The following is an 822756-nucleotide window of genomic DNA, read 5'->3' on the forward strand; positions in this document are numbered from 1 at the left end:
CACCGGGTGCTCGGGGAAGTGCATTTCGGCATGGGCCAGCTGGGCGTCGGTCTTCGGCACACTGATAAAGCCATAGCAGCCGGGCCAATCGGGGCAGCCCAGGCCTGCATGGGTCAGGCGGGTATAGGCGCCCAGCAGCACGACCAGCAGTGCCAGCAGGGTGGCGAACACAGCGAGGCGGAATCCGGGTCTGGCCATGACAGGCTCCTAGCCGATGTTGGACAACTTAAGCAGGTGGCGCAGGTCGTCCAGCACGTGCTTGCCGTTGACCTTGGCGTCGTAACGCAGCACCAGGTTGCCGTGCGGGTCGACGATCCACAGTTGCGGGCCAAGCTCACCGACCTTGTTCAGGTAGCGCTGGGCATCCAGCGGGTAGCGTTGCAACTGCGGGTACTCCCGGCCGAGCAGCGCCTGGTAGTCAGCGCTCAATGGCTGCGCGGCAGCCAGCGCATGGCTGGCACGGCCGGCATCACGGCCCAGGCCAACTTGTATCTGCCGGGCCAGGTACACCAGGCGCTGGCAATCTTCGGCGCAGGCCTCGGGCGTGCTGACCAACACTTGCCAGCGCGCGTCCTGGCCATCGATGCCGATATCGCTGCGGCTCTCGCCGTTGCCGATCATCGCGCCGTGGTAGCTGCGGCCGTCTGGCACCCAGAACTTGAGCTTGTACATGCTGGTGGCCAGGATCATCGGGCCGAGCACTACCAGCAGAATCAGAATCAGCTGCAAACGCCCGCGGGTTCTGGGCTTGCTGCGTTCAGGCACGTCCAGTGGACGGGTGGCGGCGGCCATGGTGGTTCTCCTTTTTGTTGTTGTGCCAGCCAAAATAGAGGTAGAGCAGCACCAGCGCGGTGGCCAGGGCAAACCACTGCACCGCATAGCCCAGGTGCTTTTCCGGCCCCAGCGCAACGACCGGCCAACCCAGGCGATAGCTGGCCGGCCCGGGCTCCAAGCGCAGCTCATGGGCGTAGCCTTCGCGGCCCAATTGCTGCCACAGCTGGGCGGCATTGATGGCCGTCAGCAAGTGCGGCCATTGGCCGCCGGCGGGGTCCGGGTGCAGCTGGAAGGTGCTGCCAGGCGCCACATACACCGATGCGTCCAGCGCCAGCGGCTGCGCCGGGGTTGCGAAGTGCACCGGCACGCGGCGGTCCGGCCACGGCAACCAGCCGCGGTTGACCAGCAACCACAGCCCACTGGCCTGGTCATGGAAGGGCTGCAACAGCTCGACGCCGGCCTCGCCGTCGCGCATTCGGTTATCCAGCAGCAGGCTGTGTTCACCATCGAAACGGCCGTACAGGTGCACACGGCGGTAGGCGGCATCGTCGCGTTGCTGCAACTGGGCAGTGGAGAGCGGCGTGTCGAGGCTGCGCTCGGCATAGGTCGCCAGCAGCGCGCGCTTTTCGTCGGCGCGCCCCAATTGCCAACAGCCAAGCGCGATCAACCCCGGTAGCAGCGCAAGCACCACCAGGGTCGGGACCCAACCTGGGCGAAACGGCCTCACAGGCGCCTCGCTATACTTATCCACATCACCGCATCCCCCCGGAGAAGCGCCATGCTCAAGGCCGCGATTGTCCTGATGCTGTTGGCCACGGTTGCCAGCCTGTTCAGTGGCCTGGTGTTCCTGGTCAAGGACGACGAAAACTCGACCCGCTTGCTGAAGGCACTGACCGTGCGCGTGACCCTGGCGGCCCTGACCATCGGCCTGGTGGCCTACGGCTTCATCAGTGGCCAGCTGGTGTCACACGCCCCCTTCTGAACCTGTATCGCCTTGACTGGCCTGCACATGTGTCAAAGCACATACACAAAGATGAACAGCCCCACCCACACCACATCGACGAAGTGCCAGTACCAACTGGCCGCCTCGAAGCCGAAGTGCTTGTCGGGGTTGAAGTGCCCGCGCAGGATGCGCACGAACATCACGATCAAGATGATCGTGCCCAGCGTCACGTGGGCGCCGTGGAAGCCGGTGAGCATGAAGAAGGTCGCACCGTAGATCCCCGAGCCCAGCGTCAGCCCCAGCTTGGTGTAGGCCTCGTGGTACTCGTAGGCCTGCAGCGTGATGAAGCTGATGCCCAGCGCGATGGTCAGCGCCATCCACAGTTTCAGCGCACCCCGGTGGTCACGCCGCAAGGCATGGTGGGCAATGGTGATGGTCACACTCGAGCTCACCAGCAAAATGGTGTTGATCAACGGCAAGTGCCAAGGGTCGATGACTTCCTTGGGCGGCGGGAACAGTTTCGGGTCAGGCGTGTGCAGCAGCGGCCAGGCAAACTCGAAGCTGGGCCACAGCATGTGCGCAACGCCTTTGGCCCCTTCACCGCCCAGCCAAGGCCCGGCCAATACGCGGACGTAGAACAGCGCGCCAAAAAAGGCCAGGAAGAACATCACCTCGGAAAAGATGAACCAGCTCATGCCCCAGCGGAACGAACGGTCCAGCTGCGGGCTGTACAGCCCGCCACGGCTTTCTTTCACCACCGCCCCGAACCAGCCGAACAGCATGTAGGCCAGGCACAGCGCGCCGACGAAGAAAATCAACGGCCCATGGGAGTCGGGGTGCCCGGCTTTCATGTCGTTGAACCAGGTGCCAAGGCCGAACACCGTGATGAACATGCCGACCGTCGCGATGATCGGCCACTTGCTCTGCGCCGGAACGTAGTAGTGCTCATGACTTGCCATTGCTGTTCTCCTTCCCTTAACGGGCGCCCTGGACGTCCTGGGCCGCAACATGCGCGACCGGCGGGTGGCGAGCGGTGATGTCGAACAAGGTGTAAGCCAGTGTCAGGTGCTTCACGCTGGCCGGCAGATCGCGGTCGACGATGAAGCGCACCGGCATCTCGATGCGTTCGCCGGGCTGCAGCACCTGCTGGGTAAAGCAGAAGCACTCGGTCTTGTGGAAGTACGCCGCGGCCTCGGCCGGGGTGATGCTGGGTATCGCCTGGGCGCTCATCGGCCGGTCGGTCGGGTTGCGCGCGACGAAGATCATCTGGTTGACCGCACCTGGGTTCACGTCGATCTGGTCGGCCGTGGAATAGAAATCCCAGACCATGTCGCTGGCGTTGGTCGACATGAACTGCACCCGTACCGAGCGCGACGGGTCGCTGACCTGGCTGCCTTCGTACTGGCCGCCGGTCTTGCCATTGATGCCAAAGGCCTTGCACATCACGTCGTAGATCGGCACCAGGGCGAAACCGAAGGCGAACATCACCACCGTCAGCATCAGCAGGCGCATGACCAGGCGTTTGAGCGACAGGCCGTTCATGGCTATTTCACGTCCGGTGGCGTCTGGAAGGTGTGGTAAGGCGCAGGCGAGGGGATCGACCACTCCAGGCCTTCGGCACCGTCCCAGGGTTTGGCCGGCGCCGGGGCGCCGCCGCGGATGCACTTGATGACGATGAACAGGAAGAAGATCTGCGTGGCACCGAACATGAACGCGCCGATCGAGGAGACCATGTTGAAGTCGGCGAACTGCAGGTTGTAGTCCGGAATACGCCGCGGCATGCCCGCCAAGCCCACGAAGTGCATGGGGAAGAAGGCCATGTTCATGCCGACGAACGACAGCCAGAAGTGCAGCTTGCCGAGGGTTTCGTCATACATGTGGCCGGTCCACTTCGGCAGCCAGTAGTAGGCCGAGGCGAAGATGCCGAAGATCGCCCCAGGCACCAGCACGTAGTGGAAGTGCGCGACCACGAAGTACGTGTCGTGGTACTGGAAGTCGGCAGGCGCGATGGCCAGCATCAACCCGGAGAACCCGCCGATGGTGAACAGGATGACGAAGGCGATGGCGAACAGCATCGGCGTCTCGAAGGTCAGCGACCCTTCCCACATGGTGCTGACCCAGTTGAACACCTTCACCCCGGTCGGCACGGCAATGAGCATGGTGGCGTACATGAAGAAGAGCTCGCCCACCACCGGGATGCCGACCACGAACATGTGGTGCGCCCAGACGATGAACGACAGGAAGGCGATCGCCCCGGTGGCATAGACCATCGAGGTGTAGCCGAACAGCGGCTTGCGCGAGAACGCCGGGATGATCGAGCTGACCGCGCCGAACGCCGGCAGGATCATGATGTACACCTCGGGGTGGCCGAAGAACCAGAACACATGCTGGAACAGCACCGGGTCACCGCCACCCGCGGCGCTGAAGAAGCTGGTGCCGAAGTGGATGTCCATCAGCATCATGGTCACCACACCGGCCAGCACCGGCATCACGGCAATCAGCAGAAACGCGGTGATCAGCCAGGTCCAGACGAACAGCGGCATTTTCATCAAGGTCATGCCGGGGGCGCGCAGGTTGAGGATGGTGGCAATGACGTTGATCGCGCCCATGATCGAGCTGATGCCCATCAGGTGGATGGCAAAGATGAAGAAGGTCACGCTGGCCGGGGCATAGGTGGTCGACAATGGCGCGTAGAAGGTCCAGCCGAAGTTAGGCCCGCCGCCGGGGCTGAACAAGGTCGAGACCAGCAGCAGGAAGGCCGCAGGCAACAGCCAGAAGCTGAAGTTGTTCATCCGCGGCAGGGCCATGTCCGGCGCGCCAATCATCAGCGGGATCATCCAGTTGGCCAGGCCGACGAAGGCTGGCATCACCGCACCGAACACCATGATCAGCCCGTGCATGGTGGTCATCTGGTTGAAGAACGCTGGCTCGACGATCTGCAGCCCCGGCTGGAACAGCTCGGCGCGGATCACCATGGCGAACGAGCCACCGAGCAGGAACATCATGAAGGCGAACCACAGGTACATCGTGCCGATGTCCTTGTGGTTGGTGGTCAGCACCCAGCGCATCAGGCCCTTGGCCGGGCCGTGGGCATGCTCATGGCCGTGGGCGTGGTCGTCGATCACTGCACTCATGTCCTGTCTCCTGCAATCCATTGATTGCCGCGAGTAACCCGGTTCATTGCGCTTCTGCCTGCTTGAGCGCCAGCACATCCTTCGGCGTGACCATGTCGCCCTTGTTGTTGCCCCAGGCGTTGCGCTCGTAAGTGACCACGGCGGCAATGTCGACTTCCGAGAGCTGCTTGCCGAACGCGGCCATGGCCGTGCCGGGCTTGCCGTGGAAGACGATGCTCAGGTGGCCTTCCTTGGGCCCGGTGGCAATCTTCGAGCCCTTGAGGGCCGGGAACATCGGCGGCAGGCCCTGGCCTTCGGCCTGGTGACAGGCCACGCAGGTGGTGTGGTAGACCTTGTCGCCGCGCTCGACCAGCTCTTCGAGGGTCCACTCTTTGCTGGTCAGCTCCTTGAGCTTGGCCGCCTCGGCCTTGCGTTCGCCCAGCCAGGTGTCGTAATCGGCCTTGGACTTGACCTCGACCACCACCGGCATGAAGCCGTGGTCCTTGCCGCACAGCTCAGTGCACTGGCCGCGGTAGATGCCGGGCTTCTCGATGCGCGTCCAGGCCTCGTTGACGAAGCCTGGGATGGCATCACGCTTGACCGCGAACGCCGGCACCCACCAGGAATGGATCACGTCGGCGGCGGTTACCAGAAAACGCACTTTCGCGCCCACCGGCAGCACCAGCGGCTGGTCGACTTCGAGTAGGTAGTGCTCGTCCTTGGGGGCCTTGTTGTGAATCTGATCGGCGGGGGTGGCCAGGTTGCTGAAGAACTCCACGTCCTGGCCCAGGTACTTGTAGTGCCACTTCCACTGGTAGCCGGTGACCTGGATGTCGATGTCCGACTCACTGGCGTCGTAGATGTCGATCAGGGTCTTGGTCGCGGGGATGGCCATGGCCACCAGGATCAGAAACGGCACCACGGTCCACATGATTTCGACCCAGGTGTGCTCGTGAAAATGCGCTGCCTGTTGGCCTGTGGAACGGCGGTGGACGACCATCGACCAGAACATCGCGCCGAACACCACGATCCCGATGATCACGCAGATCCAGAAGATGGTCATGTGCAGGTCGAAGACGGCGTTGGAGACTTCCGTCGCCCCCGGGTGCATGTTGACGGTCCAGGCGGCGTTGGCCTGTCCGAAAACCGTCCACAACAGGAGGCCCATCCAGACATGTGGATGTCGCATCATTGCGGGTTCCCCTTCTAATTCTTGTAGTCCCGAAGGCGTGGCCTGCGGCAAGAGGGAACGGCGGTCAAGACTGCCTGGCTTCGACGACCGAGCCCCTGCAAAAGCAGACGGGCCTCATCAACGAATCACGTTCAACGGGAGTATAGACAGCGACCAATGGCACGCAATGCAGCCTGTGAAATGAACTTCACGAAATTGCCCAATGCCCTGAAAACCGCGCGCTTGATAGGATATGGCGCAATAGTGGCATACCGATATGCCAGAGCAAGCACACGTTTGCGCGGTTTATAACAAATACGTCTTAGGTATTCTGTATACCGAGCTAATTTAGTGTCTTCCGTTTGACACGTAATGTCCCTGGAGTTGTCATGAACATCGCTGCTGTACGCGAGCAGATTAGCCAAGCCCATCAACACGAACTTGAAACCGGCCAACTGAAAGAACGTCTAGAGCTACAACTGCCGCATTTGCACCCCTCGATCCAGCTACCTGAGCAGGACGCCCAGGGTAGTTTGGCGCGTTTCGTCAGCGCCTATATCGACCAGGTTCCAGAGCTGCTGGAGGCTGCCCACGAGGTAGCCCGTGAAGCGGGGATCGAGTCGCAGATCAAACCGGTACTGAAAATTGCCGAAGCTTATTTCCAGCAGCCGCCCACGGTGATGCAAGGGCATGTGGGGCTGGACTGCCTGCTGGACGAGGCCTACCTGGCGCATCGCCTGGTGGAAGAGGTCAACGACCTGTACATCCGCCACTTCAAGCAGCCGTTGATTCCGTTCGACACCACGATGGCCAACCTGATTGCCCATCAGCTGATCGGCGAGACCTTCGCCAACCAGCTCGATGAAGTGGTGCATCATTCGGTCGACGAGATGCTCAATGACGAGAGCTTTGCGGTGGAATCGGTGGAGGCTTATCGCGAGAAACTGAGCAGCCCGGAAACCGGCAACGCCTGGAAGCGTTGGCCGTGCCTGTCGCGTCAGCTGGGTGTTGAGCTGGGCCAGCCTGCCTGATACCCCTGTCCCGGCCTCTTCGCGGGCAAGCCCGCTCCCACAAAGGGTATGCAATTCACCCTGTAGGAGCGGGCTTGCCCGCGAAGAGGCCAGATCAGGCAGATACTAAGCCCCAACCCCCGCCGTCGTCCGCAGCCGCCCCTCGATGCGCCGCTTCAAGCGCCGCTGCTCGATCAACAAGCGCGACCCATTGGGTGCATTGCTCCGGCCCCAGTCCTCCAGCAGTTCCAGGCATGAGTGGTCGATATAGCTGAGGTTGCCCAACGGCACATGCAAGGTGGTCCCCGCCGGCACCGTGTCCAGCACCTGGGTCAACGCCGGCACCTTGAGGAAGGTCGCAGCGCCACTCAGGCGCAGTTCCATGTGCCCAGGCTTGCCCAGGCTCACCAGGTTGATTTTCAACCGCGCCGCCTTGAAGGCCAGCTTGAGCAAGGTCAAGGCAAAGCCCAGCAGTACACCGGTCAGCAGGTCGGTGAAGATGATCGCAAGGGCCGTCGCCGCATAGGTGAACATCGGCATGCGGCCATACCGGCCCAACCCACGAAACGCCTTGAAGTCCACCAGCTTGATGCCGGTAAACACCAGCACACCCGCCAAGCTCGCCACCGGGATTTGCTGCAGCACACTGCTCAACACCACGACAAACGCCAACAGCCACAAGCCATGGAAAATCGCCGAGGCTCGGGTCTGCGCGCCGGCCTGGACATTCGCCGAGCTGCGCACGATCACCCCGGTCATCGGCAGGGCGCCGAGCACACCGCACAGCATGTTGCCGATGCCCTGGGCGGACAGTTCACGGTCGAAGTCCGAGCGCTGGCCGCTGTGCATACGGTCCACCGCGGCAGCCGACAACAGGGTCTCGGCACTGGCAATGAACGCCAGGGCGAATGCCGCCACCAGCAAGGTCGGGTCGGCCAGGTTCATCAGGTCATCCAGGCGGATCCAGTCGATGGCCTCGGAAAGGTCTGCCGGCACCTGCACCCGGTTTACCGGCAGCGCCAGCCACAGGCTGATGGCCGTCATCGCTGCTACGCCCAGCAAGGCACCGGGCACGAACCGCAGCTGTTGCGGCCGCAAGCGCTCCCAGCCCCACATGATGGCGATGGTACCCAGCCCAAGTGCACCGGCTTGCCAGCCGGCTCCTGCGCTTTCCAACGGCAGGGCTGCGGCCAGGGTTGCCGGAAACGCCAGCAGGTTCTGCATGCCCGAAGGCTGCGGCGCCGTGTCGAACATCACATGCACCTGCGACAGCACGATCAGCACACCAATACCCGCCAGCATGCCGTACACCACGGCCGGTGCCGTGACGCGGAACCAGCAGCCCAGGCGCAAGCGCCCCGCCAGCAATTGCAACAGCCCGGCCAGCAGCAGGATCGGCCCGAGCATGGCCACGCCGTGCTGGCGCACCAACTCGAACACCAGCACCGCCAAGCCGGCGGCAGGGCCACTGACTTGCAGCGGCGAGCCCGCCAGGAAGCCCACCACGACGCCACCGATAATGCCGGTGATCAGGCCCTTGGCAGGCGGCATCCCCGAGGCGATGGCGATGCCCATGCACAAGGGCAGGGCGACCAGAAATACCACCACCGACGCCAACAACTCTCGCGGCAAGGCCGCTTTCAACTGTGTCATGTTCACCGTGTTTCTCCATTTATCTGTTGCACGGCCATTCCTCTGGCCGTGAGCACGTTGGCCCCTGAAAGACGCGCAGGCGCGGGCCGCCAGCGAGCATGCCGGCAAGGCAATCAGGGAATTCAAGGCAGCCGAAGGCCGCGCCACACCCCTACAGGGTGCAGCCGGCTATCAAGGTTCTAGCGGTGGAAGGGTCGCTTAGTAGCGGCCTCTCGGGGTAGCGCAGGGGACCGGCTCGCCCGCAGCCAGGGGCAGGAAGCTGTCGCTGGCAGCGTCATAGGCTTCGATCTTGCTGGTCTCGATGTCGTAGACCCAACCGTGGATATACAGCTCACCCGCCGCCAGGCGCGAGGCGACCGAGGGGTGAGTGCGCAGGTGATGCAGCTGGGCGATGACGTTTTCTTTGGTCAGCACCTGCATGGTCTCGTGCTCGCTGCCGCAGGAGCAGTTGTTCTCAACCACGGTGCGTGCCACTTCGGCATGGCGCAGCCAGGCGGAAACCGTCGGCATCTTGGTCAGCGATTGCGGGTTGAGTACCGCACGCATCGCGCCGCAGTCCGAGTGGCCGCAGACGATGATGTGGTGTACACCCAGTGCCAGTACCGCGTATTCGATGGCGCTGGAGACGCCGCCGTTCATCTGACCATACGGGGGCACCACGTTGCCAACGTTACGGGTCACGAACAGGTCGCCTGGCGAGCTTTGGGTAATCAGCTCGGGGACGATGCGCGAGTCGGCACAGGTGATGAACATGGCGCGTGGCGTTTGCGCGGTGGCGAGCTTCTTGAACAGCTCTTGCTGCTCGGGGAAGACGTCATGGTGAAAGCGCAGAAAGCCGTCGACGATGTGCTTCAGGGCGGCATCGGCGCTCTCGGCGGGTACATCCGGAACGACCTTGGATGGGTCCTTAACGGGCATGATTCATCCTCTTGACGGTGTGAAGGTAAGTCCATTTTACCGGTGAAAGATTCAGGCTATGCAGGGATTTAGATGACGCGCACAGGCCACAGATCACAGTCTTCGTTGACTGATTGCCTACGCTAGCGGGGAAAACTTAACTGAAACTTAATTCGGAGGCTCTAGAACAGGCGTTCCAGATAGGTAAGGCGGGATTTGAATAATAGCAAAAAAACATCAATTGCCTAGTACCATTACTGTAATTATTCACTTGGATTAGTGGTACTAGGGTTACCTGTAGGCGCAGCCTTGTGCTGCGAAGAGGCCGGTAGCCGCACCAAACATCGATTGCAGGCTACCGGCCTCTTCGCAGCGCAAGGCTGCTCCTACAACGGCCCGATCGAGCTGCTCGATTACAACGGCGTTTTTCGCCACACCAGCCAAGGCTCGACCACCTCGTCCAATTGCGCTTGCGGCACGGCCCCGAAATAACGGCCATCGAACGACAAGCGGCTGTAATCGGAGAGCATCAGCACCTCGTCGCTGCCCAAGCGAAAGTGCGCCAACGGTGGCTGCGGCATGGGGCGGCCACTGGGGTCTTGCTGCAACGGCTGGCTACGCACCTGCAACTGCCCGTTGACGCTGACCCCCTCGGCAGTGATCTGCACGTCGTCACCCGATACCGCGACCAGCCGCTTGAGCAGGTGCATGTATCCCCCAGGGCAGGTTCCCCCAGCCAGGTAGCCGCGCGCGTGCGCTAGCTGAAACACAGCCTCCTGCGGCGGGCAAAACATCACCAGGTCGCCTTTTTCCGGTGCCTTGTCGACCACCCAGTAAATGCCCGGCGGAAAACTGCTGGTGACGTTGAGCCGCGCGCCGCCCCACAGCACCAGCGGCACTGCGCAAAACGCCAGAATGGCCACGACAGCGGCCACGCTCAACGGCCGTTTCATGCCGGCAACTCGATGGTGCGGTCGCTTTCACGCGGTGCCGGCACCTTGGCGCGGGCCAGGAATACCGGGTCCTGGAAATACAGCGGTTGCTTGCCATAAAACGCCGGGTAGCCTGCGCAATACACCACCATGTCGCCGGCTTCCTGGATATTGCCCTGGCCATCCTTGCGCGGGCCTGGCATGCGCAGGGCCTCGTCGGTGGTCAACAGCGGTCGCTGCACTTCCTGAAGGGTGCGCGACACCTGGCCCAGCAATGCGCTGGAACGTCGCCCGCTGGTGGTCACCTGCTCTTTGACGATGGTGGTCTGCCCGGTGAGCTTGGACAGGTGTTCCGCCGTTTCCACCCGGTTTGGCGGGTAGGCGTTCTGGATGTGGCAGTTGGAGGTGATGCTCTCGTTCTGCCCGTAGAACTCCTGCAACTGCGACAAATCTTGGATGATCAGGTAGCACTTGATGCCATAACCGGCCACGAAGGCCAGCGACTCCTGCATGATGTCGAGCTTGCCCAGGCTCGGGAACTCGTCGAGCATCATCAGCAGCCGGTGCTTGTAGTGCGCCTTGGGCCGGCCGTCCTCGAAGTCCATCTTGTCGGCCAGCAAGCGCACGATCATGTTCACCAGGATGCGCACCAAGGGGCGCAAGCGCGCCTTGTCGTTGGGCTGGGTGATGATGAACAGGCTGACCGGGTCGTCGTGGTTCATCAGGTCGCGGATCTTGAACTCCGAGCGGCTCACGTTACGCGCCACGATCGGGTCGCGGAACAGCGACAGGTACGATTTGGCGGTCGACAGCACCGAGCCGGCCTCTTCGGCAGGCCGGTCGAGCATGTCACGTGCAGCCGACCCCACCAGCGGGTGGTTTTCGCCATCGAGGTGGCCGTAGTGGGTCATTTCCGCCCACAGCTCGCTGATTGGCCGCGACGGGTCGGCGAGCATGGCGTCCAGCGCCGGCAGGCTGGCGACACCGCCCTCGTCCTGTGAGCGGTAGCACAGGTGCAGGATGCAACCCACCAGCATCGCCTGCGAGGTCTTCTGCCAGTGGTCGTTGAGGCCCTTGCCGTCCGGGTCGACGATCAGCGTGGCCAGGTTCTGCACATCGCCCACTTCAAACTCGGTGCCCAAGCGGATTTCTTCCAGCGGGTTCCAGCCCACGCAGCCATTGGCGGTGGCCGGCTCGAAACGCAATACCCGGTTGCCCGCATGCTGCTGGCGCCAGCCAGCGGTGAGCGCCCAGAGTTCGCCCTTGAGGTCGGTGATCACCGCGCTGTGCTTCCACGACAGCAACGTCGGGATCACCAGGCCAACGCCCTTACCGCTGCGCGTCGGGGCGAAGGTGAGGATGTGCTCCGGGCCGTTGTGGCGCAGGTAATGCAGCTTGTTGCGCTTGTCCAGCCAGGCGCCTACGTACACGCCATCATCAGCCAACAGGCCGGCGCTCTCGATATCCTTGCGCTCGCCCCAACGCGCAGAGCCATGAAGGAACTGATTGGCCTTGGAGCTGTTGCTGCTGATCATGCGGATCACGACCATCGCCATCATGCCGACGCCGCTGACCAGAACCCCCAGGGACCCGGCGCGCAGCAGGGTGTCCTGGTACTGATCGGACCAGTTGGCGGCCCACACCAGAATCATCCATGGGGCGTAGACGCCGTTCAGGTTGGCCCCCAACGCCGCATGGTTATTGAACAGGTAGGCGAAGTACTGGGTGGCAGTAGCCAGGCCGGCCAGCAGACAGAAAATGGCCAGGATGGCCTGCCCCGTGTTGCCGCCACTGCGCTGGCCGCCGCGGATCTGCGGGCCCACAGCGTTGTTATGTTTCATGGGTTCGCTCCGTGAACGAAAGGATGGGATAGGGAAGGTGCTGGTTCATGGCGAGGTTGTGCGCGAACGCCCGATGTCCTGGGCCTGGGTACGCCGCTGCGCCTCAGAAAGCGTGCGCTCGGCCTGACGTTGCAAGCTCCATTGCTCGACCAGCTCTGGCTGCTCGGCACGCAGTTGGCGCACCGCCAACTCCTCGATGCGTGGGGTGTACAGGCCCATGCCGTGGTGCAGCTCCTGCACCCGCTCCAGGCGGCCTTGCAGTTGCTGCAGCCGCGCCTGGCAACGCTGGTTGCCCTGCTCCCAGGCGGCGCGAGTGGAAGGCAGGGCCAGCCAGCCCGGGCGTGAGGCCTGGTTCTGCTGCAATTGCGCCTGCTGGCGGTCCAGCATGGCTTCCAGGCGCTGCTCGAGGGCCTCGGCCTGCTCGGCCTTCTGCTCGACGCACTCGCCAAGGGCCTGGTTGTAGCGCGCTTGCACCGGGCTGGCGTCCAGCAGCGCGGTCTGCTCGGCGGCCAGCGCCTGAGCCTGCGCCTCCAATGCCTGCCCGGCATCGTCGAGCGGCGGCTTGGGCGGTTTAGGCTCGTTCATGGGCATCTGCTTCATATCAGGAAGAGGTATCCGGCCTTGGCCATCGGGATGCGAATCAGCCACAGCGCCAGCAGGTGCAGCGGGTAATAGGCGTAGAACAGCCAGCGCCAGCGTGGCAGGTCAGGCCTGACCCAGCGGGCGGCCAGCAGCACCGGCAACGCGGCCAGCGCCCAGGCATTGCCGTTGATCGGCGTTAACGCCGCAAGCGCAAGCACGGCCCCCACGGCAGCCAGCAGGTTCGGGCGCCGCACGTACCAACCCACACACAGCCCCAGCAGCACGGCCGGCCACCAGAATTCGACCCAGGCACCGCCCACGACCACCACCAGTAACGCCAGCCCCCAGAACAGCGGCCGCCCTTGCGCAGCACGGTCGCAGGCCTCGGTCGCCAGGGTAATCACCAGCAACGTGAAGAGGATGTTCAGCGGGTAGCCGCCGTACAGCAGCCCCCCGAGGGCAATGAACGGCGGCGTCGCCAACACCCCGAACAGAAACAGGCGCAGCGCAGTGCGCCGGTAAGCTCCATTTTCCACTGTTCCCGGCCGCGCCAGGTTGTACGCCAGCACGACCACGAACAGCGGCATCGCCAAGCGCCCTGCCTCGAACAAGTAAGGCAGGGTCTCGTTGAACAGGTACTTGTTCACGTGGTCGCCGGTCATCAGCAACAGCGCCAGCCACTTCAGCGCTTCTACCGTACCGTCGGCGAGTTGCAGGCGCGGCATCGAAATCACCGACGCATGGCCTGGGAAAGCCCGGTATCGAGCTCCAGCTTCGGCGCCACATCACGGGCTAGGTCGCCGATGCCTTTCTCGTGGACAATCGCCGTGCTCTTGCCTACCTGGAAGTTGCGGCTCGGGTCGACGTCACGGCGGTCATGAATGACGAACTGGTCGGTCTGGCCGACCTTCTGCAGGATGTGATGGTCGTCCATGTCGACGACCATCCCGCTGACCGCCTTGCGCCCGCTCTCTGAAGCTTCGCCGATACTGGCCGAGGGGTTGAGGTCGCGCGCTTTGTCTTCCATGGCCTTGAACGAGTCGCTGCGCTGCTGGGCCTGCGGGTCTTGCTGCTGGCCCTGCTTGGCGCCCTCAGGGACTGGCACCGCTTGCAGGTTCAGGCTCTCGATATAACCAGCGCTGGGCCGTGAAGCCGTAAGCTCGCCAGACAGCGTAGCCACTTGCTGCTGTGAAGTGGCGGCCCTTTCCGACATGAGCTCGGCATACAGCCCTTTGCCCTCTTCTATCGCCTGCTCGCGCGTGTCAATGCCCAGGAAGCGTTTCGAAGCGGACAAGGCATCTTGCCCCAGCGATTTAAGACGATCACCGATCCCCTCAACGGCTCTGGAAACGCTGTTGCGGCTAAGCCGATCATCGTTCTCGAAGATTACCCCGCGGCCATTGGTCTCGTGATCGAAGGGCCGGGCCTGGCGGTCAAAGACGTTGATCATGCCGCGTTCCATCGGGAAGGGCATATTGTCCACTGTCTGGAACGAGCCATCCGCGTTGCGGCTGAACGCGTTCTCACCCTTCAACAGGCGCGAGTCGATGAGCGCTTGCTCAACTTTCTCCGGGCTTTTGATCAACGTGTTGTACTGCTCGATGCGCTGAACATCCTCCTGCTGCATCGGCTTCATTTCTATACCGGCCGACTGCAGGCGATCGTGCATCACCGCCAATGGCCCGGCTGCCAGCACATCGTCCTTGTAACCACCGCCGACCTGCGAATGCGCGCCGGCAAACTTCAACTCCTCGATGCGCGAGTTGTCGTCGTTACGCAGGGCACTGGTCAGGGGGAACGTGTCGCGGTACTCGTTCATCGCCACCAGGTGGGTGGTCGAATCGATGTTCTTGCTGATCTCCAGGTTCTTGCCCAGATGGGTATCGGTATTCGACAAACCGTCAGTGGCGACCGTGTCGAAGATACCCAGCTTGTTGACGTGCGCCTGGCCTGGGGGAATCAAGTATTCCCCGGTCGCTTTGCCCTGGTCATCGAGTTTGGGGACGCCACGTTCGATGAACTCGTTGGCCAAGGCGCGGGACTGCGATGCACCGCGGCTGAAGCCGACAATGTTGACGTCGATCTGCTGGTCCGGGTACTTGTTGTGAAAGGCCACGATGGAGTCGTAGGCCTGGTCGATACGCTCCTGGGCACCCCGGCCGGTTGCGCCTTCGAGCAGCGAACGCCCGCTGGTACTGGATTGGCTGCCAACACCATCGAAGTAGATCTTCTCCGATTGGCCGGAGCGCTCCTTGGCGTCGTACTGCTGCGGTTCATGCCCCGAGTTGCGCGCCAGGTTGGTACCTTTGGCGGTGTCCAGGTCATACAGGCGGGCAACGTTGGTCTGCGTGCCTTCAGGTGTATTCAGGTCTTTATTGTTACCGGTGCCGTCGAAGTACACCGTAAAACGCATTGCATCGCTCATTTCATATCCCTATGGATCATCCCGCCGCCAGGACAGGACGAACGCTCCAAGACATTCTCGAACCCGTATCAGGCACCCGGTTTGTTTAGGGTCACGATCAGATCGTGGACACCATCACCGGCGCTTCGGGTGTAGCGTTCAAAGAATGCTTCGCCCAAGTTCAAGAGTGGGGACCCTCGCAGCGACTGCCCTGCAGCACGGATCGCCAAAGCACCAAAGCTTTCGCCCATGGCGGCAACACTCTTGGTGCGGTCAGCGGGATTGTCGTAAGGCTTCTGGTACCAGGTCGAAATCTGATACTCGACGTTCTGCGCCTCCAGTGCCTCATTGAGGTGTTTGGCCAGCGCGAAGAGCGATTCCTTGATCAGGGTGGGGTCTATTCCCTCAGCCTTCATAACCGCTTCTACGGGTAGGGCAGCAGCGCCAATCAAGTCCTCATGGGTATAACCCTTCATCGGCGGGAACACGCCTTCGGGGAGTTTCATGCCCGGGATGTAGGGCTGGTACTGGCCTTGATTGTCTTGCATGGAAAGCTCCTTGGCTTGAAGTTCAGAAGAGGTGGCAGGCAGGAGCATGCACGCTCCCAGCACGAGGGGTACGAGCGCGCCAAGGCGCAGCCGCGGCCAGAGGCGGCTGGGGCGGCGCGATGCCTTGTCGGTAACGGCAGTGCCCATACCGAGAGTGGGTAGGTTCAATCTTTCTCTCCTTGCATCCGCCTCGCGGCGGGTCCCTGTATCGTTTCGAGATGCGGCTAATGTGACCAGCGAATCCATCATTTGCTCCCCATCACCAACCCCCGGGGCACATAGGCTGACGTGCCCACGGGTTGCGGCATGACCGGCTGCTGCACGACAGCCGCCTTCACCGCCTGCGCGGTGTCGACCACTGCCACGGACGCCTCGGCCGGCGCGCCGGAGAATACCGCGCTCTGCGCTACCTGCTGCGTGGCAAAGCGGGCATCCAGCCAATCGGCCCAGTAGACGGCGCGGCGCATGATCTGTTGGCGGTAGCGCGCATTGATGGCGGGGGTGCGCGAGTGGTAATTCGCTACTCGCGTCCACAAGTCGCCGCGGTCATTGCGCACGTGGCCACGGATGCGCCAGGCGGCCAGCTCGTAGGAGTAGCAGCCGCCTTGCTCGACATCCTCAGGGGTGATGCCGTAGCGCGAGAGCTCGCGCAGGTAGGCGGTGTTGAACTGCATGGGGCCGACGTCGTAGGTGCCATTGTGGTTGCGCACCCACTGGCCAGGCTTGCCACCTTCCTGGCCGGACACAGCCAGGACGATGTTCACCGGCAGCTCGTATTTGACCGCCGCCATGATCGAGCAGGCGATGGGTTCGCTCAGGGCCGGGGGCGGAACGTCAGCGACAAATGGCATCGTGGCGCGCCTCAGATGACCTTGCCGAACTTGTTGTTGATCGACTTGGTTTTTTGCGGGTCGGCGGCCTCGCATTTGTCGAGGAAGGACTGGCGAGCGTCCGAGGTCTGGCTCAGCTTGATCTTGCCCTTCTTCTTTTTGACGATGCTGAAGTAGTCATTGACCGGGCCACTGCAGTTATCGACCACACCCGCCCCCTTGAGCTTGCCCCACATGCACAGGACAGTGGCGCACGGGTCTTTGGCCTGGGCGGGTAGGGCGACGGCGAAACTGACGGCCAGCACGACGGCTGGGAGAACTTTTGCGGTAGTCATATGCACTCCTTGTTCAACTTCTTTCCTGTTTGCTGTCGCGGAAATCCGCCACTTCGGAAGCTGGATCGAAATTACGGCTGGTCGAGCTCGTATTCAGGTTCGAGCTTGCGCGGCTGGAGCCTGGGTTCGAAATCTCAGCAGCGAGCCGCCCGGCTGCTGTCTGATCGATACGCGCCTGGGCCATGCGCCCGACGCCAGCAGCCAGGTTCGCGCCCATGTCCAAGGCAATACGGCCCGCATTGCCTAGCTTGCTGGCAGAGGCTGAGCCCCCACCTGAACCCGTGGTCGTTTTGGCACCACTTTGTTCACCGGATTGGCTACCGGAGCCGGAATCAGCGACGCGCGCGCTGGCTTCACCGCCACCCGACGATTGCCCGCCCCCACTTTCCGCTCCACTGCTGCCAGATGGGTCCATTGAGCCAGAGGAACCTCCTCCGGACTCACCGCCGGACCCGCTCTCAGATTCCGACGATTGCGCTGCTCCACCGCCAGAGGATTGGCCGCCAGCAGAGGACATCGCTGCCATCGCCGAGCTTGCTACGCCACCGTCCATACCCCCGGACGCAGCGCTGGCAAGGCCCATTGCGGAGCTCAATGGGCTTGCACTGCTACCGCTGCCACCGTTGCTGCTGCCACTGCTTCCACCGCCACCAAACATCCCGGACATGCGTGAAACAATGTCAGAGCCCGACGCCACGTTCGACTGGGCGCTCTTGAAGGCTGAATACATGGATTGTGCACCGCCTGCAGCGTTGGCCATCCCGGATGCAATCGCCGATGCGCCACCGCTCATTATCGATGCACCTGCCGAAGCAGCCATTGCAGCAGCACCCGCCAGTGTTGCAATACCCATCGTGTTGCCAATACCGCCGCCGCCTACGCTCGATCCGTTGATGATGCCTGCCAAGACGGGCGGGATCTTGGCGACGAGCGCCATCAGGACTACGCAACACACAAGCAATGCCGCCATCGCTTTGAGGTTGGTGCCATTGATGTCAGCCGACAGCGCTGCGTAGTACTGGTCAAGGAACGTCTTGCCAACGGACAGCAGCAGCAACATCGCAAGAATCTGGACAGCCATCCCCAGCACAGTCTTGAAATAGTTGATCGCCATATCCGATGTCCAACGGGCACCGCCGAACCCCAGGAAGAATATGCCTGCGTAGGCCAGTACCCAGGCCGAGACCGTCAACAGCAACATATTGATGGCTATCACGACCAAGACCATCAAAATCGCCAAGCCCATGACTACGCCCGCGATACTGAAGGCAATCTTGCTGGGCCACATCGACATGTTGTCGACGATCTTGCCGAAGATATCGAAGCCCAGCTGGACGATTTCCGATGGGCTCAGCCCGAACTTGTCGTTATAGACCGGTAGCCCGCCTGCCTGTGAGCCCAGCTTGGAGAGCGACTTGACCAACGAGTCGGCGAAATTCGGGCCGTTGGTGAGGAGCCAAAAGTAAAAACCGACAAACATGATGAAGCGCAGCATCTCGGCGAAGAACTCACCAATGTCAGCTTTACGCAATGCCATCAGGCCAAACGTCCAGACCATGCTGATGACAGCCAGAGTCCAGAATAAGCGCGTTGCGGCCTGCAGGATAATGGTTCGCCATCCTTTGGCCGCATCGCTGAAGCGCTGAAGAATGGTATCGAAGAAGCCAATGTCAGGGGCCGAGTCCGCCGCATTGGCGTGTACAGCCAGAAGCAGTAATGCAGCCCCCAACACCAGGGAGGCCACGGACATAGATCCATTCTTGAGTTTCATAGCTTCCATTCAATCCGATCAGAAGGTCTGGGGCACACGATGCTTGTAACCACCACGGGTCATGCAACGCTCCACCAACGAGTCCCGGGTCTTGCCAGCCGCAAGTGTCTTCCAGTACTGCGGCGTGCACGTTTCCGAGCTCGCTTCTATCAGCTGCTCCTCTTTTTCCAGGCATCCCGCCAGCAGTGCTGCACCCAGCAGCACTAGCCAGCGGAACCGGATCGCGAACACGTGACGTATCACCGCGTCATGCACCCTTCTACCAAGGTGTCGCGTTTGGCATCCTCAGGCAGCGTACGGACATGGTCGGGGGCGCAGTTCTTGTCATTGACCTCGTAGTCGGCGTTATTGCCGCAGGCGCTCAGCGCAAATACGGCCATCAGCGTGGCTACAGACTGTACGATCATCTTCATAGTGTTTATTCCTTACCAAGTTTGTGGGCTGGTTTTCTTGAAACTACCGCTGGTCATGTTGCGCTCCGCTGCGGTGTCTCGCGCTTGCTGGTCCTGCTCTGCGGCCGCTTTCGCAGCCATTGCATTTTGCTGGGCGAGCATCAGGCCACGAATCTGCAGCAGCTGATTCGCCTGTTGGCTGGCAATCTGGCTCGCATACTGAATCGCCTTGACCTGGCCATCTGCAGTGCTGGCTGCGCCCTGAAGCTGTTCAAGCCGTCGTGCGTCAGACTTAAGGTTTTCCTGTTGCTGGGCAATGCCCTTGAACATCGCAGCGTTGGCCTCTTTTTGCGCCTCAGAATGCGTGTCTTCAACGCGCTCGATGGCCGCTTTTTCGCTCTCTGAACACCCGCCCAACTGGAAGCAGGAAGAGCTGCGATAGTAATTAACGTCCTGGAACTTACTCAGGTAGGAATCCAGGCTTCCCGCTTGAGCTGTGTAGTAGTTGAGCATGTCCTGAGCTTGCATCAACTTGTTTATCGTCGAGTTCGCCTGATCCCAGATGTAGGCGGCGGGTGCCGTCGTGTTCTTGATCATGTTCTCGTACTGTTCCAGCTGGGTCGTGTACTGATCGATCTGCGTTTTGTATTCCTGAAGCTGCTTGGCGGTCTGGGCAATGTTCTCGGCTACGCCCAGCTGGCTGATCGCAGCGTGTACTCCATCAACCACAGGAATACCGGCGTGAGCCTGCAGGGTGAAGCCAATGCCGGCCAATAGCGCAATGGCGGGTTTCAACAAAGGCATGTGCGTCATACTGCTCTCCTTGGCATGTGCTTAGTAATCGAAGGACTGGTAGGGCTTCGAGAACGTCAGGTCCTTGGTCACCATCACGTTGAAGCGATAGCCCGGACGGATTTCGAGGGTCGGCGCGATGTTCAGGTTTTTGGTGATCATCTGCGCGGTCACCTGCCCCAACTGCTGGCCAAGCGCCTCGCTCATGGCACTGCTGGCCGACTCACGGTCGCTTTCATTGCTGTTGCCGCGGTCTTGGCTGAGGCTGACACCGGCCACGATGCCAGACATCAACAACGCCGAGCCAAAGACTCTTACATAGTGGTTGTTGACCTTATCGTTGAAGCCCGAATAACCGGCGCTGTCGCTGCCAGGCATCGAACCGATATCCATCGCTTTGCCGTCAGGGAAGATGATGCGCTGCCATGCCACCAGCACCCGCGACTGGCCGTAGTCCACGCTGCTGGAGTAGGAGCCGACCAGGCGCGAGCCCTGAGGCAGCAGCACATGCTTACCTGTAGAGGTGTCGTACACAGCCTGCGATATTTGAGCGATGATCTGCCCAGGCAAGTCGGAATTGATGCCCGAAATCATCGTGGCAGGGATTACATAGCCGGCGCGCAGTTCATAAGGGCTACGCGGTGCCTGAACGGCCGCCTCCATACGCCAACGGTCGCTGTCGCCAGCGCTGTCGAACTGGTTATAGTCCTTCCCGCCGTTAGCAGATGCTGTCAACAGAAACGGTGAATCACCCTGCTCTGCGTGCGCCACGCCACCCCCGCCTGAGCCAATGGCACGCAGTTCGGCCATGCGCGCTTTGTACGCAGCGGTCGGGTCATTGCGTGATTCCTCCTGCAGACGCTGTCGGGCAGCGGCGATGCGGGCCAGGGCATCCTGCTGGCTGACCGGGTCGCCTGCGGCACCTGCGCTCGAGCCAGCGCTACGCGGCGCATCGACCCGTACGGTACTGTGTGCGCGAACGGCTTCCTGGAACTGCTGCGCCTTCATCCGACGAATGCGCTCCACCTCTTCAGCGTCGACGTTCGGTGGCAGCTCACGCGGCGGGAGTGGCGGCGCATCGAGGTTGCTGGGGCGCACCACTTGCAAGCCGGACGGTTGCGGCACTGGCGTATCATCCAATGTGGGCAAAACCGGCGGCTCCGCTTTGCTGGGGATGATGCCATCCTGGTCCATGCCGTTGATCTGCTGGGCAAACACGCTGCTGTTGCCGGCCTTCTCGGTTTTTGTATCCTCCGGCTGATCCTGCTGGTCCGCTCGGTCCGCGGCCACGAGTAACATGATCAGCAGGAACACCATGGCGGCGCCGCCGATGAGGTACATCGGCCAGTTGTTGACCCGGCGCACACCGCTCTTGCGGTTCAGCTTGCCGGGCGATGCATCGGGAGACATGACATCGTTGCTGCTACTCATCGTTCGTCACTCCTTGCGCACCCAGGCTCCAGCAGGCAGCACGCGGCCGCTTTGCACCGCATAGACGCGGCTCAAGGACTCACGCCCGACCAACAAGGTGACGCGCAACAGCTCGCTATCCTTGGGCATGTCGAGGACGTAATTGACCGCAAGCGGCACTGCCGTGCCAGTCGGCGCTGGCGCCGGTTGAGCTTCGGGGTTGAATTCCTGCACCGAGAAGCCCGATGCACGCAATGCAGTCACCAAGGATGCGCCGTAGCTGTCGGAGGTTTTCTGGTTGACCCGTAGCCGCGTACTGGCCGGCGGGTGCACTACCGCCAACTGGCGAGCGGTGGCACTGGCCAACTGTTGGTTGATCGCTGGCGTGGCGCGTTCGGCAAAGTTGCCATAGGGGCCATTGGCACACGCCGCAAGCCAAAGGCAGGCAAAAGGTGCGATCCATGCTCGCATCGTTATTTACCCCTCTGAATGGTGACGCGGTCTTGCGACTTGCCGACGCCGGCAATCAGGATGGCCTTGTCGAAAACGGTGTCGACGATGTAACGGTCGCCCTGAACGCGGTAGTTGACCATCACGGTCTCGTCATCCGTGAACCAGCCGCCTTCCTTGCGCACTACTACCAAGGCCGGTGCTTCGGTCTGAGCCATGGTGCGTGGCATCTGGATGATCGTCTTGCTGCCGTCGTTGTAAACACGCACCGGTTTCCAGGAGGTTTCACCACTGACGCTGTAGTCGAAGTTCAAGTTGCCCAGGTATTCGCCGGTCTCCGGGATGGTCGCCTTGCGGCGCTCGGTGGTTTCGCGGTTCTTGATCAGGTTCCACTTCGCCAGCGCTTCTTCCGGGTAGGTGAAGGCGACTTGCGGCATGTACTCGGTACGGTGCGAACGCAGCTTGAAGTGGTAGGTGCGACGGTTGGTGGTGACCACCAACGAGGTTTCCAGGCCGACATCCATCGGCTTGATGATCAGGTGCTGAACTTCGCTCTCACCCACGCCGGTAATCGCAGGCTCGACCGTCCAGCGCGCGGTGTCGCCGAGGTTGATCGAGTTGACCTGTTCACCCGCCTGCAAGGCGATGTCGCAGACCTGCAGCACGGCGCAGACGATGCTCGGTTGCTGAGCGCCGAAAATGAAGCGGGCGGTGCCGTCGCCACCGTCTACCGGTTTGATGCCAGTGGCACTGGCTTTCTGCCAACGCTGGGAAATCGCCAGCGCAGCCTTTTCCTGAGGAGTCAGGGTTGGGTTGGCATCGGAGAAATACAGATCGGCGGCATTGGTGCCCGGCGCAGCCTGCGCAAGCGCGGGCAAGAGCGCCGCAAGCATGGCGCAAAGGTAACGGTTCATGGTCGATCCTTCAAAGTTGCTTGGACCAGGAGAAGTCACGCACGTAGGTCCCGATCGGGTTCATCCGTACTTGCTCCTCGCTGGTCTGGGTAGTGGGTTCGGCGGTGTAGGTGGTGACCAGGGCGCGCCAGGTGGCCTTGCCCTTGAGCATGCCCTGGCGGTCACGGGTGACTTCTTCCCAATCCACCTGCCAGGTCTCCGGGGTCTGCTGCATGACCGAACGGATATCGACACTGACGGTTTCTTCGGCGGCGCGTACGAACGGGCTCGATTCCTTGCTGCCGTTGAGCCACTCGTTCATCTTCTGGGTCGCGGGGTCGTTCGGCCCGAGCAAGGCATACAAACGGAAGATGGACTTACGCAGCAACGCGACATCTGGCGTTACCGTGCGCGCATCGGCAATAAAAGACGCGACCTGCGACTTCATCACCCGTAGGTCCACCGGCGCTGCCGCCTGTGCAGGCGATACCGCCATGGGCTGGCCAAGCTTGTCGACTTCCACCACATAGGGTACGAACTTCGACTGGCTGCCGATGTGGATGATGCCGCCGACTCCGGCGAGCGCGACCATCATCGAGAGGATGCCGACTACCTGCCAGGACTGGCGCGAGGTCACCAGGCTGCCGACATGGTCGTTCCAGGTACGGCGAGCCGTGAGGTACGGGTTGTCGAGGACGGCGCCCTGAGGTGCCTCCGTCTTTTCGGTGGCATTGGCGGGACGTTTGAAAACCAGTCCCTTGATGCTGTCAGCAAGGCTCATGCAGCGACTCCATAATCATTCAGTCTCAGGCCCCTTGAAGCCAGCCACTCAGCCACCCAGGCATTGCCAAACTTGGCTTCCAGGCGCTTGATGGCCGCCACGGACTCTTTGTCGGAAGCACCGACGAAGGCCAACGCCAGGGGCCCAAGGGCAAGGTCGTAAAGGCGTCGGCCGTTTTCCGACACGTAGTAGTACTGGCGCTTGGGCACAGCCGTGGCGAGGATCTCGATCTGCCGGGCGTTCAAGCCCATGCGGCGATAAAGGGCAGCGGTGTCCTCGTCGCGGGCATAGACGTTGGGCAGGAAGATCTTGGTGGCGGTGGACTCGACGATGACGTCGAGAATCCCCGAGTTGGCCGCGTCGGACAGGCTCTGCGTGGCCATCAGCACCAGGCAGTTGGCCTTACGCAGTACTTTCAGCCATTCGCGGATCTTCTCGCGGAAGGCTGGGTGGCCGAGCATCAGCCACGCTTCGTCGAGGATGATCACCGCCGGCTGGCCTTTGAGCGCGCACTCGATGCGGCGGAACAGGTACAGCAGCACCGGCAGGGCGTACTTGTCGCCCAGGTTCATCAGCTCTTCGATCTCGAACACGGTGAAATCGGACAGCGACAGGCCGTCTTCCTCGGCATCGAGCAGGTGGCCCATGGTGCCGTCCACGGTGTACTGGCGCAGGGTTTCGCGGACCGATTCGTCCTGCACGATGATGCAGAACTCGGACAACGTGCGAGAGCCGTCGCGGTACATGGTCATCACCGCATGGCCAATCTCGTTGCGCTGGGCCGCAGTGGTTTCCAGGCCATTGAGCGCCAGCACGGTGTCCAGCCACTCCATCGCCCAGGCGCGATCGCCTTTGGTCTCGAGGAACTGCAACGGGCAGAAGGCAAGGCGCTCGTCGTCAGCCGCTACCGTAAAGTGGCGCCCGGAGCGGCCATTGCTCTCGGCGCGAATACCAGCCGCCAGCGGGTACATCGACATGCCCTTGTCGAACGCGAAAATCGACATGCCCTTGTAACGACGCAACTGGGCTGCGATCAGCGCCAGGTGCGTCGACTTGCCCGCACCGGTTGGCCCGAACATGAAGGTATGGCCCAGGTCACGCACGTGCAGGTTGAGGCGGAATGGCGTCGCGCCACTGGTCACGCAGTGCATCAACGCTGGCGACAGCGGTGGGTAGAGCGGGCAGGGCGCCTCGGCGCTGCCGGTCCAGATGCTGCTGGTGGGCAGCAGGTCGGCCAGGTTCAAGGTGTTGATCAACGGGCGACGCACGTTCTCTACGCCGTGGCCGGGCAGGCTACCCAAGTAGGCGTCGAGGGTGTTGATAGTCTCGATACGTGCGGCAAAGCCCAGTCGCTCGATGGCCTTTTCGACACTGCGCGCAGACTCTTCAAGGCTTGCGCGGTCTTCGCCCATGAGGACCACCACGCTGGTGTAGTAACCCTGTGCGACCAGGCCGCTGTTCACCTCGGCGATCGCATCGGCGGCGTCCTGCACCATCGACAGCGCATCCTGGTCGATGTTGCTGTTGTTGGTGTTGAACACCTGGTCAAAGAAGCCGCGGACTTTCTGCTTCCACTTCTTGCGGTACTTTTCCAGGTGCTGCACCGCTTCATGGGTGTCCATGAAGATGAAACGGCTGGACCAACGGTACTCGCACGGCAGCTCGGCCAGCGCGGCGAGGATGCCTGGCGCCGACTCCAGCGGGAAACCTTCGATGGCGACCACCTGGACGAAGTTGCGACCGATCTTCGGGACCACGCCACCCCACAGTTCCTTGCCACCGATGACGGCATCCAGGTACATCGGGTTGCTCGGCAGCAACACCGGCTGGCTTACGCCGGTGACGCAGAACTGCACCCAGCTGAGCAAATCATCATGGGTTATCCGCGCACCTTCCTCGGTGATTTGCTGGTTACCCTTGAGGCGCGTCATTTTGAGCACGGAGGACAAGCTGCCCTCGACGCTGACGCAGTCGCGCTTGAATTGCTCAACCAGGTTACGGGTACGAACTTTGGCATCCGGCGGCGCAGTGTCGTCGTCGAACATCAGCTCGACGAACTTCTGCTGAGCCAGCATCGGCGGGAAGAAGGTGAGGGAGAGCACGAAGTACCCTTCGTACATGGTCCCCAGCGACTCGAAGTACGCGCGGCGCTCTTCGTCCATGGCCTCGGTGAGGCTGTCGGCGAAATGGGATACGCCTTTGGCCGAGTAGTTCGACGCAGGGCGGCGCACCGCATCAACGTGAATCATCCAGCCATTGCCCAGGCCTGCCAGGGCTTGGTTGATCCTCAGTGAGACCAACTCTCGCTGCGCTTCGGTGCTACTGGCGTTGTCGTCCCCACGGTAGAGCCAGGCGGCCATGAACGCGCCGTTCTTACCCACGATCACGCCATCATCGACCATCGCCGCATGATTCAACAGATCAGCCAGCCCTGCCTCAGTCGAGCGGTGCTTTTTCAGCTTGAGTTCCGCATCCACCTGCAGCAGCCGCTGGATCAATATGAATACCAGCAGAGCACCGAGGGCTGCGATGGCATACGCAATACCTTCGATCATTTGTATTGACTTCCCTGACTTGGAGGATTGTCCCTGAACGGTGTGCTACGCGCCGGGTAATAGGCCTTGTAGCGCCGGTGACGCAGGTAGACGTGGCGCATCTTTGGATCGGACTTTGCCATTACGCGGAATACGAACAGCGAACCGAACCAAAGCACCAGGCCCACTACGGTTGCCCGCAGCTCCTGGGCGCTGAATATCAGCGCGAAGGCGAGCAACCCGGAGAACATCACCAGCTCGCGATCCCCGCCCATGAACAGGTTGTCCCGGTTGCCAGCCCGACGGATGGGAATCGTGCGCAGGGCCATGGTTCAGACCTGACTCAGTGTCGCGCTCTGCTGCGGCAGCAGTTGCGCCAACTCGGCGCTAGTGCCGAAGAAGCCAGTCATGATGTTGTTTGCACCAACGATCAGCGCCATGACCAACACCAGGAAGATCAGGGTGCGGAAGAAACCGTTCAGGTCGCCACCAAAGATCAGCACGCCACCCGCCACAACGATGCCGATGATCGACAACGCGAAGGCAACAGGGCCGGTAACCGACGTGCGCAGGGAGGTAAGCCAGCTTTCATACGGCAACTTGCCACCCGTGCTGGAAGCAGCAAAGGCATTCTCCGGCGCAACCATCACTGCCAGCAGCAGGAAGCTAAAGGCCAGGTAGCCAAACGTTTGGGCATTGAAACGGAACAGCGAAGTGTTGGCGTGCATGTGCAGTGTTTTCCTTAAAGATTGCGCATGATGTAGCGGCCGTTGTCGTACCCGGAAACCTCGAGGATTTCCTGAATGCGGCGGCCTTCTGGGGTTCTGGCGATGGAGATGACGACGTGAACCGCTTCGCCAATTAGCGGTTCGATTTCGGCCGGGGCCGATTTATTGCGGGAAACCAGGGATTTGAGGCGGGTCAGCCCCTCGCTGGCGCTGTTGGCGTGCAACGTCGCCGCGCCGCCAGGGTGGCCGGTGTTCCAGGCATCGATCAGGTCGAGCGCTTCTTCACCGCGCACCTCGCCCACCAGGATGCGATCCGGGCGCATGCGCAGGGAGGTCTTGAGCAAGTGGGTCATGCTCACATCGACGGTGGTGTGGTACTGCACGAAGTTCTTGGCCGCGCACTGGATCTCGCCGGTGTCTTCGATGATGAAGACCCGCTCGCTAGGGAACTCCACGACCATTTCGTTGATGACGGCGTTGACCAGGGTGGTCTTGCCGGTACCGGTACCGCCGATGACCAGGATGTTGCGGTGATCGCGGATGGCGCGCTTGATGGCGTCGCACTGGATCGGGGTCATGATCCCCGATTCGACATATTGGTCCAGGGTGTAGATGGCCACCGCCTTCTTGCGGATGGCAAAGGTGGCCGCACGCACCACGGGCGGCAGCTGGCCGGCGAAGCGCGAACCGTCCAGCGGCCACTCGCCCTCAAGCAACGGCTTGCTGCGGGTCACTTCCTTGCCGTGGAAGCCGGCCACAGTCTTGATGATGGACTCGGCCTGGGCCGGGCGCAGGTCGCCGATGTGCCTCATCGGCTTGCCCAACTGCTCCAGCCAGAGTTTGCCGTCGCCATTGCACATCAGCTCAACGGTCTGCGGATCGTTGAGTGCATCGATGATGAGGGGGCCGGCGTCGCGCTCCAGTTTCTTTTTGGCGCGCTCTTTCAGGCTGGCAGTTTCTGCGATTTCCACACTTGATCGTCCATGAAAATAGATACCACCCCAAGGTCTTGGGGAGGGCACTCCAAATGTTTTCTCGTGCAGTTCTTTGAACTAATGGCGAAGCGGAATGTCACCGCCCGCGAACTACCCTGCAATTGCAGAATTTGTTCGTGTTATGCGAGCCACTTCACAAGGGCGCGCAGGTTACCCGGCAACAATTACTAACGAAAGAGTCGATCTCTTACAGCTTTGTAAGCTTTCTCTTACACGCCTGGGACTAACGTCCCATTGACTAGTGAGACAGGAATGGCTGCAGGCACCGTAAAATCTGGGCTTAACAGAACATCTATATTAATTTGATATTTAAGTGCCACTATGTTTGCCAGTATTAAATGGCTTGAAAAATTTGACAGAGTTCACACTTGCACGCGACGTATTCTTACGTAAACGCCAGCAGGGAAAGTTAATCCAGTATGAATATAGGCTGGGCAGGCACGGCAACTTCACCGCCTCAGCTGAAGTGCCACCGAGTAATGGCAATTAGATGCCACTTTGATATCTAGGGTGCCACTTCGGCGTTATTGGGGGGGCAGTCAGAACAGTGCCAACTGGCCACCAGGCGGGCAGAACTTCGAGCAATCGAGCGCCTGTGCTTCGCGCCCCTCGAATGCCAGTTTGCGCATGGCTTTGGCGAACCGCTGAGCCAGCAGCTCGGCGAAAATGCCCTCGCCACGCATGCGTGCACCAAAGCGGCTGTCATACAGTTCACCGCCGCGGCTCTGGCGAATCAGGCTCAACACATGGGCCGCACGCTGGGGGTAGTGGTCCTGCAACCACTGCTCGAACAGCGGCGCCACTTCCAGCGGCAAGCGCAACATCATGTAGGCAGCGCTTTGCGCACCGGCCTCCTTGGCGGCCTCCAGCAAGCGCTCCAGTTCACTGTCGTTGATCATCGGTATCATCGGCGAACACAAGACCCCCACCGGCACACCCGCCTCGCGCAGCACCCGAATCGCCCGCAACCTCGCCTTGGGCGATGCCGCACGTGGCTCAAGCACCCGCTTGAGGTCGTCGTCCAGCGTCGTCAGGCTGATCATCACCCGCACCAGCCGCTGGCTGGCCATCTCGGACAACAGGTCGAGGTCACGCAGCACCAGCGACCCCTTGGTGACGATGGTCACCGGGTGGCGGAAGCGCAGCAGCACTTCAAGCAAGCGCCGGGTCAGCAGGTGGTCACGCTCGATGGGCTGGTAAGGGTCGGTGTTCGACCCCAGGTTAATCGGCGCGCAGACATAGCCCGGTTTGCTCAATTGCTGTTCGAGCACATCGGCAGCATTGGTCTTGGCGATCAGCTTGGTCTCGAAATCCAGGCCTGGGGACAGGTCCCAATACGCGTGCGAGGGGCGGGCATAGCAGTAGATACAACCATGCTCGCAACCTCGATAGGGGTTGATGGACCGGTCGAAGGGCAGATCGGGCGAGGTGTTGCGGCTGATGACGGTCTTGGCGGTTTCGACCCGCACCTCGGTGCCTTGGGTCAGCGGTACTTCCTGGTACCAGCCGTCATCCTCCGCAACCGAATGGTTCGGGGCAAAGCGGTTGTGTGGGTTATGCGCCGTGCCACGGCCTTTTTGCGGTGCTGGAGGAATCATCATCCACCCCTATACTGTATCTATATACAGTATAGGTGGCATGCGGTTTATTCCAGCGCCTCTGGTCAGGTCAGGCCGTACCAACGTGCATAGGCGGCATGGCTGGGCAGGCGCCCGAGGAAGGCTTCGATGCCATCACGCAGCGGCTGCGAGGCACCGGGTTCAAACAGGGTCTCTTGCAGCGCACGCCCCGTTTCGCGGTCGAGCAAGCCGTGTACTTCGAAACGCGTGAACAGGTCGAAGGCATGCACATCTGCCCATAGGTAGGCGTAAAAGCCGGCATCGTAGCCAGTGACCAAGTGATCGAAGGCATGCGCGGGGTGCTCGAAATCCGCCAAAGGCCAGTAGCCGCAAAGCGCGCGGGCTTGCTGCAAGCGCTGCTCAAGCGTTCTGCCGTCATGGGGCGCGCCATGCAGGTCGAGGTCGAACAGCGCCAGGCTCAGGTCGCGGCCGATTTCCTCGATGCCTTCCTGCTTGAACTGGCTCAGGTATGCCTCAGCCTGGGCCTCGCTTAGCGCACTGCCATCTCCACGCGGCGCCGCGATACCCGCCAGGTAACGCGCATCCCACACCCAGCGCTCCAGCAGCTTGCCGAACAGCTCCACGCCGTCACTGCCCAACTCGGTCACATTGGACATGACCTGGTTGGTGGTGCGCACCAGTAAGTGGTGCAGGGCGTGGCCGAACTCGTGGTACAGCTTGCGCAGCGACAGGTGATCGAGCAACGGCTCGGCGCCCGCCAGTGCGGCGGGGATATCGCTGTTTACCACCACCACTGCGGGCTGGTAGATGCCCTCGGCGTCGATGCGGCGGTTACGCACATAGGTGGTGAACACGGCGTCGGGCTGTTTGCCGGCGTGTTGCACCGCGTCCAGGTACAGCAGGCCTATATAGGCGTGGTCCTGCCAGACCTCGAAGCTTTGCACGCTATCGTCCCAGGCAGCCAGCTGCCTGGGACGCAGGTCGAGCGCAAACAGTTGCCGGGCCAGGCCAGTCAAGGCCGTGACCACTGCACTCAACGGGAAGTAATCACGAAAGGCCTCATTGGCGCTGGCGTCGCCCGCTGTGGCCTGTAGATAGCTGATGTCCCAAGGCTGAACAGGCCCCAGGTTTTGCGCCGTCGCCTGCTGTTGAAGCTTCGTGCGCCATTGCCCCATTGCCGGCTTCACTGCCGCTGCCAGGCCCTGGAGAAAATCGCCTACCTCGCTGAGCGACCCGGCGCTCTTGCTGCGCAGGCTCAGTTCGACGTGGTTGGCAGCACCCAACAGGCGGGCTTTTTCGTCCAGGCATTCGGCCAGTTGCTGCAGATGGGTGCCGTTATCCTGCGCCAGATCGGTGCTGACGCCACGGGTATGAAACGCGCGGTAGAGCCGCTCACGCAAGGGGCGGTGGGCCGCCTGGCGCAGCACGGCCTCGGTGGATGCGCTTTCGCAGGCGACCAGCCAGCCTTGCTCGCCGGCCTCCTCGGCGCGCACCGCCAGCTCTTCACGTAGCCTAGGTGGCAGGCCACGCAGTTCGTCTTCATCATCAACCAGCAGCCCTGGCCGGTCGAGGGTGCCTAAGAACGCTTGGCGCAGGTTGCCGATCTGCGTCTGTAACTCGACCAGGCGCGCCTTGTCGGCTGCGCCGAGCGCAACGCCACTGCTGGCGAACTTGTCCAGGTGCCAACTCAGGGTGGCGCGCTGCTGCGCAGCCAGGTTCACGCCATGGGCACTGCTGGCCAAGCGTGCGTAGAGTGCCTGCAGGCTGGCGTTGGTGAATTTTTGATCGAAGCGTGCGACCGTTCGGGCGTAGAAGTCGATAACCGCCTCGCCCCAGCTCGGCGCCTTACCCATCAGTGGCATCACGGCATAGAGCACTGCCAGCAATTGCGCATCCAGCTCATCGACTGCCAACACCAGGTCATCCCAAGTGGGCAGCGCCTGTTGCCGTTCGATGATGCGAGCGATGCCTTGTTCGTGCGCGTTCAGCACATGATCGAATGCCGCCTGCATGTTCTGCAGGGTGATCGCGGAATAATCGACGGGGGTCTTGCTGCCTTGCAGGAGGGGATTGTCCATGACGCATCGCCTTGCTCAGTGGGGGAGCGGGCGAGCATGCCTACCTGGCAGGGCGGTAGAGGCTTGATTATCTACCACCCGGCCAGGCAGGCCGGCCTTATTCGGCCGGTTTCTTCAGCTTCGGATTGGGGAAGAACTGCACGGTCTGCACCTTCGCCGGCGCCGGCTTGGGCGCCAGGTGGTTGACCCGCGTGCCGAGCTCCGAAGGCACCGACAGCCCTTGTTCATTCAGGGTATCGGTGAAGCCGCAGGCCACGCATTCGCGGTGCGGCACGCCATCTTCGTTCCACATCATCAGCTTGTCGGGCTCGCTGCACGCCGGGCAGACCGCCCCGGCGATAAAGCGCTTCTTGGTCTTGTTCACAACTACCTCACTCATGCCGCCGCGTCCTCGCTCAGCCCGCAGTGGCGCAGCAATGCATCAATGGAAGGCTCACGGCCACGGAAGTCGACGAACAGCACCATCGGCTCACGCGAACCACCCCGCGCCAAGATCGCCTCGCGGAAGGCACGGCCGGTCTCGGCATTCAGCACGCCTTCTTCCTCAAAGCGCGAGAACGCATCAGCCGACAGCACTTCGGCCCACTTGTAGCTGTAGTAGCCTGCGGCATAACCGCCCGCGAAGATGTGCGCGAAGCTGTTGGGGAAGCGGTTGTACGCCGGTGGGCGCATCACTGTCACCTCGTCGCGCACGCCTTCGAGCACGTCCAGCACGCTGCGGCCATCGCCGTGGGTGGCGTGCAGCTCGAAGTCGAACAACGAGAATTCCAGCTGGCGCACCATCATCATGCCCGACTGGAAGTTTTTCGCCGCCAGCATCTTGTCCAGCAGGTCTTGGGGCAGGGCAGCGCCCGTTTCGTAATGGCCGGAGATCAGCGCCAGGCCTTCCGGCTCCCAGCACCAGTTCTCCATGAACTGGCTCGGCAACTCGACCGCGTCCCAGGCCACGCCATTGATGCCAGACACACCGGCATGTTCGATGCGGGTCAGCAGGTGGTGCAGGCCGTGGCCGAACTCGTGGAACAGGGTGGTGACTTCATCGTGGGTCAACAGCGCTGGCTTGCCGGGTGCGGCAGGGGTGAAGTTGCACACCAGGTTGGCCACCGGGCTCTGCAGCGCGCCTTCAACGGTGCGGCGACGGTCACGGGCGCCGTCCATCCACGCGCCACCGCGCTTGTTGGCGCGGGCATACAGGTCGAAGAAGAAGCGGCCGACGTGTTGGCCGTTTTCCTTGATTTCGAACAGACGTACATCCGGGTGCCAGCTGTCGAAGCCTTTGAGCTCGGCGATTTCGATGCCGTACAGGCGCTGAACGATGCTGAACAGGCCCGACAGCACCTTGTCGATCGGGAAGTAGGCACGCAGGGTTTCCTGCGACACGCTGTAGCGTTGCTCGCGCAGCTTCTCGCCAAAGTAACCGGCATCCCAGCTGGACAGCTGCGGGCAGCCCTGCTCGGCAGCGTAAGCCTTGAGCTGCTCCAGGTCCTGGGCAGCGAACGGCTTGGAGCGCTTGGCCAGGTCACGCAGGAAGCTCAGCACCTGGTCGCTGGACTCGGCCATCTTGGTGGCCAGGCTCAGCTCGGCATAGTTCGGGTAGCCCAGCAGCTTGGCCAGTTCCTGACGCAAGTCGAGGATTTCCTGCATCACCGGGCCATTGTCGAACTGGCCGGCATTAGGGCCTTGGTCCGAGGCGCGGGTGCAGTAGGCGGCATACAGCTCTTCGCGCAGGGCGCGGTCGCTGGCGTAGGTCATCACCGCGTAATAGCTGGGGAATTCCAGGGTGATCAGCCAGCCGTCGAGGTCTTTGGCCTGGGCTGCGGCCGCCATCTGTGCCTTGGCCGAATCGGTCAGGCCGTCCAGCACGGCTTCGTCGGTAACGTGCTTGGTCCAGGCCTGGGTGGCATCGAGCAACTGGTTGGAGAACCGGCTGCCCAGTTCGCTGAGCTTGCTCTGCACTTCGGCATAGCGCTGCTGCTTATCGGCCGGCAGGTCGATGCCCGACAGGCGGAAGTCGCGCAGGGCATGTTCGAGGATGGTCTTCTGCGCCACGTCGAAACTCGCCGCTTCCGGGCTGTTGACCAGCGCCTCGTAGGCTTCGAACAGCGCACGGTTCTGGCCCAGTTCGGTAGAGTAGGCGCTCAGCGCTGGCAGGCAAGACTCGTAGGCCTCGCGCAATTCCTTGCTGTTGCACACAGCATTGAGGTGGCTGACCGGGCTCCAGGCAGCGCCCAGGCGGTCATTCAGTTCGTCCATGGCCAGCACCAGGCCAGCCCAGGTAGGGTTCTTGCCCTGCTTTTCGAGGATATCGGCAATGGCTTTGCGGTTGTCGGCCAGGATCTCTTCGATCGCCGGCAGCACGTGTTCGGCGCGGATCGCCGAGAAGGGCGGCAGATCGTAGGGCTGCAGAAGCGGGTTGGTCGCACTCACGGTTTGGATACCTTGGCAGAAGAAACACTGGACCATCTTAATTACAATCGACGCCGACCGCAGCAGGCAGCCTGCCTATCGGCACAGATGAGAGACCCTATCATGGCCATTCGAAGCTTCCAGCAACACACTCCGAAAGTTGCACCACGGGCCTTCGTCGACCGCTCGGCGGTGGTGTTGGGCGACGTGGAGATTGGCGAAGACAGCTCGGTCTGGCCATTGACTGTAGTACGCGGCGACATGCACCGCATCCGCATCGGCGCACGCACCAGCGTGCAGGACGGCAGCGTGCTGCACATCACCCATGCCGGCCCTTTCAACCCGGATGGCTTCCCGCTGATCATCGGCGATGAAGTGACCATCGGTCATAAGGTGATGCTGCATGGCTGTACCCTGGGCAACCGGATCCTGGTCGGCATGGGCAGCACCATCATGGACGGCGCCATCGTCGAGGACGAGGTGATCATCGGCGCCGGCAGCCTGGTACCGCCCGGCAAGCGCCTGGAGAGCGGCTTCCTGTATGTGGGCAGCCCGGTAAAACAGGCCCGGCCGCTGACCGACAAAGAACGCGCGTTTTTCCCGTACAGCGCCAGCAATTACGTCAAGCTCAAGGACCAGCACCTGGCCGAAGGCTACGACCAACCAGAATGACTTGAGTGGAATCGCTTACATGCACCAGCAGAACATCCTCTTCGACCTTGATGGCACCCTGACCGACCCACGGTTGGGCATCACCCGCTCCATCCAGTACGCCTTGGCCAAACTGGGCATCGATGAACCCGACCTGGCCCGCCTCGAACACTTCATCGGCCCGCCCTTGCTGCAGGCATTCATGCAGTTCTATGGCTTTGACGAAGCCAAGGCGTGGGAGGCGGTCAATTTTTATCGCGAGCGTTTCCGCGTCACTGGCCTGTACGAAAACCAGGTGTTCGAGGGCGTACCGGAGCTGCTCGAGGCCCTCAATGGCCAAGGGCGCACACTGTATGTGGCCACGTCCAAGCCTTGGGAATTCGCCCGCGAGATTGCTCGACACTTTGCGTTCGACCATCACTTCAAGGTGATTTATGGCAGTGAGCTGGACGGCACCCGTACCAACAAGGTCGAGTTGATTCGCCACTTGCTCGACGAGGAAGGGCTGGACCCGGCGCAAACGCTGATGATCGGCGATCGCAAGCACGACCTGATCGGGGCCCGCAGCAATGGGCTGCAGGCGGTGGCGGTGGGGTATGGGTTTGGTAGCAGGGAAGAGTTGATGGCCGAAGAACCTGCCTACCACTTTGCTACCTTGGCCGAGATGCATCAGGCATTTCTCCAGGCTTGATCGCCATAGGGGCTGCTTTGCAGCCCATCGCGACGCAAGGCCGCTCCCACATTGAGGGGGTACGCAGGGCATTTGTGGGAGCGGGCTTGCCCCGCGAATGGGCCGCAAAGCGGCCCCAAAATCTCACCGGCTAACCATCAACCGTTGCAACGCTGCCTTCCGCTCTTCAATCGGCAATTGTCCCAACTGCTCGACCCGCTCATAAAACCGCCCCCAATCCCCACCAACCTCACCAAACACCGCCGCAAACGCCGGCACCCACTGGTCATACAGCCCAAACGGCAGCAGCTTGGCATTGCTCATCGGCCCATACATCCAGGCGTCATAACGCGTGTCGCCCGCCCACTGGCTATCACGCACGGCTCGGTACTCGCGCCGCAACCGCTCGAACTCCGCCTGCTTCGCCACACGCTTGTGCGCGTCATCCAGCGGCTCGGCATACATCACCTGGAGCCGTTCACGGCTGGCCAGCACCAGCCGAATGAACTGGTCACGCTGCTGCGACTGATCATCCTCGATCGCTGCAAGCCCACGCGCTGCGCGCCATTGCCGCGATCCCTCCTGCTCGACGAAGGTGGCAAACGATTCGTTGAACGCCGTGTCGTCCTGCACATAAAAGCGCTGATGGGCCAGCTCATGGAAAATCAACGACGCCAACCGCTCATCCCCCCAGCCAACCATCGACGACAACAACGGGTCGTCGAACCAGCCCAGGGTCGAATACGCCTCGACGCCGCCCACATACACATCCATACCCGCCTGGCGCATCAACGCCGCCGCGCCACGCGCCGCCCCCTGGCGGTAATAGCCGCGATAGGCCACGCAGCCGGCAATCGGGAAGCAATGCGTCACCGGCTGCAACGACAGTTCAGGCGTGGCGAATACATTCCATACCACGTAGGGGCGCCCCAGGTCGGCATATACCCGGTAGCTGCGGTTGTCTGGCAGTTTCAGCTGCTGGCTGGCGAATACACGGGCCTGTTCGGCATGCTGCAGCCGCGCACGTAACTGCGGGCTGCTGGCCGGGTCTGCCAGCACCTTTTCCACCGGCTGACGCGCGCGCAGTAGCTGCCATTGGCCCTCTGCTAACTGGCCGTAATAGCCGACGCTGCTGCAACCGTTCAGCAGAACGGCCGCCAACACGGGAACAAAACGGGTGAAAAGGCGGTCGAGTGGCCCAGGGCCTGAGCGCTGAAAAAGAAAAAGTCGAAGCATCTGGGACTGTCTGACTCGCTCATGGCCAATTCGCTCCAAGACTATCTCGCCAGGGGGGAGTTTCGCCATGCGTCCATTGTTTGCCGCCAGCACACTCATGCTGTTGTCTGCGTGCTCAACCCTGCCGGACCCCGATCCGAACCAGGCCTGGGTCGACCTCACGCCCGTGGACGAGACGTCGCTGCACGCCGTGCAGGTGGACGAACGCGACTGGGCTGACACACGCTATTTCGAAGTTGCCCCCGGCAGCCACGAACTGACCGTGCGCTACCAGTTCCCGGTCACCCCGAGCAATATCGGCCCGGTCAACGAGCCGCTGTGGCGCGATTGCCAGCTCAACCTCACCTTCAAGGACTTCAGCGCTGGCCAGCGCTACCAGCTGCAGGCGGGCAGCATTGGCTTCCGCCCCTGGATCAAACTTTACGACCACCAGCAAAAACTGGTGGGCCAAGGCCTGCCAGCGGGCTGTCAGCGCACCTGAACCTCGCAAACGGCGCTATGCTTGTAACGTGTGAATCGCAAGTGGGAGTTTTGCCATGCGCCAGCCCATGATGCTGATCGCCCTCAGTGCACTGGGGGCTTGCGCCAGCCCCTTGCCGCCCGTCGACCCCAAACAGGCCTGGGTCGAGCTTTCCACCATCACCCCCGGCAGGGTCCTCATGGCCGACCGCCTCGACGGTCAGCGGCTGGAGGATGGCCGATACTTCCAGGTAACGCCTGGCAAGCACGAGCTGGTGGTGCGTTTCGATTATGAGATTTACGGCGGGGGCATCATGTCCCAGCCGAGGGACCGTACCTGTTATCTGACGGTGCGCTATGACAGTTTCAAAGCCGGCGAACGCTATCGCCTGGAGGCCCGGGCGCCCGTGATGGAGCCGCAGGTGCTGCTGTACGACGCCAGCCGCAAGGTGCTTGTGAACGAGCCCAGCAACGTGTTTTGCATTCCGTGACGTTGGGGGCGCTTTGCGCCCCTTTCGCGGCGCAAGGCCGCTCCCACAGTCAGTCATGTACCTGTAAGAGCGGCCTTGCGTCTCGGGCCGCAAAGCGGCCCCAGCATTCAGACGCTACCGGTCGTTCTTCTGGTAGATGATCTTCTTGGTGCCACCTTCGCAGCTACCCACGACCATGTTCGGGTCCTTGACCTCGCTGTTGGGCACGATTTCCAGGGTGTAGGACGGTACGCCCTGGGCCTGGATCTTGGCCTCGATCTCGGCTTTCAATTCTTCGCACGGCTTCACTGCCGCCAGCGTAGAGGTGGCAAGCAGGGAGGCCAACACGGCGATTGCTACGCGGATCATGGAACGGCTCCTGAAAGGGCAGTCGTGCTGCCATTGCTGGTTAGACTACAGCAAACCGCCCTCGTTGCGCCGCCTAGCCCACCAGCGAGGCATCCAGGCTGATGGTGGCATTGAGCACCTTCGACACCGGGCAACCGGCCTTGGCCTTGTTGGCGATCTCAAGGAACTGCGCCTCGCTGGCGCCCGGCACCTTGGCCTTCAGAATCAGGTGCACGGCAGTGATGGCAAAGCCGTCGGCCTGCTTGTCCAGCGTCACCTCGGCAATGGTATCGATGCGGTCTGCGGTCAGCCCCGCTTCACCCAGCATCATCGACAGCGCCATCGAGAAGCAACCGGCATGGGCAGCGCCGATCAGCTCTTCCGGGTTGGTGCCCGGCGAGCCTTCGAAACGGGTATTGAAGCCGTACGGGTTCTGCTTGAGCGCGCCGCTTTCAGTGGAAAGCAAGCCTTTGCCGTCCTTCAGGCCGCCTTGCCAGATCGCCGATGCTGTCTTTTTCATGATGCCTCCTGGTCGTTACGTTTACATATCTTGGGGTGACATGCTTAAGGGTTCAGAGGTCGGCTACCTACGGCAAGTTCAGATCAATCTGACCGCAAGCATTGAATCCACCGAATGTGCCCATACAGAGTTCAAAAGGCCTCTGGCCAACCACGTTCAAGGAGGCTCCGATGACGCAGCTGCGTGACCTGAAAATTTCCACCCTCGACCTCGTGCCCGTGCGCGCCGATGGCGGGCCGGCGCAGTCGCTGCGTAACTCGCTGGACCTTGCACAGCACGCGGAACGCTTCGGCTACAACCGCTTCTGGGTGGCCGAGCACCACAACATGGACGGCATTGCCAGTTCCGCGACCTCGGTGTTGCTCGGCTACCTGGCGGGCGGTACCTCGACCATTCGTGTCGGTTCCGGTGGCGTGATGCTGCCCAACCACGCGCCGCTGGTGATCGCCGAACAGTTCGGCACCTTGGCCAGCCTGTACCCAGGCCGCATCGACCTGGGCCTGGGCCGCGCCCCAGGCTCCGACCAGATGACCGCCCGGGCCCTGCGCCGCGAGCGCTCCGGCAGCGCGGACGACTTCCCCGATGACGTCGAAGAGCTGTCGCGCTACCTCGGCCCACGCACCGATGATCAAAAAGTGATCGCCGTGCCAGGGCATGACACCGAGGTGCCAATGTGGCTGCTCGGCTCAAGCCTGTTCAGTGCGCAGTTGGCCGGCATGCGCGGTATGCCCTATGCGTTCGCCTCGCATTTTGCGCCGCGCTACATGCACGAAGCGATTCGCGTCTATCGCAACCATTTCAAACCCTCCACCACGCTGGACAAGCCTTATGTGATGCTCGGTATTCCGATGGTGGTGGCCGACACCGACGAGCAGGCCGAATACCTGGCCACGTCGGTGTACCAGCGCATTCTTGCCCTGATTCGCGGGCAGAGCCTGATGCAGCGTCCGCCCGTGCCAAGCATGGATGGGCTGTGGCTACCCCACGAGCGCGATGCGGTGATGAGCTTCCTCGGCCTGGCGATGATTGGCAGCCCGCAGAAGGTGCGGGCCAACGTCGAGGTGCTGCTGGAACAGACCGGCGCGGATGAGCTGATCTTTACCTGCGACTTGTATGAGCATGCGGACCGGGTCAGGTCCTATGAACTGATGGCAGAGGCCTTGAAGGCCTCGTAGCCCGCCTCGCGGGTGACCCCGCGAAGAGGCCGTCACTCAACCACGCCGGTAGACAATTTCCTTGGTACCGGCTTCACAGCTGCCAATCACCTTGCCCGCTGCATCGCCTTTCTTGACGATCTCCAGCGTGTAGCCATGCACGCCTTTGGCATCCAGCTTGGCGGCAAGCTCTGCCTTCAGTTCTTCACACGGCTTGCCCGCCGCCAGCGCACCACCCGCCAGTGCCATCAGGCCCGCCGCCAGAATCAGTTTCTTCATCGATCGCTTTCCTTGTACAGATGAAAATCAAAGAGGGCGCCGGCAACGGCGCCCCCTCTCTATTACCCCATCTTGCCGGCGCCAGCTAGCCCGGTACTGCTTCAGCTATTGGCAATCCGAAACCCGACCTTGAGCGTGACCTGGAAGTGCGCCGCCTTGTTGTCATGGATATGACCCCGGGTGTCGATCACTTCGAACCATTCCAGGTGCTTGATGCTCTTGCCCGCTTCGGCCAGGGCATTGTTGATCGCGTCCTCGATGCTGGTGGGCGACGACCCAACCAGTTCGATCTTCTTGTACGTGTGATGATCGGACATGTGCACTCTCCTTGGATGACGGTGAAATTGAGCCTAGCAGCGCAGGCCTGGTTTACCTGCGAGCCGTCGCCAGGGATGAAAGTTCGATCGCACTTTCACCGCGCGGTGCAGTCGCAATCCTTACAGCCCATCCCCGAAGGAGAGTCAACATGCACCGCAACTCGCTGCGTAAAACATCCCTGGAAAGCATGGAAGCCGAGATCGAAAGCCTTCTGAAATCGCTGGAAAACCTCAAACACGATGCCTCGGAGGAATCCCAGAAGTCGGTGAAGGCAATCCGCAGCAACGCCGAGAGCGCACTCAAACATTCGCGCAGCCTGCTGAGCGACGCCTACGAGGAAGTGAAGACCCGCACTCGCCAAACCGGCATCGCCACCCGTGACTACGCCCAGGAGCACCCCATCACCACCGCCGGGGTAGCCGTGGGTGCCTTGGGCCTGCTGGCGGCATGGCTGCTGTACAAGCGCAACTAAGCGATCTGCAGCCGCAATTCCTGGCGCAGCCATTGCGCCAGTTGCTCGGCGCGCCCATCCGCGGCGCGCCGTGGCACCCACAGCGCCAGCGCGGCGTGCGTGGGTGAAAAGCCCCAAGGGGCCGCCAACCGCCCAGCCCGCAGATCATCCGCCACCAACTGCTGCGGTGCGATCGCGACCCCCAGCCCGGCCACTGCGGCCTCCAGCAAGTAGTACAGGTGTTCGAAGGCCTGGCCGAACGGCAATGCGCCCGGCTCGAGCCCGTGCTGCGCCGCCCACGCAGGCCACGCCTGCGGGCGTGAGGTGGTGTGCAGCAGCGACTCGCCCAGCAAAGCCCGGGGCGCCGCGCCGCGCAAACGCTCGAAGCCGGCGAAGTGGGGGCTGAGCACAGGCCCGATGCGTTCTTCGGCCAACACGTGCACCTGCATGTCTGCCGGCCATGGTGGCTCGGCAAACACCAGCAAGGCATCCAGGCCTGGGCGCCGCGGGTCCAGGTCGCCTTCCCCGGCAGACAGGTGCAGGCGCAGCTCCGGCAGGTCGGCCTTGAGCCGCCCGAGCCTGGGGATGAACCACCGCGCCAGCAGGCTGCCGGAACAGCCAAGGACGAACGGCGCCTCGCTTTTATCCCGGCTCAACTCGGCACACACACCCCGCAACCTGTCGAATGCCTCGCCACTGGCATCGCGCAGGCGCATGCCGGCATCTGTGAGTTTGATGCCACGCCCATCCTTCACGAACAGGGCAATGCCCAAGTGCTCTTCAAGCACTTTGATCTGCCGGCTGACCGCGCCGTGCGTCACATGCAGCGCTTCGGCCGCCTGGCTGACGCTGTTAAGCCGGGCAGTCGCCTCGAAGGCCCTAAGGGCATTGAGCGGGGGAAGGTCCTGGGCCATTGTCTTGTGAGTTTTCCTGACAGGTTTGCGCAATCTTATCGGTTTTCAGACGGGCGTTGCGTGGTTAGAGTAAAGCCCATCACTCATTCATTACGCCTTGGAGCGCCCCATGACCCAGACTCAATACCGCCCTGGCCCAGACGCCAACGGCCTGTTCGGCTCGTTCGGCGGCCGCTACGTGGCAGAAACCCTGATGCCACTGGTACTGGACCTGGCCCGCGAATACGAAGCCGCCAAGGCCGACCCGAAGTTCCTCGAAGAGCTGGCGTACTTCCAGCGCGACTACATCGGCCGCCCGAACCCGCTGTACTTCGCCGAGCGCCTGACCGAGCACTGTGGCGGGGCAAAAATCTTCTTCAAGCGTGAAGAGCTCAACCACACCGGTGCGCACAAGGTGAACAACTGCATCGGCCAGGTGCTGCTGGCCAAGCGCATGGGCAAAAAACGCCTGATCGCCGAAACCGGTGCCGGCATGCACGGCGTGGCCACCGCCACCGTCGCCGCTCGCTTCGGCCTGCCTTGTGTCATCTACATGGGCGCCACCGACATCGAGCGCCAGCAGGCCAACGTGTTCCGCATGAAGCTGCTGGGCGCCGAAATCGTACCGGTCACCGCCGGTACCGGCACCCTGAAAGACGCCATGAACGAGGCCCTGCGCGACTGGGTCACCAACGTCGAAGACACCTTCTACCTGATCGGCACCGTCGCCGGCCCGCACCCGTACCCGGCCATGGTCCGCGACTTCCAGTCGATCATCGGCAAGGAAACCCGTGCCCAGTTGCAAGAGAAGGAAGGGCGCCTGCCCGACAGCCTGGTGGCCTGCGTCGGTGGCGGCTCCAACGCCATGGGCCTGTTCCACGAATTCCTTGAAGAGCCAAGCGTGCAGATCATCGGCGTCGAAGCCGGCGGCCACGGCGTGCACACCGACAAACACGCGGCCAGCCTGAACGGCGGCGTACCCGGCGTGCTGCACGGTAACCGCACCTACCTGCTGCAGGACGCTGACGGCCAGATCACCGACGCCCACTCGATTTCCGCCGGCCTCGACTACCCAGGCATCGGCCCGGAGCACGCTTACCTGCATGAAGTGAAGCGCGTCGAGTACGTCAGCATCACCGACGACGAAGCGCTCGATGCGTTCCACGCCACCTGCCGCCTGGAAGGCATCATCCCGGCCCTGGAAAGCTCCCACGCCCTGGCCGAGGCGATCAAGCGCGCACCGAACCTGCCCAAGGACCACCTGATGGTCGTGTGCCTGTCCGGGCGCGGCGACAAAGACATGCAAACCGTGATGAACCACATGGCCGCCCAGGAGAAACAGGCATGAGCCGTCTTGAACAACGCTTCGCCGAACTCAAGGCCGAAGGCCGTTCGGCACTGGTCACCTTCGTTACCGCGGGCGACCCAGGCTATGACGCTTCGCTGCGGATCCTCAAGGGCCTGCCAGAAGCCGGCGCCGACGTGATCGAGCTGGGCATGCCGTTCACCGACCCGATGGCCGATGGCGTGGCCATTCAGCTAGCGACCCTGCGTGCACTGGAAGCCGGCCAGACCTTGGCCAAGACCCTGCAGATGGTTCGTGAATTCCGCGTGGGCAACCAGGCCACGCCGATCGTGCTGATGGGTTACTACAACCCGATCCATCGCTTTGGCGTGGAAAAGTTCGTGGCAGAAGCCAAGGAAGCCGGCGTCGATGGCCTGATCATCGTCGACCTGCCGCCCGAGCATGATGCCGAGCTGGCCTCCCCGGCCCAGGCTTCGGGCATCGACTTCATCCGCCTGACCACCCCGACCACCGACGACGCACGCCTGCCGCGTGTGCTGGAGCGCAGCTCCGGGTTCGTCTATTACGTGTCCGTCGCCGGTGTGACCGGCGCGGGCTCGGCAACCACCGAGCACGTGACCGAAGCCATTGCCCGCCTGCGTCGGCATACCGACCTGCCGATCAGCGTTGGTTTCGGCATTCGTACCCCGGAGCAGGCTGCGAACATCGCCCGCCTCGCCGATGGTGTGGTGGTGGGGTCGGCGCTGGTCGACAAGATCGCTCATGCCAAGGATGCCGATCAGGCCGTCAATGATGTGCTGAGCCTGTGCTCGGCGTTGGCTGAAGGCGTACGCGGCGCCCGCCGCTAAACCGCGTCGCCTGCTTCGCGGGCAAGCCCGCTCCCACAGTGACCGCGCCGCTCTTGAAGGCTGTGCAGCACCTGTGGGAGCGGGCTTGCCCGCGAAGAGGCCAGCACAGGCTATAAAGGCCTAACCGCCAAAAATCGACAGCTTCAGCGGCCGCACAGCCCCCATCCAGATCGCATGATCCCGGTGATCCGCCAGCTCATCCCCGGTCAGCGGATGCAGAAACACCACCAACCCTTTCCGATACAGCGCCAGCCACGGCAACACCACCCCCACCACTTCAGGCCCGAACGCCAGCTGGCAACTCCAGTCCGGATGCGGCCCCACGGGTTGCTGGTGCATGCGCCCCATGGTCACGGGGAACAGCCGCGCCGCCTCCTCGCACAGTTCTCGCGCCTGCTCGAGGGTCGATGCGTCGTAGTACACGTGGGCGTGATAGCCCTTGATCCTTTGCACGATAACTCCTGATTGCGGTCAAACCATCACCCCCTGCAAAGGAAGTGATGCAGTGAAAAACGCCGAAACCCCAGTATTCAAGCTGGTCCTGTTCGGGGCCGAGTCCAGCCTTGGCAGTGCGCTGATTACCGAACTGCTGTCACGCCAGCACGAAGTGACCGCCGTGGTCGATGACCTCAACCGCCATACGCCACGCCCTGGCCTGCATTTCAAGATAGGCGGGCTGACGAGTGCCGACCAGGCGGAGCAGGGTGCCGCAGGCGGCTCGGCGGTAGTTGCCTTGGTGTCAGCCTTGGCACCCGGTGACCTGCCTGCGCAATGGCAGATGAGCGAGGCGCTGGTGGCCGGGCTTGCGCGTACGACTATACGCCGGCTGTTGCTGGTGGGCGATTTCGATGTGCTGGACAGGCCAGGCGATTACACCGATGAAGCGCGTGAAGGCGTGGACCAGGTTGTCGATGGGTTGCAGCGCAGCGCGTTGCACTGGACCCTGATCAATGCACCCCAGACGTTGGTCGACCTGGAGAGGGTAGCGGCGGGGATGGCCGATATGCTGGACCTAGGGTTGCATCGGGGCGAGCATTTGAACTTCGTGGTCTAGATTTTGGGGCCGCTTCGCAGCCCATCGCAGGCAAGCCAGCTCCTACAGGGGGACCGCGCACTTCTGTAGGAGCTGGCTTGCCTGCGATGGGCTGCACAGCAGCCCCAAAATCTCACCCCTCACGCTCATCCTCCAGCCAATCGACAAACCGCTGAATCAGCGCCCCACGCCGCTTGCGCGGTGGCAAAACCGCGTAATACCCGCGTTCCGAGCGCAAACTGCCCTCCAAAGGCCGACACAGCAGCCCCTGTTCAACCAACCCATCGACCAGGTGCCCCCAGCCAATCGCTACCCCTTGCCCGGCAATCGCCGCCTGGATCAACAAGGTGTAATTATCAAAACGCAACTGCCCCGGTGGCGGTGGGCTGTCTACGCCAAACCCACGAAACACACCCGCCCAATCAAACCAACGGCTGGCCTGCTCACCGCGCAGGTGAAGCAACGGCAAACGCTGCAAAGCCACGGCTGACAAGGGTTTGCCATGAGTCAGGCGGGGGCTGCAGACGGGGAATACCTCCTCATCGAACAACCACCGGCTCTCGCCTTGATGAAAACGCCCATCACCAAACAGCACCGCCACATCGATATCCGGCCGCAGCATCGCCTGGCTGCGCTCACCCGTTACCAGGCTCACATCCACCTGTGGATAAGCTTCATGAAAGCGTTGCAACCGGGGCATCAGCCAGAACGCGGCAAAGGCGAAGTCGGTCGCCACCTGAAGCACCTCGCGCTGGCCTCGCCCGCTGGCCAGGGCAAGCCCATCGTCCATGGCCTGCAGCCCTTGGTGCACCTGTTCGAACAGCAACTGGCCGGCCTCGGTCAGCGCAATGCCCCGGTAGATCCGGTCGAACAGCCGGGTACCCAGCTGGGCTTCCAGGCGCTTCACCTGCTGGCTCACGGCGGGCTGCGTGGTCCCCAGCTCAAGCGCTGCGGCCGTAAAGCCGCGCAACCGCGCTGCGGCCTCGAACACACGCAGGGTATCGAGCGACAGCTCGCCAAGGCGCTCAAACATAAGCTCAGCTAATCCCAGTCATTGCCCGCCATGGGCTTTACCCATGTTATCCACAGTCGCATCTTGGTAGGCAAGCGGTTCGCATAACCTTCAACGATGGAAGCCAACCATGACGCGCCCGAATATCCTGTTCATCATGGCCGACCAGATGGCCGCGCCCCTGCTGCCGATCTACGCCCCTTCGCCCATCCAGATGCCAAACCTCGCCCGCCTCGCCGACCAGGCGGTGGTGTTCGACTCGGCGTACTGCAACAGCCCGCTGTGCGCACCGTCGCGCTTCACCCTGGTCAGCGGCCAGTTGCCCAGCCGTATTGGCGCTTACGATAACGCCGCTGACTTCCCCGCCGATGTGCCCACCTACGCCCATTACCTGCGCCGTCTCGGCTACCGCACTGCGCTGTCGGGCAAGATGCACTTCTGCGGCCCAGACCAGTTGCACGGCTACGAAGAACGCCTGACCAGCGATATCTACCCCGCCGATTACGGCTGGGCCGTGAACTGGGACGCCCCGGACGCGCGCCCGAGCTGGTACCACAACATGTCGTCGGTGCTGCAGGCCGGCCCATGCGTGCGCACCAACCAGCTGGATTTCGACGAGGAGGTGGTGTTCAAAGCCCGCCAGTACCTCTACGACCATGTGCGCGAAAACGATGGCCGGCCGTTTTGCCTGACCGTGTCGATGACTCACCCCCACGATCCGTACACCATTCCCAAGCGCTACTGGGATCGCTACGAAGGTGTGGATATCCCAATGCCCAGCGCCGAGTTTGACCAGCGCGAGCAAGACCCGCACTCGCAGCGCCTGCTCAAGGTCTACGACCTGTGGAACAAGCCCCTGCCTGTGGACAAGATCCGCGATGCCCGCCGCGCCTACTTTGGCGCCTGCAGCTACATCGACGACAACATTGGCCAGTTGCTGCAAACCCTTGAGGAATGCGGCTTGGCGGAGGACACGTTGATCGTGTTCTCCGGCGACCACGGCGACATGCTTGGCGAGCGCGGCCTTTGGTACAAGATGCATTGGTTCGAAATGTCGGCGCGCGTGCCACTGCTGATCCACGCCCCCAAACGCTTTGCCGCCGCGCGCGTGAGTGCGTCGGTCTCCACCTGCGACCTGCTGCCGACCTTGGTCGAACTGGCCGGCGGTGCCGTGGACACGTCCCTGCACCTGGACGGCCGCTCGCTGCTGGGCCACCTGCAAGGGCAGGGTGGCCACGACGAGGTCATTGGCGAATACATGGCCGAAGGCACGGTCGGCCCGCTGATGATGATCCGCCGTGGCCGGTACAAGTTCGTGTACAGCGAAGACGACCCATGGCTACTCTATGACCTGAGCCGCGACCCGCACGAGCGGGAGAACCTCGCCAGCAGCCCCGACCATCAGGCGCTGCTGCAGGCATTTGCCGATGAAGCCCGGCAGCGTTGGGACATCCCCACCCTGCGCCAACAGGTCCTGGCCAGCCAGCGCCGCCGCCGCCTGGTGGCCGAAGCCCTGGCCATCGGCAAGCTGAAAAGCTGGGACCACCAACCGTTGGTGGACGCCAGCCAACAGTACATGCGCAACCACATCGATCTCGACGACCTCGAGCGCAAGGCCCGTTATCCACAGCCCGCCCCTCTGGATTGAGAAGAGAGTTCGCCATGCAAAAAATCTCCGCCGCCGTGCTTGCCCTGGCCCTCGGCCTGGGCGCTGCCACGGCTCACGCCGAAGACGCGCAATGCAGCACCGTGAAGATGGCCGACCCCGGCTGGAGCGATATCGCCACCACCAACGCCATCGCCCGCCTGCTCCTGGAAAGCCTCGGCTACCAGGTAAAGATCGACAGCCTGGCCGTGCCGATCATCTATGGCGGCCTCAAGGACGGGCGCGTCGATGCCTTCCTCGGCAACTGGATGCCGGCGCACCAGGGGTTTCATGACAAGTTCATCGCCAATGGTGATGTACAGCAATTGTCACGCAACCTTGAAGGCACCGAGTTCACCCTCGCGGTGCCCGACTATGTGTGGAACGCCGGGGTCAAAGACTTCGCCGACCTGCAAAAGCACGCTGATCAGTTCGACAAGAAACTGTATGGGATCGGCTCTGGCGCGCCTGCCAACCTGTCGCTGAAAGAAATCATCGACCAGAACCAGTTCGACCTCGGCCAGTGGAAGCTGGTGGAGTCGAGTGAGCAGGCGATGCTCGCGCAAGTGGACCGCGCCGTGAAGAAGCAGCAATTCATCACCTTCCTCGGCTGGACACCGCACCCGATGAACGTGAAGCTGAAGATGCACTACCTCACCGGTGGGGAAAAGTGGTTTGGCAGCAAGGGCCAGGTCTACACCCTGACCCGCAAAGGTTATGCACAGGCATGCCCGAATACAGCGAAGCTGCTGGGCAACCTGACATTTACCCTGGACATGGAAAACAGCATCATGGCCGAGGTTGTGGATAAGAAAGTGAGCTTCGATGAAGCAGCCAAGGCTTGGGTGAAGGCGCATCCCGAAGTACTGGAAGGGTGGTTGGCTGGGGTCAGCACCAAGTCCGGTGGCGATGCCAAAGAGGCCGTCACAAGCAAACTGTAATCTCGATAATCACACTCATCCTGTGGGAGCGGGTTCACCCGCGAATGCTCTAGTGAAGCCACCGACGCATTCGCGGGTAAACCCGCTCCCACAGGGGGCCGGTACAACACTCGGGAAACTGAAATACTTATGCACCGCCTCATCCAGCTGCTGCCTTTCCTTGCCTGGCTCCCCCGCCAATCGGGCCGCAGCCTGCGCCAGGACCTGCTGGTCGGCCTGAGCGGCGCCATCCTTGCCCTGCCGCAATCCATCGCCTACGCCCTGATCGCCGGCCTGCCCGCGGAATACGGCCTGTTCGCCGCCATCGTTCCGGTGCTCATTGCCTGCTTGTGGGGGTCTTCCTGGCACCTGATCTGCGGCCCGACCGCAGCCATCTCGATCGTCCTCTACGCCAGCGTCAGCCCCCTGGCGGTACCGGGCAGCGCCGACTACATCACGCTGGTCCTGCTGCTGACATTACTCGCCGGCATCTTCCAGCTCTTGCTCGGCCTGCTGCGCTTCGGCGCACTGGTCAATTTCGTCTCCCACTCGGTGGTGCTCGGCTTCACCCTGGGCGCCGCCATCGTCATCGCCCTCGGCCAGTTACCCAACCTGTTGGGCATGGACTTGCCAAGCCAGGCCACGGCGTTGAAAACCGTGCAAGACCTGGCCAGCCACGCCGGGGAGGTCGACCTGCCGTCGCTGATACTGGGGCTGACCACGGTGCTGATCGGCATGGCCTTCAAGCTCTGGCGGCCCCGCTGGCCGAGCCTGTTGATAAGCCTGGTCGTGGTCAGTTTGCTGGCCTGGTCACTGCCTGGCTTTTTTGGCCATGTGCTGCGGGTACCTGCCTTCACTGGCCAATTGCCCCCGTTGAGCCCACTGCCGCTACTGGACGTGGAGCTGATGCTGCGGCTGCTGCCGACCGCGGTGGCGGTGGGCATGCTCGGCCTGGTCACCAGCCTGTCGATCGCCCGGTCGCTGTCTGCGCGCTCTGAACAGCTGATCAATGCCGACCAGGAGATCCGCGCCCAGGGCCTGTCGAACATCGTCGGCGCGTTCTTCTCCGGTTACCTGTCATCAGGCTCTTTCACCCGTTCGGGCTTAAGTTATGACGCCGGCGCCCGCTCACCGCTGGCCGGGGTGTTCTCGGCCCTGTGGGTCGCGCTGTTTGCCGTCGCAGGGGCAGGGCTGATCGCCCACCTGCCGATCCCGGCGATGGCGGGCAGCATCCTGCTGATCTGTTGGGGGTTGGTGGATCACCGTGGCATTCGGGCGCTGTTCCGGGTCAGCCGCTCGGAGTTCCTGGTCATGGCCCTGACCGCCGCCGCGACCTTGCTGCTGGAGCTACAGACCGCGATCTATGCCGGGGTGCTGGCTTCGCTGTTCTTTTACCTCAAACGCACCTCCCGGCCACGGGTGCAGCAGAGCCGCGAAGGGCAGGCCGACGTGCTGCGGGTGGGCGGGTCGATCTTCTTTGGCGCGGCGCATTACCTGCAGGTGCGCTTGCAGCGCTGCCAGGGGCCACATGTGGTGATCGATGCCCGGCAGGTGAATTTTATCGATTATTCGGGTGTGGATATGTTGCACAGGGAGGCACGGCGGTTGCGGCGGGCGGGGGGCAGTTTGATCTTGCAGCGGGCGCGGCCGCAGGTGGTCGAGGAATTGCAGAAGTTGGAAGGGGTGGATTTGTGTCCGATCAGGTTTGAGGATTGAGGCTGAAATCCTGGGGCTGCTTTGCAGCCCATCGCAGGCAAGCCAGCTCCTACAGGGATATCACAAGGCCCGAGGTTGGCGCTGTACTTGTAGGAGCTGGCTTGCCTGCGATGGGCCGCAAAGCGGCCCCAAAATCTCAAATTCAGCCCCGAGCCAATTGCCGACGAAGCTCAGCCAGCACCGGCGCCGTATCCGGCCTCACCCCACGCCAGATAAAGAACGCCTCCGCCGCCTGCTCAGCCAGCATCCCCAGCCCATCCAGCACCTTGGCCGCACCTAGGTTGGTAGCCCATTGGCAAAACGGCGTCGGCTCCTTGCCGTACATCATGTCGTAGCAAACCGTGCGCCCCGCCTCGACCAGGCTGTCGGCAATCGGCGGCATCTCGCCCGCCAGGCTCGCCGAGGTGGCGTTGATGATCACGTCCACCGGCTCCTGCAGCCAGCTGAACCCGCTGGCCACCACCGGCCCCAGCTCAGCGAACTCACGCGCCAGTTGCTCGGCCTTTTCAACCGTGCGGTTGGCGATCACCAGCGACTGCGGATCGTGCGCCAGAATCGGCTCCAGCACCCCACGCACCGCACCGCCCGCACCCAAAATGAGGATCCGCTTACCCGCCAGCTCGACCCCCGCATTCACCGTCAGGTCGCGCACAAGGCCAGCACCGTCAGTGTTGTCCCCCCGCAGCGAGCCATCCGCCAGCTTGCTCAGGGTATTCACCGCACCCGCCCGCTGGGCACGTGGGGTCAGGCTGTCGCACAGGCGGTAGGCTTCTTCCTTGAACGGCACCGTGACATTGCCACCACTGCCTTGCTTGAAGAAACCGCGGGCACAATCGCTGAACTCGTCCAGCGGCGCCAGTAGGGTGGCGTATTCCAGGTCCTGGCCGGTCTGCTCGGCGAACAGGCGGTGGATCAGCGGCGACTTGCTGTGGCCAATGGGGTTACCGAAAACGACGTACTGGTCCATGGGGGCTCCTCGGTTATCCACAGGTTTACTGGGCGAGCCAGTCGCGGTCTTGCAGGAAGTACTCGGTCAGGCGCGCTTCTTCGCTGCCAGGCGCGGCTTTCCAGTCGTAGCCCCAGCGGACCTGCGGCGGCAGCGACATGAGGATCGACTCGGTACGCCCACCCGATTGCAGGCCGAACAAGGTGCCACGGTCGTAGACCAGGTTGAACTCCACGTAGCGACCGCGACGGTACTCTTGGAACTCGCGCTGCTCGGCGGTATAGGGCGTGTCCTTGCGGCGTTGGACGATCGGCAGGTAGGCCTCGACAAAGGCATCGCCAATGGCACGGATGAAAGCAAAGCAGGTGTCGAAGTCCCACTCGTTCAGGTCGTCGAAGAACAGCCCGCCAATGCCGCGTGGTTCGCCACGGTGCTTGAGGTGGAAGTAGCGGTCGCACCAGGCTTTGTAGCGCGGGTACACGTCAGCGCCGAATGGCGCGCAGGCCTGCTCGGCCACACGGTGCCAGTGGATGCAGTCTTCTTCGTTGCCGTAGTACGGGGTCAGGTCGAAACCGCCGCCGAACCACCACACCGCCTCTTCGCCTTCTTTTTCGGCGATGAAGAAGCGCACATTGGCGTGGGACGTCGGCACGTGCGGGTTGTGCGGGTGGATCACCAGCGACACCCCCAGGGCCTCGAAACCACGGCCCGCCAGCTCGGGGCGGTGGGCGCTGGCCGACGGTGGCAGGCCGGCACCGAACACGTGGGAGAAGTTGACCCCACCTTTCTCGATCACCTTGCCCTCACCGATCACCCGCGTGCGGCCCCCGCCACCGGCTTCACGCGTCCAGGCGTCCTCGACAAAGCGGGCGCCGCCGTCCTCACGTTCAAGGGCGGAGCAGATGCGGTCTTGCAGGTCGAGCAGGTAGGCTTTCACGGCCTCGGTGCGGCTGGTCATCGGGTCACCTGGAGCGGGCAGAGAAGAATTCGCCGCGTAGCATACCACCGGCGGCTGACGCGCCGCAGTTGACGGCGATCAAGCAAAGGCGTCCGATAGAGGGCTGTTACCAATCCCGACAACAGGAGTGCGAGATGGCCAAGCGTATCCAGTTCAGCCAGCATGGCGGCCCGGAAGTTCTGCAGCTTGTAGAGTTCGACCCCGCCCCACCTGGGCCACAGCAGGTCCGCGTGCGTAACCAGGCGATTGGCCTGAACTTCATCGACACCTATTTCCGCAGCGGCTTGTACGCACCGCCATCCTTGCCCTCCGGGCTCGGCACCGAGGCCGCTGGTGTGGTGGAAGCCGTGGGTGAGGGCGTCACCCGCCTGAAAGTCGGCGATCGGGTAGCCCATGCCGGCGGCCCGCTGGGTGCCTACAGCGAAGTGCATACGCTGCCCGAGGCCAACCTGGTCAAGCTGCCGGACAACATCAGCTTCGAACAGGCAGCGGCGGTGATGCTCAAAGGCCTGACCGTGCAGTACCTGCTCAAGCAGACTTATGCGGTGCAACCGGGCGACGTGATCCTGTTCCATGCCGCTGCCGGTGGCGTGGGTTCGCTGGCCTGCCAATGGGCCAAAGCGCTGGGGGCCAAGCTGATCGGTACCGTCAGCTCCGCTGAGAAGGCCGCGCGGGCCAAGGCGCTGGGGGCGTGGGAAACCATCGACTACAGCCATGAAGATGTGGCCAAGCGCGTCCTGGAGCTGACAGACGGCAAGAAATGCCCAGTGGTGTACGACGGCGTCGGCGCCGATACCTGGCTGACCTCGCTGGACTGCCTGCAGCCACGCGGGTTGATGGTGCGCTTTGGCAATGCTTCGGGCGCGGTGAGCGGGGTGAACCTGGGGATTCTGGCGCAGAAGGGCTCGCTGTATGTCACCCGGCCGACCCTGGCGAGTTATGCCAACAATGCCGAGAACACCCAGGCCATGGCCGATGACCTGTTTGCGATGATTGCGAGTGGGAAGCTGGTTGTGGATATCCAGCAGCGGTATCCGCTGAGTGAGGCGGCCAAGGCGCAGGCGGAGCTGTCGGCGCGACGGACTGTGGGGTCGACTGTTTTGTTGCCTTGATTTAGGCACGGGATCGCATCAGGGCGGCCAGGTGCTTGGCTGGGTTGTTGTGGTGTTGCGTAGATCGAGCGCCGCCCGCGCGGCGCTTCGCAGCACAAGGCTGCTCCTACATCGGTTTCGGGCCAGTAACGCCTGTCCCAGCGCGCGCGACCGCCTTGTTTGTTCCACACGATATCGAGGTGGATGCCACAGGGGCCGCGCGCCTGTGTCTCAGGATTGATTGGCCCGAAACAAATGTAGGAGCAGCCTTGTGCTGCGAAGCGCCGCGCGGGCGGCGCTCGATTTCACAGGCGCTAGAACCCTCAAGGCAGGCACCTGTCAGCCCTCACACTTTCTTCTGCGGCTGTGGGGTCGACTCGATGCCATCGAGTATCGCCTCCACCACACCCTCTGCCATTTCAATCGCATGCAGGTTCGACCAGAACATGCCACGGCCTTCTTCACGCATATAGTCCAGGGCTTTGTAGCCAGTTTCATAGGCGCTGCGCAGGTATAGGGCGACGTGGACCAAAGCGTCTTCAGCGGAAATGTTCGGGTTTACGGTGAAGAGTGGATCATGACCGGCATCGCAACGGCCGAAGGGTCGAGTTGAGGTGCTGGGTAGGGGTGGATCGGGGACTATTTTCTTGACCATTGGAAAATGCTCCACAATGCCGCCGCCAATCACTACCACGTGAATTGGGTGGCGGCTGTACGCGAGGTGGTAGACCCGGGCATTTTCCAAACCAGGCAGGCTCGAAAGCCTCCCGCGCACAGCCGCCATAGACTGTCATGGAAAAGATGCATCCGGGCTACCACACCCGATCGCCAAGTTGTTCGGCGACGGTCTGAAGCCTAGAGACAGGACTTCCCACTGAGAAGGTGATGGTATTCGTTACGAGATGTAGGAGTTTTCCCAAACTGAATGCCGGACAGCCATTTGGATAAAGATCAGAGAAATTCCAGGCGACTCGATCAATTGTAGGAGCGGGCTTGCCCCGCGAACCAGGGCGAAGCCCTGGCCATACACACTGGCCGCCTGGGCTGGCCTCTTCGCGGGGCAAGCCCGCTCCCACAAGGAGGGGTATCGGCGCTTGGCAATTTAGCCCGGCCGAACGACTTCGCCCGTCGCCAGGTTGCGAATCACACTTGGGTTCTTCCGCCCGCCCAACGCCCCGCCCAGTACCAGGTCCAGCTGGCCATGGAAGTACTGCTCCACCCGCAATCGGCTCTTCGCCGCCGGGCGACCGCCGGGGTTGCACGAGGTGGAAATCAGCGGCCCGACCAGCGCGCACAGCTCACGCACCTGCGGGTGGTCACTGACCCGCAGCGCCACCGTGTCGTGCTGGCCGGTCACCCACTCCGGCAACAGGTCCTGGTGCGGCACCAGCCAGGTGTTCGGGCCAGGCCAGGTGCTGCCCATGCGGTCAATCCAGTCCTCGGGGAAATCTTCGAACAAAAAGTCGAACTGGCGGATATTGTCGGCGATCAGGATCAACCCTTTATCCACAGGCCGCGACTTGAGCGCCAGCAGGCGATACACCGCGTCCTCGTTCCACGGGTCACAGCCCAGGCCCCAGACCGCTTCCGTCGGGTAGGCGATAACCGCGCCCGCCCGGATCTCACGTGCGGCTTGTTGCACACGAAAACTGCTCACCATTGCTGTCTCTCCGCCTATATACCTTGCTTGTGAGCAGTGTACTTAGCCAACGCGGGCAAACCAACGCCCGGCTTCATTGCTGACCCGCCCTTCAAGCTCCAGTTCGGTGAGCTGCGCCATCACCTGGGCCAACGTCAGTTCGCTGCAGTGGGCCAGGCTCTCGGTAGTCTGTGGCGCGGCATGCAGCAAGGCGAGCAGGGGGTGATCACGTTGTTCAACAATGGCCGGGGGCAAGTTCTGCCAGCCCTGCAGGCTTTCCAGAATCTGTTCCACGCTCTCCACTAGCAGCGCACCGTCGCGAATCAGCTGGTGGCAGCCTTTGGCACCTGGGTGGTGGATGGAGCCTGGAATGGCGTACACCTCGCGGCCCTGCTCAGCCGCCAAGCGCGCCGTGATCAGCGAGCCACTGGCCAGGCTCGCCTCCACAACCAATACGCCCAGCGACAAGCCACTGATGATGCGATTACGCCGCGGAAAGTTGCCCGGCAGCGGGCCGGCATCCAGCGGGTACTCGGAAACCAGCGCGCTGCCGCTGTCGATCATCGCTTGGGCAAGCTCGCGATGGCGCTGTGGATAAAGTTTTTGCAGCCCCGTCCCGAGCACCCCAATTGTGCCGCCCCCGGCCTGCAACGCTGCCCGATGAGCGGCACCATCGATACCCAGTGCCAGGCCGCTGGTAATGGTAAAACCCGTCTGCGCCAAGTAGCGGGAAAATGCTCGGGCAGTGTCGAGCGCGGGCGGTGAAGCACGCCTGCTGCCCACAATTGCCAACTGTGGCCTTTCCAGTAATGCAGGGTCGCCAGCGACGAAAAGCAACGGCGGCGGGTCGTCGGTTTCGGCCAGCAGAGCAGGGTAGCCAGGGCTGTCCCACATCAGTAAATGCTGGCCCGGGCGCTCTAACCAGGCCATTGCAGCCAGTGCACCATCACGCACTTCGGCGCTTCTTCGGGCTTCGATGCTGGCTTGCGGAATGCCCAGTGCGCGCCAGGCTGCGGCCGGCGCACTCAGCGCCGAAGAAGCGCTGCCAAAAGCTTTCAGCAGGCTGTGAAAGCGGCGTAACCCTGTGTCCGGCAGGCGGTGCAGGCGCAACCTCGCCTCCAGTTCGGCAGGCGCACAAGGCGACGAATGGTGGGTCAACATGAGGATCATCCTTGATCGAAACGGGGCCATCGACGTGGCACAACCTGTGGATAACTGTGTTGATAACGCTTTGACAACCTGTCCATCAAATGGGTGATAAGCCGTCCGTTTAAACCCTAGCCGAGCTTTGCCAGGTGCCGAATGCCCCGATTACCTTTATTATGTGTGCTCAGTTTTCAACCGAACGCACAGTGACTGCCCGACCTTATGGCCATCTTGAACATTCTCGAATTCCCGGACCCGCGCCTGCGCACCCTCGCCAAACCGGTGACGGTGTTCGACGACGCCCTGAGCCAGCTGATCGACGACATGTTTGAAACCATGTATGAAGCGCCTGGCATCGGCCTGGCTGCGACCCAGGTCAACGTCCACAAGCAAGTGGTGGTGATGGACCTGAGCGAAGACCGCAGCGAACCGCGGGTCTTCATCAACCCCGTCGTCGAAGAACTGACCCACGACATGGGCCAGTACCAGGAAGGTTGCCTGTCGGTGCCTGGCTTCTACGAAAACGTCGACCGCCCCCTGCGGGTGCGCGTCAAAGCCCAGGACCGCGACGGCAAGCCGTTTGAGCTCGAAGCCGAAGGCCTGCTGGCCGTGTGCGTGCAGCACGAGTTCGATCACCTCAACGGCAAGCTGTTCGTCGATTACCTGTCCACGCTCAAACGCGACCGGATCAAGAAGAAACTGGAAAAGCAGCACCGCCAGCAAGCCTGATCCCCACCTTCCAGAAGGCTTGCTCCGGCAAGCCTTTTTCTTTTTTGCAGCGAGAACTCCATGCGCATCGTCTTCGCAGGCACTCCAGAGTTTGCCGCCGAACACCTCAAGGCACTGCTCGACAGCCCCTATGAGATCGTGGCCGTCTACACCCAGCCGGACCGCCCAGCCGGGCGTGGCCAGAAGCTCATGCCGAGCGCGGTCAAGGCACTGGCCGTGGCCCACGACATCCCGGTGCTGCAGCCGCCAACCCTGCGCAATGCCGATGCCCAGGCAGAACTCGCCGCGCTCAAGCCCGACCTGATGGTGGTGGTCGCCTACGGCCTGATCCTGCCCCAGGCCGTGCTGGATATTCCGCGCCTTGGTTGCATCAACAGCCACGCCTCTCTGCTGCCACGCTGGCGCGGTGCGGCGCCGATCCAGCGCGCCGTGGAAGCCGGCGATGCCGAGAGCGGCGTGACCGTGATGCGCATGGAAGCGGGCCTGGACACCGGCCCGATGCTGCTCAAAGTGGTCACCCCGATCAGCGCCGAAGACACCGGCGGCACGTTGCATGACCGCCTCGCCGAAATGGGCCCGCCTGCGGTGATTCAAGCCATTGCTGGCCTTGCCGACGGCTCGCTGCAGGGTGAAGGCCAGGATGACGCCCTGGCCACCTATGCCCACAAGCTGAACAAAGACGAAGCACGCATCGACTGGAGCCGCCCGGCCGTGGAGCTGGAGCGCCTGGTGCGTGCCTTCAACCCGTGGCCGGTGTGCCACAGCACCCTGGACGGCGAAAGCGTGAAGGTGCTGGCTGCGACGTTGTCCACAGGCAACGGCGCCCCTGGCGAGATCCTGTCTGCCAGCAAGGACGGCCTGGTAGTCGCCTGCGGTGACCAGGCACTGAGCCTGACCCGCCTGCAACTGCCCGGCGGCAAGGCGCTGAACTTCAGCGACCTGTTCAACAGCCGCCGCGAGAAATTCGCCAACGGCAAGGTGCTCGGCCAATGAACCCTCGCCTGGCCGCCGCCCGTGCCTTGGCCGCTGTGCTCAGCGGCAAGGCTTCGCTGAACAGCTCGTTGCCGGCACAACTGGACAAGGTCGACGAGCGCGACCGGGGCCTGACCCAAGACCTGGCCTTCGGCACCGCCCGCTGGCAGCCGCGCCTCGACCTGCTCGCTGCGCAGTTGCTGCAAAAGCCGTTCAAAGCGGCCGATGCCGATGTGCAGGCCTTGATGCTGGTCGGCCTGTACCAGCTGTTCTACACGCGCATTCCGGCGCACGCCGCCATCGGCGAAACCGTTGGTTGCGCCGACAAGCTGAAAAAGCCGTGGGCCAAAGGCCTGCTCAACGCCGTGCTGCGCCGCGCGCAGCGTGAGGGCGAAGCGCTGCTCGCGGGCATGGAGCGCGACCCGGTGGTGCGCACTGCCCACCCGCGCTGGCTGCAGAAATCGCTGAAGGCCTTCTGGCCCGAGCAATGGGAAGCCATCTGCGCCGCCAACAACGCCCACCCGCCGATGATTTTGCGGGTCAACCGCCGCCACCACAGCCGCGATGCCTACCTGGCCTTGCTGGCTGAGGCCGGCGTGGGCGCCAGCGCTTGCCAGTACAGCCGTGACGGCATCGTACTGAATGAGCCCTGCGATGTGCGCAGCCTGCCTGGCTTTGCCGAAGGCTGGGTAAGCGTGCAGGACGAAGCCGCGCAGCTGTCCGCCGACCTGCTCGAACTGGCCCCCGGCCAACGCGTGCTCGACGCCTGCTGTGCCCCGGGCGGCAAGACTTGCCACTTGCTCGAAGCCGAAGCTGGCCTGGCGCAGGTGGTGGCCATCGACCTGGAAGCCAAGCGCCTGACCCGCGTGCGCGAGAACCTCGATCGCCTGCAACTGGACGCCGAGCTGATCGCCTGCGATGCCCGCGACACCGCCAGCTGGTGGGACGGCAAAACGTTCCAGCGCATCCTGCTCGACGCCCCGTGCTCGGCCACCGGCGTAATCCGCCGCCACCCGGACATCAAGCTGACCCGTCAGGCCGACGACATTCCGGCCCTGGCCACGTTGCAAGGCGAGCTGCTCGATGCCCTGTGGCCGACCCTGGATGTGGGCGGCATGCTGCTTTACGCCACCTGCTCGAGCTTGCCGACCGAGAACACCGAGGTGATTGACGCCTTCCTCGCCCGCACCCCGGGCGCCCGTGAGTTGGACCTGGCCACCGAGGCCGGCCTGCGCCAGCCACATGGCCGCCAGTTGCTGGCCCAGGAAGGCGGCCACGACGGGTTCTACTATGCCAAGCTGATCAAGATCGCCGCGTCACGCGGATAAGCACAACGGTTAGGGAGTAGCGGATGAAGATCATCATCCTCGGCGCGGGGCAGGTGGGCGGTACGCTGGCAGAACACCTGGCCAGCGAGGCCAACGACATTACCGTGGTCGACACCGACGGCGAGCGCCTGCGCGACCTCGGCGACCGCCTGGACATCCGCACGGTGCAAGGCCGTGGCTCGCTGCCGACGGTGCTGCGCCAGGCCGGCGCCGACGACGCCGACATGCTGGTGGCGGTGACTAACAGCGACGAGACCAACATGGTGGCCTGCCAGGTCGCCTACTCGTTGTTCCACACCCCGACCAAGATCGCCCGGGTACGGGAATCGGCCTACCTCACCCGCGAAGAGCTGTTCCACAACGACCACATTCCGGTCGACGTGCTGATCAGTCCCGAGCAGGTGGTGACCAACTACATCAAGCGCCTGATCGAGCACCCAGGTTCACTGCAGGTAATCGACTTCGCCGAAGGCAAGGCGCAACTGGTGGCGGTCAAGGCGTACTACGGCGGCCCGCTGGTGGGCCAGCAGTTGCGCCAGATCCGTGCGCACATGCCCAACGTCGACACCCGTGTGGCGGCGATCTTCCGCCGTGACCGGCCGATCACCCCACGCGGCGACACCGTGATCGAGGCCGATGACGAAGTGTTCTTCATCGCCGCGAAAAAAGACATCCGCGCCGTGATGGGCGAGCTGCGACGCATCGACGAGACCAACAAGCGCGTGGTCATCGCCGGTGGCGGGCAGATTGGCGAGCGCTTGGCCGAGGCCATCGAAAGCCGCTATCAGGTGAAGATCATCGAGATGAACCCGGCCCGCTGCCGTCACCTTTCCGATAGCCTGGAAAGCACCGTGGTGCTGCAGGGCAGTGCGTCGGACAAGGACCTGATGCTCGAAGAGAACATCGCCGACGCCGACATCTTCCTGGCCCTGACCAACGACGACGAGGCCAACATCATGTCGTCGCTGCTGGCCAAGCGCCTGGGTGCGCGCAAGGTGATGACCATCATCAACAACCCGGCCTATGTGGACCTGGTGCAGGGCGGCGAGATCGACATCGCCATCAGCCCGCAGTTGGCCACCATCGGCACCTTGCTGGCCCACGTGCGGCGTGGTGATATCGTCAGCGTGCACTCCCTGCGCCGCGGCGCGGCCGAGGCCATCGAAGCCGTGGCGCATGGCGATTCGAAGTCGAGCAAAGTGGTCGGCAAGGCCATCGAAGACATCGCCCTGCCGCCAGGCACCACCATCGGCGCGATCATTCGTGACGAGGAGGTGATGATTGCCCACGACGACACGGTGATCGAATCGGGTGACCATGTGATTCTGTTCGTTGTGGATAAAAAGCACATTCGGGATGTGGAGAAGCTGTTCCACGTCGGCTTGAGTTTCTTCTAGGAGAAGAGGGCATGCGCGAATCGCTGGAGAAGATGCTGGCCAAGGGTGTGGATAACCCGCTGTTGAGGTTCGGCCTTGGCAAGGCCTGGCTGGACGAGGGCAATGGCGCTGAGGCGGCGGTGCACCTGGCGCGTTGCGTGGAGCAGGACCCGAAGTATTCGGCGGCGTGGAAGTTGCTGGGTAAGGCGTATCAGTTGCAGGGGGATTTGGCGGCGGCGCGCAAGGCCTGGGAGGACGGGATCGTGGCGGCGCAGGCCCATGGGGATAAGCAGGCCGAGAAAGAGATGACTGTATTTCTCAAGAAGTTGAATAAAGTCTGAGATTGCCGGGGCTGCTTTGCAGCCCATTCGCGGGGCAAGCCCGCTCCCACAAGTCCTGCACAACCTGAGGGTCACTCTGTACCTTGTGGGAGCGGGCTTGCCCCGCGAATGGGGCGCAAAGCGCCCCCAACTATCTCAATACCAACGCGGCTCACCCGCCGGGCGCTTCTTGAAGCGCTTCATGCTCCACATGTACTGGCTCGGATACTCGCGCACATACCGCTCGACCACCTTGCTCATGGCCGCCGCCGACTCGGTCACATCCGTGCTGTACATCGCCTCCGGCGCCGCTTCCAGAATCACCCGGAACCCAGACCCGTCCGGCAGCCGCAACGCATGCAGGAACACACCCACCGCCTTGCCACCGGCCAGCATGTTCGGCACGAACTTGCTGGTCAGGGCCTGGGTGCCCAGGAACGGCACGAACACACCCGCCGACTCAGCAGGTTCCGGGTCGGCAGGAATGCCCACCTGGCCCCCGCGGCGCACTTCCTTGATCACGCTGAGGATGCCTTCCTTGGTCGAAGGCGCCACGCGGTTACCCATCTGCACTCGCTGTTCACGCAACAAATCATCCACAGCTTTGAGCTTTGGCGGGCGGTAGAAGATGATCGGTTTGCACTGGTTGCAATAGAAGTGGTTCAACACTTCCCAGTTACCCAGGTGGCTGGTGATGCCCACCACGCCCTTGCCCGAGGCCAGGGCCTGCTCCAGCACTTCCAGGCCGTGCACTTCCTTGACCAGTTCCAGCGACCGCTGCGGTGGCCAGATCCAGGCGCAAGCGCTTTCGACAAAGGATTTGCCGATGTCTCTCAGCGCGCGGCCGACCAGTTGCTCACGTTCGGCCGGGTCCATCTCCGGGAAACACTTGGCGAGGTTGATACGCACCACGTTGCGCGACCCGTTCGGGACCTTCCACATCAGCCAGCCGATACCGGCGCCGACGCGCTGCACAGCGCCCCAGGGCAACTTGGCGAACAGTCGAAGCACCCCGACCATCAGGGCGCCCTTGAACTTTTCCACAGGCGAATTCCTTATTTCAGCAAGGCGCGCATTGTACCCCGTCAGCGCGCCAAGGCGGCGTAGCGATCACAATCGGTGGTGTGGTCCATGACCATACCGGTGGCCTGCATGAAGGCATAACAGATGGTTGGGCCGACAAACGTGAAGCCGGCTTTTTGCAGGGCCTTGCTCATTGCCTTCGCTTCATCGGTAACGGCAGGCATTTCGCTTCGGTCCTTGAAATGGTTGACCTTGGGCGTGCCGCCCACAAATGACCAGAGCCACTCGGCCGGGTTATCCACAGCCAGCCAGGCCTGAGCGTTGCGCCGGGCGGCCTTGAGCTTGAGGCGGTTGCGGATGATGCCGGCGTCGAGCATCAGTGCTTCGATCCGTTCATCGCTCATCTGCGCCAACTTCACCGGGTCGAAGCCATGCATCACCTCGCGATAACGTTCGCGTTTACGTAAAACCGTGATCCATGACAGCCCCGCCTGGAACCCTTCGAGCAAAAGCATCTCGAACAGCAACGCCGGATCACGCTGCGGTGTTCCCCATTCCTGGTCGTGGTAGGCCTGGTACAACGGATCGTCGGTACACCAAAAGCAGCGTGGCATAAGGCTCCAATGAGTAGAGGGCGAGGCGAATCAGGTTATACTCCCGCTCTTTACATCCGCATCCCCAGATACAGGTGAATTTCGTGAGCCAGCCTACGCCAGCCGTGCGTACCTTCCAAGACCTGATCCTCGCCCTGCAGAACTACTGGGCAGCTCAAGGTTGTGTGGTGCTTCAGCCCTACGATATGGAAGTAGGCGCCGGCACTTTCCATACCGCCACGTTCCTGCGCGCCGTCGGCCCAGAGACCTGGAACGCCGCCTACGTGCAGCCTAGCCGTCGCCCTGCCGACGGGCGGTATGGCGAAAACCCAAACCGCCTGCAGCACTACTACCAGTTCCAGGTGGTGCTCAAGCCGAACCCGGCCAACTTCCAGGAGCTGTACCTCGGCTCGCTGAAAGCCATTGGCCTGGATCCGCTGGTCCACGATATCCGTTTCGTCGAAGACAACTGGGAATCGCCAACCCTCGGCGCCTGGGGCCTGGGCTGGGAAATCTGGCTCAATGGCATGGAGGTGACCCAGTTCACCTACTTCCAGCAAGTGGGCGGCATCGAGTGCTACCCGGTCACCGGTGAAATCACCTACGGCCTCGAACGCCTGGCCATGTACATCCAGGGTGTCGACTCGGTCTACGACTTGGTATGGGCCGATGGCCCGTTCGGCAAGGTCACCTACGGCGACGTGTTCCACCAGAACGAAGTCGAGCAGTCGACCTACAACTTCGAACACGCCAACGTCGAGAAGCTGTTCGAGCTGTTCGACTTCTACGAAAGCGAAGCCAACCGCCTGATCAAGCTGGAGCTGCCGCTGCCGACCTACGAAATGGTCCTGAAGGCTTCGCACACCTTCAACCTGCTCGACGCCCGCCGCGCCATCTCGGTGACCGAGCGCCAGCGTTACATCCTGCGCGTACGTACCCTGGCCCGGGACGTGGCGCAAAGCTATCTGCAAGCCCGCGCACGCCTGGGCTTCCCGATGGCCACCCCTGAATTGCGTGACGAAGTGTTGGCTAAGCTGGAGGCTGCACAATGAGTGCTCAAGATTTCCTGGTAGAACTGGGCACCGAAGAGCTGCCACCCAAGGCCCTCGCCAGCCTGGGCGACGCCTTCCTGGCCGGTATCGAGAAAGGCCTGCAGGCCGCTGGCCTGAACTACGCCAGCAAATCGGTATACGCCGCGCCGCGCCGCCTGGCCGTACTGATCCGCCAGCTTGACGTGCAGCAGCCTGACCGCAGCATCAACATCGACGGCCCGCCCCTGCAGGCTGCTTTCAAAGACGGCGAGCCGACCCAAGCGGCCCTGGGCTTTGCCAAGAAGTGCGGTGTAGAGCTGTCGGAAATCGACCAGAGCGGCGCCAAGCTGCGTTTCTCCCAGCACATCCCGGGCAAGGCCACTACCAGCCTGCTGCCGACCATCGTCGAAGACTCGCTCAACGACCTGCCGATCCCCAAGCGCATGCGCTGGGGCGCCAGCCGCGAAGAGTTCGTGCGCCCAACCCAGTGGCTGGTGATGCTGCTTGGCGACCAGGTCGTCGACTGCACCATCCTCGCCCAGCAGGCCGGCCGTGAGTCCCGTGGCCACCGCTTCCACCACCCGGAAAACGTGGTTATCACCACCCCGGCCAACTACGTCGAAGACCTGCGCAAAGCCTACGTGCTGGCCGACTTCGCCGAGCGCCGCGAGCTGATTGCCAAGCGCACCGCCGAACTGGCCCTGCAGCAGGAAGGCAGCGCCATCGTGCCGCCGGCGCTGCTGGACGAAGTGACCGCGCTGGTCGAGTGGCCAGTGCCGCTGGTGTGCTCGTTCGAGGAGCGTTTCCTCGACGTGCCGCAAGAAGCCCTGATCACCACCATGCAGGACAACCAGAAGTACTTCTGCCTGCTGGACAGCGAAGGCAAGCTGCTGCCGCGCTTCATCACCGTGGCCAACGTCGAAAGCCGTGACCCGAAGCAGATCATCGAAGGCAACGAAAAGGTCGTGCGCCCACGCCTGACCGATGCCGAGTTCTTCTTCAAGCAAGACAAGAAGCAGCCGCTGGAAACCTTCAACGAGCGCCTCAAGAACGTGGTGTTCCAGGCTCAACTGGGCACCGTGTACGACAAGGCCGAGCGTGTTTCCAAGCTGGCCGCGTTCATTGCCCCGCTGATTGGCGGTGACGCCCAGCGCGCCGCGCGTGCCGGCCTGCTGTCCAAGTGCGACCTGGCCACCGAGATGGTTGGCGAGTTCCCTGAGATGCAGGGCGTTGCCGGTTACTACTACGCGCTCAACGATGGCGAGCCGCAAGACGTCGCCCTGGCCCTGAACGAGCAGTACATGCCGCGCGGCGCTGGCGCCGAGCTGCCAGAGACCGTCACCGGTGCTGCCGTGGCGATCGCTGACAAGCTCGACACCCTGGTCGGTATCTTCGGTATCGGCATGCTGCCAACCGGCAGCAAAGACCCGTACGCCCTGCGCCGCGCCGCGCTGGGCGTGCTGCGCATCCTGATCGAGAAGCAGCTGGACCTGGACCTGACCGGTGCGGCCGAGTTCGCGGTCAAGCAGTTCGGTGCCAAGGTCAAGGCTGCCGGCCTGGCTGAGCAAGTGCTGGAGTTCATCTTCGATCGCCTGCGTGCACGCTACGAAGACGAAGGCATCGACGTGGCCACCTACCTGTCGGTACGCGCCCTGAAGCCGGGTTCTGCCCTGGACTTCGACCAGCGTGTGCAGGCCGTGCAGGCGTTCCGCAAACTGCCGGAAGCCGAAGCCCTGGCCGCGGTGAACAAGCGCGTATCGAACCTGCTGAGCAAGGCCGAAGGCGCCATCGCCGAACAGGTCGAGCCGAAGTACTTCGACAACGCCAACGAGTTCTCCCTGTACTCGGCCATTCAGCAGGCCGACCAGGCCGTGCAACCGATGGCCGCTGCGCGCCAGTACAGCGAGTCGCTGGCCCGCCTGGCAGCCCTGCGTGACCCGGTCGACGCCTTCTTCGAGGCGGTGATGGTCAACGCCGAGGACGCCAAGGTCCGCGCCAACCGTTATGCCCTGCTCAGCCGCCTGCGCGGTCTGTTCCTGGGTGTGGCCGACATCTCGCTGCTGGGGTAAGCCTTGAAACTGCTGATTCTCGATCGAGACGGGGTGATCAACTATGACTCCGACGCTTACATCAAGTCGCTGGAGGAGTGGATCCCCATTCCCGGCTCGGTCGAGGCCATCGCGCAGTTGAGCAAAGCGGGCTGGACGGTGGCCGTGGCCACCAACCAGTCCGGCATTGCCCGCGGCTATTACCCGGTGCAAACCCTCGAGGCCATGCACGCGCGCCTGCGTGCGTTAGTGGCCGAGCAGGGCGGCGAAGTGGGCCATATCGTCTATTGCCCACATGGCCCGGATGAAGGCTGCGCTTGCCGCAAGCCCAAGCCGGGCATGCTGCGGGCGATTGCCGAGCACTACCAGGCCGACCTTGGCGGCGTGTGGTTTGTCGGCGACAGCCAAGGTGACCTTCAGGCCGCCCTGGCCGTCGGTGCACAACCGGTGTTGGTGAAAACCGGCAAGGGTGAGCGGACCCTGGAAAAAGGTGTCCCTGAAACTACACTGATTTTCGACGATCTGGCAGCTATCGCCAGAGAACTAATTTAAACAGTGCGCCTTAGGGCGCATTTTCTCAGGCGGGCACGCCCCGCAACGGTACATGCCACTATGTCGATCCTGCAGGCGATCAGAATCTTTCTTTTTTACCTGCTGCTGGGCACCAGCTCGTTGCTGTGGTGCTCCCTGAGCTTTTTTGTCGCGCCCTTCTTGTCGTTCCCCAAGCGTTACACGTTCATCAACGTGTACTGGTGCCGTTGCGCGTTGTTTTTGACCCGCACCATCCTTGGCATCGATTACAAGATCACCGGCGCCGAGAATGTGCCGAATGAGCCGTGTGTGATCCTGTCCAACCATCAGAGCACCTGGGAGACCTTCTTCCTTTCCCAGTACTTCTCGCCGCTCAGCCAAGTGCTCAAGCGCGAGCTGCTGTACGTGCCGTTCTTCGGCTGGGCCATGGCCATGCTGCGGCCCATCGCGATCAACCGCGACAACCCTAAAGAAGCCCTGCGTCAGGTCGCCAGCCAAGGTGATGAACTGCTCAAGCAGGGTGTGTGGGTGCTGATCTTCCCAGAGGGCACCCGCGTGCCGTTTGGCACCGTCGGCAAGTTCTCCCGTGGCGGTACCGCGCTGGCGGTCAATGCCGGCCTGCCGGTGCTGCCCATTGCGCACAACGCGGGCAAGTTCTGGCCCAAGGCTGGCTGGGGCAAGCGGGCCGGCACCATCGAGGTGGTGATCGGTGAGCCGATGTACGCCAACGGCACCGGCCCTCGTGCAATTGCCGAGCTCAATGACCGCGCCGCCGCCTGGAACGAGGCCACGCAAAGGGCCCTGGGTTCGCTGCCACCCGCGGCTGAAAAGCCACAGGAGCAGACTGCTTGAGTTTCTGTGGATAACTTGTGAGCAGTTTTTCTGCGATCTGTTCTATGTATGCAGTAAGTGATTGAATTAGCTGTTTATTTCTTCACATGACAGATTTGCGAAAAACGTGCATAAGTTTTTCCGCGGCATAAAAAAACCGGCTTTTAAAGCCGGTTTTTTTATGGGTGAACCTGAGGTATGTCAGACCTTGTCGATATCCACGTCCTTGGTTTCTTTCAGGCAGAAAATCCCCACCACCAGGCTGATGCCGGTCACCAGCACCGGGTACCACAGCCCGTAGAAGATATCCCCGGTATACACCACCAGCGCGAACGACACCGTCGGCAGGAAGCCACCAAACCAGCCGTTGCCGATGTGGTAGGGCAGGGACATCGAGGTATAGCGGATACGGGTCGGGAACAGCTCGACCATCACCGCCGCCAGTGGGCCATAGGTCATGGTCGCGATCAGGATCATCGCCACGATCAGCACCACCACCATCACCTCGTTGACCTGCCCCGGATCAGCCTTGGCTGGGTACCCCGCCTGCTCGATCGCCGAGCGCATGGCGGTCTCGTCGAAACCATTGATGGTCTTGTCGCCAATGTTGACCACCACCTCGCTGCCAGCCACGCTCACCGAGCTGTACGGCAGGCCCTGCTTGACCAGGAACGTCTTGACCTTGTCGCATGGGCTGTCGAAGCGCGCCTTGCCAACCGGGTCGAACTGGAAGGTGCAGCCCTGCGGGTCGGCGGTCACGACGATCGGTGCCTGGCGGCTGGCGGCGTCGATCTGCGGGTTGGCGTAATGGCTGAGCGCCTTGAACAGCGGGAAGTACAGCACCGTGGCCAGCAGCAGACCGAGCATCAGAATCGGCTTACGCCCGATCCGGTCCGACAGCCAACCGAAGAACACGAAGAACGGCGCGCCGATCACCACACTGATGATCAGCAGCGTGTTGGCCTGGGCGGGGTCCATCTTGAGCATCTGGGTCATGAAGAACAGCACGTAGAACTGCGCGGTGTAGAAGGTCACCGCCTGGCCAGCATTGATGCTGAACAGGGCAGTGAGCACCACCTTGAGGTTCGGCCAGGAGGTGAACGACTCGCGGATCGGCGATTTGCTGATCTTGCCCTGGGCCTTCATTTTCACGAAGGCAGGCGACTCGTGCATGCTCATGCGAATCCAGGTGGAAATCGCCAGCAGGAAAATCGACAGCAGGAACGGCAGGCGCCATCCCCAGGTTTCGAACTGGTCACCACTGATGTAACGGCTGCCCAGTACGACCAGCAACGACAGCAGCAGGCCCAGGGTGGCGGTGGATTGAATGAAACCGGTATGGAAGCCGCGTTTACCCGGCGGGGCATGCTCGGCCACGTAGGTGGCCGCGCCACCGTACTCGCCACCAAGCGCCAGGCCCTGCAGCATGCGCAGGATTACCAGGATGATCGGTGCCGCAATACCAATGCTGGCATACGTGGGCAGCAGGCCGACGGCAAAGGTCGACAGGCCCATCAGCACGATGGTCACCAGGAAGGTGTACTTGCGCCCGATCATGTCGCCCAGCCGGCCAAACACCAGCGCACCGAAGGGGCGAACCAGGAAGCCGGCGGCGAAGGCCATCAAGGCAAAGATGAAGGCCGTGGTGTCGTTGACCCCAGCAAAGAACTGCTTGCTGATGACCGCCGCCAGCGCGCCATAGAGAAAAAAGTCATACCACTCGAAAACCGTCCCGAGGGATGACGCGAAAATGATCTTTCTTTCTTCACGACGGCTGGCGCTGCTGGCCGTCGCACCCTGCTCTTGGATGTAATCCGACATCGTTGCTGTCCTCGGCCCACAGGCCACAGTGATTATTCTTTTTGTTCCACTGTCGGCAGCCTCCGACCGCAAGCTGCCGGTGTTGCACGCACCCGGGTCAGGGCGTCGGTATTGCGTCTTCGTTTAGGTAGGTCTGGGTCGCAGCTCCTTTGAGGATAAGTTGCGCCGCCTTTTCGGCGATCATCAGCGTGGGTGAACAGGTATTGCCGGAGGTGATCTGCGGCATGATCGAGGCATCCGCCACCCGTAAGCCTGGGATGCCATGCACGCGCAACTGGTTATCCACAACATCCTCTGGGCCACTGCCCATGCGGCAGGTGCCCACGGGATGGAAGATGGTGGTGCCAATCTTGCCAGCGGCCTCAAACAACTCGTCTTCGCTTTGCAGGGCAGGGCCCGGCAGGTATTCCTGGGGGGCGAAGGCCGCGAGGGCAGGGGCCTGGACGATGCGCCGCGTCATGCGGATGGCGTCTGCAGCGACCCGCAAGTCCTGTGGGTCACTGAGGTAGTTGGGATCGATCAGTGGCGCGCTGTGCATATCGGCGGCGCGGATGTCGATGCGCCCGCGGCTGAGCGGGCGCAGGTTGCACACCGAAGCGGTGAAGGCCGGGAAGCGGTGCAATGGCTCGCCGAACCGCTCCAGCGACAAGGGCTGCACGTGGTACTGCAAGTTGGCCGTGGCATGTTCGGGGCTGGAGCGCACGAACGCCCCCAACTGGCTAGGCGCCATGGCCAACGGGCCGCTGCGGTCATAGAGATAACGCAGGCCCATGCCCATCTTGCCCCACAGGCTGTTGGCCATCTGGTTCAGGGTACGGGTGTTGCGGATCTGGTAGATCAGGCGCAATTGCAGGTGGTCCTGCAGGTTACCGCCGACACCGGGCATGTCATGCCGCACACCAATGCCCAAGTCTTCGAGCAGCTTGCGCGGGCCGATGCCAGACCGTTGCAGGATCCCCGGCGAGCCTACGGCGCCGGCGCACAGAATGATCTCGCGACGGGCAGCGAACTCGTGCCAGGCTCCTTGCCAGCGGGCTTTTACCGCACGGGCACGGGTGTTGTTGAGCAGTACCTGATCGACCTCTACACCGGTCAGCACCGTCAGGTTGGACCGGCTGAGCACGGGCCGAAGAAACGCCTTTGACGCGTTCCAGCGCACGCCACTGCGCTGGTTGACCTGAAAGTATCCACAGCCCTGGTTGTCACCGGTGTTGAAGTCGTCGACCTTGGTGATGCCACTTTGCTCGGCCGCCTCGCGGAACGCATCGAGGATCGGCCAGCTGTAACGCTGGCGCTCGACCCGCCATTCGCCGGCAGCGCCATGGTGCTCGCTGTCACCGGCAAAATGGTTTTCACTGGCCTTGAACAGTGGCAGTACGTCCTTCCAGGCCCAGCCTGGGTTGCCTTGCTCGGCCCAGTGGTCATAGTCAGCCGCCTGGCCGCGCATGTAGATCATGCCGTTGATCGATGAACAACCGCCCAGCACCTTGCCCCGTGGATAACCCAGGCTGCGACCACCCAGGCCGCTTTGTGCTTCGGTCTTGAAGCACCAGTCAGTGCGGGGGTTGCCGATGCAATAGAGGTAGCCGACGGGGATGTGGATCCAGGGATAGTTGTCACGGCCACCCGCTTCCAGCAGCAGCACGCGGCAGGAAGGGTCGGCGGACAATCGATTGGCCAGCAGGCACCCGGCTGGACCGGCGCCCACGACCACGTAGTCGAAGACAGAATCGGCTGATGGCATGTGCAACCTCGCGCCTGATTATTGTTCTTGTCCCGAACCATCTTATTGATTAATTTCGCTGTGGAAACACGAGATTTCGCGCAGCCGCTGTGCGTTTTAGCACAGTGACATGTCTGCTTTGGCCATCGCCGGCCAGAGTGAACAGCCCAAAAGGATCAGCATGTTCGACTGGAACGATCTGCGGTTTTTCCTCGAGTTGCAGCGCAGCGGCCGTTTGCTCACTGCCGCCAAACGCCTCAATACCACCCACAGCACCGTGGCCCGGCATATCGAGAGCATCGAGAAAAGCCTGGGCACGCCACTGTTCGTGCAGCATGCCCAAGGCTACGACTTGACCCCGTCCGGGCAGGCCCTGCTCAAGCACGCCGAAGCCATGGAAAACGTCGCCTTGCTGGCGCAGGAAGAAATCACCCAAGCCATCACCCCGCTGGGCAAGATCCGCCTGGGGGTGACCGAAGGCATTGGCATCATGTTCTTCACCCCGCGCATGAACGCGCTGTTCGAGCGCTACCCAGGCCTTGAGGTGGAACTGGTGGCGGTGCCGCGCTTCGTCAGCATCCTCAACCGCGAGGCGGAAATCAGCATCCACCTGGAGCGGCCCAACGCCGACCTGCTGATCACCCGCAAGCTCACCGACTACCGCCTGGCGCTCTACGCCAGCCAAGCGTACCTCGACCGCGCACCGCCGCTGCGCAACCGCGAAGACTTGGCTCGGCACAGCTGGATCGGCTACGTCGATGACCTGCTGTTCAGCCAGGAGCTGCTGTTTCTCAACAGTTTCTGCCGCGCGCCCAACGTAGCGTTTCGCAGCACCAGTGTGATCGCCCAGCAACACGCGGCGCGCGCGGGCCTTGGCATTGCCGTGCTGCCCAACTTCATGGCGCGCCATGACCCGACGCTGGTCCGGGTGCTGCCCAGCGAAACCATCCAGCGCAGCTATTGGATCTGCACCCGTCGCGAGCTGCACAAATCGGTGCGCCTGCGGGTAGTGTGGGACTACCTGCTGGCGCTGTGTGCCGCCGAACAGGGCGAGCTGCTAGCCCAGTAGCGCCTTGCCGGCCAACAGCAGGGCGGCCGCCCAACCGGCCACGGCAAACATCTGCTGCAAGCGCGGCCCGGCGAGTTTGGCTGCCAATGGCCGCGCCAGCAGCAAACCGACCACCGCACCGAGCGCAAACGGTGCGCCGACCTGCCAGTGCATCACCCCCGCCAGGCTGGCGCTGACCACGCTCCCCGTGGACACCAGCGCAATCACCGCCAGCGAGGTCGAAACGATGCTGGCCATGCGCAAATTGGTGTAGCGGTTCAAGGCGGGGATGATCACAAACCCACCGCCCACGCCCAGCAACCCCGACAGCAACCCCGACAGCGCGCCGGTAAAGGCCAGGGCGCGTGCGCAGGGCAACGTCCAGCGTAAACGGCCCTGCAGCGGGTTGAGCACGCAGGGTTCGATGTAGCGGTGAGCATCGTTGGCTTCACCGCGCAGCTCCCTAGCCGCCTTGCGCCAAATGCGCAGGCAGGCGTAGACCAGCACGCCGGCGAATACCAATGCCAGCGGCGTGTTGGGCACACGGTGCGCCAGCATGAGGCCGAAGGGCGCTACCGCGATGCCGATCAGGGCGATGAACAACGCCGCTCGATAGCGCACCAACCCCTGACGCAAACCCAGCACTGCCCCCACGGCGGCAGCAAGGCCCACCGCCAACAGGCCGACTGGCGCCGCCTCGGCCATCGACAGGCCAAGGCCAAACACCAGCAATGGCACCGCAAGAATACCGCCCCCCGCACCGGTCAAGGCCAGCACGGCACCGATGACCGCCCCCAAGCCTGCGCCCAACAGTTGGTGTTCGATCACTGTTTGGCCTCAGCTACCAATGGCTGCGGCCGCGCCAACCATTCACGCCCCTTGAGCATGCCTTTCCAGTACAACGGCGGCAGTACCCGCGCCTTGAGCAACCAGGCCAGGCGCGTCGGCCGTCGGCCATCGAGTAGCCAGCGTGGGAAGCTCGGCGCCACTTTGCCGCCGTAGGTGAACTCGGCCAGCACGATCTTGCCGCGCTCGACAGTCAGCGGGCACGAACCATAGCCGTCGTACATGGCGAGGGTAGGGAGCCTGCCCAACCCCACCAACACGTTATTGGCCACTACCGGCGCCTGCTTGCGCGCTGCCGCAGCAGTCTTGGCATTACTGGTGTTGGCCACGTCGCCCAGGGCATGGATAGTGGTGAACTTTCGATGGCGCAAGGTCTGCGGGTCGACGTCGACCCAGCCCGCGCTGTCTGCTAACGGGCTCTCGCGAATGAAGTCTGGCGCCACCTGCGGCGGCACCACGTGCAGCATGTCGAAGGCCTCGACACGGGTTTCAGTGCTGCCGTCGGCCAAGGTACGCACGAACGTCGCGCGCTTGCCGGGGCCATCCACCGCCACCAGGCGATGGGCGTAGTTAAGGTCCACGGCGTACTTGTCGATGTAAGCCATCAGTGCGGGCACGTAGTCGGCCACGCCAAACAGCACGGCCCCGGCGTTGAAGAAACTGGCTTTCACATCCCCCAAGTGCCCGTGGCGCAGCCAGTGGTCGCAAGACAGGTACAGCGCCTTCTGCGGCGCACCAGCGCACTTGATCGGCATCGGCGGTTGGGTGAACAAGGCGCGGCCCTGCTTGAGCTGCTGCACCAGTTGCCAGGTGTACGAGGCCAGGTCGTAGCGGTAGTTGGAGGTCACGCCGTTACGGCCCAGTGTCTCGCTCAGGCCGTCGATGGCCTGCCAATCGAGTTTCAGGCCTGGGCAAACCACCAACTGTTCATAGCTGATAGCGCGGCCATCTTCGAGTACGACCAACTGGCCCAAGGGGTCGAAGCCCTGCACGCGCGCCTTGATCCAATGCACGCCACGGGGAAGGGTCGAGGCCATGGTGCGCGCCGTGTCTGGCGCCTTGAACACACCGGCACCGACCAGGGTCCAGCCGGGCTGGTAGTAATGCACGTCGGCGGGGTCGATCAGGGCGATATCCAGTGACGGATCACGGCTGATCAGGCTGGACGCGGTCGCGATACCGGCAGCACCGGCACCGACGATGACCACTTTGTGGTGGTCGGTATTGAGCGTGTTGGCAGGGTGGAGCAAGGCAGGCATGGCGGTATTTCCTGGAAATCTCGTTATGGGTAAAAGCGGTTAAAGCGTGTTCAGTGGAATCTTCAGGTAGCTCACGCCATTGGCCTCGGGCTCAGGGAAGTGGCCGCTGCGCATGTTGACCTGCACCGATGGCAGGATCAGCACGGGCATGTCGAGGGTCTTGTCGCGGGCTTCGCGCATGGTCACGAAGCTGTCTTCGTCGATGCCGTGGTGAATGTGGACGTTGCTGCCACGTTGCTCGGCCACGGTCGTGACGTATTGCATGTCGCGCCCGCCCGGCAAGTAGTCGTGGCACATGAACAACCGGGTCTGGTCGGGGAAGGCCAGCAGGCGGCGGATCGAGCGATACAGGGTACGGGCATCGGCGCCGGGGAAGTCGCAACGGGCCGTGCCATAGTCGGGCATGAACAGCGTGTCACCGACGAACACCGCCGTTTCACCGCCATCGACCACCACATAGCTCATGCAGGCGGGGGTGTGCCCCGGCGTGTGCAAAGCACGGGCATGCAGGTTGCCGATACGGAAACCTTCCTCATCCTCCAACAGGACATCGAACTGGCTGCCATCCCGGGCAAAGCCGGGTTCGGCATTGAACAGCGCGCCAAACACTTTCTGCACCTGGGTGATCTGCGCACCGATGGCGGTGTGGCCGCCGAGCTTGTCCTTCAGATAGGCCGCGGCCGACAGGTGGTCTGCATGCACATGGGTTTCCAGTATCCACTGCACCTCGGCATCGAGCGCCTTTACCCGGGTGATCAACCGGTCTGCCGAGGCGGTGCAGGTGCGCCCCGACTTGGGGTCGTAATCCAAAACGCTGTCGATCAACGCGCATTTGCGCGTCTCGCCGTCCATGAGCAGGTAGCTGATGGTCGAGGTCGCCTCGTCGAAGAAGGCTTCCACGTGAAGGTTGTTACCGATGATCATCACGTTCTCCAAAGTTTCCTACGCCCCCTATAGAGGCGTAGGCAGTGAACGGAGGTTTATCAAGATGCATGCCAGGGTTTTTCACAGGCCTTGGCCAATGAATACGGGCCGGGCTGGCGCTTGCCTGGCAACATGGCAGCCACGTTGGCAGTCGACTGTCAGCCAATGGCAGTGTTTGGCAGTCCTTGCTACCCTCCGCCGGGTTATCACATCGGTGCCGTCATGCCTGAGCCTCATCACATCATCCTAGCGTTGGTTTCCTACCTCGAACACGATGCCCTGCCCACCATCGTGCTGGACACGGACTACAACATTCTCGCGGCCAACGCGGCCTACCGCCGCCAGTTCGGCCGAGACCAGCAGGCGCCGCTGGGTGAAAAATGCCACAAGGTCTCGCACCACTATGCCGTGCCGTGCGACCAGGCCGGCGAGCATTGCCCCATGCGCAAGGCATGGGACAGCAAGGTGCCGGAACGTGTGCTGCACATTCATCACACGCCACGCGGCCCTGAGCATGTGGACGTCGAGCTGCGGCCAATCCTGGATGAGCAGGGCAGGGTGGTCGCCTTTGTCGAGCGCCTCACCACCATCACGCTCGCCGCAGCGCAACCTCAGCAGCAGGGCTTGGTTGGGCGGGCGCCAGCGTTCAAGGCAGCATTGGCCAGCCTGCAGCGCGCGGCGCCCGCGCAAATCCCGGTGTTGCTCCAGGGCGAATCGGGTACCGGCAAAGAGCTGTTCGCCCGCGCCCTGCACATGGGCAGCCCGCGCGCAAACGGGCCGTTGGTCGTGGTCGACTGCACCGGCTTGACCGAGTCGCTGTTCGAGAGCGAGCTGTTCGGCTACGAGAAAGGGGCGTTCACCGGCGCCAACCAACGCAAGATCGGCCTGGCCGAAGCCGCACATGGCGGCACGTTGTTCCTCGACGAAATCGGCGAAGTGCCGATGGCCATGCAGGTCAAGCTGCTGCGCCTGATCGAGTCCGGCAGCTTCCGCCCGGTGGGCAGCCTGCGGACCGTGCACTCGGATTTCCGTTTGGTCTCGGCCACGCACAAGCCGCTCAAGAAAATGGTCGCCGAAGGTACGTTCCGTGAGGATCTGTATTACCGCATCAGTGGCTTTCCTATACGGCTGCCTGCCCTGCGTGAGCGCGTGGAGGACCTGCCATTGCTGGTCGAAAGCCTGCTCCAGCGTATGGCTGGGCAGCCCGCGCCCAGGTTGGCCGATGACGCATTGAAGCACCTCGGGCTGCATCCGTTCCCGGGCAATATCCGCGAGTTGCGTAACATCCTTGAGCGGGCACGGCTGTTTGCCGATGACGGGCTGATCCGTCCCGAGCACCTGCCTGACGACATCGGCCCACCGATTGCACCCGGCGTGACCAGGGGCCGAGGCCATAGCGACCTGAGTGAGCTGGCGCAGGCGCTGGAGCAGTTTCAGGGCCCACGCAGTGAGCTGGCGCGCCACTTGGGCATGAGTGAGCGCACCCTCTATCGACGCCTGAAGGCGCTGGGCTTGGGCACGTAGGCAGTCTAGGCCTTGCCCACCTTTACCTGACCTTTACCTCGAGCTAAGGAGTAGCTTGGCAAAACCGCTGTCTGATCCGTTAACCGCACCAGGCGAACAGAACTTGCGCCGGGCATTAACATGCAGAGGATCAGCAACACATGAAAAAAACCCTGACCGTGCTGTGCGCCGCGCTGATGTTCAGCGCGCCGCTGGCCAGCTTTGCTCAACCGGGCCCACCCCAGGGGCATGACAACGGCCCCTCCCATCAGGGCAACACACCGCATGGCAACGGCCAGCACGGCAAACAGCCGCAGGGTCGGCCGGGTAACGGCCATGCGCCAGCCCCTTACCAAAACCCGAACTTCCGTCCACAGCCGGGTATGCCGATACCTCATCAGCAATGGCAACGCGGGCATGCCGTTGACCCCCATTACCGCGGCGATCGCTACTGGGTAACCGACTGGCGTGCACGTCACCTCTATGCGCCACCGCGTGACCACCGTTGGTTGGCTGTGAATGGCGACTATGTGCTGGTGGCGATTGCCAGTGGGGTGATCGTGAACATTCTCAGCGGCTACTGACCCACCGTATCGCACGCATAAAAAAGCCCGCTTTCGCGGGCTTTTTTTGTCGTTCAACCTACACCTGATCAGAAGTCCAGGTTCGATACCGACAGCGCGTTGCTTTCGATGAACTCGCGGCGAGGTTCCACTGCATCGCCCATCAAGGTGTTGAAGATCTGATCGGCAGCGATCGCGTCTTCGATGGTGACCTTGAGCATGCGGCGCACGGTTGGGTCCATGGTGGTTTCCCACAGCTGGTCCGGGTTCATCTCACCCAGCCCTTTGTATCGCTGGATGGTGTGGCGCTTGGTGCTTTCGTTCATCAGCCAGTCCAGGCCTTCCTTGAACTCGACGATTGCCTTGCGGCGCTCGCCACGCTGCACATAAGCACCTTCGCCCAGCAGGCTGGCCAGCTTGGAACCGATGTTGACCACGGTACGGTAGTCGTTGCTGCCGAAGAAATCGCGGTTGAAGGTGATGTAGCTGGCCAGGCCGTGCGAGGTGATTTCCACTTCCGGCAGCCAGACATTGCGCTCCTTGTCTTCGCGCAGGCTGGCTTGATACGCCAGGCCCGACTTCTGGGTGCTGCTCAGACGCTCCTGGAACTTGGCCAGCCAGGCCTGCATCACAGCGTGGTCGCCCAGTTGCTCCAGGGTAACTTCCGGCAGGTAGATGAAGTGCTCGGTCAGCTCCTGTGGGTACAGGCGCGACAAACGCTTGAGGGTCTTCATCACGCCACGGAACTCGTTCACCAGGCTTTCCAGCTGAACGCCGGAAACCGCTGGCGCCGACTCGTCCAGGTGCAGGCTGGCATCTTCCAGGGCCGATTGGGTCATGTACTCTTCCATGGCCTCGTCGTCCTTGATGTACTGCTCCTGCTTGCCTTTCTTCACCTTGTACAACGGTGGCTGGGCAATGTAGATGTAGCCACGCTCGACCAGCTCTGGCAGCTGACGGAAGAAGAAGGTCAGCAGCAGGGTACGGATGTGCGAACCGTCAACGTCAGCATCGGTCATGATGATGATGTTGTGATAACGCAGTTTGTCGATGTTGTACTCTTCGCGACCGATACCACAGCCCAGTGCGGTGATCAGCGTACCGACCTCCTGGGACGAGATCATCTTGTCGAAGCGAGCCTTCTCGACGTTGAGGATCTTACCCTTCAACGGCAGGATCGCCTGAGTGCGACGGTTACGACCTTGCTTGGCCGAACCACCGGCGGAGTCACCCTCCACCAGGTACAGTTCGGAAAGGGCAGGGTCCTTTTCCTGGCAGTCGGCCAACTTGCCTGGCAAGCCCGCGATGTCCAGTGCACCTTTGCGGCGAGTCATTTCACGCGCCTTGCGCGCGGCTTCGCGGGCACGGGCGGCGTCGATCATCTTGCCGACAACAGCTTTGGCTTCGTTCGGGTTCTCGAGCAGGAAGTCCGAGAAGTACTTGTTCATCTCCTGTTCCACGGCGGTTTTCACCTCCGAGGAAACCAGCTTGTCTTTGGTCTGGGAGCTGAACTTGGGGTCAGGGACCTTGACCGAGATGATCGCGGTCAGGCCTTCACGGGCATCGTCGCCCGTGGTCGCCACCTTGTTCTTCTTGGCCAGGCCTTCCTGCTCGATGTAGCTGTTCAGGCTGCGGGTCAGCGAAGAGCGGAAGCCCACCAAGTGAGTACCGCCATCGCGCTGCGGAATGTTGTTGGTGAAGCACAGCAGGTTTTCGTTGAAGCTGTCGTTCCACTGCAGGGCAACTTCAACACCCACACCATCGTCACGCTGGACGTTGAAGTGGAACACCTGGTTGTTCACCGGCGTCTTGTTGGTGTTCAGGTACTCGACGAACGCACGCAGGCCGCCTTCGTATTTGAAGAACTCTTCCTTACCGCTGCGTTCATCCTTGAGCAGAATGCCGACGCCCGAGTTGAGGAACGACAGTTCACGGATCCGCTTGGCCAGGATGTCCCAGCTGAAGTGGATGTTCTTGAACGTCTCAGCCGAAGGCTTGAAGTGGATGTGGGTACCGGTCGTTTCGCTGTCACCTACAATCGCCATAGGCGCTTGAGGGACACCATGAACGTAGGTTTGCTCCCAGATCTTGCCGCTGCGACGCACAGTCAGCACCAGCTTCTCGGACAGGGCGTTAACCACGGAAACACCCACACCGTGCAGGCCGCCCGAAACTTTGTACGAGTTGTCGTCGAACTTACCGCCGGCGTGCAGCACGGTCATGATGACCTCGGCTGCCGATACGCCTTCTTCTTTATGCACGTCAACCGGAATGCCGCGACCGTTGTCGCGCACGCTGATGGATTCATCCGTGTGGATGATGACGGTGATGTCATCGCAATGACCGGCGAGGGCTTCGTCGATCGAGTTGTCGACCACTTCGAAGACCATGTGGTGCAGGCCGCTACCATCATCGGTGTCGCCAATGTACATGCCGGGACGCTTGCGTACGGCATCCAAACCTTTCAGCACTTTAATGCTGGAGGAGTCGTACGTTTGATTTTCGCTCATGCCTTCACTCCCGATGGTCGTGGGTCTGGGTGATACGGCCCTGTTCCACGTGGAACAAAGCAACTGGCGTTTCCGTCTGCCAGCCTTCCCTCAGTAATTCGTGATCTACACAGGTGATGAACACCTGGCAGCGTAATTCTTCTAGCAAGCGGCACAATGCGCGGCGGTGTTGCTCGTCCAGTTCTGACGGCAAGTCATCCACGAGATAAATACAGTGACCGCGGCGAGCCTGGCTGACGAGGTGCCCTTGGGCAATGCGTAGCGCACACACCACAAGTTTCTGCTGCCCTCGCGACAGAATGTCGGCTGCGTTATTGGCAGCCAAACGAAGACGCAGATCAGCACGCTGCGGACCGGCCTGGGTGTGGCCCATTTGCTGGTCACGAAGAAGAGAGGAGGCGAGTACTTCGTTGAGTTCCCGGTCCTTGTCCCAGCCTCGGTAATAGCTCAGGGTCAACCCGTCAAGCTCGACCAGTTCGCTCAGGGTTCGCTCGAAGACGGGCTTCAAGGCCTTGATGTAGTTGCGACGGTATTCATCTATTTCCGCGCTGGCCAGGCACAATTCCCGGTCCCAGGCGGCTTGCGAAGCTGGGTCAAGTGTACCATGCCGCAACCACGAGTTCCGCTGCCGGAGCGCCTTCTGCAGACGTTGCCAGGCAGGCAGAAAACGAGGTTCCACGTGGAACACTCCCCAATCCAGGAATTGGCGGCGAATTTTCGGGGCGCCTTCCAACAGCCTGAAACTGTCTGGGTTGATCAGCTGCAGGGGTAGCAGCTCGGCCAACTGCGCCGCGCTTTTGGCATTCTGCCCGTCGATACGGATGGTGAAATCACCTTGCCGCTCACGAGATACGCCCAGGTTGCTGGTGCCCCCCGACGTCAACTCAACCTCGCCAAACACGGTGCAAGCCGGCTGCTCGTACTGGATGACCGGATTCAGGCGCGTGCTGCGGAAGGAGCGCGCCAGCCCCAGCAAGTGCACAGCTTCGAGCACACTGGTTTTGCCGCTGCCGTTAGCACCGTAGAGGATGTTGATGCGGGGAGAGGGTGAGAGGGTCACCGGGTGCAGGTTGCGCACCGCGGTGACCATGATACGTCGAAGGGACATTCAGTCTGCTACAGGTTACAGACGCATCGGCATGACAACGTAGGAAGAGTCATCATTGCCAGCCTCCTGCAGCAGCGCACTGCTGTTGGAGTCGGACAGAATCAGACGCACCTGCTCGGTCGTCATCACGCCCAGCACGTCCAGCAAGTAGCTGACGTTGAAGCCGATCTCCAGCGCGCTGCCGTTGTAGTCGACGCTGATCTCTTCTTCCGCTTCTTCCTGCTCAGGGTTGTTGGCCTGAATCTTCAGTTGGCCAGCGGCCAGTTGCAGGCGAATGCCGCGGTACTTTTCGTTGGACAGGATCGCGGTACGGCTGAATGCCTCACGCAGCGCCTGACGATCACCGATTACCAGCTTGTCGCCACCCTTAGGCAGAACACGCTCGTAGTCCGGGAATTTGCCATCCACCAGCTTGGAGGTGAAGGTGAACTCGCCGGTGGTTGCGCGAATATGGTGTTGCCCCAAGACGATGCTGACCATGCCTTCCGGATCAGTCAGCAGGCGCGCGAGCTCCAGGATACCTTTGCGCGGCACGATCACCTGGTGGCGATCATCCTGCTCAATTGGCGCGCTCATGGAGCACAGCGCCAGGCGGTGACCATCGGTAGAGACGGCGCGCAGGGTGTTACGCGACACCTCCAGCAGCATGCCGTTGAGGTAGTAGCGCACATCCTGCTGAGCCATGGCAAAGCTGGTGCGCTCGATCAGGCGGCGCAGCTTGCTCTGTTCCAGGTTGCAGGTCAGCGAGCCTGGGCCTTCTTCCACCGTCGGGAAGTCATTGGCGGGCAGGGTCGACAGGGTGAAGCGGCTGCGGCCGGCCTTGACCAACAGTTTTTGCTCGTCGACCTTGATATCGATCAGGACGTCGTTTGGCAGGCTTTTGCAGATGTCCATCAGCTTACGGGCCGGGACAGTGATTTCGCCAGGCTCGGCTGGCTCTTCCAGTTGCACGCGGCCTACCAGTTCGACTTCCAGGTCGGTACCGGTCAACGACAGCTGCTGGCCTTGCACAACCAGCAATACGTTAGACAGGACCGGCAAGGTCTGACGGCGCTCGACGACACCGGCGACCAGTTGCAGGGGTTTCAACAGGGCTTCGCGTTGAATGGTGAAATGCATGGTCTAGTCCCTTGCCTTCAATTAGCTGCGCAGACGGCCATCAGGTCGTCAGCGTCCGCAGCAGGTTCTTGTAGTCCTCGCGGATGTCCGCGTCGGATTCCTTCAGTTCGTTGATTTTGCGGCAGGCGTGCAGCACGGTCGTGTGGTCGCGACCACCAAACATGTCGCCGATCTCCGGCAGACTGTGGTTGGTCAGCTCCTTCGACAGGGCCATGGCTACCTGGCGCGGGCGCGCGACAGAACGCGAGCGACGCTTGGACAACAGATCGGAGATCTTGATCTTGTAGTACTCGGCCACTGTGCGCTGAATGTTATCCACACTGACCAGCTTGTCTTGCAGCGCCAGCAAGTCTTTGAGCGATTCGCGAATCAGTTCGATGGTGATGTCGCGGCCCATGAAGTGCGAGTGAGCGATCACCCGCTTCAGGGCACCTTCCAATTCGCGGACGTTAGAGCGGATGCGCTGGGCAATAAAGAAGGCAGCGTCATGCGGCAGCTCGACTTTAGCCTGGTCCGCCTTCTTCATCAGAATCGCGACACGCGTTTCCAGCTCGGGAGGCTCTACCGCAACGGTGAGGCCCCAGCCGAAGCGGGATTTCAGACGTTCCTCCAGGCCTTCGATTTCCTTCGGGTAGCGGTCGGAGGTGAGGATCACCTGCTGGCCGCCCTCGAGCAGGGCGTTGAAGGTGTGGAAAAACTCTTCCTGGGAACGCTCTTTGCGGGCGAAGAACTGGATGTCGTCGATCAGCAACGCATCGACCGAGCGATAGAAGCGCTTGAATTCGTTGATGGCATTGAGCTGCAGCGCCTTGACCATGTCCGCGACGAAACGCTCCGAATGCAGGTAGACCACCTTGGCATTCGGATTTTTCTTCAGCAGGTGGTTACCCACAGCATGCATCAAGTGGGTTTTACCCAAGCCCACACCCCCATAAAGGAAGAGCGGGTTGTAGCCATGCTTCGGGTTGTCGGCGACCTGCCAGGCAGCGGCCCGCGCCAGCTGGTTCGACTTACCTTCGACGAAGGTGTCGAAGGTGAACGTGCGGTTCAGGTAACTGGTGTGCTTGAGGGCACCTTCAACCTGAACAGTGCGCTGTTCGGTGCGGGTGTTGGTAGCCGGTGCCGGCGCAGGCTCGGCCATGGCATCAAAGCTGTCACGCGACGAAGGCTCGGCAACCTCATTGACCTGCGCAGCTTCCACAGGCGCAGCGGCAGGCTCTACCGACATCGCAGCAGGCGCGGCTTTTTGTACCTGGGTCTGCGCCAGCGAAGCGGCCACAGCGGCGCTGACCGGCGCATTGGGCGCGGCCCGCGGCGCCGAGCTGCGACGGCTGCCTATTAATAAGGAAAGGGCAGGCGCAATGCCGCTGCCGTTCTCACCCAACAGCTCGAGCAGACGACCCAGGTACTTTTCATTGACCCAATCGAGAACGAAACGGTTAGGCGCATAGACGCGCAACTCGTCGCCTTCGGCTTCGACCTGTAGCGGACGGATCCAGGTGTTGAATTGCTGGGCAGGCAGTTCATCGCGCAGAAGCTCCACGCACTGCTGCCAAAGTTCCACTGACACGGATATCCCCTGAGTTTGAAAGCCGGATGAGGCAAAAACAAACCGCCATTGTACCGGTCGAGCGATCAGTTATCCACATGTGGATACGTTAGGAGCCATGACAAAACAGCCATTTATCGACCAAAAAGGCTTTATTGCGCTGTGCATAAGCTCTGTGGATAACCGCGCCTGAGGGCTATGCACAACCCTGGGTTGAGATCTGTGGATAATTCGCCTGTGGATAATGCGCACTTTAATCCACAGCTTCTGCGCATGCGGAGCACAAGCGCAGCACTGGATACCGACAGGGTTTCAAAACTCTGTACAGCCCGCAATTTCTGGGCTGTAGAACGTTATCCACAGAAAGTTATCCACTTAAGATTTATAAGTTCTTTAAGAAAGCTTTTTAAATGTCTCTTCTTTTTTTTCATGTTATCCCCCGATGTGCGTTCACGCTAAGGCCGTGTCTGGGCAGCGTCAGATCGACCGAGCCCGTCACGCCTTCTATAAGGAATGACTGGTTGGAAATTGACCTATTGGCTTGCTTTCTCTAGAATCGCCGGTCTCTTAAAAAGGGGGCCATCCCGGCCGTCGTCGACAAACCCAGGTAACACGCCATGAAACGTACTTTCCAACCAAGCACCATCAAGCGCGCGCGCACTCACGGTTTCCGTGCTCGTATGGCTACCAAGAACGGCCGCGCTGTTCTGTCGCGTCGTCGTGCCAAAGGCCGTAAGCGTCTGGCCATTTGATTTTTCGGCACAGGTGGTGAGTCAGGACTTCAGTCGGGAAAAGCGACTGCTTACACCCCGACATTTCAAAGCGGTCTTCGACTCCCCAACCGGCAAGGTTCCAGGGAAAAACCTGCTGATCCTTGCTCGCGAGAACGGCCTCGATCATCCGCGCCTTGGCCTGGTGATCGGCAAGAAGAGCGTCAAGCTCGCCGTTCAACGCAATCGCCTCAAGCGCTTGATGCGCGATTCCTTTCGTCTGAACCAGCAGATACTCGCTGGCCTGGACATCGTGATCGTCGCGCGCAAGGGATTGGGTGAGGTAGAAAACCCGGAATTGCATCAACACTTTGGCAAGCTCTGGAAACGCCTGGCGCGCAGCCGGCCTTCTCCAGCGGTTAGCGCCGATTCCGCAGGGGTAGACAGCCAAGATGCGTAAACTGGCACTCGTTCCGATCCAGTTTTACCGTTATGCCATCAGTCCTCTGATGGCCAGTCACTGTCGTTTCTTCCCCAGCTGCTCCTGTTACGCTTACGAAGCCATCGAAAACCATGGCTTATGGCGTGGTGGGTGGCTGGCCGTTCGTCGCCTGGGGCGTTGTCATCCGTGGAACGACGGCGGTTTCGATCCCGTTCCACCCGCTCCTTCCTCCCGAACTTCTTCGATAGCCGAGTAATCATGGATATTAAACGCACGATCCTGATCGCCGCGCTGGCAGTCGTGTCCTACGTCATGGTCCTGAAGTGGAACGATGACTACGGCCAAGCTGCCCTGCCGACTCAGAATACTGCTGCCAGCACTGTTGCTCCGGGCTTGCCCGATGGCGTGCCGGCCGGTAACAACGGTGCCAGCGCCGATGTACCGAGCGCCAACGCCGAATCGAGCCCTGCCGAACTGGCACCGGTCGCACTCAGCAAGGATCTGGTCCGCGTCAAGACCGATGTTCTGGAACTGGCTATCGACCCGGTGGGTGGTGACATCGTCCAGCTGAACCTGCCGAAGTACCCACGCCGTCAGGACCACCCGAACATTCCGTTCCAGCTGTTCGACAACGGTGGCGAGCGTGTTTACCTGGCCCAGAGCGGCCTGACCGGCGCCAATGGCCCGGACGCCCGTTCCACGGGTCGCCCGCTGTACGCGGCTGAACAGCGCAACTACCAGCTGGCCGATGGCCAGGAACAACTGGTGGTGGACCTGAAGTTCAGCGACAACGGTGTGAACTACATCAAGCGCTTCAGCTTCAAGCGCGGTGAGTACGACCTGACTGTCAGCTACCTGATCGACAACCAGAGCAGCCAGGCTTGGAGCGGCAACATGTTTGCCCAGCTCAAGCGTGACGCCAGTGGCGATCCGTCTTCGAGCACGGCGACCGGCACCGCTACCTACCTGGGCGCCGCCCTGTGGACAGCTGCCGAGCCGTACAAGAAAGTGTCGATGAAGGACATCGACAAAGGTAGTTTGAAAGAAAATGTGTCCGGCGGCTGGGTCGCCTGGCTGCAGCACTACTTCGTCACTGCCTGGATCCCGGCCAAGTCGGACAACAACGTTGTCCAGACCCGCAAGGACAGCCAAGGCAACTACATCATCGGCTACACCGGCCCAGCCATCAGCGTTCCGGCTGGCGGCAAGGTCGAAACCAGCGCCATGCTGTACGCCGGTCCGAAGATCCAGTCCAAGCTCAAAGAGTTGTCCCCAGGCCTGGAACTGACCGTCGACTACGGCTTCCTGTGGTTCATTGCCCAGCCGATCTTCTGGCTGCTGCAACATATCCACAGCCTGCTGGGTAACTGGGGCTGGTCGATCATCGTCCTGACCATGCTGATCAAAGGCCTGTTCTTCCCGCTGTCGGCTGCCAGCTACCGCTCGATGGCGCGCATGCGTGCCGTGGCGCCGAAGCTCGCTGCGCTGAAGGAACGCTTCGGTGATGATCGCCAGAAGATGTCCCAGGCGATGATGGAGCTGTACAAGAAAGAGAAGATCAACCCGCTGGGTGGCTGCCTGCCGATCCTGGTTCAGATGCCGGTATTCCTGGCCCTGTACTGGGTACTGCTGGAAAGCGTAGAAATGCGCCAGGCCCCATGGATGCTGTGGATCACTGACCTGTCGATCAAGGATCCGTTCTTCATCCTGCCGATCATCATGGGCGCCACCATGTTCATTCAGCAGCGTCTGAACCCGACGCCGCCGGATCCGATGCAGGCCAAGGTAATGAAAATGATGCCAATCATCTTCACCTTCTTCTTCCTGTGGTTCCCGGCTGGCCTGGTGCTGTACTGGGTTGTGAACAACTGCCTGTCGATTTCGCAGCAGTGGTACATCACCCGCCGTATCGAAGCAGCGACTAAAAAAGCTGCTGCTTGACGGGCTGCTAGTCTGTGAATAAAAACGCCCCCTAGTGGGGCGTTTTTGCTATCTGTCGTTTTTGTCGTAGAGGCTTTCGAGCATGAACACTGTGCGTGAGACCATCGCTGCCATCGCTACCGCCCAAGGCCGCGGTGGCGTGGGCATTGTCCGCTTGTCTGGCCCTCTGGCGGCCAAGGCAGGCCAGCTCATCACCGGCCGCACCCTGACGCCTCGCCATGCGCATTACGGGCCCTTCCGTGATGACCAGGGCCTGGTCCTGGACGAAGGCATCGCGTTGTACTTCCCGGGGCCGAACTCGTTCACCGGTGAGGATGTGCTCGAGCTGCAGGGGCATGGTGGGCCGGTGGTCCTCGACATGCTGCTGCAACGCTGTGTACAACTTGGTTGCCGCCTGGCCCGGCCCGGTGAGTTCAGCGAGCGTGCGTTTCTCAACGACAAGCTCGACCTGGCGCAAGCCGAGGCGATCGCCGACCTTATCGAGGCCAGCTCCAGCCAGGCCGCGCGCAATGCCTTGCGTTCGCTACAAGGTGAGTTCTCCAAGCGTGTGCACAGCCTTACCGAGGCGCTGATCGCCTTGCGGATCTATGTCGAAGCGGCGATCGACTTTCCTGAGGAGGAGATCGACTTCCTCGCCGATGGCCACGTGCTGTCGATGCTGGACGCGGTGCGTGGCGAGTTGTCCACAGTGCAACGCGAAGCCGGGCAGGGCGCTTTGCTGCGCGATGGCATGACCGTAGTTATTGCCGGCCGTCCGAATGCGGGTAAATCCAGCCTGCTGAACCGCCTTGCGGGCCGCGAAGCCGCTATCGTCACCGACATCGCCGGCACCACCCGCGACATCCTGCGTGAACATATCCACATCGATGGCATGCCGTTGCATGTGGTCGACACTGCAGGCCTGCGTGATACCGATGACCATGTGGAAAAAATCGGCGTCGAGCGGGCGCTCAAGGCTATTGGCGAAGCGGATCGTGTATTGCTGGTGGTGGATTCCACAGCCCCGGAAGCCGCAGACCCGTTTGCCCTCTGGCCGGAGTTCCTCGATCAGCGGCCAGACCCTGGCAAAGTCACCCTGATCCGCAACAAGGCTGACCTCAGTGGTGAGGCCGTGGGCCTGGAACAGTGTGACGACGGCCATGTGACCATCACCCTCAGCGCCAAGGACGACGACAGTGGCTTGCAGTTGCTGCGCGACCACCTCAAGGCCTGCATGGGTTATGAACAGACCGCCGAGAGCGGTTTCAGCGCCCGCCGGCGCCACCTCGATGCTCTGCGCCAGGCCAGCGATCACCTGGAGCATGGCCGCGCGCAATTGACCCTGGCGGGGGCCGGTGAGCTGCTGGCTGAGGACCTGCGACAGGCTCAGCAGGCCCTGGGAGAGATCACAGGGGCGTTCAGCTCGGATGACCTGTTGGGGCGCATCTTCTCCAGTTTCTGCATCGGTAAGTAATCCACAGGCCTTCAAAAGGCACTCGCAACACCAGGCCGCTCCTTCGGGAGCGGCTTTTTTTTGCCCGGCGATTGGTTAGCAAGGGGCTGTAGATAGCAAAAGCACGGCTCGACTTCCGGTTTTATTTCATCCACAGCAGCCAAAACACTCGCCTGTACCCTGTGGAAAACCCTCCATCAGCTCTCTTGATAACCCCCCTCTTTTTCTTGAGGAAAAAACCGCTTGTGCATAAGTAGCACTTTAATCCACAGGCTAAAGGACGTTATCCAGAGGCCTTATGGCACTTGGATAACAGGGTTTAATTTCTCTGTACACAGCTCAGCGTAAGGGCTGTGTAACCTTATCCACAGAAAGGTGTGTGCATAAGAATAAACATAAAAACAAAGCTTTTTTAAATCTCTCTTCGTTGTTTTTGTTGTCTGCCACTCATCCACAGCCTGATCAAATTTTGCGCAAGCGGTTCCTTTGCAAGGGGGTAAGTCCCTATACTTGTCCGCTTACCTTCTCTATTCGCAAAAACAGGCACGAGGTGCGTGGTGGATTTCCCTTCCCGTTTTGAAGTGATCGTCATCGGCGGCGGCCATGCCGGTACCGAGGCTGCGCTTGCGTCTGCACGCATGGGTGTGAAAACCCTGCTGCTGACCCATAACGTGGAAACCCTCGGTCACATGAGCTGCAACCCCGCGATTGGCGGTATTGGCAAAAGCCATCTGGTCAAAGAGATCGATGCGCTCGGCGGTGCCATGGCATTGGCCACCGACAAGAGCGGCATCCAGTTCCGCGTTTTGAACAACCGCAAAGGCCCGGCCGTACGCGCCACCCGAGCGCAAGCTGACCGCGCCATTTACAAGGCTGTGGTTCGCGAAATCCTGGAAAACCAGCCAAACCTGTGGATATTCCAGCAGTCCTGCGACGACCTGATCGTCGAACAGGACCAAGTCAAAGGCGTGGTGACCCAGATGGGCCTGCGCTTCTTTGCCGACTCCGTGGTGCTGACGACCGGGACCTTCCTCGGTGGCCTTATCCACATCGGTTTGCAAAACCATTCCGGCGGTCGCGCCGGCGATCCGCCTTCGATTGCCCTGGCGCACCGCATGCGTGAACTGCCGCTGCGCGTAGGCCGTTTGAAAACCGGTACCCCGCCGCGTATCGATGGCCGGTCGGTAGACTTCTCGGTCATGACCGAGCAACCGGGCGATACGCCGATCCCGGTCATGTCGTTCATGGGCAACGCGCAGATGCATCCGCGCCAGGTGAGCTGCTGGATTACCCACACCAACGCCCGCACCCACGAAATCATCGCGTCGAACCTCGACCGTTCGCCGATGTACTCGGGTGTGATCGAAGGTGTTGGCCCGCGCTACTGCCCATCGATCGAAGACAAGATCCACCGTTTTGCCGACAAGGAAAGCCACCAGGTATTCATCGAGCCGGAAGGCCTGAACACCCATGAGCTGTACCCCAACGGCATCTCGACGTCGCTGCCGTTCGACGTGCAGCTGGAGCTGGTGCGCTCGATTCGCGGCATGGAAAACGCCCACATCGTGCGCCCGGGCTACGCCATCGAGTACGACTACTTCGACCCGCGTGACCTGAAGTACAGCCTCGAGACCAAAGTCATCGGCGGCCTGTTCTTCGCTGGCCAGATCAACGGCACCACCGGTTACGAAGAAGCCGGTGCACAAGGCCTGTTGGCCGGTACCAACGCTGCACTGCGTGCGCAAGGCCGCGAAAGCTGGTGCCCGCGCCGCGACGAGGCGTACATCGGCGTACTGGTCGACGACCTGATCACCCTGGGTACCCAGGAGCCGTACCGCATGTTCACCTCGCGTGCCGAGTACCGGCTGATCCTGCGCGAAGACAACGCCGACCTGCGCCTGACCGAAAAAGGCCGCGAACTGGGCCTGATCGATGACCAGCGTTGGGCCGCGTTCTGCGCCAAGCGTGATGGCATCGAGCGTGAGGAACAGCGCCTGAAGTCGACTTGGGTTCGCCCGAATACGCCGCAGGGCCAGGCAGTTGTGGATAAGTTCGGCACGCCGTTGAGCCACGAATACAGCCTGCTCAACCTGTTGGCGCGGCCGGAAATCGACTACGCCGGCCTGATCGAGGCCACCGGTGGTGATGAAATTGATCCACAGGTTGCCGAGCAGGTCGAGATCAAGACCAAGTACGCGGGCTACATCGACCGCCAGCAGGACGAAATCGCTCGGCTGCGCGCCAGCGAAGACACCCGCCTGCCTGTGGATATCGACTACACCACGATTTCTGGCCTGTCGAAGGAAATCCAGGGCAAGCTTGGCCAGACCCGTCCCGAGACGTTGGGCCAGGCTTCGCGTATCCCTGGTGTGACACCAGCGGCCATTTCGCTGCTGCTGATTCATCTGAAAAAACGCGGCGCTGGCCGCGAATTGGAGCAAAGCGCTTGAGTGCCCTGGTCACCCCGCAACACGCCGAAGAATTGTCCACAGGCGCGCGCCAGCTCGGCATCGAGCTGAGCGCCCAGCAGCACGAGATGCTGCTGGGCTACCTGGCCCTGTTGATCAAATGGAACAAGGCCTACAACCTGACTGCCGTGCGTGATCCGGACGAGATGGTTTCGCGGCATCTGCTCGACAGCCTCAGCGTCATGTCGTTTATCCACAGCGAGCGCGATAACTGGCTGGATGTCGGCAGTGGGGGTGGCATGCCAGGCATACCCTTGGCTATCCTGCACCCGCACAAGCAAGTGACGGTTCTGGACAGCAATGGCAAGAAGACCCGCTTCCTGACCCAGGTCAAAATGGAACTCAAGCTGGACAACCTGCAGGTTATCCACAGCCGGGTCGAAGCATTCAAACCGGCGCAACCGTTCAGCGGAATCATCTCTCGTGCCTTCAGCAGCATGGAGAACTTCACCAACTGGACCCGCCATCTGGGCGACACCGGGACGCAATGGCTTGCAATGAAGGGGCTGCATCCTGCCGATGAACTGGTAGCATTGCCCGCAGACTTCACAGTGGAAAGCGAGCAGGCCCTGACCGTTCCGGGTTGCCAGGGCCAGCGCCATCTGCTGATACTGCGCCGCAAGGCATGACTGGGAACACGCGCATCAATGGCTAAGGTATTCGCAATCGCGAACCAGAAAGGTGGTGTGGGCAAGACCACCACCTGTATCAATCTCGCCGCTTCGCTGGCCGCGACCAAACGTCGTGTGCTGCTGATCGACCTCGATCCGCAAGGCAACGCCACCATGGGCAGCGGTGTCGACAAGCACGAGCTCGAGCACTCGGTATACGACCTGCTGATCGGGGAATGCGACCTGGCTCAGGCCATGCATTACTCCGAGCACGGTGGTTTCCAGCTGTTGCCGGCCAACCGTGACCTGACCGCCGCCGAAGTGGTGCTGCTGGAAATGCAGGTCAAGGAAAGCCGCCTGCGCAACGCCCTGGCGCCGATCCGCGAGAACTACGACTTCATTCTCATCGACTGTCCGCCGTCGTTGTCGATGCTGACGCTGAACGCGTTGGTGGCCTCCGATGGCGTCATCATCCCCATGCAGTGCGAGTACTACGCACTGGAAGGTCTCAGTGACCTTGTGGATAACATCAAGCGCATCGCCGCCCGGTTGAACCCGGAGCTGAAGATCGAAGGCCTGTTGCGGACCATGTTCGACCCGCGCCTGAGCCTGAACAACGATGTTTCGGCCCAGCTCAAGGAACACTTCGGCGAGCAGCTGTACGACACGGTCATCCCGCGCAACATTCGCCTGGCCGAGGCCCCAAGCTTCGGCATGCCGGCCCTGGCCTACGACAAGCAATCGCGTGGCGCGCTGGCTTATCTGGCCCTGGCTGGGGAACTGGTACGCCGTCAGCGCCGTCCATCCCGCACTGCACAAACAACTTAAGGAATCCGTATGGCCGTTAAGAAACGGGGTCTCGGACGTGGGTTGGATGCACTGCTCAGTGGTCCTTCCGTCAGCGCGCTCGAAGAGCAGGCTGTCAAGATCGACCAGAAAGAACTGCAACACCTGCCGGTCGAGCTGATTCAACGTGGCAAGTACCAGCCACGTCGCGACATGGACCCGGTGGCGCTGGAAGAACTCGCGCATTCGATCCGCACCCATGGCGTGATGCAGCCGATCGTGGTTCGCCCGATTGCCGACAACCGCTACGAGATCATCGCCGGTGAGCGCCGTTGGCGCGCCACCCAGCAGGCTGGCCTGGACACCGTGCCGGCCATGGTCCGCGAAGTGCCGGACGAAACGGCCATCGCCATGGCGCTGATCGAAAACATCCAGCGCGAAGACCTCAACCCCCTGGAAGAGGCCCTCGCGCTGCAGCGCCTGCAGCAGGAGTTCGAACTGACCCAGCAGCAGGTAGCGGATGCCGTGGGCAAGTCGCGGGTTACCGTGGCCAACCTGCTGCGCCTGATCACCCTGCCTGAAGCGATCAAGACCATGCTCGCCCATGGAGACCTGGAGATGGGTCATGCGCGCGCTTTGCTCGGTCTTGAAGAGCATCGTCAGGAAGAGGGGGCGCGTCATGTTGTCGCACGTGGCCTCACCGTGCGCCAAACCGAGGCACTGGTGCGTCAGTGGCTCAGCGACAAGCCTGATCCGGTCGAACCGAGCAAACCTGATCCGGATATCGCACGCCTTGAACAGCGGCTCGCAGAGCGCCTGGGCTCTGCCGTACAGATCCGTCATGGCAACAAGGGCAAGGGCCAGTTGGTTATTCGCTATAACTCGCTTGACGAGTTGCAAGGCGTCCTTGCTCACATCCGCTGAAACAATTCCTGTTGTAGCGCGCAGTCGGAAATCACTACGAAGAGTTGAATAGGGGTTAATCCACCCCTATACTCTGCGCGCATTTTGTCGGCACAAATTATGCCAAGTCATAGCTGACTTGTTGGTCGACTTCCGAGGAGCAGTTGTGATGGAAATACGCACGCCAAACCGCTTGCCTTTCCATCGCTGGGCGGTTTTTCCGGTACTGCTGACTCAATGTGTTGTACTGCTGTTGGCAACGTTGGTGTTGTGGCAGTGGAAAGGGGCGGTCAGTGGATATTCAGGTCTCTGCGGAGGTTTGATTGCCTGGCTACCCAATGTGTATTTCGCCTGGAAGGCATTTCGCTTCAGCGGAGCCCGGGCAGCGCAGGCCATCGTCAAGTCGTTCTACGCTGGCGAGGCAGGCAAAATGATTTTGACGGCAGTGCTGTTTGCACTGACCTTCGCAGGAGTGAAGCCATTGGCGCCGTTAGCAGTATTCGGCGTCTTCCTGCTGACCCTAATGGTCAGCTGGTTCGCGCCACTGCTAATGAATAAAAGACTTTCGAGACCTTAGGGCGTTTGAGGCAACCATGGCAGCAGAAACCGCTTCGGGCTATATCCAGCACCACTTGCAGAACCTGACCTACGGTCAACTACCAGACGGCAGCTGGGGCTTCGCCCATTCGGCTGCAGAAGCCAAGGCAATGGGCTTCTGGGCGTTCCACCTGGACACCCTGGGCTGGTCCGTTGCGCTGGGTCTGATCTTCCTGTTCATCTTCCGCATGGCGGCGAAGAAGGCGACCTCCGGCCAACCTGGCGGTCTGCAGAACTTCGTCGAAGTGATGGTCGACTTCGTCAACGGCAGCGTGAAGGATTCCTTCCACGGCCGTAGCCCGGTGATCGCACCGCTGGCGCTGACCATCTTCGTCTGGGTATTCCTGATGAACGCCGTCGACCTGGTACCGGTCGACTGGATTCCTCAGCTGGCCATCCTGATCTCCGGTGATCCGCACATTCCGTTCCGCGCCGTGTCGACCACCGACCCGAACGCGACCCTGGCCATGGCCTTCAGCGTGTTCGCCCTGATCATCTTCTACAGCATCAAGGTCAAGGGCCTGGGCGGCTTCATCGGTGAGCTGACCCTGCACCCGTTCGGCAGCAAGAACATCTTTGTTCAGATCCTGCTGATCCCGGTGAACTTCCTGCTCGAATTCGTCACCCTGATCGCCAAGCCGATCTCGCTGGCCCTGCGTCTGTTCGGCAACATGTACGCCGGTGAGCTGGTGTTCATCCTGATCGCCGTCATGTTCGGCTCCGGCCTGCTCTGGCTGAGCGGCCTGGGTGTGGTGCTGCAATGGGCGTGGGCTGTGTTCCACATCCTGATCATCACCCTGCAAGCTTTCATCTTCATGATGCTGACCATCGTCTACCTGTCGATGGCGCACGAAGATAACCATTAAGACCGCCTGGCGTGTCTGATAGCCTTCCTCGCCGGTACGGGGGGAGGGCTTAAAAAGTCCGCAAGGGCAGCTGTACTCACGATTTGTTTTACCGCTTCAAACTAAAAACCTAACCAATACGACGTAAAAGTCGGGAGGAAAGATGGAAACTGTAGTTGGTCTGACCGCTATCGCTGTTGCTCTGCTGATCGGCCTGGGTGCTCTGGGTACCGCCATTGGTTTCGGCCTGCTGGGCGGCAAGTTCCTGGAAGGCGCTGCTCGTCAACCAGAAATGGTTCCGATGCTGCAGGTTAAAATGTTCATCGTTGCCGGTCTGCTCGACGCCGTAACCATGATCGGTGTTGGTATCGCTCTGTTCTTCACCTTCGCGAATCCGTTCGTTGGTCAGATCGCCGGCTAATCACTCGTCACCACGAGTTGATTTGCTGTATGAATTAAGACCGAGCGAGGTGTTGGCGTGAACATTAATGCAACCCTGATTGGCCAATCCGTTGCTTTCCTGATTTTTGTACTCTTCTGCATGAAGTACGTATGGCCTCCGGTCATCACTGCTCTGCAAGAGCGCCAAAAGAAGATTGCCGATGGCTTGGACGCTGCCAACCGCGCAGCTCGCGACCTGGAGCTGGCCCAAGAGAAAGCGGGTCAGCAACTGCGTGAAGCTAAAGCACAGGCAGCCGAAATCATTGAGCAAAGCAAGAAACGCGCTGCTCAGCTTGTCGAGGAAGCCCGTGAACAGGCCCGCGTCGAAGCTGACCGTGTGAAGGCTCAGGCTCTGGCCGAGATCGAACAGGAACTGAACAGCGCTAAAGACGCCCTGCGTGCCCAAGTGGGTGCTCTGGCCGTTGGCGGTGCTGAAAAGATCCTTGGCGCCACAATCGATCAAAACGCGCATGCGGAGCTGGTTAACAAACTGGCCGCTGAAATTTAAGCGAGGGCGATCATGGCAGAACTGACCACGTTGGCCCGACCTTACGCTAAGGCTGCCTTTGAGCATGCCCAGGCCCATCAGCAACTGGCCAATTGGTCAGCCATGCTCGGCCTGGCTGCTGCGGTGTCGCAAGACGACACCATGCAGCGCCTGCTCAAGGCCCCGCGACTGACGAGCGCAGAAAAGGCCGCCACGTTCATTGACGTGTGCGGTGACAAGTTCAATGCACAGGCACAGAATTTCATTCATGTTGCCGCGGAAAACGACCGTCTCCTGCTTCTGCCGGAGATTGCCGCTCTGTTCGACCTGTACAAGGCCGAGCAAGAGAAATCCGTGGACGTGGAAGTCACCAGTGCCTTCGCGTTGAACCAAGAACAGCAAGACAAACTCGCCAAGGTTCTCAGTGCACGGTTAGGCCAGGAAGTGCGCCTGCACGCGTCGGAGGATGCCAGCCTGATTGGCGGCGTCGTCATCCGCGCTGGTGACCTGGTAATCGATGGCTCTGTTCGCGGCAAAATCGCGAAACTGGCCGAAGCATTGAAATCTTGAGTTTGAAGGGGCAGCAGAGCAATGCAGCAACTCAATCCTTCCGAAATTAGTGAAATCATCAAGGGCCGCATCGACAACCTCGATGTGAGCTCCCAAGCCCGTAACGAAGGTACCGTCGTTTCGGTTTCCGACGGTATCGTGCGGATCCACGGTCTGGCCGACGTCATGTACGGCGAAATGATCGAGTTCCCTGGCGGCGTCTACGGTATGGCACTGAACCTGGAGCAAGACTCCGTTGGTGCAGTGATCCTGGGTGCATACGACACCCTCGCCGAAGGCATGAGCGCCAAGTGCACCGGCCGCATCCTGGAAGTTCCGGTTGGTAAGGAACTGCTGGGTCGCGTCGTCGACGCACTGGGCAACCCGATCGACGGCAAAGGCCCGCTGGGCAACACTCAGACCGACGCGGTCGAGAAAGTTGCTCCAGGCGTGATCTGGCGTAAGTCGGTAGACCAGCCTGTACAGACTGGCTACAAGTCCGTTGACGCCATGATCCCTGTCGGCCGTGGCCAGCGTGAGCTGATCATCGGTGACCGTCAGATCGGCAAGACCGCCATGGCCATCGACGCCATCATCAACCAGAAAGACTCCGGTATTTTCTGTGTGTATGTTGCTGTCGGCCAGAAGCGTTCCACCGTTGCCAACATCGTTCGCAAGCTGGAAGAAAACGACGCACTGAAAAACACCATCGTGGTGGTTGCCAGTGCTTCGGAATCCGCCGCACTGCAATTCCTGGCGCCATACGCCGGTTGCACCATGGGCGAGTTCTTCCGTGACCGCGGTGAAGACGCACTGATCGTTTACGATGACCTGTCCAAGCAGGCCGTTGCCTACCGTCAGATCTCCCTGCTGCTGCGCCGTCCACCAGGACGTGAAGCGTACCCAGGCGACGTGTTCTATCTCCACTCCCGTCTGCTGGAGCGTGCATCGCGCGTTTCGGAAGAGTACGTCGAGAAGTTCACCAACGGTGCTGTGACTGGCAAAACCGGTTCCCTGACCGCGCTGCCGATCATCGAAACCCAGGCTGGCGACGTTTCCGCGTTCGTTCCGACCAACGTGATCTCGATCACCGACGGTCAGATCTTCCTGGAATCGGCCATGTTCAACTCGGGCATCCGCCCTGCAGTGAACGCCGGTGTTTCGGTATCCCGCGTAGGTGGTGCCGCTCAGACCAAGATCATCAAGAAGCTGTCCGGTGGTATTCGTACCGCTCTGGCTCAGTACCGTGAACTGGCTGCATTCGCCCAGTTCGCTTCCGATCTGGACGAAGCGACCCGCAAGCAGCTGGAGCATGGTCAGCGCGTTACCGAGCTGATGAAGCAGAAGCAGTACGCGCCAATGTCCATCGCGGACATGGCCCTGTCGCTGTACGCCGCTGAGCGTGGTTTCCTGACTGACGTAGAAGTCTCCAAGATCGGTAGCTTCGAGCAAGCACTGATCGCCTTCTTCAACCGTGATCACGCTGAACTGATGGCGAAGATCAACGTGAAGGGTGACTTCAACGACGAAATCGACGCTGGCCTGAAAGCCGGTATCGAGAAGTTCAAGGCCACCCAGACCTGGTAAGCCGCAGCGGGGGCCCAGGCCCCCGCTTGCTAACCTGATAGGTGATACATGGCAGGCGCAAAAGAGATTCGCAGTAAGATTGCGAGCATCAAAAGCACGCAAAAAATTACCAGCGCCATGGAGAAAGTGGCGGTCAGCAAAATGCGCAAGGCACAAATGCGCATGGCTGCTAGCCGTCCTTACGCGGAGCGTATCCGCCAGGTGATCGGTCATCTGGCCAACGCCAACCCGGAATACCGCCACCCTTTCATGATCGAGCGCCCTGTTAAGCGCACCGGTTATATCGTGGTGAGCAGTGACCGTGGTCTGTGCGGTGGCTTGAACACCAACCTGTTCAAGGCCCTGGTCAAGGACATGAACGCAAACCGCGAACAGGGCGTGGAAATCGACCTGTGCGTGATCGGCAGCAAGGGTGCGACTTTCTTCCGCATCTTTGGCGGCAACGTCGTAGCCGCGATCAGCCACCTGGGCGAAGAGCCATCGATCAACGATCTGATCGGCTCCGTCAAAGTGATGCTGGACGCCTACCTGGACGGCCGTATCGATCGCCTCTCCGTGGTTTCGAACAAGTTCATCAATACCATGACCCAGAAGCCAACGGTCGAGCAATTGGTACCGTTGGTGGCAACCCCGGATCAGGATCTCAAGCATCACTGGGATTACCTGTACGAACCCGACGCAAAAGAGCTGCTGGACGGCTTGATGGTGCGTTATGTGGAGTCGCAGGTTTACCAGGCGGTGGTCGAGAACAACGCTGCTGAACAAGCGGCCCGGATGATCGCCATGAAGAACGCCACAGACAACGCCGGTGATTTGATCAAAGAGCTTCAGTTGATCTACAACAAGGCGCGTCAGGCTGCGATCACCCAGGAGATCTCGGAAATCGTCGGCGGCGCTGCCGCGGTTTAACGGTTCACATATTCAGAGGATCCAGCTATGAGTAGCGGACGTATCGTTCAAATCATCGGCGCCGTCATCGACGTGGAATTCCCACGTGACGTCGTGCCGAGTGTATACAACGCGCTGAAAGTACAAGGCGCGGAAACCACCCTCGAAGTTCAGCAGCAGCTGGGCGACGGCGTGGTTCGTACTATTGCGATGGGCTCGACCGAAGGCTTGAAGCGCGGTCTGGATGTCGTCGACACCGGCGCTGCCATTTCCGTTCCTGTTGGTAAGGCCACCCTGGGCCGTATCATGGACGTACTGGGCAACCCGATCGACGAAGCCGGCCCGATCGGTGAAGAAGAGCGTCGCGGTATCCACCAGCCAGCGCCTTCGTTCGCTGACCAGGCAGGCGGCAACGACCTGCTGGAAACCGGCATCAAGGTTATCGACCTGGTTTGCCCGTTCGCCAAGGGTGGTAAAGTTGGTCTGTTCGGTGGTGCCGGTGTCGGCAAGACCGTAAACATGATGGAACTGATCCGTAACATCGCCATGGAACACAGCGGTTACTCCGTGTTCGCTGGTGTGGGTGAGCGTACTCGTGAGGGTAACGACTTCTACCACGAGATGAAGGACTCCAACGTTCTCGACAAAGTAGCGCTGGTCTACGGTCAGATGAACGAGCCACCAGGAAACCGTCTGCGCGTAGCGCTGACCGGCCTGACCATGGCTGAGAAGTTCCGTGACGAAGGTAACGACGTTCTGCTGTTCGTCGACAACATCTATCGTTACACCCTGGCCGGTACTGAAGTATCCGCACTGCTGGGCCGTATGCCTTCGGCAGTAGGTTACCAGCCGACCCTGGCTGAAGAGATGGGCGTTCTGCAAGAGCGCATCACCTCCACCAAGGAAGGTTCGATCACCTCCGTCCAGGCCGTATACGTACCTGCGGACGACTTGACCGACCCGTCGCCAGCGACCACCTTCGCCCACTTGGACGCCACCGTCGTTCTGTCCCGTGACATCGCCTCCCTGGGTATCTACCCAGCGGTCGACCCACTGGACTCGACTTCGCGCCAGCTGGACCCGAACGTGATCGGCAACGAGCACTACGACACCGCGCGTGGCGTTCAGTATGTTCTGCAGCGCTACAAAGAGCTGAAAGACATCATCGCCATCCTGGGTATGGACGAACTGTCCGAGACCGACAAGCAACTGGTAGCCCGCGCTCGTAAGATCCAGCGCTTCCTGTCGCAGCCGTTCTTCGTGGCCGAAGTCTTCACCGGTTCGCCAGGCAAGTACGTTTCTCTGAAAGACACCATCGCTGGCTTCAGCGGCATCCTCAAAGGTGACTACGACCACCTGCCAGAACAAGCGTTCTACATGGTCGGCAGCATCGACGAAGCGATCGAGAAAGCCAAGAAACTGTAATTCCTGCGCCCCGCAAGGGGCGCTATCAGGTTGAGGCAAGCAGATGGCTATGACAGTCCATTGCGATATCGTCAGCGCGGAAGGAGAGATTTTCTCCGGTCTGGTCGAGATGGTGGTTGCGCACGGTAACCTGGGTGATCTTGGTATCGCTCCGGGCCACGCGCCGCTGATCACCAATCTGAAGCCAGGTCCGATCACGCTGACCAAGCAGGGTGGCGCCCAAGAGGTGTTTTACATCTCTGGTGGTTTCCTCGAGGTTCAGCCGAACATGGTCAAGGTGCTTGCCGATACCGTGCAACGTGCTGCAGACCTGGATGAAGCTCAGGCTCAGGAAGCCCTCAAGGCTGCCGAGAACGCCCTGAATCTGAAAGGCGCGGACTTCGACTACGGCGCCGCCGCCGCACGTCTGGCCGAGGCCGCAGCTCAGCTGCGTACCGTCCAGCAAATGCGCAAAGGCAAGTAATCGGCCCTGGGCTGATCACTTCTGTTGCGATTGAGTAAAAGGGTAGCCTCGGCTACCCTTTTTCTTTTTCCGAATTTTTCCCCCCGGTCATTTCACTGACCGCCCAGGATTGGTAGCCAGTAATGTCACTCGATATCGTTATTCTCGCCGCCGGCCAAGGTACCCGCATGCGCTCGGCGCTGCCCAAGGTGCTGCACCCGGTTGCCGGCAACTCCATGCTTGGCCATGTTATCCACAGCGCGCGTCAACTCCAGCCGCAAGGTATCCACGTGGTCATTGGCCATGGTGCCGAGCAGGTGCGTGAGCGCCTGGCAGCTGACGATCTGAACTTTGTCATGCAGGACAAGCAGCTGGGCACAGGCCATGCCGTGGCCCAGGCGCTGCCAGCATTGTCCGCTGACACCGTTCTGGTGCTGTACGGTGATGTGCCGTTGATCGAAGTGGAGACCTTGCAGCGTCTGTTGGCCAAGGCCAATGATCAACAGCTGGGCCTGCTCACGGTCACCCTCGAAGACCCGACCGGCTATGGCCGTATCGTGCGTGACGAGCAGGGCAAGGTGACGGCCATCGTTGAGCACAAGGATGCCAGCGACGCGCAGAAAGCGATCAAGGAAGGCAACACCGGCATTCTGGCCCTGCCTGCGGCGCGCCTGGCGGACTGGATGAGCCGCTTGTCGAATAACAATGCCCAAGGCGAGTACTACCTGACCGACGTAATCGCCATGGCGGTGTCCGATGGCCTGGTGGTTGCCACCGAGCAACCCGAAGACCCGATGGAAGTGCAGGGCGCCAACGACCGTCGCCAGCTGTCCGAGCTCGAGCGCCACTATCAGCTGCGCGCAGGCCGCCGCCTGATGGCCCAGGGCGTCACCCTGCGTGACCCGGCGCGGTTCGATGTACGGGGTGAAGTGACCGTTGGTCGCGATGTGCTGATCGACATCAACGTGATCCTAGAAGGCCAGGTGGTCATCGAAGACGGCGTAGAGATCGGCCCCAACTGCGTGATCAAGAACAGCACCCTGCGCAAGGGTGTGGTGGTCAAGGCTAACAGCCACATCGAAGGTGCGGTGATGGGCGAGGGCAGCGATGCCGGCCCGTTCGCTCGCCTGCGCCCCGGCAGCGTGCTGGATGCCAAGGCCCATGTGGGTAACTTCGTCGAGCTGAAAAACGCTCACTTGGGCGAAGGCGCCAAGGCAGGCCACCTGAGCTACCTGGGCGACGCCGAAATCGGCGCGCGCACCAACATCGGCGCTGGCACCATCACCTGCAACTATGATGGCGCCAACAAGTTCAAGACCGTGATGGGTGAGGACGTGTTCATCGGTTCGAACAATTCGTTGGTGGCGCCTGTGGATATCCAATCCGGCGCTACGACTGCCGCCGGTTCCACCATCACCCAGACGGTAGAAGCGGGCCAGCTCGCCGTGGGCCGGGCGCGCCAGCGCAACATCGATGGCTGGAAGCGGCCGGAGAAGATCAAGAAGAACTGAGTTATACACAGCTGTTTCGATCGAAGCCGACTTATGTGAATAAGTCGGCTTTTTTTTGGGCGTGAGTTGCGGTCCCTGTAGGAGCGGCCTTGCGTCGCGATGGGCTGCAACGCAGCCCCAAAATGGAGCTTTACCTCGAAATCACTGGGGCCGCGTTGCGGCCCATCGCGACACAAGGCCGCTCCTACAAGGATGAAACTATCCACAGGGCAGCAACTGCTTGACGAAACGTGCGTCTTAGGTTTTGATTGCAACCATTATCTTTCGAAACGAAACTTAAGCGCTCATGTCGAAACGTAACACGCCTCAACGCCGCCACAACATCCTGGCCATGCTCAGTGAGCAAGGGGAGGTGAGTGTGGATGCATTGGCCAAGCGCTTCGAAACCTCGGAAGTGACCATTCGCAAAGACCTCGCTGCCCTGGAAACCAACGGCCTGTTGCTACGCCGCTATGGCGGTGCGGTACCGGTGCCGCAAGAGCTGCTCGGTGAGCCGGCCCAGCCCGTGTCTGCCTACAAGAAGGCCATTGCCCGTGCGGCGGTAGGGCGTATCCGTGAACATGCACGGATTATCATCGACAGTGGCAGCACCACTGCCGCGATGATTCCCGAGCTGGGCCGACAGCCTGGCCTGGTGGTGATGACCAATTCCTTGAACGTGGCCCGTGCCATCAGCGATCTCGAGCATGAGCCTGTACTGCTGATGACCGGTGGTACCTGGGACCCGCACTCCGAGTCGTTCCAGGGGCAGGTTGCCGAGCAGGTGTTGCGCTCCTACGATTTCGATCAGCTGTTCATCGGGGCCGATGGCATCGACCTCAACCGGGGTACCACCACCTTCAATGAGCTGCTGGGCCTGAGCCGAGTCATGGCCGAGGTCGCCCGTGAGGTGATCGTGATGGTCGAGTCCGACAAGGTGGGGCGCAAGATCCCCAACCTTGAGCTGCCGTGGGGCAGCGTGAATACCCTCATTACTGACGAACGCCTGCCCGCAGCGGCACGCGAACAAATTCAAGCCCGCGGCATCAACCTGATTTGCGCCGCGATCAGCCAGGAGCAATGAACATGTGTGGAATCGTTGGTGCCGTAGCCGAACGTAATATCACCGCCATCCTGATCGAAGGCCTCAAGCGCCTTGAGTACCGCGGGTACGACAGTGCCGGCCTGGCGGTCTACAGCCAGCAGGGTGGCCTGGAGCGTCGCCGCCGGATTGGCAAGGTCAGCGAGCTGGAAGCTGCCGTGGCCGCCGAGCCGCTCGTCGGCCAGCTGGGTATCGCACACACGCGTTGGGCTACCCACGGCGCGCCAACCGAAGGCAATGCCCACCCACACTTCTCGGGCAGTGAATTGGCGGTCGTGCACAACGGCATCATCGAGAACCACGAAGAACTGCGTGAAGAGCTCAAAGGCCTCGGCTACGTGTTCACCTCGCAGACCGATACCGAAGTCATCGTCCACCTGATCCACCACACGCTCAAGACCGTTGCAGACCTGACCGACGCGCTGAAGGCTGCGGTGAAGCGCCTGCACGGTGCTTATGGCCTGGCCCTGATCAGCGCTAAACAGCCAGACCGCCTGGTAGCTGCCCGCAGCGGCAGCCCGCTGGTGATCGGCCTGGGCCTTGGCGAGAACTTCCTGGCCTCGGACCAGCTGGCCCTGCGCCAGGTCACCGACCGTTTCATGTACCTGGAAGAAGGCGATATCGCTGAAATCCGCCGTGACCAGGTCAGCATCTGGGACCAGGCTGGCAACAAGGTCCAGCGTGAAACCGTGCAGTATCACGAAGGTGCAGAAGCAGCGGACAAAGGTAACTACCGTCACTTCATGCTCAAGGAAATCCACGAGCAGCCAAGCGTGGTCCAGCGCACCCTGGAAGGCCGTCTGGGCAAAGACCACGTGCTGGTACAGGCCTTTGGCCCAAAAGCCGCCGACCTGTTCGCCAAAGTGCGCAACGTACAGATCGTTGCCTGCGGCACCAGCTACCACGCCGGCATGGTCGCCCGTTACTGGCTGGAGAGCCTGGCCGGCATCCCTTGCCAGGTCGAAGTCGCCAGCGAGTTCCGCTACCGCAAGGTGGTGGTGCAGCCCGACACCCTGTTCGTCTCGATCTCGCAATCCGGTGAGACTGCCGACACCCTGGCTGCCCTGCGCAACGCCAAGGAGCTGGGCTTCCTCGGCAGCCTGGCGATCTGCAACGTCGGCATCAGCTCGCTGGTGCGTGAATCCGACCTGACCCTGCTGACCCTGGCTGGCCCGGAAATCGGTGTTGCTTCGACCAAGGCGTTCACCACCCAGCTGGTCTCGCTGATGATGCTGACCCTGGCCCTGGGCCAGGTACGCGGCACCCTTGAAGCCGGTGTCGAAGCCGAGCTGGTTGAAGAATTGCGTCGCCTGCCGGCCCGCCTGGGCGAGGCACTGGCCATGGACGCAACTGTCGAGAAGATCGCCGAGCTGTTCGCCGACAAGCACCACACCCTGTTCCTGGGGCGCGGCGCCCAGTACCCGGTAGCGATGGAAGGCGCGCTCAAGCTCAAGGAAATCTCCTACATCCACGCCGAAGCCTACCCGGCAGGCGAGCTGAAGCACGGCCCGCTGGCACTTGTGGATAACGACATGCCAGTCGTGACCGTGGCGCCGAACAATGAACTGCTGGAGAAGCTCAAGTCCAACTTGCAGGAAGTGCGTGCCCGTGGCGGTGAGTTGGTAGTGTTTGCCGACGAGCACGCTGGCATGACCAATGGTGAAGGCACCCACGTGATCAAGGTGCCGCACATCGCTGACGCCCTGGCGCCAATCCTGTACACCATCCCGCTGCAGTTGCTGTCGTACTACGTGGCGGTGCTCAAGGGCACCGACGTTGACCAGCCGCGTAACTTGGCGAAGTCGGTGACGGTGGAATAAACCGACGGGCAACCGTTAAAAAGCACCGGCCCCGCTGTAATCAACAGCAGGAGCTGGTGCTTTTTTGCGCAATAAAACGGTTTTTGGTATAACTTTCGGCCGGTTCAAGGGATTGAACACATTCAAACGCGCCTCAAAGGAATGACTGATGCCTGCTGTCCCCCCTTCTTACTTCGCTGCCGCCGTCGTCCTGACAGGTAGTGCCCGATTTTCCGCAAGTCAGCCCAACGCCTAGCCATCGCCTATTCACCACGCCTGCATGTGCCCGCGAGGTTCGTATGGAACTGTCTGAAATTTCTCCAGTCAGGGTGTGCTCAAGGCCAAAGCACTTCTTCAATCATCTGTAAGGTTGTCCACATGAAAGCTCTTCGTAATTGCCTCTTCGCCGCGCTGCCTTTCGTAGCCCTTTCGGGTTGCGCGAATTTTGAGCAATCAATGCAGGAAATTCAGAAGGCGACCGCGCCAGTAGCCATCGATCAAAGCCTTGCAGAAATCTGCCGTGTCACGAAAGAAAACAAGGTTCGCGCAAACAGCCTGTACCGCGGCAAGACCTTCTCCACTAACGGTGAAGTCGCCATGATCAATCAAGGGCTCGAGGCGTATCGGGTAGTGCTGAGCGTTGGCGACGTGGATATCCACGCTGAATCGACCAACACCAGCATGGTCAATGCGCTTTCCGTTGGGAAAAAATCGAATGTTTCCGGTGTCGTGACACTGGTCGACTACGACTACAAGAACTGCCACATCTCGCTCAAGAACGCGACGTTCTGAAGGTAATGCCAGGCTGCGGCGCTCTTGTTTGCAGGGCGCTGCGGCATAGCCTGCGTAGCATCCGGGTGTGCCTGTCACCATCAGTCGGCGTACCGGCAAGCCTTAGCAACCTGCTCTATAGTCACTAGCGCGGCACAGGCAATGAGCCAGGCCGTCTAGCCGATGACAGGGAGGTCGTCTGATGGCGCGCCAGGCTAATGCGCCCCTGCCAGCATGGGTGCGCGACACCTGCAGTGATCCGCTCAAATGCGCGTTATGGGCTGCCAGCCTCGTTGCTTTTATCTGGATGGCGCTCAATAACGACAGCCACCACGATCTTGAATCGTTCTGTATTTCCGGCTCGCCCTCGATGTTGACCGAGGGATGGCTGAACCTGCGCCTCTATTATTCCAGCATGGACATCGCCGTCTTCACCGGTGCGGTGGGGTTGATGCTGGTCGCGATGATGCTGCCCGCGCTGCAGGGGCCATTGGCGCATCTGTGGCATCAATCAAGGCCCTACCACCGAGCGCCCGCTGTCGCGGCATTTCTGCTGGGGTATTTTGGCGTGTGGCTGGCGGGCAGTGCACTGCTGTTGATGATTGCGCTGTTGCTGGTTTCTTTCACCGGCTCGCAACTCGCAGCAGGGTTGCTGGCGCTGATAGGGGCAGGGGGGTGGCAGTTGTGCGCGTTCAGGGCGCGTTGCCTTTTGCGCTGCCATCGGCCCGCCAGCGTCGCCAACCCATTGGCCAAGGGGGCGCTGCATGGGGTGTGGTGCTACGCCACCTGTTGGCCGTTGATGCTGATTGCATTTTGCCTGCCGTCTGTTCATCTGCCCGTGATGATCGCCGGTGCAATCATCATTGCCTATGAGCGTAGGGACCGACAGCGTTCAAGCGCCTGAGCGCAGCACCCGAAGCCAGGCTTAGGATGCTGCGCCGGCGGTGGCTCAGTAGGTTTCCAGTTTGAATGGCACGTCAGCGGCTACAGCGTTGCTGCTATTGAGCAGATTGGCCCCCTCTGGCCGTTTGAGCACCGTGTCACGGGTCTGTACTTCCACTTCGATTGTGCCTTCATCAATCGCCGAGTTGTCGGCGTTGAGTGGCAGCTTGAAGGTAGCGGTGGCTTCCAGGTGGGTCTGGCAGTTCATGCAGCCTTCGACATGCCAGCGGCTGAGAATCGGCCGGGTACCCAGGTATTCGCGCTTGCCATCGACCTTGGCGTAGGCGCTGATCAGGAACGAACCGCGGATCTTGCCCCGGTTGATGCGGCTGACCCGCAAGGTCTTGCCAGCGGGTTGCACGGCCTCGGCCTTGAACAGCAACGGCTTGTTGGGTTGGGCGTAGGCGTCCAGCGAGCCTTTGCCATAGCCATAGCCCAGCTGGGTTTCGATGTTGAAGCAGTCACGGGTGGTGAAGGGGCTGCCGTCGGCCTTCACGAACGGGTCAAGCGTGGTGTCCAGGCTCAGGATGGCATTCGGGTCCAGGCCTGCTGCCCCTGCTGGCGGTTGCACGCCATCGGGCTTGTAGTAGCTGGCGCCGGGATCGGTGGCATCGATGCTGAATTCATCAGTCGCGCCTTGCCGACGCTGCCAGGTCCAGAACACATAGTCGATGAAGCAGTGGTGGAAGAAGAAGATCGGGTCCAGGCCGGCGGTCTCGTTCTCGCCCATGTCGCCGTTGGCACCCGGGATCGCCGAATTGTTGCCTTGCCCCGGGTAGTCGAAGCCGCCGACGGCCAGGTGCATGAAGTTATGCGGCTCTTCCAGGGAGACATGGTGAGTGCCCGCTGGGTCAGCCTTGTTTTTCGCGGCGGCCGACGTGGTATTGGAGAACAGGGTGTAGGTGGGCGCGTCCAGGCAGTTTTCGAAGCGGGTGAACACCTCGCCACGCCACCTACCACCGATTTTGATCTTGCCGCTCAGCCAGGTACTGATGTTGCTATTGAGGTAGCCGATGTTCTGCTCTGGGTCTGGGAATTGCGCGTTATGGGCGTCGGTCTTCGCGCGGTCTTCATCAGTGCCCACCAAACCGGACAGCGGGTAACGCACCGTCTCGTAGCCTTCCGGCTTGCTGTAGATGATCGGCGTGTCCTCGACCTCGTCGGTGATGGCTTTCGGGAACACGAAGGAGCGCAGAGGGTTGTCGATCTTCTGGCCATCGAGCACGAAATATTCTTGGGTCAGGGCCGACGGGATACCGTTTTCCCGTGATGCATCGCTGCATTCATCCCAGAACGGCAAGGTCACGTCTTTGCAGCCGGGGATGCTGCGCAGCGCCTCTTCCAGGCGCCAGAGGTAGGCGCGGTGCCAGCTTGGGAACAGCACCGTCCCGTGCTGGCAGTAGCCGCCCCACCAGTTGGGGTCGGTCTTGCCCTTGTCACGGAATGGCTCGCCATGCAGGCCGCCGAGGGTGAAGAAGGAGTTTGGGTCGTTAGCGGGAAGATCCTTGATGCCCTTCCAGGCGCGGATCAGGTTCTCAAGTTCTGCTTTTTTGCCTTGGTCGTAGTCGGCTTGGATATCGCTGAGCGAACGACGTACACGCGGGGTGGATGACATGGTGAACCTCCTTGTTGCCACTGGTCCCGAAAACTCGGGCGTTTACTGCTCCATCGTCCAGCATATCCGGGTTGTAAAAATCTGCCTGGGACGGCGCCAGACGGTTGATCTCCGTATCAACCGTGCCAGCACCGGCACCTGTGGCCGAGGTTTTGTCAGATCTGCATCGCCATCCCTTCCACATTCATCGCCGCCTGGCGCAATGCCTCGGAGCGGGTCGGGTGCGGGTGGCAGGTGAGGGCGATGTCCTCTGCCGACGCCGAGAACTCCATGGCTACGCAGAATTCACCGATCATCTCACTGACACTCGGGCCCACCAGGTGCACGCCCAGTACCTCGTCGGTGTTGGCATCGGCGAGCACCTTGGCGAACCCTTCGGTCTCGTGGTTGATCTTGGCGCGGCTGTTGGCGGTGAAGGGGAACTTGCCCACCTTGTAGGCGCGGCCTTCGGCCTTGAGCTGTTCTTCGGTCTTGCCGACGCTGGCCAGCTCGGGGCGGGTATAAATGACACCGGGGATCAGGTTGTAGTTGACCTCATGGGCCTTGCCGGCGATGCGCTCGATGCACGACACCGCTTCATCTTCAGCCTTGTGCGCCAGCATCGGGCCTGAGGTGACATCGCCGATCACCCAGATGCCAGGCACCGAGCTGCGGTGATGATCGTTGCTGAGCATGCCGCGCTTGTCGGTCGCCAGGCCTACGCTTTCCAGGTTCAGGCCCTGGGTGTAGGGGCGGCGACCGATGGCCACCAGCACGTAGTCGGCCTGCAAGGTTTGTGCGTCGCCACCGGCGGCGGGCTCCAACGTCAGGCTGACGCCGTCGGCCGACGAGGTGGCCTGGGTGACCTTGCTGCCGAGCTTGAAGCTCATGCCTTGCTTGGCCAAGGCCTTCTGCAAGGTCTTGGCTGTTTCTTCATCGGTGCCCGGGCAGATGCGGTCAAGGTATTCGATGACAGTCACTTCGCTGCCCAGGCGGCGCCATACCGAACCCAGCTCGAGGCCGATGACGCCGGCGCCGATGACGATCAGGTGCTTGGGCACCTGGGGCAGGGACAGGGCACCGGTCGAATCGATGATGCGCTGATTGTCGATGGTCACGCCTGGCAGGGGCGTGGGCTCGGAGCCGGTGGCAATGACGATGTCCTTGGCGTGAAGGGTGCTTTCGCTGCCGTCCTCGGCCTTGACCACGACTTTGCCAACGCCATCCAGACGCCCCCAACCCTTGACCCAGTCGACCTTGTTCTTGCGGAACAGGTACTCGATGCCCTTGGTCAGGCCGGTAACGCTCTCGTCCTTCTGCTTCATCATCTGGGCGAGGTTCAAGGTGGGCTTCACTTCGATACCGAGGTGGGCGAACTCCTCGCCGCTGGCGGCCTCGTACAGCTCGGATGCATGCAGCAGCGCCTTGGACGGCATGCAGCCGACATTGAGGCAGGTGCCGCCCAAGGTCGAGCGGCCTTCCACACAGGCAACGGTCAGGCCCAGCTGGCCTGCACGGATTGCCGCGTTGTAGCCGCCAGGGCCACCGCCGATGATCACCACGTCATAGGATTTCATGGGTTCAACTCCAGGATGAAGAAGCGCGAGAGGGGCACAAGGTTAGTCTGTGCGTGTAAAGTTGTATACAATCTGCGTATCTTTCATGTCTGTTTGTTCTAGACCATCGTCGTGTAAAGCCCAAAATCGGCACCAATGAACTACCCTGATCCGGAGGCGTCCGAATTTATGAGGCGTGACGCCCCGTTACCTGAAGGGAGGGTCATTGATGCTTGCGCAACTTCCACCTGCGTTGCAGAGCCTGCACTTACCTTTGCGTCTGAAGTTGTGGGACGGCAACCAGTTCGATCTTGGGCCCAGCCCGCAAGTCACGATCCTGATCAAGGAGCCTCAACTGATCAGCCAGCTGACCCACCCGAGCTTAAACGAGCTGGGTGAGGCTTTCGTTGAAGGCAAGCTGGAGCTTGAAGGCGATATCGGCGAGGTCATTCGGGTATGCGACGAACTCAGCGAGGCGCTGCTGAGTGACGACGAGGACGCTGTTCCACAGCGTACCGCCCATGACAAACACACCGATGCCGAAGCCATTTCCTACCACTACGACCTGTCCAACGCGTTCTACCAGCTGTGGCTGGACCCGGACATGGCTTACTCCTGTGGCTACTTCCGTGAGCCAGACAACACCCTCGCCCAGGCCCAGCAGGACAAGTTCGATCACCTGTGCCGCAAGTTGCGCCTGCAGGCCGGCGACTACCTGCTGGACGTCGGCTGTGGCTGGGGCGGCCTGTCACGCTTCGCCGCGCGCGAATACGGTGCCAAGGTATTCGGCATTACCTTGAGCAAGGAGCAACTCAAGCTGGGCCGTCAGCGGGTGAAGGAGGAGGGGTTGGCCGAGCAGGTGGACCTGCAGATCCTCGACTACCGTGACCTTCCCCAGGATGGGCGTTTCGACAAGGTGGTCAGTGTCGGCATGTTCGAACACGTGGGGCATGCCAACCTGCCGTTGTATTGCCAGAAGCTGTTCGGTGCCGTGCGCGAAGGTGGCCTGGTGATGAACCATGGCATCACCGCCAAGCATGTGGATGGCCGGCCGGTAGGGCGGGGGGCAGGGGAGTTCATCGACCGTTATGTGTTCCCCCATGGCGAGCTGCCCCACCTGTCGATGATCAGTGCGAGCATCTGTGAAACAGGGCTCGAGGTGGTCGATGTAGAAAGCCTTCGTCTGCATTACGCCAAGACCTTGCACCACTGGAGCGAAAACCTGGAGAACCAGCTGCACCGCGCCGCGGCCATGGTGCCGGAAAAGACGCTGCGTATCTGGCGGCTGTACCTGGCCGGTTGTGCCTATGCCTTCGAGAAGGGCTGGATCAACCTGCACCAGATTTTGGCTGTGAAGCCCTATGCCGATGGTCACCATGACCTGCCTTGGACCCGCGAGGATCTTTACCGCTGAACGTCCAACCTTTGTAGGAGCAGCCTTGCGCTGCGAAGAGGCCGGTGCAAGCAGCATCGATTGAGGGTGCCTGCACTGGCCTCTTCGCAGCACAAGGCTGCTCCTACAAAGAATTGAGCTGCGCCCCAGATCTTGGGCACCCGTCCATTATCTGCCGTGATTTCCCGGGCTTGATCAAAGTCACGCAGCACCACGTTCTGGTGCACAAAGCCCGTGCACCAGATCCTGGCTGTGAAGCCCTAGGCCGATGGTCGCCATGACCTGCCTTGGACCCGCGAGGATCTTTACCGCTGAACGTCCAACCTTTGTAGGAGCAGCCTTGTGCTGCGAAGAGGCCGGTGCAAGCACCATCGATTGCGGGTGCCTGCACTGGCCTCTTCGCAGCGCAAGGCTGCTCCTACAAAGAATTGAGCTGCGCCCCAGATCTTGGGCACCCGTCCATTATCTGCCGTGATTTCCCGGGCTTGATCAAAGTCACGCAGCACCACGTTCTGGTGCACAAAGCCCGTGCACCAGATCCTGGTTGTGAAGCCCTACGCCGATGGTCGCCATGACCTGCCTTGGACCCGCGAGGATCTTTACCGCAGATCGTCCAACCTTTGTAGGAGCAGCCTTGTGCTGCGAAGAGGCCGGTGCAAGCAGCATCGATTGAGGGTGCCTGCACTGGCCTCTTCGCAGCACAAGGCTGCTCCTACAGAGATTGAGTAAGCTTGAAACTCAACTCAAAGAATCGGCGAGATCAACCGGGCTATTCGCATCCCAAGCTGCTGCAGCCGATGGGTATCGAGACTGTCTTCTGGGGTGATTTCCCGGGCTTGATCAAAGTCACGCAGCAGCATCTGTTCGACCTGGTCGGCGAACACGCGATCGACGGTCAGCAAGGTGATTTCGAAGTTCAGGCGGAACGAACGGTTATCCAGGTTCGCACTGCCAATCGCGCTGACCTCGTCATCCACCAGCACCACCTTCTGGTGCAGAAAGCCCGGCAAGTAACGGAACATGCGCACACCGGCACGTACCGCTTCGAAGGCAAACAGGCTGGAGGCGGCGTAGACGATCCGGTGGTCGGGCCGTGACGGAATGAGGATGCGCACATCCACACCGCGCAGAACCGCCAGGCGCAACGCGGCAAAAACGGCTTCGTCCGGGATGAAGTAGGGGCTGGTGATCCACACCCGGCGTGTCGCCGAATGGATCGCTTCGAGGAAGAACAGCGAGCAGGTTTCTTGTGGGTCTGCCGGCCCGCTGGCGAGGGCTTGGCACAGTACGCCGTTGTCCGGGTAGGTGTCGGGCAGGATCAACGGCGGCAGCTGGCGGGTCGCCCAGTACCAGTCTTCGGCGAACGACTCCTGCAAACAGGCCAGTACCGGGCCACCGATCTGCACATGGGTATCGCGCCAGGGCGACAGTTGCGGGTGCTCACCCAAGTACTCGTCACCCACGTTGTGCCCGCCGATGAAACCCGTCAGGCCATCCACCACCACGATCTTGCGGTGGTTGCGGAAGTTGACCTGAAAGCGGTTGAACCAACCACGGCGTGTAGCGAAGGCATGAATCTCCACGCCACCGTCACGCAGTACCTGGCTGTAGCTGGCCGGCAAGGCATGGCTGCCGACGCGGTCATACAGCACGAAAACCTTCACGCCTTCAGCCGCTTTGCGCAACAGCAACTGCTGCAGTGCCTTGCCCAACGTGTCGTCGTGGATGATGAAGAACTGTACCAGCACCACGTCGCGGGCTTGATGGATGGCGGCGAAGATGGCATCGAAAGTCGCCTTGCCGTCGATCAACAGCTTTACCTGGTTGTTCGCCAGGCAAGGCATGCGCCCAAGTTTGGGCATGGCGCGCAGGGCGGCATAGCTTTCCGACTCGCGGGCGGTGAGGGCCTCTTCTACCCAGGGGCGCCAGTTCAGGTTGGCCATGGCCACGTGCATTTCCTGGTTGGCCTGGCGCCGTGCCTTGATGTAGGCATAGAAGGAGCGAGCACCGAAGATCAGGTAGGGGATGAGCGTCAGGTAGGGAATGAAGACCAGGGGCATGGCCCAGGCAATCGCACCTTGGGCGGTGCGCACGGTGAACACTGCATGCAGTGCGGCGACAATGCCCAACAGGTGAATCAGGCCGAGCACATAACCGAAGAAGTAGGGGCTGTGGTAATCCATATGCATCCTGCTTGCCGAGTACACTGTGGGTAACAGAACACGTTCCAGGTGCGGCTTGCAACCTGCAGCTGGATTTGGCGTCTAAGCCTCAGCCCGGCCCGTTGGCCGGTTTTTTCCAGGAGCGTTCGTCCATGAAGATTCGTCTGCCACTGTTGGCGTTGGCCCTTGGCCTGAGCAGCCCATTGGTGCATGCACAGATGTTGCAGCCCGGCTTGTGGGAGCTGACCACCAGCAACATGCAGGTCGATGGCAAGCCGTTACCCGACATGGAGTTCATGCTCGGCCAGTTGAAAAACCTGCCGCCAGAGCAGCGCGCCATGATGGAAGGGGTGCTGGCAAAACAGGGTGTGACAGTGGGAGGCAAGGGCGTGCGCTCGTGCCTGACGCAAGAGCAGGTGGCCACCAACGATATCCCGCTGCAAGACCCGAAGTCGGGTTGCACGCAGAAGATTACCGACCGCACCGGTAATGTCTGGAAGTTCCAGTTCAGCTGCCCCAAGGCTCAGGGCACTGGGAAGGCTACCTTCCTCAGTGATAAGGAATTCACCACCCAGGTCAGTGGTACGTTCAACGCATCGGGGGTGCAGCAGCAAGGCAGCATGAACACCCGAGCCGTCTGGTTGGGCAATGATTGTGGCGCGGTCAAACCGCGCACGTGAGGTTCCATTGCCATTGGCTGGTGGCGACTGCGTCGTGGGCATGCAGGCTCTCTGCATGTTCCACGCGCAGCTTGAAGGCCGTGGCCCATTCTATTTGGCGCAACGATTGATGCAGTCGTCGTGCGGCGTCTTCGCAGAACATGAGGTTCTGCCCGTTGGCCAATGCGAACGCTTGTTCGTCCGCGCGCTTAACCGCCGTTTGCACGGCCGTTCCCAAGCTGGCCTCGACACGGTCGATCAACTCGGTAATCGGCAGCGCTAGCAAATTACGTTTCAGGCGCACGTGAATTTTCGCGCTACTGCGTTGGCTATGGGGCGTCGCAACAATGCCCTGGCTGCTGCCCAGCCACTCCAACACACTGTCTTTATCCAAGCGCCCCTCTGCAAAGTCCGCCTGAAACTGCTGCTGAATCAGCTGCCTTGCGAGTGCTGCAGAGCACGGGCACGTCGATGAGTAAGGCACAGAAACAAATAGTTCCACGTGGAACACTTCACTTTCGATGCGGGCATCGAGGGTAATCGGATAGCTTTTCCAACCTGCCAATGGGCTGATCAGAGCTGGCCGTTTCAGCAGGTGCTCGAAGGTGACGCGCAGATAAGCAGCGGAAGAGAGCCCTTCATGGCTGCTCAGAAAATCTGCCAGTAGCTGACGAATCGCTATGGGGGTGAGCGGTTGATGTTCCAGTGATTCCAATGCCAGGTACAGGCGCGACATGTGGATACCGCGTGAGCTACCGTCCACCAGGCTCACGCCCGCGTCGACAGTGGCAGCGGCTGTGCGACCTTCGAATTGCACAGGCACAGCGATCCCGCACATACCTACCCAGTCGAGGGGTAAGGCGTACTGTTGAGCTTGTGCGGCGATGTCGGGAAGCGTGAGTTGGGTCATGTGTCATTCCAAACGAAAAGGTTTCAGCGGCAACCGCCGATCAAGCTGCAGTGCAGGTTGAAGCGCTGCCCACTGGAGCTGGACACCCGGTTCAACGTAGTCCAGCCGATACGGCGGCTATAGCCCACCCAAGCCTCACCGTCGCTGGCCAGGCCGGTGTAGAAGGTCAACCCACCATAGCGGCTGTTGGTTTGCGCCCATGAACGGCGGCTCACGTGCTCATAGCCACGCAGATAGAACGTGCTGCCTTCAGTGCGCACACTGTAATAACTGCCCTTGCCATCCTGGCAGGCCAACAAGGTCGCGCTGCGGGTACACAGTGCCAACGGGTTGCTCTGTGGCATGGCTAACAGCGTTGTGGGCATGGCCAGCAACAGCATCAGCACAGCGCGTGGAGGCTTCATTTTTCATCTCCGGCGATCACTCTTCCGACGAGAACAGCTTGGCGAAATTGTATTGTTACTTTATAACATTATGCAATGCATCGTTTCGAATGCGTCTGCCTGAAGAGGTTTCGCCATGCCCAACCGTCTCCCCGTTACCGTGCTGTCTGGCTTTCTTGGCGCCGGCAAGAGCACCTTGCTCAACCATGTACTGCGTAACCGCGACAACCTGCGCGTCGCGGTGATCGTGAACGACATGAGTGAAATCAACATCGATGCCAGCGAGGTGCAACGCAACGTCAGCCTGAACCGCGCAGAAGAAAAACTCGTCGAGATGAGCAACGGCTGCATTTGCTGCACGCTGCGCGAAGACCTGCTCGAGGAAGTGGCGCGGTTAGCCGAAGAGGGGCGCTTCGACTATTTGCTGATCGAGTCCACCGGCATATCCGAGCCGCTACCGGTGGCCGAGACGTTCACCTTTCGCGATGAGCAGGGCCGCAGCCTGTCCGACATGGCCCGGCTGGACACCATGGTCACGGTGGTCGATGGCCTCAACTTTATGCGCGACTACCAGGCAGCGGATAGCCTGGCCAGCCGTGGCGAGACCCTGGGTGATGACGATGAGCGTTCAATCAGCGACCTGCTGATCGAGCAGGTCGAGTTCGCCGACGTGTTGCTGTTGAGCAAGATCGACTTGATCAGCCAGCACGAACGTGAAGAGCTCACGGCCATTTTGCGCAGCCTCAACGCCAGGGCGCAGATTGTGCCCATGGTGATGGGGGAGGTACCGCTGGCGCGCATCCTCGACACGGGCCTGTTCGACTTCGACCAGGCCGCACAAGCCCCCGGCTGGCTGCAGGAGTTGCGTGGCGCGCATGTGCCGGAAACCGAAGAGTACGGCATCGCCGCCAGCACCTGGCAAGCGAGGCGCCCACTTCATCCACAACGCTTTTTCGACTTTATCCACAAGCCCTGGAGCAACGGCAGGCTGCTGCGTTCGAAGGGTTTTTTCTGGCTGGCCAGCAAGTATCAGGAGGCCGGTAGCTGGTCTCAGGCGGGGGGCATGATGCGCCATGGCATGGCCGGTCGCTGGTGGCGATTCGTGCCGCGTGAACAGTGGCCGCAGGATGTGGATAACGCCGAGGCGATACTGAAATACTGGACTGTGGAGACGGGTGACTGCCGCCAGGAATTGGTGTTCATCGGGCAAAATATCGACTTCGAAAAGTTATCCACAGAGCTTGAAAGCTGCCTGTTGACGGATGCAGAAATGCAATTAGGGCCGATGGGTTGGTTACGTCTGCCCGACCCATTCGGCCCTTGGCATGAAGAGGCGGCAGCATGAACCTCGCGCATAGCCCTGTGGATATCTTTCAGGTGTTCGGTGAGTCGCCTCAGGTGCTAACCGATGTTCTGCAGGACGGCGTGAACCTGGCGGTATGGCGTCGGCGCTTGCCGGCCCAGCTGGAGGATTTTGCACAGCTGGTCATCAGCCTCAGCCAACCCTTGGCTGACCAGCGCGTAATCGATGTGGACGAACAGCAGATGCCGGCGTTGACCGGCCTGTTGCGCGAAGCTGCCGACCTGCAAGGCTATGAGAGCTTCGTCGCCGATGTCAGCTGGCTGGTGGCTGCCTATACCTGCCTGCTCGGCGCGCGCCGAGTGGGCCTGCGCCTGCGTGTGCTGCAAGGGCCGATGTGCCCGCGCTTCCATGTGGACCACGTGCCGGTGCGCTTGCTTACCAGCTATGCAGGCCCCGGTAGCGAGTGGCTGAAAGAAGGCGCTGTGGATCGGCGCGAACTACACCAGGCCGTGCCACCTGTGGATAACATTCAGTGCCTGCAGGCAGGCGAAGTGGCCGTGCTGAAAGGCGAAAAGTGGCAGGGCAACGAGGGTGCTGGGTTGGTTCATCGCTCCCCCTCCGGGCGTCAAGGGCGCTTGTTGCTCAGCCTTGACTGGCTGGCGTGACGGCGCATAGTGAGGCGAACCCCCAGCCTGAAGCCATGCCATGTTGCAGAACATCCCTACCCACGTGATTGCCGGCCCACTGGGCGCCGGCAAGACCACGCTCATCCGTCATTTGCTGGCCCAACGCCCCGCCGGTGAGCGTTGGGCCGTGTTGATCAATGAGTTCGGCCTGGTGGGGCTCGATGCCGCCTTGCTAAGCCGCGACGAGGACGGCATCGCCATCGGTGAAGTCGCTGGGGGCTGCCTGTGCTGCGTCAATGGCATGCCGTTCCAGGTGGGTTTGGGCCGGCTGTTGCGCAAGGCCCGTCCTGATCGATTGTTCATCGAGCCCTCCGGCCTAGGCCATCCGTTGCAGTTGCTCGCTCAACTTCAGCAAGCGCCTTGGGTTGGAGTGCTGACAATCCAGCCACTTCTCATGGTTGTGGATGCTCAGAAAATGCTCCGCGACGAGCCGCTTCCAGAGGCTCAACTGCACGCTTTCGAGGCCTGCAAGACAGTGGTTTTCAACAAATCCGAGGCTGTGGATGAATGTCATAGGTTGTTGATAACTAAGAAATTTCCACAAAAAGATATTCTTTGGACATACCAGGGGATGCTGCCCATTTCGCGGCTTCTGATTTCATCCACAGGGGCTATTTCGCCGCCAGATGTGGATAACAGGATTGTCGACAATCTGGGAAATACGCCTGCAACCCTATGGAATAAGCCCAATGAGCCGATCTGCAGTGCGCAGCAAGGGGAGGGAGGTTGGAGTATTGGCTGGCGCTGGCATCCCAGCCAGCAATTTTATCCACAACGCGTACTAGCGTTTTTGCACGCCTGGCCGTGGCGCCGCGCCAAGGGAGTTATCCACACAGGGCAAGGTTGGCAGTCTTTCAATGGGCTGGATGGGGTGCTGCCGGACTGGCAGCCGAGCGACTGGCGCAGGGATACGCGCATCGAGCTGATTTTTGATCACGCTCAACCGCAGCCGGCCCTGGAGGCCGGCTTGAAGGAATGCCTTATGCGTTAATCAGCGCCAGCGGTTGTGCTCTTGGCGCCACTGCTGCATCTCTATCACATTGTCAGTGCGCGGTGGCGTCTTGATTTCGAACGGGTAGGGCGCCAGTTCGATCTGCACGCTGTGGGCGCCGAACTGGGTGACGGTGCCGGGGTGACGCTGCTCACCCGTCACGGTGAACTCGAAGGCATAGATGCGCGCCAGGCGCTTTTTGCCGTTGGCGTCACGGACAAAGGCGATGCGCTTGAGGGCAACGGCATCGTCGAGCAGTTCGAGGTCGAGCTTGGCGCAATGCTGCTTGACCCGCTCCAAGGCTTTCTCGCGCAACCCATGGTTGTGCCACAACCAAGCGCCTGCCGTGGCGACCAGCATCAGGACGAAGAGATTCTCCAGGGTCAACATTTGCGTATGCTCCAAACAGGTCGAACCAGCTTAACTGCGTCCCTGGCCTGTCGTACAGGTGGCAATCGAGTTCATACTGCGCTGCGCACAATCCTTGAAACAGCTTTGGAAATCTCCCGCATGAAACGTACCCCGCACCTGCTCGCCATCCAGTCACATGTGGTGTTCGGCCACGCCGGCAACAGCGCCGCGGTGTTTCCCATGCAGCGTATTGGGGTCAATGTCTGGCCGCTCAATACCGTGCAGTTTTCCAATCATACTCAGTATGGCCAGTGGGCAGGCGACGTGCTTGCTCCAGCGCAAATTCCTGCGTTGGTGGAAGGCATTTCCAACATCGGCGAGCTGGGCCACTGCGATGCGGTGCTTTCTGGCTACCTGGGCAGTGCCGAACAGGGGCGGGCGATCCTGGCGGGGGTCGAGCGCATCAAGGGTGTGAACCCCAAAGCGCTGTACCTGTGCGACCCGGTCATGGGCCACCCCGAGAAAGGCTGCATCGTGCCGCAGGAAGTGAGCGAGTTTCTGCTTGAAGAAGCGGCCGCCCGGGCCGACATCCTTTGCCCTAATCAGCTGGAGCTGGACAGTTTTTGTGGCCGCCGTGCGCAGTCGCTGGAAGATTGCGTGCAGATGGCGCGCAGCCTGCTCGCGCGCGGGCCGAGAGTGGTGCTGGTCAAGCACCTGGCGTATCCCGGGCGCGCCGAGGACCAGTTCGAGATGCTGTTGGTGACCGCCGAAGACAGCTGGCACCTGCGCCGCCCGCTGCTGGCTTTTCCGCGTCAGCCGGTGGGCGTGGGCGACCTGACGTCCGGCCTGTTCCTGGCCCGTGTGCTACTTGGCGACACGTGGCTGCAGGCGTTCGAGTTCACGGCCTCGGCAGTGCATGAAGTGCTGCTCGAAACCCAGGCCTGTGCCAGCTACGAGCTGCAGCTGGTGCGGGCCCAGGATCGTATCGCCCACCCGCGCGTGCGCTTCGAAGCGCAGCGCCTGGCGCTTTAAACGGCGTCGGTCTTGAGGTCCTGGTAGCGCTTTTCCAGCTCCTGGCGGATTTGCCGGCGTTGCTGGCCCTGCAGGAACCGGCGCTTCTCCTCGCTGCTGAGCGGTTGGCGCGGCGGCACCGCTACCGGGCGGCGGTTGTCATCGACCGCCACCATGGTGAAGAAGCAGCTGTTGGAGTGGCGCACCGAGCGTTCCCGGATGTTTTCGGTCACCACCTTGATGCCCACCTCCATCGAGGTGTTGCCGGTGTAGTTGACCGATGCGAGGAACGTCACCAGTTCACCCACGTGCACGGGTTCACGGAAGATCACCTGGTCGACCGACAGGGTCACCACGTAGCTGCCGGCGTAGCGGCTTGCACAGGCATAGGCGACTTCGTCCAGGTATTTGAGCAAAGTGCCGCCATGCACGTTGCCGGAGAAGTTGGCCATGTCCGGGGTCATCAGGACGGTCATGCTCAGCTGGGCGTTTCCAGGTTCCATAGTGTGCTCACGGTGAGGTTGCGCTGAATCGGGGCGGGTATCTGCTGACACGTTCTGTTTCCCCTCTTTGAGTTTGCCTGCCTGGTACGGGACGTTGGCTGATGCGCCATGGTCACGCTGATCACGCCATCGGCGGCGGTTAACCTGCCGATCTGTTTCTACATATTGCACCGGCGTTATGCGGCGGGGTGCGATGTTAACCTGAGTACGCCCATGCAACATGGGCTTTCCTGCATTCAATACAGTATGTACTTGCTGCTCGCTCGGTTTGCCTTGGCAGAGGAGCGGTCTGCCCGGGCATTCGATAAAAGGAGTATCGCGCCATGCATGCCATCAGCTTCATCCAGGACCTGGCAGTGATCATGCTGGTTGCCGGGGTGGTCACGATTCTCTTCCACCGCCTCAAGCAACCCGTCGTGTTGGGCTATATCGTCGCCGGCTTCATCATCGGCCCCCACACACCGCCGTTTGGCCTGATCCACGATGAAGACACCATCAAGACCCTCGCCGAGCTCGGGGTGATCTTCCTGATGTTCTGCTTGGGGCTCGAGTTCAGCCTGCGCAAGCTGTTCAAGGTCGGCGCCACAGCGTTTATCGCGGCGTTCCTGGAAATCGTGCTGATGATCTGGATCGGGTTCGAGATCGGTCGCTGGTTCGGTTGGAACACCATGGATTCGTTGTTCCTCGGCGCTATCCTGGCGATCTCCTCGACCACCATCATCGTCAAGGCGCTCAACGACCTGAAGATGAAGAACGAGCGCTTCGCTCAACTGATATTCGGCGTGCTGATCGTCGAGGATATCCTCGGTATCGGCATCATCGCCTTGCTCTCGGGCATCGCCGTCAGCGGCACGGTCAGCTCTGGCGAGGTGTTTTCCACGGTCGGCAAGCTGTCGCTGTTCATGATTGTCGCGCTGGTCATCGGCATCTTGCTGGTGCCACGGCTGTTGGCCTATGTGGCGAAATTCGAAAGCAACGAGATGTTGCTGATTACCGTGTTGGGCCTGTGTTTCGGGTTCTGCCTGCTGGTGGTGAAGCTGGAATACAGCATGGTCCTGGGCGCCTTCCTGATTGGCGCGATCATGGCCGAGTCGCGCCAGCTGCTGAAAATCGAGCAACTGATCGAGCCGGTACGTGACCTGTTCAGCGCCATTTTCTTTGTCGCCATCGGCCTGATGATCGACCCTCAGGTACTGATCGACTACGCCTGGCCGATCGTGGTCATCACCTTGGCGGTAGTACTTGGCAAGATGCTGTCCTGTGGCATGGGGGCGTTTATCGCTGGCAATGATGGCCGCACTTCGTTGCGTGTCGGCATGGGGCTTTCGCAGATCGGCGAGTTCTCGTTCATCATCGCCGCGCTGGGCATGACCCTGCAGGTCACCAGCGATTTCCTGTATCCGGTGGCGGTTGCTGTTTCGGCCATTACCACGCTGCTGACGCCTTATCTGATCCGTGCGGCCGACCCCCTGTCATTGAAGCTGGGTAAGGTGGTGCCGAGCCGTCTGGCGCGTGTGCTGTCGCTGTATGGCGAATGGTTGCGCAACATTCAGCCGCAAGGTGAAGGTGCCATGCTGGCAGCCATGATCCGCCGCATCCTGTTGCAGGTTGGCGTTAACTTGGCACTGGTGATTGCCATCTTCTTCACCGGTGGTTACTTCGCTGGGCGCATTGGCAATTGGCTCAGTGAGTGGTTCACCGATGTCAGCCAGCAAAAGGCGGTGATTTGGGGGGCGGCATTGCTGCTGTCGCTGCCGTTCCTGATTGCGGCGTATCGCAAGCTTAAGGCGTTGTCGATGCTGCTGGCGGAGATGGGCGTGAAGCCTGAAATGGCGGGGCGTCACACCCAGCGTGTGCGTCGTGTGATTGCCGAGGTGATCCCGCTGCTGTCGCTGCTGGTGATCTTCCTGCTGTTGTCGGCGCTGTCGGCGAGCATCCTGCCTACCAGTGAACTGCTATTGGTCATTGCGGTGGTGGCGGCAGTGGTGGTGGCTTTACTGTGGCGTTGGTTTATCCGCGTGCACACGCGCATGCAGATTGCCTTGCTAGAGACGCTGGAGAACAGCCGCGAGAATTCGCACTGAGGGAGGTAATGCTCCCTGCGCAAGATTTCACCGTCGTCCGAGGGGATGGAGCGGTAGCGATGTCGCCAGGCGCAGAAAGCCTGGCGATTTTAATCGCATTAATGGCCCTGAGCCATAAATTTTCCTGGCGGTATTTCTGATGCTTTTGTAGGAATAATCAGCTTTCCAGCCAGACGTCCCGCGCCCAGTGCCAGACCGACTCCCAGCTGTCTTCAAGGACGATTTCTTCTTCGGCGTCCCACAGCACGACAGTGCCGTCTTCTTCCACGCAGTAATAGTTATCACCGTCCTGGCAGATCGGGATCAGTTCGCGCGGCACGCCGGCATCCCAGGCATTGGATGCAACATCTGGCAGGTAGGTATGCGACTGTGGGTCGGTGACCGTGACCGGTTCCAGGGAGCCGTAGACCACATCACTGACGGTCAGCAGGAACTCCTTGAACACGTAGGGAATGTTGATGAACAGCTGCTCTTCGATTTCTACCAGCTGATCTTCATCGGGAAGCTCCAAAGGTACCGGTACCGGTTCATTGGCTTCACGGAGTTGTTCGATCACTTCTTCCACGGTTCACTTCCTCTTACCTGATGACAACGCTGCGCGTTATACCCTAGTAGCCCAGTGTGGCAAAAGCAAAAACCCCGGGACAAGGCCCGGGGTTTTTGTAGTGCGCCTGTCGGTTAGCCGTTTTGACGGATACCGGCGACCAGCCAAGGCTGGTTCTCGCCCTGGGCGCGAACCATGTGCCAGCTTTCGCTGAACACTTCGCCCTGGTCGAAGCGCGAGGTCTTCGACACGCCACGGAAGGTCAGGGTGGCGTCGGTACGGTCGGCGCGGTCGTCTACACCGTCCAGCTGCACTTCGAGGTTGTCGATGTAGGTGGCCTGGAAGCCATCACCCAACTCGGCACGTTCGCGCTTGAGGAACTCGAGCATCTGCGGCGTGACGAACTCGGCGATCTTGTCCATCTCGTTGGCATCCCAGTGCTGCTGCAGCGACTGGAAGTGGCTTTGCGCGGCAGCCAGGAAGCTCTGCTCGTTGAACCAGGCCGGTGCGTTGATCACCGGAGCGGCTGCAGCGGCAGGTGCGGCCGAGCCACCGAAGACCGACGGCTGGGCAGGCTGTGCGTGGGCTTCACGCTGGAACGGCGCATGGCCCGGTGCGGCCATTTGCGGCTGCTGCTGGCGGCGACGCGCGGCAATGAAGCGGAACACCAGGAAGGCGATCAGGCCCATGATCAGGAAGTCCATGATCTGCATGCCCTGGAAGCCGTCACCCATGAACATGGAGGCCAGCAGGCCACCGGCGGCGAGGCCGGCCAGTGGGCCCAGCCAGCGCGAAGCACCGCTGGCGGCAGCCGGTGCACGGCCTGGCGCGGTCGGCGCGGCGGCAGGCGTGGTTGGCGTGGCCTGACGGGTCTGGTGAATAGGCGCGGAGCCCGAGCTCTTGCCGCCGCCGAACCGCTTGGCGTTGGCGTCCAGGCTCAGCGTCAAGCCGACGCAGAGCGCCAGAGCGATGCTAAGAAAACGTTGCATAAGTGGGATATCCCCTGTTGTGGATTGCACGCGCGTCATGGTGCACAGGTTCCCGGGCACATGACCAGCGACATAATGTTTCGAGCTTTTGCCTGAATGTTACAAGGCGCTGCCTACACCGCCTCGAGCTTCGCATACCCCAGCATCAGCCACTTGCTGCCTTCGGCAAAATTCACCTGCACACGGGCCTGGGCGCCAGAGCCTTCGAAGTTGAGGATAACCCCTTCGCCGAACACCGCATGCTGCACCCGCTGCCCGAGATTGAAGGCGGTTTGCGGAATGTTGGCATTGGCGAACAGGTTGCTGGTGGTGGCCTTCGCCCCGCCGAACGGGCGGGTGACACTGTTGGACAGGCGCACTTCCTGGACCAGGCCTGCCGGAATCTCGCGTACGAAACGCGACACCTTGTTGTAGGTCTCGCTGCCATACAGGCGACGTGTCTCGGCGTAGGTCATGACCAGCTGGCGCATGGCGCGGGTAATGCCCACGTAGGCCAGGCGACGTTCTTCTTCAAGGCGGCCAGGCTCTTCCAGGCTCATCTTGTGCGGGAACAGGCCTTCTTCCATGCCCACCAGGAACACGTAGGGGAATTCCAGGCCTTTGGCGCTGTGCAAGGTCATCAGCTGTATGCTGTCTTCATGCTCGTCGGCCTGGGTATCGCCCGCTTCGAGCGATGCATGGCCAAGGAAGGCGGAGAGCGGCGAGAGGTCGGCGTCTTCGTCGCTGGACTCGAAGTTGCGCGCAGCGCTGACCAGTTCCTCAAGGTTTTCTACCCGTGCCTGGCCCTTTTCACCCTTTTCTTCCTGGTGATAGAGGATCAGGCCGGACTGTTCGATGGTGACTTGGGTCATGGTATGCAGTGGCATGTCCACAACCTTGGCGGCCAAGCCCTCGATCAACTCGATGAACGCCCCCAGGGCGCTGGCGGCGCGGCCCTTGAGGGCTTTGGCGGCGATCAATTGGCACATCGCCTCCCACATCGACAGCTGGCTGTGGCGGGCGTGGTCGCGGATGGCTTCGACGGTTTTTTCGCCGATACCGCGCGGTGGCACGTTGATAACCCGCTCCAGCGCTGCATCGTTGCCACGGCCTTCGAGCAGGCGCAGGTAGGCCATGGCGTTCTTGATTTCGGCACGTTCGAAGAAGCGCTGGCCGCCGTAGATGCGGTACGGAATGCGTTCGCGCAGCAGGGCTTCTTCCAGTACCCGCGACTGGGCGTTGGAGCGGTACAGAATGGCGATTTCGTTGCGCGCATTGCCTTGCTTGATCAGGCTCTCGATGGTTTCCACCACGTAGCGCGCTTCATCGTGTTCGTTGTAGGCCGCGTAAAGGGTCAGCGGTTCGCCTTCGCCCATGTCGGTCCACAGCTCTTTGCCCAGGCGCCCGCTGTTGTTGGCGATCAAGGCGTTGGCTGCCTTGAGGATGCCGCCGGTGGAGCGGTAGTTCTGCTCCAGGCGGATCATCTCGGCGTCGGGGAAGTCGGCTGTGTACTGGTGGATGTTTTCGATCTTGGCGCCGCGCCAGCCGTAGATCGACTGGTCGTCGTCACCCACCGCCATCAGGCTGTCGCCACCGCGCGCGAGCAGGCGCAACCAGGCGTACTGCACGGCGTTGGTGTCCTGGAACTCGTCCACCAGCACATGGCGGAAGCGCCGCTGGTAATGCTCCAGCAGGCCAGGGTGATCGCGCCACAGGTCCAGGGCACGTAGCAGCAGCTCGGAGAAGTCGATGACCCCGGCGCGCTCACAGGCCTGTTCGTAGGCGGTATAGACGTCGCGCATGGTCGACAGGAACAGGTCACCGCCGGGCTGGATATGCTGGGGGCGCAGGCCTTCGTCTTTCTGCCCGTTGATGAACCACTGCGCCTGGCGTGCTGGCCACTTCTGCTCATCGAGGCCAAGCTCGCGCATCACCCGCTTGACCAAGCGCTGCTGGTCATCGCTGTCGAGAATCTGGAAGTTCTGCACCAGCCGGGCTTCCTGCCAGTGCGCGCGCAGCAGGCGATGGGCCAGGCCGTGGAACGTGCCCACCCACATGCCCGCCGGGTTTATCCCCAGCAACTGCTCGATCCGCTGGCGCATTTCTGCCGCGGCCTTGTTGGTGAAGGTCACCGACAAGATCGAGTGCGGCGAGGCCTGCTCGACCTGGATCAGCCAGGCGATGCGGTGCACCAGCACGCGAGTTTTACCGGAACCGGCGCCGGCAAGCACCAGTTGACGCCCGAGCGAGGCGGCTACGGCCTGGCGTTGGGCGTCATTGAGGGAGTTCAGCAGGAGGGAGAGGTCATCTGTGCGCATCGGGCCATTCTAGGGCGAGGCAAGGGATGGGGCAAACGTCTACTGTATAAATGTTCACCCTGCAGGCCCACCGTTCATCCGAGTGCCCGAGCAAGGGCCTGCCTTAAAGGCAGGCCGGGTGCTCAGTAGGTCACCATGATCTCGCTGATGCTGGTGATCAGGGCGCCATCGTGAAAGATGTCTACCTTGGGGATGTTGCTGTGGTCGCCTGGCATGTTGAAGCTCACCGGCTTTTGCGTGACCACCTGTGGATAAATGCCTTGGTCGGTTTCGAGCGTCAATTCAAGTGCCAGCGCGAAGGACTTGTCTTGTATCTTGCGCAGGCTCAGGGTCGGGTGGATACCGGGGTGGCCAACCATGACGCTGCCGGATACGCGAAATGCGGTAGCGCCAGGCATGTTGTCCATTTGGGCAACCCAGCCTTTAGTGTCGAGGGTCATGTTTCTGTTCTCCGAAGTTGCGCGACGAAGTGCCGCGTGAGCACAGGGTGATGCACCCACGAACATCATCGCAGCCAGAAACAGTTCAGCTGTGCCAATGCCTGCCCTGGTGCGCCAGCAGGCTGTTGGCCTGCTCAGGCCCGTTACTGCCAGCCGCGTAGGGGCGTGGAGCCTGGAAGTGCTCCTCCCAGCCCTTGATGATCGGGTCGATCCAGGCCCAGGCCGCTTCGACCTCATCGCGGCGCATGAACAGCGTCGAATCACCCTCCAAAATGTCCAGCAACAGGCGTTCATAGGCGTCCCAGCGGCGCGTCTGGCCAAATACCTGAGCCAGGTTCAGGTCCAGGTCGACCGGCTCCAGGCGCATGCCCTTGCCAGGGCTCTTGGTCATCATGCGCAAGCTGATACGTTCTTCAGGCTGCAGCTGGATCAGCAGTTGGTTGACCTGGCCGCCGTTGAACAGCTCGTGGGGCACTGGCTTGAACTGGATGACGATCTGCGACGAGCGCCGCGCCATGCGTTTGCCGGTGCGCAGGTAAAAGGGCACGCCGGCCCAGCGCCAGTTGTCGATGTGGGCCTGCACAGCAACGAAGGTCTCGGTGTCGCTGTCGTTGTCCACGTCTTTTTCGAAGTAGTACGCCGGCACTTCCTGCCCGCCGATGCGCCCGGCGCCATATTGGCCGCGTACGGTGGTGTCCTGTACGTCCTGGCCGGTGATCGGCTTCAGGGCACGTAGAATCTTCACTTTCTCGTCCCGCACCGCCTCGGCCTCGAACTGCGCCGGCGGCTCCATGGCCACCAGGCACAGCAACTGCAGCAGGTGGTTCTGCAGCATGTCGCGGGTCGCGCCGGCGCGGTCGTAGTAGCCGCCGCGGTTCTCCACACCCAGGGTTTCGCAGACGCTGATCTGCACATGGTCGACCTGGCTGTTGCGCCAGACCGGCTCCAGCAGGGCGTTGGCGAAACGCAGGGCCATCAGGTTCTGCACGGTCTCCTTGCCCAGGTAGTGGTCGATGCGGAACACCTGGGCTTCCTCGAACACCGCGCCAATCGCTTCATTGATGGCCGTGGCGGACGCGTGTGAATGGCCGATCGGTTTTTCCAGCACGATACGGGCCTCGGGGTCTGCCAGGCCGGCGATGCGCAGGTGGTTGGCGATGGGCACGAACAGGTTGGGGGCGGTGGCCAGGTAGAAGATCCGCGTCAGCCCGCCGGGCTCGCCGAGGTAGCGTGCCAGGCGGCCGAAGTCGGCGCTTTGCGCAGCGTCCATGGCGAAGTAGTCGAGCCGGGCGGAGAACCGCTGCCAGACCTCCTCGTCGAAGTCATTACGGGCAATCTGCGCCCGGCAGTGGCGCTCGGCGAGTTTCAGGTAGTCGTTACGTGGCAGGTTGCGCCGCGCCAGGGCGATGATCCGCACGGCGTTGTTCAGACGAGCCTCGCGAAACAGGTGATAGAGCGCTGGAAGCAGTTTGTGCAGGGCCAGATCGCCGGTACCACCGAAGACCAGAATGTCGCAAGGAATAGTCAAACCACCACTCTCCACGTTCGTTTAACTGGGCGGGTTGGCGCCCATGTAGTATAACTACAAGAAAGCTACATCCCGGCCAGCCGATCATAACCGAGTCCAGCCCGTGAATCTGTTGCAACATATCGCCCAATCGCGCCACCTGCTGCGCAAATCGGAACTGAAAGTGGCCGACCACGTGCTGCTAGACCCGGCTGCCGTCATGCACAGCTCGATGGCCGACTTGGCGCACAACGTGGGTATCAGTGAACCGACCATCGTGCGTTTCTGCCGGGCGATTGGCTGTTCAGGTTTCCAGGACCTCAAGTTGAAGCTGGCGCAGAGCCTGGCCGCCGGGGCCAGTTTTGGCCAGTTCGCCATCCATGAAGATGATTCGGTCGCCGATTACAGCCTGAAGATCTTCGACACTACCTTGCACACGCTGATGGAAGTGCGCGAGCACCTCGACCCGCAGGCGCTGCAGCAGGCCGTGAGCGCGATGGCGCAGGCGCAGCGTGTGGAGTTCTACGGTTTTGGCGCGTCCGGCGCGGTGGCTGCCGATGCCCAGCACAAATTCTTCCGCCTGCTGCTCAGTGCCGCCGCCTATTCCGACCCGCACATGCAGGCCATGTCGGCGGTCACCTTGAAGCCAGGCGATGTAGCAGTGTGCATTTCCCAGTCGGGCCGTTCCAAAGACCTGCTGATCACCGCCAACCTGGTGCGTGAAAGTGGCGCCAACCTGATCACCCTGTGCCCGAGCGCAACCCCGTTGGCGGAGCTTTCCACCGTTAACTTGGCGATCGACGTGCATGAAGACACCGAGATCTACACCCCGCTGACCTCCCGCATTGCGCACCTGGTGGTGATCGATGTGCTGGCCATGGGCGTTGCCATGGCGCGTGGGCCGAGCCTGGTCAACCACCTCAAGAGCGTGAAGCGCAGTTTGCGCAGCCTGCGGTTGTCGCCCAAGTCGATCAAGGCTACCGACGACTGACCCTCGCGATCATCTGCACGGCCCTTTGTAGCAGCAGCCTTGCGCTGCGAAGAGGCCGGTGTAAACGCCATGAATCTTCGCTGCTATCAATGGCCTCTTCGCAGCACAAGGCTGCTCCTACAGCGGGCGCAAGGCCCAGCGATGAAGCCCGCGAAAATTCATGGTTTTGTAACCTCCCCACCGCAAAACCGTAAACCGCCAGCGCCAGTCTGAAACTCCCGCATCCTAACTGGGAGACAGGCAATGGCTCGTGACTTCGACGGTACGTACCAACCCAACGCCAAGGCTCGCAAGCAGCAGGAAAAGGATCAGCGCCGCATGGAGTATCGCCGCGCGATCGAAAGCTACTGCGACCAGCGTCAATTGCTTCGTGACTTGGCCGACTACCCTGAGCTACAAGCACTTACGGTGTGGCAGGCGTCGGCAGCGACTTCCCCGAAAAACGCTCCACAATTGCGCTGATAAGCACGCGTTCGCTGCGGATGAACGCTAAAAATGCCAGGGCCACCGGTGACTGCCGCTTGGCCTTGGCCTGTACCACGCACCAGCTTCGGTACAGCGGCAGTTCCTCCACCGGTAATTCTTTCAGCACCCCCGTTGCCAGCTCCATGTTCAACGCATGGCGGGTCAGCAGGGCGATGCCCAAGCCTGCGATCACACACTCGCGCTGGGCATCGGCCGAGGCCACTTCGAGGGTCTGGGTGAAGTGCACACGCTTGTCCTTGAAGTACTCCTCGCACGCCTTGCGGGTGCCCGAGCCTTGTTCGCGGACCAGCAGGGTATGAGGCTCAAGGTCTTGCAGGCGCAGGTGCTCGAGCTTGCACAGCGGATGGTCCGGCGGGGCCACGGCGACGATCGGGTTGTTCAAGAACGGCAGAAACTCCAGGCCCATGTCCTGCGGCACCATGGACATGATGATCAGGTCGTCACGGTTGTCCGAAAGGCGCCGCATCGCCTGGGCGCGGTTGACCACCGTGAGCGTCAGGTTGACCTCCGGGTGTCGTTGCTTGAAGGCGGCGAACAGGTGTGGCACGAAGTACTTGGCACTGGACTCGATCGCCAGCTTCAGCTGCCCTTGCAGTGAGCCCTGCATGTCCGACAGTTGCATGTCGAGGCTCTCTAGCCGGCCGAAGATGTCGCGGCTGGCGCGCTGCAGCGCTTCGGCCGCTTCGGTCAGGTAGAGCTTCTTGCCGACGTACTCGAACAGCGGCTGGCCGATCAGTTCTTCAAGCTGGCGGATCTGTAGACTAACGGCGGGTTGCGTGAGCGCCATCTCCTCGGCCGCGCGGCTGTACGAGCGCAAATCGCACACTTCGTTGAAGATCTGTAACTGACGTAAAGTCATACGCATCAAGGACTTACGCATTTTTATCCAGGCTCCGGCAAAACCTTGTTACGGCACTATAAGCTTTTGCTAATACTGCCCCTAACAAATATTGATTTTTGTTTATCGACCTACAGCGCTAGGGTGAATGTGCGACTGGCCAGCAACGTCTGGTCACGCGCCGACCGGTAGAACCGGCTCGACTGTTCCTACGGCTTTGGGAAGACTCCAGTGATAAAAAAAATCCTGATCGCCAACCGAGGTGAAATCGCAGTTCGGATCGTGCGTGCCTGCGCCGAGATGGGCATTCGCTCGGTAGCGATCTATTCCGACGCCGACCGTCATGCGCTGCATGTGAAGCGCGCTGACGAGGCCCACAGCATCGGTGCCGAGCCGCTGGCCGGGTACCTGAACCCGCGCAAGCTGGTGAACCTCGCTGTCGAAACCGGTTGTGATGCCCTGCACCCGGGTTACGGTTTCCTGTCGGAAAACGCTGAACTGGCAGAGATCTGCGCCGAGCGCGGGATCAAGTTCATCGGCCCGGCTGCCGAAGTCATTCGCCGCATGGGCGACAAGACCGAAGCGCGCCGCACCATGATCAAGGCCGGCGTCCCGGTCACACCGGGCACCGAAGGTAACGTTGCCGATATCCATGAAGCCCTGAGCGAAGGTGACCGCATCGGTTACCCGGTGATGCTCAAGGCCACCTCCGGCGGTGGCGGCCGCGGTATTCGCCGTTGCAACAGCCGTGAAGAGCTGGAGCAGAACTTCCCCCGGGTGATCTCCGAGGCTACCAAGGCCTTCGGTTCGGCGGAAGTGTTCCTGGAAAAGTGCATCGTCAACCCCAAGCACATCGAGGCGCAGATTCTCGGTGACAGCTTCGGCAACGTGGTGCACCTGTTCGAGCGCGACTGCTCGATCCAGCGCCGTAACCAGAAGCTCATCGAGATCGCCCCAAGCCCACAGCTCACCCCCGAACAGCGCGCCTACATCGGCGACCTGGCGGTGCGTGCAGCCAAGGCTGTGAATTACGAAAACGCCGGTACCGTGGAGTTCTTGCTCGCCGATGGCGAGGTGTACTTCATGGAAATGAACACCCGGGTGCAGGTGGAGCACACCATCACCGAGGAAATCACCGGCATCGACATCGTGCGTGAGCAGATCCGCATCGCGTCGGGCCTGCCGCTGTCGGTCAAGCAGGAAGACATCCAGCACCGCGGCTATGCGCTGCAGTTCCGGATCAACGCCGAAGACCCGAAAAACAACTTCCTGCCCAGCTTTGGCAAGATCACCCGTTACTACGCACCCGGCGGCCCAGGCGTGCGCACCGACACGGCCATCTACACCGGCTACACCATTCCGCCGTTCTACGACTCCATGTGCCTGAAACTAGTGGTCTGGGCATTGACCTGGGAAGAAGCCATGGACCGCGGCCTGCGGGCCCTGGACGACATGCGCGTGCAAGGGGTGAAGACCACTGCAGCGTATTACCAGGAAATCCTGCGCAACCCGGAATTCCGTAGCGGCCAGTTCAACACCAGCTTCGTCGAAAGCCACCCTGAACTGACCAACTACTCGATCAAGCGCAAACCCGAAGAGCTGGCCCTGGCCATCGCCGCCGCCATCGCCGCCCACGCAGGCCTGTGAGGAACCTAATAATGTCCAAGAAAATCCACGTAACCGACACGATCCTGCGCGACGCCCACCAGTCCCTGCTGGCCACCCGCATGCGTACCGAAGACATGCTGCCGATCTGCGATAAGCTCGACAAAGTCGGCTACTGGTCGCTGGAAGTCTGGGGCGGTGCCACCTTCGACGCCTGTGTGCGCTTCCTCAAGGAAGACCCGTGGGAGCGCCTGCGCAAGCTGCGCGCCGCGCTGCCCAACACCCGCCTGCAAATGCTGCTGCGCGGCCAGAACCTGCTGGGCTACCGCCACTACAGCGATGACGTGGTCAAAGCCTTTGTCGCCAAGGCCGCCGTCAACGGCATCGATGTGTTCCGCATCTTCGACGCCATGAACGATGTGCGTAACCTGCGCGTGGCCATCGAAGCGGTCAAAGCCGCCGGCAAGCACGCCCAGGGCACCATCGCCTACACCACCAGCCCGGTGCACACCATCGAAGCCTTCGTGAACCAGGCCAAGCAGATGGAAGCCATGGGTTGCGACTCGGTGGCGATCAAGGACATGGCCGGCCTGCTGACCCCGTTTGCCACGGGCGAGCTGGTCAAGGCACTGAAGGCCGAGCAGTCGCTGCCGGTGTTCATCCACTCCCACGACACCGCTGGCCTGGCTGCCATGTGCCAGCTCAAGGCTGTGGAAAACGGTGCCGACCACATCGACACCGCAATCTCCAGCTTCGCCTGGGGCACCAGCCACCCGGGTACCGAGTCGATGGTCGCGGCGCTCAAGGGCAGCGAGTTCGACACCGGCCTGGACCTGGAGCTGCTGCAGGAAATCGGCCTGTACTTCTACGCCGTGCGCAAGAAGTACCACCAGTTCGAAAGCGAGTTCACCGCGGTGGACACCCGCGTGCAGGTCAACCAGGTGCCGGGCGGCATGATTTCCAACCTGGCCAACCAGCTCAAGGAGCAGGGCGCCCTCAACCGCATGAACGAAGTGCTGGCGGAAATCCCGCGGGTGCGTGAAGACCTCGGCTTCCCTCCGCTGGTGACCCCGACTTCGCAAATCGTCGGTACCCAGGCGTTCTTCAACGTGCTGGCCGGCGAGCGCTACAAGACCATCACCAACGAGGTGAAGCTGTACCTGCAAGGCGGTTACGGCAAGGCCCCGGGCGTGGTCAACGAGCAACTGCGCCGCCAGGCCATTGGCAGCGAAGAAGTGATCGACGTGCGCCCGGCCGACCTGCTCAAGCCAGAAATGACCAAGCTGCGTAACGACATCGGCGCCCTGGCGCGTTGCGAAGAAGACGTGCTGACCTTCGCCATGTTCCCGGACATCGGCCGTAAGTTCCTCGAAGAGCGTGAAGCCGGCACCCTGACCCCAGAACCCCTGTTGCCGATCCCGGAAGCTGGCGCCATTGCCGCACCTGGCGGCGAAGGCGTGCCGACCGAGTTCGTCATCGACGTGCACGGCGAAACCTACCGTGTGGACATCACCGGTGTGGGCGTCAAGGCAGAGGGCAAGCGCCACTTCTACCTGTCGATCGACGGCATGCCGGAAGAAGTGGTGTTCGAGCCGCTCAACGAGTTCGTCGGCGGCGGCGGCAGCAAGCGCAAGCAGGCCACCGACCCTGGCCATGTCAGCACCACCATGCCTGGCAACATCGTCGATGTACTGGTCAAGGAAGGCGACATGGTCAAGGCCGGCCAGGCGGTGCTGATCACCGAAGCCATGAAGATGGAGACCGAAGTGCAGGCAGCGATCGCCGGCAAAGTCGTGGCCATCCACGTGGCCAAGGGCGACCGCGTGACCCCGGGCGAGATCCTGATCGAGATCGAAGGTTGATAAAAACCTTCAGCTAAAAACGGTTTACCTCTGGGGAGCGGATGCTCCCCTTTTTTATGCATTAAATTGCATATTTTGAACGGTAGTCGTCGAAAATATGCATTTTAATGCATAAATAGTGGGTTTATGGCCGTCAAATATGCACTATATTGCAGGTGTTGCTGCCTGTGGGCCTTGGTCATGTACTCGATAACGCTACAAATCTACGCTGATTGCGCTTGGCAAGATGCGATGACGCTCTCTTTCGCTCAGCCGGAACAGGGCTTCGTCGGCCCTTGCTCAATTGCCTATGAATCGTCCTACATCAGGGCCAACCTTGATGCTTACCAGAGCCAGTTCGCGAAAGCGGTAAGTGCTCGCTTGCCTGTGGATTTCGATAGTTTTTCGCTCTCCGAAGCCCCTGCATTCATCCATGACATCGCGCCTTCGGGGGCTGCGAAGCGATTTCTGCTGGCGCATATGGGGCGAGAGAAACCGGAGGGCCTGAGTGACGACATGTTCCTGCTAGCCAGAAGCACACCAGCTCCAATAGGTAACCTGCGGGTCAAGGAGTCGATGGCGCACCTCGACACGCGTGAGCCGATGGGGTTCAGCAGGCAGGATGTGGTCAGTCGTGATCAGCAATTTCTCGAGTACGCGTATGAGCAGGGCGCGGCAATAGGCGGAGCGACCGGCGCGGGGGGAGAGGCGCCCAAACTGTTGATGACAGAAGGCCAAGACGGTCTGCTGTACCCAGATGCTGCCCTTGCGGATGCACAGGCCAGACGACATTGGTTCATCAAATTCGCTCGCAACCAAGCCCTTAAAAATGATCAGGAAATACTCAGGGCCGAGTACCTGTATTACCGGGCATTGCACACGCTGGGTATCGAGACGGTGGCCACCGATGAAATGGCCTTGGAAGAGGGTGAGAAACCCAGTCTCTGGATGCGCAGGTTCGACCGCAAAGTGGCTGAACATGGCGTAGAGCGACTTGCCGTGGAGTCTATCTATTCGTTGGCCGGCATCACCCTGCCCGGTAGCCGGCTGGACCACCGGGACGTGCTGATGGGGTTGGTACGGCTCTGGAAAGAGGCCGGTCAAGAGCAACAGGTAAATGACCTGATTGCCGAGTACCTGCGCCGAGACCTGATCAACAAGATACTGGGCAACTCGGACAATCATGGGCGCAACATGGCCGTCATTCGCGATGATGACAGGTTGCGGTTGGCGCCGATCTACGATTTGGCGCCCATGGTGTTGGATGCCGAAGGTGTCACCCGCACGACCAAATGGTCATCCGATATTGAGCGTGCTGGAGAGGTCGACTGGCGCAGGGCGTGTGAGAGCCTGTCGCCATTGATCAGTCCTGAGCAGGCGTTCGAGCAATTGCGTCAGGATGCGGCTCTGCTGTTGGCACTTCCGGATCTGCTCCGCGACTCTGGCTTGCCGGAGGTGGTGATGAATCATCCTGCTGTCGCGCTAAGACAACTCGAGCAGCGTTTTAGAGGGTGGGGCCTGCTATGACACTGACACCCGAGCAACGGGCCAAAGTCATTGATGATGTTCAGCAATGGATCGCCGACGGTACGTGGGACATGGGTACGGCAGTACGTCATTTGCGCGTGACGGTGGCAGGGCTTCAACAGTCCCAGTTTGCTCGCATGTGCAAGGTATCGTTGCGCACCCTTATCCAGATCGAGGGGGGCGAGGGCAACCCTACTCTCAAATCAATGAATGCCGTACTTCGCCCGTTTGGTCTTCAGGTAGGCGTGGTCAGACGCCAGCGTCAGGTCATCTGACGCCGGCGTTCAGTGCTGATAGCCCTTGCCAAAATGCCGCTCCAGCTTGGCCTGCACCAGTTCCAGCAAAATCGACAGCACCCAGTAGATCACCGCTGCGGTCGTCAGCATCTCCAGGTAGCGGTAGCTGGAACGGCCATAGGACTGGGCCAGGAACATCACTTCCCACACGCCCATCACCGAAATCAGCGACGAGTCCTTGAGCATCGAAATGAACTGGTTGGCGCTTGGCGGGATGATGGTGCGCATGGCCTGGGGCAGGGTGACGTGCCAGAAGATCTGCGCAGGGCCGAGGCCTAGCGCCATCGCCGCCTGGCGTTGCCCGGGGGCCACGCCAAGAATGCCGGCTCGGAAGATTTCGCTGAGGTAGGCGCCATAGTTCAGCGACAGGGCGATGATGCCGGCACTGATGGCCCCAGGCACCACACCGAGCTGCGGCAAGCCGAGGTAGATCAGCAGGATCTGGATCAGCAGCGGTGTGCCACGGAAGAACGACGTGTAGAAGCTGGCGATGCCCAGCAGCACTGCGCTGCTCGACAGGCGTGCCAGCGCTGCAGCGAAGCCCAGTGCCACGGAAACGACGATGGAGCACACGCACAGGAACAGGGTCAGTGCCGCGCCCTGCAAGAAGCCGTTCGGCCCCAGCTTGAACCCCGCCAGATACGGGAATTTCTCGACAATGATCGAAAACTTGAGATCAAAGCTCAGGAAAAACGCGGCAAACAGCACAAACAGCCCAACCCAGGTCAGGTATAGGCGTGTGCGGAATCCGAACAGTCCAGCGCCCGAGGTTTTGGCAGTCGGGCGAGGGGCAGGTTGATGAGCACTCATTTACTGATATCGGCGCCGATCCATTTCTGGGACAGCTTGGCCAAGGTACCGTCGGCCTTGAGCTCGGCGAAAACTTGGCGCAGCTTGGCATCCCACTCCGGGTCGCCTTTTTCGATGGCCACCGAGTTGGGTTCTTCATAAAGCGGCGCGCCGGCCAGTTTGAAGCGTTTGTCCTGGTCGAGGCGGGGCTGGGCGGTGACCAGGTTGGTCAGGATCGCGTCCAGGCGCACGCCGGCACCCAGGCCCAGGTCCTGGAAGGCGACGTTGTCGGTGTCGTAGGGGGCGATTTGCACCATTTCGAAGGGGTAATCGATTTTTTTGTCTTCGTTGCCTTCGATGACCAGGTTCTTGTTCAGGTAGCTCTCGTAGCTGGATGCGCTGGTCAAGCCGACCTTGCGGCCATCCAGGTCCTTGGCCGAATGAATGCGATCGTCCTTGGCGTTGACCACGATCACGGCGGGCGAGGCGTAGTACTCGACCGGGAAATCAAACACCTCGGCGCGCGCCTTGCTTGGCGTCATGGAGCAGATGCAAAGGTCGTAGCGGCCACTCCAGCGGCCCGCGGCAATCACATCCCAGGACGGCGTTTCCAGGCGCAGCTTGACGCCCAGTTTTTCGGCCACGGCCTTGGCCACATCCACGTCAAAACCATCGAGCTGGTTCTGCGCGTTCAGGAACGAGAACGGCGGATAGCTTTCCATCAGCACGTTGACCATTTCCTTGCGCGATTCCACTCGGTCCAACGTGGCGCCTGCGAAGGCTTGAGTGGTGGCACACAGGGCGATGAGGCCGGTGCCGAGCAAGGTAAGCAAGCGCATGGAAGTACCTGAAAAAGTTGTTGGACAATCGGTGCTGGGTATTTAATAGTTATAACAAGTTACACACTAATGAATTTTATTCATAAACATATAAGTGATAGTCATATGGGCGAACGATCGCTGGTAATTCTGGATGGCGGTATGGGGCGAGAGCTGCAGCGTCGTGGTGCGCCGTTTCGGCAGCCCGAGTGGTCAGCGCTGGCCTTGAGCGAAGCACCTGAGGCGGTGCTGGCGGTGCATACGGCGTATATCGAGGCCGGGGCTCAGGTCATCACCAGCAACAGCTATGCAGTAGTGCCCTTCCATATTGGTGAAGAGCGGTTCGCCCAGGAAGGGCGCACCTTGGCTGCAACGGCGGGGCAATTGGCCCGTGCGGCAGCCGATGCGGCTGCCGCGCCGGTACGCGTGGCCGGTTCGCTGCCGCCGTTGTTCGGCTCTTATCGCCCGGACCTGTATCAGCCCGAGCGCGTCGCCGAAGTGCTGACCCCCCTGCTGGCAGGCCTGTCCCCCTACGTGGACCTGTGGCTGGCAGAAACCCAGAGCTCGATCGAAGAAGTTCGGGCCATCGGCGCGCAACTGCCCCAGGACGGCAGGCCGTTCTGGGTATCGTTCACGCTGCAGGACGAAGGTGACATCGACGTGCCGCGGCTGCGTTCCGGACAAACGGTCGCCGACGCGGCCGAAGCGATTGCCGGGCTGGGTGTCAGTACGCTGTTGTTCAACTGCAGCCAGCCTGAGGTGATTGGCGCGGCGCTGGATGTAGCGCGCGAGACGTTCGAGCGCCTGGGCGTGGACATCGCCATCGGCGCCTACGCCAATGCCTTCCCGCCACAGCCCAAAGACGCCACCGCCAACGATGGCCTCGATGAGCTGCGTGAAGACCTTGACCCACCGGGCTACCTGAGCTGGGCCAGCAACTGGCGGCAACGCGGCGCGAGCCTGCTCGGCGGTTGCTGTGGGATTGGCCCGGAGCACATTTCGGCGCTCAAGGCCAACCTGGCCTGATCACCCGTTGCGGCAGGCTTCCAGCGTCCTGGCTTGCCCCTCAGGGCGCTGGTTGTCGGCACTCAACCAGCGCTCGAACCCTGCCGCTACCTGTGGCCATTCATCATCGGTAATCGAGTACCACGCGGTGTCGCGGTTGTGGTCCTTGACCACTAGGTGCTTGCGGAAAACCCCTTCGTAGACAAAGCCAAACCGTTCTGCCGCGCGCTTGGAGCGGGCATTGGCGTTGTTGCACTTCCACTCGAGCCTGCGGTTGCCCAGCTCGAACGCCCGCTTGCCCAGCAGGTACACCGCTTCGGTGCCCTTGGGCGTGCGCTGCATGGCGGCGCCGAAGGCGATGTGGCCGATCTCGATGCGGCCATGGTCGGGCACGATCGACATCAGGCTGAGAATGCCCTGGGCCTGGCCGGTGGGGCGGTCGATGACGGTAAAGAACAACGGGTCTGGGCTGGCGGCATGGCCTTGCAGCCAGCGGTCGAAGGCGCCGCGTTCCGGGAATGGCCCATAAGGCAGGTAATCCCACAGAACCGGGTCTGCATCCGGGCCTTGCAGTACGTCCCAGAGGTCGTCGCCGTGGTGCGCCGGGTCGAGTTTTTCCAGGCGGATGAAGCGGCCCTCGATGGGCGCTGCCGTGGGCGCGGTGGCGGGTTTCCAGTTCAGTGCGTCAGTCATGTCGTGCCTACAGCCCTTTGCGGAATTGAATGAAGCCCGGCCGCTCGGCGACCTGTTGGTACAGGCTGATGGCGGTGGCGTTGGTCTCGTGGGTCAGCCAGTGCACCTTAGCGCAGTTGGCAGCTTTGGCAGTGGCGTAGACATGCTCGATCAGTTGGCGGCCGATGCCCAGGCCACGCTGCGTGTTAACCACATAAAGGTCCTGCAGGTAGCACGAATTTTCGATGCTCCAGTTGGAACGATGATAGATCCAGTTGACCATTCCTACGGCTTTGCCATCGACCCAGGCCAGGGCCGAATGGGTCGGCTCGTTGGGGTCGAGCAGGCGCTGCCAGGTGTTGGCGCTGACCGCTTCGGCCAACTCGGTTTCGTAGAAGCGTAAGTAGGCCTGCCACAGGGCAAGCCAGGCTGCATGGTCGTTGGCGCTGACGGGGCGCAGAGTGACGCTGGGCATGGGCTTTTCCTTCAGAGTTGGCGCATGTGCGCCGCCAGTTGGTTGTCAGGGTAGTCGGCACTGCCGCTCAGGCCTTCACGCACGCCTGCGATGTCCTCGGCCGAACGGTTTTGGCTGAGCTTGCGGGCGCCTTGCAGGCGGGCGATCGGCAGGCGTATGCCGACAATGGCGCGCAGCATGCCGTCGATGTAGTCGCTGGGGGCGTCGGAGACCTTCCAGGGTTCACTGCGGCCCTGCTCGTGACGGTCGGTCAGGCGGCTGACGATCTGCAGCAGGGGCGCGGCTTCGTGGATCACTTCAACAGGGCCGTAGGCGTGCACCGCCAAGTAGTTCCAGGTCGGTACCACCTTGGGGTTCTCGGCCTTGCTGGGGTAGTAGCTGGGGCTGACATAAGCGTCAGCGCCGGGGAACACCAGCAGCGCTTCAGTGCCTTGCTCCAGGTCTTTCCACTGAGCATTGGCCCGCGCCAAGTGCGCGTAGACCGTGCCGAACTCACCTTGCTCGGGGTCGATCAACACCGGCAGGTGGGTGGCCAGCAGCCCGTGTTCGCCGTGGCTGATAAGCACGGCAAGGCGAGTATCGGCCATGTGCTGGTGCAGGCGATCGAGGTCGTGTTCCTGGTGGGGCTTGCTGTTGTACATGGTGGGTTCCTTGTCGAATGGCCCCATCCTAGGCAGGCTATTGGTTCTGTGTAAGATCCATTTATGACTGATTTGACAGGTCCAATACGGTGAACAAGCGCCCCCTCATCTTGCCCTTCGACCCCGCTGGCATCGTGCTGGACCGCCAGCGAGGGCTCAGCCAGCAGCTTTACCAGGCCTTGCGTGCACGGGTGCTGGATGGGCGCCTGAGCAGCGGTACGCGGTTACCGGCCAGCCGTGACCTGGCAGCCATCCTCGCGCTGTCGCGCAACAGTGTGGTGCGTGCCTACGACCAGTTGTATGCCGAAGGGTATATCGAGAGCCGGGTGGGGGACGGCACCTATGTCACTCAGCTCGATAAACTATCCACACAACTGTCCACAGGGTTATCCCTAGGGTTATCAACAGGCTTATCCACATTTTACTCAGAAAAGACTGAGGATTTATCCAGCTGTGAGCGCACCAGCGAGCCTTTGGAGCGTCTGAAAAGTAACCATTTGCCGCCTCCCAGAAGTGGCGCGCCGCGCGCATTCCGGGTGGGGATTCCGGCCTTCGATCTGTTCCCGTTTGACGTCTGGGCCAAGCTGCAAGCGGGTTTCTGGCGTAACCCGGACCCTGCGCAGCTGGGCTACGGTGAACCCGCAGGCGAGCTGCAGCTGCGCGAGCTGATTGCCACCTATTTACGCCGTTCGCGGGGTTTATCGTGCACGGCTGAACAAATTGTGATCACCAGTGGTGCACAGCAGGCCATCAGCCTTTGTGCACAGTTGCTGTTGCAGCCTGGCGAGGGGGTGGCTGTGGAAAACCCGGGCTACCGGGCCGCCGGGCATACCTTCGCCGTGGCGGGTGGCAGGGTGATGGGCGTGCCAGTGGATGACGAGGGTATGAATTGCCAGCGGCTGATGCAGCTGGCGGACTGCCGCCTGGCCTATGTGACGCCAGCCCACCAGTACCCGACCGGGGTAACCATGAGCCTGGCACGGCGCCTGGCATTGCTGGCCTGGGCCGAGCGTAGCGATGGCTGGATCATCGAAGACGATTACGACGGCGAGTACCGCTACAGCGGTGCGCCATTGGCACCGCTGGCGGCATTGGACCGGCAGGGGCGGGTGCTGTACATCGGCACGTTCGGCAAGATTGCCTTCCCCGCGTTACGCCTGGGCTACCTGGTGCTGCCTGGGCGCCTGGTGCAGGCCTTCAGCCAGGGGCGGGCGTTGGCCATGCGGCATTCGGAGGTCAGTAGCCAGTGTGTGATGGCCGAGTTCATGGCCCAAGGGCATTTCCAGCGGCACATACGGCGTATGCGCCGGGCGGCGTTGAGCCGGCGCAACGTGCTCAAGGCGGGCTGGCCTGTGGATGTTCCAGGCTTGGGCGCCATGCCGGAAGTGGCGGCAGGACTACACGTGAAGGTGGATGTGGATAACTTTGCGCGGGAACAAGCCTTGGTCGCCAAGGCTGAAGCGGTTGGCGTTGAGGTGAATCCACTGAGTAGTTACTGGTTGGATGACAGCGAGGTGCCTGTGGATAAGCGGGCAGGGTTGGTGCTGGGGTTTGCGGCCGTGCCGGAAGGCGACATCGCCAATGCACTGATGCGATTGCGCAGTGCCTGGCGAAAGTGAACGGGGCCGCTGTGCGGCCCAATCGACACCCTTTGCGCCAAGCCTTACCCCGGTAGGAGCAGCCTTGTGCTGCGAAGAGGCCGGTAAAGGCAGCGAAGATGCTGCTGGGTTTACTGGCCTCTTCGCAGCGCAAGGCTGCTCCTACAGCGAATGTGGGCTGTGGCCTACATACCCATTAGGTGCCGGACTTGATGCGCGTCCAGGCCCTGGTGCGCGCGCGCTCGGCGTCGCGTGGCAACGGCTTGAGGGTGTACAGCTTGGCCATCGCCTCCGCCGTCGGGTAAAGGTTGGGGTTATTGCGAATCGCCGGGTTCACCTTCTCGGTGGCGTCCTTATTCGGGTTCGGATAGCCGACAAAATCACTGATCGGCGCAATCACCTCCGGGCGCAGCAGGTAGTTGATGAAGGTGTGGGCGTCTTCGGCGTTGGCGGCGTTTTTTGGAATGGCCAGCATGTCGAACCAGATCGGCGCTCCTTCCTTGGGCAGGCGCATGTCGACCACCACGCCATTCTTCGCATCGCGGGCCCGGTTGGCGGCCTGCGAGAAGCTGCCGCTGTAGCCCACCGCCACGCAGATGTCGCCGTTGGCGATGTCGGCCATGTACTTGGAGGAATGGAAGTACGTCACGTGCGGGCGAATCTTCAGCAGCAGCTCCTCGGCCTTCTTGTAGTCGGCCGGCTTGTCGCTGTTGGGCGGCAAGCCCAGGTACTGCAGGGCCAGTGGCAAGATCTCCGAGGGCGAATCGAGCAAGGCAACGCCGCACTGCTTGAGCTTGGCAATGTTCTCTTCCTTGAAGATCAGGTCCCAGCTGTCCACAGGTGCGTTCTCACCCAGCGTAGCCTTGACCTTGGCCGGGTTGAAGCCGATCAGCACGGTGCCGTACATGTAGGGCACGGCAAACTTGTTGCCGGGGTCGTTGGCCTCGATCAGCTTCATCAGTGCCGGGTCCAGGTGTTGCCAGTTCGGCAGCTTGCTGCGGTCCAGTGGCTGGAACACGCCAGCCTCGATCTGCTTGGCAAGGAACACGTTGGACGGTACCACCACGTCATACCCGGAGTTGCCGGTCAGCAGCTTGGCTTCCAGTGCCTCGTTGGTGTCGAAAATGTCGTAGATCAGCTTTACGCCGCTGTCTTTCTGAAAGTCGACCAAGGTTTGCGGGGTGATGTAGTCGAACCAGTTGTAGACCCGCAGGGTGCGCTGTTCGGCCTGGGCCTGCAGGGCGCCGGTGAACAGGGTGGCAGCGATGATCGGGGCGAGCAGACGCTTGAGTCGGGCCATCATCGGGCTCCTGGCTGGGCGCGCTGGAAACCTTCCAGCACATTGACTGCGTTGATGCCGATTTCTTCCACAGCGTAGCCGCCTTCCATCACGAACAGGGTCGGCTTGCCGAGCTGGGCGATGCGTTTGCCCATTTCCAGGTAGTCAGGGCTGTCCAGCTTGAACTGGGAGATTGGGTCGTCCTTGAAGGTGTCCACCCCGAGCGAGATCACCAGCACATCGGCCTCGTAGGCAGCGATGCGCTGGCACGCGTCTTCCAGCGCTGCGCTCCAGGCGGCCCAGTCACTGCCGGCCGGCAACGGGTAGTTGATGTTGCAGCCTTCACCTGCGCCTTCGCCCGTTTCGTCGGCATAGCCGAGGAAGAACGGGAATTCGTCCTGCGGGTCGCCGTGGATCGAGGCGAAGAACACATCGCTGCGGCTGTAGAAGATGTCTTGGGTGCCGTTGCCGTGGTGATAGTCGACGTCGAGGATGGCGACCTTGGCGCGGCCTTGGTCCAGGAAGGCCTGGGCAGCGATGGCAGCGTTGTTCAGGTAGCAGTAACCGCCCATGACTTCGCCGGCGGCATGGTGCCCCGGTGGGCGGCACAGGGCGAACGCCGAATGGGCGCCTTGCTGGATGGCGGCCTGGGCCGTGAGCGCGACCTGGGCGGCGCTGTAGGCGGCTTGCCAGGTACCGGCGGTAATCGGCGCGCCGGCGTCGAAACTGTAGTAGCCAAGCTCGCCATGCAGGCCGGTGGGTTTAACCTGGCGCAGGGTGCGGGCTGGCCAGGTGAAAGGCAGCAGGTCGCCTTCATGGCCCAACGCGGCCCAGCGCGCCCAAGCGCCTTCAAAAAAGTCCAGGTAGTCGGCGCTGTGGACGCGCAGCAGCGGCGCGCGGCCGAAGTCGTCCGGCGCCTTCACGTCGCCCAGCTGGCGCTTGTTCACTTGATCGAGCACATGGTCGGCGCGCGAAGGCATTTCGAAGCAGGGCATCAGCTTGCCGTCGATCAGCTCGCAGCGGCCGTGGTGCAGGCGGTGGTCATCGGAATAGATCGTCAGCATTGTTGTTCTCCGGTTGGACTGGCGTGGTCCCATTTTCAGGGGCAGCCCGGTAGCGGAGAACGACGCAAACGGCCAAAAGGGGATCGATGTGGCCAAGGTCGCTGGCCGGGTTTAATGTGCGGGCCTCTTCGCGGGCAAGCCCGCGAAGAGGCCCGCCCAGGTCAACCGCGAAAGTGGCTGGGCGCCACGCCACTCCAGCGCTGGAACGCATGGCGGAAGCTGGCCGTTTCGCTGAACCCCAAGGTTTCGGCAATTCGGTAGATCGGCATCTGTTCATCGGCCAACAGCTGCTTGGCCCGCTCGAAACGCAGCTCATCGAGCAGCTGTTGATAACTGCTGCCCAGCGCCTGCAGGTGCCGACGCAGGGTCCGCGATGAGCAGTTCATCTGCCGCGCCAAACCCTCAAGCCCGGGCGCTGCGTCCAGTTGTTGGGCCAGCAGCTGGCGTATCTTGCCCAGCCAGGCCTGACGCCCTGTGAACTCGAGGTTCAGGCGTCGGCAGCGCTCGCTCATGGCTTTGTGGGTAATGGGGTCGGCCAACGGTAGCGGGGTATCCAGCCAGCGCCGCTCGAAGGCAAACGCGTTGTCCTCGGCCTCGAAGCCGATTGGGCATTGGAAGGCACGGGTATAGAGGCTGTGGTAGCCCGGCCGGGCATGCTCGAAGCGGCTGCCGAGCAGTGGCAGGGGCCGGCCCAGCAAGTCGTCGCAAATCACTTTAAGCGAGACCAGGCAGAACTCTGCATTGAAAGCAGTCAGCGCCGGGCTGTCGCGGTAATCGCTGGCGCTGAGCCATACACGCTGGCCGTCGTCGATCAGGCGCAGTTGGAAGACTGTTCCCAGCAGTGCCGGAAAGCGCAGCGCCAGGCGCAAGGCGTCACCCAAAGTGGCACTGGAGAGCAGGGCGTAACCGAGCATGCCATAGCACGACACGTGCATGCGCTGGCCCAGCTCCAGGCCGATGTCTTCGCGCCGGGCGACGGCATTGGCACACACCTGCAGCTCTTGCTGGGTGGTGATGCGCGCGTCTGCATGCCCCAGGTCCGCCGGGCCGATGCCGCTGCCGGCGAGCAAGGCCGAAGCCTCGCAACCCTCAGCCTGAAAGACGTTGAGGATCAGCGAAACCGCGTTGAGGGTGGTCAGGTGGCTGTGCAGCATGCTCGGTATCCCGTTGGTTGGGATGCATTATGGAGCAAGTTGTGTGCCGCAAACCTGGGGCAGCGCAACCGCGCCAGATCATGCAGGCAAAAAAAGGCCCGATGCATGCGCTCGGGCCTTTGAAAGGTTGAGAGGTGTCTAGTCCCTCGACCTGGTGAGACAGTTGAAGCGGTCGGTTACGCCTTCAGCGGAACCAGACGCGGTGCGATCATGTTTTCTGGGCGCAGGATGTCGTTGAGCATCTCTTCGTCCAGCAGCTTCTCTTCGCGCACCAGTTCCAGCACACCGCGGCCTGTTTCCAGGGCAACACGGGCGATACGGGTGGCGTTTTCGTAGCCGATGTAAGGGTTCAGGGCGGTGACCAGGCCGATCGAGTGCTCGACCAGTTCACGGCAGCGCTGTTCGTTGGCAGTGATGCCGACGATGCAGTGCTCGCGCAGCATGTCCATGGCGCGCTGGAGCAGGCGGATCGAGTCGAAGATCTTGTAGGCGATCAGCGGCTCCATCACGTTCAGCTGCAGCTGGCCACCTTCGGCGGCGACGGTCAGGGCCAGGTCGTTGCCCATGATGGCGAAGGCCACCTGGTTGACGGCTTCCGGGATAACCGGGTTGACCTTGCCTGGCATGATCGAGCTGCCTGGCTGACGCGCTGGCAGGTTGATCTCGTTGATGCCGGTACGCGGGCCGCTGGACAGCAGGCGCAGGTCGTTGCAGATCTTCGACAGCTTGACCGCGGTACGCTTGAGCATGCCGGAGAACAGCACGAAGGCGCCCATGTCGGAGGTGGCTTCGATCAGGTCGGCAGCCGGGACCAGCGGCTGGCCGCTGATGGTTGCCAGGCGCTGTACGGCGAGCATCTGGTAGCCCGGGTCGGCGTTGATGCCGGTACCGATGGCAGTACCACCCAGGTTGATTTCGGTCAGCAGCTCCGGCGCCAGCGAACGCAGACGGTTGAGGTCTTCGGTCATGGTGGTGGCGAAGGCGCGGAATTCCTGGCCCAGGGTCATCGGCACGGCGTCCTGCAGCTGGGTACGGCCCATCTTCAGTACGTGGTCGAACTCTTTACCTTTGGCGGCGAAGGCCTGGATCAGGCTGTCGAGGCTGGCGAGCAGGGCGTCATGACCCAGCAGCAGACCCAGACGGATCGCAGTCGGGTAGGCGTCGTTGGTCGACTGCGCCATGTTCACGTCGTTGTTCGGGTGCAGGTACTGGTACTCACCCTTCTGGTGGCCCATGGCCTCCAGCGCGATGTTGGCGATGACTTCGTTGGCGTTCATGTTGGTAGAAGTACCAGCACCGCCTTGAATCATGTCCACCACGAACTGCTCGTGGTAGTCGCCTTTGATCAGCCGGCCGCAGGCGGCGCTGATGGCGGCGTGCTTGGCATCGCTCAAGTGCCCCAGCTCTCGGTTGGCGTCAGCAGCAGCCTGCTTGACCATCGCCAGGCCCACTACCAGTTTCGGGTAGTGCGACAGCGGAACACCGGAGAGGTGGAAGTTGTTGGCAGCGCGCAGGGTCTGGATGCCGTAGTAGGCATCAGCAGGAACTTCAAGGGTACCCAGCAGATCTTTTTCGACGCGGAACGATGCAGCGGCAGACATGATGTATATCATCTCGAATTTGACCCGGCACATGCCGGAATGGCGCTAATCCTAGGCCCGAAGAGGATTTTGCGGCCAATGCTGTTGCACGCTAACCTATGCACAAACGGCATAGTGTTTCATGTGACGCCAATTGACATTCGAGCGTGTTCCATTTTGGTGCATGCCGGGAGATGTGCTTCGTGAACCTGGAAAGCAAATGGCTGGAAGACTTCAGCGCCCTGGCTGCCACGCGCAGTTTTTCGCAAGCGGCAGAGCGGCGTTTCGTCACTCAACCGGCCTTCAGTCGACGTATTCGCAGCCTCGAAGCAGCCTTGGGCCTGCAGCTGGTGAATCGTTCCCGCACGCCGATTGAACTGACCGAGGCCGGGCAGCTGTTTCTGGTCACGGCGCGCACCGTTGTCGACCAGTTGAGCGAAATTCTGCGCCACTTGCACCACCTCGAAGGTGGCCAGGGCGAGGTTATCCAAGTGGCGGCGGCGCACTCCCTGGCGTCGGGGTTTTTCCCACGTTGGGTGGCCCAGTTGCGCAACGACGGGTTGAACATCGCCACCCGTCTGGTGGCGACCAACGTGGGTGATGCGGTGCATGCCCTGCGCGAAGGCGGTTGCGACCTGATGCTGGCCTTCTATGACCCCGATGCCGCGCTGCAGATGGATGCCGAGATCTTCCCGTCGCTGCACATGGGCACCACCGAAATGTTGCCGGTGTGTGCCGTGGATGCCGACGGCCAGCCTTTGTTCGACCTGGAAGGCGAGGGCAGCGTGCCACTTTTGGCCTACACCGCCGGTGCCTTTCTCGGCCGTTCGGTGAACCTGTTGCTACGCCAGCGCAACCTGCGCTACACCACTGTTTATGAAACCGCCATGGCCGACAGCCTCAAGAGCATGGCGCTGGAGGGCATGGGCATTGCCTGGGTGCCACGCCTGTCGATGCGCGGCGAACTGGAGCGGGGTGAGCTGGCCATCTGCGGTGGCAGCCAATGGCACGTGCCCCTGGAAATCCGCCTGTACCGCTGCGCCCTGGTGCGCAAGGCCAACGTGCGCTTGTTGTGGCGCAAGCTGGAAGGGGCGGCGGCGGTTGACCCAAAAGTCAGCCAAAGCCCCGAAAAATAAGGCCGACAGTTGGTCGCCGGGGGTGCCAGCATCGCCCAGGGTTACGGTATACTGCGCGGCCTTTAGACCGGATAGCTCCGGTCCTGATCAGCAAACAAGCCACGCCGGTCGTCCCGCGTGGCTTGTTGTTTTTTGACGCGCCCAAGGGCGCACAAGCGAAGAGGCTCGACGATGAGTGCACTGGTTGGCGTGATCATGGGCTCCAAGTCCGATTGGTCCACCCTTAGCCACACCGCCGATATGCTGGAAAAACTCGGCATTCCCTACGAAGTGAAGGTGGTTTCCGCCCACCGCACCCCGGATCTGCTGTTCCAGTATGCCGAAGAGGCCGAAGGCCGTGGCATCGAGGTGATCATCGCCGGTGCCGGTGGCGCAGCCCACCTGCCAGGCATGTGCGCCGCCAAGACCCACCTGCCGGTGCTGGGCGTGCCGGTGCAGTCGTCGATGCTGTCGGGTGTCGATTCGCTGCTGTCGATCGTGCAGATGCCGGCGGGCGTTCCGGTCGCGACCCTGGCCATCGGCCGGGCGGGCGCGATCAACGCTGCATTGCTGTCGGCGAGCATCCTGGGCGCCAAGTACCCGCAGTACCACGCGGCGCTCAAGCAGTTCCGCACGGAACAGACCGACACCGTGCTGGACAATCCAGACCCGCGCCAGGCTTGAGGCTGACCCCATGAAGATCGGTGTAATCGGTGGTGGCCAGCTCGGCCGCATGCTGGCCCTGGCGGGTACTCCGCTGGGCATGAACTTCGCGTTCCTCGACCCGGCTGCAGATGCCTGCGCCGCCCCTCTGGGCGAGCACCTGCGCGCCGACTACGGTGACCAGGACCATCTGCGCCAGCTGGCCGACGAAGTCGACCTGGTGACCTTCGAGTTCGAAAGCGTCCCGGCCGAAACCGTGGCCTTCCTCTCGCAGTTCGTCCCGGTCTACCCAAGCGCCGAAGCGCTGCGTATTGCCCGCGACCGCCTGTTCGAGAAGAGCATGTTCCGCGACCTGGGTATTCCGACCCCGGCCTTCGCCGACATTCTCTCCCAGGCAGACCTGGACGCCGCGGTTGCCAGCATTGGCCTGCCAGCGGTGCTCAAGACCCGCACCCTGGGCTACGACGGCAAGGGCCAGAAGGTCCTGCGCAGTGCTGAAGACGTGGTCGACACCTTCGCCGAGCTGGGCAGCGTGCCGTGCCTGCTGGAAGGCTTCGTGCCGTTCACCGGCGAAGTCTCGCTGGTGGCCGTCCGTGCTCGCGATGGCGAAACCCGCTTTTATCCGCTGGTGCACAACACCCACGAGAGCGGCATCCTGCGCCTGTCGGTGGCCAGCGAAGCGCACCCGCTGCAAGGCCTGGCCGAAGACTACGTCGGCCGTGTGCTGAAGCAGCTGGACTATGTCGGCGTGATGGCGTTCGAGTTCTTCGAAGTCGACGGTGGCCTGAAGGCCAACGAAATCGCCCCGCGTGTGCACAACTCCGGGCACTGGACCATCGAAGGCGCCGAGTGCAGCCAGTTCGAGAACCACCTGCGCGCCGTTGCCGGCCTGCCGCTGGGCTCGACTGCCAAGGTCGGTGAAAGCGCCATGCTCAACTTCATCGGCGAAGTACCCGCGGTGGACAAAGTGGTTGCCATCGAAGACTGCCACCTGCACCACTATGGCAAGGCCTTCAAGGTCGGGCGCAAGGTTGGCCATGCCACCCTGCGTTGCCAGGACATGGCCACCCTCGTGCGCAAGATTGCCGAAGTAGAGGCGCTGATCAGCAACTGATCGGGCTGTAAATCGAACTTCTGCAAGCGGCTTGCCCTCTGAACATGGCAACAAGCCAAAGCCCGTCTAGGCTTTGGCTTGTTCCATCTTCACTGCAGAGGGATTGCCATGGGCATCATTGGAACCATCTTCATCGGCCTCATCGTTGGCCTGCTGGCCCGCTTCATCAAGCCGGGCGACGACAGCATGGGCTGGATCATGACCATCCTGCTGGGTATTGCCGGCTCCTTGCTCGCCACCTACGGCGGCCAGGCACTGGGCATTTATCAGGCGGGGCAGGCCGCAGGGTTCTTCGGCGCGCTGGTCGGTGCCGTCGTCCTTCTGGTGATCTACGGATTAATCAAGAAACGCTGAATACCGTTTAGAATGCTCGGCAATTCATCCGAGTTGCCGAGCATTTTCATGCGTGCCTTATTTCTCATCCCCTTGCTTCTGGCCAGCACCCTGGCCCGTGCCGAGCTGCCCGAAACCGACTGGCTGGAGCTGATGCCCAAGTCGGACCAGAAGGCCCTTGAGCAGATGCCCGAAATCGACCACAACTCGCCAGAGGCCATGGGCACCTTCACCGACAAGGGCGGCCTCAAGCAGAGCAAAGGGTTGCCGGCGGTGATGTATTCGACCAAGACCGTGGCCGCCATGAACGGCAAGCAGATTCGCCTGGGCGGTTACCCGGTGCCGCTGGAGAGCGATGCCAAGGGCAACAGCACGCTGTTTTTCCTGGTGCCGTACCCGGGCGCCTGCATCCACGTGCCGCCACCGCCACCGAACCAGTTGGTGCTGGTGCGCTACCCGAAGGGGCTGAAAATCGACGACATCTACACGCCGCTGTGGGTTAGCGGGGCGTTGAAGGTGGAGAAGGTCAGCAACGACCTGGCGGATGCGGCCTATGCGCTGGATGCGCAGAAGGTGAGGGTGGTGGAGGACGCCGACCTCTGATTGCCTGCACCGGCCTCTTCGCGGGTAAACCCGCTCCCACAGGTACTTCACCCATTTCGAATGCGGTGCAGTACCTGTGGGAGCGGGTTTACCCGCGAAGAGGCCCGCAAAACCACTGCAAAACTCAGATCATTTCACAACCAATCTGCACGCCCAGCGAATGGCTCGCGCCAGGCTTCACTTCCACCACGTCATCCCACACATTCGCCGTCTCGATGCACAGCATCCGCTGCCAGCCATCATCCGCCATGTCCGGCAGCTCCCGCGCCCGCTCGGTCCACGGGTTCCAGATCACCGCCGAGCGCGAGCCACTGCTGGTCAGGGTAATCCGCCGCGCCCAGTGGGGGTCGACGATGCTAAGGGTTTGCGGGGTAGCCAGGTAGATCCGGTCAGTCTCCCCGGCAAATGCCAGCACACCTTGCTGCTGGCGCTGCTCCCAATCGGCCAAGGTCTCGATGTAGCTCAACCCCTCCGCACCCTCGACCCGCGCCTGGCGCACGTCGCTGACGGCAAAGTAGCTGTGCAGGGCTTGGCTGATGGTCACACTGTCGCTGCCGAGGTTATAGCTGGTCAGCGTCACGTTCAGCTGTTCGCCCAGTTCGATCAGCAACTTCAGCTCGACCTCATGCGGCCAGCCGGGCAAGTCACCTTGAGCCGCAGGCAGCTCGAATTCGATCTGAATCGTGTCGCCGACCTGCTCGGCCCTGTTCAACTGCCAGTCGCGACCCCGCACCAGCCCATGCGCGGGGGCTTGTTCGCCCGTGTACATACTTTGTACAGACGCGGGGTTGCGCTGCAGGTTGCCAAACCACGGCCAGCACACCGGTACCCCGGCGCGCACGGATTTGCCCTGGCGGAAAATGGCCTGGTCGCTCAGCCACAGCAGCGGCGGTTCGCCCACACGCTGGTAGCTGAGGATCTGCGCGCCCTGCTGGGCGATCAGTAGTTCGGCATGCTCGCTGGTGATGCGCCAGCAATTGAGTTCGCCGTGTTGCTCGGTGTCGACCTTGAAAGTAGCCATTGCACTCGTCTCATTGATTGCCCTGTGGGCCTTGGACCCGGGCACGTGCAATGAGTTTACCGCCGGCGTGGCTCAGCGACGAGGCACAGAGCGGGTGCGGCCACTGCCGTCGATGGCGACGAAGACGAATACCGCTTCGGTCACCTTGCGCCATTCACTGGACAGCGGGTCGTCGCTCCACACTTCGACCATCATCTGGATCGAGCTGCGGCCGATTTCCAGGGTCTGGGTATAGAACGACAGCTGGGCGCCCACGGCGACCGGGACCAGGAAGGCCATGCGATCGATGGCCACCGTGGCCACACGGCCACCCGCGACACGGCTGGCCATGGCAGTGCCGGCCAAATCCATCTGGGCGACCAGCCAGCCGCCAAAGATGTCACCAAAGCCGTTAGTCTCACGAGGGAGTGCGGTGATTTGCAAGGCCAGGTCGCCTTGCGGGATTGGATCTTCTTGTTCGAGCTCAATCATGCGATGGGGCCTCTGACCCGTGACGCTTTCGTTGGTGTGGCGCAAAGGCCGGGTAAACGATTCAGCTGGAAACATACTACGCCGATTTCGTTTCACTGGGCGGCCGTAGGGAAACTCTGCGAAACCGCCTGACATGCAGACCGGCGTTTTCGCACAACATCCCACGCTAGGAGCAACCTTTTCCTACGAACGGCCAGTATATAGAGCATAACGGCCAGCGACGACCGCGCATTCATGAATATCTGTATGGTTTTTGTATCGCTTTCAGCGCGCCTCGGCAATTTGCTATCTTCGCTCGTCTACCAATCCAGAAGTCGCGCGCCAAGCGGCCTGCATGACCTACAAGAGAAAGATCGATGACCTCCGTGCCGAGCAGTATCGAGCAGCCTTCACGGCCGCTGACCCGCAGCGACTACAAGACCCTTTCACTGTCCGCCCTGGGCGGTGCACTGGAGTTCTACGACTTCATCATCTTCGTGTTCTTCGCCACGGTGGTCGGCAAGCTGTTCTTCCCTGCCGACATGCCCGAATGGCTGCGCTTGATGCAGACGTTCGGCATCTTCGCCGCCGGCTACCTGGCGCGGCCACTGGGCGGCATCGTCATGGCGCACTTCGGTGACCTGCTCGGGCGCAAGAAGATGTTCACCCTGAGCATCTTCATGATGGCGCTGCCCACCCTGATCATGGGCCTGCTGCCGACCTACGCGCAGATTGGCCTGTGGGCACCGGTTTTGCTGCTGCTGATGCGCGTGATTCAGGGCGCGGCGATTGGTGGCGAAGTGCCCGGCGCCTGGGTGTTCGTCTCGGAGCACGTACCAGCGCGCAATACCGGCTACGCCTGCGGCACGCTGACCGCCGGGCTGACCTCGGGCATTTTGCTCGGCTCGCTGGTCGCGACCCTGATCAACAGCATTTACACCCCAGGTGAAGTTGCCGATTACGCCTGGCGTATACCGTTCTTGCTGGGGGGTGTGTTCGGCCTGTTCTCGGTGTACCTGCGCCGCTGGCTGCACGAAACCCCAGTGTTCGCCGAGATGCAGCAGCGCAAGGCCCTGGCCGAAGAGCTGCCGCTGCGTGCCGTGCTGCGTGATCACCGTGGCGCGATCATCTTGTCGATGCTGCTGACCTGGTTGCTGTCGGCCGGCATCGTGGTGGTGATCCTGATGACCCCCGCGCTGCTGCAGAGCTTCTACCAAATCAGCCCGACCGACTCGCTCAAGGCCAACAGCCTGGCCATCGTGCTGCTCAGCCTCGGCTGCATCGGTGCCGGTAGCCTGGCCGACCGCATCGGCGCTGGGCGTGTGTTCATCGTCGGCAGCCTGCTGTTGCTGGCCAGCTCCTGGACCTTCTACCACAGCCTGCCGACCCGCCCCGACCTGCTGTTCCCGCTGTATGCGCTGACCGGACTGTGCGTCGGTATCGTCGGCGCCGTGCCCTATGTGATGGTCAAGGCCTTCCCACCGGTGGTGCGTTTCAGCGGCTTGTCGTTCTCTTACAACGTCGCCTACGCCATCTTCGGCGGGCTGACGCCGATGGTGGTGACCGCGCTGTTGAAGGTCAGCCCAATGGCGCCGGCCTATTATGTGGCGGGGCTGTGTGCTGTCGGGCTGGCCGTAGGCGTTTATCTGTTCGCCAATAAGCGCTGATCGGCTTGCATCAATTGCCTCCCTCATTGGGGTAGGCGAAGAGCCTGAGCGGTTACCCCGCGCCTCTGCAACATCTTGAAAAGGCCATCCCCGGCACCGGGTGATGGCCTTTCATCCAATTGTCACATTGAAGTCATATCGTATTCATGCGGCCTGCAGATACTTGGGCCCGATCCATCCAACACCACCAATATTCCTGCTAGGAGCAAGGCATGAAACTGAAGCGTTTGATGGCGGCCCTTACCTTCGCCGCCGCTGGCGTTGCAACCGCCAATGCGGTAGCCGCTGTCGACCCAGCAATCCCGACCTACACCAAGACCACCGGTGTTTCGGGCAACCTCTCCAGCGTCGGTTCGGACACCCTCGCCAACCTGATGACCCTGTGGGCCGAGGCCTACAAGAAGGAATATCCGAACGTAAACATCCAGATCCAGGCCGCCGGCTCCTCCACCGCGCCACCCGCGCTGACCGAAGGCACCGCCAACCTGGGCCCGATGAGCCGCAAGATGAAGGACGTCGAGCTGCAGGCCTTCGAACAGAAGTACGGCTACAAGCCGACCGCCATCCCGGTCGCCGTTGACGCCCTGGCTGTATTCGTCCACAAGGACAACCCGATCAAGGGCCTGACCATGGCTCAGGTCGATGCGATCTTCTCGTCCACTCGCCTGTGCGGCGCCAAGGCCGATGTCAAAACCTGGGGCGACCTGGGCGTGACCGGCGACCTGGCCAACAAGCCAGTGCAGCTGTTCGGCCGTAACTCGGTATCGGGCACCTACGGCTACTTCAAGGAAGAAGCCCTGTGCAAAGGCGACTTCAAGCCTAACGTCAACGAACAGCCTGGCTCGGCTTCGGTCGTGCAGTCGATCAGCTCCTCGCTGAACGGCATTGGCTACTCGGGCATCGGCTACAAGACCGCTAGCGTCAAGACCGTAGCCCTGGCCAAGAAAGAAGGCGGCGAGTTCATCGAAGACAACGAAGAAAACGCCCTGAACGGCAAGTATCCGCTGTCCCGCTTCCTGTACGTCTACGTCAACAAGGCCCCGAACAAGCCTCTGGCTCCGCTGGACGCCGAGTTCATCAAGCTGGTGCTGTCGCAAGCTGGCCAGCAGGTCGTGGTGAAGGATGGCTACATCCCGCTGCCGGCCAAAGTGGTCGACAAGACCCTGGCTGACCTGGGCCTGTCCCACGCTGGTAACGTCGCAAAGAAGTAAGTAACTGAGGAATCGGCCGGTGCCTAAGCCCGGCCGCTTCCACGAATTCTCAGTCCGAAGCCAGAACCCCTGAGCGTCGGGCTTTCTTGCGTCACTGCATTGTCATGTTTTTGTCATACGGGACCGCTAGGGTGTGCGCATGAATGATCTGGCCAACTCCACCATGACCCAAAATTCCCAACCCGTGCGGATTGACTTCAATACGCCCGAGTTGCAACGCAAGCGCCGCATGCGTGCGCTCAAGGACCGCCTGACCCGCTGGTATGTACTGGTGGGCGGGCTTGCCGTATTGGCGGCAATTACCCTGATTTTCTTCTACCTGGCCTACGTGGTGCTGCCGCTGTTCCAGGGCGCTGAGCTGACCAGCAAGAAGGCCCTGGAGCCGACCTGGCTGCAACAGGATGTCGGCAAGCCGCTGATGATCGCGCTTGAAGAGCAGAACCTGGTGGGCATGCGGGTTTCCGACAAGGGGCAGGCACTGTTCTTCGACACCAAGACCGGTGCCGAGCTGCAGCGCGTCGACCTGCCGCTGCCGGCCGGTACCCAGGTGAGCTCCATCAGCACCGATCAGCCGGGTAGCCCGCTGGTTGTGCTGGGTCTGTCCAATGGTCAGGCGTTGGTGTTCCACCACACCTACAAGATCACCTACCCGGACAACAAAAAGACCATCACCCCAGGCATCGACTACCCCTACGGCAAGGACGCGTTCGTGCTTGACGACCAGGGCCGCCCTCTGGAGCACGTGAGCGTCAACGTCAACGGCGAAACCCTGCTGCTGGCAGGTTCCACCGGTTCGCACCTGCAGGTCACCCAACTGACCCGCGAAGAGAACATGATGACCGGCGAGGTCACCAGCGAGCAGAACCGTATCGACCTCCCGCAGATGACCGAGCCGGTCAAGGCCATTTACGTCGACCCGCGCCAGCAATGGCTGTACGTGGTCAACGGCCGTGCCACCGCCGACGTCTTCAGCCTGCGTGACAAGAGCCTCAACGGCCGCTACAAGCTGCTGGAAGATGGCAATGCCGAGATCACGGCCAGTGGCCAGTTGGTGGGCGGTATCTCGCTGATCTTCGGTGACTCAAAAGGTGGCTTGAACCAGTGGTTCATGGCCCGCGATCCCGATGGCGAGTCACGCTTCAAGTTGATCCGCAGCTTCCAGATGGGCAACGCGCCGATCGTCCAGATCGATGCCGAAGAGCGCCGCAAGGGCTTCATCGCCCTGGACGCCGAAGGCAAGCTTGGTGTGTTCCACAGCACCGCGCACCGCACCCTGCTGGTCGAGCCGGCTGCAGAAGGCGCGGGCATCCTGGCCCTGTCGCCGCGTGCCAACCGCATCATCATCGAGGAAGGCGGCAAGCTGCTGCCGCTGAGCCTGAAGAACCCGCACCCGGAAGTCTCCTTCAGCGCGCTGTGGGGCAAGGTCTGGTACGAGAACTATGACGAGCCCAAGTACGTCTGGCAGTCGACTGCGTCGAACACCGACTTCGAGCCCAAGCTCAGCCTGTCGCCGCTGACCTTCGGTACCCTGAAGGCTGCGTTCTACGCGATGATCCTGGCCGCCCCGCTGGCCATTGCCGCCGCCATCTACACCGCCTACTTCATGGCCCCTGGCATGCGCCGCAAGGTCAAGCCGGTGATCGAGCTGATGGAAGCGATGCCGACGGTGATCCTCGGCTTCTTCGCCGGCCTGTTCCTCGCGCCGTACCTCGAAGGCCACTTGCCGGGTGTGTTCAGCCTGTTCGTACTGATGCCGTTCGGCATCCTGCTGGCCGGTTTCGTCTGGAGCCGCCTGCCGGAGTCGATCCGCCTGCGCGTGCCGGATGGCTGGGAAGCGGCGATCCTGATCCCCGTGATCCTGTTCACCGGCTGGTTCGCCCTGACCATGAGCCCTTACCTGGAGACCTGGTTCTTCGGCGGCGACATGCGCCTGTGGATCACCAACGACCTGGGCATCACCTACGACCAGCGCAACGCCCTGGTAGTTGGTATCGCCATGGGCTTCGCGGTTATCCCGAACATCTACTCGATTGCCGAAGACGCCGTGTTCAGCGTGCCGCGCAGCCTGACCCTGGGCTCCCTGGCCCTGGGTGCGACGCCGTGGCAGACCCTGACCCGCGTGGTCATCCTCACCGCCAGCCCGGGTATCTTCTCGGCGCTGATGATCGGCATGGGCCGTGCGGTGGGCGAGACCATGATCGTGCTCATGGCCACCGGCAACACCCCGGTGATGGAGATGAACCTGTTCGAAGGCATGCGCACCCTGGCCGCCAACGTGGCGGTAGAAATGCCAGAGTCGGAAGTCGGTGGCAGCCACTATCGCGTGCTGTTCCTGGCGGCCCTCGTGCTGCTGATGTTCACCTTCATCATGAACACCTTGGCCGAGCTGATTCGCCAGCGTCTGCGCAAGAAATACTCGTCGCTTTGATAGAAAGGTAGAGATCCGTGAAAAAGGATTCCCTCAAAGGCTGGTTCAAGAGCGGCGCCCCAGGCGTCTGGATCAGCGGTGGCGCGGTTGCCATGGCGGTGATCATGACCATCGGTCTGCTGTCGGTCATCGCCGTGCGAGGCCTGGGCCACTTCTGGCCGGCCGACCTGGTCCAGGCCACCTACAAGGTGCCTGGCCAGGCTGATCACATCGTCGTCGGCGAAGTGGTGCAAAAAGAAGAAGTGCCCCGTGCACGCCTGAAGGGTGCCGGCTTGCCGGTACCTGAGCAGGGCCCGGAGTTCATGACCCGTGAGCTGATCAAGGTCGGTAACCGCGACCTTAACGGCAGCGACTTCACCTGGGTGGTGGGCGACTGGCTGGTCGATGAGCAACGCCCGGTCGACCTGATGGCGCTGGAACGCCGCGAGTGGGGCAACTTCTACGGCTACCTGGTCAGCGTCAAGGAAGAAGGCCGCGTGGTCGCCGAAGGCCCTGCTGCCTGGAACGAACTGCAGGCCCGCCTCAAGCGCGCCAACCAGCTCAATGGCGAATTGCAGCAACTCGAGAAAAAAGACATCGGCGCCATCAACCATGGCCTCGAACGCCTGCGCCTGCATAGCCGCAAGCTGGAGCTGGAGGGCAAGCTCGACGCCGCTGCCCAGGCCGACATGGACGCCGAGCGTGCCGAGCTGAACAGCCGCTACAAGGCCATCGAAGACCGACTCAGCGGCCTGCACCAGGCCTTCTCCCGCGACAGCCTGGTGGCACGTGATGCCAACGGCCGCGAAGTGGAGATCAACCTGAGCAAGGTGGTGCACGCTATCCAGCCGAACGGCATGTCCGGGCTGACCAAGATGGGCACTTACTTCGCCAAGGTCTGGGAGTTCCTCAGCGACGACCCGCGTGAAGCCAACACCGAGGGCGGCATCTTCCCGGCCATCTTCGGTACCGTGATGATGACCCTGATCATGGCCGTGATCGTGACCCCGTTCGGCGTGCTGGCTGCAGTCTACCTGCGCGAATACGCCAAGCAGGGCCCGGTGACGCGCCTGATCCGCATCGCGGTGAACAACCTGGCGGGTGTACCGGCGATCGTCTACGGCGTGTTCGGCCTGGGCTTCTTCGTCTATGTACTGGGTGGCTCGATCGACCGGCTGTTCTTCCCCGAGTCGCTGCCGGCACCCACCCTGGGTACCCCGGGCCTGCTGTGGGCCTCGCTGACCTTGGCGCTGCTGGCGGTACCGGTGGTGATCGTGGCCACCGAAGAAGGCCTGGCGCGGATTCCACGCACCGTGCGCGAGGGCTCGCTGGCCCTAGGCGCGACCAAGGCCGAGACCCTGTGGAAAATCGTCCTGCCGATGGCCAGCCCGGCCATGATGACCGGCATGATCCTCGCCGTGGCCCGCGCCGCGGGTGAAGTGGCGCCACTGATGCTGGTGGGTGTGGTGAAGCTGGCGCCGTCGTTGCCACTGGATGGCAACTACCCGTACCTGCACCTGGACCAGAAGATCATGCACCTGGGCTTCCACATCTATGACGTCGGCTTCCAGAGCCCTAACGTCGAGGCCGCACGGCCGCTGGTGTACGCCACCGCGCTGCTGCTGGTGCTGGTGATCGCCACCCTCAACCTCTCGGCGGTGTGGATCCGTAACCACCTGCGCGAGAAGTACAAGGCGCTGGACCACTGATCCTGATTACAAGCGTGCCGCCTGCAAGCCGGGCGGCCCTTTGAAACGAATTGATAGCGTATGGAGTTGACCATGCAGCACGAATCCCATACCCACGGCATCGACATGTCTGCCCTGGGCCGCGACAAGCAGAGCCTGCGCCTGGCCGAAGAGACCGTGGCCATCGAAGTACCGGGCCTGAGCCTGTTCTACGGCGACAAGCAAGCCTTGTTCGACGTCAGCATGAATATCCCCAAGCAGCGCGTGACCGCCTTCATCGGCCCGTCCGGCTGCGGCAAGTCGACCCTCCTGCGTACCTTCAACCGCATGAACGACCTGGTTGACGGTTGCCGCGTGGAGGGCGCCATCAACCTGTATGGCACCAATATCTACCGCAAGGGCGAAGACGTGGCCGAGCTGCGCCGCCGTGTGGGCATGGTGTTCCAGAAGCCGAACCCGTTCCCCAAGACCATCTACGAGAACGTCGTCTACGGCCTGCGCATCCAGGGTATCAACAAGAAGCGCACCCTCGACGAAGCCGTCGAATGGGCACTGAAGGGCGCCGCCCTGTGGGATGAGGTCAAAGACCGCCTGCACGATTCGGCCCTGGGCCTGTCGGGTGGCCAGCAGCAACGTCTGGTCATTGCCCGCACCATCGCCGTGGAGCCAGAAGTATTGCTGCTCGACGAACCGTGCTCGGCACTGGACCCGATCTCGACGCTGAAGGTCGAAGAGCTGATCTACGAATTGAAATCCAAGTACACCATCGTCATCGTGACCCACAACATGCAACAGGCGGCGCGCGTCTCGGACTACACCGCCTTCATGTACATGGGCAAACTGGTCGAATTCGGGGACACCGATACCCTGTTCACCAACCCGGCGAAGAAGCAGACCGAAGACTACATCACCGGTCGCTATGGCTAGTCGGTCTGCCAGCCGCAGGCCTGGGGCCAAGGGATAACACGAACGACTTGAAGCTTGCGGCTTGAGGCTTGCAGCTTTTTCGCGGAGCGAAACGATGATCAACAAAGAAAGCCTTACGCATCACATCTCCCAGCAGTTCAACGCCGAGCTTGAAGAGGTGCGCAGCCACCTCCTGGCCATGGGCGGCCTGGTCGAGAAACAGGTCAACGACGCGGTAACCGCGCTGATCGAGGCCGATTCGGGCCTGGCCCAGCAGGTGCGCGAGGTCGATGAGCAGATCAACCAGATGGAGCGCAACATCGACGAGGAGTGCGTCCGCATCCTCGCCCGCCGCCAGCCAGCGGCGTCCGACCTGCGCCTGATCATCAGCATCTCCAAGTCGGTGATCGACCTGGAACGCATCGGTGACGAGTCGACCAAGATCGCCCGTCGCGCCATCCAGCTGTGCGAAGAAGGCGAGTCGCCACGCGGCTACGTCGAGGTGCGCCACATCGGCGACCAGGTGCGGAACATGGTGCGCGACGCGCTGGACGCCTTTGCCCGCTTCGATGCCGACCTGGCGTTGTCGGTGGCGCAGTACGACAAGACCATCGACCGCGAGTACAAAACTGCGCTGCGCGAACTGGTGACCTACATGATGGAAGACCCGCGTTCGATTTCGCGGGTGCTGAGCGTCATCTGGGCCTTGCGTTCGCTGGAGCGTATCGGCGACCACGCCCGCAACATTTCCGAGCTGGTGATTTACCTGGTGCGCGGCACCGACGTCCGCCACATGGGCCTCAAGCGCATGAAGGCGGAAGTGCAGGGCACCAGCGGCGATGAGGCCGAAAGCGCTAATGTTCCGGGCCAAGCGGACGATAAATAGTATTGCTCCCGAGCCTCAACGCCCGGCTTAGGCCGGGCGTTTTCGTTTGCGGTCGAGCAGCCATCAGGCACCCGCGAACGGTGTGAAGAAGTCCCGCTCCACGCGCAGTTGTGGCAAGTAGCCATCACTTGCCGGTAGGCTAGTCGGGATTCAAGAGGAGTATCGATGAGTAAAGTCAATGTGCTGGTCGTGGATGACGCCCCGTTCATCCGCGATCTGGTCAGGAAGTGCCTGCGCAATGCCTTTCCGGGCATGGTCATCGACGATGCGGTCAACGGTCGCAAGGCGATGGCCATGTTGGGCAAGGAGCCGTTCGACCTGGTCCTGTGTGACTGGGAAATGCCTGAGATGTCGGGCCTGGAGCTGCTCAGCTGGTGCCGTCAGCAGCCCGCGTTGAAGAGCCTGCAGTTCATCATGGTGACCAGCCGTGGTGACAAGGAGAACGTGATCCAGGCCATTCAGGCCGGTGTGTCCGATTTTGTCGGCAAGCCGTTCACCAACGAGCAGTTGCTGACCAAGGTAAAGAAAGCCCTGACCAAGATCGGCAAACTCGACAGCCTGATGGCCACTGGGCCTGCGCGCGCGAATTCGGCGTTTGCCAACGATTCGCTGAGCGCGCTGACGGGCGGCAAGCCTGAAGCCGTCAAGGTCGCGGCGCCTGCTGCCGCGCCGGCCAAGCCGTTGATCAATGCACCGGCACCGCCTGCGGCTGCACCCTGTGGCCGTGGCCAAGGCCAGCTGCGCCTGTCTAGCGGCACACAGCCGTGCGTGATCAAGGCGTTGAGCCTGAAAGAGGCGCTGCTGGTGGTGCGCCGCAGCGAAGCGCTGCCGCAGGTGCTTGAGGGCGCGGTACTGGACCTGGAGCAAGGCGAAAACGCCGAAGTCGCGCGCCTGAACGGTTACCTGCATGCCGTCGCGGCGCTGGAGCCCAAGCCAGACAGTGACTGGCTGCAGCTGACCTTCAAGTTCGTCGATCAGGATGCGCAGAAGCTCGACTACCTGTCGCGGCTGATTGCCCGCGGCACGGCGCAGAAGCACTTCACGCCCGGCGCCTGATCGACAGCCAGGCATACGCGGTTCTTGTAGGAGCAGCCTTGTGCTGCGAAGAGGCCGGTGATAACACAGTGATATTGGCTGTTATCACCGGCCTCTTCGCAGCACAAGGCTGCTCCTACAGGTACGTGTTCGCCATCCGACCAACTGTCATATCCCCCGCCAAACCGGCTGCTAGGCTTCGACAGATCACAACTGTCAAAAAGCCACTATCATGCCCGCCCGCCTGCTGCTGTTCTGTGCATTGCTCATGGCCTCGGCGTCGAGCCTGGGCGTGACCCTCTACCCGATCACCGATGCCAACGGTGTGGGTGCCTATACCGACCGACCAGGCCCCGGTGCCAAGCCGATCGAGCTGCATGAGTCCATGGTCGAGCGCCAGGAAAGCCAGGTGCGGCTCAACGCGATCGTGTTCCAGGGCGGCGTGAGCTTTTCTGCGCGCAATGAATCGCATGTGCCGGTGCAGGTCGAATTGCACCTGGACAAGCTGATCAACGCTCAAGGCGGCAATGCGCCGCGGATCGTGCGCAGGGTGCTGCCAGGGCGTTCAACCCAGATGCTCAGCGTGCTGCGGGGCCGCCCTGGGACGTTGCTGGGCTATCGCTCGACGCTGCTGCAGGCAATGGGCGACCCGGGGCTGCGCCCTCAGGGTTATCGGTACGCCTTCCCCTGGCTGGGCGGGCCGTTTCGGGTGACGCAGGGGCCCAACGGCCGCTTCAGCCATTTTGGCCCCAAGGGGCGCTATGCCATGGATATCGCCATGCCTGAGGGCACGACCATCATTGCGGCCCGGGAAGGGGTGGTGGTGAATGTCGAGAACAGCCAGACCGGGCGTGGCAGCAACCCGTCGGGCAATTTTGTCAGGGTCTTGCACGCCGACGGCACCATGGGCGTGTACCTGCACCTGATGCGCGGTTCGGTGGTGGTGGCTGAGGGGCAGCGGGTGAAGCAGGGGCAGATGCTGGCCAAGTCCGGCAACACCGGCAACAGCACCGGCCCGCACCTGCATTTTGTGGTGCAGCGCAACGTGGGGTTGGCGCTGGAGTCGATACCCTATCAGTTCGACAGGCCGATCAGTGGGCTGCCCGACTTTACGGCGGGCAACCCCTGAACGATGGACTGTAAGGTCAATCCAGCTTCAGCACCTTGGCCAGCACGATCTTCGGCCCTTTCATCTTCTTGATGATGATGCGCAGGCCTTCAACCTCAAGCACTTCTTCCTCTTCAGGGACGCGCTTGAGCGTTTCATACACCAGCCCAGCCAGGGTCTCCGCCTCGATGTGGTCCAGGTCGATGCCCAGCAGGCGCTCGACCTTGAACAGCGGCGTGTCACCACGCACCAGCAGCTTGCCCGGCTGGTAGGCGAGGATGCCGCGCTCGGTCTTGCGGTGTTCATCCTGGATATCGCCGACCAGTACTTCCAGCACGTCTTCCATGGTCAGGTAGCCGATTACCTTGCCATCGGCTTCCTCGACCAGCACGAAATGCGCGCCGCCCTTGCGGAACTGCTCCAGCAACTGCGACAGCGGCATATGCCGGGAAACCCGCTCCAGCGGGCGGGCCAGGTCTTCGAGGTCGATGGTTTCGGGCAGGTGGTCGAGTTCGGCCAACTCCAGCAACAGGTCCTTGATGTGCAGCAACCCGGTGAACTCTTCGCGCTCGGCGTCGTAGACCGGGTAACGGCTGAACTTGTGGCGGCGCAGCAGGGCCAGGATCTGCTTGAGCGGCGCGTGCGCGTCGATGCTGACCATGTCCTCGCGGGAGTTAGCCCAGTCGACCACTTCCAGCTCGCCCATTTCCACTGCCGAGGCCAGCACGCGCATGCCCTGGTCGCTCGGGTCTTGGCCACGGCTGGAGTGCAGGATCAGCTTGAGCTCTTCGCGGCTGTAATGATGCTCGTGGTGCGGGCCAGGCTCACCTTGGCCAGCAATGCGCAGGATGGTGTTGGCGCTGGCATTGAGCAGGTAGATGGCCGGGTACATCGCCCAGTAGAACAGGTACAGCGGCACCGCGGTCCACAGCGACAGCAGCTCGGGCTTGCGGATCGCCCAGGACTTGGGCGCCAGCTCACCGACCACGATGTGCAGGTAAGAGATGACGAAGAACGCGACGAAGAACGAAATGCCCTTGATCAGCTCTGGCGTGTCCACGCCCATGTAGGCCAGCAGCGGCTCCAGCAGGTGGGCGAACGCCGGCTCGCCGACCCAGCCCAGGCCCAAGGAGGCGAGGGTGATGCCCAGCTGGCAGGCGGACAGGTAGGCGTCGAGCTGGTTGTGCACCTTGCGCAGGATGCTGCCACGCCAGCCGTGCAGTTCGGCGATGGAATCGACGCGGGTTGAGCGCAGCTTGACCATGGCGAACTCGGCGGCAACGAAAAAGCCGTTGAGCAGCACCAGGAGCAAGGCAAAGATGATCATGCCGAAATCGGCGAATAACGAGGTGAGGCTGATACCAGGGGAAGGGTCCATGATGGAGTTTTTACGGGGTCCGTCTTTGAGGAATGGAGAAAAAAAGTGCCAGCACAGGCTGGCACAGGGGATCCAATGTAGCGGTTGAAGCCGCAAAAGCAAAGGGTGATGGTCTTGATGGGGTTGCGGTGCAGCCTTCTCAACCCTTGCCGTTGGCCAATTGTGCCGGCGCAAAGTGACAGGTAAAGGTGCTGCCATGCCCCGGCACGCTGCTGATTTCCAGGCGCCCGCGATGGCGCAGCAGCACATGCTTGACGATCGCCAGGCCCAACCCCGTGCCCCCGGTATTGGACGCCCGGCTGGAGTCGACGCGGTAGAAGCGCTCGGTCAGCCGTGGCAAATGCTTGGCATCGATGCCGATACCCGAATCCTGCACGCTGAGGTGCGCACCCTGGGCATCGGCCCACCAGCGGATGCGAATGCTGCCCTCGTCCGGGGTGTACTTGACCGCGTTGAACACCAGGTTTGAGAACGCACTGCGCAGCTCTGCCTCGCTGCCCTTGAGGCTGACGCCGGGTGCGGCTTCCAGGCTGATGCGCTGGTTACGTGGGCCGGACAGCGCCTGGGCATCGCCCTTGATCGACTGCAGCAGGGCATCGACGGGCACGGGCAGGTTGTCGGAGGGGTAGTCGGTGGCCTCCAGCTTGGCCAGCAACAGCAAGTCATTGAGCAGGGTCTGCATGCGTGAACCTTGCTGGCTCATCTGCTGCAGGGCTCGGGTCCAGCGCGGGTTCACGTCCTCGACGTTGTCGAGCAAGGTTTCCAGGTAGCCGGTAATCACCGTCAGCGGCGTACGCAACTCATGGGAAACGTTGGCGACGAAGTCCTTGCGCATCTGTTCGAGCTGATGGATGCGGGTGACATCGCGCACCAGCATCAGGTGCTCGTTATTGCCGTAGCGGGTGATGTGCAGCTGCACACGCATCCGGTCATTGATCGGCGAAGGGATTTCCAACGGTTCTACGTAGTTCTCCGCCTCGAAATATTCCTTGAAGCGAGGGTGGCGCACCAGGTTGGTCACCTGCTGGCCGCCGTCCTGCGGGGTCTTGAAGCCCAGCAGGGTTTCGGCGGCGCGGTTCCACCATTCCAGGTTGCCGTCGCTGTCGAGCATGATCACCGCATCGCGCAGCGCGGCAGTGGACTCCTGCACCCGGTCGATCACCGCCTGCAGGCGGCCGCGTACGCGTTGGTCGCGACGTTGCAGGTGGTAGATGCTGTCGAACACTTCGCCCCACAGGCCGTAGCCGTCTGGCGGGGCCTCGTCGGGTTGATGGTTGCGCAGCCAGTCATGCAGGCGCAGCAGCTGCTTGAGGGTCCAACCCAGGTACAGGGCCAGGCCGATGGCCAGGCTCCAGCCGTAATAACCGCTGACCAGCCCACCGAGCAGGCAGACAGAGATCAGCAGCAGCAGGTGGCGAATCAGGGTCGCGTGCCAGTTCTGGTTCAATTGACGGTCCTTGTACAACGTCGTGCAGCCAGGCGTGCAGGCGTATCAGCTCTTGGTCGAGAAACGGTAGCCAGTGCCGCGGACGGTTTGTACCAGATTTTCGTAGGCTTCACCCAGCGCCTTGCGCAAGCGGCGGATGTGCACGTCGACGGTACGCTCCTCGACATAGACGTTGCCGCCCCAGACCTGGTCCAGCAACTGGCCACGGGTGTAGGCGCGCTCTTGGTGGGTCATGAAGAACTGCAGCAGGCGGTATTCGGTGGGGCCCATCTCGGCCGGTTTGCCGTCGATGGTCACGCGGTGGCTGATCGGGTCAAGCAGCAGGCCACCGACTTCGATCGGCGCCTCGCTGTCGCTCGGGCCGGTGCGACGCAGCACGGCTTTCAGGCGGGCGACCAGCTCGCGGGGCGAGAAGGGTTTGGTGATGTAGTCATCGGCGCCCACTTCCAGGCCTTGGATCTTGTTGTCCTCTTCACCTTTGGCGGTGAGCATGATGATCGGGATGTCCCCGGTCAGCTCGTCACGCTTCAGGCGGCGGGCCAGTTCGATGCCCGAGGTGCCCGGCAGCATCCAGTCGAGCAGGATCAGGTCAGGCTTGCGGTCGACGATGATCGCGTGTGCCTGTTGCGAGTTCTCCGCTTCCAGGCAGTCGTAGCCGGCCATTTCCAATGCAACGGCGATCATCTCGCGAATAGGCGCTTCGTCGTCGACGATCAGAATGTTCCTGCCAACCATGCTCAAAACCTCTCCTGGAAAATCGTGTCTGGCCCGCATTAGATAACGGAATTATTGCAGCTGTGTGACAGAGCATTGGCTGTTCTGGCGACATTCCATGACTGGACTAGGCTTGAAAGGGCCGCTGCGGCGGCTATCAGAACTCATTTCCCCGGAAACAATGGTGAATCCAATGACACGACATACGCTGAGCTGGATGGCCCTTCTTGCTGCGCTGGCACTCCCGGGGGTGGCCTCGGCCGACCATGCGATGGAGAAGAACGGCATGCTGGTCGACCATGCCGGCATGACGCTGTACACCTTTGACAAGGACGCTGGGGGCAAGTCGATGTGCAATGGCGATTGCGCAAAGAATTGGCCGCCGTTGACGGCTAAAGCGAGCGAAAAGGCAGATGGTGAGTGGACGCAGATCAAGCGTGACGATGGCACGATGCAATGGGCCTATGACGGCAAGCCGCTGTACACCTTCGTCAAGGACAAGAAGGCCGGCGATACCACCGGTGACGGCATGAAAGACGTCTGGCACGTGGCCAAGCCGTGACATAGCCGGGGCCGCTGTGCGGCCCTATCGCCGGCAAGCCGGCTCCCACAGGGGCAGCAGTTATGCAAACTCTGTGGGAGCCGGCTTGCCGGCGATAGGGCCGGAAAAGTCAGCGCAATGCGTAATCCAGCACGACCCCAATGAACACCAGCAACCCCGCCCAGTGATTGTGCAGAAACGCCTTGAAGCACGACTCGCGGTCCAGCTTGCGCGTCGACCAGAACTCCCAGGCAAAGCACAACGCCGCCCCCAGCAGCCCCAGGTGGAACCAGCCGTCCAGCTCGAAGCGGCTGCCGGCCAACAGCAGGCAAGCCAACGACAGCAACTGCAAGGTCAGGATGATCACCCGATCGGCTTCGCCAAACAGAATGGCCGTCGATTTCACGCCGATCTTCAGGTCATCGTCGCGGTCGACCATGGCGTAGTAAGTGTCGTAGCCCACGGTCCACAGCAGGTTGGCGATGTACAGCAGCCAGGCACTGGCCGGCAGCTCACCGCCAGCAGCGGTGAACGCCATGGGGATACCCCAGGAATACGCGGCGCCCAGCACCACCTGCGGGTAATAGGTATAGCGCTTCATGAACGGGTAGCAGAACGCCAGGGCCACGGCGCCGAACGACAGCCAGACGGTCCGGCTGTTGGTGCACAGCACCAGCAGAAAACTCACCCCGACCAGGATCGCGAACAGTGCCAGCGCCTCGCGGGGCTTGACCCGGCCGCTGGCCAAAGGGCGGTCGGCGGTGCGTTTGACGTGGCCATCGACCTTGCGGTCGGCAAAGTCATTGATGCAGCAGCCTGCAGCGCGCATCAGCACCACGCCGAGGCCGAAGATCAGCACGTTGGCCAGGGTCGGCGAACCTTGCCCTGCAATCCACACGGCCGACAGGGTCGGCCACAGCAGCAGGTAGATGCCGATGGGGCGGTCCATGCGGCTGAGCTGGACAAAGTCCCAGGCGCGCGGGTGCACGCGGTTGAGCGACTTGAGCAGTTGCAGGTACATCAGCGGTTTTCCTCCTTGGCCGCTTGCCACAGGGCTGGCAGGAACACCTCGGCTACCAGCAGGTCCAGGCCGTCCCGTTCAAAGCGTGAGCGTCTGCCCCAAAGCGCATCATGGCGGGCCTCGGTCGGTAACCAGGCTTGTGGATAACTGCACACTTGCAGGGGGTGGCGAATGAACGCCTGGTCACAGAACAGCAACTCGCCCAGCGAGCGGCTGCCCAGGGTCTCGAGGTCCAGGCCACCGCGCTCCAGGGCACTGCGGCTGGCCACGCTGCGGGCGAACACCCAGGGCTGGCCGTGGCCACGCAGGTACACCTCGCGCACCCAGCCTTGCGCCCCCGGCGCGATGCCCAGGGCCAGGCATTCGTCATCACGCAGTGGCTGCCAGCCTTCCAGCAGCGGGGTGACGGAGAAATGATCGTGGGACAGGCGGGTCAGGCGGCGGGTCAGCGAGCCCTCGTCGAACAGCCAGTCCAGGGTCGGCTGGTCGATCTCGGTCGCCAGCTGTGAATACGGCAGCCACGCGACAGCGGCTGCTTGCGGGGATTCGTACGACACGTCGGTATGCTTGTTACAGCCAGAGAGGCGGCGAGCTTAGCATGATTGCCCCGACTGCTTGCATACTGCTGGCAGGGCCAGTAAAAAGCCCCCAAAGATTGCGCGGCGGCCCCCTGGCGGGCCATCAGCAGCGACACAAGCCCGAGCCTGAAACGAGGAATCCGTACCGATGAAAAAATGGCAATGTATTGTCTGTGGCCTGATCTATGACGAAGCCGAAGGCTGGCCCGACGACGGCATCGCCCCCGGCACCCGTTGGGAAGACGTGCCTGCAGACTGGCTGTGCCCCGACTGCGGCGTCGGCAAGAGCGACTTCGAAATGATCGCCATCGGCTGATCATCCCCTGTTCCCACCCTGAGGTAAGCACGACATGACGTCCCCCGTAGTCATCATCGGTACTGGCCTGGCCGGCTACAACCTGGCCCGTGAATTTCGCAAGCTCGATGGCGAGACGCCGCTGCTGTTGATTACCGCCGACGATGGTCGTTCCTACTCCAAGCCCATGCTCTCCACGGGTTTTGCCAAGCTCAAGGATGCCGATGGGTTGTGCATGGCCGAGCCAGGCGCGATGGCCGAGCAGCTCAAGGCCGAAATCCGCACCCACACCCGTATCAGCGGCATCGACCCCGGCCACAAGCGCCTGTGGATCGGCGAAGAGGCCGTGCCCTATCGCGACCTGGTGCTGGCCTGGGGCGCCCAGACCGTGCAGGTGCCGATCGAGGGTGACGCTGGCGGGCAGGTATTCCCGATCAACGACCTGGAGGACTACGCACGCTTTCGCGCCGCCGCTGCCGGTAAGCAGCGCGTGCTGATTCTGGGCGCAGGCCTGATTGGCTGCGAATTCGCCAATGACATGAGCCTGGGCGGGTTCCAGGTCGAGGTGGTGGCCCCGTGCGAGCAGGTGATGCCGACCCTGTTGCACCCAGCCGCCGCCGCTGCCGTGCAGGCCGGGCTAGAAGGCCTTGGCGTGCGCTTCCACCTGGGCCCGGTGCTGACGCGCCTGCAGCAGGTTGCGCAGGGCCTTGAGGCGCACCTGTCCGACGGTAGCGTGATCGCCTGCGACCTGGTGGTTTCAGCCATCGGCTTGCGCCCCCGTACTGATCTTGCCGCCGCTGCTGGCCTGCAGACTAATCGCGGCGTGGTGGTGGACCGGCAGTTGCGCACGTCCCACGCCAATATCTTCGCCCTGGGCGACTGCGCCGAGGTGGACGGCATCAATCTGCTCTATGTGATGCCGCTGATGAGCTGTGCCCGCGCCTTGGCGCAAACCTTGGTCGGTAACCCAACGGCCGTCAGTTACGGGGCGATGCCGATCACCGTGAAGACCCCAGCGTGCCCGCTGGTGGTCTCGCCGCCCCCGCAAGGGCACGACGGCAACTGGCAGGTGGAGGGGCAGGGCAGCGACCTCAAGGTGCTCTGCCACGATGCTGACGGCAACCTGCTGGGCTATGCCCTGACCGGTGCGGCCGTGATGGAAAAGCTGGCCCTGAATCGTCAGTTACCCCCGTTAATGGCGTAAATAGCGGGCATTCTGTCGGGTTTATCCTGTTGTTGCTCACACAATGGCCGCCCAGATACTGGCGCGGCCTCGGTGAGCGTGCCATTCTCACTCCCGTCTGCCGCAGATTAGAGCCTGCGGTGCCTTGAGCGCTGCTCCCAGAGGCAGCACGGCATAACAACAAAAAATCCCGTCAAAGAGGCTTCACTATGCGCAAACCAGAACTCGCCGCTGTCATCGCCGAAAAGGCCGATCTGACCAAGGAAAAGGCCAACGTGGTGCTGAATGCGATCCTCGACAGCATTACCGGTGCGCTGGACAAGGACACCGTGACCCTGGTCGGTTTCGGCACCTTTGAAAAACGTCACCGTGGTGCGCGCACCGGCAAGAACCCCCAGACCGGCGAGCCGGTGAAGATCAAGGCCAGCAACACCGTAGCCTTCAAGCCAGGCAAGAACCTGCGTGACAGCGTCAACGTACCGGCCAAGCCAGCCAAGAAAGGCAAGTGATCGAATCCTGACATCCCCAGTGTCGGTTCAGCGGGCGCCCTAGGGCGCCCGTTGTGCTTTCTGTAGGGATATGTTGCGAACTTGCATAAATAGTTCTGGAAGAGGATAAACTGCGCCACTCAGTCATTTTTTATTCGAGGCGCGTTGATGAAGTTCCGCTTTCTTCTCTGGGCCATGGGGCTGTTGATGGCCAGGGCCAGCCGTAACAACCCGGCGTTCAAGCAGCAGCTCAAGGACAAAGATCTGGTATTCCAGATGCAGACCCTGGACGGCAAAATCGCCCGGCACTTCATCGTCAGCGACGAGCGCATCAGCAGCAAAGGTGGCGTGCACCCGCAGCCGGCGTTCGCCATTGCGTTCAAAGATGCCGCTTACGGGTTTGCCACGCTGCAGGCAAGCAACAAGCAGTTGGCCTTTATGCAGGGGATTCAGGACAAACACATCCAGATCAAGGGCAATCCGGCGTTGGTGATGTGGTTCCAGGGCTTGATGAAGTACCTCAAGCCGAAGAAAAAGCGCTGAGCCTGGCCCTGTAGGAGCAGCCTTGCGCTGCGAAGAGGCCGGTGAAAACACAGTGAACTTCGCTGCAGTCACCGGCCTCTTCGCAGCGCAAGGCTGCTCCTACAACGGGTGCGCATTACGCCCCACGCTATTAGTGCGGGGCGTGAAACTGCGATGCCAGTTCCCGCAGCAGGGTTTCGGCCTCCAGCACCTTGTTCACCACATCCTCGGCCTTCTCCCGAGTCACCCCCAACCGCTCCAGCAGTTCATCGGGTACCTCCTCCTGAGGCCCCGAGCCAATCCCGCGCGAACGCAGCAGGCGCGTCGCCAGGCACACCAGGTTGGGGAACGCCGCATAGACGCCGTCATAAGACGGGTCATGCTGGAAGCGCAGCGCCGTCGAGAGCTCTTCTGGCATGTCCCACAGCTTCATCAACCACGCGCCGATCTGCTCGCGGTTGATGCCCAGCAGGTGTTGCTCCACATAGGTGTGGCACAGGTGCGGGTTGACCTCCAAGTGCCGGCAGATCAGCGAGAAGTGCGGCGGGAACACGTGCGCCAGCAGCAGATAGCCAAAGTTGTGCAGCAGCCCCGCCAGGTAGGTCAGGCCGGCTTCCGGGCGCTCTGCCCGGGGCATGGCGCGGGTCAGGCCTTCGATGATGGCTGCGGTGTAGATCGACTGCTGCCAATACGGTGTGGCCTGCTGCGGGTGATCCTTGGGCAGGCTCAGGGTCTTGCCCAGGGCCAGCCCCAAAGCCAGGTTGATGACCAGGTCGAAGCCCAGCACGCGCACGATGGCGTCTTCCACTGAACGGATCTTGCCTGGTGAGGCGTAGTAGGGCGATGCCGCCCAGCTGACCACCTGCGCAGCCAGCGCAGGGTCGGTCTCGACCACGCCGGTGATGTCATCGATGCTGGCGTTGGGGTCTACCCGCAGCTTGATGATTTTCTGCGCCGTGTCGGCCAACGGCGGGATTTCAATGGTTTCTTCCAGGCGCTTCTGGATACGTCGGGCGGTAAAGGCCTGGACCGCTTGGGTGATTTCGTGGGAGTCGTCATCAGGCCGGTCGAGGTTGGGGCTGATGGCCTTCACCTCCTGGCCAAAGCTGCTGGCGCTGGCCTTGGCGAGCATGCGCTTGAAGTCCGTGCGGTCGATTTCCAGCAGCAGCCCGGCTTCGCCGGACTGAATCAGCACCGTCTCACAGTCGAGCAGGCTTTTTTCGTACTGGCACGGCGAGCTGGTCAACGCCGGAATGCCCGGCAGGCGCTTGAGGTGGTGCTTGTCGAGCATCTGCTTGAGCCGGGGGACCGATACGGCGGTCAGCTTGCGGCCGGTCAGCTCGGTCAGGCGATTGAGGTCAAGCAGCTGGCTCTGCGGGAACAACACCATCAAGGCGCCGACTTCGTCGTCGAGGAGCACCGCCTGCACCCGCGAGGCGGCAGGCAATTGCGCATGCTCGAGCACTTCGCGGTAGGTGACGCCAACCTTATCGAGCAGCAGCCGGATAACAGAGGGCGCGTGTGGGGTTGCGGTGTCCAGGGCAACTTCAGTCATGGTCCGTATCCACTAATTCTTTTAAACGCGAAGTATAACCAGTCCCGCCGCAAATCTGGATCCATTGTGGGACTGGCGTCACACTTGGCCGTATTGCTGGCCGTGCCGCAGCCAGCGGTCAAGCAACGGGCTGACATGGTCCGGCCAGCGCGCGATCAGCGCTTGGGCGGCATCACGTACGGCCGGCAGCAGGTCGGCATCACGCATCAGGTCAGCGACCTTGAACTGTAGCAGGCCGGTCTGGCGTGTTCCCAGCATCTCGCCGGGGCCGCGCAGTTCCAGGTCTTTTTCCGCGATGATGAAGCCATCGTTGGTTTCACGCATGATCCCCAGGCGTTCGCGGCCGATCTGCGACAGTGGCGGGTGATACAGCAACACGCAGTGGCTCACCGCGCTGCCCCGGCCAACCCGGCCACGCAGCTGGTGCAGTTGGGCCAGGCCCAGGCGTTCGGGGTTCTCGATGATCATCAGGCTGGCATTGGGCACGTCCACGCCCACCTCGATGACCGTGGTTGCCACCAGCAGTTGCAGCTCACCGGCCTTGAACTGGGCCATGATCTCGGCCTTTTCCGCAGGCTTCATGCGCCCGTGGATAAGGCCGACGCGTAGCTCGCCCAGGGCGCTGCCAAGCTCCTCATAGGTGCTCTCGGCCGCTTGGCAGGTCAGTTCTTCTGACTCTTCGATCAGGGTGCACACCCAATAGGCCTGGCGCCCCTCGGCACAGGCGGCGCGTACCCGTTCGACCACTTCGAAACGGCGGCTGTCGGCCACCAGCACGGTGTTCACCGGCGTACGCCCGGGTGGCAGCTCGTCGAGGACCGAGGTGTCGAGGTCGGCGTAGGCGCTCATCGCCAAGGTCCGAGGGATCGGCGTCGCAGTCATGATCAGCTGGTGCGGGCACAGCTCGCCGGCCACGCCTTTTTTGCGCAGGGCCAAGCGTTGCTGCACACCGAACCGGTGCTGTTCATCGATGATCGCCAGGGCCAGGTGCTTGAATTTGACCTCTTCCTGGAACAGCGCATGGGTGCCCACCACCATCGGTGCACCGTTGGCGATTTGCTCCAGCGAGCTGGCCCGGGCCTTGCCCTTGAGCTTGCCGGCCAGCCATGCCACCTCGATGCCCAGCGGTTCGAGCCAGCGCTTGAAGGTAATGAAGTGCTGTTCGGCGAGGATCTCGGTGGGGGCCATCAACGCCACCTGGTAACCGGCCTCCAGCGCTTGCAGTGCCGCCAGTGCAGCTACCACCGTTTTACCGGCCCCGACATCGCCCTGTACCAGGCGCATCATGGGCTCGGCCTGGGCCAGGTCGTAGGCAATTTCGTTGGCCACCCGTTGCTGGGCGCCGGTCGGCTTGAAGCCCAGGTTGGCCAGGTACTGCGCCGGCAACCGGCTGGCCTTGGGCAGTACGGGGGCACGCAGGCTGCGCAGGCTCTCGCGCAGGCGTTGCTGCGACAGCTGGTGGGTCAGCAGCTCTTCGAAGGCCAGGCGGTGTTGAGCCCAATGCTGGCCTTCGGCAAGCTCGTCAAGGTCGGCATCGGCCGGCGGGTTGTGCAGGTAGCGGATGGCATCGTCCAGCGGCGCCAATTGGTAGTCCCGGGCCAGCTCATCGGGCAGCCAGTCTGGCAGGCTGCGCGGGCCAAGCATGCCAAGGCTCTGCTGGCAGAGCAGGCGCAGGCGTTGCTGGGTGAGGCCTTCGGTGGACGGGTAGATCGGCGTCAGGGTCTGTTCCACCGGGGGCGGTGGCTCGTCGCCGTTGAGCGCCCGGTACTCCGGGTGGTAGATCTCCAGGCCAGAGGCGCCGGGGCGTGCTTCGCCATAGCAGCGCAGGTGCGTGCCGCGTTTCAGGCCTTCTTTTTGCGCATTGCTGAAGTGATAGAAGCGCAGGCTCAATACGCCGCTGCCGTCACCCAGGCGCACCACGAGGCTGCGGCGCTTGCCCATGGTGACGTCCGCACCGCTTACTACACCTTCGATCACGGCATCCTGCCCCGGGCGCAGTTCGCCAATGGGCACCACACGGGTGCGGTCCTGGTAGCGCAGGGGCAGGTGGAACAGTATGTCCTGCAGGTTCTCCAGGCCAACCTTGGCGAGTTTTTCCGCCATGGCATCGCCCACACCTTTGAGCACCGTGACCGGGACCTTCGACAGCTCACTCATGACTCAGGCCGGCTGTTCCACAGGAGGTTTGGCGACCGAGCAGAGGCGGATCGAGTCAGCAAGGATCTCGATGGCCTTGGGCCGCGGGAAGCTTGCACGCCAGGCGATGGCCACGGTGCGGAACGGTGCTGGCGCAGTCAGCGGGCGCACTTCGATGATGCCTGGCGCGTAATGGTGGCTGTGCACGGCCGACAGCGGCAGGATCGAGACGCCAAGGCCCGAGGCAACCATGTGCCGAATGGTTTCCAGGGAGCTGGATTCCACCGTGGTGTGCCGGGAGCCTTCGCCGCCTTTGTTCAATGTCGGGCAGGCTTCCAGGACCTGGTCGCGGAAGCAGTGGCCTTCACCGAGCAGCAGCAGGCTCTTGTCGTTGAGCATGGCGGTGTCGATGGTCTTTTTGGCCGTCCATGGGTGGTCGGCAGGCATCAAGGCGCAGAATGGCTCATCGTACAGCGGCAGGGTCAGCACGTCGGCTTCGTTGAACGGCAGGGCGATGATCACTGCGTCGAGTTCGCCGTTGCGCAGTTTTTCGCGCAGTACGTGGGTGAAGTTCTCTTCGATGTACAGCGGCATCTGCGGCGCCACACGGTGCAGCTGCGGGATCAGGTGCGGGAACAGATAAGGGCCGACGGTATAGATGGCACCGACCTTGAGCGGGGCCGTCAGCTGGTTTTTGCCGGCCTGGGCCAGCTCGCGGATGCCTTGGGCCTGTTCCAGTACCTTCTGCGCCTGGGCTACGATGCTTTCACCGACCGGGGTCAGGCGCACCGCGCTCTTGCTGCGCTCGAAGATCAGCACGCCAAGCTCGTCCTCGAGCTTCTTCACACCGACCGACAGGGTCGGTTGGCTCACGTGGCAACGTTCGGCCGCGTGGCCGAAATGTTGTTCCTGGGCGAGTGTGACGATGTAGCGTAATTCTGTGAGGGTCATAACGTGCGTCCATGAAGTTGCGAGCCCAGCATAGCGGCTGCAATCGATAGACGCACGTTATCAGACTTGCCGATTTGTGACAGAAACAAAAGTCTCAGCGGCGGTCCAGCGAGTAGACGAACGGCGCCACGACTTCGATCGTGCCGTTGTTCAACAACTCGGGTGGCGGCTTGGGTACCGTGCCGGCACGACGGATCATTTCCAGGGTCGCCCGGTCCAGTGCCGCGCTGCCCGAACCCCCGGCCATGGCGTACGACACCACCTTGCCTTCGGCATCGACCACGAAACGCAGGCGGTTGATGCCCTGCAGGCCGCGACGACGCGCGTCTTCCGGGTAACGCTTGTACTTGGCCAAGTGGCGCAGCAGGTCACTCTGCCAGGTAGGCAGGGCGTTGCTGTTGGACGCAATGCTCGGTGCCGGTGCCGCGGACTTCTGCGGCGGCGTGTTGCTTGGCGGTGCGTCTACCACGCTTTCGGTCGGCGGCGCTTCCTTCGGCGGCTCAGGCTTTTTCTCGGGCTTGGGCGGCTGGGGCTTGGCCTTCGGCTTGGGCGGCTTGGCGATGGCGATCTTGGGTTTAGGGGCTTCCACCAGCTTGGGCAACGGCAGTTCTTCAACCGGTGCCGGCGGCTGGGGGACGGCTTTTGGAGGAGGAGGTGGCGCAGGCTCCGGCAAAGGTGCCAGCTCGACCATCATGGCTGCCGGCGGCAGCTCGATGGCCTGAGGCACCGACCAATTGAGCGTGAGCAGCACAGCGACGGCATGGACACCCAGCACCAGTGCCAGGCTGCCGCTGTAACGCGCCAGGTTGTGCCGCGTCTTCGTCATTTCTTGGCTGCCGTCTCGAGACCTACCAGACCGACCTTCAAATAGCCGGCCGCGCGCATGTTGTTCATCACTTCCATCAGGTCACCGTAATCCACGCCCTTGTCGGCCTGGAAGAAGATGGTGGTTTCCTTGTCGCCCTTGGTCTTGGCATCGAGCATCGGGCCAAGCTGGTCGGGCGCAGATACCTGATCGTCGCCGACATACAGCTTCTGATCGGCCTTGACGCTGACGAACACCGGTTTCTCGGGCCTCGGCGCTGGCTTGGCGGTCGAGGCCGGCAGGTCGACTTTGATGTCGACCGTGGCCAGGGGCGCCGCCACCATGAAGATGATCAGCAGTACCAGCATCACGTCGATAAACGGCGTAACGTTGATTTCGTGGTTTTCGGCGAGGTCGTCGCCACCTTCGTTGAGATGCAGGCCCATGGCTTACCCCACTTTCACCATGTGCGGGGCGGCGCGCTCGCTGCCTTGGTGGTCCAGGTCACGGCTGACCAGCAGCAGCACCTGGGCAGAAGCGTCAGACACCTGAGCCTTGTAGCCGGCAATGGAGCGGGCGAAGACGTTGTAGATGACCACTGCCGGAATTGCTGCAACCAGGCCCAAGGCGGTTGCCAGCAGGGCTTCGGCGATGCCTGGGGCAACCACTGCCAGGTTGGTGGTTTGGGTCTTGGCGATGCCGATGAAGCTGTTCATGATGCCCCACACGGTGCCGAACAGGCCGACGAAAGGTGCGGTCGAACCAATGGTGGCGAGCACGCCGGTGCCGCTGCTCATGTTGCGGCCGCTGGCGGCTACCAGGCGCTCAAGGCGGAAGGCGACGCGCTCCTTGATGCCCTCTTTTTCACGTGCATTGGTCGACAGGCGCATCTCTTCGAGCGCATCGTGGACCAAGGTGTGAGCCAAGGTGCCTTCCTTGTTCGAGACGTCGCTGGCTTCCTTGAGGCTGGCGGATTTCTTCAGCTGGGCGATCTCGCCGCGCAGACGACGCTTGGCGCCCATCAGCTCGAAGCCTTTGGCAATCCAGATGGTCCAGGTGATGATCGAGGCAATGGCCAGGCCGATCATGACGATCTTCACCACGATGTCGGCGTTTTTGTACATGCCCCATGGGGACAGGTCGTGCGCCATGCCCAGGGTAGTATCTTCGACCAGTGCTTCGACGCTTGGGTCTGCAGCGGCTGGCGCATCGGCCGGGGCGTTGGCGACAGGTGCCGAGCCGTCTGCGGCTGGGGCAGCGGCGGTGTTAGCCGGGGCGGCAGCGGCAGCCGGGGTGCTGGCGTTGGCAGTTGGCTCATCGGCCATGGCCACTGGGGCCAGCACCAGGCTGAACATCAGCGCGGCAATGGCACGCCAGGCGCGCGACGGGGTTGGCGAAGCGGAGGGTTGAGTACGTGTCATGCTGGCCGGACCTGATGAAGAAAAAGAGTGAACGTTCTCCAAGGCCTCGAGATAGGCCGAGAACAGATAGGGGCGCCATTATTGCAAGTAATTCTTGTTAACAAAAGTAATCTTGTTGCTTTTTTCACCTAAGGTCTAGCCACTCATCGTGTAGCGTGGCGGGTTTGATCAACTGGTCTAGGGAGTTTTGAGATGTCAGACCTTTCAGTAATGGTCGTAGGTTGTGGTGATGTGGGCGGCCGTCTGGCCCAGCAATTGCTGGCCCGCGGCTGGCAGGTGAGTGGCCTGCGCCGCGCGGTCGAGCACCTGCCAGCGGGTGTTGTACCGGTAGCTGCCGACTTGGCCGAACCCACCATCCCGCCAGCGTGGCCACAGCGAGCGCCGGACTACCTGGTGTACTGCGTGGCGGCCAGCCAGCACGACGAGGCGGGGTATCAGTCGGCCTATGTCGACGGGTTGCGCCATGTGCTGGCCTGGCTTGCCGAACGTGGTCAGCACCCGCGTCGCTTGCTGTTTGTGTCCAGCAGCAGCGTGTTTGCGCAAAAAGACGGCGAGTGGGTCGACGAGACGGCTGTCACCGAGCCGGAAGGGTACTCTGGCCGGATCATGCTCGACGCCGAGCGCTTGGCGCTGGCCAGTGGTATCCCGGCAAGCGTGGTGCGCTTGACCGGCATCTACGGGCCGGGCCGTGAATGGCTACTGAGCCAGGTGCGTCAGGGCTACCGTGTAGCTGAAGAGCCGCCGCTGTATGGCAACCGTATTCATGCCGAAGACGCCGCAAGCTTGCTGGCTTATCTGCTGCAGGCCGATGCCGACGGCGTGGCGCTGGACGACTGCTATATAGGTGTCGATGACGACCCGGCGCCGCTGGCCGATGTGGTGGGCTGGTTGCGTGGGTACCTGGGCGTTACCGAGTGGTCGGATGAGCAGCGGGTGCGCCGTACGGGCAGCAAGCGCTGCAGCAATGCCCGTGTGCGGGCGTTGGGCTGGGTGCCAGAGTACCCCAGTTACAAAGAAGGGTATGCGGCGATTCTGCAGGGTAAGGGGTGAGTCTACCGGCCTCTTCACGGGTAAACCCGCTCCCACAGGGTGAGCGCTGATTCGGATGTCAGCGGGGTAGCTGTGGGAGCGGGTTTACCCGCGAAAGGGCCGGCGTGACGGGTAGAGATCCTGGCAGGCCTCAGTCCTTCTCCAGCACCCATTGCCGAGCACCGGCCGCCAATACCGGCATTTCATCCGGCTTCGCGCGGTTAACGGCCTGGAAAATCTCCAGCGTGTCGCCATCACGCTTGATGATAAACGGCGCGCCGCGCTGTTTGCGCTCCAGCCACAGGCTGTCGTTGCTGCCGCCCATGGTCGCGCAATCGCCGGCCAGGCACAGGGCAAAACGGTCCGGGCCAGGCAGGCCACTGACGTTGCCGGTGTCGCTGAAGCGAACGGCGGTGCCTTTGCCCTGGCCTTCGATGATTTTCCATTCACCGCCCAGGTAGGCCTGGTACAGCGCCTTCTCGAAGCTGCCACCCAGCGGTGCATTGCCGGGTTGCTTGACGCGCACGAAGGTTTGTTCGGTACCGGACTGCGCAGTGGTTTTCAGCTCGTCGCCATCCAGCGCCAGCTGCTCGGTCTGGCCGTCCTGGAAGCTGGCCAGCCATTGCTTCTCGTTGGCGCTCAACTGGCCGTCGGCAGCCTCGAAGCCATTGCTGAAGCTGGCCTGTTGGTGAGCCACGTCGAGTTTCCACTCGAACACAGGGCCGTGTTCATTCAGTGCCTGACGCAGGCTGCCACTTTTGACGGCGGCTTTGATGGCGTCCTGGTTGATCCAGGTGCCGTTGAAGTCTTCGGGTTTATGGCTGGCGCAACCGCTCAGAAGCAGGGCTGCCAGCGCGAGGGGCAGTGCTTGACGCATGGTGGGTAACCTTGGGGAGAGAAGGTGACGGGCAGGGCGCCCGTCACCAGGGGCATCACTCGATGACCAGGATCGCGTCCATCTCGACCTGGGAGCCTTTTGGCAGCGCGGCAACGCCAATGGCGGCGCGGGCTGGGTAAGGCTGTTCGAAGTAACGGCCCATCACTTCGTTGACCTTGGCGAAGTGGCTCAGGTCGGTGAGGAAGATGTTCAGCTTGACGATGTCTTTGAACGAGCCACCCGCGGCTTCAGCCACAGCCTTGAGGTTCTCGAAGACCTGCACGGTCTGGGCCTCGAAGCCTTCGACCAGTTCCATGGTCTTGGGGTCCAGTGGGATCTGGCCCGACATGTAAACGGTGTTGCCGGCCTTGATTGCCTGGGAGTAGGTACCGATGGCGGCAGGGGCCTTGTCGCTGTTGATGACGGACTTGCTCATGATGACTCCTTGCGGTTGGCGGACTACGTACGCATGCGGGTGATGCGGACCACACCGGTCAAGGTACGCAGCTTCTTGATCACTCGTGCCAGGTGCACGCGGTCGTGCACGCTGACCACCAGTTGGACCACGCTGATACGGCCGTCGCGTTCGTCCATGCTGATCTTCTCGATGTTGCCGTCGGCGGCATTCACGCTGCTGGCCAGCAGCGCAATCAGGCCGCGCTGGTGCTCCAGCTCGACACGCAGCTCGACATTGAATTCGCCAGCGATGTCCTTGGCCCAGGAGAGCTGCACGCACTTCTCTGGGTTGTGGCGAATTTCACTGATGTTGCGGCAGTTCTCCAGGTGCACGACCATGCCTTTGCCCGCCGACAGGTGGCCGACGATCGGGTCACCGGGGATCGGCGTGCAGCATTTGGCGTAGCTGAGCACCAGGCCTTCGGTGCCGCGAATGGCCAGCGGGCCTTCCGGCGTCGGCAGCTGTTCGCCTTCGGCCGACAGCAGGCGCCGCGCGACCACATAGGCCATGCGGTTGCCCAGGCCGATGTCTTCGAGCAGGTCCTCGATAAGCTCCAGGCGGTACTCGGCGAGAATCGCCTGAATGCGCTCCTGCGGGATCTTTTCGAGGCTGCTGTCGAAGCCGGTCAGCACCTTGTTCAGCAGGCGTTCGCCGAGGCTGATGGACTCGGAGCGGCGCTGTTGCTTGAGGGCGTGGCGAATGTGCGTGCGTGCCTTGCCGGTGACCACGAAGTTGAGCCAGGCCGGGTTCGGCCGGGCGCCCGGCGCGCTGACGATCTCTACCGTCGAACCGCTTTGCAGGGGCTCAGACAGGGGCGCCAGGCGGCGGTTGATGCGGCAGGCGATGCAACTGTTGCCCACGTCGGTGTGCACCGCATAGGCGAAGTCGACGGCCGTGGAGCCTTTCGGCAGCTCCATGATCCGGCCCTTGGGCGTAAAGACATAGACCTCGTCCGGGAACAGGTCGATCTTCACGCTCTCGATGAATTCCAGCGAGTTGCCCGCGCGCTGCTGCAGTTCGAGGATGCCCTTGACCCACTGGCGCGCCCGCGCGTGGCTGCCTTTTGGCTGCTCGTCGTCGTTGGACTTGTACAGCCAGTGGGCGGCGATACCGTTGTTGGCCATCTCTTCCATCTCGCGGGTGCGGATCTGGATTTCGATGGGCACGCCGTGCATGCCGAACAGCGTGGTGTGCAACGACTGGTAGCCGTTGGCCTTGGGGATCGCGATGTAGTCCTTGAAGCGACCGGGCAGCGGCTTGTACAGGTTGTGCACGGCGCCGAGCACGCGGTAGCAGGTGTCGACCTTGTCGACGATGATGCGGAAGGCGTACACGTCCATGATCTCGTTGAAGGCGCGGCGCTTGCCGCGCATCTTCTTGTAGATGCCATAGAGGTGTTTCTGCCGGCCGCTGACCTCGCCCTGGATGCCGTCGGCAGCCAGGCAGTTGGCCAGCGATTGTTCGATTTTAGCGACGATCTCTTTGCGGTTGCCGCGGGCGCTCTTGACCGCCCGGTGAATCAGCGACGAACGCATTGGGTGCATGGCCTTGAAGCCAAGGTCTTCGAATTCGACGCGCACGGTGTGCATGCCCAGCCGGTTGGCGATGGGGGCGTAGATTTCGAGGGTTTCCTTGGCAATGCGCCGGCGTTTTTCACCGGACAGCACTTCCAGCGTGCGCATGTTGTGCAGGCGGTCGGCCAGCTTGACCAGGATCACGCGGATATCGCGCGCCATGGCCATGGCCATTTTCTGGAAGTTCTCGGCCTGCGCCTCGGCCTTGGTCTCGAAGTTCATCTGGGTCAGCTTGCTGACCCCATCGACCAGTTCGGCAACCGTCTCGCCAAATTGCTGGCAGAGGGCTTCCTTGGCGATGCCGGTGTCTTCGATCACATCGTGCAGCATGGCGGCCATCAGGCTCTGATGGTCCATGTGCATGTCGGCGAGGATGCTGGCCACGGCCAGCGGGTGGGTCACGTAGGGCTCGCCGCTGCGGCGGCGCTGCCCGTCGTGGGCCTGCTCGGCGTAGAAATAGGCGCGCCGAACCAGGTTGACCTGTTCGGGGCCCAGGTAGGTCGACAGCCGTTCGGCTAAGGCTTCTATACCCGGCATGGGTTCACCTCTTGCAGAGGAAGAGGGCCTTGTGCCGCGCGACGTCGACCTGGCATCAATCAGACAGCCTCGTTGGACTCGTCCTCGAACGCGGCGAAGACCGGATCCTCGGTGACGATCTCTTCAGCAGCGATGAACTCGTTGGTGACGATGCCTTCGGCGATTTCACGCAGGGCAACAACGGTCGGCTTGTCGTTTTCCCACGCGACGCGTGGCTCTTTGCCGCCGGTCGCCAGCTGACGGGCGCGCTTGGTCGAGAGCATGACCAGCTCAAAGCGGTTATCCACGTGTTCCAGGCAGTCTTCAACAGTTACGCGGGCCATGGTCTTCCTCAGTAGCAATTGCGGTGGGCGTGCAGCCCAATATGGGCAGGCGGACTCGATAGTATAAAAATTCACCAGCCAATAGGGAAGCGCTGTTTTGCCACGCGCGGATCAGGCCCGCCCCTGTGGGGGCGGGTTTAGCCGCGAAAGAGCCGCAACAGACACCCTCCTCTTGTATCTCACAACATCGCGTCGCGCAACCGCGGGGTCAATTCCTCGAACAATGTCTGCACCGAGCGTAACGCCCGGCAATCGGGCCGGGTCAGCAGCCACAGTTGGGTGTCGCAACCGGGCAGCGGGCCACTCAGCGCATCGACGCCAGGCAAGGCATGCACCATGTAGTCGGGCAGCGCCGCCACGCCCAGCCCGGTGCTGACCAGTTGCGCTATGGTCGACATGCCGCTGCACTGGTAGCGCGGGCTCAACCCAGGGTATTGCTGGTTGCGCCAGACCACGGTCGGGTGGTCCTGCATCGAGTCGTCCGGGGCAATCCACGGCACGCTGCTGGCCGACTCGGTCAGCCGTTCGCGCCACTGCGGCTGGCCGCAGATCACGTAGGAGGTCGAGCCCAGGCAGCGGCCTACCAAGTGTTCGGGCGGCGTATTGGTCAGGCGCAGGGCGATGTCGGCATCGCGCCGGCTGAGGTTGGCGAAGGTGTTGGAGGTGCCCATTTCCAGCGACAACGCCGGGTAATTGGGCATGAAGTCGGCCAATGCCGGCAGCAGCAGGCTGTGCATTACCGCCTCGGTGCAGGTCAGCCGCACCGTACCGCTGACCACCTGTTCGCCGCTGGTCATGGCGATGCGCGCGGCTTCCAGGGCCTGTTCGGCGCGCTCGGCCTGCTCAGCCAGAGCCTGGGCGGTGTCGGTGGGCAGGTAGCCTTTACGGCTTTTGACGAACAGCGCGGTGCCCAGTGCCGACTCCAGGCGACGGATCGAGCGGAACACCGTCGAGACGTCCACCTTGAGCAGTTCGGCAGCCTTGGCCAACGAGCGGCCACGTTCCAGGGCCAGGACCAGGGAGAGGTCGGCGTGGGTAATCTGATATTGCATTGATGCACGCTCTGCTTGCCGAAATGCCAATGTCTGTTGCGTTGAGGCCATTTTATAGTGGAACCGCCCCTGGGAATCAATGCGCCCGGTCGGGCAACCAATCCCCACGATGGGAAAGTGAAAAAAACAACAGCTGCAACCATCGTCGCCCGTGAGGCGCCAGCCGTATCCCCACATCGCCGCAGCAAATCAAAGGATGTACACCATGACGTCGGTCACCCCGTGCGCCAGTTCTTCCAGCGAGATGAAAGACTTCCTCCAGGCCCATCCGGATACGCAGTATGTCGATCTGCTGATCTCCGACATGAATGGCGTGGTACGCGGCAAGCGCATCGAGCGGGCCAGCCTGCACAAGGTGTACGAAAAAGGCATCAACCTGCCGGCGTCACTGTTTGCCCTCGACATCAACGGTTCGACCGTTGAAAGCACCGGCCTGGGCCTGGACATTGGCGATGCCGACCGCATCTGCTACCCGATCCCCGGCACGCTGTGCAACGAGCCGTGGCAGAAACGCCCGACCGCCCAGTTGCTGATGACCATGCACGAGATCGAAGGCCAGCCTTTCTTCGCCGACCCGCGCGAAGTGCTGCGCCAGGTGGTGAGCAAGTTCGACGACCTGGGCCTGGATATCTGCGCCGCGTTCGAACTCGAGTTCTACCTGATCGACCAGGACAACCTCAACGGCCGCCCGCAACCGCCGCGCTCGCCTATTTCGGGCAAGCGCCCGCAGTCGACCCAGGTGTACCTGATCGACGACCTCGACGAATACGCCGACTGCCTGCAAGACATGCTCGAAGCGGCCAAGGAGCAAGGCCTGCCGGCCGATGCCATCGTCAAGGAAAGCGCCCCGGCGCAGTTCGAGGTCAACCTGCACCACGTTGCCGACCCGCTGAAGGCCTGCGACTACGCCATCCTGCTCAAGCGCCTGATCAAGAACGTGGCCTACGACCATGAGATGGACACCACCTTCATGGCCAAGCCCTACCCGGGCCAGGCGGGCAACGGGCTGCACGTGCACATCTCGCTGCTGGACAAGAAAACCGGCAAGAACATCTTCGCCAGCAGTGACCCGCTGGAAAGCGACGCGCTGCGCCACGCCATCGGTGGCGTGCTGGAGACCATGCCGGCGTCGATGGCCTTCCTCTGCCCGAACATCAACTCGTACCGTCGTTTCGGCGCGCAGTTCTATGTGCCCAACGCGCCGAGCTGGGGCCTGGACAACCGCACCGTGGCGGTTCGCGTGCCGACCGACAGCAGCGAGAACGTGCGCATCGAGCACCGTGTGGCCGGCGCTGACGCCAACCCTTACCTGATGCTCGCGGCCATTCTCGCCGGTATTCACCACGGCCTGACCAGCAAGGTCGAGCCGGGTGAACCGATTGAAGGCAACTCGTACGAACAACTGGAACAGAGCCTGCCGAACAACCTGCGCGATGCCCTGCGCGCGCTGGATGACAGCGAAGTGCTCAATCAATACATCAGCCCGGATTACATCGATATCTTCGTCGCCTGCAAGGAAAGCGAGCTGGCCGAGTTTGAAGTGTCGATCTCCGACCTCGAGTACAACTGGTACCTGCACACGGTGTAAGCCCATGAGCGCAAATGCGGTCCCCTTGATCGGTATCAGCGCCTGCCGCCAGCAGGTGGGGAAGAACTCGTCGCACACGGTGGGCGACAAGTATGTCGAGGCGGCCGGCTTTGCCGGGCTGCCGCTGATTTTGCCGGCGCGCGACGAGGGCAGTGATACCTCCGCGCTGCTGGCCCAGCTCGACGGCATTCTTTTTACTGGCTCGCCTTCAAATATCGAACCGCATCATTACAATGGCGCCCCCAGCGTGGAGGGTACCCGGCATGATCGCGCGCGCGATCGCCTGACCCTGCCGCTGCTGCAGGCGGCGATTGCCGCCGGTGTGCCGGTGTTCTGCATTTGCCGTGGGTTCCAGGAATTGAATGTGGCCCTTGGCGGCACCTTGCACCAGCGTGTGCAGGAGCTGCCTGGCTACCTTGACCACCGCGAACCTGAGGACGCACCCCTGGAGGTGCAATACGGCCCTCGTCACCCCGTTGGCATCGCGCCTGGCGGGTTGTTCGAGCGCCTGGGCCTGGCTGCGCAATTCGAGGTCAACTCGTTGCACAGCCAGGGCATCGACCGCCTGGCCCCTGGGCTGCGCGTCGAGGCGCGGGCCCCGGATGGCCTGATCGAAGCGGTGTCGATGCCAGATGCGCCGGGCTTCGTGCTTGGCGTGCAGTGGCACCCTGAATGGCGTTTTGCCGAAAACCCGGTCTCCCGGCGCCTTTTCCAGGCGTTTCGCGAGGCCTGTATTGCCCATGCTGCACGGGAGGGTACGCGCCAGAAGGCATTCTGACGTCACCCGAAAGTCTCGGATGACGCACCCCTGTTGCAAGCTTTCAATGAGTGAAAGCGGGCCTTGTACGCAAGGCCCGCGAAAACAATTCCAAAATTTACGGCACATACTCATGAGCGATTACACAGAAGCCGGCCGCCCACCCGATGTGGCGGCCGACGCGGGCAACACCCAGCGCAGCAAGGGCTTGGCCAAAGGCCGCCTGGGCTTGCTGGCCAGCGTGGTGCTGGGCATTTCCACCATCGCCCCGGTCTATACCCTGACCGGCGCGCTTGGCCCAACCGTGCGAGAGGTCGGTGCCCACCTGCCTGCGGTATTCATCGTCGGCTTCCTGCCGATGCTGCTGGTCGCCCTCGGCTATCGCGAGCTGAATTCGGCAGAGCCGGACAGCGGCACCTCGTTCACCTGGTCGGCGCGCGCCTTTGGCCCGATGATCGGCTGGATTGGGGGCTGGGGGTTGGTGGTCGCCACCACCATCGTGCTGTCGAACCTGGCAGGCGTGGCGGTCGACTTCTTCTACCTGTTCCTGGGGCAGATCACCGGCAACCATGGCCTGGCGGCCTTGGCGGACAACCTGCTGATCAACATCAGTACCTGTTGCGTGTTCATCGCCCTGGCGGTGTGGATCTGCTGTCGCGGCATAGCCACCACCATGACGGTGCAGTACGGCCTGGTGGCCCTGCAGTTGCTGGTGCTGATTGGCTTCGCCTTCGCCGCCTTCGGTGGCACCACTGCGCCGCCACCGCTGGAATTCGATTTCGCCTGGTTCAACCCGTTCGGTGTCGAGTCGTTCTCGGCCTTTGCCGCGGGGCTTTCACTGTCGATCTTCATCTTCTGGGGCTGGGACACCTGTCTGACCGTCAGCGAAGAATCGGTGGGCAGCGAAGAGGTGCCGGGCAAGGCCGCCACTTGGACCGTGATGTTGATCCTCGGCCTGTACCTGTTCACCGCCATCGCCACCCTGCAGTTTGCCGGTATCAGCGAAACGGGCCTGGGCCTGAACAACCCGCGCATCCAGGAGAACGTCTTTGCCCACCTGGCCGGCCCGGTGATGGGGCCGCTGGCGATCCTGATGTCCATCGCCGTACTGGCCAGCACCGCAGCGTCGCTGCAGTCGACCTTCGTGGCACCGGCGCGCACCCTGTTGGCCATGGGTTACTACGGTGCGGTACCGCCTAAGTTCGCCAGCGTTTGCCCGCGTTCGCAAACCCCGCGCTATGCCACCATCTGCGCTGGCCTGGCCGCCGGCCTGTTCTACGTGACCATGCGTACCCTGAGCGAGAACGTGCTGGCCGACACCATCACCGCGCTGGGGATGATGATCTGCTTCTACTATTCGCTGACTGCGTTTGCCTGCGTCTGGTACTTCCGCGACAGCCTGTTCGACAGCGTGCGCCACTTCGTCATGCGCGGCCTGTGCCCGCTGGTCGGTGGGGTCATCTTGTCGGTGATCTTCGCGCGTACCGCGATCGACAGCGCTTCGCCAGACTTCGGCAGCGGCTCGCATGTGGGTGGGCTGGGGCTGGTGTTCGTGATTGCCGCGATCATTTCGGTGCTTGGCATCGGGCTGATGCTGCTGTCGCGGATGCGGGCGCCGGCGTACTTCCTGGGGGCGACCCTGCGTCAGCAGGCGACCCTGCCGCTGGCGGAGTAATGCAGAGGGGGCGCTTTGCGCCCCATTCGCAGCACAAGGCTGCTCCTACATCCTTGCCTTTGTAGGAGCAGCCTTGTGCTGCGAATGGGCTGCAAAGCAGCCCTGCTCGGTCTCTCAGGAGAGCAGTTCTTTCAGCAGCCCACCGTGGCGTTGCTGTTGCTTCTTCAACTGCAGGCGGTTCGAGCGGAACACCGCCTTCAACTCCTCCAGCGCGACGCCGAAGTCATCATTGATGATCAGGTAGTCGTACTCGTCGTAGTGCACCATCTCGCTGACCGCTTCTTTCATGCGCCCGGCGATGATCTCCTCACTGTCCTGCCCACGCCCATCCAGGCGCTGACGCAGCGCTTCCTGGCTGGGTGGCAGGATGAACACCGAGAGTGCCTCGGGCATCAGCTTGCGCACCTGCTGGGCACCTTGCCAGTCGATTTCCAGGATCAGGTCGAAGCCCTGGTCGAGGGTCTGCTGCAGCGCGCTGCGCGAGGTGCCGTAGAAGTTGCCGAACACTTCGGCATGCTCGAGGAAGTCGCCTTGCTCGATCAGTGCCTTGAATTCTTCGTGCACGACGAAGTGGTAGTTCACCCCGTGCTGCTCACCCGGGCGCATGGCGCGGGTGGTGTGCGAGACCGAGACGCGGATTTGCTTGTCGTCCTGGGTCAGGGCCGTTACCAGGCTGGTCTTGCCGGCACCCGAAGGGGCCGAAACGATGTAGAGGGTGCCGCTGCTGTGGTTCATGGTCGGGGTGGCCTTACTCGATGTTCTGTACTTGTTCACGCATCTGTTCGATCAATACCTTCAGGTTGACCGCCGCTTGCGTGCTACGCGGGTCGAATGCCTTGGAGCCGAGGGTATTGGCTTCGCGGTTGAGTTCCTGCATCAGGAAGTCCAGGCGCCGGCCGGCCGCGCCGCCCGACTTGAGCACGCGGCGCACTTCGGTGACGTGGGTGGCGAGGCGGTCGAGCTCTTCGGCGACGTCGCTCTTTTGCGCCAGCAGCACCATCTCCTGCTCCAGGCGTTGCGGGTCGAGCTCAGCCTGCATGTCGCCGAAGCGGTCGAGAATTTTCTGCCGCTGGGCCGCCAGCATCTGCGGCACCAGGGCGCGCAGTGTGGTGACCTCGGTGGTCATGTTGTCCAGGCGTTCGTTGATCAGCCGGGCCAGCTCCTGGCCTTCACGCAGGCGCCCGGCCTTGAGCTCGGCCAGCGCGTCGTCGAACAGCGCCACGGCCTCGGCGTTCAGCGCTTGCGGGTCGCTGGCGTCGGCAACCAGCACGCCGGGCCACGACAGCACTTCCAGGGGGTTCAGCGGGGCCGGCTGCTTGATCAGGCCAGCCACCTCTTCGGCGGCGGCGACCAGCTGTGCGGCGCGCTCACGGTCCACTTTCAGTGGCTTGCCGGTGCTGTCTTCGTTGAGGCGCAAGGTGCATTCCACCTTGCCGCGCGACAGCCCCTGGCGCAGGCCTTCGCGTACCGCGCCTTCGAGGTCGCGCAGGGCCTCGGGCAGGCGCAGGTGCGGCTCCAGGTAGCGGTGGTTGACCGAGCGCAGCTCCCAGACCAGGGTGCCTTGGCTGCCGGCGCGCTCGACACGAGCAAAAGCGGTCATGCTGTGCACCATGGGGAGTACCTCGCGTAGATGAATGAACAGGGAAGCCTCTCGGCTGCAAGGCGCAGGATTGTAGCGCAGTGGGGCCTCGGCGCCCAATCCAGCCATGTTACAGAGGGCGAAATGCGCAGTGGGAAAAGGCGACAGGCTGTCAGGGGCGCGACAATAGGCGTGTCCTCCCGCAGCTGCGAGCTCTATAATGCTCGGCAGATTCAAGTCCCAGTACAGGTATCCCAGATGAAACGTCCAAGTGGTCGCGCCGCCGATCAGCTCCGCTCGATCCGCATCACCCGCAACTACACCAAGCACGCCGAAGGGTCGGTACTGGTCGAGTTCGGTGACACCAAGGTCATCTGCACGGTCAGCGTGGAGAATGGTGTGCCCCGCTTCCTCAAAGGCCAGGGCCAAGGCTGGCTGACAGCCGAATACGGCATGCTGCCGCGCTCCACCGGCGAGCGTAACCAGCGCGAAGCCAGCCGTGGCAAGCAGGGCGGCCGCACCCTGGAAATCCAGCGCCTGATCGGCCGCTCGCTGCGCGCCGCGCTGGACATGAGCAAGCTCGGTGACATCACCCTGTACATCGACTGCGATGTGATTCAGGCCGACGGTGGCACTCGCACCGCGTCGATCACCGGTGCCATGGTCGCCCTGTGCGATGCCCTGGCCGTGATCAAGAAGCGTGGCGGCCTCAAGGCTGGCAACCCGCTCAAGCACATGATCGCCGCGGTTTCCGTGGGCATGTACCAAGGCGAGGCCGTGCTCGACCTGGACTACCTGGAAGACTCCGCCGCCGAGACCGACCTGAACGTGGTCATGACCAGCGCCGGTGGTTTCATCGAGGTACAAGGCACCGCCGAGGGCGCGCCGTTCCAGCCTGAAGACCTGAACGCCATGCTCGCCGTGGCGCAGAAGGGCATGAACGAGATCTTCGAACTGCAGCAGGCCGCCCTGGCCGACTGATTCATAGCAATTGGGGCCGCTTCGCGGCCCATCGCCGGCAAGCCGGCTCCCACCGCGACTGCGCAAACTTCACGTCATGCGCTATGCCCGTGGGAGCCGGCTTGCCGGCGATGGGGCGCGAAGCGGCCCCAATGGTTTTCTAGATGGTCAACGTCCAGTCATAGTCCACAATCAGCGGCGCATGCTGCGAGAAGCGCGGCTGACGCGGCAGGCGGGCGTTACGCACGAAGCGGCGCAGGCCTGGGGTGAGGATCTGGTAGTCGAACCGGTAGCCCAGGTTGAGCATCTCGGCCTGTTCGTTGTCCGGCCACCAGCTGTACTGGTCGCCTTCACGGCTGACTTCACGCAGGGCATCCACGTAGCCCATCTCGCCCGTGATCGCGTCCATCCAGGCACGCTCCGGTGCCAGGAAGCCAGGCGATTGCTGGCTGTCGCGCCAGTTTTTGATGTCGAGCTTCTGCTGCGCCACGTAGAACGAGCCGCAATAGATGTACTCGCGACGCTTGCGCCGCTGTTTGTCCAGGTACTTGGCGAAGTCGTCCATCAACTTGAATTTCTGGTTCAAGTCTTCGTCGCCGTTCATGCCCGAAGGCAGCAGCAGGCTGGCAATACTGACTTTGTCGAAATCTGCTTGCAGGTAACGCCCGTAACGGTCGGCTGTCTCGAAGCCCAGGCCGGTGATGACTGCCTTGGGCTGCATGCGCGAGTAAAGGGCTACGCCACCTTGGGCGGGCACCTCCGCGTCGCAGGCATAAAGGAAATAGCCATCGAGCTGGAAAGCTGGGTCGTCGAGTTCAAAGGCCGAGGCGCGGGTATCCTGAAGGCAGATGACGTCGGCATTCTGGGCTTGCAGCCAGCTGAGCAAACCACGCTCGGCCGCAGCCTGAATGCCATTTACGTTCACACTGATGATCCGCATAAATGGCCCCAAAAATCTCGTGCGTGTATGATACCCGAGCTCAACTCATTTAGCTAAATCCGTGGTGTCCGGGACTTTCCATGCAGCCGTATCAGCGCGACTTCATTCGTTTTGCCATCGACCGCGGCGTTCTGCGCTTCGGCGAATTCACCCTGAAATCGGGGCGTACCAGCCCGTACTTCTTCAATGCCGGCCTGTTCAACACAGGTTCTGCACTGGCGCAATTGGGCCGTTGCTACGCGGCGGCCATCGTCGACAGCAAGATCCCGTTCGACGTGCTGTTTGGTCCAGCCTACAAGGGTATCCCCCTGGCGGCGACCACCGCCGTGGCCCTGGCCGATCAGCATCAGCTCGACGTGCCATGGTGCTTCAACCGTAAAGAAGCCAAGGATCACGGCGAAGGCGGCAGCCTGGTTGGCGCGCCTTTGGCAGGTGACGTACTGATCATCGACGACGTGATCACGGCCGGCACGGCCATCCGTGAAGTCATGCAGATCATCAATGCCCAGCAGGCCAAAGCCGCTGGCGTGCTGATCGCGCTTAACCGCGAAGAGCGCGGCAATGGCGAGCTGTCGGCGATCCAGGAAGTGGAGCGTGACTTTGGTATTCCGGTGGTCAGCATCGTTTCGCTGACCCAGGTGCTGGAGTTCCTGGCCGATGATCCGCAGCTCAAGCAGCATCTGCCTGCTGTTGAAGCGTATCGGGCGCAGTACGGAATCTGATTCCGGCTCGGTAATAAAAAAGGCGACCTTTGGATGAAGGTCGCCTTTTTTTGTGTCGCCTGTCCTGGCCTCTTCGCGGGTAAACCCGCTCCCACAGGATCTGCGCCAACACCTGTGGGAGCGGGTTCACCCGCGAAGAGGCCAGTGCAGGCTAACTAATCACTCAGCGCGGCTTGCGGTTGGTGATCAGGGTACCCACGCCGCTGTCGGTGAAGATCTCCAGCAGTACCGCGTTCGGCACGCGGCCGTCGATGATGTGCGAGCTGTTCACGCCGCCCTGCACCGCATCCAGTGCGCACTTGATCTTCGGCAGCATGCCGCCGTAGATGGTGCCGTCGGCGATCAGCTCGTTGACTTGCTCAGTGGTCAGGCCGGTCAGCACCTGGCCCTGCTTGTCCATCAGGCCGGCGATGTTGGTCAGCAGCATCAGCTTCTCGGCTTTCAGTGCCTCGGCTACCTTGCCCGCCACCAGGTCGGCGTTGATGTTGTACGACTCACCGTTGGCGCCCACGCCGATCGGCGCGATCACCGGGATGAAGTCACCCTTGACCAGCATGTTCAGCAGGTCGGTGTTCACGCTCACGACTTCGCCGACGTGGCCGATGTCGATGATTTCCGGGGTGGTCATCTCTGGCGTCTGGCGGCTGACGGTCAGCTTCTTGGCGCGGATCAGCTCCGCGTCCTTGCCGGTCAGGCCGATGGCGCTGCCGCCGTGGCGGTTGATCAGGTTGACGATGTCCTTGTTGACCTGGCCGCCCAACACCATCTCGACCACGTCCATGGTGGCCGAGTCGGTCACGCGCATGCCGTCGATGAAGTGGCTTTCGATCGACAGGCGCTTGAGCAGGTCACCGATCTGTGGGCCACCACCGTGGACCACCACCGGGTTGATGCCCACAGCCTTCATCAGCACGATGTCACGGGCGAAGCCGGTTTTGAGCTCCTCGCTCTCCATCGCGTTGCCGCCGTACTTGATCACCAGTGTCTTGCCGACAAAGCGGCGGATGTAAGGCAGTGCTTCGGACAAAACTTCGGCTACATGGGAAGCGGCATCGCGATCGAGGGTCATGCAGGGCTCCTGTAAGGAACAGATAGTCGGTCAGAACGGCAGTTGCAGCTCAGGGGCAACCCGCAGCAACTGGGCGCGGAAAACATCCTTGATACGTTGCAATTCGGCGTCGTTGTCGGCCTCGAAGCGCAGCACCAGCACCGGCGTGGTGTTGGAGGCGCGTACCAGGCCCCAGCCGTGGGCGTAGTCGACCCGCACACCGTCGATGGTGGTCAGGTTGGCCGCGCCCCAGTCGGCGTCGCGTTGCAGTGCATCAATGATGCTGAATTTACCCTCGTCGGTCACATCAATATTGATTTCCGGCGTGGAAATATCGTTCGGGAACGCTGCGAACAGGCTTTCGGCGTCTTGCCCGGCCTTGCTGAGGATCTCCAGCAGGCGTGCGGCACTGTAGATGCCATCGTCGAAACCGTACCAGCGTTCCTTGATGAAGATGTGCCCGCTCATCTCGCCGGCCAGCAACGAACCGGTCTGTTTCATCTTCTTCTTGATCAGCGAGTGGCCGGTCTTCCACATCAGCGCGCGGCCGCCATGCTGTTCGATCAGCGGGGTCAGGCGACGGGTGCATTTGACGTCGAAGATGATCTCGGCGCCCGGGTTGCGCGACAGCACGTCCTGGGCAAACAGCATCAGCAGGCGGTCGGGGTAGACGATGGTGCCGGTGTTGGTCACCACGCCTACGCGGTCGCCGTCACCGTCGAACGCCAGGCCGATGTCGGCCCCGGTTTCCTTGACCTTGGCGATCAGGTCCGCAAGGTTTTCTGGCTTGCCTGGGTCTGGGTGGTGGTTAGGGAAGTTACCGTCCACCTCGCAGAACAGCGGGATAACGTCGCAGCCCAGGGCTTCGATCAGCTGCGGGGCGATGACACCGGCAGCGCCGTTGCCGCAGTCCACCACCACCTTGAGCTTTTTCGCCAGCTTCACGTCGCCGACGATTTGCTGGTAATAGCGCTCGAGGATTTCGACCTTTTCCACGCTGCCTTCGCCACGGCTCAGGTCGTTGGTTTTCAGGCGGGTCTGCAGGGCCTGGATCTGTTCGTTGGCCAGGGTGTCGCCTGCGATGACGATCTTGAAGCCGTTGTAGTCCGACGGGTTGTGGCTGCCGGTGAGCATCACGCCCGATGTGCCGGCCAGCACGTTGGCGGCGTAGTACAGCGCCGGGGTCGGGACCAGGCCGACATCACTGACCTGGCAGCCAGCGTCGGCCAGGCCTTTGATCAGCTGTTCCACCAGCATTGGGCCGGACAAGCGGCCATCGCGGCCAACGGAAATCTTGGGCTCGCCCTGGGCGAGGGTCTGCGCGCCGATGGCGCGGCCGATCCAGTAGGCGGTTTCGGCATGGAGGGTCTTGCCGACCACGCCGCGAATGTCATAAGCGCGGAAAATGCTGTCCGGCAGTGCGGGGACCAGGTGGGCCATTTCGTTCATCTCTGGAAGCTCCATTAGTCAAAGGCTGTCTGGGCAGGCGCAAACTGAACGCTTGGACGGTGGTTTCGCCAGAGAGTTCGCCATCCTTGGCCTGAACGGTCAGCTGTCGGCTCAGTGGCTGCCGGAGTGGCCGAAGCCGCCAGTGCCACGCTGGCTTTCGTCGAAGGCTTCGACGATGTCGAAGTGCGCCTGCACCACCGGCACCAGCACCAACTGGGCGATACGCTCGCCAATGGCGATGGTGAACGGGGTGTTGCCGCGGTTCCAGCACGACACCATCAGCTCGCCCTGGTAGTCCGAGTCGATCAAGCCGACCAGGTTGCCCAGCACGATGCCGTGCTTATGGCCCAGGCCCGAGCGTGGCAGGATCATGGCTGCCAGGCCCGGGTCGCCGATGTAGATCGACAGGCCGGTGGGGATCAGCAGGGTCTGGCCGGGCTCGAGGACGGTGTCCTCCTTGAGCAGGGCGCGCAGGTCCAGGCCGGCAGAGCCTGGGGTGGCGTACTGCGGCAGGGGGAATTCGGTGCCCAGGCGTGGGTCGAGGATCTTGGCTTGAAGAGCGTGCATGTAACTTATTGAACCTGGTTGAGCCGTTCGGCGATGAAGGCGACCAACTGCCGGGCGATCTTGCCCTTGCTGGTCTGCGCAAAGAGGGTCTGGTGCTGCTGGCGGTCGATCACGGTCAAGGCGTTCTCTTCACTGTTGAAGCCGATGCTGGGGTTGGCCACATCATTGGCGACGATCAGGTCGAGGTTCTTGTCCTTGAGCTTGCGTGTGGCGTAATCGAGCAGGTGTTCGGTTTCGGCGGCGAAGCCGACGCTGAACGGGCGGTCGCCACGGCCAGCGATGGTCGCAAGGATATCGGGATTACGCACCATCTGCAGCAGCATGCCGTCGCCGGTCGTAGGATCTTTCTTGAGTTTTTGCGTGGCAACTACCTCTGGCCGGTAGTCCGCGACCGCTGCCGAGGCAATGAACAGGTCGCAGGGCATGGCCGCTTCACAGGCCGCGAGCATGTCCCGCGCGCTGACCACGTCGATGCGGTTGACCCGGTCGGGGGTCGGCAGGTGCACCGGGCCGGTGACGAGGGTCACCCGAGCACCGGCTTCGGCGGCCGCCTCAGCCAGGGCGAAGCCCATCTTCCCGGAGCTATGATTGGTGATGTAGCGGACCGGGTCGATGTTTTCCTGGGTTGGGCCGGCAGTGATCAGCACGTGTTTGCCGGTCAGCGTCTGGCGCTTGAAGCTTTCGGCGGCGCACCAGGCCAGGTCGGTGGCTTCGAGCATACGGCCAAGGCCTACGTCGCCACAGGCTTGGCTGCCGGAAGCTGGGCCGAACACCTGGATGCCGCGGCTTTTGAGCAGGTCGAGGTTGGCCTGGGTGGCCGGGTCACGCCACATCGCCTGGTTCATGGCCGGGGCGACGGCAACGGTGGCGTCGGTGGCCAGGATCAGGGTGGTCAGCAGGTCGTCGGCCATGCCTTGGGCCATGCGCGCCATGAGGTCGGCCGTGGCGGGGGCGATGAGGACCAGGTCGGCCCACTTGGCCAGCTCGATATGGCCCATGGCCGCTTCGGCGGCGGGGTCGAGCAGGTCCATGTGCACCGGGTGGCCGGACAGCGCCTGCAGGGTCAGCGGGGTGATGAACTCTGCACCGCCACGGGTCATGACGACGCGCACCTGCGCGCCGTGCTCCAGGAGTCGGCGGATCAGTTCGGCGCTTTTGTAGGCGGCAATGCCGCCACCGACGCCGAGGACGATGCGCTTGTGATACAGCCGCTGCATAGGCTTTTGCCTTTTTCCAGTGAAAGCGGGCGGCGACAAGAACTGCCTGCGGCAGAACGTCGCATGTACGAGGCGAAATAGATTAACACAGGGCCCAAACGTGCCGCAGCAGGACCAAGGAGTGGGGATGAGTATCAGGGAATGGCCGGCTGAAGAACGGCCGCGGGAGAAGTTGTTGTTGCGGGGGGCGAACAGCCTTTCGGATGCTGAGTTGCTGGCTGTGTTTCTCGGTTCTGGCGTGCGTGGTCGCAATGTCGTAGAGCTGGCGCGAGGGTTGCTGCTGAAGTTCGGCGGTTTGCGCCAACTGCTGGAAGCCGACAGGGAGGCTTTTGTGGGGGAGCTTGGGCTTGGCCCGGTGAAGTACAGCCAGTTGCAGGCGCTATTGGAAATCGGGCGCAGGAACCTTGCGACCTCCATTGAACGTGATTCCGCTATGGATAACCCGTCGGCCGTACGCAAGTACCTCAAGGCCATGCTGCGCCATGAAGCCAGTGAAGTGTTTGGCTGCCTGTTTCTGGATACCAAGCACCGGCCGCTGGCGTTCGAGATCCTGTTCAGGGGGACGATCGACCGGGCCAGTATCTACCCGCGGGAAGTGGTGCGCCGAGCGTTGCTGCACAACGCAGCGGCGTTGATCCTGTGCCATAACCACCCGTCGGGCAACAGCGAGCCCAGCCAGGATGATGTGCACATGACGTTGGCGCTAAAGCGCGCGTTAGGGCTGATCGATGTACGGGTGCTGGACCACATCATCGTGGGCGATGGCGAGCCGTTGTCGATGGTGGAGGAGGGGTGGATCGTTGCTTAGCGGTGTACTTGTGCCGGCCTCTTCGCGGGGCAAGCCCGCTCCCACAGGTACCGCACAGCATTCAAAGGCTGTGAGGTACCTGTGGGAGCGGGCTTGCCCCGCGAAGAGGCCGGCACAGGCTTACTTGGTCACCGAAACCTTGCTGAAATCCAATCGCCCAAACGGGCTCACCTGGTACCCCTCGACCCCCTGGCGCAGCAGGGTCGCCGCGGTCGGGTGCGCCAGCGGCACCCACAGCGCCTGTTGCTGGATCAGCGTCTGCGCCTGCTGGTACAGCCGGCTGCGTACGCTCTGGTCATTGGTGGTGCGCCCGGCGTTGATCAGCTGGTCGAGGCGGCTGTCGCAGAACCGTGCAAAGTTGGTCCCCGACTTCACCGCCGCACAGGAAAACTGCGGGCTGAGGAAGTTGTCCGGGTCGCCGTTGTCACCCGCCCAGCCCATGAACAGCAAGTCATGCTCGCCGGCCTTGGCGCGGCGGATCAGCTCGCCCCACTCGATCACGCGGATTTCGGCCTTGATGCCGATCTTGCCCAGGTCGGCCTGCAGCATCTGCGCGCCAAGGCTGGGGTTGGGGTTGAGCAGGCTGCCCGAAGGGCGGGTCCAGATCGTGGTGCTGAAGCCGTCAGGCAGGCCAGCCTTGGTCAGCAAGGCCTTGGCCTTTTTCAGGTCCAAGGGGTAGCCGGGCAGGTCCTTGGCGTAGCTCCAGGTGTTGGGCGGGTAGGGGCCGTTGGCGGCCGTCGCGGTGCCTTCGAACACCGCCTTGAGGTAAGCCTGTTTGTCGAAGGCCAGGTTGATGGCCTGGCGCACCTCTGGCTTGTCCAGGGGCGGGTGTTCGCTGTTGATGGCGACGAAGGCGGTCATGAAGGCCGGCGTGCTGGCTACCGTGAGGTTGCCATCCTTGCCGGCTTCAGCGATGTCCAGCGGCTTGGGCGACAGGGCCACCTGGCACTCGTTGCGCTTGAGTTTTTGCAAGCGCACGTTGGCATCGGTGGTGATGGCGAAGATCAGCGGGTCGACCGCAGGCTTGCCGGCGAAGTAGTCGGGGTTGGCGCGGTAGCGCACCACGGCGTCCTTCTGGAAACGCTGGAAGACGAACGGCCCGGTGCCGATCGGCTGGCTGTTGAGTTTGTCCGGCGTGCCCGCCTTGAGCAGTTTGTCGGCATACTCGGCGGAATAAATCGAGGCAAAGCCCATGCTCAAGGTGGCCAGGAACGTGGCATCCGGGTGGGTCAGGGTGAAGCGCACAGTGTGCGGCTCGGGGGCATCGATCGACTTGATCAGGCTGCCCAGTTGCAGCGATTGCGCATGCGGGTAACCGCCCGGCGCAGTCTTGTGCCAGGCGTGGGCCGGGTAGAGCATGCGCTGGAAGCTGAACAGCACGTCGTCGGCGTTCAGCTCGCGGGTCGGTTTGAAGTAGGCGGTGGTGTGAAACTTCACGTCATCGCGCAGCTTGAAGTCGTAGATCAGGCCGTCTGCCGACACCGTCCAGCTCGCCGCCAGGCTGGGGACAACCTTGCCTTGGCCGGCGTCGAACTCCACCAAACGGTTCATCAGCACGTCGGCCGAGGCATTGGTGGTGGTCAGCGAGTTGTACTGGACCACGTCGAAGCCTTCGGGGCTGGCTTCGCTGCAGACACTCAGCGGGGCTGCCTGGGCGATGCCGGCGGCAAACAGGGAGGTAAACAATAAGGAAAAGGCGGCGGCACGCATCGTGACTCCTTGGCTGTCAGTGGCCCATCTGCCAGTGCAGTCTGGAAACGTCCTACCCTAGTGTGCGCATCAGCAAATGACCACCCTCTTTTTCTGTCGGCTGGCGACGAGTGGTCGACAGTGCGCCGCGCTAGTCGCTATGCTGCTCGCGCACGATTTGCCTCAGCTAGATGCTCATCATCTGTTGTTGCAATGCAGTCTTTCTGGTATAAAGCAGCGCTCTTTTCTAGGGGCTCGGCCTGTCGCATCAGCGGATCCGGTCGATAAGACCTCCAGAATCACGGCGCCTGGCGCCAAAGACTGAGAGATTAAGCGGCCAACCCATGCCGGGTTGGGCATGTGGTTTTAGAGGGCTGAGTCATGTCGAGAGTCTGTCAAGTTACTGGTAAGGGTCCAGTAACCGGGAACAACATTTCCCACGCAAACAACAAAACCCGTCGTCGTTTCCTGCCGAACCTGCAGCACCACCGTTTCTGGGTTGAGTCCGAGAAGCGTTTCGTGCGTCTGCGCGTTTCCGCCAAGGGCATGCGTATCATCGACAAGCGCGGCATCGACGCCGTTCTGGTTGACATCCGTAAAGCTGGCGCCAAGGTTTAAGGGAGAACATCATGCGTGAATTGATCCGTCTGGTTTCGAGTGCCGGTACCGGCCACTTCTACACCACCGACAAGAACAAGCGCACCACTCCGGACAAAATCGAGATCAAGAAATATGATCCGGTTGTTCGCAAGCACGTGGTGTACAAGGAAGCCAAGATCAAGTAATTGATCGGCAACCTTAAAAAAAACCCGCATCCGAAAGGACGCGGGTTTTTTTTTGCCTGCCAGGACCCTTACTTCTGCTCGAACATCACGTAGATCTTGCGGCAAGGCTCCAGCACCTCCCAGGTGCCTTTGAAGCCGGCCGGGATGACGAACCGATCACCGGCGCGCAGGGTCTTGGCGCTGCCATCCTGGTCGCGCAGCACCGAAACGCCCTGCACGATTTCGCAATATTCGTGCTCGGTATAGTTCACGGTCCACTGCCCGACTTCACCTTCCCAGACACCCGCCGCAAACTGGCCGCACGGGCTGGAGTAGTGGTTATAGACGGCCTGGTCGGGCTCGCCCTTGAGGATTTTCTCTGCCGCCGGGCGGTAGCGTTCAGCCTCGGTCAGAACCTGGGCGAAGTCGATGATGCTGGCGATGCTCATGGTGCGGCTCCTGTTGTTGTTTAATAAAATGAACATCAGTAGGCTTTTAGGCCTTTCGTGTCAAATATATTGATAGTTTACACAGGCTGGTTTAGGGTGTCGTTTGCCCGTGCGCGCGCGTCGCCCGGCCAGAATTCTGACAACGCCAGTGAGTCCTCAGTGCGGCGTTGCACCTAAACAAGAGGAGGAGTTTCGTATGACCACCCTGACTCGTGCGGACTGGGAACAACGTGCCCAGCAACTGAAGATCGAAGGCCGTGCCTTCATCAACGGCGAATACACCGACGCCGCATCCGGTGAGACCTTCGAGTGCCTGAGCCCGGTCGACGGACGCTTCCTGGCCAAGGTCGCCAGCTGCGACCTGGCTGACGCCAACCGTGCCGTCGAGAACGCCCGCGCCACCTTCGATTCCGGCGTCTGGTCGCGCCTGGCTCCGGCCAAGCGCAAGGCCAAGCTGATCCGCTTCGCCGACTTGCTGCGCAAGAACGTCGAAGAGCTGGCACTGCTCGAAACCCTGGACATGGGCAAGCCGATCGGCGACTCCTCGACCATCGACGTCCCAGGCGCGGCACAAGCCCTGCACTGGAATGCCGAAGCCATCGACAAGGTCTACGACGAAGTCGCACCGACGCCGCATGACCAACTCGGCCTGGTAACCCGTGAGCCGGTGGGCGTCGTCGGCGCCATCGTGCCGTGGAACTTCCCGCTGCTGATGGCCTGCTGGAAACTCGGCCCGGCCCTGGCCACCGGTAACTCGGTGGTGCTCAAGCCGTCCGAAAAATCGCCACTGACCGCCATCCGCATCGCCCAGCTGGCCATCGAAGCCGGCATCCCGGCCGGTGTGCTGAACGTGTTGCCAGGCTACGGCCACACTGTCGGCAAGGCCCTGGCCCTGCACATGGACGTCGACACCCTGGTGTTCACCGGCTCCACCAAGATCGCCAAGCAGCTGATGATCTACGCTGGCGAATCGAACATGAAGCGCATCTGGCTGGAAGCCGGCGGCAAGAGCCCGAACATCGTCTTCGCCGACGCACCGGACCTGCAAGCCGCTGCCGAAGCCGCTGCCAGCGCCATCGCCTTCAACCAGGGCGAAGTCTGCACCGCGGGTTCGCGCCTGCTGGTCGAGCGCTCGATCAAGGACACGTTCCTGCCCCTGGTGGTCGAGGCCCTCAAAGGCTGGAAACCGGGCAACCCACTGGACCCGCAGACCACCGTTGGCGCGCTGGTCGATACCCAGCAGATGAACACCGTGCTGTCGTACATCGACGCTGGCCACAAGGATGGCGCCAAACTGCTGGCCGGTGGCAAGCGCATCCTCGAAGAGACCGGCGGCACTTATGTCGAGCCGACCATCTTCGACGGCGTGACCAATGCCATGAAGATCGCCCAGGAAGAAATCTTTGGCCCCGTGTTGTCGGTGATCACCTTCGACACTGCCGAAGAAGCCATCGCCATTGCCAACGACACGCCGTACGGCCTGGCGGCTGGCATCTGGACCTCGGACATTTCCAAGGCCCACAAGACCGCCCGTGCCGTGCGCGCTGGCAGCGTCTGGGTCAACCAGTACGACGGCGGCGACATGACCGCGCCGTTCGGTGGCTTCAAGCAGTCGGGCAACGGCCGTGACAAGTCGCTGCATGCGCTGGAGAAGTACACCGAGCTGAAAGCGACCTGGATCAAGCTGTAAATCGCTGGGGCCGCGATGCGGCCCATTCGCGGGACAAGCCCGCTCCCACACGTTCACCGCTGATTTCAGAATCGCGGAGTACCTGTGGGAGCGGGCTTGTCCCGCGAATGGGCCCAAGAAAATCCAACAGGGGGAGCACATGCGCTGGGGCACCTACTTCGCCGTACTGGCATCCGTACTCAGCGTCGGCCTTGCGCTCGGCGTGAGCATGCCGCTGGTTTCCCTGCGCCTGGAGGCCTGGGGCTACGGCAGTTTCGCCATCGGCGTAATGGCAGCGATGCCCGCCTTGGGCGTACTGCTGGGTGCCAGCCTGGCCAGCCGCCTGGCCGGTTGGGTCGGCGTGCCTGCGGCCATGCGCCTGTGCCTCTGGGGCGGCGCGCTGTCGATCGGCCTGGTTGCGGTGCTGCCCAGCTACCCGCTGTGGTTGGCCCTGCGCCTGCTGATTGGCATGTCCCTGACCGTGGTGTTCATCCTCGGCGAAAGCTGGATCAACCAATTGGTGGTCGAGCAATGGCGTGGCCGCCTGGTGGCGCTGTATGGCAGCAGCTATGCCTTGAGCCAACTGGCCGGGCCACTGGTGCTGGGCTTTCTCGGTTCGGACGACGACTTTGGGTTCTGGGCCGCGACCGGCTTGCTGTTGCTGGCACCGCTGGTGCTGTTGGGCCGCGGCGGGGCGCCGACCACTGAAGCCTACAGCGTCACCTTCCGTGACCTGGTCGCTTTCTGCCGCCGCCTGCCGGTGATCGCCTGGGCAATCGCCCTGTTTGCCTCGTTCGAGGCGATGATCCTGACCTTGTTGCCTGTCTACAGCCTGCAGCAAGGGTTCACCACCGAGGTTGTCTTGTTCATGGTGAGCACGGTGGTGGTGGGCGATGCAGTGCTGCAGTTGCCGATCGGCGCGCTGGCTGACCACATGTCGCGGCGCACCCTGTTCACCGGTTGTGCGGTGACCTTGATGTGCTCCAGCCTGGCGATTCCGTTGCTGCTGCACACGCCGGTAATCTGGCCGCTGTGGGTGCTGTTCGGGGCCAGTGCTGGGGGGTTGTTCACCCTGTCGCTGGTGCTGATCGGCGAGCGTTATCGGGATGATGCGCTGGTACGTGCCAATGCCCATGTGGCGCAGCTGTGGGGCATCGGTTGCCTGCTCGGGCCGCTGTTGGCCGGGGCGGGTAGCCAGTGGATCAGCGGGCATGCGTTGCCGTTGTTGATGGCTATTGGGGCCGCAGGGCTGGTGGTGTTGACCCGTCGGCGCGGTGCCTTCGAACCTGCGCCTGCCTGATTTTTTTTGGACGCTTTGTAGCCCTTTCGCAGCACAAGGCTGCTCCTACAGGAATAGCGGTGCTCTGTAGGAGCAGCCTTGTGCTGCGAATGGGGCGCAAAGCGCCCCCCGCAATCGGAACTACAGCATCTTCTCCAGGCCAACCGCCTTGCTGATCCAGGCATTGAAGCGCCGCCAGAGCCCGCCAGGCTCTGCTGTCAGCGTGTGCAGCTGGCCATTGTCCTCGGTCACCCAGACCAGCTTGTCATTGGCCAGCCTGACCTGATAACTCAGCGCGGGCGCCATGCCCTGCACGGCCAGCTCGCGGGTGTATTCGGCCAGCTCCGGGCTGTCCACCAGCACCCCGACCTCGGTATTCCACAGCACCGAGCGCGGGTCGAAATTGAACGAGCCGATGAACGTCTTGCGCCGGTCGAAGACGATCGCCTTGCTGTGCAGGCTAGAATCGGAGCTGCCACGGAAGCTCAGGCGCCCGGCGCTCGGGTCGCCCGGCTGGCGGCGCAGCTCGAACAGTTGCACGCCATGTTCGAGCAGCGCACGGCGGTAGGGCGCATAGCCGCCATGCACCGCTGGCACATCGGTGGCTTCCAGCGAATTGGTCAGCAGCCTGACCGACGCCCCGGCATCGGCACGGCCGGTCAGGTACAGCAACCCCGGCTCGCCCGGCACGAAGTACGCCGATACCAGGATCAGCTCCTTGTGCACGTTGGCCAGTTCTGGCGCCAACTGCTGGCTCAGCAGCAGGTGGGGGTCGGGCTCGTCATCGGCTAGCACCTTGCTCGGCGCATCCCACAGCACTTGGCTGTGGGCCCAGATCAGCTCGTTGCGCCAGATATCCAGGCGCGGCTGCGACTGGTACGCCATCAACCGGTCATACAAGGCCTTGCGCCGCGTCCGCGCCTCGGCCAGGGAAACCTCCAGGCGGTGGCGGCTGGCGCGCAGGTCGTCGGCATCCGGCAGGCGCCAGAGAAAATCGCCGATCGGCCGGCTCAGGGCGCTGTTCCAGTACTGGTCGAAACTGTGGCCAAGTTGTTCGGCCACCGGGCCTACGCCCAGCAAGTCGATGTCGGTGAAGTTGAGGTTGGGCTCGGCATCGAAGTACTCGTCACCCAGGTTGCGCCCGCCGACGATGGCCATGCTGTTGTCCACCAGGAACAGCTTGTTGTGCATGCGCCGGTGCTGGCGCGACAGGTTGAACAGGCGGCCTACGGCCCGCGTGGCGCCGGTGCTGCGCCCTAGGTGCAGCGGGTTGAAGACGCGGATCTGGATATTTGGGTGGGCATCGAGGGTGCCCATGATGGTGTCCAGGCCATCGCTGGTGGTGTCGTCCAGCAGGATGCGCACGCGCACGCCTCGGTCGGCGGCGCGCAGCAGCTCATGCACCAGCGCACGGGTGCTGAGGCCGTCGTGGACGATGTAGTACTGCAGGTCGATGCTGGCCTGGGCGTTGCGGATCAGCTCGGCGCGCGCGCGAAACGCCTCGTTGCTGTTGGGCAACAGGCGAAAGCCCGAGCGCCCCTCATAAGGTGCCGCCTGGCGCAGCACCGAGCGGCCGAAGGCGGAATCGTTGGCCGGCAGGGCCTGGCTGACTTCGCGAGGGGCGCCGACGCTGGCACAGCCTGCAAGGCCGAGCAGTAGCGTCAGCAGAAGCGGCAGAGCTTGCTGCAATCTCAAGGTAAGCGCGTCCTGTACAGCAAAGGCTTAAGGGGTTGGACCGTGGAGGGCGGCGCAAAGTTACGCGCAGGCGTCGTCCTGATCCAGTAGACGAAGGGCGGTTTCACCCACGTTGCGCACGGCGGCCTCGATTGCCGGCGTAGGTTGGGCGGCGAAATTCATGCGCAGGCAGTGACGGAACTTGCCCGAGGCCGAGAAAATGCTGCCCACGGCAACCTGCACCCCCTGCTCCAGTAAAGCGCGGTTCAGCCGCAGTGTGTCGAAATGTTCGGGCAGTTCGACCCACAGCATGAAGCCCCCCTGGGGCCGGCTGACCCGGGTGCCCGGTGGGAAGTAACGGGTGACCCAGTCGCTCATCACATCGCGGCTGCGTTGGTATTGGCTGCGCATGCGGCGCACGTGGGGTTGGTAATGGCCGGCCTTGATGAAGTCGGCAATGGCCAGTTGCGGCTGGCTGGCGGTGCTGCCGGTGCTGATGTACTTCATGTGCAGCACCCGCTCCAGGTAACGCCCCGGCGCGACCCAGCCGATGCGCAGGCCGGGGGCCAAGGTCTTGGAGAACGAGCTGCACAGCAACACGCGGCCGTCGTCGTCGAACGACTTGAGGGTGCGCGGGCGCGGGTAGGTGTAGGCCAGGTCGCCGTACACATCGTCTTCCAGAATGGCCACGTCATAGCGCTGGGCCAGGCTCAGCAACGCCTTCTTGCGCGCCTCGGGCATGATGTAGCCGAGCGGGTTGTTGCAGCTCGGGGTGATCTGGATGAGCTTGATCGGCCACTGCTCCAGGGCCAGCTCCAGCGCTTCGAGGCTGATGCCGGTGACCGGGTCGGTGGGGATCTCCAGTGCCTTCATGCCCAAGCCCTTGAGGGTTTGCATGGCGCCATGGAAGCTGGGCGAGTCGACCGCGACGATATCGCCCGGCTCGCACACCGCGCGAATGCTGCACGACAGCGCCTCATGGCAGCCGGTGGTCACCACCAGGTCGGCCGGGCCCAGGCGGCAGCCGGAGTCCAGCATCAAGCGGGCGATCTGCTCGCGCAGGGCCAGGTTGCCATGGATGTTGTCGTAATACAGGCCAGGCATGTCCTGGCGCCGGCTCAGTTGGGCGAGGCTGCGCAACAGCGGCTTGAGGGTCGGGCTGTTGACGTCGGGCATGCCGCGGCCCAGTTGCATCACGTCCTGGCGCGGGGTGCTGCGGACCAGCTCCAGCACCTGTTCCCACTGGGAAATGTCCACAGGGCGCTGGGCCGGGCGGCTGACGGCGGGCAGGGCAGGGAGGTGGCGGTGTTCGCTGACAAAGTAGCCCGACTTGGGGCGCGGCGAGACCATGCCGCTGTCTTCGAGCATGCGGTAGGCCTGCTGCACGGTGCTCAGGCTGACGCCGTGTTCCATGCTGAGGGCGCGCACCGAAGGCAGGCGCTGGCCGGGGCGATACAGGCCTTGCTCGATACGGGCGCCGAGCAGCTCGGCGAGGTTGAGGTAGAGCGTCACGGCATACTCCAGCGTCGCCTGCATACAGCGACCAGTACAGTTGCGCTGAAAATACAGCATTCACGCGTCGATTCGCCAATTCTGTATGGGAATAATAAGCCGCTAGTGGATCTGTATTGTCACCATTGCCAACGCGCATGCTTGCTCCACGGTATCAACTGAACGGGAGAACGCAGTGATGGGTGGCATGAGCGATGTGCGCTTGCAACTGATGGCCAAGGACCTGGACGCCGGGCAGCGGGCCAAGGTCTTCAATGCGCCAGCGGGCCTGAGCCGTTGGGGGCTGATGGTGCATCGCTGGCATACCCGCAGGGCGCTGCTGCAGCTGACAGACGATGAGTTGCGCGATGTCGGGCTGAGCTGGGAGCAGGCCCGCACAGAAGGGTGCAAACCCTTCTGGAAGGCATAAACGGCTCAATTTGTAGGCACGGCAGCATTCAGACCAGCTCTTTCAGCCGGTGCCAGAGCATCCCCAGTGCCAGCAGTGGCGAGCGCAGGTGCTTGCCACCCGGGAAGGTGATGTGCGGCACCTTGGCGAACAGGTCGAAGCGCCCGCTTTGCTGGCCGCTGATGGCCTCGCCCAGCAGGCGTGCGGCCAGGTGGGTAGCGTTGAGCCCATGGCCAGAGTACGCCTGGGCGTAATAGACATTCGGCTGGCTGGCCAAACGGCCGATCTGCGGCAGGCGGTTGGCGCCGATGCCGATCATGCCGCCCCATTGGAACTCGATGCGCACATCGGCCAGGTGCGGGAAAACCTTGAGCATTTTCGGCCGCATGTAGGCGGCGATGTCTTGCGGGTCGCGGCCGGAATAGTGGCAGGCACCGCCGAACAGCAGCCGGTGGTCCGCAGACAGGCGATAGTAGTCCAGCGCTACGCGCTGGTCGCACACGGCCATGTTCTGTGGCAGCAGTGCGCGCGCGCGTTCTTCGCCCAGTGGCTCGGTGGCAATGATGTAGCTGCCGGCGGGCAGCACCTTGCCGCCCAGCTCGCGGTTGAGGTCGTTGTGGTAGGCATTGCAGCACAGCACCAGCGTCTTGGCGCGGACCCGGCCCTGAGCGGTGTGCACCTTGACCTCAGGGCCATACTCGATGCGGGTGACTTCCGACTGCTCATACAGGCGCACGCCCAGGCGGCTGGCTACGGCCGCCTCGCCAAGGGCCAGGTTGAGCGGGTGCAGGTGGCCCGAGCCCATGTCGATCAGGCCGCCGACATAGCACTCGGCGCCGACCACGCTGTGGATATCGTCTTTGCCGACCAGGCGCAGCTCATGCTCGTAGCCCAAGCTGCGCAGTGCTTCAGCCTCTTCGGCAAAGCCCAGCAGCTCAGCAGGTTTATTGGCCAGGTCGCAGTAGCCCCAGGTCAGGTCGCAGGCGATGGCGTGGCGCTCGACCCGCTCGCGGACGATCTGCACGGCTTCCAGGCCCATCAGCTTCATGCTGCGCACGCCTTCTTCGCCGATCACCGGAAGGAACTGGTCCAGGCCATGGCCAACCCCGCGGATGAGTTGCCCGCCGTTGCGCCCGCTGGCGCCCCAGCCGAGCTTGCGGGCTTCCAGCAGGATCACCGAGAGGCCACGTTCGGCCAGTTCGATGGCGGTGTTCAGGCCTGAATAGCCGCCGCCGACGATGCACACGTCGGCGCTGTGCTCGCCTTGCAGGAAAGCGTGGTCGGGGTGGGGCGCGCTGCTGGCGGCGTAATAGGAGGCGGCGTGCTGCGCGCTGTGGATCATGGGGCAGGTCCTGGGCAGGAAAACAGAAGGGGGGAGGATAAGCTGGGGTTTTGTGGTGGGGCAACTGGCCCAATCGCCGGCAAGCCGGCTCCCACCGGGGCTGCACTGCCCCTGAGATAAGCGGTGTACTGGTGGGAGCCGGCTTGCCGGCGATTGGCCCTATAATTCGACCTCGACCCTCATTGTGTACCCGCCATGTCCTGCAACCGCCACAAGATCCACTTCCTGCGCGAGCTCATCCCCTCATTCGAGTGCGAGCCCGGTTGCCACGATTGCTGCGGCCCGGTCACCACGTCCACCGAAGAAATGGCCCGCCTGCCGCGCAAGACCGAGGCGGAGCAGGCCGCTGCGCTGGAGCACCTGGACTGCGTGCACCTGGGCCCCAATGGTTGCACGGTGTATGAAGAGCGGCCGATGATCTGCCGTCTGTTCGGTACCACCCCGCGCATGGCCTGCCCGCGCGGTCGCGGCCCTGAACAGATGATCGAGCCCGAGGCCGAGCAGCTCGTTCACCAGTTCATCGCCACCACCCGCCAAGTACTGGTCTAGCCTCAGTCCGGAATCGGCAGGCAGAGGCTCTCTTTTACCTCCTCCATCACGATGTAGCTCTTCGACTCGCGCACGTGCGGCAGCTTCAGCAGGATGTCGCCCAGCAGCTTGCGGTACGAGGCCATTTCCGAGATGCGCGCTTTCACCAGGTAGTCGAAGTCGCCTGAGACCAGGTGGCACTCCAGCACATGGGGCAGCTTGAGCACGGCGCGGCGGAACTCCTCGAAGGTGTCGCCAGACTTGTAGTCCAGGCTGATTTCGACGAACACCAGCAAGCTGCCCTTCAGGTGCTGCGGGTTGAGCCGGGCGTTGTAGCCCATGATGATGCCCTCGCGCTCCAGGCGGCGGACGCGCTCGGTGCACGGGGTGGTGGAAAGCCCAACTTTCTCGCCCAGTTCGGTGAAGGAAATACGGCCGTCATTCTGCAGGATCCGCAGTATGTTGCGGTCGATCTTGTCCAGTTCACGCTTGCTCTGGTGCTGGGTTCTCATAGGGGATGCCCCTCCGTGAAAGGCAATATTGCCGAGAATTCTCGCCAAATATAGGCTTTTATATAGTGAATTGCACTGGTCTGTAATTTTTATACTGCGCGCATCCATGCCATTTCAACAAAAGACTGCGGTGCGCCGCGTGCGAGGGATCAACAATGCGAGTTCTGGTACTTGGTAGCGGTGTCATCGGAACCGCCAGTGCCTATTATCTGGCCCGGCAAGGTTTTGAAGTGACGGTGGTCGACCGCCAGCCAGCGGCGGCCATGGAAACCAGCTTCGCCAACGCAGGCCAGATCTCGCCCGGCTATGCCTCGCCCTGGGCTGCCCCGGGTGTGCCGCTCAAAGCCATCAAGTGGCTGCTCGAACGCCATGCGCCACTGGCCATCAAGCTCACCGGCGACGTTGACCAGTACCTGTGGATGGCACAGATGCTGCGCAACTGCACCGCCAGCCGCTATGCGGTGAACAAGGAGCGCATGGTGCGCCTGTCCGAGTACAGCCGCGACTGCCTCGACGAGCTGCGCGCCGAAACCGGCATCGCCTACGAAAGCCGCACCTTGGGCACCACCCAGTTGTTCCGCACCCAGGCGCAGGTCGATGCCGCAGCCAAGGACATCGCCGTGCTCGAACAGTCCGGCGTGCCGTATGAACTGCTCGACCGCGATGGCATTGCACGCGTCGAACCGGCCCTGGCCGGGGTTAAAGACATCCTCGCCGGTGCACTGCGCCTGCCCAACGACCAGACCGGCGACTGCCAGCTGTTCACCACCAAGCTCGCCGACATGGCGCAGAAGCTGGGTGTGGAGTTCCGCTTCGGCCAGGACATCCAGCGCCTGGACTTTGCCGGTGACCGCATCAACGGTGTATGGATCGACGGCAAGCTGGAAACCGCCGACCGCTACGTGTTGGCCCTGGGCAGCTACTCGCCGCAGATGCTCAAGCCACTGGGCATCAAGGCGCCGGTCTACCCGCTCAAGGGTTACTCGCTGACCGTGCCGATCACCAACGCCGAGATGGCGCCGACGTCGACCATTCTCGATGAGACCTACAAGGTTGCCATCACCCGTTTCGACAACCGCATCCGCGTTGGCGGCATGGCTGAGATCGCCGGTTTTGACCTGTCGCTCAACCCGCGTCGGCGCGAAACGCTGGAGATGATCGTCAACGACCTTTATCCTCGCGGCGGTGACCTGAGCCAAGCCAGTTTCTGGACCGGCCTGCGCCCGGCCACCCCGGACGGTACGCCGATCGTGGGTGCCACAGCGTTCCGTAACCTGTTCCTCAACACAGGCCACGGCACCTTGGGCTGGACCATGGCGTGCGGCTCCGGTCGCCTGCTGGCGGACCTGATTGCACGCAAAAAGCCGCAGATCAGTGCCGAAGGGCTGGATATTTCCCGGTATGGCAACAGCCGGGAAGTGGCCAAGCACGGGCAGACAGCGCCCGTTCACCAGTGATGTGAGTGCCTGTTCCGGCCTCTTCGCGGCTAAAGCCGCTCCCACAGGGATCGCATGAACGTGCAGTTTGTGCGGTCCCTGTGGGAGCGGGTTTACCCGCGAAGAATCGAACACTGTTTTTAAACTGAACCACCATAAGGCTTGCCGCCATGCGTCCCGCCCGCGCCCTGATCGACCTCCAGGCCCTGCGCCACAATTACCGCCTCGCCCGTGAACTGACCGGCGCCAAAGCCCTTGCCGTGATCAAGGCCGATGCCTACGGCCATGGCGCGGTGCGTTGCGCCCTGGCGCTGGAAGCCGAAGCCGACGGCTTTGCCGTGGCCTGCATCGAAGAAGCCCTGGAGCTACGCGCTGCGGGCATCAAAGCCCCCGTTTTGCTGCTCGAAGGCTTTTTCGAGGCCAGCGAGCTGGCGCTGATCGCCGAGCACGACCTGTGGTGCGTGGTGCATTCGCTGTGGCAACTCGAAGCGATCGAAAAGACCCAGGTGCACACGCCACTGACGATCTGGCTGAAGCTCGACAGCGGCATGCACCGCGTCGGCCTGCACCCCAAGGATTACCACGCGGCGTATCAGCGCCTGCTGGCCAGCGGCAAGGTGGCGCGCATCGTACTGATGAGCCACTTCGCCCGTGCCGACGAACTGGACGCCGACGCCACCGCCGAGCAGATCGCGGTGTTCGAGGCTGCGCGTCAGGGCCTGGCCGCCGAGTGCAGCCTGCGTAACTCGCCCGGCGTGTTGGCGTGGCCACAGGCTGGCGGCGACTGGGTACGCCCAGGCCTCATGCTGTATGGCGCCACCCCCTTCGAAGTCGCCCAGGCCGAGGCTCAACGCCTGCAACCGGTGATGACCTTGCAGTCGCGCGTCATCAGCGTGCGCGAACTGCCCGCCGGTGAGCCGGTTGGCTACGGCGCCAAGTTCACCAGCCCGCGGCCGACCCGTGTCGGCGTGGTTGCCATGGGCTACGCCGATGGCTACCCGCGCCAAGCCCCCAATGGCACCCCGGTGATGGTCGCCGGCAAGCGCGCCCAGCTGATCGGCCGGGTCTCGATGGACATGCTCTGCATCGACCTGACCGATGTGCCAGAAGCTAACGTCGGCAGCCCGGTAGAACTGTGGGGCAAGCAGGTGCTGGCCAGCGAAGTGGCTGCGCAGGCCGGCACCATCCCCTACCAGATCTTCTGCAACCTGAAGCGGGTGCCGAAAGACTACTGCGGTGAGTAAGTGCGACGAATGAGACGCTGAAGCGGACAGCTTGAGGGGTGGTGTGTTGTAAATACTGAACGGCATTGCCATGATATCGTTCACATCCACCCCTATTTCTACCCGTTTCAGGAGGCTCCAGCTTTGGACGTCGGCGAACGACTGCAAGCCATCCGCAAGCTCAAGGGCCTGTCACAACGTGAACTCGCCAAGCGCGCGGGCGTAACCAACAGCACCATCTCGATGATCGAGAAAAACAGCGTCAGCCCTTCGATCAGTTCGCTGCGCAAGGTGTTGAGCGGCATTCCGATGTCGATGGTCGAATTCTTTTCGGTCGAACTGGCTGTCGAGAGCCCGACGCAGATCGTCTACAAGGCCGATGAGCTGATCGATATCTCGGACGGCGCGGTGACCATGAAACTGGTGGGCAAGTCGCACCCCAACCGGGCCATCGCGTTTCTCACCGAGGTCTACCCACCGGGTGCCGACACCGGCGCCGAAATGCTCACCCACGACGGCGAAGAGACCGGCATCCTGCTCGAAGGCCGGCTTGAACTGGTGGTCGGCAACGAGGTGTTCATCCTCGAAGAAGGCGACAGTTACTACTTCGAAAGCACCCGCCCGCACCGCTTTCGCAACCCCTTCGACGCGCCGGCCCGGCTGATCAGCGCGGCGACGCCTTCAAACTTTTGATCCAGCGCAGTGCATTGATTCGGCAATACCCCTTTCCTGTGTAGGGTCGTTTCACGGTCTCTGGGTTCCCGCTATACTTTTCAACGCTCGCCGACCCGTGGCCGCGAGCGTGATTAGCCACCATGAGGGTGTACGCGTGAACCAAATCAAGAAGATGCTGGCCGTACCAGCAGCCGTATTCGCCCTCTGGGCAATGAGCGCAACCGCTGCGACCAACGACGACATCGCCAAGCGCCTAGAGCCGGTTGGCCAGGTGTGCGTCCAAGGCCAGGAGTGCAAGGGCATGGAAGTGGCCGCGGCGGCAGGCGGCGGCGGTGCCAAGACGCCAGACGACATCATCGCCAAGCATTGCAATGCCTGCCATGGCACCGGCTTGCTCGGCGCGCCGAAAATCGGCGATACCGCGGCGTGGAAAGAACGCGCCGACCACCAGGGCGGCCTTGATGGCATCCTGGCCAAGGCCATTACCGGCATCAACGCCATGCCGCCTAAAGGCACGTGCGCGGATTGCTCGGATGATGACCTGAAAGGGGCGATCAAGAAGATGTCGGGGTTGTGAGTAACCGCTGAATTGCACGAGGCCCGCCGTTGATGGCGGGCTTTGTTTTTGTGCTGCCTGTGCCGGCCCTTTCGCGGGTAAACCCGCTCCCACACGGACCTGTAGGAGCGGGTTTACCCGCGAAAGGGCCCGCACAGGCAACAAACAAGGCATGTCCATGTCCAACCCCTGAACCCATGGAAGACTCAGGAGGCCAAGATGCACCTCTGCGCCATCGATCAGGCTGTCGAGCAGGTCTTGTCACGCCTGCCGGCCCATATCCACATGGGCCTGCCACTGGGCCTTGGCAAACCTAACGCCTTCGTCAACGCCCTGTACGCACGAGTGCGCGACCTGCCCGAACGTCGCCTGACGATCTACACCGCCCTCAGCCTCGGCCGCCCGCCACTGGGTGATGGCCTGCAGCGACGCTTTCTCGAGCCCTTCGTCGAGCGTGTCTTTGCCGACTACGAAGAGCTCACTTACCTCGCCGACCTGCGCAACGACTGCCTGCCACCGAACATCCGCGTCGAGCAGTTCTTCATGCAGCCCGGCAGCCTGCTGCACAGCGAGACTGCCCAGCAGGACTACATCAGCAGCAACTACAGCCACGCTGCCCGCGACATCAATGCCAAGGGCCTGAACCTGATTGCCCAGCTGGTGGCTGCCACGCCAGAAAAGCCCGTGCACCTGAGCCTGGCCTGCAACCCCGACATCACCCTCGACCTGCTGCCGATGATCGCCAAGCGCCGCGCGGCCGGCGAGACCATTCTCATGCTCGGGCAGGTTCATGCCGAAATGCCCTACATGCCGGGTGATGCGGAGCTGAGCATCGACGCCTTCGACCTGCTGATTGACGAGGTGGAGCAACGTCGGCTGTTCTCTACGCCAAACATGCCGGTCAACACCCAGGACCACTGCATTGGCCTGCACGCCAGCACGCTGGTGCGCGATGGCGGCACGCTACAGATCGGCATTGGCGCCATGGGCGATGCCGTGGCCGCCGCGTTGCTGGCCAGGCAGGGCGACAACGCCGGCTACCGGGCCTTGATGGATGAACTGGATGTCGGCCCGTGGCAGGCCCTGATCGAGCGCGAAGGGGGGCTGGATGCCTTCGCCCAAGGCCTCTACGGTTGCAGCGAGATGTTCGTCAATGGCCTGCTGGCGCTGGCCGAGGCAGGCGTGGTGCGGCGCCCGGCGGACGAGCAGGGCGTGCTGGTGCATGGCGGGTTTTTCCTTGGCCCGCGGGCGTTCTACCAACGCTTGCGCGAAATGCCGCTGGAGCAGCGCGCACGCTTTGCCATGACGCGGATCAGCTACATCAACGAGCTGTATGGCCAAGAGGAACTGAAACGCCGCCAACGTCGGGATGCCCGCTTCATCAACACCGTGTTCACCATGACCTTGCTCGGCGCGGGGGTTGCCGACCAGCTGGAGGATGGCCGTGTGCTCAGCGGCGTGGGCGGGCAGTACAACTTCGTCGCCCAAGGCCACGCGCTGGAGGGTGGGCGCTCGATTTTGCTGCTGCGCAGTTGGCGCGAGGCGGGCGGGCAGGTGACGTCCAACCTGCTCTGGCAGTACGGCCACTGCACCATTCCCCGGCATTTGCGTGACATCGTGGTAACCGAGTACGGCATCGCCGATTTGCGTGGGCAGACTGACAGTGAGGTGATTGCGCGGCTGCTGGCGGTCAGTGACTCACGCTTCCAGGGCGAGCTGATGGCGCAGGCCAAGAAGGCCGGCAAGCTGGCCAAGGATTTCGAGCTGGAAGCCCGCTTCACTGACAATACGCCGGAGCGGCTCGAGGCCATCCGGGCACGGCATGCAGGGTTGTTTCCGGAGTATCCGCTGGGGACTGATTTCACGGCTGAGGAGCGGGACTTGCTGCGGGCGCTGAACTGGTTGAAGAGCAAGTTCAGGCTGAGCGAGGTGCTGGAGCTGGGCAAGGCCGCGCTGGATGCGCCGGGGCCTGAGGGCTATGAGGGGCACCTGGAGCGGATGGGGCTGGACGCTCCGCAGGGATTGAAGGAAGAGTTGTATCAGCGGCTTTTGCTGGCAGGGTTGGCGGCGCCCTGAAGATAGCCGGGGCTGCTTTGCAGCCCATCGCCGGCAAGCCAGCTCCCACAGGAACTTCACGAGGCCGCGCCTTGTGCAGTACTTGTGGGAGCCGGCTTGCCGGCGATGGGGCCGGTACAGGCTTACTCGATGAAGCTGACCACACCGCCTTCCAGCGACTTCACCCGGGCCAGCGATTCAACGCGGTAGCCCTGGCTGTCCAGCTCGGCACGGCCGCCCTGGAACGACTTCTCGATGACGATACCCAGGCCGGCCACGGTGGCGCCGGCCTGCTTGATGATCGAGATCAGTGCCTGCGACGCCTTGCCGTTGGCCAGGAAGTCGTCGATCACCAGCACGCGGTCGCTGCTGTTGAGGTGGCGCGGCGAGATGGCCACGGTGTTCTCGGTCTGCTTGGTGAAGGAGTACACCGAGGCAGTCAGCAGGTTCTCGGTCAGGGTCAGCGACTGGTGCTTGCGCGCAAAGATCACCGGCACGCCCAGCTTCAGGCCAGTCATCACCGCCGGGGCGATGCCCGAGGCTTCGATGGTGACGATCTTGGTCACGCCGGCGTCGGCGAACAGGCGGGCGAACTCGTCACCGATCAACTGCATCAGCGCAGGGTCGATCTGGTGGTTGAGAAACGCGTCGACTTTAAGAACCTGATCGGAAAGCACGATGCCTTCTTCGCGAATCTTCTGATGCAGTGCTTCCACTGTGGTTTTCCTCGATGTAGCAAAGGTGGCCGCAACAGCGGCAACGGTTAAAGAGTAAGGGTTGATCAGCGTTTGAGCATTGCCCGAATATCGGCCAGTGCGTTGTTGCCACGCGCGGCTTTCACTTCGACGGGCGCATCGTCCAGGCCTTCCCAGGCCAAATCGTCCGGCGGCAGTTCGTCGAGGAACCGGCTCGGGGTGCAGTCGATGATCTCGCCGTACTGCTTGCGCTTGGCCGCAAAGGTGAAGGCCAGGGTCTGGCGCGCGCGGGTAATGCCCACGTAGGCCAGGCGGCGTTCTTCTTCGATGGTGTCGGCTTCGATGCTGGAGCGGTGCGGAAGGATCTCTTCTTCCATGCCCATGATGAACACGTAAGGGAATTCCAGGCCCTTGGAGGCATGCAGGGTCATCATCTGCACACCTTCGGCGTTTTCTTCCTCTTCCTGCTGGCGCTCGAGCATGTCGCGCAGCACCAGCTTGCCGATGGCGTCCTCGATGGTCATGTCACCCTCTTCGTCCTTCTCGAGGGTGTTTTTCAGCGCTTCGACCAGGAACCAGACGTTGCTGATGCGGAACTCCGCCGCTTTGTCGCTGGCGGTTTGCTGGCGGATCCAGTTCTCGTAGTCGATGTCGCAGATCATCTCGTGCAGCGCGGCGATCGGGTCATCCAGCGCCACCTTGTGGCGCACCCCGTCCAGCCAGTGCTTGAAGCGTTGCAGGCGCTCGGTGTAACGGGCGTCCAGGTGCTCGCCCAGGCCCAGCTCTTCGCTGGCGGCGTACATTGAGATACCGCGTTCGGTCGAGTAGTTGCCGAGCTTTTCCAGGGTCGTGGAGCCGATTTCCCGGCGCGGCACGTTGATCACGCGCAGGTAGGCGTTGTCGTCGTCCGGGTTCACCAGCAGGCGCAGGTAGGCCATGAGGTCCTTGACCTCCTGGCGGCCGAAGAAGCTGTTGCCACCCGAAAGGCGGTACGGCACCTGGTGGTGCTGCAGCTTCAGTTCGATCAGCTTGGCCTGGTAGTTGCCGCGGTAAAGGATGGCGAAGTCGCTGTACGGGCGGTTGGTGCGCAGGTGCAGGGTGAGGATTTCCATGGCCACGCGTTCGGCCTCGGCTTCCTCGTTCTTGCAGCGGATCACGCGGATCTCGTCGCCCACGCCCATCTCGCTCCACAGCTGCTTCTCGAACGCGTGTGGGTTGTTGGCGATCAGCACGTTGGCGCAGCGCAGGATGCGGCTGGTGGAGCGGTAGTTCTGCTCGAGCATGACGATCTTCAGGGAGGGGTAGTCCTCCTTGAGCAGCATCAGGTTCTCGGGCCGCGCGCCACGCCAGGCGTAGATCGACTGGTCATCGTCGCCGACCACGGTGAACTGGTTGCGCATGCCGATCAGCATTTTCACCAGCAGGTACTGGCTGGCGTTGGTGTCCTGGTATTCGTCCACCAGCAGGTAGCGCACGCGGTTCTGCCAGCGCTCCAGCACCTCGGGGTGTTCCTGGAACAGCTTGACCGGCTGCAGGATCAGGTCGTCGAAGTCCACCGCGTTGAACGCCTTGAGCGTGCGCTGGTAGTGGGTGTAGACGATGGCGGCGGTCTGCTCGCGTGGGTTGCGGGCCTTTTCCAGGGCCTCGGGCGGGAGGATCAGGTCGTTCTTCCAGGCACCGATCATGTTCTTGATCTCGTCGATGCCGTCGTCGCCGGAATACTCTTTCTGCATGATGTCCGACAGCAACGCCTTGATGTCGGACTCGTCGAAGATCGAAAAGCCTGGCTTATAGCCCAGCTTGTCGTGCTCCTTGCGGATGATGTTCAAACCCAGGTTGTGGAAGGTGCACACCGTCAGGCCGCGGCCTTCCCCCGGGCGCAGCAAGGTGGCGACCCGCTCCTTCATCTCGCGCGCGGCCTTGTTGGTGAAGGTCATCGCCACGATGTACTGGGCACGAATGCCGCAGTTCTGGATGAGGTGGGCAATCTTGCGCGTGATGACGCTGGTCTTGCCGGAACCTGCACCGGCGAGCACCAAAAGAGGGCCGCCGACGTAGTCTCGGGCTTCCTGTTGCCGGGGATTGAGTCGGGACATGCTAGAAACCGGGGGTCGCCAGAAAATAGCCGCGCATTCTAACAGGCATGGGCCGGTAATGGCGCGACCGTCTGACGTCTGAGTCAGACTTTTATCAGCGCATAAGTATTAGTCAGGCTCATGCTATTCACCGAAAAAATCGTATTTGCCGGTTGGCCTGGTTTCGCGCACGATGCACGACGAAATGTGTCGTTGCCTACATATATAAAAGCGTAAATCATTTTCATTCATGCAGTGGCATACTTGGCCTCTGCCGTTGCACCCGCCCATGCCCTAAGGAGCCCGCTTGTCCACGCCTGTCGAACCGTTGCGTTTGCTGCTGTTGGCTGATGAGCCGGAATGGGCCGTGCTGTTGCGCGAGTGCGTGCAAGCACTGAGCGGCAGCGCGGTGTTGTTGACCGCACCTGACTGGGAGTCGGTCGACAGCCTGTTCAGCCACGACCGCCAAGCCGTGATCCTGGCCACCCCGGCCTTGCAGCCAGCCCCCGGCCGCTGCGAGCTGCCCACGGTCGTGCTGCTCGATCACGAGCCTGAAGTGGCGCCCACCGGGGTCAGCGACTGGCTGGTGCGTGACCACCTCAATGCCGATGCCTTGCGCCGCTCGTTGCGCCACGTTCGCGAGCGCGGCGTGCTGGTTGCCACTTTGCAACGCCTGGCCGAGCAGGACCCGCTGACCGGTATTGCCAACCGCCAGGGTTTCCAGGCCTTGCTGACCACGCGCCTGGCAGAGGGGGATGGCCGTGGCCTGGCCCTCGGCCACCTCGACCTGGACAACTTCCGCCACGTCAACGACGCGCTTGGCCATCAAAGCGGCGATCGGCTGATCCTGCAGGTGGTGGCACGGCTCAAGCTGCAACTGGAGGCCGGTGACCAGCTGGCCCGGCTGGGCAGTGACGAATTCGCCCTGCTGATCGATACCCGCCGCGACCCGAACCGCGCCGAGTGGATGGCCGAACGCATCATCGAAGCCTTGGCCGAGCCCTACTGGATCGACGGCGAAAGCCTGCTGCTCGGCTGCAGCCTGGGCCTGGCTCACGCCCGGGCGCAGGGCGGCGCCGACCCGCTGATGTGGCATGCGCACATCGCCATGCGCCAGGCCAAGGGTAGCCAGGGCTGTACTTTTCATGTCTTCAACGAACGCATCAACCGCAACGCCCGCAGCCTCGCCGACCTGGAAAGCGAGCTGCGCCGGGCCCTGCGCCGTGACGAGCTGGAGCTGCATTACCAGCCACGGCTGAACCTGGCCGATGGGCGCATCGTTGGCCTCGAGGCGCTGGTGCGCTGGCGCCATGCCGAGCGCGGCCTGTTGCCGCCCAGCGAGTTCGTGCCGCTGGCCGAGCAGAGCGGGCTGATCGTGCCGCTTGGCTACTGGGTGATATCGCGCGCGCTGCGTGACATGCAGGCGCTGTGCGAGCATGGCCTGCCGCCGCTGCACATGGCGGTGAACCTGAGCTTCAGGCAGTTTCAGGACAGCCAGCTGCTGGCCACCCTGAGCCGGTTGATCATCGAGCACGGCGTCGATGCGCGCTGGCTGGAGTTCGAGCTGACCGAGACGGCGGTCATGCGCCGCAACGAACAGGTGCGCCAGACCATGGATGCCCTTGGGCGCTTGGGCGTGCGTTTTTCCTTGGATGACTTCGGCACCGGCTTCTCATCGTTCGTGCACTTGAACAGCCTGCCAATCGCCTTGCTCAAGGTTGACCGCAGCTTTGTCGCCGAGATGGAAATGCGCGAGGAGAACCGCAAGCTGGTGCACGCCATGATCAACCTGGCGCATAACCTCAACCTCGAAGTGGTTGCCGAGGGAGTGGAAAGCGAAGCGCAGATGGCGTTGTTGCGCGAGTTCGGCTGTGACCAGGTGCAGGGATTTTTGGTCAGCAAGCCGCTGCCGGTGGCGGAGTTGATGGCGTTTTTGCAGGACTGTGGAACGCCGCATCTGGTTAGCCTGTAATGCGGCTAGGGCTGCAAAGCAGCCCCGGCAATCACACAGGCAGTGCAGACCTGTCAGGCAAACCCGCCTTTCTCAACAGCCGTTTCATCCGCCATTCAAAGCCAAGGGTCAGCGCCACTGCCGCACAGGCCAGCCCCAACGCCAGCCCCCACCAGATCCCGACCGCGCCGCCTCCCAGGTTGAAGGCGAACAGCCAAGCGCTGGGGGCGCCCACCAGCCAATAGCAGCACAGCCCGATCAGGAAGGTGGTCTTGGCATCCTTCAGCCCACGGATCGAGCCCATGGCGATGGTCTGCATGCCGTCGAACAGCTCGAACCAGGCCGCGACCATCACCAGCTGCACGGCCAGTTGGTAGATGGCCGCGAACGCGGGGTCGTTGCGGTCGATGAACAACCCCACCAGGGCATCCGGCAACAGCCAGAACAGCGCGGCGAAGGCGAACATGATCATCCCGCCGAAACCGATGCCCACCCGGCCTGCGCTGCGGGCCGCGAGCAGGTTGCCGCCGCCGTAGTACAAGCCCACGCGCATGGTCACGGCATAGGACAGCCCGGTGGGCACCATGAACGCCGTGGAAACGATCTGCAGCGCGATCTGATGCGCCGCCAGCTCCGTGCTGCCGAGCACGCCCATGCACAGCGCGGCAAAGGCGAACAGGCCCACCTCCACCATGTACGTGCCGCCAATCGGCAGGCCCAGCCGCCACAGCTCGCGCAGGGCTGGCAGGGAAGGGCGTGACAGGCCCTGGCGCAGCGGGTAGGCGGCATAGGCCGAGTGCCAGCGGATGTACAGGGCCAAGGCAATCGCCATGCCCAGCGACACCACGGCAGTGACCAGGCCGATGCCCATCAGGCCCAGCTTGGGCAGGCCGAACATGCCTTCGATCAACGCAACGTTGAGCAGGTAGTTGAGCACCGTGCCTATCACGCTGATGACCATCACCGGCGTCGAGCGGCCAAGCGCGCTGGTGAAGCCGCGCAGGGCCATGAAGGTCAGGTAGCTGGGCAGGGCCAGCGGCAGCAGGGTGAGGAATTCGGCGGCCGAGGCGACGTTCTCCGGCTGTTGGCCAAACATCAGCAACACCGGCTCCAGGTTCCACAGCACCAGCGCCGCGACCAGGGCCAGGCCCCAGGCCAGCCACAGGCCGCTTTGTGCCAGGCGTGTGACGCCCTCGATGTCGTTGGCACCCTTGCGGATGGCCACCAGCGTGCCGACCGCGGCGATCACGCCCAGGCAAAAAATCGACACGAACGAGTAGCTCGCAGCGCCCAAGCCGCCGCCCGCCAAGGCTTGCGGGCTGATGCGGGCCATCATCAGGGTGTCGGTCAGCACCATCAGCATGTGCGCCAACTGCGAGGCGATCAGCGGCCCAGCCAGGCGCAGCAAAGCCTTGAGTTCGGTGGTAGGCGCTACATGCATGCGTGTGGTCCTTTTCCTGATCCCGTGAGCGAAGGGCGATTCTGAGGCTTTGGTCAGCTTTGCACAAAAGGATAAAAACGATCATTGGCATGAGTTTGACTCATGTGTTTATGCTGTCAGCGATCCGTTCCCCAGCCCGCATGGCAGGTGCCTAATGTCTCGTCAGCTCCCACCGTTGTATGCCTTGCGCGCATTCGAAGCCGCTGCGCGACTGAGCTCCTTCACCCGTGCCGGCGAAGAGCTTTCGATTACCCAGAGTGCGGTCAGCCGCCATATCCGCACCCTTGAACAACACTTCGCCTGCCGCCTGTTCGTGCGCAGCGGCCGCAGCTTGCAGCTGACCGAAGCGGCCAGGGTGTTGCTGCCCGGCGTGCGCGAAGGCTTCGCCGCGCTGGAGCGGGCTTGCGACACCTTGCGCGGCGAAGATGACATCTTGCGCATGAAAGCGCCCTCTACCCTGACCATGCGCTGGTTGCTGGCTCGCCTAAGCCGTTTTCGTCACCTGCAGCCCGGTAACGAAGTGCAACTGACCAGCGCCTGGATGGACGTCGACCATGTCGACTTCAACCAGGAACCTTTCGATTGCGCCGTGTTGCTCAGCGATGGCGTGTTCCCGGCGCATTGGGAAGTGCGCCGGTTGTTTCCCGAACTGCTGATCCCGGTGGGCGCCCCGGACCTGCTCGATGATGGGCCGTGGGACGAGCGTCGGCTGGCCTGCATCGAACTGCTGCACCCGACCGTGGACAAGCGTGACTGGCGCGAATGGCTGGAGCGCATGGGGCTTAGCGACAAGGTGTCGCTCAAGGGCGGCCAGGTGTTCGATACCCTGGAGTTGGGCATGATCGCAGCGGCGCGTGGCTATGGCATATCGATGGGGGATTTGCTGATGGTGGCCGAGGATGTGGCGCAGGGGCGTTTGAGCTTGCCCTGGCCAACGGCGGTGCCCAGCGGCATGGATTACTACCTGGTGTGGCCGCGCACCCGGCCGGGTGGCGAGCGGTTGCGGCGCTTGAGCGAATTCTTGCACGCGGAGGTGGCGGCGATGGACCTGCCAGATGTGCAGGTCCTGCCGACGCTTGGGCCGCAGCGCGACCCAATGCGGCCCTAAGGCTTACATCGACCCCAGGTTCAGCGCCTGTGCACACGCCTGCAACGAGCGGCGCTCGCTCTGCGCATACAACGCCAGCTCATCCTGCACCTTCAACCCCAATGCAGCTTCGAACGCCTCACGGTTAGCGTTGCTGCCGTATTCTGCCTGCGCATCATCGCCCAGGTTGGACTGGAAGATCCCCGCTGCACTCACTGGCAGGAAGTCCTCGTACACCAGCGCCTCGAAGTGCACATGCCCCGCATCGATCAGCCCTTGCAGGGTGGTCGGGCGGTCGCTGTGATCGCGAGCGGCCAGGCCTTTTTCGGTGGCGAAGTAACGGAAGTAGGCCAGGCCCTGTTCACGCATCTGCGCCAGGTCGTCGGGGAACTCGGCGAAGGTCTGGCTCAACAGCGTTCTGTAACGCTCGGCATTGGCTTCGGCTGGCACACCGCCCAAGGCGGCGCGGGTAGCATCGAGCAGTTTGTCGTACAGCTGGCGGCCTTTCGGCGTCAGTGCTGCACCGCGTTGTTCGATTTCGCCGAAACGCGCGGTGTGGCTGCCCTCGCTGCCTTGCTGGCCGCTGAAGGCGACTTTTTCCTGCAGCGCCTTGAAGCTGGTCTGGCGCAGCAGAATTGGGTGGCGGCGGGTGGGCGGGCCTTCGACCACGGCCTTTGGTGGAATGCCCTTGGCCGGCATGCCGACCTGGATCGCGTCGATGTCCAGGGTGCGCGGGGTCAGGTGGTTGATGTGCGGGCCCTTGAAGGCCACCACATCGGCAATCAGACGGTGCTGGTCGTGCAGTTGCTGGTACTGCTCGGCGGTTACCGTGGCGTCATGGTGCCAGCGGAAGGTGTGCAGCGCTTCCTGCACGAACGCCTCTGCGTCGGCTGCGCTGAGGCCGCCGTCACGCTCGCACTGGGCAATCAGCTCGAGTACGCGCGGGGTGAAAATCTTGCGTTTGGCCAGGATGCCCTGTGCCAGTTCGCGCAGTTGCGGGTTGTCGATCAATTCCAGGCGCAGCAGCGAGGTGAACACCCGGAACGGGCTGACATGCAGGGACTGCTCGTGCACGGCGCGGAAGGCGGTGGAGTGCACGGGTACGCCTGCAGAGCTGAGGTCGTAATAGCCGACGGGCTCCATGCCCATCACCGCGAACAGTTTGGCGATGGTCGCCAGTTCTTCGGCGGTGCCGACGCGGATGGCGCCGTGGCGTTCCTGGTCCAGGCGCTCGATTTCGCCGGTCCAGCGCAGCGCTTCGGCCACCGTTGGTTGCTGGGCCATCACCTGCTGGTTGATTTCGCTCACCAGCTCCAGCAGCGTGCCATACAGCGGCACTTCCTGTTTGTACATGAGCGACATGGCGGCAGAGAACTGCGCGCGGATGCTGTCTGGGCTGACGAAATCGTGGGCGGGCATCGCTAGCTTCCTGGTTGGGTTCGGACGCTTACATGAAAGCTGGGAATGCACATGGCTCACAAGCGAAAAAAAGTGCGAGTGTCATTCCTTTTTTGATCGACCTTAGGGCCCCTTCGCGGGTAAACCCGCTCCCACAGGGGTGGTGCAATGTTTGAACGCTGTGCAGTACCTGTGGGAGCGGGTTTACCCGCGAAGAGGCCCTAAAGCCTACAACTGCTCGCGAATCCACTCCACCAACGCCCGCACCTTCGGCACCTCCGCCGCATGCTCGGCATACGCCAAGTAATGCGCCCCGGTACTCTTCATCGCATGATTCCAGGCAATGACCAGGCTGCCTTCATTCAGCTCCTTGGCCACCAGGTACCGCGGCACCAGCGCCACCCCACAGCCCGCCTGCGCCGCGCTCAAGGCCATATAGAACGTATCGAACCGCGGCCCATGGTAGGCGCTGACACTCTGCAGCCCCAGCTCCAGAAACCACTCATGCCACGCCTCTGGCCGCGACGTACTCTGCAGCAGCACCAGCTCGGCCAACTCACCGGCATCGGCCAGCACCCGCCCGGCCAACAGCTCCGGCGCGCACACCGGCACCACCTCTTCGCGGAACAGCTCCACGCAGGTCGCCCCCGGCCAGGTGCCTTGCCCATAGAAGAACACCACATCCGCCGAGCCTTGCAGCAAAGCGAATGGCTCCATCTCGTTACGGATGTCCAGGTGGATATTGGTGTGGCGCTTGCCAAAGCCTTTGAGGTGGGGGATCAGCCAGCGCACGCCAAAACTCGGTTGAGTGGCTACCTTCAATATCTCGGTCTGCTCGCCATAGGTCAGTACGTAGCGGCTGGACATGTCCACCTGGGTGAGGATCTTGTTGACCTCGGCCAGGTACAGGCTGCCCGCTGGCGTTAGCTGCAGGCGGCGGCGGATGCGCAGGAACAGGTGGTGGCGCAGCATGTCTTCGAGTTGCGCCACTTGCTTGCTGACCGCGCTCTGGGTCAGGTGCAGCTCTTCGGCGGCACGGGTGAAACTTAAATGACGGGCTGCAGCTTCAAAGCACTGCAGGGCGGTCATGGAGGGCACCAGGCGTTTGGACATAGCGGTCTCTGCGGCTCAAATCATTACCTGACGGAATGATATGCGGAATAAAGGTCGTTTGTTGCACTGGTGTGATCGGATTAATACTGATCCACATCATTTTTCCACCCCATCACCGATGTAGGAGATGCACAAATGGTTGCTGGATTGCTCGAGCGCCTTGGCGTTGCCGCCGAGGCTTACACCCAGGGCGACTACCCTGTTCACACGCCGATCGACGGCAGCCAGATCGCCTCGGTGAAACTGCTCGGCAAGGCCGAGACCATCGCCCGCATCGATCAGGCCCAAAGCGCCTTCGACGCCTGGCGCACCGTGCCGGCCCCACGCCGTGGCGAGCTGGTCCGCCTGTTCGGTGAAGTGCTGCGTGAACACAAGGCCGACCTCGGCGAACTGGTTTCGATCGAAGCCGGCAAGATCACCCAGGAAGGCCTGGGTGAAGTCCAGGAAATGATCGACATCTGCGACTTCGCCGTCGGCTTGTCGCGTCAGCTGTACGGCCTGACCATCGCCTCCGAGCGCCCTGGCCACCACATGCGTGAAACCTGGCATCCGCTGGGCGTGGTTGGCGTGATCAGCGCCTTCAACTTCCCGGTTGCCGTCTGGGCCTGGAACACCGCGCTGGCCCTGGTGGCCGGTAACTCGGTGGTGTGGAAACCGTCGGAAAAGACCCCACTGACCGCCCTGGCCTGCCAGGCGCTGTTCGAAAAAGCCCTGAAAGCCTTTGGCGATGCACCGGCTGGCCTGGCGCAACTGGTCATCGGTGGCCGTGAAGCGGGCGAAGCGATGGTCGATGACCCACGTGTGCCGCTGGTCAGCGCCACCGGCAGCACCCGCATGGGCCGTGAAGTAGGCCCACGTGTTGCCGCACGCTTCGGCCGCAGCATCCTCGAACTGGGCGGCAACAACGCCATGATCCTGGCCCCGAGCGCGGACCTGGACCTGGCTGTGCGCGGCATCCTGTTCTCCGCCGTGGGTACTGCGGGCCAGCGCTGCACCACCCTGCGCCGCCTGATCGTGCACCGCTCGATCAAGGACGAAGTGGTTGCCCGCGTCAAAGCCGCCTACGGCAAAGTACGTATCGGTGACCCACGCAAAGACAACCTGGTGGGCCCGCTGATCGACAAACTGTCGTTCGACGCCATGCAGGGCGCGCTGGCCAAGGCCCGCGACGAAGGTGGCCAGGTGTTTGGCGGCGAGCGTCAGCTGGCTGACCAGTACCCGAACGCCTACTACGTGTCCCCAGCCATCGCCGAGATGCCGGCCCAGAGCGACGTGGTTCGCCACGAGACCTTCGCGCCGATCCTCTACGTGCTGGCCTACGATGATTTCGAAGAGGCCCTGCGCCTGAACAACGAAGTGCCACAAGGCCTGTCCTCGTGCATCTTCACCACCGACATCCGTGAAGCCGAGCGCTTCCAGAGTGCCTCGGGCAGCGACTGCGGCATCGCCAACGTCAACATCGGCACCAGCGGCGCCGAGATCGGCGGTGCGTTTGGTGGCGAGAAAGAAACCGGCGGTGGTCGTGAATCCGGTTCGGATGCCTGGAAAGGCTACATGCGTCGTCAGACCAACACCGTCAACTACTCGCGCGAGCTGCCGCTGGCGCAGGGTATCGTGTTCGACTGATGCTGCAGGGCCGGGGGCTTAGCCCCCGGTTCGCGGGGCAAGCCCGCTCCCACAGAAATCTTGCAGCCAACGCGATCTCTGTGGGAGCGGGCTTGCCCGCGAATGGGCCGCAAAGCGGCCCCAAAACATTAGATGCACCCGCAATAAGAACAACACTGCTGGAGCCGGCCATGTCCGAACTGCGTCAACAATGCTTGTGGGAATTCGTCAGCAAACCGACCGTCGCCGCCCAGGCCTTGGCCGGTGAGCACAAGGCCGATGTCTGTGTCATCGGTGGCGGCATCACCGGCCTGTCCGCAGCGATCCACCTGCTCGAACAGGGCAAGTCGGTGATCTTGCTGGAAGCCTGGAAGATCGGCCACGGTGGCTCCGGACGTAACGTCGGCCTGGTCAATGCCGGCACCTGGATCCGCCCCGACGACGTCGAGGCGACCCTCGGCCAGAAGCAGGGCAGCCGCTTGAACAAGGTGCTTGGCGAAGCACCGGGCGAGGTATTCGCCATGATCGAGCGCCTGGGCATCGACTGCCAAGCCCAGCACAAAGGCACGCTGCACATGGCGCACAACGCCACCGGCATTGCCGACCTCGAAGCCCGCCATGAACAATGGAGCCGCCGCGGCGCTGACGTCGAACTGCTGACCGGCGCCCAGTGCCAGGAATACTGCGGTACCGACAAGATTTCCGCCGCGCTGCTCGACCGCCGCGCCGGCACCATCAACCCCATGGGTTACACCCAAGGCCTGGCCGCTGCGGTTTCGCGCCTGGGTGGCAAGGTGTTCCAGCAGTCCTCGGTCGAGGGCCTGGAGCGCGAGGGTGATGGCTGGCGCGTGAAAACGGCACGTGGCTCGGTGCGCGCCGACAAGGTGGTGATTTCCACAGGTGCCTACACCGAAGGCGACTGGAGCAACCTGCAGAAGCAGTTCTTCCGCGGTTACTACTACCAGGTCGCGTCCAAGCCGCTGCACGGCGCTGCCGCTGACAAGGTGCTGCCGCATGGCCAGGGCTCCTGGGACACCCGCACCGTGCTCAGCAGCATCCGCCGCGACGACCAGGGCCGCCTGCTGCTCGGCAGCCTGGGCCGGGTCGACAACAAGCCGGCCTGGTTCGTGCGCAGCTGGGCTGACCGTATCCAGAGCCATTACTACCCTGAGCTGGGCAAGGTCGAGTGGGAGATGCACTGGACCGGCTGCATCGACTTTACCCCCGACCACCTGATGCGCCTGTTCGAGCCGGCGCCGGGGCTGGTGGCGGTGACCGGTTACAACGGCCGCGGCAACACCACCGGGACCGTGATCGGGCGAGCGTTTGCCGAGTTCTTGCTCAAGGACGAAGCGGACAGCCTGCCGATTCCGTTCTCGCCGATGACAGGGGTGAGCGCGCCGTCGCTGCGCACGGCGTTCTACGAGTCCGGTTTTTCGCTGTACCACGCGGGGCAGTGCTTGAGAGTTGTGCTGTAAGCACTGGCCTCTTCGCGGGTAAACCCGCTCCCACCGGTACTGCACAGGGTTTCAGCTTTGCGCAATCCCTGTGGGAGCGGGTTTACCCGCGAAGGGGCAAGTACAGGCTTACTTGTGCAGCCAGCTGAGGAAGCCGCCTTTCTTGATCGAAACCGGCTTCTGCAGCAACAGCGACTCCCGGCTCTGGCGCCGGAACCGCTGCAATTTGCTCAACGCCGTCTGCACCTCCCCGCGCTGCTCAAGGCAGCTCTTCACCTGCGCTTTTTCAATGCGGTACAGCACGCAGCTGGTCAAGGTGCGGAACTCGGCCATCGAGTCGTCTTCGTCGATGATCCCCTCGATCCCCAGCACTTCCCCCGGCCCCATGCGCCCGGCCTCCAGCAGCTTGTCACCATCGCGAATCGACGCTGAAACCACGCCGCTGCCAATCACCAACAGGTGATCCGAGCGCTCGCCCACACCCAGGATCACCTGGTCCGCCAGGTATTCCACGGCCGTCATGCGCTGGCTCAGCGCATCGCGCTCTTCATCGCTCAGCGAGCGGAACACCCGCACTTCATCCAGCACCTCGCGTTGGCGGCTGCGCGGCGGCAGGGCCAGGTCGACGTTCCACATCACGCCACTGGCCTCCAGGTGCCGATGGGCCAGGTCGAACAGCTGATTGCGCGCGTCGGTCTTGCCGCCCATGTCGGCAATGAAGCCACTGGCTTCGTACTCCACCGACTCCAGGGTCGACGCCTTCACCGTGACCTTGGGCTTGGGCGTGGCGAGTATCGCGCGCGTGCCCTGCAGGGCCTTTTCCAGCGCATCGAACACCCGCTTGGGGCGCACCTTGGCCGGCACCACCACACTGATCGACACCCCATGCACGTCAGGCGGGCGGCTGTGGTTGAGCAGTTTGGCTTTGGCCGCCACCGAATTGGGGATCACCGCCAGGCTGCCGGCACTGGTCAGCAGCCGCGTGGCACGCCAGTCGATGTCCAGCACCTTGCCTTCGGTGCCGTCGATGGAGATGGCATCGCCGATCTGATACGGCCGCGTCGTGTTCAGCACGATGCCGCTGAACACGTCGGCCAAGGTGCTTTGCAGCGCCAGGCCGATGACGATGGCCATCACCCCGGAGGTGGCCAGCAGCCCCTTCACCGGCAGTTGCATCACATAGCCCGCCGCAGCCACCACCGCCGCCAAAAAGATCAGCGCCCCCAGCACATCCTGCAGCAACCGCCCGCCATGGCTGCCACGCGCCACCAGCAACAGCCCGAACACCACGGTCACCGTGCGCGCACCGAACAGCCACCAGCCGATCGTCAGCACTGTCGCCATCAGGTTGCGCGACACATCGTCAGGCCATGGCGGCGGCTGCAAAGGGCTCATGCCCGCGGCCAGCAGCACCCAGCTGAACAGCAGGAAAATCACCAGCCGCGAGCCGATACGCCAGGCCCGGCGTTGGAGGGGGATCAGTTGCCAGAGAATCAGGTCGAGCAGGATCAGTGAAGTGCCGAGCAACAACGGGGACGACTGGATGAAAGCCAGCATGGTGGTCTCGGGGGTGAGGGGAGGGCTGTGCGTAGTAATAGAGCAGGTTGGGCAGGCAGGCAATGGGGGACGGGTAAGTTGTATCTGACGGTCAAGGCCGTTGCCCTGTGGTCGAAGGGGTCGCGGGCTGTGCTCCAACTACATCCCGCATTGCCGCAAAGCTGTTGACTTGCTCAAAGACTGTGATAGCGTTTTACCCGAGCGCGAAACCAGTTGCCATTCAGCGGCAGTAACTGGCGTAGGAACCCCGTCGATGGCTGAATCATCAGCGCAGGGTGAGACCTCCACACCCCGGCTTGAGGGTGTGTATATGAATATCAAGCGTCTATTCAGGGCTACTGGTGACAGTGGCCCTTTTCTTTGCCCGGCAGAAACTCATAGCGCTTGTACAGCAGTTCGCCATGGCGGTGCTTGTTGAGTGCTTTCGCGTCGCACTGCATGAAATTCCACAGTATTTTTCCGCTCTCGAGCGTAACGATCGCCAGCATCTGCCGCTTGGCTTCATATACCCCTATAAATGCCAACCTATGTGTGTCGTTGGTATAGGCCACGCTCCACACCTCAAACGGCCCGGTCAGGGTATCCACAGCGACTTGGATGTAGCGCTCCCGCGCATCTTGCCTTTTCTCGACGATGTGATGGATGCAGCTGCGTCGAATCTGAACATCCCCCAAGGGTGTGTTGATGACCACAAAGGCGCTCGATGAGTTGCTCAAGCCTAGGTGGTGAGCAACCCGCTCGATGGCGCCCTCATGGGTGCCTGCTGCAGCGACCTCATCGATGGCTTGTGCACGCATTTCACGGTCAAGAGACCTGAGGTCTGGCAACCCCCTATCCAACCAAGTGCTCTGACACGTTTTCTCAGTGATTTTCGCGGGCGAGATAGGGGGGTTCAAAGAAGTACCTGGCGACTAGCGATTGCTGAAGCGACGGCAAGTCCACAAGCCTAGGTATCACGGGCAACACGAACAATCAGATCGGTATCGACACTACTTGTAGGGATTTTCCTCAGACGAAGCATGGCGTAGGAATTGGCTTGTGGTCTTCAAAAAGCCCAGCGTCCATGAAGCCGGCTTGCCGGTTTACAGGCCTGCCAATCCATCGTTCACAAAACAGAACGCTAAAGCCAAAAACCGCTATCTACCGCTCCAAAGGTGATGGTTTTAATCTTCTCCCATCAACGCGAAACACCCAACTTACTGAACATCAAAACCCTTAGGAGCAACGACCATGGCCCCATTCAAATACAACCGCCTGAACAAAGACGACGCCGCTGTGCTGCTGGTCGACCACCAGGCTGGCCTGCTGTCCCTGGTCCGCGACATCGAGCCAGACGCGTTCAAGAACAACGTGCTGGCCCTGGCCGACCTGGCCAAATTCTTCAACCTGCCAACCATCCTCACCACCAGCTTCGAGCAAGGCCCCAACGGCCCGCTGGTGCCTGAATTGAAAGCGCTGTTCCCAGACGCCCCTTACATCGCCCGCCCAGGCCAGATCAACGCCTGGGACAACGAAGACTTCGTCAAAGCGGTAAAGGCGACCGGCAAGAAGCAGCTGATCATCGCCGGTGTAGTGACCGAGGTCTGCGTCGCCTTCCCGGCCCTGGCAGCCTTGGAAGAAGAGTTCGAGGTGTTCGTGGTAACCGATGCGTCCGGCACCTTCAACGCGATGACCCGCGATGCCGCCCATGACCGCATGAGCCAGGCCGGTGCGCAGTTGATGACCTGGTTCGGCGTGGCCTGTGAGCTGCACCGCGACTGGCGCAATGACGTCGAAGGCCTGGCGGCGCTGTGCTCCAACCACATCCCGGACTACCGCAACCTGATGACCAGCTACAACGCCTTCAACGCCGGCAAGTAAGCCGCCGCGCACCGGGCACCGACCGTCGGTGCCCGGCAAGGGCAGCACACCCATTCAATCCTCCGCCCGTTCGCTGTTGCACAGTGAGTGCGGGCCAGCTCATCCCAAGGAATGTCGATGAACACCGCACTCCAAGACAACCGCAACGTGGTCACCCTGGTCATCCAGCACAAGGTTCGCGCCGAGGCGCTGGCCGGCTACGAGGACTGGCTCAAGCACACGGTCAGTGCCGCGCGCCGCCAACCCGGCCACCTCGACGTCAACGTGATCCGCCCCGAAGACGGCGGCCGCCACTTCACCACCGTGGTGCGCTTCAGCGATGCCAGCCTGCTGCAGGCCTGGGTCAACTCCACCGAGCGCCAGACGCTGGTCAGCCAGGTGCTGCCGCTGCTGGAGGAGGGCGATAACACCCAGGTTCACGAAGACCCAGAGTTCTGGTTCACCCCACCGAGCACCACGGCGGCACAACCGCCGCGCTGGAAGCAGGCGTTGCTGACCTACCTGGTGATCTGCCCGATGACCATGGTCATTCCGCAACTGCTGGCGCCGTTGTTCGCGCGCTTTCCGCACTTGGGCGGCGCGATCACCGGCAACCTGATCGTCAACCTGTTTGTCATCCTGCCCGTGGTGTTCTACATCATGCCGTGGGTAACCCGCCGCTGCGCCAACTGGCTGCGTGGCTGATTCAGCCCCTTCCCCCATAGACTTTCAAGGAGATACCGATATGAGCACACTCGTAACCCGCGATGGCACTTCGCTCTATTTCAAGGACTGGGGCAGCGGCAAGCCCGTGCTGTTCAGCCACGGTTGGCCGTTGGACGCCGACATGTGGGATTCGCAGATGGAATTCCTGGCCAGCCGTGGCTACCGCGCCATCGCCTTCGACCGCCGTGGTTTCGGCCGGTCGAGCCAGCCGTGGAATGGCTATGACTACGACACGTTTGCCGATGACATCGCCCAACTGATCGAACACCTCGACCTGCGTGAAGTGACCTTGGTGGGCTTCTCCATGGGCGGTGGCGATGTCAGCCGCTACATCGCGCGCCATGGTAACGAGCGGGTGGCCGGGCTTGTGCTGCTGGGGGCGGTGACGCCGGTGTTTGGCCAGCGGGATGACAACCCTGAGGGGGTCGAGGCTGCGGTGTTCGAGGGCATTCAGGCGGGCCTGCGTGCCGACCGGGCGCAGTTCATCGCCGATTTTGCCACGCCGTTTTATGGCTTGAACCAAGGGCAGCAGGTGTCCCAGGGGGTGCTGACGCAGACCCTGAACATCGCGCTGCTGGCCTCGATCAAGGGCACGCTGGATTGCGTCACCGCGTTCTCCAAGACCGACTTCCGCCCGGACATGGCCAAGATCGAGGTGCCGACCTTGGTGATTCACGGTGATGCGGACCAAATCGTGCCGTTCGAGACCACGGGCAAGAAAGCCGCCGAGTTGATTCGTGGGGCCGAGCTGAAGGTGTATGAAGGTGCGCCGCATGGGTTTGCCGTGACGCATGCGCAGCAGCTGAATGAAGACTTGTTGGCGTTCCTCCAGCGATGACGGTGTGAGGCATTCGCGGCGGTCCGGCGCCCCGGTGAACCCGCTCCCACAGGTTCAACACAGCTTTTGGGGTATGTGATGCCCTTGTGGGAGCGGGTTCACCGGGGCGCCGGACCGCCGCGAAGAGGCCGGCCCTGGCAGCACAAAACGTGAACAGGGCTAACCTTCTTCAACCCACCGCACATCCATGCAATCCCTGACCAGGCTTGAACCGGCATGCTCCGCAGTTGCGCTTGCCGCTGCCGCACCCAGACGGAGAAGACCATGTCCCAGGACCCTAACGACAAGAGCCGTCGCCAGTTCCTCGCCACCAGCACCGTGCTCGGTGCCGCCGGCGCGCTCTGGTCCGCATTGCCCTTCGCCGGCTCCGCCGGTTCCGCCCATGCATCCACTCAAGGAGGCTCCATGACCGCCGACCTCATTCTGTTCAATGGCAAACTGCACACTGTCGACCGTGAGAAGCCCACCGCCACCGCCGTCGCCATCAAGGACGGCCGCTTCATCGCCGTCGGCAGCGACGCCGAAGCCATGGCCCACAAAAGCGCCACCACGCAGATCATCGACCTCAAGCAGCGCACGGTCATCCCGGGCCTGAACGACTCCCACCTGCACCTGATCCGCGGTGGCCTGAACTACAACCTGGAGCTGCGCTGGGAAGGCGTGCCTTCGGTAGCCGATGCCCTGCGCATGCTCAAGGACCAAGCCGCCCGTACCCCGACCCCGCAGTGGGTGCGTGTGGTCGGTGGCTGGAACGAGTTCCAGTTCGCTGAAAAGCGCATGCCGACCCTGGAAGAAATCAACCAGGCCGCGCCCGATACCCCCGTGTTCCTGCTGCACCTGTACGACCGCGCGCTGCTCAACCGCGCCGCGCTCAAAGCCGTGGGTTACACCAAGGACACGCCGAACCCGCCGGGTGGCGAGATCCAGCGCAACAAGTTCGGCGAGCCGACCGGCATGCTCATCGCCCGCCCTAACGCGATGATCCTCTACGCCACCCTGGCCAAAGGGCCGAAGCTGCCGCTGGAGTACCAGGTAAACTCGACCCGCCAGTTCATGCGTGAGCTCAACCGCCTGGGCCTGACCAGCGCCATCGACGCCGGGGGCGGCTACCAGAACTTCCCGGACGATTACTCGGTGATCCAGGAGCTGGCAGACAACAACCAGCTGACCGTGCGCATCGCCTACAACCTGTTCACCCAGAAGCCCAAGGAAGAACTCGACGACTTCAAGAAGTGGACCTCCAGCGTCAAGCTGCACAGCGGCACCGACTTCCTGCGCCATAACGGCGCGGGTGAGATGCTGGTGTTCTCCGCGGCCGACTTCGAGGACTTCCTCGAGCCGCGCCCGGACCTGCCGCAAACCATGGAAGAAGAGCTGGAACCGGTGGTACGCCACCTGGTCGAGCAGCGCTGGCCGTTCCGCCTGCACGCCACCTACAACGAATCCATCACGCGCATGCTGGATGTGTTCGAGAAGGTCAACCGCGACATCCCGTTCAATGGCCTGCCGTGGTTCTTCGACCACGCCGAGACCATCACCCCGCAGAACATCGAGCGCGTGCGCGCCTTGGGCGGCGGTATCGCCATCCAGGACCGCATGGCCTTCCAAGGTGAGTACTTCGTCGACCGCTACGGCGCCAAGGCTGCCGAGCAGACCCCGCCGATCAAGCGCATGCTCGACATGGGCGTGCCGGTTGGGGCCGGTACCGACGCGACCCGCGTCTCCAGCTACAACCCGTGGACTTCGCTGTACTGGCTGGTCAGCGGCAAGACCGTCGGCGGCATGGAGCTGTACCCTGAGGGCCTGAGCCGTGACACCGCGCTGCAATTATTCACGCAGGGCAGCGCCTGGTTCTCCAGCGAGCAGGGCAAGAAGGGCCAGATCAAGGTTGGCCAGTTGGCGGACCTGGCGGCGTTGTCGCTGGACTTCTTCAGTGTCGAGGAAGAAGCGATCAAGGGCATCGAGTCGGTGCTGACCATCGTTGACGGCAAGGTCGTGTACGCTGCCGGCGAGTTCGACAGGCTCGGCCCACCGCAGGTACCGGTCTTGCCGGAATGGTCGCCGGTGGCCAAGGTGCCGGGGCACTGGCGTGTGGGTACGCCATCGCTGGCAGCGGCGGTGCACCAGTGCAGCGGGCCGTGTGGGGTGCATGCACACAGCCACGAAAAGGCGCGGCATTCCAGCGTGCCGGTGAACGACTTCCAAGGGTTCTGGGGGGCGTTGGGGTGTTCGTGTTTTGCGTTCTAAGCTGATGTGAAGAAGGGGCCCATCAGGGCCCCTTTTTTTGTTTGTGCCGGCGTCAATGCTGTGGCTTGTGCGACTGCCCAGCCAATAGGTGCCGAATCTGCACCGGCACACCTTCTGTCTGCAGCATCCGCACCCGCGCTTCGATCTTAAGCTCGCCTCGGGTCACCCGGTGGTGATGGCGCAGGTGCTCCAACCACGACTCCTCGAAGAAGAACTCCAGCCACAGGTGTGGGTCGGCACTGTCGCGCATCAACCCCCACGACAACGCGCCATTGCGCTTGCGCATGGCTTCCAGTTCGCGCGCCGCCAGCTGGAACGCCTCGGCCTTGGCCGGTTCGATGTGGTACTCGACTGTGACCATCACCGGCCCGCTGTCCTGGTCCAGGTCAGCGTCCAGCAACGGCGCTGGCCAATGCAGCGATGGGGTCAATTCCTCGGCCTCAGTCTCGGGCAGGGCGACCTTGCAGGTCAGCAGGGTCCCAAGCCCCAGGCCACCGGCTGCCAGCAGCAGGCTCAGGGTGATCGATGCATGGCTGGCCAGTGTGCCCCACAGCAGGCCGCCACACGCCATCGCGCCGAAGAAGATCAGGATGTACACCGACAGCGCCCGCGCCCGCACCCAGGCAGGTACCGAGGTTTGCGCCGCAACTTGCAGGTTGGACAGCACTGCGATCCACGCTGCGCCGCTGAGCAGCATCGCCGGCAGCAGCACATAGAAGTTGCGCACCAGGGCCAGGGCTAGCAGGAACAGCGCGTACAGCAGGCTGGCAAGCATCACCAGGCGATCACGGCTGATCCGCTCGCGCAGGCGCGGCAACAAGGTCGCGCCGGCCACTGCGCCGATGCCGATCGCTGCCAGCAACAGGCCGAAATCGGATGCTGTGCCGTGCATCTCGCCGCGTACGATCAAGGGCAGCAACGAGGTGCCAGCGCTGGCGCAGAGAAAGAACGCCAGCGCCCGCACCAAGACTGCTTGCAGCGGTTTGGCGCTACGCGCAAAGCGCAACCCGGTGCGCATGGCGCCGATAAAACGTTCGGCCGGCAGCAGCGGCTCCTTCACGTCGCGCTTCCACAGTAGCAACACCACAATCACCCCGGCGAACGATACGGCATTCAGGGCAAAGGTCAGCCATGGCCCCACCAGGCTTACCACCACGCCTGCCAAGGCCGGGCCGATTGCCCGCGAGACATTGATGCCGACACTGGAAATGGCCACGGCGTTGGCCAGGTCTTCCTTGCCCACCAGCTCCGGTGTCAGCGCACTCCAGGCCGGCATCATCAGCGCTGTGCCGATGCCTAAGGCCAGCGTCAGTACCAGCAGTAAGGTGACATTCATCATGCCGAGCAGGGTCAAGGCCGCCAGCACCACGGCAACGGCTGACATCCACAGTTGCACCAGTAACAGGTAGCGGCGTTTGTCGACGATATCCGCCGCCGCGCCGGCGGGCAGGGCGAGGAAGAACATCGGCAGCGAACCCGCCACCTGGATCAGTGCCACGTGCAGCGGGCTGGCCGACAGCGTGGTCATCAACCAGCCAGCGCCCACCTCGTGCATCCAGGTGCCGATGTTGGAGGCGATGGTGGCGATCCACAGCATGCGGAAGGTGGTGTTGCGCAAGGGGCTCCAAGCGCCTGAGGGGGAGGTGCTCATTTCAGAAGCCGCCTTTGAGTGGGTATTCGATGATCAGGTAGAGGCGGTCGATATCATCGCCCGCCTGGGCTTGGTTGGCGCGGTGGCTGACGTGGGACAGCGCCAGGCTGAGGTCTTTGGCGGCGCCGGACTGCACCACGTACTTGAGGTCGACATCGCGCTCCCAGTGGCGCCCGCCCTGGCCTTGTTGCGCCGTGTAGGCGCCACCTGCCGGGGCATGCGTGCCATCGACACCGCGGCCGCTGACGTAGCGGCCCATCAGGCTCAGGCCGGGCATGCCGAGGGTGGCGAAGTCGAGGTCGTAACGCAGTTGCCACGAACGCTCGCCGGGGCCGTTGAAGTCGGCGTACTTGATCGAGTTGGCCAGGTAGATGGAGTCGCCGCCGACGAAGTCGAAGGGGGTGTCGCCCTCGACCTTCTGGTAGGCCAGGGTCAGTGCCTGGGCACCGAAGTGGTACTTGCCCGCCAGGCTGTACGCGGTGGTGTCGATGGCGCCAGCGCTGGCGTTGCCGGTATCACGGGTTTTGTAGAGGTTGCCGTCCAGGCGCCAATTACCCTCGGCCAGGTTGAGATTGAGGTAGGCCTGGCGCCAGGTGTCTTGCAGCTGGCTGGCGTACAGCGCACCGCCGAACGGGCCATCGGGGGCGAACGTGGCGCCGGCCAGGCTGATAGCGCGGCCATGGGTGGTGGCGCCGTAGCCGGCAAAATCGTCGTGGGTCGAGCTGTTGTCCTGGTTGTTGAACGCAGTGAAGCGGCCCGCCTGCAGGCGCCAGTCGGGCAGGTCGGTGTTCTCCAGCAACCAACCCGTGGCGTATTCGGGGTGCAGGCGTTTGTCGCCGGTGTCGAACACCGGTGTCTCGACAGTCATCTCGCCGTAGCGCAGCAGGGTATTGCCCAGGCGTAGCTTGAGGGCTGCACCGGCGCTGGAATAGTCGGACTCGGCACGCCCATCGCTGTCACGCGGTAGCAAGCCGGTACCGGCATGGCCGCGGCCACCGTCGAGCTTGAGGCCGAGAAAACCATGCGCGTCGATGCCAACACCCACCGTGCCTTCGGTGAACCCCGAACGGATTTCACCGATGAAGCCTTGGGCCCATTCCTGGCGGTAGTTTTGGCCGCTGCCGGAAGGCGAGCGGAAGTCGCTGTGCAGGAAGTAGTTACGGCTGAGCAGCGACCAGCCGGGTTCATCTGCCTGGCTGAATGCGGGGCAAAGGGCGAGGGAGGCGAGCAGGGCGCGGCCTGGTCCGTGATTGGCGCGGATCATGAGGGCTCCGGGGTGGATGATCCCAGACTGTGGCGCACGCGTAGGTGAGGGTCTTGTAAGGGTGTGCTGGCCTCTTCGCGGGGCAAGCCCGCTCCCACAGGGACCGCGTGGTCTCCAGGGCGCTGGGCCCCGTGAAGAGGCCGGTACTGACAGCAACTGACTCAGGCCATGTCGCTGATCGCGAACTCCTCGGCCAGGTGATCGATCAGCGACCGCACCGACGGCAACAACCCGCGCCGTGACGGGAAGATCGCATGCACGATGCCGCACCGCGGGTGCCACTCTGGCAGCAACTCCACCAGCCGGCCCTCGGCCAAGTCTTCGCGCACGGCCACCCGTGGCAAGTGCGCGATGCCAACCCCGGCCACTACAAAATGCCGCAGCGCGAACAGGTCGTCGGTGACCATGCGCGGCGTGTGCGGGATCACGATGCTGCGGCTCATGTCCTCGCCCTGGAACAGCTCCCATTGGTACTCACGCTGGGCGCTGCCCCAATGCACGCTGGGCAGCGTGCCAAGCAGCTGCGGGTCGAAGCCTTCGGGCAGTTGCGCCAGGTACTGCGGATGCCCCACCAGGCACTGGGTGCTGTTGCTCAGCACCTTCATCACCATGTCGGTGTTTTCCAGTGGCGGAAAGCGCACGCGCAGCGCGACGTCGAAGCCTTCGTGCAGCAGGTCGACGCGGCGGTTGGTGCTTTCGATGAACAGCTCCACCTGCGGGTACTTGAGCATGTAACGGGTCAGCATTGGCCCGACCCAGGAGTTGAGCAGGGTGGTCGGGCAGCTGATGCGCACCAGGCCGCGAGGCTCGCTGCGGTTGCGCTCGATGATCTCCGCCGCGCCCTCGGCTTCCACGCGCATGGCCAGGCAGCGGTTGTAGTAGGCCTGGCCAATTTCGGTCAACGAGCAGTGCCGGCTGGTGCGGTGCAGCAGGCGCACGCCCAGGCGGTCCTCAAGGTCGGCAATGCGCCGGCTGAGTTTTGACTTGGGCATGTCCAGCGCCCGCCCGGCCGGGGCGAAGCCGCCGTGCTCGACGACTTGGGTGAAGTAGTAGAGGGAGTTGAGGTCTTCCAATGATCGTTCTCCAAATGGAACGCTAAAGGCAATTTTCGCAGTCTACCGCAGCAAAGGTGATGAATTTAATCTGTGCCCATCAACGCGAAACACCCCACTTACTGAAAACATCGAAGCCTTTTAGGAGCACGGACCATGAGCAAATTCACCTACAACCGCCTGAACAAAGATGACGCCGCTGTGCTGCTGGTCGACCACCAGGCTGGCCTGTTGTCCCTGGTCCGTGACATCGAGCCGGACAAATTCAAGAACAACGTACTGGCCCTGGCGGACCTGGCCAAGTTCTTCAACCTGCCAACCATCCTCACCACCAGCTTCGAGCAAGGCCCCAACGGCCCGCTGGTCCCCGAGCTGAAAGCGCTGTTCCCAGAGGCCCCGTACATTGCCCGCCCAGGCCAGATCAATGCCTGGGACAACGAAGATTTCGTCAAGGCAGTGAAGGCCACTGGCAAGAAGCAGCTGATCATCGCCGGTGTAGTGACCGAAGTATGTGTGGCATTCCCGGCGCTGGCAGCCTTGGAAGAAGAGTTTGAGATGTTCGTGGTGACCGACGCTTCCGGCACCTTCAATGCAATGACCCGCGATGCCGCCCATGACCGCATGAGCCGTGCCGGTGCGCAGCTGATGACCTGGTTTGGCGTGGCCTGTGAGCTGCACCGCGACTGGCGCAATGACGTCGAAGGGTTGGCAGCACTGTGCTCCAACCACATTCCGGACTATCGGAGTTTGATGACCAGCTACAACGCGCTGACGGCGGGTAAGTAATCACCCGCTAGTGGCAAACGAAAAGGCCGGCGCCCTGTGAGGGCGCCGGCTTTTTTGTCGCTGTGCAGGCTTGGATCAGCGAGCGCTCAACGCCGCATAGCTGTTCATCAGGTTGCGGTAGTTGGGAATCCGCTGCGACAGCAGATTGCCCAGCCCTTCGATGTCGTTGCGCCAGTCGCGGTGCAGCTCACAGGCCACCGAGAACCAGTTCATCATGTGTGCGCCTGCTTGGGTCATGCGTACCCACGCGGCCTGCTGCACGGTTTCGTTGAAGGTACCGGAAGCGTCGGTCACCACGAACACCTCGAAGCCTTCAGCCAGCGCCGACAAGGTCGGGAAGGCCACGCATACGTCAGTGACCACGCCGGCGATGATCAGCTGCTTGCGGCCTGTCGCCTTGATCGCCTTGACGAAGTCTTCGTTGTCCCAGGCGTTGATCTGGCCAGGGCGGGCAATGTACGGCGCGTCTGGGAACATCTCTTTCAGCTCGGGCACCAGCGGGCCGTTGGGGCCTTGTTCGAAGCTGGTGGTGAGGATGGTCGGCAGGCCGAAGAACTTGGCCAGGTCGCCCAGGGCCAGTACGTTGTTCTTGAACTCGTTGGGCGAGAAGTCCTGCACCAGGGAGATCAGGCCGGTCTGGTGGTCGACCAGCAGCACCACGGCGTCGTCTTTGTTCAGGCGCTTGTAATCCGGTTGGCTCATGAGGGTAACTCCTTGCATTGGGCTTAGGGTGTGAAACTCAGGCGTACTACCCGAAGGTGGTATACCAATGGATAAAAGGCGCTTAAGAATGCGGGCCGGACGCGGCACCTTGCGTGGTCAACCGCCACGCTTTGGGCGGCTGGCCGACCAGGCGGCTGAATGCCCGGGTGAAATGGGACTGGTCGCAGAAACCGCATTCGAGGCTGACATGGGTGATCGGCGCCTCGGTGGCCAGCAGGCGCTTGGCCTTCTCCATGCGCGCCAGCAGGCGCCAGGCCTGGGGCGACAAACCGGTATTGACCTTGAACGCGCGCGAAAAATGGCTACGGGTCAGGTTGCACACACCGGCGATCTCGATGATCGACAAAGGGCTGTGCAACATCAGTTCCTTGGCCTGGCGCAGCCGCGCAGGGGTCAGCGCGCCTGGGGCCGGTGAGGTGCTGCGGATCGTCAGAGGGCTCATGGCGACTCTCCTGTTCAATGAGGAAAGTCTCGCCCCCGCGACATGACAAAGTCCTGAGCCAAACCTGAAGAGTTCTTAATTGTGCAGTGCTGGCCCTGGCCGCTATACCAATACCTTAAGATGCGCGCGTGTTCAGTTTCAGGCCGCTACCGGCGGCCCGCATTCAAGGCGAAAGAGGCATGCAGGAAAATCCCGCCCACCGCACCGTGGCGATGGTGCTGTTCAATGATGTGCTGTTGCTGGATGTCACCGGCCCCATGGACGCCTTTGCCATCGCCAACCGGTTTTTGCCCGCTGAGCGGCAGTACCGGCTGATCACCTTGGCCGAAGGCCAGGGTACGGTGCGCGGCTCATGCGGGCTGAGGGTGATGGCCGACCTGCGCCTGGAAGAGCTGCCCGAAGCCGTCGACCTGTTGCTGGTACCCGGCGGCCCAGGGGCCTATGACGTCGCGCTGCCGGGCCTTGAGCACTGGCTGCCACAGGCCGTGCGCGGGGCCAAGCGGTTTGGTGCCATCTGCACCGGCGTGTTCTTGCTGGGCCGGGCCGGCCTGCTCGGCGGCTATCGCTGCACCACCCACTGGAACTACGTCGAACGGCTGGCGCGGGCCTTCCCTGAGGCGAACGTCGAGACCGAACAGATCTACGTGATCGACCGCTGCCTGATCACCTCGGGCGGCATCACCGCCGGTATCGACCTGGCGCTGGCCGTGGTCGCCGAAGACCACGGCAAGGCCCTGGCCCTGGAAGTGGCCAAGGTGCTGCTGGTCGCTCGCCATCGTCAGGGCGGGCAAACCCCGTATGGGCCGTTGCTGGCGGCCGTGCCGCGTGATGATTCGCCAACCGCGCGGGTGCAGGCCTATATCGTCGACCATATCGACCAGGCCTTTACCGTGCAGAAAATGGCCGACCTGGTGGCCATGAGCAGCCGCAACTTTGCCCGTACATTCCAGCGTGAGGTCGGTATCACGCCGTTGCAGTACCTGCAAAATGCGCGCATTGACCAGGCGCGCAAACTGCTCGAAGGCAGCGACCTGCCGTTGAAGGTGGTGGCGGCACGCTGTGGGTTTGGCAGTGATCGGCATATGCGCAAGGTGTTTTGCGAGCGCATCGGCATGACGCCAGCACAGTACCGGGCGCAGTTTGGCGAAAGCTGAGCCGATGCGCGTGCGATCAGCTAATTGTCTTGTTAAGCGGGACAATGTTTCTCCTGCAAGCCGGATTGTCTGATACCCGCACAATGCCCAGAATTGCCGGCCACATTGTTCAACGCTGCCCCGGCAGCTCATGGAGTACGAGCCAATGCCACACGAAGGCAGCCTTCTGCAAACCGCGGTGATCTTCCTGCTCGCCGCGGTCCTTGCTGTTCCCCTGGCCAAGCGCCTGCAGCTGGGCGCCGTGATCGGCTACCTGCTGGCCGGCGTGGCCATCGGCCCGCAGGCACTGGGGCTGATCCGCGATACCGAAAGCGTCGCGCACATCTCGGAACTCGGCGTGGTGCTGCTGCTGTTCATCATCGGCCTGGAACTGTCGCCCAAGCGTTTGTGGCTGATGCGCAAGTCGGTGTTCGGCGTGGGCGCTGCGCAGGTACTGCTGACCGGCGCGGTGATTGGCGCCATCGCCCTGTTCGGCTTCGCCCAGTCACTGGCCGCCGCCTTGGTGCTGGGCCTGGGCCTGGCGCTGTCATCCACCGCCCTGGGCCTGCAGAGCCTGGCCGAAAGCAAACAGCTCAACGCGCCTCACGGTCGCCTGGCATTCGCCATCCTGCTGTTCCAGGACATCGCTGCCATTCCGCTGATTGCCCTGGTCCCGCTGCTGGCCGCCAGCGGCCCGGATACCGGCCACGGTGACAGCCTTGAACATGCACTGAAGGTGTTCGCCAGCATCGCCGTGGTCATCGTGGGCGGCCGCTACTTACTGCGCCCGGTGTTCCGCATCGTCGCGCGCACCGGCCTGCCAGAGGTTTCAACCGCCACCGCACTGCTGGTGGTGATCGGCACCGCCTGGCTGATGGAAGAGGCCGGTATTTCCATGGCCTTGGGTGCATTCCTGGCCGGCCTGTTGCTGGCCGACTCGGAGTACCGGCACGAGCTGGAATCGCAGATCGAACCGTTCAAAGGTCTGCTGCTGGGGCTGTTCTTCATCAGTGTCGGCATGGGCGCCAACCTCAGCCTGCTGCTGGAAATGCCGCTGGTGCTGCTGGGCCTGACCCTGCTGCTGATCGCGGTCAAGCTGACCTTGCTGATAGGGGTCGGCCGGCTGGCCGGCGGCCTCAACAGCGCCAGCGCCCTGCGCCTGGGCATGGTGCTGGCGGCGGGTGGCGAGTTCGCCTTCGTGGTGTTCAAGCTGGGCAAGGACCAAGGCTTGTTCGACACGCAGACCTACGACCTGCTGATGATGACCATCACCTTGTCGATGGCCATCACGCCCCTGTTGATGCTCGGCTGCGCCCGTGCCCTCAAGCGCCCGCAACCGCAGCGTGAAGTGCCCGAACAGTACAAGCAGATCCAGACCGATGCACCGCGCGTGGTGATCGTTGGCATGGGCCGCATGGGGCAGATCGTCTCGCGCATCCTGCGTGCCCAGAAGATCCCCTTCATCGCCCTGGAAACCTCGGTGGACGCCATCGAGATGACCCGCATGTTCGAGCAGGCCCCAGTGTTCTACGGTGACCCCCTGCGCCCCGAAGTGCTGCATGCGGCCAAGGTGGGCGAGGCGGAGTACTTCGTGATCACTACCGACGACCCGGAAGTCACCACCCGCACGGCGGAGCGGGTCAAGCGCCTGTACCCGCACCTGAAAGTGCTGGCCCGGGCACGTAACCGCCAGCATGTTCACAAGCTGGTGGACGTGGGTGCCGAGCCCATTCGCGAGACGTTCTACTCAAGCCTGGAGCTGACCCGCCGTGCGCTGGTGGGGTTAGGGTTGAGTGACGAACAAGCGGCGGACCGTATTGCGCGGTTCACCCAGCATGACGAAGAAGTGCTGGAGGCGCAGGGGCAAGTGCGCGATGACCGGGCCAAGGTGATGCAGACGGCGAAGGAAGCGCGGGTGGAGTTGGAGCGGTTGTTTGATTCGGATGCGGATTGAGTTTTGATTTTGCGCAGTGTCACCGTCCGCTATCTACATGGGATGTTTCCCAGAGTTTTTCCATCATAGACTGGGGCTGCAGGGCAGCCCTTCGCGGGCAAGCACACGGCCCTGTGGGAGCGGGCTTGCCCGCGAAGAGGCCGGCGCAGGCTAAAACAGGTCAATCATCCGCCCGAACCGGCACCGTCAACCTGATCCGGCACCCGCCCAGCTCCGAAACCTGAGCCTGCAACTGCCCACCATGGGCCTGAATCACCGAGCTGCAGATCGCCAGCCCCATCCCCAGTCCGCCACTCTTGGTGGTGTAGAACGCACCAAACACCCGCTCCAGCTCCTCTGGCGCAATCCCTGGCCCATTGTCGTCCACGCAAATCTCCACCCCCGCCTCGACCACGGCAGACGTGATGCGCAACAGGCCATCGTCGCGGAACCCCGCCAGCGCTTCCAGGGCATTGGTGATCAGGTTATAGATCAGTTGCTGCAGCTGCACCGGGTCGGCCATGAGGCTTGTTGCGGCCTGCAACCGGGTTTGCACCTTCACGCCGCCTTTCAAGGCATCCGAGGATGTCAGGCGCACCACTTCCAGAATCAGCGCATCGAGCTTCACCGGCTTGAGTTGCATCGGCGACTGTTTGGCCAGCGACCGCAGTGCGCGGACGATGTTGGCTGCCCGTTCACTGTCGTTGCGGATATCTTCCAGGCCGGCGATGGCTTCTTCCAGGTCGGGCTGGCCGCGCTTGAGCCAGCGCAGGCTGGCGGCCGCATTGGCGGCGATGCCGAGCAGGGGCTGGCTGATCTCGTGGGCGATGGAGGCGGACAACTCGTTCATCACCTGCAGGTGCGCGCTGCGGGCAAGCTCTGCACGTGAGCGGCGCAGCTCGGCCTCCATCTGCGCGCGGCTCTGGTTGTCCTCGGCCAGGCGCGTATAGAACTTGGCCGTTTGCAGCGATACCGCAGCCTGCGAAGCGAGAATCTCCAGCATGGCCAGGCGCTGGCTGCCGAACAGGTTCGGCACCAGGCGGTTTTCCAGGTAGACCAGCCCGATCAGCACACCCTGCAGCAGCAGCGGCAGGCACAGCACCGAGCGGGCGTTGCGTGCGTGCAGCTCCTGGCGAAACGCTTCTGGGCAGTCGCTGAGGGCGTCGTTCAGCACCATGGGTTTCTTGGTGCGCAGGGTGGCATTGATGATCGACAGCGGCGCCTGGGTCAGGAATTTCTGGCAGTTGTCCATGCGCACGTGCAGACCGGCATCGTCGATGTAGGCCAGCGCGGCCATCTGGAACTCGGCGCCGCTGACGATCAGCAGGGCACCGTGGTCGGCGCCGGAATGCTGGGTCAGGTGGCCCATCAAGGTTTCGATCAGGCCCTCTAGCAGCACCTCCTCGGACAGCGCGCGCGCGGCTTCCAGGCCGACTTCCAGGTCGAGCCTGGCCTGGCTGGCAGAGCGGTAGGTTTCCTGTACGGGCTGGGTGCGCAGGAACGGGTGCAGGGTTTCGAGCTGGCGCACCTTGCCCGTGGCACCCCAGATGTGGAAGCAGTCACGGGCAATGCGCAGGTGCAGGTTGGCGCCAGAGATCAAGCCACTGGGGATGCACACTTCAGCCAATTGCTCGTGGGCCAGGGCCTGCTCATGGATGAAGCCGGCGGCCGTGGCGGCGATCTGGGCCTGGTCGAAGCAGCGGATGGCAGCCAGGCCATCGCCGCTGAGCTTGGCGATCACGCCCTCGATCAGCAGAAGCTTGTTGCGGAAGGTGACCGGGTTAAAGCTCGCCCACGTAGCAAAGCGCTCGCGCAATTCGTGCAGCGCAGCCAATTTGCCCATCGCGCTGCCCGGGGCTTCCGGGCTGCCCAGGGTCAGGCCGCGGAACAGGTGGTAGTCGGCCAGGTTGATGTGTGCAGGGGCGGCCCAGGCATGGCTGCCGGCGCTGGCGAGTAAGTGTACGGCCTGATTGATATCGCCCAGGTAAAAGGCCGACATCCCGGCGTAGAGGTGCTTGAAGAACAGCGTGGTGCAGGACTTTATGCTGTGCACGCGGGCTTCGGCAGGCGCTTCGCACCCCGAGCGCGACGCAAGGCCGACTCTGCCACTGCTGCCGGTCATGACAGCGACGAACGCTTGCTGGGCCAAGAGGATGTGTTCGACATCGCTGTAGCCGTAGCCGCGAACGGTGACCAACCCGTGCTCCACTTCGCCGCTGACTTCCTGCAAGGGTTGGCCCATGAACAGTGAGTCGGAAACCAGGTGATTGCGGGCATAGCAGGCCATCGCCAGGTCGCCGCTCAGGCGCGGCGATTCGACCGCTTCCAGTGCCGTGCGCCGGGCAAACTCCATCGGCGCCGTCCAGGCGCTGACCTGGTCGAGGGCGAGCAGGGCGCTGGTCAAGTCGGCCTCGAAACCGTGCCGCTCGATCAGCTTGAGCGCCGCCAGGCAGTAAGCATGGCCGTCGTGGTAGGCGGCAAAGCGCTCGGCCGCCATCACGCCGAACCAGGCCAGGCCATAAGTACTGCCGGGGGCGACGCCGTGGAGCAATGACAGCTCCATGATCTTGGCCAGGTGTAGGAAGCAGAGGTCGTCCTTGACGAAGAACGATGATGAAAGGGTCGCCAGCAGCGCGATTGCCACCGCCGCGTCTTCCGAATCGGCCCTGGGCAACGATTCCAGGCAATGACGGCCCTTGTTCTCGATCAGGGCGTGGACACGGCCATAGGCTGCCTCGACTTGCTCGGGGTGGATGCCCTGGGCGAGCGTGATGCCCAACAGCTCAAGGCCGCCGATGGCGCAGGCGATGGCAGCTGGGTAGTCCGAACGCAAGGTATGCAGGCGTGCTTCAAGCTTGCATACCCGGGCCTTGTCGAGCGCCGATAGCGCACGCTGGTGGCATTCGAGGATGCGAACTTCGGCTTGTGGCATGCGTGACAGTTGCATGTCGCACTCTGCGGCTAGGCAGGCGATGGTAAAGGCGTGGTTCGCCTGGCTGCCGAGCGTGATGCCGAGGCGCAGCAGTTCGTCGGCCGCCTGCAGGTAGCCGGCGGCCTGCTCATAGGCGGCATTGTCGCGCGCCCGCAACGCGGCCTCCTGCAGCAGCACCAGAAACCCTTCGCAGTCGCTGGCAGCAAATGCATGCGGGCTGGCCAACTGCACCTGGTTGGCGATTTCGAACACCGCGTCGTGTTGAGCCGTTTGCCAGGCCGTCCGCATGGTTTGGGCAATATGCGCGTGCAGCGCCGGCCGCTCGCGCGACGGGGTAAGCGCGTAGGCGGCGTCCAGTACGCGATCATGCGAGAACACCAGCGCCTTGTGCCCAGGTAGCAGGAAGCCCGCGCCAATCAAGGCCTTGAGCTGTTCGGCCAGTTGCTCGGCGGGCAGTGGCAGCATGCGGCGCAGCAGGCGTTCATCGCATCGGCCACCCGCGGCGCTGGCAAAGCGCAGCACAGTGCGTTGGGCTTCAGGCAGGCGTGCCAGGCGATGGACCATCAGGTCGGCGACGTTGTCGGCATAGCGGTGTTGCGCTACTGCTGGCAGCGACCACGACCAGCGCATGGTCTGTGTGTCGAAGGTGAACAACTGGTCCTCGACCATCGCCCCGAGGATCTGGTGGATGAAGAACGGGTTGCCAGCGGTCTTCGCGTGCACCAGCTCGGCGAGCTGCAAGGCAGCGTCAGGCGCGGCGTGGTAGCGCTCGCTGATCATCTCCATCACGGCGCCGACGGTGAGGGGGCGTAGGTCTAGGGTGGTACTACGGATGGACGCGGGGGTAACCAGGGGCTTGCTGCCGGGTGGTGCATCGCTGCGCCGGGCGAAGATCAACAGCAGGTTGCTGGGTGCTTGCTCCAGCAGCTCATCAAGCAAGTGCAACGTGGCGTCGTCAGCCCACTGCATGTCATCGAGAAACAGCGCCAAAGGTCGCCCGGGGCGGCTGAACACCTGCAGGAATTCGACGATCGCTCGCAGCTCTTTCTGCAAGGCGAGCCGTGTGGGCTTTTCCGGGAACTCGGCCATGGGCCCGATCACCAGCTTCAAGTCTGGGGCCAGCTTGCCCAGCAAACGGCCGCGCCCTTTGATGCGCCGCAGAATTTCACGGCGTAACGCGTCAAGGTCATCGCGGTTCTTGGCCAGCAACTGGGTGGTCAGCGAACCGAGAATCTCGATCCAGGGCCCATAGGGCACCGCCCGTTCCAGGCTGTTGCACTTGCCGCTGGCCCAATAACCCTCGGCGCCGCCCTTGAGCGCTGCCTGTACCAGGCTGGACTTGCCCATGCCGGTAGCGCCCTTGATGAACAGGGCCTGGGGCGCGCTGCCGCGGCGCAATGCCTTGAGCAGCAGGGTGATGACCTTCTGCTCGGCTGTGCGGCCATAGAGGCGTTCGTGGTTGGGCGAAAGGGGGTCAGCGCTGCCAGGCTCGAAATCTTCGATGGCCTGGTGCGCCAGCCACTGCCGCTGGCAGTGAGCAAAGTCCACCGCCAGCGCACGGGCGGTCTGGTAGCGGGCATCGGGCTCTTTGGCCAGGGCCTTGGCGAGGATGCGGCTGAGTGGCTGCGACACGCGGTTGTCGACCTCGATGGCCGCCCGTGGCTGCACGCCGGCATGCAGCTGGCGCCAGTGCAGTGTGTCGCGCCCGGCGAGCGGCAACTCGCCCAGCAAAAGCTGGTACAGGATGGCACCCAGCGCATAGATATCACTGCGTTGGTCGCTGCTGGAGCCGAGGGGGCAGATCTGTTCCGGCGCCAGGTAGGACCAATTGCCGATGGGTGCGCCTTGCTCGCTGATGAGCGAGTGCGCATCCGCGCGAAACCCGCCAAGCCTCACCCGCTGTGCGTGCTGCACGCAGATATGCGCGGGTTGCAAGGCGCCGTGCAGTACGTTGGCAGCGTGTGCCAGCGCCAATGCTGATGCGGCGTTGACGGCGATGTCGAGGAAGCCGGGGAGCGCTGCCGGGCCTTGGGCGATGAGGTCGGCGACCGAGCGGCCGCCCGGATACACCAGCAGCGGCCCTTCGGCCGAACGCACATAGGCCGAGGGCATCACGGCCCACTTCGGGTCGAGGCGCAGGCGATAATCGTGCTCCAGGCGCTGGCAGGCAGCAGGGGATTCGATTGGGGCGCGCACAGCGATCCAGGCCTGCCCCGTGCCGGGGTCGCACAGGCGGAAGTAGGTCAGCTCGCCTTCCTGCCCCAGACGAGTGATGTCGCACCGATTCAACCAGCCCTCGTCGATCGACTGGTCATAATCGATGGGCCTGTAAGCGAGGCGTTCATCGAGCATCAAGCACCCCCTGCTAACCACATCCAAGGGCGCGAGTATACGCAGCGATCCCCCCGCGCATGCGCGGGCCAGACGGCTTGGCAGGAACGGGAACCATCTTGACCGTTATCGTCCCCTTGGCCGTGGCGGGCGCTTGTATAGTCCAAGGCCAACCTATCCCTCGGGATAATTGTATGAATGCGGGCGCTGGCCTAGATTGCACGGGGCTGCGCAACCGCCCGGACCCGTGAGACTCGAGAAGACCATGATCCGATTTGGCAATGCCCAGGTGTCGCTGGAGCGACGAGAAGCGTTTCTCGACGGCAAGCAGATCGTGTTGGGCGGGCGCGCTTTCGAGGTGCTGGCAACACTGATCCGCGCCAAAGGCCGCGTGGTTGGCAAGGACGAGCTGTTCAGCCAGGTGTGGGCCGGCACGGTGGTCGAAGACAACAACCTGCAGGTGCAGATCTCCTTGTTGCGCAAGGCCTTCGGTGACCGCGGCCTGATCCAGACCGTGCCACGCCGCGGCTATCGGCTGGCGGCTGAAGTGGCCCTCGACCTACCGGCGAGACCCTTGCGCAACGCTTCGCTAGCCTTCGACCTCGATACGGCTGAGCCCGCGGCTGATTGCGCAGCGGTGCCCGTGCTGGTGGTGGATGACGACCCATCGGTGCTCAACGCCTTGGGGCGCCTCTTTCGCTCGCACGACATTGTGCATCGCCTGTACGCCTCGGCTGAGGCGCTGCTTGAAGCGCATGCCGACACGCCTTATGCCTGCCTGTTGCTGGACATGAACCTGCCTGAGGCCAGCGGTTTGGAGCTGCAGGCGATGGTGCGTCGGCTCGACCTGCCCTGGCCGATCGTGTTCATGACCGGCCACGGCACTATTCCCATGACCGTTCAGGCGATGCGTGCGGGTGCTGTGGAGTTCCTGACCAAGCCCTTTGATGAGGCGCAATTGCTGACCCTGCTGACGGCGCTGCGTGCCCGTGCGCTGACGGCTGGGCGCGCATGGCGGCATACACGGCAAGTCAGGGAAAAGTACGCGCGGCTGACCCAACGTGAGCGGCAGGTGTTCGCGCTGGTGGTCGGTGGGTTGTCGCACAAACAGATTGCCAAAGAGATTGGCACCAGCGAGGTGACGACCAAGGTGCACAAGAAGAACATCATGAACAAGATGCAGTCCCGCTCGCTGGTCGAATTGGTCGCCATGCACAACGTGCTCGAGGCCCGTGCCGAGGGCCAGGGCGCCGCATGAAACCCGAGGTCGAACGCGACAGGGCGTGGGTGTGCATCGTCGACGATGATGCGTCGGTGCGCAAAAGCCTGGCCAACCTGCTGCGAGCGACAGGCTTCGGCGCATTGCTGTTCGGTTCGGGCGAAGAGTTCTTGGCCTCGACGCTGGCGCGCGAGGCCGGGTGTGCGTTGCTGGACTTGAAGATGCCTGGGCTTTCCGGGCTTGACGTACTGCGTGAGCTGGCGCGCAGGGGCTGGCGGCTGCCGGTCGTCTGCATGTCGGCGCATTGGGACGACATGGCGCTGAAGGCTGCGCAGCGCCATGGGGCGGTGGCGTGCCTGGGCAAGCCGTTTTCTGAAGAGGCGTTGCTGGCGGCGGTAGAGGCGGCGTTGGCCGACCGATAGCGCCGCACAGACTCCCCCCGGGCGGAGGCGGGCGCTGTACTTGTAGGAGCGGCCTTGCGTCGCGATGGGCCGCAAAGCGGCCCCAAAATCGCGGATCCAAATCAACTCCCCGGCCGATACTGCAGCGCCTCGGCCAGGTGCGCCCTGGTAATCGACGCCACACCTTCCAGATCCGCCAGCGTGCGTGCCACTTTCAGCAGCCGATGTGCCGCGCGCAACGACAGGGTCAACCGCTCACAGGCTGTCTCCAGCCAGGCTTGGTCCGCCGCCTCCAGCGGGCAATGGCGGCGCAAGCCGTTGAGGTCGAGAAAGGCATTTGCGCACCCTTGCCGGCGTTGCTGCAGCTCGCGTGCTTCCGCCACCCGTTCGGCGACAGCGGCGCTGGTCTCGCCGCTGGGTTGGTTGTTGAGGGTGGTGGTTTCACGCGCCACGGTCAGGTGCAGGTCGATGCGGTCCAGCAGTGGGCCCGACAGTTTGTTGCGATAGCGCTGGATCTGCTCGGTGCTGCAGCGGCAGCGGCCGGTAGGGTCGCCCAGATAGCCACAAGGGCAGGGGTTCATCGCGGCCACCAACTGGAACCGCGCAGGGAAACGTACCTTGTCCCGAGCCCTTGCAATCACGATCTCGCCGGACTCGAGCGGCTCGCGCAATACCTCCAGCACACGCCGCTCAAATTCGGGCAGTTCATCGAGAAACAGCACACCATGGTGAGCCAAGGTGATCTCGCCGGGTTGCGGCCGACTGCTACCTCCTACCAGCGCAGGGCCCGAGGCTGAGTGGTGTGGGTGGCGGAACGGGCGTTGCGGCCAGCTGTTCAACGGCGCATGGCCGCTGACTGACTGAATAGCCGCCACCTCCAGCGCTTCGCGCTCGTCCAGTGGCGGCAACAGCCCTGGCAGGCGGCTGGCAAGCAAGGTCTTGCCGGTGCCAGGCGGGCCGGTAAACAGCAGGTTATGTGCCCCGGCGGCCGCCAGCAGCAAGGCGCGCTTGGCCGCGATTTGGCCCTGTACCTCGCTGAGGTCGGGGTAGGGCCGGCTGTTCAAGACCAGGCCATTGGCGGCATACGGCGGCAAGGGCACTTGGCCGTTCAAGTGGGCGACCAGCTCCAGCAGGTGCCCGACGGCATACACCACCAGCCCGCCTGCCAGGCTTGCTTCCTCGGCGTTCTCCCGCGGGACTACCAGCGCCCGGCCCGCTTCCCGTGCCGCCAGTGCCGCCGGTAGCACGCCCTGCACGGGGCGCAATTGGCCGGACAGCGCCAGTTCGCCAAGGCATTCGATGTCGCAGAGGGTGGCCACCGGCACCTGCCCACTTGCGGCGAGGATGCCCAAGGCAATGGCCAGGTCATAACGCCCGCCATCCTTGGGCAGGTCGGCAGGCGCCAGGTTTTGCGTGATGCGCCTGGCTGGGTAATCCAGGCTGGAATTGACGATGGCACTGCGGACCCGGTCTTTGCTTTCCTTGACCGTGGTTTCGGGCAGGCCGACCAGGGTCAGGTGGGGAAGGCCGTTGGCCAGGTGGGTTTCGACGCTGACCGCCGGTGCCTGCACGCCGACCTGGGCGCGGCTGTGGACGAGAGCAAGTGACATGGACGCTCCATTGTCGCGGAATGGGGCCGCTTCCTGCGGCTTGGGCAAGCTTAGCGGCGACAGCCAGGATCAGCGCAATAAGTGTGCGTCGGGGTTTTTCAGGCTCATTGTGAAACGGTCGCAGGCGAGGGTTGGACGGATGCACCTGGCCAGTATGGTCAGATCAGCAGTTCGTAGTTCGAGAGAAGCTTGACGATCTCTGGGAGTCGCTGTTTGAGGAGCGAATCCATTAGTTCGCGGGGGGTGTAAACAGGGTTTTTAAGTGCCGCGCGCTGCTTCTGGACGGCCTCGAGCACGGCTGCTTGGTCAAGGTCCCAAATGTCGGAAAGGAACACATCGGGATGCAATGCCTCGATCTCAAAACGTTTCAAGATTTCGGACGGGAAATCTTTGAGGTTGTACGTGACGATCACCGTGGCGCCGCATTTGATTGCTGCCGCCAAGACGTGTCGATCGTCTTCGTCAGGAAGGTCCAGCCCATGTATCAACGGCTCATAGTCGTTCACCAAGGAGTCAGGAATAGCCTGATTCATGAATGCGACTGTGCGATGAAGTTGTGTCGGCGATACGTCAGGGCGGTTTTTCAACACATTGCGCGTCCACTCATCGTGAATTTGCTCGGACCAGCGAGCGCGAAACACACCCGTCAGCGCCAGATGCATCAGCAGATCACGTAAGGGCGCTGGATATAGAACGCAGGCGTCATAAATGACGGTAAAGGGTGAGTGCCTCATCAATACCCCATATTAAGTGCTTGAGCTTGTGCCGCCAGTTCTTCCATGGCGGCCTGGCTCGCTTTATCACGATCGGCTTTGTAAGCCATAAGATCGGTGAATTTTATGCGGCGGTGGCTCCCGGTTTTGGTGTGCGGGATTAGCCCTTCATCCAGCAGCTTGACCAGATGAGGACGTGAGACGTTGAGCAGGTCGGCGCCTTCTTGAGTGGTAAGTTCTGCATGGATAGGCACCACCTTAACGGTGTTGCCCGAGGCCAGTTCGTTGAGGATGTCGCCGAGCAGTCTGAGCGCGAAAGTCGGCAGTTCAACGGTCTGGCGCTGCTGGTTTTCATCTACGAGCTCAATGCGCTGAGTATCCAGCTTCGTTGAGACGAAAGCGGCAATCTGGCGACTTGACTCAGTGGCCGCAGCGATCGCTTTTTCATCTGGAAGGATGGTTCGGGCGAAGTCGGCGGTGGTCATCGGTGTTCTCCAGTAGCTAATAGGAATCCCCGGCGGCTGATACGACAGGTATCCGATTTATATTCGAAACAAACGAAACAGGCAATAGTCGAAATAAACGAAACGCTAGATGATTTGGGCGCTGTGATGCAGCTGTCCGTCGGTGGCTGCAGGCTGAGCTGGGCGAGGCTTGGGCAAGCTTAGCGGCGATAGCCAGGATCAGCGCAATAAGTGTGCGTCGGGGTTTTTCAGGTCAGGTATTTCCTCTGGGTTTTCTTAGAATCCGACACAAATGGATCCAATTATTTTTGCGCAGATCCAGGGTATGGCTTAGTGTTGAAGGGCTACTGTGATTGCCATGGGATGGCAACACAACTTCCTACAAATGGACTTGAGGTATTGCCCCGTGCAAACGCTCACTCGCACTCGCCAGGCAATCCGTGAACTGGTGCAGGCCAATGCATTCGTTGAACTCAACCGCTTCTTCGACATCCTCGAAGTGCGCTGGCGGCAGTCGCCGTCCGGCGAGTTTCCGGCCTACCTGGAGGCCGTCGAAGGGCACATGCTGGTCGATTGGGACAGCCAGGGCGACAAGGCCCTGACGCAGATCCTCAAGGCCTGGATCGATGCCTGCCCCAAGGCCTATCACCCTCAGGTGGTGATGGGTTTTCATTGTTTCAGCCGGGCCTGCCATATCCGCGAGTCTGCCAACACCCAGCCCATCAGCGCCGAGCGTCGGCTGGCGGCGGAGCAGGTTTGCGAGATTGGCGCGGCGCACCTGCTGCGTGCCATGGAGCGCTCGAGCCAGCCCGTGGCAGCGGCAATCGGCATGCTGAAGATCAGCGCGCATTTCGCGGAGCCAGGCTGGTTGCTGGGCCTGTTCGACGGCCAGCCGGTGCGCTTCAGCCCCTGTGCTCAGGCCGACGTGGAGGTGCAAGAGGCTGCAGCGCCGCTGCTGGTGAAATACGGCCTGCTACCTCTGGCCGAACTACCTCAGGCCTTACCGGCGTGCCTGTGCGAGCGGGCCGAGCAGGGGCGAGAAAACGTCCAGCACTATTGGCTGCATCAAGCACTTGGCGCATTCCCCGGCTGTTTCGAAGCGATTCAGGCTTATGCAACCTACCTGTTGCCCTGCTGGGGAGGCAGTGACGCCGCGATCGACGCCCTGGCCAGTGGGCCGCTGTGTGAGCGTTGGCGCGAGGAACAACGCAATGCACTGCGCTGGCTGGCTATCGAGGACCAGCTCGAACTGCCGCATGCCGGCCAGTCGCAGTCGATTGCTGTGTGGCTGCAGGTCTTCAAGGCGTGGTCGCTGCGAGCACTCAGGCCCAGGGAACATGCCACCTTGCTGGCCTGGCGTGGTGCTTTGCGTGGTTGTGCTCAGCAGGATTACGCCGGCGCCCTGCGCGATTTTGCCGCCAGTGTGAATCTTTACCCTGACCTTGGGTTCGTCCCAGGCATCGGCCAGCCCTTCCGTAGTTTTGTCTGCGTCATGCTGTTCCACGCAGTGAAGGATGACCAGCAGGCCTTTCGTATCGCTATCGAGCAGCTCTGCGCGAGCCGCTCGCACCCCGCCGCCTGTGCGTTGCGGGCGGTTGGGCATGCGTTTGGGCTGTGGGGTTTTCAGTGCTCGAACGAGCAGGCGCGTGTGTGGTCACTGGCTGCGGTAAAGCGCCAATGTGGCCGCCAAGGGCCGGGTTTGGACGTGCTTGAAGTGCCACGCCTGCTCTGGGCTGCCAACCAGCACGAGGCGGCGTTCTACCTTTATGAACGCTGTGCCGAGCTGAGCCTGCCAGAGGCTGCCCTTAGCCTTCATGACCTGCACCGAGGCGCGCTGCCCAACACCCCCGCGCAGTACTTGGACGCGAGTGCTGCCGACTATTGGTTGCTGCGCGCGGTAGAGACCGGTTGCAAGCAGGCCAAATACACCTTGGCCTGCCGTCGCATGCAAAGCGCAGAAGCCTTGAATGAGCGCAGTGCCATGCTGGCCGTCAGGCGATTGTTGAACGATGCGTTGGGCGATTTGCAGACCGCTGCCAGTGCGCGTCTGCAGCTGGGTATTCTGCTGCGTCAGTTCGGCGAACCGCAGGAACAGGCCGAAGCCGTCGACTACTTGCAGGCGCTGGTCGAGCACCCGGACGCCAGTATTGCCGCTCGCGCCAGTGCTGAACTAGGGCTGGCCTGGATGCAAGGGCAGGGCACGCGCAAGCAAAGCCGTTTCGCCGCCATCGAGTGGATCAACCGCGCGGTCGCATTGCAGCCGGCTGATAACGACATCGAGCATATCCAGGCCGAGATACTTAACTCGCACAACCGGGTGAAGACGCTGTTCACCTTGTGCGGCGCGACGCTGTTCCGCGGCACACTGCACGCCAGCGAGTTACCGCCGAAACCAGGTAATCGGCGCGAGGATCGATTGCAGGCCTCCGCCTGAGCCTTATTCGCTGGGCGGCGCCATCCGCGCTTCCAGCTCTGCGACCTGCTTCTCCAGGGCCTCCAGGCGCGCGCGGGTACGGGCCAGCACGACCATCTGGCTGTCGAATTCGTCGCGGCTGACCAGGTCCAGCTTGCTGAAGGCACCCTGCATCAGCACTTTGAACTGGCTTTCCAGTTCGGCGCGGGGCTGGGCGGTATCGCTGCTGAACAGGCGTGAGGCCTGGTCGCTCAGGGCATCGAGAAGGGCTTTGGGCGCGAGCATGTTCGGCTGTCCACTGAAACTGAAAAATGACCCGCAGTGTAACACGCAGCAAAACGCGGTTTGGCCAGTGAGCAAGCAGTGTGCACTGCACATTTTTCGCGCAGTGGGCCAAGCCGGCGCGCACCGAAATCGTGCATCTTTTCAATGCTGGCGACTGGCCAATCCCGACTATTTCGTGCAACTCGCTGTTTTCTGGCGTTTTAGTGGAACTGGCAAGGTTTCTGCAATGACCTGTACGAGCCATGCACTGATGCAGTTCCTTGTGACCAGGCAGTGCGCACGCGGAGCCGGATGCCGACGACGCGTTACAAAGCCAACCGCTGCGCTTAGACTTGAGACGGGTTTGTTTTCCTGGGGCAAGTCCACCAAATCGGGAGAGAGTTTCATGAAGCTAGTCACAGCCATCATCAAGCCGTTCAAGCTGGACGACGTGCGCGAGTCACTGTCGGAAATCGGCGTGCAGGGCATCACCGTCACTGAAGTCAAAGGCTTCGGTCGGCAGAAGGGCCACACCGAGTTGTATCGCGGTGCTGAATACGTGGTCGACTTCCTGCCCAAGGTGAAGATCGACGTCGCCATCGACGACAAGGACCTTGATCGGGTAATCGAAGCCATCACCAAGGCAGCCAACACCGGCAAGATCGGTGACGGCAAGATCTTCGTGGTGAATCTGGAGCAGGCGATCCGCATCCGTACCGGCGAAACCGATACCGACGCGATCTAAGTAACAAAAAAAGCCTCACCAAACCCAACGCCCCAGGAGAAAACAACATGACTCTGCGTAAGATCGCAGGGCTAGGAGCCCTATTGTCCCTCGTAATGCCCGGGCTCGCCCTGGCAGAGGAAGCTGCCCCAGCGCTGAACTCCGGCGACACCGCCTGGATGTTGACCGCTACGGCGCTGGTGCTGTTCATGACCATCCCGGGCCTGGCCCTGTTCTATGGTGGCATGGTGCGTTCCAAGAACGTACTTTCGGTGATGATGCAGTGCTTCGCGATCACCGGTCTGATGAGCATTCTCTGGGTCGTCTACGGCTACAGCATGGCCTTCGATACCAGCGGTATGGAAAAGGGCGTGCTCAACTTCAATTCCTTCGTCGGTGGCTTCTCCAAGGCGTTTCTCAGCGGCGTCACGCCCGACAGCCTGACTTCGGCCACCGCATTGTTCCCTGAGGCGGTGTTCATCACCTTCCAGATGACCTTCGCCATCATCACCCCGGCGCTGATCGTTGGTGCCTTCGCCGAACGCATGAAGTTCTCCGCGATGCTGGTGTTCATGGGCATCTGGTTCACCCTGGTGTACGCACCGATCGCGCACATGGTGTGGAGCGGTGATGGCGCACTGATGTGGGACTGGGGCGTGCTGGACTTCGCCGGCGGCACCGTGGTGCACATCAACGCAGGTATCGCTGGCCTGGTGTGCTGCCTGGTGCTGGGCAAGCGCAAAGGCTACCCGACCACGCCGATGGCCCCGCACAACCTGGGCTACACCCTGATGGGCGCAGCGATGCTGTGGATCGGCTGGTTCGGCTTCAACGCAGGTTCTGCCGCCGCCGCCAACGGCACGGCCGGCATGGCCATGCTGGTGACCCAGATCGCCACCGCCGCCGCAGCCTTGGGCTGGATGTTTGCCGAGTGGCTTGGCCACGGCAAGCCGAGTGCCCTGGGCATCGCCTCGGGTGTGGTCGCCGGCCTGGTCGCAATCACGCCTGCCGCAGGCACCGTGGGCCCGATGGGCGCCCTGGTGATCGGCCTGGCTTCGGGTGTGATCTGCTACTTCTGCGCCACTAGCTTGAAGCGCAAGCTGGGCTATGACGATTCGCTGGATGCCTTCGGCGTACACGGTATCGGCGGTATCGTCGGCGCTATCCTTACCGGTGTGTTCGCCGCACCGGCCCTGGGCGGCTTCGGCACGGTCACCGATATCGGCATGCAGGTCTGGATCCAGGCCAAAGGCGTGATTTTCACCGTGGTCTACACCGCCATCGTCACCTACGTGATCCTCAAGGTGCTGGACCTGGTGATGGGCCTGCGGGTCAACGAAGAAGAAGAGTCGGTCGGCCTCGACCTGGCTCAGCACAACGAACGCGGCTACAACCTGTAACTGCGACGCGGTAAAAACTTGCCCGGTTCGCCGGGCATTTTTTCGCCTGATTTTTGCCATTTCCCGCACGGCAAACGGTTTATTCGTCACGTTCGCGACGTAGGCAGAAAACTTACAAGATGCCGAGCGTTTATGGAGCTTTGCTTTTTCCACGGGCGCGCTAGAATGCGCGCCGAAGGGTGTTTGACATGCAGTCCGCACGCTTCCCCAGCCTTTGCTAGGCTTGCCATTAGCGCGTGGCCAGCAGGTGGCTCAAGGATTTCGTCAGGTCCTGCCAGGAGCAGGGCCTGCAGGGTACGACCCTCCCATCAGGAGGTGGATGCCCAAGGCAGTGGCCAACCCACGGCCAGTTGAATTTTCACCGGTGGCTGCCGGTCTACGGCTGCACTGGTCTATAACCAACCTGCTTTTCGCAAGTCATGAGGTAGAACATGAGCGACGATGATCTGGAAAACGACGACCTCGAAGTAGGCGACGATGATGAGGCTGATGAGGGTCTCGAAGCAGCGGCTGACGACGTTGCGGAAGACGCTGGCGAAGACGATAGCCCTGCGCCCACTGCCAAAGGCAAGTCCAAGGCCGCTGTCTCGGTAGACGAGATGCCGAGCATGGAAGCCAAGCAGAAGGAGCGCGATGCCCTGGCCAAAGCGATGGAAGAGTTCCTTTCGCGCGGTGGCAAGGTGCAGGAAGTGGAGGCCAACGTGGTCGCCGATCCGCCCAAGAAGCCGGACAACAAATACGGCAGCCGCCCTATCTGAGTGGTCGCCCACAAAAAAGCCCGCCGTCGCTGCGGGCTTTTTTGTGCCTGTTGGGTTTAGGAGCGCTATCGCCGGCAAGCGGTCCCTGTCAGCGCCAGCGCGCCATTACCTCAGGCAGTTGCGAAAGCCGCTGGATCTCGGCATCGGGTGCCCGCTCACCGGCCCAGGCCTTGCCTTGAGGGTTGAACCACACGGCCCGCAACCCGGCCCGTTGGGCGCCGGCGATGTCATCGCCGGGGTGGTCACCCACATGCACCGCCGCGCTGGCCTCGACCTCGCCACGTTTCAGCGCCTCCAGAAACGGTGCCGGGTCCGGTTTGCCGATGCCTAGGTCCTCGGCGCACAAGGCAAAGCGGAAGTAGTCCGCCAAGCCCAGGCGGCTCACATCGGCGTTGCCGTTGGTGACCACCCCCAGGGTGTACTGGTGGCGCAGGATTTCCAGCACCGGCTGCACCTCAGGGAAGATTTCCACCTGGTGGCGTGCATGCAGGAACACTTCAAAGCCTTCGTTGGCCAGCGCCTGCGCGTGCTTTTCGCTGTAGCCGACTTCTTCCAGGGCATGGAACAGCACCCGCCGGCGCAGGGCGCTGATCCGGTGCTTGAGGCCGGGCTCGGCCTGCACCAGGCGCTCGCGAATGGCGAACAGGTGTTCGACCGGTACGCCGCCGAGGATCGGCGCGTTGGCTTCGAGCCAGTCGCGCAGGACCACTTCAGCGCTGGCAATCACCGGCGCGGTGTCCCACAGGGTGTCATCGAGGTCGAAGGTGATCAGCTTGATGCTCATGAGTCTGTGCCTTTGCTGCGTTTGGCCCGGGGGTGGGCGCTGTCGTACACCGCGGCCAGGTGCTGGAAGTCCAGGTGGGTGTAGATTTGCGTGGTGCTGATGTCGGCATGGCCGAGCATCTCTTGCACCGCACGCAGGTCCTGGGACGATTCCAGCAGATGGCTGGCGAAAGAATGGCGAAGCATGTGCGGGTGCAGGTGCTGGCCCAGCTCACGCTCGCCGGCGACCTTGACCCGCATCTGGATGGCCCGTGGGCTCAGGCGATTACCCTGACGTGTGATGAACACGGCGCTGTCGCGTGGGCCGCCGATGCCGCGCAGGCGCAACCACGCTTGCAGGGCCTCGCGGGCTTTACGGCCGACAGGCAGTACGCGCGCCTTGCCACCCTTGCCCAGCACCTGCACCAGCCCGCCGGCAAGGTCGAGGTATTCGAGGTCGAGGCCAGCCAGTTCGGACAGGCGCAGGCCTGACGAATAGAACAGTTCGAGGATGGCCTGGTCACGTCGGGCAATGAAGTCGTCGTCGACGCCGCCGTCGAGCAGTTGCAGGGCGCGGTCGGTATCCAGCGTCTTGGGCAGGCGGCGCTCGCCCTTGGGCGCAGACAGGCCGCTGGCCGGGTCGTGCTGGCACAGCCCTTCACGGTTCAGGTATCGGTACAAGCCGCGCACGGCCGACAGCAGGCGCGCCAGGCTGCGCGAGGATTGGCCTTGGTGGTGCTGACGGGCGATCAACTGGCGTAGCTGCTGGATTTGCAGCGCTTGCCAGCCGGCGATGCCCTGATCGTTGCAGTAGGCAATGACCTTGTCGAGGTCACGGCGGTAGGCCAGCAGGGTGTGCTCGGACACCTGGCGCTCATTGCGCAGGTGTGCGCAATAAGCCTCCAGCTGGCGTTCCATCAGCGCACCGGACGCAGGGTCTGGGTAACGCGCGGCACGACACGGCCCAGCACCTCGGCAATGTAGCCGAGGAACAGGGTGCCGACGCTGCTCTTGTAGTGTTGCGGGTCGCGGCTGCCAATCGCCAGCACGCCGTGCAGCCCTTGATATTCGAGGGCGGCAACGGCGCTGGAGCCGACTTCGAGGCGCTGATCTTCACCGAACAGGAACGCCAGCTCATGGTCGCGCAGGTTGCCGCTGACCGTTTTGCCGCCCCCCAGCAGGCCGCCGATGGCTTGGTGCGCCTCGGCGTTGCTGACCCAGCGGCCCACTGGCGCGACGTTATCGCCGAACAGGATCAGGCTGACGAAGGGCACCTGAAACTCCTGGCGCAGGCTGTCTTCGACCGCTATCACCACTTCTTCCAGGCTGCCTGCATCGAGCAGGTCGAGGATCAGCCGGCGGGTCTTGTCGAACAGCCGGTCGTTATCTCGCGCCACGTCCATCAGTTGCGACAGGCGATGGCGCATCTCGATGTTGCGGTCGCGCAGCAGCTTGAGCTGGCGCTCCACCAGCGACACGCTGTCGCCACGCTGGTGGGGGATGCGCTGCTCGACCAGCAGCTCGTCGTGCTCGGCGAAGAAGGTCGGGTGGGCGCGCAGGTACGCGACCACCGCCTCGGCATCGAGCTCGGTGGACTGCTGGGGTACAACCTTGGGCTGATCGGTCATGGCGGTTACTCGCTTAGAGACGAACCTGTCCTTCGTAGACGCGTACGGCCGGGCCGGTCATCAACACGGGCTTGCCGGGGCCGGCCCATTCGATGTGCAGGCGGCCACCCGGCAGGTCGAGGGTCACCGGTGAGTCCATCCAGCCTTGGCTGATAGCCGCCACGGCCGCAGCGCAAGCGCCGGTGCCGCAGGCCTGGGTCTCGCCGGCACCGCGTTCCCAGACCCGCAGGTTGGCACGGTGACGGTCGATGACCTGGATGAAGCCAGCGTTGACCCGCTGCGGGAAGCGCGGATGGTTTTCGATCTTCGGGCCCAGGGCATGCACAGGCGCGGTATGCACGTCATCGACGCGCAACACGGCATGTGGGTTGCCCATGGACACAGCGGCAATGGCGTGAACCTCGCCGTCGACTTCCAGTGGGTAACTCAGTGCCTGCTCGTCGGCGACAAAGGGGATTTCGGCCGGCACCAGGCGCGGCGGGCCCATGTCGACACTCACCTGGCCGTCGTTCTGCACGTCCAGCTCGATGATGCCGCTCTTGGTTTCGACGCGGATGCGCTTTTTCGCGGTCAGGCGCTTGTCCAGCACGAAGCGGGCAAAGCAGCGCGCACCGTTGCCGCACTGTTCGACTTCGGAGCCGTCGGCATTGAAGATCCGGTAGCGGAAGTCCACTTCTGGATTGTTCGGTGCCTCGACGATCAGCAGCTGGTCGAAGCCGATGCCGGTGTGGCGGTCGCCCCATTGCTTGGCATGCTTGGGCTGGATGTGTGCGTGCTGGCTGACCAGGTCGAGGACCATGAAGTCATTGCCCAGCCCATGCATCTTGGTGAAACGCAGCAGCATGGGCTCACTCCGGCAGCAGGCTTTCGCCAGCATACAGTTCGGCGACGGTTTCGCGGCGGCGTACTTCGAACGCCTGGTCACCGTCGACCAGGATTTCGGCGCAACGGCCACGGGTGTTGTAGTTCGAGCTCATGACAAAACCATAGGCGCCGGCAGACTGCACAGCCAGCAGATCGCCTTCGGCCAGGTTCAGCTCGCGCTCCTTGGCAATGAAGTCGCCGGTTTCGCAGATCGGCCCGACCAGGTCGTAGGCGCGGCCTTGGCCTTCGCGTGGGGTGACCGCGCTGACGCCCATCCAGGCCTGGTACAGGGCCGGGCGGATCAGGTCGTTCATCGCCGCATCGATGATGGCGAAGTCTTTGTGTTCGGTGTGCTTGAGGTACTCGACGCGGGTCAGCAGAACACCGGCGTTGGCCACGATGTAGCGGCCCGGCTCGAAGACCAGGGCCAGGTCGCGGTCGCCGACGCGCGCGCGGATGGCCTTGATGTAGTCGGCCACCAAAGGCGGCTCTTCATCGCGGTAGCGCACGCCAACGCCGCCACCCAGGTCAAGGTGGCGCAGGTGGATGCCGCAGTCGGCCAAGCGGTCGACCAGGTCCAGCAGGCGGTCGAGGGCATCGAGGAACGGCTCGACGGTGGTCAGCTGCGAGCCGATGTGGCAGTCGACACCGACCACGTCCAGGTTCGGCAGTTGGGCGGCACGCACGTAGATGGCTTCGGCGTCGGCGATGGCGATGCCGAATTTGTTTTCTTTGAGGCCGGTGGAGATGTACGGGTGGGTGCCGGCGTCGACGTCCGGGTTGACCCGCAGCGAGACCGGGGCAACCTTGCCCATCTCGGCGGCCACCACTTGCAGGCGCTCAAGCTCGTCGGTGGACTCGACGTTGAAGCAGTGCACGCCGACTTCCAGCGCGCGGCGCATGTCTTCGCGGGTCTTGCCGACACCGGAGAACACCACACGATCAGCACGGCCGCCAGCGGCCAGTACACGCTCCAGCTCACCGCCGGAAACGATGTCGAAGCCTGCGCCCATACGGGCCAGCACGTTCAGCACACCGAGGTTGGAGTTGGCCTTGACTGCAAAGCACACCAGGTGTTCGACGCCTTGCAGCGCGTCGGTATAGCTGCGGTACTGGGCTTCGATGTGGGCACGCGAGTACACGTAGGTCGGGGTGCCGAAACGTTCGGCGATGGCCGACAGGGCCACACCTTCCGCGAACAGTTCACCGTCGCGGTAATTGAAAGCGTTCATCTGATTTCCTTACTGCTCTGGCGTTTGCTCGGGCTGGATAGGCTGCTCTTCTTGCGGCTGTACCGCCGGAGCGTGCTTGTGCTGATGCGACTTCTGGCTGCCCTTGCCGTCCTTGCCGTCTTCCGGCAGGTACAGGGGGCCCTTCTGACCGCAGGCCGAAACGAGGCAGGCAACCGCGACCAGCGCCGCGAGCGAGGAAATCAGGCGCTTCATGGGTGAAATCCTTTGAAATATGCAGTATTGCGCCCGAGTATACCGAGCGACCGGCGGATTGCCTATGCAAGAGCCGGTCCGCCGGGCGGGCTATTCTTGCCGCCTGCAATGGCTAATCTTTGCATTCGGCGGCAAGCGCCCGTATCTTGCCCGGCTTGCCTGTAACGCAGCCAATTTCGAGGTTCCTGCAATGAGTTTGAGCGAAGCGCGTTTCCATGATCTGGTCGACGCGACCCAACAGGCCCTGGAAGACCTGTTCGACGAGAGCGGCATGGACCTGGACATGGAGAACTCCGCCGGTGTCCTGACCATCAAGTTCGACAACGGCAGCCAGTTGATCTTCAGCCGCCAGGAGCCCCTGCGCCAGTTGTGGCTGGCGGACAAGTCGGGTGGCTTCCACTTCGATTATGACGAAGAGAGCAAGAAGTGGATCTGCGAGAAGAGCGAAGAGCTGCTCGGCGAGATGCTGGAGCGCATCGTCTGGGAGCGGGCCGGCGAGAAGCTGGACTTTGACGAGATCTGAGATGAGTGAGCAGCCGCGGCCGCCCAAGCCGCTCTACAGCAATGTCAGCACGGCCGTGAAATCGCCGTGCATCAGCGTCTGCCGCCTGGATGAGCAGCGTGTCTGCACCGGCTGCCACCGCCCTGTGGAGCACATCCGCGAATGGCGGTCTGCAGACGACGAGCGGCGCCGGCAGATCTGCCGCGAAGCCGAGGCCTTGCGCGCACGGGCTTGAGTATTTGCCCGGCTGTGGTAGTGTCAGGTTCTGCGTCGGTGACGCCAAAGTCATCATAAACCCCGCCCTTGGGCGGGGTTTTGCTTTATTTGCCCGACGAAAATTGCCTGTTCAAAGGAGTCTGACTGGATCATGAGCACCAAGCCTTCCCTCATCCTCACCCGATTGGACGTACAACGTCTCGAGCGTCTGATCGACAGCCTCGACGAAAGTACGCCGGGTGTGCTCGCCCTGCAGGACGAGCTTGACCGCGCCGAACAGGTGGTCGGTCACGAGGACGTCCCGGCCGGGGTGGTGACCATGAACTCGCGCGTGCACTGCCGTGAAGAGGCCAGCGGCAAGGACTACCACTTGACCTTGGTGTACCCGAAGGATGCTGGGCCGGAAGGCAAGGTATCGATCCTGGCGCCGATTGGTTGTGCCTTGCTGGGCCTTTCGGTCGGTGAGCAGATCGACTGGCCGGCGCCGGGCGGCAAGACCCTCAAGCTGAAGCTGCTGGAAGTCGAGTACCAGCCAGAAGCGGCGGGTGATTTCGACCTGTGAGCCTTGAGGGCCGCTGCGCCAAGTCTCTTGTGGCAGCGGGCAAGCCCGCTCCCATACGGCCCCGCTGGTTCACCCCCCGACCGCTGCTTGCAGCTGCTCTAGCCCCTCATTCAGCGCCTGTTCCAGCTCCCGCTTGTAACGCAGGTACAAAACGGTTGCGCCCAGCTCATCACCCAGCAGCTCGGACAAATCCAGGTCGGTAATGTAGCAGCGGTAATGACCGGCGCTACGGCGTTGCCCGATGATCTGCCGGGCGACCACGGCGTACAGCTGGTCGCCATGGTCCAGCTCGGAGAACTCCTGCTGGTCACAGTACAACGTCACCGTCACGGCGCCCGCAGCACCGCCCTGGATAATCGCCTGAACCTCATAGTACGGCTGGCCGCTGCCCTCGACAGGCACCAGCCGTGGCTCGATGCTGCGCGCCTTGCCAGGGCCTGACGGCAGTAACTGCCCATATTGGATATCCAGCGAAGCGGGGCGCAGGGCGTCCAGCGGCAGTTGGGTATCGCGGCGCATCAGCACCGAACGCAGGAAGCGTTGCAGCGGCAGCAGCAGATGGGCTTCATCCTGCAATGGCAGGCGCTGTTGCCACAGCGCGTTGTACTCATCCAGCACATACAGATCGGCCCAGGCGCCTTGCAGGCGATAGAACACTTGGATGCACGCGGGCCGCCCCTGCTCCAGCACCAGTGCCAGGTCGTGGTCCTGCAGGGCATTGGCGTCCAGGTGCAGCGGGCTGTAGCGGCTGCGTTCTTCGCTCAGGTAGTCCAGCAGCGCCTGGTGGTCAGCCAGGGTCGCCAGGCTTACCTGGCCGGGCAGCAGCTCCAGCACATGGGTGTGCTGGGCTACCTGCAGCAGGTAGCGGTAGTTTGCCCCCTGGTCGAGCAACTGTTGCACCGTGGCGAACACCTCCTCGACCCGCTGCTCGATGGCCTGGGCGCGGTTGTGGCAGAAGCAGCGTACCCGTAGCCGGGGGCGGTGGCCGCGCTGGCCGAGGCTGTTGAGGTAATCGCGCAGGCAGCGCAGCAACGCGTGCTCGCCGTCGTAGCGCTGTACCAGCACTTCGTTCCAGCTGTTGAGGGTGACCTGGTCCAGCGTCAGCACCAGGTTTTCGCGCACGCCGGCGTAGCTCAGCGAGTCGGTGCGCTCGGTGGTCATCAGGATGTTCAGGTCGCGGTGCTGGCGCAGCGGGTCGATGCCGACGTTGATCAGCAACAGGATCTCGTCGGCCACACTGGGCTGCAGCAGGCGGACTTCGCTGACGGTCGGCAGCGGCAGGTCGAGGGTCTGCTGCAAGCTGCCCAGCAGGTTGAACAGCTCGAGCTCGCGCAGGTCACTGGCGCCAGGATGCACGGCGAAGCGTGTACTGCTGTCGATGACGCCATTGCGATGGGCCCAGGTCAGCAGTTCGAGCAGCTCGCGGCAACGTTTGATCGGGCTGAAATGCGTCACCTCGTGCGTGCTCAGGTTGCCGGTGTAAAGCTCCCAGTGGTGGCTGCCCGGCTCTTTGCGGTTGGGGGCCTGGACCAGGGTGAGGGTGCCCTCTGCCAGGTCCGGGGCGATCCCAGGGTTGATCACCTCGGTCTTGCCGGCACGGCGCTCGAAGGCGGCGTACAGGCGCCGGCCCAGCACATTGAGGTCACGCTGGTCGGCGCGGCTGCTGGCGTTGCGGGTCTGGGCGAACTGGCTGAGGAAGCGGTAGCTGTGGTTCAGCTCAGCCACCAGCTCGCGGCGTTCGACCGCGACCTGGCCAACCTTCCATTGGCTGCGGCTGTCGAGCAGGGCCAGCTGGCGCTCGTCCCAACCCCATTCGTCCGTCAGGCGCTGCAGCAATTGGCGCTGCCAACCGTTGGCGCGCACCTGGCCGCTGAGTTTCTTGTTGACCTTCAGGTACAGGCTGCGCCTGACCAGCTCAAGGCGCGCCGTTTCGCCGCGTTGCCGCAGATAGTGCTCGATGCGCCGATAGACCATCACGTAAGGGTCCAGCTCGTCGAGGTCGAGCTGGTTGGCGAACACCGCATGCTTGTAGTCCAGGCTCAGGCAGCGAACGGCAGGGTGCTCGCTGGCGTAGGCTTCGGTCAGCAGCAGTTTGAGCAGCGATTTGTAGGGCGAGTCGATGCCTTTGAACAGTTGCCACAGCCCTGCACCCACGAACTCGCCGGGGGGGATATGCGCCAGGTTGCCGAGGTCGAGCACGTCCTGGCTGCGGATGAAGCGCTTGCTGAGCAAGGTCTGGGTATAGGCACTGTAGTTGTGCTCTTCGTAGACCGGCACCAGCCACCACAGCGGCGTACGCCCAGCCAGCCAGATGGCGGTGCGGTAGAACTCGTCGAGCAGCAGGTAATGCTGGGTGGTGCCGCAGTCGTCGGAGCCAAGCTGGCCGTCCCGCTCGCCTTGCGCAAAGCCTTGCGGGTCGATGAGGAAGAAGTGTGCCTCGGCGCCCAGGCTGGCGGCCCAGGTTTCCAGCAGTTGGCATTTGCGGCGCAGCTCGTTCAGCAGGTCATCACCCAGGCCTGGCGCATGGCAGACCCACAAGTCCATGTCGCTTTGTTCGGCCTGGGCCAGCGAGCCCAGGCTGCCCATCAGGAACACGCCATGGATTGGGCGCGCTGCCTGCCCCTGGCGGGCCTTGTAGGCGAACGAGCGTGCCAGCCGTTGCGCTTCGGCGACCAGGTCGTCGGCAGGCTCGAAACCGGCCACCCCGGCGGGCGTGCTGCTCGAGACATAGCCGGGCAGCAGTGGGTGGTTGACGTGGAACAGCAGCGGCAACAGCGTCAGTACCTGTTGCTGGCGGGTCGACAGCCCCTCCATCGCACGTTGCAGGCGACCTTGGTTGAGCGTCAGAAAGCGCGCACGCAAGGTCGCCAGAACTTTGCGGTCGATGCCTTCGTCCAGGTCTGGGCGGATTTCTTGGGGGTGGTTCATTGCGCGCTCGTGGCAGGCCAGTAGGGCTGCCGCGAGTTTAGCCTGAGTGAACCAGTCGGATAAGCGCTAAATCGACTTGTTGGCGTCATTTTTCCAGCGTCCTTGCGTGTGGGTGAAGCCCGCCGACTCCAGCTTTCAGCCCGCTTCGGGCATGATGGGCTGCATGAGCGTAGTCTCGCTGATTTAGAGGTGTTTACGGATGCGTGTATGGATCGATGCCGACGCTTGCCCCAAGGCGGCAAAGGATTTGATCGTCAAGTTCGCCCTCAAGCGCAAACTCGAGGTGGTGATGGTGGCAGGCCAGGCGCAAAGCAAGCCGGCCTTTGCCTGTGTGCGGCTGATCGTGGTACCCAGCGGTATGGATGCGGCCGACGACTATTTGGTCGACAACGCCGAGCCTGGTGAACTGGTGATCTGCAGCGACGTGCCGTTGGCCGATCGGCTGGTCAAGAAAGGCGTGGCGGCGCTGGACCCGCGCGGGCGCGAGTTTGACGAGCGCAACATGGGCGACCGGCTGGCGACGCGCAACCTGTTCACCGATTTGCGCGAGCAAGGGCAGGTTGGGGGAGGGCAGGCGCCGTATGGCGAGCGCGAGAAACAGGCATTCGCCAATGCGCTGGACCGGATTATCGCGCGCTTGTCCAAGCCCACCTGACGTCCACGGCTTTTGTAGGAGCAGCCTTGTGCTGCGAAAGGGCCGGCATGGCCACTGAATGCCTTGAGGCTTCAACGGCCTCTTCGCAGCGCAAGGCTGCTCCTACCAAGGCAGCGTAGGCTGGGGGTTATTGGTCGCCCTCGTGGGTCAGCTCCAGCACCCGGTCTACCAGCTTGTAGATCCCACCGGCTGCTTCGCTGATCGACTTCGCAACCATGTAGGCCGGGGTCGTCACCAGCTTGCGCTGGGTGTCTTCAACGATGTCGTGCACATCGCACTCTTCATGCTTGCCACCCATCTTCTCTACCGCAGCAGCCGTGCCGGCATCGTTGCCGATGGTGCAGACCACGCCTGGGCCGTAAATCTTCGCCGCCAGTGCTGGCGAGATGCAGATCAGCCCAACCGGCTTGCAGGCATCGGCAAAGGCTTCGGCCAGGGCCAGCACGTCTGGGTTGACGCTGCAGTTGGTGCCTTCGACGGCAAAGTTGGAGAGGTTTTTCGCCGCCCCGAAACCACCGGGCACAATCAGTGCATCGAAGTCTTCGGCATTGGCTTCGCGGATGTCCTTGACCTCGCCACGGGCAATACGCGCCGACTCCACCAGCACGTTGCGCGACTCGGGCATTTCTTCGCCGGTCAGGTGATTGATCACATGCATCTGCGCGATGTTCGGCGCAAAGCACTGCACCTGCGCCCCGCGCTGGTCGAGGCGCAGCAGGGTGATCACGCTTTCGTGGATTTCGGCGCCGTCATAGACGCCACAGCCGGAAAGTATCACCGCTACTTTTTTCGTCATGCTCATTACTCCAGTGTCGAGGCGCTAAATGTCCTCTAGTTTGGCAGATGTAGCCATAGGGATTCCCGCGGTCGCGGCCTAATCTTTGTGGATAACGCCTGAGGTCGTCACCATGGACCTGATACTGCTGGCCGTGCCGTTCTTCTTCGTATTGATCGCCGTCGAGCTGGTGGCTGACCGCGTGCGTGGCCAGCGTAATTACACCCTGGCCGACGCGATCAACAGCCTGAGTACAGGCGCCTTGTCGACCAGCACTGGCCTGTTGACCAAAGGTGTCGGGCTGCTGACCTATGCCTTGGCCTGGGAGCATCTGGCGCTGCTGCGCTTGCCCCAGCAAGCGTGGTGGGTGTGGGTGCTGGCGTTCGTCCTGTACGACCTCTGCTACTACTGGCTGCACCGCCTGGGGCACGAACGCAACGTGCTGTGGGCGGCCCATTCGGTGCACCACCAGAGCGAGGAGTACAACCTCACCACGGCGCTGCGCCAGACCAGCAGCGGCTTCATTTTTTCGTGGATCTTCTACCTGCCATTGGCGCTGATCGGCGTGCCGCCCCTGGTGTTCATCACCGTGGCGTCGCTGAACCTGCTGTACCAGTTCTGGGTGCATACCCGGCACATTGCCAAACTCTGTTGGCTTGAGTGGATATTCATCACGCCATCCAACCATCGCGTCCACCATGCGCAAAATCCTGTTTACTTGGATCGCAATTACGGCGGCGTGTTCATTCTCTGGGACCGCCTGTTCGGAACGTTCAAGGAAGAGGACCCGGCCGAGCCCGTGGTGTTCGGCGTGACCACGCCACTGGCCAGCTGGAACCCGCTGTGGGCCAACCTGCAGTTCTACGCCCAGCTGTGGCGTGATGCCCGGCGCACGCGCAGCGTGTGGGACAAGTGGCGGATCTGGTTCATGCCCACGGGCTGGCGCCCGGCCGATGTCGCGGCGCGTTACCCGCAGGCCAAGCCGGACCTGGCGTTGTTTTGCAAGTTCGAGGTTGCCCTGGGGCGGGCGCAGCAGGCCTATGTAGCGGCGCAGTTCGTCGTCTATGTGGCCTTGGGCAGCTATTTGATGGAGGCCGCGGAGCGCGTGCCTGCCGCCGCCCTGATACTGGGCTGGTCGGTGATGGCCTTGGGCCTGTTCGTGCTCGGCGCGCTGCTGGAGAACCGGCCCTGGGCCGTGCGCCTGGAGCGGGCGCGGTTGCTGTCGAATGCGCCAGCGCTGTACCTGGCTGGCGCTCTGGGCTTAGCGGTGATCACGCCGCTTGGGTGGGTCTTGCTCCTGGCTTACAGCCTGCTCAGCGTCTGGGGCCTGAGCCAGTGCCGCCGCCTTGCGCTCCGCGCGCAGGGTGCGGAAGCGCCGGCGCAGCCAGAGCAGGACACCGAGCAACAACAGGCCGCCGAGCACCCATAGCTCGTACTTCTTCACATTGCCCAGCAAGCCTTCGAGGATGGCGCCGAAGTGGTAGGCCGCTGCGCCCAGGGCCAGCGCCCAGATGGCGGCACCGAGGCCGTTGAGCAGCAGGTAGCGGCGCGGCGGATAGCCCGACAGGCCAATGGCCACCGGCATGACCGTGCGCAGCCCATAGACGAAGCGGAAGCTCAGCACCCAGATGTCGGGGTGGCGGCGGATGTGGTCCAGCGCCCGATCACCCATGGCCTGCCAGCGCGGTTTGCGTGCCAGGATCTTACGCCCATGGCGACGGCCCATGAAGTACCACAGCTGATCGCCGGCATAGCTGCCGAAGAAGGCCACCAAGCACACCAGCTTGATGTCCATGTAACCGCGGAACGCGAGGAAACCCGCAAGCACCAGGATGGTCTCGCCTTCAAAGAAGGTGCCTAGAAAAAGGGCGAAGTAGCCGAAATCCTGCAGGAATTGTTGAAGCATTTTCTGAGGTGCTGGCGAAATGAACGCGCAGCCTACCCCTTCGCGCGCGTGGATGAAAGTGTCCAAATGTGTCTCGACGTGAACAATTCCTACAAGGACAATGCCTTCGGCCACAAGTCGCAGGCTTGCCAGTGGGTGTAACACAGGCGTCATAATGGCCGCTTATCGTCCCGCTCAATTGATGATAGGGCGTTAACGTCCTCCAGGAACGTCCAGATGAATAATGAAGTGCTCACCCCTGTCGCGATCAAGGACGCCCAGGCAGTCCCCGAAGAGATGGTGCAAACCCCGCCAGACCTGCCGCCGGCGCCAGAGCCCGAGCCTGTGGTCGAGGCCGCGGCACCGGCCCCCGCGCCGGCACCGGCGATCACCGTCCCGGGCCTCGACGACAGCAGCCTGTACATTCATCGCGAGCTGTCGCAGTTGCAGTTCAACATTCGGGTGCTGGAGCAGGCACTGGACGAGAGCTACCCGCTGCTCGAGCGTCTGAAATTCCTGCTGATCTTCTCCAGCAACCTCGACGAATTCTTCGAGATCCGCGTCGCCGGCCTGAAGAAGCAGATCAATTTCGCCCGCGAACAGGCCGGGGCCGACGGCTTGCAGCCGCACCAGGCGCTGGCGCGCATCAGCGAGCTGGTGCACACCGAGGTGGATCGCCAGTACGCGATCCTCAACGACGTGCTGCTGCCAGAGCTTGAAAAACACCACATCCGCTTCATCCGTCGCCGTCACTGGACGCCCAAGCTCAAGACCTGGGTGCGGCGCTTCTTCCGTGACGAGATCGCGCCGATCATCACCCCGATCGGCCTCGACCCGACGCACCCGTTCCCCTTGCTGGTGAACAAGAGCCTCAACTTCATCGTCGAGCTCGAAGGCGTCGATGCTTTCGGCCGCGACTCGGGCCTGGCGATCATCCCGGCGCCGCGCCTGTTGCCGCGGGTCATCCGCGTGCCTGAAGAAGTCGGTGGCCCGGGCGCTAACTATGTATTCCTGTCGTCGATGATCCACGCGCACGCCGACGACCTGTTCCAGGGCATGAAGGTCAAGGGCTGCTACCAGTTCCGCCTGACCCGAAACGCCGACCTGGCGCTGGACTCCGAAGAAGTCGACGACTTGGCCCGCGCCCTGCGCGGCGAGCTGTTCTCGCGCCGTTACGGTGATGCCGTGCGGCTTGAGGTGGCTGATACCTGCCCGAAACACCTGTCGGACTACCTGCTCAAGCAGTTCAGCCTGAGTGAGAGCGAGCTGTACCAGGTCAATGGCCCGGTCAACTTGACCCGCCTGTTCAGCATCACCGGCCTCGACAGCCACCCGCAGCTGCAATACATGCCGTTCACCCCGGCGATCCCCAAGCTGCTGCAGAACGCTGACAACATCTTCAGCGTGATCAGTAAGCAGGACGTGCTGCTGATGCACCCGTTCGAGTCGTTCACGCCGGTGGTCGACCTGCTGCGCCAGGCCGCCAAGGACCCGCATGTGCTGGCCGTGCGCCAGACCCTGTATCGCTCCGGTGCCAACTCGGAGATCGTCGACGCGTTGGTGGACGCTGCCCGTAACGGCAAGGAAGTCACTGCGGTGATCGAATTGCGCGCGCGTTTCGACGAAGAGTCCAACCTGCAGATGGCCAGCCGCCTGCAAGCGGCGGGTGCGGTGGTGATTTACGGGGTGGTCGGGTTCAAGACCCACGCCAAGATGATGCTGATCCTACGGCGTGAGCAGGGCGAAATCGTCCGCTATGCGCACCTGGGTACCGGCAACTACCACGCCGGCAACGCCCGCCTGTACACCGACTACAGCCTGCTGACTTCTGACGACGCCCTCACCGAAGACGTCGGCAAGCTGTTCAGCCAGCTGATCGGCATGGGTAAGACCCTGCGCATGAAAAAGCTGCTGCACGCACCCTTCACGCTGAAGAAGGGCATGCTCGACATGATTGCCCGCGAGACCCAGTTCGCACTGGACGGCAAGCCTGCGCACATCATCGCCAAGTTCAACTCGCTGACCGATGCCAAGGTCATCAAGGCGCTGTACAAGGCTAGCCAGTCCGGGGTGCGCATCGACCTGGTGGTGCGCGGTATGTGCTGCCTGCGGCCAGGTATTCCGGGGGTTTCGCACAACATTCACGTGCGCTCGATCATCGGCCGCTTCCTGGAGCACACCCGGGTGTTCTACTTCCTCAATGGCGGCGAGGAGCAGATCTACCTGTCCAGTGCCGACTGGATGGAGCGCAACCTCGACAAGCGCGTCGAGACCTGCTTCCCGGTCGAAGGCAAGAAGCTGTTGCTGCGGGTGAAGAAAGAGCTGGAAAGCTACCTGACCGACAACACCCATGCCTGGACGCTGCAGTCGGATGGGCGCTACGTGCGCAGCACCCCGACCGGCAACCAGAACCCGCGCAGTGCCCAGGCGACCCTGCTGGAGCGCCTGAGCAACCCGGTCCTCAACGTACGCTGAGGACGAAGCCGACCCGGGCCAGCCACTCCGCCTCGTTGGCGAAGTCGGCCTGGGTCAGCTGGTTCTGCTCCAGCCAGCCTTCAGGGAAGACCACATCGAGGCTGTTGTCGCCTGCTTGCAGCTGTACCTTCGGCATTTGCTGCGTGCCACGAATGTGGTGGAACAGGATGGCGAAGCGCAGCAGTACGCACAGGCGAATCAGCTGCACGCCTTCATCGCCGAACTCGGCGAACTTGTCCTTGGGGATGTTGCGGCGATGGCCGCGTACCAGCAGGGCCATCATCTGCTGATCCTCACGGGAGAAGCCCGACAGGTCGGAGTGCTCGATCAGGTAGGCGCCGTGCTTGTGGTAGTGATAGTGGGCGATGTCCAGCCCAACTTCGTGCACTTTCGCGGCCCATCCCAGAAGATCGCGCCAATTGCCCTCTTCCAGATTCCAAGCTTTTGCTACCTGGTCGAACGCGTGCAGTGCCTTGCGCTCGACGCGCGCGGCCTGGCCTTGGTCGACGTGGTAACGCTCCATCAAGGAGTTGAGGGTGCGCTCGCGCACGTCTTCGTGGTGATGGCGGCCGAGCAGGTCGAACAGCACGCCTTCGCGCAGGGCGCCGTCGCAGTGGTCCATGCGTTGCAGTTCGAGGGCGTCGAAGATGGCCTCGAGAATCGCAAGGCCTGCCGGGAAGATAGTGCGGCGGTCTGGCTTGACCCCTTCGAAGTCGATCTTGTCGACCTCGCCCAGCTTGAACAGTTTGCGTTTGACCCACGCCAGCCCTTCGGCGTTGACCTCGCCATTGCCCAGGCCGCTGGCCTTGATGGCTGCGCCGATGGCGCGGATGGTGCCGGACGACCCGATGGCTTCGTCCCAGGTCAGGCGGTGCAGGGCGTTTTCGATGCTCATCAGCTCCAGGCGCGCGGCGGTGTAGGCCTGGGCATAACGCGCCGGGGTGATCTTGCCGTCGCGGAAGTAGCGCTGGGTGAAGCTGACGCAGCCCATTTGCAGGCTCTCGCGCAGCAGTGGCTCGAACCGCTGGCCGATGATGAACTCGGTACTGCCGCCGCCGATGTCGGCGACCAGGCGCTTACCTGGGTTGTCGGCCAGGGTGTGGGAGACGCCGAGGTAGATCAGGCGGGCTTCCTCACGGCCGGAAATCACTTCCACCGGGTGCCCGAGAATGGCCTCGGCGCGCTGGATGAATTCGTTGCGGTTGCGCGCCTCGCGCAGGGCGTTGGTGCCAACGATGCGCACCGCACCCGCGGGCAGCCCGTTGATCAGTTGGGCGAAGCGCTTGAGGCATTCGAGGCCCCGTTCCATGGCTTCTTCGCTGAGCTTGCGCTCTTCGTCGATGCCGGCGGCCAGCTGAACCTTTTCCCCCAGCCGTTCGAGAATGCGGATCTCGGTGTGGTGGGCCTTGGCCACGACCATGTGAAAACTGTTGGAGCCAAGGTCGATGGCGGCGATCAGAGACAGGTTCTTCGCGTTGGTATGCGGCATGATCTGGATGTTCTCGGTCGTTAACCTGGCAATCGTGACACGATACGGGGCTGTCGCCAACGCGTGGCACGCCAAGGCTTGATGCAGGGCAATGTGCCATTCGATGTTATGACACGCATATGACAGTTTCGATTCGCGGCGTCTTGCACAACTATAGTTACACTCAATCGTCTGTGACTTCCTGTAGTCAGCCTCTGCGGCTATGATGGGCCACGTTTTTATGCTTACGACCCCGGAGATATCCATGAGCAGCGATCTGATCAAACACGTCACCGACGCCACCTTCGAGGCCGAAGTCCTGCAAGCCCAAGGCCCGGTGCTGGTCGACTACTGGGCTGAATGGTGCGGTCCATGCAAGATGATCGCTCCGGTTCTGGACGACATCGCTTCCACCTACGAAGGCAAACTGACTGTCGCCAAGCTGAACATCGACGACAACCAGGAAACCCCGGCCAAGCATGGCGTGCGTGGCATCCCAACGCTGATGCTGTTCAAGAACGGCAACGTCGAGGCTACCAAGGTCGGCGCACTGTCCAAATCGCAGCTGGCCGCGTTCCTCGACGCCCACCTGTGATGTGAAAAAGCCCCGGAAATACCGGGGCTTTTCTTTTCCAACCCACTAGACGTCGAAAAAAGCAAGTGTTACATTCGGCCTCGCACTGCTTCTCCAGTGCCCCCTGCACGCCGTCGCCGACGCACTCCTAATTAGAATCTGTGCGCGATCCTATCGCCTTCTAGCGGCGCGGCTTCATTAAGCCAGAAGCTTAATCCTCCCTTCATACATGATTACGTCACTCCCCTTATGAACCTGACTGAACTCAAGCAAAAGCCGATTACCGATCTGCTGGAAATGGCCGAACAGATGGGCATCGAAAACATGGCCCGTTCGCGCAAACAGGACGTGATTTTCGCCCTGCTGAAGAAGCACGCGAAAAGCGGCGAAGAGATCTCGGGTGACGGCGTGCTGGAGATTCTCCAGGATGGTTTCGGTTTCCTGCGTTCGGCTGATGCGTCCTACCTGGCCGGCCCCGACGACATCTACGTCTCGCCTAGCCAGATCCGCCGTTTCAACCTGCGTACCGGCGATACCATAGTCGGCAAGATCCGCCCGCCGAAGGAAGGGGAGCGTTACTTCGCCCTGCTGAAGGTCGACACGATCAACTTCGATCGCCCTGAAAACGCGAAGAACAAGATCCTGTTCGAAAACCTGACGCCGCTGTTCCCCAACAAGCGCCTGAAGATGGAAGCCGGTAACGGTTCCACCGAAGACTTGACCGGCCGCGTCATCGACCTGTGCGCCCCGATCGGCAAAGGCCAGCGTGGCCTGATCGTCGCCCCGCCGAAAGCGGGTAAAACGATCATGCTGCAGAACATCGCGGCGAACATCACCCGTAACAACCCCGAGTGCCACCTGATCGTCCTGCTGATCGACGAGCGCCCGGAAGAAGTGACCGAAATGCAGCGCACCGTGCGCGGCGAAGTGGTCGCTTCGACCTTCGACGAGCCGCCAACCCGCCACGTGCAGGTTGCCGAGATGGTCATCGAGAAGGCCAAGCGCCTGGTCGAGCACAAGAAAGACGTGGTCATCCTGCTCGACTCCATCACCCGTCTGGCACGTGCCTACAACACCGTGATCCCGAGCTCCGGCAAGGTCCTCACCGGTGGTGTCGACGCCCACGCCCTGGAGAAGCCGAAGCGTTTCTTCGGTGCCGCGCGTAACATCGAAGAAGGCGGTTCGCTGACCATCATCGCCACCGCGCTGGTCGAAACCGGCTCGAAGATGGACGAAGTGATCTACGAAGAGTTCAAGGGTACCGGCAACATGGAGCTGCCCCTGGACCGTCGTATCGCCGAGAAGCGTGTGTTCCCGGCCATCAACATCAACCGCTCCGGCACCCGCCGCGAAGAGCTGCTGACCGCCGACGACGAACTGCAGCGCATGTGGATCCTGCGCAAGCTGCTGCACCCGATGGACGAAATCGCCGCCATCGAGTTCCTGGTCGACAAGCTCAAGCAGACCAAGACCAACGACGAGTTCTTCTTGTCGATGAAGCGTAAGTAAGCTTCGCTGCATCACGCAAAAAGCCGGGGAAACCCGGCTTTTTGCTGTTTGTCACAAAAGATCGTTCGCCAGCCCCCAGAACGCAGGCCACCATGCTGCCTGCGGTTTTCGGTCATGCCCCTGCAGGCATCAACCTCACGCCGTCATCGAGCCTAGCCCCAGGGTCGGTGAATAAGTCGACACATGGATTGTCTCTTATAAGGTACAATATGGATGTACACAGTTCATCACGTTCTATCCGTCAACGGTGTGGATCTCTACCAAGCCTGGTTGGATACCATTCGCGACACCCGGTTGAAAGCAAGAATTACCACACGCATCGACCGAGCAGAACAGGGCCATTTCGGTGTGACCGAGCCAGTGGGTGATGGCGTGTTCGAGATGAAACTGGATTTTGGGCCAGGCTACCGCATCTATTACGCCACCCGTGGGCGGAGCATTATTTTCCTGCTCGGAGGCGGCTCGAAAGACCGGCAGCAGGCTGATATCGACCAAGCCAAGTTGCTTTGGCACAGGCACAAGGTAACGCTATGACCGGCACACGTTCGCATGAAGAAAGTGTTCTTGAGATGCTTCGCAATGACGAAGCCTTCGCCATCGACTATCTCGCCGTGGCACTCGAGGAAATCGATGAGCCTGGTGGTGCTGCGGGCTTTCTGACGGCGGTCCGCCGCGTGGCTGAAGCGCGCGGCGGCTTGGGCAATCTTGCGCAGGCCACGGGGCTTGCCCGTCCCAATCTCTATCGCGCGCTGGCAGCGGACGGTGATCCTCGGCTATCGACCGTGCTTAAGGTGCTGCAAGCACTGGGAATCGGGCTGTCAAAAGTGGTAACGCATAATAGCGAACAGCACCACAGCGGCTGATCCCAGACTCCTTTGGCCAATTTGCCCCCTTAGGCGCTACACTCTGCACCCCGACCGATACGGCCAACACGAGGCTCCTGCATGCAGTATCGCGACTTGCGCGACTTCATCCGTGGCCTGGAACAGCGCGGTGAACTCAAGCGCATCCAGGTTCCGATCTCTCCCGTCCTGGAAATGACCGAGGTCTGCGACCGCACCCTGCGTGCCAAAGGCCCGGCGTTGCTGTTCGAGAAGCCTACCGGGTACGACATCCCGGTACTGGGCAACCTGTTCGGCACGCCCGAGCGGGTGGCCATGGGCATGGGCGCTGAGTCGGTCGAAGAACTGCGCGAAATCGGCAAGCTGCTGGCCTTCCTCAAAGAACCAGAGCCGCCGAAAGGCCTGAAGGATGCCTGGTCGAAGCTGCCGATCTTCAAGAAGGTCGTGTCGATGGCGCCGAAGGTGGTCAAGGACGCGGTGTGCCAGGAAGTCGTGGTCGAAGGTGACGATGTCGACCTTGGCCAGTTGCCGATCCAGCACTGCTGGCCAGGCGATGTGGCCCCGCTGATCACCTGGGGCCTGACCGTTACCCGCGGCCCGAACAAGGACCGCCAGAACCTGGGCATCTACCGCCAGCAGGTCATCGGCCGCAACAAGGTCATCATGCGCTGGCTGAGCCACCGTGGCGGCGCGCTGGATTACCGCGAGTGGTGCGAGAAGCACCCCGGCCAGCCGTTCCCAGTGGCCGTGGCGCTGGGCGCAGACCCTGCAACCATCCTGGGCGCCGTGACGCCGGTGCCGGATACCCTGTCCGAATACGCCTTCGCGGGCCTGCTGCGTGGCAACCGCACCGAGCTGGTCAAGTGCCGTGGCAGCAACCTGCAGGTGCCGGCCACCGCCGAGATCATTCTCGAAGGCGTGATTCACCCGGGCGAAATGGCGCCGGAAGGCCCCTACGGTGACCACACCGGCTATTACAACGAAGTGGACAGCTTCCCGGTGTTCACGGTCGAGCGCATCACTCACCGGCTAAAACCGATCTACCACAGCACCTACACGGGCCGTCCGCCGGATGAGCCGGCGATTCTCGGCGTGGCGCTGAACGAAGTGTTCGTGCCGATCCTGCAAAAGCAGTTCCCGGAGATCGTCGACTTCTACCTGCCACCGGAAGGTTGCTCGTACCGCATGGCGGTGGTGACCATGAAAAAACAATACCCAGGCCACGCCAAGCGCGTGATGCTGGGTGTGTGGTCGTTCCTGCGACAGTTCATGTACACCAAGTTTGTTATCGTCACCGACGATGACATCAACGCCCGCGACTGGAACGATGTGATCTGGGCCATCACCACGCGCATGGACCCCAAGCGTGATACGGTGATGATCGACAACACCCCGATCGACTACCTGGACTTCGCGTCGCCGGTGTCCGGGTTGGGGTCGAAGATGGGCCTGGACGCCACCCACAAGTGGCCGGGCGAGACTACACGCGAATGGGGACGGGTCATCGTCAAGGACGAGGCCGTCACCCGCCGTATCGATGAGCTGTGGGATCAGTTGGGAATAGATTGATGCAGGTAACGTTGCAGCCGTCCGGGGCAGTGCTGGCGCTTGAACCCGGGGAACGGATCCTGGATGGAGCGCGGCGGCTCGGCTATGACTGCCCGAACAGCTGCCGCAATGGCAATTGCCATGTTTGCGCCGCCTTGCTGGTGGAAGGGAGCGTCCGCCAGAACGGCGAAGTACGCGACCATGGCGAGCTGTTCACCTGTATTGCCGAACCGCTGGAGGATTGCGTGTTGCTCTGGGACGGTGTGCTCGCCCTGGGCGAGCTGCCAGTGCGCAAGCTGGCGTGTAGCGTGAGCGAATGCGTCGAGGTCGGTGGCGACGTTTGGCGCGTGCGCCTGCGTGCGCCTGCCGGCAAGCCGCCGCGTTATCACGCCGGTCAGTACCTGATGATCGAGCGCGAGGGCGGCAAGCAGGCGGCGTTCTCCCTGGCCTCTGCGCCCCATGGTGGGCGTGAGCTGGAACTGCACGTGCTGGCGCGTGAGCCCAGCGCGCTGCAGCTGATCGAGCAACTGCAGCGTGATCGCCTGGCGCGCATCGAAATGCCTTTCGGTGATGCGCACCTGGCCGAGTTGCCAGACGGGCCGCTGGTGCTGATCGCCGCCGGTACGGGAATGGGCCAGATGCACAGCCTGGTCGAGCATTGCCGCGCCCAGGGCTTCAAGCATCCGGTACACCTTTACTGGGGTGTGCGTCGGCCTGAGGACTTTTACCAGATCGAGCATTGGGACGAATGGTTGCGCCTGCCCAACCTGTTCCTGCACAAGGTCGTCAGTGACCTTTGTGGGTGGGAAGGCCGTTGCGGCATGCTGCACGAGGCCGTTTGCGAAGACATCCACGACCTCAACGGCGTGCACGTCTACGCCAGCGGCTCGCCAAACATGGTCTATGCCACCCTCGATGCCCTGGTCGAGGCCGGTATGGATGCACACCGCATGCGCGCCGATGTATTTGCCTACGCGCCGCGCGGCTAATAACTCAAGTTCAACCGAGTGGGTATAAGGCGGTAATTGTTACCGCCTTGGCTAATAACTTCCCTGCGCTCGAAACAATGCTCTCCAATCGTCGGAAGTTCGCGTGAAACTTTAGCTTTCAGGCTTGAGTGTTGGCGCGTTTCTATCCTAAGGTTAATGCAGACACCTTAGGTGCGGGGCGCAAACCCCGGCACACAGCGATTCTCGCTTCATCTGTAGTTCACAGGGAATAATGGCGGCAGCGTATGTCGGCAATTGAAAGTTTGTCCTGGACAAGTGCTTACCCTCCGGCGCTCGACTTCGGCCAGCAACTGACCCACGAGCAATTGATCAACTCCATGCAACTGACCATGTCACGCCATGAAGGCGGGCCTGTGTGGTTGTTCGCCTATGGTTCATTGATCTGGCGACCGGAGTGCAGTTCGGTAGAGCGGCAGCGCGCACGGGTGCACGGTTATCACCGTGGGCTGTACCTGTGGTCGCACGAGCACCGTGGCACACCGGAAACGCCCGGCCTGGTGTTCGGCCTGGACCGTGGTGGGTCATGCAGTGGTTTTGCCTATCGGCTGGATGAAAGCAACCTGGATGATTCGCTGATGGCCCTGTGGCAACGCGAGATGCCGTACCCGGCCTACCGCCCGCATTGGCTCAGCTGCCGGTTGGGTGATGGCAGCAAGGTGCAGGCCTTGGGTTTTGTGCTGGAGCGCCATTTGCCGTGCTATGCGGGGAATTTGCCCGACACACTGCTCAGCCAGATCCTTGCCAGTGCCAAGGGGCGATATGGCACCACGCGCGAGTATGTGGAGCAGACGTTGAATGCGTTGCGCAGCCACCAAATGCCGGATCGCAACCTGGAGGCGCGGTTCAGGCGCTGCCATAACCTGCGGGAAGTCTGATTTATTGACTGGCAGTACCGGCCTCTTCGCGGGGCAAGCCCGCTCCCACAGGCACCCGAGCCGACTTAAGGGCAGTGGATAATCTGTGGGAGCGGGCTTGCCCCGCGAAGAGGCCCGAGCAGGCAACCAAGCAGCCAGACGCTAGCTAGTCAGCACCACCAACTTACCCACAGCCTGCCGCTGCCCCAGCTTCTCAATGGCAGCCCCAGCCTCAGCCAGTGGATAAGTCTCCGACACCAGCGGCTTCAGCTTGCCTTCACCCAGCCAGGCAAACAGCTGACGGAAGTTAGCTGCATTCTGCTCCGGCTGACGCTGGGCAAACGCCCCCCAAAACACCCCCACGACCGCTGCGCCCTTGAGCAGCACCAGGTTCGCCGCCAGCTGTGGGATCGCCCCGCTGGCAAACCCCACCACAAGCAGCCGGCCATTCCAGGCCAGGCCCCTTACCGCCTGGTCGAACAGCTCGCCACCCACCGGGTCGTAGATCACGTCCACGCCCTGGCCGCCGGTCAGGCGCTTGATCTCGTCCTTGAGGCTGGCCTGGCTGTAGTCGATCAGCTCATCGGCGCCGGCAGCCTTGGCCACGGCCAGTTTTTCGGCGCTGCTGGCTGCAGCGATCACCCGGGCGCCCATGGCCTTGCCTATTTCCACGGCCGCCAGGCCCACACCCCCTGAGGCCCCCAGCACCAGCAGGGTTTCACCCGGCTGCAGGTGGCCGCGCTGCTTGAGTGCATGCATCGAGGTGCCATAGGTCATGCCGAAGGCGGCGGCGGTGGTGAAGTCCATGTGCTCGGGGATCGGCATCACGTTGTAGAAGGGCACCGCCACCTGTTCGGCGAACGCACCCCACCCCGTGAGGGCCATGACCCGATCGCCCACCTTGAACGCACCGGCCTTTTCGCCGACCGCAGCCACCACACCGGCCGCCTCGCCACCTGGGGAAAACGGCAGCGGTGGCTGGAACTGGTATTTACCTTCGATGATCAAGGTGTCGGGGAAGTTGACGCCCGCAGCCTGCACATCCAGCAGGATCTCGTTCTTTTTCGGCACGGGGCTGGCGACGTCTTCCAGTACCAGGTCGCGCGCCGGGCCCAAGGTTTTGCACAACACAGCTTTCATCGGGGCTATTCCTTTGCGGGTAGTGGCCGATAAGTGTAGGAGGGCCACCTGCCGGGTCAACGAGCATGGCCTACCCTGATGAGCCGGCATAAGCCAGGGCTTGGGTTTGAGCGGTGTGCTGGGTAAGCTGGCGCCAATTGTATTGAGGAGCGAATTCGTGAAAGCGTGGATCTTGATGGTGCTGGCCCTGATGCTGCCAGTTGCGGCCGTGGCCGAAGAAGCCAAGGAAGGGGCGCCCAAGGTCGCCTACATCACCCTGAGCCCACCCTTTGTCGGTAACTATGCCCTCGACGGCAGCCCCAAGCTGCGTGTCTACAAGGCCGACGTAGCCCTGCGCGTGACCGGTGATGAAGCCGCCAAGGCCGTGAAACACCACGAGCCGCTGATCCGTAACCAGCTGGTGGCGCTGTTCACCCAGCAGACCGTGGACAAGATGAGCAACGTCGACGCCAAGGAGCAACTGCGCCAGGAAGCCTTGAAGCAGGTGCAGCAGGTGATGGAAGCGGAAGAGGGCAAGCCAATTGTCGAAGACCTGCTGTTCAACAACCTGATTGTGCAGTGACCTGAAACCCTTGGGGCCCATCGCCGGCAAGCCGGCGACAGCGGCTTCTAGTAGGGCGCAGGTCTCCAGCAGGGCCTTGTCATTTGTGTCTGAAACGAGCTCAGACACCCTAGTCGTAGGACCTTTCTGTCTTCCTTGTACGTCCGCCAATTTACAGTTTCTGATGCGATGGCCGCGTTAAATTGTGCCTCGTCTTCAGTTGCTCGAGAGTATTGGCAATGCCTTTGAAGTACCAACCGAAAGAGGCGACTGTACTGATGTGCGATTTTTCAGGATTTCAAACACCTGAAATGATCAAGGTGCGGCCCGTCGTCGTTCTTCGCAAGCACAGTCAAAATTGCCAGTTGGTGACGATAATCCCGTTGAGCACCACTGCTCCTGATCACTTGGCCAGGCATCACGTTGTCCTGCCGAGTTATTTGCCTGGCCCTGATCTGACATGCTGGGCCAAGTGCGACATGATCTACACGGTTGCAACCTCCAGGCTGGACAGATGCCGCGTCAAGTCGCGGCAGGGAGGTGGCCGGGAATATATGACTTTTACAATGCAGCCCGAGCATTTTGCCGCCGTTAGGGCCGCCGTTTGCTTCACGCTGGGCTTCACACATCCAGCAACAGTGCAGTCTGTTGTCAATAAAGCACCTGATGCGTGATAATCCATCCTGCTCCCGTAAGGGGCTTGTAAGACTCTGCGGATCCTGGTTAACCAGCAATCACAGAGCCGGGCAGGTAGATGGCGATGACAAGCCGACCTGTCTGTGAGTAGGGCGCCGGAAGGCGCCCTTTGTCTTTGTGTCGTTCTCATATTCCCCAGCGACACTCTCTCAGGACGCCAGCGTCCGCCGAAAGCGCGCCAGCGCCACGCTGAAGAACACCAGGCCAATCACGGCCAGGGCCAGGATGTCTGGCCATACCACGGCCGCGCCAGCGTCGCGGAACAGGATCGCGGTGCCGAGGCTGACGAAATGCGTCGACGGCGAGCCCTGCATGACCCACTGCAGCCACTGCGGCATGCTGTCCAGCGGGGTACTGCCGCCAGACAGCAACAGCATCGGGATAATGACCGGAATCGCCAGCAGGCCGAATTGAGGCGTCGAGCGCGCCAGGGTGGCGAGGAAGATGCCCAAGGCGGTACTGGCGAACAGGTACAGCGCGGTCACAGCCAGGAACAGCCCCATGGAGCCAGACAGCGGCACGCCCAGGGCGCCTTTGACCACCACGATGAGCGACACCCAGGTACACAGCACCACCACCAGCGCGTTGCTGGCGATTTTCGCCAGCATGATTTCCAAAGCGGTCAACGGCAGCACCAGCAAGTGGTCGAGTGTGCCGTGTTCACGCTCGCGCAACAGCGCCGTGCCGGTGAGGATGATCGCCAGGATGGTGATGTTGTTGATGATCTGGATCACGGCCAGAAACCAGCCACCCTCCAGGTTGGGGTTGAACAGTGCCTTGGGGTTGATCAGCACGGGGCTCTGGGTTGTGGTGCGCTGGGCATAGTCGAGCAGCTCACGCTCGAAAATCCGGCCGATGTAGCCGGCGCCCATGAACGCCTGGCTCATGGCCGTGGCGTCGACGTTGATCTGCAGCTCGGGTGAGCGCCCGGCCAGCAGGTCGCTCTGGAAGTTCACCGGCACATTGATCACGAAGGTGTACTGGCCGCTGTCCATGGCCTGGTCCAGGCGGTCCGGGGGCAGCGGCACGGCAGGTTGAAACTCGGGTGGTTGCAGTGATTCGGTGAGCTTGCGCGAGAGCTGGCTATGGTCTTCGTCCACCACGGCAACGCTGGCGTTGTGCACGCCGATCACCGAGCCCGCCGCCGGCATGTAGATCGCCACGCTGAAGGCATACAGCAAAAACAGCAGCAGCACGCTGTCGTGGCGCAGGCTGGTCAGCTCTTTCAGGCCCAGGCGCAGGGTATGGTTCAGGCGCGACATGTCAGGCCTCCTGCTTCTTCAGCATGGCCAGGCTCAGGCCGGTGAACACGGCGAAGAAGCTCAGCAGGATCAGGCACTGCGGCCACAGCTCGCGCAGGCCCAGCGCTTTGGTGAAGGTGCCGACCGCGATGTCCAGGAAGTAACCCGCCGGGAACAGCTGGCCCATCACTGCCGCGGCGCCATCGAGCGACGAGCGTGGCACGATCAGGCCGGAGAACTGGATGGTCGGCAGGCTGGTGATGATCATGGTGCCCAGGATGGCCGCGATCTGGGTGCGGGTGAAGGCCGAGATCAGCAAGCCCAGGCTGGTGGTCGCCAGCAGGTAGGCGACGCCGCCGCAGGCCAGGGCCAGCACGCTGCCCTTGAGCGGTACGGCAAACAACCAGCGGTTCATCGCCACCAGCAACGCCAAGTTGACCAGGCTTACGGCCAGGTAGGGCAGCTGTTTGCCGAGCAGAAACTCCAGCCGGGTGAGGGGCGTGGCGTAGAAGTTGGTGATGGAGCCAAGTTCTTTTTCCCGGACGATGCCCAGGGCGGTGAGCATGGCCGGGATGAACGCCAGGATCAGCGCCATGACGCCGGGCCCGATGGCATTCACGCTGACCACGTCCTGGTTGTAGCGGAAGCGTGTTTCCAGGCGCACCGGGTCTTGGCGCTGCACCGGTTGCTGGCTGGCCGCGGCAAATTGTTCGAGGTTCGCCTGGTGCACTGCTTCGACATAGTTGCGGCTGGTCTCCGCACGAAACGGCATGCCGCCGTCGAGCCAGGCGGCCACCACCGGTTGGCGACCGGCGTAAAGGTCACGGCCAAAGCCGGGTGGGATCTCCAGCGCCAGTTTGATTTCGGAACGTTGCAGGCGTTGGTGCATTTCACGGGTATCGCGAATCGGCGCCTGCTCGGCGAAATACCGTGATCCGCGAAACGCTTCGAGGTAGGCCCGGCTTTGCGGGCTTTGGTCTTGGTCATGAACGGCGAAGGCGAGGTTCTCTACATCCAGCGAGATGCCATAGCCAAAGATCACCATCATGAACACGGCGCCGAGCAGGGCGAAGGCCAGGCGCACTTTGTCGCGCAGCAGCTCCTTGCCCTCCCGGCTGGCCACCGCCAGCAGGCGGCGCAGGCTGAAACCTTGGCGCAACGGCGGTGTGGCCGCTGCAGGCTGCTCCAGCACAGTGTTTTGTGGGGTCTGGGGCACGGCCTCCTGGGCTTGCTCCAGGCAGCGCACGAAGGCGTCTTCCAGGGTTTCGCCGGCGTATTGGCGTTGCAGGGCATCAGGCGTGTCACAGGCCAGCACGCGCCCGGCGTGCATGAACGAAATGCGGTCGCAGCGCTGGGCTTCGTTCATGAAGTGAGTAGAGAGGAAAATGGTCACGCCTTGCTCGCGCGACAACTCCACCAGCAGTCGCCAGAAGTCATCCCGGGCGGCAGGGTCGACGCCGGAAGTCGGCTCGTCGAGGATCAGCACTTCAGGGCGGTGCAGCACCGCGACGGCCAGTGACAGGCGCTGGCGCAGGCCGAGGGGCAGGGCGCCTGACGGTTGGTCGGCGATGTCGCGCAGGCCAAAGCGCTCGATCAGTTCGCTGATGCGCTGCGCGCTGTCGGCCTTGGGCAGGTCGAACAGGCGCGCATGCAGCGTGAGGTTCTGACGGGTGCTGAGCTCGCCATACAGCGAGAAACTCTGCGACATGAAACCAACCCGCTTGCGCGTGGCCAGGTCGCTGGCGTCCACCGGGCGACCCAGCAGGCTGGCACTGCCCTCGCTGGCGGGTACCAGGCCCGTAAGCACTTTCATGGTGCTGGTCTTGCCGCAGCCGTTGGAGCCGAGAAAACCAAAAATTTCCCCACGACCAATGGCGAAGCTGACCTTGTTGACCGCGGTGAAGTCACCAAAGCGCAGGGTCAGGTCATGCGCTTCGATGGCGACCAGGCCGTCATTTGCCGAGCGTGGCGGGATAGTCAACGGCGCAGGTTGCGTACTCCCTGCCCCCTGGAAATGGGTGAAGGCATCGTCCAGTTTGCCGCTGGGCGTGACGCCCGCCAATGCGTGGCTGGGGCCCGCGGCAATCAGCCGGCCGCCATCGAGCATCAGGCAGTGCTCGAACTGCTCGGCTTCCTCCATGTAGGCAGTGGCCACCAGCAGCGTCAATTGCGGGCGTTGTTCGCGTACCTGCTCGACCAGTTCCCAGAAGCGTCGCCGCGACAGAGGGTCGACCCCGGTCGTGGGTTCGTCGAGGATCAGCAGGTCAGGTTCGTGGATCAACGCGCAGCACAGGCCCAGTTTCTGCTTCATGCCGCCCGACAGCTTGCCGGCCGGGCGCTCGGCAAAGCGATGCAGGTCGGTGGCCTGCAGCAGGTTGGCCATGCGCTGTTCGCATTCGTGCCGGCCCAGGCCAAACAGCGTGGCGAAAAAACGAATGTTCTCGCTGATCGACAGCTCGGGGTACAGGTTGTTGCCCAGCCCTTGGGGCATGAACGCGACCTTGGGGTACAGCGCAGCTCGGTGGCGTCGTTGGCGGATCGAGCCGCCCAGCACCTGCAACTCGCCCTGCTGCAGGCGTTTTACGCCGGCGATCAGCCCGAGCAGGGTCGATTTGCCGGCCCCATCAGGCCCGATCAGTGCGCAGCGGGTGCCGCTGGGCAGGCTGAAACCCAGCGTCTGCAAGGCGATCAGGTCGCCATAACGGTGGCTGATGCCCTCGGCCAGCAATGCCGGCGCGTTCATTGCAGGTTGGCCGGCCAGTCCACGTCAGCCGTGCGCACATAGCCAGCACCCGGCATGCCCGGCTTGGCTTGCGGCACGGCGCTTGGGTCGCTCAGGCGCAGTTTTACGCGAAACACCAGTTTCTGCCGCTCATCGCGGGTTTCGACCTGTTTCGGGGTGAACTGCGCCTTGGCTGCGACAAACGCTACCTTCGCTGGCAACGCCTGATCGGGCAGGGCATCGAGGACGATGCGTGCCTGATCGCCAACGGTCAGCCGGCCGCTGGTGGAGGCTGGGAGGTAGAGGTTCATGTACTGGTCGCTCGGGTCGATCAGCATCAACACGCGACCGCCAGCGCCCAACACCTCACCCGGCTCGGCCAGACGCAGCTGGATGATGCCGTCGATGGGCGCGCGCAGGCTGCTGTCGTCGATCTCGCTGGTCAGCTGGGCGACCTGGGCCTGGGCCGCGCCGATGGCGGCTTTGACGGCTGCCAGCTGGGCGCGCGCCGCAACCACCGCCGCGTTCGCGGTGTCGAAGCGGGCCTGCTGCTGGTCGAGCAGTTGTTGGCTGGCATAGTTGCGCTTGAAAATCTCGCGCACGCGCTTGAGCTCCTGCCCGGCGAGCAGCAGCTCACTCTGGCGCAGTTGCACGCTGGCCTGGGCCGCCGCGTAGTTTTCCTGGGCGCGCAGCACTTCGGCCTCGGCCTGGTTGCGCTGGGCTTCCATTGTGCGGGTGTCGATACGCGCCAGCAGCTGACCACGGGTCACCTTGTCGCCTTCGTCGACCCGCACTTCAGCCAAACGCCCGGGGACCTTGGTGGCAATTTGCACTTCGGTCGCCTCGAGACGGCCGTTGCCCATGCTCAGGCCTTCCGGCAGCTGGTCATGCAGCGACTTCCAGTAACCCAGCCCGGCAGCGGTCGCCAGTAAGACGATCAGCGCGGTGGCGAAGATCCTGGGGGCATATCGATTCATCAGTCAGCATCCCTGCTCAGTGCACAGCCTATCGTGGCGTGCGGCTATCCATGGCGTGTTGATATCGGTCAAACCCCTTGATCCTAGCCCACCTTCACTTCAGCGCGACAATGGCCGCCCATTGTTCGGGGGTAACCGGCATCACCGACAGGCGGCTGCCTTTTTGCACCAGCGGCAATTCGGCAAGCGCGGCCTGTTGTTTGAGCCTGCCAAGGTCAAGCACTTTGGGTAGGGTTTTCACATGGGCCACGTCCACCGCACTCCACGGGTTCTTCTCGGGGGTGGCCTTGGGGTCGTAATAGTGGCTTTCTGGGTCCAGTGCGGTCGGGTCCGGGTAGGCCGCCGCAATGATGCGGGCGATGCCAGCAATGCCCGGTTGCGGGCAGCTGGAGTGGTAGAAGAAGAACTCGTCGCCCACGCTCATGGCCCGCAAAAAGTTGCGCGCCTGGTAGTTACGCACGCCGTCCCAGCGCGCTTCGCCCAGCCGGCCAAGGGCTTCGATCGAGAGCTCGTCGGGCTCGGATTTCATCAGCCAATAGGCCATGCATGCTGCTCCTGAAAAGGTTTGAAATAACCTGTTGCACGAAACCGACAGCCGGTTGGCGCCAATGTTTGCGTGTCGGCGCAGGTTGTCGGAAAATGCGCCCCGTTTAAAGCGAGATGCTCTGGCGATACTCAGAAAATCGCCAAGCCGAAACAGTTTGCCTGGGGGGCAATCTTCGATGAATCAACGCAAAAAGCCGGATCTGCTGTGGATCCTGGTGTTCATTTTTGGCCTGGGTGTGGTCACCACTGGTTATGCGCAAGGGTTCCTGGAACGTAAGCTGGACACCGCCTATCAAATGCCGGTCGACGCCAGCCAGCCGCAACGTTGATGCCCTCCGCTGGCGCCGCTCAGTTCGGCGCCAGGTACCAGTCGCGGTCCGAGACCGTGCCTTGCAATGGTACATCCCAACTGGCCTGTGCCAGCCGCTCGACCTTCTGGCATTCATGCGCCAGCCCCAATAGCAAAGGTTTCTTCCAGGTCTTGCGGCGCGCCTGGTAGGCCAGGCTGCGGTCATAGAAACCACCGCCCATGCCCAAGCGGCCACCCACTTCATCGAAACCCACCAGCGGCAGCAGGATCAGGTCCAGAGCCCAGATCGGGCGTTGGCGTTTGCGGTCGGTCAGTGGCTCTGGAATACGGAAGCGGTTGCGCTTGAGTTTTTCACCCTGTTCGAAACGCTGAAACACCATGCGTGTGCGCGGCCAGGCGTGCAGCACCGGCAGGTAAGTACGTTTGCCGCGTCGCTGGGCTTCGCGCAATAGCAGGTAGGGGTCGATTTCACCGTCGTTGGGCAGGTACAGGGCAATGTGCCGGGCGCGGCGGAATAGCGGGTCTTGCGCCAGCTGGCGGTATAGGCCAAGGGCGGCTTGGCGCTGCTGGGCAGGCGTCAGTGCGCGGCGGGCATTGCGGAGCAGGCGACGAAGCTGGGGGCGGGTGAGCGGCGCGGTGTCGGTCATGGCACAGGCGTTCCCAGTTGTCGCGACTGGTAGGGGTATGCCCGCAGCAAGGGCGGACAAAAAAATAAGGCTCCCCGATAAGACCGCTATCGGTGTAGCCCTTGAACCCGAAAGTTCAAGGTGGAGATTGCAGGGGGCGTTAAGGCTTTCCGTCGAGCGGACATGCACACCGGCCCCAGCGTGCAACCCCCGTGGTTGTGCGTATCGGCTCAGGGACATAACCGACTGGCGCATCCCCCAGGGAGTGGCGCCAGTATACCAATCTCAGCCGATTTTGGTATCCGTGTCGTCGGACAAAGCCTTATCGACCCGATCCAGCAGGTCGCGCACCTGTTCGCGGTTGGTGCCAGCGACCGGGGCAGCGCTACGGTCTTCCTGGCGGTGCAGCATCTCGTGGGTAATGTTCAACGCAGCCATGACCGCGATGCGGTCGGCGCCGATCACCTTGCCGCTGCTGCGGATCTCGCGCATCTTGCCGTCCAGGTAGCGCGCGGCGCTGACCAGGTTGTTGCGCTCTTCCGGCGGGCAGATGATCGAGTATTCCTTGTCGAGGATCTGCACGGTGACGCTATTGCTTGAACTCATGAGTCTTGCTCCAGAGCCTTGAGGCGTAAAATCATCGACTCGACCTTGCGCCTTGCGATCTCGTTCTTTTCGATGAGGTGGGCGCGCTCTTCGCGCCAGGATTTTTCCTGAGCTACTAGGAGTGCATTTTGCCGTTTTAGTTGCTCGACACGTTCGATCAGCAACTCGAATCGGCTCATCAGCGCTTGCAGGTCGTTCTCTTGCGTGGGTTGCACTCGAATCGCTCCGTCGTTGAGTCACCTGGCGATGATGCCTCTCCCCGGGCCGCGACGGCCAGTGCCGATGGTCTTGGCGCGCCTGCCGGTGCTAGGATACAAGGTCTCCATTCTAGTCATTGCGCCGTCTGGCGCCTAGTTGCCCATGCCCAATACCCAATCGCCCTACATTGCCTTCGCCATGCTGCTTGCCAGCAACGGCCACCCTGTCACTCCTGCCGAGCTGCACGGCTTGCTGGTCGGGCGCAGCTGCGCCGGTGCCGGCTTCGATGCCGACGCCTGGCTGGCCGACGCCGCTCAACTGCTGGAAAACGAACCCGGTGACACCGTCCGCAACGCCCTGATCGGCTTGCAAGAGATGGTCAAGGGCGAGCTCACCAGCGATGACATGGCCATCGTCCTGCTGCTGCCGACCGATGATGCCGCGCTGGCTGACCGTGCTGAGGCGCTGGGCCAGTGGTGCCAAGGCTTCATCACGGGCTTTGGCCTGAACGCCGGTGGCAAGGACCTGTCCACCGAAGCCAAAGACGTGCTGCAGGACCTGGTGGCAATCTCCCAGGTACAAGAAGCCCTCGAAGAATCCGAAGACGGCGAGAGCGACTACATGGAAGTCATGGAATACCTGCGCGTCGCGCCGCTGCTGCTGTTCTCCGAGCTGGCCAAGCCGGCCGCACCTGCGTCCAAGCCATCGTTGCACTGATCAACCGGGGGTAGTCTGCCCATGAGCCACATTCCCAAGGCCGAGTATGCCCGTCGGCGCAAGGCGCTGATGGCGCAGATGGTCCCCAACAGCATCGCCATCCTGCCCGCCGCCGCCGTTGCCATTCGCAACCGCGATGTCGAGCACGTGTACCGCCAGGACAGCGATTTCCAGTACCTCAGCGGCTTTCCCGAGCCCGAGGCGGTGATTGCGCTGATCCCGGGCCGTGAACATGGCGAGTACGTGCTGTTCTGCCGCGAGCGCAACCCTGAGCGCGAGCAGTGGGAAGGGCTGCGCGCGGGCCAGGAAGGTGCGGTGCGTGATTTTGGCGCCGACGATGCCTTCCCGATCACCGACATCGACGAGATCCTGCCGGGCCTGATCGAGGGCCGGGAGCGGGTGTACAGCGCCATGGGCAGCAACCCGGAATTCGATCGCCGGCTGATGGACTGGATCAACGTGATCCGCTCCAAGGCGCGCCTGGGTGCCCAGCCGCCGAACGAGTTCGTTGCGCTGGATCATCTGCTGCACGACATGCGCCTGTATAAATCGGCGGCAGAAGTGAAGGTGATGCGCGTTGCCGCAGACATTTCCGCCCGTGCCCACGTGCGTGCCATGCAGGCCTGCCGGGCCGGGCTGCATGAGTACAGCCTGGAAGCCGAGCTGGATTACGAGTTCCGCAAAGGCGGCGCGAAAATGCCGGCCTACGGCTCGATCGTCGCGGCCGGGCGCAATGGCTGCATCCTGCACTATCAGCAGAATGACGCCCCGCTCAAGGACGGCGACCTGGTGTTGATTGACGCGGGCTGCGAAATCGACTGCTATGCCAGCGACATCACCCGTACGTTCCCGGTCAGCGGGCGTTTTTCGCCCGAGCAGAAGGCCATCTACGAGCTGGTGCTGAAGGCCCAGGCCGCAGCCTTCGCCGAAATCGCCCCCGGCAAGCACTGGAACCACGCCCACGAGGCGACCGTGCAGGTCATCACCGAGGGCCTGGTGGAACTGGGGCTGCTCAAGGGCGATGTGCAGGGGCTGATCGAAAGCGAAGCCTACCGCGCGTTCTACATGCACCGCGCCGGGCACTGGCTGGGCATGGATGTGCATGATGTGGGCGAATACAAAGTGGGCGGCCAGTGGCGCGTGCTGGAGCCCGGCATGGCGCTGACCGTCGAACCGGGCATCTACATCGCCGGCGACAACCAGGCGGTGGCCAAGAAGTGGCGCGGCATCGGCGTAAGGATCGAGGACGACGTGGTAGTGACCAGGCAGGGCTGTGAAATTCTGACGTCGGGTGTACCCCGCACAGTCGCCGAGATCGAGGCGCTGATGCAGGCTGCGCGCAAGGACGCGGCATGAACCGGGTCCACTTGGCGATCATCGGTGGCGGCCTGGTCGGCGCGAGCCTGGCGTTGGCCCTGCAGGCCGGGGCCAAGGCGCGAGGCTGGAAGATCCTGCTGATCGAGCCGTTCGCACCCGGCCATAGCTTCCAGCCCAGCTACGATGCACGCTCGTCGGCGTTGTCGTATGGCACGCAACAGATCTACCAGCAATTGGGGCTGTGGCGGGCCATCAGCCAGCGCGCCGAGCCTATCCTGCAGATTCAGGTATCGGACCGTGGCCGGTTCGGTGCCACGCGCCTCGATGCCCACGAAGAAGGCGTGCCAGCGCTGGGTTTCGTGGTGGAAAACGCCTGGCTCGGGCAGTGCCTGTGGCAGGGGTTGGACCCTGAGGTGGTGAGTTGGCGTTGCCCCGCCGAAGTGAGGGCGATGCACGCCATCGAAGGCGGTTATCGCCTGCAGCTGGATGACGACACCAGCCTGGAATGCGACTTGGCCGTGCTGGCCGATGGCGGCCGCTCTGGCCTGCGTGAGCAGCTGGGTATTCATGTGCGCCGCACGCCCTATGAGCAAAGCGCCCTGATCGCCAACATCACGCCTGGCGAAGCCCACCGCGGCCAGGCGTTCGAGCGGTTCACCGAAACCGGCCCGATGGCCCTGCTGCCACTGCCGGAAAACCGCTGCGCGCTGGTCTGGACCCGTCAGGGCATGGACGCTCAGCGCTTGGCCGAAATTGATGAACGCAGCTTCCTGCGCGAACTGCAGGACGCCTTCGGCTATCGTCTTGGGGCCTTGCGCCAAGTGGGTGCACGGCATCTGTACCCGCTGGCACTGGTCGAGGCCGAAGAGCAGGTACGCCCGCACCTGGTGGTGCTGGGCAACGCTGCGCACAGCCTGCACCCCATTGCCGGCCAGGGCTTCAACCTGTCGCTGCGTGACGTCCAGGTGCTTGCACACGCGCTGCTGGCGGGCCCGCAGCACCCCGGTGACCTGGGCACCCTGCGGGCCTACCACCAGCGTCAGCGCCTGGACCAGGCGCTGACCATTGGCTTCTCCGACCAGGTCACCCGCCTGTTCGGCAGCAACCAGCCGTTGCTGGCTGCCGGGCGCAACATTGGCCTGCTCGGGCTCGACCTGCTGCCGCCGGCAAAAAGCTGGTTTGCCCGCCAGGCCATGGGCCTGGGTACGCGCCCCGATCCGCGGGGCCAGGCATGAGCAATCCGCGCAGACTGGCGCGCCGGGCCCGCATGTTGCGCTGGTTGCTGAACCTTTACCCGCCGTACCTGGGCGCCGGTATCCGCGTGCAGCACATCAGCCCGGACATGCGCAGCGTCAAGGTCCGCATGAAGCTTACCCGCTGGAACCGCAACTACGTCGGTACCCAGTTTGGCGGCAGCCTCTATTCGATGGTCGACCCGTTCTACATGCTGCTGCTGATCGAGCAGTTGGGGCGCGAGTACATCGTCTGGGACAAGGCGGCGAGCATCGATTTCATCTCGCCGGGCAAAGGCCCCGTGTACGCCGAGTTCCACCTCGATGACGCCCTGCTCGACGACATTCGCCAGCAGACCGCCACCGGCAAGAAGTGCCTGCCGCGGCTGCAGGTGGACATCCGCGACGGCGCCGGCGAACTGGTAGCGCGGGTCGATAAAACCCTATACGTGCGGCTCAAGCCGCAAGCGAGGCAGGCGTAAGGCATGGAAATGCGCGCAGATCTGTTGATTGTCGGTGCCGGTATGGTCGGCAGCGCCCTGGCCCTGGCATTGCGCCACAGTGGCTTGGACATTCTCCTGCTCGACGGCAGCCCGCTGTCGGTAAAACCCTTCGATACCGAAGCGCCGTTCGAGCCGCGCGTCAGTGCATTGTCGGCGGCCAGCCAGCGCATTCTGGAGCGCCTAGGCGCCTGGGATGGCATCGCCCGGCGACGGGCCACGCCGTATACCGACATGCACGTCTGGGATGGCAGCGGTACGGGCCAGATCCATTTCTCGGCGGCCAGCGTGCATGCCCAGGTGCTCGGCCACATCGTCGAAAACCGGGTGGTGCAGGATGGCTTGTTGGAGCGTCTGCATGACAGCGACATCGGCCTGTTGCCCAACGCGCGGCTCGAGCAACTGCGCCGCTCCGGTGACGAGTGGCTGCTGACCCTGGCCGACGGCCGCCAACTGCGGGCGCCGTTGGTGGTGGCGGCGGATGGCGCCAACTCGGCGGTACGCCGCCTGACCGGCTGCGAAACCCGTGAGTGGGATTACCTGCACCACGCCATCGTCACCAGCGTACGTTGCAGTGCGGGGCACCAGGCTACGGCCTGGCAGCGCTTTACCGACGAGGGCCCGCTGGCGTTTCTGCCGCTGACACGTGAGGGCCAGCAGGACTGGTGCTCGATCGTCTGGTCGACCACGCCAGAGCATGCCGAGCAACTGATGGCGCTGGACGAGCCGGCCTTCCTCAAGGCCCTGGAGCGGGCCTTCGAGGGGCGCCTGGGCGAGGTGCTACAGGCCGACCCACGCGTGTGCGTGCCGCTGCGTCAGCGCCATGCCAAGCGCTATGTGGCTGAGGGCCTGGCGCTGATCGGCGATGCCGCGCACACCATTCATCCGTTGGCCGGGCAGGGCGTCAACCTGGGGTTCCTTGATGCCGCCGTGCTGGCCGAGGTGCTGGTGAATGCCAGCGAGCGCGGCGAACGGCTGGCGGATGTAAAGGTGCTGAGCCGCTATGAGCGCCGGCGCATGCCGCACAACTTGGGGCTGATGGCCGCCATGGAAGGGTTCGAGCGGCTGTTCCAGGCCAATCCGCTGCCGTTGCGCTGGTTGCGTAACAGTGGCTTGAAGCTGGTGGAGCAGATGCCAGAGGCCAAGGCATTGTTCGTGCGCCAAGCGTTGGGCTTGAGCGGAGACCTGCCAGAATTGGCCAAGCCCTGACGTTAGCACGGCCTGCAACATCCGGTAACGGCTCCGAGGGTGAGGGACAAAATGGGATTCACTACCATTTGCGCCTCTCATACGATCCGAGGAGTGCATTTCATGTTGCCACGCAAGCCCCTACTGGCCGCCCTGGCCCTGACGTTGTTCGGCAGCACTGCCCAGGCAGCGGAAGAAGTGGTGGTGTACTCCTCGCGCATCGACGAGCTGATCAAGCCGGTGTTCGACGCCTACACCGCCAAGACCGGGGTCAAGGTCAAGTTCATCACCGACAAGGAAGCCCCGTTGATGCAACGCATCAAGGCCGAGGGCGAGAACGGTGTGGCCGACCTGCTGCTGACTGTCGATGCCGGCAACCTCTGGCAGGCCGAGCAGATGGGCATCCTGCAACCGATCAAATCGGACATCATCGACCAGAACATCCCACCGCAATACCGGGCCTCGTCCCATGACTGGACCGGCCTGAGCCTGCGCGCGCGCACCATCATCTACTCCACCGACCGGGTCAAACCGGATCAGCTGAGCACCTACGAAGCCTTGGCCGACAAGCAGTGGGAAGGGCGTCTGTGCCTGCGCACTGCGAAGAAGGTCTACAACCAGTCGCTGACCGCCACCTTGATCGAGAACCACGGCGAGGCGAAAACCGAAGCCATCGTCAAAGGTTGGGTGAATAACCTGTCCACCGACGTGTTCTCCGATGACAACGCCGTGATCCAGGCCATCGAAGCTGGCCAGTGCGACGTGGGCGTGGTCAACACTTACTACTACGGGCGCCTGCATAAACAAAACCCCACGTTGCCGGTCAAGATCTTCTGGCCCAACCAAGGTGACCGCGGTGTGCACGTCAACCTGTCGGGTATCGGCCTGACCAAGCATGCCCCGCACCCTGAGGCTGCGAAAAAGCTGGTGGAATGGATGACCGGCGAGGACGCGCAGAAGCTGTTCGCCGACATCAACCAGGAGTTCCCGGCCAACCCGAAGGTCAAGCCATCGGACGAGGTAGCCGCCTGGGGCAGCTTCAAGGCTGACAGCATTCCGGTCGAAATCGCTGGCAAGCGGCAGGCCGAAGCGATTCGCTTGATGGATCGGGCTGGCTGGAACTAAGTTATCCTTCCGGGGCCTGCAAGGGCCCTTTCGCGGGCAGGCCCGCTCCCACAGGTTTTCCACTGAAGCGTGTGTAAACCCTGTGGGGGCGGGCTTGCCCGCGAACGACCGCGCAGCGGTCGCAATCGCAATCGAGAGTTCTGAACTTGCCCCACACCCCCCAACGCCGCTGGTACCTCCCGGTCGCCCTGGTCGCCGCCCTGGTGCTGTTGCCCCTGAGCGTCCTGCTGCTGTCATGGCAGTCGATCGACCTGCAGATCTGGTCACACCTGCTCGACACTCAGATGAGCCGCCTGCTCGGCAACACCCTGACCCTGGTAGTAGGCGTAGGCCTCGGCGTGACCGTATTGGGGGTCAGCCTGGCCTGGCTCACCAGCCTCTGCGAATTCCCTGGCCGGCGCTGGCTGGACTGGGCGCTGATGCTGCCGTTTGCCATCCCCGCCTACGTGCTGGCATTCGTTTTCGTCGGCCTGCTGGATTTTGCCGGCCCGGTGCAAAGCGCCCTGCGCGAAGTATTCGGGCCGATGCGCCTGCCGCGCGTGCGCTCCACGGGCGGGGTGATCATCGTGCTCGTGCTGGTGTTCTACCCCTATGTCTACCTGCTGGCGCGCACAGCCTTCCTGGCGCAGGGCAGGGGCCTGATGGAAGCGGCCCGGGTACTGGGGTTGTCACCGCTGCAGGCGTTCTGGCGCGTCGCACTGCCCATGGCGCGGCCGGCGATCGGTGCCGGTATCGCCCTGGCATTGATGGAAACCCTGGCCGACTTCGGTGCAGTGGCGGTGTTCAATTTCGACACCTTCACCACGGCCATCTACAAGACCTGGTACGGCTTCTTCAGCCTGTCCAGCGCGGCCCAGTTGGCCAGCCTGCTGCTGTTGGCGGTGATGCTGGTGCTGTACGGCGAGCGCCGTGCCCGCGGCGCGAGCCGCACGGGTAATGAGCGCGCGCGTGGCAAGGCGCTCTATCACCTGCGTGGGGCCAAGGCGCTGCTGGCCAGCGGCTGGTGCCTGCTGGTGTTCGCCTGTGCCTTCGTCATACCGCTGCTGCAACTGCTGGTGTGGTGCTGGCAGCGTGGGCGGCATGACCTGGACGAGCGTTATGTCGGCCTGGTGTTGCACACCTTGTACCTGGGCGGCATGGCTGCATTGATCACGGTGAGCGTGGCGCTGCTGCTGGCCTTCGCCCGGCGCCAGGCGCCGACCGGGGGCATCCGCGCCGGGGTCGGCCTGGCCAACCTTGGTTATGCCCTGCCAGGCTCGGTGCTGGCCGTGTCGATCATGCTGGCCTTCAGTTACCTCGATAACCAGCTGGTGGTGCCGATTTCGACGTGGCTGGGCGGCGCTGGCAAACCCTTGCTGCTGGGCAGCCTTGCGGCCTTGCTGCTGGCCTACCTGGTGCGCTTCATCGCCGTGGCCTACGGGCCGCTGGAAAGCAGCCTGGAGCGTATCCGGCCCTCATTGCCAGAGGCTTCGCGCAGCTTGGGCGTCGGCGGCGTGGCATTGTTTTTCAAGGTGTATCTGCCGTTGCTGGTGCCCGGTGCACTGAGTGCTGCCCTGCTGGTATTCGTCGATGTGTTGAAGGAAATGCCGGCCACCTTGCTGATGCGCCCGTTCGGCTGGGACACCTTGGCGGTACGGGTGTTCGAGATGACCAGCGAGGGCGAGTGGGCGCGTGCCTCGCTGCCTGCCTTGACCCTGGTGCTGGTGGGCTTGCTGCCGGTCATCGGGCTGATTCGCCGCTCAGCTCGGCGCCCCGGTCACTGACAGTAAGGATGCCAGCCCGCGCCCATGCGGCTACAATGCGCGGCATTCGCGCGGCGGGTCCTACAAGAAGAGCTGACGACCAAACGTCATCGACCGCCGCCGCTTCGCCACGCCCGGAAGGAGAAACCCATGGGACAGCGCACGCTTTTGTATGACCTGCACCTGGCGCTCGGCGCCAAGACGGTCGATTTTGGCGGTTGGGACATGCCCCTGCACTATGGCTCGCAAGTCGAGGAGCACCATCAGGTGCGCAGTGACTGCGGGGTCTTCGATGTTTCCCATATGACCGTGATCGACATCAGTGGCCGTGATGCTACCGCTTGGTTGCAGCATTTGCTGGCCAACGATGTTGCCCGCCTCGACAGTGTCGGCAAGGCGCTGTATAGCCCACTGCTCAACGAAGAGGGCGGGGTCATCGATGACCTCATCGCCTATCGCACCGAAGCCGGCTACCGCCTGGTCACCAACGCCGCTACCCGCGCCAAGGTGCTGGCTTGGCTCAAGGCCCAGCAGACCGAGTTCTCGGTCGATTTCAAGGTGCGCCCGGACCTGGCCATTCTGGCCATCCAAGGCCCGCAGGCGCGTGACAAGGTCGCCGCCTTGCTCAGCGCCTCGCGCGCCGCGCTGATTCGCGCGCTGCGCCCGTTCGAAGGCATTGCTGACGGCGACTGGTTCATTGCCCGCACCGGTTATACCGGTGAAGACGGCCTTGAGATCATCCTGCCAGGCCACGAGGCCGTTACCTTCTACAACGACCTGGTCGGCGCCGGCATCGCCCCCAGTGGCCTGGGTGCCCGTGACACCCTGCGCCTGGAAGCCGGCATGAACCTTTATGGCCAGGACATCGACGAAACCCATACCCCACTCACCTCCAACCTGGGCTGGAGCATCGCCTGGGAGCCGGCTGAGCGCGAGTTCATCGGCCGCGCGGGCCTGCTGGCGGAAATCGAGCAAGGTGTGAAGGAAAAACTGGTTGGCCTGGTGCTGGAAGAACGCGGTGTTTTGCGTGCCCATCAGGTGGTTCGCGTTGCTGGCATTGGCGAAGGGGAGATCACCAGTGGTAGTTTCTCTCCTACGCTGAGCAAGTCTATTGCCCTGGCGCGTTTACCCATGGCCACCGGCGACCGCGCCGAGGTCGAGATTCGCGGCAAGTGGTACCCGGTGCGGGTGGTCAAACCGACCTTCGTGCGCCACGGCAAAATCCTGATTTGAATAATTTTTAACCGGCGGGCCGACCGCTGAGCCAATCGAGGAATTCAAGACATGAGCAATATCCCCGCCGAACTGCGTTTTGCCGAAAGCCACGAGTGGGCACGCCTGGAAAGCGACGGCACAGTGACCGTTGGCATCAGCGACCACGCACAGGAAGCCCTGGGTGACGTCGTGTTCGTCGAACTGGCGGAAGTCGGCAAGGTGTTCGCCCAAGGCGACGCGGCTGGCGTGGTCGAGTCGGTCAAGGCTGCTTCCGACATCTACGCCCCGATCGGTGGCGAAGTGATCGCGGTCAACGAAGCACTGGCCGACAGCCCAGAGCTGCTCAACGAAGAGCCTTACGGTGCCTGGATCTTCAAGCTGAAGCCAAGCGACAAGGCTGAGCTGGACAAGCTGCTGGATGCTGCGGGTTATCAGGCTGCTATCGGCGAGTAATACCGCGTCGCCTTCTTCGCGGCTAAAGCCGCTCCCACAGGTACTGCACTGCAGCTGATACCCCTGTAGGAGCGGGTTTACCCGCGATGAGGCCGGGCCTGCAAGCAAGTTTCCCCGCACAATCGGCAATCCTTCCTAGACTTATAAGTCTCCATGAGGCCTGGTCTAGGAAGAGAGCGTCGTCATGTCCCAGTCGCCGTCCCTGCATCAACTGCAAGAGCTCAACCCTTTCCTGCGTCGCCACCTGGGCCCCGATGCCTCGGAGCAGCAGGCCATGCTCAGCGCGTTGGGTGTTGCCAGCCGCAGCGAGCTGATCGAGCAGACGGTCCCGCCGGGGATCCGCCTCAATCGCCCCCTCGACCTGCCGCCGGCGCTGGACGAACAGGCCGCATTGGCCAAGCTCGCCGGTTATGCCGAGCAGAACCAGGTCTGGACCAGCCTCATCGGCATGGGCTACCACGGCACCGTCACGCCGACCGTCATCCTGCGTAACGTGCTGGAAAACCCTGGCTGGTACACCGCCTACACGCCTTACCAACCCGAAATCGCCCAAGGCCGGCTGGAAGCGTTGTTGAATTTCCAGCAGATGGTCATCGACCTCACCGGCCTCACCCTGGCCAACGCCTCGCTACTCGACGAGGCCACCGCCGCTGCCGAGGCCATGGCCCTGGCCAAGCGCGTGGCACGCAACAAGAGCAACGCGTTTTTCGCCGACGAGCACTGCCACCCGCAAACCCTCTCGGTGCTGAAAACCCGCGCTGAAGGGTTTGGCTTCGACCTGATCGTCGATTCTGTGGATAACCTGGCCAAGCACGCGGTATTCGGCGCCTTGCTGCAGTACCCGGACACCCACGGCGAGGTACGCGACCTGCGCCCGCTGATCGATCACCTGCACAGCCAGCATGCCTTGGCCTGCGTCGCCGCCGACCTGCTCAGCCTGGTGGTGCTGGCACCACCCGGTGAGCTGGGCGCCGATGTGGTGTTGGGCTCGACCCAGCGCTTTGGCGTCCCGATGGGCTATGGCGGCCCTCATGCCGCCTATTTCGCCTGCCGCGACGACTTCAAGCGGGCCATGCCGGGGCGCATCATCGGTGTGTCGCGCGATGCCCGGGGCAACACCGCGCTGCGCATGGCCCTGCAGACCCGCGAGCAGCACATCCGCCGCGAAAAGGCCAACTCCAACATCTGCACGGCCCAGGTGCTGCTGGCCAACATCGCCGGCTTCTACGCCGTCTACCATGGCCCAGAAGGCTTGCAGCGCATCGCCCAGCGGGTGCACCGGCTGACCTTCATTCTGGCGGCCGGCCTGGAGGCCAAGGGCATCAAGCGGCTCAACCAGCATTTCTTCGACACCTTGACGCTGGAGGTGGGCGGCGCGCAGGCGGCGATCATCGAAAGTGCCGAGCACGCGCGTATCAACCTGCGCATCCTCGGGCGCGGGCACTTGGGCGTGAGCCTGGACGAAACCTGCAACGAACAGACCGTGTTGCGCCTGTTGGACATTTTCCTCGGCGTCGATCACGGCCTGGACATTGCCGCGCTCGACCAGTTGGCGCTGCCAGAAGGCATCCCGGCGGGGCTGGTGCGGCGCACCCCGATCCTCGCGCACCCGGTCTTCAACCTGCACCACAGCGAAACCGAGATGCTGCGCTACCTCAAGCAGCTGGAAAACAAGGACCTGGCGCTGAACCAGTCAATGATCCCGCTGGGCTCCTGCACCATGAAACTCAACGCCACCAGCGAGATGATCCCCATCACCTGGCCAGCCTTCGCCCAGCTGCACCCGTTCGCCCCGGCTGCCCAGGCAGTGGGCTACAAGGCGATGATCGACGAGCTGGAAAGCTGGTTATGCGCCATCACCGGCTTCGACGCCATCTGCATGCAGCCCAACTCCGGCGCGCAGGGCGAATACGCCGGCCTTATGGCCATCACCCGCTACCACCGCAGCCGCCACCAGCCTCAGCGTACCTTGTGCCTGATTCCGTCCTCCGCCCACGGCACCAACCCGGCCTCGGCGCAGATGGCCGGCATGGAGGTGGTGATCGTCGATTGCGACGACGACGGCAACGTCGACCTCACGGACCTCAAGGCCAAAGCGCAAGCGGCCGGGGATCGGTTGTCGTGCCTGATGGTCACCTACCCCTCGACCCACGGGGTGTATGAAGAGGGTATTCGCGAAATCTGCGACGTGGTACACCAACACGGTGGCCAGGTGTACATGGACGGTGCCAACCTCAATGCCCAGGTCGGCCTGACGCGCCCAGCCGACATCGGCGCCGATGTGTCGCATATGAACCTGCACAAGACCTTCTGCATCCCCCACGGGGGCGGCGGCCCCGGCATGGGCCCGATCGGTATCCGCGCCCACCTCAAGCCCTTTGTCGCCAGCCACCCGGTGGTGCCGGTGCCGGGTTTGGACCCGAACAACAGCGCGGTCAGTGCCGCGCCTTGGGGCAGCGCGAGCATTCTGCCGATCAGCTGGATGTATATCGCCATGATGGGCCCGCAACTGGCCGATGCCAGTGAGGTGGCGATCCTCTCGGCCAATTACCTGGCCAGCCAACTTGGTGGGGCTTTCCCGGTGCTTTACCGCGGGCGTAACCAGCGCGTGGCCCACGAGTGCATTCTCGATCTGCGGCCGCTCAAGGCGCAGACCGGCATCAGCGAGGAAGACGTGGCCAAGCGTTTGATGGACTACGGCTTCCATGCCCCGACCATGTCATTCCCGGTACCGGGCACGCTGATGGTCGAGCCAACCGAGAGTGAGTCGAAAGCCGAGCTGGACCGTTTCGTCGAAGCGATGCTGGCGATCCGTGCAGAAATCGCTCAGGTACAGGAAGGCAACTGGCCGGCCGAAGACAACCCGCTCAAGCATGCGCCGCATACCTTGGCTGACGTGTTGGCACCGTGGAACAGGCCGTACAGCCTGGAGCAAGGCATTGCCCCCAGCGCTCACGTACGCAAGCACAAGTATTGGCCAGCAGTGAACCGGGTCGACAATGTGTATGGGGACAGGAACTTGTTTTGCGCGTGTGTGCCGGTGGAGGCTTATCGCTGATTTTTGGGGGGGCTGGCCCCCCAAAAACTTATTCGGCTACCGCGTTCTTGGCCAGGATGGCATTGGCCAGTTCCATGTCGCTGGCTTGCATCCCTGGGTTTTCAGCGCGCACCTGGCGCATCGCCGATTCCAGGAACGGCCCACGGATTGCGCCTTCACTGGCCACGAAGCTGCCGGCGTCGTCCTGCGCGGCCATTACCAGTTTGTGATCCTTCGACGTCAGGTAGGTCGACGCCGTGGTTGCACCGGAAGAAATCACGTTACGCCAGAAGGTATCAGCCATGGCGGAGCCCATTGGCAGCGAAAGCAAGGCAGCGGTCGCGATGGCGGTTTTGAGACGCATGTTGAAACACCTCGAAGGGTGAGGGTTGAAGATGCGCAGTTTGATCCTGCCGAGGGGGTGCAAGTTCCTTGAATACAAGGGTTTTTTGCTCAGGAACAGGCCCTTAGCACTTCCTCTGTAGCGGTCAGGCCCCGGGCCACTTTCGCCTCCCCGCAGCGGCGCAGGTCTACCAAGCCTTCGCTCAGCGCTTGGCGTCGCAACTGCGCCAGGTCGGTGTGTGGGCCTATCTGCGCGCGCAGGCTTTCGCTGGGTATCAACAGTTCGAACAGGCCAGTACGGCCCTGAAAACCGGTACCGCGACAGGTGCGGCACGGCTGGCCGCTGGCTGCCGAGGCACAACCCTGGCAATCGCTGCACAAGGTGCGAATCAGGCGCTGCGCCATGACCCCGATCAGCGTTGCCTTGATCAGGTAATCAGCCACGCCCAGTTCCTGCAGCCGGGTGATCGCGCCGCAGGCATCGTTGGTGTGCAGGGTCGACAGCACCAGGTGCCCGGTGAGGGCTGCCTGCACGGCCACCAGGGCGGTTTCCCGGTCGCGGATCTCGCCGACCATGATGATGTCCGGGTCCTGGCGCAGCATCGCCCGCACGCCGTCGGCGAAGCACAGGCCTAGTGCCGGCTGGACTTGCAGTTGGTTGAAGGCCGGCTCCAGCCGCTCGATGGGGTCTTCGATGGTGCACAGGTTGACTTGCGGGGTGGCCAGCAGCTTGAGGCTGGCGTAGAGCGTGCTGGTCTTGCCTGAACCCGTGGGGCCTGTCACCAGGATGATGCCCTGGCGTTGGCCCAGCAGCACGCGCCATTGCTCTAGTTGCTGCCCTTCCAGGCCCAGGCGGTCGAAGCCTTCATGCAGCTGTTGCGGGTCAAACAGGCGCAGTACCAGTTTTTCGCCAAAGGGCGTCGGCAAGGTCGATAGGCGCAATTCCACTTCGCCGCCGCCGGCAAGGCGGCTTTGCAACCGGCCGTCCTGTGGCCGGCGTTTCTCTGCCACATCCATGCGCCCGAGGTGTTTGAGGCGGCTGACCAGCGCCAGGGTGACGCCCGCGGGGAAGGCGTAGACGGTGTGCAGCAGGCCGTCGATGCGGTAGCGCAGCTGCCCTTTTTCGCGGCGCGGCTCCAGGTGGATATCGCTGGCGCGTTGCTCGATGGCGTACTGCAGCAGCCAGTCGACGATGTGCACGATGTGAGCATCATCGGCGCTGGCTTCGGCCTGGCGTTTGCCCAGCTCCAGCAGGTGTTCGAGCTCGCCCAGGCTGGCTGACTGCTGGTGCTGCGCGCCCTGTACCGATTGGGCCAGGCGGAAGAACGACTGCCCCAGCTGGCGGATCTGCAGCGGGCTGGCCAGCACGCGGCGGATGGGCCTGCCCAGGCTCCTGGCCAAGTCCGCTTGCCAGTCATCCTGATAGGGCTGTGCGCTGGCCACGGTGACGCCGGAAGGGTCGGCGGCGACGACGAGAATGCCATGGCGCTGGGCGAAAGCGGGGGAGATCAGCCCGCTGACCTGGGCCATGTCGAGTTGCATGGGGTCGATGCGCAGGAATGGCTGGCCGATCTTGTCAGCCAGCCATTGGCAGAGGCGGTCCAGGTCCAAGGGCTGTCCGGGGTGCTTGCGGTCTTCAAGGCCTTGGGCGGCGATGAGCTCCAGAGGGTGGCAGGTCGGCCGTGACGCGGCCTGCTGCAGTACCAGCAGGGTGTCGCTGGCGTCCAGGTGCCGGTCGGTGAGCAAGGCCTGGAGCAGGCGCTTGAGGTCGAGGGCTTGGTTGTCGGGGGTATGCATGGCGGCGTCCTTGCCAGGAGGGGAGTCCTGTTGAAGGCTAGCCGGGTGTGGTGCGCTTACGGCGGGCAAAGGGTTTCTGGATCTTGCGGTGTCAGACCACCGCCAGCTCCACGCGCGCCAGGTTCATCAGGCTTACGTCGCCCACGCACACCAAGTTGCGCAATTTTTGCGCAATCACCTCGGCCCGGTGCCAGCTCAGCCCGCCAATGCCGATCTCGATGGCGAGCCAGTCATCCTGTTGGCTGACCTGCACGTGGTGCGGGGTCAGAAACTGCAAGGCAAACAGGTTGAGCACCCGGCACAAGCTGTCGGGCTCGGCCTCGGCCTGCAGGCGATAGTGCACGGTGCTGTGGGCGTTGCTGGCGGCCCAGGCGTCGGTACGTGGCAGTGCGTTCATGCTGGTCTCCGCAAATGTGGGAGAAATTCTTGCACGTTGAGGCGGGTATTTTTTCGCTATGATTCGACTAATTGGCCGGTATGGCAGATTGTTTTATTCGGATTATCGTGACTTGGAGACTTATTAATGCAAAGCGAACTGGACGCCTATGATCGGCGCATCCTCGAATTGCTGCAGGAGGACGCTTCGCTGTCCAGCGCACAGATCGCCGAGCGTGTGGGGCTTTCCCAGTCGCCTTGCTGGCGGCGCATCCAGCGGCTGAAGGAGGAGGGGGTGATCCGTGGGCAGGTGACGCTGCTCGACCGCAAGAAGATCGGCCTGAACACGCAGATTTTTGCAGAGGTGAAGCTCAACGCGCACGGTCGCTCCAATTTCACCGAGTTCACCGAGGCGATCCGAGGTTTTCCGGAGGTGCTGGAGTGCTACGTGCTGATGGGCTCGGTGGACTTCCTGCTGCGTATCGTTACCTCGGACATTGAGGCGTATGAGCGGTTTTTCTTCGAAAAACTGTCGAATGTGCCGGGGATTCAGGAGGTCAATTCGATCGTGGCGCTTTCGGAGATCAAATCGACCACCAGCCTGCCACTGTCGAGATAGGACACGATCTGTAGGAGCAGCCTTGTGCTGCCAAAGGGCCGGTTTGACCAGAAAAAATCTGTGGCAAAACGGGCCTCTTCGCAGCGCAAGGCTGCTTCTACAGGGCTAGCAACGCCAATCAGGCCTTGAGCAGGTACTTCCAGCCACGGCTTTGATCAACCGCGCGGGCCTGCTCGATACGGGCTTCAAGCAGCTCGTCGGGCGTTTCGGACAGCGGCAGTTCAGCCAGCTCGTGCAGCTTTTTCAGGTCGCCGTACAGGCGGTCCATCTGCGGCGCTTCGAGCACCTGGCGGGCATGGTGCAGCCAGGCGAGCAGCTGTTCGATGCGCGGCAGCTGTTCGGCCAGGTCTTCCGGGCGCTGGGTGTACAGCGGCAGTTTCAGCGAACGGCCTTCTTCACCCAGCAGGTGCGCCATCCAGCTGGCCAGCTGCGCCTTGCCCTGGCGTTCGCCACGGCCTTTGCGCTCGACGGTCCAGCCACGGGCCAGCAGCCAGCGCGAGGTTTCCAGCGAGAACTGGCCCCAACGCACGTCTTCGAGTTCTTCGGCAAATTGCTCAGGCGCGGCGCGGCGGATGTCTTCGTCATCGTTGCCGGCCTGCACCAGTGGGCGCCAGTCTTCCAGCAGCGCGTCGAGGCTGGCGCGCAGTTCGCGGGTGGTGGCGCGCGGTGCGGCCTGGCCCAGGCTGGCGACCAGTGCGCGCAGTTCGGCCAGGGACTGCACCCAGTCCTGCAGCAGGCGCCAGTGGCCATTGTGGCGGTATTGCTCGGCCAGGCGCTGGCTGCTGCCGAGCAACTGCCAGGCGAGGGCGGCGAAGGCATCGTCCAGGGCCATTTCGGCATCCAGCTCGGTCTGGGGCAGGCCCAGCTCGTAGCTTTCGGGCTCCAGCAGGCGGTAGCCACGCTCGGCCTTGCTGATGTCGCAAGGCATCAGCGGCAGGCTGGCGGCGAGCTCGGCGGCCAGTTCCAGCAGGGCTTCAGGTGCGCCTTCGCGCAGTTCGAGCTCCAACTCGCAGATTTCTTCCTTGCGCTTGCCGGCGATCACGAAGCCCTGGTCCAGCGCGGCCTCGATCACGACCTTGCTCTTGCCACGGCCCCAAGCGATTTCGGCGTATTCACGGCTGAAGTCGGTGGTGAACAGCGGCTTGATGGTTTTCTTGTCGAGCGCAGCCAACTGCTCGGGCCAGCAGGTGCCGTCGAGCTTTTTCAGGTCGAGCTTGACCTTGTCCAGGTGCCACTCGTACTCGTTGCGCTCGGACAGCCCGGCCACGCTTTGCCCGCGGCACTTCAAGGTCTGGATGATTGCATCACCATCGCGGCGCAGGCGCAGGGCGACACGGGCGGCGGAAAGCTCGCGCTCCGGGGTGTCGAAGTACTGGTTGAGCAGTTCACGGGTCTGCCAACCGGACTTGTTGCGCTTTTTCAGCAGGGGGTGCTCACGCAGGGCGGCAAGGGTCTCGCGGCTGGCGCGGAGCTTGAGTTCGGTTTCTTTGTGCATCGCAGGCTCGAAGGAGGGGCTCGTTGGCAGAGAGTCTACAGGAGTCGGCCGTCAACGGTTTATTCCAGACGGCAGATGGTCCTATGATGGGCAACGCTTCCGAGGAGTACAGGCATGCCGTTGCCGACGCTGAAAGACCAGTTCGCCGCTTTGATCGCCGCACCTTCGGTCAGTTGTACCCAGCCTGCGCTGGACCAGTCCAACCGTCAGGTCATCGACCTGCTGGCCGGCTGGTTGGGTGACCTGGGTTTCACGTGCGACATCCAGCAGGTCAGCCCCGGCAAGTTCAACCTGCTGGCCAGCCGTGGCACCGGCCCGGGTGGCCTGGTGCTGGCGGGGCACAGCGACACCGTGCCCTACGATGAGCAGCTGTGGTCGAGCGACCCGCTGAAGCTGACCGAGGTCGATGGCCGTTGGGTTGGCCTGGGCAGCTGCGACATGAAGGGCTTTTTCGCCCTGGTCATCGAGGCGGTGGTGCCGTTGCTGGAGCATGACTTCAAGCAGCCGCTGCTGATTCTCGCCACCTGCGACGAAGAAAGCTCCATGTCCGGCGCGCGTGCCTTGGCCGAGGCTGGCCAACCGTTGGGCCGCGCCGCAGTGATCGGCGAGCCCACGGGCCTGCGGCCGATCCGCATGCACAAGGGCATCCTCATGGACCGCATCGACATCCTCGGGCGCAGCGGCCATTCGTCGGACCCGTCCCTCGGCCGCAGCGCCCTGGAAGCCATGCACGCCGCAATGGGCGAACTGATGCAGTTGCGCGGCGAATGGCAGCAAAACTACCGTAACCCGCAGTTCACGGTGCCTACACCGACGATGAACTTCGGCTGCATCCATGGCGGCGACAACCCCAACCGGATCTGCGGCCAATGCGCGCTGGAATTCGACCTGCGGCCGTTGCCGGGGATGGATGTCGAGCAACTGCGGGCAGCGATTCGCCAGAAGCTGGCGCCGGTGGCGGAGCGGTTCGAGGTGCGCATCGACTATGCCCCGCTGTTCCCGGAAGTGCCCGCCTTCGAGCAGGCTGCGGACGCCGAGCTGGTACAGGTGGCCGAACGCCTGACCGGTCACCGCGCCGAAGCGGTAGCGTTTGGCACCGAAGCACCTTATCTTCAGCAGCTGGGCTGCCAGACCATCGTGCTGGGCCCTGGCGACATCGCCTGTGCCCATCAGCCCGGCGAGTACCTGGAAATGTCACGAATCGAGCCTACCGTGCGTCTATTGCGTGACTTGATTCGGCACTATTGCCTGCACTAAACGTCCATTGAGCTTATTCGTTCCTGCCTAGAGGAGACCGCGCGTGACCGCAAGCCTGTTCCGACGATGATCTTGAACGCCCCCTGAATCGCCGTTCTCCGTCCACTTATCCACAGGCCCTGTCATGCCCGATTACGTCAACTGGCTGCGTCATGCTTCCCCGTACATCAATGCCCATCGCGACTGCACGTTTGTAGTCATGCTCCCTGGCGATGGGGTGGACCACCCTAATTTCGGCAACATCGTCCACGACCTGGTGCTGCTGCACAGCCTGGGCGTGCGGCTGGTGCTGGTGCATGGCTCGCGCCCACAGATCGAGAGCCGCCTGGCCGACCGTGGCCTGACCCCGCACTACCACCGTGGCATGCGCATCACCGATGCGGCGACCCTGGAGTGCGTGATCGATGCCGTGGGTGCCCTGCGCCTGGCCATCGAAGCACGCCTGTCGATGGACATCGCCGCCTCGCCGATGCAGGGCTCGCGCCTGCGTGTGGCGTCCGGCAACCTGGTCACGGCGCGGCCGATCGGTGTGCTCGAGGGTGTGGACTACCACCACACCGGCGAAGTGCGCCGGGTCGACCGCAAAGGCATCAGCCGCCTGCTCGACGAGCGTTCCATCGTATTGCTGTCGCCGTTGGGTTATTCGCCCACAGGCGAAATTTTCAACCTGGCTTGCGAAGACGTGGCCACCCGCGCAGCCATCGAGCTGGGTGCCGACAAGCTGCTGCTGTTCGGCGCCGAACCGGGCCTGCTGGATGAGCAGGGCAAGCTGGTGCGTGAGCTGCGCCCACAGCAGGTGGCGCCGCATTTGCTGCGCCTGGGCAGCGACTACCAGGGCGAATTGCTGGATGCGGCCGCCGAGGCCTGCAAGGGCGGCGTGGCGCGTAGCCATATCGTCAGTTATGCCGAAGACGGCGCGCTGCTGACCGAGCTGTTCACCCGCGGTGGCGGCGGCACGCTGGTGTCGCAGGAGCAGTTCGAAGTCGTGCGTGAGGCGACCATCGAGGATGTGGGCGGCCTGTTGGAGCTGATCAGCCCGCTGGAAGAGCAGGGCATCCTGGTGCGCCGTTCGCGCGAGGTGCTGGAGCGGGAAATCGAGCAGTTCAGTGTGGTCGAGCGCGAGGGCATGATCATCGCGTGTGCAGCGCTGTACCCGATTGCCGATTCCGAGGCGGGGGAGCTGGCGTGCCTGGCGGTGAACCCGGAGTACCGGCATGGCGGGCGGGGCGATGAGTTGCTGGAGCGCATCGAGAGCCGTGCGCGGCAGATGGGGCTGAATACGTTGTTCGTGCTGACTACGCGGACTGCGCACTGGTTCCGTGAGCGGGGCTTTGCGCCCAGTGGCGTGGAGCGGCTGCCGGCGGCGCGGGCATCGCTGTACAACTACCAGCGTAATTCGAAGATTTTCGAGAAATCGCTGTAAACCTGTAGCGGCCTCTTCGCGGGCAAGCCCGCTCCCACAGGAAACTCACAAGGCTTGAAGCTTGTGGAATACCTGTGGGAGCGGGCTTGCCCGCGAAGCAGGCGGCGTGGTCTCGAATAAAAACGCCGCCCTTGTGGGCGGCGTTTTCAGTTACACGGTATGCAGATACCAGTTGTACTCGAGGTCGGAGATCGAGTGCTCGAACTCCTCCAGCTCGCTTTCCTTGCACGCGACAAAGATGTCGATGTACTTCGGATCGATGTACTTGTTGAGGATCTCGCTGTCGTCCAACTCGCGCAGGGCATCGCGCAGGTTGTTCGGCAGGCTCTGCTCCAACTGCTCGTACGAGTTGCCTTCGATCGGCGTGCCCGGCTCGATCTTGTTGGTCAGGCCGTGGTGCACGCCGGCCAGCACGGCCGCCATCATCAGGTAAGGGTTGGCATCGGCGCCGGCGACCCGGTGCTCGATGCGCACGGCGTCTGCAGAACCGGTCGGCACGCGCAGCGCGACGGTGCGGTTGTCCAGGCCCCAGCTCGGTGCATTCGGCACATAGAACTGTGCGCCAAAACGACGGTAAGAGTTGACGTTCGGGCAGAGGAACGCCATGGACGCGGGCAGGGTCTCGAGCACACCGCCGACAGCGTGACGTAGCGCGGCGTTCTGCTCGGGATCCTCGCTGGTGAAGATGTTGTTGCCATCTTTGTCCAGCACGGAGATGTGAACGTGCAGGCCGTTGCCTGCCTGGCCCGGGTAGGGCTTGGCCATGAACGTGGTGTCCATTTCATGGTCGTAGGCGATGTTCTTGATCAAACGCTTGAGTAGCACCGCGTAGTCACAGGCCTTGAGCGGGTCTGGGACGTGGTGCAGGTTGACTTCGAACTGCGCAGGGGCGCTTTCCTTGACGATGGCGTCGGCCGGAATACCCTGCTCTTTGGCACCTTCGAGGATGTCCTGCAGGCAGTCGGCGTATTCGTCGAGGTCGTCGATCAGGTACACCTGGGTCGACTGTGGGCGCTTGCCCGAGATCGGCGAGCGCGGCGGTTGCGGGCGGCCGTTCACGTTCTCCTGGTCGATCAGGTAGAACTCCAGCTCGAACGCGGCGCAGATGGTCAGGCCCATGTCGTCGAACTTGCTGACAACCTGACGCAACACTTCACGAGGGTCGGCGAAGAACGGCTCACCTTCGATCTCGTGCATGGTCATGAGCAGCTGTGCGGTGGGGCGTTTCTGCCACGGCTCGTTGCACAGCGTATCGGGGATGGGATAGCAGATGCGGTCGGCGTCGCCGATGTCCAGGCCAAGGCCGGTACTTTCGACGGTGGAACCGTTGATATCCAGGGCGAAGAGGGAGGCCGGCAGGTTGATGCCTTTCTCGTAAACCTTGTGGAGGCTGGTGCGCTCTATGCGCTTGCCGCGCACCACACCATTCATATCTGCAATCAGAAGGTCAACGTAGAGAACCTCAGGATGTTCCTTAAGGAACGCGTTCGCTTCGTTAAGCTGAACGGCACGCGGGGGTACCGACATGATGCAACACCTTTGTTGTTAAAAATATCAATCAAGGGGGGCTTGCAAGACCAGTCAATCGAAAAGCCCTACTGATGTCAAGCCAACCCCATGATGCCCTGAAATGGCACATCTACGGCAGATTTGCTGCATATCGGGGCGAACCATTATCCGCTATTTCCCGCGTGAAGGGCTATCTCAAGCGTGCCGTGTTTTATTTTTTACGGAGGTGTTGTGTAAAAAAATGAACAAGGCTAAGCTCGGATTCAACCCAGAACACAATAATACGAGGGTCACATGGTCCGCTTGTCGCGACCTGAAAGCACTGCCTGCGCAGTGCCATCGGGTACCCCTGTCGTTCATGCACGCACCGTCAACGGTGTGGCCGCCCTGGCCGCAATAATTGACGCTTGGCGCACCCGGACCATTCCCCGTAGCGGCTTAACACGCTTCGATTCGCCTTCCTGCCCTTCAAACTCATTACGGACACGCTTGTTTTCAGTGTATCCACTGTGCTCCTGCGTGGGGGTTTTTGCTTTAGCAATCTTCTCCATCCAGAATCAAGGCGCGGACCACCTTACCTCCTGAGGTATTTATGAGTAACAACCTCGACCAGCTCACCGATTGGTTGAAAGAGCACAAGATCACTGAAGTCGAATGCATGATCAGCGACCTGACCGGCATCACGCGCGGCAAGATCTCGCCGACCAACAAGTTCATCGCCGAAAAAGGCATGCGCCTGCCTGAGAGCGTGCTGCTGCAGACCGTGACGGGTGACTACGTCGATGACGACATCTATTACGAGCTGCTCGACCCGGCCGACATCGACATGATCTGCCGCCCCGACGAAGACGCCGTGTTCCTGGTGCCCTGGGCCATCGAGCCGACGGCGCAGGTGATCCACGACACCTACGACAAGAAGGGCAACCCGGTCGAACTGTCGCCGCGCAACGTCTTGAAAAAAGTGCTCAAGCTCTACGCCGACAAAGGCTGGCAGCCAATCGTCGCGCCCGAGATGGAGTTCTACCTGACCAAGCGCAGCGAAGACCCGGACTTCCCGCTGCAGCCTCCGGTAGGCCGTTCGGGCCGCCCGGAAACTGGCCGCCAGTCGTTCTCGATCGAGGCCGCCAACGAATTCGACCCGCTGTTCGAGGACGTCTATGACTGGTGCGAACTGCAGCAGCTGGACCTCGACACGCTGATCCACGAAGACGGCACGGCGCAGATGGAAATCAACTTCCGTCACGGCAACGCCCTGCACCTGGCCGACCAGATCCTGGTGTTCAAACGCACCATGCGCGAGGCCGCGCTCAAGCACAACGTGGCCGCAACGTTCATGGCCAAGCCCATGACCGGCGAGCCGGGCAGTGCCATGCACCTGCACCAGAGCGTGGTTGATGTGGTCACCGGCAAAAATATTTTCAGCAACGAAGACGGCAGCATGAGCGAGCTGTTCCTGCACCACATTGGTGGCCTGCAGAAGTTCATCCCTGAAGCGCTGCCGCTGTTCGCCCCCAACGTCAACTCGTTCCGCCGCTTCCTGCCCGACACCTCGGCACCAGTGAACGTCGAGTGGGGCGAAGAAAACCGTACCGTCGGCCTGCGTGTACCGGATGCCGGCCCGCAAAACCGCCGGGTCGAGAACCGCCTGCCGGGCGCCGATGCCAACCCTTACCTGGCCATCGCCGCCAGCTTGCTGTGCGGCTACATCGGCATGGTCGAAGGCATCGAAGCCAGTGCACCGGTGCAGGGCCGCGGTTACGAACGCCGCAACCTGCGCCTGCCGCTGACCATCGAAGACGCCCTGGAACGCATGGAAATCAGCCGTGCGCTGGTCCAGTACCTGGGCAAGAAGTTCATCACCGGCTACGTCGCCACCAAACGCGCCGAGCACGAAAACTTCAAACGCGTCATCAGTTCCTGGGAGCGTGAGTTCCTGCTGTTTGCTGTCTGATCAACCCTGGTGCCGCAGGAGCGCGGCTGTCGGATAACGGAGAAGCACATGAGCGTCAAAAACCCGCAAACCCGTGAATGGCAAAACCTGAGCGGCGAGCACCACCTCGCGCCCTTCAGCGACTACAAACAGCTGAAGGAAAAGGGGCCGCGCATCATCACCAAGGCCCAGGGTGTGCATTTGTGGGACAGCGAGGGCAACAAGATCCTCGACGGCATGGCCGGCCTGTGGTGCGTGGCGGTAGGTTACGGCCGTGAAGAGCTGGTGCGGGCTGCGGAAAAGCAGATGCGCGAGCTGCCGTACTACAACCTGTTCTTCCAGACCGCCCACCCGCCTGCGCTGGAACTGGCCAAAGCCATCACCGACGTGGCGCCGGAAGGCATGACCCATGTGTTCTTCACCGGCTCCGGCTCCGAAGGCAACGACACCGTGCTGCGCATGGTCCGTCACTATTGGGCACTCAAGGGCAAACCGCACAAGCAGACCATCATCGGCCGCATCAACGGCTACCACGGCTCCACCTTCGCCGGTGCGTGCCTGGGCGGCATGAGCGGCATGCACGAGCAGGGCGGCCTGCCGATTCCGGGCATCGTGCACATCCCGCAGCCGTACTGGTTCGGTGAGGGCGGCGACATGAGCCCGGACGAATTCGGTGTGTGGGCTGCCGAGCAACTGGAGAAGAAAATCCTCGAGGTCGGCGAAGACAACGTCGCCGCCTTCATCGCCGAGCCGATCCAGGGTGCCGGTGGGGTGATCATCCCGCCAGAAACCTACTGGCCGAAGGTCAAGGAGATCCTCGCCAAGTACGACATCCTGTTCGTGGCCGACGAAGTGATCTGCGGTTTCGGCCGTACCGGCGAGTGGTTCGGCTCCGACTATTACGACCTCAAGCCAGACTTGATGACCATCGCCAAGGGCCTGACCTCCGGTTACATCCCCATGGGCGGTGTGATCGTGCGTGACACCGTGGCCAAGGTGATCAGCGAAGGCGGCGACTTCAACCACGGCTTCACCTATTCAGGTCACCCGGTCGCGGCCGCCGTAGGCCTGGAAAACCTGCGCATTCTGCGCGACGAAAAAATCGTCGAGCAGGCGCGCACAGAAGCGGCACCGTATTTGCAAAAGCGTTTGCGTGAGCTGCAAGACCACCCGTTGGTGGGCGAGGTACGCGGCCTGGGCCTGCTCGGCGCGATCGAGCTGGTCAAGGACAAGGCCACCCGCAGCCGTTACGAAGGCAAGGGCGTGGGCATGATCTGCCGCAACTTCTGCTTCGAGAACGGCCTGATCATGCGCGCGGTCGGTGACACCATGATCATCGCGCCACCGCTGGTAATCAGCCATGCAGAGATCGACGAGCTGGTGGAAAAGGCGCGCAAGTGCCTTGACCTGACCCTCGAAGCGATCAGATGAGCACCTGCTAGGCTAGCGTTGTGACATTAGTTGGTTACAAGGGGCTGCTTTCCTTGAAACAGCGCCTTGTAACTTGCCAGACTAGCGACTGTTTCAGTCGCCCGACGCGTGTACTGCGGGACCTGGCAGCTGAACGGATGGCTAATCAAAAAAATCTGGAGCATGACGCATGAAGAAAATGGGCAAGACGTTGCTGGCCGCCGCCCTGATGGGTGCCATGGCGACCGCTGTTCAGGCTGAAGACAAGGTATTGAACGTCTACAACTGGTCGGACTACATCGCTCCGGACACCATCGCCAAGTTCGAGAAGCAGACCGGCATCAAGGTCAAGTACGACGTCTTCGACAGCAACGAAACCCTGGAAGCCAAGCTGCTGGCAGGCAAGTCGGGCTATGACATCGTCGTGCCGTCGAACAACTTCCTGGCCAAGCAGATCAAGGCTGGCGTGTACGAGGAACTGGACCGTTCCAAACTGCCGAACTGGAAGAACCTCGACACCGACCTGCTCAAGGCCGTTGGCGATGCCAGCGACAAGGACAACAAGCACGCCTTCCCGTACATGTGGGGCTCTATCGGCATTGGCTACAACCCGGATAAGGTCAAGGCCGCGCTGGGCGTGGACAAGATCGATTCGTGGGACGTGGTGTTCAAGCCTGAGAACATCGCCAAGCTCAAGAGCTGCGGCGTGAGCTTCCTGGATGCGCCGACCGAGATGATCCCGGCCGCGCTGCACTACCTGGGCCTGCCAAGCAACAGCACCAAGAAGGAAGACCTGAAGGCCGCCGAGGACCTGTTCCTCAAGATCCGTCCTTCGATCACCTACTTCCACTCCTCCAAGTACATCGGCGACATGGCCAACGGCAACATCTGCGTGGCCGTCGGTTACTCGGGTGACCTGGAGCAGTCCAAGGCCCGCGCCCACGAAGCTGGCGACAAGGTCAAAGTGGACTACGTCATTCCGAAAGAAGGTGCCGGTACCTTCTACGACATGGTCGCCATCCCGAAAGATGCCGAGCATAAAGACGCTGCCTACCAGTTCATGGACTTCCTGATGCAGCCGGAAATCATGGCTGAGATCACCAACGCCGTGCGCTTCCCGAACGGCAACGCTGCCGCCACCCAGTTCGTGGACAAAGACATCACCAGCGACCCGAGCATCTACCCGCCTGCCGAAGTGAAGAAGCAGCTGTACGCGATCGCTGCGCCTGACGCTTCTGTGCAGCGTGTGATCACCCGCAGCTGGACCAAGATCAAGTCGGGCAAGTAAGCCCGATGCAAGGCGCTCTGGGCCGGGGTTGCCCGGCCCAGAGGCCATGAAAGGCAATTGATGATTGCGGCATCGAAGCTGCGAAGGTAAGTTGCGCGCCGGTTTTGCGTGTGCGGCCACATTGCCGCTACCCAGGCACTGATTGTGAGGACCACCCACTTGTCTATTTCTGTATTACGCAAGGCCTTGATGGCTGGAGCGGGCCTGACGCTGGCATGCAGCGTCCAAGCGGCGCCTACGGTGCATTTATACAACTGGTCCGACTATATCGGCCCGACCACACTCGCGGACTTCGAGAAGGCAACGGGTATCAAGCCCGTGCAGGACGTGTTCGACTCAAACGAAACCCTGGAAGGCAAGCTGCTGGCCGGCAACACCGGCTATGACGTGGTAGTGCCGTCCAACCATTTCCTCGGCAAGCAGATCAAGGCGGGCGCGTTCCAGAAGCTCGACAAAAGCCTGCTGCCCAATTATTCCAACCTGGATCCGGCGCTGATGAAACGCCTGGAAAAGAACGATCCGGGCAACCAGTACGCCGTGCCTTACCTGTGGGGCACCAACGGCATTGGTTACAACGTTGAAAAGGTCAAGGCTGCGCTGGGCGTCGACACCATCGATTCCTGGGCTGTGCTGTTCGAACCCGAGAACATGAAGAAGCTCTCCAAGTGTGGTGTGGCCTTCCTCGACTCGGCGGACGAAATGCTCCCGGCGGTGCTCAACTACATGGGGCTGGACCCCAACAGCAGCAACCCCAAGGACTACCAGGCTGCCGAGCAGAAGCTGCTGGCGGTGCGCCCTTACGTCACCTACTTCCACTCGTCCAAGTACATCACCGACCTTGCCAACGGCGACATCTGCGTCGCGGCGGGCTTCTCTGGCGACATCTTCCAGGCCAAGGCCCGCGCCGAAGAAGCCAAGAAGGGCGTGAACCTGGCGTATGCGATTCCCAAAGAAGGCGGCAACCTCTGGTTCGACGTGCTGGCGATCCCCAAGGACGCCAAGAACGTCAAAGAGGCCCATGCCTTCATCAACTATTTGCTGAAACCTGAGGTTATCGCCCAGGTCAGTGATTACGTCGGTTACGCCAACCCGAACCCCAAGGCTGGCGACCTGATGGACCAGGCCGTGAGGACTGACGCCGCGGTTTACCCACCGCAGGAAGTGCTGGACAAGATGTTCGTCAACAGTGAGTTGCCGCCCAAGGTGCAACGCTTGATGACCCGTAGCTGGACCAAGGTCAAGTCGGGCAAGTAACAATCCAGACCCGCCGCGGCCCCTGCAGAACAGGCCGCGCGGGCACAAAAATCTTGTTGGGAGTTTCACTCATGGCAGTTGCCTCCGGAGCCTATAAGAAAGCCCTCGAGGGTGGCCAGCAACCCAAGCAGGTGCTGGTCAAGATCGACCGGGTCACGAAAAAGTTCGACGAAACGGTAGCGGTGGACGATGTGTCCCTGGAAATCCGCAAGGGTGAGATTTTTGCCCTGCTGGGTGGCTCCGGTTCCGGCAAATCGACCTTGCTGCGTATGCTGGCTGGCTTCGAGCGCCCCACCGAAGGGCGGATCTTGCTCGATGGCGTCGACATCACCGAGATGCCGCCCTACGAGCGGCCGATCAACATGATGTTCCAGTCCTACGCGCTGTTCCCGCACATGACCGTGGCGCAGAACATCGCCTTCGGCCTGCAGCAGGACAAGCTGCCCAAGGCGGACATCGACGCCCGTGTGGCCGAGATGCTCAAGCTGGTGCACATGACCCAGTACGCCAAGCGCAAGCCGCACCAGCTGTCGGGTGGCCAGCGCCAGCGTGTGGCCCTGGCGCGTTCGTTGGCCAAACGCCCGAAACTGCTGTTGCTCGATGAGCCGATGGGCGCCCTGGACAAGAAGCTGCGTTCGCAGATGCAACTTGAGCTGGTGGAAATCATCGAGCGCGTGGGCGTGACCTGCGTGATGGTGACCCACGACCAGGAAGAGGCCATGACCATGGCCCAGCGCATCGCCATCATGCACTTGGGCTGGATCGCCCAGATCGGCTCGCCTGTGGACATCTACGAGACCCCGACCAGCCGCCTGGTGTGCGAGTTCATCGGCAACGTCAACCTGTTCGAAGGTGAAGTGGTCGACGACGCTGAAGGCCACGCGATCATTGCCAGCCCTGAACTGGAGCGCAAGATCTACGTTGGCCACGGCATCACCACGTCGGTCGAAGACAAGCACATCACCTACGCGCTGCGCCCGGAGAAGATGCTGGTCACGACCCAGCAACCGACCTGCGAGCACAACTGGTCGCGCGGCAAGGTGCATGACATCGCCTACCTGGGCGGCCACTCGGTGTTCTACGTCGAGCTGCCGAGCGGCAAGATCGTCCAGTCGTTCGTGGCCAACGCCGAGCGCCAGGGCACACGTCCGACCTGGGGCGATGAAGTGTACGTGTGGTGGGAAGACGACAGCGGCGTGGTACTGCGGTCATGAAACTGCGCAAGCTCAAGCGAGCCTTCCAGCGCTTGACCCCGGAGGGGCGGCACTTGGTGATCGGCGTGCCGTTCATCTGGCTGTTCCTGTTCTTCATGCTGCCGTTCTTCATCGTGTTGAAGATCAGCTTTGCCGAAGCCGACGTGGCGATCCCGCCGTATACCGAGATCTATAGCTACGTCGAAGACAAGATCCAGTTGGTGCTCAACCTGGCCAACTATGGCCTGTTGACCGAAGACAAGCTGTACATCTCGGCCTACCTGGGCTCGTTGAAGATGGCCTTCTTCAGCACCTTGCTGTGCCTGCTGATCGGCTACCCGATGGCCTATGCCATCGCCAACGCCCGCAAAGAGTCGCAGACTGTGCTGCTGTTGCTGATCATGATGCCGACCTGGACGGCGATCCTGATCCGCGTCTACGCCTGGATGGGCATCCTCAGCAACAACGGGCTGCTTAACAGCTTCCTGCTGTGGCTGGGGCTCATCGACCAGCCACTGCAGATTCTCAACACCAACCTGGCGGTGTACATCGGCGTGGTCTATTCGTACCTGCCGTTCATGATCCTGCCGCTGTACGCGAACTTGGTGAAGCACGACCCGAGCCTGTTGGAAGCCGCATCGGACCTGGGTTCGAGCACCTTCAACAGCTTCTGGAAGATCACCGTGCCGCTGTCGAAAAACGGCATCATCGCGGGCTGCATGCTGGTGTTCATCCCAGTGGTGGGCGAGTTCGTGATCCCAGAACTGCTGGGCGGCCCGGAAACCCTGATGATCGGTAAGGTGCTGTGGCAAGAGTTCTTCAACAACCGTGACTGGCCGGTAGCGTCCGCGCTTGCGGTAGTGATGCTGGCGATCCTGATCGTGCCGATCCTGCTGTTCAACCGCAGCCAGGCCAAAGAAATGGAGGGCAGGGCATGAAGCGCTTCAGTTTCTCCAAGCTGATGCTGGTGCTCGGCTTGCTGTTCATCTACCTGCCGATGCTGATCCTGGTGATCTACTCGTTCAACGCCTCGAAGCTGGTGACAGTGTGGGGGGGCTGGTCGATCAAGTGGTACGTCGGCCTGCTCGACAACACCCAGCTGATGGGGTCGGTGATGCGCTCGCTGGAAATCGCCTGCTACACGGCGGTGGCAGCGGTGGCGCTGGGTACCCTGGCGGCCTTCGTGCTGACCCGGGTCACCCGCTTCAAAGGCCGCACGCTGTTCGGCGGCCTGGTCACCGCGCCGTTGGTGATGCCAGAAGTGATCACCGGTCTGTCGCTGTTGCTGCTGTTCGTGGCCATGGCGCAGATGATCGGCTGGCCGCAAGAGCGTGGCATCGTCACCATCTGGATCGCCCACACCACGTTCTGTGCGGCGTACGTGGCGGTGGTGGTGTCGGCACGCTTGCGTGAGCTGGACCTGTCGATCGAGGAAGCGGCGATGGACCTGGGTGCCAAGCCGTGGAAGGTGTTCTTCCTGATCACCATCCCGATGATCGCGCCATCGCTGGCGGCGGGCGGCATGATGTCGTTTGCCCTGTCGCTGGATGACCTGGTGCTGGCCAGCTTCGTGTCCGGGCCGGGCTCGACCACCTTGCCGATGGAAGTGTTCTCGGCGGTGCGCCTGGGCGTGAAGCCAGAGATAAACGCCGTGGCCAGCCTGATCCTGTTGTCGGTGTCGCTGGTGACCTTCATGGTCTGGTACTTCAGCCGCCGCGCTGAAGAGCACCGTCGCAAGGCGATTCAGCAGGCCATCGAAGAAGGGGCTGCGGCGAACGTGTCGCAGCCACAGGTCAAGCGCCCGACGGCAGCAGCTGCGCCGGTCTGACCCACCTCTTCGCGGGCAAGCCCGCTTCTACAGGCAAGTGCAGCTCTAGAACACTGCACACATCCTGTGGGAGCGGGTTTACCCGCGAAACCCCAGCACCGATTCAAAGCCATACTGCATCCCAGTGTGGATAGTCCCGGACACTTCTGACCAATCCAGCCCTCAACGGATTGGCAACAATGTACCGGGCTACATGCACCATGCTTTCCTCCCTTCTCAATGCCCGGTCCTGATACCCAGGCTGCCACACCGGATCATGCTCAACCCCCGCCTGATGCAAAACCAGACTGGATCTGGATTTGAATCTGCGCATCAATGTACCCAGCGTCGTGCCTTTCAACTCGATCAGCCAATGCAGATGGTCCGGCATCAGTACCCAGGCCAATGACCGGCAGGCGTGGTCGTGATCGGATTGTCGCAGTTGATGGATAACTAATCGGGCATGTTGGAAGTCATTGAACAGCGGCTTGCGTTGATGGGTAACAGTAGTAAGCAGGTACAGCCTGCCGAGTTCTGAATAGCGACCACGTCGAAGCAGGTGTGATTGAGCCCGAGGCATTGGTTTCTTCCTTGAAGAGTGACCTCTCCAAGGTAGTGGATGTGAAACCGCAAAAGTGCGTTGGATGGTTTCGGGATATGGCAGGGGGCTTGTGGTTGCCTGTACCGGCCCTTTCGCGGGTGAACCCGCTCCCACAGGTGCTACGCACGATTCAGCATTTGCACAGTCCCTGTGGGAGCGGGTTCACCCGCGAAGAGGCCCGCACCAGCGCCGCAAATACTCGAGTGATCTCCATCAGTGATGTTTGCCACAGGTGCTATGCAGGATTCAGCATTTGCACAGTCCCTGTGGGAGCGGGTTCACCCGCGAAGAGGCCCGCACCAGCGCCGAAAATACTCGAGTGATCTCCATCAGTGATGTTTGCCACAGGTGCTATGCAGGATTCAGCATTTGCACAGTCCCTGTGGGAGCGGGTTTCCCCGCGAAGAGGCCCGCACCAGCGCCGAAAATACTCGAGTGATCTCCATCAGTCATGTTTGCCACAGGTGCTATGCAGGATTCAGCATTTGCACAGTCCCTGTGGGAGCGGGTTCACCCGCGAAGAGGCCCGCACCAGCGCCGCAAATACTCGAGTGATCTCCATCAGTGATGTTTGCCACAGGTGCTATGCAGGATTCAGCATTTGCACAGTCCCGGTGGGAGCGGGTTCACCCGCGAAGAGGCCCGCACCAGCGCCGAAAATACTCCAGTGATCTCCATCAGTGATGTTTGCTGAACCCTGAACTACGCTGACAGTCGCATCTCACAAATCATTTGTGCGCAAGCTAGGAGCCTGCATGAGGGTGACGCGTCCACTGGTGCTGGCAGGCCTGAGTGTGCTGTACATGCTCACCGGCTGTAGCAAGGAAGAAACCCCCGAGACGCTGCCTCGGGTCGGTGTGCAACAGGTCCAGCCTACCGATTTCGCTGCCAGGGTGACCCTGACCGGCGACGTACAAGCGCGGGTGCAAACCGACTTGTCGTTCCGTGTGGGCGGCAAGATCATTTCGCGCAGCGTCGATGTGGGCGATCACGTCAAGGCCAACCAGGTACTGGCACGGCTAGACCCGAAAGACCTGCAGAACAACGTCGACTCGGCCAAGGCCGAGGTGTTCGCCGCCCAAGCGCGCGTGACGCAGACGGCCGCGGCTTTCGTGCGTCAGCAAAAGCTGCTGCCCAAGGGCTATACCAGCCAGAGCGAGTACGACTCCGCCGAAGCCGCATTGCGCAGCAACCAGAGCGCGCTCAAGGCCGCCCAGGCGCAGCTGGCCAATGCCAATGAACAGCTGAGCTACACCGCGCTGGTGTCCGAAGCTGCCGGCGTGATCACCGAGCGCCAGGCCGAGGTCGGCCAAGTGGTGCAGGCCACCATGCCGATCTTCGGCTTCGCCCGCGATGGCGACCGTGATGCAGTGTTCAACGTGTATGAATCGTTGCTGGTGGCACCGCCAAGCGATGAGGGGGTGATCGTGAAGCTGCTCGATGACCCCAACGTCCAGGCGCAAGGCTTCGTTCGCGAAGTGACGCCAACCGTTTCAGCCCAAAGTGGCACGGTGCAGGTCAAGGTTGGCCTGCGCAACGTGCCGCCCGGCATGCAGCTGGGCTCACCGGTGACGGCCACTGCCAATACCCAGGGGCGCTCCAGCATCGAGCTGCCCTGGTCGGCTTTGACCAAGGCCTTGCATGAGCCTGCCGTCTGGGTGGTGGGCGAGGGCGACAAGGTCGAACTGCGCAAGGTTGAAGTAGCGCGCTACCTCACCGGCAAGGTCGTGGTCGCCAACGGCCTCAAAGGCGGCGAGACCGTGGTGGTCAATGGCGGGCAGTTGCTGCACCCCGGCATGCAGGTGGAAAAAATCGATGAAAAGGCTGCGGGGGATGCGCCATGAAGCGCTTGCTGTTATTGCTCCCGGTCGGGCTGTTGCTGGTTGCTTGCAGCTCTGAGGAAGAAGCGGTCGAGCCCGTTCGGCCGGTGCTTTCGGTGAAGGTCGAACCGCAGGTGCAAGCGCAACTTGGGCGCTTTGCCGGCAGCATTCAGGCGCGCTTCGAGAGCACCTTGGGCTTTCGCGTGTCCGGGCGTATTGCCCGGCGTTGGCTTGATGTGGGGGCGCAGGTGAAGCCTGGGGACACACTGGCCACCCTCGACCCCACCGACCAGCAGAACCAGTTGCGCGCCGCCGAAGGCGACTTGGCCAAGGTCCAGGCGCAGTGGATAAACGCCCAGGCCGACGCGCGCCGTCAGCAGCAGCTGTACGACCGCGGTGTCGGCGCCCAGGCCCAGCTGGACATTGCCCAGACCAACCTGAAAACCACCGGTGCGGCGCTGGAGCAGGCACGCTCGGCGGTCAGCCAGGCGCGTGACCAGCTTGATTACAGCACCCTGCGCACCGACCACGCGGCGGTGATCACTGCCTGGCAGGCCGAAGCTGGGCAAACGGTAACGGCGGGCCAGGCTGTGGTGACCCTGGCCCGGCCAGACGTCAAGGAAGCCGTGATCGACCTGCCGATCGGCGTGGGCGAGCAACTCGACAAGGGCCTCACCTTCACCGTGGCCTCGCAGCTCGACCCCAGCATCAACACCACGGCCTCGTTGCGCGAGCTGGAGCCGCAAGCCGACGCCACCACGCGCACCCGGCGTGCACGCCTGACTCTGGCCAGCACACCGGCCGCCTTCCACCTTGGCACCGCGATCAGCGTGAGCCTGAGCTCTGCGGTCACGCCGCGCAGTGAGCTGCCCCTGAGCGCCTTGCTCGAGCGTGACGGCAAGACCCAGGTGTGGGTGATCGACACGCAGCAGAAAACCGTGGCGACCCGGGATGTCGCCTTGATCGACCGCACCCGCGAACACATCGTCATCGCCTCCGGCGTACAGCCAGGCGAGCGCGTGGTGACTGCCGGCGTCAACAGCCTCAAGCCTGGCCAGAAGGTCACCTTCGACGAGGATGCGCAATGAAAGGAAGCTTCAACCTGTCCGAATGGGCGCTCAAGCATCAATCGTTCGTCTGGTACCTGATGTTCGTCGGCTTGCTGATGGGGATTTTTTCCTACTTCAACCTGGGCCGTGAGGAAGACCCGTCGTTCACCATCAAGACCATGGTCATCCAGACCCGCTGGCCCGGTGCGACCCAGGACGAAACCCTGTACCAGGTCACCGACCGCATCGAGAAGAAGCTCGAAGAACTGGACTCGCTCGACTACACCAAAAGCTACACCCGCCCGGGCGAGTCAACGGTCTACGTGTACCTGCGCGACACCACCAAGGCCAAGGACATCCCGGACATCTGGTACCAGGTGCGCAAGAAGATCCAGGACATCCGCGGCCAGTTCCCCGAGGGCATCCAGGGCCCGGCGTTCAACGATGAATTCGGTGATGTGTTCGGTTCGATCTACGCCTTCACCTCCGATGGCCTGACCTTGCGGCAACTGCGGGACTACGTGGAGCAGGCCCGCGCCGAAGTGCGCGAAGTGCCCAATATCGGCAAGATCGAGCTGGTCGGCACCCAGGACGAAGTGCTGTACCTGAACTTCTCCACCCGCAAACTGGCGGCCTTGGGTATCGACCAGCGCCAGGTCATGCAGGCGCTGCAATCGCAGAACGCGGTGACCCCGGCAGGGGTGATCGAGGCGGGCCCCGAACGTATTTCGGTGCGGACCACCGGCCAGTTCGCCTCTGAAAAGGACCTGGAAACGGTCAACCTGAGGATCAATGACCGCTTCTTCCGCCTTGCCGACATTGCCGATATCGAGCGCGGCTACGTCGACCCGCCGTCACCGATGTTCCGCTACAACGGCCAGACCGCCCTTGGCCTGGCCATCGGCATGAAGGCGGGCGGTAACATCCAGGTGTTCGGCGCCGCCCTGAAGAAGAAAATGGACAGCGTGATCGCCGACTTGCCGGTGGGGGTGGGTGTGCACACCGTGTCCGACCAGGCCGTGGTGGTCAAACAGGCGGTGGGTGGCTTTACCAGCGCACTCTTCGAGGCCGTGGTGATCGTGCTGGCGGTGAGCTTCGTCAGCCTCGGCGTGCGCGCCGGGCTGGTGGTGGCCTGCTCGATCCCGCTGGTGCTGGCCATGGTCTTCGTGTTCATGGAGTACAGCGGCATCACCATGCAACGGATCTCGCTGGGCGCGTTGATCATCGCCCTGGGCCTGCTGGTGGACGATGCGATGATCACCGTGGAGGTGATGGTCACACGCCTGGAAATGGGCGAGAGCAAAGAGCAGGCCGCGACCTTTGCCTACACCTCGACGGCGTTCCCGATGCTGACCGGTACCCTGGTGACGGTGGCCGGCTTCGTGCCGATCGGGCTCAACGCCAGTTCGGCAGGTGAGTACACCTACACACTGTTCGCGGTGATCGCCGTGGCGCTGATCGTGTCGTGGGTGGTGGCGGTGTTCTTCGCCCCGGTGCTGGGCGTGCATATCCTCAGCAGCAAGGTCAAAGCCCACGAGGCCGAACCCGGGCGCGTGGGCCGGGCATTCGAGGGCGGCCTGCTGTGGTGCATGCGCAACCGCTGGCTGACCATCATTGGCACCGTGCTGCTGTTCGCGCTGGCGATATTCTGCGAGCGCTTCGTGCAGAACCAGTTCTTCCCATCATCCGACCGCCCCGAAATCCTGGTCGACCTCAACCTGCCGCAAAACGCCTCGATCGAAGAGACCCGTAAAGTCGTCGACCGGCTGGAGGCCAGGATCAAGGACGACCCGGACCTGGTGCGCTGGAGCACCTACATTGGCCAGGGCGCGATTCGCTTCTACCTGCCCCTCGACCAACAATTGCAGAACCCCTACTACGCGCAGTTGGTGATCGTCAGCAAAGGCTTCGAAGAGCGCCAGGGCATGATGGATCGCCTGCAGAAACTGCTGCGCGAAGAGTTCGTCGGCATCGGCACCAACGTGCAATCGCTGGAGATGGGCCCGCCGGTGGGCCGGCCGATCCAGTACCGGGTCAGCGGCCAGGACATCGACCAGGTGCGCAAGCACGCCATCGAGCTCGCCACCTTGCTCGATGCCAACGAGCACATCGGCGAGATGATCTACGACTGGAACGAGCCGGGCAAAGTGCTGCGCATCGAGATTGCCCAAGACAAAGCGCGTCAGCTGGGGCTGTCGTCCGAAGACGTGGCCAACGTGATGAACAGCATCGTCACCGGCGTGCCGATTACCCAGGTCAACGACAACATCTACCTGGTCAACGTGGTTGCCCGCGCCGAAGACAGCGAGCGTGGCTCGCCCGATACCTTGCAGAACCTGCAGATCCTCACCCCCAATGGCACCTCGATTCCGCTGCTGGCCTTCGCCACGGTGCGTTACGAGCTGGAACAGCCGTTGGTCTGGCGGCGTGATCGCAAGCCGACCATCACCATCAAGGCGTCGGTCAATGGCGACATCCAGCCCACCGACCTGGTGGCCCAGCTCAAGCCCAAGATCGACGAGTTCGCCAGCAAACTGCCGGTCGGCTTCGAGGTGGCGACCGGCGGTACGGTGGAGGAGAGCGCCAAGGCGCAAGGGCCGATCCGCAAGGTCATTCCGTTGATGCTGTTCCTCATGGCGACCTTCCTGATGATCCAGCTGCACAGCGTGCAGAAGTTGTTCCTGGTGGTCAGCGTGGCGCCGCTGGGCTTGATCGGGGTGGTGCTGGCGTTGGTGCCTACGGGTACGCCGATGGGCTTTGTGGCCATTCTCGGGATTCTGGCCCTGGCCGGTATCATCATTCGTAACTCGGTGATCCTGGTGACCCAGATCGATGAGTTCGAGGCGCAGGGGTTGTCACCGTGGGATGCGGTGGTGGAGGCCACCAACCACCGGCGGCGGCCGATCTTGCTGACGGCGGCCGCGGCCAGCTTGGGCATGATCCCGATTGCCCGCGAGGTGTTCTGGGGGCCGATGGCCTACGCCATGATTGGCGGGATCATCGTGGCCACCTTGCTGACGCTGCTGTTTTTGCCGGCGCTGTATGTGGCCTGGTACAAAATCCGCGAGCCTGAACACAAAACTACAAGCACACACTGACCCCTGTGGGAGCGGGTTTACCCGCGAATGCGATGGTGGATTCACCGCCGCATTCGCGGGTAAACCCGCTCCCACGGGGTCGGCGTGATGGCTTTGCAAAATGGTTATATAAACATTCTTAAACAGTATTTTTAAGAATATCCCCGCCTCACTACTATTGCCCTCAAGCCAGGCGCAAATCCCCTTCAAACCTCTGCCCGGCACCCTCACTCCAAGGAGAACGAGCATGAGTGCATCTCTGCGTAGCATCGACGGTCAGGACGAAGCCACCATTCTGCGTGAGATCCAGAGCGCCCTGCGCGATCTGCGTTTCGGTGCGGTGGAGATTACCGTGCACAACGCTCAGGTCGTCCAGATCGAGCGCAAGGAGAAGTTCCGCCTGCAACAGCCCGGCAACAAGACCGGCTGATCGCGCCACACCTCTAAAACTAGAAAAATGCCAATCGGGAGCTTCACCATGTCCATCCGCCGTTATGCGCTCGCCGCCCTGGCCAGTGCTGTTTTTGCCGGTTCCGCAATCGCCAAGGACTACGAACTGCTGAACGTGTCCTATGACCCGACCCGTGAGTTGTACCAACAGTACAACGCCGAATTCATCAAGCACTGGCAGCAGTCCCACCCGGACGACAAGGTGAAGATCCAGCAATCCCACGGTGGCTCGGGCAAACAGGGCCGCGCTGTAATCGATGGCCTGCGCGCCGACGTGGTGACCCTGGCCCTGGCCGGCGACATCGACGAAATCGCCAAGCTTGGCAAGACCCTGCCGGACAACTGGCAGACCCGCCTGCCGGACGCCAGCACCCCGTACACGTCGACCATCGTGTTCCTGGTGCGCAAGGGCAACCCGAAAGGCATCAAAGACTGGGGCGACCTGATCAAGAAAGACGTCTCGGTCATCACTCCGAACCCGAAAACCTCTGGCGGCGCCCGGTGGAACTTCCTCGCCGCCTGGGCTTATGGCCTGAAGACCGGCGGTAGCGAAGACAAGGCCAAGGCTTACGTGCAAGAGCTGTTCAAGCACGTGCCGGTGCTCGATACCGGCGCCCGTGGCTCGACCATCACCTTCGTCAACAACGGCCAGGGCGACGTCCTGCTGGCCTGGGAAAACGAAGCCTTCCTGGCGCTGAAGGAAGACGGTGGCGCCGACAAGTTCGAAATCGTCGTGCCGTCGCTGTCGATCCTGGCCGAGCCACCGGTGGCCGTGGTCGACAAGAACGCTGAGAAGAAGGGCAATACTGCGATTGCCACCGAATACCTCAAGCACTTGTACAGCCCGGCTGGGCAGAAGATCGCCGCCGAGAACTTCTACCGCCCACGTGACGAGAAGGTCGCTGCCGAATTCGGCAAGCAATTCCCGAAACTGGACCTGGTCACCATCGACAAGGACTTCGGTGGCTGGAAGACTGCACAACCCAAATTCTTCAATGATGGCGGTGTGTTCGACCAGATCTATCAGGCACAGTAAGCGGTTATGGAAAAACGGGGCCGCTGTGCGGCCCATTCGCGGCACAAGGCCGCTCCCACAAGGAACCGCGCTCCCCTGTGGGGGCGGCCTTGTGCCGCGAATGGGCTGCACAGCAGCCCCAAGATTCAGAAGCCTGCACTGGCCCGGGATTAATTCCGGGCTTCGTGCGTTCAACCAGGGATACTTATGTCACGTCGTATTTCCCCCGTCATACCCGGCTTCGGGCTGACGCTGGGTTACACCTTGGTGTACCTCAGCCTGATTGTGCTGATTCCGCTGGCGGCCATGTTCATCCATGCCTCGCAGCTGACCTGGGAGCAGTTCTGGAACATCATCAGCGCGCCGCGGGTCATCGCCGCGCTCAAGCTGAGTTTCGGCACCGCCCTGTTCGCCGCCATCATCAACGGTGTGATCGGTACGCTGCTGGCCTGGGTACTGGTGCGCTACACCTTCCCCGGGCGCAAGATCATCGACGCGATGATCGACCTGCCGTTCGCCCTGCCTACCGCCGTGGCCGGTATCGCCCTGACGGCCCTATACGCCCCGGCGGGCTGGGTTGGCCAGTTCGCCACCGACCTGGGCTTCAAGATCGCCTACACACCGCTTGGCATCACCTTGGCGCTGACCTTCGTGACCCTGCCGTTCGTGGTGCGCACGGTGCAGCCGGTGTTGGCCGACATCCCGCGTGAAGTCGAAGAAGCCGCCGCCTGCCTGGGCGCAAAACCGCTGCAGGTGTTCCGCCACATCCTGGCTCCGGCACTGCTGCCTGCCTGGCTGACCGGCTTTGCCCTGGCCTTCGCCCGTGGGGTGGGTGAGTATGGTTCGGTGATCTTCATTGCCGGCAACATGCCGATGAAGACCGAGATTCTGCCGCTGCTGATCATGGTCAAGCTCGACCAATACGACTACACCGGCGCGACTGCCATCGGCGTGCTGATGCTGGTGGTTTCCTTCATCCTGCTGCTGCTGATCAACTTGCTGCAGCGCCGCATCGAAACCCCTTGAAGGAGGCCGGCTATGTCTAGTTCATCCCTGAGCGCTACCGCCGCCGCCAATGCCGCCCGCCGTGGCAGCGCCACCTCGCGGCGCATCCTGATCGGCCTTGGCTGGTTGGTGTTCGCGCTGTTCTTGCTGCTGCCGCTGGTGATCGTGGTATCGCAGGCGCTGAAAAACGGTTTCGGCACTTTCTTCGAGGCGATCTTCGAGCCCGACGCCTTGTCGGCGCTCAAGCTCACCCTGTTTGCCGTGGCCATCTCGGTGCCGCTGAACCTGGTGTTTGGCGTCAGCGCGGCGTGGTGCGTGAGCAAGTACACCTTCCGTGGCAAGAGCGTGCTGGTGACCCTGATCGACCTGCCGTTCTCGGTCTCGCCGGTGATCGCGGGCCTGGTCTACGTGCTGATGTTCGGCGCGCAGGGCCTGTTCGGCCCCTGGCTGCAGGACCATGACATCCAGATTGTGTTCGCGCTGCCGGGCATCGTTCTGGCGACGATCTTCGTTACCGTGCCATTCGTTGCCCGTGAACTGATCCCGCTGATGCAAGAGCAGGGCACCCAGGAAGAAGAGGCCGCGCGCCTGCTGGGCGCCAATGGCTGGCAGATGTTCTGGCATGTGACCCTGCCCAACATCAAATGGGGCCTGATCTACGGCGTGGTGCTGTGTACGGCGCGGGCGATGGGTGAGTTCGGCGCGGTGTCGGTGGTGTCCGGCCATATCCGCGGCGTTACCAACACCTTGCCGCTGCACGTGGAGATCCTCTACAACGAGTACAACCACGTCGCGGCCTTCAGCGTGGCCAGCCTGTTGCTGATCCTGGCGCTCTTCATCCTGCTGCTCAAGCAGTGGAGCGAGAACCGTATTAACCGCCTGCGCCATAGCGCTGCGGAGGAATAATTCATGTCGATCGAAGTTCGTAACGTCAGCAAGCGCTTCAACAGCTTCCAGGCCCTGGACAACATCAACCTGGATATCCACAGCGGTGAGCTGGTGGCCTTGCTCGGCCCGTCCGGCTGCGGCAAGACCACCCTGCTGCGCATCATTGCCGGCCTGGAAACACCGGATGACGGCAGCATCGTGTTCCATGGCGAGGATGTGTCTGGCCACGACGTGCGTGATCGCAACGTCGGCTTCGTGTTCCAGCACTACGCGTTGTTCCGCCACATGAGCGTGTTCGACAACGTCGCCTTCGGCCTGCGCATGAAGCCCAAGGGCGAGCGCCCGAGCGAAAGCAAAATTGCCGAAAAGGTGCATGAGCTGCTGAACATGGTCCAGCTCGACTGGCTCTCCGACCGCTACCCCGAGCAGCTTTCCGGTGGCCAGCGCCAGCGTATCGCCCTGGCCCGCGCCTTGGCGGTAGAGCCTAAGGTGCTGTTGCTCGACGAGCCGTTCGGTGCCCTGGATGCCAAGGTGCGTAAAGAGCTGCGCCGCTGGCTGGCGCGCCTGCACGAAGATATCAACCTGACGTCGGTGTTCGTCACCCATGACCAGGAAGAGGCCATGGAAGTCGCAGACCGCATCGTGGTGATGAACAAGGGTGTGATCGAGCAGATCGGCTCGCCGGGTGAAGTCTACGAGCAGCCGGCCAACGACTTCGTCTACCACTTCCTCGGCGACTCCAACCGCCTGGCCTTGAGCGAAGGCCACCACGTGCTGTTCCGCCCGCATGAAGTGTCGCTGTCGCGCCATGAAACCGAAGGCCACCATGCCGCCGAGGTGCGCGATATCCGCCCGCTGGGCGCGACCACCCGGGTGACCTTGAAGGTGGAAGGGCAGAGCGAGCTGATCGAGGCCGAAGTGGTCAAGGACCACGACAGCTTGACCGGCCTGGCACGCGGGGAGACGCTGTTCTTCAGGCCGAAGGTGTGGCAGAAGGTGGCGGATATCTAAGCTACCCCAGCGTATGGAACCCGGGCTCTGTCCCGGGTTTTTATTGCCGGGTGGATTGCTGGGGCTGCTTCGCACCCTTTCGCAGCACAATGCTGCACCGCGATTCCCTGTAGGAGCAGCCTTGTGCTGCGAATCGAGGGCGCAGCCCTCGCAGCAATCTCATGCCTTACGCGAATATTTTGCATGCCCACAAAGCATCGCGAATCGCCCTCCAGCCCACAGCCCGCGAAATCCGTGGCCTTCACACGATCGCTCAAAAACAATATTCAATTAAGTTCTAACTATAATTTTAAACATTACTTTAAGAGATAAGCCTCTGGCCCCGATGATTCAGCCACACACCTGAATCGAGACCCCAGGAGTTTGATCAATGGGTAATGTCCAGACGGCCGTCAGAGCCTACGACCAGCCATGGCGCCCGGCACCGGGCGACCTGGTCGAGCTTGGACGCACGCTTCGTCTTCCGCTTGGCCAGCAGCGCCTGCAACGCACGCCTGCCAGCGGCCTCAAGCGCCGCGACAAGCTGGCGTTGGCGCTGCTGGTACTGGCGCTGCACGGCGCCGCCGCCTACTGGGTCAGCCAGGCACCGACGCCTGAGCTGCCCGTAGTGCCGCCGCAGGTGCCACCCATGACCATCGAGTTCGCCGCCCCTGCGCCGCCCGTGGTCGAGCCGCCACCCCCGGCACCCGAGCCGCCGGTGGTCGAGCCACCGCCGCCGCCACCGGTAGTCGACGAGCTGGCCGCCAAGCCCAAACCGAAGCCAAAACCGATCCCTAAACCGGTGGTCAAGCAGGCGCCCAAGCCGCAGCCGAAACCGGTCGAGGCACCGCCACCGGCACCTGTTGCAGCCCCGGCACCGCCAGCCCCTGCGCCACCCGCGCCGGCGCCGGTGACACCGGCTTCAGCCAACGCCGCGTACCTCAAGAACCCGGCGCCAGAGTACCCGCAGATGGCCCAGCGCCGCGGCTGGGAAGGCACCGTGCTGTTGCGCGTCGAGGTGTTGCCCAGTGGCAAGCCGGGGCAGATCCAGGTGCAGAAGAGCAGTGGCCGCGATGCCTTGGACGCCGCTGCGCTGGCCGCCGTCAAGCGCTGGAGCTTCGTCCCCGCCAAGCAAGGCGACGTGGCCCAGACCGGGTGGGTCAGCGTGCCAATCGACTTCAAGCTTCGCTAACGCATTTCACAGAATCAGCAGAACATAGGAAGACATCATCATGAGCCTGTTGGCATCCCCCCTCGAATCCGTTGAAAGCGCAGTCATCTGGCTGCTGGTTGGTTTCTCTGTCGTCACCTGGGGCCTGGCCCTGGTCAAGGTCGTGCAGTTTGTGCGGCTGAAGAACCAGGACAAACGCTTCCACCAGCAATTCTGGGCAGCCTCCAGCCTGGACTCGGCCGCCGAAATCAGCCATGAGCTGCCTGGCCCAGCCGCCCGCGTTGCGCAGTCCGGTTATGCCGCTATTGCCGTCGGCGATACCACCCAGGCCAACGACCTGAGCCACGCCATCAACCACCAGGACCGCCTCGAACGCGCTCTGCGCCAGCAGATCGTCCGCGAGCGCCGTTCGCTGGAAACCGGCCTGGCGGTGGTCGCCAGTATCGGCAGTACCTCGCCCTTCATCGGCTTGTTTGGCACCGTGTGGGGCATCATGGAAGCGCTCAAGGGCATCAGTGCGGCAGGTTCCGCCAGCCTCGAGACCGTGGCCGGGCCGATCGGCGCGGCACTGGTGGCCACGGGGGTGGGTATCGCCGTCGCGGTGCCAGCGGTACTGGTTTACAACTACTTCCTGCGCCGCCTCAAGCTGACTGCAGCAGACCTGGACGACTTCGCCCATGACTTCTACAGCCTGGCGCAGAAGAGTGCCTTCCGGGTACTGGTGCACCCTACCGTGCACAAAGCCCAGGCCGGTTTCACCCAGCCGGTGAAGGAGGCGTCCTGATATGGCCTTTTCGACCCAGGACAGCGACGAAGTCCTCAGTGAAATCAACGTCACGCCGTTGGTGGACGTCATGCTGGTGCTGCTGGTGGTGTTCATCGTCACTGCGCCGCTGCTGACCAACGCCATCCCCATCAACCTGCCCAAGACCGAGGCGGTGGCACCGGTGGAGCAGAAAGACCCATTGGTGGTGAGCATCGACGGGGCCGGCAAGTTGTTCATCAACAAGGACGAGATCCAGCCGGACCTGCTGGAGACCAACCTCAAGGCGGCCAAGGCCAAGGACGCGGAAGTCCGTGTGCAGTTGCAGGCCGATGATGGCGTGAACTACGGCGAAGTGGCGCGGGCCATGGCGGCGATTGAACGTGCGGGGATCAGCAAACTGGCGGTGATAACCGCGCGCTGATTCGGCAATCCTCTTCAGGCAAGTGACTCTCTTTGAGAGCTTATGGGCCATATCTCTTGGCAGGGGTTGGCCCTTTTTTTTGGCCTGATGGATAGGTATTGGGCTACAAGGTGTTTGCCGGTGAATGTTTAGCGCCTGTTAGATCGAGCGCCGCCCGCGCGGCGCTCGATCTGCGCCCCACCGCCCCCCCAAGCCAGGCCCCCCGTGGCCATCTCCCATCCTCGCAACAATCGCTTCGCACCCCCCCCCAACAAAATTCATTTAGGTTATTAACAAATAGCTTCTTATTCCTTTACGAATATAACTCCCTCCCTATACTGGTCTCCAAGCACGCAAACTTACTGGAGGCGTCCCCATGCGCAATGAGTCGATTCGTTACCTGATTGTGCCGGGCTGGCAAGGATCGCCAGACAACCATTGGCAGAGTCACTGGCAGCGCACCCTGCCCAACAGCGCTCGGGTCGAGCAGCACGACTGGCTGACCCCGCAGCGGCGCGATTGGGTGCAGGCCCTGGAGCAGGCGATTGCCGCCGAACGCTCGCCGGTGATTCTCATCGCACACAGCCTGGGCTGCGTCACGGTCGCTCACTGGGCCGCCGAGGCCAGCCCGGCGTTGCTGCGTCAGGTACGTGGCGCATTGCTGGTGGCGCCGGCGGATGTCGAGCGGCCGACCTGCGCGCCGGCACTGCGCAACTTCGCGCCAATTCCGATGCAGGCGTTGCCGTTCCCAAGCCAGGTGGTCAGCTCCGACAACGACCCGGCGGTAAGCGTGCCGCGCGCGCTGCACCTGGCCCAGGCCTGGGGGGCCGAAGCGGGCTTGCTGACCAACGCCGGGCACATCAACGTCAAGTCCGGCCACGAGCGTTGGGAACAAGGCTTCGCCTACCTGTACCGCTTGCAGAGCCGGGTGGAGCAACGCGCACTGCGCCGCGCCTGATCGCCTACTGATTACCGTTTGCCTGACGCCCGGCCACCGAAGGCCTGGGGCGGGAGTTTTTCATGACTTTTCAAAACCCGTTTGGCCAGCCGCTGCTGACCTTTCCCGAGCTGGACAAGAGCCCACTGAGCATTCGTGCCAAGGCCCTGGTGTTCATCGACCCGCGCTCGCAACAGCTGCGCGAAGACCTCGAACGCCTGGCGCCGCAGCCCTTGCCGGTGTTGATTCGTGGCGAAACCGGCACCGGCAAGGAGTTGCTGGCACGGCAGATTCACCGCGCCAGTGACCGCGCCGGGCTGTTCGTCTCGGTCAACTGCGCGGCCATCAGCCCGACCTACGCCGACGCCGAGTTGTTCGGCTACAGCGCCGGCACCCACGGCGGCACCGCCAGCAGCCGCGCCGGCTGGTTCGGCTCGGCCAACGGCGGCACGCTGTACCTGGACGAAATTGCCGACTTGCCGCTGGAGATTCAGGGCAAGCTGCTGGCCGCGCTGGAAAACCGTGAAGTGACACGCGTCGGCGCGCAGCAGCCCCAGCCTGTGGATGTGCGCCTGGTGGCGGCGACCAGCATCGACCTGGCGCGGGTGGTGAAAGCCGGCAGGTTCAATGAGCGCTTGTACCAGTACCTGCGTGAGGGCGCGCTGGAGCTGCCGCCGTTGCGCGAGCGACGTGGCGATATCCTGCCGCTGGCCGAGTACTTCGTGGGTATCTACACCGCCCGCCTGCAGCGCTCGGTGCCGCTGATCAGCGACGCCGCCCAGCAGGTGCTGGAAGCCCATGCCTGGCCCGGCAACACCCGCGAGCTGGAGAACGTCATCCACTTCGCCTTGCTGGTGAATGACAGCGAAGAGATCCAGCCGGAAGACCTCGACCTGGCCAACCCTGCGCGCTAGACAGCGCTCATAAGCAAAGGCGGTGATGGCAGTTTGTTTTTGGAATAAGCAGCGAATTAAAAGATATTGTTGCGGCATAAGAAATCTCGGTATTGTCCGCTTCACGCTCACCCGACACGGGGCAGGGCACACGACTTCGCCATCGCCGATGGCCCAGATTCAGAATAAGGACCACCATGAAGAAGACCCTGCTGACCACCGCCCTGGCCGCTGCCCTGTCGTTCGCCGGCCTGGCCAACGCCGCCGAGAAACTGGTGGTTGCCGCCACCCCGGTGCCGCATGCCGAGATCCTCGAGCTGATCAAGCCGACCCTCGCCAAAGAAGGTGTGGACCTGCAGATCAAGGTCTTCACCGACTACGTGCAGCCGAACGTGCAGGTTGACCAGAAACGCCTGGACGCCAACTACTTCCAGACCCTGCCGTACCTGCAAAACTTCAACGAAGGCAAGGGCACCCACCTGGAAACCGTGGTCGGTGTACACGTCGAACCGTTCGGTGGCTACTCGAAGAAGGTCAAGAACCTGAGCGATCTCAAAGAAGGCGCCACCGTTGCCATCCCTAACGAAGGCAGCAACAGCGGCCGCGCCCTGCTGCTGTTGCAGAAGGCTGGCCTGATCACCCTGAAAGACCCGAAAAACGCCCTGGCCACGCCGAAAGACATCGCCGAGAATCCGAAGAAACTGAAGTTCCGCGAGCTGGAATCGGCCATGCTGCCGCGTGTGCTGGATCAGGTTGACCTGGACATGATCAACACCAACTACGCCCTGGAAGCTGGCCTGAACCCGGCCAAGGACGCGCTGGTGATCGAAGGCGCCGACTCGCCGTACGTCAACTTCCTGGTTGCCCGCCCGGACAACAAGGACAGCGACGCTATCCAGAAACTGGCCAAAGCCCTGACCAGCCCGGAAGTGAAAGCGTTCATCGCCAAGAAATACAGCGGTGCCGTGCTGCCGGCGTTCTGATCCGTTCGTGGCCCCGCGCCTGAAAACGCCGACGCCATTGCGTCGGCGTTTTTGTTGGTGCGTTAGTCCGTACTATTGATATGCAATAAAGATATTTATTGAAAGTTTTTTATAGCTTTAAAGTCTAGTGATCGTGCTCCTCGCACCCCGCATGACTGTTCTACCCATGACCTTCGATATCCCCTTCATCCTCAGCACCCTGCCGGCGTTTCTCAACGCCGTGGGCGTGACCTTGCAGGTGGGCCTGATCGCCATCGCCACCTCCTTGCTGGTAGCCCTGGTCAACGCCACGCTACTGGTACTGCGTACGCCCTACCTGTCGCGCCTGGTCAAAGGCTACGTCGAGCTGGCGCGCAATACCCCGCTGTTGATCCAGCTGTTCTTCGTGTACTTCGCCTTGCCCAGCGTGGGCCTGAAGATCTCAGGCTTCACTGCAGCGATCATCACCATGACGTTCATGGGCGGCGCTTACCTGACCGAGGTGCTGCGTGCCGGTGTCGAAGCAGTGCCGCGCGCTCAACTGGAGTCCGGGCGCTCCATCGGTCTGTCCGAGGGCCAACTGCTGCGCCATGTGATCCTGCCTCAGGCCAGCATCCTCAGCCTGCCAGCGCTGTTCGCCAACTTCATTTTCCTGCTCAAGGAAACCACCGTCGTTTCGGCCGTGGCCGTTCCCGAGATCCTCTACACCACCAAGAACTACATCGCGCTGTACTACAAAACCTACGAAATGCTCGCTGTGCTGACCCTGCTTTGCGTGCTGCTGTTCCTGCCGCTGTCGTTGCTGCTGCGGTACCTGGAAAGGAGGCTGCAGCATGGCCAGTTCGGCGCCTGAACTGCTGTGGGTGTCGCTGCCGCAACTGGCCAGCGGCGCAGCACAGACCTTGGCCATTTCGGCGTTGGGCATGCTCTTCGCCACCTTGGGCGGCGTGCTGTATGGCGTGTTGGCCACCCTTGGCAACCGTGGCCTGAACATCGTTCTGCAGGTGTATCTGGAGCTGTTCCGTGCCATCCCCGTGCTGGTCTGGCTGTACCTGGTGTTTTTCGGCCTGCCGATCTTCTTTGGCGTGAGCATCCCCAGTTTCTGGTGCGCGGTGCTGGTGCTGGGCCTGTGGGGTGCCAGCGAAATCGGTGAGGTGGTGCGCGGCGCGTTACGTTCGCTGCCACGTGGCCAGCGTGAGGCCGGGCTGTCGATCGGCCTGTCCGGCTGGCAGCTGTATGGCTATGTGCTGCTGCCCCAGGCACTCAAGCGCATGACCCCGCCGACCATCAACCTCTACACGCGGATCATCAAGACCAGCTCGTTGGCGGTATTGATCGGTGTTGTCGAGGTGATCAAGGCAGGCCAGCAGATCATCGAGCGTACCTACGAGTCGGTGCTGATCTACGGCGCGTTGTTCCTGTTCTTCTTCATCATCTGTTATCCGCTGTCCGCCGCTTCGCGCGTGCTGGAACGCCGTTGGGCACACTCATGAGCGCATTGATCGAATTCCAGGGTTTCAACAAGTTTTTTGGTGAGCAGCAGGTGCTCAAGGACGTCGACCTCAAGGTGCAAGCCGGCGAGGTGCTGGTAGTGCTGGGGCCCAGCGGTTGCGGCAAGAGCACCTTGCTGCGCTGCTTGAATGGCCTGGAACAAGCCCACAGTGGCCACCTGCGCCTGGACGGCCAGGAGCTGCTCGCCCCACGCACCGACTGGCGCCAGGTGCGCCAGCGGGTAGGCATGGTGTTCCAGAGTTACCACCTGTTCGGCCACATGAGTGTGATCGACAACCTGTTGCTTGGCCCGCTCAAGGTGCAAAAGCGCGAGCGCGCCGAAGCCCAGGCCCAGGCCGAGGCGCTGCTGGCGCGGGTGGGGCTGTTGGACAAGCGCGATGCCTACCCGCGGCAGTTGTCCGGCGGCCAGCAGCAACGCATCGCGATCGTCCGGTCGCTGTGCATGAACCCCGAGGTGATGTTGTTCGATGAAGTCACGGCGGCCCTCGACCCGGAAATGGTCAAGGAGGTGCTGCAGGTGATCCAGGGCCTGGCCCGCGACGGCATGACCCTGCTCATCGTTACCCACGAAATGGCCTTCGCCCGCGCGGTGGCCGACCGCATCGTGTTCATGGAGGCCGGCAGGGTCCTTGAACAGAGCGAGCCCGAGAGCTTCTTCACCCGACCGCAGACCGCACGCGCGCAGCAGTTCCTGGAGAAATTCTCCTTTGTAGAAAGCCTGCCGAAGACACTGCACAAGGAACTGTCATGAAAACTGCCAACCTCACCAAACTGCTGGCGCCGCTGTTCGGCCTGGCCCTGCTGGCCGGCTGCAACAAGGCCGAAGAACCCACCAAACCCGCGGCGGCCTCGCCGGCCACCAGCTACCTGGAAACCATCAAGGCCCGCGACAAACTGATCGTCGGCGTATTCACCGACAAGCCACCCTTCGGTTTCGTCGATGAAAAGGGGCGCTATGTCGGCTTCGATACCGACATCGGTCGCCGCCTGGCCAAGGACCTGCTGGGCGACGAGAACAAAGTCGAGTTCGTTGCCGTGGAGCCGGCCAGCCGCATTCCGTTCCTGCAGAGTGACAAGGTCGACCTTATCCTGGCCAACATGACCGTAACGCCAGAGCGCAAGGAAGCGGTGGACTTCACCAACCCCAACCTGCGCGTCGCCGTGCAAGCCATCGTTGCTGACGGCAGCGCGGTGCAGAAACTCGACGACCTGGCCGACAAGACCATCATCGTTACCACTGGCACCACGGCCGATATCTGGCTGACCAAAACCCACCCGGACTGGAAGCTGCTCAAGTTCGAGAAAAACAGCGAGTCGCTGCAAGCCCTGGCCACTGGCCGCGGCGATGCCTATGCCCAGGACAACCTGATTCTGTTCAGCTGGGCCAAGCAGAACCCAGGCTACCGCGTGTTGCCTGAGCTGCTGGGCGACGAGGCACCGATTGCCCCGGCGGTGAAGAAGGGCAACACCGAGTTGCGCGACTGGGTGAATGCCGAGCTGGCCAAGCTGGGTGAAGAGAAGTTCCTGCTCAAGCTGTATGACCAGTATGTGCGCAAGGAACTGAGCGATGACACCAAGCCTGAGAGCGTGATTGTCGAAGGGGGCAAGTGGCAGGGTTGATCGTGTAACGAGGGCCGCTATGCGGCCCATTCGCGGCAAACCCGCCCCTGGTAGGAGCAGCCTTGTGCTGCGAAGAGGCCCGTGACTGCACCGAAATTTACAGTGTTTTCACCGGCCTCTTCGCAGCGCAAGGCTGCTCCTACTCTCCAGGAATCAGCCTGAGCGTACGCTGCGCCGGAATCACCCCCATCTGCGCCCGTTGGTACTGCCCTTCGATGTACCCCGCAGCCTGATCCGAATAGTGCTTATCAAACGGCACCCCGCTTTGCCCGACCGGGTTACTGGTCAAGGCCTGCCCGGCATCGGCGAAGTCGATCAGCCTGCGTGTAGAAGGGCCATATGTCACCGGCCAAGGTGCCGGTCCGATCTTCGCCGACAGGTTGTTGGGCACCTCATGCGTGCCAGGCGCCGCGAACGGGCCGACGTTGAACAGCAGGTTCAGCGGCTTCTTCACGCCAAGCGGATGGTTATGGGTCAGGGTATGGGCCTTGCCCCATTGCCAACTGGCCGGGTCGCTGCCCAGGGTGTCTCGCAGGTGCTTCACGCTTTTTTGCCAGGCGATGCGCACGATCGCAGTGCGGTCTGTGCGTTCGTTTGCTCCCCGCGTGCTCCACCATGGCGACTCGGCATCGGCGGCCAAACGAGGCAGCGCGGCATCGATGGCACGGGTGCTGATCAGCACCGGGAACCAGGTGTCGCCCAGTTCGTCATGCAGGGCCGCGAACGCCAGTTCATACAGGAACTGGTTGAACAGCGTGGCGCTGATCGAGTCCAGGGGGTAGTCACCGCTCCAGGCTGCCAGTTGTTCGACCAGCTCCTTTTCCTCGTCCCCCTCGGCCACTGAGCGCAGCGTCGCTAGCAGCGGTGCAAGGGTGCGTGGGCCATGGTCGCTGGCGGTGTCCAGCTGCAGGGCTTGGCTGTTCTGGGTATCCCACTTCACGTCAGGGTTGGCCAGGTGGCGGTCGAGCTGGCGGCCACGGTCCGGCAGGTTGTAGTAACCCGGCACCGGCACGGCCGAGGGCGGCTGGTAGTTGGCCGACACGATGTAGCCGCGGGCCGGGTTTTCTTGCTGCGGGTTGGCGCTGAAGGGGTAGAAACCGAGCTTGTCTGCCTGCGGGCTGGCGCCATCGAGAATGAACGTCGGGTTGACCCCCGCTGGGCGGATCGGCAATTGTGCCGCTGCCCACCAGCCGATATCGCCACGGGCATTGGCCCAGACGAAGTTCAGCCCAGGCGCCTGAACCTTGGCGGCCGCCTCGCGCATCTTGCCCAGCGTGTCGGCGCGGTTGAGCTGGTAAAACCCGTCGAGGATCGGGTTTTCGGTTTCCAGAAACGCCCACCACATGGCCACCGGCGTGGTCCCGGCGGTAGCGCCCAATACCTCGTTGACGATCGGGCCGTGGGGCGAGCGGCGCAGGCTGAGGGTGACGGGTGCCTCGCCTTTGACGGCGAGGGTTTGCTCGGTCTTTTCCAAGGTTTGCCAGGTACCGTCGATCATTATTTGGTCGGTATTTTCGGGGTTGGTCCGTTCTGCGATCAGGTCGACGTCATCGTTCTGGAACATCGTCAGGCTCCAGCCGAAGTCGCGGTTGTGGCCGAGCAGCGCGAAGGGGTTCAGCGCCTGGAAGTAGCCATACAAGTTGAACCCAGGGGCCGACAATTCGGCCTCGTACCACACTGCCGGTACCGCGAAGCTGATGTGTGGGTCACCGGCCAGCAGTGGCTTGCCGCTGCGGGTGCGGCTGCCGGCGACGGCCCAGGCGTTGCTGCCTTCGAATTGCGGGATACCCGCGTCGCCCAACGCGTCGTGGCTGAGCCGGGCAAGTGCCTCCAGGCTGCGCCAGTCGGCGGCCGCCAACGGCGCGGCCAGGGCGCCTTCGGGTTGCCAGTCGAGGTCGAAGATTTTCAGGTACTGCGGGCCGAGCTGGTCGCGAATATAGGTGAGCGCGGGCTCGGTGCGGAACGCGGCGGCGAAGCTGTAGGCCAGGTAACCGGCGATGCTCAGGGTGTCTTCGGCGGTGAACGGGCGGGGGGTGATGCCCAGCAGGTCGAACTCGATCGGCTTGGGATGGCTGGCCTGCCAGCTGTTGATGCCCTCCAGGTAGGCTTGCAGGGCCTGCCAGGCGGGTGATTGGCGGTCCTGCCGCTGCACCATCAGCGCCGCTTGGTCGCGAATACGCAAGCTGCGGAACAGGGTGTCGGTGGGCACGAGTTTTTCGCCCAGCACTTCGGCCAACTCACCGCGCGCCAGGCGGCGCATGATCTCCATCTGGAACAACCGGTCCTGGGCGTGCACATAGCCGAGGGCGCGGTACAGGTCCTGTTCGTTCTGTGCCTGCAGGTGCGGAACGCCGCGGCTGTCATAGCGCACGCTGACCGGCGCCTGCAGGCCGGCGATCGCCACTTCGCCTTCGCGTTGCGGCAGCTTGCCGTGCACGTACCCGTATCCGGCGCCAGCGGCCACGGCGATTACCACGGCCAACAGGGTCAGGCTGCGCTTCATCGAAACTCCTTGTGCATTCGAACGGAAACTGTGGTCCGATCATCGACGGATTCGCGCACAGAGCATAGCCCTCGAAAGGAGTTTCCATGTCCCTCAGCGAAAAACAGAAAATGCTCGCAGGCCAGCTCTACCATGCCGGCTGCCCCGAGCTGCAGGCCGAGCAAATTGCCAACAAGCACTGGATGCAGCGCTACAACAGCAGTTTCGAGCTGCTCAACGACGCACGTCACGGCCTGCTCGCCGAGCACTTCGGCCAGGCCGGCGAAGGCACGGTGATCCGCCCGCCGTTCTATTGCGACTATGGCTACAACATCAGCATTGGCCGCAACACCTTCATCAACTTCAACTGCGTGATCCTCGACGTGCTGCCGGTGCGCATCGGCGACGATTGCCAGATTGGCCCGGCGGTGCAGATCTACACCGCCGACCACCCACTCGACCCTGAGCTGCGGCGCACCGGGCTGGAAAGCGGCCGGCCGGTGAGTATTGGCAACAATGTGTGGATTGGTGGCGGGGCGATCATCCTGCCGGGGGTGACCCTTGGCGACAACGCGGTGGTCGGCGCGGGCAGTGTGGTCACCCGCGATGTGCCGGCGGGTGCGGTGGTGGTCGGTAACCCGGCGCGCGTGCGTCAGCCGGCCCAGGGGCAATAGCAACCCACCGCCAAGGTGTTGGAGGCCGTCACCTGGCGGTTGTCGATCAACGCCTTGAGGATCGGTTCGATGAAACTGTTGCTGGCGTTGCACACCGCCCCTTCGCTGTAAGGCCCGAAATAGGCGAGGTGGCCTTGTCGGTCCCAGATGGCCACGGCCGGAGAGGCGGGCAGGTGTTCGCTGCCGGGCAGGCTGGCAAGGGGCTTGAGGGCGCTGAGGTTCGCGGGCAACTGGCCGCGGCTGCCGGGTTTTTGCAGCACATGAAAGCTGACGCCGTCGCCTGCGAAGTGGCTGACCAGGTCGGCCAGGTGCTGCTGGTTGCCGACATTGCACGGGCAGGCCGGGTCCCAGAAGTGCACCACACGGATCCGGCCGGGGCCGGCCAGTTCTGCGGGCAGGCGCAGTTGGCTGCCGTCGAACAGGGTGGCCTGGTTGTCGAACGGGCGCAGGTAGCGGGACTGGAAGGTGGTGTAGGCCTGCCAGAGAATGCCAACGCCAACCAGTAGGGCGATTGCCGTGCGCGATTTTTTGATGATTCGGCTATTCATGAGGAGTCATTGGCCCTTTCGCGACACAAGGCCGCTCCCACAATTTGATAGGTGTTGGTTGTTCGAGGGTGAGCAAGCTTGCCACGACGCCAGCTAGAGCTGAATATCACAGATCAATACTCGCTTCGCTCTGGATGTACCCGATGCCCGCCGCTTTGCTCCCCGACCTTCTGCGTGCCAGCCTCGCGCCCTTGACCGATCGCCAGCCGTTGTCGGCACAGGGGCGCGATTACCAGCATTTTTATGGCCTGGACCTGCCCGTGCACAGTTGGCTGGGTGGTTTTCAAGCGGCCGGGTTCGAGTTGGTCGGGCAAGTCTGGCTGCCGCCGCAGCCGGTGGCCACGGTGTTCCTGCTGCATGGCTATTACGACCACATGGGCCTTTACCGGCATGTGATCGAGTGGGCACTGGGCCAGGGTTATGCAGTGATCAGCTGTGACCTGCCCGGCCATGGCCTTTCCAGCGGTGAGCGGGCCAGCATCAGCGACTTTTCGCTGTATCAGCAGGTGCTCGATGCACTCTTCGAGCAAGCGCGCAGGCTGGGCCTGCCGCGGCCTTGGCATTTGTGCGGGCAAAGCACGGGAGGCGCCATTGTGGTCGACCACCTGTTGCACCGGGGCGAGCAAAGCCCGGCCGATGGGCAGGTGATCCTGCTCGCGCCGCTGGTACGGCCCTGCTCCTGGCGTTGGTCGAAGCTCAGCTATTGCGTGCTGCGCCATTTCGTAAACGGCATCGAACGGCGCTTCAGTGAAAACACCAACGACCCGGCCTTCCTAGCGTTTCTGGAGGCCGACCCCCTGCAACCGCGTCGTTTACCCACGGCCTGGGTCGGCGCGCTGATCGCCTGGGTCAAGCGCATAGAAGCCGCGCCACGCAGCACACGGCGGCCCTTGATCGTGCAAGGTGAGGCGGACGGCACGGTGGACTGGCCCTACAACCTCGAGGTGCTCAAGGCCAAGTTCACTGAGCCGCAAATACTCATGCTGCCCGAGGCGCGGCACCACCTGGCCAATGAACTGCCCGGCATTCGCCAGCGCTACTTCACCTTCATCGACCAGCGCCTGGGCTGATCACTTGAGGTCGGCAGCACTCTGGCCGACCGCCAGGCCGGCGCGCACGGCAGCCAGTGCCGCCTGGTAATACGCCTTGCCCTCAGGTGATTCGGCGAAGTTGGCGAATTGTTCCAGCTCGGCGTCGGACAAGTCGCGGTACACGTACAGCAGCGTATTGTTGAGGTCCTCACCGATCTGGCCCATCAGGCGTTGGCGCTGGCCATCGAGCAGGCTCTGGGCCTGGCCGCCGCCAAACAGGCCGGGGATCATCGAACTGAGGCTGTCGGCGGCGACGCCGGCAATCGCCAGGCTGACCTCTGCACCGGCCTCGCGGGCGGGCAACGCCTGGGCCAAGTGGCCGATAAGCAACAGGCGGTCGTCACTGGCCTGGACTTTCGGCAGGCCTTTGGCGTTTTTGGCCAACTGGTCCTTGCGCGTGGCTTGCAGTTCGGCAGCCACCACCTTGCGGCCCAGCGGCGACTGGAAGAAGGCCAGCGCTGGCGCAGGGTTGCTCAGGGTTGCGCGCAGTTTCGCCTGGGCACGACGGTCCACGGCCTGGGCCTGGAAGCGCTGATTGCTGTTGTTGACCAGCGCTTGGTAGACGGCAGGCGGCAGGCTATTGCGATAGCGTTCCTGGGCGGCGCTCAGGGCATCGTTGAAGTGGGCGCGCTGGTCGGGCCAGCCGGCGGCCTTGTACAGTTGATCCAGGCTGTCTGCCCAGACAGGCATGGTGCAGATCATCAGCAGAATCAGGGAAAACAGACGGCGCATTCAGGACTCCTGTCGGCAGGCTGCCATTGTCCTTGGCCCAGCGTCGGTTTGTCGAGATATCAGCGCGCTTCTCGGCCAAGTGGCGCTGTGCGAGTGCAAGGCTAATGGATATGATGCGCGCCATGCACATCTCCCCTGAACACCCGATGCTTGCGGCCGTCGTTGACGATCTGGCCACCCATGGCTGGTCCCAGCAGGCGCTCTTTTTGCCTGGCGACCTGGTGCGCGCGCTGGCGGCCGAGTGCCGGCGCCGTGACGCCGAAGGCGAGCTCAACCCGGCAGGGGTTGGACGCGGGGCTTCACAGGAGATCCGCGAGGCGATCCGCGGTGATCAGATCCAGTGGATCGACCCCGGCCAGGCCGCTGCCTGCGACCAGTACCTGGCGGCCATGGACCAGCTGCGCCTAGCCATCAACCAGGGGCTGTTCCTGGGCCTTGAAGATTTCGAATGCCATTTTGCCCTGTACCCGCCGGGCGCGTTCTATCGCCGCCATTTGGACCGCTTTCGTGACGATGACCGGCGCATGGTCTCGGCAGTGCTCTATTTGAACGAAGACTGGCAGCCACAGGATGGCGGCCAGCTGCGCATGTTCCTGGCGCAGGGTGTCGAGCACGATGTGCAGCCCGTGGCCGGATGCCTGGTGGTGTTCCTGTCGGGCGATGTGCCCCATGAGGTATTGCCGGCCGGGCGTGAGCGCCTGTCGTTGACTGGCTGGTTCCGGCGCCGTGGCAATGACCTGTTCTGACTTGCCCAAGGTGCTGGTCAGCGCGTGCCTGCTGGGGCAGCCGGTGCGCTATGACGGCCGCGCCAGTGGCCATCCGGGTGTGTTGCAAGCCTGGCAGGCGGCAGGGCGAGTAGTGCCCTTGTGCCCGGAAGTGGCCGGTGGCTTGCCTACACCGCGACCGCCTGCGGAGATACCAGGCGGGCAGGGCAGCGCGGTGCTCGATGGCCAGGCACAGGTGCTGACGGTGACGGGTGAGGACGTCAGCGACGCGTTTCTGGCCGGTGCTCAGCTGGCGTTGGCGCTGGTGCGCCGGCACGGAATTCGCGTCGCGGTGCTCAAGTCTGGCAGCCCTTCGTGTGGTAATCGCCTGACCTACGATGGCACCTTCAGCGGGGTGAAGGTGCCGGGGGAGGGCGTGACCACGGCGCTGCTGCGTCGGGAAGGGGTGCTGGTATTCAGCGAGCTTGAGCTGGATGAAGCACAACAAGCGTTGGCGAACCTGTAGGAGCAGCCTTGCGCTGCGAAGAGGCCGCACCTGCAACACCCGTTCCTGCCTTGCCGGCCCTTTCGCAGCGCAAGGCTGCTCCTACAAAGAGCCGGTCATTCACTGGCCTGCAGCCGTCTCCTGGGTACCCTTGAACCACTTCTGCTCCAGCTCTGCCATGCGCCCATCGTCCTTGATCCGTTGCAGGGCGTTGTTCACCGCGCTCTCGAACGCCGGGTTGTCTTTCTGGAACGGAATGACCTGTTTCTTCTCACCATAAGGCTGGCTCACGTCCAGCTGTTTACTGGTGTTCTGTTCATTCAAGGTAATGTCGTACTTGCCACTCTCCACGCCCGGCAGCACTTCTTCAGCTGGCGTTTCAATGAATTCAGCCCGCAGGTCCAGTTCCTTGGCCAGGATTTGCCCGAACTCGATCTCGAAACCCGTGAGGTGGTCGTTTTCCTTGAATACATAGGGCGGTGTATCGGACTGCACGGCAATGCGCAGTTCGCCGCGGTCGTTGATTTCGTCTATCAGCTCGGCTTGGGCCAATGGACTGATCAGTACTGCAAGCAGTACGCCTAGGGTCGAACGCATGAATGCCCCTTTTTTATTCGGCAGATGAATTTCATTCGCCACGGCTTTCTTCCTCGTCGTGGTCGAGCGCAGCCTATGACCTTGAAGCCTTGGCGAGGTTTAACCCTAACTGAAATATTTCTCTTTGTGGGCTATGGTGAACTACCGCTGCCGCACGTTTTAACGGCAGTGGTCTTTAAGTGAATCACAGGAGAAGTGAATGAACAGCCTATTTTCGCGTGCTGCCGTAGCCGGTCTGCTGATGGGGGCCTCGGTGTTCGCCAGTGCCGAGGATGCCCTGAAGAGCCAGGAGCCGCCCAAGGATGCCAAGGTCGTCATCGTTTCCCCCGTCGATGGCGCAACGGTCGACAAGACCTTCACCGTCAAGTTCGGCATCGAGGGCATGGCGCTCAAGCCTGCGGGTGACCAGACCCCGCATAGCGGGCATCACCACCTGCTGGTGGACGTCGATAAAGAGCCGGAGGCCGACAAGCCCCTGCCAACCAGCGTGATGCCTGAAAACAACGCGCCGCTGCCGGCCGGCCCGCAAGTGCTGCACTTCGGCAAGGCACAAACCGAGGCGACCATTACCCTGACCCCAGGCAAGCACACTTTGCAGTTGGTCTTGGGCGACAAGTACCACGTGCCGTTCAAGCCGAGCGTCGAATCGAAAAAGATCACCGTCGAGGTGAAGTAAGCACCCACGAAAAAGGGAGGCCACCACGGCCTCCCTTTTTCATGCCGCCGTGAAACTTAGAACAGAACGCGGGAGCGGATAGTGCCCTTCACGTGCTGCAGTTTCTCTTGCGCCAGGTCCGAGTACTCGGCGTCAACGTCGATCACCACGTAACCCACTTTCTCGTTGGTCTGCAGGAACTGACCGGAGATGTTGATGCCGTTCTCGGCGAAGACCTTGTTGATCTCGCTGAGCACGCCAGGGATGTTTTCGTGGATGTGCAGCAGGCGGTGTTTGCCTGGGTGCGCCGGCAAGGCAACTTCCGGGAAGTTGACCGAAGACACCGAGGTACCGTTGTCGCTGTACTTGACCAGCTTCTCGGCAACTTCCAGGCCGATGTTGGCCTGGGCCTCGGCAGTGGAGCCACCGATGTGCGGGGTCAGGATGACGTTGTCCAGGCCGCGCAGCGGGCTTTCGAACTCTTCGTCGTTGGAGCGCGGCTCGACCGGGAACACGTCGATGGCGGCGCCGATCAGGTGCTTGTCCTTGATCGCGGCAGCCAGGTGATCCATCTCGACCACGGTACCGCGGGCGGCGTTGATCAGGATCGAGCCCTTCTTCATCGCGCGGATTTCCTTCTCGCCGATCATCCACTGGGTGGATGGTAGCTCAGGCACATGCAGCGAGACGATGTCGGCCAAGCCCAGCAGCTCGTGCAGGCTGGCGACCTGGACAGCGTTGCCCAACGGCAGCTTGGTCAGCGGGTCGAAGAAGTACACCTGCATGCCTAGGTTTTCAGCCAGGACCGACAGTTGGGTGCCGATCGAGCCGTAGCCGACGATGCCCAGCTTCTTGCCACGGATCTCGAAGGAGTTGGCCGCGCTCTTGATCCAGCCACCACGGTGGCACGAAGCGTTCTTCTCGGGGATGCCGCGCAGCAGCAGGATGGCCTCGGCCAGCACCAGTTCGGCGACCGAACGGGTGTTCGAGTACGGGGCGTTGAACACGGCGATACCGCGCTCGCGGGCCGCTTCCAGGTCGACCTGGTTGGTACCGATGCAGAAGCAGCCGACCGCAACCAGCTTCTTCGCGCAGTCGAAGATCTCTTCAGTCAGTTGCGTGCGCGAGCGGATGCCGATGAAGTGGGCATCGGCGATCTTTTCCTTCAGCTCGGCTTCCGGCAACGAACCAGTGAGGTATTCGATGTTGGTGTAGCCGGCAGCCTTGAGGGTATCGACCGCGTTCTGGTGCACACCTTCAAGAAGAAGGAACCTGATCTTGCTCTTGTCGAGAGAAGTCTTGCTCATCTGCGTAAACCTGTATCCCGGAGAAAAAATGGCGAGGGGTGATGCTAGGCGCGGCGTCGGCCTTAGCATGAACAGCGGGAGGGCTATGCTAGCATACGCGACACAATCTGAGCTTATCCCGACAGGTGAAGAGTGCTCAGGGTGACTATGAATAAGTCGAGAGTTCCAGCGATGACCCACCCCGCTGTTATTGATGAACTGATGACCCTTGTCGACCCTGGCAAGGTCCTGACTGACGCCGTTTCCCTCGAAGCCTACGGCAAGGACTGGACCAAGCATTACCCGCCAGCGCCCACGGCCATCGTGTTCCCCAAGAGCATCGCGCAGGTGCAGGCCATCGTTGCCTGGGCCAACCGCCATCAGGTTGCGCTGGTGCCGTCCGGTGGGCGTACCGGGCTGTCGGGCGGTGCCGTGGCGGCCAATGGCGAGGTCGTGGTCGCGTTCGATTACATGAACCAGATTCTCGACTTCAATGCGTTCGACCGCACGGTGGTGTGCCAGCCGGGGGTGATTACCCGGCAATTGCAGGCCTACGCCGAGGCGCAAGGCCTGTATTACCCGGTGGACTTCGCCTCCAGCGGCTCCAGCCAGATTGGCGGCAACATCGGCACCAACGCCGGCGGCATCAAGGTGATTCGCTACGGCATGACCCGCAACTGGGTTGCCGGGCTGAAAGTGGTCACCGGCAAGGGCGAGTTGCTGGAGCTGAACAAAGACCTGATCAAGAACGCCACCGGCTACGATCTGCGCCAGCTGTTCATTGGTGCCGAGGGCACGCTGGGCTTTGTGGTCGAAGCGACCATGCGCTTGGACCGCGCCCCGCGCAACCTCACCGCGATGGTGCTGGGCACGCCGGATTTCGACTCGATCATGCCGGTGCTGCATGCCTTCCAGGCCAAGCTCGACCTGACGGCCTTCGAGTTCTTTTCCGACAAGGGCCTGGCCAAGATCATGGGCCGTGGCGATGTGCCGGCGCCTTTCGAGACCGATTGCCCGTTCTATGCCCTGCTGGAGTTCGAAGCCAGCACCGAAGAGGTCGCCAACGAAGCCTTGGCCACCTTCGAGCACTGTGTCGAGCAGGGCTGGGTGCTGGACGGGGTGATGAGCCAGAGCGAAACCCAGCTGAGAAACCTGTGGAAGTTGCGTGAGTACCTGTCCGAAACCATCTCCCACTGGACCCCGTACAAAAACGACATTTCTGTCACCGTCTCCAAGGTGCCGGCGTTTTTGCGCGACATCGATGCCATCGTCGGCGAGCATTACCCGGACTACGAGGTGGTCTGGTACGGCCATATCGGCGATGGCAACCTGCACCTGAACATCCTCAAGCCCGACGCCATGAGCAAAGATGCCTTCTTTGCCTCCTGCGCCAAGGTCAACAAGTGGGTGTTCGAAATCGTCCAGCGCTACAACGGCTCGATCTCGGCCGAGCATGGCGTGGGCATGACCAAGCGTGACTACCTCGGCTACAGCCGCTCGGCCGAAGAAATCGCCTGCATGAAGGCAATAAAGGCCGTCTTCGACCCTAACGGCATCATGAATCCGGGTAAGATCTTCGCTCCTGAATAATAAGCAGTATGCAGAGGAGTCGGCCATGAGTTACCAGCACCAGTACGTAGACGGCACGCGCATCCACTTCCCATTGGGCAAGGTGGTGTGCATCGGCCGTAACTATGCCGAGCATGCCAAGGAACTGGACAACCCGATCCCCAGCGAGCCGTTGCTGTTCATCAAGCCGGGCAGTTGCGTGGTGCCGCTGGAAGGTGGTTTCAAGATCCCGACCGACCGTGGCGTTGTGCATTACGAGGCCGAGATTGCTGTGCTGCTGGGCAAGCCGTTGTCCACCAAGCCAACCGAAGAAGAGGTGCTGGACGCCATCTCCGGTTACGCCCCGGCGCTCGACCTGACCCTGCGCGACGTGCAGGCCAAGCTCAAGGAAAAGGGCCTGCCTTGGGAGCTGTGCAAGAGCTTTGACGGCGCCTGCGTGCTGCCGCCGTTCGTTTCGGCGGCCAGTTTCGAGGATGTGACCGACATCCCGGTGCGCCTGACCCTCAATGGCAAAGTGGTGCAGGACGGCAACAGCGCGTTGATGCTCAACCCGATCGTGCCGATGATCCAGTACATGGCGGCGCATTTCTCGTTGCAGGCGGGGGATGTGATCTTGACCGGTACGCCGGCGGGCGTAGGGCCGTTCAATGTCGGTGATGAGCTGGTGATTGAGTTGCCGGGTGTGAGCCGCTTCGAAAGCCGGGTGCTCTGAGGTAAAACCCTCCCACAGGGGCTGCACAAGACTTGAACATTGTGAAATGCCTGTGGGAGCGGGCTTGCCCGCGAAGAGGCCGGCACTGTTTACCGATTTTTCACACCTTATCTGGATAATGCGCGGACCTACGCCCATTTTCCCAGGATCCACGTATGCCATCTCGCTCCAGCGCCCCGGCAACTCCCAAGCGTCGCTTTTACCTGCGCTGGCCGTTCGGCCTGGCAGTTGCAGCGGTGATCGGCTATGGCGTATCCGTGGCCATGCACTGGGATGACCGCGGGGCACTGTGGGTGAAGGAAAGCTTTGAAAGCACCGCCGAGCAAAGCGAGAGCGTCTGGCTGCCGGCCTATCAGGCCGATATCGACGCCAAACCGCTGCCCGGCATGGACGATGACGAAGCCTCGGACGTGGCCTTCAACCCGCAAACCCGCACCTTGTTCGCCGTCATGGGCAAGAACCCGTTCCTGGTCGAGCTCAGCCTGGACGGTAACGTGCTGCGCCAGATTCCATTAAAGGGCTGGAACAACCCGGAAGGGCTGGCGGTGATGGAGGACGGGCACCTGGCGATCGTCGACGAACGGCTGCACGACCTGACTGTGGTCAAGGTGGATGCGCACACCACGTCGCTTAACCATGATGACTTCCCGAGCTACGACCTGGGCAAGTCGGTGAAGAGCAACAAGGGCTTCGAGGCCGTGGCCTGGGACCCGATGCGTCAACGCCTGGTGATCGGCGAAGAGCGCCCGCCCAAGCTGTACACCTGGAGCACCGATGGCCGTAGCCCGCTGAAGGGCGACAAGCAGTTGCTGCCCAATGATGAGCTCGACCTGCGCAACCTGTCGGCCCTCGGCGTCGACCCGCGCACCGGGCACCTGTTGGCATTGTCGGCGGACTCCAACATGCTGTTGGAGCTGGATGAGCAGGGCCAGCAAGTCAGCTTCATGACCTTGCTGGGCGGTTTCAATGGCCTTGAGCGCACCATCCCACGTGCCGAAGGCGTGGCCATGGATGACCAGGGCAACCTGTACATGGTCAGCGAGCCGGCGCTTTTCTATCGGTTCAAGAAAAACTGACAGCAACATCAGACTTGTCGGATGCTGGCATTAAGCTTTGATTCAGTTGTTCATGGTTAGATTCGCCACCCTTACGTCGAGTCTGTCCCCAAATGCGTCGCTATCTTCGCCTGTCACTGATTCCGGCCTTGATTGGCCTGCTTTTGCTCGGCTGGGCCGGGCAGGAGTTTCGCCTGTTCGAGCGCGGCTGGTTCAACCTGAAAACCTGGTGGCAGCCAGCCGAGCAGGGCATCGGCCTGGACCGTTATCGGGTGGTGGTCGAGGCGCAGCCTGTCGAGGGGCTGGACGATGACATTTCGGCGCTGACCTACGACCCAGACCGCAAGACCCTGTTCACCGTCACCAATGCACGTTCGGAGCTGATCGAGCTGTCGCTGGACGGGCGCATCCTGCGGCGCGTGCCACTGACCGGCTTTGGCGACCCGGAGGCGGTGGAATACGTGGGCCCCAACAGCTATGTGATCACCGACGAGCGCCAGCAACGGCTGATTCGCGTGCGCCTGGACGACGATACGCTGTTCCTCGATGCCGGCGATGCCGAGCAGTTGACCCTGGGCATTGGCCTGAACGGCAATAAGGGGTTCGAGGGGCTGGCGTACGACTCGGCCGGCAAGCGCCTGTTCGTGGCCAAGGAGCGCGACCCGATGCTGATCTACGAGGTGCATGGCTTCCCGCATGACAACCCCGAGCAGCCTTATGCCGTGCATGTGGTGCAGGACCGCAAGCGTGACTCGCGTTTGTTTGTGCGGGACCTGTCGAGTTTGCAGTTCGACGAGCGCAGCGGCCATTTGTTGGCGCTGTCGGATGAATCGCGGCTGGTGCTGGAACTGGATGTGAAGGGCAAGCCGCTCAGTACCTTGTCGCTGCGCAAGGGGTATCAGGGGTTGAAGAAGACGGTGCCGCAGGCAGAAGGGATTGCGATGGATGAGGCGGGGACCATTTACCTGGTCAGTGAGCCGAACCTGTTTTACGTGTTCAAACAGCCGGCAGATTGAATGCGGCCCTGCGCGATGCAGGTAGGAGCAGCCTTGTGCTGCGAAGAGGCCGGTGACTTCACAGTGAATCTCTGCTGCTGTTACCGGCCTCTTCGCAGCACAAGGCTGCTCCTACCTGCATCGCGCAGGGCTAGAACAACGCTTATAGGCCTGGGTTACTCGGCCTTGAGGGTTTTCACACCTTCAGCGGTACCGAGCAGCAGCAAGTCCGCCGGGCGTGCCGCGAACAGGCCGTTGGTCACCACGCCAACGATCGCATTGATCTGCGCTTCGAGCTCGACCGGGTTGGTGATCTGCAGGTTGTACACGTCCAGGATCACGTTACCGTTGTCGGTCAGCACACCCTCGCGGTACACCGGGTCACCGCCCAGCTTGACCAGCTGGCGCGCCACGTGGCTGCGGGCCATTGGGATCACTTCGACGGGCAGCGGGAAGGCGCCCAGCACCGGGACCAGCTTGCTGGCATCGGCGATGCAGATGAAGGTCTTGGCCACGGCCGCGACGATCTTCTCGCGGGTCAGGGCCGCGCCACCGCCCTTGATCAGGTTCAGGTGCGCGTCGCTCTCGTCGGCGCCGTCCACATAGAACTCCAGCTCGCTGACGCTGTTCAGCTCGTAGACCGGGATGCCATGACCCTTCAGACGCTGGGCGGTGGCCTCGGAGCTGGCGACTGCGCCATCGAAGGCGGTCTTGTGCTGAGCCAGGGCGTCGATGAAGAAGTTGGCGGTCGAACCGGTACCGACGCCGACGACGCTCTTTTCATCCAGCTTGGGCAGAATGAAGTCGACAGCGGCCTGGGCGACGGCCTGTTTGAGTTGGTCCTGGGTCATGCGGGCTCCGAGAGGGGCGGGGAGGGTTTCAAAGGGGGCTGGGTTTCAAAGGGGCTTAGTATAGCGGCTTGCGCGGCTTTGCTGTGGTCGCCCGACGTAGCGCTGGGTTAGACTCGCAGCCCTTGTCCCGCGGCCAGTGATGCTTTCCCGATGCTCGAACAGTACGTCAAGAAGATCCTCACCTCGCGCGTCTATGACGTCGCCGTCGAAACGCCGCTGCAGAGCGCCGGGCAGCTGAGCAAACGCCTCGGCAACCAGATCTTGCTCAAGCGCGAAGACCTGCAGCCGGTGTTCTCGTTCAAGATTCGCGGGGCGTACAACAAGCTGGCGCAACTGACACCAGAAGAGCTGGCCCGCGGTGTGGTCACCGCCTCGGCCGGCAACCATGCCCAGGGCCTGGCCCTGGCGGCGCGTGAGCTGGGGATCAAGGCAACCATCGTGATGCCCAAGACCACCCCGGAGATCAAGATCGAAGGCGTGCGTTCGCGGGGCGGCAAGGTGGTATTGCACGGCGACACCTTCCCCGAGGCGCTGGCCTATTCGCTCAAGCTGGTCGATGAGAAGGGCTTCGTCTATATCCACCCCTACGACGACCCGCACACCATCGCTGGGCAAGGCACGGTAGCCATGGAGATCCTGCGTCAGCACCCGGGCCGGCTGGACGCGATCTTCGTGCCGGTCGGCGGCGGCGGCCTGATCGCCGGCATCGCGGCCTACGTGAAATACCTGCGCCCGGAAATCAAAGTCATCGGCGTCGAGCCGGACGACTCCAACTGCCTGCAGGCCGCCATGGCCGCGGGTGAGCGCGTGGTGTTGCCGCAGGTCGGGCTGTTCGCCGACGGTGTGGCGGTGGCGCAGATTGGCCAGCACACCTTCGACATCTGTCGCCTGCACGTGGATGAAGTGATCACTGTCAGTACTGACGAGATCTGTGCAGCTATCAAGGATATCTACGACGATACCCGCTCGATCACCGAACCTGCTGGCGCGCTGGGGGTTGCCGGCATCAAGAAGTATGTCGAGCTGTATGGCGTGACCGGCCAGACCCTGGTTGCCATCGATTCGGGCGCCAACGTCAACTTCGACCGCCTGCGCCATGTGGCCGAGCGTGCCGAATTGGGCGAAAAACGCGAAGCCATCATCGCCGTTACCATCCCTGAGCGCCCGGGCAGCTTCAAGGCGTTCTGCGAGGCGATCGGCAAGCGCCAGATCACCGAATTCAACTACCGCAAGCACACCTCCGACGAGGCGCACATCTTCGTCGGCGTGCAGACCCACCCAGAGAACGACCCGCGTGCGGTGCTGGTGCAGCAACTGACCGAGCAGGGCTTCCCGGTTACCGACCTGACCGACAACGAACTGGCCAAGCTGCACATTCGTCACATGGTGGGTGGCCATTCGGCCGGCGCCAGTGATGAGATTGTGCTGCGCTTCGAGTTCCCCGAGCGGCCGGGTGCGTTGTTCAACTTCCTCAACAAGCTGGGCGGGCGCTGGAATATCTCGATGTTCCACTACCGCAACCATGGCGCTGCCGACGGGCGCGTGGTGGCGGGCTTGCAGGTACCGGAAGACGAACGCCACCTGGTGCCAGCGGCGCTGGCCAAGATCGGTTACCCGTACTGGGACGAGACCGATAACCCGGCTTACCGGTTGTTTTTGGGTTGAGCGACTAAGCTTGGCTCATCGCGCATGGATATGAAGACATGGAACACCTGACGACGCTCAAGGCCTTGCACATCACCGCCACTGCGCTGCTGCTTCTGGGCGCGCTGGGCTTGGTGATCTGGACAGTTCGCTCCCGCCGGCTGGGCGATGCCGAGGCCTACGGCAAATTGCTGCGCCGGCCGCTGGTGTTCGTCTGGTTGGTCATGGGCGTGTGCCTGGTGAGCATGCCGGTCACTGGCTGGTGGCTGGTGCACCTGGTCGGCTGGCCACTGGGGCAGACCTGGGTGCTGGCATCCAGCGTCATCTATACGCTGGGTGCGTTTGCCGTGTGGTGGCTGCTGGTGCGCTTGAACCGGCTGCGCAAGGCGCAGGTGGTGGGGCTGCGGTTTACCTTGGCCTTGGCGGTGTTCAGCGGGGTTTGCTTCTTGTCCATTGCCGGCTTGATGGGTGCCAAGCCAGTCTGATGGCCTTGTGCTGTCCATGCCGGCCTCTTCGCGGGGCAAGCCCGCTGCCACAGGACTGCACAGCCCTCGGGCCTGATGCAATCCCTGTGGGAGCGGGTTTACCCGCGAAAGGGCCTGCACAGGACAACCTCAATCCCTCAGCGAAATCACCGGCCACCCACGCTGCTCGGCTTCCGCCCGCAGGTTCGGATCCGGGTCCACCGCCACCGCATGCGTCACCTGCTGCAGCAACGGCAGGTCATTCATCGAATCGCTGTAGAAATAGCTGTCTTCAAGGTCGTAGCCGTTTTCCAGCATCCAGCGCTGCAACCTCGTCACTTTCCCTTCACGGAAACACGCTATATCGGTACTACGCCCGGTGTAGCGGCCATCTTCGGTCTCGCATTCGGTCGCCAGCAGGGTACGCACGCCCAAACGGCGGGCGATTGGCGCGGTCACGAAACGGTTGGTGGCAGTGATGATCACCAGTTTGTCGCCCGCCTCGCGGTGCTGCTGCAGCAACGCCAAGGCCTTAGGCAGGATGATCGGCTCGATGCAGTCCCGCATGAAATCGCGGTGCCACGCGTCGAGCTGGGCCATAGGCGTTGCCGCCAGAATCTCCATGGAAAAGGCCAGGTAGGCCTGCAAGTCCAGGGTGCCGTTCAGGTAGTGCTGGTAGAAGGCATCGTTGCGTTGTTTGTAGGCGACCGGGTCGAGGATGCCGCGCTCGCACAGATAGTCACCCCAGGCATGGTCGCTGTCGCCACCGAGGAGGGTATTGTCCAGGTCGAATAAAGCCAGGCGCATCGCGTTCACTCGCATCAGCTACAAGGTAGGCCCGCAGAATACGGAGTTTTCACCTCGCTGCACATAAGCTTGGCGGGCGCGTTGCTGCGCTCGCAGGCTTTGTGGAACAATGCGGTGACATGCGTTTGCGAGGTTGCTGCCGTGATCGACCCGGATGGTTTTCGCCCCAATGTCGGGATCATTCTCACGAATGATGCCGGGCAGGTGCTATGGGCTCGACGGATCAACCAGGATGCCTGGCAATTTCCCCAGGGTGGCATCAACCCTGACGAGACGCCGGAAGATGCCCTGTACCGCGAGCTGAACGAAGAAGTTGGCCTTGAACGCGACGATGTGGAAATTCTTGCCTGCACGCGTGGCTGGTTGCGTTATCGTTTACCCCAGCGTCTGGTGCGTACGCACAGCCAGCCGCTGTGCATTGGCCAGAAGCAGAAGTGGTTCCTGCTGCGTCTGGTAAGCAACGAACAAAGGGTGCGGATGGACCTGACGGGCAAGCCGGAGTTCGACGGCTGGCGCTGGGTCAGCTATTGGTACCCGCTGGGCCAGGTTGTGACATTCAAGCGCGAGGTCTACCGTCGCGCCCTGAAAGAGCTAGCACCGCGTCTTCTGACGCGCGACTGACGACGGAGTTCGACCCCGAGCCATGCTCAATACGCTGCGCAAGATCGTCCAGGAAGTGAACTCCGCCAAAGATCTCAAGACGGCGTTGGGGATCATTGTCTTGCGCGTCAAGGAGGCCATGGGCAGCCAGGTCTGCTCCGTCTACCTGCTTGACCCGGAAACCAACCGCTTCGTGCTGATGGCCACCGAGGGCCTGAACAAGCGTTCGATCGGCAAGGTCAGCATGGCCCCCAACGAGGGCCTGGTCGGCCTGGTCGGTACCCGGGAAGAGCCGCTGAACCTGGAAAACGCCGCCGATCACCCGCGTTATCGCTACTTTGCCGAAACCGGTGAAGAAAAATTCGCCTCCTTCCTGGGTGCGCCGATCATTCACCACCGTCGAGTGGTCGGGGTGCTGGTCATCCAGCAGAAGGAGCGCCGCCAGTTCGATGAGGGCGAAGAAGCCTTCCTGGTCACCATGAGCGCCCAGCTTGCCGGGGTTATCGCGCATGCCGAGGCGACCGGCTCGATCCGTGGCCTTGGCCGCCAGGGCAAGGGTATCCAGGAGGCTCGCTTCGTCGGCGTGCCGGGCTCGCCAGGCGCCGCCGTTGGCCGCGCAGTGGTGATGTTGCCGCCGGCCGACCTCGAAGTGGTGCCGGACAAGACTGTCGAAGACATCGACGCCGAACTCAAACTGTTCCAGAACGCCCTTGAAGGCGTGCGCGCCGACATGCGCAAGCTGTCGGCCAAGCTGGCCACCCAGCTGCGGCCCGAAGAGCGCGCGTTGTTCGACGTGTACCTGATGATGCTCGAAGACGCCGCCCTGGGCGGCGAGGTGACCGAGGTCATCAAGACCGGCCAGTGGGCACAGGGCGCTTTGCGCCAAGTGGTCGGCGAGCATGTCAACCGCTTCGAGCTGATGGACGATGACTACCTGCGTGAGCGCGCTTCGGACGTCAAGGACCTTGGCCGTCGGCTGCTCGCCTACCTGCAGGAGGCTCGCTCGCAATCGCTGGTATACGCCGACAATACCATCCTGGTCAGCGAAGAACTGACGCCAGCGATGCTGGGCGAAGTGCCGGAGGGCAAGCTGGTCGGCCTGGTGTCGGTATTGGGTTCGGGCAACTCCCACGTCGCGATCCTGGCCCGCGCCATGGGTATTCCGACGGTGATGGGCCTGGTCGACCTGCCGTATTCCAAGGTCGATGGCATCGAGCTGATCGTCGACGGCTACAAGGGCGAGGTGTTCACCAACCCCAGCGACGTGTTGCGCAAGCAGTACAGCGAAGTGGTCGAGGAGGAGCGCCAGCTGGCGCAAGGCCTGGATGCGCTGCGCGAGCTGCCCTGCGTCACCCCGGATGGCCACCGCATGCCGCTGTGGGTCAACACCGGCCTGCTGGCCGACGTCGCCCGTGCCCAGCAGCGTGGCGCCGAAGGGGTAGGCCTGTACCGCACCGAAGTGCCGTTCATGATCAACCAGCGCTTCCCCAGCGAGAAAGAGCAGCTGGCGATCTACCGCGAACAGCTGGCGGCCTTCCACCCGCTGCCAGTGACCATGCGTACCCTGGATATCGGCGGGGACAAGGCGCTGTCGTACTTCCCGATCAAGGAAGAAAACCCCTTCCTGGGTTGGCGCGGCATTCGCGTTACCCTCGACCACCCGGAAATCTTCCTGGTCCAGACCCGCGCCATGCTCAAGGCCAGCGAAGGCTTGAACAACCTGCGCATCCTGCTGCCGATGATTTCTGGCATTCACGAGCTGGAAGAGGCACTGCACCTGATCCACCGCGCGTGGGGTGAGGTGCGTGACGAAGGCACCGATGTGCCGATGCCGCCGGTTGGCGTGATGGTCGAGATCCCTGCGGCGGTGTACCAGACCAAGGAGCTGGCGCGGCAGGTGGACTTCCTGTCGGTCGGTTCCAACGACCTGACCCAGTACCTGCTGGCGGTCGACCGCAACAACCCACGGGTCGCCGACCTGTACGATTACCTGCACCCGGCCGTGCTGCAAGCCTTGAACACGGTGGTGCGCGATGCCCATGGCGAGGGCAAGCCGGTCAGCATTTGCGGCGAGATGGCCGGTGACCCGGCGGCAGCGGTGCTGTTGATGGCGATGGGCTTCGACAGTTTGTCGATGAACGCCACCAACTTGCCCAAGGTGAAGTGGATGCTGCGCCAGATCAACATGAGCAAGGCCAAGGAGCTGCTGACCGAAGCCATGAGCCATGACAACCCGCAGGTTATCCACAGCTCGCTGCAATTGGCGCTGAAGAACCTAGGGTTGGCGCGCATGATCGGGCCTGGGGCGAACAAGACCCTGTGATACCTGTACTGGCCTCTTCGCAGCACAAGGCTGCTCAAGGTAACGCGATCCCCTGTAGGAGCAGCCTTGTGCTGCGAAGGGCTGCAAAGCAGCCCCTGGCCCTCAAGCCATAATCTCAACTTCCCCCAAATGCCCCCCAAACGGCCCGAAACTGCGCTCAACCAGCCGTCTTCTCCCCTGATCATCCACGATCAGCACAGTACTCGCCCGCGTCCCATAATTCTGGCTGGCAATAAACACACTCGACAGCAGCTTCTCGGTCGCCAACCCCACGCCCGTTTCCGGTAACTCGCTTTCGGCTGCCGGTTCACCATCGGCCAGCAACCCTAGCAAGCGCTGCGGGTCTGCTGACTCAAGCAACCCCTCCAGCCCGCTACGCGCCTTCACCAGCTTCGGCCACGGCGTATCCAACCCGGCATTGGATAACCCATAGACCCCAGGCTCCAGCAAGCGCGGCGCGGCGTCTCGGGCGTGCAGAAAGCCTAACTGCGCCCCATCACCCACCAGCAAGTTGAACCCCGAATACTGGCGGCTGCGGCTGGCCACCTGGTCAAGATAGGCTTCCACGCCAAGCTCACCCTGCAGAAACCCCGCCACCAGCTCCCCGCGCGAGCGCACGCCCAAGGCTTGCCCAGGGTCGCGAATGTTGGTTAGCGCGGCAAAGCGCCCCTGCGGCCCCACGCCCAGCCAGGTACCGCCAGCCTCCAGGTCACGCCCGGCATAGACGCCAGGGGCATCCTCCCAGGCGGTCAGGGCCTGCGTGGGCCGGGCATAGAACTCGTCGCGGTTGGCCGCCACGATCAGCGGCAGGGCATGCCCCGGCCGCCAGGCGAATACGATCAGGCACATCGGTTGGGCCTCTGTGTTTTTTGCCACTCTACCCACTGCGGCGGTGCTGATCCATCCTGTCACGAAGTTCACTAGAGCCTCAGGGCCGGCTTCCGTTACCATGCCGGATTGATTTTCTCAGGGGCAACGAATGGAGTTCGTACTCTATCTGCTGTTAGGTGCATGTGCCGGCGTGCTGGCCGGGCTGTTCGGCGTGGGCGGTGGCATCATCATCGTGCCGGTGCTGGTGTTCAGCTTCACCTTGCAGGGCTTCGACCCCTCGGTATTGACCCACCTGGCTGTCGGCACGTCGTTGGCAACCATCATCTTCACCTCGATCAACGCGGTGCTCGAACACCATCGCCGGGGTGCGGTGCAGTGGCCGATCTTCGCCTGGATGACCCTGGGCATCCTCATTGGCGCTGGTATCGGCGCCAAGACCGCCTCGTTGATCCAGGGCCCGCTGCTGCAGAAGATCATCGGTGTGTTCGCCCTGATCATCGCCGCGCAAATGGCGCTGGACCTCAAGCCCAAGGCCAGCCGTGGCATTCCTGGCAAGCCCGCGTTGACCGCAGCAGGTGGGGTGATTGGCTGGGCTTCGGCGATTTTCGGTATTGGTGGCGGCTCGCTGACCGTGCCGTTCCTGACCTGGCGCAGCCTGCCCATGCAGCAGGCGGTGGCAACGTCCTCGGCCTGTGGCCTACCCATTGCCGTGGCCAGTGCCCTGAGCTTCATGTGGCTTGGTTGGCACGAAGAACACTTGCCGGCCCACAGCCTGGGCTACGTGTACCTGCCTGCGCTGGTCGGCATTGCCGTGACCAGCATGTTTTTCGCCCGCTTCGGCGCGCGCCTGGCGCACAAACTGTCGCCACGCCTGCTCAAGCGTTTGTTCGCCGCGCTGCTGTTCTGCGTCGGCCTCAGCTTTTTGATTTAGCTCGCTGATTTGAAACTAGAGGAATATCCATGCTGCCTTACCCGCAGATAGACCCCGTGGCCGTGGCCCTCGGGCCGCTGAAAATCCACTGGTACGGCCTGATGTACCTGATCGGCATCGGCGGCGCCTGGCTGCTCGCCTCGCGTCGCCTGAACCGCTTCGACCCCACCTGGTCCCGTGAAAAGCTGTCCGACCTGGTGTTCTGGCTATCGATGGGGGTGATCGTCGGGGGCCGCCTGGGATACGTGCTGTTTTACGACCTGCACGCCTACCTGGCGAACCCGACGCTGATCTTCGAGGTGTGGAAGGGCGGCATGTCGTTCCACGGCGGCTTCATCGGCGTGATGCTGGCGGCGGTATGGTTCGGCAAGCGCAACAACAAGTCGTTCTTCGAGCTGATGGACTTCGTCGCGCCAATGGTGCCGATCGGCCTGGGTGCCGGGCGTATCGGCAACTTCATCAATGCCGAGCTGTGGGGCAAGGCGACCGACGTGCCGTGGGCGATGGTGTTCCCACCGTTCAGCGACCCCGCCCAGCTGCCGCGCCACCCCTCGCAGCTGTATCAGTTCGCCCTGGAAGGCGTGGCGCTGTTCCTGATCCTGTGGCTGTATTCGCGCAAGCCACGCCCGACCATGGCGGTATCCGGCATGTTCGCGCTGTTCTACGGGATCTTCCGCTTCATCGTCGAGTTCGTCCGCGTGCCGGATGCCCAGTTGGGCTACATTGCCTGGGGTTGGCTGACCATGGGTCAGATACTCTGCATCCCGATGATTCTGGCCGGCCTCGGATTGATCTGGTGGGCTTATAATCGCAAACCTACGGCGAAACCCGCCATCTGACTCCCAACGGCAGGGGTGATCCCTCTGCCGTTCTTGCTACAGGTAAGCCATGAAACAGTATCTGGACCTGGTCCGTGACGTCATCGAAAACGGCACCCTTCAGGAAAACCGTACCGGCATCCGCACCATCAGCCTGCCGGGCGCCATGCTGCGTTTCGACCTGCAGAAGGGCTTTCCGGCCATCACCACGCGCAAGCTGGCCTTCAAGTCGGCCATCGGCGAGATGGTCGGTTTTCTGCGGGGCGTGAAAAACGCGGGTGAATTCCGTGAGCTGGGCTGCAAGGTCTGGGACCAGAACGCCAACGAAAACGCCCAATGGCTGGCCAACCCGTTCCGCCAGGGGCATGACGACCTGGGCGAGATCTACGGCGTTCAGTGGCGCCAATGGCCGGGCTACAAACGCATCCCGCTGAGCAACCCGGCGGCCATCGAAATGGCCGAAAAACAGGGTTTCCGCAAGATTGCCCAGGACGAGGAAGGCGGCCAGGCCTTTGTCATCCTGTACAAGGCCATCGACCAGGTACGCCAGTGCCTGGACACTATCGCCAATGACCCGGGCAGCCGGCGCATCCTGTTCCATGGCTGGAACTGCGCCCAGCTGGATGAAATGGCCCTGCCGCCGTGCCACCTGCTGTACCAGTTCCACCCGAATGCCGAGACTCGGGAAATTTCCCTGACCCTGTACATTCGCTCCAACGACCTGGGCTTGGGCACGCCGTTCAACCTCACCGAGGGCGCGGCCTTGCTGTCGCTGTTCGGCCGCCTGACCGGCTACACCCCGCGCTGGTTCACGTATTTCATTGGCGATGCCCATGTGTACGAAAACCACCTGGACATGCTCAACGAGCAGCTCAAGCGCGAACCGCTCGAGGCGCCGAAGCTGGTGATCAGCGATCGCGTGCCGGCGTTTGCCGACACCGGCAAGTATGAGCCGGAGTGGCTGGAGAAGATCGAGCCGAGTGATTTCAGCCTGGAAGGGTATGAGCATCATGCGCCGATGACGGCGCCGATGGCGGTGTGATCCTTAAGATTGCTGGGGCTGCTTTGCAGCCCATCGCCGGCAAGCCGGCTCCCACCCGAACTGTGTAGCCTGCAAGTCTAGCGCCGCACCTGTGGGAGCTGGCTTGCCAGCGATGAGGCCAAAACAAGCACCACAAGACAGTTGCTCCCACAGAGTTCGGCGTTGCTGTGGCTGGAGTCGGCGCAGCAACCCGCCAAGTTCAATGTCCGTGGCTTCGTCCTACATGTGAATGCTCGCCTTCTGGCACCGATACCGCCCCGTTCACCTCCAGTTGCTGCAAGATCGCGCATTCACTCCCCGGCGCGCTGCACCTCTGTCGCAGCTCCACCAGCTGCTCCTGCAACGCCACCAAGCCATCGATACGCGCCTGTACATGGACGATATGCTCGTCGATCAACGCATTGACGCTGCCGCACGACCCTTCGGGGCTGTCGCGCAGGCGTAGCAGGCTGCGGATTTCGTCCAGGGTCATGTCCAGGGTCCGGCAGTTGCGGATGAAGGTCAGCCGCTCGACGTGGGCCTGGGTGTAGAGCCGGTAGTTGCCGTCGGTGCGCGCCGGCTCCGGCAACAGTTGCTCGCGCTCGTAATAGCGGATGGTCTCCACGGCGCAATCGGTGGCTTTTGCCAGTTCTCCAATCTTCATCGCAAATCTCCAGCGGATGGCTTGACCCTATAGTGGCTACAGGGTGTTCACTTGGCAACAGGCTCACTTTAAGGATGACCCAATGAACCAGCCTGCCAGCCCCCACCACAAGCATGACCACCACGCCCACAGCTGCTGCGGCAGCGCGGCCGCCCCGGCGTTGGTGCAGTTGAGCGAAAAAGCCAGCGGCGACGCACAGCTCAGCCGCTTCCGTATCGAGGCCATGGACTGCCCCACCGAGCAAACGCTGATACAGGACAAGCTGGGCAAGCTGGCGGGCATCGAGCAGTTGGAGTTCAACCTGATCAACCGCGTGCTTGGCGTGCGCCACACGCTGGCCGGTACCGCCGAGATCGAGCGGGCTATCGACAGTCTGGGCATGAAGGCCGAGCCCCTCATCGAAGGGGACGAGACCGCCGCGAACGCTGCCCCGCCCAGCAAGACCCGCTGGTGGCCGCTGGCGTTATCCGGTGTCGCGGCCATCGCCGCCGAAATCGTGCATTTCACCGGGCTTGCACCTGAATGGCTGGTGGCGGCGCTGGCCTTGGCGGCGATCCTGGGTTGCGGCCTGGGCACCTACAAGAAGGGATGGATTGCCCTGAAAAACCGCAACCTCAACATCAACGCGCTGATGAGCATTGCCGTGACTGGCGCTGTGCTGATCGGCCAGTGGCCGGAAGCGGCCATGGTGATGGTGCTGTTCACGGTCGCCGAGCTGATCGAAGCGCGCTCCCTGGACCGCGCTCGCAATGCCATCAGCGGCCTGATGCAGCTCACCCCTGACAGGGCAACAGTGCTGCAAGCCGATGGCCAGTGGCGTGAAGTGGAAGTGCGCGAGGTGGCCATCGGTGCCTTGGTGCGGGTACGGCCGGGCGAGCGCATCGGCCTGGATGGCGAAGTGACCAGTGGCCAATCCAGCGTCGATCAGGCGCCGATCACCGGTGAAAGCCTGCCAGTGGAAAAAGCCGTGGGCGACAAGCTGTTCGCCGGCACCATCAACCAGGCCGGTGCGCTGGAGTTTCGCGTCACTGCCGGCGCTGGGCAATCGACGCTGGCGCGCATCATCAAGGCCGTCGAAGAGGCCCAAGGTGCCCGGGCGCCGACTCAGCGTTTTGTCGACCGATTCTCGCGCATCTACACACCCGTGGTGTTCGCCGTGGCCTTGGCGGTAGCGGTCATCCCGCCGCTGTTCATGGCAGGTGCCTGGTTCGACTGGGTCTACCGCGCCCTGGTGCTGTTGGTGGTGGCCTGCCCGTGCGCCTTGGTCATTTCAACCCCGGTGACCATCGTCAGTGGCCTGGCTGCAGCGGCGCGCAAGGGCATCCTGATCAAGGGTGGGGTGTACCTGGAAGGCGGGCGCAAGCTGGACTTCCTGGCCCTCGACAAGACTGGCACTCTCACCCACGGCAAGCCAGTGCAGACGGATGCAAAGGTGTTGGACCCCCTGTTCGAAGGCCGGGCCCAGGCGTGGGCTGCCAGCTTGGCCGAGCGCTCGGACCACCCGGTTTCACGTGCCATCGCCCAGTTCGGCAAGGCGCAAGGTTTGGCCTTGAGCGCGGTCGACGACTTCGCCGCATTGGCCGGTCGCGGTGTGCGGGGGGTGATCGAGGGTGAGCTTTACCACCTGGGCAATCACCGCCTGGTCGAGGAACTGGGCCTGTGCTCGCCTGAGTTGGAGGCACAGCTGGATGCGCTGGAGCGTCAAGGCAAAACCGTGGTCCTGCTGCTCGACCGCAGTGGCCCGCTGGCCCTGTTCGCCGTGGCCGACACGCTCAAGCAGAGCAGCCGCCAGGCGATTGCCGAATTGCATGAACTGGGTATCAAGACGGTCATGCTTACCGGCGACAATCCCCATACCGCCGAGGCCATCGCTGCCCAGGTCGGCATCGATCGCGCTGAAGGCAACCTGCTGCCGGCCGACAAGCTGAAGACCATCGAGGCCCTGTATGCCCAAGGCCATCGGGTGGGCATGGTTGGCGACGGTATCAACGATGCACCGGCCCTTGCCCGTGCCGAGATCGGCTTTGCTATGGCGGCCGCAGGCACCGACACGGCCATCGAGACGGCCGACGTGGCGTTGATGGACGACGACTTGCGCAAAATCCCCGCCTTCGTCAGGCTGTCGCGCCAAAGTGCGGCGATTCTCAGGCAGAACATCGTTCTGGCCCTGGGCATCAAGGCGATATTCCTGGCGATCACCTTTGCCGGCATGGCGACCATGTGGATGGCGGTGTTCGCCGACATGGGCGTGAGCCTGCTGGTGGTGTTCAACGGCTTGCGCCTTTTGCGCAAATAGAGGACGTGCATGCTGAGTTCCGAGCTCAAAGCCTTCTACATGGTGGCCCGCCTGGGCAGCATCACCCTGGCGGCGAAGAAGCTCGGGCTCAGCCAGCCCACCGTGACCACGCAGATCCGCAACCTGGAAAGCCAGTACGCAGTAGAGCTGTTCTACCGGGGCGGGCGGCGCCTGGTGTTGAGCGAGGAGGGCGTGCGCCTGCTGCCGAGGGTCAAGGCGCTGCTGCAGCAGGAGGCCGACATCGAGTTCGAACTGCGCAACAGTGGCCAGGCCCAAGGCAGCCTGCGCATTGCGGCCACCGCGCCTTACTACATTCTCGATCTGGTCAAGGTCTTCCGCGAGCGCCTGCCCCAGGTCGACGTTGCGGTGGAGATCGGCAACTCACAGCAGGTGCTGGAAATGCTCGAGGACTACCGGGTCGATATCGCCGCTTCGTCGCAATTGGTGGAGGATGCCCGGTTGGTGCGCCGGGTATTGGGCACCGACCCGTTGGTGGTGGCTGTGCACCGCAACCATCCCTTGGCGCATCGTCAGGTGGTGTCGATTGACGTGGTGGCCGGGCATTGCCTGTTGATGCGCGAGCCGGGGTCGACCACACGCAAGCTGACCGAGCAGATGCTGCAGGAGGCCGGTGTGAAGGCCGGCACGTTGCTGGAGATTGGTAGCCGTGAGTCGATTCGCGAAGCGGTCCTGCGCAACATTGGCATCAGTGTGATTGCCCGCCATGAAGTGCCGCATAACCCCGAATTACGGGTGCTGGCGCTGGAGGATGCACCGGTAATGCATGAGTACTTGTATTGCCTGAAGGAGCGGCGCCAGGCGCGTTTGCCGGCGGCGTTTCTGGGGGTTGCGCAGGAAGTGGCCGGCTCACAGTTCTGAATCATCCCTTGTAGGAGCAGCCTTGTGCTGCGAAGAGGCCGGTGCACCCCATACATGTGCATCGCCGAGCAGGGCCTCTTCGCAGCACAAGGCTGCTCCTACCAAGAACCGTGGTGGCAGGTGGGGCACTACAAAATCTGCCTATACCACTATCGCGCGCTTTTGCCTGAAAGCCACAGAACCGTCGCACAGCCTTCCTAGCATGGCCCCATCTCTTCGATGAGGCCTTGCCATGAACAACGCCACCCCAGGCGCACAGATGAAAGTGCGCAACATCCACAAACGCTTCGGCGCCTTTACAGCGCTCAACGATGTCTCCCTGGACATCGCCGCCGGCGAGCTGGTGTGCTTGCTCGGCCCGTCCGGGTGCGGCAAGACCACGCTGTTGCGCTGCATCGCCGGCCTCGAACGCCAGGACCGCGGTGAGTTGTATATCGGCGAGCGCGACGTCTCGGAGCTGCCACCCCAGGCCCGCGACTACGGCATTCTGTTCCAGTCCTACGCGCTGTTCCCCAACCTGACCGTCGAAGCCAACATCGCCTATGGCCTGACCGGCAGCGGCCGCGAACAGGCCCGCCAGCGGGTGGCCGAAATGCTCCAGCTGGTCGGCTTGTCCGGTAGCGAAAAAAAGTACCCCGGGCAGCTTTCCGGCGGCCAGCAGCAGCGTGTGGCCCTGGCCCGCGCGCTGGCGCCGGCGCCTTCGCTGCTGTTGCTCGACGAGCCGATGTCGGCGCTGGACGCGCGGGTTCGCGAGCACCTGTGCACCGAACTGCGCCAGCTGCAACGCCAGCTGGGTATCACCACCTTGATGGTTACCCACAACCAGGACGAGGCCATGCTGATGGCCGACCGCATTGCCGTGATGAACAACGGCCAGGTCGAGCAGTACGCCACGCCGCAGGCCATCTACGACCAGCCAGCCACGCCGTTCGTTGCCGAGTTCGTCGGCCAGGGTAACTGGCTGCCGTTCCAGCGCAGCGGTGACAGCCAGGCCCAGGTCGGCGGCATGAGCATGCGTTTGTCGCCTGGCTCGGCGCGGGCCAGCAGCGGCCGCTTGTTCTGCCGTCCCGAGGCGATCACGGTCAACCCGCCGGTGCATGAAGAAAACCTGTTTCCGGCCAAGGTCCGCGAGATCACCTTCCTCGGCAATCGCTGCCGCATGAGCTTCGAGTTCAAAGCCTTGCCGGGCCATGCCTTGCTGGCCGAACTGGCCCCCGAGGCCATGCCGCGGCTGGGCTCGCAGGACATCTGGGTGGCGCTGCCACCGCAGAGCCTGCAGGTGTTCGCCTAAGATGGCCGCGCCAATGTCCCTGCCGCTGAACCCGGCCAAGGCCGCGTCGCGCCACGGCGTTGCCTTGGGTGACCGGCTGTTCGTCGTCGGTGGGAAGTGGTTGCTGTTGATGCTGCTGGTACTGGCGGTGCTGATGCCGCTGCTGGCGATCTTCTGGCGTGGTTTCAGCGGTGACGCCGGCCAGGGCGGCGGCCTGGCGGCTGCCCGGGCGCTGTTCGCCAGCGAGAACTTCCACTGGCTGCTCGGCAATAGCTTGTCGGTGGCGTTCACCGTTGCGGCCATCGTCATCCCACTGGCTTACCTGTTCGCCTATGCGTTGCAACGCACGCTGATCCCGGCCAAGGGCCTGTGGCGGGGCATCTCGTTGCTGCCCCTGCTGGCGCCGTCGATGCTGCCGGCGATCGCGCTGGTCTACCTGTTCGGTAACCAGGGCCTGCTGCGCGGGCTGCTGAGCGACAATATCTATGGCTTTTGGGGGATCGTGCTCGGCGAGGCCATTTACACCTTCCCGCATGCATTGATGATTCTACTGTCGGCCCTGTCGCTGGCCGATGCGCGCCTGTTCGACGCCGCCTCCAGCATGGGCGCCGGGCCTTGGCGGGCGTTTTCCAGCATTACCTGGCCTGCCACGCGCCAGGCAGTATTCGCCGCCTTCTGCCTGGTGTTCACCCTGACTATCACTGACTTCGGCGTCCCGGTTGTGGTCGGGGGGGATTATCAGGTGCTGGCCCTGGAGGCTTACAAGGCTGTCGTTGGCCAGCAGCAATTTGGCCGCGGCGCCCTGATTGGCATGGTCTTGCTGGTGCCGGCACTGCTTAGTTTTGCTGTCGATGCCTGGTTGCGTCGCCGTCAGGGCGAGGCCATGAGTGGGCGGGCGCAGGTGTTCGAGCCCAAGCCCTCGCACCGTCGTGATGCCTGCTTCCTGGCGGTCGTGTTGATGGTCTGCGCGGTACTGTTGCTGGTGATCGGCATGGCCGTGTATTCGTCGCTGGTCACTTTCTGGCCCTACAACCTGTCACTGTCGCTCAAGCACTACCTGTTCGAGGACACCGCCGGCGGAGGCTGGCTGGCCTACCGCAACAGCGTGACCATGGCGATCGGCACGGCGCTGGTCGGTAGTGTGGTGATTTTCTGCGGTGCCTACCTGATGGAAAAGACCCAGGGCCAACGCCTGCTCAACCAGTCGCTGCGCCTGCTCAGCTTCATCCCCATGGCGGTGCCGGGCCTCGTGCTGGGCCTGGGCTACGTGTTCTTCTTCAACCTCAACGGCAACCCCTTGCATGTGCTGTACGGCAGCATGGGCTTGTTGGTCATCTGCACCATTGCCCATTACCTGACCACTGCGCAGATGACCGCCACCACCGCACTGCGCCAGCTCGACGGCGAGTTCGAGGCCGCCGCGTTGTCGCTCAAGGCGCCGCTGTATCGGCACTTCCTGCGGGTAACTGTGCCGATCTGCCTACCGGCGCTGCTGGACATCATCCGCTACCTGTTCGTCTCGGCGATGACCACCGTGTCGGCGGCGATCTTCCTCTACAGCCCCGACACCATCCTCGCCGCCGTTGCCGTGCTGAACATGGACGATGCAGGCAACGTAGGCGGTGCCGCCGCCATGTCGACCCTGATTCTGCTGACCAGCGCCAGCGCCTCATTGCTGCTGGCTGCAGCCTCACGCGGCCTGTTGCGCCGCTCCCAAGCCTGGCGCCAACGCGCCGCGGCTGCCTGACCTGTAAGGAACCCCACCATGTTCAAGCACCTTGCACTTGCTGCTGCCGTTTCTGCCGTGTTCAGCCTGCAGGCTTCGGCCGCCGGCACTCAGTTGACGGTCTACACCGCGCTGGAAGCCGAACAGCTCAAGACCTACAAGCAGGCCTTCGAAAAGGCCAACCCAGACATCGAGATCAAGTGGGTGCGCGATTCCACGGGCATCATCACCGCCAAGTTACTGGCTGAAAAAGACCGCCCGCAAGCCGATGCGGTGTGGGGGTTGGCGGCCTCCAGCCTGGCCGTGCTTGACCAGCACGGCATGCTCGAAGCCTATGCGCCCAAGGACCTGGGCAAGATCTCGGCAAACTATCGCGACGCAGCCAACCCACCGGCTTGGGTGGGCATGGACGTCTGGGCCGCGACCATTTGCTTCAACACCATCGAGGCCGAGAAGCAGGGCCTGAGCAAGCCGGTCAGCTGGCAAGACCTGACCAAGCCCGAGTACAAGGGCAAGATCGTCATGCCCAACCCGGCCTCGTCCGGCACGGGCTTCCTGGATGTCAGCGCCTGGCTGCAGACCTTTGGCGAGCCACAGGGCTGGGCCTACATGGACGCCTTGCACCAGAACATCGGCCAGTACGTTCACTCCGGCTCCAAGCCGTGCAAGCTGGCGGCGGCGGGCGAGTTCCCGATCGGTATCTCGTTCGAATACCCCGCTGTGCAGCTCAAGCGCCAAGGCGCGCCGCTGGACATCGTGCTGCCCAAGGAGGGCCTGGGCTGGGAGATCGAGGCGACGGCGGTGATCAAAGGCACGCCAAAGGCCGATGCGGCCAAGCGTTTGGCAGACTTTTCGGCCAGCCCTGCGGCGATGGCGTTGTACAAGGAAAACTTCGCGGTGCTTGCCGCGCCGGGTATAGCCAAGCCGCAGACCGAGTTGCCGGCTGATTATGAGCAGCGGTTGATCAAGAACGACTTTGCCTGGGCCTCGAAGCACCGTGACGAGATTCTGGCCGAGTGGCGCAAGCGGTATGACGGTAAGTCGGAGAAGGTGGCGCAGCAGTGAAGGGGGGCGGGGCTGGGAGGCGCCACACCCCTCAAGGCGAACACCTACCAGCCCCACACAAACTCAAATCTGCAACACCAACGCCTCCAACTGCTCCTGCCGCTCCGCCTGATTCACCCGCGCCCCGGGGTTGAGCGTCGACCACTGCGGATGCGCCCGCGCCTTGACCAACGCCTCAGGCAACTTGCCCTCGCGCCAGGTCTTCTCGTCCAGCTCGCCCAGGCGAATGCTGTCTTGCGCGGCATGCCCGCGGTTATCCAGGGCCACCATCAACTGCTGCTGGCGCAACGCCAACAGCCGCAACACCGTATCGTCCACCGTCAGCTCACGCTGCCCTTTGAGCTTGCCCATCAACCGCGACCCGTAATTGCGTGCCGTCTGTAGCGCGCCGCCTGCGATCGCACCCGCCAAGGCCGCCGCGCCCAGGGTCAGGCCTCCGACCAACAGATCGACCCCGGCCCCGGCCGCAGCGCCTGCCGCCACACCACTGCCCAGGCGTACGCCCAGCAGCTTCAAGGTTTCGGGGTTGAACAGGTCATCGCCCCAACGACCGTCCAGCAACGGCAAATCACTGGCATGGGCGTCTTCGCGGCGGAAGGCATACAGCTTGAGCAGCGCTTCGACACAGCGCTGTTCGCGTTGCCGCACATCCTGACGCAACGCTTCGATGGCCTTGGCTTCGGCGGCGGGTTCGGCCACCACGCTGCGCCGGCAGGCGGCGCAGTCGAGCAGCAGCTCGGCGATCAGGCGTTTACCGCTTTGATGGCGGGCTTGGCGTTGCGCCTGCTGGTCGTCGATCAGCCGTTGCAGGGCAGGGCGGGCGTCTTCCAGCAGCAGGGCCAGGCTTTCGTACAGGCGGCGCTCGCCGTCTTCCGGCGGGGCCACGCTGTCGAACCGCACCAAGGCGTGAACGCCAAGCCGGGCAAGGGCTTCACGCCATTCGGGCTCGCGGTGCTGGCTGCTGGCGACGAAGTTGAGCACGGGTAGCAGCGGCTTGCCGCAACTGGCCAGCACCTCCAGTTCGTCGCGGTACTTGGCCAGCACCGGCTCGCGGGCGTCGATCACGTACAGGCCGGCATTGCTGGCCTGCAACTGGCGCAGCACCTTGGCTTCCTGCTCGAAGCGTTGGCGTGCCTCACTGCCCTGGAGGAAGCGTGCCAGCCGGGCCGGGCCGTCCAGGCGCTCACCCGGGCGCTCCAGCCGTTCGAGGTAGTCGAGCAGGGCAATGGCGTCTTCCAGGCCTGGGGTGTCATACAGCTCCAGCAGGGGCTCGCCGTCCACCGACAGGCGTGCGCCCTCCACATGGCGGGTGGTGCTGGGGCGATGGGACACCTCGCCAAAGCTCACGTCGCGGGTCAAGGTGCGCAGCAGCGAAGTCTTGCCGACATTGGTGTGGCCGACCACGGCCAGTTTAAGCGGCTCAGTCATGGCCATGCTCCAACCAGGTCAAGGGCGCGGTGTCGGCGTGGGGCAGGCCGAGGCGGTCCAGCGCTTCGTGCCAGTCGCCCAGGCGCTCGGCGTCCAGGGCCTGGCCTGGGGCCGCCTGCAGCAGCCAGATACGGGTGGTGCCGGCATTGCGTGCCAGCTCGGCCAGCAACGCCAGGCTGCCGCGATCGGGCGAACGGCGTGGGTCGCAGGCGATAGCCAGGCGCGCCGGGGGGAAGCGGCTGAGTTGTTCGAGCAGCCGGTTGCGTGATTCACGGCTATCGAGCACACCGGCATCGGTCACGCTTTTGGGCAGGGCGGGCGGCCAGGGGCGCTGGTCATCCAGCTCCAGACCAACCAGCAAGGCACCGCTGCTGCCGCTTTCCAGTTGCCCGGCAGCGAAGTGGGGCAAGGTGTCGGGCGCGGCGTCCTGCACACCGATGCGCTCGCTGCGCGGCATAAGGCTTTCGCGCAATGCCGCGTAGCCTGGCAGGCTGAGGTCCAGCGCCAGGCGTGCGCGGCCTTGGCGCCAGCGCCACAGGCACAGTGCGGCCAAGAGCAGGCGTGGTAGCAGGCCATAGACCAGCACCACACCGAGCAACCAGCTAGCCCAGGCCTGGCGGGCCAGGTCCAGGGCCGGCAGCGTGTCGCCGCTGGCGCGGATCATGGCTTCGTCCGGCACGGCAAAGCCCAGCAGCGAAGGCAGGGCCCCGAGTGCCTGGGTCATGTGGATGAACGGCTCGGCGGCAAGCAGGGTGGTTTCCCAGACAAAGCCATAGCGCCGCGTGGCCAGCAACGCCAAGAGCATCGCCAACGCGGTCATCATCGCCAGCAGCCACAGCCCGTGCACCAGCACGCCCAGCAGCCAGCGATTCAGGCGCTGGCGCTGCAGCAGCACCAGCAACGCGGGCGCAAGGTGCGCGGCCTTGGCATCGCGGGCAAAGCGTTCGCTCAGCCACAACCAAAGCCGGCCCAGCCCAGCGCCGTGTTCGCCGCTCAGGCCGAAGCCGATCGCCCAGCTCAGCAGCATCACCAGGTTCAACCCCAGCAGGCTGCCCAGTGCCCAGAACACATTCACCGGGCGTTGGCCATCGCCCAGCGCCGCGAAGGCCAGGCCCGCGCCGCTGAAGGCGGCCATGATCAACAGGGCCAGCAGTGCCAGGCGCGCGCCCTGCTTCCAGTGGCGCAGGGCGGCTGTCATGCCGTCGCGTTCGGCCAGGAACAGCGCGCGCGTTTCAATACGGGTCGCCAGGTCGCCGCCGGCCTGGCGGGCGTGGCGGTTGGCTTCCTGGTCTTCCAGGGGGCCGGCATGTTCCTCGCGCAGGCGTACTGCTTCGGTGAGCCAGCGTTTGTCCAGTGGCGTCGGTCCAGTCACAAGGTCTTCCATTGCACAGGTCAGGGCAGAAGCATAACCCACGGCGGGTTTGCTATCCTCGCTGGCATGACTAGCACACTCCCCCTCAGCCTGATCGCGGCCCTCGCCGAGAACCGCGTGATCGGCATCGACAATTCCATGCCCTGGCACCTGCCGGGGGATTTCAAGTACTTCAAGGCCACGACCCTGGGCAAGCCGATCATCATGGGGCGCAAGACCTGGGACTCGCTGGGCCGGCCTTTGCCGGGGCGGCTGAATATCGTGGTCAGCCGCCAGCCGGGGCTGGCGCTGGTCGGTGCCGAGGTGTTCGCCTCGCTGGAAGCTGCGCTGGTGCGCGCCGAACAGTGGGCGCGTGAGCAGGGCGTCGATGAGCTGATGCTGATTGGCGGGGCGCAGCTGTATGGGCAGGCGCTGGATAAGGGGCTGGTGAGCCGCATGTACCTGACCCGGGTCGAGCTGTCGCCTGAGGGCGATGCGTGGTTCCCGGCGTTCGACGAGGCGCAGTGGCGCCGGGTGAGCAGTGAGCCGCAAGCGCCTGAAGGGGCTGGGCCGGCGTATCACTTCGATGTCTGGGACAAGGTTTAAGATTGTTGGGGGCGCTTTGCGCCCCTATCGAAACGCAAGGCCGCCCCTACAAAAAGACCACGTCTTCTCTGTAGGGGCGGCCTTGCCGTATCAGCTATGACTCAGCGTTGCATGCTGGTCATCTGCTAACACGTCCTGGTCAGTCTCTTTCAACAGCTGGCTGGTCACCACCCCGGCCGTCATCGAGCCATTCACGTTCAGTGCCGTGCGGCCCATGTCGATCAACGGCTCTACCGAAATCAGCAGTGCTACCAGTTCAACCGGCAAGCCCATGGCCGGCAGCACGATCAACGCGGCGAAGGTCGCACCACCGCCCACCCCGGCTACCCCAGCCGAGCTCAGGGTGACGATGGCGACCAGGGTCGCGATCCACAGCGGGTCGAAGGTGTCGATGCCCACTGCCGGGGCAACCATCACGGCCAGCATGGCCGGATACAGGCCGGCGCAACCGTTCTGACCAATCGTCGTGCCGAACGAGGCGCTGAAGCTGGCGATCGACTGCGGCACACCCAGGCGACGGGTTTGCGCTTCGATGTTCAGCGGGATGCTCGCGGCGCTGGAGCGGCTGGTGAAGGCGAAGGTCAGCACCGGCCACACCTTGCGGAAGAAGCGCAGCGGGCTGACGCCGGTCGCCGCCAGGATGATGGCATGCACCACGAACATCAGCCCCAGGCCGATGTACGAAACGACGACGAAGCTGCCCAGCTTGAGGATGTCGTCCAGGTTGGAGCTGGCGACCACCTTGGTCATCAGGGCCAGCACACCATAAGGGGTGAGCTTCATCACCACGCGCACCAGGCGCATGACCCAGGCTTGCAGAGTGTCGATGGCCGACAGGGCGCGCGCGCCTTTCTCGGCGTCGTCCTTGATCAGTTGCAGGGCGGCCAGGCCGACGAACACGGCGAAGATCACCACGCTGATGATCGAGGTTGGCTTGGCCCGCGCCAGGTCGCCTACCGGGTTGCTGGGGATGAACGACAGCAGCAGTTGCGGGATGTTGAGGTCGGCGACCTTGCCCGCGTAGTCGCTGTGGATCGCTTGCAGCCGCGCGCTTTCCTGCACGCCAGCCACCAGGCCGTCGGCGGTCAGGCCGAACAGGTTGGTCAAGACGATGCCGATCAATGCGGCGATGGCAGTGGTCAGCAGCAGGGTGCCGATGCTCAGCACGCTGATGCGGCCAAGCGAGGAAGCATTGTGCAAGCGTGCCACGGCGCTGAGGATCGAGGCGAAGATCAGCGGCATGACGATCATCTGCAGCAAGCCGACATAGCCGTTGCCGACCAGGTCGAGCCAGGCGATGGTGGCTTTCAATACCGGGTGGCCAGCGCCATAGATCGTGTGCAGGACCAGGCCGAACACCACACCCAGCACCAGGCCCAGCAAGACCTTCTTGGCCAGGCTCCAGTCGGTGCGGCGAGTTTGTGCCAGGCCCAGCAGCAAGGCCAGGAACGCCAGCAAGTTGAGAGACAGCGGCAGGTTCATTGAAGCTCCAACAAAAAACAGAAGAGGCATCGCCTCTGTGAGCGATTGCGAACGGAAATGCTAACAGCCTGAAAACAAACGAATTTATACCCAAATGGAATGTGCATAGTCGTTTATGGAATAACGGAATGTCGCAGATAGCAATGAACAGGGCGTTTCAAGCTGCTTCAACGTCGTTGTCAGGGCTTGCTGGGCCGGTAGGTTGGACTAGCGTTTCCCGGTCATTTCAGGAGATTCGCACATGAAGTTCGCTCCGAAAGCCCTCGCCCTGGGTCTGTCCCTGCTGTTCGGGGCCCAAACCTGGGCCACCGAACTCAAGCATTGGCCTGCCGAGGCCGCCAAACAGCTCGACAGCATGATCGCCGCCAATGCCAACAAAGGTAACTACGCGGTGTTCGACATGGACAACACCAGCTACCGCTACGACCTTGAAGAGGCGCTGCTGCCGTTCATGGAGAACCAGGGGCTGCTGACGCGCGACAAGCTCGACCCTTCGTTGAAGCTGATCCCCTTCAAAGACACGGCTGAGCACAAGGAAAGCCTGTTCAGTTACTACTACCGCCTGTGCGAAATCGACGACATGGTCTGCTACCCCTGGGTGGCGCAGGTGTTCTCGGGCTTCACCCTGAAGGAACTGAAGGCCCAGGTCGACGCCTTGATGGCCTCCGGCAAACCCGTGCCCAGCACCTACTTCGAGGGTGACCAGGTCAAGGCCATCGAGGTGCAGCCGCCCAAGGTCTTTGCCGGCCAGGCCGAGCTGTTCAACAAACTGATGGAAAACGGCATCGAGGTGTATGTCATTTCTGCCGCGTCCGAAGAACTGGTGCGCATGGTCGCGTCCGACCCCAAGTACGGCTACAACGTCAAACCGCAGAACGTGATTGGCGTCAGCCTGCTACTGAAGGACCGCAGCAACGGCCAACTGACCACGGCGCGCAAGCAGATCAGCGCCGGCAGCTATGACCCCAAGGCCAACGAAGGCCTGGAACTGACGCCTTACCTGTGGACCCCGGCGACCTGGATGGCGGGCAAGCAGGCGGCGATCCTCACCTACATCGACGAGTGGAAGCGGCCGGTGCTGGTGGGCGGCGATACGCCCACCAGCGATGGCTACATGCAGTTCCACGGGGTGGACGTGGGCAAGGGGGGCATCCACCTGTGGATAAACCGCAAGGCCAAGTACATGGACCAGCTCAACGGCATGATCGCCAAGCACGCGGCCGCGCAGGCCAAGGAAGGGCTGCCGGTGACGGCGGACAAGAACTGGGTGATCGTCACGCCTGAGCAGATCCAGTAACCCGGTGCAGGTCAGCCGCTTCGGCCGACAATGAGCGTTCTGGCTTGTTGTTGGTCGAAGTTCTGCGCCAGCATGGCCACGGCTTCCATGGCGCTTGAGCGCACGCTGGCGCCCTCGGCGCCAAGCGTCTGTTCGGCCACGATGCTGTGCACCTGGTTGATCCCGACGAAGCGGAACCACGCATCGAGGAAGGGTTTTTCCAGGCCGAACGCCTGGTCGGGCGTCTGGGAGTCGGGGCCATAACCCAGCCCGCGGGTGTAGATGGCCACCGCCCGGCGCCCACCCAGCATGCCGTTCAACCCCTGTTCATCGAAGGTGAACAACACGCCCTTGTGCGAAATGGCGTCGATCAAGTATTTGAGTTTGTAGGGGATGCCGAAATTCCACAGCGGGACGCTGAACACCACTGTATCTGCCCGGTGGAAGCGTTTGGCGAGGGTTTTGATCTGTGCCCAGGCGGCGTTTTGCGCGGGGGAAAGCGGCGCATCGACAAGCCCGGCGTACTTGGCCGCCAGCAGGTCGCCATCCACTTCGGGCAGCTCGCATTCCCAAGGGTCCAGGCGGTCAACCTCCACGGTTTTGCGCTCGGCCAACGCGGCCAGGAACACTTCGGCAATCTGAGCGGAAACCGAGCGTTCGCCTCTCGGCGATGCACACACATAAAGAACACGTTCAACCACGGGGCTACTCCTGTCAGCGTCGATGGCATTTCCCTGGCGATATACGGCACAGGGGGAGCGCAAAGTTTGCGGCACGGTGTCCGTGGGGTTGAGCGAGGAGATGGTCAAAGCCCCGATCATCGATTGCCTGCGTCGGTTTTCCGTGGCACACCCCGATGCCGAGGTTGCCCTGCAGGTCGGCTTGACCGGCGAGTTGCTCGCGCTCATGCACGCGGGTGGGCTGGATATCGTGCTGGGGAGCCGCTGCGGCAGTGATGAGCGTGGCGAGGTGCTCTGGTCCGAGCCGTTGGTCTGGGCGAGAGGGCCGCTGGCGCTGGGCACCGATGATGCGACCTTACCTCTACCTTTGGCGGTGTTTTCCGATCAATGCCCCTACCGTGCGGCGGCCATCGAAGCGTTGGCGCGTGCAGGGCGACAATGGCGGATCGTTTGCCAGAGCCCCAGTGCCGGGGGGCTGATGACTGCCGTAAGCGGCGGGCTTGGGGTAACCCCGGTCACCCGCTCATGCGCACTGGCCGCAGGCCTGCAGGAAGTGACGACACTGCCCGCACTGCCTCACGCGCAGTTCATGCTGACCTCGACGGCAAAGCCTAAGGGCTCGGCGGCCTTGCTGCTGGCGCAATTGCGCCAATGCGCTTCGCGTGGGGAAGATAGTTGAAAGCGCTGGGGCCGCTCGGCGGCCCATCGCCGGCAAGCCGGCTCCCACCCGAACTGTGTAGCCTCCAAGGCTAGCGCCGCACCTGTGGGAGCCGGCTTGCCGGCGATGGGCTGCAAAGCAGCCCCAATACACTCATCAGGGCCTTACAGCCCGTCGAGCATCGCTTTGTTACGCACCGCACCTTTGTCGGCACTGGTCGCCAGCAGGGCGTAGGCCTTGAGCGCGGTGGTCACTTTGCGCGGACGCACTTCGGCGGGCTTCCAGCCTTTCTTGTCCTGCTCGACACGGCGCTCGGCCAGCTCTTCGTCGCTGACCAGCAGGTTGATCGAACGGTTGGGGATGTCGATCAACACCTTGTCGCCGTCGCGCACCAGGCCAATGGCGCCGCCTGCAGCGGCTTCCGGCGAGGCGTGGCCGATCGACAGGCCCGAGGTACCGCCCGAGAAGCGGCCGTCGGTGAGCAGGGCGCAGGCCTTGCCCAGGCCTTTGGATTTCAAGTACGAGGTCGGGTAGAGCATCTCTTGCATGCCCGGGCCGCCCTTCGGGCCTTCGTAACGGATGATGACGATGTCACCGGCCTTCACTTCGTCGGCGAGGATGCCGCGCACGGCGCTGTCCTGGCTTTCGAAGATTTTCGCGCTGCCTTCGAACACATGGATCGACTCGTCGACACCGGCGGTCTTCACCACACAACCGTCGAGGGCGATGTTGCCGTACAGCACCGCCAGGCCACCCTCTTGCGAGTAGGCGTGTTCGAAGCTGCGGATACAGCCGTTTTCACGGTCGTCGTCGAGGGTTTCCCAACGGGTCGACTGGCTGAATGCGGTTTGGGTCGGGATGCCTGCCGGGCCGGCTTTGAAGAAGGTGTGCACCGCTTCGTCATCGGTCTGGGTGATGTCCCACTTGGCGATGGCTTCTTCCATGCTGCGGCTGTGCACGGTTGGCAGGTCGGTGTGCAGCAGGCCGCCACGGGCCAGCGAGCCGAGGATGCTGAAGATGCCGCCGGCGCGGTGCACGTCTTCCATGTGGTACTTCTGGATGTTCGGCGCCACCTTGCACAGCTGCGGCACTTTGCGCGACAAGCGGTCGATGTCCCGCAGGTCGAACGCCACCTCGCCTTCCTGGGCCGCGGCCAGCAGGTGCAGGATGGTGTTGGTCGAACCGCCCATGGCGATGTCGAGCATCATGGCGTTTTCGAACGCCTTGAAGTTGGCGATGCTGCGCGGCAGGACCGACTCGTCGTTCTCGCCGTAGTAGCGCTTGCACAGCTCGACGATGGTGCGGCCGGCAGTGAGGAACAGCTGCTCACGGTCGGAGTGGGTGGCCAGGGTCGAGCCGTTGCCCGGCAGGGCCAGGCCCAGGGCTTCGGTCAGGCAGTTCATCGAGTTGGCGGTGAACATGCCAGAGCACGAACCGCAGGTCGGGCAGGCGCTGCGCTCGTATTCGGCAACCTTCTCGTCGGAGGCCGTGGAGTCAGCCGCGATGACCATCGCGTCGACCAGGTCCAGGCCGTGGCTGGCCAGCTTGGTCTTGCCGGCTTCCATCGGGCCGCCGGACACGAAGATCACCGGGATGTTCAGGCGCAGGGCGGCCATCAGCATGCCGGGGGTGATCTTGTCGCAGTTGGAGATGCACACAATGGCGTCGGCACAGTGGGCGTTGACCATGTACTCCACGGCGTCGGCGATGATCTCGCGGCTTGGCAGCGAATACAGCATGCCGTCGTGGCCCATGGCGATGCCGTCGTCGACCGCGATGGTGTTGAATTCCTTGGCCACGCCACCGGCGCGCTCGATCTCACGGGCAACCAGCTGGCCCAGGTCCTTCAGGTGCACGTGGCCCGGGACGAACTGGGTGAACGAGTTGGCGATGGCGATGATCGGTTTCTTGAAATCTTCGTCCTTCATCCCGGTGGCGCGCCACAGGGCTCGGGCGCCAGCCATGTTGCGGCCTTGGGTGGAAGTCTTGGAACGATAATCAGGCATGAAGCACTCCTGGCGGCTTAATCAGGTCACAAAAAGGGGAGTGAGCTTCTCTTGTCCTATGCGCCTTAGGCCGGTTGCCACTGGCACGGATGGGGCCGAAGACACCACGGGATCGCCGCGTGCTCGACCAGAGCTCATAAACCCGCCGGGGATGACTGGCGATGAATAGGCCGATTCTACACCGCTGGCGCTGTGAGGGAATGGCGATGTGTCTGGGCGGTGGCTTTGGCCTCATGACCGGTCGCTTGTAGGACGCTTCCGAAACGCCGGCCCAGGGGCTGACCTGCCCGCCCAAGCTGACTATGATCCGCCCGCCGCATGTGCGGCTTCACGAGATACACCCTCAATGGACCTTCCCAGTTTCAGTTCATACCGAACTCGCAAATTGGCACTGAGCGCGCCGTCGCCAGGGCTTCCGAAGGCTTGAGCCCGTGTGGCTGAGGTGAGCGGGTGCCTGCGTCGGCGCCTGGAGAACCTCATGCAGCACACCTCCGATTCGCTCGCTTCACCCCTTGACCTTCGCCAGGCCGCCCAGGCGCGTCGTGACGACCTGCTTCACCCGCAAGGCTACCCCGAAGGCACGGCCGGTTACCTGATGACCAGTGAGTACTCGTGCCTGGATGCCGGCCTCAGCGCCAGCCAGGCCATCGACATGCTGCGCCGCGAGGCCGCTGATGCCGAAACCATCTACCAGTCCTATGTGCTCGACGGGCAGCGCAACCTGCTCGGGACCTTGTCCCTGCGCGAGTTGATCCTCGCGGCGCCTGAGGCGCTGATTGATCACATCATGGTGCACAAGGTCATTTGCGTCTGTACCACGACCCGTCAGGAAGACGTGGCCCGCTTGATCCGCGAGCACGACCTGCTGGCTGTGCCGGTGCTGGACGAAGCCGGGCGGCTGGTGGGCCTGGTGACCTGCGACGATGCACTTGATGTGGTGGTCGATGAGGCCACCGAGGACTTCCACAAAGGCGCCTCCATCACCAACCACGTGGGCAACCTGCGCGATGCCACCGTCAGCCTGCTGTACCGCAAACGGGTGCTGTGGCTGGTGTTGCTGGTCTTTGGCAACCTGTTCTCGGGGGCGGGGATTGCGGCGTTCGAGGAAACCATTGCCGCGCACATCGTGCTGGTGTTCTTCCTGCCGCTGCTGGTGGACAGCGGGGGCAATGCCGGGGCGCAGTCGGCGACCTTGATGGTGCGGGGCCTGGCAACGGGCGAAGTACACATGCGTGATTGGCTGCGCATGCTCGGGCGCGAGTGCGGGGTGGCGCTGGCGCTGGGGGCGACCATGGCCGTGGCGGTGGCATCGCTGGGCGTGCTGCGCGGTGGGGTGGACATTGCCCTGATCGTTGCCAGCAGTATGCTGGTGATCGTGTTGCTGGGTAGCCTGATCGGCATGAGCCTGCCGTTCATGTTCACCAAGCTGAAGCTCGATCCGGCGACGGCCAGTGGCCCGCTGGTGACCTCGATTGCCGATGCGGCGGGGGTGCTGGTGTACTTTGGGATCGCGTCGTACGTGCTGGATATCTGACAGAGCGCATCCCTTAGAGCCCAAGCTCGACCCCTGTGGGAGCGGGTTTACCCGCGAATGCGAGGGTGAATGCACCGACGCTTTCGCGGGTAAACCCGCTCCCACAGGGGGTGGAGGTAATGCACGCTTCAGTGATTGCCCAATCAGCTGTTAGGCAGCAACCGGCAGGTAATGCTCTTGATGTAGCGGGTTTCGGCAATGGCCGGGTGCACCGGGTGGTCCGGGCCTTGGCCGCCGCGCTCGAGCAGTTGCATGTTGCGGTCCAGGTGGCGGGCGCTGGTCAGCAGGATGTTGTTCAGGTCATCCTCGGGCAGGTGCATCGAGCACGAGGCGCTGACCAGAATGCCGTCCTTGTTGAGCATGCGCATGGCCTGTTCGTTGAGGCGGCGGTAGGCCGCTTCGCCGTTTTTCAGGTCTTTCTTGCGCTTGATGAAGGCGGGTGGGTCGGCAATGATCACGTCGAAGCGTTCTTCGGCGGCCTTCAGCTCGCGCAGCGCTTCAAATACGTCACCTTCGATGCAGGTCAGTTTCTCGCTGATGCCGTTGAGCGCGGCATTGCGCTCGACGCCGTCCAGGGCAAAAGCCGACGCATCGACACAGAACACTTCGCTGGCGCCAAACGCGCCGGCTTGCACACCCCAGCCACCGATGTAGCTGAACAGGTCGAGCACGCGCTTGCCTTTGACGTAGGGCGCCAGGCGTGCGCGGTTCATGCGGTGGTCGTAGAACCAGCCGGTCTTCTGGCCTTCACGTACCGGTGCTTCGAACTTGACGCCGTTTTCTTCCAGCGGGACCCAGTCCGGCACTTCGCCGTACACGGTTTCGACGTAGCGCTGCAGGCCTTCGGCATCACGCGCGGCGGAATCGTTCTTGAACAAGATGCCGCTTGGCTTGAGCACTTGCACCAGGGCGGCGATCACGTCGTCCTTGTGCAGTTCCATGGTGGCCGACGCCAGTTGGACCACGAGGATGTCGAAGAAACGGTCGACCACCAGGCCTGGCAGCAGGTCGGAGTCGCCGTAGACCAGGCGGTAGCACGGCTTGTCGAACAGGCGCTCACGCAGCGACAGGGCGACGTTGAGGCGGTGTACCAGCAGCGACTTGTCCAGCGGCAGCTTGATGTCGCGCGACAGCAGGCGCGCGCAGATCAGGTTGTTCGGGCTCAGCGCCACGATGCCCAGCGGCTTGCCGTTGGCAGCCTCGAGGATCGCTTGCTGGCCGGCCTGGAAACCTTGCAGCGGGGTCGCGGCGACGTCGACTTCATTGCTGTAGACCCACAGGTGGCCGGCGCGCAGGCGGCGGTCGGCATTGGCTTTGAGGCGTAGGCTGGGCAGGGACATGACGTCGCTCCGGGAAAAAAGAGCGGGAGTATACCGTGTTGGCCTTCGCTTCGGGGTCAGGCGCGACAAAGTGCTGGCCAGGGCTAAAGCCAGCCGATCCGGTGTTAGAATTCGCCGTCCTCAACGAGTGTGTACGCATGTCCCAAGAACTCAGCGCCGAACAGATCCAGCAAGCCTTGCAAGGCATCACCATCCCGCCGCAACCGCAGATCATGGTCGACCTGCAGTTCGAGCAGTACATGCCCGACCCAGACCTGGAAACCATCGCCAAGCTGATTTCCCAGGACCCGGGCTTGTCCGGCGCGTTGCTCAAGTTGGTCAACTCCCCGCATTTCGGCCTCTCCAACAAGATCGGCTCGATCCAGCGGGCGGTGAACCTGCTGGGCAGCCGTTCGATCATCAACCTGATCAACGCCCAGTCGATCAAAGGCGAAATGAGCGACGAGACCATCGTCACGCTGAACCGCTTCTGGGACACCGCGCAGGATGTGGCCATGACCTGCCTGACCTTGGCCAAGCGCACCGGCATGCAGACGGCTGACGAGGCCTACACCCTCGGGCTGTTCCATGATTGCGGTGTGCCGCTGATGCTCAAGCGCTTCCCCAACTACATGGAGGTGCTGGAAGAGGCCTATGCCGAGGCCAGCGCCGAAACGCGGGTGGTCGATACGGAAAACCGCGCGTTCAACACCAACCACTCGGTGGTGGGGTACTTCACCGCCAAGTCCTGGCGCCTGCCCGAGCACCTTACAGCGGCCATCGCGAACCACCATAACGCCTTGGCCGTGTTCCGCGACGAGTCTTCGCGCAATACCCAGAGCCAGCTGAAGAACCTGCTGGCAGTGCTGAAGATGGCCGAGCACATCTGCGCGTCCTACCGGGTACTGGGCAGCCAGAGCGTCGACCACGAATGGGAAGTGGTCGGGCCACTGGTGCTCGACTACATTGGCTTGTCGGACTACGACTTCGAAAACCTCAAACAGAATATTCGAGAGCTGGGCGGGCACTGACACATGCCGGAACTACCCGAAGTAGAAACCACCCGGCGCGGCATTTCGCCTCATCTGGAAGGCCAGCGGGTCAGCCGGGTGGTGGTGCGTGACCGGCGCCTGCGCTGGCCGATCCCCGAAGACCTGGACGTGCGCTTGTCGGGGCAGCGTATCGTCAGCGTCGAGCGGCGGGCCAAATACCTGTTGATCAATGCCGAGGTCGGTACCTTGATCAGCCATTTGGGCATGTCGGGCAATTTGCGCCTGGTCGAGCTCGGCCTGCCGGCGGCCAAGCACGAGCACGTGGATATCGAGCTGGAGTCGGGGCTGATGCTGCGCTACACCGACCCGCGCCGTTTCGGCGCCATGCTCTGGAGCCTCGACCCGCTCAACCACGAACTGCTGCTGCGTCTGGGGCCAGAGCCGTTGACCGACCTGTTCGATGGCGAGCGTTTGTTCCAGCTGTCGCGTGGGCGCTCGATGGCGGTCAAGCCGTTCATCATGGATAACGCCATCGTCGTGGGGGTGGGCAACATCTACGCCACCGAAGCGTTGTTTGCTGCGGGCATCGACCCACGCCGCGAGGCGGGCGGTATTTCGCGGGCGCGGTACCTGAAGCTGGCCATCGAGATCAAACGCGTGCTGGCAGCGGCCATCGAGCAGGGCGGCACGACCTTGCGTGATTTCATCGGTGGGGACGGGCAGCCGGGCTACTTCCAGCAGGAACTGTTCGTCTACGGGCGGGGCGGGATGCCGTGCAAGCTGTGTGGCACGACCTTGCGCGAGGTGAAGCTCGGCCAGCGGGCAAGCGTGTTTTGCCCACGCTGCCAGCGCTGAACCACTGTGGGATGTAAGCGCGCCCTGTAGGAGCAGCCTTGCGCTGCGAAGAGGCCGGTGAACGCAGCGAGGTTTTGCAGCGTTTTCACCGGCCTCTTCGCAGCGCAAGGCTGCTCCTACAGAGGAGCGTGCATGCCCTGAGGTCGGCGCTTATCAGGCCTTGCCCGTAATCAGGCGATACTTGGCCATCAGCTGCTCTTCGGTCTCTGGGTGCGCTTCATCCAGGGGGATGCAGTCGACCGGGCAGACCTGCTGGCACTGGGGCTCGTCGTAATGACCCACGCACTGGGTGCACAAGTTAGGGTCGATCACGTAGATCTCTTCGCCTTGGGAGATGGCCTCGTTCGGGCACTCGGGTTCGCAGACGTCGCAGTTGATGCAATCGTCGGTGATGATCAGGGACATGGGGACTCCGGCCGGGGCTCTCAGCCCGGGCATGTTCAACGCTGTGGGCACAATTGTGCCGCATTCGCGCCCGCAGTGCACGCGGGCGCGATGATCAGGCGTGCAGGCTTACTTCTTGAACCGTTCGGTCAGCGCCTCAGCCACTACGGGGTGGACGAATTTGCTGATATCGCCCCCCAATGCCGCAATTTCCCGGACCAACGTCGAGGAAATGAACGAATAACGCTCCGAAGGCGTCAGGAACAGGCTCTCAACATCGGGTGCCAGTTGCCGGTTCATGTTCGCCAGCTGGAACTCATACTCGAAGTCGGAGACCGCGCGCAGGCCACGCAGGAAGACGTTGGCGCCCTGTTCCTTGGCAAAATGCGCCAACAGGGAAGAGAAGCCGATGACTTCGACATTGGGCAGGTGCTTGGTGACCTCACGGGCCAGCGCAACCCGTTGTTCCAGCGGGAACAGGGGGTTTTTCTTCGGGCTGGCCGCCACTGCGATAATCACATGGTCGAAGAGCCGCGAGGCGCGCTCGACCAAGTCGCCATGGCCTTTGGTAATGGGGTCGAAAGTACCCGGGTACAACACTCGGTTCATCGCGTCATCCTGGCTGGAGTGCGTTGGGGAGTCGGATGGTAGCGCAGCGATAGCGCCCGGCCAAGTCATGCGGCCGGCTGATGGCACTATAGACAGTGGGTGCATTCGTTGTCATGCGTTGTGTGCCAGGCGGGCGATCAGGGCCTCGGTGAGCTTGGCGCTGATGGCGTACACCGACAATTGCGGGTTGGCGCCGATGCTGGTGGGGAACAGCGAGCCGTCGTGAATCGACAGGTTTTCCAGCTGATGGTGCTGGCCCAGGCTGTTGCACACCGCGTGTCGCGGGTCTTCACCCAGGGCACAGCCGCCCATCACGTGGGCGCTGCCCAGGCGTGTGCGGAACGGCGCCAGTGGCAGGCCGTCGATCATCGTCAGGGCTTCGCCAAGGTTGTTGGCGTAGCGGGCATCACTGTGCACCGGCATCACCTGTTCGGCCCCGGCGGCAAACTGGATCTGCGCCATGCTGCGGTAGGCGCGGCGCAAACCGTCGCGTAGGTAGTCATTGACCGGGTAATCCAGCACGGGCGAGCCATCGCCACGCAGTTCGACCGTGCCACCCTGGCTTTCTGGGTGGAAGCCATCGCGCAGCAACGCCAGCATCACGTGGGTATGCGGCAGCTCGGCCATGCGCTGGGCATTTTCGCTGCCATGCCCGCCCAGCAGGGTGCTGGCCAGGGCCGGGTGCAGCGGAGGCACTTCCAGTTTGTAGCCGACCGGGCCGCCGCTGCCGCCCAGCCATTGGAAGTGATCGCTGTAGATGGACTGCGGAGCACCGTAATAGGGGTCGATGCGCGCCTTGAACCGTGCCGCGCTGAAGTTGACCAGGTGCAGGAAGGTGCGTTTGCCCAGGCGGGCGTGTGGGTCGGGAGCGTTGGAGCGCAGCAGCAGGGCTGGGCTGTTGATACCGCCCCCGGCGAGGAGGTAGTGGCGGGCGCGCACGCTGATCTGCCGGCCGGTGGGGTTTATCCCTTGGGCATCCAGGGCTGTGCACTGCAACTGGGTAATGCGCTCGCCGTTGTGCTCGAAGCGCTCGGCACGCGCAAGATAGAGCAGCTCGCCGCCCTGGTCGAGGGTGGCTGGAATAGTCGTCACCAGCATCGATTGCTTGGCGTTGACCGGGCAGCCCATGCCGCAATAGCCAAGGTTCCAGCAACCCCGCACGTTGCGCGGGATTACCGCCCAGCGATAGCCGAGTTGTTCGCAGCCACGGCGCAGGACCTCGTTGTTGGCGTTGGGTGGCAAGGCCCAAGGGCTGATGCCCAGCTGCTGTTCGATGCGCTCGAACCACGGGGCTAGCGCCTCGTTGCCCAAGCCATTGACCTGATGCTCCCGGGCCCAATGGGCCAGGGTCTGTGGCGGCGTGCGAAAGCTCGAGGTCCAATTCACCAGCGTGGTGCCGCCCACGGCGCGGCCCTGCAGAATGGTGATGGCGCCGTCCTTGCTCATGCGGCCGAGGCCTTCCTGGTAGAGGCTGGCGTAGGCCTCGCTCTCCAGCAGGTGGAAGTCGCTGCTGGTCTTCAGGGGGCCTTCTTCGATTAGCAGCACCTTGAACCCCGCGGCGCTGAGCAACTGCGCGCTGGTGGCGCCGCCAGCGCCGCTGCCGATTACGGCGATATCGGCCTGCAGGGCCAGGTCATGCGTCAGGCGCGAGCCGTCGTGGGTGATCCAGCCGCGTTCGAGGCCTTGGCGAAACGGGTCGATGACAGGCATTGGCAAGGCTCTTGTTGTGGTCAGATCTTCGGTGGCCCTGGGTAGCCGCAGGCTGCCCAGGCTTCCGGCCGTTCATACCAGGCCATCTGCAGCAATTGCAGCAACGAGGCGTGGCCCATGCGCAGCAGGTTCAGCGAACTGTCCTGCCAGCGTTGCAGAAACGCGTTGATCTGCTCGCTGCTGGCCTGCTGCCAGGCGCCCCACACACCAGTCAGCGGGCCACGGGTCAGCGGCAGGCTGAGCACGTCGAACAGTTGCCGGGTGAGCTTGAGCATTTCTGGCGACAGCGCCGCCAGTTTGTGATCGAGGCTGTGCAGCACCAGCGCCTCGACGGCCTGGGTGCCGGCCAGTACCACCGGGATCAGCGCGCTCAACAGGGGCAGGTCGTCATCACGCAGCACCTTGTAACCGGGCGCGGCCGACTGTGCCGTGCAGCCGACCAGGCTGGTGGTGGCGAGGAAGGCGCTGGCGCCCAGGCTGAAGCGGAGCAAGTCGCGACGCTGCATGGGCTTGGGCTCAGCGGATGAACAGCTTGTAGACCAGGCGCTGCAAGGCCTTGCCATACGGTGGGTAAATCAGGCGGGCAGCGTTCAGGCGCTGTTTGGCCAGCACGGCCTTGGCCTTGCTGAAGGTCAGAAAACCCTCGTGGCCGTGGTAGTGGCCCATGCCGGAAGGCCCGATGCCGCCAAAGGGAAGGTCGTCCTGAGCCACATGCAGCAGGGTGTCGTTCAGGCAAACACCGCCGGAGTGGCTGTGGCGCAGCACGTGTTCCTGTTCGCTGCGGTCGTAGCCGAAGTAGTAAAGAGCCAGTGGGCGAGGGCGCTGGTTGATGTAGGCCAATGCCTGGTCGAGGCTGTCGTAGGGCACCAGCGGCAGCAGCGGGCCGAAGATTTCGTCCTGCATCACCTGCATCTCGTCGTTCACGTGCAGCAGCAGGTGAGGGGGCAGGCGTCGTCCCTGGCGCGGCTCGCCTGGGTACAGGTCGAGCACCTGGGCGCCTTGGTCACGGGCGTCCTCCAGCAGGTGCTGCAGGCGCTGCAACTGCCGCGGGTTGATGATGGCGGTGTAGTCGGGGTTGTTGGCGATACGCGGGAACAGGCGGTGGACGGCGGACTGGTAAGCGTCACTGAAGGCCCCCAGCCGCTCGCGCGGTACCAGCACGTAGTCGGGGGCCACGCAGGTTTGGCCGGCGTTCAGGGTTTTGCCGAAGGCGATGCGCTCGGCCGCGCTGTCCAGGGGTACGCTGGCCGAGACGATGGCCGGGGATTTGCCGCCCAGCTCCAGGGTGACCGGGGTCAGGTTGTGCGCCGCGGCCAGCATCACCTGGCGGCCGACGCTGGTTGCACCGGTGAACAGCAGGTGATCGAACGGCAGGCGGGCAAAGGCCTGGGCAACCTCGACCTCACCCAACACCACGCTGACCAGGTCTTCGGGGAACACGCGCGCCAGCAACTGCTGGAGGGCCAGGGCGCTGGCGGGCGTTGCTTCGCTGAGCTTGAGCATGACCCGGTTGCCGGCGGCCAGGGCACAGGTCAGCGGGCCAATGGCGAGAAACAGCGGGTAGTTCCACGGCACGATGATGCCGACCACCCCCAGCGGTTGATAGCGCACCTGCGCGCTGGCGGGCTGGAAGGCCAGGCCGACGCGGCGCCGGCTGGCGCGCATCCAGCGTCGCAGGTGCTTTTCGGCGTGGCGCAGGCCCTGGACCGAGGGCAGCAATTCAGCCAACAAGGTTTCATCGGCGCTGCGCCCGTCAAAGTCTTGATCGATGGCTTCGATCAGCTGCGTTTGCTCGGCCAGCAGTGCCTCGCGCAGGCTCTTCAGCCATTGCCGGCGCTGGGCTGCCGGGGGGGCGGGGTTACCCGCAAAGGCCAGGCGTTGGGCGGCGAACCTCGCCGTCAGGTCGAGGTCGGAATGCACAGGAGGCACGTCAACGGGCGAGGTCATATCGGCTCGAATCCGGGCAGGAAATCCCTAGAGCCTATACTCTAATCCGAACGATCGTGCGAATTTTTCGTTGGCGTCGAGCGGTGTATTCCACACCGGATACGCCTTAAGATGGCCCTTTGATCAAGGCCCGCAGACTGGGAGCTGAGCATGGCCCCGCGCATGAAGACCCGAGAGCGCATCGTGCAGAACAGCCTGGAGCTGTTCAACCAGCAGGGCGAACGTAGCGTCAGTACCAACCACATTGCCGCGCACATGGAAATTTCGCCCGGCAACCTGTATTACCACTTCCCCAACAAGCAGGCGATCATCGCCCTGTTGTTCAGCCAGTACGAAGAGCTGGTGGACAGCTTTTTGCGCCCGCCTCAAGGGCGTTGCGCCACCGTGGAAGACAAACGTTTCTACCTCAAGGCCCTGCTCGCGGCGATGTGGAACTACCGCTTCCTGCACCGCGACCTGGAGCACCTGCTGGACAGCGACCCCGAGCTGGCCGCCCGTTACCGGCGGTTTTCCGAGCGCTGCCTGCGTCAGGGCCAAGCGATTTACCGTGGCTTCGTCGACGCCGGGATCCTGGCCATGGCGCCGGCGCAGATCGAGTCGCTGACCATCAACGCCTGGATCGTCCTGACCTCGTGGGTGCGCTTTCTCAGCACCACGCGCGAGCATTCCGCGCACCTGGGTGAAGAAGCCTTCAAGCGGGGCGTCTATCAGGTATTGGTGCTGGAGCTCGGCTTTGTCACCGCAGATGCCCGCAGCGCCGTGGACGCGCTGTGCCAGGAATTCCACGTACCCTTCAACCAGGCCTTGGAACTGTAAACCAGGGCCCGAGTGCTATCGATCAGGAGATTGTCATGCCCCTTGCGCAATTGATCACCCCGGAAGCGTTGGCCGAGCGTCTGGGCTCGCCCGATTTGGTGATCCTCGACTGCCGCTTTGCCCTCGAGGATGTGGATTATGGCCAACGCAGTTATGCCGAGGGGCATATTGCCGGGGCCCACTTCGCTGACCTGGAGCGCGACCTCAGCGGCCCGATAAGCAAGGGGCGTACGGGGCGCCACCCGTTGCCCGATGCGGCGCGGCTGGTCGAGCGTCTGCGTGAGTGGGGCGTGGACAATGACAGCGAGGTGGTGCTGTACGACGACGGCCCGGGTGCGTTTGCTGCTCGCGCCTGGTGGTTGCTGGCCTGGCTGGGCAAGCGCAGCGGCGTGTCGATTCTCGATGGCGGGCTCAAGGCATGGCATGCGGCGCACCTGCCGCTGAGCCTGGACCCACCGCTCAAACGCGAAGGGACCTTCAAGGGCGAACCGGACAGCACGCTGCTGATCGATGCCGCGCACCTGGCCAAGCACCTGGGCGATGCCGAGCTGACGCTGATCGACGCCCGCGCGCTGCCGCGCTTCCGGGGTGAAGTCGAGCCGATCGACCCGGTTGCTGGGCACATCCCTGGCGCGCAGTGCGCGGCGTTCACCGACAACCTGGGGGCCGACGGGCGTTTTCTGCCGGCCGAAGCGCTCAAGCAACGGTTCGCAGAAAAACTGGCCGGGCGCTCGCCGGAGCACCTGGTGGCCTACTGCGGGTCGGGCGTGACCGCTTGCCACAACCTGTTTGCCTTGGCACTGGCGGGCTATCCCCTGGGGCGGCTGTATGCGGGCTCGTGGAGCGAATGGATCAACAACCCGGCGCACGGGGTGGCTACCGGGGATTGACCTGGGCCGCCGCTAAGCGCCCTCTACCAGCCACTGCGGAATCCGCCGCTCCAGGTAATACCCCGGGTTGCGCAGGCTGCCCTCGACAAAGCCCACATGGCCGCCGCGGTTGTGCAGTTCAAAGTGCGTCTGCGGCGCCAGTTCGCTGGCCAGGGGCAAGCTGTGGCTAGAGACGAACGGGTCGTCGCTGGCGTGGATGATCAGGGTTGGGGTGCGATTCTCACCCAGGAAGAAGCGGCTCGATGAGCGCCGGTAGTAGTCGTGTGCATCGTTGAACCCGTTCAGCGGCGCGGTGACCTTGCCGTCGAAGTCCCAGAAGGTACGCAGGTTGGTCAGCGGCCCCAGCCGTTGCAGCGCCGCCAGCCGCTCATGCTGGCCCTTCTCATGAAAATGCCGCTGCTTCAGTTGCACATAGGCCAGCATCTCGCGCATGAAGTGCGCCTGGTAGACCTTCGAAAAGCCTTGGCCGATGCGGTCGGCACACTGGTCCAGACGAAACGGCACCGAGACCGCGACCGCCGCTTCCAGCTGGCTGGCCGGTCCGCTTTCGCCCAGGTACTTGAGCAACACATTGCCACCCAACGAATAACCCACCGCGTAAAGCGGTGCCAATGGGCGCTGGGCGCGCAGGTGGGCGACGATTTCTGCCAGGTCTTCGCTGGCGCCGGAGTGGTAGCTGCGCGGCAGCAGGTTCGGTTCGCCCGAGCAACCGCGCCAGTTCACCGCCACACTGGCCCAGCCGCGGCCCTGCAGGGCTTGCTGCAAGCCTTTGACATAGGGCGAGTGGGAGGAACCGGTGAGGCCATGCAGCACCAGCACCAACGGTGCATCCGGTTGGTGCGGGCCGTGCCAGTCGAGGTCGATGAAATCGCCATCGGCCAGCCACAGCCGCTCGCGGTCGCGTTGCAGTTCGGGCAGCTTGCGCCAGAGCGGCCCCCACAAGGTTTGCAGATGGGGGTTGGACAGGCCGACGGCCGGGCGGAACGTGGCAGTGAAACTGGGCATGCTGAGCAACTCGTGATGTGCCTGCCTAGAGTGCCATGAAACGCCGCTGCTGTACCTGCGCTATTGGTCGGAGGCCGGTAGCGGTTGCTGATCGACAACCGGGCCGACACTGACCAGCAGCCTGCGCGTCAGGTCTAACCTGCGTTGCATGACGTCGCGGACCGCCGCTGGAGTCAGCTCGGCCAAGCGCTCGTTATACGTGTTCAGGTGATCGGCAGGTTGGCGTTGCTGGGTGGTTTCGGTCAGCAGCTCGGCCAGGCGCTTGTTCTGCGCAACCGTGCGCAATAACTGGCCTGCCAGCTGTTGGCAGGCCAGTTGCAGCTCGGCCTCGGTCGGCCCATGCAGCACCAAGTCGCGTAGCAAAGCTTCTACCAGGGCTTGCGAGCTTTTCACGTAGGGTGGGGCAATCTCCCACTCGATCGCGAAGAGCCCTCCAACGCGCTTGGGCACCAGTTGGCTGTAGATGTCGTAGGTCAAGCCTTGGTGTTTGCGCAGCGCTTTCATCAAGCGGGAGTCGGACCCCACACTCAGCACCTCGCAGGCCAGCTTCAGGGCAAGGTACTCAGGGTCGTTGGCCGGCACGTCGATGGGCAGCGCAAGAAGAACCGCGTTGCCTGCCCCGGCCTGCTCAATGTTGATTGTGGTGCCCGATGTTAGCGGCGCAGCTGGCAGCTCAGCGGCAGCCCAGCCTTGGGGCAGTGCCTGGCTGATACGCTGTGCCATGGCCTGCGCCTCGATGCGGGACAGATCCCCAACCACGACCATTTCCAGGTTGGTGGCGGAGTAGGCGCGTCGGTGGAACGCTTTCAGGTCAGCAGGCGTGACTGCGTCGAGCACTTGCGCAGTGCTGCCTTGTGGCTGGCCGTAGGGGTGGCCGCTGAAGAGGTGGCGATAGGCTTCGCTGCGTGCTCTGAGCACTGGTTGCCTGGCGCGGGCTGCGTCATGCAGCACCAACTGGCGTTTGACCTTCTCCAGGGCTGGGGCGGGGAAGGCCGGTTGTGCGGCCAGGCTGGTGAACAGCTCGATGGCAGGGTCAAGCAGTGCCTGGGTACTGACAGTGCGCAGGCTCAACGTGGCGTGATCGTGGCGTATCTGCTTTTCAACCACCGCACCCAGCCGCTCGATACGCTGCGCATGTTCGGCGGCATTGAAGCGCAGGCTGCCCTCGTCGAGCATGTACAGCGTCAGGGCCGCCAGGCTGGGTGGGTCAACCGAAGCAGTACCGGCGTTAAAGCGCAGCACCACATCGACGATAGGCAAGCCGCGGGCTTCGACGAACGTGACTGCTGTTCCCGCGTCGGTTCTCCAGGTGTGTACCTCGGTGCGGATGGCCTCGCGCTGTTGCAGGTCCAGCCCTTGGGCGGAGAGTAGGCCGCCGTAGATGCCATGTGCCGCCGGAGGGGGCGATATCCTGTCATTCATGGGCGAGCTCCTTGTTGTGCATGTAGGTGATCGCTGTGCGAGGCGCTGTCAGGTAGGCGACGGCGGCCTGGTGCACCTGTTCGGCCGTCACGGCTTCGAGGGTGGCTCGTTCATCATCCAGCGCAATGGGGTCCAGCCCGCAGGCCGCCTGCCTGCCGATGGCCTGTGCTTGCTCAGCGATGGCGTCCCGGGCAAACAGTTGCCTGGCGAGGAGGCGTGCCTTGGCGCGCTGAAGCGCCTCGATGCTGGGCGGCTGCTGACGAAAGCGTTCGATTTCAGCCAACAGCCTGTCGGCCGCAGCCTCGGGCGTGACGTGCGCGCTACAGAAGGCGTAGAGCGTCAGCAGGCTGTCGCCGCGCCGATACGGCTCGTAAGTTGCCTTCAGGCCTTGCAGCACCTGTTCGTCTATCACCAGCAGGCGGCGGAGGGTGGCGGCGTGGCCTTCGCTGAGGAGATCGGGCAGCAGCCGCAACGCATGGGCTTGCGCGTTGGACGTGGCGGTGCGTTGGCTGGGCAGGTTGAAACTGAGGATCACGCCAGGCCTCAGGCCTTGCAGGTGCAATGTTTGAGCGCGGCGCGTCAGCTCGGCATCCTCGACGGGCGTTTGACGGGGTGGCAGGCGATGGGCGGGGATCACGGCAAAGTGCCGCGCCACCAGTGCCTGCAGTGGCTGCAGCCCTATATCGCCGACGACTGACAAGGTCGCGTTGTTTGGGTGATACCAGGTCTGGTACCAGGTGCGCGCCGCTGCGGGCGTCATGGCGTGGAGATCGGGTGGGTGGCCGATCACCGGCGTTGCGTAGCGGCTGTTGCCGTGGGCTAGCAACTGGTGCTGCTCCATGGCGAGGGCCAAGGGGTTGTTGTCGATATCGACGCGCCGCTCGGCCATGACCACCGCCAGTTCGCGGGCAAAGGGTGCATCGCTGAGCGTGGCAGTGGCCATGGTGTCGGCCATAGCTTCCAGTGCAATCTCCAGCCGGCTGACGGGCAAGGTCAGTGGAAAATATGTGGCGTCTTCCAGCGTGAACGCATTCGGGTCACCGCCGAGGCGGGTCATCAGCGTCGAATATTGCCCGCTGGCCAGCTTGCTGCTGCCCTCGAACAGCAGGTGCTCCAGGACATGGGACAGGCCGCTGTGGCCGTCAGGCTCGTCGATGGAGCCTACGTGGTACCACAGCTGCACGCTGACCAGCGGGGCGCGACGGTCTTCGCGCAGGTAGACGCGCAGGCCATTGGCGAGGGCAAAGGACTGTACCGACGGTGTCGGCTTTGGCGGTTCGGTCATGGTTGAAGTGCTCCAGCAAGAAACGAAGGAGCAGCTTCAGCCAGGGGGCCGGTTGCTGTGCGGTAGCTAAATACGCCAACGCTTTACGCGGACAATGTACGCCGGCCTGATGTCAGGTGATCAGCCCCGCTGCCAGAGCGCGTAATGCACCTGACCGGTCTTTTTCTCCCGGTGCAGGCGCCAGTTGCCCGGCAGTTGCAAGGCCGAGGGTGCGGTCTCGCTCTCGGTGTAGATCCACGCCTGTTCCCGCAGCCACTGGTTCTGTTCCAGCAGGTTGCAGGTGTTGGCCAGCAGGTCCTGGTGGAACGGTGGGTCGAGGAACACCACGTCGAACTGCTGCTTGGCCGGGTTCTGCAGGTAGCGCAGCGCGTCGGTTTGCAGAATTTGCCCGCGAGGGCAGCGCAGCAGTTCGAGGTTGTCCTTGAGGTTGCTGATGGCGGCGGGGTTGCTGTCCAGTGCCACGGCGTCTTCGGCACCGCGCGACAAGGCTTCCAGCACCAGCGCGCCGCTGCCGGTGAAGGCGTCCAGCACGCGGGCGCCTTCGATGTAAGGCGCGAGCCAGTTGAACACGGTTTCGCGTACGCGATCAGGCGTTGGCCGCAGGCCGTCGCCTTCAGGCACCGCCAGGCGGCGGCTGCGCCACTCGCCGGCGATGATGCGCAGGTGGCCCTGGCCCTTGCTGTGGCCCGGTTGAGGGCGGGCGGGAGGGGTGGATCTTGGCATTAGTGCTCCGGTACGCCGAGCGGTTGCTCGGAAGGCTTGTCAGTGGGGGCTGGCAGCGGTTTTTGCGGCACCTTGGGGCCCGCGGTGACGATCACCAGTTTATCGGCTGACAGGTGTTTGTTCATGGCGGCCTTGACCTGCTCGACGGTGAGCGCCTGGGACTGCTGCATGAAGTCCTCCAGCCAGGTCAGCGGCAGGTTGTAGAAGCCAATGGCCCCCAGTTGGCCGACGATACTGGCGTTGCTGGCATTGGACAGCGGGAAACTGCCGGCCAGCTCGCGCTTGGCATCGTCCAGCTCTTGCTGGGTCGGGCCGCTCTTGAGGTAATCGGCCAGGATGTCCTGGACCAGCTTGAGGGTGCCTTCGCTGAGTTCGGCGCGGGTTTGCAGGTTGATCATGAACGGGCCACGTACCTGCATCGGGCTGAACACTGAGTAGACGCCGTAAGTGAGCCCGCGTTTTTCACGCACTTCGCTCATCAGGCGGGTGCCGAACGCGCCACCGCCGAGGATCTGGTTACCCAGCGACAGGGCCGGCCAGTCCGGGTCCTGGCGGTCGATACCCAGCTCGGCCAGCATCAGGTGGGTCTGCTTGGACGGGAAGTCGATGTGGGTCAGGCCCGCCTTGGGGTCGGTCGGTTGTGCCGGTGCGGCCAGCGCCGGGCCTTTCGGCAGGCCGGCGGACACCTGGGCGGCAATGGCTTCGGCTTCGGCGCGGCTGAGGTCGCCGACCAGGGCGATGACCGCGTTGCCGGCCGAGTAGGCCTTGGCGTGGAAGGCGCGCAACTGTGCCAGGGTGATGCCGTTGATGCTCTCGGCGCTGCCGTCGCTCGGGTGGGCGTACGGGTGGTCGCCGTACAGCTTGCCGAACAGGGCCTTGCCCGCGAGCTTGCCGGGGTTCTGCTTGTCGTATTCGAAGCCGGCCAACATCTGGTTCTTGATGCGCTTGAGGGCGTCCTCGGGGAAGGTCGGCTTGCCTGCCACTTCAGCGAACAGCTTGAGCGCCGGTTCGCGCTTGTCCTTGGTGCTCAGGCTGCGCAGCGATGCCACGGCCATGTCGCGGTACGAGCCGTTGCCGAAGTCTGCGCCCAGGCCCTCGAAGCCTTCGGCAATGGCGGTCACGTCCTTGCCGGCCACGCCCTCGTTGAGCATGGCGTTGGTCAAGGCGGCCAGGCCTGGCGTGCCGCCGTCCTGGCTGCTACCGGCGGCGAAGGTGACGCGCAGGTCGAACATCGGCAGTTCGCGGGCTTCGACGAACAGTACTCGGGCGCCTTCGGCGGTGTTCCAGTGCTGGATGTTCAGCTGACGTCGGCTGGGGGCCTTGCCGTCCAGCTCGGCCAGCGACTGCAGGGTATTGGCTGGGCGGGCCGCGGCGCTGTCAGCCTTGGCCGCGTTGTCGGCCAGGGCCGGGGCCGTCAATACCGCCGCCAGTGCCAGGGCGCGGATGCCCGTGGCCAGCAGGGTGCGGCGTGGTGCGCTGCGATCACTCATGAGCGGACTCCTCGGGCAATACATGGGCAACGCTCAGGCGTTCGCGGGTGAAATAGGTGCGCGCAGCGTTCTGGATGTCTTGCGGGGTCACGCGCTTGAGCTCGTCCAGCTCGCTGTCGATCAGCTTCCAGGACAGGCCCACGGTCTCCAGCTGGCCGATGGTGGTGGCCTGGCTGCTAATGGAGTCGCGGTCGTAGACCAGGCCGGCGATCACCTGGGCGCGCACGCGTTCGAGTTCTTCGGCGCTAGGTGGAGTGGTCTTGAGCTCTTCCAGCAACTGCCAGATGCCCTTTTCCACGTCATCCATGGTTTTTTGCTTCTGCACGTTCGGCGTGGCCGAGATCAGGAACAGGCTGTCGCCACGGGTGAAGGCGTTGTAGCTGGAGGACGCCCCGGCCACCAGTTCCTGGCCGCGCTCCAGACGGGCTGGCATCCGTGCGCTGTAGCCGCCATCGAGCAGGGCCGAGATCAGGCGCAGGGCATGCACCGTGCGCGGGTCCTTGGCGGTCGGCAGGCCAGGTACGTTGAAACCGTAGATCAGGCTCGGCAACTGGGTGCGCACATGCAAGGTCAGCTGGCGCTGACCGGGCTCGGCCAGCTCAAGCGGCAGCTTGGCGGGCGGCACCGCACGCTTGGGAATGCCGGCGAAGTACTTTTGCGCCAGGCCCTTGACCTCATCGACGGTGACATCGCCGACCACCACCAGGGTGGCATTGTTGGGCGCATACCAGGATTCGTACCAATGGCGCAGCTCTTCGACCTTCATGCGGTCGAGGTCGGCCATCCAGCCAATGGTCGGGGTGTGGTAGCCACTGGCCGGGTAGGCCATCGCGCGGAACAGCTCGAATGCCTTGGCATTGGGCTGATCGTCGGTGCGCAGGCGGCGCTCCTCTTTGATCACTTCTATTTCGCGGCTGAACTCGTCGGCGGGCAGGCGCAGGCTGGCCAGGCGATCGGCCTCCAGCTCAAGGGCCACCGGCAGGCGGTCGCGGGCCAGCACCTGGTAATAGGCCGTGTAGTCGTCGCTGGTGAAGGCGTTCTCTTCCGCACCCAGGTCGCGCAGGATGCGCGAGGCCTCGCCGGGGCCGACTTTGGCGCTACCCTTGAACATCATGTGTTCAAGGGCGTGGGACAGGCCGGTCTGGCCCGGGGTCTCGTAGCTGGAGCCCACCTTGTACCAGATCTGCGAGACCACCACCGGCGCGCGGTGGTCTTCGCGCACGACCACCTTGAGGCCGTTGTCGAGGATGAATTCGTGGGTCGGTTGCACATCGGCGGCGAAGGCCGCGAGCGGCAGGCAGAGCGTGCCGAGCAACAGGCCAGCGGCGCGGCGGGCTAGAGCATTCATACGGTGTTTAACCTGTTCGGCGGCCCGCAGGGTTTAGCGTCGGCGGGCCAGGAGGTGCTAGGATACTGATCCGGTTGCCTGGCGACCATGCCTGTCGCCGTTCTGGCCCACAGGACACTAAGACAAAACGTTGCGCATGAACCAGCCGGCTTCAAGATAGTCTGTTCTGCGTATAGAGAATTCCCGATGCGTCATTGCTGGCGCATCGCTACCCTGAGATAGCCGTCCTCCATGTTTGGTTCCAACGACGACAAAAAAGCGCCGGCCGAGTCTGGCGAAAAGAAAGGCCTGTTCAGCTGGTTTCGCAAGAAGCCGCAGCAACCTGTCGCCGAACAGCCGCAAACCCCCGAGCCACAGGCTGAAGCGCCGGTAGCAGCGCAGCCTGCCGTCGAGCAGCCTGCTGTGGCGCCGGCCGAGCCGGTGGCCGCACAAGCCCCTGTTGCGCCCGAGCCGCCTCAACCTGTGCCGGCCCTGGCTGACCCTGAGCCTTCTCAGCCTGCCCAGCCCCCTGTGGCGGCGAGCATGCCCGCGAACGCGCAAGCCAGTGCGCCGCAGGTCGAACCCCAAGCGCCGGTGGTGACTGCCCCCGAAGCCCCGGTAATTCGCGCCGTCGAGCCGCCTGTCAGCAATCTGGTATTGCCAGTTGCCGAAGAGCCTGTGGCCCTGGTGCCGGACCTTGAGCCCACGGCCCCGCCTGCAATTCCTGAGCGACCAGCGGTCGAGCCCGCCGCGCCGGCGGCAGCCGCACCCCAGCCAGCGCCGGTGGTTGCCGAGCCCGCCCCGGTCGCGGTTCCAGCTCCAGCTGCAGAAACTCCAGCAGCTCCAGCTCTGGCCCCGGTCGAACCCGAGCCCGTTGCCGCCCCGGTCGCCACTGAACAGTCCAAACCCGGCTTCTTCGCCCGCCTCAAACAGGGCCTGTCCAAGACCAGCGCCAGTATCGGCGAAGGCATGGCCAGCCTGTTCCTGGGCAAAAAAGTCATCGATGACGACCTGCTCGACGAGATCGAGACCCGCCTGCTGACCGCCGACGTTGGCGTGGAAGCGACTTCGGCCATCGTCCAGAACCTGACCCAGAAGGTCGCCCGCAAGCAGTTGGCCGATGCCGATGCGCTGTACAAGTCGCTGCAGGAAGAACTGGCCGCACTGCTGCGTCCGGTCGAGCAGCCGCTGAAGATCCAGGCGCAGAACAAACCCTACGTGATCCTGGTGGTTGGCGTGAACGGCGCCGGCAAGACCACCACCATTGGCAAGCTGGCCAAGAAGCTGCAGTTGGAAGGCAAGAAGGTCATGCTGGCTGCGGGCGACACGTTCCGCGCCGCGGCGGTCGAGCAGTTGCAGGTTTGGGGTGAGCGTAACCAGATCCCGGTAATCGCCCAGCACACCGGTGCCGACTCGGCCTCGGTGATCTTCGACGCCGTGCAGGCCGCTAAGGCCCGTGGCGTCGACGTGCTGATCGCTGATACCGCAGGCCGTCTGCACACCAAAGACAACCTGATGGAAGAGCTGAAGAAGGTGCGCCGAGTGATCGGCAAGCTCGACGCCGAGGCGCCGCACGAGGTGCTGCTGGTGCTCGACGCCGGCACCGGCCAAAACGCCATCAGCCAGGCCAAGTACTTCAACCAGAGCGTCGAACTGACCGGCCTGGCCCTGACCAAGCTGGACGGCACCGCCAAAGGCGGCGTTATCTTCGCCCTGGCCAAGCAGTTCAGCATTCCGATCCGTTTCATCGGTGTGGGTGAAGGTATTGACGACCTGCGCACCTTCGAAGCCGAGCCGTTCGTCAAAGCGCTGTTCGCCGAGCGAGAGCATCCATGATCCGATTCGAACAGGTTGCCAAGCGCTATCCCAATGGCCATGTAGGCTTGCATGAGCTGAGTTTCCGGGCGCGCCGGGGCGAATTCCTGTTCGTCACCGGGCACTCGGGTGCCGGTAAGAGCACCTTGCTGCGCCTGCTGCTGGCCATGGAGCGCCCGACCAGCGGCAAGCTGCTGCTGGCAGGGCAGGACCTGGGCCAGATCAGCAATGCGCAGATCCCGTTCCTGCGCCGGCAGATCGGTGTGGTGTTCCAGAACCACCAGTTGCTGTTCGACCGCACGGTGTTCAACAACATCGCCTTGCCGCTGCAGATCCTCGGCCTGTCCAAGGCCGAGATCACCAAACGCGTCGACTCGGCCTTGGAGCGTGTCTCGCTGGCCGACAAAGGCGAACTGTTCCCGGCCGATTTGTCCACGGGGCAGCAACAACGGGTCGGTATCGCACGTGCCATCGTCCATCAGCCGGCCCTGTTGCTGGCCGACGAACCCACCGGCAACCTTGACCCGCGCCTGGCCGCAGAGATCATGGGCGTGTTCGAAGACATCAACCGCCTGGGCACCACGGTATTGATCGCCAGCCACGACCTGGCACTGATCGCGCGCATGCGGCATCGCATGCTGACCCTGCAGCGCGGCCGTCTGATCGGCGATGGGGAGGCCGGGCAATGAGCACTACACGTACGCCGAAGGTTTCCGAACGGGTTGCGCCGAAACCCGCCGACCCGCAACCGGCGAAGAAAAAGCGCGACGACGATGACGGCCCAGATTTCCGCACACTGCTGCACGCCTGGCTGGAAAGCCATCGCGCGAGCATGGCCGACAGCTTGCGTCGCCTCGGCAAGCAGCCGATCGGCAGCTTCTTCACCTGCCTGGTAATGGCAGTGGCGTTGAGCATGCCCATGGGCCTGTCGTTGCTGCTGAAGAACGTCGAAAAGCTCGGCGGCTCCTGGCAGCGCGCCGCGCAGATTTCGCTGTACCTCAAACTCGATGCTGGCAGCAAGGAAGGTGAAGCGCTGCGCGACGAGATCAAGCACATGCCTGGGGTGGCCGACGCGCTGTATGTCAGCCGCGATCAAGCGCTGGAAGAGTTCCAGCAGCAGTCCGGCCTGGGTGAGGCGTTGCGCGAGCTCCCCGAGAACCCGCTGCCTGGCGTAGTGGTGGTGACCCCGACCGAGGTCGACAAGCCAGCACTTGAAGCCTTGCGTCAGCGCCTGTCGGAGCTGCCAAAGGTCGAAGTGGCACAGCTGGATCTGGTCTGGGTCGAGCGCCTGGCGGCAATCCTGAAACTGGGTGATCGCTTTGTCTTCGGCCTGGCCGTCATGCTGATTTCTGCACTGCTGTTAGTAATCGGTAACACAATTCGTCTACATATTGAAAACCGCCGTACCGAGATCGAAGTGATCAAGCTGGTCGGCGGCACCGATAGCTATGTACGCCGGCCGTTCCTGTACATGGGCGCCTTGTATGGCCTGGGCGCGGGGCTGTTGGCCTGGGGCATCCTGGCATTCGGCCTGAACTGGCTTAACCAGGCGGTCGTCGGGCTCTCCGGGCTGTATGGCAGTGACTTCGCCCTGGGTGGGGTGCCGGCGTCCGATGGTCTGTCGCTCTTGATCGGAGCAGTACTGTTGGGGTATATCGGTGCATGGATCGCGGTCGCTCGCCATTTGAACGAGCTGGCGCCACGATAGTTTTTCCCGTGCCAGCATTGACTTTATTACCGTTTTGGGAACTTGTTTACCGGTTTCCGGTCAATGTTGGCAGTGCCCACAAGGCGCGAGTCTAGTAAGTCGGAGGTTCTTGAATGACCACATCGTTGCAACCTGCCTATGCCCTGGTGCCCGGTGCAAACCTGGAAGCCTATGTGCACACGGTCAACAGCATCCCGCTGCTGACGGTCGAGCAGGAGCGTGATCTGGCCGAGCGTCTCTATTACGAGCAGGATCTCGAGGCCGCTCGGCAAATGGTGATGGCCCACCTGCGTTTCGTCGTACATATCGCCCGTAGCTATGCAGGCTACGGCCTGGCTCAGGCTGACCTGATCCAGGAAGGCAACGTCGGCCTGATGAAGGCCGTCAAACGCTTCAACCCAGAGATGGGCGTGCGCCTGGTGTCCTTTGCCGTGCACTGGATCAAGGCCGAAATCCACGAATTCATCCTGCGCAACTGGCGCATCGTCAAGGTGGCGACCACCAAGGCCCAGCGTAAACTGTTCTTCAATCTGCGCAGCCAGAAGAAGCGTCTGGCCTGGCTGAACAACGATGAAGTTCATCGCGTGGCAGAGAGCCTGGGCGTCGAGCCGCGTGAAGTGCGCGAGATGGAAAGCCGCCTGAGTGGCCAGGACATGGCCTTTGACCCAGCGGCGGAAGCCGATGATGACAGCGCGTTCCAGTCGCCTGCGCATTACCTGGAAGACCACCGCTACGACCCGGCCGTACAGCTTGAGGATGCCGACTGGAGCGACAACTCCACCAGCAACCTGCATGAAGCACTGCAAGGCCTGGACGAGCGCAGCCGTGACATTCTCTACCAGCGCTGGTTGGCGGAAGAGAAGGCGACGTTGCATGAGTTGGCGGACAAGTACAGCGTGTCGGCTGAGCGTATTCGTCAGCTGGAAAAGAATGCGATGAACAAGGTCAAGGCGTTGATCACGGTGTGATTCACGCTTGGCTGTACCAAAAAGCCGCTGGCCTGAAGAGGGTTGGCGGCTTTTTTGTTTGTGTTGGCTTTACGGGCCCTTTCGCAGCACAAGGCTGCTCAGGTCCGGCGCTATACCTGTAGGAGCAGCCTTGTGCTGCGAAAGGGCCGGTAAAGCCCGTCGATGATTCAAAGCCTGCGCGAAGCATCCAGCTGCATCAGGTAGCTAGGCCCACCCAACTGGCTCATCTGCCGCCGAATCCACCCGGCCCGACTGGCCACATAGGCGCTGGGCCGGCTGGCGCTCCACTTGATCGGGCTGGGCAGTACCGCAGCCAGTTGCGCGGCCTGTTGCCGATTGAGACGGCTGGCGTCGACCCCGAAGTGGTAGCGCGCCGCCGCCTGGGCGCCAAACACGCCATTGCCCCATTCGGCGCTGTTCAGGTAGACCTCGAGGATGCGCTCCTTCGACCAGAACAGCTCGATCAGCGCCGTGAACCAGGCTTCCAGGCCCTTGCGGAACCAACTGCGGCCCGACCACAGGAACAGGTTCTTGGCCACCTGCTGGGTCAGCGTGCTGGCCCCGCGAATGTTGCCGCCGCGTTCGTTGTAGGCCAGCGCTGCCTGAATGGCCGGGATGTCAAAACCCCAATGGGTGGCGAACTTCTGGTCTTCACCGGCAATGACCGCGACCTTGAGCTCATCGGAGATGTTCTCCCACGGTTCCCAGTCGCGCTGCAGGTCAATGGGCTCGCCATTCAGCCAGGACTCGACCTTGCGCTCGGCCATCAACGCCGTGCCGGGGGGCGGCACCCAGCGAAACACCAGCACCAATACGATACTGCCGGCAGCGAACCAGAGCAGGGCGCGAGTGAGGCGGCGGATAAGGGATGGCAGCATGTCGATGGCTTGGCCGGGCGGGTGGAACGGGCCATTATACAGACCCGATACAAGGAGTCGTCCCATGCTTCGCAGCTTCCTCATGCTTGCCGCCTTTTTCGGCTTTACCGGTGTGGCCCTGGGCGCTTTCGCCGCGCATGGGCTGAAAAACCGCCTGACGCCAGACTACCTGGCCATCTTCCACACCGGCGTGACCTACCAGTTGGTGCATGCCCTGGCGATTTTCGGTGTCGCCGTGCTGGCAGCGCATTTGCCGGGGCGCCTGGTGGGCTGGGCCGGCGGTCTGTTCGCGCTGGGTATCCTGCTGTTCTCCGGTAGCCTGTACCTGCTGACCCTGACAGGCGTGAGCAAGCTCGGCATCATCACGCCCTTTGGCGGCCTGTGCTTCCTCGCCGGGTGGCTGTGCCTGGGCCTGGCAGCCTGGCGGCTGGGCTGACCGAGTGGTCCACAATCGCGACTAATGGCGTGCACCGGCCTTGGGTAAACGGGGTGTTCGGCGCTAGAATGCGTGCCCCAAAGCACAATGGTGGCCGTGCGCATGCGCATTCAACTGAACGGTGAACCTTACGAACTGCCCGCTGGCGAAAGCGTCGCGGCCCTGCTGACGCGCCTGGACCTCACCGGGCGCCGGGTAGCAGTGGAACTCAACCTGGATATCGTGCCGCGTAGCCAGCACGACAGCACTGCGCTGAACGAAGGCGACCAGGTTGAAGTGGTCCACGCCATCGGCGGCGGCTGATAGCGGCTCGGCGGTTCACACGCAAGCCCAGTAACCTTTTCCCGAGGAACAACGATGAGCAACGTTCGTAGCGACAAGCCCTTTACCCTGGCCGGGCGCACTTTCCAGTCGCGCCTGCTGGTCGGCACCGGCAAATACCGTGACATGGAAGAAACCCGCCTGGCCATCGAGGCCTCGGGTGCCGAGATCGTCACCGTCGCTGTGCGCCGTACCAACATCGGTCAGAACCCGGGCGAGCCGAACCTGCTCGATGTGCTGCCACCCGACCGTTACACCATCCTGCCGAACACTGCGGGCTGCTACGACGCTGTCGAAGCCGTGCGCACTTGCCGCCTGGCCCGTGAACTGCTGGATGGCCACAACCTGGTCAAGCTGGAAGTGCTGGCCGACCAGAAAACCTTGTTCCCCAACGTAATCGAAACCCTCAAGGCCGCCGAAGTGTTGGTCAAGGACGGTTTCGACGTGATGGTCTACACCAGCGACGACCCGATCATCGCCCGTCAGCTGGCCGAAGCGGGCTGTATTGCGGTCATGCCGCTGGCTGGCCTGATCGGTACCGGCCTGGGCATCTGCAACCCCTACAACCTGCAGATCATCCTCGAAGAATCCAAGGTGCCGGTGCTGGTCGATGCCGGCGTGGGTACCGCCTCCGACGCCACCATCGCCATGGAGATGGGCTGCGAGGCAGTGCTGATGAACTCGGCCATCGCCCATGCCCAGCAACCGGTGTTGATGGCTGAAGCCATGAAGCACGCCATCGTGGCCGGTCGCCTGGCCTACCTGGCCGGCCGCATGCCGAAGAAACTCTATGCCAGCGCCTCTTCGCCGCTGGATGGTCTGATCAAGTAAGAGCTCCTGATGACTGAATCGCAAGAAACGCCGATCACCGCCGAAGGCGAAGAGCGCCCACACCGCCGTATCAAGAGTTTCGTGATGCGCGCCGGGCGCATGACCGAAGGTCAGCAACGCGGCCTGGACCAGGGTGGCCCCCTGTTCATCCTGCCCCTGGCCGACAGCCCGGTGGACTACGATCAGGTGTTCGGCCGTTCGGCGCCGCGCACCCTGGAGATCGGTTTCGGCATGGGCCACTCCCTGCTGGAGATGGCCGCTGCCGCGCCTGAGCAGGACTTCATCGGTGTCGAAGTGCACCGTCCGGGTGTTGGCGCGCTGCTCAATGGCGTGCTGACCCAAGGGCTGAAGAACCTGCGGGTGTATGACTGCGATGCCATCGAAGTGCTCAACCGCTGCGTGGCCGACAACAGCCTCGACCGTTTGATGCTGTTCTTCCCAGACCCTTGGCACAAGGCGCGCCATCACAAGCGCCGCATCGTGCAGCTGGAATTCGCAGAGCTGGTACGCCGCAAGCTCAAGCCGGGTGGCGTGTTCCACATGGCGACCGACTGGGAGCCGTATGCCGAGTACATGCTGGAAGTGATGAGCGCTGCGCCCGGTTACCGTAACCAGGCGGCGGATGGCGCGTATGTGCCACGTCCGCAAGAGCGGCCGATCACCAAGTTCGAGCGCCGTGGTGAGCGCTTGGGGCATGGGGTTTGGGATTTGAAGTTCGAGAAGGTGGATTGATTGGGCGCTTGAGCCTTTCGAGCTCAGCCTGCTGAAATGACAGACAAAAAAACCGCCTGAGAAGGGCGGTTTTTTTATTGAAGCGATCAGACTGAGGATCCTTCGCTTCGGGCTTTCACTGAAAGACCCCGTACTCATCCGGATCTTGTTTGTATTCAAGACCGCGGGGGATTCTGTGGGAGCGGGTTTACCCGCGAAGAATGCGACGCGGTATATGGCACGGGCTTCGCCCGTGTTCGCGGGTAAACCCGCTCCCACAGGGAAAGTGAAATGCTGTAGTCGTGCCTTACCCCCGCCGATCAGCCACCACGCCGATCAACACCAGCACCACCAGCAGCACGGGTGCCAACGCATAATTATTGAACTGGCCCAGCCCCTTCACCACCCACGGCGTGGCATAGATCAGCGCTGCGCCGCTGCCGATCATCACCAGCAGGGCCATGAACGGCACGCGCAGGGCGCCGGCCAGGCTGCCTAGGCGTTGTTCCACCGTGGCTTTGATATCGGTGCCGAACAGCACCAGTAGGCAGCCTACCAAGGCCAGCGAAATCTCCGACAGGTTGCTGCGGCTCCAGCGGGAAGCCGTTGCAAGCAGATCAAGTACCAGGTCCATGGGTCATCCTTAGGTCAAGAAATACTGCAGCAGGTCATTGAGGAACAACTGGCCGCGCGGCGTGGCCACCAATCGATCCGGTTCGACCTGCAAAAGGCCCTTTTGTTCGGCCGCGCGACGGGCCTCGGCCAGTTGCGCCAGCGGCAGGCCGGTGCGCTGGATGAACAGTTCGGCTTCGACGCCATCGGTCAGGCGCAAGGCGTTCATCAGGAACTCGAAGGGCAGCTCGTCCGCCGGCAGCCGCTTTTCGCCAGCCTTGAACGGTTTGGCCAGGTTCAGGTAGTCCTTGGGCAGGCGGGTTTTCCAGGTGCGCAGGATGCGCCCGTCAGCGAAGGTCAGCTTGCCGTGGGCACCCGCGCCGATGCCGATGAAATCACCGAAGCGCCAGTAATTGAGGTTGTGCTTGGCAGCACGGCCTGGCTGGGCATAGGCCGACACTTCGTACTGGCGGTAGCCGTGCTCGGCCATCAGGCTTTGGCCGGCCTCCTGGATATCCCACAGGATGTCGTCCTCGGGCAGCTCGGGTGGCTGGTTCCAGAACACCGTGTTCGGCTCTACGGTCAGCTGGTACCACGACAAGTGGGTCGGCCCTAGGGCGATCGCCTGGCGCACGTCACCCAGCGCGTCGTCCAGCGACTGGTCGGGCAGGCCGTGCATCAAGTCCATGTTGAAGTTGTCGAACCCGGCGGCGCGCGCCATGTCGGCGGCACGGATCGCTTCGTCGCCGTTGTGGATGCGCCCGAGCGCCTCCAGCTTGGCGGGCTGGAAGCTCTGCACGCCGATGGACAAGCGATTGATGCCCGTCTGCCGGTACGCCTTGAACTTCTCTTGCTCGAACGTACCGGGATTGGCCTCCAGGGTGATTTCGATGTCCGGCGCGAACGGGATGCGTTGTTCAACGCCACGCAGCAGCCGCCCAAGGGCGTTGGCACTGAACAAGCTCGGCGTACCGCCACCGAAGAAGATCGAGCTGATCGGGCGGCCTTGTACGGCTGCCAGCTCTTGATCGAGGTCGGTCAGCAGGGCGTCGACATAAGCCTCTTCAGGCAGCTCTGGGCCCGCCGCGTGGGAATTGAAGTCGCAATAAGGGCATTTGCGTACGCACCACGGGATGTGGATGTACAACGCCAAAGGCGGCAGCACGGCGAAACCAGCCGCACCCGCCGGGTGCGGTTGGATGGACAACGTTTCGATCATGCCAGGCCCAGGCGTTGACGCAGCAGGACCATGGCGCGGGCGCGGTGGCTGAGCTGGTTCTTGTCGACAGGGGCGAGGTCCGCGCTCGAGCAATTGCGCTCTGGCACCCAGAACAGCGGGTCGTAGCCAAAGCCGTGCTCACCGCTGGCCTCAAACATGATGCGCCCGTGCCACAGGCCTTCGCACAGGATCGGCAGCGGGTCGTCGGCGTGACGCACCAGCGCCAGCACGCAGACGAACTGAGCGCCGCGCTCGGCCTCGGGCACGTCTTTCAAGGCGTCCAGCAGCTTGGCGTTGTTTGCCGCGTCACCCTTGCCCTCGGCATAGCGAGCAGAATAGATACCCGGCGCGCCGCCGAGGTAGTCCACGGCCAGGCCCGAGTCATCGGCCAGTGCTGGCAGGCCAGAGATGCGCGCGGCATTGCGTGCCTTGAGAATGGCGTTCTCGACGAACGACAGGCCGGTTTCCTCTGGCTCGACCTGGCTGAATTCACCGATCGAGCGCAGCTGTACGGACGCCCCAAGCATGGCCTGGAGTTCCTTGAGTTTGCCGGCATTGTGGCTGGCCAATACGAGTTGCTGGAAATTCATCATTCGCCTGGGAACACTTCCTGGTTGAAGCTGAGAGAGTGACTGATGCCGCCGGTTTCGACATTGATGTCGAAGGTCACGGTTTCTGGCTGTTCGATCTTGAACTGGGCGATGTAGTAAATCGCGCCTTGTTCGGTGATCGGCTTGAAGGACAACGGGTTGCTGCGCCCGGTGAGGTCTTTCACCGTGCCGCTGACGACCGCCATGGCTGGCTTGTCGGCCTTGATCACGGCAATGTTGAGCACGCCCTGGTTCTTGCTGCGCACCAGGCCCGTTCTAGCGGCCACCTCCGGCGTCAGCATGCTTGAGGTGAACGCGCTGTAGTGTACCGTCACGTCGCCAAACACTTCCTTGCGCTCGGGACGGGCGGCATCGGCAGCCAGTACAGGCAGGGCCAGGCACAGGCTGATCAGGAACAGGGCTAGGCGACGCATGGTGCGATTCCTCCGGTGGGCGTCAGACCGCGAGCTGGTGCTCCTGCAGGCCTGGGCTGCTGACGCGATAGATGCCGATCTCACCTAGAAGATTAGGCCATAGCCGGCCGCCCCACCCATTACGGTGCAAGTGGTCGACGGCCAGCCGGTCGAGGACCTTGGCGTGGCGCTCGTGGCACAGCTCTTCAAAGTCGGCGAAGGTGCAGAAGTGGATGTTCGGCGTGTTGTACCAGGTATACGGCATGAAGTCCGAAACCGGCATGCGGCCTTTGGTCGCCAGGTACCAGCGGCAGCGCCAGTGGCCGAAGTTGGGGAAGGTGATGATGCACTGACGGCCCACGCGCAGCATCTCGTCGAGGATGCGGTCGGGGTACTCCACGGCCTGCAGGGCCTGGGTCATGATCACCACATCGAAACTGTTGCTGGCAAAGTTGCCCAGGCCCTTGTCCAGGTCCTGTTCGATGACGTTGACGCCCTTGGCCACGCACGCGGCGATATTGTCGGCGTCGATCTCCAGGCCGTAACCGGTGACCTGCTTGCGGTCACGCAGCGAGGCCAGCAGTTCGCCACTGCCGCAGCCCAGGTCGAGTACCCGGCTGCCGGCGGGAATCCAGTCGTGGATGATTTCCAGATCGGCTCTCATGCTGTCCTCAGATGGCGATGCGGTTCATGTAGTTCGAGAAACCCTGCATGTAGCGAGGTGTGGGGATCAGGAAGGCATCGTGCCCATAAGGTGAATCGATCTCCAGGTAACACACGTTCTTGCGCGCGGCCATCAACGCATCGACGATCTCGCGTGAACGGGCAGGCGAGAAGCGCCAGTCGGTGGTGAACGACATGATGCAGTAGTCTGCCGTGACCGAGGCCAGGGTGGCGGCAAGGTCGCCACCCTGGGCTGCGGCCGGGTCGAAGTAGTCCAGGGCCTTGGTCATCAGCAGGTAGGTGTTGGCGTCGAAACGGCCGGAAAATTCCTCGCCCTGATAGCGCAGGTAGCTTTCGACCTGGAATTCGACGCTGTGGAAGTCGTAGTTGAGCTTGTCGCTCTTGAGCTCACGGCCGAATTTTTCACCCATCGAATCATCGGACAGGTAGGTGATATGGCCCACCATGCGCGCCAGCATCAGCCCGCGCTTGGGGATCACGCCCTGGTCCTGGAACGAACCGCCGTGGAACTCCGGGTCGGTGAGGATGGCCTGGCGCGCCACTTCGTTGAAGGCAATGTTCTGTGCCGAGAGCTTGGGCGCCGAGGCGATATCGACGCAGTGCCGCACGCGGTCGGGGTAGGTGATGGTCCATTGCAGTGCCTGCATGCCGCCAAGGCTGCCGCCCACAATGGCCGCCCACTGGCCAATGCCCAGGCGGTCAGCCAGGCGTGCCTGGCTGTGCACCCAGTCTTCCACGGTCAGCACCGGGAAGTCGGCGCCATAGGGCTTGCCGGTAGCCGGGTTGACGCTGCTCGGGCCAGTACTGCCATTGCAGCCGCCGAGGTTGTTCAGGCTGACCACGAAGAAACGGTTGGTGTCGATTGGCTTGCCGGGGCCGATGCAGCTGTCCCACCAGCCCGGCTTGCGGTCGGTGGCGGCATGGTAGCCGGCGGCATGGTGGTGGCCGGACAAGGCATGGCAGATCAGCACGGCATTGCTGGCGCTGGCGTTCAGGGTGCCATAGGTCTCGTAGACCAGCTCGTAGCTGGCCAGCGAGCGGCCACAGGCCAGGGCCAGCGGTTCTTCGAACCGGGCTGTTTGCGGTGTAACCAGACCGACGGAATCTTCGGGAAGGACAGTGGACATCGACCCTGCTCACGCTTGACGGAGGCGTAAGTCTAAAGAGCGCTACCCCCTGCGGCAAGCAAAGGCTTGCCGCAGGGGGTGTCGATGTTCAAGGGCGTTGGATCAGATCATCCGCCACAGTTCTTGAGGCATGCCGGCATAGGCAGCCAGCGGCGGCATGACGAACGACTGGATCACCTGGATCGCCAGGAAGGCGAAGATGGGCGAGATGTCCATGCCGCCCAGGTTAGGCACGAGGCGGCGGAACGGTGCCAGCACCGGTTCGCTGATCTGGTAGGCCAGCTCCGCCGCCGGGTTGTGGCTGTTTGGCGCGACCCAGGAGACGATCACCATGACGATCATCGCCACCCAGAAGATCTTCAGGAACAGCGAGGTGATGCCGATGATGGCCCACATCAGCAGGTGCAGCACGTCACCGAAGGTGCCGTAGGTGACCATCAGCACGAAGCCCATCAGCAGCGCCTGGATGACCACTGCCAGCAGCAGCGACGAGGTGTCCAGGCCGCCAACGCTGGGGATGACCCGGCGGATCGGCTTGAGCAGCGGCTGGGTGGCGCGTACCGCGAACTGGCACAGCGGGTTGTAGAAGTTGGCCTTGACCAGTTGCAGCACGAAGCGCAGCAGGACGATCACCAAGTACAGGCTGACCAGGGTTTGCACCACGAAGATCGCGGCGCCAGACAGTGCATTCATCTAAAGCTCCTTATTTGCCCAGTTGTTCGGCCAGCTCGGCGGAGCGCGTCGCTGCGGCCTGCAGCGCTTGCTCGACGATGGCTTCGAAGCCGTTGGCCTGGAACGACGTGATCGCAGCTTCGGTGGTGCCGGCTGGCGAGGTGACACGGCGGCGCAGTTCGGCAGCGTCGACATCGCTGGCCACGGCCATGCGCGCCGCCCCCAGCGCGGTCTGCAGGGTCAGCTGGGAGGCGGTTTCGCGAGGCAGGCCGAGCTTTTCGCCTGCGGCGGTCATTGCCTCGATCAGCAGGAAGAAGTACGCCGGCCCGCTGCCGGAGACGGCGGTCACTGCGTCCAGTTGCTGCTCTTGGTCCAGCCACAGGGCAGTGCCCACGGCAGACAGCAGCTGTTCGGCCTGTTGCCGCTGTTCGGCGTTGACTTCCTGGGTGGCGTACAGGCCGCTGACGCCTTGGCGCAGCAGCGCTGGCGTGTTGGGCATGCAGCGCACCACCGGGCGTGGGCCTACCCAGCTCTGCAGGCTGGCGCAGGTGATACCGGCAGCGATGGAAACAATCAGCTGGCCTTCCTGCAGGTGGACTTGCAGGGCTTGGCAAACGGCCTTCATGACCTGCGGCTTGACCGCCAGTACGATCACGTCGGCGTCAGCGATTGCCTGGGCATTGTCTTCGAAGGTTTCGATGCCGTGCTCGGCCTGGATGCGGGTACGGGTCTCGGCGCCCGGGTCGCTGGCGCGGATCTGCGAAGCCTCCAGGCCCTGGGCACGCAGGCCGCCGATCAGGCTGGCGGCCATGTTGCCGGCGCCGATAAAGGCAATACGTGTCTTGCTCATGTCAGGTCCTTGTGGGAAAGAGTGAGTAAAGCATGGAATCAGACGGGCCCGTAGTCGCGGGCACCGAACAGGGCGGTGCCGATACGTACCCAGGTCGCTCCCTGGGCAATCGCCGCCTCCAGGTCGTGGCTCATGCCCATGGACAAGGTGTCCAGGCCAAGGCCCAGGCGCTGCTGCAAGGTGCGCAGGCTGGCAAAAGCGGCCTCTTGGGCGGCGCGGTCATCGGTGGGCTCCGGGATGGCCATCAACCCGCGCAGGCGCAGATTGGGCAGTTTCGCCACGGCCGCGGCCAGCGCCGGCAGGTCGCCCGGGGCGCAGCCGGACTTGCTGTCTTCGCCACTGACATTCACCTGCAGGCAGATGTTCAGCGGTGCCAGTGCAGCAGGGCGTTGCTCCGAGAGGCGTTGGGCGATTTTCAGGCGGTCCACGGAATGTACCCAGTCGAAATGCTCGGTAATGGCTTTGGTCTTGTTCGACTGAATGGGGCCGATGAAGTGCCAGATCAAGGGCAGGTCGCGCAACGCTTCCTGCTTGGTCAGGGCTTCCTGCAGGTAGTTTTCGCCGACATCGCGCACGCCAGCGGCGTAGATTTCACGGATGGCGCTGGCGGGCTTGGTCTTGCTCACAGCCAGCAACTGGATGCTGGCCGGGTCCCGCCCGGCGGCCTGGGCGGCGCTGGCGATGCGGGCGGCAAGGGCGGATAGGTTGTCTGCTATGGTGGACATGGATCGATGCCGGCGGCGAAAGGGTCTGCGGCATTCTACCTGCTTGATCGCCTTTGGGGAGTCTCATGGATGTGACCGACCTGTTGGCCCGTGCTGTGGATGCGCGGGCTTCGGACCTGCACCTGGCCGTGGGCCAGGTACCGATGCTGCGCCTGGATGGCGAGCTGCAACGCATGGACCTGCCGCCGCTGACGGCAGCGGCGCTGAGTGATGCCATGGCGCCCTTGCTGGGCGATGACGCTTGCCGGCAATGGGCGCAGGGGGATGAGCTGGACCTTGCGTTGGCGCTGCCAGCGTTAGGCCGTTTTCGCCTGAACCTGTTCCGCCAGTTGAATGGGGTTGCGGCGACCTTTCGCCTGATACCCAGACGCATTGCGACTTTGGACGAGCTCGACCTTGTGGAAGTGTTTCAAGCTGTTGCGCAGTGTTCCGATGGCCTGATTCTGGTGGGCGGGCCCACTGGCAGTGGCAAGTCCAGCACCTTGGCGGCGCTGCTCGATCAGCTCAACCGCGAGCGGTCACTGCATATCATCACCCTGGAAGACCCTGTGGAAGTTATCCACAGCAGCCAACGGAGCCTTATCAACCAGCGCGAGATGGGCCGCGATTGCCGCGGGTTTGCGCAAGGGCTGCGCAGTGCGCTGCGTCAGGACCCGGATGTGATCATGATCGGCGAGTTGCGCGATCTGGAGACGATTCGCCTGGCATTGCGGGCGGCAGAAACGGGGCACCTGGTGCTGGCAACCGTGCACACGCGCTCGGCTGCAGGCAGCATCGACCGGCTGGTGGAGGTGTTTGCCGCCGAGGAAAAGCCGCTGGTGCGGGCGATGCTGGCCGAGTCGCTGCGCCTGGTGGTGGCGCAAGTGCTGGTCAAGCGCGTGGGCGGCGGGCGGGTAGCGGCGCGGGAGGTGTTGGTGGCTAACACGGCAGTGCGTAACCTGATTCGCGAAGGGCGGATGGCGCAGCTGAGTTCGGTGATGCAGACGGGGGCGGCGGAGGGGATGCGGACGATGGAAGGGGCGATGCAAAGGCTGAAAGTAATGGGATGGGTGTAGGAGCAGCCTTGTGCTGCGAAGAGGCCGGTGACGTCAGCGACGATCCGCTGTGTTTTCACTGGCCTCTTCGCAGCACAAGGCTGCTCCTACCAGAGCCGTGGTCGAGGCTCGATTAGCGCTTGGCCAGGGCCAGCTGCTGCTGTTCTTTCGGCAACACCCGCTTGGCCACGACATAGTGCTTCTGCCAGTAAGGCTTGCTGAGGGTGTCGATGCTCACCCGCTTGCCGCGACGCGGGGCATGGATGAAGCGGTCGTTGCCCAGGTAGATGGCAACGTGGTTTACCCGTCGGCTCTTGATGTTGAAGAAGATCAGGTCGCCAGGCTTGAGGTCGCCCTTCGCCACCTTCACGCCGTGGCCCTGGGCCATGGCATTGGAGGTGCGTGGCAGGTCGACATCGGCCACATCATTGAAGGCGTATTTCACCAGGCCGCTGCAGTCGAAGCCCTTTTTCGGGCTGCTGCCGCCCCAGACATAGGGCGTGCCGAGCACATTCACCGCACGGCTGAGCACATCGCTGCTCTGCTTCGGCGACATGGAGGCAACCGGCAGCCCACGGCTGCCGGCCGCGTTGCTTGGGCGTGCGCGCAGCGTGGTGTGCTTGGCAGGCGCGTGTTTCACCGAGGCATTGGTGGTATAGCCGGTGAAACCATTGGGAAGACGTTGCTCACGATTGGTGGCGTGGGCGGCCAGGGGCAATAATAGACAGAGGGTCAGCCATGTCTTGAGTAAAGGCGGCATAGATGAAGCTCTTTATGAATAGTTATGTGTTAGGCGCGCAACTTTATAACAGCTTTTTGATCAATTTCTGATCCGTTGGTCGATTGGTGGGGTGCCATACGTCGGCCTGCGACGAGAAAGTCACATTTTTTCTTAGAAAATTTTCGGATAACCCACGAGGGCTATGAATGAACAGTTATCAACAGGGTGAGCCGCTTCACGACACCCACAGTAAGGTCATCGGCTACTTGTTGTGGATTTTCGGCTTCACCGGCTCGCACCGTTTCTACTACGGCAAGCCGATCACTGGGACGATCTGGTTCTTTACCTTGGGCCTGCTGGGCATCGGCTGGCTGATCGACCTGTTTCTGATCCCGGCGATGGACAAGGAGGCCGACTTGCGCTTCCGGTCCGGTCGGATCGACTACAACATCGCCTGGATTCTGCTGACCTTCCTGGGCATTTTTGGCCTGCATCGCCTGTACCAGGGCAAGTGGATCACCGCGATCATCTACTTCTTCACGGGCGGCCTGTTCCTGGTCGGCGTGCTGTACGACTTCTGGACTTTGAACAGTCAGATTTCCGAAGCCAACAGCGATCGTCGCTGATTGCAGATCGTGTAGGCGCAGCCTTGTGCTGCGAAGAGGCCGGTACAAACACCTAACATCCTTGGTGTTTGCACCGGCCTCTTCGCAGCACAAGGCTGCTCCTACCGAGTTTTACTGGCGGGTCTGGCGCTGTTGCAGCAGCAGGTTGCTGAAGCCTGCGCCGGCAAGCTGTTTCTGCGCCCCGGTCAGTTGTTCGCGGTTGCTGAACGGGCCGACCAGTACGCGGTACCAGGTTTCATCCTTGACCGTCCCCGACTCCACCTTCACCGACTGGCCGAGCAGGATGATCTGCGCGCGGACCTTGTCGGCATCCGCCTGCTTGCGGAACGAGCCGGCCTGCAGGAAGAACTGCGTGGTGGCCGCAGGCTTGATCACCGGCGGTGCCGGTGGTGGCGTCTGGCCCAGCAAGGCGGCCTGAGCGCGTGCCGTGTCGATCTTCGCTGCCTCTGCCGGGGTGACCGGGGTCACTGGCTGGGCAGGCACCGGTGGCGTCTTCTCTGGCACGGCTTCCGGCGGCACGATGACCTCGGACTCCGGCAGCAGGGTGTAGAAGTCATACTTCGGCTTCACCGGCTGCTGCGGGGTGGCGGGTGTGGTCTTGCTGGCTTCGGCCACCTTTTCCGGTTTTTGTTGTTCAGGCTTGGTGCGCTTGATGTCCGCACCGCCTGGCTCGAGCTTCATCAAAAAGACGATGAAAGCGCCCACGGTCAACCCGACTGCCAGCCATACCCAACCCGGGATCGGCTGCTTGGCCGGCGCCTGTTGGCGGCTGGCGCCGCGTTTTGGAGCAGGTTTTTTCTTGGCAGCCAACTTACATGCGCTCCAGGGTTTCCAGGCCGAGCAGTTCCAGACCTTGCTTGAGGGTGCGACCGGTCAGGGCAGCCAGGCGCAGGCGGCTCTGTTGCTGCTCCGGGGTTTCGGCGGCGAGGATCGGGCAGTTCTCGTAGAAGCTCGAGAACAGGCCAGCCAGGTCGTACAGGTAGCTGCACAGCACGTGCGGCGTACCCTTGTCGGCCACGCTGTTAAGCACTTCGCCGAATTGCGCCAGGCGCGCGGCGAGGTCCAGCTCCTTCTCGGCCTGCAGCACGATCTTGCCGTCGACCTCGTCGAAGCCTTTGCCCAGCTTGCGGAACACGCCCGCCACGCGGGTGTAGGCATACAGCAGGTACGGCGCGGTGTTGCCTTCGAAGTTGAGCATCAGCTCGAAGTTGAAGCTGTAGTCGCTGGTGCGGTGCTTGGACAGGTCGGCGTACTTCACTGCGCCGATCCCGACCACTTCACCGATGTGGCGCAGGTCGTCTTCGGCGAGGCTCGGGTTCTTCTCCTTGACCAGGGCGTAGGCACGCTCCTTGGCCTCGGTGAGCAGGTCGATCAGCTTCACGGTGCCGCCGTCACGGGTCTTGAACGGGCGACCGTCGGCGCCGTTCATGGTGCCGAAGCCCATGTGTTCCATTTGCATCGGGTGGCCGACGAAGCCTGCACGGCGCGCCACTTCGAACACCTGGTTGAAGTGCAGCGCCTGGCGCTGGTCGACGAAGTACAGGGCACGGTCGGCCTTGAGCACATTGCTGCGATAGCGCACTGCGGCCAGGTCGGTGGTGGCGTACAGGTAGCCACCGTCGGCCTTCTGCACGATCACTGGCAGGGGTTCGCCTTCGCTGTTCTTGAACTCTTCGAGGAACACGCACTGCGCGCCCTGGTCCTCGACCAGCAGGCCCTTGGCCTTGAGGTCGCTGACTACGTTGGCCAGGTCGTCGTTGTAGGCGCTTTCGCCCATGACGTCGGCCATGGTCAGCTTGACGTTGAGCAGCTCGTAGGTTTTCTGGCAGTGGGACAGGGAAATGTCCTTGAAACGCGTCCACAGGGCCAGGCACTCAGGGTCGCCGGCCTGCAGCTTGACCACCAGGCCGCGGGCGCGGGTGGCGAATTCTTCGGACTCGTCGAAGCGTTTCTTCGCGGCGCGGTAGAAGTTCTCCAGGTCCGACAGCTCGTCGCTGGTGATCGGGTTTTCCTGCAGGTAGGCCATCAACATGCCGAACTGGGTGCCCCAGTCGCCGACGTGGTTCTGGCGGATGACGTTGTCACCCAGGAATTCCAGCACGCGCGCCACGCTGTCACCGATGATGGTCGAGCGCAGGTGGCCGACGTGCATCTCTTTGGCCAGGTTGGGGGCCGACAGGTCGATCACGACCTTTTCGCTCGGGCCGGCCTTGCGCACGCCCAGATTGTCATCGGCCAGGGCAGCGTCCAGGCGGTCGGCCAGAGCGCTGGTGTTCTGGAAGAAGTTGAGGAAGCCTGGGCCGGCAATCTCGACCTTGCTGATGTCGTCGCTGGCGGGCAGCGCGTTGATCAGTTTTTCGGCCAGGTCGCGCGGCTTCATGCCGGCAGGCTTGGCCAGCATCATCGCGATGTTGCTGGCGAAGTCGCCGTGGGTCTTGTCCCGGGCGTTTTCCACCTGAATCGCCGGCGATAGCCCTTCAGGCAGCACACCGTCGGTGACGAGTTGGGTGAGGGCTTGCTGGATCAGCTGGCGAATGGTGTCTTTCATGGGGTTCTCTTTTCGACCGCAAGCGCGGTGGAGCGCTTCGATGCGCAGGTGGAAAAACTGGGCATTATCCGTTGCCGGGAGCGGGTTGCCAACCTTTGCCAAGGCTCAGGGTGTCAGTAGAGGTCTACCGGGTCCACGTCCAGCGACCAGCGAACCTGTCGGCCGCTCGGCATTTGCTCCAACACTAGCAACCAGGCGCTGATCAGTCGATGCAGGGGTGCCCGGGTGTTGGCCTGTATCAATAATTGGGCGCGGAAGCGGCCTGCTCGGCGCTCCATGGGAGCCGGTACCGGGCCCAACAGTTCAATGCCCGGCAGGCGCTGTTCGGCCACCAGGCGCTCTGCTGCGCTGCAGGCTTCGTCGAGGAAGCCTTCGGCCTGGCCCGGTTTGTGCGCTTCGGCGCGCAGCAAGGCCAGGTGAGAAAAAGGCGGCAGGCCGGCGGCGCGGCGCTCGTCCAGGGCTTGCTCGGCGAAGGCGAAATAGCCTTGTTCGGTCAGCTGTACCAGCAAGGGGTGGTCGGCCAGGTGGGTCTGGATGATCACCTTGCCGGGCTCTTCGGCGCGCCCGGCACGCCCGGCAACCTGCACGATCAATTGCGCCATGCGCTCGCTGGCACGGAAGTCGCCGGAGAACAGCCCGCCGTCGGCGTCGAGGATGGCCACCAGGGTCACGCGTGGGAAGTGGTGCCCCTTGGCGAGCATCTGGGTGCCCACCAGGATGCTCGGCTGGCCACGCTGGATGGTGCCGAACAGGTTGTGCATGGCGTCTTTGCGCGCCGTGCTGTCGCGGTCCACGCGCAGGATCGGGTAGTCCGGGAACAGCACCTTAAGGCGCTCTTCGGCGCGCTCGGTGCCTGCGCCCACCGGCCGCAAGTCGACATGGTTGCACTGTGGGCACTGGTGCGGCAGGCGTTCGTCATAACCGCAGTGGTGGCAACGCAGCACGCCGGAACGCTGGTGCACGGTCATGCGCGCATCACAGCGAGGGCATTCGGACAACCAGCCGCAATCGTGGCACAGCAACGTCGGGGCAAAGCCGCGGCGGTTGAGGAACACCAGCACTTGCTGGCCTGCTTCCAGGGTCTGGCGGATGGCCTGCTGCAGTGGGCCGCTGATGCCACTGTCCAGCGGCAGGCTTTTCACGTCCAGGCGCAGCATGCGCGGCGGGCGGGCACCGCCGGCGCGCTGGTTCATGCGCAGCAAGGTGTAGCGGCCGGTCTGGGCGTTGTGCAGGGTTTCCAGCGACGGCGTGGCCGAGCCGAGCAGGATCGGGATGTTCTCCTGGTGGGCGCGCACCAGGGCCAGGTCGCGGGCGTGGTAACGCAGGCCTTCTTGCTGTTTATAAGAGCCGTCGTGCTCTTCGTCGATGATGATCAAGCCGGGGTTTTTCATCGGCGTGAACAGCGCCGAGCGGGTGCCGATGATGATGTCGGCCTCGCCGTCACGGGCTGCCAGCCAGGCGTCCAGCCGCTCGCGGTCGCCGACCGCCGAGTGCAGCAAGGCGATGCGGGCGTTGAAGCGTTGCTCGAAGCGCGCCAGTGTCTGCGGGCCGAGGTTGATTTCCGGGATCAGCACCAGCGCCTGCTTACCGGCCTCCAGTGTTTCGCGGATCAACTGCAGGTAGACCTCGGTCTTGCCGCTGCCGGTAACCCCGGCCAGCAGAAACGCGTTGAAACTGCCAAGGCCCAGGCACACGGCATCGAAGGCGTTGCGCTGCTCTTCGTTGAGGGGCAGTTCGGGCTGCGCCAGCCAGTGCTCGTGGCGCGGCGTTGGCAGGTGGCGGCGTACTTCGACGGTGACCAGCTCCTTGGCCAGCAGCAGGTCGAGGCTGTCCTTGTTCAGGTTGAGCTTGCCCAGCAGGCTGTGGGCCACGCCGTGTGGGTGCTGCGCCAGGGTTTTCAGGGCATCGCGCTGGCGCGGTGCGCGGGCGATGCGAGGGTCATCGTGGCGGGCATCGGCGGCGACGTGCCAGAAGCGTTCCTGGCGCATCTCGGCCAGTTCGCCCTGGCGCAGCAGGGTCGGCAGGGCCCAGCTCAGGGTATCGCCCAGGCTGTGCTGGTAGTACTGGGCCGTCCACAGGCACAGCTTGAGCAGGGCCGGCGGCAGCGGCGACACCGGGTCCAGCAGCGCAATGGCCGGCTTGAGCTTGTCGGCGGGCACTTCGCTTTGGTCGCACACCTCCACCAGCACGCCGATCATCTCGCGGCGCCCGAATGGCACACGAATGCGCATGCCCGGTGTGAGGGGCTGGCGCGCCATGCTCGCCGGCGCCCTGTAGTCGAACAGGCGACGCAGCGGGGAGGGCAGGGCAAGGCGCAGGATGACGTCGGACACGCGGAAGGTCTCGCAAGGGCATTTCAAAGACTGGCGAGCCTAGCAGACGACAGTCGGTGCAAGCGACAACTTGCGCTGAGGCTGGGCTCTGGTATTATTCGCCGCCTAATTACGTGCGGTATTCAACAATTGGTGTTGGGTGGCGGCACGCAGCTCGAGGAAGTGACCATGAAAGCAAATATTCATCCGAACTACGAAGTAGTTGCAGTCACCTGCAGCTGCGGCAACAAGTTTGAAAGCCGTTCGACCCTGGGTAGCACCCTGTCGATCGACGTTTGCAACCTGTGCCACCCGTTCTACACCGGTAAGCAGAAAGTCCTGGACACCGGTGGTCGCGTACAGAAGTTTGCCGATCGCTTCGGCATGTTCGGTGCCAAGAAGTAATAATGCGCATGGCGAATCCCTCGGGTTTCGCGTTGTTGCAAAAAAAAGCGCCCCTTGTGGGCGCTTTTTTTGTGGGCGCGATTTGGCATCTTCCTGCCCAGGCGTTCTGCCCGCTGCCGGCCAACCCTCAACCGGTGGCAGTGCGGCAGGTGGTAGATGGCGATACCTTGCGCCTGACCGACGGCCGCAGCGTGCGCATGATCGGCATCAACGCCCCGGAGATCGGTCGCAAAGGGCGGACCAGCGAGCCCTATGCCGAGGCGGCCAAGCGGCGCTTGCAAGCCTTGGTCAAAGCCAGCGACGGGCGTGTCGGGATGGTGACGGGCGTTGAGGGCAAAGACAAATACGGCCGCACACTGGCGCACATCTACGGCCGCACTGGCAACAATCTGGAAGCACAACTGCTCAGCGAGGGGCTCGGCTACCGCGTTGCCGTTGCCCCCAATGTGCGCCTGGTGGGGTGCCAGCAACTGGCCGAGCAAGCGGCGCGCAAGGCGGGTGTCGGGCTGTGGCGAAGCTCCCCGGTGCTGCGCGCGCGGGATGTCAGGCAGTCTGGCTTCGCTGTCATCGGTGGCCGAATCGAGGCGGTCGAACGTAACCGCGGCGGCGTCTGGCTGAGCCTGGATAGCACCGTGGTGCTGCAGGTTCCCGCTCGTCTGCAACGCAACTTCCCGGCCAGCTTCTTCGATAATCTCAAAGGGCGCCAAGTCGAGGCGCGTGGCTGGATGCTGGATCGTTCCCGCAAGGGCGGCCTTAAGCCTGGGCAGCGACGCTGGGTGTTGCCATTGACCGATCCGAGCATGTTAGAACGTATTTCAGGCTGAAAAGATGTAGACATTTCGGTATTAGATTGTACACACTGTGGCTCGTATGCCCCGTGGGTTATAGCGTAAAGTCGTAGGCTAAAGGCCTTGACACAAGTGACCGACCAGTCTTGTGACTCCCCGGCTCTTTGCGTATCCTCGGCGGTCCGTCAGAACAGTAAATAGCGGAATGCCCACCATGTCAGACCTGAAAACCGCCGCTCTCGAATACCACGCTCAACCTCGTCCGGGGAAATTGAGCGTCGAGCTCTCGAAGCCCACCGCCACTGCCCGTGACCTCGCCCTGGCCTACAGCCCAGGTGTTGCAGAACCCGTGCGCGAAATCGGCCGTGATCCAGAGCTGGCCTACAAATACACCGGTAAAGGCAACCTGGTTGCGGTGATTTCGGATGGTACTGCCATCCTCGGTCTGGGCGACCTCGGCCCACTGGCCTCGAAGCCGGTCATGGAAGGCAAGGGTGTTCTGTTCAAGCGTTTCGCTGGCATCGACGTATTTGACATCGAAGTCGAGTCGGAAAGCCCGCAAGCTTTCATCGACACCGTTCGCCGCATTTCGATCACCTTCGGTGGCATCAACCTCGAAGACATCAAAGCTCCAGAGTGCTTCGAAATCGAGCGCACCCTGATCGAGCAGTGCGACATCCCGGTCTTCCACGATGACCAGCACGGCACCGCGATCGTCACCGCGGCCGGCATGATCAACGCCCTGGAAATCGCCGGTAAGAAGCTGGAAGAAGCCAAGATCGTCTGCCTGGGTGCCGGCGCTGCCGCCATCTCGTGCATGAAGCTGCTGGTCAGCATGGGTGCCAAGGTCGAGAACATCTACATGATCGACCGCAGCGGCGTGATCCACGCTGGCCGCGACGACCTGAACCAGTACAAGGCGCAGTTCGCCCACGCGACCGACAAGCGCACCCTGGCTGACGCCTTGAACGGTGCTGACGTGTTCGTTGGCCTGTCCGGCCCGAACCTGCTGAGCGCAGAAGGCCTGAAGTCGATGGCGGCCAACCCGATCGTGTTCGCTTGCTCGAACCCCGATCCGGAAATCTCCCCAGAGCTGGCTCACGCCACCCGTAACGACGTGATCATGGCCACCGGTCGTTCCGACTACCCGAACCAGGTCAACAACGTACTGGGCTTCCCCTTCATCTTCCGTGGCGCCCTGGACGTACGTGCCAAGCGCATCAACGAAGAAATGAAGATTGCCGCCGCCATCGCCCTGAAAGACCTGGCCAAGCTGCCGGTTCCTAAGGAAGTTTGCGAAGCCTACGGCGTCGAAGGCTTGGAATTCGGCCGTGAGTACATCATTCCGAAGCCTCTGGATGCCCGTCTGATCACCGTTGTTTCCGATGCTGTCGCCAAGGCTGCTATCGAGTCCGGTGTGGCGACCCTGCCGTATCCGAAGCACTACCCGCTGAACAGCGTGGATGAAGTGTTCAACGGCTGATTGCCGTAAGTGACACAAAAAAGCCCCGGCTCGCGAGAGTCGGGGCTTTTCGTGTAATGGGGTGTCAGACGTTTCTGTTTTGAGTGTGCCCCCAGCTCTTGCCGAGGAGTATCAATCAATATGGTGCATAACGTGATCGGATAGCTACTTGCAGCAACCGACAGCGACTAGGCGTTGAAGCTTCGGGCACAAAAAAAGACGCTCGAGGCGTCTTCTTTTGTTGCTTAAAGCAGATCCGGACACCACTTGCGAACCGCCTTGCGCGATTACGGCCTAGGCCGCTGGGAAGCGCTCAATCTCATCCGGTCAGTCGCTTCGAAGTGCCAAATATAAGCACTGATACGGCGTACGTCAATCTCGGATGAGATCCCTATCTCCGATCAGAACAGGTCCATCGGCGCTGCTTCGTCTGCTGGCAGCGGGCTTCCCGGTGCCGCGCCGTTGCCCAGTTCATCCCCTGACGGTGGCGAATCTTCGGCCTTGAACAACTCGAAGTAGGCGTTCGGCGTGCCCGGCGAGGCCGCACGGCCGCTGACCGGGTCGACACGCAGGCTGAGGATGCCTTCCGGCTCAGCCGGTACGTGGTTGGGTTTGTCCTTCAGCGCAGCACCCATGAAACTCATCCAGATCGGCAGCGCCGCAGTGCCACCGTATTCGCGGCGGCCCAAGGTCTCGGGTTGGTCGAAGCCGACCCATACCGTGGTCACGTAATCGGCGTTGTAGCCGGAGAACCAGGCATCCTTGGACTCGTTGGTGGTACCGGTCTTGCCGGCCAGGTCGGTGCGGCCCAGGGCCAGCGCACGGCGGCCAGTGCCCCGTTTGATTACATCCTGCAGCATGCTGGTGAGGATGTACGTGGTGCGGCCGTCGATGATCTGTTCCGCCACTGCCGGCGTTTGCGGTGCTGGCGTGACTTGGCCAAAGGCGGCCGGCGCCTCGCCCGGCATGGCTGCGGTGCTGATCGGCTGCTCTGGCGCGGCAAGGCCTGCCTGGTCCTGGGCGCCTTGCGGCACGCGGGGCGGGTTGGCGGTGAACAGGGTCTCGCCGCTGCGGCTCTCGATGCGGTCGATCAGGTACGGGGTGATCTTGTAACCGCCGTTGGCAAAGGTGCTCCAGCCCGTGGCGATTTCCATCGGCGTGAGGGTTGCGGTGCCCAGTGCCAGCGACAGGTTGCGCGGCAAGTCCTGCTTGTTGAAGCCGAACTTGGCGATGTAGTCGATGGTGCGGTCGACGCCCATGGCCTGCAGCAGGCGGATCGATACCAGGTTGCGCGACTTGTACAGCGCCTCGCGCATGCGGATCGGGCCGAGGAAGGTGTTGGTGTCGTTCTTCGGCCGCCAGACCTTGTCCAGGTACTCGTCGACGAACACGATCGGTGCATCGTTGACCAGGCTGGCCGCGGTGTAGCCGCTGTCGAGCGCCGCGCTATAGATGAAGGGCTTGAAGCTCGAGCCAGGTTGGCGCTTGGCCTGCATGGCACGGTTGTAGTTGCTTTGCTCGAACGAGAAGCCGCCTACCAGAGCACGAATGGCGCCGTTGTATGGGTCGAGGGTGACCAGCGCGCTTTGTGCGCCCGGCACCTGGCTGAACTTGAGCTTGCCGTCGTCCAGGCGCTGCAGGCGCACCAGGTCACCTACCTGGGCAACATCGGCGGGGCTTTGCGGTGCGCGGCCCTGGGAATTGCTATTGAGGAACGGGCGCGCCCACTTCATGGTGTCCCAGGCGACGGTTTCTTCCTGGCCGCTGCGGGTCAGCACCTTGAGGTCGGTCTTGTCGACCTGAGTGACGATGGCCGGCTCAAGGCCGCCCAGGGTGCGCTGCTTGCTCAGTTCCAGCAGCCAGGCCGCGTGGGTCTTGCCTGGGAAGCGTGCCTCGGGGCCGCGGTAACCGTGGCGTTCATCGTAATCGGAAAGGCCCGTGAGAATGGCTTTGTTGGCCATCTCCTGCATGTCGCTCGGCACGGTGGTGGTAACGCGGAAGCCCTCGGTGTAGGCATCGCTGCCATAACGGCCGACCATCTCGGCGCGGGCCATCTCGGCGACGTACGGGGCATTCACCTCAGGTGTCGGCACGTGGTAGCTGGCGTTGAGCGGCTCGGCCAGGGCGGCCTGGTAGCTGGCCTGGTCAATCTTGCCGAGCTTGTACATGCGGCCAAGAATCCAGTCGCGACGCTCTTTGGCGCGCACCGGGTTGGCCAGGGGGTTGAAGCGCGAAGGTGCCTTGGGCAGGCCGGCGATCATCGCCATTTGCGCCAGGCTCACGTCGCGGATCGACTTGCCGTAATAGACCTGTGCGGCGGCATCGATGCCGTACGCCCGGTTGCCCAGGTAGATCTTGTTCACGTACAGCTCAAGGATTTCGTCCTTGGTCAGCTCACGCTCGATCTGCAGGGCCAGCAAAATCTCGTTGGTCTTGCGCGAAAAGCTGCGCTCGCTGGTGAGGAAGAAGTTCTTCGCCACCTGCATGGTGATGGTGCTGCCGCCCGTCTGGATATGGCCGGTTTTTACCAGCTGAGTCGCGGCGCGCATCAGGCTGCTGGGGTCAACGCCGTAGTGGTTGAGGAAATTGTCGTCCTCGGCTGACAGAAGCGCCTGGATAAATTGTGGGGGGATTTCCGCGAAACGGATCGGCGAGCGGCGCATTTCGCCGAACTCGGCAATCAGCTTGCCGTCGCTGCTGTACACCCTGAGGGGGATCTGCAACTGGATGCTTCTGAGGGACTCGACCGAGGGCAGGCTAGGGCTAAGATACAGAAACGCACCGCTCACACCGAGTACGAGCGCGCTAATGACTGCGACGGAAGACCACCAGAAGAACTTCAGCAGACGTATCAAGGCTTTTGGGCGTCCAGGTTGATAAGTGAATTGCGTACGGGTCCGGCGGACCAAAAACGCTGGGCATTATAAGCATTTTTTCGCCTTGCCGGGTGACCGGCCAGGTGGCCCGTCGAACCGTTTGGCCGCTGGGGCCTAGCGCTGACGCGGGTTTGCGGCATACAGCAAAGGAACAGCGATGCTTGGACGTTTCGGCATGGATGCCGGTTCACTCTTGGGGGTGGAAATTGCCCCCGACTCCGTTCGGATTGTGCAGCTGCAGCGACGCAAGGGGCGTTGCCAGGTCGCGGCCTGGGCGCACGAGCCGTATGAACCGTACAGTGGGGCTGATTGGGCGACCGACCCTGCCCGGCTAGTGGCTGCGTTGCGCCGTGCCTGCAGGCGCAGCGGCAGTCGGCAGCGGCGCGTTGCGGTGGCGCTGCCGGCAAATCAGGTGATCTGCAAGGTGTGCCAACTGCCAGCGGGCCTGAGTGAAGCCGATATCGAGGCCCAGTTGCTGGCTGATGCGGATCGCCTGTTTCCATTTCCGCTTGATGATCTGGCGCTGGACTTTCAGTTGCTCGGGGCCTCCGAGGCCCAGGCCGATTGCCAGGAGGTCATGGTGGCTGCCTGTCGCCAGCGTGCGCTGGAGCCCGTTGAAGCCCTGCTTGATGCTGCCGGGCTGCAGGCCGAGGCGATGGAGGTCGACAGTATCGCGTTGCAGCGGATGCTGCCGCAGGGCGCGCTCGCGGGTTCGGCATTGCTGCGCATCGAAGCGCAAGGCGCGACGCTGCATTGTTGGCGGCAGGGCATGCCCGCGCAGCGCCGTGAAGTGCACCTCGGCCAAGCACTTGGCCAATGGCCGGCGCTTTTGGGCGACGACAGTCAACTGGAATGCGTGCTGGTCGCCGGCAGTTCACCGATCGAGCAAGCGTGGCTGGATAACCTGAGTGCAGAGGTGAAGCTGCCCTGTCGGCCCCTGCCTTCTATTGTGGGGTTGGAGCCTGGTGGGGGCGAGATGCTCTTGGCATGCGCCTTGGCGCTCGGAGGCATGCAGCCATGATGCGTCTGAACCTTTTGCCCTGGCGCGAGCGGCAGCGCCGGTCGATGCTTCGGCGCTTTCAGTGGATGTTGCTTGGCAGTGCGGCGCTGGCCCTGTGCGCCGTGATGCTGATCGATCAACTGGCACGCCAACGTGCGCAGCAGCAAGGGTTGAGCACTGTTAGCCGTCAATCCGCCATTGCGCTGCTGGATGAGCAATTGGAGCAGCACGCTGAAGTGCGTGCCGCCCACGATGCTGCCCAGGCACACGCTGCGGTGTTGGCCAGCCTGCGTGCCGATCAAGGTGTATTCCCCGCGTTGCTTAGCGACCTGGAGGCCGCGTTGCCTGCTGGTCTGCAGCTCACTGAGCTCACGTTGGCGGGCGGCCGTTTGCAGGTGACCGGCCAGGCCGCGTCCGGTGCTGTGGTCGCTCAGTTCATGCGCGACCTCGAGCGGTCCGCGGTGCTGCAAGGCCTGGAGCTCAAGCATGTGAAGCACCTGCCTTCGGGCGATGAGTTTGTCCTGACAGCGCGTGTGTCGGCGTTTTGGTCGTGAATGCAGCCTGGTGGGTGAGCTGGCAGGGCATGGCCGAACGTTCCGCTCGCTTCAGGTGGGGCGCTTCGGTCGGTCTGGGAGTGTTGGTATTGGCGCTGGGGTGTGGGCTACGCCTGCCGGAGTTGCGGCACGCCCATGGGCAAGTGAATGCGCAGCATGAGCGGTTGAGCGAGGAGCATTCGGCCAAGGCAGCGCAGGTGCGGGAGCTGGCACGCATGCGCGCTGCGCTGGCCGCCGCACAGCAGGCGCTGCACGTTGCCCGGTGGCGTCTGGCCGCAGGCGAGGGCATGAGTGACCTACTCGATTCGCTTGCCGCCTCAGGGCATGAATTTGGCCTGCTGTTCGAGCGGCTCGATGTGCATGAGGCGGTGGAGCAGGCGCACTACCGAACCATTCCCCTCGATGTTCAGGTGGTGGGCCGGTATGCAGCACTGCGCCTGTGGTTGGACGAATGGCTTGGCCAGCTGCGGCTGCTGCGTGTCGGTGACTTGAGCATAAATGAAGTCGATGGGCGGCCGGGGTTGTTGCGCTTGCGTCTAAGGGTTCACGCGCATCATGCCGATGCAGCGGCGCCGGCCGTTGAGTCATTGGCGCATTTGCCCGCTCGGGCAGTGGCCGTGCCGCCGTTGGTCGATCCGTTCTCCGCAGCCCCGGCGAAAGTGGCACCTGGCGAATTGGGCCGTGTGCCCTTGGCGCAGCTGGAAATGGTCGGGAGCCTAGCGCAACGCGGCGCGCATGAAGCGCTGTTGTTGTCTGCAGGCCAGTTGTATCGCGTGCGCCTGGGCGACCGGCTCGGGCGCGATGAGGGTGTTGTGGTGCACATCGACGAGCAGCGGGTCGACGTGCGCGAGCGGTGGTTCGTGGCGCGTGAGTGGCATGAGCGCACAGCCGTACTCACCCTCCGAAAACCCCTGGACAAGAAGGTCATGGACAAGGATGAAAAGGCTATGGATGGGGGCGGCGGCGTTCGTCTTGTCGATCCCGCTGGCGACGGCAGCGCCCACTCGGGGTGAGCCACTGTCGCTGAACTTTCAGGATGTGCAGGTGCGCGCCGTATTGCAGGTGCTGGCAGACCATGCCGGCGTGAACCTGGTTGCCAGCGATTCGGTGCAGGGCAATATCACCTTGCGGCTTCAGGATGTGCCCTGGGAGCAGGCGCTGGATTTGGTGCTGCGCAGCAAGGGCCTGGCCCGGCGTGAAGAGGGCAATGTGCTGCTGGTGGCGCCGGCGGCGGAGCTTGCCGGGCAATCGCTCGACGCCCGACTAGGCCAGGCGCTGGATGCGCAATTGCAACCGCTGCAGCGTGAACTGATGCCGATCCACCATGCCGTAGCGTCCGAGCTCGCAGAGCTGTTGCTGGCAACCCTGGCAGACGACGGCATCCTCACTGGGCGAGGCAGTTTGAGCGTGGATGCGCGCACCAATACCCTGGTGGCCTACCAGCCCGCTGACCGCCTTGCCGAGCTGCGCCACCTGGTGGCGCAGCTGGATGTGCCGGTGCGTCAGGTGGCGATCGAGGCACGCATCGTCGAGGCCAATGTCGATTACGAAAAGAGCCTTGGGGTGCGTTGGGGTGGGCCCTTGTACGGTGAGAACGTAAGGCCAGGCAAGGAGCTGTTCGTCGACCTTGGGGTGGAGCGTACCGGCTCCAGTGTCGGCCTGGGCCTGCTGCGTGGCGGCATCCTGCTGGACCTTGAGCTCAGCGCCATGGAAAAGAGCGGCAATGGCGAAATCATCTCGCAGCCCAAGGTGGTCACGGCCGACAAGGAAACGGCCAGGATCCTCAAAGGTACCGAGGTGCCTTACCAGGAAACCAGCAAGAGCGGCGCCACGTCCGTGTCGTTTCGCGAAGCGTCCCTGTCGCTTGAAGTCACCCCGCAGATTACCCCGGACAACAAGGTCATCATGACGGTCAGGGTGACCAAGGACGAGCCTGATTACGTCAATGCCTTGAACAACGTGCCGCCGATCCGCAAGAACGAGGTCAATGCCAAGGTTCGCGTGGCGGACGGCGAGACGATCGTGATCGGTGGCGTCTACTCGACCACGCAAAACAATGTGGTCGACAAGGTGCCATTTTTCGGCGATCTGCCGTATGTTGGGCGGCTGTTTCGACGCGATGTATTACAAGAGAAAAAATCCGAGCTGCTGGTCTTCCTGACTCCGCGTATCATGAGTGACCAGGCGATTGCTGTGAGTCGTTGATTCTGTGCGAAATTTGATACTTGTGGGGCCAATGGGCGCTGGTAAAAGCACCATTGGACGCCTATTGGCCAAAGAGCTGCGCCTGCTGTTCAAAGATTCCGACAAGGAAATCGAACTGCGATGCGGCGCCAACATCCCGTGGATCTTCGACAAGGAAGGCGAGCCGGGCTTCCGTGACCGTGAACAGGCGATGATCGCCGAGCTCTGCGGGCTCGACGGCGTGGTCCTGGCCACCGGCGGCGGCGCGGTAATGCGCGATGCCAACCGTCAGGCGTTGCGCCAGGGCGGCCGGGTGATCTACTTGCATGCTTCAGTGGAGCAGCAGGTCGGTCGCACCGCACGTGATCGCAATCGCCCCCTGTTGCGTACCGCCAACCCGGAGGCGACCCTTCGCGCCCTGCTCGAAGCGCGTGATCCGCTCTACCGCGAGATCGCCGACCTGGTCGTTGAAACCGACGAGCGGCCACCGCGCATGGTGGTGATCGATATTCTCGAACGCTTGCAGCAGTTGCCGCCCCGATAAGCCGGGACTATTCTCGGCCACCAGCGCCGAGGCGAGGTTCAACTTACCGCGTGCGTCGCCCAAGCGGCGCCGCGCCCAAGTACATTGTGGGGATACATGCAGACACTAAAGGTCGACCTGGGCGAGCGTAGCTACCCGATCTACATTGGCGAAGGCCTGCTGGACCAGCCCGAGTTGCTGGCGCCGCACATTGCCGGGCGGCAGGTCGCCATCGTTTCCAACGAAACCGTCGCGCCTCTGTACCTCGAACGCCTGGCCAAGACCCTGGGTGCCTATTCGGTGCTGCCCGTGGTGTTGCCTGACGGCGAAGCCCACAAGAACTGGGAAACGCTGCAATTGATCTTCGATGGCCTGCTCACTGCCCGGCACGACCGTCGCACCACCGTGGTGGCCCTTGGCGGCGGCGTGATCGGCGACATGGCCGGCTTTGCCGCTGCCTGCTACCAGCGCGGCGTCGATTTCATCCAGGTGCCGACCACCCTGTTATCCCAGGTCGACTCCTCGGTCGGCGGCAAGACCGGCATCAACCACCCGCTTGGCAAGAACATGGTCGGTGCCTTTTATCAGCCCAACGCGGTGCTGATCGACACCACCAGCCTCAAGACCCTGCCGGCGCGTGAGCTGTCCGCAGGCTTGGCTGAAGTGATCAAGTACGGCCTGATCTGCGACAAGCCGTTCCTTGGTTGGCTCGAAGACAATATGAAGGCCCTGCGTGCCTTGGACTCCACGGCCCTGACCGAAGCCATCCGCCGTTCCTGCGCAGCCAAGGCTGCGGTGGTCGGTGCCGATGAGCGCGAATCCGGCGTGCGGGCGACCCTGAACCTTGGGCATACCTTCGGCCATGCCATCGAAACCCATATGGGCTATGGCGTCTGGCTGCACGGCGAAGCCGTGTCGGCGGGCACAGTGATGGCCCTGGAAATGTCCATGCGGCTCGGCTGGATCGACCAGGCCGAGCGCGATCGCGGAATCCGCCTGTTGCAGGATGCAGGTTTGCCGGTGGTGCCACCACAGGAAATGACCCCGGCGCATTTCATGGAGCACATGGCGGTCGACAAGAAGGTGCTCGACGGGCGTCTGCGTCTGGTGCTGTTGCGCCAGATGGGCGAGGCCGTGATCACCGACGACTATCCGAAAGAGATTCTTCAGGCCACGCTGTCGGCGGATTACCGCGCGATCGTGGCCCAGCTTTGAGGTTGTGACAGCGCAATGACCAGTTTGCATGCCGATGAGGCCTTTCTCGACCATTACCAGTTGAGCCACGATCCGTTCGCGCCCCGCGTGCCCGGCTTCAAATTCTTCCCGGCACAGCGCAAGCCTGTGCTGGGCCAGCTGCATCACCTGGCCCGTTACAGCCAGCTGATGCTGGTGGTCACCGGCCCCCTGGGCAGCGGCAAGACCTTGCTGCGCCAGGCCCTGGTGGCCAGTACCAACAAGCAATCGGTGCAGAGCGTCGTGGTTTCTGCCCGAGGCGCCAGCGATGCGGCCAGCGTGCTCGCCCAGGTCGCGCAGTCGCTTGAGGTCGCCCAGCCTGAGGTCCAGGCCATACTGTCGAAGGTGGTGCAACTGGCGCTGACCGGGCAGGAAGTCTATTTGCTGGTGGACGATGCGGAACAACTCGACGAGTCGGCACTCCAAGCGTTGCTGGAGCTGGCGGCGGGTGTTCCGGAAGGGCGCCCGCACGTGTTCCTGTTCGGCGAACCGTCGCTGATCGCCGGGCTGGATGAGCTGAGTATCGAGGAAGAGCGTTTCCACGTTATCGAGCTCGCCCCCTACAGCGAAGAGGAGACCCGCGAGTACCTGGAGCAGCGTCTGGATGGCGCCGGCCGGGGCATCGAGGTGTTCACCCGCGAACAGATCGTCGATATCCATGAACACTCCGACGGTTGGCCTGGCACAATCAACCAGGTCGCCCGTGACACTTTGATCGAAGCCATGATCGCCAGCCGTTCGACGGCCAAGCGACCATCCATGGGGTTGAAAATGCCTAAGAAACATGTGCTCGCGCTGTCCGCTGTGGTTGTGGTCGCCGTTGCTGCCGCGGTTCTCATGCCCAAGAAAGGCGACAAGGCACCTGCCGAGGTGCCGGCTGCCCAGGCTCAATTGCCATTAGGTGAAGGCCAGCCGGGCGCCGCCCAGGCCAATAATGGCAACCCGGCCATCGAATTCTCCGGCTCGTCGCAGCCGATGCCACTGCCGCTGGTAGGGCAGTCGCAGCCGGTGATGCGCGAACCATTGGCCCAGGCCGCTGGCATGGGGGACGGCGAAGAGGGCAGCCCGGCCGGCAATACCGCGCTGCAGCCTGGCAACCCGCCGACCGTGACCACCATCGCACCGCCGCAAGGCGTGCCTGCCGGCCCGGCACCGACGCTGTCGAAGCCGACTGCCAGTGCGCCGGTTCAGCCGGTTGCGCCTGCGCCAAAGCCCGTCGCAACCCAGCCTGCAAAACCGGTTGCACCTGCTAAGCCTGCGCCTGCGCCAACCCAGGTCGCCACAGCCAAGCCAGCTGCCAAGCCTGTCGAGAAGCCTGCGGCTACTGGCAGCAGCGGTGGTGGCTGGTATGCAGGCCAGAAACCGGGCAATTACGTGGTGCAGATCCTCGGCACCAGCTCCGAAGCCTCGGCCCAGGCCTTCGTCAAAGCCCAGGGTGGCGACTATCGCTACTTCAAGAAAAACCTGCAGGGCAAGCCGCTGTATGTCGTGACTTACGGCAGCTTCGCCAACCGTGATGCAGCGGTCGCGGCAATCAAGAACTTGCCAGCGAAGGTCCAGGCTGGTAAACCTTGGCCACGTACCGTCGCCAGCGTCCAACAAGAGCTGGCCACGGCCCGCTGATACCTGCCGGGCGGCACCACCCCGCCGCCCAGTTGCTGAGCGAATTCTAGCTTTCGACTAGCCTGCTGCGCCCGAGCGCGGCAGGCTTTTCTGTCCCAGGCTGCCGGCCACAAGCCTCTCTTGCAGTCATGGCTGAAACGCTTCAGACTCGAGCCAAGCCGCTATCACGGCGCATGGCGCAAAAACATTCAAATTTGCGACATAAATTTTCAATGGTGAGACATGAAAATTTGTGGGCATCGCTGTCGCTGTGCAACAATGGTTTTCCATGACCACCGCAAAAAAGCTGGCGTTTGATCGGCGTGGATGGTAAGTGGTTGTTAAAAAAGAGATTTGCCTCCGTTGAGAGGTGAACCTGGTGAGAAAGTGTCTATGAAAACAGGTCTGTACCATCCCGAAGAATTCAAGGACAACTGTGGTTTTGGCCTGATCGCCCATATGACGGGCGAGCCAAGTCACCACCTTCTGCAAACCGCCATGCAGGCACTGACGTGCATGACCCACCGCGGCGGTATCAACGCCGACGGCAAAACCGGTGACGGTTGCGGTCTGCTCATGCAGAAGCCCGATCAATTCCTGCGGGCCGTGGCCCAGGAACAATTTGCCGTCGAGCTGCCCAAGCAGTACGCCGTCGGCATGGTGTTCTTCAACCAGGACCCGGTCAAAGCAGAAGCCGCCCGCGCCAACATGGACCGCGAGATCCTCGCCGCTGGCCTGAAGCTGGTCGGCTGGCGCAAGGTGCCGATCGACACCAGCGTGCTGGGTCGCCTGGCGCTGGAGCGCCTGCCGCAGATCGAGCAGGTGTTCATCGGTGGTGAAGGCCTGAGCGATCAGGAATTCGCCATCAAGCTGTTCAGTGCCCGTCGTCGTTCGTCCGTGGCCAACGCCCACGACACCGACCACTACATCTGCAGCTTCTCGCACAAGACCATCATCTACAAAGGCCTGATGATGCCGCGCGACCTCGCGGCGTTTTATCCAGACCTGGGTGACGAGCGCCTGCAGACCGCGATCTGCGTGTTCCACCAGCGCTTCTCCACCAACACCCTGCCGAAATGGCCGCTGGCGCAGCCGTTCCGCTTCCTCGCCCACAACGGCGAGATCAACACCATCACTGGCAACCGCAACTGGGCCATGGCCCGTCGCACCAAGTTCGCCAATGACCAGATCCCTGACCTCGAAGAACTCGGCCCGCTGGTCAACCGCGTGGGCTCCGACTCGTCGAGCATGGACAACATGCTCGAGCTGATGGTCACCGGCGGCATCGACCTGTTCCGCGGCGTGCGCATGCTGGTTCCGCCGGCCTGGCAGAACGTCGAGACCATGGACGCCGACCTGCGCGCCTTCTACGAATACAACTCCATGCACATGGAGCCGTGGGATGGCCCGGCCGGTATCGTCATGACCGAAGGCCGCCACGCGGTGTGCCTGCTCGACCGTAACGGCCTGCGCCCGGCACGTTGGGTGACCACCACCAATGGCTACATCACCATTGCGTCGGAAATCGGCGTATGGGACTACAAGCCTGAAGACGTCATTGCCAAGGGCCGTGTCGGCCCGGGCCAGATCTTCGCCGTGGACACCGAAACCGGCCAGATCCTCGACACCGACGCCATCGACAACCGTCTGAAGTCGCGCCATCCGTACAAGCGCTGGCTGCGTCAGCACGCCACGCGTATCCAGGCGACCTTGACCGACGACCAGGGCGCGGCCAGCTACGATGCTGACCAGCTCAAGCAATACATGAAGATGTTCCAGGTCACCTTCGAAGAGCGTGACCAGGTGCTGCGCCCGCTGGGTGAGCAGGGCCAGGAAGCGGTCGGCTCGATGGGTGACGACACGCCGATGGCTGTGCTGTCGCAGCGCGTGCGTTCGCCGTATGACTTCTTCCGCCAGCAGTTTGCGCAGGTCACCAACCCGCCGATCGACCCGCTGCGCGAAGCGATCGTCATGTCGCTGGAGATCTGCCTGGGCGCCGAGCGCAACATTTTCCAGGAGTCCCCGGAGCACGCCTCGCGGGTCATCCTCAGCTCGCCGGTCATCTCGCCTGCCAAGTGGCGCTCGCTGATGAACCTGGAGCGTGAAGGCTTCGACCGCCAACTGATCGACCTCAACTACGAGCAAAGCGTCGGCCTGGAAGCGGCCATCCGCAACATCGCCGACCAAGCCGAAGAAGCGGTGCGCAGTGGCAAGACTCAGCTGGTGCTGAGCGACCGTTACATCGCCCCGGGCAAGTTGCCGGTGCACGCTTCGCTCGCCGTGGGTGCCGTACACCACCGCCTGACCGAGCAGGGCCTGCGGTGCGACAGCAACATTCTGGTCGAAACCGCTACCGCCCGTGACCCGCACCACTTCGCTGTGCTGCTGGGCTTCGGTGCCTCGGCCGTCTACCCGTACCTGGCGTACGAAGTGCTGGCCGACCTGATCCGTACCGGCGAAGTGCTGGGCGATCTGGACGAGGTGTTCAAGTATTACCGCAAAGGCATCTCCAAGGGCCTGCTGAAGATCCTGTCGAAGATGGGCATCTCCACCATCGCTTCGTACCGGGGTGCGCAGCTGTTCGAAGCCATCGGTCTGGCCGAGGAAGTAGTCGGCCTGAGCTTCAAGGGCGTGTCGAGCCGCATCAAGGGTGCGCGTTTCGAAGACCTGGAAAGCGACCAGAAGCTGCTCGCCGCCGAAGCCTGGAGCGCGCGCAAGCCGATCCAGCAAGGTGGCCTGCTCAAATTCGTCCACGGTGGCGAATACCACGCCTACAACCCGGATGTGGTCAACACCCTGCAGGCGGCTGTGCAGCAGGGCGACTACGCCAAGTTCAAGGAATACACCTCGCTGGTCGACCAGCGCCCGGTGTCGATGATCCGCGACCTGCTCAAGGTCAAAGTGGCCGACCAGCCGCTGGCGATCGAGCAGATCGAACCGTTGGAGGCCATCCTCAAGCGCTTCGATTCCGCCGGTATCTCGCTCGGCGCTTTGTCGCCAGAAGCCCACGAGGCGCTGGCCGAGGCCATGAACCGCCTGGGCGCGCGTTCCAACTCGGGCGAGGGCGGTGAAGACCCGTCGCGCTACGGCACCGTGCGCAGCTCCAAGATCAAGCAGGTGGCCACCGGCCGCTTTGGCGTGACCCCGGAATACCTGGTCAACGCCGAAGTGCTGCAGATCAAGGTAGCCCAGGGCGCCAAGCCGGGTGAAGGCGGCCAGCTGCCAGGCGGCAAGGTCAACGGCCTGATCGCCAAGCTGCGCTACGCGGTACCAGGCGTGACCCTGATCTCGCCACCGCCGCACCACGACATCTACTCGATCGAAGACCTGGCCCAGCTGATCTACGACCTCAAGCAGGTCAACCCGCAGGCGCTGGTCTCGGTCAAGCTGGTTGCCGAAGCAGGCGTGGGTACCATCGCCGCCGGCGTGGCCAAGGCCTATGCCGACCTGATTACCATCTCGGGCTACGACGGCGGTACCGGTGCTTCGCCACTGACCTCCATCAAATACGCGGGCGCACCGTGGGAGCTCGGCCTTGCCGAAACCCACCAGACCCTGCGCGGCAACGACCTGCGCGGCAAAGTGCGGGTGCAGACCGACGGTGGTCTGAAAACCGGCCTCGACGTGATCAAGGCAGCCATCCTCGGCGCCGAGAGCTTCGGCTTCGGCACCGCGCCGATGATCGCCCTGGGCTGCAAATACCTGCGTATTTGCCACCTGAACAACTGCGCCACCGGCGTCGCCACCCAGAACGACAAGCTGCGCAAGGACCACTACATCGGCACCGTCGACATGGTGATCAACTTCTTCACCTTCGTCGCCGAAGAGACCCGCGAGTGGCTGGCTAAACTGGGTGTGCGCAGCCTGGGCGAGCTGATCGGCCGTACCGACCTGCTCGACATCCTGCCAGGCGACACCGAGCGCCAGCAGTACCTGGACCTGTCGCCGCTGCTGGGCAGTTCGCACATTCCGGCGGACAAGCCGCAGTTCTGCGAAGTCGACAAGAACCCGCCGTTCGATAAGGGCGAGCTTGCCGAGAAGATGGTCGAAATGGCCATGCCGGCGATCCGCGACCAGTCCGGTGGCGAGTTCAGCCTCGACATCTGCAACTGCGACCGCTCCATCGGTGCGCGCATCTCGGGTGAGATCGCCCGCTTGCACGGCAACCAGGGCATGGCCGCTGCGCCGATCACCTTCCGCTTCAAGGGCACTGCGGGCCAGAGCTTCGGCGTGTGGAACGCCGGTGGCCTGAACCTGCACCTGGAAGGCGACGCCAACGACTACGTCGGCAAAGGCATGACCGGTGGCAAGGTCACCATCGTGCCACCTGCCGGCAGCCCGTTCGAAACCCAGCACAGCGCCATCGTCGGCAACACCTGCCTGTACGGTGCCACTGGCGGCAAGCTGTTCGCCGCCGGTACCGCGGGCGAGCGCTTCGCTGTGCGTAACTCTGGCGCCCACGCTGTTGTCGAGGGCACTGGCGATCACTGCTGTGAATACATGACCGGCGGCTTTGTCTGCGTCCTGGGCAAGACCGGTTACAACTTCGGCTCTGGCATGACCGGCGGCTTCGCCTACGTGCTCGACATGGACAACAGCTTCGTCGACAAGCTCAACCATGAACTGGTGGAAATCCAGCGCATCAGTGGTGAAGCGATGGAGGCGTACCGCAGCCACCTGGCGCGCGTCCTTGGCGAATACGTGGACGAGACCGGCAGCGAGTGGGGGCGTGAGCTCTTCGAGAACCTGGACGACTACGTGCGGCGCTTCTGGCTGGTCAAGCCGAAGGCGGCCAACCTCAAGCAACTGCTGTCCAGCACCCGTGCCAACCCGCAGTAACAACAGCTGCAAGTGGCAAGCCTCAAGCTGCGAGTAAACGCAGTGCGAGGTTTGCCGGACCCAAGTGATCGACTTGCAGCTTGCGGCTTGTAGCTTGCGACTGCGGTAAAGAGGTTTTGAAAAATGGCTGAACGTCTGAGCAACGACTTCCAGTTCATCGAAGTGGGGCGTAAAGACCCAAAGAAAAAGCTGCTGCGCCAGCGCAAGAAAGAGTTCGTCGAGATCTACGAACCCTTCAAGCCGCAGCAGTCCGTGGAGCAGGCGCACCGTTGCCTGGGCTGCGGTAACCCGTATTGTGAATGGAAGTGCCCGGTGCACAACTTCATCCCCAACTGGTTGAAGCTGGTGTCCGAGGGCAACATCCTGGCAGCGGCAGAACTGTCGCACCAAACCAACACCCTGCCTGAAGTGTGCGGCCGTGTTTGTCCGCAGGACCGCCTGTGCGAGGGTGCCTGCACCCTGAACGACGGTTTTGGTGCGGTGACCATCGGCTCGGTGGAGAAGTACATCACCGACACCGCTTTCGCCATGGGCTGGCGCCCAGACATGTCCAAGGTCAAGCCGACTGGCAAGCGTGTCGCCATCATCGGTGCCGGCCCGGCGGGCCTGGGCTGTGCCGACGTGCTGGTGCGCGCCGGCGTGACCCCGGTGGTGTTCGACAAGAACCCGGAAATCGGCGGCCTGCTGACCTTCGGTATCCCCGAATTCAAGCTGGAAAAGACCGTGCTGAGCAACCGCCGCGAAGTCTTCACCGGCATGGGCATCGAGTTCCGCCTGAACACCGAGGTGGGCACCGACATCACCATGGAGCAGCTGCTGGCCGAGTACGACGCGGTGTTCATGGGCATGGGTACCTACACCTACATGAAGGGCGGCTTCCCGGGCGAGGACCTGCCGGGCGTGCATGACGCGCTGGACTTCCTGATCGCCAACGTCAACCGCAACCTGGGCTTCGAGAAGTCGCCGGAAGACTTCGTCGACATGCAGGGCAAGAAGGTCGTGGTGCTGGGCGGTGGTGACACCGCGATGGACTGCAACCGCACTTCGATCCGCCAGGGCGCCAAGTCGGTGACCTGTGCTTATCGTCGTGACGAGGCCAACATGCCGGGTTCGCGCAAAGAGGTGAAGAACGCCAAGGAAGAGGGCGTGAAGTTCCTCTACAACCGCCAGCCGATCGCCATTGTCGGTGAAGACAAGGTCGAAGGTGTGAAGGTGGTCGAGACCCGTCTCGGCGAGCCGGACGCCCGTGGCCGCCGCAGCCCTGAGCCGATCCCGGGTTCTGAAGAGATCCTGCCGGCCGATGCCGTGGTGATCGCCTTCGGTTTCCGCCCGAGCCCGGCGCCGTGGTTCGAGCAGCATGGTATCCAGATGGACACCCAGGGCCGCGTGGTGGCACCGGAAAAAGGCAAGTTCAAGCACCAGACCAGCAACCCGAAAATCTTCGCCGGCGGCGACATGGTGCGCGGTTCGGACCTGGTGGTAACGGCCATTTTCGAAGGCCGCACGGCTGCTGAAGGTATCCTGGATTACCTGGAAGTCTGATTGAATGCTGGGGCTGCAAAGCAGCCCCTTCGGCATTTTGTATACAAAATTGCTTGATCCAAGGCACCCAATAGACAAAACGCATGGCCTTGGCCGTGCCTTTTGTGCTGGCGTCTGAGAAAATGCCCGCACTTTTTTGCCGGATGCCGACATGACTGCCCTGAAGAACGATCGTTTCCTGCGTGCACTGCTCAAGCAACCCGTAGACGTCACCCCGGTCTGGATGATGCGCCAGGCTGGCCGTTACCTGCCGGAGTACCGCGCCAGCCGTGCCAAGGCCGGTGACTTCATGAGCCTGTGCATGAACCCGCAGTTCGCCTGCGAGGTCACCCTGCAGCCGCTGGACCGCTACCCACTGGACGCGGCGATCCTGTTCTCGGACATCCTCACCATCCCCGATGCCATGGGCCTTGGCCTGTACTTCGAAACCGGCGAAGGCCCGCGCTTCAAGAAAGTCATCAGCACCCCGGCCGACATCGAGGCACTGCCGATCCCTGATCCGCAGAAGGACCTGGGCTACGTGATGGACGCTGTCAGCACCATCCGTCGCGAGCTCAACGGCCGTGTCCCGCTGATCGGCTTCTCGGGCAGCCCATGGACCCTGGCCACCTACATGGTCGAAGGCGGTTCGTCCAAGGACTTCCGCAAGACCAAGGCCATGGCCTACGACAACCCGCAAGCCCTGCACCTGTTGCTGGACAAGCTGGCCCAGTCGGTCACCAGCTACCTCAACGGCCAGATCCTGGCCGGTGCCCAGGCTGTGCAGATCTTCGACACCTGGGGCGGCAACCTGTCGGCGGCGGCCTACCAGGAGTTCTCCCTGGCCTACATGCGCAAGATCGTCAGCGGGCTGATCCGCGAGCACGACGGGCGCAAGGTGCCGGTTATTCTGTTCACCAAAAACGGCGGCATGTGGCTGGAAAGCATCGCCGAAGCCGGTGCCGATGCACTGGGCCTGGACTGGACCTGCGAGATCGGCGATGCCCGCCGCCGTGTCGGTGACAAAGTTGCGCTGCAAGGCAACATGGACCCGACCGTGCTGTACGCCAAGCCCGAAGCCATCCGCAAGGAAGTGGCGCGTATTCTGGCCAGCTACGGCAAGGGCACCGGCCATGTGTTCAACCTGGGCCACGGTATTACCCCGGAAGTCGACCCAGAGCACGCGGGTGCGTTCATCAACGCCGTGCACGAGTTGTCGGCGCAGTATCACCAGTGATGTGATGCAGCAAACAGGAAACCGGCCTCAGTGCCGGTTTTTTGTTGGATTAAGTTTAGATTCAGCGATCGTCGTTAATCTGGTCCCATCGAAACCGAAACAGGACCTGATCCCCATGAAAGCTCGTTACCTCGCCCTGATCCTCGCCCCTTTGTTCAGCACCGCTGCACTGGCCGCTGGTTATACCGGCCCAGGTGCCCAGTCGGTCACTACTGTCGCCGCCGCCAATGACGCAGCCGATGACACCCCGGTGGTGCTGCAGGGTTATGTGACCAAGAAGATCAACAACGACGACAAGTACGAATTCAAGGACAACACCGGCACCGTCACCGTCGAGATCGACGATGAGGACCTGCCACCGACCCCGTTCAACGACAAGACCAAGGTCAAGCTGACCGGCGAAGTCGAGAAGCACCTGATGAGCCGTGAAGTGGATGTGGATATCGTCGAGATCATCAACTGATCCGAGGCCCCTTTCGCGGGTAAACCCGCTCCCACAGGATTGCACTACCCTTGAGGCCAGCGCCATACCTGTGGGAGCGGGTTTACCCGCGAATGGCCCTCAAGCCGTTTTCGGCTGAAGCTTGCTCAGGCGCAACGCCACCAGCAACGCCAAGGCCAACAGGCTGCCGATGAACAGCCCGATGCCATTCCACCCCCATGCATGCCAGAACACCCCACCTGCCGTCCCGGCCACACTCGACCCCGCGTAATAGCAGAACAGGTACAGCGACGAAGCCTGCCCCTTGGCCTTCAACGCCCGCCGCCCGATCCAGCTGCTGGCCACCGAGTGGGCACCGAAGAAGCCAAAGGTGAACACCAGCATGCCGAGAATCACCATCAACAGCGGGCTGGCCAAGGTCATCAGCAAGCCGCCTGCCATCACCACGATACTGACCCAGAACACCTTGCGCCGCCCCAGCTTGTCCGCCAGTGCGCCGACCTGCGCAGAGCTGTAGATACCCGACAGGTACACCACCGACAACAAGCCGACCAACGCCTGGTTCATGTGATAAGGCCCTGCCAGCAGGCGGTAGCCGATGTAGTTGAACAGCGTGACGAAGGCGCCCATCAGCAGGAATGCCTCGAGGAACAGCCAAGGCAGCCCGGCGTCCTTGAAGTGCATGACGAAGCCGTCCAGCAGGCTGCGTGGGTTCACGGCCTGCGGGCGGAAGTTGCGTGATTCGGGCAGGACCTTCCAGAACACCAGCGCCGCGACCAGTGCCAGGCCGCCGATGGTCAGTATCGCCGTGTGCCAGCTGACGAAGTCGATCAGTACCCCGGTGATGAGGCGCCCGCACATGCCGCCGATGGCATTGCCGCCGATGTACAGGCCCATGGCCAGGCCGATGTGCTGCGGGTGGATTTCTTCGCTCAGGTAAGTCATGGCCACCGCCGCCAGGCCGCTCAACGACAGGCCGACCAGTGCACGTGTCGCCAATACCGCTTCCCAGGTCGGCATCACCGCGCTGGCCAAGGTCGATAGGGCCGCGCACACCAGCGCAAACACCATCACCGGCTTGCGCCCGATGCGGTCGGAGATCGGCCCGGTGATCAACAGGCCGAACGCCAGCATGGCAGTCGACACCGACAACACCAGGCTGCTCTGTGCCGCGTTAATGGAAAACTCCTGCGACAGCAGGGGCATCATCGGCTGCACGCAGTACAGCAGGGCGAAGGTGGCAAAGCCGCCGCTGAACAGGGCCAGCACGGTCTTCATGAAGGCGGGCGTGCCTTTCTCGATCCACATTTCGTTAAGGGGGGCAGGTTCTGGGTCGACGGGAAGGGGAGCTACAGCAGTTTTCACGGGCGGGTACCTCTGGCGCAATGAAAAAAGCATATAGCTGGCTAATGATTAGATCCAATATATTGTTCGACCTATTTAAGATGTTTAGCGACTTGTTTGGAGCCGATCATGGAACTGCGCCATCTGCGTTACTTCATTGCTGTGGCAGAAGAGCTGCACTTTGGCCGCGCGGCCCAGCAGCTGGGTATTTCGCAGCCCCCGTTGAGCCAACAAATCCAGGCGCTGGAGCAGGAGCTGGGTGCCCGTTTGTTCGACCGTACCAATCGTCGGGTCGAACTGAGCGAGGCGGGGCGGTTGTTCTTGGAAGAAGCACGCCAGGTGTTGGCACAGGTGGAAAAGGCAGCCGATGTGGCGCGCAGGGCGCAACTTGGCGAGCTCGGCGAAATGAAGATCGGCTTTACCTCGTCGGCGCCGTTTACCTCGAAAATCCCCAAGGCAATCCATGCCTTTCGTCAGCGCTTCCCGGCCGTGCACCTGAACCTCAAGGAGTTGAGCAGCCGTGATGTGGCTGAAGCGGTGTTTGACGAGTCCATCGAGGTGGGGCTGATGCGGCCCATGCCGTTGCCGGAGGGCCTGGTGGCGACCGAGCTGTTTCGCGAGCCGCTGGTGGCCGTGATCAATGCCTCGCACCCCTTGGCCGTGGGCACGGAGCAGGGGGTGCACATGGCCTCCCTGGCGCATGAGCCGTTCGTGTTCTTTCCGCGCAGCTATGGCAGTGGGCTGCATGCGCAATTGCTCAGCCTGGCGCGGCACGCCGGGTTCAGCCCGCATTTTGCCCAGGAAGCGGGGGAGGCGATGACCATCATCGGCCTGGTGTCTGCGGGGCTAGGGGTTTCGGTATTGCCGGCCTCGTTCCAGCGCATGCGCATCGAGGGTGTGGTGTACCGCACCTTGCTGGATGAAGGCGCGATGACCGCAGTATGGCTGGTGCAGCGCGAACACGGCAGTTCAGCGATGGCCAAGGCGTTTGCTGAGCTGTTGACCGGCCAGGTGACGAAGCCTTCGTAGGCACGCTCGGGCATCGCGATCAGTTCGCCATCATCACCCGACAATTGCCGCTGGCCTTAGCTGGCGAGCCACCACATACTCGGGCATTCGTTGATACACGGAGTTCTCTCATGCGGCGCGTGGTGTTCAATCAGAAAGGTGGCGTGGGCAAGTCGAGCATCGCTTGTAACCTGGCGGCGGTCAGTGCCAGCGAAGGTTACCGGACCTTGTTGATCGACTTGGATGCCCAGGCAAACTCGACTCAGTACCTCACCGGCCTGACGGGTGAAGATATCCCCATGGGGATCGCCGATTTCTTCAAGCAAAGCCTGTCCAGCGGGCCTTTCAGCAAGAAGAACAAGGTCGATATCTACGAAACGCCGTTCGACAACCTGCACGTGGTGACGGCCACCGCCGAGCTGGCTGACCTGCAGCCCAAGCTTGAGGCCAAGCACAAGATCAACAAGCTGCGTAAGTTGCTCGACGAGTTGGACGAGGATTACGAGCGGATCTACATCGACACGCCGCCGGCGCTGAATTTTTATGCGGTTTCTGCGCTTATCGCGGCCGATCGCGTGCTCATCCCCTTCGATTGCGACAGTTTCTCGCGCCAGGCCCTGTACGGCCTGCTGGCGGAAATCGAAGAGCTCAAAGACGACCATAATGAGGATCTGCTGGTTGAGGGCATCGTGGTCAACCAGTTCCAGTCCCGCGCCAGCCTGCCCCAGCAGATGCTCGACGAACTACTGGCCGAAGGCCTGCCGGTGCTACCGGTTTACCTGGGCAGTTCGGTGAAGATGCGCGAGTCGCACCACGCCAGCTTGCCGCTGATTCACCTGGAACCACGGCACAAGCTGACCCAGCAGTTTGTGGCGTTGCATTCGTTGTTGGAAGAAAACGCTTAGGGGTTCAAGGGTAGGGCGTGGGCGTTGTGGTGGGCAGAGATCGAGCGCCGCGCGGGCGGCGCGCGGTCTTACAGGCACAGAAAACCTCAAGGCAAACACCTTCCAGGCATCACGATGAACAGCTGATTTCCAGGTGCTTGCCCCACTCCGGCGGCCGCTGGGCGTATGCCTGCATCCCGGCCTGCTCCTCGAACGGCCGGCTCAGCACCTGGTGCAGCCGGCGCACTTCACTGTAATCCCCGGCCTCGGCCGCTTCGATGGCCTTCTGCGCCAGGTAGTTGCGCAGCACGTACAGCGGGTTCACCGCATGCATGCGTTCACGCCGCCCTTCGCCGTTGCCGGCCTCACGCGCGCAGCGGGCAAGGTAGTCCGCGCCCCAGGCATCGAAGGCCAGCAGGTCGATGAAGTCGTCGCGGACGACATTCAGCGCTTCGGCGACCGGCTGTTCACCCAGCTTGCGGAAGAACAGGGTGTAGTCCACGCCGCCCTTTTGCATGCATTGCAGCAGGCGCTCGACCAGGGCGAGGTCTTCATCCTCGGCGGTCGTCAGGCCCAGGCGCCGGCGCATGAGGTCCAGGTAATGCGCCTGGTACAACGGCAAGAACAGCCCCAGCGCCTCTTTGAGCGGTTCCACTTCGATCACCGTGGTCAGCGCCTGGGCCAGCGCACTGAGGTTCCAGTGGGCGATAGGCACCTGGTTGCTGTAGCTGTAGCGGCCACGGTCGTCGGAGTGGTTGCAAATGAAATTGGCGTCGAAGTCGTCGAGGAAGGCAAAAGGGCCGAAATCGAAGGTGATGCCGAGGATCGACATGTTGTCGGTGTTCATCACCCCGTGGCAGAAACCATAGGCTTGCCAACGGGCAATCAGCTCGGCGTTGCGCTCGACGATCGTACGGAACATGGCCAGATAGGGCTGCTCGGCCTCGCGGCATTCGGGGTAGTGCTGTTCCAGCACATGGTCGATCAGCACGCGCTGTTGCTCGGGCTGGCGGGTGTAGTAGAAGTACTCGAAATGGCCGAAGCGCACATGGCTCTGTGCCAGGCGCGTGAGCATGGCCGCGCTTTCACGGCTTTCACGCCAAACCGCGGTGCTCGAACCGATCACGCACAGCGCCCGGCTGGTCGGGATGCCCAGGGCGTGCAGGGCTTCGGAGGCGAGAAACTCGCGGATCGACGAGCGCAGCACGGCGCGGCCGTCGCCCATGCGCGAATACGGGGTCTGGCCAGCGCCTTTGAGGTGCAGGTCCCAATGTTCGCCCGCATCGTTCAGCACTTCGGCCAGCAACAGGCCACGGCCGTCGCCCAGGCGCGGGTTGTACGAGCCAAACTGGTGGCCGGAGTAGACCATCGCGCGTGGGTCGGCCTCTTCCCAGAGCTTGTGGCCGCTGAACAACTCGGCGAACACCGGCAAGTCGGCTTGCGCGGGGTCGAGGTCGAGCAGGGCCATGGCCGACTCGCTTGCCACCACCAGGCGCGGGTCTGCGATAGGTTCGGGCAGGACCTGGGTGGAGAACGCATCGCCCAAGCGGGCGAAGCGGTTGTCGAAGCTGAGTTGGTCGAGGGCTTTCACGGGTTGCTCCTGGAAATCGGTGCCAAGGGGGCCGCTTCGCGGCCCATCGCAGGCAAGCCAGCTCCTACCGGATCAGCGCTGAGCTTTGGGCTGGCGCAGCCCCTGTAGGAGCTGGCTTGCCTGCGATCGAGGGCGCAGCCCTCGCAAGGATTCAGAACAGAATACGGTATTCGAGCCCCTTTATACCGCTTCAGTGCCATCCGATTTCGGCTGCTCCAGCGGAATCAACTGCTGCTTGCCACCCTTCTGATCCATCAAGAACACCTCGACCTGGCGTACCGAGATCTTGATGTTATGCGCCTTGAACTCGCGGTTGATGTAGCGGTTGATCTCGTCCAGCGTCGGGTTACGGTCGCCCAGATCACGCACGTGCATGCGCAGTTCATGGTCCAGCGAGCTTTCGCCGAAGTTGAGGAAGTACACGATCGGCTCCGGGTCCTTGAGCACCCGCGGGTTCTCATGGGCACCCTTGAGCAGCAGGTCGCGCACCAGGTCGAGGTCGGAGCCGTAGTCGATGCCCAGCTTCAAGGTCACCCGGGTGACCGTGTCAGTCAGCGACCAGTTGATCAACTGGCCGGTGATGAAGGTCTTGTTGGGGACGATGATGTCCTTGCGGTCGAAGTCGGTGATGGTGGTGGCGCGGATGCGGATTTTGCTCACCGTGCCGGACAGGTTGCCGATGGTGATGGTGTCGCCGATGCGCACCGGGCGCTCGAACAGGATCATGATGCCGGAGATGAAGTTGGCGAAAATCTCCTGCATGCCGAAGCCCAGGCCAACCGACAAGGCCGCTACCAGCCACTGCAGCTTGTCCCAGCTCACGCCGAGGGTCGACAGGGTACTGACGATGCCGATACCGACGATGGTGTACGACAGCAGCGTGGTGGTGGCGTAGGCGCTGCCCTGGGCCAGGTTCAGGCGTGACAGCACCAGTACCTCGAGCAAGCCCGGCAGGTTGCCGGCCAGGGCGAAGGTGATGCCGACGATCACCAGCGCACCGAGCAGGTCGCCCAGGCTGATGGGCACCATGCTGGCGGCAGTGCCGGTGCCACTGGTGTATTCGTACAGGGTGAAGTTGTTGAGGTAGGCGAACACCGAGATCAGGTCCGACCACACCCAGTACAGGCCGGCAATGAAGCCACCCAGCAAGGCCAGGCGGATCAGGCGCAGCGACTGTTGGTTGACCTGCTCGATGTCCAGCGTCGGCTCTTCGGTGATGACTTCGCCATCCAGCCCTTCTTTTGCCGCTGCACGTTTGCTCAGGGCGCGCTGATAGGCCAGGCGCCGTGCTGCTACTGACAGGCCCCGCACGAATGCCGCTTCGATCACCAGCCAGAACAGCAGCAGGTACAGGGTGTAGATCAGCCGGTCGGTCAGCTTCAGCGCGGTGTAGTAGTAGCCGAAGCACACTGCGACGAACAAGGCGATCGGCAGGGCGGTGAACGCCACGCCGACAGCCTTGCGGAACAGCGACGTGTCGCGGTGCGCCGGGCTGCTCAGCAGCAGGCGGCTGAGCAGCCAGGCCATTAGCGCGTAGCAGGTCAGCACCACGCCGATGCCGAGTACATCATCGGCCAGTGCCGAAGGCTGGTGCTCGGCAACCGCCACCACGCCGACCAGTGCCAGCACCACGGTACCCAGCCTGCGCACCCAGCCCCGGAGGAATTCGACCTGCGGCTTGTGCCAACGGAAGTGCACTTCTGCCACGCCGCCAGGGGCGAGGATGCGGTAGGCGGTGTAGAACACCAGCCAGGCCTGGGCCAACTGCCACAGCGCCGCGCCGAGGTTGGCGTTTTGCCCGCGGGCGTCGATCTGCAGGGCATAGCTGCACAGGGCCAGGCCCAGGCTTACCGGCATCGCCAACAGAATGTTGATCAGGATGGCCTGGGGCGTGTGCCACTGGCTGTCACGGCGGAAGTGGCCGATGTCCTGGTGGACCTTGCTCAAGCGCAGGTAGAGGTATTTGCGCCGCCACAACAGGGCGCCAATCACCAGTAGCAGCGGCAGGAACAGCAGCGGGCGCTGGCTCAAGCCATCGGCCAGCTCCTTGAGGCCGGAACCCCAGGGCAGGTCGGCGACCTGGCTGGCAAAGCGCTCCGGCACATAGCGCAGCCAGTCCCAGTCCAGCGGCTTGTTGCTGGGGATCCAGAACATCTGCTCGTCGAGGGTGGTGCGCAGGCCTTGGGCCGTGCCCAGCAACTGCTTTTGGTTGAGCTGCAAGGTGATCGATTCGTTGAGCAGCGCCGACAGCTCGCGGTTCAGGCGCTCCAGCAGGTCGGTGCGGGTGATCGCCACTTCCAGCAGGGCCTTGCGCAGTTGCGGCGTGACGTCTTCCGGCGGCTGGTTGGCCAGCAGCTTGTCGACGTAGGTGACCGGGCTGCTCATCTGCTCGCGCTGCTGGTTGATTTCGAACTGGTAAAGGCGGGTGTCGGCGATCTGGTCGGCGAGGTCGCGGTCGACCTTCAGGTGCGGCAGGGTCTGCTTCTGCTTGTAGAGGATCTTGGACAGTAGCAGGCTGCCCTTGAGCACGTTGATCTGCTCGTCCAGGGCCTGGTCGGCCTGGGTCAGGCTGTCGAGCTGCTGTTTGGTGCGCAGGTTTTGCTGGGTCAGCTCGTTGAGGCGGTCGGTGCTTTTCAGCAGGTAATCGGACAGCTTGAGGTTGATCGTGCTTTCAGTGGCCAACAGGCTGCTGCCACCGGCCTTCTGGGCTTCGATCGACTGCTGGGTGACTGCTTCCTGGGATTGGGCCAGGCGCTTGTCGTTGATCAGCGTCTGCAGGTCCTGGATTTCCTGCTCCAGGCGTGTGGCGCGCTCGATCAGCAAGTCGTGGCGGGCATTGCCAAGGTCTTGCAGCAGGCTGTTGCCGGCCAGTTCCTGGCGGCGCAGCAGGGTCAGTGCATTGAGCGAAGCGAGCTCGGCACTGAGCTGGTTGCGCTGGTCGGCGTTGAGCGCCTTGCCGTTGTCCTTGCCAGATTTGAGGGCATTGTTGATTTGCTGGGAGCGGGCCTGGCTGTTGCTGATCTCGGCCTGGGCGCGCTCTGGGCGGGTTTGGGAATTGATGATCAGGCTGTTGGCTTCGGACAGCGCCTTTTGCAGCTCGCCTTGCAGGGTGCTGCGCTCGCTGAGCAGTTGCTCCAGCTGGGGCACCGAAAGGGTGGCATAGCGCTGGGCGACAGGCTGCGGCTTGCTTTCCTTGAGCCGGGCCAATTCTTTTTGGCTGTCGCTGGTTTCTTTCGGTGCGCCGGCCAGCTGTTGCTTCAGCGCGGCCAACTTGCGCTCGTTGTCTTCCTTGGTGGCCAGCAGGCTCAGGGTTTGTTCGAGCACCTGCTGCAGGGCCTTCTGATCGGCCTCGGGCAGCTTGCGCTCGGCGATCTTGTCGAGGCTGTGCTGGATGCTGGCGGTGGTCGGCGCTTCGGCCGCGGCGTTCGCGGTGGCCGCGAACGAGAGGGACAAGCACAGCCCGAACAGGGCTGTGCGAAGGTACACGCGCAGGGACATAGGCAGACTACATTGTGGATCAGGCAGAAACGGAGTTTAGAGGAACAATCCTGGTCCGGGTCGCGTTCCTTCGGGGAATCTGACGCCCACTTTCTGGACATTGTTCCCGTCCATGGTCGCCACGGTCCAAATCGTGCCATGCCATTCGACCTGGTCGCCTACTACTGGAGCGCCTCCGACCTTCTGTCGGATGAACTGCGCCAGCGGCATTTTTGCGTCCAGGCCGTCGAGTTTCAGGCCATAAAGCGCGGCCACAGCGCCCAATTCTGCATCGCCTTCGAGCACGAAGTCGCCGAAGAAACGCAGGTCCAGGCCACGTTGCGGCGCCTGGCTGAACAGCTTGCCCAGCGCGGGCAGGTTATGTTCGTGGCCGATCACGCAGAGCATGTCGCCCACCTCAAGCACCGTACTGCCCGACGGGTGCAGCAGTTGTTCGCCCCGGAACAGTGCGGCAATCCGCGTGCCTTCGGGCATCTTCAGCTCGCGCAGGGCCGCGCCGATGCACCATTTTTCGGCGCCCAGGCGGTAGACGAACAGCTCCCACTCGCTGGTGATGTGCACTTCCAGCGCCGAGCGGGAGATCGGCGCCGGGTCTGGCGGTACCGTGACCTTCAGCAGCTTGGCCATCCACGGCAGGCTGGTGCCCTGCACCAGCAGCGACACCAGCACGATGAAGAACGCCAGGTTGAAGAACAGCTGCGCATCCGGCAGCCCGGCCATCAGCGGGAACACCGCCAGAATGATCGGTACCGCGCCGCGCAGGCCGACCCAGGAAATAAAGCCCTTCTCGCGGCCATGGAAGGCCTTGAACGGCAGCAGCGCGGCGACCACCGACAGGGGGCGTGCAATGAGGATCATCCACAGTGCCAGGCCCAGGGCCGGCAGGGCGATCGGCAGCAGGTCATGCGGCGTGACCAACAGGCCCAGCACCAGGAACATGCCGATCTGCGCCAGCCAGGCCATGCCGTCGAGCATGTGCAGGATGCCGTGGCGGCTGCGAATCGGCTTGTTGCCCAGTACCAGGCCGCACAGGTACACGGCGAGGAAGCCGCTGCCATGCAGGGCGTTGGTCAGCGAAAACACCACCAGCCCGCCCGCCACCACCAGGATCGGGTACAGGCCACCGGCCAGGTTGATGCGGTTGACCAGTTGCAGCATCAGCCAGCCGCCGCCCAGGCCCAGCAGGCCACCGATGCCGAACTCGCGCAGCAGGTGGGTCAGCAGGCTCCAGTGCAGGCCGGTCTGGCCGCTGGCGATCATGTCGATCAGGGTGACGGTGAGGAACACTGCCATCGGGTCGTTGCTGCCCGACTCGATCTCAAGCGTAGCGGTGACCCGCTCGTTCAGGCCTTTGCCGCCCAGCAGCGAGAACACCGCCGCGGCGTCGGTGGAGCCGACGATAGCGCCGATCAGCAGACCCTGGATCAGGCTCAAGTTGAACAGCCACGCCGCTACCAGGCCGGTGAGGGCAGTGGTGATCATCACCCCGACCGTGGCCAGCGACAACGCCGGCCACAACGCCACGCGGAAGCTGGCCACGCGGGTGCGCAGGCCGCCGTCGAGGAGGATCACCGCCAGTGCCAGGTTGCCCACCAGGTAGGCGGTCGGGTAGTTGTTGAAGATGATGCCGCCACCGTCCACGCCGGCGACCATGCCGACGGCGAGAATGATGACCAGAATAGGGATGCCCAGGCGAGAGGACAGCGAACTGACCAGGATACTTGCACCCACCAGCAATGCGCCGATCAGAAACAGGCTGTTGATGGTGCTGGCATCCAAAGGCAGGTACTCCGGGATATCGCGGGAAGGGGGCTTGACTGGCAAGTCGCGTGCCAACTGATTCTAACCTGATGAATTGGCAGCATGTAAAGCGTTTCTGCAGATGAAAAAAAGGCACCGCGAGGGGTGCCTTCTTTTGTGTTGCCTGGGCGGGCCCTTTCGCGGGTAAACCCGCTCCCACAGGTACTGCACAGTTTTCAAGAACTGCGCGAACCCTGTGGGAGCGGCTTCAGCCGCGAAGAGGCCAGGGCTGGCTTACGCTTGCTTCACTTCACGCATCGGCTTGCCTTTGACCGGCGCACCGTTGGCCACGTAGTACTTGGCCGTGCTGCGCGGCAGTGGCTTGCGGTTGCGGATCTTGTCCGCGATTTTCTCGGCGATCATGATCGTGGTGGCGTTGAGGTTGCCGGTGATGATGATCGGCATGATCGACGCATCGACCACACGCAGGCCCTGCATGCCATGCACGCGGCCTTCACCATCGACCACTGCCATGTCGTCGGTGCCCATCTTGCACGAGCAGGACGGGTGGAAGGCGGTTTCGGCGTGCTCGCGGATGAACTTGTCCAGCTCTTCGTCCGTCTGCACGTGCGCACCCGGGCTGATCTCGCGACCACGGTACGGGTCCAGCGCCGGCTGGGCCATGATTTCGCGGGTCAGGCGGATGCCGTCGCGGAACTCTTGCCAGTCCTGCTCGGTGGCCATGTAGTTGAACAGGATGCTCGGGTGCTGGCGTGGGTCTTTCGACTTGGCCTGGATGCGCCCACGGCTTGGCGAACGCATCGAACCCATGTGCGCCTGGAAGCCATGCTCCTTCACGCCATTGGAGCCGTTGTAGTTAATCGCGACTGGCAGGAAGTGGTACTGGATGTTCGGCCACTTGAATTCAGGGCGGGTGCGGATGAAACCACCGGCCTCGAACTGGTTGCTGGCGCCGATGCCGGTGCCATTGAACAGCCACTCGGCGCCGATGGCCGGTTGGTTCCACCACAGCAGCGACGGGTACAGCGACACCGGCTGGGTGCACGCGTACTGCAGGTACAGCTCGAGGTGGTCCTGCAGGTTTTCGCCAACGCCCGGCAGGTCATGCACGACCGGGATGTCGAGGCTTTCCAGCAGGGCGCGTGGGCCGACGCCGGAGCGCTGCAGCAGTTGCGGCGAAGCGATGGCGCCGGAGCTGACGATGACTTCCTTGCGGGCACGGGCTTCGACGCGCTCTTCGCTGTCGCCGACCAGGTAGGTCACGCCCACGGCACGCTTGCCGTCGAACAGCACGCGGTCGCTCAGGGCATGGGTGACGATGGTCAGGTTCGGGCGCTTCTTGGCCTGGTCCAGGTAGCCGCGCGCGGTGCTGGAACGGCGGCCGTTCTTGGTCACCGAACGGTCCATCGGGCCGAAACCTTCCTGCTGGTAGCCGTTGAGGTCTTCGGTGCGCGGGTAACCGGCTTGCACGCCGGCCTCGACCATGGCGTGGAACAGCGGGTTGTTGCCAGCCTTGGGCGTGGCGACGCTGACCGGGCCTTCGCCACCGTGGTAGTCGTTAGGGCCGATGTCGCGGGTTTCTGCTTTGCGGAAGTACGGCAGGCAGTCCAGGTAGGTCCAGTCTTCCAGGCCTGGCAGTTCTGCCCAGCCGTCGAAGTCCATAGCGTTACCGCGGATGTAGCACATGCCGTTGATCAGCGAAGAGCCACCCAGGCCCTTGCCGCGGCCACATTCCATGCGGCGGCCGTCCATGTGCGGCTCTGGGTCGGTCTCGTAGGCCCAGTTGTAGCGGCGGCCCTGCAGCGGGAAGGCCAGGGCGGCTGGCATCTGGGTGCGGAAGTCGAAGCGGTAGTCGGGGCCACCGGCTTCCAGCAGCAGTACGGTGACGCTGGCGTCTTCGGTCAGACGAGTGGCCAGGGTGTTACCGGCGGAACCTGCGCCGACGATGATGTAATCGAATTCTTGGGACATTTAAGTACCCTCGTTTGGCGGTGATCAGGGAGCGGGAACGCCCGTGCGCGCTGGCACGGGCGTGACTACACGCGGTTTAGAAAACCGAGGAGTAGCCGCCCAGCTCGACCTGGACCGACTTGATGCGCGTGTATTGAGCCAGCGAGCTGATACCGTTTTCACGGCCAACGCCCGACTGCTTGTAGCCACCGACCGGCATTTCGGCCGGCGATTCACCCCAGGCGTTGATCCAGCAGATGCCGGCTTCGAGCTTGTGGATGATGCGGTGGGCACGGGTGATGTCGTTGGTGCACACGCCCGCGGCCAGGCCGTATTCGGTGTCGTTGGCGCGGCGAATGACTTCTTCTTCGGTCTCGTAGCTGAGGATGCTCATCACCGGGCCAAAGATTTCTTCCTTGACGATGGTCATGTCGTCGGTGCAGTCGGTGAACACGGTCGGGGCCACGAAGGCACCCTTGGCGAAGTCACCTTCGGTCAGACGCTCGCCACCGCACAGTACGCGGGCACCTTCTTCTTTACCCTTGGCGATGTAACCCAGCACGCTTTCCATGTGCTGGAAGCTGACCAGTGGGCCGAAGTTGGTGTTTTCGTCTTCCGGGTTGCCAGCACGGATGCGGGCAACGCGCTCGGCGATCTTGGCTTCGAAGGCGGCTTTCAGCTCGGCAGGGATGAACACGCGGGTGCCGTTGGTGCACACCTGGCCGGAGCTGTAGAAGTTGGCCATCATCGCGATGTCGGCGGCCTTGTCCAGGTCGGCGTCGGCGCAGATGATCAGTGGCGACTTGCCGCCCAGTTCCATGGTCACTTCCTTGAGCGAGGAGCTCGAGGCGCTGGCCATGACTTTCTTGCCGGTGGTGGTGCCGCCGGTGAAGGAGACTTTTTCGATGCGCGGGTGCTCGGTCAGCCAGGTGCCGACTTCGCGGCCGCTGCCGGTCAGCACGTTGAACACGCCATCAGGCAGGCCGGCTTCGGTGTAGATCTCGGCCAGTTTCAGGGTGGTCAGCGAGGTGACTTCCGACGGTTTGAAGATCATCGCGTTGCCAGCGGCCAGGGCTGGGGCGGATTTCCACAGGGCGATCTGGATCGGGTAGTTCCACGCGCCGATACCGACAGTCACGCCCAGCGGCTCGCGGCGGGTGTAGACGAAGGAGCTTTCACGCAGCGGGATCTGCTCGCCTTCGATGGCTGGCACCAGGCCTGCGTAGTACTCCAGCACGTCGGCGCCGGTGACGATGTCGACGTAGCGGGTTTCGGAGTACGACTTGCCGGTGTCCAGGGTTTCCAGCTGAGCCAGCTCATCGTTGCGCTCGCGCAGGATGTCGACGGCGCGGCGCAGGATGCGCGAACGCTGCATGGCGGTCATCGCAGCCCAGACTTTCTGGCCACGCTCGGCGCTTTCGACGGCTTTTTCGACGTCGGCCTGAGTGGCACGTTGCACGTGCGCGAGGACTTCGCCGTTGGCCGGGTTGATGGCCTCGAAGGTGGCATCGCTGCCAGCGTCGACATAACCACCATCAATGTAGAGTTTTTGCGTTCCGAAACGGGCCATAGTGTCCTCGCAAGTGCAGTGTGTGGTTGGCTAGCGCGTCACGCTCCTGCCGGGTTGGCAACGGCCGTGCGCGGTGGTTCAGAAGCCTGGTCGGTTGTGCCCAGGGACTGCTGTTTAGCCAGTTGTAGATCCATGTATTCGTAAGCGATTCGTATCGCCTGGTCGGTGTCGAAAGCATCTCCCGACAACGCGCCACGCAGCCATAGGCCGTCGATCAGGGCCGCCAGCCCGCGGGCTGCCTTGCGCGCATGGTAAAGCGGCAGGACGCGGCGGAACTGACAGCATAGGTTGGAGTACAAGCGGTGATCGTTGATCCGCTGCAACCTGTGCAAATCGGGCTGGTGCATGCTGGACGCCCAGAAGGCCAACCAGGTTTTCATTGCCGGGCCGTTCACCTGGCTGGCATCGAAGTTGCCCTCGATGATCACTTTCAGGTGGGCACGCGGGCTGTCGTCCGTCAGTGCCTGGCGCCGTGCTGCAACGCCTTCGTTGAGCATGTTCATGATGTAACCCATCGTCGCTGCGATCAGGCCATTCTTGTCCCGAAAGTAGTGACTGATGATGCCGTTCGACACGCCGGCCAAACGGGCAATGAGCGCAATGCTGGCATCTCCCAGCCCCACCTGATCGACCGCTAGCAGGGTGGCTTCGATCAATTGCTGGCGGCGGATGGGTTGCATACCGACCTTGGGCATCTTGCATTCTCCTCAGGCCTGACAAGCAGACGACAAGCGGCTGACTCGGCGAAGGCCAGTCTATTTTGTTTTGATTGAACGTTCAATCAATAAAGAATAAGCTCTGCGACAATTTGTGCCATTGACAGTTTTTCAGGCTGTTTCGAGCGCACGGATTGACACCCCAGGAAATCGCGTAACCCCCGGAATACAAGGCGTTGACGGGCATGTGCGATGCGAAATGCAGATTCTGCCGAACGGTCATCGACCTGCGGCAGGCCCTTGGAGCGGGCGGGGTGCTCTGTGACGAATGCGCGCACCACGGTGTTGGATGCGGCATTTTTTGCAGACCACCTGTCTGTTTTTTTGCAACGTATCGATTCGGGATCACGGTTTCCAGGGTGCTTTTATAACACCTGACGCAGTGGGGGTATTCCACCAATTGCTCGGGAAAAGACTGATTAGCCTCCACAGCCGTACTGCCCGGAGCATTCGTGCAATGAGTTCTGCCTCCCTTACCAAACCCCCCGCCGAGAGGGTCCGGGTCAATAGCGTCGTGTTCTACACCTCGGCGTTGCTGATCCTTGCGTTGACTGCCTTGCTTATCGCTGTACCCGAAACTGCAGGCCAAGTGCTGGGCGTGGCCCAGAAGTGGCTGACGCGCACTTTCGGCTGGTACTACATGCTGGTGATCTGCGGATACCTGGTGTTCGTCGTTTACCTGGCCTTCTCCGACTACGGCAAGCTCAAGCTGGGTGGCAAGGATGACCAGCCCGACTTCAGCTACGGCGCCTGGGCCGGCATGCTGTTCTCGTCCGGTATCGGTATTTCGCTGCTGTACTTCGGCGCTTCCGAACCGCTGGACCACTATTTCAACCCACCGGAAGGCACGCCCGCCAGCCTCGAAGCCGCGCGCCAGGGCCTGCAGCTGACCTTCCTGCACTGGGGCCTGCACGGCTGGGCGATCTACGCCCTGGTCGGCCTGGCCGTGGGTTACTTCGCCTACCGCCACAACCAGCCGCTGGCACTGCGCTCGGCGCTGTATCCGCTGGTGGGCGAGCGTTGGGTCAAGGGCGCTGCCGGCAATGCCGTGGACATCTTCGGTATGTTCGTCACCCTGCTGGGCTTGGTCACCAACCTTGGGATCGGCTCGATGCAGGTGTCTTCGGGCCTTGAGTACCTGTTCGGCATGGACCACAGCAAGACCAACCTGCTGGTGGTCATCCTGGTCATGGCCGGCGTTGCTACCGTGGCCGCAGTGTCGGGCGTGGAAAACGGCATCCGCCGTCTGTCCAACCTGAACATCATCCTGTTCAGCGGCCTGCTGATTTTCGTGCTGCTGGGCGGCGAGACCCTGCACCTGCTCAATGGCTTCGTGCAGAACGTTGGCGACTACCTCAATGGCATCGTGCTGAAGACCTTCGACCTGTACGTCTACGAAGGCGAGGCGGGCAAGTCTGAGCGCTGGTTGGGCCTGTGGACCGTGTTCTACTGGGCCTGGTGGATTTCCTGGGGCCCGTTCGTCGGCATGTTCATTGCCCGTATCTCCAAGGGCCGTACCGTGCGCCAGCTGGTCATGGGCGTGTTGCTGATCCCGCTGGGCTTCACCCTGGCCTGGTTGTCGATCTTTGGCAACACCGCGCTGGACCTGGTGATCAATCAGGGCGCCGTGGAGCTGGGCAAGACGGCCCTTGAGCAGCCGTCGATGTCGATCTACCAGCTGCTGGAATACTTCCCGGCCGCCAAGATCGTGATCGGTGTGGCGGTGTTCGTCGGCTTCGTGCTGTTCCTTACCCCAGCCGACTCCGGCGCGGTGATGATGGCCAACCTGTCGTGCAAAGGCGGCAAGGTGGACGAAGACGCCCCGCACTGGATGGTGGTGTTCTGGTCGGTGATCATCACCCTGGTCACCATCGGCCTGCTGTTCGCCGGCAACTTCGAAGCCATGCAGACCATGGTGGTGCTGGCGGGCCTGCCGTTCTCGGTGGTGCTGGTGCTGTTCATGTTCGGCTTGTACAAAGCCATGAAGCAGGACGTTGCGGTGGAGCAGGAGCGTGCCGAACTGGCCGCCCGTGGCCGCCGCGGCTTCAGCGAGCGCCTGACCCAGCTGGAACTGCAGCCGACCCAGGCCGTGGTGCAGCGCTTCATGGACAAGCAGGTCAGCCCGGCCCTGAAAGAAGCGGCCGAGCAGCTGCGCACCCTGGGCTTCGAGGTTGAAACCCGTGTGGGCCAGTCGCGCAACATGATGGGCCTGCGGGTAATGATGGAAGAGGGCAACCCCTTCGTTTATGAAGTGAGCCTGGACGGCTACCTGGCCGCGCCGAGCGAGGCGCCGGTCGAGGGCGAGCCGGAAGTGCAACAGCGCTTCTACCGCGCCGAGGTGTACCTGCACGATGGCAGCCAGGAGTACGACCTGATGGGCTTTGCGCCGGAGCAGATCGTGCGTGATGTACTCGACCAGTTTGAGAGCCATCGCCAGCTGCTGGGGCGTGTGTACAGCTGACCGTTGTGAAAAGGGCCCTGCTGAACAGCAGGGCTTTTTTTTGCCCTGCAATAAGTAGCACCAGGTGGCAGAGCGCGCGCGACAGGCTTCCAGCTCATTTACCTGGAGTGCCTTCGTATGACCCCCTCGGACGCATCGACATTCGATTTCAAGCGAGCCGCTGCCCGGCAGTTCGCCGCCCGTCCCACGCTACGCCAGGTCGTCAGCGACCAATTGCTCACGTTATTGCTGGCAGAGCTGCCATGGCTGGCCTCGGTACAGCCTGCATTGCTGTCTGCCGATGCGCTCACACTGGACAGCCCGGACCCGTCCACGCCCTACTGGTCCACTCAGCCGTTGGTCGATCGCGTACTGCAGGCCATGCTCGAGTCGCGTTTTCTTGATTTGGAGCCTGTCGAAGGCCGCCATCATAACCTCGGCCTTGTTGATCCTCACCGCTTCGCCGGCTCAGACAACGTGCTCGACACCCGCCAACTCAGCGGCCTGAGCGAACCGCTCAATGACCTGATCGAGCAACTGCCGCAGCTTTTTTGCCAAGCGCAGCTTGGCTTTTGGGCGAGTACCGGGAGTACCGGCGCAAGCCGTGATCATTGGCTGCAGTTGCTGTTGAGCACGGCCCTGTTGCGCGGCCTGCCCTTGCAAGGCCTGGACGCCCAGGAGCAGGCCTGCATCCGCGGCCTGATCCGCGGCGGTGCCGACCAGCCCACGGCGAGCTTCGTGCAGGTCCAACTGACCCAGGGTCTGCGTGAATCGGAACAATGGCTTAGCCATTTGCTGGTGACAGGTGAGTGGGATGAGCGGCAGGTGGTGCTCTGGTGCGCGCCATCTGGCAAGGTGCGCGGCTTTGCCTCGCTGGCCGCTTTCGCCTTAGCCCTGCGTGATGACCTGGCGCAGCGCTACAGCTTCGATGCCCTGTCCTGGCGGCGTTATCCGGTTGAGGGCAATGTATTCGCACAGCAGGTGTCGGCGTTGCTGGAAACGCTGTTCACTCAGGTGGACAGGGTGAGCTACCGCCGCCTGGAAGATGTCGCCGCGCTGGAGCAACTGTTCGCCCAGATCAGTGACCCTGCGCAGTGGTTCGACAGCTACCCGGACGATACCCCGGCGGTCAGGCCCCCACCGGCTTTGTCGACCAGCTCTGGAAGCGATAGCGTGGCCTACCGTGCGGGTTTGTTGCAGCTTGCAGTCGATCAGCTCGACGCCGAAGGGGTGGCTGCTATGGACGGCATCCTGAGCCTTAAGGATTACACCCGCCAGCGGCTCACTGAACAAATGCAATCCGCTCACGCGCAGGCTATCTCCCCGGATGACCTGCTGATCGAATTCTTCGTGGCGTTGGGTATTCCCGGAGGCGCAGGAACGGGCGCAGGCGGTGGCGAGCCGGTGGCGCTCGAAGGCAGCAAGACGCTGACGGAGTTCGCCATTGGCAACCTCGGAACGCTCAGCAATGCCTCGATCCGGCGCATTCGGCGCGCCGACGGTTCTGCTGCCCCAGCCTGGCTGGATGCCGATGCTGCCAGTCGATTGGTGAGCCAGGTTGATGTCGGTGGCAACTATCCCGCCTATGTCGCCCGTCAACTGGACGACCCGTTGCAGCGTGCACAGCGCGTCCGGCGCTTTGCCCGGGAGTGGCGCAACGCCCTGCGTTTCAGCGCATTGAGCGCCAAGCTTGATGGCAAGATCACGGAAGCTGGGCTGCAATGCGTCGTTGATTTCTGTGCAGGCCATTTCGACCCGCAAACACCCCGTATGACCCTGATGCCGCTGACCTTCCGACGCCAACCGCATTCCCGCCAACAGGACCTCGTTCGCGGCATGTATGTGCTGTTCTGTGCCAAGCCTGAGCTGGTGCTGCTGTACCGGCCTTTATACCCGCAGGACACCCTTCGTGAGTATTCAACCCTGGCCGCGTTACTCGCTCACATCCAGGAGTCCACGCTGCTGCAAGCGAGTATTTTGGACTGGCTGAACCCGCAGGTCCGCCATATTTACGACCATGGCGGGTTCCATGAACCGCACGTCTCCAGTATTGGCATCGACCCGTCCAGCCTGCCCGAGCGCCCTGAGCCGCCCGTTATCGAGCCGGTCCTCTGGGCCACCGCTATCAACGAAAGGTTGTACAACGCCAACCGTGATCTGCTTATCGAATTAGCGGACATGCAATCCACCTCGAATGCCGAGCGGCGTTGGGAAACCCTGTCCCAAGGCGCCTGGCTGCTGTTCGATGTGGTGTCGTTGGCGCTGCGTGGCCCGGTGGCCAGTGTGGTGTGGCTGGTGCAACTGATCACCTCGCTTGAGAATGACCTGCTGGCGCTTGAGCAGGGCGGCGAGTTCGACCGGCCCGCCGCTGTTTCAGATCTGTTGCTGAACTTGAGCATGGTATTGCTGCATGCGCGGCAGCCGGCTCCGCACGCTGCCACGATCGGAACATCTCCCGATGTTTCGGCGTTCGATGGGCCCGCCCGGCAGCGAGGGGCTTTTGCCGAGGTCTCGGTGGCCCCCTCTGACGGAGGGGCTGCGGGAATCGGTGAGCTGGCAGCATTGCCGCAACGCCGGTTGGATCTCTCATGGCGTGGCAACCAAGGGTTCAATTGGCTTGCGCCTGAGCAGCGGCATGCGCTGCGCGCCATGCGTACGGGTGTATTGCTGCCCGACTCGGCATTGCAGGTCACGGGCGAGACCGCAGGCCTGTATCAAGTCGATGGGCGTCTGTACGCGACCATGGACGCCGATGTTTATCAGGTGGCAGTGTTCAACGGCAGTGTAAGGGTGGTCGATGGCAAGGGCGGCTACGGCCCATGGTTAAACTATGTACAAGGCGTTTGGCGTATCGATGGTTCGCTTCGTCTCGCTGGCGGGATGAGGCGGAACACACGCGAGAACATCGCCGACCGCTTCCACAAGCTCCACGCTACTGTTGCCAAACTAAATGCGCAGGTCAGAGCAGCGACGCTCCGCTTTGCCGAGGCCGGCTTCAGCATTCCGGTTTTGCGAGAAAAGGTCACAAAGCTGGGTGAATTGTTGGAAACAGAGCGGGCCAAGCTGGCGTTGGCCACCACAGACAGCGAGCAGGTCGCGCCCAGGGAAATGATTGGCAGGTACGAAGCGCGTCAAGCCGAATGGGATGCACAAATTCGTAGCAGGCGCATTGAAGCGGTAAAGCAGGTTGAAGAGGTCGTTCGGGACTGCCAGGAGATTCTTCGCACGATCGAGACCATGTTTGAACCCAAATATGCCCGCGAACGGCAAGCGGGGGTGGAAGCAGGCCTGACAGAGCAGCGGCGTGAGGTTCAGCTCAGCCTGATACGTAACAGCGATTTCATCCTCAATGAGCTATGGGATTTGGCGGATTACCCGGAGCTGGCCGGTATGCAGCAGCGCCTCAATGGGCAGCCTGGGCAAAAAGTGCTTGAAGCCTATCAGGCTTATCGCCGCAAGCTCGAGGGCGTCGTGGCGCTTCAGGATCGCATGCTGGCTGCACTCGAACATCTCGACGAGCTATTGGTCGAGGTACCAGGCGAGGTGATCATCAGCAATGACTCCGGACCTGAAAGCCGCAGCGTTGATTCATTTATTGCCAACCGTACGTTCAGCACGGTTCAGTTCCGCTTCCATCAGGTGTTGAACCTAGCCGATTTGGCTTTACACCTGGATAGCATTGATGGTCAGCGCACACTCAATGTATTCCGGGAGGAGCTGTCGGGGCTGTCACTGCGTAACGCGGCGGGTGCTCATGGTGAACTCGACTTCGCCAACCTGCCGCTCGAAGACCGCATCACCATCTTGCAGGAGGCATGGGACGAATACGCAGCTGCCCTGGTGAACTGCTTGCGAATTCGCGAAACGGGTGGGGCATTGATCGAAGTTTCGATGCTGGACCGCTACCGGACGGAGTTGGAGAAGCTCAAGCGTGATGCAGGGCGTCGGCTGGTCGCGTTGATCAAGGAGCAGGAGGGTGCCCGTGCGCCAGACGCGCGCTTGCCCTACATCATCTCAAGCGAGCCGCAGCGGGTGGTGCGTAACGCGGAAGGGCAGATTCTGATCGGCAAGAAAGAGCTCGATGCCGATGGTCAGGCGGTGTATCAGGTGCGTGATCCGTTCAATAACTCGGTGTTGGCCACCTTTGACTGGAGGGACGGCCAATGGCATGAGCGAAGCCGTGAGCCAGCGGCGGTCGACCCCGAAATTGCCGCAACTGATACGGCGTTTCGGGTGCAGGCGCTGCTGGACGAGAACGATCAGCTTCTGTTGAAGGCCGACGAATACGTGGTGAATGACCTTAAAGGCACGTTGCTTGCGCGCCTGTTTGATCTTCAGATAGACAAGCTGGGGCAGGCGGCAACGATATTGGGCGAGGAGGGCGCCAACGCCGCCCTCATAAGACGCCTGGAGGTTGCCTCGGACCAGATGCGGTCGCAAAAAAACCTCAAGCTGACCATGCTGTACACCGACACGCGCTACCCCAGCGCCGAAGCGTTACGTTTTCTGCATGAACAGAACCTGATCAAGGTGGAGTACGTCGCCCCGCGTCAGGTCATGGCCAATGGCAGCACCTTCGACGAGTACAAGATCATGCGTCTGGCGCAGCCGGGTGCCGCATCAGGCCGGCCGTTGTGGGCCGCACACTTCCACATGCCTGCCGCCGACGCGCTGGCGCGTGACTTCACCTTGGGCCATTTGAAAACCTGGAGTCAGCGTCGCTTGAGTGGGCGCGAGGTAGGCTCAACCCAGCGGGTGCATAGAGGCAAACTCACCCTGGAACAGGCGCGCGGCATCATCCCGTTCGATTGAGGCGTTCAGCGGTTGCTGTACCGGCCATGTTTGCCGTGGGCAGGCATGGCCTGGTTGCCACGCTCGGCAATCATCTGTTTGAGCCCGATCAGCTCAACGCCCTGGCTTCTCAGGCGCGGGATTTCCCGTGCCAGCACTTCGAGGGTCTGCGGGTAGGGGTGGCCGATCAACACGGCCGAGCCTTGCTTGCGGGCCATCGCGACACCCAGTTGCAGTTGCCCGGCAATGGCTTCGGGGGTGCGCACGTCATCCAGAAACACATCCCGCGACACGTGTGCCACATCCTGTGCCTGAGCTTCGGCGGCGGCCACCGTGGCGGCACTGGTGCGGCTGTCGACGAAGAACAAGTGGCGGCGCTGCAGTTCGCCCATCAGCCAGGTCATGGCTTCGCGTTGGGCGGTCATGCGGCTGCCCATGTGGTTGTTGATGCCGGCCGCGTACGGCACCTTGGCCAAGGCCGCGTCGAGCCGGCTGGCCAGTTCGGGCAGCGGTAGCCCGGGGTGCCAGGCATAGGGGCCGGTAGCCGGGTCCATGGGCATGTGCAGGATCACCGTCTTGTGGGCTTTGTGTGCCTGGCGGGCGAAATCGCTGGCGTGCGGGGTGTCGGGCATGATTGCCAGGGTGACCGGGCCGGGCAGGGCGAGCGTGCGGCTGTCACGCTCGGTGCTCTGGCCCAGGTCGTCGATGATGATGCTCATGTAGGCCTTGCTGGCCGGCGCCGCTTGGGCGACGCCAACTAACAGGCAGCACAACAGACACAGCAGATACCGCATGGGCGCGATCATTTACCCGAGGTGATGTTCAAGCCCTTGAGCAGGCTCAGGGCCTGGCTCAGCTGGAAGTCATCATCCTGCGGCCGTTCCTTGCGCTTGCTGCTGCCGGTCGGGCGCTCGGCGCCGCCGTTGCCGTTGCCCAGGTGGCCCTGCAGGTCGGCTTCCTTGAAGTTGTCGGTATCGATTTCGGCAGTGAGTTTGGCCGGGCGCACTTCGATGTCCGGCACGATGCCCTGGGCTTGGATCGAGCGGCCGTTGGGGGTGTAGTACAGCGCGGTGGTGAGCTTCAGGGCGCGGTCGTTGGCCAGCGGCAGCACGGTTTGCACCGAGCCTTTGCCGAAACTGTCGGTGCCCATCAGCACGGCGCGCTTCTGGTCTTGCAGGGCGCCGGCGACGATTTCCGACGCCGAGGCACTGCCGCCGTTGATCAGCACCACCAATGGCACGCCTTCGCTGGCGTCGGCCGGGTCGGCAGAGAAGCGCAGTTCGGAGTTGGCGATACGGCCCTTGGTGTAGACGATCAGGCCCTTGGTCAGGAAGTGGTCGGCCACTTCGACCGCCGACTGCAGCACGCCGCCGGGGTTGTTGCGCAGGTCGAGCACCACCCCGCGCAGCTTCTTGCCGTTGTCCTTGCGCAGCTTGGCCAGGGCCTTGCCCACCTCGTCGCCGGTCTTGACCTGGAACTGGGTGATGCGGATGTAGCCGTAGTCGTTTTCCAGCAGCTGGCTTTTCACGCTCTTGACCTGGATCACCGCGCGGGCGAGGGTCACGTCGAACGGGTTGCCGCCATCGCGGACCAGGGTCAGGGTGATTTTTTCGCCGACCTTGCCGCGCATCTTGTCCACGGCTTCGGTCATGGTCTGGCCGCGGGTCGGGGCGCCGTTGATCTTGACGATCAGGTCACCGGCCTGCACGCCGGCCCGGGAGGCGGGGGTGTCATCGATGGGCGAGACCACCTTGATGAAGCCGTCTTCCTGGCCCACTTCGATACCCAGGCCACCAAATTCGCCGCTGGTGCTCTCTTGCAGCTCCTGGAAGTCCTCGGGGCCGAGGTAGGCCGAGTGCGGGTCAAGGTTGCTGAGCATGCCCTTGATGGCGTTTTCCAGCAGGGTCTTGTCGTCCACCGGCTCAACGTAAGCGGCCTTGATGCGGTCCATGACCTCGGCGAAGGTGCGCAGCTCCTCCAGCGGCAGCGGCGCCTTGGCCGTCACCTCGGTAGCTGGCACCGCTGCTGGCTTGGCCGGCTCTGCGGCAATGGCCAGGGGCGCGCCGACCGCCAGGGCGATGGACAGGGCCAGCTGGGTGAGACGAGGCGAGTGCAGCATGTCGAACGAACTCCTGATCCTGAAGGTGCTCCGTGAGGAGCATCGGCGCAGCATTCAGGCTACGCCGTAAAAAGGTGAACTGGGTTGTTTTTCGGACAAACCCTAGCCTCTGCACCACTGCGACGGGTCGGTAGGCCGGCCCTGCTGGCGGATGGCGAAGTACAAGCCTGCGCTGTCCTGGCCACCGCTGTCACCCACGGTGGAGATGGCTTCGCCGGCCTTGACGATGTCACCGGCGCTCTTGAGCAGGCTCTGGTTGTGGCCGTACAGGCTCAGGTAACCATTACCATGGTCGAGAATGACCAGAAGTCCAGCACCGCGCAACCAGTCGGCAAACACCACACGGCCGCCGTGTACGGCGCGTACTTGCGTACCTGGGTTGGCGCTGATCATCACCCCGTCCCATTTGGCCCGGGCGTCACTGCCGCGTGCATCGCCGAAGCGTGCCAGCAATCGACCATTGACGGGCCACGGAAGTTTGCCCCGTGCAGCAGAAAAAGCGCCGCCGTAGTTGGCACCATCGCTGGAAACCATCGGGCCCAGGGTGGTGCGGGCCTTTTTTGGCGGCTCGACCGGCTCGCGGGCTTCTTCGCGCGCAGCGGCGGCGGCCAGGGCTTCCTGCTGGCGGCGTTTTTCCGCCTCTTGCTGGGCCAGCAGGGCTTTCTTGCGCGCTTCCTCTGCCTCACGGGCCTGGCGTGCCAGGGTTTCCTCGATGGTCTTGAGTACTTTGCCAAGGTCCGCCTGGTCCTGCTCGCGGGCCTGCAGCTTCTGGTCGCGGTCTTTCATGTCGTTATTGAGCTTGGCCAGTACTTGCTGGCGCTTGCTGCGCTCGGTCTCGAGGGCCTGGCGGCGGCTGTCGAGGTCGGCGCGCTGGGCCAGCAGTTGCTCCTGCTGGCGGGCGATGTCCTGTTCAACGTTGGCCAACTGGCGCAGGGTCTCGTTGAAGGTGCGCAGTTGCTCCAGGCGCGCCTTGCTCAGGTAATCGTAATAGGTGAGGGTGCGGGCGAATTTCTCGGGGTTCTGCTGGTTGAGCAGCAGCTTGAGGTATTCCTCGCGGCCGTTCTGGTAGGCCGAGCGGGCCTGGATGGCAATCAGCCGTTGTTGTTCAACGCGGGCGCTCTGGAGTTTTTTTTTCTCGGTATCAAGGCGCTCCAGCTCGCCCTCGGTCTTTTTTAGTTCTTGTTGCAGGGCCTCCACCTGTTTCTCGAGGTTGCCGATGTCGGTCTCGGTGGACTTGAGGTCTTTCTGCACGCCGGATTTCTCTTCCTGGAGCTTGCCCAGCATCTTTTTGAGCTCGGCGATGTCCTGGCGGGTGGCGTCCAGTTGTTGCTGGGTCTGTGCGCGCTCATCGGCAAATGCCGGGCTGAGCAGGCAAGACAGGGCGAGTAGGATCAGGGCGCGGAGCATGGGGTTGGGCGTACCAGGGATGGAGACTGGCCTAGTATGCCCGCGCGAGCCTGCAAAAAAAACGCCTCGCGGCAGATGCGGCGAGGCGTTTGTCTGGAAACCTTGAATCTGGGGCCGCTTTGCGGCCCATTCGCAGCGCAAGGCTGCTCCTACAGGCGGTGCGCAGGCCATTGTAGGAGCAGCCTTGTGCTGCGAATGAAGGCAACTCAGGCGTCGATCAGGATCGACGTCCCGGTCATTTCCACAGGCTTTTCCAGCCCCAGCAGTTTCAGCATGGTCGGCGCCACGTCGGCCAGCACGCCGCCTTCGCGGACCTTGACCTTGCGCTTGCCCACATAGATGAACGGCACTGGCTCGGTGGTGTGCGCGGTGTGCGCTTGGCCGGTGCAGGCGTCTTCCATTTGCTCGACGTTGCCGTGGTCGGCGGTGATCAGCGCTTCACCGTCGACTTTATCCAGCGCCTCGACGATACGCCCGACACAGGTATCCAGCGCTTCGACGGCCTTGACCGCGGCCTCGAACACGCCCGTGTGGCCGACCATGTCGCCGTTGGCGTAGTTGACGATGATCACGTCGAAACGCTGTTGCTCGATGGCTTCGACGATGCGGTCGGTGACTTCCGGCGCGTTCATTTCCGGTTGCAGGTCGTAGGTGGCGACCTTCGGCGATGGGATCAGGATGCGCTCTTCGCCTTCGAACGGCTCTTCACGGCCGCCCGAGAAGAAGAACGTGACGTGCGCGTACTTTTCGGTCTCGGCGATGCGCAGCTGGGTCTTGCCGTTCTTGGCCAGGTATTCGCCCAGCACGTTGTCCAGGCTGGACGGTGCAAAGGCTGCTGGCGCCGGGATTTTTGCCGAATACTGGGTCAGGCCGATGTAGGCCGCCATCTTCGGCAGGCGCGCACGCGGGAATTCGTTGAAGTCCGGCTCGACGAAGGCACGCGACAGTTCGCGGGCGCGGTCGGCGCGGAAGTTCATGAAGATCACCGCGTCGCCGTCTTCGACCTTGACCGCCTCGCCAATGCGCGTGGCTTTGACGAACTCGTCGTTTTCTTCACGGGCGTAGGCGGCTTCAAGGCCGGCCAGGGCGGTGTCTGCGGTGTAGTCGGCAACGCTGTCGACGATCAGGTTGTAGGCCGCGGCAACGCGGTCCCAACGGTTGTCGCGGTCCATGGCGAAGTAGCGGCCGATGAGGCTGGCGATGCGGCCCTTGCCCAGCTTGGCGAAGGTCTTGTCGAGCAGCTCGATGGACGACTCGGCGCTGCGCGGCGGCGTGTCGCGGCCGTCGAGGAAGGCGTGCAGGTAGATTTTTTCGGCGCCACGCTGTGCGGCCAGTTCGGCCATCGCGATCAGGTGGTCCTGGTGGCTGTGCACGCCGCCGTCGGACAGCAAACCGAGGATGTGCACGGCCTTGCCGGCACCGACGGCCTTGTCTACCGCGCCGGTGAGCACCGGGTTGCTGAAGAACTCGCCATCACGAATAGCCTTGGTGACCCGGGTGAAGTCCTGGTAGACGACGCGGCCGGCACCGAGGTTCATGTGGCCGACTTCGGAGTTGCCCATCTGCCCGTCTGGCAGGCCGACATCCATGCCTGAACCGGAGATCAAGCCATGCGGCTGACTGGCGCGCAGGCGGTCATAGACCGGTGTGTTGGCGGCATAGATGGCGTTGTATTCGGGGCTTTCGCTGTGGCCGAAGCCATCCAGGATGATCAGGACCAGGGGTTTGGGCGTACTCGTCATCAATCAAACTCACGGTTGTTCAAAGATGATAAAGACACGCATTTTAGGGCAAATGCGCCATCAACGGCGAATATTCGTCCCATCCCCCGACCGGCGCAGCCACCGCGCCAGGGCAAAGCTGCTTTTCTGGCCGGCCAGTCGGGCTTTGGTGGTCATGGGGGGCTGTGTATACTGGCCGGCATTTTCAATCGCCTGGAACACCGCTGATGGTTGCTCACCTGATTCAATTCGCGACAGATCACTACATCCTGGTTGCGATCTTCGTTGTTCTGCTGGTCCTGCTGCTCATCAATGAAGTCCGCCGTGGCGGCCAGAGCCTGAGCAATGGCCAGTTGACTGCCCTGGTCAACGCTGACAAGGCCCTGGTCATCGACATCCGCACTGCCAAGGAATATTCCGCGGGCCACATCGTGGGTGCCGTGAACATCCCGCAGGACAAGCTGGTCAGCCGTATGGCCGAGCTGGAAAAGCACAAAGAGAAGACCCTGATCATCGTCGATGCGATGGGCCAGCAGTCCGGCACGCTTTGCCGCGAGCTGCTCAAAGCTGGTTACAACGCCGCCAAGTTGAGCGGTGGCGTTTCCAGCTGGAAAGCCGATAACCTGCCCCTGGTGAAGTGATATGAAGCCCGTCATCGTTTATTCCAGCGACTACTGCCCCTACTGCATGCGCGCCAAATACCTGCTCGAGAGCAAGGGCGTTGCGTTCGAGGAAATCAAGGTCGACGGCAAACCGCAGGTTCGCGCCGAAATGAGCCAGAAGGCCGGCCGTACGTCGGTGCCACAGATCTGGATCGGCAGCACCCATGTCGGTGGATGCGATGACCTCTATGCCCTGGAGCGCGCCGGCAAGCTCGACGCGCTGCTGGCGGCCTGATTTGCACTGCATTCAAAAACATTAGGATAAGGATCTGCCATGACTGACCAACAGACCAACGGCGCAGCTGCCGAAGACAACAGCCCTCAGTTCTCCCTGCAGCGCATCTACGTGCGTGACCTGTCGTTCGAGGCCCCGAAAAGCCCGCAGATCTTCCGTCAGCAGTGGGAGCCGAGCGTTGCCCTGGACCTGAATACCAAGCAGAAAGCCCTGGAAGGCGACTTCCATGAAGTGGTGCTGACCCTGTCGGTGACCGTCAAGAACGGTGACGAAGTGGCCTTCATCGCTGAAGTGCAGCAGGCCGGCATCTTCCTGATCGCCAACCTCGACGCTTCGTCGATGAGCCACACCCTCGGCGCGTTCTGCCCGAACATCCTGTTCCCGTACGCCCGTGAGACCCTGGACAGCCTGGTCACCCGCGGTTCGTTCCCAGCGCTGATGCTGTCGCCGGTCAACTTCGACGCCCTGTACGCGCAAGAGCTGCAGCGTATGCAGGAAGCGGGCGAGACGCCGACCGTTCAGTGATGACGGGCGGTTAGTAAAAAGGCGACCTTCGGGGTCGCCTTTTTATTGCTCTGTTGCCTGGTCCGGCCTCTTCGCGGGCAATGGGTCAGCTTCCGGCAAACCCGTTCTGCCGCCAAGCCTCATACACCGTCACCGCCACGGTATTGGACAGGTTCAGGCTGCGGCACCCCGGCCGCATCGGCAGGCGCAAGCGCTGCTCGGGCGGCAGGCTGTCCAGCACGTCGGCTGGCAAACCGCGGCTTTCGGGGCCAAACAGGAAGGCGTCGCCCGGCTGGTAAGCCACTTCATGGAAGGGGTGCGAGCCCTTGGTGGTGAAGGCGAACAGCCGTGGGTTACCCAGGCTTTCCAGGCATCCGGCCAGGCTCTCGTGGCGCTTGAGCGTGGCATACTCGTGGTAGTCCAGCCCCGCCCTGCGCAGGCGCTTGTCATCCAGTTCGAAGCTGATGGGCTCGATCAGGTGCAGGTGGCAACCGCTGTTGGCGCAGAGGCGAATGATGTTGCCGGTATTCGGCGGAATTTCTGGTTGAAAAAGGATGACGTGAAACATGCACGGCTCCAGGCGTGAAGATGACGAGCATTCTACCCCTGAACCGGACCTGCGTTCGAAGGCCTTCCCACGGGTGATGCTATCGCTGGCCATTGTCGGCCTGATGGTGGGCTTGATGATCGGCCGCCTGACCACCCCCGATGAGCGGGTGCTGGAGCAGGTTGAGGTGGTACAGGACGGGCTCGACCTGTGGTTCAACGAAGAGCCGAAGCTGCATGGCGAGAACGTCGAGGGGACGGTTGCCGTGCTGTTCGAGGCCCAGGGCAAGGCCCAGCGGGGGCAATTGAGCCTGCAGGGCAAACCGGTGGGCTGGCGTGTGCAGAAAAGCGAGGAAGGGCTGTTGCTGACGGTGGTGGCCGCGCGCCCTCTGCACGGCGAGTGGGCTGGTGCAGAGGACGCTGGGCGTTGGCGTGTGCAGGTGAGGCTGCACGAATAAAAGAGGGGATGTCCCGGCCTGCCTGTACCAGGGTCCCCAAAACTTGCGCTACTGCAAATAAAAGAGGGGTTTTCCCGGCCTGCCTGTACCGAGGACCCCGAAACGGGAGATACAGGACTTATTGCAGGGGGCGTGCCAGTTTTGCAAAACCCGGAAACATTGGCTTTCAGGGCTTTCTTGCCAGGTTTTGAGGGTTTTTGTGCCTTCGTGCGGTGCAGAGGGCACAGGATCGGTGCATTGCGGCTGAAATAAAAAGGGCCGCTCTAAAGCGGCCCCCGTATTCAATGATCTGCGTACAACTCAATGGTCTTCGCTGTCGTCTTCATCGCCGCCGGCGACATTCATCCCCAGCTCCTTGATCTTGCGCGTCAAGGTATTGCGCCCCCAGCCCAGCAACAACGCCGCATCCCGACGCCGCCCGGCCGTGTGCTTGAGGGCGGTCTCGATCATGATCCGTTCGAAACTGGGCACCGCACTGTCGAGCAGGTTCGATTGGCCACGGGCCAGCGCCTGGTCCGCCCACTGGCGCAGCGCCTGTTCCCAGTTGGTCACGGGGGCGGCGTCCTGCGGTAGGTTCAGCAGCTCGGGAGGCAAGTCACCGATCAGCACTTCACGGCTGGACGCCATCACGGTGATCCAGCGGCAGGTGTTTTCCATCTGCCGCACGTTGCCCGGCCACGGCAGGTTGCGGATGAACTCTTCGGTTTCCGGCTTCAGCAGTTTTGGCTCCACCGCCAGCTCCTGCGCGGCGCGGGCGAGGAAGTGGCGGGCGAGCGCAGGGATATCTTCGCGGCGGTCGGCCAGGCGCGGAATGTGGATGCGGATCACATTGAGCCGGTGGAACAAGTCCTCGCGGAACTTGCCAGCCTGCACCAACGACTCCAGGTTCTGGTGGGTGGCGGCAATGATGCGCACATCCACCTTGACCGGCACGTGGCCACCCACCCGGTAGAACTCGCCATCGGCCAGCACCCGCAGCAGGCGGGTCTGGGTGTCGGCGGGCATGTCGCCGATCTCGTCGAGGAACAACGTACCGCCGTCGGCCTGCTCGAAGCGACCGCGGCGCAGGTTGGCCGCACCGGTAAAGGCGCCTTTCTCGTGGCCGAACAGCTCGGACTCCATCAGGTCCTTGGGGATGGCTGCCATGTTCAGGGCAATGAACGGTGACGCCGCACGCGGGCTGTGGCGGTGCAACGCATGCGCCACCAGCTCTTTGCCGGTGCCGGACTCACCGTTGATCAGTACCGTGATGTTGGAGTGGCTCAGGCGACCGATGGCGCGGAACACCTCCTGCATCGCCGGCGCTTCGCCGATGATCTCTGGCGTACGGGCCAAAGCTTGTGGCACATCGAGGCCTTGCTGCTCCTGGGCATGCTGGTTGGCGCGCTTGACCAGCGACACTGCCTCGTCCACGTCGAACGGCTTGGGCAGGTACTCGAATGCGCCGCCCTGGTAGGACGCCACGGCACTGTCAAGGTCGGAGTGAGCGGTCATGATGATGACCGGCAGGCGCGGGTGCTGCTCGCGGATCTGGGCCAGCAGGTCAAGGCCGCTGGTGCCCGGCATGCGGATGTCGGAAATGATCACATCCGGTTGCTGGCGGGCCAGGCGGCCCATCACGCCATCAGCGCTGTCGAAGCTCTGGGTGGTCATGCCTTCCTGTTGCAGGGCTTTTTCCAGGACCCAGCGGATGGAGCGATCATCGTCGACGATCCATACGGTTTCACTTCGGCTCATGAGGCGGTGGCTCCTTGTTCCAGAGGCAGGTAAATCGAGAAGGCGGTATGGCCCGCGTGGCTTTCACACTCGATCAGGCCCTGGTGCTGGCTGATGATGTTCTGGGTGATGGCCAGGCCCAGCCCGGTACCGTCCGGGCGCCCGCTGACCATGGGATAGAAAAGCGTGTCTTGCAGTTCCGACGGGATGCCCGGGCCGTTGTCGATGATCTCGACGCGTGCCACCAGGCGGTGGCGCACATGGCCGATGGTGAACTGGCGCAGCGCACGGCTGCGCAGGGTGATGCGGCCCAGGCGCAGTTCGTTCTGCGAGCTGATCGCCTGCATGGCGTTGCGCACGATGTTCAGCACCGCCTGGATCATCTGCTCACGGTCGATCAGCACATCCGGCAGGCTTGGGTCGTAGTCGCGCACCAACGTGATGCAGCCCTGGCTTTCGGCGTCCACCAGGCTGCAGACCCGCTCCAGCACTTCGTGGATGTTAGTCATGGCCAGCGAGGGCAGTTTGTTCGAGCCCAGCATGCGGTCGACCAGGTTGCGCAGGCGGTCGGCCTCTTCGATGATCACGTTGGTGTAGTCGCGCAGGCCTTCTTCAGGCAGCTCGCGGGCCAACAGCTGCGCCGCGCCGCGGATGCCACCGAGCGGGTTCTTGATCTCGTGGGCCAGGCCACGCACCAGCATCTTGGTGGTTTCCTGCTTGCTCAGCTGGGCTTCTTCCTTGGTGATGCGCAGCAGCCGATCGCGCGGGTGCACCTCGAGCAGCAGCAGGGTCTGGCCCTGGTGCAGAATCGGCGTGACGGCGTAGTCGACGGTGATGGTCTGCCCAGTCAGCGAGGTCAGTTGCGCCTCGCGCTTGGTGAACGGGTGCGCCTGTTCCACCGCCTGGCGCAGCGAGCTGAGCGCTTCGGTCGATTCGGTGAACAACTCGCTGATGAACTGCCCATGGCTGCGCTGGCCACTGACGGCCAACAGCATTTCTGCCGCCGGGTTCATGTATTCCAGGCGCAGCTCGGCGTTCAGCAGGAGCGTGGCGGTGGTCAGGTTGTCCAGAAGCAGACGGTGCTGTGCATCGCTGATGGTCATAAGGCGTCGTTGACCTCTTTTGGCGCTTGCCTGGCACTGGGTGGCCAGAGCCGGGCGCGCTGTGGATCCGCTGATGCCAGGAAAATGCAAGAAACAAACCAAAGCTCCGAAAAGAAGCGAGATTTGCCCATAAAGGCCTGTATCTGCGCACTTTCGGATCAGAAACTCTGGATGAAACGTTTCACTTGACCCAGATTGGGGAGCAAATAGGGGCACGGCTGGCAGTTGTGCACCAAGATAGAGCATAGCGGGAGTGGCGAGGGTTCTGCGTGGGCAGAAACAAAAACGGCCTCCCGAAGGAGGCCGTCTTGATCACGTCATCGGCGCCAGGCGCCGATCAGATCAGCAGCTGTAGTACAGCTCGTATTCCAGCGGGTGCACGAAGGTACGGACCTTGATCTCTTCTTCGCTCTTCAGCTCGATGAAGGCATCGATGAAGTCGTCGGAGAACACGCCGCCCTTGGTCAGGAACGCACGGCCTTTATCCAGCTCTTCCAGGGCCTCTTTCAGGCTGCCGCAGACTTGCGGGATGTCTTTCGCCTCTTCAGGCGGCAGGTCGTACAGGTTCTTGTCGGCAGCATCGCCTGGGTGGATCTTGTTCTGGATGCCGTCCAGGCCAGCCATCAGCAGGGCCGCGAAGGCCAGGTACGGGTTGGCCGATGGGTCCGGGAAGCGCGCTTCGATACGGCGGGCTTTCGGGCTGCCGACGTACGGAATACGGATCGAGGCGGAACGGTTGCGCGCCGAGTAGGCCAGCATCACCGGGGCTTCGAAGCCTGGGACCAGACGCTTGTAGGAGTTGGTCGACGGGTTGGTGAAGCCGTTCAGGGCCTTACCGTGCTTGATGATACCGCCGATGAAGTACAGGGCGGTGTCGGACAGGCCGGCATAGCCTTCACCCGAGAAGGTGTTCTTGCCGTCTTTCCAGATCGACATGTGCACGTGCATGCCCGAGCCGTTGTCGCCGTACAGTGGCTTCGGCATGAAGGTGGCGGTACGGCCGTAGGCGTCGGCAACGTTGTGCACGACGTACTTCAGGGCCTGTACTTCGTCAGCCTTCTTCACCAGGGTGTTGAACTTGACGCCGATTTCGTTCTGGCCGGCAGTCGCCACTTCGTGGTGGTGAACTTCAACGGTCTGACCCATTTCTTCCAGTGCGTTGCACATGGCAGTACGGATTTCGTGGTCGTGGTCGAACGGCGGAACTGGGAAGTAGCCGCCTTTGACGCCAGGACGGTGGCCTTTGTTGCCGCCTTCCACGTCAGCGCCAGTCATCCACGAGCCTTGCTCGGAGAAGATCTTGAACATCGAGCCGGAGATGTCCGACTGGAACTTCACTTCGTCGAAGATGAAGAACTCAGGCTCTGGGCCGGCGAATACGGTGTCACCGATGCCGGTGCTCTTCAGGTACTCTTCGGCGCGCTTGGCGATGCCGCGTGGGTCGCGATCGTAGCCCTGCATGCTCGACGGGTCGACGATGTCGCAGGTGATGATCAGGGTTGGCTCTTCGGTGAACGGGTCCAGCACGGCGGTGTCATCGACCGGCATCAGGATCATGTCGGAGGCTTCGATGCCTTTCCAGCCAGCGATGGAGGAACCGTCGAACATCTTGCCGACTTCGAAGAAATCTTCGTCCAGGCCATCACGCGCCGGCATGGTCACGTGGTGCTGAATGCCTTTGGTGTCCGTGAAACGCAGATCAATCCACTTGACGTCATGATCTTTGATGAGTTGAACCGACTTCGACATGTTGTCCTCCGGATGGTCTAGAGCGCGGTGGGCCGCTGCCCTGGAAAAAGGGTGTTGCCGGGCGCGGATAGTCGGCCAAGCTTACCTGCCTCACAAGGGAGCAAATTGCATGCCAGTGCCCGAAAATGGCGAGGGCGGGATAAAAGAGGGCGTTTGCGGGCATCTGGCGACAGGGTAGCGGGGAAAAGTGCACCCTTAAGATGCGGTTTTTAGTATCAGTGCACCAATAGTGTGCACGTGCTTGGTGTTGTGCTTTCTTTGAGGGCCTCTTCGCGGGTGAACCCGCTCCCACAGGGACCGCAGGGATTTCGAAGATTGTGCAATCCCCTGTAGGAGCGGGTTTACCCGCGAAAGGGCCGTAACAGGCGCCACAAAACTCGGCTCCTGCATTTATCTCAAAGCTTCTGATCAAAAGTTGGTCAAATCCTGAGCAATTTCCGATATAATTCGCGCCCCTCATTTTCGGCAGGCCCTGCGCGCGCTGTTAACCAATGAAACTTATCGTCAAAGTCTTCCCAGAAATCACCATCAAGAGCCGGCCGGTGCGCAAGCGCTTCATCCGTCAGCTCGGCAAGAACATCCGCAACGTGCTCAAGGATCTGGATCCTGAGCTCGCGGTCGATGGTGTCTGGGACAATCTCGAAGTGGTCACCCGCGTCGAAGACGAGAAGGTCCAGCGCGAGATGATCGAGCGCCTCACCTGCACGCCGGGTATCACCCACTTCCTGCAGGTCGAGGAATACCCGCTCGGCGACTTCGACGACATCGTCGAGAAGTGCAAGCAGCACTTCGGTCACTTGCTGGCGGGCAAGCACTTCGCCGTACGCTGCAAGCGCGGCGGCCACCACGACTTCACGTCGATGGACGTCGACCGCTACGTCGGCAGCCAGCTGCGTCAGCAGTGCGGCGCCGCCGGCATCGAGCTGAAGAACCCGGAAGTCCTGGTGCGCATCGAAATTCGCAACCAGCGCCTGTACGTGATCCACAACCAGCACCAGGGCATCGGCGGCTATCCGCTGGGCGCCCTGGAGCAAACCCTGGTACTGATGTCCGGTGGCTTCGACTCCACCGTGGCGGCCTACCAGATGATGCGCCGTGGCCTGATGACCCACTTCTGCTTCTTCAACCTCGGCGGCCGTGCCCACGAGCTGGGGGTGATGGAAGTTGCCCACTACCTGTGGAAAAAGTACGGCAGCAGCCAGCGCGTGCTGTTCATCAGCGTGCCGTTCGAAGAAGTGGTCGGCGAGATCCTCAACAAGGTCGACAACAGCTACATGGGCGTGACCCTCAAGCGCATGATGTTGCGCGGCGCCGCCCATATGGCCGACCGCTTGCAGATCGACGCGCTGGTCACCGGCGAGGCAATTTCCCAGGTCTCCAGCCAGACCCTGCCGAACCTGTCGATCATCGACTCGGCGACCGACAAGCTGGTGCTGCGCCCGCTGCTGGCCAGCCACAAGCAGGACATCATCGACCAGGCCACCGAAATCGGCACCGCCGACTTCGCCAAGCACATGCCTGAATACTGCGGCGTGATCTCGGTAAACCCGACCACCCACGCCAAGCGTCACCGCATGGAGCACGAAGAGAAGCAATTCGACATGGCCGTGCTGGAGCGCGCCCTCGAACGCGCCAAGTTCATCTCGATCGACCACGTGATCGATGAGCTGGGCAAGGACGTCGAGGTGGAAGAAGTGCGCGAAGCGCTGCCTGGCCAGATCGTCATCGACATCCGTCACCCCGATGCCCAGGAAGACGAACCCCTGGTGATCGAGGGCATCGAAGTCCAGGTGATGCCATTTTATGCAATTAATAGTCGCTTCAAGCAGCTGGATGAAACACGCCAGTACCTGCTGTATTGCGACAAGGGTGTGATGAGCCGACTGCACGCACACCACCTGCTCAGTGAGGGACATGCCAATGTGCGTGTTTATCGTCCGGCATAAGACGCCAGGGCTGTATGGCGGCAGCATCCGCCATCGCCCTCCCGACCACCGGGCCTGCTGAGCCTTATACCTTACATATTGGTCGCCTAGACTAGGCGGCAACCGAATCCTCTGATCGAGATACACTTGTGATCGAAAATCTGCGTAACATCGCCATCATCGCCCACGTTGACCATGGTAAAACCACGTTGGTCGACAAACTCCTGCGTCAGTCCGGCACTCTGGAGCGTAACGAGCTCAACGACGAGCGCGTCATGGACTCCAACGACCAGGAAAAAGAGCGCGGTATTACCATTCTGGCGAAAAACACCGCCATCAACTGGAACGGCTACCACATCAACATCGTCGACACCCCCGGCCACGCCGACTTCGGTGGCGAGGTTGAGCGTGTAATGTCGATGGTCGACTCCGTGCTGCTGCTGGTCGACGCTCAAGACGGCCCGATGCCGCAAACCCGCTTCGTGACCAAAAAGGCCTTCGAAGCTGGCCTGAAGCCAATCGTTGTCATCAACAAGGTTGACCGCCCGGGCGCGCGTCCTGACTGGGTTCTGGACCAGATCTTCGACCTGTTCGACAACCTCGGTGCCACCGACGAACAGCTGGACTTCAAAGTCGTCTACGCCTCGGCCCTGAACGGCATCGCCGGTCTGGACCACACCGAAATGGGCGAAGACATGACTGCCCTGTACCAGGCTGTCATCGACCACGTTCCAGCGCCAGCTGTTGACCGTGACGGCCCGTTCCAGATGCAGATCTCCGCTCTGGACTACAACAGCTTCCTGGGTGTTATCGGTGTTGGCCGTATTGCCCGTGGTCGCATCAAGCCGAACACCCCGGTTGTTGCCATCGACGCTGACGGCAAGAAGCGTAACGGCCGTATCCTCAAGCTGATGGGCCACCACGGCCTGCACCGCGTCGATGTCGAAGAAGCCCAAGCTGGCGACATCGTCTGCATCAGCGGTTTCGACGAGCTGTTCATCTCCGACACCCTGTGCGACCCGACTGCCGTTGAGGCGATGAAGCCGCTGACCGTTGACGAGCCTACCGTTTCGATGACCTTCCAGGTCAACGACTCGCCGTTCTGCGGCAAGGAAGGCAAGTTCGTCACCAGCCGTAACATCAAGGACCGTCTGGACAAAGAGCTGCTGTACAACGTTGCCCTGCGCGTTGAAGAAACCGACTCCCCAGACAAGTTCAAAGTCTCGGGCCGTGGTGAGCTGCACCTCTCGGTACTGATCGAAACCATGCGTCGCGAAGGCTTCGAGCTGGCCCTGGGCCGCCCAGAAGTGATCATCCGCGAAGTGGACGGCGTGAAGCAGGAACCGTTCGAAAACGTCACCATCGACATCCCTGAAGAAGCCCAGGGCAAGGTCATGGAAGAGATGGGTCTGCGTAAAGGCGACCTGACCAACATGGTTCCGGATGGCAAGGGCCGTGTACGCCTGGAATACAACATCCCGGCGCGTGGTCTGATCGGTTTCCGTAACCAGTTCCTGACCCTGACCAACGGTGCAGGCATCCTGACTTCGATCTTCGATCGCTACGACACCGTGAAGTCCGGCCACATGTCCGGCCGTCAGAACGGCGTACTGGTTTCGGTCGAAACCGGCAAGGCGCTGACCTACTCGCTGGAAACCCTCCAGGCGCGTGGCAAGCTGTTTGTCGAGCACGGTCAAGAGATCTACAACGGTCAGATCATCGGCCAGAACAGCCGCGACAACGACCTGGGCGTCAACCCTACCAAGGGCAAGAAGCTCGACAACATGCGTGCTTCGGGTAAAGACGAAGTCATCGCCCTGGTTCCGCCTGTTCGCTTCACCCTGGAACAGGCTCTGGAATACATCCAGGAAGACGAGCTGTGCGAAGTCACGCCGAAGTCCATCCGTCTTCGCAAGAAGATCCTGGACGAAAGCGAGCGTACCCGCGCTGCCAAGAAAGCCAAGAACAGCTGATTTAGCTGTGGCTGAATGAAAACGCCCCCGGTCGAAAGGCCGGGGGCGTTTTTGTTTGTCTGCAGATTTTGTACTGTCTGTGCTGGCCTCTTCGCGGGTAAACCCGCTCCCACAGGTACTGCGCAGGCATTGAAGGTTGCGCAAACCCTGTGGGAGCGGGTTTACCCGCGAAGAGGCCGGAGCAGGCTATCGGTCAGCGACCAACCACCTTGGGCTTGTAAGCACAATACCCCGGCCGCGGCCCAACCTTGGGGTGGTTGCGGCAGGTGTCCGGACGCTTGTCATAAATGGTGCACAGCCGGCTCTTACGATCCAGGTACATGCAGTCATCGTTGCTCATCCGGGTCAGGGTGAATATGCCTGACTTCTGGTTGAAGCGTTCGATGATGCCTTCCTTCTGCAGGCGTTTGGCCACGTTTTTGGGCGGTTCGTCTTTTTCGAACTCGTCTACCACGCCAATGCGGATCAGATCCTTGATCTTCACCTCCACCGGCAGGGTGCAACAGGTCGAGTGGCAGCCACCGCACATGTGGCTGGCATAGCGCTGCCAAGTCTCCAGGCGGTCGACTTCGGCGGCGGCGATCAGGGTCGTTTTCATCGTTATGGGGGTGAATCACGGGCTTGGGGCGCGCGATGATACCGGAGTTGTTCAATTTGTGAACAACCTTTTGCCCGATTCACGGTGTTGATTCAGTGTTCAGGCATGAAAACTGCGAACAGGAACGGTAAGTCCCTGTCGAAGGGTCTAGTCTCTTCACTCTCCCTCCGTATTCGTCAACTTGCCCGAGGATGCCGCATGTCCCAGGAACCCAAAGCACGTGACGCCGAGGTGGCCGATTTTCGCGCCGCTGTACTGGATAAGCTGACCTACGCGGTCGGCAAGGACCCCGAGCATGCCTTCGACCATGACTGGTTCGAAGCCATTGCCCTGGCCGCGCGTGATCACATGGTCGATCACTGGATGGACCACACCCGTCAGGCCTACCGGCGCAGTCAAAAGCGGGTGTATTACCTTTCTCTGGAATTTCTCATCGGGCGGCTGCTGTACGACAGCCTGAGCAACCTGGGCTTGCTGGACATCGCCCGTGAAGCCCTTGATGGCCTGGATGTCGACCTGGAGCGTATCCGCCTGCTCGAGCCGGATGCGGCGCTGGGCAACGGTGGCCTGGGGCGGCTCGCCGCTTGCTTCATGGAAAGCATGTCGACCCTGGGCATCGCCGCCCACGGCTACGGCATCCGCTACGAGCACGGCCTGTTTCGCCAGGCGGTGGTTGATGGCTGGCAGCAGGAGCAGACCGAAAACTGGCTGGACTTTGGCAACCCCTGGGAGTTCGAACGCGCCGAGGTGATCTACCCGATCAGTTTCGGCGGCAGCGTCGAAACGGTGCAAGACACCCACGGCCAGCAACGGCAAGTGTGGTGGCCTGGCGAGACGGTGCGCGCGGTGGCCTATGACACGCCGGTGGTCGGCTGGCGTGGCGCCAGCGTCAACACCTTGCGCCTGTGGCGTGCCCGGGCGCTGGAAGAGCTGCACCTGGAGCGCTTCAACGCCGGTGACCACCTGGGCGCGGTCGCCGAAGTGGCCCGTGCCGAGAGCATCTCACGCGTTCTCTACCCGGCCGACAGCACCGAAGCTGGCCAGGAACTGCGCCTGCGCCAGGAATACTTCTTCGTTTCGGCCTCGCTGCAGGACCTGCTGCGGCGCCACCTGAACATGCACAAGGACTTGCTCAACCTGCCCGATGCGGCGGCGATCCAGCTCAACGACACGCACCCGTCGATTGCCGTGGCCGAGTTGATGCGCCTGCTGGTCGACCAGCATGAAATCCCGTGGGAAAAGGCCTGGGAGCTGACCGTCGGCACCCTGGCCTACACCAACCACACCCTGCTGCCCGAGGCATTGGAAACTTGGCCGGTGGCGCTGATGGAGCGCATGCTGCCGCGGCACATGCAGATCATCTACTTGATCAACGCCTACCATATCGACGCCCTGCGCGCGAAAGGCCTGCACGACTTCGACGTGCTGCGGGCGGTGTCGTTGATCGAGGAGGAAAACGGCCGCCGGGTACGCATGGGCAACCTGGCGTTTCTGGGGTCGCACAGCGTCAACGGCGTGTCGGCACTGCACAGCAAGTTGATGAAGAGCACGGTGTTCGCCGAGCTGCACAAGCTCTACCCGCAGCGAATCAACAACAAGACCAACGGCATCACGTTCCGGCGTTGGCTGTACCAGTCCAACCCGCAATTGACCGAAATGCTGGTCGAGGCGCTGGGCCCGGAGCTCAAGGACGACCCGGAAGGGTTGCTCGCCAACCTGGTGCCGTTTGCCGACAAGAGCAGCTTCCGCAAGCAGTTCGCCGCCCAGCGCCTGCACAGCAAGCGCGCCCTGGCCAGCATCATCCAGGACCGTATCGGCGTGACGGTCAACCCGGAGGCGCTGTTCGATGTGCAGGTCAAGCGCATCCACGAATACAAGCGCCAACTGCTCAACCTGTTGCACACCGTGGCCTTGTACCAGGCCATACGCAACGACCCGGGCACCAACTGGGTGCCGAGAGTGAAGATTTTCGCCGGCAAGGCTGCGGCCAGCTATCACCAGGCCAAGCTGATCATCAAATTGGCCAACGACATCGCTCGGGTGGTGAACAACGACCCGACCGTGCGCGGCCTGCTCAAGGTGGTGTTCCTGCCCAACTACAACGTCAGCCTGGCCGAGAGCATCATCCCGGCGGCGGACCTGTCCGAGCAGATTTCTACCGCCGGCTATGAAGCATCGGGTACCAGCAACATGAAGTTCGGCCTCAATGGCGCGCTGACCATCGGCACGCTGGACGGTGCCAACGTCGAGATGTGCGAGCACGTGGGGGCCGACAACATGTTCATCTTTGGCCTGACGGCGCAGCAGGTCGAGGCGCGGCGGCGAGCGGGAGACTTTGGCGCCAGTGTGGCGATTGCCGAGTCGAGCCGCTTGAACGACGTGCTTCAGTCGATTCGCAGCGGGGTGTTCTCGCCTGATGATCCCTCGCGCTATACCGGGTTGATCGATGGGCTGGTGGCGTATGACCGCTTCCTGGTGTGCGCCGATTTCGATGCTTACTGGGATGCTCAGCGGCGGGTCGAGGAGCTGTGGCATACGCCGCAGGAATGGTGGCGGATGGCGGTGCTGAACACGGCAAAGATGGGCTGGTTTTCGTCGGACCGGACCATCCGGGAGTATGCGGGGGAGATCTGGAAGGCACTGGATTGAGCATGGGGCCGCGGTGCGGCCCATTCGCGGGGCAAGCCCGCTCCCACAGGATCTGCGTTGCCTTGAAGGCTGCGCAAAACCTGTGGGAGCGGGCTTGCCCGCGAATGAGGCGCACAGCGGCCCCAGTCGACAGCCGGCCTGGCAAAGGCTGAACTACCGACCTATTGTGCCGTCAGACAGCCCAGGCGAGTCTCATCACTCGCTAGCATCGCACTCTCCCTGTAAACTGCGGGGGTTTTTCTCCCCCTTTCCATTTCGGAGCCATACATGTCCCGCGTTACCCTGAGTCGCTATCTGATTGAGCAGACCCGCAGCAACAATACCCCTGCCGATCTGCGCTTCCTGATCGAAGTGGTGGCGCGCGCGTGCAAAGAGATCAGCCACCACGTGTCCAAAGGCGCCCTGGGCGGCGTACTGGGCAGCATGGGCACCGAAAACGTGCAAGGCGAAGTACAGAAGAAGCTGGACGTTATCTCCAACGACATCCTGCTGGAGGCCAACGAGTGGGGCGGCCACCTGGCCGGCATGGCGTCCGAAGAAATGGACAACGCCTACCAGATCCCAGGCAAATACCCGAAAGGCGCCTACCTGCTGGTCTTCGACCCGCTGGACGGCTCGTCTAACATCGACGTCAACGTTTCGGTCGGCACCATCTTCTCGGTACTGCGTTGCCCTAACCAGTACCTGAGCCAGAACGAAAGCCTCAACGAAGAAGCGTTCCTGCAGCCAGGCACCGAGCAGGTTGCTGCCGGTTATGCCATCTACGGCCCGCAGACCATGCTGATCCTGACCCTGGGTAATGGCGTCAAAGGCTTTACCCTGGACCGCGAACTGGGCAGCTTCGTCCTGACCCACGAAAATATCCAGGTACCGGCCACCACCGCTGAATTCGCCATCAACATGTCCAACCAGCGCCACTGGGAAGCCCCGGTACAGCGTTACGTGGACGAACTGCTGGCCGGTGAAACCGGTCCGCTGAAAAAGAACTACAACATGCGTTGGATCGCCTCGATGGTCGCCGACGTGCACCGCATCCTGACCCGTGGCGGCCTGTTCATGTACCCGCGTGACGCTCGCGACCCGAGCAAGCCGGGCAAGCTGCGCCTGATGTACGAAGCCAACCCGATGTCGTTCATCATCGAGCAGGCTGGCGGCGCATCCACCAATGGTTACGATCGTATCCTCGACATCAAGCCAGAGAGCCTGCACCAGCGCGTGTCGGTCATCCTCGGCTCGAAGGAAGAGGTCGAGCGCGTCACCGCGTATCACAAGGAGTAAGTCATGCTCGCACCTTGGCAGCCGTTGCTGGAGTGGTGGTTCGGTTGGGGCACCAGTCCCCAGGCCGTGGCTGACGAGATGAGCACGCTGTGGTTCGGCAAGCATCACGATGCCGAGGCCCAGGCGCTGTTTGGCGACTTGGTCGAACACGCCCTGACCGGCGGGCTCGAAGAGTGGCAGCAGAGCCCGCAAGGCTGGCTCGGCCTGCTGATCCTGCTGGACCAGCTGCCTCGCATGATTTACCGCGACACGCCGCGCGCCTTCGAGGGCGACCGGCGTGCGCAGGTGGTGGCCATGCAGGGCCTGCAAAAAGGCTGGGATTACCAGTTGCTGCCGATCCAGCGGGTGTTCGTGCTGCTGGTGCTGGAGCATGCCGAGGTGCTGGACTGGCAAAACCTGTGCGTCGAACGTTATCAGATGCTGCTGGACGAGCAACCTGAGGCCAATCGCCGGTTGTTCGAGGGGTTCCTCGACTACGCCGAGCAGCACCAGCGGGTGATTGCCCGGTTCGGGCGCTTCCCGCACCGCAACCTGATGCTGGAGCGGCCGAGCACCAGCGAAGAGATGGACTTTTTGCTGGAGCCTGGCTCCAGGTTCTGATTGCCACTGGGCCTGCTGCGCAGGCCTGTCGCGACACAAAAACCGCGCGTGCATCTGCAGGCGCGGTTTTTTTGTGCCTGCCATTGGCCAGCCGACCAATGGTGTAGGTGAAAAGGGGGGAGGGCAGGGAACCAGGGAGGGATTTTCCCGTCGAAGGTCACTGCAGGCCACTCGCCTGTATCCCCTGTTCAGGAGTGTCCTTCATGTCGTTGCGTTCCCTCGCCCTGTTGTCCCTGTGCGTCGTTCTGACCGCGTGCAGCAAGATCAACCAGGAAAACTATTCCAAGCTCAAGGCCGGTATGAACAAGGCCGAGGTCGAGCAATTGCTCGGCACGCCCACCGAGTGCTCTGGCGCACTGGGCATGAGCAGCTGTACCTGGGGGGACGAGAAGAGCTTTATCAGCGTGCAATACGCGGCCGACAAAGTACTGATGTATTCAGGGCAGGGCCTCAAATGAGGCGTGTCCACCTGCTGCTGGGGGTGTGCCTGGTAATGCTGCTGGGCGGCTGCGCTACGGCTGCGCATGACCCGCTGGCGCCGAAAACCGCCGGCAATGTCGACCTCAAGCGCTACCAGGGCAAATGGTACGAGCTGGCGCGCCTGCCGATGCGCTACCAAGAGGGCTGCGAGCAGTCCGAGGCGCATTACAACCTGAAGCAGGACGGCACGTTTGGCGTGCTCAATCGCTGCCGCACGATCGGTGACGAATGGCTGCGCGCCGAGGGGCATGCCAACATCCAGGAGCCGGGGCATACCGACAAGCTGTGGGTCGAGTTCGATAACTGGTTCACGCGCCTGGTGCCAGGTGTGGCGAGAGGCGAGTACTGGATTCTGTACGTGGACGACCGCTACCACACGGCGATCGTCGGCAGCCCGGACCGCAAATACCTGTGGATCCTGTCCCGTACACCGAGCCTGCCAGCCTGGCAGCGCGAAAGCTTGCTGGCCAAGGCACGGCAGCAGGGGTATGACACCAGCCGGCTGATCTGGCGCACGGCTGACCAGCAGATCGTCAAGTCTCATTGATGCCATTCACGCTGTGCGTGTAGGAGCAGCCTTGTGCTGCGAAGAGGCCGGTAGGCATTCAGCAAATGCTGGGGTAATACCGGCCTCTTCGCAGCACAAGGCTGCATCTACCCTCAGTTCAGCAGTTGACGCAGAACCTCGACGAACGCCCGCGCGCTTTCCTCTTCCTGTGCATGGCGCCCCTGGCGCACTACCCATTGCCCGTTAACCATCACATCGCGCACCTGGCGATCGCCGCCCGCGAACAGCCAGCGGTTGAGAATCGCATCGCCCTTTGCCGTGGCGATGTACGGGTCCTGCCCGTCGAGCACCAGCCAGTCGGCTCGCTTGCCCACTGCCAACTCGCCGACCGCTTGCCCAAGCGCCTGGGCGCCGCCGCTCAAGGCCGCGTCATACAGCGTGCGGCCGACCATCGGTTGGTCGCTGCCGTACAACCGGTTGCGCCGTTGATCGCGTAGCCGCTGGCCATACTCCAGCCAACGCAGCTCCTCCACCACGCTGAGCGACACATGGCTGTCCGAGCCAATGCCCATGCGCCCACCTTGTGCCAGGTAATCCACCGCCGGGAAGATACCGTCGCCCAGGTTGGCCTCGGTGGTCAGGCACAGGCCTGCCACCGCGCCGCTGCGGGCCATGGCGGTAACCTCATCAGCTTCGGCATGGGTGGCATGCACCAGGCACCAGCGCGCGTTCACGTCGACATGTTCGTACAGCCACTGCAGCGGGCGGCGGCCGCTCCAGGCCAGGCAGTCGTCGACTTCCTTCTGTTGTTCGGCAATGTGGATATGCACCGGGCTGTGCGGGCTGCCAGCCTCCAGCACATGGGCGATCTGCCCTGGCGTGACCGCCCGTAGCGAGTGGAAGCACAGGCCCAGTTGCTGTGCCGGCTGCGCGGCCAGCAGGGGGGCGAGCTGTGCCTGCAGGCGCAGGTACTGCTCGGTGGAATTGATGAACCGCCGTTGCCCTTCGTTCGGAGCCTGGCCGCCGAAGCCGGCGTGGCTGTAGAGCACCGGCAGCAGGGTCAGGCCGATGCCGCTGCTGGCTGCCGCAGCGCTGATGCGCCGGGACAATTCGGCAGGGTCAGCGTAGGGCTTGCCGGCCTGGTCGTGGTGCACGTAGTGGAACTCGGCCACCGAGGTGTAGCCGGCCTTGAGCATCTCGATATACAGCTGGCGCGCGATGACCTGCAGTTGTTCCGGGGTGATCTGGCCCACCAGGCGGTACATCAGGTCACGCCAGGTCCAGAAGCTGTCGTTGGGGTTGCCCGCCACTTCCGCCAGCCCCGCCATGGCGCGTTGAAACGCATGGGAATGCAGGTTGGGCATGCCCGGCAGCAGCGGGCCTGCCAGCCGTTCGGCGCCTTCGGCCGAAGCATCGGGCTCGATACGGGCCACGCTGCCATCGCTGGCGACCTCGATTCGGACATTGCTGGCCCACCCATTGGGCAGCAGGGCGCGTTCGGCGAAGTAGGCGGACATCGGTGAAATCCTGTTATTGTTAACTTGTATATACATATACAGGCGTTTGCCTGCCGGGTAAACTGCGGCAAGCTACCGCTCATTCAATCGCACAAGGATCCAACGCCGTGCCGACACCTCCTGTCTCCGCGCTGGTTGCCCAGATGGGCGAGGGCCCGGCGCCGCTGTACGCGCGGGTCAAACAGATGATCATCCAGCACATCGACAACGGCAGCTGGCCGCCTCATCACCGGGTCCCTTCGGAAAGCGAACTGGTCAGCCAACTGGGCTTCAGCCGCATGACCATCAACCGCGCCCTGCGTGAGCTCACGGCCGAAGGCTTGCTGGTGCGCATGCAAGGGGTCGGCACGTTCGTCGCCGAGCCCAAGAGCCGTTCGGCGCTGTTCGAGGTCAACAACATCGCCGACGAAATCGCCGGGCGTGGCCACCAGCATAGCTGCCAGGTGATCACCCTTACCGAAGAAGCGGCCGGCTCCGAGCGCGCCCTCGCGCTGGACATGCGCGAAGGCCAGCGGGTGTTCCATTCGCTGATCGTGCACTACGAAAATGGCATCCCGGTGCAAATCGAGGACCGCTACGTCAACGCAGCGATCGCCCCTGATTACCTCAAGCAGGATTTCACCCGGCAGACGCCTTACGCCTACTTGTCCCAGGTCGCACCGTTGACCGAGGGTGAGCACGTGGTTGAGGCGATCCTGGCGGAGCCGCACGAGTGCCAGTTGTTGCAGATCGAGCGGGGCGAGCCATGCCTGCTGATTCGCCGCCGCACCTGGTCCGGTCGCCAGCCGGTCACCGCTGCGCGGTTGATCCACCCCGGTTCCCGTCATCGCCTTGAAGGACGTTTCAGCAAATGAGCCAGATGCAGGTGTTGCGTGCGCAGGGGTACCCGCGCATGCCGTGGAAGAACGGCGGGGGCTTCACCGAGGAAATCACCCGCGACAGCGGCGAGGGCCTCGACGGGTTCGGCTGGCGTTTGTCGATTGCCGATATCGAAGAGTCAGGCGGGTTCTCGTCGTTCGCCGGTTACCAGCGGATCATCACCGTGCTGCAGGGCGATGGCATGCGCCTGTTGGTCGATGGCCAGGCCAGTCGGCCGCTGTTGCCGTTCGATGCCTTTGCGTTTGCCGGCGAGAGCCAAGTCAGTTGCAAGCTGCTAGGTGGGGCGATTCGTGATTTCAACCTGATCTATTCGCCGCAGCGCTATCGGGCGCGGTTGCAGTGGTTCGATGGTACCCACCGGCTGTTCAGTTCGGCGTCGACGCTGTTGTTGTTTGCGGCCAGTAGCCAGGTCGAGGTGGCCATGGCGGGGCGTGAGATGCAGCGGCTGGGGTTGTATGACTGCCTGCGGCTGGAGGGTAACGATGAATTGCTGGGGCTGGAGGTTCAGGGGCGTTTTTGCCTGATCGAGCTGACAGCGCGCTGATCTCATTGCCGTGGAACTGGGGCTGCTGTGCAGCCCAATCGCCGGCAAGCCGGCTCCCACAGGGTCTTTGTGGGAGCCGGCTTGCCGGCGATTGGGTCGCGCAGCGGCCCCTTTGCATTTTGGAAGGAAAAATTTGGTTGTCCATGCTTGTACATACAAGTAAAGGTGTGTTTGTATGTTGACCACGACACACCTGCCCGCGGACGACCGCAGAGGACCCTTCCCGTGACCGACAACAACAAATACCGTGACGTTGAAATCCGTGCCCCACGTGGCAACAAGCTGACCGCCAAAAGCTGGCTGACCGAAGCGCCACTGCGCATGCTGATGAACAACCTCGATCCGCAGGTCGCCGAAAACCCGAAAGAACTGGTGGTCTACGGTGGTATTGGCCGCGCTGCCCGCAACTGGGCCTGCTACGACAAGATCGTCGAGACCTTGACCCGCCTGGAAGACGACGAAACCCTGCTGGTGCAGTCGGGCAAGCCGGTCGGCGTGTTCAAGACCCACAGCAACGCCCCCCGCGTACTGATCGCCAACTCCAACCTGGTGCCGCACTGGGCTAACTGGGAACACTTCAATGAACTGGATGCCAAGGGCCTGGCCATGTACGGCCAGATGACCGCCGGCAGCTGGATCTACATCGGCAGCCAGGGCATCGTCCAGGGCACCTACGAAACCTTCGTCGAGGCCGGCCGCCAGCACTACGGTGGCAGCCTCAAAGGCAAGTGGGTACTGACCGCAGGCCTCGGCGGCATGGGCGGCGCCCAGCCACTGGCCGCGACCCTGGCCGGCGCGTGCTCGCTGAACATCGAATGCCAGCAGAGCCGTATCGATTTCCGTCTGGAAACCCGCTACGTCGACGAGCAGGCCAACGACCTCGACGACGCCCTGGCGCGCATCGCCAAGTACACCGCCGAAGGCAAGGCCATCTCTATCGCCTTGCACGGTAACGCCGCTGAAATCCTGCCTGAGCTGGTCAAGCGTGGCGTGCGCCCGGACATGGTCACCGACCAGACCAGCGCCCACGACCCGCTCAACGGCTACCTGCCGGCCGGCTGGACCTGGGAGCAGTACCGCGACCGCGCGCAGACCGAACCGGCTGCGGTGGTCAAGGCTGCCAAGCAGTCCATGGCTGTGCACGTACAGGCCATGCTCGACTTCCAGAAGCAGGGCATCCCGACCTTCGACTACGGCAACAACATTCGCCAGATGGCCAAGGAAGAGGGCGTGGCCAACGCCTTTGATTTCCCAGGCTTCGTACCGGCCTACATTCGCCCGCTGTTCTGCCGCGGCGTAGGCCCGTTCCGCTGGGCCGCGCTGTCTGGCGAAGCCGATGACATCTACAAGACCGACGCCAAGGTCAAAGAACTGATCCCCGACGACGCCCACCTGCACCGCTGGCTGGACATGGCCCGCGAGCGCATCAGCTTCCAAGGCCTGCCAGCGCGTATCTGCTGGGTCGGCCTGGGCCTGCGCGCCAAGCTGGGCCTGGCGTTCAACGAAATGGTCCGCAGCGGCGAGCTGTCGGCGCCGATCGTGATTGGCCGCGACCACCTGGACTCCGGTTCGGTATCGAGCCCCAACCGCGAAACCGAAGCCATGCGTGACGGCTCCGACGCCGTCTCCGACTGGCCGTTGCTCAATGCCCTGCTCAACACCGCCAGCGGCGCCACCTGGGTGTCGCTGCACCACGGCGGCGGCGTAGGCATGGGCTTCTCGCAGCACTCGGGCATGGTCATCGTCTGCGACGGTACCGATGAAGCCGCCGAGCGCATCGCCCGCGTGCTGACCAACGACCCAGGCACCGGCGTTATGCGCCATGCCGATGCCGGCTACGACATCGCCGTCGATTGCGCCAAAGAGCAAGGCCTCGACCTGCCAATGATCACGGGCTGATCGCTGCACTTTGAGTGATACTGAACAACAAGAAGGGGCCTGCGGGCCCCGACAGAATGGAGTAGCGAAGTGACCGAACTGACCCTCAAGCCTGGCACCCTGACCCTGGCCCAGCTGCGCGCGATCCACGCCGCACCCGTGCGCCTGCGCCTGGATGCCAGCGCCGACCAGCCGATCAACGACAGCGTTGCCTGCGTCGAACAGATTCTTGCCGAAGACCGCACCGCCTACGGCATCAACACCGGTTTCGGCCTGCTGGCCTCGACCCGCATTGCCAGCCACGACCTGGAAAACCTGCAGCGCTCGCTGGTGCTGTCCCACGCCGCCGGCATCGGCGCGCCGCTGGACGACGACCTGGTGCGCTTGATCATGGTGCTCAAGATCAACAGCCTCAGCCGTGGTTTCTCCGGTATCCGCCGCAAGGTGATCGATGCACTGATCGCCCTGGTCAACGCCGAAGTCTACCCACACATCCCGCTCAAAGGCTCGGTCGGTGCATCCGGCGACCTGGCACCGCTGGCGCACATGTCGCTGGTGCTGCTCGGCGAAGGCAAGGCGCGCTACAAGGGCCAGTGGCTGTCGGCCACCGAAGCCCTGGCCGTTGCTGGCCTGGAACCTCTGACCCTGGCCGCCAAAGAGGGCTTGGCCCTGCTCAACGGCACCCAGGCGTCCTCGGCCTACGCCTTGCGCGGGCTGTTCTACGCCGAAGACCTGTACGCCGCTGCCATTGCCTGCGGTGGCCTGACCGTCGAAGCGGCGCTGGGCTCGCGTTCGCCGTTCGATGCACGGGTGCATGCCGTGCGTGGCCAGCGTGGCCAGATCGACACCGCCGCGTGCTTCCGCGACCTGCTGGGTGAAACCAGCGAAGTCTCGCAATCGCACAAGAACTGCGACAAGGTCCAAGACCCGTACTCGCTGCGCTGCCAGCCACAGGTCATGGGCGCTTGCCTGACCCAGCTACGCCAGGCTGCCGAAGTGCTGGGCATCGAAGCCAACGCCGTGTCCGACAACCCGCTGGTGTTCGCGGCTGAAGGTGACGTGATCTCGGGCGGTAACTTCCACGCAGAGCCGGTGGCCATGGCCGCTGACAACCTGGCCCTGGCCATCGCCGAAATCGGCTCGCTGAGCGAGCGCCGCATTTCGCTGATGATGGACAAGCACATGTCCCAACTGCCGCCGTTCCTGGTGGAAAACGGTGGGGTCAACTCCGGCTTCATGATCGCCCAGGTCACCGCTGCTGCGCTGGCCAGCGAGAACAAGGCGCTGTCGCACCCGCACAGCGTCGACAGTCTGCCCACCTCGGCCAACCAGGAAGACCACGTGTCGATGGCCCCGGCGGCGGGCAAGCGCCTGTGGGAAATGGCCGAGAACACCCGTGGCGTGCTGGCCATCGAGTGGTTGGGCGCCTGCCAGGGCCTGGACCTGCGCAAAGGGCTGAAGACCTCCGCCAAGCTGGAGCAGGCGCGTCAGGCGCTGCGCAGCGAAGTGCCGCACTACGACCGCGACCGGTTCTTTGCGCCGGATATCGAGAAGGCTGTCGAACTGCTGGCCAAGGGCAGCCTGACTGGGCTGCTGCCGGCTGGTGTTCTGCCTAGCCTGTAATGCCTTCGGGGCCGCGTTGCGGCCCATTCGCAGCACAAGGCTGCTCCTACAACGGCAACGCTTTCCCTGTAGGAGCAGCCTTGCGCTGCGAAAGGGCTGCACAGCAGCCCCCCTCGATCTCACGACCACAAAAACAAAATTAGGACGTGACATGCAACAAGCTCAAGGTCTCAAGCGCGGGCTATCGGCCCGGCACATCCGTTTCATGGCGCTCGGCTCCGCTATCGGTACCGGGCTTTTCTACGGTTCCGCCTCTGCCATCCAGATGGCCGGCCCCGCCGTGCTGCTGGCCTACCTGATCGGCGGCGCCGCCGTGTTCATGGTCATGCGCGCCCTCGGCGAGATGGCCGTGCACAACCCTGTCGCCGGCTCCTTTGGCCACTACGCCACGACCTACCTCGGCCCTATGGCCGGCTTCATCCTCGGCTGGACCTACGCCTTCGAAATGGTCATCGTCGCCATCGCCGACGTGACCGCCTTCGGTATCTACATGGGCTTCTGGTTCCCTGAAGTGGCCCGCTGGATCTGGGTGCTGGGCATCGTCTTCCTGATTGGCGGCCTGAACCTGTGCAACGTCAAAGTGTTCGGCGAAATGGAATTCTGGCTGTCGCTGCTCAAGGTCGGCGCCATCGTCGCGATGATCCTCGCCGGCCTCGGCATCATGGCCTTCGGCTTCAGCCAGGTGGGCACCGGGCATGCCGTCGGCTTGAGCAACCTGGTCGAGCATGGCGGCTTCATGCCTAACGGTGTCGGCGGCCTGATCGCCTCCTTCGCGGTGGTCATGTTTGCCTTTGGCGGTATCGAAATCATCGGCGTGACCGCCGGTGAGGCCAAGGACCCACAACGGGTCATCCCCAAGGCCATCAATGCCGTGCCACTGCGCATCCTGCTGTTCTACGTGCTGACCCTGTTCGTGCTGATGTGCCTGTACCCGTGGCCGCAGATCGGCAGCGAAGGCAGCCCGTTCGTGCAGATCTTCAGCAACCTGGGGATCGGTTCGGCAGCGGCAGTGCTCAACGTGGTGGTGATTTCCGCTGCGATTTCGGCCATCAACAGCGACATCTTCGGCGCCGGCCGCATGATGTATGGCCTGGCCCAGCAAGGCCATGCTCCGCGTGGTTTCAGCAAGCTGTCCAAGCACGGCGTGCCGTGGATGACCGTGGTGGTCATGGGTGCGGCGCTGCTGGTTGGGGTGTTGCTCAACTACCTGATCCCCGAGAACGTGTTCCTGCTGATCGCTTCGATCGCCACCTTCGCCACCGTGTGGGTGTGGATGATGATCCTGGTCACCCAGGTCGCCATGCGCCGCAGCATGAGCCGCGAAGAAGCCGCGCAGCTCGCGTTCCCGGTACCGTTCTGGCCCTATGGTCCCGCCATGGCCATCGCGTTCATGGTGTTCATCTTTGGCGTGCTCGGTTACTTCCCGGATACCCAGGCCGCGCTGCTGGTCGGTGTCGTCTGGGTGGTGTTCCTGGTCGCGTCCTACCTGCTGTGGTGCAAGCCGCGGGCAGGGCAGGGCAAGGCGGCCCAGGCGCCGGCCGAGCTGCACCGCTAGTACAGGAGATTTGCAAATGAGAACCCTCTGGCAGCACTGCCATGCGGCAACCATGGTGGACGGCCGTTACGCGATCATCGAGGACGCGGCGATCGTCACCTGCGCCGGGCTGATCGAATGGATCGGCCCCCGCAGCGAGCTGCGGCCCGTCGAGGCTGAGCGTACGGTGGACCTGGGCTACGCCTGGGTCACCCCTGGCCTGATCGACTGCCACACCCACGCCGTGTTCGGTGGCAACCGCAGCGGCGAGTTCGAGCAGCGCCTGCAAGGCGTGAGCTATGCCGAAATTGCGGCGCAAGGCGGCGGCATCGCCAGCACCGTGCGGGCCACCCGCGCGGCCAGCGAGGATGAGCTGTTCGCCAGTGCTCGCCAGCGGGTTCAGGCGTTGATGCGCGATGGCGTGACCACGCTCGAGGTCAAGTCCGGCTACGGCCTGGACCTGGCCAACGAGCGCAAGATGCTGCGCGTGGCCCGGCGCCTGGCCGACGAATTGCCGCTGTCGGTGCGCGCCACCTGCCTGGCGGCCCATGCCCTGCCGCCGGAGTACGCTGGCCGGGCCGACGATTACATCACCCACATCTGCGACGAGATGCTGCCGGCCTTGGCCGCAGAGGGCCTGGTGGATGCCGTGGATGCCTTCTGCGAACACCTGGCGTTCTCCCCGGCCCAGGTTGAGCGGGTATTCATCAAGGCGCATGAGTTGGGCCTGCCGGTCAAACTGCATGCCGAACAGTTGTCGTCGCTGCACGGCTCCAGTTTGGCTGCGCGCTACCAGGCGCTGTCGGCCGACCACCTGGAATTCATGACCGAGGAAGACGCCATCGCCATGGCCGCGGCCGGCACTGTCGCCGTGCTGCTGCCGGGCGCCTTCTACTTCCTGCGCGAGACCCAGTTGCCCCCGATGGAGGCCTTGCGCCGCCACGGGGTGAACATTGCCCTGGCCAGTGACCTCAACCCCGGCACTTCGCCAGGGCTGTCGCTGCGCCTGATGTTGAACATGGGCTGCACGCTGTTCCGCATGACCCCCGAAGAAGCGTTGGCCGGCGTGACCACCCATGCCGCTACGGCCCTCGGCCTGGGCGACAGCCACGGCTCGCTTGAAGCCGGCAAGGTGGCCGACTTCGTCGCCTGGCAAATCGAACGCCCTGCCGACCTGGCCTATTGGCTCGGCGGCGACCTGCCCAAGCGCGTGGTGCGCCGGGGCCATGAACTTTCCAACTGAGCGAGGCGCAATGGACAAGGTACTGAGTTTTCACCAGGGCCGCCTGCCCCTGCTGATCAGCATGCCCCACGCCGGGCTTGGCCTGACTCAAGCCGTGCGTGAGGGCTTGGTCGACCAGGCGCAGAGCCTGCCCGACACCGACTGGCACATCCCGCGCCTGTACGATTTCGCCCGTGAGCTGGGTGCCAGCGTGGTGGCGGCGGAGTATTCACGCTTCGTCATCGACCTGAACCGTCCGGATGACGACAAGCCGCTGTACGCCGGGGCCACCACGGGGCTGTACCCGGCCACGCTGTTCGAGGGTGAGCCACTGTTCAAACACGGCAAGGAACCCTCCGCGGACGAGCGCAAGGCCTACCTGGAACAGATCTGGCGGCCTTATCACGAGACGATCCAGCGCGAGCTGGCGCGCCTGCGTGAGGCGTTCGGCTACGCCTTGCTGTGGGATGCCCACTCGATCCGCTCGCTGATCCCGCACCTGTTCGACGGCAAGCTGCCGGACTTCAACCTGGGCACCTTCAACGGCGCCAGTTGCGATGCTGAGCTGGCCGAGCGGCTGCAGGGGGCATGCGCTGAGGCACAGGGTTACAGCCATGTGCTGAACGGGCGCTTCAAAGGCGGGCATATCACCCGGCATTACGGTAACCCGGCCGAGCACATTCATGCTGTGCAGCTGGAACTGGCGCAGAGCACCTACATGGAAGAAGTGGAGCCCTTCGCGTACCGCGAAGACCTGGCGCAGCCGACCCAAGCAGTGCTGCGCGCGCTGCTTGAGACACTGCTGGCCTGGGGCCAGGAGCGCTACGGAAGGTAAGCGGATGTTGAGCGGCGCGGCGCGCCGCTCAACAGTCGTCAAGCGTACCTGTTGCTTTCGGTGATGGTCAGTTCGCGTATCAGGTGGGCGACCTTCTGTTCGTATTCGAGCTTCAGGCGTTCGAACAGCGGCGCCAGTGCTTCCAGGGTCGGGCTGGCACCGCCGGGCTCCCGTGTTTCATCTGGCGCATCCAGCACGCGCTGTTGGTAGGCTTGCTCCAATACGGCGAAACGCTCCGCATAGGTTTCCCGCAGGTAGTCGACCCAGGCATCTTGCCGGGCGGCGAATAGCAGGAACGGGTCGCCACTTTCATCGGCAAGTACCTGCGCCCGAGCAGCATCCAACTCTGCGGGGCTGACGTTGGCGCAGGCCTGGTAGAGCATCTTCTTCGGTGCCAGTGGCAGCTCCAAAGCCTCTGCCAGGTTCAGCTTGTAGGCCATGCGCACTTCGGCCTCGTCCCTGGTACCGGCCCGTTTGCGGGCGATGGTTTCAACGGCCTCCAGCCGGTAGAGGCGCAGTACCAGCCGATACAGCGCCTGGCCGCGAGACTGCTCGGGCAGCGCCTTGAGTGCCTGTTCGGTGAAGACCTTGATCTCCATTTGGTTGAACACCAGCCAGGCGCCGTCGTGGCAGGTCTGGTATAGCCCTTGACCATTGCGCTCGACGCCCGCGTGGGCCATGCCGTTGAACAGTGCACGTTCCTCGGCGCTGTTTTCGGCGACCTCCAGAATGCGCCAGACGCGCGCGACGAAATCGGCGCGGGTGCCTAGCGTGCGGTATGAGGCCGTGTGCGCCAGGCGGCCTACTAGCTCGAGTAATGCCGGCGCTTCGCCGCCCTGTTGCAGCGTTTCCCACACCGTGCGGTGTACTTCGTTTTCCTCCACGCTTGCCATAAGCCAGTCGTCGACGTCGGGGGCATCCATTTCAGGTTCCAGGGCGGGGCTGTGGGCATGGCCATGGTCGCCGGAACCGACGCTGTCATCATCGTTGCTGTCATCGGACTCGCTGTCCGAGTCGTGACGCTCGCGCCAATGCTCCTGAAGAATTTCGTCGGGCAGGTCCATCAGAAAACTGTACGACCTGTTACGCGCTTCAGAGCCATGGGCGCGGGACATCGTGAAATCGCTTAGCGGGTTGCCCCGCAGGGATATTTCCGTGTGCGCATGGTCATTGCGAGGGTTGTACAGGATGTGGTCCGGCAGGTTGACGATCTGGTTGTCGTCGAGGTCCAGAATGTCCAGGGGCAGAAGGCTATCCACCCACTCCGGCCACGTTTGCAGGCCGGTGTTGGCCAAGGTGAGCCGGGTCAGGTGATGGCCCAGCGTGCGCAGATTTTCATTGTCGAAAGAGGCGGCCAGGCGGTTGCCTTCCAGATTGAGCGATTCTAACTGGGGCATGCGCGCGAACATTGCCATGGCGTCATTATCGATCTGACCGCCCTCTATACGGATTGTCAGGTGGTGTAGGTTGGGTAAGGACGCAAGCAAGTTGGGAAGCGCGCCAGTCGGTGCAACGTGGCCATCGAGGGTGAGTGCCTCCAGCTGTGTGAAGTGCCCCAGGAGCCTGTCGAGCTGCTCGCGGGTGGCGGTCATGCGCAGCAGCTGTAGTTCGCGCACGCGGGCGTACAGGTGCGGCGGAAATTGCGGTGGGAAGTTACTCAGCGAAATGTCGGTTAACTGCAATGGGCCCGTGGTCCCCAGGAAGTCAGTGCGCATGAACGCAAGCCATGCCTCGCCGATTTGCCTTCTGGCTGCGCTAGCCTGCTCGCTTAAGGGGTTGGACGAGCTCGAGGCATTGGCCCAGTTGTCGAAGATGGCCAGCACCTCCTGTTGATCTTGCCGATATACCTGGGCACTTTGCTGAATGCTGGGAGGAGTGTCGAATGCAATGTCGAACTGTCTGGCCTCGGGGGTCTGATCTGCCAACAACGTCAAGATAGCTCGACGCGACAGCAGGTTGCCTTGCAAGGATATGCGCCCACGTGGCTGTGCAGTTCGTGGCGCAAGGGCGAGTTCGTCGGGCACGCTAGTCAGCGCGTTGTCACGTAGGGAGAGGTGATCGATCATGGCGAGCGATTGGTTGTTGAGCCACGCAGGCCAGCGTGCCAGGCCTGTGCGGTCCAGGCCGAGATAACGTAAACGGACATTACCGATGTTCGGCGTATCCTCGAAGTAGTTGATCGGGCTGCCACTCAGGTCGAGCACCTCCAGGTTTGGAAAACGGTCACTCAACCCTGCGATGTAACCGCCACTCAGGCCCAGGCGCGTGTCGTGCAGCCGCAGCTCGCGCAGTGTCGCAAACGCCTGCCGGGGTTGCAGGTTCAAGGTGCTGTAGGTGAGCCCTTGAGGGCTGCTGACTTCCAGGGATGTGAGGTGCCGGAAGCGCTGCAGGAAGTTGTCTACCGCCTGCAGTTCCGGGCCGATGTTCGCGGCCAGGGTGTGTGAGTTCATAAGGCCCGTGCCTTGGTAATCAACCAGCTGCAAGCGCACGATGCGTTGTTCGAAAAAGGCGGGCAGCTGTGCGGGATAGTCGATCAGCAGGATGCGCTCCAGGCGCAGCGTGGCAGCGCCCCGCCCAATTTCCGGTAGGTGGGTGGCCTGCCAATGCTGCCATAGCGCGTCCTGAATGCGGGTTCGGCTGTCCAGGCGCCTGTGCAGGTCGGGCAGATCAAGGGCCGCGTCGCTCCAGGCGGTCAGGCTCTGGTCCAGGGCATCACGTTCGGCCATCAGCTCATTCAAGCGGTCGCTGATCTGCACGCGTGACAGCCCAGCGTCTTCCAGGGCGGCCAGTACCGCTTCGGCGCTCTGCGTGTCTTGCTCAAGCGCCAGCAGCCGAATCAGATACAGCAGGTCTTCCCTCAAGACCGTGCTGGCGAGCGTGCCGCGGCCGCTCAATGGGTAGCCCACTCGTCCATCGGCAAGGCGCATGGGCGAATTTGCGCCTGGTTTGGCCGGTTGCATGTGGAGCACCTTGCGCAACGCGGGCCGTGGCAGTAACGGTAACTGCTGCACGTGCTGCTTGAGCGCGGGGCCTTCCCAGGTATTGGGGAAGCCCAACGCTGCCCGGTTCGCGTCGGGCAAAGCATGCAAGATGGCCGAGTAGAGCGTGTCGCGCCCATGCAGTTCGTGCCCTTCGCCATCGTAGGTCTGGTAGCCATCGGCGTGTTGAGTCAGCACTTTACGAACAAGCCCGTCTGGCGCGCCTACCTGATCGATCAAGGGGCCGGTGAACCTGCTTTGGCGGACCTCGATGCAGATATCGTCAGCCCAGCCAGGCAAACGCGCCACACTGTGCAAAACAAGCCTGTCGGTGTCCGGGTTGTTCACATTGTCGAGGTAGAGCCCCTCGTAGGCACGTGCCAGGCGTACCTGCTGTTGGTAGGTATGGATTTCTTGAGCCAGACGCAACGGCACCTTGCCCGCCAGCAACTGCTCCAGCTCCGCTGGGCTGGCATGGCGCGCCAACTCGTCCGCGATACCAACGGGCAGCGCGGGGTAGCGGCGGGTAATGGTCTGGGTGCTGGGGGCCTGATCGACGGGCGGTGTCTGGTAGCGCGCTTGAAAGGCAGTGATGCGTGTGTTCGCGTCTGTGCCGGCCAAGTCCTGTGACACTTCCTGATCGAGCCTGAAGCGGCGCAGGGTGTCTGCCAGCAGTGCTGGCGGGCGCTGGTTTTCGGTCAGTACCTGGCGCAGGACGGATTCATGGGTATCGCTGACGGCGAGGATGCGTCGGGCGGTTTCTTCAGAGAACCCGCTGGCCGAAGGCCCCAGGCGTCGGAACAGCGTGTGGCCCTGCCATTGGCGCGGGCGTTCGAACTCATGCTGCCAGGCACCGGCTTCGTTATGGCGCAGCAAGGGCTCGTAGCTGATGGCTTTGGTCGGGTGCTCGATGCGCTGTTGGGGTGGATTGCCTGGTGAGGTCTTGACTGAATAGACGCGGTCTTCCAGCGCCAGCCAAGTCTTGCCCTGGTAGTGATAGAGGCCGAACGCGTCAGGTTTCAAGCCGGCAGGCAACAGGATGTCATGGGCAAAGGGCGTGATATCAGGCTTGATCAGGCGTGTCTTGCCATTGGCCAAGGTAACGCTTTGCAGCTCTTCGATGAACGATGGGGTTTCGACCGGTATCCGCTCGAGGGCGGGCGTGGTGCCAGCACCGGCGCCGGCGGCGCCGAGTGCGGCGAACAAGGCGACGTTCTCGACCACGTCCATGAGGTAACCAAAGGCCTGCTCGCGCTCGCCCCGGCTCCAGCTTTCGATACCCTCGTAACTTTCATAGGCCAGCTGAAAGGTGGTGACAACCATCATCACCTGGCCCAGCACGGGTACGAAGAAGGCGCCGATGTTCAGTGCCTGCAGCACCCCGCCAGCGAAATACGCGAGGCGCGCTTCCAGTGCCTTTTCGTCCATCACCGCGGTGGGCACGCCATGGTAAAGCGCATCCGTTTGCAGTTTTCGAACCTTGCGCAGGGTGAACCCGGTCAGGAATGACTGGCTGTAGTCGTGCATGCGCACGTGCAGCTTGGCCTGCCGATCCGGGCGGCGAACCTTCAGTTGCCCGCCCTCGGCCCACACCAGCGGATAGAGGCGATCGGTAAGGGTGGCGAACAGGGCGTCGGCTTGCTCATCGGCCACCAGGCCACGGAAGAAGTCCAGGTAGCCTGGGCTGAACATTCGGTGCCGCAAGTCGCTGACGAAGTCGAGCGTGGAGGCGTACTCCTTGAGAGGGCACACTGGGTCTTCGGGAATGTAGACCGTGAAGGGCCCGTGCAGGCCGCCCTGGTCGTCCGACGGGCCGATGGCCACCACGCCGGTCAGGTCGACATCCCGCAGTTGCAGGTTACGGCTCAGCAGCGGGCTGGCGTTTTGCACAACGCGCTTGTTATCCGCAAAGTCCAGCAGCAAACCGTACGTGCGTTCACTGATGTGCTTTTTCATGTACGCCACGCAGGCATGCAGCTTCAGCGTCGAGCTTTCGCACCGTTTGAGCAGGCCGAGCTGATTGAAGGCGGCTGCCCCCGGTGCTTGATCGGCCGAAGAGGTGGGGTTGAACACGGCTTCGAGGGTTTTCTGGTACTGCCCGCCCAGGTCCAGTTCCCGGCACAGTGCAGCGAATTCATGGGGGGCGATCGCCAGCGTGGGGTCCTCATTGGCGGGGTCGTAGATGGCTGGTTTCATGCGCCTCAGGTCCATCCCCCCAGCCTGAGTGTCGCCAGCCACGAAGTTTTGCAGCGCGGCGGTCAGCAAGGGCTGGGTGGCTCGGCGCACGGCGGCGGCGGCCTCCACTGCTGGGTCTTTTGACAGGTTCGCGAAAGACCAGGGCGTGTCCGCAAGCTGGGGGTGGAACAGGACGGCCCGACGAACGTCCACCTCCAGCCCAAAACGCTGTGTGATGGCTGCTTTGAGCAGGGGTTCGGCGAAGGTTTCAAGTGTGGTCAATTGCCCCAAGGCGTGTTGCTTCTGGGATTCGAGCCAGCGGAAGTGGGCATGCTCGGCGTGAAAGGTCGCGACGGTCTCCGGCATTTGCAGGCATGCCTGTTCATACCAGTCCAACGGCTGCTGGGTAGCACTGCGCAAGGCCGCGTACTGGTGCGCCGGCAGTGCCTTGAACCAATCGGGGACGAGCCCTGTGATCAGTGAGTAGGCGGGGTTAATGGCGTCGTCGCCGACGATTCCGGCAGGGGCAGTGATGGCAGGCATGAGAGACTCCGATTGATTGGTCAGTGTCGGAGTCTGTCTGGGGGGGCTTATCGCCAAGTGGTAGTTAGTTACCTGCGGCGGTTACCGGGTGGGGCTACTCAGTCGAGGAACGTGGCCTGCGGTCTGGGTTGGCGAACGAGGTGAGTTCGCGAATCAGGCGTGCCTCGCGGGCTTGTTTGATCCGTTCCAACGCCTCGAATGCTTCTGTAAGCGTGTCGAGGGGCCTGTCGGGGTACTGATCCGGAAGGTCCGCAACCTGAGCCTGGTAGCTTTGCTCGATCTCCGCAAAACGACTGGCGTAGGCCTGGCGCAAATGTTGGACCCACCGAGCGTTGGCGGCCGCAAAATTCAGGAAATCCTCGCCAAGCTCGCCGCGCTGGACCTGCAGCTCGGCATGCGCCAACTCATCGATGCTGGCACTGATCGCGTAACGCAGGGTGTCTTCGGGTTGGCCCAGGTCAAGCGGGGTGTTCAGCTCGCGTCGGTAGGTGAGGCGCACCTCTGCTTCATCCCGGCGGGCAGTCTCGCTTTTGGCGATTTCATCCAGTGCCTGCAGGCGATACAAACGGCGCAGTTCCCGGTAGAGGTTGCCTTCGGTATCTGCCGCATCGAACTGCAAACGCTGGTTGGCGATATACAGCTCGATATTCTGGAACACCAGCAAGGCGCCGTCGTGGCAGGTCTGGTCGCCGTTTTCCTGCAGCAGTGCCTCATTGGCCTGATGGTTGAACAGCGCAAGGTCGTCCGGGTTGACCACCGCACTCACCAACACCTTGCGCACCCGTGCGCAGAACGCCACACGGCTTTTGCCATTCTGGTAAGGGGCGGCATTGCGCAGGCGGCCTACCAGCGCCAGAAGGTTCCCGGCATTGCCCGATGCCTGGAGGGCGTCCCAGCAATCCTTCAGGGCCTCGTTTTCGACGTCCGAGGCGAGCAGCCAGTCCTGCAGGTTGGGCGCATCGGCAGCGGGGTCCAGGAAGGGTAAGTGGAAGTGGCCGGCCATCGCGCCTTCTGTCGAGGATTCGCTCATGCTGTCCGAGAGGTCGATGCCAAAGGTAAAGCTGTGCTGGCTATCCGAGGACGCGCGAGCGCGCATGACGGCTTCGTCGCTGAGCGGGTTGCTGAACAGCAAGATCGAGCTGATGGGGAAGTTGTTGTCGAGGTTGGCCAGGATGTGCGCAGGCAATTCGGTGAGGCGGTTTTCACTGAGGTCTAGCAGCTCTAGCGGCAGTAGGCTGTCCACCCAGCTCGGCCATTGGTCCAGGGCCATGGCGTTCAGGTCGAGGCGGCGTAGCGTTTGCAGCGTTGCCGGTGCCTGTGTGATCAGCCCCATGCGGTTGCCAGTGAGGTCCAACGAATTGAGCGTGGGCAGGCGACCCAGCGTATTGATCACCTGCTGGTCGATCACCAGGCCAGCGTTGCGCAAGGCAATGTCAGTCAGCCCGGGCAGGCGCAGCAGGGCCGAAGGCAGTGTCTGCTCTGCCTGCTGGTAAGCATCGACAGACAGGCGCGTCACCTGCGGGAACTGGCGGAACAGCCCGTCGAGCTGGGCGGTAGAGCCGCTTACCCGCTCAAGTGCAAGGTTATGCACCTGTTCGGTGAAAAATGCCGGCAACAGCCTGGGGAAATGCTCGAGTGCAATGTCGTTCAGGCGCAGGGCTGCACGCGTCAGCCCGATCTCCTGGTAATGCCAGAATTCGTTCAATGCCGTTGCCACACGGGTCCTGGTGGCCATCACGGCCTGGCTGACCGGCGTGCTGGAGCTGGAGGCGTTCACGTAGTCGTCGATGACATTGCGTAACTGCTGGCGACGTTGCAGTTGCAGGGCGAGGCGGGCGCTGAAGGCTTCGCTGCGGTCCACCTCGAAGCGGGAGGCGCGGCCATCTTCGCTCATCATCACGCGCAGCAGGTCGTCCTCGAACAGGTGATTGCCCTGCAGTGAGAGCACGGCGTGATCGGCGAGGTGGATTCGGTTGTCCAGCAGGAAGCGTGGCAGCATCGTGATCTGATTATTGCGCAGCCCAATGCGACGTATTTGGGTCACGGCGTTGAACCCCACCCCCTCTGGCCAGTGGTCCAACGCCAGGCTATCCAAGCCCAGGTAGTCGAGTGACAGTTCGTTGAAACGCGGCGGGTACTGCTCGGACAAGCGGTTGCCGCTCAGGTCCAGCCGGCGCAGGTGAGTGAGCCCCGCCAGGCTGTCGATGTCGGTCGAGGACAGCGAGAGGTTCTGATGGGTCAGGCTCAGCGATTCGAGCGCGGGCAGGTGCTGGGCAATCACCGGCAGGCTGAACTGAAACGGCGAAGGCAAGGCCTCAGGCCGGTAGGCGCGGCTGATCTCCAGCGACCGCAGGTTTGCGAACTGTCGCAGCAGGCCATTGAGGTGGGGGGCGTGGTGGCTCCAGCCGGCAAAGTGTTCGGGGGCTGTTTCGATCAGTTGTAGGTCAGTGACGTTGGCCGTGAAGAATTCCGGCAGGTTGAGCGGGAAATCGTCCAGCGACAGGCGTTCCAGGCGAAGGGGCGGCGCGATGTCGTTGGGTGTGAGGAAGGCGCGTTCGTACCAATGCTGAGCGACTGCATTCAACACCCGCTCTAAATCATCCGGGGCCTGACGAGGCGTCAGCGCCGCTATCTGTCGCCAGTCGTCCAGCCGGCTATGCAGCTCATCGCGTTGTTCCAGCAAGGTGTTGAGCCTGTCTTCGATCTCGGCGCGGGTGAGGGCCCTGTGCTCCAGCGCGCTGAGAATCTGCTCGGCAGGCCGGGGGTTGGGCGCGTGTTGGCCTATCTGCCGAATCGAGCTAAGCAAGGTGTGCCGTGAAATGCTCGCGGCGCGGGGGCGCATGCCGCCGAGGGGGTAGCCCAGCCGACCATCGGCCAGGCGCAGCGGCGAGCGAAAGCCTGGGCGCACGGCTTGCATGCCAAGCACCTTGCGCAAGGCCGAACGTGGCATCGGCGGCGCCTGTTGAACCAAGTGCCTGAGGCCTTGCTCGTCGACGATACCCAGCGCTTCGCGTTGAGTGGCACTCAGTACCTCGAACAGCGCGCCATACAGGGAATTGTGCGCGACAACCTGTGCATCCGGTTGGTCATTGCCGAGCACGATATAGCCTGCTCTGGCACTGACGATCGTGGTGCGGCCTGGCCCGTCCGGCGGCCCGCGACGCGTGAGCTGGATGGGCGAGTGCTGGCGCTGTTCAAGCACGAGGCTGATATCGGCTGGCCAGCCGGGCAGTTGCCCGAGCGTCTGCACCACCAGTTGATCGGTGTCCCAGTTGCGCAGGCTCTGCAGATACACCCCTTCATACGCACGCGTTAGCCGGACGTTCGCCTGATAAAGGTGGATCTCTTGCCCAATGCGCAGGGGCACTCGCCCGTCCACCAACTGTTGCAGCTCAAGCGGGTTGGCGTTGCGCAACAACTCCTGGGTGATGGCGTCGGGAAGCTGTGGATAAATGTGCTGAATCACACTGGCGCCAGGGGCCTGGGTGGCAGGTAGCTGACGATAGCGGGCCTCGAACTCGGCACCTGGCAGGCCAGGCTCAGCGTCCGCAGGCAATTGCCCGATCTGCTGGTCCAGGTTGAAGCGGGTCAAGGTATCTTCCAGCAGCGCGGGCAGGCGCTGGCTGTCAGCGACCGACCGGCGCAACACCGCTTCGTCAATGCCGCAGGCCTGCAGGATGCGTGTCGCTGTGGCTTCATCGAACGCCGCAGAAAGGTGCCCGGCCCGCCGGAACAGCGCCATGCCTTGCCACGCCAGGGGCCTGTCCAGCTCATGCAGCCAGGCGCCGGCGCCGTTGTGCTGCAAGGCCGGTGTGTAGGCCTGGGGCCTGCGCGGGTGTTCGATCCGGTAGGCATTGCTCGGCGGGGTTTGCTTCACGGCATACAGCTGGCCCTCCAGCATCAGCCAACGCTTGCCGGCATGGCTGTACAGCCCGGTTTCATCCGGCTCAAGGCCCGCTGGCAAGGGCGTATCGTGGGCGAAGGGGGCAAGGTCGGGTTTCCACAACCGGGTGTCGCCATCCGGCAAATCGACTTCTTCGAGTTCCTCGATGTAAGAAGGGGTATCCACTTCGGGGATTTCAAGCACGGGGGCCTCTGGCTTACCTGCCAGCACAGCACCGATCCCTTCCTTCACGACATAGCCCGCCGCCGCCCAGGCAGCCAGGGTAGCGGTGTTTTCCATCACATCGATCAGGTAGCGGTGGGCTTGCTCCCTGTCGTCGTTGCTCCAGCTTTCGATGCCCTCATAGACTTCGTAACCCAGCTGCGCGATGCACACCGCGAGCATCGCTTCGCCAAGGCCGGGGACAAAAAAGCCCGCGATGTTCAGCGTGGTCAGTACCTTCCCGGCGATGGCCTCTCGGTGACGCTTGGCAGACAGTAGGTCGACAGCCCAGGTGGGGACGGCATGGAAGAGGGCGTCCTTTTCATGACGGGCCACCTTTTGTGTCACCAAGGTGCCTAGAAACGAGTACCTGGCCTTGTGCGGTATCGGCTCGAGCGTTGCCTGCGGGTCTGTGACCCGCTCATGCAGGCCGCGGGTGCTCCAGCCCATGGGGGTCAACCGGTCCTGGAGCTTTTGCTGGATCGACGGTTTGTCCCGGGCCGCCAGGCAGTTGTCCAGGTAATGGATGTCCAGTCGGAGCGCGTCGCGCAGCGCGGCTTCCAGTGCGTCGAAAGAGGCGTATTCCTTCAGCGGGGTGTGCGGGTCGTCGGGGTTGTACAGTGCGACCCTGGCGTTTTGTGAGCCACTGTCGGGCTGCAACTGCAGCACTGCCATGCCGACAATTTCGACCTCCCACAATGTCAGCAGGCTGAACGTGAGTGAGCTGCCGGTGTGCGGCAGCGGCGCGTCCAACGGGGCGGCCAGCGCCGCGTCATAAAAGCCCTGGCTGATATGCCCCTGCAACCAGGCGCTGTGCAGGCTTTGCCTGAACGCGGATTGCTCGGCACGGGCGAGTGTTTCGTACACCTGCAGGGCCGCCTCATGGGGCCCTTGGTCGCCGGTTGGGGCCGGGTAGTAAATGTCATAGACCTGCTGGTGATAGCGCCCACCGATGTCCAAGGTACGGCACAGCTCGGCGAACGCGTGTGCGGGAATCGCCACGGTATTGGTCAAGGGCACGGTGCCCATGAAGCGCCGGTGGTCCAGCACCACCGACTTTTTCAGCAAGGCCTGCGGCGCATCCATGCCATCCACTGCGCACGCGTCAGCATCAAAATTGTGCAATGCCCATTGCAGGAGCGACCGGGTTGCCCGGTCGACGGCTTGTCGGGCATCGCTTGCGTGTTCCGTCTCAATCAGCCTGGCATCGACCAAGTAGGTGTTGGACACCTCAACATCCAGGTCGAAGCGTGCCTTGATGGCTTGTGTGAGTTGCTCGCTGGCGAAGGTGTGCAGGTCTGGCAGCGAGGCGAACAGCGCCTTGACCTGCGCCGCGTGGCTGCGGTGCTGGGCATGTTCTTGAGCCAGCGCGCGTGCGATGTCTGGTTGATCCTGCAGCGCTGCTGCAAACCACGGCGGTACCTTGCCCTGCGCGTCGCGTAGCGACTGGTACACCTCGCTGGAGGCAGCCTTCAGCCATGGCGGGGTGGCGTGGCCTATCCGTGCGGCGTGCAAAGGCGTGTTGCGCGAGGGGGTAGGGGAAGACGGGTTCATACAAGAGCCTCCAAGCTTGGGTGGGCTCGCAAGTATGTTCAGCAGGCCGGGGCCACTGAGGTAGTTATGTGTTTTTCCCGGGCTGACGGGCGCCGCCATCCGCCTCGCAAGCGTGATAGGGCCAAGGATGGCAACAGGACATGCTCAAAGCGCAATTCAGGTTTATGATGCCCAACGGCAGACTTAATCCTCACACGGAGTGCGCAATGCAGACCCTCTACCCGCAGATCAAACCCTACGCCCGGCACGATCTGGCCGTGGAAGCGCCGCATGTGCTGTATGTCGACGAAAGTGGCTCGCCGGAAGGTTTGCCCGTGGTATTCATCCACGGTGGCCCGGGCGCCGGTTGTGACGCGCAGAGCCGTTGCTACTTCGACCCCAACCTGTACCGCATCATCACCTTCGACCAGCGCGGCTGTGGCCGCTCCACGCCCCACGCGAGCCTGGAGAACAACACCACCTGGCACCTGGTCGAAGACCTGGAACGCATTCGCAAGCACCTGGGCATCGACAAGTGGATGCTGTTTGGCGGCTCGTGGGGCTCGACCCTGGCCCTGGCCTACGCCCAGACCCACCCCGAGCGTGTGCACGGCCTGATTCTGCGCGGCATCTTCCTGTGCCGCCCCCAGGAAATCGAATGGTTCTACCAGGAAGGCGCCAGCCGCCTGTTCCCCGACTACTGGCAGGACTACATTGCGCCGATCCCGCCAGAAGAGCGCGGCGACCTGGTCAAGGCCTTCCACAAGCGCCTGACCGGCAACGACCAGATCGCCCAGATGCACGCCGCCAAGGCCTGGTCCACCTGGGAAGGCCGTACGGCCACGCTGCGCCCCAACCCGCTGGTGGTCGACCGCTTCTCCGAGCCGCAGCGGGCGCTGTCGATTGCCCGCATCGAATGCCACTATTTCATGAACAATGCCTTCCTCAAGCCGGACCAGCTGATCCGCGACATGCCCAAGATCGCCCACCTGCCGGCGGTGATCGTGCACGGCCGCTACGACGTGATCTGCCCGCTGGACAACGCTTGGGCGCTGCACCAGGCCTGGCCCAACAGTGAGCTGAAAGTCATTCGCGATGCCGGCCATGCGGCCTCCGAGCCCGGCATCACCGATGCCCTGGTGCGCGCCGCCGACCAGATGGCCCGGCGTTTGCTCGACCTGCCCCTGGAAGAAGCATGAAGGGGCTGTTGCAACGCGTGCGTGGCGCGCGGGTAGAGGTGGCCGGCGAGATCGTCGGCGCCGTCGATCAGGGCCTGCTGGTGCTGGTGGCCGTCGAACCTGAAGATACCCGGGAACATGCCGATAAGCTGTTGCACAAGCTGCTTAACTATCGCGTGTTCAGCGACGAGCAGGGCAAGATGAACCTGTCGCTCAAGGATGTCGGGGGCGGTTTGCTGCTGGTGTCGCAGTTCACCTTGGCGGCGGACACGCGCAGCGGCATGCGGCCGGGCTTCTCGACGGCGGCACCGCCTGCCCTCGGTGCCGAGTTGTTCGACTATCTTTTAGCGCAAGCGAAGGGCCAGCACGCCAAGGTGGCCAGTGGGCGCTTCGGTGCGGACATGCAGGTGCACCTGGTCAATGATGGCCCCGTAACATTTATGTTACAAATATGAGCTCAAAAACCCCTTGTTTGTAGGAGAACAAGGGGTTTTGTACGATAAATAGTTAGTCCAGCCTGATGCGTTGTCACGCGACCTGCTGGATAATCGCGCGCTGCATGGACCTGCGTTCGCAGGTTCGTTTCACTCTGACTCGAGCATTGTCTGGATCCGTTTGGGGAATCATTACGCCCTCACGGGGTCCGAACAGTGCTCGCCAACCCGGCATTAGTCGCTGGCCGTTGGTTTCATGATCTGTTTTCGGCGAGGGTTGCTCGTGATTGTTAGTCCCCATAAAGCATCAAGAATCCCCGGCATTCGGCTACGTAAGGCCCTGATGGCCAGTGTGGCACTGGTCGGCCTGATGAACGCGGGCCAGCTGTGGGCATTCAATCTTGACGATGTTGCAGCCAAGGCAAAGGATCTGGCCGGCCAGAAGTACGAAGCACCGAAGAGCAATCTGCCTGCGGTGTTCCGCGACATGAAGTTCGCCGACTACCAGAAGATTCACTTCCTGCAGGAAAAGGCCGAGTGGGCCAAGGACAAGACCCCCTTCAAGCTGTCGTTCTACCACCAGGGCATGCACTTCGACACCCCGGTGAAAATCAACGAAGTCACCGCCACCAAGGTCGAAGAGATCAAGTACGACCCGAGCCGCTTCGAGTTCGGTGACGTGCCGCACGACCCGGAAACCACCAAGAACCTGGGCTATGCCGGTTTCCGCGTGCTTTACCCGATCAACAAGGCCGACAAGCAGGACGAGATCATGACCCTGCTTGGCGCCAGCTATTTCCGCGTGGTCGGCAAGGGCCATGTGTACGGCCTGTCGGCCCGTGGCCTGGCCATCGACACCGCGCTGCCGTCGGGCGAGGAGTTCCCGCGGTTCACCGAGTTCTGGGTCGAGAAGCCGAAGGCTACCGACAAGCACCTGGTGATCTACGCCCTGCTGGACTCGCCGCGCTCCACCGGTGCCTACAAACTGACCCTGCGTCCGGGCAGCGACACCGTGGTCGACGTCAAGTCGCGGGTCTACCTGCGTGACCACGTCAGCCGCCTGGGCATCGCGCCGCTCACCAGCATGTACCTGTTCGGCCCTAACCAGCCTTCCCGGGTCATGAACTACCGCCCGGCCTTGCACGACTCCGAAGGCCTGTCGATCCATGCCGGCAACGGCGAGTGGCTGTGGCGCCCGCTGAACAACCCGAAACACCTGGCCGTGAGCAACTTCAGCGTCGAGAACCCGCGTGGTTTCGGCCTGATGCAGCGTCATCGCGACTTCAAGGACTATGAAGACCTCGATGACAACTACCAGAAGCGCCCAAGCGCCTGGATCGAGCCAAAAGGTGACTGGGGCAAGGGCACCGTCGACCTGGTCGAAATCCCGACTGCCGACGAGACCAACGACAACATCGTGGCCTTCTGGAGCCCAGAGACCCTGCCGGAGCCAGGCAAGCCGTTCGAGTACGACTACCGCCTGCACTGGACCATCCAGGAAGCGCAGTTCCAGGCCCAGGACCTGGCCTCGGTTACCCAGACCCTGCGTTCCACGGGCGACGTCAAACAGTCCAACCTGATCCGTCAGCCTGACGGCAGCGTGGCGTTCATCGTCGACTTCGCCGGTGCCAACCTGGCAGCCCTGCCAGAAGACGCCGCGGTACGTAGCCAGGTCAGCGTCGGCGACAACGCCGAGGTGGTCGAGAACAACCTGCGCTATAACCCAGAGAGCAAAGGCTGGCGCCTGACCCTGCGGTTGAAGGTCAAGGAAGCCAACAAATCGACGGAAATGCGCGCTGCGCTGGTGCGCGACGTGCCTGTCGAGCCTGCCAAGCCTGCTGCCAAGGACGCCAAGCAGGACAAGGCCGCTGCCAAGCATGCCAAGGCCGAGAAAGACGCCAAGGCCGAACAACCTGCCGCCGATGCGGCGTCCACCAACGGTACCCCGGCCACCACCGAAAAAGTGCTGACCGAGACCTGGACCTATCAGTTGCCTGCCGATGAGTAACTCAAGCGCAAGGCCGGTATCGCTTGGCGAATACCTGGCCCACCTCCCACTGAGCGATGAGCAGCGCGCGGAACTCGCCAGCTGCACCTCGTTCAGTGAGCTGCACCAACGCCTGGCGGCCAACCCGGCCGCCAACGCCACCGAGGCCGTGCAGGCTTCGGTGGGCCCGCGGTTGACCGTGGGCAGCGCCGCCGAACTTGAAGACGCCGAAATGCTCGGCGTCGACGGCAGCGGCCGGCTGTGCCTGAAAATCGCACCGCCGATCAAGCGCACCCGTGTCGTGCCCGAGCCTTGGCGCACCAACGTGCTGATTCGCATGTGGCGCCGCATGACCGGGCGCACCAACGCGCCGCAGCCAGAGCAGCGCGAGCTGCCCAAGGCCCGCTGGCGCACGGTCGGCTCGATCCGCCGTTATATCCTGCTGACCCTGATGATCGGCCAGACCATCGTTGCCGGCTGGTACATGAAGGGCATCCTGCCGTACCAGGGCTGGTCGTTCGTCGACCTCGACGAGGTGGTCAACCAGCCGCTGTGGGATACCGTCGTGCAGGTCTGGCCGTATGCCTTGCAGACGTCCATCCTGATTCTGTTCGGCATCCTGTTCTGCTGGGTGTCGGCGGGCTTCTGGACCGCGTTGATGGGCTTCCTCGAGCTGCTCACCGGTCGCGACAAGTACCGCATTTCCGGCAGCAGTGCCGGCAATGAGCCGATCGCGCCCGAGGCACGCACCGCGCTGGTCATGCCGATTTGCAACGAAGATGTGCCGCGTGTGTTCGCCGGCCTGCGGGCAACGTTCGAGTCGGTGGCCGCCAGCGGCAACCTCGACCGTTTCGACTTCTTCGTGCTCAGCGACACCAACGACACCGACATCGCCGTGGCCGAGCAACAGGCCTGGCTGGACGTGTGCCGCGAGACCAAAGGCTTTGGCCGCATCTTCTACCGCCGCCGACGGCGCCGGGTGAAGCGCAAGAGCGGCAACCTCGACGACTTCTGCCGTCGCTGGGGTGGCGAGTACAAGTACATGGTCGTGCTCGACGCCGACAGCGTCATGAGCGGCGAGTGCCTGAGCAGCCTGGTGCGCCTGATGGAGGCCAACCCGGACGCCGGCATCATCCAGACCGCGCCCAAGGCGTCGGGCATGGACACCCTGTATGCGCGCATGCAGCAGTTCGCCACCCGCGTGTATGGGCCGCTGTTCACCGCCGGCCTGCACTTCTGGCAGCTGGGCGAGTCGCACTACTGGGGCCACAACGCGATCATCCGCATGAAGCCGTTCATCGAGCACTGCGCCTTGGCGCCGTTGCCGGGCAAGGGTGCGTTCGCCGGTGCGATCCTCTCGCACGACTTCGTCGAAGCCGCGCTGATGCGCCGTGCCGGCTGGGGCGTGTGGATTGCCTATGACCTGCCGGGCAGTTACGAAGAGCTGCCGCCGAACCTGCTCGACGAGCTCAAGCGCGACCGCCGCTGGTGCCACGGCAACCTGATGAACTTCCGCCTGTTCCTGGTCAAGGGCATGCACCCGGTGCACCGTGCGGTGTTCCTCACCGGCGTGATGTCGTACTTGTCGGCGCCGTTGTGGTTCTTCTTCCTGGTGCTGTCGACGGCGCTGCTGGCGACCAACACCTTGATGGAGCCGCAGTACTTCATCGAGCCGTACCAGCTTTACCCGCTGTGGCCGCAATGGCACCCGGAGAAGGCCGTCGCGCTGTTCTCCACCACCATCGTGCTGCTGTTCCTGCCCAAGCTGCTCAGCATCATCCTGATCTGGGCCAAGGGCGCGGTCGAGTTTGGCGGGCGCATCAAGGTTACCCTGTCGATGCTGATGGAGATGCTGTTCTCCATGCTGCTGGCGCCGGTGCGCATGATCTTCCACACCCGCTTCGTGCTGGCCGCGTTCCTCGGCTGGGCCGCGACCTGGAACTCGCCGCAGCGTGACGACGACTCCACGCCGTGGAGCGAGGCTGTGCGCCGCCATGGCCCGCAAACCCTGCTGGGCTTTGCCTGGGCAGCGCTGGTGGCCTGGCTGAACCCGAGCTTCCTGTGGTGGCTGGCGCCGATCGTGGGTTCGCTGGTGCTGTCAATCCCGGTGTCGGTGATTTCCAGCCGTACCCGCCTGGGCCTGGCGGCCAAGGACGAGAAGCTGTTCCTGATCCCTGAGGAATACGCCACGCCGCAAGAGCTGCTGGCAACCGACCAGTACACCCACGAAAACCGCTGGCATGCCCTGCATGACGGCTTCGTGCGGGCAGTGGTCGACCCACGGCAGAACGCCCTGGCCTGCGCCATGGCGACAGCTCGCCATGGCCAGGCAGCGCCGATCGAAGCGCTGCGTGCCGAGCGTGTGGCCAAGGCGCTGGAAGTGGGCCCGCAAGGGCTCGACCTCAGCACCCGCCTGGCCTTGCTCAGCGACCCGGTTGCCTTGTCGCGCCTGCATGAGCAGGTCTGGGCTGGGCACAACGCGGCGTGGATCGATGTGTGGCGTGCGTCGATCGACAACGACCCGCACTCGCCGTTGTTGCCGTTGCATCCAGAGAATGAAGGCCAACCGGCACTCGTCGGCGCCTGATAGACCCCGGGGGCCGCACTGCGGCCCATTCGCCGGCAAGCCGGCTCCCACCGGTACGCCACAAGCCTTGAGCTATGTGGGGCCCTGTGGGAGCCGGCTTGCCGGCGATGGGGGTTACCCAATCTTCCCGCTACCTATGGATTTTGGCCAACAAAGTCCCCCCCAGCTCTAGGTCCCCGGGCCGCCATGCGTTAGCATCCCTCTCCGATAGAACGCTTCGGCCGTACGGCCGTGCCAACAATAAGATTTGCTTCTTTTCTTGCTAGGGGACTTGGTGATGATCAAGAAATACCTTTCGCGACTGCTGGTCGGTGTCACCGCCCTGGTCGCGGTCTCGGCAGCCCAGGCTGGCGCCATCGAAGACGCGGTCAAGCGCGGCACCCTGAAAGTGGGCATGGACCCTACCTACATGCCGTTCCAGATGACCAACAAGCGTGGCGAGATCATCGGCTTCGAAGTCGATATCCTCAAGGCCATGGCCAAGTCCATGGGCGTCAAGCTGGAGACGGTCTCCACCGCCTATGACGGCATCATCCCAGCCCTGCTGACCAACAAGTTCGACATGATCGGCAGCGGCATGACCCTGACCCAGGAACGCAACCTGCGCCTGAACTTCAGCGAACCCTTCATCGTGGTCGGCCAGACCCTGCTGATCCGCAAGGAGCTGGCAGGCGAGATCAAGACCTACAAAGACCTGAACAACGAGAAGTACCGCATCACCTCCAAGCTCGGCACCACCGGCGAGATGGTTTCCAAGAAGCTGATCGGCAAAGCCAAGTACCACGGTTATGACAACGAGCAGGAAGCGGTGATGGACGTGGTCAACGGCAAGGCCGATGCCTTCGTCTACGATGCCCCGTACAACGTGGTGGCGGTGGAAAAGGCCGGCGCTGGCAAGCTGCTGTTCCTCGAAGAACCCTTCACCTACGAGCCACTGGCGTTCGGCCTGAAGAAGGGCGATTACGACAGCATCAACTTCATCAACAACTTCCTGCACCAGATCAAGCATGACGGGACCTACGATCGTATCCACGACAAGTGGTTCAAGAACAAGGACTGGCTGAAGGAAATGGAATAAGGCCCAGGCCACAAGCCCAGCCTTTGACCCCAACGCGCAGGCAAACCCTGCGCGTTCGCATTTACGGAAGTACCCCACGTGATCAAACACAAAAAAGCCCAGTGGCCCTGGCACGCGCTGACCGCGCTGGTGTTGGTGGGCCTGGCGGTCAGCCTGTACCTGGCCACCTCGATGATGTCTTACGAGTGGCGCTGGAACCGCGTCCCGCAGTACTTTGCCTACCAGGCCGAAGAAGCCCAGCGCGCGGCCGGCTACGGCACCGTGCAGGACATCGTCGTTTCCGGTGACACTGCCCGCGTAACGCTGAAAGAAGAAGGGGGCGCCGAGCAGGTGCTCGACGTCGACAGCAACAGCCTGCTGCTGAGCCGTGGCGATGATGTTGCTGAGGGCGACCAGATCGGTGTTACCCGCCACTGGGCGGCCGGCCCGTTGGCGTGGGGCCTGTGGACCACGTTGTGGCTGTCGGTGGTGTCCGGTGCCCTGGGCCTGGTGATCGGCCTGTTCGCGGGCCTGTGCCGGCTGTCGAACAACCCGACCCTGCGTGACCTGTCGACCGTTTACGTCGAACTGGTGCGCGGCACACCGCTGCTGGTACAGATTTTCATCTTCTACTTCTTCATCGGCACTGTGCTCAACCTGTCCCGCGAGTTCGCCGGGGTGGCTGCGCTGGCGCTGTTCACCGGCGCCTATGTCGCCGAGATCGTGCGTGCCGGCGTGCAGTCGATTGCCCGCGGCCAGAACGAGGCGGCCCGTTCGCTGGGCTTGAACGCCAGCCAGTCGATGCGCCACGTGATCCTGCCCCAGGCCTTCAAGCGTGTGCTGCCGCCCTTGGCTGGCCAGTTCATCAGCCTGGTCAAGGACACCTCGCTGGTGTCGGTAATTGCCATTACCGAACTGACCAAGAGCGGCCGCGAGGCCATCACCACCTCGTTCTCGACGTTCGAGATCTGGTTCTGCGTGGCAGGCTTGTACCTGCTGATCAACCTGCCGCTGTCGCATTTGGCCAGCCGGCTCGAGCGGAGGCTTGCGCAAAGTGATTGAAGTCCGTGATCTGGTAAAAGTCTTCGACACCCGCGGCCACGTCGTGCGTGCGGTGGACAACGTCACCACGCGCGTGGCCAAGGCCGAAGTGGTGGTGGTGCTTGGCCCCTCGGGGTCGGGCAAGTCGACCTTCCTGCGCTGCCTCAACGGCCTGGAGCATTTCGACGAAGGCGTTGTCGCCATCGATGGCTTGCAACTGGCCGACCCGAAGACCGACATCAACGCCTACCGCCGCGAAGTCGGCATGGTGTTCCAGCATTTCAACCTGTTCCCGCACATGACCGTGCTGGAAAACCTGTGCCTGGCGCAAAAAGTCGTGCGCAAGCGCGGCAAGGCCGAGCGCGAGGCCAAGGCCCGTGCGCTGCTGGAAAAAGTAGGTATTTCGCAGAAAGCCAACGAGTACCCGTCGCGACTCTCTGGCGGCCAGCAGCAGCGGGTGGCGATCGCCCGCGCCCTGGCGATGGAGCCGAAGGTGATGCTGTTCGACGAGCCGACCTCGGCGCTCGACCCGGAAATGGTCGGCGAGGTGCTGGACGTGATGAAGACCCTGGCCCAGGAAGGCATGACCATGGTCTGCGTCACCCACGAAATGGGCTTTGCCCGTGAAGTGGCGGACCGGGTGCTGTTCTTCGATCACGGCAAGTTGCTGGAAGATGCCTCACCGGCGCAGTTCTTCGATGCACCGAAGGACCCGCGCGCGCAGGCGTTTCTGCGTCAGGTACTGTAACGACAGCCCTGTAGGAGCAGCCTTGTGCTGCGAAGAGGCCGGTAAGCGCTGCGAAGATCACGGGTAGTCTACCGGCCTCTTCGCAGCACAAGGCTGCTCCTACAGGGAGGCGCATGAACACAAGCAGTATTAAAGGCTGAACCGCCCCACCATCCCCCGCAACTGCCGCCCCAACTGCTCCAGCTCCCCGCTCGACGCCGCCGTCTGTTCACTGGCCGCGCTAGTCTGGTCCGACACATCGCGCACATTCAGCACACTGCGGTTGATCTGCTCGGCCACCACGCTTTGCTCTTCACTGGCCGTGGCGATCTGCTGGTTCATGCCCTGAATACTCGACACCGTGTCGGTGATCTGCCCCAGCGCATGCCCGGCTTTGCGGCTCAGCTCTACGCTCTGCTCGGTCAGGCTCTTGCTGCTGTCCAGTAAACGGTTCACTTCGTCAGTACCGCTGTGCAGGCTGTCGATCAGCTGCCCAATCTCTTCGGTTGCCGTAGAGGTACGCTGGGCCAAACCCCGCACCTCATCGGCCACCACGGCAAAGCCACGCCCGGCTTCACCAGCCCGTGCCGCTTCGATCGCCGCGTTCAAGGCAAGCAGGTTGGTCTGTTCGGACACCGACTTGATCACATCTAGGATGCTGCCAATGCGTTGGCTCTCGCCCGCCAGGTGCTGCATGGCCGCCAGGCAATGGTCCATCTGCCCGGCCAGTTGCTCAATGCGGCCGATGGCTTCGGCCACCACCTGATCGCCCATCTGCGCCTGCTGGTCGGCGTTGGTCGCGGCCATGGAGGCCTGCTCGGCATTTTGCGCGACTTCCTGCACGGTCGCGCTCATCTGGTTCATGGCGGTGGCCACCTGGTCAGTTTCTTCGCGTTGCTGGCTGATGCGCAGCTTGGTGTCTTCGCTGCTGGCCGCCAGCTGTGAGGCCGCCTGCGACAGGTGGCCGACACCCTGGTCGATGCCGCCGATCAGCTCGCGCAGGCTCACGGTCATGTCGCGCATGCTGGACTGCAACTGGCCCATCTCGTCGCGGCGCAGCACCGGCTCGACCTGGCTCAGGTCGCCCTTGGCGATACGGGCGGCCAAGGTCAGCGTCTGGCGCAGCGGTTGGGTGATCTGCAAGGTGATCAGCCAGGCGGCGAGCACGCCGACCAGCAGCGCCAGTACGGCCACGCTGGTCAGCAACGAGCGGGCGGCCAGGGCTTCGCTGTCGCGTTGTTCGACTTTGCGCTCGCCCAGCTCCACGCTCACGGCGCTGAGTTCATCGCCCATCTTTTCCATGTTGCCTTGCAACTGCTCGACCCGTATGGCGACGCTGCGGTACTGGTCCAGGCTGGCGCGGTAGTTGGCCAGTTCGGTGCCGGGTTGTTCGGTCAATGTGCGCGACAGGCCCAAGGGCGCAAGGTCCTTGAGCAACTGCCCCAGGCTGCTGTCGGCGGCATTCAAGGCAGCATCACCGACCTTGGCGAAGTCTTCGACGGGCGAGAAGGTATACGCCGGCACCAGGCTCTGCTGGTTGGCAACGTCGACGTGACGGCTAAGGGTGTCCATCAGGCCCAATAGGCCGCTTTGCCGGCTATCGTCGGGCATCTTCAGCAAAGCCTGGGTCTGCAGCTCATCGATGACGTCGTTGAGTTTCTGTTCTTGTGCCTGCATCGCGTCGCGCCGCGCTTGGCGTTGGCCGACCAGGCGTTGCAGTTCAGCGAAGTCGTCGCGCACACGCTGCAGCAGCTGCAGTTTCTGGGTGAGCATCTGGCGTGAGTCATCGACGTTGCTGCGCTGCTGCAGGGTGCTCAGCATGCCTTCCAGCTGATCGAGGATGCGCACGATACGCGATTTGCTGGCGTCATCACTGAGCACGCGGTAGGTGATGCGCTCTGCGCGAAGGTCTTTGACCAGATCGTTGATCAGGCCGATTTCGCTGAGTTGTTCCGAACGGCTGATGGCGCCATCCAGCGCGCGCCAACCGCTGAGGGTGGTGGCCAGGGTAAGCAGCAAGACCACGGCGAAGCCGAGGGCGAGCTTGGCGCCGACACCGATGTTGCCGAGCCTGCGGTTAAGGTAACCGAGCATGGTGAGTCTCCGTCCATTTGAGAGAGGTCATGCGGGCACAATGCCGGCATGACACTCCTGCCCATCGGCAGCGGAGGTGTAGGACTTGACCTGAAAAGCAGGTAGGAAATTTCGCTGTAACTGGTAGGAAGGCTCTGCCTGTACCGGCCTCTTCGCGGGTGAACCCGCTCCCACAGGGGTAGCGCTTTACCTGTAGGAGCGGGTTTACCCGCGAAGAGGCGAGCACACGCGCCGAAAATCGCTGATCAGAGCCGGAACCGTCCGACCAACCCCTGGAGGTGCGTACCCAACCGCGCCAACTCGACACTGGAACTGGCCGTCTCTTCACTGGCCGCCGACGTCTGGTCAGAGATGTCCCGCACATTCATCACGCTGCGGTTGATCTCCTCGGCCACGGCCGTCTGTTCCTCTGCCGCCGTGGCAATTTGCTGGTTCATCGCCTGGATCGACGACACGGTCCGGGTGATGGTCTCCAGCGAGCCGCCTGCGCGGCGGGTCAGTTCTACGCTGCTGTCGGTCAGCTGGCGGCTGTTGTCCATCACGCTGGCCACGCGCTGGGTGCCGCTTTGCAGGCCGGCAATCAACTCTTCGATTTCTTCGGTCGACTGCTGCGTGCGCTGGGCCAGGCTGCGCACTTCGTCGGCCACCACGGCAAAGCCCCGCCCGGCTTCACCTGCGCGTGCCGCTTCGATTGCCGCGTTAAGGGCCAGCAGGTTGGTCTGCTGGGCCACCGACTTGATCACATCAAGGACGCTGCCGATCTTGTCGCTCTCGGCCTTGAGCTGGTTCATCGCTTCGCTGGAGTTGGCCACTTCGCAGGCCAGGCGTTCGATCTGCGCTACCGCTTCGCCCACCACCCGGTCGCCCTCGCGGGCCTGCTGGTCGGCCATCAGAGCCGCTTCCGAGGCCTGCTCGGCGCTACGCGCCACCTCGTGCACGGTGGCGGTCATCTGGTTCATGGCCGTCGCCACCTGGTCGGTCTCGACCTTCTGGTTGTTGACCCCGGCGCTGGTCTGCTCGGTGACCGCCGACAGCTCTTCGGCAGCGCTGGCGATTTGCGTGACGCCGTCGCCGATGCCGCCGATCAGTTCGCGCAAGCCTTGGGTCATGCGCTGCATGCTGGCCTGCAGTTGGCCCAGCTCGTCGCGGCGCTGCACCTGCAGGTCATGGCTTAGGTCGCCATTGGCCACGCGCTCTGCAGCGCTGAGGGTCTGGCGCAGCGGGATGATGATCTGCCGGGTAATCGCCCAGGCCGCCAGCAGGCCTAGGACTAAGGCCAAGGCGGTGGCGGCGGCGAGTAAGGTTTTGGCCTGGGTGGCGCCAGCGTCGCGCACTGCGGTTTGCGACGTGGTCATCGCCTGGCTGGCTTGCAGCAACACCGTGCCTTGGTCAGCCATGTGTTGCAGCGCTTGCTCGCTGGCCGTCTGCGCGTTGCTGAACTGGTTGACCGCATCACGGTAGCCGGCCATGGCGGTGGCGGCATCGTCAAGGCTGGCGGCATGCTCTGCCGGCACCTTGGCGGGCAGTGCCTTGAGTTCGGCCAGGGCTGCGTCGATGGCCTTCAGTGCGGTCTGTTGGAACTCGGCGTTGCCGCTGTAGGTATAACCGCGGACCTGGAAGCGCGCCTGTTGCAGCAGCGCACTTACCTCGACCGCATACTGGTATTGCGCGATGTCGCCCCCTTTCAGCAGGCCCCGCTGCACGCGGCCGACCAGCTCGACGGCCTTGTCGGCACTGTCGCCGAGCACACTACGGCTGGCCTCGCGGCGCTGGCCGGCCTGCTTCAGGTCGTTGAACGCTTGCTGGTAAATGCGCACCGCCTCGCGTTGTTGTTCGAGGCGCTGACGGTCGGCGGGGTGGTCGATCTGGCCCAGCATCAACGTCACTTGGCGATCGAGGTTGGCCAGGGCCTTTTCCAGCTCGGCGACGGCGGCGTCATCGCGGTTGCGCTGGTAATGCTGGCGGGCGATGCGCAGTTCTTGGGTGTACTGCTGGATCACCGAAATATTGCCCAGCTTGTCACCGCGGTCGATGACGCTGTCCAGGCCGTGCCAGCCGGTCAGGGTAATGGCCAGGGTCAGGAGCAATACCAGGCCAAAGCCTAGCCCTAGCTTGCGATTGACGCTTACGTTCCCCAGCGAGTGGGCTAACCATCGGTACATGTTCGACTCTCCGGTAACTTGGCAGCACGGATAATTATTGTGTTGCCAAGGCATCGGCCTGGGAGAGAGAAACTTGATGGGGGAAAAGACTGACTGATGCGTCAGAAAATGCGCGACAGCAGCGCGGTCACGGCAGTCTCCACGCGCAGGATGCGCTCGCCCAGTTGCACCGGTGCCAGGCCAGCCTTGCCCAGCAGCTCGACCTCGTAGGGGATCCAGCCGCCCTCGGGGCCAATGGCCAGGGTCACCGTTTGTTCGACGGCGCGCGGGCAGGCGGGGTAGGGGCCCGGGTGGCCCACCAGGCCCAGCGTGCCTTCGGCAATGGCGGGCAGGCGGTCTTCGACGAAGGGCTTGAAGCGCTTCTCGATGATCACCTCGGGCAGCACGGTGTCGCGTGCCTGCTCCAGGCCCAGGATGAGGTTTTCACGAATGCTGTCGGGGTTGAGGAACGGCGTTTGCCAGAAGCTCTTCTCGACCTTGTAGCTGTTCACCAGGATCAGGCGCGGTACACCCAGCGTGGCAATGGTCTGGAACAGCCGGCGCAGCATTTTTGGCCGCGGCACGGCCAGCACCAGGGTCAGCGGCAGCTTGGCGGGCGGTGGCTGGTCGAAGCCGACGTGCAGTTCTGCCTCATGGCCTTCCAGGCGCACCACGGTGGCGCGGCCCATCAAGCCGTTGACCTGGCCGACGCGCAGGCTATCGCCCACCGCGACCTTGTGGATCTCCTGCATGTGGGTGAAACGCCGGTCGGCCAGCACCACGCGGTCGGCCGCGATGAAATCGGCTTCTTCAAGTAGCAGCAGGTTCACGGTTGCGTCGCTGGCGGCTGGTCGTTGTGATCGTTGGCCGCTTCATCGTGCGCGCCGCGCTTGCGGATCAGGCTGCCACACAGCACGCCGACCTCAAACAACAGCCACATGGGCACGGCCAGCAGGGTCTGCGAGAAGATGTCTGGCGGGGTCAGGACCATGCCGACCACGAAGCAGCCGATGATCACGTAGGGGCGAACCTTCTTCAGGTACTTCACGTCGACCACGCCGATCCACACCAGCAGCACCACGGCGACCGGGATCTCGAAGGCGACGCCAAAGGCGAAGAACAGGGTCATGACGAAGTCGAGGTAGCTGGCGATGTCGGTCATCATCGACACACCCTCGGGCGTGGCGCTGGCGAAGAAGCCGAAAATCAGCGGGAACACCAGGAAATAGGCGAAGGCCATGCCGGCGTAGAACAGGAAGATGCTCGACACCAGCAGGGGTATGGCAATGCGTTTTTCGTGGCGATACAGCCCAGGTGCGATAAAGCCCCAGATCTGCTGAAGGATGAACGGGATCGCCAGGAACAGCGAAACGATCATGGTCAGCTTGAACGGCGTGAGGAACGGCGAGGCCACGTCGGTGGCGATCATCGTTGCATTGGCCGGCAGGTGGTCGCGCAGCGGCGCGGACACCAAGGTGTAGATCTGCTGGGCGAAAGAGAACAACCCGGCAAAGATCAGGAAGATGACGGCGACACAGCGCAACAGGCGGGTGCGCAGTTCAGTCAGGTGCGAGACCAGCGGCATGGGCTGGTCGTGTTCCGGATTTTCGCTCATGGGGCTCGCGGCGGTTGTGGCGGTTCAGAGGGGGCGGCCGGCGCTGTCGGGGCGGCCGGCGTAGCGTCTGGCGTGGCTTCGAGCCCAGCGGGCGGCTGCACCGTGGCCGTGGTGACAGGGGGCTGCACCGGCGGCGTCTGGGGGTTGAGGATGCGCCGGGCTTGCTCTTCCATTTGCAGGATGTGCTCGTTGTGCAGCTGGCGACGGATATCGTCGGCACCGATCTCGCGCTCGACTTCCATCTTGATGCTGTTGAAGCTGCGCTTGAGGCGGCCGATCCACAGCCCTGCCGTGCGGGCGGCGCCCGGCAGGCGCTCGGGGCCGAGCACCAGCAAGGCGACAAGGCCTACCAGCAGCAACTCACTGAAACTGATGCCGAACATGGGTCAGTCTTTCCGCTGCGGCTCTTGGACCGGTTGGGCCTGGCCTTCGATGGTGTGGCCCTGGGGCTGTTGTGCAGTGTTCTGCACCGGTGGCACGGGCTGGGCAGGCGGCGGGGTCTGCTCGGCCGGCTTGTTTTCTTCGTCGTTCATGGCCTTGCGGAAGCCTTTGATCGACTCGCCGAGGTCGCTGCCGAAGTTTTTCAGCTTCTTGGTGCCGAACACCAAAACGACGACGACCAGCAGGACAATCCAATGTTTCCAGTCAAAGATACCCATGTTGCTCTCCTAGAATTCTATACAGTCAGGCGGAAGGTTGACGCGCAGCCTTCTCGTCATGCCCGGAAAGCCCGAAACGGCGCTCCAGTTCATCGAGCACGGCCTGTGGGTGTTGCCCCAACGCGCTGAGCATGACCAAGCTATGAAACCACAGGTCGGCGGTTTCATAGATGACATCGCTGTAATCCTTGCTGACAGCGGCGTCCTTGGCGGCGATGATCGTTTCGATGGACTCTTCGCCGAGCTTTTCGAGGATCTTGTTCAAGCCCTTGTGATGCAGGCTTGCCACGTAGGAGCTGTCGGGTGCCGCGTGCTTGCGTTGTTCCAGCACGTCGGCCAGGCGGTTGAGGGTGTCGCTCATGTCAGTGTCCTGCGCTATAAATGGCGTCCGGGTCCTTCAGGACCGGGTCGACGGTTTTCCACTGGCCGTCTTCGAAGACGCGGTAGAAGCAGCTTTCGCGGCCGGTATGGCAGGCGATATGGCCCAGTTGCTCGACCATCAGGATGATCACGTCGGCATCACAGTCCAGGCGCATTTCGTGCAGTTTTTGCACATGGCCAGATTCCTCGCCCTTGCGCCACAGCTTGCCACGCGAGCGCGACCAGTAGATGGCGCGTTGCTCGGCGGCGGTCAGGGCCAGGGACTCGCGGTTCATCCAGGCCATCATCAGCACGCGTCCGGTCTTGTGGTCCTGGGCAATGGCCGGTACCAGGCCGTCGCTGTTCCACTTGATCTCGTCCAGCCAGTCTTTCATCGTCCACTCCAAAACGGGCCCGCTCCTGTGCCGGGCCCTTTGCGCTAGTGTGCCAGCCAGCGGGCCGGCTGGCTATTGGCGCACGATCAGGTAAAGGCCGGCGGCCAGCATCAGCCAGGCTGGCCAAGCGGCCGGGGCGGCCAGGCTGGCGGCCTCGGCGGCGCCTGCGGCCAGCACCGCGCCCCCCCCGAGCAAGCCTGCGCCCAGCAGGCGCAGCGCCCAGCGGTCACCTTGGCGGCGGCGCTCGGGCAACTGCGGGTCGTGCAGGTGCGGTTGCGACAGGCGCTCAAGCAGGTCGCGGGTCATGCCGGCCAGGTGCGGCAGCTGCTCGGCCTGGCTGTACAGGTTGCCGACCATGGCCTTGGGGCTGTAGCGCTCGCGCATCCAGCGTTCCAGGAACGGCTTGGCGGTGCTCCACAGGTCCAGGTCCGGGTAGAGCTGACGGCCCAGGCCTTCGATGTTGAGCAAGGTCTTCTGCAACAGCACCAGCTGAGGCTGGACTTCCATGTTGAAGCGCCGGGCGGTCTGGAACAGGCGCATCAGCACCTGGCCGAAGGAAATATCTTTCAACGGTTTTTCAAAGATCGGCTCGCACACCGTACGGATCGCCGCCTCGAATTCGTTGACCTTGGTGTGCGCCGGCACCCAACCCGAATCGATGTGCAGTTGCGCAACGCGGCGGTAGTCACGCTTGAAGAAGGCAAACAGGTTGCGCGCCAGGTAGTCCTGGTCTTCCGACGTGAGGCTGCCGACGATGCCGCAGTCGATGGCAATGTACTGCGGGCTCCACGGCTTGACCGTGCTGACGAAGATGTTGCCGGGGTGCATGTCGGCATGGAAGAAGCTGTCGCGGAACACCTGGGTGAAGAACACCTCCACACCCCGTTCGGCCAGCAGCTTCATGTCGGTGCGCTGGTCGGCCAGGGTCGCCATGTCGGTGACCGGCACGCCGTAGATACGCTCCATTACCAGCACCTTGGGCCGGCACAGGTCCCAGTACACCTGGGGCACGTACATCAGCTCGGAGCCTTCGAAGTTGCGCCGCAGCTGGCTGGCGTTGGCCGCCTCGCGAAGCAGGTCGAGTTCGTCGTAGATGGTCTTTTCGTAGTCGTTGACCACCTCCACCGGGTGCAGGCGGCGGGCGTCGGCAGACACCCGCTCGGCGCCCTTGGCGATCAGGAACAACCAGGCCAGGTCTTGAGCGATGACCGGCTTGAGGCCCGGGCGGACCACCTTGACCACGACTTCTTCGCCGCTTTTCAGGCGGGCGGCGTGTACCTGGGCCACCGAGGCCGAGGCCAGTGGCTCGACGTCGAAGCGGCTGAACAGCTCGCCGACCTTGGCGCCGAGCTGTTCTTCGATCAATGCAACGGCCTGTTTCGGGTCGAACGGCGGCACGCGGTCTTGCAGCCCCATCAGTTCGTCGGCGATGTCGGTGGGCAGCAGGTCGCGGCGGGTAGACAACAGCTGGCCGAACTTGATGAAAATCGGCCCCAGGTCCTGCAGCGCCAGGCGCAGGCGCGCACCGCGGCTGAGCGCGGAGGGCTTGCGCGGCAGCCAGCGCCAAGGCATCAGCAGGCGCAGGCTCATCAGCCACCAGGGCAGGGGCAGGTCGAACAACAGGTCATCGAGACGGTAGCGGATCACCACACGCTGGATGCGAAAGAGACGGCGGACGGCGAGCAGCTTCATGCGTTATCGCTGGTATCAAGGGATCGGGAGAGGCGCTGCAGGCGCGCCTCGAGGCGTTCTATATCGACCTTCAGGGTATCGAGCTCGCTGAAGGCGGCTTCGGCTTCGCGTTTGCCGACCAGGGTGCGCGACTCTTCGGCCAGGTACTCGGAGAGGTTTTGGCTGAAGCGCGTCAGGCCCTGGCGGGTCCAGCGCGCGCGCAGGCGGAGGTGGCCGGCCAGCAACGCCGTGGCCACCGGGCCGAGCCAGCGCTGCAGCTCGTGCTCCCAGTCCAGTTCGAGGTCTTGCAGCACGCCGAACAGGTCGAGCAACACAGCGCTGTCGCCATGCAGTTCGACCTGCGGGCTGTGCAGCACGGCGGTCTTGTCCTTGGCCAGGGCCAGTTGCGCCAGGCTGCCGGCAGGGGCGCGCAGGCTGCAGTCGACCTCGCCCTCCCAGTGCGCGGCCAGCATCAGGCCGTCTTCATCGGGCAGGATGAACACCTGCAGGGCCGGCTGACGGCAATCGATCTCGATGACCTTGCCTTCGAGCGCGGCCAGCCGCGGCAGCGCCGTGCTGTCCATGCGCAGGACGCGGTTCAGGCCATGTTCGACGCTGGCGAGCAGCCCGGCCAGCACCATCAGGGCTTGATTCCCCGGTGCACGGCGACGATACCGCTGGTCATGTTGTGGTAGGTGACGCGGTCGAAGCCGGCGTCGACCATCATGGCCTTGAGGGTTTCCTGGTCGGGGTGCATGCGGATCGATTCGGCCAGGTAGCGGTAGCTTTCCGAGTCGTTGGTGATCAGTTTGCCGGCCAGTGGCATGAAGGCGAACGAGTAGGCGTCATAGGCCTTGGACATCAGCTTGTTGGTCGGCTTGGAGAACTCCAGGATCAACAGGCGGCCGCCGGGCTTGAGCACGCGCAGCATCGAGCGAATGGCTTCGTCCTTGTGGGTGACGTTGCGCAGGCCGAAGGCGATGGTCACGCAGTCGAAGTGGTTGTCCGGGAACGGCAGCTTCTCGGCGTCGGCCTGGACGAACTCGATGTTGCCGGCCACGCCACGGTCGAGCAGGCGGTCACGGCCGACCTTGAGCATCGAATCGTTGATGTCGGCGAGCACTACCTGCCCGGTCGGGCCTACAAGGCGCGAGAACTTGGCGGCCAGGTCACCGGTACCGCCGGCGATGTCCAGCACGCGGTTGCCGCTGCGCACGCCCGACAGCTCGATGGTGAAGCGCTTCCACAGGCGGTGCATGCCGCCGGAAAGCACGTCGTTCATCAGGTCGTACTTGGCGGCCACGGAGTGGAACACCTCGGCGACTTTCTTCGCCTTTTGGCTCTCCGGGACGTCCTGGTAGCCAAAATGGGTGGTGGGTTCGGCGTGTTCGCCTTTGCGCTGGTCGTTCATATCGCTTCACCGGAAAAAATTACCGCCATTCTAGGGCGAACGGGCGGATTTGTCTTGGCGGGGTGTGCCAGGGGGCAGGGGCGGGCATAATGCTGATTATGTCTTCATACCCAGGATCACCCGCATGACCCAGATCAGCGTCGAACGCAAACATTCCCTCGGCCGCGAGGCTGCCCGCGCCAAGGCCGAGGCGCTGGTAGAAAAGCTCAGCCGCGAATATGACCTCAAGGCCACCTGGAACGGCGACCGCGTCGACGTCGCGCGCAGCGGCGCCAACGGCAGCGTGCAGATTGGCGAAGACACCATCCGCGTCGAGCTCAAGCTCGGCATGATGCTGTCGATCATGGGCGCTAGCATCAAGAGCGAGATCGAGCGGGCGCTGGACAAGGCCCTGGCCTGACACCAGGGCCGTGCCGTTGACCGGCCCGTCAGTGGGCCGGAAACGGGATGATGCCTTCTATCTGGTCCAGGCGCAGGTCGCCGCGGTAGATGTCGATCCCTTCAGCCGCTGTATGGGCGTGCTCAAGCCTGACTTCGCGCGCCTTTTCGGCCCTGCTGGCACGCGCGGGGCGCGGCTCCCAGTGCTTCAGGTGGCCTTTGACGAAGGCGCGGGGCGCCGCGTCGGCGCTGCGGTAGTGGAAGTGAGCCTCCCACAGCACCGCATTGGGCACCTGCACGTCCTTGATCTGGTAGACGTCCAGGTAGTCGTTGGCAGTGCGCAGCGGCTTACGCGAAGTGCTCAGGGCGATCTCGATCCGCTGTTGCTGATACAGGTAACGTAACGCACTGCTGTCCGGGTGGCGGGTGTTGAGGTAGGCGTCGGTGAGCAGTCGGCGTTTTTCGGTGTTCAGCGAGGCGATGGCATCGCGCAGTTGGCTGGCCAGGCCTTCGGACGCCCGGTCATCGGCGGCGCTTACGTGCTGCTCGACCTTGCGCATGTCCTCGATCTGCCAATCCATGAGGTCGGCCAGGCTGTTCGGCTCGTTCGCGTAGCGCGCTGCCAGCGCGACCCGGTCACTCACTTGCGCCAGCAGGTGTTGCGCGCGACTGCGCAGCTGGGCGGAGTCTTGCGCGGCGGGGCGCTCCTCGCCTGGGACTTCGAACCATTGGCCATTGCGCCGCTCATAGGCGCCCCCAGGTTGCTCGGTGGCCGGGTTGCGCTGAACGGCATGATTGCCTTCCTGGTCACGTTCGACCAGCACCGAGCGCCCTCGGGAGGTTCGGATCAGGGTGCGTTTGCCGGCCCTGACGCGGTGGGTCAGCTGTCGCGCAGGGGACGATGAGCCCTGCTCGGCATTCATCAAGGCGGTGCTCAAGTCGGTTTCTGCCAGGCGTTCCAGGCCCGTCATCGCCTCGATGTAGGCCTGCAGCATCGTGGTGTCCACGGCGGGTGCGGTGAACGATTGCATGTACCTGGCCCTGCCGATGACGGCCCGGTAAACGCGCAGGGCGTTGCCCAGCACCTCCGCTTGTTGGTCGGCAGGCAGGTTGGCAGAGGCAACGCCATCGTGGCTCCACAGCGCTGCTGACAGGTCCGAGTCGCTCAGGCTGTTTTGCAAGGGCAGCAAGTCAATGGCCGCTTCGGCAGTGAGTAGGGTCTTGTCCAGTGTCAGGTAAGCCAGGTCGCTGACAATCTGTGCGCGGACGATCAACGACGAGTAAGGGCGCAGCTTGATGGCGCGTTCGATCTTGGCTTTCTTGTCTGGGTAGGCGACCCGGGTATCGCTGAGCACGTCGGAAAGCGTTTTATCCAGTCGCTCGCTGACCACGAGCAGGCGGCGGCTGACCTTCAGTGCGTCTCGGGTCGATTCGCGAAATGCAGCGTGTCGGCCCCTCTGCTCGTCACTGTCAGGCACCCCACGCAAGCCCACGGATTGCTCCTGCAAGTGTTCGTGGTCGACCAGTTCGAGCAGGCGCCGCACCAGCAGCATGTCATTGTCGATGGCGGCTTCTGTCCAGTTGCTGAGCCGGCGTGCAGTGGCGCCCGAACGGTCGTACTTCAGGTAGCGAGGCTCGAGCATCTGCCGGTAGAGGTCGGCGTTGGCATGCAGCAAGCTGGCCTGCTTCTCCAGGTACAGCGACCCCGCGGCGATCTGCGGTAGGTGCTGCCTGCGCATTTCCAGCACTGCCTGGCGCTGCACTCGGAGCGCCGGTGGAAGTGCCTTGACGTCGGGTTTGGGCAACGCATTGAACGCCAGGCTGAACGCAGCCGCCTCGTCGTCAAAGGCTTCAAGCTCGATGCGGTTGCGCTCCATGAAGGGCTCGAGCTGGGTCAGTTTGTCCTGGTTGGCTTGACCGGTCGTTTGCAGTGCATCGTAGTGCTGGCGATTCTGCGCGGTGACGGCTTCGCGGGTTCTTGGCATGCCGCCGGCCAAATGCAGGTCCAGGACCCATTCGTCATTCCAGCGCCGCAGCCAAGGGCCTTTACTGCGTTCGCGTCCGACGATGTAATAGCCGTCGGGCGCGCCGCCCCAACGTGTGTGCCATTCGCCTTGGCTGGTGTCCGGGCCGATGATCTGGATTCCGCCCCAGGTTTCCTGCACCTCGTAGGCCACGTCCTGCAGGTTCACGTAGAGCCGCTCTTGCACCTTGTACAGCCCGCGCAGGCGGCCTTGTGTTTCAGCCGCATGGCCTTGCAGGGAAACGCCTGCGCGCAGTTCGCCCAGGCGCTGGCGGGCGTGGGAGGGCAAATTGCCCACCCGCTGGCTGTTGTGCCAACGGCTCACACTGACGTGGCCGGGGCGTTGCGCCTGGTGGGGCTCGACCCAGTCCGCTGTCTTGGGTGCCTCAACGGTTACCGGCGTGGAGGGTGCTCTGCGGGCGGGGCCCTCCAGGGCCATGGCGTCCACCGCTGCCGAGCTGACCCCCGCATGCGTTGGGGCTGTGGGGCCCTGCATCAACAACAGGGCCAGGTTGGTCAGCACATCTGCCGCTGCCAAGGCCTTTTCCTCCGCGCTGCCATCGGACAGGGCGGGTAGGTCATCCTTGAGCGTTGCCACGGCGGCGACCAACCAGGCCAGCATGGCCGCAGGGCCACGCAGCAGCGGCGTGACCGTGTTGAACAGAACCCAGCCGCACTGCACGATCAAGGCCCAGCGCTGTTGCGCATTCGAGCGGCTCTGCCGGGAGGCCAGCAGTAGCATTGTCTGAATGCGTGCGTTGTAGAGGTGGTTGTCCAAATCTTCCAGCCAAGGTGTGTGAACGGCTGTAACAGGGACCCTGAGGCGTTCCACCAGGGTGTCTACCAACGCCGACTGCGTGCCAATCAAGTGCGCCAGGGCCGACAGGCGGCTATGCAGGTGCGGACGTTCGAATCCGCCGTGCTGGTAGATGCCCCTGGCGTCGTCATCCATCCAGGCCAGCAGCTGTTGCTGCAACGCCTGATCAGCCCGTATCTGCGCCATCAGGCTGTCCAGGCTGGCAAACTCTGCCACGGCGTCATCCGCGAACAGGGGGCGATACAGGACCCAACGCTGGTTGGCCTTTACTTTGATCAGGAACATGCCGTGCACCGTGTTGCCTTCGGAGGCACCCGGTGCAGGCAGAAACGCCAGTGGCGCAATGCTGAGCGCATCAGGTGACGCTTGATTGGCACGGCAGAAATCGACGATTGCCTGGCAGGCCTGTGCGCTGAGCTTGGCTTCGATCCTGGCCCTGAGCGCGGCGAACTGCAGGGTGCTGCGCCATTCCGTGGCATGGCGCTGGAGGCGGCTGACCTTGAGCGTGGCGTCTTGCAGTTGGTGGGCGACATAAGCGGGGTAAAGCCCGCCGACATCCACGGTCGAGATCAAGCGGTTGACGTAATCCAGGTTCAGCCAGCTGCCCAGAGGCCGTGCGTGGGTGTCGAGCAGGCCGGACGCCACTTCGTCGCTGCCCGTGTGCAGGCGTGCAATGGCCAGTTCCGTCAGGGTCATGCTTTTCAGGTAGTTCAATTGCGCGGGGCCGGACGACGACAGCGGTACCACCACCGAGATCTGCACGAGCAGTTGGTCGGGGTCTTGCGGTGTTTCGGCAGGGAAGTCCGCGCGCATCTGCTCGCGCAGCCGGCGAGCGGCATAGCGGCCCAGGGTTTCTATTGCGTCGAACGACGTCCTGCCCTGGGCGTGCGCCTGGCTGGCGGCGAGCTCAAGCAGGGCTTCGGCGTACAGCAGGTGGCCGGTGCTGTCTGCTTGATTCAGCCAGGTGGGCAGGCTTAGCAGTGGCTGCTCGGTGCTTGGCAGGGGCAGGTTGAGGAAGTTGGACGAAGGGTCGCTCAAGGTGCTGAAGGCCTCCTCAAGCGCGTGGACGCTGGTGAGCGTGGACAACCGCAGGCGGCCGACCCTGTCGAGGATGCCATTGAGTAGTTCAGTGGACTGGAACGCGAACGGGTCTGTGTGCAGTGGTTGCTGTGCCCAGCGCAGCGTGTCGAATTGATACTGCTGCGCCAGTGCGTCGCGAAGGGCCTCGGCGAAGGCCGTAAGGTCAACGTAGCGGCGCACCGCGCCTGAAGGTTTACACCACAGCACCATCTCGGCCTCGGCGATGATCAACAGGTCCGGTAAGACCAGGGGGGGATGCTCATCGAGGGTGACCTGCAGCCGGTTGATCGCCAGCGCGCTGGCCGTGCCGTTGATCACACCATACAGCACGGCTTTCGCCGGTTCGGACAAGCCCTGCCGTTCCACGCCTAGCAGCAGGGCGGCTTTCAAGGTCTGCGCCAACCTGTGCACATGGGACAGGCCCGATGAGGCGTCGCTTGCAGCCCAGAAACCAATCTGTGCCTGCTGAAAGGCTTCGGTCAGGGCCGCCAGCAGTTCGTCGAAGTCGCGGTTGAGGTTGTCCATGTTCAGGCTGACTTCGGGCTGGGCGTTCGGGCCGACACCTGCCGCCTGCGGCAGAAAGGGCAGGGGCGGCGCGATGCTGAGCACGTCTGTGTGCGTGAGGGCCATGCCTTTGCCCGTCAGAAAATGGTCGAGCAGCGTGTTTACCAGGGGGACCTGTGCCGGTTGTTTGCCTGCGCCGTGGATGAGCGTGAAGGGCTCGAGGGACTGCAACTGAGGGTGGTTGCGGGTGATCCAGGGGTAGCGATTGGCCAGGATGGTCAAGCCGGCCTTGGCAACCACTTCGCGCAGCGTGGGGCGTTGGGCGAATTGGCTGGCTACCCGTTGCTTGAACGTGGTGGGTTGCAGCGGTGGGGACGCAGGCATGAGGTGTGAGCTCTGGTGGCGGGAATGCTCGCACGCTAGCGCCGATGCCTGCGGTGGCGGCGGTACATGTTTGGCCCCCTATGCCGCGTGAGCTTAGGGTGAGGTTTCTAATTTTCTTCCCTACCTTATGCTCAAGCCCAACCTCCATGGGCAGTTCCTCTCCACTCATGAGCATGAGGTACAGAGCATGGCCAAAGTGAATGTGAAGAAAAAGGACGACGCTCCAGGCACCCTGGGCGAAGTGCGCGGTTATGCGCGCAAGATCTGGCTGGCAGGTATCGGCGCCTATGCCCGCGTCGGCCAGGAAGGTTCCGAGTACTTCAACGAGCTGGTCAAAGCCGGCGAAGGCGTTGAAAAACGTGGCAAGAAGCGCATCGACAAAGAGCTCGATGCGGCCAACAACCAGCTGGATGAAGCGACCCAGGAAGTCAGCCGCGTACGCGGCAAGGTCGAAGTTCAACTCGACAAGATCGAAAAAGCTTTCGACGCACGGGTTGGTCGCGCCTTGAATCGCCTTGGCATTCCGTCTAAACATGACGTTGAGGCGTTGTCCATCAAGCTTGAACAGCTGCACGAGCTGCTTGAGCGCGTCGCGCACAAACCATAAGGAGAGCAGGATGGCTGGCAAGAAGAATTCCGACAAAGAAAGCAGCTCCTGGGTCGGCGGGATCGAGAAGTACTCCCGCAAGATCTGGCTGGCGGGCCTGGGGATCTATTCGAAGATCGACCAGGACGGCCCGAAGCTGTTCGATACGCTGGTGAAGGACGGCGAGAAGGCCGAGAAGCAGGCGAAGAAGACCGCCGAAGACGTGGCTGATAGCGCCAAGGCCTCGACCACGTCGCGCGTGTCCGGCGTGAAGGATCGCGCGCTGGGCAAGTGGAGCGAGCTTGAAGAAGCCTTCGACAAGCGCCTGAACAGCGCCATCTCGCGCCTGGGCGTACCAAGCCGCAATGAGATCAAGGCGCTGCACCAGCAAGTGGACAGCCTGACCAAGCAGATCGAGAAACTGACCGGTGCCTCGGTCACACCGATCTCCAAGGCGGCTGCGAGCAAAGCCGCTGCCAAGCCACTGGCCAAGGCGCCTGCCAAACCTGCTGCGAAAACCGCAGCAGCCAAGCCGGCGGCCAAAGCGGCTGCGGCAAAACCTGCGGCTAAACCTGCTGCGAAAACCGCTGCTGCCAAGCCTGCGGCCAAACCTGCTGCCAAACCCGCTGCCAAGCCTGTTGCGGCCAAGCCTGCAGCGGCGAAGAAACCGGCAGTGAAGAAGGCCCCGGCCAAACCGGCCGCACCTGCGGCCAGTGCGGCACCGGCTCCGACTGCTACAGCTGCAGCGCCAGCGCCAAGCGCGGCACCGGCCAGCAGCACACCGTCGGCACCGACCGGTACCGGTACCCTGATCTAACCGCGTCGCCTTCTTCGCGGGGCAAGCCCGCTCCCACAGATTCAGCTCAGCTTGCAAACCCTGAGCTGGGTCTCTGTGGGAGCGGGCTTGCCCCGCGAAGAGGGCACCGCCGATGCGGCACTACCCCTCCAGATACCGCACCGCCAACTGCTCCGCCGCCGCCCGGGCCTGGGCCTGCAGATGCGGCGCCACCAGCATCATCACCTGGTATACCACGATCCCCACATCCCCCTCCCGCCCCAGCACGCGCTGGTAATCCAGCGAGAACATCAGTGTCAGGGTGATCTGCTCCACCAACTGCCCCAGCGCCTGGGTTTCGCTCACCACTTGTCCCTGGCCCTTGAGGCTGGCCAGCAACGCGGCAAGGGTTCGCTTCAGTGCGTTGATCAGGCTGCGCATGCCGCGGGCCAGCTTCGGCAGGCGCCCGGTCAGGTTGGACAGGTCCTGGAACAGGAAGCGGTACTGGGCCATGCGCTCGACGATCAGGTGCAGGAACAACCAGTAGTCCTCGGCCTCCAGGCGCACTTCAAGCGGTGGGTCGAGCAGCGGCATCAGCGCTTCTTCGAAACGCTCGAACAGGCCCAGCACAACCGGTTCCTTGCCATGGAAGTGGTAGTACAGGTTGCCAGGGCTGATGCCCAGTTCGTTGGCGATCTCCAAGGTCGAGACATTCGGTTCGCCTTGCTGGTTGAACAGTTGCAGGGCGCATTCAAGGATACGGTCGCGGGTCTTCATCCGGGCGGTGTGCTCATCGGGTCAGGACATAGGTGCCTGGCGCAGGGCCCAGCGGCGGATAGGTGGTATTGCCAAGCGTGGTGCGTGGCGCTTTCAGCGGGCCGGAGCGGGGGGTGACCCACTCCAGCCACAATGGCCACCAACTGCCTTCGCTGCGCTGCGCGTCGTGGAACCAGGCACGCGGGTCGCTGGACAGCTTCGGGTTGGCCAGGTAGTAGGCCTTGGGGTTGCCAGGTGGGTTGATGATGCTCTGGATATGCCCGCTGTTGGCCAGCACGAAGCGTCGGTCGCCGCCTAGCAGCATGGCTGAGCGGTACACGGCATCCCACGGGGTGATGTGGTCGTTGCTGCCGGCCACGGTGAAACTGTCGAGGTCGACCTGCTTTAGGTCGATGGGCGTGCCACACACCTCAAGGCCTGCCGGGTGGGTCAGCGGGTTGTGCTTGAAGAAGTCCAGCAGGTCGCCATGCAGCGCCGCCGGCAGGCGTGTGCTGTCGGCGTTCCAGTAGAGGATGTCGAAGGCGGGCGGGGTCTTGCCGAGCAGGTAGTTGTTGACCCAGTAGTTCCAGATCAAGTCATTGGGCCGCATCCAGGCGAAGATCCGCGCCACCTCGGCGCCGTCCAGCACACCGCGCTGGTACGAGCGGCGCTTGGCCGCCTCGATCGTCTGCTCGTCGGCGAACAGGCTGGCGGGGCTTTCGAACTTGCTGTCCAGCAAGCTGACCAGGTAGGTGGCGCTGCGCACTCGGCGCAACTGGTGCTTGGCTTGCAGGTGGCCTTGCAGCGCTGCCATGGTCAGGCCGCCAGCGCAGGCGCCCATCAGGTTGGGGTCGCGGTTGCCACTGATGCTGCGGCACGCGTTAAGCGCCTCTTCCAGGGCCTGAACGTAGCTCGACAGCCCCCACTCGCGGTGCCGTGGGTCGGGGTTGCGCCAACTGACCATGAACACCTGCAGGCCGTTCTTGAGCATGTACTGGACAAAGCTGTTGGTCGAGCTGAGGTCGAAGATATAGAACTTGTTGATCTGCGGCGGCACCACCAGCAGTGGGCGGGCGTGCTGTTTTTCGCTCATCGGCTGGTACTGGATCAACTCCAGCAATTCGTTGCGAAACACCACGGCGCCGGGGGTTGCCGCGACGTTGCCACCCACCTCGAAGGCGCGTTCGTCTACCTGGCGAGGCAAGCCATCGTTGTGGCGCAAGTCGTCAAGCAAGTGCGCCACGCCACGCACCAGGCTTTGCCCGCCGGTGTTGAGCAGCTCCTTCACGGCCAGTGGGTTGAGCAGCGAATTGCTGGGCGCCAGGGCATCGTTGATCAGCGTGAACAGAAACTGCGCGCGGGCGCGGTCATCGTCGTCCAGGTGGCTTTCATCGATCCACAGGCGGGTCTGCTTTTGCCAGGCCAGGTAGGCTTGCAGGCCGCGCCGGTAGAACGGGTTCTGGCTCCAGGTCGGGTCGCTGAAGCGGGTGTCTCGCGGGCTCGGCTGGTAAGGGGTATCGCCGAGCATCACGCGGCCCAGCTGGCCGCTCAGGGCCAGCAGGTGGCGGGCGGTATGCAGCGGGTTGCGCAAGCCATGACGGCCGACACTGCGCAACGTGGAAATCAGGTCGCGACCGCGCAGGCCGAGGATGGCGTTCTGCACGTTCATGCTGGTGGCGGGAAGCGTTGGCGTTCCTTTGGCCGGTTTGTCTTTCATGGCAACACTCCCTCGTCTTGACCCTTGGCGCCTGCTGGCCCCGTCGCGGGCGAACCCGCCCCTACACGCCCGAAGCCGGGCGCGGATGCATGACCGCGCGCTGACGCTCTTGCTGGAGGAACTTCATGATGATCGGGGCGACGGCCTCGGCCCGGGTGATCAGAAACAGATGGCCGTCGTCGATAATGTGTAGCTGGGCATTGGGAATCCGCCAGGCCAGCAGGCGCATGTTGATCAGCGGGATCAACGGGTCGTCGTCGCCAGCCAGTATCAGGGTGGGCTGCTGGATCTTGTGCAGCCAGTGAATGCTGGTCCAGCCAAGCCCGGCGAACAGTTGCCAGTAATAGCCCAGCTTGCCGCCGGAGCGCACCTTGGCTGCGTGTCGCATGGCCAGGTCTGGGTCGCGGCGAAAGCCACCGCCGTAGATCAGCGGGGCGATGCGGATTACATGCGAAGGCTGGATGTAGCGCCGGGGGCTGGCCATCATCCACAGCACCTTGGGTTTGCCCGGCACCATCACCGCGCCGGCAGCCGTGGCGGCCAGTACCAGCTTCTTGCAGCGCTCGGGGTAGTCGTGGGCAAACTGCTGCGCCAGGGCGCCGCCCCACGACACGCCGATCACATTCACCTGGCCGTAGTCGAGGTAATCGAGCATGCGTGCCGTGAGCTTGGCCAGCCCCGGAAAGCGATAGGGCTGGCGTGGCGTCGACGAGCCGCCTACGCCCGGTACGTCGAAGGCGATGACTTCCAGGTCTGGGTCCAGCGCTTCGATGAACGGAAACACCAGCTCCAGGTTGGCGCCGATGCCGTTGAAGATCAGCAGCGGCGTCAGGTGCGGCTTGCCCGGGCGCACGGCAGTGCGGATGGACTGGTTGTCCAGTTCGACGGTCCTGAAGATATAGGGTGACGGCATGCGCGTGGCTCTGTGGTGAAGTGAACACCGTGGCCCACCCGCAGGTGGCCACGGCGCTGCAACTCAACGTTCGTGAACGTAAGTGCCCGGAGATGCCTCGCCAGCGGCATAGGCGCGGTTGCCCAGCCGGGTTGGCGCTTTTTTCAGGTCGCCGGCACGTTCGCCCAGCCAGTTTTGCCAATGCAGCCACCAGGAGTCGGCATGCTTGGTCGCGTTCTCCTGCCAGGCCACGGGGTCGCCCGGGCGATCGGCGCCGGTCATGAAGCGCGCCTTGGGGTTGCCCGGTGGGTTGAGGATGCTCTGGATGTGGCCGCTGTTGGACAGCACGAACTCGATCTTGCCGCCAAACAGGTGTGCCGAACGGTAGCAGGACGGCCACGGGGTGATGTGGTCGTTGGTGCCGGCGAGGCTGTAGATGTCGCAGGTGACCTGCTTCAGGTCGATCGGCGTGCCGCACACTTCCAGTGCACCGGGGCGGGTGAGTGGGTTGCTTTTGAACATCTCGATCAGGTCGCCGTGGAAGGCGGCCGGCAGGCGCGTGGTGTCGTTGTTCCAGAACAGGATGTCGAACACCGGCGGCTCGTTGCCGAGCAGGTAGTTGTTGACCCAGTAGTTCCAGATCAGGTCATTGGGGCGCATCCAGGCGAACACCTTGGCCATCTCGCTGCCTTCGAGCACGCCGGCCTGGTAGGAGTGGCGCTTGGCGGCTTCGAGGGTCTGTTCATCGACGAACAGCGCGACCTGGGTGTCCATGGTGGTGTCCAGCACGCTGACCAGCAGGGTCAGGGCATTGACCTTGTTTTCGCCCAGGGCGGCGTAATGGCCCACCAGCGCGGTGCAGGTGATGCCGCCAGAGCAGGCGCCGAGCATGTTCAGGTCTTTGCTGCCGGTAATCGCCAGCACGGCGTCGACCGCTTCCTTGAGCGCATCGATGTAGGTCGACAGGCCCCATTCGCGCTGGGCCTTGGTCGGGTTGCGCCAGCTGATGATGAAGGTCTGCTGTTGTGAGCGCAGGCAGAAGCGCGCCAGGCTTTTTTCCGGGCTCAGGTCGAACACGTAGAACTTGTTGATCTGCGGCGGCACCACCAGCAGTGGCCGCGCATGCACCTGTTCGGTGATGGGGCTGTACTGGATCAGCTCCAGCACGTCGTTGCGGAACACCACGGCGCCGTCGCTGGTGCCCAGGTTCTTGCCCACTTCGAAGGCGTCCATGTTCACCTGGCTGGGCATGCCACCGTTGTTGACCACGTCCTTGGCCAGGTTGGACAGGCCATCGAGCAGGCTTTTGCCACCGGTTTCGAAGAAGCGCTTGACCGCGGCCGGGTTGGACAAGGTGTTGGTCGGCGCCATGGCCTCGGTCATCAGGTTGATGACGAACTGCCCGCGGCTGATGTCCTGGGGTGAAAGGTCGCTATTGCCGATCCACTCCTGCAGCTCCTTGCGCCAGGCCAGGTAGGTTTGCAGGTAGCGGCGGTAAAGGGGGTTGTTGCTCCAGGCCGGGTCGTTGAAGCGGCGGTCGTCGCTTTCGGGGGTGAGGCTGGATTTGCCCAGCAGCACGTTCTTCAGCTCCAGGCCGAAGTGCGCCACGTGCTTGGCGCTGTGCAAAGGTTGGCGCACGGCCTGGCGCAGCACGGTGCGTGCCGAGCTCAACAGGTCCTTGCGGCGGATGCCGATGACCGGGTTCAGCCCCAGGGTGTTCTCCGAGGCCTGCCGCTGCAACTCATCGTTGTTCTTGTTACTCATCTGCGACGCTCCGTTGTCCAGAGACGAGTACCGGTTGCCTGTGGCGCTTGCACAGTCCAGAGCCCGGTACTGCTACTCGGGTGACCAGTGATAAGGAACAGCGGTGCTGCGGGCCGGATGCATTCGGCGATGAGCTGCGGGGAATTCTGCGTGTGAAGACAGCCTGCTTTCGCTCGCGACCTCTACATACCGGCCAGGCCCTGATTGCCTTCAAGACGATGCAGGGAACTTGCCAGCTCCATTGGTTACCCGACTTTCATGTAATGCGCAAGACAGCCCGTCACTGAGCTGCCTGTAGGGGCATTCAAGCAGATGAGATTAGAAAATGCGCTCTAAACGTTCGAGGGCTTGCGCTAGAGCATGAGTTTCACGACCGATTCGGCCGGATCGCGGGATTTTCCGGCCTTGTGCAGCGCGTCGAGGTACTCGGCCCACAGCTGTTCCTGGCGCAGGCACAGTTGCTCGAGGTACTCCCACGTGAATAGGCCGCTGTCATGGCCGTCGTCGAAGGTCAATTTCAGTGCATATTGGCCGGCGGGTTCGAGGCCAGCGAGGCCGACGTTGACCTTGCCAACTTGCAGGATGGGGTTGCCGTGGCCCTGGACCTCGGCGGAAGGGGAGTGCACGCGCAGGAATTCGGCGGGCAGGTGGTAGACCTCGTTGGGGCCGTAGGTAAGGCTCAAGGTCTTGGAGGCTTTGTGCAGGTTGATGGCGGTGGGCAGACGGGCCATGGGCTGAATCTCTGGGGAGCTGATGCTGCAAGCTTCCAGCTTCTGAGGGAGGGATTCAAGCTTGATTGGGGCTGCTTTGCAGCCCATCCGGTCTTACAGGATATAGCGCGACAGGTCTTCGTTCTGCGCCAGCTCACCCAGGTGGCTGTTCACATAGCCCGCATCGATCTGGATCGGCGTTTCATCGTGAGTGCTGGCCAGGTCACCGGCACTGAACGACACCTCTTCGAGCAGGCGCTCGAGCAGGGTGTGCAGGCGGCGGGCACCGATGTTCTCGGTTTTCTCGTTGACCTGGTAGGCGATCTCGGCCAGGCGCTTGATACCGTCGGTGAGGAACTCGATGTTCAGCCCTTCGGTTTTCAGCAGTGCCTGGTACTGCTCGGTCAGCGAAGCGTGCGGCTCCCGTAGGATGCGCTCGAAGTCTTCTGGGGTCAGTGCCTTGAGTTCGACACGGATCGGCAGGCGGCCCTGCAGCTCAGGCACCAGGTCGCTTGGCTTGCTCAGGTGGAACGCACCCGAGGCAATGAACAGGATGTGGTCGGTTTTGACCATGCCCAGCTTGGTGTTGACGGTGCAGCCTTCGATCAACGGCAGCAGGTCGCGCTGGACACCTTCGCGGGACACATCGGCGCCGCCGACATTGCCACGCTTGGCCACTTTGTCGATTTCGTCGATGAACACGATACCGTGCTGTTCAACGGCTTCCAGGGCCTTGGCCTTGAGTTCTTCTTCGTTGACCAGGCGGCCCGCTTCTTCTTCACGGACCATCTTCAGCGCTTCCTTGACCTTGAGCTTGCGCGCCTTGCGCTTGCCCTTGCCCATGTTGGCGAACAGGCTCTGCAGCTGGTTGGTCATCTCTTCCATGCCAGGCGGCGCGGCGATTTCGACACCTACGGCGTCAGCCACTTCGATCTCGATTTCCTTGTCGTCCAGTTGGCCTTCGCGCAGGCGCTTGCGGAACAGCTGGCGGGTGTTGGAATCGCTGCTGGTCTGCGCGGCTTCTTCGCTGAAGCTGGTGACCCGCGCCTGCGGCAGCAGGGCATCGAGGATGCGGTCTTCAGCGGCGTCTTCGGCGCGGTGGCGCACGCGGATGATTTCTTGCTCGCGGAGCATCTTCAGCGCGGCATCGGCCAGGTCACGGATGATCGATTCGACATCACGGCCGACGTAGCCGACTTCGGTGAACTTGGTCGCTTCGACCTTGATGAACGGCGCGTTGGCCAGCTTGGCCAGGCGACGAGCGATTTCGGTCTTGCCGACACCGGTCGGGCCGATCATCAGGATGTTTTTCGGGGTCACCTCGGCGCGCAGCTCGGTCGGCAGTTGCATGCGCCGCCAGCGGTTGCGCAGGGCGATGGCCACGGCGCGCTTGGCGTCGTCCTGGCCGATGATGTGGCGGTTGAGTTCGTGAACGATTTCGCGGGGGGTCATGGACATGATGAAAATGGTCCTCGAGCAGAGCAATCAGTGTGGAAAAGTCCCGCCCTGGGCGGGACGCCAAAACAACTGATCAGTCGGCCAGGTCCTGCTCCTCGATGGTCAGGTTGTGGTTGGTGAATACGCAGATGTCACCGGCGATGTTCAGCGCGGTCTCGGCAATTTCGCGGGCCGAGAGGTCGGTCTTGTTCAGCAGGGCGCGGGCGGCGGCCTGGGCGTAGGCGCCACCGGAACCCATGGCGATCAGGCCGTCTTCGGGTTCGACCACATCGCCGTTACCGGTAACGATCAAGGATGCATCCTTGTTGGCCACGGCCAGCATGGCCTCCAGGCGGCTCAGGGAGCGGTCGGTACGCCATTCCTTGGCCAGCTCGACGGCGGCACGGACCAGGTGGCCCTGGTGTTTCTCCAGTTGGCCTTCAAAGCGTTCGAACAGGGTGAAGGCATCGGCGGTGGCACCGGCGAAGCCAGCAATGACCTGGCCGTGGTACAGGCGACGGACTTTTTTAGCGTTGCCTTTCATCACAGTGTTGCCGAGGGAAACCTGGCCGTCGCCGCCCATGACGACTTTGCCGTTACGGCGGACAGAAACGATGGTGGTCAAGGGGAGAGTCTCCACGCAGCGGGGCGAAAGTGCCTGATGCAGACTCATATGGGGGTGGGGGGAAGGATTTCAACCTTGGGGGATGAGCGGTTGAGCTTGGCGGGCACATTTGTGCTGGCTCATTCGCGGGGCAAGCCCGCTCCCACAGGTTCTGCGCTTGCCTTGATGATTGCGAAGGTCCTGTGGGAGCGGGCTTGCCCCGCGAATGGGCCGCAGAGCGGCCCCTGGGGTTACTCAGGCCTCGTGGCAGACGTGCCCATCGACCAAGGTATAACGCACAGCGCCAGGCAGGCAGTGGCCGATGAACGGGCAGTTCTCGCCACGGGACAGCCACTGTTCGCCGGCAACGGTCGAGGCTTTCGGATCGAACAGCACCAGGTCCGCCGCGCCACCTACCTTCAGTTCACCCGCCGGCAGGCGCATGGCGGCAGCCGGGCCGCTGGTCAAGCGTGCCAGCAAGGTCGGCAGGTCGAGCAGGCCGTCTTCTACCAAGGTCATGGCCAGTGGCAGCAGCACTTCGACACTGCTGATACCCGGCTCCGTGGCACCGAACGGCGCCAGCTTGGCATCGCGCTCGTGCGGCTGGTGATGGCTGGAGATCGCCTGGATCACCCCCGACTTGACGGCTGCGCGCAGGCCGTCGCGGTCGGCGGCGGTGCGTAGCGGTGGCTGCACGTGGTACAGGCTGGAAAACTCGCGCAGCGACTCATCGGTGAGAATCAGCTGGTACAGCGCCACGTCGGCGGTCACCGGCAGGCCCAGTTCCTGGGCCTGGGCGATCAAGCGCGCGCCGCGGGCGCTGGTGATCTGGGTGAAGTGCGCCCGCACGCCGCTCTGTTCGACCAGCAGCAGGTTGCGCGCCAAGGCCACGGTTTCGGCAGTCTCCGGGATGCCCGGCAGGCCGAGGAAGCTGGCCATGGCGCCTTCATGGGCCAGGCCACCCTGGGACAGGTCGCGGTCCTGGGAGTGGAACACCACGGTCAGGTCGAAGGTGGCGGCGTACTCCAGGGCACGGGCCAGGGTACGGTTGTTGGGGATTTGCTGCAGGCCATTGCCGAAGGCCACGCAACCGGTGTCGCGCAGGGCCACCAGCTCGGCCAGTTGCTCGCCTTCCAGGCCCTTGGTCAGGGCGCCGATCGGGTAGACCTTGCTGTTGCCGGCTTCGCGGGCACGGTCGAGGATCAGCTCGGCCACGGCCGAGGTGTCCAGCACCGGTTTGGTCTGCGGCGGGCAGCACAGGCTGGTCACACCGCCGGCCACGGCGGCGCGGGTTTCGCTGGCGATGTTGCCTTTGCGGCTGTAGCCCGGCTCGCGCAGGGCGACGTCGAGGTCGACCAGGCCAGGCGCTGCAATCAGGCCATCGGCCTGGATCGTGCGGCTGGCGCTGAAGCCGGCCGGTGCTGCGCCGATGGCGGCAATGCGGCCGCCGTCCAGGTGCAGGTCGGTGATCTGGTCCAGGCCGCTGTTGGGGTCGATAACCCGGGCGCCAAGAATACTGATGCTCACAGGGCGTTCTCCTGGTCGAGTTGGCGTTGCGCGTTTTGCCCGCTCATGGCCATGGACAGCACGGCCATGCGCACGGCGATGCCGTACGTCACCTGGTTGAGGATCACCGAGTGCTTGCCGTCGGCCACTGCCGATTCGATCTCCACACCGCGGTTGATCGGGCCAGGGTGCATGACGATGGCATCGGGCTTGGCACCGGCCAGGCGCGCAGTGGTCAGGCCGAACAGGCGGTAGAACTCGCCCTCGCTGGGCAGCAGGCCACCGGCCATGCGCTCACGCTGCAGGCGCAGCATGATCACCACGTCGACGTCTTTCAGGCCTTCGGCGAGGTCGGTGTAGACCTTCACGCCGTATTGCTCGATGCCGATCGGGATCAGGGTTTTCGGGCCGATCACGCGGATGTCCGGGCAGCCCAGCGCCTTGAGCGCGAGCATGTCGGAACGCGCCACGCGCGAATGCAGGATATCGCCGACGATGGCGACAGACAGGTTCTCGAAGCTGCCCTTGTGCCGACGGATGGTCAGCATGTCGAGCATGCCTTGGGTCGGGTGCGCATGGCGGCCATCGCCACCGTTGATCACGGCCACATCCGGGCACACGTGTTCAGCGATGAAGTGCGCGGCGCCCGAATCGGAGTGGCGCACGACGAACATGTCGGCAGCCATGGCTTCAAGGTTGCGCAGGGTGTCGAACAGGGTTTCGCCCTTGCTGGTCGAGGAAGTCGACACGTTGAGGCTGATCACGTCGGCAGACAGGCGCTGCGCGGCCAGTTCGAAAGTGGTGCGGGTACGGGTCGAGTTCTCGAAGAACACGTTGCAGACGGTCTTGCCGCGCAGCAACGGGACTTTTTTCACGGCCCGGGCACCGACTTCCAGGAAGGAGTCGGCGGTGTCGAGGATCTCGGTCAGCAGTTCGCGGGGCAAACCGTCGAGCGAGAGAAAGTGGCGCAGCTGGCCCTGATCATTGAGCTGCAGCGGGCGCTTGGCGTCGATTGGCGTCATCGCGGGGGACTCTTAAAGGGCGGAAGCGGAGGCGAGGTCCTGGCGCTCGAGGGCGAGCGGTGCGGGTCCGGTCAATTTTACCCGTTCATGGGCTGCCAGCGACAGGGTGGCACCCAGCACATTGGGGCGAATCGGCAGCTCGCCGGCATCCAGGTCGAGCAGGCAGACCAGGGTGACGCTGGCCGGGCGGCCGTAATCGAACAGCTCGTTGAGCGCGGCACGGATGGTGCGACCGCTCATCAGGACGTCGTCGATCAGGACCAGGTGTTGGCCTTCGATTTCGAACGGCAGCTCGGACGGGCGTACTTGCGGGTGCAGGCCGTTCTGGCTGAAGTCATCGCGGTAGAACGACACGTCCAGGGTGCCCATGGGGCTGGTATCGCCCATTTCTTCCTGCAGGGCCTGGGCGACCCAGACGCCGCCCGTGCGAATGCCGATGAAGCGCGGCTCGGTGATAGCACGGCGGGCCAGGTGGGCGCGAAGGTCGACAGCCATCTGCCGGATCAGATCGGCGGGATTGGGTAGGCTCATTGCGTGCTCCTCGGGGGCCGCCGGCTCTGCCCGGCGGCAAAGATGATCAGGTATTGGCCTCCAGCCAGCCTTGCAGCAGCAGGGCGGCGGCAATGGCGTCGACCGGGTTGTCGCGGTAGCTGCCGCGCTGGCCACCGCGGGTCAGGCGTTCGCCTTTAGCCTCGAAGGTGGTCAGGCGTTCGTCGTGGGTGTGCACGGGCAGGTTGAAGCGGCCGTTCAGGCGGCGGGCGAATTTCTCGGCGCGCGCGCTCATCTCGCTGGGGGTGCCGTCCATGTTCAGCGGCAGGCCGACGACGATGGCGTCGGGTTTCCATTCAGCGACCAGTTTTTCCACCTGGGCCCAGTCCGGCACGCCGTTCTGCGCTTTCAGGGTGCACAGCTCGCGGGCCTGGCCGGTGATGACCTGGCCAACCGCCACCCCGATCTGTTTGGTGCCGTAGTCAAAGCCCAGCAGCAGGCGTAGCTCGGCCATCAGGCGTGGCCCGCCTGGCTGGTCAGCAGGCTGAGGTTGATGCCCAGGCTGGCGGCGGCGGCGTTCAGGCGCTGGTCGCTGGCGAGGCCGAAGATGATCTCGGGGTCGAACGGGCAGTTGAGCCAGGCATTGTCGGCCAGTTCGGCTTCCAGCTGGCCGGCTTCCCAGCCCGCGTAGCCCAGGGTAATCAGGCTGTTTTGCGGCCCCACGCCCTCGGCAATGGCAAACAACACGTCCTGCGAGGTGGACAGTGACAGGCCCTGCAGTTCGACGGTGGCTTGGTAGGTGCACTCGCTGGAGTGCAGCACGAAGCCGCGATCGGTTTGCACCGGGCCGCCCTGGTAGATCGGCACGTGCAGCGTGCTGGCCGGGGGTTCATCGTCCGGGCGCAACTGTTCGAGGATGTCGGCCAGGCTGAGCTCCTGCGGTCGGTTGACCACCAGGCCCATGGCGCCATTGGCGTTGTGCTCGACGATGTACGTGAGGGTCTGGGCAAAGTTCGGATCGGCCATGTGCGGCATGGCGATCAGGAACTGATGCTTGAGGTAGCTCGGGGCGAGGGTTTTCATGGGGGATAGTGTGGCGCCAGGTGGCGAGGCTGACAAGGTGCTCTGAAGGGCTTACTCGATCCCTGTGGGAGCGGGTTTACCCGCGAATGCGTCAGATCAGGCAATTAGGTTGCCTTGTCGAACGCTTTCGCGGGTAAACCCGCTCCCACAGAGGCCAGTACAGCCAGCAAATCAGTTACTGGACAACCGGTCCCCACGGGCAAAGCGCCAGGTACGGATGATCTCCAACCGGTCGAATTCCGCCAAGTCCCCGGTAAACGGCGCAAACGGCGCCGCCAGCCTGACAATACGTTGCGCCGCCTGGTCCAGCACCGGTTGCCCGGACGATTCCAGCACCAGCACTTCGTACAGCGAACCATCGCGGTTGATCGAGACCATCATGCGCAAGTTGCCGTAGATCTGCTGGCGCCGCGCTTCGTCAGGGTAATTGAGGTTGCCCACCCGCTCGACCTTCTTGCGCCATTCTTCCTTGTACCAGGCGCCCTTGTCGCGCATGGTCGAGGCGGCGTTGAGGCGGTGGATGCGCGGGCGTTTAGCATACAGCTGCTGTTCATTGGACAGCTCTGCCTCAAGGCTGGCGATCTGGCTGGACAGCTGCGAGCTGTCAAAATCAGGCGTGGGCGTTGCAGGCTTTGGTTGCGCCTTGCTTTCCTTGGGCTTGGGCTCGACTTTGTGAGGCTTGGCGGCCTTGGTCACCACGGCCGACTTCTCAGGCGTGGGCGGCGGTGCGACCTCGGGCTTGGCCGCAGGCGGGGGCGTGACCTTGTTGATCTTGCTGTCCTGGAAGGGGGCGAGTTCGGTGGTCTTGGGCACCGCCTTCTTCTCCAGGGTGCCGCTGCCTTGCTGGTTGTCCTGAGCCTGGAAATCGGCCTTCTCGGGCGCTTTCTCGCTTTTGAAGGTGGCGAGGGTGATGTCCATGGTATGGCGGATTTCAGCCGGCTTGACCACGGTAAAACCGACGCCAAGGATCAGCGCCAGGTGCACCAGGGCAGCCAGGAACAGGGTAAAGCCGAGCCGGTCCACCGGGCGAACGCGCGGTGGCAGCAGGTCGGAGGGGATGTCAGCGGGCAGCGTCATCAGGTATCCAGCAACCGCGGGGCGGGGCAGCAGGCCAAGTAAAAAGGACCCGCATCATACCCCACTCCGCGATTGTGCCGCGCGTTGCCGGTCAGCGCGCCTTCAGCTGGCGATCAATGGCGTCCATCAATTGCCCGCCGATGTCGGTGTTGAAGGCGTTGTCGATCTCGCGAATACAGGTCGGGCTGGTGACATTGATTTCGGTGAGGTGCTCGCCAATCACGTCCAGGCCAACGAACAGCAGCCCTTTCGCGCGCAGGGTCGGGCCGACCTGGGCGGCGATCCAGCGGTCACGTTCGGTCAGCGGGCGCGCTTCGCCACGGCCACCGGCGGCCAGGTTGCCGCGGGTTTCGCCACTGGCCGGGATGCGCGCCAGGCAGTAGTCGACCGGCTCGCCGTCGATCATCAGGATGCGCTTGTCGCCGTCCTTGATCGCTGGCAGGTAGGCCTGCGCCATGATCTGCTGCGCGCCCAGGGCGGTCAGGGTTTCGAGGATCACCGACAGGTTGGGGTCGCCGACCCGGTGGCGGAAGATCGAAGTGCCGCCCATGCCGTCCAGCGGCTTGAGGATCACGTCACCATGCTTGGCCGCGAATTCGCGAATGATGTCCGGGCGGCGGCTGACCAGGGTCGGTGGCGTGCACTGCGGGAACAACGTGGCGAACAGTTTTTCGTTGCAGTCGCGCAGGCTCTGCGGGCGGTTGACCACCAGCACGCCTTCGGCCTCGGCCTGCTCCAGCAGGTAGGTGCTGTAGACGAACTCCATGTCGAACGGCGGGTCCTTGCGCATCAGGATCACGTCCAGCTCGGCCAGGGGGCTGTCCTGCTCGTCGCCCAGCTCGAACCAGCGCGCTGGGTCGGCGAACACGTTTAGCGGGCGCATGCGTGCACGGGCCTTGCCTTCGCCCTGGTACAGGTCGCGCTGTTCCATGTAGAACAGGCTCCAGCCGCGTGCCTGGGCGGCCAGCAGCATGGCCAGCGAGCTGTCCTTCTTGTAGGAGATGGACGCGATGGGGTCCATGACAATGCCGAGGCGAACGCTCATGGGGTGGTTCCTCTTGGCGGCGCGCAGCCGCGATGGATCGAAAGAAAAGTGGCTCAGGGTGGCGCCGGGAGCGCCGATGGTCAAGGGGCGCAGCAGATGGAATGGCTACCCGGAGTGTGCTAAAAATGCGAGGCACAATGCTGCGCAAACCTGTAGGAGCGGCCTTGTGTCGCGAAAGGGTCGCAACGCGGCCCCAGCAATTCTGGCCTGAGCAGCGACGGTAGCCCAAGTGATGGAACAACCCCTGAAGGTCATGGTGATCGACGACTCACGCACGATCCGCCGTACCGCGCAGATGTTGCTCGGCGAAGCGGGTTGCGAGGTGATTACCGCCAGCGATGGTTTCGATGCCCTGGCCAAGATCGTCGATCACCAGCCACGCATCATCTTCGTCGATGTGCTGATGCCGCGCCTGGACGGTTACCAGACCTGCGCCGTGATCAAGCACAACAGCGCTTTCAAGGACATACCGGTGATCCTCCTGTCGTCGCGCGACGGCCTGTTCGACAAGGCCCGCGGGCGGGTGGTGGGCTCCGACCAGTTCCTCACCAAGCCGTTCAGTAAAGAAGAACTGCTCGAGGCGATCAGGGCTCATGTGCCTGGTTTTGCCGAACACCAACAACACGCACCCTGACCGCGTCCGCCATGGCGCGGTCTTACTTTCCTGATGGGGAAACAGCATGGCCCGAGTTCTGATTGTCGACGACTCGCCGACAGAGATGTACAGATTGACCGAATGGCTGGAAAAGCACGGCTACGAGGTGCTCAAGGCCAACAACGGTGGCGATGGCGTGGCCCTGGCCCGTCAGGAGAAGCCCGATGCAGTGCTGATGGACATCGTCATGCCCGGCATGAACGGCTTCCAGGCCACTCGCCAGCTGAGCAAGGACAAGGAAACCAGCGCCATTCCGGTGATCGTGGTAACCACCAAGGACCAGGAAACCGACCGTATCTGGGCGACGCGCCAGGGCGCCCGCGACTTCCTGACCAAACCGGTCGAAGAAGACGCACTGATCGCCAAGCTCAAAGAAGTGCTGGGGGCTTGACCACCCGCCCTCATGGCGCGTCGCTGACCGCCTTCGAGTTGCTGTTGGACATCGACCGGCGCTGCCGCCTGCTGGTGGCGGACCAGCCACCGCAGGACACCCGCCTGCAACAGTGGAGCGGGATCGGCTTTCGGATCGCCGGGCAATGGTTCGTCGCGCCCATGGGCGAGGTGGCCGAAGTGCTGCGCGAACCGCGCAGCAGCCGTGTTCCTGGGGTTCAGCCCTGGGTCTGCGGGGTTGCCAACTTGCGCGGGCGGTTGCTGCCGGTAATGGACCTGAGCAGCTTCTTCGGGCTTGGCCCGGCCGCCCCCGGCAAGCAGCGGCGGGTGCTGGTGCTGGACCATGAGGACCTGTTCGTCGGCCTGCTGGTGGACGAAGTACTGGGGCTGCAGCACTTTGCCCTGAGCAGCCTGGAGCTGTCGCCCCCGCAGCCCTTGATCCGCGCGGCCGCCCGCTTTGTGCAGGGGCACTTCCCGCGTGAACGCAATTGGGCAATTTTCAGCCCCTTCGCCCTGGCCCAGGCGCCGGGCTTTCTTGATGTGGCGTTATAGGACCTGCGAACGTGAACAAGCCTGCCACCAGCGCTACTGCAACGCCCATGGCTCCGCGTACGCGCAGCATCGCGCAGATCACCGTGCTGTTTTTGGTGCTGATCTTGTCGATCATCCTGTTGTTCGCCAATTTCGCCTACCTGAGCACCCAGTCCAACTACGACAAACAGTACATCGGCCATGCCGGTGAGCTTCGCGTGCTGTCCCAGCGGATTGCCAAGAACGCCACCGAGGCGGCGACGGGCAAGGCCTTGGCGTTCAAGCTGCTGTCGGATGCGCGCAACGATTTCGAGCGGCGCTGGAGCTACCTGCGCGAAGGTGACACGTCCACCGGCCTGCCAGCGGCACCGGCCACGGTGCGCGATGAGATGGAAGCCGTTCGCCAGGACTGGGAGAACCTGCGCAAGAACACCGATACCATCCTGGCCAGCGAGCAGACGGTATTGTCGCTGCACCAGGTGGCCGCGACGCTTGCCGAGACCGTGCCGCAGTTGCAGGTCGAATACGAAAAGGTGGTCGAAATCCTGCTGCAAAGCGGCGCCCCGGCCAACCAGGTGGTCGTCGCCCAGCGCCAGTTGCTGCTGGCTGAGCGCATCCTCGGTTCGGTCAACACGGTGCTGGCCGGTGACGACACCGCGGCCCAGGCCGCCGATGCCTTCGGCCGCGATGCCGGGCGTTTTGGCCAGGTGCTGGAGGGCATGCTCAACGGCAACCCCGCGCTGCAGGTAACCCGCGTCGAGGACGCCGATGCGCGGGCGCGGCTGGCTGAAATCGCCGAGCTGTTCCAGTTCGTGGCCGGCTCGGTGGACGAAATCCTCGAAACATCGCCCGAACTGTTCCGCGTGCGTGAAGCTGCGGGCAACATCTTCAGCCTGTCGCAAACCCTGCTCGACGAGGCCTCGCACCTGGCCAACGGCTTCGAGAACCTGGCCGGCGGGCGTACCCTCGACACCGTCGGCGGCTACGTCCTGGGCCTGCTGGCGCTGGCCTCGATCATCCTCATTGGCCTGGTCATGGTGCGCACCACCAACCGGCAACTGCGCGAGACCGCGGAGAAGAACGAACGCAACCAGCAGGCGATCATGCGCCTGCTCGACGAGATCGAAGAGCTGGCCGATGGCGACCTGACCGTCACCGTGTCGGTCACCGAAGACTTTACCGGCGCCATCGCCGACTCGATCAACTACTCCGTCGACCAACTGCGTGACCTGGTCGCTACCATCAACCACAGCGCTGTGCAGGTGGCCGCTGCCGTGCAGGACACGCAGAACACCGCGCGTCAGCTGGCCAAAGCGTCCGAGCACCAGGCCGCGCAAATCAGCGAGGCGTCCGAGGCGGTGGGCGACATGGTCGAATCGATCGACCGGGTGTCGGCGCATGCCTATGAGTCGGCCAAGGTGGCCGAGCGCTCGGTGGCGATCGCCAACAAGGGCAACGAGGTGGTGCACAACACCATCAACGGCATGGACAACATTCGCGAACAGATTCAGGACACCGCCAAGCGGATCAAGCGCCTGGGTGAGTCGTCACAGGAGATCGGCGACATCGTGAGCTTGATCGACGACATTGCCGACCAGACCAACATCCTGGCCCTCAACGCCGCGATCCAAGCCTCGCTGGCCGGTGAAGCCGGGCGTGGTTTCGCGGTGGTTGCCGACGAAGTGCAGCGCCTGGCCGAGCGTTCGTCGTCGGCCACGCGGCAGATCGAGGCGCTGGTGCGCACCATTCAGGCCGATACCAACGAGGCGGTGATCTCCATGGAGCAGACCACCGCCGAAGTGGTACGCGGCGCGCGCCTGGCCCAGGATGCCGGGGTGGCGCTGGCGGAGATCGAAGGGGTGTCGCAAAACCTGGCTGAGCTGATCCACAGTATTTCCGACGCGGCCCAGTTGCAGACGTCTTCTGCCGGGCAGATCTCCCACACCATGGCCGTTATCCAGCAGATCACCGCGCAGACGTCTGCCGGGTCCGGCGCCACTGCCGACAGCATCCGCCACCTGGCACGCATGGCCAGCGAGATGCGCCGGTCTGTTTCTGGTTTCACCCTGCCGGCACCTGCCGAGCCGCGCTGAGGAATGCCCATGGCTTCTGCCGCTGTAAGCCCCGAGCGCCACGAAACGGTAGCGCTGGCCTGGACCAAGGCCGCCATCCTCGACTGCCTGGGCCAGGCGCGACAGGCCCTGGAGCGCTTTGCTGGCGAGCCGGGCGATCTGTCCATGCTGGCGTTCGTGGTCGACAACCTGCACCAGGTGCACGGTTGCCTGCGCATGCTCGAGTTGCGCGGTGCGACGCGCCTGGCTGAAGAGCTGGAGCTGTTCGCCCGGGCCTTGGCCGACGGCCAGGTCAGCCCACGCGGCGACTGCCTGGGGGCGCTGTTCCGTGGGCTGGAGCAACTGCCGTCGTACCTGGAACGGCTGCGCGGCGCGCGCCACGACCTGCCCTTGGTGATGCTGCCGTTGCTCAACCAGCTGCGCGCCTGCCGCGGCGTGGAGCCCCTGGCCCAGGCCAGCCTCATCAGTGGCACTGCCCAGCGCTTTGCCGGCTCCGATGACCTGGCCAACCTTGACCTGTCGCTGGGCAACTGGCGGGAACAGATGCAGGCCGGGCCCGGCCGCGATGCGCTGCGCTCGGTGGTGAGCGCGCTGTGCGACGACCTGATGCGCATCAAGGAACGCCTGGACCAGTTCGTGCGCGGCGACCGCCAGCACAGCGAACAGTCCGAAGCCCTGCTCGCACCGTTGCGCCATGTCGCCGACACCCTGGCAGTGCTGGGCTTCCAGCAGCCGCGGCGGGTGATCATCGACCAGGTGCTGGCGCTGCAGGCCTTGGCCCCCGGCGAGGGCTCGGTGGATGACGCGGTCTTGATGGATGTGGCGGGTGCCCTGTTGTATGTGGAGGCGACCCTCAATGGCATGGTCGGCCCGCTGGAAGAAAGCGGGCAGGGTGGGATGCCGGGCTCGGACCTCACCGAGATCCGCCAGTTGGTGCTGAGCGAGTCGCTGGCCGTACTGCAGCAGGCCAAGGACTTGATTGGTGATTGCCTGGAGTCCGACTGGCCCCGGCAGCGCCTGCAGCCGCTGCCGGGGCTGCTGCAGCAAGTGCGCGGGGCGCTGGCAATGCTGATGCTGCCGGGCCCTGCCGACGTGTTTGCCGGCTGCGCCAGCTACGTGCAACGCTGGTTGCAGCACCTGGACGTCGAGCCGCCAGCCGATGAGCTGGCGCACCTGGCCGATGCCCTGAGCGCAGCCGAATGCTACCTGCAATGGCGGGTGGCCGACCCGCTTGCCGATGCTCAGCCCTTCATCGAAATGGCGCGCGCCAGCCTGGCGGCACTGGGCGTGGCCTGCGCGGTCAGCGAAACCGGCTTCGGCCAACAAGACTACGGCGATGGTATCGACGATGAGCTGCGCGATGTGTTCCTCGACGAGGCCGGTGAACTGCTGCCGGAAATCGAGCGCCACTGGCTGCGCTGGCGAGCCGACAACCAGCAGCGCGAGGCACTGCTGGAAGTGCGCCGTGCGCTGCATACGCTCAAAGGCAGCGGGCGCATGGTGCATGCCGAGGCGGTGGCCGAGCTGGCCTGGGGCGCGGAGCATCTGCTGAATCGAATGCTCGAAGGCCGAAGCGTGCTCACCCCGGAAGGGGTGGTCGCCTTGCAGCAAGTGTTCGTCCACCTGCCTGACCTGTTGGCCGACTTTGCCGCCGGGCAGTTACCGCAGCTGACCGAAATCGAGCAACTGGCCGGGCATCTGCATGCCCTGGCCGAAAACGATGCGCCACCCGCTGCTGAGGTGGATGGCCTCGATCCGCACCTGCTGGACATCTTCCGCAGCGAGGCACACGGCCACCTGGCCAGCCTCGAGGCATTCTTGCAGGGCGCCGACGGCCACGACACCCCGGTCAGCGACAGCTTGCAACGCGCCTTGCACACGCTCAAGGGCAGCGCCGCCATGGCAGGCGTGATGCCCGTCGCCGAGCTGGCCACCGCCTTCGACCGCCTGGCGCGTGAGTACAAGGGCCACCAGTTGCCCCTGCAAGTGGCGGAGATCGAATGGCTGGAGGCCGGGCGTTCATTGTTCCACCTGGGCCTGGCACAGCTGGACAGCACGCCGCTGGCGGCCATCCCGGGTGCCGCCGAATTGATCGAACAAGTGGGCCAGGCGGTGGATGTGCGCCTGGCCACCCTGCATGAAGACCCGCAGCATGCGCGCCGCAACAAGCGCGACCCGCAATTGACCGCCAGCTTCCTGGCCCAGGCCATGGACATTCTGCTCGACGCCGAGTCGTTGCTGTCGCGCTGGCAAGAGCAGCCGGGGCAGCGCCAGGCGCTGGACACCCTGCTCGATGAGCTGACCAGCCTGGGCCATGCTGCGCACCTGGCCGACCTGTGGCAGATGGACGATGTCTGCGAGGCCCTGCTCGACGTCTATGGTGCCGTGGAAGAGGGCAGCCTGGCCGCCGACGCACGCTTTTTCGCCCAGGCACAGGCAGGCCATGAAGCGCTGCTGGACATGCTCGACGAGGTGGCCGCCGGGCAGGAGATTTCGCCCAGGCCGGCGCTGATCGACAGCTTGCGCAGCCTCTTGGCGCAGGCCTTGGCACCTGAGGCCACGGGCCTTGTGGGCATTGATACGGTCACCCCGTTGCACCCCGACATGGACCTTGGCCTGGGGCCGTCGCGCAACCTGGCGCTGCCGCCAGCGGGCGAGCCGTTGACTGAAGAGCCTGAGAGCCCAGGCGACAAGGAGCTGCTGGAAGTCTTCCTGGAAGAAAGCTCGGACATCGTCGAAAGCGCCGCTGCGGCCCTGGCGCGCTGGCAGGCCGACCCACGCAGCAGTGTCGAGGTGGATAACCTGCTGCGTGACCTGCATACCCTTAAAGGCGGTGCCCGCATGGTCGAGATCGCCGCCATCGGCGACCTGGCCCACGAGCTGGAATTTCTTTACGAACTGCTCGCCGCTGGCCGCCTGCCGCCGAGCCCGCCGTTGTTCGCTTTGTTGCAGAATTGCCATGACCGCCTGGCGCACATGCTCGATGCGGTGCGCCTGGGGCAGCCGCTGCATGCCGCCACGGCGCTGATCGACTACATCCGCAACTTCAGCAGTGCGGCCCTGACCGACAGCGCGGCGGGCCAAGGTGCTGTCGAGGCTTCGGCCCTCGAAGTGCCTGCTGCCGCGCCGGAGCGGGCAGCCGGCGACATGGTCAAGGTCGATGCCGAACTGCTCGACGACCTGGGCAACCTGGCCGGTGAGCATTCGGTGATCCGTGGCCGCATCGAGCAGCAGGTCAACGACGCCCAGTTCACCCTCAACGAAATGGAAACCACCCTGGAGCGCATGCGTGACCAGCTGCTGCGCCTGGATGTCGAGACCCAGGGGCGGATTTCCAGCCGGCAGCCGTTCGAGAGCGACGCCTACGACGATTTCGACCCCCTTGAAATGGACCGCCACTCGCAGCTGCAGCAGCTGTCGCGGGCCCTGTTCGAGTCGGCCTCCGACCTGCTCGACCTGAAGGAAACCCTGGCCCAGCGTGCCCAGGAAGCCTACGGCCTGTTGCAGCAGCAGGCGCGGGTGAACAGCCAGTTGCAGGAAGGCCTGACCGCGACCCTGATGGTGCCCTTCGAACGCTTGGTGCCGCGCTTGCAACGCGTGGTGCGGCAGGTGGCCAGCGAACTGGGCAAGCAGGTTGAACTGGTGGTGGGCAACGCCGAAGGTGAGCTGGACCGCAGCGTGCTCGAACGCATGGTGGCGCCGCTGGAGCACATGCTGCGCAATGCCGTCGACCATGGCCTGGAAAGCCGCGAAGCGCGCTTGGCTGCCGGCAAGCCCGAGCACGGCACGATTCACCTGAACCTGTTGCACGAAGGCGCCGACATCGTCATCGAGATGACCGACGATGGCGCCGGCGTACCCTTGGAGGCCGTGCGGCGCAAGGCGATCAAGCGTGGCCTGCTGGACCCGCAGGCGCACTTGAGCGATCACGAGGTCTTGCAGTTCATCTTGCGCCCCGGTTTCTCCACCGCCGAGAAGATCACCCAGATTTCCGGGCGTGGGCTGGGCATGGACGTGGTGCACGAAGAGGTCAAGCAGCTGGGAGGCTCGATGACCATCGAGTCGGCCCAGGGCAAGGGCGCACGCTTTCTGATCCGCCTGCCGTTCACGGTGTCGATCAACCGCGCGCTGATGGTGCACCTGGGCGAGGACCAGTACGCGATCCCGCTCAATACCATCGAAGGCATTGTCCGCGTGCCGCCTGCGGAGCTGGCGGCCTGCTACCAACTGGATGCCCCGCGTTACGTCTACGCAGGCCACACCTACGACCTGCGCTACCTGGGTGAATTGCTGCAAGGCCAGCCACGGCCCAGCCTGCTTGGGCAAAGCGTGCCGCTGCCGGTGCTGCTGGTGCATTCCCAGGAGCAGTCATTCGCGATCCAGGCCGACAGCCTGTCACCCAGCCGGGAAATCGTGGTGAAGAGCCTCGGCCCGCAATTCGCCGCAGTCGCCGGGTTGTCGGGCGCGACCTTGTTGGGCGACGGCCGCGTCGTGTTGATTCTCGACCTGCTGGGCCAGTTGCGTGGCCAGCAACGGCGCCTGGCGCGCTTGCCGGGCGGCGGCGATGCCCAGCGGCAATTGTTCGGCCCGGCGCCGCGCCGGTCACTGCTGGTGATGGTGGTGGACGATTCGGTCACCGTACGCAAGGTCACCAGCCGGCTGCTGGAGCGTCATGGCATGAGCGTGCTCACTGCCAAGGACGGGGTCGATGCCATGGCGCAGTTGGAAGAGCATCGGCCGGATGTGTTGCTGCTGGACATCGAGATGCCCCGCATGGACGGTTTCGAGGTGGCCACGCGCATTCGACGCGACGAGCGCCTGAAGGATTTGCCAATCATCATGATCACCTCGCGCACCGGGCAGAAGCACCGCGACCGGGCCATGGCCATTGGTGTCAATGAATACCTGGGCAAGCCTTACCAGGAGTCTGTGTTGCTGCAGAGCATCGCCCACTGGAGCCAAGCCCATGCTTGAACTGATCTCGGGCCAGCGCAGCAGCCTTACCGGCCTGTTGTTGCCCTTGGGCGACCGTACCTTGGTCTTGCCCAATGTCGCCGTGGCCGAACTGTTCGGCCAGCGCAACCTGGTGTGCCAGCGTGGCGAGCCCGCCTGGCACCTGGGCTGGATCGACTGGCGCAAGCAGCGTTTGCCACTGATCGGCTTCGAGGCCGCATGCGGCGGCGAAACCCCGTGTGGCGAGCGCGCGCGCATCGTGGTGCTCAATGCCCTGGGCGATACCGGGCTGCGCTACCTGGCGGTGCTGCTGCAGGACATTCCACGCTCGTGCAAGCTCGACAGCCAGCTCAATTATGTGGATGTGGCGCTGGGCAGCCTGGAGCTGGCGGCGGTGCAGGTGGGCGAGCAGGTGGCGCGGGTGCCGGACCTGGTGGCCTTGGAACGGCTGGTGCGTGACGCGGATCTGCAACCTCTCGCAGGATAGGCTGCGGATAGCGCGGTCCCTGTAGGAGCAGCCTTGCGCTGCGAAGAGGCCGCAAAACGCTGCGCAGATCTACTGTGTAATCACTGGCCTCTTCGCAGCACAAGGCCGCTCCTACAAAGGGTTGGATTACCAGAGGACCGCGCAGGTTTTTGGAACCCAGCCCCTCACAGGAGGTCTGTGTTTGCATGTATTACGGTGAACGCTTCAACGCCTGGACCCACTTGGTCGGCGCCATCCTGGCCTGCATCGGTGCCATCTGGCTGATCGTCGTCGCGGGCCTGCAGGGCGACCCCTGGAAGATCGTGAGTTTCTCCATCTACGGCGGCACGCTGTTGCTGCTCTACAGCATTTCCACCCTCTACCACAGCACGCGTGGGCGGGCGAAGGTGATCATGCGCAAGCTCGATCACCTGTCGATCTACCTGCTGATCGCCGGCAGCTACACCCCGTTCTGCCTGGTCAGCTTGCGCGGGCCTTGGGGTTGGAGTTTGTTCGGGGTGGTCTGGGGGCTGGCGGTGATCGGCATGCTGCAGGAGATCAAGCCCCGCTCCGAGGCGCGGGTGCTGTCGATCATCATCTATGCGGTGATGGGCTGGATTGTCCTGGTGGCGGTCAACCCGCTGCTGCGCAGCCTCGGTACCGCCGGCTTCGCCTGGTTGGCGGCCGGCGGGGTGTTCTACACAGTGGGCATCATCTTCTTTGCCTTCGACAGCCGCTTTCGCCACTGGCACGGCATCTGGCACCTGTTCGTGATCGCCGGCAGCCTGCTGCACTTCATCGCCGTGTCGTTCTACGTACTTTAGGCGCAGGGTTAAAAATCGCCCCACAACTGCTGTGCCACCGACAGCGCCACCACTGGCGCGGTTTCGGTCCGCAGCACGCGTGGGCCGAGGCGCGCGGCGTGGAAGCCGGCAGCCTTGGCCTGGTCGACTTCCGCGTCGTTAAGGCCGCCTTCGGGGCCGATCAGGAAGGCCAGGCGTGACGGTGTGTCGTGGCTGGTCAGTGGTTCGGCCACCGGGTGCAGGACCAGTTTCAGGTCGGCTTCGGTGGTTTTGATCCATTCGGCCAGTGTCACCGGCGGATGGATCACGGGCAGGCTCGACCGGCCGCACTGTTCACAGGCACTGATAGCCACCTGGCGCCAGTGGGCCAGGCGCTTGTCGGCGCGTTCGTCCTTGAGGCGCACTTCACAGCGCTCGCTGACGATCGGGGTGATTTCATTGGCGCCCAGTTCGGTGGCCTTTTGAATGGCCCAATCCATGCGCTCGCCACGGGACAGGCCCTGGCCAAGGTGGATGTGCAGCGCCGATTCGGCTTGGCCAGCCAGGGCCTGGTCCAGCGTCACGCGCACGGTTTTCTTGCCGACTTCGAGCAACTGGCCACGGTATTCCTGGCCGCTGCCGTCGAACAGTTGCACGGCGTCACCTGGGGCCATGCGCAGCACGCGGCCGATGTAATGGGCCTGGGCTTCGGGCAGGTCATGCTCGCCAAGGCTCAGGGGGGCGTCGATGAAGAAGCGGGACAGTCTCATGGTTCTGCTCGGACGAAAAGGGATCATGTGACCCTGTGGGAGCGGGTTCACCCGCGAATGCGAAGGTGGGGGCAACATCGCATTCGCGGGTGAACCCGCTCCCACAGGGTCGGCGGCGGGCTTTCGGGCCTAGCCCGGGTCGCGGAAGTCGGGGTGGAAGTTGGCCGGTACGGCAACGCTGACGCTGTCGCGGGTGGCGATGTCGATGCCTTCGCTGGCCACCTCGGCGAGGAAGTCGATCTGCTCGGGCGTGATCACATACGGCGGCAGGAAGTACACCACGCTGCCCAGCGGGCGCAGCAGCGCGCCGCGGGTCAGGGCGTGCTCGAAGACCTTCAGGCCGCGGCGCTCCTGCCAGGGGTAGGCAACCTTGCCGGCCTTGTCCTGGACCATCTCGATGGCCAGGGCCATGCCGGTCTGGCGGATTTCGGCGACATGCGCATGGTCGGCCAGGTGCGCGGTGGCCGTGGCCATGCGCACGGACAAGGCCTTGTTGGCCTCGATCACGTTGTCCTGTTCGAAGATATCCAGGGTCGCCAGCGCTGCGGCGCAGGCCAGCGGGTTGCCGGTGTAGCTGTGCGAGTGGAGGAACGCGCGCAGGGTCGGGTAGTCGTCGTAGAAGGCCTGGTACACGGTATCGGTGGTCAGGCACGCGGCCAGCGGCAGGTAGCCCCCGGTCAGTGCCTTGGACAGGCACAGGAAGTCTGGGCGGATGCCGGCCTGTTCGCAGGCGAACATCGTCCCGGTGCGGCCGAAGCCCACGGCGATTTCGTCGTGGATCAGGTGCACGCCGTAGCGGTCACACGCTTCGCGCAGCAGTTTGAGGTAAACCGGGTGGTACATGCGCATGCCGCCTGCGCCCTGGATCAGCGGCTCGATGATCACCGCGCTGATGGTGGCGTGGTGCTCGGCCAGGGTTTGCTCCATGGCCTGGAACAGGTTGCGCGAGTGTTCTTCCCAGCCCATACCTTCAGGGCGCAGGTAGCAATCGGGGCTGGGCACCTTGATGGTGTCGAGCAGCAGCGCCTTGTAGGTTTCGGTGAACAGCGGCACGTCGCCTACCGACATCGCGGCAATGGTTTCGCCGTGGTAGCTGTTGGTCAGGGTAACGAAACGCTTCTTCTCGGGTTTGCCGATGTTCTGCCAGTAATGGAAGCTCATCTTCAACGCGACTTCGATGCAGGATGAGCCGTTGTCGGCGTAGAACACCCGGTCCAGCCCGGCCGGGGTCATGGCGACGAGGCGCTCGGACAGCTCGATCACCGGCTGGTGGCTGAAACCGGCCAGGATCACGTGCTCCAGTTGGTCGACCTGGTCCTTGATGCGCTGGTTGATGCGCGGGTTGGCATGGCCGAACACGTTGACCCACCAACTGCTCACGGCGTCCAGGTAGCGCTTGCCTTCGAAGTCCTCCAGCCACACGCCTTCACCACGCTTGATCGGGATCAGCGGCAGTTGCTCGTGGTCTTTCATCTGGGTGCAGGGGTGCCACAGGACCTTGAGGTCACGTTGCATCCACTGATCGTTGAGGCCCATGGGTACTTCTCCTGGCTTTGCTGCTGGCTTGGACCGCGTAAGCCTAAGCAAAGCTGGAGGGCACCACAACCGCTGGCAGTCATTGTCGTCGGGTACCGGTCCATTCGAGCTTGCGAATGTGCACCGTGCCGGCCTGCGAGGTGGAGATGGTCAGGCGGCGGAAGGGGCCGTCGATCACTTGTTCACAAGGTTGGGTGACAATAGGGCCGGGCCTAAGGCCCGGGTAGTCGCTGCCTTCGACGGTGAGCCAATAGAAGTTGCGAGGTGCCGGAACGAGCATGTCGTAATAATGGTTCTGAGCATCAAAGAGCATGTGCACGTTATCGTAGGGAAAATCTCTCACCACGTAGTACTCCAGCCACAAGCTTTCGACTTCCTCTGTAAAAGCAATCTGGACTTCAGAGTGTTCGCCTATGACCAACTCAGTGCCATCCTCGCCCTTGAACGCCTCGAAGCCCGACCAGGAGGTGCTGTTGGAGTGAATGGTGAGGCCTGATGGCATATCCAGTGGCTGTTGGTACCTGAGAAACTGTGGCACGACACCGGTGAAATGCTCCTCGAAGATCATGCGCAGGCCCTCCTGATGGGCTTTTGGCGATTGTCGCCAGCATCGCCTGCATGCGTGTGGCACGGCTACTGGCAAAAATGTCAGTTGCCAAAAGGACTTGATGTCGCCGTGCTGGCAGGGTTGGCAGAGCTGACGTATTCTTAACGCATCGCCTCGGGGCATTCCTGCCTCCCTATTTTTCTGTAACGTCTGACTCGGAGTTCGCCAACATGGCTGCTGCTTGGGTGCGCCTGTGCGCGTTGGTATTGATTGGTGTGTCCAGCGGTGCCGCGCTGGCAAAGGACAAAACACCTACGGCTATCGTGGTGGGTGGGGGCCTTGCGGGCCTCACTGCAGCCTATGAACTGCAGAGCAAGGGCTGGCAGGTGACGCTGCTGGAGGCCAAGTCGGGCATGGGCGGTCGCTCGGGCCTGGCCACCAGTGAGTGGATCGGCAACGCTAAGGCACAGCCGGTGCTCAACCAGTACCTCGACCGTTTCAAACTTGAAACACTGCCAGCGCCAGAGTTCGTGCGTACGCCGGGCTACCTGATCGACGGTGAGTACTTCAGTGCGACGGACCTTGCCACCAAGCAGCCCGCCACTGCCGAGGCGCTCAAACGCTACGAGAAAACCCTCGACGACCTGGCCCGTTCGATCGACGACCCGCTGAACCCGCAGGCGACCAGCACGCTGTTCGCCCTCGATCAGATCAACGTGTCTTCCTGGCTCGACAAGCTGCAACTGCCAGCCACCGCGCGTCAGCTGGTCAACCAGCAGATCCGTACCCGTTACGATGAGCCATCGCGCCTGTCGCTGCTGTATTTCGCTCAGCAGAACCGCGTTTACCGTGGTGTCAGCGACCGCGATCTGCGTGCCGCGCGCCTGCCCGGTGGCAGCCCGGTGTTGGCCCAGGCGTTCGTCAAGCAGCTGAAGACCATCAAGACCAGCTCGCCGGTCACTGCCATCGTGCAGGACAAGGACGGCGTCACCGTCAAGGTTGGTAGCGTGGGCTACCAGGCCGATTACCTGGTCATGGCCGTGCCGCTGCGCGCCCTGGCCAAGATCCAGATGACCCCGGGCCTGGACAGCCAGCACCTGGCCGCGCTCAAGGGCACCAACTATGGCTGGCGCGACCAGCTGATGCTCAAGTTCAACAAGCCAGTGTGGGAAAGCCGGGCCCGTATGTCCGGCGAAATCTTCAGTAACGCAGGCCTGGGCATGCTGTGGATCGAGCCGGCGCTGAAGGGCGGGGCCAACGTGGTGATCAACCTGTCCGGCGACAACGCCCGCCTGCTGCAGGCATTTGGCGACAAGCAGATGGTCGACCAGGTGCTTATCCGCCTGCATGCGTTTTATCCACAGGCCCGCGGTTCGTTCACCGGCTACGAAGTGAAACGCTACAGCACTGACGCTGGCACCGGTGGCGCCTACCTGGCCTACGGCCCAGGGCAGATCAGCAAGTACTGGCGCCTGTGGGAGCGCCCGGTGCAGCGCATCAGCTTCGCCGGTGAGCACACTGACGCCCTCTACCCAGGCACCTTGGAAGGCGCCTTGCGCAGCGGTCAACGCGCGGCGGGCCAGGTGCAGGACCTGCTGGCCGGCAAGTCGTTCGACCCGGCCAAGGCAGTGCCTGTGGCGGCAGCCGCAGCAGGCGCCGCAGCGGCCAAAGACAAGGGCGGGTTCTTCTCCAACCTGTTCGGTGGTACTTCCGACAAGGCTGAAAAGAGCGACAAGGTGGAAAAAGCCCCTGCCAAGGTCGAGCCGGTGAAAGAGGAGGCCAAGCAGGACAAGCCAGGTTTCTTCAAGCGCCTGTTTGGTGGGGCTGACAAGCCTGAGGTGAAAGCCCAGCCGATTGCCAAGGCCGACGAAGTGGCCCCGGCACCGGCGCCACAGGCCGCTCCAGAGCCGGTTGCACCGGCGCCTGTGGCCAATGAAACCGCGGTAAAACCTGCTGCTGCCAAGCCTGCCGCGACCAAAACCGCCCCTGCCAAGCATGCCCCGGCACACAAGCCGGCGGCAAAACAGGCGCACAAGCCTGTCGAAGCGAAAAAGGCCACGGTCAAATCAGAGCCCGCGAAGAAGCCAGTGGCCAATACCCAGGCCAAGGCGGGTTGATTGATCGACAGTGCCAGCCTCTTCCTCCTGTAGGAGCAGCCTTGTGCTGCGAAGAGGCCGGCACTGGCAACCCTGAACTCACCGACTATCGTTAATGTTTCCTTAATAGGAAGCTTTCACAATATCCATCGGATTTCTCGATAATCCGAAGCAATTTTTTCCGCTTTTATTCGATACGTTACGCGTTAGTCTGTGCACAGCTTTCACGGGGAAACACGCCAACATGCAACTGCGCAATTCACCTTCTCGCTACGGCGTGGTCAGCATCATCCTGCACTGGGGTGTCGCGCTGGCAGTCTTCGGCCTGTTTGGCCTGGGGCTGTGGATGGTCGGCCTGGATTACTACGACCCTTGGCGCAAGTCGGGCCCTGACCTGCACAAGAGCATCGGCCTGGTGCTGCTGGCAGTGATGCTGCTGCGCGTACTCTGGCGTTTCATCAGCCCGCCACCGCCGGCACCGGCCAACCACGGGGCACTCACCCGCGTGGCCGCCAAGCTGGGCCATCTGGCACTGTATGTGGGGCTGTTCGCGGTGATGATCGCCGGTTACTTGATCTCCACTGCCGACGGCGTCGGTATTCCGGTATTCGGCTTGTTCGAAATACCGGCTCTGGTCAGCGACCTGCCTGATCAGGCGGACCTGGCTGGGGTGATCCACCTCTGGCTAGCCTGGGGCCTGGTGATTTTTGCCGTGCTGCATGGCCTGGCAGCACTGAAACACCACTTCATAGACCGTGACGCGACCCTGATCCGTATGCTGGGCCGCAAAGCTTGACTCTCAACCTCAATTGCAAGGAATAGAAAGGATGTTGAAAAAGACTTTTGCCGCTCTGGCGCTCGGTACTGCACTGTTCTCCGCTGGCCAGGCCATGGCCGCTGACTACAAGATCGACAAGGAAGGCCAGCACGCGTTCGTCGACTGGAAGATCAGCCACCTGGGCTACAGCTTCATTCACGGTACCTTCAAGGACTTCGACGGCAACTTCAGCTGGGACAGCGCCAAGCCTGAAGCGAGCAAGATCAACGTCGACCTGAAGACTGCCAGCCTGTGGTCGAATCACGCCGAGCGTGACAAGCACATCGCCAGCAAAGACTTCCTGGACGTGAAGAAGTACCCGGACGCCAAGTTCGTGTCGACCGCCGTCAAATCGACCGGTGAGAAGACTGCCGACGTGACCGGTGACCTGACCCTGCACGGCGTGACCAAGCCGGTCACCTTCAAGGCCACCTTCAACGGTGAGGGCAAAGACCCATGGGGCGGCGAACGTGCTGGCTTCAATGCCACCACCACGCTGAACCTGAACGACTTCGGCATCAAAGGCCCAGGCGCGACTTCGCAGACTCTGGACCTGGATATCAGCCTTGAAGGCGTGAAGCAGAAGTAATTCGCTTCATTTCAATAAAAACGCCGGGGATGAGCGATTGACGCTCATCCCCGGCGTTTTGCTTTGCAGTGTCAGAGATACGGGACCAAGTCAGTCAACCCCGCCGCAGGCGCTGGAAGGCCCAAGGCCTGCAGGGCGTGCCATGTGGCATCGTTTACCGTGATGACGCCCCAATCCGCCAAATAATCAGCGAGGTTGCACTTTGCGACCAGGGACAGGGAAGTGGCGAACCCAGTCAAGTCGCCCGGGCATTGCGGATTGTCGCGAATGTAGCGATCCCAGGCGGGCAGGTAGTGGTCGCCGAAGCCCTTCCTGAGTTGTTCAAAAATGGCGAGGGAGTCTGGGGACTCCATGTATCGCTTCTGGTCGCGGGGCTTGGCCAGCCACGCTTTCAGCGCCGGCCAGCGAGTAGGGAGAATGTCGGTGTATTCGTGTGTGTGAACGCGCCCGACTGCAAGCGCGTAGATGTTTACCGAGTTCTCGCGGAACATGGGTGCGACGGCATTGACGACGTTCTGAAAGTGATGGCCGTACTCATGCAGCGTCACCCAGCGTTTGTGGGCTTCACCTGCAAGCAATGCGCACATGTATTCGTTGCCAGGGTCACGCCTATGCGGCAGAAGGATTAATCCCGTCGTTGCGCTTGGGTTGATCGTCGACGCTGCCTCCACAGCGTGTATCCACATATCGCTACGCCTATGCCTTGGCGATGAGCCGTCGAGGCCGCAGGCCTGGGCTTGGATGCTCAGCACTTCTTGATGGGAGCGGACAATTTCGGCGACATCGTCAATCGCAAACCGATTGAAGGTGTCGGTGTAGGCAGAAATGGCAACGCGGTCACCGACAAGCTGTACCTCGGACACTGCGTCACAGTGCAATAGCATTGCTAGAAAGTCCGAAGGCGGCGTCTGGTCGAGGACGTAGTACGGAATGGGTTGAAACGCCTCGTCGAAAATCACTCGGCAGCCCGAACTGCCGTTATTGCGGATATGTACCACGCCGCCCAGTGGGTCGAGGGGCAGTATGTTTTCCCCTCGCTGCAGACGATGCTCGCGCATGTTCTGGGTTTGCTGGCTGCGGTCCGCTTGCTGCGCCAGGCCCTGAATGCCGATCGTCAGGGTAACGTTGCAATCATCACCCTCCAGAAAGACCGAGGCGCGGGTGTTCGCCGGAAGCTTGTAGCCGGTGGGTTTGTAATCGGCCCATTGAAGTAGCCATCGATAGGCTTGTCGATCTGCCTGTTTAGTCGGAGTCGGAGTGACCCAGACCGAGCGTGGGTGGACGAAGTAGCTGTTGGCAAGGACAGGAATGGAGGCTTCGCCATCGACGATGCGAACCAGAATGGTGTCTTTGCTGTTGAGGTAACTCGCTGGAAGATCGCCATTATGAAACGTGCCATCGGGCTTCACACTGGCGATGCCTTTCCATCGGTTTTCTGAAAAGGCTTCGACTGCGCCCTTTCTAGCTGACGTGCTGCCACGCACATCGATGCGGGAACCCGCTCTCAACGAAAGTGTTTCTATCAGCGGTCTTGAAACTGCGATTTGTTCAAGGGCGTCGGCGTCGATGCAGTCGACGAGTGCACGTTGCGCGTTGCTGTGCTGCTGGGTTTCTGTATTACGCACTTCTATTACTCAGTGGGGATTGAGCAATTACGATGAGCGCAATGAAACGATGACAAAACTCGCAGGACTGATAGGTTGCGGGAGGGGGAGCATTCGGATAAAGCTATCCGGTGGGCTGTTCAGCAGCCCACCGCATAGATCACTTCAATGTCAGCGATTGCGCGTCAGCAGCGCTGGTCGCTCGCCGCGTGGGCGGCTTGGCAGATCGTCCAGTTGCTCAGGCGTTGGGTAACGATCGAGCTTGGATTCCTTGCGGATGATCACTGGCTGGTTCTGCGGCTCACGCGAGCTGCGGACTGCAGGTTCCTGGCGCGCAGCATCATCGCGCGCCGGGCGACCGCGACCACCACCGTTGTTGTCACGGCGTGCACCGCCGCCCGCGTTGTTGCGCGGTGGGCGTTTCTCGCCGCTGGCGCTGCGTGGCTGGCCACCCGTGCGAGGTTGGCCGCCGTTGTTGCTGCGCGGAGCCGCCGCACCTTGGCCCTGGTTTTGACCTGCGCCAGTGCCACCGCCAGGACGGCGGTTACGCCCCTGGTTCTTGCCCTGGTACGGGCTGACGTAGTCAGCGCGGTTGCCAAAGTTGTCGACTTCGTCATCCAGGAACTCGTCCGGGGCACGGTCGGCCGGTGCTTTCGGTGTGCTGTTCTGGCTGGCTTGCTGCTGGCGTGGCTTGTTGTCACGCGGCTTGCGCTGTTGCGGCTTGTCGCCCGCCTTTTCCTTCTCGGCAGGCTTCTCGGCAGCGTGCTGCCGGGTCTTGCCCTTGTCCTTGCCTTTGTCTTTGCGGCCGCCGTTGGCGTCTTTGCCGCCTTCGCCGCGTGGCTGGTTGCGACCGCCACGGCCGGTGTTTTGCGGGCGTTCGCGCACTTCCGGCTTCTCGGCCTCGACCTGGCTTGCGTCGAAGCCCATCAGGTCGCCGTCAGCAATCTTCTGCTTGGTGACCCGCTCGATGCTCTTGAGCAGCTTCTCTTCATCAGGCGCGACCAAGGAAATGGCCTCACCCGAACGGCCGGCACGGCCCGTACGGCCGATACGGTGGACGTAGTCCTCCTCGACATTGGGCAGCTCGAAGTTGACCACGTGGGGCAACTGGTCGATGTCCAGGCCGCGGGCGGCGATGTCGGTGGCAACCAGTACCCGTACCGCGTTGGCCTTGAAGTCGGCCAGGGCTTTGGTGCGGGCGTTCTGGCTCTTGTTGCCGTGGATCGCGGCGGCGGTCAGGCCGTGCTTTTCCAGGTACTCGGCCAGGCGGTTGGCGCCATGCTTGGTACGGGTGAAGACCAGCACCTGTTCCCAGGCACCCTGGGTGATCAGGTGTGCCAGCAGCGCACGCTTGTGGCTGGCGGGCAGGCGGTAGATGCGCTGCTCGATGCGCTCGACCGTGGTGTTCGGTGGGGTGACCTCGATGCGCTCCGGGTTATGCAGGAGCTTGTCGGCCAGGTCGGTGATGTCCTTGGAGAAGGTGGCCGAGAACAGCAGGTTCTGGCGTTTGGCCGGCAGGCGGGCAAGGACCTTCTTCACGTCATGGATGAAGCCCATGTCGAGCATGCGGTCGGCTTCGTCGAGAACCAGGATTTCGACGTGGGCCAGGTCGACCTTGCCTTGGCCAGCCAGGTCGAGCAGGCGGCCAGGGCACGCGACCAGTACATCGACACCTTTGGCGATGGCCTGGATTTGTGGGTTCATGCCGACACCGCCGAAGATACAGGCGCTGACCAGCGGCAGATCACGGGCATAGACCTTGAAGCTGTCATGCACCTGGGCGGCCAGCTCGCGGGTCGGAGTCAGGACCAGTACGCGAGGCTGGCGTGGGCCATGGCGCTGCGACTTGTCAGGGTGGCCACCCGGGAACAGGCGCTCGAGGATCGGCAAGGCGAAACCGCCGGTTTTACCAGTACCTGTCTGGGCGGCGACCATCAGATCACGGCCTTGCAACACGGCGGGAACAGCCCGCTGTTGCACCGGAGTCGGCTGGGTATAGCCCGCAGCCTCGATAGCGCGGACAAGAGCCTCGGAGAGACCGAGGGAAGCAAAGGACATGGGCAATCCTGTTCTCGTGTGGGCTGGGCCCGTTGGGATGTTCTGCCTGGCGCGACGGGCATCGGTGAGATGCGATCGCGTCCGGTCCAGCTTGGCTTTCACTGCACATCCAGGAAGCGGAGGGCTGACGCGATGGTGCGTCGTTGCCGATCGGGATGCCTGTTGCTAGGCCGAGCGTCCGGGCGTAAGCCTGGCGGGAAGGCCCGAGTATAACAGAGCTATCGCGACGTGCTGCTTTCCTGCTGCTCAACGGCGTTGAGAATGTTTCCGATGTCGCCTATGTAGCGGTGGCTGATGGCGGCGTAGGCGGGGTCCTGCTTGAAGCGTTGCAACTCTTCGGAGAACGCCTGGGCCAGTGCCTCGCGCCCGGGTTTGCGGGTCAGCCCCAGGTATTGCGTCTGTCGGCTGACCACCCATGGCAGCTCTTCGATGCGTTGTTCAAGGCCCAGCTGGCGCATCAGGTAGCGCCCGACCCTGCGGTCGGTAATCAGCAAATCGATACGGCCCAGCAGCAGTTTGCCGAAGTTGGCTTCATGGGTAGGGGCTGCTTCGCGGCGAAAACGCGGCGAATCGTTGAATGCGGCGCCGTAGGTGTAGCCGGGCGATGTGCCGACGGACAGGCCCGCAAGATCGTCCAGGCCGGTGACGGCATGACGGCGGCTGCGGGCCTGGAACAGCACGAACTCGACATCCGACATGGGCTCCGTTGGGTAGACCAGGTAGGGCTTGCGCGTGTCGAACTGGAAGATATCCACAATACCGTCGGCCAGCCCTTGCTCGATCATCGCCAGGCAGCGCTTCCAGGGCAGGAACTGCCATTCCACTTCTACCCCCAGGCGCCTGAATACCTGGGTGGTTACTTCGTAGTCGATGCCCCGAGGTTGGCCATCTTGCTGGTACACATACGGTGCCCAGTCGTCGGACACCAGGCGCAGGCGTTCGGCCAGAGCCAACGGGCTCAGGCAGGCGAGCAGCAGGATCCAGAACAGGCGGGTGGTGGCGAACATGGCCCGCAGATTACGCGCTCGGCCTGCTCAAGGCCAGTGAAGCGGCGGCTGTTCAGGCCTGCGCCGACTTGAGCAGGTGCGCTTCGATAGCCTTGCGCTGTGCCCCGAGTGACAGGCGCAGGCCCGGGTGACGCAGGCACTGACGTAGCTGTTCGGGCTGGATGCGGCCGTTGCGCGCATTGAAGTTCTCCAGGGCTTTGTCCCACCAGGCCGATGCACAGGCCCGGTCGAACTCATTGGGGTAGGGGTAGCTGCCATACAGCAATTCGCGGGCAAATTGCCGCTCGTGGCTGGGCAGGGTCAGGCTCAACGCCTTGTAGCCCAGCCGATGCAGGGTCGGCGGCCGCGGCAGTTGATCGTTGACCCGCGCGACATCGGCCAGTGCAGCTTCGCTCAACGGAGCGTCGCCGTGTTTGCGCAGCCAGGCCTGGATCTTGGCGCGGAACTGGGCCTTGCGGCTCCAGTAGTGGTGGATGACGTCGGTGCACTCGGCCAGCTGCAGTTTGCGGTAGGCCGCCACGGCCAGGCAGAACTCTTCGAGGGTGTAGGCCTCGCGGGCCAGTGGGTAGAACTGGTCCATCATCGCGATGGAGTGGTCCAGTGCCTGCGCGTCTTCGGCGGTGAGCCCGATCACGCCCGAGTTGATCAAGGGCATCTGGCAATCGGCCAGGCCCTGGGCCTGGAGGACGGACAGCAGGTTCTTGTACAGCAGGCATTTCTGGTTGGCGCCGTAGCGCCCGCCGATGGCGTTGCACAGCAGGTGGCCAGGCGCGACCCGCTGGAACAGCCGCATCGGTGACTGACGGAAGAAGGTGTCGGTATCGATCAGCACCGCCATTGCATGCTGCGTCAACACCTGACGCAGCAGCACATGCTTGCTGCGAAAGTGATAACCATGCGGGGCATTCCACGCCGCGCGCGTGGCGGCGTCGAGCAGGTGCAGCGTGACCGGCAGCTTGGCATAGGGCGCCGGGTTGTCGGTGTAGACCTGAATATCCAGCGCCTCGCCTGCCGATACGTCCAGGTGGGCAAGGGCACTGACGATGCTGAAGCAGGCTTCCTGGTGGTAGGTGGCCGGGCCGAAAGCCAGGTAGACGAGCTGAGGGCGCGATGGCTGAGGATGCTGCATGTCAGGCAAGACCTGTTTAACCCGAAAATAAATAAGGCCTTAGTCTATGACCAAAGCCTTAATCATTTCTTAATCAGATATTGCCAAAAAGTTTCAGCGAGGCAGCTTCAGGTTGTTCCAGATCGCTAGGCTCGCTTCGGCCTGGTTCAGCGTATAGAAGTGCAAGCCCGGTGCGCCGCCTTGCAGCAGTTGTTCACACATGCGGGTGATCACTTCTTCGCCGAAGGCCTGGATGCTGGCGGTGTCGTCGCCATAGGCTTCCAGCTGCTTGCGGATCCAGCGCGGGATCTCGGCGCCGCAGGCGTCGGAGAACCGGGCCAGCTTGCTGTAGTTGGTGATTGGCATGATGCCGGGCACCACCGGGATATCGACGCCCAGTTTCTGCGCACGCTCGACAAAATAGAAATAGCTGTCGGCGTTGAAGAAGTATTGGGTGATGGCGCTGTCGGCACCGGCCTTGACCTTGTGCACGAAGTTGGCCAGGTCGATCTCGAAGTTGCGGGCCTGGGGGTGCATCTCGGGGTAGGCCGCCACTTCCAGGTGGAAGTGATCACCGGTTTCCTGGCGGATGAATTCGACCAGGTCGCTGGCGTAGCGCAGCTCGCCGCTGGCCATGCCCATGCCGGAAGGCAGGTCGCCACGCAGGGCAACGATGCGCTTGATGCCAGCAGCCTTGTACTCGGCAAGCAGGGCGCGCAGCTCTTCTTTGGTGTCGCCGACGCACGACAGGTGCGGTGCGGCAGGCACTTTCACTTCGCTCTCCAGCTGCAGCACGGTGTTCAGTGTGCGGTCGCGGGTAGAGCCGCCGGCACCGTAGGTGCAGGAGAAGAAATCGGGGTTGTAGGTGGCCAGCTGGCGGGCAACGCCCATCAGCTTTTCGTGACCGGCATCGGTCTTGGTCGGGAAGAATTCGAAACTGTAGCGGCGTTCTTGTGACATCTCTGTTTCCTCAGCTGCAGGCCATGAGCCGCACGCTGCAAGTAAAAGCCAGGGCGGTGGGGGCCGGCCTGGCTTGGGCATCGATCAAGATTAAACGACTACAAGCGCCCGCCGGCATGCCGCCGGGCGCTTGCCGCTTAGTAGCGGTACGCGTGTGGCTTGAACGGGCCTTCGACAGTCACGCCGATGTAGTCGGCTTGCTGCTGGGTCAGCTGGGTGACCACGCCGCCGAAGCCGCGGACCATTTCCAGGGCCACTTCTTCGTCGAGCTTCTTGGGCAGCACTTCAACGGTCAGGCGTTCGGCTTTCTTCTCGGCCGACAGGTCGGCGTACTTCTGCTCGAACAGGAAGATCTGTGCCAGCACCTGGTTGGCGAACGAACCGTCCATGATGCGGCTTGGGTGACCGGTGGCGTTACCCAGGTTCACCAGGCGGCCTTCAGCCAGCAGGATCAGGTAGTCGTCGTTTTGCGGGTCGAAGCTGCCAGCGCCGGTGCGGTGGATCTTGTGCACCTGCGGCTTGACCTCTTCCCAGGCCCAGTTCTTGCGCATGAAGGCGGTGTCGATCTCGTTGTCGAAGTGGCCGATGTTGCAGACCACGGCACGCTTCTTCAGGGCCTTGAGCATGTTGGCGTCGCAGACGTTGACGTTACCGGTGGTGGTGACGATCAGGTCGATCTTGCCCAGCAGCGCTTTGTCGATGCTGGCCTCGGTGCCGTTGTTGATGCCGTCGATGAACGGCGAGACCAGCTCGAAGCCGTCCATGCAGGCTTGCATGGCGCAGATCGGGTCAACTTCGGTGACCTTGACGATCATGCCTTCCTGACGCAGGGACTGGGCCGAGCCCTTGCCCACGTCACCGTAGCCGATCACCAGGGCTTGCTTGCCCGACAGCAGGTGGTCGGTGCCACGCTTGATGGCGTCGTTCAGGCTGTGACGGCAGCCGTACTTGTTGTCGTTCTTGCTCTTGGTGACCGAGTCGTTGACGTTGATCGCCGGGACTTTCAGCTCGCCCTTGGCCAGCATGTCCAGCAGGCGGTGCACGCCGGTGGTGGTCTCTTCGGTGACACCGTGGACGCGGTCCAGAACGGCTGGGTACTTCTTGTGCAGCAGTTCGGTCAGGTCGCCGCCGTCGTCGAGGATCATGTTGGCGTCCCATGGCTGGCCATCCTTGAGGATGGTCTGCTCCAGGCACCACTCGTACTCTTCCTCGGTTTCGCCTTTCCAGGCGAACACCGGGATACCGGCGGCAGCGATGGAGGCAGCGGCCTGGTCCTGGGTGGAGAAGATGTTGCAGGACGACCAGCGCACTTCGGCACCCAGGGCAACCAGGGTTTCGATCAGCACGGCAGTCTGAATGGTCATGTGGATGCAGCCCAGAATCTTCGCACCCTTGAGCGGTTGCTCGGCGAGGTACTTGCGACGCAGGCCCATCAGTGCAGGCATTTCCGATTCGGCGATGATGGTTTCGCGACGGCCCCAGGCAGCCAGGGAGATGTCAGCGACTTTGAAATCGGTAAAACCAGCAGGCGTGTTTACAGCGCTCATGAGAGCCTCCATTCGTAGTGTGCGAATGGGCGCCGTTGTGCGTTGAGCGTCCGCAGGAGCGGACAACGCCCCATCCGAGCCTGACAGGCCTAGCCTGCTGCAGCGCCCCTCGGACAGGTGGCGGGCATGGCCGCCGCTGCGGGTGGCCAAGTGAAGCGGCAGGATTATAGCCGCGACAGGGACCTTCGCCCAAGGTTTTCTGTCGATTAATCGAGACGATAGTCGATGTTCAATGGAGCGGCGACGGCCGCTCTGCCATCATGAATGCACGTTAGCCAAGCAGGTTAGGAGTACCGATGAACTTTCACACCCGCAAATGGGTAAAACCCGAAGACCTCAACCCCAATGGCACCCTGTTCGGTGGCAGCCTGTTGCGCTGGATCGACGAAGAAGCGGCGATTTACGCCATCGTCCAGTTGGGCAACCAGCGTGTGGTGACCAAGTACATGTCGGAGATCAACTTCGTCAGTGCCTCACGCCAGGGCGACATCATCGAACTGGGCATCACCGCCACTGAATTCGGCCGCACTTCGATTACCCTGAAGTGCGAAGTGCGCAACAAGATCACCCGCAAGAGCATCCTGACCGTCGACAAGATGGTGTTCGTCAACCTCGGCGAAGATGGCATGCCTGCGGCTCACGGGCGCACCGAGATCAAATATGTCCAGGACCAGTTCCCGGACAGCGCCGTGGAGTAGATTGCTGGGGGCTGCGCAGCAGCCCCATCGCCGGCAAGCCGGCTCCCACAGGTTAGGCGCATTGCAGCCACAAGGCCTTCGCAAAGCCCTGTGGGAGTCGGCTTGCCGGCGAAAGGGCCGCAAAGCGGCACCCTTGTTTTCAGGGCTGGGCGCTAACCTTGCGCACCACCCGCCCGATGCTCAGCCCCTGCACCAGGATCGACGACAACACCACGATGTAGGTGATCGACAGCAGCAGGTCACGTTCCTCACCCAGCGGCAGCGACAGTGCCAGCGCTACCGACACGCCGCCGCGCAGGCCGCCCCAGGTCAGTACCCGCACGGTGCCTTTCGGCACACTCCGCCAGCGGCGCAGCAGCAAGATTGCCGGGGCCACGGTAAGCAGCCGCGACAGCAGGACCGCCAGTGCCAGCACACCGCCGGCCGCCAGGTGCATCCAGTTGAACGGCAGCAGCAGAAGCTCAAGGCCGATCAGCGCGAACAGCAGGGCGTTGAGCATGTCATCGATCAACTCCCAGAAACCGTCCATGTAGCGCCGGGTCATGTCGTTCATCGCCAGGTTGCGCCCCATGTTGCCGATGATCAGGCCGGCGACCACCATGGCGATCGGTGCAGAAACGTGCAGTTCGTAGCACATTGCCGAGCCACCGATGACCAGCGCCAAGGTCAGCATAACCTCGACCTGGTACTGCTCGACGCTCTTGATCATGCGGTAGGTGGCGTAGCCGATCACGCCGCCGAACACCACGCCGCCAATGGCCTCGCGGGCGAACAGCACCGCTGTGTCATAGGCACTGGGGGTTTCGCCGAGCTGGATGATGCCCAGCAGCACGGTGAACACCACGACCGCGGTGCCGTCGTTGAACAGCGACTCGCCGACGATGGTGGTTTTCAGCGGCTTGGAGGCATTGGCGGTGCGCAATGCGCCGAGCACGGCAATTGGGTCGGTGGGCGAGATCAGCGCGCCGAACAGCAGGCAGTAGATCAGCGGAACCTGCCAGCCGAACATCGCGAACACCCAGTGCGACAGGTAGCCGATCACCACGGTGGCGATCAGTACGCCGATGGTCGCCAGCAGGCCGATCGGCCAGCGATAGCTGCGCAGGTCTGAGAGGTTGACGTGCAAGGCGCCGGCGAACAGCAGGAATGCCAGCATCCAGTGCATCAGCAAATCGTTGAAGTCGATCTGGTTCATCAGGCCTTCGACGCGCTCTTCGAGGCCAGGGAAGCCAATCAGGCTAAGCCCTTGCAGCATCAACGAGAACAGCAGTGCCGTGACCATCACGCCAATGGCGGGTGGCAGGCCGATGAAGCGGTAGTTGACGTAGGTGAGAAGGGTGGTAAGGCAGATAAACGCGGCAACTAATTCAAGCATCCCAAATCCTGTAACAGTGGCTTCCAAGTCGTACCCGAATGACTCGGGCAGTTCTTTGATGACCTGGCGAGGGCTTCGGGGCACACCTTTGACCGGAATTGTTGGAATCGTTCATGTGTAGGGCTTGAGTTGTGCGATGGTTTTAGATGCGCCGCCCGCGCGGCGCCCGACTTCGTAAGCGCTGAACATCTTCCGACATACGCACACCAGACTGAAGACGATATATTCGTGCCTCAATAACGTCACAAGGACTTGAAGGCGTGTTGGCAACTTCCCTGGTACTGGTCGCCGCCCTCCTGCATGCGACCTGGAACACCCTGATCAAATTCAGCGGCGAACGCTTGTTGGTGATTGCCAGCATGGACACGGTCGCCTTGGCTTTTGCCGTGCTGGCCGTGGCCTTTGTCGAGGTGCCTCCCGCCGAAATCTGGCCCTGGTTGGTCGCCTCGGCGCTGGCCGAACAGTTGTACCGCTATCTGCTGATCCAGGCCTATCGGGTTGGCGACCTGGGGCTGGTCTATCCTCTGATGCGCGGGCTGTCGCCGCTGGTGGTGCTGGGCTTGACCCTGGCCTTTGCCGGGGAATCGCTGAGCCAGCAGCAGATCATCGGCATCCTGCTCATTCCGTGTGGCATGGCGTGCCTGCTGTGGCAGGGGGGCGGTGGTGATCGGCTGCCTTGGTCGATGTTGCCCGTGGTGGCGCTGATTGGCCTGTGCATCGGTTGCTACACCTGGTTCGACGGCCAGGCGGTGCGGCTGTGGGGCAAGCCTTGGGACTACCTGGTATGGCTGACCTTGCTCAGTGCCTGGCCTTTCCCGCTGCTGGCCAGTGTGGCGCGCCGGGCACCGTTTGTGCTGTTTTGGCGAACCCAATGGCGGCTGGGGTTGGCCGTAGGGCTTTGCGTGCTGTTCAGTTATGCCCTGGTGCTGTGGGCCATGCACCTGGGGTCGGTGGCCGAGGCGGCGGCGCTGCGGGAATTGAGCGTGATCCTGGTGGTGCTGTTGGGTATGCGCTACCTCAAAGAACCTTTTGGCGGGCCAAGACTCCTAGCTTGCGGGCTGGTGCTGGCAGGCATGCTGGTAATGAAGCTCTAACCTTTCGATTGAACAAGGAGTGCTGTCCATGACCGTTGCCCTGTGGTGCATCCTGATTGCCCTGGTATTGCCGCCGCTTTGTGCATTGATCGCCAAAGTGAGCAGTGGCCGCTTCGGCCTCAAGGACAATCACGATCCGCGTGCCTTCCTGGACACGCTATCGGGCCTGCCACGCCGAGCCCATGCGGCGCAGCAGAATAGCTACGAAGCGTTTCCCGCGTTTGCGGCGGCCGTGCTGGTGGCAGATATCGTCGGCAATGCCGAGCAGGTGACGCAGGACGTGCTGGGCGTGATGTACATCACCAGCCGGTTGCTCTACATCATCTGCTACCTGGCGGACTGGGCGGCATTGCGGTCAGTGGTGTGGTTTGCCGGGTTGGCGTTGATCGTGGCGTTTTTCGTGGTTTCCGCCTGAAACCGAGTTGCCCTCTTCGCGGGTAAACCCGCTCCCACAAGGTCTAGCGCAGCCTGGAAGGTTTTCACAAGCCCTGTGGGAGCGGGTTTACCCGCGAAGAAGTCAGCGCAGAATCAAAGGACTTTCGGTACTTCAGGCAGCGGTTTGCCTTTAGGCCACAGCATCCAGATCTGCCCTTGCTGCTTCATGTTCCCGGCCAGCTCACCGGCTTCTGGCCCAGTCCCCCAGAACAGGTCTGCACGTACCTCACCGGCAATGGCCCCCCCGGTATCCTGAGCGCCTACCGGCCGCACCACCGGGGTACCATCCGGGCGCGTCGTGGATAACCACAGCAGGCTGCCCAACGGAATCACCTTGCGGTCGATCGCCACGCTGTAGCCGGCCGTCAGTGGCACGTTGAGCGAGCCGCGCGGGCCTTCGTTACTGTCGGGGCGGGTGCTGAAAAACACGTAGCTAGGGTTGCTGGCCAGCAGCTCTGGTACCCGCTGCGGGTTGGCCTGCGCCCAGGCATGAATGCTGCCCATGCTCACGTCTTCTTTCTTCAGCTGGCCCTGTTCCACCAGCCAACGCCCAATCGGCCGGTAGGGGTGGCCATTTTGGTCGGCGTAGCCCAGGCGCAGCTGGCGGCCATCTTCCAGTTGTACCCGGCCCGAACCCTGTATCTGCAGGAACTGCAAGTCCATCGGGTCGGTCAGCCAGGCCAGCACCGGGGCTTTTACGCCCTCACGGTTGATGACTTCGGCTGTGTCGTAAGGCTTGAGCACCCGGCCATCGAGTCGCCCGCGCAGGCGCTTACCTTTGAGCTCTGGGTACACGCTGGCGAGGTCGACCACGATCATGTCGTCGGGCACGCCGTACACCGCTACGTGGTTGGTTTCGGTCGGTTTCAGGCTGCCCGGGTAGACCGGCTCGTAGTAGCCAGTGATCAGGCCGTTGGCGTTGTTCTCGGCCGAGCGCAAGCCATAGACCTGCAGGTTTTGCTGCAGGAAGGCGCGTATTTGCAGTGCATCGTCCGGCACGCTGGCAGCGGCCTCGCAGGTGGTGGCCCAGACGGCGTCGCGCTTGAGTTTTTCACAGCCATTGCGCCACGCGTGGAAGCCGGCCACCAGGTCGGTGTCGCTGACGCTGGGCAGGTCCTGCCAGGTGGCACTGGCATAGGTGGCAATGGCATGGGGCTCAGGTTTGGCGTTCTCGCCGCCGTTGCAGCCGGCCAGCAGGGCCAGCGCCGGGAGTGTCCAGGCCAGGTGGCGCAGGGCAGATTTCATAGGGGGGTTCCTGTCAGGGCGAACATGAAGATTCGCCCCTGTGTTTTATGTGGCTATTGGTCTTTGGCCCTTGGCCGGCGATACTGGCCGCCCATTCTCGTAGGCCGTAGTGACCGTGATGTTCAAGCGATTGACCGTTGTTCTGCTCGCAGCCCTTGCCCTGAGTGCCTGTGACCGTGTGGACCCGAACTCGCCGCTGGGCCAGCGCAAGGCGATCTTCAAGGACATGCTCAAGACCAGCGAGGACCTGGGTGGCATGCTGCGCGGCCGCTTGCCGTTCGACGGGGTGAAGTTCTCCGAAGGGGCCGTGAAGCTCGACAGCCTGTCGCACCAGCCGTGGCAGCACTTCCCCCAAGCGCGCGATGGCGGTGACAGCAGCGCGCGAGCGGAGGTGTGGGAGCGTCAGGCGCGGTTCCATGACCTTGCCCGGCAACTGGAGGGCGTGACCGGTGAATTGGTCGATGCGACCCGGGGCCAGCCGCTGGACGTTGCACAGCTCAAGGGGCCGATGGACAAGGTCGAGGCAGCGTGCAAGGCTTGCCATACCGAATTCCGCAATCATTGATCGCCTGTGAGCGCCTTATCGCCGGCAAGCCGGCTCCCACAGGAAACACACAGCCCTTGAGAGCAGTGGAGTGCCTGTGGGAGCCGGCTTGCCGGCGATAAGGCGCTCACGGACGCTGCACCTCAGCGGTCGAGTTCGTCGACCGCTTCCTGCAGTTCTTTGCGCGACTCGGCGAGTTTGTCTTTACGCTTGTTTATCTTTTCAGCATCGCCTTTCTTTTCGGCTTTCTTCAGGTCTTTTTCGCGTTGCGCGACTTCATGGCGCGCATCGAGCACCTTTTGTTCACGCTCTTTTCGCAGGCTGGTTTCTGTACAGTTTTTTGCACCTTCCAGTGCCTGCTCGAGCCCCGCAACCTGGTCACTGTTGCCGTGTTCGCGGGCAATCTTCAGTTGGTTCTCGATGGCGCTGCGTTTGGCCGCGCAGCCAGTCAGGCCGGCATCCGGCTCGGCAGCCTGCACGGCGCCAGCAGCCAGGCCCAGTGTTGCGAGCAAGAAAAGAGTCGAAATACGTTTCATGAAAAGCCTCCTGAACGGGGCGGGGCAGAAAAGTTGGGGGAAATCCTGCCTTGGTTTTTCCTATTTAGAAACCCTTGTTGGTTTTTTATGGCCGAAACTCAGACTTTCCTTGCGTGGGATTTGGTAAAAAATCATTGCGCGAGCGGTTTGTTGCTGATTTGGAACGCGTTTACGCCGGCCTCGTTTAACTGCGCCGCAATGGCTTGAGTTTCGTTGGCCGTAAAAAACGCTTCAAGCTGACGCGCGCGCACTGCGCCGATACCCGGCATGGCGTGCCAATCATCGGCCGTGCGCGAGGACAGCTGCGCCCAATCACCGTCGAGCTGGATGCCACCCGGTACGGGTGCGCCAAGCGCGCGCAGCCAGCGGGAGAAGGGCTGTGCTCGGGCGCCTTCGAAGGCGTGCAGCAGCTGCGTGGCGGTGGCGTCGCTGATGCCCGGTACCTGGCCCAGGCGCTGAGCATCGAGTTGCAGCCAATCCGTCATCGAAGTGACCAACCCAGCCCCGACCAGGCGCTGCCACGTACCTGGCCCGGTGCGCGGCATTGCCAGCCCCTGCTTGCCACTTAGCCATGTAAGCCGCGCAATGAACTGCTCGTCGCAACCGTCGTCTGCGTGCCAGCAGCTATGGGGGTGGTAGCGCTCCGGTTGCGGCGCTGCAACCGGCTGGCGTAGGGCCGCGCGGTGCACCACGTGCTCGAAACGCGGAATGGTCAGGCCGGCCAGGCTGATTGCTACCTGATCACCCGGCGCAATGTCGAGGCGCTGCCAGCGTGCCAGTGAGCCCAGGCTGACCTGTGTGATCAGCCGGTCGTCCAGCTTGACCGGGTGCAGGCGCAGCACCGGCGTGACCCTGCCCGTGCGACCGACCCGGAAGCGTACCTCACGTACCTCTGCCAAGGCTTGGGCGTAGGGGTATTTCCAGGCTGCCAGCCAGTAGGGCGGCTTGGCCTGCCAACGCTCGGCAGGAGGCCGACTGCTCTGGCGCAGGATGACGCCGTCGGTGGCGAAGGGCAGAGGTGAGCGGTACCAGTGCTGGCGCCAGTGTGCGGCATCGGCGATGGAGTCGATGGCAACGCTGTAGCGCTGGCTGTCGGGGAAGCCCAGTTGGGCCAGCTGCGACAGGCGCTCGGCCTGGCTGCTGGGGCCCTGTGGCCAATCCCAGACGAACAGGCCGATGCTGGCGCCTTGTTCAGCGCTGAGCTGCTTGCGGCCGAGCAGCCCTGCCACGGTGCCCCGCGCCTTGGCGCTGCCCGCCTGGGCTTGCACGTGCTGGTCCAGGCGCAGATACAGCTCACCCTGCAACACCAGGTCAAGGGCCTGGGGCAGTTGCCGGGTAATGGCATCGAGGTGCGGGATGTGGCGGCTCCAGTCGTGCCCCTGGGCCCCGTCACCCCGGCTCAGCAACTGTACGAGTTGCCCCTGTCGGTAGAGCAAGGATACCGCCACCCCATCGACCTTCGGCTGCACCCACAGGCCAGCCTTGCCGGCCATCCAGCGGCCGACGGCCTGCTCGTCGCCCAGCTTGTCGACGCCTGTATGCGGGACGGGGTGGGTAATCGGGCCGCGCGCCGTGGCCAGTGGCGCGGGTTGCGCCTGCAGGCCGAAGCATTGCTGCCAGTGTTCCAGGCGTTGCCGGCTCTGGTCATACAGTTCATCTGCTACCTGGGTGATGCCCAGGCGATGGTAGCCGTCGTCCCATTGGGCAATCGTGCTGCGAAGGTGGGTGACCTCGGCGTGGGCTTGTTTGGCGTCCCAGTCGGGGCAGGGGCTGGCGTGCGCCAGCGAGGTATATAGCGATAGCAGCAGTGCGAACAACAGCATGAACGGCATGGCCAGCATCCTTGCATGGCGGGTGGGAACCCTCAGCCTAGGCAGGCTAGGTGCCGATTGCCGTGAACAGTTGTCAGCCGATATGTCACAAAAAAGCCCCTGCCGATTGCTCGGCAGGGGCTTTCGTCCAGCGCTGTAGGAAACTTACAGGCCGGCAGCGTCACGCAGCGACTGGGCGCGGTCGGTGCGTTCCCAGGTGAAGGTGGTGAAGGTGTCGTCGCCGACTGTCTTCTGCTGCGGGGTGCGGCCGAAGTGGCCGTAGGCCGCGGTTTCCTGGTACATCGGGTGGAGCAGGTCGAGCATCTTGGTGATTGCGTACGGACGCAGGTCGAAGCACTCGCGCACCAGTTGGACGATCTTGTCGTCGGAGACCTTGCCGGTACCGAAGGTATTGATCGAGATGGAGGTTGGCTGAGCTACGCCAATGGCGTAGGAGACCTGGATCTCGCAACGCTCGGCCAGGCCGGCGGCGACGATGTTCTTGGCCACGTAGCGACCGGCGTAGGCGGCGGAACGGTCGACCTTGGACGGGTCCTTGCCGGAGAACGCGCCACCACCGTGGCGGGCCATGCCGCCGTAGGAGTCGACGATGATCTTGCGGCCGGTCAGGCCACAGTCACCCACCGGGCCACCGATGATGAAGTTGCCGGTCGGGTTGATGTGGTACTGGGTATCTTTGTGCAGCAGTTCGGCCGGCAGGGTGTGCTTGACGATCAGTTCCATGACCGCTTCTTGCAGGTCTTTTTGCGAGACCTCAGGGTTGTGCTGGGTCGACAGGACCACCGCGTCGATGCCGACTACCTTGCCATTTTCGTAACGGCAGGTGACCTGCGACTTGGCGTCCGGGCGCAGCCACGGCAGCAGGCGCGACTTGCGCGCTTCGGCCTGGCGCTCGACCAGACGGTGCGAGAAGCAGATCGGTGCTGGCATCAGCACGTCGGTTTCGTTGCTGGCGTAGCCGAACATCAGGCCCTGGTCGCCAGCGCCCTGGTCTTCCGGCTTGGAGCGGTCGACGCCCTGGGCGATGTCCACGGACTGCTTGCCGATGATGTTCATCACCGCGCAGGTGGCGCCGTCGAAGCCGACGTCGGAGCTGTTGTAGCCGATGTCGATGATGACTTTACGTACCAGTTCTTCGAGGTCGACCCAGGCGGACGTGGACACTTCGCCAGCGATGATGGCGACACCGGTCTTGACCAAGGTTTCGCAGGCCACGCGGGCGTATTTGTCCTGAGCGATGATGGCATCAAGGACAGCGTCCGAAATCTGGTCGGCGATCTTGTCCGGATGCCCTTCGGACACGGACTCGGAGGTGAAAAGGGAGTATTCGCTCATCTCGAAGGGTTCCTAAAATTTACCGATGGTGTATGTCGCCAGTCGCCCGCTGAAAATGGCGGACCTGTATCTGGAAACCGTTGCGCAAGCCCACATAGAGGCTGTCCCCGGGGACCAGCCCGGCACTATTGGCCCAACGGGCCAGGTCGTCCTGTTCGAAGCCCAGCCAGAGGTCGCCGCAGGCATCGCGCGCCCACCCCTGGTCATGGCTGCACAGTTCGGTGACCAGCAGGCTGCCGCCCGCTTTCACCCGTTTGGCCAGCTGGCGCAGGGCCAGGGCCGGGTCGCTGAAATGGTGCAGCACCATGTTCAGCACAACGCAGTCGGCTGCCACATCCGTTGCATTCAGTGCATCGGCCAACTGCAGGTTCACGTTGTCCAGGCGCTCACGCTGGCAGACCTGGCGGGCCAGCTCGAGCATGGTCGGGCTGTTGTCCAGGGCGGTCACCGTGGCAAAGCGCCGTGCCAGGTCCGGCAGGAAGCCGCCGTCGCCGGGGCCTACTTCCAGCGCGCTGGCGGTGGGCGCGAAGTTCAGCTTGTCGAGCAGCGCCAGCAGGCTTTCGCGGTACTGCGGCAGGCCGGCGATCAGGTCTTGCTGGGCGCGGAATTTTTCTTCCACGCGCAGGAAAAAGTCCTGGCTGGTGGCTGCGCGGCGTTGCTGTACCTGGGCGATGCGCGCCTGCACCGCAGGTGGCAAGGTCAGGTCGTCGACTTCTTCGAGCAACGCCGTGTGCAGACGCCCGCCCAGGCGTAGGCTGTCGGGCAGGGCGCGGCGGTAGAAAATCGCGTTGCCCTCGCGCCGGGTAGCCACCAGCTCGGCCTGGGCCAGCACCTTCAGGTGATGGCTCATGCCGGACTGGCCGATGTCGAAGATTTGCGCCAGCTCGAGCACGCCAAACGAATCGCTGGCCAGTGCGCGCAAAACATTCAGGCGCAGCGCGTCGCCACTGGCTTTGCACAGGGCGGCCAGGGTGTCGCTTCGCTGAGGGATCGATTGCGCACGGAGGTTCATGGGGCGGCAGTCTAGACAGGCATCGTGGCACCCGCAAGGCCAATATCAAAAAGTTTTGATATTGGCGATGAGCTGCAAGGATAGAGCGGCCCCAGCCCATGCTCGCATGCACCTTGCCGCTTAAAGCGTGCCGCTTGACGCTTAAATGTTTGCCCCCAGCCCCCCAGTGGGCGAAAATGGCCGCCTTTTTTCGTATCACAACCTTTCAGCCCCAGGAGATCAGCGATGCCCAGCCGTCGTGAACGTGCCAACGCCATTCGTGCCCTCAGCATGGATGCCGTGCAAAAGGCTAACAGCGGCCACCCAGGTGCCCCTATGGGCATGGCGGATATCGCCGAAGTGCTTTGGCGTGACTACCTGAAGCACAACCCGAGCAACCCAAGCTTCGCCGACCGTGACCGCTTCGTGCTGTCCAACGGCCACGGCTCGATGCTGATCTACTCGCTGCTGCACCTGACCGGCTACGACCTGTCGATCGACGACCTCAAGGCCTTCCGCCAGCTGCACAGCCGTACCCCGGGCCACCCGGAATACGGCTACACCCCAGGCGTAGAGACGACCACCGGCCCACTGGGCCAAGGCCTGGCCAACGCCGTGGGCTTCGCCCTGGCGGAAAAAGTCCTGGGCGCACAGTTCAACCGTGAAGGCCACAACATCGTCGACCACAACACCTACGTGTTCCTCGGCGACGGCTGCATGATGGAAGGTATCTCCCACGAAGTCGCCGCTTTGGCCGGCACCCTGGGCCTGGGCAAGCTGATTGCCTTCTATGACGACAACGGCATCTCCATCGACGGCGAAGTCGAAGGCTGGTTCACCGACGACACGCCGAAGCGTTTCGAAGCCTACAACTGGCAGGTGATCCGCAACGTCGACGGCCATGACGCCGACGAGATCAAGACCGCGATCGAGACTGCACGCAAAAGCGAGCAGCCGACCCTGATCTGCTGCAAGACCATCATCGGCTTCGGTTCGCCGAACAAGCAGGGCAAGGAAGACTGCCACGGCGCACCGCTGGGCAACGACGAAATCGCCCTGGCCCGCAAAGAACTGAATTGGAACCACGGCCCGTTCGAAATCCCGGCCGACATCTATGCCGAGTGGGATGCCAAGGCCGCCGGTGCCAAGGCTGAAGCCGAGTGGAACCAGCGCTTCGACGCCTACGCCGCGGCGTTCCCAGAGCTGGCTGCCGAGTTCAAGCGCCGTGACAGCGGCGAGCTGCCGGCTGACTTCTCCGAGAAGGCCCAGGCCTACATCAACGAAGTCGCTGCCAAAGGCGAGACCATTGCCAGCCGCAAGGCCAGCCAGAATGCCCTGAACGCCTTCGGCCCGCTGCTGCCTGAGTTCCTCGGCGGTTCGGCTGACCTGGCCGGTTCCAACCTGACCCTGTGGAAAGGTTGCAAAGGCGTCGACGCCCATGACGCTAGCGGCAACTACGTCTACTACGGCGTGCGCGAGTTCGGCATGACCGCGATCATGAACGGCGTTGCCCTACACGGCGGCCTGGTGCCTTACGGCGCGACCTTCCTGATGTTCATGGAATACGCCCGCAACGCAGTGCGCATGTCGGCCCTGATGAAGCAGCGCGTAATCCACGTCTACACCCACGACTCCATCGGCCTGGGCGAAGACGGCCCGACTCACCAGCCGATCGAGCAGCTGACCAGCCTGCGCAGCACGCCGAACCTGGACACCTGGCGCCCAGCTGACGCGGTCGAATCGGCCGTGTCCTGGAAAAACGCCCTGGAGCGCAAAGACGGCCCATCGGCGCTGATCTTCTCGCGTCAGAACCTGCAGCATCAGGACCGTAACGCCCAGCAGATCGCTGACATCAGCCGCGGTGGCTACATCCTCAAGGACTGCGCTGGCGAGCCAGAGCTGATCCTGATCGCCACCGGTTCCGAAGTGGGCCTGGCGGTTCAGGCCTTCGACAAGCTGAGCGAGCAAGGCCGCAAGGTCCGCGTGGTTTCCATGCCGTGCACCAGCGTGTTCGACGCCCAGGACGCTGGCTACAAGCAGTCTGTACTGCCACTGGAAGTGGGGGCGCGCATCGCCATCGAAGCTGCCCACGCCGACTTCTGGTACAAGTACGTCGGCCTGGAAGGCCGTATCATCGGCATGACCACCTACGGTGAGTCGGCCCCGGCCTCTGCACTGTTCGAAGAATTCGGCTTCACCCTGGAGAACATCCTGGGCACCGCCGAAGAGCTGCTGGAAGACTGATACAGGCAAAGCGAGGGCCTTTGGCCCTTGTTCGCGGCACAAGGCCGCTCCCACAGGATCTGCATACGCCGCAGTACCCTGTGGGAGCGGCCTTGTGCCGCGAATGGGCCGTATGGCGGCCCCTTTCAACCGACGGATTTCAAGAGCCACCTATGCCCCACCCGCGTCCCTACAAAGTTGCACTCAACGGTTATGGCCGCATCGGCCGCTGTGTCCTGCGCGCGTTGTTCGAGCGGGGGGCGAAGGCCGGTTTCGAGATTGTTGCGTTGAACGACCTGGCCGATCAGGCCAGCCTTGAGTACCTGACACGCTTCGACTCCACCCACGGGCGTTTCCCTGGGGAAGTGAGAGTCGACGGCGACTGTCTGCATATTAACGGCGACTGCGTGAAGGTGATGCGCAGCGCCACCCCGGAAGGCATCGACTGGGCCGCCCTGGACATCGACCTGGTGCTGGAGTGCTCCGGCGCCTACAACACCCGCGCCGATGGCCAGCGTTTTCTTGATGCCGGCGCGCCACGGGTGCTGTTCTCGCAGCCCATGGCCAGCGAGGCGGACGTGGACGCTACGGTGGTCTACGGCATCAACCAGGCATGCCTGACCGGCAGCGAGCGCCTGGTGTCCAACGCGTCCTGCACCACCAACTGCGGCGTGCCGCTGTTGCGCGTGCTGGACCAGGCGTTCGGCATCGAATACGTGCAGATCACCACCATCCACTCGGCGATGAACGACCAGCCGGTGATCGACGCTTACCACCACGAAGACCTGCGCCGTACGCGCTCTGCGTTCCAGTCGGTGATCCCGGTGTCCACGGGCCTTGCGCGCGGCATCGAGCGGCTGCTGCCGGAACTTGCCGGGCGAATTCAGGCCAAAGCGGTACGCGTGCCGACCGTCAACGTCTCATGCCTGGACATCACGCTGCAGACCGCCCGCGACACCAGCGCCGCCGAGGTCAACCGGGTGCTGCGCGAGGCAGCGCTGGAGGGCCCGCTCAAAGGATTGCTGGCCTATACCGAGCTGCCCCACGCCAGCTGTGATTTCAACCACGACCCGCATTCGGCGATCGTCGATGCCAGCCAGACCCGTGTTTCCGGCCCCCGCCTGGTAAACCTGCTGGCTTGGTTCGACAACGAATGGGGGTTCGCCAACCGTATGCTCGACGTTGCCGAACACTATCTGCACGTCGTTCAACCAACCCGCAACAAACAGCCCTGAAGGACTGCATTCATGACCGTGTTGAAGATGACCGACCTCGACCTGCAAGGTAAACGCGTACTGATCCGCGAAGACCTCAACGTGCCTGTGAAGGACGGTGTGGTAGCCAGCGACGCGCGTATCCTGGCAGCGCTGCCGACCATCAAGCTGGCCCTGGAAAAGGGTGCAGCGGTAATGGTCTGCTCGCACCTGGGCCGCCCGACCGAAGGTGAATTCTCTGCCGAGAACAGCCTCAAACCGGTCGCCGACTACTTGAGCAAAGCCCTGGGCCGTGACGTGCCGCTGATCGCCGACTACCTGGAAGGTGTCGAGGTCAAGGCCGGTGACCTGGTGCTGTTCGAGAACGTGCGCTTCAACAAGGGCGAGAAAAAGAACGCCGACGAGCTGGCGCAGAAATACGCGGCCCTGTGCGACGTGTTCGTGATGGACGCGTTCGGCACTGCCCACCGCGCCGAAGGTTCGACCCATGGCGTGGCCAAGTTCGCCAAAGTCGCTGCTGCTGGCCCACTGCTGGCCGCCGAGCTGGATGCCCTGGGCAAGGCGCTGAAAGCCCCGGCCAAGCCAATGGCGGCCATCGTCGCTGGGTCCAAGGTGTCGACCAAACTCGACGTGCTGAACAGCCTGAGCACCGTTTGCGACCTGCTGATCGTAGGTGGTGGCATCGCCAACACCTTCCTGGCGGCTGCTGGCCACCCCGTCGGCAAGTCGCTGTACGAGCCTGACCTGGTCGACACCGCCAAGGCCATCGCTGCCAAGGTCAACGTACCGCTGCCGGTCGACGTGGTGGTTGCCAAGGAATTCGCCGAAAGCGCCGAAGCGACCGTCAAGGCCATTGCCGACGTTGCCGCTGACGACATGATCCTGGACATCGGCCCGCAGACCGCTGCCAACTTCGCCGAGCTGCTGAAGTCGTCGCAGACCATCCTGTGGAACGGCCCGGTTGGCGTGTTCGAGTTCGACCAGTTCGGCAACGGCACCAAAGTGCTGGCCAAGGCCATCGCAGAAAGCGCCGCGTTCTCCATCGCGGGCGGTGGTGACACCCTGGCGGCGATCGACAAATATGGCGTTGGCGCCGATATCTCCTACATTTCTACCGGTGGTGGCGCGTTCCTCGAGTTCGTCGAGGGCAAGGTCCTGCCGGCTGTGGCAATTCTGGAAGAGCGGGCCAAGGCCTGATGACGTTGGCGCTTGGCAAAGGGAGCGACCTGATGGTCAAGCAATTGCCTGTGATGATTCTGGCCGGGATGCTGAGCGCGTGCTCCAGCAGCCCGTCTTCGGATGAAGCCGCGTCGCGGTTGCCCAAGGGCGGCTGCTACCAGTCCGAGTGGCAGGCTGAGACCGTACCGGTCATCAACAAGCGCCTGGGTCCGGATGGCCTGGAAAAGTATGACGAAGACCACCAGCACAAGGCGCCTGGTTGCCCTTGATCGGGTTCTCGGGCACCTAAGCTGGGTTTGAAGGTCTTCAACACTGGGGCCGCTGTGCGGCCCATCGCCGGCAAGCCAGCTCCCACAGGCCTTGCACATGCCCTTAGGGTGGTGCGGTACCTGTGGGAGCCGGCTTGCCGGCGATGGGCTGCAAAGCAGCCCTTAGCGGAGTAATGAGATGAAAGCGCTTATGGCCATCGCGGCCCTGGCGACACTGGCAGGATGCTCACTGCTGCAGCCGGCGCAACCCGCCCCGGCAGACAACTGGACCCGTTGGGTCTGTGACACCCAGACCGAAGTGCTGTGGCGCTTCGCGGATGCACAACAAGATTCGGTCGACGTACGCCTTGGCGGCGGCGACCAGGTCTACCGGCTCAAATCCGAGCCGAGCGCGTCGGGCGCGATGTACAGCGATGGCGTGCTGGCCTTCCACACCAAAGGCGAAGAAGGCCTGGTGTACTGGGTGGCAACCAACGATCTGATAGGGCGGGGCTGCAAGGCACCGTGACTGGCCGGGCCGCCCAGGTGGCCCACACTACTTGAACAGCAACCGCCCCTGCGGCAGGCTTGCACGAAACAAACGACGCTTGTCGGGAGAGAGATACACAATGGCACTCATTAGCATGCGCCAGATGCTGGACCACGCCGCCGAGTTCGGTTACGGCGTTCCAGCTTTCAACGTCAACAACCTCGAGCAAATGCGCGCAATCATGGAAGCCGCCGACAAGACCGACTCTCCGGTCATCGTGCAGGCTTCGGCAGGTGCCCGTAAATACGCCGGTGCGCCCTTCCTGCGCCACCTGATCCTGGCCGCGATCGAAGAGTTCCCGCACATCCCGGTGTGCATGCACCAGGACCACGGCACCAGCCCTGACGTGTGCCAGCGCTCGATCCAGCTGGGCTTCAGCTCGGTCATGATGGACGGCTCGCTGGGTGAAGACGGCAAAACCCCAACCGACTACGAGTACAACGTCCGCGTTACTCAGCAGACCGTTGCCATGGCGCACGCCTGCGGCGTTTCGGTAGAAGGCGAGCTGGGCTGCCTGGGTTCGCTGGAAACCGGCATGGCCGGTGAAGAAGACGGTATTGGCGCTGAAGGCGTGCTGGATCACAGCCAGATGCTGACCGACCCTGAAGAAGCCGCCGACTTCGTCAAGAAGACCCAGGTCGACGCCCTGGCCATCGCCATCGGCACCAGCCACGGCGCCTACAAGTTCACCAAGCCACCGACCGGTGACGTGCTGGCGATCGACCGCATCAAGGAAATCCACAAGCGCATCCCTAACACCCACCTGGTGATGCACGGTTCCTCTTCGGTACCGCAAGAGTGGCTGGCGATCATCAACCAGTACGGCGGCGACATCAAAGAAACCTACGGCGTGCCGGTTGAAGAAATCGTCGAAGGCATCAAGCACGGCGTGCGCAAGGTCAACATCGACACCGACCTGCGCCTGGCCTCCACCGGTGCCATGCGTCGCCTGATGGCCCAGAACCCAAGCGAGTTCGACCCGCGCAAGTTCTTCGGTGAAACCGTCAAAGCCATGCGTGACGTGTGCATCGCCCGTTACGAAGCCTTCGGCACCGCCGGCAATGCCTCCAAGATCAAGCCGATCTCCCTGGAAGGCATGTTCCAGCGTTACCTGAAAGGTGAATTGGCCGCCAAGGTCAATTGATTCGCTGGTAGTACTGAAAAAACCCGCAGAGATGCGGGTTTTTTTATGCCTGCGATAACCCGTATTCACGGCAGAGCAACCGTTAGTCGGCTACCGTACAGTTTATGCACTGATAGCGTTCTGATTGCATTGCGAGTTACAGGCCCGGGTCTAGAGTACTTATCGGATCCAATCGTGATTTGAAGTCGGTCACACAATAGAGAAGCAGCATGGATGGCGCTCACCTTCAACCACAGCCACGGGATGGTGGCAGCTCGGTTCTTCTAGTGGTAGATGATTACCCCGAGAACCTCATCAGTATGCGGGCCTTGCTGGCCCGGCAGGATTGGCAAGTATTGACCGCAAGTTCGGGGGTGGAAGCCCTGAGTGCTTTGCTCGAACATGACGTCGACCTGGTCTTGCTGGATGTACAGATGCCAGAGATGGACGGCTTCGAAGTCGCCCGGCTGATGCGCGGCAGCCAGCGCACGCGGCTGACCCCGATCATCTTCCTTACCGCTAACGAACAGTCCGATGCCGCTGTGCTGAAGGGGTACGCCAGTGGCGCGGTGGACTACATGTTCAAGCCGTTCGACCCGCAGATTCTCAAGCCCAAGGTCCAGGCCCTGCTCGATCAGCAACGCAACCGGCGCATGTTGCAGCAACTGACCCGCGAGCTGGAAACAGCCAGGGCGTTCAACGCTTCGATTCTGGAAAACGCCGCCGAAGGGATTCTGGTGGTAGATGCCGCCGGCACCATCAGTTTCGCCAACCCAGCCATTTCACGCTTGCTGGCAGCGCCAGTGGAGCAGTTGCAGGGCGCCCAGTTGCTTGACCTGGTGCAAATGGCCAACGCCAACCTGTGGAACGAGTCGGACTTCTACCAGGCTTACTTGGGGCGGCGGATTTTCCGCGTGCACGATGCTCAGTTACGCACCCTGGGGGGCGAGCTGGTACCGGTCGCGCTGTCGTGTGCACCCTTGCCGGCCGATCAGCAGGCGATGGTGGTGACAGTGCTGGACATGTCGGTGGTGCGCAACCTCCACCAACAGCTTGAGTACCAAGCGGTGACCGACCCGCTGACCGGCCTGCTCAACCGCCGCGGTTTCTACCAGGCCGCCGAGGGCGTGCTGCTGCGCAACGAGCGCTCGGACAAGGCGCAGGCGCTGATGTACATGGACCTGGATGGCTTCAAGCGGATCAACGACTCCTTGGGCCATGAAGCGGGTGATCGCGTGCTGCGCTGGGTCGCCGAGCAGATCAAGGACTGCCTGGGCAGCAAGGCGCTGCTGGCACGGATGGGCGGTGATGAGTTCACGGCGTTGTTCGACAGCTTGCCTTACCCCGAGCAGGCCGGGCGTTACGCCGAGCGCTTGCTCGAGCGCATCGCCATCAGCCAGCAGGTGGAAGGGCTGGATGTGTGCCTTGGGGTCAGCATTGGTATCGCCACCTACCCCGACTGCGGTGCCACCGTCGAGGGCCTGCTGCGCGCAGCCGATGCGGCGATGTACGCGGCCAAGCAGGCTGGCCGCCAGCAATACCGCTTCTATGACCACGAGCTCAATGGCCGCGCTCGTTCACGGTTGATGCTTGAAGACGGTGTGCGCGCAGCGATCGAACAGCAGGACTTCAGCCTGGTGTATCAACCCCAGGTGGGTTTTGCCGATGGCCACTTGCGCGGTTTCGAGGCGTTGTTGCGCTGGCAGCACCCCAGCGTTGGCGATGTGCCGCCGGGGCTGTTCATACCCCTGCTGGAAGAGGCCCGGCTGATCAACCGCCTGGCCAGCTGGATCTACCGCCAGGGGGCAGCGCAGCGCCAGGCCTGGTGCGATCGTTTCCCTCGCGACTTGGTGCTGGGTATCAGCCTGAGCCGTGCCCAGTTCGTCATGCCGGGCCTGGTCGAGGAGCTGCAGCGGGTGATCCTGGATTACCAGCTGGACCCCGCGCAGCTTGAAGTCGAGGTGGCGGAGACGTCGCTGATGTACAACATCGACGCGGCGGTTAAGCAGATACACCGCCTGCGTGAGCTGGGCGTGCGGGTGGCGCTGGATGATTTTGGCGCAGGTGACTGCTCGTTGCGCATGCTGCGGGATTTACCGATCGATACCCTGAAGTTGGACCGCCACCTGGTGGCACGCCTGCCGGACTCAGCCGTGGACGCCGCGCTGGTACGCAGCGTGGTGGGCCTGTGCGCCGACTACCGCATCACAGTGATCGCCGAGGGCGTGGAAACCCCGGCCCAGGCTGCGTGGCTGAAGGCAAACGGTTGCGCCTACGTGCAGGGTTTTCTGGTGGCGCACCCCATGACCGCAGCGGATGCCAGCGGCTTCCCGGCGATTTTCTCCTGGCCTCGGCCATGATTGGCTAGAATCGCCCTTCGTCACGCCGAATGCACTGCCATGACCGTATTACGTTACCTGCAAGCCTACCCGCCGCACCTGCAAGAGCAGGTGCGGCAGATGATCGACAGCGACCGCCTGGGCGAGTACCTGCAGCGTCGTTACCCGGACCGCCATGACGTGCAGAGCGACAAGGCGCTGTACGGTTATGCCCAAGAGTTGCGGCAGCAGTACCTGCGCAGTGCGCCCAACCTGGACAAGGTGCTGTTCGACAACCGCCTGGACCTGACCCACCGAGCGTTGGGGCTGAACACGGCGGTATCCCGGGTGCAGGGTGGCAAGCTCAAGGCGAAGAAGGAAATCCGCATCGCCGCTTTGTTCAAGGAGGCCGCGCCGCAGTTTTTGCGCATGATCGTGGTGCACGAGTTGGCGCACCTGCGTGAGCGCGACCATAACAAAGCGTTTTACCAGCTCTGTCAGCACATGGAGCCGGACTACCATCAACTGGAATTCGACCTGCGCGTCTACCTGACCTATCGGGAGCTGCCGGGCAACTGTTAAGGACCACGCAGCATGGAAGTGAGCAAGACCAAGAGCAGCTTCTACCGCCGCCTATACGTGGCTTGGCTGATCGACAGCCAGACCGCGACCAGCGTGCCGGCGCTGATGGAGGCCACCGGCATGCCACGCCGCACGGCCCAGGACACCATCGCTGCCCTGGCCGACCTGGACATCGTCTGTGAGTTCGAGCAGCAGGAAGGCGCGCGCAATCATGCCGGGCATTACCGCATTCATGACTGGGGCGCGATCGACAAGCAGTGGATCATTCGGCATTTGCGCCAGATCCGCGAAGTGCTGGGGTATCCGTGATGCGGGGGGCAAAGTGCCCCCTGGCTTTTTCAGCCTTTACGCATACCGATATGCGCAATGTCATCCTCAAGGTATTCCTCACCCACCGCCTTAAACCCATGCCCGGCATAAAACCCTTGCAGGTGCGCCTGCGCCGACAGGTACACCGGCGTACCCGGCCAGCAATGCTCGGCCGCCTCCAGCCCTTTGAGCAGCAACGCATGCCCCAGCTTGAGCCCGCGCGCCGCAGGTGACGTGACCACGCGGCCGATGACCACATCGCCCCCTTGGGATTGCGGGTCGAGCAGGCGCAGGTAAGCCACCAGCTTGTCGTCTTGCCAGGCCATCAGGTGCAGGGTGTCGCCGGTCAGGTCCTGGCCATCGACTTCCTGGTAGCTGCAGCGTTGTTCGACCACGAACACTTCAGTGCGCAACTGCAGGATGGCATAGAGCTGCTCCTTGCCGAGATCAGTGTGGTGCTTGCAAAGCCAGTCAATGGACATGGGCAGGAACTCCTTGAATGATCCGTCGATCATCGCAAATCCCAAGGCTACCGACGAGTGGCTGATTGCTGCAGGCGGTGTCATGCAGCCTTCGGCCAAAATAGAGGCAAAATGACACTATTGTCCGCTGCCTTCGGCCGCAGCTTTGTGTACGCTCAGCGGCAGTTGTGGTGCAGACCGCCTACACAGTGTGTGCCCTCCATTGCGAAAGGACTTGAGCATGCGGCCACTGCTTTGTGTTCTGGGGTTGCTGGCAGTGATGCTGGCCTCGCCCGCCCAGGGTTACGGCAAGCTGCGGCTTGTGGCGGACAACTGGCCACCGTTTACCGACACCAGCATGCCCGGCGGCGGTTTGGCGACCAGCATCGTCACCACGGCGCTGGCCCGGGCCGGATACACCAGTGCGTTCGAAGAAGTGCCCTGGGCACGGGCCTTGATGGGCGTCGGCGAAGGGCGTTACGACGTGTTGATCAATGCCTGGCGCAACGACGCGCGTGCGCGCATCGGCCAGTTTTCCGACGCCTACCTGACTAACCGCATCCGCTTGCTCAAGCGCAAGGGTGAGGCGTTTGACTATCAGCATGCTGCCGATTTGTACCCCTACAGCATTGCCGTGGTGCGTGACTATGCCTACTCGCCCGATTTCGACGGCGACACCCGCTTGCACAAAGTGCCTGTGCGCAATTTCTCGTCAGCCGTGCGCATGTTGGCGGCAGGCCGGGTGAACCTGGCGGTAGAAGATGAATACGTGGCCCGTTACAACCTGCAGCGCGAACCGCAGGCGGTGCGTGATGGTGTGGAACTGATCGACCCGCCACTGGCGCAGAACAGCCTGCATATTTTGGTCAGCCTGAAACACCCGCAACACCAGCAGATTGTCGAACGGTTCGAACAGGCGATTGCGGCGATGAAAGCTGATGGCAGTTATGCGCGCTTGTTACGCCAGCATGGCTTTTGACCTCTAATGCCCGTGCTGGCCTCTTCGCGGGTAAACCCACACAAGCGATACACCCCCCCTGTGGGAGCGGGTTCACCCGCGAAGAGGCCGCCATAGGCCACATAGCATTTAGGCCGGCGCGCTTTCCTTGACCAGGTGCGCCGCCAACGTGCGCAATGGCCCCAACTGCCTGCAAATCAGTGCCAGCTGGGTCTGCACCAACCGTTGGTGCTCATCCAGCTCTTCCGGCATCTGTTCCAGGTCGTTGGCCAGCGCTTCTTCGGCATCACTGTGGATCGCCACCGGTAGCCGCGCCGCCAGGCCATTGGCGATTTCATCCAGGCTGTTGGCCAGGCTTTGCCCCGCGCCCTCGATCAACTGCTCCTGCACCTCCGCCGGCAAGGCGGTGTCGCGGTGCGCGCCAAGCCCGGAGAGGTAGCTGAGCAGCGTGTGCGACAACACCAGGAAACGGAAGCCAACGTCCGCTTCCTTGCGGAAGTGCCCCGGCTCCATGAGCATGTTGGCCAGCGTGGTCGACAGCGCCGCATCGGCGTTGTGGGCATTGCGGCGGGCCAGGCGGTAGGCGAGGTCGTCGCGTTTGCCGTGGGCATACTGCTGCATGATCTGGCGCAGGTACACGCTGGCGCAGGCCAAAGTGTTGGCCAGCGCCTTGTTCAAGCGCCGGCCTTGCCAGTCGGGCAGGAACAGGAACACCGCCAGAATGGCGATCAGGCTGCCCACCAGGGTATCGAACAGGCGCGGTAGGAACAGGCCGTAGCCGTCGCCGATCTGGTTGAAGCAGAACAGCACCATCAAGGTGATCGCTGCGGTTGCCAAGGTGTACCGGGTGGTGCGGTTGACGAAGAACACCACCCCGGCGACCACGGCGAACATCGACTGGACGATCGGGCTGGGGAACAGGTCGAACAGGGCCCAGCCGACCGTCAAGCCGATGGCCGTGCCGAACACCCGCTGCACCAGCTTGCGCCGGGTTGCGCCATAGTTGGGCTGGCAGACGAACAGCGTAGTGAGGATGATCCAGTAGCCCTGGGTCGGGTGAATCAAATGCACCATGCCGTAGCCGATCGACAGTGCCAGCGACAGGCGCAGAGCGTGGCGGAACAGCAGCGAGGTCGGCGTGAGCTGGGTGCGCAGGCGACTCAACACATCCTTCAGCGAGCGTGGCGAACGGTCGAGCAGGCTGCTGTCACTGGCATCGGCCAGGCTGTCCGGGTTGCTGGCGGCGCCCAGCAGGCGGTCGAGGGTGGCAAGGTTGGCCGCCAGTGCCCGCAACGAGCGCAGCAGGCTACGCCAGGCCGGGTTGTTCTGGTTGCGCAAGTGCTCCAGGGAGGCGTTGAGGTCTTCCAGGGTGTCGGCAAACCGGCTGTCGAGCACGAACGGCTGGCGCAAGCGGATCGAGCGCGCCAGGTCTTGGCAGGCGGAGCCTTGATGACGCAGCAGGCGCTGGCAGCGGAACATCACGTCGCTGTGGAAGAATGCTTCGGCCAGGGCGTTGTACGGGTAATGCGAGGCGCTGACGCGCTCGTGAATATCCTGGGCCAGAAAGTACAGTTTCAGGTAACGGCTGACCTTGGAATTTGGCTGGCTGTTGCCGACCCGGTGCAGGATGATTTCCTTGGCGGCGTTGAGCGCCGCAACCACCTTGCCATTCTGCTGGGCCAGCTCCAGGCGGCGGGCCTCCAGGTCGAGGTTGCGGATGGGTTCGAACAGGTTGGCCTTGAGCTTAAGGTAGCGCCCCAGCTCGAAAAACAGTTTGGCCAGGCTTTGCTGCACCGGCTGATTGGAGAACAACGCTTGCCACAGCACCGACAGCAGGCCGTACCAGGCTGCGCCCGCCACCAGCAGCATTGGCTCGTGCCAGAAGTCATTCACCTGGCCGCCGCGTTGGTCCACGCCGATCATGGTGTACACCGACAAAATCAGCGTGGCTGAAGCGATCGCACCATAGCGCTCGCCCAGTGCACCGAGCATGGTCAGGCCGAAGGCCGCCAGGGCGAGGGCGCCGGCGAAGATCCAGGGGTAGGGGAACAGTAACTCGACCGACAGCGCGGCGATGGCAAAACACACCAGGGTTACCGCCAGCGCGCTGAGCCGGCCTTGCCAGCTGTCGTCGGTTTCGGCCAGGGCGCTGGCGATGATGCCCAGGAACAAGGGGATCAGCAGGGCCATTTCATCCTGGTACCAGCACAAGGCCATGCTGCCGGTAAGGGCGACCGTAACCCTGATGCTGTAGCTGAACTTGTCTTGGCCCCACAGGCGACGCAGTGACTGACGGAACGAGCTCGATGACATGATGGCCTTGGGCTGTGATCGAATGAATACAGTGCCGCACGGACCAGCAAGAAGCGTTCCGTGCTGCTGAATGGATTCTACTCTACACGAACTGCGCCGCAGCGTTAGCCGATGCCCATGCCCACTGGAAATTGAAACCGCCCAGGTGGCCGGTGACATCCAGCACCTCGCCAATGAAGTACAGCCCCGGGGCTTTGAGCGACTCCATGGTCTTGGACGACACCTCGCGGGTGTCCACGCCGCCCAGCGTCACTTCGGCGGTGCGATAGCCCTCGGTGCCAGCCGGTACCACTTGCCAGGCTGCCAGTTTTTCGGCGATCTGGGCCAGTTCTGCCGGGGTGTACTGCTTCATCGGCTTCGATTCGAACCACTGCTCGGCCAACAGGTTGGCCAGCTTGCGGGTGAACACCTCGCCAAGCACCGTCTTCAGTTCTGCGTTGGCGCGCTCGGCCTGCTGCTGTTGCAGCCAGGTCAGTGCATCGCGGTCCGGCAGCAGGTTGATCTCCACCGTGTCGCCGGCCTCCCAGAACGAGGAGATCTGCAGAATCGCCGGGCCGCTCAGGCCGCGGTGGGTAAACAGCAGGTTCTCGCGGAAACTGGTGCCGTTGCAGCTGGCCGTGCAGTCCAGCGAGGTGCCCGACAGTTCAGTGCACAGTGCCTTGAGTTGGGGCTCGGTGATGGTGAAGGGCACCAGCCCGGCGCGGGTCGGCAGCAGGGTATGGCCGAACTGGCGCGCCACCTGGTAGCCGAAACCGGTAGCACCCAGGGTCGGGATCGACAGGCCGCCGGTGGCGATCACCAGCGACTGGCAGGCGAACTGCCCGGCACTGGTTTGCAGCAGGTAGCCATTTTCGGTTTTCTCGATGTGCGAGATGCTGGTGTCCATGCGCAACTCGGCACCGGCCTCTTCGCACTCGGCCAGGAGCATGTTGAGGATGTCGCTGGCTTTGTTGTCGCAGAACAGCTGCCCGAGCTTCTTCTCGTGATACGGCACGCCATGCTTGGCCACCAGTTCGATGAAGTCCCACTGGGTGTAGCGGGCCAGCGCCGACTTGCAGAAGTGCGCGTTGTGCGAAAGGAAGTTGGCAGGCTCGGTGTACATGTTGGTGAAGTTGCAGCGCCCGCCGCCGGACATGAGGATTTTCTTGCCTGGCTTGTTGGCGTGGTCGAGCAGCAGTACCCGGCGGCCACGGCGGGCGCTGAGCTGGGCGCACATCAGGCCGGCGGCGCCGGCGCCGAGGATGATCACGTCGGTGGTGTGCACGGTGTTACCTCATTGGTAGCTGGGGCCGCTGGCTTGCCTGCGATGGGCTGCAGAGCAGCCCCAAAAAATCATCAGAGAATGCGGACTTTCAGGGCGCGGCCCTTGATCTTGCCGCTGTTCAGGCGCTGCATCGCCTGCTTGGCCAGTGCCCGTTCCACCGCCACGAAGGCCTGGAAATCGAAGATGGCGATCTTGCCCACCTGCTTGCCCGGGATGCCGGCATCGCCGGTCAATGCGCCGAGGATGTCACCCGGGCGCAGTTTGTCCTTGCGCCCGGCAGCGATGCACAAGGTGCTCATCACCGGCAGCAGCGGCTCGCCGCCTTTATTTTTCAGGCTGTCCAGCTGGTCCCAGCGCAGCGGGCTCTTCTGCAGCGCTTCGATGGCCTGGGCGCGGTGGCCTTCGGCCGGGGCCACCAGGCTGACCGCAACGCCCTTCTCACCGGCACGGCCGGTACGGCCGACACGGTGCACGTGGATCTCGGCGTCACGCGCCAGCTCGACGTTGAGCACCATGTCCAGGCCGTCGATGTCCAGGCCGCGCGCGGCCACGTCGGTCGCCACCAGCACCGAGCTGCTGCGGTTGGCGAACATGGCCAGCACTTGGTCGCGGTCGCGCTGTTCGAGGTCACCGTGCAGGGCCTGGGCGACGATGCCTTTGGCCGTGAGGTGGGCGACCACGTCTTCGCACTGCTGCTTGGTGAAGCAGAACGCCACGCACGATTGCGGGCGATAGTGGCCGAGCACGCGGGTCACCGCTTCGAGGCGCTGTTGCGCGTCGATTTCAATGAAGCGCTGTTCGATCTGGTTGTCGGTGTGCAGGCTTTCGACCTTGACCTGCTGCGGGTTGCGCATGAAGTCTGCGGCAAGCTGCTTGATGCCGGACGGGTAGGTGGCCGAGAACAGCAGGGTCTGGCGGCGGGCCGGAGTCTTGCCGATGATGCTGGCGATGGCGTCGAAAAAGCCCATGTCGAGCATGCGGTCAGCTTCGTCGAGGATCAGCGTATTGAGCCCGTCGAGTACCAGGGTGCCTTTGTCCAGGTGCTGCTGGATGCGCCCCGGGGTGCCGACGATGATGTGCGCACCGTGCTCCAGCGACGCGATCTGCGGGCCGAGCGAAACGCCGCCGCAGAGCGTCAGGATCTTGATGTTGTCTTCGGCGCGCGCCAGCCGGCGCAACTCTTTGGCGACCTGGTCGGCGAGTTCGCGGGTCGGGCACAGGACCAGTGCCTGGCAACCGAAGTAGCGCGGGTTGATCGGGTTCAGCAGGCCGATGCCGAACGCAGCGGTCTTGCCGCTGCCGGTCTTGGCCTGGGCGATCAGGTCCTGGCCCTTGAGGATGACCGGCAGGCTCTGGGCCTGGATCGGCGTCATCGAGGCATAGCCGAGGGCGTCCAGGTTGGCCAGCATGGCGGCGGACAGCGGCAGGGTGGCAAAGGCGGTGGATTCGGTGGTCACGAGGCGGGCCTGTGTGGCGAAGCGAAAAATGCCGCACAGTCTACCAGCCTCATGGCCATTCGCCCTACGACTCCATGTGTTGTTCCGGACGACGGGCACGCCTTCCGTCTGTCGGCGCCAGTTGCAGGAAGATCGCTGCGGCCAGCATGGCCATGATGCCGATGGTCACGAAGGTCAGCTGGAAGGCGCCCAAGGTGCTTTCCACCCCCTCGGCGCTGCCGGCCGCCGTGAAGCCGCCCAGCAATGCACCGGCGCAAGCCACACCCAGGCTCAGCGCCAGTTGCGCGACAACCGACAGCAGGCTGTTGCCGCTGCTGGCGCTGGCATCGTCGAGGTCGATCAGGGTTACCGTGTTCATGGCCGTGAACTGCATGGAGTTCACGGCGCCGAGCAGGCCCAGTTGTATCAGCAGCACGGCGTAGGGCGTCTGCTCGTCGACCAGGCCGAGGCTGGCCAGCAGCAGGCCCAGCAGCAGGGTATTGCCGGTGAGGATGATGCGGTAGCCGAAGCGCTCGATCAGCGGCCGGGCGATGGACTTGGCCAGCATCGCCGCTGCAGCCAACGGGATCATGCTCATGCCTGCCTGGGATGGTGAATAGCCCAGTGCCACCTGCAACAGCAAGGGCACGAGGAAGGGCAGGGCGCCGCTGCCCAGGCGCGCGAACAGGTTGCCGAGGATGCCGATGGCAAAGGTGCGCACGCGGAACAGGCTGGGCGAGAACAACGGCTCGGGATCGCGCCCGGCCCGCAGCCAGTAGGCGGCCAGGCAGGCCATGCCAGCGAACAGCAGCAACATCACCCGCAAGTGCGGCAAGTGCAACTCGCCCAAGCCTTCCATGGCGATGGTGATCAGCACCATCGCCGCGCCGAACAAGAGGAAGCCCGGGCCATCGAAGCTGGTGCGCTCGGCGCCGCGCAGGTCAGGGATGAACTTCCACACGGCATAACAGCCGATGGCACCGACCGGCAGGTTGAGCAGGAAGATCCAGTGCCAGCTGAGGATTTCCACCAGCCAGCCACCGACCGTTGGGCCGAGCAGGGGGCCGAGCAGGCCTGGGATGGTGATGAAGCTCATGATCCGCACCAGCTCGGTGCGGGGGTAGGCGCGCAACACCACCAGCCGCCCGACCGGCAGCATCAGCGCACCGCCCAGGCCTTGAACGACGCGTGCCAGGATCAGAAAGCCCAGGCTGTTGGCGGCGGCGCACAACAGCGAGCCGAAGCTGAACAACAGGATTGCGCTGAAGAAGATGCGTTTGGTGCCAAAGCGGTCGGCGATCCAGCCGGAGGCGGGGATCAGCAAGGCCACGGTGAGCATGTAGGCGATGATCACGCCTTGCATGCGCAGCGGGTCCTCTTCCAGCGAGCGGGCCATGGCCGGCAGCGCGGTGTTGAGAATGGTGCCGTCCAGGGACTGCATGAAGAAAGCGATGGCCACGACCCAGGGGATCCAGCGGGCGGTGACGGGGTCCAGCGGGGTGCGTTCGGGCATGACGTCCTCGTTTGTCTGTGCCGGCCTCTTCGCGGGGCAAGCCCGCTCCCACAGGATCTCCACTGCCCTCGAATGGGGTGACATCTCTGTGGGAGCGGGCTTGCCCCGCGAAAGGGCCGCTGATGCCTATCACAATGTCAGGGTCAGGCCTTTGACCAATGCCCCCGGCAAATGACTCGACCCAGTACTGCGTTGTCCATAGGTACTGGTAGACAGAATCATCTCGCGCTCGCGCGTCAGGTCCTCTAGTTGGCTGCCCAGCAAACTGTACAGGCTGTCATCGAAGCGCATGGTACTTACCGGCCCCTGAATCTGGCCATTCTCCACCCAGAAGGTGGCAAAACGGGTCAGGCCGGTCATGCGTGCTGCTGGCAGGTCCGAGTAGTTCAGGTACCACAAATTGCTGATATACAGCCCGGTGCCCAGCCGTTCGAGGATTGCTTCACTGGCCAGGTTGCCCGCCGCCAGGCTCAAGGCGCAGGGCGACTCGTAGCTGTCGGCGCCATTCGCCACCAGCGCGAACTCGGCCGCACTGCGTGCGCTGATCAGGCGCTGCACGGCTTGGCCTTGCTGGATCAGCGGCACATCGAGGCGGGGTGACCCCTCATCCGAAAACGCCGGGCTCAGCGAACCGCTGACCTGCTCGTCGAAGCTGACCAGCGGGCTCAGCTGGGCATCGCCGTTATACAGGCGCTGCAGGGCGCTGTTGCCAGTGGCCAGGGCCTGCGCAGAAAACCCGCCCCAGCACAGCATGCCGGCGATCTCGTCCATGGCCGCTGGCGCCAGGTAGGCGCGGTAACTGCCCGGTTTCAAGGTGATGGCAGGGCGGCCCAGGAACGCCAGTTGCTCGCGGGCCAGGCGCAGGCGCGCGACGAACTCGTCAGCGCTCCAGGCCTGCCCGGCATAGTTGGCTTTCACGGCCTGGCCGTTGCTGTGGAACAGGCTCCAGTCCATGTTGAAACTGTTGGCCTGGTGCCAGCCAAAGGCCCCGAACGAGCTGGCGAAGCCGCGACAGATCGGCCCGGCGGCGTAGATGCCGACCAGGTCCAGATCGCCGGCTTCCTGTTCGATCAAGGCCAGCACTTCATCCAGTTCCGGCAGCGTGTGGTCTTGCTGGCTGTGGCTGTTCCACGGGGTTTCGTCCAGGCGCAGGTAGGGGTCGACGGCCAGCAGGGGCAGGGTCTGGCGCAGTTGGCCCAGGGCATCGGCCAGGCGCGCGCGGTCCAGCACGGCATCATCGCCCAGGGTGATCAACTGCTCGGCCTGGCGGCCATCACAGATCAGGCGCAGTTGCACACTGGCCTGGCTCACCTCGCCGGCCTGGCGCACCTTGGCATGGTTGAAGCGCACGAACTGTGACTGCTCGGCGCTGTAGCCAAAGGTGAACTGTTCGCCCGGCTGCAGGGCATCGCGCAGGGCGCCAAGCAGGCTTTCGAAGCGGTGTTGGGGTGTGGCGCTCATCAGGCGTCGCCTCCGAAGACATCGATCTGGCTGAACACGCAGGCCGGCGAAGCATGGCCAACCCGCACCACCTGGTTGGGCTCGCCTTTGCCGCAATTGGGCGTACCGAGCACCTGGAAGGTGCTGGGGTCGCCGACGGCGGACAAGTTGCGCCAGAACTGCGCCGAGATGCCGCGGTAGTTGGGGTTCTTGACGATGCCCTTGAGCTCGCCGTTTTCGATCAGTTGGCCCCACTCGCAGCCGAACTGGAACTTGTTGCGGGCATCGTCGATGGACCAGGAGCGGTTGGTGCGCATCAGGATGCCGTGCTCGATGCCCTTGACCAGTTGCGCCAGCGAGCGGTCGCCCGGCTCGATGTTGAGGTTGGCCATGCGGTCGATCGGTGCGCGGTTCCAGCCACAGGCACGGCTGTTGGCCACGCCGTCCAGGCCGGAGCGGAACTGCGACAGGGCGCCGCCCAACGGGCGAAGGAGCACGCCATCGCAGATCAGGAACTGCTTGCTGGCCTGGGTGCCGTCATCGTCGTAGCTGTAGCTGGCGAGTTCTTCGCCGATGGTCGGGTCAAAGGTCACGTTGAGCAGCTTCGAGCCGTATTGCAGGTGGCCGAAGTCACTGGCGTTGACGAAACTGGTGCCGGCGTAGTTGCGCTCGTCGCCGAGAATGCGGTCCATCTCCAGCGGGTGGCCGATGGACTCGTGAATCTGCAGCATCATCTGGTCGGGCATCAGCAGCAGGTCACGCGGGCCGCTGGGCGTATTGGGCGCCAACAGCAGTTGCAGCGCCTCGTCGGCGACCCGGCGGGCGGCGCCCACCAGGCCACAGCGCTCGATGACCTCGAAGCCACCCTGCTGGCCAAAGTTGTCCCGGCCCAGGCTGCGGCTCTGGCTGTCTTGGCCGTCACTGGCCGTCACGCTCAGGCCTGGGAACAGGAAGCGCTGGGCGTGGCGCAGCTCGGCGCCGGCGGAGTTGAGGTAGGTTTGTTCGACCAGGGTGATGTCCAGGCCGGCTTGCCAGTCCACCAGGCGGCTGTCCTGGGGCACGCTGGCCGACTCGGCGGCGAGCAGGCCCAGGCAATCGGCGAGGTTGGGCAGTGGCTGGTCGAAGTTGGGCGAGACATGGTTGTGGCGTGCGCTGGTCACCGGTTGGTCGCGCAGGTCCAGCAGGCTATGCCTGGCGATCTGCCGGGCCAGCGCTTCGGCGCGTTCGAGCGCCTGCTGCAAGCCTTGTTGGGACAGGTCGGCGGTGGCCGCATAGGCCTCAACGCCGTTGACCCGCACGGTGAGCATGGCGCCCTCGTCCTGGCTGAAGAACGGCGGCTCGGCCACATTGCGGCGCACAGACAATGCCTGGTACGACTGCTTCACATGACGCAGGGAAAACAACTCGGCCGTGCTGCGCAGCCCAGCAAAGCGCTGGCGCAACAGGGCGCTGGAATCAAACATGCGGGAACCTCCGAGTCAGTGGTGGCTCCCCCTAGAACCACGCCACTCGCATGCTCAGGCCCGTATCGTCACGGGCCACGCGCAATGCCAGCTCATTATGGCAGCCAGGTACTTCCCTGGTCAGGAAATAACGCGGGCCGTTCAACCACCGCCCTCCCAGCAATGGGGCGGCGTTGTTACGCCCACTTTCTGGATGGCGGCCTTCAACATAGCATTCAGATGCGCTGCGACATGGTGCGAGGTGTCCGTCAGCAAGTAGACGTGGTGCTTTTCGAGGTCGGGCAAGCCCAGCCCTTCCACGTACGCGAGTGAGGTATCCGTGCTATCCAGCCCTTCGACAATGCCCACGGCCAGGCCACTTCTCATGCAGGCCAGTACCGCGTGCCAGTTGGCGCTTTCCAACAGCACACGGTACGCAATGCCGTGGGCTTTCAGTGCCTGCAAGGCCGCCTCCCGGTACGGGCAACCCTTCAACTGCAGTGCCAGCGGCAAGGGGCGATTGGGGTCATGGCTGAATCCAGGCGCTGCGGCCCAGCGCGGCTGCGTCGAGCGAAGCCACTCGCCTTGCTGCCAGTCGTCACTGCTGACCGCTACAGCCAGGTCCAGCCGCTGTCGCGCAAACAGGTCGATGAGCTCTGCGCTGGATCGCGCTACAGCCTCCAACTCCAGCTTCGGGTTGTTGGCGACGAACACCGGTAGAAAGTCGCTCATGAGGTTGGCGGCATAACCGTCGGGTACGCCTATGCGCACCTTGCCGGTCATCTGCTGTGGCGACAGCGTAGCCAGTAGCCTGTCGTGAGCCATCAAGAAACGTGTCGCTTCGCCCATCAGCTGACGGCCCGCAGGGGTTAGCTCCACCGACTGGTTACTGCGTGTGAACAATTGTTGCCCGATCTTTCCCTCCAGCTTCTGGATCTGCGTCGTCACCGCCGATGGGCTGCGGTGGACGTAGTCGGCCGCCGCCTTGAAACGGCCTAGCCGGGCCACTGCCTGGAAGGTTCTCAGTACATCGATGTCGAGGCCTTTGCCCATGGAGCCACCTGATTTGGTCGGATCGAACCAGCGCTTCGATTTAATCAACTGTACAGCCTTTATACCCACTCTTACTGTGGGGCCGAAGCCCGCATGCCCCCTGAATTGCAATGGAATGATACGGATGACCTGAACGGGTTCACCGCAGTTTCAAGCCTCGTGTTGAACGAGTAGGAGGGGTTTGCCTCGCCAAGAGGCCCGGCCAGACACTGACGCTTGAGGGAGATTGAGCAGTGACCACAGACGACACCAAAACCACTGTCGGCAAGACCAGGTTCTACCAAGGCGAAAAGAAGACTCAGCCGCTGTTTTGCATTGAGCCCGGTATTCCTTGCCAGGATGCCCGCGAGCAGGCCTCTGAATTGATGGGTGTGGTGCGAGATTTGACCATCACCGGTGTAATGGAAGACAACCCGCAACTGATCTGGGCCTCGCATTACCTGAGCGCTTTGGCCAAGGCGCTGTTGGATGATGCCGAGCTCGGGATGCTGCGCTGATAGTTGCGGTGCGAGCCGATTACGTTCGAGGAATTACATTACACAAGGGCGTGATCATGCCAAGCAGTGCGCCGTACCTGATCCTGCTGCAAGTCATCTTTGTCCTTTCCTGGAGTTCAGGCTTTATTGGTGCCCGGCTGGGCACGGAGGACGCGGGTGCCATCAACCTGCTGTTCTGGCGGTTTCTGCTGGTCAGCATCTGCCTGCTGCCTTTTGTCGTGCATCGGCTGCGTGCGCTTACGTGGGCGCAGATACGCTACAACGCCGTCATTGGTTTCCTGGCGCAGTTTGCCTATCTGGTCAGTGTCTACATCGCCATCCGGGGCGGGCTACCGGCGGGGATTGCCGCCATCATTTGTGCGCTGCAGCCATTGATCACGGCATCGATGAGCAACAACAGCCAGCATGAGCGCAGTGGTCGGCAGGAATGGCTCGGGCTTGGGGTGGGGTTCGCCGGCGTCAGCATGATCATTTTTGCAGAGTACAGCCTGTCTGCGAGCCAGCTTAGCCTCTGGCTGTACGCCCTGCCGCTGATCGCCGCCATCACGTTGTCCATCGCCACGCTGTATCAGCGTCGGCAATCGATCATGGCGACGGACCACAGCAAGGACGGTCTGCTGATGCCGTTGTTTCTGCAATCGACTGCGACACTGCTGCTGCTCACGGCTGCAGGCTTGCCGCTGGGGTTGATCGAAGTGCCTGCCAGCACACAGGTCTGGGCGGCGGTCGCATGGCTGACTCTGTTCTCCACGTTCATTGCCTACCTGAGCCTGTGGATATTGCTGACAAAACTCTCGGCGACCCGCGTCTCGGCTCTGGTCTATCTGGAGCCACCGGTGACCTTGTTATGGGCGGCGATGATGTTTGGGGACGTGATCCATTGGACAACCTACGTGGGCATTGCGGTGGTCGCGGCAGGTATCGCCATCACCCGCCAGCCGCGCAGGTCGGCCACGCCTGCCAATGCGCTGAGCGACACGGGTGACTGATAGAGGCTCGTGAGCGCGGCACTGCGCTGGTCGCTAGAACCACCCGTCTTGCATGGTGATGCAGGTGTCGTCGCGTACCTCGAGCAATGCCAGCTCATTGTGGCAGCCCGGTACTTCCCAGGTCAGGAAGTAGCGCGCGGCCTGGAGCTTGCCGAGGTAGAAGTCACGGTCGTCGGCGTTGCCTTTGAGCAGGCCGAGTTCGGCGTGGATCGCCTGTTCCAGCCAGCGCCAGCCGACCACGCAGTGGCCGAAGGCCTTGAGGTACAGGGCCGAGTTGCCCAGGGCGGTGCTGACGTTGCCCTTAGCCATGTCACCCAGCAGAGCAAGGGTGACGGCTTGCAGGCGATTGACCAACTGCTCCAGCGGCTGGCGCAGGGTGTCGAAGCCAGGGTGGTGGCTGGCGCGCTCGGCTGTGCTGGCGATCAGGCGGATCAGTTGCTTGAGCCCGGCGCCGCCGTTTTGCGCAAGCTTGCGGCCGAGCAGGTCGAGCGACTGGATGCCTTCAGTGCCCTCGTGAATCGGGTTCAGGCGGTTGTCGCGGTAATACTGCTCAACGGGGTATTCGCGGGTGTAGCCATGGCCGCCGAGGACCTGGATCGCCAACTCGTTGGCTTTGAGGCAGAAGGCCGATGGCCAGGATTTGACGATCGGGGTCAACAGGTCGAGCAGTGCCTGGGCGTGTTGCCGGGCGCTCTCGTCGTCGGCTGTCTGGGTGTCGTCGAACAGGCGTGCGGCGTACAGGCCAAGGTCGAAGGCGCCTTCAACGTAAGCCTTCTGCGTCAGCAGCATGCGCTTGACGTCGGTATGCCCGATGATCGGCACGGCAGGGCTGTGCGGGTCCTTGTTGTCTGGCAACCGTCCTTGCGGCCGCTGGCGCGCGTAGTCCAGCGAGTACAGGTAGCCGGCATATCCGAGCATCACCGCGCCCATGCCAACGCCGATGCGCGCCTCGTTCATCATCTGGAACATGCAGGCCAGGCCCTGGTGCGGCTGGCCGACCAGGTAGCCGATGCACTGGCCGTTGTCGCCGAAGTTCAACGCCGTCGAGGTGGTGCCGCGCCAACCCATCTTGTGGAACAGGCCAGCCAGCAGCACATCGTTACGCTCGCCACGGCTGCCATCCGGGTTCACCCGGTACTTGGGCACGATGAACAGCGAGATGCCCTTCACCCCGGGAGGCGCATCCGGCAGCTTGGCCAGCACCATGTGCACGATGTTTTCCGACAGCTCGTGGTCGCCGCCAGAGATGAAGATCTTGTTGCCCTTGAGCCGGTAGCTGCCATCGCCAGCGGGTTCGGCGCGGGTGCGGATATCGGCCAGGGACGAGCCCGCATGCGGCTCGGTCAACGCCATGGTGCCGAAGTAGCGGCCTTCGATCATCGGCTGCAGGAACAGGCGTTTTTGTTCGTCGGTGCCGAAGCTTTCGATCAGGTTGGCCGCGCCCATGGTCAGGAATGGGTAGGCCGTGGTGCCAGCGTTGGCGGCCTGGAAGTGCGCAAAGCAGGCCTGCGAGACCAGGCTGGGCAACTGCATGCCGCCGACCTCGAAGTCGCGGTTGGCGTTGAGAAAGCCGGCTTCGAGGAAGGCGTCGACGGCGGGCTTCACTTCGGGGATCAGCTCTGCGCGGCCGTCGACGAAGCGCGGCTCGTTTTCATCGGCCTTGCGGTTGTGCGGCGCAAAGTACTTTTCGGCGATGGTACGGGCGGTGGTCAGCGCCGCGTCGAAGGTTTCGCGGCTGTGCTCGGCGAAGCGCGGGCGCTGGGTGAGGGCTTCGGCGTCGAGGACTTCGTAGAGCTCGAAGGCGAGGTTGCGAGGGCTGAGCAGGGTCTCGGGCATGGGGGCGGTCCTTGAGCGGGCATTGGCCGAGTCTAGGCGGGAGTGCGGATGTGGGAACAGGTCAATAGATGTGGGTGATATGGGCTTAAAAGGACCTGAATGCCTGCAAGGCTCGTGAGTAGGATGTAGGGCCGTCCGTAAGAAAAGGAAACGTCCTACATTATTTTAGGAGGTATCGCTGACGCACCGATGAGCAGGTTGGAGTAAGTGTAAAGACTTCAATCAAGAGGGGCAGGTGATGAGATGGTTGTCGCGTTGTGGCAGGGGCTGGAAAGAAGATTTACACAAAATCGAAGGTCCTTTTTTGGCTAAAACCATTGTTCAATTATGCCAACACCGCCAGGGATATAACTCAGAAGTGTGTACCGCTAAGTGAGGTAAGCGTGTCAGTAATCGAACCACGGCGCTGGGTTGGTTTTTTTTGGGGAAGTATGGATGCTTTTTATGTGGGGTTTGTGGTTGTCGCTGGAATAAATCGGGGTGTGACACCATTTTTTAGCGATTTCGATTCTGCGCTTTCCAATATGGAGCGGTGGGGTGGAGGACTTGAAATCCTTGTTTGGATAGGACTGATTGCTCAGCTTTCCATTGCTGTCAGCAGTGTGCTGCTTTGCTGGGGACGAAGGGCTGGCGTTTATCTGGCATTTGCTCAACTGCCTTTTCGCCTTTTTTTTGTAATTCCATCACTTTCCTTGATCTTACTACTGCCCGATATCAGCGCATGGCTTTGGTTGTGCGTTCTGGCTGCCTGCGAAGGAACAAAAGGCTGGAGTCTTTGGTGGCTTTGGCGGATAGCTCCTGCACATCAATGATCGCCCCGGTTCGCTTGGCCGTGCTGTCAAACGTCGCGAAGCGCAAGCGCAGGCAATTCAGAGACATTCCCCACAAATCAAGGAGAAATCGGACTACTGCGGATTGAGCGCGAGCTGGTCTTGAATAGGCGCTTTGGTGTTCATAAGGAAGCGTTTCTAATGAGTGATGCCCGCGACAATGAATTGCCCGATGCCAAGGGTCATGAAGTACCGTTTTATGTCGTTTCTCCCATGAAATATGGCGTGATGACGTTCTTCACTTTCGGCTTCTACTGGTTGTATTGCTTCTATCAAAGTTGGAAGCTGCATAGCGCGAAAACGGGAGAGCAGGTCAGCCCATTCTGGCGAAGCGCTTTTGCTGTGTTTTTTATCTATCCATTATTGCGAAGGGTAAATGACCAGATTCGCGACTCAGGGAGGACCTATCCGTGGTCCATCCTGGGGCTGACATTGGGCTACTACGGTATGACCATTGCTTGGCTGGTTGCCAGCGTCGCTCTGGATGATCAATGGTTGGCTGCCTATGTTGCAGGAGCTGTCATTCAGTTGGCTTGGCTGATCATCTTGGTGCCCATGCAGAAAGGCATCAATTTCAGTGCGGGTGACCCAGGGGGGGTGGGCAACAGCCGTTTCACACTGGCCAACTGGCTTTGGATGTTGCTGGGCATTGCGATTGCCGTGATGCAGTTGTTTGCCTTGGTCAGCCTTTCATCCATGGTCTGAACGTCAGTTTGCCCAGATACAAAAAAGGAGATCCGAGGCTCGCAATCCAGGTGAAAAAAATAGGTCACATAGCTTGCGCGCAATGGGCCACGCGAGGTGTTCGGCGGAGTATTCGCTTAAAGCTGTCAGGTGCCTGCCATTCCTCTTTCTGCGCCTATGAAATCGAGCGCCGCGCGGGCGGCGCTCGATCTCATAGGCGCCAAACATCTCAAGACATGCGCCCATAAAAAAGGAGAGCCGAAGCTCTCCTTTTTTATCAAAAGCCATCAACCGATGGTCATCAGGCTCGCATTACCCCCCGCAGCAGCAGTATTCACACTCACCGCCCGCTCGATCACCAAGCGCTCCAGCGCAATCTGGTGGTCGCCGCTGGACAGCCCGTGCACACCGACGATCGCCCCGGCACGCTTGGCCACTTGCTGGCACACGCTACGCAGTTGGTCCGAATCGCCATGGTGGATCACGGCGTCGAACGCCACTTCATCCTTGTTCCAATCCGCTACCAGCTTGACCTTGACCTGCAGCTCTTTCGGCAGGCGGGCGCGCAGGGCTTTGCCCGGTTCGCTGTCAGCCCATACCGCCGAGCTGCCAACCGCCAGGACGGCAGCAAACTGCGCCAGCAGGTCGGCTTCGTTGTCCGCCAGGCACAGCACGTGCTCGCGCGGCAGGATGGTGTAGCTGTTGCGCTCGCCGGTCGGGCCTGGCAGCAGGCGGGCGATGCCGCTCTGCGACTGGCCGGCAAACTGGGTGCACAGCGCAGCCAGGTCGGCCTGCTGGTTGCTCTCGGCCCAGGCCTTGAGGCTGTGCAGCGGCTTGATCAGCTGCTCGTGCAGGGTGCGGTCAGGCTTGCCTTCGCCATCCTGCTGCTGGAAGTGACGGCCAATGGCGTCGGCCGGGCGGGTCGACAGCAGGCGGTACAGGTACAGCGGGCCGCCGGCTTTCGGGCCGGTACCGGACAGGCCTTCACCACCGAACGGCTGCACGCCGACCACCGCGCCAACGATGTTGCGGTTGACGTACATGTTGCCGGCGTTGGCGGTTTCCACCACTTTGGCGATGGTTTCGTCGATGCGGGTGTGCACGCCGAGGGTCAGGCCGTAACCGGAGTTGTTGATCTGCTCGATCAGTTGGTCGAGGTTGCGGCGGTTGTAGCGCACCACGTGCAGCACTGGGCCGAAGATCTCGCGCTTGAGTTCGTCGAAGCTGTCCAGCTCGATCAGGGTTGGCATGACGAAGGTGCCGCGTTTGACCTCGGCCGCATCGGCGATGGCAACCTGGTAGACCGAGCGGCCTTTTTCACGCATGCCCTGGATGTGCTTCTCGATGCCAGCCTTGGCTTCGGCGTCGATCACCGGGCCAATGTCCACGGCCAGGCGGTCCGGGTTGCCCAGGCGGCTCTCGGCCATGGCACCCTTGAGCATCTCGATCACACGGTCGGCGGAGTCTTCCTGCAGGCACAGCACGCGCAGAGCCGAGCAGCGCTGGCCGGCGCTGTCGAAGGCCGAGGACACCACGTCGATCACCACCTGCTCGGTCAGGGCCGAGGAGTCGACGATCATCGCGTTCTGGCCGCCGGTTTCGGCGATCAGCGGGATCGGGCGGCCCTGGTTGTCCAGGCGGCCGGCGACGTTACGTTGCAGCAGGCGGGCCACTTCGGTGGAACCGGTGAACATCACGCCTTTGACGCGCTCGTCACCGACCAGACCGGCACCGACAGTCTCGCCGCGGCCTGGCAGCAGTTGCAGGACGCCTTCCGGAATGCCTGCTTCCAGCAGCAGGCGCACGGCCTGGGCGGCAATCAGCGGGGTTTGCTCGGCGGGCTTGGCCAGTACTGGGTTGCCCGCGGCGAGTGCAGCGGCGACCTGGCCGCTGAAGATTGCCAACGGGAAGTTCCACGGGCTGATGCACACCACTGGGCCCAATGGGCGGTGGGCGTCGTTGCTGAAGTCGTTGCGGGCTTGCACCGCGTAGTAGCGCAGGAAGTCCACGGCCTCGCGCACTTCGGCGATGGCGTTGGCGAAGGTTTTACCGGCCTCGCGGATGAGCAGGCCCATCAGCGGCTGGATCTCGGCTTCCATCAGGTCGGCGGTGCGCTCAAGGATCGCAGCGCGCTCGGCGGGCGGGGTGGCCTGCCAGATCGGTGCGGCGTTGAGGGCGCACTGGATGGCGTTGTCGACGTCGGCAACCGTGGCTTCCTGGACGTGGCCGACCACATCGCGGTGGTCCGCTGGGTTCAGCACCGGCACAGCAGCCGATTCGCTGGCGGCGCAGGCCAGCAGCGGGGTGGCTTTCCAGTCGTTGTGGGCAGTGGCCAGCATGGCGCAGGACAGCGACGCCAAGCGGTGTTCGTTGGCCATGTCGATACCGGCCGAGTTGGCCCGCTCAGTGCCGTACAGGTCACGCGGCAACGGGATGCGCGGGTGTGGCAGGCCGATGCCGCCTTCCTGGGTGGCCATGCGCTCGATGCTGGCGACCGGGTCGGCAACCAGTTCCTGGATGGAGATCGAGTGGTCGGCGATGCGGTTGACGAACGAGGTGTTGGCGCCGTTTTCCAGCAGGCGACGAACCAGATACGCAAGCAGGGTCTCGTGGGTGCCGACCGGTGCATAGACACGGCACGGACGGTTCAGCTTGCCGTCGGAAATCTTGCCGACCACTTGCTCGTACAGCGGCTCACCCATGCCGTGCAGGCACTGGAACTCGTACTGGCCGGGGTAATAGTTCTGGCCGGCGATGTGGTAGATGGCCGACAGGGTGTGGGCGTTGTGGGTGGCGAACTGCGGGTAGATGGCTTCGGGCACGGCCAGCAGTTTGCGTGCGCAGGCAACGTAGGACACATCGGTGTACACCTTGCGGGTGTAGACCGGGTAGCCTTCCAGGCCTTCGACCTGGGCGCGCTTGATTTCGCTGTCCCAGTAGGCGCCTTTCACCAGGCGGATCATCAGGCGGTGGCGGCTGCGCTTGGCCAGGTCGATGACATAGTCGATCACATACGGGCAGCGCTTCTGGTAGGCCTGGATGACGAAGCCGATACCGTTCCAGCCTGCCAGCGAGGGTTCGAAGCACAGGCGCTCGAGCAGGTCGAGCGACAGCTCCAGGCGGTCGGCTTCTTCGGCGTCGATGTTCAGGCCGATATCGTATTGCTTGGCCAGCAGGGTCAGCGACAGCAGGCGCGGGTACAGCTCTTCCATCACGCGCTCATACTGGGCGCGGCTGTAGCGCGGGTGCAGGGCCGACAGCTTGATCGAGATGCCTGGGCCTTCATAGATGCCGCGGCCATGCGAGGCTTTGCCGATCGAGTGGATCGCTTGCTCGTAGGATGCCAGGTACTTCTGTGCGTCGTGCTCGGTCAGTGCGGCTTCACCGAGCATGTCGTAGGAATAACGGAAGCCCTTGGCCTCGAAACGGCTGGCGTTGGCCAGGGCTTCGGCGATGGTTTCACCGGTGACGAACTGCTCGCCCATCAGGCGCATGGCCATGTCGACGCCCTTGCGGATCATCGGCTCGCCGCTTTTGCCGATGATACGGGTAAGCGACGAGGTGAGGCCGGATTCGTTATGGGTGGACACCAGCTTGCCGGTCAGCAGCAGGCCCCAGGTGGCGGCGTTGACGAACAGCGATGGGCTGTTGCCCAGGTGCGGCTGCCAGTTGCCGGTGCTGATCTTGTCGCGGATCAGCGCATCGCGGGTGCCCTTGTCTGGGATGCGCAGCAAGGCTTCTGCCAGGCACATCAGTGCCACGCCTTCCTGGGAAGACAGCGAGAACTCTTGCAGCAGGCCCTGGACGATGCCAGCGCGGCCGCCAGCGCTCTTCTGGTTGCGCAGTTTTTCGGCGATGCCGGCCGCCAGTTTGTTGGTGGCCTCTGCCAGTGGCGCGCTCAGGCGAGCCTGCTCCAGCAGCATCGGAATGACTTCCTGCTCGGGGCGGCGGTAAGCGGCGGTGATGGCCGAGCGCAGTACCGATTGCGGCAGGATGCTCTCGGCGAATTCGAGGAAGCATTGGTGAGCATGGTCTGGCTGGACTTCGCCAGCATCGTCGACCAGGTTGCTGGCATGACCGTTGAGTTCGGTCAGGGTGGCACCACCCTCGAGCTTCTCCAGGTAATTGAAGATCGCTTGCTTGATCAACCAATGCGGCGTGCGGTCGATGGACTGCGCAGCTGCTTTGAGTCGCTCACGGGTAGGGTCATCGAGTTTGACCCCAAGGGTGGTCGTCGCCATTTCTTATCCTCATTATTGCCACGGCTGTGGCCTAAGCTGACGCCAAGAGTAGCTGTAGGGCAATTCAGGTGCAACCAGGTGCAACCCGATTTTTTAACGGAAAAGGTGCAACTCGTCCGGCGAACATTCCTACACTTAATTAAAGGTTGTTTCTGGGGCAATTTAGTCTGAAAAATCCCGTTTTTGCTCCAAAAAGGAGCAAGAACGAGGCTTTAACTGAAAATGCATGAGTAGGTGCAACTTGAAACGGAAAAAGGGTTGCACCCTGTTTGCGATGTTGCATAGCATTCGCCACCTGGGTGCAACCGCCACGTTGTGGTTGTGCATGAAATAACAACAAACGCCAGGGCACACGCATGGGCAATCCACTAACGATCACCTTTGTGGTCTATATCGCAGCAATGGTACTGATCGGCTTCGCCGCGTATCGCGCCACCAATAACCTTTCCGACTACATCCTGGGCGGTCGAAGCCTGGGTAGCGTGGTCACTGCGCTCTCTGCCGGTGCTTCCGACATGAGCGGCTGGCTGCTGATGGGCCTGCCGGGCGCCATCTACTTCTCCGGCCTGTCCGAAGCCTGGATCGCCATCGGCCTGACCGTCGGCGCCTACCTGAACTGGCTGTTCGTTGCGGGTCGCCTGCGGGTGCAGACCGAGCACAACGGCGATGCCTTGACGCTGCCGGACTACTTCTCCAGCCGCTTCGAAGACCAGAGCGGCCTGCTGCGGATCATCTCGGCCATCGTCATCCTGGTGTTCTTCACTATCTATTGCGCGTCTGGCATCGTCGCCGGTGCGCGTCTGTTCGAAAGCACCTTCGGCATGCCGTACGAGACGGCGCTGTGGGCTGGCGCTGCCGCCACCATCGCCTACACCTTCGTCGGTGGCTTCCTGGCGGTGAGCTGGACCGACACCGTGCAGGCTTCGCTGATGATTTTCGCGCTGATCCTCACCCCGGTGATCGTGCTGATCTCGACCGGTGGCTTCGACACCACCTTCCTGGCCATCGAAGCGCAGAACCCGGCCAACTTCGACATGTTCAAGGGTGCAACTTTCATCGGCATCATCTCGCTGATGGGTTGGGGCCTGGGCTACTTCGGCCAGCCGCACATCCTGGCGCGCTTCATGGCCGCTGACTCGGTCAAGTCGATCGCCAAGGCCCGTCGCATTTCCATGACGTGGATGATCCTGTGCCTGGCCGGTACCTGTGCCGTGGGCTTCTTCGGCATCGCCTACTTCTCGGCCAACCCTGATCTTGCGGGCCCGGTGACCGAGAACCACGAGCGTGTGTTCATCGAACTGGCGAAGATCCTGTTCAACCCATGGATCGCGGGCGTGTTGCTGTCGGCCATCCTGGCGGCGGTGATGAGCACCTTGAGCTGCCAGCTGCTGGTGTGCTCCAGTGCCCTGACCGAAGACTTCTACAAAGCCTTCCTGCGCAAGGGTGCTTCGCAGCGTGAACTGGTGTGGGTCGGCCGCCTGATGGTGCTGGCGGTTGCCCTGATTGCCATCGCCATGGCAGCCAACCCGGAAAACCGCGTGTTGGGCCTGGTGGCCTACGCCTGGGCGGGCTTCGGTGCGGCCTTTGGTCCGGTGGTGCTGATCTCGGTACTGTGGAAAGGCATGACCCGTAACGGCGCCCTTGCCGGTATCGTGGTGGGTGCGTTGACCGTGATCCTGTGGAAGCAATTCGACACCCTTGGGCTGTACGAAATCATCCCAGGCTTCCTCTTCGCCAGCATCGCCATCGTCGTGGTGAGCAAGCTGGGTAGCCCGTCGACGGCGATGGTTCAGCGCTTCGAAACGGCTGATGCGGCGTATCACGCGGACAAGTAATACCCGTTGAACAGGCGGCGCCCGCGAAGCAGGCGCCGCCGATCGACAGCCAGGCCTGACTCCGCCTGCAAGGCAAGGTAAACTTGCCACCCCCGCAGGAGTTGCCATGAACTATCGTCACGCCTTCCACGCCGGCAACCACGCCGACGTCCTCAAGCACATCGTGCTGACCCGCCTCATCGCCCTGATGTCGCGCAAGGAGCAGCCGTTCGCCTATATCGATACCCACGCAGGCCTTGGCCTGTATGACTTGCAGGGCGACCAGGCGACCCGCACCGGTGAATACCTCGAAGGCGTTGCCCGGTTGTGGAACCGCGACGACCTGCCGGCCATGGCAGGCGATTACCTGCGCATCATCAAGCGCCTCAATGCTGATGGCGAGTTGCGTTACTACCCGGGTTCGCCAGAGCTGGCCCGCCGCCTGATGCGTCAGCAAGACCGCGCCCTGCTCAACGAGAAGCACCCCGAAGACGGGCCGCTGCTCAAAGAGAACATGAAGAAAGACCCACGCGTCTTCGTTCACCTGGGCGAGGGCTGGCATGTGCCGCGCGCCCTGCTGCCGGTGCAGGAAAAGCGCGCGATCATGCTGATCGACCCGCCGTTCGAGCAGGCCGATGAGCTCAAACGCTGTACCACCTCGATGAAAGAGGCGATCGGCCGCATGCGCCAAACCGTCGCGGCCATCTGGTACCCGATCAAGGACCAGCGCTCGCTGACCCGCTTCTATCAGGACCTCACCAGCACTGGCGCGCCCAAGTTGCTGCGCGTGGAGTTGTATGTGCACCACCAGGACAGCCCGCAGGGGCTCAACGGCTCTGGCCTGGCCATTGCCAACCCGCCGTGGGGGCTGGAGGAAGAGCTGAAGGAACTGCTGCCCTGGCTCGCCAAAGAGCTGGCGCAGACGGCGGGTAGCTACCGGATGGACTGGCTGATCGCCGAGTAAAGCGGTTCCCCAACTGGCCTTATCGCCGGCAAGCCGGCTCCCACAGGTACGGCGCTGCTCTTAGGGGCTGCGCCGTACCTGTGGGAGCCGGCTTGCCGGCGATAAGGCCAGTTGGAATTGTTTGCGTTATAATCTCGCCCTTTAGCCGCCATCCGCCCACGAGGCCGCTGGCGCATCTCTACCGAAAGAAGAGGCTAATCCCTTGGCATTGACGATTCTTGGCCTGTCCGGCGCCCTTAGCCATGACCCTTCCGCGGCCCTGTACATTGACGGCAAGCTGATTGCCGCCGCCGAAGAAGAGCGCTTCGTGCGTGACAAGCATGCGAAGAACCGCATGCCCTACGAGTCGGCGAAGTTCTGCCTGGAGCAGGCAGGCATCAAGCCATCCGACGTCGACGTGGTAGCCATTCCGTTCGCCCCGATCAGCCTGTTCGGCAAGGCCCGCTGGCACTATGCCAAGCGCTACTGGTATGCCCCGGACCGCGCCCTCGACGCGATCCTGATGGGCAACCGTCGCTACAAGCGCTACCGCAAGAAGATCGTCTGGTGCCTGGAGCAACTGGGCTTCGACCCGAAAAAGGTCAAGATCGAACCGGTCGAGCACCACCTGGCTCACGCCTCCAGCGCCTACCACTGCTCGGGTTTCAAGGAAAAGACCGCGATCCTGGGTATTGACGGTAAGGGCGAGTACGCCACGACCTTCTTCGGCTATGGCGAAAACGGCAAGATCCACAAGATCAAGGAATTCTTCGACCCGGACTCCCTGGGCGGCCTGTATGGCGCGATCACCGAGTTCCTCGGTTTCGAAATGCTCGACGGCGAGTTCAAGGTCATGGGCATGGCGCCGTACGGCGACGCCAGCAAATATGACTTCTCGCGCCTGGCCAGCTTCGAGAACGGCGAACTGGTGATCAACACCGAATACGCCAACGTCATCGGCCTGCGCCGCTATAAAGAGAAGGGCAAGGGCTTCTACTTCTCGCCGAAGCTGATCGAGTGGCTGGGCCCCAAGCGCGAAGGCGACATCGCCGACGAGCCGTACATCCACTACGCCGCCAGCATGCAGGCGCTGTTCGAGAAGCTGGCCCTGCAGATGATCGACCATTACCTGGGCGATACCTTGAAGCAGACCGGCAAGCTGGCCTTCGCCGGCGGCTGCGCGCTGAACGTCAAGCTCAACCAGAAGATCATCGCTCGCCCGGATGTGAAGGAGCTGTTCGTTCAGCCTGCTTCCGGTGATGCCGGTACTGCGGTGGGTGCCGCGGCCTATGTGTCCCATGCCCGCGGCGTGCCGGTCGAGAAGATGGAACACGTCTACCTCGGCCCGTCGTACTCCAACGAGGACGTGATCGCCGCCTGTGCCCGTCACCCGGACCAGCCGAAGTGGCGCAAGCTCGACAACATGCCCGAGCAGATCGCCAAGATCATGGTCGACGGCAACCCGGTGGCCTGGTTCCAGGGCCGCATGGAATTCGGCCCGCGCGCCCTGGGTGGTCGTTCGATCATCGGCTGCCCGAGCGTAGAAGGCGTGGCTGACCGCATCAACCACCAGATCAAGTTCCGCGAGCGCTGGAGACCTTTCTGCCCGTCGATGCTCGACACCGTCGCCCCGCAGATGATCAAGGTCGATCACCCGGCGCCGTTCATGACCTTCACCTTCGAAGTGGCTGAAGAGTGGAAAACCCGCGTACCGGAGGTGGTCCACGAGGACGGCACTTCGCGTGCCCAGGTGCTCAAGCGCGAATACAACCCGCGTTACTACGACATGATGAAGGCGCTGGAAAACCTGACCGGCAACGGCGTGTCGCTGAACACTTCCCTGAACCGTCGGGGTGAACCGATGATCTGCTCGCCGACCGATGCCCTGAACATGTTCTTCGGCTCGGACCTGCAGTACCTGATCATGGAAGACATCCTGGTAGTGAAGGACGGCGCGGCCGCGTATGACCAGCCGCTCTGAACCGCGCATCCTGCAGTTCTGCCATGGCTATGACGGGCCGTTTCTGGACTGTGCCCGTCAGTACGCCAGCCTGTTTCAGGGGCGTGGCTACCAGGTCACCACGGTGTTTCTCACCGGCGCCGCCGACCCGCAAGTCGCGGCCGGCTGCGCGTCGGACGAGGTGCTGTTCCTGGAGTTCAGCTCCAAGGCCGTGCGTGGGCTGAAGCTTGGCGCCATCCGTGCTTTGCGGCGGATTGCGGCTGAGCGCCATTTCAGTTTCTGCATCGCCCACCGGTTCAAGCCGATCTATGTCGCCTTGTTGGGCACTGGCCTGCCGGTGATCGGTGTGCACCACGCCTTTGGCGACTATCAGCGCAAAGGCCGGCGGCTGTTTGCCAACCTGTTCAGCAAGCGTCTGAGCCTGCTCGGCGTTTCCGATGCGGTGCGGGACGACATGCGCCGCTGCCTGCCCGCATGGCCGGCTGAACGTATCCAGACCCTGTACAACCGTATCGACATCGAGGCCCTGCAGGCTGCATTGGTGCCTCGGGATGCAGCGCGCGAGGCACTTGGCCTCGACCCTCAGGCGTGGATCGTCGGCAACGTCGGCCGCCTGCACCCAGACAAAGACCAGGCCACGCTGTTGCGCGGTTTTGCCCAAGCGCTGCCGGGGCTGCCTGCTGGCGCGCGCCTGGCGATACTGGGCAAAGGCCGCCTGGAAGCCGAGCTCAAGGCGCTGGCTGCCGAGCTGGGTATCGCCGCGCAAGTGGACTTCCTCGGCCAGGTGCCGGATGCCCGCCGTTATTTCACCGCGTTCGATGTGTTCGCCTTGAGTTCGGACCACGAGCCGTTCGGCATGGTCCTGCTTGAAGCCATGGTGGCGGGCGTACCGGTGCTGGCCACGGCCTGCGGCGGTGCCCGCGAAGTGGTCGAAGGCGTGGGTGTGCTGTTCCCGCTCGGTGACGCTGGGCAGCTGGCCCAAGGCCTGAAGCACATGGCCACGCTGGATGAGCAGCAGCGCGAAGCGTGCGCCGAGCACATGCTGCAACGCCTGCACCAGCGCTTTTCTGACCCGGCGGTGCGCGAGGCCTTCTGGCAGTTGCCGCAGGTGCGTGCCCTGGTGGCGCAGGCGTGATGCTCAATCATATCCAAGCCTTCCGCGAACGCGGCTGGCAAGTTATCGACGCCAACGCGTATGCCGAAGCCTGGGCACGTTTTGGCGGCAGCGTGGCCACGCACCCGCTGGTGGTCGAGCAGTTGGCCGAGCTGGCGCAAATTCCCGTGCGCTACTTGGGTTGGCTGCAAGGCGGCGAGCTGAAGGCAGCGATCCCGACGTGGGGGCGCCACCTGGCGCTGTCCAAGGACGTGCTCAAGCGTGCGGGCAAGAAAGGCCTGTTCGACCTCGGCAACGCCGAGATCATCCTGCCGGCCGCCGCCGATGCTGGCGCGCCACTGCGCCATGCCGCGCGTTACCTGTCCGAGCTGAACCAGGGCCGCTTCACTAGGCTCAAGGCGCAGACCGAGCAGTTGGCCATGGCCCGTGCCCACGAGGACCTGTCGAAAAAGTTTCGCTACAACCAGCGCCGCGAGTTGCGTTTGCTGGAAGAAGCGGGCGGGGTGGTGCGGCCGATCAGTGACTTTGACGCCGGCCAGATTGCCGCCATGTACCGTGACCTGTTCCAGCGTCGCTGGGGCTTCCCGGCCACCGGTGCCGAGCGCATTGACGAGGTGCTCGAGCGTTTGCGCGAGCTGTTGATCGGTTCGGTGCTGTTGCTCGACGACAAGCCCATCGCGATTCAGTTGGTGTATCGCGTCGAGGCGCCCGAGTGGATCAGCGTCGAGTACGTCAATGGCGGTGTCGACCCGGAAACCAAGGCGTTCAGCCCCGGTAGCGTGCTGAGCTTCCTGAATACCCAGGCGGCCTGGGAAGACGCCCGGGCGCGTAACAAACCCCTGCGGTTCTCGTTCGGTCGCGCCGACCGCGAGTACAAGGACCGCTGGTGCAACCCCGTGCCGGTGTTCCAGGCGTGAGCCGCAAGCAGCAGTTGCTCAAGCGCCACCGGCGCAACAAGCGCCTGGGCCTGCTTGCAGGCCTGCTCGCGCTGATCGGGCTGGGTGTATTCACCTGGTGGTGGCTGCCGCTGTTGTTGCTGCCGCTGGTGTGGGCCGCCCACGAGGCCTGGTTCGCGGACCACCTGTTCTACGCGCCCACCGAGGACTATGCCTACAACTTCGGTGAGCAGGCCCGCGCAGCCTCGGCCAGCCTGCAAAACGGCCTGTTGAAGGCCGACGCAGCGCTGCAAGGCGACGAAACCCTGGTCCTGGAGCTGCGGGTAAAGAGCACCTGGTTGGGGCGGTTTCTCGACCCGCGGGTGGAGCTGTTGGCGGATGAGCTGACGGACCGGCAGGCGTTCGAGCGCGGTGTCGACGGGGTTCGCTTCCTCAACCTGACCGGCCTGGCCGCGCCGCTCCAGGCCGGTACGCTGCGTATGCGTGGCCGCCATTGCCGGCTGCAGGGCGAACCGCGCCTGTGGATAACCCCCAGCGTCGAGTTGCAGCGCCGTCGCGTGATGGTCATTGCGCCCCATGCCGATGACGCTGAGCTGGCAGCTTATGGCCTGTACAGCCAAGCCGACGAAACCTGGGTGGTCACCCTGACTGCCGGCGAAATCGAAGCCGAGCACTATCAACAGATGGGCTTGGGCAAAGCCGAGGCGGCGCGCCTCAAAGGCCGTTTGCGTGCCTGGGACAGCATTGCCGTGCCGCGCTGGGCGGGCGTGCCGGAATCGCGCTGTGTGCAGTTGGGCTACTTCTGCCTGCAACTGCCGGCCATGCAGGCCGCGCCGGATGTGCCGGCCGCTTCACGCGAAGCCGACATGGCCGATATCCGCCCGTTCCGCCAGTTCAACCCCTTCGCGCTGCCCGCCGACAGTGATGGTGCGCCGACCTGGCACAACCTGCTGGCTGACCTGCGCGCGTTGCTGGCCATGGCCAAGCCCGAAGTGCTGGTCATGCCGCACCCGCAACTCGACCCGCACCCTGACCATATCTGTGCCCAGGCGGCCGTGCTGGAAGCCTTGCAGGGCCTGGAGTGGCAGCCGCAAACGCTGCTGTGCTACGCCAACCACCTGCATGACAACGACCGCTGGCCGATGGGTGACAGTGGCGACGGTGTGGCCTTGCCGCCGCAACTGAGTGCCGACCAGCCGTGGGCGCCGTGCGCGCTGGTGCTGGGCCTGCCGACCCAACACGACAAGGCCATGGCCCTGGGCATGATGCACGACCTGCAGCCCCCAGCGCCGTTCAAGCGCCGCCTGCGCCGCCTGTTGCAACGCTGGCTGGCCGGGCGCCGGCCGTCGCCCTACGGCGAGAACGAATTCTTCCGCAAGGCCGTGCGCCGACATGAACTGTTCTGGCGGCGTGAGCTGTAGGCGCGCCCCCTGGTTGACCGCGATGGCGCTGAGCGCCCAAGGAACGCAATGAAAGTCTTATTTCTGGTGCAGAAGGAACAGCGGGCGATTCTCGACCGCCTGTACGATGGCGTCGCGGCCAACTGCGAATGTGACCTGCGCTGGCTGACCAGTGAAGACCAGCGTAACCTGCGCCGCTACTTCAAGCGTGAGGTGCAGGTGGAGCGTTATGACCGCATCGTGTTCTTCCTGCGCTTCAAGCAGGAGATCCGCCAGGTGGCGTTCATCCAGACGGTGCCTAACCTGGTCATCCTCGAGCACGACGCCTACCAGAACTACATCCCCTGCAAGTACACCGGCAAGTTCAGCGCGCATTACCGCAAGCTGCCGTGGGCGCGGGTGATCAGTTCGGGTTACATGGTCAGTGAGCGCCTGCGCCAGGAAGGCTTCGACGCGGTATTCGTGCCCAAAGGCTACGATGAGCACCTGCTGACCGACCAAGGGCGTGAGCGCGACATCGAACTGGCGTTCGTGGGCAGCACCAACAGCGTTGCCTACAGTGGGCGCAAGGCGCTGCTGGACGAGCTGGGGCGGGTCGAGAACCTGGTAGTGACCCGTACCAAGTCGGGCGAGGACTACTGCAACACGCTCAACCGTATTCGTTTTTTCGTCAGTGCCGACGTCGGCATGGGCGAGTACATGATCAAGAACTTCGAAGCCATGGCCTGTGGCTGTGTGTTGCTGGCATTCGACCAGGGCGAGGAAGAAAACCGCGCCTTGGGCCTGCAAGACATGCACAACGTGGTGTTCTACGACAGCATTCCGACCCTCCAGGAAAAGCTTGGCCGTTTGCGGGCCGACCCTGCGCTGGCACAGCGGATTGCAGAAAATGGCCGCCATCTGGCGGTTTCCCGTTTCAGTTTCGGTGAAGTTGGACGTAGCATCGTCGACCACATGCGCCCTGCGCTCAGGCCTCATCCGCCGTTGTCTGCCTGGCAGCGGCTACGCCTGAAGCTGGGTATTTAAAAAGAGCTTTCGTGCCTACGGAGCGGGCGCTGGAAGTCGATTGTCGCAATGCGGAGGGAGTCCGGTGCGCTTTTCAAATGAGAGTGACGTCACGCTGGTCGTGACAAGTTGTGGGCGGTTCGATCTGCTCAAAGATACCCTTGAGAGTTTCGATCGCTACAACACCGCGCCCATTCGCGAAGTCTTCATCACCGAAGATTCAGGTGACGAGGCCGTGCATGGGGCAGTGCCGGAGCACTGGAAACCGCACTGCACGGTGTTCGTCAACCGGCCAAAACTGGGCCAACTGCCGTCGATCGACTTGGCTTATAGCCACGTCAAGACGCCCTACATCTTCCACTGCGAGGATGACTGGCATTTCTATCGGCAGGGTTTTGTCGAAGACTCCCGGGCCATCCTGGAGGTCAGCCCCAACCTGCTGCAGGTCTGGCTGCGCAGCCATGCCCACGACCTGGCCGTGCACAGCCCCTACATCCACCTGGGCGATCGCCAGGTGATCGCGGGCGTGCCGTGCTATCCATTGCTGTCCGAGAAGGCCGACTGGCAAGCGTTTTCGCTCAACCCCGGCCTGCGTCGACTGAGCGATTATCAGCGCTGTGCGCCATTTGCCGCCTATGCTGGAGAAAAGGCGCTTTCCCGTCGCTATTCAGAGTTAAATCTGACAGCGGTCACCTTGGAGGGTGATGCAGTATTGCACACAGGATTTGGTAATCACGTGACCTTGCCGGTAGAAGTAGAGCGCAAGGCCAAACGTCGTCAACGTGACCGAATAAAGCTGGCATTGACGCTGGTGGCGGGTGCCGTAATCGGCATGGGTATCACCATTTTTGTTCAATGAAGTCGCAGTCCCACCTGACTTGAGCGGGAGAGGGGCGCTAACCCCATGAACATCGTCAATATGATGTGGGCAGGCGGTTCGCCGTACATGTCCATCCACAAGGTTCATCGACAGGTGCTGTCTCATGCGGGCCCCGATGCCAGGATCAGCAACTGGCTGCTATTAGGCAGCGGGCTTTGCTGTGGGCTCGGTTCGACCCGGGAGTGGCACATGCCACCGCGTGCGCTCAAGGGCCGGCACCTGTGGCGACTGCTGCGCCCGTGGCTGCGCATGCGGCTGCGCAAGGCGCTGGCCGAGGCTCAGGCCGAAATCGTGCTGCTCGATGGTGTCGGCGTCGCCCGGCTGGTGCTGCCGCTGTTGCAGCAGATTCCCAACGTACGCGCCAAGGTGCTGTTCCATGGCAAGACACGGCTGACGGCAAGCGACATCCGCTTGTTGCGCACGCTACCCGCCGAGCGCCTGAGCATTGCGGCGGTTTCCCATACGCTTGCCGAAGCCCTTGAACGTGATCTCGGCAGGCCCGTACAGACCCTGCGCATGGCGCTGGACCCACGGGCGTTCGTCGAGCCGCTGTTGAGCCGCGAGCAGGCCCGGCAAGCGCTGGCGTTGCAGCCTGGCAATGGGCAGGTGTTGGGTGCAGTGGGGCGGCTGGTCGAAAGCAAAGGCTTTGAAATGCTGATCGAGGCGTTTGCCAAGGCCGCTATCCACAAGCCTGATCTGCAACTCGCAATCATCGGTGAAGGCCCCTTGCATGCCGTGCTGCAAGCGCGCATCGACGCGTTGGGCCTGGCCGGGCGTGTGCACCTGTGCGGTCACCGTGAAGACCTACAGCAGCTCTACCGCGCGTTTGACTGGCTACTGGTGCCTTCGCGGTCAGAAGGCTTGGGGTTGGTCGTGCAAGAGGCGGTGATGGCCGATGTGCCGGTGGTCTGCAGCGACCTGTTGGTCTTCCGTGAGCAGTTGCTGGACACCGGTGGCTACCTGCCAATTGCTGACCAGTCAGCCTGGGCCGCGGCGATAGAGCGCTGCAGCGTGCCCGGCGCCACAGCGCTGGCTGCCCGGCAACGCCAGGCATTGGCGCCGGAGCAGGCCTGGCAGGCTTTCCAGAACGGGTCGCAAAGCCTGCTGCGCAGTTGAGTGTCAGCGGGCCAGCAGGGCGGCCTCGAAGTCGGCGAGGGGGAACCGGTCACCCAGGTTCTCCCGCTGAATGTAGTTCACCATGTGCTGCACGTTGCGCCGAATCATGCGTGCAGACAGCGGCGGGCGCAGGAAGCGCATGTCGGCCACGTCGATCAAGCCCAGGCGCTGGTCGGGGGTGACCACGACATTGCCCAGGTGCAACGAGCGGAAGTAGACACCGCTGCGGTGCAGTTGGCGGATCAACTCGATCAACCGCGGCAGGTAAGTGTCCCAGCTGAAGTCAGCGTCGCGCGACATTTGCAGCAGCGTGCGCCCAGGCAGCGGGCGGTACAGCACCGCCGTTCTACCGGGCAAGTCAAGTTTGTGCTGGCTGATCACCTCGAGGGTAGGAATGCCCAATTGCGCCAGGCGCGCGGCGTTGTCGACGAAGCGCTGGGAATAGGGGCGCAGCAGCGCAGATGAAATCAGTCGCTTACGACGAAAAACCTTGAGGAAATTACCATTCTCGAGCAGGTAGACTTTGGCGCCATGGCTGTCTGCCTCTAGCACCTGTGCGCCTAGTGTCAGCTGATCGAATTCGACCTGGGTGAGCCGGGAGCATTGCATGAATAGGGCCTTGTCGTCTGGCGAGCAAAATGACCGGCAATAATGCCGAAAATAATGCGGTAGCACCATGGATGGTGTCTTTGATTCATCGGGGGAAAGGATGTTGTATGAAAAAAACTGGGCGCGCGCCTGGTTAGGATTGGGTCTGGTCTGGTTCTTGGCGGCGATTGCGCTGGCGCCCAGCAATAAGCTGTACCAGCAAGGGCTGGTGCTGTTCTTGTGGTTGCCGACGTTGCTGTTGGCGTGGTCTGCCCGGCAGGTGCTGGCTGAGGCTTGGCGGCGCCAGCCGGCCTTGTGGGCGAGCGTGCTGCTGTTGCTGGCGTGGAGCGGGATCAGTTTGGCCTGGTCGCCGTCCGAGGAACCCGGGCGCGAAATCAAGCGGCTGATTTATATCCTGGTGTTTCTGATGGCATTCCCGCTGTTGGCGCAGCGCGGTCAGCAGCGAATTCGCCACTTGTTGGCGTTTGGCAGCGGCTTGCTGGGCCTCGCTGCGCTGATCTCGATCATCAACTTCTATGGTGTGCAGGGCAACCCGCTGCCGGTACGGCTGGGGGGGATCGGCGAGATTTCGCACCCGATCCTGGGCGCTTATGTGATTGGCGCTGCCGCGCTGCTGCTGCTTTACCAACCGCCGCGTCATCGCGGCCTGCAGTTGGCCTGGCTGGTGGCGCTGGCCTGCCTGGGGGCCTTCGCGGTGCTTAGCCAGAGCCGTGGCGCGGTGCTGGCCCTGGTCATCACTGTGGTGCTGGCGCCGCTGTGGTTCCGCGACCGCCACAGCCGGCTGTTCGCCATCCTCGCCATGATCGCCACCGCTGCGGCCTTCTACACCCTGTTCAGCCTGATCGCCGAGCGCGGCTCATCGTACCGCCCGGAGATTTTCCATGCGGTGCTGAACATGATCGCCGCCCACCCTTGGACTGGGCTGGGGCTGGGCGCGGCGTACGATGTGAACGCCGTTGGCCTGCACTTCGACCATACCCACAACATGTTCACCCACGTTGCCGTGGAAATGGGCCTGCCCGGCATGCTGCTGTGGGTGGCCGTGTGGCTGTACACCCTGGCTGAAATTGTCCGGGCACGCGGCACGCTGTTCGGCAAGATCCTGCTGTGCTTCTGGGTTTACTCGACCCTGGCCATGCAGTTCGATGCCGCCAGCCTCACTGGTACGCCGCGTGCAGAGTGGTTCATCAGCTGGCTGCCGGTCGGCCTGGCCATGATGTTGCCTTGGGGGCGTGCCGAAAATGACGCCTGTGGTAAAATTTCCGGTTCAACCTGAACAGCGAGCTCGATGATGGCCGAAACACCGCGAACCGCGGAGCATACCTCCAGCCTGAAGATCTACTTCCGGCTGCTGAGCTACGTGAAACCCTATGCCGGCATTTTCCTGCTGAGCATCGTCGGTTTCGTGATCTTCGCCTCTACCCAGCCGATGCTGGCCGGGATCCTCAAGTATTTCGTCGATGGCCTGAGCAATCCGCAAGCGGTGTTGTTCCCTACCGTGCCTTACCTGCGCGACCTGCAGCTGCTGCAGGCGGTGCCGCTGCTGATCATCCTGATCGCGGCCTGGCAGGGGTTGGGCTCGTTTCTGGGCAACTACTTCCTGGCCAAGGTTTCCTTGTGCCTGGTGCATGACCTGCGTGTCGAGTTGTTCAACAAGTTGCTGGTGTTGCCCAACCGCTACTTCGACAACCACAACTCGGGGCACCTGATTTCGCGCATCACCTTCAACGTGACCATGGTCACCGGCGCTGCGACTGACGCGATCAAGGTCGTGATCCGCGAAGGCCTGACGGTGGTCTTTCTGTTCGCCTACCTGCTGTGGATGAACTGGCACTTGACCTTGGTGATGGTTGCCATCCTGCCGGTGATTGCAGTGATGGTCAGCGTTGCCAGCAAGAAATTCCGCAAGCAGAGCAAGAAGATCCAGGTGGCCATGGGCGACGTGACCCACGTCGCCTCCGAGACCATCCAGGGCTATCGCGTGGTGCGCAGCTTCGGCGGCGAGGCTTACGAACAGCAGCGTTTTGGCCGCGCGAGCCAAAGCAATACCGACAAGCAACTGCGCATGACCAAGACCGGCTCGCTGTATACGCCGATGCTGCAGTTGGTGATCTACACCGCCATGGCGGCCTTGATGTTCCTGGTGCTGTACCTCCGTGGTGACTCGACCGCCGGTGACCTGGTGGCCTACATCACCGCGGCTGGCCTGCTGCCGAAACCGATCCGCCAGCTGTCCGAAGTCAGCTCGACCATCCAGAAGGGCCTCGCCGGCGCAGAAAGCATCTTCGAACAGCTCGACGAAGAGCCCGAGGTAGACACGGGCACCCTTGAGAAGGCGCAGGTAGAAGGCCGTCTGGAAGTGCGTAACCTCAGCTTCACCTACCCCGGCACCGACCGTGAGGTGCTGAGCGATATCAGCTTCGTCGCCGAGCCGGGGCAGATGATTGCCTTGGTAGGCCGCTCCGGCAGCGGCAAGTCGACCCTGGCGGCGTTGATTCCGCGCTTCTATCACCACGACAAAGGGCAGATTCTGCTCGATGGCGAGGAGATCGAGAACTATCGCCTGCGTAATTTGCGTCGCCATGTGTCCCAGGTCACTCAGCACGTCACCTTGTTCAACGACACGGTGGCCAACAACATCGCCTACGGCGACCTGGCCGGTGCACCGCGCGAGGACATCGAGGCGGCGGCTGCCGACGCCTATGCCAAGGAGTTCGTCGACAAGCTGCCGAAGGGCTTCGATACCGAGGTTGGCGAGAACGGCGTGTTGCTGTCCGGCGGCCAGCGCCAGCGCCTGGCGATTGCCCGCGCGTTGCTCAAGGACGCGCCACTGCTGATCCTCGACGAGGCGACCTCGGCGCTGGATACCGAGTCCGAGCGGCATATCCAGGCCGCACTGGATCACGTGATGGAAGGGCGGACCACCTTGGTCATCGCCCACCGCCTGTCGACCATCGAGAAGGCCGACCTGATTCTGGTCATGGACCAGGGCCGCTTAGTAGAGCGCGGTACCCATGCCGAGTTGCTTCAGGCGAATGGCCATTATGCCCGCCTGCATGCGATGGGCCTGGATGAGCCGGCCAAGGCCGATATCACCTGAACCTCGTTGATCGGGGCCTCGCCGGCCCCGATTGTCACCGGAATTTTCATGGGCCCGATCTGGCCATAAAGCCGTCGCTTACCCTGTGCTAATATCCTGCCCCTGTTCATTATTTTCATATGGGTTGCCCATGAAGTTGTCCATGCCGCGTTTCGATCAAGCCCCGGTACTGGTGGTCGGCGATGTCATGCTCGACCGCTACTGGCATGGCGGTACTTCGCGTATCTCGCCTGAAGCGCCAGTCCCGGTGGTCAAGGTCGATCAGATCGAGGATCGCCCCGGCGGCGCGGCCAACGTTGCCTTGAACATCGCCGCCCTGGGCGCACCGGCGTCGCTGATCGGTGTCACCGGCCAGGACGAGGCCGCCGACAGCCTGGCCAACAGCCTGCAAGCTGCGGGCGTGCGCTCGGTGTTCCAACGCATCGCGCACCAGCCGACCATCGTCAAGTTGCGGGTCATGAGCCGCCACCAGCAACTGCTGCGTATCGACTTTGAAGAACCGTTCGCCACCGACCCGCTGTCGTTGGGCGCGGAGGTCGACAGCCTGCTCGATGGCGTCAAGGTGCTGGTGTTGTCCGACTACGGCAAAGGTGCCTTGAAAAACCACCAGAGCCTGATCCAGGCCGCACGCGCCAAGGGCATTCCGGTGTTGGCCGACCCCAAGGGCAAGGATTTTTCCATCTACCGCGGTGCCAGCCTGATTACCCCGAACCTCAGCGAGTTCGAAGCCATCGTCGGCCGTTGCGCCGATGAGGCGGAGCTGGTCGCCAAGGGCCTGCAGCTGCTGCTGGACCTCGACCTGGGCGCCTTGCTGGTCACCCGTGGCGAGCATGGCATGACCCTGCTGCGTACCGGCCAACCTGCATTGCACTTGCCGGCCCGGGCGCGTGAAGTGTTCGATGTGACCGGTGCCGGCGATACCGTGATCTCTACCCTGGCGGCAGCCATCGCGGCTGGTGAAGAACTGCCACACGCGGTTGCCTTGGCCAATCTGGCTGCGGGCATCGTGGTAGGTAAACTGGGCACGGCGGCAATCAGCGCGCCTGAGCTGCGCCGGGCGATCCAGCGCGAAGAAGGTTCCGAGCGCGGTGTGCTGGGCCTGGAGCAACTGTTGCTGGCGATCGATGATGCGCGTGCGCACAACGAGAAAATCGTCTTCACCAACGGCTGCTTCGATATTCTGCATGCCGGCCACGTCACCTACCTGGAGCAGGCGCGGGCCCAGGGCGATCGGCTGATCGTCGCGGTCAACGACGATGCGTCGGTCAGCCGCCTTAAAGGCCCAGGCCGCCCGATCAACAGCGTCGACCGCCGCATGGCGGTACTGGCGGGGCTGGGCGCGGTAGATTGGGTGATCAGCTTCCCGGAAGGTACGCCGGAAAACCTGCTGAGCCAGGTGAAGCCGGATGTGCTGGTCAAAGGCGGCGACTATGGTATCGACCAGGTGGTCGGCGCCGACATCGTCAAGGCCTATGGCGGGACCGTGAAAGTGCTCGGGCTGGTTGAAAACAGCTCGACCACGGCGATTGTCGAGAAGATCCGCAAGCATTGATGTACCTGCGCACTGCGCGGTCCTTGTACCTGCGCAATGCGCGTTTGTTGTACCTGCACAATGCGCGGTCGTTGTACCTGCGCAATGCGCGGTCATTGTAGGAGCAGCCTTGTGCTGCGAAGAGGCCCGTGAAAGCACCATAGATTGAGGGTGATTTCACCGGCCTCTTCGCAGCACAAGGCTGCTCCTACAGGGCGCGCGCGTGAATTTATTTGTTCAGCGACGTCCGCGCCCGCGCTAGCAGCGCCCGTGCCTTGTCGCCAAACCGCTGCAGGTGTGAAGCCCGCCCTGGCTTGGCCTCCACCAAGCCCTGCTGCTTCACCCAATCCCGCCAGCGAATCCGCTCATCGGTGACCACCCAGCCTTCTTGCCGGGCAAAGCTCTCTGCCAAGTAAAGCCCGCGTGTGCTCGCCGGCACCAGCTCGTCCTTTTTCAGCGTATAGAGCTCGGCCAACGGTCGGCCTTCTTCCAATGGCATCAGGTACAGGTCTGGGCGCTTGCGATTCAGCCGGGCCACCAACTGGTCACCTTCCAGGCGTTCGTCGACATGGAACAAGCTGAGCTTTTTGGCGTCCTTGGGCACCTGCAGGCGCATGTCATAGATCAGCTGCAACGAGGCGGTCGGCAGGTGCACGTAAGCCCGTGGCCGCTCCAGCAGCATCAGCTTGCCGCAATGCACCGGCCGTGCCGCGCCAGACTCCGGCGTCAGCACAAAAGGCAGCGCTTCGCGGTAGTGCAGTGCGGCGGCGTAGGGCGCCGGTAGCCAGGTATCGTTGAAACGCCCGCCCAGCCAGCCTTCCGGCGTTTCCAGCAAACACTCCTCGGCCACTTCCTGGACGGCGGTGTGCAGCGGCAAGTTGAGCTCTTGAGCGGGGACGTAGCCTGAAATCAGCTTCAGCACCACGTCGCCACGGTCCTGGCGCCGCTGGCGCACCAGTACCCAGTAATCACGGTTTTGCCAATGCAGGGTCAGGCGTACCGAAACGCCCAGGTTGGCCAGCTCGGCCACGAAACGCTGTGTGTCGGGCAACTGGATGGCCCTGCGCCGCTGTTGGGTCTGGGCGAAGTTCAGCGGCATGCCGATGCTCTGGTAGACCAGGCCTTCGGCAGTTGCCTCGACATGCAGCGGCAGTGTCTTGAAGTTGCTCGGGTTCTTGCGGATCAGCGTACGCGGCACGAGGTTCCTCCTCCTGTCGGACGCCCGCGAGGGCGGCTCAATGCTGGCCCAGAATTCGGGCCACGGTGGCCACGTTATGGGCCAGGTGCAAGGGATTGATGGTGCCGACGATAGCACTGCTGACCCCCGGGTGGGAGAACAGCAGCTCGAAACTGGCCTGCACCGGGTCAACCCCAGGCGCCAGGCAGATGTGCCCGCTGGCCAAGGCTTTTTTAACCAGAATCGCCTTGCCGTGCTCGGCAGCGTAGTCCAGCACTGGGCGTTCTGCCTGCTCGTTCAGGTTGTAGGTGACCATGGCGCAGTCGCCCTGTTCCAGGGCTTTGAGGCCGCCAGCGACGGTCTTGCCGGACAGCCCGTAGCCGAGGATCTTGCCTTCCTGCTTGAGGGCGGCCAGTGTCTGGTAGACCTCTTGCTGTTCGAGGATGGCCAAGTCATTGCCGTCGGAATGCACCAATACCAGTTCGATGTGGTCGGTTTCCAGCAGGCGCAGGCTGCGTTCGACCGAGCGGCGGGTATGGGCGGCGCTGAAGTCGAAGTGGGAGAGCCCGTTGTCGAATTCTTCGCCGACCTTGCTGACGATCACCCACTCATCACGCTGGCCGCGCAGCAGCGGGCCAAGGCGCTCTTCGCTGCGGCCATAGGCCGGGGCGGTGTCGATCAGGTTGATACCCAGTTCGCGCGCCTGGGCCAGCAGCATGCGGGCCTCGTCATCGCCGGGGATGGTGAAACCGGTCGGGTACTTCACGCCTTGGTCGCGGCCCAACTTGACCGTGCCCAGGCCCAGGGGCGAAACCGTGAGGCCGGTGCTGCCCAGGGGGCGATGGAAATCGTGCAGGGTCGGCAGGCTCATGGCAGCAATTGCTCCCAAGCAGGTACGCCCAGCGCAGGGCGTGGCAGGCCAGAGAGATCGGCTTGGGCACTGGGGCGTATGCCATCGCGCTCAAGCTTGGCGATTACCCGGTCGCTGAAGTCCGGGGCCAGCGCCAACTTGGTCGGCCAGCCCACCAGCAGGCGTTGCTGGTCGGCAATAAACGCGTTGTCCGGGCGTACCAGGCCCGACTGTGCCGGTTCGGCGCGGTCGACGCGCAGGGTGGCCCAGCGAATCTGGCTTTGGTCGACCCACGGCAGCAGGTTGCCGATTTCCTTTTGCGCTGCGGCAATCTGCGCGGCAGGCTCACGCGCCACGCCATCGGCCTCGGCCAGGTCGCCGCCGAGGTACCAGACCCACTGGCCATCCGCCGCCGGGTGGGTGGTGATGGTGACCCGTGGCTTGGGCCCACCGCCCAGGCAGTGTGCATACAGTGGCTTGAGGTTCGGCCCCTTGGCCATGACCATGTGCAACGGGCGACGTTGCATGGCCGGCTGGCTCAGGCCCAAGGCGTGCAGCACGTCTTCGGTGCCGGCGCCGGCGCTGAGCACGATACGTTGCGCACGGATTTCACGGTCGTCCACGCGCAGGCCAACCAGCTCGTCGCCATCACGCAGGGGTTCGATGCGTTCGCCGGCGAGCAGGCTGTCGCCGGCCAGTTCGGCCAGGTTGGCCAGCAGGCTGGGCACGTCGATGACCAGCTCGGCCAGGCGATAGACCTTGCCCTTGAAGTCGCGGTCCTGCAGGGCAGGTGGCAGTTGCTCACCCTTGACCTGATCGACGCGGCCGCGTACGGCCTTGCTGGCAAAGAAGCTGGTGAGGTTGCCGGCCAAGGTGCCGGGGGACCAGAGGTAGTGCGCGTCGGACAGCAGGCGGGTCTTGCCCAGCGGCAGCTCGCCATCGCCCGCCAAGGCCTCGCGCCAGCGTCGCGGCATGTCGGCGATCGCTTCCGAGGCGCCGGTCAGGGCGCCGTGCAGGGCGTACTTGGTGCCGCCGTGGATGATGCCCTGGGACTTGATGGTCTGCTCGCCACCCAGGCTGGCGCGTTCCACCAGCACGGTCGAATAGCCCTGGCGGCGCAACCGGGCATTGAGCCAGAGGCCTGCGACCCCGGCGCCGACGATCAGCACGTCAGTGGAAATGGCGGTTGGCATGGCGGTACCTCGAAGACTGGGACAGCTGGCAAGTATACAGGCTATACCTGAGACGGCCCTATCGCCGGCAAGCCGGCTCCCACAGGTACGGCGTTGAGTCAGAGGCCAATGCTACCCCGGTGGGAGCCGGCTTGCCGGCGATGAGGCCAATTCAGGTTGCATCAATGCCCGGCAGTTTTCGAAAACAGCTGAATCACAACCACCCCGCCAACGATCATCGCCATGCCCAGCATTGCGGGCACATCCAGCTTCTGCCCGTAGATCACCAGCGCTGCCACGCTGATCAGCACAATCCCCAGCCCCGACCAGATGGCATAAGCGATACCCACCGGAATGCTGCGCACCACCAGGGTCAGCATCCAGAAGGCAATGCCATAACCGACCACCATCAACAGCAATGGCAACGGCGTGCTCAGGCCCTTCACTGCTTTCATGGAGGCAGTGGCGATGACTTCGGCGCAGATGGCAATAGCGAGGTAGGTGTAGGCGTTCATGGCAATTCTCCGGTGACTGGTCGGGCATTCTAGACGCCGCCTGGATGCGGTAAAGTCATTACCTATCACCATGGGAGATAGGTTGATGGCGGAACACTGGAACCTCGACCAACTGCGCACCTTCGTCCGCGTCGTCGAGCTGCGCTCGTTCTCCGCGGTTGCCCGTGAGCAGCGCAAGGCGCAGTCGGCAATCAGCACTGCAATCGCCATGCTTGAAGCCGACCTGGGCGTGACCCTGTTCGACCGCAGCAGCGGCCGCCAGCCTAAGCTGACCGAAAACGGTACCGCGCTGTTGGAGGACGCCCGCGAGCTGCTGCGCCAATGCGAGCGCCTCGACGGCCGTGCCCTGGCCCTGATGCGTGGGCAGGAAGCCCTGCTGCGTGTCGCCCAGGACGAGGCCATGCCCTATCAACCGGTGATCGACAGCCTCGATGAACTGGCCAGCCGCTACCCGTACCTGGAAGTGCAACTGGCCAGCGGCGCCCAGGGCGATGTGGCGCGCAAGTTGGTGGAGCGGCGTGCCGACCTTGGCCTGTTCTTTCATCACGAAAGCATGCCGGCATCGCTGGAGCGTCGTGCCTTGGGCAGTGTGGAAATGGTCACGGTGTGCGCGGTCGGCCATCCACTGGCGCAGCAGGCCAAGGTCAACCGCCAGCAGTTGGCGCGCCATCGCCAGCTATTGATCACCCCGCAACAGAGTGGCTACCCCGGCGGCGAGGCGATCAGCCCGCAGATCTGGCGTGCCGACAGCTTCTACGCCATGGCCGAGCTGCTGATGCGTGGCCTGGGCTGGGCGTGGTTGCCCCGGCACGTGGTGCAGTACCCCACTTACCAGGCGCACATGGTCGAGCTCGCCAGCGAGTGGCGGCCACCGGCACTGGTCGTAGAACTGGCTTGGCGCCGTGACGAGCCATTGGGGCCTGCCGCGCAATGGCTGGCCGAGCGCTTTGCGGTGCACCTGCGCGCGATCGGGTAAACTTCGCCGCCATGAACAGAACTCTTTATACCTTGCTGTTTCACCTGGGCCTGCCGCTGGTTGCGCTGCGCCTGTTCCTGCGGGCGCGCAAGGCACCGGCCTACGGCCAGCGCATCGGCGAGCGCTTTGCCTTCGGCCTGCCGCCCATGCGCCAGGGCGGCATTTGGGTGCATGCGGTGTCGGTGGGCGAAAGCATTGCCGCCGCGCCCATGGTGCGGGCGCTGCTGAAGGCCTACCCAGGCCTGCCGATCACGCTTACCTGCATGACCCCGACCGGGTCGGAGCGCATTCGTGCGATGTTCGCCGATGAACCGCGTGTGCAGCATTGCTACCTGCCCTACGACCTGCCGTGGGCGGCCGGGCGTTTTCTCGACCATGTGCAGCCGAAGCTGGGCATCATCATGGAAACCGAACTGTGGCCTAACCACATTCACCAGTGTGCCACGCGTGGCATCCCGGTGGCGCTGGCCAATGCGCGGTTGTCCGAGCGCTCGGCCCGTGGATATGGGCGTTTTGCCACGTTGACCCGGCCGATGCTCGCCGAGATGAACCTGATCGCGGTACAGACCGAAACCGAAGCGCAGCGCTTTCGCGACCTGGGCGCGCGCCCTGAATGCGTGCAGGTGACCGGTTCGATCAAGTTCGACCTGAAGGTCGATGACCAGTTGCTGCCGCGCGCCAAGGCGCTGCGCGAGCAATGGGGCGCCAGCCAGCGCCCGGTATGGATTGCCGCCAGCACCCATGAAGGTGAAGACGCGCTGATCCTGCAGGCACATCAGAAGCTGCTGCAGGTGCACGGCGATGCGCTGCTGATCCTGGTGCCACGCCACCCCGAGCGGTTCGATGCAGTGCATGCCCAGTGCAGCGAACAGTTCACCACCGTGCGCCGCTCTGCCGGCACCCCGGTCGATGACCAGGCCCGCGTGCTGCTTGGCGATACCATGGGCGAGTTGCTGTTCCTCTACGCCCTGGCCGACATCGCCTTCGTCGGCGGCAGCCTGGTCGCCACTGGCGGCCACAACCCGCTCGAGCCCGCAGCACTGGCTTTGCCGGTGATCATGGGGCCGCATGTGTTCAACTTCCTGGAGATCAGCGCGATGCTGAAGGACGCCGGGGCGTTGCAGCAGATCGAAGATGCCGACGGGCTGGCCGAGGCGGTGCGGCGGTTGATCGAGTTGCCGCAGGATCGTCAGCGCATGGGCGAGGCGGGCATGGCGGTGATGCGGGCAAACCAGGGCGCCTTGCAGCGGTTGCTGGATGGTCTTGGTGCGATTATCCGCTGAGATAGGCGATTGCTTCTTCGCGGGTAAACCCGCTCCCACAGGGTTGGTGCTTTCCTTGCGAGCTGCACGAAACCTGTGGGAGCGGGTTTACCCGCGAATGGCGCGACATCTATCTCAGGGCCTGCGCTCGAAGTTCTTCGCCGCCGCCGCCGCCAGGTCCGGTGGCAGGAAGTCCTTGTCCGGGTTGTAGTCCGGCTTCAGGTAGCGCCCGAGGTCTTGCAGGTCTTGCGGGCTCAGGGTTCCCGCCGCCTGCTTCAGGCTCAGGTTGTCGAGAATGTAGTCATAGCGGCTGTTGTTGTAATCACGCACCGAGGTGTACAGCTGGCGCTGGGCGTCGAGCACGTCGACGATGTTGCGGGTACCGACCTGGTAGCCGATTTCGGTGGCTTCGAGCGCGCTCTGGTTGGAAATGATCGACTGTTTGCGTGCCTGCACCTGTTCCACATCGGTGTTCACCGCGCGGTGCAGGTTGCGGGTGTTTTCCACCACCTGGCGGCGCAGGCTTTCGCGCTGTTGCTCGCTCTGGCTCAGGCGCTGGTAGGCCTCGCGCACTTGCGAGCTGGTCAGGCCGCCACTGTAGATCGGGATGTTCAGTTGCAGACCGATACTGGTCTGTTCCACATCGCTGCCATAACGCACGTTTGGCTGCGCGGGCGAGTTGGTAAAGCCCAAGCTGTCGTTATCGCCTTTCTGGTATTTGGCGACCGCATCCACGGTTGGGGCATGGCCGGCCTTGCGCTGGCGCAGGGTTTCTTCGGCGGCATCGACGGCGTAGTTGGTCGCCAGCAGGTTGAGGTTCTGGCGGGCAGCGGTTTCTACCCAGGACTTGGCGTCATTGGGCGTAGGCACCTGGATCGGCAAGGTGTGGACCACACCCTGGATCGACGAGTACTCGCGGTTGGTCAACGTCACCAGCGCCTCGAAGGCATCCTGCACCTGGCGTTCGGCGATGATCCGGTTGGCCCGGGCCGTGTCGTAGCTGGCCTGGGACTGCAAGACGTCGGTCTTGTCGGAAAGGCCCACGTCGAAACGTTCGTTGGACTGATCGAGCTGGCGCTTGAAGGCGGATTCCTCGGCCTTGGTCGCGGCCAGGTTGTCCTGGGCCCGGAGCACCGCAAAGTAGTTTTGCGCGGTTTGCAGAATCAGGTTCTGCTCAGTGGCAGACAATTCCAGCGCCGCCTGTTCGTTGACCGCCTCGGCCGCCTGCAACTGGAACCAGCGGTCGGCACGGAACACCGGCTGCGCCAGGGTGGCGCTCCAGGAGTTGCCGCTGCGGTTGGCGGTGAGGGACGGCTCGTCGAGCTTGGTGCGGGTGTTCATCATCTCGGCACCCGCCGACAGGTTCGGCAGCAGGCCGGCGCGGGCCTGTGGGACGACTTCGCGGCGGGCGCCATAATCGGCGCGGGCTGCCGCAAGATCGGCGTTGTTGTCGACCGCTTCCTGGTAGACGCTGACCAGGTCGGTTTTAACCGTCATGGGCATTTCTGCTGCCCAGGCCATTCCGTTGGACGCACAAGACACGGCTATCGCCAGTGAGAGTTTGCGCAGCATAGAGGCAATCCTTGTACGAAATATAATTACTGAACTGTTGAGTATCGAGCGATGGGCCAGTGTAGTGCCATGCGCCCCCGGCAACAATCGCCCAGTGCGCCTTTCATCATCACCCGTATTTACCCGCTTGGCTTTGCCGACCACTCCAGTCTAGACTGCGCATGTTCTTGTCGGGGTGCCTTGAAGCAAAGGCTGAGATCGCAAAGTTGCGGATCCCGTTGAACCTGATCAGGTTAGCGCCTGCGTAGGGAACAAGATTGCTCGCCTTCCCGGGGAGCCTCTTGTGCCAGGTCCGGGAATGTCTCAGCTGCAAGCAGCTTACGGCACCCCCATGTATCCGGCACTGCACACCCGTAAAGGGGTGCGTCCGCGTCTTTCAGGTTCTCCCCGACATTCCATCCGCTAGGAAGCTGTCTGGAGAGCCCGTGATGAGCAAACAAGAAAAAACGATCAACCTCAGCGAATCGGCACAAGTCGATCAGCAGTCCGTGCAACCGTTCCCCCGTTCGCGCAAGGTCTATGTCGAAGGCTCCCGCCCGGACATCCGCGTGCCCATGCGCGAAATCAGCCTGCACGACACCCCTACCGATTTCGGCGGCGAGACCAACGCCCCGGTGCTGGTCTACGACACTTCCGGCCCCTACACCGACCCTAACGTCATCATCGACGTGCGCAAAGGCCTGGCCGACGTGCGTTCGGCCTGGATCGACGCGCGTGGCGACACCGAGCGCCTGGGCGGCTTGAGTTCCGACTTCGGCCAACAGCGCCTGAACGATGCAGAGCTGGCCAAGCTGCGCTTCAACCACGTGCGCAACCCGCGCCGCGCCAAGGCGGGCGTCAACGTCTCGCAGATGCACTATGCCCGCCAGGGCATCATCACCGCCGAGATGGAATACGTTGCCATCCGCGAGAACATGAAGCTGCAGGAAGCCCGCGCCGCCGGCCTGCTTGACCAGCAGCACGCGGGCCACAGCTTCGGCGCCAACATCCCGAAAGAAATCACCCCCGAGTTCGTCCGCGAAGAAATCGCCCGCGGCCGCGCGATCATCCCGGCCAACATCAACCACACCGAGTTGGAGCCGATGATCATCGGCCGCAACTTCCTGGTGAAGATCAACGGCAACATCGGCAACAGCGCCCTGGGCTCCTCGATCGAGGAAGAAGTGGCCAAGCTGACCTGGGGGATTCGCTGGGGTTCGGACACGGTCATGGACCTGTCCACCGGCAAGCACATTCACGAAACCCGCGAGTGGATCATCCGTAACTCGCCCGTGCCGATCGGTACCGTGCCGATCTACCAGGCCCTGGAAAAAGTCGGCGGTGTCGCTGAAGACCTGACCTGGGAGCTGTTCCGCGACACCCTGATCGAGCAGGCCGAGCAGGGCGTGGACTACTTCACCATCCACGCCGGTGTGCTGCTGCGCTATGTGCCGCTGACCGCCAAGCGCGTTACCGGCATCGTCAGCCGGGGCGGTTCGATCATGGCCAAGTGGTGCCTGGCGCATCACCAGGAAAACTTCCTGTACACCCACTTCGACGAAATCTGCGAAATCATGAAGGCCTACGACGTCAGCTTCTCGCTGGGCGACGGCCTGCGTCCGGGCTCGATTGCCGACGCCAACGATGCTGCGCAGTTCGGTGAGCTGGAAACCCTCGGCGAGCTGACCAAGATCGCCTGGAAGCACGATGTGCAGTGCATGATCGAAGGTCCGGGCCACGTGCCGATGCAGTTGATCAAGGAGAACATGGACAAGCAGCTCGAATGCTGCGACGAGGCGCCGTTCTACACCCTTGGCCCGCTGACCACCGACATTGCGCCGGGTTACGACCACATCACCTCCGGTATCGGCGCGGCGATGATCGGCTGGTTCGGGTGCGCCATGCTGTGCTACGTGACGCCCAAGGAACACCTGGGCCTGCCGAACAAGGATGACGTCAAGACCGGCATCATCACCTACAAGATCGCCGCCCATGCCGCCGACCTTGCCAAAGGCCACCCGGGCGCGCAGATTCGTGACAACGCCTTGTCCAAGGCGCGTTTCGAGTTCCGCTGGGAAGACCAGTTCAACCTTGGCCTCGACCCGGACACCGCCCGCGCGTACCACGACGAAACCTTGCCTAAGGAATCGGCCAAGGTCGCGCACTTCTGCTCGATGTGTGGGCCGAAGTTCTGCTCGATGAAAATCACCCAGGAAGTGCGTGAGTACGCCGCCAAGATCGAAGCCGTGGACGTGACGGTTGAAGAAGGCATGCGCGAGCAGGCCGAGCGGTTCCGCCAGGAAGGCAGCCAGTTGTACAAAAAAGTGTAAGGCAATCCGTCACCACCGTGGGAGCGGGCTTGCCCCGCGAAAGCGTCAGCTGGGCCAGCGCGATTGGCAGGCCAGACGCCTTCGCGGGGCAAGCCCGCTCCCACCGTTGGATGCCTGTTCATCCCAATCTTTGCGGCGATCACAACAATGACCACCCCCAGCCATTTTTCCCCGGACCACCCGGTCCCCACCAGCCAACGCATCTTCGGCTTCGGCGACCTGTTCTCTCTGTGGTTCTCCCTCGGCATCGGCTTGATGGTGCTGCAGGTCGGCGCCATGCTCGCCCCAGGCATGGGCCTTGCCAGCGCGGTGCTGGCCATCGCCCTTGGCACCGGTGTGGGCGTGCTGTTACTCGGGGCGGCTGGCGTCATCGGCAGCGACACCGGCCTGTCGGCCATGGGCACCCTGCGGCTCAGCCTGGGCAGCCATGGTGCCCGCTTGCCAGCAGTGCTCAACCTGCTGCAGCTGGTGGGTTGGGGGGCGTTCGAGATCATTGTCATGCGCGACGCGGCCAGCCTGCTCGGCGCGCGTACTTTTGGTGAAGGCAGTGCGTGGAACAGCCCTATGCTCTGGACCCTGTGCTTCGGCGCCCTGGCGACCCTGCTTGCAGTCAGCGGGCCGCTGGCGTTCGTGCGCAAGGTGTTGCGCACGTGGGGCATCTGGGTGCTGTTGGGCGCGTGCCTGTGGCTGACCTGGAACCTGTTCGCCAAAGCCGACCTGGCCGACCTGTGGCAACGCGCCGGTGACGGCTCGATGTCGCTGGCCGTCGGCTTCGACATCGTCATCGCCATGCCGCTGTCGTGGTTGCCGCTGATCGCCGACTACTCGCGGTTCGCCCGCAGCGGCAAGCGTGTGTTCGGCGGTACCGTGCTGGGCTACTTCATCGGCAATACCTGGCTGATGAGCCTGGGCGTCGCCTACACCCTGGCCTTTGCCCCCAGCGGCGAAGCCAATGCCTTGCTGCTGGCCCTGGCAGGTGCTGGGCTGGGTATCCCGTTGCTGTTGATTCTGCTGGACGAGTCGGAAAAAGCCTTTGCCGACATCCATTCGGCCGCCGTTTCCACCGGCGTGCTGGTACGCCTGAAAGTCGAGCACCTGGCGCTGGCCATTGGTGTGCTGTGCACCCTGATCGCGCTGTTCGCGCCACTGGCCCAGTACGAAAACTTCTTGCTGCTGATCGGTTCGGTATTTGCGCCGCTGTTCGGCGTGGTGCTGATGGACCACTACGTGATCCGTCACCGCCGCCTGCCGTCACAGGTCGATGGCTTGCATTGGCAGGCGTTGCTGGCCTGGGCCGTGGGTGTGGCGGCTTATCACCTGATTGCCGCGCAAGCACCGGACCTGGGCGCAACCCTGCCGGCGCTAGTGCTGGCAGGTGTGCTGCATGCGCTACTGAGCTTCAGCCGCGGCCGGGAAACAGCTCGGGCTTGATCACGCCGTTCAGGCGCGGGTAGGGGATCTTCAGCTCGACGTGGCCCATGGAGTAGGGCGCGATGGCATAGACCTCATACTTGACCACCACCGCGCCGTACGTCAGGGCGATGTGCGGCGACCGCTTGAAGGGCCAGGTCTTGACGAAGTCGGCGTCCTTGTCCATGCCGACGCTGATCATCCACGCGCGGTGCGACTCTTCGACGGTTTTCCAGAAGGTCTCTTCCTGGCCGGGCACCAGCATGTCCTGCAGGGTCAGTACCTTGTCCAGCTTGCGCGAATAGTTGATGAAGCCGCGCCCTGGCATGCCATGGGCGCCACCGCTGTCCAGGTAGCTGGACAGTTCGATGATCACCAGCCCGTCATGCTGTTCGCGTACCTTGGCTTGCAAGTAGCTGCTGTTGCGCTTGTCGGCGCTGGCCAGGTACTGCTGCTCATACGCCTGCAGGGTGGTTGGCGCGGCGCCGTGTTGGTTGTCTTCGGTCAGCTGCAGCAGGCGCTGTTCGACGATGGCGTCGAGCTTGGGCTGGGCCGGGAAGTGAAGGGTGTCGATGTTCACCAGCGGGCAGTCGCTTTCGCTGCAGCCGGGTTTGACGTGCTCCCAGGCGTCACGCTTTACCTCGAGCGGGGCCCGGTAGTTGGGCGTGAACAGGCTCTGGCAGGCACCCAGGGCCAGTGCCAGCACAGCCACGGAAGTCAGTTTGACAAGTGTCATGATGATCCTTGCAGAACAGGGAAAAGTCGGCCTTTGACCGTCGGCGCGACCGTCAGTTCGCCACTAAGCTAACAGACAGAAGGCGCGCTGTCCCGACTGCGCGAACGGTTGCCGGAAAGGGGTGAAACGCGCCAAAGTGCGGAGTAGGATGGCGCGATGCAGTATTTGAGGCCATGAGGATTTCCATGTCAGACGCGTTGAATTCAGTGCCCAAGGGCTTCGAGATCATCGAGCGGGCCAATTGCTTCCAGGGCTTTTATAAGCTCGACAAGCTTCGCCTGCGCCATGAACTGTTCGCCGGGGGCATGGGCCGCGAGATCAGCCGCGAACTGTTCGTGCGCCACGATGCGGTTTGTGTATTGCCCTACGATCCACTGCGTGACGAGGTGGTGCTGATCGAGCAGTTTCGTGTCGGTGCGCTCGACAAGGTCGCCAACCCTTGGCTGATCGAGATGGTCGCCGGGCTGATCGACAAGGACGAGCAACCTGAAGAGGTCGCACACCGCGAGGCCGAAGAAGAGGCTGGGCTTACGTTCAGCGCTTTGTGGCCAATGACCCGCTACTTCCCATCGCCCGGTGGCAGTGACGAATTCGTCCACCTGTTCCTGGGGCGCTGCACCAGCGAAGGCGCGGGCGGCCTGCATGGCCTGGAAGAAGAGGGCGAAGACATTCGCGTGCGCGTGTGGTCGTTCGAGGATGCCTTGCAGGCCGTGCGTGATGGCCGTATCTGCAACGCCGCGACGATCATTGGCCTGCAATGGCTGGCGCTTAACAGAGACGAAGTTCGAGGTATGTGGAAGTGAACCTGCTGCGCGAGCGATATCGGGTTGACCTGGTCGGGCTGCAAGCAGCCTGCGAGGCCAATTACGCCCGGCTGATGCGTTTGTTACCAGACATGCGCACTACCCAGAGCTCGCGTCGCATCGGCATGACCCAGGGCGACCAGATGCTCGGTGTGCTGGTGCTCGATGTGGTGCTGGCCTGCCCTTATACCACCACCCTGCACGTGCGCCAGGAGCACAGCTTGCCGTGGCTGCCGGTGCCGCACCTTGAGGTGCAGGTGTACCACGATGCACGCATGGCCGAGGTGGTCAGCGCCGAGCATGCCCGGCGCTTGCGCAGCATTTACCCTTATCCGAATGCGGGTATGCACCAGCCGGACGAAAAAGCGCAGCTCAACCTGTTCCTCGGCGAATGGCTGAGCCACTGCCTGGCCTGCGGTCATGAACTGGCAAGTGTTCGCTGAAATGTGATGTGCGTCGGTTTCGGGTGTTTGCTCGCAACCGTTGCGCAGCCATAATTCGTGCTGAATCCGTTCGAGGAGACGGCCGTTGCCGCACCTAGACCCAACCCACCCCGTGCATGTGGTGCAACTTACCGATGCCCACCTGTTCGCCGACCCGGCCGGCACCCTGCTTGGCCTGAACACCCGTGACAGCCTGCGCCATGTGGTCGCCCAAGTGCGCCGCGAGCAGTTGCACATCGATTTGCTGCTGTGCACCGGCGATCTGTCCCAAGATGCCAGCGTGGCCTCCTATGAGGCGTTCCGTGAGCTGACCGCACCGTTTGCCGTGCCCACTCGCTGGTTGCCGGGTAACCATGACGAGGCGCAGGTAATGGCGCAGGTGGCGCCGGAGCTGGTGCAGGCGGTAACCGACATTGGCGCATGGCGCGTTGTCATGCTCAACACGGCCGTGCACGGTGCTACCCACGGTTTTCTGGAAGACGACCAACTGGCCGCGCTGGAATCTGCCTTGAAACAGGCCGGTGAGCGCCATTGCCTGGTGTGCTTCCACCATCAGCCGGTGGACATCGGCTGCGCCTGGATCGCGCCCATCGGGCTGCGCAATGCCCAGGCATTGTTCGCCATCGTTGAACGTTATCCACAGGTGCGGGCGTTGCTCTGGGGGCATATCCACCAGACGTGGGATGAACTGCGCGAGGGGTTGCGCTTGATGGCCACGCCGTCGACCTGCATTCAGTTCGCGGCGCAAAGCGAGGACTTCAAGGTGAGCGAAGAGCAGCCTGGCTATCGCTGGTTGCGCTTGCATGCCGACGGGCGGTTGGAGAGCGGCGTGGAGCGGGCACGGGACTTCGAGGTGAAACTGGACTTCGACAGCCCGGGGTATTGAGGTTCAGGCAATACATCTTCCTTGTAGGAGCAGCCTTGTGCTGCGAAGAGGCCAGCTACAAAAACGCCGATCTTGATTTCTTGCCACCGGCCTCTTCGCAGCACAAGGCTGCTCCTACACGGAAAGCGCCCCTTGAATGCCCGGAAGTGCCTGAAGAAAGTGTTGCGAAATCCCCCTCACTGCGTCAAAACCCGGCGAACGCGCTACACTGCGCGTCCCTGCGCCCGCAACAAGGGCGCGAAGCCGCAGATTCCGGGGGCAGCATGTCGGGTTCCATCCTCTATATCCATGGCTTCAACAGCTCGCCGCTGTCCAAGAAGGCGCGCCAGCTCGAGGCAGTCATGCAGCAGTTGGGCTTGTCCGACCAATTGCGTGTGCCGGCGTTGCACCATCACCCACGCCAGGCCATCGCCCAATTGCAGGGCGCCATCGCCGAACTGGGTGCGCCCTTGCTGGTCGGCAGTTCGCTCGGCGGCTACTATGCCACCTATCTGGCAGAGCGCCACGGCCTCAAGGCCTTGCTGATCAACCCAGCGGTGGCACCCCACCGGTTGTTCGATGGCTACCTGGGCACCCAGCGCAACCTCTACACCGATGAGGCCTGGGAGCTGACCCACGATCACGTGCAGGCCCTGGCCGAGCTGGAAGTGCCAGCCCCCGAGGATGCCAACCGCTACCAAGTGTGGTTGCAGACCGCTGACGAAACCTTGGATTATCGCCACGCCGAGCGCTATTACCGAGCGTGCGCATTGCGCATCCAGGCCGGTGGCGACCACAGCTTCCAGGGCTTTGTCGAGCGCCTGCCGGCACTGCTGGCCTTTGCCGGGATTGCCCCGGGCGCTTATGCGGCGCTCGACTTTTCCGTGCTCTGAGCTTTGTACCCAGCACTTTTGCATTCACCTGACTGACGACGAGACCCCATGGCCAATCCCAGCGCTAGCGCCTATAACGCAGACGCCATCGAAGTCCTCTCGGGCCTTGATCCGGTCCGCAAGCGACCGGGCATGTACACCGACACCAGCCGACCGAACCACTTGGCCCAGGAAGTCATCGACAACAGTGTCGACGAAGCCCTGGCCGGTCACGCCCGTTCGGTGCAGGTCATCCTTCACGCCGACCACTCGCTGGAAGTCAGCGACGATGGCCGCGGCATGCCGGTGGACATCCACCCCGAAGAAGGCGTGTCCGGGGTCGAGCTGATCCTGACCAAGCTGCACGCCGGCGGCAAGTTCTCCAACAAGAACTACCAGTTCTCCGGGGGCCTGCACGGCGTGGGTATTTCGGTGGTCAACGCCCTGTCGACCCAGGTGCGCGTGCGCGTCAAGCGTGACGGCAACGAGTACCAGATGACCTTCGCCGATGGCTTCAAGGCCAGCGAACTGGAAGTGGTGGGCTCGGTCGGCAAGCGCAACACCGGCACCAGCGTGTACTTCAGCCCCGACCCGAAGTACTTCGATTCGCCAAAATTCTCCATCAGCCGCCTCAAGCACGTGCTCAAGGCCAAGGCCGTGCTGTGCCCGGGCCTGCTGGTCAGCTTCGAGGACAAAGGCAGCGGCGAGAAGGTCGAGTGGCACTACGAGGATGGCCTGCGTTCCTACCTGGTCGACTCGGTCAGCGAGTACCTGCGCCTGCCCGACGAGCCGTTCTGCGGCAGCCTGGCCGGTAACAAGGAGGCCGTGGACTGGGCCTTGCTGTGGCTGCCTGAAGGCGGCGACAGCGTTCAGGAAAGCTACGTCAACCTGATCCCCACCGCCCAGGGCGGCACCCATGTCAACGGCCTGCGCCAAGGCCTGCTGGATGCCATGCGCGAGTTCTGCGAGTTCCGCAACTTGCTGCCCCGCGGGGTCAAGCTGGCGCCTGAAGACGTCTGGGAACGCATCACTTTCGTGCTGTCGATGAAGATGCAGGAGCCACAGTTCTCCGGGCAGACCAAAGAGCGCCTGTCGTCCCGTGAGGCGGCCGCCTTCGTTTCCGGCGTGGTCAAGGACGCATTCAGCCTGTGGCTCAACGCCCACCCCGAGCTGGGCATGCAACTGGCTGAGCTGGCCATCAGCAACGCCGGCCGTCGTCTCAAGGCCAGCAAGAAGGTCGAACGCAAGCGCATCACCCAAGGCCCGGCGCTGCCGGGCAAACTGGCGGATTGCGCAGGCCAGGACCCGATGCGCGCCGAGCTGTTCCTGGTCGAGGGTGACTCTGCCGGTGGTTCGGCCAAGCAGGCGCGAGACAAAGAGTTCCAGGCGATCCTGCCGCTACGCGGGAAAATCCTCAACACCTGGGAAGTGGACGGTGGCGAAGTCCTGGCCAGCCAGGAAGTGCACAACATTGCTGTGGCCATCGGCGTCGACCCGGGGGCTGCCGACCTCTCGCAGCTGCGCTACGGCAAAATCTGCATTCTCGCCGACGCCGACTCCGACGGCTTGCACATTGCCACGTTGCTGTGCGCACTGTTCGTGCAGCATTTCCGCCCACTGGTGGAGGCCGGCCATGTCTACGTGGCCATGCCGCCGCTGTACCGCATCGACCTCGGCAAGGAAATTTACTACGCCCTGGACGAAGCCGAGCGCGACGGCATCCTCGATCGCCTGGTGGCCGAGAAGAAGCGCGGCAAGCCGCAAGTCACGCGATTCAAGGGGCTGGGTGAAATGAACCCGCCACAGCTGCGTGAAACCACCATGGACCCGAACACCCGGCGCCTGGTGCAGCTGACGCTGGACGATGTGCAGGCCACCTGCGAGCTGATGGACAAGTTGCTGGCCAAGAAGCGCGCCGGCGACCGCAAGAGCTGGCTGGAAACCAAAGGTAACCTTGCCGAGGTCATGGTTTGATTCGGCTGTTTCTCGCCGCTTGCCTTGCCCTGGTTGCCTTGCCGAGTGTGGCGGGCGACTGGCCGCAATTGAAGATGACTGCCGAATACCCCATCGAGGGTATGCGCGGCGGCAACTTGTCTGGGCTGGTGCAGTGCCGGGGTGCGTTGTGGGGTGTATCCGACCGTGACGATGACCGGGTCTATCGCTTCGATCAGCAAAACGCGGTGTGGCGTGCACAACCGCTGACCTTCACCCCGCCGCCCGTACCCGAGAGCGGCTTGCCGTGGGGGCTGAAGTCGCGCAACTGGGCGGCGTCCTATGTGCGCGGTGGCGAGCTGGATTTCGAAGGCATCACCTGTGACCAGGCCGGTAGCCTCTATCTGGTCAGCGAGGCGCATGCTGGCGTGTTGCGCATCCCGCTCAAGGGTGAGCCGGACTGGCTGAAAATCGACCCGGCCATGGTTCGGCAGGCGCGGGCCAGTGGCATGCTGCTTAACTTCAATGCCTTGTTCGAAGGCTTGGCGATCAACCCGGCGGGTGACCGCATCTGGCTGGCCGCCGAGCGCGAGCGCCGGGGGTTGGTGGCGATCGAGCGTCAGCAGTCGGTGTGGACCTGCGGGCGCAGTTGCGTGCTGCTGAGCGAAGCTGGTGTCGAGATGCAGCCGCCGCAGATGCCCAACCCACGGGCGCTGTCGCGTGATTTTGCCGACCTGGCCTGGTTCGAGGGCAAGCTGTACACCCTTGAGCGTAACGCCTACCGCATTTGTCGCCGCGACGCAGACAGCGGCGTGGTCGAGCGTTGCTGGTCGTTCGCCGCCGATGCGTTGGTGGAATCGCGCCGGTACGATCAGCCGTACGGCCTGGCAGAAGCCCTGGTCATCGATGCCAAAGGCGCCTGGATTGGCCTGGACAACAACAATGGCGTGCGCGCCGATGGCGAGGCACGCCCGATCGTCTGGCGCTTCGACGCGCCCGCCGGCGGCTGGAGCGCCAAGCCATGAGCCAGGCTCCGGGCAAGCGTGCCGGCAAGCTACTGATGATCGTCGCCTGGGCGGCGGCGTTGTTCCTTGCCACGCGTTATTTTGGCCAATGGGAAGACAGCCAGCGCAACCCTAATGCCCAGGTGCAGTCTTCACGTGGCGAAGGCTTTATCGAGGTGCGCCTGCTGAGCAATGGCCAGGGGCACTTCGTGGTGGATGGCGCGATCAATGGCCAGGCAGTGCATTTCATGCTCGACACCGGGGCGACCGACGTGGCGATACCTGAGGCATTGGCCCACACGCTGGCGCTTGCGCGCGGCAGCCCGGTGCTGCTCAGTACCGCAAACGGCCGCACCGAAGGCTACCGCACGCGGCTGAATACCCTGCAGCTGGGTGATATCCGCCTGCAGGACGTGCGAGCCACCGTGGTGCCAGGCCTGGACGGGCAGACCGTGCTGCTCGGCATGAGCGCCCTGAAACAACTTGAATTTACCCAGCGCGGCGGCACCATGCTGCTGCGCCAGAACCTGAAATGACGAGGCCCGCATGAGCGACTCACTGGAACTCAGCCTCGACGGCGTCGAACGCCGCTCGCTGGCGGACTTCACCGAACAGGCCTACCTCAACTACTCCATGTACGTGATCATGGACCGGGCCCTGCCGCACATCGGCGACGGCCTGAAGCCGGTGCAGCGACGCATCGTCTACGCCATGAGCGAGTTGGGGCTCGATGCCGATGCCAAGCACAAGAAGTCGGCGCGTACCGTCGGCGACGTGCTCGGCAAGTTCCACCCCCACGGCGACTCGGCCTGCTACGAAGCCATGGTGTTGATGGCGCAGCCGTTCAGCTACCGCTACACCCTGGTCGATGGCCAGGGCAACTGGGGTGCGCCGGACGACCCGAAGTCGTTCGCCGCCATGCGTTATACCGAAGCACGGCTGTCACGCTACGCCGAAGTGCTGCTCAACGAAGTGGGCCAAGGCACCGTGGACTGGGTGCCGAACTTCGACGGTACCCTGCAGGAGCCAGCGGTATTGCCAGCGCGCCTGCCCAACATCCTGCTCAACGGCACCACCGGTATCGCCGTGGGCATGGCCACCGACGTGCCGCCGCACAACCTGCGTGAAGTGGCCAGTGCCTGCGTCCGTTTGCTCGACGAGCCCAAGGCCACGATCGAGCAGCTGTGCGAGCACATCCAGGGCCCGGACTACCCGACCGAAGCAGAGATCATCACCCCGCGCGCCGAGATCCTGAAGATCTACGAAACCGGCCGCGGCTCGATCCGCATGCGCGCCGTTTATCGTGTCGAAGATGGCGATGTGGTGGTCACCGCACTGCCGCACCAGGTCTCCGGGGCCAAGGTACTGGAGCAGATCGCCGCCCAGATGCAGGCCAAGAAGCTGCCGATGGTGGCCGACCTGCGTGACGAGTCGGACCACGAGAACCCATGCCGCATCGTCATCATCCCGCGCTCCAACCGGGTGGATGCCGACGAACTGATGCAGCATTTGTTCGCCACCACCGACCTGGAAAGCAGCTACCGGGTCAACGTCAACATCATCGGCCTCGACGGCCGGCCGCAGCTGAAGAACCTGCGCGCCCTGTTGCTGGAATGGCTGGAGTTCCGTACCACTACCGTCCGTCGCCGGCTGCAACACCGTCTGGACAAGGTTGAGCGTCGCCTGCACTTGCTTGAGGGCTTGTTGACGGCCTTCCTCAACCTGGATGAAGTGATTCACATCATCCGCACCGAGGAGCATCCCAAGCAGGCGTTGATCGACCGCTTCCAACTGACCGAGATCCAGGCCGACTACATCCTCGAGACCCGCCTGCGGCAGCTGGCGCGCCTTGAAGAAATGAAGATTCGCGGCGAGCAGGACGAACTGCTCAAAGAGCAGGCCAAGCTGCTGGCCTTGCTCGGCAGCGACGCCAAGCTGCGCAAGCTGGTGCGCACCGAGCTGATCAAGGACGCCGAAACCTATGGCGATGACCGCCGTTCGCCAATCGTCGAGCGTGCCGAGGCCAAGGCGCTGTCGGAAAACGAGCTGATGCCGACCGAACCGGTCACCGTCGTGCTGTCGGAAAAGGGCTGGGTGCGTTGCGCCAAGGGCCACGACATCGATGCCACCGGCCTCTCGTACAAGGCGGGCGATGGCTTCAAGGCCGCCGCTGCCGGGCGCTCCAACCAGTTTGCCGTGCTGATCGACTCTACGGGCCGCAGCTATTCGGTGGCCGCGCATACCCTGCCGTCGGCGCGGGGGCAAGGCGAGCCGCTGACCGGCCGCCTGACACCGCCACCTGGGGCAACCTTCGAGTGTGTGCTGTTGCCTGACGATGACGCCCTGTATGTGGTGGCGTCGGACGCCGGCTACGGGTTCGTGGTCAAGGGTGAAGACCTGCAGGCCAAGAACAAGGCCGGCAAGGGCCTGCTCAGCCTGCCCAACGGGGCAAAAGTGATGACGCCACGCCCGGTGGCCAACCGCGAGCAGGATTGGCTGGCGGCGGTGACCACCGAGGGCCGGCTGCTGGTGTTCAAGGTCAGCGACTTGCCGCAACTGGGTAAAGGCAAGGGCAACAAGATCATCGGCGTGCCCGGTGATCGGGTGGCCAGCCGTGAAGAATTTGTCACCGACCTGGCGGTGATGGCCGAAGGGGCGACCCTTGTATTGCAAGCCGGCAAGCGTACGCTATCTCTGAAAGCGGACGACCTGGAGCACTACAAGGGCGAACGGGGCCGGCGCGGCAGCAAGCTGCCACGCGGCTTCCAGCGTGTCGATGGGTTGCAGGTGGAAGGTCCGGCGTAACCCGGTGAAATGTCTGGAACGGCAATTTCAGCGCCGTTCCAGGCAGAAATGCTGGAGTCGGACAGCTATTTCGCGGATGATATGGCCCCTGCGGTGCCGGCGTAGCCGTGTGCCCGATTGAATCTACATGAGTATCACTGCGGTCTGCCTGGGGCGACCGCCTGGATGGGATGATGAAACTTCTGCGCCTTCCATTTGCGCTGTTGATGACGGGCCTTTTGGGGCTGGGCGGATGCAGCATGCATCAGCCGGTTGCCTTGTACCAGCTCGACAGCGGTGATCCTGGCCAGCCGTCGCAAAGCGCGGGCATGGCCGTGGTGCTCGGCCCGGTGTCGGTTGCCGATTACCTGCAACGCGAGACGTTCCTGCAGCGTCAGGCCGATGGCAGCCTGAGTTCGGCGACCGACGGTCGTTGGGCGGGCAGCCTCTCGTCGGACATTGACCAGTTGCTGGTTCGCCAGCTGGCCTGGCGCCTGGACAGCCAGCGCGTGGTCCTGGCACCGGCAACCGCTGGCTTCAGCCCGGACGTGCAAGTCTTGCTGTCGATTACCCGCCTGGATTCTGGCAAGGACCAGCCGGCGATTCTCGATGCCCAATGGCGTCTGCTCGACCGTCGTGGCCATGTGCGCGACAACCGCATCGTTCACCTCGAGCAGCAGCACGAGGGTAGCGAGGCGTCGCAGGTGCAGGCGCAAGGGCAATTGCTGCAAAAGCTGGCTGAACAATTGAGCACGGCGGTCAAACCGTTGGCCAATCAGCCTGCCATTGCCGAAGAGGCGCCGAAAAAGCCAGCTGCACCGGTACAGGTGAAGAAGGCGCCGGAGAAATCCAAGATCCCGATGGCTTCGCCGATCCGTACCGATATGGAAGTCTATCGGTTCTGATGGTTCCGCCAGATACGAAAAAGCCCGCACATGTGCGGGCTTTTTCGTATCTGCTACGTGACCTCTGTAGGAGCAGCCTTGCGCTGCGAAGAGGCCAGGGCTGGCAATGCATCTCTGTTGCTAGGGCCGGCCTCTTCGCAGCACAAGGCTGCTCCTACAACTGGCCTCTTCGCAGCACAAGGCTGGTCCTACAACTGGCCCCTTCGCAGCACAAGGCTGCTCGTACAATCAGGCTCGGCGCTCGTGCATCCGCGCCAGTTGCCGTTCCAGCATCGACGGGTAAGGCTCCATCAGCCGCTCCACGCAGCACGCGCCTTCTGGGCTGGCAATCGGGCGGATCCGCGCGCGCTGACGAATCAGTGCGTCGTCGCTGATCTGACGCTCCACCAGCAACAGGTTGCGGCTGTGCTGCGACAGCGCCAGGGCATCCTGGGCTTTTTCAGCCATCAGCAGGTCGACCAGCTCCAGCCCGTGCAGGTCGTTACCCAGGGCCAGGCCCAGCTGCAGTTGCAGGGTAATGCCGCTGTCCGCGACTTCGATCTGCAAGGCATGGCCCAGTGCGCGCAGCAGCTCGCCACAGCAGATCGCATTGGTCAGGTAGTCCTCGCCACAGTCGCGGCTGTGGAACAGCACCAGAGTACTGCCGTCGTTGAGCGTGTGAGTTTCGCCCTCATACAGTGAGGCGGCATGCTCCAGGCAGTCGCGGTAGCGCTCCAGCAACTCGGTCAGGCGCGTGCGCGGCAGGCGGCGCAATTGCTCTTGCGAGCCGAGCTGCACGGCCAGCACTGCACTGTTTTGCGGCTCGTCAGACTCGAACGGCACCGCCTTCGGGGCGCTGTCCTCGTTGTCGAGCAACCCGGCGAAGGCTTCATCGTCCTCGTCGTCTGCCTGGGCGACAACCTTGGCGCGCGGGGCAGCCTTGGGGGCCGGTGGGGCTTCGTGCAGGTGCTCGAAAGTGTCTTCGTCGTCCTCGTCTTCTGGCTCTGGCTCTGGTGGCGGCGGCGGGGCCAGGCGAGTGTGCAACTGGCGGGCGATGTCACCGATCTCGTCCTGACGGTCGGTGGCCGGGGTGTAGGGGTGCGGGTCGCGCAGCCAGACACGCAGTTGCAGCAGCGGCAGGGTGATATGGCGGGCCTGGCGCAGGCTCAAGCTCAGTGCCAGGGCCAGCAGGATGGCGGCGAGGATGCCCATGCTCTGAAGGCTGATCAACATCGGCTGCTGGAACTGGCCCATGTCCAGGCTGATGCGCAGCTGCCCGGCGGTGACGTCCTGGAAGGTGATCTTGGTCTGGTACAGGCCTTCGGCCTCGCCCAGCAGGCTGTTGCGCGGGCGCTGGCCAGCTTCGGCGAGGATGCGGTTGTCCACGCTGTAGATCGCCGCATGGGCCACCAATGGGTTTTTCACCAGGTTACCCAGCAGCACGTTGAGGCTGAGGATGTCGTTGGACACCAACAGCTCCGTGGCCGACGTGGCCGTCTGCGTGGTCAGGCTCTGGCCGAGCGCATCCGCCTGCTCGTGCATGGCCTGCTTGAACTGCAGGCCCATCACGCAGGCATAGATGACCAGCGCCAGCGCCACCAGGAAAATGTTGGTGAAGGCGATGCGCAGCGCCAGAGGGACGCGACGTTGACTCAGGGCACGATAGATCATCAGGAAGAAGTTGTCTGGCTTGACGGGGGTGGGCCGGTTCACAGAGCTCGGCTCTTAATGGCATAAAAGTGAGGGGCAGTATAGCGACCCCGGTTTTTTCGGCAAAGTATCGTTCGCGCCCGATGGTCACGGAAAATCGGTAGAATGCGCATTTTTCATCGAAGTCGGAGTCCGGTCTTGCGCGAAATCGTCCTGATCAACATCACAGGTGAAGACCGTCCCGGTCTCACCGCGGCCATCACCGGCGTCCTGCTGCAGGGTGGTGTGAACATCCTCGACATCGGCCTGGCGGTCATGCACGGCACCTTGTCGTTCGGCATTCTGGTCGATATCCCGGACAACGAAGTGGCCACCAACCTGCTGCAAAGCGTGCAGGCCAAGGCCCATGAGCTCAATCTGCAGGCACGTTACACGCCGATTTCCGAGGCCGATTACCAGCATTGGGCCGATGGCCACGGTGAGGCGCGTCATATCGTCACCCTGCTCAGCCGCAAGATCACCCCAGAGCAGCTGCAACGGGTCAGCGCGGTCATCAGCCAGTACGGCCTGACCATCGAGCGCATCGAGCGCCTGTCTGCCCGGGTGGGCCTGGATGCCGACACCGAGAAGGGCAAGGCGGCCGTCGAGATTTCCGTGCGCGGCGAGCCGAGCGATGCCCAGGCCTTGCGTGCAGACTTCTTTGCCCTGGCCGAAGCGCTGAGCATCGACATCGCCTTCCAGAAGGACGACCTGTTCCGTCGCAACCGCCGCCTGGCGGTGTTCGACATGGACTCGACGCTGATCGAGGCCGAGGTCATCGACGAACTGGCCAAGGCTGCCGGCGTCGGCGAGCAAGTGGCTGCGATCACCGAGCGGGCCATGCGCGGCGAGCTGGACTTCCGCGCCAGCTTCAAAGAGCGCATGGCGTTGCTCAAGGGCCTGGACGTGGGCGTGCTGGATGAGATCGGTGCCTCGCTGCGCCTGACCGAAGGTGCCGAGAACCTGTTCGCCGAGCTCAAGCGCCTGGGCTACAAGACTGCGATCCTGTCGGGTGGCTTTACGTATTTCGCCCGTCAGGTGCAGGCGCGCCTGGGCATCGATTACGTGTTCGCCAACGAGCTGGAAGTGGTCGACGGCAAGGTGACTGGCGTGGCTGTCGAGCCTATCGTCGATGCGCAGCGCAAGGCTGAGCTGCTGCAGCAGTTGGCCCGCGAAGAGGGCTTGCAACTGGACCAGACCATCGCCGTGGGTGATGGCGCCAATGACCTGCCGATGCTGTCGCTGGCGGGCCTGGGCGTGGCGTTCCGTGCCAAGCCGCTGGTACGTCAATCGGCCAAGCAGGCGATTTCGACCCTGGGGCTGGACGGTGTGCTGTACCTGCTGGGGCTGCGAGACCGCGACGCGCGCGGCTGATTCGAGATTTTGGGGCTGCTTTGCAGCCCTGATCTCTGTAGGAGCAGCCTTGCGCTGCGAAGAGGCCGGTGAAGCGGCGAAGATTTAGTTGTTTTCGCTGGCCTCTTCGCAGCACAAGGCTGCGTCTACAGGGGCATGTGTACCTGCTGGCCTCAGGCTTCGGCAGGCGCTGCCAGTAGCTGCCCCATGCGCACGGCCGAACCGGCGCCCAGGCTTTCTGCCCACTTCACCTGCTCTGGCCCGAACAGCACGATGGCGGTCGAACCCAGTTTGAAGCGGCCCAGTTCGGCGCCTTTTTCCAAGTGGATCGGCGCGCGGCTGCCTTCGTCGTAACGGAAGGTCTTCAGCTCACGCTTGGGCGGGGTTACCAAGCCGGCCCAGACCGTCTCGATCGAGGCGACGATCATCGCACCCACCAGCACCACGGCCATCGGCCCACGCTCGGTGTCGAACAGGCACACCACACGCTCGTTACGGGCAAACAGCTCGGGGACGTTTTCTGCAGTGGTCTGGTTCACCGAGAACAGGCGGCCCGGCACATACACCATCTCGCGCAGGGTGCCGGCCAGCGGCATGTGCACACGGTGGTAGTCCTTCGGCGACAGGTAGATGGTGGCAAACTCACCGCCCATGAACGGCGCAGCCATGGCTGGATCGCCGCCCAGCAGCTCTTGCGCGCTGAAGCTGTGGCCCTTGGCCTGGAAGATGCGGCCGTGTTCGATCGGGCCAAGCTGGCTGACCGCGCCGTCGGCCGGGCACAGGATGGCACCGGGCGTTTCGTCCAGCGGACGGGCGCCGGGCTTCAGGGCACGGGTAAAGAAGGCGTTGAAGTGTTCGTAAGCGCTCAGGTCTTCGACCAGGGCCTCGGACATGTTCACCTGGTAGCGCTTGGCAAACCAGGCGGTGAAGGCATTTTTGAACCAGCGTGCACGGCACTCGGCAATGCAGCCGGCCAGCCGCGACAGCAGGTGGTGCGGCAGCAGGTACTGGCTGATGATGAACAAACGGGATTTCATGCAGGTTCCTTAGACTTCTACAGGCGTGTCCGGGTGGTTGCCCCATTCGCTCCACGAGCCGGCGTAGGCCTTGACGCGTGGGTAGCCGAGGGATTTGGCCACCAGGTAGGTGAAACCGGAGCGGCGGTGGGTCTGGCAGTGGGTGATCACTTCCTTGTCGGGGGTGATGCCCAGCTTTTCGAGGACGTCGGCGATGTCCTGGCGGATGCGCAGGTGGTCATTGAGGTCCATGCCGGCAGTCCACTCGAAGTTGATCGCGCCGGGAATATGACCGCCTTTGGCCGCCAGAACCTTCTCGCCGCTGTATTCCTGCGGGCCGCGGGCGTCCCAGATGACCAGGTCATCGGCGCCCAGGCGGCTTTGCAGGTATTCGCGGGTGGCGGTTGGCTCGCCATGCACGTGCAAGCGTACGGGCGTGTTGGCCGGTGCCGGTACGTCGGTCACCAGCGTGTCGGCCGGCCATGCCTGGATACCACCATTGAGGTAGTGGTAAGCCTTGTGGCCGATCACGTCGAGCAACCAGATGAAGCGCCCGGCCCAGCCGCCGCCTTCATCGTCATACACCACATAGACGGCGTCGTCGCGGTGGCCGAGTTCGCTGAACAGTTTTTCCAGATCGCCCAAGGCCGGCAGCAGGCCGGGTGCAGGAGGCTGGCCCAGCTGGGTGCGCTTGCCTTCGACAAAGCGTGCGCCGGGGATATGGCCGCTGACATAGCGGTTGGCGCTGCTCAGGTCGACCAGGATCAGCTGTGGCGAATCCAGGCGCGGCAGCAGGTCTGCGGCTTCGATCACCAGGGGCAGGCCGGAAAAGTCAGTCATCCACGGTCTCCAGTGTGGAAAGAGGGGAGATTGTAGCGCAAGGCTCAGCCCTTGCGGTTGGCAAACACCGACAGCGCGCGCTCGATGCATTGCGCGGTTTTACCAAAGGCTTGCACGCTGATATCGGCCAATGGCCGGCAGCCCTGGTCGGCCACCATCAGCATCAGCACCTGATCGTTTACTGCCAGCGAGCGCAGCAGCACGTGCTCGCTGCGGAACAGGGCACGCAGCGGGGCGGGCAGCAGGGCCGAGAACTGGCTGTGGTTTTCCGGGGTGATGCGTAACTGTCCGGCCTGGGCCATCAGCTTTTGCAGCAGTTTGTTTTGCGACACCTGCAGGGCCAGGGCTCCGGCCTCTTTGGGCAAGCCGGCGGCCTGTTGCACGCGCAGGTAGTCGCTGGCCTTGTCCAGGCTCAGCAGCAGGATGCGTTGCATGCCGCAGGCCAGCAGGGCTTCGCGGGCCTGGGTGGCCAGGTGCACGGTATTGGTGAACGGGCTGGGCTGGGCCAACAGGTCCTGGCACAGCTTGCGCCAGCGCGCCAGGTCGTCGCTATTGGGCGGTGGTGGGGCCAGCATGTCCGGGTGCGGGCGGCGCTGGTGCCAGGGCCAGATCAGTGCTTCCGCCGGGTGGAACAGGGCATGCCTGGCGTGGCGGCGGGCGCTGGCCGCGGCCTGCTGGTGCACTTGCTGCTGCACGTCTTCCAGCGAGGTTTGCAGGTAGAGCGCAGTCAGCAGCTGCCAACGCAGCAGGTGCGGGTTGTCCCAGCCCACCTGCGCCGCCAGCGCAAGGTTGTTGGCCAGCAGCACGGTGTTAGCCGGCTGGTTGAACCAGCGGCGCAGGCCCGGCTCGGCATCCAGGCGGTGTTGCTGGCTGAGCAGGTCTTCGTCGCGGGCGATGCTCAGCACCTGGGCCAGTTGTTCGCGTTCTTCCAGCAGTAAGCGGTAACCCTGGGTTACCCACTGCGGCAGGCGCCAGTACTCCGCCATGGTCCGGCACAGCGCCATGATGCGCACGCCAAACAGCTCTTCTTCTACCTGGGCGGCGTCCTCGCCCTTGTGGATAACCCGCAGCTCCCAGGTGTCGAGCAGCTTGGGGTAGGCCAGTGCCAGCGGCCACAGGGGTGACAGGAACAGCAGGCTGCCCCAGTGAATTTCCTGCCACAGCCGTGCCAGTCGGCTGGCGAACAGGCCGCTGGCCTGCTGCGAAGCGTGCTGGCTGATCAGCTGGAACTGGCTGAGCACTGGCGGGATTTCTTCGACGGGCACGGAGGGCAGGCGCTTGAGCAACTGCTCGGTGCGGGCCAGGCCCAGCCGGTTAAGGGCGACTTCCAGGCTCTCGGCAGGCTCGGCCTGGCTGGCGTTGGTCGGGTGATTGGCCTCACGCAGCACGGAAAGCACCAATGCCGGGCTGTCCTGCATCAGTTCGGCGATGTCGCGCAGCGAGCGGCGGCTGTCGTTGATGGCAGCGATTACCCGGTCGTGACTGTGCTTCGGCACGGGGATGCGGACACTCTCCAGCAGCTTTACCCAAGCCTCTAACGTACGCGGCGGCTGAGCGGGTACCTTGGTTTCAATTGGCATTTTGACATCAGTCCGAACTGGCTTTTCGCTTTGAGTGGCTATAGTCTGGCGCAGTTCTGCCGATAAGTAGAAGAAGAGTTTTAAAGCTCCCAGTCTCATACCCCGACCACGACAGCAAGTGCTTTGAACCTATGGCTAAAATTATCGGCATCATCGTCGTATTCGCGAGCGTGCTCGGCGGATACGTGCTCTCCCACGGCAAGATTGCGGCGCTGATCCAGCCGTTCGAAGTACTGATCATCGGCGGTGCGGCCTTCGGTGCATTCTTGCAGGCCAACCCTGGCCACATGACCATGCACGTCATCAAGAAGTCGATGAAGATGTTCGGCTCGCGCTTCTCCCATGCCTTCTACCTGGAAGTGCTGGGCTTGGTGTACGAGATCCTCAACAAGAGCCGTCGTGAAGGCATGATGGCCATCGAGAGTGATATCGAGGACGCCGCAGCCAGCCCGATCTTCGCCAAGTACCCCACCGTGCTGGCGGATGAGCGCATGACGGCGTTCGTCTGCGACTACTTGCGCATCATGTCCACCGGCAACATGGCCCCGCACGAGCTCGAAGGCTTGTTCGACATGGAGCTGCTGAGCATGAAGGAAGAGCTTGAACACCCCTCCCATGCGGTGACCGGCATTGCCGACGGCATGCCCGGCTTCGGTATCGTTGCGGCGGTACTGGGTATCGTGGTGACCATGGCCTCGCTCGGCGACGGCGACCAGGCGGCTATCGGCATGCACGTCGGTGCGGCGTTGGTCGGTACGTTCTTCGGTATCTTGGCGGCCTATGGCTTCTTCGGCCCCTTGGCCAAGTGCCTGGAGCACGATGCCAAGGAAGAGCTCAACCTTTATGAGTCGATCAAGGCCTCGCTGGTCGCGTCGGCCTCGGGCATGCCGCCGTCCCTGGCTGTGGAATTCGGGCGCAAGGTGCTCTACCCGAAACACCGCCCAAGTTTTGCCGAGCTGGAACAAGCGGTTCGCGGTCGCTGAGTCATGGAAAACAATCAGCCGATCATCATCAAGCGCGTCAAGCGCTTCGGCGGCGGCCATCATGGCGGCGCCTGGAAAATCGCCTTTGCCGACTTCGCCACGGCGATGATGGCGTTTTTCCTGGTGCTGTGGCTGTTATCCACAGCCACCCCCGAGCAGAAAATCGCCATTGCCGGTTACTTCCAGGACCCGATCGGCTTCTCCGAGAGTGGCACGCCCTACGTGATCGACCTGGGCGGCTCGCCCGAGATGGCGCCGGAAAAGACCATCAACCCTGAGGTGAAGACCGAGCCGACGCAGGAGTCCACGGTTCAGCTGAACAAGGACCAGGTCGAGACCATGGCCGAACAGGTCGAGCGCGAGCGCCTTGAGCTGTTGTTGCAGGAACTGCAGAACAAGGTCGAAGAAAACCCGCAACTGCAGAAGTTCAAGGACCAGATCCTGTTCGAGATCACCCAGGACGGCTTGCGTATCCAGATCATGGATGCCGAGAACCGGCCGATGTTCGACCTCGGCAGTGCGCGTTTGCAGCCGTATTTCGAAGACATCCTGCTGGCCATGGCCGACACCATCAAGGCGGTGCCGAACAAGATCAGCGTCAGCGGCCACACCGATGCCAAGCCGTTCGCCGGCACTGGTGAGTTCGGCAACTGGGAGTTGTCGGCCAACCGTGCCAACGCGGCGCGGCGTGCGTTGGTTGCCGGTGGCTATCCGGATGGGCAAGTGGCCCGGGTGGTGGGTTATGCGTCGTCGTCGTTGTTCGACCGGAAGAACCCGTTCAACCCGGTCAACCGGCGTATCGACATCATCGTGCTGACCAAGAAGGCCCAGCGTGATATCGAAGGTGAGCAGGCCGCGCCCGAAACGCCGCCAGCCCAGCCAGCACCGCCTGCCGGCGCCGCGCCGGGGGCTTCTTCGGCCCCTGCTGTACCGGGTGCTGAGCAAGCGCCGATGCAGCCACGCGAGCTGCGCCAGAAGCTGAACATCTTCGAAGATGGCACGCTGAAGATGGACGAAGCCAAGGAGCAGTAAGTGACTGGGGCCGCTCTGCGGCCCATCGCTGGCAAGCCAGCTCCCACCCGAACTATGTAGCCTCCAAGTCAAGCGCCGCACCTGTGGGCGCTGGCTTGCCAGCGATGAGGCCGGAACAAGCACCGCAAGACAGCTGCTCCCACAGGGGCTGTGTGAAGCTCAGGCCCACACCCAATCTGTGGGAGCCGGCTTGCCGGCGATGGGGCGCGTAGCGGCCCCAATGCATTCAGAACCCCCGGCGGATCTTGGCCTTGAGGTCGGCATGAAAGTAGTCGGCATTATCCCGGTCAGCCCCCAATCCTCGCCCTGGCGGCAATGACATGGCCCGCTCGAACGTGCGCTCATCGTGATACGCACGCACGAACAGGTCGATGTGCGGGCGCTCGCGCATGATCGGCCATCTGCCTAGGCACTCAGGCAGTGTGCCTGGCACTTTGCAATAGAAACTCACCCGGCGGCAGCCCATTGCCGCGGCCCCCAGCAGCCAGGCAGTCCACCATTGTTCACCGACGCTGGCCGGCAACACGCCGACCCAATGGGTGGCATCGCTCATCTGCTGGCAGAAACTGCCATAGAGGTCATCGCGGGTCTGACCATCGCTGTCGTACTGCACCAGCTGGGTGGGGATGCCTTCGAGCAGCAGGCGCTCATTGAGGATGAACGCGTCGAGCCGCTCTTCGTGGCGGTAGCTGATAAGAACCGGCATGGCGGTTGCCCTCCCTGATAGAAGCCATGACCATCAGCGAAAGCAGGAGAAGGGGCAATAGATGACGCTAAAACCGGAGCGGTCTTACGCGCTCCGGTAATATTTCCTACAAATCAGGCGGGTTAGTAGCTGTCTTCCGGCAGGCTGGCGATGATCGAGCGGTAGCTGTTCATGCGTTGCTGTTTGATCCGGCCTTCGTCCAGCGCCTTGAGCAGCGCACAGCCCGGCTCGCGGTCATGCTTGCAGTCGCGGAAGCGGCAGGTGCCGAACAGGTCGCGGAACTCGATGAAGCCCCCTTCCACGTCATCGCGGCTGACATGGCCCAAGCCGAATTCGCGAATACCCGGCGAGTCGATCAAGTCGCCGCCGTTGGGGAAGTGGTACAGGCGCGCGGTGGTGGTGGTGTGCGTGCCTTGGCCCGACCATTCGGACAGGTCACCGACGCGGGTGTCGGCAGCGGGCAGCAGGCTGTTGACCAGCGACGACTTGCCCACACCCGATTGGCCGACGAACACGCTGATGTGCCCGTCCAGCATCTGCTGCAGGCGTTGCATGCCGTCACCCTGGTGGGCCGAAACCTCCAGCAGCGGGTAGCCGAGGTCGCGGTAGACCTCGAGTAGCGCCTGCAACGCCGGGGCGTTCTCGTCGTTGATCAGGTCGGCCTTGTTCAGCAGCAGCAGCGGGCGGATGCCGGCGTGTTCGGCGGCTACCAGATAGCGGTCGATCAGGTTCGGGTGGGGCTCGGGGGCTGGCGCGAAGACGATCACGATCAGGTCGACGTTGGCCGCCACCGGCTTGAGCTGGCCGTGGTTGTTTGGCCGGCACAGCTCGGTGCTGCGTGGCATCTGCGCGACGATAACGCCGATGCCCTGGTTGCCCGCCCGCCAGACCACGCGGTCGCCGGTGACCAGCGCAGGCAGGTTGGCCCGCAGGTGGCAGCGGAAGATCTGCCCAGCTACGTCGCCGTCCTGGGCCTCGACTTCGACCTGCACGCCAAAGTGCGCGATCACCAGGCCCAGTTGCTCTGGCCCAAGGTCGCCGCCTTCCAGCTCTTGCAGCGTGTGCTGCTCGCGTTTGGCGGCGCGAGCGGCGCGCTCGTTCTGGATTTTTTCGATACGCCAGTTTTGGCGACGATTGAGCTGGCGTTTGGCCATGAAGATTCCGTGCTGGGACAGATTGAAAACGGCAGGCAGTTTAGCACGCCGGGCGCTCGACCATTCTGCTTACCTTTGCACCGCGCGCCGCACATGCGCCCGCCGCACTCGCTAGGCTACTATGACGGCCTATACGAGGAGCCCCTGCATGCAAAACCCACAGAACCTGATCTGGATCGACCTGGAAATGACCGGCCTGGATCCGGACAGCGACGTCATCATCGAGATGGCCACGATTGTCACCGACAGCGATCTGAACACCCTGGCCGAAGGCCCGGTGATCGCCATTCACCACAGTGACGAAGTGCTGGCGCGCATGGACGAATGGAATACCCGTACCCACGGCGGCTCGGGCCTGACCCAGCGCGTGCGCGAGAGCAAGGTCAGCATGGCCGAGGCCGAGGCCCAGACCATCGCCTTCCTCGAGCAATGGGTGCCCAAGGGCAAGTCGCCGATCTGCGGCAACAGCATCTGCCAGGACCGCCGGTTCCTGTATCGCCACATGCGCAACCTGGAAAACTACTTCCACTACCGCAACCTCGACGTCTCGACCCTTAAAGAGCTGGCCGCACGCTGGGCGCCGAATGTGCGCGACAGTTTCAAGAAGGGCGGCACCCACCTGGCGCTGGACGATATCCGCGAGTCGATTGCCGAACTGCGCCATTACCGCGAGCACTTCATCAAGGTGTGAAGCGTGAGGGCGCAGATATTGTGTCTGTGCCCTCTTTTGGTGCCCTGGGCAACTGGTTAGACTGCGCGCCTTTCTCGCACGGACTCGCACCATGTTGTTGATGCTCTACCTCATAGCCATCACCGCTGAAGCCATGACCGGCGCGTTGTCTGCCGGCCGCCGCGGCATGGACTGGTTCGGCGTGGTGCTGATTGCCTGTGTCACGGCCCTGGGTGGCGGCTCGGTGCGCGACGTGCTGCTCGGGCATTACCCGCTGACCTGGGTCAAGCACCCTGAGTACCTGGTGCTGACCAGTTGCGCGGCACTGCTGACGATTTTCATCGCCCCCATGATGCGCCGCTTGCGCTCGATGTTCCTGGTGCTAGACGCCCTGGGGTTGGTGGCCTTTACCTTGATCGGTTGCATGACGGCGCTGGAGATGGGGCAGGGCATGCTGGTGGCGTCAATCAGCGGCGTGATCACCGGGGTATTTGGGGGGATCTTGCGCGATATCTTCTGTAACGACATCCCGCTGGTGTTCCGTCGCGAACTGTATGCCAGTGTGTCGTTCGCGGCGGCGTGGTTCTATCTAGGTTGTGTGCACTTCCAGTTGCCAGCGGAGCAGGCCATGTTGCTGACCTTGTTCGGCGGGTTTCTGCTGCGCTTGCTGGCGATACGGTTCCACTGGGAAATGCCCAAGTTCCACTACAACGACCAGCAATAGAGCCGCCTTCAGGTGCGACGCGGTCACTGTGGGAGCGGGTTTACCCGCGAAGCAGGCACCGCGATGTAGGGCACCGGCTCCGCCGGTGTTCGCGGGTGAACCCGCTCCCACAGGGATGGCGTGGCTACTGGATACCGTGCCGTTCCAGCGCCCACTCCACATGCTCGCGCACCAGTGCCGAGGCATCCTCGCGCCGTGCCTTCAGGGCCTCGATCACCGGGATCGTCGAAGGCGCATTGCCCAACCCCACGGCCAGGTTACGCAACCAGCGCTCATAACCCGCGCGCCGCAATGGCCCGCCTTCGGTCTTGCGCAGGAAGGTCTTCTCGTCCCACAAGAACATCTCGGCCAACTCGGCATTTTCCAACCCATGGCGCGGCTGGAAGTCATGCTCCTGCGTGGGCCGGGCAAAGCGGTTCCACGGGCAGACGATCTGGCAGTCGTCGCAACCAAACACCCGGTTGCCCATCATCGAGCGCAACTCGACGGGGATCGCCCCCTTGAGTTCGATGGTCAGGTAGGAAATACAGCGTCGGGCATCCAGCACATAAGGCCCGACGAAGGCTTTGGTCGGGCAGATGTCCAGGCACGCCTCGCAACGCCCGCAGTGCTCGCTGGTGTGCGCGTCGTCCACCGGCAATGGCAGGTCGACGAACAGCTCGGCCAAAAAGAAGTAGCTGCCGGCCTTGCGGTTGAGCAGCAGGGTGTTCTTGCCGATCCAGCCCAACCCGGCTTGCTCGGCAATCGCCTTTTCCAGCACCGGGGCGCTGTCGACGAAGGCCCGGTAGCCGAACGGGCCGATGGCTTCCTGGATGCGATCGGCCAGGTGCTGCACGCGCTTGCGCACCAGCTTGTGGTAGTCGCGGCCAAGGGCGTAACGCGACACGTAGGCCTTTTCCGGCTGGGCCAGGCGTTGCGCCATCTGCGTGTCGCCGGGCAAGTAATCCATGCGCAGCGAGACCACCCTTACCGTGCCGGGGATCAACTGGTCGGGGTGTGCGCGTTTGCCATCGTGAGCGGCCAGGTATTCCATCTCGCCCTGATAGCCGGCTTCTAGCCAGCGCTGCAGGTGCTTTTCGTGCTCGCCAAGGTCCACCCCGGCGATGCCGACATGGGCAAAACCGAGTTCTTGGCCCCAGATCTTGATGGATTGGGCCAGGGCGGCGAGGTCAAGTGTGCAAGCGGACATGGATGGGCAGGCAATACGGGCTCAGGTGCGTATAATTCTGCCAGACATTGGAGCCTTTGACCCCATGCCCCAGACCAAACAACCCGCGCATGCCCCGCAACTGCTCAGCAGCGTGACCGTCGCGCACCTGCCGGCGAGGCCTGCGCATGCCCATAAAAGTGACTTCGGCCATGTGCTGGTGGTTGGCGGCGACCTCGGTACGGGCGGTGCGGTGCTACTGAGTGCCGAAGCCGCGCTGCGCTGTGGTGCCGGGTTGGTCAGCGTGGCGACGCGTCCTGAACATGTCGGCGCATGCCTGGCCCGCCTGGCGGAAGCCATGTGCCTGGGCGTGAGTTCGGCCAATCAGCTGATGGGCGTGCTGGAGCGTGCCTCGGTGCTGGTGGTCGGCCCGGGGTTGGGGCAGGCGGCGTGGGGCCGTAGCCTGTTGTCGGCAGTGGCCAACGCTGAGCAACCGCAGGTCTGGGATGCCGATGCCTTGAACCTGCTGGCGCGCACGCCCCTGGCCCTGCCCAGCGGCAGCATCCTCACCCCGCACCCGGGTGAGGCGGCGCGGTTGCTGGGGATTTCCACCGAGGCCGTGCAAGCCGACCGCCCAGGGGCTGCGCGCAAGCTTGCCCGCCGCTATGCCAGCGTCTGCGTGCTGAAGGGCGCCGGTACCCTGGTGGCCGACCCGAGCGGGCAGTTGGCGCGGTGTGACCGTGGGCACCCGGCCATGGCCGGCGCCGGCCTGGGCGATGTGTTGACCGGCGTGCTGGCGGCGCTGCTGGCTCAAGGCTTGGGGGCCTGGGAGGCCGCCTGCTTGGGGGCGTGGCTGCATGCCTGTGCGGGCGAGCGCCTGGGCGTCAAAGGTAGAGGCCTGGCAGCCAGTGATCTGGCGCCGGTCATTCGTGAGTTGTTGGAGGAGCATTCTGCGTGTCTGGCTTAAACCTGTTTCTGGCCGATGAAGCGGCCATGGTCGCGTTTGGTGCGCGGCTTGCCGAAGTGACCGGCGGTCATGGCGTGATTTTTCTCGAAGGTGACCTGGGGGCGGGCAAGACCACGCTCTCACGTGGCCTGATCCGTGGCTTGGGCCATACTGGTGCAGTCAAGAGCCCGACCTTTACCGTGGTCGAACCGTACGAGATGGGTGAGGTGCGTGCGTTCCATTTCGACCTGTATCGCCTGGTCGATCCGGAGGAGCTGGAGTACATGGGCATACGTGACTACTTCGAGGGCGATGCGCTGTGCCTGTTCGAGTGGCCACAAAAGGGTGCGGGCGTTTTGCCAAAGCCTGACCTGACCATTACCATAAGCCCCCAAGCGAGCGGACGCTCGCTGAACCTTTCGCCGCAGGGGGCTCGCGGCGAGGCTTGGTGCGTTGCACTGGGCAAACACTAAAACTGTAAGTGGGGTAGGTATGCGCATACGCGCACTGGTCGCCATCGTTGGGCTGCTGCTGACAACGGTGACCGTTGACGCTCTGGCCGTCACTCAAGTCAAGAGCATGCGCCTGTGGCGCGCGCCGGACAACACGCGGCTGGTCTTCGACCTGTCTGGCCCCGTGCAGCACAGCGTCTTCACCCTCAGCGCGCCAGACCGCCTGGTCATCGACATCAATGGTGCGACCCTGGCCGCGCCGTTGAACGTAGCGACGTCCAACACGCCGATCAGCAGCGTGCGTTCGGCCCAGCGCACGCCTACCGACCTGCGCGTGGTGGTCGACCTGAAAAAGTCGGTCACGCCCAAGAGCTTCACCTTGGCGCCCAATGCCCAGTACGGCAACCGCCTGGTGGTCGACCTGTACGACCAGGAAGCCGACGCCGTCGCTGCCAGTACACCGCCCCCGCCGCCGACGCCCGTGCAAACGCCGGTGACCACGCCTGCGGTGCCGGTGAGCCCGGCCCAGCCGGCCATCAAGCTGCCACCGGTGCCCAGCGGCAAACGTGACATCGTGGTCGCCATCGACGCCGGCCACGGCGGCGAAGACCCGGGCGCTTCCGGCTCGCGCGGCCAGCATGAAAAAGACATCGTCCTGCAGATCGCTCAGGAGCTGCAGCGCCAGATCAACAGCGAGAAAGGCTTCCGCGCCGAGCTGACCCGCACCGGTGACTACTTCATCCCGCTGCGCAAACGCACCGAAATCGCCCGTAAGAAGGGTGCCGACCTGTTCGTCTCGATCCACGCCGATGCCGCGCCGTCCAAGGCCGCCTTCGGTGCCTCGGTCTTTGCATTGTCCGACCGTGGCGCCACGTCCGAGACCGCACGCTGGCTGGCCGACACGGAAAACCGCTCCGACCTGATCGGCGGTGCGGGCAACGTCAGCCTCGACGACAAGGACCGCATGCTCGCGGGCGTGTTGCTCGACCTGTCGATGACCGCCACGCTCAGCTCCAGCCTCAATGTGGGCCAAAAGGTGCTGGGCAACATGGGCCGCATCACCTCGCTGCACAAGCAGCGTGTTGAGCAGGCAGGCTTCATGGTGCTCAAGTCGCCGGATATCCCGTCGATCCTCGTTGAAACCGGGTTTATCTCCAACGCCAACGAAGCCGCGAAGCTGGCTACCCGTAGCCATCAGCAGGCCCTGGCCCGCTCGATCCATACCGGCGTGCGCCAGTTCTTCCAGCAAAACCCACCGCCGGGCACTTACATTGCCTGGCTGCGCGACACCGGCAAGATCGCGGCCGGCCCACGTGAACACACCGTGCGCCCAGGTGAGACCCTGGCCATGCTCGCGGTGCGCTATCAGGTCAGCGTGGCCAGCCTGCGCAGCACTAACAGCCTCAAGACCGATGAGCTGAAAGTCGGCCAGCGTCTGGACGTGCCGGCCACTACCCTGGCTTCGCAGCAATGAGTGGTGGTTCACGCATCCAGCTGCTCAGCCCGCGGCTGGCTAACCAGATTGCCGCGGGGGAGGTGGTCGAGCGCCCGGCCTCCGTGGCCAAGGAGTTGCTGGAAAACAGCCTCGACTCCGGTGCCCGGCGCATCGATGTCGAAGTCGAGCAGGGTGGCGTCAAGCTGCTGCGGGTACGCGACGATGGCGGCGGGATTTCTGCCGATGACCTGCCACTGGCGCTGGCCCGTCACGCCACCAGCAAGATCCGTGAACTGGAAGACCTCGAAGGCGTGCTGAGCCTGGGTTTCCGCGGCGAGGCCCTGGCCTCGATCAGCTCGGTGGCGCGCCTGACCCTGACGTCGCGCACGGCCAATGCCAGCGAAGCCTGGCAGGTCGAGACCGAAGGCCGCGACATGACCCCGCGCGTGCAACCGGCAGCGCACCCGGTGGGTACCTCGGTCGAAGTGCGTGACCTGTTCTTCAATACCCCGGCCCGGCGCAAGTTCCTCAAGGCCGAGAAAACCGAATTCGATCACCTGCAGGAAGTCATCCGTCGCCTGGCCCTGGCTCGCTTCGATGTCGGCTTCCACCTGCGCCATAACGGCAAGAGCATCCTCAGCCTGCATGAGGCCCACGATGAAACCGCACGTGCGCGGCGCGTCGGCGCCATCTGCGGGCCGGGCTTCATGGAGCAGGCGCTGCCCATCGATGTCGAGCGCAACGGCCTGCGCTTGTGGGGCTGGGTGGGGCTGCCGACCTTCTCGCGGAGCCAGGCCGACCTGCAGTACTTCTTCGTCAACGGCCGGGCAGTGCGCGACAAGCTGGTCGCCCACGCTGTGCGCCAGGCGTACCGGGACGTGCTGTTCAATGGCCGGCACCCGACCTTTGTGCTGTTCCTCGAACTCGAGCCCAACGGCGTGGACGTCAACGTGCACCCGACCAAGCACGAAGTGCGCTTCCGTGAAGGGCGTTCGGTGCATGACTTCCTTTATGGCACCTTGCACCGCGCCCTGGCCGACGTGCGCCCCGAGGACCAACTGGCTGCGCCCGCTGCGGCTGCCGACATCGTCCGCCCCAGTGGCCAGCAGGCCGGTGAGTTTGGCCCTCAAGGCGAGATGCGCCTGGCCTCGCCGGTGCTTGAGCAGCCTCGTGCACCGCAGTTCTCGATTTCCAATGGTGGCAGTGGCTCGGGCTATCAGTCCCAGTACAGCCCGCGTCCGTCGCAGCCGTTGCCGGCGGCCGAGTCGCAGGCGGTGTATCGCGAGTTCTACAAGCCGCTGAACGATGGCGCGGCTGCACCTTCGTCGCTGCCAGAAAGCCAGGGCGACATTCCACCGCTGGGTTATGCCCTGGCTCAGCTCAAGGGCATCTACATCTTGGCCGAGAATGCTGTCGGCCTGGTGTTGGTGGACATGCACGCCGCGCATGAGCGGATCATGTACGAGCGGCTCAAGGTGGCCATGGCCAGCGAAGGCCTGAGCGGTCAGCCGCTGCTGGTGCCTGAGTCGTTGGCCTTGAGCCAGCGCGAAGCCGACTGCGCCGAAGAGCACGCCCAATGGTTCCAGCGCTTGGGCTTCGAGTTGCAGCGGCTGGGCCCCGAGACCCTGGCGATCCGGCAGATCCCGGCGTTGCTCAAGCAAGCCGAGGCCAACCGCCTGGTGCAGGATGTGCTCGCCGACCTGATGGAATACGGCACCAGCGACCGTATTCAGGCGCACCTCAACGAACTGCTCGGCACCATGGCCTGCCACGGCGCCGTGCGCGCCAACCGGCGCCTGGCCATCCCCGAAATGAACGCACTGCTGCGCGACATGGAAAACACCGAGCGCAGCGGCCAGTGCAACCACGGCCGACCGACCTGGACCCAAATGGGCCTGGACGACCTGGACAAACTTTTCCTGCGCGGTCGATGACATGAGCGGCAAGCCCCCAGCAATATTTCTCATGGGCCCGACGGCGGCCGGCAAGACTGACCTTGCCATCGAGCTGACCAAGGTCCTGCCCTGCGAGTTGATCAGTGTCGACTCGGCGCTGGTCTACCGTGGCATGGACATCGGTACCGCCAAGCCTTCCAAGGAACTGCTGGCCGCGCACCCGCACCGGCTGATCGACATTCTCGACCCGGCCGAAAGCTACTCTGCCGCGCACTTTTGCACCGATGCCTTGCAAGCCATGGCGGAAATCACCGCACGGGGCAAGATACCGCTGCTGGTGGGTGGCACCATGCTGTATTACAAGGCCTTGATCGATGGCTTGGCTGACATGCCGCCGGCCGACGCCAGGGTGCGTGCCGAACTCGAAGCGCAGGCCCGGGAGCTAGGCCTGGTCGAGCTGCACCGCCAGTTGGCCGAAGTGGACCCTGAGTCGGCGGCGCGCATCCATCCGAATGACCCCCAGCGGCTGATCCGTGCGCTTGAGGTTTACCGAGTGAGCGGCGAGAGCATGACGGCCCATCGCCAGCGTCAATTCGCGGAAAGTCGCGGCGCAGACGCAGGCGCTGGCGGACATTTGCCCTATACTGTCGCGAGTTTGGCGATCGCTCCTACAGATCGTCACATTTTGCATCAGCGAATTGCGTTACGATTTTCGCAGATGTTGGAACAGGGCTTCATCGACGAGGTCCGATCGCTGCGAGCCAGAAGTGACTTGCACGCCGGGTTGCCGTCTATACGGGCAGTGGGGTACAGGCAAGTCTGGGACTACCTCGACGGCAGGCTAAGTGAGAATGAGATGCGAGAACGCGGTATCATTGCCACTCGCCAGCTGGCCAAGCGGCAGTTCACCTGGTTGCGCGGTTGGTCTGACGTGCACTGGCTTGACAGCCTCGCCTGCGACAATCTGTCCCGCACCTTGAAATACCTGGGAAGCGTCTCCATATTGAGCTGAGTCCCTGCTAATTGCCGTCTATTCTTGCGAAGGGGCGGCCTAATTTATCGATTTTCTTGATTTTCTATTATTTATCCTTACAGGAGTGCGGCATATGTCAAAAGGGCATTCGCTACAAGACCCTTACTTGAACACTTTGAGAAAAGAAAAGGTTCCGGTTTCCATCTACCTGGTCAACGGGATCAAGCTGCAGGGCTCGATCGAATCTTTCGACCAGTTCGTTGTGCTGCTGAAGAACACTGTCAGCCAGATGGTCTACAAGCACGCTATTTCGACCGTGGTTCCTGCGCGTCCGGTTCGCCTGCCAAGCCCGTCCGATTCCGAACACGGTGACAGCGAGCCAGGCAACGCCTGATAGGAGCCTGCATTGTTCTTTGAGCGCCACGGTGGTGGTGAACGGGCGTTGCTCGTTCACTTGGAAGGTCAGAACCCTGAGGCGCGCGAAGACCCGCAGGAGTTTCAGGAGTTGGCATTGTCGGCCGGGGCGGACATCGTCTCGCTGGTGACCATTACACGGCATCAGCCTACGGCCAAATACCTGATTGGCAGCGGCAAGGTCGAAGAACTACGCGACCAAGTCAAAGCCGATGAGGTCGATCTGGTGATTTTCAATCACACCCTCACGCCCAGCCAGGAACGCAACCTCGAACGTGTCTTCGAGTGTCGCGTGCTTGATCGCACCGGGCTGATTCTCGATATCTTCGCCCAGCGGGCGCGTACCCATGAAGGCAAGCTGCAGGTCGAACTGGCCCAGCTCGAGCACATGAGCACGCGACTGGTACGCGGCTGGACTCACCTTGAGCGGCAAAAAGGCGGTATCGGCCTGCGCGGCCCGGGTGAAACCCAGCTTGAAACCGACCGCCGCCTGCTACGGGTACGCCTGCGTCAGATCAAGGCACGCCTTGAGAAGGTGCGCAGCCAGCGCGAGCAGGCCCGTCGCGGCCGGCGCCGCGCCGATATCCCGTCGGTTTCGCTGGTGGGTTACACCAACGCCGGCAAGTCCACCCTGTTCAACGCCCTGACCCAATCCGAGGTCTACGCCGCCGACCAGCTCTTCGCCACCCTCGACCCGACCTTGCGCCGGCTCGAGTTGAACGACCTTGGGCCGATCGTGCTGGCTGACACCGTCGGCTTCATTCGTCACCTGCCGCACAAGCTGGTCGAGGCTTTTCGGGCTACGCTCGAAGAGTCGAGCAACTCTGACCTGCTGCTGCATGTGATCGACGCGCATGAGCCCGACCGCATGGAGCAGATCGAGCAGGTGTTGGCGGTATTGGGCGAGATCGGTGCCGAAGGCTTGCCGATCCTTGAGGTCTATAACAAACTCGACCTGCTCGAAGATGTCGAGCCGCAGATCCAGCGCGATGCCGATGGCAAGCCGGAGCGGGTCTGGGTATCGGCACGCGATGGGCGTGGCCTGGAGCTGGTTGGCCAGGCGATTGCCGAGTTGCTGGGGGATGATCTGTTTGTCGGTACCCTGTGCCTGGAGCAGCGTTTTGCCCGCTTGCGCGCGCAATTCTTTGCCCTGGGTGCCGTGCAGAGTGAAGAGCATGATGAAGAAGGGCGCAGCCTGCTGAGCGTGCGACTGCCCAAGGTCGAGTTGAATCGTCTGGTCAGCCGCGAAGGCATGGAGCCGCAAATGTTTGTCGAGCAACACACTTTGCAATAAATGCTCGACGAGGTCGCCGGGCAGCAGTGACAGGCATTCTGTAGCATTGGACGGCGCGCCGTGGGCGCGTCTTTGCTTTATCAGATGGAGAGCGCTATGGCTTGGAACGAGCCGGGTGGCAACTCGAACAATCAGGATCCCTGGGGCGGTCGCCGTGGTGGCGGCGGCGGTGGTGGCGATAAAAAAGGCCCGCCGGATCTGGACGAGGCCTTCCGCAAACTGCAGGACAGCCTGAACGGCATGTTCGGCAGCGGCAAGAAACGTGGCGGCGGTGACCGCAATGTCGGCAAGGGTGGCGGCTACGGCCTGCTGGGCATCGGCCTGGCGGTGTTGGCTGCCATCTGGCTGTACAGCGCCGTGTACGTGGTCGACGAGCAGGAGCAGGCCGTAGTGCTGCGCTTCGGCAAGTACTATGAGACGGTCGGTCCCGGCCTGAACATCTACTTCCCGCCCATCGATCGCAAGTACATGGAAAACGTCACGCGTGAGCGTGCCTACACCAAGCAGGGGCAGATGCTGACCGAAGACGAGAACATCGTCGAGGTCCCGCTGACCGTCCAGTACAAGATCACCAACCTGCAGGACTTCGTGCTCAACGTCGACCAGCCAGAGGTGAGCCTGCAGCATGCGACCGACAGTGCCCTGCGCCATGTGGTGGGTTCCACCTCCATGGACCAGGTGCTGACCGAAGGCCGTGAGCAGATGGCCGTGGATATCCGCGAACGCCTGCAGCGCTTCCTCGACAACTACCGTACCGGTATCACCGTCACCCAGGTCAACGTACAGAGCGCGGCAGCCCCGCGTGAAGTGCAGGAAGCCTTCGACGACGTGATCCGTGCGCGCGAAGATGAACAGCGTGCCCGCAACCAGGCCGAGTCCTACGCCAATGGCGTGGTGCCAGAAGCCCGTGGTCAGGCCCAGCGCATCATCGAGGACGCCAACGGTTACCGCGACGAAGTGATCGCTCGCGCCAAGGGTGAAGCCGACCGCTTCAGCAAGCTGGTGACCGAGTATCACAAGGCGCCGGACATCACGCGTCAGCGTCTGTACCTGGAAACCATGCAAGAGGTCTACAGCAACTCGAGCAAGGTCATGGTGGCTACCAAGGACGGGCAGAGCAACCTGCTCTACTTGCCACTGGACAAGATGGTCGAAGGCAGCCGCAACACGTCCGCACCGGCCAGCGGTGTATCTGCGTCGGCCAACGACGCGGCCGCGCGTGCGGCGCAGGACCTGCAACAGCAACAACAGCCGCCGCGCACTAGGGAGAGCCGCTGATGAGCAATAGATCGCTGATCGCCCTGATCGCCGCTGTGGTGCTGGCCGTCGTGGCCTGGAACTGCTTCTACATCGTGTCGCAGACCGAACGTGCCGTACTGCTGCAATTCGGCCGTGTGGTCCAGGCTGATGTTCAGCCGGGCCTGCATGTGAAGGTTCCTTACGTGAACCAGGTGCGCAAGTTCGACGCCCGCCTGATGACCCTTGATGCGCCAACCCAGCGGTTCCTGACCCTGGAGAAGAAAGCGGTCATGGTCGACGCCTACGCCAAGTGGCGCGTCAAGGATGCCGAGCGCTTCTACACCGCCACTTCCGGCCTCAAGCAGATCGCCGATGAGCGTCTGTCGCGTCGTCTGGAAAGCGGCCTGCGTGACCAGTTCGGTAAGCGTACCCTGCACGAGGTGGTTTCCGGTGAACGTGACGCGCTGATGGCTGACATCACCGCTTCGCTGAACCGCATGGCTAACAAAGAGCTGGGTATCGAGGTCATCGATGTGCGCGTCAAGGCCATCGACCTGCCGAAGGAAGTCAACCGCAGCGTGTTCGATCGTATGAGCACCGAGCGTGAGCGTGAAGCCCGCGAGCATCGCGCCAAAGGTAACGAGTTGGCCGAAGGTATCCGTGCGGATGCCGATCGTCAGCGCCGTGTACTGCTGGCCGAAGCCTATCGTGAAGCTGAAGAAACCCGCGGTGACGGCGACGCCCAGGCGGCTGCCATCTACGCCAAGGCCTACAGCCAGGACGCTGATTTCTATGCGTTCAACCGTAGCCTGCAGGCGTACCGCGAGAGCTTCTCGAACAAGAGCGACGTGCTGGTCCTGGACCCGAAGAACGAGTTCTTCCGCTTCCTGGACAAGAGCAAGCCTTGATGCTCTAAGCCCGTTTTCATTGGGGCTAAGCCCCGCCTGGCAGCTAAAACACCAGGCGGGGTGCATCCTGAATGAAAAGGGGTGTATGATGAGGCAGCCGGGAAATTTCCCGGCTTTTTTGCGTCTGCAAGGTTGATTGGCAAACCGCCAGTTGACGGTTTGGTCAGCGCGCAAGGCAATTCGAGGGTATTGGGTACGGTGGCTGCGCTGGGATCAGTGCTGCCCGCTGCTGTGCGCGATACCTGCTTTACTGACGGCTCGCCACAGGCAGGCCGCCCGGACCAGAGGGGAAATGGCGTAATGGCAACGGTAGACCGCTGGCTGCTGCCAGATGGCATCGAGGAAGTACTGCCACCTGAGGCTGCGCGCATCGAGATCGCGCGTCGCCAGGTGTTGGACCTGTTCCAGAGTTGGGGCTACGAACTGGTCGTCACCCCGCATATCGAGTACCTGGAGTCGCTGTTGACCGGCGCCGGCCAGGACCTGGATCAGCGCACCTTCAAGGTGGTCGACCCGCAGTCCGGTCGCCTGATGGGCTTCCGTGCCGACTTCACCCCGCAGGTGGCGCGTATCGACGCCCACACCTTGCGCCGTGAAGGCCCGAGCCGCCTGTGCTATGCCGGCAGCGTGCTGCATGCCCAGCCGCGTGCTCTGTCCACCTCGCGCAGCCCGATCCAGCTCGGTGCCGAGTTGTACGGCGATGCCAGCCCCACCAGCGATGTCGAAGTCATCAGCCTGATGCTCGCCACGCTGCAGCTAACGGATGTCGCGGACGTGCACATGGACCTCGGCCATGTCGGCATCTACCGTGGCCTGGCGCGTGCCGCGGGCCTGTCGGGCGCGGTCGAGCAGCAGCTGTTCGACGCCCTGCAGCGCAAGTCGGTCGACGAAGTACAGGCACTGACCGCCGACCTGCCGAAAGACCTGGGCAACATGCTGCGCGCCCTGGTCGAGATGTGCGGTGGCCGTGAAGTGCTGGCCGAAGCCCGCGTGCGCCTGGGCCGTGCCCCGGCCAGCGTGCTGGCGGCGCTGGACGACCTTTTGGCGATCGCCGATCGCCTGGCGTCGCGCTACCCAGACCTGCCGTTGTACTTCGACCTCGGCGAGCTGCGTGGCTACCACTACCACACCGGTGTGGTGTTCGCCGTGTTCGTGCCGGGCGAAGGTCAATCGATCGCCCAGGGCGGCCGTTATGACGATATCGGCGCTGATTTCGGCCGGGCACGCCCGGCCACTGGATTCTCCACGGATTTGAAGACCCTGGTCACACTGGGGCGAGCGGAGGTCGTATTGCCAACTGGCGGCATCTGGATGCCCGACAGTGGTGACGCGGCCCTCTGGCAGCAGGTCTGCCAGTTGCGCAGCGAGGGCCAGCGTGTGGTTCAGGCTTTGCCTGGCCAGCCGTTGAGTGCTGCTCTCGAGGCGGATTGTGATCGGCAATTGATTCAGCAAGACGGGCGCTGGCAGGTACTGCCGCTGACCCATTGAGTTTCTGCGTCGGCAAAAGGCCGGCAACCAAGTTTGCGTGAATGAGGACCAATGTAATGGGTAAGAATGTCGTCGTCCTGGGCACCCAATGGGGTGATGAGGGCAAAGGCAAGATCGTCGATCTGCTGACCGAACATGCTGCCGCCGTAGTGCGCTACCAGGGTGGCCACAACGCGGGCCACACCCTGGTGATCAACGGTGAAAAAACCGTTCTGCACCTGATTCCGTCCGGCATCCTGCGTGAAGGCGTTCAGTGCCTGATCGGCAACGGCGTGGTCGTTGCTCCAGATGCCCTGATGCGTGAAATCACCAAGCTGGAAGAGAAGGGCGTACCGGTGCGTGAGCGCCTGCGCATCAGCCCGGCTGCTCCGCTGATCCTGTCGTACCACGTGGCCCTGGACCAGGCCCGCGAGAAAGCCCGTGGCGAAGCCAAGATCGGCACCACCGGCCGTGGTATCGGCCCAGCGTACGAAGACAAAGTCGCACGCCGCGGCCTGCGCGTTGGCGACCTGTTCCACCGTGAGCGTTTCGCTGCCAAGCTCGGTGAGCTGCTGGACTACCACAACTTCCAGCTGGTGAACTATTACAAAGAGCCGGCCATCGACTTCCAGCAGACCCTGGACGAGTGCATGGCCTACGCCGAGCAGCTCAAGCCGATGATGCTCGACGTCACCGCCGAGCTGCATAACCTGCGTCGCGCCGGCAAGGACATCATGTTCGAAGGTGCCCAGGGCTCGCTGCTGGACATCGACCACGGTACCTACCCGTACGTCACCAGCTCCAACACCACTGCCGGCGGTATCTCCACCGGTTCCGGCGTGGGCCCGATGTACCTGGACTACATCCTGGGTATCACCAAGGCCTACACCACGCGCGTAGGTTCCGGCCCGTTCCCGACCGAACTGTTCGATGAAACCGGCGCTACCCTGGCCAAGCGTGGCCACGAGTTCGGTTCGACCACCGGCCGTGCCCGTCGTTGCGGCTGGTTCGATGCCGTCATCCTGCGTCGCGCCATCGACGTCAACAGCATCTCGGGCATCTGCCTGACCAAGCTGGACGTACTGGACGGCCTGGAAACCATCAACATCTGCGTTGGCTACAAGAACGAGAACGGTGCTGTCATCGACGCCCCTTCCGATGCCGACAGCTACATCGGCCTGGAGCCGGTGTACGAAGAGATGCCAGGCTGGAGCGAGTCGACCTTGGGTGCCAAGACCCTGGAAGCGCTGCCAGAAGCTGCTCGCGCTTACATCAAGCGCATCGAGGAGCTGGTCGGCGCGCCGATCGACATCATCTCCACCGGCCCGGACCGCAACGAGACCATCGTGCTGCGTCATCCGTTCGCCTGATCCGCTTTTACGGCTGATCTGACGCCGCGGCCCTGAAAGGGGCCGCGGCGTTTTCATTTGTAGGCCTGCACCGGCCTCTTCGCGGGTTAACCCGCTCCCACCGGATCTCTACTGCCTTCAGGTTCAGTGCCACACTGTGGGAGCGGGTTTACCCGCGAAGAGGCCGGCACAAGCAAACACTCTGCTAGACCTTGGCACATATCCCCGCTGTTCCCGGCATAACCCTTGCTGTAAGAAGTTTCTGTAGATGCCATCAAAATAGTGGCGCCAGAAAACACGAGGGTTACACCGTGTCTGCCATCCTCTCACTGTTACGAAGCCGCCTTTTGCGGCCTGTGTTTGTTGCCCTTGGTATCGCTCTTTTGGTGCAGGTGCTGGTTGCCGTTGCGCTGACCCGAAGCACGGTCACCGCCTTGGAGGCCGACCTGGGCGAGCGCTTGGGCAATGACAGCCGCAAGCTGGCCAGCGAGCTGGAGCAAGCTGGGCAGGACGTGCGTTCGGGGCTCGATAGCCTGTCCAGCAGCACCCGTCAGCGCCTGAGCGCCGGGTTGTCGACACGCCTGCAAAACGAGCAGCAGCAACTGCGCACCACGCTGGAAAAGAACCTCAAGGATTCTGCCAACGACATGGCCGAACTGCTGGCCTCGGTCGCCCCGCGGGCTATCTGGGACAACGATGTGCCGGTGCTCTCTGACTTCGCCCGTCGCGCTCAGCGCAACCCCAACGTGCTGTTCGTGGTCTACGACGACGCGCAGGGCCAGCACCTGACCCGCTACCTCAACCGGCAAAACCCGATCAACCAGGCGTTGATGGAAAAGGGGCAGGGCGAGCGGGCGCTGGACAAGGTGATCAATGCGGCTCGCCGCGACCCGGCGGTGTATTTTGTCGAAGCGTCGATCAACCCCAATGGTGCGGAGATCGGCAAGGTGTTGATGGGCGTTTCCACGGCTGGTGTCGATCAGGAGCTCGCGGCCCTTGACCAGCGCTTCGCCGCCTTGATCGCCAGTGGTGAGCAGCTGGTGGGTGACAGCCTTGGGGCCGCCGCCGCCGACAGCGGCAAGACCCTGCGCGAACGCCTGGAGACTGCCCAGAGCAGTGCCACCGCGATGCAGGCCAATACTGCGCAGACGGTGCGTGAAGCTGCTGCCGAGCTGCGCTGGCGTATTGGCCTGGGCCTGGTGTTGGTGGGCCTTGGCGTGTTGCTGGTAGTCGCGGTGGTGCTTGGTAGACGGGTACTCAGCAAGCTGCGCCTGTTGATCACCGCCCTGAACGACCTGGCTGCCGGTGAGGGTGACCTGACCAAACGCGTGACCCTCGACAGTCGCGACGAGATCGGTGACATGGCCTCGGCGGTCAACCGTTTCGTCGACAAGTTGCAGCCCATCGTCCGCGAGGCCGGTGAGGTGGCGCAGCGTACGGGTGTCGAGATTGGCGCCATGGCCCAGCGCAATGCCGGTGCCGACGCCGCTGCTGCGCTGCAGCGCGATGAAGTGGCCGCCAGCCTGCGTGACCTGTCGAGCATGGCCGACGAAGCCCAAGCCGAGAGCCATGCCATGCAGTCCGCCTTGCAGCAGGTGGTGGATATTCGCCAGGCCACTGATGAGAACAGCCGGACTTCGACCCAGCTCGCCGGCCTGATCGAAAGCTTGGCAGGGCAGGTGGAGACCGGCTCGCATGTAATCGAACGGCTGGCCAAGCAGAGTGAACAGATCGAGGTGGTGCTGACAGTGATCCACGGCATTGCCGAGCAGACCAACCTGCTGGCATTGAATGCGGCCATCGAGGCGGCGCGTGCTGGCGAGACGGGGCGCGGCTTTGCCGTGGTGGCTGATGAAGTGCGCGCGTTGGCGAGCAAGACGCAAAGCTCGACCGGGGATATCCAGGCGCATATTGCTGCGCTGCAGAAAGGCGCCAAAGAAGCTGTGGCCACCATCAGCCAGGCAGGGCTCAAGGCCAGTGAAGGGTTGCTGGTGTTGCGCGAGAACGAGCGCCGTCAGCAGTCGGTGCAGGCGGCGGTCGAGCAAGTGCATGCGGCGATCGGGCTGGCTACCCGCGCGGCCGAGCAGCAAGCGCACGGTGCGCAAGCGGTGCGCGGCCGGGTGGAGACCATTCACGCCCAGGCCGAACGCTCGGCTGAAGTGGTGATGCAGACCACGGCCAGCAGCAAGGTACTGGATGACCTGGCAGCGCAGCTGCGGGCCAGCCTGGGGCAGTTCAGGGCGTAACGCCCCCCTTTGAGGGGGCGCTCCTACAAAACTTACGCCTTGTTGAGGTACATCCGTGTGGTCAGCAGGTACACCGGCAACCCCGATACCACGATCAGCAGTGCCGCGTACGGCGCTGCCGCCGCGAACTCGACGTTGGCGGTATGCGCCCAGACCTCAGTGGCCAGGGTGGTCATGCCGGTCGGGCTCAGCAGCAGTGTGGCGGTCAGCTCTTTCATGGCATCGAGGAACACCAGGGCGAAGGCTGCGGCCAGGGCCGGGAAGATGATCGGCAAGGTCACCCGGCAGAACGCTGTGAAGCTGCTCGCGCCCAGGGTGCGGGCAGCCTCTTCGAGCGTCGGCGAAGCCTTGTTCAAGGCGGTGCGTACCGGCGCCTGGGCCAGCGGCAGGAACAGCAGTGCGTAGGCCAGCAGCAACAGCGCAGTGGTCTGGTACATCGCAGGCACGTAGTGCAGCGCGAAGAACACCAGCGTCAGCGCGATCACCAGGCCCGGCAGGGCATGCAGCAGGTACGGCAGGCGTTCAGCCCAGATCGCCAGGCGGCCCTTGTAGCGCACCACCAGGAAGCTGATCGGCAATGCCAGCAACACACAGAACCCTGCGCCGCCAAGCGACACCGACAACGAGGTGAGCAGCGCCTTGGAGATTTCGGCGACCGGAAACGCCGCCGACGAGCCAACACTCAGCCAGTAACCGAGCATGGCCAGCGGAATGCCGCTGCCCAGTACCGCCAGGCCCACGCAGAACAGCTGCGCCAAGGGCGCCCAGCCGCGCAAGCGCACAGGCTGTGCGCGGCGTGCCACGCCTTGGCCGATGCGTACGTGGCGGGCCTTGCCACGCACGCGCAGTTCCAGCCACAACATGATCATGCACAGTGCCAGCAGCACAGCCGAGAGCATGGCTGCGTTGGCGTTGCTGAATTCCAGCTCGAACTGCTGGTAGATCGCCGTGGTGAAGGTCTGCAGGCCGAGGATCGACAGTGCGCCAAATTCCACCAGCATGTGCAGGGCAATCAGCAGGGCGCCGCCCAGCATCGAGGGCCACAGCAACGGCAAGGTCACCTTGATGAACACGCCCCAACGGCTGCATCCCAGCGTACGCGCCGACTCTTCAAGCGAGGTGTCGACGTTGCGCAGGGTAGCTGCCACCGGCAGGAACACCAGCGGATACTTGGACAAGGCCATGACCAGAATGGCCCCGCCGAGGCCTTCGAAGTCCGAACTCAGCGACACCCAGGTGAAGCTGCTGACGAATGACGGCACCGCAAACGGCAGGCACAGCACCACGCCCCACAGGCGACGCCCCGCCAGGTTGCTGCGTTCGAGCAGCCAGGCCAGGGCCAGGCCGACCACCATGCACACCAGCGTCACCCCGAACATCAGCATCAGGGTGTTGCGCATCAGGCCCCAGACGAACGGGCGCCACAGCAGGTGCAGGGCTTCTCGCCAGCCTGCTTCCCAGGCTTTGAGGGCGACATACGCCAGTGGCAGCAAACTCATCGCCACCAGGAACAGCACAGGCAGCACCACCCAGATCGAGGGGCGCTTGCGGCGCGGCACGAAACGTACCGGCGCCGGCTCGGACAGGGCGGCAGTCATCAGAGCAGACCGACCTCACGTTCAAGTTCCAGGGCTTCTTCGGCATTGCCAAGGTCGGCCGGGGAGATCTTCGGTGGGCGCAGGTCTTCAAAAGGCTTCAGGCCACGGTCAGAAACCATGCCCTTGTGCAGTGGATACTCGGCGGTGGTCTGAGTGATCACACGCTGGCCTTCTTCGCTGGCCATCCAGTTGAGCAGGGCCTGGGCTTCTTTCGGGTGCTTGCTGGCTTTGACCGCGGCGGCACCGGAGATGGTCACCAGGCCACCGGCATCGCCGTCGGCCAGGTAATACAGCTTGGAGTCCAGCTTGCCGCGCTCACGCTCCAGGGCGTACCAGTAGTAGTTGTTCACCAGCACGGCGGCGACTTCGCCTTTTTCCACAGCCTTCAGGGCGACCATGTTGTTGGTGTAGGTCTTGCCGAAAGCCTTCAGGCCGGTCAACCACTCTTCGGCCGCATCACGCCCGTGCATCTTGAGGATGGCTACAGCCTGTTCCTGGAAGGCGCCACTGGTCGGCACGAAACCGACACGGCCATCCCATTCAGGGTCGGCGAAGTCCATGACCGATTGCGGCAGGTCTTTCTCGTCGATTTTCTTCGGGTTGAACACCACCACGCGGGTGCGCGCGGTGACGCCCATCCACGTGCCGTTGGCGGCTACGTATTCCTTGGGCAGCATGTTCAAGGTGGCGTCGTCGATTTTCGCCAGTAGGCCCAGCTCACCCAGGTTGTTCAGGGGTGGCGACTCTTCGGTATAGATGATGTCGGCCGGCGAGCGCTCGCCTTCTTCGATGATCTGGCTGGCCAGCTGGTTGCTGCTGCCCTTGCGGATATTGATATGAATGCCAGTCTTGGCCTCGTAGGCCTTGGCGATGGCCTCGCCGATTTCCTTGTGCTGGCCGTTGTACATGGTCAGTGTGACCGGGGCGTCTGCCATGGCGGCCGGGGCGCCGATCACCAGGCTCAATACAGCGGCGGCCAGGGTGCGCATCAGCGGTTGCGGACGGATCGTCATGCGGGTACTTCCTCGCTTACGGCTACATATTTGGAAACAATGGTAAACGAAATCGTTTCTCAAGTGGCCGTGTGACAAGAAATTCATGGGCAGACGATCGTCGAGCAGCTGAATTTTTGGCCGGAGGGGAGGGCGTAGCGGGTGGAACAAAAAACGCAGGCAAGAAAAAACCCACTAGCAAGCTAGTGGGTTTTTATATGGTGCCCAGGAGAAGACTCGAACTTCCACGACCGTTAAGTCACTGATACCTGAAACCAGCGCGTCTACCAATTCCGCCACCTGGGCAAAGCTTTACATCAGCTGGTGAAGGCGACTATCGTTCGCTTTCACACAGTAGTAATAGATCCTTGGTCATCTATTACTTGATAATACTTGGTGCCCAGGAGAAGACTCGAACTTCCACGACCGTTAAGTCACTGATACCTGAAACCAGCGCGTCTACCAATTCCGCCACCTGGGCACACATTTCGTCGAGGTCACATGATGCTTTACATCGCGTTTCATCTCAACTACAACGTCGTCTGTCCGTCGTTGTGGTGCGCACTATACGGACGGTCCTGAGGGCTGTAAACCCCCTGATCAAAAAAAATTTCAAAATTTTCAACTTGTTGATTCTTCAGCCCTATTACACCTTCCTCGGCTCATCGCCGGGGGGCTGTCCAAGGCTGTCATTTCCGGTTTCAATACGCCTATGCCAGAATTCCTATCTATATACCCCAAGGTGAACCCCTTCTGATGGCCGATTGGCAATCCCTCGATCCCGAGGCCGCTCGCGAAGCGGAAAAATACGACAACCCTATCCCCAGCCGTGAGCTGATCCTCCAGCGTCTTGCCGATCGTGGCGAGCCGGCCGCCCGCGAGGAGCTGGCGGCAGAATTCGGTCTGTACGAGGAAGACCAGATTGAAGCCCTGCGCCGCCGCCTGCGTGCCATGGAGCGCGACGGCCAGCTTATCTATACCCGGCGTGGCACCTATGCCCCGGTAGATAAGCTGGACCTTATCTGTGGCCGCATTTCCGGCCACCGCGACGGTTTTGGCTTCCTCATCCCTGATGACAAGAGCGACGACCTGTTCCTCAGCCCTTCGCAGATGCGCCTGGTATTCGATGGCGACCGCGCCCTGGCGCGTGTGTCCGGCACCGACCGCCGTGGCCGCCGTGAAGGTGTATTGGTAGAAGTCATCTCCCGCGCGCATGAAAGCGTGGTCGGGCGTTACTTCGAAGAGGGCGGTATCGGCTACGTGACGCCGGACAACCCGAAGATCCAGCAAGAAGTGCTGGTGACCGCCGGTCGCAATGGCGGCGCCAAGATCGGCCAGTTCGTCGAGATCAAGATCACGCACTGGCCCACCCCGCGCTTCCAGCCGCAAGGCGATGTGATCGAAGTGATCGGCAACTACATGGCGCCGGGCATGGAAATCGACGTTGCCCTGCGCAGCTACGACATCCCGCACGTCTGGCCCGATGACGTGGTCAAGGAGGCGCGCAAGTTCCGCTCCGAAGTGGAAGAGAAGGACAAGGAAAAGCGCATCGACCTGCGCCACCTGCCTTTCGTCACCATCGACGGCGAAGATGCCCGCGACTTCGACGATGCGGTGTATTGCGAGCCGCTGGGCAAGCTGCGCCTGTTCTCCGGTGGCTGGCGCCTGTACGTGGCGATTGCCGACGTTTCCAGCTACGTGCGCCTGGGTTCTGCCCTGGACGTCGAAGCCCAGCAGCGTGGCAACTCGGTGTACTTCCCCGAGCGCGTGGTGCCGATGCTCCCCGAAGAGCTGTCCAACGGCCTGTGCTCGCTGAACCCGCACGTCGATCGCCTGGCCATGGTCTGCGAAATGACCATCAACAAAGCCGGCCAGATGGTCGACTACCAGTTCTACGAAGGCGTGATCCACTCCCATGCCCGCCTGACCTACAACAAGGTCAGCAGCATGCTCGAGCATGCCCGCACCCGTGAAGGGAAGGCGCTGCGCGAGGAGTACAAGGAAGTCCTGCCGGACCTGAAGAGCCTCTACGCGCTCTACAAGGTGCTGCTGGACGCGCGCCACACCCGCGGCGCGATTGACTTCGAGACCCAAGAAACCCGCATCATCTTTGGCGATCAACGCAAGATCGCCGAGATCCGCCCGACCGTGCGCAACGATGCCCACAAGCTGATCGAGGAGTGCATGCTGGCGGCCAACGTGGCCACCGCCGAGTTCCTGCAAAAGCACGGCGTGCCGGCCCTGTACCGCGTGCACGATGGCCCGCCGCCGGAGCGCCTGGAAAAACTGCGCGCCTTCCTCGGTGAGCTGGGCTTGTCGCTGCACAAAGGCAAGGACCCGTCGCCGAAGGATTACCAGGCCCTGCTGGCGAGCATTTCCGAGCGCCCAGACTTCCACCTGATCCAGACCGTGATGCTGCGCTCGCTGAGCCAGGCGGTGTACAGCACCGACAACAACGGCCACTTCGGCCTGAATTACGAGGCTTACACCCACTTCACCTCGCCGATTCGTCGTTACCCGGACCTGCTGGTGCACCGTGCCATCCGCAGCATCATCCGCTCCAAGGTGGATACCCCGCACGTCAAGCGTGCTGGTGCCATGAGCATTCCCAAGGCGCGCATCTACCCGTACGACGAGAACACCCTCGAGCAACTCGGCGAGCAGTGCTCGATGACCGAACGCCGTGCCGACGAGGCGACGCGCGATGTGGTCAACTGGCTCAAGTGCGAGTTCATGAAGGACCGTGTGGGCGAGACCTTCCCGGGTGTGATTACCGCGGTGACCGGTTTCGGCTTGTTCGTCGAGCTGACGGACATCTACGTAGAAGGCCTGGTGCACGTCAGTGCGCTGCCGGGCGACTACTACCACTTCGACCCGGTTCATCATCGCCTGTCCGGCGAGCGTACCGGGCGCAGCTTCCGCTTGGGCGACACGATCGAAGTCAAGGTCATGCGCGTTGACCTGGACGAGCGCAAGATCGACTTCGAAGTCTCCGAGAAGACCCTCAGCGGGCCGATCGGTCGCAAGCAGCGTGGCGCCGCGGCGTCCGCAGACGGCAAGCCCGAGCAGCCGCAGCCGGCCACCGAGGCGAAAGCCACGCCCAAGCCGCGCAGCCGCAAGAGCGAGGCGTCCGAGGCCTATTTCCCTAAAGATGCCGTGCAGCGCAACGCTGAAGTGCGCAAGAGCCGCGAGATGAAGAAGGCGTTGATGACCGACGCTCGCAGCAGTGCCGGCAGCAAGTCGGAGAAGGGTGGCAAGCCATCCGGCAAGCCGACCAAGCATCGCAAAGGCCCGCCGAAGTCCGGTGCGCCCCGCAAGAGCAAGAGCAAGTCATGAGTCAGCTGGAAAAGATCTACGGCGTACACGCCGTGCAGGCGTTGTTGCAGCACCACCCCAAGCGGGTCAAGCAGGTCTGGCTGTCGGAAGGGCGCAGTGAGCCGCGCCTGCAGAAGTTGCTGGAGCTGGCCGCAGAAAACCGCGTAGCGGTCGGCCAGGCCGAACGCCGCGAGCTGGATGCCTGGGTCGAAGGTGTGCACCAGGGTGTGGTTGCCGAGGTCAGCCCGAGCCAGGTGTGGGGTGAGTTGATGCTCGAGGAGTTGCTCGAGCGCACCGAAACGCCACCGCTGATTCTGGTCCTGGACGGCGTCACCGACCCGCACAACCTCGGCGCCTGCCTGCGCACCGCCGATGCCGCCGGCGCAACGGCGGTGGTGGTGCCCAAGGACAAGTCAGCGACCCTGACGCCGGTGGTGCGCAAGGTCGCCTGCGGCGCTGCGGAAGTGATTCCGTTGGTGGCCGTGACCAACCTGGCGCGCACGCTTGAAAAGCTTCAGCAGCGTGGCCTGTGGGTGGTCGGCACGGCCGGTGAGGCCGAGCAGGAAATCTACCAACAGGACCTGACCGGGCCGCTGGTGATGATCATGGGCGCAGAAGGCAAAGGCATGCGCCGCCTGACCCGTGAGCATTGCGATTTCCTGGTCAAGTTGCCGATGGGCGGTAGCGTCAGCAGCCTGAACGTTTCGGTGGCGACCGGTGTTTGCTTGTTCGAGGCAGTGCGCCAGCGTCAAGCCAAGCGCTGATTCATACCTGCGCGGGCCTCTTCGCGGGTAAACCCGCTCCCACAGGGTTCGCTGAGATCCCTGTAGGAGCGGGTTTACCCGCGAAGCGGCCAGTGCAGGCTAAAGTGTTTCGGGCTGTTCAAATAATCGCCAATTACCTTGCTTGTCCGCCCCGCCTTCTCTACAATTGCGCCCCTTGCCGAGCTGGCAGGCGCTCATGTGCCTCCCCTCCATGGCAAGACATACAGTGTCATTCACTCCTTGTCTGACCAGCGTTCTGGCAGACTACTAACCCGTAAGGAGCATTCATGCGTCATTACGAAATCATCTTTCTGGTTCACCCGGACCAGAGCGAGCAAGTCGGCGGCATGGTTGAGCGTTACACCAAGCTGATCGAAGAAGATGGTGGCAAAATCCACCGCCTGGAAGACTGGGGCCGTCGTCAACTGGCCTACGCAATCAACAATGTTCACAAGGCTCACTACGTGATGCTGAACGTTGAGTGCACCGGCAAGGCCCTGGCCGAGCTGGAAGACAACTTCCGCTACAACGATGCCGTGATCCGTAACCTGGTCATCCGTCGCGACGAAGCCGTAACCGGTCAGTCCGAGATGCTGAAGGCAGAAGAGAACCGCAGCGAGCGCCGTGAGCGTCGTGAGCGTCCTGAGCATGCTGACTCCGCCGAAGGCGATGACAGCAATGACAGCGACTCCAGCGATAACGCTGACGAGTAATCCACGGACCTTTTGAGGAGCCTATTACATGGCACGTTTCTTCCGTCGTCGTAAATTCTGCCGCTTCACTGCTGAAGACGTGAAAGAGATCGACTTCAAAGATCTCAACACCCTGAAAGCTTACGTATCCGAAACCGGCAAGATCGTTCCAAGCCGTATCACCGGTACCAAAGCTCGTTATCAGCGTCAGCTGGCTACCGCTATCAAGCGCGCCCGCTTCCTGGCCCTGCTGCCCTACACCGACAGCCACGGCCGCTGAGACCGGGTCGTCGACAAGCAGTAAGGGATAAGCATGCGAGCGTTAGCTGATTTCATCATGCGCGGTCGTGTGCAGGCCACCCTGGTGGTGGTCATCAGTGCAGTGTTACCGCTGTTGTTCTGGTTGAGTGCCGCTGCCGGAAGCCTCGTGCTTCTGCGGCGCGGGTTCAAGGATGCTTCAACGGTCATCGCGTTTGGGCTTTTGCCCGCGGTGGCCATCTGGGCCTTTGGCGACCCCAGTACCTTGCTGGTGCTGTTGGGGACGCTGGGGCTGGCCGCCTTGTTGCGTGCCGGGCATTCCTGGAGCCGGGTGTTGATGTTCAGTGTTGTGTTGGGGCTGGTTTACAGCCTCATCCTGGACACGGTACTGCGTGAAACCTTCGAGGTGTTGGCCAAGGCGCTTGTACAAGCCCTGCCACAAATCGAAGGCAAGCCGGTGATCCCCGGTGAGCTGATCGGCCCTGTGCTGGTCGCTTCAACGGCGGTGATGCTGCAGCTGTTCAGCGTGCTGGCTTTGATGCTGGCGCGTTATTGGCAGGCTGCGTTGTACAACCCTGGAGGCTTCGGTCGCGAGTTTCGCGCCTTGAAGTTGCCGCGGGTAACCATGCTGGCTTTGGTGGCCATGATGGTGCTGGGTCCGTTCATCGGGCCGCAGTTCATCGTCCTGGCCTCTGCGTCCAGCCTGGTGCTCGTCCTGGCCGGCATCGCCTTGATGCATGGGCTGGTGGCACAGGGCCGATTGGCCGGTTTCTGGCTGGTGGGCATGTACGTGACGCTGCCGCTGATCATGCAGCTGATTTATCCGTTGCTCGTGGTTTTGGCCATTGTCGACAGCCTGATTGATTTTCGCGGTCGCAAGTCCCCTGAGGGGAATGACTCCGCGAACGGTGAAGGTTAAAAGTTAAGAGGTTTTACCAAATGGAACTGATCCTGCTGGAAAAAGTCGCTAACCTGGGCAACCTGGGCGACAAAGTAAAAGTTAAGGCTGGTTACGGCCGTAACTTCCTGCTGCCATTCGGCAAGGCCACCGTTGCCAACGCCGCCAACCTGGCTGCGTTCGAAGAGCGTCGCGCCGAGCTGGAAAAAGCAGCTGCTGACCGTAAATCGTCGGCTGAAAGCCGCGCTGCCCAACTGGCTGAGCTGGAAGTGACCATCACTGCCACCGCTGGCGACGAAGGCAAGCTGTTCGGTTCGATCGGCACCCACGACATCGCTGACGCCCTGACCGCCTCCGGCGTTGAAGTGGCCAAAGCTGAAGTTCGTCTGCCGAACGGCACCATCCGTCAGGTTGGCGAATACGATGTAGCCGTGCACCTGCACAGCGACGTTGAAGCCACCGTACGTGTGGTCGTCGTAGCTGCCTAAGCTGCGCTGACTGGCTGGCCGCACGCGGCCCAGCCGGTTAACATCGGGCACGGTCCTGTCTTTCACAGGCCGTGCCCTTTGTCTTTTTCGTCCCCCAGAATTTATTCGTGGCCATGAACGAGATCACCACCTCCGAACAGCTTGACCTGCAAACCGCATCCCTGAAGGTGCCGCCGCATTCCATCGAGGCCGAACAGGCTGTGCTCGGTGGCCTGATGCTGGACAACAACGCCTGGGAGCGGGTACTGGATCAGGTGTCGGATGGCGATTTCTATCGGCATGACCACCGCCTGATCTTCCGCGCCATCCACAAGCTGGTCGACCTGAACCATCCGTTCGATGTGGTCACGTTGCACGAGCAGTTGGACAAGGAGGGCGTGTCGTCGCAAGTCGGCGGCCTGGCCTACCTGGCGGAGCTGGCCAAGAACACCCCGTCGGTGGCCAACATCAAGGCCTACGCCGCGATCATTCGCGAGCGGGCCACGTTGCGTCAGCTGATCAGCATCAGCACCGACATCGCCGACAACGCGTTCAACCCGCAAGGGCGCAACGCCGAAGAGATCCTTGACGACGCCGAACGGCAGATCTTCCAGATCGCCGAGGCCCGGCCGAAGACCGGTGGCCCGGTAGGGGTCAACGAGCTGTTGACCAAGGCCATCGACCGGATCGACACGCTGTTCAACTCCGACAGCGATATCACGGGTATCTCCACCGGGTATACCGACCTGGACGAGAAGACCAGTGGCTTGCAGGCAGCCGACCTGATCATCGTCGCCGGCCGTCCATCGATGGGTAAGACCACCTTCGCCATGAACCTGGTGGAAAACGCCGTGCTGCGCAGCGACAAGGCGGTGCTGGTGTTCTCCCTCGAGATGCCAGGCGAATCGCTGATCATGCGTATGCTCTCGTCCCTCGGCCGCATCGACCAGACCAAAGTCCGTTCCGGCCAGCTGGACGACGACGACTGGCCGCGCCTGACCTCGGCGGTCAACCTGCTCAACGACCGCAAGCTGTTCATCGACGATACCGCCGGCATCAGCCCGTCGGAAATGCGTGCGCGCACCCGCCGCCTGGCGCGTGAGCACGGTGAAATTGGCATGATCATGGTCGACTACCTGCAGCTGATGCAGATCCCGGGTTCTGCCGGCGACAACCGGACCAACGAGATTTCTGAGATCTCCCGCTCGCTCAAGGCCCTGGCCAAGGAATTCAACTGCCCGGTCATCGCCCTGTCGCAGCTGAACCGCTCCCTGGAACAGCGGCCGAACAAGCGCCCGGTGAACTCCGACTTGCGTGAATCGGGTGCAATCGAGCAGGACGCCGACGTGATCATGTTCGTCTACCGCGACGAGGTGTATCACCCGGAAACCGAGCACAAGGGCATTGCCGAGATCATCATCGGTAAACAGCGTAACGGCCCCATCGGCTTCATCCGCCTGGCCTTCATCGGCAAGTACACCCGCTTCGAGAACCTCGCGCCGGGTATGTACAACTTCGACGACGACGAATAAACGCAGGGTTTGCGTATTGCAGATGAATCCGACCTCTGCCGTCGGATTTGATCAAAATTTGTGCTATATTCCGCGCCCGCGATTTCCCTGAACACCAGAACCGGTCACTGACATGCAAGCAGCCAAACCACTCTACGACTATCCCAAGTACTGGGCCGAATGCTTCGGGCCAGCACCGTTCCTGCCCATGAGCAGGGAGGAGATGGATCAGCTCGGCTGGGATTCCTGCGACATCATCATCGTGACCGGGGACGCCTACGTCGACCACGCGTCGTTCGGCATGGCCATCATCGGCCGTCTGCTGGAGGCCCAGGGCTTCCGCGTGGGCATCATCGCCCAGCCAAACTGGCAGTCCAAAGACGACTTCATGAAGCTGGGCGAGCCGAACCTGTTCTTCGGCGTCGCGGCCGGCAACATGGATTCGATGATCAACCGCTACACCGCGGACAAGAAGATCCGTTCCGACGACGCCTACACCCCAGGCGGCATGGCCGGCAAGCGCCCGGACCGCGCCAGCCTGGTGTACAGCCAGCGTTGCAAGGAAGCCTACAAGCACGTGCCGATCGTGCTTGGTGGCATCGAGGCTTCGCTGCGCCGCATCGCCCATTATGACTACTGGCAGGACAAGGTCCGCCATTCGATCCTGATCGACGCCAGCGCCGACATCCTGCTGTACGGCAACGCCGAGCGGGCCATTGTCGAAGTCGCCCAGCGCCTGTCCCAGGGTGAGAGCATCGAACACATCACCGACGTGCGCGGCACCGCGTTCGTGCGCCGTGACACGCCGCAGGGCTGGTTCGAGATCGACTCCACCCGCATCGACCGCCCTGGCCGCGTCGACAAGATCATCAACCCCTACGTCAACACCCAAGACACCCAGGCGTGTGCCATCGAACAAGCCAAAGGTGACGTGGAAGACCCGAACGAAGCCAAGGTGGTGCAGATTCTCGACAGCCCGGGCATGACCCGCGACAAGTCGGTGATCCGCCTGCCGTCGTTCGAGAAGGTGCGTAACGACCCGGTGCTGTATGCCCACGCCAACCGCGTGCTGCACCTGGAAACCAACCCAGGCAACGCCCGCGCCCTGGTGCAGAAGCATGGCGAAGTGGACGTGTGGTTCAACCCGCCACCCATCCCCATGACCACCGAAGAAATGGACTACGTGTTTGGCATGCCTTACGCACGTGTTCCGCACCCGGCCTATGGCAAAGAGCGCATCCCGGCGTACGAGATGATCCGCTTCTCGGTGAACATCATGCGTGGCTGCTTCGGTGGCTGCACCTTCTGCTCGATCACCGAGCACGAAGGTCGCATCATCCAGAACCGCTCCCACGAGTCGATCCTGAACGAGATCGAGGAGATGCGTGACAAGGTGCCGGGCTTCACCGGCGTGGTTTCCGACCTTGGCGGCCCGACCGCCAACATGTACCGCATCGCCTGTAAGAGCCACGAGATCGAGAAGCACTGCCGCAAGCCGTCGTGCGTGTTCCCGGGTATCTGTGAAAACCTCAACACCGACCACAGCTCGTTGATCGAGCTGTACCGCAAGGCGCGTGCTTTGCCGGGTGTGAAGAAGATCCTGATCGCCTCGGGCCTGCGTTATGACCTGGCGGTCGAGTCGCCGGAGTACGTCAAGGAGCTGGTCACCCACCACGTGGGCGGCTACCTGAAGATTGCCCCGGAGCACACCGAGCGTGGCCCGCTGGACAAGATGATGAAGCCGGGCATCGGCACCTATGACCGCTTCAAGCGCATGTTCGAGAAGTTCTCGAAAGAGGCGGGCAAGGAGCAGTACCTGATCCCGTACTTCATTGCCGCGCACCCAGGCACCACCGACGAAGACATGATGAACCTGGCCCTGTGGCTCAAGGGCAACGGCTTCCGCGCTGACCAGGTGCAGGCCTTCTACCCGTCGCCCATGGCGTCGGCCACGGCCATGTACCACTCGGGCAAGAACCCGCTGCGCAAGGTGACCTACAAGAGCGAAGGCGTGGAGATCGTCAAGAGCGAGGAGCAGCGCCGTCTGCACAAGGCGTTCTTGCGCTATCACGATCCGAAGGGCTGGCCGATGCTGCGTGAGGCGCTGGAGCGCATGGGCCGTGCCGATTTGATCGGGCCGGGCAAGCACCAGCTGATTCCGCTGCACCAGCCGCAGTCCGACAGCTACCAGAGCGCCCGCCGCAAGAACTCGACGCCGGCTGGCAGCCACAAGGTGGCCAAGGAGCAGAAGATCCTGACCCAGCACACCGGCCTGCCACCGCGTGGCAGCGATGGCAGCAAGCCGTGGGACAAGCGTGAGAAGGCCAAGGCCGAGGCATTTGCCCGCAACCAGCAGGCGGCCAAAGAGCGCAAGGAAGCGGCCAAGGGTGGCGGCAAGGGTAAGAAGCCGCGTCAGCCCGTTATTCCGCGCTGAGGCTTGAAGGGGGCCGCTTTGCGGCCCATCGCAGGCAAGCCAGCTCCTACAGGTACAGCGCAGGCCTTGAATGCTGCATTGTATCTGTAGGAGCTGGCTTGCCTGCGATGGGCTGCAAAGCAGCCCCTTTCAGTTCAATCCGGCTGCTTGTCGACCCACTTCGGCGCTACCGGCGCGACGAATTCACTCATCCCATCCAGCAATGCATCCGCCTGCTGCCCCAGCAGCAACATCGCCCGATGCTGCGGCCGCACGAAGCCTTCCTCGACGATATGGTCAAGGAACCCGCCCAGCTTTTCATAAAAGCCATTCACATCGAGCAGGCCCAGCGGCTTGGCGTGATAGCCCAGTTGCCCCCAGGTCCACACCTCGAACAACTCCTCCAGCGTACCCAGCCCACCCGGCAGCGCAATGAAGGCATCGCTGAGTTCGGCCATGCGCGCCTTGCGCGCGTGCATGCCATCGACCACCTCCAGGCGGCTCAGGCCCTTGTGGCCCACCTCGGCGTCCAGCAGGCTTTGCGGGATGATCCCGACCACTTCGCCGCCCGCAGCCATGGCAGCATCGGCCACGATGCCCATCAAGCCGACAGCGCCGCCACCATAAACCAGGGTCAGGCCGCGCCGGGCGATGGCCTGGCCCAGGGCGACGGCCGCTTCACGGTAAGCAGGGTTGGCGCCGATGCTGGCGCCGCAGAAGACACACACGGAACGTACACGCATTGCTTATCTCCAATCACTCAGGATGACAGGGTACGGCGCATGCCTGGCCGTTCCAAGGCCGGTGTCATTCCGGCCGGGAGAATTCGCAGACAGCACCCGTGGCACCCTGGGCATAGGCGGCAAGCAGGCTGTTCATGAAGCTGGAAATGCGCATTTGGTATTGCTCCTAAATGAGAGGTTGTCCCATCCTCCAATAAAAGGGCATGATGTGCCCTTAGATTGGTTGTATACAATCCATTGAACAATTCTACTGGCTGGCCACTTGACACCCCCTTGACCCATATCAGAAAGGGGCTGAACGGTTTCAGGCAGTCTCGCAATTGATAAAACCCTGCCAAGGAGATTCATGATGTTTGCGAAAGCTGTAGCGGTATCCCTGCTGACCCTCGCCAGCGCCTCTGTCTTCGCAGCCGAATGCTCGGTGACTGTCGAATCGACGGACCAGATGTCCTATACCACCAAGGAATTCACCGTCGACAAGAGCTGCAAGGAGTTCACCGTCAAACTGACCCACTCCGGCAACCTGCCGAAGAACGTCATGGGCCATAACCTGGTGATCAGCAAGACGGCTGACATGCAGGGTATTGCCACTGAAGGCATGAGCCAGGGCATCGAAAAGGGCTACCTGAAAGAAGACAACGCCAACATCATCGCCCACACCGCGATGATCGGTGCGCCGGAGAAAGAAACCGAAGTGAAGTTCGACACGTCCAAGCTGGAAGCCGGTGGCGACTACAGCTTCTTCTGCACCTTCCCGGGCCACATCTCGATGATGAAGGGCAAGGTTGTCGTCAAGTAATCAAAAGCTGACGCGGTAACCTGTGGGAGCGGGTTTACCCGCGAATGCGTCGGTGACTCCACCATCGCATTCGCGGGTAAACCCGCTCCCACAGGTCCTTCTACAGTCTGATCAAGGCGCGAACGGCAGTTCGCGCTTGTGCTGGGTCTTGCGGTAGGTCGCAACGATGATGTCGAACGCTGCCTGATCAACCGGCTGCCCCTGCAGGAACGCATCGATCTGCTCATACGTCACGCCATGTGACGCCTCGTCCGGCTTGCCCGGCTCAAGGTCTTCCAGGTCCGCTGTCGGCACCTTCTCCACCAGCGATTCCGGCGCACCAAAGCGGCGCGCAATGGCCCGTACCTGGTTTTTCACCAGCCCGCTCAGCGGGGCCAGGTCGCAGGCACCATCACCAAACTTGGTAAAGAAACCCATCACCGCTTCGGCGGCATGGTCAGTGCCGATCACCAGACCTGCACGGGCGCCGGCGATGGTGTATTGGGCGACCATACGGGTACGTGCCTTGAGGTTGCCGACAACGAAGTCCACCAGCGTCGGCGAGCCGTTTTTCAGTTCCACCACCTCAGCTGCCAACGCTTTCACTGCCGGTGCAATGTCGACGGTGTGCACTTCATCGGCCTTGATCACGTCAAGGCACGCTTGGGCGTCATGCTCGTCATGCTGCACCTGATAGGGCAAGCGCACGGCAATGAAGGTGTAGGCCTTATCGCCGGTTTCGGCACGCAGCTCGTTGATCGCGCGCTGGGCAAGCAGGGCAGCGGTCAGTGAGTCGACACCGCCACTGATGCCCAGTACCAGCGTCTTGAGCCGGGCATTGGCCAGGCAATCCTTAATGAACGCCACGCGCCGAGCCACTTCGTTGTCGAGCGCGGCGGCATCGGCGAACGGTGGCTGCACCTTGAGCGCTTGGGCAATCTCTCGCTGAACGGCTTGCATGGGTTACTCCTTGCTGGGGATTTTGAAAACGTGGCGCATGTAGGCAACGAAGTTCTCGTCACGGCACTGGGTCTTGGCCGCCTCGTCAGAGATTTTCGCCACCGGCGAGCCATTGCAGTCGGTCATTTTAAGCACGATGTTCATCGGCGCCACACCCGGTATGTCGCAGGTCAGGTTGGTGCCGATGCCGAAACTGACGTTGATGCGGCCGCGCAGGGCACGGAAGATTTCCAGCGAACGGGTCAGGTTGAGGCCGTCGGAAAACACCAGGGTCTTGGTCATCGGGTCGATACCCAGCTTCTGGTAATGGACGATGGCCTTTTCCGCCCAGGCCACTGGCTCGCCCGAATCGTGGCGCAGGCCGTCGAACAGCTTGGCGAAGTACAAATCGAAATCGCCGAGGAAGGCGTCCATGGTGATGCAGTCGGTCAGGGCGATGCCCAGCAGGCCGCGGTACTCGCGTACCCAGCAGTCCAGCGCGGCGCTCTGGCTGTCGATCAAGCGCGGGCCGAGCTGTTGGTGCGCCATGATCCATTCGTGGGCCATGGTGCCCAGCGGCTTGATATCCAGTTTCCATGCCAGGTCGACGTTGCTGGTGCCCACGAAACGGGCCGGGAAGTCATCACGCAGCACCCGTACCACCTCTTCCTGAACACGGCTGGAAAACCGCCGGCGGGTGCCGAAATCGGCCACTTGCAGGTCGGCCAGCTCGTCGTCACTGGCATGCGCGCGCAGCCAGTCGAACTTGCGGTACAGCTGGTCGCGGGCTTCGGCCAGGCGCATGTGCGGGTGCAGGTGGCGGTTGCGCACTTCGCTGATGATGGCCAACAAGGGCACTTCAAACAGGATCACGTGCAGCCAGGGGCCACGCAGGCGTAGGAACAGTTGATCGTTTTCGATGCCAATGCGCACGTAGCGCAGGTTGAAGCGGAACAGGCGCAGAAACCGCAGGAAGTCTGGCTTGAGAAAGCTGATACGTTCCAGAAAGCCCAGTTGGCCTTCATCCAGGGTCAGGTCGCTGAGCAGTTCGAGCTGGTTGCGGATCTCGCCGAGGTAAGGGCGCAGGTCTTCGCCGTTGCGGCAGCGAAACTCCCATTCCACGTCGGCGTCCGGGTAGTTGTGCAGCACACCCTGCATCATGGTGAGTTTGTAGAAGTCGGTGTCGAGCAGGTTGTGCACGATGCGCTCGGCGAATGCGCTCTCGCTCATCAAGGGTGGCTCCGGAAGCGGCGAATGGCGGCCATTGTGCCAGCCTTTTGCATTTTCATGTTTCTGCTGCGGCCCATTCGCGGGCAAGCCCGCTCCCATCTGGCCGGCATAACGGCCAAAACAGAGGTGTTTTTCCGTGCACCCGCTAGCCTTGAAACAGTGCTGCCTGTAGCAGTCGCGCACCAGCGGTGTGCACTTCGGTGACGTTGGCTGTTACAGGGCGGTTGCACGTAAACACTTGCCAGGGTTGCAATGATGGCACTTCACGGTTGCTCCTTGTCTGTACGTGTGGTGGCGCCTGCCGCGCGGCAGACGGTTGCACGCTCAATAAAGAAAAGGCCGTCGGTCGCCTGCCAGCCGCCCTGGCTGTGTGATTTCCCGGAATACAAAACCAATGGCACGGCCCTTGCTCTGAGCACAGGGTTGAGAAGTTGTAGTGCCAACCAAAAAAAACTCTAGGAGCACCACCTCATGTCGCAGACGTTTTACAAGAAAGGTTTCCTGGCTCTGGCCGTCGCTACGGCACTGGGTATTTCTTCGTATGTTCAGGCCGACATCAAGATCGGCGTCGCAGGCCCGATGACCGGTGCCAACGCAGCGTTTGGCGAGCAGTACATGAAAGGTGCCCAGGCGGCAGCCGACAAGATCAACGCCGAAGGTGGGGTCAACGGCGAGAAGATCGTCCTGGTGAAGGGCGATGATGCCTGCGAACCGAAACAAGCCGTGGCCGTGGCCAACCGCCTGGTCGACCAGGACAAAGTGGCAGGGGTGGTCGGCCACTTCTGCTCCTCCAACACCATCCCTGCTTCCGAGGTGTACGACGAAGCCGGTGTGATCGCCATCACCCCAGGCTCGACCAACCCGCAGGTGACCGAGCGCGGCCTTTCCGCCATGTTCCGCATGTGTGGCCGTGACGACCAGCAGGGCATCGTTGCCGGTGACTACATCGTCGATGTGCTCAAAGGCAAGAAGGTGGCCGTGCTGCACGACAAGGACACCTACGGCCAAGGCCTGGCCGATGCCACCAAGGCGCAGCTCGAGAAGCGTGGCGTGAAGCCTGTGCTGTACGAAGGCCTGACCCGCGGCGAGAAAGACTTCAGCGCCGTGGTCACCAAGATCCGCTCCACCGGCGCCGACGTGGTCTATTTCGGTGGCCTGCACCCAGAGGCCGGCCCACTGGTACGCCAGCTGCGTGAGCAAGGCCTGAAGGACGTCAAGTTCATGTCCGATGATGGCATCGTCACCGACGAACTGGTGTCCACGGCGGGTGGTGCACAGTACGTCGATGGCGTGTACATGACCTTCGGCGCCGACCCGCGCCTGCTGCCGGACAGCAAGGCCGTGGTGGAAGAGTTCCGCAAGAACGGTACCGAGCCTGAAGGCTACACCCTGTACGCCTATGCCTCGTTGCAGGCGCTTGCCGCCGCGTTCAACGGTGCCAAGTCGAACAAAGGCGAAGACGCCGCCAAATGGCTCAAGGCTAACCCGGTCAAGACCGTCATGGGCGAGAAGAAGTGGGACAGCAAGGGCGACCTGACCGTCTCCGACTACGTGGTCTACCAGTGGGACAAAGACGGTAAATACCACCAGCTGGAAAAACAAAAATAATAACGGCTACCGGCCCGGGTGCTTACTGCCCCGGGCTGCAGCCCCGCGGTACCTGTCTTTATCCGTAGATCTGCACAGTTCTGCGCTGCGAGGGCCGCTGCATTCAGGGCCCGCCGTGGTAGGCGCTCGTGCAATCTCAATCAGGTGAGATTGCGTTATGGATGGTATTTTTCTGCAGCAACTGGTCAACGGCCTGACCCTCGGGTCGGTCTATGGCCTGATCGCCATCGGCTACACAATGGTCTATGGCATCATCGGCATGATCAACTTCGCGCACGGCGAGGTGTATATGATTTCCGCGTACCTCGCGGCGATCAGCCTGGCATTGCTGGCCTATTTCGGCGTCGAATCGTTCCCGCTTCTGATGCTGGGCACGCTGTTGTTCACCGTCGTCGTCACGGGCGTCTATGGCTTCACCATCGAACGCATCGCCTACAAACCCCTGCGCAACTCCACCCGTCTGGCACCGCTGATCAGTGCCATCGGCATCTCGCTGATCCTGCAAAACTATGCACAGATCAGCCAGGGCGCCCGCCAGCAGGGCGTGCCAACCCTGCTTGAAGGCGCCTTGCGGGTAGAAGTCGGCACCGGCTTCGTGCAATTGACCTACACCAAGATCTTCATCCTGATTGCCGCATTCGTCGGCATGGGCCTGCTGACCTATGTGATCAAGTACACCAAGCTCGGCCGCATGTGCCGCGCCACGCAGCAAGATCGCAAGATGGCTTCGATCCTGGGCATCAACACCGATCGGGTGATTTCCTACGTATTCGTCATCGGTGCAGTCATGGCCGCACTGGCGGGTGTGCTGATCACCATGAACTACGGCACCTTCGACTTCTATGCCGGCTTCATCATTGGCATCAAGGCGTTCACGGCGGCGGTATTGGGCGGCATCGGTTCGCTACCGGGGGCCATGCTCGGCGGCATCATTCTCGGCATCTCCGAGTCGCTGTTCTCTGGCCTGATCAACTCCGACTACAAGGACGTATTCAGCTTCTCGCTGCTGGTGATGATCCTCATCTTCCGTCCCCAAGGCCTGCTGGGTCGCCCGCTCGTGGCTAAGGTGTGAACATGTCCACTGCCAAAACTGCCCCTGTTTCCGAAACCCATGGTTTCGACCTCAAACGCAGCCTGCTGGAGACCTTCGTCGCCGGCCTGCTGGCGCTCATTGTCTTTGGCCCGGTCGTCGGCGTGGTGCTCGACGGCTACAGCTTCAACGCCGAACCCCGCCGCGTGGCGTGGCTGGTTGGCGGGGTGATGGTCGGGCGCTTCCTGCTCAGCCTGTACCTGCAGACAGGCGCCGGGCGGCGCATGCTCCAAGGCTTCGACAACGGTGGCTCGGGCGTGCATGTGAACGCGCCGGACTACAAGTCGCGGCTGCGCTACATCATCCCGGCGCTGGTGGTGATTGCCATCGTCTTCCCAATCTTTGCCAACAAGTACCTGCTGACCGTGGTCATCCTCGGCCTGATCTACGTGTTGCTGGGCCTTGGCCTGAACATCGTGGTCGGCCTGGCGGGCCTGCTCGACCTGGGTTACGTGGCGTTCTACGCCATCGGCGCCTACGGCCTGGCGTTAGGCTACCAGTACCTGGGCCTGGGCTTCTGGAGCGTGCTGCCGCTGGCGGCGATCGCGGCGGCGCTGGCGGGGTGCATACTCGGCTTCCCGGTGTTACGCATGCACGGTGACTACCTGGCGATCGTGACCCTGGGCTTTGGCGAGATCATCCGCCTGGTGCTGAACAACTGGCTGTCGTTCACCGGTGGCCCGAACGGCATGCCGGCACCGTCGCCGACCTTCTTTGGCCTGGAATTCGGCCGCCGGGCCAAGGACGGTGGGGTGCCGATCCATGAGTTTCTTGGCATCGATTACAACGCCAACCTGAAGTTCGTGTTCATCTACGCCGTGCTGTTCCTGGTGGTGCTGGCAGTGCTGTACATCAAGCACCGGTTGACCCGCATGCCGGTCGGCCGCGCCTGGGAAGCCCTGCGTGAAGACGAGATCGCCTGCCGCTCGATGGGCCTGAACCACGTGCTGGTCAAGCTTTCGGCGTTCACCCTGGGGGCTTCCACCGCGGGCCTGGCGGGCGTGTTCTTCGCCACGTACCAGGGCTTCGTCAACCCGTCGTCGTTCACTTTCTTCGAGTCGGCGCTGATCCTCGCCATCGTCGTGTTGGGTGGCATGGGCTCGACCGTCGGTGTGGTGATCGCAGCGTTCGTGCTGACCGTGGCGCCAGAGCTGCTGCGCAGCTTCTCCGAGTACCGCGTGCTGCTGTTTGGCGTATTGATGGTGTTGATGATGATCTGGCGACCGCGTGGGCTGATCCGCATCAGTCGTACCGGTGTGGTCCCGCGTAAAGGAGTGGCGCCATGAACGACGATATCATTCTGTCGGTCGACAACCTGATGATGCAGTTTGGCGGCATCAAGGCGCTGAGTGACGTGAGCCTCAAGGTCCGGCGCAACCAGATCTTCGCGCTGATCGGCCCCAACGGTGCGGGCAAGACCACGGTGTTCAACTGCCTGACCGGCTTCTACAAAGCCAGCGGCGGGCGTATCGAACTGAACGTGCGCGGCAGCCAGACCAACGTCATCCAGTTGCTCGGCGAGCGCTTCCAGGCGACGGACTTCGTTTCGCCCGCGCGCTTTGCCAACCGCCTGTACTACAAGATGTTCGGCGGCACCCACCTGGTGAACCGCGCCGGCCTCGCCCGGACCTTCCAGAACATTCGCCTGTTCAAGGAAATGTCGGTGGTGGAGAACCTGTTGGTGGCCCAGCACATGTGGGTCAACCGCAACCTGCTGGCCGGGGTGCTCAACACCAAGGCCTACCGCAAGGCCGAGAGCGATGCCCTCGACCATGCGTTCTATTGGCTGGAGGTGGTCGACCTGGTCGATTGCGCCAACCGCTTGGCCGGTGAGTTGTCTTATGGCCAGCAGCGTCGCCTGGAAATCGCCCGGGCCATGTGCACGCGGCCGAAGATCATCTGCCTGGACGAACCGGCTGCCGGCCTCAACCCGCAGGAAACCGAGGCGCTCAGTGGCATGATCCGCGTGCTGCGTGACGAGCACGACATCACCGTGGTGCTGATCGAGCACGACATGGGCATGGTCATGAGCATTTCCGACCATATCGTCGTGCTTGACCATGGCAACGTGATCGCCGAAGGCGCGCCACAGGAAATCCGCAACAACCCGACGGTGATTGCCGCCTACCTGGGTGCAGACGAAGAGGAACTGGTATGAGTGCACCCATTCTCGAGCTGAAGGAGCTGGATGTGTTCTACGGGCCGATCCAGGCCCTGAAGAAGGTGTCGATGCACATCAACGAAGGCGAGACGGTGAGCCTGATCGGTGCCAACGGTGCCGGCAAATCGACCTTGCTGATGTCGATTTTCGGCCAGCCGCGCGCGTCTTCGGGGCACATCGTTTACCGGGGCACAGACATCACCCGCAAGTCGTCGCATTACATCGCTTCCAACGGTATTGCGCAGTCACCTGAGGGGCGGCGGGTGTTCCCCGACATGACCGTCGAGGAAAACCTGATGATGGGCACCATCCCGATTGGCGACAAATACGCCAAGGAGGACATGGAGCGGATGTACGAGCTGTTCCCGCGGTTGAAGGAGCGGCGCACCCAGCGGGCCATGACCATGTCGGGGGGCGAGCAGCAGATGCTCGCCATCGCCCGCGCGTTGATGAGCCGGCCGAAGCTGTTGCTGCTCGATGAGCCCTCGCTGGGGCTGGCGCCGATCGTGGTCAAGCAGATCTTCGCCACCTTGCGTGAGTTGGCCAAGACGGGGATGACCATCTTCCTCGTTGAGCAGAACGCCAACCATGCGCTGAAGTTGTCGGACCGGGCGTATGTGATGGTCAACGGGCAGATCCGCATGACGGGCACCGGCCAGGAGTTGTTGGTGAACGAAGAAGTGCGCAGCGCCTATTTGGGCGGGCACTGAGTGGTAACACTGGGGCCGCCTAGCGGCCCCAGTGCTTCAAGCCGAATGTGGACAACTTGTCGCACACCCTTCTTCAGCCTCTCCAAAAACCCTTCTCAAGCCATTGTTTCCACAGCCTTGTTTTACCCACGGATAATGTGGAACCGCCTGTGGAAAACATGGGTGCACCTCGCTACAGCCCTTTGTTATCAAGCCTTGTAGGGTGTTGATCGTTTTTTGATCGCTTTGCCCTTGTGGATGATTTTTCACGGTTTTTTACTCACAGGCTGCTGCATTCGAGGCCTGGTAAAACCTGTGGGTAAGTCTGTGCAAAAACCTTGGACAGACCGCTGCAAGCGGCATGGTTGAAAGCCTTGCGCCATCACCTCAGAGATATCCACCGGCCGTGGATCGCTGAAAGGGTTCCGCGAACTCGATAAGTTGCCCCCAATCCGTGGGGAAAGCCTTGTGGATAACGTGCGCATAGCTGGCGCGAAGCCCTCTGCTACGCGGCTTTGGCAGGTATGATCATTTTTTGACCAATGGCTTCAATGGCTTGCTGCCTGCGTGGTACGAAGGCATGCTGCAAACCCTGCCGAAAATAATCCACAGCGAGGAACACAGCATGACGTCCACCGTATTCATCACTGGCGCGACTTCCGGTTTCGGCGAGGCCACCGCCCGACGTTTTGCACAGGCCGGCTGGAAGCTGATCCTCACCGGTCGCCGCAAGGAGCGCCTGGATGCGCTGTGCGCAGAACTGTCAGCCCAGACCGAGGTGCACGGGCTGGTGCTCGATGTGCGCGACCGCAACGCCATGGAGGCGGCCATCGGTAACCTGCCGCCTGGGTTCGATAAACTGCGTGGCCTGGTCAACAACGCTGGCCTGGCCCTGGGCGTGGATGCGGCGCAGAACTGCAGCCTGGACGACTGGGAAACCATGGTCGACACCAACATCAAGGGCCTGATGTACACCACGCGCCTGCTGCTGCCCCGGTTGATCGCCCACGGGCGTGGTGCGTCGATCCTCAACGTCGGGTCGGTGGCGGGCAATTACCCGTACCCGGGCAGCAACGTGTATGGCGGCACCAAGGCGTTCGTCGGGCAGTTCTCGCTGAGCCTGCGTTGCGACCTGCGCGGCACGGGCGTGCGCGTCAGTAACATCGAGCCGGGGCTGTGCGAGAGCGAGTTCTCGCTGGTGCGTTTCGGTGGCGACCAGGCCAAGTACGACGCCACCTACGCAGGTGCCGAGCCGATCCAGCCGCAGGATATTGCCGAGACCATCTTCTGGATTCTCAACCAGCCGGCGCACATCAACATCAACAGCCTGGAGCTGATGCCGGTGAGCCAGGACTGGGCAGGGTTCTCGATCGATCGGTCGGTCAAGGGCTGATCAGCAGCATGGGCGGGTAAAAAGCCTGCCCATGCTGCTTCACGGCTTTCAGTGGTCGCGGAAGGTTTTGTCTGAATCGAGAAGGTGCAAGGCTTGCAGCATATCGTTGACGACATCAGCGAGCATGGCATCTTCTCTGGTTGGGTGCCCCTCGGCATACCTCAGCAGGCTTGAAAGCAGGCGCAGCTTTTGCTCGTGGAGCAGCTTGTTCTTCTCAAGCTTCGAGGTCGTGACATCCTTTTCGGTAGCAGCAATTTGCTTTTCAAAGTGAGCCTTCAGCGTTTCATTGCTCATGGCCGAACTCCTATCAATGGAGTCCTTACGCTATCAACGCGTCACGAGAACGGAAACTGGTAAAAATGTCAGGTCATTGCAAGCGCTGAAGCCCTTCCAGGCAAGTCGCCAAGTGATAAGGCGTAGTCGAAGGCATGTCATGTCGGCTAACCGCACCCTCGCCATCCCGGCACTCATACCAGCCGCCTTCATGCAGGAATCGCTGCTCCATCGCCTGCAACTGCGCAGCCAGTTTCGCCTCATTCCCCGACCGCAACGCCAGCGCCCGCAGGTACTCCGCCTGGGCCCAGATCCGTTGGGTGGCGTCGAGCACCTTGCCGTCCACCGCGAGCATCGACAGCACCGCGGAATCTTTAACCCCGTACTGCTCGGCGTATTCGAAGGCGCGGGCAATGGAGCCATGCAGTGGCGTGCCACGTAGCAGGGGCGAGGTATCGAGCAGGTAAAACCACTCGAACTGATGACCCGGTTCGAACCAGTTATCCACAGCGCCGTTTGGCTTTTCCAGCATCAGGCCATGCTGCGGTTCGATGAACTGCGCCTGCAGGGCCTCGCACAGGTGCAGCAGGGCCTGCTGCACGCCTTCATCCTCACGCACGGCAAGCACCTGCAGGAACGCTTCGGCCAGGTGCATCTGCGGATTCTGCAGCGGGCCGCTGCCCAGGTCGGACCAGTCTTCACCGAGGCTCGCCTCGTACAAGCCGTCGTCGCGGGCGAACTGCTCGCTGACGATTTCCAGCGCAGCGTTCAGTGCAGACTCCACCAGGCTCTCGCGAACCTTGCCCCAGTAATGGGCGCAGGCAAACACGATGAACGCATGGGTGTAGAGGTCTTTGCGGCGGTCCAGCGGCTTGCCTTCGGCATCGATGCTGTAGAACCAGCCACCGTGCTCGGCATCGTGAAAATGCCGCTGCAACGAACGGAACAACGCCGCCGCTCGCGCTGCCGCGCCGGGTTGCTCGATGCGGCTGCTGAACAGGTACAGTTGGCGAGCGCAGGCCATCGCCCGGTAGCGTTGCACGGGCAATGGCCGGTGCTGGGCGTCCAGGGCTTCGAAGGGCAGGGCCATTTCGTCGTTCCAGCCCGGGCCTTGCCACAGCGGCACGATACGCTCGGCGAAGTGCTGGTTGAAGCGGGCCAGTTCGGGCGGAGTGGGGCGGGGGTCGGACATGAAAGCGCTCGTCACAATCGGGCAGTGCGCCATGGTAGCAGAACTGGGGTTTTGGGTTGTTTACACGGGCCTCTTCGCGGGCAAGCCCGCTCCCACAGGTGCCCGCGAAGAAGCCCGTGTAGCCAACAGATCAGCTCGGGTTACCCAAGCCCTGCCAATGGCGTGCGCCGACGAAGATGAAGCGCAGCTGCTGGGTGATCTTTTCCTGCGCGGTCAGGGCCTGTGGATAACCCGCGTCGGGGCTGTCGATCAGCTCCGGCAGGGTAGCAAACACGGTCTTCACCACCAGGTCGGCCATCACCGCCAGTGCCGCAGCGTCCAGGTGCTGCCAGCGCTTCATGCGCGCCAGGTCGGTGGCCAGGTCGTCGCTGATGTCCTGGCGCAGGCGGGCAATCGCCTGGCGGACCGCCTGCGAGCCCCCGTATTGCTCACGGGCCAGGAACAGGAACTGGGCGCGGTGGGCGGCGACCACGTCGAGGAAGATGCGTACCGAGGCGTCGGTAATGCCACCAAACTCGAATTCGTTCTGGCGCACCAGGCGGATGGTCTGGCGGAAGGTGGTATCGACCTCGGCCACCAAGGCCAGGCCCAGTGCGTCCATGTCGGGGAAGTGCCGGTAGAAACCGGTCGGTACGATACCCGCCGTTTTCGCCACTTCGCGCAGGCTGATGCTGCCGAAACCACGGCCACTCTCCATGAGCTGGCAGGCGGCATCGAGCAGGGCCTGGCGGGTCTGTAGCTTCTGTTCGGCGCGCGGCAGCATGGGGGCAGGATTCTGTGTCGGTCGAGGCTGGGCACTCTAGTTAAAAAAACGAAGCCCGGTCAATGGACCGGGCTTGGAGGTGAGCAGGCAATGTGCTGCAGGTTGTTCTTTTCGGCCATGGCGATCAGCTCACACGGCTGAGTTCAACCAGGCGATCCGAGCCACCTTCAGCTACGCGGCCACTGCGTTCGATCAAGCGGTCGGCACCGCCTTCGGCGACTTGGCCAGCACGCTCGATCAGGCGATCGGAACCACCTTCGGCAACCCGGCCAGTGCGTTCGATCAGGCGGTCGGAACCACCTTCGGCTACGCGGCCAGTGCGTTCGATCAGGCGATCGGAGCCACCTTCGGCTACGCGGCCAGTGCGTTCGATCAAGCGATCCGAACCGCCTTCGGCAACGGTTTTCAGCGGCTGGGCGATTTCTGCGGCGCTGGAACGTGATTCGGCGGTCAGGTGCTGTTCAGCGGCCGGCAGGGCAAAAGCGTTGGCAGCAAGCAGGGACAGGGTCAGGGTCAGCAGGTGGCGTTTCATGATTTCGGTGCTCCTCTGGGGGGCTGGAAAGTGGGTACGGAGCCAATGCTACGCCCGGGATCGCCAGAGAAAAGTTCATAAGGATAATGGTAACAATCGACAGCATTGATAGAGGCTGGTGAAGGCTCTAGTGCAAGTGTCTTGAGGTGGGTGGTGGCTTTTTGACTTCACGCTTTAGGGCTAGGGTAACGCCCTTGCCCAGCGCAAATGCTGAACAAGAAGCCAGGAAAAACTTCGCTATCATGGCGCCACGGATAAAACCCAGCGGGTTTTCATCAGTCCGAGTTAATGAGTGCCATCGGCGCCCGCTTTGTGCCATGCCGTCAGGAGAATCACGCAATGACGCGACCCGCCAGAATGCTCGTCTGGACCCTTGCCACCCTGTTGACCCTCGTGGCGATACTAGTGGTGGTAATCGCCACCTTCGACTGGAACCGCGTCAAGCCGTTGCTCAACGAGAAGGTATCCGAAGCCCTGCACCGGCCGTTCGCGATCAATGGCAACCTTGCCGTGCAGTGGCGCACCGAACCTGACGAAGGTGGTTGGCGCGCCTGGGTGCCCTGGCCGCACTTCATTGCCGAGGACCTGACCTTGGGCAACCCCGATTGGCTCAAGGAGCCGAAAATGGTTGGCCTCGAGCGGGTGGAGTTCCGCCTGGCGCCGCTGCCGCTGGTGTTCCAGCAGATTGTCATCCCCCGCATCAACCTGACCAAACCGACGGCCAGCCTCACTCGCCTGGCCGACGGACGCGCTAACTGGACCTTTGACTTAGGCCCCAAAGACGAAAACGCGGAACCCTCGAAATGGCAGTTGGACATCGGGGCGATCGGTTTTGACCAAGGCAACGTCAGCCTCGATGACCAGACCCTGAAGACCAGCATGAAGGTGCAGGTCGACCCGCTGGGCAAGCCGATCCCGTTCAGCGACATCGTCGGCAAGGCGCGTGCCGAAAAAACCGGCGGCGCCCAGGACTACGCGTTCGGCTTCAAGGCCCAAGGCCGCTACAAGGGCCAGCCAGTGTCCGGCACCGGCAAGATCGGTGGCCTGCTGGCGCTGCAGGACGCCAGCCAACCGTTCCCGTTGCAGGCCGATGTGCGCATTGCGGATACCCACGTGGTGCTCGCCGGTACCCTGACCGACCCGCGCAACCTCGGCGCGCTCGACCTGCGCCTGCGCCTGTCCGGCAATAGCCTGGGCAACCTTTACCCGTTGACCGGCGTGACCCTGCCGGACACTCCGGCTTATGCCACCGACGGCCACCTCAGCGCCAACCTGCATGCCGAGCAAGGCGCCACGTTCAATTACCAAGGGTTCAACGGCAAGATCGGCGACAGCGACATCCACGGCGACTTGGCCTTCGTGGCCAGCCAGCCACGGCCCAAACTCTCTGGCAAGCTGGTTTCCAACCAGCTGTTGTTCAAGGACCTGGCGCCGCTGATCGGTGCCGACTCCAACGCCGAGCAGAAGGCCCGCGGCGGGGCCAGCAAGCAGCCGACGGGCAAAGTGCTGCCGGTGGAGGAATTTCGCACCGACCGTTGGCGCGCCATGGACGCCGATGTCGAATTTGCCGGCAAGCGCATCGTCCACAGTGAGCAATTGCCGTTCAACGACCTGTCTGCCCACGTGATTCTCGAAGACGGCCTGCTGCGCATGGCACCGCTGCGCTTTGGCGTGGCCGGCGGCAACCTGGCTTCCAGGATCCGCCTGGATGGCCGCAGCGTACCCTTGCAAGGCCGTGCACAGCTGACTGCGCGGGGCTTCAAGCTCAAGCAACTGTTCCCCACCTTCGCACCGATGCAGACCAGTTTTGGCGAGCTGAACGGCGATGCCGACATCACCGGCCGCGGCAACTCGGTGGCGGCACTGCTGGGCACGGCCAATGGCGACCTGCGCATGTTGATCAACGATGGTGCAGTGAGCCGCAGCCTGATGGAAATCGCCGGGCTGAACGTGGGCAACTACGTGATTGGCAAGTTGTTCGGTGACGAGGACGTGCAGATCAACTGCGCGGCGGCCGATGTCGGCATCAAGGATGGGCTGGCGACGACACGCCTGTTCATCTTCGATACCGAGAACGCGATTATCTACATCAACGGCACGGCGAACTTTGCCAGCGAGCAGCTTGACCTGAAGATCACCCCGGAGTCGAAAGGGCTGCGGCTGTTCTCGCTGCGTTCGCCTTTGTACGTGCGCGGGCCCTTTGCCAAGCCCAGTGCCGGGGTGCAGGCAGTGCCATTGGCGTTGCGTGGCGCGGGGATGGTGGCGTTAGGGGTGGTTGCGGGGCCGGCGGCGGGGTTGCTGGCATTGATCGCGCCGAGCAGTGGGGATGAGCCTAATCAGTGCACGCCGTTGTTGCAGCAGATGAGGGCGGGCAAGGCGCCGACTGAGGTGAAAGGCAAGAAATGAGTGAAGGGGGCTGCGTTGCAGCCCATTCGCGGCACAAGGCCGCTCCTACAGGAGATCGCATTCCCCTGTAGGAGCGGCCTTGTGCCGCGAATGGGCTGCAACGCAGCCCCGTGCGATTACAGCCCTTGCAGCAAATCGGACATATCGTCCGCGTGCTCTTCTTCCTGCGCCAGGATGTCTTCAAAAATACGGCGCGTGGTCGGGTCGCTATCACCAATGTACTGAATGATCTCGCGGTAGCTGTCGATCGCAATGCGCTCGGCCACCAGGTCTTCAAGCACCATTTCTTTCAAGTTGCTACCTGCCACGTATTGGGCATGGGAGTTCTTGGTCAGGTTGTCCGGGTTGAAGTCCGGCTCGCCACCTAGCTGGACAATCCGCTCGGCCAACTTGTCGGCATGCTCGGCTTCCTGGTTGGCATGCTCCAGAAACTCTTCGGCTGCCACGCTGGCCTTGATACCGCTGGCCATGAAGTAGTGACGCTTGTAACGCAGCACGCAGACCAATTCGGTGGCCAGCGACTCGTTGAGCAGGCGCAGGATCTCGGTACGGTCGGCGTGGTAACCCTCGGTCACCGCGCCTTGCTCCACGTGCTGGCGGGCACGTTCGCGCAGGGTTTTCACATCGGTCAGTTCAACGTTGCTCATGGTTATCTCCAAACGAATCAGGACGGGGGGTCAAGTGGTAACGAAGGCTCACGCGCCGTGGACGGCGTCGCTGTCCTCTTGTCGTTGTTTGCACGTCTTGAAGCCCTTGGCGTCGACATGCCCGGTGGCGTCGAAACGCACGTAGTAGGGCTGCTGCTTGCCGTCGCGGTTGAGGATGTAGTCGTTGCAGGTGCCCCCGTGCGGCAGGTCGATCACGTTCGACGGGCTGCCGCCGATGGCAATGACCTTCTGCATGGTCATGCCGTGCTCGACCTGCTTGACCAACGGTTCGTCACGGTAGGTGACGTAATCCACCGGGTTTTCCGGGCGGCTGCCGCAGGCGGCCAGGGTTGCACTGGCCAGAAGGATTGCCAGGGTCTGCTTGTACATGGTCCCGCTCCTTGCTCAAGGGTCTGTTCTGGTTTGGAACCGCACGGCGCGCCAGGAGTTCGATTGCGATGGTCATCGAAGCCGCTGTAGTGTGGGCCGTCGTCCACGGAGAGGGGCAGGGCAATGGGGCAGGAACTGGCTACGCGATACCCTGTGGTGCTGGTGCCGGGCATGCTCGGCTTCGTGCGGGTACTGCTTTATCCCTACTGGTTCGGGATCGTGCCGGCCTTGCGCAAGGGCGGCGCGCAGGTGCATGCCGTGCAGGTGTCGCCGTTGCATTCCAGCGAAGTGCGCGGCGAGCAGTTGCTGGCGATCATCGAAGGCATCTGCCAGCGCAGCGGCGCGGCCAAGGTCAACCTTATCGGCCACAGCCAAGGCGCCTTGGATGCGCGCTATGCGGCCGCCAAACGGCCCGACCGGGTGGCTTCGGTGACGTCGGTGGCGGGGCCCAACCATGGCTCCGAACTGGCTGACCACCTGGAACGCACTGCGCCTGGCGATTCACCCCAAGGGCGCATCCTCAAGGCGGTGCTGCATGGCGTGGCAGTGCTGCTGGTGTGGCTGGAAACCGGCTGGCGGCGCGACCCGCTGCCCATCGATGTACACGCCTCGCACCAGTCGCTGACCAGCGCCGGGGTGGCGCTGTTCAACCAGGCTTATCCACAGGGCCTGCCCGATACCTGGGGCGGTGAAGGGCCCGCGCAGGTCAACGGCGTGCGCTACTACTCCTGGTCAGGCACCTTGCAGCCTGGCCTGACTGACCAAGGGCGCAACCGCTTTGACGGCAGCAACCGCTTCTGCCGCTTGTTCGCCCGCAGCTTCGTCAAGGAAAAGGGCCACTGCGACGGCATGGTCGGGCGTTTCAGCTCGCACCTGGGGCAGGTGATCGGCGATGACTACCCGCTCGATCACCTGGACATCGTCAACCAGTCGCTGGGGGCAGTCGGCAAGGGCGCCGAACCGGTGCGGCTGTTCACCGAACACGCCGCCCGGCTCAAAGCTGCGGGGCTATGACGCGGCGGCGCACCGGTGTGGTCCAGCGTTCGGCAAGGATCACCCCGGCCAGGGTCAGCAGGCCGCCGATCAGGTGATAGCAGGCCAGTTGTTCATCCAGCACCACGGCGGCGATCAGCGCGGTGACCAGCGGCAGCAGGTTGAAGAACAGCGTGGTACGGCTTGGCCCCAGGCGGTGCACGGCCTGCATCCATACCAGCGGCGCGATCATCGAAGCCAGCACGCAGGCGTACAGCACCAGGCCGACGTTGTGGGTGTTCAGGCCGGTCTTGTCCGACAGCAGGAACAACGGCAGCAGCACGATGATAGCCACCAGCACCTGCAGGTACAGCAGCTGCAAGGGCGGCAGGCGCAATTGCCATTTCTTCAGCAGGAAGCTGTACAGCGCGTAGGCCAGGGTGGCCACCAGCATCAGCAGGTCGCCGCTGTTCAGGCCCTGTTCCAGCAGCGCCCCGGGGTGGCCGGCGGAGACCACCTCGAGCACGCCGAAAAACGACACCAGGGCGCCGATCAAGGCGCCGAAGGTCAGGCGCTGGCCGAGCCAGGCGATGGACAGGGCCAGCGACATCAACGGCATCAGCGAGAGAATGATGCCCATGTTGGTGGCGCTGGTGATGCTGGCGGCGAAGTACGCCAGGCTCTGGTACAGGGCCATGCCCAGCACGCCGAGGACGAAGACCTTGCCCAGGTGCGGTCGGATGGCGGCGCGGTTGCGCCACACGGCCGGTAGCAGGAAGGGGGTGAACAGCAGGCCGGCCAGCAGCCAGCGATAGAAGCCGATCTCTGCAGGGTGGATGGCACCGGCCGACAGCTTGGTGACGACGGTGTTGCCAGCCCAGATGAGGATGGCGAGCAGGGGGAAGGTGTAGTTCATGTCGCGGTTACTCGGTTTGGCAAGGTTAGGCCTGCTTTGCAGCGCGCAGTTTGCAGGCAGCGCTGCACCTGTAGGAGCGGGCTTGCCCGCGAAGGCCTGCACAACAGGCCCCGATAGCCCGCTATTATCCGCTGTCTGTCCGCAAGCCTATACTTGTATCCAGACAACCCACCCTTTGAAGCAGACAGCATGCCGCGCAAATACCTCGACATCCCCGGTTTCGACCAACTTCCGGCGCCGGTGTACTTCCGCCATGACGAATTTGGCGCCGACACCCACAGCGCGCCACACCGCCACACCTGGGGCCAACTGAACTACGCGGCCCACGGCGTCATGCACCTGGACGTCGAAGGCCAGCGCTTTCTCTCGCCGCCGCACTACGCCGTCTGGGTGCCGCCGGGCACCGAGCATGGCTGTTACAACCCCCAGGCCATCGTCTACCGCTCGGTCTACCTGGCGCGCAGCCTGTGCGCCGACCTGCCGCAACAACCGTGCAGCCTGGTCATCAGCGACATCCTCAAGGCCATTCTTGGCGACTTCGCCCGGCGTGACCTGAAGGTGGCGCAAGATGAACGCGACCAGCGCCTGGTGCAGGTACTGCTCGACCAGTTGCTGCTGGCCCCGACCCAAACCTGCTACCTGCCCTTCGCCCGCAGCGAGGGCCTGGGCCAGGTGCTCGACGCCTTGAGCCACGCCCCGGGTGACAACCGCCCGCTGGCCGATTGGGCCGCGCAGGTGCATGTCAGCGAACGCACGCTGGCCCGCCAGTTTCTTCGCGAACTGGGCATCAGTTTCGGTGAATGGCGCCTGCGCCTGCGCTTTTTACGCGCCATCGAGGCGCTGGAAGCGGGCTTGCCGATTCAGGCCATTGCCTTCGACCTCGGCTACAGCAGCGGCTCGGCCTTCATCGCCATGTTCCAGCGCCAGGCCCACTGCACACCGGAGCAATACCGGCGCCAGTCGCGGGCTGAGCTGTAAAAATTCTTGTCTACACTCAGTGGCACCACCGCGCATCGGGCGCGGAAACAGGGAGACCACTCCATGAAGCTGTTGCAAATGCCACTGCTGGTGTTGGCTGTGTTGTTCAGCGCGCAAGGGTTCGCCGCCACCGCGCAACAGGAAAAGATGACCTCGTGTAACGCCGACGCCGACGCCACCGCCAAGGCGCTCAAGGGCGACGAACGCAAGGCGTTCATGAGCAACTGCCTGAAGAAGAGCGTGCCTGCCACCCAGCAGGAAAAGATGAAGACCTGCAACGCCGACGCCAGCACCAAGGCACTCAAGGGTGATGAGCGCAAAGCGTTCATGAGCGACTGCCTGAAGAAGAAATGACCTGCGCCTATGCCTGTAGGACGAAGGCTGGCAGACTGCGGGTCTTTTCCGTTGTCTGCCCCTGAGGCTGTATGACTTTCACCCCCCGCCAGGTCACCCTGGCCAGCTGGATCATCGTGTTTGCCGGCCTGCTGCTGGCGTTGCCCCTGAAGTTGCTGCCGAGCCTGCTTGCCGGTTTGCTGGTGTTCGAACTGGTCAATATGCTGACGCCACGGCTGCAGCCGCTGATCGCCGGGCAACGTGCGCGTTGGCTGGCCGTGGCCCTGCTCGGCACGTTGGTGGTCACCACCCTGACCCTGCTGATCGCCGGCGCGTTCAGCTTCCTGCTGCACGAGGCAGAAAACCCCGGGGCTTCGCTGGACAAGTTCATGGCCCTGGTCGAGCGGGCGCGTGGGCAGTTGCCGCCGTTCATCGAAGGCTACCTGCCGGCCAGTGCCGCCGAGTTCAAAGTGGCCATCGGTGACTGGCTCAAAAGCCACCTGGGTGAGCTGCAACTGGTGGGCAAGGGCATGGCGCACATGTTCGTCACCTTGCTGATCGGCATGATCCTCGGCGCCATCGTTGCCCTGCAGCGCATCCCTGACATCTCGCGGCGCAAGCCGTTGGCGGCAGCGCTGTTCGAGCGCCTGAACCTGCTGGTACAGGCGTTTCGCAACATTGTCTTCGCGCAGATCAAGATTTCGCTGCTCAACACCACCTTCACCGGCATCTTCCTGGCCGTGGTGCTGCCGCTGTTCGGTGTGCACCTGCCGCTGACCAAGACGCTGATCGTGCTGACCTTCCTGCTCGGGCTGCTGCCGGTGATCGGCAACCTGATGTCCAACACCCTGATCACCATTGTCGGGTTGTCGTTGTCGATCTGGGTGGCGCTGGCGGCGTTGGGTTATCTGATCGTCATCCACAAGGTCGAGTATTTCCTCAACGCGCGGATCGTCGGCGGGCAGATCAGTGCCAAGTCGTGGGAACTGTTGCTGGCGATGCTGGTGTTCGAGGCGGCCTTCGGCTTGCCGGGGGTGGTGGCGGGGCCGATCTACTATGCCTACCTGAAGAGTGAGCTGCGGCGGGTGGAGCTGGTCTGATCTCCTGCGCCGGCCTCTTCGCGGGGCAAGCCCGCTCCCACAGGATTACCTACAGCACAGCGGCAATGGTGATCCTGTGGGAGCGGGCTTGCCCGCGAAGAGGCCAGCGCAGGCTATAGAGGTTTATCAGATCGAGCCGTAGCGCTTACGCGCCTCGATCGCCAACCCGCTACCAATGCTGCCGAAGATGTTGCCTTCCACATGCCGGGCATTGGGCAGCATCGCCGCCACGCTGTTACGCAGCGCCGGAATCCCGCTCGAACCCCCGGTGAAGAACACGGTATCCACCTGCCCTTCGCTGACGCCCGCCTTGTTCAGCAGCTCGCTGACGCTGCCGCGCACGCGCTCCAGCAGGCCTTCGATCGCTGCTTCGAACACGGCACGGGTCAGTTCCGCTGTCAGCTCCGGCTCTACCCGGCGCAGGTCGATATGGCGGCTGTCGTGCTCGGTCAGCTCGATCTTGCTGGCTTCCACTTCCATCGCCAGCCAGTGGCCGGCGCGCTGTTCGATCAGCTTGAACAGGCGGTCGATGCCCAGGGTGTCTTCGATGTCGTAGCGCATGTTGCCCAAGGCCAGCTGCGACTTCTGCGAATACAGGGCGTTGATCGTGTGCCAGGTGGCCAGGTTGAGGTGATAGCTGGTCGGCATCAGCGCACCGCTCTTCATCCGGCTGCCATAGCCGAACAGCGGCATCACGCCCTGCAGGCTCAGTTGCTTGTCGAAGTCGGTACCGCCAATGTGCACGCCGCCGGTGGCGAGAATGTCGCTTTGGCGTTCTGCCACCAGGTGGCGCTCGGGCGACAGGCGGATCAGGGTAAAGTCGGAGGTACCACCGCCGATATCGACGATCAGTACCAACTCTTCACGGCTGATGCTCGACTCGTAGTCGAAGGCTGCGGCAATCGGTTCGTACTGGAACGACACGTCCTTGAAGCCGATCTTGCGTGCCACGTCGGCCAAGGTGTCCTCGGCCTCCTGGTCGGCGGCCGGGTCTTCATCGACGAAAAACACCGGACGGCCCAGCACCACCTGGTCGAAGCTGCGCTCGGCGGCGGTTTCAGCGCGCTTTTTCAGCTCGCCGATAAACATGCCCAGCAGGTCCTTGAACGGCAGGGCGCTGCCCAGCACGCTGGTGTCGTGCTTGATCAGCTTGGAGCCGAGCAGGCTCTTGAGCGAGCGCATCAGGCGGCCTTCGTAGCCTTCCAGGTATTCGTGCAACGCCAGGCGACCATACACCGGGCGACGCTCCTCGATGTTGAAGAAGACCACCGAAGGCAGGGTGATCTTGCCGTCTTCCAGGGCGATCAGCGACTCAGTACCAGGGCGGTGCCAGCCGACCGTGGAGTTAGAGGTGCCAAAGTCGATGCCCAGGGCGCGGGCCGGGGATACGTCAGACATGGGAAAAGGGCTTCCGGAGGCAAAACGGCCGCGCAGTTTATGCCAGTTGGCAAGAGAATCAAGACCAGTCGTCTGCCATGCAGCAATCCCAAGTGGGCCTTGAAAGGCTATGCTTGACCCCTATCTTCAGTTGCAACACGCAATTTCACATTGGTGATCCACAGATGGACTTCAAAGACTATTACAAGATACTCGGCGTAGAGCCCACGGCGGATGACAAGGCGATCAAGGCCGCGTACCGCAAGCTGGCGCGCAAGTATCACCCCGATGTCAGCAAGGAGCGCGACGCCGAGGACAAGTTCAAAGAGGCCAACGAGGCCTACGAAGTGCTGGGCGACGCGCAGAAACGTGCCGAATTCGACGAAATCCGCAAGTACGGCGGCCAGCATGGCCGGCCGTTCCAGGCGCCGCCGGGCTGGGAAAACCGGGGCGGTGGTGCGGGCGGTGGTTTCGAAGGCGGCGACTTCTCCGACTTCTTCAGCTCGATTTTTGGCGCGCGCGGGGGCAACCCCTTTGGTGGCGCCCGGCAACAGCGCAGTGCAGGCAGGCGAGGGCAGGACGTGGAGCTGGAACTGGCGGTTTTCCTTGAGGAGACCCTGAGCAAGGAATCCAAGCAGATCAGCTTCCAGGTGCCGCAAACCAATGCCGCCGGGCAGCGCACCGGGTTCACCACCAAGACCCTGAACGTCAAGATCCCTGCCGGGGTGACCGACGGCGAGCGCATTCGCCTCAAGGGCCAGGGTGCGCCGGGCAGTGGCGGCGGGCCCAATGGCGACCTGTTCCTGACCATCCGCATGGCACCGCATCCGCTGTTCGATGTCGAAGGTCATGACCTGATCATCACCGTGCCGTTGGCACCGTGGGAGGCTGCGCTGGGCACCAAGGTGGCGGTGCCGACCCTGGACGGCAAGATCAACCTGACCATCCGCCCCGACAGCCAGAGCGGCCAACGCCTGCGGGTACCGGGCAAGGGCCTGGCCAACAAGCAGGGCGAGCGCGGCAACCTCTACGCGCAGCTCAAAGTGGTTATGCCGACGGCATCCGACGAGTCTACCCGTGAACTGTGGGCCAAGCTTTCCGAGAAGGCCGCATTCAACCCGAGGGCACAATGGAGTAAGTGATCATGAGCAGCACCTTGATCGTTCAACTGGACATGCGCACCCTCTGCCAGGAGGCCGATATTACGGCCGACTACGTGATCGAAATTGTCGAACACGGCATCGTCGAACCCTCTGGGCGAACGCCCGAGGATTGGTTGTTCGACGATCAGGCGCCGCTGTTGGCCAAGCGTGCGGCGAAGCTGCACCAAGAGTTGGAACTGGAGTGGGAAGGCGTGGCGCTGGCGCTGGAGCTGCTGCAGGAAGTGCAGCAGTTGCGCAGTGAGAACAGCATGCTGAAGCAGCGGTTGGGCAGGTTTATCCAGATGTGAAGGTTGCAGGCCCGGCCTCTTCGCGGGTAAACCCGCTCCCACAAGTACGGTACTGGCCTCAGGCCCTGCATGGTCCCTGTGGGAGCGGGTTCACCCGCGAAAAGGCCAGTACTGCCAACATCACTCTCAGGTTGGATCGGCACCCAGGTTCAGCACCAGTTGCATGAAGGTCAGGTCCAGCCAGCGGCCAAACTTCACCCCCACCTGCGGCATCTGCCCGGTCACCACGAAGCCCAACCGCTCATGCAGGCGTACCGACGCCGCATTGCCACTTTCGATCGCTGCCACCATCACGTGCTTGCCACAGCCCCGCGCACGCTCGATCAATGCGGCCATCAACACCGGCCCCAAACCCTTGCCGCGCTGGTCGCCACGGATATACACCGAGTGCTCGACGGTATGGCGAAAACCCTCGAACGGCCGCCAGTCGCCGAACGATGCATACCCCAGCACGCCGGTCTCATCCACTGCCACCAGGATCGGGTAGCCCTGTTGTGCCCTGGCCTCGAACCAGGCCTGGCGGTTGGCCAGGTCCACCGGGGTTTCGTTCCAGATCGCCGTGGTGTTGCGCACGGCGTCGTTGTAGATGTCGAGGATGCCCGGCACGTCGGAGGGCAAGGCGTCGCGGATTTCGTGGCTCATTGCAGCGTCTCACAAGGTCGATGGGCGCAGATTAAATGGTTACCAGCCCGCGTACACCCTCGGCTTGCATGTTTTCACCACGCCCACGCTGGATGATTTCGCCACGCGCCATCACCAAGTACTGGTCGGCCAGTTCCTCGGCAAAGTCGTAGAACTGCTCGACCAGCAGGATGGCCATGTCGCCACGCTCGGCCAGGCGCCGGATGACCGCGCCGATTTCCTTGATCACCGAGGGCTGGATGCCTTCGGTGGGCTCGTCGAGGATCAACAGGCGCGGGCGGCTGGCCAGGGCACGGCCAATGGCCAGTTGTTGCTGCTGGCCCCCGGACAAGTCGCCGCCGCGGCGTTGTTTCATCTGTTCCAGTACCGGGAACAGCTCGTAGATGAAGGCGGGCACTTCGCGGGCCTCGCGGGCGGGAAAGCGCGACAGGCCCATCAGCAGGTTTTCTTCCACGGTCAGCCGCGGGAAGATTTCCCGGCCTTGCGGCACGTAGGCGATGCCGGCGTGGACCCGTTGCTGGGGCTTGAGCGTGGTGATCGGCTTGCCTTCCCATTCGACGCTGCCTTCGCGGGCGGCGACCAAGCCCATCAGGCAGCGCAGCAGGGTGGTCTTGCCCACGCCGTTGCGGCCCAGCAGGCAGGTGACTTCGCCGACCTTGGCTTCGAAGGACAGGCCGCGCAGGATGTGGCTGCCGCCGTAGTATTGGTGCAGGGTGTCAATCTTGAGCATGTCATGTCCCTGAGTTTTTGTTGTGGCTGCACCGGCCCCTTCGCGGGGCAAGCCCGCTCCCACAGGTTCACCACAGTTTTCGGATGGAGTGATTCCCCTGTGGGAGCGGGCTTGCCCCGCGAAGAGGCCGGTGCAGGCTGTTTGAATCATCGGCCCAGGTACACCTCGACCACCCGCTCATCCGCCTGCACCTGCTCCAGCGACCCCTCCGCCAGCACGCTACCTTGGTGCAGCACGGTCACATGGTCGGCAATGCTCCCGACAAACCCCATGTCGTGCTCCACCACTATCAGCGAATGCTTGCCGGCCAGGCCCTTGAACAGTTCGGCGGTGAACTCGGTCTCGGCGTCGGTCATGCCGGCCACCGGTTCATCGAGCAGCAGCAGTTGTGGTTCTTGCACCAGCAACATGCCGATCTCCAGGAACTGCTTCTGGCCGTGAGACAGCAGCCCCGCCTGGCGCTGCGCCAGGGATTGCAGGCGCAAGGTGGCGAGCACCTCGTCGATGCGCTGCTGTTGCTGACCACTCAACCGCGCGGCCAGGCTGGCCCACACCGACTTGTCAGTCTTCAGGGCCAGCTCCAGGTTCTCGAACACGGTCAGTGCTTCGAACACCGTCGGCTTCTGGAACTTGCGGCCGATGCCGGCCTGGGCGATCTGGTATTCGCTCATGCGGGTCAGGTCGAGGGTGTCGCCAAAAAACGCGCTGCCGGTGTCGGGGCGGGTCTTGCCGGTGATTACGTCCATCATCGTGGTCTTGCCAGCGCCGTTGGGGCCAATGATGCAGCGCAGTTCACCGACGCCGATGTACAGGTTGAGCGCGTTGAGGGCCTTGAAACCATCGAAGCTGACGCTGATGTCTTCCAGGCTCAGCACCGTGCCATGGCGGGTGTCCAGGCCCGCTGTACGGCGGCTGCCCAGGCCGATGGCGTCGCGGCCGGCGCCGAGGTTGTCGAACACCGGCTCAAGCATGAATTCTGGATGCACAGGGGGCACGCCTCTCATGGTTGGCTCCTTTTCTTCAACAGACCGACCACGCCCTTGGGCAGGTACAGGGTGACGAGAATGAACAGCGCACCGAGGAAGAACAGCCAGAACTCCGGGAAGGCCACGGTGAACCAGCTCTTCATGCCGTTGACCAGGCCAGCGCCGAGCAGCGGGCCAATCAACGTGCCACGCCCGCCAAGGGCGACCCACACGGCGGCTTCGATGGAGTTGGTCGGCGACATCTCGCTGGGGTTGATGATGCCCACCTGAGGCACGTACAGCGCACCGGCAAGGCCGCACAGCACGGCGCTCAGCACCCACACGAGCAGCTTGAAGCCGCGTGGGTCGTAGCCGCAGAACATCAGGCGGTTTTCGGCGTCGCGCACGGCGGTGAGCAGGCGGCCGAATTTGCTTTGGGTCAGGCGCCAACACAGGTACAGGCTGGCCAGCAGCAGGCCGACAGTGAGCAGGAACAGCACCGCACGGGTGCCTTGCGCGGCGATGTCGAAGCCCAGGATGGTGCGGAAGCTGGTGAAGCCGTTGTTGCCGCCAAACCCGGTTTCGTTGCGGAAGAACAGCAGCATGCCGGCAAAGGTCAGGGCCTGGGTCATGATCGAGAAGTACACGCCCTTGATCCGCGAACGGAAGGCGAAAAAGCCGAACACCAGCGCCAGCAGGCCCGGCGCCAGCACCACCAGGCACAGCGCCCAGGCAAAATGCTGAGTACCGGCCCAGTACCAAGGCAGTTCGGTCCACGACAGGAAGGTCATGAAACCCGGCAGCCCGTCCCCGGCGGCCTGGCGCATCAGGTACATGCCCATGGCGTAGCCGCCGAGGGCGAAGAACAGGCCGTGGCCCAGCGACAGCAGCCCGGCATAGCCCCAGACCAGGTCCAGGGCCAGGGCGACGATGGCATAGCAGAGGATCTTGCCGACCAGTGTCAGGGTGTAGGCCGAAACCTGCAGGGCATGGTCCGCCGGCAACAACGACAGCAGCGGCAGGGCCAGCAACAGCAGGACGACGACAGCGCCGATGGCCAGCGACAGGCGCGGCCCGGCTTTTTGCGAAGCGGTGACAAGCAGTGGCTGGTTCATCAGTCGATTACCCGTCCCTTGAGGGCGAACAGGCCTTGCGGGCGCTTCTGGATGAACAGAATGATCAACGCAAGGATGAGGATCTTGCCAAGCACCGCACCGATCTGTGGCTCCAGCAGCTTGTTGGCGATGCCGAGACCGAAGGCGGCCCAGAGGCTGCCAGCCAGTTGCCCGACGCCGCCGAGCACCACCACCAGGAACGAGTCGATGATGTAGCTCTGGCCAAGGTCCGGGCCAACGTTGCCGACCTGGCTCAAGGCCACGCCACCCAGCCCGGCGATGCCCGAGCCCAGGCCAAAGGCGAGCATGTCGACGCGCCCGGTGGACACGCCACAGCAGGCGGCCATGTTGCGGTTCTGGGTCACTGCGCGCACGTTAAGGCCAAGCCGCGTGCGGTTGAGCAGCAGCCAGGTGAGCAGTACCACGGCGAGGGCGAAGCCGATGATCACCAGGCGGTTGTACGGCAGCACCAGGTTGGGCAGCAGTTGAACACCCCCGGATAACCACGCCGGGTTGCTGACTTCGACATTCTGCGCGCCGAACAGCAGGCGGATGGCCTGGATCAGAATCAGGCTGATCCCCCAGGTCGCCAACAAGGTTTCCAGTGGGCGGCCGTAAAGGTGACGGATCACCGTGCGCTCCAGCGCCATGCCGACCCCGGCGCTGACGGCGAAGGCCACGGGCAGGGCGATCAGTGGGTAGAACTCGATCGCGCCGGGGGCGTAACGCTGCAGCAGCACCTGGACCATGTAGGTGCTGTAGGCCCCGAGCATGAGCATCTCGCCATGGGCCATGTTGATCACCCCGAGCAGGCCGAAGGTAATCGCCAGGCCCAGGGCTGCCAGCAGCAGGATCGAACCCAGCGACAGGCCGCTGAAGGCTTGGCCGAGCAGTTCGCCGACCATGAGCTTGCGTTTGACCTGGGCCAGGCTGGTTTCAGCGGCCGTGCGCACGGCGGCGTCGCTTTCGACGCCGGGCTGCAGCAGCGCTTCCAGGCGCGTACGGGCGACCGGGTCGCCGGTCTCGCCCAGCAAGCGCACGGCGGCCAGGCGTACGGCAGGTTCGCTGGCACCCAGTTGCAGGTTGGCCAGGGCCAAGCCCAGGGCTGCGTGTACGGCTGCGTCCGGTTCGCTGGCAAAGCGCCGGTCGAGGAAGGCCATCTGTGCGGGTTGCGCGCTCTTTTGCAGTTGCTGGGCAGCGGCCAGGCGAGTGTCGCTGTTGTCGCTGAGCAACTGGTGGCTGGCCAGGGTGTTGTCGATCAGGCTGCGCAGGCGGTTGTTCAGGCGCACCTTGCGGGTGTCGCCCTCGGCGATGCGGCCTTGGCGCAGGTTTTCCAGCAGCGGCAGGCGCGCGGCATCGGGTTGGGCTGCCCAGCCTTCGAGCAGGCGGGCTTGCTCGGCGGGCTTGGCGGTGAGGAAGAATTCGCCCTCGCTGGCCTGGGTGGCCAGGGGCATTAACAGGAGAAGGGTGAGCAGGAGTCTAAGCATGCGAGCAATCCTGGATTACAGCGGTGGATTCTTCGCGGGTAAACCCGCTCCCACAGGTACGGCGCAAGGGCTGGATCGTGCGCGGTCCCTGTGGGAGCGGGTTCACCCGCGAATGGGCCGCAAGGCGGCCCCAATGGCACTCAGTTACCTTTCACCGCATAGTCAGGGCGTTTGTCGTTGCCCGGAATGAACGGGCTCCAAGGCTGTGCCCGCAGCGGCTGCTCGGTTTCCCAAACCACACTGAACTGCCCGTCATCCTGGATTTCGCCGATCATCACCGGCTTGTGCAGGTGGTGGTTGGTCTTGTCCATGGTCAGGGTGAAGCCGGACGGTGCCTGGAAGCTCTGGCCAGCCAGTGCCTCGCGCACCTTGTCGACATCGGTGGACTTGGCTTTTTCAGCCGCCTGCGCCCACATGTGAATGCCCACATAAGTGGCTTCCATTGGGTCGTTGGTCACCGCCTTATCGGCGCCCGGCAGGTTCTTGGCCTTGGCGTAGGCCTTCCAGTCGGCGACGAACTTCTGGTTGACCGGGTTATCCACCGACTCGAAGTAGTTCCACGCGGCCAGGTGGCCCACCAGCGGCTTGGTGTCGATGCCGCGCAGTTCTTCCTCACCCACCGAGAACGCCACCACGGGCACGTCGGTGGCTTTCAGGCCTTGGTTGGCCAGCTCTTTGTAGAACGGCACGTTGGAGTCGCCGTTGACGGTGGAGATGACCGCCGTCTTGCCGCCCGCGGAGAACTTCTTGATGTTGGCGACAATGGTTTGGTAATCGGCGTGGCCGAACGGGGTGTAGACCTCTTCGATGTCCTTGTCGGCCACGCCCTTGCTGTGCAGGAAGGCGCGCAGGATCTTGTTGGTGGTGCGCGGGTAGACGTAGTCGGTGCCCAGCAGGAAGAAGCGCTTGGCGCTGCCGCCTTCTTCGCTCATCACGTATTCCACGGCGGGGATGGCCTGCTGGTTAGGCGCAGCGCCGGTGTAGAACACGTTCGGCGACATCTCTTCACCTTCGTACTGCACCGGGTAGAACAGCAGGCCGTTGAGCTCCTCGAACACCGGCAGCACCGATTTGCGCGACACCGAGGTCCAGCAGCCGAACACCACGGCGACCTTGTCCTGGGTCAGCAGCTGGCGGCTCTTTTCGGCGAACAGTGGCCAGTTGGACGCTGGGTCGACCACCACCGCTTCGAGCATCTTGCCGTTCACACCGCCCTTGGCGTTGATCTGTTCGATGGTCATCAGCGCCATGTCCTTGAGCGACGTTTCGGAAATGGCCATGGTCCCGGACAGCGAATGCAGGATGCCGACCTTGATGGTCTCGGCGGCCTGGATGCTCCAGCTAAGACCCATCGCCGCAATCGATGCGCTGAGGGTAAAGGCCTTGATCAGACTGCGACGCTTCATGTGCTCTCTCCGCTGAGATTTTTTATGGTGTTGGCCAAGCGGGAGGGGCGTTGCAAGGGGTGTGCCGAGTGGCGGAAGGTGCGTAATAGAGGGGGTGTGCGAGGTGTTGGGGCGTTTGCAAGGTCCAGGTTGGTGCCGTGCAGATGTGTGTGCACAGGATTGGGGCTGCAAAGCAGCCCCATGCGGCATCAGCCGTTACGCACCGCCGTGCGCGGATGGCGTTTGCTGCGCACACCCTGGTAGGTCACTGCCAGCAGCACGAACCAGATTGGCGTCACCAGCAGCGCTGCGCGGGTGTCGTCTTCCAGGCTCAGCAGCACCAGAATGCCGGCAAAGAACACCAGGCACACGTAGCACATGAAGCGCCCGCCGGGCATTTTGTACTTCGACGCCTGGTGCAGTGCGGCGCGGCGTTTGCGGTAGCTGAGGTACGACAGCAGGATCAGCGTCCAGACGAACATGAACAGCACCGCCGACACCGTGGTGACCAGGGTGAACGCCTCGACCACATCGGGCACCAGGTAGATCAGCACCGCGCCCAACAGCAGGCAGGTGCACGAGAAGTACAGGCCGTTGGCCGGCACGGCGCGCCGCGACAGCTTCTCGAACGCGCGGGGGGCATCGCCTTCCTGGGCGAGGCCGAACAGCATGCGGCTGGTAGAGAACACGCCACTGTTGGCCGACGAGGCGGCCGAGGTCAGCACCACGAAGTTGATGATGCTGGCCGCCGCTGGCAGGCCGGCCAGCACGAACAGTTCGACGAATGGGCTCTTGCCTGGCACCACATCGCGCCACGGGGTCACGGCCATGATCGCGATCAGCGCCAGCACGTAGAACACGATGATACGGATCGGGATCGAGTTGATCGCCCGTGGCAAGGTGCGTTCGGGGTTCTTCGCTTCCGCGGCGGTGGTGCCGACCAGCTCGATACCGACGAAGGCGAACACGGCAATCTGGAAGCCGGCGAAGAAGCCCATCAGGCCATTGGGGAACATACCGCCGTCATTCCACAGGTTGGCCAGTTGCGCGGTGCGCCCGCTCGGCGATTCGAAGCCGCTGATGACCATGTACAGGCCGGTGGCGACCAGGCCGAGGATGGCGACGATCTTGATCAGCGCGAACCAGAACTCGAGCTCGCCGAACATCTTCACGGTAACCAGGTTCAGCGACAGCAGCACCGCCACGCAGGTCAGCGCGGGTATCCACTGCGGCAGGTCGGGGAACCAGAATTGCGTGTAGGCGGCAATCGCGACCACGTCGGCGATACCGGTGACTACCCAGCAGAACCAGTAGGTCCAGCCAGTGAAGTAGCCGGCCCAGGGGCCGAGCAGGTCGGCCGAGAAGTCGATGAACGACTTGTAGTTGAGGTTCGACAGCAGCAGTTCGCCCATGGCGCGCATGACGAAGAACAGCATGAAGCCGATGATCATGTAGACGAAGATGATCGACGGGCCGGCGAGGCTGATGGTCTTGCCCGAGCCCATGAACAGGCCGGTGCCGATCGCGCCACCGATGGCGATGAGCTGAATGTGACGGTTGGTCAGGTTGCGCTGCAGATGCTGCTCTTCAGCGGGCGGGGAAGAGGTCCGGGTCATTGGCTGCATTCCATTGAGGGTCAGTCTTTTTGTGAAAGCCGAGTAGGCTAACACGGGCGTCCCAATTCGGGGCGCGACAGATCGACACGACCTTTGCGGTGCAGCGTTGTACCTGTTGCCCGCGAAGAGGCCCGTAAGGTCACAGCAAGGATCAGGCGCTGGCCAGCACTCCGCGCCTGCGCACCACCAGGCTATCGACCAGCCACATCACCACCATCGACACCCCCACCAGCGGGAACATCACCCCCAACACCACCATCACCGCAACCGCCGTCTTCCAGCGCGGCAGGTCATGGCGCAGCGGCGGCACTCCCAGCCCGCCAGCCGGCCGGCGTTTCCACCACATCACCAGGCCACTGACCGAACCCAGCAAGATCATCAGGCACACCAGCAGAATGATGGCCTGGTTGAACGCCCCGAACATCTTGCCCTCATGCAGCATCACGCCCAGCTCGGTGGCACGCGCAACCGGGCTGTAGTCCTGCCAGCGCACGTCGGCCAGCACCTTGCCGGTGTATTGGTCGACATGCAGGGTGGCATCGTTGCGCGGGTCGTCGGCGAATACCGCAACGGTGAACACGCCGTCGGCCGTGGTCGGCAAGGTGATGCTGTAGCCCGGTTCGACCTGGCGCGCAGTGGCGATGTCCTCGACCTGCTGCAGGCTCACCTGCGGCGCTGCCGGGGCATTCGACATCATGTGATGCCCGGCATGTTCGGCATGGGCGCCGGACTGCGGCATGGGGGTGTTTTCCATTGCCCAGGGCACGGTCTGGCGATGGGCGCTGTTGAGCTCACCTGCCTGTTGATCGGACTTGGGTACGTCGTTCCACATCGCGGCCGGGAAGCGGTTCCACAGATCGGCGTATTGCTTGCCCCACAGGCCCGTCCAGGTCATGCCACTGAGCAGCATCAGCAGCAGCAGGGCCGAGCCCCAAAACCCCGTCACCGCATGCAGGTCACGCCACAGCAGCCGACCGCGTGCGGAAAAACGCGGCCACAGCACGCCCGCGCTGTTGCGCCCACGTGGCCACCAGAGGTACAGGCCGGACACCACCAGCACGATGCCCCAGCCTGCTGCCAGCTCCACCAGGCGGTCACCGACCGTGCCGACCATCAGCTCACCGTGCAGGGCACGGGCTATCGCTTGCAGGTTCTGCTTGCCGTCCTGCGCACCGAGCAGCTTGCCGCTGTAGGGGGCGACGAACACGTTCAGTTCACGGCCGCCGTCATGCACCACGAACTGCGCGCTGCGTTCGTCACTCAGGGGCGGCAGGTACTGCCCCACATGGCCTTGCGGATACGCCTGGCGTACCTCGGCCAGCATCACATCCGCGGCCTGTCGGTGATGGCCGGCTTCGACCACCATCAGGTCGCGGTACAGCAGCGGGTCGAGCTGCGGCTTGAACAGGTAGATGATCCCGGTGATCGCCAGCAGGATCATGAACGGGGCGACGAACAGCCCCGCGTAAAAATGCCAACGCCAGGCCAGGTTGTAGAAAGAGATGCGTGTTCCGCGCATGGGAACCTCCTGTTTGACCAGGTGAGGGGCGCGACCGTGGCCGCGCCCGTTGTTGTTGTCAGAAGCTGAAATCGACCTTGGTCCAGAAGGTCCTGCCTGGCTCGTTCACCGGCTGTGGATCTGTGGCCGGGTAGCCGAACCCGGCGTTCCCGGCCAGGTTCAAGTGCTCGGCGTAGGTGTTGTCGAACAGGTTGTCGACCCCTGCGCTGAGCTTGAGGTTGTTGTTCACCTTGTAGGCACCATTGAGCGAGAACACACCAAAGCCCGCGCTCTTTTCGTAGTCCTTGCCGACCACGTTGCCTTGGTTCTCGGCGATGCGGTTTTGCGCGGCCACCAGCCGCCACAGCGCACCCACACTCCAGACGTCGCGGCTGTAGGTCAGGCCCAGGCGGCTTTCCAGGGGCGGCATTTGCGGTAGCGCTTTGCCATCACTGCTGTTCTTGCCCCAAGCGTAGGCCAGGGTAGCGTCGGCCTTCCAGTTTTCGCTGAGCTTGTAGGCCGCGCCCACTTCGCCGCCCATGATGCGGGCGTCGATGTTCTGGGCCTGGGACGTGCTCATGCCCATCATGCCGGTGCGGTAGTCGAACAGGATGTAGTCACGGATCTGCCCGACATAACCCGATGCCCAGGCTTCGAGGCGGGCGTCGCGGTACTGGATGCCGAAGTCGAGCTGGGTGGTCTTTTCTGGCTTGATGCCGTCGAAGGTGTTGGCTGCGCCGGCTGGCGCCAACTTGGGCGAGAACAGCTCCCAGTAGTCGGGGAAGCGCTGGGCGTGGCCGAGGCCGATGTAGGTGGTGGCGGGGATGGCCGCCAGGTCATGTTCGTAACGGACGAAACCGCTGGGCAGGGTGTCTGCGCGGGTGTCGCCTTCGGTGGCGCTGCCTTTACGGAAGTCGCGGGCCGAGGCGCGGTCCAGGCGGGCGCCGGTGATCAACCGGTCCTCGCCACTGACGTACCAAGTCAGCTCACTGAAGGCACCGTAATTGTGGAAATCGGCATCCTTGGTCCAGGCCTGGCCTTTGTGCGCATCGACGCCCATGCCGCCGCGCTGGCGGTGTTCGTTGGTCTGCGCATCGATACCGCTGACCAGTTGCACGTCGGCCCAGCGCCAGGTCGCCTTGACCCTGGCGCCCATCGTGCGGCGGTCGACGTTGCTGACCATCGGCATGCCCATCATGCCGCTGCCCGAGGGCGTGCGCAGGCTGTAGTTGTCCATCACGTGGCCGGCGTAGTTGTAGTAGACCTGTGCCTCGACCTTGTCGAGCACCTCGCCGAGGTTGGACTTCTCGAAGCGCAGCCCAAGGCTTTCACGCTTGAACTGCGAGCCGTCCATGCCGCGCCCGGCATAGCGTGCTTCGCCATCGCCCTTGCCTGCGGTGAGTTCGAGCAGGGTGTCCTGGTCGGGGGTCCAGCCGAGGGTCACATCGCCGTTCCACTTGTCCCAGCGCGAGGGCACGGTGTCATCGTTGCCGTCGTGGTAGTCGTCCGAGCGCGACTGGTTGCCGACGAAGCGGGCGTAGGCCTGGCTGTTGCCTGCCGCAGCGTCCAGCACTTTGTCGAAGCGGCCATTGGAGCCGGCCAAGAGGCTTGCGTTGACGCGGCTGCCGAGGGTGCCGAACTTTTCAGGCTCACGCTCGAAGAGGATGGTGCCGGCCGAGCCGCCAGGCCCCCAGATCACGCTTTGCGGGCCTTTGATCACGGTCAGGCGGTCGTAGGTTTCTGGGGAGATGTACGAGGTGGGGGCATCCATGCGGTTGGGGCAGGCGCCCAGCATGACGCCGCCATTGGTGAGGATGTTCAGGCGTGAACCGAACATGCCGCGCAATACCGGGTCGCCGTTGGTGCCGCCGGAGCGGATGGCCGAGAAGCCGGGGATGGTCTTGAGGTAGTCGGCCCCGTCGCTGGCCGGTACAGGCTGGCGAGGGTCTTTCGGGTTGGTGACCACAGTCAGCGGCGAGCTGGGCGCCACGGCAGTGATCACCGTCGGGCTCAGCTCGGGTGCGTCGTGCGCGTGGTCAGCGTGGCCGAGGTCGCTGGCCAGGGCCACGGGCGCGAGCAGCGAACCGCACACGGCGGCGATGGCCCCACGCAGGGACAGGGCAAAAACAGGGGTGCAGCCGGACATAATGATTCCAGTCGATCAGTCATGAGTGGGCGCGAAGCCTCCTGGCTCCGTGCGAACAATGGTTTTTCAGACGCTGATCGAGGAAGGCGGTGCGCGGCTGCGCGCGCCAGGGAATACAGCCTGCCGGGCATGCCCCTGGTGCGTGGCGGCACTAAGGTGGGTGGTGGGTACTACGATGCTGGCACTGAGCGGGCTGAGGGTTTGTGGCAGTGCGGGGCAGTTGAACAGCAGGCTGCAGTAACCGCACTTTTCCCACATCACATGCAATTGGCCATCGTCACCGTGGCCGTGATGCGAGTCGGCGCCATGCTGATGCCCGGTGGGCATCGACATCTGCATCGGCATGTTCATGCCGGCGTGGTGATCCATCGGCATCGACTGGGAAATCAGCGGTCCGATGAAGATCATCCACATGGCGAACAGGCTCAGCCAACCGCCACCGACGCGCCTGCGTTCAGGGCGGGTGGTACGGCTGAGGCTGTTGCGCGGCAGGCTCATGGCGAGTGCCTGTCAGCTAATGGTCAGTGCGCGTGTTCGTGGGCCTGGGGCGTTCCCGAGGGCGCCTCTTTCTGCACGGCGACTTCGACGGTGACGTCACCGGCTTTTTCAAAATGCAGGGTCAGCGGGAAACGCTTGCCGTCGGTGAGCAGGCTGCGGTCTTTAGGCTGCATCAGCATCACGTGGTAGGCGCTGGGGGCGAAGGTCACATCTTTGCCAGCGGGCACTACTACGTTGGGCACCTGCTGCATCTTCATGGTGCCGCTGGCCGTCATGGCGTGCTCGTGCAATTGAGCGTCGTCGCTGATGGGGCTGTCGACACTGAGCAGGCGATCATCCGCTTGGCCATTGTTGTGCACGACGAAATACGCGGCGACGTTGGGTGCATTCGGTGGCAGTTGCAGCGACCAGGGGTGCGCGATGTGCAGGTCGCCCACGGTGTATTCGTGGGCAGTGGCGAAGGCGCTGGGCAGCAGCAGGGCAGCCACGACGAGAGCGTGCTTGAGCATGGTGAGTCTCCGATCTGTTCAGGTTCAGGCAGACAGCGTGAGCAACTCAGACCAAAGGGGAGGCGCGGGGGTTGAGCGCGGGCCATAGCTGGCGCGGCGTGGGTTGGTAATCGGCAAGCTGCGGCGAGTGCCCGGCGTGCAGGGGCGGCGGGTTATGCAGCTGTGGCGGATAGCCCGGCAAGGCCAGCAGCGGGGCGGCACCGGAGCAACACCAGCAGTTCATCATGCTGGCGCTGTCATCGCTCTGCGGGCCGAGGTCGATCTTGGCCAGGGCCTGGACGTCGACCTTGGCCTTGTTGGCCATGCTGGAACAGAACGCCCCCCACAGCAACTGCTCGGCCGGGCCCTTGGGCGCGGCAGAGGACAGCGGCATGGCCAGCAGGTTGAACAGCACTGCTAGGCAGGCTATCCAGGCAATGTGCCGACGTGGGGGCATGGAGAGATCCGGTCAGGAATCGTGGTGGCTATTGTAAGGCGCAGTATAGGTAAAAAAGGTGGGGTGCGGTGAAGTGACGCAGTTGGCGGGGGTTTTTGGGGCTGCTCTGCAGCCCATTCGCGGTGCAAGCCCGCTCCCACAGGGTGTGGGAGCGGGCTTGCCCCGCGAATGGCCGCAGAGCGGCCCCGGCATTCTCAAACCTTGTTGCGGCCCATCAAGCCGCGCACGGTTTCTTGCAGGTCGGCCGGCAGCACCACGACTTTGGCATTGTCGCTGCTGGCCAGGTTCTCCATCGCGCCGATGTACCGTTCGCCCAGCAAGTACATGGCCGGCACGGTCTCGTTACCCACCGCGTCCTTGACCAGCGAAATCGCCCGCGCCGAAGCCTCGGCCAGGTTGATTTGCGCCTCGGCGTCCAGCTTGGCCGATTGCAGGCGCGCTTCTGCCTCGAGGATCGCGGCCTGTTTGGCACCTTCGGCACGGGTCACGTCGGCTTTACGTTCACGCTCGGCGGCGGCCTGGCGCTCCATGGCCAGTTGCATGTTCTGTGACGGCTTGATGTCCTGGATTTCTACCGAACGCACAGTCACGCCCCAGTCTTCGGTCTGCTCGGACATCGCTTCGCGCAGGCGTGCCTTGATCTGCTCACGGCTGGACAGGGCCTCGTCCAGGTCCATGGCACCGACGATGGCGCGCAGCGAGGTCATGGTCAGGCTGGTGACGGCGAAGGAGAAGTTCTGCACGCCGTAGGAGGCCTTCTGTGGGTCGACCACTTTGGCGAAGCACAGGGCATTGGCGACGATCACCGCGTTGTCTTTGGTGATGATTTCCTGCTCTTGCACATCGAGGATGATGTCTTTGGTGGGCAGGCGATAGGCGACCACGTCCACGTAAGGAATGACGATGTTCAGGCCGGGCTTGAGGGTGTTGTTGTAGCGGCCCAGGCGCTCGACGATCCACTCTTCGCCCTGAGGCACGATACGCACCCCCTTGAACACGGTGATCAGGACGAACAGGGCGAGGGCGCCCACGACGATAAGGCTGGTCATGATACGAACTTCCTTTTAGGACGGATTCAGGCCCGGATGACGCGGGCGGTGTTCCCTTCGATGGCGGTAAGGCGCACGCGCTCGCCGGATGGAATGTCAGTGTCGGCGACGCAGGTCCATTCCTCGTTGCCGAGGATTGGCTTCTGGAAACGCACGCGGCCTTTCTGGAACTCGGAAACGCTGGCGGTCAGCAGGCCGACTTCGCCAATCACGCTGTCGGCTGTCCAGCGCACATCTGGCTTCTTGTTCCGGAACACCTTGAACCACAGCGCGGTGGTGGCTGAAGAAAGCAGCACCCACAACAGCATCTGCATATCCAGTTGCAGGCTGGGCGCGGCGAGCGAGATGAGCGAAACCAGCACGGCGCCGATGCCGAACCAGAGAATGAAGAACGTGGGCAGGACCAGTTCGAGCAGGATCAGCGCGACACCGAAGACCAGCCAGATCCACCATTGCATGTCCATATGAATGAAGCCTTCTGGGGGAGAGGGCTGAAGTCTAAGGCAACGGAGCGAACAAAGGCCATTCGAGTGCGACCGCGTGAGCGGTGGCAAAGTCGATAGGCGCTGTAGGAAAGCAGAACTAACCGTTACGCTGTCAGGGCGAAACGAGCCAGTCTTCAACCCTTAGGCCGGGTACTCGTTGAAACTCGCGCACATTGTTAGTCACCAAAATTAAGCCAAGCGCTCGGGCATGCCCGGCAATCAGTTGGTCGTAAGGACCAATGGGGGTCCCTGATCTGGCCAATTCCGCACGAAGCTGGCCACTGTGCTCAGCCGCATGGCTATCGTAATCGAGTACTTCAAGGCGCGCGGCAAAGCCCTCGACCACCGAAAGATTGCGCTCAGGATGATCCGACTTCTCAGCGCCGTAGATCAGTTCCATCAGAGTAATTGTGCTGATCGCCAATTGGCCGTGATGGCGATTGAACGCTTCGCGGACGCGTTGCGGTTTATTCTTGATCGTGAAAATGCAGATATTGGTGTCGAGCAGGTACCTGAGCATTAAAAACCTTCACGTTCCTGGTCTGCAGGTTGGTCACGGCTGGCCATGTAATCCGCGCTTGCAGGCTCACTTTCGAACCAGCTGTCCCATGATTCACCAGCAGGTGTGATGATGCGCGTACGCCCAACTGCAACAATATCCACGCGGGTGATGCCATCGGGAAGTGCGACGGATTTTGGCAAGCGGATGGCCTGGCTGCGGTTGCTTTTGAAGACAGCACCTTGCTCCATGATGGGCCTCCTAGGGTAGCGACAATGTGTGACAGAAGTTTAGGTTGCATGTCGTATATGTCAATGGGATATACGCCATGACTGGCGAGCAGTCAGAGCTTCAGCCTGGCAAGCAACGCGTCTGAGTGAATGAATGTCTCATCGACCACCGGCAGTTCCGGCCGCCGCAGGATCAATACTGGCACCCCTAGCTCCCGCGCCACGTCCAGCTTGGGCTCGGTCGCCACGCTGCCGCTGTTCTTGCTGATCAGTACGTCGATCTTGCGGCGCGCGAACAACACACGTTCGTCTTCGATTCGGAATGGCCCGCGTGCGCCGATCACCTCGCAACGTTCGTTACCGGGGCATGCCTCCAGTGCACGCAAGGTCCAGAACTGATCCGGGGGGATCTCTGCCAGGTGTTGCAGCGGTTCGCGGCCCAGCGTGAACAGCGGCCGCCGGAACGGCGCGAGCGCCTCGATCAGCCCCGCCCAGTCGTCCACTTCGCGCCAATCGTCACCCGGCTGCGCCTGCCAGGCGGGGCGGCGCAGCGCCCAGCAGGGGATACCTACACGACGTGAAGCGATGGCGGCGTTGCGGCTGATCTGCGCGGCATAGGGGTGGGTGGCATCGATCAGCAGGGTAATGCCCGCCTCGCGCAGGTATTGGGCAAGGCCTTCGGCACCGCCATAGCCGCCGACGCGCACTTGGCAGGTCAGGTCCTGCGGTACGCGGCCGATGCCCGCCAGGCTGTAAACGTGCTGCGGGCCCAACTGGCGGGCGATGGCCAGGGCCTCGGTGACGCCGCCCAGCAGCAGGATGCGTGCGCTCATTGCACACCTGCCTGGCCGACGATGCCGCCTTGGCGGTCGATGGCGAACACCTCTACCTGCACCTGCGGCGGCACCACGCTGCGGGCGAAGGCCAGCGCGTGCGCGCAGACGGCGTCGCCCAGGGCGATGCCTGCGGCATGCGCCAGCGCCAGGGCTTGCTGGCTGGTGTTGGCGGCGATGATCGCGGCCTGAAGGTTTGCGTCAGCGCCGATATCCGCCGCCCAGCCGGCCAACTGCGGCAGGTCGATGCTCGAGTGGCGGCTGTGCAGGTCCATGTGCCCGGCCGCCAGCTTGCTGATCTTGCCGAACCCCCCGCACAGGCTCAGGCGCGGTACCGGCACCTTGCGCAGGTGCTTGAGCACGGCGCCGACGAAGTCGCCCATCTCGATCAGGGCGATTTCCGGCAGGCCGTAGACCCGGCGCATGGTGTCTTCGCTGGCGTTGCCGGTGCAGGCGGCGATGTGCGTGTAGCCGTTGGTGTGGGCCACGTCGATGCCCTGATGGATCGAGGCGATGTAGGCCGCGCAGGAAAACGGCCGGACGATGCCGCTGGTACCCAGAATCGACAGCCCGCCGAGGATGCCCAGGCGCGGGTTCATGGTCTTCAGTGCCAGCTGTTCACCGCCCTGAACATTGACCGTGACTTCGAAACCGCCGCGGTAGGCGCACTCGTCAGCCAGGCGTTGCAGGTGTTCGCCCATCATGCGCCGGGGCACTGGGTTGATCGCCGGTTCACCCACTGCCAGCACCAGCCCCGGGCGTGTCACGGTGCCGACGCCTTGGCCTGCGACGAAGCGGATGCCGGGCTCTGCCAGCAGGCGGACCTGGCTGAACAGCAGGGCACCATGGGTCACGTCCGGGTCGTCGCCGGCGTCCTTCAGCGTGCCGGCTTCGGCGCATTCGCCATCGCGGCGGCAGAACTCCAGGCGCATCTGCACGACCTTGCCCTTGGGCAGGGTGATGCTCACGGCGTCGCTGCAGACGCCGGTCAGCAGCAGGCGCGCCGCCGCGAGGCTGGTGGCGGTGGCGCAGCTGCCGGTGGTCAGGCCGCTGCGCAGGGGCGCGGGCTGCTCGTGGGTTTCTTCACGCATCGAGGGGCTTCACCACATCGAGCAAGGTGATTGGCAGTGCCTGGCGCCAGGTGTCGAACGTGCCCAGCGGCTGCGCATGGGCAACATGGATACGGGTCAGTTCACCCCCGTGTCGCTCGCGAAAGTGCGCCAGGGCCAGTTCGCTTTGCAGTGTAACCGCGTTGGCCACCAGTCGCCCGCCGGGGCGCAGCCGCTGCCAGCACAGGTCGAGCACGCCTTCACGCGTTACCCCGCCGCCAATGAAGACCGCGTCGGGCTGCTCGAGCTCTGCCAAGGCTTCAGGCGCCTTGCCACGGACCAGTTGCAGGCCGGGCACGCCCAGCGCATCGCGATTGTGTTCGATAAAACCCTGGCGCCCTGCGTCGGCCTCGATGGCCAGCGCACGGCAGGCGGGGTGGGTGCGCATCCACTCGATGCCGATCGAGCCGCAGCCCGCTCCCACGTCCCACAGCAGCTCGCCGGGCAGGGGGGCGAGGCGGGCCAGGGTGATGGCGCGGACATCGCGCTTGGTGAGTTGGCCGTCGTGCTGGAAGGCGCTGTCCGGCAGCCCGGCGACCCGCGGCAGGCGCGGGGCATCGGGCGCGGCGAGGCATTCGATGGCCACCAGGTTGAGCGCTGCAACCGGGGTGTGAGGCCAGTCCTGAGCGGTGCCGGCCAGTGCGCGTTCATCGGTGCCACCCAGGTGTTCGAACACGCGCAGGCGGCTCGGCCCGAAGCCACGCTCGCACAGTTGTGCGGCGATTGCTGCGGGGCTGTCACCGTCGTTGCTCAGTACTAGCAGGCGGGCGCCACTGTGCAGGTGTGCATTGAGCGCCGCCAGCGGCCGGGCGACCACCGAGACCACCTGCACGTCCTGCAGCGGCCAGCCGAGGCGGGCGGCGGCCAGTGCACAGGAGGACGGCATCGACAGCACCCGCATCTCGCTGGCGGGCACCTGGCGCGCCAGGCTGGCGCCGACGCCGAAGAACATCGGGTCACCGCTGGCCAACACGCAGACCGGTTCGCCGCGCTGGGCGAGCACGGGCGCCAAAGAGAAAGGGGTTGGCCAAAGCAGCCGCTCGCCGACCACGCAGCGTGGCAGTAAAGCCAGTTGGCGCGGGCTGCCGAAGATCCGCGAAGCGCCCAGCAGGGCACGCCGGGCCTGCTTGCCAAGGCCATTGAAGCCGTCTTCGCCGATGCCTACTACTGTCAGCCAGGGTGCCATGTGTTTCAATCCGCCATTTCTGGGGCCGCTTCGCGCCCTTTGCGGGCAAGCCCGCTCCTACAGGCACAGCATGATCCCTGTAGGAGCGGGCTTGCCCGCGAAGGGGCGCGAAGCGGCCCCGGGTAAACGATAAGCTCGACCACCGGCTTTTCATGCCGCCGGACAAAGCAGGCATAATACCGCGCCTTCTACACTCAAGCGCACTTTCACAGATTGCCGGACACCCCTTTGAAGCAGGCCCATGCCCCCGACGTTTCACCTCGCCCCTCGGCCTGCCCGGGGTTGTGGCGCATCGTCAGTGCCCGTGATGGCGGCATTTGCCGCATCAAGCTGCCGGGTGGCCTGCTGCTGGCCGACCAGGCCGATGCCGTGGCCGAGGCCGCCGAGCGCTTTGCCGGTGGCGTGATCGAGGCAACCAACCGCGGCAACCTGCAGATTCGCGGCATTGGCAGCGACCACCAAGGCCTGATCGCCAGGCTGCTCGCGGCAGGCCTGGGCCCGCGCGAAGCCGCCGGTGACGATGTGCGCAACCTGATGCTCAGCCCGCTGGCCGGGCATGACCCTGCCATGCTGCTGGATGCCCGGCCGCTGGCGGGGCAGATCCTCGACCTGCTGGAAGGCACACCGCGGTTTCACCAGTTGTCGGCGAAGTTCGCTGTGCTCCTGGACGCCGGCGAAGGCCTGGCGATGCTTGAGCACCCGCATGACCTGTGGCTCTCGGCGCTGCTTATCGAGCAGCGCACGTGGCTGGCGTTTGGCCTGGCGGGCTGCCCCGCCGATGGCCAGGTGCTCGGGGCGGTGCCGGTGGAGCAGGGCCTGGCCCTGGTGCGTGCGGTGCTGGAGCGCTTTCTTGACCTGGCCGCTGTGGACCAGTCGCGCATGCGCCAGTTGCTCGAATGCTGTTCGCCCGCGGCGTTCGTCGAAGGGCTCGGCCTGGACATCCGCCGCGATGCCGCCGTGCTTGAATGGCGCCGCCCGACACGCCAACCCGAGTGGCTGGGTGTGTTGCCACAAGCCCACGGTCTCGCCCTAGGCGTTGCTCCGCCGCAGGGCCGCTTGACCCCCGAGATGCTGCGGGGTGCCGCGCGCATCGCCCGGCACCTGGGTGACGGCAGCCTGCGCCTGAGCCCTTGGCAGAGCCTGGTGCTGACCAATCTCGACCCGGACCAGATCACGCAAGCCCAGGGCGAGTTGTCCACGCTGGGCCTGCTGTGCCACAGCCACGAGCCACTGGCCCGCATCAGCGCCTGCACCGGCAGCAGTGGCTGCGCCAAGGCACAGGGCGAAACCAAGGCCGATGCCGTGGCTTTGGCCGCGCTGCTGGGCCCTGGCGTGCCGGGCAGCGTGCACCTGTCCGGGTGCCCCCGATCCTGCGCCGTGGCCCATGTTGCCCCGGCCACCTTGCTGGCCCGTTCACCGGGCCGTTACGACCTGTATGTGCGCGATGCGCGCCTGCCGGGCTTCGGCGCCCTGCGTGCCATCGACCTCACCTTGAACGAAGCAGGCGCCATGCTCGACCTGCCGACGGAGCACCTTGATGATTGACTACATCCGCGATGGTCAGGAGATCTATCGCAATTCCTTCCGGATCATCCGTGAGGAAGCCCGACTCGAGCGGATACCCGCAGACCTCGAAAAGCTCGCCGTGCGCGTGATCCATGCCTGCGGCATGGTCGAAGCCATCGACGGCCTGCAGTTCTCTGAAGGGGCGGGCCGCGCCGGCCGTGAAGCCCTGGCCAAGGGCGCACCTATCCTCTGCGATGCGCACATGGTCGCCGAAGGCATCACCCGCGCGCGCCTGCCCGCCGACAACAAAGTGGTCTGCACCTTGCGCGACCCGAGCGTGCCTGGCCTGGCCAAAGACGCCGGCAATACCCGTTCCGCCGTGGCCCTGGAGCTGTGGCGGCCGTACCTGGAAGGCAGCGTGGTGGTGATCGGCAACGCCCCAACCGCGCTGTTCTACCTGCTGGAGATGATCGACGCCGGCGCACCCAAGCCTGCGCTGATCCTCGGCTTCCCGGTCGGCTTCGTCGGTGCGGCCGAATCCAAGGCGATGCTCGCCGCCGACAGCCGTGGCGTGCCGTTCGTGATCATGCAAGGCCGCCTGGGCGGTAGCGCGATGGCCGCCGCCGCAGTCAACGCCCTTGCCACGGAGGTGGAATGATGGCGCCACGTGGACGTCTGCTCGGCCTGGGCGTAGGCCCCGGCGACCCTGAACTGATCACCGTCAAGGCGCTGCGCCTGTTGCGCGAGGCGCCGGTGGTTGGCTACTTCGTGGCCAAGGGCAAGCGCGGCAATGCGTTCGGCATCATCGAGGCGCATCTGCAGCCAGAGCAGACCTTGCTGCCGCTGGTCTACCCGGTCACTACCGAAGCCTTGCCGGCACCGCTGTCCTATGAACAGGTCATCAGCGACTTCTACGATGAAGCCAGCGTGCAGGTTGCCGAGCACCTGGACGCCGGCCGCGATGTGGCGGTGATCTGCGAGGGCGACCCGTTCTTCTACGGCTCCTACATGTACCTGCATGACCGCCTGGCGCAGCGCTATGAGGCTGAAGTGATTCCTGGCGTCTGCTCGATGCTCGGGGGCGCCTCGGTGCTCGGCGCGCCGTTGGTGTACCGCAACCAGAGCTTGTCAGTGCTGTCGGGCGTGCTGCCGGCCGAGGAGCTCAAGCGGCGCCTGGCCGATGCCGATGCGGCGGTGATCATGAAGCTGGGCCGCAACTTCCCCAAGGTGCGTGACGTGCTGGCCGAGCTGGGCCTGGACGAGCGTGCGCTGTATGTCGAGCGGGCGACCATGGCCAACCAGAAGATCGTGCCGCTGGCGGACGTCGACCCCCTGTCGTCGCCGTACTTCTCGCTGATCATCGTGCCGGGTGAAAAATGGCAGGGATGAGCATGCAACAGGCACCGGCAATCGTCATTCTGGGGCCAGGCAGCCTGGCCACGGCGCAGCGTATCCAGCAGCGTTATCCACAGGCGGTGATTCATGGCCTGAGTGGCCGTGTCGAGGGCGCCGATCAAACGTACGCCTCGTTTGGCGACACCCTGCGCGCGCTGTATCAGCAGGACACCCCGATCATCGCCCTGTGCGCCGCCGGTATCGTCATCCGCAGCTTGGCCAGCGTGCTCAGCGAGAAAGGCGTCGAGCCGCCCGTACTGGCGGTGGCCGAGGATGGCAGCGCGGTGGTGCCGCTGCTCGGTGGCCTGAGCGGTGTGAACGTGATGGCGCGTGAAATTGGCGAGGCATTGGGCGTGGCGGCTGCGATCACCACCAGTGGCGAGCTGCGTTTCGGCACCTGCCTGCTGAACCCGCCACAGGGCTATGCCCTGGCGGATATCGAGCAAGGCAAGCGCTTTGTTTCCGACCTGTTGGCCGGCGAGACGGTACGCGTCGAAGGGGATGCGCCGTGGCTGGACCAGGCGCAATTGCCTGCCAGCGAATCGGCCCAGCGCACGATTCATGTCGGCCATCAGGCACGTGCGAGCAGCCGGGACGAGTTGCTGATCCACCCGCGTTCGGTGGTGGTGGGCGTCGATACCGCAGACCTGCAGGGCATTCGCACGGCGCTAAATGACGCGGGTATTGCCGAGCAGTCGTTGGCCTGCCTGCTGGCGAGCGAGCACGCCATGGCCGATGCCGCCTTGCACGAGGCGGCGCAGGCGCTTGGTGTGGCGCTGCGTTTCGCGGCCAAGCCTGGCGACCTGCGTGGCATGGTGGCCCAGGCGCTGCCTGACGCGCAGTTGGTCGAGCAGGCCAATGCCGTCATCGCGGTGGCTTCGGCACCGGTGGATGCCGAGCGGATCGGCCGCCGCCGTGGCCGCCTGGCGGTGATCGGCCTCGGCCCTGGCGCTGCGGAGTTGATGGTGCCGGCGGTCAAGGCAGAGCTGGCACGCGCCCAGGACATCCTCGGCTACGAAACCTACGTGCGCATGGCCGGGCCGTTCCGTGCAGACCAAGTGCAGCATTGCACCGACAACCGCGAAGAGATGCAGCGTGCTCGCCACGCCTTCGAGCTTGCTGCACAAGGGCGCTCGGTAGTGGTGGTGTCGTCGGGTGACCCGGGTGTCTTCGCCATGGCCGCCGCCGTGCTCGAAGCACTGCACGCCTCCAGCGACCCGGCCTGGCAGCGGGTTGATCTGGAGATCCTGCCGGGTGTTTCGGCTTCGCTGGCCACCGCTGCCCAGGCGGGTGCACCGCTGGGGCACGACTTCTGCGTGATGTCGCTGTCGGACAACCTCAAACCGTGGTCGGTCATCGAGCATCGCCTGGACCTGGCGGCCCAGGCCGATCTGGTCCTGGCGTTCTACAACCCGATTTCCCGCTCGCGGCCTTGGCAGCTGGGGCGTGCGCTGGAGATCGTGCGACAGCACCGCGATGGGAACACACCTGTAGTCCTTGGCCGCGACATCGGTAGGCCAGGGCGGACACTCAAGGTGGTCTCCCTGGCCGAACTGGTGCCAGAAATGGTCGACATGCGCACCATGGTCTTGCTGGGTTCTTCCACGACCTGTCAGTTCCCCAAGGCCGATGGCACCCAGTGGGTGTACACGCCGCGTTGGTACCCGACCGCCGGGTGAGGCGCCGAGGGAACCCGTTCATGCCTGTACCCCGGTCGTTTGCAGCATAGGGTGAAGGCCCCTCGACGATACCCGTCGGGGGCCTTCAAGGATTCTGCTCATGACCGATGTAAGCACTAACAGCATTGCCGTTGTCGAACAATCGCTTCTGGCGCTCAGCGCTGGCATGTCGGCGCAAAGCCGCCGTGATGCCAAGACCACCTTCCAGTTTGCCTCTCGCGTGGCGTCCAAGCTGCATGATCGCGATGGCGAATCCGAGGCCTGGTTCAACAAGTTCCTGGAAGTGATGCGTACTTTGGGTTGGGTGGTCGGTAAACGTTCCTACGAACGCGACTATGACCAAAGCCAGTCGCTGACCCTGGGACCGATTGCTTTCAAAGTCGCCAGTGCCGCTGGTAAAGCCCTGCTCGGTGGGCCTATCGGTGAGGCCATGGCAAAACTGGCGGGCGATGCCATCAGCGCGCTGGGTAATATCGAGGAAGCGCAGAAGATCTACCAGCTGAATGTCAAAGGGCATCCTGTGTCGACAACGGGCCTTGGGGCCTGCATCGAAACGCCGGAAGGCGAACTGTTCATGCTGGTCAACGCATTCAGTGCTTCGCCGGGCGAAAACGATCTGAATACCACGGTGTTCGAATGGAAAAGTTCGAGCAAGGACCGGTATTGCGGGTCGGCGGTGCTCAGCTTCAACGAAGTGGTGTACACCGACGCGGTTCGTGCATCGATCGAGCAGAAGTTGATCGACAAGGCCGTCCAAGCCGCCAGCGAATTCGACATCTGACACGGGAGCGGGGCTTTTCAGGCCCCGCTCTTCTTTCAATGTTTGCAAGTCGAGGTATTTCGATGAGTAAGGAAGGTTATTCCTTGTGGCTCGTTGGCGGCACGGCCTTGTTGATGGCCGAAACGGCATCCCCGTCGTGGCAATATGCGCTGGACTCGCTGCTGTTCGCACAGTTGCGCTCGGACAAATTGAATGGATCACGCTTCGCCAATTTCACGCGCTGGTACAGCGGCTACCGCACAGCCCTTGAGGCACGTGGGTGGATCATCCCTAGCAGTCGCAGTGATTATCAGCCCTTGAAAGGCAATGCCCCACTGGCTCAACGACTCACAGATGATTTGCAGGCCCGTCATCCCAGCCTGTCCGGTTACGTGCAGGCGGCGATTGCCACACTCTCGCGGGATGACGTGCAGCAATACCTGCAGCCTTTCACCTTGCTCGAACAGGACCAGGCAACCCACGCGGTTTATGAGTTGGGGGTGATGCTGCCCGACGCTTCCCTGGACCTGTGCGCGATGGCGTTCAAGAGCACGCTGCCCGCAGCACAGATCCGCCCTTGTACCGTGTTATCACCGCCACCCAGTGATAAAGCCGACCTGCGTACCACCCTTGCAACCTTGGGCGAACAGCTGACGGAAGCTGATCGCCAAGGCCTGCACGCGCTGCTCGAACGCAAGCAGTACGCAGGACGAATCAGAAATTTGGGCGTGCTCAGGCTGGAGGATAGCCATGCAAACACATGAAGCCACCGTTGTCGGCGCCAGCCTGGTTGCCTTCATTCCTGGTGTCAGCCTTGAACAGCGCAAAGCCGTGAAGCTTGCTTCGCTGTGGGCTGAAAGCACGACCTTGCAAGACATGGCCGGAGAAAGTGCCCAGGACCAGTATCAGTACTACCGCAAAAAGTTGATGTACTTGGGGTGGGACGCGAAGTCGGCTGAAGAAGTGCACTGGCCGGATCCCCAACGGCCGAAGATCGTCGACCAGGCGTTGAGAAGGATCGATGCCGTAGCGGGTGTTCATCATTCCAGCAACATGGCGCTGGCTTTTGAAGTACTGAAGAAGAACGGCAAGCCCCTGCTGCATTTTGAATCGCGCAGCAAGGACCGGGCGCAGTTTCAACTGTTGTCCTGTGCGCCAGTCAGTGGCAATTACGTGGACATCGTTGTCTATCACGAGGCCGGCAACAGCGTGGCGTTCACCACTGGGTTTCTATTTCGTGAACGCCGCGACACGCGCGTGACCGCAGAGTTGGTGCGATTCAATACGCGCCTGTTCGACCAGGAGCGCCGTAGTGCAGTGGAGCGTGCCCTGGTGAAAATCGCGCTGAAGGAGATCCATGAGATGGCGATCTAGAGCACCAGGTAACCCTTGATCCCGGTAAAGATGATCTGCGCCGCCAGGGCACAGACGAACAATCCCATCAAACGGCTGACGATCTGCAGGCCTTGGTCGCCGAGAATCCGCTCGATGCCGTGCGAGAGGTACAGCACCAGGCCCACGGTGAAGCTGGCCAGCGCGATACTGGCGATGGCCAGCAACTTGTCGTCCCAATGCGGCTGGCCCACGCCCATCACCAGCAGGGCACCGATGGTGCCGGGGCCGACGGTCAGGGGGATGGTCAATGGCACGATGGTCACGTCCTGCTGAACGTTGTCGGCCTGCACCGCCGGTTTGCCCTGCGCCATGCCCAACGCCGAGATGAACAGCACGCTGCCGGCACCGATGCGGAAGGCGTCGGCGGTGATGCCGAAAATGCCGAAGATTGCCCGGCCGAACAGGTACAACAGCACGCTGGCGACCAGGGCGGCGAAGGCAACCTTCCAGGCCAGTTGCTTGCGTTCCTTGCTGGAATGGCCGCGGGTCAGGCTGATGAAGCACGACAGCACGAAGAACGGGCTGTAGAGCACGAGCATCTTCAGGTAGACACTGAACAACTCATGGAGCATGGGTTGGGATCCTCGGCTGCGGTGGGTGCCTGTCGATGCATCGTCGGCATTGCTTACGGGATAGGCGCCGGATCCGTCTTGGCTTCCCGGTGATTCGCCCAATACTGGATCAGCTCGCGCAATTGCGACAGCTCCACCGGCTTGGCCATGTGCCCATCCATGCCCGCCAACTTGGCGCGCTCCTTGTGCTCGGCAAGGATGTGCGCGGTCAGCGCCACCACGGGCGTACGTGGGCGCTGGTGCGCGGCTTCCCATGCGCGCAGTTGCTGGGTGGCCGAGAAACCATCCAGCACGGGCATTTCGCAATCCATCAACACCAGGTCATAGCGCTGCGCCTTCATGGCTTGCAACGCTTCTTCACCATTGCAGGCCGTGTCTGGCTCGAGGTTGAGCTTGCCGAGCATGCCGCGGATCACTTTGGTCGAGATGCTGTTGTCCTCGGCGACCAGCACGCGGAAGTCGCGGGGCAGGTCCAGTGCTTGCGGCACACCGGGAGGGGTGGCCGGCACCGCTTGCTCACGGCCGCGCTGGGCCAACTCTTCGGCCAGTGTGGTCTTCAGCGTATAGCCTGCCACCGGTTTGGCGAGTATCCGCTTGACCCCGGCATTGCGTGCGATGACTTTGCTCGGCGCGTTGCTGATGCCCGTGAGCATCACCACCAGGATGTCGTGGTTAAGGCTGGGGTCTTCCTTGATCTTGGCCGCCAGTTGCATGCCCGTCATGCCGGGCATGTTCTGGTCCAACAGCACGGCATCGAAGTAGTCGCGCAGGTGCGCCTTGGTGCGTAGCAAGGCCAGCGCTTCTTTGCCGGAAGGCACCGCGCTGACATTCATGCCCCAGGCGCTGCACTGCTGCACCAGCACCTTGCGGCAGGTGTCGTTGTCGTCCACCACCAGTACCCGCGCGTCGCGCAATGGGCCATCGAGGTCGGCGGGCGGTTGTTCCAGGCGCGAAGGGTCCAGCGGCAGGGTCAGCCACAGGGTGTTGCCCATGCCGCTGCTGCTCTTGATGCCGAATTCGCCCTGCATCAGGCCGATCAACTGCTTGGCGATGACCAGCCCGAGGTGGCCGCCGAGCTTGTTGCTGGAGAGGAAGTGATGGCTGTGCAGCTCGGCTTGCAACAAGGCTTCGCGCTCGGCGGCGGGCAACGGTTCGCCGCTGTCCTGCACGGCAATGCGCAAGCGCGGCGCTTCGCCACGTTGGTCGAGTGCCACCACCAGCAGGATCTCCCCCTGGTCGGTGTTTTTCAGGGCATTTTCCAGCAGGCTCGACAGTGCCTGGCGCAGGCGCGTTGGGTCGCCACTGATCACGCGAGGCACTTGTGGCTGGGTGAAGCTGATCAGCTCAATGTTCTGCTGTTCGGCCTTGGCCCGGAAGATGTTCAGGCAGTCCTCGATCAATGCATTGAGGTCGAACTGCACATCGTCCAGTTCGATCTGCCGGGACTCAAGCTTCGAGATGTCGAGAATCTCGTTGATCAGCGTCAGCAGCTCGTTGCCGGCGCTGTGGATGGTCTGCACGTAGTCGCGCTGCTTGACCGACAGCGGCGTGCCGAGCAGCAGCTCGGTCATGCCCAGCACGCCGTTCATGGGCGTGCGGATTTCGTGGCTGATCTTGGCCAGGAACTCGGCCTTGGCGTTGATCTCGGCATCGCTGGCGGCCAGGGCGCGGCTGGCGCTGAAGCGCTCTTCGCTCATGCGTCGCAGGCGTTCGCTGACCGCCAGGTTAAGCAGCAGGCCGCAGATAACGGTCAAGCCCATGAGCACGCACAGCAGCCACGGCGTCGACGTGCGGGTCAGGCCCAGAAGCGCGGGCAACAGCACCAGGCCGCCAAGGTTGTAGACCCCCATGGCAAGGGTGAACAGGCGTGCGGGCGCGTAGCCCTTGTACCAGTGATAGGCGCTGACCAGCAGCATGCTGACGCTGCCAAGGGCCAGCAGGGCATAGGTCATCAGGTTGAGTGGCAAGGTGTCGACGAACAGCAGCACCAGGCCGCTGACCGCAGCCACCAGCATCTCGCCCTGCAACAGGCGGTTGAGTCGCGGCGAATGGCACGGCGAGAAGAAATGCAGGGTGAAATACAGGCCAGCCAGGCCTGCGAGGACCAGGGTGAGGTAGGCCGCTGGCGTTTGCGCACTGTGCCACACGTGCCACCAGGGGCCGCTGAGGTTGAGCAGGATCAACCCGCTGAGCAGCATCAGGCCGTGGTAGAGCGCCAAAATCAACGTGGTGGTGGAGCGGCCATAGAGGAAGCGGATCAGGTTGTGCAGGATCAGCATCACCAGGCCGCCGAACAGCATGCCGAACAGCAGCGGTTGGGTCTGGTCGGAAGCGGCCACGGCCGCGGGCTCAAGGCTGATGGCCGGGCGCAGTTGGTGCTCGGAAACCAGGCGCAGGTAGATGTCCAGCGGCTGCCGGCTGTTGGGCAATGGCAGCACATGGTCGCTGCCGCGCAGGGTCGGGCTGGCATTGCCGGCCTGGCGCCCGTGGTGCAGCTGACGCAGTAATTTGTCGCCCTCGAGGGCGTAGAGGTCCAGGCCTGAAAGGTCTGGGGCAAACACCCGTAGCAGTTGCTCCTGATCGCCGGGTTCCAGGCGATAGTGCAGCCACAGGGCTTGTTCGGCAGGGGCGGCATCCAGGTCGCTGAGCAGCAATGGGCTGAACTGGTTGCGGTAGCGATCGGAGCGCACGTCGCTTAATTGCAGGTTGGCCTGTTCGTCGAGCAGAACGGACCAGCCTCCGCCTTCTTCGGCCGAGGCCGGGAGCAGGCAGAGCAGGGTCAGCAAGCTGACGATCAGAGCTGTGGCAATCCGAAGCCGACGCACTACGAAATCCCTTCTTAGCCGATGTGCCGGATACTAACTATGCGCGGCGCGCCAAGTCGAAGGCAAGGCCCAGAAAGGGCCCTGTCGACGAGCCGAAGGCCGTGGGCACAAGGCATCACGGCGCTTCGGTAAAGGTTACTGCTGGTGTTCACCGCGCTCGCGGGCAATGGCCCGGTAGCCGATGTCGGTACGGTAGAAGCTGCCGTCCCATTTGACCTGCTCTGCCAGGCGGTAGGCCTGCTGCTGAGCGGCTTCGACGGTTTGGCCCAGGGCAGTGGCGCAGAGCACTCGGCCGCCGGCGGTAACCACTTGGCCGTCTTTCAGGGTGGTACCGGCATGGAACACCTTGCCTTCGAGCTTGGCGGCTGCGTCCAGGCCGCTGATCGCGTCACCTTTGGCGTAGTCGCCCGGGTAGCCACCGGCAGCCAGCACGACGCCCAGGCTCGGCCGTGGGTCCCACTGGGCTTCAACCTTGTCCAGGGCCTCGGCGAAGGCGGCTTCGATCAGCAGCACCAGGCTCGACTCCAGGCGCAACATGACCGGTTGGGTTTCCGGGTCACCGAAGCGGCAGTTGAACTCGATGACCTTGGGGTTGCCCGCCTTGTCGATCATCAGGCCGGCATAAAGGAAGCCGGTGTAGACGTTGCCTTCCTCGGCCATGCCGCGCACGGTCGGCCAGATGACTTGGTCCATCACGCGCTGGTGCACGTCGGAGGTCACGACTGGGGCAGGCGAGTAGGCGCCCATGCCACCGGTGTTCGGGCCGGTGTCGGCGTCGCCGACGCGCTTGTGGTCCTGGCTGGTGGCCATTGGCAGCACGTTGTGGCCGTCGACCATGACGATGAAGCTGGCTTCTTCGCCGTCCAGGAACTCTTCGATGACTACACGCGAACCCGCATCGCCAAAGGCGTTGCCGGCCAGCATGTCACGCACGGCGTCTTCGGCTTCCTGCAGGGTCATGGCGACGATCACGCCTTTGCCCGCAGCCAGGCCGTCGGCCTTGATCACGATCGGCGCACCCTTTTCCTGCAGGTAGGCCAGGGCTGGCTCGATTTCGGTGAAGTTCTGGTAGTCGGCGGTCGGGATCTTGTGACGCGCCAGGAAATCCTTGGTGAAGGCCTTGGAGCCTTCGAGCTGTGCGGCGCCTTTGGTGGGGCCGAAGCAGTCCAGGTTGCGGCTGCGGAACAGGTCGACGACACCTGCGACCAGTGGCGCTTCAGGGCCGACGATGGTCAGTTGCACGTTCTGTTCGGCGAAGTCGGCCAGTTGCTCCAGGGCGTTGACGTCGATGGCGACGTTTTCGCACTTGGCTTCAGTGGCGGTGCCGGCGTTGCCCGGGGCAACGAAAACTTTCTCGACGCGTGGGTCTTGGGCGACTTTCCAGGCCAGGGCGTGCTCACGGCCGCCGCTGCCGATGATCAAAACTTTCATGTCAAAACCTCTGTTTGGCGGCGTACTTCGCCCGCTGTGGGAGCGGGTTCACCCGCGAATGCGATGCTGGGCTTACCGCCGCATTCGCGGGTGAACCCGCTCCCACAGGGGCCGAGGTACGGCCGGCCATCTTGATTAGTGGCGGAAGTGGCGCATACCGGTGAACACCATCGCGATGCCGGCTTCGTCGGCTGCGGCGATGACTTCGGCATCACGCATCGAACCACCTGGCTGAATTACGGCGCTGATACCCACTTTAGCCGCATTGTCGATGCCGTCACGGAACGGGAAGAACGCATCCGACGCCATGACCGCACCTTGAACCTGCAGGCCAGCATGCTCGGCCTTGATTGCAGCAATGCGAGCGGAGTTGACGCGGCTCATCTGGCCGGCGCCGACGCCGATGGTCTGGCGCTGCTTGGCGTAGACGATGGCGTTGGACTTGACGAACTTGGCCACTTTCCAGGCAAACACCAGGTCGTGGATTTCTTGCTCGGTCGGGGCACGCTTGGTGACGATTTTCAGGTCATCGGCGGTGATCATGCCGATATCGCGGCTCTGCACCAGCAAACCACCGTTGACGCGCTTGAAGTCCCAGCCGGCAGCACGCTCAGCTGGCCATTCGCCGCATTCCAGCAGGCGAACGTTCTGCTTGGCGGCGACCACGTCGCGGGCGGCCTGGGAGATTTTCGGGGCGATGATCACTTCGACGAACTGGCGCTCGACGATGGCCTTGGCGGTTTCGCCATCGAGCTCGCGGTTGAAGGCGATGATGCCGCCGAAGGCCGACTCGGTGTCGGTGGCGTAGGCCAGGTCGTAGGCCTTGCGGATGCCGCCTTCGTCTTCCGGTACCACGGCCACGCCGCACGGGTTGGCGTGCTTGACGATGACGCAGGCAGGCTTGACGAAGCTCTTCACGCACTCCAGCGCGGCGTCAGTGTCGGCCACGTTGTTGAACGACAGCTCCTTGCCTTGCAGCTGGATGGCGGTGGAGATGCTGGCTTCACCCTTCTTGGCTTCGACGTAGAACGCCGCGCTCTGGTGCGGGTTCTCGCCGTAGCGCATTTCCTGGGCTTTGACGAACTGGCTGTTGAAGGTGCGCGGGAATTCGCTGCGTGCTTCAGTGCTCAGGGTGTCCTTGGCCTGGTCGATGGTGCCCATGTAGTTGGCGATCATGCCGTCGTAGGCGGCGGTGTGTTCGAACGCCTTGAGCATCAGGTCGAAGCGCTGGGCGTAGGTCAGGCCGCCGGCTTTCAGGCCGTCGAGGACGCTGGCGTAGTCGCTGGCATTGACCACGATGGCAACGTCTTTGTGGTTTTTGGCAGCGGAGCGGACCATGGTCGGGCCACCGATGTCGATGTTCTCGATGGCGGTCGGCAGGTCACAGCCTGGCTTGGAGATGGTGGCTTCGAAGGGGTACAGGTTGACGGCGACCAGGTCGATCGGCTTGATGCCGTGCTCGTTCATGATGGCGTCGTCGATGCCGCGACGGCCCAGAATGCCACCGTGGATTTTCGGGTGCAGGGTCTTGACCCGGCCATCCATCATTTCGGCGAAGCCGGTGTAGTCGGCCACTTCCACCGCGTTCACGCCGTTATCCTTGAGCAGCTTGTAGGTGCCGCCGGTGGACAGGATCTCGACACCGAGCTGCTGCAGCTCACGGGCGAATTCGAGGATACCGGTCTTGTCGGAGACGCTGATCAGGGCGCGGCGGATCGGCAGGCGGGTAGTCTGGTCGGTCATTTCGGATTCCATAACGCGGTGGAGTCAGCAAAAAAGGCGCCTCTGTTCAGGGAGCCGCCTTTTCTGATTGGGATTCTGGCTTACAACAAGTCGTACTGCTTGAGCTTCTTGCGCAGGGTGCCTCGGTTGAGCCCGAGCATCTCGCTGGCCTTGGTCTGGTTGCCCTTCACGTAGTTCATCACGCTTTCAAGCAGGGGCGCCTCGACTTCGGAGAGCACCAGGTTGTACACGTCCGTGACGGTCGCGCCTTCCAGGTGGGCGAAGTAGTTGTGCAGCGCCTTCTCGACGCTGTCGCGAAGGGTCTGGCCCTCTTCGCTTGGCGTGTTGAGGTGCTGTTTCAGGTTGGCGTTGTCGCTCACGGGCGTTGTTCCACTCACAAATGTCTCGGTCATCATCGTCATGCGGCCACCCCTTGTCCGTCCTCTGTCTCAAGGCTCTGTCGACGTTCACTGAAAAACGCGCGAACGTTGGCGCACTGCGCTTGTGTGTCTTCCAAAGCATTGAACCGGGAGCGAAACTCCTTGCCGCCGGGTCGTGTTGCCAGGTACCAGCCAACGTGCTTGCGGGCGATACGTACGCCCATCACATCGCCATAGAAGGCATGCAGCGCGGCCAGGTGCTCTAGCAGGATGCGTTCCACTTCGTCCAGCTGCGGGGCCGGCAACTGTTCGCCGGTCCGCAGGTAATGCTCGATCTCGCGAAAGATCCAGGGCCGCCCTTGGGCAGCGCGGCCGATCAACAGGCCATCGACCCCGGTGGCGTCCAGTACCGCCCGGGCCTTTTCTGGCGATGTGATATCGCCGTTGGCAAATACCGGGATAGACACCGCCTGCTTGATGGCAGCGATGGTGTCGTATTCGGCTTCGCCTGTGTACAGGTCGGCGCGTGTGCGGCCATGCACCGCTAGCGCCTGGATGCCGGCCTGTTCAGCGATCTTCGCCACATTCAGGCCGTTCTTGTTCGCCCGATCCCACCCCGTGCGGATCTTCAGCGTCACCGGGACGTCCACGGCGCCTACCACGGCGTGGAGAATCTCGCTGACCAAGGCTTCATCTCTCAATAAAGCAGAGCCTGCAGCTTTGTTGCAGACTTTTTTTGCCGGGCAGCCCATGTTGATGTCGATGATCTGGGCACCCGCTTCGACGTTGGCTTTTGCCGCCGCTGCCATCATCTGGGCATCCCCGCCGGCGATCTGCACCGAGCGCGGCTCGGGATCGCCTTCGTGAATGCGGCGCAGGCTCGACTTGCGGCTGTTCCAGAGGCTCATGTCGCTGGACACCATCTCCGACACCACCATGCCTGCGCCCAGGCGCTTGCAAAGTGTTCGGAAAGGCTGGTCCGTGACCCCGGCCATGGGGGCGAGGATCAGGTTGTTTCGCAGTGTGTATGGGCCGATGCGTACCGCCGACATAGGTGATCCCTGTTGTGGGGCCGAATCTTGGAGTTCGAAAAAGGGTGGGCATGATACCCGCTCTCGGTGACCGGATAAAGATGGATTTGGATAAAATCTGAACAGTTGTCGGCTTATGACTTTTGGTGTGGGTAGGCGAGGCTGGGGGCACAAAGTGCCCCCAGGATCAGCCGATTACTCCGGCGAGCGGAAGCTCAGGCTGTAGTTCACGGCCTTGGGGCCTGGGTCGAGGATGTCCAGGGCGATGTGGATCGGGGTCTGGCTGGGCATCTCGCCGCGCCCGGCCAGTTCGCCAGAGAGGTACTCGCTGGGCTTGAAGCGCCGGCTGGCGATCAGTTGGCCATTGAGGTCGGCGAAACGCAGCTCGAGCAGCGGGAACGGCTGGGCGAAGGGGGCGCGGTTGTAGATGATCGCATCGACGATCAGCGCACCCTTGAAGTCAGGGTGGCTGCGCACCACCAGGTTGCTGCTCTTGATGCGGGCGATGTCGACGCGGGTCGGCACTTCGCAGCCGAACAGCGGGCATACCTGCTGGAAGATCGGCCGGTACTGGTCCTGGCGGGCCATTTCATCGAAATGGAACCACACGTACTGGAACGCCAGCAGGCCTGCAGCCAGCAGCGTCAGGAAGCCCCACAGCAAGCGCTTGCCCCAGTTGGGCTGGGGCTTTTCCCAGCCCAGTTGCAGCGGGTCGTCGACCACGTCGACCAGCGGTTCCTTGCGCGGCGCACGCTCGGGCTTGCTGGACAGGCCAGGCTCCAGGCGTTCACCGGGCAACGGCTCTACAGGGTCGTCGTCGTGGGCCGACAAGTGCAGGTCCAGTTCGTCATCGTCGCGCGCGCTGAGGCCCTTTTCCGGGGCTGGATCGTGGCTGGCAGCGAAGTGCTCGCTGACGAACGCATGGTGCTCGTCGGCCTCGATGTCGCGCCGTACGGGGGGCTCGTCGTCGATGTCCAGGTCCAGGTGGCCGCCTAGGGTCGGCTCGGTGCGATCGCCCGGGGCGGGCTCCAGGTCCAGTGACTCTTGCTCGAACGCTTCCTGCTCCAGCGCGTGCTGTGTCAGTAGCGTGGGTGCAGGTTCAGGCGCCTGTTCAGGCTCGAAGCGGTCGTCGGTGGCGTTGCCAAACAGCTCATCGGTATGGGCGTCTGGCTGATGTTCTTCACGGCGGGCCTGCAAGCCGTTGTCCGCGCTGGGCGGGCGAGCGGCGGCAGGTTCGCCACGACGTTCAAGGCGGGCCAGCTCTTGGTCCAGGTCCAGTTCATCCAGGGCCTGGGCCGTGAGCGCCCAGTCGTCCTCAGGGGGCGCTGGGCGTTCGCTGGCGGGGGGATCGGGCGTGACAGCAGGCTCGGCAATCGGCTCGGCAGGTGCTACGGGTGCGGCGGGTACCACTGGCGCCACGGGAACCCTAGGTTCCACAGGCACGCTGGCATCACCGGCGCGGTTCTGCTCCAGCAGTTGCTTTGCGGCGTTGAACACCTGCAGGCAATGGCCGCACCGCACCACGCCGCGCGCCACACTCAACTGGTGATGGGTGACGCGAAAGCTGGTCTGGCAATGCGGGCACTGGGTGACGAAACTGTCGGTCATGCGGCGATCCGGGGTTGTACAAAAGTTATTCTAGCGCGCTTAACGGCGGCGACCACTGATGCGCACCCAACCATCGCGTACGGCGATCGGGTCCAGCTCGAAGTCGGCGGCGTAGGCAGCAGCCACTTCATCGCCTTGTTCGGCAAGGATGCCCGACAGTGCCAGCAGGCCACCAGGGCGGACCAGGCCAGACAACTGCGGCGCCAGCGAGACCAGCGGGCCGGCCAGGATGTTGGCGACCAGTACGTCAGCCTGCATGGCCGGCATGTGCTCGGGCAGGTACAGCGCCAGCTTCTCGTCGGCGATGCCATTGCGCTGGGCATTGTCGCGCGAGGCTTCAATGGCCTGCACGTCGATGTCGGTACCGACCGCTTCGCGCGCACCCAGCAGCAGGGCGGCAATGGCCAGAATCCCCGAGCCGCAGCCAAAGTCCAGCACTTGGGTGCCTTCGAGTTGCTGGCCGTCGAGCCATTCCAGGCACAGGGCGGTGGTCGGGTGGGTACCGGTGCCGAACGCCAAGCCTGGGTCGAGCAGCAGGTTTACCGCGTCCTTGTCCGGCGCTTCGTGCCAGCTTGGCACGATCCACAGGCGGCGGCCGAAGCGCATCGGCTGGAAGTTGTCCATCCAGCTGCGTTCCCAGTCCTGGTCTTCGATCACTTCAGCCTGGTGCTCGGGCAGCTCGGCGCCTGTCAGCAGGCGGACGTGGGCGAACACCTGCTCGGGCTCGGCATCGGCCTCGAACAGGGCCAGCAGGTGAGTGTGCGACCACAGCGGGGTGGTGTTGAGGTCGGGTTCGAAGATCGGCTGATCTTCTGCGTCCACGAACGTGACCGAGACGGCGCCTACTTCAAGCAGGGCGTCTTCGTAGGTTTCGGCTTGTTCCGGGCTGATGGCCAGGCGTACTTGCAGCCAGGGCATGGCGGGCACCTTTGGTAAATCGACAGGGGCAGCCCGAGGCTGCGCGAAGGCTCGCAGTTTACGCGAGTGCGCGGGGTTTGTGGATTGTATCGGGGGCCTGTCGCGAATGGGGCGCACAGCGCCCCGGCGATCACTCAGACAAAACAGAGCGACAGGGACTCGGCTATATAAGCAGGCTTCTCTTCCCCTTCGATTTCCAGCGTGGCGATTGCCTTGAGCAGCCACTGGCCGGGTTTTTTCTCGAGCACTTCGGCGAGATCGATCTTCAGCCGCACCTGGCTGTCGACCTTGACCGGTTGAATGAACCGCACGCTGTCCAGCCCGTAGTTCACGACCATCTTCAACCCTTGCGGCAGGACCAGGATGTCCTCCATCAGCGTGGGGATCAGCGACAACGTCAGGAAACCATGGGCGATCGTGCAGCCAAACGGTGTTTTCGCCGCCTTCTCCGGGTCGACATGGATGAACTGAAAATCGCCAGTGGCTTCGGCAAACAGGTTGATGCGCTGCTGGTCGATTTTCAGCCAGGCAGAACGGCCCAGTTCCTTGCCAACGTACTGCGAAAGCTCTGTAACCGGTACATAGGGCATCGCGACTCTCCAGGTTGTAAGTTGGTACGAAGGTGCAAGATCAGCACGCCCCACCGTTTCAGTCAAGTTGCGCGTTTTTCGGCGATTATCGGCTTATACCCTTACCGTGCTTATAATGGCCGCCATGCCCGAGGGAGGTGCTTATGCTGTTGCGTGGTTTGACCTGGCTGGTGTTGTTTCAACTGCTGGGTACGGCGATCAATCACCTGTTTGTGCCGTTTTTGCCGGGGCCGATCATCGGCCTGTTGCTGCTGCTGTGCTTCCTGATGGCCAGGGGGGAGGTCGGCAAGCCGCTCAATGAAGCCGCCAGCAGCTTGCTGCGCTACCTGCCACTGCTGCTGGTGCCGCCGGCGGTGGGGGTAATGGTGTATGCCAAGGACATCGCCGCCGACTTCTGGGCGATTGCCGGTGCACTGTTCATTTCATGCCTGCTGACCCTGGTGTTCGTCGGCGTGTTGATGCAGAAGCTCATCCACCGCCAAGGCAAGCACGAGGAGCAGCCATGATGCTCGACTGGCAAGGCGCGCTCGATGCAGTCATCCACCATCCTTTGTTTGGCATCGGCATTACCCTGGGGGCCTATCAGGTCGTGCTTGCGGGCTATGAGAAGACCCGATGGATCTTCCTGCAGCCGGTGCTGGTGTCGATGCTGCTGGTAATTGGCGTGCTGCTGGTGTGCGGCATCGACTACAGCGAGTACCGCCAGCGTACCGAGATCATGAACACGCTCCTGGGGCCTGCCACTGTGGCCCTGGCCGTGCCGCTCTACCTCAACCTGCGGCGTATTCGCCAACTGTTCTGGCCGACATTTACTACGCTGGTAATCGGAGGCCTGTTCGCCACGGTCTGCTGCCTGCTGCTGGGCTGGTGGTTCGGCGCCGAACACATGATCCTGATGACCATGGCGCCGAAGTCGGTGACATCGCCGATCGCCATGCTGGTGGCCGAGCAGATTGGTGGTGTGGCGGCGCTGGCCGCGGTGTTCGTGCTGATCACTGGGGTCATCGGCGCGATCTTCGGCCCGGCGCTGTTGACCCGTCTCGGTGTGCACAGCCCTGAGGCGCGCGGCATGTCGCTGGGCGTGACCGCGCATGCGGTGGGCACTTCGGTGGCCCTGCAGGAAAGTGATGAATGCGGCGCTTTCGCCGCGCTGGCGATGAGCCTGATGGGGGTGGCCACGGCGGTGTTCCTGCCGCTGGCGGTCAGCCTGGTGGCTTGAGGAGTTGTGATGACGCTACCGCTGTTTCCCCTCAATACCGTGCTGTTTCCGGGGTGCTTCCTCGATTTGCAGATTTTCGAGGCGCGCTACCTGGACATGATTGGCCGCTGCATGAAGCAGGGCGAGGGCTTTGGGGTGGTGTGCATCCTGGAAGGGGAGCAGGTTGGCAAAGCGCCACCGACGGTTGCTTCGATCGGTTGCGAGGCGATGATCCGCGACTTCGTGCAGCAGGATAACGGCTTGCTGGGTATCCGTGTCGAAGGGGTGCGGCGTTTCAACCTGGAGCAGACCGAGGTGCAGAAGGACCAGTTACTGGTCGGGCAGGTGCAGTGGTTGCCGGAGCTTCCTGATAGCCAGCTGGGCGAGGCGGACGACGACCTGCTGGCGTTGCTGGTCGCCCTGGGTGAGCACCCGATGGTCGAGGCGCTGGACATGCCGCGGCCGGTGGATGGGCGGCAAGCGTTGGCCAATCAGCTGGCGTATCTGCTGCCGTTCATGGAAGAGGACAAGCTGGACCTGCTGAGCATTGACTCGCCGCAGTTGCGGCTGGAAGAGATTCAGAGGCTGTTGGAGCGGATTCAGGGTGAGCTGTTTGCCTGACTGATCACTGTGGCTTGTTGTGGCCTCTTCGCGGGGCAAGCCCGCTCCCACAGGTGTGGTGCATGGCAGACTGCCTGTGGGAGCGGGCTTGCCCGCGAAGAGGCCGGCATAGGCAACATCAATACTGATACCGCTCCAAAGCCTGCGGCAGCGCGTGCATGGCAAAGAACGCCAGCAGCGCGACACACGCCGGCAGCACCAACCACCACACCCGTAGCGGCAGCGCTGGAAGCGGCTGGCGATGCTGCACCAAGGTCAGGCTAACCGCGCAGACGCAGCACGCCAGCAAGGCCCCGGCCAGAATATCGGTCGGCCAGTGCGCCCCCAGGTAAACCCGCGACAACGCAATCGCCAAGGCAGGAATGCACCCCAGCAACACCCAGGTCAGGCGCATCCGCGGCGGCTGACCACGCCCTGCCAACACCGCCATTACCAAGAAGAACGCAAACGACGCCGAGCTGTGGCCGCTGGGCATGCTGTAGCTGGTCAGTGGGTCGGTCAGCACCTCGGGCCGCGCGCGGGCGAATAGCCACTTGAGCGTGCCATTGGCAATCGCCGTACCCATCAATGCGCCGCCCGCAAACAGTGCATGGCGCCATTGTTGGGCGAGCAGCAGCAGGCCGGTCAGCAGCCCACCGAGGAAAAACTGCGTGCGAAAATCACCCAGCCGTGTCACCAGTACCACGGTGCCGTCGATGACTTGGCTGCGGTGTTCCTGCACCAGTGTCATCACGCCCTGATCGAATTCGTGCAAGTACGGCCAGCCCAGGAATACCCCGGCCAGGGCCGCGAAGCTCAAGCCGGCGATCAGCCGAGTGCCGTGGCGTTGATCGCGGATGCTGCTGTTCAGGCTCAGGCCGATGAGCACCGCCAACGCACCGGCAAGGATGCCCGCATCCAGCCAGAAGCCTTCCGGTAAAGGCAGGCGCATGGCGGCGCCCGTGGCCCAGCCAGGCAGCAGGTAGGCAACCGACCAGCCGGCGCCTGCCACCAGGCTGACGGCAATGAAGCGCGGCAGTGGCATGTCGAACATGCCGGCGACCATCGGCAGCATGGGCCGCAGCGGCCCAATGAAGCGCCCGACCAGCAGGCTGGCGATGCCATAGCGCTGGAAGTAGGTTTCGGCGCTGCCGATCCATTCCGGGTGGTGGCGTAGCAGTGGCAGGCGGCGGATGTTCTGGTGGAAATACTTGCCGACCGTGTACGACAGTGCATCACCCAGCAAGCCGCCGAGAAAGCCCAGCAACAGCGTCTCGCCCAGGCTGAAGGTGCCGCTGCCGGCCAGCACGGCGACCGCGAACAGCAGCACGGTGCCAGGCACGATGATGCCGGCAATGGCCAGGCATTCGATGCAGGCCACCAGGAAAATCGCCAGGCCAAGCCACTGGGGGTTGGCGCTTAGCCAGCCGGTCAGGCTGTCGAGCCATTGGCCCATGTGTCAGTTTCCTTGTTGATGAATGAAGAAGTCTCGGCCTTCGACTTGGCCGCGTCGCAACGGGTTCCGTGTACAGAAGCGGGCGTATTCGGCGTCGACGAAGCGGTACGGCAGGTGCTCATCGCGGCCCTGCGGGATACCCAGGCGCGCAGCCTGGATCACCCGCGGCACGGCGATGCCGCAGTCGTCGACGTACAAGTGCTCAGGGTCGAACCGCTGCGCGTCCCAGCGCGGCACTTTCAGGCCCAGTGCACGGCATAGCAGGGTCTGGCCTGCGCACAGGCGCTCGGCCGGGCGCAGGTTGCCGCTGGCGTCGGGGTTGTTCAGCTGCATCTGCGCCAGGCTGTTGGCGTTCGAGAGGTCATCCTGCCAAGGGTAGGCGGACTTGATCAGCACCGCATTGCCCGGGCCATGGGCGCTGAAGTTCAACGAGTCGCCACCGCGGGCGTAATACATGTAGATGTGCCCGCCGTCGAGGAACAGGGCCTTGCGCTTTTCCGTATACCCGAGCGAGGCATGGCTGCCTTTGTCGGTCAGGTAGTAGGCCTCGGTCTCGATGATTCGCGCGGCCAGCCAGAGGTCGCCCTGGCGATGGCGGATGACCTTGCCCAGCAACTCCTTGGCCAGGGTCTGGGCGTCACGGTCGAAAAAGCGGTCGGGCAGGGCTGGCATGCTGGCAGTTCGTGGCTTCAAAGGCCTGGATGATAGCAATGAATGGCTTAATCGAGGCTGAACCGGGTGGGGGGTTGAATGGTATCTGTATGTTTCTTTGGGGGGCTGAGAGGTGTTCGTCTTGGGGGGGTGGTGTCTGGGAGATCGAGCGCCGCCCGCGCGGCGCCCGACCTGCCGGGCGCTAAAAACCAAACCAAGCCCGCCATTTTCTACCATCCGCCACCCGCCGCTGGGCGTATACCTGCGCGACAGTTATAATCAGCCGATTTCCCCTTCGCCAAGACACCGAACCCATGACTGAGTCCGTTCTTGACTACATGACCCGTTTGGGTCGCGCTGCTCGCCAGGCTTCCCGGGTGATCGGCCGTGCCAGCACCGCGCAGAAGAACCGCGCCCTGCAAGCGGCTGCCGATGCACTGGACGCTGCCCGCGCCGAGTTGACCGCCGCCAACGCGCTGGACCTCGCCGCAGGCCGTGCCAATGGCCTGGAGCCCGCACTGCTCGACCGCCTGGCGCTGACCCCGGCGCGTATCGACGGCATGATCACGGGCCTGCGCCAGGTGGCCAGCCTGCCGGACCCGGTCGGTGCCATCCGCGACATGAGCTACCGCCCATCGGGTATTCAGGTCGGCAAGATGCGTGCACCCCTGGGGGTGATCGGGATCATCTACGAATCGCGCCCGAACGTGACCATCGATGCCGCCAGCCTGTGCCTGAAGTCCGGCAATGCGACCATCTTGCGTGGCGGCTCCGAGGCCATTCACTCCAACCGTGCCATCGCCACCTGCATCCAGCGTGGCCTGGCCGAGGCCGGCCTGCCGGCGGCGGTAGTGCAAGTGGTCGAGACCACTGATCGCGAAGCCGTGGGCGCGCTGATCAGCATGCCCGAGTACGTCGATGTGATCGTGCCGCGCGGTGGCCGTGGCCTGATCGAACGTATCAGCCGCGATGCGCGGGTGCCGGTCATCAAGCACCTGGACGGCATCTGCCATGTCTATGTCAGCGAACATGCCGACCTGGACAAGGCCTGGCGCGTCGCTTTCAACGCCAAGACCTACCGCTACGGCATCTGTGGCGCCATGGAAACCCTGCTGGTCGACCAGCGTGTAGCCGAGCGCTTCCTGCCGGAAATGGCCCGCCGTTTCCAGGAAAAGGGCGTCGAGCTGCGTGGCTGCGAGCGCACGCGTGCGCTCATCGAGGCCAAGCCGGCCAGCGAAGACGACTGGCACACCGAATACCTGGATGCGATCCTGTCGATTCGTGTAGTCGATGACCTGGACCAGGCCATCGAACACATCAACCACTATGGCTCGCACCACACCGATTCGATCATCACCGAGCACCAGGGCCAGGCCCGCCAATTCATGGCAGAGGTCGACTCGGCGTCGGTGATGCTCAATACCCCAACCTGCTTCGCCGACGGTTTCGAGTACGGCCTGGGCGCGGAGATCGGTATCTCCACCGACAAGTTGCATGCCCGCGGCCCGGTTGGCCTAGAAGGCCTGACCTGCGAGAAGTACGTGGTGATCGGCGATGGCCAGCTACGCGGCCAGGAGTCCTGCTGAGTTGAGCAAGGCCCAGGCAGTCCGGCGCATCGGCATTCTAGGCGGCACCTTCGACCCCGTTCACATCGGCCACCTGCGCAGCGCGCTGGAAGTGGCCGAGTTGATGGCGTTGGACGAGTTGCGCCTGTTGCCCAATGCCCGGCCGCCGCACCGCGACACCCCGCAAGTGGCCGCGCAAGATCGCCTGGCCATGGTGCGCAGCGCCGTGCAGGGTGTTGCCTGCCTGAGCGTGGATGCCCGCGAGCTTGCCCGCGACAAGCCGTCGTACACCATCGACACCCTGGAGTCGATCCGCGCCGAACTGGGCGCTGACGACCAGCTGTTCCTGGTGTTGGGTTGGGATGCCTTTTGTGGCCTGCCCGCCTGGCACCGCTGGGAAGAGCTGCTGCAACACTGTCACATCCTGGTGCTGCAACGCCCGGATGCCGACGTTGAACCCCCTGACGAGCTGCGCAACCTGTTGGCTGCGCGCTCCGAGAGCGATCCCACCGCCATGTCCGGCCCGGCGGGAAATATTTCGTTCGTCTGGCAGACACCGCTTGCGGTGTCGGCTACACAGATCCGACAGCTGCTGGCCAGCGGCAAATCGGTGAGGTTCCTGGTGCCGGACGCCGTACTGGCCTACATCGAGGCACACGAACTGTATCGTGTGCCTAACTGACGGTGCTCCGGCACCTCATCCAACAAGTTGAACGAGTTTTATATGACCAAGCAGAAAATTTACGGCGAAGAACTGGTCCAAGTGACCAAGGCAGCGCTGGAAGACGTCAAGGCCCAGGATATCCAGGTCATCGACGTGCGTGAAAAGCACAGCCTGACCGACTACATGATCATTGCCACCGGTACCTCCAACCGCCAGATCAACGCGATGGCCGAAAAGGTCCGTGAAGCCGTCAAGGCCAAGGGTGCCCAACCCCTGGGTGAAGAAGGCAAGGGCGACAGCGACTGGGTGCTGCTGGACCTGAACGATGTCATCGTGCACATGATGACCGCCGCTGCCCGCCAGTTCTACGACCTGGAGCGCCTGTGGCAGGGTGCCGAGCAAAGCCGTGCCGCCGATGGCAAGCACCACAGCCCGGACCACGCCCACGAGTACTCCGACAAGCTCAAAGACCGGGAATAAGGAAGCGTCGTGCGTCTGCGCCTGATCGCGGTCGGCTCGCGCATGCCCAAGTGGGTCGAGGACGGTTGGCATGAATATGCCAAGCGCCTGCCCCCGGAGCTGTCGCTTGAGCTGGTGGAAATCCCGCTGAATACCCGTGGCAAGAATGCCGACGTCGCTCGCCTGATCCGTCAGGAGGGCGAAGCCATGCTGAGCAAGGTTCAGCCTGGGGAACGCATCGTCACCCTCGAGGTCCATGGCAAGCCCTGGAGTACCGAGCAGCTGGCGACCGAGCTGGACCGCTGGCGCCTGGATGCGCGCACGGTGAATTTGATGGTGGGCGGCCCGGAAGGGCTGGCGCCTGAGGTTTGCGCACGCGCTGAGCAACGCTGGTCGCTGTCGCCGCTGACGTTGCCGCACCCGTTGGTAAGGATACTCATCGGCGAGCAGATCTATCGCGCCTGGACCGTGTTGTCCGGGCACCCTTACCACAAATGAGCCTGTAAGCAGTCCGATGTCGCAGCCGATCCGTCTCAAGGACCACGAGAAAGACGCCCGCCTGGTGCGTAACCGCGTCGTGGTCGGCGCGGTGGCGATCATGCTGCTTATCTGCGTTTTGATCGCGCGGCTGTATTACCTGCAGATCATCCAGTACGACTATCACTCGACGCTGTCGGAGAACAACCGGGTGCATGTGCAGCCGATTCCGCCGACCCGTGGGCTGATCTTCGACCGCAATGGGGTGATCATCGCCGATAACCGGCCCAGCTTCAGCCTGTCCATGACCCGTGAACGTGCGGGTAACTGGCAGGAAGTGTTGGACAATATCGTCGAAGTGCTGGAGCTGACTGACGACGACCGCGCCCTCTTCGAGAAGCGCATGCGCCAGGGCCGTCGGCCGTTCGAGCCGGTGCCCATCCTGTTCGAACTGAGCGAAGAGCAGATCGCCCGGGTGGCGGTGAACCAGTTCCGCCTGCCCGGCGTGGAAGTGGTCGCGCAGTTGGTGCGGCATTACCCGCAAGGTGCGCATTTTGCGCACTCGGTGGGGTATGTCGGGCGTATCAACGAGAAAGAGCTGAAAACCCTCGACCCTGTGAACTACAGCGGTACGCACCATATCGGCAAGACCGGTATCGAGCGTTTCTACGAGGATGCGTTGCACGGCCAGGTCGGTTACGAGGAAGTCGAGACCAACGCCCGCGGCCGCGTGCTGCGGGTGCTCAAGCGTACCGACCCCAAGCCTGGCAAGGACATCGTCCTGAGCCTCGACATCAAGCTGCAGGAAGCCGCCGAGGCCGCCTTGGGTGGCCGTCGTGGCGCGGTGGTGGCGCTCGACCCACGTACCGGCGAAGTGCTGGCGATGGTCAGCCAGCCAAGCTTCGACCCTAACCTGTTCGTCACCGGCATCAGCTTCAAGGCCTATGCCGAGCTGCGGGATTCGATCGACCGGCCGTTGTTCAACCGGGTACTGCGCGGGCTGTACCCACCTGGCTCGACCATCAAGCCTGCGGTGGCCATCGCCGGTTTGGACAGTGGCGTGGTCAATGCCGGCAGCCGGGTGTTCGACCCAGGCTATTACCAGCTGCCCAACTACGATCACAAATACCGTAACTGGAACCGCTCTGGCGATGGCTGGGTCGACCTGGATACCGCGATCATGCGCTCCAACGACACCTACTTTTACGACCTTGCCCACAAGATGGGCATCGATCGCTTGTCCAGCTACATGAACAAGTTCGGCATCGGCCAGCGGGTTTCGCTCGACATGTTCGAAGAGTCCGCCGGCCTGATGCCGTCTCGCGAATGGAAGCGTGCCACCCGCCGTCAGGCCTGGTTCCCCGGCGAAACCCTGATTCTCGGGATCGGCCAGGGCTACATGCAGGCCACGCCGCTGCAGTTGGCCCAGGCCACCGCGTTGATCGCCAACAAAGGCGTGTGGAACCGCCCGCACCTGGCCAAGACCATCGAAGGCCAACCGCCGGTGGACGAGAACCCGATGGAAAACATCATCCTGCGTGACAAGTCGGACTGGGCCAAGGTGACCCACGGCATGGAGCAGGTGATGCACAACGCCCGTGGTACCGCGCGCAAGGCTGCTGCCGGCGCCCAGTACCGCATCGCCGGCAAGAGCGGTACTGCCCAGGTGGTGGCGATCAAGCAAGGCGAAAAATACGACCGTAACAAACTTCAGGAACGCCACCGCGACCACGCCCTGTTCGTCGCCTTCGCCCCGGCCGACGACCCGAAGATCGTGGTGTCGGTGATGGTCGAGAACGGCGAATCCGGCTCTGGCGTCGCCGCACCCGTGGTGCGCCAGATCATGGACGCCTGGTTGCTCGACGAGCACGGCCGGCTCAAGTCCGAGTTCGCTCCCGCCACCGTTACCCAGGAATCGGCCCTGTGATGAATAATTTCGATCGCATGCTCTCCAGCGAGGATGTGATGCGTCGGCGCGCCAGCTTCCTGCAGCGCATCCATATCGATGGCCCGTTGCTGGTCATCCTCCTGACCCTCGCGGCTGGCAGCCTGTTCGTGCTGTATTCGGCCAGTGGCAAGAACTGGGACCTGCTGCTCAAGCAGGCGACTTCGTTCGGCATCGGCCTGGTGTCGATGTTCGTCATCGCCCAACTGGAGCCGCGGTTCATGGCGCGCTGGGTGCCATTGGCCTACGTCACCGGGGTACTGTTGCTGGTGGTGGTGGACGTGATGGGCCACAACGCCATGGGCGCCACCCGGTGGATCAACATCCCCGGGGTGATTCGCTTCCAGCCCTCGGAATTTCTCAAGATCATCATGCCGGCGACCATCGCCTGGTACCTGTCCAAGCGCACCTTGCCGCCACACCTCAAGCATGTGGCGATCAGCCTGGTGCTGATCGGCGTGCCGTTCATCCTCATCGTTCGCCAGCCCGACTTGGGCACGGCGCTGTTGATTCTGGCCTCCGGTGCGTTCGTGCTGTTCATGGGCGGGCTGCGTTGGCGCTGGATTGTCAGTGTGGTGGCGGCGGCGGTGCCGGTGGCAGTGGCCATGTGGTTCTTCGTCATGCACGACTACCAGAAGCAGCGCGTGCTGACCTTCCTCGACCCGGAAAGCGACCCCTTGGGCACCGGCTGGAACATCATCCAGTCCAAGGCTGCGATCGGTTCGGGCGGGGTATTCGGTAAGGGCTGGCTGCTGGGCACCCAGTCGCACCTGGACTTCTTGCCCGAGAGCCACACCGACTTCATCATCGCCGTGCTCGGTGAGGAGTTCGGCCTGGTCGGCATCTGCCTGCTGCTGATCGTCTACCTGCTGCTGATTGGTCGCGGCCTGATGATCACGGCCCAGGCGCAGACCCTGTTCGGCAAGCTGCTGGCGGGCAGCTTGACGATGACCTTCTTTGTATACGTGTTCGTCAATATCGGTATGGTCAGCGGCCTTCTGCCCGTGGTGGGCGTGCCGCTGCCCTTCATCAGCTATGGCGGAACTTCGTTGGTGACGCTGCTGTCAGCGTTTGGCGTTCTGATGTCGATCCATACGCACCGCAAATGGATCGCACAGGTTTGAATAAGGTGAAGAATTTCATGCAAGCAGTGCGTAACTGGGCTGCCCGTTGTGCGCCGTGGATCGGCGCGGTGGGCCTGTTCGGCGCTGTCCAGCTGGCCCATGCCGGCGACTACGAAGGCTCGCCCCAAGTGGCCGAGTTCGTTGGCGAAATGACCCGCGACTACGGCTTTGCCAGCGAGCAGCTGATGGGCGTGTTCCGTGAGGTCCAGCGTAAACAGTCAATTCTCGATGCCATCTCGCGGCCGGCCGAACGGGTCAAGCCGTGGAAGGACTACCGTCCGATGTTCATCACCGACGCGCGCATCGCCCGCGGTGTGGACTTCTGGCGCCAGCACGAAGCGGTGTTGGCGCGGGCCGAGCAGGAATACGGGGTGCCGGCGCAAGTCATCGTCGCGATCATCGGCGTAGAGACCTTTTTCGGCCGCAATACCGGCAATTACCGGGTCATCGACGCCCTCTCTACGCTGGGCTTCGACTACCCGCCGCGGGCCGAATTCTTCCGCAAGGAGTTGCGCGAGTTCCTGCTACTGGCCCGTGCCGAGCAGCTTGACCCGCTCACGCTCAAAGGCTCCTATGCAGGCGCCATGGGCTTGCCGCAGTTCATGCCGAGCAGCTTCCGCAACTATGCCGTGGACTTCGACGGCGATGGCCACATCAATATCTGGAACAACCCGGACGATGCCATTGGCAGCGTAGCCAGCTACTTCAAGCGCCATGGCTGGGTGGCCGGCGAAGGCGTGGTCAGCCGCGCCAGGGTGCAGGGCGAGCGGGTTGATGAAGGCCTGACCACGGGTATCGAGCCGGTGAAGACTGTCGGGGAGTTGCGGGCGCTGGGCTGGTCGAGTCATGATGCGCTGCGCGATGATCTGCCGGTCACCGCCTTCCGCCTGGAGGGCGAAAACGGCCCCGAGTACTGGATGGGCCTGAAGAACTTCTACGCGATCACTCGCTACAACCGCAGCGTGATGTACGCCATGGCGGTGCATCAGCTTTCGGAACAGCTGGTCCAAGCACGGGGCGTCAAGTAATGCGCGCAATCATCTCTGCCACTACCTTCAAGCTGCTGACCTGCATGACTGTCGGCATGCTGTTGGTCAGCTGCTCTTCCAGCCGCCCGACCACCACCCAGAAAAGCGGTAATACAGTCCGCGCCCAGCCCGGCCTGGACATCAACCGTGCCCATAAGGACGGTGCGCCGTGGTGGGACGTGGACGTGAACAAGATCCCCGACGCCACGCCGACCGTGCACACCGGCAACTACAAGGCCAACCCTTACACGGTACTGGGCAAGACCTACTACCCGATGCAGGACTCGCGCAACTACCGCGCCGAGGGTACCGCGTCGTGGTATGGCACCAAGTTTCACGGGCAGAACACGGCCAACGGCGAGCTTTATGACCTGTACGGCATGAGCGCGGCGCACAAGACCTTGCCGCTGCCGGCCTATGTGCGGGTGACCAACCTGGCCAACGGCCGCAGCGTGGTCCTGCGGGTCAACGACCGTGGCCCGTTCTACTCCGACCGTATCATCGACCTGTCCTACGCGGCGGCGAAGAAGCTCGGCTACGCCGAAATCGGCACCGCGCATGTGCGCGTCGAAGGTATCGACCCGCAACAATGGTGGGCCCAGCGTGGCCAGCAGCCACCGTTGGTGCTGAAGGAACCCCAGGTTGCCCAGACCCAGTCGATCCCGGCCAGCACCGGCCGAGTCGAGCAGTGGACGCCGCCACCCCAGCAACACGCTGCACCCGTAGTGCCCGTTCAAGTCGGCGGCAACAATGTGCCGGCAGGCAACGGCGGCAGCTTCTTGCAGGTGGGCGCCTTCGCCAACCCGGACGCCGCCGAACTGCTGCGTTCGAAACTGAGCACCATGGTCAGCGCGCCGGTGTTCATCAGCTCCATCGTGCGTAACCAGCAAACCTTGCACCGCGTGCGTTTGGGGCCGATCAGCAGCCAGGGCGAGATCCAGCAGGCGCAGAACAGCATTCGCCTGGCGAACTTGGGGCAGGCGAAGCTGGTCACAGCTGACTGACCGCACCGGCCAAACTGTCGGTTTTGTCATGAATTGACGGGCGCGGGCATGTACAATGTCCGCTTTTGCCCGCAGCGACATAAAGCCGCAGTGTGCGGGCTCGGCCCAAGGCCTAAAAAACTAGACTGACTGGCGCTGGGCACACGATGTGGCCCAGGCAACATCTCAGACCATTAGCGATTTTCGAGAGACGGATGAACATCACCAACCTTGCCAAACGACTTTGCCTGCCCGTACTGCTGATGATCACGCCTGCTGCTTTCGCGGCAGAGCAGATGATGCCGGCACCACCGCAACTGGCAGCCAAGTCCTACGTACTCATGGACGCGTCCAGCGGCAACGTGCTGGTCGAGAACAACGGTGACGAGCGCCTGCCGCCAGCCAGCTTGACCAAGCTGATGACCGCCTACATCGCCACCCTGGACATTCGCCGCGGCCAGATCGGTGAAAACGACCCGGTTACCGTCAGCGAAAACGCCTGGCGTACCGGTGGTTCGCGCATGTTCATCAAGGTTGGCAGCCAGGTGACTGTCAGCGACCTGCTGCACGGCATCATCATCCAGTCGGGTAACGATGCGTCTGTTGCGCTGGCCGAGCACATTGCCGGCAGCGAAGACGCCTTCGCCGACATGATGAACAAGACGGCCGCTGACCTGGGCATGTCCAACAGCCACTTCATGAACCCGACCGGCCTGCCGAACCCCGAGCACTACTCCTCTGCGCACGACATGGCCCTGCTGGCGCGCGCGATCATCGACGTCGACCCGGCCCACTATGCGATTTACTCGCAGAAAGAGTTCTTCTGGAACAACATCAAGCAGCCGAACCGCAACCTGCTGCTGTGGCGTGACAAGACCGTCGACGGCCTGAAAACTGGCCACACCGACGAAGCCGGTTACTGCATGGTGGCTTCGGCCGTACGTGACGGCCAGCGCCTGATCGCCGTGGTGTTCGGCACCAACAGCGAGCAGTCCCGTGCTGCCGAGACCCAGAAGCTGCTGACCTACGGCTTCCGCTTCTTCGAAACTCAGACCTTCTATCAGAAAGGCACCGAGTTGACCCAGGCTCCAGTCTGGAAGGGCGCCACCAGCCAGGTTAAAGCTGGCCTGGCCAACGACCTGACCATGACTATGCCTAAAGGCCAATTGAAGCGCCTTCAGGCTTCGATGACCATGAACCCGCAGCTCACCGCACCGATCGCCAAAGGTGACGTGATCGGCAAAGTGGAAGTCAAACTGGACGAGAACGTGGTTCACAGCGCCGACCTGATCGCCCTCGATGGCGTCGAGGAAGGTGGTTTCTTCCGCCGTATGTGGGATAGCATCCGTCTATTCTTCTACGGGTTGTTCAACTGATAACGTGACCTGCCACGCTCCCGCTGTTCAGGCGGGAGCGTTGTTGTTGCCACGGCTTACGAGGCCGTTTCCGCTATGAGCGAACCTGACGTCAAGTCGCACAAAATCGAATTCCCCTGCGCCGACTACCCGATCAAGGTCATCGGCGATACCGTTGTCGGTTTCAAGGACATGGTCATCGAAGTCCTCAGCAAACACGCCAAGGTCGACCTCGCCACGCTGGCCGAGCGCCAGAGCAAGGAAGGCAAGTACACCACGGTGCAACTGCACATCGTTGCCGAGAGCGAGAACCAGCTGCACGATATCAACAGCGCCCTGCGCGCTACCGGCATCGTGAAAATGGTGCTCTGATGTCCGCCTGTCTCGGTTTTCGCGATCTTGGCCTGCAGCCCTATGAACCGGTGCTGGAAGCCATGCGTCGCTTTACCGAGCAGCGAGGGCCCGACAGCCAGGATGAAATCTGGCTGGTCGAACACCCTTCGGTTTTCACCCAGGGCCAGGCCGGCAAGGCCGAGCACCTGCTGATTCCGGGTGATATCCCGGTGGTGCAGACCGACCGCGGTGGCCAGGTGACCTACCATGGCCCCGGGCAACTGGTGGCCTACCTGCTGCTGGATGTGCGGCGGCTGGGGTTTGGGGTACGTGAGCTGGTCAGCCGCATCGAGCAGACCCTGATCGACCTGCTTGCCAGTTACGATGTCCAGGCGGCGGCCAAGCCCGACGCCCCGGGTGTCTATGTCGATGGAGCGAAAATCGCCTCCCTCGGCCTGCGAATCCGCAACGGCCGTTCGTTCCACGGCCTTGCCCTGAACGTGGACATGGACCTTGCGCCATTCCGCCGAATCAACCCCTGCGGTTATGCGGGGCTGGCCATGACCCAGCTACGCGATCTGGCAGGCCCGATCGAACTCAACGAGGTCAGGACAAGGCTGCGCGGACAGCTGGTCAAGCACCTCGACTACGCTGAGCAGACGACCCTCACGGGCGGAATCGACTGAATATGACAACTGTGCAAGAAGCCGTGCCGAACCTGATACCTACCCAGGATGCCACCCCGCGCCCAGCGCCGAAGAAGGTGGAAGCTGGGGTCAAACTGCGTGGTGCCGACAAGGTCGCGCGCATCCCGGTAAAGATCATCCCTACCGATGAACTGCCGAAAAAGCCTGACTGGATCCGCGTGCGCATCCCGGTCTCGCCCGAGGTAGACCGCATCAAGCAACTGCTGCGCAAGCACAAGCTGCACAGCGTCTGCGAAGAGGCCTCCTGCCCGAACCTGGGCGAGTGCTTCTCGGGCGGTACTGCGACCTTCATGATCATGGGTGACATCTGCACCCGTCGTTGCCCATTCTGCGACGTTGGCCACGGCCGACCGAAGCCACTGGACCTCGATGAGCCGAAGAACCTCGCCGTCGCCATCGCCGACCTGCGCCTGAAGTACGTGGTGATTACCTCGGTGGACCGCGACGACCTGCGTGATGGCGGTGCCCAGCACTTTGCCGACTGCATCCGCGAGATCCGCGCCTTGTCGCCGGGTGTGCAGCTGGAAACCCTGGTCCCGGACTACCGTGGCCGTATGGACGTGGCCCTGGAGATTACCGCGCAAGAGCCGCCGGATGTCTTCAACCACAACCTGGAAACCGTACCGCGCCTGTACAAGGCCGCGCGTCCCGGGTCGGACTACGACTGGTCGCTGGACCTGCTGCAGAAGTTCAAGCAGATGGTCCCGCACGTACCGACCAAATCGGGCCTGATGCTCGGCCTGGGCGAGACCGACGAAGAAGTCATCGAAGTGATGCACCGCATGCGCGAGCATGACATCGACATGCTGACCCTCGGCCAGTACCTGCAGCCGTCGCGCAGCCACTTGCCGGTACAGCGTTTCGTGCACCCGGACACCTTCGCCTGGTTCGCCGAAGAAGGCTACAAGATGGGCTTCAAGAACGTGGCTTCCGGCCCGCTGGTGCGTTCTTCGTACCACGCTGACCAGCAGGCTCACGAAGCCAAGATCAAGCTCTGAGCCTGGTCTGAAGCACCCGTGCCGATGCGCGCCGAAAGGCGGCATCGGCATTTTTGTTTGTGTGCCCTGCACTGCAAGGAGTTGCGATGAATTGCGCTGAAACCGTTGAATCCCGACTGCCCGCTGCCCTGGGGGAGAATGCCTGCTTTGCCATCGTCGCCCCGGCCGGGCCGGCGCGGCTGGATGCGCAAAAGGCCAGCCAGTGGTTCACCGAGCGTGGCTACCGCTGCCGTATCTACCCGGGCGTTGAACAGGCGCAGGGCTACCTGGCGGGGTCCGATCAGCAGCGGCTGCAGGACCTGCACGATGCTTTTGCTGACCCGGCCATCGACGCCATTCTGTGTATGCGCGGCGGCTATGGCAGCATGCGCCTGCTCGACAGCCTCGACTTTGACCTGATCCGTTGCAACCCCAAGCCGCTGATCGGCTACAGCGACATTACGGCGCTGCACACTGCTATCCAGCGCAAAACCGGGTTGCTGACCTTCCATGGGGCGATGCTGAATGCCGACCTTTTGGGCGCCAAGCTAGAGCCGACCGAGTCGTCGCTGCTGGCGCAACTGATTGGGCAGGTGGGTGCAGGCGATGCGATCGCGCACCCGGCCGACTTTGCGTTGAGCTGCGTGGTGCCGGGGGTTGCCCGCGGGCGTTTGCTGGGGGGCAACCTGTCGATGCTGGGGGCGACCCTGGGAACGGTGGCAGAGATCGATACGCAGGGCTGCATTCTGTTTATCGAAGACGTCAACGAGCCGTTGTTCAGGGTGGATCGTTTGCTGACCCAGTTGCGCCTGGCGGGCAAGCTTGCGGGGGTGAAGGGGGGGCTGGTGGGGGATTTTGCCGGGATCACCGTGGCGGCGTTGACGCCGCTGCTGCAGGACATTTTCGGGCCCCTGGGCGTGCCGGTGCTGGCCGGGTGGCGCAGTGGGCATTGTGATCCGAACGTGTGCTTGCCGCTGGGGGCTGAGGTGGTGCTGGACAGTGGGGAGATGAGGCTGGTGTTGCAGCAGGACTTGTTCAGAGGCTGAGGGCGTCGGGGCCGCTTTGCGGCCCATCGCAGGCAAGCCAGCTCCTACAGGAGCGGGTTCACCCGCGAATGGCCGCAAGGGTATTACTGCTGGCGCAAGCTCTCGAGCAGCTTATGGGTTGGATACCCATCCGCCGGCCATCCCAACCCCTGCTGGGCATTGCGAATGGCTTTGCGGGTGTTGGCGCCTATGATGCCATCGGCGTTGCCCGCGTCATGCCCGCTGGCGTTGAGCAGGTGTTGCAGCTCCATGCGCTCGCTGCGGCTCAAAGGCAGGTCCTCTTTCGGCCAGCTGCCGGCAATGAAGCCCCAGCCCGAGAACCGGTCACCCAACAGGCTTACGGCCAGTGCGTAGGACGACGAGTTGTTGTACTTGAGGATGGCGCGGAAGTTGTCCAGCACCAGGAACGCCGGGCCGCGTGCACCTGCAGGCAGCAGCAGGGCGGCAGACAGCTGATTGCTGTTGGCGGGCAACTGAGTACCGGCTGGCAGCTTCACGCCCAGTTGCAGCCACTCGCTCACCGGCTTGCGCAGCGACCCGTCGGCCAGCCAGAAGTCGAACCCGGCCGGTACTTGCACTTCAAAGCCCCAAGGCTGGCCGCGTTTCCAGCCAGAGCTCTGCAGGTAGTGCGCTGTGGAGGCCAGGGCATCGGGGGTGCTGTTCCAGATATCCCGGCGGCCATCACCGTCGAAATCCACTGCATGGGTGTTGTAAGTGGTCGGGATGAACTGGGTCTGGCCCATGGCGCCAGCCCACGAGCCACGCATGGCCTCTGGCTGGATATCACCGTTCTGCAGGATTTGCAGGGCGGCAATCAGCTGGTCTTGGGCGAATTGGGGGCGGCGGCCTTCGTAGGCCAGGGTCGCCAGTGAGCGAATGACCGACTTGCTGCCCTGGAACTGGCCGAAGTTGCTCTCCATGCCCCAGACCGAAACCAGCACTTGGCGGTCCACGCCATAGCGCTGTTCGATGCGGGTCAACAGTTCAGCATTCTGCTCCATCAGCTTCTTGCCGTTGCGCACGCGCAGTGGCGACAGTGCGCCTTCCAGGTATTCCCACACCGGGCGGGTGAATTCTGGCTGGCTGCGGTCGGCCTTGATCACGTCCATGTCGGGGGTGACACCGAGGAACGCACGGTCGAAGGTGTTTGGCGAAATGCCAGCCTGCAAGGCTTGTTGGCGGAAGCCAGCCTGCCATTGCGCGAAGGTTTGCAGGGGCTGGATCTCAGTAGCGCTGGCGTCGGGCGTTGCACCAGGCACGTTCACCACCGGGGCGGGCTGGGCAGGTGCCAGCGGCAAGGCATCGGCGGCGGTGGGTTTTTCCGCGCAGGCGACGAGCAGGATGAAGCTGGAGGCCGCGATCAGCTGGCGGGGTTTCCAACGGGGAAGAAGGCTGAGGAGCATGCACAGATCCAGAATTTCAGGTCAGGTGACGACCATACCATGCCTGCGCTTTCGATGCTTTCATGCCGCCAAAAAGTAAGAAGCCTCCCAATCTCTCGATTGGAAGGCTTCGCGGCGGTAGCTGCCTTTGCCCTTGTCCGGTTGTTCCTGGCGGCAGCGGAACAGTGGCTGGGCGACGATCGACTTGGCCTTGTTGGGGCCGTGCTTCTTCGGCTTTTTGCTCATGGTGCGGATTCCCGATGGGTGGCTTTCGGGGCGCACTGTAGGCCTGTCGATGGGTGAGGGCCAATTGATTGTGTATATGATTCGAAGGCCCTATCGCCGGCAAGCCGGCTCCCACAGGTACGGCACCGCCTTCAAGGCCTGTGATTTACCTGTGGGAGCCGGCTTGCCGGCGACAGCGCTTTGACTATTACTCGGAAGGCAGCGCTAGCCGCTGCCCGGCCATCAGCAGCGACAGCCGTGCCAGCCCGGTCCAGGGCGAACCCTCGGCCTGGCCCTTGATCTGCGCATCGATCCGCTGGGCATCCTGCAACAGCTGCGCCCAGCGTTGCGCCGAGAGGCGCTGCAGGGCTTTGCTGACCAGTGGGCGGCGTTTATCCCACACCGGTGGCCGCGCCTGGCTGAAGGCCTTGTCCAGCGGCACGCCCTGGCTGAACTGTTGGGCCAGCCCGGCCAGTTGGCGCAGTTCGCGCGCCAGTGCCCACAGAATCACCGGCGGCTCCACGCCTTCGCCGCGAAGGCCTTCAAGCATGCGCAGGGCGTGCGCGGCTTCGCCATTGAGAATGGCATCGACCAGGCCGAAGACATCGAAGCGGGCGCTGTCGGCGACCGCCGCCTGTACGGTCTCGACGGTGATCTGGTTGCCGTCGGCCAGCAGCTTGAGTTTTTCGATTTCCTGGGCGGCAGCCAGCAGGTTGCCTTCGACCCGGGCGGCGATCAGGTCCACGGCATCGCGTTGAGCCGAAAGGCCTGCCTGCGACAGCCGCTGGTTGATCCACTGCGGCAACTGGTGCGCATCCACCGGCCAGATCTGGATGAACTGGCAATGGGCGCCTTCGATCAGGGCCTTGCCCCACTTGGTCTTCTGCGCGCTGCCGTCGAGCTTGGGCAGGCTGATCAGCAGCAGCGTGTCTTCGGCCGGCCTGGCGCAGTATTCCATCAAGGCGGCAGCACCCTTGTCACCGGGCTTGCCGGAGGGCAAGCGCAGTTCCAGCAGGCGGCGCTGGGCGAACAGCGACAGGCTGGCGCCCGCCTGGAGCAAGGTGCCCCAGTCGAAATTGGCGTCGGCGCTGAACACCTGGCGTTCGTCGAAACCTTGCTGGCGTGCGGCGCCGCGGATGGCGTCAGCGGCTTCCTGGCACAGCAATGGGTCGTCGCCGCTGACCACGTAAACCGGTGCCAGGGCGCCTTGCAGGTGCTTGTTGAGTTGGGCGGGGGCGAGTTTCATCGGAAACAGGCGGGGCACCTAAGGTGCCCCGCACGGGCTCAGTTGCCCGGAACTTCCATTGGCGACTGCTGAGGCGTTTCCGCCTGCTGACGGCGTGCCGCTTCCAGCGCGGCGGCTTCAGCCTGGGCGCGTTCGTCGGCTTTACGCTGCAGCTCGTCGAGTTGCGTCGGGGTCAGCATCTGCAGGCGTACGACCATGGCGTTGACCAGGTCGCGGCGCATTTCGTCACGTGCCCGTTTGGCTTCCTGCTCGGAACCGGTGATGTTGGAACCGTCACGCACGTAGACCTTGCGCATTTCCAGTTTGTCGCTGAGCAGTTCCAGGTTGTTCAGGCCCTGGATGCTGTAGTTCAGTACCGTGGTCAGCTCGTACTCGGCCGAGCGGCTGCCACCGGTGTAGGTCGCGGCGCGTTCGTTTTCCTGCTCGTTGGTCAGCACCAGGCGGTAAGGCGCGCCCGCGTGCACGTTGACGCCGTTACGCTCCAGAACCTGACGCAGCTGGGTCACGGTTTCGCCATAGGCATTGCGCGCGCTGACGTCCATCTCTTTGACGCTCAGCTCGGTGGTGCCGGTGCCACGCAGCTGGAAACCGCAGGCGCTGAGCACGACGGCCAGGCCGATTACCAGCAGATTGCGTTTGATCATGTTGTTGCTCCCTCTTGGGCCTGTACCGCCCGCCCGCAGAACCTGCGGGCGGGCGTGCCATCAATTGGCGACGATGTTGACCAGCTTGCCCGGTACCACGATGACCTTGCGGATGGTCAGGCCATCGATGAAGCGCAGGACATTCTCGTTGCTGCGGGCGGCGGCTTCGATTTCCTCGCGGCTGGCGGCGGCCGGCATTTCGACCTGGCCACGCAGCTTGCCGTTGACCTGCACCACCAGGACGATGCTGTCCTGTACCAGTGCGCTCTCGTCGACGGCTGGCCAGCCAGCATCGATGACCGCCTGGTCGTGGCCCAGCGCCTTCCACAGTTCGTGGGAGATGTGCGGGGTGATCGGCGCCAGCAGCAGGGTGACGGCTTCAAGGCCTTCCTGCAGCAGGGCACGGTCCTGTTCGGTGGCTTGCGGGGCCTTTTCCAGGACGTTCATCACGGTCATCACCTGGGCGATGGCGGTGTTGAACTTGTGGTACTGGCCCACGTCGGTGCTGGCCTGCTTGATCGCGGCGTGGATGGCGCGGCGGATGACCTTTTGCGCGTCGTCCAGCGTGGCGACATCCAGCTTGCCCGGCAGGCCCTGGCTGACGTGGCCTTGGGCCAGACGCCAGACACGGCGCAGGAAGCGGCTGGCACCTTCGACGCCGGAATCGGACCACTCCAGGCTCATGTCGGGCGGCGATGCGAACATCATGAACAGGCGGCAGGTATCGGCGCCGTAGGCTTCGATCATCGATTGCGGGTCGACGCCGTTGTTCTTCGACTTCGACATCTTCTCGGTGCCGCCGATTTCCACTGGCAGGCCGTCGGTCTTCAGGCGGGCGCCAATGATCTTGGCCTTGGCGTCACGTTCGATCTCGACGTCGGCCGGGTTGAACCAGTCCTTGCCGCCGTTGCTGGCAACGCGGTAGTAGGTCTCGGCGACTACCATGCCCTGGGTCAGCAGGTTCTTGAACGGCTCGTTCGAGGTGACCAGGCCTTCGTCACGCATCAGCTTGTGGAAGAAGCGCGCGTACAGCAGGTGCAGGATCGCGTGCTCGATACCGCCGATGTACTGGTCGACCGGCAGCCAGTGGTTGGCGGCTTTAGGGTCGACCAGGCCTTGGTCGTAGTTTGGCGAGGCGTAGCGGGCGAAGTACCAGGACGACTCGACGAAGGTGTCCATGGTGTCGGTTTCGCGCTTGGCCGCCGTGCCGCATTTCGGGCAGGTGCATTCGTAGAACTCGGGCATGCGCGCCAGCGGCGAGCCGGCACCGTCCGGTACCACGTTTTCTGGCAGGGTGACCGGCAGCTGGTCTTCCGGCACCGGCACGTCGCCGCAGGACGGGCAGTGGATGATCGGGATCGGGCAGCCCCAGTAACGCTGACGGCTGATGCCCCAGTCGCGCAGGCGGAACTGGGTGCGCGACTTGCCGAGTTCCTTGCGGATCAGGGCGGCTTCGATGGCGTCGAAAGCGCCGGCGAAGTCCAGGCCGTCGAACTCGCCGGAATTGATCAGTTGGCCATGCTCGCCGTAGGCAGCCTGCCACTCGTTGCCGACTTCATCGCCAGCGCTGGTGCGCACCACGGCTTTGACCGGCAGGTTGTACTTGTGGGCGAACTCGAAGTCGCGCTCGTCGTGGGCCGGCACGGCCATCACTGCGCCATCGCCGTAGTGCATCAGCACGTAGTTGGCGACCCAAACCGGCAGCTTCTCGCCGGTCAGCGGGTGTTCGACCAGCAGGGAAGTGGGCATGCCCTTCTTCTCCTGGGTGGCCATGTCGGCCTCGGCGACGCTGCCGCTCTTGCACTCGTCGATGAACGCCTGCAGCGCCGGGTTGCCTTGGGCAGCCTGGGTGGCCAGCGGGTGTTCGGCGGCGACGGCGACGTAGGTGGCGCCCATCAGCGTGTCAGGACGGGTGGTGAAGACCTTGAGGGCGCCTTCGTGGCCGATGCTGGCCTGGTCGAACGGGAACTGGACTTCCATGCCGCGCGACTTGCCGATCCAGTTGCGCTGCATGGTCTTGACCTGTTCAGGCCAGCCCGGCAGCTCGTCGAGGCTCTCGAGCAGCTCGTCGGCGTAGTCGGTGATGCGGAAGTAGTACATCGGGATTTCGCGCTTCTCAATCAGCGCGCCCGAACGCCAGCCACGGCCGTCGATGACCTGCTCGTTGGCGAGCACGGTCTGGTCGGCCGGGTCCCAGTTCACGGTACCGTTCTTGCGGTAGATGACGCCCTTTTCGAACAGGCGGGTGAACAGCCACTGTTCCCAGCGGTAGTAGTCCGGCTTGCAGGTGGTGACTTCACGTGCCCAATCGATGGCCAGGCCCAGGCTCTTGAGCTGGGTCTTCATGTAGTCGATGTTTTCGTACGTCCACTTGGCCGGGGCGACGTTGTTTTTCATCGCCGCGTTTTCCGCGGGCATGCCGAAAGCGTCCCAGCCCATCGGCTGCAGGACGTTTTTGCCCAGCATGCGCTGGTAGCGGGCAATCACGTCACCGATGGTGTAGTTGCGCACGTGGCCCATGTGTAGCTTGCCGCTCGGGTACGGGAACATCGATAGGCAATAGTAGGTGTCTTTGCCTGGCTGTTCGGTAACAGCGAACGATTGTTGCTCGTCCCAGAAGTTCTGGGCGGCGGCTTCGATATCACGGGGCGTGTATTGTTCGTGCATGGCTACTTTTGGCTGAGAGAGAAGAGACCTTGTTCCAGGCAGCGGAACCTCGCTGCAACCGGTACTCCGGTGTCGTTTAGAGTGAACGCCGTAGCATACAGCAGCGCTGCGCATCGTGGGAAACCTTGATTGCGAATGCCCGCTGGTCGCGGCAAACGGCTGCTTTTTAGAGTGACGCTAAGCTCAGGTGTGGGGGGAGATATTTTTATCTTCAATGAGGTGAACGGATGGGAGAGACGCAGCTACCCGCAATCAAACCGGAGCTTTACGAACGCCTGATCGACCGCCTTGGCCTGGCATTGGAAGTTGCCCGGACGTCGGTACGATTGCGCGACGAGAGTCCAGCCGAGCTGGAGTTGCGCGGCCTTAGCCACGCAGAGTTCGAAGTGATCAAGGCCTACCTGGAATCCCTTCCGGAGCGCCAAAATGCCTGTGCCGGCAGTTACCCGCAAGCGGAGCCGACATCGGCCAAGATCATCTGGCTCAAGGACAAGAAACGCCCCGCCAGCACGGCGAGATCCAGGACGCTGCCGCATCGTTAGCCGTTCAGGACGCCAGGCGCAGGCCATCGCGCGCCGGTTCTTCAATACACTTCTCACGATCGTCGCCGGCCGCACACTTGTTGCCCGGCGTCGATCCTCTTAGGCTGCACGCCTTCCATGGAGGTGTAGCCGATGCCCATTCGATTCTTCATCAAGCAATGGCTGATGCCGCCGGGCGTCCTGTTCCTGCTGCTGCTGGCCGCCTGGTGGCTGCGTACCCGCCGCCCGCGGCTGGCGGGGCTGTGCTTTGCAGTGGGGCTGGGTGGCCTGTGGCTGATGAGTTTGCCCCTGGTGGTGCAGGAGTCGGCACGGTTGCTGGAAACCGAACCGCCTTTGCAGGTCAGCGAGTGGGCGGGCCTTGCCGGCAGGGCGGATGCCATCGTCGTGCTAGGTGCCGGGCGTGAGCGCGGCGACCCGGCTTGGGGTGGGGATGACCAGCCTACGGCAACGGCCCTTGAGCGCATGCGCTTTGCTGCGCGGCTGGCCAAGGCGTCGGGGTTGCCGGTGCTGACCAGCGGTGGCTTGCACTACGGTACGCCGCCGAGCGAGGCGCGGTTGATGGCGGACCGCCTGCATGAGGATTTCGCGGTGCAGGTGAAGTGGAAGGAAGAGGACAGCCGCACGACCTGGGAAAATGCCCAGATGAGCGCCAAGGTGTTGCAGCCGTTGGGTATCCGCCGGGTGGTGGTGGTGACCCAGGCGTGGCACATGCAGCGCTCGCGCTGGAGCTTCGAGCAGGCCGGGTTCGAGGTGGTGCCGGCGCCGGTGGGATTCCTCGGGCGTGATCATGCACGGCCGTTCGGTGGGTTGCTGCCAGAGAGCCGGGCGATGTGGCAGAGCGGGCAGTTGCTCAATGAAGCCGTTGGGTTGTTGGGGTATCGGTTGTTCTATTGAGCCTTGTATTGCTTGTGCTGGCCTCTTCGCGGGTAAACCCGCTCCCACAGGGTCTCCACTGTCGTCGAGGCCAGTGGAGATCCTGTGGGAGCGGGTTTACCCGCGAAGAGGCCGGTGCAGGAGAACTCAAACGGTCTTGGCGATGCGCCCGGCCAGCAACGCCCAGCCCAGCAACAGCACACAGAGGATCGCCAGCGGCCACGAGCGCCACTGCAGGTAAGGCGTCAATTGCTGCATCGGCACCACCTCGCCATACAGCACCGCCTGCTGGAACTGCGGAATTTGCGTGGTAATGCGCCCGAACGGGTCGATCAGCGCGGTTATGCCGTTGTTGGTGGCGCGGATCATCCAGCGGCCGGCTTCCAGTGCCCGCATCTGCGCCATCTGCAGGTGTTGCAGGGGGCCGATGGAGGTGCCGAACCAGGTGTCGTTGCTGATGGTCAGCAGCAGGTCGCTACGCGCCGCCAGGCTCGCCGCGAACTCGGGGTAGACCACTTCGTAGCAGATGTACGGCGCGATCTGGTAACCCTTGGCCTGCAACAGCGGCTGGTCTTCGGGGCCCCGGGCAAAGTCCGACATGGGCAGGTTGAAGAACTCGATCGCGCCACGCAGCATGTCTTGCAGCGGCACATACTCGCCAAACGGCACCAGTTTCTGCTTGAGGTAGGTGCCGTCGCCTTCGCCGGTCACGGTGATGCCGTTGTAATAGCGGCGTTGGTGGTGCACCACCTCACGTACGGGGACGCCGGTGATCAGCGCCGAATGCCGCTCGGCGGCAAAGCGGCCCATCACGTCGATATAGCCCTGGGCCTGGTCCTTGAGCACCGGCACCGCGGTTTCGGGCCAGATCAGCAGGTCTACGGGCTTCGAGGTGAAGGTCATGTCGCGGTACAACGCCAGCTGCGCGTCGATGTGCGCGGGGTCCCATTTCACCTCTTGCTCGACGTTGCCTTGGATGGCGGCCACCTTGAGCGGATCACCCGCAGGCTTGGTCCAGGCGTGCCCCTTGAGGGCCATGCCCAGTACCCAGGGGCCCAGCAACAGCACGCCGGCGACGGCCAGGAACGAGGGCCGGGCGCGTAGCCGATGCAGGTTGCACAGCAAGGCAGCGCTAAGCGCCAGGGTGAAGGAAATCAGCCACACGCCGCCTAGCGGCGCCAAGCCCGCCAAGGGGCCATCGAGCTGGCTGTAGCCCGCATAAAGCCAGGGGAAGCCGGTCAGGAACCAGCCCCGGAAGGCCTCTTGCAACAGCCACAGGGCAGCGAAGCACAAGGCATCGGCCAGCGGCGCCTCGTTGCGCCGCAGCCAGCGCGCCCACAGCCACGTGGGCAGGGCGAAGAACCAGGCAAGGGCGGCGAAGAACGCCAGCAGCAGCAGGATCGCCAGCAGCGGCGAAGCGCCGCCGTAGGTGTTCATGCTGACGTAGATCCACCAGGTGCCGGCGCCGTACAGGCCAAAGCCGAAACACCAGCCGCGGCCCATGGCCTGGCGCGGGCTGAGCTCGCGCAGGCCAAGGTAAAGCAGGGCGATGGACAACAGGGCCAGCGGCCAGATGTCGAACGGCGCCAGGGCCAGGAGGGTGGAAGCGCCGGCCGCCATGGCCAGCAGGTTACCGGGCCAGCCGGGGCGGGTGATCCAACGCATGATTGTCCTTAGCGGGTGATCGGTGTCAGGCGCAGCAGGTGAATCCGCCGGCTGTCGGCATTGAGAATGCGGAACTTGTAGGCACCGATCTCGGTGGTTTCGTTGCGCTTGGGCAGGTGCCCGAACGCGCTCATCACCAGGCCGCCCACGGTGTCGAATTCGTCATCGGAGAAGGTGCTGTCGAAGAACTCGTTAAAGTTCTCGATCGGGGTCAGCGCCTTGACCAGGAAGTCGCCGCTGGGCAGCGGCTTGATGTAGCTGTCTTCCTCGACGTCGTGTTCGTCCTCGATGTCACCGACGATCTGTTCGAGCACGTCCTCGATGGTCACCAGGCCTGCCACACCGCCGTACTCGTCGATGACGACGGCCATGTGGTTATGGTTGGCGCGGAACTCGCGCAGCAGCACGTTCAGGCGCTTGGACTCCGGCACGAAGGTGGCCGGGCGCAGCAGGTCCTTGATGTTGAAGCTGTCGCCGTTCTCTTTGAGGATCAGCGGCAGCAGGTCCTTGGCGAGCAGGATGCCCAGCACATCATCGTGGCTTTCGCCGATCACCGGGTAGCGCGAGTGCGCGGCGTCGATCACCGCCGGCAGGAACTCGCGAGGCGATTGGCTGGCCTTGATGCTGATCATTTGCGAGCGCGGCACCATGATGTCGCGTACCTGCAGGTCAGCAACCTGGATGGCGCCTTCGACAATGGTCAGCGCTTCGCTGTCGAGCAGCTTGTTCTGATGGGCTTCGCGCAGCAGCTCAAGGAGCTCCTGGCGGTTTTTCGGCTCATGGGCAAAAGCCTGGGTCAGTTTACCCAGCCAGGACTTTTGCCCGTTGCTCGATCGATCTTCGCTCATGGCGGTTCTCGTGATCCTTGCAGTATCAGTGTGTGATGGTTTCGTCTTCATCGTCGGCATACGGGTCAGGGTGACCCAGTTCTGCCAGCAATTCTCGTTCCAGGGCTTCCATTTCCTCGGCTTCGTCATCGTCGATGTGGTCGTAGCCGAGCAAGTGCAGGCAGCCGTGGATGACCAGGTGCGCCCAATGGGCTTCCAGGGTTTTGCCCTGTTCGGCGGCCTCGCGCTCGACCACCGCCACGCAGATCACCAGGTCGCCTAGCAGGGGGATATCGAGCAGGTCATCAGGCACGTCGGCCGGGAACGACAGCACATTGGTCGCGTAGTCCTTGTGCCGGTAGGTGTGGTTCAGCTCGCGGCCTTCGGCTTCGTCGACCAGGCGGATGGTCATCTCCGAGTCGGCGCTGCGCTGGCGCAGGGCCAGCTCGCACCAGCGGCGGAAGGCAGCATCGTCAGGGGCGGCGGCGTCCGTGGCCCGTTGCAAGTCAAGTTCAAGCATCTTTGCCGGGGGCCTCTGGCTTGGCCTGACGGCCTTCGAAGCGGTCGTAGGCCTCGACGATGCGTTGCACCAGTGGGTGACGAACCACATCTTTGGGTTGGAAATGGGTAAAGCTGATACCCGGAACGTCCCGGAGCACCTCGATCACGTGCGCCAGGCCCGACTTCGTGCCACGGGGCAGGTCGACCTGGGTGATGTCACCGGTGATCACCGCCGTCGAGCCGAAGCCGATGCGGGTGAGGAACATCTTCATCTGCTCGAGCGTGGTGTTCTGGCTTTCGTCGAGGATGATGAAGCTGTTGTTCAGGGTACGGCCACGCATGTAGGCCAGCGGGGCGATCTCGATCACCTGGCGCTCGATCAGCTTGGCTACGTGTTCGAAGCCCAGCATTTCGTACAGGGCGTCGTACAGCGGGCGCAGGTACGGGTCGATCTTCTGTGCCAGGTCACCGGGCAGGAAGCCGAGCTTTTCGCCCGCTTCGACTGCCGGGCGTACCAGCAGGATGCGGCGCACTTGCTCGCGCTCCAGGGCATCTACGGCACAGGCCACGGCCAGGTACGTCTTGCCGGTACCGGCCGGGCCGATGCCGAAGTTGATGTCGTTGGCCAGGATTTCCTTGACGTACCGCTGCTGGTTGACACCGCGCGGGCGAATGTTGCCCTTGCGCGTGCGCAACGAGACGCTGACCTCGTTGACCGCCGGGTTGTCGATGTTCTCGACGGTCGATTCCTGCAGGTACAGGTGGACCGTTTCTGGCGACAAGTCGGTGGCCTTGGCCTCGCGGTAGAGGCGGCGCAGCAGTTGCTCGGCAGCGGAGGTGGTCTTGGGTTCGCCGATCAGTTCGAACTGATTGCCGCGGTTGCGGATCTCGATGGCCAGGCGTTGCTCGATGAGGCGCAGGTGCTCGTCGAACTGGCCGCACAAGTTGGCGAAACGGTGGGCCTCGAAAGGTTCGAGGATGAAACGATGAGGTTCTATGGGTGCGTTCAAGGTCGTTTTTAGCCGCCCGACGGCAATGGGTGTGAGCTCAAGAATAACCCTTGAATGGCAGTGGCGAAAGCACTGAAACGTTCAACGGTATGTAGGGCCTGTTCTGGCCTCTTCGCGGGTGAACCCGCTCCCACAGGTACTGCGCAGGTTTCAAGGCCGGTGGAGCGCCTGTGGGAGCGGGTTTACCCGCGAAGAGGCCGGCACTGCTATGATGCGCACCTTTTCTTACGCATGTGTTATCCCGCCAACCATGAGCAAACGCGAACCCGCCATCTATAAAGTGATCTTCCTCAACCAGGGGCAGGTCTTCGAGATGTATGCCAAGCAGATCTACCAGAGCGACCTGTGGGGCTTCCTGGAAATCGAGGAGTTCGTCTTCGGCGAGCGCACCCAGGTGGTGGTCGACCCCAGCGAAGAGAAGCTCAAGAGCCAGTTCGAGGGCGTGATCCGCAGCTTCGTGCCGATGCATTCGATCGTGCGCATCGACGAGGTCGAGCGCTTGGGCACGGCGAAGATCAGCGAGGCCAAGGGCGGCGGCAATGTGATGCCGTTCCCCATGCCGATGCCAGAGAAGTAGGGCGTTTCAGGGAAGTGGCGAGAACGGCGAGCGCCCTTCGGCGTTCTGCAGTTCAAGCAGGTACTTGCGGAAGATCTGGCCGAGCACCTGGGTCGCGTGTTCCAGCTCGTCGCGGGGCATCTGCTCGGTCACTTCGTCGGCCATGTCCAGCGCATCTTCGGCGCCGTTGACCGCCGCCATCTTCAGCAGAATGTAGGCCTGCACGTTATTGGCCTTGACCCCTTCGCCGCGGAAGAACATGGCGCCAAGCCGGTATTGGGCCTGGGCGTGGCCTTGCAACGAGGCCTGCTGAAACCAGTTCAGGGCCTTGTTCAGGTCTTTGGGCGTCTGGGTGTAGTAGTACTCGCCCAGTTCGAACTGCGCCTGGGCATCCCCCGTCGTCGCCGTCTGCTCGCAGGCCTTGAGGGCATTGGCGAGGTCTTCTGGCTGAACATTCAGGGTGCAGCGGCTCGTCGCTGGAATCAGCAATGAGTTACCACCCTCCGCCAGGGCCAGCAGGGGCTGAAGAAGCAACAGGCAGCCCAGGGTCAGGGCGCGGCCGGTGCGGTTCATGGGGATCGACTTACCTCTGCAAAGCTGCGGCCAATGTCTCTGGTGGCACATTATGGGATAAGCAGCGCCAACCTTACAAAGTTTTACGCGAAATTCTGTCGGGTTGGGGAAGTCAGCTGATTGTGTAGGAGCGGCCTTACGTCGCGAAAGGGCTGTAAGGGCGCTCCTACAGGGGCAAATGTGGCGATTTACTTCAGTGCAGCAAAGGCCTTTTCAGCCGCATCCAGGGTGATCTGCAGCTCCTTGTCGCCATGGGCGATGGAGGTGAAGCCCGCCTCGAACGCGCTCGGCGCCAGGTACACGCCACCGTCGAGCATCAGGTGGAAGAAGCGCTTGAAGCGATCCGCATCGCTGGCCATCACGTCGTCGAAGGTGACGATGTCATCGGCGCCGCTGAAGTACAGGCCGAACATGGCGCCCGCCTGTGTGGTGACGAACGGTACGCCAGCGGCATCGGCACGCTGTTGCAGGCCGTCGAGCATGCGGCTGGTGAAATCGGTCAGTTCGGCGTGGAAGCCTGGGCGGCTGATCAGTTTCAGCGTGGTCAGGCCGGCGGCCATGGCCAGCGGGTTGCCCGACAGGGTACCGGCCTGGTAGACCGGGCCCAGCGGGGCGATGCAGCCCATGATCTCGCGCTTGCCGCCGAAGCAGCCGACCGGCATGCCGCCGCCGACGATCTTGCCGAAGGTCGACAGGTCAGGGGTGATGCCATAGTAGCCTTGGGCGCCGCCCAGCGAGACGCGGAAGCCGGTCATCACTTCGTCGAAGATCAACACCACGCCGTGCTTGTCGCACTGCTCGCGCAGGCCTTCGAGGAAGCCCGGGGCTGGCGGTACGCAGTTCATGTTGCCGGCCACCGGCTCGACAATGATGCACGCCACGGTCTGGCCGACGTCAGCCAGGGTTTTTTCGACCGCGGCAATGTCGTTGAACGGCAGGGTCAGGGTGTGTTTGGCGAAGTCAGCCGGCACGCCCGCCGAGCTTGGCACGCCTTGCGTAAGAAGGCCCGAGCCGGCTTTCACCAGCAGGCTGTCGGAGTGGCCGTGGTAGCAGCCTTCGAACTTGATGATGGCGTCGCGGCCGGTGTAGCCACGGGCCAGGCGGATGGCGCTCATGGTGGCTTCCGTGCCCGAGCTGACCATGCGGACCATTTCCATCGACGGCACGAGCGAGCAGACCAGGTCGGCCATCTCGGTTTCCATGGCGGTCGGGGCGCCGTAGGACAGGCCGTGTTGCAGTTGGTTGCGCACCGCATCGAGCACTTCAGGGTGGCCGTGGCCGAGGATCATCGGGCCCCAGGAACCCACGTAGTCGACGTAGCGCTTGTCGTCTTCGTCAACGACATAGGCGCCTTCGGCGTGCTTGAAGAACAACGGCGTGCCGCCAACGCTCTTGAACGCGCGGACGGGCGAGTTGACGCCACCCGGGATGTGCTTCTGGGCTTGGGCGAACAGGGTTTCGGAACGGGACATGGGATCTTCTCTCGAAATCAGGAAGCGAACAGGGCGTTGAAGGCTCGGGCGCGGCGGGTGACTTCCTGCGCGCTATCGGTACCAAACAGGCCGTGGATCACCGCCAGCAGGTCGGCGCCATGGGCGACCAACGGGGCAGCGTTGTCGAGGGTGACGCCGCCGATCACGGCGATCGGCAGCTTGACCTGGGCGCGGGCCTGTTCCAGCAGGTCGAGGCTGGCGGCCGGTGCGCCCGGCTTTGTCACGGAGTTGAAAAAGCGACCGAAGGCCACGTAGCTGGCGCCTTCGCTGGCGGCCTGGCGGGCCAGGTCGAGCTGCGCGTGGCAGGTCGAGCCGATGATGGCCTCGCGGCCCAGCAACGCACGGGCCGGGGTCAGCGGGCCGTCGGTCTGGCCCAGGTGCACGCCGACACCCAGGCGTGCGGCCAGTTCGGCGTCGTCGTTGATGATCAGCTGGGTGTCGTAGCGCTCGCACAGTTGCTTCAAGGCTTCGGCTTCGCGCAGGCGACGCGCGGCGTCGTCACTCTTGTCGCGGTACTGCAACAGTCGCACCCCGCCGTCCAGGGCCGCTTCGACATGGGACAGAAAACGGCCGGCGAGCAGCTGGCTGTCGGTGATTGCGTACAGACCGCGTAGCTTCATCTGAAAGCCTCGTATCAGGAGCAGAAATCCAGGGGCAGGCGGCGCGGCACGTACTGGCCCTTGCCCAGTTGCTCGGCGTCACGCAGGGTGCGCCAGGTGTAGTCCAGGGCGCTGCGCACAGCGCTTTGCAGTGCTTCGCCCAGGGCCAGTCGGCCGGCCAGGGCGCTGGCCAGGGTGCAGCCGGAACCGTGGTAGCTGCCTGGCAGGCGTTGGCAGGTCCAGGTCAGGCGTTGGCCATCGCGGCTGTACAGGCGGTTGTGGATTTCGTCTTCGTCGCCGTGACCCCCGGTAATCAACAGGTGTCTACAGAACGGCAACAGTTTCTCGGCACACTCGTCGGCGGTGCCTTCAGGCAGCTCGGCGAGAATGCGCGCTTCCGGCAGGTTCGGCGTGGCGATGGTCGCCAGCGGCAGCAGGCGTTCGCGCACGGCGTAGCCCACTTCGTCCTTGCCCAGGCGGCCACCGCCACCGGCACGCAGGACCGGGTCGCAGACCAGCGGCAGGTGCGGGTGGGCGGCAAGCAGTTCGGCGACGGTGTCGACCATGTCGATCGAACCGAGCATGCCCAGCTTGACGGCCGCTACCGTGGAGTCAGCCAGCACGGCGTTGGCCTGGGCCAGCACCCACTCGCGGTCGAGCACGCGGAAGTCGGAAACATTGACGGTATCCTGGACGGTCAGGGCGGTCACCGCGGGTGCGGCGTGACAGCCTTGGGCGATCAGGGCTTCGATATCTGCCTGCAAGCCGGCGCCGCCACTGGGGTCGTGGCCGGAGAGACAGAGGACAACGGGGCGGGAGCTGTAGGTATTCATGGGCGGCGAGCTTACCACCAAACCCATTTGTGGGGATCGTCCTACAAATGAGTTTTGCTGATCGACTGGTCAGATTAAGGTGTGCTGTTCTGCTGAAAGTATTGATTTAGAGCCTTTTGGCCGCAATTCGAGATGGCCGATTGCCAGGTAGGAAAGCTATGCTAGAGTGCTCGGATAACTCGACAAACGGGTTCTGCCGGATTACGTCGTCTCAAACGGATGGGAGGCAACCGCGACGCGACCGGACAGGCCATGCTGGGGCTGTATGCGCTATTTGCTGATTGTGCTTCTGGGCTTGTTGCCCGTGCTGGCCGTTGCGGTCGACTTCGACGACGCTACCCGCCATCTTCCGCTGGGCGAAACCCTTCAGGTCTTCGAAGACCCTGATGGCAGTACCAGCATTGCCCAAGTCAGTGAGCCCACGTTCGCCAAGCACTTTCGGGCCCATCACGAGCCTGTGTTGAACGCGGGTTATTCCACGTCGGTGTTCTGGTTGAAGATCGACCTGCGTTACCTGCCGTCGGCCACTGCCACCCCCCGCCAATGGCTGCTGGAACTGGCCTACCCCCCCCTGGATCACCTCGAGTTGTACCTGCCCGACAGCACCGGTACTTACCGCCTGGCCCAGCGCACGGGCGACGCCTTGCCTTACGCCAGCCGGCAGATCCGGCAGAACAACTACCTGTTCGAGTTGCCGCTGCCCCCAGGCCAGGCGACCACCGTCTACTTGCGCTTGCACAGCCAGGGTTCGGTGCAGGCGCCGCTGGCGCTATGGTCGGCCGAGGCCTACATGGAGGACCAGCCCACGCGCTTGTACGTATTGGGCATGATCTACGGCGTGTTGCTGGTGATGCTGGTGTACAACCTGTTCATCTACCTCAGCGTGCGGGATGTCAGCTACCTCTACTACATCCTCTACATCGCCTCGTTCGGTCTTTATCAGGTTTCGGTGAACGGTGCGGGGGTCGCCTACTTCTGGCCGGACAGCCCCTGGTGGGCGAATGCCTCGACGCCCTTGTTCATTGGCGCTGCCGGTTTGTTCGGCTGCCAGTTCGCCCGGCATTTTCTGCAATTGGGCAAGATCAGCCGTGGCTTCGACCGGTTGTTGCAACTGCTGATGCTGGGCGGTGGGCTGGTGATGGTCTTGGCCGTGAGCATGCCGTATGGCATCGCCCTGCGCATGGCCACGGTGCTGGCGTTGCTGTTCACCGTCAGCATCTTTGCCGCTGGCGTGTATGCCTGGTCGCGCGGTTTGCGGGTGGCGCGCTGGTTCATCATCGCCTGGTCGGCGTTTTTGCTGGGCGGGCTGGTCAACACCTTGATGGTGCTGGGTTACTTGCCGAACGTGTTTATCACGATGTATGCCAGCCAGTTGGGCTCGGCGCTGGAGGTGGCGCTGCTGTCGCTGGCGCTGGCCGACCGTATCAACAGCCTGCGCGAGCAACAGGCGCAGACCCTGCGTGAAACCGGTCGAACCCTGGAGCAGTTGAACCTGCAACTGGCCAGGAGCAACCGCTTGAAGGACGAGTTCCTGGCCACGGTCACCCATGAACTGCGCACCCCGATGAATGGTGTGATCGGCTCGCTTGAGCTGATGCACACCCTGCCGATGGAGGCCGAAATGGCCCAGTACCATCGCACAGCGGTCACGTCGGCGCAGAGCATGATGGACATGGTCGACGACATCCTCACCCTCTCCGAGCTGCAGGGCGGCCGCTTGCGTGTGCAGGCCGCGCCCTTCAGCCTGCGTAACATGCTGCAAGGCTTGCGAGCCGCACACGCTGGCCAGGCGCTGGGCAAAGGGTTGTACCTGAGCCTGGACATACCTGCCGATCTGCCAGACGCGCTGCTGTCCGATGCGCAAAAACTGGCCCGTTGCCTGGGTTGCCTGCTGGACAACGGCCTGAAGTTCACCGATCAGGGTGGGGTCATGCTGCAGGTGCGCGGCCAGCGCCTGGGGCCGGACAACTTGGCGCTTACCTTCACGGTCAGTGACAGCGGCATCGGCTTTGATGATCTCGACCAGGCCACGCTTTATCAGCGTTTTTTCCAGGTTGACGGTTCCATGACCCGGCGTTATGGCGGGCTGGGGATCGGCTTGTCGATTTGCAGGCAGATGGGCGAGTTGCTGGGGGCCACGCTGTCGCATGAATCTACGCGCGGGTTGGGGAGCCGGTTCGAGTTGACGATGAAAGTCGCGATATCGCAGGTGCAGTTGCCTCCGCACTCTCAGCAGACGCGTCGCTCCTTCTAGTAGTAGGTGTATCGATAGCGGGCAGGACGCGTTTGGGGCTGACAGGCGCCCGCCACGGGAGGTATAGCGCCTGGGAAATCGAGCGCCGCCCGCGCGGCGCATTGCAGCACAAGGCTGCTCCTATATTTCTTCCGGGCCAGTTATTCCGCGCGATCCCTTGGTGCATGGCGCGATATCGTGCCGGACCAACAAGGCGGTCGCGCGCCGCCCTCACAGGCGTGACTGGCCCGAAACAGATGTAGGAGCAGCCTTGTGCTGCGAAGCGCCGCGCGGGCGGCGCTCGGTCTCATAGGCGCTAAATGTGTTGTGGCGAGCACCTTTCAGCCCTGATGCATTCTCAAATCATGCCCCCGCGACCTACAACAACTCCAGCCTCTTGCTACGCATCTGCGCAGGAGCCATGGCCAAGGCGTTGCTGGATGATACACCTCAGCCAAGGCTAGGCAGCGCGGGTTACTGCATTAAGGGTGCGTAAGCCGACAAATAGCCAAAAAGAGCGGTAATGGGCATCCAGCAGACAATCAGCCATAGAACATTTGCCCAAGTTATTTTTGAATTTTCAAACCCACACGCATCACCCTCACAAACATTGACTGATTGCTGTATCTGTACCATTGCCACCGAGAAAAAGGTGGTGTAGAGGAGTGTGAGCATAATCGGGATTAGGGTGAAAGCTGAGAGTGGCAGGCTATCGAATAACTTTTCGGATATATAGAATTCCCAGCCCACTATCATCAGGATGGGTGCGTAAAGCATCAGAGTGACACCGACCGCACTACCTTCTACAGGCCGGTTCGCTTGAGTGCAGCGCGCGACGATTTTTTTCATTAGGAAGTAGATTGTTACAGCGCCGAAAATTGTACAAAGCAGCGGGATGAGTCTGAGACCATGCTGACCTCTAATGAGTAACCAGTGTCGATAGTGCCAGTAATAAAGGTACAGGCCCATTGATAAAGAAGCCATGATTATGAGTTTTGAAATGGAAATGATATAGAGTTGTGTTTCTTGTGGGTGTGAGGTGGTTGGTGATTCGGGATGGTGCTTCTGGGCTGAGGTCATAAGGGGTGGTCTCTCAGATAGGCTATTCGAAGAGGAAATTTACGGCTATCCAGATGATGCCGATGATGTTCAATGATGATGAAAAAAGTATTTTGCTTTTTAGCTTCTTAGGGAATTGTAGGTAATCTCGCTCATCCATAATCCCTCTGCGAATACTTGAGTTTGGTGATCCGATGGCGCCAGCGATTACAGAAATTACTAGCACTCTGGAGCCAATCTTTTTCTCCCCCCACATGCCGGTCGCAAATGGAAGGCACGCACTCCGTTGGAGTGCCGAAGTCATCTCTTTATATTGGCGAGAGCAGGCGATATGAACATCAGTAGCAAGGCCGATCAAAATTAGGCATGCAGGTGTTGCTAGCAAGAATAGTCTTAGTTTTAAGTCAAGGTGCTCAATCATCTGCAAAGACCTCGAAGACTAATTCGCCTAGTTTTTCACCATATTCCATGCCGGAGACGCTGCCAGCCAAGGCACCTGCGCCAGTGATTACTACTCCACATGCGAGAGTCCCAGGTCCGAATCTCCAGCAAACATTCGCAGAGACTCTGACTGATATTTTGCCGGCCGCCCAGCCGCCAGCTAAGCCGCCAGAGAAATTACTTGCCTCAGTAACTTTGACTTTTTCGCAAGCTTTGGAGTTCCCCTCTTTACATACTTCAGAGACTTTAATTGCCGAGCCGATGCCACCAATGGTAATCCCTATACGTCCACCTGTTTTCAAATATTTGGCCATCTTGGCCAGCTTATCCAAATGTGTCGCGTAGCCAGGAATCTGTGTCGGTCCTCCCGCCTTGCTCCAGTGATGCACCAAACTTCTCGACGAGATTCCCAAGTCCCGCCGCAGACTTTGATAGTTTCCGAGGTTGAGGCGTTTATTCAGAACGGTCGCTTTCAAGTTCGCACTCAATTGCGTGAACAGCTTTTGACGTTCTGCAAAGAACTCAGGGTGCCGAAGATGCCCGTGTTTGATGAATTGGTCTTTATGAAGATGTTCGATTTTTTGCAAAATGGCGCTGAGTTCATCCATCGACTTGGCAACCATCGCCTCGCTCACACCCATCGCCAGGCTCACATCACTGAGCAGCCCGGCAATCTCGGCCTGATGACGCATCATGAATTCGGCTTCTTCTGGTGTCAGGCTCGCCAACGCTTCCCGTGCCTGTTTCGCCGCACTCATCGCCTGTAGCTCTTCACGGGTGCACACCGGGCGCCTCTGGCCGTCGCCGATGACAAAGATTTCGCCTGCCTTGAACCCACTCTGATACGTCGGGTTCAGCCGTTCCAGGATTGAACGCGGCAAGTTGGCCTGTGGCGCGCCGAGCTCTGCCAGGACTTCCTGGTAGGTCATGCAGCGCGGGAGGATATAAAAGCCAGGTTCCATGGCTTGCGTAGCGGGCGAGGGCTGAAACCCCTCAGGTCGGTAGCTACTGCTTGTCGGGCTACTCGTTTGGGCCTGTGGCTGTGCCTCATAGACGGTCGCAGGAGCGGGCGCTCTGCGCGGGGTCGGCCCATTGGGGGCCCGCGCAACCAAGCGATTGCTGCCTATGGGGCAACCGCACTGAACCAGGGCGCCATCCACGGCGGTCGGTATCCCGTCCTGCTTCCATCGACGTTCGCCTTCAACGATGGTCCCTTCGTTACCGCAGAGTGGGCAGGGTGTTGTTTTGTCGCCCACCAGCAGCCAGCCGCTCCCGTGTACACGCCCACGTGCCTGGCCGGCGATACAGATGGCTCCTGTGGTGGTCTGGTCGCCGTCGAGTCCCTGGCCTTTGCCAAGGATGTTCATACGCTGGCTCATGGTTCGATGCTTCCTGAAAGGCTGGAAGCCCGAACCTAGCACTCTGGAAACGGCACATTTCACTGGAAGAATGGTTTAGGAAACCTCCTACACGAAATGCAGATTTGGATGTCGTCCGATAATCACCGCCGCAGCCAAATGCCATCCCGATTAGTCATTTTTGTCACTTTGACTGACCCCCAGGGAGTGCTTCACTGGGACTTTCAGGCCTGCACGGATCCAGGAGCTGCCAATGAACCTGCACCAGTACGCTGAAACCCACGAAGTCACCAACCAGCCGCCGTCTCTCGACGGCGCCAACCTGTACCGCCTTGACCAACCCTTGCAGGAGTGGTCGCGGCGTTTTGGCGCTGGCTGGGCCGAGTCGCGGATCGATGCGTACGGTGCCTTGGCCGGTGGGCCGCTGATGGCTGCGGGCTTCTTGGCCAACGCGCACAAGCCCGAATTCAGCAGCCACGACCGTTATGGCCATCGTATTGACTTGGTCGAGTTCCATCCGGCCTACCACGAGCTGATGCGCACTGCCGTCGAGCACGGTCTGCCTTCTCTGCCATGGGCAGAACCCCGCGCCGGTGCCCACGTAGCGCGGGCTTCGATGACCTACCTGCACAGCCAGGCCGAAGCCGGTACAGGCTGCCCGCTGACCATGACCTTCGCCGCCGTGCCGGCGCTGCGCCTTCAGCCCGAACTGGCCGAGTACTGGCTGCCGAAAATCCTGGCCTGCGAATATGACCCGCGCAACGTCGGGGACCGGCACAAGGCCGGGGTTACCCTGGGCATGGCCATGACCGAGAAGCAGGGCGGCACCGACGTGCGTGCCAACACCACGCGGGCCTACCCGGTCGGTGCGCCGGGCCCTGGCCAGGCGTATGAACTGGTCGGGCACAAGTGGTTTTGCTCGGCGCCGATGTGCGATGCCTTTCTTACCCTGGCCCAGACCGAAAAAGGCCTGAGCTGCTTCCTGTTGCCCCGCCATCGCCCGGATGACAACCGCAACCAGTTCTATATCCAGCGCTTGAAAAACAAGCTGGGCAACAGCTCCAATGCGTCCAGTGAAGTCGAGTTTCGGGGCGCCCTGGCGTGGATGGTGGGTGAAGAAGGGCGGGGTGTGCCGACCATTATCGAGATGGTCGCCATGACCCGTTTCGACTGCATGGTTGGCTCCAGTGCCCTGATGCGCCAGGCCCTCACCCAGGCCGCCCATCATTGCGCGTTCCGCAAGGTCGGCGGCCGGGTATTGAACGAGCAGCCGCTGATGCAGAACGTGCTGGCCGACCTGGCGCTGGAGAGCGAGGCGGCGCTGGCCCTGAGCCTGCGCATGGGGCAGGCCCTGGAGCAGCTCGATGACCCGCAGCAGGCGCATTTTGCCCGGCTGGTCACAGCAGTGGGCAAGTACTGGATCTGCAAGCGTGCCCCGGCAATGATCAACGAGGCCGCCGAATGCCTGGGCGGGGCCGGGTACGTCGAAGACAGCATCCTGCCGCGGTTGTACCGCGAAGCACCGGTCAACTCGACCTGGGAAGGCTCGGGCAATGTGCAGTGCCTGGATGTGTTGCGGGCGTTGTCAAAGGAGCCGGGGGTGCTGGACGCGCTGTTCACCGAGCTGGGTGATGGCCATGGCGACCCACGGGTGGCTGCGCACATTGGCAACCTCAAGGGGGCGTTCGCCGACACCACCGACATCCAGTATCGCGCCCGTCAGCTGACCGAGGACATTGCACTGGCGCTGCAGGCCAAGCTGCTGCTGGAGGCGGGTAATGCGGTGGTCAGCGATGCGTTCATCGGCAGCCGCCTGGCCGCTGGTGGTCGGGCCTATGGCGCGCTGCCGCGGGGTGTGGATGTTCAGGCGCTGGTGGCAAGGGCCACGCCGGTCTGGCAAGACTGATCAATGGGGGTGTATTTACCCACGAAGGCAGGCAAGATGGTCCACATGCATGTCCAGACAGGAAGCACAGTGTGAGCCACGCTTTTGTAGTCGTTGATACCCCAGAACAGGCCGTCGACCGTCTGGCGGCCCTGCATGAACAGGCCACCGGTGCCCTCAGCCAAGCCCTCAAGCGCTACCTCAAGGACCGAACCGAGCCCGATGCCGACGAGCGCGAGCTGTTCCGTTATCCCGCGCTGCGTCTGACCTATTACAGCCAGGGTGAAGTCGCGGCCACCACGCGTGCCTACGCCAAGGTCCAGGTCGCCGGCACCTACAGCGTCACCGTCACCCAGCCAGCCGCGTTCCGTGGCTATCTGCTCGAGCAACTGCGCCCGCTCATGCACGACTACACCGTGACAGTGGAAGTGGGTGTGAGCGAGCAGAACATCCCGTATCCCTACGTGGTCGACCAGGGCGACGAACTGGCCGGCAGCGGTATCACCGCCGCCCAGCTGGCGCGGGTGTTCCCCAGCACCGACCTGTCGGCAGCCACCGACAATATCGCCGACGGCCTGTACGACTGGGACAGCACCGAAACCTTGCCGCTGGCGTTGTTCGATGCCGCGCGTGTCGACTTCTCGCTGCGTCGCCTGGTGCACTACACCGGCAGCGACTGGCGGCATGTACAGCCGTGGATTTTGCTGACCAACTACCACCGCTATGTCGACCAGTTCATCAGCCATGGCCTTGAGCAACTGCGTGACGACCCGCGTTTCGTGCGCATGGTGCTGCCGGGCAACGTGGTGATCGAAAAAGGCATGGACCATGGCGAAACCCAGGCCCTGGTGGCCAGCGTGGTCTGGCACCGTTACCAGATGCCGGCCTACCACTTGATCGCCGCCGATGGCGACGGCGTGACCTTGGTCAACATCGGCGTCGGCCCTTCCAATGCCAAGAACATCACCGACCACCTGGCCGTGCTTCGCCCGCACTGCTGGCTGATGATCGGCCACTGCGGCGGCCTGCGTCAGTCGCAGACCATCGGTGACTATGTGCTGGCGCACGCGTACATGCGGCGCGACGGCATTCTTGACCGTGTGGTGCCGCCAAACATTCCGATCCCGGCCCTGGCCGAGGTGCAGATGGCCTTGCAGGAGGCGGCAGCACAGGTGACCGGTGAGCGCGGCGAACAGCTGAAAAAGCGCCTGCGCACCGGCACTGTGTTGACCTACGACGACCGTAACTGGGAACTGCGCTGGGCCCAGGAGCGGCCATTGATCAACCTGTCACGTGCGGTGGCGGTGGACATGGAGAGTGGCACCATTGCCGCTCAAGGCTACCGGTTGCGGGTGCCGTACGGCACGTTGCTGTGTGTCTCCGACAAGCCGCTGCACAGCGAGATCAAGCTGCCGGGCTCGGCCAACGCGTTCTACAACCGGGCGGTCAGCCAGCATTTGAAGATCGGCATTGCCGCCCTCGACCTGCTACGTACCGAGCTCAATTCGTTGCACTCGCGTAAACTGCGCAGCTTCGATGAGCCGCCGTTCCGCTGAGGATCCATGCCCCTGCCACCCCGTTCCAAGCCGCGCCGCCCTCAGGCGCGGCCTGCCGACCCGCGTCGCCAGCCCAAGGCGCCGCCGGCCGAGCCGCGTTTGATCCTGTTCAACAAGCCGTTCGACGTGCTGACCCAGTTCAGCGATGGTGAAGGGCGCGCGACCCTCAAGGACTTCATCGACATCCCGGGCGTCTACCCGGCCGGGCGGCTGGACCGCGACAGTGAAGGCCTGCTGCTGCTGACCAACCATGGCGGCCTGCAGGCGCGCATCGCCGACCCCAAGCACAAGCTGGCCAAGACGTACTGGGTACAAGTGGAAGGTGAGCCGAGCGACGAGCAGTTGCAACGCCTGCGCGAGGGGGTGATGCTCAATGACGGCCCGACCTTGCCGGCCGAGGCCCGCCGCCTGGATGAGCCTGAACTGTGGCCGCGCAACCCGCCGGTACGTTTTCGCAAGAGCGTGCCGACCCATTGGCTGGAGCTGGTGATTCGCGAAGGGCGCAACCGCCAGGTGCGGCGGATGACGGCGGCGGTGGGGTTGCCGACCTTGCGCCTGGTGCGGGTGCGGATTGGCGACTGGACGCTGGACGGCCTGGACCAAGGCTGTTGGCGCGAAGTGCCAGCCAAGCTACCGAGATAACTGGGAAACCTCGAAGCCTGTTCAAGTCTCTGTGGGAGCAACTGTCTTGTGGTGCTTGTTCCGGCCTCATCGCTGGCAAGCCAGCTCCCACAGGTGCGGCGCTAGACTTGCAGGCTACATAGTTCGGGTGGGAGCCGGCTTGCCGGCGATGCAGGCGCTGGGGTGTATGGCACCGGCTTCGCCGGTGATCGCTGGCAAGCCAGCTCCCACAGGGTCCCTGGCCCATGCCCGGCTGTTACACCCCTTCCAGAAACGCCACTACCACGCTCTTGATGATAAAGGCCAGTACCCCAAGCCCCAGCACGAAGAACAGGATCAGGGTGCCAAACCGCCCGGCCTTGGACTTTTTCGCCAGGTCCCAGACGATAAAGCCCATGAAACCGATCAACACGGTGACGAGGATGATCATCATCCATTCTTCGAATACGGCGGGATCCATCAGTGTTCTCCAGGCAGGCTGAGCGCTCGATCATACGCCGGGCGATGAAGTATTCAACGCAGGTGGGTCAATGGAAGCTCGGTACTGGCCAGTACCTGGTTCAGCACGAAGCTCGAACGCACGCTGGTGACGCCTTCGATGCGGGTCAGGCTGCCGAGTAGCAATTTCTGATAGTGGTCCATGTCCGGTACCACCACCTTGAGCTGGTAGTCGGCGTCCATACCGGTGACCAGGCTGCATTCAAGCACCTGGGGCAAGTTGCGGATGGCGGCCTCGAAGGTCTCGAAGCGCTCTGGGGTGTGGCGGTCCATGCCGATCAGGACATAGGCGGTCAGGCTCAACCCCAGCTTCTTGCGATCGAGCAGGGCAACCTGGCGCGAGATGTAGCCGTCGTCCTCAAGTTGTTTGACCCGACGCGAGCACGGCGAAGGCGACAAGCCGATGCGTTCGGCCAGCTCCTGGTTGGAAATGCGCGCATCGCGCTGCAGTTCGGCGAGGATGCTCAGGTCGTAGCGGTCAAGTTTGCTCATGGAATATGCCTTTTCTGTTCAGATTGCGGTGAATTATCAATCTAAGGTGAAAAATTGCGCAAGTGCTATTTATCTGAGCAATCTTCGCAATCCTCTGCCGCCCGCTGCCCGGTATCTTTATCCACAGAATCACTGCCCGGACATCAGTCCACGGCGACGCGCTCTAGGCGAGCGGTCGCGGCCCAGCCATCCAACAGGATCCGCCAGGCCCCCGGGCTACACACCGTCCAGAAGACGGCGTGAGGTGAGCCGGCGCCACAAGTGCCGAGCACGGACGACAATTCCCAAAGGGAGGCCCAACGGCCTCCCTTTTTTCATGTCCGCGATTTTAAGTTGCCGGTGTGGCCGGCGCGGTAGACTGGCGGCGGCTGCAGTCATTTTGATCGAGAGGGGCACCATGAAGTCGCGCATCTGGCAGTGGGCAGGTGTTGGTTTGGTTACGTTGAACATCAGCCTTGGCGCTGTGGCGCAGGGGCCTGATGAGGGGCATGGCGGGGGCCATGGCGGCAACGGGCCACAGGACCCGAACGGCGCCGCCGCGGGCCGCTCCCCGCTCAACTCGCGCGACGAAGTACGCCAGACCCAGCCCCCGCGCCAGGGCTATTACCAGGACATCCCCCGGCACAATGGCGATAACCGCTATTGGCAAGCCGGTGGGCCGGGGCAGCGGCCGGGCGGTGACTGGCAGGGGCGCCCGGACGGCCATGGCAATGGCTGGGGGCCAGGGCCGCAGTATCGCCCAGGGCAGACCATCGATCGCTTCCCGGATCGCCACTGGAAGGTGCCTTACCGCGGGCACGACTACTTCTATTCGGGCGGCTATTGGTATCGACCGCACGGCGGCAGTTACATCGTCGTGGCACCGCCTTATGGTGCGCGGGTGGAGTACCTGCCGGCGTATGCCCGTGAGGTTTGGCTGGGTGGGGCGCTGTTCTTCCTGGTAGCCGATACCTATTACCAGTACCTGGCGGACAGCCGCGAGTATGTGGTGGTGAACCCGCCGATGGCTGCACCCGCGCCTGTGCCAATGGCTCCGGCAGGGGGTGGCTATGATGTGGTGGCTTATCCGATGTATGGCCAGGGGCAGGAGCAGCAGGAACAGGACCGCTACCAGTGCCACCGCTGGGCGGTGAGCCAGTCAGGCTTTGACCCGGCGACGGCGGCCTATGCACCCCCTTTGAATGTGACCGATACCTACCGGCGTGCGCTGGGGGCTTGTTTCAGCGGGCGGGGTTACAGCATCAACTGAAACTGTCGCTGAATGATCCGGCCCTATCGCCGGCAAGCCGGCTCCCACAGAACTGTGCAGTGCTCTGTCTTGTGGTGCTTGTGCCGGCGATAGGGCAGGACAGGATTACACCGGGTCCGCGTGCACCATCACATCCGCCTGTGGATAACGCTGGCGAATCACCTCCGATGCCGCCACGCACAGACTGTGCGCTTCATGCAGCGCCAGCTCGCCCGGCAACTCCAGGTGCAACTGCACGAACCACTGGTTGCCCGAGACCCGTGTACGCAAATCATGCACCCCCTTCACGCCAGGGATGGCCAGCACCAGGGCGGACATCGCCTCGCCTACATCGCCCGGCAGCTCCTTGTCCATCAGGATGGCGGTGCTCTCCCGCGCGATCTGCAGCGCACTCCAGAGAATGTAGAAGGCAATGCCCAAGCCGAACAGGGCATCCAGTTGCGACCAGCCAAATTGAGTCAGCAGCAAAGCCAGCAAGATGCTGCCGTTCAGCAGCAGGTCTGAGCGGTAGTGCAGGGAGTCGGCCCGCACCGCAGTGGAGCCGGTCAGGCGTATGACCTTGTGCTGCAACGCCAGCAAGGCAACGGTCAAGGCCAGTGAAAGCAGCATGACCGCGATGCCGACGCCCGTGTCACCCAAGGGTTGTGGGGTTTGCAGGCGTTCGACTGCCTGCACCCCGATCAGCACCGCGCTGACTGCGATGAACAGCGCCTGGGCCATACCCGCCAAGGCCTCGGCCTTGCCGTGGCCAAACCGATGGTCGTCATCGGCCGGGCGCAGGGCGTAATGCACGGCGAGCAAGTTGAGAAACGAGGCGACGGCGTCCAGTGCCGAATCGGTCAACCCGGCCAACAGGCTGACCGAGCCGCTCAGCCACCAGGCCAGCGCCTTGCTCACGACCAGGATGCTGGCCACCGCCAGTGACGCGCGGGTGGCCAGGCGCAGCAGGCGCTGGTGTTCAGCCGGGGTGATCATGCCGGGGCGATGTCCTTGTCTGGGTCAGGCAGCCGGTACCAACTGGTAGGCGGCCAGTTGCTCGACGCTGCCACGGTGCTGGATCAGCCGTGGGTCGTTCAGCGGCAGGCGCTGGCCCAGTTCGCTTTCAAGAATGGCCTGCAGCTTGAGGTTGTCGACCTTACCGTCCGGGCTCACCGCTTCGCGCAGTTTCTCTGGGGCGACCTGGGCCGTACGGCCACCTGGGTAGTAGATGGCGCCGGTGGCAAAGTCGATGCCGAAGGCGATCAGCCCGGGGATCACGTAGAAGAGAATGCCGATGGCATCCATGGCGGCGACCACGGGGTCGATCTTGCCGTCGATCTGGCCGCGGCGGTCTGGGTAGAACAGCGTGCCGCAGGCCGTCAGCTGGGTCAGCAAGGTGACGATGAGGGCGCCGCCGATGACACGGGATGGGATACGCATGTAAATCTCCGAAAAGGTATTCAGCAGGGCAAGCGAAGCGCCAGCACCTGATGCTAAGACCATGATAGAGCAGGCTGGGTTCGCCGTTATACTCGCCCGACTGTTCGAGGACCACCATGATTTCATTACCGATCGATACTGTTTTGCCCGCCTTGCGCCAGGCCCTGGAAAACCGCGACGAAGCCGTGCTCGAAGCACCGCCCGGCGCCGGCAAGACCACCCGTGTGCCCTTGGCATTGCTGGACGCGCCGTGGCTGGCCGGGCAAACCATCGTGATGCTCGAACCACGCCGCTTGGCCGCCCGCGCGGCGGCCGAAAGGCTGGCCAGCGAGCTGGGTGAAAAGGTCGGGGAGACCGTGGGCTACCGCATTCGCCTGGACAGTAAGGTCGGGCCGAAGACCCGTATCGAGGTGGTCACCGAGGGTATCCTCACACGCCGCTTGCAGGCAGACCCTGCGCTGGATGGCGTGGGGCTGTTGATCTTCGACGAGTTCCACGAACGCAGCCTGGACGCTGACCTGGCCCTGGCCTTGAGCCTCAATGGGCGTGAACTGCTACGTGACGAACCGCCCCTGAAAATCTTGCTGATGTCGGCGACGCTGGAGGGCGAGCGGCTGTCGCGGCTGCTCGACGATGCGCCGGTGGTCAGCAGCGAAGGCCGCATGTACCCGGTGGATATCCGCTGGGGTCGGCCGTTCCAGCCGGGCGAGTTCATCGAGCCGCGGGTCGTCGAGTGCGTGCTCCATGCGCTGGCGGATCAGACCGGCAGCGTGCTGGTATTCCTGCCCGGCCAGGCCGAAATCCGCCGCGTTCATCAGAGCCTTCAGGCCATGCTGGGCGAACGTTCCGACATCCTGCTTTGCCCATTGCACGGCGAGCTCGACCTCAATGCCCAGCGTGCGGCGATCGACCCAGCCCCTGCCGGCAAGCGCAAAGTGGTGCTGGCCACCAACATCGCCGAAACCAGCCTGACCATCGACGGCGTGCGCGTGGTGGTTGATGCCGGCTTGGCACGGGTGCCGCGCTTCGACCCCGGCAGCGGCATGACGCGGCTCGACACCCAGCGTATCTCTCGCGCCAGCGCCACCCAGCGCGCCGGCCGGGCTGGCCGCCTGGAACCGGGGGTGTGCTACCGGCTGTGGTCCGAGGCCCAGCATGACCAGTTGGCGGCGCATGGCAGCGCAGAAATCCTCCAGGCCGACCTCGCCGGCCTGGCCTTGCAACTGGCCCGGTGGGGCGTCACGCCTGATCAACTGCGCTGGCTGGACCAGCCGCCCGCGGCGGCGTTCTCCCAGGCCCAGGACCTGTTGGCACGGCTCAGTGCCTTCAAGGCGGGCAGCCGCGACAACCTCAGCGAGCACGGCCAGGCCATGGCCGAACTGCCGGCCCACCCACGTATCGCCCATTTGCTGCTGCGCGGGCAGGGTCTGGGCTTGGCGGCCATGGCCTGTGATGTCGCGGCCTTGTTGGGTGAGCGTGATATCCAGCGCGGGGGTGGCGCCGACCTGCACAGCCGGCTGGCGCTGGTCAGCGGTGAAAGCAAAACAGCCCGAGGCGGGCAGGGCGGCGTGCAGCGTGCGCGGCAGTTGGCCCGCCAGTACCGTGGGCTGCTGCGTGGCAAGGCGGGTGCCGGGGTTGCCGACCCTGATCATCCACGCTGGTTGGGCGCACTGTTGGCGCTGGCCTACCCAGACCGGGTTGCCCAGCAGCGCCGCGAGGGCGGTGCCGAGTATCGCCTGGCCAATGGCCGCGCGGCCCTTTTCGCCGAGGTCGATGCCTTGATGAAATGCCCCTGGCTGGTGATTGCCGACCTGGGCAGCCGCCAAGGCCAGCGGGAAGAACGCATTTACCTGGCGGCCGAGTTCGACCCCGCACTGCTGGACGACGTGCTCGCCGAGCAGGTCGAGCGTATTGATATCCTCGACTGGGACGACCGCGAGCAGGTGCTGCGCGCCGAGCGCCAGACCAAGGTCGGCGAACTGGTGCTCAGCCGCGAGCCGTTGCCTGGCCTGGACGACGACGCCCGCGCCAGAGCCCTGCTCGGCCTGGTACGGCGTAAAGGCTTGAACCTGCTGACCTGGACACCCGAGTTGCGCCAGTGGCAGGCGCGGGTGGCGTTGTTACGTCAGCTGGACCTGGACAAGACCGGGCAAAGTGAGTGGCCAGATTTGAGCGACGAAGCCCTGCTGGCGACCCTGGAAGGCTGGCTGCAACCCTACCTGGGCAAGGTGTCCCGTTTGAGCCATTTTGCCGCGTTGGACCTGTCGTCGATGCTGCGCAACCTCTTGCCATGGCCTTTGCCGCAGCGCCTCGACGAATGGGCGCCGGCGCACCTGGCCGTGCCGTCCGGCTCGCACATACGGCTGGACTACAGTGAAAACCCGCCCATCCTCGCCGTGCGCCTGCAGGAGCTGTTTGGCCTGGCAGACACGCCACGCATCGCCCAAGGGCGACAGCAGGTCAAATTGCACCTGCTATCGCCAGCACGCCGGCCCGTTCAAGTGACCCAGGACCTGGCCAACTTCTGGCGCACGACCTATGCCGAGGTGAAGAAGGACCTCAAGGGCCGGTATCCCAAGCACTATTGGCCGGATGACCCGCTGGTGGCCGAGGCCACGGCGCGGGCCAAACCGCGGGGTACCTGAGCTACTGCCTCAACCGATCTGCTTGAGCAGGAAAGGGGCGACCACGCCCTGATCTACGTTGAGAAATGCAATCCCGTCCCCGTTGTAATGCTGATCATTGTGCATGGCGCCAACCCGGTGGCCCCTGTGGTCACGTAGATAGCAAACGAGGCCTTCCTCGGTCATGTGCAAGGGTTCGATTTTCCAGAAGTCGGTCACCTCGGCGTTCCAGTAAAAGCCGAGGTAGCCGTTGCGGCTAACACCCAGTTTCTTGGTGCGCGGATACCATGGAATGCAGAGGTGATAATGCAGTCGATCCTCGGTCTGGGAGTCGAAATGGAAGTCCACAGTTGGCGAATCTTCTCGTCCTCCAACTTGCAGCCAGTCCTCTTCGGGTGTGCCCCAGGTGGGATTGTCGCTGTTGCGGCTCAACCGAAGCGCAATATTGCGACCGCCAGACCGCATGTACAATTTGCCGCGGAACGACTTGGCGTGGCTCGCTTGAATGTCTTCGTCCATGGTGCTTTCTCGTGTTCAATTGAGGAAGCACGCACGTTAGACAGGCATGGCAGGCGGGGGCAGCATGAACCTTTTCACGGCTGTTCTGCGCTACCAGACGCGAGTCGGAGAAACAGACTGAAAGTTCTGCCTGTCGCTTAGGTGCGAACCCGCGTGAGGCGGAAAATGGATTCTTTACCCTCAAGCACTCTCAGGTAAGAAAAGTTAGGTGCGGTCACTTTGGGGTTGTGGTGGAGCCTAACCGAATGGCCTTGATGGTCGCGCCAACGGCATATCAAGCTGTCGTCGCTCCAATGCAGCGGTTCAAGCTTGAAGGGGTCGGACACGCTGGCGTATTGGTACAGCCCCAGATAACCGTTGCGGCTGATCCCCATCGTCTTGTCGTGGTCCGCTCCACTGCCGGTGATCATGAAGTGCAGGCGATTCGACGTTTTCGAGTGAAGCAGAAAACGAAAGACGCTGGCAGGCTGCTGATGGCCAGCAATTACCCAATCACTTTGGCCGCTTATCACCTTCTGGTCGGCGTCTTTGAACAGGCTGAGGTAGACGGATTTTAACGTCTCTTGCGCAATGTTTTCGAGTGGGGTTGCCGAGTCGAGTACCTGGAACGTGCCGAGGAAAATCTCGGCCTGTTCTGCCCAGTGGATGTTAGCCGTGGTAGTGGACATGGAGGCTCCGTATTGGAAGGTCGGGAGCCACCACGGTCACTGATGTTGGACAATGCTGGCAGCCTGCAGGTTTTCCACGGAGCCCGCTTTGTGCGAGGTGCCTGGCATCAGGCGCCGGCATCAGCCTCCAGCAGCGTGAACAGGCGGTACAGCACCACGGTGCTGAACAGCTGCAAGAAGCCGCTGAGGCTGTCCATGGCCAGTTCCATGCCGGGGGACGGCGCTGGGAAGGCCATCAGCAGCAGCCCGTCGATCAGCCAGATCGGCGCCAGCACCGCCAGCACGCAAATCATGATGCGCAGGAAGTTGCCGGTGGTCATCCGCGCACTTTCGCGCATCGACTGCACCACCGGCAGGCCCCGCAGTACCAGCAGGTACTCGGCGAACACCAGGTTGATCATGATCCACACGCCCGGGAAGATGAACAACGCCAGGCCGGCCATGATCAGCAGGGAGCTGATGAGAATCAGCAGGGCCAGCTGCGGCCACAGTTGCACGGCCCGGGCAAACAGGTCGCGCTTGGCGATCTCCTGGCCATTGCTGCGGGTGTCGAGGTAAAGGATCAGCGCCGCGCTGTACAGCGGGTACAACAGCAAGCTGACCAGCATGCCGTAGGCCGGCGACGCCTGGTCGCCCATTTGCCGGTACAGCAGCTGGGTGAGCAAGGCTTCGAGCACCACCAGCGGCAGGCACAGCGGGAGGATGTTCGGCAGGTGGCGGCGGAAGAAGTACAGGGAGTCGCGCAGAACGCTCAGCGGATTCATCGGTCAACATCGCATGGCAGTAAAAGCAGGGGTGTACTTTAGCCCAAAGCAGGCGTGTAGCTGTCACTTGCTGAAAAAAGTTTCACCGCCGAGGTGATTGAATCCAGTGCCTGAACGCCCCATCTTTGACGCTGTCCGTTGTCCCGCTTCCCCATGAGGTAGCTTCATGAACACTGAAGAACAAACCCTGATCGATAGCCTGTTCGGCCGCATCAAGCAAGCGGAAGACCCGAGCCAGCCGCGCGACGCGCAGGCCCAGGCGTGCATCGAAGCGCATGTGCGTCAGCAGCCGGCAGCGCCTTACTACATGGCCCAGGCGATCCTCGTGCAAGAAGCCGCGATCAAGCGCCTTGACGAGCAGAACAAGCAACTGGAGGCGGAGCTCCAGCAAGCTCGCGCACAGGTCGAAGCCAGCCGCGCCGGTAACAGCAGCCCCACCAGCAATGGTGGCGGTGGTTTTCTGTCGAGCCTCTTTGGTTCGGGTGGGCGTAACACGCCACCGGCCGTGCAACCGCAGCGCCCCTCGGCGCCCGTTGCTGGCGGGGGTGGCTGGCGTGAACCGTCGGCGCCGGGCTTCAGCCCGCAGCAACCGCAGCAACAGCAGCAAGCTGGCTTCGGCGCAGCGCCAGCGCGAGGGGGCGCCAGCAGCTTCCTCGGCGGTGCGATGCAGACCGCTGCCGGCGTGGCCGGCGGGGTGTTGCTGGCCCAAGGGATCAGCAGCCTGTTCAACCACAACTCGCAGCCAGAGGAAGTGGTGGAAGTGATCAAGGAAGAGCCGACACCGGCCAGCGACAGCGGCGGCTGGAACGACCAGGGCGGGCAGCAGCAGGTGGCCGACAACGGCGGTTGGGGCAATGACCAGGGTGGTTACGCCGATACCGATTACGGCGGTGGTGACGGCGGGTTCTTCTCCGACGACGATTCCTACGTCTGACGGGTCTGGCATACTGCTGGCATTTGGGGCTGCACGGCAGCCCCGGATTCCATCAGACCATGAGGTTCCCGTGAAAAAGATCGCGTTGTTCGCCGACGTGCAGAACCTCTACTACACCGTGCGCCAGGCGCATGGCTGCCATTTCAATTACGCCGCGTTGTGGGCCGAGGTCAGCCGTGAAGGGCAGATTGTCGAAGCCGTGGCCTATGCCATCGACCGCGGTGACAGCAAGCAACAGCAGTTCCAGCAGATCTTGCGCAACCTCGGGTTCGAGGTACGCCTTAAACCGTACATCCAGCGCAGTGACGGCTCGGCCAAAGGTGACTGGGATGTGGGCATTACCCTGGATGTGATCGACGCCGCCAGCCGCGTGGACCAGGTGGTGTTGGCCTCCGGTGATGGCGACTTCGATTTGTTGCTGGAGCGGGTTATCCAGCGCCATGGTGCCGAAGCGGTGGTGTATGGCGTGCCTGGGCTTACGGCGATGTCACTGATCCGTGCTGCGAGCCGTTATGTGCCTATTGAAGGGCGGTTGTTGTTGCGGCATTGAGCGCGGGCGGCGCTCGATCTCAAACGCCCCAAAAATCTCAAACCAACCACCCGGGCCAGCACACAACCTCAACGCACCCCCACCAAGTGTGTCGCTCATTTATTCCGGTTTTGTAACTTAAGTTTACCCAGTGACCTTTCTAAACTAAGTCACCCGTAAACGGATTTCGAGTACTTAGCCATGCCTGCCTCCCGCCGCTTCCCACTCCTGCTCATCGGTGCCTTCATGGCCCTGTACCTGGTCTGGGGGTCCACCTACCTGTTCATTCGCATCGGCGTCGAATCGTGGCCACCGATGCTCATGGCAGGCGTGCGCTTTCTGATCGCCGGGGGCCTGTTGTATGGCTTTCTGCGCTGGCGCGGTGTGCCGGCACCGACCTGGCCGCAATGGCGGGCCGCAGGGGCAATCGGCTTTCTGTTGCTCAGCTGTGGTAACGGCGGCGTGACCGTGGCCGAACACGCCGGTGTGGCGTCCGGCGTGGCGGCCTTGGCGGTAGCGACGGTGCCGCTGTTCACCCTGGTCTTCGGCCTGCTGTTCGGCCACCGCAACTCGCGGCTCGAATGGGCGGGGATCGGCCTCGGGCTGGCCGGTATCGCACTGCTCAACCTCGGCTCCAACCTGCAGGCAAGCCCGATTGGCGCGGCACTGATTCTGTTCGCGGCGGCGTCGTGGGCATTTGGTTCGGTATGGAGCAAAAGCTTGCCGCTGCCGCAGGGGCCGATGGCCAGTGCCGCCGAAATGCTGGTGGGCGGTGCCGTGTTGTTGCTCGGCAGTGTGCTGTCGGGCGAGCGCATGACCCAGATGCCCACCGCTGCCGGTTGGGGCGCGCTGGCCTACCTGGTGTTCTTCGGCTCGATCCTGGCGTTTAGTGCCTACATGTACCTGCTCAAGCATGTGCGCCCGGCGGCTGCGACCAGCTATGCCTACGTCAACCCGGCGGTGGCGGTGCTGTTGGGGATCGTCTTCGCCGGCGAACAGATCGGCGCCGAAGAATGCGTGGCCATGGCGGTGATCATTGGCGCAGTGGTGCTGATCGGCCTGCCTCAGTGGCGCAAGGCACCAGCGCCTGCGCAACCGTTGAAGGGCGAAATCTGCAAGTAGACGGGGGTGTTGCGGTAAACTTGCCGCCTTCGCTGAACCCCCTGACGGTATTGCCATGAATTTCGCCAAACTCGGCCTGATCGAACCCTTGCTGCGTACCCTGCAGCAGCTGGACTACACCACCCCGACCCCGGTCCAGGCCCAGGCCATCCCCGCCGTGCTGGCCGGCCGCGACCTGATGGCTGCGGCCCAGACCGGCACCGGCAAGACCGCAGGCTTTGCCCTGCCGGTGCTGCAGCGCCTGGCGCTGGAAGGTGAGAAGGTTGCCAGCAACTCGATCCGCGCGCTGGTGCTGGTACCGACCCGCGAGCTGGCCGAGCAGGTGCACAACAATGTGCGCGAGTATGCCGAGAACCTGCCGCTGAGCACCTATGCGGTGTACGGCGGGGTGAGCATCAACCCACAGATGATGCGCCTGCGCCGTGGCGTCGACCTGCTGGTCGCCACCCCGGGCCGCTTGCTCGACCTGTTCCGGCAGAACGCGGTGAAGTTCAACCAGGTGCAGACCCTGGTGCTCGACGAAGCCGACCGCATGCTCGACCTGGGCTTTGCCGAAGAGCTGCAGTCGGTGTACGCCGCGCTGCCACGCAAGCGCCAGACGTTGCTATTTTCCGCGACCTTCTCGGACCAGATCCGGGTCCTCGCCGGCCTGGCCCTGAACGACCCGCTGAGCATTGAAGTGAGCCCCCGCAATGCCGCCGCCAACACGGTCAAACAGTGGTTGGTGCCTGTGGACAAAAAGCGCAAGGCCGACCTGTTCTGCCATTTGCTGCGCAAGCAGCGCTGGAGCCAGGTGCTGGTGTTTGCCAAGACCCGCAACGGTGTCGACCAGTTGGTGGAGCGCTTGTTGAGCGAGGGTATCAACGCCGACGGCATCCATGGCGATCGCCCGCAGGCCACGCGTCAACGTGCGCTGGATACCTTCAAGGCCCGTGAGATCCAGGTGTTGGTGGCGACCGATGTTGCCGCGCGTGGGCTGGATATCGACGACCTGCCGCTGGTGGTCAACCTCGACCTGCCGATCGTTGCTGAAGACTATGTGCACCGCATTGGCCGCACTGGCCGCGCCGGCAACAAAGGGGAGGCGATTTCGCTGGTGTGTGCCGACGAAGTGCAGATGCTGGCGTCGATCGAGACATTGATCCGCCAGACCTTGCCGCGGCATGAAGAGCCGGACTTTATCCCAGAGCACCGCGTGCCGATGACCGATGCCAGTGGCCAGGTGATCAAGAAGCCGAAAAAGCCTAAAAAGCCGAAAGAGAACAGCGCGAAGCGTGGTTTGGGGCGCTGGATGGACAGTGCCGAGGCGGCGAGCCCGGCGCCGTCAGTGAAAGCGGTGCGTAAGGTGCCGAGCTTTAATGGTGGGCCGCGCAAGCGTAAGCCTTAAAGGCCTACTAGCCCCATCGCCGGCAAGCCGGCTCCCACAGGTACAGCAAACGCCGCTCCTGTAGGAGCTGGCTTGCCGGCGATGGGCTGCGCAGCAGCCCCGGCGATCTATCAGGCCGCCCCCGCCGCCACCCATTGCGCCGCCGCCCGCCCGGCGCGCAGCCCGCTGGCAAAACACGCCGTCAGCAAATACCCCCCGGTCGGCGCCTCCCAGTCCAGCATCTCGCCGGCACAGAACACCCCCGGCAATGCCTTGACCATCAACCCCTCGCTCAGCCCCTCGAAACGCACACCGCCAGCACTGCTGATGGCCTCATCCAGCGGCCGGGTACGCACCACGGTGATCGGCAACGCCTTGATGGCCCGCGCCAACGCCTGTGGATCGGCGAACGTGGCCTGATCGGTCAGCTCCCGTAACAACGCTGCCTTGACTCCATCGATGCCCAACTGGCTGTGCAGGTGCTTGGCCATGGAGCGCGAGCCGCGTGGCTTGGCCAATGCCTGGGCGATGTTATCCACAGCCTTGTCCGGCAGCAGGTCGAGCAGCAGCACACCCCGGCCGTCACGCTTGATGGCCTCACGCACCGGCGCCGACCAGGCATACACCAGGCTGCCTTCGACACCTTGCGCGGTGAGGATGAACTCACCTTTGCGCGGCAGGCTGCCGGGCACGCTCAGGGCAATGTTCTTAAGCGGTGCGCCGGCAAACTTGTCTTTGAGCAAGGTGCTCCAACTTTCGACCTCAAACCCACAGTTGCTCGGCTGCAAGGGCGAGATATCCACAGCCCGCTCAGCCAGCAGCGGCTGCCACGCACCGTCCGAACCCAGACGCGCCCAGCTACCCCCACCCAGTGCGAGCACCACGGCGGCCGCGTGTACCTGGCGTTCACCCTGTGGATAAGCGATCCGCAGGCTGCCATCGTCATGCCAGCCCAGCCAGCGATGGCGGGTGTGGATAACTACACCGCTGTCGCGCAGGCGCTTGAGCCAGGCGCGCAGCAAGGGCGCGGCCTTCATGTCGCGCGGGAAGACCCGGCCCGAGGTACCGACGAAGGTTTCGATGCCCAGGCCGTGAATCCACTGGCGCAGCGCGTCGGCATCGAAGCCGCGCAGTAGGCCGTCAATCTCGCCTTGGCGTTCGGCGTAGCGTGCGACAAAGGGCGGGTAGGGCTCGGAATGGGTGATGTTCATGCCGCCGACACCTGCCAGCAGGAACTTGCGGCCGACCGAGGGCATGGCATCGAACACCTCGACCGCCAAGCCCGCCTGGGCCAGCGCTTCGGCAGCCATCAGGCCGGCGGGGCCGCCACCGATGACGGCGACAAGGGGAGGGGTGGAGTGGTGTAGATCGGGCATGGGGGCGGCAGGCTGTGGAAAAGAGCGCGCATTCTAGCGCAGGCCGGTAGGTGGAAGCACTGATCAAAAAATGATCAATACTCTGCAGGTGGCGTAGCTAAAGGGCTGCAGCCGCTTTCCAGCAGCTTATCCACAGGCGGTTCCACAGTCATTGTGAACAACCCATGACCCGCGCCGCACTGTGGTGCAGGATGCCGTGGCGCCGTGCCAGGGCCACGCGGTCCTTGCTGTAGCCGCCACCGATCACGCCCACCACCGGGATGTCGCGGCCCAGGCACTGGCGCATCACCAACTCGTCGCGTGCCGCCAGGCCCTCATCGGTCAGCTGCAGGTAGCCCAGGGCATCGTCCTTGTGCACATCGACGCCGGCGTCGTACAGCACCAGGTCTGGCTGGTAGAGCGGCAACAGGTAGTTGAGGGCGTCATCCACCACCTTGAGGTAGGCCGCGTCGCCCATGCCGCGGGGCAGGGGGATGTCCCAGTCGCTCTGGGCCTTGCGGGCCGGGAAGTTCTGTTCACAGTGCAGGGATACGGTGATTGCGTCGGGGGTGTCGTGCAGAATTCGCGCGGTGCCGTCGCCCTGGTGCACGTCGCAGTCGAAGATCAGCACCCGGTGCACCCGCCCGGCTTCCAGCAGGTAGCGGCTGATCACGGCCAGGTCGTTGAAGATGCAAAAGCCTGCTGGGTGGTCGTAATGGGCGTGGTGGGTGCCGCCGGCCAAGTGGCAGGCGATGCCATGCTGCAAGGCCAGCTCGGCGCTCAGCAGCGAACCGCCCACGGCGCGCACGGTGCGCCGGGCCAGCGCCTCGCTCCAGGGCAGGCCGAGGCGACGCTGGTCCTCGCGGGACAGGTCTCCGCTCATGTAGCGCTCGATGTAGCCTCGGTCGTGGGCCAGGGCAAGGATGTCGTTGGGACAGATTTGCGGGCGCAACAGGTCCTGGTCACGGGTCAGGCCGCTGTCGACCAGGTGGTCGCGCAGCAAGCGAAACTTGTCCATCGGGAAGCGGTGCTCGGCGGGGAATTCCGGGCTGTAGTCATCGTGGTAGATCAGCGGCAACGGCATGGTCGGTTCGCAATCGGGGCCAGTGCTGATCTTGCCAGTTGTGGGGCGCCGTGCAACCGGCTTGTGATATTAGCGTGTCATTTGCCGGTGCTGGCCAGTACCCGCTGCCAATCCGGCTCGTTCAAGCGCCCGAGAATCCGCGCCTTGCCGTTGCCGTCGACCGACACGAACAGCGCACTGGCATAGCCGCTTTCCCGCTCCCCGCCCACCACCCGCTGCTGGCGCTGGAAGTGGTCGATGCAACCGTTGTGGGTCACCAACACCAGATTGTGACCAGGGCGTTTGCGCGCCAGGGCTTCATCGGCGAACTGGTTGTCGCAGCTCTCCAGCCAGGCAGCGCTCGGCACGGCCTGGCCCAGAATGAAGTGCGCGGTCTGGCGAGTACGTACTTTGGGGCTGCTCAGCACATCGGCATTGCTTAAGCCCAACGTGTGCAAACCCTGGCCGACGCGGGTGGCCGCCTGGGTGCCGGCCACGGTGATGCCGGTGGGGTCGTCCAGGCAGGGCCCGGGTGCGCTGTCGCAGCGTTCGGCATGGCGGATCATCACGATCACTGCGCCTTCGGCCCAATCCTGCAGCAGGCCGCTGTCACTCAACTGTTGCTCGTTGCCAAGGTCCACGATGTGCGTCCTCGTTGCCAGCCAGGTGGTCAACGCCGCCACGACCATGCACAGGCCCAGAGCGGCACCGAGGGCCTTGCGTGACAAACGTCGCTTGCGCCGGGCGTGGATGGCAGGGTGGCCCAGGGTATTGCTCGATAGCATGCGTGACTCCGATGGCATGGCCGCGCCGGGTGTGGTCGTGGCTGGCGACATTCTGGTGAGCGGCCTGTCGGGTGGCGGTGAAGGCGTTGTGAAAATTGCATTCAGGCGCCGCCGCTTGAGTGAAACCGTCGCCCGCGCCTACGCTGTAAACTGCAAGACAGCAAAACCGGAGCACACCCGATGACCCCAATTCTTCACCTGGAAAGCGCACGGCTGGTGCTGCGGCAATGGCACGACGACGACCTGCGCGAGTTCGCCGCGCTGTGCGCCGACCCGCACGTGATGCAGTATTTTCCGGCACCCCTGACGCGCCTGGAGGCGGCCGCGCTGATTGGTCGAATCCGTGGCCATTTCAATGAGCATGGGTTTGGCCTGTGGGCGCTGGAGCGCAAAGACAGCGGCGCCTTCATCGGCATGACCGGGCTGCTGAACGTCAGCTTCGATGCCGATTTTGCGCCCGCGGTAGAAATCGGCTGGCGCCTGGCGCGTCGCCACTGGGGCTTGGGGTTTGCCAGTGAAGCGGCCTGGACCTGCCTGCGTTGTGCCTTCGCCCAATTGCGCCTGGACGAGGTGGTGTCGTTCACTAGTGAGAGCAACTTGCCCTCGCAGAAAGTGATGCAGGCCATCGGCATGCAGCAGGACCCGAGCGGCAGTTTCGAACACCCGCGCCTGCCTGCCGGCCACCCGTTGCGCCCGCATGTGCTGTACCGCATCGACCGCGCACACTGGGAGCAGACCCTGCGCGGCTGAATGGATGGGCATGCGCGGTGCGAATGACAAACCCTGTATCATTCGCCTTCATGAAAGCGCTGTAGAGCCGTGTTGCCTTGCTAGGAGAACCCCCGATGAGTCATGTGTTGGACGACCTGGTCGACCTGTTGAGCCTCGAGTCCATCGAGGAGAACCTGTTCCGTGGACGCAGCCAGGACCTGGGCTTCCGCCAGTTGTACGGCGGGCAAGTGCTGGGCCAGTCATTGTCGGCGGCGAGCCAGACGGTCGAAGATGCGCGCCATGTGCATTCGCTGCACGGTTACTTTCTGCGCCCTGGCGACGCCAGTTTGCCAGTGGTCTATTCGGTGGACCGCGTGCGTGACGGCGGCAGCTTCAGCACCCGGCGGGTGACGGCGATCCAGAAGGGCCACACCATCTTCACGTGCAGCGCGTCGTTCCAGTACGACGAAGAGGGCTTCGAGCACCAGGCGCAGATGCCCGATGTGGTCGGCCCGGAAAACCTGCCCAGCGAAGTCGAACTGGCCAGTGCCATGGCCGAGCACCTGCCAGAGCGCATCCGCGACAAAGTGCTGTGCGCCAAGCCGATCGAGATCCGCCCGGTGACCGAGCGTGACCCGTTCAACCCCAAGCCCGGCGACCCGGTTAAGTACGCCTGGTTCCGTGCCGACGGCAACCTGCCGGACGTGCCTGCGCTGCACAAGTACCTGCTGGCTTATGCCTCGGACTTCGGCCTGCTGACCACCGCCTTGCTGCCCCATGGCAAATCGGTGTGGCAGCGCGACATGCAGATCGCCAGCCTCGATCATTCGCTGTGGTTCCATGGCAACCTGCGCGCCGACGAGTGGTTGCTGTACGCCACCGACAGCCCGTGGGCCGGCAATGCCCGCGGCTTCTGCCGTGGCAGCATCTTCAACCAGGCCGGGCAACTGGTGGCGTCGTCGAGCCAGGAAGGCCTGATTCGCCACCGCAAGGACTGGGCATGAGCCTGGGCGAGGTACGCAACTGGGTGTTCGACATGGACGGCACCCTGACCGTGGCGGTGCATGACTTTGCGGCGATTCGCGAAGCGCTGGAGATACCGCCTGAAGACGACATCCTGACCCACCTGGCGGCCTTGCCGGCGGCGCAAGCGGCGGCCAAGCACGCCTGGCTGCTGGAGCATGAACGCGACCTGGCGCTGGCTTCGACGGCCGCGACGGGGGCGGTGGAGCTGGTGCGCGAACTGGCCGGGCGTGGCTGCCGGCTGGCGATCCTGACCCGCAATGCCCGGGAGTTGGCGCATGTCACCCTGGAGGCCATCGGCCTGGCCGACTGCTTCCCGGTGGAACATGTGCTTGGCCGTGATGAGGCCGAACCCAAGCCTAGCCCGGATGGCCTGCTGAAGATTGCAGAGGCGTGGGGTGTGGCGCCGAGCGAATTGGTGATGGTGGGTGACTATCGCTTTGACCTGGATTGTGGGCGTGCGGCCGGGGCGCGTACCGTATTGGTCAACTTGCCGGATAACCCATGGCCGCATCTGGTGGATTGGCATGCGGCGGATTGCCGAGCGTTGCGCGCGATGCTTGGCTGATTTTTTGTTGGCCGTGCGGGCCTCTTCGCGGGTAAACCCGCTCCCACACGGGAGGAGGCAGCCTGCAGTGGCTATGCTGAACCGCAGTTTTTCCCTGAATGGAGACCCAGCCATGAGCAGCAAGGCCATCTACGTCCAACCTGGCGGCGGCTACGACAACGTCCAGGTCGGCACCTGCGAGGCGCCTGCGCCACAGGCCGGCGAAATCACTGTGCGTCTGCACGCCAGTTCCCTCAACTACCACGACTTCGCCGTGGTCAGCGGCATGTGGGGGCCGAGCGAGCGGCGTATCCCCATGGCCGACGGTGCTGGCGAAGTCACGGCAGTGGGGCCGGGTGTCAGTGAGTTCCAGGTCGGCGACAACGTCGTCAGTACCTTTTTCCCAGACTGGCTCGACGGCCAGGCCAATGTCGAAGGGTTTGCCCGGGTGCCCGGCGATGGCCTCGACGGCTACGCCCGTGAACAGGTCACTGCCCGCGCCACGGCCTTCACCCTGGCGCCCAAGGGTTACAGCCACGCCGAGGCAGCCACGCTGACCACCGCAGGGCTGACGGCCTGGCGTGCCTTGATGAGCGATGACCACCTCAAGCCCGGCGATACCGTGCTGGTGCAGGGCACGGGCGGGGTGTCGATCTTCGCCTTGCAGTTCGCCAAGCTGGCGGGTGCCACGGTGATCGCGACCTCGTCCAGCGATGCCAAACTCGAGCGCCTCAAGGCCCTCGGCGCCGACCACCTGATCAACTACAAGAGCACCCCGGCCTGGGGTGAGAAGGTGCGTGAGCTGACCCACAACCGCGGTGTCGACCATGTGATCGAAGTGGGCGGGCCGGCGACCCTGGAGCAGTCGATGATTGCCACGCGCATCGGCGGGCATGTGTCGTTGATCGGCATTCTCACCGGGGTAGCGGGGCAGTTGCCGTTGGTTCAGGCACTGGTGCGGCAAATCCGCCTGCAGGGCGTGCTGGTCGGCAGCCGTGCACAGCAGCAGGCGATGGTGCGGGCGATCGATGCCAATGGCCTGCGGCCGGTGGTGGACAAGCACTTCGAACTGGAGCAGATCGTCGACGCGTTCCGCTACCAGGAGAGCAATCGGCATTTCGGCAAGATCTGCCTGACCTGGTAATCGCCGCTACAGGCTCACTCAGGCAGTAATCTGTCGCGGCTATTGGACAGGTGCAGGCACATCGCCGCCCGTGCCGCATCCGGGTCCTGGCGGCGGATGGCATTGAGTATCGCCTCATGCTCCAGGTTGGCCAGGTACGCATGCCTGGCCAGCTTGGCGCCGGCGCGTTCGGCCAGGGCCATGCGGTTGCGGGGGATCAAACCGCTGCCGAGCTGGGCCATCATTTCGCTGAAGTACAAGTTGCCGGTGGCCTCGGCGATCAGCAGGTGAAAGCGCCGGTCGGCCTCGATGCAGCTGTCGCCAGCGGCCGCCAAATCTTGATAGTCGTCCAGCGCCTGGCGCATGCGCGCCACGTGCCCATCGTCGCGGCGCACTGCGGCGAGGGCGGCGGCCTGGCCTTCCAGGCCGATGCGCAGTTCCAGCAGGTCGCGCACGCTGGCGGCGTTTTCGGCGCCAACGCGCAGCCCCGCCTGGGTCTGGCGCTCTATCACGAAGGTACCGATCCCGTGGCGGGGCTCCACCAGCCCTGAGGCCTGCAGTTTCGACAAGGCTTCGCGCACCACGGTGCGGCTGACCCCATGTTCACGCACCAAGGTGTTTTCCGAGGGCAATTTGTCGCCTGGCTTGAAGGTGCCCAGCAAAATTTGCTGCGTCAGGCTGGAGACCAGGTCGTGAGCGCGGCTGTGGCCGCGCACGCGGGGGTGTGCTGAGTCCATGGTGTGCTCCGTGGTATCGATAACTTGTACGACAAGTTAAAACACCAAAATATTTTTCGCTGATTTTTCTGATCGAGAAGGCTGCCTCGTGTGCGGTTGTTTTTGAACGTTCGCAGCAAATCCTCATTTTTAAAGCTTGTATTTTGTACTTTTGTCGACGTTATCGATCTTGTCGTACAACTGCGCGAGGCCTATGCTCCACCCCACTGTCATGTCAGACAACCCGCATAAAAACAACTAGTGGGAGATCCGCAAGTGAACGACACCCTCGCTCCGTCTGCCGGGAATGAAGGCGACGCTCTGGCCAGTGCCGTGGCCAAGGTCAAGCGCCACGTCCTGCCGCTGTTCGTCATCATGTTCATCGTCAACTACCTCGACCGCGTCAACATCGGCTTCGTCCGCCCGCACCTGGAAAGCGACCTGGGCATTAGCGCCGCGGCCTATGGGTTTGGCGCCGGGCTGTTTTTCATTGGCTACGCACTGTTCGAAGTGCCCTCGAACATGCTCCTGCAGCGGGTCGGCGCTCGGCTGTGGCTGACCCGCATCATGTTCACCTGGGGGCTGGTGGCCACGGCCATGGCCTTTGTCCAGACCGAAACCCAGTTCTATGTGCTGCGGTTTTTGTTGGGCGTCGCCGAGGCCGGGTTCTTCCCTGGGGTGATCTACTACTTCACCCGTTGGCTGCCCGGCGCCGAGCGCGGCAAGGCGATTGCGATTTTTCTCAGTGGTTCGGCACTGGCGTCGCTGATCTCCGGCCCGCTGGCCGGGGCTTTGATGCAAATCCAGGGCCTTGGCCTGCATGGCTGGCAGTGGATGCTGTTCATCGAGGGCATGGCCTCGGTAACGCTGTGCTTCTTCGTGTTCTTCTGGCTCGACTCCAAGCCGCAGGATGCCAAATGGCTGAGCCAGGCCGAGCAGGATGCACTGGTGCACACCATCGACCGCGAGCAGCGTGAGCGGGAGGCTGTCGGTAGCGTCAAACCCTCGGCCTGGAGCCTGCTCAAAGACCGCCAGATCGTGCTGTTCTGCCTGATCTACTTCTGCATCCAGCTGACCATTTATGCCGCGACCTTCTGGCTGCCGAGCATCATCAAGCGCATGGGCGACCTCAGCGACCTGCAGGTTGGCTTCTTCAACTCGATCCCCTGGCTGATCTCGATCCTGGCGATGTACGCCTTCGCGTCCGGCTCGGCACGCTGGAAGTTTCAGCAGGCCTGGGTAGCCGCCGCGCTGGTGGTCGCCGCCATCGGCATGTTCATGTCCACCACCGGTGGGCCGGTGTTCGCCTTTGTCGCCATCTGTTTTGCCGCGATCGGTTTCAAGTCGGCCTCGTCGTTGTTCTGGCCGATCCCCCAGGGCTACCTGGACGCCCGCATCGCGGCGGCAGTGATTGCCCTGATCAACTCGGTCGGCAACCTCGGCGGTTTCGTGGCCCCCACCACCTTCGGCCTGCTCGAGCAGCAGACCGGCTCGATCCAGGGCGGCTTGTATGGCCTGGCGGTGACGTCGGTGCTGGCAGCCATCGCCGTGTTCTTCGTACGCACTCGCCCAAAGGGCGCTCCTTCCGATGAGCTCAAGGCGCCTTCGGCCCTGGGCCAGACCCACTGATGACTGCGAGATAAAACCATGAACATGCAGACGACTCCCGCCGTTCACACCACCACCCCCGTGGTCACCGATTTGCGCGTGATCCCGGTGGCCGGCCACGACAGCATGCTGCTCAACCTCAGTGGCGCGCATGGCCCGTACTTCACCCGCAACGTGGTAGTGCTGCGCGACAGCGCGGGCAACACCGGCCTGGGTGAGGTGCCGGGTGGCGAGAAGATTCGCCAGACCTTGGAAGATGCCCGCAGCCTGGTCGTAGGCCAGCCCATTGGCCACTACCAGCGCGTGCTCAACGCCATGCGCCAGGCCTTCGCCAACCGCGATGCCGGCGGCCGCGGCCTGCAGACTTTCGACCTGCGCATCACCGTGCACGCAGTGACAGCCATCGAATCTGCATTGCTCGACCTGCTTGGCCAGCACCTGAATGTGCCCATGGCCGCACTGCTCGGCGAAGGGCAGCAGCGCGAGGCGGTGAAGATGCTGGGTTACCTGTTCTACATCGGCGACCGCCAGCAGACCGACTTGGCCTACCGCAGCGAAGCGGAGGCGGACGATGACTGGTTCCGCCTGCGCCACGAGAAGGCCCTGACCCCGGACGCGGTCGTGCGCCTGGCCGAAGCCGCCAGGCAGCGCTATGGCTTCAGTGACTTCAAACTCAAGGGTGGCGTATTGCGCGGTGAGGAAGAGATGGAGGCAGTGACCGCCCTGGCCGAACGCTTCCCCGATGCGCGCATCACCCTCGACCCGAACGGCGCCTGGTCGCTTAAAGAGGCCATCGCCCTGTGCCGTGACAAGCACGACGTGCTGGCCTATGCCGAAGACCCCTGCGGTGCCGAAAACGGCTACTCGGGCCGCGAGGTGATGGCCGAGTTCCGTCGGGCTACGGGGCTGCCTACTGCCACCAACATGATCGCCACCGACTGGCGCCAGATGGGCCATGCGATTCAGCTGCAATCGGTGGACATCCCGCTGGCCGACCCGCACTTCTGGACCTTGCAGGGCTCGGTGCGGGTGGCGCAGATGTGCAATGACTGGGGGCTAACCTGGGGCTCGCACTCGAACAACCACTTCGACATCTCCCTGGCCATGTTCACCCAGGTGGCTGCCGCCGCGCCGGGTGAAATCACCGCCATCGACACCCACTGGATCTGGCAGGACGGCCAGCGCCTGACGCGTGAGCCGCTGCGTATCGTCGACGGCCATGTGCGCGTGCCGGCGCGCCCAGGGCTGGGTGTGGAGATCGATGAAGACCAGCTGGCCAAGGCGCACGAGTGCTACCGCAACATGGGCCTCGGCGCGCGGGATGACAGCGTGGCGATGCAGTTTCTGATACCGGGCTGGCAGTTCGACAACAAGCGCCCTTGCCTGGTGCGCTGAGCCCTTTCTAGCGCGCTGCCCAAGCGCCCAACACACCCTCTCTGTAGGAGCAGCCTTGTGCTGCGAAGAGGCCGGTGAACACACAGTGAATCTCTGCTGTGTTCACCGGCCTCTTCGCAGCACAAGGCTGCTCCTACAGTGCATGAATCCGAGCCCTGACCATGCAGCAAGCGTTGCAGGGCGATGCACACCCAAATGAAAAACGATAGCTTCAGACGGCCCGATGGCGCGTTTGGACATGCCAATCGCGACATCTGGCGGGAATGGAAAAGCGTTGTCGTGATCGCACACCTGCGGGACGTTCTCGTGTAATTTTCCTACGCCTTACGGGGCTTAAATGGACCTCGAATTCTGCTGGTGCGTTGCTCTGAATGCGTGCAAAAGGCCAACAACAGCGCGTGAGTGATGTGTCATTCCGATGGACTCTCTAGGAGATAATGTTCGCCTACGCCTGCCCCCCGTCCTTCCTTGTGTCAGCAAAAAGAGAACAAGATCAATGAACACCGTGGGATCTGATGGCAACCTTGCACAAGGTTTCAAGCCGCGTCATGTAACGATGTTGTCCATCGCGGGCATTATCGGTGCAGGACTATTCGTAGGCTCCGGGCACGCGATTGCCGCGGCCGGGCCAGCCACCATAATTTCTTACTTCGTGGCCGGCACCCTGGTGGTGCTGGTCATGCGCATGCTCGGCGAAATGGCCGTCGCGCACCCTGATACTGGGTCCTTCTCCACCTACGCCGACCAGGCCATTGGCCGCTGGGCTGGCTACACCATTGGCTGGTTGTACTGGTGGTTCTGGGTGTTGGTCATCCCCATCGAGGCACTGGCAGCGGGGCATGTACTGAACGCCTGGTTCCCGCAGGTGGACAGCTGGATCTTCGCACTGGCCTCGGTGCTGCTGTTGGCAGGTACCAACCTGTTCAGCGTGGCCAAGTACGGCGAGTTCGAGTTCTGGTTCGCGATTCTCAAGGTCACCGCCATCCTCGGCTTCATCGGCCTGGGCTTCGCGGCCTTGATGGGTTGGCTGCCAAACCGAGAAGTCAGCGGTTTGAGCACGTTGGTCGCCGAGCACGGTGGTTTCGCGCCCAAGGGCTGGTCTGCCGTCATCGGTGCCTTCATCACCGTGATGTTCAGCTTCATCGGTACTGAGGCCGTGACCATCGCCGCCTCCGAGTCCAGCGACCCGTCCCGCAACATCGCCAAGGCCACGCGTTCGGTAATCTGGCGGATCAGCACCTTCTACATTCTGTCGATCTTCGTGATCATCTCGGTGGTGCCGTGGAACGATCCGCAATTGGCGGTGGTGGGTTCCTACCAGCGTGCGCTGGAGATCATGAACATCCCCAACGCAGCCTTCATGGTCGACCTGGTGGTGTTGGTGGCTGTTACCAGCTGCATGAACTCGTCGATCTACATTGCCTCGCGGATGATGTATTCGCTGGCCAAGCGCGGTGACGCACCGGCCTTCCTCAACAAGACCTCCAAGGTCGGCGTGCCGCGTTCGGCGGTATTTGGCAGCACCCTGATCGGCGCGGCCATCGCCATCCTCAACTACTTCGCCCCCAAAGGCGTGTTCGAGTTCCTGCTGGCCAGCTCTGGCGCCATCGCCCTGCTGGTGTACATGGTCATCGCCATCTCCCAGCTGCGCATGCGCCGCCGCCTGGAGCGCGAGAACGCCGAACTGAAGTTCCGCATGTGGCTGTTCCCATGGCTGACCTGGGCGGTGATCATCTTCATCGCCGCGGCGCTGGCGGTGATGATGTATACGCCTGAGCACCGGGTGGAAGTGAGCTCGACACTGGGCCTGGCGATCGTGATTTCCTTCCTGGGGATAGTCACATCGCGGGGGCATACGCAGGCAGTGGCGGCGCGGTCGGTGAGGGGATCGGCTTAATCGTCCAAGCCAAAAGTCTCACCCCTGATGAGACTTTTACTGCGCAGGGCAGCGCATCATCTCGATGTACCTGATCACCGCAGGTGCCTTTTCGAAACGCCGATGAATCAGGCTCAGCCATGAGCTGGCCTGGCAATCGGCGATACGCCGGTAATTCACCTGCGCCAGGCTGATGCGCTGCACGACCGACTCCGGCACCACGGCGATGCCCTGGCCCAACGAAACCAAGGTGATGACCGCGACCAGGCTCCCAGGTTGCGGGCCGAGCCGTGGCACGAAACCACCTTGTGCCGAGACTTCGAGCGTGCCGGAAATCTGCTCGGGGAGGATGAAGGTCTCATTGGCCAGGCGGGATGCAGGGATCTGTGGCAACTCATTGATCCGCGAGTTGGCAGGCAGGGCGAGAACGAAACCTTCCTGGTGCAGGGCGATGGCTTCCAGTTCTTCCGGCAGCTCCATCGGCGAGCGCACGTAGGCGAGGTCGAGCAGGCCATCGCGCACCTGTCCAGGCAACTCCAGCATTGGCAGCTCGCGGATGTTCAGGCGTACGTCTGGGTGGCTTTCGCTAAAGCCGGTCACCTGCCGCTGCAGCATGCCCGAATACGCGGCAGAGGCAACATAGCCCATTTCGATACGCCCGCTTTCGCCGCGCCCTGCACGCTGCGCGCCCAGTTGTGCGGCATCGAATTGGCGTACGGCCTGTTCGGCTTCGATCAGCAATGCCTGGCCTGCAGCGGTGAGGTTCACCTCGCGTTGGCTGCGCTCGAACAGGCGCACGCCCAGCTCGCGTTCCATGTCCTGGATCTGCCGGCTGAGGGTAGGCGGAGCGATGCCCAGCTGTTCTGCGGCACGGGTGAAATGGCCGTGCTGGGCGACGCAGAGGAAGTAGCGGAAATGGCGGATTTCCATGCGGTGTTACCTGCAAGCTAATGACGCGGGCCACTGTGGCTAACAAGCCGTGGGGCTGATGGCGTTAGGGTGAAGACAACACTACAAGGCTGGTGCCATGGCGGCAAAGGTATCGTTGGTGCCCGTGATAGAGACCCTGTGGGAGCGGGTTTACCCGCGAAGAAGGTGACGCGGTGTATGGCACCGGCTTTGCCGGTGTTCGCGGGTAAACCCGCTCCCACAGGTCCGTGCAATGCCACTGAATGACACCAGGCCCCATGACAACCAGCCCGCCTTCGGAGCCTTGCCATGCCCACGCCCGCTTCCCCGCGCTTCACCCTGCTCACCGCCTCACTGGTCTGTGCCCTGATTATCCTCGACACCAACATCGTCGCCGTCAGCCTGCCCAGCATCGCGCGCGACCTGTCCGGCGCGTTCGCCGATATCGAATGGGTGGTCAGCGCCTACCTGCTGGCCTTCGCCGCCTGCCTGCTGCCCGCCGGCAGCCTGGCCGACCGCTTTGGCCGACGCCGCCTGCTGCTGATCGGCCTGGCCGTGTTCGGCATCGCCTCACTGGCCTGCGGCGCAGCCCCGAGCCTAATGTTCCTCAACCTGGCCAGAGCGGCCAAGGGCATCGGCGCTGCCATGCTGCTGACCTCGGCACTCGCCGCCATCGGCCACCGCTTCCACGAACCCCAGGAACGCCTGCGCGCCTGGGCCTTCTGGGGTGCCTGCATGGGCGCCACCATCACCTTCGCGCCGCTGCTCGGCGGGGTGATCGCCAGCACGCTGGGCTGGCGCTGGATCTTCTACATCAACCTGCCATTGGTGGCGGTGCTGGCCGTGATGGTACTGCGCAGCGTCGAGCCGTCCCGCGACAGCGCTGCAGCACGCCTCGACCCTTGGGGTAGCCTGACCTTCGCTGGCAGCCTGGGCTACCTGATCTGGGCAATGATCGACGCCAACCAAGTCGGTTGGGGCAGCGCCCAGACCCTGGCGCGGCTGGTGATCAGCGCATTCCTGTTCGGCCTGTTCATCATGGTCGAACGCAGCCAGACACGGCCGATGATCGACCTGCGGCTGATGCACAGCGGGCGTTTCGTGGGTGCCCTGTTGGGTATGTTTGGCTATGCGGCCTGTGCCCAGGTGATGATGACCTTGCTGCCGCTCTACCTGCAAAACGGCCTGCAACTGTCGGCCCTGGCGGCGGGGGCGGGGATGCTGCCGTTCGCCGTGGCCATGCTGCTGACACCCCGCCTGGGCATGCGCCTGGCCACTCACCTGAGCCCGGCCCAGGTGTTCGCCCTTGGCCTGCTGCTGGTGGGCGCGGGCAACCTGCTGTGTGCCTGGGCCGCTGGCTACGGCAGCTACAGCGCTTTTGCCCTGGCCAGCGTGGTGCTGGGCGCGGGGGCAGGGCTGCTCAATGGCGATACGCAGAAAAACATCATGGCCTGCGTGCCCCGTGAGCGTACCGGCATGGCCTCAGGGCTGAGCACCACCACGCGCTTCGGCGCGATCGTGTTGGCCATCGGTGTGCTCGGCGGCGTGCTGGCGGCCCGCAGCGGCCAATTGCTGCACGAGGCCATGGCCGCCGTGGCACCCGCACAGTTGGGCGAGGTTGCCACGATGGCCACGCGCGTTGCCGCGGGCGACCTGCAGGCGGCTTTAGCCGTGCTGGACCCTGGCCTGCGTGAGGCCGTGGCGCCCTTGGCCCGCCAGGCCTTCATCGGAGGGTTTGAAGCCGTGTTGCACGTGGCGGGCGTGGCGGCGCTGCTGTTCGCGGTGCTGGTCGGCGTGTTACTGAGCCGACCCTTGCCGGCCCTGCAGGATGCACGTTTAACCGAAGGCTAGTGATGAGGCCGCGGGCGCAATGCGATTGTTTCTTCTTGACGCGCAACTAATTCAATTGGCAAATGTCATTGACTGCGCGCCAATCCAGGCTGAAGAAGGAGCTTCACATGCACGATGACGACGTACCTGCCCCAACCCTCGAACTGCCTCCCGGCGTGTTCCCTCCGATGCCCGGTTATACGAATGAAGACCTGCTGTTTGTCATGAACCAGCCCATCGAAGCGCTGCTTGAACAACACAATGTCGACCCTGGCTTGATTCGCGAAACCAGCATAGCCCTGGTCAGCCATGTGTATGCGGTGTTTGAACGAGAAGATGTCGACTACCAAATCGCCACTTGGTATCAGAAGCCTTATGACGAGCCCTCCAAGCGTACGCGCAGCATCGAAAGCATCGCGGAAGAATTCGGGGTATTTACATTAAGGGCTGCCGCCGACTCCTTGAAAGGCTCGCCATTGCTGCATCTGGGTAAGGACTTTTACATGACGTTCGTCAGCCTGGCGGGTACTTCCATCAAAGCGCACATTCTGAAGTTGAATGACCGCGACGACGGGGCACATTCAACGGTGGAAGCGGGCGCACGGTAAGCCTCGACGGCGGTGTAGAAGTCTCAATAGCGCGCGTGTGACGTGTGCTGCGCAGAAACCTGAAAATAAATGAGGTGTTTTCTCATTCTCGTTCGGCCTGTAGAGAAGGCCGGAATACAGGCCAGTCTGCCAGCACTCCACGGAGCGAGAAAATGAGTTCGACCCCGGTTCCACAGCGCCACCCCTTCAATCGTGCCCTGCACGGCGCTTTCTTGGGGTTGGTTGTCAGCAGCTATGCCTTGCCGTCGCTTGCGCAACCCTTGGCCACTGATCACAACAACCAACTGCAGCAGTGGAACATCCCGGGGGGCCCGCTGGCGCCGGCGCTCGACCGCTTTGCGCGCCAGGCGGGCATCAGCCTGTCTTACGATGCGCAGAGCATCGGCAACCGCACGACCCAAGGCGTCCAAGGCACGCTCGAGACGTCGGCAGCACTGTCGTCATTGTTGCAGGGGACCGAGTTGCAGCCAGAGCAGCAAGGCCCGAATGCCTACCTGATCATTGCGCAAACCAAGCCTGCCGGCCCGCTCGAACTTGGCGCGACCGAGGACTATCGCCTGGCGCCCGTCATCATCAATGCCAAGGTCAAAGCCAATGCTGACGACGACGCCGACTCGGTGGTCGCCAAAGAGCTGTGGGTGGGTGGCAAAGTCGCGACCAGCATCCTCAACACGCCCGCGTCGGTGTCGGTGGTTACCCGCAAGGAAATGGAGCAGCGCAGCGTCAGCACCACCGAAGAGGCCCTGCTCTATACACCAGGCGTCATCAGTGACTTCTACGGCTCGGACGACCGCAACGACTACTTCCAGATCCGCGGCTTCCAGGCCACCACCTACCGCGACGGCCTGACCTTAAGTTCGATGCGCGGTGTGCGCGAAGACCCCTACGCCTACGAGCGCATCGAAATTTTGCGCGGCGCCAACTCCACCCTCTTCGGCCCGGCCGACCCCGGTGGCTCGGTCAACTTCGTGACCAAACAGCCTCGCTTCGAGCAGTTCGGCCAGGGCTACGTCACTTACGGCTCCTACGACCATGCCGAGACTGGCATCGATGTTGGCGATGCGCTGAACGACGAAAAAACCGTCGCCGGCCGCTTCACCGCCAAGATGCAGAACAGCGACCGCGAGTACGACCACTCGCAAGACGACAACCGCTTCGTGATGGGTGGCCTGACCTGGGCGCCGACCGACTACACCTCGGCCACCGTAATCCTGGACTACCTGAAAACCGACAGCTCGCCCAACAGCGGTGGCTACCCGCTGGACAAGGAATACGACCGCAGCGAATTTTACGGCGAGCCCAGCTACAACTTCCACAACGTCGAACGCACCAGCCTCAGCGGCAACATCACCCACGACTTCGACAACGGCTTCGTGCTGCGCAGCAACCTGCGTTACAGCGAGCTGAGCGATGACTTCGGCTACGCCTACCTGAGCGACAGCCCCACGCGTGTTGGCACCACGATCCCACGCTACGTGTTTGGTACCGACAGCGATGCCGACCAACTCAACGGCAACCTGATGCTGCAATATGATGCCCAGTTCGAGCACATCGACAGCAGCACCCTGGTGGGCGTGGAGTACCTCGACTCCACCACCAAGCAAAGCTCCGTCTACGGCCTGGCGCCTTCCATCGATATCGCCAACCCAATCTTCACCGGCGTGCCGGGCGATATCTCGCCATATACCCGCAAAAAGAACGACGCCACGACCAAGGCTGTTTTCCTGCAGCAGAACTTGTCGTTCTACGACCGCGTCATCGCTACCGCGGGTGTGCGTAACGACTCCATGGACCTGTCCAGCAAGGAGTACATCGGCGGCGCCTCGAGTGAAAACGACAGCTTCTCCGAAACCTCCTACCGCGGTGCGTTGACCTACATCGTCAACGATGAAGTGTCGACCTACGTGAGCATGGTGGAATCCGTTTCGCCGCCACAGGTTGGCGTTACCCCGCAAACCGGCCGGCAGTACGAAGTGGGCGTGAAGTATTCGCCCATGGGCATGGATGCGTTGTTCTCTGCGGCTGTTTATGACCTGACGCAGGAGAACGTCACCATTGCCGTGGTGTTGCCGAGCGGCATCATCGAGCAGCAGACGGTGGGTGAGTCTCGCGTGCGCGGCCTGGACCTGGAAGCCAAGGCGCAGGTGACGCAAGACATCAGCGTGATCGGGGCTTACTCGTATATGGAGTCTGAAGTGCTGCGTGGGTCGCTGTATGACGGCTCGTCGCTGAAGGGTAAAGAGTTCACCACGGCGCCGAAGCATTCTGCCTCGCTGTGGAGCTACTACAGCATTCCTGATACTGACGTGAGCGTTGGGCTGGGGGCGCGGTATGTGGGCGGGTATTACATGGATGCGGCCAATACCAAGAAAAGCGATGGCACCACGCTGTTTGATGCGGCTTTGAATTACAAGATTGCCAAGGGGACCGACCTTGCGCTGAATGTGAGCAATCTGTTTGATGAGCAGCATGTGGTGGGGTCGGGGACTGCGAACTATTACAACCCGGGGCGGGAGGTTACGGCTAAGTTGAGTTACAGCTGGTAAGGCGATTTCTGGATTGTGAAGTGCCCGCCGTATGGCGTAATGCTGTTCACTTAAGTTATCCATCGCCTGTATTGGGGCCGCTTTGCGGCCCATCGCGGCACAAGGCCGCTCCCACAATGTTCGCGCATGCCTTGTAAATAGGGGTATAACGCGGTCGGTGTAGGAGCGGCCTTGTGCCGCGATGGGCCGCAGAGCGGCCCCGGCATTCTTAAGTGAACAGCATTACGCCGTATGGCGGGCATTGCCAACATCCTTGTGTAGACGCTTTTTCCAATGAGAGACTAAGTAGTCGATCTAACGAGTGGGATTGCAGGTCGGCACCTGCATCCACGGAGAAAGCATGAGAAAAGTCGATCCTCTGAAACACCAGGCCAAGCTGCAGCACATCCTCGAAGCCGCTGTGGCGTGCTTTGCCGAGAAAGGTTTTCGCGGCACTTCGACCAACGAAATCTGTGCAGCTGCGGGCATGAGCCCAGGCAACCTGTTCCACTACTTCCCCAACAAACAGGCCGTGATCGAGGCCATTGTGGAGGAAGACCGGCGCGAAATGAGCGAACGCTTCGCCCAACTTGCCGAAGAGCCCGATGCCATTCTGGCAATCGAGCGATTGGCCAAAGACCTCCTCAAACAGTGCGCCGACCCTGTCTACGCCAAGATCGGGGTCGAGGTCGTTGCCGAGAGCATGCGCAACCCCGAGATGGCCACCTTGGTCGCTGCCAGCGAGGCTTCGATCAAGGGCGACCTGGTAACGCTTCTGCGGCGGGGGATCGCCCAAGGTCAGATCGATGCATCCCTGGATCCGAAGATCGCTGCCACCTGGCTTATTGCGCTCATTGACGGTGCAGTCTCCCGCTCCGTGCTGGACCGGGACTTCAAGCCCAAAGCCTATATGCCAACGCTGATGCGCATGATCCGGCGCTTTCTCGAATAGCGCCTCGCACCCTGCTCTAGTGTGGTGTTTCAGAAGTACCGCTGAAAATCTGAGCTAGGCTCTGTAGAAGCTCACTATCCAAGGGCATCGACATGGGTCGACCAGCAACCGTCATTATCCTTTCCGAAACTGAAAAGTCAGAGCTGCTACGCCGCATCAAGCTCCGTAAAGGCGCTCAGGACGCTCGATTGCGCGCGGAGATAATCCTCGCCTGTGCCGCAGGCGAGTCAGGAAATGACATCGCTCAGCGCTTGGGTACCAGTAAGGATGTGGTGTCACGATGGCGACA

At 62.9% G+C, this 822756-nt stretch carries 743 protein-coding genes, 2 tRNA genes, 1 other RNA gene, 6 pseudogenes and 2 riboswitches (1 of these 754 running past the window's edge); of the genes and pseudogenes, 399 read left to right on the forward strand and 353 right to left on the reverse strand.

Annotation, left to right across the window (positions count from 1 at the left end; translation table 11 throughout):
• The 3 genes in view from QOS90_RS00265 to QOS90_RS00275 are tightly spaced (at most 9 nt apart) and all read right to left on the reverse strand, a layout consistent with a single transcriptional unit that may run on beyond the window.
• Nucleotides 1-198 carry the beginning of a COX15/CtaA family protein gene (locus tag QOS90_RS00265; RefSeq protein ID WP_027591989.1) on the reverse strand. 876 nt of this gene lie to the left of the window's left edge, so only the first 198 of its 1074 coding nucleotides appear in the window; its start codon is at nt 196-198; its stop codon lies beyond the left edge, outside the window.
• Nucleotides 199-207: 9 nt separating this feature from the next.
• On the reverse strand, nt 208-792 hold the full coding sequence (locus QOS90_RS00270) for a PA_0111/PP_0108 family redox-active disulfide protein (RefSeq protein WP_027591990.1): 585 nt from the start codon (nt 790-792) through the stop codon (nt 208-210).
• On the reverse strand, nt 758-1501 hold the full coding sequence (locus tag QOS90_RS00275; RefSeq protein WP_027591991.1) for an SURF1 family protein: 744 nt from the start codon (nt 1499-1501) through the stop codon (nt 758-760). The genes QOS90_RS00270 and QOS90_RS00275 overlap by 35 nt, the downstream gene beginning before the upstream one ends.
• 51 nt (nt 1502-1552) lie before the next feature.
• On the opposite strand from QOS90_RS00275, the gene QOS90_RS00280 reads away from it, so the two are divergent.
• Nucleotides 1553-1756, forward strand: a complete 204-nt coding sequence (locus tag QOS90_RS00280) for a twin transmembrane helix small protein (RefSeq protein WP_027591992.1) — start codon at nt 1553-1555, stop codon at nt 1754-1756.
• A gap of 32 nt (nt 1757-1788) precedes the next feature.
• Here the strand turns inward: QOS90_RS00280 and QOS90_RS00285 are convergent, their stop codons facing one another.
• Genes QOS90_RS00285 through coxB form a run of 4 tightly spaced genes read right to left on the reverse strand, consistent with a single transcriptional unit; the run spans nt 1789 to nt 6022 of the window.
• Complete coding sequence (locus QOS90_RS00285; RefSeq protein WP_027591993.1) at nt 1789-2676, reverse strand: cytochrome c oxidase subunit 3; 888 nt, start codon at nt 2674-2676, stop codon at nt 1789-1791.
• A gap of 16 nt (nt 2677-2692) precedes the next feature.
• Nucleotides 2693-3259, reverse strand: coding sequence for a cytochrome c oxidase assembly protein (locus QOS90_RS00290; protein ID WP_027591994.1), 567 nt, complete (start codon nt 3257-3259; stop codon nt 2693-2695).
• A gap of 2 nt (nt 3260-3261) precedes the next feature.
• Nucleotides 3262-4851, reverse strand: coding sequence for a cytochrome c oxidase subunit I (gene ctaD / locus QOS90_RS00295; RefSeq protein WP_027591995.1), 1590 nt, complete (start codon nt 4849-4851; stop codon nt 3262-3264).
• A 43-nt stretch (nt 4852-4894) separates the two neighbouring features.
• Nucleotides 4895-6022: a cytochrome c oxidase subunit II gene (gene coxB, locus QOS90_RS00300; RefSeq protein ID WP_085272114.1), complete on the reverse strand. Its 1128-nt coding sequence runs from the start codon at nt 6020-6022 to the stop codon at nt 4895-4897.
• 368 nt (nt 6023-6390) lie between these two features.
• Between coxB and QOS90_RS00305 the strand changes: the two genes are divergently transcribed.
• Complete coding sequence (locus QOS90_RS00305; RefSeq protein WP_027591997.1) at nt 6391-7032, forward strand: hypothetical protein; 642 nt, start codon at nt 6391-6393, stop codon at nt 7030-7032.
• Nucleotides 7033-7137: 105 nt separating this feature from the next.
• Here QOS90_RS00305 and QOS90_RS00310 read toward each other — a convergent pair whose 3' ends face one another.
• The 26 genes from QOS90_RS00310 to prlC all read right to left on the reverse strand — a co-directional run bounded on the left by QOS90_RS00310 (nt 7138) and on the right by prlC (nt 33864).
• Entirely contained in the window at nt 7138-8664 is a 1527-nt protein-coding gene (locus QOS90_RS00310) for a SulP family inorganic anion transporter (RefSeq protein ID WP_177323867.1), read from the reverse strand.
• A 198-nt stretch (nt 8665-8862) separates the two neighbouring features.
• Nucleotides 8863-9582 carry a carbonic anhydrase gene (locus tag QOS90_RS00315; RefSeq protein WP_027591999.1) on the reverse strand — a complete coding sequence of 240 codons (720 nt, stop codon included), beginning with the start codon at nt 9580-9582 and terminating at the stop codon, nt 8863-8865.
• A 392-nt stretch (nt 9583-9974) separates the two neighbouring features.
• Entirely contained in the window at nt 9975-10514 is a 540-nt protein-coding gene (gene traF / locus QOS90_RS00320) for a conjugative transfer signal peptidase TraF (protein ID WP_027592000.1), read from the reverse strand.
• Entirely contained in the window at nt 10511-12334 is a 1824-nt protein-coding gene (locus tag QOS90_RS00325) for a type IV secretory system conjugative DNA transfer family protein (RefSeq protein ID WP_027592001.1), read from the reverse strand. The genes traF and QOS90_RS00325 overlap by 4 nt, the downstream gene beginning before the upstream one ends.
• 45 nt (nt 12335-12379) lie before the next feature.
• On the reverse strand, nt 12380-12919 hold the full coding sequence (locus tag QOS90_RS00330; RefSeq protein WP_143491050.1) for an IncP plasmid survival protein KfrC family protein: 540 nt from the start codon (nt 12917-12919) through the stop codon (nt 12380-12382).
• Between the two features lie 11 nt (nt 12920-12930).
• Nucleotides 12931-13641, reverse strand: a complete 711-nt coding sequence (locus QOS90_RS00335) for a TraX family protein (protein ID WP_027592002.1) — start codon at nt 13639-13641, stop codon at nt 12931-12933.
• Between the two features lie 5 nt (nt 13642-13646).
• Nucleotides 13647-15341: a phospholipase effector Tle1 domain-containing protein gene (locus QOS90_RS00340; RefSeq protein ID WP_081717433.1), complete on the reverse strand. Its 1695-nt coding sequence runs from the start codon at nt 15339-15341 to the stop codon at nt 13647-13649.
• Nucleotides 15342-15409: 68 nt separating this feature from the next.
• The gene (locus tag QOS90_RS00345; RefSeq protein ID WP_085272372.1) at nt 15410-15868 is read right to left on the reverse strand and encodes a hypothetical protein; all 459 of its coding nucleotides are present in this window, start codon (nt 15866-15868) and stop codon (nt 15410-15412) included.
• A 245-nt stretch (nt 15869-16113) separates the two neighbouring features.
• Nucleotides 16114-16719, reverse strand: a complete 606-nt coding sequence (locus QOS90_RS00350) for a lysozyme family protein (protein ID WP_027592004.1) — start codon at nt 16717-16719, stop codon at nt 16114-16116.
• Nucleotides 16720-16730: 11 nt separating this feature from the next.
• Complete coding sequence (locus tag QOS90_RS00355; protein WP_027592005.1) at nt 16731-17033, reverse strand: TrbM/KikA/MpfK family conjugal transfer protein; 303 nt, start codon at nt 17031-17033, stop codon at nt 16731-16733.
• 13 nt (nt 17034-17046) lie between these two features.
• The gene (gene trbL / locus QOS90_RS00360) at nt 17047-18783 is read right to left on the reverse strand and encodes a P-type conjugative transfer protein TrbL (protein ID WP_050580707.1); all 1737 of its coding nucleotides are present in this window, start codon (nt 18781-18783) and stop codon (nt 17047-17049) included.
• Between the two features lie 39 nt (nt 18784-18822).
• Entirely contained in the window at nt 18823-19035 is a 213-nt protein-coding gene (trbK, locus tag QOS90_RS00365; RefSeq protein WP_157765530.1) for an entry exclusion lipoprotein TrbK, read from the reverse strand.
• 8 nt (nt 19036-19043) lie between these two features.
• Complete coding sequence (gene trbK, locus QOS90_RS00370; RefSeq protein WP_081717434.1) at nt 19044-19217, reverse strand: entry exclusion lipoprotein TrbK; 174 nt, start codon at nt 19215-19217, stop codon at nt 19044-19046.
• A 12-nt stretch (nt 19218-19229) separates the two neighbouring features.
• Nucleotides 19230-20009: a P-type conjugative transfer protein TrbJ gene (gene trbJ / locus QOS90_RS00375; RefSeq protein WP_081717435.1), complete on the reverse strand. Its 780-nt coding sequence runs from the start codon at nt 20007-20009 to the stop codon at nt 19230-19232.
• Nucleotides 20010-20030: 21 nt separating this feature from the next.
• Complete coding sequence (locus QOS90_RS00380) at nt 20031-21419, reverse strand: TrbI/VirB10 family protein (protein WP_085272115.1); 1389 nt, start codon at nt 21417-21419, stop codon at nt 20031-20033.
• A gap of 6 nt (nt 21420-21425) precedes the next feature.
• The gene (locus tag QOS90_RS00385) at nt 21426-21869 is read right to left on the reverse strand and encodes a conjugal transfer lipoprotein TrbH (RefSeq protein ID WP_027592010.1); all 444 of its coding nucleotides are present in this window, start codon (nt 21867-21869) and stop codon (nt 21426-21428) included.
• A gap of 2 nt (nt 21870-21871) precedes the next feature.
• Complete coding sequence (gene trbG, locus QOS90_RS00390) at nt 21872-22762, reverse strand: P-type conjugative transfer protein TrbG (RefSeq protein ID WP_027592011.1); 891 nt, start codon at nt 22760-22762, stop codon at nt 21872-21874.
• 10 nt (nt 22763-22772) lie between these two features.
• The gene (locus QOS90_RS00395) at nt 22773-23522 is read right to left on the reverse strand and encodes a conjugal transfer protein TrbF (protein WP_027592012.1); all 750 of its coding nucleotides are present in this window, start codon (nt 23520-23522) and stop codon (nt 22773-22775) included.
• On the reverse strand, nt 23519-26077 hold the full coding sequence (locus tag QOS90_RS00400) for a VirB4 family type IV secretion/conjugal transfer ATPase (protein WP_027592013.1): 2559 nt from the start codon (nt 26075-26077) through the stop codon (nt 23519-23521). Before QOS90_RS00400 ends, QOS90_RS00395 begins: the two co-directional genes overlap by 4 nt.
• Entirely contained in the window at nt 26074-26385 is a 312-nt protein-coding gene (locus tag QOS90_RS00405; RefSeq protein ID WP_027592014.1) for a conjugal transfer protein TrbD, read from the reverse strand. Before QOS90_RS00405 ends, QOS90_RS00400 begins: the two co-directional genes overlap by 4 nt.
• A 3-nt stretch (nt 26386-26388) precedes the next feature.
• Complete coding sequence (trbC, locus tag QOS90_RS00410) at nt 26389-26784, reverse strand: conjugal transfer system pilin TrbC (protein ID WP_081717436.1); 396 nt, start codon at nt 26782-26784, stop codon at nt 26389-26391.
• A gap of 14 nt (nt 26785-26798) precedes the next feature.
• Nucleotides 26799-27755, reverse strand: a complete 957-nt coding sequence (trbB, locus tag QOS90_RS00415) for a P-type conjugative transfer ATPase TrbB (RefSeq protein ID WP_027592016.1) — start codon at nt 27753-27755, stop codon at nt 26799-26801.
• Nucleotides 27756-28318: 563 nt separating this feature from the next.
• Entirely contained in the window at nt 28319-29377 is a 1059-nt protein-coding gene (locus QOS90_RS00420) for a PA0069 family radical SAM protein (RefSeq protein ID WP_027592017.1), read from the reverse strand.
• A 65-nt stretch (nt 29378-29442) separates the two neighbouring features.
• Nucleotides 29443-31437 (reverse strand): M3 family metallopeptidase, encoded by a 1995-nt coding sequence (locus QOS90_RS00425; RefSeq protein ID WP_027592018.1) that lies wholly within the window; start codon nt 31435-31437, stop codon nt 29443-29445.
• A gap of 97 nt (nt 31438-31534) precedes the next feature.
• Nucleotides 31535-31816 carry a YheV family putative zinc ribbon protein gene (locus tag QOS90_RS00430; protein WP_027592019.1) on the reverse strand — a complete coding sequence of 94 codons (282 nt, stop codon included), beginning with the start codon at nt 31814-31816 and terminating at the stop codon, nt 31535-31537.
• A complete protein-coding gene (prlC, locus tag QOS90_RS00435) occupies nt 31813-33864 on the reverse strand; it encodes an oligopeptidase A (RefSeq protein WP_238209848.1) in 2052 nt (683 codons plus the stop codon). Before prlC ends, QOS90_RS00430 begins: the two co-directional genes overlap by 4 nt.
• A 102-nt stretch (nt 33865-33966) precedes the next feature.
• Between prlC and QOS90_RS00440 the strand changes: the two genes are divergently transcribed.
• Together QOS90_RS00440 and QOS90_RS00445 are read left to right on the forward strand one after the other, a co-directional pair.
• A complete protein-coding gene (locus QOS90_RS00440) occupies nt 33967-34515 on the forward strand; it encodes a gamma carbonic anhydrase family protein (protein ID WP_027592021.1) in 549 nt (182 codons plus the stop codon).
• A gap of 19 nt (nt 34516-34534) precedes the next feature.
• Nucleotides 34535-35185, forward strand: a complete 651-nt coding sequence (locus tag QOS90_RS00445) for an HAD family hydrolase (RefSeq protein ID WP_085272116.1) — start codon at nt 34535-34537, stop codon at nt 35183-35185.
• Nucleotides 35186-35308: 123 nt separating this feature from the next.
• On the opposite strand, the gene QOS90_RS00450 is transcribed toward QOS90_RS00445, so the two are convergent.
• Complete coding sequence (locus QOS90_RS00450) at nt 35309-36400, reverse strand: aminopeptidase (protein WP_085272117.1); 1092 nt, start codon at nt 36398-36400, stop codon at nt 35309-35311.
• Between the two features lie 67 nt (nt 36401-36467).
• On the opposite strand from QOS90_RS00450, the gene QOS90_RS00455 reads away from it, so the two are divergent.
• Both QOS90_RS00455 and QOS90_RS00460 read left to right on the forward strand, forming a co-directional pair.
• On the forward strand, nt 36468-36881 hold the full coding sequence (locus tag QOS90_RS00455) for a PA0061/PA0062 family lipoprotein (RefSeq protein ID WP_027592024.1): 414 nt from the start codon (nt 36468-36470) through the stop codon (nt 36879-36881).
• Between the two features lie 55 nt (nt 36882-36936).
• Nucleotides 36937-37350, forward strand: a complete 414-nt coding sequence (locus tag QOS90_RS00460; RefSeq protein ID WP_085272118.1) for a PA0061/PA0062 family lipoprotein — start codon at nt 36937-36939, stop codon at nt 37348-37350.
• Between the two features lie 114 nt (nt 37351-37464).
• Here QOS90_RS00460 and QOS90_RS00465 read toward each other — a convergent pair whose 3' ends face one another.
• Both QOS90_RS00465 and QOS90_RS00470 read right to left on the reverse strand, forming a co-directional pair.
• Nucleotides 37465-37698 (reverse strand): DUF1161 domain-containing protein, encoded by a 234-nt coding sequence (locus QOS90_RS00465; RefSeq protein ID WP_027592026.1) that lies wholly within the window; start codon nt 37696-37698, stop codon nt 37465-37467.
• Between the two features lie 73 nt (nt 37699-37771).
• Nucleotides 37772-38197, reverse strand: coding sequence for an OsmC family protein (locus tag QOS90_RS00470; RefSeq protein ID WP_027592027.1), 426 nt, complete (start codon nt 38195-38197; stop codon nt 37772-37774).
• Nucleotides 38198-38367: 170 nt separating this feature from the next.
• On the opposite strand from QOS90_RS00470, the gene QOS90_RS00475 reads away from it, so the two are divergent.
• Nucleotides 38368-39372, forward strand: coding sequence for an LLM class flavin-dependent oxidoreductase (locus tag QOS90_RS00475; RefSeq protein ID WP_085272119.1), 1005 nt, complete (start codon nt 38368-38370; stop codon nt 39370-39372).
• A gap of 36 nt (nt 39373-39408) precedes the next feature.
• On the opposite strand, the gene QOS90_RS00480 is transcribed toward QOS90_RS00475, so the two are convergent.
• Together QOS90_RS00480 and QOS90_RS00485 are read right to left on the reverse strand one after the other, a co-directional pair.
• A complete protein-coding gene (locus QOS90_RS00480) occupies nt 39409-39630 on the reverse strand; it encodes a DUF1161 domain-containing protein (RefSeq protein ID WP_085272120.1) in 222 nt (73 codons plus the stop codon).
• A gap of 101 nt (nt 39631-39731) precedes the next feature.
• The gene (locus QOS90_RS00485) at nt 39732-39947 is read right to left on the reverse strand and encodes a dodecin (RefSeq protein ID WP_027592030.1); all 216 of its coding nucleotides are present in this window, start codon (nt 39945-39947) and stop codon (nt 39732-39734) included.
• A 149-nt stretch (nt 39948-40096) separates the two neighbouring features.
• Between QOS90_RS00485 and QOS90_RS00490 the strand changes: the two genes are divergently transcribed.
• Nucleotides 40097-40420: an ElaB/YgaM/YqjD family protein gene (locus QOS90_RS00490; RefSeq protein ID WP_027592031.1), complete on the forward strand. Its 324-nt coding sequence runs from the start codon at nt 40097-40099 to the stop codon at nt 40418-40420.
• Here QOS90_RS00490 and QOS90_RS00495 read toward each other — a convergent pair.
• On the reverse strand, nt 40417-41313 hold the full coding sequence (locus QOS90_RS00495; RefSeq protein WP_085272121.1) for a LysR family transcriptional regulator: 897 nt from the start codon (nt 41311-41313) through the stop codon (nt 40417-40419). The genes QOS90_RS00490 and QOS90_RS00495 overlap by 4 nt on opposite strands.
• A gap of 109 nt (nt 41314-41422) precedes the next feature.
• On the opposite strand from QOS90_RS00495, the gene trpB reads away from it, so the two are divergent.
• Both trpB and trpA read left to right on the forward strand, forming a co-directional pair.
• Complete coding sequence (gene trpB, locus QOS90_RS00500) at nt 41423-42640, forward strand: tryptophan synthase subunit beta (protein WP_027592033.1); 1218 nt, start codon at nt 41423-41425, stop codon at nt 42638-42640.
• Nucleotides 42637-43446, forward strand: coding sequence for a tryptophan synthase subunit alpha (gene trpA / locus QOS90_RS00505; RefSeq protein WP_027592034.1), 810 nt, complete (start codon nt 42637-42639; stop codon nt 43444-43446). Before trpB ends, trpA begins: the two co-directional genes overlap by 4 nt.
• A 120-nt stretch (nt 43447-43566) precedes the next feature.
• Here the strand turns inward: trpA and QOS90_RS00510 are convergent, their stop codons facing one another.
• The gene (locus tag QOS90_RS00510) at nt 43567-43899 is read right to left on the reverse strand and encodes a DOPA 4,5-dioxygenase family protein (protein WP_027592035.1); all 333 of its coding nucleotides are present in this window, start codon (nt 43897-43899) and stop codon (nt 43567-43569) included.
• A gap of 52 nt (nt 43900-43951) precedes the next feature.
• Between QOS90_RS00510 and QOS90_RS00515 the strand changes: the two genes are divergently transcribed.
• Nucleotides 43952-44500 carry an NAD(P)H-binding protein gene (locus tag QOS90_RS00515; protein WP_085272122.1) on the forward strand — a complete coding sequence of 183 codons (549 nt, stop codon included), beginning with the start codon at nt 43952-43954 and terminating at the stop codon, nt 44498-44500.
• A 112-nt stretch (nt 44501-44612) separates the two neighbouring features.
• On the opposite strand, the gene QOS90_RS00520 is transcribed toward QOS90_RS00515, so the two are convergent.
• The gene (locus QOS90_RS00520; protein ID WP_027592037.1) at nt 44613-45512 is read right to left on the reverse strand and encodes a choline sulfate utilization transcriptional regulator; all 900 of its coding nucleotides are present in this window, start codon (nt 45510-45512) and stop codon (nt 44613-44615) included.
• 109 nt (nt 45513-45621) lie between these two features.
• Here QOS90_RS00520 and betC point away from each other — a divergent pair, with 109 nt between their 5' ends.
• From betC to QOS90_RS00535, 3 genes are all read left to right on the forward strand, one after another.
• Entirely contained in the window at nt 45622-47139 is a 1518-nt protein-coding gene (gene betC, locus QOS90_RS00525; protein WP_085272123.1) for a choline-sulfatase, read from the forward strand.
• Nucleotides 47140-47153: 14 nt separating this feature from the next.
• Entirely contained in the window at nt 47154-48077 is a 924-nt protein-coding gene (gene choX, locus QOS90_RS00530; protein ID WP_085272124.1) for a choline ABC transporter substrate-binding protein, read from the forward strand.
• A 129-nt stretch (nt 48078-48206) separates the two neighbouring features.
• Nucleotides 48207-49772: a SulP family inorganic anion transporter gene (locus QOS90_RS00535; protein ID WP_085272125.1), complete on the forward strand. Its 1566-nt coding sequence runs from the start codon at nt 48207-48209 to the stop codon at nt 49770-49772.
• 142 nt (nt 49773-49914) lie between these two features.
• On the opposite strand, the gene aroE is transcribed toward QOS90_RS00535, so the two are convergent.
• Nucleotides 49915-50739 (reverse strand): shikimate dehydrogenase, encoded by an 825-nt coding sequence (aroE, locus tag QOS90_RS00540; protein WP_027592041.1) that lies wholly within the window; start codon nt 50737-50739, stop codon nt 49915-49917.
• Between the two features lie 25 nt (nt 50740-50764).
• Nucleotides 50765-51676: an oxygen-dependent coproporphyrinogen oxidase gene (gene hemF / locus QOS90_RS00545; RefSeq protein ID WP_027592042.1), complete on the reverse strand. Its 912-nt coding sequence runs from the start codon at nt 51674-51676 to the stop codon at nt 50765-50767.
• Nucleotides 51677-51810: 134 nt separating this feature from the next.
• On the opposite strand from hemF, the gene QOS90_RS00550 reads away from it, so the two are divergent.
• Nucleotides 51811-52788, forward strand: a complete 978-nt coding sequence (locus QOS90_RS00550) for an NADPH:quinone reductase (protein ID WP_085272126.1) — start codon at nt 51811-51813, stop codon at nt 52786-52788.
• A 325-nt stretch (nt 52789-53113) separates the two neighbouring features.
• On the opposite strand, the gene QOS90_RS00555 is transcribed toward QOS90_RS00550, so the two are convergent.
• The 3 genes from QOS90_RS00555 to dprA all read right to left on the reverse strand — a co-directional run bounded on the left by QOS90_RS00555 (nt 53114) and on the right by dprA (nt 55567).
• Nucleotides 53114-53422 (reverse strand): hypothetical protein, encoded by a 309-nt coding sequence (locus QOS90_RS00555; RefSeq protein WP_027592044.1) that lies wholly within the window; start codon nt 53420-53422, stop codon nt 53114-53116.
• Between the two features lie 447 nt (nt 53423-53869).
• On the reverse strand, nt 53870-54427 hold the full coding sequence (gene tsaC, locus QOS90_RS00560; protein ID WP_027592045.1) for an L-threonylcarbamoyladenylate synthase type 1 TsaC: 558 nt from the start codon (nt 54425-54427) through the stop codon (nt 53870-53872).
• A 42-nt stretch (nt 54428-54469) separates the two neighbouring features.
• Nucleotides 54470-55567 (reverse strand): DNA-processing protein DprA, encoded by a 1098-nt coding sequence (dprA, locus tag QOS90_RS00565; RefSeq protein ID WP_085272127.1) that lies wholly within the window; start codon nt 55565-55567, stop codon nt 54470-54472.
• Nucleotides 55568-55774: 207 nt separating this feature from the next.
• On the opposite strand from dprA, the gene def reads away from it, so the two are divergent.
• From def to QOS90_RS00590, 5 genes are read left to right on the forward strand one after another with little or no spacing between them, the layout of a single operon-like run.
• Entirely contained in the window at nt 55775-56281 is a 507-nt protein-coding gene (gene def, locus QOS90_RS00570) for a peptide deformylase (protein ID WP_027592047.1), read from the forward strand.
• Nucleotides 56282-56341: 60 nt separating this feature from the next.
• A complete protein-coding gene (gene fmt, locus QOS90_RS00575; protein WP_085272128.1) occupies nt 56342-57274 on the forward strand; it encodes a methionyl-tRNA formyltransferase in 933 nt (310 codons plus the stop codon).
• Nucleotides 57271-58581: a 16S rRNA (cytosine(967)-C(5))-methyltransferase RsmB gene (gene rsmB / locus QOS90_RS00580; protein ID WP_085272129.1), complete on the forward strand. Its 1311-nt coding sequence runs from the start codon at nt 57271-57273 to the stop codon at nt 58579-58581. The genes fmt and rsmB overlap by 4 nt, the downstream gene beginning before the upstream one ends.
• 23 nt (nt 58582-58604) lie before the next feature.
• Entirely contained in the window at nt 58605-59978 is a 1374-nt protein-coding gene (gene trkA / locus QOS90_RS00585; RefSeq protein WP_085272130.1) for a Trk system potassium transporter TrkA, read from the forward strand.
• An 11-nt stretch (nt 59979-59989) separates the two neighbouring features.
• Nucleotides 59990-60298, forward strand: a complete 309-nt coding sequence (locus QOS90_RS00590) for a tetratricopeptide repeat protein (protein WP_027592051.1) — start codon at nt 59990-59992, stop codon at nt 60296-60298.
• A gap of 135 nt (nt 60299-60433) precedes the next feature.
• Here the strand turns inward: QOS90_RS00590 and QOS90_RS00595 are convergent, their stop codons facing one another.
• Together QOS90_RS00595 and QOS90_RS00600 are read right to left on the reverse strand one after the other, a co-directional pair.
• A complete protein-coding gene (locus QOS90_RS00595) occupies nt 60434-61321 on the reverse strand; it encodes a lysophospholipid acyltransferase (protein ID WP_027592052.1) in 888 nt (295 codons plus the stop codon).
• Nucleotides 61322-61362: 41 nt separating this feature from the next.
• Complete coding sequence (locus QOS90_RS00600; protein ID WP_027592053.1) at nt 61363-61914, reverse strand: DNA-3-methyladenine glycosylase I; 552 nt, start codon at nt 61912-61914, stop codon at nt 61363-61365.
• An 83-nt stretch (nt 61915-61997) separates the two neighbouring features.
• On the opposite strand from QOS90_RS00600, the gene glyQ reads away from it, so the two are divergent.
• The 4 genes from glyQ to QOS90_RS00620 are packed head-to-tail and all read left to right on the forward strand — an operon-like array spanning nt 61998 to nt 66355.
• On the forward strand, nt 61998-62945 hold the full coding sequence (gene glyQ, locus QOS90_RS00605; RefSeq protein ID WP_027592054.1) for a glycine--tRNA ligase subunit alpha: 948 nt from the start codon (nt 61998-62000) through the stop codon (nt 62943-62945).
• Nucleotides 62942-64993: a glycine--tRNA ligase subunit beta gene (gene glyS, locus QOS90_RS00610; protein WP_085272131.1), complete on the forward strand. Its 2052-nt coding sequence runs from the start codon at nt 62942-62944 to the stop codon at nt 64991-64993. The genes glyQ and glyS overlap by 4 nt, the downstream gene beginning before the upstream one ends.
• A 3-nt stretch (nt 64994-64996) precedes the next feature.
• Nucleotides 64997-65524: a D-glycero-beta-D-manno-heptose 1,7-bisphosphate 7-phosphatase gene (gene gmhB, locus QOS90_RS00615; protein ID WP_085272132.1), complete on the forward strand. Its 528-nt coding sequence runs from the start codon at nt 64997-64999 to the stop codon at nt 65522-65524.
• A gap of 60 nt (nt 65525-65584) precedes the next feature.
• Nucleotides 65585-66355: a lysophospholipid acyltransferase family protein gene (locus QOS90_RS00620; protein WP_027592057.1), complete on the forward strand. Its 771-nt coding sequence runs from the start codon at nt 65585-65587 to the stop codon at nt 66353-66355.
• 180 nt (nt 66356-66535) lie between these two features.
• Here the strand turns inward: QOS90_RS00620 and QOS90_RS00625 are convergent, their stop codons facing one another.
• Together QOS90_RS00625 and QOS90_RS00630 are read right to left on the reverse strand one after the other, a co-directional pair.
• On the reverse strand, nt 66536-68155 hold the full coding sequence (locus QOS90_RS00625; protein WP_085272133.1) for an MFS transporter: 1620 nt from the start codon (nt 68153-68155) through the stop codon (nt 66536-66538).
• A gap of 97 nt (nt 68156-68252) precedes the next feature.
• Nucleotides 68253-69899, reverse strand: coding sequence for a GMC family oxidoreductase (locus tag QOS90_RS00630; protein WP_085272134.1), 1647 nt, complete (start codon nt 69897-69899; stop codon nt 68253-68255).
• Between the two features lie 160 nt (nt 69900-70059).
• Between QOS90_RS00630 and QOS90_RS00635 the strand changes: the two genes are divergently transcribed.
• On the forward strand, nt 70060-70947 hold the full coding sequence (locus QOS90_RS00635; protein ID WP_027592060.1) for a LysR family transcriptional regulator: 888 nt from the start codon (nt 70060-70062) through the stop codon (nt 70945-70947).
• Here QOS90_RS00635 and QOS90_RS00640 read toward each other — a convergent pair.
• From QOS90_RS00640 to QOS90_RS00650, 3 genes are read right to left on the reverse strand one after another with little or no spacing between them, the layout of a single operon-like run.
• On the reverse strand, nt 70936-71754 hold the full coding sequence (locus tag QOS90_RS00640; RefSeq protein ID WP_027592061.1) for a sulfite exporter TauE/SafE family protein: 819 nt from the start codon (nt 71752-71754) through the stop codon (nt 70936-70938). The two genes, QOS90_RS00635 and QOS90_RS00640, sit on opposite strands and share 12 nt — an antisense overlap.
• A complete protein-coding gene (locus QOS90_RS00645) occupies nt 71751-73031 on the reverse strand; it encodes an NAD(P)/FAD-dependent oxidoreductase (protein WP_085272135.1) in 1281 nt (426 codons plus the stop codon). The genes QOS90_RS00640 and QOS90_RS00645 overlap by 4 nt, the downstream gene beginning before the upstream one ends.
• A 39-nt stretch (nt 73032-73070) precedes the next feature.
• On the reverse strand, nt 73071-73955 hold the full coding sequence (locus QOS90_RS00650) for an MBL fold metallo-hydrolase (protein ID WP_085272136.1): 885 nt from the start codon (nt 73953-73955) through the stop codon (nt 73071-73073).
• Nucleotides 73956-74177: 222 nt separating this feature from the next.
• Between QOS90_RS00650 and QOS90_RS00655 the strand changes: the two genes are divergently transcribed.
• On the forward strand, nt 74178-75479 hold the full coding sequence (locus QOS90_RS00655; protein WP_027592064.1) for a sigma-54 interaction domain-containing protein: 1302 nt from the start codon (nt 74178-74180) through the stop codon (nt 75477-75479).
• 140 nt (nt 75480-75619) lie between these two features.
• A complete protein-coding gene (locus QOS90_RS00660) occupies nt 75620-76042 on the forward strand; it encodes an RcnB family protein (protein ID WP_027592065.1) in 423 nt (140 codons plus the stop codon).
• A gap of 68 nt (nt 76043-76110) precedes the next feature.
• Here QOS90_RS00660 and gyrB read toward each other — a convergent pair whose 3' ends face one another.
• Genes gyrB through dnaA form a run of 4 tightly spaced genes read right to left on the reverse strand, consistent with a single transcriptional unit; the run spans nt 76111 to nt 82328 of the window.
• Nucleotides 76111-78531, reverse strand: a complete 2421-nt coding sequence (gyrB, locus tag QOS90_RS00665) for a DNA topoisomerase (ATP-hydrolyzing) subunit B (RefSeq protein ID WP_027592066.1) — start codon at nt 78529-78531, stop codon at nt 76111-76113.
• Between the two features lie 4 nt (nt 78532-78535).
• Nucleotides 78536-79639 (reverse strand): DNA replication/repair protein RecF, encoded by a 1104-nt coding sequence (gene recF / locus QOS90_RS00670; RefSeq protein WP_027592067.1) that lies wholly within the window; start codon nt 79637-79639, stop codon nt 78536-78538.
• Nucleotides 79640-79654: 15 nt separating this feature from the next.
• The gene (dnaN, locus tag QOS90_RS00675) at nt 79655-80758 is read right to left on the reverse strand and encodes a DNA polymerase III subunit beta (protein WP_085272137.1); all 1104 of its coding nucleotides are present in this window, start codon (nt 80756-80758) and stop codon (nt 79655-79657) included.
• A 40-nt stretch (nt 80759-80798) separates the two neighbouring features.
• Nucleotides 80799-82328, reverse strand: coding sequence for a chromosomal replication initiator protein DnaA (gene dnaA / locus QOS90_RS00680; RefSeq protein WP_027592069.1), 1530 nt, complete (start codon nt 82326-82328; stop codon nt 80799-80801).
• Between the two features lie 596 nt (nt 82329-82924).
• On the opposite strand from dnaA, the gene rpmH reads away from it, so the two are divergent.
• From rpmH to QOS90_RS00795, 23 genes are all read left to right on the forward strand, one after another.
• On the forward strand, nt 82925-83059 hold the full coding sequence (rpmH, locus tag QOS90_RS00685) for a 50S ribosomal protein L34 (protein WP_003253163.1): 135 nt from the start codon (nt 82925-82927) through the stop codon (nt 83057-83059).
• Nucleotides 83028-83477 (forward strand): ribonuclease P protein component, encoded by a 450-nt coding sequence (gene rnpA, locus QOS90_RS00690; RefSeq protein WP_502944304.1) that lies wholly within the window; start codon nt 83028-83030, stop codon nt 83475-83477. Before rpmH ends, rnpA begins: the two co-directional genes overlap by 32 nt.
• Nucleotides 83470-83715, forward strand: coding sequence for a membrane protein insertion efficiency factor YidD (yidD, locus tag QOS90_RS00695; RefSeq protein WP_075046823.1), 246 nt, complete (start codon nt 83470-83472; stop codon nt 83713-83715). Before rnpA ends, yidD begins: the two co-directional genes overlap by 8 nt.
• A 2-nt stretch (nt 83716-83717) precedes the next feature.
• The gene (gene yidC / locus QOS90_RS00700) at nt 83718-85400 is read left to right on the forward strand and encodes a membrane protein insertase YidC (protein WP_027592071.1); all 1683 of its coding nucleotides are present in this window, start codon (nt 83718-83720) and stop codon (nt 85398-85400) included.
• Between the two features lie 82 nt (nt 85401-85482).
• A complete protein-coding gene (mnmE, locus tag QOS90_RS00705) occupies nt 85483-86853 on the forward strand; it encodes a tRNA uridine-5-carboxymethylaminomethyl(34) synthesis GTPase MnmE (protein ID WP_027592072.1) in 1371 nt (456 codons plus the stop codon).
• A gap of 536 nt (nt 86854-87389) precedes the next feature.
• Complete coding sequence (gene mnmG / locus QOS90_RS00710) at nt 87390-89282, forward strand: tRNA uridine-5-carboxymethylaminomethyl(34) synthesis enzyme MnmG (RefSeq protein ID WP_085272138.1); 1893 nt, start codon at nt 87390-87392, stop codon at nt 89280-89282.
• Nucleotides 89279-89929 carry a 16S rRNA (guanine(527)-N(7))-methyltransferase RsmG gene (gene rsmG / locus QOS90_RS00715; protein WP_085272139.1) on the forward strand — a complete coding sequence of 217 codons (651 nt, stop codon included), beginning with the start codon at nt 89279-89281 and terminating at the stop codon, nt 89927-89929. The genes mnmG and rsmG overlap by 4 nt, the downstream gene beginning before the upstream one ends.
• An 18-nt stretch (nt 89930-89947) precedes the next feature.
• On the forward strand, nt 89948-90739 hold the full coding sequence (locus QOS90_RS00720; RefSeq protein WP_027592075.1) for a ParA family protein: 792 nt from the start codon (nt 89948-89950) through the stop codon (nt 90737-90739).
• Nucleotides 90740-90748: 9 nt separating this feature from the next.
• Nucleotides 90749-91621: a ParB/RepB/Spo0J family partition protein gene (locus QOS90_RS00725; RefSeq protein WP_027592076.1), complete on the forward strand. Its 873-nt coding sequence runs from the start codon at nt 90749-90751 to the stop codon at nt 91619-91621.
• 148 nt (nt 91622-91769) lie between these two features.
• Nucleotides 91770-92177: a F0F1 ATP synthase subunit I gene (locus QOS90_RS00730; RefSeq protein WP_027592077.1), complete on the forward strand. Its 408-nt coding sequence runs from the start codon at nt 91770-91772 to the stop codon at nt 92175-92177.
• A 16-nt stretch (nt 92178-92193) separates the two neighbouring features.
• Entirely contained in the window at nt 92194-93063 is an 870-nt protein-coding gene (gene atpB, locus QOS90_RS00735) for a F0F1 ATP synthase subunit A (protein ID WP_016489912.1), read from the forward strand.
• Between the two features lie 142 nt (nt 93064-93205).
• Nucleotides 93206-93463 carry a F0F1 ATP synthase subunit C gene (gene atpE / locus QOS90_RS00740; protein WP_003097235.1) on the forward strand — a complete coding sequence of 86 codons (258 nt, stop codon included), beginning with the start codon at nt 93206-93208 and terminating at the stop codon, nt 93461-93463.
• Between the two features lie 57 nt (nt 93464-93520).
• Entirely contained in the window at nt 93521-93991 is a 471-nt protein-coding gene (locus QOS90_RS00745; RefSeq protein ID WP_003253189.1) for a F0F1 ATP synthase subunit B, read from the forward strand.
• A 12-nt stretch (nt 93992-94003) separates the two neighbouring features.
• A complete protein-coding gene (locus QOS90_RS00750) occupies nt 94004-94540 on the forward strand; it encodes a F0F1 ATP synthase subunit delta (RefSeq protein ID WP_003253191.1) in 537 nt (178 codons plus the stop codon).
• A gap of 21 nt (nt 94541-94561) precedes the next feature.
• Nucleotides 94562-96106 carry a F0F1 ATP synthase subunit alpha gene (gene atpA / locus QOS90_RS00755; protein ID WP_027592078.1) on the forward strand — a complete coding sequence of 515 codons (1545 nt, stop codon included), beginning with the start codon at nt 94562-94564 and terminating at the stop codon, nt 96104-96106.
• Nucleotides 96107-96154: 48 nt separating this feature from the next.
• Nucleotides 96155-97015: a F0F1 ATP synthase subunit gamma gene (gene atpG, locus QOS90_RS00760; protein ID WP_016489911.1), complete on the forward strand. Its 861-nt coding sequence runs from the start codon at nt 96155-96157 to the stop codon at nt 97013-97015.
• Between the two features lie 27 nt (nt 97016-97042).
• Entirely contained in the window at nt 97043-98419 is a 1377-nt protein-coding gene (atpD, locus tag QOS90_RS00765; RefSeq protein ID WP_016489910.1) for a F0F1 ATP synthase subunit beta, read from the forward strand.
• Nucleotides 98420-98462: 43 nt separating this feature from the next.
• Nucleotides 98463-98882 carry a F0F1 ATP synthase subunit epsilon gene (locus QOS90_RS00770; protein WP_016489909.1) on the forward strand — a complete coding sequence of 140 codons (420 nt, stop codon included), beginning with the start codon at nt 98463-98465 and terminating at the stop codon, nt 98880-98882.
• Nucleotides 98883-99004: 122 nt separating this feature from the next.
• The gene (glmU, locus tag QOS90_RS00775) at nt 99005-100372 is read left to right on the forward strand and encodes a bifunctional UDP-N-acetylglucosamine diphosphorylase/glucosamine-1-phosphate N-acetyltransferase GlmU (protein WP_085272140.1); all 1368 of its coding nucleotides are present in this window, start codon (nt 99005-99007) and stop codon (nt 100370-100372) included.
• Nucleotides 100373-100658: 286 nt separating this feature from the next.
• Nucleotides 100659-101435, forward strand: coding sequence for a DeoR/GlpR family DNA-binding transcription regulator (locus QOS90_RS00780; protein WP_027592080.1), 777 nt, complete (start codon nt 100659-100661; stop codon nt 101433-101435).
• A gap of 2 nt (nt 101436-101437) precedes the next feature.
• Nucleotides 101438-103273 (forward strand): glutamine--fructose-6-phosphate transaminase (isomerizing), encoded by a 1836-nt coding sequence (glmS, locus tag QOS90_RS00785; protein ID WP_085272141.1) that lies wholly within the window; start codon nt 101438-101440, stop codon nt 103271-103273.
• 357 nt (nt 103274-103630) lie between these two features.
• Nucleotides 103631-104044 (forward strand): hypothetical protein, encoded by a 414-nt coding sequence (locus tag QOS90_RS00790; protein WP_085272142.1) that lies wholly within the window; start codon nt 103631-103633, stop codon nt 104042-104044.
• A gap of 181 nt (nt 104045-104225) precedes the next feature.
• The gene (locus tag QOS90_RS00795; RefSeq protein WP_085272143.1) at nt 104226-104927 is read left to right on the forward strand and encodes a copper chaperone; all 702 of its coding nucleotides are present in this window, start codon (nt 104226-104228) and stop codon (nt 104925-104927) included.
• Between the two features lie 45 nt (nt 104928-104972).
• Here the strand turns inward: QOS90_RS00795 and QOS90_RS00800 are convergent, their stop codons facing one another.
• Both QOS90_RS00800 and lpdA read right to left on the reverse strand, forming a co-directional pair.
• Nucleotides 104973-106580 (reverse strand): tyrosinase family protein, encoded by a 1608-nt coding sequence (locus QOS90_RS00800; protein ID WP_027592083.1) that lies wholly within the window; start codon nt 106578-106580, stop codon nt 104973-104975.
• A 155-nt stretch (nt 106581-106735) separates the two neighbouring features.
• A complete protein-coding gene (lpdA, locus tag QOS90_RS00805; protein ID WP_085272144.1) occupies nt 106736-108136 on the reverse strand; it encodes a dihydrolipoyl dehydrogenase in 1401 nt (466 codons plus the stop codon).
• Nucleotides 108137-108344: 208 nt separating this feature from the next.
• On the opposite strand from lpdA, the gene cfaB reads away from it, so the two are divergent.
• Complete coding sequence (cfaB, locus tag QOS90_RS00810) at nt 108345-109529, forward strand: C17 cyclopropane fatty acid synthase CfaB (RefSeq protein WP_027592085.1); 1185 nt, start codon at nt 108345-108347, stop codon at nt 109527-109529.
• Between the two features lie 722 nt (nt 109530-110251).
• On the opposite strand, the gene cls is transcribed toward cfaB, so the two are convergent.
• Nucleotides 110252-111691 carry a cardiolipin synthase gene (gene cls / locus QOS90_RS00815; protein ID WP_085272145.1) on the reverse strand — a complete coding sequence of 480 codons (1440 nt, stop codon included), beginning with the start codon at nt 111689-111691 and terminating at the stop codon, nt 110252-110254.
• 131 nt (nt 111692-111822) lie between these two features.
• Here cls and QOS90_RS00820 point away from each other — a divergent pair, with 131 nt between their 5' ends.
• A complete protein-coding gene (locus tag QOS90_RS00820) occupies nt 111823-112350 on the forward strand; it encodes a DUF3617 domain-containing protein (protein ID WP_027592087.1) in 528 nt (175 codons plus the stop codon).
• Here the strand turns inward: QOS90_RS00820 and folE2 are convergent.
• Together folE2 and QOS90_RS00830 are read right to left on the reverse strand one after the other, a co-directional pair.
• Nucleotides 112334-113239: a GTP cyclohydrolase FolE2 gene (folE2, locus tag QOS90_RS00825; RefSeq protein ID WP_027592088.1), complete on the reverse strand. Its 906-nt coding sequence runs from the start codon at nt 113237-113239 to the stop codon at nt 112334-112336. The two genes, QOS90_RS00820 and folE2, sit on opposite strands and share 17 nt — an antisense overlap.
• A gap of 23 nt (nt 113240-113262) precedes the next feature.
• Nucleotides 113263-113643: a hypothetical protein gene (locus tag QOS90_RS00830; protein WP_027592089.1), complete on the reverse strand. Its 381-nt coding sequence runs from the start codon at nt 113641-113643 to the stop codon at nt 113263-113265.
• A gap of 115 nt (nt 113644-113758) precedes the next feature.
• On the opposite strand from QOS90_RS00830, the gene zigA reads away from it, so the two are divergent.
• From zigA to QOS90_RS00845, 3 genes are read left to right on the forward strand one after another with little or no spacing between them, the layout of a single operon-like run.
• Nucleotides 113759-114967, forward strand: a complete 1209-nt coding sequence (zigA, locus tag QOS90_RS00835; protein ID WP_027592090.1) for a zinc metallochaperone GTPase ZigA — start codon at nt 113759-113761, stop codon at nt 114965-114967.
• A complete protein-coding gene (locus tag QOS90_RS00840) occupies nt 114964-115590 on the forward strand; it encodes a DUF1826 domain-containing protein (protein WP_085272146.1) in 627 nt (208 codons plus the stop codon). Before zigA ends, QOS90_RS00840 begins: the two co-directional genes overlap by 4 nt.
• A gap of 40 nt (nt 115591-115630) precedes the next feature.
• Nucleotides 115631-116602, forward strand: coding sequence for a CobW family GTP-binding protein (locus tag QOS90_RS00845; protein ID WP_085272147.1), 972 nt, complete (start codon nt 115631-115633; stop codon nt 116600-116602).
• Here the strand turns inward: QOS90_RS00845 and QOS90_RS00850 are convergent, their stop codons facing one another.
• Entirely contained in the window at nt 116603-116992 is a 390-nt protein-coding gene (locus QOS90_RS00850; protein ID WP_027592093.1) for a DUF3301 domain-containing protein, read from the reverse strand.
• A gap of 120 nt (nt 116993-117112) precedes the next feature.
• On the opposite strand from QOS90_RS00850, the gene pdxY reads away from it, so the two are divergent.
• On the forward strand, nt 117113-117985 hold the full coding sequence (gene pdxY / locus QOS90_RS00855) for a pyridoxal kinase PdxY (protein WP_085272148.1): 873 nt from the start codon (nt 117113-117115) through the stop codon (nt 117983-117985).
• Here pdxY and QOS90_RS00860 read toward each other — a convergent pair.
• Nucleotides 117982-118467, reverse strand: coding sequence for an acyl-CoA thioesterase (locus QOS90_RS00860; protein ID WP_085272149.1), 486 nt, complete (start codon nt 118465-118467; stop codon nt 117982-117984). The genes pdxY and QOS90_RS00860 overlap by 4 nt on opposite strands.
• A 323-nt stretch (nt 118468-118790) precedes the next feature.
• Here QOS90_RS00860 and QOS90_RS00865 point away from each other — a divergent pair, with 323 nt between their 5' ends.
• Entirely contained in the window at nt 118791-120551 is a 1761-nt protein-coding gene (locus QOS90_RS00865) for a cation:proton antiporter (protein ID WP_027592096.1), read from the forward strand.
• A 157-nt stretch (nt 120552-120708) separates the two neighbouring features.
• Here QOS90_RS00865 and QOS90_RS00870 read toward each other — a convergent pair whose 3' ends face one another.
• The 5 genes from QOS90_RS00870 to zwf all read right to left on the reverse strand — a co-directional run bounded on the left by QOS90_RS00870 (nt 120709) and on the right by zwf (nt 126349).
• Entirely contained in the window at nt 120709-121116 is a 408-nt protein-coding gene (locus QOS90_RS00870; protein ID WP_027592097.1) for an SMI1/KNR4 family protein, read from the reverse strand.
• Nucleotides 121117-121229: 113 nt separating this feature from the next.
• Entirely contained in the window at nt 121230-122084 is an 855-nt protein-coding gene (locus QOS90_RS00875) for a Tim44 domain-containing protein (RefSeq protein ID WP_027592098.1), read from the reverse strand.
• 113 nt (nt 122085-122197) lie between these two features.
• Nucleotides 122198-124381, reverse strand: a complete 2184-nt coding sequence (uvrD, locus tag QOS90_RS00880) for a DNA helicase II (RefSeq protein WP_027592099.1) — start codon at nt 124379-124381, stop codon at nt 122198-122200.
• Between the two features lie 122 nt (nt 124382-124503).
• Nucleotides 124504-124821: a hypothetical protein gene (locus tag QOS90_RS00885; protein ID WP_027592100.1), complete on the reverse strand. Its 318-nt coding sequence runs from the start codon at nt 124819-124821 to the stop codon at nt 124504-124506.
• An 85-nt stretch (nt 124822-124906) separates the two neighbouring features.
• The gene (gene zwf / locus QOS90_RS00890; protein WP_027592101.1) at nt 124907-126349 is read right to left on the reverse strand and encodes a glucose-6-phosphate dehydrogenase; all 1443 of its coding nucleotides are present in this window, start codon (nt 126347-126349) and stop codon (nt 124907-124909) included.
• Between the two features lie 103 nt (nt 126350-126452).
• Here zwf and hexR point away from each other — a divergent pair, with 103 nt between their 5' ends.
• Together hexR and QOS90_RS00900 are read left to right on the forward strand one after the other, a co-directional pair.
• Nucleotides 126453-127319, forward strand: coding sequence for a transcriptional regulator HexR (gene hexR / locus QOS90_RS00895; protein WP_027592102.1), 867 nt, complete (start codon nt 126453-126455; stop codon nt 127317-127319).
• A gap of 243 nt (nt 127320-127562) precedes the next feature.
• The gene (locus QOS90_RS00900) at nt 127563-127781 is read left to right on the forward strand and encodes a PA3496 family putative envelope integrity protein (RefSeq protein ID WP_081717438.1); all 219 of its coding nucleotides are present in this window, start codon (nt 127563-127565) and stop codon (nt 127779-127781) included.
• Here QOS90_RS00900 and QOS90_RS00905 read toward each other — a convergent pair.
• The gene (locus QOS90_RS00905) at nt 127723-128685 is read right to left on the reverse strand and encodes a LysR family transcriptional regulator (protein ID WP_085272150.1); all 963 of its coding nucleotides are present in this window, start codon (nt 128683-128685) and stop codon (nt 127723-127725) included. The two genes, QOS90_RS00900 and QOS90_RS00905, sit on opposite strands and share 59 nt — an antisense overlap.
• A 189-nt stretch (nt 128686-128874) precedes the next feature.
• Here QOS90_RS00905 and QOS90_RS00910 point away from each other — a divergent pair, with 189 nt between their 5' ends.
• The 4 genes from QOS90_RS00910 to QOS90_RS00925 all read left to right on the forward strand — a co-directional run bounded on the left by QOS90_RS00910 (nt 128875) and on the right by QOS90_RS00925 (nt 133891).
• The gene (locus QOS90_RS00910) at nt 128875-130290 is read left to right on the forward strand and encodes an acetyl-CoA carboxylase biotin carboxylase subunit (protein WP_027592104.1); all 1416 of its coding nucleotides are present in this window, start codon (nt 128875-128877) and stop codon (nt 130288-130290) included.
• Nucleotides 130291-130301: 11 nt separating this feature from the next.
• The gene (gene oadA / locus QOS90_RS00915) at nt 130302-132110 is read left to right on the forward strand and encodes a sodium-extruding oxaloacetate decarboxylase subunit alpha (RefSeq protein ID WP_085272151.1); all 1809 of its coding nucleotides are present in this window, start codon (nt 130302-130304) and stop codon (nt 132108-132110) included.
• Between the two features lie 180 nt (nt 132111-132290).
• Nucleotides 132291-133616 (forward strand): type II toxin-antitoxin system HipA family toxin, encoded by a 1326-nt coding sequence (locus tag QOS90_RS00920; protein ID WP_085272152.1) that lies wholly within the window; start codon nt 132291-132293, stop codon nt 133614-133616.
• Nucleotides 133613-133891, forward strand: a complete 279-nt coding sequence (locus QOS90_RS00925) for a helix-turn-helix transcriptional regulator (protein WP_027592107.1) — start codon at nt 133613-133615, stop codon at nt 133889-133891. The genes QOS90_RS00920 and QOS90_RS00925 overlap by 4 nt, the downstream gene beginning before the upstream one ends.
• A gap of 9 nt (nt 133892-133900) precedes the next feature.
• Here the strand turns inward: QOS90_RS00925 and QOS90_RS00930 are convergent, their stop codons facing one another.
• Together QOS90_RS00930 and QOS90_RS00935 are read right to left on the reverse strand one after the other, a co-directional pair.
• Nucleotides 133901-134722: an amino acid ABC transporter permease gene (locus tag QOS90_RS00930; protein WP_085272153.1), complete on the reverse strand. Its 822-nt coding sequence runs from the start codon at nt 134720-134722 to the stop codon at nt 133901-133903.
• Nucleotides 134719-135540, reverse strand: coding sequence for an ABC transporter substrate-binding protein (locus tag QOS90_RS00935; protein ID WP_027592109.1), 822 nt, complete (start codon nt 135538-135540; stop codon nt 134719-134721). Before QOS90_RS00935 ends, QOS90_RS00930 begins: the two co-directional genes overlap by 4 nt.
• A gap of 105 nt (nt 135541-135645) precedes the next feature.
• Here QOS90_RS00935 and QOS90_RS00940 point away from each other — a divergent pair, with 105 nt between their 5' ends.
• Nucleotides 135646-136545, forward strand: a complete 900-nt coding sequence (locus QOS90_RS00940) for a homocysteine S-methyltransferase family protein (protein WP_033693890.1) — start codon at nt 135646-135648, stop codon at nt 136543-136545.
• On the opposite strand, the gene QOS90_RS00945 is transcribed toward QOS90_RS00940, so the two are convergent.
• Genes QOS90_RS00945 through QOS90_RS00955 form a run of 3 tightly spaced genes read right to left on the reverse strand, consistent with a single transcriptional unit; the run spans nt 136546 to nt 138312 of the window.
• Complete coding sequence (locus QOS90_RS00945) at nt 136546-137217, reverse strand: GNAT family N-acetyltransferase (protein WP_085272154.1); 672 nt, start codon at nt 137215-137217, stop codon at nt 136546-136548. It abuts the gene before it with no gap.
• Between the two features lie 7 nt (nt 137218-137224).
• Complete coding sequence (locus tag QOS90_RS00950; RefSeq protein ID WP_027592112.1) at nt 137225-137671, reverse strand: GNAT family N-acetyltransferase; 447 nt, start codon at nt 137669-137671, stop codon at nt 137225-137227.
• A gap of 11 nt (nt 137672-137682) precedes the next feature.
• Entirely contained in the window at nt 137683-138312 is a 630-nt protein-coding gene (locus tag QOS90_RS00955) for an FMN-binding negative transcriptional regulator (RefSeq protein ID WP_027592113.1), read from the reverse strand.
• Between the two features lie 89 nt (nt 138313-138401).
• On the opposite strand from QOS90_RS00955, the gene pdxR reads away from it, so the two are divergent.
• Nucleotides 138402-139931: a MocR-like pyridoxine biosynthesis transcription factor PdxR gene (gene pdxR / locus QOS90_RS00960; protein ID WP_027592114.1), complete on the forward strand. Its 1530-nt coding sequence runs from the start codon at nt 138402-138404 to the stop codon at nt 139929-139931.
• A gap of 175 nt (nt 139932-140106) precedes the next feature.
• Here pdxR and QOS90_RS00965 read toward each other — a convergent pair whose 3' ends face one another.
• From QOS90_RS00965 to aspA, 4 genes are all read right to left on the reverse strand, one after another.
• Nucleotides 140107-141210, reverse strand: coding sequence for an extracellular solute-binding protein (locus QOS90_RS00965; protein ID WP_027592115.1), 1104 nt, complete (start codon nt 141208-141210; stop codon nt 140107-140109).
• The gene (locus tag QOS90_RS00970) at nt 141210-142253 is read right to left on the reverse strand and encodes a histone deacetylase family protein (protein WP_027592116.1); all 1044 of its coding nucleotides are present in this window, start codon (nt 142251-142253) and stop codon (nt 141210-141212) included. The genes QOS90_RS00965 and QOS90_RS00970 overlap by 1 nt, the downstream gene beginning before the upstream one ends.
• Before the next feature lie 161 nt (nt 142254-142414).
• Nucleotides 142415-143407 (reverse strand): AraC family transcriptional regulator, encoded by a 993-nt coding sequence (locus tag QOS90_RS00975; protein ID WP_027592117.1) that lies wholly within the window; start codon nt 143405-143407, stop codon nt 142415-142417.
• Nucleotides 143408-143583: 176 nt separating this feature from the next.
• Entirely contained in the window at nt 143584-145008 is a 1425-nt protein-coding gene (gene aspA, locus QOS90_RS00980) for an aspartate ammonia-lyase (protein WP_027592118.1), read from the reverse strand.
• 182 nt (nt 145009-145190) lie between these two features.
• On the opposite strand from aspA, the gene QOS90_RS00985 reads away from it, so the two are divergent.
• The 5 genes from QOS90_RS00985 to QOS90_RS01005 all read left to right on the forward strand — a co-directional run bounded on the left by QOS90_RS00985 (nt 145191) and on the right by QOS90_RS01005 (nt 148815).
• Nucleotides 145191-146123, forward strand: coding sequence for a LysR substrate-binding domain-containing protein (locus QOS90_RS00985; RefSeq protein ID WP_172960396.1), 933 nt, complete (start codon nt 145191-145193; stop codon nt 146121-146123).
• Nucleotides 146124-146294: 171 nt separating this feature from the next.
• Complete coding sequence (gene purE, locus QOS90_RS00990) at nt 146295-146786, forward strand: 5-(carboxyamino)imidazole ribonucleotide mutase (protein ID WP_016489856.1); 492 nt, start codon at nt 146295-146297, stop codon at nt 146784-146786.
• A gap of 10 nt (nt 146787-146796) precedes the next feature.
• On the forward strand, nt 146797-147879 hold the full coding sequence (locus QOS90_RS00995) for a 5-(carboxyamino)imidazole ribonucleotide synthase (protein ID WP_085272155.1): 1083 nt from the start codon (nt 146797-146799) through the stop codon (nt 147877-147879).
• A gap of 108 nt (nt 147880-147987) precedes the next feature.
• Nucleotides 147988-148233, forward strand: coding sequence for a GlsB/YeaQ/YmgE family stress response membrane protein (locus QOS90_RS01000; protein WP_027592121.1), 246 nt, complete (start codon nt 147988-147990; stop codon nt 148231-148233).
• Nucleotides 148234-148281: 48 nt separating this feature from the next.
• Nucleotides 148282-148815, forward strand: a complete 534-nt coding sequence (locus QOS90_RS01005) for a DUF3299 domain-containing protein (RefSeq protein ID WP_420832917.1) — start codon at nt 148282-148284, stop codon at nt 148813-148815.
• Nucleotides 148816-148939: 124 nt separating this feature from the next.
• On the opposite strand, the gene QOS90_RS01010 is transcribed toward QOS90_RS01005, so the two are convergent.
• Together QOS90_RS01010 and QOS90_RS01015 are read right to left on the reverse strand one after the other, a co-directional pair.
• Nucleotides 148940-149836 carry a D-hexose-6-phosphate mutarotase gene (locus QOS90_RS01010; protein WP_027592123.1) on the reverse strand — a complete coding sequence of 299 codons (897 nt, stop codon included), beginning with the start codon at nt 149834-149836 and terminating at the stop codon, nt 148940-148942.
• Nucleotides 149837-149908: 72 nt separating this feature from the next.
• A complete protein-coding gene (locus QOS90_RS01015) occupies nt 149909-150307 on the reverse strand; it encodes an acyl-CoA thioesterase (RefSeq protein ID WP_003253317.1) in 399 nt (132 codons plus the stop codon).
• Between the two features lie 356 nt (nt 150308-150663).
• Here QOS90_RS01015 and QOS90_RS01020 point away from each other — a divergent pair, with 356 nt between their 5' ends.
• The 8 genes from QOS90_RS01020 (at nt 150664) to QOS90_RS01055 (ending at nt 161215) form a co-directional block, all read left to right on the forward strand.
• The gene (locus tag QOS90_RS01020) at nt 150664-151953 is read left to right on the forward strand and encodes an MFS transporter (RefSeq protein WP_027592124.1); all 1290 of its coding nucleotides are present in this window, start codon (nt 150664-150666) and stop codon (nt 151951-151953) included.
• A 212-nt stretch (nt 151954-152165) separates the two neighbouring features.
• Entirely contained in the window at nt 152166-153164 is a 999-nt protein-coding gene (locus tag QOS90_RS01025; RefSeq protein ID WP_027592125.1) for a phosphate ABC transporter substrate-binding protein PstS, read from the forward strand.
• Between the two features lie 139 nt (nt 153165-153303).
• Entirely contained in the window at nt 153304-155592 is a 2289-nt protein-coding gene (locus QOS90_RS01030; protein ID WP_085272157.1) for an ABC transporter permease family protein, read from the forward strand.
• A 17-nt stretch (nt 155593-155609) separates the two neighbouring features.
• Entirely contained in the window at nt 155610-157280 is a 1671-nt protein-coding gene (gene pstA / locus QOS90_RS01035) for a phosphate ABC transporter permease PstA (RefSeq protein WP_027592127.1), read from the forward strand.
• Nucleotides 157281-157352: 72 nt separating this feature from the next.
• On the forward strand, nt 157353-158186 hold the full coding sequence (gene pstB, locus QOS90_RS01040) for a phosphate ABC transporter ATP-binding protein PstB (protein WP_027592128.1): 834 nt from the start codon (nt 157353-157355) through the stop codon (nt 158184-158186).
• Nucleotides 158187-158280: 94 nt separating this feature from the next.
• Nucleotides 158281-159051, forward strand: a complete 771-nt coding sequence (gene phoU, locus QOS90_RS01045) for a phosphate signaling complex protein PhoU (RefSeq protein WP_027592129.1) — start codon at nt 158281-158283, stop codon at nt 159049-159051.
• A 165-nt stretch (nt 159052-159216) separates the two neighbouring features.
• On the forward strand, nt 159217-160107 hold the full coding sequence (locus tag QOS90_RS01050) for a response regulator (protein WP_085272158.1): 891 nt from the start codon (nt 159217-159219) through the stop codon (nt 160105-160107).
• Nucleotides 160108-160318: 211 nt separating this feature from the next.
• Complete coding sequence (locus QOS90_RS01055; RefSeq protein WP_027592131.1) at nt 160319-161215, forward strand: peptidoglycan DD-metalloendopeptidase family protein; 897 nt, start codon at nt 160319-160321, stop codon at nt 161213-161215.
• 16 nt (nt 161216-161231) lie between these two features.
• Here the strand turns inward: QOS90_RS01055 and QOS90_RS01060 are convergent, their stop codons facing one another.
• The 3 genes from QOS90_RS01060 to phoB form a co-directional block, all read right to left on the reverse strand.
• Entirely contained in the window at nt 161232-162572 is a 1341-nt protein-coding gene (locus QOS90_RS01060; RefSeq protein ID WP_027592132.1) for a hemolysin family protein, read from the reverse strand.
• A 139-nt stretch (nt 162573-162711) separates the two neighbouring features.
• A complete protein-coding gene (gene phoR, locus QOS90_RS01065; RefSeq protein ID WP_027592133.1) occupies nt 162712-164019 on the reverse strand; it encodes a phosphate regulon sensor histidine kinase PhoR in 1308 nt (435 codons plus the stop codon).
• 45 nt (nt 164020-164064) lie between these two features.
• Nucleotides 164065-164754 carry a phosphate regulon transcriptional regulator PhoB gene (gene phoB / locus QOS90_RS01070; RefSeq protein WP_003253341.1) on the reverse strand — a complete coding sequence of 230 codons (690 nt, stop codon included), beginning with the start codon at nt 164752-164754 and terminating at the stop codon, nt 164065-164067.
• 172 nt (nt 164755-164926) lie between these two features.
• Between phoB and QOS90_RS01075 the strand changes: the two genes are divergently transcribed.
• Entirely contained in the window at nt 164927-165295 is a 369-nt protein-coding gene (locus QOS90_RS01075) for a COG4315 family predicted lipoprotein (protein ID WP_085272159.1), read from the forward strand.
• Nucleotides 165296-165404: 109 nt separating this feature from the next.
• Here the strand turns inward: QOS90_RS01075 and ubiA are convergent, their stop codons facing one another.
• Nucleotides 165405-166295 carry a 4-hydroxybenzoate octaprenyltransferase gene (gene ubiA, locus QOS90_RS01080; protein WP_085272160.1) on the reverse strand — a complete coding sequence of 297 codons (891 nt, stop codon included), beginning with the start codon at nt 166293-166295 and terminating at the stop codon, nt 165405-165407.
• Complete coding sequence (locus QOS90_RS01085) at nt 166295-166852, reverse strand: chorismate--pyruvate lyase family protein (RefSeq protein ID WP_027592136.1); 558 nt, start codon at nt 166850-166852, stop codon at nt 166295-166297. The genes ubiA and QOS90_RS01085 overlap by 1 nt, the downstream gene beginning before the upstream one ends.
• Nucleotides 166853-167021: 169 nt before the next feature.
• Here QOS90_RS01085 and QOS90_RS01090 point away from each other — a divergent pair, with 169 nt between their 5' ends.
• The 4 genes from QOS90_RS01090 (at nt 167022) to QOS90_RS01105 (ending at nt 169382) form a co-directional block, all read left to right on the forward strand.
• Nucleotides 167022-167189 carry a rubredoxin gene (locus QOS90_RS01090; protein ID WP_027592137.1) on the forward strand — a complete coding sequence of 56 codons (168 nt, stop codon included), beginning with the start codon at nt 167022-167024 and terminating at the stop codon, nt 167187-167189.
• A 34-nt stretch (nt 167190-167223) separates the two neighbouring features.
• Nucleotides 167224-168372 (forward strand): NAD(P)/FAD-dependent oxidoreductase, encoded by a 1149-nt coding sequence (locus tag QOS90_RS01095; RefSeq protein ID WP_085272161.1) that lies wholly within the window; start codon nt 167224-167226, stop codon nt 168370-168372.
• A 188-nt stretch (nt 168373-168560) separates the two neighbouring features.
• The gene (locus QOS90_RS01100) at nt 168561-168860 is read left to right on the forward strand and encodes an HU family DNA-binding protein (protein WP_027592139.1); all 300 of its coding nucleotides are present in this window, start codon (nt 168561-168563) and stop codon (nt 168858-168860) included.
• Between the two features lie 147 nt (nt 168861-169007).
• Complete coding sequence (locus tag QOS90_RS01105; protein ID WP_027592140.1) at nt 169008-169382, forward strand: helicase; 375 nt, start codon at nt 169008-169010, stop codon at nt 169380-169382.
• 130 nt (nt 169383-169512) lie between these two features.
• Here QOS90_RS01105 and QOS90_RS01110 read toward each other — a convergent pair whose 3' ends face one another.
• The 6 genes from QOS90_RS01110 to exbB all read right to left on the reverse strand — a co-directional run bounded on the left by QOS90_RS01110 (nt 169513) and on the right by exbB (nt 176229).
• The gene (locus tag QOS90_RS01110) at nt 169513-170916 is read right to left on the reverse strand and encodes an aminoacyl-tRNA deacylase and HDOD domain-containing protein (protein ID WP_027592141.1); all 1404 of its coding nucleotides are present in this window, start codon (nt 170914-170916) and stop codon (nt 169513-169515) included.
• Between the two features lie 78 nt (nt 170917-170994).
• The gene (gene recG / locus QOS90_RS01115; protein WP_027592142.1) at nt 170995-173073 is read right to left on the reverse strand and encodes an ATP-dependent DNA helicase RecG; all 2079 of its coding nucleotides are present in this window, start codon (nt 173071-173073) and stop codon (nt 170995-170997) included.
• Between the two features lie 3 nt (nt 173074-173076).
• Nucleotides 173077-174003: a hydrogen peroxide-inducible genes activator gene (locus QOS90_RS01120; RefSeq protein WP_027592143.1), complete on the reverse strand. Its 927-nt coding sequence runs from the start codon at nt 174001-174003 to the stop codon at nt 173077-173079.
• A gap of 94 nt (nt 174004-174097) precedes the next feature.
• Complete coding sequence (locus QOS90_RS01125) at nt 174098-174829, reverse strand: energy transducer TonB (RefSeq protein ID WP_027592144.1); 732 nt, start codon at nt 174827-174829, stop codon at nt 174098-174100.
• Nucleotides 174826-175254, reverse strand: coding sequence for a TonB system transport protein ExbD (exbD, locus tag QOS90_RS01130; protein WP_027592145.1), 429 nt, complete (start codon nt 175252-175254; stop codon nt 174826-174828). Before exbD ends, QOS90_RS01125 begins: the two co-directional genes overlap by 4 nt.
• A gap of 3 nt (nt 175255-175257) precedes the next feature.
• Nucleotides 175258-176229: a tonB-system energizer ExbB gene (gene exbB, locus QOS90_RS01135; RefSeq protein WP_027592146.1), complete on the reverse strand. Its 972-nt coding sequence runs from the start codon at nt 176227-176229 to the stop codon at nt 175258-175260.
• A 192-nt stretch (nt 176230-176421) separates the two neighbouring features.
• Between exbB and QOS90_RS01140 the strand changes: the two genes are divergently transcribed.
• Complete coding sequence (locus QOS90_RS01140; protein WP_027592147.1) at nt 176422-177279, forward strand: SDR family oxidoreductase; 858 nt, start codon at nt 176422-176424, stop codon at nt 177277-177279.
• 130 nt (nt 177280-177409) lie between these two features.
• Here QOS90_RS01140 and QOS90_RS01145 read toward each other — a convergent pair whose 3' ends face one another.
• The 5 genes from QOS90_RS01145 to QOS90_RS01165 all read right to left on the reverse strand — a co-directional run bounded on the left by QOS90_RS01145 (nt 177410) and on the right by QOS90_RS01165 (nt 182078).
• Entirely contained in the window at nt 177410-178135 is a 726-nt protein-coding gene (locus QOS90_RS01145) for a hypothetical protein (protein WP_027592148.1), read from the reverse strand.
• Nucleotides 178136-178190: 55 nt separating this feature from the next.
• Nucleotides 178191-178571 (reverse strand): deaminase RidA, encoded by a 381-nt coding sequence (gene ridA / locus QOS90_RS01150; RefSeq protein WP_027592149.1) that lies wholly within the window; start codon nt 178569-178571, stop codon nt 178191-178193.
• A gap of 23 nt (nt 178572-178594) precedes the next feature.
• The gene (spoT, locus tag QOS90_RS01155) at nt 178595-180703 is read right to left on the reverse strand and encodes a bifunctional GTP diphosphokinase/guanosine-3',5'-bis pyrophosphate 3'-pyrophosphohydrolase (RefSeq protein ID WP_027592150.1); all 2109 of its coding nucleotides are present in this window, start codon (nt 180701-180703) and stop codon (nt 178595-178597) included.
• A 59-nt stretch (nt 180704-180762) separates the two neighbouring features.
• Entirely contained in the window at nt 180763-181026 is a 264-nt protein-coding gene (gene rpoZ, locus QOS90_RS01160) for a DNA-directed RNA polymerase subunit omega (RefSeq protein WP_012312123.1), read from the reverse strand.
• 179 nt (nt 181027-181205) lie between these two features.
• The gene (locus QOS90_RS01165) at nt 181206-182078 is read right to left on the reverse strand and encodes a LysR family transcriptional regulator (RefSeq protein ID WP_027592151.1); all 873 of its coding nucleotides are present in this window, start codon (nt 182076-182078) and stop codon (nt 181206-181208) included.
• 244 nt (nt 182079-182322) lie between these two features.
• Between QOS90_RS01165 and QOS90_RS01170 the strand changes: the two genes are divergently transcribed.
• From QOS90_RS01170 to QOS90_RS01180, 3 genes are all read left to right on the forward strand, one after another.
• A complete protein-coding gene (locus QOS90_RS01170) occupies nt 182323-183666 on the forward strand; it encodes a glutamine synthetase family protein (RefSeq protein ID WP_371097094.1) in 1344 nt (447 codons plus the stop codon).
• A gap of 4 nt (nt 183667-183670) precedes the next feature.
• Nucleotides 183671-184444 (forward strand): gamma-glutamyl-gamma-aminobutyrate hydrolase family protein, encoded by a 774-nt coding sequence (locus QOS90_RS01175; protein WP_027592153.1) that lies wholly within the window; start codon nt 183671-183673, stop codon nt 184442-184444.
• Nucleotides 184445-184556: 112 nt separating this feature from the next.
• Nucleotides 184557-186098, forward strand: coding sequence for an APC family permease (locus QOS90_RS01180; RefSeq protein WP_027592154.1), 1542 nt, complete (start codon nt 184557-184559; stop codon nt 186096-186098).
• A gap of 114 nt (nt 186099-186212) precedes the next feature.
• On the opposite strand, the gene gmk is transcribed toward QOS90_RS01180, so the two are convergent.
• Nucleotides 186213-186833, reverse strand: coding sequence for a guanylate kinase (gmk, locus tag QOS90_RS01185; RefSeq protein ID WP_027592155.1), 621 nt, complete (start codon nt 186831-186833; stop codon nt 186213-186215).
• Nucleotides 186834-186846: 13 nt separating this feature from the next.
• Nucleotides 186847-187710 carry a YicC/YloC family endoribonuclease gene (locus QOS90_RS01190; RefSeq protein WP_085272162.1) on the reverse strand — a complete coding sequence of 288 codons (864 nt, stop codon included), beginning with the start codon at nt 187708-187710 and terminating at the stop codon, nt 186847-186849.
• 225 nt (nt 187711-187935) lie between these two features.
• Here QOS90_RS01190 and rph point away from each other — a divergent pair, with 225 nt between their 5' ends.
• Nucleotides 187936-188658, forward strand: a complete 723-nt coding sequence (gene rph / locus QOS90_RS01195) for a ribonuclease PH (RefSeq protein ID WP_027592157.1) — start codon at nt 187936-187938, stop codon at nt 188656-188658.
• A gap of 139 nt (nt 188659-188797) precedes the next feature.
• On the opposite strand, the gene crc is transcribed toward rph, so the two are convergent.
• Nucleotides 188798-189577, reverse strand: coding sequence for a catabolite repression control protein Crc (gene crc, locus QOS90_RS01200; protein ID WP_003253401.1), 780 nt, complete (start codon nt 189575-189577; stop codon nt 188798-188800).
• Nucleotides 189578-189657: 80 nt separating this feature from the next.
• Here crc and pyrE point away from each other — a divergent pair, with 80 nt between their 5' ends.
• Nucleotides 189658-190299 (forward strand): orotate phosphoribosyltransferase, encoded by a 642-nt coding sequence (gene pyrE / locus QOS90_RS01205; protein ID WP_008091580.1) that lies wholly within the window; start codon nt 189658-189660, stop codon nt 190297-190299.
• Between the two features lie 163 nt (nt 190300-190462).
• Here pyrE and argB read toward each other — a convergent pair whose 3' ends face one another.
• From argB to coaBC, 4 genes and pseudogenes are all read right to left on the reverse strand, one after another.
• Nucleotides 190463-191368: an acetylglutamate kinase gene (gene argB / locus QOS90_RS01210; protein WP_027592158.1), complete on the reverse strand. Its 906-nt coding sequence runs from the start codon at nt 191366-191368 to the stop codon at nt 190463-190465.
• A gap of 30 nt (nt 191369-191398) precedes the next feature.
• A pseudogene (locus QOS90_RS01215) lies at nt 191399-192772 on the reverse strand (phosphomannomutase/phosphoglucomutase); the annotation flags it as partial.
• A gap of 135 nt (nt 192773-192907) precedes the next feature.
• A complete protein-coding gene (gene dut, locus QOS90_RS01220; protein ID WP_027592160.1) occupies nt 192908-193363 on the reverse strand; it encodes a dUTP diphosphatase in 456 nt (151 codons plus the stop codon).
• 5 nt (nt 193364-193368) lie between these two features.
• Nucleotides 193369-194580 (reverse strand): bifunctional phosphopantothenoylcysteine decarboxylase/phosphopantothenate--cysteine ligase CoaBC, encoded by a 1212-nt coding sequence (coaBC, locus tag QOS90_RS01225; protein ID WP_027592161.1) that lies wholly within the window; start codon nt 194578-194580, stop codon nt 193369-193371.
• 127 nt (nt 194581-194707) lie between these two features.
• Between coaBC and radC the strand changes: the two genes are divergently transcribed.
• On the forward strand, nt 194708-195388 hold the full coding sequence (radC, locus tag QOS90_RS01230; protein WP_085272163.1) for a RadC family protein: 681 nt from the start codon (nt 194708-194710) through the stop codon (nt 195386-195388).
• A 120-nt stretch (nt 195389-195508) separates the two neighbouring features.
• On the opposite strand, the gene QOS90_RS01235 is transcribed toward radC, so the two are convergent.
• Nucleotides 195509-197098: an ABC transporter substrate-binding protein gene (locus QOS90_RS01235; protein ID WP_085272164.1), complete on the reverse strand. Its 1590-nt coding sequence runs from the start codon at nt 197096-197098 to the stop codon at nt 195509-195511.
• A 360-nt stretch (nt 197099-197458) separates the two neighbouring features.
• Between QOS90_RS01235 and rpmB the strand changes: the two genes are divergently transcribed.
• Nucleotides 197459-197695 (forward strand): 50S ribosomal protein L28, encoded by a 237-nt coding sequence (gene rpmB, locus QOS90_RS01240; RefSeq protein WP_003253504.1) that lies wholly within the window; start codon nt 197459-197461, stop codon nt 197693-197695.
• An 11-nt stretch (nt 197696-197706) separates the two neighbouring features.
• Entirely contained in the window at nt 197707-197862 is a 156-nt protein-coding gene (gene rpmG, locus QOS90_RS01245) for a 50S ribosomal protein L33 (RefSeq protein ID WP_003253507.1), read from the forward strand.
• A gap of 68 nt (nt 197863-197930) precedes the next feature.
• On the opposite strand, the gene QOS90_RS01250 is transcribed toward rpmG, so the two are convergent.
• On the reverse strand, nt 197931-198290 hold the full coding sequence (locus QOS90_RS01250; protein WP_085272165.1) for a cupin domain-containing protein: 360 nt from the start codon (nt 198288-198290) through the stop codon (nt 197931-197933).
• A 196-nt stretch (nt 198291-198486) separates the two neighbouring features.
• On the opposite strand from QOS90_RS01250, the gene QOS90_RS01255 reads away from it, so the two are divergent.
• Together QOS90_RS01255 and QOS90_RS01260 are read left to right on the forward strand one after the other, a co-directional pair.
• Nucleotides 198487-199980 carry an aldehyde dehydrogenase gene (locus QOS90_RS01255; RefSeq protein WP_027592165.1) on the forward strand — a complete coding sequence of 498 codons (1494 nt, stop codon included), beginning with the start codon at nt 198487-198489 and terminating at the stop codon, nt 199978-199980.
• Nucleotides 199981-200119: 139 nt separating this feature from the next.
• A complete protein-coding gene (locus tag QOS90_RS01260) occupies nt 200120-201259 on the forward strand; it encodes an MFS transporter (protein WP_085272166.1) in 1140 nt (379 codons plus the stop codon).
• A gap of 120 nt (nt 201260-201379) precedes the next feature.
• Here the strand turns inward: QOS90_RS01260 and QOS90_RS01265 are convergent, their stop codons facing one another.
• Nucleotides 201380-202933 carry a phospholipase D family protein gene (locus QOS90_RS01265; protein ID WP_085272167.1) on the reverse strand — a complete coding sequence of 518 codons (1554 nt, stop codon included), beginning with the start codon at nt 202931-202933 and terminating at the stop codon, nt 201380-201382.
• Between the two features lie 60 nt (nt 202934-202993).
• Nucleotides 202994-204424, reverse strand: coding sequence for an aminotransferase-like domain-containing protein (locus QOS90_RS01270; protein ID WP_177323868.1), 1431 nt, complete (start codon nt 204422-204424; stop codon nt 202994-202996).
• A 178-nt stretch (nt 204425-204602) separates the two neighbouring features.
• Between QOS90_RS01270 and QOS90_RS01275 the strand changes: the two genes are divergently transcribed.
• Nucleotides 204603-204833 carry a DUF1127 domain-containing protein gene (locus QOS90_RS01275; RefSeq protein ID WP_085272169.1) on the forward strand — a complete coding sequence of 77 codons (231 nt, stop codon included), beginning with the start codon at nt 204603-204605 and terminating at the stop codon, nt 204831-204833.
• Between the two features lie 28 nt (nt 204834-204861).
• On the opposite strand, the gene QOS90_RS01280 is transcribed toward QOS90_RS01275, so the two are convergent.
• Nucleotides 204862-206154, reverse strand: coding sequence for an NAD(P)/FAD-dependent oxidoreductase (locus QOS90_RS01280; protein ID WP_085272170.1), 1293 nt, complete (start codon nt 206152-206154; stop codon nt 204862-204864).
• Between the two features lie 195 nt (nt 206155-206349).
• Between QOS90_RS01280 and QOS90_RS01285 the strand changes: the two genes are divergently transcribed.
• On the forward strand, nt 206350-206703 hold the full coding sequence (locus tag QOS90_RS01285) for a YkgJ family cysteine cluster protein (RefSeq protein WP_027592171.1): 354 nt from the start codon (nt 206350-206352) through the stop codon (nt 206701-206703).
• 2 nt (nt 206704-206705) lie between these two features.
• Here the strand turns inward: QOS90_RS01285 and dadR are convergent, their stop codons facing one another.
• On the reverse strand, nt 206706-207194 hold the full coding sequence (gene dadR, locus QOS90_RS01290; protein ID WP_003258963.1) for a transcriptional regulator DadR: 489 nt from the start codon (nt 207192-207194) through the stop codon (nt 206706-206708).
• A gap of 155 nt (nt 207195-207349) precedes the next feature.
• Between dadR and dadA the strand changes: the two genes are divergently transcribed.
• The 5 genes from dadA to QOS90_RS01315 all read left to right on the forward strand — a co-directional run bounded on the left by dadA (nt 207350) and on the right by QOS90_RS01315 (nt 213160).
• A complete protein-coding gene (gene dadA, locus QOS90_RS01295) occupies nt 207350-208651 on the forward strand; it encodes a D-amino acid dehydrogenase (protein WP_027592172.1) in 1302 nt (433 codons plus the stop codon).
• 149 nt (nt 208652-208800) lie between these two features.
• On the forward strand, nt 208801-209874 hold the full coding sequence (gene alr, locus QOS90_RS01300; RefSeq protein WP_085272171.1) for an alanine racemase: 1074 nt from the start codon (nt 208801-208803) through the stop codon (nt 209872-209874).
• Nucleotides 209875-209997: 123 nt separating this feature from the next.
• Complete coding sequence (locus tag QOS90_RS01305) at nt 209998-210546, forward strand: cupin domain-containing protein (RefSeq protein WP_027592174.1); 549 nt, start codon at nt 209998-210000, stop codon at nt 210544-210546.
• Between the two features lie 154 nt (nt 210547-210700).
• Nucleotides 210701-211105, forward strand: a complete 405-nt coding sequence (locus QOS90_RS01310; protein ID WP_033693936.1) for a c-type cytochrome — start codon at nt 210701-210703, stop codon at nt 211103-211105.
• A gap of 198 nt (nt 211106-211303) precedes the next feature.
• Nucleotides 211304-213160: an acetyl-CoA hydrolase/transferase C-terminal domain-containing protein gene (locus QOS90_RS01315; protein WP_085272172.1), complete on the forward strand. Its 1857-nt coding sequence runs from the start codon at nt 211304-211306 to the stop codon at nt 213158-213160.
• A gap of 122 nt (nt 213161-213282) precedes the next feature.
• On the opposite strand, the gene QOS90_RS01320 is transcribed toward QOS90_RS01315, so the two are convergent.
• Together QOS90_RS01320 and rep are read right to left on the reverse strand one after the other, a co-directional pair.
• Nucleotides 213283-213855: a xanthine phosphoribosyltransferase gene (locus QOS90_RS01320; RefSeq protein ID WP_003253535.1), complete on the reverse strand. Its 573-nt coding sequence runs from the start codon at nt 213853-213855 to the stop codon at nt 213283-213285.
• A gap of 65 nt (nt 213856-213920) precedes the next feature.
• Nucleotides 213921-215930 carry a DNA helicase Rep gene (gene rep / locus QOS90_RS01325; protein WP_085272173.1) on the reverse strand — a complete coding sequence of 670 codons (2010 nt, stop codon included), beginning with the start codon at nt 215928-215930 and terminating at the stop codon, nt 213921-213923.
• A 286-nt stretch (nt 215931-216216) separates the two neighbouring features.
• On the opposite strand from rep, the gene QOS90_RS01330 reads away from it, so the two are divergent.
• Nucleotides 216217-217881: a putative bifunctional diguanylate cyclase/phosphodiesterase gene (locus QOS90_RS01330; RefSeq protein ID WP_085272174.1), complete on the forward strand. Its 1665-nt coding sequence runs from the start codon at nt 216217-216219 to the stop codon at nt 217879-217881.
• A 31-nt stretch (nt 217882-217912) separates the two neighbouring features.
• Here QOS90_RS01330 and QOS90_RS01335 read toward each other — a convergent pair whose 3' ends face one another.
• Nucleotides 217913-219301: a NorM family multidrug efflux MATE transporter gene (locus QOS90_RS01335; RefSeq protein WP_027592179.1), complete on the reverse strand. Its 1389-nt coding sequence runs from the start codon at nt 219299-219301 to the stop codon at nt 217913-217915.
• Between the two features lie 154 nt (nt 219302-219455).
• Between QOS90_RS01335 and QOS90_RS01340 the strand changes: the two genes are divergently transcribed.
• Nucleotides 219456-220409: a LysR substrate-binding domain-containing protein gene (locus QOS90_RS01340; RefSeq protein ID WP_027592180.1), complete on the forward strand. Its 954-nt coding sequence runs from the start codon at nt 219456-219458 to the stop codon at nt 220407-220409.
• Between the two features lie 3 nt (nt 220410-220412).
• Here QOS90_RS01340 and hglS read toward each other — a convergent pair whose 3' ends face one another.
• The gene (gene hglS, locus QOS90_RS01345; RefSeq protein ID WP_085272175.1) at nt 220413-221807 is read right to left on the reverse strand and encodes a 2-oxoadipate dioxygenase/decarboxylase HglS; all 1395 of its coding nucleotides are present in this window, start codon (nt 221805-221807) and stop codon (nt 220413-220415) included.
• Between the two features lie 207 nt (nt 221808-222014).
• A complete protein-coding gene (locus QOS90_RS01350; RefSeq protein ID WP_085272176.1) occupies nt 222015-222899 on the reverse strand; it encodes a LysR family transcriptional regulator in 885 nt (294 codons plus the stop codon).
• 135 nt (nt 222900-223034) lie between these two features.
• Between QOS90_RS01350 and amaB the strand changes: the two genes are divergently transcribed.
• Entirely contained in the window at nt 223035-224525 is a 1491-nt protein-coding gene (gene amaB, locus QOS90_RS01355; protein WP_012274799.1) for an L-piperidine-6-carboxylate dehydrogenase, read from the forward strand.
• Between the two features lie 170 nt (nt 224526-224695).
• The gene (amaA, locus tag QOS90_RS01360; RefSeq protein ID WP_027592183.1) at nt 224696-225982 is read left to right on the forward strand and encodes an L-pipecolate oxidase; all 1287 of its coding nucleotides are present in this window, start codon (nt 224696-224698) and stop codon (nt 225980-225982) included.
• A 108-nt stretch (nt 225983-226090) separates the two neighbouring features.
• On the opposite strand, the gene QOS90_RS01365 is transcribed toward amaA, so the two are convergent.
• Nucleotides 226091-227518: a mechanosensitive ion channel family protein gene (locus QOS90_RS01365; protein WP_085272177.1), complete on the reverse strand. Its 1428-nt coding sequence runs from the start codon at nt 227516-227518 to the stop codon at nt 226091-226093.
• A 335-nt stretch (nt 227519-227853) separates the two neighbouring features.
• Nucleotides 227854-228315 (reverse strand): PBECR2 nuclease fold domain-containing protein, encoded by a 462-nt coding sequence (locus QOS90_RS01370; protein WP_159455775.1) that lies wholly within the window; start codon nt 228313-228315, stop codon nt 227854-227856.
• A gap of 433 nt (nt 228316-228748) precedes the next feature.
• Between QOS90_RS01370 and ycaC (QOS90_RS01375) the strand changes: the two genes are divergently transcribed.
• The 4 genes from ycaC (QOS90_RS01375) (at nt 228749) to QOS90_RS01390 (ending at nt 233168) form a co-directional block, all read left to right on the forward strand.
• Entirely contained in the window at nt 228749-229378 is a 630-nt protein-coding gene (ycaC, locus tag QOS90_RS01375) for an isochorismate family cysteine hydrolase YcaC (RefSeq protein WP_085272178.1), read from the forward strand.
• A 117-nt stretch (nt 229379-229495) separates the two neighbouring features.
• Nucleotides 229496-230062, forward strand: a complete 567-nt coding sequence (locus QOS90_RS01380) for an antibiotic biosynthesis monooxygenase (protein WP_027592186.1) — start codon at nt 229496-229498, stop codon at nt 230060-230062.
• 40 nt (nt 230063-230102) lie between these two features.
• Nucleotides 230103-230921: an alpha/beta fold hydrolase gene (locus QOS90_RS01385; RefSeq protein WP_085272179.1), complete on the forward strand. Its 819-nt coding sequence runs from the start codon at nt 230103-230105 to the stop codon at nt 230919-230921.
• A 405-nt stretch (nt 230922-231326) separates the two neighbouring features.
• Nucleotides 231327-233168 carry an amidohydrolase gene (locus QOS90_RS01390; RefSeq protein WP_027592188.1) on the forward strand — a complete coding sequence of 614 codons (1842 nt, stop codon included), beginning with the start codon at nt 231327-231329 and terminating at the stop codon, nt 233166-233168.
• Nucleotides 233169-233220: 52 nt separating this feature from the next.
• Here the strand turns inward: QOS90_RS01390 and QOS90_RS01395 are convergent, their stop codons facing one another.
• From QOS90_RS01395 to QOS90_RS01405, 3 genes are all read right to left on the reverse strand, one after another.
• On the reverse strand, nt 233221-234819 hold the full coding sequence (locus QOS90_RS01395; RefSeq protein ID WP_085272180.1) for an MFS transporter: 1599 nt from the start codon (nt 234817-234819) through the stop codon (nt 233221-233223).
• 1 nt (nt 234820) lies between these two features.
• Nucleotides 234821-236083 (reverse strand): OprD family porin, encoded by a 1263-nt coding sequence (locus QOS90_RS01400; RefSeq protein ID WP_085272181.1) that lies wholly within the window; start codon nt 236081-236083, stop codon nt 234821-234823.
• A gap of 161 nt (nt 236084-236244) precedes the next feature.
• Nucleotides 236245-237156, reverse strand: coding sequence for a LysR substrate-binding domain-containing protein (locus QOS90_RS01405; RefSeq protein ID WP_027592190.1), 912 nt, complete (start codon nt 237154-237156; stop codon nt 236245-236247).
• A gap of 135 nt (nt 237157-237291) precedes the next feature.
• On the opposite strand from QOS90_RS01405, the gene ycaC (QOS90_RS01410) reads away from it, so the two are divergent.
• A complete protein-coding gene (gene ycaC / locus QOS90_RS01410) occupies nt 237292-237921 on the forward strand; it encodes an isochorismate family cysteine hydrolase YcaC (RefSeq protein ID WP_085272182.1) in 630 nt (209 codons plus the stop codon).
• Between the two features lie 75 nt (nt 237922-237996).
• Here ycaC (QOS90_RS01410) and ycaC (QOS90_RS01415) read toward each other — a convergent pair whose 3' ends face one another.
• The gene (gene ycaC / locus QOS90_RS01415) at nt 237997-238623 is read right to left on the reverse strand and encodes an isochorismate family cysteine hydrolase YcaC (RefSeq protein WP_027592192.1); all 627 of its coding nucleotides are present in this window, start codon (nt 238621-238623) and stop codon (nt 237997-237999) included.
• An 82-nt stretch (nt 238624-238705) separates the two neighbouring features.
• A complete protein-coding gene (locus tag QOS90_RS01420) occupies nt 238706-239086 on the reverse strand; it encodes a helix-turn-helix domain-containing protein (RefSeq protein WP_050580711.1) in 381 nt (126 codons plus the stop codon).
• 179 nt (nt 239087-239265) lie between these two features.
• Between QOS90_RS01420 and QOS90_RS01425 the strand changes: the two genes are divergently transcribed.
• The gene (locus QOS90_RS01425; protein WP_027592193.1) at nt 239266-240240 is read left to right on the forward strand and encodes a GlxA family transcriptional regulator; all 975 of its coding nucleotides are present in this window, start codon (nt 239266-239268) and stop codon (nt 240238-240240) included.
• A gap of 145 nt (nt 240241-240385) precedes the next feature.
• Nucleotides 240386-242173 carry a monovalent cation:proton antiporter-2 (CPA2) family protein gene (locus tag QOS90_RS01430; RefSeq protein ID WP_027592194.1) on the forward strand — a complete coding sequence of 596 codons (1788 nt, stop codon included), beginning with the start codon at nt 240386-240388 and terminating at the stop codon, nt 242171-242173.
• 160 nt (nt 242174-242333) lie between these two features.
• Here the strand turns inward: QOS90_RS01430 and QOS90_RS01435 are convergent, their stop codons facing one another.
• Nucleotides 242334-247436 carry a trifunctional serine/threonine-protein kinase/ATP-binding protein/sensor histidine kinase gene (locus tag QOS90_RS01435; protein ID WP_085272183.1) on the reverse strand — a complete coding sequence of 1701 codons (5103 nt, stop codon included), beginning with the start codon at nt 247434-247436 and terminating at the stop codon, nt 242334-242336.
• Between the two features lie 244 nt (nt 247437-247680).
• Between QOS90_RS01435 and QOS90_RS01440 the strand changes: the two genes are divergently transcribed.
• Nucleotides 247681-248673: a response regulator gene (locus QOS90_RS01440; RefSeq protein WP_085272184.1), complete on the forward strand. Its 993-nt coding sequence runs from the start codon at nt 247681-247683 to the stop codon at nt 248671-248673.
• Nucleotides 248674-248702: 29 nt separating this feature from the next.
• Nucleotides 248703-249056 carry a response regulator transcription factor gene (locus QOS90_RS01445; protein WP_027592197.1) on the forward strand — a complete coding sequence of 118 codons (354 nt, stop codon included), beginning with the start codon at nt 248703-248705 and terminating at the stop codon, nt 249054-249056.
• A gap of 101 nt (nt 249057-249157) precedes the next feature.
• Here QOS90_RS01445 and QOS90_RS01450 read toward each other — a convergent pair whose 3' ends face one another.
• The 3 genes from QOS90_RS01450 to QOS90_RS01460 form a co-directional block, all read right to left on the reverse strand.
• Nucleotides 249158-250645: a YifB family Mg chelatase-like AAA ATPase gene (locus tag QOS90_RS01450; protein ID WP_027592198.1), complete on the reverse strand. Its 1488-nt coding sequence runs from the start codon at nt 250643-250645 to the stop codon at nt 249158-249160.
• Nucleotides 250646-250803: 158 nt separating this feature from the next.
• Nucleotides 250804-251379 carry a PIN domain-containing protein gene (locus QOS90_RS01455; RefSeq protein WP_085272185.1) on the reverse strand — a complete coding sequence of 192 codons (576 nt, stop codon included), beginning with the start codon at nt 251377-251379 and terminating at the stop codon, nt 250804-250806.
• Entirely contained in the window at nt 251379-251843 is a 465-nt protein-coding gene (locus QOS90_RS01460; RefSeq protein ID WP_027592200.1) for a helix-turn-helix domain-containing protein, read from the reverse strand. Before QOS90_RS01460 ends, QOS90_RS01455 begins: the two co-directional genes overlap by 1 nt.
• A 385-nt stretch (nt 251844-252228) precedes the next feature.
• Here QOS90_RS01460 and QOS90_RS01465 point away from each other — a divergent pair, with 385 nt between their 5' ends.
• Nucleotides 252229-254256, forward strand: a complete 2028-nt coding sequence (locus QOS90_RS01465; protein ID WP_085272186.1) for a DUF4034 domain-containing protein — start codon at nt 252229-252231, stop codon at nt 254254-254256.
• A 3-nt stretch (nt 254257-254259) separates the two neighbouring features.
• Here the strand turns inward: QOS90_RS01465 and QOS90_RS01470 are convergent, their stop codons facing one another.
• A complete protein-coding gene (locus QOS90_RS01470; RefSeq protein WP_085272187.1) occupies nt 254260-254520 on the reverse strand; it encodes an accessory factor UbiK family protein in 261 nt (86 codons plus the stop codon).
• Between the two features lie 385 nt (nt 254521-254905).
• Between QOS90_RS01470 and glnK the strand changes: the two genes are divergently transcribed.
• From glnK to sutA, 3 genes are all read left to right on the forward strand, one after another.
• Complete coding sequence (gene glnK, locus QOS90_RS01475) at nt 254906-255244, forward strand: P-II family nitrogen regulator (protein ID WP_002555808.1); 339 nt, start codon at nt 254906-254908, stop codon at nt 255242-255244.
• A gap of 47 nt (nt 255245-255291) precedes the next feature.
• Nucleotides 255292-256623, forward strand: a complete 1332-nt coding sequence (locus QOS90_RS01480; protein ID WP_027592203.1) for an ammonium transporter — start codon at nt 255292-255294, stop codon at nt 256621-256623.
• Nucleotides 256624-257054: 431 nt separating this feature from the next.
• Nucleotides 257055-257381: a dormancy-specific transcriptional regulator SutA gene (gene sutA / locus QOS90_RS01485; RefSeq protein ID WP_027592204.1), complete on the forward strand. Its 327-nt coding sequence runs from the start codon at nt 257055-257057 to the stop codon at nt 257379-257381.
• Between the two features lie 88 nt (nt 257382-257469).
• Here sutA and QOS90_RS01490 read toward each other — a convergent pair whose 3' ends face one another.
• The 6 genes from QOS90_RS01490 to lptM are packed head-to-tail and all read right to left on the reverse strand — an operon-like array spanning nt 257470 to nt 262080.
• Nucleotides 257470-258165: an HAD family hydrolase gene (locus QOS90_RS01490; RefSeq protein WP_085272188.1), complete on the reverse strand. Its 696-nt coding sequence runs from the start codon at nt 258163-258165 to the stop codon at nt 257470-257472.
• Nucleotides 258162-259061 carry a tyrosine recombinase XerC gene (gene xerC, locus QOS90_RS01495; protein WP_027592206.1) on the reverse strand — a complete coding sequence of 300 codons (900 nt, stop codon included), beginning with the start codon at nt 259059-259061 and terminating at the stop codon, nt 258162-258164. Before xerC ends, QOS90_RS01490 begins: the two co-directional genes overlap by 4 nt.
• Nucleotides 259061-259771 (reverse strand): DUF484 family protein, encoded by a 711-nt coding sequence (locus QOS90_RS01500; protein ID WP_027592207.1) that lies wholly within the window; start codon nt 259769-259771, stop codon nt 259061-259063. The genes xerC and QOS90_RS01500 overlap by 1 nt, the downstream gene beginning before the upstream one ends.
• 13 nt (nt 259772-259784) lie before the next feature.
• On the reverse strand, nt 259785-260615 hold the full coding sequence (gene dapF, locus QOS90_RS01505) for a diaminopimelate epimerase (RefSeq protein WP_027592208.1): 831 nt from the start codon (nt 260613-260615) through the stop codon (nt 259785-259787).
• A 4-nt stretch (nt 260616-260619) separates the two neighbouring features.
• Entirely contained in the window at nt 260620-261867 is a 1248-nt protein-coding gene (lysA, locus tag QOS90_RS01510) for a diaminopimelate decarboxylase (RefSeq protein ID WP_027592209.1), read from the reverse strand.
• Between the two features lie 9 nt (nt 261868-261876).
• Nucleotides 261877-262080 carry an LPS translocon maturation chaperone LptM gene (gene lptM / locus QOS90_RS01515; RefSeq protein WP_033693895.1) on the reverse strand — a complete coding sequence of 68 codons (204 nt, stop codon included), beginning with the start codon at nt 262078-262080 and terminating at the stop codon, nt 261877-261879.
• A 190-nt stretch (nt 262081-262270) separates the two neighbouring features.
• Between lptM and cyaY the strand changes: the two genes are divergently transcribed.
• The 3 genes from cyaY to rnk all read left to right on the forward strand — a co-directional run bounded on the left by cyaY (nt 262271) and on the right by rnk (nt 263360).
• Nucleotides 262271-262603 carry an iron donor protein CyaY gene (gene cyaY / locus QOS90_RS01520; protein WP_027592210.1) on the forward strand — a complete coding sequence of 111 codons (333 nt, stop codon included), beginning with the start codon at nt 262271-262273 and terminating at the stop codon, nt 262601-262603.
• 1 nt (nt 262604) lies between these two features.
• The gene (locus tag QOS90_RS01525; protein WP_027592211.1) at nt 262605-262817 is read left to right on the forward strand and encodes a DUF1289 domain-containing protein; all 213 of its coding nucleotides are present in this window, start codon (nt 262605-262607) and stop codon (nt 262815-262817) included.
• A 132-nt stretch (nt 262818-262949) separates the two neighbouring features.
• A complete protein-coding gene (gene rnk / locus QOS90_RS01530; protein ID WP_027592212.1) occupies nt 262950-263360 on the forward strand; it encodes a nucleoside diphosphate kinase regulator in 411 nt (136 codons plus the stop codon).
• A 69-nt stretch (nt 263361-263429) separates the two neighbouring features.
• Here the strand turns inward: rnk and QOS90_RS01535 are convergent, their stop codons facing one another.
• Entirely contained in the window at nt 263430-266288 is a 2859-nt protein-coding gene (locus QOS90_RS01535; RefSeq protein WP_027592213.1) for a class I adenylate cyclase, read from the reverse strand.
• Nucleotides 266289-266487: 199 nt separating this feature from the next.
• On the opposite strand from QOS90_RS01535, the gene QOS90_RS01540 reads away from it, so the two are divergent.
• Nucleotides 266488-266943, forward strand: a complete 456-nt coding sequence (locus QOS90_RS01540) for a YaiI/YqxD family protein (RefSeq protein WP_027592214.1) — start codon at nt 266488-266490, stop codon at nt 266941-266943.
• Nucleotides 266944-267070: 127 nt separating this feature from the next.
• Here the strand turns inward: QOS90_RS01540 and elbB are convergent, their stop codons facing one another.
• Entirely contained in the window at nt 267071-267739 is a 669-nt protein-coding gene (elbB, locus tag QOS90_RS01545; protein ID WP_027592215.1) for an isoprenoid biosynthesis glyoxalase ElbB, read from the reverse strand.
• Between the two features lie 112 nt (nt 267740-267851).
• Here elbB and QOS90_RS01550 point away from each other — a divergent pair.
• Nucleotides 267852-268478 (forward strand): annotated as a pseudogene (locus QOS90_RS01550) (sterol desaturase family protein); the annotation flags it as partial.
• Nucleotides 268479-268979: 501 nt separating this feature from the next.
• Here QOS90_RS01550 and QOS90_RS01555 read toward each other — a convergent pair.
• Nucleotides 268980-269624, reverse strand: coding sequence for a DedA family protein (locus tag QOS90_RS01555; RefSeq protein WP_177323866.1), 645 nt, complete (start codon nt 269622-269624; stop codon nt 268980-268982).
• Nucleotides 269625-269840: 216 nt separating this feature from the next.
• Between QOS90_RS01555 and ppk1 the strand changes: the two genes are divergently transcribed.
• Nucleotides 269841-272078 (forward strand): polyphosphate kinase 1, encoded by a 2238-nt coding sequence (gene ppk1, locus QOS90_RS01560; protein WP_027592218.1) that lies wholly within the window; start codon nt 269841-269843, stop codon nt 272076-272078.
• Here ppk1 and ppx read toward each other — a convergent pair.
• Nucleotides 272065-273567, reverse strand: coding sequence for an exopolyphosphatase (gene ppx / locus QOS90_RS01565; protein WP_027592219.1), 1503 nt, complete (start codon nt 273565-273567; stop codon nt 272065-272067). The two genes, ppk1 and ppx, sit on opposite strands and share 14 nt — an antisense overlap.
• Before the next feature lie 244 nt (nt 273568-273811).
• Between ppx and trxA the strand changes: the two genes are divergently transcribed.
• From trxA to QOS90_RS01600, 7 genes are all read left to right on the forward strand, one after another.
• Nucleotides 273812-274141, forward strand: coding sequence for a thioredoxin TrxA (gene trxA, locus QOS90_RS01570; protein WP_009684153.1), 330 nt, complete (start codon nt 273812-273814; stop codon nt 274139-274141).
• A gap of 228 nt (nt 274142-274369) precedes the next feature.
• Nucleotides 274370-275629 (forward strand): transcription termination factor Rho, encoded by a 1260-nt coding sequence (gene rho / locus QOS90_RS01575; protein ID WP_003253661.1) that lies wholly within the window; start codon nt 274370-274372, stop codon nt 275627-275629.
• A gap of 213 nt (nt 275630-275842) precedes the next feature.
• On the forward strand, nt 275843-276163 hold the full coding sequence (locus QOS90_RS01580; RefSeq protein ID WP_027592220.1) for a type II toxin-antitoxin system RelE/ParE family toxin: 321 nt from the start codon (nt 275843-275845) through the stop codon (nt 276161-276163).
• Entirely contained in the window at nt 276160-276492 is a 333-nt protein-coding gene (locus QOS90_RS01585; RefSeq protein WP_027592221.1) for an addiction module antidote protein, read from the forward strand. Before QOS90_RS01580 ends, QOS90_RS01585 begins: the two co-directional genes overlap by 4 nt.
• 81 nt (nt 276493-276573) lie before the next feature.
• A complete protein-coding gene (gene ubiD / locus QOS90_RS01590) occupies nt 276574-278040 on the forward strand; it encodes a 4-hydroxy-3-polyprenylbenzoate decarboxylase (RefSeq protein ID WP_027592222.1) in 1467 nt (488 codons plus the stop codon).
• On the forward strand, nt 278040-279008 hold the full coding sequence (locus tag QOS90_RS01595) for a CDP-6-deoxy-delta-3,4-glucoseen reductase (RefSeq protein WP_027592223.1): 969 nt from the start codon (nt 278040-278042) through the stop codon (nt 279006-279008). The genes ubiD and QOS90_RS01595 overlap by 1 nt, the downstream gene beginning before the upstream one ends.
• A 245-nt stretch (nt 279009-279253) precedes the next feature.
• On the forward strand, nt 279254-279904 hold the full coding sequence (locus QOS90_RS01600) for a gamma-glutamylcyclotransferase (protein ID WP_027592224.1): 651 nt from the start codon (nt 279254-279256) through the stop codon (nt 279902-279904).
• 141 nt (nt 279905-280045) lie between these two features.
• Here the strand turns inward: QOS90_RS01600 and QOS90_RS01605 are convergent, their stop codons facing one another.
• Nucleotides 280046-281023 (reverse strand): NADPH:quinone oxidoreductase family protein, encoded by a 978-nt coding sequence (locus QOS90_RS01605; protein WP_085272189.1) that lies wholly within the window; start codon nt 281021-281023, stop codon nt 280046-280048.
• A 157-nt stretch (nt 281024-281180) separates the two neighbouring features.
• Between QOS90_RS01605 and QOS90_RS01610 the strand changes: the two genes are divergently transcribed.
• Both QOS90_RS01610 and QOS90_RS01615 read left to right on the forward strand, forming a co-directional pair.
• Nucleotides 281181-281585, forward strand: coding sequence for a flagellar basal body-associated protein FliL (locus QOS90_RS01610; RefSeq protein WP_027592226.1), 405 nt, complete (start codon nt 281181-281183; stop codon nt 281583-281585).
• Between the two features lie 218 nt (nt 281586-281803).
• Complete coding sequence (locus tag QOS90_RS01615; protein ID WP_027592227.1) at nt 281804-282238, forward strand: type II toxin-antitoxin system PemK/MazF family toxin; 435 nt, start codon at nt 281804-281806, stop codon at nt 282236-282238.
• Between the two features lie 171 nt (nt 282239-282409).
• Here QOS90_RS01615 and QOS90_RS01620 read toward each other — a convergent pair whose 3' ends face one another.
• The 4 genes from QOS90_RS01620 to QOS90_RS01635 form a co-directional block, all read right to left on the reverse strand.
• Entirely contained in the window at nt 282410-283522 is a 1113-nt protein-coding gene (locus QOS90_RS01620) for an ABC transporter permease (RefSeq protein ID WP_027592228.1), read from the reverse strand.
• Between the two features lies 1 nt (nt 283523).
• Nucleotides 283524-286244, reverse strand: coding sequence for a ribosome-associated ATPase/putative transporter RbbA (gene rbbA, locus QOS90_RS01625; RefSeq protein WP_085272190.1), 2721 nt, complete (start codon nt 286242-286244; stop codon nt 283524-283526).
• Nucleotides 286241-287200, reverse strand: coding sequence for an HlyD family secretion protein (locus QOS90_RS01630; RefSeq protein WP_027592230.1), 960 nt, complete (start codon nt 287198-287200; stop codon nt 286241-286243). Before QOS90_RS01630 ends, rbbA begins: the two co-directional genes overlap by 4 nt.
• A 94-nt stretch (nt 287201-287294) precedes the next feature.
• Nucleotides 287295-287744: an EVE domain-containing protein gene (locus QOS90_RS01635; protein WP_027592231.1), complete on the reverse strand. Its 450-nt coding sequence runs from the start codon at nt 287742-287744 to the stop codon at nt 287295-287297.
• A 178-nt stretch (nt 287745-287922) separates the two neighbouring features.
• Between QOS90_RS01635 and QOS90_RS01640 the strand changes: the two genes are divergently transcribed.
• The gene (locus tag QOS90_RS01640) at nt 287923-288075 is read left to right on the forward strand and encodes a hypothetical protein (RefSeq protein ID WP_172960392.1); all 153 of its coding nucleotides are present in this window, start codon (nt 287923-287925) and stop codon (nt 288073-288075) included.
• A gap of 19 nt (nt 288076-288094) precedes the next feature.
• On the opposite strand, the gene QOS90_RS01645 is transcribed toward QOS90_RS01640, so the two are convergent.
• The 4 genes from QOS90_RS01645 to QOS90_RS01660 all read right to left on the reverse strand — a co-directional run bounded on the left by QOS90_RS01645 (nt 288095) and on the right by QOS90_RS01660 (nt 289467).
• Nucleotides 288095-288703 carry a 5-formyltetrahydrofolate cyclo-ligase gene (locus tag QOS90_RS01645; protein WP_027592232.1) on the reverse strand — a complete coding sequence of 203 codons (609 nt, stop codon included), beginning with the start codon at nt 288701-288703 and terminating at the stop codon, nt 288095-288097.
• Nucleotides 288704-288770: 67 nt separating this feature from the next.
• A non-coding RNA gene (gene ssrS, locus QOS90_RS01650) (6S RNA) lies at nt 288771-288950 on the reverse strand.
• 17 nt (nt 288951-288967) lie between these two features.
• The gene (locus QOS90_RS01655; RefSeq protein WP_027592233.1) at nt 288968-289288 is read right to left on the reverse strand and encodes a cell division protein ZapA; all 321 of its coding nucleotides are present in this window, start codon (nt 289286-289288) and stop codon (nt 288968-288970) included.
• Nucleotides 289285-289467, reverse strand: a complete 183-nt coding sequence (locus QOS90_RS01660; RefSeq protein ID WP_033693939.1) for a TIGR02449 family protein — start codon at nt 289465-289467, stop codon at nt 289285-289287. The genes QOS90_RS01655 and QOS90_RS01660 overlap by 4 nt, the downstream gene beginning before the upstream one ends.
• A gap of 181 nt (nt 289468-289648) precedes the next feature.
• Here QOS90_RS01660 and QOS90_RS01665 point away from each other — a divergent pair, with 181 nt between their 5' ends.
• From QOS90_RS01665 to gcvP, 10 genes are all read left to right on the forward strand, one after another.
• Nucleotides 289649-290203 carry a YecA/YgfB family protein gene (locus QOS90_RS01665; RefSeq protein WP_085272191.1) on the forward strand — a complete coding sequence of 185 codons (555 nt, stop codon included), beginning with the start codon at nt 289649-289651 and terminating at the stop codon, nt 290201-290203.
• A 21-nt stretch (nt 290204-290224) separates the two neighbouring features.
• Nucleotides 290225-291559, forward strand: a complete 1335-nt coding sequence (gene pepP, locus QOS90_RS01670; protein ID WP_085272192.1) for a Xaa-Pro aminopeptidase — start codon at nt 290225-290227, stop codon at nt 291557-291559.
• Complete coding sequence (ubiH, locus tag QOS90_RS01675) at nt 291556-292755, forward strand: 2-octaprenyl-6-methoxyphenyl hydroxylase (protein WP_027592236.1); 1200 nt, start codon at nt 291556-291558, stop codon at nt 292753-292755. The genes pepP and ubiH overlap by 4 nt, the downstream gene beginning before the upstream one ends.
• Nucleotides 292752-293234, forward strand: coding sequence for a DUF4442 domain-containing protein (locus QOS90_RS01680; protein WP_027592237.1), 483 nt, complete (start codon nt 292752-292754; stop codon nt 293232-293234). The genes ubiH and QOS90_RS01680 overlap by 4 nt, the downstream gene beginning before the upstream one ends.
• 9 nt (nt 293235-293243) lie before the next feature.
• Nucleotides 293244-294461: a 2-octaprenyl-3-methyl-6-methoxy-1,4-benzoquinol hydroxylase gene (locus QOS90_RS01685; RefSeq protein WP_177323869.1), complete on the forward strand. Its 1218-nt coding sequence runs from the start codon at nt 293244-293246 to the stop codon at nt 294459-294461.
• A 102-nt stretch (nt 294462-294563) separates the two neighbouring features.
• Nucleotides 294564-295565, forward strand: a complete 1002-nt coding sequence (locus QOS90_RS01690) for an extracellular solute-binding protein (protein ID WP_085272193.1) — start codon at nt 294564-294566, stop codon at nt 295563-295565.
• Between the two features lie 146 nt (nt 295566-295711).
• On the forward strand, nt 295712-297328 hold the full coding sequence (locus QOS90_RS01695; protein WP_085272194.1) for an ABC transporter permease: 1617 nt from the start codon (nt 295712-295714) through the stop codon (nt 297326-297328).
• A gap of 129 nt (nt 297329-297457) precedes the next feature.
• A complete protein-coding gene (gcvT, locus tag QOS90_RS01700) occupies nt 297458-298540 on the forward strand; it encodes a glycine cleavage system aminomethyltransferase GcvT (RefSeq protein WP_085272195.1) in 1083 nt (360 codons plus the stop codon).
• A gap of 51 nt (nt 298541-298591) precedes the next feature.
• Nucleotides 298592-298975, forward strand: coding sequence for a glycine cleavage system protein GcvH (gene gcvH, locus QOS90_RS01705; protein ID WP_027592242.1), 384 nt, complete (start codon nt 298592-298594; stop codon nt 298973-298975).
• A gap of 184 nt (nt 298976-299159) precedes the next feature.
• The gene (gcvP, locus tag QOS90_RS01710) at nt 299160-302033 is read left to right on the forward strand and encodes an aminomethyl-transferring glycine dehydrogenase (protein WP_085272196.1); all 2874 of its coding nucleotides are present in this window, start codon (nt 299160-299162) and stop codon (nt 302031-302033) included.
• 28 nt (nt 302034-302061) lie between these two features.
• Here the strand turns inward: gcvP and QOS90_RS01715 are convergent, their stop codons facing one another.
• The 3 genes from QOS90_RS01715 to QOS90_RS01725 all read right to left on the reverse strand — a co-directional run bounded on the left by QOS90_RS01715 (nt 302062) and on the right by QOS90_RS01725 (nt 304548).
• Nucleotides 302062-302376: a DUF2388 domain-containing protein gene (locus tag QOS90_RS01715; RefSeq protein WP_027592244.1), complete on the reverse strand. Its 315-nt coding sequence runs from the start codon at nt 302374-302376 to the stop codon at nt 302062-302064.
• Nucleotides 302377-302465: 89 nt separating this feature from the next.
• A complete protein-coding gene (locus QOS90_RS01720; protein ID WP_085272197.1) occupies nt 302466-304151 on the reverse strand; it encodes a GspE/PulE family protein in 1686 nt (561 codons plus the stop codon).
• 91 nt (nt 304152-304242) lie between these two features.
• A complete protein-coding gene (locus tag QOS90_RS01725; protein WP_027592246.1) occupies nt 304243-304548 on the reverse strand; it encodes an ACT-like domain-containing protein in 306 nt (101 codons plus the stop codon).
• A gap of 126 nt (nt 304549-304674) precedes the next feature.
• Between QOS90_RS01725 and QOS90_RS01730 the strand changes: the two genes are divergently transcribed.
• A complete protein-coding gene (locus QOS90_RS01730) occupies nt 304675-305145 on the forward strand; it encodes an Lrp/AsnC family transcriptional regulator (RefSeq protein WP_085272198.1) in 471 nt (156 codons plus the stop codon).
• A gap of 118 nt (nt 305146-305263) precedes the next feature.
• Here QOS90_RS01730 and QOS90_RS01735 read toward each other — a convergent pair whose 3' ends face one another.
• The gene (locus tag QOS90_RS01735) at nt 305264-306640 is read right to left on the reverse strand and encodes a CYTH domain-containing protein (protein ID WP_027592248.1); all 1377 of its coding nucleotides are present in this window, start codon (nt 306638-306640) and stop codon (nt 305264-305266) included.
• Nucleotides 306641-306754: 114 nt separating this feature from the next.
• Here QOS90_RS01735 and argE point away from each other — a divergent pair, with 114 nt between their 5' ends.
• Nucleotides 306755-307897 (forward strand): acetylornithine deacetylase, encoded by a 1143-nt coding sequence (gene argE, locus QOS90_RS01740; protein ID WP_085272199.1) that lies wholly within the window; start codon nt 306755-306757, stop codon nt 307895-307897.
• A 124-nt stretch (nt 307898-308021) separates the two neighbouring features.
• The gene (argA, locus tag QOS90_RS01745; protein ID WP_085272200.1) at nt 308022-309320 is read left to right on the forward strand and encodes an amino-acid N-acetyltransferase; all 1299 of its coding nucleotides are present in this window, start codon (nt 308022-308024) and stop codon (nt 309318-309320) included.
• 150 nt (nt 309321-309470) lie between these two features.
• On the opposite strand, the gene QOS90_RS01750 is transcribed toward argA, so the two are convergent.
• On the reverse strand, nt 309471-310847 hold the full coding sequence (locus QOS90_RS01750; RefSeq protein ID WP_027592251.1) for a glutamine synthetase family protein: 1377 nt from the start codon (nt 310845-310847) through the stop codon (nt 309471-309473).
• Nucleotides 310848-311421: 574 nt separating this feature from the next.
• Between QOS90_RS01750 and QOS90_RS01755 the strand changes: the two genes are divergently transcribed.
• From QOS90_RS01755 to QOS90_RS01785, 7 genes are all read left to right on the forward strand, one after another.
• Nucleotides 311422-312780, forward strand: coding sequence for a glutamine synthetase family protein (locus tag QOS90_RS01755; RefSeq protein ID WP_027592252.1), 1359 nt, complete (start codon nt 311422-311424; stop codon nt 312778-312780).
• A 48-nt stretch (nt 312781-312828) separates the two neighbouring features.
• Nucleotides 312829-314190 (forward strand): aspartate aminotransferase family protein, encoded by a 1362-nt coding sequence (locus QOS90_RS01760; protein ID WP_085272201.1) that lies wholly within the window; start codon nt 312829-312831, stop codon nt 314188-314190.
• 169 nt (nt 314191-314359) lie between these two features.
• Nucleotides 314360-315457 (forward strand): polyamine ABC transporter substrate-binding protein, encoded by a 1098-nt coding sequence (locus tag QOS90_RS01765; protein WP_085272202.1) that lies wholly within the window; start codon nt 314360-314362, stop codon nt 315455-315457.
• Between the two features lie 159 nt (nt 315458-315616).
• On the forward strand, nt 315617-316711 hold the full coding sequence (locus tag QOS90_RS01770) for a polyamine ABC transporter substrate-binding protein (RefSeq protein ID WP_027592255.1): 1095 nt from the start codon (nt 315617-315619) through the stop codon (nt 316709-316711).
• A 71-nt stretch (nt 316712-316782) separates the two neighbouring features.
• A complete protein-coding gene (potA, locus tag QOS90_RS01775) occupies nt 316783-317925 on the forward strand; it encodes a polyamine ABC transporter ATP-binding protein (RefSeq protein ID WP_027592256.1) in 1143 nt (380 codons plus the stop codon).
• Entirely contained in the window at nt 317922-318842 is a 921-nt protein-coding gene (locus QOS90_RS01780; RefSeq protein ID WP_085272203.1) for an ABC transporter permease subunit, read from the forward strand. The genes potA and QOS90_RS01780 overlap by 4 nt, the downstream gene beginning before the upstream one ends.
• Nucleotides 318839-319732: an ABC transporter permease subunit gene (locus tag QOS90_RS01785; RefSeq protein WP_027592258.1), complete on the forward strand. Its 894-nt coding sequence runs from the start codon at nt 318839-318841 to the stop codon at nt 319730-319732. Before QOS90_RS01780 ends, QOS90_RS01785 begins: the two co-directional genes overlap by 4 nt.
• A gap of 103 nt (nt 319733-319835) precedes the next feature.
• Here QOS90_RS01785 and QOS90_RS01790 read toward each other — a convergent pair whose 3' ends face one another.
• Nucleotides 319836-320291: an REP-associated tyrosine transposase gene (locus QOS90_RS01790; protein ID WP_085272204.1), complete on the reverse strand. Its 456-nt coding sequence runs from the start codon at nt 320289-320291 to the stop codon at nt 319836-319838.
• Between the two features lie 776 nt (nt 320292-321067).
• Between QOS90_RS01790 and QOS90_RS01795 the strand changes: the two genes are divergently transcribed.
• The 18 genes from QOS90_RS01795 (at nt 321068) to QOS90_RS01880 (ending at nt 338867) form a co-directional block, all read left to right on the forward strand.
• Nucleotides 321068-322156 carry an efflux RND transporter periplasmic adaptor subunit gene (locus QOS90_RS01795; RefSeq protein ID WP_027592259.1) on the forward strand — a complete coding sequence of 363 codons (1089 nt, stop codon included), beginning with the start codon at nt 321068-321070 and terminating at the stop codon, nt 322154-322156.
• On the forward strand, nt 322153-323220 hold the full coding sequence (locus QOS90_RS01800) for an efflux RND transporter periplasmic adaptor subunit (RefSeq protein ID WP_085272205.1): 1068 nt from the start codon (nt 322153-322155) through the stop codon (nt 323218-323220). Before QOS90_RS01795 ends, QOS90_RS01800 begins: the two co-directional genes overlap by 4 nt.
• Nucleotides 323217-326279: an efflux RND transporter permease subunit gene (locus QOS90_RS01805; RefSeq protein WP_085272206.1), complete on the forward strand. Its 3063-nt coding sequence runs from the start codon at nt 323217-323219 to the stop codon at nt 326277-326279. The genes QOS90_RS01800 and QOS90_RS01805 overlap by 4 nt, the downstream gene beginning before the upstream one ends.
• Nucleotides 326280-326505: 226 nt before the next feature.
• A complete protein-coding gene (gene oscA, locus QOS90_RS01810; RefSeq protein WP_003258557.1) occupies nt 326506-326688 on the forward strand; it encodes a sulfur starvation response protein OscA in 183 nt (60 codons plus the stop codon).
• A 48-nt stretch (nt 326689-326736) separates the two neighbouring features.
• The gene (locus tag QOS90_RS01815; protein ID WP_033702118.1) at nt 326737-327744 is read left to right on the forward strand and encodes a sulfate ABC transporter substrate-binding protein; all 1008 of its coding nucleotides are present in this window, start codon (nt 326737-326739) and stop codon (nt 327742-327744) included.
• Nucleotides 327745-327930: 186 nt separating this feature from the next.
• Nucleotides 327931-328749, forward strand: coding sequence for a sulfate ABC transporter permease subunit CysT (cysT, locus tag QOS90_RS01820; RefSeq protein ID WP_012274724.1), 819 nt, complete (start codon nt 327931-327933; stop codon nt 328747-328749).
• Nucleotides 328750-328761: 12 nt separating this feature from the next.
• A complete protein-coding gene (gene cysW / locus QOS90_RS01825) occupies nt 328762-329634 on the forward strand; it encodes a sulfate ABC transporter permease subunit CysW (RefSeq protein WP_027592263.1) in 873 nt (290 codons plus the stop codon).
• A gap of 3 nt (nt 329635-329637) precedes the next feature.
• Nucleotides 329638-330627: a sulfate/molybdate ABC transporter ATP-binding protein gene (locus QOS90_RS01830; RefSeq protein ID WP_027592264.1), complete on the forward strand. Its 990-nt coding sequence runs from the start codon at nt 329638-329640 to the stop codon at nt 330625-330627.
• 370 nt (nt 330628-330997) lie between these two features.
• A complete protein-coding gene (locus QOS90_RS01835) occupies nt 330998-331798 on the forward strand; it encodes an energy transducer TonB (protein WP_085272207.1) in 801 nt (266 codons plus the stop codon).
• Nucleotides 331799-331838: 40 nt separating this feature from the next.
• Entirely contained in the window at nt 331839-332561 is a 723-nt protein-coding gene (locus QOS90_RS01840) for a MotA/TolQ/ExbB proton channel family protein (RefSeq protein ID WP_085272208.1), read from the forward strand.
• A gap of 1 nt (nt 332562) precedes the next feature.
• The gene (locus tag QOS90_RS01845) at nt 332563-332964 is read left to right on the forward strand and encodes an ExbD/TolR family protein (RefSeq protein ID WP_027592267.1); all 402 of its coding nucleotides are present in this window, start codon (nt 332563-332565) and stop codon (nt 332962-332964) included.
• A 355-nt stretch (nt 332965-333319) separates the two neighbouring features.
• Nucleotides 333320-333901 carry an alpha/beta hydrolase gene (locus tag QOS90_RS01850; protein WP_027592268.1) on the forward strand — a complete coding sequence of 194 codons (582 nt, stop codon included), beginning with the start codon at nt 333320-333322 and terminating at the stop codon, nt 333899-333901.
• A 62-nt stretch (nt 333902-333963) separates the two neighbouring features.
• Entirely contained in the window at nt 333964-334794 is an 831-nt protein-coding gene (locus QOS90_RS01855) for a sigma 54-interacting transcriptional regulator (protein ID WP_085272209.1), read from the forward strand.
• A gap of 176 nt (nt 334795-334970) precedes the next feature.
• Nucleotides 334971-335756, forward strand: coding sequence for a MetQ/NlpA family ABC transporter substrate-binding protein (locus tag QOS90_RS01860; RefSeq protein ID WP_027592270.1), 786 nt, complete (start codon nt 334971-334973; stop codon nt 335754-335756).
• Between the two features lie 166 nt (nt 335757-335922).
• Nucleotides 335923-336588: an amino acid ABC transporter permease gene (locus QOS90_RS01865; RefSeq protein WP_027592271.1), complete on the forward strand. Its 666-nt coding sequence runs from the start codon at nt 335923-335925 to the stop codon at nt 336586-336588.
• Nucleotides 336569-337228, forward strand: a complete 660-nt coding sequence (locus tag QOS90_RS01870; protein WP_085272210.1) for an amino acid ABC transporter permease — start codon at nt 336569-336571, stop codon at nt 337226-337228. The genes QOS90_RS01865 and QOS90_RS01870 overlap by 20 nt, the downstream gene beginning before the upstream one ends.
• Complete coding sequence (locus QOS90_RS01875; protein ID WP_027592273.1) at nt 337225-337998, forward strand: amino acid ABC transporter ATP-binding protein; 774 nt, start codon at nt 337225-337227, stop codon at nt 337996-337998. The genes QOS90_RS01870 and QOS90_RS01875 overlap by 4 nt, the downstream gene beginning before the upstream one ends.
• Nucleotides 337995-338867 (forward strand): transporter substrate-binding domain-containing protein, encoded by an 873-nt coding sequence (locus QOS90_RS01880; protein ID WP_027592274.1) that lies wholly within the window; start codon nt 337995-337997, stop codon nt 338865-338867. The genes QOS90_RS01875 and QOS90_RS01880 overlap by 4 nt, the downstream gene beginning before the upstream one ends.
• A 139-nt stretch (nt 338868-339006) precedes the next feature.
• Here the strand turns inward: QOS90_RS01880 and QOS90_RS01885 are convergent, their stop codons facing one another.
• Nucleotides 339007-341370 (reverse strand): penicillin acylase family protein, encoded by a 2364-nt coding sequence (locus QOS90_RS01885; protein WP_085272211.1) that lies wholly within the window; start codon nt 341368-341370, stop codon nt 339007-339009.
• 86 nt (nt 341371-341456) lie between these two features.
• On the opposite strand from QOS90_RS01885, the gene QOS90_RS01890 reads away from it, so the two are divergent.
• A complete protein-coding gene (locus QOS90_RS01890) occupies nt 341457-342023 on the forward strand; it encodes a sugar O-acetyltransferase (RefSeq protein WP_027592276.1) in 567 nt (188 codons plus the stop codon).
• Here QOS90_RS01890 and QOS90_RS01895 read toward each other — a convergent pair.
• Entirely contained in the window at nt 342002-342571 is a 570-nt protein-coding gene (locus QOS90_RS01895; protein ID WP_085272212.1) for a DUF6436 domain-containing protein, read from the reverse strand. The genes QOS90_RS01890 and QOS90_RS01895 overlap by 22 nt on opposite strands.
• 143 nt (nt 342572-342714) lie before the next feature.
• Here QOS90_RS01895 and bipL point away from each other — a divergent pair, with 143 nt between their 5' ends.
• Nucleotides 342715-343641, forward strand: coding sequence for a phospholipase BipL (bipL, locus tag QOS90_RS01900; protein WP_027592278.1), 927 nt, complete (start codon nt 342715-342717; stop codon nt 343639-343641).
• On the opposite strand, the gene QOS90_RS01905 is transcribed toward bipL, so the two are convergent.
• Nucleotides 343642-344394: a DUF2059 domain-containing protein gene (locus QOS90_RS01905; protein ID WP_027592279.1), complete on the reverse strand. Its 753-nt coding sequence runs from the start codon at nt 344392-344394 to the stop codon at nt 343642-343644.
• A gap of 113 nt (nt 344395-344507) precedes the next feature.
• On the opposite strand from QOS90_RS01905, the gene QOS90_RS01910 reads away from it, so the two are divergent.
• Together QOS90_RS01910 and QOS90_RS01915 are read left to right on the forward strand one after the other, a co-directional pair.
• Nucleotides 344508-345140 carry a 2OG-Fe(II) oxygenase gene (locus QOS90_RS01910; protein ID WP_027592280.1) on the forward strand — a complete coding sequence of 211 codons (633 nt, stop codon included), beginning with the start codon at nt 344508-344510 and terminating at the stop codon, nt 345138-345140.
• Complete coding sequence (locus QOS90_RS01915; RefSeq protein WP_085272213.1) at nt 345127-345624, forward strand: 2-thiouracil desulfurase family protein; 498 nt, start codon at nt 345127-345129, stop codon at nt 345622-345624. Before QOS90_RS01910 ends, QOS90_RS01915 begins: the two co-directional genes overlap by 14 nt.
• A gap of 99 nt (nt 345625-345723) precedes the next feature.
• Here QOS90_RS01915 and QOS90_RS01920 read toward each other — a convergent pair whose 3' ends face one another.
• Nucleotides 345724-346200: a transporter substrate-binding domain-containing protein gene (locus tag QOS90_RS01920; RefSeq protein ID WP_027592282.1), complete on the reverse strand. Its 477-nt coding sequence runs from the start codon at nt 346198-346200 to the stop codon at nt 345724-345726.
• Nucleotides 346201-346399: 199 nt separating this feature from the next.
• Between QOS90_RS01920 and QOS90_RS01925 the strand changes: the two genes are divergently transcribed.
• Complete coding sequence (locus tag QOS90_RS01925) at nt 346400-346876, forward strand: DUF4399 domain-containing protein (protein ID WP_027592283.1); 477 nt, start codon at nt 346400-346402, stop codon at nt 346874-346876.
• A gap of 56 nt (nt 346877-346932) precedes the next feature.
• Here QOS90_RS01925 and serA read toward each other — a convergent pair whose 3' ends face one another.
• Nucleotides 346933-348162 (reverse strand): phosphoglycerate dehydrogenase, encoded by a 1230-nt coding sequence (serA, locus tag QOS90_RS01930; protein WP_085272214.1) that lies wholly within the window; start codon nt 348160-348162, stop codon nt 346933-346935.
• 171 nt (nt 348163-348333) lie between these two features.
• Here serA and QOS90_RS01935 point away from each other — a divergent pair, with 171 nt between their 5' ends.
• From QOS90_RS01935 to QOS90_RS01950, 4 genes are all read left to right on the forward strand, one after another.
• Nucleotides 348334-349731 carry a D-2-hydroxyglutarate dehydrogenase gene (locus QOS90_RS01935; protein ID WP_027592285.1) on the forward strand — a complete coding sequence of 466 codons (1398 nt, stop codon included), beginning with the start codon at nt 348334-348336 and terminating at the stop codon, nt 349729-349731.
• 25 nt (nt 349732-349756) lie between these two features.
• A complete protein-coding gene (locus QOS90_RS01940) occupies nt 349757-350422 on the forward strand; it encodes a fumarylacetoacetate hydrolase family protein (protein ID WP_085272215.1) in 666 nt (221 codons plus the stop codon).
• Between the two features lie 155 nt (nt 350423-350577).
• Complete coding sequence (locus QOS90_RS01945; protein WP_027592287.1) at nt 350578-351498, forward strand: SdiA-regulated domain-containing protein; 921 nt, start codon at nt 350578-350580, stop codon at nt 351496-351498.
• A 92-nt stretch (nt 351499-351590) separates the two neighbouring features.
• Nucleotides 351591-352493 (forward strand): SdiA-regulated domain-containing protein, encoded by a 903-nt coding sequence (locus QOS90_RS01950; RefSeq protein ID WP_085272216.1) that lies wholly within the window; start codon nt 351591-351593, stop codon nt 352491-352493.
• Nucleotides 352494-352648: 155 nt separating this feature from the next.
• Here the strand turns inward: QOS90_RS01950 and rpiA are convergent, their stop codons facing one another.
• Nucleotides 352649-353323, reverse strand: a complete 675-nt coding sequence (rpiA, locus tag QOS90_RS01955) for a ribose-5-phosphate isomerase RpiA (protein WP_027592289.1) — start codon at nt 353321-353323, stop codon at nt 352649-352651.
• 150 nt (nt 353324-353473) lie between these two features.
• Between rpiA and ilvA the strand changes: the two genes are divergently transcribed.
• Nucleotides 353474-354988, forward strand: coding sequence for a threonine ammonia-lyase, biosynthetic (gene ilvA, locus QOS90_RS01960; protein WP_027592290.1), 1515 nt, complete (start codon nt 353474-353476; stop codon nt 354986-354988).
• 38 nt (nt 354989-355026) lie between these two features.
• Entirely contained in the window at nt 355027-355452 is a 426-nt protein-coding gene (locus QOS90_RS01965; protein WP_085272217.1) for a DUF2269 family protein, read from the forward strand.
• 129 nt (nt 355453-355581) lie between these two features.
• Here the strand turns inward: QOS90_RS01965 and QOS90_RS01970 are convergent, their stop codons facing one another.
• Complete coding sequence (locus QOS90_RS01970; RefSeq protein WP_027592292.1) at nt 355582-356238, reverse strand: histidinol-phosphatase; 657 nt, start codon at nt 356236-356238, stop codon at nt 355582-355584.
• A gap of 141 nt (nt 356239-356379) precedes the next feature.
• Between QOS90_RS01970 and QOS90_RS01975 the strand changes: the two genes are divergently transcribed.
• Nucleotides 356380-356859: an RNA pyrophosphohydrolase gene (locus QOS90_RS01975; RefSeq protein ID WP_003249017.1), complete on the forward strand. Its 480-nt coding sequence runs from the start codon at nt 356380-356382 to the stop codon at nt 356857-356859.
• Nucleotides 356860-356881: 22 nt separating this feature from the next.
• On the forward strand, nt 356882-359161 hold the full coding sequence (ptsP, locus tag QOS90_RS01980; protein ID WP_027592293.1) for a phosphoenolpyruvate--protein phosphotransferase: 2280 nt from the start codon (nt 356882-356884) through the stop codon (nt 359159-359161).
• A 102-nt stretch (nt 359162-359263) separates the two neighbouring features.
• On the opposite strand, the gene QOS90_RS01985 is transcribed toward ptsP, so the two are convergent.
• Nucleotides 359264-360010, reverse strand: a complete 747-nt coding sequence (locus QOS90_RS01985; RefSeq protein WP_085272218.1) for an NRDE family protein — start codon at nt 360008-360010, stop codon at nt 359264-359266.
• A 130-nt stretch (nt 360011-360140) separates the two neighbouring features.
• Between QOS90_RS01985 and QOS90_RS01990 the strand changes: the two genes are divergently transcribed.
• From QOS90_RS01990 to QOS90_RS02000, 3 genes are read left to right on the forward strand one after another with little or no spacing between them, the layout of a single operon-like run.
• Nucleotides 360141-360923 (forward strand): sulfite exporter TauE/SafE family protein, encoded by a 783-nt coding sequence (locus tag QOS90_RS01990; RefSeq protein ID WP_027592295.1) that lies wholly within the window; start codon nt 360141-360143, stop codon nt 360921-360923.
• 29 nt (nt 360924-360952) lie between these two features.
• Nucleotides 360953-361762, forward strand: a complete 810-nt coding sequence (gene lgt / locus QOS90_RS01995) for a prolipoprotein diacylglyceryl transferase (RefSeq protein WP_085272219.1) — start codon at nt 360953-360955, stop codon at nt 361760-361762.
• A 49-nt stretch (nt 361763-361811) separates the two neighbouring features.
• A complete protein-coding gene (locus QOS90_RS02000; protein ID WP_085272220.1) occupies nt 361812-362783 on the forward strand; it encodes a thymidylate synthase in 972 nt (323 codons plus the stop codon).
• A gap of 199 nt (nt 362784-362982) precedes the next feature.
• Here the strand turns inward: QOS90_RS02000 and cadR are convergent, their stop codons facing one another.
• Nucleotides 362983-363426 (reverse strand): cadmium resistance transcriptional regulator CadR, encoded by a 444-nt coding sequence (cadR, locus tag QOS90_RS02005; protein ID WP_027592298.1) that lies wholly within the window; start codon nt 363424-363426, stop codon nt 362983-362985.
• A gap of 82 nt (nt 363427-363508) precedes the next feature.
• Here cadR and QOS90_RS02010 point away from each other — a divergent pair, with 82 nt between their 5' ends.
• The 5 genes from QOS90_RS02010 (at nt 363509) to QOS90_RS02030 (ending at nt 370662) form a co-directional block, all read left to right on the forward strand.
• Entirely contained in the window at nt 363509-365722 is a 2214-nt protein-coding gene (locus tag QOS90_RS02010; RefSeq protein ID WP_027592299.1) for a heavy metal translocating P-type ATPase, read from the forward strand.
• 9 nt (nt 365723-365731) lie between these two features.
• Nucleotides 365732-366601 (forward strand): LysR family transcriptional regulator, encoded by an 870-nt coding sequence (locus QOS90_RS02015; RefSeq protein WP_027592300.1) that lies wholly within the window; start codon nt 365732-365734, stop codon nt 366599-366601.
• Between the two features lie 232 nt (nt 366602-366833).
• Nucleotides 366834-367892, forward strand: coding sequence for a putative 2-aminoethylphosphonate ABC transporter ATP-binding protein (locus QOS90_RS02020; protein ID WP_085272221.1), 1059 nt, complete (start codon nt 366834-366836; stop codon nt 367890-367892).
• Between the two features lies 1 nt (nt 367893).
• The gene (locus tag QOS90_RS02025) at nt 367894-369618 is read left to right on the forward strand and encodes a putative 2-aminoethylphosphonate ABC transporter permease subunit (protein WP_085272222.1); all 1725 of its coding nucleotides are present in this window, start codon (nt 367894-367896) and stop codon (nt 369616-369618) included.
• An 18-nt stretch (nt 369619-369636) separates the two neighbouring features.
• Entirely contained in the window at nt 369637-370662 is a 1026-nt protein-coding gene (locus tag QOS90_RS02030) for a putative 2-aminoethylphosphonate ABC transporter substrate-binding protein (RefSeq protein WP_085272223.1), read from the forward strand.
• A gap of 63 nt (nt 370663-370725) precedes the next feature.
• Here the strand turns inward: QOS90_RS02030 and QOS90_RS02035 are convergent, their stop codons facing one another.
• On the reverse strand, nt 370726-372090 hold the full coding sequence (locus QOS90_RS02035; RefSeq protein ID WP_085272224.1) for a GTPase/DUF3482 domain-containing protein: 1365 nt from the start codon (nt 372088-372090) through the stop codon (nt 370726-370728).
• Nucleotides 372083-373474: a DUF2868 domain-containing protein gene (locus QOS90_RS02040; RefSeq protein ID WP_085272225.1), complete on the reverse strand. Its 1392-nt coding sequence runs from the start codon at nt 373472-373474 to the stop codon at nt 372083-372085. Before QOS90_RS02040 ends, QOS90_RS02035 begins: the two co-directional genes overlap by 8 nt.
• Nucleotides 373475-373528: 54 nt before the next feature.
• Here QOS90_RS02040 and QOS90_RS02045 point away from each other — a divergent pair, with 54 nt between their 5' ends.
• Nucleotides 373529-374047 carry a dihydrofolate reductase gene (locus tag QOS90_RS02045; RefSeq protein ID WP_085272226.1) on the forward strand — a complete coding sequence of 173 codons (519 nt, stop codon included), beginning with the start codon at nt 373529-373531 and terminating at the stop codon, nt 374045-374047.
• 90 nt (nt 374048-374137) lie between these two features.
• Here QOS90_RS02045 and QOS90_RS02050 read toward each other — a convergent pair whose 3' ends face one another.
• Complete coding sequence (locus QOS90_RS02050) at nt 374138-375529, reverse strand: L-cystine transporter (protein WP_085272227.1); 1392 nt, start codon at nt 375527-375529, stop codon at nt 374138-374140.
• A gap of 241 nt (nt 375530-375770) precedes the next feature.
• On the opposite strand from QOS90_RS02050, the gene QOS90_RS02055 reads away from it, so the two are divergent.
• The gene (locus QOS90_RS02055; RefSeq protein ID WP_027592308.1) at nt 375771-376826 is read left to right on the forward strand and encodes an HAD family hydrolase; all 1056 of its coding nucleotides are present in this window, start codon (nt 375771-375773) and stop codon (nt 376824-376826) included.
• Between the two features lie 11 nt (nt 376827-376837).
• On the opposite strand, the gene QOS90_RS02060 is transcribed toward QOS90_RS02055, so the two are convergent.
• Nucleotides 376838-377506 carry an FMN-dependent NADH-azoreductase gene (locus QOS90_RS02060; RefSeq protein ID WP_085272228.1) on the reverse strand — a complete coding sequence of 223 codons (669 nt, stop codon included), beginning with the start codon at nt 377504-377506 and terminating at the stop codon, nt 376838-376840.
• 22 nt (nt 377507-377528) lie between these two features.
• Between QOS90_RS02060 and QOS90_RS02065 the strand changes: the two genes are divergently transcribed.
• The gene (locus tag QOS90_RS02065) at nt 377529-378164 is read left to right on the forward strand and encodes a LysR substrate-binding domain-containing protein (protein ID WP_256577345.1); all 636 of its coding nucleotides are present in this window, start codon (nt 377529-377531) and stop codon (nt 378162-378164) included.
• A 143-nt stretch (nt 378165-378307) separates the two neighbouring features.
• Here the strand turns inward: QOS90_RS02065 and ilvD are convergent, their stop codons facing one another.
• Nucleotides 378308-380149, reverse strand: a complete 1842-nt coding sequence (ilvD, locus tag QOS90_RS02070) for a dihydroxy-acid dehydratase (RefSeq protein WP_085272229.1) — start codon at nt 380147-380149, stop codon at nt 378308-378310.
• Nucleotides 380150-380627: 478 nt separating this feature from the next.
• On the opposite strand from ilvD, the gene mgtE reads away from it, so the two are divergent.
• Nucleotides 380628-381683, forward strand: a complete 1056-nt coding sequence (gene mgtE, locus QOS90_RS02075) for a magnesium transporter (RefSeq protein WP_085272230.1) — start codon at nt 380628-380630, stop codon at nt 381681-381683.
• Nucleotides 381684-381826: 143 nt separating this feature from the next.
• Here the strand turns inward: mgtE and QOS90_RS02080 are convergent, their stop codons facing one another.
• Nucleotides 381827-383023: a class I SAM-dependent rRNA methyltransferase gene (locus tag QOS90_RS02080; RefSeq protein WP_027592312.1), complete on the reverse strand. Its 1197-nt coding sequence runs from the start codon at nt 383021-383023 to the stop codon at nt 381827-381829.
• A 191-nt stretch (nt 383024-383214) separates the two neighbouring features.
• Here QOS90_RS02080 and QOS90_RS02085 point away from each other — a divergent pair, with 191 nt between their 5' ends.
• The gene (locus QOS90_RS02085; RefSeq protein WP_172961418.1) at nt 383215-384033 is read left to right on the forward strand and encodes an HDOD domain-containing protein; all 819 of its coding nucleotides are present in this window, start codon (nt 383215-383217) and stop codon (nt 384031-384033) included.
• A gap of 3 nt (nt 384034-384036) precedes the next feature.
• A complete protein-coding gene (gene mutM / locus QOS90_RS02090; protein ID WP_085272231.1) occupies nt 384037-384849 on the forward strand; it encodes a bifunctional DNA-formamidopyrimidine glycosylase/DNA-(apurinic or apyrimidinic site) lyase in 813 nt (270 codons plus the stop codon).
• A 153-nt stretch (nt 384850-385002) separates the two neighbouring features.
• On the opposite strand, the gene QOS90_RS02095 is transcribed toward mutM, so the two are convergent.
• The 5 genes from QOS90_RS02095 to QOS90_RS02115 all read right to left on the reverse strand — a co-directional run bounded on the left by QOS90_RS02095 (nt 385003) and on the right by QOS90_RS02115 (nt 389499).
• The gene (locus QOS90_RS02095) at nt 385003-385254 is read right to left on the reverse strand and encodes a YfhL family 4Fe-4S dicluster ferredoxin (RefSeq protein WP_027592315.1); all 252 of its coding nucleotides are present in this window, start codon (nt 385252-385254) and stop codon (nt 385003-385005) included.
• A 108-nt stretch (nt 385255-385362) separates the two neighbouring features.
• Nucleotides 385363-385842, reverse strand: coding sequence for a pantetheine-phosphate adenylyltransferase (coaD, locus tag QOS90_RS02100; protein ID WP_016489662.1), 480 nt, complete (start codon nt 385840-385842; stop codon nt 385363-385365).
• A 111-nt stretch (nt 385843-385953) separates the two neighbouring features.
• Nucleotides 385954-387552, reverse strand: a complete 1599-nt coding sequence (locus tag QOS90_RS02105) for a GMC family oxidoreductase (protein WP_085272232.1) — start codon at nt 387550-387552, stop codon at nt 385954-385956.
• A 20-nt stretch (nt 387553-387572) separates the two neighbouring features.
• Nucleotides 387573-388058 carry a twin-arginine translocation pathway signal protein gene (locus QOS90_RS02110; protein WP_085272233.1) on the reverse strand — a complete coding sequence of 162 codons (486 nt, stop codon included), beginning with the start codon at nt 388056-388058 and terminating at the stop codon, nt 387573-387575.
• Nucleotides 388059-388068: 10 nt separating this feature from the next.
• Entirely contained in the window at nt 388069-389499 is a 1431-nt protein-coding gene (locus QOS90_RS02115; RefSeq protein ID WP_085272234.1) for a coniferyl aldehyde dehydrogenase, read from the reverse strand.
• 150 nt (nt 389500-389649) lie between these two features.
• Between QOS90_RS02115 and QOS90_RS02120 the strand changes: the two genes are divergently transcribed.
• The gene (locus QOS90_RS02120; RefSeq protein WP_027592319.1) at nt 389650-390315 is read left to right on the forward strand and encodes a TetR/AcrR family transcriptional regulator; all 666 of its coding nucleotides are present in this window, start codon (nt 389650-389652) and stop codon (nt 390313-390315) included.
• 35 nt (nt 390316-390350) lie between these two features.
• Nucleotides 390351-391205, forward strand: a complete 855-nt coding sequence (locus QOS90_RS02125; protein ID WP_085272235.1) for a sulfurtransferase — start codon at nt 390351-390353, stop codon at nt 391203-391205.
• A gap of 12 nt (nt 391206-391217) precedes the next feature.
• On the opposite strand, the gene QOS90_RS02130 is transcribed toward QOS90_RS02125, so the two are convergent.
• The 6 genes from QOS90_RS02130 to QOS90_RS02155 all read right to left on the reverse strand — a co-directional run bounded on the left by QOS90_RS02130 (nt 391218) and on the right by QOS90_RS02155 (nt 398478).
• Nucleotides 391218-392210, reverse strand: coding sequence for a hydrolase (locus QOS90_RS02130; RefSeq protein WP_085272236.1), 993 nt, complete (start codon nt 392208-392210; stop codon nt 391218-391220).
• Nucleotides 392211-392270: 60 nt separating this feature from the next.
• Complete coding sequence (locus tag QOS90_RS02135; protein ID WP_085272237.1) at nt 392271-393632, reverse strand: M16 family metallopeptidase; 1362 nt, start codon at nt 393630-393632, stop codon at nt 392271-392273.
• Nucleotides 393625-394917, reverse strand: a complete 1293-nt coding sequence (locus tag QOS90_RS02140) for a M16 family metallopeptidase (RefSeq protein ID WP_085272238.1) — start codon at nt 394915-394917, stop codon at nt 393625-393627. Before QOS90_RS02140 ends, QOS90_RS02135 begins: the two co-directional genes overlap by 8 nt.
• Nucleotides 394918-395037: 120 nt before the next feature.
• Nucleotides 395038-395640, reverse strand: a complete 603-nt coding sequence (rsmD, locus tag QOS90_RS02145) for a 16S rRNA (guanine(966)-N(2))-methyltransferase RsmD (protein WP_027592324.1) — start codon at nt 395638-395640, stop codon at nt 395038-395040.
• Nucleotides 395640-397130, reverse strand: a complete 1491-nt coding sequence (locus QOS90_RS02150; RefSeq protein WP_085272239.1) for a M16 family metallopeptidase — start codon at nt 397128-397130, stop codon at nt 395640-395642. The genes rsmD and QOS90_RS02150 overlap by 1 nt, the downstream gene beginning before the upstream one ends.
• Nucleotides 397123-398478, reverse strand: a complete 1356-nt coding sequence (locus QOS90_RS02155) for a M16 family metallopeptidase (RefSeq protein WP_027592326.1) — start codon at nt 398476-398478, stop codon at nt 397123-397125. Before QOS90_RS02155 ends, QOS90_RS02150 begins: the two co-directional genes overlap by 8 nt.
• A gap of 231 nt (nt 398479-398709) precedes the next feature.
• Between QOS90_RS02155 and ftsY the strand changes: the two genes are divergently transcribed.
• The 4 genes from ftsY to rpoH all read left to right on the forward strand — a co-directional run bounded on the left by ftsY (nt 398710) and on the right by rpoH (nt 402948).
• Nucleotides 398710-400293: a signal recognition particle-docking protein FtsY gene (gene ftsY, locus QOS90_RS02160; RefSeq protein ID WP_027592327.1), complete on the forward strand. Its 1584-nt coding sequence runs from the start codon at nt 398710-398712 to the stop codon at nt 400291-400293.
• Nucleotides 400290-400961: a cell division ATP-binding protein FtsE gene (gene ftsE / locus QOS90_RS02165; RefSeq protein WP_027592328.1), complete on the forward strand. Its 672-nt coding sequence runs from the start codon at nt 400290-400292 to the stop codon at nt 400959-400961. The genes ftsY and ftsE overlap by 4 nt, the downstream gene beginning before the upstream one ends.
• The gene (ftsX, locus tag QOS90_RS02170; protein ID WP_085272240.1) at nt 400958-401980 is read left to right on the forward strand and encodes a permease-like cell division protein FtsX; all 1023 of its coding nucleotides are present in this window, start codon (nt 400958-400960) and stop codon (nt 401978-401980) included. Before ftsE ends, ftsX begins: the two co-directional genes overlap by 4 nt.
• Nucleotides 401981-402093: 113 nt before the next feature.
• The gene (gene rpoH, locus QOS90_RS02175; protein ID WP_023378197.1) at nt 402094-402948 is read left to right on the forward strand and encodes an RNA polymerase sigma factor RpoH; all 855 of its coding nucleotides are present in this window, start codon (nt 402094-402096) and stop codon (nt 402946-402948) included.
• A 167-nt stretch (nt 402949-403115) separates the two neighbouring features.
• Here rpoH and mtgA read toward each other — a convergent pair whose 3' ends face one another.
• On the reverse strand, nt 403116-403826 hold the full coding sequence (gene mtgA / locus QOS90_RS02180) for a monofunctional biosynthetic peptidoglycan transglycosylase (RefSeq protein WP_027592330.1): 711 nt from the start codon (nt 403824-403826) through the stop codon (nt 403116-403118).
• 64 nt (nt 403827-403890) lie between these two features.
• On the opposite strand from mtgA, the gene QOS90_RS02185 reads away from it, so the two are divergent.
• The 4 genes from QOS90_RS02185 (at nt 403891) to trmB (ending at nt 406146) form a co-directional block, all read left to right on the forward strand.
• Complete coding sequence (locus QOS90_RS02185) at nt 403891-404262, forward strand: DUF423 domain-containing protein (RefSeq protein WP_027592331.1); 372 nt, start codon at nt 403891-403893, stop codon at nt 404260-404262.
• 102 nt (nt 404263-404364) lie between these two features.
• Nucleotides 404365-404565 (forward strand): sulfur carrier protein ThiS, encoded by a 201-nt coding sequence (gene thiS / locus QOS90_RS02190; RefSeq protein WP_033693942.1) that lies wholly within the window; start codon nt 404365-404367, stop codon nt 404563-404565.
• Between the two features lie 54 nt (nt 404566-404619).
• Nucleotides 404620-405414 (forward strand): thiazole synthase, encoded by a 795-nt coding sequence (locus QOS90_RS02195; RefSeq protein WP_027592333.1) that lies wholly within the window; start codon nt 404620-404622, stop codon nt 405412-405414.
• Between the two features lie 9 nt (nt 405415-405423).
• Nucleotides 405424-406146, forward strand: coding sequence for a tRNA (guanosine(46)-N7)-methyltransferase TrmB (gene trmB, locus QOS90_RS02200; protein ID WP_027592334.1), 723 nt, complete (start codon nt 405424-405426; stop codon nt 406144-406146).
• A 286-nt stretch (nt 406147-406432) separates the two neighbouring features.
• Here the strand turns inward: trmB and QOS90_RS02205 are convergent, their stop codons facing one another.
• The 9 genes from QOS90_RS02205 to QOS90_RS02245 all read right to left on the reverse strand — a co-directional run bounded on the left by QOS90_RS02205 (nt 406433) and on the right by QOS90_RS02245 (nt 413017).
• Nucleotides 406433-406759: a DUF3392 family protein gene (locus tag QOS90_RS02205; RefSeq protein ID WP_027592335.1), complete on the reverse strand. Its 327-nt coding sequence runs from the start codon at nt 406757-406759 to the stop codon at nt 406433-406435.
• A gap of 9 nt (nt 406760-406768) precedes the next feature.
• Entirely contained in the window at nt 406769-407956 is a 1188-nt protein-coding gene (gene hemW / locus QOS90_RS02210) for a radical SAM family heme chaperone HemW (protein WP_027592336.1), read from the reverse strand.
• A complete protein-coding gene (gene rdgB / locus QOS90_RS02215) occupies nt 407953-408549 on the reverse strand; it encodes an RdgB/HAM1 family non-canonical purine NTP pyrophosphatase (protein WP_085272241.1) in 597 nt (198 codons plus the stop codon). The genes hemW and rdgB overlap by 4 nt, the downstream gene beginning before the upstream one ends.
• Nucleotides 408546-408980 (reverse strand): DUF4426 domain-containing protein, encoded by a 435-nt coding sequence (locus QOS90_RS02220; RefSeq protein ID WP_085272242.1) that lies wholly within the window; start codon nt 408978-408980, stop codon nt 408546-408548. The genes rdgB and QOS90_RS02220 overlap by 4 nt, the downstream gene beginning before the upstream one ends.
• Nucleotides 408981-409002: 22 nt before the next feature.
• A complete protein-coding gene (gene metW / locus QOS90_RS02225; protein WP_008092977.1) occupies nt 409003-409623 on the reverse strand; it encodes a methionine biosynthesis protein MetW in 621 nt (206 codons plus the stop codon).
• Nucleotides 409624-409630: 7 nt separating this feature from the next.
• A complete protein-coding gene (metX, locus tag QOS90_RS02230) occupies nt 409631-410770 on the reverse strand; it encodes a homoserine O-succinyltransferase MetX (protein ID WP_027592339.1) in 1140 nt (379 codons plus the stop codon).
• Nucleotides 410771-410872: 102 nt separating this feature from the next.
• On the reverse strand, nt 410873-411463 hold the full coding sequence (locus QOS90_RS02235; protein ID WP_027592340.1) for a YggT family protein: 591 nt from the start codon (nt 411461-411463) through the stop codon (nt 410873-410875).
• Between the two features lie 10 nt (nt 411464-411473).
• Nucleotides 411474-412292 carry a pyrroline-5-carboxylate reductase gene (gene proC, locus QOS90_RS02240; RefSeq protein ID WP_085272243.1) on the reverse strand — a complete coding sequence of 273 codons (819 nt, stop codon included), beginning with the start codon at nt 412290-412292 and terminating at the stop codon, nt 411474-411476.
• A 38-nt stretch (nt 412293-412330) separates the two neighbouring features.
• On the reverse strand, nt 412331-413017 hold the full coding sequence (locus QOS90_RS02245; protein ID WP_085272244.1) for a YggS family pyridoxal phosphate-dependent enzyme: 687 nt from the start codon (nt 413015-413017) through the stop codon (nt 412331-412333).
• Nucleotides 413018-413082: 65 nt separating this feature from the next.
• Here QOS90_RS02245 and QOS90_RS02250 point away from each other — a divergent pair, with 65 nt between their 5' ends.
• Nucleotides 413083-414072, forward strand: a complete 990-nt coding sequence (locus tag QOS90_RS02250; RefSeq protein WP_085272245.1) for a type IV pilus twitching motility protein PilT — start codon at nt 413083-413085, stop codon at nt 414070-414072.
• Nucleotides 414073-414184: 112 nt separating this feature from the next.
• Here the strand turns inward: QOS90_RS02250 and QOS90_RS02255 are convergent, their stop codons facing one another.
• Complete coding sequence (locus QOS90_RS02255; RefSeq protein ID WP_085272246.1) at nt 414185-414811, reverse strand: C40 family peptidase; 627 nt, start codon at nt 414809-414811, stop codon at nt 414185-414187.
• Nucleotides 414812-414978: 167 nt separating this feature from the next.
• On the opposite strand from QOS90_RS02255, the gene QOS90_RS02260 reads away from it, so the two are divergent.
• Nucleotides 414979-415398, forward strand: coding sequence for an NINE protein (locus QOS90_RS02260; RefSeq protein WP_085272247.1), 420 nt, complete (start codon nt 414979-414981; stop codon nt 415396-415398).
• A 111-nt stretch (nt 415399-415509) separates the two neighbouring features.
• On the opposite strand, the gene QOS90_RS02265 is transcribed toward QOS90_RS02260, so the two are convergent.
• The 3 genes from QOS90_RS02265 to QOS90_RS02275 all read right to left on the reverse strand — a co-directional run bounded on the left by QOS90_RS02265 (nt 415510) and on the right by QOS90_RS02275 (nt 420279).
• Nucleotides 415510-416208, reverse strand: coding sequence for an SPOR domain-containing protein (locus tag QOS90_RS02265; protein WP_027592346.1), 699 nt, complete (start codon nt 416206-416208; stop codon nt 415510-415512).
• Between the two features lies 1 nt (nt 416209).
• Entirely contained in the window at nt 416210-417946 is a 1737-nt protein-coding gene (argS, locus tag QOS90_RS02270) for an arginine--tRNA ligase (RefSeq protein WP_027592347.1), read from the reverse strand.
• Nucleotides 417947-418059: 113 nt separating this feature from the next.
• Nucleotides 418060-420279 carry a primosomal protein N' gene (locus tag QOS90_RS02275; RefSeq protein WP_027592348.1) on the reverse strand — a complete coding sequence of 740 codons (2220 nt, stop codon included), beginning with the start codon at nt 420277-420279 and terminating at the stop codon, nt 418060-418062.
• 168 nt (nt 420280-420447) lie between these two features.
• Here QOS90_RS02275 and rpmE point away from each other — a divergent pair, with 168 nt between their 5' ends.
• From rpmE to QOS90_RS02290, 3 genes are all read left to right on the forward strand, one after another.
• The gene (gene rpmE, locus QOS90_RS02280) at nt 420448-420663 is read left to right on the forward strand and encodes a 50S ribosomal protein L31 (protein WP_027592349.1); all 216 of its coding nucleotides are present in this window, start codon (nt 420448-420450) and stop codon (nt 420661-420663) included.
• A 2-nt stretch (nt 420664-420665) separates the two neighbouring features.
• Nucleotides 420666-421487, forward strand: a complete 822-nt coding sequence (locus QOS90_RS02285) for a thermonuclease family protein (protein ID WP_027592350.1) — start codon at nt 420666-420668, stop codon at nt 421485-421487.
• A 178-nt stretch (nt 421488-421665) separates the two neighbouring features.
• On the forward strand, nt 421666-422934 hold the full coding sequence (locus tag QOS90_RS02290) for a malic enzyme-like NAD(P)-binding protein (protein WP_027592351.1): 1269 nt from the start codon (nt 421666-421668) through the stop codon (nt 422932-422934).
• Between the two features lie 380 nt (nt 422935-423314).
• Here QOS90_RS02290 and QOS90_RS02295 read toward each other — a convergent pair whose 3' ends face one another.
• Nucleotides 423315-425765, reverse strand: a complete 2451-nt coding sequence (locus QOS90_RS02295) for a penicillin-binding protein 1A (RefSeq protein ID WP_371918104.1) — start codon at nt 425763-425765, stop codon at nt 423315-423317.
• Between the two features lie 181 nt (nt 425766-425946).
• Between QOS90_RS02295 and pilM the strand changes: the two genes are divergently transcribed.
• The 11 genes from pilM to QOS90_RS02350 all read left to right on the forward strand — a co-directional run bounded on the left by pilM (nt 425947) and on the right by QOS90_RS02350 (nt 440945).
• Entirely contained in the window at nt 425947-426810 is an 864-nt protein-coding gene (gene pilM / locus QOS90_RS02300; RefSeq protein WP_027592353.1) for a type IV pilus biogenesis protein PilM, read from the forward strand.
• The gene (locus QOS90_RS02305; RefSeq protein WP_027592354.1) at nt 426807-427343 is read left to right on the forward strand and encodes a PilN domain-containing protein; all 537 of its coding nucleotides are present in this window, start codon (nt 426807-426809) and stop codon (nt 427341-427343) included. Before pilM ends, QOS90_RS02305 begins: the two co-directional genes overlap by 4 nt.
• 29 nt (nt 427344-427372) lie before the next feature.
• Nucleotides 427373-428356, forward strand: coding sequence for a pilus assembly protein PilP (locus QOS90_RS02310; protein WP_085272374.1), 984 nt, complete (start codon nt 427373-427375; stop codon nt 428354-428356).
• Nucleotides 428280-429548, forward strand: coding sequence for a type IV pilus secretin PilQ (locus QOS90_RS02315; RefSeq protein ID WP_085272249.1), 1269 nt, complete (start codon nt 428280-428282; stop codon nt 429546-429548). Before QOS90_RS02310 ends, QOS90_RS02315 begins: the two co-directional genes overlap by 77 nt.
• 4 nt (nt 429549-429552) lie before the next feature.
• Nucleotides 429553-430071, forward strand: coding sequence for a shikimate kinase AroK (aroK, locus tag QOS90_RS02320; RefSeq protein ID WP_027592357.1), 519 nt, complete (start codon nt 429553-429555; stop codon nt 430069-430071).
• Between the two features lie 96 nt (nt 430072-430167).
• Nucleotides 430168-431265 carry a 3-dehydroquinate synthase gene (gene aroB / locus QOS90_RS02325; RefSeq protein WP_027592358.1) on the forward strand — a complete coding sequence of 366 codons (1098 nt, stop codon included), beginning with the start codon at nt 430168-430170 and terminating at the stop codon, nt 431263-431265.
• A gap of 15 nt (nt 431266-431280) precedes the next feature.
• On the forward strand, nt 431281-432906 hold the full coding sequence (locus QOS90_RS02330) for an SPOR domain-containing protein (RefSeq protein WP_027592359.1): 1626 nt from the start codon (nt 431281-431283) through the stop codon (nt 432904-432906).
• 372 nt (nt 432907-433278) lie between these two features.
• Complete coding sequence (gene gltB / locus QOS90_RS02335) at nt 433279-437724, forward strand: glutamate synthase large subunit (RefSeq protein WP_027592360.1); 4446 nt, start codon at nt 433279-433281, stop codon at nt 437722-437724.
• Between the two features lie 123 nt (nt 437725-437847).
• Nucleotides 437848-439266 (forward strand): glutamate synthase small subunit GltD family protein, encoded by a 1419-nt coding sequence (locus QOS90_RS02340; RefSeq protein WP_027592361.1) that lies wholly within the window; start codon nt 437848-437850, stop codon nt 439264-439266.
• A 151-nt stretch (nt 439267-439417) separates the two neighbouring features.
• On the forward strand, nt 439418-440482 hold the full coding sequence (hemE, locus tag QOS90_RS02345) for a uroporphyrinogen decarboxylase (RefSeq protein ID WP_027592362.1): 1065 nt from the start codon (nt 439418-439420) through the stop codon (nt 440480-440482).
• Nucleotides 440483-440597: 115 nt separating this feature from the next.
• Complete coding sequence (locus tag QOS90_RS02350) at nt 440598-440945, forward strand: YgiW/YdeI family stress tolerance OB fold protein (protein WP_027592363.1); 348 nt, start codon at nt 440598-440600, stop codon at nt 440943-440945.
• 99 nt (nt 440946-441044) lie between these two features.
• On the opposite strand, the gene QOS90_RS02355 is transcribed toward QOS90_RS02350, so the two are convergent.
• The gene (locus QOS90_RS02355) at nt 441045-442232 is read right to left on the reverse strand and encodes an MFS transporter (protein WP_256577347.1); all 1188 of its coding nucleotides are present in this window, start codon (nt 442230-442232) and stop codon (nt 441045-441047) included.
• Nucleotides 442233-442397: 165 nt separating this feature from the next.
• On the opposite strand from QOS90_RS02355, the gene QOS90_RS02360 reads away from it, so the two are divergent.
• A complete protein-coding gene (locus QOS90_RS02360; RefSeq protein WP_027592365.1) occupies nt 442398-443297 on the forward strand; it encodes a LysR family transcriptional regulator in 900 nt (299 codons plus the stop codon).
• 110 nt (nt 443298-443407) lie between these two features.
• Entirely contained in the window at nt 443408-444181 is a 774-nt protein-coding gene (locus QOS90_RS02365; protein WP_027592366.1) for a ParA family protein, read from the forward strand.
• Between the two features lie 109 nt (nt 444182-444290).
• On the opposite strand, the gene selO is transcribed toward QOS90_RS02365, so the two are convergent.
• The 6 genes from selO to betI all read right to left on the reverse strand — a co-directional run bounded on the left by selO (nt 444291) and on the right by betI (nt 455225).
• On the reverse strand, nt 444291-445751 hold the full coding sequence (gene selO / locus QOS90_RS02370; RefSeq protein ID WP_085272251.1) for a protein adenylyltransferase SelO: 1461 nt from the start codon (nt 445749-445751) through the stop codon (nt 444291-444293).
• A gap of 180 nt (nt 445752-445931) precedes the next feature.
• Entirely contained in the window at nt 445932-449249 is a 3318-nt protein-coding gene (mscK, locus tag QOS90_RS02375) for a mechanosensitive channel MscK (protein ID WP_027592368.1), read from the reverse strand.
• A gap of 36 nt (nt 449250-449285) precedes the next feature.
• Nucleotides 449286-451028, reverse strand: coding sequence for a potassium/proton antiporter (locus QOS90_RS02380; protein ID WP_027592369.1), 1743 nt, complete (start codon nt 451026-451028; stop codon nt 449286-449288).
• Nucleotides 451029-451283: 255 nt separating this feature from the next.
• Nucleotides 451284-452981 carry a choline dehydrogenase gene (gene betA / locus QOS90_RS02385; RefSeq protein WP_085272252.1) on the reverse strand — a complete coding sequence of 566 codons (1698 nt, stop codon included), beginning with the start codon at nt 452979-452981 and terminating at the stop codon, nt 451284-451286.
• Between the two features lie 76 nt (nt 452982-453057).
• Nucleotides 453058-454530 (reverse strand): betaine-aldehyde dehydrogenase, encoded by a 1473-nt coding sequence (gene betB / locus QOS90_RS02390; protein ID WP_027592371.1) that lies wholly within the window; start codon nt 454528-454530, stop codon nt 453058-453060.
• Between the two features lie 38 nt (nt 454531-454568).
• Nucleotides 454569-455225 carry a transcriptional regulator BetI gene (betI, locus tag QOS90_RS02395; RefSeq protein WP_027592372.1) on the reverse strand — a complete coding sequence of 219 codons (657 nt, stop codon included), beginning with the start codon at nt 455223-455225 and terminating at the stop codon, nt 454569-454571.
• Between the two features lie 478 nt (nt 455226-455703).
• Here betI and QOS90_RS02400 point away from each other — a divergent pair, with 478 nt between their 5' ends.
• Nucleotides 455704-457707 carry a BCCT family transporter gene (locus QOS90_RS02400; RefSeq protein ID WP_027592373.1) on the forward strand — a complete coding sequence of 668 codons (2004 nt, stop codon included), beginning with the start codon at nt 455704-455706 and terminating at the stop codon, nt 457705-457707.
• Between the two features lie 117 nt (nt 457708-457824).
• Nucleotides 457825-462498, forward strand: a complete 4674-nt coding sequence (locus QOS90_RS02405) for a dermonecrotic toxin domain-containing protein (RefSeq protein ID WP_085272253.1) — start codon at nt 457825-457827, stop codon at nt 462496-462498.
• 5 nt (nt 462499-462503) lie between these two features.
• Here QOS90_RS02405 and QOS90_RS02410 read toward each other — a convergent pair whose 3' ends face one another.
• The 4 genes from QOS90_RS02410 to gpmI all read right to left on the reverse strand — a co-directional run bounded on the left by QOS90_RS02410 (nt 462504) and on the right by gpmI (nt 467745).
• Complete coding sequence (locus QOS90_RS02410; protein ID WP_027592375.1) at nt 462504-463271, reverse strand: divergent polysaccharide deacetylase family protein; 768 nt, start codon at nt 463269-463271, stop codon at nt 462504-462506.
• 8 nt (nt 463272-463279) lie between these two features.
• Nucleotides 463280-464596 (reverse strand): S41 family peptidase, encoded by a 1317-nt coding sequence (locus QOS90_RS02415; RefSeq protein WP_027592376.1) that lies wholly within the window; start codon nt 464594-464596, stop codon nt 463280-463282.
• Nucleotides 464597-464698: 102 nt separating this feature from the next.
• Nucleotides 464699-466003: a murein hydrolase activator EnvC family protein gene (locus tag QOS90_RS02420; protein WP_027592377.1), complete on the reverse strand. Its 1305-nt coding sequence runs from the start codon at nt 466001-466003 to the stop codon at nt 464699-464701.
• A 206-nt stretch (nt 466004-466209) separates the two neighbouring features.
• A complete protein-coding gene (gpmI, locus tag QOS90_RS02425; protein ID WP_027592378.1) occupies nt 466210-467745 on the reverse strand; it encodes a 2,3-bisphosphoglycerate-independent phosphoglycerate mutase in 1536 nt (511 codons plus the stop codon).
• Nucleotides 467746-467951: 206 nt separating this feature from the next.
• On the opposite strand from gpmI, the gene QOS90_RS02430 reads away from it, so the two are divergent.
• Genes QOS90_RS02430 through secB form a run of 3 tightly spaced genes read left to right on the forward strand, consistent with a single transcriptional unit; the run spans nt 467952 to nt 469146 of the window.
• Nucleotides 467952-468365: a rhodanese-like domain-containing protein gene (locus QOS90_RS02430; RefSeq protein ID WP_027592379.1), complete on the forward strand. Its 414-nt coding sequence runs from the start codon at nt 467952-467954 to the stop codon at nt 468363-468365.
• A gap of 1 nt (nt 468366) precedes the next feature.
• Complete coding sequence (gene grxC, locus QOS90_RS02435) at nt 468367-468621, forward strand: glutaredoxin 3 (protein ID WP_003249204.1); 255 nt, start codon at nt 468367-468369, stop codon at nt 468619-468621.
• A gap of 39 nt (nt 468622-468660) precedes the next feature.
• Entirely contained in the window at nt 468661-469146 is a 486-nt protein-coding gene (gene secB / locus QOS90_RS02440; RefSeq protein ID WP_027592380.1) for a protein-export chaperone SecB, read from the forward strand.
• Between the two features lie 85 nt (nt 469147-469231).
• Here the strand turns inward: secB and trmL are convergent, their stop codons facing one another.
• Nucleotides 469232-469693 (reverse strand): tRNA (uridine(34)/cytosine(34)/5-carboxymethylaminomethyluridine(34)-2'-O)-methyltransferase TrmL, encoded by a 462-nt coding sequence (trmL, locus tag QOS90_RS02445; protein ID WP_027592381.1) that lies wholly within the window; start codon nt 469691-469693, stop codon nt 469232-469234.
• Between trmL and QOS90_RS02450 the strand changes: the two genes are divergently transcribed.
• Complete coding sequence (locus tag QOS90_RS02450) at nt 469692-470129, forward strand: hypothetical protein (RefSeq protein WP_027592382.1); 438 nt, start codon at nt 469692-469694, stop codon at nt 470127-470129. The genes trmL and QOS90_RS02450 overlap by 2 nt on opposite strands.
• Before the next feature lie 300 nt (nt 470130-470429).
• Here QOS90_RS02450 and ntrC read toward each other — a convergent pair whose 3' ends face one another.
• The 3 genes from ntrC to glnA form a co-directional block, all read right to left on the reverse strand.
• Nucleotides 470430-471866 (reverse strand): nitrogen regulation protein NR(I), encoded by a 1437-nt coding sequence (ntrC, locus tag QOS90_RS02455; RefSeq protein ID WP_027592383.1) that lies wholly within the window; start codon nt 471864-471866, stop codon nt 470430-470432.
• Nucleotides 471863-472948: a nitrogen regulation protein NR(II) gene (glnL, locus tag QOS90_RS02460; protein WP_027592384.1), complete on the reverse strand. Its 1086-nt coding sequence runs from the start codon at nt 472946-472948 to the stop codon at nt 471863-471865. Before glnL ends, ntrC begins: the two co-directional genes overlap by 4 nt.
• Before the next feature lie 342 nt (nt 472949-473290).
• Complete coding sequence (gene glnA, locus QOS90_RS02465; RefSeq protein ID WP_008095432.1) at nt 473291-474697, reverse strand: type I glutamate--ammonia ligase; 1407 nt, start codon at nt 474695-474697, stop codon at nt 473291-473293.
• Nucleotides 474698-475188: 491 nt separating this feature from the next.
• Here glnA and thiI point away from each other — a divergent pair, with 491 nt between their 5' ends.
• Nucleotides 475189-476643, forward strand: coding sequence for a tRNA uracil 4-sulfurtransferase ThiI (gene thiI, locus QOS90_RS02470; RefSeq protein ID WP_027592385.1), 1455 nt, complete (start codon nt 475189-475191; stop codon nt 476641-476643).
• A gap of 128 nt (nt 476644-476771) precedes the next feature.
• Nucleotides 476772-478595 carry a translational GTPase TypA gene (typA, locus tag QOS90_RS02475; protein WP_027592386.1) on the forward strand — a complete coding sequence of 608 codons (1824 nt, stop codon included), beginning with the start codon at nt 476772-476774 and terminating at the stop codon, nt 478593-478595.
• A 193-nt stretch (nt 478596-478788) separates the two neighbouring features.
• Here the strand turns inward: typA and QOS90_RS02480 are convergent, their stop codons facing one another.
• On the reverse strand, nt 478789-479193 hold the full coding sequence (locus tag QOS90_RS02480) for a YkgJ family cysteine cluster protein (RefSeq protein ID WP_016712459.1): 405 nt from the start codon (nt 479191-479193) through the stop codon (nt 478789-478791).
• 198 nt (nt 479194-479391) lie between these two features.
• On the opposite strand from QOS90_RS02480, the gene QOS90_RS02485 reads away from it, so the two are divergent.
• The 5 genes from QOS90_RS02485 (at nt 479392) to QOS90_RS02505 (ending at nt 484747) form a co-directional block, all read left to right on the forward strand.
• Nucleotides 479392-481842: a glycogen/starch/alpha-glucan phosphorylase gene (locus QOS90_RS02485; RefSeq protein WP_027592387.1), complete on the forward strand. Its 2451-nt coding sequence runs from the start codon at nt 479392-479394 to the stop codon at nt 481840-481842.
• Nucleotides 481843-482109: 267 nt separating this feature from the next.
• Nucleotides 482110-483120 (forward strand): class 1 fructose-bisphosphatase, encoded by a 1011-nt coding sequence (locus QOS90_RS02490; RefSeq protein ID WP_027592388.1) that lies wholly within the window; start codon nt 482110-482112, stop codon nt 483118-483120.
• Between the two features lie 3 nt (nt 483121-483123).
• On the forward strand, nt 483124-483720 hold the full coding sequence (locus QOS90_RS02495) for a DUF924 family protein (protein ID WP_027592389.1): 597 nt from the start codon (nt 483124-483126) through the stop codon (nt 483718-483720).
• A 203-nt stretch (nt 483721-483923) separates the two neighbouring features.
• Nucleotides 483924-484178, forward strand: coding sequence for an outer membrane protein assembly factor BamE domain-containing protein (bamE, locus tag QOS90_RS02500; protein ID WP_079230016.1), 255 nt, complete (start codon nt 483924-483926; stop codon nt 484176-484178).
• Nucleotides 484175-484747 carry a lipocalin family protein gene (locus QOS90_RS02505; RefSeq protein ID WP_027592391.1) on the forward strand — a complete coding sequence of 191 codons (573 nt, stop codon included), beginning with the start codon at nt 484175-484177 and terminating at the stop codon, nt 484745-484747. Before bamE ends, QOS90_RS02505 begins: the two co-directional genes overlap by 4 nt.
• 113 nt (nt 484748-484860) lie before the next feature.
• On the opposite strand, the gene QOS90_RS02510 is transcribed toward QOS90_RS02505, so the two are convergent.
• A complete protein-coding gene (locus QOS90_RS02510) occupies nt 484861-486225 on the reverse strand; it encodes a formimidoylglutamate deiminase (RefSeq protein WP_085272254.1) in 1365 nt (454 codons plus the stop codon).
• 143 nt (nt 486226-486368) lie between these two features.
• Here QOS90_RS02510 and hutC point away from each other — a divergent pair, with 143 nt between their 5' ends.
• From hutC to hutG, 7 genes are all read left to right on the forward strand, one after another.
• A complete protein-coding gene (gene hutC / locus QOS90_RS02515; protein WP_172960436.1) occupies nt 486369-487079 on the forward strand; it encodes a histidine utilization transcriptional repressor HutC in 711 nt (236 codons plus the stop codon).
• Complete coding sequence (locus QOS90_RS02520; protein WP_027592394.1) at nt 487076-487648, forward strand: HutD/Ves family protein; 573 nt, start codon at nt 487076-487078, stop codon at nt 487646-487648. The genes hutC and QOS90_RS02520 overlap by 4 nt, the downstream gene beginning before the upstream one ends.
• A gap of 225 nt (nt 487649-487873) precedes the next feature.
• Nucleotides 487874-489547, forward strand: a complete 1674-nt coding sequence (gene hutU / locus QOS90_RS02525) for a urocanate hydratase (RefSeq protein ID WP_027592395.1) — start codon at nt 487874-487876, stop codon at nt 489545-489547.
• Between the two features lie 69 nt (nt 489548-489616).
• Nucleotides 489617-491149: a histidine ammonia-lyase gene (gene hutH / locus QOS90_RS02530; protein WP_027592396.1), complete on the forward strand. Its 1533-nt coding sequence runs from the start codon at nt 489617-489619 to the stop codon at nt 491147-491149.
• 151 nt (nt 491150-491300) lie between these two features.
• Nucleotides 491301-492704 carry an L-histidine transporter HutT gene (locus tag QOS90_RS02535; RefSeq protein ID WP_085272256.1) on the forward strand — a complete coding sequence of 468 codons (1404 nt, stop codon included), beginning with the start codon at nt 491301-491303 and terminating at the stop codon, nt 492702-492704.
• Nucleotides 492705-492720: 16 nt separating this feature from the next.
• Nucleotides 492721-493926, forward strand: coding sequence for an imidazolonepropionase (gene hutI / locus QOS90_RS02540; RefSeq protein WP_085272257.1), 1206 nt, complete (start codon nt 492721-492723; stop codon nt 493924-493926).
• A gap of 10 nt (nt 493927-493936) precedes the next feature.
• Nucleotides 493937-494740 carry an N-formylglutamate deformylase gene (gene hutG / locus QOS90_RS02545; RefSeq protein ID WP_085272258.1) on the forward strand — a complete coding sequence of 268 codons (804 nt, stop codon included), beginning with the start codon at nt 493937-493939 and terminating at the stop codon, nt 494738-494740.
• Nucleotides 494741-494778: 38 nt separating this feature from the next.
• Here hutG and QOS90_RS02550 read toward each other — a convergent pair whose 3' ends face one another.
• Nucleotides 494779-500436: an NEL-type E3 ubiquitin ligase domain-containing protein gene (locus QOS90_RS02550; RefSeq protein WP_085272259.1), complete on the reverse strand. Its 5658-nt coding sequence runs from the start codon at nt 500434-500436 to the stop codon at nt 494779-494781.
• Between the two features lie 94 nt (nt 500437-500530).
• Complete coding sequence (locus QOS90_RS02555) at nt 500531-506095, reverse strand: dermonecrotic toxin domain-containing protein (RefSeq protein ID WP_085272260.1); 5565 nt, start codon at nt 506093-506095, stop codon at nt 500531-500533.
• 206 nt (nt 506096-506301) lie between these two features.
• Here QOS90_RS02555 and pip point away from each other — a divergent pair, with 206 nt between their 5' ends.
• From pip to QOS90_RS02590, 7 genes are all read left to right on the forward strand, one after another.
• Nucleotides 506302-507273, forward strand: a complete 972-nt coding sequence (pip, locus tag QOS90_RS02560; protein ID WP_085272261.1) for a prolyl aminopeptidase — start codon at nt 506302-506304, stop codon at nt 507271-507273.
• Nucleotides 507270-507707 (forward strand): D-aminoacyl-tRNA deacylase, encoded by a 438-nt coding sequence (gene dtd, locus QOS90_RS02565; protein ID WP_027592402.1) that lies wholly within the window; start codon nt 507270-507272, stop codon nt 507705-507707. The genes pip and dtd overlap by 4 nt, the downstream gene beginning before the upstream one ends.
• Before the next feature lie 262 nt (nt 507708-507969).
• Complete coding sequence (locus tag QOS90_RS02570; RefSeq protein ID WP_216642083.1) at nt 507970-509694, forward strand: glucan biosynthesis protein G; 1725 nt, start codon at nt 507970-507972, stop codon at nt 509692-509694.
• Nucleotides 509687-512260 (forward strand): glucans biosynthesis glucosyltransferase MdoH, encoded by a 2574-nt coding sequence (gene mdoH / locus QOS90_RS02575; protein ID WP_085272262.1) that lies wholly within the window; start codon nt 509687-509689, stop codon nt 512258-512260. Before QOS90_RS02570 ends, mdoH begins: the two co-directional genes overlap by 8 nt.
• Before the next feature lie 280 nt (nt 512261-512540).
• The gene (locus QOS90_RS02580; protein WP_027592405.1) at nt 512541-513338 is read left to right on the forward strand and encodes a transporter substrate-binding domain-containing protein; all 798 of its coding nucleotides are present in this window, start codon (nt 512541-512543) and stop codon (nt 513336-513338) included.
• Nucleotides 513339-513416: 78 nt separating this feature from the next.
• Nucleotides 513417-514379 carry an amino acid ABC transporter permease gene (locus tag QOS90_RS02585; protein WP_027592406.1) on the forward strand — a complete coding sequence of 321 codons (963 nt, stop codon included), beginning with the start codon at nt 513417-513419 and terminating at the stop codon, nt 514377-514379.
• The gene (locus tag QOS90_RS02590) at nt 514372-515106 is read left to right on the forward strand and encodes an amino acid ABC transporter ATP-binding protein (protein WP_027592407.1); all 735 of its coding nucleotides are present in this window, start codon (nt 514372-514374) and stop codon (nt 515104-515106) included. The genes QOS90_RS02585 and QOS90_RS02590 overlap by 8 nt, the downstream gene beginning before the upstream one ends.
• Nucleotides 515107-515235: 129 nt before the next feature.
• On the opposite strand, the gene QOS90_RS27535 is transcribed toward QOS90_RS02590, so the two are convergent.
• The 13 genes and pseudogenes from QOS90_RS27535 to ubiE form a co-directional block, all read right to left on the reverse strand.
• Nucleotides 515236-516129, reverse strand: coding sequence for a methyl-accepting chemotaxis protein (locus tag QOS90_RS27535; protein ID WP_371097099.1), 894 nt, complete (start codon nt 516127-516129; stop codon nt 515236-515238).
• Nucleotides 516130-516138: 9 nt separating this feature from the next.
• Nucleotides 516139-517179, reverse strand: a pseudogene (locus QOS90_RS27540) (methyl-accepting chemotaxis protein); the annotation flags it as partial.
• 245 nt (nt 517180-517424) lie between these two features.
• Nucleotides 517425-518297 (reverse strand): methyl-accepting chemotaxis protein, encoded by an 873-nt coding sequence (locus QOS90_RS27545; protein WP_371097101.1) that lies wholly within the window; start codon nt 518295-518297, stop codon nt 517425-517427.
• Nucleotides 518280-519395: pseudogene (locus QOS90_RS27550) on the reverse strand (methyl-accepting chemotaxis protein); the annotation flags it as partial. The pseudogene QOS90_RS27550 and the gene QOS90_RS27545, both read right to left, overlap by 18 nt.
• A 47-nt stretch (nt 519396-519442) precedes the next feature.
• A complete protein-coding gene (locus tag QOS90_RS02605) occupies nt 519443-520150 on the reverse strand; it encodes a 16S rRNA (uracil(1498)-N(3))-methyltransferase (protein ID WP_027592410.1) in 708 nt (235 codons plus the stop codon).
• Nucleotides 520147-520935 (reverse strand): twin-arginine translocase subunit TatC, encoded by a 789-nt coding sequence (gene tatC / locus QOS90_RS02610; protein ID WP_027592411.1) that lies wholly within the window; start codon nt 520933-520935, stop codon nt 520147-520149. Before tatC ends, QOS90_RS02605 begins: the two co-directional genes overlap by 4 nt.
• Nucleotides 520932-521318 carry a Sec-independent protein translocase protein TatB gene (gene tatB, locus QOS90_RS02615; protein WP_027592412.1) on the reverse strand — a complete coding sequence of 129 codons (387 nt, stop codon included), beginning with the start codon at nt 521316-521318 and terminating at the stop codon, nt 520932-520934. The genes tatC and tatB overlap by 4 nt, the downstream gene beginning before the upstream one ends.
• A 3-nt stretch (nt 521319-521321) precedes the next feature.
• Complete coding sequence (locus tag QOS90_RS02620) at nt 521322-521594, reverse strand: twin-arginine translocase TatA/TatE family subunit (protein ID WP_033693915.1); 273 nt, start codon at nt 521592-521594, stop codon at nt 521322-521324.
• Between the two features lie 25 nt (nt 521595-521619).
• Nucleotides 521620-521955: a phosphoribosyl-ATP diphosphatase gene (locus QOS90_RS02625; protein ID WP_027592413.1), complete on the reverse strand. Its 336-nt coding sequence runs from the start codon at nt 521953-521955 to the stop codon at nt 521620-521622.
• Between the two features lies 1 nt (nt 521956).
• Nucleotides 521957-522349, reverse strand: coding sequence for a phosphoribosyl-AMP cyclohydrolase (hisI, locus tag QOS90_RS02630; protein WP_027592414.1), 393 nt, complete (start codon nt 522347-522349; stop codon nt 521957-521959).
• Nucleotides 522350-522421: 72 nt separating this feature from the next.
• Nucleotides 522422-524041 (reverse strand): ubiquinone biosynthesis regulatory protein kinase UbiB, encoded by a 1620-nt coding sequence (ubiB, locus tag QOS90_RS02635; RefSeq protein ID WP_085272264.1) that lies wholly within the window; start codon nt 524039-524041, stop codon nt 522422-522424.
• The gene (locus QOS90_RS02640; protein ID WP_085272265.1) at nt 524038-524661 is read right to left on the reverse strand and encodes a ubiquinone biosynthesis accessory factor UbiJ; all 624 of its coding nucleotides are present in this window, start codon (nt 524659-524661) and stop codon (nt 524038-524040) included. Before QOS90_RS02640 ends, ubiB begins: the two co-directional genes overlap by 4 nt.
• Nucleotides 524661-525431 carry a bifunctional demethylmenaquinone methyltransferase/2-methoxy-6-polyprenyl-1,4-benzoquinol methylase UbiE gene (ubiE, locus tag QOS90_RS02645; RefSeq protein ID WP_012312396.1) on the reverse strand — a complete coding sequence of 257 codons (771 nt, stop codon included), beginning with the start codon at nt 525429-525431 and terminating at the stop codon, nt 524661-524663. The genes QOS90_RS02640 and ubiE overlap by 1 nt, the downstream gene beginning before the upstream one ends.
• Before the next feature lie 124 nt (nt 525432-525555).
• On the opposite strand from ubiE, the gene QOS90_RS02650 reads away from it, so the two are divergent.
• A complete protein-coding gene (locus tag QOS90_RS02650) occupies nt 525556-525831 on the forward strand; it encodes a polyhydroxyalkanoic acid system family protein (RefSeq protein WP_027592417.1) in 276 nt (91 codons plus the stop codon).
• 28 nt (nt 525832-525859) lie between these two features.
• Here the strand turns inward: QOS90_RS02650 and QOS90_RS02655 are convergent, their stop codons facing one another.
• Nucleotides 525860-530617 carry a dermonecrotic toxin domain-containing protein gene (locus QOS90_RS02655; RefSeq protein ID WP_085272266.1) on the reverse strand — a complete coding sequence of 1586 codons (4758 nt, stop codon included), beginning with the start codon at nt 530615-530617 and terminating at the stop codon, nt 525860-525862.
• A 187-nt stretch (nt 530618-530804) separates the two neighbouring features.
• On the opposite strand from QOS90_RS02655, the gene QOS90_RS02660 reads away from it, so the two are divergent.
• Together QOS90_RS02660 and QOS90_RS02665 are read left to right on the forward strand one after the other, a co-directional pair.
• A complete protein-coding gene (locus QOS90_RS02660) occupies nt 530805-531224 on the forward strand; it encodes a phasin family protein (protein WP_027592419.1) in 420 nt (139 codons plus the stop codon).
• A gap of 10 nt (nt 531225-531234) precedes the next feature.
• A complete protein-coding gene (locus QOS90_RS02665; RefSeq protein ID WP_085272267.1) occupies nt 531235-532020 on the forward strand; it encodes a phasin family protein in 786 nt (261 codons plus the stop codon).
• Nucleotides 532021-532140: 120 nt separating this feature from the next.
• On the opposite strand, the gene QOS90_RS02670 is transcribed toward QOS90_RS02665, so the two are convergent.
• From QOS90_RS02670 to gshB, 14 genes are all read right to left on the reverse strand, one after another.
• Entirely contained in the window at nt 532141-532755 is a 615-nt protein-coding gene (locus QOS90_RS02670; RefSeq protein WP_027592421.1) for a TetR/AcrR family transcriptional regulator, read from the reverse strand.
• A 13-nt stretch (nt 532756-532768) separates the two neighbouring features.
• Nucleotides 532769-534451 (reverse strand): class II poly(R)-hydroxyalkanoic acid synthase, encoded by a 1683-nt coding sequence (phaC, locus tag QOS90_RS02675; RefSeq protein WP_027592422.1) that lies wholly within the window; start codon nt 534449-534451, stop codon nt 532769-532771.
• A 61-nt stretch (nt 534452-534512) separates the two neighbouring features.
• Entirely contained in the window at nt 534513-535364 is an 852-nt protein-coding gene (phaZ, locus tag QOS90_RS02680; RefSeq protein WP_027592423.1) for a poly(3-hydroxyalkanoate) depolymerase, read from the reverse strand.
• 63 nt (nt 535365-535427) lie between these two features.
• The gene (gene phaC / locus QOS90_RS02685; RefSeq protein ID WP_027592424.1) at nt 535428-537107 is read right to left on the reverse strand and encodes a class II poly(R)-hydroxyalkanoic acid synthase; all 1680 of its coding nucleotides are present in this window, start codon (nt 537105-537107) and stop codon (nt 535428-535430) included.
• A gap of 353 nt (nt 537108-537460) precedes the next feature.
• Nucleotides 537461-537838 carry a gamma-butyrobetaine hydroxylase family protein gene (locus tag QOS90_RS02690; RefSeq protein WP_027592425.1) on the reverse strand — a complete coding sequence of 126 codons (378 nt, stop codon included), beginning with the start codon at nt 537836-537838 and terminating at the stop codon, nt 537461-537463.
• Between the two features lie 93 nt (nt 537839-537931).
• Nucleotides 537932-539275, reverse strand: coding sequence for an ATP-dependent protease ATPase subunit HslU (hslU, locus tag QOS90_RS02695; protein WP_027592426.1), 1344 nt, complete (start codon nt 539273-539275; stop codon nt 537932-537934).
• A gap of 73 nt (nt 539276-539348) precedes the next feature.
• On the reverse strand, nt 539349-539879 hold the full coding sequence (gene hslV, locus QOS90_RS02700) for an ATP-dependent protease subunit HslV (protein WP_085272268.1): 531 nt from the start codon (nt 539877-539879) through the stop codon (nt 539349-539351).
• Between the two features lie 234 nt (nt 539880-540113).
• Nucleotides 540114-541385, reverse strand: a complete 1272-nt coding sequence (locus QOS90_RS02705) for a dihydroorotase (protein ID WP_085272269.1) — start codon at nt 541383-541385, stop codon at nt 540114-540116.
• A complete protein-coding gene (locus tag QOS90_RS02710; protein WP_027592428.1) occupies nt 541382-542386 on the reverse strand; it encodes an aspartate carbamoyltransferase catalytic subunit in 1005 nt (334 codons plus the stop codon). The genes QOS90_RS02705 and QOS90_RS02710 overlap by 4 nt, the downstream gene beginning before the upstream one ends.
• Before the next feature lie 12 nt (nt 542387-542398).
• Nucleotides 542399-542917 (reverse strand): bifunctional pyr operon transcriptional regulator/uracil phosphoribosyltransferase PyrR, encoded by a 519-nt coding sequence (pyrR, locus tag QOS90_RS02715; RefSeq protein WP_027592429.1) that lies wholly within the window; start codon nt 542915-542917, stop codon nt 542399-542401.
• Between the two features lie 46 nt (nt 542918-542963).
• Complete coding sequence (gene ruvX, locus QOS90_RS02720) at nt 542964-543389, reverse strand: Holliday junction resolvase RuvX (RefSeq protein WP_027592430.1); 426 nt, start codon at nt 543387-543389, stop codon at nt 542964-542966.
• A complete protein-coding gene (locus QOS90_RS02725) occupies nt 543389-543958 on the reverse strand; it encodes a YqgE/AlgH family protein (RefSeq protein WP_027592431.1) in 570 nt (189 codons plus the stop codon). The genes ruvX and QOS90_RS02725 overlap by 1 nt, the downstream gene beginning before the upstream one ends.
• Nucleotides 543959-544129: 171 nt before the next feature.
• Complete coding sequence (locus QOS90_RS02730; protein WP_027592432.1) at nt 544130-545035, reverse strand: energy transducer TonB; 906 nt, start codon at nt 545033-545035, stop codon at nt 544130-544132.
• 91 nt (nt 545036-545126) lie between these two features.
• A complete protein-coding gene (gene gshB / locus QOS90_RS02735; RefSeq protein ID WP_027592433.1) occupies nt 545127-546080 on the reverse strand; it encodes a glutathione synthase in 954 nt (317 codons plus the stop codon).
• 232 nt (nt 546081-546312) lie between these two features.
• Here gshB and QOS90_RS02740 point away from each other — a divergent pair, with 232 nt between their 5' ends.
• The 7 genes from QOS90_RS02740 to trhA all read left to right on the forward strand — a co-directional run bounded on the left by QOS90_RS02740 (nt 546313) and on the right by trhA (nt 555971).
• Complete coding sequence (locus QOS90_RS02740) at nt 546313-546714, forward strand: response regulator (protein ID WP_027592434.1); 402 nt, start codon at nt 546313-546315, stop codon at nt 546712-546714.
• 46 nt (nt 546715-546760) lie between these two features.
• Nucleotides 546761-547126, forward strand: coding sequence for a twitching motility response regulator PilH (gene pilH, locus QOS90_RS02745; RefSeq protein WP_085272270.1), 366 nt, complete (start codon nt 546761-546763; stop codon nt 547124-547126).
• Nucleotides 547123-547677, forward strand: a complete 555-nt coding sequence (locus QOS90_RS02750; RefSeq protein WP_027592436.1) for a chemotaxis protein CheW — start codon at nt 547123-547125, stop codon at nt 547675-547677. Before pilH ends, QOS90_RS02750 begins: the two co-directional genes overlap by 4 nt.
• Nucleotides 547678-547724: 47 nt before the next feature.
• A complete protein-coding gene (locus QOS90_RS02755; protein WP_189662490.1) occupies nt 547725-549749 on the forward strand; it encodes a methyl-accepting chemotaxis protein in 2025 nt (674 codons plus the stop codon).
• A 9-nt stretch (nt 549750-549758) separates the two neighbouring features.
• Nucleotides 549759-554702: a hybrid sensor histidine kinase/response regulator gene (locus QOS90_RS02760; protein WP_085272271.1), complete on the forward strand. Its 4944-nt coding sequence runs from the start codon at nt 549759-549761 to the stop codon at nt 554700-554702.
• Nucleotides 554695-555168: a chemotaxis protein CheW gene (locus tag QOS90_RS02765; RefSeq protein ID WP_027592439.1), complete on the forward strand. Its 474-nt coding sequence runs from the start codon at nt 554695-554697 to the stop codon at nt 555166-555168. The genes QOS90_RS02760 and QOS90_RS02765 overlap by 8 nt, the downstream gene beginning before the upstream one ends.
• A 185-nt stretch (nt 555169-555353) precedes the next feature.
• Nucleotides 555354-555971, forward strand: coding sequence for a PAQR family membrane homeostasis protein TrhA (gene trhA, locus QOS90_RS02770; protein WP_027592440.1), 618 nt, complete (start codon nt 555354-555356; stop codon nt 555969-555971).
• 8 nt (nt 555972-555979) lie between these two features.
• Here trhA and QOS90_RS02775 read toward each other — a convergent pair whose 3' ends face one another.
• From QOS90_RS02775 to QOS90_RS02785, 3 genes are all read right to left on the reverse strand, one after another.
• Entirely contained in the window at nt 555980-556699 is a 720-nt protein-coding gene (locus QOS90_RS02775; protein ID WP_085272272.1) for a 16S rRNA (uracil(1498)-N(3))-methyltransferase, read from the reverse strand.
• Nucleotides 556700-556828: 129 nt separating this feature from the next.
• Nucleotides 556829-558235, reverse strand: a complete 1407-nt coding sequence (locus QOS90_RS02780) for an adenosylmethionine--8-amino-7-oxononanoate transaminase (RefSeq protein WP_027592442.1) — start codon at nt 558233-558235, stop codon at nt 556829-556831.
• Nucleotides 558236-558314: 79 nt separating this feature from the next.
• Nucleotides 558315-558803 carry a hypothetical protein gene (locus tag QOS90_RS02785; RefSeq protein WP_027592443.1) on the reverse strand — a complete coding sequence of 163 codons (489 nt, stop codon included), beginning with the start codon at nt 558801-558803 and terminating at the stop codon, nt 558315-558317.
• A 209-nt stretch (nt 558804-559012) separates the two neighbouring features.
• Here QOS90_RS02785 and QOS90_RS02790 point away from each other — a divergent pair, with 209 nt between their 5' ends.
• The 3 genes from QOS90_RS02790 (at nt 559013) to QOS90_RS02800 (ending at nt 562284) form a co-directional block, all read left to right on the forward strand.
• On the forward strand, nt 559013-560899 hold the full coding sequence (locus tag QOS90_RS02790) for a flavin monoamine oxidase family protein (protein WP_085272273.1): 1887 nt from the start codon (nt 559013-559015) through the stop codon (nt 560897-560899).
• A 223-nt stretch (nt 560900-561122) separates the two neighbouring features.
• Nucleotides 561123-561674, forward strand: a complete 552-nt coding sequence (locus QOS90_RS02795; protein WP_027592445.1) for a cytochrome b — start codon at nt 561123-561125, stop codon at nt 561672-561674.
• Between the two features lie 31 nt (nt 561675-561705).
• The gene (locus QOS90_RS02800; RefSeq protein ID WP_027592446.1) at nt 561706-562284 is read left to right on the forward strand and encodes a YceI family protein; all 579 of its coding nucleotides are present in this window, start codon (nt 561706-561708) and stop codon (nt 562282-562284) included.
• A 71-nt stretch (nt 562285-562355) separates the two neighbouring features.
• Here QOS90_RS02800 and QOS90_RS02805 read toward each other — a convergent pair whose 3' ends face one another.
• The 6 genes from QOS90_RS02805 to ahcY form a co-directional block, all read right to left on the reverse strand.
• A complete protein-coding gene (locus QOS90_RS02805; RefSeq protein WP_159455776.1) occupies nt 562356-563909 on the reverse strand; it encodes a M60 family metallopeptidase in 1554 nt (517 codons plus the stop codon).
• 150 nt (nt 563910-564059) lie between these two features.
• Nucleotides 564060-565946 carry an RNA helicase RhlE2 gene (rhlE2, locus tag QOS90_RS02810; RefSeq protein ID WP_085272274.1) on the reverse strand — a complete coding sequence of 629 codons (1887 nt, stop codon included), beginning with the start codon at nt 565944-565946 and terminating at the stop codon, nt 564060-564062.
• A gap of 218 nt (nt 565947-566164) precedes the next feature.
• Nucleotides 566165-566953: a substrate-binding periplasmic protein gene (locus tag QOS90_RS02815; RefSeq protein ID WP_085272275.1), complete on the reverse strand. Its 789-nt coding sequence runs from the start codon at nt 566951-566953 to the stop codon at nt 566165-566167.
• Between the two features lie 52 nt (nt 566954-567005).
• Nucleotides 567006-568082, reverse strand: coding sequence for a hypothetical protein (locus tag QOS90_RS02820; protein ID WP_085272276.1), 1077 nt, complete (start codon nt 568080-568082; stop codon nt 567006-567008).
• Between the two features lie 93 nt (nt 568083-568175).
• A complete protein-coding gene (metF, locus tag QOS90_RS02825) occupies nt 568176-569021 on the reverse strand; it encodes a methylenetetrahydrofolate reductase [NAD(P)H] (RefSeq protein WP_027592451.1) in 846 nt (281 codons plus the stop codon).
• A gap of 137 nt (nt 569022-569158) precedes the next feature.
• Nucleotides 569159-570568 (reverse strand): adenosylhomocysteinase, encoded by a 1410-nt coding sequence (ahcY, locus tag QOS90_RS02830; protein WP_027592452.1) that lies wholly within the window; start codon nt 570566-570568, stop codon nt 569159-569161.
• Nucleotides 570569-570588: 20 nt separating this feature from the next.
• Nucleotides 570589-570685, reverse strand: a riboswitch (S-adenosyl-L-homocysteine riboswitch).
• 179 nt (nt 570686-570864) lie between these two features.
• Here ahcY and QOS90_RS02835 point away from each other — a divergent pair.
• Nucleotides 570865-571266 (forward strand): acyl-CoA thioesterase, encoded by a 402-nt coding sequence (locus tag QOS90_RS02835; protein ID WP_027592453.1) that lies wholly within the window; start codon nt 570865-570867, stop codon nt 571264-571266.
• Nucleotides 571267-571405: 139 nt separating this feature from the next.
• Here QOS90_RS02835 and QOS90_RS02840 read toward each other — a convergent pair whose 3' ends face one another.
• Nucleotides 571406-572641, reverse strand: coding sequence for a cation:proton antiporter (locus QOS90_RS02840; protein ID WP_027592454.1), 1236 nt, complete (start codon nt 572639-572641; stop codon nt 571406-571408).
• 260 nt (nt 572642-572901) lie between these two features.
• Between QOS90_RS02840 and QOS90_RS02845 the strand changes: the two genes are divergently transcribed.
• Nucleotides 572902-573735, forward strand: a complete 834-nt coding sequence (locus QOS90_RS02845; RefSeq protein WP_027592455.1) for an EamA family transporter — start codon at nt 572902-572904, stop codon at nt 573733-573735.
• Between the two features lie 28 nt (nt 573736-573763).
• Nucleotides 573764-574150 (forward strand): MAPEG family protein, encoded by a 387-nt coding sequence (locus QOS90_RS02850; protein ID WP_027592456.1) that lies wholly within the window; start codon nt 573764-573766, stop codon nt 574148-574150.
• A gap of 113 nt (nt 574151-574263) precedes the next feature.
• Here the strand turns inward: QOS90_RS02850 and mltA are convergent, their stop codons facing one another.
• On the reverse strand, nt 574264-575415 hold the full coding sequence (mltA, locus tag QOS90_RS02855) for a murein transglycosylase A (RefSeq protein WP_085272277.1): 1152 nt from the start codon (nt 575413-575415) through the stop codon (nt 574264-574266).
• A 118-nt stretch (nt 575416-575533) separates the two neighbouring features.
• Here mltA and QOS90_RS02860 point away from each other — a divergent pair, with 118 nt between their 5' ends.
• Nucleotides 575534-575980: a c-type cytochrome gene (locus QOS90_RS02860; RefSeq protein ID WP_085272278.1), complete on the forward strand. Its 447-nt coding sequence runs from the start codon at nt 575534-575536 to the stop codon at nt 575978-575980.
• A gap of 122 nt (nt 575981-576102) precedes the next feature.
• On the opposite strand, the gene QOS90_RS02865 is transcribed toward QOS90_RS02860, so the two are convergent.
• From QOS90_RS02865 to QOS90_RS02880, 4 genes are all read right to left on the reverse strand, one after another.
• Nucleotides 576103-576495, reverse strand: coding sequence for a DUF1090 domain-containing protein (locus tag QOS90_RS02865; RefSeq protein ID WP_027592459.1), 393 nt, complete (start codon nt 576493-576495; stop codon nt 576103-576105).
• Nucleotides 576496-576626: 131 nt separating this feature from the next.
• A complete protein-coding gene (gene ligB / locus QOS90_RS02870; protein ID WP_085272279.1) occupies nt 576627-578327 on the reverse strand; it encodes an NAD-dependent DNA ligase LigB in 1701 nt (566 codons plus the stop codon).
• A gap of 144 nt (nt 578328-578471) precedes the next feature.
• Nucleotides 578472-579662 (reverse strand): methionine adenosyltransferase, encoded by a 1191-nt coding sequence (gene metK / locus QOS90_RS02875; RefSeq protein ID WP_027592460.1) that lies wholly within the window; start codon nt 579660-579662, stop codon nt 578472-578474.
• Nucleotides 579663-579681: 19 nt separating this feature from the next.
• A complete protein-coding gene (locus tag QOS90_RS02880) occupies nt 579682-580674 on the reverse strand; it encodes an ArsR/SmtB family transcription factor (RefSeq protein ID WP_027592461.1) in 993 nt (330 codons plus the stop codon).
• Between the two features lie 225 nt (nt 580675-580899).
• Between QOS90_RS02880 and tkt the strand changes: the two genes are divergently transcribed.
• The 9 genes from tkt (at nt 580900) to QOS90_RS02925 (ending at nt 590399) form a co-directional block, all read left to right on the forward strand.
• Nucleotides 580900-582897, forward strand: a complete 1998-nt coding sequence (gene tkt, locus QOS90_RS02885) for a transketolase (protein ID WP_085272280.1) — start codon at nt 580900-580902, stop codon at nt 582895-582897.
• Between the two features lie 152 nt (nt 582898-583049).
• On the forward strand, nt 583050-584111 hold the full coding sequence (gene epd / locus QOS90_RS02890; protein WP_027592463.1) for an erythrose-4-phosphate dehydrogenase: 1062 nt from the start codon (nt 583050-583052) through the stop codon (nt 584109-584111).
• A 12-nt stretch (nt 584112-584123) separates the two neighbouring features.
• Complete coding sequence (locus QOS90_RS02895; RefSeq protein WP_027592464.1) at nt 584124-585287, forward strand: phosphoglycerate kinase; 1164 nt, start codon at nt 584124-584126, stop codon at nt 585285-585287.
• Nucleotides 585287-585538 carry a hypothetical protein gene (locus QOS90_RS02900; protein WP_027592465.1) on the forward strand — a complete coding sequence of 84 codons (252 nt, stop codon included), beginning with the start codon at nt 585287-585289 and terminating at the stop codon, nt 585536-585538. Before QOS90_RS02895 ends, QOS90_RS02900 begins: the two co-directional genes overlap by 1 nt.
• 178 nt (nt 585539-585716) lie before the next feature.
• Nucleotides 585717-586046 carry an MliC family protein gene (locus QOS90_RS02905; protein WP_027592466.1) on the forward strand — a complete coding sequence of 110 codons (330 nt, stop codon included), beginning with the start codon at nt 585717-585719 and terminating at the stop codon, nt 586044-586046.
• Nucleotides 586047-586146: 100 nt separating this feature from the next.
• The gene (gene fba, locus QOS90_RS02910) at nt 586147-587211 is read left to right on the forward strand and encodes a class II fructose-bisphosphate aldolase (protein WP_008093958.1); all 1065 of its coding nucleotides are present in this window, start codon (nt 586147-586149) and stop codon (nt 587209-587211) included.
• Between the two features lie 209 nt (nt 587212-587420).
• Nucleotides 587421-589550 carry a putative bifunctional diguanylate cyclase/phosphodiesterase gene (locus QOS90_RS02915; RefSeq protein ID WP_085272281.1) on the forward strand — a complete coding sequence of 710 codons (2130 nt, stop codon included), beginning with the start codon at nt 587421-587423 and terminating at the stop codon, nt 589548-589550.
• Nucleotides 589551-589589: 39 nt separating this feature from the next.
• Complete coding sequence (locus QOS90_RS02920) at nt 589590-590090, forward strand: M48 metallopeptidase family protein (protein ID WP_027592468.1); 501 nt, start codon at nt 589590-589592, stop codon at nt 590088-590090.
• Between the two features lie 12 nt (nt 590091-590102).
• Nucleotides 590103-590399 (forward strand): winged helix-turn-helix domain-containing protein, encoded by a 297-nt coding sequence (locus QOS90_RS02925; protein WP_003249396.1) that lies wholly within the window; start codon nt 590103-590105, stop codon nt 590397-590399.
• A 29-nt stretch (nt 590400-590428) separates the two neighbouring features.
• Here QOS90_RS02925 and QOS90_RS02930 read toward each other — a convergent pair whose 3' ends face one another.
• Nucleotides 590429-590881 carry a GNAT family N-acetyltransferase gene (locus QOS90_RS02930; protein WP_027592469.1) on the reverse strand — a complete coding sequence of 151 codons (453 nt, stop codon included), beginning with the start codon at nt 590879-590881 and terminating at the stop codon, nt 590429-590431.
• Between the two features lie 220 nt (nt 590882-591101).
• On the opposite strand from QOS90_RS02930, the gene QOS90_RS02935 reads away from it, so the two are divergent.
• Entirely contained in the window at nt 591102-591839 is a 738-nt protein-coding gene (locus QOS90_RS02935; RefSeq protein WP_085272282.1) for a substrate-binding periplasmic protein, read from the forward strand.
• 108 nt (nt 591840-591947) lie between these two features.
• Here QOS90_RS02935 and yccS read toward each other — a convergent pair whose 3' ends face one another.
• The 8 genes and pseudogenes from yccS to QOS90_RS02970 form a co-directional block, all read right to left on the reverse strand.
• A complete protein-coding gene (yccS, locus tag QOS90_RS02940; protein ID WP_027592471.1) occupies nt 591948-594131 on the reverse strand; it encodes a YccS family putative transporter in 2184 nt (727 codons plus the stop codon).
• A gap of 82 nt (nt 594132-594213) precedes the next feature.
• Nucleotides 594214-595395 (reverse strand): BaiN/RdsA family NAD(P)/FAD-dependent oxidoreductase, encoded by a 1182-nt coding sequence (locus QOS90_RS02945; protein ID WP_027592472.1) that lies wholly within the window; start codon nt 595393-595395, stop codon nt 594214-594216.
• Nucleotides 595396-595466: 71 nt separating this feature from the next.
• On the reverse strand, nt 595467-596804 hold the full coding sequence (gene dbpA / locus QOS90_RS02950; RefSeq protein ID WP_256214922.1) for an ATP-dependent RNA helicase DbpA: 1338 nt from the start codon (nt 596802-596804) through the stop codon (nt 595467-595469).
• Between the two features lie 112 nt (nt 596805-596916).
• The gene (gene mdtD, locus QOS90_RS02955) at nt 596917-598344 is read right to left on the reverse strand and encodes a multidrug transporter subunit MdtD (RefSeq protein WP_085272283.1); all 1428 of its coding nucleotides are present in this window, start codon (nt 598342-598344) and stop codon (nt 596917-596919) included.
• A gap of 129 nt (nt 598345-598473) precedes the next feature.
• Nucleotides 598474-599805, reverse strand: coding sequence for a TldD/PmbA family protein (locus QOS90_RS02960; protein WP_085272284.1), 1332 nt, complete (start codon nt 599803-599805; stop codon nt 598474-598476).
• Nucleotides 599805-601247 carry a TldD/PmbA family protein gene (locus QOS90_RS02965; protein ID WP_085272285.1) on the reverse strand — a complete coding sequence of 481 codons (1443 nt, stop codon included), beginning with the start codon at nt 601245-601247 and terminating at the stop codon, nt 599805-599807. Before QOS90_RS02965 ends, QOS90_RS02960 begins: the two co-directional genes overlap by 1 nt.
• Nucleotides 601248-601278: 31 nt before the next feature.
• A pseudogene (locus QOS90_RS27555) lies at nt 601279-601392 on the reverse strand (hypothetical protein); the annotation flags it as partial.
• Nucleotides 601389-602279, reverse strand: coding sequence for a LysR substrate-binding domain-containing protein (locus QOS90_RS02970; RefSeq protein WP_085272286.1), 891 nt, complete (start codon nt 602277-602279; stop codon nt 601389-601391). The gene QOS90_RS02970 and the pseudogene QOS90_RS27555, both read right to left, overlap by 4 nt.
• 233 nt (nt 602280-602512) lie before the next feature.
• Between QOS90_RS02970 and QOS90_RS02975 the strand changes: the two genes are divergently transcribed.
• Nucleotides 602513-602776, forward strand: a complete 264-nt coding sequence (locus QOS90_RS02975) for a DUF3077 domain-containing protein (protein ID WP_027592478.1) — start codon at nt 602513-602515, stop codon at nt 602774-602776.
• Between the two features lie 56 nt (nt 602777-602832).
• Nucleotides 602833-603765, forward strand: coding sequence for a DMT family transporter (locus tag QOS90_RS02980; protein ID WP_085272287.1), 933 nt, complete (start codon nt 602833-602835; stop codon nt 603763-603765).
• Nucleotides 603766-603798: 33 nt separating this feature from the next.
• Here the strand turns inward: QOS90_RS02980 and QOS90_RS02985 are convergent, their stop codons facing one another.
• On the reverse strand, nt 603799-605601 hold the full coding sequence (locus tag QOS90_RS02985; RefSeq protein WP_085272288.1) for an acyl-CoA dehydrogenase: 1803 nt from the start codon (nt 605599-605601) through the stop codon (nt 603799-603801).
• 383 nt (nt 605602-605984) lie between these two features.
• Between QOS90_RS02985 and QOS90_RS02990 the strand changes: the two genes are divergently transcribed.
• Both QOS90_RS02990 and QOS90_RS02995 read left to right on the forward strand, forming a co-directional pair.
• Nucleotides 605985-606413 carry a hypothetical protein gene (locus QOS90_RS02990; RefSeq protein ID WP_256214913.1) on the forward strand — a complete coding sequence of 143 codons (429 nt, stop codon included), beginning with the start codon at nt 605985-605987 and terminating at the stop codon, nt 606411-606413.
• A gap of 159 nt (nt 606414-606572) precedes the next feature.
• Nucleotides 606573-607136 carry a hypothetical protein gene (locus tag QOS90_RS02995; protein ID WP_027592481.1) on the forward strand — a complete coding sequence of 188 codons (564 nt, stop codon included), beginning with the start codon at nt 606573-606575 and terminating at the stop codon, nt 607134-607136.
• Between the two features lie 266 nt (nt 607137-607402).
• Here the strand turns inward: QOS90_RS02995 and putA are convergent, their stop codons facing one another.
• Entirely contained in the window at nt 607403-611356 is a 3954-nt protein-coding gene (gene putA, locus QOS90_RS03000; protein WP_085272289.1) for a trifunctional transcriptional regulator/proline dehydrogenase/L-glutamate gamma-semialdehyde dehydrogenase, read from the reverse strand.
• 356 nt (nt 611357-611712) lie between these two features.
• Between putA and putP the strand changes: the two genes are divergently transcribed.
• The 9 genes from putP to QOS90_RS03045 all read left to right on the forward strand — a co-directional run bounded on the left by putP (nt 611713) and on the right by QOS90_RS03045 (nt 622484).
• Nucleotides 611713-613191 carry a sodium/proline symporter PutP gene (gene putP / locus QOS90_RS03005; RefSeq protein WP_027592483.1) on the forward strand — a complete coding sequence of 493 codons (1479 nt, stop codon included), beginning with the start codon at nt 611713-611715 and terminating at the stop codon, nt 613189-613191.
• 106 nt (nt 613192-613297) lie between these two features.
• Nucleotides 613298-614134, forward strand: coding sequence for a 23S rRNA (adenine(2030)-N(6))-methyltransferase RlmJ (locus QOS90_RS03010; protein ID WP_027592484.1), 837 nt, complete (start codon nt 613298-613300; stop codon nt 614132-614134).
• 202 nt (nt 614135-614336) lie between these two features.
• Nucleotides 614337-616094 carry a carbamoyltransferase family protein gene (locus QOS90_RS03015; protein ID WP_027592485.1) on the forward strand — a complete coding sequence of 586 codons (1758 nt, stop codon included), beginning with the start codon at nt 614337-614339 and terminating at the stop codon, nt 616092-616094.
• Nucleotides 616078-617208 carry a glycosyltransferase gene (locus tag QOS90_RS03020; RefSeq protein ID WP_085272290.1) on the forward strand — a complete coding sequence of 377 codons (1131 nt, stop codon included), beginning with the start codon at nt 616078-616080 and terminating at the stop codon, nt 617206-617208. Before QOS90_RS03015 ends, QOS90_RS03020 begins: the two co-directional genes overlap by 17 nt.
• Complete coding sequence (locus QOS90_RS03025; RefSeq protein ID WP_085272291.1) at nt 617208-618104, forward strand: antimicrobial resistance protein Mig-14; 897 nt, start codon at nt 617208-617210, stop codon at nt 618102-618104. Before QOS90_RS03020 ends, QOS90_RS03025 begins: the two co-directional genes overlap by 1 nt.
• The gene (locus QOS90_RS03030; RefSeq protein ID WP_085272292.1) at nt 618101-619504 is read left to right on the forward strand and encodes a PIG-L deacetylase family protein; all 1404 of its coding nucleotides are present in this window, start codon (nt 618101-618103) and stop codon (nt 619502-619504) included. The genes QOS90_RS03025 and QOS90_RS03030 overlap by 4 nt, the downstream gene beginning before the upstream one ends.
• Nucleotides 619505-619552: 48 nt before the next feature.
• A complete protein-coding gene (locus QOS90_RS03035) occupies nt 619553-620509 on the forward strand; it encodes a glycosyltransferase family protein (RefSeq protein WP_085272293.1) in 957 nt (318 codons plus the stop codon).
• Nucleotides 620510-620573: 64 nt separating this feature from the next.
• On the forward strand, nt 620574-621347 hold the full coding sequence (locus QOS90_RS03040) for a glycosyltransferase family 2 protein (RefSeq protein ID WP_027592490.1): 774 nt from the start codon (nt 620574-620576) through the stop codon (nt 621345-621347).
• Nucleotides 621348-621392: 45 nt separating this feature from the next.
• Nucleotides 621393-622484, forward strand: a complete 1092-nt coding sequence (locus QOS90_RS03045) for a glycosyltransferase (protein ID WP_027592491.1) — start codon at nt 621393-621395, stop codon at nt 622482-622484.
• 3 nt (nt 622485-622487) lie between these two features.
• On the opposite strand, the gene QOS90_RS03050 is transcribed toward QOS90_RS03045, so the two are convergent.
• On the reverse strand, nt 622488-623093 hold the full coding sequence (locus tag QOS90_RS03050) for a hypothetical protein (protein ID WP_027592492.1): 606 nt from the start codon (nt 623091-623093) through the stop codon (nt 622488-622490).
• A gap of 100 nt (nt 623094-623193) precedes the next feature.
• Here QOS90_RS03050 and QOS90_RS03055 point away from each other — a divergent pair, with 100 nt between their 5' ends.
• From QOS90_RS03055 to hldE, 3 genes are all read left to right on the forward strand, one after another.
• Entirely contained in the window at nt 623194-624369 is a 1176-nt protein-coding gene (locus QOS90_RS03055) for an O-antigen ligase family protein (RefSeq protein WP_027592493.1), read from the forward strand.
• A 15-nt stretch (nt 624370-624384) separates the two neighbouring features.
• Entirely contained in the window at nt 624385-626193 is a 1809-nt protein-coding gene (gene msbA, locus QOS90_RS03060) for a lipid A export permease/ATP-binding protein MsbA (protein ID WP_027592494.1), read from the forward strand.
• Nucleotides 626194-626323: 130 nt separating this feature from the next.
• The gene (gene hldE / locus QOS90_RS03065) at nt 626324-627745 is read left to right on the forward strand and encodes a bifunctional D-glycero-beta-D-manno-heptose-7-phosphate kinase/D-glycero-beta-D-manno-heptose 1-phosphate adenylyltransferase HldE (protein ID WP_027592495.1); all 1422 of its coding nucleotides are present in this window, start codon (nt 626324-626326) and stop codon (nt 627743-627745) included.
• 208 nt (nt 627746-627953) lie between these two features.
• On the opposite strand, the gene QOS90_RS03070 is transcribed toward hldE, so the two are convergent.
• The 4 genes from QOS90_RS03070 to QOS90_RS03085 all read right to left on the reverse strand — a co-directional run bounded on the left by QOS90_RS03070 (nt 627954) and on the right by QOS90_RS03085 (nt 631438).
• The gene (locus QOS90_RS03070; protein WP_027592496.1) at nt 627954-628922 is read right to left on the reverse strand and encodes a hypothetical protein; all 969 of its coding nucleotides are present in this window, start codon (nt 628920-628922) and stop codon (nt 627954-627956) included.
• A 37-nt stretch (nt 628923-628959) separates the two neighbouring features.
• On the reverse strand, nt 628960-629772 hold the full coding sequence (locus QOS90_RS03075; RefSeq protein ID WP_085272294.1) for an aldo/keto reductase: 813 nt from the start codon (nt 629770-629772) through the stop codon (nt 628960-628962).
• Nucleotides 629769-630944: an NAD(P)/FAD-dependent oxidoreductase gene (locus tag QOS90_RS03080; protein ID WP_027592498.1), complete on the reverse strand. Its 1176-nt coding sequence runs from the start codon at nt 630942-630944 to the stop codon at nt 629769-629771. Before QOS90_RS03080 ends, QOS90_RS03075 begins: the two co-directional genes overlap by 4 nt.
• A gap of 161 nt (nt 630945-631105) precedes the next feature.
• Complete coding sequence (locus QOS90_RS03085) at nt 631106-631438, reverse strand: DMT family transporter (protein WP_008095055.1); 333 nt, start codon at nt 631436-631438, stop codon at nt 631106-631108.
• A gap of 85 nt (nt 631439-631523) precedes the next feature.
• On the opposite strand from QOS90_RS03085, the gene QOS90_RS03090 reads away from it, so the two are divergent.
• The gene (locus QOS90_RS03090; protein WP_085272295.1) at nt 631524-632414 is read left to right on the forward strand and encodes a LysR family transcriptional regulator; all 891 of its coding nucleotides are present in this window, start codon (nt 631524-631526) and stop codon (nt 632412-632414) included.
• An 11-nt stretch (nt 632415-632425) separates the two neighbouring features.
• On the forward strand, nt 632426-633697 hold the full coding sequence (waaA, locus tag QOS90_RS03095) for a lipid IV(A) 3-deoxy-D-manno-octulosonic acid transferase (protein ID WP_085272296.1): 1272 nt from the start codon (nt 632426-632428) through the stop codon (nt 633695-633697).
• 114 nt (nt 633698-633811) lie between these two features.
• On the opposite strand, the gene QOS90_RS03100 is transcribed toward waaA, so the two are convergent.
• Nucleotides 633812-635248 carry a TolC family outer membrane protein gene (locus tag QOS90_RS03100; protein WP_027592501.1) on the reverse strand — a complete coding sequence of 479 codons (1437 nt, stop codon included), beginning with the start codon at nt 635246-635248 and terminating at the stop codon, nt 633812-633814.
• A gap of 161 nt (nt 635249-635409) precedes the next feature.
• A riboswitch (TPP riboswitch) is annotated at nt 635410-635516 on the forward strand.
• A 160-nt stretch (nt 635517-635676) separates the two neighbouring features.
• On the opposite strand from QOS90_RS03100, the gene thiC reads away from it, so the two are divergent.
• On the forward strand, nt 635677-637557 hold the full coding sequence (thiC, locus tag QOS90_RS03105; RefSeq protein WP_027592502.1) for a phosphomethylpyrimidine synthase ThiC: 1881 nt from the start codon (nt 635677-635679) through the stop codon (nt 637555-637557).
• Between the two features lie 147 nt (nt 637558-637704).
• Nucleotides 637705-638988 carry a putative hydroxymethylpyrimidine transporter CytX gene (gene cytX, locus QOS90_RS03110; protein ID WP_027592503.1) on the forward strand — a complete coding sequence of 428 codons (1284 nt, stop codon included), beginning with the start codon at nt 637705-637707 and terminating at the stop codon, nt 638986-638988.
• On the opposite strand, the gene QOS90_RS03115 is transcribed toward cytX, so the two are convergent.
• Nucleotides 638957-639703: an RsiV family protein gene (locus QOS90_RS03115; RefSeq protein ID WP_027592504.1), complete on the reverse strand. Its 747-nt coding sequence runs from the start codon at nt 639701-639703 to the stop codon at nt 638957-638959. The genes cytX and QOS90_RS03115 overlap by 32 nt on opposite strands.
• A 185-nt stretch (nt 639704-639888) precedes the next feature.
• Between QOS90_RS03115 and QOS90_RS03120 the strand changes: the two genes are divergently transcribed.
• The 9 genes from QOS90_RS03120 to QOS90_RS03160 all read left to right on the forward strand — a co-directional run bounded on the left by QOS90_RS03120 (nt 639889) and on the right by QOS90_RS03160 (nt 649311).
• The gene (locus tag QOS90_RS03120; protein WP_027592505.1) at nt 639889-640506 is read left to right on the forward strand and encodes an NUDIX domain-containing protein; all 618 of its coding nucleotides are present in this window, start codon (nt 639889-639891) and stop codon (nt 640504-640506) included.
• Nucleotides 640497-640949 carry a DUF1249 domain-containing protein gene (locus QOS90_RS03125; RefSeq protein WP_027592506.1) on the forward strand — a complete coding sequence of 151 codons (453 nt, stop codon included), beginning with the start codon at nt 640497-640499 and terminating at the stop codon, nt 640947-640949. The genes QOS90_RS03120 and QOS90_RS03125 overlap by 10 nt, the downstream gene beginning before the upstream one ends.
• A gap of 85 nt (nt 640950-641034) precedes the next feature.
• Nucleotides 641035-641835, forward strand: a complete 801-nt coding sequence (cpdA, locus tag QOS90_RS03130) for a 3',5'-cyclic-AMP phosphodiesterase (RefSeq protein WP_177408584.1) — start codon at nt 641035-641037, stop codon at nt 641833-641835.
• Nucleotides 641836-642098: 263 nt separating this feature from the next.
• Entirely contained in the window at nt 642099-642707 is a 609-nt protein-coding gene (locus QOS90_RS03135) for a YqiA/YcfP family alpha/beta fold hydrolase (RefSeq protein WP_027592508.1), read from the forward strand.
• Nucleotides 642708-642755: 48 nt separating this feature from the next.
• Nucleotides 642756-644660 (forward strand): DNA topoisomerase IV subunit B, encoded by a 1905-nt coding sequence (gene parE, locus QOS90_RS03140; protein WP_027592509.1) that lies wholly within the window; start codon nt 642756-642758, stop codon nt 644658-644660.
• The gene (locus tag QOS90_RS03145; protein ID WP_027592510.1) at nt 644657-645643 is read left to right on the forward strand and encodes an esterase-like activity of phytase family protein; all 987 of its coding nucleotides are present in this window, start codon (nt 644657-644659) and stop codon (nt 645641-645643) included. Before parE ends, QOS90_RS03145 begins: the two co-directional genes overlap by 4 nt.
• The gene (locus QOS90_RS03150) at nt 645640-646158 is read left to right on the forward strand and encodes a retropepsin-like aspartic protease family protein (protein WP_085272298.1); all 519 of its coding nucleotides are present in this window, start codon (nt 645640-645642) and stop codon (nt 646156-646158) included. The genes QOS90_RS03145 and QOS90_RS03150 overlap by 4 nt, the downstream gene beginning before the upstream one ends.
• Before the next feature lie 10 nt (nt 646159-646168).
• Complete coding sequence (parC, locus tag QOS90_RS03155) at nt 646169-648427, forward strand: DNA topoisomerase IV subunit A (protein ID WP_027592512.1); 2259 nt, start codon at nt 646169-646171, stop codon at nt 648425-648427.
• 173 nt (nt 648428-648600) lie between these two features.
• Nucleotides 648601-649311 (forward strand): PqiC family protein, encoded by a 711-nt coding sequence (locus tag QOS90_RS03160; RefSeq protein WP_027592513.1) that lies wholly within the window; start codon nt 648601-648603, stop codon nt 649309-649311.
• Nucleotides 649312-649539: 228 nt separating this feature from the next.
• Here the strand turns inward: QOS90_RS03160 and QOS90_RS03165 are convergent, their stop codons facing one another.
• Nucleotides 649540-651003 carry an AhpA/YtjB family protein gene (locus QOS90_RS03165; RefSeq protein ID WP_027592514.1) on the reverse strand — a complete coding sequence of 488 codons (1464 nt, stop codon included), beginning with the start codon at nt 651001-651003 and terminating at the stop codon, nt 649540-649542.
• A 135-nt stretch (nt 651004-651138) separates the two neighbouring features.
• On the opposite strand from QOS90_RS03165, the gene serB reads away from it, so the two are divergent.
• A complete protein-coding gene (gene serB / locus QOS90_RS03170) occupies nt 651139-652353 on the forward strand; it encodes a phosphoserine phosphatase SerB (protein ID WP_027592515.1) in 1215 nt (404 codons plus the stop codon).
• A 152-nt stretch (nt 652354-652505) separates the two neighbouring features.
• Here the strand turns inward: serB and asd are convergent, their stop codons facing one another.
• Genes asd through QOS90_RS03185 form a run of 3 tightly spaced genes read right to left on the reverse strand, consistent with a single transcriptional unit; the run spans nt 652506 to nt 655768 of the window.
• Complete coding sequence (gene asd, locus QOS90_RS03175) at nt 652506-653369, reverse strand: archaetidylserine decarboxylase (RefSeq protein ID WP_027592516.1); 864 nt, start codon at nt 653367-653369, stop codon at nt 652506-652508.
• Nucleotides 653370-653378: 9 nt separating this feature from the next.
• Nucleotides 653379-654188 carry a rhodanese-like domain-containing protein gene (locus QOS90_RS03180; RefSeq protein WP_027592517.1) on the reverse strand — a complete coding sequence of 270 codons (810 nt, stop codon included), beginning with the start codon at nt 654186-654188 and terminating at the stop codon, nt 653379-653381.
• Nucleotides 654189-654232: 44 nt separating this feature from the next.
• A complete protein-coding gene (locus QOS90_RS03185; protein WP_085272299.1) occupies nt 654233-655768 on the reverse strand; it encodes an HDOD domain-containing protein in 1536 nt (511 codons plus the stop codon).
• A 131-nt stretch (nt 655769-655899) separates the two neighbouring features.
• Between QOS90_RS03185 and motA the strand changes: the two genes are divergently transcribed.
• Both motA and motB read left to right on the forward strand, forming a co-directional pair.
• Nucleotides 655900-656751, forward strand: coding sequence for a flagellar motor stator protein MotA (gene motA / locus QOS90_RS03190; RefSeq protein WP_027592519.1), 852 nt, complete (start codon nt 655900-655902; stop codon nt 656749-656751).
• Between the two features lie 3 nt (nt 656752-656754).
• Nucleotides 656755-657783: a flagellar motor protein MotB gene (motB, locus tag QOS90_RS03195; RefSeq protein ID WP_027592520.1), complete on the forward strand. Its 1029-nt coding sequence runs from the start codon at nt 656755-656757 to the stop codon at nt 657781-657783.
• Nucleotides 657784-658009: 226 nt separating this feature from the next.
• Here motB and QOS90_RS03200 read toward each other — a convergent pair whose 3' ends face one another.
• Entirely contained in the window at nt 658010-658489 is a 480-nt protein-coding gene (locus QOS90_RS03200) for a molecular chaperone Tir (protein WP_085272300.1), read from the reverse strand.
• A 122-nt stretch (nt 658490-658611) separates the two neighbouring features.
• Nucleotides 658612-659643, reverse strand: a complete 1032-nt coding sequence (gene rsgA / locus QOS90_RS03205) for a small ribosomal subunit biogenesis GTPase RsgA (protein WP_027592522.1) — start codon at nt 659641-659643, stop codon at nt 658612-658614.
• A 148-nt stretch (nt 659644-659791) separates the two neighbouring features.
• Between rsgA and orn the strand changes: the two genes are divergently transcribed.
• Nucleotides 659792-660334, forward strand: a complete 543-nt coding sequence (gene orn / locus QOS90_RS03210; RefSeq protein ID WP_085272301.1) for an oligoribonuclease — start codon at nt 659792-659794, stop codon at nt 660332-660334.
• 91 nt (nt 660335-660425) lie between these two features.
• On the forward strand, nt 660426-661037 hold the full coding sequence (locus QOS90_RS03215; protein ID WP_027592524.1) for a trimeric intracellular cation channel family protein: 612 nt from the start codon (nt 660426-660428) through the stop codon (nt 661035-661037).
• Nucleotides 661038-661161: 124 nt separating this feature from the next.
• Here the strand turns inward: QOS90_RS03215 and queG are convergent, their stop codons facing one another.
• Nucleotides 661162-662226: a tRNA epoxyqueuosine(34) reductase QueG gene (gene queG / locus QOS90_RS03220; RefSeq protein ID WP_085272302.1), complete on the reverse strand. Its 1065-nt coding sequence runs from the start codon at nt 662224-662226 to the stop codon at nt 661162-661164.
• A 64-nt stretch (nt 662227-662290) separates the two neighbouring features.
• On the opposite strand from queG, the gene QOS90_RS03225 reads away from it, so the two are divergent.
• From QOS90_RS03225 to QOS90_RS27565, 13 genes and pseudogenes are all read left to right on the forward strand, one after another.
• Nucleotides 662291-663151 carry an NAD(P)H-hydrate dehydratase gene (locus tag QOS90_RS03225; RefSeq protein WP_085272303.1) on the forward strand — a complete coding sequence of 287 codons (861 nt, stop codon included), beginning with the start codon at nt 662291-662293 and terminating at the stop codon, nt 663149-663151.
• Nucleotides 663139-663603: a tRNA (adenosine(37)-N6)-threonylcarbamoyltransferase complex ATPase subunit type 1 TsaE gene (gene tsaE, locus QOS90_RS03230; protein ID WP_085272304.1), complete on the forward strand. Its 465-nt coding sequence runs from the start codon at nt 663139-663141 to the stop codon at nt 663601-663603. The genes QOS90_RS03225 and tsaE overlap by 13 nt, the downstream gene beginning before the upstream one ends.
• Nucleotides 663604-663622: 19 nt before the next feature.
• On the forward strand, nt 663623-665056 hold the full coding sequence (locus QOS90_RS03235) for an N-acetylmuramoyl-L-alanine amidase (protein ID WP_027592528.1): 1434 nt from the start codon (nt 663623-663625) through the stop codon (nt 665054-665056).
• Nucleotides 665053-666951, forward strand: coding sequence for a DNA mismatch repair endonuclease MutL (gene mutL / locus QOS90_RS03240; RefSeq protein ID WP_085272305.1), 1899 nt, complete (start codon nt 665053-665055; stop codon nt 666949-666951). The genes QOS90_RS03235 and mutL overlap by 4 nt, the downstream gene beginning before the upstream one ends.
• A gap of 1 nt (nt 666952) precedes the next feature.
• The gene (gene miaA / locus QOS90_RS03245; protein ID WP_085272306.1) at nt 666953-667924 is read left to right on the forward strand and encodes a tRNA (adenosine(37)-N6)-dimethylallyltransferase MiaA; all 972 of its coding nucleotides are present in this window, start codon (nt 666953-666955) and stop codon (nt 667922-667924) included.
• 94 nt (nt 667925-668018) lie between these two features.
• A complete protein-coding gene (gene hfq, locus QOS90_RS03250) occupies nt 668019-668279 on the forward strand; it encodes an RNA chaperone Hfq (RefSeq protein ID WP_003258160.1) in 261 nt (86 codons plus the stop codon).
• 12 nt (nt 668280-668291) lie between these two features.
• Nucleotides 668292-669593, forward strand: a complete 1302-nt coding sequence (gene hflX, locus QOS90_RS03255; protein ID WP_027592531.1) for a ribosome rescue GTPase HflX — start codon at nt 668292-668294, stop codon at nt 669591-669593.
• Nucleotides 669594-669689: 96 nt separating this feature from the next.
• Entirely contained in the window at nt 669690-670871 is a 1182-nt protein-coding gene (gene hflK, locus QOS90_RS03260) for an FtsH protease activity modulator HflK (RefSeq protein ID WP_085272307.1), read from the forward strand.
• Nucleotides 670871-671740 carry a protease modulator HflC gene (hflC, locus tag QOS90_RS03265; protein ID WP_027592533.1) on the forward strand — a complete coding sequence of 290 codons (870 nt, stop codon included), beginning with the start codon at nt 670871-670873 and terminating at the stop codon, nt 671738-671740. Before hflK ends, hflC begins: the two co-directional genes overlap by 1 nt.
• Nucleotides 671741-672040: 300 nt before the next feature.
• On the forward strand, nt 672041-673228 hold the full coding sequence (locus QOS90_RS03270; RefSeq protein WP_085272308.1) for an ATP phosphoribosyltransferase regulatory subunit: 1188 nt from the start codon (nt 672041-672043) through the stop codon (nt 673226-673228).
• Nucleotides 673229-673284: 56 nt separating this feature from the next.
• On the forward strand, nt 673285-674577 hold the full coding sequence (locus tag QOS90_RS03275; protein WP_027592535.1) for an adenylosuccinate synthase: 1293 nt from the start codon (nt 673285-673287) through the stop codon (nt 674575-674577).
• A 1106-nt stretch (nt 674578-675683) separates the two neighbouring features.
• Nucleotides 675684-675896, forward strand: a pseudogene (locus QOS90_RS27560) (methyl-accepting chemotaxis protein); the annotation flags it as partial.
• Nucleotides 675885-676802 carry a methyl-accepting chemotaxis protein gene (locus QOS90_RS27565; RefSeq protein ID WP_502944305.1) on the forward strand — a complete coding sequence of 306 codons (918 nt, stop codon included), beginning with the start codon at nt 675885-675887 and terminating at the stop codon, nt 676800-676802. The pseudogene QOS90_RS27560 and the gene QOS90_RS27565, both read left to right, overlap by 12 nt.
• Nucleotides 676803-676834: 32 nt before the next feature.
• On the opposite strand, the gene QOS90_RS03285 is transcribed toward QOS90_RS27565, so the two are convergent.
• The 4 genes from QOS90_RS03285 to QOS90_RS03300 form a co-directional block, all read right to left on the reverse strand.
• Nucleotides 676835-678400, reverse strand: a complete 1566-nt coding sequence (locus tag QOS90_RS03285) for an ABC transporter permease (protein WP_027592537.1) — start codon at nt 678398-678400, stop codon at nt 676835-676837.
• Nucleotides 678400-679413, reverse strand: a complete 1014-nt coding sequence (locus QOS90_RS03290; protein WP_085272310.1) for an extracellular solute-binding protein — start codon at nt 679411-679413, stop codon at nt 678400-678402. The genes QOS90_RS03285 and QOS90_RS03290 overlap by 1 nt, the downstream gene beginning before the upstream one ends.
• Before the next feature lie 198 nt (nt 679414-679611).
• Nucleotides 679612-679698: transfer RNA gene (locus QOS90_RS03295), tRNA-Leu, on the reverse strand.
• A gap of 88 nt (nt 679699-679786) precedes the next feature.
• Nucleotides 679787-679873, reverse strand: a tRNA-Leu gene (locus tag QOS90_RS03300).
• Nucleotides 679874-680148: 275 nt separating this feature from the next.
• On the opposite strand from QOS90_RS03300, the gene rnr reads away from it, so the two are divergent.
• From rnr to QOS90_RS03340, 8 genes are all read left to right on the forward strand, one after another.
• Complete coding sequence (gene rnr / locus QOS90_RS03305) at nt 680149-682728, forward strand: ribonuclease R (RefSeq protein ID WP_085272311.1); 2580 nt, start codon at nt 680149-680151, stop codon at nt 682726-682728.
• Nucleotides 682725-683471 (forward strand): 23S rRNA (guanosine(2251)-2'-O)-methyltransferase RlmB, encoded by a 747-nt coding sequence (gene rlmB, locus QOS90_RS03310; protein WP_027592540.1) that lies wholly within the window; start codon nt 682725-682727, stop codon nt 683469-683471. The genes rnr and rlmB overlap by 4 nt, the downstream gene beginning before the upstream one ends.
• A gap of 287 nt (nt 683472-683758) precedes the next feature.
• Nucleotides 683759-684184 carry a 30S ribosomal protein S6 gene (gene rpsF / locus QOS90_RS03315; RefSeq protein WP_003249557.1) on the forward strand — a complete coding sequence of 142 codons (426 nt, stop codon included), beginning with the start codon at nt 683759-683761 and terminating at the stop codon, nt 684182-684184.
• A gap of 28 nt (nt 684185-684212) precedes the next feature.
• Nucleotides 684213-684443: a 30S ribosomal protein S18 gene (rpsR, locus tag QOS90_RS03320; protein WP_003249563.1), complete on the forward strand. Its 231-nt coding sequence runs from the start codon at nt 684213-684215 to the stop codon at nt 684441-684443.
• Between the two features lie 33 nt (nt 684444-684476).
• Nucleotides 684477-685340, forward strand: coding sequence for a hypothetical protein (locus QOS90_RS03325; RefSeq protein WP_085272312.1), 864 nt, complete (start codon nt 684477-684479; stop codon nt 685338-685340).
• Nucleotides 685341-685360: 20 nt separating this feature from the next.
• Entirely contained in the window at nt 685361-685807 is a 447-nt protein-coding gene (rplI, locus tag QOS90_RS03330) for a 50S ribosomal protein L9 (RefSeq protein WP_012316464.1), read from the forward strand.
• 113 nt (nt 685808-685920) lie between these two features.
• Nucleotides 685921-687318: a replicative DNA helicase gene (dnaB, locus tag QOS90_RS03335; RefSeq protein WP_027592542.1), complete on the forward strand. Its 1398-nt coding sequence runs from the start codon at nt 685921-685923 to the stop codon at nt 687316-687318.
• A gap of 112 nt (nt 687319-687430) precedes the next feature.
• Complete coding sequence (locus QOS90_RS03340; RefSeq protein ID WP_085272313.1) at nt 687431-689731, forward strand: YgiQ family radical SAM protein; 2301 nt, start codon at nt 687431-687433, stop codon at nt 689729-689731.
• A 134-nt stretch (nt 689732-689865) separates the two neighbouring features.
• Here QOS90_RS03340 and QOS90_RS03345 read toward each other — a convergent pair whose 3' ends face one another.
• The gene (locus QOS90_RS03345) at nt 689866-690453 is read right to left on the reverse strand and encodes a cytokinin riboside 5'-monophosphate phosphoribohydrolase (protein WP_085272314.1); all 588 of its coding nucleotides are present in this window, start codon (nt 690451-690453) and stop codon (nt 689866-689868) included.
• Between the two features lie 349 nt (nt 690454-690802).
• Between QOS90_RS03345 and azu the strand changes: the two genes are divergently transcribed.
• Nucleotides 690803-691252 (forward strand): azurin, encoded by a 450-nt coding sequence (gene azu, locus QOS90_RS03350; protein WP_043198099.1) that lies wholly within the window; start codon nt 690803-690805, stop codon nt 691250-691252.
• A 111-nt stretch (nt 691253-691363) separates the two neighbouring features.
• Here the strand turns inward: azu and nadE are convergent, their stop codons facing one another.
• Nucleotides 691364-692191, reverse strand: coding sequence for an NAD(+) synthase (gene nadE / locus QOS90_RS03355; protein ID WP_085272315.1), 828 nt, complete (start codon nt 692189-692191; stop codon nt 691364-691366).
• A gap of 3 nt (nt 692192-692194) precedes the next feature.
• Nucleotides 692195-693400 carry a nicotinate phosphoribosyltransferase gene (pncB, locus tag QOS90_RS03360; RefSeq protein WP_085272316.1) on the reverse strand — a complete coding sequence of 402 codons (1206 nt, stop codon included), beginning with the start codon at nt 693398-693400 and terminating at the stop codon, nt 692195-692197.
• A 471-nt stretch (nt 693401-693871) separates the two neighbouring features.
• Here pncB and QOS90_RS03365 point away from each other — a divergent pair, with 471 nt between their 5' ends.
• From QOS90_RS03365 to QOS90_RS03390, 6 genes are all read left to right on the forward strand, one after another.
• Nucleotides 693872-695008, forward strand: coding sequence for a branched-chain amino acid ABC transporter substrate-binding protein (locus QOS90_RS03365; protein ID WP_027592548.1), 1137 nt, complete (start codon nt 693872-693874; stop codon nt 695006-695008).
• 157 nt (nt 695009-695165) lie between these two features.
• The gene (locus QOS90_RS03370; RefSeq protein ID WP_016489422.1) at nt 695166-696080 is read left to right on the forward strand and encodes an ABC transporter permease subunit; all 915 of its coding nucleotides are present in this window, start codon (nt 695166-695168) and stop codon (nt 696078-696080) included.
• 2 nt (nt 696081-696082) lie between these two features.
• The gene (gene livM / locus QOS90_RS03375; RefSeq protein WP_027592549.1) at nt 696083-697384 is read left to right on the forward strand and encodes a high-affinity branched-chain amino acid ABC transporter permease LivM; all 1302 of its coding nucleotides are present in this window, start codon (nt 696083-696085) and stop codon (nt 697382-697384) included.
• Nucleotides 697381-698256 (forward strand): ABC transporter ATP-binding protein, encoded by an 876-nt coding sequence (locus QOS90_RS03380; protein ID WP_027592550.1) that lies wholly within the window; start codon nt 697381-697383, stop codon nt 698254-698256. The genes livM and QOS90_RS03380 overlap by 4 nt, the downstream gene beginning before the upstream one ends.
• Nucleotides 698253-698969, forward strand: a complete 717-nt coding sequence (locus QOS90_RS03385; RefSeq protein WP_027592551.1) for an ABC transporter ATP-binding protein — start codon at nt 698253-698255, stop codon at nt 698967-698969. The genes QOS90_RS03380 and QOS90_RS03385 overlap by 4 nt, the downstream gene beginning before the upstream one ends.
• A 604-nt stretch (nt 698970-699573) precedes the next feature.
• Entirely contained in the window at nt 699574-700341 is a 768-nt protein-coding gene (locus QOS90_RS03390) for an SDR family oxidoreductase (protein WP_027592552.1), read from the forward strand.
• Nucleotides 700342-700389: 48 nt separating this feature from the next.
• Here the strand turns inward: QOS90_RS03390 and QOS90_RS03395 are convergent, their stop codons facing one another.
• The 4 genes from QOS90_RS03395 to QOS90_RS03410 form a co-directional block, all read right to left on the reverse strand.
• Nucleotides 700390-700635: a hypothetical protein gene (locus QOS90_RS03395; RefSeq protein ID WP_033693924.1), complete on the reverse strand. Its 246-nt coding sequence runs from the start codon at nt 700633-700635 to the stop codon at nt 700390-700392.
• A gap of 73 nt (nt 700636-700708) precedes the next feature.
• Complete coding sequence (locus QOS90_RS03400) at nt 700709-701806, reverse strand: AGE family epimerase/isomerase (protein WP_085272318.1); 1098 nt, start codon at nt 701804-701806, stop codon at nt 700709-700711.
• 130 nt (nt 701807-701936) lie between these two features.
• Complete coding sequence (locus QOS90_RS03405; protein ID WP_027592554.1) at nt 701937-702569, reverse strand: TetR family transcriptional regulator; 633 nt, start codon at nt 702567-702569, stop codon at nt 701937-701939.
• 124 nt (nt 702570-702693) lie between these two features.
• On the reverse strand, nt 702694-703101 hold the full coding sequence (locus QOS90_RS03410; RefSeq protein ID WP_027592555.1) for a hypothetical protein: 408 nt from the start codon (nt 703099-703101) through the stop codon (nt 702694-702696).
• A 339-nt stretch (nt 703102-703440) separates the two neighbouring features.
• On the opposite strand from QOS90_RS03410, the gene QOS90_RS03415 reads away from it, so the two are divergent.
• Nucleotides 703441-705507 carry an AsmA family protein gene (locus QOS90_RS03415; RefSeq protein WP_027592556.1) on the forward strand — a complete coding sequence of 689 codons (2067 nt, stop codon included), beginning with the start codon at nt 703441-703443 and terminating at the stop codon, nt 705505-705507.
• 116 nt (nt 705508-705623) lie between these two features.
• On the opposite strand, the gene QOS90_RS03420 is transcribed toward QOS90_RS03415, so the two are convergent.
• A complete protein-coding gene (locus tag QOS90_RS03420; RefSeq protein ID WP_027592557.1) occupies nt 705624-706154 on the reverse strand; it encodes a ferritin-like domain-containing protein in 531 nt (176 codons plus the stop codon).
• A 48-nt stretch (nt 706155-706202) separates the two neighbouring features.
• The gene (gene osmE, locus QOS90_RS03425; protein ID WP_027592558.1) at nt 706203-706544 is read right to left on the reverse strand and encodes an osmotically-inducible lipoprotein OsmE; all 342 of its coding nucleotides are present in this window, start codon (nt 706542-706544) and stop codon (nt 706203-706205) included.
• 123 nt (nt 706545-706667) lie between these two features.
• Here osmE and QOS90_RS03430 point away from each other — a divergent pair, with 123 nt between their 5' ends.
• Nucleotides 706668-707558, forward strand: a complete 891-nt coding sequence (locus tag QOS90_RS03430) for an esterase/lipase family protein (protein ID WP_027592559.1) — start codon at nt 706668-706670, stop codon at nt 707556-707558.
• Here the strand turns inward: QOS90_RS03430 and QOS90_RS03435 are convergent.
• Complete coding sequence (locus QOS90_RS03435) at nt 707539-708432, reverse strand: DMT family transporter (RefSeq protein ID WP_027592560.1); 894 nt, start codon at nt 708430-708432, stop codon at nt 707539-707541. The two genes, QOS90_RS03430 and QOS90_RS03435, sit on opposite strands and share 20 nt — an antisense overlap.
• Before the next feature lie 189 nt (nt 708433-708621).
• On the opposite strand from QOS90_RS03435, the gene QOS90_RS03440 reads away from it, so the two are divergent.
• The 3 genes from QOS90_RS03440 to QOS90_RS03450 all read left to right on the forward strand — a co-directional run bounded on the left by QOS90_RS03440 (nt 708622) and on the right by QOS90_RS03450 (nt 710843).
• Nucleotides 708622-709410 (forward strand): AraC family transcriptional regulator, encoded by a 789-nt coding sequence (locus tag QOS90_RS03440; RefSeq protein WP_027592561.1) that lies wholly within the window; start codon nt 708622-708624, stop codon nt 709408-709410.
• A gap of 63 nt (nt 709411-709473) precedes the next feature.
• Entirely contained in the window at nt 709474-709764 is a 291-nt protein-coding gene (locus QOS90_RS03445) for a PsiF family protein (RefSeq protein ID WP_085272320.1), read from the forward strand.
• Nucleotides 709765-709835: 71 nt separating this feature from the next.
• Nucleotides 709836-710843 carry an AI-2E family transporter gene (locus QOS90_RS03450; protein WP_027592563.1) on the forward strand — a complete coding sequence of 336 codons (1008 nt, stop codon included), beginning with the start codon at nt 709836-709838 and terminating at the stop codon, nt 710841-710843.
• Nucleotides 710844-710969: 126 nt separating this feature from the next.
• Here the strand turns inward: QOS90_RS03450 and QOS90_RS03455 are convergent, their stop codons facing one another.
• Nucleotides 710970-712241 carry an Hsp70 family protein gene (locus QOS90_RS03455; RefSeq protein WP_085272321.1) on the reverse strand — a complete coding sequence of 424 codons (1272 nt, stop codon included), beginning with the start codon at nt 712239-712241 and terminating at the stop codon, nt 710970-710972.
• Between the two features lie 164 nt (nt 712242-712405).
• On the opposite strand from QOS90_RS03455, the gene cbpA reads away from it, so the two are divergent.
• Complete coding sequence (cbpA, locus tag QOS90_RS03460) at nt 712406-713362, forward strand: curved DNA-binding protein (protein WP_027592565.1); 957 nt, start codon at nt 712406-712408, stop codon at nt 713360-713362.
• A 2-nt stretch (nt 713363-713364) separates the two neighbouring features.
• Nucleotides 713365-713670, forward strand: a complete 306-nt coding sequence (locus tag QOS90_RS03465) for a chaperone modulator CbpM (protein WP_027592566.1) — start codon at nt 713365-713367, stop codon at nt 713668-713670.
• Between the two features lie 126 nt (nt 713671-713796).
• Here the strand turns inward: QOS90_RS03465 and QOS90_RS03470 are convergent, their stop codons facing one another.
• The 19 genes from QOS90_RS03470 to cbiE form a co-directional block, all read right to left on the reverse strand.
• Nucleotides 713797-714312, reverse strand: coding sequence for a GNAT family N-acetyltransferase (locus QOS90_RS03470; RefSeq protein ID WP_027592567.1), 516 nt, complete (start codon nt 714310-714312; stop codon nt 713797-713799).
• A 31-nt stretch (nt 714313-714343) separates the two neighbouring features.
• Nucleotides 714344-715042, reverse strand: a complete 699-nt coding sequence (gene urtE / locus QOS90_RS03475) for an urea ABC transporter ATP-binding subunit UrtE (RefSeq protein ID WP_027592568.1) — start codon at nt 715040-715042, stop codon at nt 714344-714346.
• A gap of 146 nt (nt 715043-715188) precedes the next feature.
• Nucleotides 715189-716046: an urea ABC transporter ATP-binding protein UrtD gene (gene urtD, locus QOS90_RS03480; RefSeq protein WP_085272322.1), complete on the reverse strand. Its 858-nt coding sequence runs from the start codon at nt 716044-716046 to the stop codon at nt 715189-715191.
• On the reverse strand, nt 716043-717122 hold the full coding sequence (gene urtC, locus QOS90_RS03485) for an urea ABC transporter permease subunit UrtC (protein ID WP_027592570.1): 1080 nt from the start codon (nt 717120-717122) through the stop codon (nt 716043-716045). The genes urtD and urtC overlap by 4 nt, the downstream gene beginning before the upstream one ends.
• Nucleotides 717122-718609 (reverse strand): urea ABC transporter permease subunit UrtB, encoded by a 1488-nt coding sequence (gene urtB / locus QOS90_RS03490; RefSeq protein ID WP_085272323.1) that lies wholly within the window; start codon nt 718607-718609, stop codon nt 717122-717124. Before urtB ends, urtC begins: the two co-directional genes overlap by 1 nt.
• Nucleotides 718610-718749: 140 nt before the next feature.
• Nucleotides 718750-720015, reverse strand: a complete 1266-nt coding sequence (urtA, locus tag QOS90_RS03495) for an urea ABC transporter substrate-binding protein (RefSeq protein ID WP_085272324.1) — start codon at nt 720013-720015, stop codon at nt 718750-718752.
• A gap of 188 nt (nt 720016-720203) precedes the next feature.
• Complete coding sequence (cycA, locus tag QOS90_RS03500; protein WP_027592573.1) at nt 720204-721610, reverse strand: D-serine/D-alanine/glycine transporter; 1407 nt, start codon at nt 721608-721610, stop codon at nt 720204-720206.
• A 151-nt stretch (nt 721611-721761) separates the two neighbouring features.
• Nucleotides 721762-723129, reverse strand: a complete 1368-nt coding sequence (locus QOS90_RS03505; protein WP_085272325.1) for a PepSY-associated TM helix domain-containing protein — start codon at nt 723127-723129, stop codon at nt 721762-721764.
• A gap of 58 nt (nt 723130-723187) precedes the next feature.
• Nucleotides 723188-725254 (reverse strand): TonB-dependent copper receptor, encoded by a 2067-nt coding sequence (locus QOS90_RS03510; protein WP_085272326.1) that lies wholly within the window; start codon nt 725252-725254, stop codon nt 723188-723190.
• A 66-nt stretch (nt 725255-725320) separates the two neighbouring features.
• On the reverse strand, nt 725321-725752 hold the full coding sequence (locus QOS90_RS03515) for a DUF2946 domain-containing protein (RefSeq protein WP_085272327.1): 432 nt from the start codon (nt 725750-725752) through the stop codon (nt 725321-725323).
• A 23-nt stretch (nt 725753-725775) separates the two neighbouring features.
• Nucleotides 725776-726261 carry a copper chaperone PCu(A)C gene (locus QOS90_RS03520; RefSeq protein WP_085272328.1) on the reverse strand — a complete coding sequence of 162 codons (486 nt, stop codon included), beginning with the start codon at nt 726259-726261 and terminating at the stop codon, nt 725776-725778.
• A gap of 46 nt (nt 726262-726307) precedes the next feature.
• Complete coding sequence (locus tag QOS90_RS03525; protein ID WP_085272329.1) at nt 726308-726697, reverse strand: DUF2946 domain-containing protein; 390 nt, start codon at nt 726695-726697, stop codon at nt 726308-726310.
• Between the two features lie 194 nt (nt 726698-726891).
• Entirely contained in the window at nt 726892-727746 is an 855-nt protein-coding gene (locus tag QOS90_RS03530; protein WP_027592579.1) for an SPFH domain-containing protein, read from the reverse strand.
• 26 nt (nt 727747-727772) lie between these two features.
• On the reverse strand, nt 727773-728210 hold the full coding sequence (locus tag QOS90_RS03535; protein ID WP_085272330.1) for an NfeD family protein: 438 nt from the start codon (nt 728208-728210) through the stop codon (nt 727773-727775).
• A gap of 133 nt (nt 728211-728343) precedes the next feature.
• Complete coding sequence (gene vapC / locus QOS90_RS03540; RefSeq protein ID WP_027592581.1) at nt 728344-728751, reverse strand: type II toxin-antitoxin system tRNA(fMet)-specific endonuclease VapC; 408 nt, start codon at nt 728749-728751, stop codon at nt 728344-728346.
• Nucleotides 728751-728981 carry a type II toxin-antitoxin system VapB family antitoxin gene (gene vapB / locus QOS90_RS03545; RefSeq protein ID WP_085272331.1) on the reverse strand — a complete coding sequence of 77 codons (231 nt, stop codon included), beginning with the start codon at nt 728979-728981 and terminating at the stop codon, nt 728751-728753. The genes vapC and vapB overlap by 1 nt, the downstream gene beginning before the upstream one ends.
• A gap of 92 nt (nt 728982-729073) precedes the next feature.
• Nucleotides 729074-729793, reverse strand: coding sequence for a cobalt-precorrin-6A reductase (locus QOS90_RS03550; RefSeq protein ID WP_085272332.1), 720 nt, complete (start codon nt 729791-729793; stop codon nt 729074-729076).
• Entirely contained in the window at nt 729790-730884 is a 1095-nt protein-coding gene (locus QOS90_RS03555; RefSeq protein ID WP_027592584.1) for a cobalt-precorrin-5B (C(1))-methyltransferase, read from the reverse strand. The genes QOS90_RS03550 and QOS90_RS03555 overlap by 4 nt, the downstream gene beginning before the upstream one ends.
• Nucleotides 730877-732088, reverse strand: a complete 1212-nt coding sequence (gene cbiE / locus QOS90_RS03560) for a precorrin-6y C5,15-methyltransferase (decarboxylating) subunit CbiE (protein WP_085272333.1) — start codon at nt 732086-732088, stop codon at nt 730877-730879. Before cbiE ends, QOS90_RS03555 begins: the two co-directional genes overlap by 8 nt.
• Nucleotides 732089-732301: 213 nt before the next feature.
• Between cbiE and cobG the strand changes: the two genes are divergently transcribed.
• The 7 genes from cobG (at nt 732302) to QOS90_RS03595 (ending at nt 738802) form a co-directional block, all read left to right on the forward strand.
• A complete protein-coding gene (gene cobG / locus QOS90_RS03565; protein WP_027592586.1) occupies nt 732302-733633 on the forward strand; it encodes a precorrin-3B synthase in 1332 nt (443 codons plus the stop codon).
• On the forward strand, nt 733626-734252 hold the full coding sequence (locus tag QOS90_RS03570) for a precorrin-8X methylmutase (protein WP_027592587.1): 627 nt from the start codon (nt 733626-733628) through the stop codon (nt 734250-734252). Before cobG ends, QOS90_RS03570 begins: the two co-directional genes overlap by 8 nt.
• A complete protein-coding gene (locus tag QOS90_RS03575) occupies nt 734249-734983 on the forward strand; it encodes a precorrin-2 C(20)-methyltransferase (RefSeq protein ID WP_027592588.1) in 735 nt (244 codons plus the stop codon). The genes QOS90_RS03570 and QOS90_RS03575 overlap by 4 nt, the downstream gene beginning before the upstream one ends.
• A gap of 2 nt (nt 734984-734985) precedes the next feature.
• Complete coding sequence (gene cobJ / locus QOS90_RS03580; protein WP_085272334.1) at nt 734986-736668, forward strand: precorrin-3B C(17)-methyltransferase; 1683 nt, start codon at nt 734986-734988, stop codon at nt 736666-736668.
• Between the two features lie 100 nt (nt 736669-736768).
• On the forward strand, nt 736769-737449 hold the full coding sequence (locus tag QOS90_RS03585) for a hypothetical protein (protein WP_085272335.1): 681 nt from the start codon (nt 736769-736771) through the stop codon (nt 737447-737449).
• Between the two features lie 62 nt (nt 737450-737511).
• A complete protein-coding gene (locus QOS90_RS03590) occupies nt 737512-738192 on the forward strand; it encodes a hypothetical protein (RefSeq protein WP_085272336.1) in 681 nt (226 codons plus the stop codon).
• Nucleotides 738179-738802, forward strand: a complete 624-nt coding sequence (locus tag QOS90_RS03595; RefSeq protein ID WP_027592592.1) for a hypothetical protein — start codon at nt 738179-738181, stop codon at nt 738800-738802. Before QOS90_RS03590 ends, QOS90_RS03595 begins: the two co-directional genes overlap by 14 nt.
• On the opposite strand, the gene tspR is transcribed toward QOS90_RS03595, so the two are convergent.
• The 9 genes from tspR to QOS90_RS03640 form a co-directional block, all read right to left on the reverse strand.
• Entirely contained in the window at nt 738799-739395 is a 597-nt protein-coding gene (gene tspR, locus QOS90_RS03600; RefSeq protein ID WP_027592593.1) for a type III secretion system genes modulator TspR, read from the reverse strand. The genes QOS90_RS03595 and tspR overlap by 4 nt on opposite strands.
• 53 nt (nt 739396-739448) lie before the next feature.
• On the reverse strand, nt 739449-742220 hold the full coding sequence (locus QOS90_RS03605; RefSeq protein ID WP_085272337.1) for a hybrid sensor histidine kinase/response regulator: 2772 nt from the start codon (nt 742218-742220) through the stop codon (nt 739449-739451).
• A gap of 135 nt (nt 742221-742355) precedes the next feature.
• Nucleotides 742356-743651 carry a phosphoribosylamine--glycine ligase gene (gene purD / locus QOS90_RS03610; RefSeq protein WP_085272338.1) on the reverse strand — a complete coding sequence of 432 codons (1296 nt, stop codon included), beginning with the start codon at nt 743649-743651 and terminating at the stop codon, nt 742356-742358.
• 135 nt (nt 743652-743786) lie between these two features.
• Nucleotides 743787-745394, reverse strand: coding sequence for a bifunctional phosphoribosylaminoimidazolecarboxamide formyltransferase/IMP cyclohydrolase (purH, locus tag QOS90_RS03615; protein WP_085272339.1), 1608 nt, complete (start codon nt 745392-745394; stop codon nt 743787-743789).
• An 80-nt stretch (nt 745395-745474) separates the two neighbouring features.
• Entirely contained in the window at nt 745475-745795 is a 321-nt protein-coding gene (gene fis, locus QOS90_RS03620) for a DNA-binding transcriptional regulator Fis (RefSeq protein WP_012274390.1), read from the reverse strand.
• A complete protein-coding gene (gene dusB, locus QOS90_RS03625; protein ID WP_027592597.1) occupies nt 745792-746805 on the reverse strand; it encodes a tRNA dihydrouridine synthase DusB in 1014 nt (337 codons plus the stop codon). The genes fis and dusB overlap by 4 nt, the downstream gene beginning before the upstream one ends.
• 174 nt (nt 746806-746979) lie before the next feature.
• Nucleotides 746980-748392 carry a DUF3426 domain-containing protein gene (locus QOS90_RS03630; protein WP_027592598.1) on the reverse strand — a complete coding sequence of 471 codons (1413 nt, stop codon included), beginning with the start codon at nt 748390-748392 and terminating at the stop codon, nt 746980-746982.
• A gap of 39 nt (nt 748393-748431) precedes the next feature.
• On the reverse strand, nt 748432-749310 hold the full coding sequence (gene prmA, locus QOS90_RS03635; RefSeq protein WP_027592599.1) for a 50S ribosomal protein L11 methyltransferase: 879 nt from the start codon (nt 749308-749310) through the stop codon (nt 748432-748434).
• Nucleotides 749311-749444: 134 nt separating this feature from the next.
• A complete protein-coding gene (locus QOS90_RS03640; RefSeq protein ID WP_027592600.1) occupies nt 749445-749900 on the reverse strand; it encodes a MaoC family dehydratase in 456 nt (151 codons plus the stop codon).
• Between the two features lie 143 nt (nt 749901-750043).
• Here QOS90_RS03640 and QOS90_RS03645 point away from each other — a divergent pair, with 143 nt between their 5' ends.
• From QOS90_RS03645 to QOS90_RS03655, 3 genes are read left to right on the forward strand one after another with little or no spacing between them, the layout of a single operon-like run.
• Nucleotides 750044-750406, forward strand: coding sequence for a CidA/LrgA family protein (locus QOS90_RS03645; RefSeq protein WP_027592601.1), 363 nt, complete (start codon nt 750044-750046; stop codon nt 750404-750406).
• The gene (locus QOS90_RS03650; protein ID WP_027592602.1) at nt 750403-751119 is read left to right on the forward strand and encodes an LrgB family protein; all 717 of its coding nucleotides are present in this window, start codon (nt 750403-750405) and stop codon (nt 751117-751119) included. Before QOS90_RS03645 ends, QOS90_RS03650 begins: the two co-directional genes overlap by 4 nt.
• A 9-nt stretch (nt 751120-751128) precedes the next feature.
• Nucleotides 751129-751719: an LON peptidase substrate-binding domain-containing protein gene (locus QOS90_RS03655; RefSeq protein WP_085272340.1), complete on the forward strand. Its 591-nt coding sequence runs from the start codon at nt 751129-751131 to the stop codon at nt 751717-751719.
• A gap of 118 nt (nt 751720-751837) precedes the next feature.
• On the opposite strand, the gene QOS90_RS03660 is transcribed toward QOS90_RS03655, so the two are convergent.
• Together QOS90_RS03660 and QOS90_RS03665 are read right to left on the reverse strand one after the other, a co-directional pair.
• Nucleotides 751838-753154 (reverse strand): bifunctional DedA family/phosphatase PAP2 family protein, encoded by a 1317-nt coding sequence (locus QOS90_RS03660; RefSeq protein WP_085272341.1) that lies wholly within the window; start codon nt 753152-753154, stop codon nt 751838-751840.
• A gap of 3 nt (nt 753155-753157) precedes the next feature.
• On the reverse strand, nt 753158-753826 hold the full coding sequence (locus QOS90_RS03665; protein WP_027592605.1) for a DNA-3-methyladenine glycosylase: 669 nt from the start codon (nt 753824-753826) through the stop codon (nt 753158-753160).
• Nucleotides 753827-754119: 293 nt separating this feature from the next.
• On the opposite strand from QOS90_RS03665, the gene QOS90_RS03670 reads away from it, so the two are divergent.
• The 13 genes from QOS90_RS03670 to QOS90_RS03730 all read left to right on the forward strand — a co-directional run bounded on the left by QOS90_RS03670 (nt 754120) and on the right by QOS90_RS03730 (nt 766468).
• Entirely contained in the window at nt 754120-755391 is a 1272-nt protein-coding gene (locus QOS90_RS03670; protein WP_085272342.1) for a glutamate-5-semialdehyde dehydrogenase, read from the forward strand.
• Entirely contained in the window at nt 755360-756052 is a 693-nt protein-coding gene (nadD, locus tag QOS90_RS03675) for a nicotinate-nucleotide adenylyltransferase (RefSeq protein WP_050580718.1), read from the forward strand. Before QOS90_RS03670 ends, nadD begins: the two co-directional genes overlap by 32 nt.
• Before the next feature lie 42 nt (nt 756053-756094).
• The gene (gene rsfS / locus QOS90_RS03680; RefSeq protein ID WP_027592608.1) at nt 756095-756514 is read left to right on the forward strand and encodes a ribosome silencing factor; all 420 of its coding nucleotides are present in this window, start codon (nt 756095-756097) and stop codon (nt 756512-756514) included.
• 9 nt (nt 756515-756523) lie between these two features.
• Complete coding sequence (gene rlmH, locus QOS90_RS03685; RefSeq protein WP_023382530.1) at nt 756524-756991, forward strand: 23S rRNA (pseudouridine(1915)-N(3))-methyltransferase RlmH; 468 nt, start codon at nt 756524-756526, stop codon at nt 756989-756991.
• A 16-nt stretch (nt 756992-757007) separates the two neighbouring features.
• Nucleotides 757008-758897 carry a penicillin-binding protein 2 gene (mrdA, locus tag QOS90_RS03690; protein WP_027592609.1) on the forward strand — a complete coding sequence of 630 codons (1890 nt, stop codon included), beginning with the start codon at nt 757008-757010 and terminating at the stop codon, nt 758895-758897.
• A 38-nt stretch (nt 758898-758935) separates the two neighbouring features.
• Nucleotides 758936-760039: a rod shape-determining protein RodA gene (gene rodA / locus QOS90_RS03695; protein WP_050580719.1), complete on the forward strand. Its 1104-nt coding sequence runs from the start codon at nt 758936-758938 to the stop codon at nt 760037-760039.
• Between the two features lie 17 nt (nt 760040-760056).
• Entirely contained in the window at nt 760057-761067 is a 1011-nt protein-coding gene (mltB, locus tag QOS90_RS03700) for a lytic murein transglycosylase B (protein WP_085272343.1), read from the forward strand.
• Nucleotides 761067-762071: a septal ring lytic transglycosylase RlpA family protein gene (locus QOS90_RS03705; protein WP_027592612.1), complete on the forward strand. Its 1005-nt coding sequence runs from the start codon at nt 761067-761069 to the stop codon at nt 762069-762071. Before mltB ends, QOS90_RS03705 begins: the two co-directional genes overlap by 1 nt.
• Nucleotides 762072-762265: 194 nt before the next feature.
• Nucleotides 762266-763426 (forward strand): D-alanyl-D-alanine carboxypeptidase family protein, encoded by a 1161-nt coding sequence (locus tag QOS90_RS03710; protein ID WP_027592613.1) that lies wholly within the window; start codon nt 762266-762268, stop codon nt 763424-763426.
• 75 nt (nt 763427-763501) lie between these two features.
• Nucleotides 763502-763777 carry a DUF493 domain-containing protein gene (locus QOS90_RS03715; protein WP_012312556.1) on the forward strand — a complete coding sequence of 92 codons (276 nt, stop codon included), beginning with the start codon at nt 763502-763504 and terminating at the stop codon, nt 763775-763777.
• Complete coding sequence (gene lipB / locus QOS90_RS03720; RefSeq protein ID WP_027592614.1) at nt 763777-764424, forward strand: lipoyl(octanoyl) transferase LipB; 648 nt, start codon at nt 763777-763779, stop codon at nt 764422-764424. Before QOS90_RS03715 ends, lipB begins: the two co-directional genes overlap by 1 nt.
• 2 nt (nt 764425-764426) lie before the next feature.
• The gene (lipA, locus tag QOS90_RS03725) at nt 764427-765443 is read left to right on the forward strand and encodes a lipoyl synthase (RefSeq protein WP_027592615.1); all 1017 of its coding nucleotides are present in this window, start codon (nt 764427-764429) and stop codon (nt 765441-765443) included.
• A gap of 86 nt (nt 765444-765529) precedes the next feature.
• A complete protein-coding gene (locus QOS90_RS03730; protein WP_085272344.1) occupies nt 765530-766468 on the forward strand; it encodes a S66 peptidase family protein in 939 nt (312 codons plus the stop codon).
• 83 nt (nt 766469-766551) lie between these two features.
• On the opposite strand, the gene QOS90_RS03735 is transcribed toward QOS90_RS03730, so the two are convergent.
• The 5 genes from QOS90_RS03735 to leuS all read right to left on the reverse strand — a co-directional run bounded on the left by QOS90_RS03735 (nt 766552) and on the right by leuS (nt 772632).
• A complete protein-coding gene (locus QOS90_RS03735) occupies nt 766552-767871 on the reverse strand; it encodes a lytic murein transglycosylase (protein ID WP_085272345.1) in 1320 nt (439 codons plus the stop codon).
• A 60-nt stretch (nt 767872-767931) separates the two neighbouring features.
• A complete protein-coding gene (gene arfA / locus QOS90_RS03740; protein WP_016501800.1) occupies nt 767932-768096 on the reverse strand; it encodes an alternative ribosome rescue factor ArfA in 165 nt (54 codons plus the stop codon).
• Between the two features lie 187 nt (nt 768097-768283).
• The gene (holA, locus tag QOS90_RS03745) at nt 768284-769321 is read right to left on the reverse strand and encodes a DNA polymerase III subunit delta (protein WP_027592618.1); all 1038 of its coding nucleotides are present in this window, start codon (nt 769319-769321) and stop codon (nt 768284-768286) included.
• Nucleotides 769322-769359: 38 nt separating this feature from the next.
• Nucleotides 769360-769965, reverse strand: coding sequence for an LPS-assembly lipoprotein LptE (locus QOS90_RS03750; RefSeq protein ID WP_027592619.1), 606 nt, complete (start codon nt 769963-769965; stop codon nt 769360-769362).
• A 60-nt stretch (nt 769966-770025) separates the two neighbouring features.
• Complete coding sequence (gene leuS, locus QOS90_RS03755) at nt 770026-772632, reverse strand: leucine--tRNA ligase (RefSeq protein WP_027592620.1); 2607 nt, start codon at nt 772630-772632, stop codon at nt 770026-770028.
• A 227-nt stretch (nt 772633-772859) separates the two neighbouring features.
• On the opposite strand from leuS, the gene QOS90_RS03760 reads away from it, so the two are divergent.
• A complete protein-coding gene (locus QOS90_RS03760; RefSeq protein ID WP_027592621.1) occupies nt 772860-773174 on the forward strand; it encodes a hypothetical protein in 315 nt (104 codons plus the stop codon).
• 132 nt (nt 773175-773306) lie between these two features.
• Entirely contained in the window at nt 773307-774068 is a 762-nt protein-coding gene (locus QOS90_RS03765) for a YdcF family protein (RefSeq protein ID WP_027592622.1), read from the forward strand.
• Nucleotides 774069-774194: 126 nt separating this feature from the next.
• On the opposite strand, the gene lnt is transcribed toward QOS90_RS03765, so the two are convergent.
• The 4 genes from lnt to QOS90_RS03785 are packed head-to-tail and all read right to left on the reverse strand — an operon-like array spanning nt 774195 to nt 778050.
• Nucleotides 774195-775712, reverse strand: a complete 1518-nt coding sequence (gene lnt / locus QOS90_RS03770) for an apolipoprotein N-acyltransferase (protein ID WP_027592623.1) — start codon at nt 775710-775712, stop codon at nt 774195-774197.
• An 8-nt stretch (nt 775713-775720) separates the two neighbouring features.
• A complete protein-coding gene (locus QOS90_RS03775) occupies nt 775721-776560 on the reverse strand; it encodes a CorC family transporter (RefSeq protein WP_027592624.1) in 840 nt (279 codons plus the stop codon).
• 25 nt (nt 776561-776585) lie between these two features.
• Entirely contained in the window at nt 776586-777059 is a 474-nt protein-coding gene (gene ybeY, locus QOS90_RS03780) for an rRNA maturation RNase YbeY (RefSeq protein WP_027592625.1), read from the reverse strand.
• Complete coding sequence (locus QOS90_RS03785) at nt 777052-778050, reverse strand: PhoH family protein (protein ID WP_027592626.1); 999 nt, start codon at nt 778048-778050, stop codon at nt 777052-777054. The genes ybeY and QOS90_RS03785 overlap by 8 nt, the downstream gene beginning before the upstream one ends.
• 250 nt (nt 778051-778300) lie before the next feature.
• Here QOS90_RS03785 and QOS90_RS03790 point away from each other — a divergent pair, with 250 nt between their 5' ends.
• A complete protein-coding gene (locus tag QOS90_RS03790) occupies nt 778301-778627 on the forward strand; it encodes a DUF1820 family protein (RefSeq protein ID WP_027592627.1) in 327 nt (108 codons plus the stop codon).
• 6 nt (nt 778628-778633) lie between these two features.
• Here QOS90_RS03790 and QOS90_RS03795 read toward each other — a convergent pair whose 3' ends face one another.
• The 4 genes from QOS90_RS03795 to QOS90_RS03810 all read right to left on the reverse strand — a co-directional run bounded on the left by QOS90_RS03795 (nt 778634) and on the right by QOS90_RS03810 (nt 782104).
• Nucleotides 778634-779179, reverse strand: a complete 546-nt coding sequence (locus QOS90_RS03795; RefSeq protein WP_027592628.1) for a tetratricopeptide repeat protein — start codon at nt 779177-779179, stop codon at nt 778634-778636.
• A 188-nt stretch (nt 779180-779367) separates the two neighbouring features.
• Nucleotides 779368-780651, reverse strand: a complete 1284-nt coding sequence (gene hemL / locus QOS90_RS03800; RefSeq protein ID WP_085272346.1) for a glutamate-1-semialdehyde 2,1-aminomutase — start codon at nt 780649-780651, stop codon at nt 779368-779370.
• 17 nt (nt 780652-780668) lie between these two features.
• Nucleotides 780669-781292, reverse strand: coding sequence for a thiamine phosphate synthase (gene thiE / locus QOS90_RS03805; protein WP_027592630.1), 624 nt, complete (start codon nt 781290-781292; stop codon nt 780669-780671).
• A 14-nt stretch (nt 781293-781306) separates the two neighbouring features.
• Nucleotides 781307-782104, reverse strand: coding sequence for a hydroxymethylpyrimidine/phosphomethylpyrimidine kinase (locus QOS90_RS03810; RefSeq protein WP_085272375.1), 798 nt, complete (start codon nt 782102-782104; stop codon nt 781307-781309).
• 265 nt (nt 782105-782369) lie between these two features.
• Between QOS90_RS03810 and QOS90_RS03815 the strand changes: the two genes are divergently transcribed.
• Nucleotides 782370-784358: a sensor histidine kinase gene (locus QOS90_RS03815; RefSeq protein WP_085272347.1), complete on the forward strand. Its 1989-nt coding sequence runs from the start codon at nt 782370-782372 to the stop codon at nt 784356-784358.
• A 453-nt stretch (nt 784359-784811) separates the two neighbouring features.
• Here the strand turns inward: QOS90_RS03815 and QOS90_RS03820 are convergent, their stop codons facing one another.
• Genes QOS90_RS03820 through QOS90_RS03830 form a run of 3 tightly spaced genes read right to left on the reverse strand, consistent with a single transcriptional unit; the run spans nt 784812 to nt 787216 of the window.
• Nucleotides 784812-785417 carry a hypothetical protein gene (locus tag QOS90_RS03820; RefSeq protein WP_256577346.1) on the reverse strand — a complete coding sequence of 202 codons (606 nt, stop codon included), beginning with the start codon at nt 785415-785417 and terminating at the stop codon, nt 784812-784814.
• A gap of 22 nt (nt 785418-785439) precedes the next feature.
• Nucleotides 785440-785817: a hypothetical protein gene (locus QOS90_RS03825; protein WP_081717446.1), complete on the reverse strand. Its 378-nt coding sequence runs from the start codon at nt 785815-785817 to the stop codon at nt 785440-785442.
• Entirely contained in the window at nt 785810-787216 is a 1407-nt protein-coding gene (locus QOS90_RS03830; RefSeq protein WP_027592634.1) for a PAAR domain-containing protein, read from the reverse strand. The genes QOS90_RS03825 and QOS90_RS03830 overlap by 8 nt, the downstream gene beginning before the upstream one ends.
• 232 nt (nt 787217-787448) lie before the next feature.
• Here QOS90_RS03830 and QOS90_RS03835 point away from each other — a divergent pair, with 232 nt between their 5' ends.
• From QOS90_RS03835 to QOS90_RS03845, 3 genes are all read left to right on the forward strand, one after another.
• Nucleotides 787449-789101, forward strand: coding sequence for an acyl-CoA dehydrogenase family protein (locus QOS90_RS03835; protein ID WP_085272348.1), 1653 nt, complete (start codon nt 787449-787451; stop codon nt 789099-789101).
• A gap of 71 nt (nt 789102-789172) precedes the next feature.
• Entirely contained in the window at nt 789173-790636 is a 1464-nt protein-coding gene (amn, locus tag QOS90_RS03840) for an AMP nucleosidase (protein ID WP_085272349.1), read from the forward strand.
• Nucleotides 790637-790642: 6 nt separating this feature from the next.
• Nucleotides 790643-791278 (forward strand): pseudouridine synthase, encoded by a 636-nt coding sequence (locus tag QOS90_RS03845; RefSeq protein ID WP_027592637.1) that lies wholly within the window; start codon nt 790643-790645, stop codon nt 791276-791278.
• Nucleotides 791279-791513: 235 nt separating this feature from the next.
• On the opposite strand, the gene QOS90_RS03850 is transcribed toward QOS90_RS03845, so the two are convergent.
• Together QOS90_RS03850 and QOS90_RS03855 are read right to left on the reverse strand one after the other, a co-directional pair.
• On the reverse strand, nt 791514-791717 hold the full coding sequence (locus QOS90_RS03850) for a DUF2788 domain-containing protein (protein WP_027592638.1): 204 nt from the start codon (nt 791715-791717) through the stop codon (nt 791514-791516).
• Between the two features lie 53 nt (nt 791718-791770).
• On the reverse strand, nt 791771-792247 hold the full coding sequence (locus tag QOS90_RS03855; RefSeq protein WP_003249795.1) for an Lrp/AsnC family transcriptional regulator: 477 nt from the start codon (nt 792245-792247) through the stop codon (nt 791771-791773).
• A 397-nt stretch (nt 792248-792644) separates the two neighbouring features.
• Here QOS90_RS03855 and QOS90_RS03860 point away from each other — a divergent pair, with 397 nt between their 5' ends.
• Nucleotides 792645-793496 (forward strand): DUF6515 family protein, encoded by an 852-nt coding sequence (locus QOS90_RS03860; protein ID WP_085272350.1) that lies wholly within the window; start codon nt 792645-792647, stop codon nt 793494-793496.
• Between the two features lie 105 nt (nt 793497-793601).
• Here the strand turns inward: QOS90_RS03860 and QOS90_RS03865 are convergent, their stop codons facing one another.
• Both QOS90_RS03865 and pmcY read right to left on the reverse strand, forming a co-directional pair.
• Entirely contained in the window at nt 793602-794471 is an 870-nt protein-coding gene (locus QOS90_RS03865) for a cation diffusion facilitator family transporter (protein WP_085272351.1), read from the reverse strand.
• A gap of 24 nt (nt 794472-794495) precedes the next feature.
• Entirely contained in the window at nt 794496-794915 is a 420-nt protein-coding gene (pmcY, locus tag QOS90_RS03870) for a periplasmic Zn2+ metallochaperone PmcY (protein ID WP_027592641.1), read from the reverse strand.
• A 116-nt stretch (nt 794916-795031) separates the two neighbouring features.
• Between pmcY and hrpB the strand changes: the two genes are divergently transcribed.
• Entirely contained in the window at nt 795032-797560 is a 2529-nt protein-coding gene (gene hrpB, locus QOS90_RS03875) for an ATP-dependent helicase HrpB (protein WP_085272352.1), read from the forward strand.
• A gap of 9 nt (nt 797561-797569) precedes the next feature.
• Here the strand turns inward: hrpB and QOS90_RS03880 are convergent, their stop codons facing one another.
• The 3 genes from QOS90_RS03880 to QOS90_RS03890 all read right to left on the reverse strand — a co-directional run bounded on the left by QOS90_RS03880 (nt 797570) and on the right by QOS90_RS03890 (nt 799490).
• Entirely contained in the window at nt 797570-798058 is a 489-nt protein-coding gene (locus QOS90_RS03880; RefSeq protein ID WP_085272353.1) for a hypothetical protein, read from the reverse strand.
• A gap of 137 nt (nt 798059-798195) precedes the next feature.
• Nucleotides 798196-798726 (reverse strand): hypothetical protein, encoded by a 531-nt coding sequence (locus QOS90_RS03885; protein ID WP_085272354.1) that lies wholly within the window; start codon nt 798724-798726, stop codon nt 798196-798198.
• Between the two features lie 107 nt (nt 798727-798833).
• A complete protein-coding gene (locus tag QOS90_RS03890; protein ID WP_085272355.1) occupies nt 798834-799490 on the reverse strand; it encodes a YciC family protein in 657 nt (218 codons plus the stop codon).
• A gap of 166 nt (nt 799491-799656) precedes the next feature.
• On the opposite strand from QOS90_RS03890, the gene QOS90_RS03895 reads away from it, so the two are divergent.
• From QOS90_RS03895 to rhlE1, 4 genes are all read left to right on the forward strand, one after another.
• A complete protein-coding gene (locus tag QOS90_RS03895; protein WP_085272356.1) occupies nt 799657-800424 on the forward strand; it encodes a DUF2076 domain-containing protein in 768 nt (255 codons plus the stop codon).
• Between the two features lie 70 nt (nt 800425-800494).
• The gene (locus QOS90_RS03900) at nt 800495-800974 is read left to right on the forward strand and encodes a LabA-like NYN domain-containing protein (protein WP_027595082.1); all 480 of its coding nucleotides are present in this window, start codon (nt 800495-800497) and stop codon (nt 800972-800974) included.
• 180 nt (nt 800975-801154) lie between these two features.
• Nucleotides 801155-802075: a drug/metabolite exporter YedA gene (gene yedA, locus QOS90_RS03905; protein ID WP_085272357.1), complete on the forward strand. Its 921-nt coding sequence runs from the start codon at nt 801155-801157 to the stop codon at nt 802073-802075.
• Between the two features lie 55 nt (nt 802076-802130).
• Nucleotides 802131-803462 carry an RNA helicase RhlE1 gene (gene rhlE1, locus QOS90_RS03910; RefSeq protein WP_085272358.1) on the forward strand — a complete coding sequence of 444 codons (1332 nt, stop codon included), beginning with the start codon at nt 802131-802133 and terminating at the stop codon, nt 803460-803462.
• Nucleotides 803463-803572: 110 nt separating this feature from the next.
• On the opposite strand, the gene QOS90_RS03915 is transcribed toward rhlE1, so the two are convergent.
• The 3 genes from QOS90_RS03915 to pmrG form a co-directional block, all read right to left on the reverse strand.
• Nucleotides 803573-804817: a TIGR03862 family flavoprotein gene (locus QOS90_RS03915; protein WP_085272359.1), complete on the reverse strand. Its 1245-nt coding sequence runs from the start codon at nt 804815-804817 to the stop codon at nt 803573-803575.
• A 148-nt stretch (nt 804818-804965) separates the two neighbouring features.
• Complete coding sequence (locus tag QOS90_RS03920) at nt 804966-805880, reverse strand: histone deacetylase family protein (RefSeq protein ID WP_085272360.1); 915 nt, start codon at nt 805878-805880, stop codon at nt 804966-804968.
• Nucleotides 805881-805957: 77 nt separating this feature from the next.
• Entirely contained in the window at nt 805958-806644 is a 687-nt protein-coding gene (gene pmrG / locus QOS90_RS03925; RefSeq protein ID WP_027595077.1) for a lipopolysaccharide core heptose(II)-phosphate phosphatase PmrG, read from the reverse strand.
• Here pmrG and QOS90_RS03930 point away from each other — a divergent pair.
• The 5 genes from QOS90_RS03930 (at nt 806643) to QOS90_RS03950 (ending at nt 810069) form a co-directional block, all read left to right on the forward strand.
• Complete coding sequence (locus QOS90_RS03930) at nt 806643-806828, forward strand: hypothetical protein (protein WP_027595076.1); 186 nt, start codon at nt 806643-806645, stop codon at nt 806826-806828. The two genes, pmrG and QOS90_RS03930, sit on opposite strands and share 2 nt — an antisense overlap.
• The gene (locus QOS90_RS03935; RefSeq protein WP_085272361.1) at nt 806825-807394 is read left to right on the forward strand and encodes a GNAT family N-acetyltransferase; all 570 of its coding nucleotides are present in this window, start codon (nt 806825-806827) and stop codon (nt 807392-807394) included. Before QOS90_RS03930 ends, QOS90_RS03935 begins: the two co-directional genes overlap by 4 nt.
• 95 nt (nt 807395-807489) lie before the next feature.
• Nucleotides 807490-808359 (forward strand): acyl-CoA thioesterase II, encoded by an 870-nt coding sequence (gene tesB / locus QOS90_RS03940; RefSeq protein WP_027595074.1) that lies wholly within the window; start codon nt 807490-807492, stop codon nt 808357-808359.
• On the forward strand, nt 808356-808946 hold the full coding sequence (locus QOS90_RS03945; RefSeq protein WP_027595073.1) for an HAD family hydrolase: 591 nt from the start codon (nt 808356-808358) through the stop codon (nt 808944-808946). The genes tesB and QOS90_RS03945 overlap by 4 nt, the downstream gene beginning before the upstream one ends.
• 112 nt (nt 808947-809058) lie before the next feature.
• Nucleotides 809059-810069: a zinc-dependent alcohol dehydrogenase family protein gene (locus QOS90_RS03950; RefSeq protein WP_085272362.1), complete on the forward strand. Its 1011-nt coding sequence runs from the start codon at nt 809059-809061 to the stop codon at nt 810067-810069.
• Nucleotides 810070-810083: 14 nt separating this feature from the next.
• On the opposite strand, the gene QOS90_RS03955 is transcribed toward QOS90_RS03950, so the two are convergent.
• A complete protein-coding gene (locus QOS90_RS03955; RefSeq protein ID WP_085272363.1) occupies nt 810084-810785 on the reverse strand; it encodes a FadR/GntR family transcriptional regulator in 702 nt (233 codons plus the stop codon).
• Nucleotides 810786-811040: 255 nt separating this feature from the next.
• Between QOS90_RS03955 and QOS90_RS03960 the strand changes: the two genes are divergently transcribed.
• From QOS90_RS03960 to gabP, 3 genes are all read left to right on the forward strand, one after another.
• Complete coding sequence (locus QOS90_RS03960; RefSeq protein ID WP_085272364.1) at nt 811041-812393, forward strand: MFS transporter; 1353 nt, start codon at nt 811041-811043, stop codon at nt 812391-812393.
• Between the two features lie 18 nt (nt 812394-812411).
• The gene (gudD, locus tag QOS90_RS03965) at nt 812412-813767 is read left to right on the forward strand and encodes a glucarate dehydratase (protein WP_085272365.1); all 1356 of its coding nucleotides are present in this window, start codon (nt 812412-812414) and stop codon (nt 813765-813767) included.
• 496 nt (nt 813768-814263) lie between these two features.
• Nucleotides 814264-815664 carry a GABA permease gene (gene gabP, locus QOS90_RS03970; protein WP_085272366.1) on the forward strand — a complete coding sequence of 467 codons (1401 nt, stop codon included), beginning with the start codon at nt 814264-814266 and terminating at the stop codon, nt 815662-815664.
• Between the two features lie 36 nt (nt 815665-815700).
• On the opposite strand, the gene QOS90_RS03975 is transcribed toward gabP, so the two are convergent.
• Nucleotides 815701-816573 (reverse strand): LysR family transcriptional regulator, encoded by an 873-nt coding sequence (locus QOS90_RS03975; RefSeq protein WP_085272367.1) that lies wholly within the window; start codon nt 816571-816573, stop codon nt 815701-815703.
• 288 nt (nt 816574-816861) lie between these two features.
• On the opposite strand from QOS90_RS03975, the gene QOS90_RS03980 reads away from it, so the two are divergent.
• The 5 genes from QOS90_RS03980 to QOS90_RS04000 all read left to right on the forward strand — a co-directional run.
• Nucleotides 816862-818403, forward strand: coding sequence for an MFS transporter (locus QOS90_RS03980; RefSeq protein WP_085272368.1), 1542 nt, complete (start codon nt 816862-816864; stop codon nt 818401-818403).
• Nucleotides 818404-818510: 107 nt separating this feature from the next.
• Nucleotides 818511-818990 (forward strand): hypothetical protein, encoded by a 480-nt coding sequence (locus tag QOS90_RS03985; protein ID WP_085272369.1) that lies wholly within the window; start codon nt 818511-818513, stop codon nt 818988-818990.
• 152 nt (nt 818991-819142) lie between these two features.
• Nucleotides 819143-821536 (forward strand): TonB-dependent siderophore receptor, encoded by a 2394-nt coding sequence (locus QOS90_RS03990; protein ID WP_085272370.1) that lies wholly within the window; start codon nt 819143-819145, stop codon nt 821534-821536.
• A 340-nt stretch (nt 821537-821876) separates the two neighbouring features.
• Nucleotides 821877-822467, forward strand: coding sequence for a TetR/AcrR family transcriptional regulator (locus QOS90_RS03995; RefSeq protein ID WP_085272371.1), 591 nt, complete (start codon nt 821877-821879; stop codon nt 822465-822467).
• Between the two features lie 92 nt (nt 822468-822559).
• On the forward strand, nt 822560-822756 hold a 197-nt coding region (locus tag QOS90_RS04000; RefSeq protein WP_283600468.1), incomplete at its 3' end, for a helix-turn-helix domain-containing protein.

This window comes from Pseudomonas sp. LAIL14HWK12:I10 (assembly GCF_900184205.1).
GTDB lineage: Bacteria > Pseudomonadota > Gammaproteobacteria > Pseudomonadales > Pseudomonadaceae > Aquipseudomonas > Aquipseudomonas kermanshahensis.

What these genes read in the sequence shown, in the direction of transcription:
- QOS90_RS00270 (WP_027591990.1), bottom strand. Translation starts at nt 792, where the DNA reads ATGGCCGCCGCCACCCGTCCACTGGACGTGCCTGAACGCAGCAAGCCC.
- QOS90_RS00280 (WP_027591992.1), top strand. Translation starts at nt 1,553, where the DNA reads ATGCTCAAGGCCGCGATTGTCCTGATGCTGTTGGCCACGGTTGCCAGC.
- QOS90_RS00285 (WP_027591993.1), bottom strand. Translation starts at nt 2,676, where the DNA reads ATGGCAAGTCATGAGCACTACTACGTTCCGGCGCAGAGCAAGTGGCCG.
- QOS90_RS00290 (WP_027591994.1), bottom strand. Translation starts at nt 3,259, where the DNA reads ATGAACGGCCTGTCGCTCAAACGCCTGGTCATGCGCCTGCTGATGCTG.
- ctaD (WP_027591995.1), bottom strand. Translation starts at nt 4,851, where the DNA reads ATGAGTGCAGTGATCGACGACCACGCCCACGGCCATGAGCATGCCCAC.
- coxB (WP_085272114.1), bottom strand. Translation starts at nt 6,022, where the DNA reads ATGATGCGACATCCACATGTCTGGATGGGCCTCCTGTTGTGGACGGTT.
- QOS90_RS00305 (WP_027591997.1), top strand. Translation starts at nt 6,391, where the DNA reads ATGAACATCGCTGCTGTACGCGAGCAGATTAGCCAAGCCCATCAACAC.
- QOS90_RS00310 (WP_177323867.1), bottom strand. Translation starts at nt 8,664, where the DNA reads ATGACACAGTTGAAAGCGGCCTTGCCGCGAGAGTTGTTGGCGTCGGTG.
- QOS90_RS00315 (WP_027591999.1), bottom strand. Translation starts at nt 9,582, where the DNA reads ATGCCCGTTAAGGACCCATCCAAGGTCGTTCCGGATGTACCCGCCGAG.
- traF (WP_027592000.1), bottom strand. Translation starts at nt 10,514, where the DNA reads ATGAAACGGCCGTTGAGCGTGGCCGCTGTCGTGGCCATTCTGGCGTTT.
- QOS90_RS00325 (WP_027592001.1), bottom strand. Translation starts at nt 12,334, where the DNA reads ATGAAACATAACAACGCTGTGGGCCCGCAGATCCGCGGCGGCCAGCGC.
- QOS90_RS00330 (WP_143491050.1), bottom strand. Translation starts at nt 12,919, where the DNA reads ATGAACGAGCCTAAACCGCCCAAGCCGCCGCTCGACGATGCCGGGCAG.
- QOS90_RS00335 (WP_027592002.1), bottom strand. Translation starts at nt 13,641, where the DNA reads ATGCCGCGCCTGCAACTCGCCGACGGTACGGTAGAAGCGCTGAAGTGG.
- QOS90_RS00340 (WP_081717433.1), bottom strand. Translation starts at nt 15,341, where the DNA reads ATGAGCGATGCAATGCGTTTTACGGTGTACTTCGACGGCACCGGTAAC.
- QOS90_RS00345 (WP_085272372.1), bottom strand. Translation starts at nt 15,868, where the DNA reads ATGCAAGACAATCAAGGCCAGTACCAGCCCTACATCCCGGGCATGAAA.
- QOS90_RS00350 (WP_027592004.1), bottom strand. Translation starts at nt 16,719, where the DNA reads ATGCCATTTGTCGCTGACGTTCCGCCCCCGGCCCTGAGCGAACCCATC.
- QOS90_RS00355 (WP_027592005.1), bottom strand. Translation starts at nt 17,033, where the DNA reads ATGACTACCGCAAAAGTTCTCCCAGCCGTCGTGCTGGCCGTCAGTTTC.
- trbL (WP_050580707.1), bottom strand. Translation starts at nt 18,783, where the DNA reads ATGTCCGTGGCCTCCCTGGTGTTGGGGGCTGCATTACTGCTTCTGGCT.
- trbK (WP_081717434.1), bottom strand. Translation starts at nt 19,217, where the DNA reads ATGAAGATGATCGTACAGTCTGTAGCCACGCTGATGGCCGTATTTGCG.
- trbJ (WP_081717435.1), bottom strand. Translation starts at nt 20,009, where the DNA reads ATGACGCACATGCCTTTGTTGAAACCCGCCATTGCGCTATTGGCCGGC.
- QOS90_RS00380 (WP_085272115.1), bottom strand. Translation starts at nt 21,419, where the DNA reads ATGAGTAGCAGCAACGATGTCATGTCTCCCGATGCATCGCCCGGCAAG.
- QOS90_RS00385 (WP_027592010.1), bottom strand. Translation starts at nt 21,869, where the DNA reads ATGCGAGCATGGATCGCACCTTTTGCCTGCCTTTGGCTTGCGGCGTGT.
- trbG (WP_027592011.1), bottom strand. Translation starts at nt 22,762, where the DNA reads ATGAACCGTTACCTTTGCGCCATGCTTGCGGCGCTCTTGCCCGCGCTT.
- QOS90_RS00395 (WP_027592012.1), bottom strand. Translation starts at nt 23,522, where the DNA reads ATGAGCCTTGCTGACAGCATCAAGGGACTGGTTTTCAAACGTCCCGCC.
- QOS90_RS00400 (WP_027592013.1), bottom strand. Translation starts at nt 26,077, where the DNA reads ATGATCGAAGGTATTGCGTATGCCATCGCAGCCCTCGGTGCTCTGCTG.
- QOS90_RS00405 (WP_027592014.1), bottom strand. Translation starts at nt 26,385, where the DNA reads ATGGCCCTGCGCACGATTCCCATCCGTCGGGCTGGCAACCGGGACAAC.
- trbC (WP_081717436.1), bottom strand. Translation starts at nt 26,784, where the DNA reads ATGCACGCCAACACTTCGCTGTTCCGTTTCAATGCCCAAACGTTTGGC.
- QOS90_RS00420 (WP_027592017.1), bottom strand. Translation starts at nt 29,377, where the DNA reads ATGATTCCTCCAGCACCGCAAAAAGGCCGTGGCACGGCGCATAACCCA.
- QOS90_RS00425 (WP_027592018.1), bottom strand. Translation starts at nt 31,437, where the DNA reads ATGGACAATCCCCTCCTGCAAGGCAGCAAGACCCCCGTCGATTATTCC.
- QOS90_RS00430 (WP_027592019.1), bottom strand. Translation starts at nt 31,816, where the DNA reads ATGAGTGAGGTAGTTGTGAACAAGACCAAGAAGCGCTTTATCGCCGGG.
- QOS90_RS00440 (WP_027592021.1), top strand. Translation starts at nt 33,967, where the DNA reads ATGGCCATTCGAAGCTTCCAGCAACACACTCCGAAAGTTGCACCACGG.
- QOS90_RS00445 (WP_085272116.1), top strand. Translation starts at nt 34,535, where the DNA reads ATGCACCAGCAGAACATCCTCTTCGACCTTGATGGCACCCTGACCGAC.
- QOS90_RS00450 (WP_085272117.1), bottom strand. Translation starts at nt 36,400, where the DNA reads ATGCTTCGACTTTTTCTTTTTCAGCGCTCAGGCCCTGGGCCACTCGAC.
- QOS90_RS00455 (WP_027592024.1), top strand. Translation starts at nt 36,468, where the DNA reads ATGCGTCCATTGTTTGCCGCCAGCACACTCATGCTGTTGTCTGCGTGC.
- QOS90_RS00460 (WP_085272118.1), top strand. Translation starts at nt 36,937, where the DNA reads ATGCGCCAGCCCATGATGCTGATCGCCCTCAGTGCACTGGGGGCTTGC.
- QOS90_RS00465 (WP_027592026.1), bottom strand. Translation starts at nt 37,698, where the DNA reads ATGATCCGCGTAGCAATCGCCGTGTTGGCCTCCCTGCTTGCCACCTCT.
- QOS90_RS00470 (WP_027592027.1), bottom strand. Translation starts at nt 38,197, where the DNA reads ATGAAAAAGACAGCATCGGCGATCTGGCAAGGCGGCCTGAAGGACGGC.
- QOS90_RS00475 (WP_085272119.1), top strand. Translation starts at nt 38,368, where the DNA reads ATGACGCAGCTGCGTGACCTGAAAATTTCCACCCTCGACCTCGTGCCC.
- QOS90_RS00480 (WP_085272120.1), bottom strand. Translation starts at nt 39,630, where the DNA reads ATGAAGAAACTGATTCTGGCGGCGGGCCTGATGGCACTGGCGGGTGGT.
- QOS90_RS00485 (WP_027592030.1), bottom strand. Translation starts at nt 39,947, where the DNA reads ATGTCCGATCATCACACGTACAAGAAGATCGAACTGGTTGGGTCGTCG.
- QOS90_RS00490 (WP_027592031.1), top strand. Translation starts at nt 40,097, where the DNA reads ATGCACCGCAACTCGCTGCGTAAAACATCCCTGGAAAGCATGGAAGCC.
- QOS90_RS00495 (WP_085272121.1), bottom strand. Translation starts at nt 41,313, where the DNA reads ATGGCCCAGGACCTTCCCCCGCTCAATGCCCTTAGGGCCTTCGAGGCG.
- trpB (WP_027592033.1), top strand. Translation starts at nt 41,423, where the DNA reads ATGACCCAGACTCAATACCGCCCTGGCCCAGACGCCAACGGCCTGTTC.
- trpA (WP_027592034.1), top strand. Translation starts at nt 42,637, where the DNA reads ATGAGCCGTCTTGAACAACGCTTCGCCGAACTCAAGGCCGAAGGCCGT.
- QOS90_RS00520 (WP_027592037.1), bottom strand. Translation starts at nt 45,512, where the DNA reads ATGTTTGAGCGCCTTGGCGAGCTGTCGCTCGATACCCTGCGTGTGTTC.
- betC (WP_085272123.1), top strand. Translation starts at nt 45,622, where the DNA reads ATGACGCGCCCGAATATCCTGTTCATCATGGCCGACCAGATGGCCGCG.
- choX (WP_085272124.1), top strand. Translation starts at nt 47,154, where the DNA reads ATGCAAAAAATCTCCGCCGCCGTGCTTGCCCTGGCCCTCGGCCTGGGC.
- QOS90_RS00535 (WP_085272125.1), top strand. Translation starts at nt 48,207, where the DNA reads ATGCACCGCCTCATCCAGCTGCTGCCTTTCCTTGCCTGGCTCCCCCGC.
- aroE (WP_027592041.1), bottom strand. Translation starts at nt 50,739, where the DNA reads ATGGACCAGTACGTCGTTTTCGGTAACCCCATTGGCCACAGCAAGTCG.
- hemF (WP_027592042.1), bottom strand. Translation starts at nt 51,676, where the DNA reads ATGACCAGCCGCACCGAGGCCGTGAAAGCCTACCTGCTCGACCTGCAA.
- QOS90_RS00550 (WP_085272126.1), top strand. Translation starts at nt 51,811, where the DNA reads ATGGCCAAGCGTATCCAGTTCAGCCAGCATGGCGGCCCGGAAGTTCTG.
- QOS90_RS00555 (WP_027592044.1), bottom strand. Translation starts at nt 53,422, where the DNA reads ATGGTCAAGAAAATAGTCCCCGATCCACCCCTACCCAGCACCTCAACT.
- tsaC (WP_027592045.1), bottom strand. Translation starts at nt 54,427, where the DNA reads ATGGTGAGCAGTTTTCGTGTGCAACAAGCCGCACGTGAGATCCGGGCG.
- dprA (WP_085272127.1), bottom strand. Translation starts at nt 55,567, where the DNA reads ATGTTGACCCACCATTCGTCGCCTTGTGCGCCTGCCGAACTGGAGGCG.
- def (WP_027592047.1), top strand. Translation starts at nt 55,775, where the DNA reads ATGGCCATCTTGAACATTCTCGAATTCCCGGACCCGCGCCTGCGCACC.
- fmt (WP_085272128.1), top strand. Translation starts at nt 56,342, where the DNA reads ATGCGCATCGTCTTCGCAGGCACTCCAGAGTTTGCCGCCGAACACCTC.
- rsmB (WP_085272129.1), top strand. Translation starts at nt 57,271, where the DNA reads ATGAACCCTCGCCTGGCCGCCGCCCGTGCCTTGGCCGCTGTGCTCAGC.
- trkA (WP_085272130.1), top strand. Translation starts at nt 58,605, where the DNA reads ATGAAGATCATCATCCTCGGCGCGGGGCAGGTGGGCGGTACGCTGGCA.
- QOS90_RS00590 (WP_027592051.1), top strand. Translation starts at nt 59,990, where the DNA reads ATGCGCGAATCGCTGGAGAAGATGCTGGCCAAGGGTGTGGATAACCCG.
- QOS90_RS00600 (WP_027592053.1), bottom strand. Translation starts at nt 61,914, where the DNA reads ATGCCACGCTGCTTTTGGTGTACCGACGATCCGTTGTACCAGGCCTAC.
- glyS (WP_085272131.1), top strand. Translation starts at nt 62,942, where the DNA reads ATGAGTGCTCAAGATTTCCTGGTAGAACTGGGCACCGAAGAGCTGCCA.
- QOS90_RS00620 (WP_027592057.1), top strand. Translation starts at nt 65,585, where the DNA reads ATGTCGATCCTGCAGGCGATCAGAATCTTTCTTTTTTACCTGCTGCTG.
- QOS90_RS00625 (WP_085272133.1), bottom strand. Translation starts at nt 68,155, where the DNA reads ATGTCGGATTACATCCAAGAGCAGGGTGCGACGGCCAGCAGCGCCAGC.
- QOS90_RS00630 (WP_085272134.1), bottom strand. Translation starts at nt 69,899, where the DNA reads ATGCCATCAGCCGATTCTGTCTTCGACTACGTGGTCGTGGGCGCCGGT.
- QOS90_RS00635 (WP_027592060.1), top strand. Translation starts at nt 70,060, where the DNA reads ATGTTCGACTGGAACGATCTGCGGTTTTTCCTCGAGTTGCAGCGCAGC.
- QOS90_RS00645 (WP_085272135.1), bottom strand. Translation starts at nt 73,031, where the DNA reads ATGCCTGCCTTGCTCCACCCTGCCAACACGCTCAATACCGACCACCAC.
- QOS90_RS00650 (WP_085272136.1), bottom strand. Translation starts at nt 73,955, where the DNA reads ATGATCATCGGTAACAACCTTCACGTGGAAGCCTTCTTCGACGAGGCG.
- QOS90_RS00655 (WP_027592064.1), top strand. Translation starts at nt 74,178, where the DNA reads ATGCCTGAGCCTCATCACATCATCCTAGCGTTGGTTTCCTACCTCGAA.
- QOS90_RS00660 (WP_027592065.1), top strand. Translation starts at nt 75,620, where the DNA reads ATGAAAAAAACCCTGACCGTGCTGTGCGCCGCGCTGATGTTCAGCGCG.
- gyrB (WP_027592066.1), bottom strand. Translation starts at nt 78,531, where the DNA reads ATGAGCGAAAATCAAACGTACGACTCCTCCAGCATTAAAGTGCTGAAA.
- recF (WP_027592067.1), bottom strand. Translation starts at nt 79,639, where the DNA reads ATGTCCCTTCGACGTATCATGGTCACCGCGGTGCGCAACCTGCACCCG.
- dnaN (WP_085272137.1), bottom strand. Translation starts at nt 80,758, where the DNA reads ATGCATTTCACCATTCAACGCGAAGCCCTGTTGAAACCCCTGCAACTG.
- rpmH (WP_003253163.1), top strand. Translation starts at nt 82,925, where the DNA reads ATGAAACGTACTTTCCAACCAAGCACCATCAAGCGCGCGCGCACTCAC.
- yidD (WP_075046823.1), top strand. Translation starts at nt 83,470, where the DNA reads ATGCGTAAACTGGCACTCGTTCCGATCCAGTTTTACCGTTATGCCATC.
- yidC (WP_027592071.1), top strand. Translation starts at nt 83,718, where the DNA reads ATGGATATTAAACGCACGATCCTGATCGCCGCGCTGGCAGTCGTGTCC.
- mnmE (WP_027592072.1), top strand. Translation starts at nt 85,483, where the DNA reads ATGAACACTGTGCGTGAGACCATCGCTGCCATCGCTACCGCCCAAGGC.
- QOS90_RS00720 (WP_027592075.1), top strand. Translation starts at nt 89,948, where the DNA reads ATGGCTAAGGTATTCGCAATCGCGAACCAGAAAGGTGGTGTGGGCAAG.
- QOS90_RS00725 (WP_027592076.1), top strand. Translation starts at nt 90,749, where the DNA reads ATGGCCGTTAAGAAACGGGGTCTCGGACGTGGGTTGGATGCACTGCTC.
- QOS90_RS00730 (WP_027592077.1), top strand. Translation starts at nt 91,770, where the DNA reads ATGGAAATACGCACGCCAAACCGCTTGCCTTTCCATCGCTGGGCGGTT.
- atpB (WP_016489912.1), top strand. Translation starts at nt 92,194, where the DNA reads ATGGCAGCAGAAACCGCTTCGGGCTATATCCAGCACCACTTGCAGAAC.
- atpE (WP_003097235.1), top strand. Translation starts at nt 93,206, where the DNA reads ATGGAAACTGTAGTTGGTCTGACCGCTATCGCTGTTGCTCTGCTGATC.
- QOS90_RS00750 (WP_003253191.1), top strand. Translation starts at nt 94,004, where the DNA reads ATGGCAGAACTGACCACGTTGGCCCGACCTTACGCTAAGGCTGCCTTT.
- atpA (WP_027592078.1), top strand. Translation starts at nt 94,562, where the DNA reads ATGCAGCAACTCAATCCTTCCGAAATTAGTGAAATCATCAAGGGCCGC.
- atpG (WP_016489911.1), top strand. Translation starts at nt 96,155, where the DNA reads ATGGCAGGCGCAAAAGAGATTCGCAGTAAGATTGCGAGCATCAAAAGC.
- atpD (WP_016489910.1), top strand. Translation starts at nt 97,043, where the DNA reads ATGAGTAGCGGACGTATCGTTCAAATCATCGGCGCCGTCATCGACGTG.
- QOS90_RS00770 (WP_016489909.1), top strand. Translation starts at nt 98,463, where the DNA reads ATGGCTATGACAGTCCATTGCGATATCGTCAGCGCGGAAGGAGAGATT.
- glmU (WP_085272140.1), top strand. Translation starts at nt 99,005, where the DNA reads ATGTCACTCGATATCGTTATTCTCGCCGCCGGCCAAGGTACCCGCATG.
- QOS90_RS00780 (WP_027592080.1), top strand. Translation starts at nt 100,659, where the DNA reads ATGTCGAAACGTAACACGCCTCAACGCCGCCACAACATCCTGGCCATG.
- glmS (WP_085272141.1), top strand. Translation starts at nt 101,438, where the DNA reads ATGTGTGGAATCGTTGGTGCCGTAGCCGAACGTAATATCACCGCCATC.
- QOS90_RS00790 (WP_085272142.1), top strand. Translation starts at nt 103,631, where the DNA reads ATGAAAGCTCTTCGTAATTGCCTCTTCGCCGCGCTGCCTTTCGTAGCC.
- QOS90_RS00795 (WP_085272143.1), top strand. Translation starts at nt 104,226, where the DNA reads ATGGCGCGCCAGGCTAATGCGCCCCTGCCAGCATGGGTGCGCGACACC.
- QOS90_RS00800 (WP_027592083.1), bottom strand. Translation starts at nt 106,580, where the DNA reads ATGTCATCCACCCCGCGTGTACGTCGTTCGCTCAGCGATATCCAAGCC.
- lpdA (WP_085272144.1), bottom strand. Translation starts at nt 108,136, where the DNA reads ATGAAATCCTATGACGTGGTGATCATCGGCGGTGGCCCTGGCGGCTAC.
- cfaB (WP_027592085.1), top strand. Translation starts at nt 108,345, where the DNA reads ATGCTTGCGCAACTTCCACCTGCGTTGCAGAGCCTGCACTTACCTTTG.
- cls (WP_085272145.1), bottom strand. Translation starts at nt 111,691, where the DNA reads ATGGATTACCACAGCCCCTACTTCTTCGGTTATGTGCTCGGCCTGATT.
- QOS90_RS00820 (WP_027592087.1), top strand. Translation starts at nt 111,823, where the DNA reads ATGAAGATTCGTCTGCCACTGTTGGCGTTGGCCCTTGGCCTGAGCAGC.
- folE2 (WP_027592088.1), bottom strand. Translation starts at nt 113,239, where the DNA reads ATGACCCAACTCACGCTTCCCGACATCGCCGCACAAGCTCAACAGTAC.
- QOS90_RS00830 (WP_027592089.1), bottom strand. Translation starts at nt 113,643, where the DNA reads ATGAAGCCTCCACGCGCTGTGCTGATGCTGTTGCTGGCCATGCCCACA.
- zigA (WP_027592090.1), top strand. Translation starts at nt 113,759, where the DNA reads ATGCCCAACCGTCTCCCCGTTACCGTGCTGTCTGGCTTTCTTGGCGCC.
- QOS90_RS00840 (WP_085272146.1), top strand. Translation starts at nt 114,964, where the DNA reads ATGAACCTCGCGCATAGCCCTGTGGATATCTTTCAGGTGTTCGGTGAG.
- QOS90_RS00845 (WP_085272147.1), top strand. Translation starts at nt 115,631, where the DNA reads ATGTTGCAGAACATCCCTACCCACGTGATTGCCGGCCCACTGGGCGCC.
- QOS90_RS00850 (WP_027592093.1), bottom strand. Translation starts at nt 116,992, where the DNA reads ATGTTGACCCTGGAGAATCTCTTCGTCCTGATGCTGGTCGCCACGGCA.
- pdxY (WP_085272148.1), top strand. Translation starts at nt 117,113, where the DNA reads ATGAAACGTACCCCGCACCTGCTCGCCATCCAGTCACATGTGGTGTTC.
- QOS90_RS00860 (WP_085272149.1), bottom strand. Translation starts at nt 118,467, where the DNA reads ATGGAACCTGGAAACGCCCAGCTGAGCATGACCGTCCTGATGACCCCG.
- QOS90_RS00865 (WP_027592096.1), top strand. Translation starts at nt 118,791, where the DNA reads ATGCATGCCATCAGCTTCATCCAGGACCTGGCAGTGATCATGCTGGTT.
- QOS90_RS00875 (WP_027592098.1), bottom strand. Translation starts at nt 122,084, where the DNA reads ATGCAACGTTTTCTTAGCATCGCTCTGGCGCTCTGCGTCGGCTTGACG.
- uvrD (WP_027592099.1), bottom strand. Translation starts at nt 124,381, where the DNA reads ATGCGCACAGATGACCTCTCCCTCCTGCTGAACTCCCTCAATGACGCC.
- QOS90_RS00885 (WP_027592100.1), bottom strand. Translation starts at nt 124,821, where the DNA reads ATGACCCTCGACACTAAAGGCTGGGTTGCCCAAATGGACAACATGCCT.
- QOS90_RS00900 (WP_081717438.1), top strand. Translation starts at nt 127,563, where the DNA reads ATGGCTCGTGACTTCGACGGTACGTACCAACCCAACGCCAAGGCTCGC.
- QOS90_RS00905 (WP_085272150.1), bottom strand. Translation starts at nt 128,685, where the DNA reads ATGCGTAAGTCCTTGATGCGTATGACTTTACGTCAGTTACAGATCTTC.
- oadA (WP_085272151.1), top strand. Translation starts at nt 130,302, where the DNA reads ATGTCCAAGAAAATCCACGTAACCGACACGATCCTGCGCGACGCCCAC.
- QOS90_RS00920 (WP_085272152.1), top strand. Translation starts at nt 132,291, where the DNA reads ATGTACTCGATAACGCTACAAATCTACGCTGATTGCGCTTGGCAAGAT.
- QOS90_RS00925 (WP_027592107.1), top strand. Translation starts at nt 133,613, where the DNA reads ATGACACTGACACCCGAGCAACGGGCCAAAGTCATTGATGATGTTCAG.
- QOS90_RS00930 (WP_085272153.1), bottom strand. Translation starts at nt 134,722, where the DNA reads ATGAGTGCTCATCAACCTGCCCCTCGCCCGACTGCCAAAACCTCGGGC.
- QOS90_RS00935 (WP_027592109.1), bottom strand. Translation starts at nt 135,540, where the DNA reads ATGCGCTTGCTTACCTTGCTCGGCACCGGCCTCATCGCCCTGTGTGCC.
- QOS90_RS00940 (WP_033693890.1), top strand. Translation starts at nt 135,646, where the DNA reads ATGGGCGAACGATCGCTGGTAATTCTGGATGGCGGTATGGGGCGAGAG.
- QOS90_RS00945 (WP_085272154.1), bottom strand. Translation starts at nt 137,217, where the DNA reads ATGACTGACGCACTGAACTGGAAACCCGCCACCGCGCCCACGGCAGCG.
- QOS90_RS00950 (WP_027592112.1), bottom strand. Translation starts at nt 137,671, where the DNA reads ATGCCCAGCGTCACTCTGCGCCCCGTCAGCGCCAACGACCATGCAGCC.
- QOS90_RS00955 (WP_027592113.1), bottom strand. Translation starts at nt 138,312, where the DNA reads ATGTACAACAGCAAGCCCCACCAGGAACACGACCTCGATCGCCTGCAC.
- QOS90_RS00965 (WP_027592115.1), bottom strand. Translation starts at nt 141,210, where the DNA reads ATGGCCCGACTCAAGCGTCTGCTCGCCCCGATCATCGCTGCCACCCTG.
- QOS90_RS00970 (WP_027592116.1), bottom strand. Translation starts at nt 142,253, where the DNA reads ATGCTGACGATCTATTCCGATGACCACCGCCTGCACCACGGCCGCTGC.
- QOS90_RS00975 (WP_027592117.1), bottom strand. Translation starts at nt 143,407, where the DNA reads ATGCTGCACAGCCACCTGACCACCCTCAACGCGGTTTCGCTGATCCTC.
- aspA (WP_027592118.1), bottom strand. Translation starts at nt 145,008, where the DNA reads ATGTCTGCCGCTGCATCGTTCCGCGTCGAAAAAGATCTGCTGGGTACC.
- purE (WP_016489856.1), top strand. Translation starts at nt 146,295, where the DNA reads ATGAGTGCACTGGTTGGCGTGATCATGGGCTCCAAGTCCGATTGGTCC.
- QOS90_RS00995 (WP_085272155.1), top strand. Translation starts at nt 146,797, where the DNA reads ATGAAGATCGGTGTAATCGGTGGTGGCCAGCTCGGCCGCATGCTGGCC.
- QOS90_RS01000 (WP_027592121.1), top strand. Translation starts at nt 147,988, where the DNA reads ATGGGCATCATTGGAACCATCTTCATCGGCCTCATCGTTGGCCTGCTG.
- QOS90_RS01005 (WP_420832917.1), top strand. Translation starts at nt 148,282, where the DNA reads ATGCGTGCCTTATTTCTCATCCCCTTGCTTCTGGCCAGCACCCTGGCC.
- QOS90_RS01010 (WP_027592123.1), bottom strand. Translation starts at nt 149,836, where the DNA reads ATGGCTACTTTCAAGGTCGACACCGAGCAACACGGCGAACTCAATTGC.
- QOS90_RS01015 (WP_003253317.1), bottom strand. Translation starts at nt 150,307, where the DNA reads ATGATTGAGCTCGAACAAGAAGATCCAATCCCGCAAGGCGACCTGGCC.
- QOS90_RS01020 (WP_027592124.1), top strand. Translation starts at nt 150,664, where the DNA reads ATGACCTCCGTGCCGAGCAGTATCGAGCAGCCTTCACGGCCGCTGACC.
- QOS90_RS01025 (WP_027592125.1), top strand. Translation starts at nt 152,166, where the DNA reads ATGAAACTGAAGCGTTTGATGGCGGCCCTTACCTTCGCCGCCGCTGGC.
- QOS90_RS01030 (WP_085272157.1), top strand. Translation starts at nt 153,304, where the DNA reads ATGAATGATCTGGCCAACTCCACCATGACCCAAAATTCCCAACCCGTG.
- pstB (WP_027592128.1), top strand. Translation starts at nt 157,353, where the DNA reads ATGCAGCACGAATCCCATACCCACGGCATCGACATGTCTGCCCTGGGC.
- phoU (WP_027592129.1), top strand. Translation starts at nt 158,281, where the DNA reads ATGATCAACAAAGAAAGCCTTACGCATCACATCTCCCAGCAGTTCAAC.
- QOS90_RS01050 (WP_085272158.1), top strand. Translation starts at nt 159,217, where the DNA reads ATGAGTAAAGTCAATGTGCTGGTCGTGGATGACGCCCCGTTCATCCGC.
- QOS90_RS01055 (WP_027592131.1), top strand. Translation starts at nt 160,319, where the DNA reads ATGCCCGCCCGCCTGCTGCTGTTCTGTGCATTGCTCATGGCCTCGGCG.
- QOS90_RS01060 (WP_027592132.1), bottom strand. Translation starts at nt 162,572, where the DNA reads ATGGACCCTTCCCCTGGTATCAGCCTCACCTCGTTATTCGCCGATTTC.
- phoB (WP_003253341.1), bottom strand. Translation starts at nt 164,754, where the DNA reads ATGGTTGGCAGGAACATTCTGATCGTCGACGACGAAGCGCCTATTCGC.
- QOS90_RS01075 (WP_085272159.1), top strand. Translation starts at nt 164,927, where the DNA reads ATGACACGACATACGCTGAGCTGGATGGCCCTTCTTGCTGCGCTGGCA.
- ubiA (WP_085272160.1), bottom strand. Translation starts at nt 166,295, where the DNA reads ATGTACCTGCAACTGCTCAAGTCGCTCAACCGCGTGCACCCGCGCGCC.
- QOS90_RS01090 (WP_027592137.1), top strand. Translation starts at nt 167,022, where the DNA reads ATGAAAAAATGGCAATGTATTGTCTGTGGCCTGATCTATGACGAAGCC.
- QOS90_RS01095 (WP_085272161.1), top strand. Translation starts at nt 167,224, where the DNA reads ATGACGTCCCCCGTAGTCATCATCGGTACTGGCCTGGCCGGCTACAAC.
- QOS90_RS01100 (WP_027592139.1), top strand. Translation starts at nt 168,561, where the DNA reads ATGCGCAAACCAGAACTCGCCGCTGTCATCGCCGAAAAGGCCGATCTG.
- QOS90_RS01105 (WP_027592140.1), top strand. Translation starts at nt 169,008, where the DNA reads ATGAAGTTCCGCTTTCTTCTCTGGGCCATGGGGCTGTTGATGGCCAGG.
- QOS90_RS01110 (WP_027592141.1), bottom strand. Translation starts at nt 170,916, where the DNA reads ATGACTGAAGTTGCCCTGGACACCGCAACCCCACACGCGCCCTCTGTT.
- recG (WP_027592142.1), bottom strand. Translation starts at nt 173,073, where the DNA reads ATGAGTGAGCTGTCGAAGGTCCCGGTCACGGTGCTCAAAGGTGTGGGC.
- QOS90_RS01120 (WP_027592143.1), bottom strand. Translation starts at nt 174,003, where the DNA reads ATGACCCTCACAGAATTACGCTACATCGTCACACTCGCCCAGGAACAA.
- QOS90_RS01125 (WP_027592144.1), bottom strand. Translation starts at nt 174,829, where the DNA reads ATGACGAAGACGCGGCACAACCTGGCGCGTTACAGCGGCAGCCTGGCA.
- exbD (WP_027592145.1), bottom strand. Translation starts at nt 175,254, where the DNA reads ATGGGCCTGCATCTCAACGAAGGTGGCGACGACCTCGCCGAAAACCAC.
- exbB (WP_027592146.1), bottom strand. Translation starts at nt 176,229, where the DNA reads ATGACACGTACTCAACCCTCCGCTTCGCCAACCCCGTCGCGCGCCTGG.
- QOS90_RS01140 (WP_027592147.1), top strand. Translation starts at nt 176,422, where the DNA reads ATGTCAGACCTTTCAGTAATGGTCGTAGGTTGTGGTGATGTGGGCGGC.
- QOS90_RS01145 (WP_027592148.1), bottom strand. Translation starts at nt 178,135, where the DNA reads ATGCGTCAAGCACTGCCCCTCGCGCTGGCAGCCCTGCTTCTGAGCGGT.
- ridA (WP_027592149.1), bottom strand. Translation starts at nt 178,571, where the DNA reads ATGAGCAAGTCCGTCATCAACAGCGACAAGGCCCCTGCCGCCATCGGT.
- spoT (WP_027592150.1), bottom strand. Translation starts at nt 180,703, where the DNA reads ATGCCGGGTATAGAAGCCTTAGCCGAACGGCTGTCGACCTACCTGGGC.
- rpoZ (WP_012312123.1), bottom strand. Translation starts at nt 181,026, where the DNA reads ATGGCCCGCGTAACTGTTGAAGACTGCCTGGAACACGTGGATAACCGC.
- QOS90_RS01165 (WP_027592151.1), bottom strand. Translation starts at nt 182,078, where the DNA reads ATGCAATATCAGATTACCCACGCCGACCTCTCCCTGGTCCTGGCCCTG.
- QOS90_RS01170 (WP_371097094.1), top strand. Translation starts at nt 182,323, where the DNA reads ATGAAAGACTTCCTCCAGGCCCATCCGGATACGCAGTATGTCGATCTG.
- QOS90_RS01175 (WP_027592153.1), top strand. Translation starts at nt 183,671, where the DNA reads ATGAGCGCAAATGCGGTCCCCTTGATCGGTATCAGCGCCTGCCGCCAG.
- QOS90_RS01180 (WP_027592154.1), top strand. Translation starts at nt 184,557, where the DNA reads ATGAGCGATTACACAGAAGCCGGCCGCCCACCCGATGTGGCGGCCGAC.
- gmk (WP_027592155.1), bottom strand. Translation starts at nt 186,833, where the DNA reads ATGAACCACAGCAGCGGCACCCTCTACATCGTTTCGGCCCCTTCGGGT.
- QOS90_RS01190 (WP_085272162.1), bottom strand. Translation starts at nt 187,710, where the DNA reads ATGGTGCACAGCATGACCGCTTTTGCTCGTGTCGAGCGCGCCGGCAGC.
- rph (WP_027592157.1), top strand. Translation starts at nt 187,936, where the DNA reads ATGAAACGTCCAAGTGGTCGCGCCGCCGATCAGCTCCGCTCGATCCGC.
- crc (WP_003253401.1), bottom strand. Translation starts at nt 189,577, where the DNA reads ATGCGGATCATCAGTGTGAACGTAAATGGCATTCAGGCTGCGGCCGAG.
- pyrE (WP_008091580.1), top strand. Translation starts at nt 189,658, where the DNA reads ATGCAGCCGTATCAGCGCGACTTCATTCGTTTTGCCATCGACCGCGGC.
- argB (WP_027592158.1), bottom strand. Translation starts at nt 191,368, where the DNA reads ATGACCCTCGATCGCGATGCCGCTTCCCATGTAGCCGAAGTTTTGTCC.
- dut (WP_027592160.1), bottom strand. Translation starts at nt 193,363, where the DNA reads ATGCACGCTCTTCAAGCCAAGATCCTCGACCCACGCCTGGGCACCGAA.
- coaBC (WP_027592161.1), bottom strand. Translation starts at nt 194,580, where the DNA reads ATGCAGCGGCTGTATCACAAGCGCATCGTCCTCGGCGTCGGTGGCGGC.
- radC (WP_085272163.1), top strand. Translation starts at nt 194,708, where the DNA reads ATGAGTATCAGGGAATGGCCGGCTGAAGAACGGCCGCGGGAGAAGTTG.
- QOS90_RS01235 (WP_085272164.1), bottom strand. Translation starts at nt 197,098, where the DNA reads ATGCGTGCCGCCGCCTTTTCCTTATTGTTTACCTCCCTGTTTGCCGCC.
- rpmB (WP_003253504.1), top strand. Translation starts at nt 197,459, where the DNA reads ATGTCGAGAGTCTGTCAAGTTACTGGTAAGGGTCCAGTAACCGGGAAC.
- rpmG (WP_003253507.1), top strand. Translation starts at nt 197,707, where the DNA reads ATGCGTGAATTGATCCGTCTGGTTTCGAGTGCCGGTACCGGCCACTTC.
- QOS90_RS01250 (WP_085272165.1), bottom strand. Translation starts at nt 198,290, where the DNA reads ATGAGCATCGCCAGCATCATCGACTTCGCCCAGGTTCTGACCGAGGCT.
- QOS90_RS01255 (WP_027592165.1), top strand. Translation starts at nt 198,487, where the DNA reads ATGACCACCCTGACTCGTGCGGACTGGGAACAACGTGCCCAGCAACTG.
- QOS90_RS01260 (WP_085272166.1), top strand. Translation starts at nt 200,120, where the DNA reads ATGCGCTGGGGCACCTACTTCGCCGTACTGGCATCCGTACTCAGCGTC.
- QOS90_RS01275 (WP_085272169.1), top strand. Translation starts at nt 204,603, where the DNA reads ATGGGTGGCATGAGCGATGTGCGCTTGCAACTGATGGCCAAGGACCTG.
- QOS90_RS01280 (WP_085272170.1), bottom strand. Translation starts at nt 206,154, where the DNA reads ATGATCCACAGCGCGCAGCACGCCGCCTCCTATTACGCCGCCAGCAGC.
- QOS90_RS01285 (WP_027592171.1), top strand. Translation starts at nt 206,350, where the DNA reads ATGTCCTGCAACCGCCACAAGATCCACTTCCTGCGCGAGCTCATCCCC.
- dadR (WP_003258963.1), bottom strand. Translation starts at nt 207,194, where the DNA reads ATGAGAACCCAGCACCAGAGCAAGCGTGAACTGGACAAGATCGACCGC.
- dadA (WP_027592172.1), top strand. Translation starts at nt 207,350, where the DNA reads ATGCGAGTTCTGGTACTTGGTAGCGGTGTCATCGGAACCGCCAGTGCC.
- alr (WP_085272171.1), top strand. Translation starts at nt 208,801, where the DNA reads ATGCGTCCCGCCCGCGCCCTGATCGACCTCCAGGCCCTGCGCCACAAT.
- QOS90_RS01310 (WP_033693936.1), top strand. Translation starts at nt 210,701, where the DNA reads ATGCTGGCCGTACCAGCAGCCGTATTCGCCCTCTGGGCAATGAGCGCA.
- QOS90_RS01315 (WP_085272172.1), top strand. Translation starts at nt 211,304, where the DNA reads ATGCACCTCTGCGCCATCGATCAGGCTGTCGAGCAGGTCTTGTCACGC.
- rep (WP_085272173.1), bottom strand. Translation starts at nt 215,930, where the DNA reads ATGTCCCGACTCAATCCCCGGCAACAGGAAGCCCGAGACTACGTCGGC.
- QOS90_RS01335 (WP_027592179.1), bottom strand. Translation starts at nt 219,301, where the DNA reads ATGCATGTAGCGCCTACCACCGAACTCAAGGCTTTGCTGCGCCTGGCT.
- QOS90_RS01340 (WP_027592180.1), top strand. Translation starts at nt 219,456, where the DNA reads ATGTCTCGTCAGCTCCCACCGTTGTATGCCTTGCGCGCATTCGAAGCC.
- hglS (WP_085272175.1), bottom strand. Translation starts at nt 221,807, where the DNA reads ATGCCCGCCCACGATTTCGTCAGCCCAGACAGCATCCGCGCGCAGTTC.
- QOS90_RS01350 (WP_085272176.1), bottom strand. Translation starts at nt 222,899, where the DNA reads ATGTCCAAACGCCTGGTGCCCTCCATGACCGCCCTGCAGTGCTTTGAA.
- amaB (WP_012274799.1), top strand. Translation starts at nt 223,035, where the DNA reads ATGGTTGCTGGATTGCTCGAGCGCCTTGGCGTTGCCGCCGAGGCTTAC.
- amaA (WP_027592183.1), top strand. Translation starts at nt 224,696, where the DNA reads ATGTCCGAACTGCGTCAACAATGCTTGTGGGAATTCGTCAGCAAACCG.
- QOS90_RS01365 (WP_085272177.1), bottom strand. Translation starts at nt 227,518, where the DNA reads ATGCTGGCTTTCATCCAGTCGTCCCCGTTGTTGCTCGGCACTTCACTG.
- QOS90_RS01370 (WP_159455775.1), bottom strand. Translation starts at nt 228,315, where the DNA reads ATGCGTGCACAAGCCATCGATGAGGTCGCTGCAGCAGGCACCCATGAG.
- ycaC (WP_085272178.1), top strand. Translation starts at nt 228,749, where the DNA reads ATGGCCCCATTCAAATACAACCGCCTGAACAAAGACGACGCCGCTGTG.
- QOS90_RS01380 (WP_027592186.1), top strand. Translation starts at nt 229,496, where the DNA reads ATGAACACCGCACTCCAAGACAACCGCAACGTGGTCACCCTGGTCATC.
- QOS90_RS01385 (WP_085272179.1), top strand. Translation starts at nt 230,103, where the DNA reads ATGAGCACACTCGTAACCCGCGATGGCACTTCGCTCTATTTCAAGGAC.
- QOS90_RS01390 (WP_027592188.1), top strand. Translation starts at nt 231,327, where the DNA reads ATGACCGCCGACCTCATTCTGTTCAATGGCAAACTGCACACTGTCGAC.
- QOS90_RS01395 (WP_085272180.1), bottom strand. Translation starts at nt 234,819, where the DNA reads ATGAGCACCTCCCCCTCAGGCGCTTGGAGCCCCTTGCGCAACACCACC.
- QOS90_RS01400 (WP_085272181.1), bottom strand. Translation starts at nt 236,083, where the DNA reads ATGATCCGCGCCAATCACGGACCAGGCCGCGCCCTGCTCGCCTCCCTC.
- ycaC (WP_085272182.1), top strand. Translation starts at nt 237,292, where the DNA reads ATGAGCAAATTCACCTACAACCGCCTGAACAAAGATGACGCCGCTGTG.
- ycaC (WP_027592192.1), bottom strand. Translation starts at nt 238,623, where the DNA reads ATGAGCCAACCGGATTACAAGCGCCTGAACAAAGACGACGCCGTGGTG.
- QOS90_RS01420 (WP_050580711.1), bottom strand. Translation starts at nt 239,086, where the DNA reads ATGAGCCCTCTGACGATCCGCAGCACCTCACCGGCCCCAGGCGCGCTG.
- QOS90_RS01425 (WP_027592193.1), top strand. Translation starts at nt 239,266, where the DNA reads ATGCAGGAAAATCCCGCCCACCGCACCGTGGCGATGGTGCTGTTCAAT.
- QOS90_RS01430 (WP_027592194.1), top strand. Translation starts at nt 240,386, where the DNA reads ATGCCACACGAAGGCAGCCTTCTGCAAACCGCGGTGATCTTCCTGCTC.
- QOS90_RS01435 (WP_085272183.1), bottom strand. Translation starts at nt 247,436, where the DNA reads ATGCTCGATGAACGCCTCGCTTACAGGCCCATCGATTATGACCAGTCG.
- QOS90_RS01440 (WP_085272184.1), top strand. Translation starts at nt 247,681, where the DNA reads ATGATCCGATTTGGCAATGCCCAGGTGTCGCTGGAGCGACGAGAAGCG.
- QOS90_RS01450 (WP_027592198.1), bottom strand. Translation starts at nt 250,645, where the DNA reads ATGTCACTTGCTCTCGTCCACAGCCGCGCCCAGGTCGGCGTGCAGGCA.
- QOS90_RS01455 (WP_085272185.1), bottom strand. Translation starts at nt 251,379, where the DNA reads ATGAGGCACTCACCCTTTACCGTCATTTATGACGCCTGCGTTCTATAT.
- QOS90_RS01460 (WP_027592200.1), bottom strand. Translation starts at nt 251,843, where the DNA reads ATGACCACCGCCGACTTCGCCCGAACCATCCTTCCAGATGAAAAAGCG.
- QOS90_RS01470 (WP_085272187.1), bottom strand. Translation starts at nt 254,520, where the DNA reads ATGCTCGCGCCCAAAGCCCTTCTCGATGCCCTGAGCGACCAGGCCTCA.
- glnK (WP_002555808.1), top strand. Translation starts at nt 254,906, where the DNA reads ATGAAGCTAGTCACAGCCATCATCAAGCCGTTCAAGCTGGACGACGTG.
- QOS90_RS01480 (WP_027592203.1), top strand. Translation starts at nt 255,292, where the DNA reads ATGACTCTGCGTAAGATCGCAGGGCTAGGAGCCCTATTGTCCCTCGTA.
- sutA (WP_027592204.1), top strand. Translation starts at nt 257,055, where the DNA reads ATGAGCGACGATGATCTGGAAAACGACGACCTCGAAGTAGGCGACGAT.
- QOS90_RS01490 (WP_085272188.1), bottom strand. Translation starts at nt 258,165, where the DNA reads ATGAGCATCAAGCTGATCACCTTCGACCTCGATGACACCCTGTGGGAC.
- xerC (WP_027592206.1), bottom strand. Translation starts at nt 259,061, where the DNA reads ATGGAACGCCAGCTGGAGGCTTATTGCGCACACCTGCGCAATGAGCGC.
- QOS90_RS01500 (WP_027592207.1), bottom strand. Translation starts at nt 259,771, where the DNA reads ATGACCGATCAGCCCAAGGTTGTACCCCAGCAGTCCACCGAGCTCGAT.
- dapF (WP_027592208.1), bottom strand. Translation starts at nt 260,615, where the DNA reads ATGCTGCTGCGTTTCACCAAGATGCATGGGCTGGGCAATGACTTCATG.
- lysA (WP_027592209.1), bottom strand. Translation starts at nt 261,867, where the DNA reads ATGAACGCTTTCAATTACCGCGACGGTGAACTGTTCGCGGAAGGTGTG.
- lptM (WP_033693895.1), bottom strand. Translation starts at nt 262,080, where the DNA reads ATGAAGCGCCTGATTTCCTCGCTCGCGGCGCTGGTCGCGGTTGCCTGC.
- cyaY (WP_027592210.1), top strand. Translation starts at nt 262,271, where the DNA reads ATGAGTTTGAGCGAAGCGCGTTTCCATGATCTGGTCGACGCGACCCAA.
- QOS90_RS01525 (WP_027592211.1), top strand. Translation starts at nt 262,605, where the DNA reads ATGAGTGAGCAGCCGCGGCCGCCCAAGCCGCTCTACAGCAATGTCAGC.
- rnk (WP_027592212.1), top strand. Translation starts at nt 262,950, where the DNA reads ATGAGCACCAAGCCTTCCCTCATCCTCACCCGATTGGACGTACAACGT.
- QOS90_RS01535 (WP_027592213.1), bottom strand. Translation starts at nt 266,288, where the DNA reads ATGAACCACCCCCAAGAAATCCGCCCAGACCTGGACGAAGGCATCGAC.
- QOS90_RS01540 (WP_027592214.1), top strand. Translation starts at nt 266,488, where the DNA reads ATGCGTGTATGGATCGATGCCGACGCTTGCCCCAAGGCGGCAAAGGAT.
- elbB (WP_027592215.1), bottom strand. Translation starts at nt 267,739, where the DNA reads ATGACGAAAAAAGTAGCGGTGATACTTTCCGGCTGTGGCGTCTATGAC.
- QOS90_RS01555 (WP_177323866.1), bottom strand. Translation starts at nt 269,624, where the DNA reads ATGCTTCAACAATTCCTGCAGGATTTCGGCTACTTCGCCCTTTTTCTA.
- ppk1 (WP_027592218.1), top strand. Translation starts at nt 269,841, where the DNA reads ATGAATAATGAAGTGCTCACCCCTGTCGCGATCAAGGACGCCCAGGCA.
- ppx (WP_027592219.1), bottom strand. Translation starts at nt 273,567, where the DNA reads ATGCCGCATACCAACGCGAAGAACCTGTCTCTGATCGCCGCCATCGAC.
- trxA (WP_009684153.1), top strand. Translation starts at nt 273,812, where the DNA reads ATGAGCAGCGATCTGATCAAACACGTCACCGACGCCACCTTCGAGGCC.
- rho (WP_003253661.1), top strand. Translation starts at nt 274,370, where the DNA reads ATGAACCTGACTGAACTCAAGCAAAAGCCGATTACCGATCTGCTGGAA.
- QOS90_RS01580 (WP_027592220.1), top strand. Translation starts at nt 275,843, where the DNA reads ATGTACACAGTTCATCACGTTCTATCCGTCAACGGTGTGGATCTCTAC.
- QOS90_RS01585 (WP_027592221.1), top strand. Translation starts at nt 276,160, where the DNA reads ATGACCGGCACACGTTCGCATGAAGAAAGTGTTCTTGAGATGCTTCGC.
- ubiD (WP_027592222.1), top strand. Translation starts at nt 276,574, where the DNA reads ATGCAGTATCGCGACTTGCGCGACTTCATCCGTGGCCTGGAACAGCGC.
- QOS90_RS01595 (WP_027592223.1), top strand. Translation starts at nt 278,040, where the DNA reads ATGCAGGTAACGTTGCAGCCGTCCGGGGCAGTGCTGGCGCTTGAACCC.
- QOS90_RS01600 (WP_027592224.1), top strand. Translation starts at nt 279,254, where the DNA reads ATGTCGGCAATTGAAAGTTTGTCCTGGACAAGTGCTTACCCTCCGGCG.
- QOS90_RS01605 (WP_085272189.1), bottom strand. Translation starts at nt 281,023, where the DNA reads ATGAAAGCTGTGTTGTGCAAAACCTTGGGCCCGGCGCGCGACCTGGTA.
- QOS90_RS01615 (WP_027592227.1), top strand. Translation starts at nt 281,804, where the DNA reads ATGCCTTTGAAGTACCAACCGAAAGAGGCGACTGTACTGATGTGCGAT.
- QOS90_RS01620 (WP_027592228.1), bottom strand. Translation starts at nt 283,522, where the DNA reads ATGTCGCGCCTGAACCATACCCTGCGCCTGGGCCTGAAAGAGCTGACC.
- rbbA (WP_085272190.1), bottom strand. Translation starts at nt 286,244, where the DNA reads ATGAACGCGCCGGCATTGCTGGCCGAGGGCATCAGCCACCGTTATGGC.
- QOS90_RS01630 (WP_027592230.1), bottom strand. Translation starts at nt 287,200, where the DNA reads ATGAATCGATATGCCCCCAGGATCTTCGCCACCGCGCTGATCGTCTTA.
- QOS90_RS01635 (WP_027592231.1), bottom strand. Translation starts at nt 287,744, where the DNA reads ATGGCCTATTGGCTGATGAAATCCGAGCCCGACGAGCTCTCGATCGAA.
- QOS90_RS01640 (WP_172960392.1), top strand. Translation starts at nt 287,923, where the DNA reads ATGAATCAACGCAAAAAGCCGGATCTGCTGTGGATCCTGGTGTTCATT.
- QOS90_RS01645 (WP_027592232.1), bottom strand. Translation starts at nt 288,703, where the DNA reads ATGACCGACACCGCGCCGCTCACCCGCCCCCAGCTTCGTCGCCTGCTC.
- QOS90_RS01655 (WP_027592233.1), bottom strand. Translation starts at nt 289,288, where the DNA reads ATGAGTTCAAGCAATAGCGTCACCGTGCAGATCCTCGACAAGGAATAC.
- QOS90_RS01660 (WP_033693939.1), bottom strand. Translation starts at nt 289,467, where the DNA reads ATGAGCCGATTCGAGTTGCTGATCGAACGTGTCGAGCAACTAAAACGG.
- QOS90_RS01665 (WP_085272191.1), top strand. Translation starts at nt 289,649, where the DNA reads ATGCCCAATACCCAATCGCCCTACATTGCCTTCGCCATGCTGCTTGCC.
- pepP (WP_085272192.1), top strand. Translation starts at nt 290,225, where the DNA reads ATGAGCCACATTCCCAAGGCCGAGTATGCCCGTCGGCGCAAGGCGCTG.
- ubiH (WP_027592236.1), top strand. Translation starts at nt 291,556, where the DNA reads ATGAACCGGGTCCACTTGGCGATCATCGGTGGCGGCCTGGTCGGCGCG.
- QOS90_RS01680 (WP_027592237.1), top strand. Translation starts at nt 292,752, where the DNA reads ATGAGCAATCCGCGCAGACTGGCGCGCCGGGCCCGCATGTTGCGCTGG.
- QOS90_RS01685 (WP_177323869.1), top strand. Translation starts at nt 293,244, where the DNA reads ATGCGCGCAGATCTGTTGATTGTCGGTGCCGGTATGGTCGGCAGCGCC.
- QOS90_RS01690 (WP_085272193.1), top strand. Translation starts at nt 294,564, where the DNA reads ATGTTGCCACGCAAGCCCCTACTGGCCGCCCTGGCCCTGACGTTGTTC.
- gcvT (WP_085272195.1), top strand. Translation starts at nt 297,458, where the DNA reads ATGGGACAGCGCACGCTTTTGTATGACCTGCACCTGGCGCTCGGCGCC.
- gcvH (WP_027592242.1), top strand. Translation starts at nt 298,592, where the DNA reads ATGAGCAATATCCCCGCCGAACTGCGTTTTGCCGAAAGCCACGAGTGG.
- gcvP (WP_085272196.1), top strand. Translation starts at nt 299,160, where the DNA reads ATGTCCCAGTCGCCGTCCCTGCATCAACTGCAAGAGCTCAACCCTTTC.
- QOS90_RS01715 (WP_027592244.1), bottom strand. Translation starts at nt 302,376, where the DNA reads ATGCGTCTCAAAACCGCCATCGCGACCGCTGCCTTGCTTTCGCTGCCA.
- QOS90_RS01720 (WP_085272197.1), bottom strand. Translation starts at nt 304,151, where the DNA reads ATGCATACCCCCGACAACCAAGCCCTCGACCTCAAGCGCCTGCTCCAG.
- QOS90_RS01725 (WP_027592246.1), bottom strand. Translation starts at nt 304,548, where the DNA reads ATGAACGCACTGCCACGTACCGACGCCTGGGCCGCCAGCAACGCCCAC.
- QOS90_RS01730 (WP_085272198.1), top strand. Translation starts at nt 304,675, where the DNA reads ATGCAAAGCGAACTGGACGCCTATGATCGGCGCATCCTCGAATTGCTG.
- QOS90_RS01735 (WP_027592248.1), bottom strand. Translation starts at nt 306,640, where the DNA reads ATGCACAAAGAAACCGAACTCAAGCTCCGCGCCAGCCGCGAGACCCTT.
- argE (WP_085272199.1), top strand. Translation starts at nt 306,755, where the DNA reads ATGCCGTTGCCGACGCTGAAAGACCAGTTCGCCGCTTTGATCGCCGCA.
- argA (WP_085272200.1), top strand. Translation starts at nt 308,022, where the DNA reads ATGCCCGATTACGTCAACTGGCTGCGTCATGCTTCCCCGTACATCAAT.
- QOS90_RS01750 (WP_027592251.1), bottom strand. Translation starts at nt 310,847, where the DNA reads ATGTCGGTACCCCCGCGTGCCGTTCAGCTTAACGAAGCGAACGCGTTC.
- QOS90_RS01755 (WP_027592252.1), top strand. Translation starts at nt 311,422, where the DNA reads ATGAGTAACAACCTCGACCAGCTCACCGATTGGTTGAAAGAGCACAAG.
- QOS90_RS01760 (WP_085272201.1), top strand. Translation starts at nt 312,829, where the DNA reads ATGAGCGTCAAAAACCCGCAAACCCGTGAATGGCAAAACCTGAGCGGC.
- QOS90_RS01765 (WP_085272202.1), top strand. Translation starts at nt 314,360, where the DNA reads ATGAAGAAAATGGGCAAGACGTTGCTGGCCGCCGCCCTGATGGGTGCC.
- potA (WP_027592256.1), top strand. Translation starts at nt 316,783, where the DNA reads ATGGCAGTTGCCTCCGGAGCCTATAAGAAAGCCCTCGAGGGTGGCCAG.
- QOS90_RS01780 (WP_085272203.1), top strand. Translation starts at nt 317,922, where the DNA reads ATGAAACTGCGCAAGCTCAAGCGAGCCTTCCAGCGCTTGACCCCGGAG.
- QOS90_RS01785 (WP_027592258.1), top strand. Translation starts at nt 318,839, where the DNA reads ATGAAGCGCTTCAGTTTCTCCAAGCTGATGCTGGTGCTCGGCTTGCTG.
- QOS90_RS01790 (WP_085272204.1), bottom strand. Translation starts at nt 320,291, where the DNA reads ATGCCTCGGGCTCAATCACACCTGCTTCGACGTGGTCGCTATTCAGAA.
- QOS90_RS01795 (WP_027592259.1), top strand. Translation starts at nt 321,068, where the DNA reads ATGAGGGTGACGCGTCCACTGGTGCTGGCAGGCCTGAGTGTGCTGTAC.
- QOS90_RS01800 (WP_085272205.1), top strand. Translation starts at nt 322,153, where the DNA reads ATGAAGCGCTTGCTGTTATTGCTCCCGGTCGGGCTGTTGCTGGTTGCT.
- QOS90_RS01805 (WP_085272206.1), top strand. Translation starts at nt 323,217, where the DNA reads ATGAAAGGAAGCTTCAACCTGTCCGAATGGGCGCTCAAGCATCAATCG.
- oscA (WP_003258557.1), top strand. Translation starts at nt 326,506, where the DNA reads ATGAGTGCATCTCTGCGTAGCATCGACGGTCAGGACGAAGCCACCATT.
- QOS90_RS01815 (WP_033702118.1), top strand. Translation starts at nt 326,737, where the DNA reads ATGTCCATCCGCCGTTATGCGCTCGCCGCCCTGGCCAGTGCTGTTTTT.
- cysT (WP_012274724.1), top strand. Translation starts at nt 327,931, where the DNA reads ATGTCACGTCGTATTTCCCCCGTCATACCCGGCTTCGGGCTGACGCTG.
- cysW (WP_027592263.1), top strand. Translation starts at nt 328,762, where the DNA reads ATGTCTAGTTCATCCCTGAGCGCTACCGCCGCCGCCAATGCCGCCCGC.
- QOS90_RS01830 (WP_027592264.1), top strand. Translation starts at nt 329,638, where the DNA reads ATGTCGATCGAAGTTCGTAACGTCAGCAAGCGCTTCAACAGCTTCCAG.
- QOS90_RS01835 (WP_085272207.1), top strand. Translation starts at nt 330,998, where the DNA reads ATGGGTAATGTCCAGACGGCCGTCAGAGCCTACGACCAGCCATGGCGC.
- QOS90_RS01840 (WP_085272208.1), top strand. Translation starts at nt 331,839, where the DNA reads ATGAGCCTGTTGGCATCCCCCCTCGAATCCGTTGAAAGCGCAGTCATC.
- QOS90_RS01845 (WP_027592267.1), top strand. Translation starts at nt 332,563, where the DNA reads ATGGCCTTTTCGACCCAGGACAGCGACGAAGTCCTCAGTGAAATCAAC.
- QOS90_RS01850 (WP_027592268.1), top strand. Translation starts at nt 333,320, where the DNA reads ATGCGCAATGAGTCGATTCGTTACCTGATTGTGCCGGGCTGGCAAGGA.
- QOS90_RS01855 (WP_085272209.1), top strand. Translation starts at nt 333,964, where the DNA reads ATGACTTTTCAAAACCCGTTTGGCCAGCCGCTGCTGACCTTTCCCGAG.
- QOS90_RS01860 (WP_027592270.1), top strand. Translation starts at nt 334,971, where the DNA reads ATGAAGAAGACCCTGCTGACCACCGCCCTGGCCGCTGCCCTGTCGTTC.
- QOS90_RS01865 (WP_027592271.1), top strand. Translation starts at nt 335,923, where the DNA reads ATGACCTTCGATATCCCCTTCATCCTCAGCACCCTGCCGGCGTTTCTC.
- QOS90_RS01870 (WP_085272210.1), top strand. Translation starts at nt 336,569, where the DNA reads ATGGCCAGTTCGGCGCCTGAACTGCTGTGGGTGTCGCTGCCGCAACTG.
- QOS90_RS01875 (WP_027592273.1), top strand. Translation starts at nt 337,225, where the DNA reads ATGAGCGCATTGATCGAATTCCAGGGTTTCAACAAGTTTTTTGGTGAG.
- QOS90_RS01880 (WP_027592274.1), top strand. Translation starts at nt 337,995, where the DNA reads ATGAAAACTGCCAACCTCACCAAACTGCTGGCGCCGCTGTTCGGCCTG.
- QOS90_RS01885 (WP_085272211.1), bottom strand. Translation starts at nt 341,370, where the DNA reads ATGAAGCGCAGCCTGACCCTGTTGGCCGTGGTAATCGCCGTGGCCGCT.
- QOS90_RS01890 (WP_027592276.1), top strand. Translation starts at nt 341,457, where the DNA reads ATGTCCCTCAGCGAAAAACAGAAAATGCTCGCAGGCCAGCTCTACCAT.
- QOS90_RS01895 (WP_085272212.1), bottom strand. Translation starts at nt 342,571, where the DNA reads ATGAATAGCCGAATCATCAAAAAATCGCGCACGGCAATCGCCCTACTG.
- bipL (WP_027592278.1), top strand. Translation starts at nt 342,715, where the DNA reads ATGCCCGCCGCTTTGCTCCCCGACCTTCTGCGTGCCAGCCTCGCGCCC.
- QOS90_RS01905 (WP_027592279.1), bottom strand. Translation starts at nt 344,394, where the DNA reads ATGCGCCGTCTGTTTTCCCTGATTCTGCTGATGATCTGCACCATGCCT.
- QOS90_RS01910 (WP_027592280.1), top strand. Translation starts at nt 344,508, where the DNA reads ATGCGCGCCATGCACATCTCCCCTGAACACCCGATGCTTGCGGCCGTC.
- QOS90_RS01915 (WP_085272213.1), top strand. Translation starts at nt 345,127, where the DNA reads ATGACCTGTTCTGACTTGCCCAAGGTGCTGGTCAGCGCGTGCCTGCTG.
- QOS90_RS01920 (WP_027592282.1), bottom strand. Translation starts at nt 346,200, where the DNA reads ATGCGTTCGACCCTAGGCGTACTGCTTGCAGTACTGATCAGTCCATTG.
- QOS90_RS01925 (WP_027592283.1), top strand. Translation starts at nt 346,400, where the DNA reads ATGAACAGCCTATTTTCGCGTGCTGCCGTAGCCGGTCTGCTGATGGGG.
- serA (WP_085272214.1), bottom strand. Translation starts at nt 348,162, where the DNA reads ATGAGCAAGACTTCTCTCGACAAGAGCAAGATCAGGTTCCTTCTTCTT.
- QOS90_RS01935 (WP_027592285.1), top strand. Translation starts at nt 348,334, where the DNA reads ATGACCCACCCCGCTGTTATTGATGAACTGATGACCCTTGTCGACCCT.
- QOS90_RS01940 (WP_085272215.1), top strand. Translation starts at nt 349,757, where the DNA reads ATGAGTTACCAGCACCAGTACGTAGACGGCACGCGCATCCACTTCCCA.
- QOS90_RS01945 (WP_027592287.1), top strand. Translation starts at nt 350,578, where the DNA reads ATGCCATCTCGCTCCAGCGCCCCGGCAACTCCCAAGCGTCGCTTTTAC.
- QOS90_RS01950 (WP_085272216.1), top strand. Translation starts at nt 351,591, where the DNA reads ATGCGTCGCTATCTTCGCCTGTCACTGATTCCGGCCTTGATTGGCCTG.
- rpiA (WP_027592289.1), bottom strand. Translation starts at nt 353,323, where the DNA reads ATGACCCAGGACCAACTCAAACAGGCCGTCGCCCAGGCCGCTGTCGAC.
- ilvA (WP_027592290.1), top strand. Translation starts at nt 353,474, where the DNA reads ATGCTCGAACAGTACGTCAAGAAGATCCTCACCTCGCGCGTCTATGAC.
- QOS90_RS01965 (WP_085272217.1), top strand. Translation starts at nt 355,027, where the DNA reads ATGGAACACCTGACGACGCTCAAGGCCTTGCACATCACCGCCACTGCG.
- QOS90_RS01970 (WP_027592292.1), bottom strand. Translation starts at nt 356,238, where the DNA reads ATGCGCCTGGCTTTATTCGACCTGGACAATACCCTCCTCGGTGGCGAC.
- ptsP (WP_027592293.1), top strand. Translation starts at nt 356,882, where the DNA reads ATGCTCAATACGCTGCGCAAGATCGTCCAGGAAGTGAACTCCGCCAAA.
- QOS90_RS01985 (WP_085272218.1), bottom strand. Translation starts at nt 360,010, where the DNA reads ATGTGCCTGATCGTATTCGCCTGGCGGCCGGGGCATGCCCTGCCGCTG.
- QOS90_RS01990 (WP_027592295.1), top strand. Translation starts at nt 360,141, where the DNA reads ATGGAGTTCGTACTCTATCTGCTGTTAGGTGCATGTGCCGGCGTGCTG.
- lgt (WP_085272219.1), top strand. Translation starts at nt 360,953, where the DNA reads ATGCTGCCTTACCCGCAGATAGACCCCGTGGCCGTGGCCCTCGGGCCG.
- QOS90_RS02000 (WP_085272220.1), top strand. Translation starts at nt 361,812, where the DNA reads ATGAAACAGTATCTGGACCTGGTCCGTGACGTCATCGAAAACGGCACC.
- cadR (WP_027592298.1), bottom strand. Translation starts at nt 363,426, where the DNA reads ATGAAGATTGGAGAACTGGCAAAAGCCACCGATTGCGCCGTGGAGACC.
- QOS90_RS02010 (WP_027592299.1), top strand. Translation starts at nt 363,509, where the DNA reads ATGAACCAGCCTGCCAGCCCCCACCACAAGCATGACCACCACGCCCAC.
- QOS90_RS02015 (WP_027592300.1), top strand. Translation starts at nt 365,732, where the DNA reads ATGCTGAGTTCCGAGCTCAAAGCCTTCTACATGGTGGCCCGCCTGGGC.
- QOS90_RS02020 (WP_085272221.1), top strand. Translation starts at nt 366,834, where the DNA reads ATGAACAACGCCACCCCAGGCGCACAGATGAAAGTGCGCAACATCCAC.
- QOS90_RS02025 (WP_085272222.1), top strand. Translation starts at nt 367,894, where the DNA reads ATGGCCGCGCCAATGTCCCTGCCGCTGAACCCGGCCAAGGCCGCGTCG.
- QOS90_RS02030 (WP_085272223.1), top strand. Translation starts at nt 369,637, where the DNA reads ATGTTCAAGCACCTTGCACTTGCTGCTGCCGTTTCTGCCGTGTTCAGC.
- QOS90_RS02035 (WP_085272224.1), bottom strand. Translation starts at nt 372,090, where the DNA reads ATGACTGAGCCGCTTAAACTGGCCGTGGTCGGCCACACCAATGTCGGC.
- QOS90_RS02040 (WP_085272225.1), bottom strand. Translation starts at nt 373,474, where the DNA reads ATGGAAGACCTTGTGACTGGACCGACGCCACTGGACAAACGCTGGCTC.
- QOS90_RS02045 (WP_085272226.1), top strand. Translation starts at nt 373,529, where the DNA reads ATGACTAGCACACTCCCCCTCAGCCTGATCGCGGCCCTCGCCGAGAAC.
- QOS90_RS02050 (WP_085272227.1), bottom strand. Translation starts at nt 375,529, where the DNA reads ATGAACCTGCCGCTGTCTCTCAACTTGCTGGCGTTCCTGGCCTTGCTG.
- QOS90_RS02055 (WP_027592308.1), top strand. Translation starts at nt 375,771, where the DNA reads ATGAAGTTCGCTCCGAAAGCCCTCGCCCTGGGTCTGTCCCTGCTGTTC.
- QOS90_RS02065 (WP_256577345.1), top strand. Translation starts at nt 377,529, where the DNA reads ATGGCATTTCCCTGGCGATATACGGCACAGGGGGAGCGCAAAGTTTGC.
- ilvD (WP_085272229.1), bottom strand. Translation starts at nt 380,149, where the DNA reads ATGCCTGATTATCGTTCCAAGACTTCCACCCAAGGCCGCAACATGGCT.
- mgtE (WP_085272230.1), top strand. Translation starts at nt 380,628, where the DNA reads ATGCAGCACACCTCCGATTCGCTCGCTTCACCCCTTGACCTTCGCCAG.
- QOS90_RS02080 (WP_027592312.1), bottom strand. Translation starts at nt 383,023, where the DNA reads ATGTCCCTGCCCAGCCTACGCCTCAAAGCCAATGCCGACCGCCGCCTG.
- mutM (WP_085272231.1), top strand. Translation starts at nt 384,037, where the DNA reads ATGCCGGAACTACCCGAAGTAGAAACCACCCGGCGCGGCATTTCGCCT.
- QOS90_RS02095 (WP_027592315.1), bottom strand. Translation starts at nt 385,254, where the DNA reads ATGTCCCTGATCATCACCGACGATTGCATCAACTGCGACGTCTGCGAA.
- coaD (WP_016489662.1), bottom strand. Translation starts at nt 385,842, where the DNA reads ATGAACCGAGTGTTGTACCCGGGTACTTTCGACCCCATTACCAAAGGC.
- QOS90_RS02105 (WP_085272232.1), bottom strand. Translation starts at nt 387,552, where the DNA reads ATGCCTGTCATCGACCCGTTTCGCCAAGGCCTCGAACGCGGCTGGATC.
- QOS90_RS02110 (WP_085272233.1), bottom strand. Translation starts at nt 388,058, where the DNA reads ATGCAGCGTCGCGACTTGCTCCGCTTCAGCCTGGGCGCCAGCGCCTTC.
- QOS90_RS02115 (WP_085272234.1), bottom strand. Translation starts at nt 389,499, where the DNA reads ATGACCTCGCCCGTTGACGTGCCTCCTGTGCATTCCGACCTCGACCTG.
- QOS90_RS02120 (WP_027592319.1), top strand. Translation starts at nt 389,650, where the DNA reads ATGGCCCCGCGCATGAAGACCCGAGAGCGCATCGTGCAGAACAGCCTG.
- QOS90_RS02125 (WP_085272235.1), top strand. Translation starts at nt 390,351, where the DNA reads ATGCCCCTTGCGCAATTGATCACCCCGGAAGCGTTGGCCGAGCGTCTG.
- QOS90_RS02130 (WP_085272236.1), bottom strand. Translation starts at nt 392,210, where the DNA reads ATGCCCAGTTTCACTGCCACGTTCCGCCCGGCCGTCGGCCTGTCCAAC.
- QOS90_RS02135 (WP_085272237.1), bottom strand. Translation starts at nt 393,632, where the DNA reads ATGAATGACAGGATATCGCCCCCTCCGGCGGCACATGGCATCTACGGC.
- QOS90_RS02140 (WP_085272238.1), bottom strand. Translation starts at nt 394,917, where the DNA reads ATGACCGAACCGCCAAAGCCGACACCGTCGGTACAGTCCTTTGCCCTC.
- rsmD (WP_027592324.1), bottom strand. Translation starts at nt 395,640, where the DNA reads ATGCCAAGATCCACCCCTCCCGCCCGCCCTCAACCGGGCCACAGCAAG.
- QOS90_RS02150 (WP_085272239.1), bottom strand. Translation starts at nt 397,130, where the DNA reads ATGAGTGATCGCAGCGCACCACGCCGCACCCTGCTGGCCACGGGCATC.
- QOS90_RS02155 (WP_027592326.1), bottom strand. Translation starts at nt 398,478, where the DNA reads ATGAATGCTCTAGCCCGCCGCGCCGCTGGCCTGTTGCTCGGCACGCTC.
- ftsY (WP_027592327.1), top strand. Translation starts at nt 398,710, where the DNA reads ATGTTTGGTTCCAACGACGACAAAAAAGCGCCGGCCGAGTCTGGCGAA.
- ftsE (WP_027592328.1), top strand. Translation starts at nt 400,290, where the DNA reads ATGATCCGATTCGAACAGGTTGCCAAGCGCTATCCCAATGGCCATGTA.
- ftsX (WP_085272240.1), top strand. Translation starts at nt 400,958, where the DNA reads ATGAGCACTACACGTACGCCGAAGGTTTCCGAACGGGTTGCGCCGAAA.
- rpoH (WP_023378197.1), top strand. Translation starts at nt 402,094, where the DNA reads ATGACCACATCGTTGCAACCTGCCTATGCCCTGGTGCCCGGTGCAAAC.
- mtgA (WP_027592330.1), bottom strand. Translation starts at nt 403,826, where the DNA reads ATGCTGCCATCCCTTATCCGCCGCCTCACTCGCGCCCTGCTCTGGTTC.
- QOS90_RS02185 (WP_027592331.1), top strand. Translation starts at nt 403,891, where the DNA reads ATGCTTCGCAGCTTCCTCATGCTTGCCGCCTTTTTCGGCTTTACCGGT.
- thiS (WP_033693942.1), top strand. Translation starts at nt 404,365, where the DNA reads ATGCGCATTCAACTGAACGGTGAACCTTACGAACTGCCCGCTGGCGAA.
- QOS90_RS02195 (WP_027592333.1), top strand. Translation starts at nt 404,620, where the DNA reads ATGAGCAACGTTCGTAGCGACAAGCCCTTTACCCTGGCCGGGCGCACT.
- trmB (WP_027592334.1), top strand. Translation starts at nt 405,424, where the DNA reads ATGACTGAATCGCAAGAAACGCCGATCACCGCCGAAGGCGAAGAGCGC.
- QOS90_RS02205 (WP_027592335.1), bottom strand. Translation starts at nt 406,759, where the DNA reads ATGGACCTGGTACTTGATCTGCTTGCAACGGCTTCCCGCTGGAGCCGC.
- hemW (WP_027592336.1), bottom strand. Translation starts at nt 407,956, where the DNA reads ATGATCGAAACGTTGTCCATCCAACCGCACCCGGCGGGTGCGGCTGGT.
- rdgB (WP_085272241.1), bottom strand. Translation starts at nt 408,549, where the DNA reads ATGATGAATTTCCAGCAACTCGTATTGGCCAGCCACAATGCCGGCAAA.
- QOS90_RS02220 (WP_085272242.1), bottom strand. Translation starts at nt 408,980, where the DNA reads ATGCGTCGCCTAGCCCTGTTCCTGATCAGCCTGTGCCTGGCCCTGCCT.
- metW (WP_008092977.1), bottom strand. Translation starts at nt 409,623, where the DNA reads ATGAGAGCCGATCTGGAAATCATCCACGACTGGATTCCCGCCGGCAGC.
- metX (WP_027592339.1), bottom strand. Translation starts at nt 410,770, where the DNA reads ATGTCCACTGTCCTTCCCGAAGATTCCGTCGGTCTGGTTACACCGCAA.
- QOS90_RS02235 (WP_027592340.1), bottom strand. Translation starts at nt 411,463, where the DNA reads ATGAATGCACTGTCTGGCGCCGCGATCTTCGTGGTGCAAACCCTGGTC.
- proC (WP_085272243.1), bottom strand. Translation starts at nt 412,292, where the DNA reads ATGAGCAAGACACGTATTGCCTTTATCGGCGCCGGCAACATGGCCGCC.
- QOS90_RS02245 (WP_085272244.1), bottom strand. Translation starts at nt 413,017, where the DNA reads ATGTCCACCATAGCAGACAACCTATCCGCCCTTGCCGCCCGCATCGCC.
- QOS90_RS02250 (WP_085272245.1), top strand. Translation starts at nt 413,083, where the DNA reads ATGGATGTGACCGACCTGTTGGCCCGTGCTGTGGATGCGCGGGCTTCG.
- QOS90_RS02255 (WP_085272246.1), bottom strand. Translation starts at nt 414,811, where the DNA reads ATGCCGCCTTTACTCAAGACATGGCTGACCCTCTGTCTATTATTGCCC.
- QOS90_RS02260 (WP_085272247.1), top strand. Translation starts at nt 414,979, where the DNA reads ATGAACAGTTATCAACAGGGTGAGCCGCTTCACGACACCCACAGTAAG.
- argS (WP_027592347.1), bottom strand. Translation starts at nt 417,946, where the DNA reads ATGAAAGACACCATTCGCCAGCTGATCCAGCAAGCCCTCACCCAACTC.
- rpmE (WP_027592349.1), top strand. Translation starts at nt 420,448, where the DNA reads ATGAAAGCAAATATTCATCCGAACTACGAAGTAGTTGCAGTCACCTGC.
- QOS90_RS02285 (WP_027592350.1), top strand. Translation starts at nt 420,666, where the DNA reads ATGCGCATGGCGAATCCCTCGGGTTTCGCGTTGTTGCAAAAAAAAGCG.
- QOS90_RS02290 (WP_027592351.1), top strand. Translation starts at nt 421,666, where the DNA reads ATGTCAGACCTGAAAACCGCCGCTCTCGAATACCACGCTCAACCTCGT.
- pilM (WP_027592353.1), top strand. Translation starts at nt 425,947, where the DNA reads ATGCTTGGACGTTTCGGCATGGATGCCGGTTCACTCTTGGGGGTGGAA.
- QOS90_RS02305 (WP_027592354.1), top strand. Translation starts at nt 426,807, where the DNA reads ATGATGCGTCTGAACCTTTTGCCCTGGCGCGAGCGGCAGCGCCGGTCG.
- QOS90_RS02310 (WP_085272374.1), top strand. Translation starts at nt 427,373, where the DNA reads ATGGCCGAACGTTCCGCTCGCTTCAGGTGGGGCGCTTCGGTCGGTCTG.
- QOS90_RS02315 (WP_085272249.1), top strand. Translation starts at nt 428,280, where the DNA reads ATGAAAAGGCTATGGATGGGGGCGGCGGCGTTCGTCTTGTCGATCCCG.
- aroB (WP_027592358.1), top strand. Translation starts at nt 430,168, where the DNA reads ATGCAGACACTAAAGGTCGACCTGGGCGAGCGTAGCTACCCGATCTAC.
- QOS90_RS02330 (WP_027592359.1), top strand. Translation starts at nt 431,281, where the DNA reads ATGACCAGTTTGCATGCCGATGAGGCCTTTCTCGACCATTACCAGTTG.
- gltB (WP_027592360.1), top strand. Translation starts at nt 433,279, where the DNA reads ATGAAAACAGGTCTGTACCATCCCGAAGAATTCAAGGACAACTGTGGT.
- QOS90_RS02340 (WP_027592361.1), top strand. Translation starts at nt 437,848, where the DNA reads ATGGCTGAACGTCTGAGCAACGACTTCCAGTTCATCGAAGTGGGGCGT.
- hemE (WP_027592362.1), top strand. Translation starts at nt 439,418, where the DNA reads ATGACTGCCCTGAAGAACGATCGTTTCCTGCGTGCACTGCTCAAGCAA.
- QOS90_RS02350 (WP_027592363.1), top strand. Translation starts at nt 440,598, where the DNA reads ATGAAAGCTCGTTACCTCGCCCTGATCCTCGCCCCTTTGTTCAGCACC.
- QOS90_RS02355 (WP_256577347.1), bottom strand. Translation starts at nt 442,232, where the DNA reads ATGTGGATCGAGAAAGGCACGCCCGCCTTCATGAAGACCGTGCTGGCC.
- QOS90_RS02360 (WP_027592365.1), top strand. Translation starts at nt 442,398, where the DNA reads ATGGAACTGCGCCATCTGCGTTACTTCATTGCTGTGGCAGAAGAGCTG.
- QOS90_RS02365 (WP_027592366.1), top strand. Translation starts at nt 443,408, where the DNA reads ATGCGGCGCGTGGTGTTCAATCAGAAAGGTGGCGTGGGCAAGTCGAGC.
- mscK (WP_027592368.1), bottom strand. Translation starts at nt 449,249, where the DNA reads ATGTCCCTGCGCGTGTACCTTCGCACAGCCCTGTTCGGGCTGTGCTTG.
- betA (WP_085272252.1), bottom strand. Translation starts at nt 452,981, where the DNA reads ATGTCCCAAGAATTCGATTACATCATCGTCGGCGCAGGTTCCGCCGGT.
- betB (WP_027592371.1), bottom strand. Translation starts at nt 454,530, where the DNA reads ATGGCCCGTTTCGGAACGCAAAAACTCTACATTGATGGTGGTTATGTC.
- betI (WP_027592372.1), bottom strand. Translation starts at nt 455,225, where the DNA reads ATGCCCAAGGTCGGTATGCAACCCATCCGCCGCCAGCAATTGATCGAA.
- QOS90_RS02400 (WP_027592373.1), top strand. Translation starts at nt 455,704, where the DNA reads ATGAGTTCTGCCTCCCTTACCAAACCCCCCGCCGAGAGGGTCCGGGTC.
- QOS90_RS02405 (WP_085272253.1), top strand. Translation starts at nt 457,825, where the DNA reads ATGACCCCCTCGGACGCATCGACATTCGATTTCAAGCGAGCCGCTGCC.
- QOS90_RS02410 (WP_027592375.1), bottom strand. Translation starts at nt 463,271, where the DNA reads ATGCGGTATCTGCTGTGTCTGTTGTGCTGCCTGTTAGTTGGCGTCGCC.
- QOS90_RS02415 (WP_027592376.1), bottom strand. Translation starts at nt 464,596, where the DNA reads ATGCTGCACTCGCCTCGTCTCACCCAGCTGGCCCTGTCCATCGCCCTG.
- QOS90_RS02420 (WP_027592377.1), bottom strand. Translation starts at nt 466,003, where the DNA reads ATGCTCCGCGCCCTGATCCTACTCGCCCTGTCTTGCCTGCTCAGCCCG.
- gpmI (WP_027592378.1), bottom strand. Translation starts at nt 467,745, where the DNA reads ATGACGAGTACGCCCAAACCCCTGGTCCTGATCATCCTGGATGGCTTC.
- QOS90_RS02430 (WP_027592379.1), top strand. Translation starts at nt 467,952, where the DNA reads ATGGTTGCTCACCTGATTCAATTCGCGACAGATCACTACATCCTGGTT.
- grxC (WP_003249204.1), top strand. Translation starts at nt 468,367, where the DNA reads ATGAAGCCCGTCATCGTTTATTCCAGCGACTACTGCCCCTACTGCATG.
- secB (WP_027592380.1), top strand. Translation starts at nt 468,661, where the DNA reads ATGACTGACCAACAGACCAACGGCGCAGCTGCCGAAGACAACAGCCCT.
- QOS90_RS02450 (WP_027592382.1), top strand. Translation starts at nt 469,692, where the DNA reads ATGCACGGCTCCAGGCGTGAAGATGACGAGCATTCTACCCCTGAACCG.
- trmL (WP_027592381.1), bottom strand. Translation starts at nt 469,693, where the DNA reads ATGTTTCACGTCATCCTTTTTCAACCAGAAATTCCGCCGAATACCGGC.
- ntrC (WP_027592383.1), bottom strand. Translation starts at nt 471,866, where the DNA reads ATGAGCCGAAGTGAAACCGTATGGATCGTCGACGATGATCGCTCCATC.
- glnL (WP_027592384.1), bottom strand. Translation starts at nt 472,948, where the DNA reads ATGACCATCAGCGATGCACAGCACCGTCTGCTTCTGGACAACCTGACC.
- glnA (WP_008095432.1), bottom strand. Translation starts at nt 474,697, where the DNA reads ATGTCGAAGTCGGTTCAACTCATCAAAGATCATGACGTCAAGTGGATT.
- thiI (WP_027592385.1), top strand. Translation starts at nt 475,189, where the DNA reads ATGAAACTTATCGTCAAAGTCTTCCCAGAAATCACCATCAAGAGCCGG.
- QOS90_RS02480 (WP_016712459.1), bottom strand. Translation starts at nt 479,193, where the DNA reads ATGAAAACGACCCTGATCGCCGCCGCCGAAGTCGACCGCCTGGAGACT.
- QOS90_RS02485 (WP_027592387.1), top strand. Translation starts at nt 479,392, where the DNA reads ATGTCCCAGGAACCCAAAGCACGTGACGCCGAGGTGGCCGATTTTCGC.
- QOS90_RS02490 (WP_027592388.1), top strand. Translation starts at nt 482,110, where the DNA reads ATGTCCCGCGTTACCCTGAGTCGCTATCTGATTGAGCAGACCCGCAGC.
- QOS90_RS02495 (WP_027592389.1), top strand. Translation starts at nt 483,124, where the DNA reads ATGCTCGCACCTTGGCAGCCGTTGCTGGAGTGGTGGTTCGGTTGGGGC.
- bamE (WP_079230016.1), top strand. Translation starts at nt 483,924, where the DNA reads ATGTCGTTGCGTTCCCTCGCCCTGTTGTCCCTGTGCGTCGTTCTGACC.
- QOS90_RS02505 (WP_027592391.1), top strand. Translation starts at nt 484,175, where the DNA reads ATGAGGCGTGTCCACCTGCTGCTGGGGGTGTGCCTGGTAATGCTGCTG.
- QOS90_RS02510 (WP_085272254.1), bottom strand. Translation starts at nt 486,225, where the DNA reads ATGTCCGCCTACTTCGCCGAACGCGCCCTGCTGCCCAATGGGTGGGCC.
- hutC (WP_172960436.1), top strand. Translation starts at nt 486,369, where the DNA reads ATGGGCGAGGGCCCGGCGCCGCTGTACGCGCGGGTCAAACAGATGATC.
- QOS90_RS02520 (WP_027592394.1), top strand. Translation starts at nt 487,076, where the DNA reads ATGAGCCAGATGCAGGTGTTGCGTGCGCAGGGGTACCCGCGCATGCCG.
- QOS90_RS02535 (WP_085272256.1), top strand. Translation starts at nt 491,301, where the DNA reads ATGCAACAAGCTCAAGGTCTCAAGCGCGGGCTATCGGCCCGGCACATC.
- hutI (WP_085272257.1), top strand. Translation starts at nt 492,721, where the DNA reads ATGAGAACCCTCTGGCAGCACTGCCATGCGGCAACCATGGTGGACGGC.
- hutG (WP_085272258.1), top strand. Translation starts at nt 493,937, where the DNA reads ATGGACAAGGTACTGAGTTTTCACCAGGGCCGCCTGCCCCTGCTGATC.
- QOS90_RS02550 (WP_085272259.1), bottom strand. Translation starts at nt 500,436, where the DNA reads ATGCCTGCCATCACTGCCCCTGCCGGAATCGTCGGCGACGACGCCATT.
- QOS90_RS02555 (WP_085272260.1), bottom strand. Translation starts at nt 506,095, where the DNA reads ATGAACCCGTCTTCCCCTACCCCCTCGCGCAACACGCCTTTGCACGCC.
- pip (WP_085272261.1), top strand. Translation starts at nt 506,302, where the DNA reads ATGCAGACCCTCTACCCGCAGATCAAACCCTACGCCCGGCACGATCTG.
- dtd (WP_027592402.1), top strand. Translation starts at nt 507,270, where the DNA reads ATGAAGGGGCTGTTGCAACGCGTGCGTGGCGCGCGGGTAGAGGTGGCC.
- mdoH (WP_085272262.1), top strand. Translation starts at nt 509,687, where the DNA reads ATGAGTAACTCAAGCGCAAGGCCGGTATCGCTTGGCGAATACCTGGCC.
- QOS90_RS27535 (WP_371097099.1), bottom strand. Translation starts at nt 516,129, where the DNA reads ATGGGCCAGTTGCAGTCCAGCATGCGCGACATGACCGTGAGCCTGCGC.
- QOS90_RS27545 (WP_371097101.1), bottom strand. Translation starts at nt 518,297, where the DNA reads ATGCAGCGCATGACCCAAGGCTTGCGCGAACTGATCGGCGGCATCGGC.
- tatC (WP_027592411.1), bottom strand. Translation starts at nt 520,935, where the DNA reads ATGAGCGAAAATCCGGAACACGACCAGCCCATGCCGCTGGTCTCGCAC.
- tatB (WP_027592412.1), bottom strand. Translation starts at nt 521,318, where the DNA reads ATGTTCGGCATCAGTTTCAGTGAGTTGCTGCTGGTAGGCCTTGTCGCC.
- QOS90_RS02620 (WP_033693915.1), bottom strand. Translation starts at nt 521,594, where the DNA reads ATGGGTATCTTTGACTGGAAACATTGGATTGTCCTGCTGGTCGTCGTC.
- QOS90_RS02625 (WP_027592413.1), bottom strand. Translation starts at nt 521,955, where the DNA reads ATGAGCGACACCCTCAACCGCCTGGCCGACGTGCTGGAACAACGCAAG.
- hisI (WP_027592414.1), bottom strand. Translation starts at nt 522,349, where the DNA reads ATGAAAGACTGGCTGGACGAGATCAAGTGGAACAGCGACGGCCTGGTA.
- ubiB (WP_085272264.1), bottom strand. Translation starts at nt 524,041, where the DNA reads ATGAAGCTGCTCGCCGTCCGCCGTCTCTTTCGCATCCAGCGTGTGGTG.
- QOS90_RS02640 (WP_085272265.1), bottom strand. Translation starts at nt 524,661, where the DNA reads ATGGTGCTGGCCGGGCTGCTCGCCAGCGTCGAACATGGCCTGAACCGC.
- ubiE (WP_012312396.1), bottom strand. Translation starts at nt 525,431, where the DNA reads ATGAACGACCAGCGCAAAGGCGAACACGCCGAACCCACCACCCATTTT.
- QOS90_RS02650 (WP_027592417.1), top strand. Translation starts at nt 525,556, where the DNA reads ATGACCCAGATCAGCGTCGAACGCAAACATTCCCTCGGCCGCGAGGCT.
- QOS90_RS02655 (WP_085272266.1), bottom strand. Translation starts at nt 530,617, where the DNA reads ATGCCTGCGTCCCCACCGCTGCAACCCACCACGTTCAAGCAACGGGTA.
- QOS90_RS02660 (WP_027592419.1), top strand. Translation starts at nt 530,805, where the DNA reads ATGGCCAAAGTGAATGTGAAGAAAAAGGACGACGCTCCAGGCACCCTG.
- QOS90_RS02665 (WP_085272267.1), top strand. Translation starts at nt 531,235, where the DNA reads ATGGCTGGCAAGAAGAATTCCGACAAAGAAAGCAGCTCCTGGGTCGGC.
- QOS90_RS02670 (WP_027592421.1), bottom strand. Translation starts at nt 532,755, where the DNA reads ATGAAGACCCGCGACCGTATCCTTGAATGCGCCCTGCAACTGTTCAAC.
- phaC (WP_027592422.1), bottom strand. Translation starts at nt 534,451, where the DNA reads ATGAAAGACAAACCGGCCAAAGGAACGCCAACGCTTCCCGCCACCAGC.
- phaZ (WP_027592423.1), bottom strand. Translation starts at nt 535,364, where the DNA reads ATGCCGTCACCCTATATCTTCAGGACCGTCGAACTGGACAACCAGTCC.
- phaC (WP_027592424.1), bottom strand. Translation starts at nt 537,107, where the DNA reads ATGAGTAACAAGAACAACGATGAGTTGCAGCGGCAGGCCTCGGAGAAC.
- QOS90_RS02690 (WP_027592425.1), bottom strand. Translation starts at nt 537,838, where the DNA reads ATGGCCCGTCTGCCCACCGCCATCAACCTGCACAAAGCCTCCAAGACC.
- hslU (WP_027592426.1), bottom strand. Translation starts at nt 539,275, where the DNA reads ATGTCCATGACCCCCCGCGAAATCGTTCACGAACTCAACCGCCACATC.
- QOS90_RS02710 (WP_027592428.1), bottom strand. Translation starts at nt 542,386, where the DNA reads ATGACGCCAATCGACGCCAAGCGCCCGCTGCAGCTCAATGATCAGGGC.
- pyrR (WP_027592429.1), bottom strand. Translation starts at nt 542,917, where the DNA reads ATGAGCCTACCCAATCCCGCCGATCTGATCCGGCAGATGGCTGTCGAC.
- ruvX (WP_027592430.1), bottom strand. Translation starts at nt 543,389, where the DNA reads ATGGCCGAGCTACGCCTGCTGCTGGGCTTTGACTACGGCACCAAACAG.
- QOS90_RS02725 (WP_027592431.1), bottom strand. Translation starts at nt 543,958, where the DNA reads ATGAAAACCCTCGCCCCGAGCTACCTCAAGCATCAGTTCCTGATCGCC.
- QOS90_RS02730 (WP_027592432.1), bottom strand. Translation starts at nt 545,035, where the DNA reads ATGACGCTGCCCGCTGACATCCCCTCCGACCTGCTGCCACCGCGCGTT.
- gshB (WP_027592433.1), bottom strand. Translation starts at nt 546,080, where the DNA reads ATGAGCGTTCGCCTCGGCATTGTCATGGACCCCATCGCGTCCATCTCC.
- QOS90_RS02740 (WP_027592434.1), top strand. Translation starts at nt 546,313, where the DNA reads ATGGAACAACCCCTGAAGGTCATGGTGATCGACGACTCACGCACGATC.
- pilH (WP_085272270.1), top strand. Translation starts at nt 546,761, where the DNA reads ATGGCCCGAGTTCTGATTGTCGACGACTCGCCGACAGAGATGTACAGA.
- QOS90_RS02755 (WP_189662490.1), top strand. Translation starts at nt 547,725, where the DNA reads ATGGCTCCGCGTACGCGCAGCATCGCGCAGATCACCGTGCTGTTTTTG.
- QOS90_RS02760 (WP_085272271.1), top strand. Translation starts at nt 549,759, where the DNA reads ATGGCTTCTGCCGCTGTAAGCCCCGAGCGCCACGAAACGGTAGCGCTG.
- QOS90_RS02765 (WP_027592439.1), top strand. Translation starts at nt 554,695, where the DNA reads ATGCTTGAACTGATCTCGGGCCAGCGCAGCAGCCTTACCGGCCTGTTG.
- trhA (WP_027592440.1), top strand. Translation starts at nt 555,354, where the DNA reads ATGTATTACGGTGAACGCTTCAACGCCTGGACCCACTTGGTCGGCGCC.
- QOS90_RS02775 (WP_085272272.1), bottom strand. Translation starts at nt 556,699, where the DNA reads ATGAGACTGTCCCGCTTCTTCATCGACGCCCCCCTGAGCCTTGGCGAG.
- QOS90_RS02780 (WP_027592442.1), bottom strand. Translation starts at nt 558,235, where the DNA reads ATGGGCCTCAACGATCAGTGGATGCAACGTGACCTCAAGGTCCTGTGG.
- QOS90_RS02785 (WP_027592443.1), bottom strand. Translation starts at nt 558,803, where the DNA reads ATGATCTTCGAGGAGCATTTCACCGGTGTCGTGCCACAGTTTCTCAGG.
- QOS90_RS02790 (WP_085272273.1), top strand. Translation starts at nt 559,013, where the DNA reads ATGGCTGCTGCTTGGGTGCGCCTGTGCGCGTTGGTATTGATTGGTGTG.
- QOS90_RS02795 (WP_027592445.1), top strand. Translation starts at nt 561,123, where the DNA reads ATGCAACTGCGCAATTCACCTTCTCGCTACGGCGTGGTCAGCATCATC.
- QOS90_RS02800 (WP_027592446.1), top strand. Translation starts at nt 561,706, where the DNA reads ATGTTGAAAAAGACTTTTGCCGCTCTGGCGCTCGGTACTGCACTGTTC.
- rhlE2 (WP_085272274.1), bottom strand. Translation starts at nt 565,946, where the DNA reads ATGTCCTTTGCTTCCCTCGGTCTCTCCGAGGCTCTTGTCCGCGCTATC.
- QOS90_RS02815 (WP_085272275.1), bottom strand. Translation starts at nt 566,953, where the DNA reads ATGTTCGCCACCACCCGCCTGTTCTGGATCCTGCTGCTCGCCTGCCTG.
- QOS90_RS02820 (WP_085272276.1), bottom strand. Translation starts at nt 568,082, where the DNA reads ATGCAGCATCCTCAGCCATCGCGCCCTCAGCTCGTCTACCTGGCTTTC.
- metF (WP_027592451.1), bottom strand. Translation starts at nt 569,021, where the DNA reads ATGTCACAAGAACGCCGCTACAGTTTCGAATTCTTCCCGACCAAGACC.
- ahcY (WP_027592452.1), bottom strand. Translation starts at nt 570,568, where the DNA reads ATGAGCGCTGTAAACACGCCTGCTGGTTTTACCGATTTCAAAGTCGCT.
- QOS90_RS02835 (WP_027592453.1), top strand. Translation starts at nt 570,865, where the DNA reads ATGAACTTTCACACCCGCAAATGGGTAAAACCCGAAGACCTCAACCCC.
- QOS90_RS02840 (WP_027592454.1), bottom strand. Translation starts at nt 572,641, where the DNA reads ATGCTTGAATTAGTTGCCGCGTTTATCTGCCTTACCACCCTTCTCACC.
- QOS90_RS02850 (WP_027592456.1), top strand. Translation starts at nt 573,764, where the DNA reads ATGACCGTTGCCCTGTGGTGCATCCTGATTGCCCTGGTATTGCCGCCG.
- mltA (WP_085272277.1), bottom strand. Translation starts at nt 575,415, where the DNA reads ATGAAATCTGCCCTGCGCCACCTGGCCTGGACACTCCCGGCGCTGGCC.
- QOS90_RS02860 (WP_085272278.1), top strand. Translation starts at nt 575,534, where the DNA reads ATGTTCAAGCGATTGACCGTTGTTCTGCTCGCAGCCCTTGCCCTGAGT.
- QOS90_RS02865 (WP_027592459.1), bottom strand. Translation starts at nt 576,495, where the DNA reads ATGAAACGTATTTCGACTCTTTTCTTGCTCGCAACACTGGGCCTGGCT.
- ligB (WP_085272279.1), bottom strand. Translation starts at nt 578,327, where the DNA reads ATGCCGTTCATGCTGTTGTTCGCACTGCTGCTATCGCTATATACCTCG.
- metK (WP_027592460.1), bottom strand. Translation starts at nt 579,662, where the DNA reads ATGAGCGAATACTCCCTTTTCACCTCCGAGTCCGTGTCCGAAGGGCAT.
- QOS90_RS02880 (WP_027592461.1), bottom strand. Translation starts at nt 580,674, where the DNA reads ATGAACCTCCGTGCGCAATCGATCCCTCAGCGAAGCGACACCCTGGCC.
- tkt (WP_085272280.1), top strand. Translation starts at nt 580,900, where the DNA reads ATGCCCAGCCGTCGTGAACGTGCCAACGCCATTCGTGCCCTCAGCATG.
- epd (WP_027592463.1), top strand. Translation starts at nt 583,050, where the DNA reads ATGCCCCACCCGCGTCCCTACAAAGTTGCACTCAACGGTTATGGCCGC.
- QOS90_RS02895 (WP_027592464.1), top strand. Translation starts at nt 584,124, where the DNA reads ATGACCGTGTTGAAGATGACCGACCTCGACCTGCAAGGTAAACGCGTA.
- QOS90_RS02900 (WP_027592465.1), top strand. Translation starts at nt 585,287, where the DNA reads ATGACGTTGGCGCTTGGCAAAGGGAGCGACCTGATGGTCAAGCAATTG.
- QOS90_RS02905 (WP_027592466.1), top strand. Translation starts at nt 585,717, where the DNA reads ATGAAAGCGCTTATGGCCATCGCGGCCCTGGCGACACTGGCAGGATGC.
- fba (WP_008093958.1), top strand. Translation starts at nt 586,147, where the DNA reads ATGGCACTCATTAGCATGCGCCAGATGCTGGACCACGCCGCCGAGTTC.
- QOS90_RS02915 (WP_085272281.1), top strand. Translation starts at nt 587,421, where the DNA reads ATGGATGGCGCTCACCTTCAACCACAGCCACGGGATGGTGGCAGCTCG.
- QOS90_RS02920 (WP_027592468.1), top strand. Translation starts at nt 589,590, where the DNA reads ATGACCGTATTACGTTACCTGCAAGCCTACCCGCCGCACCTGCAAGAG.
- QOS90_RS02925 (WP_003249396.1), top strand. Translation starts at nt 590,103, where the DNA reads ATGGAAGTGAGCAAGACCAAGAGCAGCTTCTACCGCCGCCTATACGTG.
- QOS90_RS02930 (WP_027592469.1), bottom strand. Translation starts at nt 590,881, where the DNA reads ATGTCCATTGACTGGCTTTGCAAGCACCACACTGATCTCGGCAAGGAG.
- QOS90_RS02935 (WP_085272282.1), top strand. Translation starts at nt 591,102, where the DNA reads ATGCGGCCACTGCTTTGTGTTCTGGGGTTGCTGGCAGTGATGCTGGCC.
- yccS (WP_027592471.1), bottom strand. Translation starts at nt 594,131, where the DNA reads ATGTCATCGAGCTCGTTCCGTCAGTCACTGCGTCGCCTGTGGGGCCAA.
- dbpA (WP_256214922.1), bottom strand. Translation starts at nt 596,804, where the DNA reads ATGCTGGCCAACCTGGACGCCCTCGGCTATGCCTCGATGACGCCGATC.
- mdtD (WP_085272283.1), bottom strand. Translation starts at nt 598,344, where the DNA reads ATGCCCGAACGCACCCCGCTGGACCCCGTCACCGCCCGCTGGATCCCC.
- QOS90_RS02960 (WP_085272284.1), bottom strand. Translation starts at nt 599,805, where the DNA reads ATGAGCGCCACACCCCAACACCGCTTCGAAAGCCTGCTTGGCGCCCTG.
- QOS90_RS02965 (WP_085272285.1), bottom strand. Translation starts at nt 601,247, where the DNA reads ATGTTTGATTCCAGCGCCCTGTTGCGCCAGCGCTTTGCTGGGCTGCGC.
- QOS90_RS02970 (WP_085272286.1), bottom strand. Translation starts at nt 602,279, where the DNA reads ATGGGCAAAGGCCTCGACATCGATGTACTGAGAACCTTCCAGGCAGTG.
- QOS90_RS02980 (WP_085272287.1), top strand. Translation starts at nt 602,833, where the DNA reads ATGCCAAGCAGTGCGCCGTACCTGATCCTGCTGCAAGTCATCTTTGTC.
- QOS90_RS02985 (WP_085272288.1), bottom strand. Translation starts at nt 605,601, where the DNA reads ATGCCCGAGACCCTGCTCAGCCCTCGCAACCTCGCCTTCGAGCTCTAC.
- QOS90_RS02995 (WP_027592481.1), top strand. Translation starts at nt 606,573, where the DNA reads ATGAGTGATGCCCGCGACAATGAATTGCCCGATGCCAAGGGTCATGAA.
- putA (WP_085272289.1), bottom strand. Translation starts at nt 611,356, where the DNA reads ATGGCGACGACCACCCTTGGGGTCAAACTCGATGACCCTACCCGTGAG.
- putP (WP_027592483.1), top strand. Translation starts at nt 611,713, where the DNA reads ATGGGCAATCCACTAACGATCACCTTTGTGGTCTATATCGCAGCAATG.
- QOS90_RS03010 (WP_027592484.1), top strand. Translation starts at nt 613,298, where the DNA reads ATGAACTATCGTCACGCCTTCCACGCCGGCAACCACGCCGACGTCCTC.
- QOS90_RS03020 (WP_085272290.1), top strand. Translation starts at nt 616,078, where the DNA reads ATGACCAGCCGCTCTGAACCGCGCATCCTGCAGTTCTGCCATGGCTAT.
- QOS90_RS03025 (WP_085272291.1), top strand. Translation starts at nt 617,208, where the DNA reads ATGCTCAATCATATCCAAGCCTTCCGCGAACGCGGCTGGCAAGTTATC.
- QOS90_RS03035 (WP_085272293.1), top strand. Translation starts at nt 619,553, where the DNA reads ATGAAAGTCTTATTTCTGGTGCAGAAGGAACAGCGGGCGATTCTCGAC.
- QOS90_RS03045 (WP_027592491.1), top strand. Translation starts at nt 621,393, where the DNA reads ATGAACATCGTCAATATGATGTGGGCAGGCGGTTCGCCGTACATGTCC.
- QOS90_RS03050 (WP_027592492.1), bottom strand. Translation starts at nt 623,093, where the DNA reads ATGCAATGCTCCCGGCTCACCCAGGTCGAATTCGATCAGCTGACACTA.
- QOS90_RS03055 (WP_027592493.1), top strand. Translation starts at nt 623,194, where the DNA reads ATGTTGTATGAAAAAAACTGGGCGCGCGCCTGGTTAGGATTGGGTCTG.
- msbA (WP_027592494.1), top strand. Translation starts at nt 624,385, where the DNA reads ATGGCCGAAACACCGCGAACCGCGGAGCATACCTCCAGCCTGAAGATC.
- hldE (WP_027592495.1), top strand. Translation starts at nt 626,324, where the DNA reads ATGAAGTTGTCCATGCCGCGTTTCGATCAAGCCCCGGTACTGGTGGTC.
- QOS90_RS03075 (WP_085272294.1), bottom strand. Translation starts at nt 629,772, where the DNA reads ATGAGCCTGCCGACCCTGCACGATTTCCATCGCCCCCTGGGCAGCACC.
- QOS90_RS03080 (WP_027592498.1), bottom strand. Translation starts at nt 630,944, where the DNA reads ATGCCAACCGCCATTTCCACTGACGTGCTGATCGTCGGCGCCGGGGTC.
- QOS90_RS03085 (WP_008095055.1), bottom strand. Translation starts at nt 631,438, where the DNA reads ATGAACGCCTACACCTACCTCGCTATTGCCATCTGCGCCGAAGTCATC.
- QOS90_RS03090 (WP_085272295.1), top strand. Translation starts at nt 631,524, where the DNA reads ATGGCGGAACACTGGAACCTCGACCAACTGCGCACCTTCGTCCGCGTC.
- waaA (WP_085272296.1), top strand. Translation starts at nt 632,426, where the DNA reads ATGAACAGAACTCTTTATACCTTGCTGTTTCACCTGGGCCTGCCGCTG.
- QOS90_RS03100 (WP_027592501.1), bottom strand. Translation starts at nt 635,248, where the DNA reads ATGCTGCGCAAACTCTCACTGGCGATAGCCGTGTCTTGTGCGTCCAAC.
- thiC (WP_027592502.1), top strand. Translation starts at nt 635,677, where the DNA reads ATGAGCAAACAAGAAAAAACGATCAACCTCAGCGAATCGGCACAAGTC.
- cytX (WP_027592503.1), top strand. Translation starts at nt 637,705, where the DNA reads ATGACCACCCCCAGCCATTTTTCCCCGGACCACCCGGTCCCCACCAGC.
- QOS90_RS03115 (WP_027592504.1), bottom strand. Translation starts at nt 639,703, where the DNA reads ATGACACTTGTCAAACTGACTTCCGTGGCTGTGCTGGCACTGGCCCTG.
- QOS90_RS03120 (WP_027592505.1), top strand. Translation starts at nt 639,889, where the DNA reads ATGTCAGACGCGTTGAATTCAGTGCCCAAGGGCTTCGAGATCATCGAG.
- QOS90_RS03135 (WP_027592508.1), top strand. Translation starts at nt 642,099, where the DNA reads ATGTCGGGTTCCATCCTCTATATCCATGGCTTCAACAGCTCGCCGCTG.
- parE (WP_027592509.1), top strand. Translation starts at nt 642,756, where the DNA reads ATGGCCAATCCCAGCGCTAGCGCCTATAACGCAGACGCCATCGAAGTC.
- QOS90_RS03150 (WP_085272298.1), top strand. Translation starts at nt 645,640, where the DNA reads ATGAGCCAGGCTCCGGGCAAGCGTGCCGGCAAGCTACTGATGATCGTC.
- parC (WP_027592512.1), top strand. Translation starts at nt 646,169, where the DNA reads ATGAGCGACTCACTGGAACTCAGCCTCGACGGCGTCGAACGCCGCTCG.
- QOS90_RS03160 (WP_027592513.1), top strand. Translation starts at nt 648,601, where the DNA reads ATGAAACTTCTGCGCCTTCCATTTGCGCTGTTGATGACGGGCCTTTTG.
- asd (WP_027592516.1), bottom strand. Translation starts at nt 653,369, where the DNA reads ATGAAATCCCGTTTGTTCATCATCAGCCAGTACCTGCTGCCGCACCAC.
- QOS90_RS03180 (WP_027592517.1), bottom strand. Translation starts at nt 654,188, where the DNA reads ATGACTGACTTTTCCGGCCTGCCCCTGGTGATCGAAGCCGCAGACCTG.
- QOS90_RS03185 (WP_085272299.1), bottom strand. Translation starts at nt 655,768, where the DNA reads ATGCCAATTGAAACCAAGGTACCCGCTCAGCCGCCGCGTACGTTAGAG.
- motA (WP_027592519.1), top strand. Translation starts at nt 655,900, where the DNA reads ATGGCTAAAATTATCGGCATCATCGTCGTATTCGCGAGCGTGCTCGGC.
- motB (WP_027592520.1), top strand. Translation starts at nt 656,755, where the DNA reads ATGGAAAACAATCAGCCGATCATCATCAAGCGCGTCAAGCGCTTCGGC.
- QOS90_RS03200 (WP_085272300.1), bottom strand. Translation starts at nt 658,489, where the DNA reads ATGCCGGTTCTTATCAGCTACCGCCACGAAGAGCGGCTCGACGCGTTC.
- rsgA (WP_027592522.1), bottom strand. Translation starts at nt 659,643, where the DNA reads ATGGCCAAACGCCAGCTCAATCGTCGCCAAAACTGGCGTATCGAAAAA.
- orn (WP_085272301.1), top strand. Translation starts at nt 659,792, where the DNA reads ATGCAAAACCCACAGAACCTGATCTGGATCGACCTGGAAATGACCGGC.
- QOS90_RS03215 (WP_027592524.1), top strand. Translation starts at nt 660,426, where the DNA reads ATGTTGTTGATGCTCTACCTCATAGCCATCACCGCTGAAGCCATGACC.
- queG (WP_085272302.1), bottom strand. Translation starts at nt 662,226, where the DNA reads ATGTCCGCTTGCACACTTGACCTCGCCGCCCTGGCCCAATCCATCAAG.
- QOS90_RS03225 (WP_085272303.1), top strand. Translation starts at nt 662,291, where the DNA reads ATGCCCCAGACCAAACAACCCGCGCATGCCCCGCAACTGCTCAGCAGC.
- QOS90_RS03235 (WP_027592528.1), top strand. Translation starts at nt 663,623, where the DNA reads ATGCGCATACGCGCACTGGTCGCCATCGTTGGGCTGCTGCTGACAACG.
- mutL (WP_085272305.1), top strand. Translation starts at nt 665,053, where the DNA reads ATGAGTGGTGGTTCACGCATCCAGCTGCTCAGCCCGCGGCTGGCTAAC.
- miaA (WP_085272306.1), top strand. Translation starts at nt 666,953, where the DNA reads ATGAGCGGCAAGCCCCCAGCAATATTTCTCATGGGCCCGACGGCGGCC.
- hfq (WP_003258160.1), top strand. Translation starts at nt 668,019, where the DNA reads ATGTCAAAAGGGCATTCGCTACAAGACCCTTACTTGAACACTTTGAGA.
- hflK (WP_085272307.1), top strand. Translation starts at nt 669,690, where the DNA reads ATGGCTTGGAACGAGCCGGGTGGCAACTCGAACAATCAGGATCCCTGG.
- hflC (WP_027592533.1), top strand. Translation starts at nt 670,871, where the DNA reads ATGAGCAATAGATCGCTGATCGCCCTGATCGCCGCTGTGGTGCTGGCC.
- QOS90_RS03270 (WP_085272308.1), top strand. Translation starts at nt 672,041, where the DNA reads ATGGCAACGGTAGACCGCTGGCTGCTGCCAGATGGCATCGAGGAAGTA.
- QOS90_RS03275 (WP_027592535.1), top strand. Translation starts at nt 673,285, where the DNA reads ATGGGTAAGAATGTCGTCGTCCTGGGCACCCAATGGGGTGATGAGGGC.
- QOS90_RS03285 (WP_027592537.1), bottom strand. Translation starts at nt 678,400, where the DNA reads ATGACTGCCGCCCTGTCCGAGCCGGCGCCGGTACGTTTCGTGCCGCGC.
- QOS90_RS03290 (WP_085272310.1), bottom strand. Translation starts at nt 679,413, where the DNA reads ATGACGATCCGTCCGCAACCGCTGATGCGCACCCTGGCCGCCGCTGTA.
- rnr (WP_085272311.1), top strand. Translation starts at nt 680,149, where the DNA reads ATGGCCGATTGGCAATCCCTCGATCCCGAGGCCGCTCGCGAAGCGGAA.
- rlmB (WP_027592540.1), top strand. Translation starts at nt 682,725, where the DNA reads ATGAGTCAGCTGGAAAAGATCTACGGCGTACACGCCGTGCAGGCGTTG.
- rpsF (WP_003249557.1), top strand. Translation starts at nt 683,759, where the DNA reads ATGCGTCATTACGAAATCATCTTTCTGGTTCACCCGGACCAGAGCGAG.
- rpsR (WP_003249563.1), top strand. Translation starts at nt 684,213, where the DNA reads ATGGCACGTTTCTTCCGTCGTCGTAAATTCTGCCGCTTCACTGCTGAA.
- QOS90_RS03325 (WP_085272312.1), top strand. Translation starts at nt 684,477, where the DNA reads ATGCGAGCGTTAGCTGATTTCATCATGCGCGGTCGTGTGCAGGCCACC.
- rplI (WP_012316464.1), top strand. Translation starts at nt 685,361, where the DNA reads ATGGAACTGATCCTGCTGGAAAAAGTCGCTAACCTGGGCAACCTGGGC.
- dnaB (WP_027592542.1), top strand. Translation starts at nt 685,921, where the DNA reads ATGAACGAGATCACCACCTCCGAACAGCTTGACCTGCAAACCGCATCC.
- QOS90_RS03340 (WP_085272313.1), top strand. Translation starts at nt 687,431, where the DNA reads ATGCAAGCAGCCAAACCACTCTACGACTATCCCAAGTACTGGGCCGAA.
- QOS90_RS03345 (WP_085272314.1), bottom strand. Translation starts at nt 690,453, where the DNA reads ATGCGTGTACGTTCCGTGTGTGTCTTCTGCGGCGCCAGCATCGGCGCC.
- azu (WP_043198099.1), top strand. Translation starts at nt 690,803, where the DNA reads ATGTTTGCGAAAGCTGTAGCGGTATCCCTGCTGACCCTCGCCAGCGCC.
- nadE (WP_085272315.1), bottom strand. Translation starts at nt 692,191, where the DNA reads ATGCAAGCCGTTCAGCGAGAGATTGCCCAAGCGCTCAAGGTGCAGCCA.
- pncB (WP_085272316.1), bottom strand. Translation starts at nt 693,400, where the DNA reads ATGAGCGAGAGCGCATTCGCCGAGCGCATCGTGCACAACCTGCTCGAC.
- QOS90_RS03365 (WP_027592548.1), top strand. Translation starts at nt 693,872, where the DNA reads ATGTCGCAGACGTTTTACAAGAAAGGTTTCCTGGCTCTGGCCGTCGCT.
- QOS90_RS03370 (WP_016489422.1), top strand. Translation starts at nt 695,166, where the DNA reads ATGGATGGTATTTTTCTGCAGCAACTGGTCAACGGCCTGACCCTCGGG.
- livM (WP_027592549.1), top strand. Translation starts at nt 696,083, where the DNA reads ATGTCCACTGCCAAAACTGCCCCTGTTTCCGAAACCCATGGTTTCGAC.
- QOS90_RS03380 (WP_027592550.1), top strand. Translation starts at nt 697,381, where the DNA reads ATGAACGACGATATCATTCTGTCGGTCGACAACCTGATGATGCAGTTT.
- QOS90_RS03385 (WP_027592551.1), top strand. Translation starts at nt 698,253, where the DNA reads ATGAGTGCACCCATTCTCGAGCTGAAGGAGCTGGATGTGTTCTACGGG.
- QOS90_RS03390 (WP_027592552.1), top strand. Translation starts at nt 699,574, where the DNA reads ATGACGTCCACCGTATTCATCACTGGCGCGACTTCCGGTTTCGGCGAG.
- QOS90_RS03395 (WP_033693924.1), bottom strand. Translation starts at nt 700,635, where the DNA reads ATGAGCAATGAAACGCTGAAGGCTCACTTTGAAAAGCAAATTGCTGCT.
- QOS90_RS03400 (WP_085272318.1), bottom strand. Translation starts at nt 701,806, where the DNA reads ATGTCCGACCCCCGCCCCACTCCGCCCGAACTGGCCCGCTTCAACCAG.
- QOS90_RS03405 (WP_027592554.1), bottom strand. Translation starts at nt 702,569, where the DNA reads ATGCTGCCGCGCGCCGAACAGAAGCTACAGACCCGCCAGGCCCTGCTC.
- QOS90_RS03410 (WP_027592555.1), bottom strand. Translation starts at nt 703,101, where the DNA reads ATGAAACGCCACCTGCTGACCCTGACCCTGTCCCTGCTTGCTGCCAAC.
- QOS90_RS03415 (WP_027592556.1), top strand. Translation starts at nt 703,441, where the DNA reads ATGACGCGACCCGCCAGAATGCTCGTCTGGACCCTTGCCACCCTGTTG.
- QOS90_RS03420 (WP_027592557.1), bottom strand. Translation starts at nt 706,154, where the DNA reads ATGAGCAACGTTGAACTGACCGATGTGAAAACCCTGCGCGAACGTGCC.
- osmE (WP_027592558.1), bottom strand. Translation starts at nt 706,544, where the DNA reads ATGTACAAGCAGACCCTGGCAATCCTTCTGGCCAGTGCAACCCTGGCC.
- QOS90_RS03430 (WP_027592559.1), top strand. Translation starts at nt 706,668, where the DNA reads ATGGGGCAGGAACTGGCTACGCGATACCCTGTGGTGCTGGTGCCGGGC.
- QOS90_RS03435 (WP_027592560.1), bottom strand. Translation starts at nt 708,432, where the DNA reads ATGAACTACACCTTCCCCCTGCTCGCCATCCTCATCTGGGCTGGCAAC.
- QOS90_RS03440 (WP_027592561.1), top strand. Translation starts at nt 708,622, where the DNA reads ATGCCGCGCAAATACCTCGACATCCCCGGTTTCGACCAACTTCCGGCG.
- QOS90_RS03445 (WP_085272320.1), top strand. Translation starts at nt 709,474, where the DNA reads ATGAAGCTGTTGCAAATGCCACTGCTGGTGTTGGCTGTGTTGTTCAGC.
- QOS90_RS03450 (WP_027592563.1), top strand. Translation starts at nt 709,836, where the DNA reads ATGACTTTCACCCCCCGCCAGGTCACCCTGGCCAGCTGGATCATCGTG.
- QOS90_RS03455 (WP_085272321.1), bottom strand. Translation starts at nt 712,241, where the DNA reads ATGTCTGACGTATCCCCGGCCCGCGCCCTGGGCATCGACTTTGGCACC.
- cbpA (WP_027592565.1), top strand. Translation starts at nt 712,406, where the DNA reads ATGGACTTCAAAGACTATTACAAGATACTCGGCGTAGAGCCCACGGCG.
- QOS90_RS03465 (WP_027592566.1), top strand. Translation starts at nt 713,365, where the DNA reads ATGAGCAGCACCTTGATCGTTCAACTGGACATGCGCACCCTCTGCCAG.
- QOS90_RS03470 (WP_027592567.1), bottom strand. Translation starts at nt 714,312, where the DNA reads ATGAGCCACGAAATCCGCGACGCCTTGCCCTCCGACGTGCCGGGCATC.
- urtE (WP_027592568.1), bottom strand. Translation starts at nt 715,042, where the DNA reads ATGCTCAAGATTGACACCCTGCACCAATACTACGGCGGCAGCCACATC.
- urtD (WP_085272322.1), bottom strand. Translation starts at nt 716,046, where the DNA reads ATGAGAGGCGTGCCCCCTGTGCATCCAGAATTCATGCTTGAGCCGGTG.
- urtC (WP_027592570.1), bottom strand. Translation starts at nt 717,122, where the DNA reads ATGAACCAGCCACTGCTTGTCACCGCTTCGCAAAAAGCCGGGCCGCGC.
- urtB (WP_085272323.1), bottom strand. Translation starts at nt 718,609, where the DNA reads ATGCTTAGACTCCTGCTCACCCTTCTCCTGTTAATGCCCCTGGCCACC.
- urtA (WP_085272324.1), bottom strand. Translation starts at nt 720,015, where the DNA reads ATGAAGCGTCGCAGTCTGATCAAGGCCTTTACCCTCAGCGCATCGATT.
- cycA (WP_027592573.1), bottom strand. Translation starts at nt 721,610, where the DNA reads ATGACCCGGACCTCTTCCCCGCCCGCTGAAGAGCAGCATCTGCAGCGC.
- QOS90_RS03505 (WP_085272325.1), bottom strand. Translation starts at nt 723,129, where the DNA reads ATGCGCGGAACACGCATCTCTTTCTACAACCTGGCCTGGCGTTGGCAT.
- QOS90_RS03510 (WP_085272326.1), bottom strand. Translation starts at nt 725,254, where the DNA reads ATGTCCGGCTGCACCCCTGTTTTTGCCCTGTCCCTGCGTGGGGCCATC.
- QOS90_RS03515 (WP_085272327.1), bottom strand. Translation starts at nt 725,752, where the DNA reads ATGAGCCTGCCGCGCAACAGCCTCAGCCGTACCACCCGCCCTGAACGC.
- QOS90_RS03520 (WP_085272328.1), bottom strand. Translation starts at nt 726,261, where the DNA reads ATGCTCAAGCACGCTCTCGTCGTGGCTGCCCTGCTGCTGCCCAGCGCC.
- QOS90_RS03525 (WP_085272329.1), bottom strand. Translation starts at nt 726,697, where the DNA reads ATGCCCCCACGTCGGCACATTGCCTGGATAGCCTGCCTAGCAGTGCTG.
- QOS90_RS03530 (WP_027592579.1), bottom strand. Translation starts at nt 727,746, where the DNA reads ATGACCAGCCTTATCGTCGTGGGCGCCCTCGCCCTGTTCGTCCTGATC.
- QOS90_RS03535 (WP_085272330.1), bottom strand. Translation starts at nt 728,210, where the DNA reads ATGGACATGCAATGGTGGATCTGGCTGGTCTTCGGTGTCGCGCTGATC.
- vapC (WP_027592581.1), bottom strand. Translation starts at nt 728,751, where the DNA reads ATGCTCAGGTACCTGCTCGACACCAATATCTGCATTTTCACGATCAAG.
- vapB (WP_085272331.1), bottom strand. Translation starts at nt 728,981, where the DNA reads ATGGAGCAAGGTGCTGTCTTCAAAAGCAACCGCAGCCAGGCCATCCGC.
- QOS90_RS03550 (WP_085272332.1), bottom strand. Translation starts at nt 729,793, where the DNA reads ATGAGCGCACGCATCCTGCTGCTGGGCGGCGTCACCGAGGCCCTGGCC.
- QOS90_RS03555 (WP_027592584.1), bottom strand. Translation starts at nt 730,884, where the DNA reads ATGCGTGAAGAAACCCACGAGCAGCCCGCGCCCCTGCGCAGCGGCCTG.
- cbiE (WP_085272333.1), bottom strand. Translation starts at nt 732,088, where the DNA reads ATGGCACCCTGGCTGACAGTAGTAGGCATCGGCGAAGACGGCTTCAAT.
- QOS90_RS03570 (WP_027592587.1), top strand. Translation starts at nt 733,626, where the DNA reads ATGATTGACTACATCCGCGATGGTCAGGAGATCTATCGCAATTCCTTC.
- QOS90_RS03575 (WP_027592588.1), top strand. Translation starts at nt 734,249, where the DNA reads ATGATGGCGCCACGTGGACGTCTGCTCGGCCTGGGCGTAGGCCCCGGC.
- cobJ (WP_085272334.1), top strand. Translation starts at nt 734,986, where the DNA reads ATGCAACAGGCACCGGCAATCGTCATTCTGGGGCCAGGCAGCCTGGCC.
- QOS90_RS03585 (WP_085272335.1), top strand. Translation starts at nt 736,769, where the DNA reads ATGACCGATGTAAGCACTAACAGCATTGCCGTTGTCGAACAATCGCTT.
- QOS90_RS03590 (WP_085272336.1), top strand. Translation starts at nt 737,512, where the DNA reads ATGAGTAAGGAAGGTTATTCCTTGTGGCTCGTTGGCGGCACGGCCTTG.
- QOS90_RS03595 (WP_027592592.1), top strand. Translation starts at nt 738,179, where the DNA reads ATGCAAACACATGAAGCCACCGTTGTCGGCGCCAGCCTGGTTGCCTTC.
- tspR (WP_027592593.1), bottom strand. Translation starts at nt 739,395, where the DNA reads ATGCTCCATGAGTTGTTCAGTGTCTACCTGAAGATGCTCGTGCTCTAC.
- purD (WP_085272338.1), bottom strand. Translation starts at nt 743,651, where the DNA reads ATGAAAGTTTTGATCATCGGCAGCGGCGGCCGTGAGCACGCCCTGGCC.
- purH (WP_085272339.1), bottom strand. Translation starts at nt 745,394, where the DNA reads ATGACCGACCAGACTACCCGCCTGCCGATCCGCCGCGCCCTGATCAGC.
- fis (WP_012274390.1), bottom strand. Translation starts at nt 745,795, where the DNA reads ATGACGATGATGACCGAGACATTTGTGAGTGGAACAACGCCCGTGAGC.
- dusB (WP_027592597.1), bottom strand. Translation starts at nt 746,805, where the DNA reads ATGTCGGCGGTACGCATCGGCCCATACACACTGCGAAACAACCTGATC.
- QOS90_RS03630 (WP_027592598.1), bottom strand. Translation starts at nt 748,392, where the DNA reads ATGACCGACAGTTTCGTCACCCAGTGCCCGCATTGCCAGACCAGCTTT.
- prmA (WP_027592599.1), bottom strand. Translation starts at nt 749,310, where the DNA reads ATGCCCTGGCTGCAAGTACGCCTGGCCATCAGCCCGGAACAAGCCGAA.
- QOS90_RS03640 (WP_027592600.1), bottom strand. Translation starts at nt 749,900, where the DNA reads ATGCCCTATGTACCGGTTACAGAGCTTTCGCAGTACGTTGGCAAGGAA.
- QOS90_RS03645 (WP_027592601.1), top strand. Translation starts at nt 750,044, where the DNA reads ATGCTGTTGCGTGGTTTGACCTGGCTGGTGTTGTTTCAACTGCTGGGT.
- QOS90_RS03650 (WP_027592602.1), top strand. Translation starts at nt 750,403, where the DNA reads ATGATGCTCGACTGGCAAGGCGCGCTCGATGCAGTCATCCACCATCCT.
- QOS90_RS03655 (WP_085272340.1), top strand. Translation starts at nt 751,129, where the DNA reads ATGACGCTACCGCTGTTTCCCCTCAATACCGTGCTGTTTCCGGGGTGC.
- QOS90_RS03660 (WP_085272341.1), bottom strand. Translation starts at nt 753,154, where the DNA reads ATGGGCCAATGGCTCGACAGCCTGACCGGCTGGCTAAGCGCCAACCCC.
- QOS90_RS03665 (WP_027592605.1), bottom strand. Translation starts at nt 753,826, where the DNA reads ATGCCAGCCCTGCCCGACCGCTTTTTCGACCGTGACGCCCAGACCCTG.
- QOS90_RS03670 (WP_085272342.1), top strand. Translation starts at nt 754,120, where the DNA reads ATGACTGAGTCCGTTCTTGACTACATGACCCGTTTGGGTCGCGCTGCT.
- nadD (WP_050580718.1), top strand. Translation starts at nt 755,360, where the DNA reads ATGGCCAGCTACGCGGCCAGGAGTCCTGCTGAGTTGAGCAAGGCCCAG.
- rsfS (WP_027592608.1), top strand. Translation starts at nt 756,095, where the DNA reads ATGACCAAGCAGAAAATTTACGGCGAAGAACTGGTCCAAGTGACCAAG.
- mrdA (WP_027592609.1), top strand. Translation starts at nt 757,008, where the DNA reads ATGTCGCAGCCGATCCGTCTCAAGGACCACGAGAAAGACGCCCGCCTG.
- rodA (WP_050580719.1), top strand. Translation starts at nt 758,936, where the DNA reads ATGCGTCGGCGCGCCAGCTTCCTGCAGCGCATCCATATCGATGGCCCG.
- mltB (WP_085272343.1), top strand. Translation starts at nt 760,057, where the DNA reads ATGCAAGCAGTGCGTAACTGGGCTGCCCGTTGTGCGCCGTGGATCGGC.
- QOS90_RS03705 (WP_027592612.1), top strand. Translation starts at nt 761,067, where the DNA reads ATGCGCGCAATCATCTCTGCCACTACCTTCAAGCTGCTGACCTGCATG.
- QOS90_RS03710 (WP_027592613.1), top strand. Translation starts at nt 762,266, where the DNA reads ATGAACATCACCAACCTTGCCAAACGACTTTGCCTGCCCGTACTGCTG.
- QOS90_RS03715 (WP_012312556.1), top strand. Translation starts at nt 763,502, where the DNA reads ATGAGCGAACCTGACGTCAAGTCGCACAAAATCGAATTCCCCTGCGCC.
- lipB (WP_027592614.1), top strand. Translation starts at nt 763,777, where the DNA reads ATGTCCGCCTGTCTCGGTTTTCGCGATCTTGGCCTGCAGCCCTATGAA.
- lipA (WP_027592615.1), top strand. Translation starts at nt 764,427, where the DNA reads ATGACAACTGTGCAAGAAGCCGTGCCGAACCTGATACCTACCCAGGAT.
- QOS90_RS03730 (WP_085272344.1), top strand. Translation starts at nt 765,530, where the DNA reads ATGAATTGCGCTGAAACCGTTGAATCCCGACTGCCCGCTGCCCTGGGG.
- QOS90_RS03735 (WP_085272345.1), bottom strand. Translation starts at nt 767,871, where the DNA reads ATGCTCCTCAGCCTTCTTCCCCGTTGGAAACCCCGCCAGCTGATCGCG.
- arfA (WP_016501800.1), bottom strand. Translation starts at nt 768,096, where the DNA reads ATGAGCAAAAAGCCGAAGAAGCACGGCCCCAACAAGGCCAAGTCGATC.
- holA (WP_027592618.1), bottom strand. Translation starts at nt 769,321, where the DNA reads ATGAAACTCGCCCCCGCCCAACTCAACAAGCACCTGCAAGGCGCCCTG.
- QOS90_RS03750 (WP_027592619.1), bottom strand. Translation starts at nt 769,965, where the DNA reads ATGATCAAACGCAATCTGCTGGTAATCGGCCTGGCCGTCGTGCTCAGC.
- leuS (WP_027592620.1), bottom strand. Translation starts at nt 772,632, where the DNA reads ATGCACGAACAATACACGCCCCGTGATATCGAAGCCGCCGCCCAGAAC.
- QOS90_RS03760 (WP_027592621.1), top strand. Translation starts at nt 772,860, where the DNA reads ATGGGAGAGACGCAGCTACCCGCAATCAAACCGGAGCTTTACGAACGC.
- QOS90_RS03765 (WP_027592622.1), top strand. Translation starts at nt 773,307, where the DNA reads ATGCCCATTCGATTCTTCATCAAGCAATGGCTGATGCCGCCGGGCGTC.
- lnt (WP_027592623.1), bottom strand. Translation starts at nt 775,712, where the DNA reads ATGCGTTGGATCACCCGCCCCGGCTGGCCCGGTAACCTGCTGGCCATG.
- QOS90_RS03775 (WP_027592624.1), bottom strand. Translation starts at nt 776,560, where the DNA reads ATGAGCGAAGATCGATCGAGCAACGGGCAAAAGTCCTGGCTGGGTAAA.
- ybeY (WP_027592625.1), bottom strand. Translation starts at nt 777,059, where the DNA reads ATGCTTGAACTTGACTTGCAACGGGCCACGGACGCCGCCGCCCCTGAC.
- QOS90_RS03790 (WP_027592627.1), top strand. Translation starts at nt 778,301, where the DNA reads ATGAGCAAACGCGAACCCGCCATCTATAAAGTGATCTTCCTCAACCAG.
- QOS90_RS03795 (WP_027592628.1), bottom strand. Translation starts at nt 779,179, where the DNA reads ATGAACCGCACCGGCCGCGCCCTGACCCTGGGCTGCCTGTTGCTTCTT.
- hemL (WP_085272346.1), bottom strand. Translation starts at nt 780,651, where the DNA reads ATGTCCCGTTCCGAAACCCTGTTCGCCCAAGCCCAGAAGCACATCCCG.
- thiE (WP_027592630.1), bottom strand. Translation starts at nt 781,292, where the DNA reads ATGAAGCTACGCGGTCTGTACGCAATCACCGACAGCCAGCTGCTCGCC.
- QOS90_RS03810 (WP_085272375.1), bottom strand. Translation starts at nt 782,104, where the DNA reads ATGAATACCTACAGCTCCCGCCCCGTTGTCCTCTGTCTCTCCGGCCAC.
- QOS90_RS03815 (WP_085272347.1), top strand. Translation starts at nt 782,370, where the DNA reads ATGCGCTATTTGCTGATTGTGCTTCTGGGCTTGTTGCCCGTGCTGGCC.
- QOS90_RS03820 (WP_256577346.1), bottom strand. Translation starts at nt 785,417, where the DNA reads ATGACCTCAGCCCAGAAGCACCATCCCGAATCACCAACCACCTCACAC.
- QOS90_RS03825 (WP_081717446.1), bottom strand. Translation starts at nt 785,817, where the DNA reads ATGATTGAGCACCTTGACTTAAAACTAAGACTATTCTTGCTAGCAACA.
- QOS90_RS03830 (WP_027592634.1), bottom strand. Translation starts at nt 787,216, where the DNA reads ATGAGCCAGCGTATGAACATCCTTGGCAAAGGCCAGGGACTCGACGGC.
- QOS90_RS03835 (WP_085272348.1), top strand. Translation starts at nt 787,449, where the DNA reads ATGAACCTGCACCAGTACGCTGAAACCCACGAAGTCACCAACCAGCCG.
- QOS90_RS03845 (WP_027592637.1), top strand. Translation starts at nt 790,643, where the DNA reads ATGCCCCTGCCACCCCGTTCCAAGCCGCGCCGCCCTCAGGCGCGGCCT.
- QOS90_RS03850 (WP_027592638.1), bottom strand. Translation starts at nt 791,717, where the DNA reads ATGGATCCCGCCGTATTCGAAGAATGGATGATGATCATCCTCGTCACC.
- QOS90_RS03855 (WP_003249795.1), bottom strand. Translation starts at nt 792,247, where the DNA reads ATGAGCAAACTTGACCGCTACGACCTGAGCATCCTCGCCGAACTGCAG.
- QOS90_RS03860 (WP_085272350.1), top strand. Translation starts at nt 792,645, where the DNA reads ATGAAGTCGCGCATCTGGCAGTGGGCAGGTGTTGGTTTGGTTACGTTG.
- QOS90_RS03865 (WP_085272351.1), bottom strand. Translation starts at nt 794,471, where the DNA reads ATGATCACCCCGGCTGAACACCAGCGCCTGCTGCGCCTGGCCACCCGC.
- pmcY (WP_027592641.1), bottom strand. Translation starts at nt 794,915, where the DNA reads ATGCGTATCCCATCCCGTGTCATCGGCGGCGCCCTCATCGTCACCTTG.
- hrpB (WP_085272352.1), top strand. Translation starts at nt 795,032, where the DNA reads ATGATTTCATTACCGATCGATACTGTTTTGCCCGCCTTGCGCCAGGCC.
- QOS90_RS03880 (WP_085272353.1), bottom strand. Translation starts at nt 798,058, where the DNA reads ATGGACGAAGACATTCAAGCGAGCCACGCCAAGTCGTTCCGCGGCAAA.
- QOS90_RS03885 (WP_085272354.1), bottom strand. Translation starts at nt 798,726, where the DNA reads ATGTCCACTACCACGGCTAACATCCACTGGGCAGAACAGGCCGAGATT.
- QOS90_RS03890 (WP_085272355.1), bottom strand. Translation starts at nt 799,490, where the DNA reads ATGAATCCGCTGAGCGTTCTGCGCGACTCCCTGTACTTCTTCCGCCGC.
- QOS90_RS03895 (WP_085272356.1), top strand. Translation starts at nt 799,657, where the DNA reads ATGAACACTGAAGAACAAACCCTGATCGATAGCCTGTTCGGCCGCATC.
- yedA (WP_085272357.1), top strand. Translation starts at nt 801,155, where the DNA reads ATGCCTGCCTCCCGCCGCTTCCCACTCCTGCTCATCGGTGCCTTCATG.
- rhlE1 (WP_085272358.1), top strand. Translation starts at nt 802,131, where the DNA reads ATGAATTTCGCCAAACTCGGCCTGATCGAACCCTTGCTGCGTACCCTG.
- QOS90_RS03915 (WP_085272359.1), bottom strand. Translation starts at nt 804,817, where the DNA reads ATGCCCGATCTACACCACTCCACCCCTCCCCTTGTCGCCGTCATCGGT.
- QOS90_RS03920 (WP_085272360.1), bottom strand. Translation starts at nt 805,880, where the DNA reads ATGCCGTTGCCGCTGATCTACCACGATGACTACAGCCCGGAATTCCCC.
- QOS90_RS03930 (WP_027595076.1), top strand. Translation starts at nt 806,643, where the DNA reads ATGCGTGACTCCGATGGCATGGCCGCGCCGGGTGTGGTCGTGGCTGGC.
- pmrG (WP_027595077.1), bottom strand. Translation starts at nt 806,644, where the DNA reads ATGCTATCGAGCAATACCCTGGGCCACCCTGCCATCCACGCCCGGCGC.
- QOS90_RS03935 (WP_085272361.1), top strand. Translation starts at nt 806,825, where the DNA reads ATGACCCCAATTCTTCACCTGGAAAGCGCACGGCTGGTGCTGCGGCAA.
- tesB (WP_027595074.1), top strand. Translation starts at nt 807,490, where the DNA reads ATGAGTCATGTGTTGGACGACCTGGTCGACCTGTTGAGCCTCGAGTCC.
- QOS90_RS03945 (WP_027595073.1), top strand. Translation starts at nt 808,356, where the DNA reads ATGAGCCTGGGCGAGGTACGCAACTGGGTGTTCGACATGGACGGCACC.
- QOS90_RS03950 (WP_085272362.1), top strand. Translation starts at nt 809,059, where the DNA reads ATGAGCAGCAAGGCCATCTACGTCCAACCTGGCGGCGGCTACGACAAC.
- QOS90_RS03955 (WP_085272363.1), bottom strand. Translation starts at nt 810,785, where the DNA reads ATGGACTCAGCACACCCCCGCGTGCGCGGCCACAGCCGCGCTCACGAC.
- gudD (WP_085272365.1), top strand. Translation starts at nt 812,412, where the DNA reads ATGAACATGCAGACGACTCCCGCCGTTCACACCACCACCCCCGTGGTC.
- gabP (WP_085272366.1), top strand. Translation starts at nt 814,264, where the DNA reads ATGAACACCGTGGGATCTGATGGCAACCTTGCACAAGGTTTCAAGCCG.
- QOS90_RS03975 (WP_085272367.1), bottom strand. Translation starts at nt 816,573, where the DNA reads ATGGAAATCCGCCATTTCCGCTACTTCCTCTGCGTCGCCCAGCACGGC.
- QOS90_RS03980 (WP_085272368.1), top strand. Translation starts at nt 816,862, where the DNA reads ATGCCCACGCCCGCTTCCCCGCGCTTCACCCTGCTCACCGCCTCACTG.
- QOS90_RS03985 (WP_085272369.1), top strand. Translation starts at nt 818,511, where the DNA reads ATGCACGATGACGACGTACCTGCCCCAACCCTCGAACTGCCTCCCGGC.
- QOS90_RS03990 (WP_085272370.1), top strand. Translation starts at nt 819,143, where the DNA reads ATGAGTTCGACCCCGGTTCCACAGCGCCACCCCTTCAATCGTGCCCTG.
- QOS90_RS03995 (WP_085272371.1), top strand. Translation starts at nt 821,877, where the DNA reads ATGAGAAAAGTCGATCCTCTGAAACACCAGGCCAAGCTGCAGCACATC.